General features: G+C 69.6%; 905 protein-coding genes, 8 tRNA genes, 1 other RNA gene, 4 pseudogenes and 1 riboswitch (1 of these 919 running past the window's edge). Of the genes and pseudogenes, 298 read left to right on the top strand and 620 right to left on the bottom strand.

The window, feature by feature from the left end:
* Positions 1-209 carry the 5' portion of a hypothetical protein gene (locus ACOACQ_RS10790; RefSeq protein ID WP_378596236.1) on the bottom strand. 157 nt of this gene lie to the left of the window's left edge, so 209 of the gene's 366 nt are visible here — the first part of the coding sequence; the start codon lies at positions 207-209; its stop codon lies off the left edge, out of view.
* 127 nt (positions 210-336) lie between these two features.
* On the opposite strand from ACOACQ_RS10790, the gene ACOACQ_RS10785 reads away from it, so the two are divergent.
* The 3 genes from ACOACQ_RS10785 (at position 337) to ACOACQ_RS10775 (ending at position 2,849) form a co-directional block, all read left to right on the top strand.
* A complete protein-coding gene (locus tag ACOACQ_RS10785) occupies positions 337-1,128 on the top strand; it encodes a tryptophan 2,3-dioxygenase (protein ID WP_378596237.1) in 792 nt (263 codons plus the stop codon).
* 98 nt (positions 1,129-1,226) lie between these two features.
* Positions 1,227-1,622 carry a hypothetical protein gene (locus ACOACQ_RS10780; RefSeq protein ID WP_420288268.1) on the top strand — a complete coding sequence of 132 codons (396 nt, stop codon included), beginning with the start codon at positions 1,227-1,229 and terminating at the stop codon, positions 1,620-1,622.
* Between the two features lie 60 nt (positions 1,623-1,682).
* Complete coding sequence (locus tag ACOACQ_RS10775; RefSeq protein WP_420288267.1) at positions 1,683-2,849, top strand: hypothetical protein; 1,167 nt, start codon at positions 1,683-1,685, stop codon at positions 2,847-2,849.
* Here the strand turns inward: ACOACQ_RS10775 and ACOACQ_RS10770 are convergent.
* The 26 genes from ACOACQ_RS10770 to ACOACQ_RS10645 form a co-directional block, all read right to left on the bottom strand.
* Positions 2,846-3,730, bottom strand: a complete 885-nt coding sequence (locus ACOACQ_RS10770) for a phosphatidate cytidylyltransferase (RefSeq protein WP_378596240.1) — start codon at positions 3,728-3,730, stop codon at positions 2,846-2,848. The genes ACOACQ_RS10775 and ACOACQ_RS10770 overlap by 4 nt on opposite strands.
* A gap of 20 nt (positions 3,731-3,750) precedes the next feature.
* Complete coding sequence (frr, locus tag ACOACQ_RS10765) at positions 3,751-4,305, bottom strand: ribosome recycling factor (RefSeq protein WP_378596255.1); 555 nt, start codon at positions 4,303-4,305, stop codon at positions 3,751-3,753.
* Between the two features lie 40 nt (positions 4,306-4,345).
* Positions 4,346-5,059, bottom strand: a complete 714-nt coding sequence (gene pyrH / locus ACOACQ_RS10760; RefSeq protein ID WP_182377088.1) for a UMP kinase — start codon at positions 5,057-5,059, stop codon at positions 4,346-4,348.
* A 78-nt stretch (positions 5,060-5,137) separates the two neighbouring features.
* The gene (locus tag ACOACQ_RS10755) at positions 5,138-5,425 is read right to left on the bottom strand and encodes a hypothetical protein (protein WP_420288266.1); all 288 of its coding nucleotides are present in this window, start codon (positions 5,423-5,425) and stop codon (positions 5,138-5,140) included.
* 67 nt (positions 5,426-5,492) lie between these two features.
* Positions 5,493-6,749, bottom strand: a complete 1,257-nt coding sequence (locus tag ACOACQ_RS10750; RefSeq protein WP_378596242.1) for a hypothetical protein — start codon at positions 6,747-6,749, stop codon at positions 5,493-5,495.
* 1 nt (position 6,750) lies between these two features.
* Positions 6,751-7,950: an SPFH domain-containing protein gene (locus ACOACQ_RS10745; protein WP_420288265.1), complete on the bottom strand. Its 1,200-nt coding sequence runs from the start codon at positions 7,948-7,950 to the stop codon at positions 6,751-6,753.
* A gap of 176 nt (positions 7,951-8,126) precedes the next feature.
* Positions 8,127-8,936 (bottom strand): translation elongation factor Ts, encoded by an 810-nt coding sequence (gene tsf / locus ACOACQ_RS10740; RefSeq protein WP_378596244.1) that lies wholly within the window; start codon positions 8,934-8,936, stop codon positions 8,127-8,129.
* Between the two features lie 97 nt (positions 8,937-9,033).
* Positions 9,034-9,957 carry a 30S ribosomal protein S2 gene (rpsB, locus tag ACOACQ_RS10735; RefSeq protein WP_420288264.1) on the bottom strand — a complete coding sequence of 308 codons (924 nt, stop codon included), beginning with the start codon at positions 9,955-9,957 and terminating at the stop codon, positions 9,034-9,036.
* Positions 9,958-10,186: 229 nt separating this feature from the next.
* Complete coding sequence (locus ACOACQ_RS10730) at positions 10,187-11,221, bottom strand: zinc ribbon domain-containing protein (protein WP_378596246.1); 1,035 nt, start codon at positions 11,219-11,221, stop codon at positions 10,187-10,189.
* A 266-nt stretch (positions 11,222-11,487) separates the two neighbouring features.
* Positions 11,488-12,057 (bottom strand): phage tail protein I, encoded by a 570-nt coding sequence (locus ACOACQ_RS10725; protein ID WP_378596247.1) that lies wholly within the window; start codon positions 12,055-12,057, stop codon positions 11,488-11,490.
* Position 12,058: 1 nt separating this feature from the next.
* Positions 12,059-14,011: a putative baseplate assembly protein gene (locus ACOACQ_RS10720; RefSeq protein WP_420288263.1), complete on the bottom strand. Its 1,953-nt coding sequence runs from the start codon at positions 14,009-14,011 to the stop codon at positions 12,059-12,061.
* Complete coding sequence (locus ACOACQ_RS10715; RefSeq protein WP_056714367.1) at positions 14,008-14,415, bottom strand: GPW/gp25 family protein; 408 nt, start codon at positions 14,413-14,415, stop codon at positions 14,008-14,010. The genes ACOACQ_RS10720 and ACOACQ_RS10715 overlap by 4 nt, the downstream gene beginning before the upstream one ends.
* A gap of 2 nt (positions 14,416-14,417) precedes the next feature.
* Positions 14,418-14,705 (bottom strand): PAAR domain-containing protein, encoded by a 288-nt coding sequence (locus ACOACQ_RS10710; protein ID WP_378596250.1) that lies wholly within the window; start codon positions 14,703-14,705, stop codon positions 14,418-14,420.
* Entirely contained in the window at positions 14,705-16,474 is a 1,770-nt protein-coding gene (locus ACOACQ_RS10705; RefSeq protein WP_378596251.1) for a VgrG-related protein, read from the bottom strand. Before ACOACQ_RS10705 ends, ACOACQ_RS10710 begins: the two co-directional genes overlap by 1 nt.
* Positions 16,461-17,246 carry a peptidase M23 gene (locus ACOACQ_RS10700; protein ID WP_378596252.1) on the bottom strand — a complete coding sequence of 262 codons (786 nt, stop codon included), beginning with the start codon at positions 17,244-17,246 and terminating at the stop codon, positions 16,461-16,463. The genes ACOACQ_RS10705 and ACOACQ_RS10700 overlap by 14 nt, the downstream gene beginning before the upstream one ends.
* A gap of 11 nt (positions 17,247-17,257) precedes the next feature.
* The gene (locus tag ACOACQ_RS10695; protein ID WP_420288262.1) at positions 17,258-17,695 is read right to left on the bottom strand and encodes a phage tail protein; all 438 of its coding nucleotides are present in this window, start codon (positions 17,693-17,695) and stop codon (positions 17,258-17,260) included.
* Positions 17,696-17,775: 80 nt separating this feature from the next.
* The gene (locus ACOACQ_RS10690; RefSeq protein WP_420288261.1) at positions 17,776-20,079 is read right to left on the bottom strand and encodes a hypothetical protein; all 2,304 of its coding nucleotides are present in this window, start codon (positions 20,077-20,079) and stop codon (positions 17,776-17,778) included.
* 42 nt (positions 20,080-20,121) lie between these two features.
* Complete coding sequence (locus tag ACOACQ_RS10685; protein WP_182377104.1) at positions 20,122-20,280, bottom strand: DUF6760 family protein; 159 nt, start codon at positions 20,278-20,280, stop codon at positions 20,122-20,124.
* Positions 20,277-20,723, bottom strand: coding sequence for a hypothetical protein (locus tag ACOACQ_RS10680; protein WP_420288260.1), 447 nt, complete (start codon positions 20,721-20,723; stop codon positions 20,277-20,279). Before ACOACQ_RS10680 ends, ACOACQ_RS10685 begins: the two co-directional genes overlap by 4 nt.
* Complete coding sequence (locus ACOACQ_RS10675; protein WP_056714350.1) at positions 20,723-21,169, bottom strand: phage tail protein; 447 nt, start codon at positions 21,167-21,169, stop codon at positions 20,723-20,725. The genes ACOACQ_RS10680 and ACOACQ_RS10675 overlap by 1 nt, the downstream gene beginning before the upstream one ends.
* Before the next feature lie 13 nt (positions 21,170-21,182).
* A complete protein-coding gene (locus ACOACQ_RS10670) occupies positions 21,183-22,739 on the bottom strand; it encodes a phage tail sheath family protein (protein WP_378606283.1) in 1,557 nt (518 codons plus the stop codon).
* Between the two features lie 126 nt (positions 22,740-22,865).
* A complete protein-coding gene (locus ACOACQ_RS10665; protein WP_378606280.1) occupies positions 22,866-23,621 on the bottom strand; it encodes a DUF4157 domain-containing protein in 756 nt (251 codons plus the stop codon).
* 109 nt (positions 23,622-23,730) lie between these two features.
* A complete protein-coding gene (locus ACOACQ_RS10660) occupies positions 23,731-25,779 on the bottom strand; it encodes an ATP-binding protein (RefSeq protein ID WP_378606277.1) in 2,049 nt (682 codons plus the stop codon).
* Complete coding sequence (locus ACOACQ_RS10655) at positions 25,779-26,642, bottom strand: DUF4255 domain-containing protein (RefSeq protein WP_378606274.1); 864 nt, start codon at positions 26,640-26,642, stop codon at positions 25,779-25,781. The genes ACOACQ_RS10660 and ACOACQ_RS10655 overlap by 1 nt, the downstream gene beginning before the upstream one ends.
* A 3-nt stretch (positions 26,643-26,645) precedes the next feature.
* A complete protein-coding gene (locus ACOACQ_RS10650) occupies positions 26,646-30,020 on the bottom strand; it encodes a hypothetical protein (protein WP_420288259.1) in 3,375 nt (1,124 codons plus the stop codon).
* 105 nt (positions 30,021-30,125) lie between these two features.
* A complete protein-coding gene (locus ACOACQ_RS10645; RefSeq protein ID WP_420288258.1) occupies positions 30,126-30,758 on the bottom strand; it encodes a LuxR C-terminal-related transcriptional regulator in 633 nt (210 codons plus the stop codon).
* Between the two features lie 174 nt (positions 30,759-30,932).
* On the opposite strand from ACOACQ_RS10645, the gene ACOACQ_RS10640 reads away from it, so the two are divergent.
* On the top strand, positions 30,933-32,192 hold the full coding sequence (locus tag ACOACQ_RS10640; protein ID WP_378606262.1) for a hypothetical protein: 1,260 nt from the start codon (positions 30,933-30,935) through the stop codon (positions 32,190-32,192).
* Positions 32,193-32,211: 19 nt separating this feature from the next.
* Here ACOACQ_RS10640 and ACOACQ_RS10635 read toward each other — a convergent pair whose 3' ends face one another.
* Positions 32,212-35,151, bottom strand: a complete 2,940-nt coding sequence (locus tag ACOACQ_RS10635; RefSeq protein ID WP_378606259.1) for a BTAD domain-containing putative transcriptional regulator — start codon at positions 35,149-35,151, stop codon at positions 32,212-32,214.
* Between the two features lie 246 nt (positions 35,152-35,397).
* Here ACOACQ_RS10635 and ACOACQ_RS10630 point away from each other — a divergent pair, with 246 nt between their 5' ends.
* Entirely contained in the window at positions 35,398-35,973 is a 576-nt protein-coding gene (locus tag ACOACQ_RS10630; protein WP_420288257.1) for a M23 family metallopeptidase, read from the top strand.
* On the opposite strand, the gene ACOACQ_RS10625 is transcribed toward ACOACQ_RS10630, so the two are convergent.
* From ACOACQ_RS10625 to rplS, 11 genes are all read right to left on the bottom strand, one after another.
* Positions 35,921-36,862, bottom strand: a complete 942-nt coding sequence (locus ACOACQ_RS10625; protein WP_378606253.1) for a tyrosine recombinase XerC — start codon at positions 36,860-36,862, stop codon at positions 35,921-35,923. The genes ACOACQ_RS10630 and ACOACQ_RS10625 overlap by 53 nt on opposite strands.
* 48 nt (positions 36,863-36,910) lie before the next feature.
* Positions 36,911-38,044 carry a DNA-processing protein DprA gene (gene dprA, locus ACOACQ_RS10620; RefSeq protein ID WP_378606250.1) on the bottom strand — a complete coding sequence of 378 codons (1,134 nt, stop codon included), beginning with the start codon at positions 38,042-38,044 and terminating at the stop codon, positions 36,911-36,913.
* Complete coding sequence (locus tag ACOACQ_RS10615; RefSeq protein ID WP_420288256.1) at positions 38,041-39,666, bottom strand: YifB family Mg chelatase-like AAA ATPase; 1,626 nt, start codon at positions 39,664-39,666, stop codon at positions 38,041-38,043. Before ACOACQ_RS10615 ends, dprA begins: the two co-directional genes overlap by 4 nt.
* The gene (locus tag ACOACQ_RS10610; protein WP_378606245.1) at positions 39,666-40,034 is read right to left on the bottom strand and encodes a YraN family protein; all 369 of its coding nucleotides are present in this window, start codon (positions 40,032-40,034) and stop codon (positions 39,666-39,668) included. Before ACOACQ_RS10610 ends, ACOACQ_RS10615 begins: the two co-directional genes overlap by 1 nt.
* Before the next feature lie 126 nt (positions 40,035-40,160).
* Positions 40,161-41,933 (bottom strand): hypothetical protein, encoded by a 1,773-nt coding sequence (locus ACOACQ_RS10605; RefSeq protein ID WP_420288255.1) that lies wholly within the window; start codon positions 41,931-41,933, stop codon positions 40,161-40,163.
* A gap of 1 nt (position 41,934) precedes the next feature.
* Positions 41,935-42,357: a TadE/TadG family type IV pilus assembly protein gene (locus ACOACQ_RS10600; protein ID WP_420288254.1), complete on the bottom strand. Its 423-nt coding sequence runs from the start codon at positions 42,355-42,357 to the stop codon at positions 41,935-41,937.
* A gap of 167 nt (positions 42,358-42,524) precedes the next feature.
* Positions 42,525-44,285, bottom strand: a complete 1,761-nt coding sequence (locus ACOACQ_RS10595) for a hypothetical protein (RefSeq protein WP_420288253.1) — start codon at positions 44,283-44,285, stop codon at positions 42,525-42,527.
* A 112-nt stretch (positions 44,286-44,397) separates the two neighbouring features.
* Positions 44,398-44,706: a DUF2469 domain-containing protein gene (locus tag ACOACQ_RS10590; protein ID WP_420288252.1), complete on the bottom strand. Its 309-nt coding sequence runs from the start codon at positions 44,704-44,706 to the stop codon at positions 44,398-44,400.
* Between the two features lie 9 nt (positions 44,707-44,715).
* Positions 44,716-45,426 (bottom strand): ribonuclease HII, encoded by a 711-nt coding sequence (locus ACOACQ_RS10585; RefSeq protein ID WP_420288251.1) that lies wholly within the window; start codon positions 45,424-45,426, stop codon positions 44,716-44,718.
* 12 nt (positions 45,427-45,438) lie between these two features.
* On the bottom strand, positions 45,439-46,323 hold the full coding sequence (gene lepB, locus ACOACQ_RS10580) for a signal peptidase I (RefSeq protein ID WP_378606222.1): 885 nt from the start codon (positions 46,321-46,323) through the stop codon (positions 45,439-45,441).
* 244 nt (positions 46,324-46,567) lie between these two features.
* Positions 46,568-46,930, bottom strand: a complete 363-nt coding sequence (gene rplS, locus ACOACQ_RS10575; RefSeq protein WP_378606219.1) for a 50S ribosomal protein L19 — start codon at positions 46,928-46,930, stop codon at positions 46,568-46,570.
* Between the two features lie 171 nt (positions 46,931-47,101).
* On the opposite strand from rplS, the gene ACOACQ_RS10570 reads away from it, so the two are divergent.
* Complete coding sequence (locus tag ACOACQ_RS10570; RefSeq protein ID WP_420288250.1) at positions 47,102-48,331, top strand: Fic family protein; 1,230 nt, start codon at positions 47,102-47,104, stop codon at positions 48,329-48,331.
* A gap of 80 nt (positions 48,332-48,411) precedes the next feature.
* Here ACOACQ_RS10570 and ACOACQ_RS10565 read toward each other — a convergent pair whose 3' ends face one another.
* From ACOACQ_RS10565 to ffh, 13 genes and pseudogenes are all read right to left on the bottom strand, one after another.
* Positions 48,412-49,683: an ammonium transporter gene (locus ACOACQ_RS10565; protein WP_420288249.1), complete on the bottom strand. Its 1,272-nt coding sequence runs from the start codon at positions 49,681-49,683 to the stop codon at positions 48,412-48,414.
* 171 nt (positions 49,684-49,854) lie between these two features.
* Positions 49,855-50,202 carry a GNAT family N-acetyltransferase gene (locus ACOACQ_RS10560; protein ID WP_378606293.1) on the bottom strand — a complete coding sequence of 116 codons (348 nt, stop codon included), beginning with the start codon at positions 50,200-50,202 and terminating at the stop codon, positions 49,855-49,857.
* A gap of 135 nt (positions 50,203-50,337) precedes the next feature.
* A pseudogene (gene trmD, locus ACOACQ_RS10555) lies at positions 50,338-51,012 on the bottom strand (tRNA (guanosine(37)-N1)-methyltransferase TrmD); the annotation flags it as partial.
* Positions 51,009-51,596 carry a ribosome maturation factor RimM gene (rimM, locus tag ACOACQ_RS10550; protein WP_420288248.1) on the bottom strand — a complete coding sequence of 196 codons (588 nt, stop codon included), beginning with the start codon at positions 51,594-51,596 and terminating at the stop codon, positions 51,009-51,011. The gene rimM and the pseudogene trmD, both read right to left, overlap by 4 nt.
* Positions 51,597-51,686: 90 nt before the next feature.
* Positions 51,687-51,926 carry an RNA-binding protein gene (locus ACOACQ_RS10545; protein ID WP_420288247.1) on the bottom strand — a complete coding sequence of 80 codons (240 nt, stop codon included), beginning with the start codon at positions 51,924-51,926 and terminating at the stop codon, positions 51,687-51,689.
* A gap of 4 nt (positions 51,927-51,930) precedes the next feature.
* Entirely contained in the window at positions 51,931-52,446 is a 516-nt protein-coding gene (gene rpsP / locus ACOACQ_RS10540) for a 30S ribosomal protein S16 (RefSeq protein ID WP_378596559.1), read from the bottom strand.
* Between the two features lie 155 nt (positions 52,447-52,601).
* Positions 52,602-53,474 carry an ATP-grasp domain-containing protein gene (locus ACOACQ_RS10535; protein ID WP_420288246.1) on the bottom strand — a complete coding sequence of 291 codons (873 nt, stop codon included), beginning with the start codon at positions 53,472-53,474 and terminating at the stop codon, positions 52,602-52,604.
* Positions 53,471-54,163 carry a hypothetical protein gene (locus ACOACQ_RS10530; RefSeq protein ID WP_378596561.1) on the bottom strand — a complete coding sequence of 231 codons (693 nt, stop codon included), beginning with the start codon at positions 54,161-54,163 and terminating at the stop codon, positions 53,471-53,473. Before ACOACQ_RS10530 ends, ACOACQ_RS10535 begins: the two co-directional genes overlap by 4 nt.
* The gene (locus ACOACQ_RS10525) at positions 54,160-56,052 is read right to left on the bottom strand and encodes a S8 family serine peptidase (protein WP_378596562.1); all 1,893 of its coding nucleotides are present in this window, start codon (positions 56,050-56,052) and stop codon (positions 54,160-54,162) included. Before ACOACQ_RS10525 ends, ACOACQ_RS10530 begins: the two co-directional genes overlap by 4 nt.
* Before the next feature lie 100 nt (positions 56,053-56,152).
* Positions 56,153-57,226, bottom strand: coding sequence for an amidohydrolase family protein (locus ACOACQ_RS10520; RefSeq protein WP_378596563.1), 1,074 nt, complete (start codon positions 57,224-57,226; stop codon positions 56,153-56,155).
* Positions 57,227-57,256: 30 nt separating this feature from the next.
* A complete protein-coding gene (locus tag ACOACQ_RS10515; RefSeq protein ID WP_378596564.1) occupies positions 57,257-57,637 on the bottom strand; it encodes a hypothetical protein in 381 nt (126 codons plus the stop codon).
* Entirely contained in the window at positions 57,634-58,368 is a 735-nt protein-coding gene (locus tag ACOACQ_RS10510) for a hypothetical protein (protein ID WP_420288245.1), read from the bottom strand. The genes ACOACQ_RS10515 and ACOACQ_RS10510 overlap by 4 nt, the downstream gene beginning before the upstream one ends.
* A 13-nt stretch (positions 58,369-58,381) precedes the next feature.
* Entirely contained in the window at positions 58,382-59,950 is a 1,569-nt protein-coding gene (ffh, locus tag ACOACQ_RS10505) for a signal recognition particle protein (protein ID WP_420288244.1), read from the bottom strand.
* An 88-nt stretch (positions 59,951-60,038) separates the two neighbouring features.
* On the opposite strand from ffh, the gene ACOACQ_RS10500 reads away from it, so the two are divergent.
* Positions 60,039-60,314: a hypothetical protein gene (locus ACOACQ_RS10500; RefSeq protein ID WP_378596569.1), complete on the top strand. Its 276-nt coding sequence runs from the start codon at positions 60,039-60,041 to the stop codon at positions 60,312-60,314.
* Here the strand turns inward: ACOACQ_RS10500 and ACOACQ_RS10495 are convergent.
* The 5 genes from ACOACQ_RS10495 to ACOACQ_RS10475 all read right to left on the bottom strand — a co-directional run bounded on the left by ACOACQ_RS10495 (position 60,301) and on the right by ACOACQ_RS10475 (position 66,014).
* Entirely contained in the window at positions 60,301-62,529 is a 2,229-nt protein-coding gene (locus tag ACOACQ_RS10495; protein WP_378596570.1) for a [protein-PII] uridylyltransferase, read from the bottom strand. The genes ACOACQ_RS10500 and ACOACQ_RS10495 overlap by 14 nt on opposite strands.
* A gap of 20 nt (positions 62,530-62,549) precedes the next feature.
* Positions 62,550-62,888: a P-II family nitrogen regulator gene (locus ACOACQ_RS10490; protein WP_056714252.1), complete on the bottom strand. Its 339-nt coding sequence runs from the start codon at positions 62,886-62,888 to the stop codon at positions 62,550-62,552.
* On the bottom strand, positions 62,885-64,225 hold the full coding sequence (locus tag ACOACQ_RS10485) for an ammonium transporter (RefSeq protein ID WP_378596571.1): 1,341 nt from the start codon (positions 64,223-64,225) through the stop codon (positions 62,885-62,887). The genes ACOACQ_RS10490 and ACOACQ_RS10485 overlap by 4 nt, the downstream gene beginning before the upstream one ends.
* Before the next feature lie 116 nt (positions 64,226-64,341).
* Entirely contained in the window at positions 64,342-64,680 is a 339-nt protein-coding gene (locus ACOACQ_RS10480) for a P-II family nitrogen regulator (protein ID WP_056714250.1), read from the bottom strand.
* Positions 64,677-66,014, bottom strand: a complete 1,338-nt coding sequence (locus ACOACQ_RS10475; RefSeq protein ID WP_420288243.1) for an ammonium transporter — start codon at positions 66,012-66,014, stop codon at positions 64,677-64,679. The genes ACOACQ_RS10480 and ACOACQ_RS10475 overlap by 4 nt, the downstream gene beginning before the upstream one ends.
* Positions 66,015-66,220: 206 nt before the next feature.
* On the opposite strand from ACOACQ_RS10475, the gene ACOACQ_RS10470 reads away from it, so the two are divergent.
* The gene (locus tag ACOACQ_RS10470; protein WP_378596448.1) at positions 66,221-68,038 is read left to right on the top strand and encodes a S8 family serine peptidase; all 1,818 of its coding nucleotides are present in this window, start codon (positions 66,221-66,223) and stop codon (positions 68,036-68,038) included.
* 62 nt (positions 68,039-68,100) lie between these two features.
* Here the strand turns inward: ACOACQ_RS10470 and ftsY are convergent, their stop codons facing one another.
* The 15 genes from ftsY to ACOACQ_RS10395 all read right to left on the bottom strand — a co-directional run bounded on the left by ftsY (position 68,101) and on the right by ACOACQ_RS10395 (position 83,424).
* A complete protein-coding gene (gene ftsY, locus ACOACQ_RS10465; RefSeq protein ID WP_420288242.1) occupies positions 68,101-69,225 on the bottom strand; it encodes a signal recognition particle-docking protein FtsY in 1,125 nt (374 codons plus the stop codon).
* 35 nt (positions 69,226-69,260) lie between these two features.
* Positions 69,261-69,449, bottom strand: coding sequence for a hypothetical protein (locus tag ACOACQ_RS10460; protein WP_378596575.1), 189 nt, complete (start codon positions 69,447-69,449; stop codon positions 69,261-69,263).
* A 114-nt stretch (positions 69,450-69,563) separates the two neighbouring features.
* A complete protein-coding gene (locus ACOACQ_RS10455) occupies positions 69,564-70,022 on the bottom strand; it encodes an acyl-CoA thioesterase (protein ID WP_378596576.1) in 459 nt (152 codons plus the stop codon).
* Positions 70,019-70,438: a hypothetical protein gene (locus ACOACQ_RS10450; protein ID WP_420288241.1), complete on the bottom strand. Its 420-nt coding sequence runs from the start codon at positions 70,436-70,438 to the stop codon at positions 70,019-70,021. The genes ACOACQ_RS10455 and ACOACQ_RS10450 overlap by 4 nt, the downstream gene beginning before the upstream one ends.
* Complete coding sequence (gene smc, locus ACOACQ_RS10445; RefSeq protein ID WP_420288240.1) at positions 70,435-74,022, bottom strand: chromosome segregation protein SMC; 3,588 nt, start codon at positions 74,020-74,022, stop codon at positions 70,435-70,437. Before smc ends, ACOACQ_RS10450 begins: the two co-directional genes overlap by 4 nt.
* Before the next feature lie 114 nt (positions 74,023-74,136).
* Positions 74,137-75,408 carry an MFS transporter gene (locus ACOACQ_RS10440; protein ID WP_420288239.1) on the bottom strand — a complete coding sequence of 424 codons (1,272 nt, stop codon included), beginning with the start codon at positions 75,406-75,408 and terminating at the stop codon, positions 74,137-74,139.
* Between the two features lie 158 nt (positions 75,409-75,566).
* Complete coding sequence (locus tag ACOACQ_RS10435; protein ID WP_056714224.1) at positions 75,567-75,755, bottom strand: hypothetical protein; 189 nt, start codon at positions 75,753-75,755, stop codon at positions 75,567-75,569.
* Between the two features lie 64 nt (positions 75,756-75,819).
* Positions 75,820-76,722, bottom strand: a complete 903-nt coding sequence (gene mutM / locus ACOACQ_RS10430; protein WP_378596608.1) for a bifunctional DNA-formamidopyrimidine glycosylase/DNA-(apurinic or apyrimidinic site) lyase — start codon at positions 76,720-76,722, stop codon at positions 75,820-75,822.
* Positions 76,723-76,740: 18 nt separating this feature from the next.
* Positions 76,741-77,469 carry a ribonuclease III gene (gene rnc / locus ACOACQ_RS10425; RefSeq protein ID WP_420288325.1) on the bottom strand — a complete coding sequence of 243 codons (729 nt, stop codon included), beginning with the start codon at positions 77,467-77,469 and terminating at the stop codon, positions 76,741-76,743.
* Positions 77,470-77,479: 10 nt separating this feature from the next.
* Positions 77,480-77,665, bottom strand: coding sequence for a 50S ribosomal protein L32 (gene rpmF / locus ACOACQ_RS10420; RefSeq protein WP_182377149.1), 186 nt, complete (start codon positions 77,663-77,665; stop codon positions 77,480-77,482).
* Between the two features lie 43 nt (positions 77,666-77,708).
* Positions 77,709-78,275: a YceD family protein gene (locus ACOACQ_RS10415; protein ID WP_378596610.1), complete on the bottom strand. Its 567-nt coding sequence runs from the start codon at positions 78,273-78,275 to the stop codon at positions 77,709-77,711.
* 94 nt (positions 78,276-78,369) lie between these two features.
* The gene (gene coaD, locus ACOACQ_RS10410) at positions 78,370-78,861 is read right to left on the bottom strand and encodes a pantetheine-phosphate adenylyltransferase (RefSeq protein ID WP_378596582.1); all 492 of its coding nucleotides are present in this window, start codon (positions 78,859-78,861) and stop codon (positions 78,370-78,372) included.
* Positions 78,858-79,451, bottom strand: coding sequence for a 16S rRNA (guanine(966)-N(2))-methyltransferase RsmD (gene rsmD, locus ACOACQ_RS10405; protein ID WP_420288238.1), 594 nt, complete (start codon positions 79,449-79,451; stop codon positions 78,858-78,860). The genes coaD and rsmD overlap by 4 nt, the downstream gene beginning before the upstream one ends.
* Before the next feature lie 7 nt (positions 79,452-79,458).
* Complete coding sequence (locus ACOACQ_RS10400; RefSeq protein WP_420288237.1) at positions 79,459-81,711, bottom strand: ATP-dependent DNA helicase RecG; 2,253 nt, start codon at positions 81,709-81,711, stop codon at positions 79,459-79,461.
* A 12-nt stretch (positions 81,712-81,723) separates the two neighbouring features.
* On the bottom strand, positions 81,724-83,424 hold the full coding sequence (locus ACOACQ_RS10395) for a DAK2 domain-containing protein (protein ID WP_378596586.1): 1,701 nt from the start codon (positions 83,422-83,424) through the stop codon (positions 81,724-81,726).
* Between the two features lie 144 nt (positions 83,425-83,568).
* Here ACOACQ_RS10395 and rpmB point away from each other — a divergent pair, with 144 nt between their 5' ends.
* Positions 83,569-83,754, top strand: coding sequence for a 50S ribosomal protein L28 (gene rpmB, locus ACOACQ_RS10390; RefSeq protein ID WP_378596587.1), 186 nt, complete (start codon positions 83,569-83,571; stop codon positions 83,752-83,754).
* Between the two features lie 174 nt (positions 83,755-83,928).
* On the opposite strand, the gene ACOACQ_RS10385 is transcribed toward rpmB, so the two are convergent.
* Positions 83,929-84,909, bottom strand: coding sequence for a thiamine-phosphate kinase (locus ACOACQ_RS10385; protein WP_378596588.1), 981 nt, complete (start codon positions 84,907-84,909; stop codon positions 83,929-83,931).
* Between the two features lie 111 nt (positions 84,910-85,020).
* Here ACOACQ_RS10385 and ACOACQ_RS10380 point away from each other — a divergent pair, with 111 nt between their 5' ends.
* Both ACOACQ_RS10380 and ACOACQ_RS10375 read left to right on the top strand, forming a co-directional pair.
* A complete protein-coding gene (locus tag ACOACQ_RS10380; protein ID WP_200954689.1) occupies positions 85,021-85,254 on the top strand; it encodes an Lrp/AsnC family transcriptional regulator in 234 nt (77 codons plus the stop codon).
* Between the two features lie 4 nt (positions 85,255-85,258).
* Positions 85,259-85,744 carry a DUF3515 domain-containing protein gene (locus ACOACQ_RS10375; protein ID WP_378596589.1) on the top strand — a complete coding sequence of 162 codons (486 nt, stop codon included), beginning with the start codon at positions 85,259-85,261 and terminating at the stop codon, positions 85,742-85,744.
* A 138-nt stretch (positions 85,745-85,882) separates the two neighbouring features.
* Here the strand turns inward: ACOACQ_RS10375 and ACOACQ_RS10370 are convergent, their stop codons facing one another.
* On the bottom strand, positions 85,883-86,947 hold the full coding sequence (locus ACOACQ_RS10370; protein ID WP_378596590.1) for a D-alanine--D-alanine ligase family protein: 1,065 nt from the start codon (positions 86,945-86,947) through the stop codon (positions 85,883-85,885).
* A 24-nt stretch (positions 86,948-86,971) separates the two neighbouring features.
* Here ACOACQ_RS10370 and ACOACQ_RS10365 point away from each other — a divergent pair, with 24 nt between their 5' ends.
* On the top strand, positions 86,972-88,057 hold the full coding sequence (locus ACOACQ_RS10365; RefSeq protein WP_378596591.1) for a trans-sulfuration enzyme family protein: 1,086 nt from the start codon (positions 86,972-86,974) through the stop codon (positions 88,055-88,057).
* Positions 88,058-88,083: 26 nt separating this feature from the next.
* Here the strand turns inward: ACOACQ_RS10365 and ACOACQ_RS10360 are convergent, their stop codons facing one another.
* Both ACOACQ_RS10360 and ACOACQ_RS10355 read right to left on the bottom strand, forming a co-directional pair.
* Positions 88,084-89,112 carry an NAD(P)H-dependent glycerol-3-phosphate dehydrogenase gene (locus ACOACQ_RS10360; RefSeq protein ID WP_378596592.1) on the bottom strand — a complete coding sequence of 343 codons (1,029 nt, stop codon included), beginning with the start codon at positions 89,110-89,112 and terminating at the stop codon, positions 88,084-88,086.
* Positions 89,109-89,864, bottom strand: a complete 756-nt coding sequence (locus ACOACQ_RS10355) for a lysophospholipid acyltransferase family protein (protein ID WP_420288236.1) — start codon at positions 89,862-89,864, stop codon at positions 89,109-89,111. The genes ACOACQ_RS10360 and ACOACQ_RS10355 overlap by 4 nt, the downstream gene beginning before the upstream one ends.
* A 61-nt stretch (positions 89,865-89,925) precedes the next feature.
* On the opposite strand from ACOACQ_RS10355, the gene cofC reads away from it, so the two are divergent.
* Positions 89,926-90,585: a 2-phospho-L-lactate guanylyltransferase gene (gene cofC, locus ACOACQ_RS10350; RefSeq protein WP_420288235.1), complete on the top strand. Its 660-nt coding sequence runs from the start codon at positions 89,926-89,928 to the stop codon at positions 90,583-90,585.
* Positions 90,586-90,646: 61 nt separating this feature from the next.
* Here cofC and ACOACQ_RS10345 read toward each other — a convergent pair whose 3' ends face one another.
* The 4 genes from ACOACQ_RS10345 to leuC all read right to left on the bottom strand — a co-directional run bounded on the left by ACOACQ_RS10345 (position 90,647) and on the right by leuC (position 95,524).
* Positions 90,647-91,327 carry an HU family DNA-binding protein gene (locus ACOACQ_RS10345; protein ID WP_420288234.1) on the bottom strand — a complete coding sequence of 227 codons (681 nt, stop codon included), beginning with the start codon at positions 91,325-91,327 and terminating at the stop codon, positions 90,647-90,649.
* A 175-nt stretch (positions 91,328-91,502) separates the two neighbouring features.
* A complete protein-coding gene (locus ACOACQ_RS10340; protein ID WP_420288233.1) occupies positions 91,503-93,446 on the bottom strand; it encodes an LTA synthase family protein in 1,944 nt (647 codons plus the stop codon).
* Between the two features lie 62 nt (positions 93,447-93,508).
* The gene (gene leuD, locus ACOACQ_RS10335; RefSeq protein WP_378596598.1) at positions 93,509-94,108 is read right to left on the bottom strand and encodes a 3-isopropylmalate dehydratase small subunit; all 600 of its coding nucleotides are present in this window, start codon (positions 94,106-94,108) and stop codon (positions 93,509-93,511) included.
* Positions 94,109-94,111: 3 nt separating this feature from the next.
* Positions 94,112-95,524: a 3-isopropylmalate dehydratase large subunit gene (gene leuC / locus ACOACQ_RS10330; protein WP_378596599.1), complete on the bottom strand. Its 1,413-nt coding sequence runs from the start codon at positions 95,522-95,524 to the stop codon at positions 94,112-94,114.
* Between the two features lie 51 nt (positions 95,525-95,575).
* Here leuC and ACOACQ_RS10325 point away from each other — a divergent pair, with 51 nt between their 5' ends.
* On the top strand, positions 95,576-96,298 hold the full coding sequence (locus ACOACQ_RS10325) for an IclR family transcriptional regulator (RefSeq protein ID WP_056714163.1): 723 nt from the start codon (positions 95,576-95,578) through the stop codon (positions 96,296-96,298).
* Positions 96,299-96,300: 2 nt separating this feature from the next.
* On the opposite strand, the gene ACOACQ_RS10320 is transcribed toward ACOACQ_RS10325, so the two are convergent.
* Positions 96,301-96,780 carry a methylated-DNA--[protein]-cysteine S-methyltransferase gene (locus ACOACQ_RS10320; protein WP_378596600.1) on the bottom strand — a complete coding sequence of 160 codons (480 nt, stop codon included), beginning with the start codon at positions 96,778-96,780 and terminating at the stop codon, positions 96,301-96,303.
* 31 nt (positions 96,781-96,811) lie between these two features.
* Positions 96,812-98,299 (bottom strand): DNA-3-methyladenine glycosylase 2 family protein, encoded by a 1,488-nt coding sequence (locus tag ACOACQ_RS10315; protein ID WP_420288232.1) that lies wholly within the window; start codon positions 98,297-98,299, stop codon positions 96,812-96,814.
* Positions 98,300-98,426: 127 nt separating this feature from the next.
* On the opposite strand from ACOACQ_RS10315, the gene ACOACQ_RS10310 reads away from it, so the two are divergent.
* Positions 98,427-98,939 carry a hypothetical protein gene (locus tag ACOACQ_RS10310; RefSeq protein WP_420288231.1) on the top strand — a complete coding sequence of 171 codons (513 nt, stop codon included), beginning with the start codon at positions 98,427-98,429 and terminating at the stop codon, positions 98,937-98,939.
* Here ACOACQ_RS10310 and ACOACQ_RS10305 read toward each other — a convergent pair.
* From ACOACQ_RS10305 to ACOACQ_RS10195, 23 genes are all read right to left on the bottom strand, one after another.
* Complete coding sequence (locus ACOACQ_RS10305; protein ID WP_420288230.1) at positions 98,936-100,933, bottom strand: ATP-binding cassette domain-containing protein; 1,998 nt, start codon at positions 100,931-100,933, stop codon at positions 98,936-98,938. The two genes, ACOACQ_RS10310 and ACOACQ_RS10305, sit on opposite strands and share 4 nt — an antisense overlap.
* A gap of 11 nt (positions 100,934-100,944) precedes the next feature.
* Positions 100,945-102,129: an ABC transporter permease gene (locus tag ACOACQ_RS10300; protein ID WP_378596605.1), complete on the bottom strand. Its 1,185-nt coding sequence runs from the start codon at positions 102,127-102,129 to the stop codon at positions 100,945-100,947.
* A complete protein-coding gene (locus tag ACOACQ_RS10295; RefSeq protein WP_378596606.1) occupies positions 102,126-102,830 on the bottom strand; it encodes an ABC transporter ATP-binding protein in 705 nt (234 codons plus the stop codon). The genes ACOACQ_RS10300 and ACOACQ_RS10295 overlap by 4 nt, the downstream gene beginning before the upstream one ends.
* The gene (locus ACOACQ_RS10290; protein WP_420288229.1) at positions 102,827-103,957 is read right to left on the bottom strand and encodes a hypothetical protein; all 1,131 of its coding nucleotides are present in this window, start codon (positions 103,955-103,957) and stop codon (positions 102,827-102,829) included. Before ACOACQ_RS10290 ends, ACOACQ_RS10295 begins: the two co-directional genes overlap by 4 nt.
* Entirely contained in the window at positions 103,954-104,901 is a 948-nt protein-coding gene (locus tag ACOACQ_RS10285; protein ID WP_420288228.1) for a hypothetical protein, read from the bottom strand. The genes ACOACQ_RS10290 and ACOACQ_RS10285 overlap by 4 nt, the downstream gene beginning before the upstream one ends.
* Positions 104,902-105,009: 108 nt before the next feature.
* A complete protein-coding gene (locus tag ACOACQ_RS10280; RefSeq protein ID WP_378596195.1) occupies positions 105,010-105,363 on the bottom strand; it encodes a hypothetical protein in 354 nt (117 codons plus the stop codon).
* A 189-nt stretch (positions 105,364-105,552) separates the two neighbouring features.
* Complete coding sequence (locus ACOACQ_RS10275) at positions 105,553-107,925, bottom strand: M4 family metallopeptidase (RefSeq protein WP_378596196.1); 2,373 nt, start codon at positions 107,923-107,925, stop codon at positions 105,553-105,555.
* 207 nt (positions 107,926-108,132) lie between these two features.
* Positions 108,133-108,909, bottom strand: a complete 777-nt coding sequence (locus ACOACQ_RS10270) for an SDR family NAD(P)-dependent oxidoreductase (RefSeq protein ID WP_420288227.1) — start codon at positions 108,907-108,909, stop codon at positions 108,133-108,135.
* Positions 108,906-109,700 carry an SDR family NAD(P)-dependent oxidoreductase gene (locus ACOACQ_RS10265; protein ID WP_420288226.1) on the bottom strand — a complete coding sequence of 265 codons (795 nt, stop codon included), beginning with the start codon at positions 109,698-109,700 and terminating at the stop codon, positions 108,906-108,908. The genes ACOACQ_RS10270 and ACOACQ_RS10265 overlap by 4 nt, the downstream gene beginning before the upstream one ends.
* A gap of 29 nt (positions 109,701-109,729) precedes the next feature.
* A complete protein-coding gene (locus tag ACOACQ_RS10260) occupies positions 109,730-111,307 on the bottom strand; it encodes an MFS transporter (RefSeq protein ID WP_420288225.1) in 1,578 nt (525 codons plus the stop codon).
* A gap of 85 nt (positions 111,308-111,392) precedes the next feature.
* Positions 111,393-112,547: an ABC transporter substrate-binding protein gene (locus ACOACQ_RS10255; protein ID WP_420288224.1), complete on the bottom strand. Its 1,155-nt coding sequence runs from the start codon at positions 112,545-112,547 to the stop codon at positions 111,393-111,395.
* Between the two features lie 96 nt (positions 112,548-112,643).
* Positions 112,644-113,660: an MBL fold metallo-hydrolase gene (locus ACOACQ_RS10250; protein WP_378596197.1), complete on the bottom strand. Its 1,017-nt coding sequence runs from the start codon at positions 113,658-113,660 to the stop codon at positions 112,644-112,646.
* Positions 113,660-113,992, bottom strand: a complete 333-nt coding sequence (locus ACOACQ_RS10245; RefSeq protein ID WP_378596198.1) for an EthD family reductase — start codon at positions 113,990-113,992, stop codon at positions 113,660-113,662. The genes ACOACQ_RS10250 and ACOACQ_RS10245 overlap by 1 nt, the downstream gene beginning before the upstream one ends.
* Positions 113,993-114,021: 29 nt before the next feature.
* Complete coding sequence (locus tag ACOACQ_RS10240; RefSeq protein ID WP_378596199.1) at positions 114,022-114,669, bottom strand: TetR family transcriptional regulator; 648 nt, start codon at positions 114,667-114,669, stop codon at positions 114,022-114,024.
* Positions 114,670-114,720: 51 nt separating this feature from the next.
* Positions 114,721-116,214: a class I adenylate-forming enzyme family protein gene (locus tag ACOACQ_RS10235; RefSeq protein WP_420288223.1), complete on the bottom strand. Its 1,494-nt coding sequence runs from the start codon at positions 116,212-116,214 to the stop codon at positions 114,721-114,723.
* Positions 116,215-116,293: 79 nt separating this feature from the next.
* Positions 116,294-117,085 carry an SDR family NAD(P)-dependent oxidoreductase gene (locus ACOACQ_RS10230; RefSeq protein ID WP_420288222.1) on the bottom strand — a complete coding sequence of 264 codons (792 nt, stop codon included), beginning with the start codon at positions 117,083-117,085 and terminating at the stop codon, positions 116,294-116,296.
* Positions 117,086-117,096: 11 nt separating this feature from the next.
* Positions 117,097-117,858 carry an SDR family NAD(P)-dependent oxidoreductase gene (locus ACOACQ_RS10225; protein WP_420288221.1) on the bottom strand — a complete coding sequence of 254 codons (762 nt, stop codon included), beginning with the start codon at positions 117,856-117,858 and terminating at the stop codon, positions 117,097-117,099.
* A complete protein-coding gene (locus ACOACQ_RS10220) occupies positions 117,855-119,096 on the bottom strand; it encodes an acyl-CoA dehydrogenase family protein (protein ID WP_420288220.1) in 1,242 nt (413 codons plus the stop codon). Before ACOACQ_RS10220 ends, ACOACQ_RS10225 begins: the two co-directional genes overlap by 4 nt.
* A 31-nt stretch (positions 119,097-119,127) precedes the next feature.
* Complete coding sequence (locus ACOACQ_RS10215; protein WP_420288219.1) at positions 119,128-120,099, bottom strand: phosphotransferase family protein; 972 nt, start codon at positions 120,097-120,099, stop codon at positions 119,128-119,130.
* Entirely contained in the window at positions 120,096-121,301 is a 1,206-nt protein-coding gene (locus ACOACQ_RS10210) for an acyl-CoA dehydrogenase family protein (RefSeq protein WP_420288218.1), read from the bottom strand. Before ACOACQ_RS10210 ends, ACOACQ_RS10215 begins: the two co-directional genes overlap by 4 nt.
* 10 nt (positions 121,302-121,311) lie before the next feature.
* Complete coding sequence (locus ACOACQ_RS10205) at positions 121,312-122,457, bottom strand: thiolase family protein (RefSeq protein WP_420288217.1); 1,146 nt, start codon at positions 122,455-122,457, stop codon at positions 121,312-121,314.
* Complete coding sequence (locus ACOACQ_RS10200) at positions 122,454-122,858, bottom strand: Zn-ribbon domain-containing OB-fold protein (RefSeq protein WP_420288216.1); 405 nt, start codon at positions 122,856-122,858, stop codon at positions 122,454-122,456. The genes ACOACQ_RS10205 and ACOACQ_RS10200 overlap by 4 nt, the downstream gene beginning before the upstream one ends.
* Positions 122,843-123,631: an enoyl-CoA hydratase/isomerase family protein gene (locus tag ACOACQ_RS10195; RefSeq protein WP_420288215.1), complete on the bottom strand. Its 789-nt coding sequence runs from the start codon at positions 123,629-123,631 to the stop codon at positions 122,843-122,845. The genes ACOACQ_RS10200 and ACOACQ_RS10195 overlap by 16 nt, the downstream gene beginning before the upstream one ends.
* A gap of 134 nt (positions 123,632-123,765) precedes the next feature.
* Here ACOACQ_RS10195 and ACOACQ_RS10190 point away from each other — a divergent pair, with 134 nt between their 5' ends.
* Both ACOACQ_RS10190 and fabG read left to right on the top strand, forming a co-directional pair.
* A complete protein-coding gene (locus ACOACQ_RS10190) occupies positions 123,766-125,172 on the top strand; it encodes an FAD-binding protein (RefSeq protein ID WP_420288214.1) in 1,407 nt (468 codons plus the stop codon).
* Positions 125,169-125,927 (top strand): 3-oxoacyl-ACP reductase FabG, encoded by a 759-nt coding sequence (fabG, locus tag ACOACQ_RS10185; RefSeq protein WP_420288213.1) that lies wholly within the window; start codon positions 125,169-125,171, stop codon positions 125,925-125,927. Before ACOACQ_RS10190 ends, fabG begins: the two co-directional genes overlap by 4 nt.
* Positions 125,928-126,005: 78 nt before the next feature.
* On the opposite strand, the gene ACOACQ_RS10180 is transcribed toward fabG, so the two are convergent.
* From ACOACQ_RS10180 to ACOACQ_RS10155, 6 genes are read right to left on the bottom strand one after another with little or no spacing between them, the layout of a single operon-like run.
* Positions 126,006-126,476 carry a MaoC family dehydratase gene (locus ACOACQ_RS10180; protein WP_420288212.1) on the bottom strand — a complete coding sequence of 157 codons (471 nt, stop codon included), beginning with the start codon at positions 126,474-126,476 and terminating at the stop codon, positions 126,006-126,008.
* A complete protein-coding gene (locus tag ACOACQ_RS10175) occupies positions 126,469-127,650 on the bottom strand; it encodes an acyl-CoA dehydrogenase family protein (RefSeq protein ID WP_420288211.1) in 1,182 nt (393 codons plus the stop codon). Before ACOACQ_RS10175 ends, ACOACQ_RS10180 begins: the two co-directional genes overlap by 8 nt.
* 16 nt (positions 127,651-127,666) lie before the next feature.
* Complete coding sequence (locus ACOACQ_RS10170) at positions 127,667-128,728, bottom strand: phosphotransferase family protein (protein WP_420288210.1); 1,062 nt, start codon at positions 128,726-128,728, stop codon at positions 127,667-127,669.
* A complete protein-coding gene (locus ACOACQ_RS10165; protein WP_420288209.1) occupies positions 128,725-129,885 on the bottom strand; it encodes an acyl-CoA dehydrogenase family protein in 1,161 nt (386 codons plus the stop codon). Before ACOACQ_RS10165 ends, ACOACQ_RS10170 begins: the two co-directional genes overlap by 4 nt.
* On the bottom strand, positions 129,882-132,437 hold the full coding sequence (locus tag ACOACQ_RS10160; RefSeq protein ID WP_420288208.1) for an ATP-binding cassette domain-containing protein: 2,556 nt from the start codon (positions 132,435-132,437) through the stop codon (positions 129,882-129,884). Before ACOACQ_RS10160 ends, ACOACQ_RS10165 begins: the two co-directional genes overlap by 4 nt.
* 4 nt (positions 132,438-132,441) lie before the next feature.
* Complete coding sequence (locus tag ACOACQ_RS10155; RefSeq protein WP_378596860.1) at positions 132,442-133,311, bottom strand: branched-chain amino acid ABC transporter permease; 870 nt, start codon at positions 133,309-133,311, stop codon at positions 132,442-132,444.
* 124 nt (positions 133,312-133,435) lie between these two features.
* Between ACOACQ_RS10155 and ACOACQ_RS10150 the strand changes: the two genes are divergently transcribed.
* Both ACOACQ_RS10150 and ACOACQ_RS10145 read left to right on the top strand, forming a co-directional pair.
* Entirely contained in the window at positions 133,436-133,792 is a 357-nt protein-coding gene (locus ACOACQ_RS10150; protein WP_378596861.1) for a nuclear transport factor 2 family protein, read from the top strand.
* Complete coding sequence (locus ACOACQ_RS10145) at positions 133,792-134,169, top strand: hypothetical protein (RefSeq protein ID WP_378596862.1); 378 nt, start codon at positions 133,792-133,794, stop codon at positions 134,167-134,169. The genes ACOACQ_RS10150 and ACOACQ_RS10145 overlap by 1 nt, the downstream gene beginning before the upstream one ends.
* 37 nt (positions 134,170-134,206) lie before the next feature.
* Here ACOACQ_RS10145 and ACOACQ_RS10140 read toward each other — a convergent pair whose 3' ends face one another.
* Complete coding sequence (locus ACOACQ_RS10140; protein ID WP_420288207.1) at positions 134,207-134,971, bottom strand: SDR family NAD(P)-dependent oxidoreductase; 765 nt, start codon at positions 134,969-134,971, stop codon at positions 134,207-134,209.
* Between the two features lie 19 nt (positions 134,972-134,990).
* Entirely contained in the window at positions 134,991-136,019 is a 1,029-nt protein-coding gene (locus ACOACQ_RS10135; protein ID WP_420288206.1) for an NADP-dependent oxidoreductase, read from the bottom strand.
* Positions 136,020-136,165: 146 nt separating this feature from the next.
* On the opposite strand from ACOACQ_RS10135, the gene ACOACQ_RS10130 reads away from it, so the two are divergent.
* Positions 136,166-136,786 (top strand): TetR family transcriptional regulator, encoded by a 621-nt coding sequence (locus tag ACOACQ_RS10130; RefSeq protein ID WP_378595871.1) that lies wholly within the window; start codon positions 136,166-136,168, stop codon positions 136,784-136,786.
* Between the two features lie 9 nt (positions 136,787-136,795).
* Here the strand turns inward: ACOACQ_RS10130 and ACOACQ_RS10125 are convergent, their stop codons facing one another.
* The 8 genes from ACOACQ_RS10125 to ACOACQ_RS10090 all read right to left on the bottom strand — a co-directional run bounded on the left by ACOACQ_RS10125 (position 136,796) and on the right by ACOACQ_RS10090 (position 146,799).
* Positions 136,796-137,812: an alcohol dehydrogenase catalytic domain-containing protein gene (locus tag ACOACQ_RS10125; RefSeq protein ID WP_378595872.1), complete on the bottom strand. Its 1,017-nt coding sequence runs from the start codon at positions 137,810-137,812 to the stop codon at positions 136,796-136,798.
* A complete protein-coding gene (locus ACOACQ_RS10120) occupies positions 137,803-138,270 on the bottom strand; it encodes a nuclear transport factor 2 family protein (protein WP_378595873.1) in 468 nt (155 codons plus the stop codon). Before ACOACQ_RS10120 ends, ACOACQ_RS10125 begins: the two co-directional genes overlap by 10 nt.
* A 31-nt stretch (positions 138,271-138,301) precedes the next feature.
* Complete coding sequence (locus ACOACQ_RS10115) at positions 138,302-140,248, bottom strand: FAD-dependent oxidoreductase (RefSeq protein WP_378595874.1); 1,947 nt, start codon at positions 140,246-140,248, stop codon at positions 138,302-138,304.
* 29 nt (positions 140,249-140,277) lie between these two features.
* Entirely contained in the window at positions 140,278-141,834 is a 1,557-nt protein-coding gene (locus tag ACOACQ_RS10110; RefSeq protein WP_378595875.1) for an aldehyde dehydrogenase, read from the bottom strand.
* 93 nt (positions 141,835-141,927) lie between these two features.
* On the bottom strand, positions 141,928-142,926 hold the full coding sequence (locus tag ACOACQ_RS10105) for an alpha/beta fold hydrolase (protein WP_378595876.1): 999 nt from the start codon (positions 142,924-142,926) through the stop codon (positions 141,928-141,930).
* A 73-nt stretch (positions 142,927-142,999) separates the two neighbouring features.
* Positions 143,000-144,124, bottom strand: coding sequence for a sugar ABC transporter substrate-binding protein (locus ACOACQ_RS10100; RefSeq protein ID WP_420288205.1), 1,125 nt, complete (start codon positions 144,122-144,124; stop codon positions 143,000-143,002).
* Positions 144,125-144,206: 82 nt separating this feature from the next.
* A complete protein-coding gene (locus ACOACQ_RS10095) occupies positions 144,207-145,727 on the bottom strand; it encodes a sugar ABC transporter ATP-binding protein (RefSeq protein ID WP_420288204.1) in 1,521 nt (506 codons plus the stop codon).
* Between the two features lies 1 nt (position 145,728).
* Entirely contained in the window at positions 145,729-146,799 is a 1,071-nt protein-coding gene (locus tag ACOACQ_RS10090; protein WP_378600264.1) for an ABC transporter permease, read from the bottom strand.
* A 239-nt stretch (positions 146,800-147,038) separates the two neighbouring features.
* Between ACOACQ_RS10090 and ACOACQ_RS10085 the strand changes: the two genes are divergently transcribed.
* Positions 147,039-148,283: a cytochrome P450 gene (locus ACOACQ_RS10085; protein ID WP_378600261.1), complete on the top strand. Its 1,245-nt coding sequence runs from the start codon at positions 147,039-147,041 to the stop codon at positions 148,281-148,283.
* On the top strand, positions 148,280-148,492 hold the full coding sequence (locus tag ACOACQ_RS10080) for a ferredoxin (RefSeq protein ID WP_378600259.1): 213 nt from the start codon (positions 148,280-148,282) through the stop codon (positions 148,490-148,492). The genes ACOACQ_RS10085 and ACOACQ_RS10080 overlap by 4 nt, the downstream gene beginning before the upstream one ends.
* 46 nt (positions 148,493-148,538) lie before the next feature.
* Here the strand turns inward: ACOACQ_RS10080 and ACOACQ_RS10075 are convergent.
* The 5 genes from ACOACQ_RS10075 to ACOACQ_RS10055 form a co-directional block, all read right to left on the bottom strand.
* Positions 148,539-148,611 (bottom strand) — tRNA-Glu (locus ACOACQ_RS10075).
* Positions 148,612-148,723: 112 nt separating this feature from the next.
* A tRNA-Gln gene (locus ACOACQ_RS10070) sits at positions 148,724-148,795 on the bottom strand.
* Positions 148,796-148,851: 56 nt separating this feature from the next.
* Positions 148,852-149,820, bottom strand: coding sequence for a CPBP family intramembrane glutamic endopeptidase (locus ACOACQ_RS10065; RefSeq protein WP_420288203.1), 969 nt, complete (start codon positions 149,818-149,820; stop codon positions 148,852-148,854).
* Complete coding sequence (gene gltX / locus ACOACQ_RS10060; protein ID WP_420288202.1) at positions 149,813-151,279, bottom strand: glutamate--tRNA ligase; 1,467 nt, start codon at positions 151,277-151,279, stop codon at positions 149,813-149,815. The genes ACOACQ_RS10065 and gltX overlap by 8 nt, the downstream gene beginning before the upstream one ends.
* A complete protein-coding gene (locus tag ACOACQ_RS10055; protein ID WP_378600253.1) occupies positions 151,276-152,088 on the bottom strand; it encodes a fumarylacetoacetate hydrolase family protein in 813 nt (270 codons plus the stop codon). The genes gltX and ACOACQ_RS10055 overlap by 4 nt, the downstream gene beginning before the upstream one ends.
* A gap of 32 nt (positions 152,089-152,120) precedes the next feature.
* On the opposite strand from ACOACQ_RS10055, the gene ACOACQ_RS10050 reads away from it, so the two are divergent.
* Positions 152,121-152,984: a 3-methyladenine DNA glycosylase gene (locus ACOACQ_RS10050; protein WP_420288201.1), complete on the top strand. Its 864-nt coding sequence runs from the start codon at positions 152,121-152,123 to the stop codon at positions 152,982-152,984.
* 55 nt (positions 152,985-153,039) lie between these two features.
* On the opposite strand, the gene ACOACQ_RS10045 is transcribed toward ACOACQ_RS10050, so the two are convergent.
* From ACOACQ_RS10045 to ACOACQ_RS10035, 3 genes are read right to left on the bottom strand one after another with little or no spacing between them, the layout of a single operon-like run.
* The gene (locus ACOACQ_RS10045) at positions 153,040-153,972 is read right to left on the bottom strand and encodes a MetQ/NlpA family ABC transporter substrate-binding protein (RefSeq protein ID WP_420288200.1); all 933 of its coding nucleotides are present in this window, start codon (positions 153,970-153,972) and stop codon (positions 153,040-153,042) included.
* 11 nt (positions 153,973-153,983) lie between these two features.
* A complete protein-coding gene (locus tag ACOACQ_RS10040; protein ID WP_378600246.1) occupies positions 153,984-154,655 on the bottom strand; it encodes a methionine ABC transporter permease in 672 nt (223 codons plus the stop codon).
* On the bottom strand, positions 154,652-155,671 hold the full coding sequence (locus tag ACOACQ_RS10035; protein WP_420288199.1) for a methionine ABC transporter ATP-binding protein: 1,020 nt from the start codon (positions 155,669-155,671) through the stop codon (positions 154,652-154,654). The genes ACOACQ_RS10040 and ACOACQ_RS10035 overlap by 4 nt, the downstream gene beginning before the upstream one ends.
* Before the next feature lie 246 nt (positions 155,672-155,917).
* Here ACOACQ_RS10035 and ACOACQ_RS10030 point away from each other — a divergent pair, with 246 nt between their 5' ends.
* Positions 155,918-156,100 (top strand): hypothetical protein, encoded by a 183-nt coding sequence (locus tag ACOACQ_RS10030; RefSeq protein ID WP_378600241.1) that lies wholly within the window; start codon positions 155,918-155,920, stop codon positions 156,098-156,100.
* Positions 156,101-156,128: 28 nt separating this feature from the next.
* On the opposite strand, the gene ACOACQ_RS10025 is transcribed toward ACOACQ_RS10030, so the two are convergent.
* The gene (locus tag ACOACQ_RS10025) at positions 156,129-156,782 is read right to left on the bottom strand and encodes a TetR/AcrR family transcriptional regulator (protein WP_420288198.1); all 654 of its coding nucleotides are present in this window, start codon (positions 156,780-156,782) and stop codon (positions 156,129-156,131) included.
* Positions 156,783-156,867: 85 nt separating this feature from the next.
* Between ACOACQ_RS10025 and ACOACQ_RS10020 the strand changes: the two genes are divergently transcribed.
* The 4 genes from ACOACQ_RS10020 to ACOACQ_RS10005 are packed head-to-tail and all read left to right on the top strand — an operon-like array spanning position 156,868 to position 160,636.
* Entirely contained in the window at positions 156,868-157,803 is a 936-nt protein-coding gene (locus tag ACOACQ_RS10020; RefSeq protein ID WP_420288197.1) for a patatin-like phospholipase family protein, read from the top strand.
* A complete protein-coding gene (locus ACOACQ_RS10015) occupies positions 157,800-158,657 on the top strand; it encodes an SDR family oxidoreductase (RefSeq protein WP_420288196.1) in 858 nt (285 codons plus the stop codon). The genes ACOACQ_RS10020 and ACOACQ_RS10015 overlap by 4 nt, the downstream gene beginning before the upstream one ends.
* Positions 158,654-160,159 carry a flavin-containing monooxygenase gene (locus ACOACQ_RS10010; RefSeq protein WP_420288195.1) on the top strand — a complete coding sequence of 502 codons (1,506 nt, stop codon included), beginning with the start codon at positions 158,654-158,656 and terminating at the stop codon, positions 160,157-160,159. Before ACOACQ_RS10015 ends, ACOACQ_RS10010 begins: the two co-directional genes overlap by 4 nt.
* 18 nt (positions 160,160-160,177) lie before the next feature.
* Positions 160,178-160,636, top strand: coding sequence for a hypothetical protein (locus ACOACQ_RS10005; RefSeq protein WP_420288194.1), 459 nt, complete (start codon positions 160,178-160,180; stop codon positions 160,634-160,636).
* Positions 160,637-160,638: 2 nt separating this feature from the next.
* Here the strand turns inward: ACOACQ_RS10005 and zwf are convergent, their stop codons facing one another.
* Both zwf and ACOACQ_RS09995 read right to left on the bottom strand, forming a co-directional pair.
* Positions 160,639-162,123: a glucose-6-phosphate dehydrogenase gene (gene zwf / locus ACOACQ_RS10000; protein ID WP_378600220.1), complete on the bottom strand. Its 1,485-nt coding sequence runs from the start codon at positions 162,121-162,123 to the stop codon at positions 160,639-160,641.
* Between the two features lie 7 nt (positions 162,124-162,130).
* Positions 162,131-162,631 (bottom strand): TetR family transcriptional regulator, encoded by a 501-nt coding sequence (locus ACOACQ_RS09995; RefSeq protein ID WP_420288193.1) that lies wholly within the window; start codon positions 162,629-162,631, stop codon positions 162,131-162,133.
* A gap of 84 nt (positions 162,632-162,715) precedes the next feature.
* Between ACOACQ_RS09995 and bioB the strand changes: the two genes are divergently transcribed.
* The 4 genes from bioB to bioD are packed head-to-tail and all read left to right on the top strand — an operon-like array spanning position 162,716 to position 167,054.
* Positions 162,716-163,927, top strand: coding sequence for a biotin synthase BioB (gene bioB, locus ACOACQ_RS09990; RefSeq protein ID WP_420288192.1), 1,212 nt, complete (start codon positions 162,716-162,718; stop codon positions 163,925-163,927).
* A 9-nt stretch (positions 163,928-163,936) separates the two neighbouring features.
* Positions 163,937-165,223, top strand: coding sequence for an adenosylmethionine--8-amino-7-oxononanoate transaminase (locus ACOACQ_RS09985; protein WP_420288191.1), 1,287 nt, complete (start codon positions 163,937-163,939; stop codon positions 165,221-165,223).
* Positions 165,220-166,347, top strand: a complete 1,128-nt coding sequence (locus ACOACQ_RS09980) for an 8-amino-7-oxononanoate synthase (protein ID WP_420288190.1) — start codon at positions 165,220-165,222, stop codon at positions 166,345-166,347. Before ACOACQ_RS09985 ends, ACOACQ_RS09980 begins: the two co-directional genes overlap by 4 nt.
* Positions 166,344-167,054, top strand: a complete 711-nt coding sequence (gene bioD / locus ACOACQ_RS09975) for a dethiobiotin synthase (protein ID WP_378600206.1) — start codon at positions 166,344-166,346, stop codon at positions 167,052-167,054. The genes ACOACQ_RS09980 and bioD overlap by 4 nt, the downstream gene beginning before the upstream one ends.
* Before the next feature lie 111 nt (positions 167,055-167,165).
* On the opposite strand, the gene ACOACQ_RS09970 is transcribed toward bioD, so the two are convergent.
* Both ACOACQ_RS09970 and ACOACQ_RS09965 read right to left on the bottom strand, forming a co-directional pair.
* Positions 167,166-168,590, bottom strand: coding sequence for an amidase (locus tag ACOACQ_RS09970; RefSeq protein WP_420288189.1), 1,425 nt, complete (start codon positions 168,588-168,590; stop codon positions 167,166-167,168).
* 25 nt (positions 168,591-168,615) lie between these two features.
* On the bottom strand, positions 168,616-169,170 hold the full coding sequence (locus ACOACQ_RS09965) for an NADPH-dependent FMN reductase (RefSeq protein ID WP_378597348.1): 555 nt from the start codon (positions 169,168-169,170) through the stop codon (positions 168,616-168,618).
* A 95-nt stretch (positions 169,171-169,265) separates the two neighbouring features.
* Here ACOACQ_RS09965 and ACOACQ_RS09960 point away from each other — a divergent pair, with 95 nt between their 5' ends.
* Entirely contained in the window at positions 169,266-169,853 is a 588-nt protein-coding gene (locus ACOACQ_RS09960) for a TetR/AcrR family transcriptional regulator (RefSeq protein ID WP_420288188.1), read from the top strand.
* Positions 169,854-169,862: 9 nt separating this feature from the next.
* Here the strand turns inward: ACOACQ_RS09960 and cimA are convergent, their stop codons facing one another.
* The 3 genes from cimA to ACOACQ_RS09945 all read right to left on the bottom strand — a co-directional run bounded on the left by cimA (position 169,863) and on the right by ACOACQ_RS09945 (position 173,798).
* The gene (gene cimA, locus ACOACQ_RS09955; RefSeq protein ID WP_420288187.1) at positions 169,863-171,479 is read right to left on the bottom strand and encodes a citramalate synthase; all 1,617 of its coding nucleotides are present in this window, start codon (positions 171,477-171,479) and stop codon (positions 169,863-169,865) included.
* Between the two features lie 144 nt (positions 171,480-171,623).
* Positions 171,624-173,342 carry a serine/threonine-protein kinase gene (locus ACOACQ_RS09950; protein WP_420288324.1) on the bottom strand — a complete coding sequence of 573 codons (1,719 nt, stop codon included), beginning with the start codon at positions 173,340-173,342 and terminating at the stop codon, positions 171,624-171,626.
* A gap of 54 nt (positions 173,343-173,396) precedes the next feature.
* Positions 173,397-173,798: an MmcQ/YjbR family DNA-binding protein gene (locus ACOACQ_RS09945; RefSeq protein WP_378604577.1), complete on the bottom strand. Its 402-nt coding sequence runs from the start codon at positions 173,796-173,798 to the stop codon at positions 173,397-173,399.
* 50 nt (positions 173,799-173,848) lie between these two features.
* Between ACOACQ_RS09945 and ACOACQ_RS09940 the strand changes: the two genes are divergently transcribed.
* Together ACOACQ_RS09940 and ACOACQ_RS09935 are read left to right on the top strand one after the other, a co-directional pair.
* Entirely contained in the window at positions 173,849-174,619 is a 771-nt protein-coding gene (locus tag ACOACQ_RS09940; RefSeq protein WP_420288186.1) for an alpha/beta fold hydrolase, read from the top strand.
* 9 nt (positions 174,620-174,628) lie between these two features.
* Positions 174,629-177,739 (top strand): BTAD domain-containing putative transcriptional regulator, encoded by a 3,111-nt coding sequence (locus tag ACOACQ_RS09935; protein ID WP_420288185.1) that lies wholly within the window; start codon positions 174,629-174,631, stop codon positions 177,737-177,739.
* A gap of 10 nt (positions 177,740-177,749) precedes the next feature.
* On the opposite strand, the gene ACOACQ_RS09930 is transcribed toward ACOACQ_RS09935, so the two are convergent.
* The 5 genes from ACOACQ_RS09930 to ACOACQ_RS09910 form a co-directional block, all read right to left on the bottom strand.
* On the bottom strand, positions 177,750-178,598 hold the full coding sequence (locus ACOACQ_RS09930; RefSeq protein ID WP_378604588.1) for an ABC transporter permease: 849 nt from the start codon (positions 178,596-178,598) through the stop codon (positions 177,750-177,752).
* On the bottom strand, positions 178,598-179,563 hold the full coding sequence (locus ACOACQ_RS09925; protein ID WP_378604591.1) for an ATP-binding cassette domain-containing protein: 966 nt from the start codon (positions 179,561-179,563) through the stop codon (positions 178,598-178,600). The genes ACOACQ_RS09930 and ACOACQ_RS09925 overlap by 1 nt, the downstream gene beginning before the upstream one ends.
* A gap of 112 nt (positions 179,564-179,675) precedes the next feature.
* Positions 179,676-180,761 (bottom strand): branched-chain amino acid aminotransferase, encoded by a 1,086-nt coding sequence (locus tag ACOACQ_RS09920; protein ID WP_378604594.1) that lies wholly within the window; start codon positions 180,759-180,761, stop codon positions 179,676-179,678.
* Positions 180,762-180,865: 104 nt separating this feature from the next.
* The gene (locus tag ACOACQ_RS09915) at positions 180,866-181,972 is read right to left on the bottom strand and encodes a 3-isopropylmalate dehydrogenase (protein WP_378604597.1); all 1,107 of its coding nucleotides are present in this window, start codon (positions 181,970-181,972) and stop codon (positions 180,866-180,868) included.
* 11 nt (positions 181,973-181,983) lie between these two features.
* Positions 181,984-182,154, bottom strand: a complete 171-nt coding sequence (locus ACOACQ_RS09910) for a hypothetical protein (protein WP_378604600.1) — start codon at positions 182,152-182,154, stop codon at positions 181,984-181,986.
* A gap of 400 nt (positions 182,155-182,554) precedes the next feature.
* Between ACOACQ_RS09910 and ACOACQ_RS09905 the strand changes: the two genes are divergently transcribed.
* On the top strand, positions 182,555-183,124 hold the full coding sequence (locus ACOACQ_RS09905) for an O-methyltransferase (protein ID WP_378604603.1): 570 nt from the start codon (positions 182,555-182,557) through the stop codon (positions 183,122-183,124).
* 43 nt (positions 183,125-183,167) lie between these two features.
* Here ACOACQ_RS09905 and ACOACQ_RS09900 read toward each other — a convergent pair whose 3' ends face one another.
* The 11 genes from ACOACQ_RS09900 to ACOACQ_RS09850 are packed head-to-tail and all read right to left on the bottom strand — an operon-like array spanning position 183,168 to position 196,286.
* Complete coding sequence (locus ACOACQ_RS09900; protein ID WP_420288184.1) at positions 183,168-183,935, bottom strand: FHA domain-containing protein; 768 nt, start codon at positions 183,933-183,935, stop codon at positions 183,168-183,170.
* Complete coding sequence (locus tag ACOACQ_RS09895; RefSeq protein ID WP_420288183.1) at positions 183,932-185,218, bottom strand: VWA domain-containing protein; 1,287 nt, start codon at positions 185,216-185,218, stop codon at positions 183,932-183,934. Before ACOACQ_RS09895 ends, ACOACQ_RS09900 begins: the two co-directional genes overlap by 4 nt.
* On the bottom strand, positions 185,211-186,368 hold the full coding sequence (locus ACOACQ_RS09890; RefSeq protein ID WP_420288182.1) for a protein phosphatase 2C domain-containing protein: 1,158 nt from the start codon (positions 186,366-186,368) through the stop codon (positions 185,211-185,213). Before ACOACQ_RS09890 ends, ACOACQ_RS09895 begins: the two co-directional genes overlap by 8 nt.
* On the bottom strand, positions 186,365-188,740 hold the full coding sequence (locus tag ACOACQ_RS09885; RefSeq protein WP_420288181.1) for a tetratricopeptide repeat protein: 2,376 nt from the start codon (positions 188,738-188,740) through the stop codon (positions 186,365-186,367). Before ACOACQ_RS09885 ends, ACOACQ_RS09890 begins: the two co-directional genes overlap by 4 nt.
* Entirely contained in the window at positions 188,737-189,849 is a 1,113-nt protein-coding gene (locus ACOACQ_RS09880) for a hypothetical protein (RefSeq protein WP_420288180.1), read from the bottom strand. Before ACOACQ_RS09880 ends, ACOACQ_RS09885 begins: the two co-directional genes overlap by 4 nt.
* Before the next feature lie 20 nt (positions 189,850-189,869).
* Positions 189,870-190,796 (bottom strand): transporter substrate-binding domain-containing protein, encoded by a 927-nt coding sequence (locus tag ACOACQ_RS09875; protein ID WP_420288179.1) that lies wholly within the window; start codon positions 190,794-190,796, stop codon positions 189,870-189,872.
* Complete coding sequence (locus tag ACOACQ_RS09870; protein WP_420288178.1) at positions 190,793-192,076, bottom strand: hypothetical protein; 1,284 nt, start codon at positions 192,074-192,076, stop codon at positions 190,793-190,795. The genes ACOACQ_RS09875 and ACOACQ_RS09870 overlap by 4 nt, the downstream gene beginning before the upstream one ends.
* Positions 192,073-193,737, bottom strand: a complete 1,665-nt coding sequence (locus tag ACOACQ_RS09865) for an AAA family ATPase (RefSeq protein WP_420288177.1) — start codon at positions 193,735-193,737, stop codon at positions 192,073-192,075. The genes ACOACQ_RS09870 and ACOACQ_RS09865 overlap by 4 nt, the downstream gene beginning before the upstream one ends.
* A complete protein-coding gene (locus ACOACQ_RS09860) occupies positions 193,734-194,249 on the bottom strand; it encodes a hypothetical protein (protein ID WP_378604941.1) in 516 nt (171 codons plus the stop codon). Before ACOACQ_RS09860 ends, ACOACQ_RS09865 begins: the two co-directional genes overlap by 4 nt.
* Positions 194,250-194,287: 38 nt before the next feature.
* The gene (locus ACOACQ_RS09855) at positions 194,288-195,529 is read right to left on the bottom strand and encodes a toxic anion resistance protein (RefSeq protein ID WP_378604625.1); all 1,242 of its coding nucleotides are present in this window, start codon (positions 195,527-195,529) and stop codon (positions 194,288-194,290) included.
* A gap of 40 nt (positions 195,530-195,569) precedes the next feature.
* Positions 195,570-196,286, bottom strand: coding sequence for a YczE/YyaS/YitT family protein (locus tag ACOACQ_RS09850; protein WP_420288176.1), 717 nt, complete (start codon positions 196,284-196,286; stop codon positions 195,570-195,572).
* Between the two features lie 61 nt (positions 196,287-196,347).
* Here ACOACQ_RS09850 and ACOACQ_RS09845 point away from each other — a divergent pair, with 61 nt between their 5' ends.
* Positions 196,348-197,802 (top strand): PLP-dependent aminotransferase family protein, encoded by a 1,455-nt coding sequence (locus ACOACQ_RS09845; protein WP_420288175.1) that lies wholly within the window; start codon positions 196,348-196,350, stop codon positions 197,800-197,802.
* 137 nt (positions 197,803-197,939) lie between these two features.
* On the opposite strand, the gene serA is transcribed toward ACOACQ_RS09845, so the two are convergent.
* The 4 genes from serA to efeU form a co-directional block, all read right to left on the bottom strand.
* Complete coding sequence (gene serA, locus ACOACQ_RS09840) at positions 197,940-199,529, bottom strand: phosphoglycerate dehydrogenase (RefSeq protein WP_378604637.1); 1,590 nt, start codon at positions 199,527-199,529, stop codon at positions 197,940-197,942.
* A gap of 121 nt (positions 199,530-199,650) precedes the next feature.
* Complete coding sequence (gene efeB, locus ACOACQ_RS09835) at positions 199,651-200,907, bottom strand: iron uptake transporter deferrochelatase/peroxidase subunit (RefSeq protein ID WP_378604640.1); 1,257 nt, start codon at positions 200,905-200,907, stop codon at positions 199,651-199,653.
* 2 nt (positions 200,908-200,909) lie between these two features.
* Complete coding sequence (gene efeO / locus ACOACQ_RS09830) at positions 200,910-202,100, bottom strand: iron uptake system protein EfeO (RefSeq protein WP_420288174.1); 1,191 nt, start codon at positions 202,098-202,100, stop codon at positions 200,910-200,912.
* Positions 202,101-202,104: 4 nt separating this feature from the next.
* On the bottom strand, positions 202,105-202,974 hold the full coding sequence (efeU, locus tag ACOACQ_RS09825; RefSeq protein WP_378604646.1) for an iron uptake transporter permease EfeU: 870 nt from the start codon (positions 202,972-202,974) through the stop codon (positions 202,105-202,107).
* A gap of 84 nt (positions 202,975-203,058) precedes the next feature.
* On the opposite strand from efeU, the gene ACOACQ_RS09820 reads away from it, so the two are divergent.
* Genes ACOACQ_RS09820 through ACOACQ_RS09795 form a run of 6 tightly spaced genes read left to right on the top strand, consistent with a single transcriptional unit; the run spans position 203,059 to position 207,491 of the window.
* Positions 203,059-203,805, top strand: a complete 747-nt coding sequence (locus ACOACQ_RS09820) for a DUF4129 domain-containing protein (protein WP_420288173.1) — start codon at positions 203,059-203,061, stop codon at positions 203,803-203,805.
* On the top strand, positions 203,802-204,185 hold the full coding sequence (locus ACOACQ_RS09815) for a hypothetical protein (protein ID WP_378604652.1): 384 nt from the start codon (positions 203,802-203,804) through the stop codon (positions 204,183-204,185). The genes ACOACQ_RS09820 and ACOACQ_RS09815 overlap by 4 nt, the downstream gene beginning before the upstream one ends.
* Positions 204,182-205,150: an AAA family ATPase gene (locus ACOACQ_RS09810; protein WP_420288172.1), complete on the top strand. Its 969-nt coding sequence runs from the start codon at positions 204,182-204,184 to the stop codon at positions 205,148-205,150. Before ACOACQ_RS09815 ends, ACOACQ_RS09810 begins: the two co-directional genes overlap by 4 nt.
* Positions 205,147-206,439 (top strand): DUF58 domain-containing protein, encoded by a 1,293-nt coding sequence (locus ACOACQ_RS09805; RefSeq protein WP_420288171.1) that lies wholly within the window; start codon positions 205,147-205,149, stop codon positions 206,437-206,439. The genes ACOACQ_RS09810 and ACOACQ_RS09805 overlap by 4 nt, the downstream gene beginning before the upstream one ends.
* Positions 206,436-206,996, top strand: coding sequence for a hypothetical protein (locus ACOACQ_RS09800; protein ID WP_378604661.1), 561 nt, complete (start codon positions 206,436-206,438; stop codon positions 206,994-206,996). The genes ACOACQ_RS09805 and ACOACQ_RS09800 overlap by 4 nt, the downstream gene beginning before the upstream one ends.
* A gap of 42 nt (positions 206,997-207,038) precedes the next feature.
* Entirely contained in the window at positions 207,039-207,491 is a 453-nt protein-coding gene (locus tag ACOACQ_RS09795; RefSeq protein WP_420288170.1) for a MaoC family dehydratase, read from the top strand.
* A gap of 27 nt (positions 207,492-207,518) precedes the next feature.
* Here the strand turns inward: ACOACQ_RS09795 and ACOACQ_RS09790 are convergent, their stop codons facing one another.
* A complete protein-coding gene (locus ACOACQ_RS09790; RefSeq protein ID WP_420288169.1) occupies positions 207,519-208,163 on the bottom strand; it encodes a DsbA family oxidoreductase in 645 nt (214 codons plus the stop codon).
* A 142-nt stretch (positions 208,164-208,305) separates the two neighbouring features.
* Here ACOACQ_RS09790 and ACOACQ_RS09785 point away from each other — a divergent pair, with 142 nt between their 5' ends.
* The 4 genes from ACOACQ_RS09785 to ACOACQ_RS09770 all read left to right on the top strand — a co-directional run bounded on the left by ACOACQ_RS09785 (position 208,306) and on the right by ACOACQ_RS09770 (position 211,384).
* Positions 208,306-209,229, top strand: coding sequence for an ABC transporter ATP-binding protein (locus ACOACQ_RS09785; protein ID WP_378604671.1), 924 nt, complete (start codon positions 208,306-208,308; stop codon positions 209,227-209,229).
* A complete protein-coding gene (locus tag ACOACQ_RS09780) occupies positions 209,226-210,044 on the top strand; it encodes an ABC transporter permease (protein WP_378604674.1) in 819 nt (272 codons plus the stop codon). Before ACOACQ_RS09785 ends, ACOACQ_RS09780 begins: the two co-directional genes overlap by 4 nt.
* A gap of 3 nt (positions 210,045-210,047) precedes the next feature.
* Positions 210,048-210,878: an ABC transporter permease gene (locus tag ACOACQ_RS09775; protein WP_378604677.1), complete on the top strand. Its 831-nt coding sequence runs from the start codon at positions 210,048-210,050 to the stop codon at positions 210,876-210,878.
* 71 nt (positions 210,879-210,949) lie between these two features.
* Positions 210,950-211,384 carry an EamA family transporter gene (locus tag ACOACQ_RS09770; protein ID WP_378604680.1) on the top strand — a complete coding sequence of 145 codons (435 nt, stop codon included), beginning with the start codon at positions 210,950-210,952 and terminating at the stop codon, positions 211,382-211,384.
* On the opposite strand, the gene ACOACQ_RS09765 is transcribed toward ACOACQ_RS09770, so the two are convergent.
* The 3 genes from ACOACQ_RS09765 to ACOACQ_RS09755 are packed head-to-tail and all read right to left on the bottom strand — an operon-like array spanning position 211,374 to position 214,908.
* On the bottom strand, positions 211,374-212,567 hold the full coding sequence (locus tag ACOACQ_RS09765) for an acetate kinase (RefSeq protein WP_420288168.1): 1,194 nt from the start codon (positions 212,565-212,567) through the stop codon (positions 211,374-211,376). The genes ACOACQ_RS09770 and ACOACQ_RS09765 overlap by 11 nt on opposite strands.
* Positions 212,564-214,624, bottom strand: coding sequence for a phosphate acetyltransferase (gene pta, locus ACOACQ_RS09760; protein ID WP_420288167.1), 2,061 nt, complete (start codon positions 214,622-214,624; stop codon positions 212,564-212,566). The genes ACOACQ_RS09765 and pta overlap by 4 nt, the downstream gene beginning before the upstream one ends.
* A complete protein-coding gene (locus ACOACQ_RS09755) occupies positions 214,624-214,908 on the bottom strand; it encodes a helix-turn-helix domain-containing protein (protein ID WP_378604689.1) in 285 nt (94 codons plus the stop codon). Before ACOACQ_RS09755 ends, pta begins: the two co-directional genes overlap by 1 nt.
* A gap of 157 nt (positions 214,909-215,065) precedes the next feature.
* On the opposite strand from ACOACQ_RS09755, the gene ACOACQ_RS09750 reads away from it, so the two are divergent.
* Positions 215,066-215,395, top strand: coding sequence for a DUF6907 domain-containing protein (locus ACOACQ_RS09750; RefSeq protein ID WP_378604693.1), 330 nt, complete (start codon positions 215,066-215,068; stop codon positions 215,393-215,395).
* 57 nt (positions 215,396-215,452) lie between these two features.
* Here ACOACQ_RS09750 and ilvC read toward each other — a convergent pair whose 3' ends face one another.
* From ilvC to ACOACQ_RS09725, 5 genes are all read right to left on the bottom strand, one after another.
* Positions 215,453-216,478: a ketol-acid reductoisomerase gene (gene ilvC, locus ACOACQ_RS09745; protein ID WP_420288166.1), complete on the bottom strand. Its 1,026-nt coding sequence runs from the start codon at positions 216,476-216,478 to the stop codon at positions 215,453-215,455.
* A 35-nt stretch (positions 216,479-216,513) separates the two neighbouring features.
* A complete protein-coding gene (ilvN, locus tag ACOACQ_RS09740; RefSeq protein ID WP_182377224.1) occupies positions 216,514-217,053 on the bottom strand; it encodes an acetolactate synthase small subunit in 540 nt (179 codons plus the stop codon).
* Positions 217,053-218,810 carry an acetolactate synthase large subunit gene (locus tag ACOACQ_RS09735; protein WP_378604700.1) on the bottom strand — a complete coding sequence of 586 codons (1,758 nt, stop codon included), beginning with the start codon at positions 218,808-218,810 and terminating at the stop codon, positions 217,053-217,055. The genes ilvN and ACOACQ_RS09735 overlap by 1 nt, the downstream gene beginning before the upstream one ends.
* 260 nt (positions 218,811-219,070) lie before the next feature.
* On the bottom strand, positions 219,071-219,949 hold the full coding sequence (locus ACOACQ_RS09730; RefSeq protein WP_420288165.1) for a CHAD domain-containing protein: 879 nt from the start codon (positions 219,947-219,949) through the stop codon (positions 219,071-219,073).
* A 31-nt stretch (positions 219,950-219,980) separates the two neighbouring features.
* On the bottom strand, positions 219,981-221,039 hold the full coding sequence (locus ACOACQ_RS09725; RefSeq protein WP_420288164.1) for a 5'/3'-nucleotidase SurE: 1,059 nt from the start codon (positions 221,037-221,039) through the stop codon (positions 219,981-219,983).
* Between the two features lie 159 nt (positions 221,040-221,198).
* Here ACOACQ_RS09725 and ACOACQ_RS09720 point away from each other — a divergent pair, with 159 nt between their 5' ends.
* Complete coding sequence (locus ACOACQ_RS09720; protein ID WP_420288163.1) at positions 221,199-222,071, top strand: LysR family transcriptional regulator; 873 nt, start codon at positions 221,199-221,201, stop codon at positions 222,069-222,071.
* Between the two features lie 54 nt (positions 222,072-222,125).
* Positions 222,126-223,112, top strand: coding sequence for an SGNH/GDSL hydrolase family protein (locus tag ACOACQ_RS09715; RefSeq protein ID WP_420288162.1), 987 nt, complete (start codon positions 222,126-222,128; stop codon positions 223,110-223,112).
* A gap of 3 nt (positions 223,113-223,115) precedes the next feature.
* Here ACOACQ_RS09715 and ACOACQ_RS09710 read toward each other — a convergent pair whose 3' ends face one another.
* From ACOACQ_RS09710 to ACOACQ_RS09700, 3 genes are all read right to left on the bottom strand, one after another.
* The gene (locus ACOACQ_RS09710) at positions 223,116-223,532 is read right to left on the bottom strand and encodes a VOC family protein (protein ID WP_420288161.1); all 417 of its coding nucleotides are present in this window, start codon (positions 223,530-223,532) and stop codon (positions 223,116-223,118) included.
* Between the two features lie 32 nt (positions 223,533-223,564).
* Complete coding sequence (locus ACOACQ_RS09705) at positions 223,565-224,032, bottom strand: DUF6069 family protein (protein ID WP_420288160.1); 468 nt, start codon at positions 224,030-224,032, stop codon at positions 223,565-223,567.
* Positions 224,033-224,119: 87 nt separating this feature from the next.
* Complete coding sequence (locus ACOACQ_RS09700; protein WP_420288159.1) at positions 224,120-224,833, bottom strand: GNAT family N-acetyltransferase; 714 nt, start codon at positions 224,831-224,833, stop codon at positions 224,120-224,122.
* Positions 224,834-224,900: 67 nt separating this feature from the next.
* Between ACOACQ_RS09700 and ACOACQ_RS09695 the strand changes: the two genes are divergently transcribed.
* Complete coding sequence (locus ACOACQ_RS09695; protein ID WP_420288158.1) at positions 224,901-225,836, top strand: DUF559 domain-containing protein; 936 nt, start codon at positions 224,901-224,903, stop codon at positions 225,834-225,836.
* Between the two features lie 86 nt (positions 225,837-225,922).
* Here ACOACQ_RS09695 and ACOACQ_RS09690 read toward each other — a convergent pair whose 3' ends face one another.
* The 4 genes from ACOACQ_RS09690 to ACOACQ_RS09675 are packed head-to-tail and all read right to left on the bottom strand — an operon-like array spanning position 225,923 to position 229,772.
* Positions 225,923-226,489: a pyridoxamine 5'-phosphate oxidase family protein gene (locus ACOACQ_RS09690; protein WP_378604727.1), complete on the bottom strand. Its 567-nt coding sequence runs from the start codon at positions 226,487-226,489 to the stop codon at positions 225,923-225,925.
* Positions 226,490-226,497: 8 nt separating this feature from the next.
* Positions 226,498-228,174 carry a dihydroxy-acid dehydratase gene (gene ilvD, locus ACOACQ_RS09685; protein ID WP_378604731.1) on the bottom strand — a complete coding sequence of 559 codons (1,677 nt, stop codon included), beginning with the start codon at positions 228,172-228,174 and terminating at the stop codon, positions 226,498-226,500.
* A 59-nt stretch (positions 228,175-228,233) separates the two neighbouring features.
* Positions 228,234-228,683 (bottom strand): SRPBCC family protein, encoded by a 450-nt coding sequence (locus ACOACQ_RS09680; protein WP_420288157.1) that lies wholly within the window; start codon positions 228,681-228,683, stop codon positions 228,234-228,236.
* Positions 228,684-228,692: 9 nt separating this feature from the next.
* Positions 228,693-229,772 (bottom strand): WD40/YVTN/BNR-like repeat-containing protein, encoded by a 1,080-nt coding sequence (locus ACOACQ_RS09675; RefSeq protein WP_420288156.1) that lies wholly within the window; start codon positions 229,770-229,772, stop codon positions 228,693-228,695.
* A 95-nt stretch (positions 229,773-229,867) separates the two neighbouring features.
* Here ACOACQ_RS09675 and ACOACQ_RS09670 point away from each other — a divergent pair, with 95 nt between their 5' ends.
* The 4 genes from ACOACQ_RS09670 (at position 229,868) to ACOACQ_RS09655 (ending at position 233,194) form a co-directional block, all read left to right on the top strand.
* Positions 229,868-230,773 (top strand): EamA family transporter, encoded by a 906-nt coding sequence (locus ACOACQ_RS09670; RefSeq protein WP_378604743.1) that lies wholly within the window; start codon positions 229,868-229,870, stop codon positions 230,771-230,773.
* Positions 230,774-230,835: 62 nt separating this feature from the next.
* Positions 230,836-231,048: a hypothetical protein gene (locus tag ACOACQ_RS09665; RefSeq protein ID WP_378604746.1), complete on the top strand. Its 213-nt coding sequence runs from the start codon at positions 230,836-230,838 to the stop codon at positions 231,046-231,048.
* Between the two features lie 41 nt (positions 231,049-231,089).
* Positions 231,090-232,025 (top strand): alpha/beta fold hydrolase, encoded by a 936-nt coding sequence (locus ACOACQ_RS09660; protein WP_420288155.1) that lies wholly within the window; start codon positions 231,090-231,092, stop codon positions 232,023-232,025.
* On the top strand, positions 232,022-233,194 hold the full coding sequence (locus ACOACQ_RS09655; RefSeq protein WP_420288154.1) for a PQQ-dependent sugar dehydrogenase: 1,173 nt from the start codon (positions 232,022-232,024) through the stop codon (positions 233,192-233,194). The genes ACOACQ_RS09660 and ACOACQ_RS09655 overlap by 4 nt, the downstream gene beginning before the upstream one ends.
* 25 nt (positions 233,195-233,219) lie before the next feature.
* On the opposite strand, the gene ACOACQ_RS09650 is transcribed toward ACOACQ_RS09655, so the two are convergent.
* Both ACOACQ_RS09650 and ACOACQ_RS09645 read right to left on the bottom strand, forming a co-directional pair.
* On the bottom strand, positions 233,220-234,146 hold the full coding sequence (locus ACOACQ_RS09650) for a hypothetical protein (protein WP_420288153.1): 927 nt from the start codon (positions 234,144-234,146) through the stop codon (positions 233,220-233,222).
* Positions 234,147-234,317: 171 nt separating this feature from the next.
* Positions 234,318-235,238, bottom strand: a complete 921-nt coding sequence (locus ACOACQ_RS09645; RefSeq protein WP_420288152.1) for a hypothetical protein — start codon at positions 235,236-235,238, stop codon at positions 234,318-234,320.
* 212 nt (positions 235,239-235,450) lie between these two features.
* Between ACOACQ_RS09645 and ACOACQ_RS09640 the strand changes: the two genes are divergently transcribed.
* Complete coding sequence (locus tag ACOACQ_RS09640) at positions 235,451-235,774, top strand: SH3 domain-containing protein (protein WP_378604766.1); 324 nt, start codon at positions 235,451-235,453, stop codon at positions 235,772-235,774.
* A gap of 59 nt (positions 235,775-235,833) precedes the next feature.
* A complete protein-coding gene (locus ACOACQ_RS09635) occupies positions 235,834-236,700 on the top strand; it encodes a hypothetical protein (protein ID WP_420288151.1) in 867 nt (288 codons plus the stop codon).
* 3 nt (positions 236,701-236,703) lie between these two features.
* On the opposite strand, the gene gatB is transcribed toward ACOACQ_RS09635, so the two are convergent.
* Genes gatB through gatC form a run of 3 tightly spaced genes read right to left on the bottom strand, consistent with a single transcriptional unit; the run spans position 236,704 to position 240,028 of the window.
* Complete coding sequence (gatB, locus tag ACOACQ_RS09630) at positions 236,704-238,197, bottom strand: Asp-tRNA(Asn)/Glu-tRNA(Gln) amidotransferase subunit GatB (protein ID WP_378604772.1); 1,494 nt, start codon at positions 238,195-238,197, stop codon at positions 236,704-236,706.
* The gene (gene gatA / locus ACOACQ_RS09625) at positions 238,194-239,720 is read right to left on the bottom strand and encodes an Asp-tRNA(Asn)/Glu-tRNA(Gln) amidotransferase subunit GatA (protein WP_420288323.1); all 1,527 of its coding nucleotides are present in this window, start codon (positions 239,718-239,720) and stop codon (positions 238,194-238,196) included. The genes gatB and gatA overlap by 4 nt, the downstream gene beginning before the upstream one ends.
* An 8-nt stretch (positions 239,721-239,728) precedes the next feature.
* A complete protein-coding gene (gatC, locus tag ACOACQ_RS09620) occupies positions 239,729-240,028 on the bottom strand; it encodes an Asp-tRNA(Asn)/Glu-tRNA(Gln) amidotransferase subunit GatC (RefSeq protein WP_056713918.1) in 300 nt (99 codons plus the stop codon).
* 43 nt (positions 240,029-240,071) lie between these two features.
* Here gatC and ACOACQ_RS09615 point away from each other — a divergent pair, with 43 nt between their 5' ends.
* Positions 240,072-240,509 carry a hypothetical protein gene (locus ACOACQ_RS09615; RefSeq protein ID WP_378604775.1) on the top strand — a complete coding sequence of 146 codons (438 nt, stop codon included), beginning with the start codon at positions 240,072-240,074 and terminating at the stop codon, positions 240,507-240,509.
* On the opposite strand, the gene ACOACQ_RS09610 is transcribed toward ACOACQ_RS09615, so the two are convergent.
* The 3 genes from ACOACQ_RS09610 to ligA are packed head-to-tail and all read right to left on the bottom strand — an operon-like array spanning position 240,499 to position 245,934.
* A complete protein-coding gene (locus tag ACOACQ_RS09610; protein ID WP_420288150.1) occupies positions 240,499-242,733 on the bottom strand; it encodes a protein kinase domain-containing protein in 2,235 nt (744 codons plus the stop codon). The genes ACOACQ_RS09615 and ACOACQ_RS09610 overlap by 11 nt on opposite strands.
* 58 nt (positions 242,734-242,791) lie before the next feature.
* On the bottom strand, positions 242,792-243,832 hold the full coding sequence (locus ACOACQ_RS09605; protein WP_420288149.1) for an alpha/beta fold hydrolase: 1,041 nt from the start codon (positions 243,830-243,832) through the stop codon (positions 242,792-242,794).
* Positions 243,829-245,934, bottom strand: coding sequence for an NAD-dependent DNA ligase LigA (gene ligA / locus ACOACQ_RS09600; RefSeq protein WP_420288148.1), 2,106 nt, complete (start codon positions 245,932-245,934; stop codon positions 243,829-243,831). The genes ACOACQ_RS09605 and ligA overlap by 4 nt, the downstream gene beginning before the upstream one ends.
* 233 nt (positions 245,935-246,167) lie before the next feature.
* Between ligA and ACOACQ_RS09595 the strand changes: the two genes are divergently transcribed.
* Positions 246,168-246,776, top strand: a complete 609-nt coding sequence (locus ACOACQ_RS09595) for a TetR/AcrR family transcriptional regulator (RefSeq protein WP_420288147.1) — start codon at positions 246,168-246,170, stop codon at positions 246,774-246,776.
* 38 nt (positions 246,777-246,814) lie between these two features.
* On the top strand, positions 246,815-248,449 hold the full coding sequence (locus ACOACQ_RS09590) for an MFS transporter (protein WP_420288146.1): 1,635 nt from the start codon (positions 246,815-246,817) through the stop codon (positions 248,447-248,449).
* A 62-nt stretch (positions 248,450-248,511) separates the two neighbouring features.
* Here ACOACQ_RS09590 and ACOACQ_RS09585 read toward each other — a convergent pair whose 3' ends face one another.
* The 10 genes from ACOACQ_RS09585 to ACOACQ_RS09540 form a co-directional block, all read right to left on the bottom strand.
* The gene (locus tag ACOACQ_RS09585) at positions 248,512-249,525 is read right to left on the bottom strand and encodes a methionine synthase (protein ID WP_420288145.1); all 1,014 of its coding nucleotides are present in this window, start codon (positions 249,523-249,525) and stop codon (positions 248,512-248,514) included.
* Positions 249,522-250,634 (bottom strand): tRNA 2-thiouridine(34) synthase MnmA, encoded by a 1,113-nt coding sequence (gene mnmA / locus ACOACQ_RS09580; protein ID WP_420288144.1) that lies wholly within the window; start codon positions 250,632-250,634, stop codon positions 249,522-249,524. The genes ACOACQ_RS09585 and mnmA overlap by 4 nt, the downstream gene beginning before the upstream one ends.
* Before the next feature lie 30 nt (positions 250,635-250,664).
* Entirely contained in the window at positions 250,665-251,840 is a 1,176-nt protein-coding gene (locus tag ACOACQ_RS09575) for a cysteine desulfurase family protein (RefSeq protein ID WP_420288143.1), read from the bottom strand.
* Between the two features lie 154 nt (positions 251,841-251,994).
* Complete coding sequence (gene proB / locus ACOACQ_RS09570; RefSeq protein WP_378604811.1) at positions 251,995-253,122, bottom strand: glutamate 5-kinase; 1,128 nt, start codon at positions 253,120-253,122, stop codon at positions 251,995-251,997.
* Complete coding sequence (gene obgE, locus ACOACQ_RS09565) at positions 253,115-254,677, bottom strand: GTPase ObgE (protein ID WP_420288142.1); 1,563 nt, start codon at positions 254,675-254,677, stop codon at positions 253,115-253,117. The genes proB and obgE overlap by 8 nt, the downstream gene beginning before the upstream one ends.
* A gap of 83 nt (positions 254,678-254,760) precedes the next feature.
* Positions 254,761-255,015: a 50S ribosomal protein L27 gene (gene rpmA / locus ACOACQ_RS09560; protein WP_056713888.1), complete on the bottom strand. Its 255-nt coding sequence runs from the start codon at positions 255,013-255,015 to the stop codon at positions 254,761-254,763.
* Positions 255,016-255,063: 48 nt separating this feature from the next.
* A complete protein-coding gene (rplU, locus tag ACOACQ_RS09555; RefSeq protein ID WP_056714940.1) occupies positions 255,064-255,366 on the bottom strand; it encodes a 50S ribosomal protein L21 in 303 nt (100 codons plus the stop codon).
* A gap of 153 nt (positions 255,367-255,519) precedes the next feature.
* Positions 255,520-258,690 (bottom strand): Rne/Rng family ribonuclease, encoded by a 3,171-nt coding sequence (locus ACOACQ_RS09550; protein ID WP_420288141.1) that lies wholly within the window; start codon positions 258,688-258,690, stop codon positions 255,520-255,522.
* Between the two features lie 302 nt (positions 258,691-258,992).
* A complete protein-coding gene (locus tag ACOACQ_RS09545; RefSeq protein ID WP_378604827.1) occupies positions 258,993-259,709 on the bottom strand; it encodes a TIGR03936 family radical SAM-associated protein in 717 nt (238 codons plus the stop codon).
* A gap of 16 nt (positions 259,710-259,725) precedes the next feature.
* Positions 259,726-260,916, bottom strand: coding sequence for a winged helix DNA-binding domain-containing protein (locus tag ACOACQ_RS09540; protein WP_420288140.1), 1,191 nt, complete (start codon positions 260,914-260,916; stop codon positions 259,726-259,728).
* 30 nt (positions 260,917-260,946) lie between these two features.
* On the opposite strand from ACOACQ_RS09540, the gene ACOACQ_RS09535 reads away from it, so the two are divergent.
* From ACOACQ_RS09535 to ACOACQ_RS09520, 4 genes are read left to right on the top strand one after another with little or no spacing between them, the layout of a single operon-like run.
* On the top strand, positions 260,947-261,651 hold the full coding sequence (locus tag ACOACQ_RS09535; RefSeq protein WP_420288139.1) for a DUF4190 domain-containing protein: 705 nt from the start codon (positions 260,947-260,949) through the stop codon (positions 261,649-261,651).
* Positions 261,652-261,655: 4 nt separating this feature from the next.
* Positions 261,656-262,768, top strand: a complete 1,113-nt coding sequence (locus ACOACQ_RS09530; RefSeq protein WP_420288138.1) for a septum formation family protein — start codon at positions 261,656-261,658, stop codon at positions 262,766-262,768.
* A complete protein-coding gene (locus tag ACOACQ_RS09525; protein WP_420288137.1) occupies positions 262,765-263,448 on the top strand; it encodes a DUF4190 domain-containing protein in 684 nt (227 codons plus the stop codon). The genes ACOACQ_RS09530 and ACOACQ_RS09525 overlap by 4 nt, the downstream gene beginning before the upstream one ends.
* On the top strand, positions 263,445-264,101 hold the full coding sequence (locus ACOACQ_RS09520; protein WP_378604845.1) for a septum formation family protein: 657 nt from the start codon (positions 263,445-263,447) through the stop codon (positions 264,099-264,101). Before ACOACQ_RS09525 ends, ACOACQ_RS09520 begins: the two co-directional genes overlap by 4 nt.
* A gap of 18 nt (positions 264,102-264,119) precedes the next feature.
* Here ACOACQ_RS09520 and ACOACQ_RS09515 read toward each other — a convergent pair whose 3' ends face one another.
* Both ACOACQ_RS09515 and ACOACQ_RS09510 read right to left on the bottom strand, forming a co-directional pair.
* Positions 264,120-264,455 (bottom strand): hypothetical protein, encoded by a 336-nt coding sequence (locus ACOACQ_RS09515; RefSeq protein WP_378604848.1) that lies wholly within the window; start codon positions 264,453-264,455, stop codon positions 264,120-264,122.
* A gap of 148 nt (positions 264,456-264,603) precedes the next feature.
* Positions 264,604-266,544: a TIGR03960 family B12-binding radical SAM protein gene (locus tag ACOACQ_RS09510; RefSeq protein ID WP_420288136.1), complete on the bottom strand. Its 1,941-nt coding sequence runs from the start codon at positions 266,542-266,544 to the stop codon at positions 264,604-264,606.
* Between the two features lie 82 nt (positions 266,545-266,626).
* Here ACOACQ_RS09510 and ACOACQ_RS09505 point away from each other — a divergent pair, with 82 nt between their 5' ends.
* From ACOACQ_RS09505 to ACOACQ_RS09495, 3 genes are read left to right on the top strand one after another with little or no spacing between them, the layout of a single operon-like run.
* Positions 266,627-267,745 carry a calcium:proton antiporter gene (locus tag ACOACQ_RS09505; protein ID WP_378604854.1) on the top strand — a complete coding sequence of 373 codons (1,119 nt, stop codon included), beginning with the start codon at positions 266,627-266,629 and terminating at the stop codon, positions 267,743-267,745.
* Complete coding sequence (locus ACOACQ_RS09500; protein ID WP_420288135.1) at positions 267,742-268,629, top strand: hypothetical protein; 888 nt, start codon at positions 267,742-267,744, stop codon at positions 268,627-268,629. Before ACOACQ_RS09505 ends, ACOACQ_RS09500 begins: the two co-directional genes overlap by 4 nt.
* Before the next feature lie 43 nt (positions 268,630-268,672).
* On the top strand, positions 268,673-269,545 hold the full coding sequence (locus tag ACOACQ_RS09495; protein ID WP_378604860.1) for a hypothetical protein: 873 nt from the start codon (positions 268,673-268,675) through the stop codon (positions 269,543-269,545).
* A gap of 19 nt (positions 269,546-269,564) precedes the next feature.
* Here the strand turns inward: ACOACQ_RS09495 and ACOACQ_RS09490 are convergent, their stop codons facing one another.
* From ACOACQ_RS09490 to ACOACQ_RS09470, 5 genes are all read right to left on the bottom strand, one after another.
* Positions 269,565-271,214 (bottom strand): copper resistance protein CopC, encoded by a 1,650-nt coding sequence (locus tag ACOACQ_RS09490; protein WP_420288134.1) that lies wholly within the window; start codon positions 271,212-271,214, stop codon positions 269,565-269,567.
* 3 nt (positions 271,215-271,217) lie between these two features.
* Positions 271,218-271,940: a YcnI family protein gene (locus ACOACQ_RS09485; protein WP_420288133.1), complete on the bottom strand. Its 723-nt coding sequence runs from the start codon at positions 271,938-271,940 to the stop codon at positions 271,218-271,220.
* A 74-nt stretch (positions 271,941-272,014) separates the two neighbouring features.
* Positions 272,015-272,557 carry a cell division protein FtsQ gene (locus ACOACQ_RS09480; protein ID WP_420288132.1) on the bottom strand — a complete coding sequence of 181 codons (543 nt, stop codon included), beginning with the start codon at positions 272,555-272,557 and terminating at the stop codon, positions 272,015-272,017.
* Between the two features lie 5 nt (positions 272,558-272,562).
* Complete coding sequence (locus tag ACOACQ_RS09475) at positions 272,563-273,786, bottom strand: AAA family ATPase (RefSeq protein ID WP_378604878.1); 1,224 nt, start codon at positions 273,784-273,786, stop codon at positions 272,563-272,565.
* A 7-nt stretch (positions 273,787-273,793) separates the two neighbouring features.
* Positions 273,794-274,480 carry a hypothetical protein gene (locus tag ACOACQ_RS09470; RefSeq protein ID WP_420288131.1) on the bottom strand — a complete coding sequence of 229 codons (687 nt, stop codon included), beginning with the start codon at positions 274,478-274,480 and terminating at the stop codon, positions 273,794-273,796.
* 99 nt (positions 274,481-274,579) lie between these two features.
* Here ACOACQ_RS09470 and ACOACQ_RS09465 point away from each other — a divergent pair, with 99 nt between their 5' ends.
* Positions 274,580-274,813 (top strand): helix-turn-helix domain-containing protein, encoded by a 234-nt coding sequence (locus ACOACQ_RS09465; protein ID WP_378604884.1) that lies wholly within the window; start codon positions 274,580-274,582, stop codon positions 274,811-274,813.
* A gap of 13 nt (positions 274,814-274,826) precedes the next feature.
* Here the strand turns inward: ACOACQ_RS09465 and ACOACQ_RS09460 are convergent, their stop codons facing one another.
* Genes ACOACQ_RS09460 through sigE form a run of 3 tightly spaced genes read right to left on the bottom strand, consistent with a single transcriptional unit; the run spans position 274,827 to position 277,394 of the window.
* The gene (locus ACOACQ_RS09460) at positions 274,827-276,245 is read right to left on the bottom strand and encodes a S1C family serine protease (RefSeq protein WP_378604887.1); all 1,419 of its coding nucleotides are present in this window, start codon (positions 276,243-276,245) and stop codon (positions 274,827-274,829) included.
* Positions 276,246-276,288: 43 nt separating this feature from the next.
* A complete protein-coding gene (locus ACOACQ_RS09455) occupies positions 276,289-276,798 on the bottom strand; it encodes an anti-sigma factor family protein (protein ID WP_420288130.1) in 510 nt (169 codons plus the stop codon).
* Positions 276,795-277,394, bottom strand: coding sequence for an RNA polymerase sigma factor SigE (gene sigE, locus ACOACQ_RS09450; RefSeq protein ID WP_420288129.1), 600 nt, complete (start codon positions 277,392-277,394; stop codon positions 276,795-276,797). The genes ACOACQ_RS09455 and sigE overlap by 4 nt, the downstream gene beginning before the upstream one ends.
* A gap of 175 nt (positions 277,395-277,569) precedes the next feature.
* Between sigE and ACOACQ_RS09445 the strand changes: the two genes are divergently transcribed.
* On the top strand, positions 277,570-278,226 hold the full coding sequence (locus ACOACQ_RS09445; RefSeq protein ID WP_378604896.1) for an O-methyltransferase: 657 nt from the start codon (positions 277,570-277,572) through the stop codon (positions 278,224-278,226).
* 19 nt (positions 278,227-278,245) lie between these two features.
* On the opposite strand, the gene ACOACQ_RS09440 is transcribed toward ACOACQ_RS09445, so the two are convergent.
* From ACOACQ_RS09440 to dapE, 5 genes are all read right to left on the bottom strand, one after another.
* A complete protein-coding gene (locus tag ACOACQ_RS09440; protein WP_378604899.1) occupies positions 278,246-279,850 on the bottom strand; it encodes a leucyl aminopeptidase family protein in 1,605 nt (534 codons plus the stop codon).
* The gene (locus tag ACOACQ_RS09435; RefSeq protein WP_082574114.1) at positions 279,847-280,014 is read right to left on the bottom strand and encodes a DUF3117 domain-containing protein; all 168 of its coding nucleotides are present in this window, start codon (positions 280,012-280,014) and stop codon (positions 279,847-279,849) included. The genes ACOACQ_RS09440 and ACOACQ_RS09435 overlap by 4 nt, the downstream gene beginning before the upstream one ends.
* A 133-nt stretch (positions 280,015-280,147) precedes the next feature.
* Positions 280,148-280,483 carry a DivIVA domain-containing protein gene (locus ACOACQ_RS09430; RefSeq protein WP_378604902.1) on the bottom strand — a complete coding sequence of 112 codons (336 nt, stop codon included), beginning with the start codon at positions 280,481-280,483 and terminating at the stop codon, positions 280,148-280,150.
* Between the two features lie 13 nt (positions 280,484-280,496).
* Positions 280,497-281,225 (bottom strand): TIGR00730 family Rossman fold protein, encoded by a 729-nt coding sequence (locus ACOACQ_RS09425; protein WP_378604905.1) that lies wholly within the window; start codon positions 281,223-281,225, stop codon positions 280,497-280,499.
* Entirely contained in the window at positions 281,222-282,316 is a 1,095-nt protein-coding gene (gene dapE / locus ACOACQ_RS09420) for a succinyl-diaminopimelate desuccinylase (protein WP_378604908.1), read from the bottom strand. Before dapE ends, ACOACQ_RS09425 begins: the two co-directional genes overlap by 4 nt.
* A 133-nt stretch (positions 282,317-282,449) precedes the next feature.
* Between dapE and ACOACQ_RS09415 the strand changes: the two genes are divergently transcribed.
* Complete coding sequence (locus ACOACQ_RS09415; RefSeq protein ID WP_378604911.1) at positions 282,450-283,889, top strand: hypothetical protein; 1,440 nt, start codon at positions 282,450-282,452, stop codon at positions 283,887-283,889.
* Between the two features lie 6 nt (positions 283,890-283,895).
* Here ACOACQ_RS09415 and ileS read toward each other — a convergent pair whose 3' ends face one another.
* Positions 283,896-287,123, bottom strand: coding sequence for an isoleucine--tRNA ligase (gene ileS, locus ACOACQ_RS09410; RefSeq protein WP_420288128.1), 3,228 nt, complete (start codon positions 287,121-287,123; stop codon positions 283,896-283,898).
* A gap of 273 nt (positions 287,124-287,396) precedes the next feature.
* Here ileS and ACOACQ_RS09405 point away from each other — a divergent pair, with 273 nt between their 5' ends.
* Together ACOACQ_RS09405 and ACOACQ_RS09400 are read left to right on the top strand one after the other, a co-directional pair.
* The gene (locus ACOACQ_RS09405; RefSeq protein ID WP_420288127.1) at positions 287,397-287,903 is read left to right on the top strand and encodes a DinB family protein; all 507 of its coding nucleotides are present in this window, start codon (positions 287,397-287,399) and stop codon (positions 287,901-287,903) included.
* A gap of 4 nt (positions 287,904-287,907) precedes the next feature.
* Entirely contained in the window at positions 287,908-288,702 is a 795-nt protein-coding gene (locus ACOACQ_RS09400) for an acyl-CoA thioesterase (protein ID WP_420288126.1), read from the top strand.
* A gap of 1 nt (position 288,703) precedes the next feature.
* Here ACOACQ_RS09400 and ACOACQ_RS09395 read toward each other — a convergent pair whose 3' ends face one another.
* Positions 288,704-289,165: a hypothetical protein gene (locus tag ACOACQ_RS09395; protein WP_378606477.1), complete on the bottom strand. Its 462-nt coding sequence runs from the start codon at positions 289,163-289,165 to the stop codon at positions 288,704-288,706.
* A 13-nt stretch (positions 289,166-289,178) separates the two neighbouring features.
* Between ACOACQ_RS09395 and dapD the strand changes: the two genes are divergently transcribed.
* Together dapD and ACOACQ_RS09385 are read left to right on the top strand one after the other, a co-directional pair.
* A complete protein-coding gene (gene dapD, locus ACOACQ_RS09390; RefSeq protein ID WP_378604926.1) occupies positions 289,179-290,117 on the top strand; it encodes a 2,3,4,5-tetrahydropyridine-2,6-dicarboxylate N-succinyltransferase in 939 nt (312 codons plus the stop codon).
* A gap of 41 nt (positions 290,118-290,158) precedes the next feature.
* On the top strand, positions 290,159-291,118 hold the full coding sequence (locus ACOACQ_RS09385) for a hypothetical protein (RefSeq protein ID WP_378604929.1): 960 nt from the start codon (positions 290,159-290,161) through the stop codon (positions 291,116-291,118).
* Here the strand turns inward: ACOACQ_RS09385 and ACOACQ_RS09380 are convergent.
* The gene (locus tag ACOACQ_RS09380; protein WP_420288125.1) at positions 291,115-293,070 is read right to left on the bottom strand and encodes a hypothetical protein; all 1,956 of its coding nucleotides are present in this window, start codon (positions 293,068-293,070) and stop codon (positions 291,115-291,117) included. The genes ACOACQ_RS09385 and ACOACQ_RS09380 overlap by 4 nt on opposite strands.
* Before the next feature lie 67 nt (positions 293,071-293,137).
* Between ACOACQ_RS09380 and ACOACQ_RS09375 the strand changes: the two genes are divergently transcribed.
* Positions 293,138-293,527 (top strand): hypothetical protein, encoded by a 390-nt coding sequence (locus tag ACOACQ_RS09375; RefSeq protein WP_378598290.1) that lies wholly within the window; start codon positions 293,138-293,140, stop codon positions 293,525-293,527.
* A gap of 87 nt (positions 293,528-293,614) precedes the next feature.
* Positions 293,615-294,199 carry a hypothetical protein gene (locus ACOACQ_RS09370; protein ID WP_420288124.1) on the top strand — a complete coding sequence of 195 codons (585 nt, stop codon included), beginning with the start codon at positions 293,615-293,617 and terminating at the stop codon, positions 294,197-294,199.
* On the opposite strand, the gene dapC is transcribed toward ACOACQ_RS09370, so the two are convergent.
* Positions 294,178-295,302: a succinyldiaminopimelate transaminase gene (dapC, locus tag ACOACQ_RS09365; RefSeq protein WP_378598286.1), complete on the bottom strand. Its 1,125-nt coding sequence runs from the start codon at positions 295,300-295,302 to the stop codon at positions 294,178-294,180. The genes ACOACQ_RS09370 and dapC overlap by 22 nt on opposite strands.
* Positions 295,303-295,310: 8 nt before the next feature.
* Positions 295,311-295,640: a ferredoxin gene (gene fdxA, locus ACOACQ_RS09360; protein WP_378598284.1), complete on the bottom strand. Its 330-nt coding sequence runs from the start codon at positions 295,638-295,640 to the stop codon at positions 295,311-295,313.
* A gap of 243 nt (positions 295,641-295,883) precedes the next feature.
* On the opposite strand from fdxA, the gene ACOACQ_RS09355 reads away from it, so the two are divergent.
* Together ACOACQ_RS09355 and ACOACQ_RS09350 are read left to right on the top strand one after the other, a co-directional pair.
* The gene (locus ACOACQ_RS09355; protein WP_420288123.1) at positions 295,884-296,699 is read left to right on the top strand and encodes a GNAT family N-acetyltransferase; all 816 of its coding nucleotides are present in this window, start codon (positions 295,884-295,886) and stop codon (positions 296,697-296,699) included.
* Positions 296,700-296,708: 9 nt separating this feature from the next.
* Positions 296,709-297,554 carry a metal-dependent hydrolase gene (locus tag ACOACQ_RS09350; protein ID WP_420288122.1) on the top strand — a complete coding sequence of 282 codons (846 nt, stop codon included), beginning with the start codon at positions 296,709-296,711 and terminating at the stop codon, positions 297,552-297,554.
* A 34-nt stretch (positions 297,555-297,588) separates the two neighbouring features.
* Here ACOACQ_RS09350 and ACOACQ_RS09345 read toward each other — a convergent pair whose 3' ends face one another.
* Genes ACOACQ_RS09345 through ACOACQ_RS09330 form a run of 4 tightly spaced genes read right to left on the bottom strand, consistent with a single transcriptional unit; the run spans position 297,589 to position 304,008 of the window.
* Entirely contained in the window at positions 297,589-298,074 is a 486-nt protein-coding gene (locus ACOACQ_RS09345) for a GNAT family N-acetyltransferase (protein ID WP_420288121.1), read from the bottom strand.
* 20 nt (positions 298,075-298,094) lie between these two features.
* Positions 298,095-300,785, bottom strand: coding sequence for a tetratricopeptide repeat protein (locus tag ACOACQ_RS09340; RefSeq protein WP_378598274.1), 2,691 nt, complete (start codon positions 300,783-300,785; stop codon positions 298,095-298,097).
* On the bottom strand, positions 300,782-302,569 hold the full coding sequence (locus ACOACQ_RS09335; RefSeq protein WP_378598272.1) for an HSP90 family protein: 1,788 nt from the start codon (positions 302,567-302,569) through the stop codon (positions 300,782-300,784). Before ACOACQ_RS09335 ends, ACOACQ_RS09340 begins: the two co-directional genes overlap by 4 nt.
* Positions 302,570-302,622: 53 nt before the next feature.
* Complete coding sequence (locus tag ACOACQ_RS09330; RefSeq protein ID WP_420288120.1) at positions 302,623-304,008, bottom strand: cystathionine beta-synthase; 1,386 nt, start codon at positions 304,006-304,008, stop codon at positions 302,623-302,625.
* A 36-nt stretch (positions 304,009-304,044) separates the two neighbouring features.
* On the opposite strand from ACOACQ_RS09330, the gene ACOACQ_RS09325 reads away from it, so the two are divergent.
* Positions 304,045-305,118: an SGNH/GDSL hydrolase family protein gene (locus ACOACQ_RS09325; RefSeq protein WP_378598268.1), complete on the top strand. Its 1,074-nt coding sequence runs from the start codon at positions 304,045-304,047 to the stop codon at positions 305,116-305,118.
* A gap of 12 nt (positions 305,119-305,130) precedes the next feature.
* Here ACOACQ_RS09325 and ACOACQ_RS09320 read toward each other — a convergent pair whose 3' ends face one another.
* From ACOACQ_RS09320 to ACOACQ_RS09305, 4 genes are all read right to left on the bottom strand, one after another.
* Positions 305,131-306,006: a Bax inhibitor-1/YccA family membrane protein gene (locus ACOACQ_RS09320; protein ID WP_420288119.1), complete on the bottom strand. Its 876-nt coding sequence runs from the start codon at positions 306,004-306,006 to the stop codon at positions 305,131-305,133.
* Positions 306,007-306,103: 97 nt separating this feature from the next.
* A complete protein-coding gene (locus ACOACQ_RS09315) occupies positions 306,104-307,630 on the bottom strand; it encodes a cellulase family glycosylhydrolase (RefSeq protein ID WP_420288118.1) in 1,527 nt (508 codons plus the stop codon).
* Between the two features lie 47 nt (positions 307,631-307,677).
* Complete coding sequence (locus ACOACQ_RS09310) at positions 307,678-308,391, bottom strand: class I SAM-dependent methyltransferase (RefSeq protein ID WP_378598260.1); 714 nt, start codon at positions 308,389-308,391, stop codon at positions 307,678-307,680.
* A gap of 47 nt (positions 308,392-308,438) precedes the next feature.
* Positions 308,439-309,389, bottom strand: a complete 951-nt coding sequence (locus ACOACQ_RS09305) for a helix-turn-helix transcriptional regulator (RefSeq protein ID WP_420288117.1) — start codon at positions 309,387-309,389, stop codon at positions 308,439-308,441.
* 86 nt (positions 309,390-309,475) lie between these two features.
* Between ACOACQ_RS09305 and ACOACQ_RS09300 the strand changes: the two genes are divergently transcribed.
* Positions 309,476-309,769: an antibiotic biosynthesis monooxygenase gene (locus tag ACOACQ_RS09300; RefSeq protein ID WP_420288116.1), complete on the top strand. Its 294-nt coding sequence runs from the start codon at positions 309,476-309,478 to the stop codon at positions 309,767-309,769.
* A gap of 14 nt (positions 309,770-309,783) precedes the next feature.
* Here ACOACQ_RS09300 and ACOACQ_RS09295 read toward each other — a convergent pair.
* From ACOACQ_RS09295 to eno, 8 genes are all read right to left on the bottom strand, one after another.
* A tRNA-Leu gene (locus ACOACQ_RS09295) sits at positions 309,784-309,860 on the bottom strand.
* A 25-nt stretch (positions 309,861-309,885) separates the two neighbouring features.
* Positions 309,886-310,452 carry a peptide deformylase gene (locus ACOACQ_RS09290; RefSeq protein WP_420288115.1) on the bottom strand — a complete coding sequence of 189 codons (567 nt, stop codon included), beginning with the start codon at positions 310,450-310,452 and terminating at the stop codon, positions 309,886-309,888.
* Positions 310,449-310,973 (bottom strand): glycine cleavage system protein R, encoded by a 525-nt coding sequence (locus ACOACQ_RS09285; RefSeq protein WP_420288114.1) that lies wholly within the window; start codon positions 310,971-310,973, stop codon positions 310,449-310,451. The genes ACOACQ_RS09290 and ACOACQ_RS09285 overlap by 4 nt, the downstream gene beginning before the upstream one ends.
* Before the next feature lie 26 nt (positions 310,974-310,999).
* On the bottom strand, positions 311,000-312,367 hold the full coding sequence (locus tag ACOACQ_RS09280; protein WP_420288113.1) for a hypothetical protein: 1,368 nt from the start codon (positions 312,365-312,367) through the stop codon (positions 311,000-311,002).
* 72 nt (positions 312,368-312,439) lie between these two features.
* Entirely contained in the window at positions 312,440-313,357 is a 918-nt protein-coding gene (locus tag ACOACQ_RS09275; protein ID WP_420288112.1) for an exopolyphosphatase, read from the bottom strand.
* Complete coding sequence (locus tag ACOACQ_RS09270; protein WP_378598246.1) at positions 313,350-313,865, bottom strand: DUF501 domain-containing protein; 516 nt, start codon at positions 313,863-313,865, stop codon at positions 313,350-313,352. Before ACOACQ_RS09270 ends, ACOACQ_RS09275 begins: the two co-directional genes overlap by 8 nt.
* Positions 313,862-314,461, bottom strand: coding sequence for an FtsB family cell division protein (locus ACOACQ_RS09265; protein WP_378598244.1), 600 nt, complete (start codon positions 314,459-314,461; stop codon positions 313,862-313,864). Before ACOACQ_RS09265 ends, ACOACQ_RS09270 begins: the two co-directional genes overlap by 4 nt.
* A 14-nt stretch (positions 314,462-314,475) precedes the next feature.
* Positions 314,476-315,753 carry a phosphopyruvate hydratase gene (eno, locus tag ACOACQ_RS09260; protein WP_378598242.1) on the bottom strand — a complete coding sequence of 426 codons (1,278 nt, stop codon included), beginning with the start codon at positions 315,751-315,753 and terminating at the stop codon, positions 314,476-314,478.
* Between the two features lie 144 nt (positions 315,754-315,897).
* Between eno and ACOACQ_RS09255 the strand changes: the two genes are divergently transcribed.
* Positions 315,898-316,293 carry a YidH family protein gene (locus ACOACQ_RS09255; protein ID WP_378598240.1) on the top strand — a complete coding sequence of 132 codons (396 nt, stop codon included), beginning with the start codon at positions 315,898-315,900 and terminating at the stop codon, positions 316,291-316,293.
* Here ACOACQ_RS09255 and ACOACQ_RS09250 read toward each other — a convergent pair whose 3' ends face one another.
* Positions 316,294-316,938, bottom strand: coding sequence for a TetR/AcrR family transcriptional regulator (locus ACOACQ_RS09250; RefSeq protein ID WP_420288111.1), 645 nt, complete (start codon positions 316,936-316,938; stop codon positions 316,294-316,296).
* A 66-nt stretch (positions 316,939-317,004) separates the two neighbouring features.
* On the opposite strand from ACOACQ_RS09250, the gene ACOACQ_RS09245 reads away from it, so the two are divergent.
* Positions 317,005-317,892, top strand: coding sequence for a sterol desaturase family protein (locus ACOACQ_RS09245; protein WP_420288110.1), 888 nt, complete (start codon positions 317,005-317,007; stop codon positions 317,890-317,892).
* A 6-nt stretch (positions 317,893-317,898) separates the two neighbouring features.
* Here the strand turns inward: ACOACQ_RS09245 and ACOACQ_RS09240 are convergent, their stop codons facing one another.
* Entirely contained in the window at positions 317,899-318,612 is a 714-nt protein-coding gene (locus ACOACQ_RS09240) for a ferritin-like fold-containing protein (protein WP_420288109.1), read from the bottom strand.
* Between the two features lie 460 nt (positions 318,613-319,072).
* Here ACOACQ_RS09240 and ACOACQ_RS09235 point away from each other — a divergent pair, with 460 nt between their 5' ends.
* Positions 319,073-320,545, top strand: a complete 1,473-nt coding sequence (locus tag ACOACQ_RS09235; protein ID WP_420288322.1) for a DEAD/DEAH box helicase — start codon at positions 319,073-319,075, stop codon at positions 320,543-320,545.
* Positions 320,546-320,623: 78 nt separating this feature from the next.
* Here the strand turns inward: ACOACQ_RS09235 and ACOACQ_RS09230 are convergent, their stop codons facing one another.
* The 3 genes from ACOACQ_RS09230 to ACOACQ_RS09220 all read right to left on the bottom strand — a co-directional run bounded on the left by ACOACQ_RS09230 (position 320,624) and on the right by ACOACQ_RS09220 (position 322,985).
* Positions 320,624-321,415, bottom strand: coding sequence for an alpha/beta fold hydrolase (locus ACOACQ_RS09230; protein WP_420288108.1), 792 nt, complete (start codon positions 321,413-321,415; stop codon positions 320,624-320,626).
* 13 nt (positions 321,416-321,428) lie between these two features.
* Positions 321,429-322,097 carry a L,D-transpeptidase gene (locus ACOACQ_RS09225; RefSeq protein WP_420288107.1) on the bottom strand — a complete coding sequence of 223 codons (669 nt, stop codon included), beginning with the start codon at positions 322,095-322,097 and terminating at the stop codon, positions 321,429-321,431.
* Between the two features lie 93 nt (positions 322,098-322,190).
* A complete protein-coding gene (locus ACOACQ_RS09220; RefSeq protein ID WP_378598230.1) occupies positions 322,191-322,985 on the bottom strand; it encodes a ParA family protein in 795 nt (264 codons plus the stop codon).
* A gap of 82 nt (positions 322,986-323,067) precedes the next feature.
* On the opposite strand from ACOACQ_RS09220, the gene ACOACQ_RS09215 reads away from it, so the two are divergent.
* Entirely contained in the window at positions 323,068-323,829 is a 762-nt protein-coding gene (locus ACOACQ_RS09215) for an SDR family NAD(P)-dependent oxidoreductase (protein WP_378598228.1), read from the top strand.
* A 118-nt stretch (positions 323,830-323,947) separates the two neighbouring features.
* On the opposite strand, the gene ACOACQ_RS09210 is transcribed toward ACOACQ_RS09215, so the two are convergent.
* From ACOACQ_RS09210 to ACOACQ_RS09195, 4 genes are read right to left on the bottom strand one after another with little or no spacing between them, the layout of a single operon-like run.
* Entirely contained in the window at positions 323,948-324,556 is a 609-nt protein-coding gene (locus tag ACOACQ_RS09210; RefSeq protein ID WP_378598226.1) for a MarC family protein, read from the bottom strand.
* Positions 324,556-325,455: a PHP domain-containing protein gene (locus ACOACQ_RS09205; RefSeq protein ID WP_378598224.1), complete on the bottom strand. Its 900-nt coding sequence runs from the start codon at positions 325,453-325,455 to the stop codon at positions 324,556-324,558. The genes ACOACQ_RS09210 and ACOACQ_RS09205 overlap by 1 nt, the downstream gene beginning before the upstream one ends.
* Before the next feature lie 58 nt (positions 325,456-325,513).
* Positions 325,514-326,203: a DUF6758 family protein gene (locus ACOACQ_RS09200; protein ID WP_378598222.1), complete on the bottom strand. Its 690-nt coding sequence runs from the start codon at positions 326,201-326,203 to the stop codon at positions 325,514-325,516.
* A 32-nt stretch (positions 326,204-326,235) separates the two neighbouring features.
* Entirely contained in the window at positions 326,236-326,796 is a 561-nt protein-coding gene (locus tag ACOACQ_RS09195) for a histidine phosphatase family protein (protein WP_378598220.1), read from the bottom strand.
* A gap of 45 nt (positions 326,797-326,841) precedes the next feature.
* Here ACOACQ_RS09195 and ACOACQ_RS09190 point away from each other — a divergent pair, with 45 nt between their 5' ends.
* Positions 326,842-328,044, top strand: coding sequence for an MFS transporter (locus ACOACQ_RS09190; RefSeq protein WP_420288106.1), 1,203 nt, complete (start codon positions 326,842-326,844; stop codon positions 328,042-328,044).
* Here ACOACQ_RS09190 and ACOACQ_RS09185 read toward each other — a convergent pair.
* Genes ACOACQ_RS09185 through ACOACQ_RS09160 form a run of 6 tightly spaced genes read right to left on the bottom strand, consistent with a single transcriptional unit; the run spans position 328,007 to position 335,126 of the window.
* Complete coding sequence (locus ACOACQ_RS09185) at positions 328,007-328,570, bottom strand: hypothetical protein (protein ID WP_378598216.1); 564 nt, start codon at positions 328,568-328,570, stop codon at positions 328,007-328,009. The two genes, ACOACQ_RS09190 and ACOACQ_RS09185, sit on opposite strands and share 38 nt — an antisense overlap.
* Positions 328,571-328,574: 4 nt before the next feature.
* The gene (locus ACOACQ_RS09180) at positions 328,575-330,191 is read right to left on the bottom strand and encodes a choice-of-anchor P family protein (RefSeq protein ID WP_420288105.1); all 1,617 of its coding nucleotides are present in this window, start codon (positions 330,189-330,191) and stop codon (positions 328,575-328,577) included.
* Positions 330,188-330,895 (bottom strand): ABC transporter ATP-binding protein, encoded by a 708-nt coding sequence (locus tag ACOACQ_RS09175; RefSeq protein WP_378598212.1) that lies wholly within the window; start codon positions 330,893-330,895, stop codon positions 330,188-330,190. Before ACOACQ_RS09175 ends, ACOACQ_RS09180 begins: the two co-directional genes overlap by 4 nt.
* Complete coding sequence (locus tag ACOACQ_RS09170; protein ID WP_378598210.1) at positions 330,892-331,677, bottom strand: ABC transporter ATP-binding protein; 786 nt, start codon at positions 331,675-331,677, stop codon at positions 330,892-330,894. The genes ACOACQ_RS09175 and ACOACQ_RS09170 overlap by 4 nt, the downstream gene beginning before the upstream one ends.
* Position 331,678: 1 nt before the next feature.
* Entirely contained in the window at positions 331,679-333,646 is a 1,968-nt protein-coding gene (locus ACOACQ_RS09165) for an ABC transporter permease (RefSeq protein ID WP_378598208.1), read from the bottom strand.
* A 4-nt stretch (positions 333,647-333,650) separates the two neighbouring features.
* The gene (locus ACOACQ_RS09160; RefSeq protein WP_420288104.1) at positions 333,651-335,126 is read right to left on the bottom strand and encodes an ABC transporter substrate-binding protein; all 1,476 of its coding nucleotides are present in this window, start codon (positions 335,124-335,126) and stop codon (positions 333,651-333,653) included.
* Positions 335,127-335,304: 178 nt separating this feature from the next.
* Between ACOACQ_RS09160 and ACOACQ_RS09155 the strand changes: the two genes are divergently transcribed.
* A complete protein-coding gene (locus ACOACQ_RS09155; protein WP_420288103.1) occupies positions 335,305-335,817 on the top strand; it encodes a DUF6174 domain-containing protein in 513 nt (170 codons plus the stop codon).
* On the opposite strand, the gene ACOACQ_RS09150 is transcribed toward ACOACQ_RS09155, so the two are convergent.
* On the bottom strand, positions 335,804-336,850 hold the full coding sequence (locus ACOACQ_RS09150) for a MaoC family dehydratase (protein WP_378598202.1): 1,047 nt from the start codon (positions 336,848-336,850) through the stop codon (positions 335,804-335,806). The two genes, ACOACQ_RS09155 and ACOACQ_RS09150, sit on opposite strands and share 14 nt — an antisense overlap.
* Positions 336,847-338,043 (bottom strand): acyl-CoA dehydrogenase family protein, encoded by a 1,197-nt coding sequence (locus tag ACOACQ_RS09145; RefSeq protein ID WP_378598200.1) that lies wholly within the window; start codon positions 338,041-338,043, stop codon positions 336,847-336,849. Before ACOACQ_RS09145 ends, ACOACQ_RS09150 begins: the two co-directional genes overlap by 4 nt.
* Positions 338,044-338,190: 147 nt before the next feature.
* Between ACOACQ_RS09145 and ACOACQ_RS09140 the strand changes: the two genes are divergently transcribed.
* On the top strand, positions 338,191-338,499 hold the full coding sequence (locus ACOACQ_RS09140; RefSeq protein ID WP_378598198.1) for a hypothetical protein: 309 nt from the start codon (positions 338,191-338,193) through the stop codon (positions 338,497-338,499).
* Here ACOACQ_RS09140 and ACOACQ_RS09135 read toward each other — a convergent pair whose 3' ends face one another.
* Complete coding sequence (locus ACOACQ_RS09135) at positions 338,500-340,569, bottom strand: acyltransferase family protein (protein WP_420288102.1); 2,070 nt, start codon at positions 340,567-340,569, stop codon at positions 338,500-338,502. It lies immediately after the preceding gene.
* Between the two features lie 111 nt (positions 340,570-340,680).
* On the opposite strand from ACOACQ_RS09135, the gene ACOACQ_RS09130 reads away from it, so the two are divergent.
* Positions 340,681-341,733 carry an endonuclease/exonuclease/phosphatase family protein gene (locus ACOACQ_RS09130; protein WP_420288101.1) on the top strand — a complete coding sequence of 351 codons (1,053 nt, stop codon included), beginning with the start codon at positions 340,681-340,683 and terminating at the stop codon, positions 341,731-341,733.
* A gap of 1,054 nt (positions 341,734-342,787) precedes the next feature.
* On the opposite strand, the gene ACOACQ_RS09125 is transcribed toward ACOACQ_RS09130, so the two are convergent.
* Both ACOACQ_RS09125 and ACOACQ_RS09120 read right to left on the bottom strand, forming a co-directional pair.
* Complete coding sequence (locus ACOACQ_RS09125) at positions 342,788-342,982, bottom strand: DUF6752 domain-containing protein (protein WP_378598193.1); 195 nt, start codon at positions 342,980-342,982, stop codon at positions 342,788-342,790.
* Positions 342,979-344,562 carry a hypothetical protein gene (locus ACOACQ_RS09120; protein ID WP_420288100.1) on the bottom strand — a complete coding sequence of 528 codons (1,584 nt, stop codon included), beginning with the start codon at positions 344,560-344,562 and terminating at the stop codon, positions 342,979-342,981. Before ACOACQ_RS09120 ends, ACOACQ_RS09125 begins: the two co-directional genes overlap by 4 nt.
* A 93-nt stretch (positions 344,563-344,655) precedes the next feature.
* Between ACOACQ_RS09120 and ACOACQ_RS09115 the strand changes: the two genes are divergently transcribed.
* Genes ACOACQ_RS09115 through ACOACQ_RS09100 form a run of 4 tightly spaced genes read left to right on the top strand, consistent with a single transcriptional unit; the run spans position 344,656 to position 348,045 of the window.
* Positions 344,656-345,915 carry a magnesium transporter MgtE N-terminal domain-containing protein gene (locus tag ACOACQ_RS09115; RefSeq protein ID WP_378598189.1) on the top strand — a complete coding sequence of 420 codons (1,260 nt, stop codon included), beginning with the start codon at positions 344,656-344,658 and terminating at the stop codon, positions 345,913-345,915.
* The gene (locus tag ACOACQ_RS09110; RefSeq protein WP_378598188.1) at positions 345,912-346,457 is read left to right on the top strand and encodes a DUF1003 domain-containing protein; all 546 of its coding nucleotides are present in this window, start codon (positions 345,912-345,914) and stop codon (positions 346,455-346,457) included. Before ACOACQ_RS09115 ends, ACOACQ_RS09110 begins: the two co-directional genes overlap by 4 nt.
* A gap of 50 nt (positions 346,458-346,507) precedes the next feature.
* Positions 346,508-347,653 carry an Mrp/NBP35 family ATP-binding protein gene (locus tag ACOACQ_RS09105; protein ID WP_378598294.1) on the top strand — a complete coding sequence of 382 codons (1,146 nt, stop codon included), beginning with the start codon at positions 346,508-346,510 and terminating at the stop codon, positions 347,651-347,653.
* A 44-nt stretch (positions 347,654-347,697) separates the two neighbouring features.
* Positions 347,698-348,045, top strand: coding sequence for a sec-independent translocase (locus ACOACQ_RS09100; protein ID WP_378598186.1), 348 nt, complete (start codon positions 347,698-347,700; stop codon positions 348,043-348,045).
* A 52-nt stretch (positions 348,046-348,097) separates the two neighbouring features.
* On the opposite strand, the gene ACOACQ_RS09095 is transcribed toward ACOACQ_RS09100, so the two are convergent.
* Positions 348,098-348,634, bottom strand: coding sequence for a hypothetical protein (locus ACOACQ_RS09095; protein WP_378598184.1), 537 nt, complete (start codon positions 348,632-348,634; stop codon positions 348,098-348,100).
* A gap of 142 nt (positions 348,635-348,776) precedes the next feature.
* Between ACOACQ_RS09095 and ACOACQ_RS09090 the strand changes: the two genes are divergently transcribed.
* The 3 genes from ACOACQ_RS09090 to ACOACQ_RS09080 all read left to right on the top strand — a co-directional run bounded on the left by ACOACQ_RS09090 (position 348,777) and on the right by ACOACQ_RS09080 (position 351,235).
* The gene (locus ACOACQ_RS09090) at positions 348,777-349,409 is read left to right on the top strand and encodes a LysM peptidoglycan-binding domain-containing protein (protein ID WP_420288099.1); all 633 of its coding nucleotides are present in this window, start codon (positions 348,777-348,779) and stop codon (positions 349,407-349,409) included.
* Positions 349,410-349,439: 30 nt separating this feature from the next.
* Positions 349,440-349,949, top strand: coding sequence for an Rv3235 family protein (locus ACOACQ_RS09085; protein WP_378598180.1), 510 nt, complete (start codon positions 349,440-349,442; stop codon positions 349,947-349,949).
* Between the two features lie 86 nt (positions 349,950-350,035).
* The gene (locus ACOACQ_RS09080; RefSeq protein WP_378598178.1) at positions 350,036-351,235 is read left to right on the top strand and encodes a hypothetical protein; all 1,200 of its coding nucleotides are present in this window, start codon (positions 350,036-350,038) and stop codon (positions 351,233-351,235) included.
* 116 nt (positions 351,236-351,351) lie between these two features.
* Here ACOACQ_RS09080 and secA read toward each other — a convergent pair whose 3' ends face one another.
* Genes secA through ACOACQ_RS09065 form a run of 3 tightly spaced genes read right to left on the bottom strand, consistent with a single transcriptional unit; the run spans position 351,352 to position 356,036 of the window.
* Entirely contained in the window at positions 351,352-354,231 is a 2,880-nt protein-coding gene (gene secA / locus ACOACQ_RS09075) for a preprotein translocase subunit SecA (protein ID WP_420288098.1), read from the bottom strand.
* Positions 354,232-354,255: 24 nt separating this feature from the next.
* Positions 354,256-354,687 carry a DUF4233 domain-containing protein gene (locus tag ACOACQ_RS09070; RefSeq protein WP_378598174.1) on the bottom strand — a complete coding sequence of 144 codons (432 nt, stop codon included), beginning with the start codon at positions 354,685-354,687 and terminating at the stop codon, positions 354,256-354,258.
* Positions 354,684-356,036: a bifunctional folylpolyglutamate synthase/dihydrofolate synthase gene (locus tag ACOACQ_RS09065; protein ID WP_378598172.1), complete on the bottom strand. Its 1,353-nt coding sequence runs from the start codon at positions 356,034-356,036 to the stop codon at positions 354,684-354,686. The genes ACOACQ_RS09070 and ACOACQ_RS09065 overlap by 4 nt, the downstream gene beginning before the upstream one ends.
* Before the next feature lie 70 nt (positions 356,037-356,106).
* Here ACOACQ_RS09065 and ACOACQ_RS09060 point away from each other — a divergent pair, with 70 nt between their 5' ends.
* On the top strand, positions 356,107-357,303 hold the full coding sequence (locus ACOACQ_RS09060; RefSeq protein ID WP_378598170.1) for a glycoside hydrolase family 43 protein: 1,197 nt from the start codon (positions 356,107-356,109) through the stop codon (positions 357,301-357,303).
* 33 nt (positions 357,304-357,336) lie between these two features.
* On the opposite strand, the gene ACOACQ_RS09055 is transcribed toward ACOACQ_RS09060, so the two are convergent.
* Genes ACOACQ_RS09055 through ACOACQ_RS09025 form a run of 7 tightly spaced genes read right to left on the bottom strand, consistent with a single transcriptional unit; the run spans position 357,337 to position 364,856 of the window.
* A complete protein-coding gene (locus tag ACOACQ_RS09055; protein ID WP_378598168.1) occupies positions 357,337-358,224 on the bottom strand; it encodes an alpha/beta hydrolase in 888 nt (295 codons plus the stop codon).
* 18 nt (positions 358,225-358,242) lie between these two features.
* Positions 358,243-359,148, bottom strand: coding sequence for a GNAT family N-acetyltransferase (locus tag ACOACQ_RS09050; RefSeq protein WP_420288097.1), 906 nt, complete (start codon positions 359,146-359,148; stop codon positions 358,243-358,245).
* A 53-nt stretch (positions 359,149-359,201) separates the two neighbouring features.
* On the bottom strand, positions 359,202-359,813 hold the full coding sequence (locus tag ACOACQ_RS09045; protein ID WP_378596442.1) for a LysE family translocator: 612 nt from the start codon (positions 359,811-359,813) through the stop codon (positions 359,202-359,204).
* A gap of 55 nt (positions 359,814-359,868) precedes the next feature.
* Entirely contained in the window at positions 359,869-360,708 is an 840-nt protein-coding gene (locus ACOACQ_RS09040; protein ID WP_420288096.1) for a hypothetical protein, read from the bottom strand.
* Positions 360,709-360,711: 3 nt separating this feature from the next.
* A complete protein-coding gene (gene metG, locus ACOACQ_RS09035; protein WP_420288095.1) occupies positions 360,712-362,502 on the bottom strand; it encodes a methionine--tRNA ligase in 1,791 nt (596 codons plus the stop codon).
* 44 nt (positions 362,503-362,546) lie between these two features.
* Entirely contained in the window at positions 362,547-363,182 is a 636-nt protein-coding gene (locus ACOACQ_RS09030; protein ID WP_378596438.1) for a DsbA family protein, read from the bottom strand.
* Between the two features lie 42 nt (positions 363,183-363,224).
* A complete protein-coding gene (locus ACOACQ_RS09025) occupies positions 363,225-364,856 on the bottom strand; it encodes a CHAP domain-containing protein (RefSeq protein ID WP_420288094.1) in 1,632 nt (543 codons plus the stop codon).
* 187 nt (positions 364,857-365,043) lie between these two features.
* On the opposite strand from ACOACQ_RS09025, the gene pepN reads away from it, so the two are divergent.
* Positions 365,044-367,623, top strand: a complete 2,580-nt coding sequence (pepN, locus tag ACOACQ_RS09020) for an aminopeptidase N (protein ID WP_420288093.1) — start codon at positions 365,044-365,046, stop codon at positions 367,621-367,623.
* A 74-nt stretch (positions 367,624-367,697) separates the two neighbouring features.
* Here the strand turns inward: pepN and ACOACQ_RS09015 are convergent, their stop codons facing one another.
* Positions 367,698-368,060, bottom strand: a complete 363-nt coding sequence (locus tag ACOACQ_RS09015; protein WP_378596435.1) for a DUF5130 family protein — start codon at positions 368,058-368,060, stop codon at positions 367,698-367,700.
* A 6-nt stretch (positions 368,061-368,066) separates the two neighbouring features.
* Positions 368,067-368,435, bottom strand: a complete 369-nt coding sequence (locus ACOACQ_RS09010) for a hypothetical protein (protein ID WP_378596434.1) — start codon at positions 368,433-368,435, stop codon at positions 368,067-368,069.
* 82 nt (positions 368,436-368,517) lie between these two features.
* Here ACOACQ_RS09010 and ACOACQ_RS09005 point away from each other — a divergent pair, with 82 nt between their 5' ends.
* The 6 genes from ACOACQ_RS09005 to ACOACQ_RS08980 all read left to right on the top strand — a co-directional run bounded on the left by ACOACQ_RS09005 (position 368,518) and on the right by ACOACQ_RS08980 (position 373,329).
* Entirely contained in the window at positions 368,518-369,558 is a 1,041-nt protein-coding gene (locus ACOACQ_RS09005; protein WP_378596433.1) for a mechanosensitive ion channel family protein, read from the top strand.
* A gap of 18 nt (positions 369,559-369,576) precedes the next feature.
* Entirely contained in the window at positions 369,577-369,960 is a 384-nt protein-coding gene (locus tag ACOACQ_RS09000; protein WP_378596432.1) for a globin, read from the top strand.
* A gap of 739 nt (positions 369,961-370,699) precedes the next feature.
* The gene (locus tag ACOACQ_RS08995) at positions 370,700-371,242 is read left to right on the top strand and encodes an RNA polymerase sigma factor (RefSeq protein WP_420288092.1); all 543 of its coding nucleotides are present in this window, start codon (positions 370,700-370,702) and stop codon (positions 371,240-371,242) included.
* Between the two features lie 106 nt (positions 371,243-371,348).
* Complete coding sequence (locus ACOACQ_RS08990; protein WP_420288091.1) at positions 371,349-371,879, top strand: hypothetical protein; 531 nt, start codon at positions 371,349-371,351, stop codon at positions 371,877-371,879.
* Positions 371,880-371,991: 112 nt separating this feature from the next.
* Positions 371,992-372,522, top strand: coding sequence for an RNA polymerase sigma factor (locus ACOACQ_RS08985; protein ID WP_378596429.1), 531 nt, complete (start codon positions 371,992-371,994; stop codon positions 372,520-372,522).
* 21 nt (positions 372,523-372,543) lie between these two features.
* Positions 372,544-373,329 carry an enoyl-CoA hydratase/isomerase family protein gene (locus tag ACOACQ_RS08980; RefSeq protein ID WP_378596427.1) on the top strand — a complete coding sequence of 262 codons (786 nt, stop codon included), beginning with the start codon at positions 372,544-372,546 and terminating at the stop codon, positions 373,327-373,329.
* Here the strand turns inward: ACOACQ_RS08980 and ACOACQ_RS08975 are convergent.
* Positions 373,304-374,224 (bottom strand): acyl-CoA thioesterase, encoded by a 921-nt coding sequence (locus ACOACQ_RS08975; protein ID WP_378596426.1) that lies wholly within the window; start codon positions 374,222-374,224, stop codon positions 373,304-373,306. The two genes, ACOACQ_RS08980 and ACOACQ_RS08975, sit on opposite strands and share 26 nt — an antisense overlap.
* Positions 374,225-374,372: 148 nt before the next feature.
* On the opposite strand from ACOACQ_RS08975, the gene ACOACQ_RS08970 reads away from it, so the two are divergent.
* From ACOACQ_RS08970 to ACOACQ_RS08960, 3 genes are all read left to right on the top strand, one after another.
* Complete coding sequence (locus tag ACOACQ_RS08970) at positions 374,373-375,584, top strand: acetyl-CoA C-acetyltransferase (RefSeq protein ID WP_378596425.1); 1,212 nt, start codon at positions 374,373-374,375, stop codon at positions 375,582-375,584.
* Positions 375,585-375,731: 147 nt separating this feature from the next.
* Complete coding sequence (locus ACOACQ_RS08965) at positions 375,732-376,301, top strand: GNAT family N-acetyltransferase (RefSeq protein WP_378596424.1); 570 nt, start codon at positions 375,732-375,734, stop codon at positions 376,299-376,301.
* Between the two features lie 5 nt (positions 376,302-376,306).
* Positions 376,307-376,819, top strand: coding sequence for a MarR family winged helix-turn-helix transcriptional regulator (locus tag ACOACQ_RS08960; RefSeq protein WP_378596423.1), 513 nt, complete (start codon positions 376,307-376,309; stop codon positions 376,817-376,819).
* 194 nt (positions 376,820-377,013) lie between these two features.
* Here the strand turns inward: ACOACQ_RS08960 and ettA are convergent, their stop codons facing one another.
* The 5 genes from ettA to ACOACQ_RS08935 form a co-directional block, all read right to left on the bottom strand.
* Positions 377,014-378,696, bottom strand: a complete 1,683-nt coding sequence (gene ettA, locus ACOACQ_RS08955; RefSeq protein ID WP_378596422.1) for an energy-dependent translational throttle protein EttA — start codon at positions 378,694-378,696, stop codon at positions 377,014-377,016.
* Positions 378,697-378,749: 53 nt separating this feature from the next.
* Positions 378,750-379,214 (bottom strand): single-stranded DNA-binding protein, encoded by a 465-nt coding sequence (locus ACOACQ_RS08950; RefSeq protein ID WP_378596421.1) that lies wholly within the window; start codon positions 379,212-379,214, stop codon positions 378,750-378,752.
* 174 nt (positions 379,215-379,388) lie between these two features.
* On the bottom strand, positions 379,389-380,987 hold the full coding sequence (locus ACOACQ_RS08945) for a GTPase (protein WP_378596420.1): 1,599 nt from the start codon (positions 380,985-380,987) through the stop codon (positions 379,389-379,391).
* The gene (locus tag ACOACQ_RS08940; RefSeq protein WP_378596419.1) at positions 380,984-382,741 is read right to left on the bottom strand and encodes a dynamin family protein; all 1,758 of its coding nucleotides are present in this window, start codon (positions 382,739-382,741) and stop codon (positions 380,984-380,986) included. Before ACOACQ_RS08940 ends, ACOACQ_RS08945 begins: the two co-directional genes overlap by 4 nt.
* The gene (locus ACOACQ_RS08935; RefSeq protein WP_378596418.1) at positions 382,738-383,859 is read right to left on the bottom strand and encodes a PrsW family intramembrane metalloprotease; all 1,122 of its coding nucleotides are present in this window, start codon (positions 383,857-383,859) and stop codon (positions 382,738-382,740) included. The genes ACOACQ_RS08940 and ACOACQ_RS08935 overlap by 4 nt, the downstream gene beginning before the upstream one ends.
* Positions 383,860-383,918: 59 nt before the next feature.
* Here ACOACQ_RS08935 and ACOACQ_RS08930 point away from each other — a divergent pair, with 59 nt between their 5' ends.
* Positions 383,919-385,334, top strand: coding sequence for an aminopeptidase P family protein (locus ACOACQ_RS08930; RefSeq protein WP_378596417.1), 1,416 nt, complete (start codon positions 383,919-383,921; stop codon positions 385,332-385,334).
* Between the two features lie 476 nt (positions 385,335-385,810).
* The gene (locus ACOACQ_RS08925) at positions 385,811-386,203 is read left to right on the top strand and encodes a hypothetical protein (RefSeq protein ID WP_420288090.1); all 393 of its coding nucleotides are present in this window, start codon (positions 385,811-385,813) and stop codon (positions 386,201-386,203) included.
* Positions 386,204-386,308: 105 nt separating this feature from the next.
* On the opposite strand, the gene ACOACQ_RS08920 is transcribed toward ACOACQ_RS08925, so the two are convergent.
* A complete protein-coding gene (locus ACOACQ_RS08920; RefSeq protein ID WP_378596415.1) occupies positions 386,309-387,355 on the bottom strand; it encodes a phosphotransferase family protein in 1,047 nt (348 codons plus the stop codon).
* Entirely contained in the window at positions 387,352-388,443 is a 1,092-nt protein-coding gene (locus ACOACQ_RS08915) for a TIGR03857 family LLM class F420-dependent oxidoreductase (protein ID WP_378596414.1), read from the bottom strand. The genes ACOACQ_RS08920 and ACOACQ_RS08915 overlap by 4 nt, the downstream gene beginning before the upstream one ends.
* A 148-nt stretch (positions 388,444-388,591) precedes the next feature.
* Between ACOACQ_RS08915 and ACOACQ_RS08910 the strand changes: the two genes are divergently transcribed.
* Positions 388,592-389,938, top strand: coding sequence for an NAD-dependent malic enzyme (locus ACOACQ_RS08910; protein ID WP_378596444.1), 1,347 nt, complete (start codon positions 388,592-388,594; stop codon positions 389,936-389,938).
* A 3-nt stretch (positions 389,939-389,941) separates the two neighbouring features.
* On the opposite strand, the gene ACOACQ_RS08905 is transcribed toward ACOACQ_RS08910, so the two are convergent.
* Complete coding sequence (locus tag ACOACQ_RS08905; RefSeq protein WP_378596412.1) at positions 389,942-390,082, bottom strand: hypothetical protein; 141 nt, start codon at positions 390,080-390,082, stop codon at positions 389,942-389,944.
* On the bottom strand, positions 390,082-390,588 hold the full coding sequence (locus ACOACQ_RS08900) for a DUF4396 domain-containing protein (RefSeq protein WP_420288089.1): 507 nt from the start codon (positions 390,586-390,588) through the stop codon (positions 390,082-390,084). Before ACOACQ_RS08900 ends, ACOACQ_RS08905 begins: the two co-directional genes overlap by 1 nt.
* A gap of 104 nt (positions 390,589-390,692) precedes the next feature.
* Between ACOACQ_RS08900 and ACOACQ_RS08895 the strand changes: the two genes are divergently transcribed.
* A tRNA-Arg gene (locus ACOACQ_RS08895) sits at positions 390,693-390,766 on the top strand.
* Positions 390,767-391,012: 246 nt separating this feature from the next.
* On the opposite strand, the gene ACOACQ_RS08890 is transcribed toward ACOACQ_RS08895, so the two are convergent.
* Genes ACOACQ_RS08890 through ACOACQ_RS08880 form a run of 3 tightly spaced genes read right to left on the bottom strand, consistent with a single transcriptional unit; the run spans position 391,013 to position 393,298 of the window.
* Entirely contained in the window at positions 391,013-392,053 is a 1,041-nt protein-coding gene (locus ACOACQ_RS08890) for an adenosine deaminase (protein WP_420288088.1), read from the bottom strand.
* A 4-nt stretch (positions 392,054-392,057) separates the two neighbouring features.
* On the bottom strand, positions 392,058-392,795 hold the full coding sequence (locus tag ACOACQ_RS08885) for a DsbA family protein (protein WP_378605328.1): 738 nt from the start codon (positions 392,793-392,795) through the stop codon (positions 392,058-392,060).
* Positions 392,795-393,298 (bottom strand): MauE/DoxX family redox-associated membrane protein, encoded by a 504-nt coding sequence (locus tag ACOACQ_RS08880; RefSeq protein ID WP_420288087.1) that lies wholly within the window; start codon positions 393,296-393,298, stop codon positions 392,795-392,797. The genes ACOACQ_RS08885 and ACOACQ_RS08880 overlap by 1 nt, the downstream gene beginning before the upstream one ends.
* 67 nt (positions 393,299-393,365) lie before the next feature.
* Here ACOACQ_RS08880 and orn point away from each other — a divergent pair, with 67 nt between their 5' ends.
* Both orn and ACOACQ_RS08870 read left to right on the top strand, forming a co-directional pair.
* Complete coding sequence (gene orn / locus ACOACQ_RS08875; RefSeq protein ID WP_378605334.1) at positions 393,366-394,001, top strand: oligoribonuclease; 636 nt, start codon at positions 393,366-393,368, stop codon at positions 393,999-394,001.
* Between the two features lie 62 nt (positions 394,002-394,063).
* A tRNA-His gene (locus ACOACQ_RS08870) sits at positions 394,064-394,139 on the top strand.
* A gap of 54 nt (positions 394,140-394,193) precedes the next feature.
* Here ACOACQ_RS08870 and ACOACQ_RS08865 read toward each other — a convergent pair.
* The 3 genes from ACOACQ_RS08865 to ACOACQ_RS08855 form a co-directional block, all read right to left on the bottom strand.
* Positions 394,194-394,391 carry a hypothetical protein gene (locus ACOACQ_RS08865; protein WP_378605337.1) on the bottom strand — a complete coding sequence of 66 codons (198 nt, stop codon included), beginning with the start codon at positions 394,389-394,391 and terminating at the stop codon, positions 394,194-394,196.
* A 7-nt stretch (positions 394,392-394,398) separates the two neighbouring features.
* A complete protein-coding gene (locus ACOACQ_RS08860) occupies positions 394,399-394,596 on the bottom strand; it encodes a hypothetical protein (RefSeq protein ID WP_378605340.1) in 198 nt (65 codons plus the stop codon).
* Between the two features lie 77 nt (positions 394,597-394,673).
* The gene (locus tag ACOACQ_RS08855) at positions 394,674-395,084 is read right to left on the bottom strand and encodes a hypothetical protein (RefSeq protein WP_378605343.1); all 411 of its coding nucleotides are present in this window, start codon (positions 395,082-395,084) and stop codon (positions 394,674-394,676) included.
* A 151-nt stretch (positions 395,085-395,235) separates the two neighbouring features.
* Between ACOACQ_RS08855 and ACOACQ_RS08850 the strand changes: the two genes are divergently transcribed.
* Positions 395,236-396,669 carry a PhoX family protein gene (locus tag ACOACQ_RS08850; protein ID WP_420288086.1) on the top strand — a complete coding sequence of 478 codons (1,434 nt, stop codon included), beginning with the start codon at positions 395,236-395,238 and terminating at the stop codon, positions 396,667-396,669.
* On the opposite strand, the gene ACOACQ_RS08845 is transcribed toward ACOACQ_RS08850, so the two are convergent.
* Together ACOACQ_RS08845 and ACOACQ_RS08840 are read right to left on the bottom strand one after the other, a co-directional pair.
* Positions 396,616-398,589: a penicillin acylase family protein gene (locus ACOACQ_RS08845; RefSeq protein WP_420288085.1), complete on the bottom strand. Its 1,974-nt coding sequence runs from the start codon at positions 398,587-398,589 to the stop codon at positions 396,616-396,618. The two genes, ACOACQ_RS08850 and ACOACQ_RS08845, sit on opposite strands and share 54 nt — an antisense overlap.
* A gap of 45 nt (positions 398,590-398,634) precedes the next feature.
* Entirely contained in the window at positions 398,635-399,588 is a 954-nt protein-coding gene (locus ACOACQ_RS08840) for a pirin family protein (RefSeq protein ID WP_378596615.1), read from the bottom strand.
* Positions 399,589-399,673: 85 nt separating this feature from the next.
* On the opposite strand from ACOACQ_RS08840, the gene ACOACQ_RS08835 reads away from it, so the two are divergent.
* Positions 399,674-401,227: a phytoene desaturase family protein gene (locus ACOACQ_RS08835; RefSeq protein WP_420288084.1), complete on the top strand. Its 1,554-nt coding sequence runs from the start codon at positions 399,674-399,676 to the stop codon at positions 401,225-401,227.
* A gap of 70 nt (positions 401,228-401,297) precedes the next feature.
* A tRNA-Lys gene (locus tag ACOACQ_RS08830) sits at positions 401,298-401,373 on the top strand.
* Between the two features lie 18 nt (positions 401,374-401,391).
* Here the strand turns inward: ACOACQ_RS08830 and ACOACQ_RS08825 are convergent.
* The 11 genes from ACOACQ_RS08825 to ACOACQ_RS08775 all read right to left on the bottom strand — a co-directional run bounded on the left by ACOACQ_RS08825 (position 401,392) and on the right by ACOACQ_RS08775 (position 411,463).
* Positions 401,392-401,760, bottom strand: coding sequence for a hypothetical protein (locus tag ACOACQ_RS08825; protein ID WP_378596645.1), 369 nt, complete (start codon positions 401,758-401,760; stop codon positions 401,392-401,394).
* 73 nt (positions 401,761-401,833) lie between these two features.
* Positions 401,834-403,714 carry an endonuclease/exonuclease/phosphatase family protein gene (locus ACOACQ_RS08820; protein ID WP_420288083.1) on the bottom strand — a complete coding sequence of 627 codons (1,881 nt, stop codon included), beginning with the start codon at positions 403,712-403,714 and terminating at the stop codon, positions 401,834-401,836.
* 157 nt (positions 403,715-403,871) lie between these two features.
* Positions 403,872-404,849 (bottom strand): helix-turn-helix transcriptional regulator, encoded by a 978-nt coding sequence (locus tag ACOACQ_RS08815; RefSeq protein ID WP_420288082.1) that lies wholly within the window; start codon positions 404,847-404,849, stop codon positions 403,872-403,874.
* On the bottom strand, positions 404,846-405,787 hold the full coding sequence (locus ACOACQ_RS08810; RefSeq protein ID WP_420288081.1) for a WYL domain-containing protein: 942 nt from the start codon (positions 405,785-405,787) through the stop codon (positions 404,846-404,848). The genes ACOACQ_RS08815 and ACOACQ_RS08810 overlap by 4 nt, the downstream gene beginning before the upstream one ends.
* Before the next feature lie 86 nt (positions 405,788-405,873).
* Positions 405,874-408,291 (bottom strand): penicillin acylase family protein, encoded by a 2,418-nt coding sequence (locus ACOACQ_RS08805; protein ID WP_420288080.1) that lies wholly within the window; start codon positions 408,289-408,291, stop codon positions 405,874-405,876.
* A gap of 121 nt (positions 408,292-408,412) precedes the next feature.
* Complete coding sequence (locus ACOACQ_RS08800) at positions 408,413-408,712, bottom strand: GroES family chaperonin (protein ID WP_182380553.1); 300 nt, start codon at positions 408,710-408,712, stop codon at positions 408,413-408,415.
* Between the two features lie 38 nt (positions 408,713-408,750).
* Entirely contained in the window at positions 408,751-408,999 is a 249-nt protein-coding gene (locus ACOACQ_RS08795; RefSeq protein ID WP_378596621.1) for a DUF3618 domain-containing protein, read from the bottom strand.
* Positions 408,996-409,766 (bottom strand): energy-coupling factor ABC transporter ATP-binding protein, encoded by a 771-nt coding sequence (locus tag ACOACQ_RS08790; RefSeq protein WP_420288079.1) that lies wholly within the window; start codon positions 409,764-409,766, stop codon positions 408,996-408,998. The genes ACOACQ_RS08795 and ACOACQ_RS08790 overlap by 4 nt, the downstream gene beginning before the upstream one ends.
* Entirely contained in the window at positions 409,763-410,458 is a 696-nt protein-coding gene (gene cbiQ, locus ACOACQ_RS08785; RefSeq protein ID WP_378596623.1) for a cobalt ECF transporter T component CbiQ, read from the bottom strand. Before cbiQ ends, ACOACQ_RS08790 begins: the two co-directional genes overlap by 4 nt.
* Positions 410,459-410,462: 4 nt before the next feature.
* The gene (locus ACOACQ_RS08780) at positions 410,463-410,777 is read right to left on the bottom strand and encodes a PDGLE domain-containing protein (protein WP_420288078.1); all 315 of its coding nucleotides are present in this window, start codon (positions 410,775-410,777) and stop codon (positions 410,463-410,465) included.
* Entirely contained in the window at positions 410,774-411,463 is a 690-nt protein-coding gene (locus ACOACQ_RS08775) for an energy-coupling factor ABC transporter permease (protein WP_378596625.1), read from the bottom strand. The genes ACOACQ_RS08780 and ACOACQ_RS08775 overlap by 4 nt, the downstream gene beginning before the upstream one ends.
* A gap of 117 nt (positions 411,464-411,580) precedes the next feature.
* On the opposite strand from ACOACQ_RS08775, the gene bcp reads away from it, so the two are divergent.
* The 4 genes from bcp to ACOACQ_RS08755 all read left to right on the top strand — a co-directional run bounded on the left by bcp (position 411,581) and on the right by ACOACQ_RS08755 (position 414,059).
* Positions 411,581-412,084, top strand: coding sequence for a thioredoxin-dependent thiol peroxidase (gene bcp, locus ACOACQ_RS08770; protein ID WP_378596626.1), 504 nt, complete (start codon positions 411,581-411,583; stop codon positions 412,082-412,084).
* Positions 412,084-413,364, top strand: a complete 1,281-nt coding sequence (locus ACOACQ_RS08765; protein ID WP_420288077.1) for a hypothetical protein — start codon at positions 412,084-412,086, stop codon at positions 413,362-413,364. Before bcp ends, ACOACQ_RS08765 begins: the two co-directional genes overlap by 1 nt.
* An 87-nt stretch (positions 413,365-413,451) precedes the next feature.
* Positions 413,452-413,961, top strand: a complete 510-nt coding sequence (locus ACOACQ_RS08760) for an HNH endonuclease signature motif containing protein (RefSeq protein ID WP_378596628.1) — start codon at positions 413,452-413,454, stop codon at positions 413,959-413,961.
* A gap of 16 nt (positions 413,962-413,977) precedes the next feature.
* Positions 413,978-414,059: transfer RNA gene (locus ACOACQ_RS08755), tRNA-Leu, on the top strand.
* Between the two features lie 14 nt (positions 414,060-414,073).
* Here the strand turns inward: ACOACQ_RS08755 and rdgB are convergent.
* The 5 genes from rdgB to ACOACQ_RS08730 form a co-directional block, all read right to left on the bottom strand.
* Positions 414,074-414,682 carry an RdgB/HAM1 family non-canonical purine NTP pyrophosphatase gene (gene rdgB / locus ACOACQ_RS08750; RefSeq protein ID WP_378596629.1) on the bottom strand — a complete coding sequence of 203 codons (609 nt, stop codon included), beginning with the start codon at positions 414,680-414,682 and terminating at the stop codon, positions 414,074-414,076.
* A 2-nt stretch (positions 414,683-414,684) separates the two neighbouring features.
* The gene (gene rph / locus ACOACQ_RS08745; protein WP_378596630.1) at positions 414,685-415,392 is read right to left on the bottom strand and encodes a ribonuclease PH; all 708 of its coding nucleotides are present in this window, start codon (positions 415,390-415,392) and stop codon (positions 414,685-414,687) included.
* A 30-nt stretch (positions 415,393-415,422) separates the two neighbouring features.
* Positions 415,423-416,181 carry an SGNH/GDSL hydrolase family protein gene (locus tag ACOACQ_RS08740; RefSeq protein ID WP_378596631.1) on the bottom strand — a complete coding sequence of 253 codons (759 nt, stop codon included), beginning with the start codon at positions 416,179-416,181 and terminating at the stop codon, positions 415,423-415,425.
* 119 nt (positions 416,182-416,300) lie between these two features.
* Complete coding sequence (locus tag ACOACQ_RS08735; RefSeq protein WP_378596632.1) at positions 416,301-417,122, bottom strand: hypothetical protein; 822 nt, start codon at positions 417,120-417,122, stop codon at positions 416,301-416,303.
* The gene (locus ACOACQ_RS08730; protein ID WP_378596633.1) at positions 417,119-418,063 is read right to left on the bottom strand and encodes an ABC transporter ATP-binding protein; all 945 of its coding nucleotides are present in this window, start codon (positions 418,061-418,063) and stop codon (positions 417,119-417,121) included. The genes ACOACQ_RS08735 and ACOACQ_RS08730 overlap by 4 nt, the downstream gene beginning before the upstream one ends.
* A 131-nt stretch (positions 418,064-418,194) precedes the next feature.
* Between ACOACQ_RS08730 and ACOACQ_RS08725 the strand changes: the two genes are divergently transcribed.
* The gene (locus ACOACQ_RS08725) at positions 418,195-419,427 is read left to right on the top strand and encodes a sensor histidine kinase (protein WP_378596634.1); all 1,233 of its coding nucleotides are present in this window, start codon (positions 418,195-418,197) and stop codon (positions 419,425-419,427) included.
* Positions 419,424-420,080, top strand: coding sequence for a response regulator (locus ACOACQ_RS08720; RefSeq protein ID WP_378596635.1), 657 nt, complete (start codon positions 419,424-419,426; stop codon positions 420,078-420,080). Before ACOACQ_RS08725 ends, ACOACQ_RS08720 begins: the two co-directional genes overlap by 4 nt.
* A 49-nt stretch (positions 420,081-420,129) precedes the next feature.
* On the opposite strand, the gene ACOACQ_RS08715 is transcribed toward ACOACQ_RS08720, so the two are convergent.
* Entirely contained in the window at positions 420,130-420,951 is an 822-nt protein-coding gene (locus ACOACQ_RS08715; RefSeq protein WP_420288076.1) for an MBL fold metallo-hydrolase, read from the bottom strand.
* Complete coding sequence (gene murI, locus ACOACQ_RS08710; protein ID WP_378596646.1) at positions 420,948-421,787, bottom strand: glutamate racemase; 840 nt, start codon at positions 421,785-421,787, stop codon at positions 420,948-420,950. Before murI ends, ACOACQ_RS08715 begins: the two co-directional genes overlap by 4 nt.
* Positions 421,788-421,877: 90 nt before the next feature.
* Between murI and ACOACQ_RS08705 the strand changes: the two genes are divergently transcribed.
* Positions 421,878-422,978, top strand: a complete 1,101-nt coding sequence (locus ACOACQ_RS08705; RefSeq protein ID WP_378596638.1) for an alkaline phosphatase family protein — start codon at positions 421,878-421,880, stop codon at positions 422,976-422,978.
* Positions 422,979-422,997: 19 nt separating this feature from the next.
* On the opposite strand, the gene ACOACQ_RS08700 is transcribed toward ACOACQ_RS08705, so the two are convergent.
* The 6 genes from ACOACQ_RS08700 to ACOACQ_RS08675 form a co-directional block, all read right to left on the bottom strand.
* Positions 422,998-423,972, bottom strand: coding sequence for a PLP-dependent cysteine synthase family protein (locus tag ACOACQ_RS08700; RefSeq protein ID WP_378596639.1), 975 nt, complete (start codon positions 423,970-423,972; stop codon positions 422,998-423,000).
* Positions 423,973-423,976: 4 nt separating this feature from the next.
* The gene (locus ACOACQ_RS08695; RefSeq protein ID WP_420288075.1) at positions 423,977-424,267 is read right to left on the bottom strand and encodes a MoaD/ThiS family protein; all 291 of its coding nucleotides are present in this window, start codon (positions 424,265-424,267) and stop codon (positions 423,977-423,979) included.
* 1 nt (position 424,268) lies between these two features.
* Positions 424,269-424,721, bottom strand: coding sequence for a Mov34/MPN/PAD-1 family protein (locus tag ACOACQ_RS08690; protein WP_378596641.1), 453 nt, complete (start codon positions 424,719-424,721; stop codon positions 424,269-424,271).
* A 60-nt stretch (positions 424,722-424,781) separates the two neighbouring features.
* Positions 424,782-425,732 (bottom strand): acyl-CoA desaturase, encoded by a 951-nt coding sequence (locus ACOACQ_RS08685; RefSeq protein WP_378596642.1) that lies wholly within the window; start codon positions 425,730-425,732, stop codon positions 424,782-424,784.
* A 65-nt stretch (positions 425,733-425,797) separates the two neighbouring features.
* Positions 425,798-426,469 (bottom strand): response regulator, encoded by a 672-nt coding sequence (locus ACOACQ_RS08680; RefSeq protein WP_378596643.1) that lies wholly within the window; start codon positions 426,467-426,469, stop codon positions 425,798-425,800.
* On the bottom strand, positions 426,466-428,157 hold the full coding sequence (locus ACOACQ_RS08675; protein ID WP_420288074.1) for an ATP-binding protein: 1,692 nt from the start codon (positions 428,155-428,157) through the stop codon (positions 426,466-426,468). The genes ACOACQ_RS08680 and ACOACQ_RS08675 overlap by 4 nt, the downstream gene beginning before the upstream one ends.
* A 111-nt stretch (positions 428,158-428,268) precedes the next feature.
* Between ACOACQ_RS08675 and ACOACQ_RS08670 the strand changes: the two genes are divergently transcribed.
* The 4 genes from ACOACQ_RS08670 to ACOACQ_RS08655 are packed head-to-tail and all read left to right on the top strand — an operon-like array spanning position 428,269 to position 431,702.
* On the top strand, positions 428,269-429,261 hold the full coding sequence (locus ACOACQ_RS08670; protein WP_420288073.1) for a Bug family tripartite tricarboxylate transporter substrate binding protein: 993 nt from the start codon (positions 428,269-428,271) through the stop codon (positions 429,259-429,261).
* Complete coding sequence (locus ACOACQ_RS08665) at positions 429,258-429,773, top strand: tripartite tricarboxylate transporter TctB family protein (protein ID WP_420288072.1); 516 nt, start codon at positions 429,258-429,260, stop codon at positions 429,771-429,773. Before ACOACQ_RS08670 ends, ACOACQ_RS08665 begins: the two co-directional genes overlap by 4 nt.
* Position 429,774: 1 nt before the next feature.
* A complete protein-coding gene (locus ACOACQ_RS08660) occupies positions 429,775-431,289 on the top strand; it encodes a tripartite tricarboxylate transporter permease (protein ID WP_378606887.1) in 1,515 nt (504 codons plus the stop codon).
* Positions 431,286-431,702 carry a universal stress protein gene (locus ACOACQ_RS08655; protein WP_378606890.1) on the top strand — a complete coding sequence of 139 codons (417 nt, stop codon included), beginning with the start codon at positions 431,286-431,288 and terminating at the stop codon, positions 431,700-431,702. Before ACOACQ_RS08660 ends, ACOACQ_RS08655 begins: the two co-directional genes overlap by 4 nt.
* Positions 431,703-431,707: 5 nt before the next feature.
* On the opposite strand, the gene ACOACQ_RS08650 is transcribed toward ACOACQ_RS08655, so the two are convergent.
* The 4 genes from ACOACQ_RS08650 to ACOACQ_RS08635 form a co-directional block, all read right to left on the bottom strand.
* The gene (locus ACOACQ_RS08650; RefSeq protein ID WP_420288071.1) at positions 431,708-432,289 is read right to left on the bottom strand and encodes a DUF2017 domain-containing protein; all 582 of its coding nucleotides are present in this window, start codon (positions 432,287-432,289) and stop codon (positions 431,708-431,710) included.
* A gap of 5 nt (positions 432,290-432,294) precedes the next feature.
* Positions 432,295-432,579 carry an ATP-dependent Clp protease adapter ClpS gene (gene clpS, locus ACOACQ_RS08645; RefSeq protein ID WP_378607061.1) on the bottom strand — a complete coding sequence of 95 codons (285 nt, stop codon included), beginning with the start codon at positions 432,577-432,579 and terminating at the stop codon, positions 432,295-432,297.
* Between the two features lie 62 nt (positions 432,580-432,641).
* Complete coding sequence (locus ACOACQ_RS08640; RefSeq protein ID WP_420288070.1) at positions 432,642-433,184, bottom strand: DUF1697 domain-containing protein; 543 nt, start codon at positions 433,182-433,184, stop codon at positions 432,642-432,644.
* Between the two features lie 157 nt (positions 433,185-433,341).
* Positions 433,342-433,806 carry a PaaI family thioesterase gene (locus ACOACQ_RS08635; RefSeq protein ID WP_378606899.1) on the bottom strand — a complete coding sequence of 155 codons (465 nt, stop codon included), beginning with the start codon at positions 433,804-433,806 and terminating at the stop codon, positions 433,342-433,344.
* Positions 433,807-433,871: 65 nt separating this feature from the next.
* Here ACOACQ_RS08635 and ACOACQ_RS08630 point away from each other — a divergent pair, with 65 nt between their 5' ends.
* On the top strand, positions 433,872-434,369 hold the full coding sequence (locus ACOACQ_RS08630) for a winged helix-turn-helix transcriptional regulator (protein WP_420288069.1): 498 nt from the start codon (positions 433,872-433,874) through the stop codon (positions 434,367-434,369).
* A 64-nt stretch (positions 434,370-434,433) separates the two neighbouring features.
* Here the strand turns inward: ACOACQ_RS08630 and ACOACQ_RS08625 are convergent, their stop codons facing one another.
* From ACOACQ_RS08625 to ACOACQ_RS08600, 6 genes are all read right to left on the bottom strand, one after another.
* Positions 434,434-436,197, bottom strand: a complete 1,764-nt coding sequence (locus ACOACQ_RS08625) for a DEAD/DEAH box helicase (RefSeq protein ID WP_420288068.1) — start codon at positions 436,195-436,197, stop codon at positions 434,434-434,436.
* Positions 436,194-436,463, bottom strand: coding sequence for a DUF3039 domain-containing protein (locus ACOACQ_RS08620; protein WP_378607064.1), 270 nt, complete (start codon positions 436,461-436,463; stop codon positions 436,194-436,196). Before ACOACQ_RS08620 ends, ACOACQ_RS08625 begins: the two co-directional genes overlap by 4 nt.
* A 20-nt stretch (positions 436,464-436,483) precedes the next feature.
* A complete protein-coding gene (locus ACOACQ_RS08615; RefSeq protein ID WP_420288067.1) occupies positions 436,484-437,968 on the bottom strand; it encodes an MFS transporter in 1,485 nt (494 codons plus the stop codon).
* Complete coding sequence (locus ACOACQ_RS08610) at positions 437,965-438,525, bottom strand: TetR/AcrR family transcriptional regulator (protein WP_420288066.1); 561 nt, start codon at positions 438,523-438,525, stop codon at positions 437,965-437,967. The genes ACOACQ_RS08615 and ACOACQ_RS08610 overlap by 4 nt, the downstream gene beginning before the upstream one ends.
* A gap of 64 nt (positions 438,526-438,589) precedes the next feature.
* Positions 438,590-439,174 carry a YqgE/AlgH family protein gene (locus ACOACQ_RS08605; RefSeq protein ID WP_378606917.1) on the bottom strand — a complete coding sequence of 195 codons (585 nt, stop codon included), beginning with the start codon at positions 439,172-439,174 and terminating at the stop codon, positions 438,590-438,592.
* Positions 439,175-439,300: 126 nt separating this feature from the next.
* Positions 439,301-439,804: a hypothetical protein gene (locus tag ACOACQ_RS08600; RefSeq protein WP_420288065.1), complete on the bottom strand. Its 504-nt coding sequence runs from the start codon at positions 439,802-439,804 to the stop codon at positions 439,301-439,303.
* Positions 439,805-440,031: 227 nt separating this feature from the next.
* On the opposite strand from ACOACQ_RS08600, the gene ACOACQ_RS08595 reads away from it, so the two are divergent.
* On the top strand, positions 440,032-440,721 hold the full coding sequence (locus ACOACQ_RS08595; protein ID WP_378606923.1) for a TetR/AcrR family transcriptional regulator: 690 nt from the start codon (positions 440,032-440,034) through the stop codon (positions 440,719-440,721).
* A 39-nt stretch (positions 440,722-440,760) separates the two neighbouring features.
* On the opposite strand, the gene ACOACQ_RS08590 is transcribed toward ACOACQ_RS08595, so the two are convergent.
* A complete protein-coding gene (locus ACOACQ_RS08590; protein ID WP_378606926.1) occupies positions 440,761-441,789 on the bottom strand; it encodes a DUF3048 domain-containing protein in 1,029 nt (342 codons plus the stop codon).
* A gap of 88 nt (positions 441,790-441,877) precedes the next feature.
* Positions 441,878-442,648, bottom strand: coding sequence for an SDR family NAD(P)-dependent oxidoreductase (locus ACOACQ_RS08585; RefSeq protein WP_378606929.1), 771 nt, complete (start codon positions 442,646-442,648; stop codon positions 441,878-441,880).
* A gap of 132 nt (positions 442,649-442,780) precedes the next feature.
* Here ACOACQ_RS08585 and ACOACQ_RS08580 point away from each other — a divergent pair, with 132 nt between their 5' ends.
* Positions 442,781-443,428, top strand: a complete 648-nt coding sequence (locus ACOACQ_RS08580; protein ID WP_420288064.1) for an HNH endonuclease family protein — start codon at positions 442,781-442,783, stop codon at positions 443,426-443,428.
* Between the two features lie 26 nt (positions 443,429-443,454).
* On the opposite strand, the gene ACOACQ_RS08575 is transcribed toward ACOACQ_RS08580, so the two are convergent.
* Genes ACOACQ_RS08575 through ACOACQ_RS08565 form a run of 3 tightly spaced genes read right to left on the bottom strand, consistent with a single transcriptional unit; the run spans position 443,455 to position 446,549 of the window.
* A complete protein-coding gene (locus tag ACOACQ_RS08575) occupies positions 443,455-443,874 on the bottom strand; it encodes an HIT family protein (protein ID WP_378606935.1) in 420 nt (139 codons plus the stop codon).
* Between the two features lie 22 nt (positions 443,875-443,896).
* Entirely contained in the window at positions 443,897-445,318 is a 1,422-nt protein-coding gene (locus tag ACOACQ_RS08570; RefSeq protein WP_420288063.1) for a M15 family metallopeptidase, read from the bottom strand.
* A 58-nt stretch (positions 445,319-445,376) separates the two neighbouring features.
* On the bottom strand, positions 445,377-446,549 hold the full coding sequence (locus ACOACQ_RS08565; protein WP_420288062.1) for a glycerophosphodiester phosphodiesterase: 1,173 nt from the start codon (positions 446,547-446,549) through the stop codon (positions 445,377-445,379).
* Positions 446,550-446,630: 81 nt separating this feature from the next.
* On the opposite strand from ACOACQ_RS08565, the gene ACOACQ_RS08560 reads away from it, so the two are divergent.
* Positions 446,631-447,290, top strand: coding sequence for an SDR family oxidoreductase (locus ACOACQ_RS08560; protein ID WP_420288061.1), 660 nt, complete (start codon positions 446,631-446,633; stop codon positions 447,288-447,290).
* Here ACOACQ_RS08560 and ACOACQ_RS08555 read toward each other — a convergent pair whose 3' ends face one another.
* Positions 447,291-447,908 carry a TetR/AcrR family transcriptional regulator gene (locus ACOACQ_RS08555; RefSeq protein ID WP_378606950.1) on the bottom strand — a complete coding sequence of 206 codons (618 nt, stop codon included), beginning with the start codon at positions 447,906-447,908 and terminating at the stop codon, positions 447,291-447,293.
* A gap of 83 nt (positions 447,909-447,991) precedes the next feature.
* Here ACOACQ_RS08555 and ACOACQ_RS08550 point away from each other — a divergent pair, with 83 nt between their 5' ends.
* Entirely contained in the window at positions 447,992-448,351 is a 360-nt protein-coding gene (locus ACOACQ_RS08550) for a hypothetical protein (RefSeq protein ID WP_378606953.1), read from the top strand.
* Positions 448,348-450,261, top strand: a complete 1,914-nt coding sequence (locus ACOACQ_RS08545) for a hypothetical protein (protein ID WP_420288060.1) — start codon at positions 448,348-448,350, stop codon at positions 450,259-450,261. The genes ACOACQ_RS08550 and ACOACQ_RS08545 overlap by 4 nt, the downstream gene beginning before the upstream one ends.
* A 74-nt stretch (positions 450,262-450,335) precedes the next feature.
* Here the strand turns inward: ACOACQ_RS08545 and ACOACQ_RS08540 are convergent, their stop codons facing one another.
* The 10 genes from ACOACQ_RS08540 to ftsE form a co-directional block, all read right to left on the bottom strand.
* Positions 450,336-450,581, bottom strand: coding sequence for a hypothetical protein (locus ACOACQ_RS08540; RefSeq protein ID WP_378606959.1), 246 nt, complete (start codon positions 450,579-450,581; stop codon positions 450,336-450,338).
* A 28-nt stretch (positions 450,582-450,609) separates the two neighbouring features.
* The gene (locus ACOACQ_RS08535) at positions 450,610-451,878 is read right to left on the bottom strand and encodes a protein kinase domain-containing protein (protein WP_420288059.1); all 1,269 of its coding nucleotides are present in this window, start codon (positions 451,876-451,878) and stop codon (positions 450,610-450,612) included.
* Between the two features lie 30 nt (positions 451,879-451,908).
* Positions 451,909-452,070 (bottom strand): GPGG-motif small membrane protein, encoded by a 162-nt coding sequence (locus ACOACQ_RS08530; RefSeq protein WP_378606965.1) that lies wholly within the window; start codon positions 452,068-452,070, stop codon positions 451,909-451,911.
* Between the two features lie 158 nt (positions 452,071-452,228).
* Positions 452,229-452,598: a transfer-messenger RNA gene (ssrA, locus tag ACOACQ_RS08525) on the bottom strand.
* Positions 452,599-452,692: 94 nt separating this feature from the next.
* Positions 452,693-453,526: a S1 family peptidase gene (locus tag ACOACQ_RS08520; RefSeq protein WP_378606968.1), complete on the bottom strand. Its 834-nt coding sequence runs from the start codon at positions 453,524-453,526 to the stop codon at positions 452,693-452,695.
* Between the two features lie 72 nt (positions 453,527-453,598).
* Entirely contained in the window at positions 453,599-454,519 is a 921-nt protein-coding gene (locus tag ACOACQ_RS08515; protein ID WP_420288058.1) for an amidohydrolase family protein, read from the bottom strand.
* A gap of 4 nt (positions 454,520-454,523) precedes the next feature.
* Positions 454,524-455,024: an SsrA-binding protein SmpB gene (gene smpB / locus ACOACQ_RS08510; RefSeq protein WP_420288057.1), complete on the bottom strand. Its 501-nt coding sequence runs from the start codon at positions 455,022-455,024 to the stop codon at positions 454,524-454,526.
* Positions 455,025-455,079: 55 nt separating this feature from the next.
* A complete protein-coding gene (locus ACOACQ_RS08505; protein WP_420288056.1) occupies positions 455,080-456,342 on the bottom strand; it encodes a peptidoglycan DD-metalloendopeptidase family protein in 1,263 nt (420 codons plus the stop codon).
* Between the two features lie 88 nt (positions 456,343-456,430).
* The gene (gene ftsX / locus ACOACQ_RS08500) at positions 456,431-457,372 is read right to left on the bottom strand and encodes a permease-like cell division protein FtsX (RefSeq protein WP_378606981.1); all 942 of its coding nucleotides are present in this window, start codon (positions 457,370-457,372) and stop codon (positions 456,431-456,433) included.
* A gap of 20 nt (positions 457,373-457,392) precedes the next feature.
* The gene (ftsE, locus tag ACOACQ_RS08495) at positions 457,393-458,082 is read right to left on the bottom strand and encodes a cell division ATP-binding protein FtsE (protein WP_056707784.1); all 690 of its coding nucleotides are present in this window, start codon (positions 458,080-458,082) and stop codon (positions 457,393-457,395) included.
* Between the two features lie 55 nt (positions 458,083-458,137).
* Here ftsE and ACOACQ_RS08490 point away from each other — a divergent pair, with 55 nt between their 5' ends.
* Together ACOACQ_RS08490 and ACOACQ_RS08485 are read left to right on the top strand one after the other, a co-directional pair.
* Positions 458,138-458,779, top strand: a complete 642-nt coding sequence (locus tag ACOACQ_RS08490; protein WP_420288055.1) for a hypothetical protein — start codon at positions 458,138-458,140, stop codon at positions 458,777-458,779.
* An 89-nt stretch (positions 458,780-458,868) separates the two neighbouring features.
* Positions 458,869-460,653, top strand: coding sequence for a fibronectin type III domain-containing protein (locus tag ACOACQ_RS08485; RefSeq protein WP_420288054.1), 1,785 nt, complete (start codon positions 458,869-458,871; stop codon positions 460,651-460,653).
* A gap of 44 nt (positions 460,654-460,697) precedes the next feature.
* On the opposite strand, the gene prfB is transcribed toward ACOACQ_RS08485, so the two are convergent.
* Complete coding sequence (gene prfB, locus ACOACQ_RS08480; protein WP_378606995.1) at positions 460,698-461,816, bottom strand: peptide chain release factor 2; 1,119 nt, start codon at positions 461,814-461,816, stop codon at positions 460,698-460,700.
* A gap of 192 nt (positions 461,817-462,008) precedes the next feature.
* Here prfB and ACOACQ_RS08475 point away from each other — a divergent pair, with 192 nt between their 5' ends.
* Together ACOACQ_RS08475 and ACOACQ_RS08470 are read left to right on the top strand one after the other, a co-directional pair.
* Positions 462,009-465,899 (top strand): Ig-like domain repeat protein, encoded by a 3,891-nt coding sequence (locus ACOACQ_RS08475; protein ID WP_420288053.1) that lies wholly within the window; start codon positions 462,009-462,011, stop codon positions 465,897-465,899.
* A 29-nt stretch (positions 465,900-465,928) separates the two neighbouring features.
* Entirely contained in the window at positions 465,929-469,300 is a 3,372-nt protein-coding gene (locus tag ACOACQ_RS08470; RefSeq protein ID WP_420288052.1) for an Ig-like domain repeat protein, read from the top strand.
* A gap of 91 nt (positions 469,301-469,391) precedes the next feature.
* Here the strand turns inward: ACOACQ_RS08470 and ACOACQ_RS08465 are convergent, their stop codons facing one another.
* The 7 genes from ACOACQ_RS08465 to ACOACQ_RS08435 form a co-directional block, all read right to left on the bottom strand.
* Positions 469,392-469,832 (bottom strand): pilus assembly protein TadG-related protein, encoded by a 441-nt coding sequence (locus ACOACQ_RS08465; protein WP_182379844.1) that lies wholly within the window; start codon positions 469,830-469,832, stop codon positions 469,392-469,394.
* A complete protein-coding gene (locus ACOACQ_RS08460) occupies positions 469,829-470,230 on the bottom strand; it encodes a hypothetical protein (RefSeq protein ID WP_378607001.1) in 402 nt (133 codons plus the stop codon). Before ACOACQ_RS08460 ends, ACOACQ_RS08465 begins: the two co-directional genes overlap by 4 nt.
* 86 nt (positions 470,231-470,316) lie before the next feature.
* Complete coding sequence (locus ACOACQ_RS08455; RefSeq protein WP_420288051.1) at positions 470,317-470,715, bottom strand: TadE/TadG family type IV pilus assembly protein; 399 nt, start codon at positions 470,713-470,715, stop codon at positions 470,317-470,319.
* A complete protein-coding gene (locus tag ACOACQ_RS08450; RefSeq protein WP_420288050.1) occupies positions 470,712-470,894 on the bottom strand; it encodes a hypothetical protein in 183 nt (60 codons plus the stop codon). The genes ACOACQ_RS08455 and ACOACQ_RS08450 overlap by 4 nt, the downstream gene beginning before the upstream one ends.
* A gap of 38 nt (positions 470,895-470,932) precedes the next feature.
* Entirely contained in the window at positions 470,933-471,862 is a 930-nt protein-coding gene (locus ACOACQ_RS08445) for a type II secretion system F family protein (protein WP_420288049.1), read from the bottom strand.
* Positions 471,859-472,713: a type II secretion system F family protein gene (locus ACOACQ_RS08440; protein ID WP_378607022.1), complete on the bottom strand. Its 855-nt coding sequence runs from the start codon at positions 472,711-472,713 to the stop codon at positions 471,859-471,861. Before ACOACQ_RS08440 ends, ACOACQ_RS08445 begins: the two co-directional genes overlap by 4 nt.
* A 6-nt stretch (positions 472,714-472,719) precedes the next feature.
* Positions 472,720-473,988, bottom strand: a complete 1,269-nt coding sequence (locus tag ACOACQ_RS08435; protein ID WP_378607025.1) for a CpaF family protein — start codon at positions 473,986-473,988, stop codon at positions 472,720-472,722.
* A 197-nt stretch (positions 473,989-474,185) separates the two neighbouring features.
* Here ACOACQ_RS08435 and ACOACQ_RS08430 point away from each other — a divergent pair, with 197 nt between their 5' ends.
* Entirely contained in the window at positions 474,186-475,166 is a 981-nt protein-coding gene (locus ACOACQ_RS08430; RefSeq protein ID WP_378607028.1) for a matrixin family metalloprotease, read from the top strand.
* A gap of 17 nt (positions 475,167-475,183) precedes the next feature.
* Here the strand turns inward: ACOACQ_RS08430 and ACOACQ_RS08425 are convergent, their stop codons facing one another.
* On the bottom strand, positions 475,184-475,603 hold the full coding sequence (locus ACOACQ_RS08425) for a hypothetical protein (RefSeq protein ID WP_378607031.1): 420 nt from the start codon (positions 475,601-475,603) through the stop codon (positions 475,184-475,186).
* Positions 475,604-475,691: 88 nt separating this feature from the next.
* On the opposite strand from ACOACQ_RS08425, the gene ACOACQ_RS08420 reads away from it, so the two are divergent.
* Positions 475,692-476,369: a helix-turn-helix transcriptional regulator gene (locus ACOACQ_RS08420; RefSeq protein WP_378607034.1), complete on the top strand. Its 678-nt coding sequence runs from the start codon at positions 475,692-475,694 to the stop codon at positions 476,367-476,369.
* Positions 476,366-476,527, top strand: a complete 162-nt coding sequence (locus ACOACQ_RS08415; protein WP_378607037.1) for a hypothetical protein — start codon at positions 476,366-476,368, stop codon at positions 476,525-476,527. Before ACOACQ_RS08420 ends, ACOACQ_RS08415 begins: the two co-directional genes overlap by 4 nt.
* Before the next feature lie 3 nt (positions 476,528-476,530).
* Here ACOACQ_RS08415 and ACOACQ_RS08410 read toward each other — a convergent pair whose 3' ends face one another.
* On the bottom strand, positions 476,531-478,363 hold the full coding sequence (locus ACOACQ_RS08410) for a neutral/alkaline non-lysosomal ceramidase N-terminal domain-containing protein (protein ID WP_420288048.1): 1,833 nt from the start codon (positions 478,361-478,363) through the stop codon (positions 476,531-476,533).
* Between the two features lie 104 nt (positions 478,364-478,467).
* On the opposite strand from ACOACQ_RS08410, the gene ACOACQ_RS08405 reads away from it, so the two are divergent.
* Positions 478,468-479,235 (top strand): class I SAM-dependent methyltransferase, encoded by a 768-nt coding sequence (locus tag ACOACQ_RS08405; protein ID WP_420288047.1) that lies wholly within the window; start codon positions 478,468-478,470, stop codon positions 479,233-479,235.
* 7 nt (positions 479,236-479,242) lie between these two features.
* Here ACOACQ_RS08405 and ACOACQ_RS08400 read toward each other — a convergent pair whose 3' ends face one another.
* The 7 genes from ACOACQ_RS08400 to ACOACQ_RS08370 form a co-directional block, all read right to left on the bottom strand.
* Entirely contained in the window at positions 479,243-479,863 is a 621-nt protein-coding gene (locus tag ACOACQ_RS08400; protein ID WP_420288046.1) for a MazG nucleotide pyrophosphohydrolase domain-containing protein, read from the bottom strand.
* Positions 479,864-479,865: 2 nt separating this feature from the next.
* Positions 479,866-480,603 (bottom strand): hypothetical protein, encoded by a 738-nt coding sequence (locus tag ACOACQ_RS08395; protein WP_378607055.1) that lies wholly within the window; start codon positions 480,601-480,603, stop codon positions 479,866-479,868.
* Between the two features lie 2 nt (positions 480,604-480,605).
* Positions 480,606-484,139, bottom strand: a complete 3,534-nt coding sequence (mfd, locus tag ACOACQ_RS08390) for a transcription-repair coupling factor (protein WP_420288045.1) — start codon at positions 484,137-484,139, stop codon at positions 480,606-480,608.
* A 150-nt stretch (positions 484,140-484,289) separates the two neighbouring features.
* A complete protein-coding gene (locus ACOACQ_RS08385) occupies positions 484,290-485,633 on the bottom strand; it encodes a serpin family protein (protein WP_420288044.1) in 1,344 nt (447 codons plus the stop codon).
* Positions 485,634-485,668: 35 nt separating this feature from the next.
* Entirely contained in the window at positions 485,669-486,115 is a 447-nt protein-coding gene (locus ACOACQ_RS08380) for a DUF3817 domain-containing protein (protein ID WP_420288043.1), read from the bottom strand.
* Positions 486,112-486,918, bottom strand: a complete 807-nt coding sequence (locus ACOACQ_RS08375; protein WP_420288042.1) for a siderophore-interacting protein — start codon at positions 486,916-486,918, stop codon at positions 486,112-486,114. Before ACOACQ_RS08375 ends, ACOACQ_RS08380 begins: the two co-directional genes overlap by 4 nt.
* Before the next feature lie 56 nt (positions 486,919-486,974).
* Positions 486,975-487,748 (bottom strand): isoprenyl transferase, encoded by a 774-nt coding sequence (locus ACOACQ_RS08370; RefSeq protein ID WP_378596840.1) that lies wholly within the window; start codon positions 487,746-487,748, stop codon positions 486,975-486,977.
* A 154-nt stretch (positions 487,749-487,902) separates the two neighbouring features.
* Between ACOACQ_RS08370 and ACOACQ_RS08365 the strand changes: the two genes are divergently transcribed.
* Positions 487,903-488,991, top strand: coding sequence for an AIM24 family protein (locus ACOACQ_RS08365; RefSeq protein WP_420288041.1), 1,089 nt, complete (start codon positions 487,903-487,905; stop codon positions 488,989-488,991).
* Positions 488,992-489,091: 100 nt separating this feature from the next.
* Positions 489,092-489,832, top strand: a complete 741-nt coding sequence (gene trhA / locus ACOACQ_RS08360; protein WP_378596843.1) for a PAQR family membrane homeostasis protein TrhA — start codon at positions 489,092-489,094, stop codon at positions 489,830-489,832.
* Here trhA and ACOACQ_RS08355 read toward each other — a convergent pair.
* The gene (locus tag ACOACQ_RS08355) at positions 489,817-490,989 is read right to left on the bottom strand and encodes a methyltransferase domain-containing protein (protein WP_420288040.1); all 1,173 of its coding nucleotides are present in this window, start codon (positions 490,987-490,989) and stop codon (positions 489,817-489,819) included. The two genes, trhA and ACOACQ_RS08355, sit on opposite strands and share 16 nt — an antisense overlap.
* Before the next feature lie 78 nt (positions 490,990-491,067).
* On the opposite strand from ACOACQ_RS08355, the gene ACOACQ_RS08350 reads away from it, so the two are divergent.
* From ACOACQ_RS08350 to ACOACQ_RS08340, 3 genes are read left to right on the top strand one after another with little or no spacing between them, the layout of a single operon-like run.
* Positions 491,068-491,292 carry a type II toxin-antitoxin system Phd/YefM family antitoxin gene (locus ACOACQ_RS08350; protein ID WP_378596845.1) on the top strand — a complete coding sequence of 75 codons (225 nt, stop codon included), beginning with the start codon at positions 491,068-491,070 and terminating at the stop codon, positions 491,290-491,292.
* Positions 491,289-491,678: a type II toxin-antitoxin system VapC family toxin gene (locus tag ACOACQ_RS08345; protein ID WP_378596846.1), complete on the top strand. Its 390-nt coding sequence runs from the start codon at positions 491,289-491,291 to the stop codon at positions 491,676-491,678. Before ACOACQ_RS08350 ends, ACOACQ_RS08345 begins: the two co-directional genes overlap by 4 nt.
* Positions 491,679-491,705: 27 nt before the next feature.
* The gene (locus tag ACOACQ_RS08340) at positions 491,706-492,446 is read left to right on the top strand and encodes a hypothetical protein (protein ID WP_378596847.1); all 741 of its coding nucleotides are present in this window, start codon (positions 491,706-491,708) and stop codon (positions 492,444-492,446) included.
* Here ACOACQ_RS08340 and ACOACQ_RS08335 read toward each other — a convergent pair.
* Positions 492,443-493,864 (bottom strand): PLP-dependent aminotransferase family protein, encoded by a 1,422-nt coding sequence (locus tag ACOACQ_RS08335; protein ID WP_378596848.1) that lies wholly within the window; start codon positions 493,862-493,864, stop codon positions 492,443-492,445. The two genes, ACOACQ_RS08340 and ACOACQ_RS08335, sit on opposite strands and share 4 nt — an antisense overlap.
* Positions 493,865-493,901: 37 nt before the next feature.
* On the opposite strand from ACOACQ_RS08335, the gene ACOACQ_RS08330 reads away from it, so the two are divergent.
* A complete protein-coding gene (locus ACOACQ_RS08330; protein WP_420288039.1) occupies positions 493,902-494,795 on the top strand; it encodes a DMT family transporter in 894 nt (297 codons plus the stop codon).
* Here the strand turns inward: ACOACQ_RS08330 and ACOACQ_RS08325 are convergent.
* The gene (locus tag ACOACQ_RS08325; RefSeq protein WP_378596850.1) at positions 494,755-496,251 is read right to left on the bottom strand and encodes an aldehyde dehydrogenase family protein; all 1,497 of its coding nucleotides are present in this window, start codon (positions 496,249-496,251) and stop codon (positions 494,755-494,757) included. The two genes, ACOACQ_RS08330 and ACOACQ_RS08325, sit on opposite strands and share 41 nt — an antisense overlap.
* Positions 496,252-496,341: 90 nt before the next feature.
* Positions 496,342-497,094 (bottom strand): matrixin family metalloprotease, encoded by a 753-nt coding sequence (locus tag ACOACQ_RS08320; RefSeq protein WP_420288038.1) that lies wholly within the window; start codon positions 497,092-497,094, stop codon positions 496,342-496,344.
* Between the two features lie 78 nt (positions 497,095-497,172).
* On the opposite strand from ACOACQ_RS08320, the gene ACOACQ_RS08315 reads away from it, so the two are divergent.
* Positions 497,173-497,592, top strand: a complete 420-nt coding sequence (locus ACOACQ_RS08315; RefSeq protein WP_378596852.1) for a nitroreductase/quinone reductase family protein — start codon at positions 497,173-497,175, stop codon at positions 497,590-497,592.
* Positions 497,593-497,599: 7 nt separating this feature from the next.
* Here ACOACQ_RS08315 and ACOACQ_RS08310 read toward each other — a convergent pair whose 3' ends face one another.
* Entirely contained in the window at positions 497,600-498,370 is a 771-nt protein-coding gene (locus ACOACQ_RS08310; protein ID WP_378596853.1) for an enoyl-CoA hydratase-related protein, read from the bottom strand.
* Positions 498,371-498,392: 22 nt separating this feature from the next.
* A complete protein-coding gene (locus ACOACQ_RS08305; RefSeq protein WP_420288037.1) occupies positions 498,393-499,037 on the bottom strand; it encodes a TetR/AcrR family transcriptional regulator in 645 nt (214 codons plus the stop codon).
* A gap of 86 nt (positions 499,038-499,123) precedes the next feature.
* On the opposite strand from ACOACQ_RS08305, the gene ACOACQ_RS08300 reads away from it, so the two are divergent.
* The gene (locus ACOACQ_RS08300) at positions 499,124-500,332 is read left to right on the top strand and encodes an oxygenase MpaB family protein (RefSeq protein WP_420288036.1); all 1,209 of its coding nucleotides are present in this window, start codon (positions 499,124-499,126) and stop codon (positions 500,330-500,332) included.
* A gap of 4 nt (positions 500,333-500,336) precedes the next feature.
* On the opposite strand, the gene ACOACQ_RS08295 is transcribed toward ACOACQ_RS08300, so the two are convergent.
* Positions 500,337-500,723, bottom strand: coding sequence for an MmcQ/YjbR family DNA-binding protein (locus ACOACQ_RS08295; protein WP_378605413.1), 387 nt, complete (start codon positions 500,721-500,723; stop codon positions 500,337-500,339).
* Positions 500,724-500,821: 98 nt separating this feature from the next.
* Here ACOACQ_RS08295 and ACOACQ_RS08290 point away from each other — a divergent pair, with 98 nt between their 5' ends.
* Positions 500,822-501,490: a hypothetical protein gene (locus tag ACOACQ_RS08290; RefSeq protein WP_420288035.1), complete on the top strand. Its 669-nt coding sequence runs from the start codon at positions 500,822-500,824 to the stop codon at positions 501,488-501,490.
* 9 nt (positions 501,491-501,499) lie between these two features.
* On the opposite strand, the gene ACOACQ_RS08285 is transcribed toward ACOACQ_RS08290, so the two are convergent.
* A complete protein-coding gene (locus ACOACQ_RS08285; protein ID WP_378605419.1) occupies positions 501,500-502,372 on the bottom strand; it encodes a LysR family transcriptional regulator ArgP in 873 nt (290 codons plus the stop codon).
* Between the two features lie 77 nt (positions 502,373-502,449).
* Here ACOACQ_RS08285 and ACOACQ_RS08280 point away from each other — a divergent pair, with 77 nt between their 5' ends.
* Together ACOACQ_RS08280 and ACOACQ_RS08275 are read left to right on the top strand one after the other, a co-directional pair.
* Positions 502,450-503,064, top strand: coding sequence for a LysE/ArgO family amino acid transporter (locus ACOACQ_RS08280; protein ID WP_420288034.1), 615 nt, complete (start codon positions 502,450-502,452; stop codon positions 503,062-503,064).
* A gap of 25 nt (positions 503,065-503,089) precedes the next feature.
* Entirely contained in the window at positions 503,090-503,425 is a 336-nt protein-coding gene (locus ACOACQ_RS08275; protein WP_420288033.1) for an HNH endonuclease, read from the top strand.
* Positions 503,426-503,428: 3 nt separating this feature from the next.
* Here the strand turns inward: ACOACQ_RS08275 and ACOACQ_RS08270 are convergent, their stop codons facing one another.
* Positions 503,429-503,962, bottom strand: a complete 534-nt coding sequence (locus ACOACQ_RS08270; protein ID WP_420288032.1) for an AAA family ATPase — start codon at positions 503,960-503,962, stop codon at positions 503,429-503,431.
* A 68-nt stretch (positions 503,963-504,030) separates the two neighbouring features.
* Here ACOACQ_RS08270 and ACOACQ_RS08265 point away from each other — a divergent pair, with 68 nt between their 5' ends.
* On the top strand, positions 504,031-504,987 hold the full coding sequence (locus tag ACOACQ_RS08265; protein ID WP_420288031.1) for a hypothetical protein: 957 nt from the start codon (positions 504,031-504,033) through the stop codon (positions 504,985-504,987).
* Between the two features lie 6 nt (positions 504,988-504,993).
* On the opposite strand, the gene ACOACQ_RS08260 is transcribed toward ACOACQ_RS08265, so the two are convergent.
* The 7 genes from ACOACQ_RS08260 to ACOACQ_RS08230 all read right to left on the bottom strand — a co-directional run bounded on the left by ACOACQ_RS08260 (position 504,994) and on the right by ACOACQ_RS08230 (position 510,584).
* The gene (locus ACOACQ_RS08260) at positions 504,994-505,629 is read right to left on the bottom strand and encodes a hypothetical protein (RefSeq protein WP_420288030.1); all 636 of its coding nucleotides are present in this window, start codon (positions 505,627-505,629) and stop codon (positions 504,994-504,996) included.
* Complete coding sequence (locus ACOACQ_RS08255) at positions 505,610-506,437, bottom strand: hypothetical protein (protein ID WP_378605434.1); 828 nt, start codon at positions 506,435-506,437, stop codon at positions 505,610-505,612. Before ACOACQ_RS08255 ends, ACOACQ_RS08260 begins: the two co-directional genes overlap by 20 nt.
* Before the next feature lie 173 nt (positions 506,438-506,610).
* On the bottom strand, positions 506,611-507,042 hold the full coding sequence (locus ACOACQ_RS08250; RefSeq protein WP_378605437.1) for a type II toxin-antitoxin system VapC family toxin: 432 nt from the start codon (positions 507,040-507,042) through the stop codon (positions 506,611-506,613).
* The gene (locus ACOACQ_RS08245; protein ID WP_378605440.1) at positions 507,039-507,581 is read right to left on the bottom strand and encodes a hypothetical protein; all 543 of its coding nucleotides are present in this window, start codon (positions 507,579-507,581) and stop codon (positions 507,039-507,041) included. Before ACOACQ_RS08245 ends, ACOACQ_RS08250 begins: the two co-directional genes overlap by 4 nt.
* A gap of 325 nt (positions 507,582-507,906) precedes the next feature.
* Positions 507,907-508,110, bottom strand: coding sequence for a helix-turn-helix transcriptional regulator (locus ACOACQ_RS08240; protein WP_420288029.1), 204 nt, complete (start codon positions 508,108-508,110; stop codon positions 507,907-507,909).
* 496 nt (positions 508,111-508,606) lie between these two features.
* A complete protein-coding gene (locus tag ACOACQ_RS08235) occupies positions 508,607-509,359 on the bottom strand; it encodes a hypothetical protein (protein WP_378596093.1) in 753 nt (250 codons plus the stop codon).
* 46 nt (positions 509,360-509,405) lie between these two features.
* Positions 509,406-510,584 (bottom strand): IS110 family transposase, encoded by a 1,179-nt coding sequence (locus ACOACQ_RS08230; protein WP_378596094.1) that lies wholly within the window; start codon positions 510,582-510,584, stop codon positions 509,406-509,408.
* Between the two features lie 677 nt (positions 510,585-511,261).
* Between ACOACQ_RS08230 and ACOACQ_RS08225 the strand changes: the two genes are divergently transcribed.
* Positions 511,262-511,585 carry a pentapeptide repeat-containing protein gene (locus tag ACOACQ_RS08225; protein ID WP_378596095.1) on the top strand — a complete coding sequence of 108 codons (324 nt, stop codon included), beginning with the start codon at positions 511,262-511,264 and terminating at the stop codon, positions 511,583-511,585.
* Positions 511,586-511,642: 57 nt separating this feature from the next.
* On the opposite strand, the gene ACOACQ_RS08220 is transcribed toward ACOACQ_RS08225, so the two are convergent.
* Positions 511,643-512,419 (bottom strand): hypothetical protein, encoded by a 777-nt coding sequence (locus tag ACOACQ_RS08220; protein WP_420288028.1) that lies wholly within the window; start codon positions 512,417-512,419, stop codon positions 511,643-511,645.
* 199 nt (positions 512,420-512,618) lie between these two features.
* Here ACOACQ_RS08220 and ACOACQ_RS08215 point away from each other — a divergent pair, with 199 nt between their 5' ends.
* The gene (locus tag ACOACQ_RS08215; RefSeq protein ID WP_420288027.1) at positions 512,619-513,737 is read left to right on the top strand and encodes a tyrosine-type recombinase/integrase; all 1,119 of its coding nucleotides are present in this window, start codon (positions 512,619-512,621) and stop codon (positions 513,735-513,737) included.
* A gap of 20 nt (positions 513,738-513,757) precedes the next feature.
* Here the strand turns inward: ACOACQ_RS08215 and ychF are convergent, their stop codons facing one another.
* The gene (gene ychF, locus ACOACQ_RS08210; RefSeq protein WP_378596099.1) at positions 513,758-514,831 is read right to left on the bottom strand and encodes a redox-regulated ATPase YchF; all 1,074 of its coding nucleotides are present in this window, start codon (positions 514,829-514,831) and stop codon (positions 513,758-513,760) included.
* Between the two features lie 104 nt (positions 514,832-514,935).
* On the bottom strand, positions 514,936-515,721 hold the full coding sequence (locus ACOACQ_RS08205) for a M57 family metalloprotease (RefSeq protein ID WP_420288026.1): 786 nt from the start codon (positions 515,719-515,721) through the stop codon (positions 514,936-514,938).
* A 170-nt stretch (positions 515,722-515,891) separates the two neighbouring features.
* On the opposite strand from ACOACQ_RS08205, the gene ACOACQ_RS08200 reads away from it, so the two are divergent.
* Entirely contained in the window at positions 515,892-516,674 is a 783-nt protein-coding gene (locus tag ACOACQ_RS08200) for an exodeoxyribonuclease III (RefSeq protein WP_420288025.1), read from the top strand.
* Between the two features lies 1 nt (position 516,675).
* Here ACOACQ_RS08200 and nagB read toward each other — a convergent pair whose 3' ends face one another.
* The 8 genes from nagB to ACOACQ_RS08160 all read right to left on the bottom strand — a co-directional run bounded on the left by nagB (position 516,676) and on the right by ACOACQ_RS08160 (position 525,237).
* The gene (gene nagB / locus ACOACQ_RS08195; protein WP_420288024.1) at positions 516,676-517,461 is read right to left on the bottom strand and encodes a glucosamine-6-phosphate deaminase; all 786 of its coding nucleotides are present in this window, start codon (positions 517,459-517,461) and stop codon (positions 516,676-516,678) included.
* Positions 517,461-518,585, bottom strand: coding sequence for an N-acetylglucosamine-6-phosphate deacetylase (gene nagA / locus ACOACQ_RS08190; RefSeq protein ID WP_378596103.1), 1,125 nt, complete (start codon positions 518,583-518,585; stop codon positions 517,461-517,463). Before nagA ends, nagB begins: the two co-directional genes overlap by 1 nt.
* A complete protein-coding gene (locus ACOACQ_RS08185; protein WP_378596104.1) occupies positions 518,578-519,483 on the bottom strand; it encodes an ROK family protein in 906 nt (301 codons plus the stop codon). The genes nagA and ACOACQ_RS08185 overlap by 8 nt, the downstream gene beginning before the upstream one ends.
* Entirely contained in the window at positions 519,480-520,907 is a 1,428-nt protein-coding gene (locus ACOACQ_RS08180; protein WP_378596105.1) for a glycoside hydrolase family 3 N-terminal domain-containing protein, read from the bottom strand. Before ACOACQ_RS08180 ends, ACOACQ_RS08185 begins: the two co-directional genes overlap by 4 nt.
* On the bottom strand, positions 520,904-521,746 hold the full coding sequence (locus ACOACQ_RS08175) for a carbohydrate ABC transporter permease (protein ID WP_378596106.1): 843 nt from the start codon (positions 521,744-521,746) through the stop codon (positions 520,904-520,906). The genes ACOACQ_RS08180 and ACOACQ_RS08175 overlap by 4 nt, the downstream gene beginning before the upstream one ends.
* Entirely contained in the window at positions 521,743-522,642 is a 900-nt protein-coding gene (locus ACOACQ_RS08170; RefSeq protein ID WP_378596107.1) for a carbohydrate ABC transporter permease, read from the bottom strand. Before ACOACQ_RS08170 ends, ACOACQ_RS08175 begins: the two co-directional genes overlap by 4 nt.
* Before the next feature lie 101 nt (positions 522,643-522,743).
* Entirely contained in the window at positions 522,744-524,018 is a 1,275-nt protein-coding gene (locus ACOACQ_RS08165) for an extracellular solute-binding protein (protein ID WP_378596108.1), read from the bottom strand.
* A gap of 94 nt (positions 524,019-524,112) precedes the next feature.
* Positions 524,113-525,237, bottom strand: coding sequence for an ROK family transcriptional regulator (locus ACOACQ_RS08160; RefSeq protein WP_378596109.1), 1,125 nt, complete (start codon positions 525,235-525,237; stop codon positions 524,113-524,115).
* An 81-nt stretch (positions 525,238-525,318) separates the two neighbouring features.
* On the opposite strand from ACOACQ_RS08160, the gene ACOACQ_RS08155 reads away from it, so the two are divergent.
* Complete coding sequence (locus tag ACOACQ_RS08155; protein WP_378596110.1) at positions 525,319-526,398, top strand: ABC transporter ATP-binding protein; 1,080 nt, start codon at positions 525,319-525,321, stop codon at positions 526,396-526,398.
* A gap of 19 nt (positions 526,399-526,417) precedes the next feature.
* Positions 526,418-526,840 (top strand): DUF6542 domain-containing protein, encoded by a 423-nt coding sequence (locus tag ACOACQ_RS08150; RefSeq protein ID WP_378596112.1) that lies wholly within the window; start codon positions 526,418-526,420, stop codon positions 526,838-526,840.
* Positions 526,841-526,853: 13 nt separating this feature from the next.
* Here the strand turns inward: ACOACQ_RS08150 and ACOACQ_RS08145 are convergent, their stop codons facing one another.
* From ACOACQ_RS08145 to rpsJ, 37 genes are all read right to left on the bottom strand, one after another.
* On the bottom strand, positions 526,854-527,474 hold the full coding sequence (locus ACOACQ_RS08145; protein WP_378596113.1) for an L-threonylcarbamoyladenylate synthase: 621 nt from the start codon (positions 527,472-527,474) through the stop codon (positions 526,854-526,856).
* Complete coding sequence (locus ACOACQ_RS08140) at positions 527,474-528,490, bottom strand: 4-hydroxy-3-methylbut-2-enyl diphosphate reductase (RefSeq protein ID WP_378596114.1); 1,017 nt, start codon at positions 528,488-528,490, stop codon at positions 527,474-527,476. Before ACOACQ_RS08140 ends, ACOACQ_RS08145 begins: the two co-directional genes overlap by 1 nt.
* 97 nt (positions 528,491-528,587) lie before the next feature.
* Complete coding sequence (gene rplQ, locus ACOACQ_RS08135; RefSeq protein ID WP_378596115.1) at positions 528,588-529,145, bottom strand: 50S ribosomal protein L17; 558 nt, start codon at positions 529,143-529,145, stop codon at positions 528,588-528,590.
* Positions 529,146-529,367: 222 nt separating this feature from the next.
* The gene (locus ACOACQ_RS08130) at positions 529,368-530,387 is read right to left on the bottom strand and encodes a DNA-directed RNA polymerase subunit alpha (RefSeq protein WP_378596116.1); all 1,020 of its coding nucleotides are present in this window, start codon (positions 530,385-530,387) and stop codon (positions 529,368-529,370) included.
* A 129-nt stretch (positions 530,388-530,516) separates the two neighbouring features.
* Positions 530,517-531,125, bottom strand: a complete 609-nt coding sequence (gene rpsD, locus ACOACQ_RS08125; protein WP_378596117.1) for a 30S ribosomal protein S4 — start codon at positions 531,123-531,125, stop codon at positions 530,517-530,519.
* 18 nt (positions 531,126-531,143) lie between these two features.
* On the bottom strand, positions 531,144-531,545 hold the full coding sequence (gene rpsK, locus ACOACQ_RS08120; protein WP_038681087.1) for a 30S ribosomal protein S11: 402 nt from the start codon (positions 531,543-531,545) through the stop codon (positions 531,144-531,146).
* Between the two features lie 56 nt (positions 531,546-531,601).
* Positions 531,602-531,979, bottom strand: coding sequence for a 30S ribosomal protein S13 (gene rpsM / locus ACOACQ_RS08115; RefSeq protein ID WP_056707962.1), 378 nt, complete (start codon positions 531,977-531,979; stop codon positions 531,602-531,604).
* A 164-nt stretch (positions 531,980-532,143) separates the two neighbouring features.
* Complete coding sequence (gene rpmJ / locus ACOACQ_RS08110) at positions 532,144-532,257, bottom strand: 50S ribosomal protein L36 (protein ID WP_056707964.1); 114 nt, start codon at positions 532,255-532,257, stop codon at positions 532,144-532,146.
* A gap of 43 nt (positions 532,258-532,300) precedes the next feature.
* On the bottom strand, positions 532,301-532,522 hold the full coding sequence (gene infA, locus ACOACQ_RS08105) for a translation initiation factor IF-1 (protein WP_028656368.1): 222 nt from the start codon (positions 532,520-532,522) through the stop codon (positions 532,301-532,303).
* Positions 532,523-532,723: 201 nt separating this feature from the next.
* Positions 532,724-533,779, bottom strand: a complete 1,056-nt coding sequence (locus ACOACQ_RS08100; protein ID WP_378596118.1) for an LLM class flavin-dependent oxidoreductase — start codon at positions 533,777-533,779, stop codon at positions 532,724-532,726.
* Positions 533,780-533,815: 36 nt separating this feature from the next.
* Positions 533,816-536,350 carry an FHA domain-containing protein gene (locus ACOACQ_RS08095; RefSeq protein WP_378596120.1) on the bottom strand — a complete coding sequence of 845 codons (2,535 nt, stop codon included), beginning with the start codon at positions 536,348-536,350 and terminating at the stop codon, positions 533,816-533,818.
* An 81-nt stretch (positions 536,351-536,431) separates the two neighbouring features.
* Positions 536,432-537,472 carry a TerC family protein gene (locus ACOACQ_RS08090; protein WP_378596121.1) on the bottom strand — a complete coding sequence of 347 codons (1,041 nt, stop codon included), beginning with the start codon at positions 537,470-537,472 and terminating at the stop codon, positions 536,432-536,434.
* 196 nt (positions 537,473-537,668) lie between these two features.
* Positions 537,669-538,811 carry an isochorismate synthase gene (locus ACOACQ_RS08085; RefSeq protein WP_378596122.1) on the bottom strand — a complete coding sequence of 381 codons (1,143 nt, stop codon included), beginning with the start codon at positions 538,809-538,811 and terminating at the stop codon, positions 537,669-537,671.
* 9 nt (positions 538,812-538,820) lie between these two features.
* Positions 538,821-539,645, bottom strand: a complete 825-nt coding sequence (map, locus tag ACOACQ_RS08080; protein ID WP_378596123.1) for a type I methionyl aminopeptidase — start codon at positions 539,643-539,645, stop codon at positions 538,821-538,823.
* A gap of 10 nt (positions 539,646-539,655) precedes the next feature.
* Complete coding sequence (locus ACOACQ_RS08075; protein ID WP_378596124.1) at positions 539,656-540,231, bottom strand: adenylate kinase; 576 nt, start codon at positions 540,229-540,231, stop codon at positions 539,656-539,658.
* Positions 540,228-541,541, bottom strand: coding sequence for a preprotein translocase subunit SecY (secY, locus tag ACOACQ_RS08070; protein WP_378596125.1), 1,314 nt, complete (start codon positions 541,539-541,541; stop codon positions 540,228-540,230). The genes ACOACQ_RS08075 and secY overlap by 4 nt, the downstream gene beginning before the upstream one ends.
* A gap of 159 nt (positions 541,542-541,700) precedes the next feature.
* A complete protein-coding gene (gene rplO / locus ACOACQ_RS08065) occupies positions 541,701-542,144 on the bottom strand; it encodes a 50S ribosomal protein L15 (RefSeq protein ID WP_056707981.1) in 444 nt (147 codons plus the stop codon).
* A gap of 2 nt (positions 542,145-542,146) precedes the next feature.
* Positions 542,147-542,335, bottom strand: a complete 189-nt coding sequence (gene rpmD, locus ACOACQ_RS08060; RefSeq protein ID WP_056707984.1) for a 50S ribosomal protein L30 — start codon at positions 542,333-542,335, stop codon at positions 542,147-542,149.
* A complete protein-coding gene (gene rpsE, locus ACOACQ_RS08055) occupies positions 542,335-542,979 on the bottom strand; it encodes a 30S ribosomal protein S5 (RefSeq protein WP_056707987.1) in 645 nt (214 codons plus the stop codon). The genes rpmD and rpsE overlap by 1 nt, the downstream gene beginning before the upstream one ends.
* 25 nt (positions 542,980-543,004) lie before the next feature.
* Complete coding sequence (rplR, locus tag ACOACQ_RS08050) at positions 543,005-543,388, bottom strand: 50S ribosomal protein L18 (RefSeq protein WP_056707991.1); 384 nt, start codon at positions 543,386-543,388, stop codon at positions 543,005-543,007.
* A 1-nt stretch (position 543,389) separates the two neighbouring features.
* On the bottom strand, positions 543,390-543,929 hold the full coding sequence (rplF, locus tag ACOACQ_RS08045) for a 50S ribosomal protein L6 (RefSeq protein ID WP_378596126.1): 540 nt from the start codon (positions 543,927-543,929) through the stop codon (positions 543,390-543,392).
* Between the two features lie 26 nt (positions 543,930-543,955).
* Positions 543,956-544,360, bottom strand: coding sequence for a 30S ribosomal protein S8 (rpsH, locus tag ACOACQ_RS08040; RefSeq protein WP_056707995.1), 405 nt, complete (start codon positions 544,358-544,360; stop codon positions 543,956-543,958).
* An 81-nt stretch (positions 544,361-544,441) separates the two neighbouring features.
* Positions 544,442-544,627: a type Z 30S ribosomal protein S14 gene (locus ACOACQ_RS08035; RefSeq protein WP_056151931.1), complete on the bottom strand. Its 186-nt coding sequence runs from the start codon at positions 544,625-544,627 to the stop codon at positions 544,442-544,444.
* A gap of 1 nt (position 544,628) precedes the next feature.
* Positions 544,629-545,210 carry a 50S ribosomal protein L5 gene (rplE, locus tag ACOACQ_RS08030; protein WP_378596127.1) on the bottom strand — a complete coding sequence of 194 codons (582 nt, stop codon included), beginning with the start codon at positions 545,208-545,210 and terminating at the stop codon, positions 544,629-544,631.
* Positions 545,210-545,605, bottom strand: coding sequence for a 50S ribosomal protein L24 (gene rplX, locus ACOACQ_RS08025; protein ID WP_378596128.1), 396 nt, complete (start codon positions 545,603-545,605; stop codon positions 545,210-545,212). The genes rplE and rplX overlap by 1 nt, the downstream gene beginning before the upstream one ends.
* Entirely contained in the window at positions 545,605-545,973 is a 369-nt protein-coding gene (gene rplN / locus ACOACQ_RS08020; protein ID WP_017932847.1) for a 50S ribosomal protein L14, read from the bottom strand. Before rplN ends, rplX begins: the two co-directional genes overlap by 1 nt.
* Before the next feature lie 66 nt (positions 545,974-546,039).
* Entirely contained in the window at positions 546,040-546,321 is a 282-nt protein-coding gene (gene rpsQ / locus ACOACQ_RS08015) for a 30S ribosomal protein S17 (protein WP_378596129.1), read from the bottom strand.
* Entirely contained in the window at positions 546,321-546,560 is a 240-nt protein-coding gene (gene rpmC / locus ACOACQ_RS08010; RefSeq protein ID WP_056708009.1) for a 50S ribosomal protein L29, read from the bottom strand. Before rpmC ends, rpsQ begins: the two co-directional genes overlap by 1 nt.
* Positions 546,560-546,979: a 50S ribosomal protein L16 gene (gene rplP / locus ACOACQ_RS08005; protein WP_056708012.1), complete on the bottom strand. Its 420-nt coding sequence runs from the start codon at positions 546,977-546,979 to the stop codon at positions 546,560-546,562. Before rplP ends, rpmC begins: the two co-directional genes overlap by 1 nt.
* 3 nt (positions 546,980-546,982) lie before the next feature.
* Positions 546,983-547,816, bottom strand: coding sequence for a 30S ribosomal protein S3 (gene rpsC / locus ACOACQ_RS08000; RefSeq protein ID WP_378596130.1), 834 nt, complete (start codon positions 547,814-547,816; stop codon positions 546,983-546,985).
* Positions 547,816-548,247 (bottom strand): 50S ribosomal protein L22, encoded by a 432-nt coding sequence (rplV, locus tag ACOACQ_RS07995; protein ID WP_378596131.1) that lies wholly within the window; start codon positions 548,245-548,247, stop codon positions 547,816-547,818. The genes rpsC and rplV overlap by 1 nt, the downstream gene beginning before the upstream one ends.
* Complete coding sequence (gene rpsS / locus ACOACQ_RS07990) at positions 548,244-548,525, bottom strand: 30S ribosomal protein S19 (RefSeq protein ID WP_056708017.1); 282 nt, start codon at positions 548,523-548,525, stop codon at positions 548,244-548,246. The genes rplV and rpsS overlap by 4 nt, the downstream gene beginning before the upstream one ends.
* A 12-nt stretch (positions 548,526-548,537) precedes the next feature.
* A complete protein-coding gene (gene rplB, locus ACOACQ_RS07985) occupies positions 548,538-549,374 on the bottom strand; it encodes a 50S ribosomal protein L2 (protein ID WP_056708018.1) in 837 nt (278 codons plus the stop codon).
* Positions 549,374-549,676: a 50S ribosomal protein L23 gene (gene rplW / locus ACOACQ_RS07980; RefSeq protein ID WP_056708020.1), complete on the bottom strand. Its 303-nt coding sequence runs from the start codon at positions 549,674-549,676 to the stop codon at positions 549,374-549,376. The genes rplB and rplW overlap by 1 nt, the downstream gene beginning before the upstream one ends.
* A 2-nt stretch (positions 549,677-549,678) precedes the next feature.
* Positions 549,679-550,575, bottom strand: a complete 897-nt coding sequence (gene rplD / locus ACOACQ_RS07975) for a 50S ribosomal protein L4 (RefSeq protein ID WP_378596132.1) — start codon at positions 550,573-550,575, stop codon at positions 549,679-549,681.
* A gap of 5 nt (positions 550,576-550,580) precedes the next feature.
* Positions 550,581-551,231: a 50S ribosomal protein L3 gene (gene rplC / locus ACOACQ_RS07970; RefSeq protein WP_182379745.1), complete on the bottom strand. Its 651-nt coding sequence runs from the start codon at positions 551,229-551,231 to the stop codon at positions 550,581-550,583.
* A 10-nt stretch (positions 551,232-551,241) separates the two neighbouring features.
* Positions 551,242-551,550 (bottom strand): 30S ribosomal protein S10, encoded by a 309-nt coding sequence (rpsJ, locus tag ACOACQ_RS07965; RefSeq protein ID WP_007078637.1) that lies wholly within the window; start codon positions 551,548-551,550, stop codon positions 551,242-551,244.
* Between the two features lie 473 nt (positions 551,551-552,023).
* On the opposite strand from rpsJ, the gene ACOACQ_RS07960 reads away from it, so the two are divergent.
* Genes ACOACQ_RS07960 through ACOACQ_RS07940 form a run of 5 tightly spaced genes read left to right on the top strand, consistent with a single transcriptional unit; the run spans position 552,024 to position 557,229 of the window.
* Positions 552,024-553,172, top strand: coding sequence for a hypothetical protein (locus ACOACQ_RS07960; RefSeq protein WP_378596133.1), 1,149 nt, complete (start codon positions 552,024-552,026; stop codon positions 553,170-553,172).
* Positions 553,169-553,810 (top strand): DUF4129 domain-containing protein, encoded by a 642-nt coding sequence (locus tag ACOACQ_RS07955; protein WP_378596134.1) that lies wholly within the window; start codon positions 553,169-553,171, stop codon positions 553,808-553,810. Before ACOACQ_RS07960 ends, ACOACQ_RS07955 begins: the two co-directional genes overlap by 4 nt.
* The gene (locus ACOACQ_RS07950) at positions 553,807-554,907 is read left to right on the top strand and encodes a DUF4350 domain-containing protein (RefSeq protein ID WP_378596135.1); all 1,101 of its coding nucleotides are present in this window, start codon (positions 553,807-553,809) and stop codon (positions 554,905-554,907) included. The genes ACOACQ_RS07955 and ACOACQ_RS07950 overlap by 4 nt, the downstream gene beginning before the upstream one ends.
* Positions 554,904-555,896, top strand: coding sequence for an AAA family ATPase (locus ACOACQ_RS07945; RefSeq protein WP_378596136.1), 993 nt, complete (start codon positions 554,904-554,906; stop codon positions 555,894-555,896). The genes ACOACQ_RS07950 and ACOACQ_RS07945 overlap by 4 nt, the downstream gene beginning before the upstream one ends.
* 7 nt (positions 555,897-555,903) lie before the next feature.
* Positions 555,904-557,229 (top strand): DUF58 domain-containing protein, encoded by a 1,326-nt coding sequence (locus tag ACOACQ_RS07940; RefSeq protein ID WP_378596137.1) that lies wholly within the window; start codon positions 555,904-555,906, stop codon positions 557,227-557,229.
* Between the two features lie 202 nt (positions 557,230-557,431).
* On the opposite strand, the gene ACOACQ_RS07935 is transcribed toward ACOACQ_RS07940, so the two are convergent.
* A complete protein-coding gene (locus ACOACQ_RS07935) occupies positions 557,432-558,436 on the bottom strand; it encodes a stage II sporulation protein M (RefSeq protein ID WP_378596138.1) in 1,005 nt (334 codons plus the stop codon).
* Positions 558,437-558,473: 37 nt separating this feature from the next.
* Between ACOACQ_RS07935 and ACOACQ_RS07930 the strand changes: the two genes are divergently transcribed.
* From ACOACQ_RS07930 to ACOACQ_RS07900, 7 genes are read left to right on the top strand one after another with little or no spacing between them, the layout of a single operon-like run.
* Positions 558,474-559,286 carry an RDD family protein gene (locus ACOACQ_RS07930; protein WP_378596139.1) on the top strand — a complete coding sequence of 271 codons (813 nt, stop codon included), beginning with the start codon at positions 558,474-558,476 and terminating at the stop codon, positions 559,284-559,286.
* A 16-nt stretch (positions 559,287-559,302) separates the two neighbouring features.
* On the top strand, positions 559,303-560,331 hold the full coding sequence (locus ACOACQ_RS07925; RefSeq protein WP_378596140.1) for an AAA family ATPase: 1,029 nt from the start codon (positions 559,303-559,305) through the stop codon (positions 560,329-560,331).
* A gap of 25 nt (positions 560,332-560,356) precedes the next feature.
* Entirely contained in the window at positions 560,357-561,247 is an 891-nt protein-coding gene (locus tag ACOACQ_RS07920; protein WP_378596141.1) for a DUF58 domain-containing protein, read from the top strand.
* A complete protein-coding gene (locus tag ACOACQ_RS07915) occupies positions 561,231-561,713 on the top strand; it encodes a hypothetical protein (protein ID WP_378596142.1) in 483 nt (160 codons plus the stop codon). Before ACOACQ_RS07920 ends, ACOACQ_RS07915 begins: the two co-directional genes overlap by 17 nt.
* Positions 561,710-562,756, top strand: a complete 1,047-nt coding sequence (locus tag ACOACQ_RS07910) for a VWA domain-containing protein (protein ID WP_420288023.1) — start codon at positions 561,710-561,712, stop codon at positions 562,754-562,756. The genes ACOACQ_RS07915 and ACOACQ_RS07910 overlap by 4 nt, the downstream gene beginning before the upstream one ends.
* A complete protein-coding gene (locus ACOACQ_RS07905; RefSeq protein WP_420288022.1) occupies positions 562,753-563,691 on the top strand; it encodes a vWA domain-containing protein in 939 nt (312 codons plus the stop codon). Before ACOACQ_RS07910 ends, ACOACQ_RS07905 begins: the two co-directional genes overlap by 4 nt.
* The gene (locus tag ACOACQ_RS07900; RefSeq protein WP_420288021.1) at positions 563,688-564,401 is read left to right on the top strand and encodes a hypothetical protein; all 714 of its coding nucleotides are present in this window, start codon (positions 563,688-563,690) and stop codon (positions 564,399-564,401) included. Before ACOACQ_RS07905 ends, ACOACQ_RS07900 begins: the two co-directional genes overlap by 4 nt.
* 200 nt (positions 564,402-564,601) lie before the next feature.
* Here the strand turns inward: ACOACQ_RS07900 and groL are convergent, their stop codons facing one another.
* The 4 genes from groL to ACOACQ_RS07880 form a co-directional block, all read right to left on the bottom strand.
* Positions 564,602-566,233, bottom strand: coding sequence for a chaperonin GroEL (gene groL / locus ACOACQ_RS07895; protein WP_182379717.1), 1,632 nt, complete (start codon positions 566,231-566,233; stop codon positions 564,602-564,604).
* A 133-nt stretch (positions 566,234-566,366) separates the two neighbouring features.
* Positions 566,367-567,557 (bottom strand): hypothetical protein, encoded by a 1,191-nt coding sequence (locus tag ACOACQ_RS07890; RefSeq protein ID WP_420288020.1) that lies wholly within the window; start codon positions 567,555-567,557, stop codon positions 566,367-566,369.
* A 1-nt stretch (position 567,558) separates the two neighbouring features.
* The gene (locus ACOACQ_RS07885; RefSeq protein WP_378602988.1) at positions 567,559-568,062 is read right to left on the bottom strand and encodes a SigE family RNA polymerase sigma factor; all 504 of its coding nucleotides are present in this window, start codon (positions 568,060-568,062) and stop codon (positions 567,559-567,561) included.
* Between the two features lie 38 nt (positions 568,063-568,100).
* Positions 568,101-568,940 (bottom strand): SGNH/GDSL hydrolase family protein, encoded by an 840-nt coding sequence (locus tag ACOACQ_RS07880; protein WP_420288019.1) that lies wholly within the window; start codon positions 568,938-568,940, stop codon positions 568,101-568,103.
* A 92-nt stretch (positions 568,941-569,032) separates the two neighbouring features.
* Between ACOACQ_RS07880 and ACOACQ_RS07875 the strand changes: the two genes are divergently transcribed.
* Positions 569,033-569,704, top strand: a complete 672-nt coding sequence (locus ACOACQ_RS07875) for a hypothetical protein (RefSeq protein WP_378602994.1) — start codon at positions 569,033-569,035, stop codon at positions 569,702-569,704.
* Here the strand turns inward: ACOACQ_RS07875 and ACOACQ_RS07870 are convergent.
* Complete coding sequence (locus ACOACQ_RS07870; RefSeq protein ID WP_378602997.1) at positions 569,691-570,155, bottom strand: OsmC family protein; 465 nt, start codon at positions 570,153-570,155, stop codon at positions 569,691-569,693. The two genes, ACOACQ_RS07875 and ACOACQ_RS07870, sit on opposite strands and share 14 nt — an antisense overlap.
* A 60-nt stretch (positions 570,156-570,215) precedes the next feature.
* On the opposite strand from ACOACQ_RS07870, the gene ACOACQ_RS07865 reads away from it, so the two are divergent.
* A complete protein-coding gene (locus ACOACQ_RS07865) occupies positions 570,216-571,805 on the top strand; it encodes an acyl-CoA synthetase (protein WP_378603000.1) in 1,590 nt (529 codons plus the stop codon).
* 63 nt (positions 571,806-571,868) lie between these two features.
* Positions 571,869-572,087 (top strand): hypothetical protein, encoded by a 219-nt coding sequence (locus ACOACQ_RS07860; protein ID WP_378603003.1) that lies wholly within the window; start codon positions 571,869-571,871, stop codon positions 572,085-572,087.
* A 21-nt stretch (positions 572,088-572,108) separates the two neighbouring features.
* On the opposite strand, the gene ACOACQ_RS07855 is transcribed toward ACOACQ_RS07860, so the two are convergent.
* The 5 genes from ACOACQ_RS07855 to ACOACQ_RS07835 all read right to left on the bottom strand — a co-directional run bounded on the left by ACOACQ_RS07855 (position 572,109) and on the right by ACOACQ_RS07835 (position 575,793).
* Positions 572,109-572,387 (bottom strand): MoaD/ThiS family protein, encoded by a 279-nt coding sequence (locus ACOACQ_RS07855; RefSeq protein WP_378603006.1) that lies wholly within the window; start codon positions 572,385-572,387, stop codon positions 572,109-572,111.
* Between the two features lie 28 nt (positions 572,388-572,415).
* Complete coding sequence (gene thrC / locus ACOACQ_RS07850; protein ID WP_420288018.1) at positions 572,416-573,702, bottom strand: threonine synthase; 1,287 nt, start codon at positions 573,700-573,702, stop codon at positions 572,416-572,418.
* 12 nt (positions 573,703-573,714) lie between these two features.
* Positions 573,715-573,860, bottom strand: a riboswitch (SAM riboswitch).
* A gap of 76 nt (positions 573,861-573,936) precedes the next feature.
* Positions 573,937-574,779, bottom strand: a complete 843-nt coding sequence (gene otsB / locus ACOACQ_RS07845; RefSeq protein ID WP_378603016.1) for a trehalose-phosphatase — start codon at positions 574,777-574,779, stop codon at positions 573,937-573,939.
* Between the two features lie 118 nt (positions 574,780-574,897).
* Positions 574,898-575,413, bottom strand: coding sequence for a LytR C-terminal domain-containing protein (locus tag ACOACQ_RS07840; protein WP_420288017.1), 516 nt, complete (start codon positions 575,411-575,413; stop codon positions 574,898-574,900).
* A 65-nt stretch (positions 575,414-575,478) separates the two neighbouring features.
* Complete coding sequence (locus tag ACOACQ_RS07835) at positions 575,479-575,793, bottom strand: DUF3263 domain-containing protein (RefSeq protein WP_378603022.1); 315 nt, start codon at positions 575,791-575,793, stop codon at positions 575,479-575,481.
* 131 nt (positions 575,794-575,924) lie between these two features.
* Between ACOACQ_RS07835 and ACOACQ_RS07830 the strand changes: the two genes are divergently transcribed.
* Complete coding sequence (locus tag ACOACQ_RS07830; RefSeq protein WP_420288016.1) at positions 575,925-576,941, top strand: Gfo/Idh/MocA family protein; 1,017 nt, start codon at positions 575,925-575,927, stop codon at positions 576,939-576,941.
* Here ACOACQ_RS07830 and ACOACQ_RS07825 read toward each other — a convergent pair.
* Both ACOACQ_RS07825 and ACOACQ_RS07820 read right to left on the bottom strand, forming a co-directional pair.
* Complete coding sequence (locus ACOACQ_RS07825; protein WP_420288015.1) at positions 576,920-577,582, bottom strand: LuxR C-terminal-related transcriptional regulator; 663 nt, start codon at positions 577,580-577,582, stop codon at positions 576,920-576,922. The two genes, ACOACQ_RS07830 and ACOACQ_RS07825, sit on opposite strands and share 22 nt — an antisense overlap.
* Before the next feature lie 25 nt (positions 577,583-577,607).
* Entirely contained in the window at positions 577,608-578,852 is a 1,245-nt protein-coding gene (locus ACOACQ_RS07820) for a sensor histidine kinase (RefSeq protein ID WP_420288014.1), read from the bottom strand.
* Positions 578,853-578,946: 94 nt separating this feature from the next.
* On the opposite strand from ACOACQ_RS07820, the gene ACOACQ_RS07815 reads away from it, so the two are divergent.
* Positions 578,947-580,371: an alpha,alpha-trehalose-phosphate synthase (UDP-forming) gene (locus ACOACQ_RS07815; protein ID WP_378603031.1), complete on the top strand. Its 1,425-nt coding sequence runs from the start codon at positions 578,947-578,949 to the stop codon at positions 580,369-580,371.
* Positions 580,372-580,374: 3 nt separating this feature from the next.
* On the opposite strand, the gene ACOACQ_RS07810 is transcribed toward ACOACQ_RS07815, so the two are convergent.
* Both ACOACQ_RS07810 and ACOACQ_RS07805 read right to left on the bottom strand, forming a co-directional pair.
* Positions 580,375-581,649 carry a hypothetical protein gene (locus ACOACQ_RS07810; protein WP_378603034.1) on the bottom strand — a complete coding sequence of 425 codons (1,275 nt, stop codon included), beginning with the start codon at positions 581,647-581,649 and terminating at the stop codon, positions 580,375-580,377.
* A complete protein-coding gene (locus tag ACOACQ_RS07805; protein WP_378603037.1) occupies positions 581,646-582,176 on the bottom strand; it encodes a hypothetical protein in 531 nt (176 codons plus the stop codon). Before ACOACQ_RS07805 ends, ACOACQ_RS07810 begins: the two co-directional genes overlap by 4 nt.
* A gap of 139 nt (positions 582,177-582,315) precedes the next feature.
* On the opposite strand from ACOACQ_RS07805, the gene ACOACQ_RS07800 reads away from it, so the two are divergent.
* The 6 genes from ACOACQ_RS07800 (at position 582,316) to ACOACQ_RS07775 (ending at position 587,258) form a co-directional block, all read left to right on the top strand.
* Positions 582,316-582,903, top strand: a complete 588-nt coding sequence (locus ACOACQ_RS07800; protein ID WP_378603040.1) for a hypothetical protein — start codon at positions 582,316-582,318, stop codon at positions 582,901-582,903.
* Between the two features lie 5 nt (positions 582,904-582,908).
* Positions 582,909-583,502, top strand: a complete 594-nt coding sequence (locus tag ACOACQ_RS07795; RefSeq protein WP_420288013.1) for a hypothetical protein — start codon at positions 582,909-582,911, stop codon at positions 583,500-583,502.
* On the top strand, positions 583,493-584,101 hold the full coding sequence (locus ACOACQ_RS07790; RefSeq protein WP_378603046.1) for a hypothetical protein: 609 nt from the start codon (positions 583,493-583,495) through the stop codon (positions 584,099-584,101). Before ACOACQ_RS07795 ends, ACOACQ_RS07790 begins: the two co-directional genes overlap by 10 nt.
* A 62-nt stretch (positions 584,102-584,163) precedes the next feature.
* On the top strand, positions 584,164-585,348 hold the full coding sequence (locus ACOACQ_RS07785; RefSeq protein ID WP_378603049.1) for an alpha/beta fold hydrolase: 1,185 nt from the start codon (positions 584,164-584,166) through the stop codon (positions 585,346-585,348).
* A 421-nt stretch (positions 585,349-585,769) separates the two neighbouring features.
* Positions 585,770-586,432, top strand: coding sequence for a uracil-DNA glycosylase (locus tag ACOACQ_RS07780; protein WP_378603436.1), 663 nt, complete (start codon positions 585,770-585,772; stop codon positions 586,430-586,432).
* A 40-nt stretch (positions 586,433-586,472) separates the two neighbouring features.
* On the top strand, positions 586,473-587,258 hold the full coding sequence (locus ACOACQ_RS07775) for a dioxygenase (RefSeq protein WP_378603052.1): 786 nt from the start codon (positions 586,473-586,475) through the stop codon (positions 587,256-587,258).
* Here ACOACQ_RS07775 and ACOACQ_RS07770 read toward each other — a convergent pair.
* Positions 587,246-587,545, bottom strand: coding sequence for a MerR family transcriptional regulator (locus tag ACOACQ_RS07770; RefSeq protein WP_420288012.1), 300 nt, complete (start codon positions 587,543-587,545; stop codon positions 587,246-587,248). The two genes, ACOACQ_RS07775 and ACOACQ_RS07770, sit on opposite strands and share 13 nt — an antisense overlap.
* An 80-nt stretch (positions 587,546-587,625) precedes the next feature.
* Here ACOACQ_RS07770 and ACOACQ_RS07765 point away from each other — a divergent pair, with 80 nt between their 5' ends.
* The gene (locus ACOACQ_RS07765) at positions 587,626-588,063 is read left to right on the top strand and encodes an Hsp20/alpha crystallin family protein (RefSeq protein ID WP_378603058.1); all 438 of its coding nucleotides are present in this window, start codon (positions 587,626-587,628) and stop codon (positions 588,061-588,063) included.
* A 72-nt stretch (positions 588,064-588,135) separates the two neighbouring features.
* Here ACOACQ_RS07765 and ACOACQ_RS07760 read toward each other — a convergent pair whose 3' ends face one another.
* Together ACOACQ_RS07760 and ACOACQ_RS07755 are read right to left on the bottom strand one after the other, a co-directional pair.
* Positions 588,136-589,701, bottom strand: coding sequence for a succinic semialdehyde dehydrogenase (locus tag ACOACQ_RS07760; protein WP_378603061.1), 1,566 nt, complete (start codon positions 589,699-589,701; stop codon positions 588,136-588,138).
* Entirely contained in the window at positions 589,698-591,365 is a 1,668-nt protein-coding gene (locus tag ACOACQ_RS07755; RefSeq protein ID WP_378603064.1) for a GMC family oxidoreductase, read from the bottom strand. Before ACOACQ_RS07755 ends, ACOACQ_RS07760 begins: the two co-directional genes overlap by 4 nt.
* A gap of 88 nt (positions 591,366-591,453) precedes the next feature.
* Between ACOACQ_RS07755 and pdxY the strand changes: the two genes are divergently transcribed.
* A complete protein-coding gene (gene pdxY, locus ACOACQ_RS07750) occupies positions 591,454-592,299 on the top strand; it encodes a pyridoxal kinase PdxY (protein WP_378603067.1) in 846 nt (281 codons plus the stop codon).
* A 9-nt stretch (positions 592,300-592,308) separates the two neighbouring features.
* On the opposite strand, the gene ACOACQ_RS07745 is transcribed toward pdxY, so the two are convergent.
* A complete protein-coding gene (locus tag ACOACQ_RS07745) occupies positions 592,309-593,481 on the bottom strand; it encodes an MFS transporter (protein ID WP_378603070.1) in 1,173 nt (390 codons plus the stop codon).
* A 127-nt stretch (positions 593,482-593,608) separates the two neighbouring features.
* On the opposite strand from ACOACQ_RS07745, the gene ACOACQ_RS07740 reads away from it, so the two are divergent.
* Positions 593,609-593,685 (top strand) — tRNA-Thr (locus ACOACQ_RS07740).
* 64 nt (positions 593,686-593,749) lie between these two features.
* Here ACOACQ_RS07740 and ACOACQ_RS07735 read toward each other — a convergent pair.
* Positions 593,750-594,643: a DMT family transporter gene (locus ACOACQ_RS07735; protein WP_378603073.1), complete on the bottom strand. Its 894-nt coding sequence runs from the start codon at positions 594,641-594,643 to the stop codon at positions 593,750-593,752.
* 152 nt (positions 594,644-594,795) lie between these two features.
* Between ACOACQ_RS07735 and ACOACQ_RS07730 the strand changes: the two genes are divergently transcribed.
* The 3 genes from ACOACQ_RS07730 to ACOACQ_RS07720 all read left to right on the top strand — a co-directional run bounded on the left by ACOACQ_RS07730 (position 594,796) and on the right by ACOACQ_RS07720 (position 596,790).
* Positions 594,796-595,911: an ATP-dependent DNA ligase gene (locus ACOACQ_RS07730; protein ID WP_378603076.1), complete on the top strand. Its 1,116-nt coding sequence runs from the start codon at positions 594,796-594,798 to the stop codon at positions 595,909-595,911.
* Positions 595,912-595,943: 32 nt separating this feature from the next.
* Complete coding sequence (locus ACOACQ_RS07725) at positions 595,944-596,465, top strand: hypothetical protein (RefSeq protein WP_378603079.1); 522 nt, start codon at positions 595,944-595,946, stop codon at positions 596,463-596,465.
* A 61-nt stretch (positions 596,466-596,526) separates the two neighbouring features.
* Positions 596,527-596,790, top strand: coding sequence for a hypothetical protein (locus ACOACQ_RS07720; RefSeq protein WP_182379688.1), 264 nt, complete (start codon positions 596,527-596,529; stop codon positions 596,788-596,790).
* Between the two features lie 13 nt (positions 596,791-596,803).
* On the opposite strand, the gene ACOACQ_RS07715 is transcribed toward ACOACQ_RS07720, so the two are convergent.
* The 7 genes from ACOACQ_RS07715 to ACOACQ_RS07685 form a co-directional block, all read right to left on the bottom strand.
* Positions 596,804-597,898 carry a DNA polymerase domain-containing protein gene (locus ACOACQ_RS07715; protein WP_378603083.1) on the bottom strand — a complete coding sequence of 365 codons (1,095 nt, stop codon included), beginning with the start codon at positions 597,896-597,898 and terminating at the stop codon, positions 596,804-596,806.
* Between the two features lie 17 nt (positions 597,899-597,915).
* Positions 597,916-599,142 carry a zinc metallochaperone AztD gene (gene aztD, locus ACOACQ_RS07710; protein ID WP_420288011.1) on the bottom strand — a complete coding sequence of 409 codons (1,227 nt, stop codon included), beginning with the start codon at positions 599,140-599,142 and terminating at the stop codon, positions 597,916-597,918.
* Between the two features lie 64 nt (positions 599,143-599,206).
* Entirely contained in the window at positions 599,207-599,608 is a 402-nt protein-coding gene (msrB, locus tag ACOACQ_RS07705) for a peptide-methionine (R)-S-oxide reductase MsrB (RefSeq protein ID WP_378603089.1), read from the bottom strand.
* 30 nt (positions 599,609-599,638) lie between these two features.
* Complete coding sequence (locus ACOACQ_RS07700) at positions 599,639-600,052, bottom strand: rhodanese-like domain-containing protein (protein WP_378603092.1); 414 nt, start codon at positions 600,050-600,052, stop codon at positions 599,639-599,641.
* Between the two features lie 14 nt (positions 600,053-600,066).
* Positions 600,067-600,516 (bottom strand): cysteine dioxygenase, encoded by a 450-nt coding sequence (locus ACOACQ_RS07695; protein WP_378603095.1) that lies wholly within the window; start codon positions 600,514-600,516, stop codon positions 600,067-600,069.
* A 186-nt stretch (positions 600,517-600,702) separates the two neighbouring features.
* Complete coding sequence (gene hemQ / locus ACOACQ_RS07690; protein ID WP_378603098.1) at positions 600,703-601,428, bottom strand: hydrogen peroxide-dependent heme synthase; 726 nt, start codon at positions 601,426-601,428, stop codon at positions 600,703-600,705.
* An 85-nt stretch (positions 601,429-601,513) separates the two neighbouring features.
* Positions 601,514-602,857 carry a protoporphyrinogen/coproporphyrinogen oxidase gene (locus tag ACOACQ_RS07685; protein ID WP_378603101.1) on the bottom strand — a complete coding sequence of 448 codons (1,344 nt, stop codon included), beginning with the start codon at positions 602,855-602,857 and terminating at the stop codon, positions 601,514-601,516.
* 70 nt (positions 602,858-602,927) lie between these two features.
* Here ACOACQ_RS07685 and ACOACQ_RS07680 point away from each other — a divergent pair, with 70 nt between their 5' ends.
* Positions 602,928-603,890: a DUF4349 domain-containing protein gene (locus ACOACQ_RS07680; RefSeq protein WP_378603103.1), complete on the top strand. Its 963-nt coding sequence runs from the start codon at positions 602,928-602,930 to the stop codon at positions 603,888-603,890.
* On the opposite strand, the gene ACOACQ_RS07675 is transcribed toward ACOACQ_RS07680, so the two are convergent.
* From ACOACQ_RS07675 to ACOACQ_RS07650, 6 genes are all read right to left on the bottom strand, one after another.
* Positions 603,862-604,362, bottom strand: a complete 501-nt coding sequence (locus tag ACOACQ_RS07675) for an NADPH-dependent FMN reductase (protein ID WP_378603106.1) — start codon at positions 604,360-604,362, stop codon at positions 603,862-603,864. The two genes, ACOACQ_RS07680 and ACOACQ_RS07675, sit on opposite strands and share 29 nt — an antisense overlap.
* A complete protein-coding gene (locus ACOACQ_RS07670; protein ID WP_378603109.1) occupies positions 604,359-605,525 on the bottom strand; it encodes an LLM class flavin-dependent oxidoreductase in 1,167 nt (388 codons plus the stop codon). Before ACOACQ_RS07670 ends, ACOACQ_RS07675 begins: the two co-directional genes overlap by 4 nt.
* Positions 605,526-605,533: 8 nt before the next feature.
* The gene (locus ACOACQ_RS07665) at positions 605,534-606,790 is read right to left on the bottom strand and encodes an SfnB family sulfur acquisition oxidoreductase (RefSeq protein ID WP_378603112.1); all 1,257 of its coding nucleotides are present in this window, start codon (positions 606,788-606,790) and stop codon (positions 605,534-605,536) included.
* Positions 606,790-607,911: a dimethylsulfone monooxygenase SfnG gene (gene sfnG, locus ACOACQ_RS07660; protein WP_378603115.1), complete on the bottom strand. Its 1,122-nt coding sequence runs from the start codon at positions 607,909-607,911 to the stop codon at positions 606,790-606,792. The genes ACOACQ_RS07665 and sfnG overlap by 1 nt, the downstream gene beginning before the upstream one ends.
* 120 nt (positions 607,912-608,031) lie before the next feature.
* Positions 608,032-609,315 (bottom strand): acyl-CoA dehydrogenase family protein, encoded by a 1,284-nt coding sequence (locus tag ACOACQ_RS07655; protein WP_420288010.1) that lies wholly within the window; start codon positions 609,313-609,315, stop codon positions 608,032-608,034.
* 10 nt (positions 609,316-609,325) lie between these two features.
* A complete protein-coding gene (locus ACOACQ_RS07650; RefSeq protein WP_420288009.1) occupies positions 609,326-610,591 on the bottom strand; it encodes an acyl-CoA dehydrogenase family protein in 1,266 nt (421 codons plus the stop codon).
* Between the two features lie 147 nt (positions 610,592-610,738).
* On the opposite strand from ACOACQ_RS07650, the gene ACOACQ_RS07645 reads away from it, so the two are divergent.
* Both ACOACQ_RS07645 and ACOACQ_RS07640 read left to right on the top strand, forming a co-directional pair.
* On the top strand, positions 610,739-611,671 hold the full coding sequence (locus ACOACQ_RS07645; RefSeq protein WP_378603124.1) for a LysR family transcriptional regulator: 933 nt from the start codon (positions 610,739-610,741) through the stop codon (positions 611,669-611,671).
* Positions 611,672-611,702: 31 nt separating this feature from the next.
* Complete coding sequence (locus tag ACOACQ_RS07640) at positions 611,703-612,509, top strand: NYN domain-containing protein (RefSeq protein WP_420288008.1); 807 nt, start codon at positions 611,703-611,705, stop codon at positions 612,507-612,509.
* On the opposite strand, the gene hemE is transcribed toward ACOACQ_RS07640, so the two are convergent.
* On the bottom strand, positions 612,494-613,537 hold the full coding sequence (hemE, locus tag ACOACQ_RS07635) for a uroporphyrinogen decarboxylase (protein WP_378603130.1): 1,044 nt from the start codon (positions 613,535-613,537) through the stop codon (positions 612,494-612,496). The two genes, ACOACQ_RS07640 and hemE, sit on opposite strands and share 16 nt — an antisense overlap.
* A gap of 69 nt (positions 613,538-613,606) precedes the next feature.
* Here hemE and ACOACQ_RS07630 point away from each other — a divergent pair, with 69 nt between their 5' ends.
* The gene (locus ACOACQ_RS07630; protein ID WP_378603133.1) at positions 613,607-614,221 is read left to right on the top strand and encodes a DUF3000 domain-containing protein; all 615 of its coding nucleotides are present in this window, start codon (positions 613,607-613,609) and stop codon (positions 614,219-614,221) included.
* Positions 614,221-615,597 carry an HRDC domain-containing protein gene (locus ACOACQ_RS07625; protein ID WP_420288007.1) on the top strand — a complete coding sequence of 459 codons (1,377 nt, stop codon included), beginning with the start codon at positions 614,221-614,223 and terminating at the stop codon, positions 615,595-615,597. Before ACOACQ_RS07630 ends, ACOACQ_RS07625 begins: the two co-directional genes overlap by 1 nt.
* Here ACOACQ_RS07625 and ACOACQ_RS07620 read toward each other — a convergent pair.
* The 3 genes from ACOACQ_RS07620 to hrpA form a co-directional block, all read right to left on the bottom strand.
* A complete protein-coding gene (locus tag ACOACQ_RS07620; protein WP_378603139.1) occupies positions 615,492-616,937 on the bottom strand; it encodes an extracellular solute-binding protein in 1,446 nt (481 codons plus the stop codon). The two genes, ACOACQ_RS07625 and ACOACQ_RS07620, sit on opposite strands and share 106 nt — an antisense overlap.
* 174 nt (positions 616,938-617,111) lie before the next feature.
* On the bottom strand, positions 617,112-617,711 hold the full coding sequence (locus ACOACQ_RS07615; protein ID WP_378603142.1) for a hypothetical protein: 600 nt from the start codon (positions 617,709-617,711) through the stop codon (positions 617,112-617,114).
* Between the two features lie 35 nt (positions 617,712-617,746).
* The gene (gene hrpA / locus ACOACQ_RS07610) at positions 617,747-621,565 is read right to left on the bottom strand and encodes an ATP-dependent RNA helicase HrpA (RefSeq protein ID WP_420288006.1); all 3,819 of its coding nucleotides are present in this window, start codon (positions 621,563-621,565) and stop codon (positions 617,747-617,749) included.
* A 183-nt stretch (positions 621,566-621,748) separates the two neighbouring features.
* Here hrpA and rocD point away from each other — a divergent pair, with 183 nt between their 5' ends.
* The 4 genes from rocD to ACOACQ_RS07590 are packed head-to-tail and all read left to right on the top strand — an operon-like array spanning position 621,749 to position 626,794.
* A complete protein-coding gene (rocD, locus tag ACOACQ_RS07605) occupies positions 621,749-622,981 on the top strand; it encodes an ornithine--oxo-acid transaminase (RefSeq protein ID WP_378603154.1) in 1,233 nt (410 codons plus the stop codon).
* Complete coding sequence (locus ACOACQ_RS07600) at positions 622,978-624,081, top strand: saccharopine dehydrogenase C-terminal domain-containing protein (RefSeq protein ID WP_420288005.1); 1,104 nt, start codon at positions 622,978-622,980, stop codon at positions 624,079-624,081. The genes rocD and ACOACQ_RS07600 overlap by 4 nt, the downstream gene beginning before the upstream one ends.
* Positions 624,078-625,592: an aldehyde dehydrogenase family protein gene (locus ACOACQ_RS07595; protein WP_420288004.1), complete on the top strand. Its 1,515-nt coding sequence runs from the start codon at positions 624,078-624,080 to the stop codon at positions 625,590-625,592. The genes ACOACQ_RS07600 and ACOACQ_RS07595 overlap by 4 nt, the downstream gene beginning before the upstream one ends.
* Positions 625,589-626,794, top strand: coding sequence for a 2-oxoadipate dioxygenase/decarboxylase family protein (locus ACOACQ_RS07590; RefSeq protein WP_378603163.1), 1,206 nt, complete (start codon positions 625,589-625,591; stop codon positions 626,792-626,794). The genes ACOACQ_RS07595 and ACOACQ_RS07590 overlap by 4 nt, the downstream gene beginning before the upstream one ends.
* Before the next feature lie 6 nt (positions 626,795-626,800).
* On the opposite strand, the gene ACOACQ_RS07585 is transcribed toward ACOACQ_RS07590, so the two are convergent.
* Genes ACOACQ_RS07585 through ACOACQ_RS07570 form a run of 4 tightly spaced genes read right to left on the bottom strand, consistent with a single transcriptional unit; the run spans position 626,801 to position 630,737 of the window.
* Positions 626,801-627,241, bottom strand: coding sequence for an SRPBCC family protein (locus ACOACQ_RS07585; RefSeq protein ID WP_378603166.1), 441 nt, complete (start codon positions 627,239-627,241; stop codon positions 626,801-626,803).
* 22 nt (positions 627,242-627,263) lie between these two features.
* A complete protein-coding gene (locus tag ACOACQ_RS07580; protein WP_420288003.1) occupies positions 627,264-628,337 on the bottom strand; it encodes an FUSC family protein in 1,074 nt (357 codons plus the stop codon).
* Positions 628,338-628,371: 34 nt separating this feature from the next.
* Positions 628,372-629,208 carry an SDR family NAD(P)-dependent oxidoreductase gene (locus ACOACQ_RS07575; RefSeq protein WP_378603172.1) on the bottom strand — a complete coding sequence of 279 codons (837 nt, stop codon included), beginning with the start codon at positions 629,206-629,208 and terminating at the stop codon, positions 628,372-628,374.
* Positions 629,205-630,737, bottom strand: coding sequence for a flavin-containing monooxygenase (locus ACOACQ_RS07570; RefSeq protein ID WP_378603175.1), 1,533 nt, complete (start codon positions 630,735-630,737; stop codon positions 629,205-629,207). The genes ACOACQ_RS07575 and ACOACQ_RS07570 overlap by 4 nt, the downstream gene beginning before the upstream one ends.
* Positions 630,738-630,777: 40 nt before the next feature.
* Between ACOACQ_RS07570 and ACOACQ_RS07565 the strand changes: the two genes are divergently transcribed.
* Positions 630,778-631,386: a TetR/AcrR family transcriptional regulator gene (locus ACOACQ_RS07565; protein ID WP_378603178.1), complete on the top strand. Its 609-nt coding sequence runs from the start codon at positions 630,778-630,780 to the stop codon at positions 631,384-631,386.
* Positions 631,387-631,483: 97 nt separating this feature from the next.
* On the opposite strand, the gene ACOACQ_RS07560 is transcribed toward ACOACQ_RS07565, so the two are convergent.
* Complete coding sequence (locus ACOACQ_RS07560) at positions 631,484-632,464, bottom strand: hypothetical protein (protein WP_378603181.1); 981 nt, start codon at positions 632,462-632,464, stop codon at positions 631,484-631,486.
* Positions 632,465-632,683: 219 nt separating this feature from the next.
* Here ACOACQ_RS07560 and ACOACQ_RS07555 point away from each other — a divergent pair, with 219 nt between their 5' ends.
* Complete coding sequence (locus tag ACOACQ_RS07555; RefSeq protein WP_378603184.1) at positions 632,684-633,817, top strand: glutamate--cysteine ligase; 1,134 nt, start codon at positions 632,684-632,686, stop codon at positions 633,815-633,817.
* Between the two features lie 27 nt (positions 633,818-633,844).
* Here the strand turns inward: ACOACQ_RS07555 and ACOACQ_RS07550 are convergent, their stop codons facing one another.
* The gene (locus tag ACOACQ_RS07550) at positions 633,845-635,437 is read right to left on the bottom strand and encodes an FG-GAP-like repeat-containing protein (RefSeq protein ID WP_420288002.1); all 1,593 of its coding nucleotides are present in this window, start codon (positions 635,435-635,437) and stop codon (positions 633,845-633,847) included.
* Between the two features lie 102 nt (positions 635,438-635,539).
* On the opposite strand from ACOACQ_RS07550, the gene ACOACQ_RS07545 reads away from it, so the two are divergent.
* On the top strand, positions 635,540-636,997 hold the full coding sequence (locus ACOACQ_RS07545; RefSeq protein WP_378603190.1) for a WS/DGAT/MGAT family O-acyltransferase: 1,458 nt from the start codon (positions 635,540-635,542) through the stop codon (positions 636,995-636,997).
* Here the strand turns inward: ACOACQ_RS07545 and ACOACQ_RS07540 are convergent, their stop codons facing one another.
* On the bottom strand, positions 636,998-638,188 hold the full coding sequence (locus ACOACQ_RS07540; protein ID WP_420288001.1) for a site-specific DNA-methyltransferase: 1,191 nt from the start codon (positions 638,186-638,188) through the stop codon (positions 636,998-637,000).
* 17 nt (positions 638,189-638,205) lie between these two features.
* On the opposite strand from ACOACQ_RS07540, the gene ACOACQ_RS07535 reads away from it, so the two are divergent.
* The gene (locus tag ACOACQ_RS07535) at positions 638,206-638,799 is read left to right on the top strand and encodes a mismatch-specific DNA-glycosylase (protein ID WP_378603196.1); all 594 of its coding nucleotides are present in this window, start codon (positions 638,206-638,208) and stop codon (positions 638,797-638,799) included.
* Here ACOACQ_RS07535 and ACOACQ_RS07530 read toward each other — a convergent pair.
* From ACOACQ_RS07530 to ACOACQ_RS07445, 18 genes and pseudogenes are all read right to left on the bottom strand, one after another.
* The gene (locus tag ACOACQ_RS07530) at positions 638,786-639,613 is read right to left on the bottom strand and encodes a hypothetical protein (RefSeq protein WP_378603199.1); all 828 of its coding nucleotides are present in this window, start codon (positions 639,611-639,613) and stop codon (positions 638,786-638,788) included. The genes ACOACQ_RS07535 and ACOACQ_RS07530 overlap by 14 nt on opposite strands.
* Before the next feature lie 21 nt (positions 639,614-639,634).
* Complete coding sequence (locus tag ACOACQ_RS07525; protein ID WP_378603202.1) at positions 639,635-640,141, bottom strand: hypothetical protein; 507 nt, start codon at positions 640,139-640,141, stop codon at positions 639,635-639,637.
* Complete coding sequence (locus tag ACOACQ_RS07520) at positions 640,138-640,704, bottom strand: hypothetical protein (protein ID WP_378603205.1); 567 nt, start codon at positions 640,702-640,704, stop codon at positions 640,138-640,140. The genes ACOACQ_RS07525 and ACOACQ_RS07520 overlap by 4 nt, the downstream gene beginning before the upstream one ends.
* Positions 640,701-641,885 (bottom strand): MlaD family protein, encoded by a 1,185-nt coding sequence (locus ACOACQ_RS07515; protein ID WP_378603208.1) that lies wholly within the window; start codon positions 641,883-641,885, stop codon positions 640,701-640,703. The genes ACOACQ_RS07520 and ACOACQ_RS07515 overlap by 4 nt, the downstream gene beginning before the upstream one ends.
* Entirely contained in the window at positions 641,885-643,219 is a 1,335-nt protein-coding gene (locus tag ACOACQ_RS07510) for an MCE family protein (protein WP_378603211.1), read from the bottom strand. Before ACOACQ_RS07510 ends, ACOACQ_RS07515 begins: the two co-directional genes overlap by 1 nt.
* A gap of 2 nt (positions 643,220-643,221) precedes the next feature.
* On the bottom strand, positions 643,222-644,262 hold the full coding sequence (locus ACOACQ_RS07505; RefSeq protein ID WP_378603214.1) for an MCE family protein: 1,041 nt from the start codon (positions 644,260-644,262) through the stop codon (positions 643,222-643,224).
* Positions 644,259-645,275, bottom strand: coding sequence for an MCE family protein (locus tag ACOACQ_RS07500; protein ID WP_378603217.1), 1,017 nt, complete (start codon positions 645,273-645,275; stop codon positions 644,259-644,261). The genes ACOACQ_RS07505 and ACOACQ_RS07500 overlap by 4 nt, the downstream gene beginning before the upstream one ends.
* Positions 645,275-646,300, bottom strand: coding sequence for an MCE family protein (locus ACOACQ_RS07495; protein WP_378603219.1), 1,026 nt, complete (start codon positions 646,298-646,300; stop codon positions 645,275-645,277). Before ACOACQ_RS07495 ends, ACOACQ_RS07500 begins: the two co-directional genes overlap by 1 nt.
* Positions 646,297-647,616 (bottom strand): MCE family protein, encoded by a 1,320-nt coding sequence (locus tag ACOACQ_RS07490; RefSeq protein ID WP_378603221.1) that lies wholly within the window; start codon positions 647,614-647,616, stop codon positions 646,297-646,299. The genes ACOACQ_RS07495 and ACOACQ_RS07490 overlap by 4 nt, the downstream gene beginning before the upstream one ends.
* Positions 647,613-648,536: an MlaE family ABC transporter permease gene (locus ACOACQ_RS07485; protein ID WP_378603223.1), complete on the bottom strand. Its 924-nt coding sequence runs from the start codon at positions 648,534-648,536 to the stop codon at positions 647,613-647,615. Before ACOACQ_RS07485 ends, ACOACQ_RS07490 begins: the two co-directional genes overlap by 4 nt.
* A gap of 1 nt (position 648,537) precedes the next feature.
* The gene (locus ACOACQ_RS07480) at positions 648,538-649,317 is read right to left on the bottom strand and encodes an MlaE family ABC transporter permease (protein WP_378603442.1); all 780 of its coding nucleotides are present in this window, start codon (positions 649,315-649,317) and stop codon (positions 648,538-648,540) included.
* Positions 649,318-649,866: 549 nt separating this feature from the next.
* Positions 649,867-650,310, bottom strand: a pseudogene (locus ACOACQ_RS07475) (ABC transporter ATP-binding protein); the annotation flags it as partial.
* A 36-nt stretch (positions 650,311-650,346) separates the two neighbouring features.
* Positions 650,347-651,414, bottom strand: coding sequence for a hypothetical protein (locus ACOACQ_RS07470; protein ID WP_378603225.1), 1,068 nt, complete (start codon positions 651,412-651,414; stop codon positions 650,347-650,349).
* A 322-nt stretch (positions 651,415-651,736) separates the two neighbouring features.
* Entirely contained in the window at positions 651,737-652,366 is a 630-nt protein-coding gene (locus ACOACQ_RS07465) for a hypothetical protein (protein WP_378603228.1), read from the bottom strand.
* A complete protein-coding gene (locus ACOACQ_RS07460; protein WP_420288000.1) occupies positions 652,366-653,427 on the bottom strand; it encodes a hypothetical protein in 1,062 nt (353 codons plus the stop codon). The genes ACOACQ_RS07465 and ACOACQ_RS07460 overlap by 1 nt, the downstream gene beginning before the upstream one ends.
* A gap of 190 nt (positions 653,428-653,617) precedes the next feature.
* The gene (locus ACOACQ_RS07455) at positions 653,618-654,268 is read right to left on the bottom strand and encodes a hypothetical protein (protein WP_378603233.1); all 651 of its coding nucleotides are present in this window, start codon (positions 654,266-654,268) and stop codon (positions 653,618-653,620) included.
* A 58-nt stretch (positions 654,269-654,326) separates the two neighbouring features.
* Positions 654,327-655,076 carry a hypothetical protein gene (locus ACOACQ_RS07450; RefSeq protein WP_378603236.1) on the bottom strand — a complete coding sequence of 250 codons (750 nt, stop codon included), beginning with the start codon at positions 655,074-655,076 and terminating at the stop codon, positions 654,327-654,329.
* Positions 655,077-655,193: 117 nt separating this feature from the next.
* The gene (locus tag ACOACQ_RS07445) at positions 655,194-656,327 is read right to left on the bottom strand and encodes a helix-turn-helix domain-containing protein (protein WP_420287999.1); all 1,134 of its coding nucleotides are present in this window, start codon (positions 656,325-656,327) and stop codon (positions 655,194-655,196) included.
* Positions 656,328-656,687: 360 nt separating this feature from the next.
* Between ACOACQ_RS07445 and ACOACQ_RS07440 the strand changes: the two genes are divergently transcribed.
* Both ACOACQ_RS07440 and ACOACQ_RS07435 read left to right on the top strand, forming a co-directional pair.
* Positions 656,688-657,923 (top strand): helix-turn-helix domain-containing protein, encoded by a 1,236-nt coding sequence (locus ACOACQ_RS07440; protein WP_378603242.1) that lies wholly within the window; start codon positions 656,688-656,690, stop codon positions 657,921-657,923.
* A complete protein-coding gene (locus tag ACOACQ_RS07435; RefSeq protein ID WP_378603245.1) occupies positions 657,923-658,921 on the top strand; it encodes an HAD family hydrolase in 999 nt (332 codons plus the stop codon). Before ACOACQ_RS07440 ends, ACOACQ_RS07435 begins: the two co-directional genes overlap by 1 nt.
* A gap of 2 nt (positions 658,922-658,923) precedes the next feature.
* On the opposite strand, the gene ACOACQ_RS07430 is transcribed toward ACOACQ_RS07435, so the two are convergent.
* The 5 genes from ACOACQ_RS07430 to ACOACQ_RS07410 are packed head-to-tail and all read right to left on the bottom strand — an operon-like array spanning position 658,924 to position 663,791.
* The gene (locus ACOACQ_RS07430; RefSeq protein ID WP_378603248.1) at positions 658,924-659,607 is read right to left on the bottom strand and encodes a hypothetical protein; all 684 of its coding nucleotides are present in this window, start codon (positions 659,605-659,607) and stop codon (positions 658,924-658,926) included.
* Between the two features lie 9 nt (positions 659,608-659,616).
* Positions 659,617-660,156, bottom strand: coding sequence for a hemerythrin domain-containing protein (locus tag ACOACQ_RS07425; protein WP_378603251.1), 540 nt, complete (start codon positions 660,154-660,156; stop codon positions 659,617-659,619).
* The gene (locus tag ACOACQ_RS07420) at positions 660,153-661,847 is read right to left on the bottom strand and encodes an FAD-dependent oxidoreductase (RefSeq protein ID WP_378603254.1); all 1,695 of its coding nucleotides are present in this window, start codon (positions 661,845-661,847) and stop codon (positions 660,153-660,155) included. The genes ACOACQ_RS07425 and ACOACQ_RS07420 overlap by 4 nt, the downstream gene beginning before the upstream one ends.
* A 26-nt stretch (positions 661,848-661,873) precedes the next feature.
* On the bottom strand, positions 661,874-663,256 hold the full coding sequence (locus ACOACQ_RS07415; RefSeq protein ID WP_378603257.1) for a GntP family permease: 1,383 nt from the start codon (positions 663,254-663,256) through the stop codon (positions 661,874-661,876).
* A gap of 13 nt (positions 663,257-663,269) precedes the next feature.
* A complete protein-coding gene (locus tag ACOACQ_RS07410) occupies positions 663,270-663,791 on the bottom strand; it encodes a gluconokinase (protein WP_378603260.1) in 522 nt (173 codons plus the stop codon).
* A gap of 106 nt (positions 663,792-663,897) precedes the next feature.
* Between ACOACQ_RS07410 and ACOACQ_RS07405 the strand changes: the two genes are divergently transcribed.
* From ACOACQ_RS07405 to ACOACQ_RS07390, 4 genes are all read left to right on the top strand, one after another.
* Positions 663,898-664,629, top strand: coding sequence for a FadR/GntR family transcriptional regulator (locus tag ACOACQ_RS07405; protein WP_378603263.1), 732 nt, complete (start codon positions 663,898-663,900; stop codon positions 664,627-664,629).
* Between the two features lie 3 nt (positions 664,630-664,632).
* On the top strand, positions 664,633-665,256 hold the full coding sequence (locus ACOACQ_RS07400; RefSeq protein ID WP_378603266.1) for a hypothetical protein: 624 nt from the start codon (positions 664,633-664,635) through the stop codon (positions 665,254-665,256).
* Positions 665,257-665,323: 67 nt separating this feature from the next.
* Positions 665,324-666,418: an ABC transporter permease gene (locus ACOACQ_RS07395; protein ID WP_378603268.1), complete on the top strand. Its 1,095-nt coding sequence runs from the start codon at positions 665,324-665,326 to the stop codon at positions 666,416-666,418.
* Complete coding sequence (locus tag ACOACQ_RS07390; protein WP_378603270.1) at positions 666,415-666,801, top strand: DUF2237 family protein; 387 nt, start codon at positions 666,415-666,417, stop codon at positions 666,799-666,801. Before ACOACQ_RS07395 ends, ACOACQ_RS07390 begins: the two co-directional genes overlap by 4 nt.
* On the opposite strand, the gene ACOACQ_RS07385 is transcribed toward ACOACQ_RS07390, so the two are convergent.
* Complete coding sequence (locus ACOACQ_RS07385; RefSeq protein WP_378603273.1) at positions 666,798-667,178, bottom strand: MarR family winged helix-turn-helix transcriptional regulator; 381 nt, start codon at positions 667,176-667,178, stop codon at positions 666,798-666,800. The two genes, ACOACQ_RS07390 and ACOACQ_RS07385, sit on opposite strands and share 4 nt — an antisense overlap.
* An 86-nt stretch (positions 667,179-667,264) precedes the next feature.
* Between ACOACQ_RS07385 and ACOACQ_RS07380 the strand changes: the two genes are divergently transcribed.
* Positions 667,265-668,737: an MFS transporter gene (locus tag ACOACQ_RS07380; RefSeq protein ID WP_378603276.1), complete on the top strand. Its 1,473-nt coding sequence runs from the start codon at positions 667,265-667,267 to the stop codon at positions 668,735-668,737.
* A gap of 18 nt (positions 668,738-668,755) precedes the next feature.
* Here the strand turns inward: ACOACQ_RS07380 and ACOACQ_RS07375 are convergent, their stop codons facing one another.
* From ACOACQ_RS07375 to ACOACQ_RS07345, 7 genes are read right to left on the bottom strand one after another with little or no spacing between them, the layout of a single operon-like run.
* The gene (locus ACOACQ_RS07375; protein WP_378603279.1) at positions 668,756-669,409 is read right to left on the bottom strand and encodes a hypothetical protein; all 654 of its coding nucleotides are present in this window, start codon (positions 669,407-669,409) and stop codon (positions 668,756-668,758) included.
* A complete protein-coding gene (locus ACOACQ_RS07370) occupies positions 669,406-669,945 on the bottom strand; it encodes a SigE family RNA polymerase sigma factor (protein WP_378603282.1) in 540 nt (179 codons plus the stop codon). The genes ACOACQ_RS07375 and ACOACQ_RS07370 overlap by 4 nt, the downstream gene beginning before the upstream one ends.
* Positions 669,946-669,998: 53 nt before the next feature.
* On the bottom strand, positions 669,999-670,307 hold the full coding sequence (locus ACOACQ_RS07365; RefSeq protein WP_378603285.1) for a pyrimidine/purine nucleoside phosphorylase: 309 nt from the start codon (positions 670,305-670,307) through the stop codon (positions 669,999-670,001).
* A complete protein-coding gene (locus ACOACQ_RS07360) occupies positions 670,304-670,906 on the bottom strand; it encodes a DNA-3-methyladenine glycosylase (RefSeq protein ID WP_378603287.1) in 603 nt (200 codons plus the stop codon). The genes ACOACQ_RS07365 and ACOACQ_RS07360 overlap by 4 nt, the downstream gene beginning before the upstream one ends.
* A 10-nt stretch (positions 670,907-670,916) precedes the next feature.
* Positions 670,917-671,408 carry a thermonuclease family protein gene (locus ACOACQ_RS07355; RefSeq protein WP_378603290.1) on the bottom strand — a complete coding sequence of 164 codons (492 nt, stop codon included), beginning with the start codon at positions 671,406-671,408 and terminating at the stop codon, positions 670,917-670,919.
* A 48-nt stretch (positions 671,409-671,456) separates the two neighbouring features.
* Positions 671,457-671,945 (bottom strand): PPOX class F420-dependent oxidoreductase, encoded by a 489-nt coding sequence (locus tag ACOACQ_RS07350; RefSeq protein WP_378603293.1) that lies wholly within the window; start codon positions 671,943-671,945, stop codon positions 671,457-671,459.
* Between the two features lie 54 nt (positions 671,946-671,999).
* Positions 672,000-672,473, bottom strand: a complete 474-nt coding sequence (locus tag ACOACQ_RS07345; RefSeq protein ID WP_378603295.1) for a hypothetical protein — start codon at positions 672,471-672,473, stop codon at positions 672,000-672,002.
* A gap of 93 nt (positions 672,474-672,566) precedes the next feature.
* On the opposite strand from ACOACQ_RS07345, the gene ACOACQ_RS07340 reads away from it, so the two are divergent.
* The 3 genes from ACOACQ_RS07340 (at position 672,567) to ACOACQ_RS07330 (ending at position 673,450) form a co-directional block, all read left to right on the top strand.
* Positions 672,567-672,710: a GPGG-motif small membrane protein gene (locus tag ACOACQ_RS07340; protein WP_378603298.1), complete on the top strand. Its 144-nt coding sequence runs from the start codon at positions 672,567-672,569 to the stop codon at positions 672,708-672,710.
* A 38-nt stretch (positions 672,711-672,748) separates the two neighbouring features.
* Positions 672,749-672,946 carry a hypothetical protein gene (locus ACOACQ_RS07335; RefSeq protein ID WP_378603301.1) on the top strand — a complete coding sequence of 66 codons (198 nt, stop codon included), beginning with the start codon at positions 672,749-672,751 and terminating at the stop codon, positions 672,944-672,946.
* A gap of 93 nt (positions 672,947-673,039) precedes the next feature.
* Positions 673,040-673,450 carry a (deoxy)nucleoside triphosphate pyrophosphohydrolase gene (locus tag ACOACQ_RS07330; RefSeq protein ID WP_378603304.1) on the top strand — a complete coding sequence of 137 codons (411 nt, stop codon included), beginning with the start codon at positions 673,040-673,042 and terminating at the stop codon, positions 673,448-673,450.
* A gap of 62 nt (positions 673,451-673,512) precedes the next feature.
* On the opposite strand, the gene ACOACQ_RS07325 is transcribed toward ACOACQ_RS07330, so the two are convergent.
* Complete coding sequence (locus ACOACQ_RS07325) at positions 673,513-674,451, bottom strand: nuclease-related domain-containing protein (RefSeq protein ID WP_420287998.1); 939 nt, start codon at positions 674,449-674,451, stop codon at positions 673,513-673,515.
* 186 nt (positions 674,452-674,637) lie between these two features.
* On the opposite strand from ACOACQ_RS07325, the gene ACOACQ_RS07320 reads away from it, so the two are divergent.
* Complete coding sequence (locus ACOACQ_RS07320) at positions 674,638-675,051, top strand: (deoxy)nucleoside triphosphate pyrophosphohydrolase (protein ID WP_378603310.1); 414 nt, start codon at positions 674,638-674,640, stop codon at positions 675,049-675,051.
* A complete protein-coding gene (locus ACOACQ_RS07315) occupies positions 675,048-677,954 on the top strand; it encodes a DEAD/DEAH box helicase (protein ID WP_420287997.1) in 2,907 nt (968 codons plus the stop codon). Before ACOACQ_RS07320 ends, ACOACQ_RS07315 begins: the two co-directional genes overlap by 4 nt.
* A 166-nt stretch (positions 677,955-678,120) precedes the next feature.
* Here ACOACQ_RS07315 and ACOACQ_RS07310 read toward each other — a convergent pair whose 3' ends face one another.
* A complete protein-coding gene (locus ACOACQ_RS07310) occupies positions 678,121-681,045 on the bottom strand; it encodes a vitamin B12-dependent ribonucleotide reductase (RefSeq protein WP_378603316.1) in 2,925 nt (974 codons plus the stop codon).
* Between the two features lie 125 nt (positions 681,046-681,170).
* Entirely contained in the window at positions 681,171-681,647 is a 477-nt protein-coding gene (gene nrdR, locus ACOACQ_RS07305) for a transcriptional regulator NrdR (RefSeq protein WP_378603319.1), read from the bottom strand.
* A gap of 294 nt (positions 681,648-681,941) precedes the next feature.
* Here nrdR and ACOACQ_RS07300 point away from each other — a divergent pair, with 294 nt between their 5' ends.
* Positions 681,942-682,271 carry a hypothetical protein gene (locus tag ACOACQ_RS07300; protein WP_378603322.1) on the top strand — a complete coding sequence of 110 codons (330 nt, stop codon included), beginning with the start codon at positions 681,942-681,944 and terminating at the stop codon, positions 682,269-682,271.
* Between the two features lie 114 nt (positions 682,272-682,385).
* Here the strand turns inward: ACOACQ_RS07300 and ACOACQ_RS07295 are convergent, their stop codons facing one another.
* Positions 682,386-682,769 (bottom strand): LysM peptidoglycan-binding domain-containing protein, encoded by a 384-nt coding sequence (locus tag ACOACQ_RS07295; RefSeq protein ID WP_378603325.1) that lies wholly within the window; start codon positions 682,767-682,769, stop codon positions 682,386-682,388.
* Positions 682,770-683,023: 254 nt separating this feature from the next.
* On the opposite strand from ACOACQ_RS07295, the gene lexA reads away from it, so the two are divergent.
* Both lexA and ACOACQ_RS07285 read left to right on the top strand, forming a co-directional pair.
* Complete coding sequence (lexA, locus tag ACOACQ_RS07290) at positions 683,024-683,767, top strand: transcriptional repressor LexA (RefSeq protein ID WP_378603328.1); 744 nt, start codon at positions 683,024-683,026, stop codon at positions 683,765-683,767.
* A gap of 49 nt (positions 683,768-683,816) precedes the next feature.
* The gene (locus ACOACQ_RS07285; RefSeq protein ID WP_420287996.1) at positions 683,817-685,466 is read left to right on the top strand and encodes an MXAN_6640 family putative metalloprotease; all 1,650 of its coding nucleotides are present in this window, start codon (positions 683,817-683,819) and stop codon (positions 685,464-685,466) included.
* Here ACOACQ_RS07285 and ACOACQ_RS07280 read toward each other — a convergent pair.
* The 3 genes from ACOACQ_RS07280 to ACOACQ_RS07270 all read right to left on the bottom strand — a co-directional run bounded on the left by ACOACQ_RS07280 (position 685,447) and on the right by ACOACQ_RS07270 (position 689,190).
* Complete coding sequence (locus ACOACQ_RS07280) at positions 685,447-687,465, bottom strand: ATP-dependent DNA helicase (protein WP_420287995.1); 2,019 nt, start codon at positions 687,463-687,465, stop codon at positions 685,447-685,449. The two genes, ACOACQ_RS07285 and ACOACQ_RS07280, sit on opposite strands and share 20 nt — an antisense overlap.
* Before the next feature lie 103 nt (positions 687,466-687,568).
* Positions 687,569-688,378, bottom strand: coding sequence for an LLM class flavin-dependent oxidoreductase (locus tag ACOACQ_RS07275; RefSeq protein WP_420287994.1), 810 nt, complete (start codon positions 688,376-688,378; stop codon positions 687,569-687,571).
* Positions 688,375-689,190: an alpha/beta fold hydrolase gene (locus tag ACOACQ_RS07270; protein WP_420287993.1), complete on the bottom strand. Its 816-nt coding sequence runs from the start codon at positions 689,188-689,190 to the stop codon at positions 688,375-688,377. Before ACOACQ_RS07270 ends, ACOACQ_RS07275 begins: the two co-directional genes overlap by 4 nt.
* 80 nt (positions 689,191-689,270) lie before the next feature.
* Between ACOACQ_RS07270 and ACOACQ_RS07265 the strand changes: the two genes are divergently transcribed.
* Positions 689,271-690,161 carry a LysR family transcriptional regulator gene (locus ACOACQ_RS07265; RefSeq protein ID WP_420287992.1) on the top strand — a complete coding sequence of 297 codons (891 nt, stop codon included), beginning with the start codon at positions 689,271-689,273 and terminating at the stop codon, positions 690,159-690,161.
* On the opposite strand, the gene ACOACQ_RS07260 is transcribed toward ACOACQ_RS07265, so the two are convergent.
* Positions 690,152-690,853: an SGNH/GDSL hydrolase family protein gene (locus ACOACQ_RS07260; RefSeq protein ID WP_420287991.1), complete on the bottom strand. Its 702-nt coding sequence runs from the start codon at positions 690,851-690,853 to the stop codon at positions 690,152-690,154. The two genes, ACOACQ_RS07265 and ACOACQ_RS07260, sit on opposite strands and share 10 nt — an antisense overlap.
* 75 nt (positions 690,854-690,928) lie before the next feature.
* A complete protein-coding gene (hflX, locus tag ACOACQ_RS07255; protein ID WP_378603355.1) occupies positions 690,929-692,413 on the bottom strand; it encodes a GTPase HflX in 1,485 nt (494 codons plus the stop codon).
* Between the two features lie 136 nt (positions 692,414-692,549).
* Here hflX and ACOACQ_RS07250 point away from each other — a divergent pair, with 136 nt between their 5' ends.
* A complete protein-coding gene (locus ACOACQ_RS07250) occupies positions 692,550-692,942 on the top strand; it encodes a hypothetical protein (RefSeq protein ID WP_378603358.1) in 393 nt (130 codons plus the stop codon).
* Between the two features lie 30 nt (positions 692,943-692,972).
* Positions 692,973-693,626: a vWA domain-containing protein gene (locus ACOACQ_RS07245; protein ID WP_378603361.1), complete on the top strand. Its 654-nt coding sequence runs from the start codon at positions 692,973-692,975 to the stop codon at positions 693,624-693,626.
* On the opposite strand, the gene ACOACQ_RS07240 is transcribed toward ACOACQ_RS07245, so the two are convergent.
* Positions 693,590-695,218, bottom strand: coding sequence for an alkaline phosphatase D family protein (locus tag ACOACQ_RS07240; protein WP_420287990.1), 1,629 nt, complete (start codon positions 695,216-695,218; stop codon positions 693,590-693,592). The genes ACOACQ_RS07245 and ACOACQ_RS07240 overlap by 37 nt on opposite strands.
* A gap of 154 nt (positions 695,219-695,372) precedes the next feature.
* Here ACOACQ_RS07240 and ACOACQ_RS07235 point away from each other — a divergent pair, with 154 nt between their 5' ends.
* Positions 695,373-695,924 (top strand): hypothetical protein, encoded by a 552-nt coding sequence (locus ACOACQ_RS07235; RefSeq protein WP_420287989.1) that lies wholly within the window; start codon positions 695,373-695,375, stop codon positions 695,922-695,924.
* A 51-nt stretch (positions 695,925-695,975) separates the two neighbouring features.
* On the opposite strand, the gene ACOACQ_RS07230 is transcribed toward ACOACQ_RS07235, so the two are convergent.
* From ACOACQ_RS07230 to miaA, 7 genes are all read right to left on the bottom strand, one after another.
* Positions 695,976-696,752, bottom strand: coding sequence for an SDR family NAD(P)-dependent oxidoreductase (locus ACOACQ_RS07230; protein WP_378603376.1), 777 nt, complete (start codon positions 696,750-696,752; stop codon positions 695,976-695,978).
* Positions 696,753-696,771: 19 nt separating this feature from the next.
* Positions 696,772-697,620 carry a diaminopimelate epimerase gene (gene dapF / locus ACOACQ_RS07225; RefSeq protein ID WP_420287988.1) on the bottom strand — a complete coding sequence of 283 codons (849 nt, stop codon included), beginning with the start codon at positions 697,618-697,620 and terminating at the stop codon, positions 696,772-696,774.
* A complete protein-coding gene (locus tag ACOACQ_RS07220) occupies positions 697,607-698,248 on the bottom strand; it encodes a pyridoxamine 5'-phosphate oxidase family protein (RefSeq protein ID WP_420287987.1) in 642 nt (213 codons plus the stop codon). Before ACOACQ_RS07220 ends, dapF begins: the two co-directional genes overlap by 14 nt.
* A gap of 22 nt (positions 698,249-698,270) precedes the next feature.
* Entirely contained in the window at positions 698,271-700,085 is a 1,815-nt protein-coding gene (ggt, locus tag ACOACQ_RS07215) for a gamma-glutamyltransferase (protein ID WP_420287986.1), read from the bottom strand.
* A gap of 74 nt (positions 700,086-700,159) precedes the next feature.
* Positions 700,160-700,726: a dihydrofolate reductase family protein gene (locus ACOACQ_RS07210; protein ID WP_420287985.1), complete on the bottom strand. Its 567-nt coding sequence runs from the start codon at positions 700,724-700,726 to the stop codon at positions 700,160-700,162.
* The gene (locus ACOACQ_RS07205; protein ID WP_378603389.1) at positions 700,726-701,676 is read right to left on the bottom strand and encodes a helix-turn-helix domain-containing protein; all 951 of its coding nucleotides are present in this window, start codon (positions 701,674-701,676) and stop codon (positions 700,726-700,728) included. Before ACOACQ_RS07205 ends, ACOACQ_RS07210 begins: the two co-directional genes overlap by 1 nt.
* Positions 701,677-701,695: 19 nt before the next feature.
* Entirely contained in the window at positions 701,696-702,640 is a 945-nt protein-coding gene (gene miaA / locus ACOACQ_RS07200) for a tRNA (adenosine(37)-N6)-dimethylallyltransferase MiaA (RefSeq protein WP_420287984.1), read from the bottom strand.
* An 83-nt stretch (positions 702,641-702,723) separates the two neighbouring features.
* Here miaA and ACOACQ_RS07195 point away from each other — a divergent pair, with 83 nt between their 5' ends.
* The 4 genes from ACOACQ_RS07195 to ACOACQ_RS07180 all read left to right on the top strand — a co-directional run bounded on the left by ACOACQ_RS07195 (position 702,724) and on the right by ACOACQ_RS07180 (position 704,072).
* Positions 702,724-702,936: an antitoxin gene (locus ACOACQ_RS07195; RefSeq protein WP_378603396.1), complete on the top strand. Its 213-nt coding sequence runs from the start codon at positions 702,724-702,726 to the stop codon at positions 702,934-702,936.
* A gap of 64 nt (positions 702,937-703,000) precedes the next feature.
* Positions 703,001-703,204 (top strand): antitoxin, encoded by a 204-nt coding sequence (locus tag ACOACQ_RS07190; protein WP_182379579.1) that lies wholly within the window; start codon positions 703,001-703,003, stop codon positions 703,202-703,204.
* Between the two features lie 16 nt (positions 703,205-703,220).
* On the top strand, positions 703,221-703,709 hold the full coding sequence (locus ACOACQ_RS07185; protein ID WP_378603400.1) for an NUDIX domain-containing protein: 489 nt from the start codon (positions 703,221-703,223) through the stop codon (positions 703,707-703,709).
* Between the two features lie 66 nt (positions 703,710-703,775).
* Complete coding sequence (locus ACOACQ_RS07180; protein WP_378603403.1) at positions 703,776-704,072, top strand: hypothetical protein; 297 nt, start codon at positions 703,776-703,778, stop codon at positions 704,070-704,072.
* 11 nt (positions 704,073-704,083) lie between these two features.
* On the opposite strand, the gene ACOACQ_RS07175 is transcribed toward ACOACQ_RS07180, so the two are convergent.
* Together ACOACQ_RS07175 and miaB are read right to left on the bottom strand one after the other, a co-directional pair.
* Complete coding sequence (locus ACOACQ_RS07175) at positions 704,084-704,815, bottom strand: Type 1 glutamine amidotransferase-like domain-containing protein (protein WP_378603406.1); 732 nt, start codon at positions 704,813-704,815, stop codon at positions 704,084-704,086.
* A gap of 4 nt (positions 704,816-704,819) precedes the next feature.
* Entirely contained in the window at positions 704,820-706,328 is a 1,509-nt protein-coding gene (miaB, locus tag ACOACQ_RS07170) for a tRNA (N6-isopentenyl adenosine(37)-C2)-methylthiotransferase MiaB (protein ID WP_378603409.1), read from the bottom strand.
* 69 nt (positions 706,329-706,397) lie between these two features.
* Between miaB and ACOACQ_RS07165 the strand changes: the two genes are divergently transcribed.
* The 5 genes from ACOACQ_RS07165 (at position 706,398) to ACOACQ_RS07145 (ending at position 710,253) form a co-directional block, all read left to right on the top strand.
* A complete protein-coding gene (locus tag ACOACQ_RS07165; protein WP_378603412.1) occupies positions 706,398-706,793 on the top strand; it encodes a hypothetical protein in 396 nt (131 codons plus the stop codon).
* 103 nt (positions 706,794-706,896) lie between these two features.
* Positions 706,897-707,682 (top strand): amino acid ABC transporter ATP-binding protein, encoded by a 786-nt coding sequence (locus ACOACQ_RS07160; protein ID WP_420287983.1) that lies wholly within the window; start codon positions 706,897-706,899, stop codon positions 707,680-707,682.
* Positions 707,683-707,720: 38 nt separating this feature from the next.
* Positions 707,721-708,614: a glutamate ABC transporter substrate-binding protein gene (locus ACOACQ_RS07155; RefSeq protein ID WP_420287982.1), complete on the top strand. Its 894-nt coding sequence runs from the start codon at positions 707,721-707,723 to the stop codon at positions 708,612-708,614.
* Positions 708,615-708,703: 89 nt separating this feature from the next.
* The gene (locus ACOACQ_RS07150) at positions 708,704-709,387 is read left to right on the top strand and encodes an amino acid ABC transporter permease (protein WP_378603421.1); all 684 of its coding nucleotides are present in this window, start codon (positions 708,704-708,706) and stop codon (positions 709,385-709,387) included.
* Complete coding sequence (locus ACOACQ_RS07145) at positions 709,384-710,253, top strand: amino acid ABC transporter permease (protein ID WP_378603424.1); 870 nt, start codon at positions 709,384-709,386, stop codon at positions 710,251-710,253. Before ACOACQ_RS07150 ends, ACOACQ_RS07145 begins: the two co-directional genes overlap by 4 nt.
* Positions 710,254-710,266: 13 nt before the next feature.
* On the opposite strand, the gene ACOACQ_RS07140 is transcribed toward ACOACQ_RS07145, so the two are convergent.
* Together ACOACQ_RS07140 and ACOACQ_RS07135 are read right to left on the bottom strand one after the other, a co-directional pair.
* Positions 710,267-710,746 carry a hotdog fold domain-containing protein gene (locus ACOACQ_RS07140; RefSeq protein WP_378603427.1) on the bottom strand — a complete coding sequence of 160 codons (480 nt, stop codon included), beginning with the start codon at positions 710,744-710,746 and terminating at the stop codon, positions 710,267-710,269.
* 50 nt (positions 710,747-710,796) lie between these two features.
* Complete coding sequence (locus ACOACQ_RS07135; protein ID WP_420287981.1) at positions 710,797-712,533, bottom strand: sigma-70 family RNA polymerase sigma factor; 1,737 nt, start codon at positions 712,531-712,533, stop codon at positions 710,797-710,799.
* Positions 712,534-712,672: 139 nt separating this feature from the next.
* On the opposite strand from ACOACQ_RS07135, the gene ACOACQ_RS07130 reads away from it, so the two are divergent.
* Positions 712,673-713,542, top strand: coding sequence for a hypothetical protein (locus ACOACQ_RS07130; RefSeq protein ID WP_420287980.1), 870 nt, complete (start codon positions 712,673-712,675; stop codon positions 713,540-713,542).
* Positions 713,543-713,665: 123 nt separating this feature from the next.
* Here ACOACQ_RS07130 and ACOACQ_RS07125 read toward each other — a convergent pair whose 3' ends face one another.
* Genes ACOACQ_RS07125 through ACOACQ_RS07115 form a run of 3 tightly spaced genes read right to left on the bottom strand, consistent with a single transcriptional unit; the run spans position 713,666 to position 715,742 of the window.
* Positions 713,666-714,055, bottom strand: a complete 390-nt coding sequence (locus ACOACQ_RS07125) for a VOC family protein (RefSeq protein WP_420287979.1) — start codon at positions 714,053-714,055, stop codon at positions 713,666-713,668.
* Positions 714,052-714,837: a methyltransferase domain-containing protein gene (locus tag ACOACQ_RS07120; protein WP_420287978.1), complete on the bottom strand. Its 786-nt coding sequence runs from the start codon at positions 714,835-714,837 to the stop codon at positions 714,052-714,054. The genes ACOACQ_RS07125 and ACOACQ_RS07120 overlap by 4 nt, the downstream gene beginning before the upstream one ends.
* Positions 714,834-715,742 (bottom strand): alpha/beta fold hydrolase, encoded by a 909-nt coding sequence (locus tag ACOACQ_RS07115; RefSeq protein ID WP_378596538.1) that lies wholly within the window; start codon positions 715,740-715,742, stop codon positions 714,834-714,836. Before ACOACQ_RS07115 ends, ACOACQ_RS07120 begins: the two co-directional genes overlap by 4 nt.
* A gap of 65 nt (positions 715,743-715,807) precedes the next feature.
* Here ACOACQ_RS07115 and ACOACQ_RS07110 point away from each other — a divergent pair, with 65 nt between their 5' ends.
* Entirely contained in the window at positions 715,808-716,296 is a 489-nt protein-coding gene (locus ACOACQ_RS07110; RefSeq protein ID WP_420287977.1) for a MarR family winged helix-turn-helix transcriptional regulator, read from the top strand.
* 34 nt (positions 716,297-716,330) lie between these two features.
* Here ACOACQ_RS07110 and ACOACQ_RS07105 read toward each other — a convergent pair whose 3' ends face one another.
* The 4 genes from ACOACQ_RS07105 to ACOACQ_RS07090 all read right to left on the bottom strand — a co-directional run bounded on the left by ACOACQ_RS07105 (position 716,331) and on the right by ACOACQ_RS07090 (position 721,186).
* Positions 716,331-718,151: an ABC-F family ATP-binding cassette domain-containing protein gene (locus ACOACQ_RS07105; RefSeq protein ID WP_378596540.1), complete on the bottom strand. Its 1,821-nt coding sequence runs from the start codon at positions 718,149-718,151 to the stop codon at positions 716,331-716,333.
* Entirely contained in the window at positions 718,144-719,061 is a 918-nt protein-coding gene (locus ACOACQ_RS07100; protein ID WP_378596541.1) for a 4-(cytidine 5'-diphospho)-2-C-methyl-D-erythritol kinase, read from the bottom strand. The genes ACOACQ_RS07105 and ACOACQ_RS07100 overlap by 8 nt, the downstream gene beginning before the upstream one ends.
* Positions 719,058-719,936, bottom strand: coding sequence for a 16S rRNA (adenine(1518)-N(6)/adenine(1519)-N(6))-dimethyltransferase RsmA (gene rsmA / locus ACOACQ_RS07095; protein WP_420287976.1), 879 nt, complete (start codon positions 719,934-719,936; stop codon positions 719,058-719,060). Before rsmA ends, ACOACQ_RS07100 begins: the two co-directional genes overlap by 4 nt.
* A gap of 86 nt (positions 719,937-720,022) precedes the next feature.
* On the bottom strand, positions 720,023-721,186 hold the full coding sequence (locus ACOACQ_RS07090; RefSeq protein ID WP_420287975.1) for a transglycosylase family protein: 1,164 nt from the start codon (positions 721,184-721,186) through the stop codon (positions 720,023-720,025).
* Between the two features lie 282 nt (positions 721,187-721,468).
* Between ACOACQ_RS07090 and ACOACQ_RS07085 the strand changes: the two genes are divergently transcribed.
* Entirely contained in the window at positions 721,469-722,431 is a 963-nt protein-coding gene (locus ACOACQ_RS07085) for an MOSC domain-containing protein (RefSeq protein ID WP_420287974.1), read from the top strand.
* Between the two features lie 37 nt (positions 722,432-722,468).
* Here the strand turns inward: ACOACQ_RS07085 and ACOACQ_RS07080 are convergent, their stop codons facing one another.
* Both ACOACQ_RS07080 and rsmI read right to left on the bottom strand, forming a co-directional pair.
* Positions 722,469-723,317 (bottom strand): TatD family hydrolase, encoded by an 849-nt coding sequence (locus ACOACQ_RS07080; protein WP_420287973.1) that lies wholly within the window; start codon positions 723,315-723,317, stop codon positions 722,469-722,471.
* Positions 723,310-724,146: a 16S rRNA (cytidine(1402)-2'-O)-methyltransferase gene (gene rsmI / locus ACOACQ_RS07075; protein ID WP_378596546.1), complete on the bottom strand. Its 837-nt coding sequence runs from the start codon at positions 724,144-724,146 to the stop codon at positions 723,310-723,312. The genes ACOACQ_RS07080 and rsmI overlap by 8 nt, the downstream gene beginning before the upstream one ends.
* An 89-nt stretch (positions 724,147-724,235) precedes the next feature.
* Here rsmI and ACOACQ_RS07070 point away from each other — a divergent pair, with 89 nt between their 5' ends.
* Entirely contained in the window at positions 724,236-725,993 is a 1,758-nt protein-coding gene (locus ACOACQ_RS07070) for a dolichyl-phosphate-mannose--protein mannosyltransferase (protein WP_420287972.1), read from the top strand.
* 3 nt (positions 725,994-725,996) lie between these two features.
* Here ACOACQ_RS07070 and ACOACQ_RS07065 read toward each other — a convergent pair whose 3' ends face one another.
* The 4 genes from ACOACQ_RS07065 to ACOACQ_RS07050 are packed head-to-tail and all read right to left on the bottom strand — an operon-like array spanning position 725,997 to position 728,661.
* Positions 725,997-726,266, bottom strand: a complete 270-nt coding sequence (locus ACOACQ_RS07065; protein ID WP_378596548.1) for a DUF7218 family protein — start codon at positions 726,264-726,266, stop codon at positions 725,997-725,999.
* Positions 726,267-726,301: 35 nt separating this feature from the next.
* Positions 726,302-726,973, bottom strand: coding sequence for a hypothetical protein (locus ACOACQ_RS07060; RefSeq protein ID WP_378596549.1), 672 nt, complete (start codon positions 726,971-726,973; stop codon positions 726,302-726,304).
* Positions 726,973-728,205 carry an NRAMP family divalent metal transporter gene (locus ACOACQ_RS07055; RefSeq protein WP_420287971.1) on the bottom strand — a complete coding sequence of 411 codons (1,233 nt, stop codon included), beginning with the start codon at positions 728,203-728,205 and terminating at the stop codon, positions 726,973-726,975. The genes ACOACQ_RS07060 and ACOACQ_RS07055 overlap by 1 nt, the downstream gene beginning before the upstream one ends.
* Before the next feature lie 6 nt (positions 728,206-728,211).
* Positions 728,212-728,661 carry a hypothetical protein gene (locus ACOACQ_RS07050; RefSeq protein WP_378596551.1) on the bottom strand — a complete coding sequence of 150 codons (450 nt, stop codon included), beginning with the start codon at positions 728,659-728,661 and terminating at the stop codon, positions 728,212-728,214.
* A gap of 245 nt (positions 728,662-728,906) precedes the next feature.
* On the opposite strand from ACOACQ_RS07050, the gene ACOACQ_RS07045 reads away from it, so the two are divergent.
* Positions 728,907-729,029, top strand: a complete 123-nt coding sequence (locus ACOACQ_RS07045; RefSeq protein ID WP_378596552.1) for a hypothetical protein — start codon at positions 728,907-728,909, stop codon at positions 729,027-729,029.
* A 1-nt stretch (position 729,030) separates the two neighbouring features.
* Here ACOACQ_RS07045 and ACOACQ_RS07040 read toward each other — a convergent pair whose 3' ends face one another.
* Positions 729,031-729,681: a PAS and ANTAR domain-containing protein gene (locus ACOACQ_RS07040; RefSeq protein WP_378596553.1), complete on the bottom strand. Its 651-nt coding sequence runs from the start codon at positions 729,679-729,681 to the stop codon at positions 729,031-729,033.
* Positions 729,682-729,915: 234 nt separating this feature from the next.
* Positions 729,916-730,779, bottom strand: coding sequence for an SDR family oxidoreductase (locus ACOACQ_RS07035; protein ID WP_420287970.1), 864 nt, complete (start codon positions 730,777-730,779; stop codon positions 729,916-729,918).
* On the opposite strand from ACOACQ_RS07035, the gene ACOACQ_RS07030 reads away from it, so the two are divergent.
* Positions 730,766-730,924 carry a hypothetical protein gene (locus ACOACQ_RS07030; RefSeq protein WP_420287969.1) on the top strand — a complete coding sequence of 53 codons (159 nt, stop codon included), beginning with the start codon at positions 730,766-730,768 and terminating at the stop codon, positions 730,922-730,924. The genes ACOACQ_RS07035 and ACOACQ_RS07030 overlap by 14 nt on opposite strands.
* Positions 730,925-730,988: 64 nt before the next feature.
* Here the strand turns inward: ACOACQ_RS07030 and ACOACQ_RS07025 are convergent, their stop codons facing one another.
* Positions 730,989-731,849, bottom strand: a complete 861-nt coding sequence (locus ACOACQ_RS07025; RefSeq protein ID WP_420287968.1) for a sigma-70 family RNA polymerase sigma factor — start codon at positions 731,847-731,849, stop codon at positions 730,989-730,991.
* Positions 731,850-732,070: 221 nt separating this feature from the next.
* Here ACOACQ_RS07025 and ACOACQ_RS07020 point away from each other — a divergent pair, with 221 nt between their 5' ends.
* Positions 732,071-732,430, top strand: a complete 360-nt coding sequence (locus ACOACQ_RS07020) for a hypothetical protein (RefSeq protein ID WP_378596206.1) — start codon at positions 732,071-732,073, stop codon at positions 732,428-732,430.
* Between the two features lie 123 nt (positions 732,431-732,553).
* Positions 732,554-733,285 carry a response regulator gene (locus ACOACQ_RS07015; protein ID WP_420287967.1) on the top strand — a complete coding sequence of 244 codons (732 nt, stop codon included), beginning with the start codon at positions 732,554-732,556 and terminating at the stop codon, positions 733,283-733,285.
* Positions 733,286-733,431: 146 nt separating this feature from the next.
* On the opposite strand, the gene ACOACQ_RS07010 is transcribed toward ACOACQ_RS07015, so the two are convergent.
* From ACOACQ_RS07010 to flgN, 8 genes are all read right to left on the bottom strand, one after another.
* A complete protein-coding gene (locus ACOACQ_RS07010; protein WP_420287966.1) occupies positions 733,432-735,396 on the bottom strand; it encodes a methyl-accepting chemotaxis protein in 1,965 nt (654 codons plus the stop codon).
* Positions 735,393-735,887, bottom strand: coding sequence for a chemotaxis protein CheW (locus ACOACQ_RS07005; protein WP_378603989.1), 495 nt, complete (start codon positions 735,885-735,887; stop codon positions 735,393-735,395). The genes ACOACQ_RS07010 and ACOACQ_RS07005 overlap by 4 nt, the downstream gene beginning before the upstream one ends.
* On the bottom strand, positions 735,884-738,106 hold the full coding sequence (locus ACOACQ_RS07000; protein ID WP_378603986.1) for a chemotaxis protein CheA: 2,223 nt from the start codon (positions 738,104-738,106) through the stop codon (positions 735,884-735,886). The genes ACOACQ_RS07005 and ACOACQ_RS07000 overlap by 4 nt, the downstream gene beginning before the upstream one ends.
* A 96-nt stretch (positions 738,107-738,202) precedes the next feature.
* Positions 738,203-738,448, bottom strand: coding sequence for a carbon storage regulator CsrA (gene csrA, locus ACOACQ_RS06995; protein ID WP_378603983.1), 246 nt, complete (start codon positions 738,446-738,448; stop codon positions 738,203-738,205).
* An 18-nt stretch (positions 738,449-738,466) separates the two neighbouring features.
* A complete protein-coding gene (gene fliW / locus ACOACQ_RS06990; RefSeq protein WP_378603980.1) occupies positions 738,467-738,880 on the bottom strand; it encodes a flagellar assembly protein FliW in 414 nt (137 codons plus the stop codon).
* An 8-nt stretch (positions 738,881-738,888) separates the two neighbouring features.
* Positions 738,889-739,779, bottom strand: a complete 891-nt coding sequence (flgL, locus tag ACOACQ_RS06985; RefSeq protein WP_420287965.1) for a flagellar hook-associated protein FlgL — start codon at positions 739,777-739,779, stop codon at positions 738,889-738,891.
* Positions 739,776-741,179, bottom strand: a complete 1,404-nt coding sequence (flgK, locus tag ACOACQ_RS06980) for a flagellar hook-associated protein FlgK (protein WP_420287964.1) — start codon at positions 741,177-741,179, stop codon at positions 739,776-739,778. The genes flgL and flgK overlap by 4 nt, the downstream gene beginning before the upstream one ends.
* A gap of 1 nt (position 741,180) precedes the next feature.
* A complete protein-coding gene (gene flgN / locus ACOACQ_RS06975) occupies positions 741,181-741,678 on the bottom strand; it encodes a flagellar export chaperone FlgN (protein ID WP_420287963.1) in 498 nt (165 codons plus the stop codon).
* A 218-nt stretch (positions 741,679-741,896) separates the two neighbouring features.
* Between flgN and ACOACQ_RS06970 the strand changes: the two genes are divergently transcribed.
* The 5 genes from ACOACQ_RS06970 to ACOACQ_RS06950 all read left to right on the top strand — a co-directional run bounded on the left by ACOACQ_RS06970 (position 741,897) and on the right by ACOACQ_RS06950 (position 745,831).
* Positions 741,897-742,742, top strand: a complete 846-nt coding sequence (locus ACOACQ_RS06970; protein ID WP_378603965.1) for a sigma-70 family RNA polymerase sigma factor — start codon at positions 741,897-741,899, stop codon at positions 742,740-742,742.
* 128 nt (positions 742,743-742,870) lie between these two features.
* Positions 742,871-743,671: a flagellin gene (locus ACOACQ_RS06965; RefSeq protein WP_420287962.1), complete on the top strand. Its 801-nt coding sequence runs from the start codon at positions 742,871-742,873 to the stop codon at positions 743,669-743,671.
* Between the two features lie 111 nt (positions 743,672-743,782).
* The gene (fliD, locus tag ACOACQ_RS06960; protein WP_420287961.1) at positions 743,783-745,117 is read left to right on the top strand and encodes a flagellar filament capping protein FliD; all 1,335 of its coding nucleotides are present in this window, start codon (positions 743,783-743,785) and stop codon (positions 745,115-745,117) included.
* A 10-nt stretch (positions 745,118-745,127) separates the two neighbouring features.
* Positions 745,128-745,508 carry a flagellar export chaperone FliS gene (gene fliS / locus ACOACQ_RS06955; RefSeq protein ID WP_378603950.1) on the top strand — a complete coding sequence of 127 codons (381 nt, stop codon included), beginning with the start codon at positions 745,128-745,130 and terminating at the stop codon, positions 745,506-745,508.
* Entirely contained in the window at positions 745,505-745,831 is a 327-nt protein-coding gene (locus tag ACOACQ_RS06950) for a hypothetical protein (protein WP_378603947.1), read from the top strand. The genes fliS and ACOACQ_RS06950 overlap by 4 nt, the downstream gene beginning before the upstream one ends.
* 157 nt (positions 745,832-745,988) lie before the next feature.
* On the opposite strand, the gene ACOACQ_RS06945 is transcribed toward ACOACQ_RS06950, so the two are convergent.
* The gene (locus ACOACQ_RS06945; protein ID WP_420287960.1) at positions 745,989-747,053 is read right to left on the bottom strand and encodes a protein-glutamate methylesterase/protein-glutamine glutaminase; all 1,065 of its coding nucleotides are present in this window, start codon (positions 747,051-747,053) and stop codon (positions 745,989-745,991) included.
* Positions 747,054-747,125: 72 nt separating this feature from the next.
* Between ACOACQ_RS06945 and ACOACQ_RS06940 the strand changes: the two genes are divergently transcribed.
* From ACOACQ_RS06940 to ACOACQ_RS06795, 30 genes are all read left to right on the top strand, one after another.
* Positions 747,126-747,992 (top strand): CheR family methyltransferase, encoded by an 867-nt coding sequence (locus tag ACOACQ_RS06940; protein WP_378603938.1) that lies wholly within the window; start codon positions 747,126-747,128, stop codon positions 747,990-747,992.
* 11 nt (positions 747,993-748,003) lie between these two features.
* Positions 748,004-748,396, top strand: coding sequence for a response regulator (locus ACOACQ_RS06935; protein WP_378604004.1), 393 nt, complete (start codon positions 748,004-748,006; stop codon positions 748,394-748,396).
* Complete coding sequence (locus ACOACQ_RS06930; RefSeq protein ID WP_420287959.1) at positions 748,393-748,902, top strand: chemotaxis protein CheX; 510 nt, start codon at positions 748,393-748,395, stop codon at positions 748,900-748,902. The genes ACOACQ_RS06935 and ACOACQ_RS06930 overlap by 4 nt, the downstream gene beginning before the upstream one ends.
* A complete protein-coding gene (locus ACOACQ_RS06925) occupies positions 748,899-749,258 on the top strand; it encodes a response regulator (RefSeq protein WP_378603929.1) in 360 nt (119 codons plus the stop codon). The genes ACOACQ_RS06930 and ACOACQ_RS06925 overlap by 4 nt, the downstream gene beginning before the upstream one ends.
* 9 nt (positions 749,259-749,267) lie before the next feature.
* Positions 749,268-749,747, top strand: coding sequence for a hypothetical protein (locus tag ACOACQ_RS06920; protein ID WP_378603926.1), 480 nt, complete (start codon positions 749,268-749,270; stop codon positions 749,745-749,747).
* Positions 749,748-749,947: 200 nt separating this feature from the next.
* Positions 749,948-750,313, top strand: a complete 366-nt coding sequence (flgB, locus tag ACOACQ_RS06915) for a flagellar basal body rod protein FlgB (RefSeq protein WP_420287958.1) — start codon at positions 749,948-749,950, stop codon at positions 750,311-750,313.
* Positions 750,313-750,702, top strand: coding sequence for a flagellar basal body rod protein FlgC (locus ACOACQ_RS06910; RefSeq protein ID WP_378603920.1), 390 nt, complete (start codon positions 750,313-750,315; stop codon positions 750,700-750,702). The genes flgB and ACOACQ_RS06910 overlap by 1 nt, the downstream gene beginning before the upstream one ends.
* Before the next feature lie 5 nt (positions 750,703-750,707).
* The gene (gene fliE, locus ACOACQ_RS06905) at positions 750,708-751,055 is read left to right on the top strand and encodes a flagellar hook-basal body complex protein FliE (RefSeq protein WP_420287957.1); all 348 of its coding nucleotides are present in this window, start codon (positions 750,708-750,710) and stop codon (positions 751,053-751,055) included.
* A 10-nt stretch (positions 751,056-751,065) separates the two neighbouring features.
* A complete protein-coding gene (gene fliF / locus ACOACQ_RS06900) occupies positions 751,066-752,655 on the top strand; it encodes a flagellar basal-body MS-ring/collar protein FliF (protein ID WP_420287956.1) in 1,590 nt (529 codons plus the stop codon).
* Positions 752,652-753,683 (top strand): flagellar motor switch protein FliG, encoded by a 1,032-nt coding sequence (fliG, locus tag ACOACQ_RS06895; protein WP_378603912.1) that lies wholly within the window; start codon positions 752,652-752,654, stop codon positions 753,681-753,683. The genes fliF and fliG overlap by 4 nt, the downstream gene beginning before the upstream one ends.
* A complete protein-coding gene (locus tag ACOACQ_RS06890) occupies positions 753,667-754,428 on the top strand; it encodes a hypothetical protein (RefSeq protein ID WP_420287955.1) in 762 nt (253 codons plus the stop codon). Before fliG ends, ACOACQ_RS06890 begins: the two co-directional genes overlap by 17 nt.
* Positions 754,425-755,783, top strand: coding sequence for a FliI/YscN family ATPase (locus tag ACOACQ_RS06885; RefSeq protein ID WP_420287954.1), 1,359 nt, complete (start codon positions 754,425-754,427; stop codon positions 755,781-755,783). The genes ACOACQ_RS06890 and ACOACQ_RS06885 overlap by 4 nt, the downstream gene beginning before the upstream one ends.
* Positions 755,780-756,256 (top strand): flagellar export protein FliJ, encoded by a 477-nt coding sequence (locus ACOACQ_RS06880; RefSeq protein WP_420287953.1) that lies wholly within the window; start codon positions 755,780-755,782, stop codon positions 756,254-756,256. The genes ACOACQ_RS06885 and ACOACQ_RS06880 overlap by 4 nt, the downstream gene beginning before the upstream one ends.
* Positions 756,253-757,209: a transglycosylase SLT domain-containing protein gene (locus tag ACOACQ_RS06875; protein ID WP_420287952.1), complete on the top strand. Its 957-nt coding sequence runs from the start codon at positions 756,253-756,255 to the stop codon at positions 757,207-757,209. Before ACOACQ_RS06880 ends, ACOACQ_RS06875 begins: the two co-directional genes overlap by 4 nt.
* Positions 757,209-758,471: a flagellar hook-length control protein FliK gene (locus ACOACQ_RS06870; RefSeq protein ID WP_420287951.1), complete on the top strand. Its 1,263-nt coding sequence runs from the start codon at positions 757,209-757,211 to the stop codon at positions 758,469-758,471. Before ACOACQ_RS06875 ends, ACOACQ_RS06870 begins: the two co-directional genes overlap by 1 nt.
* 9 nt (positions 758,472-758,480) lie before the next feature.
* Entirely contained in the window at positions 758,481-758,957 is a 477-nt protein-coding gene (locus ACOACQ_RS06865) for a flagellar hook capping FlgD N-terminal domain-containing protein (RefSeq protein ID WP_378606197.1), read from the top strand.
* A 58-nt stretch (positions 758,958-759,015) separates the two neighbouring features.
* Entirely contained in the window at positions 759,016-759,858 is an 843-nt protein-coding gene (locus tag ACOACQ_RS06860) for a flagellar hook-basal body complex protein (protein WP_378606194.1), read from the top strand.
* 152 nt (positions 759,859-760,010) lie between these two features.
* Positions 760,011-760,304 (top strand): flagellar FlbD family protein, encoded by a 294-nt coding sequence (locus tag ACOACQ_RS06855; protein ID WP_378606191.1) that lies wholly within the window; start codon positions 760,011-760,013, stop codon positions 760,302-760,304.
* Entirely contained in the window at positions 760,301-761,071 is a 771-nt protein-coding gene (locus ACOACQ_RS06850; protein ID WP_378606188.1) for a motility protein A, read from the top strand. Before ACOACQ_RS06855 ends, ACOACQ_RS06850 begins: the two co-directional genes overlap by 4 nt.
* Positions 761,071-762,114, top strand: coding sequence for an OmpA/MotB family protein (locus ACOACQ_RS06845; RefSeq protein ID WP_378606185.1), 1,044 nt, complete (start codon positions 761,071-761,073; stop codon positions 762,112-762,114). Before ACOACQ_RS06850 ends, ACOACQ_RS06845 begins: the two co-directional genes overlap by 1 nt.
* A gap of 5 nt (positions 762,115-762,119) precedes the next feature.
* On the top strand, positions 762,120-762,545 hold the full coding sequence (locus tag ACOACQ_RS06840; RefSeq protein ID WP_378606209.1) for a flagellar basal body-associated FliL family protein: 426 nt from the start codon (positions 762,120-762,122) through the stop codon (positions 762,543-762,545).
* 162 nt (positions 762,546-762,707) lie between these two features.
* Positions 762,708-763,634, top strand: coding sequence for a flagellar motor switch protein FliM (locus ACOACQ_RS06835; protein ID WP_378606182.1), 927 nt, complete (start codon positions 762,708-762,710; stop codon positions 763,632-763,634).
* A complete protein-coding gene (gene fliN / locus ACOACQ_RS06830) occupies positions 763,631-764,440 on the top strand; it encodes a flagellar motor switch protein FliN (protein WP_420287950.1) in 810 nt (269 codons plus the stop codon). The genes ACOACQ_RS06835 and fliN overlap by 4 nt, the downstream gene beginning before the upstream one ends.
* Positions 764,441-764,444: 4 nt before the next feature.
* A complete protein-coding gene (locus ACOACQ_RS06825; RefSeq protein ID WP_420287949.1) occupies positions 764,445-764,933 on the top strand; it encodes a FliO/MopB family protein in 489 nt (162 codons plus the stop codon).
* Positions 764,930-765,742, top strand: a complete 813-nt coding sequence (fliP, locus tag ACOACQ_RS06820; protein WP_378606173.1) for a flagellar type III secretion system pore protein FliP — start codon at positions 764,930-764,932, stop codon at positions 765,740-765,742. Before ACOACQ_RS06825 ends, fliP begins: the two co-directional genes overlap by 4 nt.
* Positions 765,743-765,749: 7 nt before the next feature.
* Positions 765,750-766,019 (top strand): flagellar biosynthesis protein FliQ, encoded by a 270-nt coding sequence (gene fliQ / locus ACOACQ_RS06815; protein WP_378606170.1) that lies wholly within the window; start codon positions 765,750-765,752, stop codon positions 766,017-766,019.
* Positions 766,020-766,029: 10 nt separating this feature from the next.
* Entirely contained in the window at positions 766,030-766,797 is a 768-nt protein-coding gene (locus tag ACOACQ_RS06810) for a flagellar biosynthetic protein FliR (RefSeq protein ID WP_378606167.1), read from the top strand.
* A 4-nt stretch (positions 766,798-766,801) separates the two neighbouring features.
* Positions 766,802-767,929, top strand: a complete 1,128-nt coding sequence (locus ACOACQ_RS06805) for an EscU/YscU/HrcU family type III secretion system export apparatus switch protein (protein WP_420287948.1) — start codon at positions 766,802-766,804, stop codon at positions 767,927-767,929.
* 137 nt (positions 767,930-768,066) lie between these two features.
* Complete coding sequence (gene flhA, locus ACOACQ_RS06800) at positions 768,067-770,142, top strand: flagellar biosynthesis protein FlhA (protein ID WP_378606158.1); 2,076 nt, start codon at positions 768,067-768,069, stop codon at positions 770,140-770,142.
* The gene (locus tag ACOACQ_RS06795) at positions 770,142-770,414 is read left to right on the top strand and encodes a hypothetical protein (protein ID WP_420287947.1); all 273 of its coding nucleotides are present in this window, start codon (positions 770,142-770,144) and stop codon (positions 770,412-770,414) included. Before flhA ends, ACOACQ_RS06795 begins: the two co-directional genes overlap by 1 nt.
* On the opposite strand, the gene ACOACQ_RS06790 is transcribed toward ACOACQ_RS06795, so the two are convergent.
* The 4 genes from ACOACQ_RS06790 to ACOACQ_RS06775 all read right to left on the bottom strand — a co-directional run bounded on the left by ACOACQ_RS06790 (position 770,395) and on the right by ACOACQ_RS06775 (position 775,639).
* The gene (locus ACOACQ_RS06790) at positions 770,395-771,966 is read right to left on the bottom strand and encodes a GAF domain-containing sensor histidine kinase (protein WP_378606152.1); all 1,572 of its coding nucleotides are present in this window, start codon (positions 771,964-771,966) and stop codon (positions 770,395-770,397) included. The two genes, ACOACQ_RS06795 and ACOACQ_RS06790, sit on opposite strands and share 20 nt — an antisense overlap.
* A gap of 108 nt (positions 771,967-772,074) precedes the next feature.
* Positions 772,075-772,515 carry a YiiD C-terminal domain-containing protein gene (locus ACOACQ_RS06785; RefSeq protein WP_420287946.1) on the bottom strand — a complete coding sequence of 147 codons (441 nt, stop codon included), beginning with the start codon at positions 772,513-772,515 and terminating at the stop codon, positions 772,075-772,077.
* Positions 772,516-772,550: 35 nt separating this feature from the next.
* Entirely contained in the window at positions 772,551-773,363 is an 813-nt protein-coding gene (locus ACOACQ_RS06780) for an alpha/beta fold hydrolase (protein ID WP_378606145.1), read from the bottom strand.
* A gap of 128 nt (positions 773,364-773,491) precedes the next feature.
* The gene (locus tag ACOACQ_RS06775; RefSeq protein WP_420287945.1) at positions 773,492-775,639 is read right to left on the bottom strand and encodes an MMPL family transporter; all 2,148 of its coding nucleotides are present in this window, start codon (positions 775,637-775,639) and stop codon (positions 773,492-773,494) included.
* 463 nt (positions 775,640-776,102) lie between these two features.
* Here ACOACQ_RS06775 and ACOACQ_RS06770 point away from each other — a divergent pair, with 463 nt between their 5' ends.
* Complete coding sequence (locus ACOACQ_RS06770; protein ID WP_420287944.1) at positions 776,103-777,095, top strand: S1 family peptidase; 993 nt, start codon at positions 776,103-776,105, stop codon at positions 777,093-777,095.
* Here ACOACQ_RS06770 and ACOACQ_RS06765 read toward each other — a convergent pair.
* Positions 777,082-778,509 (bottom strand): MFS transporter, encoded by a 1,428-nt coding sequence (locus ACOACQ_RS06765; RefSeq protein ID WP_420287943.1) that lies wholly within the window; start codon positions 778,507-778,509, stop codon positions 777,082-777,084. The two genes, ACOACQ_RS06770 and ACOACQ_RS06765, sit on opposite strands and share 14 nt — an antisense overlap.
* Before the next feature lie 52 nt (positions 778,510-778,561).
* Here ACOACQ_RS06765 and ACOACQ_RS06760 point away from each other — a divergent pair, with 52 nt between their 5' ends.
* Positions 778,562-779,029: a winged helix-turn-helix transcriptional regulator gene (locus tag ACOACQ_RS06760; RefSeq protein WP_378606130.1), complete on the top strand. Its 468-nt coding sequence runs from the start codon at positions 778,562-778,564 to the stop codon at positions 779,027-779,029.
* A 12-nt stretch (positions 779,030-779,041) separates the two neighbouring features.
* On the opposite strand, the gene ACOACQ_RS06755 is transcribed toward ACOACQ_RS06760, so the two are convergent.
* The 16 genes from ACOACQ_RS06755 to ACOACQ_RS06680 form a co-directional block, all read right to left on the bottom strand.
* Positions 779,042-779,806 carry a methyltransferase family protein gene (locus ACOACQ_RS06755; protein WP_420287942.1) on the bottom strand — a complete coding sequence of 255 codons (765 nt, stop codon included), beginning with the start codon at positions 779,804-779,806 and terminating at the stop codon, positions 779,042-779,044.
* Positions 779,790-781,799, bottom strand: a complete 2,010-nt coding sequence (locus ACOACQ_RS06750; protein WP_420287941.1) for a fatty acid desaturase — start codon at positions 781,797-781,799, stop codon at positions 779,790-779,792. Before ACOACQ_RS06750 ends, ACOACQ_RS06755 begins: the two co-directional genes overlap by 17 nt.
* A gap of 74 nt (positions 781,800-781,873) precedes the next feature.
* Positions 781,874-783,142 carry a PucR family transcriptional regulator gene (locus ACOACQ_RS06745; RefSeq protein ID WP_378606121.1) on the bottom strand — a complete coding sequence of 423 codons (1,269 nt, stop codon included), beginning with the start codon at positions 783,140-783,142 and terminating at the stop codon, positions 781,874-781,876.
* Between the two features lie 64 nt (positions 783,143-783,206).
* On the bottom strand, positions 783,207-784,058 hold the full coding sequence (locus ACOACQ_RS06740; RefSeq protein WP_420287940.1) for an alpha/beta fold hydrolase: 852 nt from the start codon (positions 784,056-784,058) through the stop codon (positions 783,207-783,209).
* A complete protein-coding gene (locus tag ACOACQ_RS06735) occupies positions 784,055-784,486 on the bottom strand; it encodes a DUF4345 domain-containing protein (protein ID WP_420287939.1) in 432 nt (143 codons plus the stop codon). The genes ACOACQ_RS06740 and ACOACQ_RS06735 overlap by 4 nt, the downstream gene beginning before the upstream one ends.
* Before the next feature lie 8 nt (positions 784,487-784,494).
* Positions 784,495-785,322, bottom strand: coding sequence for an SDR family oxidoreductase (locus ACOACQ_RS06730; protein WP_420287938.1), 828 nt, complete (start codon positions 785,320-785,322; stop codon positions 784,495-784,497).
* Positions 785,323-785,337: 15 nt separating this feature from the next.
* Entirely contained in the window at positions 785,338-786,081 is a 744-nt protein-coding gene (locus ACOACQ_RS06725; RefSeq protein ID WP_420287937.1) for a hypothetical protein, read from the bottom strand.
* Positions 786,078-786,917, bottom strand: coding sequence for an alpha/beta fold hydrolase (locus ACOACQ_RS06720; RefSeq protein WP_378598547.1), 840 nt, complete (start codon positions 786,915-786,917; stop codon positions 786,078-786,080). Before ACOACQ_RS06720 ends, ACOACQ_RS06725 begins: the two co-directional genes overlap by 4 nt.
* Positions 786,914-787,798 (bottom strand): SDR family NAD(P)-dependent oxidoreductase, encoded by an 885-nt coding sequence (locus ACOACQ_RS06715; RefSeq protein ID WP_420287936.1) that lies wholly within the window; start codon positions 787,796-787,798, stop codon positions 786,914-786,916. The genes ACOACQ_RS06720 and ACOACQ_RS06715 overlap by 4 nt, the downstream gene beginning before the upstream one ends.
* A complete protein-coding gene (locus ACOACQ_RS06710) occupies positions 787,795-789,042 on the bottom strand; it encodes an NADH:flavin oxidoreductase/NADH oxidase family protein (protein ID WP_420287935.1) in 1,248 nt (415 codons plus the stop codon). Before ACOACQ_RS06710 ends, ACOACQ_RS06715 begins: the two co-directional genes overlap by 4 nt.
* A gap of 102 nt (positions 789,043-789,144) precedes the next feature.
* A complete protein-coding gene (locus tag ACOACQ_RS06705; protein WP_420287934.1) occupies positions 789,145-789,717 on the bottom strand; it encodes a TetR/AcrR family transcriptional regulator in 573 nt (190 codons plus the stop codon).
* A 101-nt stretch (positions 789,718-789,818) separates the two neighbouring features.
* Positions 789,819-790,667 (bottom strand): alpha/beta fold hydrolase, encoded by an 849-nt coding sequence (locus tag ACOACQ_RS06700; protein WP_420287933.1) that lies wholly within the window; start codon positions 790,665-790,667, stop codon positions 789,819-789,821.
* Complete coding sequence (locus ACOACQ_RS06695; RefSeq protein ID WP_378598534.1) at positions 790,664-791,668, bottom strand: NADP-dependent oxidoreductase; 1,005 nt, start codon at positions 791,666-791,668, stop codon at positions 790,664-790,666. The genes ACOACQ_RS06700 and ACOACQ_RS06695 overlap by 4 nt, the downstream gene beginning before the upstream one ends.
* A gap of 1 nt (position 791,669) precedes the next feature.
* Entirely contained in the window at positions 791,670-793,172 is a 1,503-nt protein-coding gene (locus ACOACQ_RS06690; protein WP_420287932.1) for a class I adenylate-forming enzyme family protein, read from the bottom strand.
* The gene (locus ACOACQ_RS06685) at positions 793,169-794,071 is read right to left on the bottom strand and encodes an alpha/beta hydrolase (RefSeq protein ID WP_420287931.1); all 903 of its coding nucleotides are present in this window, start codon (positions 794,069-794,071) and stop codon (positions 793,169-793,171) included. Before ACOACQ_RS06685 ends, ACOACQ_RS06690 begins: the two co-directional genes overlap by 4 nt.
* Positions 794,068-795,042 carry an enoyl-CoA hydratase/isomerase family protein gene (locus ACOACQ_RS06680; RefSeq protein ID WP_420287930.1) on the bottom strand — a complete coding sequence of 325 codons (975 nt, stop codon included), beginning with the start codon at positions 795,040-795,042 and terminating at the stop codon, positions 794,068-794,070. Before ACOACQ_RS06680 ends, ACOACQ_RS06685 begins: the two co-directional genes overlap by 4 nt.
* Positions 795,043-795,135: 93 nt before the next feature.
* Here ACOACQ_RS06680 and ACOACQ_RS06675 point away from each other — a divergent pair, with 93 nt between their 5' ends.
* A complete protein-coding gene (locus tag ACOACQ_RS06675; protein ID WP_378598522.1) occupies positions 795,136-795,807 on the top strand; it encodes a TetR/AcrR family transcriptional regulator in 672 nt (223 codons plus the stop codon).
* Here the strand turns inward: ACOACQ_RS06675 and ACOACQ_RS06670 are convergent.
* A complete protein-coding gene (locus ACOACQ_RS06670) occupies positions 795,792-796,652 on the bottom strand; it encodes an SDR family oxidoreductase (RefSeq protein ID WP_420287929.1) in 861 nt (286 codons plus the stop codon). The genes ACOACQ_RS06675 and ACOACQ_RS06670 overlap by 16 nt on opposite strands.
* A gap of 202 nt (positions 796,653-796,854) precedes the next feature.
* Between ACOACQ_RS06670 and ACOACQ_RS06665 the strand changes: the two genes are divergently transcribed.
* From ACOACQ_RS06665 to ACOACQ_RS06655, 3 genes are all read left to right on the top strand, one after another.
* On the top strand, positions 796,855-797,406 hold the full coding sequence (locus tag ACOACQ_RS06665) for a TetR/AcrR family transcriptional regulator (RefSeq protein WP_420287928.1): 552 nt from the start codon (positions 796,855-796,857) through the stop codon (positions 797,404-797,406).
* 69 nt (positions 797,407-797,475) lie between these two features.
* Positions 797,476-798,291 (top strand): alpha/beta fold hydrolase, encoded by an 816-nt coding sequence (locus tag ACOACQ_RS06660; protein WP_420287927.1) that lies wholly within the window; start codon positions 797,476-797,478, stop codon positions 798,289-798,291.
* Between the two features lie 2 nt (positions 798,292-798,293).
* Positions 798,294-799,901: an AMP-binding protein gene (locus ACOACQ_RS06655; RefSeq protein ID WP_420287926.1), complete on the top strand. Its 1,608-nt coding sequence runs from the start codon at positions 798,294-798,296 to the stop codon at positions 799,899-799,901.
* Positions 799,902-799,944: 43 nt separating this feature from the next.
* Here ACOACQ_RS06655 and ACOACQ_RS06650 read toward each other — a convergent pair whose 3' ends face one another.
* The 12 genes from ACOACQ_RS06650 to ACOACQ_RS06595 all read right to left on the bottom strand — a co-directional run bounded on the left by ACOACQ_RS06650 (position 799,945) and on the right by ACOACQ_RS06595 (position 812,140).
* Positions 799,945-800,823, bottom strand: coding sequence for an alpha/beta fold hydrolase (locus tag ACOACQ_RS06650; RefSeq protein ID WP_420287925.1), 879 nt, complete (start codon positions 800,821-800,823; stop codon positions 799,945-799,947).
* A gap of 117 nt (positions 800,824-800,940) precedes the next feature.
* A complete protein-coding gene (locus tag ACOACQ_RS06645; RefSeq protein ID WP_420287924.1) occupies positions 800,941-801,510 on the bottom strand; it encodes a TetR/AcrR family transcriptional regulator in 570 nt (189 codons plus the stop codon).
* Between the two features lie 140 nt (positions 801,511-801,650).
* The gene (locus ACOACQ_RS06640) at positions 801,651-802,724 is read right to left on the bottom strand and encodes an acyl-CoA dehydrogenase family protein (RefSeq protein ID WP_420287923.1); all 1,074 of its coding nucleotides are present in this window, start codon (positions 802,722-802,724) and stop codon (positions 801,651-801,653) included.
* Entirely contained in the window at positions 802,721-803,890 is a 1,170-nt protein-coding gene (locus ACOACQ_RS06635) for an acyl-CoA dehydrogenase family protein (protein WP_378598492.1), read from the bottom strand. The genes ACOACQ_RS06640 and ACOACQ_RS06635 overlap by 4 nt, the downstream gene beginning before the upstream one ends.
* Positions 803,891-803,892: 2 nt before the next feature.
* Entirely contained in the window at positions 803,893-804,648 is a 756-nt protein-coding gene (locus tag ACOACQ_RS06630) for an SDR family oxidoreductase (protein WP_378598489.1), read from the bottom strand.
* Positions 804,645-805,862 carry an acetyl-CoA C-acetyltransferase gene (locus tag ACOACQ_RS06625; protein WP_420287922.1) on the bottom strand — a complete coding sequence of 406 codons (1,218 nt, stop codon included), beginning with the start codon at positions 805,860-805,862 and terminating at the stop codon, positions 804,645-804,647. Before ACOACQ_RS06625 ends, ACOACQ_RS06630 begins: the two co-directional genes overlap by 4 nt.
* 33 nt (positions 805,863-805,895) lie before the next feature.
* On the bottom strand, positions 805,896-806,702 hold the full coding sequence (locus ACOACQ_RS06620) for an enoyl-CoA hydratase-related protein (RefSeq protein ID WP_420287921.1): 807 nt from the start codon (positions 806,700-806,702) through the stop codon (positions 805,896-805,898).
* A gap of 67 nt (positions 806,703-806,769) precedes the next feature.
* On the bottom strand, positions 806,770-807,210 hold the full coding sequence (locus tag ACOACQ_RS06615) for a tautomerase family protein (protein WP_420287920.1): 441 nt from the start codon (positions 807,208-807,210) through the stop codon (positions 806,770-806,772).
* Positions 807,211-807,288: 78 nt separating this feature from the next.
* A complete protein-coding gene (locus ACOACQ_RS06610; RefSeq protein WP_420287919.1) occupies positions 807,289-808,188 on the bottom strand; it encodes an alpha/beta hydrolase in 900 nt (299 codons plus the stop codon).
* A gap of 26 nt (positions 808,189-808,214) precedes the next feature.
* Entirely contained in the window at positions 808,215-809,126 is a 912-nt protein-coding gene (locus ACOACQ_RS06605) for an MBL fold metallo-hydrolase (RefSeq protein ID WP_378598473.1), read from the bottom strand.
* A 143-nt stretch (positions 809,127-809,269) separates the two neighbouring features.
* Positions 809,270-811,285, bottom strand: coding sequence for an acetoacetate--CoA ligase (locus tag ACOACQ_RS06600; RefSeq protein ID WP_420287918.1), 2,016 nt, complete (start codon positions 811,283-811,285; stop codon positions 809,270-809,272).
* Positions 811,286-811,348: 63 nt separating this feature from the next.
* Positions 811,349-812,140 (bottom strand): helix-turn-helix transcriptional regulator, encoded by a 792-nt coding sequence (locus ACOACQ_RS06595; protein WP_420287917.1) that lies wholly within the window; start codon positions 812,138-812,140, stop codon positions 811,349-811,351.
* A gap of 165 nt (positions 812,141-812,305) precedes the next feature.
* On the opposite strand from ACOACQ_RS06595, the gene ACOACQ_RS06590 reads away from it, so the two are divergent.
* A complete protein-coding gene (locus ACOACQ_RS06590; RefSeq protein ID WP_420287916.1) occupies positions 812,306-814,633 on the top strand; it encodes an ATP-binding protein in 2,328 nt (775 codons plus the stop codon).
* Between the two features lie 24 nt (positions 814,634-814,657).
* Here ACOACQ_RS06590 and ACOACQ_RS06585 read toward each other — a convergent pair whose 3' ends face one another.
* From ACOACQ_RS06585 to ACOACQ_RS06525, 13 genes are all read right to left on the bottom strand, one after another.
* Complete coding sequence (locus ACOACQ_RS06585) at positions 814,658-815,137, bottom strand: hypothetical protein (protein WP_420287915.1); 480 nt, start codon at positions 815,135-815,137, stop codon at positions 814,658-814,660.
* Positions 815,134-815,490 carry a hypothetical protein gene (locus ACOACQ_RS06580; protein WP_420287914.1) on the bottom strand — a complete coding sequence of 119 codons (357 nt, stop codon included), beginning with the start codon at positions 815,488-815,490 and terminating at the stop codon, positions 815,134-815,136. The genes ACOACQ_RS06585 and ACOACQ_RS06580 overlap by 4 nt, the downstream gene beginning before the upstream one ends.
* A gap of 146 nt (positions 815,491-815,636) precedes the next feature.
* A complete protein-coding gene (locus ACOACQ_RS06575) occupies positions 815,637-816,962 on the bottom strand; it encodes an MCE family protein (RefSeq protein ID WP_420287913.1) in 1,326 nt (441 codons plus the stop codon).
* Positions 816,962-818,176, bottom strand: a complete 1,215-nt coding sequence (locus ACOACQ_RS06570) for an MCE family protein (RefSeq protein ID WP_420287911.1) — start codon at positions 818,174-818,176, stop codon at positions 816,962-816,964. The genes ACOACQ_RS06575 and ACOACQ_RS06570 overlap by 1 nt, the downstream gene beginning before the upstream one ends.
* A complete protein-coding gene (locus ACOACQ_RS06565) occupies positions 818,173-819,252 on the bottom strand; it encodes an MCE family protein (RefSeq protein ID WP_420287910.1) in 1,080 nt (359 codons plus the stop codon). The genes ACOACQ_RS06570 and ACOACQ_RS06565 overlap by 4 nt, the downstream gene beginning before the upstream one ends.
* A complete protein-coding gene (locus tag ACOACQ_RS06560; protein ID WP_420287909.1) occupies positions 819,252-820,241 on the bottom strand; it encodes an MCE family protein in 990 nt (329 codons plus the stop codon). The genes ACOACQ_RS06565 and ACOACQ_RS06560 overlap by 1 nt, the downstream gene beginning before the upstream one ends.
* On the bottom strand, positions 820,238-821,278 hold the full coding sequence (locus ACOACQ_RS06555; RefSeq protein ID WP_420287908.1) for an MCE family protein: 1,041 nt from the start codon (positions 821,276-821,278) through the stop codon (positions 820,238-820,240). The genes ACOACQ_RS06560 and ACOACQ_RS06555 overlap by 4 nt, the downstream gene beginning before the upstream one ends.
* Positions 821,275-822,459, bottom strand: a complete 1,185-nt coding sequence (locus tag ACOACQ_RS06550; RefSeq protein WP_420287907.1) for an MCE family protein — start codon at positions 822,457-822,459, stop codon at positions 821,275-821,277. The genes ACOACQ_RS06555 and ACOACQ_RS06550 overlap by 4 nt, the downstream gene beginning before the upstream one ends.
* 7 nt (positions 822,460-822,466) lie before the next feature.
* Positions 822,467-823,270, bottom strand: a complete 804-nt coding sequence (locus ACOACQ_RS06545; protein ID WP_420287906.1) for an MlaE family ABC transporter permease — start codon at positions 823,268-823,270, stop codon at positions 822,467-822,469.
* Between the two features lies 1 nt (position 823,271).
* A complete protein-coding gene (locus ACOACQ_RS06540; RefSeq protein WP_378599394.1) occupies positions 823,272-824,030 on the bottom strand; it encodes an MlaE family ABC transporter permease in 759 nt (252 codons plus the stop codon).
* A gap of 362 nt (positions 824,031-824,392) precedes the next feature.
* Positions 824,393-825,424, bottom strand: a complete 1,032-nt coding sequence (locus tag ACOACQ_RS06535) for a phosphotransferase family protein (protein ID WP_420287905.1) — start codon at positions 825,422-825,424, stop codon at positions 824,393-824,395.
* Entirely contained in the window at positions 825,424-826,611 is a 1,188-nt protein-coding gene (locus tag ACOACQ_RS06530) for an acyl-CoA dehydrogenase family protein (protein WP_420287904.1), read from the bottom strand. Before ACOACQ_RS06530 ends, ACOACQ_RS06535 begins: the two co-directional genes overlap by 1 nt.
* Before the next feature lie 87 nt (positions 826,612-826,698).
* The gene (locus ACOACQ_RS06525) at positions 826,699-827,295 is read right to left on the bottom strand and encodes a TetR/AcrR family transcriptional regulator (RefSeq protein ID WP_378595979.1); all 597 of its coding nucleotides are present in this window, start codon (positions 827,293-827,295) and stop codon (positions 826,699-826,701) included.
* Positions 827,296-827,534: 239 nt separating this feature from the next.
* Between ACOACQ_RS06525 and ACOACQ_RS06520 the strand changes: the two genes are divergently transcribed.
* A complete protein-coding gene (locus tag ACOACQ_RS06520; RefSeq protein WP_378595978.1) occupies positions 827,535-828,404 on the top strand; it encodes an MBL fold metallo-hydrolase in 870 nt (289 codons plus the stop codon).
* A 31-nt stretch (positions 828,405-828,435) separates the two neighbouring features.
* On the opposite strand, the gene ACOACQ_RS06515 is transcribed toward ACOACQ_RS06520, so the two are convergent.
* Complete coding sequence (locus ACOACQ_RS06515; RefSeq protein WP_378595977.1) at positions 828,436-829,242, bottom strand: alpha/beta hydrolase; 807 nt, start codon at positions 829,240-829,242, stop codon at positions 828,436-828,438.
* A 190-nt stretch (positions 829,243-829,432) separates the two neighbouring features.
* Between ACOACQ_RS06515 and ACOACQ_RS06510 the strand changes: the two genes are divergently transcribed.
* The gene (locus ACOACQ_RS06510) at positions 829,433-830,293 is read left to right on the top strand and encodes an MBL fold metallo-hydrolase (RefSeq protein ID WP_378595976.1); all 861 of its coding nucleotides are present in this window, start codon (positions 829,433-829,435) and stop codon (positions 830,291-830,293) included.
* A gap of 91 nt (positions 830,294-830,384) precedes the next feature.
* Here ACOACQ_RS06510 and ACOACQ_RS06505 read toward each other — a convergent pair whose 3' ends face one another.
* Positions 830,385-831,173, bottom strand: coding sequence for an enoyl-CoA hydratase/isomerase family protein (locus ACOACQ_RS06505; RefSeq protein WP_378595975.1), 789 nt, complete (start codon positions 831,171-831,173; stop codon positions 830,385-830,387).
* Positions 831,174-831,365: 192 nt separating this feature from the next.
* On the opposite strand from ACOACQ_RS06505, the gene ACOACQ_RS06500 reads away from it, so the two are divergent.
* The gene (locus tag ACOACQ_RS06500; protein WP_378595974.1) at positions 831,366-832,961 is read left to right on the top strand and encodes an AMP-binding protein; all 1,596 of its coding nucleotides are present in this window, start codon (positions 831,366-831,368) and stop codon (positions 832,959-832,961) included.
* Between the two features lie 40 nt (positions 832,962-833,001).
* Positions 833,002-833,649, top strand: a complete 648-nt coding sequence (locus ACOACQ_RS06495; RefSeq protein WP_378595973.1) for a CGNR zinc finger domain-containing protein — start codon at positions 833,002-833,004, stop codon at positions 833,647-833,649.
* A gap of 10 nt (positions 833,650-833,659) precedes the next feature.
* On the opposite strand, the gene ACOACQ_RS06490 is transcribed toward ACOACQ_RS06495, so the two are convergent.
* Complete coding sequence (locus ACOACQ_RS06490; protein ID WP_378595972.1) at positions 833,660-834,376, bottom strand: flavin reductase family protein; 717 nt, start codon at positions 834,374-834,376, stop codon at positions 833,660-833,662.
* Positions 834,377-834,550: 174 nt separating this feature from the next.
* Between ACOACQ_RS06490 and ACOACQ_RS06485 the strand changes: the two genes are divergently transcribed.
* From ACOACQ_RS06485 to ACOACQ_RS06475, 3 genes are read left to right on the top strand one after another with little or no spacing between them, the layout of a single operon-like run.
* Positions 834,551-835,726 carry an alpha/beta fold hydrolase gene (locus ACOACQ_RS06485; RefSeq protein ID WP_378595971.1) on the top strand — a complete coding sequence of 392 codons (1,176 nt, stop codon included), beginning with the start codon at positions 834,551-834,553 and terminating at the stop codon, positions 835,724-835,726.
* Positions 835,727-835,772: 46 nt separating this feature from the next.
* Positions 835,773-837,602 (top strand): CocE/NonD family hydrolase, encoded by a 1,830-nt coding sequence (locus ACOACQ_RS06480; protein ID WP_378595970.1) that lies wholly within the window; start codon positions 835,773-835,775, stop codon positions 837,600-837,602.
* Positions 837,603-837,635: 33 nt separating this feature from the next.
* A complete protein-coding gene (locus tag ACOACQ_RS06475) occupies positions 837,636-838,601 on the top strand; it encodes an LLM class flavin-dependent oxidoreductase (RefSeq protein WP_378595969.1) in 966 nt (321 codons plus the stop codon).
* Positions 838,602-838,811: 210 nt separating this feature from the next.
* Here the strand turns inward: ACOACQ_RS06475 and ACOACQ_RS06470 are convergent, their stop codons facing one another.
* Entirely contained in the window at positions 838,812-839,843 is a 1,032-nt protein-coding gene (locus tag ACOACQ_RS06470; RefSeq protein ID WP_420287903.1) for an alpha/beta hydrolase, read from the bottom strand.
* Positions 839,844-840,271: 428 nt separating this feature from the next.
* On the opposite strand from ACOACQ_RS06470, the gene ACOACQ_RS06465 reads away from it, so the two are divergent.
* Together ACOACQ_RS06465 and ACOACQ_RS06460 are read left to right on the top strand one after the other, a co-directional pair.
* The gene (locus ACOACQ_RS06465) at positions 840,272-840,760 is read left to right on the top strand and encodes a hypothetical protein (protein WP_378595967.1); all 489 of its coding nucleotides are present in this window, start codon (positions 840,272-840,274) and stop codon (positions 840,758-840,760) included.
* A gap of 50 nt (positions 840,761-840,810) precedes the next feature.
* The gene (locus ACOACQ_RS06460; protein ID WP_378595966.1) at positions 840,811-841,545 is read left to right on the top strand and encodes an alpha/beta fold hydrolase; all 735 of its coding nucleotides are present in this window, start codon (positions 840,811-840,813) and stop codon (positions 841,543-841,545) included.
* A 36-nt stretch (positions 841,546-841,581) separates the two neighbouring features.
* On the opposite strand, the gene ACOACQ_RS06455 is transcribed toward ACOACQ_RS06460, so the two are convergent.
* Positions 841,582-844,629: a cytochrome P450 gene (locus ACOACQ_RS06455; RefSeq protein WP_420287902.1), complete on the bottom strand. Its 3,048-nt coding sequence runs from the start codon at positions 844,627-844,629 to the stop codon at positions 841,582-841,584.
* A 58-nt stretch (positions 844,630-844,687) separates the two neighbouring features.
* On the opposite strand from ACOACQ_RS06455, the gene ACOACQ_RS06450 reads away from it, so the two are divergent.
* The 6 genes and pseudogenes from ACOACQ_RS06450 to ACOACQ_RS06425 all read left to right on the top strand — a co-directional run bounded on the left by ACOACQ_RS06450 (position 844,688) and on the right by ACOACQ_RS06425 (position 850,811).
* Positions 844,688-846,286, top strand: a complete 1,599-nt coding sequence (locus tag ACOACQ_RS06450) for a long-chain-fatty-acid--CoA ligase (RefSeq protein ID WP_420287901.1) — start codon at positions 844,688-844,690, stop codon at positions 846,284-846,286.
* Positions 846,287-846,327: 41 nt separating this feature from the next.
* Entirely contained in the window at positions 846,328-847,044 is a 717-nt protein-coding gene (locus ACOACQ_RS06445) for a TetR/AcrR family transcriptional regulator (RefSeq protein WP_420287900.1), read from the top strand.
* Positions 847,045-847,183: 139 nt separating this feature from the next.
* Positions 847,184-847,594: pseudogene (locus ACOACQ_RS06440) on the top strand (alcohol dehydrogenase catalytic domain-containing protein); the annotation flags it as partial.
* Between the two features lie 78 nt (positions 847,595-847,672).
* A complete protein-coding gene (locus ACOACQ_RS06435) occupies positions 847,673-848,296 on the top strand; it encodes a zinc-binding dehydrogenase (protein ID WP_420288321.1) in 624 nt (207 codons plus the stop codon).
* A complete protein-coding gene (locus ACOACQ_RS06430; RefSeq protein ID WP_420287899.1) occupies positions 848,293-849,768 on the top strand; it encodes an aldehyde dehydrogenase in 1,476 nt (491 codons plus the stop codon). Before ACOACQ_RS06435 ends, ACOACQ_RS06430 begins: the two co-directional genes overlap by 4 nt.
* Positions 849,765-850,811: an LLM class F420-dependent oxidoreductase gene (locus ACOACQ_RS06425; protein ID WP_420287898.1), complete on the top strand. Its 1,047-nt coding sequence runs from the start codon at positions 849,765-849,767 to the stop codon at positions 850,809-850,811. The genes ACOACQ_RS06430 and ACOACQ_RS06425 overlap by 4 nt, the downstream gene beginning before the upstream one ends.
* A 96-nt stretch (positions 850,812-850,907) precedes the next feature.
* On the opposite strand, the gene ACOACQ_RS06420 is transcribed toward ACOACQ_RS06425, so the two are convergent.
* The 5 genes from ACOACQ_RS06420 to ACOACQ_RS06400 all read right to left on the bottom strand — a co-directional run bounded on the left by ACOACQ_RS06420 (position 850,908) and on the right by ACOACQ_RS06400 (position 856,031).
* On the bottom strand, positions 850,908-851,342 hold the full coding sequence (locus ACOACQ_RS06420; RefSeq protein ID WP_378597828.1) for an ester cyclase: 435 nt from the start codon (positions 851,340-851,342) through the stop codon (positions 850,908-850,910).
* 23 nt (positions 851,343-851,365) lie between these two features.
* Positions 851,366-852,469, bottom strand: coding sequence for an NAD(P)-dependent alcohol dehydrogenase (locus tag ACOACQ_RS06415; protein ID WP_378597826.1), 1,104 nt, complete (start codon positions 852,467-852,469; stop codon positions 851,366-851,368).
* A gap of 2 nt (positions 852,470-852,471) precedes the next feature.
* On the bottom strand, positions 852,472-853,986 hold the full coding sequence (locus ACOACQ_RS06410) for an aldehyde dehydrogenase family protein (RefSeq protein WP_420287897.1): 1,515 nt from the start codon (positions 853,984-853,986) through the stop codon (positions 852,472-852,474).
* The gene (locus tag ACOACQ_RS06405) at positions 853,986-854,384 is read right to left on the bottom strand and encodes an SCP2 sterol-binding domain-containing protein (RefSeq protein WP_378597824.1); all 399 of its coding nucleotides are present in this window, start codon (positions 854,382-854,384) and stop codon (positions 853,986-853,988) included. Before ACOACQ_RS06405 ends, ACOACQ_RS06410 begins: the two co-directional genes overlap by 1 nt.
* Positions 854,385-854,873: 489 nt before the next feature.
* On the bottom strand, positions 854,874-856,031 hold the full coding sequence (locus ACOACQ_RS06400) for a thiolase family protein (protein ID WP_420287896.1): 1,158 nt from the start codon (positions 856,029-856,031) through the stop codon (positions 854,874-854,876).
* A 128-nt stretch (positions 856,032-856,159) separates the two neighbouring features.
* Here ACOACQ_RS06400 and ACOACQ_RS06395 point away from each other — a divergent pair, with 128 nt between their 5' ends.
* Entirely contained in the window at positions 856,160-857,743 is a 1,584-nt protein-coding gene (locus tag ACOACQ_RS06395) for a long-chain fatty acid--CoA ligase (RefSeq protein ID WP_420287895.1), read from the top strand.
* Between the two features lie 24 nt (positions 857,744-857,767).
* Here the strand turns inward: ACOACQ_RS06395 and ACOACQ_RS06390 are convergent, their stop codons facing one another.
* Both ACOACQ_RS06390 and ACOACQ_RS06385 read right to left on the bottom strand, forming a co-directional pair.
* Positions 857,768-858,532, bottom strand: a complete 765-nt coding sequence (locus ACOACQ_RS06390) for an SDR family NAD(P)-dependent oxidoreductase (protein ID WP_378597821.1) — start codon at positions 858,530-858,532, stop codon at positions 857,768-857,770.
* Positions 858,532-859,383 (bottom strand): crotonase/enoyl-CoA hydratase family protein, encoded by an 852-nt coding sequence (locus tag ACOACQ_RS06385; protein WP_420287894.1) that lies wholly within the window; start codon positions 859,381-859,383, stop codon positions 858,532-858,534. Before ACOACQ_RS06385 ends, ACOACQ_RS06390 begins: the two co-directional genes overlap by 1 nt.
* An 89-nt stretch (positions 859,384-859,472) precedes the next feature.
* Here ACOACQ_RS06385 and ACOACQ_RS06380 point away from each other — a divergent pair, with 89 nt between their 5' ends.
* Entirely contained in the window at positions 859,473-860,249 is a 777-nt protein-coding gene (locus ACOACQ_RS06380; protein ID WP_378596859.1) for an alpha/beta fold hydrolase, read from the top strand.
* 34 nt (positions 860,250-860,283) lie between these two features.
* On the opposite strand, the gene ACOACQ_RS06375 is transcribed toward ACOACQ_RS06380, so the two are convergent.
* Positions 860,284-861,909: an AMP-binding protein gene (locus ACOACQ_RS06375; RefSeq protein ID WP_420287893.1), complete on the bottom strand. Its 1,626-nt coding sequence runs from the start codon at positions 861,907-861,909 to the stop codon at positions 860,284-860,286.
* Between the two features lie 288 nt (positions 861,910-862,197).
* Between ACOACQ_RS06375 and ACOACQ_RS06370 the strand changes: the two genes are divergently transcribed.
* From ACOACQ_RS06370 to ACOACQ_RS06355, 4 genes and pseudogenes are all read left to right on the top strand, one after another.
* Positions 862,198-863,364: a sugar ABC transporter substrate-binding protein gene (locus ACOACQ_RS06370; protein WP_378599437.1), complete on the top strand. Its 1,167-nt coding sequence runs from the start codon at positions 862,198-862,200 to the stop codon at positions 863,362-863,364.
* A gap of 56 nt (positions 863,365-863,420) precedes the next feature.
* The gene (locus ACOACQ_RS06365; protein WP_420287892.1) at positions 863,421-864,956 is read left to right on the top strand and encodes a sugar ABC transporter ATP-binding protein; all 1,536 of its coding nucleotides are present in this window, start codon (positions 863,421-863,423) and stop codon (positions 864,954-864,956) included.
* Between the two features lie 16 nt (positions 864,957-864,972).
* On the top strand, positions 864,973-865,977 hold the full coding sequence (locus ACOACQ_RS06360; protein WP_420287891.1) for an ABC transporter permease: 1,005 nt from the start codon (positions 864,973-864,975) through the stop codon (positions 865,975-865,977).
* Between the two features lie 263 nt (positions 865,978-866,240).
* Positions 866,241-867,420 (top strand): annotated as a pseudogene (locus ACOACQ_RS06355) (IS481 family transposase).
* Between the two features lie 318 nt (positions 867,421-867,738).
* Here ACOACQ_RS06355 and ACOACQ_RS06350 read toward each other — a convergent pair.
* The 30 genes from ACOACQ_RS06350 to ACOACQ_RS06205 form a co-directional block, all read right to left on the bottom strand.
* Positions 867,739-868,728 (bottom strand): helix-turn-helix transcriptional regulator, encoded by a 990-nt coding sequence (locus tag ACOACQ_RS06350; RefSeq protein ID WP_420287890.1) that lies wholly within the window; start codon positions 868,726-868,728, stop codon positions 867,739-867,741.
* A gap of 491 nt (positions 868,729-869,219) precedes the next feature.
* Positions 869,220-871,004: an AMP-dependent synthetase/ligase gene (locus tag ACOACQ_RS06345; RefSeq protein ID WP_378599417.1), complete on the bottom strand. Its 1,785-nt coding sequence runs from the start codon at positions 871,002-871,004 to the stop codon at positions 869,220-869,222.
* Positions 871,005-871,268: 264 nt separating this feature from the next.
* A complete protein-coding gene (locus tag ACOACQ_RS06340; protein ID WP_378599420.1) occupies positions 871,269-872,399 on the bottom strand; it encodes an acyl-CoA dehydrogenase family protein in 1,131 nt (376 codons plus the stop codon).
* On the bottom strand, positions 872,396-873,562 hold the full coding sequence (locus tag ACOACQ_RS06335) for an acyl-CoA dehydrogenase family protein (RefSeq protein ID WP_420287889.1): 1,167 nt from the start codon (positions 873,560-873,562) through the stop codon (positions 872,396-872,398). The genes ACOACQ_RS06340 and ACOACQ_RS06335 overlap by 4 nt, the downstream gene beginning before the upstream one ends.
* Before the next feature lie 64 nt (positions 873,563-873,626).
* Positions 873,627-874,079: a MaoC family dehydratase gene (locus ACOACQ_RS06330; protein ID WP_378606459.1), complete on the bottom strand. Its 453-nt coding sequence runs from the start codon at positions 874,077-874,079 to the stop codon at positions 873,627-873,629.
* Positions 874,076-874,834 carry an SDR family oxidoreductase gene (locus tag ACOACQ_RS06325; RefSeq protein ID WP_420287888.1) on the bottom strand — a complete coding sequence of 253 codons (759 nt, stop codon included), beginning with the start codon at positions 874,832-874,834 and terminating at the stop codon, positions 874,076-874,078. Before ACOACQ_RS06325 ends, ACOACQ_RS06330 begins: the two co-directional genes overlap by 4 nt.
* Positions 874,831-875,517 carry an HAD family hydrolase gene (locus ACOACQ_RS06320; protein WP_420287887.1) on the bottom strand — a complete coding sequence of 229 codons (687 nt, stop codon included), beginning with the start codon at positions 875,515-875,517 and terminating at the stop codon, positions 874,831-874,833. The genes ACOACQ_RS06325 and ACOACQ_RS06320 overlap by 4 nt, the downstream gene beginning before the upstream one ends.
* A gap of 5 nt (positions 875,518-875,522) precedes the next feature.
* On the bottom strand, positions 875,523-876,281 hold the full coding sequence (locus ACOACQ_RS06315; RefSeq protein ID WP_420287886.1) for an SDR family oxidoreductase: 759 nt from the start codon (positions 876,279-876,281) through the stop codon (positions 875,523-875,525).
* Positions 876,282-876,292: 11 nt separating this feature from the next.
* Positions 876,293-877,510 carry an acetyl-CoA C-acetyltransferase gene (locus ACOACQ_RS06310; protein WP_420287885.1) on the bottom strand — a complete coding sequence of 406 codons (1,218 nt, stop codon included), beginning with the start codon at positions 877,508-877,510 and terminating at the stop codon, positions 876,293-876,295.
* A gap of 79 nt (positions 877,511-877,589) precedes the next feature.
* Positions 877,590-878,594 (bottom strand): NADP-dependent oxidoreductase, encoded by a 1,005-nt coding sequence (locus ACOACQ_RS06305; protein ID WP_378606408.1) that lies wholly within the window; start codon positions 878,592-878,594, stop codon positions 877,590-877,592.
* Positions 878,595-878,596: 2 nt separating this feature from the next.
* Positions 878,597-879,025, bottom strand: coding sequence for a nuclear transport factor 2 family protein (locus ACOACQ_RS06300; RefSeq protein ID WP_378606405.1), 429 nt, complete (start codon positions 879,023-879,025; stop codon positions 878,597-878,599).
* A complete protein-coding gene (locus tag ACOACQ_RS06295; RefSeq protein WP_378606402.1) occupies positions 879,022-879,939 on the bottom strand; it encodes an alpha/beta hydrolase in 918 nt (305 codons plus the stop codon). The genes ACOACQ_RS06300 and ACOACQ_RS06295 overlap by 4 nt, the downstream gene beginning before the upstream one ends.
* Positions 879,940-880,029: 90 nt before the next feature.
* The gene (locus tag ACOACQ_RS06290; protein ID WP_378606399.1) at positions 880,030-880,521 is read right to left on the bottom strand and encodes a tautomerase family protein; all 492 of its coding nucleotides are present in this window, start codon (positions 880,519-880,521) and stop codon (positions 880,030-880,032) included.
* A 249-nt stretch (positions 880,522-880,770) separates the two neighbouring features.
* Positions 880,771-881,676 carry a crotonase/enoyl-CoA hydratase family protein gene (locus tag ACOACQ_RS06285; protein WP_420287884.1) on the bottom strand — a complete coding sequence of 302 codons (906 nt, stop codon included), beginning with the start codon at positions 881,674-881,676 and terminating at the stop codon, positions 880,771-880,773.
* 93 nt (positions 881,677-881,769) lie between these two features.
* Entirely contained in the window at positions 881,770-882,462 is a 693-nt protein-coding gene (locus tag ACOACQ_RS06280; protein ID WP_378606393.1) for a VOC family protein, read from the bottom strand.
* Positions 882,463-882,543: 81 nt separating this feature from the next.
* On the bottom strand, positions 882,544-883,569 hold the full coding sequence (locus ACOACQ_RS06275; protein WP_378606390.1) for an ABC transporter permease: 1,026 nt from the start codon (positions 883,567-883,569) through the stop codon (positions 882,544-882,546).
* Positions 883,566-885,113: a sugar ABC transporter ATP-binding protein gene (locus ACOACQ_RS06270; RefSeq protein ID WP_378606387.1), complete on the bottom strand. Its 1,548-nt coding sequence runs from the start codon at positions 885,111-885,113 to the stop codon at positions 883,566-883,568. The genes ACOACQ_RS06275 and ACOACQ_RS06270 overlap by 4 nt, the downstream gene beginning before the upstream one ends.
* A complete protein-coding gene (locus ACOACQ_RS06265) occupies positions 885,110-886,351 on the bottom strand; it encodes a sugar ABC transporter substrate-binding protein (protein ID WP_378606384.1) in 1,242 nt (413 codons plus the stop codon). Before ACOACQ_RS06265 ends, ACOACQ_RS06270 begins: the two co-directional genes overlap by 4 nt.
* 57 nt (positions 886,352-886,408) lie before the next feature.
* Complete coding sequence (locus tag ACOACQ_RS06260) at positions 886,409-887,227, bottom strand: MBL fold metallo-hydrolase (protein WP_378606381.1); 819 nt, start codon at positions 887,225-887,227, stop codon at positions 886,409-886,411.
* A gap of 323 nt (positions 887,228-887,550) precedes the next feature.
* Complete coding sequence (locus ACOACQ_RS06255) at positions 887,551-889,017, bottom strand: MFS transporter (protein ID WP_420287883.1); 1,467 nt, start codon at positions 889,015-889,017, stop codon at positions 887,551-887,553.
* Positions 889,014-890,069, bottom strand: coding sequence for a phosphotransferase family protein (locus ACOACQ_RS06250; RefSeq protein ID WP_378606378.1), 1,056 nt, complete (start codon positions 890,067-890,069; stop codon positions 889,014-889,016). Before ACOACQ_RS06250 ends, ACOACQ_RS06255 begins: the two co-directional genes overlap by 4 nt.
* An 82-nt stretch (positions 890,070-890,151) precedes the next feature.
* Positions 890,152-891,384, bottom strand: coding sequence for an acyl-CoA dehydrogenase family protein (locus ACOACQ_RS06245; RefSeq protein WP_378606375.1), 1,233 nt, complete (start codon positions 891,382-891,384; stop codon positions 890,152-890,154).
* A 102-nt stretch (positions 891,385-891,486) separates the two neighbouring features.
* Positions 891,487-892,296, bottom strand: a complete 810-nt coding sequence (locus ACOACQ_RS06240; RefSeq protein ID WP_420287882.1) for an enoyl-CoA hydratase/isomerase family protein — start codon at positions 892,294-892,296, stop codon at positions 891,487-891,489.
* A gap of 318 nt (positions 892,297-892,614) precedes the next feature.
* Positions 892,615-893,265 carry a TetR/AcrR family transcriptional regulator gene (locus ACOACQ_RS06235; protein WP_378606366.1) on the bottom strand — a complete coding sequence of 217 codons (651 nt, stop codon included), beginning with the start codon at positions 893,263-893,265 and terminating at the stop codon, positions 892,615-892,617.
* A gap of 79 nt (positions 893,266-893,344) precedes the next feature.
* Positions 893,345-894,142 carry an SDR family oxidoreductase gene (locus tag ACOACQ_RS06230; RefSeq protein ID WP_378606363.1) on the bottom strand — a complete coding sequence of 266 codons (798 nt, stop codon included), beginning with the start codon at positions 894,140-894,142 and terminating at the stop codon, positions 893,345-893,347.
* A 205-nt stretch (positions 894,143-894,347) separates the two neighbouring features.
* Positions 894,348-894,989, bottom strand: a complete 642-nt coding sequence (locus tag ACOACQ_RS06225) for a TetR/AcrR family transcriptional regulator (protein ID WP_378606359.1) — start codon at positions 894,987-894,989, stop codon at positions 894,348-894,350.
* 14 nt (positions 894,990-895,003) lie between these two features.
* Complete coding sequence (locus ACOACQ_RS06220; RefSeq protein WP_420287881.1) at positions 895,004-895,936, bottom strand: MBL fold metallo-hydrolase; 933 nt, start codon at positions 895,934-895,936, stop codon at positions 895,004-895,006.
* A gap of 165 nt (positions 895,937-896,101) precedes the next feature.
* Positions 896,102-896,608, bottom strand: a complete 507-nt coding sequence (locus tag ACOACQ_RS06215) for a tautomerase family protein (RefSeq protein ID WP_378606354.1) — start codon at positions 896,606-896,608, stop codon at positions 896,102-896,104.
* Between the two features lie 248 nt (positions 896,609-896,856).
* Positions 896,857-897,555 (bottom strand): SDR family oxidoreductase, encoded by a 699-nt coding sequence (locus ACOACQ_RS06210; protein ID WP_378606351.1) that lies wholly within the window; start codon positions 897,553-897,555, stop codon positions 896,857-896,859.
* 180 nt (positions 897,556-897,735) lie between these two features.
* Positions 897,736-898,716 (bottom strand): NAD(P)H-dependent flavin oxidoreductase, encoded by a 981-nt coding sequence (locus ACOACQ_RS06205; RefSeq protein WP_378606349.1) that lies wholly within the window; start codon positions 898,714-898,716, stop codon positions 897,736-897,738.
* Positions 898,717-898,961 lie beyond the last annotated feature (245 nt).

The following is an 898,961-nucleotide window of genomic DNA, read 5'->3' as shown; positions in this document are numbered from 1 at the left end:
AACGGGAAGAGCTCCTCGGCCCGGTGGTAGCCCACGAGCCAGCGCAGGACCGCGGCGTAGAGGCCGGGGACGACGATGATCGAGGCCATGCCGGTGAAGAAGCCGGCCAGCGGGAAGAAGATCGGGTGCCCGCGGTGGAACCAGTCGGGTCGCCGCGAGCGGTCCTCCGCCTCGATGCCCGCGTCGCGTGCCTGGTCTGCCTCGTCCATGTCTGGGCGATCGTATCGGTGCAGGCCACATGGCGCCCAACTCCCCGAACCGGTCTCGGCACGTCGGCGTGCCGGTCGTCGACACCGCGGAGTGATCAGGGGTTGACCGCTCTGTGACAGTGGTCCCGTGAACGAACCGCACCCGTCGCTGACGTACAGCCACTATCTCGCCCTCGACGAAGTCCTCGCGGCCCAGCGACCGCGCTCGGACGAGCACGACGAGCTCCTCTTCATCGTGATCCACCAGGTCTACGAGCTGTGGTTCAAGCAGATGCTCCACGAGCTCACCGGACTCCAGGGCCGCCTCGAGGACGGGGACACCCCGCGGGCGCTCCACACGCTCGGGCGGGTGCTGGCGATCCTCAAGGTGGCCGTCGCGCAGGTGGACGTCCTCGAGACCATGACCCCGCGCCAGTTCACCAGCTTCCGCGGCCGCCTCGACGCCTCGAGTGGCTTCCAGTCCGAGCAGTTCCGCGAGCTCGAGGCGACCCTGGGCCGCCGGGACCGCCGCGTGTTCGAGCACTACCCCGAGGGCAGCGCCGGACGCGAGCGGATCGCCACCGCGATGTCCCGCCCGTCGGTGTTCGACTCGTTCCTGCGCTACCTCGTCACGCAGGGGTACGACGTCCCGTCGGTCGCGCTCGAACGCGACCTGTCCACCCCGTGGGAACCGTCCCCCGAGGTCCAGGCGCTGCTCCTGGCCCTCTACGCCGACGACGGTGGCGCGGCCCAGGTCGCCGAGCGCCTCGTCGACCTCGACGAAGGACTCCAGGAGTGGCGCTACCGCCACGTGAAGATGGTCGAGCGGACGATCGGCGCCAAGATGGGCACCGGCGGCTCGTCGGGCGCGACCTACCTCTGGAGCACCGTCACCCACCAGCTCTTCCCCGACCTGTGGGCGATCCGGAGCGAGATGTAAGCCTCCCCGGGTGCGGGTTACCACCGCCGGATCGGGTACCACCAGAACCGGTGCCGACAGGCACCAGTTCGATCCGACCGACAAGTGGAGGAACAGACGTGGCTCTCAAGAACCCGCTGGGCATGATCAAGGACGTTGCCGTCACATCGCTGAAGGCTCCCGTCGCGGTGGCCGGCTCGGCCGTGGGTCTGGCCAGGGCGACGACCGGCAAGGCAGCGGGGGTGGTGACCTCGCTCGTCACGGCGGGATCCGGCACCGAGATGCCGAAGAGCGAGTGGATCACCGACGAGATCGAGGTCCCCGATGTCACGGTGACGCCGACCGAGCCCGTGAACGTCATCGACGAACTCGGCCTCGACCCGGCGCCGGTCGAGAAGCCGAAGCCGGCCCGGAAACCTGCGAAGAAGCCGGTGACGAAGATCGATGCAGCCGTCGACTCGAGCGATGTCGACGCCACGCCCGCCGATATCGCCAAGATCGTCTCGAAGGACTGACGGCCGGGCGAGAGCGCGCCGAACTGGTAGCGGCGCCCATCCCTCTGTGACAGTGGCCGCGTGACACTCGCACAGCACTACACCCGGTTCCGCGTCGACGAGCGGTTGCTGCTGACCGGTCATTCCCACCAGGCGTGGCCCGACGTCGCCCGCGAGGGCCTCCTCGAGGCGTACGACGACGCGGCCCTGGCGGTGGACCAGAAGTGGGAGCGGGCGTTCGCCCGGGCCGACCGGCTCCGTGACGGAGTCCGGTCGCTGCTGGGCGACCCGGATGCCGAGGTCGCGCTGGGGGCGAGCACCCACGACCTCGTCGTGCGCTTCCTGTCAGCGCTCGACCTGCGCGGACGCCCGCGCCTGGTCACGACCGGCGGGGAGTTCCACTCCGCTCGCCGCCAGCTCGACCGGCTGGCCGAGGCCGGCGTCGAGGTGGTCAAGGTCCCGGCCCAGCCCGTCGCCACCCTGTCCGAGCGGCTCGCCGCTGCCGTGGACGGGCGTACGGCGGCCGTGGTGGCCTCCTCGGTGCTCTTCGAGACCTCGCAGGTCGTCCCGGGCCTCGCCGTCGTGGCCGACGCCTGTGCGCGCCACGGCGCCGAGCTGCTCGTCGACGCCTACCACCAGCTCGGCGTGGTCCCGCTGTCCCTCGACGACGCGGGACTCGCCAGCGCCTGGGTCGTGGGCGGTGGCTACAAGTACCTCCAGCTCGGCGAGGGCAACTGCTTCCTCCGCCTCCCGGACCACACCGCAGGGCTTCGGCCCGTGATCACCGGCTGGTACGCCGAGTTCGGCGACCTCGAGCACGCCGCGGCCGGGACCGTCAGCTACGCCCGTGGCGCAGCGAGGTTCGCCGGGTCGACGTACGACCCCAGCAGTCACTACCGGGCGAGCCGGGTCCTCGACTTCTTCGCTGAGCAGGGGCTCACTCCCCCGCGGCTGCGCGAGGTCTCCCTGCACCAGCGGGGGTTGCTCGCCCGGGCCTTCGACGACCTCGACCTGCCCGACGGCGTCGTCACCCGTGACAGGGAGACCCCGGCCGACGGCTTCGGTGGGTTCCTCACGCTGTTCGCGCCGGAGGCGGCGACGCTGCAGGCAGCCCTGGCCGAGCGCGGCGTGCGGACCGACAGCCGGGGGCAGCACCTGCGGTTCGGCCCGGCGCCGTACCTCACCGACGACCAGCTGACGGCCGCGATGACGACCCTCGGCGAGGTCGTCCGGGCCGCGCGCGGCTAGCGCGTGAAGACGCCGTAGTGCAGGAGCAGCCAGATCGGGGCGATCGTGGCCAGCAGTGAGTCGAGGCGATCCATCAGGCCGCCGTGGCCCGGGATCACCTGGCTCATGTCCTTGATGCCGAGGTCGCGCTTGATGACCGACTCGCACAGGTCGCCGAGCGTGGCCATGACGACCGCGATCAGCCCGAGGCAGACCCCGACCCACCAGTCGCCCTCGAGCAGGTAGACGACCAGCGCCCAGCCGGCACCCACGGTGCCGAGGAGCGAGCCGACGAAGCCCTCCCAGGACTTCTTGGGCGAGATGACCGGCGCCATCGGGTGCTTGCCGAAGAGCACACCAGCGATGTAGCCACCGATGTCGGAGGCGATCGTCACGCCGATGAAGGTGATGATCCCCTTGACGCCCGCGTCGTCGAACCCGCCACCGGTGCGGCCGCCCTCAGCCAGCATCAGCGCCACGAAGGCGCCGAGGAAGGGGATGTAGATCAGCGCGAAGACCGAGGCAGTGGCGTTCTTGACGTAGCCGTCGATGCCGCGACGCAGGAGCCACAGCATGATCGCCAGCGCGCTGACTGCCGTCGCGGTGACCAGGGCGGCCGAGCCCCAGAGGTACGCCACGACGACCATCGTCACGCCGCCGATCATCAGCGGCTGCTCGGGCAGGTCGATGTCCTTGGCGAGCAGGCCCTTGCGCAGCTCCCACACGGCGACGACCACGGCGATCGCCACGATCACCATGAAGGCGGGCTTCCAGAAGGCCAGCGAGGCCGCGATGGCGCTCAGGAGGACGACGGCGGAGGCCACCGCCGCCTTGAGGTCACGGCCGGCCCGGCCGTGGTCCTTCTTCGGGGCAGGCTCAGTCGACGGCGTTGTCGAGGTCATGTCGGTGCGAGGTCGAGGTCTCAGACCTCGAGGAGCTCGGCTTCCTTGGCCTTGAACAGCTCGTCGATCGCCTCGGTGTGCTTCTTCGTGAGGCCGTCCAGCTTCTTCTCGGCCCCGTTGACGTCGTCCTTGCCGACCTCGCCGTCCTTCTCGAGCTTCTCGAGGTTCTGCTTGGCCTTCTGGCGCACCTGGCGAACGGCGATCTTGCCGCCCTCGGCCTTCTCCTTGGCGAGCTTGATGAACTCCTTGCGGCGCTCCTCGGTGAGCTCGGGGAAGACACAGCGCAGCTGCTTGCCGTCGCTGGACGGGTTCACGCCCAGGTCGGAGTCGCGGATCGCGCGCTCCACGTTGCCGATCGCGCCCACGTCGAACGGCGCCACGATGATGATGCGGGCCTCCGGCGCGGTGAACGACGCCAACTGCTGGATCGGGGTCTGCGAGCCGTAGTAGTCGACCATGATCTTCGAGAACATGCTCGGGTGCGCACGACCGGCACGGATCGCTGCGAACTCCTCACGGGTCGCGTCGACCGACTTGCCCATCTTCTGGTCGGCTTCGTTGAGGGTGTCGTTGATCACCGGTTCTCCTTCATCGTTTCGCGCATCAGTTCGCGCGTCATCCTGCGCTGACCCGGGTGCCGATCTTCTCACCCTGCACGACGCGCAGGATGTTGCCTTCCGGCTCCATGCCGAAGACGATCATCGGGAGCTTGTTCTCGCCGCAGAGGGCGAAAGCGGTCTGGTCCATGATCCGCAGGCCCTCTGCGATGGCCACGTCATAGGTGAGCTCGTCGTACTTCGTCGCCGTCGGGTCGACCTTCGGGTCGGCGGAGTAGACCCCGTCGACACCGTTCTTGGCCACGAGCACGACGTCGCACTTGCTCTCGAGCGCGCGCTGGACCGCCACGGTGTCGGTGGAGAAGTAGGGCATGCCCATGCCGGCGCCGAAGATCACGACGCGGCCCTTCTCCATGTGGCGGATCGCGCGACGCGGAATGTACGGCTCGGCGACCTGGCCCATCGTGATGGCGGTCTGCACGCGGGTCTCGACGCCGGCCTTCTCCAGGAAGTCCTGGAGCGCCAGGCAGTTCATGACGATGCCGAGCATGCCCATGTAGTCGGCGCGGACGCGGTCCATGCCGCGCTGCTGGAGCTCGGCGCCGCGGAAGAAGTTGCCACCGCCGGTGACGATGGCGATCTGCACGCCCGCGTCGACGACGGCCTTGATCTCGTGCGCGATCGCCTGGACGACATCGGGATCGACCCCGACCTTGCCACCGCCGAAAACCTCACCGGAGAGCTTGAGGAGGACTCGCTTGTAGCCGGCCACCTGGGTCCTTCCTTCTCGATCGCCACGTCATGCGTCCCCACCTGCAGGGAGCCGTGCCGAGGTTACCGTGTCGGCGGCTCAACGGACCCTTTGCACCCGCCCGCGGTGCTTTCTGCTGTTGTCACCGTCGATGTTCGAGTCGCGTGTGCGCTCGATTGTGTCGACGACCTGCTCGCCACCCTGCACCGGCTGGGCCGCGATGATCGTGTCGCGCTCGAACTCGTGGGACTTGTCGGTGTTGCGGTAGTAGCGGAAGAACGCCCAGTAGGTCGCCGCACCGCCCGCCGGTCCCGCAGCGAGCAGCCACAGTGCCCCGTCCTCGCTCGAGGCGTGCGCCACCAGGCCAAGGATGATGTCGATGCTCATGCCGGGGTCCCCGATCGATTGTTCGTGGAGGAGCGAAGCGGGGGAACGAAGAATCGAGTGGGGTGGCTCATGCCGTCGCCACCAGGAATGCGCCGGCGATGCCTTCGAGGAAGGTCCCGACCGTGAAGGCGGCCAGCAGCAGCTTCGGCTGGGACACCGGAATGCTGCCCATGGTCTCGCCGGTCCGGGCGTTGACCGCGATGTAGTGCAGGATCCCGTTGCTCTCCTGCTGGTAGGAGTAGAGCCAGACCGGGAGGTACATCGAGACCCAGCGCGAACCGCCGATGTCGATCTTCTCCTGCTCCCAGCGCACGCCGCGGTCGAACCTCCCCAGCGAACCGCTCACCTGGGACCGACCGATCGAGAGCAGCTGGTCCTCGAGGACCGGCTGCAGTCCTTCCACGTTGCGGTCACGCTTCTCGCTGGTGAAGCCGACGAGGTAGTTCGCGTTCCACTTGACGGCGTTCTTCGTGTCGAACGGCAGGATCGTGTTGATGATGTTGTTGGTCTTGGCCCCGCTGAAGTCGGCCCGTTCGGAGGCGCCCTCGACGGTGAGGTCGTCGACGGTGAAGCTCACCTGCCGCGACACCGCATAGACGTCGGCGGCGTAGTAGGTGACCGTGTTGTCGCCGTGCTTCTCCGTCCAGCGCCGGGTCTGCACCTCTCCCTTGCCCCAGTACTGGGACTCCGCACGGGCGTCGATGACGAGGTACGGGAGATACACACCGAGGACGTTCTCCGGGACGAACTCCTTCTTGAACTGGCGGTGGGCGAAGAGCCGCCGCTTGGAGGCGAAGCCGCGGATCTGCTCGACCGCCTCCTCCTTGGTCAGCTTGAAGGGAAGGACCGCGTCCGGCACCGCTCCGTTGGGGATCTGCTGGTTGACGTTGAGGGTGTGCCGGCACCAGTGGCAGCGTGCGTTGAGCGAGTGGGCGGTGTCGACGATCACCTCGGCGCCGCAGGACTCACACTTGAAGGTGATCTGGTCGGCGGCATCGGCCAGGATCTCCTCCGCACCGCTGGCGATGACCGTGCCCTCGAGCGTGTCGATGCCCTCGCCGAGGCCGAACTCCTCCTCGACCCGTGCCTCGTGCCACTCGTTGCGACAGAAGAGGCAGACCAGGTTGCCGGTCGAACCACGCAGGCGTACGTCGGTCGAGCCGCACTTCGGACACCGGTTGAGACCGTCCTTGAGAGACTCGTTGACGGTCTCGATGCTCGGTCCCGCCTCGGGCTCGGCCTTGGCAGCGGCGAGCTCCTCCTCCAGCGACAGCGGTGGGCCGTCGAAGGTGGGCTGCTGTGGATCTCCGGACTCTTCGGACATGTCAGAGCCCGAGTGCCTTCGCCTTTGCCGCGTCGTAGTCGGCCTGGGTGATCAGCCCGGCGTCGAGCATGTCCTTGGCGCGCTTGAGGACAGCCATCGGGTCGTCCGCGGCGGGTGCCGGGGCAGCCGGCGCAGCGGCGGCCGGAGCGGGCGCGGCCGGCGCGGGAGCGGCGGGCGTGACCGGCTGCTGCAGGCCACCGAGGCCCATGCCACCGGTCGCCATGCCCATCCCGATCAGGCCACCCGGTCCGGCGTTCTCGCCCGCCGCCTCGACACCGGCAGCGACGGACGCCTGCAGGTTCGCGTTGCCGCGGGAGCCGGACAGGGCGTCGGCACGCTGGACGTTCTTGAGCAGCTCACGGGTGTTGGCGTCGTACTCGATGGAGATGATCGCCGTCTTGACGATCTCGAGGCCGCGATCGGTCCGCCACTGGTAGTTGGCCTCGACGGCCGCGGACAGCGACTGGGCGAACCCGATCGAGTCCTGCTGGAGCTTCGTGATCCGGTTCCCCTTGGCGGGGTCGTTGGTGTACATCGAGAACGCCGGCGCCAGGGAACCCACGACCTCGTTGAACAGCTGCTCGCCCGCGGGGTTGTCGATGTCGGTGAAGTCGAAGGTCGCGTGCCCGCTGATGACCTCGGCCGGGACGAAGTTGCGGATGAAGGTGAGCGGGTCGGTGATCTTGAGCGTGTAGGTGCCTCGCGTGATCGCGCCGACCTGGGTGTTGAGGAAGGAGTCGTCCCAGTAGATCTCGGACTGCGTCCCGAACTTGTTGTTGGGCAGCTCCTTGAGCGTCACGAACACCGCGGACTGCTGGGCCGAGGGCCGGCCGCCGAACTTGAAGCGCTCCCAGCTCTGCTTGATCAGGGAGTCGACGAGGCCGCCGCCGGAGAACACCGAGCTCGAGGCCGGGTCGTCGGAGTTCCAGATGTAGGCGCCGGGCTCGGCGGCGAAACCGGTGAAGGCGCCGTCCTCGAGCAGGACCAGGCCGTAGCCCTCGGGCACGATGATCTTGGAGCCGTTGGTGATCACGCCTTCGGAGCCGCTGGTGTTGCTGCCGCGGCCTGCGTTCTGGCCCTTGGCGACGGCCGGGAAGATCGCGACGGTCGAGCCGACGCCGTCCGGAACGCCGTAGAAGTCGAGCCACTGGTCACCGAGCGTGCCGCCGATGGCGCCGATCGCAGCCTGAATGAGTCCCACTGAAGCTCTCCTTCACCAGAAACGAAAGCGCCCGCGCTGGTACGCACGCACCGCACCGACTGATGTCCGTTGTCGGCGAGCGCAAACCTACCCTCAGGACTAAACGTCCGCTCAACAAAACGGACGAACGGCCGGCCCCCACGATGCGTGGGGACCGGCCGTTCGATGGACCTGCGTCAGGCGCCAACCTCGAAGCGGGCGAACCGCGACACGGTGGTGCCGGCAGCGTCGAGGACGGCCTTCACGGTCTTCTTCGACTCCGAGACCGACTCCTGCTCGAGCAGGACGATCTCCTTGAAGAAGCCGCCGATGCGGCCTTCGACGATCTTCGCGACGGCAGCCTCGGGCTTGCCCTCCTCGATCGTCTTCTTGGTGAGGACGTCCTTCTCGGCGGCGACGATGTCGGCCGGGACCTCGTCACGGGTGAGGTACTGCGCCTTGAGCGCAGCGACCTGCATCGCGGCACCGCGAGCGGCGGCCTCGTCACCTTCGTAGGCGACCATCACGCCGACGGCCGGCGGAAGGTCGGCCGAACGCTTGTGCAGGTAGACCGCGACCGGGCCGTCGAAGTACGCGACGTTGCCGAGCTCGATCTTCTCGCCGATGGTGATGGCGAGGCCCTCGACCACCTGGCCGACGGTGCTGTCACCGAGCGGCAGGGCCTTGGCGGCCTCCGTGTCGGTGGCCTTGCCCGCGTCGATCGCCTCGGCGATCTGCTGGGCGGTGGCGATGAAGTCCTCGTTCTTCGCGACGAAGTCGGTCTCCGACTTCAGCTCGATGAGCGCGCCACCGGCGTTGGCGACGAGGCCGGCGGAGGCCTCGCGCTCGGCGCCGCGGGCGGCAGCCTTGGCGGCACCCTTGACGCGGAGCAGCTCGACGGCCTTGTCGAAGTCGCCGTCGGTCTCGTCGAGCGCCTTCTTGCAGTCCATCATCCCGGCGCTGGTGAGCTCGCGGAGCTTCTTGACATCAGCAGCAGTGAAAGCCATGGGGATCCTCCCTCGGATCAGATCGTGGATGAGGGGAAGCGCGACGCCAGTTCATCACGCAGCGTCACGCTCCCCCTCGATGTCGAGTTGGTGACTCTCAGGCCTCGGCCGGAGCGTCGGCAGGCGCCTCGGCGGCGTCAGCGGCAGGAGCCTCGGCGGCGGGCGCCTCGACGACCTCGGCAGCGGGAGCGTCGGCGGCGGGCGCCTCGGCAACCGGCGCGTCAGCGGCGGGGGCAGCGTCGGCGGCGGGGGCAGCGTCACCCTCGAGGAGCTCGCGCTCCCACTCGGCCAGGGGCTCCTGGGCGGTCGGGGCAGCAGAGGAACCTGCGCCCGAGCGCGAGATGAGGCCCTCGGCGACGGCGTCGGCGACCACGCGGGTCAGCAGGCCGACCGCGCGGATGGCGTCGTCGTTGCCGGGGATCGGGAAGTCGACCAGGTCCGGGTCGCAGTTGGAGTCGAGGATCGCGATGATCGGGATCCGCAGCTTGCGGGCCTCCTCGACCGCGAGGTGCTCCTTGTTGGTGTCGACGATCCAGACCGCGGACGGGGTCCGGGTCATCTCGCGGATGCCACCGAGGGTCTTCTCGAGCTTGACGTGCTCCCGACGCATCTGCAGGAGCTCCTTCTTCGTACGACCCGAGCCGGCGACGGTGTCGAAGTCGACGTCGTCGAGCTCCTTGAGCCGGCTGATCCGCTGGCTCATGGTCTGGAAGTTGGTGAGCATTCCACCGAGCCAGCGCTGGTTCACGTACGGCATGCCGACGCGGGTCGCCTGCTCGGCGATCGACTCCTGCGCCTGCTTCTTGGTGCCGATGAACATGATCGTCCCGCCCTTGGCCACGGTCTCCTTGATGAAGGCGTAGCTGCGGTCGATGTAGGCCAGCGACTGCTGCAGGTCGATGATGTAGATGCCGTTGCGGTCCGTGAGGATGAATCGCTTCATCTTCGGGTTCCAACGACGGGTCTGGTGTCCGAAGTGGACGCCGCTCTCAAGGAGCTGGCGCATGGTCACGACAGCCATAATTGTTCTCCTGTGTGGTTTTCAGTTGGTCCTGACGCCTGCGTGCTCACCTGACCTGGTTTCCCAGGACTGAAGGCAAGTCACCCACGGGCGATCGGGGCCTGTTGGTGCAAGGGCCCCGTCGTGGTCTGCGGACGTGCGAATTCCGGTCCAGGACGGACCGGTAGAGGTCAGCCTACGACCTCCGCCGCCCCACGAGCCAATCGTGAGGCGGCCGGCACCTGCACGCTCACTTGCGCGCCTGGAACTCCACCTCTGCGATCGCCGTGTGGCTGCCCGCGGCGGTGCCCTTGTAGGCGGACCGGATCTCGAAGGTGACGTCCACGACGTCACTCACCCCGACGCCGAATTTCGCAGGACCGAGCTTGTCCTCGAAGGTGAATTCCTTGATCTCGGTCGAGCCATCGCTGCGCTTGAGGACCGCGTTGATCTCCTTCGGGCGACCCTGGGTGAGGAACAGCTCTTCGTCCACCGCCGTGATCCCCGGCGTGATGATCACGTAGACCAGCCGGATCGGCTCCTCGAACTCGAGATTGAGCTTCTCGCCACGGCCGTCGCCGGCCTTGGCGGGCGCCCAGTACTCATTCGAGACCCCGTCGCGCGCCTCTTCCGCGCCGTGGCCCCGCTGGCTGCTCGACGCCTCGATGGCCGTCGGATTGACCTCCACGGTCCCGGCGATCCGGTCGCGCACGGTGCCGTAGAGGCCACCGAGGACATCACGGAAGGCGAACCCGCCGATGCTCAACGCACCGACGACGACGATCAACGTGAGCAGTCGGGTCGGGAAGCGCAGCTGGAATCCCCCGGTGCGCGCGGACCGCGGCCGCGCGCCGGCGTGCTTGACCTTGCGCAGGCGCCGCTTGTTCCGCCAGCGGCGCCACCACGACAGCTTCGCCACCTCGGCCTCGGCGAGGGTGGTGCCGCAGCGCCGACAGAACTTCCGGGTCGGCTTGTTGCCGATGCCGCAGTTGCCGCAGACCAGGTCACCCTGCTGGATCGGGTCGTCCGCGGGCGGGCGGGGTCGCTTGGGCTTCGCCAGCGGCGTCCCCGGCTTCTGGGGCGCCGGCTGCTGCGCGCCCGGTTGCCGTCCGGCCGGCTTGTCGGAGACCGGGACGACCATCGCCTGCAGGGCGTCGCGCGGTGGCGGCGGCTTCCACTCCGCACCGGGCTTGGCCGGCGGCGGAGGCGGGGGCGGCGTCACGGCAGCAGGCGCCTCGTCAGGCCGCTCCGCCGTCGACACCTTCGGCACGACCGTCGGGGACACGGGACGCGACGGTGGGCCGGAGGACGGCGGCGGGCCGGAAGGTGGCGGGCCTGAAGGCGGCGGGCCAGACGGGGGCGGGCCAGACGGGGGCGGCGTGGACGGCACCAGTGCGAGGTCCGGGGCGGGCGCTGGCCCCGGTTCGGGCTCGGCGGCCGCGGCTGGGTGGTCCGCGTGCTCGCTGTCGGACCAGTCGACGTACGCGCCACATTCGCCGCAGAACCGTTCCCCCTCCTCGAGGGCGACCGCACAGACCGGACACGACTGGCTCATTTCTTCCCACCTCCTGCGCGAACGACCTTGTACTGCCGGGCCACATGTGCGGGACAGACGTCCTCGAGCAGCGCCTCGACCCGTCGTACGTCGACGGCGGCCGGGTCGGGAACGGTGACGGTGACCGTGACCGCGGGGGGAGCGGTTCCGCCGGGATCTGCTCCCGGCTTCTGCGACCAGTCACATGCGCCGGTGTCGCTGACGGTGACCTGGGCTCCCAGCGCCTGCTCCAGTGCGGCCTGGATGCCCGCGACGGTCCCGCGCTGGCGGTGCAGCCGGGCAGCGTCGGTGATGATCCGGCGGCGGTCTGCGGTCGACCAGGCGTCGTCGAGCTCCACACCCACCCACATCGCCAGCCAGCCCAGGAAGTCCTCCGGTGACAGGTTCGGGTCGAAGTACGCCGCCAGCGAGTCGAGGGTCGCGTGGATCGGCGCATAGCCGTCGTCGAAGGCACCCACGAAACGCACCAGGAAGTCGTCGTCCTGGAGCACCCCGGGCAACCGCTGGGCCAGCGGCGCCGGGCAGATCAGGCCGGGCACCATGCCCCGGTGACTGGTCCTGGTCATTTCAGCCACCCCTGATCACCCGGACCCGGTGGTCGTAGGAGAAGACGAGCGCGAAGCGGTCGAGGTCGATGCGCTGGACCGGCTCGCCGCGCTTGCCCGTGATGGGGTCGGCAGCGAACAGCAGCACCTCCTCGACCAGTTCAGTCCCGGAGACCTGCTGGAGGACGGCGTAGACCTCGCCGGCCTGGACCGGGCGGCCGAAGGGCCATCCCTTGCCGTCGATGCCGCCGGTGAGCGGGTCGAAGTACCGGTTGAGCGCGACGCGGGCGGCCTTCTCCAGCTCCGGCGACGCGGTCTTGGCCCGCGCGACGAGCGTCGCCACGACGGTGACGCCCTGGTAGAACGGCGGCTCGACGACGACCCGGGCACCCACGGTGCGGCGCGGCTCGATGTAGGACGTGACCGTCTGGAGCGTCGCCGTCGTCGGCACGAGGTCCTCGAAGCGCAGGCTGCCCTCGACGTCGGCCGATGCGGCCGGCACCAGCAGGACCCGGACGCCGCTCTCCTCGCCCCCAGCACCGGCCGGGACGGCCTTGACCCGGGCGACCTGCGGGGCCGCGGCCTTGGCCAGCTGCTCGTAGTCCTCGCAGGTGACGGCCCGGTCGCGGGTGCGCAGGGCCAGCGGGCCGCGGAGCTTGGCCTCGTCCACGCTCTCGGGCGCAACGCCACCCACCGCAGCCCGCCGGTTCTCGACGCGGTCGATTCCGGGCACCGTGGTCCGCAGGATCTTGATCGCGCCGGCAGCCAGGTTGCCCGACGGCCCACCGCCGATCCGGTACGACGGCACCCGCATCGGTGCGCCCTTCGGGGGCACTGCGCCGTACTGCCGCAGGGTTCCGGCGGCCTCGCGCACGGCAGGACCGAACTGCACCTCGCCGGTCGCGCGGTCCACGCGCACCACGGCGTCGTCGGGACCCGAGTCGGCGAAGGACGAGACCTCCTCCCACTGGTCCCAGCCCGACCCGGACGCCACCTCGACGACGAACGGGTCGCCGTCAGCGACGAGGGGCCCGCGCACCAGCCTGAACACCTGGCCCGGCACACCCTCGGACAGACCGAGGATCTCGTCGGTGAACGTCTCGGAGTGGGTGGCCGCCACCGTGCCGCCGATCGTGTACGCCGACATCTCTGTGATCGTGGGCGAGGCGCTGTAGAACGGGTAGCCCTCCCCCGGCGCCACGACGCGGCAGCGCAGCCAACCGGCACGCACCTGCGACACGACCGATGCGGCATGGGACTCGGGGACGTGCAGGATCACGTCGCCCGGCCGGTTCAGGCCACCGGTCGTGTCACGGTCGACATCACAGGCCGTCCACGCCTTGCCGTCCCAGGCCTCCCACACCAGTGGCGGCCGGGTGGGGTCGACGCCCACGCCCTGGAGGTGGCAGGTCATCCGCAACCCGATGGCACAGGACGGCGCCGCGTCGTCGAGGCCGATGTAGAGGATGTCCTCGTAGGCCGGCTGTTCGGTGAAGCACCGGAACTCCGTGCCGAGGCTCAGCTCGTCGTCGCGGCGTTCCGGCTCGCCGCCCGCGTTGTGCGTCATCACGTGCGCGAGCGAACGGGGCGGCATCGTCAACGACTTCGACGTCGCGAAGACGACCGCTTCCTGCTGGGGCGTGCGCAGGGTCGCCACCTCCGCACCGGCCGGCAGCACCGTCGTCTCCTTCGCGGCAGCGGCCAGCCAGGCGGTGACCTCCACCCGCGCCGGGGTCGGCGGGTGCAAAGTGACGCCGAGGAGGTCGAGGAAGGTGATGTAGAGCCGGTCCGGGACCCGGTTCAACCGGTACAGGAGCTCGTCGGTCATGAACGCGAACGTCTCGATCAGCGTCACGCCGGGGTCCGACACGTTGTGGTCGGTCCATTCGGGGCAGCGCTGCTGGACCATGCGCTTGGCGTCGTCGACGAGGTCCTGGAAACGGCGATCGTCGAGATTCGGGACCGGCAGGGTCATGCGTCCTCCTCGTGGGGCGGAATGACGTAGAACGGGAAGACGAGGTTGCGCGGATCGTTCTCGCCGCGCAGCGAGTAGGAGATGTCGATGTAGAGGACGCCCTGGTCGACGGCATCGAAGCGCACGGCGACGTCCTCGACGTCCACCCGCGGCTCCCAGCGGTTGAGGGAGACCCGCACCGCATAGGCGATGTCGCCCGCAGTCGCGGCGTCCGCAGGGGCGAAGACGTAGTCGTGCACGGCACAGCCGAACTCCGGCCGCATCGGGCGCTCCCCCGGCGCCGTCATCAGGATCAGCCGGATGCTCTCCTCGATCTCCCGGCGCCCGCTGACCAGGGCGACCCGCCCGGTCGGGTCGGTGCGCAACGGGAAGGACCATCCGGAACCGACGAACTCCGAGCCCATCATCAACCTCCGATCAGCACGGTCGGACAACCCGGCGGGAGGATCGGCGCACCACAGCCGGTCAGGTCCCCGACCCGGGCCGCTGGCTTGCCACCGATCAGGACCGTCGCCGATCCCTTGGCGATGGGCGAGGGTGGATGCGGGCCCGCGGGGGGCGGGAACGAACAGGTATGGACGTCACCGACCGTCGCCGCGGGCAGGCTCCCGATCAGGACCGTGGCGACGCCCGGTCCCGTGATGACACCGGGGTGGGGCGTCAGGTCTCCTACGCGGGCAGCGGGCATCGGCATCAGTTGATCCTCACGACCGCACCCTTGAGGGTCAGCGGGCCATCCGCCTCGACGCTGACCACCGGTCCCTTGATCTTCACGCCGGCCTTGCCCGTGACCTCGACCTGCAGGCCGTCGACCTTGACGTTCTGCTGGGCCTTCATCGTGACGTTCCCCAGGGCCTCGATCTTCAGGTCCCGCTTCGCGGTGATCTCCGTCGGCCCCTCCGAGATGATCTTGATGCCCTTCTTGGTCTGTTCGAGCAGCACCTTCTGGGCGCCGTCGTTGGTGCTGACCTCGAGGCTCTCGGCGCCGGCCTTCTCGACGAACACGATCTGCATGCCCGTGCGGGAGACCCAGGCGCGCGTGTTGATCGCACCGTTGCTCGCATCGACGTGGTCGGCCCAGGGCTGCTTGGGCTGGTCCTTGCCGTTGAAGACCCCGCCCAGGACGTAGGGGTGCCCGAGGTCCCCGTGGGCGAAGGAGATCAACACCTCGTCATCGACCTCCGGCAGCACGACCAGGCCGCGCTTGGCTCCAGCCCCGGCGTGGACCGTGCGGCACCACCCCGACTCGTACTCGTCGGAGAGCCAGGGAATCTTCACCTTCACCCGACCCTGCTTGTCCGGGTCCTGGGCGCTCGTCACGATGGCGGGTACGACGCCCACGATGCGCGGGTCGTTGGTCGGAGAGTCCTGCAGGCTGCCGTAGAGCGAGCGCTCCGAGGTGTTGCTCGCCGTGAAGTGCGTCCGGTACCCGGTCGCAGGACGGAAGTCATGGCGCGTCGAGGTCAACACGTACCGGCCGACGAACGGGTTTCCGACTCCGGCCAGCTTCACGGCCGACCCCGCGCGCAACGCGGGGTTGCCCTTGGCGATCCCCTCGACCTCGGCGAATCCGCCGGCGACGTGGTCGGCGAGCGAGGCCGCGGACGACGTGGCGACGTCCTGCTGGGTGATGCGGGCATCGCCCACGACGTACGGCGGGCTGGGAAAGGTCGAGGCGATGGAGGCCGGACTGATGCCGCCCTCCGGCTGTGCGCTCGGTGTCGCGCAGGGCTTGTTGGCAGTGACGGCCAGCTTGCGGGCCGGATCCCACCCGCGGACGTTGACCTCCTTGACCTGGCCCGAGGCCGTGATCGTGGCGCGCAGGTCGACCAGGTTGACGCCTTGCTGCAACACCAGCGGCTCGGAACGAGCGTCGGTCCCGGACGGCGCCTCCGCGGCCTCCGGGCGCTTGATGAAGTGCAACTTGCCGGCGCTGACCGTGAGCATCCTGTCGTGATCGGTGGCGAGCCGGGCCAGGAAGTCCCAGTCGGACTCCCCTGCCTGGGTGGTGTGCGCGAGCGCCACGGTCGTCGGGTCGACCTGCACCTGCACACCGGCGGCCTGCCCCACGTTGCGCACGATGTCCGAGGCAGTCATGTTGAGGAACGCCTTCACGCGGGTACCGCGGTAGAGCCGGTGGGCGATGTCCAGGCCGCGCACCACCGTGTGGAGACCGGCCTCGCCGATCTCCACCTCGAGCGCGGTGACCTCGCCGAGGTGCAGCGGTTCGGGCCCGCCCGGAGCCGTGTTCTGCAGGTTCAGCTCGACCTTCGCGCCGATCTTGAAGCCGCCCTTCTCCAGCACGATGGCGTCCGGGTCGCGGAAGCGGAGCACGAAGAGGTCGGGGACCCGGGTGCTCTCGTCGACGAGCCCGGCCACCATCAGGCTCGCGACGTCTGCCGGCAACGGCGCTCCGTTGACCTTCACCAGCAGGGTGTTGCTGAACTCTTCACCGTGAGGCATGCCCCAGTGCCTTCCTGCGAGGCCGGGACTCGCTCTCGATCTCCTCCAGGGCAGGGAGCAGGAGCTCGGTGCCCGGACGCAGTCGGGTGGGGTCGTCGATCCGGTTGAGGACGGCGATCGGGCGCCACAGCGAGGGCTTCCCGTACTCGGCATAGGCGATGGCGGGCAGCGAGTCGCCCTCGACCACCTGGTGCACGCGGTGCGGCACCAGGCCGCCCGAGGTGGGGTTCTGCTTCGGAGGCCCACCGGACAGCTCCTCAAGGGTGACCGTGCAGGTGGCCCGGATCGGCACGCCACCGCTGGTGAACAGGGTGTACTTCGCCTGGACCTGGCTGACGTAGCCCAGGAACCCGGTCAGCGAGCCCCAGCGGAAGACGACCCAGGGCGGTGACGGCTTCTTCGACGTGAGGGTCTTCTCGAGCGGCACCGTCAGCATGAAGAGCTTCTCCACGGTCTGCACCACGGAGGTGTCGTGCTCGCCCTTGCAGTCCAGGAACAGCTCGAGCGTCAGCTTGGACGGCTGCGCTCCCTTGAACTCGGGCGGCGATGCGGACTTGTTGCCCTTGGCCTCCTCCCGCTTCCAGTTCGCGGTCTTCTGCAGCGACAGCTCCTTCGGGTTGAACTGGAACGTGATCGGCTCCAGCTTCGGGCCCGGGGCAGCGAGCGACCCGTCCTTCGACGGCTCATAGACCTGGAGATAGGCCTGCTCGAGCTTGGCTCCCCCACCGCCTCCGGCGCCGGCAGCCTGGAATCCGACCGGACTACTGCTCATCTCGCGTCTCCTCAGCTGCTCGGAAGGAAGCCGTGGTGGGCGATCTCGAGGGTCTCGGTCAGCACCTTGGGCTGGTCGGGCGTCATCTGCGGTCCGGTCCAGCGGACCGGGATCACCTCGTTGAGCGACCACTTCGCCACGACGGTGCCCTTCGCTGTCTGCGCTTCGATCGTGGCGGTGTACCGCTTGTAGCCCGTCAGCAGCTCCCCGATCCAGTTCGTGAGCAGCTCGGTCTGCTTGCCGAGCGGGCGGGACAGCTTCACGTTCGAGTACTTCAACCGGGACGGGAACTGCCAGACGAAGCCGTTGTTGCCACCCTCTTCGCGGCTCTCCAGGACGACCTCGACCCCCAGGCCCTCGCAGCTGGTGAAGTCGCCGAGGTCACGGCCGTCGATCTTCACCTTGTAGCTGACGCTGACGGCGGTGTCGACGTCCTGCAACTGGCTCATCGTGTCTGGCTCCCTTCGTCCTCGCGTCCGCACCCAAGGACCGCTCACGACCACGGTCCGTCTCGTCACTCAGCAGGCACTCACCACCGGTCGGTCCGCACCCCCCGTCGTTCCCTGTCGACGACGAGCTCGCCGCGCAGCATCCGCAACAACGACGGGAACAACTGGCGGGCCATCGCCTCGGCCTGCTCCGGCGACTGCGCGCCACCGGCGGCCGGGGCGGCGCCGGGCGCAGCCGCAGGGGCTGGCGAAGCGGCCGCGCCTGCGTCGGCGGCGGGCGGCGCCTCGGGTTCAGGTGCAGGCGCTTCGGCCGTCTCCCGCTGGATCGTCGCCGGCTCGGCTTCGGCGACCTCGGCGGCGCTGGCTCGTTGCGGCATGACCAGGGCCGGGGCCGCCGGTGGGCCGGGTGCCCGCAACGCCGGTGCACTCACCACGGGCGATGCCGACCGCTGCAGGAAGGCCACCGGACCGGCGGTGCCCGGCCCGGAGCCGTTGTCGCTGCTGACGCGGGTCGGTGATGACGCCGGGCGAGCACTCCCGGGATCGGACGTGTACGGGATGGCTGCGTGCTCCAGTGCCACGGGCGTGGAACCCGCATCGAGCAAGGCTTCCTGACCAGTCGACGGTGCGACGGGCACGGACGTCGGCGACCCGCCGGTCGTCGTACTCCGCTGGAGGACGGGGTCCGGCATCGCCTCGGTCATCGAGGTCACGGCAGCCGGCGGTACCGACGACGCGGCGACAGGAGTCGCAACCGTCCGGGAGGGCGGGTTCACGACGCCCGCAGCACCAGCCGTCGACGACGAGCTGGACGGGGCACCCGGGGAGGGAGTCGAGGCGGACGTCGGTGACGGTGCCGTCGAAAAGGTCGGCGAAGAGGTCGGGGAGGCGAAGGAGGACGGCACCCGCTGGACGCGGACGACCCGCGCCGACGGGGCGGCCGGCGCGCCCGCGGGACGCACCGCCAGACGTTGCAGGGGCAGCCCGGGACCGGGCAGCACGCTCGAGCGCTGGATGGAGGTGCTGAGGCCGCCGACGTGCAGGGGCGCGACGTCCCCCCGCATCGAGGGCGAGATCGGGGGTTCGGGAACCACCGCCTCCCCCACGGGTACGACGTCCGATCGGCCCGCGCTCGCAACGACGGCCGGTGCGACCGGATGGTCGTGATCCGGGTCGGCGCAGTCGTCGGGGTGGACCGCCTCGACGGCCTCCCCGGGCCCTTCCTCGGCCGACTCCCCGGTCGACTCCGCGGACGGCGCGGACCCCAACGTCGGTGCGGCCGTGGGCGACGCATCGAGCGTGCTCGCCCGTTGCAGGGGCATTCCCGGAGCAGGCGACGGCATCGGGGGTGCAGCGCTCACACCCGGCAACGAGACCTCGGTGAAACCGTTGTCGGCGGCGCGCTGCGCCTGCAGCGCAGGACCGGGCTGCTCGGCGGGCGGCGAGCCCAGGGCCGTCGGGGGCACCTGGGACAACGGCGGGCCGAACCCCAGCCGCGGGCGCTCCCCCGCGACGGCCTGGCCGACGACCGGAGTGGCCGACCCTGTCGAGGACATCCGCTGGATCGGCAACGACGCCGTCGTCGCCATCGCCGAAGGCAGACCCGTGGACCCCAGCGGTGCGGCCGCCGGCGGTGTCGGCGCCAGGGTCGAGGTGACCGGCAGTGTCGGTGCCGACGCGGGAGCGTCGGGCGTCGCCCGCCCGGACGTGTCGGTGTCGTGCGGGTGCCCGTGGACGGCGGTCGCCGGCGCGGCTTCGGCAACGGCAGACCGCTGCACGAACGGCAGCCCCGCGGGGCTCGCCCGCACGAGGGACCGTGGCGGCTCGGGAATCGTTGCGGGGGCACTGCTCTCCGCGGTCCGGGCAACGGTCACCCGGGCCTCGGGTCCGCCCCCGCCCTCACCACTGTCCGCGCCCTCACCGCCAGTTTCTCCGTCCCCGTCTCCGTCCCCGTCTCCGTCCGGCCCGTCTCCGGCCGAGTCGTCGGTGGACCACGTTGCCGGCGCATCGTTGCCGGCATCGATCTCGGCGACCTCCGCGTCCGTCGCGCGCTGGATCGATCGCTGGACCCGGGGCCGGGGCGGCGGGAGCAGCGTGAGCTCGGGCCCCGCAGCAGCACGCTGGACCGGCGTTCCGAGGCCGCGACCGTCGCCGTCGATCAGTCCGTGGGGCGCACCGTCGGCCACGGCGTGGGTCATCGACCCCGTGAACATCGGCGACGCCCAGGCGCCCGGTTCGAACCCGCGGCTGAGCGGCCTGATCGGCTCGGCCAGCTGTCGCTGGATGGGAGGCAGGAAGGCCCACCCCATCGGAGACGGAGCCGGCGCAGGCGCGGGCGCCGGGGTCGCAGGGGTCGCCGTCGGCACCGAAGGTGCCGACGTCACCGGAGCCTTGTCCCGGCTCCAGGGCCATGACCACGCCATCGCTCAGCGTTCCTCGTTGAGCCGGTTGTTGATGGCGGCGATCTCCTGGACATACCGCAGCCGCTGGGCGTGCTCCATGTCGAGGATCGCGTCCGGTGGCCAGTGGAAGTGGTAGGCGACGTACGAGACCTCCGCATAGATGCGGTCCGCCCCGTACGTCACGATTCCCCCAGGCGCCCGCCCGACAGGTCGATCACGAACCGGTGGGAGCACTCGGGGCAGGTGACCGCCGCACGGGTGTGGCCCTCGGCGTTGATCCGCCGGTAGAAGTCCTGCAGGAACGCCACATCACTGGCGAACATGTTCTCCACGACGTTGGCGTCGACGACGGGAAGGCCACCGAGTCGGGTGATCACCCGACCCAGGAGGACCACCGTGGTGAAGGCGGCGTTCTCCTGGACCCTCTCGTCGTACAGCGGCAGCAGCTCGTCTCGTGCCGTCGCGAGCCGCATCGTCCCCTGGCGATGGGTGACGCCGTTGCCATCGACGAAACCACGGGGCAGCTCGAAGTCGAACGTCGTGCGCAACGGTGCCTCCTGGGCCGCGGGGCGCACGGCCGCCGACACCTCCGGGGAGGCGTCGGCGAGCGCGGGACCCCGCTGCATCAGGTCACCGTCACTTCGTCGAAGCAGACCGTGAACTTCTCGGTTGCCTGCTCGGCGGCGCCGGCCTTGAGCTCGTTGACCTCGACGGTTCGTACCCAGCAGTTCGTGAAGCTGTAGGTCTTGATCGGAGCACCCATGTAGTCGAGGAGCACCACCGATGCGGTCTTCCGGGATCCGGCGACGTCGCCCTGGCTGACCGACTTGAGCCAGTCGGTCACCGTCTTGGAGTCGGTGAGACCACGGGTGACGGTGAACTCGCCGGGCTTGGGCCGACCGATCAGCTGACGTACGACGTACTTGCCGTCGCTGGTCTGCTGCTTGAGCTCGATCTTGTCGACCTCCTGCTTGAGCCCGCTGACCTGGTTGACCTTCGGGACCTGGATTCCGTCGATCGTGACCTTGAACGAATGCGCTGGCGCGGAGTCAAGGGCGTCTGCAAGTGCCATTTCTGGTTCCTACCTACTCTGCTACGAGGCTGGTGCCGCCGGAGAACTGCGACAGCTGGAAGATGACGAACTCGGCCGGCTTCACCGGAGCGATGCCGATCTGGCAGACGACCTGACCGGCGTCGATGCCCTCGGACGGGTTGGTCTCGTCGTCGCACTTGACGAAGAACGCCTCGTCGGGAGTGGTGCCGAACAAGGCACCCTTGCGCCATTCGTTGACCAGGAACGAGGAGATCGTCCGGCGGATCCGGGCCCACAGGTCCTGGTCGTTCGGCTCGAAGACCACCCACTGGGTGCCGATCAGGATCGACTCCTCCAGGTAGTTGAAGAGCCGGCGGACGTTCAGGTACCGCCACTCCGCCTCGCTGGAGAGGGTGCGCGCGCCCCAGACCCGCACACCGCGTCCGGGGAACGTGCGCACGCAGTTGATGCCGACCGGGTTGAGCAGGTCGTGCTCGGCCTTCGTGATCGCCGTCTCGAGCCGGAGGGCTCCGCGGACGACCTCGTTGGCCGGCGCCTTGTGCACGCCCCGGGTGTTGTCGCTGCGCGCCCAGATGCCGGCCATGTGGCCCGACGGTGGCACGAAGGTGTTGGCGCCGGCGGCAGGATCGAAGACCTCGACCCACGGCCAGTACATGGTCGCGAACTTCGAGTCGTAGCCCGCGTCGTGGACCCGCCACTGGTGCACCTGCTGGGCGTTGAGGCCCGGCGGGGTGTCGAGGATCGCGACCCGGTCACCCATCAGCTCGCAATGGGCGATCATGCCCAGCTGCACGGCCTTGAAGGTGTCCAGGTCGATGGCCCCCTGCTGGAGCGCAGCGGCCAGGTCGGGCGCCGACACCATGGTGACCTCGTCGATGGCCTCCAGGCCGCCGAACCCGGTCCGCTGGGCGACGTCGCCGACGTAGTCACCGGCACCGAGGTTCTCGGTCGTCGGCGGCACCGGCGCGGCCTTCGGCTCGGTCAGCTCGACGCTGCCCTGGGCGATCGGCGTCAGCGCGCTGCCCTGGGAGATCTCCTCGAATGAGATGACCTTCGAGGCCTGGTTGACCTTGGTGGCGACGTTGTTGTCCTGCCCCATCGTGGTCACGTTGTCGTAGGTCTCGGTGGGCTTCCCGTCCACCTTCACGACGAGCTTGAACTCACCTTCGGCTGCCTTCTCGCCGCTGGCCGGTTCGACCGAGAGCTCGATCGACTTCTCGGCCTGGACGCCCTTGGCGATGGAGGTGACGTTGTAGCCGCCGAGCGCGGCCTGCTTGGGGGCCGCAATGGCCTTGGGGGTTGCTGGACCGCCCTTGCGTCCGCTGTTGGGCGCGATCCGTACGACGAAGCAGTTGCCTCCGCCGTTGAGGAACCAGCCGTAGACGGAATGGGCGAGGTAGGAGTTCTCGACGAAATCTCCGAAGTTCTCCGAGAACTGCGACCAGTTGGACACAAGGGTCGGCTCGTTGACCGGTCCCTTGGCTGCCAGACCAACGAATGCGGCGACCGAGGTCCCCACACCCTCGATCGGCCGTGTCCCCGCCGGCATCTCCTCGACGTAGACCCCGGGCGAGAGGTAGTTCGGCATGGTGCCTCCTGAGTTATCGACTTCCCTCAGCGTGGCCCTGATTGACGACCACCGGCAGGTCTCCTAGGTCGCCCTGTCAGGAAGCGTCTCGTGCCCGATGAGGCAGGTCCCGGGAGTGGGCCCGGCTCAGGACGTCATTTCCTCTTCTTCGCCCTCTTCCTGGCGCTGGACGACGGAGCCGAGGCTGGAGTCGTGGGAGGTCTGGGCGGTCTCCTCCTCCTCGGCCTCGTCGGCCTGCCGCTGCACCACGGGGCCGAGGCTGGCGTCATGCGCGGTCTGCACGTCGTCGTCCTCCGCGTGGCGCTGGACGGGCCGGGCCATCACGGCTTCCGCGTTGGAGGACGCCTCCCGTTCGAACCTGTCCGACGGGTCGCTGACCGAGACGCCTCCGCCGACAGGTGTCCCGTCGACAGGGCCGTTGCGCTGCTGGACCACGTGGGTCAGCTCGTGGGCGAGCATCGTCTGGCCGGCCGTGGAACCCGGGTCGTAGGCGCCGCGCTGGAAGACGATGTTCGAGCCCACGGTGTAGGCGTGGGCACTGACGGACTTCGCGGACGCGTCGGCCTTGTCACCGGTGTGGACCCGGACGTCGCTGAAGTCCTCCCCCATCCGGGACTCCATGTCCTTGCGCACAGGAGCGTCGATCTCCTGGCCGCTGCCGGAGACGACGTCGTGCACGGACGACCCCTCGTCCTCCATCAATTGCGCCGTCGCGGCATTGCCTGCGGCGCGCTGCAGGCCGATCACGCCGGTCCGGCCCATGACGTCCTGCCGGCCGGCCATCGCGGCCTTCATGGTCAGGTGGTCGGGGCCCTCGACCTTGGCGCGTGCGGCCTCGGCGACCGTGAGATCGTCAGCGTGTTCGTGGTCGTGCAGGTGCATGGCTGCCTCCAGGTCGGACTGGTGCCCACGTTGCTCCGCCGACGCCCGCTCGCCAAGCACCGGACCACGATCTCCCGGGGCAGACGCTGTTGCCCGTTCGGGCAACAGGTCAGGCGTTGTCGCGGAGGACGTGCCAGTAGACGCCGAATTCAGACTCCAGGCAGAGCCGACCGAGCTTGCGGTACTCCCGGTGCACGGCCGTCACCAGGTGCTTCATGCCGATGACACCGGTGTCCGCAGCAGCGAGGTAGGCCGCGGTCACCGCGGACGAACGGATGGATCCGCCGGCGAGCTCGAACGACTTGGCCAGGAAGTCGATGTCGACGTCGGGCTCGCGGCGGATGGTGCGGCCCAGGCAGCTGTCCCACAACGACTTCCGGCCGCCCTCGTCGGGCACAGGGAACTCGACGACGACGTCCAGGCGCCGGGTGAACGCGTCGTCGATGTTCGCGCGCAGGTTGGTGGCCAGGATGATCAGGCCGTCGAAGGACTCCATCCGCTGCAGCAGGTACGCGCTCTCCACGTTGGCGTAGCGGTCGTGGGACGACTGGACCTCCGACCGCTTCCCGAAGACGGCATCGGCCTCGTCGAAGAGCAGCACGGCGTTGACGCCCGCCGCTGCCGTGAAGATGCGTTCCAGGTTCTTCTCGGTCTCGCCGATGTACTTGTCCACGACCGTGGCGAGGTCGACGACGTACAGCTCGAGCCCGAGGTCGTGCGCGATCACTTCGGCGGACATGGTCTTGCCGGTGCCGGAGTCGCCCGCGAACAGCGCGGCGACACCGATGCCGCGCCCTCCGCCGGGGCGCATCCGCCACTCGACGAGGACCCTCTCGCGGTGACGGGACCTCAACGCGACTTCCTGCAGGGCCGTCAGCACCGTCGGGGGTACGACGAGATCGGCCCACGACACGGCGGGTTCCACCCGCCGGGCCAGCCGGTCCAGCGCGGAGCCGTTCTCCGCCCGCGCGCCCAGCACGATGTGACGGGGTCCGACGGCGCCACCCGCGACCGACGCCTGCAGCTGGGCGGACTTCGCCGCACGAAGGACGTCCTCGGGCCGGAGACGGAACTGGTCGGTGGCCGCGAGCACCTCGGCACCGGCACCCGCCCCGGCGAGCGCGAAGCGCCAGAGCTCGCGACGCTCGGACGTCGTGCTGTCCGGAACGGCCAGCTGGAGCACCGAGTGGACCGACCATTCGGGGTCCCAGACCCGGGAACCGACCATGATCAACGGGCGGGGTTCGGACAGGAGGTGGGCGGCCAGGACCGGACGCTCCTCGAGGGCCGTCACCGGCCCGGCCACGATGCCCGCGCCGGACAGGCGGGCTTCCCGCGCCGCGATCCGGGCCAGGCGATCGGGATCGGGCTGGCGCAGCAGTCGGGTGAGGTCGAGATGGATGGCACGATGTCCGGTCAGCCGCAGTGCCTCGGCGGCCAGCACCCGGCCCGAGCCGGTCTCGGGCTCGCGCAGGTAGATGAGGGGCACGGCCTTCTCGATCGCCCGGGCGAGCGGAGAGGGGTCGCCCCAAGGGACATCGGGCACCTCGATCACGACGGGCGCCAGCGCCACGTCGACGGCATCGCCCCCGAGCAGGTGGGACACGACCCGGTCGGGCACGCCGACTGATCTCCCGCCGAAGGGCCGCCCCGGTTCGTCGAGCTCGACCAGGCCTCCGGTCACGAGCGGACCGTGCAGCAGGTGGGCGTACCCCTCCGGGGTGCCGAGCGGCACGCCGGCGAGCTCGAGCGCCACGGCCACCGACGGCCGTCGTCGGCTGACGTCGTCGTTCAGGTAGCCGAAGAGGCCCTCGAAACGCGGATCCACGTCGGCGGCCATGCCGATCAGGAGCAGGTCGATGTCGATGGTGTCGAGGCCGAAGTTCGCCGCCAGGTCCCTGAGCCGCAGCGGCACTCCCGCGTCCTCGGCCTCGTCGGCAGCGGACTCGACCTCCGCCACGCTCGACAGCGCCGACCAGTCGGCGAGCAGCCGCGGGCCGGCCAGCAGCCGGTCGACGGCGGCATCGTCGAGGTAGAGGCCCCGGAACGGGTCGTCCGGGTTGGGGTCCACCGCGCGACGGGCCTCCACGAGCGCCCGGATGCGCTCTTCGATCACGGCGAGACGGCCCAGGACATGGGCCAGACTGCGGCGTGACATCAGGTCTTGCCCCGACCTCGAGCGCGGGCACTGCCCAGGTTGATGAGCCCGCCGGCACCGCCGGCACCACCGGCACCGCCGCCGCCACCCGCACCACCGCCACCGCCACCCGACGGCGTGTTGGCGACGAGGGAGCCCTTGCCCGCCTTCTTGAACGCTGCCGCGCGCCCCTCGAACGCCACGCCACCGACGACGTTGCCGTCCTCGTCGAGCTCGAGTCCGAGCCTGGCCGCGGCCTCCTTCGACGGACCCGGGGGTTCGTGGGCCTTGCGCCGGCTCTCGCCCCCGTGGACCACGTCGGTCGTGTCGATGGTGATGCCGCCCTCGACCGGCGGCCCGGCGGCGAAGGACCTGCCTGTCCACATCGGAGCGACCACCACGAGGTCGAGTGACGGCTTCAGCTCGCCGCCCAAGGCCGACCAGACGTCGGCGAACGCACGGTCCTCCGGCGGGGGCAGGCCGATGGTGACCTTCACCGGCTCGCGTGGTTCGGCGAGCGGACCGACCACCAGGTGCTTCGGCAGGGCGTCGTACTTCAGGAACGCGCGGAGCAGGGAGTCGAGCACGCGGTGCTCGTCCTCGGGGCGCTGGGTCCAGGCCGTGAGCAGATAGCTGAGCTTGTAGAAGCGGGGCGCCGGCACGCGACCGACCACCTGCCCGGTCTCCGGGTCGAGCGTGTCCAGGAAGCCCGCGGCGCGGTGCTTCATGTCCTCGCGGATGTCGTAGAGGTACATGTTCACCGTCGGCGCGTTCCGCCGGGCCGCCCAGTCCTTGGTCGGCGCGTCGAACACGACGTCGATGTCCCCGTCGACCGCATCGGCGCGGACGATCTCGCGCAGCGCATCGTCGACCTGAGAGATCACGGCCTACCCCCGTCCGACCAGGTCCGGTGGGGACAGGGAGCGCAGCACGATCAGGATGTCGCCGGTGACCGGGGTGAACTCCTCGGTCGTGCTCGTCGCCGTGATCGTCCGATCTCCCAGTTGCTCACGCCGCAGGATCAGCACAGGCCGCCTGATGGTGCCGTCGGCGAGGACCGTGATCGGGGCAGCGTGGATCGGGAGACCCTCGCCGACGCCCCAGCTCAGGACGACCTGCGTGCTGGGGGGCATGTTCTCGCCGTACGCGAGGACGACCTGGCCGGGCCGGGCCACGGCCGGCACCAGCCGGATCGCGGGCTGCAGCACCGGGAGCTCGAGCGTGTCCTTGTTGTTCGGGAGCACCGGGTCGATCGTCGTGGCGTTGACCTTGGCCGTCAGGGTGAAGTCACCCTCGGTCGCCGTGGTGAGGACGACCCGGTACAGCGCATCCGTGCCGGGCGCGATGTTCCCGAGGCTGCAGAGCAGGCCGGCCGGCAGGCAGGCCGGCGTCGGCTGGAGCGGAGGCGTCAAGGGATCCGGACCGGGCACCGGGGACGAGGCGACCACCCCGGCCGGCCAGCTGACGATCAGCTTCGCCCCTTGCGCGATCTGGGGGCCGAGGTTGCGGACCCGGACCAGCACGATGCGCTTCCCGCCGACGTACCCGGTGGGCTTGTCGATACCGAGGAAGACGGCCAGGTCGGCTCGTGGCGGCGCCACGAGCATCACCTGGTACGTCGCGGTGGCGGTGTTGTTGGCGGGCACGGGATCCACCGACGTGCTGGTCACCGTCGCCGTGACCGTGCCGGCAGCGACGGGCACGGGATGGCTGAACGTGACGACATAGGTGACGACCCCGTCCACCGGCAAGGACCCGATCGTGCACCCCGTGCCGTCGGCCGCGCAGACCACCGGAGGACCGCTGGCGGTGGTCGCGGAGATGATCGTCGCGCCGGGCGAGAGTGCCGTGGCGAGGACGACGCCCAGAGCGGTGTGGGGTCCCAGGTTGGTCACCGTGAACGTGGCCGTCAGCGGTGCGCCGACGCTGGCCGGCGACCCGGCCACCGCGGCCGTCACCGCGACGTCGCCCCGAGGTGTCGGCTGGTACGTCGGCTCGGTCTCGGGACCGCGCTCGTCGGTGATCACGGCCAGGCCGGTGGCGTCCGGCAGGATCCGGTAGATCCCCCGCTGGTCGGGTTGCCCCATCGGCTGTGCGCTGAAGGCGATCTCGCTGCTGTCCGGGGCCCAGGCCGGATCGTCGGCCCACGCCAGCGTCGCCTGCGACTCGGTGGTGTTGCCGTTCCAGGGAGGACGAGTGAGACCCTCGGTCTCGACGGTGAACTCGTTGAGGCTGTTGTCCTGGATCGTGCCCAGGACGAGGGCACCCGAGTTGACGAAGACGATGGCTGAACCGTCCGGAGCCCAGGCGGGGTGGCGTCCGGTGAGGTCGTCGCAGAACTCCGGGCAGGTCCTCGCGCGGACCCCGACGCTCTCGGTCTGCACCGGCACGACCCAGATTCCGTCGTCGTTGGTGGGGAGCGTCTCGCCGCGCGCCGGCAACAGGTCACCCCCAGCTGCCCAACCGGGTCCGGGGCGGTGCAGGAACGGGCCGGGATCCGGGTTGCAGCACGGCTGGATCATCCGCCGGAGGACCAGCTGGGTGCCATCGGGCGACCAGTCGGGGTCCGTGTCTGCCCACGAGTGGTGGTCCAGCTCCGGATCCACCGCGTCGAAGTCGAGGCGCGGCGTGACGACGAAGATGCTCTCCGCGACCAGGTCGACGACGTACACCCTCGGGCTGGCCGTCGACGCGGTGGAGGCGGGCAGCGACTCGCGGACGAAAGCGATGCGGGTGCCGTCCGGCGACCAGACCGGGTCCCGGTCGCGATCTGTCGGTTGATGGGCCGTCATGGCGGCGAGCGAGACGGGATCGGTCCCGTCCGCATTCGCCACCCAGATCTCCCGCTCCAGCGGAATGATCGAGTCGCTCACACCCACCTGCCGGCTGAAGGCGATCCGACCTCCGTCGGGCGAGTAGTCCGGGCCGGCCTCGTCCACCCGGATCTCGTCGTCGATGATCTCGTCGATCAGCGGAGGCGTGCTGCGGTCGGTCCCGTCGACACGGACGTCGGAGATGTCGGCATCGAGCACCCGGCTGTCCGTGGGGTCGATGGAGGTGTGCAGGGCGCGGGCGGTGTACGCGATCTCGCCGGCGGTGTCGCTCGTGGATCCACCGACGAAGCCGTCGAGCCAGGTCGGGTGGGTCTCGGCGACCCCAGGGGTGGTGAAGACGGGGCTGTCGCGGAAGAAGTGGGGTTCCGGCTCCAGGCTGTCGGGTGGGTCATAACGCGCGGTGGCGATGTCGCCGTAGGGATCCTCCTCGCGGCGGGTGTAGGCGATGTAGGGGTTGATCTCCCCGAAGTTCTGGACCCAGGCCGCTTCGCTCGACACGGGAGGGATCTCCTCGTCCGTCCAGGGGTTCCAGTTGTGCTCGGGGTTGAACACATCGAGCAGCCGGATCGAGCCCTCGGGCCGGTCCTGGTCCGAGGTGAAGGCCACGGTGAGTGCGCCCGTGAGGTCCGGAGCGACGGCCGGTTGAGTCTCTGCGTGCCCGGGAGTGAAGGTGATCACCTCGGGCGGGTCGAACGCCGCCGGGTCACCGTCCCACTGGGGGGAGCTGGCCGTGAACTGGAAGCTGATCACCGCCAGGTCGGGCAACTCCCCTTCCTCCGCGGTGCTGTAGACGATCCCGTACGTGCCGCCGCCATCGAAGTTCTCCACGACGAACGGACTCGGCCAGAGGTCGTCGCCAGGGGAATCCGGGGTCAGGTTCGAGATGGTCCAGTTGCAGTCGCCGTCATCTGACCGGATGGCCGCATAAATGTCCCAGTCACCGTCGGCGTCCGAGGCGAAGAAGACCTCCCGGTCCCCGTCCGTGCCCGGCACGGGATGGGTCTCCACGTCGTCGTTGTCGCAGGTGATCCGCGTGAGGCCGCCGTCGGAATCCTCGTGGTACACCTCGCCCTCGGGGGTGTCCACCGTGCTCACCCAAGCCAGAGCGGACTCGCCGGGCGTCCTCGACAGCTCACCCTCGTGGACGGGGCGGTCGACGTACCCCAGCTCCGGCGCGTCCACCAGTCCGAGCGACTCCACCGTGCCGGTGTCGCCCGACAGGCCACCGTGGAAGGTACTCATCGTCACGCCACGCGAATAAACCTGGTCGCGCTCGTCGGTGAACGCGACGCGCGACTCCGGCGGGAGCGCCGCGGCGACGGCCCGGGCCGCGGGCGAGGGAAGTGCGCCGGTGACGAGCGCGGGCAGCACGACTACTGGTGACACCGCACATGCGAGTGCCACCGCCGTGAGGCGCTTGCTCTTCACCAGTCGTCTCCTCATCGCGATGGATCGATCGTCGTACTCCCGAAGGACGCGTGGGTGCGCGCCGGGGCAGCAGGAGGGGCGACCCCTCCGGCTGTTCGGGCAATCTCAGATGAGGCCCTGGCGCAGCGCATAGGCCACCGCGTGCGACCGGTTGCGCAGCTGGAGCCGCGACGTGATGTCGTGCAGCACGTTCTTGACGGTGCGTTCGGAGTAGGCCAGCTGGCAGGCGATCTCGCCCGTGTCGCAGCCGTCCGCCACCAGGCGCAGCACCTCGATCTCGCGCGCGGCCAGGCCGTTGAAGGCGATGCCCTTCGGCCCGAGTACGCCGCGCTGGAGGGCACCGACCTGGTCGAGGAGCCGGCCGAGCAGGTCCGGCGGGACGGTGCCTTCGTTGCGGGCGGCCGCGAGGATCGCATTCACCAGGCGGTCGGCGCTGGCGTCGGGTCGGCGCAGGACACCGACCACTCCGGCCTCGACGACGTTGACGAGGTCGGTGTCGTCGAGACCACCGACGACGAGCACCGTGCTCGGGCCGGTGCTGTCGCGGCGCAGCTTGCGCAACAGGTGCAACGACTCCTCGTCGACCCGGTCCGCGACGACCACGGCGACCGCGGCCTGTCCGGCTTCCTCCTCGGTGACGATCCGCACCTCGGGACGCGGACGCAGATGGCTGACGACGCCCGCCTTGAGAATGGGGTCGATGGCGTGGACGTGGACTCTGACGTGACGATCCATCATGCGGATGCACTCCTGTCGGGCTCGAACGCGACCGCTGGGAGGGGCGGTCCTGAGGAGCACACCAGAGGGCACTCTCTGTGCACTCAACAGTGGCTCAACGGGCACATCCGATTGCCCGTAAGTCCTCCCCTGCGACGGGTGGCCGGACCAACCCAAGGTCCTAGCGTTGCCAGCGTGACGACTACTGCAAGCCTTGAATCCCCGACGGTCCAGCTGGACCCCGGGTCGGAGGCAGTGATCCCGCTCCAGATCAAGAACAACGGCACGGTCGTGGAGGGCTACGACATCACCGTTGTCGGTGGACCTGCGAGCTGGGCGACTGTCGAGCCCGCACAGGTGTCGCTCTACCCCGGTACGGCGACGACGGCCACCGTGACGTTCCGGCCGCCCCGCTCCGCGAGCACGCCCGTGGGCTCCCAGCGCTTCGGTGTCGTCATCACGCCGCGGGACAACCCGAACAACGCCGTCGTGCCCGAAGGGGTCCTGGAGATCCTCCCGTTCCTCGACACGACGGCCGAGCTGGTCCCGCGGACCTCCCAGGGGCGGCGGGGCAAGCACCAGGTGGCCATCGACAACCGGGGCAACGTGCCGGTGAACGTCCTGGTCCACGCCGCGTCGGAAGGCAACCGGGCCCTGCTCGGCGTCAACCCGGTCGGGCTGATCATCCCCCCGGGCGAGGCCCGCTTCACCAAGGTCCGCGTCAAGGGGCGTCGCGCCATCTGGCGGGGCCAACCCGTCACCCACAACTTCGTCGTCGACGTCACCCCGGAGAACAGCACCCCGGTGGAGCTCGAGGGCACCTACGTCCAGACGCCCGTCATCCCCAAGTGGCTGATCTGGGCGCTGCTCGGCCTGCTCCTGCTGGCCGGCCTGCTGGCCGCGCTGTGGTTCACGCTCCTGAAGCCGACCATCGAGTCGCAGGCCAAGGAAGCAGCCGAGGAAGCCGCGGCCGACGCCGAGAAGGCGGCCGGGGAAGCCAAGAAGAACGCCGAGGCGGCGAACGGTGCCGCGACCAACGCACAGAAGTCCGCCGACAAGGCCGACCAGGTCGCCGGCCAGAAGCCCGCCCCCAAGGTGATCGTCACCGAGGTCTCGCGGCGGCTCTTCGCCGACCCGCTGGACAACGCGACCGAGGCCGCGACCTACCCAATCACCGACGAGGGTGTCTACCGCCTGACCGACGTGGTGCTGAGCAACCCGCAGGGCGACTTCGGCCGCGCGGTGCTGTCCGTCGACGGCGAGGTGCAGATGGACGTGGCGCTGGAGAACTTCCGCGACCTCGACTTCCACTTCGTCTCGCCGATCGTGGCATCCGACCAGATCCGCCTGGTCGTGACCTGCCGGACGCCGGGAACGCCTCCCGACGCCCCGCCGGCCACCCGGTGCGACACGTCGGCACTGCTCGGCGGTGAGCTGTCGGTCCCGGCCAGCTGATCCGCAGACGGGAAGGGCGTCAGGGCTGGGTGGCCCGGGCGCCCTTCAACAGGTCGGCGGTCGACTCGACCACGCCCAGCGAGGCGAGCACCGAGGCATAGGAACGCCGGGCGCGCTCGGCCGCCGCGACATCCTGCGCGGCGTCGTACGCCTTGACCAGGAGGCGCCAGGAGGCGTCCCGGCAGGGCTCGATCTCGATGCTGCGCTGGGCGGCGACGGCGGCCTCGGCCGCACGGCCCTCGGCGAGCCGGAGCTCACCGAGGAGCGCGGCAGCCTGGGCCGCACGCACCCGGTATCGGTCACGCACGCCCACGGCCCACTCCGACGGCCCGTCCTCGGGAAGGACGTCACCCGTGTAGGTCTGCAGGGCGAGGTCCAGGGCGGCGGCGGCTCGCCCGACGTCACCGCGGGCACGCCACTCGTCGGCCTCCCGGGTGCGCAGGTCGAAGTCGCGGAGGTCGGACACCGACCCGTCCGGCAGGGCGAGGGAGTAGCGATCGCCGTCACGGACGACGAGGTGGCTCGCGCCGCGGGCGACGCCGGGCTCGAGTGCGGCGCGCAGGCTCGAGACGCAGACATGGAGGTTGTGGGTGCCGGCGTTGCTGTCGAGCTGCGGCCACATCGCGTCGACCAGCATCTCGCGGTGGACCGAGGTCCCGGCGTGCAGGGCAAGGACGCGGAGCAGGGCGCGGGCCCGCGGCCGCACGCCGTCGAACCCGGGCGCCACGCCCCGCACCAGGATCTCGAAGCCGCCGAAGCAGCGGACCTCGATGGGAGCCGCCCGATCGGCCACGACGACCTCGGGTCGCCGCTCGGCGCTCTTCTCCATCCACTCCCACGGCCGGCAGTCGAAGCCGATCCGGTCGGCCTCCGCGGTCGCGTCGGCCAGCAGGTTCGGATCACGACGCAGCGTGCCGAGCACGCCCCAGGCCAGGGCCAGCGCCCCGGGCACCTGGGCCGTGTGGGCGAACCCGACGGCGAGCTCGGCCTCGCGAGCAGCATCGGGCGAACCCGTCCAGGCACCGGCGAGGGCCAGGCCACCGCGCGCCCATGCCTCGAGCGCGGGCGCGCCGAGCAGTCGGCAGCGGCGGACGAGGTCGTCGAACTCGGAGACCGACGGCTGGCCGGCGCGGGCGCTGAGCACGGCGTGCAGGGCGGCCAGGACGAGCGCACCCCAGCGGTCCCCCATCGCGTCGGCCTCGTCGCGGCGACGCGGGAGGCTGACCGGGTCCGCGATCCCGCCGGCGAGCCTGCTGACCCACGGCACGCCGCCCCGCTCGGCTTCGTCGACGAGGCGTTCGACGCCGGCCGGCCCGGACAACAGGGCGGTCAGTGCGGACAGCGCCAACGCCACGGGATGCTCCGAAGGCGGTACGTCGGCCAGGCGGCGCGCCGACACGAGGTCACCCGCGACGGCGCAGTCCACCGCCTGGAGCAACCGGTGCTCCAGGTCCTGGTGTCCGTGGCTTCTCCCTGAGTAGCGCAGGGGGTCGGGGCGGTGGACAGCGGAGCGGAGCCGTTCGAACCAGGGGCGCCCCGGCGTGAGGTCGCCCTCGATCCACATCCGCAGGGCCCTGCGCATCCATTCGTCTGCTGCGACCAGGGCCGGGGACGTGTGCAGCACCCGCGGACCGAGCTCGTCCTGCGCCGCCTCCAGGCGGCCCGACCTCAGCTCGCGCACCGCGCGTGCGATCGGTCGCCACGCACCCTTGACGCACGCGGCATCGAGCCAGTCCAGGTCCGGGTCGGACAGCACCGCCAGGGCGTTGGCGTCGAGTACGGCGGCCGCCGCATCCCACGCGCCCGCCGCGACATAGGTGCGAACGGCTGACGCGGGCTGGCCGTCCGCCTCCATCCGGGCCGCGCAGGCCAGCACCCGAGCACGGAAGTCGTCGGCACCGATCTCGTCAGCGAGCTCGTCCAGGAGCTGGTGGCGCACCACCCGGGCCAGGGCGTACCCGCCGGGCACACCCCGCACGAGCCCCTGGCGCACCAGGCGCTGGAGCCAGGCGCCACAGTCCACGCCGACGAGGTCCCGACAGCGGTCGGCGGTGAGCAGCTCCAGTGGGGCGGTCTGGCGCAGCAGCCGCACGTCCGCGGCGTCGAGGCCGGACAGGATCTCGCGGGCGACGTACCCCATCGCGAAGGTGGCGCCGCCGGACAGGTCCTGCAACGCGTGGCGGCGTGCGTGGTCGCCCGAGCCGCGGGTGGCCTGGTTGAACATGTGCAGCGCCGCAGCGAGGCCGTCGGTCTGACGGGTCAGCAACCAGCCGTCGTCGTTGGTCAACGGCTCCCCGTGCACGGAGCGGAACAGCTCGTCGGTCTCGGGTTGCCGAAAGCGCAGCGCATCGATGCCGACGACGACACTGGGGAACTCCGAGCGCGCGAGGTTGAGGGACAGCTCGGCGCGGGACACCACCACGACCCGCGCGGTCGTCGCCTGGAGGATGTCCTCGATCAGGTGGGCGACCTCGGGATGGTCGACGTGGTGGAAGTCGTCGATCACCAGGACCGGGGTGCCGTCGTACTCGGCCAGCCGATCGATGAGGGACTCGCGGCAGGTCGCTCGTGGGTGGCTGGGTGCCAGGAGGTGGACAGCGTCGGCGAGGCCGCGGATGGACTGCGCGATCCGGTCGGTGTCGCGTGAGGTGGCCCGCCACCAGGCGATGTCCGCGGGCGAGGTACGCGCCCAGTGCGCCAGCGCAGTCGTCTTGCCGACCCCGGCCGGCGCAACCACGGCACCGATCCTGGCCTGCAGGAAGCCGTCGAAATGTCGGTTCAGGCGGGCCCTCACGAGTCCGGGCGCGTCCGGCACACCGGTGAGCTCGGGCCGCTCGGGGCGGATCGGCGTCCTGCCGGGGAGGCTGATCCGGTCGGCACTGGTCATCACGACCGGTCCGGCTGTCGCAGGCGTCGCAGGTGCGGTGGGCGTCGGCTCAGCCTGCAGTCCCGGCCCCATCACCCGCCTCCTTCGTCGTCCCGTCGACAGCGGGACCCGCGTCACGCCAGCACCGGCATGTCCTCGCTGTCCCGCGAGAAGTATTCAGGCGAGGGCTCCAGGTCCGATACAGGGAAAACCCTCGATTCCCTGCATAGCGGAAAAATGTCCATCTGTCAGACACAACGACAAATCGGGCAGCATTTCGTCCACAGGCGGCTGGCCCCAAAGGCCCGCGAACCGGGGTCCCGGGGCACGGTGATCCCCATGTCCCGCCGTTCCCCGCAGCCCTCTGCCCGCCTCCTGGTACTCGTCGCGACCACCCTCGTTGCCCTCCTGGGCAGCCCCGGCGCCGTCAGGGCTGCGGACGATCCGGTCGGGTCGTGGCCGCTGGAACCCCGCCCCCAGGTGATCGGGCGCTTCGACCCACCGGACGATCCATGGGGCTCCGGGCACCGGGGCGTGGACCTCGGCGGCCGGGTCGCCCAACCGGTCCGCAGCGCACTCCCCGGGCGGGTGGCGTTCGCGGGGCGGATTGCCGGGCGCGGAGTGGTGGTGGTCAGCCACGGCGACACCAGGACGACGTACGAACCCGTGACGGCGGTGGTCGCGCCCGGGGACGCAGTGGCTGCCGGCGACGTCGTCGGCCACCTCGAGCTGGTCGGGTCACACTGCTTCCCGCGGGCCTGCCTGCACTGGGGCTGGCTCCGGGGCGAGACCTACCTTGATCCGCTGCGCCTGGTCGGCGGCGGTCCGGTCCGCCTGCTCCCGCTGTGGCAGGACCGCGGACTCACGCCCGTGGGTGGGCTTGCTGATAGGCCCTTCGGAGTCGGTCGGTGGTGACATGGGTGTAGCGCTGCGTGGTCGCCAGCGATGCGTGGCCGAGCACCTCCTGGACCGACCGGAGATCGGCACCGCCCTCCAGCAGGTGGGTGGCGGCGGTGTGGCGGAGGCCGTGCGGCCCCAGGTCCGGCGCCCCCGGTACGTCGGCCAGGCGCCGGTGGACCAGGGTGCGTACCGCGCGCTGGTCGATCCGGGCTCCGCGGGCGCCGAGGAACAGGGCCGGACCCGACCCGGGTCGGGCGAGGTCGGCACGGGCGGACTTGACCCAGCGGTCGATCGCCGCAGCCGCGGGATGCCCGAACGGAACCGTCCGCTCCTTGCGTCCCTTGCCGAAGACCCGGACCACGTTGCGGTCCCGGTCCACGTCATCGACGTCGAGCCCGCACAGCTCCCCCACCCGCATGCCGGTGGCGTAGAGCAGCTCGAGCATCGCGACGTCCCGCACGCCGATGGGGCTGCCGTCGTCAGCGAGCGCGGCAGCCGCGGCGATCAGTTCGTTCGCCTCATCGACCCGTAACACCGAGGGCAGGGTGCGGTGCGGCTTGGGTGAGCCGAGTGCCGACCCCGCGTCCGTCGGGGCACGCTCCGTCCGGGCCAGCCAGGCCGTGAAGACCCGTGCTGCCGTGGCGCGGCGCGCGAGCGTCGTGCGGGACAGTCCCATCGTCTGCTGCTTGGCGAGCCAGCTCCGCAAGGTCCGCAAGTCGAGCTCGGCGATGTCGTCCAGGCCCAGCCGCGCCGCGTGGTCGAGCAGCCCGACCATGTCGCCGAGGTACGCCGACACGGTGTGCGCAGCGAGGTCGCGCTCGGACACGAGATGCCGCTCGTAGTCACCCAGCACCCGCGCGAAGCCCTCGGGCAACGCATCGCGGCTGTCGGCGGTCGCGGTCACTGATCGATCGTAGGTCGCCGTACGCCGCCTCCGGCCGCGCCACGCGCGTCAGCACCGGGCACGCTCTGCGAGCCGCCAGCCGACGGGGAGCTGTTCCACGTAGCCCTCGTCGGCCAGGCCGCGCAGGACCTCGCCGACGCCCGGGACACCGAGCCCCGCCACCAGTGCGATCGACTCGGTCGAGGCGGGTACGACGACCGGCACGGCGTCGAGGACCTGCTGGGCCTTGATCGCCAGCCGGTCCCGCTCCCGCTCCGGACCGCGGGGCTCCACGACGAGGTCGTCCCCTGCCGCGCCGAGCAGCTCGAGCACCTCCTCCCCACCGGACACCAGCGTGGCGGCACCGCTGCGGATCAGCTGGTGCACGCCCTCGGACGCCACGCTCGTCAGCGGGCCCGGCGTTCCCATCACCACCCGGTTCAGCCGCTCGGCCCAGTTCGTCGTGTTGAGGGCGCCGCTGCGGACGGCCGCCTCGACCACCACCGTGCCCCGCGCCAACGCCGCGATCAGCCTGTTCCGGGCCAGGAACCGGATCCGGAACGGCGAGGCACCCGGCGGGGACTCCGAGACCACGGCGTGGTGCTGCGCGAGGTGGGCGAGCATCTCGCGGTGGGCCGCGGGATAGGCGCGGTCGGGGCCGCAGGCCAGGACGGCGACGGTGGGCGCCCCCGCGCTGAGGGCGCCGCGGTGGGCGGCGTAGTCGATGCCGAACGCCGCGCCGGACACCACGGGCCGACCGGCACCTCCGACGACGGCAGCGATGTCACCGGCCACCTGGTCGCCGTAGGTCGTGGACGCGCGCGCTCCGACCACGGCCACCGACCGCTCGAGCTGGTCCAGGCGGAGCGGACCCTTCACCCACAGACCGACCGGCACCTCGCCCCGCTCGTGCAGGGGCGCGAGGTGGGCGAGGTCGTCCAGCTGGACGGGCCACTCCTCGTCGCCGGGAATCACGAAGCGGACGCCGAGCCGCTCGGCGCGCTCCAGCTCCCGCTCGGGGCGTACGTCGGCGAGGCGTGCGGCCACCGCGGAGAGCACCGAGCCGAGGTCGGGATGTTCGTGCAACGCCTTCAGGAACTCCACTCCCCCGAGCTCGCGGGTCAGGCCGAGGCAGCGGAGGTCTCCGGGCTCGGCGACGAGGCTGATCGTGGCGCGGGCAAGGCGCTCGTCGTCGGTCGTCATCCGGCCTGCTCCGACACGTCGAGGTCATACCCGCCGCGGATCGCCCGCAGGTCCACCGCTTCGCCCCGGCGCAGGCGCAGCGCGGTCTCGACCTCGGCGAGGCCGGGCACGACGTCGCGCCCGGTGCGCACCGACGCGAGGTCGGCGACGGTCCACGCCACCCGCAGCACGCGCACGGCCCCACGGGCGCTGAGTCGCCCGCGATACGTCTCCTGGTCCAGCTTCTGCTGGGCCTTCTCGGCCACCGGCCAGGTGTCCTTCAGCCGCGGACTCGGGATCTGGCTGTTCAGCCGCCAGCTGGAGTCGGCGAAGCGCCGCTGCTGGCGCTGTCGGGCGGCGCTGACCCGGGCCCGGACGTCCGCAGAGGTCTCGACCGGCCGAAACGGGTCGTGGCTCGCGGCGGTGGCCGGCTGCACGTGCCGGAGGATGTCGATCCGGTCGGCGATCGGTCCGGTCAGCCGGGTCTCATAAGTGCGCCGGACGGGCGGTGCACACGTGCAGCGATTGGCCCGTGCGTTGGCCGCCCAGTTGCCACACGGGCACGGATTGCTGGCCAGCACGAGCATCCCTCCGGCCGGCAGGGTGACGGACTCGTCACGCCGGGCGATCGTGATGTCGCCGCTCTCCAGCGGCTGGCGCAGTGCGTCGATCACGTCGGACCTGAACAGCGGGAACTCGTCGAGGAACAGCACGCCGCAATGGGCCCGGCTGATCTCGCCCGGGTGCACCCGGCCGAGGCCGCCCCCGATGACGCTCGCCTTGCTCGCGTCGTGGTGGGGCGCTGCGAACGGCGGACGCACCACCATGCCCTGACCGGGTTCGAGGACGCCGGCGAGCGAGTGGAGCGCCGTCAGCTCCAGCGACTCCTCCGGGGTGAGGTCCGGAAGGATCGTCGGGATCCGCTCGGCGATGCTGGTCTTCCCGCATCCCTTGGCACCGGACAGCAGCAGCGCGTGCCCACCGGCAGCCGCCACCTCCGCGGCGTACTTCTCGTCCGCCATCCCGCGCAGGTCGGCGAGGTCGAGCTCGTCGAGGCGTTCGTCGCCACACCAGGTGAGCAGGCGCGAGCCCGAGGCTTCAGCGACAGGCGGCGCGTCCGGCACTTCATGACCGCGCACGGAGGCCACCACCTGGGCCAGCGAACGCACGCCGATCACGTCGACATCGGGGACCATCGTGGCCTCCTCGAACTGCGGCTCGGGAACGTAGACGCGTCGTACGCCCCGCGCCGCCACGGCGAGGGTCATCGGGAGCACCCCGATGGCCGGGCGCAGGCCGCCGGCCAGGGTCAGCTCGCCGATGAACGCGGTGCCGGCGATGTCGCGGTGCTCGATCTGGCCGTCGGCCGCGAGCACCGTGAGCGCCATGGCGAGGTCGAACTGGGTGCCCGACTTCGGCAGGTCCGCCGGCGACAGCAGGATCGTGGTGCGCTTGGACGCCGGCCAGTCCAGGTCGCTGTTGATGATGGCCATCCGCACCCGGTCCAGTCCCTCGCGGAGCGCCGCGCCGGCCCGCCCGACGACCATGACGTTGGCCTGGCCCGGCGAGACGTCGGCCTGCACGTCGATCAGGTGACCGAGGGCACCGTTGAGCGCGACGCAGTGCGCCGTCGCGAACGGCATCAGCACAGCCCCGTGACGTGGTCGACCTGCGCCGGGCCGCGGCGGGGCCGCATCACGGCGACGAGGTCGACCCGGATCCCCGCCGGGCGGATGCCGCGCTCCTCGGCCCAGCGTTCACCAAGTCGCTTGAGACGGGCCAGCTTGGCGTCCGTGATCGCCTCGTGCGGCGTGCCGGCGACCAGGCTGGTCCGGGTCTTCACCTCGCACACCACCAGGGTCGTGCCGTCGCGGAGCACGATGTCGACCTCGCCCTCCGAGCAGCGCCAGTTGCGCTCGAGGACCGCCATCCCGAGATCACCCAGGTGCCGCGCGGCCACCTCCTCGCCGTACGCGCCGAGCGCCTGCTTCGCCTGTGCCGTGGTTGTCATGCGGGCCAGCGTCGACGAGCACCCCGACTCCGCGGCAGTACGACGAGACAACCCTGTGGACGACCGGAGTCATCCACAGGGTTGTTCTCGATTCATGGCCAGCGGCGTGACCGGAGTGACCTGAGGTCAGCCGACCAGCTTGGGCCCACCACAGGTCGGAGTCTCCTTGGCGTACACGTCCGCGCCACCCAACTGGAGTCCGAGGATGTCCTGGAGCGGCTCGATCAGCGCCGTCTGCAACGTCGCGACCAGCGGGTTCAGCACAACGCTGAGCAGGTTCTGGATGATCGGGTTCAGCACGCCGGTGAACACGGAGTTCAACGGATCGGTGATGTGCCGTTCCTTCCAGCTGCCCAGGATCAGCAGGCCGTCCCAGTAGTGCAGCACCAGGTCCGTGTTGACGGCCGGGGTGACCGTGACGGCGCCCAGGAGCATCCCGGTGCCACTGCCGACGGGTGTGGTGTAGCCGCCCGGGACCGGCACGACGACCGTCTTGTTGAAGGTCGACGACATTCCCGTACCGGCGGCGATGTTGAGGGACGTGTCGAGCGTGAGATAGGGCGGCTTGAGCAGGCTGCCGAGGCCGAGCAGCCCCAACACGTTGGTGAGCAGGCCGCCGACGGGGTCGACCGTGGCCTTGATCCCGGCGTTGGCGGAGATGCTGACGCCGCCGACGACGGCGGACGAGAGCGCCACTGTCACGCTCTCGGGGCCGGTGGGGTTGCAGGTGACCTTGGTGACCTGGGCGATGGCCTTGCCCAGGTCGATCGAGATCGCCAGGTCGATCGGTGCCACCGTGACCGAGGTGTTGAGGAGCGGCACGCTCAGCGACCGGCCGTTGATGTGGGCGCTGAGGTTGAGCCGGATCTGCGCGGTGCTGGCGGGGTCTGCGTCGCCCTTGCAGGTGGGCTTCGGCGCCTCGATGACGCTCAACGAGGTCGTGACACTGGCGACGCCCGGGAGCGAGATGCCGAGGTTCGGAATCGCGACCGCGTGGTCCTGGTTCGCCACGAAGGCGGTGCCGGTGACCAGGTCCAGCACGTTGATGCCGGCGCCCAGGGCGGCGGAGTCACCCGGCGCGAGGTTGAGGAGGTCGCCGATCGCGATCGTGGGGGTAGAGGCCCCCACGGTGATGCTGCGCAGGATGTTGGCCTCGACGAGCTTGCCCTTCGAGTCCAGCACCTTGGCCGTGGCGATGAGCAGGTCCCCGGCCTTGAGGTTGTCGAGGGCGAGCAGCTCGTCAACGGTGCCGACGCCGAGGCCACCGAGGTTGACGAGGTCGAGGAGAGAGACATTCGCCGCGGCGAGCCCCTTGTAGCTGACGAGGTCGAGGTTGACGGTGCTTCTCAACAGGCCGCCGAGCAACGGGTTGAGCAACGCGCTCTGGGCGGTGTCGAGCGAGGCGATGAACGATCCGACGCGGACGCAGGCGGACTCCTCGGCCTGCGCCACGGCGGTCCGGGTCGACCCACCACGGGCGACCCCCGTGACCCCGCCGAAGGCGAACGACGTGTCGGAGGTCGCCGACACCTTGACCGCGGTCGGGATCTCGTCCGTCGTCTTGCCGATGACCACCCAGGTGTCGCCGTCCCGCTTGACGAAGTCCCAGGTGACGTCAGCGCTGGTCAACGCCCCACCGAGCGCGTCGTCATTGCGGGCCACGCTGAGGTTCTTGGCCGTGTCGAAGGCGGACTTGTCGTACGCCGAGGCCTTGCCGCCGTTCAACAGGCGCACCAGGTCGAGCGCCACGACGTCGGCGACGGCCTGCATGTCGCGGCGCACGACGCGCTGCTGGCCGAGGTCGACGGCGAACGCTGCCGACACGACGACCACGATCGTCAGCCCCACCGCCATCAGCACGGCGGTGACTCCGCGCTGGTCCATCCGGCGGTTCGCCATCTCAGCTCACCCTGGCCACGGCGGTGTAGGACAACGTGTCCGGCAGGACGAGCCCGAAGCCCGCGATGATGCCGTCGTAGTCGATCTCGACGACGACCGTCGCGCAGCTCTTCGTGATCTCGCCCACGCAAGGGGCAATGGTGACGGTGCAGCCCGAGGCGCTGCACTTCTGGTCCTGGGCGTCGAGAGCGGCGTCGACGGCCTTGCGACCTGCCGCGATCTTCGCTGCGTTGTCGCCGGGGTTGACCGCGGCCGCACGCGCGCCCTCCGAGGCCGCCTGGCTCACCGACTGGCGCACGCTCAGCATGTCGCCGTAGTTGACGATGCCGAACACAAGGATCAGCAGGATGGGAAGGATCAGGGCGAACTCGACCGCCGCGGCTCCTCGCACGTCACGGCGCGCACGAGCGAACCCCCAGGACACAAAACGCCTCATCGGCCGGCCTCCCCGCCATCGCTCCCATGACGCCCCCCGAATGGCGTTGGGCACACCCTAATCGTCTTCTGTACAACGACGGAACCGATCCCGGGTCATTGTGCCCGGTCGAAGCAGGCGGCGTAGTTCGTTCTGACTAGTGCCTCTCGAGACGCTCAACCGACCAGTCTCGGCCGCCCGCACGTCGCGCCCACCGCGAAGACGTCGGCCCCACCGAGCCGGAGCCCGATCATCCGGGCGACCGGTCCGATGTACATCGTGTTGATGTTGTTCACGAGCGGCGTCAGGGTCTTCTCGACGAATCCCTTGCCGACCGTCACCAGCTCGTGGGCGATCAGGTTCGTCACGGCCGTGACGGCAGCCAGGTTGGCGGACTTGCCGCCGATCTTCACCGCAGTCACCGTCGGCGTGAGCGTGGCCATGCTCAGGTTGACCGCGCCGCCGGTCGTCACCGGTGTGACGTCGTTCGGCGGGATCGACAGTCCCACCGTCCCCGAGGACGCGTTCAGCTGCGACCCGACGGTGAGCGTCACGTCGACCTCCAGGGACAGCTTGGTCCCCAGCAGCAGGATGTTGCCCAGCAGGTTCGTGATCACCGAGGTCAGGCCCAGGCCGATCAGGTCGGTGAGCCTCACGTCGGCACTGACCGTCACGTTGGCATTGAGCTTGTACGACGCCAGGGCGCTCGCGACGCGGACGCTGAAGGTCGAGGGGTCGGCCCCGGTCCCGGTGCCACAGTGCACGGCCGGCGGCGCGATCAGCGCGCCGGTGCCGCTGCCCGCCTCGATCTCGAGGAACCCGGCGCCCTTGGGGGTCTGCAGGGTGCCGAGACCCGGCGGGCTGATGCTGGGCAGGTTGGTGAACTCGATGCCGAGGATCCCGTCCAGCTGGGCCGTGTCGGCCGTGGCCCCGGGAGAGTTGGGTGCGCCGCAGGCGAGCTCGGCCGCGGACACGAGGTAGATGGCGCCGGTGTACTGCCAGCCGACTCCGGGGACGCCGCCCTGGATGTTGGGGACGCCGACGAAGTACTGCCCGTCGGACAGCCGTGCCGACCCGATCAGGTCCAGCACGCTCATGCCGACCTCGAGGGCGGCCTTGTCCGTCGGCGAGACGTGCAGGACGTTGCCCAGGCTGATCATGCCGACGGTCGCGGTGACCTGCGACTTGATCAGCTTGTCGAGCGCATCGATGGCCACGGTGTTGGTCCCGTTGCCCTCCTTGGCCAGCGCGTCAGCCATGACCGTGACCAGGTCGCTGTAGCGGATCGAACCCTGGAGCAGGGCTTCCGGGCTGCCGATGGTGGGGTTGGCCGTCAACTGGGAGAGGCGGACGTCGGCGTCGGCCAGGCCGCGGTAGCTCACGAGGTCGAGGTTCACGCCGAGCAGGTCGTTGAGCGGCGCCAGGACGGTCTCGTCGCCGGCCCGGATCGCGGCGACGAACGACCCCAGCCGGAAGCAGGCGGTCGACGAGCTCTCCGCTGCCGCCGAGCGGGTCGCGGTGCCGCTGTCGGTGCCCGTGATTCCGGCGAACGCGAACGGGACCTCGGCACGAGCGACGACCCGCACCGCTGTGGGAACGCCCGCGGTCATCGCTGTGAAGCCGTTGGGGCCGATGCTGCCGAGCTCGTAGTCGAGGTCAGGGGTATTCGGACCGATCACACCCGCATTCCTGGCCAGGCTCTCGGCGCTCGCTGCGTTGAGGACCGGCGTGAGCTGGGCGACCGTGCGGCCGTCGAGCTGCCGGGCGAGGTCGAGGGCGATGACATCGGCCACGGCCTGCACGTCCGACCGCGCGACGCGTTGCATGCCCAGGTCGACGACGAACGCGCCGCTCATCATCAGCAGCGCCAGGAACACCGTCGCGAAGAGCAGCGTGGCGCCCCGCTGGTCCCGCTGGCGACCATGCCAGAGTCCCATGGTGCCTCCCCCGCTACCTGCCTGGGAGGGCGGCTCTCTCCCACCCTCTCAAGCAGGTTCGGCCGCGAAGTGCCCCTGGTCCAGCACTCGGGGCAAAGTCAGGACGAAGTCCCTAGGACTTCGGGAGCTCGATGTCGGAGGTGGCCAGCTCCTCGACGTTGACGTCCTTGAAGGTCAGCACCTTGACGTTCTTCGCGAAGCGCGCCGGGCGGTACATGTCCCACACCCAGGCATCGGCGATGGTCACCTCGAAGAAGACGTCGCCCCCTTCGGAGCGGGCCTTCACGTCGACCGTGTTGCACAGGTAGAACCGGCGGTCGGTCTCGACGACGTACTTGAAGATGCCGACGACGTCCCGGTACTCCCGGTAGAGGTTCAGTTCTTGCTCGGTTTCGTACTTCTCGAGCTCCTCGGCACTCACACCCGCACCCTAGCCGTCCGATGGTTCGAGATCCCGCAGTGACTCGGGGAACGGTTCGGGGAGGGGTTCGAGTCCCGCCGCGCGGCGGACGTTCACGAACCGCATCCGGTGGACCGGCGAGGGACCGTGCTCCTCGAGCGCGGCCGTGTGCGTGGCGGTGATGTAGCCCTTGTGGGTCCGGAAGTCGTACGACGGCCACTGGTCGTCGAGCTCGACCATCAGCCGGTCCCGGGTGACCTTGGCCAGCACGGACGCCGCCGCGACGCAGGCCGCGACCCGGTCGCCCTTCCACACCGCCAGCCCGGGGGCTCCCAGCCCGTCGACAGGGAACCCGTCGGTCAGGACGTACGCCGGCGGCAGGGCCAGCTTCGCCACGGCCCTGCGCAACGCCTCCACATTGGCGACGTGCATGCCGAGCCGGTCGCACTCGTCGTGGGAGATCACCACGACCGACCAGGCGAGGGCGCGCTTCACGACCTCGTCGTAGCAGCGCTCCCGCGCGGCCGCGGTCAGCAGCTTGGAGTCAGCGAGCCCGGGGATCACGCCGGCCTTGCCCGCGGGCAGGATCGCTGCGCCGGCCACGAGCGGCCCGGCGCAGGCTCCGCGGCCCGCCTCGTCGACCCCGGCGATCGGCTCGAGCCCGTGGCGCCGCAGTGCCCGCTCGTAGCCGTAGAGGCCCGCGTCACGTCGTACCGTCGCTCCGGTGGGAAGCCTCGACATCTGCGACCTCGCTCAGGGGGTGGCGAGCTCTTCGGCTCGCTCGCGGACGTCGGCCGGCGGGTCGTCCGGAACATCGTTGAAGACCTCGGGCCGGCTGACCCAGGTCCACCGGTCGCGCGGCCAGATCAGGGTGAAGACCTTGCCGACCACCAGGTCGGTGTCCACCCACGGGCTCTGGGTGCAGGGGTCCTCGTCGGGACCGCACAGGTGGGCCCGGGAGTCCGCGGAGTGGCCGCGGTTGTCGCCGAGCACCAGCAGCTTGCCGTCCGGGATCGGACCGATGGTCCACCCACAGGGGCTGCCGAGCGCGGTCTTCTCCTTGGTGATCCACTCGTCGACCACCGCGTTGCAGGCGCCCGGGTCGGGGCCGAGGTAGCTGGACTCGTCGAGGACCTGCCCGTTGACGGAGATCCGGCCCTGCTTGTCGCAGCACACCACCACGTCGCCCGCCGTACCGATGACGCGCTTCACCAGGTGGCCGCCCGTGGGGTACAGGCCGATCTTGGAGAGCGCGCTCGCCATGCCGGTGGGGCCGACGTTGTCGGTCGGGCCGAGCCACTCGCCCGGGTCCTCGAAGACCACCACGTCGCCGCGCTGGGGCTGCTTGCCGAACCAGTAGGAGACCTTCTGGACCAGGATCCGGTCGTTCTTGACCAGGCCCGGCTCCATCGACTCCGAGGGGATGTAGAACGCCTGGACGAACAGCGCCTTGATCAGCACCGCGAGGCCCAGGGCCACCGCGAGCAGCAGGATGCTCTCCTGCCACACCGGAAGGTGCTTGCGCTCGTCCTTGCCCGCTGCCCTGCGGCCGCGACGGGACTCGTCGGCACCCGTGGCGTCGGCTTCACGGCCGGCGTCAGGTTCGGCGGCGATGTCGTCCGTGTCGTCGGTGGTCACGATGGTCGAGTCTAGGCACGCCCTGCACGGGAAATGCACGAAGGCCCGACCTTGAACGGTCGGACCCTCGTGGGAGACAAGCGCGGCAGCGCGGCGGGAGGCGTCGATGGGCAGCTTGCTGCCCCGGATCAACGCCGGAGACGCGCTCGCGCAATCAACCAGACAAGCGCGGTAGCGCGGCGGGAGGCGTCCTCGGGCAGCTTGCTGCCCCGGATCAACGCCGGAGACGCGCTCGCGCGATGTGTCAGACCTCGCGGCGCTCCTTGATCTTGGCGGCCTTGCCCTTGAGGTTGCGCAGGTAGTAGAGCTTCGCGCGACGCACGTCACCGCGGGTCACGATCTCGATGGTCTCGAAGATCGGCGAGTGGAGCGGGAAGGTCCGCTCGACACCGACGCCGAAGGAGACCTTGCGGACCGTGAAGGTACGGCCGATGCCGCCACCGTGGATACGGATGACGACGCCCTGGAAGATCTGGACACGCGAGCGGCTGCCCTCGATGACCTTCACGTGGACCTTGACGGTGTCGCCGGCGCGGAAGGCGGGGATGTCGTCACGCTTGAGCGCGTTGCCGAAGTCGGTGACGAGGGCGGGGCTGGGGTTGGTCATGATTCTCCTCGCGAATGCACACAGGTCAGCCGCGGAACATTGGAATGGGACATCGAGCTGGTGCGCGAGCGGCGATTCCCCTGTGGCAGAAGCGCTCGTTGCACCGACCCACGATCCTCCCACAGCGGGGCGTGACCGTCTAAATCGGCGTCAGCCGCAAGAATGGCGTCCATGACCGACGCCCCGGCCCGCCGCGACTGGGCGCCGCACACCGAGGAGACCCGCCCCTGGCGGCAGCGGGTCCCCCGCGGTCCCCGGGCCGAGCGGAGGATCCGCGAGGTCACGGTCTCCCTGCCGCCGTACATCCGGGACCTGGACTACCCCATGGACCGGCCGCTGACCGCGATGGTGATGGCCAGTGCCGGAGACCTGGGCCACCTCGACCTCGTCCACGGACGGACCCTCAAGGCGCTGAACCACCTGCAGCTGCGCACCGAATCGGTCGACTCGTCGAAGATCGAGAACGTCGACGCGAGCCTGGCCGACTACGGGCGCGCCCTGCTCGGGGTCGGCGCCAACTCGTCGGCCGTGTCGATGGCCTCGGCCACCGCCGCGCTCTCCCGGATGATCCACGACGCCGACACCTCCCGGAGGATCCGGCCCGAGGCGATCCTCAAGGCACACCACGACCTGTTCCGCCGCAACCCCGACGAGGCCGAGCGGGCGGGGAAGTTCCGCACCCGGCAGAACTGGGTCGGCGGGAGTGACTACTCCCCCACCGGCGCGCTGCACGTGCCTCCGCCCCCGGAGACGGTCCCCGGCTACCTGGAGGACCTGTTCGCGTTCGCCGACCGCGACGACGTACCGCCCCTGGTGCAGGCAGCGATCGTGCACGCCCAGTTCGAGTCGATCCACCCGTTCATCGACGGCAACGGCCGGATCGGGCGCACGCTGATCCACGCGGTGCTGCGGCGCCGACGCGCGACCCGGCACCTGACCGTGCCCATCGCCTCGGCCCTGGTGTCCCACCGCGAGCGGTACTTCGCCGCGCTCAACGACTACCGCGACGGCTACGCCCAGACGCTCGTGGCCATGCTCGCCACGGCGGTCCGGATCGCGACGGCGGAGTCGTGGACGACCGCGAAGAACGTCCAGTCGATCCGTGGCCAGTGGCACGATGCCCTGGGCCGGCCGAGGGCGGGCACCCCGGTCCACCGCCTGCTCGACCTGCTCACCGAGGAACCGATCATCAACGTGCCCCTGGTGTCCGAACGCATCGACGCGTCGGAGGACACAGCGCGTACGACGATCGACACGCTCGTCGACGCACGGGTGCTCACCCGTACGGCGCGATCGCGCCAGGCGCCCGTGTGGCTCGCGACCGACGTGCTCGACGAGGTGCACGACCTCAGCGTCCGGATCCAGACGTCCAGCCGCCGGATGCGCGAGCAATCCGCCTGACCGGAACGGTCGGAACGGCCACAGGCCCGCCCCGGAGATCCGGGACGGGCCTGCGACGTGGAGCAGGTTGTTCAGGTTGATCAGTTGATGGCGTAGCCCTCGCCGTGCAGGGCGAGGTCGATACCGGCGACCTCGTCCTCTTCCTTGGCACGGAACCCGACCGTCTTCTCGATCGCGGTGCCGATGGCGAAGGCCATGATGAACGAGTAGGCGAGGATCGCGAAGGCCGGGATGGCCTGGACGACGAGCTGCTCGATGTTGCCGCCGGTGAACAGGCCGGTGTCGATCGCGAAGAAGCCCAGGTAGAGCGTGCCGATGAGGCCGGCGACGAGGTGGATGCCCACGACGTCCAGCGTGTCGTCGACGCCGATCTTGTACTTGAGCTCGATGGCGAGGGCGCAGACCGCACCGGCCACGAGGCCGAGGACGATCGCCCACATCGGGGTCAGGTTGGCGCAGGACGGGGTGATCGCGACCAGACCGGCCACGATGCCCGAGGCGGCGCCGACAGCGGTCGCCTTGCCCTCCTTGAAGTGCTCCACGACGATCCAGCCGACGAGCGCAGCAGCCGGGGCAACCAGCGTGTTGACGAAGATCAGGCCGGCCTGGCCGTCCGAGGTGGCCGCGCCGCCGTTGAAGCCGAACCAGCCGAACCACAGGATGGCGGCACCGATGAGGACGAGCGGCACGTTGTGCGGCTGCGCCTCTTCCTTGGAGAAGCCGACCTTGCGCTTGCCGAGGACCAGTGCGAGGGCCAGGGCAGCAGCACCGGCGTTGATGTGGACGGCCGTGCCGCCCGCGAAGTCGATCGTGCTGGTGTCGTAGCCCAGGTGCGTTCCGAGCTGACCCACCCAGCCGGTGAAGGTTGCCGAACCGTCCTCGTTGGTGACGAAGGAGAAGACCCACGAAGCAACCGGGAAGTAGACCAGCACGGAGAACAGGCCGACGAAGAGCATCCACGGCCAGAAGCGCGCGCGGTCAGCGATCGCACCGGAGATCAGCGCGACCGTGATGATCGCGAAGGTCCCACCGAAGATCACGAAGGCCATCGTGAGGCCGGAGCCCTCGCCGCCCTCGAACGCGGCCTTCGCGGCGTCGTTCATGCCGAAGTCGAAGAACGGGTTGCCCAGGACCTCGGGGATCCAGTCGGCCTCCGTGCCGTCGACGAACGCCTGGTTGAAGCCGAACAGGATCCACAACACGGCAACGAGCCCGATCGAGCCGAAGCTCAGCATCATCATCGAGATGACGCTCTTGGACTTCACCAGCCCGCCATAGAAGAACGCCAGGCCTGGCGTCATGAAGAGCACGAGGGCTGCTGTGATCAGCAGCCAGACAACAGGAAGGCTCATGGAACTAACTCCTCGGAGGTACGGGCCAGCATTGCGACCCACTGAGGCCACCTTCGTTGGTGGGCCGCGTCTGAGGCCGATCCTGACGAGCAGTCGTTTCGCCGAGACCCGGCTGGCGTTTCCGGTTTGTTACAGGTTCGTCAGGCGTGTGTCATTGCCGTGAACACAGGCTCACGCACGCCGCTTGGTGAGCACGACGGCCCCCGGAGGCGCCTCGAGGTCCGGGCGCAGCCGGAAGCCCGCCTTCTTGTACATCCGCTGGTTGCGGACGCTGTCAGCCCCCGTGAAGAGGACGTACGACGTCGCGCGTGCCGGCGCGACCGCCTGGATGTGGTCCAGCAGCACCCGCCCGAGGCCGGACCCCTGCAGGTCGGGGGCAACCATGATCCGGCCGATGTCCCACGACGAGCCATCCTCGAGACGGCCGCGCACGGCGCCGACCAGCCGACCGGCACGCCGCACGACCCAGGTGTCCCACTCGCCCAGCCACGTCCGCACGTCCTCGAGCGACTCGTGCAGCGCCGGGATGTCGAGGGAGTCGTTGGCCAGGGCCTCCTGGACCCAGCAGGCCCGCTGGAGGGTGAGGAGCTCTGCGGCGTCGCCCGCAGTGGCGCGGACGATCGGGGTGCCGTCGTCGAGCGTCGAGGGGGCGAGCAGGTCCGGACGGCGCTCCGCAGTCCGTCGTACGGCTTCCTGGTGACGCCACTGCGCCACCTTGCCGTGGTCGCCGGAGAGGAGGACGGCGGGCACCTCGCGGCCCTGCCACTCGGCAGGCTTGGTGTAGACGGGGTACTCCAGCAGTCCGCTCTCGGCGTGGGACTCCTCGACCAGCGACTGCGCGTTGCCCATGAACCCGGGCAGCAGGCGTACGACGGCCTCGGTGATGGCCAGCGCCGCGACCTCTCCCCCGTTGAGGACGTAGTCGCCGAGGCTGATCTCCCGCACCTCGGCGCGCTCACGTGCGTGGTCGATGACGCGCTGGTCGATGCCCTCGTAGCGTCCGCAGGCGAACACGACGCGCTCGCGGGTGGCGAGTTCTTCGGCGAGACGCTGGTTGAAGGGTTCGCCCGACGGCGTCGTGAAGATGACCGTGTCGTGCTCCCCGACCTCGAGGGCGTCGAACGCCGCTCCCCAGGGTTCGGGCTTCATGACCATGCCGGCGCCGCCGCCGTACGGGGTGTCGTCGACACGGCGGTGCTTGTCCTGCGCCCACGAACGCAGGTCGTGGACGTGGAACTCGAGCAGTCCCTTGTCGGCGGCCTTGCCGGGCAGCGAGAGCTCGAGCGGGGCGAAGAAGTCGGGGAAGATCGTGAGGTAGTCCAGCCTCACGCGTCGGCCTCCGTGGCCTCGGGGGCGTCGTCAGCGTCGTCGGCGTCGTCGGGGAACGGCGTCACCAGCCCGGGCCGGTCCGCGATCACCACACGGCCACCGGCGACATCGACCTCCGGCACCAGCGCCGACACGAAGGGAACGAGGGTGTTGCGGCCGTCCGGCGTACGGACCTGGAGCAGGTCCTGGGCGCCGTGCACGACGGAGGAGACCTTGCCGATCTCCTCGCCCTCGAGGTTGTACGCCGTGAGGCCGATCAGCTGCCGGTCGTAGAACTCCTCGGGGTCCTCGGGCACCTCGTCGGCGGACACGAAGGCCCGGAGCACCGACCCGCGGGCCGCCTCGGCCGCGTTGCGGTCGGCGAGCTCGGCGAACGTCACGAGCAGCACGCCCTGGTGCCAGCGCGTGCGCGAGACCGTCAGCTTGCGCGCCGAGAACGCCGAACCCTTGGGCGGCTCGACCTCGAGCACCGCGCCGTCGACGTAGCGACGCTCCGGCTCGTCGGTCCGTACGTCGACGGTCACCTCGCCACGAATGCCGTGGGGCTTGCCGATCCGGCCGACGACGACGTCAATGCTGTCCACGGGTCCGAGGCTATTGCGTGTGGCCCGGGAACGCCGAACGGGCGCCTTCCCCGGAGGGAGGACGCCCGTTCGAGCAATGCTGGGTGAAACTCAGCGGCGGTCGGTGTCGACGAAGTCGACCCGGGTGCCGCTGTTGCCGGAGAGCGCGGAGATGACCGTGCGGAAGGCAGTCGCGGTGCGACCGCTCCGGCCGATCACCTTGCCGAGGTCGTCGGGGTGGACCCGGACCTCGAGCACCGAACCACGGCGCAGCTGCTTGTCGCGCACGACGACGTCATCGGGGTGGTCGACCACTCCGCGGACGAGGTGCTCCAGCGCGTCGGCGAGCATCTGCTCAGGCCTCGGTGGTGGCTTCGGCAGCGTCAGCGGCCGGAGCTTCCTCGGCGGGGGCCTCGGCAGGAGTCTCGGCGGGCGCCTCGGCGGCGGCCTCCTCGACCTTCTCCTCGACCTTGTCGTCCTTCTTCGCAGCCTTCTTCTTGGCAGTCGTGGCAGCGGCCTTGGGCTCGCTGGCGACCTCCTTGAGGGCCTCGTTGAAGATGTCGAGCTTGGCGCGCTTGGCTTCCTTCACCTTGAGGGTGCCCTCGGCGCCGTCAATGCCCTTGAACTTCTGCCAGTCACCGGTGATCTTGAGCAGGACCTCGACGGCCTCGGTCGGCTGCGCGCCGACACCCAGCCAGTACTGCGCCCGGTCGGAGACGACGTCGATGAACGACGGGTCCTCCTTGGGGTGGTACTTGCCGATCTCCTCGATCACGGCGCCGTCGCGCTTCTTGCGCGAGTCGACGATGACGATGCGGTACTGCGGAACCCGGACCTTGCCCAGGCGCTTCAAACGAATCTTGACGGCCACGTTTGTGGTGTCTCCTTGACGATTTGTGGTGGGTGAGGCACGGGCTACCAGGTGGGGACACCGGGGCCCGGACTCGGATGGGTTCCACGATGGCGGTTGAGAGGGACCGACGTCGCAGAACTCAGCCACCAAGTCTGCCAGATGACCGGCGGCCTTCACGAATCGGCTGACAGGTGGTCGGCCAGGGCGGAAGCGATCTCGTGGTCGGGCCCGTCGAAGCTCGTGTACGCCGGTGAGGTGTTGGCCTCCCAGCAGTACCAGCGACCGTCGCTCCCGAAGCGGAGGTCGATGCCGGCCAGCTCCAGTCCCAGGGCCCGCGCGAGGGCGTGGCAACGCGCCGCGACGGGGGCGGGGAGGTCCGCGGGTTCGAGGGTGAACCCGCCGTAGCGGTAGTCGACGGACTGCGAACGGATCCGGTGGGCGAACAGCCGTTGGCCCACGACGTGGACGCGATACTCCACGCCGGCCACGAACCGCTGGAACTGGGTGGGGCACCAGCGCACGGCGCCGAGGTCGTCGTCTGGCCCCACGATCCGGACGATGCTGCGGGTCCCGCTGATCGACTTCACGATCACCCGCCCGTGCTGGGCGACGAACGCCTGCGCGGCGTCCGGATCCGTGGTGAGCAGGGTCTCGGGCACGGCGAACCCGAGCCGCTCGATCACGGCGGACTGGCGTGGCTTCGAGTGGTTGCTGAGTCCCGCCGAGGGCCGGTTGACCACCCGCACGTGGCCGGGCACCGCCTCGGCCCACTCCCGCAGCCCGAAGGACAGCCGGGCGAGACGGTCGCGCTCGGCAGCATCGACGGCGTCGCCGAGGTCATAGGAGCGGAGGTACACGCCGCGCAGGTTCTGCACCGGGACCTCGAGGTCGCCGACCCGGAGCGCGAGCCGCGCGCCGACCGGCTGCACCGTGACCCGGGTGCAGGAGGCCTGGTCGAGGAACAGGTGAGGGGTGCCGCGGTCGGCCAGCAGCTGGCGGACGTTCTCGAGGGGCGCGTCCGAGCGCAGCCCGTAGAGCACGATCACGGCGCCACCTCCTCGACCAGGGCACGCACGGCCGACCGCACCCCGGCGGTGCGCACCACCGGCGCCGGAAGAACGGCCTCCAGGTGCGGCGGCGCCGTGGCGGTGCGGCGAGCGACCACGGCCGAGAGGAGTGGGACGTCGTACGACGCAGCCATGGTGGTGAGGTGCCGCGCCAGTGCCTCATCGATGTCGCAGGTGGCCGGTCCACCGACGCGGAAGACCCGGTCGCCGACGATGGTCACCAGCACTCGCGGGGAGTCCGTGTCCTCGTCGGTGACAAGGGGCAGCCCCGCGGCCGCGGCCCACGCCGCGGCGGGCGGGCAAGGCCCCGCCAGGCTCGCGTACGACGGCGCGACCAGGCAGCGCTGTTCGAGGGTCGTGAGCCAGTGCCCCAGGAAGGACGTCATCTCCGAGGCGACGTACTCCTGGTGCTCCGGGGCGATCCAGGTGAGTTCACCGGCCTCCACGTTCGCGAGCAGGCTGACCAGGCAGCGCACCCGTCCGGTCGCGAACGGTTCGCCGTCAGCGACCCCACGGCCGGCAGCCGGGCCCGCCCCGGAGGACGGGCCGGCTGCCAGCGCCCAGCCCGGCAGCGACAGGTCCGCCGGGGTGAGCAGGCGTGCGCCCGCCCACCCCGCGGCCAGCGCTGCCGCGCCGGGGTCCTGCTGGGAGGCAAGGACCAGGATCACGACGGTCCGTTGCCGTTGGACGAGGCGAGGGCCGCCTCGACCACTTCGCTCGACACGTCCGGCCGGTCCTCGGCCTCGACGAACGGGCTGCCGAGGCTGCCCACGCGCTTCTCGATCCGGTCCAGGCGCTCGAGGACCTCCTTCATGCCGTCGACCTCGTCGAGCACCGGGTTCACGAGGATCTCGCCGGGGTTGAAGATGTCGTCGATCTCGCGGCCGGCGATCTTGTAGTCGTCGATCTCGCGGATCTCCTTGACGCGCTTCTCGATGAGCACGTTGTCGCGCACGTGCTTGACGAGGTCGTTCTCGAAGTACCGCTTGACCACACGGCGAGCGGCGATCAGGGCGGCGTGCACGTCGATCCGGCCGTAGCCCATCTGGTTGTTCCAGGTGCCGTTCGGGTGGCCGGACACGTTGGCGTAGGGCACGGTGCCGACCTTGGCCGCGGTCTTCTCGATGATGTTGCGGACCGCCACGTTGCTGAGCGAGGAGTTCCGCGAACGGATCAGCGCCGCCAGGGCCGCGACGTGCGGGGTCGCCGCAGAGGTCCCGTTGAAGGTGCCCGTGTAGGCCGTGCCGGTGTAGCCGCTGCTGCCCAGGCGGTCCGTGCTCGGGATCCGGACGCCGGGAGCGACGACCGACATCTGCGGGCCGTAGTTGGACCCCCAGCCCTCTCCGTCCGGGCTGCTCGGCGACTTCCGGTTGTCGGCCTGGTCGCTGGCGCCGACCGCGATGACCAACGGGTTGGTCGCCGGGTAGGTGATGCCGTTGAGGGTGTTCTGGTTGTGCGTGGCGACGCACATGATCATGCCTGCGTTGTGGGCCTCCTGGATCGCCGGATCGATGACCGCGTGGCTCCAGGCGTTCCACCCGAAGCTCATCGAGACCACCTGGGCACCCTGGAGCCGGGCGTAGCGAAGACCCGCCGCGACCTCGGTGTCGGTCCACCGGTCGAAGGCGATCGGCAGCAGGCGGCAGCCGCCGGCGAGACCGGCCACCCCGACCGCGTTGCCCGTCCGCGCGGCAACGATGCCCGCGCAGGGCGTGCCGTGGTTGCCGGTGGGAGCACCCGTGCCCGACATCGTGCCGAGGTTGATGCCGTTGTGCAGGAACGCGCCGACCAGGTCGGGGTGCCCCAGCTCGACACCCTCGTCGAGGATGGCGACGGTGACGGCGGACGAGCCCATGGTCAGGTCCCAGCCGGACGTCCCCGTGCCACCAGCGCCGATCTGGCGCAGGTTCCACTGGTCGACGTACATCGGGTCGTTGGGGGTGTGGGCGACCGGGACGCGCAGCGGCACCCATTCCAGACGCACCTCCACCTCGCGGCCGAGCGCGGCGGTGATCCGCTCCGGCAGGTCGTACGCCGGCGTCGCCGCCGGGTCCACGACCTTGAAGTAGTCGAGCTCGCCGAGCAGCGACGAACGGACCTCGTCGCGCTCGAGGCCGAGGGCCTCGACCGCAGCCAGGTCCTCGGGGGTCGCCACGTCGGCGTCCAGCAGGACGACGGCGTCCGCGGCCGGGGAGAGCTCCTCGGCGCCGGCACCGAAGTCTGCGGTGTAGACCGGCGAGGACCAGGCGACCGAGCCACCGCTGGTCGCCGCGTCGAGGGCGTCCGTGTCGACGGCCGAACCGTCCGCGGTCCGAGCGAACACGAAGTCCTGTCCCGCGTTGACGGGCTGCTTGTCGGCAACGGCGCCTTCGGAGGCATCCGCCACCGCACGTTCGGCGGCGCCTTCGCCGCCCTCGGCAACGAGCCCGAGGGAAGCGAGTACGTCGCCCTGGCCGCCGGCCACGGGCGTGGACCGCGGCGCGAGCAGGACGCGGTCCGGGTTCAGCGAGAGCGGGACACCGGACGGGTGGGCCAGGTTGTCGGGAAAGCTGGGCATGGTGATCTCCTCCAGGGACGGGAGTGACTTGTGCCACTCACCGTGAGGAGGCGCTACCCGCCGCCCTGATACATCCCGATCGGATCATTGCCCGAAGGGGTCAGCTGACGACCTTGCCCCGCAGGACGACGTACGACGGCTCGGCGAGCACCGACAGGTCCGCGACCGGGTCGCGCGGGTAGACCACGAAGTCGGCGGGGTCGCCCTCGTCGAGTCCGGGGTTCCAGCCGAGCCAGGCCCGGCCGCGCCACGACGCGGCGCCCAGGACGTACTCGGCCGGCAGGCCCATCTCCACCATCGCGCGGATCTCTTCGTGCAGCACTCCGTGGCGGGTCGACCCGCCACCATCGCTACCGACGTAGAGGGCCACCCCGGCGTCGTACGCCTTCATGAGGACGTCGCGGCGAGAGCGGTGGAGGGATTCCATCGTGGCGGCGTACGTCGGGAACTTGCTGCGTCCGGCGTCGGCGAACCCGGGGAACTTGTCGGTCTGCAGGACCGTCGGCACCAGCGCGACACCGTTGGCGACCATCTGGGCGATGTGCGCCTCGGTGAGCCCGGTGCCGTGCTCGATGCAGTCGATGCCGGCGTCGAGCAGGGGTGACAGGGACGCTTCGCCGAAGCAGTGGGCGGTCACCTTCGCGCCGTGCGCGTGCGCAACCCCGATGGCGGCAGCGACGGCGTCATCGGGGAAGGACGGCACCAGGTCCCCGGCATCACGGGAGATCCAGTCACCGACCAGCTTCACCCACCCGTCCCCGGCCTGCGCCTGCTCCCCCACGATGCCCGGCAGGCCGTCGGGCTCGACCTCCGCGCCGTAGTTCTGGATGTAGCGCCGCGTGCGCGCGACGTGGCGTCCGCAGCGGATCAGTCGCGGCAGGTCCTCGCGCCCGTGCACCCAGCGGGTGTCGGCGGGTGACCCGCAGTCCCGGAGCAGGAGGACGCCGTTGGCCCGGTCGGCCAGCGCCTGCTCCTCGATCGCTTCGTCGGAGACCGCTCCCCCGTCCTCGAGCCCGAGGTGGTTGTGGGCGTCGACCAGCCCGGGCACGATCCAGCCTTCGCCGACCGACTCCGCGCCTGCCGGCCGCTCGTAGGTGATGGTGCCGTCGAGGACGAACACCTCCCGTACGTCGCCGTCGGGCAGGACCGGACCGGAGAACCTCAGCGCGCTCACCTTGCCGACGCTACCAATCCGAGACGCGTGTCAGAGGCGTGAGAGCAGCCAGGTGGGTGAGAGCGTCGTGGCGCCCGCGCCGTGCACGCGGGCGTCGAGGGCGCGGTCGGCTGTCACCACCACGACCCGGCCGCCCTTCGCGGCGGCCTTCTCGACGGCCTTGCGAGCCTCCTCGACGATCGTGGCGTCGCCGTCCTTCGGAGCATGGACGGTGCGCACGTGGGCGTCGCGGCCGGCGCGCACGCCGCCCTTGGCCTGCCCTTCGAGCACGAGTACGACGACGTCGTACTCGATGTCCGCGACGAGCAGCTCGTCGTGCAGCCGCAGGGCCGCGCCGGCGCGGTCCTTCCACCAACCGTCGGGCCGGGCACCCACGACGTTGGCGCCGTCGACGATGAGGGTCGAGGTCACGGGCGATCCCCGTCTCCCCCACCGGCCGCGCGGGCAGCCAGGACGCCGAGCTCCCAGAGCGCGAGCTGCAGCGCGACGAACTCGGCCGCGTCGAGGGTGATGTCGAGGCGCTTGCGCTTGCGGCCCTGCTCCCAGCCGGCCCAGGTCGTCCGCACCACGCCGGCGTTGCGGCAGTGGACCGTGATCCGGCGTCGTCCGGCGCACAGCTGGAGGTACGTACCGACGCGCACGTCCACGCTCTCGTAGCTGGCGTCGTGCCCGGAGACGGCTGACGGGCGGCCCTCCCAGGCGCTGCCCAGGACGACCCGGTCCACCGGACGGAGCCGGCGGCGGCCCAGGCCGAGGGAATGACGGAGCACGGCGCCCCGCCCGTCGACGCGCAGTCGTCCGGGGAACAGGGGAACGCCCCAGGCAACGGCTGCCCACACGATCATGGCCACGGCCAGCACGCCGATCGCCCCGAGGACGACCCGGTCGTCCTGCTTCCCCGACGACACGGTGAACCCGGCGGCGGCTGCGGCGACGACCAACGCCAGGCCGAGCAGCCAGCGCGAGCCGATGCGCTCAGGCCCTCCCCAGCGGGACTCGTCCGCCCCGGCGGTGCCGCCGTGGACCTTGGCGAGGTGACGCTCGAGGTTCGCGCCCTTCACCCCGGCGGCACACACCGGACAGGGCACCGGACCGCCGGGGTTCTCGCCCGCCAGTCGGAGCGCCCGCTCCACGGTCGTCATGTCGCGGCGTCGGCTACTTCAGGAACTTCGAGAAGTCCTTGGGGAGCTCCAGCTGGGCAGCCGCGGCTTCGTAGTCGATGTCCTCACCGATGCCGAACGGGTTCGGCTTGGCCTCGGCCGCCTTCGCCTTGGCGGCGGCAGCCTCCTGCGCGGCCTTGGCCGGGTTGCCGGACTTGCGCTGGCCGCCCTTGGCCTTGGTCTTCGCCTTCTGCTTGGCCGTGACGCGCTTGCTGCCCGCGCCGGCGCCCATGCCGGGCATCCCCGGCATTCCGGGCATGCCGCCACCGCGAGCCATCTGCATCATCATCTTGCGGGCCTCGAAGAAGCGGTCGACGAGACCGTTGACGTCGGTGACGGTGCGGCCCGAACCCTTCGCGATCCGGGCGCGGCGGGAGCCGTCGATGACCTTCGGGTTGGCACGCTCGGCCGGAGTCATCGACCGGATGATCGCCTCGACCCGGTCGATCTCGCGCTCGTCGAAGTTGTCGAGCTGCTCGCGGATCTGGCCCATGCCGGGGAGCATCTTGAGGATGCTGGTCATCGAGCCCAGCTTCTTCAGCTGCTGCATCTGCGACAGGAAGTCGTCGAGGGTGAAGTCGCCGTCGCTGAGCTTCTGCGCAGCCTTGAGCGCCTCCTCCTGGTCGAAGGCCTTCTCCGCCTGCTCGATCAGGGTGAGGACGTCACCCATGTCGAGGATGCGCGAGGCCATCCGGTCGGGGTGGAAGACGTCGAAGTCGGTGAGCTTCTCGCCGGTCGAGGCGAACATGACCGGGCGGCCGGTCACGTGGCGGATCGACAGCGCGGCACCACCGCGGGCGTCACCGTCGAGCTTGGTGAGCACGACGCCGTCGTACCCGACCCCGTCGAGGAACGCCTGCGCGGTGGTCAGGGCGTCCTGGCCGATCATCGCGTCGACGACGAACAGGGTCTCGTCGGGCTGGACGGCATCGCGAATGCCGATGGCCTGCGCCATCATCTCGCTGTCGACACCGAGGCGACCTGCGGTGTCGACGATCACGACGTCGTGCAGCTTGCGCTTGGCCTCCTCGATCGAGGCGCGTGCGACGGACACGGGGTCACCGACGCCGTTGCCGGCCTCGGGCGCGAACACCGGGACGCCGACCTTCTCGCCGTTGACCTGGAGCTGCTGGACGGCATTGGGGCGCTGCAGGTCGCAGGCCACGAGGAGCGGGGTCTTGCCCTGCTCCTTGAGCCACAGCGCGAGCTTCGCGGCCAGCGTGGTCTTGCCGGCACCCTGGAGACCGGCGAGCATGATCACGGTCGGTCCGGTCTTGGCGTAGCGCAGGCGGCGGGTCTCGCCGCCGAGGATCTGGACCAGTTCCTCGTTGACGATCTTGACGACCTGCTGCGCCGGGTTCAGCGCACCGCTGACTTCTTCACCGCGGGCGCGCTCCTTGATCGCCGCCACGAAGTCCTTGACCACGGGCAGGGCGACGTCGGCCTCGAGCAGCGCGATCCGGATCTCCCGGGCGGTGGCGTCGATGTCGGCCTCGGAGAGCCGGCCCTTGCCGCGGAGGTTCTTGAAGGTCGCGGTGAGGCGGTCGGACAGTGTGGCGAACAAGAGCGGGTCCTCGCGGAGACGGGAAATGAGCCGGAACGGCCGTCGCTGGCCGGAAACCACTCTAGATCAGGCTCCTACACTCGCTGGCATGACCATCGTCGTCTTCACCATCGCCGGGCTCCTGGTCCTGGTGCTGGTGATCGCGGCGGGCCACCGGATCCTGCGTTCCGACAGCGGAATCGGCGGCGGGGTCGCCGACGGCCTGGGCAGCTTCATCGACGTCTTCGACCCGGCCCGGGCCCGCGCCGACCGCGACCTGAAGTCGCACAACAACCAGGGCGCCGTCATTCCCAACCCCGATGACGACGACCGTCCGGTCGAGGTCGACCTCGTGAAGGGGACGGCGCGGATCAGGCGCCGGTGATCGCGGCCCGCACCGCGTGGGCTGCTTCGGCGGACCGGGTCTCCGACAGTGCGCCGGCCGACGCCTCCTGCACGTAGAACACGTCGACGGCCTGCGGGCCGAGGGTCGACACGTGCGCCGAGCGCACCGTCACCTCCATGGCGGCCAGGGCCGAGCTCACCTGGAACACGACGCCGAGCCGATCGGCGGCGCGCACCTCGATGACGGTGGCGTGGTCGCTCGCTTCCGGTCGTACGACGACCGTGGGCGCGAGCTCGCCCGGCGACGGAGGTCGCGGGGCCAGTCGAGCGGCGACGTCGACGCGGCCCTCCGAGATCGCGTCGTACTGGTCGCGCAGTGCGCCGGCGTTGAGGAACTCGTCGGCGACGTCCCACACCGACACGCCGTACTCCCCCTGCGACCAGATCCGGGCGGCCCGAATGGGGACGCGGCGCAACGCGAAGGTCGCGGCGACACTGGCCAGCAGGCCGACGCGGTCCGGACCGACGGTGGTGACACGGGAGCCGTCGGCGACGGCCTCGATCGAGATGGAGAGCTCGCCGCGGGTGGCGGCGGCCGGGATCTCGATCTCCTCGACCCGGAAGGCGGGCGGCACGCTCCCCTGCTCCAGCGAGGCACGGGCCCGACGGGACAGGTCGAGGATCAGTCCGGCCCGCCACGACGACCAGGCCTTCGGCGACGCCGCCTTCGCGTCGGCCTCGGTCAGCGCGGTGAGGAGCGCGAGCGCCTCGGGGGTCCGGATGTGTTCGGTGAGCGCGTCAAGGGTGGCCGGGTCGTCGGGGTCGCGGGTGGTCGCGATGTCGGCGAGCAGCAGGTGCCAGCGGACCAGCTGGCTGATCAGGTCGACCTCGTCGTCGTCGAAGCCCATCCGGGCCGCGATCTCGCGGGCGATCGGGGCGCCGGCGACGCTGTGCTCGGTCAGGTCGCCCTTCCCGATGTCGTGCAGCAGGGCCGCGACCACCAGGACGTCGGGGCGCCCGACCCCTCGGATCAAGGACGCCGCTTCGACGCAGGTCTCGACCACGTGGCGGTCGACGGTGAAGCGGTGGATCACCGAGGCGTGGGGCAGCAACCGGATCCGTTCCCACTCGGGAAGGATCATCGCGAGCGCACCGGTCTCGTCGAGGGTCTCCCACACCGGCAGCAGGCCGTGGCCGGCCGCGAGCAGGCGGACCATCTGCTGGCGGGCCTCGTCGGGCCACGGCACCGGCAGCGGCGGGCACTCGCGGACCAGCCGCGCGGCCGTCGGCGGCGCCAGGACGACGTCACGGGTGGCTGCCTCGGCGGCGGCGCGCAGGAGCAGCACGGGATCCGTCGCGGGCCGCGCCCCCTTGTCGAGGACCACCTCACCCTGCGACAGCGCCACTCCCGGCGCCAACCGGGTGAGCTCGGGGCGCCGCGGCTTCGCCGCGGGGGTACGACGAAGGGCGTCGTCCGTCCGGCGCCAGGCGAGCCGCGACAGGTGGGTGACCCGGCGGCCGAGCTCGCGGACGTGTCGTTGTGCGGCGCGCTCGTCGGCCAGGTCGAGTCCTTCGGCGATCGGGCCCCAGTGCTCGGGCGCGATCCGGTCGGTGCCGCGTCCGGCGGCCGTGTGCAGCACGTCGCGGACGTCGAGGAGCTGGCCGCGGCAGCGCTCGAGGTCGGCCGCGGAGACGTCGACCAGCCAGGTGGCGGTCAGGCTCTTGAGGACCGTCGCGTCGCGGAGCCCGCCCTCGGACTCCTTGAGGTCGGGCATCGACAGGTGTGCGAGCTCGCCGATGAGGCGGTGCCGGTTGCGCACCATCTCGTGGAGCTCGGGCAGCCGTTGACGCGCCTGCCGGCGCCACTGGGCGAGGACCGTGGTCCGCAGCCGCAGCGCCAGGCTGTAGTCCCCCGCGATGTGCCGGATGTCGAGCAGTCCGGACGCGACACGGATGTCGTTCTGCGCCGCCGTGATCGTCTCCGACAGGGTGCGGACGGAGTGGTCGAGCTTGCTGCCGGAGTCCCACAGCGGGTACCAGACCTGCGCCGCGAACTCGCCGAACCAGTCCTGCTGGACGTCGTCCTCGGCGACGAGCACGACGTCCAGGTCGGAGTAGGGCGCCATGTCCCCGCGCCCGAACCCACCGACCGCGACCAGCGCGACACCGCTGTCCGGGCCGCCCGCGTCGTCGTACGCCTTGCCGCACAGCGCGTCGGCGGCCTCGGTGCGTACTACGCGGTCGGCAGCGGTCATCCGGTTGGTTCAGCTCCGTCTCAGACCGCGGCAGATCCGGTGTCCCCGGTGCGCACGCGCACCACGGACTCGACGGGCGTCACCCAGATCTTGCCGTCGCCGACCTTGCCGGTCTGCGCAGCCTTGGTGATCGTCTCGACGATCTGCTCCACGTCGGCGTCATCGGCGACGATCTCGATCCGGACCTTCGGAACCATCGCGATGTCGTACTCCGCACCGCGATACACCTCCGTGTGGCCCTTCTGGCGGCCGTAGCCGCTGACCTCACTGACGGTCATCCCGTTCACGCCGACGGCCTCGAGCGCCTGTCGGACGTCTTCCCACTTGTGCGGCTTGACGACCGCGCTGATGAGCTTCATGACTGCAGGGTGCCAGTCCCGTGACCGAAGTGGGGGCGAGCACCGCCGGTGATGTTCAGGTCGTACGCGGTTTCACCGTGGATGATCAGGTCGACGCCCGCCATTTCGTGCTCGGGGTCGATGCGGAAGCCGATGGTCTTGTCGAGCACGTAGACCAGGATCGCGGTCATCGTGAACGAGAACGCGAGGGTCGCGCCGGCCGCGACCAGCTGCTTGCCGAGCTGGTCCGCGCCGCCGCCGTAGAAGAGGCCGTCGACGCTGGTGACCGAGGACGAGGCGAGGAAGCCGATCAGGATCGTGCCGACCAGGCCGCCGACGAGGTGGACACCCACGACGTCGAGCGAGTCGTCGTACTTGAACGTGAACTTGAGGCCGACCGCGAGCGCGCAGACCGCACCGGCGACCAGGCCGACCACCATCGCACCGATCGGCGTGACCGAACCGCAGGACGGCGTGATGGCCACGAGGCCGGCGACGACACCCGAGGCTGCCCCGAAGGACGTCGCGTGGTCGTCGCGGATCCGCTCGATGCCGAGCCAGGCCAGCAGACCCGTGCAACCGGCGAGCAGCGTGTTGACGAACACGATCGCGGCGGTGTTGTTGGCGCCGAGCGCAGACCCGGCGTTGAAGCCGAACCAGCCGAACCACAGCAGGCCGCAACCGACCATGACGAGCGTCAGGTTGTGCGGCTTCATCGGGTCACGGCCGAAGCCGACCCGGCGGCCGAGGACCAGCGCAGCGGCGAGGCCGGCAGCACCGGAGTTGATCTCGACGGCGGTACCCCCGGCGAAGTCGAGTGCGCCGAGCTCGTTGGCCATCCAGCCACCCACGTGGTCGCCGGCGCTGAAGTCGAAGATCCAGTGCGCGACGGGCGCGTAGACCAGCACAGTCCACAGGCCGGCGAAGACCAGCCAGGTGCCGAACCGGGTCCGGTCGGCGATCGCACCGGCGATCAGGCCGACCGTGATCACCGCGAACAGGCCCTGAAAGGCCGCGAACAACGTGATCGGGTACGGCGCCCCGGGGACCTCCTCGAGCATGCCCTTGAAGCCGGCGTACTGGAACGGGTCACCGACCAGCCCGCCCCCGAGGTCGTCACCGAAGGCGATCGAATAGCCGATCAGCACCCAGACGACCATGACGACGGCGAGGGCGCCGAAGACCATCATCATCATGTTCAGGACGCTCTTGGAACGGACCATGCCGCCGTAGAAGAACGCCAGGCCGGGGGCCATCAGCAGGACGAGGGCAGCGGCGGCGAGCAGCCAGGCGGTGTCGCCGTCCGCAGTGGACACGTCGGCGGCACCGGTCAGGGCCACCAGGAGCAGATCAGGCATCCGCCAACTCTGAGGTCGAAATGTTTCACGGGCGTAACAGGACCCCCTTCACGTGTTACGCGAAGGTGAATGCCCGTTGGATCGCGCCAGCGACTGTTGGTCGGGCTCGTCGAGACTCAGAGCGCTTCGGAGTCCTTGTCCCCCGTCCGGACGCGGACGACGGTCTCGACCGGGCTGACCCAGACCTTGCCGTCACCGATCCGGCCGGTGTGGGCCGTCTTGGTGATGATCCCGACGACGTCCTCGGTGTCGGGGTCGTCGACGACGATCTCGATCCGGATCTTGGGGACCAGGGCGATGTCGTACTCGGCGCCGCGGTAGACCTCGGTGTGGCCCTTCTGGCGGCCGTAGCCGCTGACCTCGCTCACCGTCATCCCGGTGACGCCGAAGGCCTCGAGGGCCTCGCGGACGTCCTCCCACTTGTGCGGCTTGATGACCGCGGTGACCAGCTTCATGCGCTTCCCTCCGATGCGGTGGACGACGTGAGGACCGAGGCACGACGGGCGCCGCCGCCAGTACCGAGATCGTAGGCAGACTCTCCGTGCTCGACGAAGTCGATGCCCTCGACCTCGTCCTCGTCCTCGAGACGGAGACCCAGGGTGTACTTGATCGCGAGACCCACGACCAGGGTGGCGAGCGCGGACCAGACGATCGCGAAGAGCGCGACCGCGACCTGCACGACGAGCTGCTTGGCACCGCCGCCGGTGAGGAGTCCGCCCTCGTTGGAGGCGAGGAACCCGACGCCGACCGTGCCGACCAGGCCGCCGACGAGGTGGACACCCACGACGTCGAGCGAGTCGTCGTACCCGAGCTTGTACTTGAGGCCGACCGCCAGGGCGCAGAGGCCACCGGCGAACAGACCGAGGACCATCGAGCTCCACGGCACCAGGTTGCCGCAGGCCGGGGTGATCGCGACCAGGCCGGCCACCACGCCCGACGCGGCGCCGAGGGAGGTGGACTTGCCGTCGCGGATCTTCTCGACCAGCAGCCAGCCCATCATCGCCGCACAGGTGGCGAGGGTCGTGTTGAGCCAGACCAGTGCGGTCTCGGTCGTGTAGGCGTCGAGGTTGACGATCGAGCCGACGTTGAAGCCGAACCAGCCGAACCACAGCAGGCCGGCACCGATCATCGTGAGCGTCAGGTTGTGCGGCTTCATCGGCTCCTTGCCGAAGCCGATGCGCTTGCCGATCAGCAGGGCGAGCACCAGGCCCGCGACACCGGCGTTGATGTGCACGACCGTGCCGCCGGCGTAGTCGATCGGCGCCACCTCGGCGCCACCGTCACCGGAGAAGAGCCAGTCGGCCAGGCCGCCCTCGACGCCGCTGAGGAAGCCACCGCCCCACACCATGTGGGCGAGCGGGAAGTAGGACAGGGTCACCCAGATCGGGAGGAAGACCAGCCAGGCGGAGAACTTCATCCGGTCGGCGATCGCACCGCTGATCAGGGCCGCGGTGATCACCGCGAAGGTCAGCTGGAAAGCGACGAAGACGTAGTTGGACGGGTCCGTCGTCTCGAGGCCGAACTGCTTGAACGGGTTGGAGAAGAGCTTGGCGATCTCCTTGCCGGCTTCGCCGTCGGCGGTGAGGTACGTGGTGCTGTACGACATCGACCAGCCCCACAACGCGTAGACGATGCCGACGACGCCGAGGGCGCTGAACGACATCATCATCATGTTGAGGACCGACTTGGTCCGGCTCATGCCGCCGTAGAAGAGCGCCAGTCCGGGCGCTGTCATCAAGAGGACGAGCGAGGCCGACACCAGCATCCAGGTGTAGTAGCCGTTTTCCATGTCCCGAACACTGGCGGCCTTGGGTTTCCATACGGGTGGGGTCGCGTTACGGCCGTGTAACGAGTTCTCCGGACCGGTGACGAACGATGGCGGGACCGTGCTGGCACGTAGCCGGGACGTGCCATTGACCGTGGTGGGGCACAGTCCTAGCGTCACGAAGGGAGGAACGGGGAGGGAACCTCACCCCCAAGGCAGGCGGTTTCCCGATGCACGTCTCAGTTCGGGCTGCGCGGCGCGCAGCCGCGTCACCACCATCACGTAGGCAAGCCTCAGCCATCGGGCTGCTGTTCTTCGCCATCGTCATCGCCGGCTTCGGCGCCGACCCCGCGTCCGCGGCACCGAAGCCCGACGATCCCTCGCGCCCGGGACCCGCGGACGGACCGCGTGGCAAGCGCGTCCCGGGCGCCGAGCACCCCGGCGACCTCCCCGACTACGAGTCGGAGTCCGCCCGGGTGGGCAACCCGAACGCCGGTGAACCGGTGCCGAACCAGTACATCGTGGTGTTCAGGCCCGGACTCGCCTCGGCGAGCGACACGACCAAGGACATCGTCGCGAAGAACAACGCGAAGCTGAAGTTCAGCTACGGTCACGCGATCTCGGGGTTTGCCGCCGTCATCGACCCGGACCGCATCGACAACGTCCGCAACCATCCCAACGTCGCCTCGGTGGAGCAGGACTACTACGTCGGCCCCGAGGACATCGTCACTCCGGCTCCGTCCTGGGGCCAGGACCGCATCGACCAGCGCGACCTCCCGCTGAGCAACTCCTACAACGACTTCAACGAGGGCGCCGGGATCCACGCGTACATCATCGACACGGGCATTCGGCGTACTCACGGGGAGTTCACCGGCCGGGTCGGCAACGGCTACGACGCCGTGACGGCGGGCGGCACGGCCAATGACTGCAACGGCCACGGCACGCACGTTGCGAGCACGGTCGCCGGAGCGACGTACGGCGTCGCCGACAAGGCGATCGTCCACCCGGTGCGGGTCCTCGACTGCAACGGCAGCGGCAGCAACGCCGGCGTGATAGCCGGGATCGACTGGGTCCGGGCCAACGCCATCAAGCCCGCCGTGGCCAACATGAGCCTCGGCGGCGGTGTGAGCTCCTCGCTCGACACCGCGCTCAACAACGCGATCACCGCGGGCATCACGTTCGTCGTGGCCGCCGGCAACTCCAACGCCAACGCGTGCAACTACTCGCCCGCACGGGTTCCCGCGGCCATCACGGTCGGTGCCACGACGAACACGGACGCGCGGGCGTCGTTCTCCAACTTCGGCACCTGTCTCGACATCTTCGCGCCGGGCCAGAACATCACGGCGGGCTGGAGCACCGGCGACACGGCCGTCAACACGATCAGCGGGACCTCGATGGCCTCGCCCCACGTGGCCGGCGCCGCGGCGCTCTTCCTGAACGCGAACCCCGGCGCGACACCCTCCGCGGTCCGGGCCGCGCTGGTCAACAACAGCACGTTCAACAAGATCACCGCCGCGGGCACCGGGTCTCCGAACCACCTGCTCTACACGGGATTCATCGGCGGTGGCGCGACGCCGCCTCCTCCGCCGCCTCCCCCGCCGCCGAGCGGCCTGATCAACGGGGGCTTCGAGTCCGGCACCACCGGATGGACCCAGTACTCCGCCGCCGGGTACCCCCTCATCGGCACCTCGAAGCCGCGCACGGGCAGCTACTCCGTCTGGGCGCTCGGCTACAACAGCGGCACCGAGCGGATCTCGCAGCCGGTCGTGGTCAGCGGCACCGGCACGCTGACCTACTGGTGGTGGATGAACTCGAGCGAGGGCACGACCACCGCGTTCGACTACATGTACGTCCGTGTCCGCAACACTGCCGGCACCCTGCTGGCGACGGTGCGGACCCGCTCGAACACGGCCACCCGGGCCGCATGGGTCTCGGACTCCATCAGTCTGTCGGCCTACGCGGGCCAGCAGGTCGTGATCAGCTTCGAGTTCAGCAGCGACTCGTCGCTGGCCACGAGCTTCTACGTCGACGACGTGGGGCTCAGCTGACACCCGCACGAAGCAGTGGTGGCCGCGCGGCTCATGACCAGCCGCGCGGTCACCCGCAGTTCCTAGCTCAACAGGGCGTCGACGAACGCGGCGGCGTCGAACGGCGCCAGGTCGTCGGGGCCCTCGCCCAGGCCGACCAGCTTGACCGGGACGCCGAGCTGGCGCTGGACAGCGATCACGATGCCGCCCTTGGCGGAGCCGTCGAGCTTGGTGAGCACGATGCCGGTGACGTCGACGACCTCGGAGAACACCTTGGCCTGGATCAGGCCGTTCTGGCCGGTGGTCGCGTCCAGCACGAGCAACACCTCGGTGACCGGCGCCTGCTTCTCGATGACGCGCTTGACCTTGCCGAGCTCGTCCATCAGGCCCTGCTTGTTCTGCAGGCGGCCGGCGGTGTCCACGACGACGGTGTCGACACCGCGCTCCATGCCCTGCTTGACCGCCTCGAACGCGACGCTGGCGGGGTCGCCGCCCTCCGGGCCGCGCACGACCTCGACACCCACCCGGTCACCCCAGGTGGCCAGCTGCTCGGTGGCCGCCGCACGGAAGGTGTCGGCGGCCGCGAGGAGCGCGGTCCGGTCGTCGGCGACGAGGATCCGGGCGATCTTGCCGACGGTGGTGGTCTTGCCCGTGCCGTTCACGCCCACGACGAGTACGACGCCGGGCGCGCCGTCCACGCCGGTGACCTGCAGGGCGCGGTCCATGGTCGGGTCGACCAGGTTGATCAGTTCTTCACGCAGAACCGCGCGGGCGTCGGGCACCTCGCCGCCCTCGACGCGGAGCCGGGTGCGCAGCTTCTCCACCAGCTCCTGCGTGGGCGCGACGCCGATGTCGGCGCCGATCAGGAGGTCCTCGATGGCCTCCCAGGTGTCCTCGTCGAGCTTCTCGCGGCTCAGCAGGCCGAGCAGGCCGCGGCCCAGGGCGTTGGACCCGGCCAGGCGCTGGCGCAGGCGAACCAGGCGCGAGGACGGCTTCTCGGGACGCTCGAGGGTGGGCGCACCCGGCTCCTCGACGTCGACGGCCGGTGGCGCCGTGGACACCTCGACGTCGCGCGGCGGCGCGATGACGTCGGTCGCCGGCTTGTCGGGCAGTCGCCCGGGACGGCGGACACGGGTGCCGACGAAGCCGACGATGGCCAGCACGCCGATGACGGCGATCCCGATGATGAGGTAGAGCAGCTCAGGCATGGGCCCCATCCAATCAGGCTGCGCTGACGCAGCCGTTACTGCATGCGCAGCAGGTCCCGCTCGTCGTCGGCGATGACGGGGGCGGCGTCCACGGCCTTGCCGAGGGCGTCACCGAGCCAGGGCGCGTACGGAACGGCCTCGCCGCGGTGGGGATACGCGACGTAGAGGACCACGACACCCGAGATGGCGAGACTGAGCAGGACCGCCAGAACAACGAACAGCACGTTCGACTCCTCCGAGTAGGGATCGCTTCCACCCCATCGTGCACGGAACAGCCAAGGAATCCAGCATCGACACCGCGGGAACGACGCCCCGGGAGGCGAGCGTCACACCGCCCGTCAGACCAGCAGCGGTGCAACGGCCTCGCGGACGATGTCCGGGATCGGCGTGGGTGGACGCGCGGGATCGGTGTTGTCGACGTACACATGGACGAAGCGGCCCTCGGCGCACGCCAGTGCGCCCTCACCGTCGGGGTCGCCCTGGAACAGGCCCACCCGGTAGATCACCGAGGAGTTGCCGAGCCGCTCCACCGCCAGGCCCATTTCGATGGGCCTCGGATAGCCCATCTCGGCGAAGTACCGGCACGACACCTCGGCCACCACACCGATCGCCGGCAGGTGCCGGATGTCGGTGCCGGTCGCGTCGGCCAGATGAGCGTTGACCGCGGTGTCGATCAGGTCGAAGTACCGCGCGTTGTTGAGGTGGCCGTAGACGTCGTCGTCGGACCAGCGCGTGGTCGCTGTCCGCCAGGCCTTGTACGACGCCCGGTCGGGCCGGCTGCGGTCGGGCTCGCTCATGCGGGGCCTTTCGTCTCGGTGATGGCGTCGCGCAGCAGCTGGACGTCGGTCGAGCGCGCGGCGACCCCGCTGATGCTGGTGATTCGCAGCCCGTCACTGGCCCGGAGCAGCTTGAGGCCGTCGATCCTGAGGTCGGCGAGTCCCTCGATGGGCACGCGCCGCGCGGTGGTGCGCAGGGCGCTCTTCACCTGGACCTCGGTCGCGCTGACGACGATCGCGACGCCGGTGATCTGCAGTCCGCCGAGCACGAGGAACAACGCGCCGAGGACCGCGTTGGGGACCCGGTCGTTGAGCAGGCCGAAGACGAGGAGCAACAGGCCCAGGGCAAGGAACCCGATCGCGAGCCCCAACGAGAACCGGATCCGCAGGGGCAGTGCCAGCGGTGGGGTCAGCGGTGGGGTCAGCGGTGGGGTCACGCGCTCTCGGCCTCGCGCAGGCGCTGGCTGATCACGGCCGAGACGCCGTCGCCCCGCATGGTCACGCCGTAGAGCGCGTCGCCGACCTCCATGGTCCGCTTCTGGTGGGTGATCACGAGGAGCTGGGAGTTCTCGCGCAGCTCCTCGTAGATCTCCAGCAGGCGGCCGAGGTTGGTGTCGTCGAGCGCGGCCTCGACCTCGTCGAGGATGTAGAACGGCGACGGACGGGCCTTGAACAGCGCGACCAGGAAGGCGACCGCGACGAGCGAGCGCTCGCCACCGGAGAGCAGCGAGAGCCGCTTGACCTTCTTGCCCGGCGGGCGGGCCTCGACCTCGATGCCGGTGGTCAGCATGTTCGACGGGTCGGTCAGGACCAGCCTGCCCTCACCGCCGGGGAACAGGCGGGCGAAGGTCTGGTCGAAGGCCTTGGTGACGTCGGCGAACGCCTCGGTGAAGACCTGCTCGACGCGGACGTCGACGTCCTTGACGATGTCGAGGAGGTCCTTGCGGGTCGCCCGCAGGTCCTCCAGCTGCTCGGAGAGGAACTGGTGGCGCTCCTCCATCGCGGTGAACTCCTCGAGGGCGAGCGGGTTCACCCGACCGAGCATGTTCAGCGCGCGCTCGGCCGAACGCAGCCGCTTGACCTGCTCCTCGCGCACGTAGGGCATGGTGCGGGGTTCGGCGTCCTCGCCCTCCTGCGCGTCGGCGTCAGCCGCCTCGTCGTCGGCCACGTAGAGCACCGGCACGGGCAGGTCGGGGCCGTACTCGGCGACGAGCCCGTCGGCCTCCAGGCCGAGCTCCTCGAGTGCCTTGACCTCGATCTGCTCGATCCGCATCCGCTGCTGGGTGCGGGCCATCTCGTCGCGGTGCACGGAGCTGACCAGCTCCTCGTGCTCACGCCCGAGGTCGCGCAACGACTGCCGGACGGTCATCAGCTCCTGCTCGCGGCCGCGGCGCGAGTCCTCGATGGCCTGGCGGCGCTGGGACGCCTGCTCGACCGAGCCTTCGAGCCGCGCGAGCACGAACGTCACTGCCGTCGACACGGCCTGGCCGGCGCGGCCCTCGGCGATCAGCCGGGCGCGACGCTCGGCAGCGCGTGCCCGCGCCTGCCGCTCGGCCTGGGCGGCCTTGCGCATCTGGTCGACCCGACCGTGCAGGGCGCGGCCGCGCTCCTCGGAGGTCCGCAGCGAGAGCCGCGCCTCCATCTCGGACTGGCGGGCGGCCCGGGTGGCCTCGACCAGCCGTTCCTGCTCCGTGGTGTCGGGCTCCTCCTCGCCGTCCTCCTCGGCGCTGGCAAGCCGCTGCTCGAGCTCGGCGAGACCGACGAGGGCCTGCTCGCGGGACGTCTCGGCCTGCGTGATCGCCTCGGCCATCCGCTCGGCCTCGGCCCGGGCGGCGCGGGCCAGCGAACCGTGCTGGCCGAGCTCCTCGGCCACCGCGGCGAGGGTGGCGTCGGACTCGTGCAGCTTCGCCAGCGCGACGTCGACCCGCTGCTGGGCAGCGGACTTCTCGTTCTCGATGCGGGCGAGGTCGAACGACAGCCGCTCGGAGGCCGCGACGGCGTCGGCCAGCGACGAGGTGGCCTCGTCGACCGCCGCCTGGATCTCGATCAGGCTCTGGCTGGCGTTGGAGCCGCCGGACGCGAAGTGGGCGCCGAGCAGGTCACCGTCGCGGGTCACCGCGACGACGTCGGGCAGGTCGGCGACCAGCGAGCGCGCCGCGGCGAGGTCGTCGACGACCGCGATCTTGCGCAACAGGCGGTTGAGCGCCGGGCGGACCTGCCCGGGACAGTCCACCACCGAGGCGGCGTACGACGCCCCCGCCGGCAACCCGGGCCACTGGCCGAGGTCCTCGGCCTCTCCCCCGCCGAGCAACAGCCCGGCCCGACCGAGGTCGTCGGCCTTGAGGTGGTCGATCGCGGCGAGCGCCGTGTCGGCGTCGGTGACCGCGACGGCGTCCGCGGCGGCACCCAGCGCGGTCGCCACGGCAGCTTCGTAGCCGGAGCGGACATTGATCAGGGCGGCCACGGAGCCGAGCAGTCCGGAGACGGTGTCGCTGGCCGCGAGCAGTGCGCCGGCGCCGTCCTTGCGGGCGAGGCCGAGCTCGAGGGCTTCCTTGCGCGCGGTCAGTCCGGCCTTGTCGCGATCGGCCTGCTGGGCCTCCTCGCGCAGCTTGTCGAGTCGCTCGGCCAGGTCGTCGAGCTGGGCGACGGCCGCTTCGTGCTCGGAGTCGAGGCCCTCCTCGCCGGCGTCGAGACCGGCCACCCGGGTCTCCAGCGCGGTGAAGTCACGCTGGGCCTTGTCGGCACGGGTCGTCGCGTCGGCACGAGCGGTCGAGAGTCGGCCGATCTCCTCCTCGGCGGCACTGGCGCGCGAGCGGAGCGTGTTGACCTGGCCGTGCAGCCGGGCCAGGCCCTCGCGTCGGTCGGCGGCGGCCCGGAGCAGGCCGGCGACCCGGCGCTCCTCGTTGGCTGCCGCTTCCTCAGCGGTACGACGGCCCTGGACCGCCGCTTCGAGCGCAGCCTGCTGCTCGGCGACCTGGGCGACGATCCCGGCCTCCTGCTCGGCCAGGCGCGCGGCCTCGGCCTCGAGCTCGTCGGGGTCCCGTCCGTCCGGGGCGCCGTCGGCGTCCGCGGCACCGGCGGCGTTGCGCACCCGCTCGGTCGCGAGACTGAGCGTGCCGCGGAAGCGTTCGCGCAGCGCGTTAAGCGACGAGAGGGTCTCCTGGGCCGCAGAGAGGGCCGGAAGGTCCTCGCGCAGGGCGGCCTCAAGGACGGCCTCCTGCTCGCGGGCGGCGGCCACGGCGGCCTCGACCTCGGCGCGCCGGGTGACCAGCACGCTCTCGTCGGCGAGCTCCTGCTCGAGGGCGGTGCGGGCGGTGACGAGGTCGTCGGCCAGCAGGCGTGCCTTGGCGTCGCGGACGTCGGCCTGGACCGTGGCGGCCCGACGGGCGACCTCGGCCTGGCGGCCCAGCGGCTTGAGCTGGCGGCGGATCTCGCTCAGCAGGTCGTTGAGGCGGGTCAGGTTGCCCTCGGTGGAGTCGAGCTTGCGGAGCGCCTTCTCCTTGCGCTTGCGGTGCTTGAGCACACCGGCCGCTTCCTCGATGAACCCGCGCCGGTCCTCCGGCGTCGCGTGCAGGATCTGGTCCAGCTGGCCCTGGCCGACGATGACGTGCATCTCGCGGCCGATCCCGGAGTCGCTGAGCAGCTCCTGGACGTCGAGCAGCCGGCACGACGTGCCGTTGATGGCGTACTCCGAGCCGCCCGTGCGGAACATCGTGCGGCTGATCGTGACTTCGGAGTAGTCGATCGGGAGCGCGCCGTCGGAGTTGTCGATGGTCAGCATCACCTCGGCGCGACCGAGCGGCGGACGTCCCGTCGTACCGGCAAAGATGACGTCGTCCATCTTCCCGCCGCGCAGGCTCTTGGCGCTGGCCTCACCCATCACCCAGGCGAGGGCGTCGACGACGTTCGACTTGCCGGAGCCGTTGGGGCCCACGATGCAGGTGATGCCCGGCTCCAGCTGCAGGGTCGTCGCGGACGCGAAGGACTTGAACCCCTTGAGGGTCAGGCTCTTCAGATACACGCAATCTCCCTAGCTTGATCCAATGCACACGTGTCGGTGTGCCGGACACAGGCGGTCGATCCTGTCACCTCGTGCAGGAAAGGACCGTCGCGGGGGAAGCTCGGCGGACTCAGGCTACCGCGCGACCCCGTCGGTTTCGTGCATCCGGGTGTCCCCGGTGTCCCGGTCGGCGTGCGCGATGTGGGCGAGCTGTCGCCACACGAGGGCGAGCGTGATCCCCGACCCGACGAAGGCGAACCAGAACGGCGCCGTCACGCCGCCATGCTCACCGATCACACCACCGAGCGCACTGCCGATGACGACGCCTCCGAAGATCGCCACGCTGTAGACCGAACCGACCCGTCCCTGGAACTCCGTCGGCACCGCCCGCTGCCGGATCGCCTGCGACATCGTGCCCCACACGAAGGCGTAGACCCCGAAGCCGAACATGATGACCAGCGCCACCCACGCCACGGTCGTGACAGCGAACGCCAGGTGCATGACGACCTCGATGGCCAGGCAGGCGCGCATCAGGGTGGCGAGCGGGACGTGCCGCTCGAGCCAGCCGTAGAGGAACGTGCCCACCAGTCCCCCGGCAGCGGCCGCCGAGGTGAGCAGCCCGTAGCCCACCGGTCCCATGTCGAGCACGTCGAGCGAGTAGAGGACCAGGATCGACCAGGCCGCCGCCCAGGTGATGTTGAAGGTGACGATCACGAGCGCGAGGGTCCGGACCGGCGGGTGTCCCATCAGCCAGCGAAGGCCGTCGCCGATGTCCTTCAGGACATGGGTGTCCACGTCGCCACGCACGGGCCCGGCCGGCAACGCGATCCGCGTGACCAGGAGGACGGCGAGCAGCCCGCAGGCCACCTGGACGCCGAAGGGCACCACCATCCCGACCGCGAACAGGGCCGCACCGATGGGAGCGCCCACGAACTGGTTGAGCGTGATGTAGCCGGCCTGCAGCCGGGCGTTGGCGATCCCGAGGTCGGCCTTGCCGACCATCATCGGCAAGAAGGTGCGGTACGCCGTGTCGGCGAAGACCTCCGCGGTTCCGAGCACGAACATCGCGACCAGGACGACCGCGATGCTGACGACACCAGTGACGATCGAGGCACACAGGACGACGAGCACCGCCGCCCGGAGCAGGTTGGCGACGATGACGATCCGCTTGCGGTCGAGCCGGTCGGCCACCGCGCCGGCGAAGAGCCCGAACAGCAACCACGGGAGGCTCTGCAGCAGCATCGCCATCGAGACCAGCACCGGCGACCGGGTCTGGGAGGCGACGAGGAGCGGCCCGGCGGCCATCGCGATGCCGTCGCCGAGGTTGCTCACCCAGGTCGACGCCATGAGTCGCCGGAAGCCCGGCCCCAGACGGGCCGGTGCGACGACGTCGAGGACCCGGCTCACAAGGTCAGGACGCTATGCCTGTCGGGTGACGACCGCCACTGGATAACGGGCGACCTGGCTCCGGGGAGATGAATCGGACCACCGTCGCGGGGCGAGGGTGGTCCGGGGTGGTGCACCTGAGGTGGCAGGAGGCCCTGCCGGCAGGAGTCAGCTACAAGTCACGCCGGCTGCATGTCGCCGGTCAGGATCTCGGCAGCACGCGCCGACACCAACTTGTCGTTCTCCTCGGAGAGACGGAGGACGAGGGACTCCAACTCGGCGACCCGGGTGCGCAGGCGAGAATTCTCGAGTGCGAGACGGGGGTCGCGGAGGTCGCTGTTCAGGTGACCGATCAGCGCCTTGGCCATGAAGTTGAGCCTTCCGGTTCGAGGGTCGCCCCGAGAGTTGGGGGCCGTCTACAAGAGTCCCACTTCAGCGTGCGCGGGTCAATCTCGGAGCGCTCCGTGGCACGGGTTGGCATCGCGGGCAGAAGTACGACGACCGGTTCATGAACGCGACCCTGCGGATCGCCGTTCCGCAGCGGTCGCAGGGCTCGTCCTCGCGCCCGTAGGCGTGCAGGGAGCGGTCGAAATAGCCCGATTCGCCATTGACGTTGACGTACAACGCGTCGAAGGACGTCCCGCCCTGGGCGAGCGCAGCGCCCATCACCTCGCGGGCGTGGCGCAGCAGCTCGACAGCCTGCTTGCGGGTGAGCCGGTCCCCCGGCCGTTCCCCGTGCAGGCCGGCGCGCCACAGCGCCTCGTCGGCGTAGATGTTGCCGACGCCGGAGACCAGGCCCTGGTCGAGGAGCAGTCGCTTCACACCGGACGTCCGCTTGCGCAGGCGGGCGATGAAGAGCTCGTCGTCGAACTCCGGATCCATCGGGTCGCGTGCGATGTGGGCGATCTCGGGTGGCAGCTCGGCGCCACCCACCGAGACCGAGAGGCCGCCGAACATCCGCTGGTCGACGAACCGGAGTTCCTGGTCTCGAGACGGTTGCTGAGCAACCTGCTCGACCTGCGGGGTGCTGAGCAGGAACCGGACGCGCAGGTGGCGCTCGGGCGGGGCGTCGACCGGCTGCACCAGCATCTGGCCGCTCATCCCGAGGTGGCCGAGGATCGCGTTGCCGTCGTCGAGAGGCAGCCAGAGGTACTTGCCCCGCCGGCGGGCCCCGTCGATGCGGCGGCCGGTCAGCGCGGCCGCGAAGCCCGCGGCGCCGGAGGGGTGGCGTCGTACGGGACGGTCGTGGAGGACGTCGATCGCGGTGATCGTGGCGCCGACGACGTGACGCTCGAGCCCGGCGCGGACGACCTCGACCTCGGGAAGCTCAGGCACGGCGGAAGCGGTGGTGGGTCAGCTGCCGGCGGCGATCGGACGACCGTGGGCGTCGAGGCCCAGGTCGGCGGCAATCTCGCCGTACGCCGTCTCGGCGGCGCCCTGCTCGGCTTCCTTCTTCGAGCGGCCGGTGCCGTTGCCGTAGAGGCGCTCGCCGACGCGAACCTGCGCGGTGAAGGTCTTCAGGTGGTCCGGGCCTTCGTCCTCGATGACGTACTCGGGCACGCCCAGGGACTGCTCGGCGGCGAGCTCCTGCAGCGAGGTCTTCCAGTCGAGGCCCGCACCGAGCGCCGAAGCGGCCTCGATGAGCGGGTCGAAGAGCCGGTGGACGACCTCCGAGGAGGTGGTGATGCCGCCTCCGCTGAGGTGGATCGCGCCGATCACGGCCTCGACGGTGTCGGACAGGATCGAGGCCTTGTCGCGACCGCCGGTGGCTTCCTCGCCACGTCCGAGCTTGATGTGCTTGCCGAGGCCCATGTCGCGGGCGACGCCGGCCAGGGCGCGGGCGTTGACGACCGCGGCACGGAGCTTGGCGAGCCGGCCCTCGGAGAGGTCCGGGTGGATCAGGTAGAGCGTCTCGGTGACGACGACGCCGAGCACCGAGTCACCGAGGAACTCCAGCCTCTCGTTGGTCGGAAGACCACCGTTCTCGTAGGCGTAGGAGCGGTGCGTCAGGGCGCGGTCGAGCAGCTCGGGGTCCAGTGTGGGATCCCCGAGCGCTCGACGCAGCTCGACGTAGTCGGTGATGCTGCAGGCCTCAGAGGACCTGGCGACGGGCGGCGCGCGCGCCGTACTGGCCGCAGGTGCCGCACGCGCGGTGCGGGAGGTGCTTGGCACCGCACGCCGGGTTGGCACAGGTGACCAGCACCGGGGCGACGGCCTTCCACGCAGAACGACGGTGCCGCGTGTTGCTGCGCGACATCTTCCGCTTCGGAACAGCCATGTCTTCTCCTTGAAATCGGGGAACGTCGACGCTCGGGTGAGCGCTAGTCCTTGTGGTCTTCGTGGGCTTCTTCGGTCAGCGCTGTCAGCGCCGTCCAACGCGGGTCGATCGCCGCCTCGTGCGTGTGGTCGGGGTCATCCGCCAGCCGTGCGCCACATTCGACGCACAACCCCGGACAGTCGTCCTCACACAGCGGCTGGAACGGCAGTGCAAGCACGACCGCGTCCCGCAGCAGCGGCTCCAGGTCGACCAGGTCGTCCCGCAGCATGCTGACCTCGTCGTCCTCTTCCGCGTCAGCGGAATCCCGGATGTCGTCGTAGACGAACAGTTCCTGGAAATTCACCACGAGGTCTTCGCGGATCGGTTCCAGGCACCGCGCACACTCACCCTCCAGCCCGGCTTGCGCCGTACCGGTGATGAGCACACCTTCCATGACCGCTTCCATGCGCAAGTCGAGTTCGACCGGCGCGCCTTCGGGTACGGCGAGGACTTCGATGCCCAGATCTGCCGGGGCCGGCACTGTCAGCACCACCTCACGCTGGGACCCCGGACGGCGGCCGAGCTCGCGTGTATCGAGCACGAGCGGCGCTCTCGGGTCCAGGTCGTTCAGGTGAATCACTTCCAGGTCCGGGCACAACAGATCGGATCAATCCTAGGGTCAGCACTCTGACCGGGCAAAACGCGGTCGATGCTCAGTGCTGGGCTCACTCCTGGCCCGCCCGTTCCGCGAGGCGCGCAACGAGGCGCTGGTGGACGGACGCGGGCACCAGTTCGGACACGTTGCCGCCGAGTGCGGCGACCTCCTTGACGAGGCTGGAGGAGACGTAGCCGAGGGACGCCGTGGTCGGGATGAACACCGTCTCGACCCCGGTCTGGTGGGCGTTCATCTGCGCCATCGGCAGCTCGTACTCGTAGTCGTTGCCGCCGCGCAGGCCCTTGACGATCGCCTGGGCGTCCATCTCGCGGCAGAAGTCGACGATCAGGCCGGTGAACCCCATGACGGTGACGTTCGGGAGGTCGGCGCAGGCATCGCGCAGCATCTCGAGTCGTTCGTCGGGCTCGAAGAGCCGCGACTTCGAGATGTTGGTGCCGGTGGCGACGATCAGCTCGTCGAACAGCGCAGCCGCCCGCCGGAAGATGTCGACGTGCCCGTTGGTGACGGGGTCGAAGGAGCCGGGACACACCGCACGGGTCATGGGGCGAGGTTAGTGGTAGCCGGGTGCTCCGCGAACCAGACGGTCGTTTCGCCGTACCTCTTCTGCCCTCGCTTGCCCGGCAGCGCCACGACGCCGACGGGCCACACGGGCTGCGGACTGCGCCGCGAGCGCTCCACCACGACGAGGGCGTCCTCGGCGAGCCAGCCCTGCGCCGCGAGCAGGGCGAGGTCGTCGGCCACGGTCGCGTCGTCGAGCGGGTAGGGCGGATCGGAGAAGACCAGGTCGAACGGCGCTCGAGCCGGCTCGGCAAGGACGGCCGCGACGCTGCGGGCCACCACCTCGGCCACCTCGCAGCCGATGGCGCGGGCGTTGCCGCGTATCAGCTCAGCGGTGCTCCGGTCGGACTCGACCAGCGTCACCGCTGCGGCTCCGCGGGACCAGGCTTCGAGCCCGATGGCCCCCGACCCGGCGTAGAGGTCCAGGACACGCAGCCCCTGCAACGAGCCGGCCCACGCCTCGAAGCTGGAGAACAGCGCCTCCCGGACCCGGTCGCTGGTCGGTCGGGTCTGGTCGCCCCTGGGCGTCTGCAGGCGGCGGCCACCGGCCACCCCCGAGATGATGCGGGTCACTTGATCCTCATGACTTGTCCACGAAGCCGGCCTGCTGCGACCGCTCCAGATCGAGTACGGCGGCCGCCAGCTCCGCGGCGTGCGCGAGATCGACGTCCTGGTCGAGCAGCCCCTCTGCGGCTTCACGAGCGGCCACGATGGTGTCCTCGTCGCGGAGGACCCGGAGGTTCTCCAGGCTGGAGCGACGCCCGGCCTGCGAGGCGCCGAGCACGTCTCCCTCGCGGCGTTGTTCGAGGTCGAACCGGCTGAGCAGGAAGCCGTCGGTGGTGGACGCGACGACGTCGAGGCGTTCCCGCGCGGGGGTGCCGACCTCCGTGTGGCTGACCAGGAGGCAGAGGCCGGGGAAGCCGCCACGACCGACCCGGCCGCGCAACTGGTGCAGCTGGGAGACGCCGAACCGGTCGGCGTCGAGGATCACCATGGCGGTCGCGTTGGCGACGTCGACGCCGACCTCGATCACCGTGGTCGACACCAGCACGTCGAGGTCGCCGGCGGCGAAGGCGCGCATGGTGGCGTCCTTCTCGTCGCTGGCGAGGCGCCCGTGCAGGCGCCCGATCCGCAACCCCAACAGCGGGCCCCCGGCAAGCTGCGCCACGACGTCCTCGACCGCCGATGCAGCGGGCGGGGCCGTGACGACGACGGGCTCACCGTCCTCGTCGAACTGCACGTCGACGGCGTCGACCTGGCCGACTTCCGCCTCGTCGCCGGAGATCCGCGGGCACACGACGTAGACCTGGTGGCCCTTCTCGACCTCCTCACGCACCCGCGCCCAGACCCGGTCGATCCACGTCGGCTGCTGGACCAGGGGCACCACGTTGGTCTGGATCGGCGCGCGTCCGGCGGGCAGCTCGGTCAGCGTGGAGGACTCGAGGTCACCGAACACGGTCATCGCGACGGTGCGCGGGATCGGCGTCGCCGTCATCACCAGCAGGTGCGGCGGATTGATGGCCTTGTCGGTCAGCGCCGCGCGCTGCTCGACACCGAACCGGTGCTGCTCGTCGACCACGACGAGACCGAGGTCGGCGAAGAAGACGTTGTCCTGGAGCAGGGCGTGGGTACCGATGACGATGCCGGCCTCGCCGCTGGCGATCCGCGACAGCGGCGCGGTGCGCTGGGTCTTGTTCATCGAGCCGGTGAGCAGCTCGACGTGGGTCCCGGCGCCGGAGCCGAAGATGGTGCCGCCCATGGCGAGGTCGCCGAGCATCGTGACGATCGAGCGATAGTGCTGCTGCGCCAGCACCTCGGTCGGCGCGAGCAGCGCCGCCTGGCCACCGGAGTCGACCACCCGGAGCATCGCCCGCAGCGCCACGAGCGTCTTGCCGGAGCCGACCTCGCCCTGGAGCAGGCGGTTCATCGGGTGCGGCGCCGCGAGGTCGGACTCGATCTGCGCACCCACCTCGACCTGGCCAGCCGTGAGCGTGAAGGGAAGCTGCTCGTCGAAGGCCGCGAGGAGCGCGCCGTCGCCTCCGTCACGGGACGTCGCCCCCAGCGACCGCGTCGCCCGGCGCCGCCGGCCGAGCACCAGCTGGGTGACCAGCGCCTCCTCGAACCGGAAGCGGTGGTGCGCCTGCTCGACCTGCTCCTCGTCCTCGGGTTGGTGCACCCATTCGTAGGCGCGCTCGATGCCGACGACGTCGTACCGCTCACGGATGGGTGCGGGGATCACCTCGGCGGGGCTGTCGACCACGGACCGCGCGAACTTCACGGCGCGAGCGACGTCCCAGGACTCCAGGCCCTTGGTGAGGGGGTAGATCGGGTAGTAGTCGCCGATGTCGAGGACATCGTCGGAGAGCTCGCCCTCGTCGCCATCGCCCTGGCCGAAGATCGTCATCTGCGGGTTGACCAGCTGCCACTGGTCACGGAACTGGTCGGCCTTGCCCAGGAAGACACCCCGGTTGCCGACGGCCACACGCTTCGCGTGCCAGGCGGCGGTGCCGGCGTTGCGGGCGAAGAAGGTCATCTTCAGGCTGGGTCCGCCGGTGCGGAGCACGGCCTCGACGCGGGCAGCCGGACGGCCCGTGCGGCGGTCGTTGTAGCTGACCGTGCGGCAGTCGGTGATCTCGCCGACCACGCAGAGCATCTGGCCGACCCGGAGGTCGTCGATCTTCGTCAGCGACCCGGTCTCGAGGTAACGCCGCGGGAAGTGCCGCATCAGGTCACCGACCGTGTGCAGCCCCAGGCCGTCGCTGAACTTCTTGCGCTTGGCCGGCGTTGCGGCGCCGAGCACGGTCGTCAGGGACGAATCGAAGGTAATCGCCACCTGCGCCTCAGCTCATTCGACGGACATCAGGAGCGGGTATCGCTCCTGACCACCGTCGTACACCATGACGTCGACACCGGGGTGGACCTCCTCGACCCACGCGGCGGTGCGTTCGGCGAGACCGTCGCTGTCCTCACCGCTCACGATCGTCACCAGTTCGCCGCCGGCGGCAAGGAGCCGTTCAAGGACCTGGATCGCCACGGCGCCGAGCTCCTGGCCGACCACCGCGAAGTCACCAGCGACCACGCCGAGCGCGTCGCCCGGTTCACACGGACCGCCGGTGGTGATGGCCTGCTTCGCCGCGATCGTGACGGCGCCGTGGCGCACGTGGCGGGCGGTGGCCGTCATCTCGGTGACGTCCTGGTCGAAGGCCCGGCCGGGTTCGTGGACGGCGACGGCCGCGAGGCCCTGGACCTGGGCATGGGTGGGGATGACCGAGACCCGCAGACCCTGCGCCCGATGGTCGGCCTCGGCGGTGCTGGCGGCGGCGAGGGCGGCACGGACCGTCGGCTCGTCGTTCGGGAGTACGACGACCTCCCGGGCCCCGCTGCCCGTGATCGCGGCGAGCAGCTCACCGGTCGAGGGGCGACGTGTCGGGCTGCCGAGCACCACCACGGCGCCCGCTTCGGCGAACAGCTCGCCGAGGCCGGGACCGGCGGCGACGGCCACGATGCAGCGGCCGGCGAGCGGGATGCTGGGCTCCCCCGACTGGCCCGGCTGGGCGTTCTGGGCAGCGATCTGCTCGGCGAAGTGGGTCACCCGGATCCGGTACGGCCGGCCGATCTCGAGGGCGACCTCGATCGCAGCCCCGACGTCGTCGGTGTGGACGTGCACGTTCCACAGCCCGTCTCCGCCGACGACCACCACCGAGTCGCCGATCTCGCCGAGCCGACCGCGCAGGTCTCCGGCCGCCGGGTCGGGCGCGTCGAGGAGGTACATCACCTCGTACGACGGACCGTCCTCGCTGAGGTCGTGGTCCGCGGCGGGCCGCAACGGCACCGGGATCACGTGGCTGCCGAGGGGCGCGGTGACCGGAATCGGCCGGTGGCCCGTCAGCACGGTCACGGCGGCGTCGAGGATCACCGAGACACCGCGGCCACCGGCGTCGACGACACCCGCCGTGGCGAGCACCTCGAGCTGTTCGGGCGTGTGGCCGAGCGCCTCGCGCGCCGCCGCGGCGGCCGCCGTGAGCACGTCGCTGCTGCGTGTCGCCGGGTCGCTCGCGCACTGCACGGCCGCCTCGGAAGCGGCGCGGAGGACGGTGAGCATGGTGCCCTCGACCGGCTCCCCCACGGCGGCGTAGCTCGCCGTACAGGCCTGCTGCAGGGCCTCGGCGATCACCCGGGCGTTCGGCTCGTCGGGCTCGGCAGCGCCGATCCGGCGGGCGGCCGCGCCGAGCATCTCGCTCAGGATCACGCCGGAGTTGCCGCGTGCCCCCAGCAGGGCGCCACGGGCGAACGCCGCGAGCGGAGGGGGCGGGTCGTCGGACGTGTCGGCGATCGCCGCCTTGAGCGCGTCGCGTGAAGCCACGACCGTGAGGTACATGTTCGTGCCGGTGTCACCGTCCGGCACGGGGAAGACGTTGAGGGCGTCGATCTCCTCGCGAGCCTGGGCCAGGGCGTCGACCGCGATGTCGATGAAGCGCACCACGGTGTCGAGCGAGATGCTCTGTCCGGGCTTGCCGGCCGTCTCCTGCCCCGTCCCCTCGTCCATCGGGGGTCACACTAGTGGCTGGCGCGGACCACCTGACGATTTCTGCCCACGGCCTCCCGTCGGCTATTCTCTTCCGGTTGTCTGGAGTGCGTTGCGCGCCCGGTCGACACAAGACTTTTAGCCGCAATCCTCAGGAGTTCACCAATGGCCGCCGTGTGCGACATCTGCGACAAGAAGCCGTCCTTCGGCAACAACCGGCCGTGGTCGCGCAAGATCACCAAGCGCCGCTTCGACCCGAACATCCAGCGCGTCCGCGCGACGGTCAACGGCACCCCCAAGCGCCTCAACGTGTGCACCGGCTGCCTCAAGGCCGGCAAGGTCTCCCGCTGACCTGATCCACAGTTTTCGTCGAAGGCCGTCACCCACTGGGTGGCGGCCTTCGTCATTTCTTGTGGCGGCGCGGCTTCATCAAGGTGTGTGGGCGAGTTCGCACTTCCCCGTGGTTGCTCACAGTGGGAAGTGCCAGTCCACCCACATACCTTGATGAATCCGCGGCGAGACAGGTCAGAAGTGCGACCAGCCCGTCGGGCCGTCGTACGACGCCCCGTCGACGGTCACGGTGGGCTGGGCGCCGGCGGAGAGTGAGCACACCGACCCGATCCGGGTCCAGCCCTCCGGGAGGGCGGTACCGGCCGGGAAGGTCGCGAGCAGCGCGTGGTCGTCTCCCCCGCCCAGGATGAACTGGAGGGGGTCGGCGCCGAGCGCGGCGCCGACGGCGATGAGGGGTTCGGGGATCTCGAACGCGGAGGTCTCGATGTCGAGGCCGACACCGGACCGGGCCGCCAGATGGGCGGCCTCGGAGAGCAGGCCGTCGGAGATGTCGATCATCGAGGTGGCGCCGGCGTCAGCGGCCTGCGGCCCGGCGTCGTACGGCGGCGCGGGCCGCCGGTACGACTCGACGAGCACACGGGGTGAACGGAAGCCCCGGCCGAGCACGGCGAGGCCGCCTGCGGCCCAGCCCTGGCGCCCACAGATCGCGACCACGTCCCCGGGCAGCGCACCGGAGCGCAACACGGGCGAGATGGTGCAGGCACCGATGGCGGTGACGGAGATGACGACCTGGTCGGCTCGACTCACATCGCCGCCCACGAGGCCGGCGCCGACGAGGGCGCACTCCTCAGCGAAGCCGCGGGTGAACTCCAGGGCCCACGCGGCGGGCAGGTCGGCGGGGGCCGCGAGACCGACCGTCAGCCACTGGGCGCGGCCGCCCATGGCGTTGATGTCGGACAGGTTCTGCGCTGCGGCCCGGTGGCCGACGTCGGCGGCTTCGGCCCAGTCGCGGCGGAAGTGGCGGCCCTCGACCATCACATCCGTGGACACCACGACGTGGCCCTTGCGGACCCGCAGCACGGCCGCGTCGTCGCCCGGACCGACCAGCACGTCCTCGCCCGGGGCCGTGCTCGAGACGATGTCGGTGATCTTGTTGATCAGCCCGAATTCGCCGAGGTCGGAAAGCGTCGCGTCGCGGTCGGTCCCCGAAGTCATGGGTCCATCCCACCAGACCGATCGGCCCGAGTGCTCGCCGGTTCTGCTGCGGCGGCTGCGCGATGTAGGTTGAAGCGTTCTTCATCCAGTCGACGGGAGCTATGACCCATGGTGGTTCAGGCCTACATCCTCATCCAGACCGACGTCGGCAAGGCGGCGGATGTCGCCCGCGAGGTCGGCAACATCAAGGGCGTCACCCTCGCCGAGGACGTCACCGGTCCCTACGACGTGATCGTGCGCGCCGAGGCCCGCAACGTCGACGAGCTCGGCAAGCTGGTCGTCTCCAAGGTGCAGAACCTCGACGGGATCACCCGCACCCTGACCTGCCCCGTCGTCCACATCTGACGGCATGCGGTTCCGCCGACGCGGGCGAGCGGCCGTCCTGGTCGCCGCCAGCGTCGTCCTGGCGGCCTGCGGCGGGCCGGTCGACATCGACGTGCCCGACACCTCGAGGGCCGACCGCGAGGCGTGCGACGCGTTCGCAGCCGAGCTGCCCGATTCGCTGGCCGAGCAGGAACGCGTCGACATCAGGCCTGCCGATGCCCCCGCCGCCGCGTACGGCGATCCGGCCATCGTGGTGCGCTGCGGCGTGCCCACGCCCGAGGGCTTCGACCTGACCGCGTCGTGCGAGACCGCCGACGGCGTCGGCTACTACATCCCCGATGAGCAGTACGACGACCAGGGGCTCGACCTGACGCTCACGGCAGCCGGTTACGAGCCGCGCGTGGAGGTCAGCATCCCCGCGAAGTACCGGCCCAATGCCGCACCGGCCGCGATGTCCGTGCTCGCGCCGCTGATCAAGGAGCACCTCACCCTGGTCGACGACTGCGCCTGACACTTGCGCGAGACGCGTCTCCGGCGTTGATCCGGGGCAGCAAGCTGCCCGTCGACGCCTCCCGCCGCGCTGCCGCGCCGCTGTTGCCTCTCGCAGGCCAAGCCTTGACCTGGCGGCAAGCCGACAGTTGTCGAGCAGCTACCGCAGGCCGGTGGGGCGCTGGAGCGCCAGCGTCAGCAGCCGGTCCACGAGGGCGCCGTACTCCAGGCCGCTGGCGGCCCACATCTGCGGGAACATCGAGAGCGGCGTGAAGCCGGGCATCGTGTTGAGCTCGTTGATGACCAGCGAACCGTCGGGCATCAGGAAGAAGTCGACCCGGGCCAGGCCCTCGCAGCCTGCGGCGATGAAGGCCTCGGCGGCGAGCGTCCGCATCCGGTCCTCGACGCCCTCGGGCAGGATCGCCGGGACGTCGAGCTCGGTGGCCTCCTCGGGGAGGTACTTCGCCTCGAAGTCGTAGAACTCGTGGTCGCCGGTGATCCGGATCTCGGCGGGCAGGCTGGTGTCGACGCCGCCATCCACTGCGCCGAGGACACCGCACTCGACCTCGCGGGCGCCCTCCGCCGACACCTCGACGAGGATCTTGGGGTCGTGCGCGAGGGCGGTCTCGATCGCTGCGTCCAGGTCGCCGGACGAGTGCGCCTTCGCGATCCCGATGCTGGACCCGCCACGGGCGGGCTTCACGAAGAGCGGGTAGCCGAGGGCGGCGACGCGCTCCCGGACAGCAGCCGGGTCGGCCGCCCACTCACGAGCGGTGACGACGTGGCTCGGCATGACGGGCAGCCCGGACGCGACGAGGGCGATCTTCATGAACGCCTTGTCCATGCTGACGGCGGACGCGAGCACACCGGAGCCGACGTACCGGACGTCGGACATCTCGAACAGGCCCTGGATGGTGCCGTCCTCGCCCCACGGGCCGTGCAGCAACGGGAACACCACGTCGACGTCAGCGAACTCGCGGATGGCCGCCGGCCGGGTCGGATCGACCGCCGGCAGCTTCCCGTCGACGATCCGGAGCCGGGACGGGTCGTCCGCCTCCTGCACCCACTGGCCGTCCTGGGTGATCCCGATGGGGATGACGTCGTACTTCTCGCGATCGATCGCCTGCAGCACACTGCCGGCCGTGACGCACGAGATGGCGTGCTCGGTCGAGCGGCCGCCGAAGACGACAGCGACGCGGATACGGCGGCCGGTGGGAGCATTCATCGCGGCTGACCCTACCTTTGAGGCATGTCGTCTCCCACGTCACGGCTCCACCCGGCGACCATCGCGGTGACCGCGGGCCGTCCGCCGCACGACCCCGACCAGCCACTGAACGTCCCGATCACGATGACGTCGACGTACGTCGCCACGGGCGACCTGGAGTACGGCCGGTACGGCAACCCGACCTGGTCTGCGTTCGAGGACGCGCTCGGTGCGCTCGAGGGCGGCCGCGCGCTGGCCTTCTCCTCCGGCATGGCCGCGGCCACGACCCTGCTCGACCTGGTCGGCCAGGACGGTGGCGTGGTCGCACCGCGGCACTCCTACAGCGGGACGATCGCTGCACTGGCCGACTTCGAGTCACGCGGGCGGCTGCACGCCCACCTCGTCGACATCACCGACACCGCTGCCGTGATCGCAGCCATGGAGGCCGACGAGGACTGCGCCCTGCTGTGGCTCGAGTCCCCGACCAACCCCGCACTGGAGATCGCCGACATCCCCGCCCTGGTGGCGGCGGCACACGGGCTCGGCATCCAGGTCGTCGTCGACAACACCTTCGCCACTCCCCTGCTCCAGCAACCGCTCGCCCTGGGCGCCGACATCGTGCTGCACTCCGCGACGAAGTACATCGCCGGCCACAGCGACGTCCTGATGGGCGCGGTCGTCACGGCCAGCGACGACGTGTACGCCGCCCTGAAGGGCCGCCGTGACCTCATGGGGGCCGTTCCCGGGCCGTTCGAGGCCTGGTTGGCCCTGAGGGGCCTGCGCACGCTGCACGTGCGGCTGGAGCGCGCCCAGGCCAACGCGGTCGAGCTCGCGCGGCGTCTCGCCGGGCACCCGCTGGTCGAGGAGGTCCGTTACCCCGGCTTCGGAGCGATCATCGCCCCCGTCATCGCGGGCGGAGCGGACGCGGCCGACTTCCTGGTCCGCGCGACGTCCCTGTGGGTGCACGCGACCTCGCTCGGTGGCGTGGAGTCCACGTTCGAGCGGCGTCGGCGCTGGAAGCTCGAGGCGACGACGATCCCGGAAGGCCTGGTACGGCTCTCGGTCGGCATCGAGGACGTCGAGGACCTCTGGGACGACCTGGTGCAGGCGCTGGACCGCATCAACGCCTAGGACTGTCTTGCCGCTCGCTCGCGCCGTCAGCTCAGTTCTGACTTCGTGTCGCGGGCGATGAAGGCCTCCATCAGGCCGGACGTCGTGAGGTTGCCGGCCACCACGTCGTCGACGGCATCGACGATCGGGGCGTCGACACCCAGCTGGGCGGCCAGCGCCCGCAGCGACGAGCACGACTTCGCACCCTCGGCGACCTGCCGGGTCGACGCGTAGATGTCCTCGACCGTCATCCCCTGGCCCATCTTCTCGCCGAAGGTCCGGTTGCGCGACAGCGGCGACGAGCAGGTGGCGACGAGGTCGCCGAGGCCGGCCAGGCCCATCAGGGTCAGCGGGTTGGCGCCGAGGTTCATGGCGAGTCGGGCCGTCTCCGCGAGGCCGCGCGTGATCAGGGACGCCGTGGTGTTGTCCCCGAACCCGAGGCCCACGGCCATGCCGACGCACAGCGCCACGACGTTCTTGTAGGCGCCACCGAACTCACAGCCGAGGACGTCGACGCTCGTGTAGGGACGGAACGCCGGCGAGTGCATCCGCTTCTGCAGCAGGGTCGCGACGTTCTCGTCGGCGCACGCGACGACGGAGGCTGCGGGCTCACGACGGGCGATCTCGCGGGCGAGGTTGGGGCCGCTGACGACGGAGATCCGGTGGGCACCGATGTCACCGACCTCGGCGATCACCTCCGACATCCGCTTCAGCGTGCCGAGCTCGACGCCCTTCATCAGGGAGACGAACACGGCCTCGTGGTCGACGTACGGCAGGAAGGCGGGGAGGTTCTCCCGCAACGACTGCGACGGGACCGCGAGGACGACGATGTCGGCACCCGCAAGCGCTTCCTCGGGGTCATGGGTCGAGGTGATCGTGCGCGGGAGCTCGATGCCCGGGAGGTAGTCGACGTTCTCGTGTCCCTCGTTGATCGCGACGGACACCTCCTCGCGACGGGCCCAGATGCTGACGTCGTTGCCGGCATCGGCCAGCACGATCGAGAACGCCGTGCCCCACGAACCAGCACCCAGCACGGCAACCTTGTTGCCCGACAGATTCCCCACGAGTCCGTTCACTTGCCCTTCGCCTTTTTCTGCTTCTTGAACCGGTCGCCCTGCACCGCCATGTCGTAGCGCTCCGCGGGAGCAGTCTCACCACGGACCAGCTCGAGCTGGTGGGTGATGGCGGCCATGATCCGGTCGGTCGCCTCGTTGACGATCGCCGGGGTCCGCTGCTGGGTACGCAGGTCCTCGAGGTCAACGGGTTCCCCGACCCGCATGACCACCTTGTGGCGCGGGAACAGATGAGGGTTCTTCGTGTACGGCGCAAGCATGTCCTGGGCGCCCCACTGCCCGACCGGGATGACCGGGCAGCCCGTCTCGAGCGCGATCCGGGCGGCACCCGACTTCGCCTTCATCGGCCACATCCCGGGGTCGCGGGTGATCGTGGCCTCGGGGTAGATCACCACGCACTGGCCGGCCCGGATGGCATCGACCGCCGCGGCGTAGGCACCGACGGCGTCCCTGGTCTCGCGCTTGACCGGGATCTGACCGGCGCTGCGCAGGAAGTAGCCGAGCGCCTTGTTGTCGAACAGCCCCGACTTCGCGAGGTAGCGCGGCTTGCGTCCGTGGTCATAGACCAGGTGCGCAGCGGTCAGCGGGTCGAGGTGGGAGATGTGGTTGAGGGCGACGATGAAGCCGCCCGTCTCGGGCAGGTTGTCCCCGCCGATCCACTCCCTGCGTGTGGTGCTGAGCAGGAACGACTTGATCACCGGCACCGCGATGTTGAACGCCCAGCCCCGCTTCTCCTGCAGTCTTCGCACCGTCACGAGACGCAGGCTACCGGTCAGTGACCCCGACCACTTCAGGGCGCGACACGCGTCGCTTCCCGTGCCTGCGAAGATGATCGTCGTGGTCTCGCGTCCGGGTGGTTTCGTCATCGTGCTGCCGGTCAAGTCCCCGGGCACCGCGAAGTCGAGGATGGCCACGCTGAGCGATGCGGACCGTGGCCTGCTGGCCGGCGCCTTCGCCACCGACGCCGTCGATGCCTGCTTGCGGACACCCGGTGTCGCTGGGGTCCTGGTCGTCAGCGACGACGCCGACTTCGCGGCCACCCTGGCCGAACGGGGCGCCGTGACCTGCGCCGATCCCGGCGGCGGACTCAACGCCGCCCTGCGCCACGCAGCGGCCGTGGTGCACGACGAGAGGCCGGACCTGCGCCCGGTCGCCCTGTGCGCCGACCTGCCCGCCCTGGCACCGATCGATCTCGCCGCAGCCCTGGAGTTCGCAGCGACGACCACGGCCTGCTTCGTGCGCGATGCCGACGGCACGGGCACCACCTTCTACTCCGCCGGGTACGACGACTTCGACCCGCGCTTCGGTCCGGACTCGGCGCAACGCCATGCCGTCGATGCCCAGGAGGTTCCGGGCGAGGTGGCCACCCTGCGACGTGACGTCGACGACCTCGGCGACCTGCGCGACGCCGTGTCGCTCGGCGTCGGCGTGGCGACGGCGCAGGCGCTCGCCGTCGTACAACTGGCCCAGGACTGACGAAAAGGCAATCGGGCCGCCCTCCCGAAGGAGGACGACCCGATCAAGGAACTGCGCGAGGTCAGGCCTTCTTGGCAGCGGCCTTCTTCGCGGGAGCCTTCTTGGCCGGAGCCTTCTTGGCAGCCGGCGCCTTCTTGGCCGGAGCCGCCTTCTTGGCCGGAGCGGCCTTCTTGGCGGGAGCAGCAGCCTTCTTGACCGCGGAGGTCGCGGCCTTCTTGGCGGGAGCTGCGGCCTTCTTCGCCGGAGCAGCAGCCTTCTTGACCGCGGAGGTCGCGGCCTTCTTGGCGGGAGCAGCGGCCTTCTTCGCCGGAGCAGCAGCCTTCTTGGCGGGAGCAGCAGCCTTCTTGACCGCGGAGGTCGCGGCCTTCTTGGCCGGAGCAGCAGCCTTCTTCGCCGGAGCAGCCTGCTTGGTCGCGGCAGCCTTCGTCGCGACCGCGGCCTTCTTCGGAAGCGGCGCGAGCTTCTTCGCACCGGAGACGACGTTCTTCAGGTCAGCGCCAGCGCTGAACTTCGGAACGGCCTTCTTCTTGGTCTTGACCCGCTCGCCGGTCTGCGGGTTGCGCACCCAACGGGCGTTGCGCACGGCCTTCTCGAAGGAGCCGAAGCCGGTGATGGCGACCTTCTCACCCTTGGCTACCTGGCGGGTGATCGTGTCGAGAACCGCGTCAAGCGCGTGGGACGCGTCCTTGCGGCTGCCCTCGAATCGGTCGGCCAGCGCGTCGATCAACTGAGACTTGTTCACTACTTGTCCTTCCGAAACGCGCCTCATCGGGCGTCCCTTGGGCTGTTGCGGCCGAGCCCTCGCCCGGCCGTCCTTTCAGGGCACGCTAGGCACTAGTGGCCACACTCACAATCACCACGCCGTGTTTAGCGCTGTTTTTTCCCGGAAAGCACGGTATTTCGGCCGAATTGGCCATTCAGGAGGCCGAACCGGGCCACATCCGGTCCAGTGCGAAACGCCCGCCGATGGAGAAGTCGAACTGCACGAGACGCAGATCTGTCAGTAGTTGCGCGGCTTCGGGGTCCAGTTCGGACTCCTTGACCAGCTCCCCGTTGGTGTCGAGGAGACGACCCTGCTGGATCGCGGGCACGTGCTGGTGGACCTGGTCGAGCAGGGTGAGGTACGGCGGCATCGGCGCGTTCGCGACGTCGTACAGCAGGGGCAGGAAGAAGGACGGGCTCGTCATCGGAACGGGACGCGCCACGTTGTGTCCGGGCTCGCTGCTCCAGATCAGGAAAGGCGTTCGATAGAGCGACAGGCCGGCGTTGTCGTTCTTGACCTTTGAACCGTAGATGCCCGGCAGATGGTCGCCGTAGAAGAGCACGATCGTCTTCTCGGGACCATCCGTCAGCTTCTCGAGGAAGGCCGCGAGTGCTTCATCGGTGTGTTCGAGGCCGCGGGCGTACTGGCCGATCTTCTTGCCGTTGTCGCCGGCGCCCGTCACCTTGATCGGGTCGTCGTAATTGTGATCGACGGGAATGTGGTTCTGCATCGTCACGAGATTCACCAGCAACGGCTTGTCGTGTTCGTCGATCTGGGTGAGCACCTCGTCGAAGGCCGACTTGTCCGAGATGTAGGGGTTGTCGTCGATCGTGTCGGTCTCGCCGATGGTCGTGTCGTGGATGAAGGACTGGAAGCCGAAGCGTTCGTAGACCTGCTCGCGCTTGTACATCCCGACCCGGTAGGGATGGACGGCGATCGCCTCGTGCCCCTGGCTCTTGAACCAGCCGACGGCCGACGGGTAGTCCGTCTGGTCCGGCACGAGCATCTGATACGGCGACAGCATCTGCGGACGGAACAGCCCGAGGGACTGCCCGGTCAGAGTCTCGAACTCCATGTTGGCCGTGCCGCCGCCGTACATCTGGGCGAGCATGTGGCCGGACGTCGTGTCCTGCATCAGCGCCCGGGTCCGCGGAATCGGGTCCCGCTCCAGGTCGAAGCCCTTGAGCTCCGTGGGGTCGGTGAAGGATTCGCTGAGCACCAGGACCACGTTGACGTCGTCGAGACTGCCCGTCCGTTCGGCGTTCAGGTCCTCGGCGAGCGCGGAGTAGCGATCGGCGATCCGCGCCATCTCCGCCTCGTCGTACCCCTTCGGCCTGGCCATGGCACTGACCGGCATGTTGAACAGGAACCCGCCAACGAAGCCGTTCGAGCGGTAGTTGGTCTTCTGGCTCCAGTAGCGCCAGTCGTTGCCGCGCAGCTCGTAGAGACCGCGCCACACGTTGCCGGGCTGGTTGAACTGGGTGGTCTGCATCAGCAGCAGCGCGGCCATGACGCCGACGCCCAGCCGCAGGCCGACGACGAGGAGGGCGTGCTCGCGAGGCAGGGAACGGAGGCGGGGGCGGGGATAGCGCACACTCATCCGGCGCCCGATCCGCACTGCTGCGACGACGACACCGACGATGAGGGCGAGGGCGACGACCAGGAAGACCGGCGAGACCATGGAGGTCAGGAAGCCGGGCTCGCGGATGAAGTCGAGGTCGCTCGGGTAGACCGGCTCCTCGCGAAGCTGGATCTTGACGAGGTTGCCGATGCCGACGGTCAGGGCCAGCGCCATGACCAGGCCGATCGACCACCACAACCGCCCGAGCACGGCCCACAGGAAGCCGATCAGGATCCAGATCACCAGGGTGTCGAGGTAGAACGCGCCACCGTCGAAGAACTGGTCCTTGAACCAGCGCGGGTAGAACAGGCCCAGGGTCGAGGCCTCCAGCACGACGGCCGTGGCCAACGCCGCCTGCAGGCTGCCGATCAGGCCGCGGCGCAGCACCGTCCGGAGCGGCGCCGGTTCGATCGCGACAGGAGCGTCAGCGGGCGCGGGTTCCTCGATCGCTCGATCGGGCTGAACGACAGAGGGCACGGAGTGAACTTTACGCGTTCACTCCATGCCCTCTTGTATTGCTGATGAGACCGCTGCGCGGGTCAGGCGTGCTGCGTGACCGGCTTCCAGGCAGGGCGTCCGGCTTCGTACGCCGCGATGTCGTCCTTGTTGCCCAGGGTGATGCCGATGTCGTCGAGCCCGTTGAGCAGGCGCCAGCGCGTGTAGTCGTCGATGTCGAAGGAGTCCTCGACCTCTCCACCGGGCGTGCTGACGGTCTTGTTCTCGAGGTCCACGGTGATCTGCGCACCCGGGTTCTCGTCGAGGTGGTCCCAGAGGCGCTGGATGACCTTCTCGTCGACCTGCGCGGCCACGAGGCCGGCCTTGCCGGAGTTGCCGCGGAAGATGTCGGCGAAGCGGGCCGACAGGACGACCTTGAAGCCGTAGTTCTGCAGCGCCCACACGGCGTGCTCACGCGACGAGCCGGTGCCGAAGTCCGGGCCGGCGACGAGCACCGAACCGCTGGCGTAGGTCTCGTTGTTGAGCACGAAGTCCGGGTCGTTGCGCCAGGCAGCGAAGAGCCCGTCCTCGAAGCCGGTGCGCGTGACGCGCTTGAGGTAGACCGCGGGGATGATCTGGTCGGTGTCGACGTTGCTGCGCTTGAGCGGCACGCCGATGCCGGTGTGGCTGGTGAACTTCTCCATGACTCAGACCTCCACGCTGACCAGGTCAGCAGGTGACGACAGGGTGCCGCGCACAGCAGTGGCGGCAGCGACGGGGATGGACACCAGGTGGGTACGGCCACCCTTGCCCTGACGGCCTTCGAAGTTGCGGTTGGACGTCGAGGCACTGCGCTCGCCCGGCGTGAGCTGGTCGGGGTTCATGCCCAGGCACATCGAGCACCCCGCACCGCGCCATTCGGCCCCTGCGGCGATGAAGATCTCGTGGAGACCCTCGGCCTCGGCCTGCATCCGCACCCGGACCGAGCCCGGGACGACCAGCAGTCGGGTGTTCGGGTCGACCTTGTGGCCCTTGAGGATGTCGGCGGCGAGCCGCAGGTCCTCGATCCGGCCGTTGGTGCAGGACCCGACGAACACGGTGTCGACCTTGACCTCGCGCATCGGCGTACCGGCGGTCAGGCCCATGTAGGTCAAGGCGTTCTCGGCGGCGACGCGGTCCTGCTCGTCCTCGAAGTCGGACGGGGTCGGTACGACGCCACCCAGCGCCACGCCCTGGCCCGGGTTGGTGCCCCAGGTCACGAACGGCGTCATGGTCGAGGCGTCGAGGACGATCTCCTTGTCGAACACGGCGTCCTCGTCGGTGACGAGCGTCTTCCAGTGCGCGACGGCAGCATCCCAGTCGGCACCCTTGGGCGCCTCGGGCTTGCCCTCGATGTAGTCGAAGGTGGTCTGGTCGGGTGCGATCAGGCCGGCCTTCGCGCCCCACTCGATGCTCATGTTGCAGACGGTCATCCGGCCCTCCATGGAGAGCTCCTCGATGGCCTGGCCGCGGTACTCGACGATGTAGCCCTGGCCGCCACCGGTGCCGGTGTGCGTGATCAGGGTGAGCACCATGTCCTTGGCGGTGACGCCGGCGGGCAGGCTGCCGTTGATCGTCACGGCCATCGTCTTGGGCTTGGCCTGCATCAGCGTCTGGGTCGCGAGGACGTGCTCGACCTCGGACGTGCCGATACCGAACGCGATCGCGCCGAACGCCCCGTGGGTGCTGGTGTGCGAGTCGCCACAGACGATGGTCATGCCGGGCTGGGTCAGGCCGAGCTGCGGGCCGACCACGTGCACGATCCCCTGCTCGATGTCACCGAGCGGGTGCAGCCGGACACCGAACTCCGCGGCGTTCTTGCGCAGCGTGTCGACCTGGGTCTTGCTGACCGGGTCGGCGATCGGCTTGTCCCAGTCGAGCGTCGGGACGTTGTGGTCCTCGGTCGCGAGCGTCAGGTCAGGGCGACGGACCGAACGGCCCGCGAGCCGCAGGCCGTCGAAGGCCTGTGGGCTGGTGACCTCGTGGATGAGGTGGAGGTCGATGTAGAGGAGGTCGGGCTCTCCTGCCGTCGATCGGACGACATGCTCATCCCAGACCTTTTCACTGAGCGTCTTTGCCATGACCCCACTGTACAACTTGCATCCCATCATCCGAGACGGCAGTATTGCCATATGGACAACTCGAGCGGCGTCGGCGTACTCGACAAGGCGGCCCTGGTGCTCACGGCACTGGAGTCCGGCCCGGCGACCCTGGCCGGCCTGGTGGCCGGCACCGGCCTGGCCCGGCCGACGGCCCACCGCCTGGCGGTGGCCCTCGAGCACCACCGACTGGTGGCCCGCGACATGCAGGGCCGCTTCGTGCTCGGACCGCGCCTGGCCGAGCTGTCCGCAGCCGCCGGCGAGGACCGCCTGCTCGCGACCGCCGGTCCCGTGCTGGCGCGACTGCGCGACATCACCGGCGAGTCCGCCCAGCTCTGGCGTCGCCAGGGCGACCACCGCGTCTGCGTCGCGGCCGCCGAGCGGCCCTCCGGGCTGCGCGACACGATCCCGGTCGGCTCGCAGCTGACCATGCGCGCCGGTTCCGCCGCCCAGGTGCTGCTCGCCTGGGACGACCCGGAGCGCATCCACCGCGGCCTGCAGAACGCCGCCTACTCGGCTGCCGAGCTCTCGGCCATCCGTCGTCGCGGCTGGGCCCAGTCGGTGGGCGAGCGCGAACAGGGCGTGGCCTCGGTCTCCGCGCCGGTCCGCTCCCCCGGCGGCAAGGTCATCGCCGCCGTGTCGGTGTCCGGTCCCCTCGAGCGCCTCTCACGCCAGCCCGGCCGGATGCACGCACCGGCCGTCCTCGCGGCCGCCGAACGGCTGTCCGAGTCGCTGCGCCGCGCTGCTGCCGAATAGCGTCAGAAGAGGGCATCCTGCTCGAGCTCGAGCAGTGCCTGCTTGCGTTCGATGCCGCCGGCGTACCCGGTCAGCGTGCCGTCGGCGCCGATGACGCGATGGCAGGGAATGACGATCGGGATCGGGTTCGACCCGTTGGCGGTGCCGACAGCGCGTGAAGCGGCATTGCTCTTGCCCAGCCGGGCCGCGATCTCGCCGTACGACGCCGTCTCGCCGTAGGCGATCTTCTCGAGCTGCTCCCACACCGAACGCTGCCAGGTGGTCCCGGACGGGGCGAGCGGCAGGTCGAACTCGGTGCGGTCACCGGCGAAGTACTCGGCCAGCTGGCTGACGGCCCTCTGCAGCACGGGCGCCTGATCGGCCTGCGGGCCTCGCGGCCGGCCGTCGTTGTCTCGGAACGGCGAGAACTCGATCGCGGTGATGGCGCCCGCCTGCTCCACGATGCGCAGCGGCCCGATGGGCGATTCAACGACAGTCCACATGGTTTTCCTCATTCTTCCCGTCGGGATGTCACTACTGGTCGGCAGGGACGTCCGCGAGGGACGTCCAGAGATGGAGAAGCGCGTACGAGCGCCAGGGCGCCCAACGATCGGGATCGACCGGCGCACGGCCGGCCAGGGCGTTGCGCACGCCGACGTCGGTCGGCAGCCACACGTCGGGGTGGCCGAGCGCGCGCAGCGCGATGTAGTCGGCCGTCCACGGTCCGATGCCGGGGAGTGCGACCAGGTTGCGGCGTACGTCGTTGCGGTCCGGCCCACGGTCGAGGGCGAGGTCGCCGTTGGCCAGCGCGGCCGTCATCCCCACCAGCGCGCGGGCGCGGGCGCGAGGCATCCGGAACTCCTCCGGGTCGATCGCCGCGACGGTCGCGGCATCCGGGAAGAGGTGGGTGAGGCCATCGACCTGCGTGGTGACCGGTCGCCCGTGGGCCGCCACGAGCCGGGCCGCTGCAGTACGCGCAGCGACCACCGTGACCTGCTGGCCTAGGACGGCACGGACGGCGAGCTCCACGCCGTCGACGTGACCGGGCACCCGCAAGCCGGGACGCCGGACGACGAGGGGCGCCAGCACGGGATCCGACCCGAGATGGGCGTCGATGGCGACGGGGTCGGCGTCCGCGTCGAGGAGCGCCCGCATCCGCGCGACGGCCGCTGCGGTGTCGCGCAGGTCGTCGAGCCGCAGCACCATCGGGACGTACGACGACCCGACTCCGTCGACGTCGGCGAGCTCGACGCGCGCGGTGCCCGGACCGTGCGGCAGGTCGAGGGTGCGGGCGTACCAGCCGGAGCCGTCGGGGCGGACCTCCGCGACCTCGATGCCGGGCACTGCCCGGTCGGCGAGGAAGCGCAACAACGTCCGGCCGGAGAACGGGGTGCGGACCGCGATCCGGAGCTCGATCGCTCCGGTGGTGTCGCCCCGGCCCCCGCGGCGGCCACGCAGCTCGCTCGGGGTCGCGGCGTAGACCTCCTGCATCGTCTCGTTGAACTGCCGCACGCTGGAGAAGCCGGCCGCGAAGGCGACGTCGGTCAGGCTCAGCGCCGTGCTCTCGACGAGTGCACGTGCGGTCTGCGCCCGCTGCGTGCGGGCCAGCGCGAGCGGCCCGGCGCCGAGCTCGGTGGTGAGCAGGCGCGACAGGTGGCGGGAGGTGTAGCCCAGCCGCGCAGCGAGTCCGCTGACCCCTTCCCGGTCGACGACGCCGTCGGCGATCAGGCGCATCGCGCGGCCGGCCACGGTGGCTGCGAGGTCCCAGTCCGGGCTGCCGGGCGTCGCGTCCGGGAGGCACCGCTTGCACGCGCGGTAGCCGGCGGTCTGCGCGGCCGCGGCGGTGCGGTGGAACGAGACGTTGCGGGATGCCGGCGTGCGCGCCGGGCACGAGGGGCGGCAGTAGATGCCGGTCGTCCGGACGGCGGTGTAGAACACGCCGTCGAATCGCCGATCCCGCGACTGGACGACGACATAGCACCGCTCGAAGTCGAGTCGCTCCGTCCCTGTCGTGATCTCCATGCCCCCATCCTGCCTGCCGCCACCGACAACGACTCGCGGAAATCGGACACGGCGGTGGACCGGGTGCTCCCGGCGCGGCGCAGCGCAATCCCTCCCCATCGAGCCGACGGTCTGCCACCCTGTCGCCATGGCTGAATCCCCGCTCAACCCGCTGGACCTGCTGATCAAGTCGAACCAGCTGGCCATCAAGCTCGCGTCCGACACCCTGCGCACGGTCCGCGACACCGCGATCACCGGCGTGACGCAGCCCGACGAGCTCGCCCGCCAGGTCGGCGACCTCGCCGGCGTCGTCGCGGGCATGGCCACCGCGGTGACCGGCCTGGCCGGATCCACGGCCCAGCCGCTCCAGGACTTCATCGTCCGCCAGCGCGAGCTGGCCGACACCGTCGCCACCCTCGCGGAGGCGCAGGAGGACCTCGCGGGCGTCGTCCGGGCACTGGCGGAGCGCCACGCCGAGGCCGTCAGCGCACTCGAGAAGGTGACCGCCCCGGTGTTCGCCCTCGTCGGCACCGATCCCACGCCCCCGAAGACCCGCGCATCCCGGGCGAAGCCGAGTGCGGCCACCGCACCGCGCGAGCCCTCAGCGAAGAAGGCCGAGCAGAAGAAGGCGGCACGCAAGCCGGCCGCTCCGAAGGCCTAGGCCGATCGCGACCGGCGGACGGTCCGGAGCAGCACCAGCCACAGGATGACGCCGGCCGCCGCCAGGGCCAGGACCGCGTGGTCCCACTCCGCGACACCGTGGGACCACAACGGGTCGCGGGCAGCGTCCGGGGCGCCCTGCAAGGTGCGCTGCTGGTCGGTGCTCGAGGCCATCGCCGCATAGGCCCAGCGACTGGGAGCCAGCCACGACAGCTGCTCGAGCACGGGCCGGCCGGCGAACTGGACCAGCGCGCTGGCCAGCACGATCTGGCTCATCACCAGGCCGACCAGGGCCGGTGCCGTCTGCTCGACGGTGCGCACCGCAGCCGAGACGCAGAGTCCGGCGAGCGCCATCACCGCGGCGAGCAGCCCGATCGGTAGCGCGATCTCCCACCAGCCCCAGCCACGGACTCCCCCGCCGTGGTCCTGTTCGGGAAGGCCGAGCAGCGACAGCCACGTGACCAGGACGCCCTGCCCGAAGCAGGCGAGGCCGAGTACGACGGCCTTGCTGGCGACGTACGCACCGGGCGAGAGGCCGACGGCGTACTCACGCCGGAAGATCGCGCGCTCGCCCACGAGCTCACGCACCGTCATCGCCGCGCCCATCAGGGACGCCGCGATCACGAGCAGCGTCAGGCGCTGGGTGAGCTCGGTGCCGTCCGGTGCACCGCCGGGCACTCGCTCGGCGACGTGCAGGGACAGGCCGGCCGCGCCCTGGACGAGTCGACTGAGACCCGCCAGGACGAGCGGCATCAGCACGAGCATGCCGAGGTGCAGGCGATCGGCCCGCAACAGCGCCACGTTGCGGCGGATCAGGGTGGCGACCTGCGCCGACCGCGACACCGGGCGGACGGGGGCGGCGCCCACGATCGGGGTGCGCACCTTCGCCTCGGTGTGCCGCAGCTGCGACGTGGAGGAGTCCAGGAGGTCGAACAGGGCCGGGTGGTCCGGGACCCCGAAGTGGTCGAGCAGGCCGTCTGGCGGACCGACGTGGACCACGCGTCCACCTCGAGCGAGCACCACGACGTTGTCGCAGGTCTCCAGCCCGAGCACCGAATGGGTGGAGACGACCACCACGCGCTCCGCCTCCGCGAGCCCGCGCAGCTCCTGCATCACCGAGCGGTCCATGCCCGGGTCGAGTCCGGAGGTCGGCTCATCGAGGAACAGCAACGGCGGCGCGGTCAGCAGCTCGGTGGCGATCGAGACCCGCTTGCGTTGTCCGCCCGACAACTGGCTGCCGATCCGGTGGCCGCGCAGCCGGTCGAGCCCGACCTGGCTGATCACCTCCTCGACGCGGCGGTCCCGTTCGCCCTCGGTGGTACCTGAAGGGAGCCGGAGCCGCGCGGAGAACTCCAGGGACTGGCGGACCTCCAGCTGCGGGTGCTGGATCTCCTCCTGGGGCACCAGCCCGATCTGGGAGCGCACCGCGTCGTAGTCGCGATGGACGTCGACACCACGCCACCGGACCGAGCCGCCCGACGGCTGCTGCTGTCCGGTCAGCACCCGCAGCAGCGTGGACTTCCCTGCACCCGAGGGACCGATCAGCGCCGTGAGCGTGCCCGGGCCGAGGACGAGGTCGACGTCGTCGAGCAGGACCCGTCCCGCCGCGGTCCTGACCACCAGGTGCTCGGCGACCAGTGCACGGCGTCCCTGGACAGGGGCGGGCGCGGGGACCGGTGCGGGCGCGGGCTCGACCGGCCGGTCGACCGCCAGCTCCACGCCCGGGCCGTCCGTCGCACCGATGTGCACGGTCACCGGGCGGTCGGGGAACAGCGGCAGCTGCTGGACACGGCACCCGTCGAGGAACATCCCGCCCCGGACGCCACCGTCGACGAGCGACCAGAAGGCGCCGCGGCGCACGAAGACCAGCTTGCCGAGCGTGGCCCGCGCGTCGTCGTACACATGGACGGCGGAGCCGACGCGCACCCGCAGCACGGAGCCCTCGGCGACGCTGGCGTCGTCGAGCACCTCCGGGTCGGGAGCCACCGCGGTCATCGCTCCCCACGCTAGCGACGGAAGGCGTCCACCGGCTCGATGCGCGCCGCGCGGGCAGCGGGAAGAAGACCGGCGAGAACTCCGATGAGTACGCCCGCTGGCGCGGATCCGAGCAGCAGCCAGGGCTCCATCGTCGGCGTCCACTGCTGCAGGTAGGACACGCACAGCACGACCAGCTGGCCCAGCACCCCACCGACCAGCCCGCCGAGGAGACCCAGCAGGCCCGCCTCGAGCAGGAACTGCGTGAGGATGTGGCGCGGGAGGGCCCCCAGGGAGCGCCGGAGGCCGATCTCCGACACCCGTTCCATGACCGAGATCAGGGTCACGTTCCCGATGCCGATGGCACCGACCAGCAGGCAAACGGCGGCGAGCGCCAGGAACAGCTTCTCCAGGTCACGTGACACCGCGACATCGAGGGCCTTGGCCCGCGGTGTGTACTTCGCCTGCAGCGAGGACGGATGCGCGGGGGCGACGGCGAGGGGCGCCTGCCGGGCGATGGCTTCGACGGCTCCGAGATCCGTCGTGATGATCATCTGCTCGCTTCCGTCAACGACGTGACGCCGCGCGTAGTCCAGCGGAATGGTGACCGACGTGGCGGTCACTTCGTCGTACTCGGCGGTCCTGACGATCCCGACGACGAGGAAGGCATCACCGTTGACGAACAGGTACGGCAGTTCCTGGAGGTCGTGGATCCCGAAGTACGTGGCCACTCGCTCCCCGATGACCGCGACCCTGGACTCGGCGAGGGAGGAGTCAATGACACGGCCCTGGAGGAGCTCCGGCCGCACGGCCCCCCAGTAGCCGGGACTCACGCCGAAGACAGGGAAGCCTGCGGCGTCCGACGAGGTGTCCGGACCGTTGGAACGACGAGGCGTGAATCCCGTGTCCAGGGTGATGCCCGCCGCCTTCGCGCCCACCAGGTCGGTGACGGCCGTCTCGGCCCGGTCCGGAAACGTGGCCCGGGCGACGGTGTCGGCGTACTCGAGCCCCACCCGCGTCGCGTCGCGGGACGAGAAGGTGTCCGACACCTGGGCATTGGTGGTCGACGCGAGCCCCAGGACGGCAACGAAGGCACCGATCCCCAGGATCGTGCCGAGGGCCGTGAGCACCGACCGAACGGGCCGCCGCGTGACCCCGTCGACAGCTTCACCGATGAGCCCGCCGCGGCGGACGGCCGATCGCATCTCGCGCTTCATCGCGCGTGGACATCCGAGGGCGAGATCTCGCTCAGCACGCCGTCGCGCAGGAACATGCGACGGTCTCCCACGGCAGCAATGTCCCTGTCGTGGGTGATGAGGACGATCGTGGATCCGGCCGCGTTCAGCTCGCTGAACATCTCCATCACCACGTCGCTGTTCTGCGTGTCCAGGTTGCCCGTCGGCTCGTCGCACAGAAGGACACTGGGCGTGCCGACGATCGCCCGTGCGATCGCCACTCGCTGGCGTTCACCACCGGACATCCTGGACGGCAGCTGCATCGCACGGTCCGCGAGTCCGACCCGTTCCAGGGCGGACATGGATTCCTCGCGCGCCTTGCGTGCTGGTGTCGCGCGGTAGAGCAGCCCCATCATCACGTTCTCGACCGCACTCCGGTCGGCGAGCAGCTGGAAGGACTGGAAGACGAACCCGATCTCGGTGCCCCGGAGCCAGGTGCGCTCTCGTTCACCCAGGGTGGAGGTCTCCACGCCACCGAGCTCGTAGGTACCGCTCGTCGGTCGATCCAGGAGCCCGAGAAGGTTGAGCAACGTCGACTTTCCCGATCCTGACCGGCCCTGCACGGTGAGGAACTCCCCGGGCTGGACATCAAGGTCGACAGCTCGCAACGCGTCGAGGGGCGGCGGGCCGACGAACTGCTTCGTGAGCTGGCGAAGAACGATGACCGGAGCCGAGGGGCTCACCGCTTCGCCCCGATGACCACGTCGTCGCCGACGACCAGCTTGTCCCCGTCGAGGGGGCTGACCACCGCGAGCCCGTCCTCCGCGTCCTCGACGCGGACCCGCACCACCTGCTCGCGACCAGCAACCGTCCGACGCACATAGGTCCCGTACTTCGCGGACGTCAACAGGGCCGACGCAGGCACCAGCAGCCCTTCCGGCCGATCGGAGGAAACGCCGAGCTCCACCTCGGCCTTGGTGCCGACCGATCGCGCCGAGATCGGCTGGTCCGTCACGACGGTCACCGGCGCGTGCACGCCCAACTCGTCGGACTCGGTGACCGCACCGACCCGTTCGACCCTGCCGGCGAGCTCGTTGCCCGTGCTCAGGACGCGGACGCCCACCTCGGTGCCCGGCGTGAGCGTCGCAGCAACGTCCGCAGACACGGCGACCTGGACGACGGGCTTGCCTGCCGCCAGGGCTCCCCCCTTGTCGGCCACGTTGTCGCCAACCCTGCCGGGAAGGTCGATGACGTGGGCCGGCAGCTGCGGCACGAACACGAGCTCCGCGGCCGACGCACCCGCGCCTCCGGTGGCCGGGGCAGCGCCGTCGAGCACCGGGGCGTCGTACCCGGCATCCGAGTACAGGTCGGCGACCGCGGCCTGCGTCGATGGCCCGAACTCGCCACTCCTGTCGGCGACGGCGCGTCCTGACTTCCGCAGCGAGGCCTGCAAGGCAGCCACGTCCCTGCCCGTGTCCCCCGGGCGCAGGTCCCGCAGCATCGGGATGCGGCCCGGAAGGACGATCACGGGTCGGTAGGCCACCTCGAGGAGAACCTCACCCGCGGTGATGGTGTCCCCGATGCGCTTGACCGCCCGTGTCACCACCGGCGGCAGGCCGTCCGATGGAGTGGGAACGGAGACCGGGATCCTTCGTCTCCAGTCGACGAGTCCCGTGACGACCTGCGGCTGGGCAGCGGTTCCACGGACGACAGCAGCAGTGAGCACGCTGTCCGGCGGGGGCGCGGTGTCGGCCAGGACGTCGGCCGGGGAACGCAGCTGGCCACCGACCACGAACCCGAGCCCGCCGACCACCACGGCGACGGCCACGACGACGGCGAGCGCGGTCCGCCGACTCCCCGCGCGGTTCACAGCTTGCCCAGTTCCCGCTCGACGGCCTCGAGCCGCTGCTGCTGGCCAGCGAGCTGCGCCTCGAGCAGTTCAGGCTCGCGGACGATGGCCTGCTCCTCGTAGTCGGCCAGGGCCGCGTAGAAGTAGTTCGCCCATCCGCTCTCCTGGGTGCACTCCACGTCGTCCACGGCCGTCCGCGTCTGCGCGGCCGACACCTCCTCGAAGTTGTACTGGCGGATGGGATCGACCACCGTCTTGTACTGGTGACCCCGAACCTCCATGCAGGCAGTCCACGCCTCCATGCGTTCGGCCACGTCCGGATGCACCACGGCGAGATCGATGACGTCGCCCGACAAGCCGAGGGTGTCGGGCAGCGGAGCGTCCAGCTGCTTGTCCACGACCTCGAAGCAGCCTTGTTCGAAGGGTTCGACCCCGGGGGAAAGCGTCGGCAGCTCGACGCCCTCCGGCAGCGGGGCCTCGTCCTCCACCGCACCGTGGAGGGCGCTCTGGAACTGAGGATCGCTCCGCAGGGTCGGGTCCATCTGGGGGTCGAGGGTGATGTTGTCCAGCGTCCTCGTGTAGATGCCGGCGCCCAGCTTGAAGGGATCCTCGGGACCGGCCTGGTAGCCGAGACGCGATGCGTGGTCCCTGGTCATCGTTCCGACCGGGCCTCCCCAGGGCACGATTCCCGGTGGACGCAGGTAGTCACCGAACATCCGGACGTCGAAGCCGCGATCGTGGAGGCAGTCCTCGATCAGGCGTGCATGACCGGCTTGGATGCGGACCCTGTCCGCCGACGAGAGTTCGTACCGGTCGAACGGGAGCTGGACGTCAGCGGTGACCACCGCGACATCGCCCAGGTCCGGCGTTCGGAACGGTGGCTTGCCACCGCCGTCGGAGCCCCCGCAACCGGACACCAGCATCGCCGCAACGGCGCAGCACCCCGCGATCGTGCTTGAGCGCATGCACATCCTTCAATGAAATCGTGTGGACACTGACACGGTGCTGCGGCGTGGTTCCGTCGGAACCCGCCGCAGCACCGTGGAGAAGCAGGACTGCGTCGTTGTCCGACCCTAGCCGTTGCCGAACTCGAAGCGTCCCGTGCAGATGGAGTCACGGAGAGTGCTGCCGTCGTAGTCCTTGGAACACAGGTTGGCGTCGAAGTCGGCGCCCTCCGCGATGTTCAACGACCCGCAGACCGTTGACGTCGAACCGCCGCCGTTGGTGTCGTTGCACGTGCCGCTCTTGGCCGGTGCCCACCACTGGCCATACGCGCCGTAGCTGTCGACGTAGGCGTCCCGGACGTACAGGGTCTCGCTTCCCGAGTTGTCGAAGATGATCTCGGATCGCAGGTGGCTACCCCAGCTGATCGAGTTGCTCCACGCAGTGGCGTCGGCCGTGACCGTCGTCCCTGCCAGGACAACCACTGAGGCTGCTCCTACGGCCAAGGACCTGAAGATCATTCGCATCGGCATTCCCTTTCGTCCAGGGGCAGGCCCTGATGCGCGCCCGAGGTGCGCGGAGACTAGCAGGCTGTGACGGGCCTCACCATGCACTGCGCGCAAGGCGGGCGGCCACCGGTGTCCCGGTGACCGCCCGCCTCGTGATGTGTCCGACTAGCCGACGCTGATCGCCGTGTCGTCGATGACGAAGCTCGTCTGGAGCGACGAGTCCTCGTTCATCAGGAATTTCAAGGTGACGGTCTTGCCCTTGTACGCCGACAGGTCGAACGTCTTCTGGACGTAGCTGGTCGACTTGTTGAGGTTGGAGTACGTCGCCAGGGTGCTGGTCGTCGTACCGTTGACGATCTGCACCTTCGCGGTGTCGTAGGCCGTCGTGCCCGTCGTCTCCGCCGTGTCGATCCTGACCCAGAAGGTCAGCGTCGCCGAGGTTGCCGTCGCGGGGATCGTGACCGACTGGTTCTCGTTCTCCGTCGACGTGGAGCCGTTGCCGCCGAGCCACATCTTCCAGGTGCCGGTGCGTGCGGGACGACCGGTGTTGTTGGTGATCGGCCCACTGGTGCCGGTCCAGTCAACGAATCCCGACTCGAACCCGGGGTTCTTCAACAGGTTGCCGGACGGCGTGCCGCCGCCACTGATGGTCCACGTGAAGCTCGTCGAGCCCGTTGCCCCGGTGGTGTCCGTCGCAGTGGCGGTGACGTTGGACGTGCTGGCCGTCGTCGGCGTACCCGAGATCAAGCCGGTGCTGGCGTTGATCGAGAGCCCCGCCGGCAGGCCGGTGGCCGACCAGGTCAGGGTCTGGCCGGCGCCCGAGGACGATCCGGTCAGCTGCAACGAGGTGGCCGTGCCGACGGTGCCGGTGCGGTTGCCCGGGTTGGTGACGGTGACCGTGTTGCCGGCCGTGGTGCAGGTCGGGTCAGCGGTCTGCGCCGGGACGGAGACGGCGTTCCATGCCGCCTTGACCGCGTTGAACTCCACGCACGAACCCGGGTAGAGGTTCTTCGCGGCGGTGAGAGTCCAGGTGCGGTACTTCAGGTAGTTCGAGCTGGTGGTCTTCATCAGCATCGCGTTGTAGAAGATCTTGCCGGCCTTCTGGATGCCGATGCCGGTCAGCGTTCCTCCGTTGTTGCAGGTCGTGCTGGAGGGCTTGCCGACCGGGTTCGTGCCCTCGGCGAGGAGGTAGAACCAGTGGTTGCCGGGCCCGGCGGCCGAGTGCACCTCGGTGTTCGGGATCGAGCTGGAGTAGCAGTTCGGGTCGCCCTTGGCCGAGGGGTTGTACATGTTGCGGATCTCGCCGTCGCCGACCAGGTCGACCTCTTCGCCGATCAGGTAGTCCGGCTCGTCGTAGGTGCTGGACTGGTTGGCGTAGTGCTCGGTCAGTGCCCCGAAGACGTCACCGACGAACTCGCTGGTCTGGCCGCCGGAGTGGCCGCCCGGCGTGTTCTGGTCGATGCCGTGGCCGTACTCGTGCGCCATCACGTCGAGGTTCGTCAGCCACTCGGTGTTGGCCTGGTTGTGGCCGATGCGGACCCACTCGGTGCCGTTGCAGTAGCCCGGCTCGCTCAGGCCCGGCGGGCAGTAGAACGCGTTGATCTCGTCCTTGCCGACCCGGGTCTGCCAGCCGTCGCCATTGGCCTTGAAGCCTTCGCGGCCGAGCCACTGGCTGAGCATCTTCTCCTGCGTCTGCAGGGAGTACAGGGCGTCGACGCAGCCGGTCTCCTTGCTCAGGCCGGTGCCGTCACCCCAGACGTTGTCCGGGCCCGAGAGCACCGGGACGGTGGTGGTGGCGTTGTTGTCGATGCGGCAGTCGAGCCCCGGGGTGTTGGGGTCGGCGAGCGAGTACGACGAGGCGCCCTGCGTGGTCTCGATCGACAAGGGGCTCGGACCGTTGTGGTGGCCGGTGCCGCTGCCGGTCGCGAAGTGCACCAGCTCGTCCGCCTCGAGGACGGCGCCCTGGACGGCGTCGACGTAGATGTCGCGCACCGAGCGGTCGCCGTCGGTCGTGAGACCACTGACGGTCACCTTCCACGCCAGCTGGGGCGTCGTGAGCGCGTGGACCACGAGCTCCGGCGTGCCGCGCAGCTCGGCCTTGCTGAGCGTCGCCTTCGCCGACGTGGTGGCCGACTTCGCGCTCACCTTCGGCGTCACCGCCAGGTTCCCGATCGCGCGCTTCTGCGCCACGGTCGTGTCGAGGATCTGCCCGTCACGGTTGGTGACGACGACGAAGTCGCCGCCGCGCACCGGGAGGCCCTCGTAGGTCCGCGTGTACGGCGCGAACTGCAGGCCGGCTCCGCCGCTGACCACGGGCTCGGCGACGAACTTCTCGCTGCCGCTCACCTTGAGCTGCGGGGCACGGCTGTTGACCAGCGCCTGCGCGGACTGGTGGGCACGCTTCTTCGGATCGTCCTTGCCGGGAGAGGCGGCGACGACGGTGTCCGCGTGCGCGGACTGAACTGCGAGGGGTGCCGCGGCAAGTGCCGAGGCGGCGACAAGGGTGGCGACGAGGCCACCCATCAGGTTGCGTTTCACTTCTTGACCCACACTCCTCTTGAGAGTTGGGCTCGTCGCGCCCCGGTTCTGGGGAGTCGGGCGAGCCGGCTGGAGGCCGACCCGGCGAGGATGAATGCTGGACCGACCAGAGCCCAACCTGTTGCCAGGCTGATTTCGCCGTCAATGGGGCGGGACCTGCGAGTTAGAGCAATGCAAGAACATGAGCCAAGGCGCCACGCCTTGCGGTCAGACCGCTTCTGCTCCCCGTCGCGGCGTACGGCGTCCCGCGGCGACTCCGCCGTCGACCACCAGGTCGGTCCCCGTCACGTAGCTGCTCTCGTCGGACGCGAGGTAGCGCACGGCCTGCGCGACCTGCTCCGGAACGCCGCGCCGACCCAGCGGAATGGTGCGCACGTAGGCGTCCCAGTCGGTGTCGGCGAAGTCGGCGCCGTCGGTGATCGGCGTCTCGATGCTGCCCGGACACACGGCGTTGACCCTGATGCCGCGGTCCGCGAGCTCGAGGGCAGCGACCCGCGTCAATGCCGACACGGCGAACTTCGAGGCGACGTAGGCACCGAGCTCGGCCGTGGCGAGGACGCCGTTGAGCGAGGAGAGGTTCACGATCGCACCGCCGTCGACCAGGTGTCGCCCGGCGGCACGGACGCCGAGGAACGTCCCGGTCAGGTTGAGGTCGAGGATCCTGCGGAACTCAGGGAGGGTGGTGTCGACGAGCGACTTCTTCAGGGCTGCACCGGCACAGTTGACGAGCGTCGTCAGGCGTACGCCGTCGCCCTCCACCTGCGCGATCGCGGCCGTCCACGCGTCCTCGTCCGTGACGTCGAGCCGGATGAATCGGGCATGGTCACCGAGGTCCGCGGCCGCTGCTTCGCCTCGCTCCTGGTCGACGTCCGTCAGGTAGACCGTCGCGCCTTCCTCATGCAGCAGCGCGCTGACGGCGCTGCCGAGACCGCCGGTCGCGCCGGTGACGAGCGCGACCTTCCCGCGCATGCTGGCGCCGCTCACGAGACGGTGAACCTGCCACCGTTGCTGAGCAGCACGGCTCCGACGACGTTGGCGGCGGCGGGTGAGGCGAGGTAGCAGATGCTGTCCGCGATCTCCTCCGGCGCCGCATAGCCGGGGACGCCGGATCCGTTCATCGCGCTCCGGAGCCCGTCGGGCGTCCGCGATGCCATGGGGGTGTCCACGGGCCCGGGTGCGACCGCATTCACCCGGACACCGAAGGCGATCAGCTCCTTGGCGGCTGCCTGGGTCAGCGCCTGCGCACCGGCCTTCGAGGCGGCGTACGGCCCATAGCCGGTGAGGGTGTCGAAGGCGGCTGACGAGCTCACCGTGACCACGGCGCCCTCACCTCGCGGCACCATCACGCGGGCCGCGGCCCGCAACACGTGGAAGGTGCCGTCGAGATTGACCGCCATCAGTCGCCGCCACGTGTCGTCAGTGACCGTGCGCAAGGCATCGATGGGCGTCCCTGCGGCACGGGCTGCGTTCAGCAACGCCTTCGACGCCGGGTCGTCGACGCCCGCGGCGTGGATCACCACGTCGAGGCGCCCGTGCTCGGCCACCGTCGCATCGACGACGGCATCGACATCGGCGGCCCGGGAGACGTCCACGCGCGCCGGCCGGACGGTCGGCAGCTCAGCAGCCATGGCTTCTGCGCTCTCCTCGTTGAGGTCGGCGATCACGACCGCGGCACAGCCCTCTGCCGCCAGCCGGCGGACGACGGCGGCGCCGATGCCGGACGCACCTCCCGTCACCAGCGCGACCTTTCCTGCGAAGCGAGCTTCGGTGCTCATCGCTCAGTTCCTCTCATTGATCTGGTTCTTCAGTGGGTCATCAGTGCGTCCAGCAGCACGCGGGTCCGCGGCTCCTCGTCGAGCAGCCGCCAGACGTGCTCGCGGAGTCGGTGCTCGGGAACGGTCAACCGCACGGTCTCCGACGCGACGTGGTCGGCCCACGAGTTCATCGGGAAGGTCTCCACGAACACGCCGGGATGCTCCAGGTCGACCAGGAGCTCCCAGCGGCTCGCGCCCAGGCGCTGCCGCGAGAGCCGGAGTGCCTCGACGGCTTCGAGGAACGCCGGCACCTTGTCGTACGACGGCACGTAGGTCACCTCGATCCGTACCGGTCGGTCCAGCTCCACCTCGCCCAGGCTGGGCGTCTCGACCTCCGCCAGGTCCGGCGCGATGCCGTCACTGGGGAGCAGGCCGTGCCTGAGGAAACCGCTCGCGGCGATGGCCATCAGCACCGCCGCGACACCCAGCGCGCCGCTCAGCCCGATGAGGTCGGCGAGCACACCCCAGGCGAGGGCGCCGAGCGCCTGGCAGCCCTGGAAAGCCAGCAGGATGAGGGCGATGATCCGCGGTCGCACCCAGTCGGGAAGTGCCTGGTGCGCCGCCGTCATCCAGGTCGTCTGTACACCGACCCAGGCGGCTCCGCCCAGCACCAGGAGCGCACCGACCACGACCCGGTCCGAGCTGAGCGCGAGGCCCGCGAGCATCAGGCCGAAGGCGACCGACCCGGCGAACCCGAAGTGGTTGACGGCAAGCCGTGCGCGCACGGGCGCGAGCAGCACCGTGCCGCCGACGGCCCCGACTCCGACCGCTGCGAAGAGCAGCCCGAAGCCGTTGGAGTCCAGTCCCAGGCGGTCGTGGACCACGAGCGGGAGCAGCGCCCAGAGCGCGGCCGACGGCACTCCGAACAGGCACAGCCGGAGCAGCAACCGGCGCGTCCACGGCGAGTGCCGGGTGAAGCGGAGCCCGCCCCGGATCGACCGCATGAGGCTCTCGCCGGTCGACGCCACCGCCAGCGTCCGCGGTGCGGCCGCGGCCATCGCGACGGCACAGCCAGCAAAGAGCGCGGCCGTCACGACGAAGGTGGTGGGCCCACCCACCAGCGACAGCCCGACACCGCCGACCACCGGACCGACGGCACGCGCCAGGTTGAAGGTCACGCCGTCGACGAGGGCGGCGGAGGCCAGGGCCGGCCGGTCGACGAGCCGCGGGATCTGCGACTGCCACGCAATCGCGAGCCCGACCAGACCGCTGCCGATGGCGACCACGGTCAACAGCATCGGCAGGACCGCGTCGGGGCGCGTCACGGACAGCCGCGCTGCGGTGGCGCTGGCCAGCGCCGAGAGCGCGGTCGCCGACGCCATCATCCGGACGGGCGAGACCCGACCGACGAGGGCGCCGACGGGCAGGCAGAGGACGAAGAACGGCAGGCTCATCGCCGCCGGCACCGCGGCGACCACGGTGGCCGAACGGCCGGCCTCGGTCATCGTCCACTGGCCGGCGACGACGTGCATCCAGACGGCGATCGCGTTGACCAGCTGGAGCAGCACGAGCACCCGGAAGCGGGCGAAGCGCAGCGCCAGCAGCGGGGAGGCCCCCGGTGAACGCACCGGGCCCCCGCTCCCGGACCCGCCGGTGACGACGGGCCGAGGGAGCGAGGGCCGGTGCATGGGGTTTCTCAGGACGCTCGCGCGGTCACGGGGATACGAAGTCGCCGACGCCGACGAACTCGCCGTCCTGGACCTCGACGCGCATCACGGCGTCGGTTCCGAGGTGGCCGTCCTCGCTGAAGGAGAAGGGCGGGGCGAGACCGGTCTCGATGTTCGACGCCGACTGGATCGCCTTCGTGATGCTCGCGCTGTCGATGTCTCCGTCGATCGTCTTCAGGATCTCACCGAAGGCCTTGGCCCAGGCGAAGTTGGCGATCGAGTAGAAGTCGGGCTCCTGGTCGGGTGCGTACTTCTTCATCGCTTCGCGGTACTCGACCGCAGCCGGGTCGTCGGAGTTCGGCGGCAGGGTGAGCGAGACCGCCCGGAAGCCTTCGGCGTTGTCGCCGGCGAGCTCGATCAGCGCGCCGGTGGCCGGCGGGGCGTAGGCGTAGGCCGGGGCGTCGAGGCCCTGGAGTGCGGCCTCGTTGAGGTAGGCCGCCGCTTCGGGCACGGGGAGGATCAACAAGACTGCGTCCGGCTGCTTCTTCTTGACTGCCGCGACGTACGGGCTGAAGTCGGTGCTGCCGAACTTGACCACGACCCGGTCGGCGGTGCCGCCGCCGTCCTCGATCACCTTGGTCGCCGCGTCGTCGACAGTGGCGAAGGCGTCGGGGTCGTCGCGGACGATCACGATGTCCTCGGCGCCTTCCTCCATGGCCCACTTGACGGCCACGGCCGCCTGGTCCTCATAGAGCGCCTGGGTGCCGAAGAGACCCTTGCGGGCCGGGTCGTACCAGGCGTTCGAGCCGCCGTACGTCCCGAAGATCGGGACCTTCGACTGGTCGAGCACGAACGGGAAGGTGGCCTCGGTCGGCGCGGTTCCGTTGGCCGTGACGATGGCCTGGACGCCGTCGCGGGAGATCATCTTCCGCGCGATCTGGAGCGTCTGCTGGGGGTCGAACGCGTTGTCCTCGGTGATGAAATCGATCTTGCGACCATCGATCCCACCGTCGGCGTTGAGCATGTCGAAGTAGGCGCTCGCGCCTGCCTCCGACGGCACGCCACTGGCCGCCACGGGACCCGACAGCGGGTACCAGGCGCCGATCTTGAGGGCGTCGTCGCTGCTGCCGCCGCCAGAGCCACACGCCGCCAGCAGGAGCGAGGACACCACCGCTGCGATACCGAACCGGACCGTCTTCATGAGGAACCTCCGACTAACTGAGTTGAGTTCACTTCAGTAGTGAAGCAGGCCAACGGTGTGATGGCAACCACTTCGGACCGAAAAACTGAATTGAGTTCAGTCGAGCGAGAAGAGTGCTCCGTCGGGCCCGTCCGCGACAACGGCCCGGGCGCGCGCAACGAGGACGTCGAGGTGCGCGATCGTCTCGCAGGTCGCGATCATCCGGTTGAAGTCGTCGAGCTCGGCGTACGCACGCCGGTGGCGCGTCCAGGTCAGGGCCTGCGCCACCTGCGAGGCCGTGGCCGTCGAGCCGAGGCGGTCCAGCGCCTCGACCGTCTCGGCCAGGCGTACGTCGTGGTGCTCGAGCAGCTCGGAGGCACGGGCATGGACGCTCGACCCGGGCGCTCCGTGGGCCGGCAGCAGGACGGCGTCCGGCCGCGCCAGCACCTGCTCGAGCGAGGTCAGATAGCTGCCGAGCGGGAGGTCCCACTCCCCCAGCTCGAAACCGATGGACGGGGAGATGGTCGGCAGCAGGTGGTCACCCGCGAACAACAGGCCGGCCTCGAGATCGTGGAACACGAGGTGGCCCTTGGTGTGACCGGGCGTGGCCACCGCCTCGACCACGCGAGCACCGATGGCGTACTCCCCCGGATCCAGCCAGCTGTCCGGCTTCTCCCAGGACTCGGCGTCGAAGCACTCCGCAGCCGTCAGCTCCTCGATCAGGTCCGCCAGGTCCGGGTCGCCCGACCGGCGCAGCTGGGCGAGCGAGGCAACCGGGACGTTGCTCGCGATCTCGAGGAGCTCGTGCAGTCCGGGCGCTTCGTCGCGGCCCAGGCCGATCCTGGTGCCGAACCGGCGGCGCAGCTCCACGGCCAGCGTGTAGTGGTCACGGTGGATGTGGGTGACATAGACGTCGCGGACCGACGCGGCGTCGTACCCGACGGAGCGGAGCGCCGACTCGAGCTCGTCGAGACTGGTCGGGGTCCGCCAGCCGGCATCGATGAGCACCAGCCCGTCGCCGGTCTCCATCGCGTAGACGTTGACCGCGCGCAGGCCGTCGCCCGGCATGCTCAACGGGATCCGGAAGACCCCGGCGGAGACCTCATGGGCGCCGGGCTCGGCCCAGTCGTCCATCAGACAACCTGCGCTGCGGCCACCATGGTCATCTCGTCGCCGGTGAAGATCATCCGGCGCCCACGCATGGTGCCCACATGGGCGACCGCGGCCTTCCACTCCTCGCTCGCGAGCGCGGCGTCGAGCGCCTCGCGCGAGTCGAAGCTCAGCACTGACATGCCGTCCCATCCCGAGGACGCCGGGTCGATGCCGTCGACGAGCTCGGTGTGCAGCCAGCGTCGGAGCCCCGGCAGCGGATAGGTCACGTCGGCGTGCTCACCACGCCACCATTCGATGAACTGGTCGTGGGTCCAGTCAGTGGGTCGGGCAGCAAGGACGATCAGGTTGTACATGCAGCCATACTGACATGAACTAGGTTCAATTACGAGGGGTCCGGGCCGACGACCCGCAGGCAGGCGCCGGTGATCAGCTTGCGCACCTGGTCGAGGGTCATCGGTCCCCCGGGGCGGTACCAGCGCCACACGCTGACCACCATCGAGAGCAGCACGGTGGCCATCGCGTGGGCGTCGCGCTTGGGGAAGTCCTTCGCCTTCATGCCGCGCTCGAGCAGCCCGGTCCACTCGTTCTCGATGTCACGCACGAGGCCGCGCGCACGCTGCCGCTCCGCCTCCTCCTTCTCGGAGGGCCGCGGGGTGGCGAGCAGGTCCATGTGGCTCTGCAGGATGCGCATCTGCAGCACCTCGCGCTCCGTGACGTCGTACGCCGCCGCGACGGCCGCCTTGAGCGCCTTGTCGGCCGGCGTGACGTCGGCCGTGACCTCGCGGAAGCGCTCGAGCGAACGACCGAGCTCCATGTTCATGATGGTGAGCAGGCAGTGGGCCTTGGACTCGAAGTAGTGGTAGAGCGCGGTCTGGCCGATGCCGACCTCGTCGGCGATCTTCGCCCACTTGGTGTGCTCGTAGCCGTCCTGGCCGAAGCTGTCGATCGCAGCAGCGAGGATCACCGCACGCTTGGATCGCGGCCCCTCGGTCTCGGGCAACGTCTGCACCATCGTGGACCCCGTTCGCATCAGACAAGTCGAGCTCGGCTCGCCATGCTAGCAACGTGAGGTGAACTCAGGTCACTCCGACGCGGCGAGTTCCGAGGCCAGCCGGACCGCGTCCGGACGGGACAGCTTGCCCACCCGGTTCTGCGGGAGGTCCGGCACGGCGAAGACGAACTCGGGCCATTTCGCCTTGGGGAAGCCCGCCTCGTCGAGCCGGGACGTGATGTCGGGAAGGCTCAGGGCCGGCCCGACAGCGACCACCAGCGCGGCGACGCGTTCGCCGAGCATCTCGTCGGGCACGGGCACCACGCACACCTGGGCGATCCCGGGGATGCGGGCGATCGCCGCCTCCACCTCGTTGATGTCGATGTTGCGACCGCCCCGGATGATGATCTGCTTCTGGCGACCCAGGATGGTGATGGTGCTGTCGGCATTGAGCCGGACCAGGTCGCCGGTGGGCAGGAAGCCGTCGGCGGTGAGCTCGGGGCGCTGCGTGCGACCACCCCGCGCGTAGCCGGCGAACAGGCTCGGTCCGCGCACCTGGGCGGCTCCGACCTCACCGGGCGGCATCGGCGCGCCGTTGTCGTCGACCGCGCGCACCTCGGTGCCGGGGAACGGCCGGCCGTCGCAACCCAGCCTGGTCGTGGCGTCCTCGTGCGGGCTGGTGGTCGTGTGCCCCAGGCACTCCGACATCCCGAACACCCGGATGAACGTGGTGCCGAGCGTCTGCTCGGCGCGCCCGAGGGCCCCGGCGTCCATCGGACCGCCGCCGACCGTCATCGCCTTGAGCCCGGACAGTCGGCCCTCTGCGCCCTGCCGCACCGACAGCTGGAGCGCCATCGTCGGCACGAGCATCGTCCAGCGCACGTCGTGCTCGGCCATCGCGTCGAGCGCTGCGTCCGGCTGCCACGACTCGATGCAGACCATCGATCCCTCGAGCAGGGCGGGCAGGTACATCCCGAAGCAGTACGCCGCGACCGACGACAGGGGCACGAACGCGCCGATGGCGTCGCCGGGCTGAAGCCCGATCGCCTCGATGGTCGCCCGTCCGGCGTACCGCAGCGACTCCTCGGACTGCACCACGCACTTGGGGCGGCCGGTCGATCCCGACGTCATCGCGACCGCGGCGCCTCCGTCCCAGCGGCCGACGTCGCTGGCCGGGCGACCGGAGGTCACCAGCGCCCAGCCGTCGAGCGCACTGCGCTTGTCGGGGAACGTCTCGTTGGAGGCGGCCCAGTGCTCGAGCACGGCGTCGGAGGCGACCACGGCGTCCGGCTCGATGTCCTCCATCGCCAGCGCGAACTCCGATGCGACGGCGTGACTGCTGAGCACCGCCACCATCCCGCCCCGCAGGCCCACCGCGAGTGCGGTCGCGAGCGTCCGCCAGGTGTTGTCGGCCTGGACCAGCACGGTCGGCGACCCGCCCAGCGCGTCCTGGAGCGCGGCCGCCAGGTCGTGGGCAGCGTGCATGACCTCACCGACGGTGTGCACGCCGAGCGCATCGATGACGGCCACGTCATCGGGCGCCCGTCCGGCGCGTTCGCCGAACTCCTTCGCGAGCTGCTGCATCTGTCCTCCTGGGTTCAGTGTTGACGATCGGCCGGCGCCACGAACAGTGGCTCCCGACGATCGAGTACGACGAGCGCGGTCATCGGGCGATCCAGCCGCCGTCGACGACCACCGCATGTCCGGTGACGTAGCTCGATGCCGCCGAAGCGAGGAACAGCAGTGCGCCGTCGACCTCGCCCTCCTGGCCGCCTCGGCCGAGCATCGTGTTGCGGCGGACCCAGCCAGCGGACTTCTCGTTGCTGAAGAGACCGTCGGTCATCTCGGTGTCGAACCAGCCCGGCACGATCGCGTTGACGCGGATCCCGCGCCGGCCCCACTGGCCGGCGAGCTCACGGGTGAGCCCCATGATTCCGGACTTCGACGCGGCATAGCTCGCACCTCCGATCGGGGCCGTCGAGACGAGGCCGATGACCGAGGAGATGTTGATGATCGACAGCGCGCCACCCTCCGGCACGGTCGCCGCGACTCCGGCCGCCAGGTGGAACCCGCTGGCCAGGTTGAGGTCGAGCAGCGAGGCGAAGCCGTCGACGGTCTCGTCCTCGGCGTGCGGCGTGCCCGGCATTCCGGCGTTGTTGACCAGGACGTCGATGTGCCCCGTGATCGCGACCGCGAGGTCGACGAGCGCGCGACGGTCCTCGTCGGAGGTCACGTCGCACCTGACCGGGACGACCCGGCCCTGACCGGGCGTCGTACCGTCGAGTTCCTTGGCGAGCACCTCGAGGCGGTCGAGGCGGCGCGCGGCAGCGACCACGGTGGCGCCGGCAGCGACGAGGGTGCGGGCGAAGCTCTCGCCGAGGCCCGAGGACGCTCCGGTCACGATCGCGACCCGGCCGGTCAGGTCGAACAGGGCGGGGAGGTTCGGTTGTGTCATGACGAATCCGATCAGTAGATCGCGGTGCGGCCGCCGTCGATGGGGATCACCGCTCCGGTCGTGTAGCCGGAGCCGTCGCCGGCGAGGTGGACGACCATGCCGACGATCTCGTCGGGCCGTCCGAGCCGGCCGGCGGGGAGCCGGTCGACGATCTTGCCGATGAACTCCTCGTCCCAGCCCTCGGCCATGTCGGTGGCGAACCCGCCGGGCATGACGCAGTTGACGCGCACGTTGGGGGCGTACTCCTGGGCGAAGGCCATGGTGAGTGCGTTGAGCCCGTTCTTCGAGGCGGCGTACATCGCCTCGGGCGGGCTGGGCCGGATGGCGCCGATGCTCGAGATGTTCACGATCGAGCCACCGCCGGCGGCCGACATCCGGGCGCCGGCCACGGCCATCAGCCGGAACGGGCCCTTCAGGTTGACCTCGATGGTCTTGTCGAACAGCGACTCCGAGACGCCTTCCAGCGTCGGAGAGAGTGGCGCGATGCCGGCGTTGTTGACGAGTACGTCGAGGCGGCCAAGGTCGGCGTAGATCTTCTCGATCGCGGGCTCGATGCTGTCCCACTGCCCGACGTGAAGGGCCAGCGGCACGGCCGCGACCCCGGTTGCCTTGGTGATCGCCTCGGCGGCGATCTCGCACGACTCGAGCTTGCGGCTGGAGACCACGACGGTCGCGCCGGCGGCGGCCAGGCCCTGGGCGATCGCGAAGCCGAGCCCGCGCGTCGCGCCGGTGACCAGCGCGACCTTGCCTTCGAGGCCAGCCCCGCCGGTCATGACCGGGCTCCTGTGTACGTCGCTGCGTCGCGCGGCTTGCGGTAGCCGGCGAGCTCCATCGTGCCGATCGTGCGCAGGTGCACCTCGGTCGGACCGTCGGCGATCTGGAGGGCGCGGGTGATCGCGAAGAGCCGCGCGAGCACGGTGTCGTCGCTGACGCCGGCGGCACCGAAGGTCTGCACCGCGCGGTTCACCACGTCGTGGGCGACCTCCATCGCCACGACCTTGATCGCGGAGACGTCGGAGCGGGCGGCGGCGTTGCCCTGGGTGTCCATCAGCCACGAGGCCCTGAGGGTCAGCAGGCGGGCCTGGTCGATCTCCACCCGGCTGCGCGCGATCCACTCACGGACCACGCCCTGGTCGGCGAGCGGGCCTCCGAAGGCCTCCCGCTCGACGGCCCGGCGGCACATCATCGACAGGGCACGCTCGGCGAAGCCGATCGCCCGCATGGCGTAGTGCATCCGGCCGGGGCCGAGCCGGCCCTGGGCGATCGCGAAGCCGTCGCCCTCGGCGCCGAGCATGTTCTCGGCCGGCACGCGGACGTTGGTGAACTGCACCTCGCCGCGGCCGAGGCGGTCCTCGTAGCCGAACATCGTCAGGTCGCGGAGCACCTCGACGCCCGGCGCATCGGCCGGCACCAGGATCATGCTCTGCTGGCGGTACGTCGGACCGTCGGGATCGGACTTGCCCATGAAGATGACGAGCTTGCAGTCCGGGTCGAGGATGCCGGAGGTGTACCACTTGCGTCCGTTGAGGACGTAGCTGTCACCGTCGCGGGTGATGGTGGCGGTGATGTTGCGGGCATCGGAGCTGGCCACGGCCGGCTCGGTCATCGCGAAGGCCGACCTGATCTGGCAGTCGAGCAGCGGCCGCAGCCACTGCTCCTTCTGCGCAGGGGTGCCGTACATCGCCAGGATCTCCATGTTGCCGGTGTCCGGCGCGGAGCAGTTCAGGGCCTCGGGGCCGATGATCGATCGGCCGGCGAGCTCCATCAGCGGCGCGTACTCCAGGTTGGTCAACCCGGCGCCCAGCCCGTCGTGGGTCATGAAGAGGTTCCAGAGCCCGAGCTCGCGGGCCCTGGCCTGCAGGTCGCGCATCACCTGCGGCTGCTCGTGTGCGTTGGCGGCTGCGGCGATCTGCGCGTCGTAGACCACCTCGGCCGGGTAGACGTGTTCGTCCATGAAGACCTGCAGACGGTCCAACAGGTCACGTGTCCGGGCGGTTGGCTCGAAGTCCACGGCTGTCCTCTCTCGATGCGATGTGCGGTGTTCAGGAGCTGATCGAGAGTCCGGTCTCGATGAGCCGGCGAATGGTGTCCGGCAGCTTCTCCTGGTCGGGGTCGTGATGACGTCCCTCGAGGTGGCGGCGCAGGTTGTGGCCCATGATCGCGGCCATCTTGTAGCGGCCGAGGGCGTTGAACCACGCGAGCTCGTCGACGGCGCGACCATCAGCGGCGTACGCCGAGACGAGCTCGTCCGCGGTGGGCAGGCCGGGTACGTCGCGGCCCACGCCGGGGAAGTTCGTGCCGTCGGCGAAGACCAGGAACCAGCCGAGCTCGACGCGGGGGTCGCCGACGCTCCAGATCTCCCAGTCGATGAGGGCTGCGGGTTCGGTGCCGTTGCAGAGCAGGTTGCCGAGCCGGTAGTCGCCGTGCACCAGGGTCGGCGTGACCGCGGCCGGGACGGACCCCGCGAGCAGGTCGTGCAGCCGATCGGCGTCCGGCACCAGCTGGGGCGGTACGGCGGCCATGGTGCGGGCCCAGCGGGCGAGCTCGTCGCGCGGCGTCAGCGGGTCGGCGTCGACGGGCACCTTGTCGAGGGGCACGTCGTGGAGGGCGGGCAGGATCTCGGCGGCGCGCAGCATCCGTGCGGCGGCGAGCTCGGCCGGCACCTCGGGGCTGTCGAGCACGGGCTCGAGGGACTCGCCGGCGACCAGCTCCATAGCGAACCAGGCCGGCTCGGTCTCGTCGGTCGCGACGATCGCCGGCACCGGCATCCCGGTCGGCGCGAGGGCGGAGATCATCCGCGCCTGGCGGAGCATGTCGTGGCGACCGATGGCCTTCTGGCCCTCCGGCACCGACTTGATCACGAGCGGACCTTCGCCGGTCTCGAGGCGGTAGGTGAGGCCGGAGTGACCGCCGGGGAGGCGCGCGAGGCTACCGACGTCGAGACCGGGACGCTGCTGGAGCAGGGCCGTGGTCACGCGGGCGACGAGCTCGCCCTCGAACTTCTCGGTGCTCATGCGCGTGGCTCCCGGGGCAGGCCGAGCACACGCTCGGCGATGATGTTGTGCTGGATCTCGTCGGTGCCGCCGGCGATCCGGTAGCCCGGTGCGCCGAGCAGGTGCTCGGTCCAGGCCCAGGTCCCCCAGCGTCCGCCGTCGGTGGCGACCGCGGGGCCGAGCAGGGTCCGCACGACCTCGGAGGTGCGCGCCATGGTGTCGGTGGCGAGCAGCTTGCCCAGGGACGCTTCGGGCCCGGGGTCCTGGCCGGACACGACGGCCGCGGCCACCCGCATCCCGGTCAGGCGCTGGACGTAACTGCGGGTGACGAGGTCGGCGACGCGGTCGCACTCGAGCTCGGAGAGCGTCCGGTCGAGGTGGCGGGCGAGCTCCACGGCCCGGTCGGCATTCGCGAGGCCGAGGTTGCCCGAGTCGAGCCGTTCGGCGGCGAGCACGGTCAGCGCTACCCGCCAGCCCTCACCCTCCGGGCCGAGCCGCATGTCGTCGGAGAGCTCGACCCCGTCGAGGTAGACCTCGTTGAAGGAGCTGCCGCCGGTCATCTGGCGAATAGGTCGCACGGTGACGCCGGGTGCGCCCATCGGCACCAGGAAGACGGTGAGCCCGGCGTGCTTGGCGACCGTCGGGTCGGTGCGCGTGACGGCGACGCCGAAGTCGGCGACGAGGGCGCCGGAGGTCCACACCTTGTGGCCGTCGAGGACCCAGTGGCCATCTCGGCGGACCGCGCGAGTGCGCACCGCCGCGAGGTCGGAGCCCGCCTCGGTCTCGGAGAACAGCTGACAGGCGATCAGGTCGGTGCGCAGCATCGCGCGCACGAACTTCTCCCGCTGCGCGGGTGTCCCCCACTGGGCGATCGTCGGTGCCACCAGCTGCTGGGTCACCGAGAACATCTCGGTCCGGCGCGGGACGTCGTACGCCTCCTCCTCCTGACGGAAGGTGAGGGCGTAGGACATCGGCAGGTTGCGGCCGCCGTACTCCTCGGACCAGGTGAGGGCACCCCAGCCGGCGTCGTACTTTGCCTGCTCGTAGGCGCTGATCCGGTCGGTCTCGGCGCGTTCTTCCTCGGCCGTCCAGTTCTCGAAGACGGCGACGGAGTCCGACCCGACACCCCACTCGACGGCCGAGCGTGGCTCGGCCACGGTCGCCAGCCAGGCGCGGGCGGCGGTCGCGAACTCGTCGAGGGAGGGTGGGGTGTCGAGGGTCATCGTCGTCCTCTCAGACAGCGAGCACCGTGCATGCGCTGATGCCCGGAGCTCCGTAGACGTGGGTGAAGCCGATCCGCGGGTCGGCGACCTGGCGTGCGCCGGCCTCGCCGCGGAGCTGGGTGACGATCTCGTGCACCTGGCGGAGGCCGGAGGCGCCGATCGGTTCGCCGTTGGCGATGCAGCCGCCGTCGGTGTTGACCGGCAGCCGGCCACCGATCTCGGTCTCGCCGGCGGCGATCATCGCCTCCTGCTCACCGTCCTTGCAGAAGCCGCACTCGGCGAGGTGCATGAGCTCGGCGCCGCTCTCGGTGTCCTGGAGCTGGGCGACGTCGATCTCGTCGGGCGTCACCCCGGCCGCAGCGAAGGCCGCGGCTGCCGCGTCGGCGCTCACGCTCGACGGACGTCCGGCCCCCTGGATGGCGGGGCTGAACACCTCGAACGAGCCGAACCGACGACTGCGCATCGCAGCACCGAGCAGCTTGACCGAGCGACCGATTCCCTTGGCGACGGCGTCATTGGTGACGACGACGGCAGCGCCGCCTTCGCCCGGCGAGCAGAACATGAACCGGGTGAGCGGGTCGTTGACCATGTCGGCGGCTGCGATCAGGTCGGCGGCCATGGGTTCCTGGCGCCACGCGTTCGGGTTGAGCGCGCCGTTGCGGTAGGCCTTCTCGGCGATCAGGGCGAGGGTCCCTTCGCTGATGCCGTGCTCGCGGAGGTAGCGCGCGATCTTGATGCCGAAGAACTGGGTGGTGACCATCAGCCCCGCTTCGCCGTACGCCGCGGGCAGGCCCCAGTCCTCGGGCCGCGGGTCGAAGGCACCGCGCGGGTGCTTGTCGAACCCGACGGCGAGCGCGACCTCTGCCGAGCCGGAACGGATCGCGTTCACGGCCGACATCAGCGCGCTGCCGCCGGTGGCGCAGCCGTTCTTCACGTTGGTGAACGCGATCCCGGTCAGGCCGAGGTCCGCGACGAGCGTGTCCGCGAGCCCGGACCCGTCACTGCCACCGAAGGCGACCTGGACGTCGGACCAGGCGAGCCCGGCGTCGCCCAGCGCTGCGGCGATCGCGTCGAGCGCGAGGTCGCGGCCGGACTTGTCGGGTTGGCGGCCGAACTTCGAGAGTCCGGCGCCGACGATCGAGACGCCGGTGCTCATCGGGGCACTCCCCCAACAGCGGGCCCATCAGCGGGCCCACCAGCGGACCGGGCGAGCGCCTGGTCCGTGGCGAAGCGCGGCACCGGATCGGCAGTCACCAGGGTGACTTCCGCATCGCCGTCGAGCTCAGCGAAGTCGGTGCAGTCGAGGACGGCTTCCACCTTCACTCCTTCGGGCAGTTCGACGTAGCCGACCGCGAAGGGCACGAACCCGCCCTCGGGGACGACGTACGGCGGCGACTTGGGGGCGAACCGCTGCACGGTGAAGCCCCACACCGTCCCGCGACTGCCGAGCTCGAGCGACTCCTGGGAGGATCGCCCGCAGCTCTGGCAGCCGCGGGCCGCCGGGAAGGCGACTGTGCGGCAGTGCTGGCAGCGGCTTCCGGTCAGCGACCGACCCATTTGGGTTCACGCTTCTCGAGGAAGGCGTTGACGCCTTCGCGTGCGTCCTCCGACTGGAGCGCGTTGCCGACGGCCAGGTGCTCCATGACCATCAGGGACTGGATGTCGGCGTCGAGGCCGCGGTCGATCGTCATCTTGGTGAGCCGCATGGCGAAGGGGCTCTTGTCGATGATCGGCGCGATGAAGTCGGTGACCAGCTGGTCGAGCCGCTCGGCCGGAGCGGAGGCGTTGATGAGGTCGAAGTCGACCGCTTCCTGGCCCGACAGCAGCTTGCCGGTGAGCATGAGCTCCTTGGTCTTGCGGATGCCGATCATGCGCGGGAGGCGGTAGATCGGGCCGGCGCCACCGAAGAGCGCGCGACGGATGTGGAAGTCGCCGATCTTGGCGTCGTCGGAGGCGACCGCGAAGTCGCACGAGATCATCAGCTCGAAGCCACCCGCGGTGACGTAGCCCTCGAGGACCGCGACGGACGGGGTGTTCATCGAGTAGAGCCGGTCGCACACCTTGGCGGAGAGGACCGCCACCTCCATGGCGGTGGTGGTGCCGACGTAGTCGGCGAGCAGTTCGTCGAGGTCGAACCCGGAGCAGAAGGTGTTGTTGCGGCCACGCAGGACCAGGACCTTCAGGTTCGGGTCGCTGTCGACCTCGACGATGATCTCGTCGAGGCGGTGCAGCAGCTCGACCGTGACCGCGTTGAGCTTGTGCGGCCGGTTCAGCCACACACGGGCAATCTCGCCGTCCTTCTCGAGCACGATGTGGTCGGTGTCAACCATGGACCGGTCCTTTCAACGAAGTATTTGAACTGAATCCACTTCAGTTTGGGTGAGACCGGTGTTAATGTCAAGGCGCAAACTGAAGTGACTTTAGTTTAGGCCTCGCGGGGCCATCACGGGAGGAACCAGTGCAGATGCCTGACTCACCACACGGCTCGACGGGCGCGACGGCCGTGGCCGAATCCCCCGACGGAGCGGTCGACCTCCTCGTGATCGGGGGCGGGATGGCGGGCCTGACCGCCGCAGCCCGCGCGGCCCACGACGGCGCGCGCGTGCTCGTCGTCGAGGTCGCCGAAGACCTCGGCGGGTCCGTCCGGTTCGCCGGCTACGCCTGGACCGCTCCCTCACGCGAGGTCGTCGACGAGGTCCTCCCTCTCGGCGATCCCGAGCTCCGGCACGCACTCGTCGACCGGTTCGCCGACGGCGTCGAGTGGATCCGCTCGCTCGGCGTACACGTCGGAGAGGCGCAGCCGATCCTCCCCTTCGGCCGCGGCCACGCCTTCGACACGAATCAGTACGTCGACGAGTGCCGCCGCCGCGTCCTCGAGCGCGGCTCGATCCTGACCTCCACCCGCACCCTCGAGCTGGTGCGCGACGGCGACCGCATTGTCGGCGCCCAGCTCCAGCTCGCCGACGGAACCGTGCGGAAGGTGCAGGCAGCGGCGACCGTGATCGCGACGGGCGGCTTCCAGGCGAGCTCCGAGCTGCGCGCCGCCCACGTGCACCCGAACGCCGCGTCGATCCCGCTGCGGTCGAACCCGCACAGCCGCGGCGACGGGCTGCGCCTCGCCCGCGAGGCCGGGGCCGCGACCGGTGAGGAAGGCGCCGGTTTCTACGGCCACCTGATCCCCAGCGGCGTCCCCTTCGCCGATTCCGGCGACTTCGTCGGCCTCTCGCTCTACTACAGCGAGCACGCGCTGCTCTTCAACCTCGACAACGAGCGGTTCACCGACGAGACCCTCGGCGACCACCTGACGACGATGGCGCTGACCGAGCAGCCGGAGGCCCGCGGGCTGCTGGTCGCCGACTCCCGGGTGCACCGCGACTGGATCGTCCAGGCGTACGTCGCCGGCGCCGAGGCCACCGACAAGTTCGCGGTCGCCAGCAAGCGTGGCGGCCGGTGCGGTGTGGCCGAGAGCCTGGAGGAGCTCGCCTACCTCCCCGAGGAGTGGGGCTACGACGGCGCAGCGATCGCCGCAGCCATCGACGCGTTCAATGCTTCGACCGCCCCCGGGGGCGAACCGCAGCCGAGCCGGAAGCTCGACCGGCTGCCGCTCGACGAGCCGCCGTACTACGTCATCGAGACGATCCCGGCGATCACCTTCCCCTTCTACGGCATCCGCATCGACAGCAGCGCCCGCGTGCTGGACGACACTGGCACCCCGATCCCCGGCCTGTTCGCAGCGGGCTCCGACACCGGCGGCCTCTTCGTCCGTGCGTACGCCGGCGGCATCGCCAACGCCCTGGTCTTCGGCCTGACCGCAGCCCGGACCGCCCTTGACTCCCCCACCACCCACGCCACCACAAGGAGCACTTCATGAACTTCCCCCAGCGCACCGCCATCGTCACCGGAGGAGCCCGCGGCATCGGCGCCGAGATCTGCAAGCGCCTCGCCGCCGACGGTTGTCACGTCGCGGTGGTCGACCTCGACGAAGCGGCATGCGCCGAGACTGTCGCTGCGGTCGAGGAGCTGGGCGGCAAGGCGATCGCCGTCGGGGCCGACGTGTCCGACGAGGCCGCCGTACAAGCAGCCGTCGACCGGGTCGCCTCCGACCTGGGCGCCCCGACGGTGCTGGTCAACAACGCCGGCATCACCCGCGACAACCTGCTCTTCAAGATGTCGACGGTCGATTGGGACTCGGTGATGAACGTCCACCTCCGCGGCGCCTTCCTGATGAGCCGCGCGGCGCAGCAGCACATGACCGAGGCCAGCTGGGGCCGGATCGTGAACCTCTCCAGCGTCTCGGCGCTCGGCAACCGCGGTCAGGCGAACTACGCCGCCGCCAAGGCCGGCCTCCAGGGCTTCACCAAGACCCTCGCCCTCGAGCTCGGCCGCTTCGGCGTCACCGTCAATGCCATCGCGCCGGGCTTCATCGCCACCGAGATGACCGCCGCCACCGCCGACCGCCTCGGCATGACCTTCGACGACTTCAAGGCCGCCAACGCCAAGGCCATCGCCGTCGGCCGCGTCGGCGAACCCGCCGACATTGCCAACGCTGTCTCGTACTTCGCGGGAGAAGCGGCAGGCTTTGTCTCCGGTCAGGTGTTGTACGTCGCGGGTGGGCCGACGGACTGAGCTGGTGTCTTCTTTCGCCGCCGAGGTCTCACCGGTGCGAGGGCCAACAGGCCTCCCACCGTTCGTGCGTCCGCTCACTCAGCCGACGAACAGGATCACCACGTCCGCAACGCAGACCGGCCGGTTGGCCGCATCGCAGGCCACCGAGACCCGGAGCGTGAGCTGCGTGGAGCCGTCGCGGGGGTCGACATTGACGACCTCGGCGCTCGCCTGCAGGTTCGCACCGACGGGCACGTGGTGAGGGAAGCGGACCTTCTCGAGGCCGTAGTTCACCGCCATCGAGGTGCCGGTCACCTCCAGCAACTGGCCCAGGAAGTACGGCAGCAACGACAGGGTCAGGTAGCCGTGGGCGATGGTCGTCCCGAAGGGCCCAGCGCTCGCGCGCTCCTCGTCGACATGGATCCACTGGTGGTCGTGGGTCAGGTCAGCGAAGCCCGCGACCTGCGGCTTGGTGACCGGCGACCACGGCGTCGGGCCGAGCCGGGCGCCGAGCGAGTCGGGCAGGTCGGCGTACGCGATGACGCGTACCGGTGCGATGACCTCAGACATGGCGCAGCCGGCGCTTCGCGATGGCCCAGCGGTGCGTCTCCGACGAGCCGTCGTAGATGCGGAACGGGCGCACCTCCCGGATGTAGCGCGAGAGCAGGATGTCGCCGGAGATGCCGAGCGACCCGCAGACCTGCAGCGAACGGTCAACCACGCGACCGACGGCCTCCGCGACGAACGTCTTCGCGATCGAGCTCGACTGGGCAGCGCTCCGGCCCAGGTCGAGCTCGGCGCACGCCTGCCAGATCAGCAGTCGCGACGCCGCGATGTCGATCTCGGAGTCCGCGATCATCGCCTGCGCCATCCCGAGCTCCCCCAGCCGCGAGCCGAACAGCTCGCGCTCGTTGGCCCGGGCCACCGCGATCTCCTGCGAACGGCGCGCGATCCCCAGCCAGCGCATGCAGTGGGTCAGGCGGGCCGGTGCCAACCGCACCTGGGCGTACTGGAAGCCCTCATCCACCGCACCGAGCACCGCGTGGTCAGCCACGAAGACGTCGTTGAACTCGATCTCGCAGTGGCCGCCGAAGAAACCCTCGTCGAGGGTGTCGATGTGCCGGACGATCTGCATGCCCGGGGTGTCCGCGTCGATGAGGAACATCGTCGCGCCGCCCCGGTCCCCCGGCTCACCCGACGTCCGCACCATGCAAATCGTGTACGCCGCCCCGTCGGCGCCGGTGATGAACCACTTGCGGCCGTTGACCAGCCACCCGCCCGACGTCGGCGTCGCGCGGGTCATCAGCGCCGCCGGGTCCGAACCCGCCCCGGGAGCGGGCTCGGTCATCGAGAAGCTCGACCGGATCAGCCCCTCGGCGAGCGGACGGAGGTAGCGCTCCTTCTGCGCGTCGGACGCGATCGCCTCGAGCATGTGCACGTTGCCCTCGTCGGGCGCCGCGATGTTGAGCGCCAGCGGGCCGAACAACGAGCGGCCGGCTTCCTCGAAGACCACGGCCCGACCACGCATGTCGAGCCCCTGGCCGCCGTACTCCTTGGAGACGTGGGGTGCGAAGACACCGGCCTCGCGGGCCGCCTTCTGCAGGTGCTGGCGCAGATCCTCACCGCCATCGGCGACGACTCCGCCGAGCCGCTGCTCCTCCGGCGCGACGACGTCGTCGATGAACGCGGCGGTCCGGGCAGCCAGCTCGGTGAGGGCCGGATCGGGGGTCAGGTCGATGCTCATGTGGTTCCTTCTCGTTTCAGAGGGTCTCGGCGAGGGCGAGCGCGCGGTCCGCGATGCGGCCCACCTGTTCGCCGCGCGCGGTCATCCGGTCGTCGGCGCTCTCGCCGCGCAGGTGCCGGACGTAGAGCTGCTGCAGGATCACGGCGGTCTTCCAGCAGCCGAACGCCTCGTACCAGGCAACGTCGCCGCGGGTCAGGTCCAGGCCCGTCCTCGCTGCATATCGCGCGACGACCTCGTCGCGCCCCGGCAGGCCGATCCGCTCCACACCAGGCACGCCGTCGGCCGGCGTCGCCCCGTCGGGCCAGTAGTTCAGGAGGGTGCCGAGGTCGGTGAGCGGGTCGCCCAGCGTGGCCATGTCCCAGTCGAAGACCGACGTGACGACATCGGGATCGCCCACGGCGAACTGGCAGTTGTCGACCTTGAAGTCGTTGTGGACCAACGCCGCCGGCCCGGACTCCGGGAGGTGCCGGGCCAGCAGCTCACCGACGCGGTCGAGGGTGCCGCGGCCTTCGAGCGCCACCGCCTCCCACCGCCGCTGCCAGCCACGGACCTGTCGCTCGAGGTAGCCGTCCGGTCGACCCAGGTCGCCGAGACCACAGGCTTCGGCGTCGACCAGGTGCAGGTCGGCGAGGGCGTCGACCACGGCGAACCCGATCCGGCGGCCGGGCTCGGCGCCGACGTCGAGCTGCTCGGGCACCTGGTCCCAGACCACGACGCCGGTGCGATATTCCGACACCAGGAAGTGGGCGCCGATGACCGACTCGTCGTCGCAGTAGTGCAGTCCCAGCGGCGCCCGCGGGTACGCCGCGTGCAGCCGCGACAGCACCGAGTGCTCGCGGCGCATGTCGTGCGCGCCGGCAGCAATCGCGCCGAACGGAGGCCGCCTGACCACCACGGACTGGTCGCCGAAGCTGACCAGGTAGGTCAGGTTCGCCGAACCGTTCGGGAACTGGAGCACCGAGAACTCGCCCTGTGCCTGCGGCAGGTGCGCGCGCAGGTGGGCTTCGAGCGACGCCCAGTCCAGGTCCTCACCCGGACGCACCGGCGCGACTTCGGGCCGGTCGGTGACATCGCTCATCGGAGCCCGAGAAGCTCGGCCACGAGCGCGCGGTGCGTGCGCGCCGAGCCGAAGACCGCCTCGTCACCGAGGGCGCGGCGGAGGTAGTAGTGCGCCGGGTGCTCCCAGGTGAAGCCGATCCCGCCGTGCAGCTGGACGGTCTCGTGCGCGACCCGAACCACCGCGTCCGTGGCGATTATGGCGGCGACCGCCGATGCCAGCTCCGCCGACGACGGGTCCTGGTCGAAGACGGCAGCGGCGTAGCGGGCGGCCGAGCGTGACCGCTCCAGGTCGACGAGCACGTCGGCGAGCCGGTGCTTGATCACCTGGAAGGACGCCAGCGGTCGCCCGAACTGCTCGCGCTGCCCCAGGTAGGTGCGGGTGACGTCGAGCATCGCCTCGATCATCCCGACGTGCTCGGCGGCCAGCGCGATGCGTCGTACGACGTCGAGGTCGGCGAGCACCGCGGCGGCATCCCCCACCCCCGCGATCTCGTACGACGGCGCAGCAACGAGCTCGACCGTCGCATGCCGCCGCGTGCGGTCGAGCACTTCGAGCGGCTGGCGATCCGGCCCCCGCACGCCGCGCAGGTCGACCAGGTGCAGCGACTCTGCCCCGGCCGGTCCGACGGCGACCACCAGCAGGTCCGCGCTCGCGCCGAGCATGACCCGGCCGATCCGCCCGGAGATGGCGCGGGAGCCACCGGACTCCTCGATCTCGAGGGACGCGTCGGTGCCGGGTCCGGCGGCAAGCGTGACGACCAGACGTCCTGCGATGACGTCGTCGACGATCTCGTCGGGGATGTTGCCGGCGGGTGCTGCCAGGACGGCCCGGACACCGAGGACTGCCGAAGCCAGCAGCGGCTCAGGCAGCAGCGCACGACCAGCTTCTTCGAGGACGACCGCGAGCATGGCGATGCCGACCCCGAGCCCGCCCCGGTCCTCCGGCACGGCCATCGCGCCGACGCTCATCTCGTCGTTGAGCAGCCGCCACAGGTCGGCGGAGTAGCCGAGCGGGCTGTCGGCGGAACGCCGCACCTGCTCGTGATCGGCGTGGGCGCCGAGGATGTCGCGCATCACCTTGCGGAGGTCCTCGTGCTCGGCGACCGGCGCCAGCACCGACGCGTCGGCCTCGGGCCAGGGCTGCACGAAGGTCTGCACGAAGCTCTGGGCGCTCACCGGCTCTCCTCCAGCACGCTCTCCTGCGGCTGACCGAAGTAGGCCTCCTCGGCGAGCGCGGCGAAGCCGTCGATGCCGGCGTTGCCGCGGGCGACGACCTCGCCCTGGCGCAGCACGATCACCTCCGTGCAGGTGTTGAGGGCACGGTTCAACGACTGGTCGAGGATCACCGTGGTGATGCCCTCGCGGGCCAGCGCGTTGAGCTGCGAGAAGACTTCCTTGACCATCACCGGCGACAACCCGAGGGCCGGCTCGTCGAGGATCAGCACCTCCGGATCGGCCATCAGCGCACGCGCGATCGCCACCAGCTGCTGCTCGCCACCGGACAGCGCACCCGCGGAGATCTCCATCCGGGTCGCGACCCGCTCGGGCAGCCAGGCCGTCAGCTCCTCGAGGCGGGTGCGCATCCGGCTGCGGCTGACGCCGCTCGCGTACGCCGCCACCTCGAGGTTCTCGCGCACCGACAGGGTCTTGAAGAGCGCGCGACCCTCGGGCACGAGGCTGACCCGCAGGCTCGACTCCCGCGACCCGGAGCTCGGCTTCAACGAGCCGTGCAGGATCCGGCCGAGCGTGCTCTTGCCTGCGCCGTTGGTGCCGACGACGCCGACGACCGCGCCCTTGGTGACCGTCAGGTCGATGTCGCGCAGGGCGTGGACACCGCCGTACTGGTGCGACACGGCCGTCGCGGCGAGCACCGTGCTGCCACCGTGCTCGACAGCGAGTGCCGGCACCTCGAGGTCCAGCTCACCGAGGTACGAGCTGCGTACGACGGGCTCCTGGAGGATCGTGGACGGCGGTCCCTCGGCGACCATCTGGCCGAAGTCGAAGGCGATCACCCGGTCGGCGACGGCGAAGAGGTCGTCGAGCACGTGGTCGATGACGACCACGCAGACACCGTCGGCGCGCAGCCGCCGGATGTGCGAGGCGAGGTATTCGCGCTCGTCGGCGTCCAGCCCGCCGAAGGGCTCATCCAGGATCAGCAGGCGCGGCGACTCGGCGATCGCCCGCGCCAGGTCGACCCGCTTCTGCGGGCCGAACGACAGCTCGTCGGGGTGACGGTGCCCGACGTCGTCGAGACCGACCGAGGCCAGCAGCCGGTGCGCCCGACGACGGTCGAGGGCCGAGGCCCACCGGTTGACCACGAGCACGTTCTCCTCGACGGTCAGCTCGGGGAAGAGCTCGGCGTGCTGGAAGGTGCGGCCGAGGCCGCGAGACCGACGTCGCGTGGCGCGGACCGCACGGAAGTTGGGGTCGCCGTCGTACTCGATGGAACCCTCGACGACCGCTCCCCCGGCGACTCCCGAGAGTGCGTTGACGAAGGTGGTCTTGCCGGCGCCGTTCGGGCCGATGATCGCGATCACCTCGCCGGGGACCATCGTCAGGCTGACGTCCTGGACGGCGTGCAGCCCGCCGAAGCGGACACCCAGGTCGTTGACCGCGACCAGCACCGAGCCGGGCCGCGGCGTGGCGGGTTCGATCGCCGGAGCATCCTGCCGGGCGGCGTAGACCCGGGCCTTGCTGCGCTGCAGGCGCTCGGTCCATCCGGTCCAGCGGTCCAGTCGACTCACGATCGCAGGCACGACACCCTCCGGAAGGAAGATCAGGGAAAGGATCAGCAGCCCCCCGAGGAGGTAGGGCTGGTCCACCGACAGCGACGACGCCATGCTCGGCGCGAAGGCGAGGAAGACGCCGCCCAGCACCGCGCCGATGAGGCTGCCGGTGCCACCGAGGACGGTGGCGGCGATCAGGTTGACCGCGAGCACGAGGGAGAAGGTCTCCGGGCTGACGAAGCCGGACACCAGGCCGAGCATCACGCCGGCCAGGCCGGCGACGGCGGCGCTGGCCGCGAAGCCGATCGCCGACTGGGCCTCCGGCGCGATGCCGATGGTCCGGGCCACCACGGGGTGGGTCTTGGCCGCGACGAGTCGCATCCGGAAGGAAGTACGCCGGACCGCCTCCGCGCAGCCGAGGCACACGCCGAGGGTGCCGATCACGACGTAGATCGCCTCGTTGGAGGAAGGGAAGATGTCGCCGAACGGCGTCGAGACGATGTTCACCGCGACGCCCTGGTCGCCGTTGGTGACGTCGGCCCAGACGTTGATGATCTCCAGGCAGACCAGCGTGAACGCGAGCGTCAACAGGGCGACGTACAAGACGGAGAAGCGGGAGCCGACGAAGCCGAGGAAGGCACCGATCAGCGCACACCCGCCGAGCACCAGCACGATGGTGAGCGGCAGCGACCAGTCGTGCGAGGAGCCGTAGGCGACGGCGTACGCACCGATCGCGAGCAGGGCCGGTTGGCCGATCGACCAGATGCCGGTCCACGACGCGAGCAGGCTCAGCGAGAGCACCACGAGGGCGTAGACGGCGCCGAGCCCCACGGTGAAGACGGTGTACGGCGGGATGGCGCCGGACATCAGCACCAGGATCGCGAGCACGGCGGCCACCGGGCCGGACGCGAGGCGGATCCACGGCCAGGCGTGGTGCCAGGCCGGTGCCGGCTCCTGCCGGACAGGAGTGGGTCGGTCGGCGGTCTTGATGTCGAGACTCATCTGGTCACACCCTCACGAAGGCCTGGCGGCCGAAGATGCCCTGCGGCCGCACGAGCAGCACGAGGACGGCGACGGAGAACACGAAGGTGTCCCGGAAACTTGCAGAGATGTAGGTCGCGGCGAGGTTGTCGAGAACCCCGATCACCAGGCCGCCGACGACGGCACCGGTCATGCTGGTCAGTCCGCCGAGGAGGATCCCGGCGAAGGCCCGGAAGAGCACCGGTGCGAGCACGACCGGAGTCATCCCGACGTTGGGCGCATAGAGCAGGACGCCCAGCGTGGCGAGGCCGACGCCGAGCGCCCAGGCGATCCGGGCGACCTTCTGGGAGTTGATGCCGAGCACACGGGCGGTCTCCGACGACTCGGCGACGGCGCGCATGGCCGAGCCGAGCGAGGTCCGCTGGAAGAGCATCGCGACGGCGGCCATGGCCAGCACGGCCACGACGATCACGAGCAGGTCCTGGGTCTGGATCCGCGAGTCGCCGATCGCCACCGAGCCGTCGAGGAGCCGCGGGAAGGCCTTGGGCTGCTCACCCCAGTGGCGTCCGACGAAGTGTTCGGTCCCGATGGCGACGCCCATGGTCACCACGAGGGCGGCGAACAGCCGCCCCTCCCCCAGTGGGCGGATCAACACCTCGCGCACGGCGAGGCCGAACATCGACGCGAAGCCGACGGCGGCGATGAGCGCGATGACCAGGGCGACCCCGGCGTCGACCATGCTCAGGGCGACGTAGCCGGCGGTCGTGGCCATGGCGGCCATCGCGAAGTTCATGACGTCGGTCGACTGGAAGATGATCACCAGACCCAGCCCGACCAGGCCGTAGACGGCTCCGTTCGCGACCCCGCTCAGCACGGTGACGAGCAGCTGGTCCATGACTCTCCTTTGATGTCGACGAGCTTCAAACTGAACTGACTTGAGTTCAATTTAGGTGACGGTCGCCACGCTGGCAACCCCTCGGTCTCGACAAACTCCAGCAATTTGAACTAACTTCAGTTTCATGTCCGAGACCACGCTTGCCCGCTACTACCGGGCCATCGACGAGGGCCGCATCGACGACGCCCTGGACCTGCTCGACCCCGCCGTGCGCTTCGTGATGGTGCTGCCGGCCGGCGCCAAACGCGACCAGGGACGCGACGCGATGCGCTCCTATCTCGGCGGCCGCGGCGTCTCGAACAGGGCCCACGTGGTGCTGCGCCAGACACGCGATGACGACGTCGAGTTCGTCTACGGCAAGGTGACCGAGGGCGACACCACGACCGGCCGGTTCCTCTCCGGCGTCCGTCTCGGACCCGACGGCCTGATCGCGAGCTACCAGGTCACCTTCGACACCGAGCACGACCTGATGGAGGACTGATGAGTACGACGACGCCCTTCCTCGAGCGCTGGTTCGAGATCATGGATTCCGACGAGCCCGAGCGGGTCCTCGGCCTGATCACCGACGACTTCGTGATGTCGGTGCAGTTCTCCCAGGGCGGCGGCCAGTCCGCCGAGTTCGTCGGCGATCGCGCCGGCCTCAAGCGCTACCTCGACCAGCGCGAGAAGAGCGTGCTCGTGCACCACGTCGCCAAGGGCGCCCGCGTCGGCGACGTCGAGCTGGTGCTCGGCCAGACCACCCGCGACGGCGACTTCGAGGCGTCGTTCAACGCCTCGGCCATGATCGACAGCGCCAGCGACAAGTGCCGCCGGCTGCTCATCTGCCGCACGCCCGAGGTCGAGTTCCCCCAGGCCTGACCCAGGCCCGACCCGGGCCTGGCCCGGGCCCGAGAGCTCAGCGGGCGGTGTAGCCGCCGTCGGCGTACACCTCGGAGCCGGTCATGAAGGTCGAGTCGTCACTGACGAGGAAGGCCACGACCGCGGCGATCTCCTCGCTGCGCCCCAGTCGACCCATGGGCGTGTTCGCCAGCATCGACTCATGCCGCGGGGTGCCTTCATAGCGCTTCAACAGCTCGGCAGTGCCGATGAATCCGGGGTGCACCGAGTTCACCCGCACCGACGCCGTCGCCCAGTGCAGGGCGGCGTTCTTGGTCAGCGTGCGCACCGCGCCCTTGGCTGCGTGATAGGCCGCGCTGTTGCCGAGGCCGCCGACGGTGCCGAGGATCGAGGAGAGGTTGACGATCGAGCCCCCGCCGGAGGTGGCGACGATCGGGCCGAGGTGCTTCATGCCCAGCCAGACGCCGGTGGAGCCGACCGACATGACTCGCTCCCAGTTGTCGACCGTCTCGTCCTCGACGGTCGCAAGGCTGCCGATGGCCGCATTGTTCACCAGGCCGTCGAGGCGCCCGTACTCCCGCTGGACCATCGCGGCGGCCTCGACCCACTGCGCCTCGTCGGCGACGTCGAGCCGTGCGGCGAGGTGCCGGCCCGTGCCCGGGAGCTCGTCCGCCAGCGCCTTGCACGCCTGCTCGTCGAGGTCGGTGAGGACCAGGTGGGCCCCCTCCTCCGCCAGCCGCTCGGCGGTCGCCCGACCGAGTCCCCCGGTCGCGCCGGTGAGGAGGATGACCTTGTCCTTGAGGCGTCGCTCCACTGTTGTCATGGCAGTTCCTGTCTGTCGGTCAGCCGATGCTGACGAGGGTCTTTCCGATGGTGCGGCCGGCGATCATCTCCGCGAGCGCCCGGGGCGCCGACTCGAGTCCGGCGAAGACGCTCTCGCGATGCACGAGCTCGCCACTGCGGAGCCACGCGGCCAGCCGGTCCTGCATCTCCTCGCGCAGGTGCAGGTTGCTGCTGCCGCGGAAGCCACGGAGCGTGAGGTCCTTGGAGACGGTGAGGAACAGGTTGCGCGGCCCCTTCGATTCCGACTCGTACTCCGAGATCGAGCCGCACATAGCGACCCGGCCGCTGCGGTTGAGGTGGTCCAGGGCGGCCTCGAGGTGGTCGCCTCCGACGGAGTCGAAGTAGACGTCGATCCCCTCCGGAGCGAGATCCTGCAGCTGGGCGCCCAGGTCGCCGTCGCGGTAGTTGAAGGCCTCGACGCCGAGGTCCTCGCGGAGCCAGGCGACCTTCTCGTCGCTGCCCGCACTCGCGATCACCCGGTGGCCGCAGAGCTTCGCGATCTGTGCGACGAGGCTGCCGACCGCGCCCGCGGCCGCTGAGACCCAGACGGTCTCACCACCCCTGAGGGCATCGACGACGTGCAGGCCGGCGTACGCCGTCAGCCCCATCCCGCCGAGCGGCCCGAGGAACCACGACACCTCCGCATCGCCGACGTCGAGCCGGGTGAGGGTGCCGACGCCGCCGAGCTGGATCGCAGCCGGGTCGACGACGGCGTACTCCCGCCAGCCCTGGGCGTGGGACACGATGTCGCCGGGTGCAAAGCCCGGCGCGCGGGACTCGACCACCTCGCCGAGCGCCATGACGCCGTCCATCGCCTGGCCCAGCGGGAACGCTGCGAAGTAGCCCGCCGGCGCATCGGGCCGCAGGCGCAGCCGCAGTCCAGGATCGACGGACGTCCACGTGTTGCGGACGAGCACCTGGCCCGGCGCCGGATCGGGAACCTCGATCTCGACCACCTCGAAGTCACCGGGTGCGACCGGTCCGGCGGGGTACCGCCGGACCCGGACCTCCCGCCCGACCCAGGTCATGGTTGTGGAGAGTGTCGGTGATCGGTCATACTTGAAGTGATATCAGTTCATGCGCCGGGCTGCAACCGCACGAAGGCCATGAATCGAGCCGAAGCCGGGAACCCGTGCCGCTACCCTGAGCGACCACGGTCTCGGGAAGGGGAGCCATGCAGACAACGACAGCTCCGCGGGCCGAAAGCGCCCGTTCGAAGCGCACTGCCATCGTCGCGGCAGCCATCGACCGCTTCGGCAGTGACGGCTACGAACACACCAAGTGGGCCTCGATCGCCGACGACGTCGGCATCGGACAGACCGCGCTCTACCACTACTTCGAGTCGAAGGCGCACTGCCTGTTGACCATCATGCGGCTCGAGCTCACCCGCTCGCTGGAGCGCTTCCAGGACGTCACCACGTCGGTCGACGACCCGGTCGAGGCGTTGCGCCTCGCGGTCAGCTCGGCCTACGTCGGCAGCGCGCGCGACGCCCTGCAGCGCCGGATCCTGCAGAACCACCTCGACCTGCTCGCCACCCCCCGACCCTCCGAGAAGGAGGAGCAGGAGCGCCTGCAGTCCCGCGCACTGGTGCGCGAGATCGAGCAGGCGTGGACCGCCCTGATGCAGCGCGGTGTCGACAGCGGCGCCTTCGCCGACCGCGACGTCGAGCTGTCCGCGCGCATGGCGCTCGCGCTCGTCGTCGGCGTGTGGCGGTGGTACCGCCCCGGCGGTCCGCACACGCTCGACGAGATCGGCGTACTCACCTCGGACGCGGTGCTCCGCGTCGTCGTCTGAGCCTGACTTCTAGGGAACGACGACGAGTCGTCCCGTCACCCGGCCCTCGCGCAGCTGCGCGTAGGCCTGCGGCACGTCGCTGAACGGCACCGTCTCGATCACCGGGGCGAGCAGCCCCTGCTCGGCGAGCTCGACGACCGCGACGAGGTCTTCCCGCGCACCCCAGAAGGGCGCACTGACCTGCCAGCCCAGCGGCAGGTCCAGGCCCTTGCCGACCGCGATGGTGCCGCGCGCTCCGCCGACGACGACCAGTCGACCGCCGGGCACCAGCGCCGCAGCGCCCGCGCGCATGGTCTCGTCCGACCCGACGAAGTCGAGGACGACATCGGCTCCGGCCAGTCCGTCGACGGACGTCGTCGTCAGGTGAGCTCCGAGCCGCTCCGCCAGCGCACAGGCCTCGGGCCGGGGATCGACGGCCGTCACCTGCGCCGTGGTGATCGCACGCAGGATCTGGACGGCCAGGTGGCCGAGGCCGCCGACGCCGATCACCACCGCCGAGCAGTCCCCCATGAGGGCGTCGCGATGGGCCCGGATCGCGTGATAGGCCGTCAGACCCGCGTCGGCCAGCGGCGCGAGCTTCTCCGCAGGCACACCCCGGGCGGTCACGAAGTGGCGTTCGTCCGGCAGCAGGACGTATTCGGCCAGTCCGCCGTCGCGACCCAGCCCGCACCCGACCTTGCCCTCGAGAGCGACGCAGTGGTTGTCCTGGCCGCGCAGGCAGTTGTGGCACTTGCCGCACGACCAGACGCCGTGCACGACGCCGTCCTCGCCGATCAGCGAGGCGTCGACCTCATCGCCGACCGCGACGACCCGGCCGGCGACCTCGTGGCCCAGGGTCAGTGGGAGGTCGTACGGCAGCGTGCCCTCCGGGCAGCCCATCACGAAGAGGTCCGAGTGGCACAGGCCGACGGCCCGGACCTCGAGGAGGACCTCCCGCCCGAGGGGCACCGGCACCGGCACCTCGACCCGCTCGACGTCGCAACCCCAGCCGAGGAGTCGGTACGCCGGCATCATGGCTACGGCCACATCGGGACCTGGGGTCCACGGCCACCGACGGCCTCGAGATAACCGGCCGTGTCCGCACGCCGCTCCCCCCACATGATCTCGAAGACCAGCCGGGAGATCATCCACTTCCCCTCGTGCCGCACCAGCTCGTCGTGGTAGCGACCGACGAGGAGGCACACGTCGTCGTCGCCCTCGAACTTCTGGTACGACGTGTGGTAGACCAGCGCGGTCGCGGTGTCCCCCTGGACGTCGACGTGATAGACGCTCAGCAGGTGGTGCTGCCACACGCAGTTCTTGGTCGCGTCGCGGATCCAGCCGATCACGGTCTCGGCGCTCTCCGCGGGCTCGGCGTTGCCGTACTGCGCCCACAGGTCCGGGTACAGGACGTCGTACAGCGCCTCCGGGTTCGCCGAGTCGATGCTCGACGCGTACTTGTAGATCTGGTCCTCGATGAGGATCCGGTCCTCGACACTGGTCATCGCTCTGCCTCTTCTCGTGGTTCGTGCTTCATCAGACGGTGGCGCCGACGCGATAGCCCTCGGCAATGGCGTGGCTGATCCTGCGGGGCGTCACGCAGTCACCGATCGCGGTGACCTTGCCGCCGAGACCGTCGGCCGACAACGTGCGCTGCAAGGCGTCGTCGCTGTGCCGGGGCTGGTGCGCGACCAGCAGTGCCTGGCCGACGTTGACCTCCTGGCCACCGAACACCGGACGCAACGCAACCGCACCGGCGTCATCGGGAACGACCAGCCGGTGGGCCACCTGCAGGGTCACCCCCGCAGCGCCGAGGCGTTGCAGCAACGGACCCACGCTCTCGGCGGGCACCCGCGGTGCAAGCGAGGTCATCGCCGTCGCGAAGGTCACCTGCCAGCCACGCTGGGCCAAGGCCTCGGCAGCGCTGTACGCGGGCCAGAACCCGTCGTCCTCGTCGTACACGACAGCGACGCCCGGAGTCTCCGGCACCCTCCCGAGGAGTACGTCGTCGACCGTGACGGCGCCGCGGCCGAGCAGGCCCGTCGTCAGCGGAGCCGGCACCGAACCGGTGGCGATCACGACGTGGTCGGCGAGACCGCCGATCTCCTCGAGGTCGTCCGCACCGATCTCGGCGCCGAGGTTGATGTCGACCTTGAGTCGCCGGGTCTCGCGGTCGAGGTGGTCGACGATGTCGATCAGGGTCGCGCGATGCGGCGAGGCAGCGGCGACGCGCACCGCTCCCCCGAGCGCCGTCCCGCGTTCGAAGAGCGTCACCCGATGACCACGCTCGGCGGCCACGCGCGCTGCCTCGAGACCACCGGGACCGCCACCGATGACATAGATCTCCCTGGACCGCGCGACCTGGACGCCGACGCCGGGCAGCCGGCCGCGTCCCACCTCGGCGTTGACCGCGCAGTGCAGGTGCGGGTCGAAGGCGCGACAGTCCTGGTTGATGCCCAGGCAGCCGCGGACCTCGTCGAGGCGCCCGGACTGCGACTTCACCGGCAGGTCCGGGTCGGCGATCAGCGCACGAGCCATGCCGACCAGGTCGGCGTGACCTGCCTTGATGACGTGCTCGGCGGTGCCGACGTCGCGGATCCGCTGACCGACGAGGGTGGGCAGGCCGGTGGCGGCGCGCACGCGCGACGCCGAAGGGACGGCCACCGCGTCCGGCCCGGTGGAATCCTTGACGTACTTGCCACGGGTCCCGTGGGTGATGCTGAAGTAGTCGACGACGCCGAGCGCGGCCAAGTCCTCCGCGATCCGCACGCAGTCCTCGATCCCCATGCCGCCCGGGATCTCCTCCTCACCACTGAGCCGTACGCCGAGGGCGAACCCGGCCGGCGTCACCGACCGCATCGCCTCGATCACGAGGTGCAGGAAACGCATCCGGTTCTCGAACGATCCGCCGAACTCGTCGGTCCGCTGGTTCGTCGACGCGGACATGAACTGCGCCGGCAGGTAGCCGTGCGCCGCGTGGATCTCGACGCCGTCGAGACCGGCCCTGACCAGGTTCTCGGTCGAGACCCGCCAGCCCTCGACGATGTCGTCGATCTCGCGGTGCGTGAGCACGTGCGGCGGATAGGCGTCCCGGACGGTCTTGATTGCCGACGGCGCCACCGGGGCGTTGTCGGACTCACCGCCGATGAACTCGCGGCCGAGGTGGCACAGCTGGCCGATGAAGCGGGCGCCGTGGCGATGCACGACGTCCGCCTTCTCCGCCATGACCGGCACGACCGCGTCGAGGTAACCCTCGACCAGCTTGCCCGACCTCAGTGCCGACGTCGGGTGGACGACCATCGCCCCGGCAATGACCAGCCCGACTCCCCCGGCCGCGAGCCGCTCGAAGTGCTCGACGTCCCCGTGCGTGGGCACGCCGTGCTCGACCAGGCTGGTCCCCGCAGGCAGGGCCACCAGCCGGTTCCGGACGTCGAAGCCGCCGATCCGGAACGGCGAGAAGACGTGCGGGAACTGGTCGGCCATCGGGGCTCCTGTTTCGGTGTTCAGCCGGCTCAGTGCGTGCCCGGACCGGTGCCGCGGCGAACGCCGTCGGTGACCGACTCGGGCAGGCTGCGGCTGGGGTCGACCGAGATGGTCTTGTAGTGCAGGAACTCCTGGTACGCCGTCGGCCCGTGCTCGCGGCCGATGCCGGACTTCTTGAAGCCACCGAAGGGCGAGCCCAGGTCGGCCGCGAAGGTGTTCACCGAGAACGTGCCGGCCCGGACCTTGCGGGCGACCTCGAACCCGTGGGCGTCGTCGGCCGTGAAGACCGCGCCGGACAGGCCGAGCTCGCTGTCGTTGGCGATCCGGATCGCGTCCTCCTCGCCGTGGTGCGGGATCAGGCAGGCCATCGGGCCGAAGATCTCCTCACGCGAGACCCGCATCGAGTTGTCGGCGTCCGTGACCAGCGTGGGCTCGAAGTACCAGCCCCGGTCGAGGCCGGCCGGACGCCGACCGCCGGTGGCGATCGTGGCGCCCTCCTTGCGGGCGAGCTCGACGTACTCCTCCACGCGGTCGCGCTGGCGCTCGGTGACGAGGGGGCTGATCACCGTGTCGGACTCCATCGGGTCGCCGATCTTCAGCGACCGGAAACCTTCGACGAGCGCCTCGGCGTACTCGTCGTAGCGCGCAGCGGGGACGACCAGCCGGGTGAGTGCGACGCAGCTCTGTCCGGCGTTCGTGCCGACGCTCGCGCCGATCAGGACCGGGAGGGCGTCCTCCAGCTTCGCGTCGTCGAGGACGATCGCGGCCGACTTCCCACCGAGCTCGAGCACGCAGGGGCGGATCAGCTCGCCGCAGGCGGCGGCGATCCGGGCGCCGGTCTGCACGGAGCCGGTGAAGCTGACCATGTCCACACCCGGGTGCCGGACGAGGTACTCCGACTCCGGTCCGCGGGCAGCCACGATGTTGATGACGCCCGGGGGCAGGCCGATCTCCGCACAGATGTCGCCGTAGATGAAGGTGGCGAGCGGGTTGGGCTCGGTCACCTTGACCACAGCGGTGCACCCGGCGATCAGGGCCGGGGCGACCTTCTGCGGCACGGCCGGGAAGGCGAAGTTGTACGCCGGGAAGGCCGCCACCACGCCGATCGGCTCCTGGGTCACGAGGCTGGCGCCCGCCATCGGGATGATGCTGCCGCCCTCGGAGCTGGCGGCCAGCGGGCCGAGGTCGCTGAGCCGCACCTGGGCGGTGTCGAGGCTGCGGCCGATCTCGGCGTTGTAGTTGAGGCTCATCACCGGGGAGATGACCTGGTAGACCTGCGAGAGGAACAGGGTGCAGCCGAGCTCCTCGGTGATCAGCCGGGCGAGCTCGTCCTGCCGCTTGGCGATCGCGTCCGCCATCCGGGTGAGGTAGTCAGCGCGCTCGGCCGGCGTCAGCCGAGGCCACTCCCCCTCGTCGAACGCCTTGCGGGCGGCGCCGACGGCAGCGTCGATGTCGGCACGGGAAGCCGCCGGGACGTGGCCGATGATCTCTTCGGACCTCGGCGAGATGATGTCGAACCGGTCATCGGTCTGCGCGGCACGCCATGCGCCGTCGATGAAGAATGCCTGGTGATCAATGGTTGCCATGGGGATGACCTTCCACTCGTGACGGGCCCTGGGGCCCGGGTGAGAACCGGGCTCGCCTGCACTCCAGCAGGAATGAACCCAGTTCGATTCAATTTACGGGATGGTGACGCCCGCCACAAGAGGTCGGGCGGGTGGGTGAATCACCTCCGTCACCCAGACGCCGAGACGGTCCCAGAGCGTCGCTCGACCGTCCTGGAAGTTGTGGCAGTGATAGCTGCCCGCCAGCACGAACAGGGTGATGTCGGCGGAACCCACGTAGAACGCGGGCTCTTCGCGCGGTCGCTCAGCAATGTCGTTCTCGCCGAACACGACCATCACCGGTGATGCCACCCTGGCCGCGTACGCGCTCGTGAAGCCGACATGAAGTGCGTCGACATAGGTCTCGGCCGCCCAGATCACCGAGTTGGCGTTGTCTGCCGCCACGATGTCGGCCGGGACATCCGGCCCGTTCAACCAGACCTGGTGGGGAGACTTGTCGACGACGCCGTAGCGGGCGTCCCACTGGTCACCCCAGAACACTCGTGCCTGGTCGACCGCCGTCGCGCGGACGGTCGGGTCGTCCGCTGCGTCGACCGCACGATCCTTGACCCCGTGGGTGAAACCCAGCACGGCGATGGCGTCGTAGCTGCCCCACCGCGCCTGCTGGATCGTGACCAGTCCGCCGCCGATGGAGTGGCCCACGCCGACGATCCTCGGCATCGCGACAGGCGCCAGCTCCGCGACCAGCGTCCCGTCCTCGAGCCGGCTCCGGATGACCGTCACGGCCCCGTTCGCCGCGTCGGCGAGCGCTTCGTAGGTGCACAGCGTGCCGTCCTCGGGACGACCGCTGTCCCCTACGCCGAGTGGGTCAACTGCAATCACGATGAACCCACGAGTGGTCATGTGCTCGGCGAAGCTGTAGCCCTCATGCCCCGGAAGCTGGATGTCCCAGTAGTCCCGTCCGTAGGAGCCTCCGGGCCAACAGACCAGCACCTGTTCGCGCCCTCCGCTGCCCTCGGCCGGCGCGAACACGGTCGCCGCCAGACTCAGCTCCCCCACGCCCTCCGGCGTGGCAGACGACGGCAGGTCCAGCCTGACATCGGTACTCAACATGACGACCTCACTTCTCGCTTGCCCGAGAGGGAACCGATGGCGCCGGACCGCAGGGCGTCCGGCGCCACCGGTCTCAGTTGACCTGCCAGAGCGCCTTGAACTGGTCCTCGTAACCCTCGGGTCCGGGGTAGTCGAGGGACGGCTCGAGTGCCTTCGCGCCGTCACCGCTGTCGACGATGTACGACGGCAGGGCCGCGATCTCCTCCTGGTAGCCAGCCGGCAGCTCACCGCCGTCGGCGAGGCGCAGGGCCGCGTCGACCATCTCCCAGCCGGAGTAGACCGCCGGGTAGGCGACCCACGCCGCGTCCATGCCGCCGTCGATCAGCGCCTGGAACTGCTGCGGGCCGGCACCGTTGCCGATCAGCTTGACCTTGTCCTCGAAGCCCGAAGCCTTGAGCGCCTCGGGGACACCGATCTCCAGGTCGCCGAAGTTGAAGACGACGTAGTTCGTCTTCGGGTTCGTCTGCAGGTAGGCGATCAGCTTCGCTGCGACCTGGCCGCCGGCGAGGTCCTCGACGGTCAGGTCGAGCACGCCCGAGGAACAGGCCGGGCAGTAGTCGCCGAGGACGCTCTCCATGCCGTCGACGGTGGTCTGGAGCGACGGGAAGGCAGAGATGGTGACCATCACCATGTGCGCAACGCCGCCGGAGTCCTTGATGGCCCACTTGGCGAGGTTCTCGCCGTCGGGTCCGGTGGTCTGGCTGCAGATCGCACCGAAGGTCTCGGCCGACGGCTCCTCGGGACCGGGCGCGCAGGTGACCACCGGAATGCCGGCGGCGGCCGCTGCCTCGAGCTGCGGCTTGATCGCGGCCGACGGGATGCCGGTGATCGCGATTGCATCGGGCTTGCGCTGGATCGCCGACTCCAGGCCGCCGGCCGGATCGGTCGCCTTGAACACCTGTGTCTCGAAGTCCCAGCCAGCGGCCTCCACCGCCGCCTCGACACCGCCGCCGATCTTGGCGCAGATCGGGAGCTCGCACTGCAGCCAGAAGAGGGTCTTGCCCGGCGTGGGCGCCTGGTCCAGCGGCGTGGTGACATTGATCGTGGTCGGAACGGCGGTCACCGGGTCCGGGGCGGACGCGGCGGCAGCGGAGGCCTCACTCGCGTCGACGGGTTCCTCGTCGGTCCCGCAAGCAACCAGCGCAAAGGCCAGCAGCATCGGGAGTGACATGCGCGCAGTGCGCTGCCAGATCTTCATCGGGACTCCTAGAATCAATTGAATTCGGTTTGGTTTTGAATCAGACAACTGTCCGAGATCCGTCCCCGAGCGAGACCCGAGATCAGGAGGTGCGTGCGAGCCCCAGCTGGAGCCGTCCGAGTTCCTCGGCCGTCAGGCCGGCGCCCTCGACCTCGGCCACGATGTGGCCGTCCCGCATCACCAGGACGCGGTCGCAGGTGTCGCACAGCTCGGCGTCGTCGGAGGAGGCGATGACGACACAGGCGCCGTCGTGTGCGACCTGCCGGGCCAGTGCGTGAATGACGGCTTTCGCCCCCACGTCCACGCCCTGACTGGGCTCGTCGAGGAGCAGCACTGTCGGCTTGCGCCGCAACCATTTGGCGAGCACGACCTTCTGCTGGTTGCCGCCCGAGAGCAGGGCGAAGATGGCCTCCGCGCTGGCGGGACGTACGTCGAGCCGCTGGATCCACTCCTCGGCCTCGCGGTTCTCCCGCGCCCGACTCAGGAAGCCGAGCCACGTCGAGAACGGCCGCAGATGGGTGAGGCTGGTGTTCTCGCGAACCGTCATCCCCAGCACCGCGCCGTGACCGCGTCGGTCGGCAGGGACGAGCGCGAGACCGGCCCGCATGGCACCGCGCGGACGGGACGGCACGGAGCGACCGCCCACCAGGACGTCGCCGGTGCGCGACGCTGCGCCGAAGAGCAGCGGCAGGATCTCCTCGCGGCCCGAGCCGGTCAGCCCGGCGATGCCGACGACCTCGCCCCGGCGCGCCTCGAGGTCCACGTTGTCGACGACCGTGCCGCAGAGACCGGAGGTGCTCAGCACCACCTCGGCGTCGGGTCGGACCTCACCCTCGCCACGCTTGCGCAGCTCCTCGCCGCCGATCATCGAGCTGACCAGGTCGTCCTGGGTGATGTCGGCGACGTTCCACGTCCCGACGAGCGTTCCGTCCTTGAGCACGGTGACCCGGTCCCCGATCGCGAAGATCTCGTCGAGGCGGTGCGAGACGTAGATGACGCCGAGCCCGGCACGACGTACCCGCTCGAGCGCAGCGAAGAGGGTCGCCACCTCTTCACGCGGCAGCGACGCGGTCGGCTCGTCGACCACCAGCACCCGGGCGGCCTCCCAGTCCCACAGAGCGCGCGCGATCGCGACGCCGGTGCGTTCGGCAGCGCCGAGCTCGACGACCGGGCGAAGGACGTCGAACCCGTAGCCGAGGTCGGCCATCCGGCGCTCCGCGTCGCGGCGCTCGGCGTCCCAGCGGATCCGACCACCACGCGCTGTGGTCACCTCGCGGCCGAGCATGAGGTTCTCGACCGTGTTGAGGCTGCCGACCAGTCCCAGGTCCTGGTGGACGAACCGGAACCCGGCGTCGTGCGAGTCCGCCGTACGGGCCAGGTCGAGCTCCTGGCCGGCGAGCCTGATCTCCACACCCGGGTCGGGCTGGTGGAAACCGGCGAGGATCTTGATCAGGGTCGACTTCCCGCAGCCGTTCTGCCCGATCAGCGCATGGATCTCGCCGGCACGAAGATCGAAGTCGACGTCCCGCAGCGCCCTGGTGGACACGAAGGTCTTGGAGAGCCCCCGAATCGTCAGGACGGGCGCGACCTGCGCGGTGGTCATCTCAGGCCACCGACCCGGTCGCCTTCGAGGTGCGCAGCTTGCGCACCACCGGTCGGCTGGCGACGGCGACCGCGATGATCAGCGAGACGCCCTGGAAGACCGGCTGGCTCCAGACCGAACCCGAGGCCGTCGTCAGCGCGAGGCCCTGGATGCCGAAGGCCAGGGCGAAGTAGGCGATCAACGTGCCCCAGACGTTGGGACGCTGGGAGAGCTGGGAGGCGCCGAGGAACACCGCGGCGACCGCCGGGAAGAGGTAGCCCGGACCGATGCTCGCGGAGAACACCGAGCTCTGCATCGAGAAGATCGCCCCGGCGATGCCGGCGATCACGCCGCTGGCGATGAAGGCGCTCCACAGCACCCGTTCGGTCGGTACGCCGGCGAGGCGCGCGGCCTCGCGATTGCCGCCGGTGGCGAGCAGGTGGCGACCGATCGAGGTGAACTCGAGGACGTACCACATCACCAGGGCCAGCAGCACGAGCATGTAGACCACCCGGGGAACACCCAGCAGGTCCCCGTTGCCGAGCTCGGACCAGTACTCCGGGAAGTCGCCGATCAGCTGGGTGTTCTTCGACATCAGCAACACCACGCCGGTGAGCACCTGGCTCACCCCGAGCGTCGCGATGAACGAGTCGACGTGCAGCTTCACCACGATGAAGCCGGACACGGCGCCGGACAGGGCGCAGGCGAGCAGGGCGATGACGACGGTGACCGGCGCCGAGAGATCCGTGTTGAGCGACAGGAACACGATCGTCCCCAGCGACAACGCCATCACCGACCCGATGGACAGGTCGTACACACCCGCTGTCAGGGGCACGAGGAACGCGAGCGCCAGGATGCAGGTCACCACGCCCGAGCGGAAGATGAGGGTGAAGGTGACCTCGGTCAGGAAGGTCTCGGGGCGCAGGGCGCCGAAGAGCACGATGAAGACGCCCAGCAGGTAGATCGCACTGATCCGCCGCGGCGCCAGCTTGCCCAGGATCAGACGCGGACCGATCGCGCGGCGCGGCGATCCGTCGGGCTCCGGGGTGATGACCGGCGCCTCGACCGAGGTGACCTGCTGTGTCGGTGTCAACGCTGTCTCCTTCGGAACGCCCGAGTCGGGGGTAGATCCGAAACGTAGAACTGAACTGAACTCGTGTCAAGCATCACATTTTGCGAAGCCCCGACCTCGCCCCCGGGCGGCGCGGACCGAAAAATCCATCAGATCGAGTCATTGCGGAGCGGTGTGAGCGGGATTACATTTGCCTGCGTAACTGAACCAAACTCAGTTTGCCCGTTCGCGGTGTCGAGCGGTGGAGAGAGCGAGGAACCATGACCGACCTGGCAGCCGAGCGCGTAGCCACCAAGCCCCCAGGTGTGCCGACCGGATGCCCGGTCATCCATCTCGATGCGTCACCCCCGCTGGAGGCGGGCAGCCACTGGCAGCTCGCCAACGAGCTGCGCGAGACCAGCCCTGCGTTCTTCAACACCCACGCACAGGGCTACTGGGTCTTCACGCGGTACGACGAGGTGCGCGAGATGTACCAGCACCCGGAGATCTTCTCCAGCGAATCGATCACACCCTGGGAGCCGGAGCCGGCCTACCGGTTCGTCCCGACCCAGATCGACCCGCCCAACCACGCGAAGTACCGCCAGCTGATCAGCAAGTGGTTCGCCCCCAACGCCGTCAACCGGGTGAGTCCGCAGGCGCACGAGATCGGCCAGCGCCTGGTCGCCGAGCTCGCGGCTCGCGGTGAGTGCGACTTCGTGACCGACTTCGCCATGCGGCTGCCGACCGAGATCTTCCTGACGATCATCGGCGTCCCGAACTCCGACGCCGACCTGTTCGTGCCGTGGGTGGAGGACTTCTTCGCCGGCTTCGGCGGCGACCTCGAGCAGCAGCAGGCGATGGGCGCTGCCCTCGGCGGAATCCGGCAGTACTGGGTGGCCGTGCTGGAGGCCCGGCGCAACGAACCGCTGCTGGACAACGACTTCGTGTCGCTGCTGATGCACAGCACCATCGACGACGAGCCGCTCGGCGACGACCTGGTCCTGGACATCCTGACGGTGCTCGTCCTGGCCGGCCTGGACACGACCCGCGGCCAGCTGGGCTATCTCTTCCGCCACCTCGCGGAGAACCCCGACGACCGGCGCAAGCTGGTCGCCCAGCCCGAACTGATCCCCTCGGCCGTCGAGGAGTCCCTGCGCCTCTACACGATCGTCTTCGGCGACGGCCGCAAGGTCGCCCAGGACACCGAGTTCCACGGCTGCCCGCTGCGCAAGGGCGACATGGTCTACGGGCTCGTCTCCGGAGCCAACCGCGACCCCCGTGTCTACGACCAGCCCGACGAGTTCATCGTGGAGCGCAAGTCCAACAACCACCTCGGCTTCGCCGGTGGACCCCACCGCTGCCTGGGCGCCCACCTGGCCCGCATGATCATGCAGGTCGCCGTCGAGGAGTGGCTGCGGGTCATCCCGGAGTTCTCGGTGGCGGGCGGCGAGCCACTGATGGAGCGCGGGGGCGGGGCCATGATGACCTTGCTGACACTGCCGCTCACGTGGGAGGTCGAGGCATGAAGCTCACGATCGACGCCAACCTGTGCCGCGGGCACGGGCGCTGCTACAACCTGGCGGAGGACCTGCTCGAGGACGACGACGACGGCTTCGTGACCGCACGGGGCCAGACCATCGACGTACCCGCCGACCAGGTGGAGGACGCAACCAACGCGGCCGGCTCCTGTCCCGAGGGAGCCATCACCCTGCTCGAGGTCGAACGCGTGTCGTAGGAAACGCAGAAGGGCCCGGTCCAGTGGACCGGGCCCTTCTGTGTTGTACCCCCGACCGGATTCGAACCGGCGCTAACGCCGTGAGAGGGCGCCGTGCTAGGCCGCTACACAACGGGGGCTTACTTGTCGCTCGCGGTCCTTGCGGGCCGCTGACAACGACGTGAACTCTAGCGATCGTGCTTCGGCTGGGCCAAATTCAGGCCCCGCTTCAGCGGCTCTCGAAAGAACTCGCTGGCCTACTAGGACTCGAACCTAGAATAACTGGACCAGAACCAGTCGTGTTGCCAATTACACCATAGGCCACTGCAGAACTGCTTGCTCTCAGCCCGTTTCCCGAGGGAGCGAGCCGAGGGGGAACATTACACGCGGCCCTGCCGGGCCTCCAAAATGGCCCCATCCCCCGGGCCTTCGGCGCGGCTGGCGAGGCCCATCCGGCGGGCTGCCCACAGGGCCAGTCCCAGGTAGACGAAGGACTGCGTCAGGGTCACGGGGATGGACCACCAGGTGCCGCCGGACGGGTGCAACGCCTCGGTCATGTCGCCGAACGACAGCGCGAGCCCGAAGGCCAGGAAGTTGTTGAGCACGTGCATCGCAATGCCGGCTTCGAGGCCGCCGGTCAGCAACACGAGGACCCCGGCCACGAGCCCGAATGCGAAGCGGTCGAAGAAGGTCGGCAGGTCCTGGCCGAGGCCGTGCGCGAGGGCGAACAGCAAGGCGGGTACGACGACCGCGACCGTCGCGCTCACGGACGGGCCGAAGCGGGAGGCGACGCCGCCGAACGCCTGCGCGAAGTAGCCACGGAAGACGTACTCCTCCCCCGCGGCCTGCAGCGGGGTGAGCAGGATCGTGACGAGCAGGAAGTCACGAGCCGCGGAGGTCCAGGGGTTCAGTTCCCCGCTCACCTCGACACCGGACGCACCCTGGTCGGGCAGCACGGTCGCGACCACGACGGTGGCCGCGAGCGCGAGCACCGACAGGCCCAGGCACACCAGCAGCCAGCGCCAGCGGATGCCACGCACGACCGAGGCGACCCAGCCGGGCGCCTGGCCGTGCAGGGCGCGGGCGATCAACCACACCGCGGGGATCGCCACCGCCCAGCCCAGGTTGACCAGCGCCAGGAAGCTCGGCGTGACGGGGTCGCCGCTCAGCTTGTCGCTGACGTCACCGGACGCCGTGCCGGTGGCGATGAGCACCACCATCACGACCACGGACATCACGAGCTGCGCAGCCATCACGAGCAGCACGAGCAGCACCAGCCCCACCCACGGCCGCCACAGCCCACGCGGGCCGAGCCGCTGGAGCTGGTCGTACCTCAGATCCTCAGACAAGGGCGCTCTGCAGTCTCCCGAGGCTGCGGTCACGACCCAGCAGCTCCATCGACTCGAACAGCGGCGGCGAGATCCGGCGACCCGTGATCGCGACGCGCACCGGCCCGAAGGCGTTGCGCGGCTTGAGGCCCAGCCCGTCGACCAGCGCAGCCTGCAGGGCAGTCTGGATCGCGTCGGTCGACCACGTCGGCAGGTCCTTCACGGCGTCGTACGACGCCTGGATGACGGGACGCCCGGCCTCACCGAGCAGCTTCTCGGCGTCCTCGGGGTCCAGCGCGAAGTCGGCCTCGGCGACGAACAGGAAGTCGAGCATCGTGGGGGCCTCGGCCAGCTTGTTGATTCGCTCGGCGACGAGCGGCATCGCGAGCTCCAGGAGCTGCGCGTCGGCGTCGGAGACGGGATCGGACACGACGCCCTCGGCCTTGAGGAAGGGCAGCGCGCGGTGCGTGATCTCCTCGACCGAGAGCAGCCGCATGTGGGCCGCGTTGATCGCGTCGGCCTTCTTCAGGTCGAAGCGGGCCGGGTTCGGGACGACGTCGCCGATCTCGAACGCCTCGACCATCTCCTCGAGGCTGAAGATGTCGCGGTCCGCGGCGATCGACCAGCCGAGCAGCGCGAGGTAGTTGAGCAGGCCCTCGGGGAGGTAGCCCTTGTCGCGGTAGGCCAGCGCGTGCGCCTCGGGGTCGCGCTTGGAGAGCTTCTTGTTGCCCTCGCCCATGACGTAGGGGAGGTGGCCGAACTCCGGCGTCGCCTTGGCGATGCCGACCTCCTTGAGCGCCTCGTAGAGGGCGATCTGGCGCGGCGTGGAGGACAGCAGGTCCTCGCCCCGGAGCACGTGAGTGATCTCCATCAGCGCGTCGTCGACGGGGTTCACGAGCGTGTAGAGCGGGTCCCCGTTGGCGCGGCACAGCGCGAAGTCCGGGACGAACTCCGTCTCGAAGGTCACCTCGCCGCGGACCAGGTCGTTCCACGTGATCGAACCGTCGGGCATCCGGAACCGCACGATCGGCTGGCGGCCCTCGGCGACGAACGCCTCGGTCTGTGCCGGGCTGAGCTCACGGCAGAAGCCGTCGTACCCCTGGACCTTGGAGCCGGCAGCCTTGCGGCGCGCGGTGGCCTCCTCGGTGGTGCAGTAGCAGTCGTAGGTGAAGCTGCTGCCCTTCAGCTTCGCCAGCGCGTCGGCGTACAGGTCGCTCCGCTCGCTCTGCTTGTACGGCGCGAACGGACCACCGACCTCCGGGCCCTCGTCCCAGTCGAGGCCGAGCCAGCGCATCAGGTCGATGAGCGCGGTGTACGACTCCTCGGTGTTGCGCTCCTTGTCGGTGTCCTCGATGCGGAACACGAAGGTGCCGCCGTGGTGCCGCGCGAACGCCCAGTTGAAGAGGGCCGTTCGGACCAGGCCGACGTGGGGACTGCCCGTGGGCGAAGGGGCCATCCGGACCCGGACGTTGCTGGTCATGCGCGTGATTCCACCTTGTTCGTGAGGGTGCCGAGGCCTTCGATCGAGATCTCGATCTCGTCGCCGACCTCCATGGGGCCGACACCCTCGGGGGTGCCGGTGAGGATGACGTCGCCGGGCAGCAGGGTCATCACGCTGGAGACGTGCGCGATGAGGGCCGGGATGTCGTGGATCATGTCCGCGGTCGTGCCGTCCTGGACGACGTCGCCGTTGAGGAAGGTCTGGATCCGGCGGCCGTCGATGAAGTCCTGCGGGTCCAGGTCGGTCTCGATCCACGGGCCGAGCGGGCAGAACGAGTCGAAGCCCTTGGCACGGGTGAACTGGCCGTCGGTCTTCTGCAGGTCGCGGGCGGTGACGTCGTTGGCGATCGTGTAGCCGTGGATGACGTCGGTGGCCTGCTCGGCCGGGACGTCGCGGCAGATGCGACCGATGACGACGGCGACCTCGCCCTCGTAGCTGACGTGCTGCGACTGGCGGGGGTACTGGATGGCGTCGCCGGGGCCGACCACGCTGGTGTTCGGCTTGAGGAACATCAGCGGCTCGTCGGGAACCGGCCCGCCCATCTCGGCGGCGTGGGCCGCGTAGTTCTTGCCGATGCCGATGACCTTGCTGCGCGGAAGGACGGGCGCCAGCAGGCGGACGTCCGCGAGCCGGTACTCCTTCTCGAGCAGCTTGATGCCGACGTAGAGCGGGTCGCCGACGAGAGCGACGACAACCGCGTCCTCGTCCGGCTGGCCGTACTCGTCGAGGTCTCCGGTCAGGACGCCGTAGGACGGCTCCTCGCCTGTGGTGAATCTGACGATGCGCACGCCCCGAGACTATCGACCTAGGCTTGCTCGTCGTGAATGCGGAGGAATGGCAGGAGCGGGCCCGGGCCCACGCCGCGCGCATCGATGGGTACGTCGCCCCGCACCTCGTCCGGCGCGACACCGGGGTCAAGCACCCGGTGTTCGACTTCCTGTTCACCTACTACTCGCACCGGCCTGCGCAGCTGCGGCGCTGGCACCCGGGGTACGGCGTCGTACTCAGCGATGGCGAGGAGTACGCGGGCCTCAAGGGCTACGGGACGTCCGCTGGTCGAGGAGGTTGCGCAGCAACCGTCTCGGGACCGTACGTCGCCTCGCAGCGGACGTTGATCGAGTCCCTCCACCGCCTGCTGTCGGCCACCGCCGGACGCGCCCCGCACTTCGGCTGCTTCGGCCTGCACGAGTGGGCGATGGTCTATCGCCTCGCCGAGGACGAGACCCGGCACGCGGACTGGCCGTTGCGCCTCGGGCCCGCTGGCACCGACGAGGTCGTGGCAGAGCACAGGATCGCGTGCTCCCACTTCGACGCGTTCCGCTTCTTCACGCCGCCCGCGCGGCCACTGAACACGCTCTCCCCCGGGCCTTCCGACCGGCCGTCGTTCGAGCAGCCCGGGTGCCTGCACGCGGGCATGGACCTCTACAAGCAGGCGTTCCGGCTCTCGCCGATGATCTCGTCGGACCTGGTGGCCGACTGCTTCGAGCTCGCGTGGGACATCCGGACGCTCGACATGCGTGCGGCGCCGTACGACCTCGCGGACCTCGGCTTCGACCCGGTCCGCATCGAGACCCCCGAGGGCAAGGCCGAGTACGTCGACGCGCAGCGCCGGTTCGCGGAGCGGGGTGCGCCGCTGCGGGAGCGGTTGGTCGCCGAGTGCGAGCGGTTGCTGGAACCGGCTTAGCCCGCGCTGGGCACTCAACTGGTGCGTGCCCAGCGCGGACGAGTTGTCGTTGCGGTCAGTCGGCCGAGACCGGGGCGAGCTGGCCCGACAGGTTCGGGTCCGTGTTCTCGGCCAGGTAGGGCTGCACGCGCTCGTCGAAGAAGACCTTCTTCAGCTTCTCGACCTGCGGATCGTCGGCGTACTCGCTGCCGATGACGAGCTGGCCGGCGAACTCCTTGGGGGCGTCCGGCTCGAAGATGCGGAACTTCTCAGGCGTGCCGGCGTCGACGAACGACATGTTGTAGTCGATGACCGCGTCCACGGAGTCGAGCGTGCGCGGGCCGGCGCCGTACTCGATGTAGGTGAACTTGTAGCCGCCGATGTTCTCGTCGATGTCCTGCTCGGTGGCGGCCCACGGGTCGACGCCGTCCTTGAAGGTCAGCTTGCCGGCGCGCTCGAGGATCCACAGTGCCTGGGCGGTGTTCGCGGGGTCGTTGAGGAGCGCGACCTCGGCGCCGTTCGGCAGCTCATCGAGCGAGGCGTACTTGCTGGAGTAGACGGAGTACGACCACTGGAAGACCTCGCCGAGCGCCGACAGCTTCATGCCGGTCGCGTCGGTGACCTGCTTGAGCCAGTGCTTGTGCTGGTAGATGTTGGCGATGTACTTGCCGTCTGCGGTGGCCTGGTCGAGCTGGTTGCCGTCCTCGATGCCGACGCCCTTGATGGTCACGCCGTAGTCGGGTGCGATCTCCTTGTCGAGGTAGTCGAGGAAGGCCTTCTCGCTGGCGCTGCTCGCCTGGTAGGCGATCTCGAAGTCGTTGCCGAAGTGGCTGCCCGCAACGGTCTTCTCGTCGTCGCCGGTGAACTTGAAGACCAGGAAGAGGGCCAGGGCAAGGACGACGACCGCGCCGACGGCGGGCCACAGCCACTTCCTGCGGGCGCCACCGAGGTCGATGAGGTCGCTCGCCTCCTCGATGGTCTTCCTACCGGGCTGCTGGGTGGTGGACATGCTGGTTCCTTTCAGTGGGTGAGAGCCCGGACGATCCGGTCACCGGAGAACTGGATGAGCTGGACGATCGCGATCAGCAGCACGATGCAGGCGATCATGATGTTGTCGTCGAAGCGTCGGTAGCCGTAGTTGACGGCGAGATAGCCGATGCCGCCGGAGCCGATCGCGCCCGCGATGGCGGAGTACTCGATCATCGCGACGACGTTGAGCGTCAGGCCGCCGGCCAGGCCGGGCAGCGCCTCGCGCAGCTGGATCGAGGTGATGATCTGGCGCTTGCTGCTGCCTGCGGCGAGGCCGACGTCGAGGAGCTCGCGCGGTACGTCGCGCACCGCGCCCTCGGTGAGCCGGGCGAAGAACGCGATGCCGGCGATCGACATCGGGATCAGCGCCGCCTTGAAGCCGATCGTCGTGCCGAACACCAGCTTGGTCACCGGGATCACCGCAGCCATCAGCACGAGGAACGGCAGGGACCGACCGAGGTTCGCGATCCAGCTGATCGACACGTGCACGGCGCGGTGGGGCGTGAGCCCGAGCGGCGAGGTGTTGAAGATGACGAGGCCGAGCGGGCCGCCGAGGAGGACGACGACCGACATCACGACGAGCACCATGCGGAAGGTCTCGCCGAGGGCCGGCAGCATCAGGTCGGGTACGTCGGGCCACGGGGTGCCGAGCAGGACGGTCATGCCACGCCCTCCTCGTGAGCGGCCGCCGGCACCGGGCGGAGCACCGCACGATCGACGGGCTCGGCGACGACACCGTGCTTGGCCAGCACCTCGATGACGCGACGGTCGTCCAGGCGCGGATCGAGACCGAGCGTGAGCCGACCGACGCGGGTCTCCCCCGCGGCCTCGACCAGGGCCGCGAGGACGGCGATGTCGGTGTCGAGCTCGCGACCGGCCTTCGCCAGCCACACCGGCGAGACCTGCTCGTGCTGGTACCGCACGCTCCACGGGCGAAGGCCGGCGTCGGCGGGGACGGGCGGCATCGGCAGGAGTGCCCTCGAGAGCGGCGAGTCGCTTCGTCGTACGACGTCGGCGACCGGACCCTGCTCGATGATCCGGCCGTGGTCGAGCTGGGCGACCACGTCGGCGATGGCGCGGACCACGTCCATCTCGTGGGTGATCACCAGGATCGTGACGCCGAGGTCGTCGCGGAGGTCGGTGAGCAGGTCGAGGATCGAGCGCGTGGTGTCGGGGTCCAGGCCCGAGGTGGCTTCGTCGGACAACAAAACCGCTGGCTGGAGGGCGAGCCCGCGGGCGATGCCGATGCGTTGGCGCTGTCCCCCGGAGAGCTGCGACGGGTAGTGGTTGGCGCGATGCAGCATGCCGACGCGATCCAGCAGGTCGGCCACACGCGCACGGATCTCTGCATCGGAGACACCGGCATGGCGCATCGGCAAGGCCACGTTCTGGGCGGCGGTCAGCCGGCGGAGCAGGTTGGCGGACTGGAAGACCGTGCCGATCTGGCGACGCGCCTGGCGCAGGTCCCGACGTGACAACCGGGTCAGGTCCTGGCCGTTCACGGCGATGGTGCCGCTGGTCGGCCGCTCGAGGAGATTGATGCAGCGGGCGAGCGTGCTCTTGCCTGCACCGCTCGGCCCGACGACCGCAGCGATCTGCGCTTCGCCGACCGTCAGGTCGATGCCGTCCAGCACGGTCGTCGCGCCATAGGACTTCGCCAGTCCGGCGATTTCGATCATCCGGAGCTTCCCCCACTCGAGTTACCGATGTTACTCGACTGACTTTATGGACTTTTGCTGCGAGGGCGAGAGTCGTGGGTCACATTTCGGGGTCGGCTCGACCGATCCCCCGATCAGGGAGACCTGTCACCGTGGACCGGTTCGTCGCGCCAGAACTCAATTCAGGCTCGGTACTGCCGATACGCCTCTCAAGGAGCCCGTCGCAGCGAGTGCCTGCGAACACCGAGCCACACCCGAGAGGACCTCATGCCCGGCAAGGCGAAACCGATCGACTTCGTGGACAAGTACGCGCCGCTCTTCCTCGAGCGCTTCGCCACGATGGCCCTCGACCTCTACCTCGACGTCGACCGGGGCGTGTTCGTGTTCCGGTGGACCAGCCGGGGCAGGGCAGCCGTCGGCGAGTACGCCCTGCGGGACATGGCCGCCTGACGCCGCCTGACGCCACCTGCGCCCAGCGTCAGTGGGCCGCGATGCCGTCGTACATGACGGCACGGATGGCGGCGCTCAGCCGGGCCTGGCGCTCGGGCGTGGGGTCACGCAGTGCGGCGAGGATGGAGCCGAGGATCATGCCGTTGATGGCTTGCGCCGTGGACTCGACATCGAGGTCGCTGCGCAGGTAGCCGCCCTCGACACCGTGGACGAGGTACGCCGCCGTCAGCGGGGTGGTCAGGTCGAAGAGGTCGAGCATCTTCTCGCGCATCGCGTCGTCGATGCCCGCTGCCGACAGGAGCAGCTGCGGGACGCGGGGGTCCTGGCTGAAGATCCGCGCCAGTCCCTCGCCGATCCGCGACGACTGGGCACGGTAGTCCTCGAGCGTGTCGACGGCGTCGGGCGCGTTCTCGGCTCCCAGGGTCTCGACGATCCGCTCGATCAGGTCGTTGATGACGTGCTCGACGATGTCGCGCTTGTTCTCGAAGTAGCGGTAGAAGGTGCCGTGGCCGATGCCGATGCGCGCAGCGATGTCGGCGATGCCCGTGGCGTGATAGCCCTGCTCGGCGAAGCAGGTGAAGGCGGCGTCGATGATCTCGCGGCGGGTCTGCGCCTTGCGCAGCTCGAGGCGGGAGGGCGCGCGCACAGCAGCCGAACCCCTGGCCTCCGCGCCTGCTGTCATGACGGACACCCTATTGCCTCGAACCAGATCTGACGATAGATTCCGGAACTGACATTCCATTCCGTTTTACTTTTCAGGGGGTTCGATGGGGCGCGCACTGGTCATTGGTTGCGGAGGCACGCTCGGGTTCGCCTGGACGGCCGAGGTGCTGGCCGAGCTCGAGCGCCAGGGCTGGGACCCACGGACCGCCGACGTCCTCGTCGGTACGTCGGCGGGTGCCGAGCTCGTCGCGATGCTGGGTGCGGGGATCACCGCTGAGGCGATCGCCTCCGAGTCCGATCCGCGCGTGCGTTCGCACCTGCACTCGCCAGGCGCTCCCGGCTCGCTGCCCGGACTCCCCCGACCGGGGCTGCCCGGACTCGGGCTCGCCCGCGCCGGGTTGACCGGGAAGGTGGACCGGCTCGCCGGGATCGCCGGCCTCCTGCCCCGCGGCAGTGGCAACGCCGACTGGTTGGTCCGACTCGGCGAAGCGCTCGCTCCCGGCTGCTGGGTCGACCACCCCGACACCTGGCTGGTCGCGGCCGACGCCCGGACCGGCCACCGCGTCCCGCTCGGCCGTGCCGACTCCCCCAGCGCCGGGCTCGGCCAGGCGATCGCAGCCTCGTGGGCGATCCCGGGCTGGTTCCCGCCCGTGGACATCGCAGGACGACCGCACCTCGACGGCGGCACCGTCTCCCCGACCTCCGCCGACCTGCTCCTTCCCGCCGTCAAGGACGGCCGGATCGACGAGGTCGTCATCGTCGCCCCGATGTCGAGCCGTGGCGGCGCTCCCGCACGCGGACTGCAGCGACTCGAGCGCGCACTGCGCAAGCCGATGACCCGCCGCGTCGACGACGAGGTCGAGGCCCTGATCCACGCCGGGGCGCGGGTCACCCGCATCGAGCCCACGGCGGCGGACCTCGCCGCCATGGGCGCCAATTTCATGGATCGCTCGCGCCGCGAGCACGTCCGCGAGGTCGCCCGCGCCCAGGCGCCCGACCTCGTCAGCCAGAGCCTGAACACCCCGGAGGTGGCCCGATGACCCGTCCCGCTCGCATCGACCTGAAGGACGCCCACGTCATCATCACCGGCGGTGCCCGCGGCATCGGCCGCGCGACCGTCGAGGCATTCGTCGCCCGCGGCGCCCGGGTGTCCTTCGGCGACCTCGACCTCGACGTCGCGAAGGCAACAGCGCAGGAGACGGGCGCCTCGGCCCACCTGCTCGACGTCGCCGACGCGACGTCGTACGACGCCTTCATCACGGCTGCCGAGGCCGAGCACGGCCCGGTCGACGTGCTGGTCAACAACGCCGGTGTGATGCCCAACGGCGCCTTCCTCGAGCAGAGCACCGCGGTGGACCGGCTGACCATGGAGGTGAACGTCTTCGGCGTCCTGAACGGCATGCGCCGGGTGCTGCCCGGCATGACCGAGCGGCGCCGCGGACACGTCGTCAACGTCGCCTCCCTCGCCGGGAAGTTCCCTGTGCCCGGGCTCGCGGTCTACAACGCGAGCAAGTACGCCGTCGTCGGGCTGACGGCCGCGACGCGCCTGGAGATGGCGCCCTACGGCGTCACGCTGACCGCCGTCCTGCCCTCGGCCGTCGACACCGATCTCTCCTCCGGCCTCGACATGAAGCCGATCCCGAAGGTGACCCCGGCCCGGATCGCCAACGCGGTCCTCGACTCGGTCAGCAACCGCGCTGCCGAGATCGCCGTCCCGCGCTACGTCGGGGCGCTGTCGATCGGCACCCAGCTCGTCCCGGTGCCCGTGATGGACCGGATCCGCCGGGTCGTCCGCGACGACCGTGCCCTGCATGCCAACGACACCACGCGCGCCGCCTACACCGCGCGCCTCGACGCAGCCAGTGAAAACACCACCGAACGGAGCTCTCGATGAGCAAGCAGAACGCAGCAGCCCACGTCCACGACGCGGTGATCGTGGGGGCCGGCTTCGGCGGCATCGGCGCGGCCATCGAGCTGCTCCGCCAGGGGTACGACGACCTGGTGATCCTCGAGCGCGAGGACGACCTCGGCGGCACCTGGCACGTCAACCGCTACCCCGGCCTGGCCGTCGACATCCCGTCGTCGACGTACTCCTACTCGTTCGAGCCGAACCCGCACTGGACGCGGCTGTTCGCGCCGGGCGCCGAGCTCAAGCGCTACGCCGAGACGGTCGCGGACAAGTACCGACTGCGCCAGATGATGCGCTTCGGCACGGTCGTCGAAGGCGCCCTGTGGGACGAGGACAGCTCGACGTGGTCGCTGTCCCTCGAGGGGGGCGAGACGGTCCGCGGGCGCTTCCTGTTGACGGCCACCGGCTTCCTCTCGCAGCCGAAGATGCCGGACATCGCGGGCATCGAGGACTTCGCCGGTGACGTCGTCCACACCACCCGCTGGGACGACGACATCGACCTCGAGGGCAAGCGGATCGGCATCATCGGGACCGGCGCGACCGCGGTCCAGCTGATCCCCGAGCTGGCCAAGGTCGCCGACCACCTCACCGTCTACCAGCGCACCCCGATCTATGTCAGCCCGAAGCTGGACGGCCCGGTTCCCGGCATCGTGCGCGGCGCGTTCGCGACCGTCCCGCTGACCCAGAAGGCGACCCGGCTGGTGAGCTCCACCATCCTCGAGCTGCTGATGGTCGCCGGTGTCCTGCACTTCAAGGACCTGCCGTGGGCCAACCGGATCGGCAAGCGTGTGTGCGAGCGGCACCTGAAGAGCCAGGTCAAGGACCGCGAGCTCCGCGCGAAGCTCACTCCGGACTACGACTTCGGGTGCAAGCGCCCGACGTTCAGCAACACCTACTTCCCGACGTTCACCAAGCCGCACGTCGACCTCGAGACCACGACCATCGACCACGTCGATGCCGCCGGGATCGTCACCATCGACGGCAGCCGGGCGGACCTCGACGTGCTCGTCCTGGCGACGGGCTTCAACCTGTGGGACGTGAACTTCCCGGCGATCGAGATCATCGGGCGCGACGGACGCGACCTCGGCAAGTGGTGGCGGGACAACCGGTTCAGCGCCTACGAGGGCATCACGGTGCCGAAGTTCCCCAACTTCTTCTCGCTCAACAGCCCGTACTCCTACTCCGGGCTGTCGTACTTCACGACGATCGAGACGCAGATGGCCCACATGGCACGCCTGCTGAAGGCGATGAAGAAGCGCGGTGCCGACGTGTTCGAGGTCTCCGAGGAGGCGAACGAGGAGTTCCTCGACCGGATGACCGGCTTGATGGGCAACTCGGTGTTCAACGCCGGCGACTGCTCGACCTCACGCAGCTACTACTTCAACCCGCACGGCGAGGCGGTGCTGCTGCGCCCCACGTCGACGGTGTCCGCCCACCGCGAAGCGGTCCGGTTCCCGCTGGAGGATTACGCGTACAGCACCACCTGAAAGCGACAGAGTGTCCGCATGGACGACGTTGATGCCCCACCTCTCCGGGAACGGATCCAGCTTGCTGTCGCGGCGGCGCTCGCCGTCGGGTTTGCTGTCCTCATCATCCTCAGCACCCCGGAGAAGGTGGTGCCGCTCACGCGTGACGGCAGACCCGGCAGCTTCACGTCGCCGACGCCGTGGACCGCGGAGCCGGTGATCGACGTCAGCCGTTCCCCCGCGAGCACCGGCGAGCAGTCCGTGCGCGTTCGCTTCGTCGTGATCCGCCTCGTCGACGGAAAGCCGGTCACCGAGACCAGCCCGCCGACGAAGGGCGTGCTCGAGGCCGGAGCGGGATCCGTCGTACTCCGGCCACGGGTGAAGGAATTCCCGACCGAAAGGGTCGAGACCGGCGTGATCGTCGAGTGGTTCGCGGGCACCGAGCGGCTGGGTTGGTCCTCGGTCGGCCTCGCTGATCCGTCGCCGATGCTCGGCTGAGCTCAGCTGCCGAGGGTGTTCGGGTCGCGCCACTGCCGCTCGAACGGCAGTCGCCAGGCGTACGGCGCGATGAGCTGGTGGATCTGGTTCGGTCCCCAGCTGCCCTGGCGGTAGGGCCGGACGACCGGCGGGTTCTCGAGCAGCGGCTCGGAGACCTCCCACAGGCGTTCGATGCCCTCGGCGGACGTGAACAGCGTCTGGTCGCCGCGCGCGGCGTCGTAGATCAGCCGCTCGTAGGCCTCCAGCACGGAGCCGGCCCAGGTGGTGTCGCCCATCGCGAACTGCATCGAGAGCTTGTCGAGCTTCATGCCGGGACCGGGCCGCTTGCCGTAGAACGACAGCGACATCTTCGCCTTGTCCGCGAGGTCGAAGGTCAGGTGGTCGGGGCCGTGCTCGCCGACGCCGGAGTTCTTCGGGAACATCGACTTCGGGGGCTCCTTGAAGGCGATGGAGATGATCCGCGCCCCCTCGGCCAGTCGCTTGCCGGTGCGGAGGTAGAACGGCACGCCCGCCCAGCGCCAGTTGTCGATGTAGCACTTGAGCGCGATGAACGTCTCGGTCTCCGACTCGGACGCGACGCCGGGGATGTCGCGGTACCCCTGGTACTGACCGCGTACGACGTCCGCCGGGTCGATCGGCAGCATCGACCGGAAGACCTTGTTCTTCTCCTCGTTGATCGCGTGCGGCGTGAGCGCCGTCGGCGGCTCGAGCGCGATGAACGCCAGCACCTGGAACAGGTGGGTGACGACCATGTCCTTGTAGGCGCCGGTCGACTCGTAGAAGTTCGCGCGCTGGTCGAGCCCGAGCTCCTCGGGTATGTCGATCTGGATGTGGTCGATGTTGTTGCGGTGCCAGATCGGCTCGAAGAGCCCGTTGGCGAACCGGAACGCGAGGATGTTCTGGGCCGCTTCCTTCCCGAGGAAGTGGTCGATCCGGTAGATCTGCGACTCGTCGAACGTCTTGTGCAGCTCGCCGTTGAGCTTCTTCGCACTGGCCAGGTCGACGCCGAACGGCTTCTCCATGATGATCCGGCTGCCGCGCACCAGGTCGGCGTCCTCGAGGGTCTTCACCACCGACAGCGCGGCCTTCGGCGGCACGCTGAGGTAGTGCAGCCGGGTGCGATCGCCCTGGGCGCCGGCCTCGGCCTTGTCGATCGCGGCGCGCAGTCCGGCTGCACCTTCCCCGCCGGGCGCCCAGTGCAGGCGCTTCGAGAACTCCGGCCACGCGGCCATGTCGCCGTCGGTGCCGGAGAACTCCGTCGACGCCTCGTGGGCGAAGGCGACGAACGTCTCGGTGGTGTGGTCGTCGAGGGAGGTGCCGACGATCTGCAGGTCCGGGATGAGCCCGGTCTCGAAGAGGTGCAGGAGCCCGGGCAGGAGCTTGCGTCGCGCCAGGTCCCCCGTCGCGCCGAAGAGCACGACCGTCACTGGATTCATCGCCATGTCGTCCACAGTGCCTCCCAGATGTTTCGAGGACCTTAACGCCATCGAACCATCACGAGGGTGACGAGAGCCGGTGGCGCAACCCGTCGAGCACCAGGCCGAGCGCGAGGCTGAAGTCGTCGGCGTCGTCGGCCTCGTGGGAGAGGGTCAGCCGGACGAGGGTCCGCGCACCGACACGGGCGAGGTGGTCGTCCGCACCGCCACGTTCGAGCGCCGAGCGCATCGGACGTTCGAGCACCTCGGCGTCGTACCGATGGACCTGGGCGATGAGGGCGGCACCATCGCGGTGGCGGCGCATCGCGTCGCGCAGCTCGGCACACAGCAGGCTCAGCTCCGCGTCCCACGCGACGATCTCGGCCGGTCGACGGCCGCGGCGCAGGATCTCGTCGGAGACCGCGGCATACAGGGCAGCCTTGTTCTCGAAGTGGTGGTAGAGCGCACCCACCTGGATCCCGAGGTCGGCGGCCAGCTTGCGCATGGACAGCGCGTCGAGTCCGACGTCGTCGAGGAAGGCGATCGCCCGGTCGACGATCTCGCCGCGTCGATAGCCCATGTGGCGCCTCCTGCCGTTGTCGCTTATCCTGACCACCTGAACAGTGTTCAACTCTCTGTTCAACCTACCGTGTCAAGGAGACCCATGAGCGCGCAGTTCGACCAGTTGGCCACCCGCATCCTCGAGGGTGGCACCGCGACCGAGGCCGACGCGCTCGCCGTGCTCCAGGCACCCGACTTCGAGCTGATGTCGATCGTCGCCGCCGCCGGCCGCCTGCGCCGCGAGCACTTCGGCAACAAGGTCAAGGTCAACTACCTGGTCAACCTCAAGTCCGGCCTGTGTCCCGAGAACTGCAACTACTGCTCGCAGGCCATCGGGTCGGAAGCCCCGATCCTGAAGTACTCCTGGCTCTCCAAGGACGACGCGATCAAGCAGGCCGGCGCCGGCCTCAAGGGCGGCGCCTCGCGGGTGTGCATGGTCTCGTCGGGCCGCGGTCCGTCGAACCGCGACATCGACAAGGTCGTCGAGATGACCGAGGCCCTCAAGGAGGAGTACGACGGCGTCGAGGTCTGTGCCTGCCTGGGACTCCTCAAGGACGGCCAGGCCGAGCGCCTCAAGGCCGCCGGCGTCGATGCCTACAACCACAACATCAACACTGCCGAGTCCAACCACGACAACATCGTCCAGACCCACACGTACGACGACCGGGTGGACACCATCGGCAAGGCGAAGTCCGCCGGCCTGTCGCCGTGCTCCGGCCTGATCGCCGGTCTGGGCGAGACCGACGAGCAGCTCGTCGAGGCGCTCTTCGCGCTCAAGGAGCTCGGCTCGGACTCGATCCCGGTCAACTTCCTGATGCCGTTCGACGGCACCCCGTACGAGAACACGTGGGAGCTCTCCCCCACCCGCTGCGTGAAGATCCTCGCGATGGCGCGCTTCGTGTGCCCCGACAAGGAGATCCGCATCGCCGGCGGCCGCGAGATGCACCTGCGCACCCTGCAGGCGACCGCGCTGCACGTCGCCAACTCGATCTTCCTCGGTGACTACCTGACCTCCGAGGGCCAGGACGCGAAGTCGGACCTGGAGATGATGCGCGACAACGGCTTCGTCATCCTCGGCCAGGAGAACGCCTTCAACGACGGCACCTTCGACGATGTGTTCAACGCGCCTTCCTCCGCTGCTGCGGCCCACGCGGTGGCGACCACGCCGTGCGGTTCGGCCACGACCGGTTGCGGTACGAGCTGCGGTGGCTGCGCGGCGGGGCTCTCGGACGAGGCTCCCGGCGACGTCGCCGATGACCACAAGCCGGTGATCCGCCAGCGCGGTGCGGGCACCGAGGTCCCTGCGAACGCCTGAGCCCTCCGAATGACGACCCTGGCTGCCACCAAGACCCTCGCGTTCGACCGCGAGCACCTGTGGCACCCCTACACGTCGATGACCGAGCCGACGTCAGTGCGGCTGGTGACGGGGGCTTCGGGCGCTCGGCTGACCCTGGGCGAGGACCACGAGGTCGTCGACGGGATGTCGTCGTGGTGGTCGGCGATCCACGGCTACCGGCACCCGGTGCTCGACGCGGCTGTCGTCGACCAGGTCGGTGCGTTCTCCCACGTGATGTTCGGCGGACTCACCCACGAGCCTGCCGTTGCCCTGGGCCGTCGGCTCGTCGAGATCACGCCCGAGCCGCTGGAGCGGGTGTTCCTCGCCGACTCCGGATCGGTGTCGGTCGAGGTCGCCATGAAGATGGTGCTGCAGTACCAGCGCGGTGTCGGCCGCCCCGACCGCACGCGGATGCTGACCGTCCTCGGCGGCTACCACGGCGACACGTTCGACTGCATGAGCATCACCGACCCGGTCGGCGGGATGCACGCGATGTGGGCCGGACTGCTCCCCCAGCAGGTGTTCGCACCCCAGCCGCCGGCGTACGACGCCAGCGAGGCCGAGATCGCAGCCTGGGCCACGACGCTTCGACACATCGCCGACCAGCACCACCACGAGTTGGCCGGAATCATCGTCGAGCCGCTCCTGCAGGGTGCCGGCGGGATGTGGCCGTACGCCGTCGAGTGCCTGCAAGTGTTCCGTGACGTCGCGGACGAGCACGGCCTCGTGCTGGTGTTCGACGAGATCGCGACCGGCTTCGGCCGCACCGGCCACCTGTTCGTCAGCGAGCTGGTCACCCCCGACATCCTCTGCGTCGGCAAGGCGCTGACGGGCGGCTACGTCTCCCTCGCCGCGGTCGTGACAACCGACGCGGTGGCACGCGGCATCTCGGCGAGCGAGTCCGGCGTCGTCATGCACGGCCCCACGTTCATGGGCAATCCGCTGGCGTGCGCCGTGGCCAGCGCGTCGATCGACCTGCTGCTCGGCCAGGACTGGCAGGCAGAAGTGCACCGGATCGGCTCACGACTGGCTGCCGGACTGGCTCCCCTGCGCGAGCTGCCAGGGGTCCGCGACGTGCGCACGATCGGGGCAGTCGGAGTGGTCCAGCTCGACCACCCCGTCGACGTCGTCGCCGCCACCGACGCGGCCATCGAGGCCGGCGTGTGGCTGCGACCGTTCCGCGATCTGGTCTACGCCATGCCGCCGTACGTCATCAACAACGACGAGCTCGACCAGCTCGTCGCCGGAATCGGAGCGGCGGTGCGTGCCGGATGAGTCGCTGGAGTGAGTGGCTGGACGCCGAAGCCGCGGGGCGCGAGTTGGCAGGACTGACGCGACGGCTCCGCGCGCGTGCCGCCGACGACGCGACGATCGACCTCGCCGGCAACGACTACCTCGGCCTCGCCCGCGACCCCGCGGTCTCCCGCGCCGCAGCCGACGCGGCCCTGACCTGGGGCTCGGGAGCGAGCGCCTCGCGTCTCGTGACCGGCACCCTGGTCGTGCACGCGGAGCTCGAAGCAGAGCTGGCTGCCTACCTCGAACAGCCCGCTGCGCTGGTGTTCTCGACCGGCTACCACGCCAACCTGGCCGTCGTCACCGCCCTGGCCGACCGCACCACGCGGGTCATCTCGGATGCCCACATCCATGCGTCGCTCGTCGACGCGGTGCGCCTGTCGCGCGCCCAGCTGACCGTGGTGCCGCACAGCGACGTCGATGCGGTGCGCGCCGGCCTGGTCGCGGCCGAGGCAGCCGGAGAACGGGCGATGGTGCTCGTCGAGTCGGTCTACTCCGTCCTCGGCGATGCCGCTCCGCTGGGCGAGCTTGCCGCCCTCTGCGAGCAGTACGACGCCCTCCTCATCGTCGACGAAGCCCACGGCGTGGGCGTGCACGGGCCGGGACTCGTCGCCACGCTCGGGCTCGCCGGGCTCCCCCACGTCCTGGTCACGGCGACCCTGTCGAAGTCGCTGGGCAGCCAGGGTGGAGCGGTCCTCGGCTCCGCCGCCGTGCGCGAGCACCTGGTCAACCGGGCGCGCCCGTTCATCTTCGACACCGGCCTGGCACCTGCACCGACTGCTGGCGCGCTGGCCGCGCTGCGGGAGATCGTCGCGCGCCCCGAGCTGGCGCAGACCGTCCGGACCCGCGTCGCCGACCTGGCCGACGCCCTCGGCGTGGTCGCTCCGGCAGGCGCCGTGCTGTCGGTCCCGATGTCGTCGCCGCAGGCCGCCGTCGCCGCCCAGGCTGCTGCACTGGAGGCCGGGTTGCGTGTCGGCTGCTTCCGTCCGCCGTCGGTGCCGGACGGGATCTCGCGGTTGCGGATCACCGCCAGCGCCGGCATCCCCGAGGACGACTGGGCGCGCGCCGTCGCGACCCTCGTCGCCCTCGTCAAGGAACACCAGTGACCCGAGTCGTCGTCGTCACCGGCACCGACACCGGGGTCGGCAAGACCGTCGCGACGGCCGCCCTGGCCGCGCGCGAGGCCGCTGCGGGGAACCGGGTGCTCGTGGTGAAGCCGGTCCAGACCGGCGTCGGCGGCACGGACCCGGATCCCCACGACACCGCCACCGTGGCCGCGTTGAGCGGCGTCGAGGTGCTCGAGCTCGTCTCCCTCGACGAGCCCCTCGCGCCCGACACCGCCGCACGCCGCCAGGGTGTGGCGATCCCGACCGTGCGGGAGCACGTGTCGCGCATCCGCACCCTCCTGCCGTCGTACGACGTCGTGCTGGTCGAGGGCGCCGGCGGACTGCTGGTCCGGCTGGATGCCGAGGGCGGCACCCTGCTCGACATCGCGCGGGACCTGACGTTCGCCCTGCGGCGACGTACCGGCGACACCGTCTCCTCCCCCGTCGAGGTGTTCGTCGTGTGCCGGGCCGGCCTCGGCACGCTCAACCACACCGAGCTCACCGTGACCGCGCTCCGCGCCTGCCAGGTCGAGCCGGCCGGGCTGGTCATCGGGTCGTGGCCCGACCACCCGGCGCTGGCCGAGGAGTGCAACCGCACCGACCTCACCCGGATCACCGGCGTCCCGCTCGTCGCCGTCATCCCCGAGAACTCCGGCTCCCTCCCCCAGCCCGACTTCCTGGCCGCCGTACCGGGCTGGTTCGCCTGACGTCACGAAGTGTGGCAATTGGGCCCACGAAGTGTGCGTGTTGGGCCATCGAGATCTCGATGCATCACCACCCACTGACACTTCGGACCCCCAATTGCCACACTTCGTGCCTCACCAGAGCGGCGGGTGGCGGTCCTTCCAGGGCGCGGCGGCCTCGACCTGCGCGGCGAGCGAGAGCAGCAGCTCCTCCTCGGCGGGGCGGGCAGCGAGCATGATGCCGACCGGCAGGCCTTCGGGCGTGTGGTGGAGCGGGAGCGAGATCGCCGGCATGCCGGTGACGTTCCAGGCCGAGGTCCATGGGGTGAAGCGCTTCTGCGCCTCGAAGTCCGCGGCCGGGTCGGCGTCGTTGCGCAACGCGCCGACGGCGAGCGGCGGCGTGGCCAGGGTCGGCGTCAGCACGATGTCGTACGGCGCCAGGGCGACCAGCGCTTCGGCCGCGTACCGTCGCATCTGGCCGAGCGCCAGCCCGAACTCCGGCGCGCTGATGGCGGCACCGCGGTCGCCGAGCCAGCGCGTGAGCGGCCGCAGCGTGCCCCGCTTCCCGGCGTCCAGCGGCACCGTCGACAGCGCGGTGAGCACCGCCCAGCAGGTCTCGAAGACCGGCACCGCCTCCCGCGGCATCGGCACGTGCACGCCCTCGACCGAGTGCCCGAGCGAGGTCAGCAGCGCGATCGCGGACTGGTAGGCGCGCCGCACGTCGGGGTGCACCTCGATGTCGGCGACGATCGGTTCGTCGAAGCAGGCGATCCGCAGCCGACCGGGCTCGCGACCGGCAGCCGCCAGGAAGGTCCCGGACGGCTCGGGAGCCCACGACGGGTCACCGGCCCGGCGCCCGGCGAGCACGTCGAGCATGGCTGCCGCGTCGCCCACGGTGCGCGCGATCGGGCCGGAGACAGCGAGGCCGACCGGGTCGCCGTACATCGGGAAGCCGCTGATCCGTCCACGGGTGGGCTTGAGCCCGACCAGGCCGCAGCACGACGCCGGGATCCGGATCGAGCCGCCGCCGTCGGAGCCCTGCGCGACCGGGATCAGCCCGGCGGCCACGGCCGACGCCGCGCCACCCGAGGAGCCCCCGGCCATCCGGGTGACGTCCCACGGCGTGACGGCGGGCGGACGCCCCTCGGGCTCGGTGTAACAGGGTGACCCGAACTCCGGCGTGCTCGTCTTGCCGAGACTGACCATGCCGGCCGCCTCGATCGACAGCGTCACCGCGTCGGACACGTCCGGCACGTAGTCCGCGAACGCCGGCGACCCGAAGGCCGTCGGCACGCCCTTGGTGAGGTTGAGGTCCTTGATCGCGGTCGGTACGCCTGCCAGTGGCGACGCCCCCTCACCCACCGGCCCGACCGCGGCGACCTCACGGGCACGCAGCCGCGCGGCATCGGGGTCACGAAAGACGAACGCGCCGTCGACGTACTCCTGGGGGAGACGCGCGGCGCGTTCGAGGTAGTGCTCGGTGAGCTCGACGGGGCTGATCTCGCCGGAGCGGATCAACTGCCCCTGTTCGAGGGCGGTCAGGTCGTGGAGTTCGGCCACGACCCGACCTTAGCGGCGGTGCGGATCAGGCCGCGGTGACCTCGGGGGTGAAGCCGGCGAGGTCGCCGAGGGCGGACACGAACTTGGCGACGATCTCCTCGTCGCCCGACGGGTCCGTGCCCCACGCGTAGGCGTGGGCAAGGTCGACGTCCTCGACGACGACGGCGCCCGCGACACCGGCGGAGCGACGCGTGTCGTCGTGGGCCCACTTGCCGCCGAACTGGCCGACGGAGGTGCCGACGACGGCGAGCGGCTTGCCCTTGATGGCACCCTCACCGAACGGGCGCGAGGCCCAGTCGATGGCGTTGTTGAGCACGGCCGGCATGGTGCCGTTGTACTCGGGGGTCACGACGAGCACACGGTCGGCGGCGGCGATGGCCTCACGCAGCACGGTGACGGCGGCCGGCACGGAGTCGCCGTCGACGTCCTCGTTGTAGAAGGGCAGCTCGCCCAGCCCGTCGACGATGTCGAGGACCACACCAGCGGGCGCCTGCTCGCGGAGGACCTCGGCGAGCTTGCGGTTGATGGAGTCGGCGCGCAGGCTGCCGACCAGGACGGCGATACGAGTGGAGTCAGTCATGTGGGTCGAAACGGACCGCGGTCCGCTTTCATTCCCGGCTGGCCAACTATTTCCGCAGGACCGATGTCGGTACGTCGCCCTAGGCTGGGCGAGCCATGTCCAAGCCCCTCCCCCTGCTCACCACGCCGCCCACCGAGCGGGCCGACGCCGCGCGCAACCGCGAAGCCCTGCTGAGCGCCGCGAGCGAGCTGATCCAGGGCTGCAGCGTCGAGGGCGTGACCATGGAGGCGGTGGCCGCCAAGGCCGGCGTCGGCAAGGGCACCGTCTTCCGGCGCTTCGGCAGCCGTGAGGGCCTGATGGCCTCGCTCCTCGACCACGCCGAGAGGGCGTGGCAGGCAGCCGTCATCGGCGGACCTGCGCCGCTGGGCCCCGGCGCACCGCCGATGGAGCGCCTCCTGGCCTTCGGGGCCTCACGGATGCACCTGCACCTCCAGCAGGGTGCGCTCATCGACGCCGCCGGCCGCACCTGGGGCGACAACTACGCCGTGACCGGCTTCGTCACCATGCACGTACGGATCCTGCTCGCCGAGCTCGGCGTCGAGGGCAACCTGCCCTACCTCGCCACGGCGCTCGTCGCGCCGCTCTCGCTGCCCGTCCTGCGCCAGCAGTTCGACCAGGCGCAGATGTCCGAGGATCAGGTCATGGCCGGCTGGGAAGAGCTGGTACGACGCGTCGTCGGCTGACCCAGCCGGTCAGTCGACGTGGTGGCGCAGCAGTCCGTAGGTCAGGCCGTCGACCAGCGCCTCCCAGGAGGCCTCGATGACGTTCGCGCCGACACCCACGGTCACCCACGACTTCTCGCCGTCGGTGGTCTCGATCAGCACCCGGGTGATGGCGTCGGTGCCGTGGCCCTGGTCGAGGATCCGCACCTTGAAGTCGATCAGCTCGAACTTCGCGATCTCCGGGAACGCCTGCACGATCGCCGTCCGGATGGCCTGGTCCAGCGCGTTGACGGGACCGTTGCCCTCGCCCGTGACGACGAAGCGCTCGCCGGCGGCCTGGAGCTTCACGGTCGCCTCGGAGACGGCTTCCTCGCCCGGCCGGGCGTGGGTCAGCGTCTCGGTGATGACGCGCCAGCTCTCGACCTGGAAGTACGACGGCCGCCGGCCCTCGGCTTCCTCGACGAGCAGCAGCTCGAAGGAGGCATCGGCGGCCTCGAAGGTGTAGCCGCGCGACTCCATCTCCTTGACCCGGGCGGTCACCCGGTTGACGACGTCGGGCGAGTCCGACAGGTCGAAGCCGAGCTCCTTGCCCTTGAGCTCGATCGACGCACGACCGGCCATCTCGGACACCAGCAGCCTCATGTCGTTGCCGACACCGGCGGGGTCCATGTGCTGGTAGAGGTCGGGGTCGACCTTGATCGCGCTGGCGTGCAGGCCCGCCTTGTGGGCGAAGGCCGACGTGCCGACGTACGGCTGGCGCGCGGCCGGCGGCACGTTGGTGACCTCGGCGACGGCGTGCGCGATCCGGGTGGCCTCGCGGAGCAGGCCGGGCGGCAGCACCTGTCGGTCCAGCTTGAGCTCGAGGTTCGCGACCACGTTGACGAGGTCGGCGTTGCCGGTGCGCTCGCCGTACCCGTTGATGCAGCCCTGGATGTGCGTGGCACCGGCATCGACGGCAGCCAGGGTGTTCGCGACCGCCAGGCCGGTGTCGTTGTGGCAGTGGATCCCGACCCGCACGCCGGCCGACTGCACCACGTCGTGCACGACGTCGGAGACCCAGCCGGGGAGCATCCCGCCGTTGGTGTCGCACAGGGCGATCACCTCCGCACCGGCGTCGTACGCCGTCCGCAGGACCTCGAGCGCGTAGGACCGGTCGAGCCGGTACCCGTCGAAGAAGTGCTCGGCGTCGAGGAAGACCTGCTGGCCCTCGGCGCGCAGGTGGCTGACGGTGTCGCGCACCATCGCGAGGTTCTCCTCGGGCGTGGTCCGCAGCGCCTTCTCGACGTGGCCGACGTGGGACTTAGCGACGAGGGTGACCACCCGGGCGCCGCTGTCACGCAGGCCGGCGACCTGCGGGTCGTCGGCGGCGCGGATGCCGGCCTTGCGGGTGGCCCCGAACGCCGTGAGCCGCGCGTGCTTGAGGTCCAGCTCGGTGGCGGCGCGCCGGAAGAACTCGGTGTCCTTCGGGTTCGCTCCGGGCCAGCCGCCCTCGATGAAGCCGACGCCGAGCCCGTCCAGGTGGCGGGCGATCGCGAGCTTGTCCGCGACGGTCGGGTTGAGACCCTCCTGCTGCATGCCGTCGCGCAGCGTCGTGTCGTAGACGTGGAACGCGCCGTGCAGGTCGAGCGGCTGGTCGAGCTGGTTCATCGAATCCCTCTGTTGGTCATGACCCGGGCAAAACAAAAGCCTCCCGAGAACGAGAGGCTGGCGCGTCCGACGTGCGGACGCGCTACGTAATGATCGTGGTGCTGGTCACGGACCCAGTTTGCCACGAAACGTCGGAGCGCCGGGTCAGAGTCCGAAAGGCCCGTTCGCCCACGGGACCCAGTTGGTGCCCTGGCCGGCCACCAGCACGCCGAGGACTGCCGAGACCGCCAGCAGTCCCGCGCAGCAGAACAGCCACGGCAGCGTCGGGCGGCACACGGGATACAGCACCCGCGCGATCGGCGAGCGGAACCGGCTCGCGCCCGGCCCCGACCACAGCGCCACCCCCAGGGTCGCGCCGCACGCCATCAGCGTGCTCGGCACGTCGAGGGCCAGTGCGTAGCAGATCAGGCCGGCGGCGAGTCCCAGGCCGGCACTCCACGCCACCAGGACGACGGTTCCGGTGATCGCCCGCACGAGGTGCCACGGGCTGGTCGTGATGAGGCGGAGGCCGTCGTACCACTTGATGCCCCGGACGGTACGACGATCCGCGACCGCCGACGCGGCCAGCGAGCCGGCGCGCAGCAACCACACGGCCACCACCACGACGAGGGTGGCGATCCACGGCGCAGCGGCGAACCCGGCACCGAGCGCGATCGCACCGACACCGATCGCCGTCCAGCGCCGGAGCCGCTCCCCCAGCGGCGCCTTCGGCTGGGGCGCGAACGGCGCGTCCGGATCGAAGCCGTGCGCCTGGTCCCACTCGCGTTCGATCCGGTCCATCGCGGTCGGCGGGGGTGGCAGGTGGACAGCAGGTCCGGGAGCGGTGGGCCGCAGCACCGCACCCGCAGGCGGCCCGATCTCGGTCGGCAGGGCGCGGGTGCCGACCACAGGCGGCGGAGGAGGTGGCGGCGGGGGGACGGCGTCCGCGATCGTCCTCGGCGTCGGCGGAGCAGGCGGAGACGCCTGCCCGGCCAGGGCGAGCGGCAGGGTGAAGTCGTCGTCGACCGCGGCGGGCCCGTCGAACACCCCACCGGGCGGTGGTGCCGGCGGCAGCTCGGGCCGGGTGCTCAACGGTCGGATCCACGCCAGCAGCTCCTCGAGCAACGGACGCTCGAGCGGATCGGGGTTGAGCGCCAGTGCGAGCACGTCGGCCAGCGGTTGCTCGATGCCGGACAGGTCGTGCTGGCCGCGGCGCGTGCGGTCCATGATCGCCATCGCCGGTCCGCGGCCGTACGGCGCCCGCCCGGTCGCGGCATAGGCCACGGTGGCAGCCCACGCGTGCACGTCGGCCGCGGGGGTGGCGTCGTCGCCGTACAGGATCTCGGGGGCGAGGTAGCCGGGCGTGCCGAGCAGCCAGCCGGTCTGGGTGAGGCGGATGTCGTCGGCCACGCGCGCCAGGCCGAAGTCGATCAGGATCGGCGTACGCCCCTCCATCAGCACGTTGCCGGGCTTGATGTCGCGGTGGAGCACGCCGACGGCGTGGACCGCTGCGAGTCCCTCGGCCAGGCAGCCGGCCAGCCAGTGCAGGTCCCGGCCCTCGATCGAGCCCTCGGCCGCGACGTGCTCGTGGAGGGTGTGTCCCGGGACGTACCGCGTGACGACGTAGGGGATCTCGGCCCACGGGTCGGCGGCGAGCATCTCGGCCACCCAGGGACTGCGGATCCGGGTCAGCGAGCTGACCTCGCGGGCGAGACGACCGCGGGCCTCCTTGTCGCCGACGATCTGCGGCCGCAGCACCTTGAGCGCCACGCGGCGACCGTCGGAGCCCTGCGCGAGATGGACGATGCCCATGCCGCCCTCACCCAGCTGGGTCAGCAGGGTGTAGTCGCCCACCCGAGTGGGCGGGCCACTCTCGGGTCGCATCGTCACGAAGCGAGATTACCCAGCGGCGCGCGACTTCACCGTCACCTCGCGGCGTCAGCCGCGCGCGTCGAGCTCGGCCACCAGTCGCCGGGGTGCGACCCGCCGGTACGACGCGTCGGCCAGCTCGGCGATCTCCGCCCAGTCGATGCCCGGTGCGGCAAGGTCGATGGCCCGGCCGCCGTACGGCCCGTAGTAGGCAGGTACGAAGAAGCGGTCGTCCTCGTCGATGGCGGGCAGGTCGACGCTGTCGGGCGTGAAGATGAAGGCGCTCGGCACCATCCGGTGGTCACCCGGCCGGAGCTTCTCGGAGCCACCGAACGCCGCGAAGATCTTGCCGGCGCGGAAGGTGGGCCGGCCGTGGCTGACCCTCTCCTCGGCTCCGGGCAGGGCCAGGCAGATCGACCGGAGCTCGCGGAGACCCGGGTCGTCGTCGCTGAACATGATCGGGTGCGCCATGACCGCCAGTGAAGCACCCTCCGCCGACACCGGTCGTGGGACGATGGGCCATGTCGTTCCTGGACCTGGGCGCCGGCGACGCCGTGTTGTTCATCCAGACCGGGCTGGGTGCCGACGAGCTGCTGCCGCTGGCCAGCGAACCTGCCCTGGCCGGACGCCGCCGGGTCCTCCCGCGGCGCCGCGGCTACACCGGCGACGGCCCCGACCTCCCGGGCACGATCGCGCGGGATGCCGCCGACTGCGTCGCGCTGCTGGATTCCCTGCACCTCCCGGCCGTGGACGTCGTCGGCTACTCCTACTCGGCCGCCGTTGCCCTGGAACTGGCACTGCTGGCTCCCACCGCGGTCCGCAGCACCACGCTCATCGAACCGCCACCGCTGATCACCAGCCACCGCGACGAGTTCGTCGGGGTGTGCGTCGACCTGATGTCCCTCTGCGCCGAGCAAGGTCCCTCCGCAGCCCTGGAGGCCTTCTGGGACCGGACCACGACGCCCGACTGGTGGTCGGCGCTCGAACCCCACGTGCCCGACGCCCGCGCGCAGATGCGTCGCGACGCCCGCACGTTCTTCGAGCAGGACCTTCCTGCGCTGCTGGGGTGGACCTTCACGGCCGAGGACGCCCGCCGGATCAGCTCGCCCGTGCTGCACGTGGGTGCAGGCGACAGCGGCCCGTGGTGGGCGCAGGTGCGGACCACGGTGCTCGGCTGGTTCCCGGGCGCCACCGACGTCGTCGTACCCGGGGCCGATCACGGACTGGTCGTGACGCACCCGGCCGAGGTCTCCGCAGCGCTCATCGACTTCTGGTGTGCCGGACCCTCCTAGACTGCCGATGTGCCCGGCCGCCTGACGCTCCTCGACGGCGTGCGGTGGGACGGCAGGACGATTCCGGGTGATCGCGCGCAGGCGCTGCTCGCAGCGCTGGTCGACGCTGGTCGCACCGTGCACACCGATCGCCTGGTCGACCTGGTCTGGGACGAGAACGTTCCTGCGAACCCGGCCAAGGCCCTGCAGGTGCTGGTGTCGCGGGTCCGGTCCACCATCGGTGCGGACACGCTCGTGACCGACGGCGACGGCTACCGGCTCCAGATCGCTCCGACCCTGGTCGATGCCCTGCACCTGGGGCGCTGCTCACAGCTCGCGCGTGCAGCCCTGGCGGAGGACCCGGCCGCCGCTCTCCGCCACGCCGAGGAGGCGCTCGCCCTCGCACCCGACGGTGTCGCGGAGACTGATCGCGGCCCCCTCGCCGACGTACGACGACGCGCCCGGATCGACCTGCACGCAGCTGCCATGGTGCGAGCCCGCGCCCTCGAACGATCGGGGCGGCACGCCGAAGCACTCCCTGCGCTGGAGGCGGCCCTCGACAGCTCACCGGACGACGAGACGCTGCTGGCCGACCTGCTGCGCGCCGAAGCCGCTGTGCGGGGCCCGGCAGCCGCACTCCACCGGTTCGAGCAGCACCGCCGGGCCGTTCGGGATCGCCTCGGTGCCGATCCCGGCCCGGACCTCCAGCGTGTGCACCGTGAGCTGCTGGCGCTGGACAGCCCGGTGCGCGAGGGGGTGCGGTACGGCGCCGGGCCCCTGCTCGGACGCGATGACGACCTGCGCGCCATCAGTGGCCTCCTCACCAGCGCGCGCGTCGTCTCGATCGTCGGCCCCGGCGGACTGGGCAAGACGCGTCTTGCGCACACGGTCGCACAGGCCGCCGGGCAGCCGGTCGTGCACTTCATCGAACTGGTCGGTGTCACGACACCCGAGGACCTCGTGGGCGAGGTCGGCTCGGCACTCGGGGTCCGCGACTCGGTCAGCGGCCGTCGTGCCCTCACGGCGGAGCAGCGTGCCGACGTGCGCGCCCGGATCGCCCACCACCTGGACCAGGCGCCGACCCTCCTCGTTCTCGACAACTGCGAGCACATCGTCGCTGCCGTCGCCGACCTCGTGGCGTTCCTGGTGGCCACCACGCGCGAACTGCGCGTCCTCACGACGACCCGCGCGCCGCTGGCCATCGCTGCCGAGCACGTCCACCTGCTCCCGCACCTGGGCACCGCCGACGCGGTCGAGCTGTTCTGCACCCGTGCCGCTGCGGCCCGCTCGGGGGTCCGGCTCGACGAGACCGAGGTGCGCGCCGTCGTCGATCGCCTCGACGGCCTGCCCCTGGCGATCGAACTGGCCGCGGCCAAGGTCCGCGTGATGCAGCCCGGCGAGATCGCGCGGCGCCTCGACGACCGGTTCGCACTGCTGCGCGGCGGCGACCGCAGCGCGCCGGATCGTCACCAGACCCTCCTTGCCGTGATCGACTGGTCGTGGAACCTGCTCGAGGAGCGCGAGCGCCGCGCGTTGCGCTACCTCGCTGCCTTCCACGACGGGTTCACGCTCGAGGCGGCCGGCGCCCTCCTGGGCGACGACGCCCTCGAGACCGTCGAGGACCTCGTCGAGCAGTCGCTGATCGTCGTCACCGACACCGACCACGGCACCCGCTTCCGGATGCTCGAGACGGTCCGCGAGTTCGGCCGTCTGCAGCGGGAGGCGGCCGGCGAGTCCGACAAGGTGGCGAATGCCCTGCAGGCGTGGGCCGTCGAGCTCGCAGGTCGTGAAGGGCGGCGGCTGTTCAGCACCGGCCAGGTCGAGGCGATGGACCGGGTCCGCGAGGAGGAGACGAACCTCGCCGACGTCCTGCGGGAGGCCATCGCCGCAGGCGACCAGGACGCCGTGGCCGTGCTGTTCGCGACCCTGGGTGGCTACTGGTCGATCAGCGGTGACCACTTCCGCACCATGGCCGTCGCGCCGGCCGTGGGCCGGGCGCTCGACGGTTGGGAGGTGTCGCCGGCCCTGACCGACACCGCACGCTCCGCGTTGTGCGTCACGCTCTTCAGCGTGCGGTTCACCGGCTCCGACGGTGCCGAACAGCTCACCGGACAGCTGGAGGCGCTCGGCCACGACACGGCGAGCCCGGCCCTGGCAGCCCTCGTTCGGGTGACCCTGGCCCAGTCCGAGGGTGTCGCCACCGACCTCACCCACCTGATCGACGAGCCCGACACCTGGGTGCGCTGCCTCGCGCTGCAGTGGGCCGCCCACCAGTGGGAGAACAACGGCGACCCCCGCGGCGCCCTCGACGCCCTGCGTCAGGCACTGCCACTCGTCCACGACGAGGAGGGCCCCTGGCGGCGCGCGATGATCAACGCCCAGCTGGCGGAGCTGCACGCCCAGCTCGGCGACGCCGAGCGTGCCTCCGAGCACGCCCTGCTCGCGCTGCCGGTGCTCGAGAGGCTCGGCGCCGTGGACGACGCCGTCCAGAACCGTGCGATCGTGGCGACCTCGACCATGATCCGCGGCGACCTGGCGGGGGCCTCCGCCCAGATCGCCGAGCTCGCCGCCATCGCGCCCACGGGCCTGCCCGGCGGTGATGTCACCATCATGCGCACCCGCGCCGAGCTCGCGCTCGCGCTCGATGATGTCGGCGAGGGCCTGCGGCTGCACCGCGCGGCCGCCGAGGCGAGCCTGGCGATGCGCCTGCCGGGCTCGGAGGAGCAGGTCACCCCGTGGGCGATCTCCGGCGAGGCCGCAGCCGTCTCGGCGTTCGCCCTCCACGGGCAGGACGGGGACGGTTCCGACCTGCGGTCCTCACTGGCGGCCAAGGCGCTCGACGCGCTGGACCCGGAACGGCCGTTCATGGACTTTCCCGTGGCCGGACTGGTGCTCTTCGGACTCGGCCTGTGGGCCCTGCTCCGCACGGACCGGCCGGCCGACGACGCCGTGCGGGTGCTGGTGCTGGCCGACCGGTTCTCCTACTACCGGTTCGCGCCGACGATGCAGTGGAACCGGGCGCGGGCCCTGTGCGAGGAACGCGCGCCCGGCGTGCTGGCGGCCGTCGAGGCCGAGTACGGCGAACGGCGCGGACCCGACCTGCTGGTCGAGGCCCGCGCCGCCGTGCTGCGCGTTCTCTGATCCGGGCCGGCTACATCTTGCGGGAGTAGGTCCGTACCGCCAGGGGCGCGAAGATCGCGACGACCGCCGCACAACCGAGCAGCGCCCAGCCGACCTGGCCGGTGACATTGCCGTCGTTCATCAGGTCACGCACCGCCGTCACCACGTGGGAGACCGGGTTGATCTTGACGAAGGCCTCGAGCCAGCCCGGGAGCGTGTCCATCGGGACGAACGCGTTGGACAGGAACGTCAGCGGGAACATGATCATCATCCCGATGCCCTGGACCGCCTGGGCTGACCGGGCGATGGTGCCGAGCCAGCAGAAGATCCACGACAGGGACCATCCGGCGAAGATCGTGAGCGCCCAGCCGGCAGCGACCCCGAGGACGCCGCCGCCGGGGCGGTAGCCCATGGCGAGGCCGACGAGGATGGTGATGGTCGCGGCCGTGCCGTAGCGGAGCACGTCGGCCAGCATCGGCCCCGCGAGCGGGGCGATCCGGGCGATCGGCAGCGACTTGAAGCGGTCGAAGACACCCTTGTCCATGTCCTCGCGCATCTGGATCCCGGTCGCCATGCAGGCGGTCAGGGCGGTCTGCGCGAGGATGCCCGGAATGATCAGGGGCAGGTAGTCGGCCACGGATCCGGAGATCGCGCCACCGAAGATGTAGGCGAACATCGCGGTGAACAGGATCGGCTGCAGCGTGACGTCGAAGAACTGCTCCGGGTTGCGGCGCATCTTCTTCGTCGCACGCCAGGCCATGGCCAGGGTCTGGTGGACGGTGTCGCGCAGCGACGGGCGTGCGGCCAGGTCGTGGCCGCCACCCGTGGGGATCGCGGTCGCCGTCGCGGTGTCGGGAAGATCGGGCAGCAGCGTGGTCATCAGGCCACCTCCTCGTGGTCGTCCTCGGCGTGGTGACCGGTGAGGGTCAGGAAGACCTCGTCGAGGGTCGGTTGGCGGACGGCAGCGGTCGTGATGTCGACGTCGCCCTGGCGCAGGGCGATGAGGACATCGGCCGTGCGGTTGGCGTCGGTGAGTGCGATGTTCAGTCCCCCGGCCTCCGGGGTCAGGACGGGCGCCTCGCCGAGGACTGCCTCGACGATCGCTGCTGCCTGGGCGGTCTGCTCGCGGTCCGCGACACGCAGGTGCAGCGTCGAGGTGCCGACGCTCTCCTTGAGCTGGTCGGGCGTGCCCTCGGCGACCTTCCGGCCGCGGTCGATGACGGCGATCCGGTCGGCGAGCTGGTCGGCCTCGTCGAGGTACTGCGTGGTCAGCAGGATCGTCGACCCCTGGGTGACGAGCTCGCGAATCGTGTCCCACATCTGCCCGCGGGTACGCGGGTCGAGCCCGGTCGTGGGCTCGTCGAGGAAGATCAGGGGCGGGCGCGCGATGAGCGATGCGGCGAGGTCGAGCCGGCGACGCATGCCGCCGGAGAAGCTCTGGATCTGGCGGTCGGCCGCCTCGTCGAGGTCGAACCTGCCCAGCAGGTCGGCAGCCGTACGACGCGCCTGCGTCGTCGACTGGCCGAGCAGGCGGGCGAACAGCATCAGGTTCTCGGTCCCGGTCAGGTTCTCGTCGACCGAGGCGTACTGCCCGGTGACGCCGACCAGCTGGCGAATCCGGTGCGGCTCGCGTCGTACGTCGATCCCGAAGATCTCCGCGTGGCCGCCGTCGATCGACAGCAGCGTGGCGAGCATCTTCAGGGTCGTGGTCTTGCCGGCGCCGTTCGGGCCCAGCACGCCGTAGATCTCGCCCTGGCGGACCTCGAGGTCGATGCCGTCGACGGCATGGAACGCGCCGAAGGTCTTCACCAGGCCGGTGGCGTGCACTGCGGGGATGGCAGTCATGGTTGCTCCTTCTCGGCCGGGGATCGACCCGGCTCATGGAAGGAGCGTGCTGGCTGCCGGTTTCACCGCGGCATCACCGCGGTTTCACCACCCCGGAGGGCGCGCCAGCGAGCTACACGATCGGGTGCATCCACCCGAAGGTGTCGTCGTTGCGTCCGAGCTGGACGCCGACGAGTGCTTCGCGGATCCGCATGGTGAGGTCCTGGCTCGCGGGTGCCGGGACCTCGCCGTCCTTGGTCTTGAGCGAGCCGACCGGCGTGACGACCGCAGCGGTGCCGCAGGCGAAGATCTCGGTGATCCGGCCGCTGGTGACGCCCTCGCGCCACTCGTCGATGCCGAACCTGCGCTCGGTGACCTGGTGGCCCATCTTCCCGGCGAGCTCGATGATCGAGGCGCGGGTGATGCCTTCGAGGATGGTGCCGGTCTCGGGCGTGACGATGGAGCCGTCGTCGTAGACGAAGTACATGTTCATCCCGCCGAGCTCCTCGACGTACTTGCCCTCCTGGGCGTCGAGGAACACGACCTGGTCGCAGCCCTGGGCGTAGGCCTCCTGCTGCGCGACCAGCGAGCTGGCGTAGTTGCCGCCCGTCTTGGCCGCGCCCATGCCACCGCGCCCGGCGCGGGTGTACTCCTCGGTGAGCCAGAGCGTGACGGGCTTGATGCCACCCTTGAAGTACGCGCCGGCGGGGCTGGAGATCACCATGAACGTGACGTGTTGGGCCGGTCGCACGCCGAGGAACTTCTCGGAGGCGAACATGAACGGCCGCAGGTACAGGCTCTTCTCGCCACCGTCGGGGTTGCCGGGGACCCAGCGGGCGTCGACCTTGACCAGTTCCTCCACGGCCTGCACGAAGTCGGCCGGCTCGAGGACCGGCAGCGCAAGGCGCTGGCTGGACCGCTTCATCCGCTCGGCGTTCGCCTCGGGCCGGAACAGCCACAGCGAGTCGTCGGCGTGCCGGTAGGCCTTCATGCCCTCGAACGTCTCCTGCGCGTAGTGCAGGACGGCCGCAGCCGGGTCCAGGGTGATCGGGCCGTAGGGCGTGATCCGGGCGTCGTACCAACCCTTCTCGGGGGTCCATTCGACGGTGAACATGTGGTCGGAGAAGTGCACGCCGAAGCCCGGATTGGACAGGATCTCTGCCAGCCGCGCGTCGTCGGTCTGTTCCGCAGAAAGAGTGGTGGTGATCTGCATGGTCATCAGGTTAGTCCTCATTAACTCGGCGCGAAACGGCGAGGACCCTCTTGCCCTCGCCGGAGTGCGAATTCCGCCGAGGCAAGCTCAGTGCGCTGAGGCCTCGGCGGTCAGCCGGCTACTCGGGCAGCGATCGCGTCGCCCACCTCGGGCGTACGACGCGACTGGCCCGGGGTGCGCGCAGCGAGGTCCGCGAGCACGGCGGTCTCGATGCGTGCCGCGGCCTCGGGATGTCCGAGGTGGTCGAGCAGCAGGGCACCGGACAGGATCGCGGCCGTCGGGTCCGCGATCTGCTGGCCGGCGATGTCGGGTGCCGAGCCGTGGACCGGCTCGAACATCGACGGCGCGGTGCGGTCGGGGTTGACGTTGCCGGAGGCGGCCAGGCCGATGCCACCGGTGATGGCGGCGGCGAGGTCGGTGATGATGTCGCCGAACAGGTTGTCGGTGACGATCACGTCGAAGCGCTGCGGGTCCGTGGTCAGGTAGATCATCACGGCGTCGATGTGGCTGTAGTCGGTCGTGACGTCGGGGAACTCCTTGGCGACCTCTTCGAACAGGCGCCACCAGACGGAGCCGGCGTTGACCAGCACGTTGGTCTTGTGGACCAGCGTCAGCTTCTTGCGCGGGCGCTTCCGGGCCCGGGCGAAGGCGTCACGGATGACCCGCTCCACACCGAACGCGGTGTTGACCGAGACCTCGGTGGCCACCTCGGCCGGCGTGCCGACGCGCAGCGCGCCGCCGTTGCCGGTGTACGGGCCCTCGGTGCCCTCACGGACCACGACGAAGTCGATGTCGCCCTTGCCGAGCACGGCGTCGGACAGCGGCGACGTCGCGCCGGGGAACAGCTGCGAGGGCCGCAAGTTGACGTAGTGGTCGAGCTCGAAGCGCAGACGCAGCAGCAGGCCACGCTCGAGGATGCCGGGCGGCAGGTTCGGGTCGTTCGGCTTGCCGCCGACGGCGCCGAGCAGGATGGCGTCCTGGTGACGGATCTCCTCCAGCACCGTGTCCGGGAGCACCTCGCCGGTCGCGAGGTAGTTCTCGGCACCCAGGTCGTAGGCCGTCTGGGCGAACTTCACCTCGGCAGGCGCGGCCACCTCGAGCACCTTGAGCGCCTCGGCGGTGACCTCCGGCCCGATGCCGTCACCGGCGATGACGGCGAGGTTGACCTGGCCGGTCGTGGAGGTGACGGAGCCGGCTGCAGCAGAGGATTCGGTCATGTGCGTAGAGATTAGTTGTCGTCGGGACGAGCGTCGTCGCCGTCTCGCAGGGCAACCGCCCCGAACGGGTCGGTGTCGAGCAGGGCCGTGTGCAGCGGGTGCTCCGGATCGTGGCGGGCGGGGCCCCACTCGGTCCCGGAGAAGTCGCCGGAGGTCGAGGTGCGGTGCGTGGTCGTGAACATGTCGGGTCGTCTTCCGTGTGGTGGTCGCCCTGGCGTCCCCCACCGCGGCGGGTGGGCGTCAGCTCGTGGATCTCACGGGAGTCGACTGCGTCGGGGATACGGATCGCGTTTGTTGCCGATCGGTGTGTCCCGCCGCGGTGCGTCGGAGATGCGCCAAGGCTTCGAATCTGGATCGAAGGCCGTGTTGGCGGAGGATCAAGGGATCGCCGCAGTCACCGCGGCGAGGTGGCCTTCTTCAGGCCTCGCCGCGGCAGCCGATTACGAGAAGGGCGCCACGCATGATGGGAGAACCATAGCCGGACGTCCCGGTGCCTGTCAGGCCGATTCCGCCATCCGGGCAGGTTTCGACATACGAGATCGCCGTCACAACATCTGAGACACCGGATGTAAGACTCGATGCATGAGCGCGCCCCCCGACTTGCCCGATGTGGTCAGCCGCGCCTTCGACGTGTGCCGGCGGGCGGGCTACGTGGCGTTCTGTCGCAACGAGACCGGCCGGCTCCTGGCCACCCTCGCGGCGACCCGCGAGGGCCTGATGGCCGAGTTCGGCACAGGATGCGGCGTCGGTACGGCGTGGCTGCGCTCCGGCGTCCGCAACGACAAGGCGCGGATCATCACCGCCGAGCTCAACCCCAAGCTCGCCGCCGCGGCGACCGAGATCTTCACCGACGACCCGCTGGTCGACGTGCTGGCCGCCGACTGGTCGACGCTGATGGACAAGGGCCCGTTCTCGCTGCTCTTCCTCGACTCGGGCGACCCGTCCGCCGTCCAGGTCGACAAGATCGCCGACCTGGTCGAGCCCGGCGGCATCGTCGTGCTGGACGACTTCTTCCCGTGCGAGATGTGGCCGCCGATCACCGGCGGCCGGGTCGACACGCTGCGCGAGCAGTGGCTCACCGACGACCGGTTCACGACCGTCGAGGTGATGGTCGCGGCCGACGCGTCAGCGTTGATCGCCACCCGTCGCTGACGGACCTCGAGACGGTTGCAGGGCAACCTCCTCGACCAGCGGGTCAGAATTCGCCCGGGGTCGCCCTGCGTACGACGAGGCGGGTCCAGGCACCGAGGAAGACCCGTCCGTCGGGGCCGATCTCGCGCTTCTCCCCCGCCGGGATCGGGTCCTTGGGCAGCGACCCGATGGTGCCGAGGTAGGTGCCGTTGGACGAGCCGAGGTCCTCGACCCACCAGCGGGTGCCGTCGGTGGTCAGCTGGCAGTGCCGGCGGCTGATGCCGTTGTCGGCGACCAGGTCGATGTCCGGGTGGATGCCGCGGCTGCGCGACGTGCGCCCCACGAGGATCGACGTCGTCTTCAGCTGTACGACGACCGGCACCCCCGCGGACGGCAGCGGGTCCGTGGACTCCTGGTCGGCGTACCAGTCCGGGTCGATCCAGATCTCGGCCACCCACGACTCCTTCAGGGGCGGTGCGAGCGGGGTGGCGACCGGAGCGACGGGAGCGGGGTCAGCGGCCGCAGCAGGCTTCGCCTCCGCCGTACCGGCATCCGGGGAGCCGAGGTCGAGGATCGAGGGCGGCGTGAACGGTCGCGGCATCGATCCGGTCGTGAAGTCGTAGCCGCAGGCCTCGCAGAACAGTGCGTTCGGCGGATTGATGGCCTGGCAGTTCGGGCAGGCCGTCGCGGCGGCGTCGGCGGGCGCGTCGTCTGCCGGTACGTCGGCAGGCGCGGACGGCGCACTGGCGCTGCCGCCCGCAGGAATCGGCAGGCCGCAGACGTCGCAGTAGTCGTCGGAGGCCGAGTCGTGCCCGGACGGGCAGGTGCTCATGGGGTCTCCTTGCGGATCCGTGTCGTCTTCGTCGACGCGGTGTCGAGCGCCATCTCGTCGGCCTTCTCGACCGACCGCTTCAGGCGCACCGTGCCTTCCTTCTCGTTGTCGACGTCGACGACCTTCTTCAGCTTGCTGGTCGCCTCGTCGTTGCCGGTCTCGGCGGCGAGCTGGACGGCGCGGCCGAGCTTGGTCGTCGCGGTCGCCTCGTCGCCGGCGGCCTTGGCGGCCAGGCCCTCCTGGATCATGTCGGCCAGCTCGGCCTGCCCGGTGTAGTGGGCGACCTGCTGGTCGATCCGGGTGGTGAGCTCGGAGTTGTTGGACCAGGTGGCCTTCACCAGCGCCTGCGTGACGACGTCGTCGCCGAGCGCGAGCTGAACGCGCGCGGCCAGCTGCTCCTGGCCGATCGCCTTGGCCGGCACCCGGACCGCGACGTGGTAGTCGCGGGACTCGTCGGCCCACGCGCCCGTCGGGTAGTCGCCCGTGAGCGGGTTGACCGGCGTACGGCGGTTGGTGAGGTCCTCGACGGTCGGCGAGACCTGGCGGACGAACAGCACCTGCGAGCCCTGCGGCGTCCAGACCCGGAGCGAGGCGTCCGCGACACCGCGCGACATCGCGGCGCGCATGATCTCCTGGAACTGGGCCTTCATCTGGTCGGGCCGCGGAATGATGTCGACGGTGCCGAGCAGGGCCTGCGAGATCCGCCGGATCTCCGCGACCTGCCAGTCGGTGCCCGCGCCGCGGCAGTCGGCCTGGAAGTAGCCGGTCGCGCGGTTGATGGCCTCGTCGAGGCGGCCCGGCCGCTCGCGGTTCTCACCGTCGGTGAGCAGCAGGACGTGGCGCTGGGTGACCTCGGGGACCGAGTTGAAGAGCTGCCCGGCGAGGTCGAGCCAGGTGCTGATCGCCGTACCACCGCTGCCGACGAAGCGGGCGATGGCGGCCGAGGCGTCGGCTCGCGCCCGCTCGTCCATCCGGATCATGCCGGGACCGCTGGCGACCTGCGGGTAGGCCAGCATCGCGCGGTCGGCACCGGCGATGACGGCGAACCAGGTGCCGTCGACGATCTCGGCAAGTGCGGCCTGGGCGGCGTCCTTGGCGGCGGCCATCGTGGCCGGCCCCATCGAGCCGGAGGTGTCGACGATGATGATCTCGCCGGCAGCACCCGACCCTGACTGCCCGGCCGTGCCGGCGCCCTTGCACGTGATCGTCACGATCGCGTTGACGTCGGTCCCGCCGTCAGCGAGGAACTCGTTCTGGTAGACGGCAGCGGTGAACTCAGCCATCGGTCGGCTCTCCTCCTGGGGTGCCCGGCTCGGCGGGCGTTGGGGTCTGGTCATTGTGCCCGAGCGCTGATGGATCGACGGTGACATCGACTCGGGCAAGCGCTGCAGTGATGTTGTCGTGGCCGCCGCAGCTGTTGGCGAAGGCGACCAGGGCCAGTGCGAGGGCGGCCGGATCGCTGGTGGCTGCGGCGCGCACCTGCTCGGCCATCGCCTCGGGCGTGGAGCAGTAGTTCCACAACCCGTCGGAGCAGGCGAGCAACCAGCCGGACTCGGTGAGCTCGAGGGTGCCGCTCGTGGGGACGAAGTTCTCCGAGTCCCGGCCCAGCCACTTGGTGATCGCGTGCGCCTGCGGACCCGTCTCGGCCACCTCGCGGGCGATGCCGCCGGCGATCTGCTCCTGGGCCACCGAGTCGTCGACGCTCAGCTGGACCGGCGTTCCGGCGTCGGGCAGCCAGTACGTGCGGGAGTCGCCGATGTTGGCCCAGCTGACCTGGCGTCCCTCGAGGACGGCGGCGCTGAACGTCGCCGATGCGGGGTTCGTCGAGTCGGGGTCGGTGACGGCGATGATCGCGGTGTTCGCGGCTGCCGCGGCATCAGCCAGCACCTTCGCGCCGGCTGCCTGACGACCTCCCGTCGTACCCATGCCGGCGGGGAGGGGCATCCGCAGCACCTCGCGCGCCGCGCGGGCGCCGGCGAGGGAGGCGACGTCGGAGTCGACGGAGTTCGAGACACCGTCCATCACCACGAGCACCGCGCGGGAGCCCGGTTCGGCGCCGGCGAGCAGGGCCATGGAGTCCTCGTTGCGCGCCTTGCCGACACCCTTGTCGCACACCCCGGCGACCCAGGACGCCGGCTGCTCACGGAAGTGGTCGCGTTCGCTGGGCGCCTTGGTGCCGCACTCCAGGCAGTACAGGTCGGGGCCGACCTCTCCCCCACACTCCGTGCAGGGTCGGCGGCCCACGGGCGGCGGGTCCGGCAGCGCCGACGCGGGCTTGCGCGTCGGCGCGCTGATCGGAGCGTCCCCCAGCGGATGGTCGTCGACGGCCGCGGGCGCAGCCGGTACGACGTCCGGCTGGCCGATCTGCGCGCCGCAGCTCTCGCAGAAGCGGGCACCGACGGCGACCGAGGCGCCGCAGGAGGGACAGGTCACGTGAGGCTCCAGTTCCGGACGGCGTTGGCCTGGTTGACCAGGGCCACCCGCTCCTTGAGGTCGATGCTGTCACGGGCGAGCGAACGCAGGGCGTTCTCGAGTCCGTCGCGCACTCCACCCTCGGTGGCCGCGACCGAGCCGATCTTCGCGCCGGCCGGCACCTTGGCGGCGCCGGACACGACGGGCAGGGCCTCGCTGAGGATCCGCACGGTGAAGCGCTGGCGGGTCTGGCCGTCGACGCTGGAGGTCTCGATGGTGCGCATCGCCTGGTCCAGAACCGCAATGTCCTGGCCCCCGCCCGACAGCAACACCTCTGCGCGCTGCTGACGGCTCTCGGTGTAACCGCGGCTGGTGGTCGGGACGAGGTCGAGCGCGGCGACCGCACCTGCGGTGTCCTTGCGGCCCGCCCGCACCCGCGCCATGCCGAACGCCGAGGGCGGGACGTAGGCGGCGTCCGTGGACGCGCACACCTGGTAGAGGCCCTCGGAGACCTCGGGCAGCCCGCCGCGCTCACACGCGAAGGCGAGCGCGAGCTTGGGCGCGAGCTCTCCGGGCACCTGCTGGTAGACGGCGTTGAACGACGCCTTCGCGGTCTCCCAGTCCTCGGCCTGGACGGCAGCGAGGCCCTCGATCCACAGCGCGCGCCACTCCCACGGATCGTCGGCGAGCAGCGCCTGCGCGTGCGACTTCGCGGCCACGGGGTCCGCCAGGTCCAGCGACGCACGGGCCCGCGCCAGCCACACCTCGGCGCTGTCCTCGGGGGCCTGCAGCAGGTCGGCGAGCCGCTGCTTCGGGTCGTCGGAGCTGATCGTCGAGAGCCAGCTGTACTGCGGGTCGGTGGTGTCCTCGCGCAGCTTCGGCAGCTGGCTCCACTCGGTGATCGGCCGCGCCGTCGCGGGCGACTCGAAGAGCACCGAGGAGGCCGACGTGCTCGCCGTGCCCTGGCGGCGGCGGGCGACGACCTCGCGCAGGACACCGAGCACCTGCGTGCGCAGCTCGTCCACGGAGGCGAACCGGTCCGCCGGATCGGGCGCACAGCACTTGGCCAGCAGGTGGTAGAGCGAGTCGTACTGCTGGAAGAGCGGCGTCGCGTCCACCGGCGGCAGGCTGTGCAGGTAGGTGCCCTGGTAGCCGCGGAACTCCATCGTCAGCACGACGAGCGTGCGGCCGATCGTGTAGATGTCGGAGGCCACGGTCGGCCCGACCTCGGCCACCTCGGGCGCCTGGTAGCCGACCGTGCCGTAGATCGCCGACTCCTGGTCGTCGATCCGGCGCACGCCACCGAGGTCGATCAGCTTCATCGCGTCGCCGACCTGGATCATGTTGTCGGGCTTGAAGTCGCAGTACACGAGACCGAGGTCGTGGAGGTACTGGAAGGCCGGCAGCAGCTCGAGGATGTAGGCCAGCGCCTGGTCGACCGGCAGCGGGTCGTAGTCGCCGTTGTTGGCCGACATCCGCTGCTTCAGGATCTGCTTGAGCGACTTGCCGCCGACGTACTCCATGACGATGTAGCCGGCGCCTTCGTGGGTCACGAAGTTGTAGATCTCGACGATCAACGGGTGCTCGACCTGCGCGAGGAACTGCTGCTCGGCGATCGCTGCCGCGAGCGCGTCGGGGTCACCGGAGTTCAGCAGGCCCTTGAGCACCACCCACCGGTTGGAGACGTTGCGGTCACGGGCGAGGTAGATCCAGCCGAGACCACCGTGGGCGAGCGCGCCCGCGACCTCGTACTGGCCGGCGACGAGGTCACCCGACACCAGCTTGGGGGTGAAGGAGAACGGCTGGCCGCAGTTGGGGCAGAAGCCCTCGCTCCGGCCGGGCGTGCCGTCGATGCTGCGACCGACGGCCTTGCCGCACTTGGAACAGCTCCGCTTGTCCTCGGGGACCTGCGGGTTGGCCATGATCGCCTTGGCAGCGTCCACCGGCGGCGCAGGCGGTACGACGGTGAGGCCGGCGCCGAGCCGGGCCGACCGCATCCGCTGCGACCCGGTTCGGGTGCGCCGGGTGGCGAGGCTGCCTGTGCCGGCACGCTTCGAGCCGATCGCGGCCGACTGGACACGACTGGCGGCGGTCGCCGCCGTACCCTCGCGGCCGGACAAGGGCTGGGACTCGTGGAGCGCAGCGACCTCGGCGACCTTCGCGCCCGGTACGGCCGGCGAGCCGCAGACATCGCAGTAGCCGTCGAGGATCCGGCCGGTGCAGCCGGGCTGCTGGCAGGTGTTGGCGGCACTGCTCACAGCTGCTGTGGCGGCCGGGGCTGCGGCGGGGGTGGGCGACGCCGTACCACCGGACCCGGCCATGCCGCACACGTCGCAGTAGCCGTCGACGATGCTGCCCGTGCAACCGGGTTGGGTGCAGGCTCCTGCGCTCATCGGGTGCTCTCTTTCGCTAGCCAGGTCTGGTAGGTCGTGACGAGTTGCCGGGCGACGGCCATCGGCGACGGGCGTCGCTCGAGGAGCGCCCGGGCCGAGCGCTCGCTCTCGACGAGGTCGGGGTGGTCGGCCACGCCCGCAGCACGGGCCTTGGCGACGTAGGCGTCGAGCAGGGCGACGAGCTGGGTGTGCTCCTCGAGAGCGTCGGAGTAGGCGTGCTGGACGACCTCGAACGCCTGGGACACCCGGTCGAGGCGCTGAAGGTAGGTGCCGATCTCCTCGGGTGTCACCGGGACCGGGCCGAGCAGCTCGACGTCGGGGACGGCGTACCGCGGCGCCGGGTCGACGGTCGCGACGCAGGTGGCCGCGAGCTTCTCGAGCGCGGCTTCGCGGGCCTCGAGGTCGGCGCGCAGCTCACGGGCCGACAGCACCTGGCTGCGGGCGTCTCGTCGGCGTGCGTTGCCCACGATGAGGTCGCGCTCGAAGGTGGTGGCCTCGGCCTCGATCGGACCGAGCAGGCCGCCGACGTCGGCGCCGCGCTCGGCACGCGCAGCGATCTCCTGGAGCCGGCTCATCAGGCCGGCAAGGGTGTTGACCGCATCGTCGCGGCGGGTCGCCGGCTCGAGGGCGACCTGGTCGCGGATCCGTTCCAGCTGGGCGCGCAGCTCGCGCACCCGCGCGGCCGACTCGTCGGCGCCGGGCACGAGCGCCAGCCGGCTGCGCAACTGTCCGGTGAGCGCGTCACACAGCCGCCCGGCCTCGGGCAACGACACGGCCAGCCCACCGGGAAGCTCGGTCGCCCCGTCGAGGCGTCCCCAGATCAGCGCCGAGATCCGCTCCCGCTCCTGGGTGAGCACGCGCCCGCCGTCCCACGTCGCGAAGACCAGCTGGTACCGGTCCGACGTCGCCTTCCACAGCGCCAGGGCCAGCGACATGTCGCCGGTGAGCTCGGCTCCCCGTCCCGCACCGAGCGCGGCCCGGTCGAGCTCGTCGAGCTCGGACCGCCGCGCCCGCAACCACGCGTCGAGCTCGCCCAGGTAACGCTGGATCGCAGCAGGATCCAGCGCGTCCCCGAGCTTGCCGGGCGCGGTCGGCGCAGTGGCGGTCATCGCGGTCACCTGCTCTACGATCACCGGCCGTAGTCAGGGGTGGGAGGCGTGGCGTCGACCTTCAGGTACGGCTCGAGCCAGTTGTTGTACGCCGACTGCCAGCGACCGTCGCTCCGCATGTCATCCAGGACCGAGTTGATGAACCTTGCGAGCGCGACGTCGGCCTTGTTGACCGCCAGGCCGTACGGCTCATCGGTCAGCTTCGTCTGCTTCGGGACGACGGCATAAGGGTCCTGCGCGGCAAGTCCGGCCAGCACGGTGTCATCGCCCGTGATGGCGTCGACCTGACCGTTCTGGAACAACGTCAGGCAGCCGGTGTGATTGTCGGCTCCCACGACCTCGACGTCGGCCTTCTCGGTGATGTTGTCGATGCTGGTCGAACCCTTCGGCGCGCACACCCGCTTGCCCTTGAGGGAAGCGACGCCGCTCTTCTCGTAGGCAGCGACGTCGTCGGAACGGACCAGCACCTTCTGGGTGGCGTTGTAGTAGACCGCCGAGAAGGCGACCTGCGTCCACCGGGTGCAGTTGACCGTCATGTTGCGCGCGACCATGTCGATGTCGCCGCTCTCGAGCAACGGGATCCGCTGAAGCGCCGTGACGACGCGCAACTGCAGCGTCACATCGAGCGCGTCGGCTACGGCCTTGGCGAAGTCGATGTCGAAGCCCTTGAGGTCACCGTCCAGCGGGTCGGTGAAACCCAGCTGGAAGGTGTCGGCCGAGACACCGACGACGAGCCGGCCACGGTTCTTCAGCTGCTGGAGAGCGGCGGCCCGGTCATTGCTCGGGGCGTACGACTCACGGGGGTTGTCGCACTGGACCGGCTTCGAGGGCGGGGCCGCCGAGGAGTCGACCGCCTCGGGCTTCGGGAGGGGCGTGGCGTCGTAAGCGCAGCCTGCAAGGAACAGGACCGCGACCAGTGGCGTGGCGAACCGGCGCAGCGAGCTCATGAGAATTCCCTCCGTCGTTCGCCGATACCTCGGGAGACTGCGACAGCCGCAGCAACACCGAGCAGAACAGTCAGTCCGCTGAGCAGCAGCGCAAGCGTGCGGCCACTGCGCAGGTCATCGACGACCTCGTCACGGGTCTCGGTCACAACCGACTTGGCGATGGCGTCGAAGCTGTCGAGCGGCTCGGTCGAACCACCCTTTGCCTCGGTCGCCCGCTTGACGGCCTCGTCCCACTGGCCGGCGTTGTCGAGCTCCACGATCTCGTCGTGCTGCGCGACGTAGTCATTCCAGGCGCCGACCGTCTCGCGTGACGCCGACTTGTCGACGATCTCGCGGGACACCAACCACGCGGTCTCGGAAGCGCTGTCGCCCGGAACTCGCGCGATAAGGCGCAGGCTCTCGCTGGCTTTCGCGTCATTGGCCGCTGTACGGGCATTGGACTCCGACACCGCTGTGGCGAGCTCCCCGTCGAGCAGCGAGTCGTTGGAGTTGTCGCGGACCAGTGCGCCGAAGGCCGTCACCACGGTCACCACGAGGACGATCACCGCGGCCACCGCGATGCCCTTGTTAATCCGCCTGTGGAAGTGCTTCGCGAGCTCGCGGTTCAGCCAGACCAGCACGACGAGCACGGCGAGTCCGAGCAGCACCAGCCAGATCGGGTGCTGGCCAGCCATCGCGTCCTCGGTGCGCTCGGTGTTCGCGGTCACCATGTTGTCAATGAGCGGGATCGCGTCGGACCGCAACTCCTTGCTCGCGCCTCTGAGGTACTCCGCACCGATCGGGTAGCCCAGGCGGTTGTTGTTGCGCGCCTGGGCGACAGCGGTGGCGTAGTCGGCCACCTCGACATTCAGGGCCGCGAGCACCTCGCGGTCGGCCGGCTGGGACTCCGCCGCATTCGCGATCTCCGTGAGCACGGAGGACAGCGCGGCGTCGTACTCCTTGCGCTGGTCGGGGTCCTCGAGACCGCCGACCAGGAAGGCGTTGGTGGCGAGGGCGTCGGCTCGCAGCAGCGACGACTTGATCTCCTGGACCCGGACCAGCTGCTCGGTGTCGTCGGCGGCACGGCCGTCGGACTGCCAGGCGCCGAACTGGATCAGTGCGCTGAACACCCCGAAGAGAATGGCGACGGTCATGCCGATCAGCTGCCAGCGGTTGAGCAGCGCAGGCGTGTCGACGAGTCCGGGCGTGGGCTGGCCCGCCACGGCAGGTGCCGGCGCGGGCGCCTTCGCGACAGCGGCCGGGGGCGGCGGTGCCGCCTGGGGGGTGGCGGTCTGGCTCACGATTCCTCCTGGGTCTCGACAGGCTCGACCAACGGGGTCGGTTCGGGGGCCGGGCGGGCGGCCGTGGCGTCATCACCGAACGGGTCGACCGGTTCGGCCGGCGCAGCATCCTCGGGCGGTACGACGACGCCCTCCTCGGTCCGGGTCTCGCCAGGCTCGACCACCGCAGGATCGTTCGGGTCGACCACCAGGTCGTCCGGCTCCAGCGTGCGCAGCTGCTCGAGGGTCGGCTCGGCGACCTCCCGCAGTCGCCAGGCGTGGTGGCCGATGGCCGCCTCCAGCAGGTTGCGGACGAAGCGCGCGTTGCCGAACGACGGGCCGCGGTGCGCCTCGGCCAGGATCTCGCGCAGCCGCGCGAGCACGGGCTCGGCGACGTCGTAGTCGGCACCCTTGGCCATCCCGGCGAAGATCTCGGCGAGCTCGTCGTCGGTGTAGTCGGCGAAGTCGATGGTGGTGCGGAACCGGCTCTCGAGGCCCGGGTTCTCCGAGATGAAGATGGCCATCGGGAGGGGGTACCCGGCGACGATGACGACGAGGTCGTCGCGCTTGTCCTCCATCTCCTTCACCAGGGTGTCGATGGCTTCCTTGCCGTACTGGTCCCCGGAGAGCGAGTACGCCTCGTCGATGAACAGCACGCCACCCTCGGCGGACTTCACCAGCTCGGCCGTCTTCTGGGCGGTCTGTCCGAGGTAGCCGGCGACCAGTTCCGACCGGTCGCACTCGACGAGCTGGCCCTTCGAGAGCAGCCCGAGCGCCCGGTAGATGCCGGCCACCAGGCGAGCGACCGTGGTCTTGCCCGTGCCGGGGTTGCCGTTGAAGACGAGGTGCCGGGTGATGGTCGGGGTGTCGAGACCCGCCTTCTTCCGCAGCCCCTCCACCCGGAGTACGGCGGCCTGTCGGTGGATCTCGCCCTTCACGTTCTTCAGGCCGGTGAGGCCGTCCAGCTCGGCAAGGAGCTCCTCGACCGACTTGGTCGGCTCCTCCGGCTCGGGCTCCTCGACCACCGGGGTCTCCGGCTCGGCGGCCTGGGTCTGTGTGCCTTCGGTGGTTTCGAGGCTCGGTGCTGGCGCACCTCGCACCTCAACCAGCGACGGGTCGCCCGGGACGGCGCCGTCGAGCGCACCCAGCTGGCGTCGTACCTGCTCACCGACGCGACGGACCTGCTCGAGCATGTCGTCACCGAAGCCGGGAACCGGCTGGCGCTCGGGGAGGTCGAACGCTCCCCTGCCCGACGCGGGACCTTCGAGATTGCGGGCGGTGAACCCACCGCCGAGCTGCGCGGTCGTCACGGTCGTGGCGGCACCGATCGCGTCCGGCCCGGGCTCCCCCAGTGCGCTGCCGGCCAGCGCGACGTCGGCCAGCGCACCGGCGTAGTCCGCCGAGTGCGTCGACTTCGCCAGCAGCAGCTGCGCCATCAGCGGCGTCGGGCCGGCGCGGAACCGGTTGCCGCGCTTGGCCGCCTGCGCGTGCTCCTCGGCGGACACGGCGCGTCCGGTCTGCTCGGACCACACCACGAACGCGCCACGCGAGCGCTCGGAGACCGTCGCAGCAACGGCCTCGCCCTCGGCGCGCGCAGCTGTCTCGTCGACACCCGCGGCGCGAGCCGCAGCAACGAGTGCCTCGAGTGCGGCGGCCAGGGTCGTCGTACCGGCGTTCTTCACGGTGCTCCCAGGGTGAGGTCGGGGCCACCGTCGGATGCATGGCCGAACTTCGCGGCGAGGAACTGCCCGTGGGCGACCAGCGCCTGGGCGTCCGCGCGGTTCGCCGCATCGAAGATCTTGTCCATCGTGGATCCGAGCAGCTCGAGCTGCTCGATCAGGATCAGCAGCGCGGTCTTGTGGCCGTCGATCGGCCGGGTGTCGGCCCAGTCACGCGGCAACCGGAGGTAGCCGCCGACCGCCTCGGGGAGGTAGTCGGTCGCCGTCGCGACGACCGAGTAGCTCTCCATGCTGCCGAGCCCGAGCTGCCGCAGCCGCGGCAGCGTCTGGTGGATCGTCTGCGCGATCCGGACCACCCGCGAGATCACCACCGGCGGCGCGTTGCCCTCGCGGAGCATGGCGTTGACCTGGTTCAGGGCAGCAAGGATGTCCTGCTCGGTCGGGGCCGGCGGGACGACGTACCCCGACTCCACCAACTTCCCGGAACCCCGGGCCCGTTGCCACCACGACTTCATCCCCACGCGACGCTCGTCCTGCCTGCTCGTCGCCCGAATCAGGAGATGTTGAGCGTGCCGGCGGCGTTGCGGGAGTCGTGCTGCTGCACCCGCTCGATGTAGGCCTTGGACTTCTGCACCTCGGTCTCGAGGACACCGATCGTGGTCGACATGTTGTCGAGGGCCTTGAGCTTGAACTCGTCGATCGAGTCCATGGTGGCGTAGATGTTGGCGAACGCCGCCTGCAGCTGCTCCATGCCGATCGTCGAGGACGCCGCCTGCTCCTGGATCGCCGCGGAGTTCTCCTTGAGCATCTCCGAGGTGCGCTGGATCATGTTCGACGTCGTCGTGTTGAGCGCGGTGATCTGGTCGAGCACGAGCTTCTGGTTGCCCAGCGCCTGGGCAACGATGACGGCGGTCCGCAGCGCCGACATCGTCGTGGTCGAGGCCCGGTCGACGCCCTTGATGAGCTCGATGTTGTTCTTGATGATGATGTCGATCGCCAGGTAGGCCTGGATCGACACGGCCAGCTGGGTCAGCAGGTCCTGGTGCTTCTGGCGGACGTAGAAGAGCACGTCCTGCGACAGCGTCTTGGCCGTGTCCGGGTCGCTGAGCTCGAGCTCGGCGATCCGGGCCGACAACTTCGTGTCGAGCTTCTCGGCGACGTAGATGTACTGGTTGAGCCGACCCATGACCGACCACAGGTTCGTCTTCTCGAGGTTGAGCGCGACGTTGTCCCGGGTCAGCTCGTCCTGCCCGCTGCGCAGCGAGTGCAGGATGCCGTTGAGCTGGCTCTGCGAGGACTGGTACTTGCGGAAGTAGTCCTCGATCTTGTCGTTGAAGGGCAGCTTGTCCCAGAACTTCTTGACTCCCGTCGCCTGGCCGGGGTCGAGGTCCTCGACCGTGCGGCGCAGCTCGAGCAGCGTCTTGCCCACCTTGGAGCCCTGCGAGATGCCGCCCTCCTTGAGCGCGGTCACCGGCTTGTCGAGCATCCGGTTGGACGTCTCGGCAGCCTTGCGGATGTCCGCATCGCCCATGGTGCGGACGTTCTCGGCCTGCGCGGCGAACTCGGGACTGCCGGCCTTGGTGCTGGTCAGCGCGGTCAGGAAGTTGTCGACCTTGGCGTCGAGCTCGGGCACCATCTCGGCCGCGACCTGCGGGGCCATCTTCGGCGCGGCCGTCTCGACGACGGGCGCGGCCGCCTCGGGCGCGGTCAGCGTCAGGACGGGCTCCGGAGGAGCGAGCGGACTGGGCTCGGGGGCACTTGCTGACGAGGAGGCCTGGGAACCGTCGGTGGTCATGAGGGGGAGCCTATCCAGCCACCCCCCGCTTCATGCAGGGTCAGCCGACGATTTCAGGGGCAGTCTCGGGGGCATCCCCGGGGAGGCCGGCTCGCAGGTCGGCTCGCAGGTCGATGAGGAACAGCGGCATCAGCCACTGGGCGATCGGGCCGATCGTCAGCGCGAAGACCACGGTCCCGAGGCCCAGGGTGCCCCCGAGCAGCAGGCCGATCACGACCACGCCGACCTCGAGCACGGTGCGGACCAGCCGGATGGAGAGGCCGGTACGGCGGTGCAGGCCGGTCATCAGCCCGTCGCGCGGACCGCGACCCAGCTGGGCGCCGATGTAGAGCGCCGTGGCCAGGCCGCACAGCAGGACGCCGCCGACCATCAGGCCGATCCGGGCCGCCGGGTTGTCGGGCGCATCCAGGACGGCGAGCGTCGCGTCGGCGGACATGCCGACGACGAGCGCGTTCGCGATGGTGCCGACACCGGGCTTCTCCCGGAGCGGGATCCAGAACACCAGCACGACGAAGCTGAACAGCACGACCGCCTGGCCGAGGGTGATCGGCACGTGGCGGATGAAGCCCGAGTGGAGCACGTCCCACGGCGCCAGGCCGATGTCACCCAGCACCATCATGGCCAGGCTCACCCCGTAGAGCGCCAGTCCGAGGAACAGCTGCGCGAGGCGTCGTACAAGACGACCGGCGCGGAGCTGCGCGATCGGGCCGAGGTCGAGGAGGGCGGGCGCGGGGACGGAGTGGACGGCCGTGGACATGGAATCACTGTCCACCCGATTGGACTGTTGCCAAATAGCCAATCCGGATACAGTGGCCTGCATGGAGCAGTCCACTTCCCTCTCCGCGTCCCGGCTCGCACTGCTGGTCGGCGCCTTCGACCGCTCCCCCGCGTACGTCGGCCTGGCCGATGCCCTGCGCGAGCTGATCGGTGACGGCCGGATCGCCTACGGCACGCGCCTGCCCAGCGAGCGCGACCTGACCGAGGCGCTCGGCGTCTCCCGCACGACCGTCACCCGCGCCTACGCCGTCCTGCGGGACACCTCCTACGCACAGGCCCAGCAGGGCAGCGGGACCTTCACCCGCCTGCCGGGCGGTCCGACCCGTGCCCTCGACCGCGCCCTGTGGCCGACCGACGTCAGCGCGGGCGTGATCGACCTCGTGTGCGCAGCCGCCACGGCGCCGCCGGGGATCGCTGCCGCCTACGCCGATGCCGCGGCCGAGCTGCCCGCGCACCTCGGTGGCCACGGCTACTACCCCGCCGGCATGCCCGCCCTGCAGGCCGCCATCGCGGCGTCGTACGACGCCCGCGGACTGCCGACCGCACCGGAACAGATCATCGTCACACCGGGCGCGCTGGCCGCGACCGCGGTGATCGGCAGCGCGCTGGTCGGCCCCCGGGACCGGGTGCTGGTCGAGTCACCCACCTATCCGAACGCCGTGCAGGCGTTGCGGACCGGCGGTGGCCGACTCGCGTCGATCCCGCTCGATCCGTCCGGCTGGGACCTCGACGCCGTGGCCCACGTGCTGGGCAAGGCTGGTCCGCGCCTCGTGCACGTGATGCCCGACTTCCACAACCCGACCGGGCTGGTGATGAGCGAGAAGGAGCGGGCGACGTACGCGAAGGCGCTGGCCCGGAGCGGCGCGACGGCGGTGGTCGACGAGGCGCACCACCTGCTCCGCCTGGATGACGCGCCGGCCCTTCGTCCGTTCGCGTGCTTCAGCAAGGACGCCGTCACCGTGGGCAGCGCGAGCAAGAGCGTGTGGGGTGGCCTGCGCCTGGGCTGGATCCGCGCACCACATGCACTCATCGACCGGCTCACCCGCGCCCGGGTCGGCCTCGACCTCGGTGCACCGGTGCTGGAACAGCTCGTGCTGACCCGGCTGCTCAACGGTGACCACGACGCGATGGTGGCCCTGCAGCGAGACCGCCTCCGGACACAGCGCGACGCCCTCGCCGCTGCCCTGGCGTCGACCCTGCCGGAGTGGACCTTCCGGATGCCGGCCGGCGGGATGGCGCTGTGGCTCGAGCTCCCGTCAGCGGGCGCGACAGCCCTTTCCGTCGAAGCCGAGCGGCACGGCGTACTCCTGGCGCCCGGCCCGTCGTTCGCCCCCGAAGGCGGCCTGGACCGGTACCTGCGGATCCCCTATGCCGTCGACGCGTCCCAACTGGTCGAAGCCGTCACCCGGATCGCGGCGGCCTGGGCGGTCGTCGAGCGCACCGCCGCCCCTCGCTCCACGAAGCGCACGGGCAAGGCCAGCGTCCTGGTCGCCTGACCGCGAGTTGGGGTTTGTCACCGCCGAGTTGGGGTTTGTCACCGCCGAGTTGGGGTTTGTCACGGCGACGTACGTCGACAAGTCACAACTCGAAGGTGACAAACCCCAACTCGCGCGTGACAAACCCCAAGTCGCGCTTAAACGAGATCCACCGCTCGGATCGAGGTGGCCTCGATGGCCGCCTCGATCTCGGCAAGGGTCTCGGCCGGGATGGCGGAGTCGACGGACAGTGCGACGAGCGCCTCGCCGCCCTTGGTCTCGCGGGAGACCTGCATGCCGGCGATGTTGACCTGCGCCTGGCCGAGGACCTGGCCGACGGTGCCGACCATGCCGGGGCGGTCGACGTAGGTGAAGAAGGCGAGGTGGTCGGTGGGCTCGATGTCGATGTCGTAGCCGTTGACCTCCACGAGCCGCTCGCGCTGGTGGATGCCGACGAGCGTGCCGCTGACCGACACCTGCGCACCGTCGGCGAGGGTGCCGCGGAGCGTGATCAGGTTGCGGTGGTCGGGGCTCTCGCTCTCGGTGACCAGGCGCACGGCGACGCCGCGCTCGGCAGCGAGGAGCGGCGCGTTGACGTAGGAGACCTGGTCCTCGACGACGCTGCTGAAGACACCCTTGAGGGCAGCGAGCTCGAGCACCTTGACGTCGTGCTCGGCGATCTCGCCACGGACCTCGACGTCGAGCTGCTGGGCGACCTCGCCGGCGACACCGGTGAAGATCTGGCCGAGCTTCTCGGTGAGGGAGATGCCGGGCCGCACGTCCTCGGCGATCACGCCGCCCTGGACGTTGACGGCATCGGGGACGAGCTCACCGGAGAGCGCGAGGCGGACGGACTTGGCGACGGCGATGCCGGCCTTCTCCTGCGCCTCGTCGGTGGAGGCGCCGAGGTGCGGCGTCGCGACGACGTTCTCCAGCTCGAACAGCGGGCTGTCGGTGCACGGCTCCTTGGCGAACACGTCGAGGCCGGCGGCAGCGATGCGACCGGTCTTGAGGGCGTCGTACAGCGCGGCCTCGTCGACGATGCCACCGCGGGCGGCGTTGACCAGGACGAGCGACGACTTGGCCTTGGCCAGCTGCTCGGCGCCGATCAGGCCAGCCGTCTCGGGGGTCTTGGGGAGGTGCACGGACATGAAGTCCGACTCGGCCATCAGCGTGTCGAGGTCGACGAGGCGAACACCCATCTGCGCGGCGCGACCGGCCTGCACGTAGGGGTCGTAGGCGATGACGGACATGCCGAAGGCGGACAGGCGCTGGGCGACGAGGACGCCGATGCGGCCCAGGCCGACGATGCCGACGGTCTTCTCGAAGAGCTCGATGCCGGTGTACTTGGAGCGCTTCCACTCGCCGTTGCGGAGCGCGGCGTGGGCCGGCGACACGTGGCGGGCCGCGGCGAGCATCAGCGCGACGGCGAGCTCGGCGGCGGAGACGATGTTGGAGGTCGGCGCGTTGACGACCATGACGCCCGACTGGGTGGCTGCCTTCACGTCGACGTTGTCGAGGCCCACACCGGCACGAGCAACGACCTTGAGCCGCTTCGCCGCGGCGAGCGCCTCGGCGTCCACCTTCGTCGCGGACCGCACCAGGATGGCGTCGACGTCCGCGATGGCAGGCAGCAGCTCGGCGCGGTCGGCACCGTTGCAGTGGCGGATCTCGAAGTCCGGGCCGAGCGCCTCGACAGTGGCGGGGCTCAGCTCTTCGGCGATGAGTACGACGGGACGAGAAGTCACAGCGAGGTCCTTCACAGGATCGTGCGGGTGAAAGGGTTTGCACGACACTGTGCCAGTGGCCACAGTACCCGCCGCGGGAGACTGTTACGAACTGGTGAACGCGATCCGGACGCGGTGTCGGTCACCCGAACAGGCCCTGGCCGACGTACTCCCCCGCGGCCACGCCGGGAGGTACGGCGAACAGCGCGGAACCGGTGAACCGGAGGTACTCCATGAGCGCGTCACTGGACGCCATCTGCCGTTGCACGGGGATGAAGTGGGTGCGCGGGTCGCGGACGTAGGCGATGAAGAACAGGCCGGCGTTCAGACCGCCGATGTCGTCGCTGCCGTCGACGAAGTTGTAACCCCGCCGGAGCATCCGGACACCGTCGTTCTGGTCCGGGTGGACGATCCGGACGTGCGCGTCGGCAGGGATGATCGGTCCGCTGCGTCCCGGCAGGTCGAAGTCGGGGTCGGTGAACTCGTCGCCGCCCGACAGCGGCGCACCGGCGTCCTTGGTGCGGCCGACGAACAGCTCCTGGTCGCCGAGCGGCTGCCGGTCCCACACCTCGATGGTCATGTTGATGCGGCGGGTGACGAGGTACGAGCCACCCGTGAGCCACGCAGCGGCCTCGTCGTCGGCCTCGCCGACCCACACGTGCTCGGCGAGCGCCTGGGCCTCCTCGGCCTTCACGTTGGCGGTGCCGTCCTTGAACCCGAACAGGTTGCGCGGCGTCGACTGGCTGGTCGACGTGGTCGACGTACGGCCGAAGCCCAGCTGGGACCAGCGCACCGCGGTGACCCCGAAGCCCATCCGGACCAGGTTGCGGATGGCGTGGACGGCGACCTGCGGGTCGTCGGCGCAGGCCTGGATGCAGATGTCCCCGCCACTGCGGGCCGGGTCGTCGACGTCGCCGCGGAAGTGCGGCAGCGGCTCCAGCGCCTCGGGGCGCTGGTCGGCGATCCCGAACCGGTCCTTGCCCTCGGCGGTCCGGAACAGGGTCGGCCCGAAGCCGAACGTGATCGTGAGCCGGCTGGCCGGCAGGCCGATCGCCTCGCCGGTGTCGTCCGGCGGTACGTCGGTCGCACCGGACACGGGTCCCACCGGACCGGCCGAACCGCCCTGCGTCATCCGCTCGGCTGCCTCGGTCCACTGCTTCAGCAGGCCGATCAGCTCGTCGCGATCCTCGGTGGTGACGTCGAGCGCGACGAAGTGCAGCCGGTCCTGGGCAGGCGTGACGATGCCCGCCTGCTGCTTCCCGCGGAAGGCGTACGACGACACGGCTGCCGTACCCGCGTCCTCACCGGCGGTGCCGCGTCCCGCGACGAACGCCCCGGCAACCCCGGCGGCGGCAACGCCACCGCCGAGGAGACCACGCCTGCTGACCTGGCTCACCATCGTCAGGAGACGACCGCAGCGGTGAGGTGCGACAGCGGCTCGGAGAGCGCGTTGACGGCGGCGGCGAGCTTGTCGACGTCGTCCTTGCTCAGCTCGTCGTAGAAGGCGAAGCCCTCACCCTTGCGGTGGCCGGCGAGCAGTTCGTCCAGCTCGGCGAAGCGGGTGGTCAGCTGCTGGGCGAGCTCGGGGTCCTTGGTCTCCAGCACCGGCTGCACGCCCTCGAACGCGATCCGCGCGCCGTCGACGTTGGCCTGGAAGTCCCACAGGTCGGTCCGCGACCAGAACTCCTCCTCGCCGGTGACCTTGCCGGTCGCGACCTCTTCGAGCAGGCCGCGCGACCCGTTGGCGATGGAGTCGAGCGGGTACTCCAGCGCGTCCGCACCCGTGGCCTGGACCCGCTTGTCGAGCTCGACCGTGTTGGCCAGCAGGTCGTCGGCGTACGTGGCGCGCTCCTGGGGCGTCCAGGCGGCGTACTTCTCCGCACGGGCCGGCCACAGGTCCTTCTCGATCGCGTGCCAGCCGGTCCACTTCTCACCGGCGGCGAAGTCGACGTCGGCCTCGCGGGCATCCATCCTCGGGTCGAGGTCTCCGAAGGACTCGGCGACGGTCTCGATCCGCTCCCAGTGCTCGCGGGCGACCGGGTAGAGCGCCCGGGCCTCGTCGTCCTTGTCGCCGGCCTTGTAGAGCTCGACGAATTCCTTCGTCCTCACCAGCAGCTGCGAGGTCTGGTCCTGGACGTAGGCGCGGTAGTTGTTCGTGGCCTGCTCGATGAGCTCGGCCTCGTCGGCGCTGACCGTCACCTTCTCGTCGGAACCGGTGACCTTGAAGTCGGCACGGATGCCCTCGCCGACCATGCCGGGCTTGCAGGCCGTGACGTAGCCACCCGCGGGGACGGTCACGGTGAGTGTCTTGGTCAGGTTCGGCCCGATGTTCTCGACCTCGCCGATGATCCGGAGGCCGTCCTCGGCCAGCAGGTAGAACTCGGTGACGTCGGAGCCGCTGTTGGTGACGTCGAAGCTGATCGTGCCGGCGGGAGCACTCGAGGCCGAGACCTCGCAGGCGTCCTTGCTCGAGGCGACCGTGAGGGCCCGGGCGTCGCCGTCCTCCGCGTCGGTCGACGCGTTCTCGGTGCACGCGGCGAGGGCGGGTACGACGGCCAGCGTGGCCAGCGAGGCGAGCAGGGTCTTGCGCATGGAGTCAGTTCTCCTGGAGTGGGCGGTGGGATCGAACAGGTCGGGACGCGATGAGTCGCGGGCGGATCAGGAACAGGGCGCCGACCGGGAGCACGTATGCGAGCCAGGCAGCGGCCTCGAATTTCGTGGTGACCGGTGAGAAGTTGAAGACGCCCTTGAGGACGGTTCCGTACCAGGACGACGGTGGGATCGTCGCCGAGACGTTGAAGGCGATGTCGTGCAGGCCCGGGAGGATCCCGGCCTCCTGCAGGTCGTGGATGCCGTAGGCGAGGACGCCTCCGGCCACGAGGATCAGGAACGCCCCGGTCCAGGTGAAGAAGACCGAGAGGTTGAGGCTGATCGCGCCCCGGTAGATGAGGTAGCCGAGGACGACGGCGCAGAGGATCCCGAGCGTGGCGCCGAGCAGCGGCTCCCAGGTCGGGGCCACGACGCCGGCGGCGTCGCGGGTGCCGGCCTCGGTCGCCGCCCAGAGGAACAACGCCGTCTCCAGGCCCTCACGTCCGACGGCGAGCATGGCGACCAGCGCCAGGGACCAGCGGCTGCCGGTGGCGGCCCGGTCGATCTGGCCACGCAGCTCCGCGCCCAGTCCGCGGGCGGCCGTGGCCATCCAGAAGATCATCCAGGTCACGAAGGCGACGGCAACGATCGAGAGGGTCCCGCCGATGGCCTCCTGCGCCTCGAAGGTCAGGCCGCGCGGGCCGAAGGTGAGGGCCGCGCCGAACGCCAGCGCGATCGTGACGGCGACACCGACCCCGAGCCAGATCCGCGGCAGCAGCTCGCGCCGACCGGTCTTCACGAGGTACGCCACCAGGATGCTCACCACGAGCGCGGCCTCCAGGCCTTCGCGGAGTCCGATCAGGAAGTTGGCGAGCACGATCCGGAAATGTACGCCCGTTTGCTTAGCCTCACCTAACCGGGGTCGCTGTCCGTGGACCCCGGAGCGGCGTAGCCTCCGTCCATGGGGACTCCCGTCATGGGGTACGGGTCGCGCGCGCTGCTGGCGTCGGGCGCGCTGGTCCTCGCTCTCTGCGTGCTGGTGACCGCGTCCGGCGAGGGCCTGCAGTCGATCGCCCGGGACGACCGGACCGGGGTCGAACAGCGTGAGGACGACCCGATCCCCGAGTCCGACGGGGACAACGAGGAAGCCGTCGACCGGGACCGGATCGAGGAGAACGACCGGGACGGCGCCGAGCCCACGTCCCTGGTGTCGGGCCGACTGGCCGCACTGGTCCTGCTGGCCGCCCTCGTCGCCCTGGTCATCGGCCTGGTCGCCCGGCTGCGGATGTCGTTCCGGCGGCGACGCCTGTCCGGCGACCAGCTGCGCCCCACGCTGCTCCCGTCCCCGCAACCCGATCCCGAGGACGAGACCGACGAGGTCCTCGCCGACGCGCTCGGCAGCGCGCTCGACGACCTCGCCCACGGTTCGGCGCGCAACAGCATCGTGGCGGCCTGGCTGCGCCTGGAGCACGCGTCCGAGTCGGAGTGGTTCGTGCGCAACCCCGCCGACACCCCGAGCGAATTCGTGGAGCGGGTGCTGTCGTCGTACACGCTCGACGGGGAGGTGATCGGCCGCCTCGCGGGCCTCTACCGCGAGGCCCGCTTCTCGTCCCACCCGATCACCGATCGGCAACGCGACGAGGCAGCGACCTGCCTGGCCACGTTGCTCGACGGACTTCGCAGCCGAACGCCGGGAGGCCACCGATGATCGTTGCCTGGGTGTGCGCCGCCGTCGCCGTGGGCGGCTTGCTGGTCTACGCCATCGCCGTCGCGAACGACGTCGTCTCTCCCGCATGGCCCGAGGACGAGCCGCTCCACGTCCGCGACAACCGGGCCCACGACCTCGAGCTCACCCACCTCGCGCGACTGCTGGGCGCTCGTGATCCCGCCACCGTGCACGCCCAGCTGGTCGGCATCGTCGACCGCTTGTTGAGTACGACGTCCGTGCTCGCGGGGCCGGCCGATGTCGATCCACGGGCGGCCCTGCCCGCCGTCGTACGACGGTTCCTGGATGCGCCACCGCTCGACTCGGCCGACCGCTACCGGCGTGACCTCGCGACCACCCTCGACGCACTCGAGGCGCTGTGAGTCCGGCCGAGGCCTCGCGTCTGGCACAGCAGGTGCTCGACGAGGTCGAGACGGCTGTCGTGGGCAAGCGGGAGGCCCTCACGCTCGTGCTGGCGGGAGTCGTGGCGGGTGGTCACGTGCTGCTCGAGGACTTCCCGGGACTGGGCAAGACCCTGGCCGCGCGGTCGTTCGCGCAGGCGCTCGGGCTGGACTTCAAGCGCGCACAGTTCACCCCCGACCTTTTGCCGGCCGACCTCACCGGATCGTTCATCTACAACCAGCGCACGTCGGAGTTCGAGTTCCGCGCCGGCCCGTTGTTCACGGGCCTGCTCCTGGCCGACGAGATCAACCGGACCCCACCGAAGACCCAGGCAGCCCTGCTGGAGGCGATGCAGGAGCGGCAGGTGACGGTCGAGGGCGAGACCTTCCCGCTGGCGGCACCCTTCCACGTCCTCGCGACGGCGAACCCGATCGAGTACGAAGGCACCTATCCCCTGCCCGAGGCCCAGCTCGACCGGTTCCTGCTGCGGGTCGAGTTCGGCTACCCGGAGGCCGGCGAGGAGTGGGAGGTGCTGCGTCGGCGCCTCGCCCGCGGCCAGGAGGAACAGACCGTCCGGACCGTCACCGACGCCGAGGGACTGATGGCGATCCAGCGGGCGGTCGAGACCGTCACCGTCGATCCGGACGTCGGGCGCTACTGCGTCGCACTCGCCGGTGCCACGCGGAGCCACCACCACACGCTCGTCGGGTCGTCGCCCCGCGGCGGCCTCGCCCTGATGCTGGTGTCGCGTGCCTTCGCGGTGATCGCTGGGCGCGACTACGTGACGCCGGAGGACGTGAAGGCGGTCGCCGTTCCGGCCCTCGCCCACCGGATCACGATCCGCCCCGAGCTGTGGATGAGCGACGTGTCCGGCCGCTCCGTGGTGACGTCGGTCCTCGGCCACGTGCCGGCCCCGGCCGCTGCATCGAGGGAGCGGATCCGGTGAACCCCTGGCGCGCAACGCATGCCCACCTGCGCGCCGTGGTCGCGGGCTTCGGCCTGCTGGTGGCCGGACTCGTGCTCGGCCGCGTCGACGTCGTACTCCTTGCCTCACCGCTGGTGCTGGTCGCGATCGCTGGGCAGGCGGCGCGGCCGGACGAGGTCCCGGTCGCGCGCGCGACCGAAGGAGCGCTGACCGTCCACGAGAGCGAGGAGTTCGGCTGGCGAACGGTCGTGACGGGCATGCCGCCCGGCGGCACCCTCGCGGCCTTCCACCCCGGCCAGCGCTGGCTCGACGTCGAACCGGAGGACGGTCGACTCGTCGCCGCACCGGACGGCACCGCGACCACGGACATCGCCCTGCGCGCCACCCGTTGGGGACGGCGTCGTCTCGGCGGCCCCGTCGTCACGGCGTACGACGCCTGGGGGGCCTGGCGCTGGACGCCGGATGCGTTCCCGGGGCTCCAGGTGACGGTGTTGCCCGCGACGGAGCCCGTCGACTCCACAGCGCCGGCACCCCACCCCCACGGCCTGGTCGGGATGGAGCGGGCCGGTCGACCGGGCGAGGGCACCGAGTTCGCGAAGGTGCGGGCGTTCGAACCGGGCGACCGGTTGCGGCGGATCCACTGGCCGACCTCGGCCCGCACGGGGCGCCTGCACGTCACCGCGACCTACGCCGACCAGGACGCCCATGTCGTCGTGCTCGTCGATGCGGTCAACGACGTCGGGGACAGCGAGGGGATCGACGGTGCCCACAGCAGCATGGACGTGACCGTGCGCGCGGCAGCCGTGCTCGCCGACCACTTCCTGCGTCGCGGCGACCGGGTCGGCATGCGGGTGTTCGGCGCCTGGGGCGTGAGCTTCGTTCCGTCCGCGTCGGGCCGGCTGCAGCTGCGCCGACTGCTGGACACGATGTCGCTGATCGAGCCGGGCACGGCTCGCGGCGAGGATGCGCTTGCCGCGCGGCAGGCCCTCGGCGCCGGCACCCTCGCGCTGATGCTGTCGCCCCTCATCGAGCCGGCGTCGACGCGGCAGGTCGCGATGCTGACCAGCGCCGGCATCGACGTGGTCGTCATCGACACCCTCCCGCAGGAGCTCGCCGAGGGCGTCGGCCCGGGCACGACCGGGCAGGAGGCCCTCGCGTGGCGCCTGCGCATGCTGCAGCGTCGGCTCGAACGTGACCAGATGGCGTCCCTCGGCATCCCGGTGGTGACGTGGACCGGGCCGCACAGCCTCGACCAGGTTCTGCGCGACCTGACCCGGCGCTCCGCCGTCCCACGGCTGGGGCGCCGATGAGCACCACCAGCGGACTCACCTTCCGCGACCGGCAGGGCCATCGCATCGGCACCCTGAGCGTGGCGAACGTGCTGGCCTGGCTGGCGATCGTGGCACCGGTCGTCATTGCCGCCCAGGTCATCCGCGCGGCCGCACCGACGTCGCCGTGGTGGCCCGCGGTCGTCCTGGTGGTGCTCGCCGTGGCGACGGCCGACCTCCCCGACAGCATGTTCGCGCTGTCGACCGTCCTGGGCACGGCCGGGTGGTGGATCGCGGTGGTCGAGGACGTCCGGCTGGGGCCGACCGTCGTGGTCGCACTGGCGCTGCTCGTCTTCCACGTCGCCGTCGGGCACGCCGCCCTGGGACCTCCCGGACGCGACGACGACCGGGCCGTGCTCCGCGGCGTCGTGGCCCGCATCGCCCAGGTGGGGGCACTGACGGTGGTCCTCGCGGCGGTCGCCGGCATCGCGACGGGGCGGGTCGACGTACCACCGGTGGCGCTGGGGATCGCGCTTCTCGCGACCGGAGCGCTGCCCTGGCTGGCGGGTCGCTGGAAGCGCCCGGCGGCAGGACACTAGTGTCGGCAGTGCAGGAGTACGCCAGTCGAGAAGGAGTCAGCCATGCGGGTGTTCACGACGTTCGAAGAGGTTGCCGAAGCAGCAGGCACCGACCTCGGCACCAGCGACTGGGTGATGATCGACCAGCGCCGCGTGAACCAGTTCGCGGACGCCACCGGTGACCACCAGTGGATCCACGTCGACATGGAGCGGGCCAAGGACGGCCCGTTCGGCGGCACGATCGCCCACGGCTACCTGACCCTGTCGCTCGTCCCGTGGCTCGGCAGCCAGGTCTTCACGCTGCGCACCCCGGGGGCGAAGCTCAACTACGGCGTCAACAAGGTCCGCTTCCCCACGCCGCTGCTCGTCGGCAAGCGCATCCGCCTGCACGTCAAGATCGCCGAGGTCGTCGACATCCCGGCGGGCAAGCAGCTCATCGTGAGCCACACCGTCGAGATCGAGGGCGAGACCAAGCCGGCCTGCGTCGCCGAGACGGTCGTCCTGCTTCTTCCCTAGGTTTCGAGGCTCGCTGCCGCTCGCACCTCAACCAGCGGCGCGAGAGCTCCATGCCTGGGCCAGCGCCTGCTCGAAGACCTCGGTCGGCTGCGCCCCGGAGATCCCGAACCGCCCGTCGATGACGAAGAACGGGACGCCACTGGCGCCGTACGCCCGCGCCTGCGCGATGTCGGCCATCACCTCGTCGCGGTACTCCTTGCTGGCGAGCACCTCGTCCACGCGAGCGGCGTCCAGCCCGGCCTTCGCGGCCGCCGCCCGCAGCACGTCGTGGTCGCCGAGCGACTCCCCGCGGGAGAAGTACGACGCCAGCAGCTCCTCGAGCAGCGCGTGCTGGAGCCCGTGGTCCTTCGCGAGGTGCAGCAACCGGTGGGCGTTGAGCGTGCGGGTGTGCGTGGCGTCGGCGTAGTCGAACTCCAGCCCCTCGGCGGCGGCGAGGTCATCGACGTTCGCCATCATCGCCCGGGTGCCGGCCTCGTCCTTGCCGTACTTGCGGCCCAGCGCCTGCGCGATGCTCTCGGTGCCGACCTCGGGCGCGAACGGGTCGAGCTCGAAGGAGCGGTAGACCAGCTCGATGTCCTCACCGTGCTCGAAGCCACCGACGGCCTTCTCCAGCCGGCGCTTGCCGATGTAGCACCACGGACACACGACGTCAGCCCAGATCTCGATACGCACGTGGGGTCGAACAACGAGCGCATCGGGGTTGTTCCGGCGCCGCGGACCCCGGGACCCCTGAGGGACCTCAGGGTCCGGTCAGGGGTGGTTCAGGGGATCTGCCCGACGCGGTGGACGCCCCCGGACCGCGAGTCTTCTCGACATGATCACAGTCGAGTCACTCTCCAAGTCCTACGGCAGCTTCAAGGCCGTCGACGACGTGTCGTTCACCGCGCAGCCGGGCCGGGTCACCGGGTTCCTCGGCCCCAACGGTGCCGGCAAGTCGACCACCATGCGCGTCATGGTCGGCCTGACCGCACCGGGCAGCGGCGACGTCCGCGTGCTCGGCCGCCGGTTCCGCGACCTGCCCGACCCGGGCCGCGAGGTCGGCGTCCTCCTGGACGCCTCCGCGCAGCACGCCGGTCGCACCGGCCGCGAGATCCTCACCATCGCCGCCCTGACCATGGGCCTGCCCCGCACCCGCGTCGACGAGATGCTCGAGCGGGTCAGCCTGACGCCGGACGAGGCCAGCCGCCGGGTCCGCAACTACTCCCTCGGCATGCGCCAGCGCCTCGGCATCGGTACCGCCCTGCTGGGCAACCCGCAGGTGCTGATCCTCGACGAGCCCGCCAACGGCCTCGACCCCGCCGGCATCCGCTGGATGCGTGACCTGCTCCGTGGCTTCGCGGACGACGGCGGCACCGTGCTGCTGTCCTCCCACCTGCTGCACGAGATCGAGGTCATCGCCGACGACATCGTCGTGATCGGCAACGGCCGGATCGTCGCCCAGGGCACCAAGGACGAACTGCTCGCCGGCGCCGGCACCCTGGTCCGTGCGACCGACGGCGTCGCCCTGGCCACCGCCCTGACGGCCGCCGGCATCACTGCCCGCCCGACCTCGGGCGGCGCCGTGCTGGCCGAGGCCGAGCTCGCCCGCGTCGGCCAGGCCGCGTTCGCTGCCGGCATCCCCGTCACCGAGCTCCGCGCCGCCGAAGGCGCCGGCCTCGAGGAGATGTTCCTCGCGCTCACGGCCGAGAGCCAGCGCGACGTCGCGAGCCACACCGACCACGAAGGAGCAGCGGCATGACCGCCACCACCCTCGCCCCCCGGGACGTCGTGGCGCCGAGCCGCACGGACGTCCGTCCCGCCCCTCCACGGATCCCGTTCACCCGGGTGCTCAACGTCGAGCTCCGCAAGATGTTCGACACTCGCTCGGGGTTCTGGCTGATGGCGAGCATCGTCATCGCCTCCGTGATCGCGACCGTGCTCACGATCGTCCTCGGCGATCGCGAGGACCTCACCTTCGACTCGTTCGCCGCCGCGGTGGGCAGCCCCATGTCGATCCTGCTGCCGATCATCGGCGTGCTCGCGGTGACCAGCGAGTGGAGCCAGCGCACGGCACTGACCACCTTCACGCTGGTGCCGAACCGTCGTACCGTCCTGGGCGCGAAGCTGCTCAACACCCTGGTCATCGGCGCCGTGTCGATGCTGGTGGCCCTCGGCGTGGGTGCGGTCGGCAACCTGGTCACCGCGGCGATCAACGGCACCGACCCGGTGTGGGACATCGCCGGTTCGACCTTCGCCCAGATCGTGCTCGCCAACGAGCTCGGCATGCTCCTCGGCTTCGCGCTGGGCCTGCTGTTCCGCAACTCGCCGGCCGCGATCGTCGGCTACTTCGTCGTCAACCTGGTGCTCCCCGGCCTCTCGGGCGCACTCGGCGCGGCGCAGGAGTGGTGGGCCGACAACGCCGGCTGGTTCGACCTGAACCAGACCCGCTTCCTGCTGTTCGACACCAACCTCACCGGCCAGGAGTGGACGCAGCTCGGCTTCACGTCGCTGCTCTGGATCGTGCTGCCGCTCGCCATCGGCCTGCGCCTGGTGCTGCGCTCCGAGGTGAAGTGAGCCATGACCGACACCACCGTGGGCGTCCGCACGGGCGTGGGCGCGGCGCCAGCCGCCGTCGTTCCCGCCCGTGCCGTCCCCGCAGCCACGCCGTTCCGCCGCGTGCTCAACGTGGAGCTGCGCAAGATGTTCGACACCCGCTCGGGCACCTGGTTGATGGTGAGCGTCGCGGCGCTCTCGGTCATCGCGACCGCTGCGGTGATCGTGTTCGCCCCCGACGACCAGATCACCTACGAGAGCTTCGCGACGGCGATCGGCTTCCCCATGTCGATCATCCTGCCGATGATCGCGATCCTCGGCGTCACGAGCGAGTGGAGCCAGCGCAGCGGCCTCACCACGTTCACCCTCGTGCCCAGCCGGGGCCGGGTGATCGCGGCGAAGGCCACCGCCACCTTCCTGGTCGGTGTCGTCTCGATGGCCGTCGCCTTCGCGGTCGGCGCCCTCGGCAACCTCGTCGGATCCGCCGTCGTCGGTCTCGACACGGTCTGGAACATCCCCTTCGCGACCGTTCCGCAGATCGTGCTGGGCAACCTGGTGGGCATGGCGATCGGCTTCACCCTCGGCGTCGTCCTGCGCAACTCCCCGGCCGCGATCGTCGGCTACTTCGTGGTGTCCCTGGTGATGCCGGGCATCCTCGTCCTGCTGGCCGAGGTGCGCGACTGGTTCTCGGACCTGCAGCCGTGGATCGACTGGAACACCAGTCAGGTCAACCTCTTCGAGGGTGCCACCGACACCGCCAAGGAATGGGCGATGCTCGGCTCCACGGCGGCCATCTGGATCGTGGTGCCGCTGGTCATCGGCGTGTGGTTCCTGCGCCGCTCCGAGGTGAAGTGATCCGGAGCCGATAACGTCATACGTCCCGAGGGTGCTCGCCCTCGGGACGTATGACGTTGCGGAGGTGTCCGGTGGAGCTGACCTCGACCTGGTGGTTCTGGGCGCTCCTGTCCGCCGTGTTCGCGGCGCTGACCGCGATCTTCGCGAAGGTGGGCGTCAAGGAGGTCGACTCCGATGTCGCCACCTTCATCCGCACGATCGTCATCCTGCTGACCCTCGGCCTGATCCTGGTCGCACTCGGCAAGTTCCACTCCCCCGGCGACCTGAGCAGCAGGACGTGGATCTTCCTCGTGCTCTCCGGCCTCGCCACCGGAGCCTCGTGGATCTGCTACTTCCGCGCGCTCAAGCTCGGCGACGCCTCCTTGGTCGCGCCGGTCGACAAGCTCAGCGTCGTGCTCGTCGCGATCTTCGGCGTGGCCCTGCTCGGCGAGTCCCTCTCGGGCCTGCAGTGGCTCGGCGTCGCGCTCGTCGGCGGCGGCGCCGTGCTGCTCGTGATCAGCGGCTGACGACCTCGGCCGCCTGGCGGGCGATCTCCAGCTCTTCATTCGTCGGTACGACGAGCACCCGCACCCGCGAGCCCGGGGTCGCGACGTCACGCGCGGTCCGGCCGGGCGCCGCATTGGCGTCGAGGTCGAGCTCGATCCCCAGCACCTCCAGCCCGGCGAGCGCCCGGGCGCGCACCGGTGCGGAGTTCTCCCCCACCCCGGCGGTGAAGACCACGGCGTCGACCCGACCGAGTGCGGCGGTGTAGGCGCCGACGTACTTGCGCAGGCGGTAGCAGTAGACGTCGAGCGCCTGCTCGGCCGCAGCGTCACCGCCCTCGGCGGCAGCGACGAGGTCACGCATGTCCTGTCGACCCGACAGCCCCAGGACCCCCGACCGCTTGTTGAGCAGGTCGTCGATGTCATCGATGTCCATGCCTGCGGTCCGGGCCAGGTGGAAGACGATGGCCGGGTCGACGTCACCGCTGCGCGTGCCCATCACGAGGCCCTCGAGCGGGGTCAGGCCCATCGACGTGTCGACGGACTCGCCGCCGCGGACGGCGGTCGCGGACGCCCCGTTGCCGAGGTGCAGCACGATCACGTTGGCATCGGCCGGTGCGCGGCCCAGCAGGCGCGCGGCCTCCCGCGAGACGTAGGCGTGCGAGGTCCCGTGGAACCCGTAGCGACGGACCCGGTGCTCGCGTGCCACCTCGGCGTCGATCGCGTAGGTGTACGCACGGGCCGGCATCGTGCTGTGGAAGGAGGTGTCGAAGACCGCGACGTGCGGCAGGTCCGGGAACTCAGCGCGGGCCACCCGGATCCCCGCCAGGTTCGCCGGGTTGTGCAGCGGCGCCAGGTCGACCAGCTCGGTCACGACCCGCACCACGTCGTCGTCGATGACGACCGGGCGGCCGTACTCCTCTCCGCCCTGCACCACGCGATGCCCGACGGCGATCAGGCCGACCTCGTGCAGCTGGGGTCCGTGGGCGCCGAACGCCTCCGTCATCAGTGCCATCGCGGCCTCGTGATCGGGTACGACGCGGTCGAGGACGAACTTCTCCCCCTGCACCTCGTGCGTGATCACCCCGCCCGCCGCACCGATCCGCTCGACGAGGCCGGTCGCGAGCACGTCGCCGTCCACGGCATCGACGACCTGGTACTTCAACGACGAGGAGCCGGAGTTGACCACCAGCACCCGGGTCGTCATGACGGGCCCTGCGCCTGGATCGCGGTGATCGCGACGGTGTTGACGATGTCCTGCACGAGCGCACCTCGTGACAGGTCGTTGACCGGCTTGCGCAGGCCCTGCAGCACCGGACCGACGGCCACGGCACCGGCGGAGCGCTGCACGGCCTTGTAGGTGTTGTTGCCCGTGTTGAGGTCCGGGAAGATGAAGACCGTCGCCTTGCCCGCGACCTCGGAGTCCGGGAGCTTCGTCTTCGCGACCGACAGGTCGACGGCCGCGTCGTACTGGATCGGGCCGTCGACGACGAGGTGCGGCGCCCTCGCGTGCACCAGTTCGGTCGCCCTGCGCACCTTGTCGACGTCGGCTCCGGATCCGGACTCGCCCGTCGAGTAGGACAGCATCGCGATCCGCGGCGTCACACCGAACTGCGCGGCCGTCGCCGCCGAGGAGATCGCGATGTCGGCCAGCTGCTCGGCGGTCGGGTCCGGGTTGACGGCGCAGTCGCCGTAGACCAGGACCCGGTCCTCCAGACACATGAAGAACACCGAGGACACTATCGAGACACCCTCGACGGTCTTCACGATCTCGAACGACGGCTTGATGGTGTGCGCGGTGGTGTGCCGGGCACCCGAGACCATGCCGTCGGCCAGGCCGAGGTGCACCATCAGGGTGCCGAAGTAGGAGACGTCGGAGACGATCTCGCGGGCCCGGTCGACCGTCATCCCCTTGGCTGCCCGCAGCTCCGCGTAGACGCCGGCGAAGCGGTCACGCAGCTCGGGATCCGTCGGTGACAGCACCTTCGCGGCCGCCAGGTCGAGGCCGAGCTCGCTGCCGCGGGCGCGGACTGCCGCCTCGTCGCCGAGGATGGTCAGGTCCGCTACCTCGCGGGCGAGCAGGGTGCTCGCGGCCCGCAGGATCCGGTCGTCGTCACCCTCCGGCAGTACGACGTGTCGTCGGTCGGCACGGGCACGTTCGATGAGGTCGTACTCGAACATCAGCGGCGTGACGACCTCCGCCCGTGGCACGTTCACCGCCGCCAGCAGGGCCGCACCGTCCACGTGCTGGGTGAAGGTCGAGCGGGCCGTGTCGAGTTTGCGCTGCGAGCCGGTCGACAGCAGCCCCTTCGTCTCGGCCACCCGACGCGTCGCGTCGAAGGTGCCGAGCGAGGTGGTGACGATCGGCAGTCGCTGGCCCCGCCCGCCGATCAGGCGTCGTACCGAATCGGAGGGGAGGTAGCCGCCGTTGAGGATCAGGCCGGCCAGCGATGCGAAGCCCTCGGCCGCGTGGGCAGCGACCATCGCGAGGACGACGTCCGAGCGGTCACCCGGGACGACCACGACCGCGCCGTCCACGAGACGATCGAGGACGTGCTCCATCGTCATGCCGCCGACGATGATGTGCTCGGCCTCGCGCTCGAGCAGCTCGGGGTCACCGGCGAGCAACGCGCCGTCCACGGCCTCGACCAGGTCACCGAGGGTGGGCGCCGACAGCAGCGGGACGTTCGGCATCACCCAGGTCGGGACCGTGACGCCTTCGAGCGCCGCCTTCACCGCGTCCAGCTCCGCCGGGTCGGCCCGGTTGGCAACCACGGCCACGACCTCGGCGTGCCCGGCGCGGAGCTCCGCGGTCGCGATGTCGACCATCTGGCGTACGTCGCCGGCGTGGCGCTGCACGGCGGAGACGACCAGCACGACAGCGGATCCGAGGTTGGCCGCGATCCGCGCGTTGTAGGCCAGCTCGGCCGGCCCGGCGATGTCGGTGTAGTCCGACCCGACGATCACGACCACGTCGCAGAGGTCCTCGATGCGGCGATAGCGCTCGATGATCTGCGCCAGGGCGGCCTCCGGGTCGGCGTGGACGTCGTCGTAGGTGACCCCGATGCACTGGTCGTAGTCCAGGTCGACCCCGTCGTGCCCGAGCAACAGGGTGAGCACGGAGTCGCTGTGCTCGTCGGCACGGGCGATCGGCCGGAAGACGCCGACCCGGACCTGGGCCGCGAAGAGCTCGACGAGTCCGAGAGCGACGGACGACTTGCCGGTGTGGCCCTCCGGGGAGGTGACGTAGACGCTGCGCGCCATCAGCGCTGGCCTTCGAGGACCTCGGGATCGAAGTCCGGCAGGAGGTCGACCAGCGGGACCTCGAGCACCTGGCTGAGCGAGAGCAGCGTGTTCAGTCGCGGGTTCATCGGCGTACCGGGGCGGGACTCGCCCTTCTCGAACTTCTGGTACGTGTAACCCGCCAGCCCGGCCAGGTGCGCCACGCGTTCCTGGCTCAGGTCCTTGGCCACCCGGGCCCGGTGCAGGTTGTGCCCCAGCTCGCGCGCGTAGGTCTCCCACGTGAAGTCTGTTCGCCTGGTTGCCACGCCCATCATCATTCGCACCCACCCACCTGTTTGCGACCATACGCATATGGTTTTGATTCGAGAACTGGCGGATCTGTGGACAACGAACGCTCCGACGGCGCCGATGTCGACGGTCTCCCGTACGTTCCAGGACTCGACGACGACTTGGGGGTGGCACGTGACGGGCAGCAGCTCACCGACCTGGCTCGACGAGCCGTGCCCGCCGTGGTGCGTGCGCGCCCACGAGGAGGACGACCACCCCGAGGATCGTTACCACCAGAGCGAGCCGTCGCTGTTCGCCGCCATCGCCGGCTCCGGCGACCAGGTCCCGATGACCGCCTCGCTGGCGTCCCTGACCCTGGGCATCCACCTCGGCCGCCACGTCGGCGAGGCCCGCTCGTGGGTGGTGATCGAGTCCCTCGAGACCCGTCATCCGCGCCTGGTCCTCACCGAGGAGGCCGCCGTGGCGCTGCACCAGCAGCTGGAGCAGCAGCTGGCTCGGCTGTGAACGCACGAGGCTCCGGACCAGACGGTCCGGAGCCTCGTTCGTCGTACGACGTCGGGGTCAGCGAGCTGCGGAACCCTCGGTGTAGTCGTCGTCGGTCTGCTTCCACGCGAAGTGCGAACGCAGGGCCTTGCCGGTCGCCTCGATGGAGTGAGCGGCCTCCTCCTCGCGGAGCTTGAGGAACTCGACGCCGCCGTTGTCCTGGTCGCCGATGAAGCGCTCGGCGAAGGCACCCGACTGGATGTCGCCGAGGATCGCCTTCATCGACGCCTTGACCTCGGGGGTCACGACGCGCGGGCCGGAGACGTAGTCGCCGTACTCCGCGGTGTCGGAGACCGACCAGCGCTGCTTGGCGATGCCGCCCTCCCACATGAGGTCGACGATGAGCTTGAGCTCGTGGAGCACCTCGAAGTAGGCGATCTCGGGCTGGTAGCCCGCCTCGGTCAGGGTCTCGAAACCGGCCTGGACCAGGTGCGAGACGCCACCGCAGAGGACGGCCTGCTCACCGAACAGGTCGGTCTCGGTCTCCTCGGTGAAGGTGGTCTTGATGACGCCGGCGCGGGTGCCGCCGATGCCCTTGGCATAGGACTTGGCCAGCTCCCAGGCAGTGCCCGAGGCGTCCTGCTCGACGGCGATGATGTCCGGGATGCCGCGGCCGGCGACGTACTCGCGACGCACGGTGTGGCCCGGGGCCTTCGGGGCGACGAGGATGACGTCGACGCCGGCCGGGGGCTTGATGTAGCCGAAGCGGATGTTGAAGCCGTGACCGAAGACGAGGGTGTCGCCCTCGGCGATGTGCGGCTCGATCGACTCGGCGTAGATGTGGCGCTGGAACTGGTCGGGCGCGAGGACGACGATGACGTCGGCTTCCTCGACCGCGTCGGCGACCGAGAGGACGCGCAGGCCCTGCTCCTCGGCCTTGGCGCGGCTCTTCGAGCCCTCCTTCAGGCCGACGCGGACGTCGACGCCCGAGTCGCGGAGGTTGAGCGCGTGGGCGTGGCCCTGGCTGCCGTAACCGATGACCGCGACGTGCTTGCCCTGGATCAGGGACAGGTCGGCGTCGTCGTCGTAGAAAATCTCAGCCACTGGGGGCTCTCCTTGTTTCTCGGGTGGGTGGGTTGTCAGGCGTTGGCAGCGGGCGGAACCGGTACGGCGACCGGCTTGCCACGCTCGGAGATCGACCGCGAGCCGCGGCTGATGGCCACCATGCCGGACTGCACGAGCTCGCGAATCCCGAAGGGCTCGAGCACGCGCAGCAGGTCTGCGATCTTGTCGGAGTTGCCGACGACCTGCATGGTGATCGCGTCCGAAGCGACGTCGATCACCTTGGCCTTGAACAGCTGGGTGATGTCGAGGACCTCGCCGCGGTTGTCCGCCGTGGCGCCGACCTTGACCATCACGAGCTCACGCGTGACCGAGGACGCCGCATCGAGCTCGACGATCTTGATCACCTCGACCAGCTTGTTGAGCTGCTTGGTGACCTGCTCGAGCGGCGACTCGTCGACGTTGACGACGATGGTCATCCGCGAGATCTCGGCGTGCTCGGTCGGGCCGACCGCGAGCGACTCGATGTTGAAGCCGCGGCGGCTGAACAGTGCCGAGATCCGGGCCAGGACGCCCGGCTTGTTCTCGACCAGGACCGACAGTGTGTGTTGCGCCATCAGACGTCGTCCTTGTCGAACTCGGGCGCCAGGTCGCGCGCGTACTTGATCTCGTCGTTGCTGGTGCCGGCGGCGACCATCGGCCACACCATGGCGTCACGGTGCACGCGGAAGTCGACGACGACCGGGACGTCGTTGATCTCCATCGCCTTCTGGATCGTCGCGTCGACGTCGGCCGGCGAGTCGCACGACAGGCCCACGCAGCCGTAGGCATCGGCGAGCTTCACGAAGTCGGGGATCCGCTTCGAGTGCAGGTCGGTGTTGGAGTAGCGCGAGTTGTAGAACAGCGTCTGCCACTGCCGCACCATGCCGAGCGACTCATTGTTGATGATCGCGACCTTGATCGGGATGTCGTTGATCGCGCAGGTCGCCAGTTCCTGGTTGGTCATCTGGAAACAGCCGTCACCGTCGATCGCCCACACGGTCTGGTCGGGCATCGCCACCTTGGCACCCATGGCGCCGGGAACCGCGAAGCCCATCGTGCCGAGGCCGCCGGAGTTGATCCACGTGTTGGGGCGCTCGTACTTGACGTAGTGCGCCGCCCACATCTGGTGCTGGCCGACGCCGGCGGTGTAGATCGTGTCGGGGCCCGAGAGCACGCCGAGGCGCTCGATGACGTACTGCGGCGACAGTCCGGTCTCGGGGGTGTCGTACCCGACGGGGTACTGCTGCTTCATGCCCGCACAGAACGCCACCCAGCCCTCGTAGTCGCCCGTGTTGCCGGCGTCCTGCTCGGTGCGCAGCGTGGTGAGCAGGTCGACCAGGACCTCGCGGACGTCGCCCACGATCGGGACGTCGGTGAAGCGGTTCTTGCCGATCTCGGCCGGGTCGATGTCGGCGTGGATGATCCGCGCGTGCGGCGCGAAGGAGTCCAGGTTGCCGGTCACCCGGTCGTCGAAGCGAGCGCCCAGGCTGATGATCAGGTCGCTCTTCTGCAGGGCACCGACGGCCGCCACGGTGCCGTGCATGCCGGGCATGCCGAGGTGCTGCGGGTGGCTGTCGGGGAACGCGCCGCGGGCCATCAGGGTCGTGACGACCGGGATGCCGGTGAGCTCGGCGAGGGCCAGCAGCTCCTTCGAGGCGCCGGAGCGGATGGTGCCGCCGCCGACGTACAGGACGGGCTTGCGCGACTCGAGCATGAGGCGCGCGGCCTCGCGGATCTGCTTGGCGTGCGGGCGGGTCACCGGACGGTAGCCGGGCAGGTTGAGCTCGGTCGGCCACTGGTAGCTGGTGGTGGCCTGCAGTGCCGACTTGGTGACGTCGACGAGGACCGGGCCGGGTCGACCGGTCGAGGCGATGTGGAACGCCTCGGCGATCTTCATCGGGATCTCGGCCGGGTCGGTCACCAGGAAGTTGTGCTTGGTGATCGGCATCGTGATGCCGCGGATGTCGGCTTCCTGGAACGCGTCGGTGCCGATCATCGCGGCGCCCACCTGGCCGGTGATCGCCACCATGGGCACGGAGTCCATGTGGGCGTCGGCGATCGGGGTGACCAGGTTGGTCGCGCCCGGGCCGGAGGTCGCCATGCAGACGCCGACGCGTCCTGACGCCGAGGCGTAGCCCTGCGCAGCGTGACCGGCGCCCTGCTCGTGGCGTACGAGGATGTGCCGGATGCTGCTGTCCATCAGGGGGTCGTACGCGGGAAGGATCGCGCCGCCGGGGATGCCGAAGATGTCAGTGACACCGGCCGCCTCCAGCGAACGGATCAGGCTCTGCGCGCCGGTGATGGTCTCGCCCGAGCCCTGCTGCTCAGTCATCCGGTTTCTTCCTGTCTGTGCTCATTTGTCTGGGCCTCGACGTCCGGGCTCATCTGCCCATCCCCTGTGCCCGTGATCGTCGTACAAGCAAAAACCCCTCGGTTGCCGGGCAACGAGGGGCGGGACGCGTCACACTGACGATGTCAGGCGGCGCGTCCGGTGCGTACGAGAAGCTGTTCATGCATGCGCCCACCGTACGCCGTCGCCCATCGACCGTCGAATGAGGGTGCCCCCTCGTCTCAGGATACAAGACGTCCGTCTCACGGGACGACCACCCTGCGGAGGTCCGCCAGGGCGCCGTCGAGCCCGGCCATCGCCTCATCCGCCAGCGTCTCGGCCCGCCCCACCACCCGGTCGTACGACGTCCGGTCGGCCACGTCCGCCGCGCAGCTCCGCACGTGGTCGGCCAGCAACACCGCGTCGCGATGGTCGCCGAGCAGGCCCTGGATGCGCTGCCCGAGGCCGCCGACGGCAGCGGCCCCGTCGAGGCCGTCGACTCCCTCGACGGCGTCGGCCGTGTGCCGCAGTCGCCGGGCCGCGCGACGCAGGGCGTGCACCGCCTCCTCGGCCTCGGCCACGTCGTCGCCACCGAGCCGGTCGGCCCGGTCGAGCACACGGCGGACCTGCCGTCGTACCGCCCGGGCAGCGATGGTCGTGGCGGGCCGGGCGGCCCGGTCGGTCAGCGGCGGGTCGGCGGACCAGTGGACCAGCAGGGCGTCGAGGCTCTCCGCGCCACCGGCGAGGTGCCAGGCGACGAGCGCGGCGTGGGCGCGGTCGTGGGCGGTCAGCAGCGGTTCGACCACGGCGTCGTACAGCTCGCCCTGTGCCAGGTCCCGCAGGACGACGGTCGCGTCGGCGGCCCGTACCTCGAGGTCGCGGCACTCCCCCAGCAGCCCGCCGTACGCGGCCAGCACGACGGCGAACTTCCCGGCCGGCTCCTGCTCGAAGCAGCTGTCGAAGGCCGCGAGCACGTTGCGCATCCGGCGCACCGAGGTCCGCAGCTGGTGCACCGCGTCCGGCTCGTCGGACAGGGCCGGTCCGCGGCGTTCGGTGATCATCCGGCCCAGGTCGGCAACGACGGCCGCGAGCATGTCGCCGCCCGAGATGTCCGGTTGCCCGTCCGGCAACGCGTGGGTCACGGACCCATCGTGTCACCGGACGGGCGGCACGTCAGCGGAGTGACGCGACCAGCAGCGCGATCTGGATCGGCATCGACGTGCCCCAGTCACCGTCGAGCGCGGTGATCGGGATGTCGTTGCGGGCCAGCGCAGTGGTGTCGGCGTTGCGACGGGTCTCCGGGGCCGGGGCGCCGACGGTCAGGCGATAGGTGCCGCCCGTGGCCGGAACGTCGTCGATGAAGCTCAGACCGATGTCATTGCTGTGGCCGACGTCGGCCCGGACCGCACGCCCGATGGTCTCGCCGGCTCCGACGAACGGGTGGTTGACGTTGAGGACCAGGTCGCCCTTGAGGGCGTCCCGCTTGACCAGGGCGCCGAGCAGGCGGACCGCGAAGTTCGCGGTGGCGGCGAAGGGCACGTTCGGGATCTGGGCCAGGTCGCGCGGGACCTCGGCGCTGAAGGCGAGCGCCGGGACGCCGTACTCGTGGGCGGTGACGATCGCGCCGACCGTGCCGGAGTGGTTGAGGGTCGAACCGACGTTCTGCCCGAAGTTCGTGCCGGAGAGCACCACATCAGGGCCCTCGGACCAGTAGGTGGCAGCGAAGCGGCTGAGCGCGACGTTCACGGCATCGGCCGGCGAGGCCGAGGGCGAGGTCGACGTGCACGGCGCGGCCGCGACACACACGCCGAACACGGCGCCGCCGGTCGAGGCGGCCCCGCAGTCACCGGCGTACGCCGCCGGCGGGGTGACGGCCTGCACGGTGATGTTGATCGGCGAGAAGCCGGGCGAGGTCATCCGCGCACCGGCGCCACTCTGCTGGGCCCACGGCGCGACGACGAGGACATCGGCACCGGCGTTGCACAGCGCGCGGCGCAGCTCGTAGAGGCCCTTGCCGTCGGTGCCGAAGCCGGCATCGAGACCGCGGGCGCTGTCGTCGTTGGTCAGGACGACCTTCAGGCCGGCCAGGGCGGGCGGGACCGCGGCCGCTGCTTCGGCGGGCGCGGCAACGGTCAGCGGAGCCGACGCGACCGAGCCGGCGAGCGCCGCGGCGAGGGCGAGGCCGACGGCCGCGAGACGCAGGGCGACGGGGTGGGAGGGAACGGAACGCATTGCTACTCCTCGATGGGGATGTGCCCGAGTGGAACAGGTTCTACATTCGGAGGTGACACGGTCGGGCGTCCAAGACCCGTTCGGCATGAGCCCACGAATCAGCCAGACGGAATGAGCCAGAAGGAATGAGCCAGACGGAATGAGCCAGAAGGGCACGCGATGAACATCCAGCAGCTGAGGTACGTCGTCGCGACGGTCGACCACGGGAGCATGACCGCCGCGGCCGCGGCCGTGTTCGTCGCCCAGCCGGCCCTGAGCCGGGCCGTGCGCAACCTCGAACGCGAGCTCGGGATCACGATCTTCGAACGGTCCGGGCGCGGCGTGACGCTCAGCCCCGAAGGCGCCGAGCTGGTGCGTCGGGCACGCGGCGTCCTGGTCAGCATCGACGCCCTGCAGTCGGCGGCCAGCACCACCGATCACACCGCACCGCTGGTCATCGCCGCGTCGCCGACGCTGCAGGCCGCGCTCGCCGTACCGATCCTCGCGGCCCTGCGGGACCACGGTGTCGCGATGCCGTCGCGCCTGGTGGGCTGCAGCAGCTCGGCCGAGGTCGTCGACCTCGTCACGGCAGGGACGGCCGACCTCGGGATCTGCGACAGCGTCGTGACCTCCGACCTCGTGCAGGTGACCATCGGTCGCGCCGAGATCCGGCTCTACTCCCCCGAGTCGCTCCCGCTGCCGGACCGGGTGCGGATGGCCGACCTCGCCGGCCTACCCCTCGTCCTGCCGACCGCGGGCAGCAAGCGACGGGCCGCGCTGGACGGATTCTTCGAGCGTGCCGGAGTGGTGCCCGAGGTCGCCGTGGAGACCGACGAACGCAACGTCTGGCTGGCGGCCGTCACCGCCGGGCTGGCCTCGTGCATCTGGCACAGCGTCGAGGCCGCCCGGGTGCCGGTGCCGGGCGTCGTGATCCGCAGCTTCGACCCGCCCCTCCACCGCCCGCTCACGACGGTGCACCGCGCGGGCGACTCCTCGCCGGCGCTGGGCCCGCTGCTGGAGGTGGTCCGGCAGATGAGTGCGCTCGTCGGCTGACCCACCGGGAACTCCGGCAGTGTGACGGCCGCCACCTTCGGTCGTTGGACCGGCATGCGCCGTCCTCCCGCCGTGCCTGTCGTGCTCGCCGCCCTGCTCGGCCTGGCCACCCTCCCGTTGCTCTCGTCCGGATCCGCACCGGCAGCGCACGCCGCCGTCACCCCGCGCTACCAGGAGTACGTCGCGCTGGGCGACTCGTGGTCGGCCGACGTGGTGCTCTTCGACCGCAACGGGTTCCCCGATGCACGTCACGCACCGACGGACTGCTTCCAGTCGCACACCAACTACCCGAAGATCGTGGCGGCCGCCCTGGCGATCCCGGTGTTCCGGGACGCGACCTGCGGATCGGCGACCACCGAGCACTTCACCCAGCCGCAGAGCGGGCTGCCGCTCGGTGGCACCAACCCGCCCCAGTTCGACCGGCTGACGCCCACGACCGACCTGGTGACCGTCGGAATCGGCGGCAACGACGCGGAGGTGGCCTCCGGCGCGGTCTCCTGCATCTCCGCGTCGCCCATCAGCATCCCGACTCCGGTGCTCCCGTTCCCGGACGTCATCCCGCTGATCGACGAGACGTCGCTCCCGCTGGGCGGCTGCAAGGAGCGGTTCACCGCGGGCGGCTTCGACCAGCTGGCCGACAACGTCGCCGCGACCGAGGACAAGGTGGTCGCCGCCCTGAAGGAGATCAAGCGACGCTCGCCCCGCGCCCGGGTGCTGCTGGTGAACTACCTGGACGCCATCCCCACGCGGGGTTGCTGGCCGATCGTGCCCATCACCAACACCGACATGGCGTACCTGAGCTCGGTGTTCGTCAAGCTCAACGCGATGCTGGCCGAGGCCGCGCGGCGCGGCGGTGCCGAACTGGTCGACACCCACCCGCTGAGCACCGGCCACCACGTGTGCACGGGCCCGCTGACCCGGTACGTCGAAGGCCTCGGAGTCATCTCGCTCAACGATCTCGCGGTCGCCGTACCCGCGCACCCGAACGCGGCCGGCGCACGTGCCCAGGCGCGGTCGGTGCTGCAGCAGATCGAGCGCTGAGGCTCACGGCAGCACGATGTCTCCGACCGGGCTGGGGTTGAAGGCGACCTCCCACCGGAAGCCGTCGGGGTCCGAGAAGTAGCCGGAGTAGCCGCCCCAGTCGCGCTGCGTCGCCTCCTGGACGTGCGGGGCTCCGGCGGCCTTCGCGGTCGCCAGCACCTCGTCGACACCTCCGGGCGAGGGCATGTTGTGCGAGATCGTCAGGGGCGCGATGCCGGGACCGCTCATCAGTGTGCCGACCTCGGCCTCGCATGCGGCGCGGTCCCACAGCGACAGGATGAGCCGTTCGCCAGTGCGGAACATGAGCACCTCGCCCGGTACGTCGATCTCCGGGGTCCAGCCGAGTCCGTCGCGATAGAAGCGCCGGGTCGCGTCCAGGTCGGTGACGGCGAGGGTGATGAAGCTGATCCGCTGGTCCATGGATCCACTCCACCACCCCGCACCGACACCGGTCACGCGCGGCGGGGGTTCGTCTCGGACAGGCGCCGGGCGACGAGCGGGATGATCACGGCGGCAGCGACCACGTGGCTGACCGCGAGCGCGACGTTGGTGGCGTGCGACGTCGATGCCGCGACCAGGGACGGCACCACCGAGATCACGGTCAGCGTGACGGTGGTGCGCTGCCACGTCGACCGCGGCCGCCGGGCCCAACGGGCGAGGCACGCCGCGATGATCGCGCCGATCACGCCGAACTCGAGGACGGCGAAGAACAGTCCACTGACGGGCATCGTGGCCGGCTCGGCGCCCGGGAACGCGAACTCGTAGGGCACGCCCACGGCGCGGGTGATGGCCTCGAACCCGCCGGTGACGACGGCCGCGACAACGGCGACGCCGAAGGCATGCACGCCGACCGGGACGCGTCGGGTGCGGACGGAGGTGGTGGGGGTCGTGCTGGTCGTGCTGGTGGTGATGGCAGACATTGCCGTTTCCCTTCGGATGGTGGCGATCCGGTGACCGCCTCTCACCCTCTCCACGAACGCGGGACCCGGGTTCGACAGGTTTCGACATCAGATGTCGAAGAAATCTCCCAGCGAGCGCTGCTGCCGCCCTTCGGCGTCGAAATTGTCCGCTGCGAGCCACTGCTCGTGCGCGGTCCGGACAGCGGGCCACTCGCTGTCGATGACCGAGAACCAGTCGGTGTCGCGGTTGCGGCCCTGGGTGACCATGTGGTTGCGGAAGCGGCCCTCCTCGACGAAGCCGAGACGTCGCGCTGCCCGCCGCGACGGCTCGTTCAGGCTGTCGCACTTCCACTCGAACCGGCGGTACCCCAGGTCGTCGAAGGCGTGCCGCATCAACAGGTGGATCGCCTCCGTCGCGCCGCGGGTCCGCTGCAGGGCCTGCCCGAACAGCACGCCCGCCACCTCGACCTGTCCGTGGCCCGGTTCGATGCGCATGTACGACGCGATGCCGGCCGCCTTGCCTGCGCCCGGACCCTCGAGCGGGATCAGTGCGTACGTCACCCAGTCGGGAGTCTCCAGCAGCGCGGCCAGGTGCATCCACAAGGTCGCCAGCGACGTCGGTCGCGGCACCGGCCGGTAGGTCCACAGGCCGCCGTCATCGGGGCCACAGGTCGAGGCGAACAGGTCGGCGTAGCGCGCTGAGGTCAGCGGTTCGACCCTGACGTAGCGCCCCGGCAGGGCGACAGGCTCCGGGAAGGGCCGCGGTTCCCAGTCGGGTACGACGGCGCCGACCTGCTGGCCGAACTCGTTGACATCAGGCACGCCGCCGACCCTAGTGGCCTGTGGATGAGCACCCACGCCGACCGACGATCTGGATCATCCTCATCCCATGACCAGGACCGCCCGCACGACGGAGCTCGACGTCCGCCAGCCCTTCACCCGGGAGCAGGCCCTCGCCGCAGGGATCACGCCGCGCCAACTCCGGTCCCAGCGCTACCGGCGGCTGCTGACCGGCATCTACGTCGCGGCGGACGTCGAAGTGAGGCCGGTCCTGCTGGCCCGGGCAGCGCTCCTTCCCTTCGGCGACCGGGCGCGTGCCAGCCACAGCACCGCCGCGCGCGCATGGCGGCTGCCGGTGCCGATCGACCCGGAAGAGCACGTCACCGTTCCCACCGCCGCGGAGCGCCGGTCTCGCGCGGGCGTCCGATGCCACGTCGACCCCGACGGCCGATCGGTCATCGTCGACGGGATCCGAGTGTCTGCCCTGCCCGAGACGTTCGTCGAACTCGCCCAGAAGCTCGCGCTCGTCGACCTGGTTGTCGTCGGCGACGCCATGGTCCGCCGAATGATCGGACTCGACGAACTTCAACGGCACTGCGCCGAGGCTTGCGGTCCCGGAACTGCCCAGGCTCGCGCTGCCCTCGCGTTCGTGCGTTCGCGCGTGGACTCCCCGATGGAGACGAGGCTGCGCATGCTCATCGTCCTGGCCGGCCTGCCCGAGCCTCAGGTCAACCTCACCGTGGGCGATCCCCTGACGATGGAGCGGCGCAAGTACGACCTCAGTGGGCCGGAGATCCGTCTCATCGTCGAGTACGACGGCCGCCAGCACGTCGACCGGATCGACCAGTGGGAGTCAGATCTCCGGCGCAGGGAGGCGATCGACGATGACGGCTGGCGGATCGTCGTCGTCATCGCGCGCGGGGTGTACGCCCGGCCGGACCAGGCCCTGTCGAAGATCCACCGACTGCTCGTCGAGCGCGGCCACCCCGACGCACCGCCCCGGATGTCCGAGGCGTGGCGGGTGCACTTCCCGGTGCACGGATGAACGTGATCGCGCACATGCGCGATCCTGGTCGCCACGCGCGCTCCTGAACCGACCAACATCGCGCACGTGCGCGATCCTGTCCGCTACTACTGCTCCGCGGGCGGGTCGAAGTCGAAGGCCGGCAGGCCGTCGAGGCTGGTCCGGTTCTTCTGGCGGCGGTACTCGGCCGAACCCTCGACGCCCTTGCGCTCGAAGTACGGCCCCAGCAGGTCGCGCTGGCCGGCGTACTCCATCAGCGGGACGCCGTAGCCGCACGAGTCGGAGATCCGCTCGATGTCGACGACGATCACCGCCCGGGCGCCGGGCTGGTCCTCGAAACGGGCCACCAGGTCGGCGTACTCGTCGTCGTAGAGCGACACGACGCGGCCGCGGCCGTGGAAGCGGACGATGTTCGGCGGTCCCTCGAAGGCGCAGAACATCACCGTGATCCGGCCGTTCTCGCGCAGGTGCGCGATCGTCTCGCTGCCACTGCCCGTGGTGTCGAGCCAGGCGAAGGTGTGGCCGTCGACCATGCCGAACGTGCCCGGGATGCCGCGCGGCGACAGGTTGACGTGGCCGTCGCCGGACAGCGGTGCCGTCGCGACGAAGAACACCTGTTGCTTCTCGACGAAGGCACGCAGCCGTCCGTCGACCTGGTCGTGGACCTTGCCCATCGGGCGCCTCAGCTGGTGACGGCGCCGTGGGCGGCCGACTGCACGACCTTGGCGTACTTGCCGAGCACACCCCGGGTGTACTTCGGCGGAAGCGGCTCCCAGCCGACCTTGCGGGACTCGATGTCGTCGATCTCGACCTCGAGCGTCCGGTTGAGGACGTCGAGCGTGATCGGGTCGCCATCGCGCACGAACGCGATCGGTCCCGCGTCCACGGCCTCGGGGGCGATGTGGCCCACGCAGAGACCGGTGGTGCCGCCGGAGAAACGACCGTCGGTGATCAGCAGGACGTCCTTGCCGAGGCCGGCGCCCTTGATGGCACCGGTGATCGCAAGCATCTCGCGCATGCCCGGGCCACCCTTGGGGCCTTCGTAGCGGATGACCACGACGTCGTTGGCGACGATCTTGCCCTCGGCCAGTGCGTCGAGCGCCTTGCGCTCGCCGTCGAACACGCGGGCGGTGCCGCGGAACACCGAGGCGTCGAAGCCGGCCGTCTTCACGACAGCACCCTCGGGCGCCAGCGAACCCTTGAGGATCGTCAGGCCACCAGTGGCGTGGATCGGCCGGTCCAGCTTGTGGATCACGTCGTCGTCGAGGTCGGGCGGGTCGATCTCGGCGAGGTTCTCGGCCATCGTCTTGCCGGTCACGGTCAGGCAGTCGCCGTGCATCAGGCCGGCGTCGAGCAGCGCCTTCATCACGACGGGGATGCCGCCGATCTTGTCGACGTCGTTCATGACGTACTTGCCGAAGGGCTTGAGGTCGGCGAGGTGCGGGACCTTGTCGCCGATCCGGTTGAAGTCGTCGAGCTGCAGGTCGACCTCGGCCTCGCGCGCGATGGCCAACAGGTGCAGGACGGCGTTGGTCGAACCGCCGAGCGCCATGACCACCGTGATGGCGTTCTCGAACGCCTCCTTGGTCATGATCTGGCGCGCGGTGATGCCCTTGCGGAGCAGGTTGACGACGGCCTCACCCGACTTGTGGGCGTAGCCGTCGCGGCGACGGTCCACGGCCGGCGGAGCGGCCGAGCCGGGCAGGGACATGCCCAGGGCCTCGCCGACGGCGGCCATCGTGTTGGCGGTGTACATGCCTCCACAGGCACCCTCGCCCGGACAGATCGCGCGCTCAATCCGGTCGACCTCGTCGCGGGTGATCTTGCCGGCCAGGCACGCACCGATGGCCTCGAAGGCGTCGATGATCGTGACGTCCTTGCCGTCGACGCTGCCGGGCATCGTCGAGCCGGCGTAGAGGAAGACGCTGGCGAGGTCCAGGCGGGCGGCAGCCATCAGCATGCCGGGCAGCGACTTGTCGCAGCCGGCGAGCAGGACCGAACCGTCGAGCCGCTCGGCGCTCATCACGACCTCGACCGAGTCCGCGATGACCTCGCGGCTCACGAGGGAGAAGTGCATGCCCTCGTGGCCCATCGAGATGCCGTCGGACACCGAGATGGTGCCGAACTCGAGCGGGTAGCCACCGCCTGCGTGCACGCCGTTCTTGACCGCCTTCGCGAGCCGGTCGAGCGACAGGTTGCAGGGGGTGATCTCGTTCCAGCTGGACGCGACACCGATCTGCGGCTTGGCGAAGTCCTCGTCCCCCATGCCTACCGCGCGGAGCATGCCACGGGCGGCGGCCTTCTCTAGGCCGTCGGTGACGTCGCGCGAGCGGGGCTTGATGTCGGGGGCATCGGTCATGTGCACAGATTAGTCGGCGCGCCCGCCGTACCCGCGGGGTATCTCAGGTGACCTTCCGCTCAGCCCTTCTCGGCGGCGGCCTTCAGCGAGGCGAGGCCCTTCTCGAAGTCCTTGCCGATCGCCTTGTCGAAGAACAACTTGCCCAGCACGGCGAACACGATGTTGCGGTTGCCGCTCATCGTCCAGGCCACGTGGGTGCCCTCACCTGCGGGCGTGAGCGCGAAGGTGATGTCGTTCTCGGCCTTGAAGGGCTTGAGGAACTGCAGGTCGACCTTGATCTCCCCCGGGGTGATCCCGGCGAAGGTCATCGCGCCCTCGCCGGCCTTCTTGTTCCCGGCCCAGGTGTAGCGGGCGCCGACGCCCTCGCCCTCGTAGGTGCGCTTGAGGTCCGGGTCGAGGCCCTCCCACGGGGACCACTTGATCCACTCGTGGAAGTCGGCGATGAGCGCGTGCACGGTGGCCGGCGGCGCAGCGATCGTGGTCTCGTGCGTCTGGGAGAAGGCAGGCATGGGGCGAACCTAGGCCACGCCGACCTTGACGGTCATCACGTCCGGCAGGTTTGCGGCGATCTCGGTCCACGACTCACCGTCGTCCGAGGACGCCCAGACCGAGCCGTTGCGGGCACCGAAGTACAGGCCCGCCGGATCGTGGCTGTCCACGCACATCGCGTCGCGCATCACGCCGACGTAGAAGTCGTCCGGCAAACCTTCGTCGTACGACGACCAGGACTCACCCGCGTCGTCGGAACGCCACACGCGGGCGTGGGCGTCGGGCGGGTAGCGACGCTCGCCCCCGCCGAGCGGGAACACCCAGATCGTGTCGGGACGGTGCGGATGGACCACGATCGGGAACCCGAAGTCGCTGGGCAGCGCGTCGCCGATCGACGTCCACGACCCGCCCTCGTCGTCGGACCGGTAGACCCCGCCGTGGTTCTGCAGGTACAGGCGCTCGGGGCGGCCCGGATGCCGGGTGACCTTGTGGACGCACTGGCCGAACTCGGGATAGCGCTGGTCCTCGGGCAGGAAGTCCGCCCGGATGCCCTGGTTGCGTGGGCTCCAGGATGCACCGCCGTCGGTGGTGCGATAGACGCCGCCGGTGGAGATCGCGGCGGTGATGGAGGCCGGGTCGCTCGGGTGCGGGAGCACGGTGTGGAAGGCCTGGCCGCCGAAGCCCTCACCCCACTCGGGCCGCTGTGGGTGGTTCCAGAGCCCCTCCTCCAGCGCGAAGCTGGCACCCCCGTCGGTGGAGGTGAAGACGGCTCCCGGCTCGGTGCCGGCGTGCAGCACGCCCTCCTCCGCGCCCGGGACGATCTGCCAGATCCGCTCGAGGGTGGCTCCGGATCCCTCGGGGAACCGGATCGCGCCGTTCGGGGTCTCCTGCCAGGTCGCGCCGAGGTCGTCGGACCAGCGCAGCTGCGGGCCGAGCCAGCTCGACGACGCCCCGGAGAACAGCCGCGGCGTCGCGCCGCGGGTGTCGACGAGGCCCGAGTAGACCTCTTCCATGTCGTGGTGGGGGCCGGTGAAGGACCAGTCCTTCCGATCCTCGGAGGTGCCGACCCACAGGCCCTTGCGGGTTCCGACCATCAGGATCGTCGTCATCGTTCCTCCGTGCATGTAGCGCTCGACAACTGCCTCTCCTCACTCTGACCGACGGGGCCGGCAAAAGTCATCGGTGCCGCCGGTACCGTCTGCCCGTGCCCGCCTCACCCCCCGATGCCGAGAGGGGCCACGGCCACCGCCCGCCCCTCGGGGTGGCGGTCGCCCTGGTCCTGCTCGGCATCGGCTCGGTGCAATTGGGGGCGGGCTTCGCCAAGAAGCTGTTCGACGACCTCGAACCGAACGGTGTGGTCTGGCTCCGGCTGGCGACCAGTGCCGTCGTGCTCCTGCTGTGGGCGCGGCCGAGGCTGAGCGGGCGCAGTCGCGAGGACTGGCTCGTCGCGGCTCGCTACGGCGCCTGCCTCGGCGCCATGAACTGGGGCATCTACCAGTCGTTCTCGCGGATCCCGATCGGTGTCGCGGTCACCATCGAGTTCATCGGACCGCTCGTCCTCGCCGCGGTCGGGTTCCGCCGACCGCGGCACCTGGTGTGGGTCGGGCTGGCCGCCGTCGGTGTCCTGCTCCTCGGCTTCGAACGCGGTCACCTCGACCCGGTCGGCGTGGCGTACGCACTGCTGGCGGGTGCTGCCTGGGCGGGTTACATCCTGTCCAGCGCCGCGACCGGCCGGCGCTGGGAGGGCATCGACGGCCTCGCCGTCGCGAGCCTGGTCGCCGTGGTGCTGTTGAGCCCCCTGCTCCTGTTCACCGTCGACGGTGGCGACCTGCTCGACTCGCGTGTGCTGCTGATCGGTGCGGCCGTGGGCCTGCTGAGCTCGGTGGTCCCCTACAGCGCCGAGCTCGCCGCCCTCCGCACCCTGCCGGCCGCGACCTTCGGTGTCCTGATGAGCCTGGAGCCCGCAGCCGCTGCGCTGGCCGGCCTGCTCGTGGTGGGCGAGGAGCTCGCACCGGTGCAGTGGGCAGCGATCGGTTGCGTCGTCGTGGCGAGCGTCGGCGCGACCCGCGCGACGCGCCACCCGATTCACCCAGATGTCACCTCAGGGTGACCCGGCGAACACCTTGGCCTCGATAGTGTCGGGACATCTCCCCACCTCTCGAAGGCAACACCGTGTCTCCCCTCTTCCCCTTGCTTCGCACCCTCGATGCCGTCCGCACCTGGCCCGTGACTGCCCAGCAGCACGCGCGCCGCAACGCGATGATCGCGCTCACCGAGTGCACCCGGCGCCGGGCGGAACGCGAGGACGTCGACCGGTTCTTCGCGGCCCGCTACCCCGAGCCCGAGGTCGCGTCCGCCGGGATCCTTGACTCGCGCCACGGCTGAGACGAGCCCCGCGCCGCGTCGGTTCAGGCAGAATCGACCGCATGTCGACCCCCGCACCCCGGCCTGAGCAGCGCGTCCGGCCGTCGTCCATCGCCTTCCGCGACATCCTGTCCGACGACGGCACGACCGTCCGGGCGTGGACGAACGACCCCGACGGCGTGATCGACGGGCCCACCGTGGTGCTGTGCAACGGGCTGGGCACCAACCCCTACCTGTGGCCGTGGCTGCTGGACCCGGAGTGCGGCGTCCGGATCGTGTCGTGGAACCACCGCGGCGTGGGTGGCTCGGAGCGCCCGCGGAACCGCAAGCACGTCGAGATCGAGCACTTCGTGCAGGACGGCTTGTCCGTCATGGACCACTTCGGCATCGACAACGCGGTCCTCATGGGCTGGTCGATGGGCGTCAACACCGCCTTCGAGCTCGCCTACCGCCACCCCGAGCGGGTGCGCGGCATCTTCGCGATGTGCGGGGTCCCGGGAGACACGTTCTCCACGATGCTCGCGCCCTTCCACCTGCCGCGCGTCGTGGCCCGCGCGATCACCATCAACGCCTGCCGGGTCGCCCAGCACACCGGCTTCATCGCGAACCCGATCGTGCGCCGCATCCCCATGGGTCCGCGCACCGTCAAGCTGATCACCAGCACCCGTTTCATCTTCCCCGTGCCGGACCCCGCGACGACCGCGATCGGCCTCAAGGAGTTCATGACGACGCCGACCGACTGGTACGCACGGCTGGCCATCGGCACCTCGCGCCACCCGCGGGTGCGGCTGAGCCAGATCCATGTCCCGACGATGTTCGTCTCGGCGACGTACGACCTCCTGGCTGGCGCCCGGGACATGGCGTCGGCCTCGCGCCGGCTCACCGACCGCGGCGAGGACAGCCAGTACGTCGAGCTGCGTGGCTCGCACTTCGTGCAGCTCGAACAGCCCGACCGCGTGCACCAGCTGCTGCTCGACTTCCTGGCGCGCGCCGCGTGACACACCTGGTGAGCCGTCGCGCGGCAGCGTCCCTCCTCGTGATCGGCCTGCTCGTCACCGGCTGCGGGCAGGGCGGCAACACGACGGACATCGACGTGTCCGGCACGGCGACGGCGGCACCCACGGGAACCGTTCGTGGTGGCGAGATCACCTTCGCCGTCGACGGCATCCCCGACGTGGTGGCGACGATCGCGACCGGACTGGCGACGCCGTGGGGCGTCGACTTCCTGCCCGACGGTCGGGCCGTGGTCACCGAGCGCGACAGCGCCCGGGTCCTGGTCGTCACGTCGCCGAAGATCGGCAAGGAGCCGACGAAGGAGCAGGGCAAGGTGGTCGAGGTCGGCCGGATCCCCGAGGTCGACCCGCGCGGCGAAGCCGGACTGCTCGGCGTTGCGGTCTCCCCCGCCTTCGCGACGGACAAGCTGCTCTACTTCTACGTCTGCACCGCCGAGGACAACCGGATCGTGCGCGCCCGCCTCGACGAGGGCGAGCTCGGCGAACCCGAGCCGATCCTGACCGGCATCCCGACCGGCGACATCCATGACGGCGGTCGGCTCGCCTTCGGAGCGGACGGCTACCTCTACGTGTCGACCGGCGAAGGCGGCCGGGAACAGCTCTCGCAGAACAGGAAGTCGCTGGCCGGGAAGATCCTGCGGATCACCACTGACGGCCAGCCCGCGCCCGGCAACCCGTTCAATTCGGCCGTGTGGTCGTGGGGCCACCGCAATGTGCAGGGCCTCGCCTTCGACGCCGATGGCTCGCTGTGGGCCTCGGAGTTCGGCAAGGACAAGGCCGACGAGCTCAACCGGATCCTGCCCGGGGCGAACTACGGCTGGCCGAAGGTCGAGGGCACGGGTGGCCCCAAGCGCTTCACCCAGCCCGACCTGACCTGGAAGACGGGCGTGGCGTCTCCCTCCGGTCTTGCGTACGCCGGCGGGTACCTCTGGATGGCTGCCCTGCAGGGCGAACGCCTGTGGCGGATCAAGGTCGCCGGTGGCCAGGTCAGTGACCCGACGTCGTACTTCGACGGTGCGACGGCCGGCGACTACGGCCGGCTGCGCACGATCGCCCGGGCTCCCGACGGTCGGCTGTGGCTGACCACCAGCAACGAGGACGGCCGCGGCACGCCCGCCCCCGAGGACGACCGGATCCTGCTCGTCGAGCCGTAGGTCCGGTCGCTCCGGAGCCATGTGCTCAGGCGGCCTTGTTCACCTCCATGACCGAGGGCTGCTGGAACGACCCGCCGGGCACCTTCGCGCGGACGAAGATCTGGACGTAGGTGCAACTGGCGCCGATGTTCTTGACCGTGACCGTCAGGTTCCGCTTGCCGAGCTTGGCCAACGGCGGACTCAGGTAGGTCCCGGCGAGGGCGGCAGCAGTGACGTCGACAGCACCATCCTTGACGGTGATGACCGGACCACAGGGACCCCCGTACTCGACCCAGAATCCGATGCTCGCCGAGGGGGCGGTCGAGTTCTGGAGCGTCGCGGTGAACGTCGCGACCTGGGTGCCCGCGATGGTCGGCGCGGTCACGATCTGGTTGAACCGTCCCGGTCCACCGACGGCCAGCTGGCTGCCGTTCTTGAGGAAGAGGTCGGCGGGGGTCGCTCCCGCGAGGACCGCCGGTTCCTCGGCCACGAGGTACACGGTGTCGATGAAGTACCCGTCGGTCCCGTACAGGTTGACGGTGGAGTAGTGCTCATAGGGAGCGGTGCCGACCGGGATCGGGATCTTGACCGTCAGGGTCTGGTTGCCACCGGGCGGGAGCGCCTTGGTGTAGTAGCCGTCGGGGCTGCTCGCGAGGGGCTTGAGGAGCAGCGTGCCGTCGTACAGCTGGGCCTGGGCACCGGTCCAGTCACTGATGTTGATGCGGTACTGCGCCAGCGTCGTCCCGGTGTTGCGGACCTGGAACGTGTACGTCATCAGCGCCCCCTCCTTGCCGGCGAGGCTGACCGCGTGCCCGGCGGTGTAGGCGGACCCGTTGGGCCCCTTCACGACGAGCAGGCCGGAGTGGCTGGCCGCGTTGGCGGCCGGTACGACGACGAGGGACGCGGCCAGCACGGCCCCGGTCCCGACAACGAGCGCAGCGAGCGCCCTGCGAGTTCTCTTCAAGCGTTGCATCGGGGACTCCCCGTGGGTAGCGCGAACCACCCCCATGATGGTCCGTCACCGATCGACGCTAGACCGCTTTACCCGCATCCACATGCCTCGGAATGACCAGTCCGCACAAGGTCGACGACGACCGGATCCGGCTCGTGGAGAGCGGGTTCCGGTCGCCGTCGGACGGACGACTCAGGCCGCCTTGTTGGCGAGCAGGATCGACAGTTGCTGCGGGGGCGCTGCACCTATCTTCGAGTACACGTAGACGGTCGCACGCGGGCAGCCGGCAAGAACGTTCTTGACGGAGATCGTGAGGTTCCGCTTGCCGAGCCTCGCCAACGGCGGTGTCTGGTACGTGCCGTTGCGGGCTGCCGCGGTGACGTCCAGAGTGCCGTCCTTGACGACCACCTGGGCGCAGCCGTCGTCATAGAGCTGGAACCCGATCACTGCCGACGCAGCAGTCGAGTTCTGCAACGTGGCGGTGAACGCCGCGGCCTGGGTTCCGGAGATGGTCGGCGCCGTCATCGCCTGTGCCGGCCGGCCCGGTCCACCCACGGCCAGCTGACCGCCGTTCTTGACGAAGAGGTCCTGCGCGGTGGATCCGGTCAGCACAGCCGGTTCCTCGGCGATGAGGTTCTTGCTGTCGATGTACGCGCCATCGGTCGCGTAGAGGTTGACCGACGAGTAGTGCTCGACGGGCGCCGTGCCGACGGGGATCGGGATCTTGAGGGTCAGTGCCTGGTTGCCGCCCGGCGCGATGGGCTTGGTGTAGTAGCCGTCCGGGCTGCTGGCCAGCGACTTGAGGAGCAGCGTGCCGTCGTACAGCTGTGCCTGGGCGCCGCTCCAGTCCTGGATGTTGATCCGGTACTGCGCCAGCGTGGTGCCCGTGTTGCGGACCTGGAAGGTGTACGTCATGGTGGCGCCCTCCTTGCCGACCAGGCTGACCGCGTAGGCGCGGGTGTAGGCAGATCCGCCGGGGCCACGCAGGAGCACTTCACCGGCATGGCTCGCTGCGCTGGCTGGCGGGACGATCAGCAGGGCCCCAGCCAGAGCGGCCACGATCCCGGTGACGAGGACGGCGAGCGCCCTCCGTGCGTTGTTGAACGGTTGCATCGGGGACTCCCCCAGTCATGGGTGCGAACCACCCCCATGATGGTCCGTCACCGATCGACGCTAGACCGATTTACCTGCCTTGACATGCCCCGAAATGACTGGTTCCGGAGCGCAGTTTCTGTGCTTTCGGCTTGCGGACGCAACCTTCTGGCGTTCCGCAACGTCTGTCCTGCAGAACGTCTTCCGCCGAGCCCACCGGAAAGGTCTCCCCCATGACCCAGTTGACGCGCTGGCACACCATCTACGGCAAGGCCCGCCGGTCGTCCGCCCGGTACGTCTCGACCATCGGCAGGGCCCCGCACGCCGGCACCGCCGGTGACTGGACCTTCCGGGTCAGCACCACCACGAACGTCCGCCAGGGGCCGAGCACGAGGGACCGCACGATCGCGACCTTCATCCGCGGCAAGGAGTTCAACACCCGCTGGATCACCGAGCGTGGCGAGCGGGTCGACGGCCACCCCGAGTGGGTCGCGGTCGAGACCCTCAACGGCAACCGGGGCTGGATCTCCATCACCAACCTGCACATCGTCGACTGAGCCCCGGCGACCCAGGCGACCCCGGGAACCACGGCGGTCGCCCGCGCGTCCTACCTGGCATGCGACGACACCACGCCGCGGCTCTCGGGACCCTGCTCGTCTTCGGCCTCACCGCCTGTGGCGACTCCTCCGACCCGCCCATCGACGTCACCCTCAACGGCCCCGGGCACGGCACCCTCGCCAGCCCCGACGTGGTCAGCGCCCACGCCGCCGACGTGCTCGTGTCGGTCTACTCCACGGGCGGGAGCGGAGAGCCGGGAACCCGGGTCCCCGACGCGGAGGTGCGGACCGATGGAACGGTCTTCCTCAACGGGGAGGAGGGCCTCGGCGTCGACACGTTCACGCTGACCCCGGACGGGTTGACCCGGGTGCGCGAGGCCTTCAGGACGGTCGCGTTCGGGAAGCACGACTACGAGAGGAGCGAGTGGACCGACCAGCCAGTGACGTCGGTGTTCACGACCCTCGGCGGTCGGCCCGAAGCCGTCTCCGTCTACGGCCTGGGCCATGACGAGGACGTCGACGACCACGAATGGGACCGGCTGCTCGACGCGATCGCCGAGCTGGACGACCTCGCCGAGACCGCTGCCGTCAGGACCGACGGCGACATCGCGACCGGGCGGGCGTCGTACCGGCCCGAACGGGTGGGGTTGGTCCTGACCGACAACGGCGAGGTCGAGGACGCGTCCATCGACTGGCCGCTGTCGCGTCCCCTCGCGGAGTACGACCAGGGATCGACCGAGCTCGGCGACCCGTGCATCGTGGTGACGGGCAGCGACGTCGTCACCCTCGAAGCACTGCGCGACGAGGACCTCGACGACCGCGCCTGGTCCTCCGGTACGACGTCCGTGGACGTCGATGTCCGGCCGATCCTGCGCGGGGAGACCGGTCCGTGCACCCCAGCGGCGCCCGAGACGCCGGTGGGGTGATCGTCAGGCCAGCTTCTCCAGGATGAGCTCGCGGACCCGGCCGGCGTCGGCCTGACCACGGGTGGCCTTCATGACTGCACCGATGATCGCCCCAGCAGCAGCGAGGTTGCCTCCGCGGATCTTCTCGGCGATGTCCGGCTGAGCGGCGAGGGCCTCGTCGATGGCAGCCAGCAACGGACCGTCGTCGGAGACCATGGCCAGGCCACGCTTCTCGATGATCTCCGCGGGCGTGCCCTCACCTGCGATGAGCCCGTCGAAAACCTGACGGGCCAGCTTGTCGTTGATCGTCTTGGCGTCGACGAGTGCCTGGACCGCCGCCACCTGCGTCGGTGTCACTCCGACCGCCGCCAGTTCGACGCCGGCATCGTTCGCACGGCGCAGCAGGTCGGCGACCCACCACTTGCGGGCCGACTGCGGCGCCGTGCCCTGCGCAACGGTCTCCTCGATCAGTTCGATCGCGCCGGCGGCGACTGCGTCGCGCATCTCGAGGTCGGTGAAGCCCCAGTCGCCCTGCAGGCGCACGCGCCGCTCGGCGGGGTTCTCGGGCAGGGTCCCGCGCAGCTCCTCGACCCACTCGCGGCTCGGCGCGACCGGCACCAGGTCGGGCTCGGGGAAGTAGCGGTAGTCCTCGGCGTCGGACTTCTCGCGACCCGACGACGTGGAGCCGTCGTTCTCGTGGAAGTGACGGGTCTCCTGGAGCACCGATCCACCGTCGAGCAGGATGCCGGCGTGGCGCGCCATCTCGTAGCGCACCGCGCGCTCGACCGAGCGCAGCGAGTTGACGTTCTTGGTCTCCGAACGGGTGCCGAGACCGCCGGCGCCCTTGGGCGCGAGCGACAGGTTCACGTCGGCGCGGATCGAGCCCTGGTCCATCCGCGCATCAGAGACACCGAGGGCGACGATCAGGTCCCGGATCGCGGAGACGTAGGCCTTGGCAACCAGCGGTGCCTTGTCGCCCGTGTTCAGGATCGGCTTGGTGACGATCTCGATCAGGGGGATGCCGGCACGGTTGTAGTCGACCAGCGAGTAGTCGGCGCCGTGGATGCGGCCGTCGGAGCCACCGACGTGCAGCGACTTGCCCGTGTCCTCCTCCATGTGGGCGCGCTCGATCTCGATGCGGAAGGTCTCGCCCTCCACGTCGACGTCGAGGAAGCCCTCGAAGGCGATCGGCTCGTCGTACTGGGAGGTCTGGAAGTTCTTCGGCATGTCCGGGTAGAAGTAGTTCTTCCGGGCGAACCGGCACCACTCCGCGATCTCGCAGTTGAGCGCGAGGCCGATCCGGATGGCCGACTCGACGGCCTTGCCGTTCACGACGGGCATGGCGCCGGGCAGGCCCAGGCACGTCGGGCAGACCTGCGTGTTGGGCTCGCCGCCGAAGACCGCGGGACAACCGCAGAACATCTTCGTGTTGGTGTTGAGCTCGACGTGGATCTCGAGGCCGAGGGCGGGATCGAACTTCTCGATCACCTCGTCGAAGGGAATCAGCGTTTCAGTCATCGGGCTCCCCCAAGGGTCGGTGCCTTCGCAAGGATGGGCCCGCCCCACCGCGTGGTCAGTGCCGCCTCGACGGCCGCACCCACCCGGTAGAGCCGGTCGTCGGCCAGCGCCGGCGCCAGCACCTGGAAGCCGACCGGGAGGCCGTCCTCCTCGGCGAGGCCCGCGGGCACCGAGATGCCGGGGACACCGGCGAGGTTGGCCGGGATGGTGGCGAGGTCCTGGAGGTACATCTCCAGCGGGTCGTCGAGCTTGTCGCCCAGCGGGAACGCCGTCGTCGGGGACGTCGGCGACACGAGGACGTCGACCTGCTCGAAGGCAGCCGCGAAGTCGCGCGAGATGAGCGTGCGGACCTTCTGCGCCTGGCCGTAGTAGGCGTCGTAGTAGCCGCTGGACAGGGCGTAGGTGCCGATCATGATCCGGCGCTTCACCTCGTCACCGAAGCCGGCGTCGCGGGTGGCACGCATGACCGTCTCCGCGGACGGGTCGCCGTCCGGGACGACGCGCAGGCCGTAGCGCATGGCGTCGAACTTGGCGAGGTTCGAGGAACACTCGGCCGGGAGGATCAGGTAGTACGTCGCCATGGCGTGCACGAACGACGGGCAGGCGATCTCGGTGACCTCGGCGCCCAGTTCGGTGAGCAGCTCCACCGTCTCGGCGAAGCGCGACATCACGCCGGGCTGCCAGCCGTCGCCGGCCAGTTCCTTGATGACGCCGACCTTGAGCCCGGCCAGGTCGCCTGCGGCACCCTGACGGGCCGCCTCGACGAACGCACCGACCGGCTGGTTGACCGAGGTCGAGTCGAGCGGGTCGTGCCCGCCGATCAGCTCGTGGAGCAGCGCCGAGTCGAGGACGGTCCGGGTGACCGGGCCGACCTGGTCGAGGCTGTTGGCGAGCGCGACGAGGCCGTAGCGCGAGACCGCGCCGTACGTCGGCTTCACGCCGACCGTGCCGGTCACGGCACCGGGCTGGCGGATCGAGCCACCGGTGTCGGTGCCGAGGGCCAGCGGCGCCTCGAAGGCGGCGACGGCTGCCGCCGAGCCGCCACCGGAACCACCGGGGATCCGGGTCTGGTCCCAGGGGTTGCGGGTGGGGCCGTAGGCGGAGTGCTCCGTCGAGGAGCCCATCGCGAACTCGTCCATGTTGGTCTTGCCGAGGATCGGCAGACCTGCGGCCTTGACCTTGCGGACCACCGTGGCGTCGTACGGCGGGATCCAGCCCTCGAGGATCTTCGACCCACACGTCGTGGGGAGTCCCTGGGTGGCCAGCACGTCCTTGACGGCGATCGGGACACCGTCGAGCAGGTGGCGGGTCTGCCCCGCGGCGCGGCGGGCGTCGGACTCGGCAGCCTGCGCGAGCGCGCCCTCGGCGTCGACGTGGAGGAAGGCGTGGATGCCGGAGGTGGCATCGCCGTCGACTGCCTGGATCCGGTCCAGGTGGGCCTGCGTCAGCTCGACCGAGGTGGTCTCGCCCGCGGCGAGGGCGTCGACCAGCTCGGCGGCAGTCTTCGTGATCCAGCTGTTCATGGGGGTGCTCACTGCTCGTCCCCCAGGATCCGCGGCACGCGGAAGCGCTGCTCCTCGGCCTCCGGCGCGCCGGACAGCGCCTGCTCGGCGGTCAGGCCGGGCACCACGACGTCCTCGCGGAAGACGTTCGTGAGCGGGATGGGGTGGGACGTCGGCGGGACGTCGTCACCGGCCACTCCGCTGATGGACGCGACCGCCTCGAGGATCACGTTGAGCTGGGGGGCCAGGTGGTCCAGCTCGGCGGCATCGAGGTCGATCCGGGCGAGATCGGCCAGGTGGGCCACCTCGTCGCGGGAGAGTTGAGACATGGCGGTGATTCTAGGTCCCGAGGGGGTGCCTAGAATCCGCCGGGTGTACCCGCCCACTCCCACTCCGCCGCGGATCCCGCAGCGGGTGATCACCGCGGGGACCGCTGGACCAGCCATGACGAGCTTCCTCGAGCGGCTCGCTGCCGTCCTCGACGTCCCCCTCGTGCCGCTGGCCGAGCTCACCGATCCGTCCGAGGCCGGTGAGCTGGCGTCCTTCGACGGCTGGGTCACCACCAGCGAGTACGACGCCACGCGGGCCTTGTTGCTCGACCGGGCCGAGCTCGTGGTGCACGTGACCCACGAGGAACCGGGCACGCTGCGGGGCCTGGTGCGCCGGACCGTGCGCCGGATGCGTGCCGACGGCTCCGAGCCGGACCTGACGTGGCTCGCGACGCTCGGCGAGACCCATCCCGAGGTCGGGTTCACCCTCCTCGCCGGGCCCACCGCGTCCGAGGCGTGGCTGGCTGCGCTCAGCGCGTGATGCCGACGACGACGGTGCTGTCGGCGTCGATCGAGGCCGAGACCCGACCGGTCTCGTGGAGTCCGTCGCTCTCGTAGCGCAACTGCCGCACCGTGGCCGTGGCCCGGTCCAGCAGCACGAGGTCGGTCGTCCCGTCACCGTCGGTGTCGGTCGCGACCGGTCGCGCCTGGGCGAAGGCCACGTCGTCGATGTCGACGTGCTGGGTCTCGATCTCGGGGGTGGTGCCCTCCGAGAGGATGCGGACGAAACGGGCGTTGCCCTCGTCCAGCATCGCGACCACGTCGGCATCGCCGTCGCCGTCGAAGTCACCGATGACCGGATGGGTCCGGTCCCACTCCCAGGTGGCGGAGTAGAGCCAGAGCTCGTTGTCCTCGAAGGTGCTGCGATCGGAGCGGAACAGCCGCAGGTCGATGCCGCCCTCGGTGGGCTTGCCGAGCTCGATCAGGTCCGCGTCACCATCGGCATCGAAGTCGCCCGCTCCGATCTTCATGTCCTCGAACTTCCAGCCGTCGACGACCGCCCAGTTGCTGGAGGTGCCGAACGTCGAGCCGTCGGACAGCGCGACGTCGATCGCGATGAAGCTCTCGCCTGCGCCGGTCAGGTAGGCCAGGTCGGTCACGCCGTCCCCGTCGAAGTCGCCTGCGGTCACCCTGAACTTGTCGGGCAGCTGGACGTCACCCCATTCCTCCGGCGCGTCGAAGTCGACGCCGTTCGAGCGCGCCACCCGGATCCGGTCCGTCTCCACGAGGGCCAGGTCGGCACGGCCGTCACCGGAGAAGTCTCCCCGCACCACCTTCGCGGTGCCGTACGCCGTCCCTGACCAGATCTGGAGGTCGCCGAAGCCCGTGTCGGTCCCTTCGCTGGACGTCAGCACGAGGGTCTGGTCGGCGCTGTTGTCGATGAGGATCGTGTCGTCGCTGCCGTCACCGTTGACGTCGGCGCGCGTGACCGGCCCCTCCTGTACCCCGGGCGCGTCCAGGGTCTCGTCGCCGGTAGGCGTCTCCCGCGGTTCGGGGCTCAGCGTCGGGCCGGGGGTCCGGTCGTCGGTGCGGGGTCCGGTGCCGTCGTCGCGCAGGAAGTGCCACGCGGCACCGCCGCCGACACCGATCACCAGGGCGGCCAGCACCGCGATGACCGCGACGAGCGGACCGCGGCGCGACCGCGGAACCGGAGTGTTCAGGCTGGGAGTCGCGTAGGAGGGTGGCGGGCTGGACACCGGCGGCTGCGCCAGCGGCGGCGGGGGAACCGGCGCCGCGAAGACGTACGACGGAGCCGACGGGCCCGAGGGGTACGACGGGCCCGACCCGTAGGACGGACCCGACGGGTACGACGGACCCGAGGGGCCTGAGGGGTACGACGGCGCCTCCGGAGGAGGTACGACGAAGCGCTGGTCGGGCAGGCGCCCGCTGGCCCGGATGGCGCGCAGCTCGGCGGCGGCTGCCGCTGCACTGGGGTGACGTGCTGCCGGGTCCTTGGCCATCGCGCGCCGCAGGAACCCGTTGATCTGGTCCGAAGCCCCGGGCAGCTGCGGGATCGCGGAGAACTCGTGCTGGTGGGCGAGCTGGACCAGCCCACCGTCGTACGGAGGACGGCCGGCGAGCAGGAACCACAGCAGGCACCCGAGGGCGTAGGTGTCGCTGGCCGGGGTGGCGACCTCGCCACGGAACCGCTCCGGCGCGAGGTAGGCGTAGGTGCCCGCGACGACGCCGCTGCTGGTCAGCGAGGACTCGCCGTCCCGGGCGATGCCGAAGTCGCAGAGGTAGGCGTGCACCTGGTCCTGGCCGGAGCGGAGCAGCACGTTGTGCGGCTTCACGTCGCGGTGGATCACCCCGACGGCGTGGGCGTCGGCGAGCGCCGACGCGACCTGGGCGGCGATGTCGAGCGCCACGTCGGGCGTGGGGAGTCCTTCGCCTGCGACGCGGGCCGCCAGGTCGCCCCCGGACACGAACTGGGTCGCGAGGTAGAGGCAGCCGTCCTGCTCGCCGTGGCTGTAGACCTGGATGATGTGGGGGCTGTCGCTGCGCGCCAGCACCGACGCCTCCCGGGTGAACCGGGTGCGGAACTCCGGCTCGGAGGCCAGCTGCAGCGAGAGCACCTTCAGCGCGACCCGACGGCCGAGCCCTTCCTCGATCGCCTCGAACACGATCCCCATGCCGCCCGCACCGAGTTCGCGGGTGATCCGGTAGGGACCGAGCAGGTCGCCCACACCGGGAATGCGTGCCAACGTCGCGCCTTTCGAGCGTGGTTCGGAGGCACCAGCGTAGTGGCGGAGAGCGGTCGTCTCAGGAAAGGTGGCGATCGAGGAATTCGCCGGTCTTCTCCATGGCCCGCTCGAACTGCGGTCCGAACGCGTGCTGCTCCCCGGCGTAGGTCAGCAGGGTCACGTCGACCCCCGCCCGCCGCATGGCTCGTGTGGTCTGGCGACTCCAGCGGATCGGGCACGTGTCGTCGGCAGTGCCGTGGTGGACCAGGACCGGTTCGGTGATGTCGTCGAAGTAGGTGCGCGCACTGATGCCACCCCAGAAGTCCGGGTTGTCCCTCGGTTCGCCGTACGCCTTCAGGATCGCGCCGGTGATGGCGTTGCGTCCCCCGTCGGAGCGGATGAAGTGGTCGAAGTTCTCGGATGCGATCGAGCTCACCGACGCGAACACGACGCCCGCATCCACGAGGCCGGGCGCGACGACGAGTGCGTTCTGCACGACTCCCCCGCCCATCGAGCGGCCCGCGAGGCCGATGCGTTCGTCGTCGACCGGCCCGTCCCACGCACGCAGCGCGTGGACGGCGTTGATGACGTCCTCGGTGTAGCCCATCCGCAGGTCCAGTCCCCTGCTGCGGTCGGGGTCGGACCCGCCGTGGCCGCGGTAGTCGACGTGCAGCGCGACGTACCCGTGGTCGCCGAACCACGCACGCTCACGGGTCATCCCCTGCCCGACCTTGTAGATCGAGGGCTCGATGTAGCCGTGCGCCAGGACGACGGCGGGGAACGGCCCGTCGCCGTGGGGTACGGCGAGCCGACCCGAGATCGTGAGGGTGCCGCTGCGGTACGTCACGTCGTACTGCGTGTGGTTCGCCGTCCGCAGGACCTCGGCGCCGAGCGTCAGCCCGTCGCCGTCGTACGTCTTCTCACGCAGCGCGGGCAACGACACCTGGTGCGGTACGGCGGCCCGGGTGGTCCCGTCCGACGCCGGCGTCGAGGGTGCGGCGGTGCTGGCGGCGGTCGGCGTGGAGGTGGGAGCGCCCGGGTCGGCGTCACCGGACTCGTCGGCGCCCGAGCAGGACGCGGCCAGGAGTCCGAGCAGCACCGCCGGGATCCACCGCCTCATGGCTCCAGTGTGCCCTCCGGCGGCCCGTCGGCCAGGAGTCGCTTGAAGCCGTCCTCGTCGAGGATCGGAACCCCCAGCTGTTCGGCCTTCTCGGCCTTGGAGCCGGCGTTCTCGCCGATGACGACGAAGTCGGTCTTCTTCGACACCGAACCGGCCGCCTTCCCGCCACGCGACAGGATCGCCTCCTTCGCTGAATCGCGGGAGAAGTCCTGCAAGGAGCCGGTCACCACGATGGTGAGGCCCTCGAGTGTGCGCGCGACGGACTCGTCACGCTGGTCCGCCATCGCCACGCCGGACGCCGCCCACTTCTCGACGATCGCGACGTGCCAGTCGACGGCGAACCATTCGATGACGGCGGCGGCGATGGTCGGTCCGACGCCCTCGGCGGCAGCCAGGTCGGCCTCGGTCGCCGTCCGGATCGCTTCCATCGAGCCGAACTCGGTGGCCAGGGCACGGGCAGCCGTCGGGCCGACGTGGCGGATGGAGAGCGCGACCAGCACGCGCCACAGCGGCACGGTGGCCTTGCGCTCGCCGAGGTTGTCGAGCAGCTTCTGTCCATTGGCGCTCAGCTGCGGCCCCGTCTCGTCCTTCTTCGGCGCGCGCGTGAAGAGCGGCGTGACCAGCAGCTTCTCGACGGAGAGGTCGAAGACGTCGCCCTCGTTGCGAAGGGCGCCGGAGTCGAGCAGCGCGACCGCTGCTTCGTAGCCGAGGCCCTCGATGTCGAAGGCCCCGCGTCCGGCGACGTGGTGCACGCGCTCGCGGACCTGCGCCGGGCAGTGCTCGTGGTTGGGGCACCGCCGGTCCTTGTCGCCCTCCTTCTGCTCGACGAGGTCGGTGGCACAGGACGGACAGGCCGTCGGCATCACCCACTCGGGCAGGCCCTCGGGCCGCAGCGCGAGCACCGGGCCGACGATCTCGGGGATGACGTCGCCGGCCTTGCGGAGGATCACGGTGTCGCCGGGGCGGACGTCCTTGCGCCTGACCTCGTAGCCGTTGTGGAGGGTGGCCATCTCGACGGTCGAGCCCGCCACCTTCACGGGCTCCATGACGCCGAACGGCGTCACCCGGCCGGTGCGACCGGTGTTGACGTCGATCCGCAGGAGCTTGGTGTTCACCTCCTCGGGCGGGTACTTGTACGCGATCGCCCAGCGCGGCGCCCGGCTGGTCGAGCCCAGGCGGCGCTGCAGGCTGACGTCGTCGACCTTGATCACGACACCGTCGATGTCGTAGGGCACGATCGTGTGCCGGTGCTCGCCGGCGTTCTCGATGTAGCCCTCGACGTCGGCCAGCGTCGGCAGCACCTTGACCGCTTCCGACACCGGCAGGCCCCAGGCGGCGAGCGCCCGATAGGCCTCCGACTGCGCGGTCGGCTCGAACCCCTGACGCGCGCCGATGCCGTGGCAGACCATGCCCAGGTCGCGGGTCGCGGTGACGCGCGGGTCCTTCTGGCGCAGCGAACCGGCCGCCGCGTTGCGCGGGTTGGCGAACGCAGGCTTGCCCGCCTCGGTCATCGAGACGTTCAGCCGCTCGAACGCGAGGGCCGGCAGGTAGACCTCGCCCCGGACCTCGACGAGGTCGGGCACCGGGAAGTCCTTGGTGGCAGTCAGTCGATGCGGCACGGATGCGATCGTCTTGACGTTGGGGGTGACGTCCTCCCCCGTCCGTCCGTCGCCCCGGGTCAGGGCACGCACCAGGCGGCCCTGCTCGTAGAGCAGGTTGATGGCCAGGCCGTCGACCTTGAGCTCGCACAGCAACGCGGGGCTGTCGATCCCGTCGCGACCCAGGCGCGCATGCCAGGCACCCAGCTCCTCGAACGAGAACGCGTTGTCGAGGCTCTCCATCCGCTGGAGGTGGTCGACCGCGGTGAAGTCGGTCGACACCGCTCCCCCGACCTTCTGCGTCGGGGAGTCCGGCGTGCGCAGCTCGGGGAACTCCTCCTCGAGCGCCTCCAGCCGCCGCATCCGCTTGTCGAAGTCCGCATCGGACAGGGTCGGGTCGTCGAGCACGTAGTAGCGCCAGCGCGCATCCTCCAGCTCTTCGGAGACGGTGGCGTGCTCCTCGCGGGCCTCGGCCGGTACGACGGGAGAGGTGGCGTCGCTCATGGGGACCATCTTGCCGCGCGCCGCCGACAACTGCTCCGCGACCCGGGACCGGTGTGGGGACCGATGTGGGAACCGCTGCGGGGACCGATGTCGGCGGCGCCTGTCAGGCTCGACGAGCATCTCCGGACGTCGTCGTACGAAAGAGGTTGCGAAACGGAACCGTTCCGTACTATCTTAGTGAAACGGAACCGTACCGTTCCATTCAGGCCCACCCGTCAGGAGCACCGAGCACCATGTCACCTCGAACGAGCCCCACCTCACCGGAGGCGGGCACCCGCCCCCGCGTCGAGGGCGACCGCGAGCAGGAACTGCTCGAGGCCACGCTCGAGGTCCTGGCGGAGGTCGGCTACGACCGCCTCACCATGGACGCTGTTGCGTCCCGCGCCAAGGCGTCGAAGGCGACGCTCTACCGCAAGTGGGACGGCAAGGCCTCCCTCGTCATCGATGCGCTGATGGCACAGAAGGCTCCGCTGGTCGTCAAGGACGACACCGGCAGCCTGCGCGGTGACCTCCTGTCCGTGTTCTGCGGCAGCGGCGGCCTCACCGACAAGCACCAGACCGACCTGCTCGGCAGCGTGATCACGGCGATCGGCCGCGATGCCGAGTTCGCTGCCGAGTTCCGCAACCGCTTCATCGCACCGAAGGCCGCGGTCGGCCGACAGATCTACGAGCGGGCCCGGGATCGGGGCGAGCTGCGCGACGACGTGGACATCGACCTGCTCTCGACCGCTCTGCCCGGCATCATCCTGCACCGCATGTTCCTGCTCGGCGATCCGCCCACTCCGGACCTGATCGCCCGCGTGATCGACCAGATCATTCTTCCCGCCGCCACCCGCGGCTGACCCTGACGCATCATCACCACCTCACGAAGGAATCACCCATGACCGACGTCGAATCACTCGACCCTGCGGAGACGACCTCGTCCGCAGACGCCGAGGTCTCCACACCCAGCAAGCACGCCGGCCTCGCGCTCGTGCTCATCCTCACCGCCCAGCTGATGGTGGTTCTCGACTCCACCATCGCCAACATCGCCCTGCCGTTCATCGGCGCGGACCTGGACATCTCCCAGGCCAACCTGACCTGGATCGTCACCGGCTACGCGCTCGCCTTCGGTGGCCTGCTGCTCCTCGGCGGCCGCCTCGGCGACCTCTACGGACGACGCAAGCTGTTCATGATCGGTCTCGCGACGTTCGCCGTGGCCTCGGCCCTCGGTGGCCTGGCCACCAACGAGGCCATGCTGCTCGCCTCCCGTGCGCTGCAGGGCGTGGGCGCCGCGATGGCTGCCCCCGCGGCCCTGGCGCTGATCACCACCACCTTCCCGGCCGGACCGGCGCGCAACCGTGCGATGGCGGCCTACGCCACCATGTCGGGCGTCGGCGCGGCGATCGGCCTGATCCTCGGCGGCTGGCTCACCGGACTCGACTCCTTCGTCGGGCTCGACGTCGAGGGCTGGCGGATGACGTTCCTGATCAACGTCCCGATCGGCCTGGTCGCCGCGTTCCTCGTGCCTCGCGTGCTCACCGAGTCCGAGTCGCACCCCGGTGAGATGGACATCCCCGGTGCCATCACCGGAACGCTCGGCCTGCTCGGCATCGTCTTCGGCCTGTCTCGTGCGGGCGAGGAGGCCTACGGATGGGACGACCCCCAGACGATCATTCCGCTCGTCGCCGGTGTCGCCCTGCTGGCCGGGTTCGCGTTCATCGAGTCGCGGGTCGAGCACCCGCTGCTGCCGGTCCGGATCTTCGCCAACCGCACCCGGGCCACCAGCTTCGCGGCCATGATGATCGCTCCGGCCGCGATGTTCTCGATGTTCTTCTTCCTGAGCCTGTTCATCCAGCAGATCATGGGCTTCAGCTCGCTCGAGGCCGGCTTCGCCTTCCTGCCGTTCTCCTTCGGCATCGTGATCGGCGCCGCGCTCTCGTCGAACCTGATCTCCCGGGTCGATGCGCGCGTCCTCGCCGGCACCGGAACCCTGCTGGCGGCGGTCGCCCTGTTCATGTTCTCCCGCATCCCGATCGACGAGTCCCCGAAGGCAGTGCTCGCCGCGCTCGCCGAAGGTGGCGCGGACATCAACTACTGGACGCACATCTTCCCGTACATCATCATGATGGCCGTCGGCATGGGCCTGGTCTTCGTGCCGCTGACCCTCACCGCGGTGCACCACGTGCGGGCCGAGGACTCCGGCATCGGGTCCGGCGTGCTCAACACCATGCAGCAGGTCGGTGGCGCGATCGGTCTCGCGACGCTGAGCACCGTGGCGCTCCACTTCACCAACAAGCAGTCCTCCGATGTGGCCGGCCCGATGGCTGATGCGCTCGGCGCCAACGGCGGACAGGTCGACCCGGGCTTCCTCCAGGCCGCCATCTTCGGCTCGAGCTTCCCGGAGGGCGCCACCCATGCCTTCCTGGCCGCCTCGATCCTGATGCTCGCGGCCTCGGCCGTGATCTGGATCTTCCTGGACGTCAAGCACGACGAACTGGCGACCGACGCCCCCGAGGGTGTCCACGTCGGCTGATTGATCCCCCCAGCACGAAGCCCGTCGGAGCATGCTCCGGCGGGCTTCGTTGCGTTCCGGGGTCAGCCGTCGAGCGAACGCGCCACGAGGCGTGACAATTCGAGCGCACGGCGCGGCCAACCGGGCGTCGCGCCGGCCAGCCCGCAGGCCGGCGAGACGACCAGCGAACCGGCCACCTGCTCGGGGTCGAGGCCGAGCATGTCGAGCCAGCGCCGCACCCGCTCCACGAGCGGGGCATCTCCGGTGGGGTCGTCGGCCGTCGGCACGATGCCGAGCGCGATCGTGTCACCGGCCTCGAGGGCCTCCCCCGCCGCGTCGTGACCGGTTGCATCGAGCAGACCGAGATCGACCATGACCCCGCGGGCACCGGCGCCACGCAACAGGCCGATCGGGACGTCGGGCGCACAACAGTGCACCCAGGGCGTCGCCCCGGCGTCGGTCGCGGCAGCAAGGACCCACTCCAGCGCCTGGCTGGCCTCGGGCGGATGAATGGCACGGTGCCGGCTGAAACCGGACGCCGTCGGGATCGCGGCGGCGAGCACGGCGGGCAGGGCCGGTTCGTCGATCTGCAGGATCAGCTCCGTCACGGCAGGCAGCCGGCGTCGTACGTCGGCAAGGTGGTCGGTCACGGCCTCGGCGAGCGCCTGCGCCAGCTCACGGCGGCCACCGTGGTCGGCGAGGATCTTGTCGCCGCGCGGGCGCTCGACGCTGGCCGCGAGCGTCCACGGTCCGGTGACCTGGACCTTGAACGGACCGGTGTGGCCCGAGGCCCGCTCCTCGAGTCCGTCCAGGTCCTGGGAGGCCTGGCTGCGGGCCCGGCGCTGGTCCCGGGCCGGCGCACCACTGGTGCCGGTCAGCCGCCAGCCGCTCGGCTGGAGGTCGGCGTCGAGGCCGCCGACCAGGCCGAGGGTGCGTCCGATCATGCCCGCCGGCGCGCCCCGGCCGGGGACCTCGGGCAGGAACGGCAGTCCGTGCTCGTCAGCGGCCAGTTCCCCGAGGACGAGCGCGACCGCTTCGTCGAAGTCGCGCTGGGTGTCGCCGGGGAAGGACCCGATGCCCGTTGCGCGCGCTGTCACGCGGGCACTCGTCGGGTCGCGGTGATCGTCGCCGAACCGACGACCCGCGTGCCGTCGTACACAACCGCGGCCTGGCCGGGGGCGATGCCCTCGGCGACGTCGATGAGGTCGATCTCGAAGCGGTCGTCGCTCACCCGCACGACCGCGCGGTGCTCGGCGCCGTGCGCCCGCATCTGCACGGTCACCCGGTCGCCGTCGAGGACCGTGCCGGAGGGCAGCGGAGTGCCGCACCAGCGCAGGCGATCGCCCTCCACGCGGTCGACCGCGAGACGTTCGCGCGGTCCGACGGTGACGGTGCCGGAGACCGGCTCGATGTCGAGCACGAAGCGGGGACGACCGTCGGCAGCGGGCGTGCCGATGCGCAAGCCCTTGCGCTGGCCGATGGTGAAGCCGAAGGTGCCCTCGTGGTGGCCCAGCACCTCGCCGGTGGCCTCGTCGCGGATCTCACCGCCGTGGTTCGGGGCGCGGTCGCCGAGCTTCTCGCGCAACCAGCCGGCGTTGTCGCCATCGGCGACGAAGCAGATGTCGTGGCTGTCCGGCTTGTCGGCCACGAGCAGTCCACGGCGGGCGGCTTCGACACGCACGACGTCCTTCGTCGTGTCGCCGAGCGGGAAGATCGAGTGCCGCAGCTGCTGCTCGTCGAGCACACCCAGGACGTAGGACTGGTCCTTCGCGTTGTCGACGGCGCGGTGCAGCTCGACACCCGCGTCGGACGTGACGACGGTGGCGTAGTGGCCGGTCGCGACGGCGTCGAAGCCGAGCGCCAACGCCCGGTCGAGGACGGCGGCGAACTTGATCTTCTCGTTGCAGCGCAGGCAGGGGTTGGGCGTCTCCCCCGCTGCGTAGGTGTCCATGAAGTTCTCGACGACGTCGGTGTGGAACCGGTCGGAGAGATCCCAGACATAGAACGGGATGCCGATCACGTCAGCGGCCCTGCGGGCGTCGTTCGAGTCCTCGATGGTGCAGCAACCCCGTGCACCGGAGCGGTACGACTTCGGGTTCCGCGACAGCGCCAGGTGGATGCCGGTGACGTCGTGGCCGGCCTCGACCGCGCGCGCGGCCGCGACGGCGGAGTCCACCCCGCCGGACATGGCGGCAACGACCTTCATCGCACGATCACCTGCAGCTCACGGCCCTGTTCACGCACGGGCCGCGCGGGCCCGCTCGACACAGGGGGCGATGGCGGCCGCGACGGCCTCGATGTCGGCGTCAGTGGTGGTGTGGCCGAGGCTGAAGCGCAGCGAGCTGCGGGCGTCCTCGGCATTGCGGCCCATCGCCAGCAGCACGTGCGACGGCTGAGGGACACCGGCCGAGCAGGCCGAGCCCGTGGAGCACTCGATGCCACGGGCATCGAGCAGCATGAGCAACGAGTCGCCCTCACAGCCGGGGAAGCCCAGGTGCACGTTGCCGGGCAGACGGTCCTCCGGGTCACCGTTGAGGACCACGTCGGGCACCTGGCGTCGTACGGCGGCCACGAGACGGTCGCGCAGGACGGCCAGCCGTGCCGCGTGGTCGGCCTGCTGCTTCACGGCCAGTTCGACCGCAGCCGCGAAGCCCGCGATCGCCGGGACGTCGAGCGTGCCGCTGCGGACGTCACGTTCCTGACCACCACCGTGCAGGAGCGCCGTCAGGTCCACCTCTCGTCGTACGACGAGGGCACCCACGCCCTGCGGACCACCGACCTTGTGGCCGGAGACCGAGAGCGCGTCGACGCCCGAGGCGGCGAAGTCGACCGGGACGGCGCCGATGGCCTGGACCGCGTCGGTGTGGACCGGAATGCCGTGCTCGGCCGCGAGGGCGACGACCTCGTCGATCGGCTGGACCGTCCCGACCTCGTTGTTGGCCCACATGACGGTGATCGCCGCCACGGAGGCGGGCTCGAGCTCGACAGCGGCGCGGAGCGCATCGACCGAGAGGCGGCCCAGGCTGTCGACCGGAAGAAGGTTGACCGCGGCACCCTCGTGCTCCTCGAGCCACTCGAGCGGGTCGAGCACGGCGTGGTGCTCGACGGCCGAGGCGAGGAAGCGCAGGCGGCGCGGGTCGGTCGCGCGACGCGACCAGTACAGGCCCTTGACCGCCAGGTTGTCCGCTTCGGTGCCTCCCGAGGTGAACACCACTTCACCCGGACGACAGTTCAGGGCCTGCGCCACCGTCTCGCGGGACTCCTCGACGATGCGTCGTGCACGACGCCCGGAGGCGTGCAACGAACTCGCGTTGCCGACCTCGCGCAGCCGCGCCGTCAACGCCTCGATCGCGACGTCGGTCATCGGCGTCGTCGCTGCGTGGTCGAGGTAGACCGTGGGGGCGTCCTTCATGTCGTCCCAAGGGTACGGCGCCCCGTACGGGGCAGCCAGTTCCGGGCACCTGACGGTCACCCACCGTTCATCGCGGCCCCCTACGGTCGCCCGCATGTTGCAGGACCTCCGCCCGTACATCGACCCGCAGATCTCCAGCGCGGGATCGATGCGGTCAGGCCAGGACGACCAGGTCGTCGCGGTGGATGACCTCGCGCTCGTAAGCAGCACCGAGCTCCTGCTTGAGATCCTTCGAGGACCGGCCCAGCAGGGGCGGCAGCTCGGCGGCGTCGAAGTTGACCAGGCCACGGCCGACGACCGCACCGTCGGGGTCGCGCAGGTCGACCGGGTCGCCTGCGACGAAGTCGCCCTGCACGGCGGTGATCCCCGCGGCGAGGAGCGAGGCGCGTCGTTCGACGACGGCGCGGACGGCACCGGCATCGAGCACCAGTGAGCCCTTCGCCTCGGTCGCGTGGCGCAGCCAGAGCAGGCGGATCGGTCGGCGCTTGCCGGTCGCGTGGAACAGGGTCCCGACGGGCTCGCCGGCCAGGGCCGAGGCGGCGCCGTCGGCGGACGTGAGTACGACGGGGATGCCCGAGCCGGTCGCGATGGCTGCGGCGTCGACCTTGGTGACCATGCCACCGGTACCGACACCGGCCGCGCCGACGGAGCCGACGGTGATGCCGGCGAGGTCGTCGTCGCTCCGCACGTCGGTGACCAGCTTCGCGCCGGGGCGGGTGGGCGGGCCGTCGTACAGGCCGTCGACGTCGGAGAGCAGCACCAGCAGGTCGGCGTGCACCAGGTGGGCGACGAGCGCCGCGAGGCGGTCGTTGTCGCCGAACCGGATCTCGCTGGTCGCCACCGTGTCGTTCTCGTTGACGATCGGGATCACGCCGAGCTCGAGCAGCTTCGCGAAGGTCTGATGGGCGTTGCGGTAGTGCGCGCGACGGGTGACGTCGTCGAGGGTCAGCAGCACCTGCCCGGCGGTCAGGCCGTGGCGTGCCAGTTCCTCGGTGTAGCGGTGGACGAGGATGCCCTGGCCCACCGAGGCGGCGGCCTGCTGGGCAGCCAGGCCGCGCGGACGCTTCTTCAGGCCCAGGGGCGCCAGGCCGGCCGCGATGGCTCCCGAGGAGACGAGCACGACCTCGGCGCCCCGGGCGCGCGCGGCGGCCAGGACGTCGACCAGCGAGCTCACCCGGTCGGGGTCGATCCCACCGGCAGCGGTGGTCAGCGACGAGGACCCGATCTTGACGACGATCCGGCGGGCGCCGGTCACCACCTCACGGGTCGAGGCCTCACTCACCGGGGTCTTCCTCGAGCCATGCCTCGTCTTCGGGCACGGCCGGAGCGACGTCCGGGTCCTCCTCAGAGCCGATCTCGTAGGAGGTCGGCCCGTAGACCTCGGGCTTGTCGATGCGACGGGCCACGTCGGCGCGGGTCTCGCCCTCGGCCCGCTCGCCGAGCTTGGCCTGGATCTCGCGCCGACGGATGGCCGCTTGGCGGTCGTCCTGGAACCGGTCGTCCTCGCCGCGGCGCGACAGGTTCTCGGCGCCGGCGTCGACGCCGGGCCTGAACTCGAAGACCACGGAGTCGTCGGTCGGGCCGATCAGGACGGAGTCGCCGGCTTCGGCGCCCATCTGCAGCAGGCGCGTCTCGACGCCGAGCCGGTTGAGGCGGTCGGCGAGGTACCCGACGGCCTCGTCGTTGCTGAAGTTGGTCTGGCGCACCCAGCGCTCGGGCTTTTTGCCGACGACCCGCCATCCGGCCTTCGTCGAGGTGATCGTGAAGCCGTCGTCGTCGACCGCCTTGGGGCGTACGACGATCCGGGCCGGGATCTCGGCCTGCTTGGCCTTGCGGGCCTCCTGGACGATCTCGGCCATGGCGAAGATGAGCTCGCGGGTGCCCTCGCCGGACATCGCGGAGATCTCGAAGACCCGGTGACCGCGGGCGCGGAGATCCTCGACGACCAGTTCGGCGATGCCGCGGCCGTCGGGCACGTCGACCTTGTTGAGGGCGATCAGGCGCGGACGGTCCTCGAGGCCGCCGTACCGGCTCAGCTCGCCCTCGATGATCTCGAGGTCGTCGACGGGGTTGCGACCGGGCTCCATGGTCGCCGTGTCGAGGACGTGCACCAGCGCGGCGCAACGCTCGATGTGGCGCAGGAAGTCGTGGCCGAGACCGCGACCCTCGGCGGCGCCCTCGATCAGTCCGGGAACGTCGGCCACGGTGAAGGTGAAGTCACCCGCCGTGACGACGCCGAGGTTGGGGACGAGGGTGGTGAACGGGTAGTCCGCGATCTTGGGCCGGGCCCGCGAGATCGAGGCGATCACGCTGGACTTGCCGGCGCTGGGGAAGCCGACCAGGCCGACGTCCGCGACGACCTTGAGCTCGAGGACGACCTCGAGCTCGTCACCGGGCTCACCGAGCAGCGCGAAGCCGGGCGCCTTGCGCGACTTGGACGCGAGCGAGGCGTTCCCGAGGCCACCGCGGCCACCTTCGGCCACGACGAGCTCGGTGCCCGCGCCGATCAGGTCGGCGATGACCTCGCCGTTGCGGTGCTTGACGACGGTGCCGTCCGGCACCTTGAGGATCATGTCGGCTCCGTGGGAACCGTTCTTGTGGTCACCAGCGCCGTGGCCACCGTGCTCGGCCTGGCGCTTGGAGCTGTGGTGGTACTCCAGCAGCGTGGTGACGTCGGGGTCGACGCGCAGGATGATCGAGCCACCCGGCCCGCCGTTGCCGCCGTCGGGGCCGCCGAGCGGCTTGAACTTCTCACGGTGGACGGACGCGACCCCGTGACCGCCCCGGCCGGCAGCGACAGTGAGCGTCACGCGGTCGACGAAGGTGGGAACAGCCATGGGATCAGTCTTTCAGTAGAAAATGGCGAAAGGCGCCCCGCGTGACGGGACGCCCTTCGAAACCAGGTCAGATGAGCGTCAGCTCATTCACCCGGGACGATGTTGATGACCTTGCGGCCACGCTTCTTGCCGAACTCGACGGCACCGGGGATCAGCGCGAACAGCGTGTCGTCGCCACCGCGACCCACGCCGGAGCCCGGGTGGAAGTGGGTGCCACGCTGGCGGACGATGATCTCGCCGGCGCTGACGACCTGGCCGCCGAAGCGCTTCACGCCGAGGCGCTGAGCGTTCGAGTCGCGCCCGTTCTTGGTGGACGCTGCGCCCTTCTTGTGTGCCATGTTTCAGTCCTTTGGAGGTGAAGAGGTGAACCCGCCCGGGGATCCAGCTCAGAGAGAGATGTCGGTGACCTTGACCTGGGTGTACTTCTGGCGGTGACCCTGGCGCTTCTTGTAGCCGGTCTTGTTCTTGTACTTCTGGATGACGATCTTCGGGCCCTTGGTGGCACCGAGGACCTCAACCGTCACCGACGCCTTCTCGAGGCCAGTGCTGGTCACGGTCTCACCGTCGACGGTGAGGACCACCGGCAGCGTGAGGGTGTCGCCGACCGGCGTAGCGCACTTGTCGATCTCGAAGACGTCGCCGACCTCGACCTTTTCCTGCTTCGCGCCTGCGCGCACGATCGCGTACACCACCGCGGGCTCCTTCTCACGTCAACGTTCGGGTCTGCGGCACGCACAGCGACTTCGCCGGGCGCCAGCAGAACGGCGCACCTGCGGCGCACCGACGGTCAATACTACGGTTCGGGCCGGTATCCACCAAAACGATGGACCCGCCCCGACCTGCTAGCGCTTGCCAGCGCCCTTCTTCTTGATCGGGACGTGGGCCACGTGCGGCTCCTCGGCGTCTGCAGCAGGCGCCTCGGCAGCCGGTACGGCGGCCGCAGGCGGTCCTGCCGGACGGCTGGCCGAGCTACGGCGGGTCCGGGTGACCACCTTGGTCGTGGCCACCGGCGCGGGGGCCGGCTCCTCGACCACCACGGGGGCCTCCTCGACCACCACGGGGGCCTCCTCGACCACCACGGGGGCCTCCTCGACCACCACGGGGGCCTCCTCGACCACCACGGGAGCCTCCTCGACCACCACGGGAGCCTCCTCGACCACCACGGGAGCCTCCTCGACCACCACGGGAGCCTCCTCGACCACCACGGGAGCCTCTTCAACCACCACGGGAGCCTCTTCAACCACCACGGGAGCCTCCTCGACCACCACGGCGGTCTCGTCGGTCACCTCGTCGTGGGCCTCGTCGGCGTGCTTGGCCATCGCGGCGACGTCCTTCGGGGACGGGACCGGCTTGGCGGCCGCACCGTTGTCGGCCGGGGCGTCGCCCTGGGCCTTCGGCTTGGCCTTGCGGCGGTTGTTGCCGCGACGACCCTCCTCGGGCTCGGCGCCACCGCCGCCACCCTTGGGGGCGACGGGGAGGTCGTGGACCAGCAGGCCACGGCCCTGGCAGTGCGAGCAGGTCTCGCTGAACGCCTCGACGAGGCCGGTGCCGATCCGCTTGCGCGTCATCTGCACGAGGCCGAGCGAGGTGACCTCGGCGACCTGGTGGCGGGTGCGGTCGCGGCCGAGGCACTCGACCATGCGGCGCAGCACCAGGTCGCGGTTGGCCTCGAGGACCATGTCGATGAAGTCGACCACGATGATGCCGCCGATGTCGCGCAGCCGGAGCTGGCGAACGATCTCCTCGGCCGCTTCGAGGTTGTTCTTGGTGACCGTCTCCTCGAGGTTGCCCCCGGAGCCGGTGAACTTCCCGGTGTTGACGTCGACGACGGTCATCGCCTCGGTGCGGTCGATGACCAGCGAGCCACCCGAGGGCAGCCAGACCTTGCGGTCCAGGCCCTTGGCGATCTGCTCGTCGATGCGGTGCAGCGTGAACAGGTCGGGACCCGACGGGTCGTGGCGCTCCACCCGCTCGGCGAGGTCGGGAGCGATCTGGTCGACGTACTCCTTGACGGAGCGCCAGGCGTCCTCGCCCTGGATGACGAGCTTGGAGAAGTCCTCGGTGAACAGGTCACGGACGACCTTGAGGGTCAGGTCGGGCTCGCCGTGCAGGAGCTGCGGGGCGTTGCCCTTGGCGACCTTGGCCTCGATGTCGTCCCACTTGGCCTTGAGGCGCTCGACGTCGCGGGTCAGCTCGTCCTCGGACGCACCCTCTGCGGCGGTGCGCACGATGACACCGGCCGACGCGGGGACGGCCTCCTTGAGCAGGGCCTTCAGGCGCGACCGCTCGGTGTCCGGCAGCTTGCGCGAGATGCCGGAGGTGGTGCCGTCGGGCACGTAGACCAGGAAGCGGCCGGCGAGGCTGACCTGGCTGGTGAGCCGGGCGCCCTTGTGGCCGATCGGGTCCTTGCTGACCTGCACCAGGATGGTCTGCCCGGACTGCAGGACCGACTCGATCTTGCGGGGCTGGCCGTCCTTGTGGCCGAGCGCGGACCAGTTGACCTCGCCGGCGTACAGGACCGCGTTGCGACCCTTGCCGATGTCGATGAACGCCGCCTCCATGGAGGGCAGGACGTTCTGCACGCGGCCGAGGTAGACGTTGCCGATGAGCGAGGTCTGCGACTCGCGGGCGACGTAGTGCTCGACGAGCACCTTGTCCTCGAGGACGGCGATCTGGGTGAGGTCCTTGCGCTGGCGCACGACCATGACCCGCTCGACCGACTCGCGGCGGGCCAGGAACTCGGCCTCGCTCACGATCGGTGCGCGGCGACGGCCGGCTTCGCGACCCTCGCGGCGGCGCTGCTTCTTGGCCTCCAGGCGCGTGGACCCGGCGATGCTCGTGATCTCGTCCTCGGGCGAGCGCGGCTTGCGGACGCGGGTGACGGTGTTCTCGGGGTCGTCCCCGCCGTCGCCACCCTGGCCGCCTCCACCTTCGCCGGTACGACGACGCCGACGGCGACGACGCGAGGAGGACGAACCGCCCTGTCCCCCGCCTTCACCGTTCTCGTCGTTCTCGTCGCTGTCGTCGGAGACGTCGTCGCCCTCAGCGGCCGCAGCAGCGTCGGCGTCGGCCTTCGCGCGGGCCTGGGCGTTGCCGCCGCCCTGGCGCTGACGCTGGCGCTGGCCGTTGTTGCCACCGTTCGCGGCGCGGGCGGGCGCCTTCTCCTCGCCACCTTCGGCGTTCTCGACGTCCTCGGCAGTCTCGTCGGACTCGCCCTCGGAGTCGGCGTCGTCAGCGTCGTCGTCGCCCTCGCCACCGGTGTTGCCCGCACCGGCGGGCTTGCGGCGACGGCGGCCACCGCGACGGCGGCGGCGGCGAGCGGCGTTGGCCGACGTCGAGCCACCCTCGGTGCCCTCGTCGTCGTCCTCGTCGCCCTCGTCGTCGTCGGACTCCTGGTCCTGCTCGGCGGCAGGCGCCTCGGCGTCCGCGGGAGCGATCGGGGCGTCGGTGGTCTCCTCGTCCTCCTCGAGCTCCTCGTCCGACGCTGCCGGGGCAGCGGTCGTGTCGGGAGCCTGGAAGAGGACGGCGGTGTTGCGGGCCGGCCGCGAGGAGCGGGTCCGGGTCGTCACGGTGGTGGTGCGCGCCTCGGCAGCGGGCGCCTCGGCAACGGCCTCGACAGCCGTCTCGACAACGGTCTCGACAGCGGTATCGGCGACGGGGGGCTCATCGGTCAGGAGCAGCTGCTCCGACGTGGGAGCGGCGGCCTTCTTCGCCGTGGTCTTCTTGGCGGACGCCTTCTTGGCCGGAGCCTTCTTCGCGGCCGTCTTCTTGGCCGCGGTCTTCTTCGCGGGCTTCTCGCCCGCGCTCCCCTCGGCGTCGCCCTCGGGCTTCGCGGCTGCCTTCTTGGCCGGGGCCTTCTTCGCCGCCGTCTTGCGCGGGGCGGTCTTCTTCGCTGCCGTCTTCGCGGCGGGCTTCTCCGCCGGGGCCTCGACCGTGGCAGCCGCCTCGGCGGGGGCCTCAGCCGGCGTGTCGCTCGGCGTGTCGATCGGGGTGTTGGTGGGCGCGTCCGTCATTGCGGTACTCCTCACCCGGGCCCGCTTCCGCGTCCCGGGGTGTCATCGACACGCACCCGGGGGTCGTGTCGTAAGCCTTCGTGGGACGACACCCTCCGCACAGCGTCACTGGAATTCGGACCTTCACCTGCCGCGGTCGCCTTGTGCGTCGCGTCGGGCGGGGTCTGATCTCCACCGTGCCGTCCGGCAGTCACACCTACCGGGCGGCGAGAACGTCGTCAGATCTCCCTGCGCTCTCCTGTAGGACGCGCACGGGGTGGATCCTGTGGCGAGTATCGCACACAGGGTTCACCCGGGAGGTATCAACGAGGTGCGAGCGGGTCGCTGATCGTGCCGGTCTCCCGGTCGAGCAGTCCCTGGGCGACCCGCGTGAGCAGGACCGTCGGAGGGGTGTCGAAGCCGGCCACCTGGGCCAGTCCGGTGAGCAGGTCGTCCGGTCGTACGGCGGGTACGGAGTGCTCGAGCACCAGGTCGAGACCGCCCTCGGCGGTGACCTCCAGGCGGACCACGGCCGCGCGGCAGTCGAAGCTGCGCAGGCCCTTCTTGGTCATCCGCTCGACGAGCACCGACTCGGTGGCGAGGAAGGCCGCGACGGCGCCGGCGAGGTCCTCGGGCGCCTCCGGCAGGTCGATCTGCCAGTGGCTGGCGGTGAGCAGGTCCGACAACGATCCCGGGAGGGTGTGCGCACCGTCGACAGCCGTGACGACGTCCAGTCCCTCCGGCAGGACCGCGTCGAGCTCCCGACCGATGTCCTGGGGGTCGCGGGCCATGGAGAGGCCGAGCTCGACGTACTCCGACTCACTGGCCGAACCGGTCGGCGCGGCGCCCGCGTACGAGATGCGGGGGTGCGGGTGGAACCCGGACGAGTAGGCCATCGGGATCGCTGCACGGACCACGGCGCGCTCGATCGCGCGGCTGACGTCGCGGTGGCTGGTGAAGCGCAACCGGCCGCGCTTGGCGTACCTGATCCGCACCTTCTGGACCGGGGGTGCCTGCTGCTCGGGTTGCTGACGACTCACGGGGATTGATCGTAGGTCAGGGCAGGACCGCGCCGCGCATCTGCGGCGAGGCATACACGTTGGTGATCCGGACGCCGTCCAGCCAGCTGGTGAGCCGTTCGGCTTCCACCTCGAGTGCCGTGCGCGCCTTCGCGCCGACGTCCTCGCGCAGCACCAGGTGCACGCGCGCGTCGTCGTCCTGCACCCAGCACCCCACGATCCGGCCGTCCCACCACGCGGTGTTGCCGGCGTTGCCGTTGCTGTCGAAGAGGTACGGCGTGTCCGCGGGATCCAGGTAGAAGGCCCGCTCCTTCCACCCCATCACGGTCGGATCGAGTGTCGGGAGCAACGCGGCCCACGGTTCGACCGGCTCGGCCGGGTCGGTGTCGTCGGGCAGCACCCACCCGGTCGCTCCCCCGTCGAGCCCGACCTGGACGGCACCGACATCGGCGAGGGCGCGACGCACGATCGTCTTGGTCGCACCCAGCCACCACACGACGTCGTTCTCCGTGCCGGGTCCGAAGGTGGCCAGCCAGCGCCGGACCAGCACCGCATACCCCTCACGCTCCGGCAGCGCCTCGGCATCGGCGCCCAGCCAGGTCCGGGTCATCGTCCAGGTCGGCTTGTTCAGCCGCCAGTGCCCGGCGTTCGTCGCCCGCACGACGCGTCCTTCCGCGCCGAGCATCGTCATCACCCACGCACCGACGGGGAAGTCGCCACCCCACTTCTTCTCCGGCGCCCCGATCTTGATCCGGCCGTCGAGGACCGGCACCAGGTCGCGCACCTCCCGCGTCGTGCGCGGCCGCCCGTCGGCAAGGACCGCGAGTACGGCGGCCGCCGCGTCGTCGATCCAGCCCGCCACCTGGTCGGGCCCCTCGGCGAGTCCCGCCGCGGCGACGTTCTTCGCGAGCTGGGCACGCTGCTGCCCGGCGACCCTGGCCGACGCGCTCCCCCACGTGGCCGGCAACAGGTCCCGCGGGAAGACGAACAGGGTGCGCCGCATCGCCAGCTGCTTGACCAGCGTCCGGTCGTCGTACAACGCGGCATCGACGTCAGCCACGGTGACGTCCTCGACCCGCGCCCACAGGGCGAGGTGGACGGTGGCCGCCTCCGTCGCGTGCAGCACCGTCATCGCGTCGGTGGCCGCCGCCACCGAAGCAAGGCCCGCCGCGAGGCCGTGGCGGACCGCGAGACGACGGCGTCGGTCGGAGTCGGCAATGTGAAGCACCCCACCATCGTTCCCCATTAGGGTGTGCGGGTGAGCGATCCCTACGGCAACAACCCGTACGGCCAGAACCCTGGCGGCCAGACCCCCGGCGGACAGCCGCCGCCCTACGGCGCCCCGCAGGGCGGCGGCTACGGTGGCGGCTACGGCCCGCCGCAGGGTGGCTTCCCCGGCGGCTCCGAAGGGCTGCCGCCGAAGACCGACGGCCTGTCGATCGCGGCCCTCGTCGTCAGCTTCCTGTGCTGCTTCGCGCCCGTCGGCGTGATCCTCGGCTTCGTGGGCCTGTCCCGCACCAAGGGCGGCAAGCGCAAGGGCCGTGGCATCGCGATCGCCGCGATCATCATCGGCATCCTGATGAGCATCGCCACCGGTGTCGGCATCGCCGCCATCGCGATCTTCGCCGACAAGGTCGTCACGCCCGCGAACGCCGAGGTCGGGCAGTGCGTGAACATCAAGGAGGAGGACGGCTCGATCTTCCTCTACAAGAAGGAGTGCACCGAGTCGCACGACGCCGAGATCGTCGGAGTCGCGAAGGTCGACGACGACAACCTGGAAGCGATCGAGACCGGCATGACGACGTACTGCGTCGAGGCGATCGACCCGGAGGACCTGGCGAAGCTCACCCCGCACCTCGCCGACATCGACGCGGTGATCGAGGACCCGAACGACGTCTCCGTCGGCGACACCCTGGTCTGCTACGTCCACCCGGACGACAAGCTCGACAAGCCGCTGCTCTGATCAGGTGACCGACCCGTACGGCGGCTTCCCCCAGTACGAGCCGCCGGCGGGTGGTTCGGCGCCGACCCCCAGCAACCCCGACGGCAATCCGTACGGCAACCCGTACGGAAACCCGTACAGCAGCCCGCACGGCAACCCGTACGGCAGTCCCTATCGTGCTTCGACGCCGTCTGACGGCATCTCGATCGCGGCCCTGATCTGCTCGCTGACCTGCTGTGCCGCCCCGGTCGGCATCGGGCTGGGGATCGCCGGCATCGTGCGCACCAAGGACGGGCAGCGATCGGGACGCTGGGCGGCGGTCACCGGGCTCGTCCTCGGCATCTTCATGATGGTGGCCGGCGTCGCCGCCGGCATCGGGCTGGCCTGGTACGGCACCAACACCGTCGTCATCGCGGACGCACGGGCGGGCGACTGCATCGACGTCAGCGACATCGACATCTGGAAGGCCGAGTGCGACGAACCGCACGACGCCGAGGTGATCCACGCCCAGCAGTTCGACGACACCCTGGTGGACCAGTACGTCGACATGGACGTCTCCGAGCTCTGCGCGCGGCTGACCGAGACCTCCGGCTACACCGACGACGTCCGACGGGGCAGCTACGAGCTCTCCACGTGGGTGGACTCATGGGACGTCGAGCAGCCGGAACCCGGGGACAGCCTGATCTGTGTCGCGGAGCCGCTCGACGGCGAGAAGCTGGACGCTCCGCTCCCCCGCGACGCGAGCCCTGTGCAGACCGGGACGGAGACTGCGCTCTACGACCTGCAGGTGGGTGACTGCTTCAACGAGCCGGACGGGCTCGGCGAGGACGATCTGATCGGCTTCGTCCGCGTGGTTCCGTGCAACCAGGGCCACGAGCTCGAGCTCACCTCCGTCGTTCTCGTCCCTGCCCCGGAGCCTGGCTATCCCGGCGACGCCGTCATCGAGGAGCGCGCCGAGGAGTGCCTCAGTCGCTTCGCGGCCTACCTGGACATCCCGTACGACGACTCCCGCTACGAGTCCACCTACTACTCGCCGACCGAGGAGTCGTGGGACCACGGCGACCGGACCATCTTCTGCATGGTCGCTGACCCGGACGGCGAAGACCTGACGAAGTCATTGAAGGGAGCCGCACGATGAGCGGATTCAACCCACCGCCGTACGAACCGCCTGTCGGTGGACCGCAGGGTGAGTACGACGCGTACGGCACCGGCAACCCCTACGCGGGGAATCCGGCACCGACCGCCACGGACGGCGTGTCGATCGCCGCACTGGTCTGCTCGCTGACCTGCTGCGCGGCACCGGTCGGCGTCGGCCTCGGCATCGCGGGCCTGGTCCGCACCAGCGGGGGCAAGCGCTCCGGCCGCTGGGCCGCCATCACCGGACTGGTGGTCGGGTCACTGATCATGGCCGGCGGCCTGACCTTCTTCGTGTTCGCGGCGATCATGGGCTCCAAGACCGTGTTCCCGGACGAGGCCTCGGTCGGACAGTGCATCGGCTGGGACCTCTTCGACGACCCCGAGAAGGCCAACTGCTCCGAACCGCACTACGGCCAGATCTCGTCGGTCGGCCGGTTCAGCGCCGAGCAGGCCGACCGTTTCGACGAGCAGTCCGTCGGTAGCTTCTGCGCGAGCCTCGCGCCGGACCAGCGGTACCTGGACGCCGTGGACACCGGCGAGTTCAGGTTCGGCATCGAGACCGACGCCTTCGACGACGACGAGCCAGAAGAGGACGACGCGTACTTCTGCTACGTCGAGCGCGTCGACGAGGAGCAGTTCGACGGGGCACTCCCCGCGGCCGGATCGTCGACCGGCGCATGAGCAACGACCAGCCCACCGGCGACACCCCGCTGGGGTGGACCGGGCTCGGCCTGTCCCTGGCATTCTTCATGCCGCTGTTCCCGTTGTTCGGCGCGGTCGTCTCCGTCGTTGCGCTGGTCCGGCGTCGGTTCCGTCCGCGTTGGGTGGCCGCCCTCGCCCTGGCCCTGGGCCTGGTCTTCACCGCCGCCCAGGTCTCGTTGGTCGCCCTTGCGGTGAATGAGGCGAACGACAAGACCGCGACCGGGTCCGATGACGAGCCGGACGAGCCCGTCATGGCCGACGACCTCAAGGTCGGCGACTGCTTCAACGACCCCGTCCTGCGCGGCCTCAAGCCCGACGAACCGGGCAAGGCCCTCGGCGAGCTCGAGGTGCTGGACTGCTCGCAACCCCACGACTTCGAGGTCTATGGAGCCTTCGAGCTCAAGGGCGACGGCCCCTTCCCGGGCGAGAAGGCCATCATCAAGAAGACCGACCGCTGCCTTCCCCTCTTCAGGAAGTACGTCGGCGTGCCGTACCGGAAGTCGATGTACGACGGCTACAGTTACTACCCCAGTGCGGACACCTGGGTCTTCGCCGACCGGACGATCACCTGCGTCCTCGCGCACCCCAAGCTCAAGCCGATGAAGCGCAGCGTCAAGAACACCAGGCGCTGATTCCGACTGGGCGAACGATCATCCGTCTCCTGACGCGATCGGTTGGCCTCGGCGCCAGCCCTCGATCTGTTCGCGGTCAGCGGCACGAATCCAGAAGGATTTCTCACCAACAACGAGTCGCTCGAACTTGCCCATGACGTCGCGGTGTCGGTATTCGACCTCGTCGATGTCGGCGCTCGTGAGGACCTTCGTCGGTCGTCCCCACTGAATCGTCCATACCTCGACCTCACGGCCTCGAAGCACGACACAGCGGTGCAGTGTGAACAGACCGTGCCCCCACTGCAGACCGGTGGGACGCTCGCCCGTCCACGCAAGGACAAGGTCATCGATCTTGTGACCGTCCTGGCCGAACATCCGGCGGAGACTCTCTTCTGTCGAGATCACGCGCCGTCACTCGCCGTTCCTGGTCGGCAAGCGTTGCTCATTGCGCACGAAGGCGATGGTGGCATGGCCCGACAAGGCTCACCCACACCCAACGTGCATAGCCTGCGCTCTTGGTCGCTCAGACCACAGACAGCGGCAGCAAGGTCTTGCCGGTCGGGCCGATCTGGATCTCGGTCCCCATCTCCGGGCACACGCCACAGTCGTAGCACGGCGTCCAGCGGCAGTCCTCGACCTCGACGTCGGAGGATCCGTCGCCGACGGCGAGGGCGTCCTCCCAGTCGGCCCAGAGCCAGTCCTTGTCGAGGCCGGAGTCGAGGTGGTCCCAGGGCAGGATCTCGTCGTACTCGCGCTCGCGGGTGGTGAACCAGTCGAGGTCGACACCGGTGCCTTCAAGGCCGCGCTCGGCAGCAGCGACCCAGCGCTCGTAGGAGAAGTGCTCGCTCCAGCCGTCGAAACGGCCGCCGTCGCGCCACACCTCCTCGATGATCGCGCCGACACGGCGGTCGCCGCGGGACAGGAGTCCTTCGATCACACCGGGCTGGCCGTCGTGGTAGCGGAAGCCGATGGCGCGGCCGTAGCGCTTGTCGGCACGCACCGTGTCGCGCAGCTCGCGCAGGCGACGGTCGGTGGTCTCGACGTCGAGCTGGGCGGCCCACTGGAACGGGGTGTGCGGCTTCGGCACGAACCCGCCGATGGAGACGGTGCAGCGGATGTCGTTGCGGCCCGAGACCTCGCGGCCGGTCGCGATCACGCGCTTCGCGAGCTCGGCGATCTGCAGGACGTCCTCGTCCTGCTCGGTCGGCAGGCCGACCATGAAGTAGAGCTTCACCTGGCGCCAGCCGTGGCTGTACGCCGCTGCGACGGTACGGATCAGGTCGTCCTCGGTGACCATCTTGTTGATCACCTTGCGCATCCGCTCGCTCCCGCCCTCAGGCGCGAAGGTCAGGCCGGAGCGGCGGCCGTTGCGGGAGAACTCGTTGGCGAGCGTGATGTTGAAGGCGTCGACCCGCGTCGACGGCAGGGACAGCGAGACGTTGGTCCCTTCGTACCGGTCGGCCAGGCCCTTGGCGACCTCACCGATCTCGGTGTGGTCGGCGCTCGACAACGAGAGCAGCCCGACCTCCTCGAAGCCGGTCTTCTTCACGCCGTTGTCGACCATCGCCGCGATCGTCTCGATCGAGCGCTCGCGCACCGGGCGGGTGATCATCCCGGCCTGGCAGAACCGGCAGCCACGGGTGCAGCCACGGAAGATCTCGACGCTGAACCGCTCGTGGACGGTCTCGGCGAGCGGGACCAGCGGGTTGCGCGGGTACGGCCACTGGTCGAGGTCCATCAGCGTGTGCTTGCGCACCCGCTCCGGCGCCTCCGGGTGGTTGGGTACGACGGCCGCGATGGCCCCGGCGTCGTCGTACTCGACGTCGTAGAACTGCGGCACGTAGACCGAGCCCGAGACGGCCAGCCGCCGCAGCAGCTCGGTGCGCCCGCCCGGACGCCCCTCGCCCTTCCACTCGCGCACGACCTCGGAGATCTTGAGCACGACCTCCTCGCCGTCGCCGAGCACGGCGGCGTCGATGAAGGCCGAGACCGGCTCGGGGTTGAACGCGGCGTGGCCGCCGGCGATGACGACCGGGTGGTCGTCGGTGCGGTCGACGGCGTGCAACGGGATGCCGGCCAGGTCGAGCGCGGTGAGCATGTTCGTGTAGCCCAGCTCGGTCGAGAAGCTGATGCCGAAGAGGTCGAAGGCACCCACGGGACGGTGGCTGTCGACCGTGAACTGCGGGATCTGCTTCTCACGCAGCAGCTTCTCCATGTCCGGCCACACCGAGTAGGTGCGCTCGGCCAGGATCCAGTCGCGCTCGTTGAGCACTTCGTAGAGGATCTGCACGCCCTGGTTGGGCAGGCCGAGCTCGTAGGCGTCGGGGTACATCAGCACCCAGCGCACCTCTGTCTCGTCCCACTCCTTCGTCACCATGTTGAGCTCGCCGCCGACGTACTGGATCGGCTTGGACACCGACAGCAGGTGGGGCTCCAGCTGGGGGAAGACGGACTCAACGGACATGAGACCGATTCTACGGTCCGACCCGGGTGCTGCAGGCATCGTCGGGGAGGGAGCGCTGGGCCCCGCCCGTAGGATCCGCTCCATGAGTGCCTCCACCACGGGACGACTCGGGTGGACGGTCTTCACGCCGCCCGTGGCCGCGATCGTGCTCGCCTTCTCCTGGGGCACCCATCCCCCGCCCGCCGTGGCCGCCCTCATCGGGGTCGCCCTCATCGGTGCCGTCCTGGCGGGCGTGCACCACGCGGAGGTCGTCGCCCACAAGGTGGGCGAGCCGTTCGGCTCCCTGCTCCTCGCCGTGGCCGTCACGGTGATCGAGGTCGGCCTGATCGTCATGCTGATGGTGTCGGGGAACGGCGAGACAGCGACGCTGGCACGCGACACCGTGTTCGCGGCCCTGATGATCACGCTCAACGGCATCGTCGGCATCGCCCTGGTCGTCGCCGCCCTGCGCCACCACCTGGCGACCTTCAACCCCGAGGGCACCGGCTCGGCGCTGGCCACCGTGATCACCCTCGCCGGCCTGACGCTCGTCGTCCCGGCCTTCACCACCAGCGAGGCCGGCCCGTTCCTCACGGGATCCCAGCTGACCTTCGCCGCGCTCGCCTCGCTCGTGCTCTACGGGTCGTTCGTGTTCACCCAGACCGTGCGCCACCGGGACTTCTTCCTCCCGAACACGGTCTCCACCCCGGCAGGCTGGACGGCCGACAACGACGCCGACGGCGACGGGCACGCGGACCCGCCGACGACCCGCGAGGCCTGGATCAGCCTCGGACTGCTGGTGCTGTCGCTGCTCACCGTCGTCGGCCTGGCCAAGGTCGAGTCCTACTCGATCGAGGACGCCGTCGACTGGTTCGGCTTCCCGCATGCCGTCGTCGGCGTCGTGATCGCTCTGCTCGTGCTGGCGCCGGAGACGATCGCCGCCGTACGCGCTGCGCAGCGCGACCGCGTGCAGATCAGCCTCAACCTCGCCTACGGATCGGCGATGGCGTCGATCGGCCTCACCATCCCGGCCATCGCCGTTGCGTCGATCTGGCTGGAAGGCGAGCTGGCCCTGGGCCTCGAGCCGATCCAGCTGGTGCTGCTGATCCTGTCGGCGGTCGTGAGCGTCCTGACCGTCGTACCGGGGCGGGCGAAGCCGATGAACGGCGTCGTCCACCTCGTCCTGCTCGCGGCCTTCCTGCTGCTGACCGTGGCGCCATGACCCGACGAGCCCTGGCGGCGCTGGCCGCCGTGACCGTCGCACTCTCCGTCGCCGGCTGCTCCGACGAGGCACCCGCCGACTCCGACCGGATCGTGCTGACGCCCCCCTCGGAGGGCGCCGACCACACCCACGCGCCCGGCCAGGAACACGCGGCAGCCGCACCGATCGGGGACGGCACCACCGCGACCGCAGGCGGCTACCGGATGACCGCGGTGACGGTGCCGGCGGTCGGCAAGCCCGGCGACGTCACCTTCCGGATCCTCGACAGGACCGGTGCGGCCGTCACGAAGTACGTCCCGGAGCAGACCAAGCTCCTCCACCTGTACGTCGTCCGGTCGGACTTGAGCGGTTTCCGGCACCTGCACCCGGAACTGGGCGAGGACAGCACCTGGCGCGCCCGCGCCGACCTCGGTGCCGCAGGTCCGTGGCGCGTGGTCGCCGAGTTCACGCCGGAGGGCGCTGGCCAGCCGCTCGTGCTCGGGACGACGGTCGAGGTCCCCGGTGACTGGGAACCGGTCGCGGTGCCCCGCGGCGACGCGGCGACCACCAGCGACGACGGCGTGGTCCGGGTGCGCCTGCTGGGTGCCGGCACCGTCAGCGAGAACGGCCGGCTGCGCCTCGCGATCACGAACCTCGACGACCAGCCCCTGACACTCGGGTCCTTCCTCGGCGCTGCTGCCCACCTCACCGGATTCGCCCTCGACTCGAAGGGCTTCGTGCACGTGCACCCGTACGGCGCCCCCGAAGTGACCGACGACGGCACGGTCCTGACGTTCCACACGACCTTCACCCAGCCGGGCGACTACCGGATGTTCGTGCAGGTGCGGGTGGACGGGCTGCTGCACCAGGTCCCTGTGACGGCCACCGTCGACGCCGCCCCGTAGATTTCCCTCCACGCCAACTTCCATGCCCGACCGCAGGAGACCCATGAACCTCAGGCCCGCACGTACCGCGATCGCCGTCCTTCTGACCTCCACCCTGCTCCTCGCCGGCTGCAGCGACGACGGGGACGGCGACAAGTCGGGCAGCAAGCCGATCGGCGGTTCCTCCAGCGACACCGGCGCGAGCGAAGCGACGTCCGGAGCCACGACCGGGGACAGTGCGTCGTCGGACGGTGGCGCCGGCTCGTCGGACCTCGACAAGGACACGTTCTTCACGACCGTGATCCGTGCCCAGCAGGACGCGGGCAGCTTCCGGTCGAAGTCGACCACGTCGACGGCCGGCATCACCACGGAGCTCAACTCCGAGGCGATCTACGAGGACGGCGGGTTCCGGGGCCACGCGAAGAGCACCGCGTCCAGCCCGCAGCAGATCGAGACCGTCATCGCCAACGGCGTCATCTATCTCAAGGGCGAGGGCCTGGGCATTCCCGCCGGCAAGTGGCTCAAGTTCGACCCGAAGGACCCGGAGAACGCCGACAACCCGCTCGCGGGCATCGCCGCCGCGGCGGACCCCGAGGTCGCACTCCGGGCCATGGGCAAGCTGGACGCGCTCGAGCTCGTCGGCACCGAGACGGTCAGCGGCGTGAAGGCCCGCCACTACAAGGCCGTCATGGTCACCTCGAACTACGTCAAGGAGCTCGGTCTCCCCGCCGAGGTGGCCGGCATCCTGCCGCCGAAGCTCCCGTTCGACATGTGGGTCGACGGAGACGACCGTCCGGTGAAGTTCAGCATCGAGTTCGACATCCAGGGCAACACGTCGAAGAGCGTGCAGACGTACTCCGACTACGGCGTGGACGTCGACATCACCGCACCGAAGGACGCCGACACCGTCAAGTACTCCGAGCTCGGCAAGGGCTGACCCGGGGCAGGCCTGCTGGTCACTCGACCAGCAGGTCCACCGTGGTGACCGGGCTGGTGAACTCGTCCACCCGGACACTGACCTGGAGCACCCACGTCCCGGGCGTCGGGAACACGACGTCGGCGACGTAGGTGCCCGTCGCGGTCGGCACCACCGGCACCTCGCCGAGGTCGACCTCCCCGTCGCCCGATCGCAGGGCGACCGCCGGGACGTCGTACAGGTCGAGGGGCTCGCCGGCGGTGTCCTGCACCTGGACGATCAGCCGACGCTGGAGGCCGGAGCCGGCGTCGAGCACGGCGAGGACCTTGAGGTCGTCGTTCGCGATGCCGGTGACGACGCCGGTGTCGGCGGTCGTCGGCTGGGCCGGCGGTTCGCCGCCCGGCGGCTTCTGGGTGAGGAAGCCGGTGACCCCCAGGACGGCGACGAGGACCGCGGCCTCCCCGACGACGACCCGGCGGACCAGCCCGGTGGCCTTGCGCTGGACGTCGTGGCCCACACCGCCGGTCACCTGCGGCACGAGGCGGTACCGGTTCCACGCGGCCATCGCGACCACGACCAGCACGAGGGCGACCTTGACCAGCAGCAGCCGGCCGTAGGTCTCGCCGAAGAGCCGCGACCACGAACCGACGATCCGCCAGCCGAGCAGGACCCCGGACGCCGACAGCACGGCGAGCAGGCCCGCGGCCACCGTCGAGAACCGGCTCAGGAGCTGTACGGCGTCCCGCGGGCGCCCGGCGATCGCGGGCAGGGTGACGGCCAGGCCGACGAGGCCACCGAGCCAGACCGCGCCCGCCGTGAGGTGGAGGGCGTCGGTGACGACCAGCAGCGTGCCGGGTTCGTAGGCGCGGGTGTGGCCCACGAGGGCGGGCGACCAGACCGCGAGCGCCGTGACAAGGTCCGTGGTCAGGGCCGACTTCGGCCGTGGCGCGGACCAGGCGGCCGCAGCGAGCCCGAGCGCCTGCAGGGCCAGGACGACCAGGTCCTCGCGCACCAGGTCGGGATCGAGCGAGGCCGGGTCGAACACACCGCCCGGGCCGGAGCCCAGCTGGTACGCCCCCGACAGCGGTACGGCGACCGCGGCGGCCACGACCGCCACGACCGCCGAGCCGCGCAGGAGGCGGACCAGGCGTCGTCGTACGACATCGGTGAGGCGAACCCCCCGCGCCGTCCAGGCGAGGAAGAACGCGAGGCCACCGGCGAGCAGCAGGGCGACGTAGTCGAGGCCGTGGACGATCGCCTGGATCGTCGGCAGCGCTCCCGGGTCCGCCGGGCCGACCTTCGGCGCCTCGACCTTCGCGCTCGGGGCCCCGACGTGGAAGGTCAGCGAGCCGGCGATCGGGTGCCCGTCGGCGGACACGACGCGCCAGGTGACGACGTAGGTGCCGTCAGCGAGGTCGTCGGGGAGATCACCCTGCACCTCGACGCCGCTCGCCGAGGGCTCGATGTCGACCGGGTCGCCGGAGGCGTCGAACGCCAACAGCCCCTTCGGGACCAGCTGCACCGACTCGTCGAAGGTGAAGGTGACCTCGGCCGGAGCCTCGGCCAGCACCGCCCCCTCGGCGGGGTCGGTGGAGACGAGCGTGGCGTGTGCCGACGCCGGAGCCGCCCACCCGACCACCGCGACCGCGGCGATCAGGAGGGCGAGGACCAGCCCCGGCACACGCCGCACGGATCAGGCCTTCTTGCCGGAGCGGGCCAGGGCCACGCCGCCGAGGGCGAGGCCGCCGAGACCGGCGACCAGTCCGCCGATGGCGAGGCCGTTGCCGTCCTCGCCGTCGGCGTCCCCGGCCTCGTGGTCGCCGTCCTCGGCGTCGGCCTTCTCGTCGCCTGCGGCGCCGCCGTGGTGGCCCTCGCCCGACGCCTCGGTGATGGTCACCGTCGGGGCCGGGTGCTCGAGCTCCTCGGCGTCCTGGCCCTCAGCCGTGGTCTCGATCCAGCCGGTCTCGCCCTTGGCGCAGCTCTGCACCACGGGGAAGGCCAGCGTCTCCCCCGCCGCGTCCGGCAGCTGCACGGACAGCTCGACGGTGTCGCGGTAGCCGTCGACCAGCGGCGTCTTCGCCGTGTAGACGACCTTGGCGATCCGCTCGGTGAGCTCGTTGCCGTGCGCGTCCTTGATCGGTTCGTCCAGCTTCTCGGCGACCTTCTCGATCGTCCAGCTCGGGTTGACCGTCGGGGTCACCGAGGGGATCTCCTCCGGCATCGCGATGGCCAGCTTCGTGGTCGGCGAGCCCTCGCAGCCGTGGCCCACGCTGAAGGTCAGCACGGCGTACGAACCGGCCGAGGTGACGTTGGGCGTGACCGTGACGTGCGCGCTGGCGGCGCCGGCCGACAGGGCGACGATCGCGAGGGCGGCGGTGCCACTGAGGGCGGGCAGGGTGAAGCGTCGGACGTTCATGAGTTCTCTCTCTGTCTTCGGTGAGGTGGGTCGGGGCAGCAGCGACTGCCCGAGCACCTCCCGGACGGGAGGGATCAGGCGATCGCGGCGGCGCCGGCCGGAGGGCCGCGCGTCGGTGCGATCGCCAGGAAGCGGCGGGAGACCAGGGTGGTGACGGCCTGCCTGCCCGGCACGGCAGTGCGGACCGGCGCGGGCAGGCGCCCGAGGTCCGACCACGCCAGGAGTACGACGACCGCGCGGCGCCGCACGGCCCACATGAGCCCCGTGACCGCGGCTGCGAGGGCGTGCGCCGCGAGCATGCCGGGCGTCAGGCCCAGGAACCCGGCGTCGTGGCCGTGGGTCGCATGCGCGCCCGGGCTCAGGGCGACCAGCCACGCATGGCCGAGCACCTGCGCGCCGACGAGCACCGGGAGGACCACCCGGATCCCGGCCTTGCGGCGCAGCACGACCACGCTGGCGGCGTACACGAGACCGCCGAAGGCGGTCAGCCAGAGTGCCCCCGGCACCTCTCCCCCGGCCGCCATGTGCGCCAGGGCGAGCGCCGCGACGCTCTCGAGGCTGCCGATCGTCGCCGGTACGGCCACGCGGGTGCGCGGGGTACGGCGGACGGTCAACACGGCCCCTATCTTGCCGGACGACCCGCAAGGCCACGCGTTCGCGTGCTGGCCATCGCATCCAGCAGCGCGCCGATCGCGCGGGTCAGCGCCGAGTCGCCGGACTCGACCAGGAGCCGCCCGGCCACCAGGGCCTTGTCGACGGCCGGCTGGTCGTCGGGCAGGAAGTGAACCCCGAGGCTGGTTCCGAACCCGTTCAGCATCGCCACGACGTCCGGCTCGCGCCAGCCCAGCGTCGGTCGCATCCGGTTGACGACGATCCGCACCGGCGGGTTGACGAGGAGCTCGTTGAGCTCGGTCATCGCCCGCGCCAGCCGGGCCAGGCCCACCGGGTCGGCCGAGCCGACCAGCAGGACCTCGTCGGCGATCTCGAGCGCTTCGCGGGTCAGGTCGTTGCGCCCGGGCCGGCCCAGGTCGCTGGCCGTGTCGTGCTCGATGCTGAAGCCGGTGTCGATGACCACCTGGCCGCCGCGACGCGCCGCCTCCACGATCTCCGTCAGCGATCCCGGCCGGACCTCCACCCAGCGGTCGGCACGCGGGAGCCCGGTGATGACGCGCAGCTGGTCGGACAGGCGGCGCTGCACGGAGACGAAGCGCTGCTCCAGCGTTCCGGACGCGACGAGCCGGGCGGCAGCGAGCAGCCCCGACACCTCGTCCAGGATCCCGAGCTGTTGGGCCACGGCTCCGCCGTAGGGGTCGGCGTCGACGAGCAGCGTGGAGAGCCCGCGACGGGCCAGCTCTGCGGCGACACCCGACGCCAGCATGGTTCGGCCCGGGGCGCCGCCGGGTCCCCAGACAGCGATCACGCGGCCGGCGAGGGCGCCGTCGAGCGTGGGCGCGGGGTCCTCACCCGGCAACGGCACCGACGCTGCCGGCAACGTCGCGTCGGCAGGCAGCGCCGTCACGAGCGCACCGAGCTCGTCGATCCGGGCCGCATCGAGCAGCGTCGTGATCCCGATCCGGGCGGCCCGGGGCTGGGTGACGTCCGGTCCGGTCGCGATCCCGACCACGCGGACGCCGTACCGGGTCAGGTCGTCGACGACACCCTGGTCCAGCCCGGGCAGGTCGACGCCGAGGACGGCGACCTCGGCCTGGCCGGTGCTGGCCGCGGCGAGCAGGTCGTCCACGTCCACGCAGCGCTTGAGCACGACGGTCCCCGGATGGTCCTGGAGGGCGGCGAGGCCACGCGACTCCCACGCGGCGCCGCTCGACACCAGCAGTACGACGATCATCGCGGCCTCAGGACCGTTGCAGGATCCGGATGACCGGGTCCTGGAGGGAGCTGAGCAGGCGTTCGAACTCCGCGGCTCGCGGATCGTCGACCGCCACGACCAGCTGGCGCGCACCCGTGACCGCGAACGTGTCGTCGTACTCCGGCGCCGCCACGACGGTCACCTCGCTGAGGGCGGGCCCGTCGGCCTCGAGGTCCTCGGAGCGGGCTCCCTTGGCGAGCCCGGCTCCGTCGCTCACCCACACGTCGACGACCGACCCGGTGTCGACATCGGGCGGCACCCGGTTCGGGTCGACCTCGAGCGGCACCCGCAGCACCTCCTCGGCGTCGGACTCCCCGACCGCGGATCGGGCCAGCAGCTCCCCGGCGCCCACCGCGCGGGTCAGGACCAGGTCAGCGGGCACGGGTTCGTCGGCCGGGAAGTAGCGCCCCAACGCGGAGTCGTCCGTGAAGCGGATCCGCTCCACCTGCAGGTCCTCGCTCACGACCGGCGACCCGCTGCCACGGTCCTGGGCCAGCGCCCAGACCTGCACCGTGTCGTCGGCAGCGGCGAGCAGCCGCGCTCCGAGGACGACCGAACCGGTGACCAGCGCAACGCCGATCCACAACCTGGGGTCACGCCAGCCCGGCCGTGCCACGCGGGTGGCCTGCGGCGGTACGGGCGCGCCCGGAGAAATCCCGAGATCTCTGGACACGCGAACATCATGCAGTGCGGGGCGCCGAACGTCACCTGGTCGTCCACAGCCCGCCGCGCCGCCGGTGCAGCCGACCGGGCGGAGTGCAACGATGGAGCCATGAGCGGTACCCCACGATTCCTCACGCTCGCCGACGTCGCTGAGGTGCTCAACACCTCCAGCGCGCAGGTCTACGCCCTCGTGCGTCGCGGCGACCTGCCTGCGATCAAGATCGGCGGCCGCGGCCAGTGGCGTGTCGAGGGCTCGCGCCTCGAGGAGTACATCGCGGAGCAGTACAGGTCAGCCGAGAAGTACGTCGCCGAGCACCCCTTCGTGGACTCCGACGCCGACTGACCTCGGGCGGCGCTCAGCCGTCCTCGCCGTCGAGGACGACCTTCACCTTCCGGTCGTTGTTGCCGCGCTTGACGGTGAACTCGATGGTCTGTCCGGGCTGGTAGCTGCGGATAGCGACGATCAGCGCGATGCCGTCGCTGACCCGGGCGCCGTTGATGTGGGTGATCAGGTCACCCTTGCGCAGGCCGGCGTCCTTGGCCGGGCTCTTGGCCAGGATCTCGTCGAGCACGGCGCCGTCGCCGGTAGGGATGCCGCCCGTCTTCACCTTGGCGCCGATCACGGGGTACTGCGCCTTGCCGGTCTTGAGGATCTGGTCGGCGGTGACGCGCACCTGCTCGACGGGGATCGCGAAGCCGACCCCGATGTTGCCGGCGTCGGAGTCGATCGAGCCGCCGCCTGCCGTGGCGATCGCCGAGTTCACGCCGATCACCTCGCCCTGCATGTTGACCAGTGGGCCACCCGAGTTGCCCGGGTTGATCGCTGCGTCCGTCTGCACCGCGTTGATGTACGACGAGTCGTCGGCCGACGAACCGGTCGTCACCGGGCGCTGCAGGTAGCTCACGATGCCGGAGGTGACCGTGTCCGGGAGGCTGAGGGGCGATCCGATGGCCACCACCGGCTCACCGACCCGCAGCTTCTTCGAGTAGCCGAGCTTCGCGGGGACCAGGTCCTTGAAGTCCTTCACCGACAGGACCGCCAGGTCGTAGACCGGGCTGAGCCCGACCACGGTGGCTTCGTAGCGGTTGCGGTCGTGGTCGACGACCACGATCGGGCCCTTGCTCTTCGCGGCGGATGCCACGACGTGGTTGTTGGTGATGATGTGACCGTTGCCGTCCATCACCCAGCCGGAGCCGGTCGCACCGGCCGCCTGGCCGTCGTACTCCGCGAGGATCTGGACGGTGCTGGGGAGCACGGCCTGCGCCACGGCGGCGATCGATCCGGGCGCCTCGAGCGGCGGCAGCTCCTCGAGGTCGACGTCGGACAGCCCGCCGTCGGCGAAACCGGTGCCCGCGTCGTCATCGGAGACCTTGTCGTACGCGAGGGCACCGAGGAACCCACCGCCGAGACCGACCACGAGGGACAGCAGGGCCACGGCGGGCCAGATGCGGCGCGAGGGGCCGGAGCCACGCTCGACGTGAGGGGTCGGCAGGACCGGGCGCCGGACCGACAGGTCGGCGGGCGTCGGCGGGGCGGCCGGAGCGGGAGGCATCAGCGACGGAGCGAGCGTCGGCATCGGGAGCGTCGGCTCCGGGGCCGATTCAGGGCGGACGGCCGGGGGAACGGGCTGGGCACCCGGCGCCGGCGGCGCCCACTGCGGAGCGGTCTCGACAGGGGCCTCCTCGCCCACGGGGCCAGGGGGGACCACTTCGGTCCCCTCGATCGGCTCGGTGGGTTCCCGGTCGGCGTCGTACTCGTCGTGCGCGTCGTTCACGTCGTCATCATGTCTGATCCACCCAGCCGGGACCGGATGCGGGTTACGGCAGCATCCCGCGCACGGGCATGCGCAGCACGGTCGTCAGGGTGGTCGAGACCGTGGACGCGCCGTTGCCGGCGACCGGCGTCGTGGCGGGCGTCGGGGTGGGAGTCGACGGCAGGACGGAGTCGATCTGGGTGGTCGGGGGCCGACGATCCGTCGGCGGCACGCCACCCGGGTTGAGCCCGAACGCCAGGACACCCAGCATCGCTGCGCCCAGTGCGCCGCCCCCGATCATCGCGACGCCCGCGCCGCGGCGCTGGCCGTGACCACCGCCGGCGAGCAGGGCGTCACCCGGCGGCATGCTGAGCAGCGAACCCTTGAGGTCCGACGGCGCCATCCGCTCGCCGCCGCACAGGCCGGCCAGGCGCGTCTTCACCCAGCCCTCCCGCTCGACGAGGTCGCGGCACGCGTGACAGGAGTAGACGTGTGCCCACGCCTCCTCGGTGTCCTTCGCGGAGAGCTGTCCGTCGAGCAGGGCACTGACGCGGTTGCCGAGGTGACCGATCATCCGGCCGCTCCACCGGCGAGGGAAACGGTGGCGGGGCCGAGGTAGCGGGTGCGGTCGCCCTGCGGAGCCCGGTGCGCGAGGGCACTGCGGAGCAGTGCACGACCGCGGTGGATGCGCGAACGGACGGTGCCGAGCTTGGCACCGAGGATGTCGGCGATCTCCTCGTAGCTGAGGCCCTCGATGTCGCAGAGCACGACCGCGGCACGGAAGTCCGGCGGCAGGGACGCCAGGGCAGCCTCGACGTCGTCCTCGAAGTTCAGGTCGGCGTACGCGATCTCGGGCGCGGGGGAAGCGCTCGCGAGCCGGGAGGCACGCTCGTCGGACAGCGTGTCGAACCGGATCCGCTGCTTGCGGCGGGCTGTGTCGAGAAAGAGGTTGGTGGTGATCCGGTGCAGCCAGCCCTCGAACGTGCCGGGCGTGTAGGTGTGCAGCGAACGGAACACCCGCACGAACACTTCCTGCGTGAGGTCCTCGGCATCGTGGCGGTTGCCGGTCAGACGGAGCGCAAGGCGATAGACGCGATCGGAGTGCTGCTCCACGATCGATTCCCAGTTCAGGTCCTGTTCGGGGACCTGGGGATCGACGGGCTCCTTCATCGTGGCCTTCTTCCGCTGCGTCAGTACCAACGTGGTCTGGTCCTCTCACCGTAGAGCCGGGTCCTGAGCGTTCCCTGTGAACTCCCCCAACATTGGCCACAACGATCGGAGAGGATCCTGTGTTCCCGGCGGCGGGTCCGCCGCCTGCGCCGCCGTGAGCCTTAGGGTGAGAACCGTGGCTCCGACACCGATCAACGCATCCAGCTGGACGTACGCCGACACCTACGTCGTCGAGGACGACGTCCTGGCCGCTGCCCGCGCACGGTCCGAAGAGGTCGGCGTGACCCCGATCGGCTCCGGCGGCGGCGCGGCCCTGTGCTTCCTCGCCTCCGTGCTCGAAGCGCGCGCCGTGGTCGAGATCGGCACCGGCACCGGCGTCTCCGGCGTCTGGCTGCTGCGCGGGATGCGCTCGGACGGCGTCCTGACCACCGTCGACGTCGAGGCCGAGCACCAGCGCCTCGCGCGCGAGTCCTTCAAGGACGCCGGCGTGGCCCCCAACCGGGCCCGCACCATCGCCGGCTCCGCGCTCGACGTCCTCCCCCGCCTCACCGACGGCCACTACGACCTGGTCTTCGCCGACGGCGACAAGCGTGAGTACGGCGCCTACCTCACCGAGGCGCTGCGCCTGCTCCGTCCCGGCGGCGTGGTCGCGTTCGACAACGCCCTGTGGCACGGCAAGGTCGCGGACCCGGCCGTACGCGACGACGAGACCGTCGCGATCCGGGACCTCGTCCAGCAGGTCGCAGCGACCGAGGGCCTCGTGCCCGTGTTGCTGCCGGTCGGCGACGGCCTGTTGCTGGCCAAGAAGGAATGGATCCCGGAAACGGACTGACCACTGGGGCCGAGCCCGTCTAGGAGTCGGCGACGATTCCGTCCAGCGGCTCCGTCGAGCCGAGCCAGGTCAGCAGCAAGCGCGCTCCGAAGCCTGAGGGCCCGACCGTCCACTCGTGCCACTCCTTCTCCACGTCGCCCACCGAGGCGATGTCGAGGTGTGCCCACGGGACGTCGCCCACGAAGTGGCGCAGGAAGAGGGCTGCGGTGATCGCGCCGGCTCCCCCGGGGTCATTGCTCGCGTCGGCGATCTTCGACGCCAGCTTGTCCTCGTAGCCGTCGTAGAGGGGGAAGCGCCACAGCGGCTCGCCCGACTGTTCACCGGCGGCGGTCAATGCAGCGGCGAGCGCGTCGTCGGTCGCGAACAGGCCGGCCACCTGCTGGCCGAGCGCGACTTTCACGGCTCCAGTGAGGGTCGCGATGTCGAGGATGAGATCAGGGGCCAGCTCGGTGACGGCGTACGCGAGGGTGTCGGCCAGGACCAACCGGCCCTCGGCGTCGGTGTTGCCGACCTCGGTGGTGCGCCCACCCCAGTGCCGGATGACGTCACCCGGACGCAGCGCGCTGCCGGAGATGGCGTTCTCGGCGGCCGCGACCAGGCCGATGACGCGCACCGGGCAGTCGACGTCGGCCAGCGCGGCCATGGTGGCCAGGACGACGCCGCCGCCCGTCATGTCGCGCTTCATCGACGCCATGGAGGCGGCCGGCTTGATCGAGAGGCCGCCGGTGTCGAACGTGATGCCCTTGCCGACGAGCACCACGAGGGGAAGCTTCTTCGCTGCGCGGGCGCTGACACCGCGGGGCGTGTAGTCCAGCCGGATCAGTCGCGGCGGGGATGCCGACGCGGCGCCGACGGCAAGGATGCCGCCGAATCCCTCGCTGGCGAGGTCCTGCTCGTCCCAGACCTGCAGGTCGAGCCCGGCGGCGGCCGCGATCTGCTCGGCCTGCGTGGCCAGCCAGGCGGGGTTCTTCAGGTTGGCCGGCACGGTCGCCAGCAGCCGCGAGCGCCATCCGGCACCGCCGAGCGCGACCGCGCGCTCCAGCACCGCCCGGTCACCGGCGATCTCCGGGCCCGCGACGACGACGCGGCGCACCGGCAGCCGCTCAGGTCCCTGGGAACGCCAGTGGAAGACGAAGCTCCCCAGCATGGTGCCGACAACGAAGGCCTCGACCGACGCATGGACGTCGGACAGCTCGGCGTCGGCAACGACCGGGATCGAGGTGGCGACGGCGTCGCGGTCGAAGGTCGCACGCGCCAGCGCGGCGCCCGCCCGGCGCAGGTCGATCGGCCGGCCGGCACCGACGCCGACCAGGACCACCAGGCGCAGGTCGGGATTGGTCGTCGTACCGCCGGGGACCGGGACGGTGGCGACCTCGGCGGTCGCTCCGGTCAGTCCGTGGACCTCGCCGATGCCGACGAGGTCGAGATCGAGCTCGTCGGCGAGTTCCGCTGCCCCCGGCCCCAGCAGGAAGGGCACCTCGGCGTCACCCGGCAGCACCGGGAGCGCGACGACATCGACGCCGATGATGGCGCCGGGCAGGAGCTCGCTGAGCGCGAACTCCGGAGGTGAGACCTGACCCGGAAGGGCCGGTTCCCGGGTGCTGGAAGCAGCGGGTGGGGTCACCCGACCACAGTCTTGAGCGCGTCGCCGAGCGCAGAGGCCTCCTCGGCGTTGAGCTCGACCACGAGTCGGCCACCGCCCTCGAGCGGAACGCGCATCACGATGCCGCGCCCCTCCTTGGTGACCTCGAGCGGACCGTCGCCGGTCCGAGGCTTCATTGCCGCCATGCGGCACCCCTCTTCCACTAACTTCTGCGAGTTTGTCGTGCGCCCTGTGCACCCGACTTGTGCGCTGCACCATTATCGCCCATGCCACACAAACCGCGCAGCCACGGGTCGGTGTCGCCTCAGGGGCGGGCGTTCAGTCCGAAGGGTCGCCGGTGGCGTCGTCGGACTTCTCGGCGGTCGAATGCCCCCAATAATCGGGGGTCCTGACCTTTGCGCGCGGCTCCATCTCCGCCGCCATCCGGGTGAGCAGCGCGTCGACCTCCGACATTCGATAACCGCGGAACGCCAGCGAGAAACGGATCTTGCGGAGATCGCCGGCCTCGATCCTGCGATCGGCAGGGACCAGCGCATCGGGGCGGTCGTCGTATGCCGGGGCCATCGGCTCGCCGTGTCCGGCGGCCAGCATCGCCACTCCGCCCATGGCGAGCACGATGAGGACGGCGAAGACCCACATCATCGGATGGGACATGTGCGGCGCCTCCTCACGCGTGCCGCTCGCGGGCGGCGACCATCAGTGCGACGGCCTCGTCGACGTCATCGGTCAGGGTCAGCATGTCGATGTCGGTCTGCTTGATGCGGGCGTCCGCCAGCATGGAGCCCTGCATCCAGTCGATCAGGCCCTGCCAGTACTCCACACCCATCAGGACGATCGGGAACTGGGTGATCTTGAGGGTCTGCGACAGCGTCATCGCCTCGAAGAGCTCGTCCAGGGTGCCGATGCCGCCCGGCAGGACGACGTAGCCCTGCGAGTACTTCACGAACATCATCTTGCGGACGAAGAAGTACCGGAAGTTCAGCCCGAAGGCCACGTAGTCGTTGAGCTTGGCCTCCCACGGGAGCTCGATGCCGAGGCCCACGCTCTCGCCGCCGGCCTCCATCGCACCCTTGTTGGCGGCCTCCATCGCGCCGGGGCCACCGCCGGTGATGACAGCGAAGCCGGCCTTGGCCAGCCCCGCGCCGACCCGCACGCCGATGTCATAGGCGGGGTGCGTCGGGGTGATGCGCGCCGAACCGAAGACCGAGATCGCCGGACCGAGCTCGGCGAGGTCGTTGAAGCCCTCGACGAACTCCGCCTGGATCTTCAGCACCCGCCACGTGTCGGTGTGCACCCAGCCGCCGTCGCCACGGCTGTCCAGCAGTCGCTGGTCGGTCGTGGAGCCCTCAGGACGACCCTTGCTCGGCCGCGGTCCTGGTCCGTTTCGCCTCGTCATGGTTGATCCTCCCGCGTCGGGTGTCCGAGTAGCCACTGCCGCAACTGCTGTTCGCACTGCTCGATCTGCGCCACCTCGACGAACTCCTCCTGCTTGTGCGCGAGGAGGGGGTCGCCCGGTCCGTAGTTGACGGCCGGCACCCCCAGCGCGGTGAACCGGGCCACGTCGGTCCACCCGAACTTCGGGTTGACCACGCCACCGACTGCGTCCACGAAGGCCCGCGCCGCAGGCTGTTCGAGCCCCGGCAGCGCCCCGGGCGCGGAGTCGGTCAAGGTGATGTCGAAGCCGTCGAAGAACTCCCGCACGAACGCAAGGGCCTCGGCCTCCGAACGGTCGGGCGCGAACCGGAAGTTCACGGTGACGACGCATTCGTCGGGAATGACGTTGCCGGCGACGCCACCGCTGATCCCCACCGCGTTGAGCCCCTCGTGGTACTCCAGCCCGTCGATCACGGGCCGCCGGGCGTCGTACTCGTTCAAGCGGGTGAGTACGGCGGCCGCTGCGTGGATCGCGTTGACGCCCTTCCAGCTGCGGGCGGAATGGGCCCGCTCGCCGCGCGTGCGGACATCGACGCGCAGGGTGCCCTGGCACCCGGCCTCGACCACGGCGTTCGACGGCTCCATCAGGATCGCGAAGTCCGCTTCCAGCAACGCCGGGTCCGACTCGCTGAGCAGGCGCAGTCCGTTGAGTGCGGAGTCGATCTCCTCGCAGTCGTAGAGCACGAAGGTCACGTCGTGCACCGGCTCGGGCACCGTCGCGGCGAGACGCAGGATGACCGCGTCGCCACCCTTCATGTCGCAGGTGCCCAGGCCGTGCAGGAGGCCGTCCTCGAGGCGGCTCGGCAGGTTGTCGTTGAGGGGCACCGTGTCGAGGTGGCCCGCGATGACGACCCGCGACGCCCTGCCCAGCTCGGTGCGCGCGACGAGGGTGTTGCCGTGCCGGCTGACTGCGAGGTGCGGCAGTGCCACGAGCGCCGCCTCAACGGTGTCGGCGATCGCCTGCTCGTTGCGGCTGACCGACTCGATGTCGACCAGCGCCCGGGTCAGGGAGACGACATCGGCGGACAGGTCGAGGGGGTGCGGCGGACTCACCTGACCAGTCAAGCAGGCCGGCCCACGGCACCCACCCATCCGGGCCCGGCTTCACCGATGGTTTCGCGAAAATCTGCGCGGGGTATCCCGGAAGGGTCACCAGAACAGGTTTGTCGATCTCGGGAGAAGCAGGATGGCCTTCGACTACGAACAACTCGATTCACTTCTCGACGACGCGGCCCGCGAGGCCGCCTTCGCCGACCTCACCCGGCGGGACGGCTGGGACTACGACAACGGCAAGGACTACGTCGTCAAGACCGAGAACTACGGCGAGAGCTCGAGCGTGCAGACCGTCTACTTCGACGGTCGCGCCACGCTCGGTGGCTACAACATCGGAGCGACCAGCCCGACCGAGCCGTTCCCCTCGCTCGCTGCCGAGTACGCCGGCATGGTGTCGGGCTGGCGCAGCAAGCTCGACCAGGCCGTGTCCGGCTGGGACGGCGTACCGAAGCCCTCGGTCCTCGACGACGCCAAGGCGCAGTGCCTGCTGGGCGTGCAGAAGCTGGCGGGCGGCACCGGCAACGGCGGATCGCAGTTCGGGAACCCGGACCTGGAGGCGATCGGCTACATCCGCAAGTTCATCCCGAGCCCGGACCAGGGCGGCCAGACCATCAGCGCGTTCTACACCAACTACGGACCCGAGCGCCTGGAGACGGTTCTCGACGGCCAGTGCGAGGCGGTGGCCGCGCTGGGGGTGGCGATCACGGGCACGCAGAAGCTGTTCGAGACCTCCCGTGAAGACGTCGCGAACCTCGTCGGCAACGCGAAGGAGGCGTTCCGGCAGACCCGCAAGGACTATTCGAACCTCCAGACCATCCAGACCGTGCTGACGGTCGCCAACGCCACGGCGGGCGTGCTGGGGGTCTTCATCGGACCCGGTGTCGGTACAGCGGCGATCGGGGGGCTGAGTGCCGGCACCTCCTTCCTCAGCACGGCGCTGGGCCTGCTCCCGAAGCCGACGGAGTCGAAGCTGCCCTACAGCGGTTCCTCGCCCAACGACGTCTACAACGACTTCAAGAAGGGCTTCACCACCCTCACCGAGAAGGCCGAGGCGCAGGACCGGGGCCTGCAGATGGTGCTCGAGAGCATGCTTGCCGCCGTCAACGACCCGGTGAACCGCCTGAACTTCCACGTCCACCCCGGCCAGGGGGAAGCGCCGCTCGGCGACACGATCAACGTGCAGTACTCCACGCTGGAGCACATCGGCTACGAGTCCATGCCGACCGTGGCACGGGCGTTCCTCCAGGCTGCCGACCAGGTCGAGAGCAGCAACCAGATCAACGCCTGGATCCGCACCGGCATCGTCGGGCTCGGCAGCTACGGCTGCTACTTCGCGTGGCGCGACCTCGCCTACCAGATCACGCCCCTGCTCAACGACACCGGCGCCGAGGTCGTCCGGGCCGGCGAGTCACTGGCCGAGGCAGCGGGGTACTTCCGCGACAGCGACGGCTGGGCGAAGGACAAGCTCGGCGCCAACTACAAGGAGCTGGAAGGCGCCGAGCTCGGCTGGCAGGACCCGTACGTGCCGCCGCCCCCGCCGCCGCGTCGACACGGCGGCCCGCAGCCGTTCTGACGCGGGTCAGGCCAGCGCCAGACGGATGGCGGCCTGTTCACCGTCACCCACGACGACCGCGGTGGCGCCCTCGGCGTCCGCCCCGGCGCTGACGGTGTACGACGTCGCGAGGGTCTCCCCCGCGATCAGCGCCTCGTGCGTGGTGGCTGCCGCCAGGACCGCCGCCGAACCGGACACGACGAGCTCGATCCGGTCGGTCACGTCGAGGCCGCCGTCCTTGCGGGCCTGCTGGACCGCACGGACGAGGTCACGGGCGAGGCCCTCCTCGGCGAGCTCGGGCGTCACGACGGTGTCGAGGACGACGAAGCCGCCGGTCGGCAGCATGCCCGTCGCGGCGCCCTCGGCGGCATCACCGACCGCCGTCTCCAAGGAGTACTCCCCTTCGACGAGCGCGAGGCCGCCCGAGGTGACGGTGCCGTCCTCGGCCACGGACCAGTCGCCCGTCTTCGAGCCCTTGATGGCGAGCTGGACGTCCTTGCCGAGGCGCGGACCGGCCGCACGAGCGTTGACGGTGAGCTTCTGCTCCACGCCGTAGCCCTCGGCCTCGTCGGAGTCGGCGGCCACCAGGCGCACCGACTTCACGTTGAGCTCGTCGGCGATGATCTCGCTGAACGGCTCGAGTGCGGTCGGGTCGGCCACCACGACGGTGAGCTGCGCGAGCGGCAGCCGGTTGCGCAGCCGGGCGGCCTTGCGCAGTGCGGACGTCGCCGAGCAGACCTCGCGGACCTGGTCCATCGCAGCGACGAGCGCGTCATCTGCCGGCAGGGCCGACACGTCGGGCCAGTCGGCCAGGTGCACCGAGCGCTCGCCGGTCAGGCCGCGCCAGATCTCCTCGGTGGTCAACGGCAGCAGCGGGGCGATGGCCCGGCACACGACGTCGAGCACCGCGGCCAGCGTCTCGAACGCTTCCGGCTTGCCCTCCCAGAACCGCTCGCGGGAGCGGCGGACGTACCAGTTGGTCAGCACGTCGAAGAACGCACGCGTGGTCTCGCAGGCATCCGCGATCGCGTACTCGTCGAGCTCGGCGGTCAGCTTGTCGACGTACTGCCTGGTCTTGGCGAGCAGGTAGCGGTCGAGCGGGTCGCTCGAGTCCGTCGAGCCCTGGGCGTCGTAGTGCTCGGCGTTGGCGTAGAGCGCGAAGAAGTACCACGTGTTCCACAGCGGGATCATCACCTGGCGCACGGCCTCGCGGATGCCCTGCTCGGTCACCACGAGGTTGCCACCGCGCAGGATCGGGCTGGCCATGAGGAACCAGCGCATCGCGTCGGCGCCGTCGCGGTCGAAGACCTCGGACACGTCGGGGTAGTTGCGCAGCGACTTCGACATCTTGTTGCCGTCGGAGCCCAGCACGATGCCGTGGCTGATGCACGACGAGAACGCCGGCTTGTCGAAGAGCGCCGTCGCCAGGATGTGCAGCGTGTAGAACCAGCCGCGGGTCTGGCCGATGTACTCGACGATGAAGTCCGCCGGGAAGTGCTGCTCGAACCAGTCGGTGTTCTCGAACGGGTAGTGCACCTGGGCGAAGCTCATCGAGCCCGAGTCGAACCACACGTCGAGCACGTCGGAGACGCGACGCATCGTCGACCTGCCGGTCGGGTCGTCGGGGTTGGGTCGGGTCAGGTCGTCGATCCACGGGCGGTGGAGGTCGCGCAGGCCCTGGGCGTTGACCGGCAGGCGGCCGAAGTCGCGCTCGATCTCGTCGAAGGAGCCGTAGACGTCGATCCGCGGGTACGTGGGGTCGTCGCTCTTCCACACCGGGACCGGGCTGCCCCAGAAGCGGTTGCGGGTGATCGACCAGTCGCGGGCGTTCTCGAGCCAGCGACCGAACTGGCCGTCCTTGATGTGCTCGGGGGTCCAGCGGATGTCCTGGTTGAGCTCCCCCATCCGGTCCTTGATCTTGGTGACCTCGACGAACCACGACGAGACGGCCATGTAGATCAGGGGTTCGCGGCAGCGCCAGCAGTGCGGGTAGGAGTGGTTGTAGGACTCGCGGCGCAGCAGCACCGTGCCCGGGCTGACCGAGGCGGTCGCGGCCTTGAGGTCACCGATGATGTGCGGGTTCGCGTCGAAGACCTGCATGCCTTCGTAGTCGGTCACCGGGAACGTGAAGCGCCCGTCCTTGCCGACGGGTACGACGGTCTCGACACCTGCCGCGTCGAGGATCGCCTTGTCGTCCTCACCGAAGCCGGGCGCGAGGTGCACCAGCCCGGTGCCGTCCTCGACGGTCACGAAGTCGGCAACCAGCACGCGGTGTGCGTTGTCGGCGCCGGCGTAGTAGGTGAACGGCGGCGTGTAGCTGCGACCCGCGAGGTCGGCGCCGGTCAGCGTCTCGACGACGTTCGGTTCCTCCCCCAGCTCCTTCGCGTACGACGCCAGCCGGGCCTTGGCCAGGAGGTACCGCTCCGCGGAGCCGGTGGGCAGGTCGGACTCGACGACGACGTACTCGATCGACGGGCCGACGGCGATACCCATGTTGGACGGCAGGGTCCACGGCGTCGTGGTCCAGACCAGCGCGAGCTCGCCGGAGTCGAGGCGGAACCCGACGGTGAGGGCGGGGTCCTGACGGTCCTGGTAGACGTCGTCGTCCATCCGCAGCTCGTGGTTGGAGAGCGGGGTCTCGTCGTTCCAGCAGTACGGCAGGATCCGGAAGCCCTCGTAGACGAGGCCCTTGTCGAACAGGCCCTTGAAGGCCCACAGGACCGACTCCATGAACTCGGGGTTCATCGTCTTGTAGTCGTTGTCGAAGTCGACCCAGCGCGCCTGGCGGGTGACGTACTCGCGCCACTCGCCGGAGTACTTGAGCACCGAGGCGCGACAGGCGTCGTTGAACTTGTCGATGCCCATCTCGACGATCTCGTCGGTGGTCTTGATGCCGTTGAGGCGCATCGCCTCGAGCTCGGCGGGCAGGCCGTGGGTGTCCCAGCCGAAGCGGCGCTCGACCCTCTTGCCGCGCATCGTCTGGTAGCGCGGCACGATGTCCTTGACGTAGCCGGTGAGCAGGTGGCCGTAGTGCGGGAGACCGTTGGCGAACGGCGGGCCGTCGTAGAAGACGAACTCGTTCTCGCCGGAGGCGCCCGGGTCGCGCTGCTCGACCGACGCCCGGAACGTGTCGTCCTCGGCCCAGTAGGCCAGGACCCCCTCCTCGATGGCGGGGAACTTCGGGGAGCCGGGAACGGCACCCTGCCCGTTGTTCGGGTCGGCGGTCGGGTCGGTGGTGACCTTCGGATAGGTCATCTGGCTTCGGTCTCCTGCGTCGTCTGCGGATTTCGTTGGTAGAGCTTGTCGAAACCCAGGGACGATCCGTCAGGACCGCGGTACCACCCTGCTTGCCCCTTGCGGGACCTCTCATTCAATGCTGTGACGGGCCTACCCGCCGGGTTCTACTTGCCTTGCGGCTTTCTTCCCGGAGCTCGCCGCTGATGACGGCTCAAACGCTGGTGCCCCCAGCGTACGGCGGCCGGGGGTCCTTGGGAAAATGGGATTGCGCGGACCTCCTACGGTGGGCGCATGTCTGATGCTGCCGCCGGCGAACTGGCCAACTACCGCGACTACCTCGGCGAGTACCGCAAGATGTTCAGCCGAAAGCTCGAGGACCTCGCCCCCGGTGAGCTCGCTCGCCGCTCCGTGCCCCCGAGCAACCTCAGCCTGCTCGGCCTGCTCCGCCACCTGGCGCGGGTGGAGCACTTCTGGTTCCAGATGGCGTTGCAGGGTGCACCCGGCCCCCGCCTGCACGACGACGACGGTGACGCCGGCTTCGCTGCCATCACCGAGCGGGACGCCACCCAGGCCGACGTCGACGAGGCGTTCGTTGCCTGGCGCGAGCAGGTCGCGCTCGCCGACGAATGGGCGGACCGGCAGACCGACGCCGATCTCGCCACGGTCGTGACGTTCCGCGACGGGACCGAGACGGCGAGTGCGCGCGACATCCTCGTGCACATGATCGAGGAGTACGCCCGCCACACCGGCCATGCCGACCTCCTCCGCGAGTGCATCGACGGCCGCACGGGAGAATGACCGGGTGAGTCATCTCCTCGACGACGCGGTCGCGTCCGAGCGCACTGCCGACGGCGTCCACCGGGTCCAGCTGACGGCGGACTGGAACACGGCCAACCAGACGCCCAACGGCGGCTACATCCTCGCGCTGCTGCTCCACGCCGCGCTGCAGGAATCGGCCCACCCCGACGCACTCAGCATCGCCATCACCTTCTTCCGCCCGGGGCTCCCGGGCCCCGGTGACATCACGGTTCGCGAGGTGCGCGCCGGACGTCGCGTCTCCACGTACGACGCCGTGCTGGTCCAGGCCGGCAAGGAGATCGCGCACGCGGTGGTGAGCACCCATGACTGGGACGCCGCCGGCACGTTCGACCACGCACCGCACCAGGCACCCGTCGTACCGCGGCCGGAGGACTGCCAGGACGTCAGCGCGCTGATGTCACCGGGCATGGTGCCGATCCTCGACCGCTACACCTACCGCGCGCCAGTGATCCCCGGGTGGCTCACCGGCAAGCCCTCGGGCACCACGGAGTCGCTCTGCTGGATCCGCGCCACCGACGAACGTCCGGTCGACGCCCTGCTCGCGGGCGCGATGACCGACGCGTTCCCGCCCGTCACCGCCGAGATCGGCCACCTCGCCTCGGCCACCATCCAGCTCACCGTGCACTTCCGCCGCCGCCCCGAGACCGTCTGGGCCCTGGGCCACGTCGTCACCCGCCACGTCCTCGCCGGCTACCACGACGAGGACGTCGAGCTCTGGGACGACCAGGGGCGGTTGATCGCGCAGTCGCGGCAATTGGCGATCCTCAGCAACGGATGATTCAGCTGACCTCAGCAACGGTCACCGTCGTACCCGCGTCGGTGGTCGGCGTACTGAACTCGACCTGATCGGCGCGGTCGAGGCTGAACTCGTCGGTGGTGTCGTTGAGGTTGATCCCGCCGCCGTCTCCCCGTGGCGCCATCTTCCTGCTGGTCTCCAGGCGGATCTTGTCGTCGTCGATCTTGACGACGGTGATCAGCAGTTCCTCGCCGGCAACAGGCACCGAGAAGGATTCGAACTCGCCGAGGATGACCGACGACGTGCTCGGTGCGGGTTGTTCACGCTGCGCGCCGGTCCAGGCCTGGACGGTGAACTCGAGTTCGACCGGCGCGGCTGGTTCGTCGTCGCCGCACGCGGTGAGCAACGGGATCAGGAGGAACGGCAGGAGCGTCATGCTGGCTTTCACGCCGAGAGTCATGCCCGCTGCGACGGTGCCGACACGTCGTCGGTTCCGCCACCCCATAGAATCTCCTCACGTGACTGCCGCATGGGGCTTCGGCCTGACGACGTACGCCGCCGACCAGACCGTTCTCGACGTCTGGTTCCCGAGTCCCGCACTGGGCGAGAAGCCGGCTGACGCCGTGTCGCCGGCCGACCTGGCGGCCCTCGAGGGCTCCGACGAGGCACGCGGGGTGACCCGCAGGGTCGAGCTCGTCGAGATCGCCGACCTGGCGACGGCTCCCGCGAGCACCGCCGACGTGTGGCTGCGGCTGCACCTGCTCTCGCACCGCCTCGTCGCGCCCCACGGGCAGAACCTCGACGGCGTCTTCGGCCTGCTGACCAACGTCGTGTGGACCTCCGCCGGCCCCTGCTCGATCGAGGGCTTCGAGCTCACCCGCGCCCGCCTGCAGGCCGCCGGCAAGCACGTCACCGTCTTCGGCATCGACAAGTTCCCGCGCCTGGTCGACTACGTCATCCCCGGTGGCGTGCGGATCGCCGACGCCGACCGGGTCCGGCTCGGTGCTCACCTGGCCGAGGGCACCACGGTCATGCACGAGGGCTTCGTGAACTTCAACGCCGGCACGCTCGGCACGTCGATGGTCGAGGGCCGGATCTCCGCCGGCGTCGTCGTCGGTGACGGCTCCGACGTGGGCGGCGGCGCCTCGATCATGGGCACCCTGTCGGGCGGCGGCAAGGAAGTCGTCTCGATCGGCCAGCGCTGCCTGCTGGGCGCCAACGCCGGCATCGGCATCTCGCTCGGCGACGACTGTGTCGTCGAGGCGGGCTGCTACGTCACCGCCGGCACCAAGGTCACCGTGCTCGAGCCCGGCAAGGAGGCGCGGGTCATCAAGGCACGGGAGCTCTCCGGCGCCAGCAACGTGCTGTTCCGCCGCAACTCGGTCACAGGAGCCATCGAAGCCGTGCCGTGGCAGGGCGAGGGCATCGCCCTCAACGCCGCCCTGCACGCCAACTGACAACGCCTGTCCGTCACCAGCACTCACGCAGACTGGGAGCCGTGAAGCGCAGAGCAACGTCGGTCGTGGTCGGCATCGCCGTGCTGGCGAGCGTCGCCGGCGTGAGCATTGCCATCCTCAAGGTGACCGACGACCTGGTCGGCGGACCGGACGGTGACTGCAAGGTCACGGTCGACCAGCACAGCGTCAAGATCGACGCCGAGCAGGCCGAGTACGCGTCCCTGATCGCCTCGATCGCCGTACGACGGGGCCTGCCTGCGCGAGCAGCGTCCATCGCGCTGGCCACCGCCTACCAGGAGTCGAAGCTCGACAACATCGACTACGGCGACCGCGACTCGATCGGCCTGTTCCAGCAGCGCCCGTCGCAGGGCTGGGGCACCCGCGAACAGATCCTCGACCCGATCTACTCCACCAACGCGTTCTACGACGCACTGGTCAAGATCGACGGCTACGAGGACATGGAGATCACGGTCGCCGCGCAGAAGGTCCAACGGTCCGCCTTCCCCGACGCGTACGCCGACCACGAGGCCGACGGCCGGGCCCTGGCCTCCGCCCTCGCCGGCTACTCCCCCGCCACCTTCACCTGCGACCTCGACGGCGGCGCTCCTTCCGTCAGCGACGAGCTGATGCCGAACGGCCTGACCGAGCGTGCCGACACCACCCGCAAGGAACTGCTGAAGCGGTTCGGCAACCTCAAGCTCGGCGGCTACGCGCCCAACGGCGTCGACAGCGGCCACATCGACGGATCCGCGCACTACGAAGGTCGCGCGATCGACGTGTTCGTGCGACCGATCAACAACGCGAACAACATCCGCGGCTGGGCGATGGCCCACTACCTGGTGGCCAACGCCGCACGCCTCGACGTGCGCACGGTCATCTTCGACGACCGGATCTGGACCGCCGGCCGGGACGGCTGGCGCGACTACGATCCGCCCGACTCGCCCGGTGACATCAAGATCCTGGAGCACCGCGACCACGTCCACGTCGACGTCTTCGACTAGTTCGTGACCCGCCAGTCGAGCGGGGTCACCGGGTCGGGGCGGTAGCTGCAGCAGGTGCCGGTGCGCACGGCCGCGTCGAGATGGCCACCCAGGTCGGGCAATTGCTCGCTGATCCGGGCCAGGGCGTACCGCAACGAGCGGGTCACGCTGGTGCGGGCGCGTTCCACGGTGCCCGCCGATCGCCGCGACCGACCGCCGAGCCCGACCGCGCTCGACAGCTCTGCCATCAGGTAGTCGCGGTCGCGCTCCGCCAGGATCCGCCGCGCCTCGTCGTTGTCACGCTCGGCTTCCGCCAGGTCGTCCTCGACGTCGGCGAGCCGACGGCGGTACGCCGCCCGGGCCTCGTCGTCCAGGACCGGCAGGCCCGCTTCGACGATCCCGGCCCCCGCCAGGTCGAGCACGTGGAACTCCCGCCCGGGCTCGGCGACCAGGGTGGCCAGCAGGTGCACGCCCTTGAGGTCGGGCACCCATGCCCGACGATCACGGCACCCGATCTCCCACCGGTCACCGGAACGCACGAGGAACGCCTCGGCTGGGCTGACGGACGGGGCGGCTGCCTGGCTGGCGGACGGGGCGGGTGCCTGTTCGCCCGCCCCGAGCAGCACCTCGACCGCCGCCGCGCGATGCCCGGCCCCGAACTCCCGGAACCCGGCCACCGCCGATCGCCATTCCATCGACGCAAGGTCCTCGGCGCCCGTGCCACGAAGGGCGTGCCCGAGGACGACTCGCGCGGTCGCGACGTCGTACGGCGCCCCGAGGTCGGCCCAGCACGCCACGGCCGTCTGCGCCGGTTCCACCGCAGCATGCGGCGTTCCCGCGACGAGTGCCGCGCGAGCGCGGGCCAGCGCGGCCGTGGCGCGCATCCCCGGGCTCGGGTAACGGGCCTGGATGGCGGTGAGCTCCTCGGCCGCGGCATCGGCTCCGGCCCGGTCGCCACGGACCTCGGCGATCTCGGATCGTGCCGCGAGCAGCGGCGCGAGGCGGAGGTCACCGAACGGCGGGCGTTCCTTCCACGGCACCTCCATCGGGTACTCGATCTCGCCGCGCACCATCTCCTCGGCGACGTCGGCGCGTCCCTGCGCCAGCCGCACCAGGGCGAGCCCCGGCTGCGGTGACCACGCCCGCTCGTGCGCCTCGAGATAGGCCTCCTCGGCGCCGACGAGATCGCCCCGGAGCAGCCGGATGTTGCCCAGCTCGACCAACGGCCACCCGAACTCTCGACGCATCCACGGGCGGAGCTCGACGCAGGCAGCCAGCGCCTCCTCCTCCGCCGCTGCGGCCGGACCCGAGACGCGCAGCAGCTCGGCGCGATGGATCCGGCAGCGGCCGTTCGTCCCCCCGAAGGCCCGGCCCTGGCGCCAACGGTCCATGGTCTCGGTCCACTCCCGCGCGCGGTCGTGACGACCGACCCACTGCGCCGCGCAGATCAGCTCGCAGTAGACGTTGCCCGTGGTCAGCGGATCGAACGCGCCCGCTTCCAGGTCGGCCGCCAGCTCGTCGAGCATCGCGATCCCGCGGTCGACGTCGCCAGCGTGGATCGCCAGCCGGGCCAGTGCCGTCCGGCCCAGGCCCTGCGCCGGAGCGACGCCGAACCGCTGGCCGAGCTCGACCGCCTCCAGCGCGGGCTCCAGCGCCGACTCCGGGTCGCCCGACAGGAAGCGTTCATACGCAGCGACGATCGCCAGCAACGCGTGCACCGGGCCGGCCGGTGCGTCACCGAGCGACCGCTTCGCACGAGCCGTCCAGCCCCGGACCGGCGCCATCAGGCCGGTCTCGCAGAGCAGGTTGATGGCGACCATGGCGGCCGCCCGCGCGGCATCGACCGGTTCGCCGGCGGCTGTCTGGACGTCGTACAAGCGCTCCCAGGCGGAGACCGAGGCCTCGAACTCACCCGCGCCGTACGCCTCGACCGCCCGCGCCTCCAGCGCGGCAGGCGTGTCGGGGGTCGTCACTGTCGCATTGTGACACCGGTTGTCACGCCTCAGGGGTGAATCAGTTCCCCGACCACAGGAGCCCGTCATGCACCTCCCGAAGACCGACCTCCCGATCAAGATGAATGCCCTCGGCGCGACCGCCCGCCACCTCCCCAACTTCGGCATCGGGTCCGGCCCGCTGGCGGTCGAGTACTTCACCCTCGCCGCCGGTGTCGACATCGCACCGCTGCTGCAGGGCCTGCCCGACGACGCCTGCCAGGCCGAGCACTGGGGCTACCTGCTGAACGGCAAGGTCGTGGTGACCTACTCCGACGACTCCCAGGAGTTCTGCAGCGGCGGCGACGTCTTCTACTGGCCCGCGGGCCACTCGGTGCGCGTGGAGGAGGACGCCGACATGGTCCTGTTCAGCGCGCAGGACGAGCACCTGCAGGCGATGAACCACATGCTCGAGAAGCTCGCGACCATCCCCGCCTGAGGAAAAGTCGGCACCGGACTGATGCGCGTCGGCGTCGTTGGTGCCACCATCGGGAATGGATCTCGGGCATCCCGGAAGGACACCACCATGGACACCTCCACGGCCCGAGTCGCCCTTGCTGCGCTGGCCCTCCTGGCACCCGTGCTCGTCGGCTGCGGCGGTGACGACGGCACCGACGGGTCCGGGGGCGGGGGCGGAGGCGGCGGCGGAGTACCCGAGGTCAAGACCGCGGCCCTCGGCACGCCGGTCGACATCGAGTTCCGGGCCTCCGGCGCGGACACCGTGCAGGGCACGGGTACGGTCACCGTCACCGCGGTGCGGGAAGGGGCGATCAAGGACCTGACCGACGCCGGCTTCGAGCTGGATCCCGAGGAGGCGGCGACCACGCCGTTCTACGTCGACGTGACGTTCCAGAACAACGCGGACGTCGAGGTCGACATCCAGGGAATGTCGGGGCGCGACCAGGACAACACCCTGATCCTTCCGCTGATCCTGCTCGATCTCAGCGGTGAGGGCTTCGCCCCCTGCCCGAAGGTGCCCCGGAAGGTGGCGGCCGGACAGTCGGCCACGGGCTGCTCGATCATCCTGGTGCCCGAAGGTGCCACCCTCGAGAAGGTCAGCTACAACGCAGGTGGAGCTGCCGGTTTCCTCTACTGGGAATCCGGGCTCTGAGTCAGGCGGGCCACCGCAGCGTCGATCCGCTCGTCGGTGGCCGTGAGCGCCACCCGCACGTGCTTCGCGCCGGCCGTTCCGTAGAACGCACCCGGCGCGACGAGGATCCCCTGCGCGGCCAGGTCGGCGACCATCGCCCAGCAGTCCGGTCCGTCGGGACCCTTGGTGGTCCAGAGGTACAGCGACGCCTCGGAGTGCTCGATCGTGTAGCCGGCCGACTCCAGCGCTGCGCGCAGCTTCGTACGACGGGCGCGGTAGCGCTCGTGCTGCTCGGCGACATGGGCCTCGTCACCGAGCACGGCGGCCATGGCCCGCTGGGTGGGGCCGGGCATCAGCAGTCCGAGGTTCTTGCGGACGGCGAGCAGCTCGGCGATCACTGCGCGGTCACCGGCGACGAACCCGCAGCGGTAGCCGGCGAGGTTGGACCGCTTCGACAGCGAGTGGACGATCAGGATGCCGTCGGCCGATCCGCCGCAGACGTCGGGGTGCAGGACCGAGGTTGCCTCGCCCTCCCAGACGCAGTCGAGGTAGCACTCGTCGGACACGAGGAGCACGCCCCGCTCGCGGCACCAGTCGACGACCTTCTTCAGGTGCTCCTTCGGGAGCACCCGGCCGGACGGGTTGGACGGCGAGTTGATCCAGAGCAGCTTCGGCGTCTCGGGCCCGAAGCTGGTCAGGGAATCGGTCGCCACCGACGTCGCGCCGACGTACGCCGCACCGACCTCGTAGGTCGGATAGGCCAGTGCCGGGTACCCGATGATGTCGCCCGGGCCCAGGCCCAGGTTGGCCGCCAGGGTGGAGATGAACTCCTTGGACCCGATCAGCGGCAGCACCTGGTCGAGGCCCAGGCCGGTGACACCGTGGGTGCCGGCCAGCCAGTCCACGACCGCCTGGCGGACCTCGGGGATCCCGATGGTGAGCGGGTAGCCGGGAGAGTCCGCGGCAGCCGCCAACGCGGCGCGGGCCACCTCGGGCGTCGGGTCGACCGGCGTACCGATCGACAGGTCGACGATCCCGCCCGTGTGGGCGCGCGCCTGTTCGGCGTACTGCGTCAACTGGTCCCAGGGAAAGTCGGGAAGCCGCCGCGAGACCGGCTCAGCCACTGAGGTGCTCAGTGTTCGTCGTGGATCTGCGGCTCGAGCGCAGCGACGAGCTCGGCGTCCTTGTCGATCTCACCCATCTTGGCGGCACCGCCGGGCGAGCCGAGGTCGTCGAAGAACTTGACGTTGGCGTCGTAGTAGTCCTTCCACTCCTCCGGGACGTCGTCCTCGTAGAAGATGGCTTCCACGGGGCACACGGGCTCACACGCACCACAGTCGACGCACTCGTCGGGGTGGATGTAGAGCATCCGCTTGCCTTCGTAGATGCAGTCGACCGGACATTCATCGACGCACGCACGGTCCTTCAGGTCAACGCACGGCTGCGAGATGATGTAGGTCATCGGTGTTCCTCCTGGACCAGGGCCTTCAACTTCGGAGACTGCGGGGCGACACGAAAGACTTTCGTGTCAGGGGGTCAGCCTAGTATCCCCACCGTGCCTTCCGTGCGCAGACCCTCCTCTTCTGGACAAGATCCGTCCGCAGACCCTCCGACCGGCCACGCCCTCGGGCCGCACGTGGTCGGCCAGCGGGTCGTCGTACGACGGATCGTCCGAGGCGAGACCGGGCCGACCGGGGGTCCCGCCATGACCGATCTCCTGGGCGTCTGCGTCGCCTGGGGCGACGGTGTCTGCGTCGTCCAGCCCGAGACCGGGGGCGCCGTCACCATCACGCTCGCCGACATCGTCTCGGGCAAGCCGGTGCCACCGCGCCCCTCGATCCGGCAACGCGTCAGCGCGCGGGATGCGGAGTCGCACACCGGAGCGCTCTGGCCCGCGGTCGAACGCGTCGCCCTCGGCGGCTGGGAGCTGCGCTTCGACCCCGCCCCCGTCGGCCGCGTCCTCAAGCGCGCCAACTCGTGCCTGGCCATGGGCGACCCCGGCCTCGCTCTCCCGCGGGCCCTGGCCGCGATCGAGGAGTTCTACGCCGAGCGCGGCCGCGACCCGCTGGCCCAGGTCGAGGTCGGGTCACCCGAGGAGGACGCCTTCCGCGACGCCGGATGGCAGCCCCTCGACCACGGGGAGTCGGAGCTCTGGCTCGCCTCCGTCTCCCGTGTACGACGATCGCTGCCGCCGCCCGTCCGCCCGGTGGAGCTCGTGGTCAATGGTCCGCGGGCCGTGGCGAGCGTGGGCTCCGGCTGCGACCCGCTCGCGGAAGGGCACGCAGCGATCGACGGCGACTGGATCGGCCTGCACGGCGTGACCGTCGACCCCACCCACCGCCGCCGGGGCCTGGCCACCGCCGTGGTCTCCGAGCTCCTCGAGTGGGGTGCCGAACAGGGGGCGATGACGGCGTGGCTGCACGTCGAGACCGACAACCCCGGCGCACAGGAACTGTGGGCGGCACTGGGCCTGGCCCCGCACCACGCTTGCCGGTACCTCAGGCCGCCCTCGTCGTCGTAGGCTCACCAGATGGGCATCCCTGGTCGCGACCTCCCCGTGCGCAGGATCCGTTTCGGCTACCCCCAGGGGTCGCTGCGCCAGCACTACGTGGACGACGACCTCGTGATGAGCCACGTCGTCGCGGTGCTCTCCGCGACCTTTCCACCGGGCGAGGACTTCTTCGTCCGATCGGTGCGGCACTACGGCGACGCCATCAGCGACAGCGAGCTGAAGCAGCAGGTGCGCGGATTCATCGGGCAGGAGGTCACGCACGGCCGGGAGCACCGCGAGCTCAACCAGAGGCTCCAGGAGATGGGCTATCCCACCCACCGCGTGTCCCGGTTCGTGAAGGCAGTGCTCGCCGATGCCACCCGGCGTGCTCCGGCCCGGCTCTGCCTCTCGTACACGGCGGCACTGGAGCACTACACGGCGACGCTGGCTGAGTGCCTGCTCACGAAACCCGAGGCCCAGCGGCTGCTGGGCGACACCGAGGTGCGCAACATCCTGCTGTGGCACGCACTGGAGGAGACCGAGCACAAGGCCGTCGCTTTCGACGTCTACCGCGCCACGGGTGGGTCAGAACGAGTGCGCAAGCTCAGCTTCGTGATCCAGACCTTCGGGCTCGGTGGGCTCGTCGTGATCGCCACCGCGCTGTCGATGCTTCGCGACCGCGCGACCTACCACCCGGTCCGGCTCCTCCGCAGCCTGCTCCGGCTGCGGACCTCGCCGTTCCTGGCCGCCGACGTCCGCAGCCAGCTCCGCGACTACCTCCGCACGGGATTCCACCCTGACGACCACGACAACACAGCACTTCTGGAGCGCTGGACGGCCGAGCTGTTCGGACCTGGGGGCACGCTGGTCGACCACCTGCACTGACGCAGCTTGAATCCGCACCGTCTACTGGTCGGCCCTACTGCTCGGCCAGGGCTCCCAGGGCGTCGCCCGTCAGCCGGTAGGTCGTCCACTCCTGCATCGGCCTCGCACCGAGGGCCTCGTAGAACTCGATCGACGGGGTGTTCCAGTCGAGCACGGCCCACTCGACGCGCTGGTAGCCGCGGTCGACAGCGATCCGCGCGAGGGCAGCCAGCAACGCCTTGCCCAGCCCGCCGCCACGCTGCCCGGGCTCGACGTACAGGTCCTCGAGGTAGATGCCCGGGACACCGGTCCACGTCGAGTAGGTGCGGAACCACAGCGCGATCCCGACGACCCGACCGTCCGCCTCGGCCACCAGCACCGACGCCACCGGGTCCGGGCCGAACAGCCAGGTGTGCAGGTACTCCTCGGTCGTCGCGACCGCGTCGGGCTCGCGCTCGTAGGCCGCGAGCTCGCGGATCAGGCGCAGGATGTCGGGGACGTCTGCGGGCCTGGCTTCACGGATGCCGTCGGGGAGGTGCATCCCCACGATCGTACGGTGCGTCATTCCTGTTCGAGACGGCCTTCGACCGCGTCGGCATCCGAGTCCGCTCCCTCGTCGCGAAGCGCGTCGGCCAGCCGGTAGCCGAGCTGGTACCACCGGTTGGAGTCCGGCTCCAGCTGATCCCACAAGCCGCGGAGGTCCTCGGCGGGCACGTCCGCACCGGCGTCGAGGCGCAGCAGCACTGCACCTGCCGCCGCACCCGGTTCGCCCACGGCCAGGAAGCCCGCCTGCGCTTCCGCCGCCAACTGCAGGGCGTCCCCGTGCCGCCCGGCGCCCAAGGCGATCTCGGCTCGCTGGACCGAGATCCCCGCGCGATGGAAGCGCGCTCCGGGGTCCGCCGGGTCCAGGTCGTTGATGCCCGAGGTGGCAGCGTCGAGCAGTGCGGCGGCCCTCTCAGGGTCCTCACCGACGATGGCCGCACCCGCAGCACACCTCCAGAAGCGCACCGCGTCGAGCGGCCACCCGGCATCGCTGGCCAAGCCGGCACCGGCGCTCCAACTGCTCACGGCCTCGGTCCAGCGCTCCAGGTTCTCCAGGAAGTTCGCCTCCTGGTCGAGGAGATGCAGGTGCCATCCCGGTTCTCCGTGGTCGACGGCAAACGGCAACAACAGTCGCACCCTGTCCAGCGCGTTGTCCCAGTCGCCGAGGACTTCGTTCGCGCGCACGAGTACGTCGAGCAAGCGCGCCCGGGGGTGGCTGCGATCGGCGTCATCCAGGACACCGATGGCCTCCTCGGCTGCGTGGGCGGCCGACTCGGCATCACCCACCCGGAGGTACGCCTCCGCCAGGTCTGCCTGGAGACCGGGGTTCATCTGGTCCACCGTCGACAACAGCGCGACGGCCTCGATGAGGTCGTCGACCGCGCTGGCCGCCGCCCCCATCGCCAGATGTGCCCGCCCACGCTGCCACAACGGCATGATCCGCGCCGGGCCGTCGTCGACTGCGTCCACCACGGCTGAGTAACGGTCGACCGCCTCTTCGTACTTCTCGAGCTCGACAGCGATGTCCCCCGAAAGGAACAGGTGCGCGAGCCGGGAATCACCGCTCAGCTCTTCGTCGACCACGCCCCTCAGCACGGCGTCGGCGTCCTCGGCACGATCCGACAGGAGGAACAGGCGCGCGAGTCGCGTCCCCCAGACCGCCCGATGTGCCACGTCGTTCTCGATGAGGTTTCGCAGCGGCGCCTCGCCGGTGATGAGTGCTTCCTCGATCTCGCCCCGTTCCGCCAGGACGCTCGAGATCCGTGCCCGCGTTCGCGCGGAGCGATGATCATCACCCACCTCGTCGTACTGCACGAGGACTGCACGGAACTGCTCGAGGGCGGCGTCGAAGTCGTCCGCCACCCACGACTGCAAGGCACGTCCCTCCGCGAGCCGGGCGCTCTCCACAGGAGTACGGCGCCCCGCCGACACCCCTGCATCCCAGGCGTCCCAGGCCGCGCCGGCCCGCTCGAACGCGCGGTCCCACCACGCCGCATCGGCCGCATCCAGGAGTTCGTCGATCGGCAGTTCCGAGAGATCCACTGGCGCTGGACCGTCAGCGGGCGCCTCGGTACCGCGGGCTTCCTGCTGCTCCCGGATGCGCTCCCGAGCGCTGTGGGCACGGGCGGCGGTCTGGGACAGCGGGAGGTAGTCGATCCACGGCTCGCGTGTCAGCACACGTTGCACGCGGGCGCCTCGACTGGTCGTGCCATTGCGCTCGTCGAAGCGAGCACCCAGTTCTGTGGCAAGGGCAGCCAGCTCGGCTGCCGCATGACCGACGGGAACCCTCCCCTCGCGGGTGCGCACCGTCAGCCCGCTGTCGATCGCTTCGATCCGGGTCAGCGCGTGAGCCGCGGCAGCCGCAAACTCCATCCGGGCATGCGGAGAGTCGGCATCGTCGATCAGCGGCAGGTGCGCATCGACGATCTCCAGGGCCCGGACCTCGTTGCCGGTGCACGCGCAGAACCGCACGTGCTGGGAGATCATCTCGAGCTCGGCAGCACGGCCGCGGTGGCGCCGGTAGCTGGCCCGGTGCGCCTGCGCGGCGTCCTCGAGGAGCCCCTCGGCCACCATCGCCTCGAGCGCGGTGGCCTGCATCTCCTGCGGTTGCTCGGAGCATGTGACCGTGCCGGCGAGTACCGGCCGCGCGAGCGCCACCGCTTCGGCGTACCGACCGCGTTGGGTGAGGTATTCGACCTGATGGCTCGGGCAACAGCCGAGGCAGTCCGACAGGTCGTCTCGCGGCGCAGCCAGCCACAACCGCAACTGCTCGGCAGCTTCCTCCTCGTCCCCCACGTGCCGGGCGACCAGGTGCCGGGACATGTGGACCGCGTGCATGGACTGCCCGGCCTGCCGGTACCGACGCTCCATGTCATCGAGGGTCGAGCGGGCCATCTCCAACGACAGCTCCGGGAAGCGGATCAGGGTCGACGGGACGAACTTGAAGGCCCACAGCAACATCAAGCGGTGGTGTCCGAAACGCGCCGGATCCTTGTCCCACTCGGCGAGGCACCAGGCGAAGGGGATCGGCATCTTCCGCCGCTCGCCACCCATCGTGTAGGCGTGGGCCAACAGGACGCGTGCCTCGAAGGCGACATCGAGGTCCACGCCGTCGGCTCGTTGCGCGACGGCTTCGAGCGCCCGGTTCCGCCCCTTGCCGTAAGGCAGGGTCTCGGCGCGCGCCAACGCGTCCTGGAGGTCCTCGGTCATGAGTCCGTGCCCTTCTCTCGGGGAACTGCCTGCTCCAGCAAGCCAAGGAAGGAGCGGTTCATCAACGCGGAATCGGCCGGCCGGATCGGGTGGTTGCCCTGCATGAGGGCCTGTCCGTACAGCCCCTCGACCGTCAGTCGGGTCACTGTCGGGTCTTCGATCGTCGTGAGCCGACGCACGAGCGGGCTGCGATGGTTCAGGACCAGCTGAGGCAGGGTCTCCTGCTCAGGACCCTCGTCGAGGGCGTCGAGCACTCCGGCCCACAGGCCGTCCGCCTGATCGCGAGTACGGCGCAACTCCGCGCCGAAAGCCGCGTCACTGTCGACGAGGAAGAGTGCAGGAAGGCTGGCCGGCTCGAAGGACCGCACCACCACTTCGCACCCCACCGGCTCCATGGCTTCCTGCGCGAGCACCACGAACTGGCGGATGCCGCGCTCGGTCGCGGGATCGAGCGCCTCGAACCTGGTGGCGAGTTCGGACGGTTCGAACGCGGAGACCTCCGCGTCCTCGATCACCTGCGGCAGTCGCTCCACGATGTCGGTGGCGTAGGTGTAGCCACCGTTCAACACCGTCACGTCCTGCGCCGCAGCCACGGCGGCAAGGGCGCGGAACTCCTCGGTGCTCCGGACGTACCGGATCGCTCCGAATCGCTCTCGTAGGGCGGCGAGGGTCATCCGACCCTGGTTCGTCTCGAACCCGACCCAGCGATCGACCAGCCGCAGCATGTCGTCATCGTGCAGGGCCAGGGCCAGCACACCGAGGTAGTGGATGCCGAGGAAGCGCCGGAGCTTGTCCGGCTGGGTGGTGCTGAGCCGGATCATCCATGCCCGCAACTGTTCGGCGATGGCCTGGCGCGTGTCCTCGAGGAGGCCGTCGTCGAACAGCGCCTCCCGGTTGGCGGTGGGCCGCAGTTGGGTGGTGTTGACGACGCAGCGAACGAAGAACGCCCAGTCGGGCACGAGGCCCTCGGCATGCTCGGCGAGGAGCATCCACTTGAGGTAGACGCGATGCGTACCTCGCTCGGTCGGATTCGCCGCGAACGGGAGTACGACGGCCACCCCCTCCAGACCCGCTGCCGGCACCTGGATGTCGATCACGTCGAAGGGCGTGTAGCCGAGCACGTCCTGCGCGAAGCCGGCGATCGACGCTGCCCGTGCGCCGGCGCCCAGGGAGCGGTCCCAGGGCAGTTGCTTGCCGGCCACGACCTCGCCGTTGACGGTGATCTCGAAGGGCAGCATCGCGCCGAACAGCTCGACGAGGTCGCGCACGGTTGCCGGCGCGAACCAGTGGTCGGCGCCTCGCATCGGGACGAGGGTGACCGAGGTCCCGGTGCCGGCGCGGTCACTCGTGGGCTCTTGCGCGCAGGTGCCGTCAGCCGATCCGATCCAGAGCGTCGCCACCTCGCCCGAGGGCTGGGTCATCACCCGCACCTCGTCGGCAACCATGAAGGCGGACAGCAGGCCGATACCGAACTGTCCGAGGAATCCTTCTCGCTGGAAACCCCATTCGTCCCGCTTCGAACTCCGGCCGATCGTGGCCAGGAACTCGCCGACCTGGTCGAGCGCGAGGCCGATCCCGTTGTCGCTGATGGTCAGCGACGTGCCGTCCGTGTCGATCTCGATCCGGCCGACGACGTCCGGATCGATCGCCTGGCGCGCGCTGATGGCATCGACGGCGTTCTGCAGCAGTTCCCGGATGTACACACGCTCGCTCGTGTACAGGTGGTGGCTCAGCAGGTCGACGATGCCGCGCAGGTCGACCTGGAAGTTCGAACTCTCCCTCACGCGGCGTGACGCTACGTCATTCGTGGTCGAGCGTCTCCGGAAATACGGCCGCGTCAGCCGCGGGCGAGGAACATCAGCAGGTCGTGCCGGGTGAGCACACCGATCGGCTTGCCGTCCTCGTGCACGAGGACCGCGTCGGCGGACTCGAGCAGCGGCACCGCGTCGGTTGCGTCCTCGGTCGAACCGATCGTCGGCAGCGCGGGCGACATGTGCGCCTCGACCGGGTCGGTCAGCTTCGCCTTGCCGGTGAAGAGGGCGTCGAGCAGCGCCCGCTCGGAGACCGAGCCGGCCACCTCGGCGGCCACGATCGGCGGTTCGGCGCGCACGACCGGCATCTGCGAGACGGCGTACTCCTGCAGGATGGCCACGGCCTCGGCGATGGTCTCGTTCGGGTGCGTGTGCACCAGGGCAGGGAGTCCCCCGGTCTTGCCGTGCAGGATCTCGCCGACCGTCCGGGCCGGGGCGGGCTGGCCGGTGCTGAAGCCGTACTGCGCCAGCCAGTCGTCGTTGAAGACCTTGCTGAGGTAGCCGCGGCCCGAGTCGGGCAGCAGCACCACGATGATCGCGTCGGTCCTGCCCTCGGCGGCCAGCTCGTGCGCCAGCTGACGTGCGGCGAAGGCCGCCATGCCGGAGGAGCCTCCGACGAGCATCTGCTCCTCGCGGGCCAGTCGCCGGGTGAAGGCGAACGAGTCGGCGTCGGAGACCTCGATGACCCGGTCGGCGACGTCCCGGTCGTAGGTCTCGGGCCAGAAGTCCTCGCCGACGCCTTCGACCAGGTACGGGCGACCGGTGCCACCGGAGTAGACGGAACCGGCCGGGTCGGAGCCGACCACCTCGACCGCGGAGTTCTGCTCCTTGAGGTAGCGCCCGACGCCGCTGATCGTGCCGCCGGTGCCCATGCCGGTGACGAAGTGCGTGATCCGTCCCTCGGTCTGGCGCCAGATCTCCGGGCCGGTCTCCTCGTAGTGGGAGCGCGGGTTGTGCGGGTTGGAGTACTGGTCGGGCTTCCAGGCGCCCGGCTGCGAGGCCAGTCGGTCGCTCGCGTTGTAGTAGGAGTCGGGGTGCTCGGGTGCGACGGCCGTCGGGCACACGACGACCTCGGCGCCGTACGCCTTGAGCACGTTGCGCTTGTCCTCACTGACCTTGTCCGGGCACACGAAGATGCACTTGTAGCCCTTCTGCTGCGCGACCATCGCCAGGCCGACACCCGTGTTGCCCGACGTCGGCTCCACGATCGTGCCGCCCGGCTTGAGGGCACCGGACTCCTCGGCCGCCTCGATCATCCGGCTCGCGATCCGGTCCTTCACGGACCCGCCGGGGTTGAGGTACTCGACCTTCGCGAGGACCAGCGGCCCGTCACCGGGCAGGTCCAGGCACTTGTTCAACCGGACGAGCGGGGTGTTCCCGATGAGCTGCAGCAATGACTCGACGTACTCCATGGCCTCACCGTAGCCGCCGCTCCGTAAGGTTGGCGCGTGAGCAAAGCCGCCGCCGCCCGCAAGCTGGCCGCCGCCGCCCTTTACGGCGGAGGTGGCCTGTCCGCACTCGGCGCCGGTCTCTATGGCGTCCTCAGTGCCGAGGCCAAGCTCGCCCGCCGCACGATCGGCCCGGCCCGCGAGGAACCGCCGCCGGACGCGACCGGTTGGTACGGCCGCGGCCGCCCCGGACCGGCGATCAAGATCGCCCTGCTGGGTGACTCGAGCGCAGCGGGCTACGGCGTCGACCGGGTCGAGGAGACGCCCGGTGCACTGATCGCCACGGCCGTCGCCGAGCACGCCAACCGGCGGGTCTACCTCAAGGAGTTCTGCGTCGTCGGCGCCAAGTCCTCCGACCTCGCCCGCCAGGTCGACCGGGCACTTCCGATCGAGCCCGAGGTCACCGTGATCCTGATCGGTGGCAACGACGTCACCCACACGATGCGGCCCTCCCAGTCGGTGCGCTACCTCTCCGAGGGCGTACGACGCCTGATGGATGCCGGGGCGAAGGTCGTCGTCGGCACCTGCCCCGACATGGGCACCGTCCAGCCGATCGCTCCCCCGCTTCGCCAGGTGGCCCGGGCGTGGTCACGCCGTCTCGCCGCGGCGCAGACGATCGCCGTGATCCAGGCCGGTGCTCGCACGGTCTCGCTCGGCGACGTGCTCGGCCCGGAGTTCGCGGCCGCCCCTGCTCTGCTGTTCGGTCCCGACCAGTTCCACCCGTCCGTGGAGGGCTACAAGGCGCTGGCGGGGGTCCTCATCCCGTCCGTCCTGGCCGCACTGGAACAGGTGCCCGCAGCCGAGACCGAGCTCGAGGCGTTCCGAGGCGAAGGCGTGCTCCCGGTCAGCCGGGCCGCGATCCAGGCCGTCAACGAGCCCGGCACGGAGCTGGACGGCACCGAGATCGGCGGGCTCCGGGCCGGCGTCCGTGGCCTGTGGGTCGAGCTGCGGCACCGCCGCAGCCGCCAGCACGTGCCCGGCGAGGCACCCGAGGCCCACGAAATGGCCCACGAGACGACGAAGGCCTCCGCACCCACCAGTGGTGGGCCGGAGGCCGTCGACGGCGACGCGTAGTCGCCGGGCGAATCAGTCCTGCTGGAGGATCGCGAGGATCCGGAGCAGGTTGGTGTAGATCCAGACCAGGCTGACGAGCAGTCCGAAGGACGCACGCCACGACTCGCGCTCGGGGAGGCCAGCGGCCACACCCCGCTCGACGAAGTCGAAGTCGAGGATCAGCATGAAAACACCGAGGACGAGGCCACCGATGGCGAAGATCAGGCCCATCGTGCTGAAGCCGAACAGGCCGAGTCCGTTGCCGAACAGGCCGAGCACGACCTCCATGAGGCTGAGCGCCACCATGCCGAACATCGCTGCGATGACGAACGTGCGGAACTTGTCGCCGACCTTGATGTCGAAGAACTTGTACGCCGCGAGCGTGCCCGCGAACGCAGCGAAGGTGCCGACCACGGCCTGGACGACGACGCCGCCGAACTGGTCGCTGGGGAACATCGCGTCGTAGAACTTGCTCAGCGCACCGAGGGCAACACCCTCGGCCACGGCGAAGGCGATGACCAGCGGCGGGCTGATGACGCGCTTGAACGAGTTGACCAGCGACAGGATGAACGCAGCACCCGAACCGATGATCAGCGCCGCGCTGAGCGTGCCGATCGCTTCGTCGCTGTTGATGTCAGGCGTGAGGAACCACGTGGCAGCGGCGACGACGACCGTGACGGCCAGCGTGATCGCGGTGGACTGGACGACCGAGTCGATCGTCATCCGGCGCCCGCCCTGCGGCGACTCCGTGGTGACGTGACCGGGCTGGGAGTAGCCGTCGTACTGCTGCTGGCCGAATCCCTGGTAGGCGGCGGCGCCGGAGCGGTTGAACTCCTCCGAGCGGTTGAACACCGGGTTGTTGCTGCGCATGATCTCCTCCGCAGGCTTGCGCGTCTGCCGGACTGCCACGGTGGCTGTCTGGTCACGCTGTCGTCTGTACCGCCAGTCTAGGCGGCTCGATGATGGGAAAACGCCCAACCGGGCAGGAACGTTCCCGCGGGGCCCTTCAGCGTGCCGTGATCTGGACGACGACGTCGGAGCCGACCACGACAGGGTGCACCAGGACCCGGCCGCCCTCGCCCGTCTCCCAGGTGCCGTTGGTGATCTCGACGCGGTAGCCGTCGGGGTAGTGGAGGGGGCTGACGAAGATCTCGGTGGGCGCCGCGATCCCGCTGGCGCGGTACCGGTAGGAGAAGGCCCCCGTCGTGGCGTCGAAGCTCATCGCCAGCGGCTCCCCCGCGGTCGCCTGCGCGTAGGTCCGCACCAGCAGCCGCAGCTTCTCCTGCTTGACCGAGGAGAAGTCGGTGTCGTCGTGGAACATCCCCTGGGCATCGTCAGCGGTCGTCGGGTCCTGCCACTGCTTGTAGGCCCAGTGCGACCAGCCCATCAGGTTCCGGTCGGCCACCGCGGCGTCGATCTCGATCGCGCGCAGGTTGTCGGTGGCTCCCCACTCGCTCATCATCGGGGCGGCGTTGATCTTCCGGGCCTGGGCGAGCGCGGTCGTCGTCCGTTCCTGGCTGAACTTCCAGCAGTTCTCCACGTTGCCGAAGGGCAGGCCCTGCGACTCCAGGAACACGTCCTGGCAGTAGTTGTGCCACGAGTAGCCGAGCTGGTCCTCCCCCGCCATCGGCTGGAGGTAGGTCGGTACCTGCCGGCCGGCTGCGAGCTGCTGGGGTTCCCACCAGACGACGTTCTCGGGGTCGACCTGGCGGATGGCCCGGGTGACCTTCTCGAAGGCCGGCTGGAGCTCCTTGACGTAGGCGTTCTCGCAGCCGCCGGTGAAGCACGCGAGCCACTCCAGGCCCATCCACGGCTCGTTCATCAGGTCGTAGCCCATCAGGTGCGGCTGGTCCTTCCACCAACCCGCCGCGACCTGCCACGCCGCTGCCCAGTCGTCCACACCGTGGTGCTTGTTGGCCCAGAACTCGTCGAAGACCAGTGAGTTCTCCGGCGTCCAGTAGCCCATCGGGAACGGCAGGTTGACCGGCGGCAGCAGGCTCAACAGCTTCGGCCGGTGCAGCGCCCAGTCCGGCACGCCCTCGCCGCCGTAGGTCTCGTGCCACTGGTCCTGGTGCATGTCGAGCTGCATCCAGATGCCGCGGTCGGCGAGCAGGTCCATCACCCGCTGCCATCCGTCGCGGTACGCCGGGTCGCCGACGCCGGGAGCGTCCGGTGTCAGTCCTGCCCACAGGGTGCCGAGCCGTACGCCGTTGAACCCGTACTGCGCGAGCCACCTAGCGTCGGCCTCGGTGAAGCCCTCCGCGGTGTCCGGCGGCACGTAAGGATCGAGCTTCCAGACCAGGTTGAAGCCGTGCACGATGACGACCCGTCCGTGCTCGTCCACCAGCCAGCGCCCCTGGCGACGCAGCTGGGGAACGGGGTCCGGCTCCGCTTCCGCCTGAGCCGGTACGACGACCGCTGGCTGCGCGAGCGGTGCCGACTCCTGGGCGCGCGCCGGGCTGAGGCCCGTCAGTGCGCCGGCGAGCAGGGCGACCGCAGCCGCCAGGACGATAGAACGTGTTCCAGTTCGCACGCTCGTTCAACGACGCGGCCGCAGGAAGGTGACCCTCGGGCCGGTCCTCAACCCGCGCGGCGCAGTCGCACCACGGTGTCACGCACGTTCATCGGGCCCTCGGGCATCGCCTGCTCACGGTCCTGCGTCTCGGCGACCTCCACCGTCCACGGCGAGTCGCTGGCATCCACGCCGAGCGCCTCGAGCACCCGCTCGGGCTCGAACAGCAACCCGTCGCCGTGCGAGTGGCGGGCGCCCGAGTCGACGTCGTGAGGGTGGTGTGCGGTGACCAGCAACCGGCCGCCGGGAGCGACCGCCTCGGCGATGCCGCGGTAGATGTCGGTGAAGTCGGGGATCGGGACGTGCAGGAAGCTCACGGTCACGAGGTCGAAGGTGCGGTGGCCCGCAGGGCGCGGGTCGCGCAGGGCGTCGTACAGGCCGATCTTGATGTGACTGGAGACGCCGGCGTCCTCCGCGTGGGTGGCGACCTTCTCCAGGGCGACCTCCGAGACGTCGACAGCCGTGACCTCCCAACCCTGCCGGGCCAGCCAGATGGCATCGCCGCCCTCGCCGCAGGCCACGTCGAGCGCGGTCCCGGGATCGAGGTCGATGGCCTGCTCGACCAGGCGCTGGTTGGGCTTGCCGCTCCAGACGCGGTCGCTGCCGGAGTACCGCTCGTTCCAGGCCTCGGCGCTCAGTGCCTGCCGGAGGGTCTCGAGGTCCTCGTCGTGCGAGTGCTCGTGGTCGTGCGGGTGATCGTGCCTGTGTTCGCGATGGCGCATGGGAACACTGTCCCGTTTCAGGTCAACCTGAAGTCAAGGGGCCACGGTCAGATTCCGAGCGCGCGCGACAGGAGGACCTGGCGCGACCCGGCGCCGGTCTTCGCGAGGAGCGCGCGGAGGTGGTCCTCGGCGGTCGTCGGGGCGATGGTCAGGCGCTCGGCGATGGCCCGCGAGTCCAGTCCGTGCACGGCCAGCCCGAGCACCTCGGTCTCCCGCGGGGACAGTCCGTGCACCCGCGCCAAGAGGTCGGTCCGCTCCGCGCCCGTGGCCGGGCCGATCGACACCGCGATGTCCGCACCCAACCGGGCCGCGCGCACGCTGACCCAGCGGTTCGCTCCGAGGTGCACCCGGGCCGAGGGCTCCCACGGTCGGGCTGCCCCTTCGCGAGCGAGCAGTGCCGCGCCGACGTTGTACGCCGCCGCGGGTACGGGCGGGACCGGTTCCTCCGGCGGCAGCAGGCGGAGCAGCGCCTCGGCGGCGGCATCGGTCTGCGACCGGACCTGGAGGTCGTCGTCGAGCAGCACGATGCCCGGCTCCAGCGGCACCAGGTCCTCGCGGGGATCGACGAAGGTTCGTGCCGCGGCGGCACGCAGCCCGGTCGTCACCACGGGATGAAGGGCCTCGAGCGCGGCCCGTTCCCCGGGCCCGAACGGTGCACCGCCGGTGCGCCAGAGCTCGAGCCAGCCCCAGGCGCCGTACCGGTCCGCGAAGGTCACGCGGACGAGATCGGTGACGTCGAACCTGCCGAGCCATCCGCGCCACTCGTCGAGGTCCGGATCCAGGTAACGCCGCCGGATCACCTCCCGCAGCTGGGCCATCGCTTCTGGCGGGACCGTGGCATGGGGCGAGCTCCCCACGCCGGTCACCGGGTCGGTGAGGGCGAAGACATGGGCGTCGAACGGCACGACCGACCGCACGGTCTCGAGCAGGCGCTCGCGCAACACGCGATCGGACAGCCCGGCCCGACAGTGCTGCTCGGCACGCGCGATCAGGTCCACGTCTGCAGCGTAGGGCCGTTCGAAGGCCCTCAGGATCCCCAGGTTCGGGGATGTTGCGGGGCGCTGCCGGCACGCAGGCTTGCCGCATGACCACCACACTCCACATCGAGAACACCGTCCGCGACTTCGCTGCGTGGAAGCAGGCGTTCGACAAGTTCGACAGGTTCCGTGCCGACAACGGCGTCCGGTCCTACCGCGTCACCCAGTCCACCGACGACCCGCACGAGGTGGTCGTCGACCTCGACTTCGACTCGAAGGGCGCTGCCGAAGCCTTCAGCCAGCTGTTGCTGAAGGTCTGGCAGACACCGCAGTCCCAGCAGCAACTGGTGACGCATTCCGAGCCACGGATCCTGACTCTCGCCGAGTCCCGGACCTTCTGAGTGCGGCGTACGGCTGGTGCCCCCGCTGGGATTCGAACCCAGACTGTGCCGAGTTTAAGTCGGCTTCCTCTGCCAGTTGGGATACGGGGGCGGGCAATCAGCGCGGTCAGCGCTGGTCACAGGTACGTCTGGCGAGGATAGATCGCGTGGGCACCGGCGACCCGGTCGAGGAACAGCAGCCCGTCGGTGTGGTCGATCTCGTGCTGGAGGGCGCGCGCCTCGAAGGCGTCGGTCGCGAACTCGACCTCCTCACCGGTGAGGGGTAGCTGGCCGCGCACGGTGAGGCGCGAGCCGCGCTTCACGTCGCCGGTGAAGTCGGGCACGCTCATGCAGCCCTCGCGGGCCTTCTCGTTGCGGCTCGCCTCGACCACCTCGGCGTTGCAGAGCACGAACGTGCCGTGCAGGGTGCGCGCCTTGGGGTGGTCGGTGACGTCGACGCAGAACATCCGCACGCCGACACCCACCTGGTTGGCGGCCAGGCCCACGCAGCCGGGGCTGACCCGCATCGTGGCGACCAGGTCGGCGGCCAGCTGCACCATGTCGGGTGCCGTCGGGTCGACGTCGGCGCCGCGCGCAGACAGCACTCCCGCGGGCGCGCGGACGACGTCGCGGACGTCGCCCTCGATGCCGAGCTCGGCTTCGGACCACGCAGTCAGTCGCGCGGTCCCTTCCTCCGTGCTCACAGCTCGTCGGCCTCGACAGGACGCAGCGTCGCGGTCACGCCAAGCTCGGCAGCGGCCGCACGGATCGTGGCGCCGAGCGCAGGCTCGTCGACGTCGGACGGCAGGTCGAGCTCGGCCACGAGCAGGTACAGGTCGCCTGCAAGGCGCGTGGTCAGGTCGGTGATGTTGCCGCCGACGGCTGCCACCTCGCCCACGATGGCCGAGACGATGCCCGAACGATCGCCGCCGTGGACGGTCAGCACCCACTGGCTGCCACCGCTGGCGTGCGACGGCTCGTCGGTCACCGGCCGCACGGCGACATCGAGGTCGCCACCTTCGGCCAGGGGCGCGAGGGCCGCCTCGATCTCCGCCCCGCCGGCCGCGCCGCGGCACAGCAGCATCATCGAGAAGTGGCCCCGCAGCAGGGTCATCGTCGTGTCCTCGATGTTGAGCCCGAGCTCGGCAAGGCCGGCCGTGGTGGCCGCGATGATGCCGGGACGGTCGTGGCCGAGGACGGTGACGGCGAAGAGGTCGGTGCTCACGCCGTCATCATTCCAGTAGCCGGGCCTCAGTCGAGGGTGACCTCGACGTCGACGCTGCCCGAGTTGTCGCCGTACGCGCCCGGGACACCCTGGAACGCAAAGCCGTCGGCGAAGCCGAGGTAGAGCGTCTCCGCTCCGTCCGGTACGACGATCTCCTGCTCGTCCCCGTCGTCCGTCTCGCCGTCACCGATGAAGAACACCTCGCCGACGGCCGGCTCCTGGGTCGCTTCGGAGTCCGCGTCACTGAGGTCGACCTGGTCGTCCTGGTCGGGATCCCCGTCCCCGAGGAACACACCCACCAGGAACAGGGTGCGGTCCTCGTGGAGGACGCCGCTGATCCCGTTGAGCGCGGACAGGTTGGTGTTGGCGAAGGTCTCGTTGCCGCCGTCCACCGACTCCGGTGCACAGCCGTCGCAGGCGCCGAGCTCTCCGGACACCGACGGGAAGCGCACCGTGCCTGCCCCGTCGAGGTCGATCTTCAACGGTCGCGTACCGGCGTCGCTGATGGCCGCCTCGGCGCCGTCGTCGGCACCGGCCAGGTAGATGTCTGCGGTGGCCGGCAGTTCGTGCTGCTCGGTCGACCCTCCCCCCGTTAGTACGACGACCGCTGCTGTCGCGCCGACGACGCCGACGGCGATCGCGCCACCCACCGTGGCGATCAGCCCCGTGGACAGGCCGGCGCCACCGCCGACCGTGCCGCCGCCCACCACACCACCCGCAGCACCACCGGCAGCCACTCCGCCGCCGGCCATGCCACCCGCGGCCGCACCGCCCGCCGTCGTACCCCCGATGCCGGTGGCGACCCCGGTCGCGGCGATCCCGCCTGCCGCTGCGGCGCCCGTGGCGGCCGAGCTGGAACCCGCCAGCACCACGACCGATGTCGCCGCGAGGCCGGTCCCGAGGCCTCCGAGAACGGCCAGTCGTCGCCAGTCCGGGCCGTGCCGGGACTCGGCGAGGGCCCGGAGCGCCTCGAGCGCGGCACCGGCCGGGGGCCGGGCGGCGGGGTCGACGGAGAGTGCGGGGCCGAGCAACCAGGCGAAGGCAGGATCCAGGTCGGCCGCCGTCGGCGGCAGGACCACCGCCCCGCGGACCAGGTGCGCAATGACGGCCGCCGCCGCGAAGACATCGCTGGCCGGGCCTGCTTGCTGGCCGACGAGCAGCTCCGGTGCCGCGTAGGCCTGGCTCGGTTCCGCTGCACCGAAGATCCACACGCCACCCTCGGCGGTCAGCAGGACACTGTGGGGTCCGAGCCGGCCGTGGACCGCTCCAGTGCCGTGCATCTGGGTCAGGCCGGTCAACATGCCGTCCGCCACACCGAACACCTGCGGCTCGGTGAACCGGGCACCCGTCGCGAGGATGCGTTCGAGCACGATGCCGTCGATCGACTGCGCCATGGTTCGCACGCTAGGACGACTCTGCCCCGGCGTCAGACGAACACCCAGATTGGGTCGATTCAGACCAGCAACTCAGACCAGCGACCAGGCGATGCCGTCGAGGATGTCCGTCTCCGCCACCGTCATCGAGCCGACGGAGACGCGGGCAAGGACGCGCGAGACGATGAGGGCTCCGGCGTCGATCACGTCGGCCCGGCCCGGGTGCATCCAGCCCAGGTCGCGGCGTTGCGCGACCGTCATGGCCAGCAGTCGGTCGACGAGCGCCTGCACGTCGCTGACGGGCAGGACCTGGCCGTGGATCAGGTTCCGGTCGTAGGCGGCCAGGCCGAGGGTTCCGGCCGCGATGGTCGTGTTCGTGCCCGCGACGCCGATCACGACGGCCGCGACCGCGGGGTCGACGGGCGACGCGTCCAGCGCAGCGTCGATGTCGGCGACGATCGCGGCGATCTCGTCGGCCGTGACCGGGTCGTGCCGGACGTGTCGTTCGTGGAGGCGGACGGAGCCGATGTCCATGGAGTGTGCAGCCGTGGGGCCGGTCGCCAGGTCCCCCAGGATGAGCTCGGTCGAACCGCCACCTACGTCGACGACCAGCGCCGGCGAGGCGAGGTCGGACCCCGCAAGGCCGCGTACCGCGCCGCCGAAGGCCAGCCGCGCCTCCTCCAGCCCGGTCAGCACCTCGGGCTCGACCCCGAGCCGGGCCACGACGCCCGTGGTGAACTCGGCTGCGTTCTCGGCATCACGCGACGCCGAGGTCGCGCAGAACCGGATCCGCTCGACACCCGCCTCGCGGATGATCCCGGCGAACTCGTCGATGGCGGTGAACGCCCGCTCCAGCGCTTCGGGAGCCAGCCGGCCGGTCGCGTCGACGCCCTGGCCGAGCCGGATCATCCGGCTCTCGCGGCGTACTCCGGCGGGATCGCCGACCGGGTCGCCGACCAGCAGCTTGATCGTGTTGGTGCCGCAGTCGATCGCGGCAATGACGTCAGTCATCCGAGACGGAGACGCACGGCCCCTTGGCCCACCAGTCGCCGAGGATCTCGAGCACCTCGTCGCCGAGCGGGTTGACGCCGGGCCCGGCGGCGAGCGAGTGACCAGCCAGTACGTGGAGGCACTTGACCCGGTCCGGCATGCCGCCCGCGGAGATGCCCTCGATCTCCGGCACCTCCAGGTCGCAGGAGACACGGATCGCTTCACGGTCGGCGAGGTACGCCTCGTGCGCGGCCCGATAGGCCGCAGCGAGCTCGGGGTCGGTGCCGAGGCGGTCCTGCATCTCCTTCATCAACCCGGACGCCTCGAGCGTCCCGATCCGGGAGTTCACCCGCGGGCAGGTGAGGTAGTACGTCGTCGGGAACGGGGTCCCGTTCGGCAGCCGCGGTTCGGTGCTGACCACGTCGGGGTTCCCGCACGGGCAGCGATGCCCGATGGCGTGGATCCCGCGCGGCACCCGACCGAGCTGTGCCGCGATCACGGCCACATCGGTGTCGCTGGCGGCAGTCACTCGTCCAGATCCTCCTTGGGCGCCTCGATCTTGTCCTTGGGCGCACGCACCTTCGTCGGCGGGTTGCCGGCGATCTTCATCGAGTCCCACGCGTCCTCGTACCAGACCTGGGCATCCGGGTCCTCGACCGTCGAGGTGTCGCCGAGCTCGGCCGAGGCATCCAGCGGCTCGCCGTTCTCGTCCACGACCACGAACGGGGTCTCTCCCCGGTCGACGTACCCGAAGCGGGCGCGCGCCTGCTGGGCGACGTACGACGGGTCCTGCCAGCGCTCCTTCTCCTTCTCGAGGTCGTCGATGTTCGACTCCCGCTCGAGGATCTGGCTCTCGAGCGCCTCGATGTGGGTGCGCTGCTGGAGGTAGGCCCGCAGGGACGACGCGTAGGAGACGGCCAGCACCGCCAGCACGAGCACCAGGATCGCCGCCCGGCCGGTCAGCCGCGACTTCTTCTGGTGCTCCGCGCGGGCGCGGTCGAGCGCGGCCTGCCGGTCACGCGCAGCAAGCTTGCGCTCGACCTTGAGGCGCTCGGCGTACCGCGGTCCGGACCGACCCGAGGTGGGGCGGCCCGGCTTGCGGGACGTTCGGCGCTCCTCTGCCATGGGTCGGTCCGGCTTCAGCCCTGGTAGCGGGGGAAGGCGGCAGCGCCGGCGTAGCGGGCAGCGTCACCGAGCTCGTCCTCGATGCGCAGCAGCTGGTTGTACTTGGCGACCCGCTCGGACCGGGCCGGGGCGCCGGTCTTGATCTGGCCGCAGTTCGTCGCGACCGCGAGGTCGGCGATCGTGGTGTCCTCGGTCTCGCCCGAACGGTGGCTCATCATGCAGCGGTAGCCGTTGCGCTGGGCGAGCTCGACGGAGTCCAGGGTCTCGGTGAGCGAGCCGATCTGGTTGACCTTCACCAGCAGCGAGTTGGCCTGGCCGCCCGTGATGCCGCGCTGCAGCCGCTCGACGTTGGTGACGAACAGGTCGTCGCCGACGAGCTGGGTCTTGGTGCCGAGCTCGTCGGTGATGGCCTTCCAGCCGTCCCAGTCGTCCTCGTCCAGCGGGTCCTCGATGCTGACGATCGGGTACGCCGCGACGAGCTCGGCGTAGTAGGCCGTCATCTCGGCTGCCGTCTTCTGCGCGCCTTCGAACGTGTAGGAGCCGTTCTCGCAGAACTCGGACGCGGCGACGTCGAGCGCGAGCGCGATGTCCTTGCCCAGGACGTAGCCGGCCTTGCCGATCGCCTCGGCGATCAGGTCGAGCGCCGCCCGGTTGGACTCGAGGTCGGGCGCGAAGCCACCCTCGTCGCCGACGGCGGTGGCCAGTCCACGACTCTTCAGCACCGCCTTGAGCTCGTGGTAGACCTCGGTGCCCATCCGCAGGGCCTCACGGAAGGTCGGCGCACCGATCGGCGCGATCATGAACTCCTGGATGTCCACGTTGGTGTCGGCGTGCGCACCACCGTTGAGGATGTTCATCATCGGCACGGGCAGCAGGTGCGCGTTGGGTCCGCCGACGTAGCGGTAGAGCGGCAGCTGCGCGGAGTCCGCGGCAGCGCGGGCCACGGCCAGCGAGACACCGAGGATCGCGTTCGCGCCGACGGTCGCCTTGTTGGGCGTGCCGTCGATCTCGAGCATGGTCTGGTCGATCAGGCGCTGGTCGGCCGCGTCGAGTCCCTCGATGGCCGGGCCGAGCTTCTGGATGACGGCCAGGACCGCCTGCTCGACGCCCTTGCCGGCGTACCGCTCGCCGCCGTCGCGGAGCTCGACCGCCTCGAAGGCGCCGGTGGAGGCGCCGCTCGGCACCGCCGCACGCGCAAAGGATCCGTCGTCGAGAAGGACCTCGACCTCGACGGTGGGGTTGCCGCGCGAATCAAGGATCTCGCGGGCTCCGACGGCTTCGATCGCTGCCACGTGTACTGCTCCTGAGGTGCTGGGACGGTGCTGACGGGGGACGGTGTCGTCCACGTCAGCCTAGACCGCACCGGGCACCAGACCGGGCAGCACCCACCGGGCGTTCCCCGGACGTACGACGCCCGGAGCCGCCATGCTGGCCCTGTGCCCTCGTCCGACACCCCAGCACAGCCGCCCCCGACGCCGCGTCGCCCCCACCGCGTGTACGACGTCGGCGTGGACGCCGAGGCCCGCGACTCGCTTGCGAACGAGCGCACCTTCCTGGCGTGGGTGCGTACCTCGCTCGCCCTGGTGGCGGGCGCTGTCGCGGTCGCCTCACCGGCACTGGAGTTCTCGACCACGTCCCGGGTACTGCTGTCCCTGGGCCTGCTCACGGTCAGCGCCGCGGCGCTCGGCGTCGGCTGGCACCGGTGGAGCCGGATGGAGATCGCGCTTCGCACCGGCGGACCGCGACCGGGCTTCACCGGCGGGCTGGTGTTCCTGCTGTCGCTCGGCGTCCTGCTGGCCGCTGCCCTGGTGGCGGGCGTGCTCGGCCGTTGATCAGGCGCCGGGCGACTCCGGCACGACACCGAAGACGACGCCGAACAGGCGACCGCACCGGGAGGTCATCTCCTCGGGCGTCACGTCGGGATGCTCGATCCACCAGGTGACGAGTGCGCTGAACACGCTGCTCCACACCGCCGTCAACGCCTCGAGGTCGAGCGGGTCGTGGTCCCCGGCGAGCGTGAGCAACTGGCCGACCCCGACGATCGCGATGTCCTCCAGCCGGCGCCGGTAGGAGCCGAGGAGGGCGAGGCCGATCTCCGGGGCGGTCGGGTCGTTGGCGATGCGCCACATCCACGGACGGCCCGCCAGCACCTTGAACACGCCATCCAGCGTGGCCAGCGCACGGTCGATGCCGACGACGTCCAGCTGCGCGGTCCGCTCGATCTCGGCGACCAGCAGCTCCGAGGCGACCTGCAGGCAGCGCTCGAAGAGACCGTCCTTGGAACCGAAGTAGTTGTAGATCAGTGGCTTGGAGATCCCGGCCTGATCCGCGATGTCGGCGACCGACGTGGCGGTGAAGCCGTGCTCGGCGAAGACCCGGCCCGCCACGTCGAGGATCTGCTGTTCGCGATCCGCGCGGGCAACGCCCTTGGTGCCGGAGCGGCGTGCCGACGCGTTGGCCGACGTGGCGGAGCTCATGTCCCGACCCTAGCCGATGAATTGACTTCGTGGTAACTTACTCCCGAGTCACATCAAGGAGACGTCATGGAGAACCTGCTCGATCCGATGAAGAACCCGGTCACCTACGCGATCCCGTTCTTCCTGCTCACCCTTCTCATCGAGCTCGCCGCTCTCAAGTGGCTCGACCACGACGATCCCGTCACCGGCCAGCCCCCGACCGGCTACCTCGGCAAGGACACCCGCACCAGCCTGTCCATGGGACTGATCTCCCTGGTCTTCACGTTGTTGTTCAAGGTCGGCTCGTTCCTCGTCTACTCCCTGGCCTTCGTGCACCTGGCGCCGTTCCACCTGCCCACCGACGCGTGGTGGTACTGGCCCCTGGTGCTGCTCGGCGTCGACCTCGGCTTCTACCTCTCACACCGCTTCGTGCACCGCGTCAACGTCGGCTGGGCGGCCCACCAGGCCCACCACTCGAGCGAGTACATGAACTTCGGGACGGCGCTGCGCCAGAAGTGGAACCCCTGGTTCGAGTTCTTCTTCTGGCTGCCGCTGCCCTTCCTCGGCTTCTCGCCGTGGACGATCTACGTCGCCTTCGGCTTCAACCTGATCTTCCAGTTCTTCGTGCACACCGAGACCATCGGCAAGCTGCCGCGGCCGATCGAGCTGGTGTTCAACACGCCCTCGCACCACCGGGTGCACCACGGGTCCGACCCGGAGTACCTCGACAAGAACTACGCCGGAATGCTGATCATCTGGGACCGCATGTTCGGCACCTTCCAGCCCGAGCTGCACCGCCCGACGTACGGCCTGACCAAGAAGGTCGAGACCTACAACCTGCTCAAGCTCCAGTACGGCGACTACGCACAGATCACCCGCAACGTCCGGGCCGCCGACAACTGGCGCGACAAGGCGGGCTACCTGTTCGGCCCGCCCGGATGGGAGCCGTCGGCCGCCCGGAAGGCGTCGGTGTAGCCGCGCTCAGGCTTCGAGGCCGAGCTCGGCCATCCGTGCCATGTGCCGCTCGGTGAGCCGCGTGAACATCCGGCCGAGGGAGGCCAGGTCCAGTCCGGGGCGGTCCACGCCGCCCGCGAGCAGCGCCGAGAGGGCGTCCCGATCAGCCGCCACGCGCTGCGCCTGCGTGAGCGCCTCCCCCATCAGGCGCCGGCCCCACAGGGCCAGCCGCCCACCGAGCCGCGGGTCCTCGACGATGCCGGCGCGCACGCGGTCGACGACGAACGCCGCATGGGTGCCCTCCTCCATGGAGGACACGACGAGGTCGCGGGTCACGGGGTCGAGGTAGGCCGCGATCTCGCGGTAGAAGTCGTTGGCGAGCCCGTCGCCGACGTACGCCTTGACCAGGCCCTCGTACCAGTCGGCCGGGGCAGTGTGACCGTGGAACTCGTCGATCGGCGTGCTGAACGGCGCCATCGCGTCGAACGGGTCGGCACCGAAGGACCGGATCCGGTCGTGCAGGCGATGCACCTTCGCGAGCTCGACGCTCGCCATCGTCGCGAGGTCGACCTTGTCGGGCAGCGTCGGCGCGAGCTTGGCGTCCTCGGCGAGCCGCTCGAAGGCGGAGATCTCGCCGTACGCGATCGCTCCCAGCAGGTCGACCACCGCCTCGCGGTAAGCGGGATCGGTGTCGGGCACCGGGTTGGCCACGGGGGCGGGCGCGTCGACGGATTCAGCCATGGGTGCAGGCTACAAGCCGACCTGGCCGGGCGCGTCTCCGCCACTGAGGCAGGCAGCAAGCTGCCGTCGATGGCCCTCGCCGCGCTGCCGGCCGGTAGAGTAGGAAGCGCGAGCGCCTGCCCGAACCGCCCCACGTCCCCGTGGAGGCCGAACGAGACGGCCCGCCGGGCAACCTGCCCACGTATGTGCGCGGCTGAGTGTGAAACAGCCGCATTGATTTCTGGCGCCTGCCACACCGGCTGACGACACTCACGAAAGCGACACGGCCCTGAGCACTTCCACGAACGAACCCACCAGCGAAGTCACGACCGAAGAGGTCCTGGCGGCTGGCATCGAAACCCTCACCGAGGAGCAGGTCGAGGTGGTCCCCGGGATCACCTTCCGCGACCTCGGCGTCCATGGCGAGATCTGCGACGCGCTCGAGCGCGGCGGCATCGTCCACCCCTTCGCGATCCAGGAGATGACCCTCTCCGTCGCCCTGGTCGGCACCGACCTGATCGGCCAGGCCCGCACGGGCACCGGCAAGACGCTCGCCTTCGGCATCCCGGTGCTGCAGCGCAGCATCGCGACCAAGGACCCCGACTACGTCGAGATCGCCCAGGGCAAGCCGCAGGCGCTGATCGTCGCGCCGACCCGCGAGCTCGCCATCCAGGTGTCCAGCGACCTCGAGCTCGCCAGCCGCGACCGCGGCCTGCGCGTGCTGACCATCTACGGCGGCGTCGGCTACGACGGCCAGATCGACGCCCTCGAAGCCGGCGTCGACATCGTCGTCGGTACGCCGGGTCGCCTCATCGACCTCGCGAACCGCAAGGTGCTCGACCTCTCGCACGTGCACGCACTGGTCCTGGACGAGGCCGACGAGATGCTGGACCTCGGCTTCCTGCCCGACGTCGAGAAGCTGCTGCGCCTCACCCCCGAGACCCGCCAGACCATGCTGTTCTCGGCCACCATGCCCGCGGCGATCGTGGCGCTGGCCCGCACGCACATGCGGCACCCGATGAACATCCGTGCCGAGTCGTCGTACGAGAACTCCACGGTGCCGGCCACCGCCCAGTTCATCTACCTGGCCCACGACCTCGACAAGCCGGAGATCATCGGCCGCCTGCTGCAGGCCGAGGACGCCGACAAGATGATCGTCTTCACCCGCACCAAGCGCCAGGCGCAGCGGATCGCCGACGAGCTCGTCGAGCGCGGCTTCAAGGCCAGCCCGCTGCACGGCGACATGGCGCAGGTGGCGCGCGAGAAGGCGCTCAACAAGTTCCGCGAGGACAAGATCCAGGTCCTCGTCGCGACCGACGTCGCCGCCCGTGGCATCGACGTCTCCGGCGTCAGCCACGTCGTGAACTACACCTGCCCCGAGGACGACAAGACCTACGTGCACCGGATCGGTCGCACCGGTCGCGCCGGTGCCTCGGGCATCGCGATCACGCTGGTCGACGCGACCGACGTGCACCGCTGGAAGATGATCAACAAGGCGCTCGACCTGCCGTTCGACGAGCCGCTCGAGACGTACTCCACCTCCGAGCACCTCTACCACGACCAGGGCATCGCTCCCGGCACCAAGGGTCGGCTCATCCCGGCCCCGCCGCACGTGTCCAGGGCCGACCGTGAGCGCGCCGAGGGTGGCGGCGAGCGCGGCGGACGTGGTGGCGACCGCGGTGGCCGGGGCGGCGAGCGCGGTGGCCGCAGTGGCGAGCGCGGTGGCCGCGACGGTGGCGAGCGCAAGCCCCGCGAGGGCGGCGAGCGCACCCGCACGCGCACCCGCAGCGGCGTGACCACCGAGGGCTCCGCACCTGCTGCCGCTCCGGCGGCCGAGGGTACGACGACCGAGGGTGCCGAGCGCCCCGCCGGCGCGAGCCGCAACCGTCGCCGTCGTCGCCGTACCGGTGGCGCTGGTGGCGCAGCTGGTACCGACACCGCACAGACCGCCTGAGGCTCACCCTTCACGGACACCCACGGCTGATCGGGGTGGATCACTGTCACCTGGTGACAGCGGTTCACCCCGATGCCGTTACGCCAGCGCCCGGACCACGTGGGCCCAGCAGAGGTCACCGAGTGCCCTGTCGGCCTCGGCGCTGCCGCCGCGCTGCATGACCTGGCCGGCCTCCACCGCCCGCTCCCCCGGCAACACCGTGCGATGGCCGGCGTCGGGATGGGTCACGACAGTGGTCCCGAGCCCGTGCTCGCGACGCCGGTCCGCGACCTGGTCGGCGAACCAGGCGCTCGGCCACACCCGGTCGTCGCCACCGGCGACCAGGACCAGGTCGCCCCCGATCCGTTCGACCTCGATCGCGGCTCCCGGCACCTTGTCGCCGTGGACGGCCAGGCTGCGCTCGTAGAGGGAGCGGTAGGCCGGCGGGTCCTCGTCGGGCGACCAGTCGTCCGCGAACGGGACGAACGGGAGCGGGGCCCCGCCACGCGTCCAGTGCGAGGTCTCCCGCGGACCGTCGAAGCCGGCCCAGACCAGCGACGACGGCGCGAAGGCCACGCACGCGGACACGCGGTCGTCGTACGACGCCGTGAGGAGCGCAGCCTCGGCACCGAAGGACGTGCCGACGATCGCGAGGCGGTCGCAGCGTTCCGCGAGCAGGTCCAGCGCACCGGAGAACGTCTCCAACGGCACCTCGAACGGTCCCGGCTGCTGGCCCGGCCCGCCGAACCAGCGGACCGTCAGGGCGACGGCCCCCAGTCCCGCGAACACCTGCGCGCGCTGCTCGTCGAGGCGACCGCTCGAACCGGCGACCACGAGGACGCCGCGGCCCGACGGGTGCTCCGGTTCCCGCCACGCGCTCTCGGGAGTCACGGGAGCGGGCCCATCAGGCAGTGACGACGACCGTCGTACCGATCGGGGCGAAGTCCCACAGGTCGATCGCGTCAGCCCGCTTCTGGCGGATGCAGCCGTGCGAGAGCGGGGTGCCGAGCTGCTTCAGGGTCTGCACGGGCGCGCCGTCGTCGACCGGGATCGTGTGGAAGCCGATGGCCGCGCCCTGGGTGCCCTGGGTGAACCGGACGAAGTACTCCATCGTGCCGGAGTCATCGATCCCCACGGCGTTGCGGCTGCGGGAGTAGACGGCGTACGTACCGGGCTCGAGGTTGTCCTCGATGCTGCCCGAGACGAGGTAGGTCTGCTGGACGCCGCCGTCACTGTCGACGAGCCACACCCGCTGACGACTCTCGCTGAACACGATCCGTCGGCCCTTGCCCGAACGGGGCGGCAGGCCGGTCGTCTCGGTCGAGGCCGCAATCCTGCTGCTGCCGTCGGCATCGGCGAGGCCGGTCATCGCGGAGGCCTCGACGGCCTGGTCCGCGGCAGGCTCGACCGCTGCCTCGGTCGGTGCCGTCTCGTCGACCTCGGCCTTGGCGTCCGTGCGGGTCTGGGACGAGGTCAGCGAGGTCGCGGCGTCGGAGCGATCAGGACCGGACGGGAGCAGCCCGAACCCGCCCGCAACCGCGATCGCCAGGACTGCGAGCGAAGCACCGAGCACGGAGATCCGGCCATAGCGAGGACTCGCTTGGGCGCGATGCCGGCTCGCGGGGGCGCGATGCCGACCACCGGTCTCACGTACGTGCTTCACGGGTCAGCGCGCCGCCCGCTTGAGCAGCGAAGCAGCCACGTCGCGATACGCCTGGGCGCCCTTGCTGGTGCGGCTGGTCGCGAGGATGGAGCGGCCCGCAGCGGGGGCCTCGGCGAACTTGATCGTCTTCGGGATCGGCGGCTCGACGACCTCGAGGTCGTAGGTCTCCGAGATGGTGTCGAGCACGGCGCGGGCGTGGTTGGTGCGGCCGTCGTACAGCGTCGGGAGCACACCCCAGACCTCGAGGTCACGGTTGGTGAAGCGGCGTACGTCGTGCACGGTGTCGAGCAGCTGGCCCACACCACGGTGCGACAGCGTCTCGCACTGCAACGGGATCAGGACCCCGGTGGCGGCGGTCAGCGCGGCCACGGTCAGCACGCCCAGGGAGGGCGGGCAGTCGAGGAGCACCCAGTCGTAGTGGGTGCCGGACGCGGCAAGGTCCTCGAGGACGCCCCGCAGGACGTGCTCGCGTCCGGTCCGGGTCAACAGGTCCGCCTCGGCGCGGGCGAGCTCGATCGTCGCCGGCAGCAGGTCGACACCGTCCTCGGTCGCGATGATGACCTCGGCGATGGGCGTGCCCTTGGTGAGCACGTGGTGGATCGACAGGTCGAGGTCCTCGGGGTCGATGCCGAGGGAGAAGGTCAGGCACGCCTGCGGGTCGAGATCGACGAGCAGGACGGACTGCCCGAGCTCGGCCAGCGCGGCACCCACGGACGCCACACTGGTCGTCTTCGCGACGCCGCCCTTCTGGTTCGCGACGGCAAGAATCGTCGTGCGGGCACCCTTGTCGATCTTCATCGGCACCATCATGCCGGAACGGGCCACGCAACGGGTGGATGGGCCGGGGACGAACTTCGCGGCGGCTGGTTGACTGGCGCCCATGCCCACCGCACTCATCACCGGCGCGACGGCCGGAATCGGCCACGAGTTCGCGCGACAGCTCGCCGGTCGCGGCGACGACCTGGTCCTGGTTGCCCGCGACTCATCCCGACTCGAGACGGTCGCCGCCGAGTTGCGGTCGTCGTACTCCGTCGAGGTGGAGGTGCTGTCCGCCGACCTCACCGACCTCGACCAGCTCGGTCTGGTCGAACAGCGGTTGGCCGACCGCGACCGTCCGGTCGACCTGGTGGTCAACAACGCCGGCTTCGGCCTCAAGAACGGGTTCCTCGACAACCCGATCGACGTGGAGCAGGCCCAGCAGGACGTGCTCGTGCGCGCGGTCCTGCGCCTGACCCACGCGGCGCTCGGCGGCATGGTCGAGCGCGGGAACGGCGGCGTCATCAACGTCTCCAGCGTCGCGGCCTTCCTGCCCCGTGGCACGTACAGCGCCGCCAAGGCATGGGTGAACTCGTTCAGCGCCTGGGCGCATGCGGAGTACGCCGACCAGGGGGTCACCGTGATGGCCCTCTGCCCGGGCTTCGTGAAGACCGAGTTCCACGAGCGCCTCGGGGTCGACCGCGACTCCTCGGCACCCAGGGTGCTCTGGCTCGAGCCGGACCGCCTGGTCCGCGACGCCCTGGCCGACTTCGACAAGGGCCGCGCGATGTCGATCCCGTCGAAGCGCTACAAGGCGATCGTCACGACGAGCCGCGTCGTCCCGCGTGGCGCCCTTCAACGCCTACAGGGCCTGGGTCGCAAGTAGCACGAAGTGTGGCTAATGGGGGTTCGAGGTGTCACTCGTACGGCGGCCGCAGCACATCATCGACACTTCGATGCCCCATCTCTCACACTTCGTGCCCCCACGAGGCACACTTCGTGGCTCAGCCTTCGCCGGCGATGAAGGCGCGGACGGCGTCGGCGACGAGCTGGACGGCGATCGCGGAGAGCAGCAGGCCGGCGATGCGGGTGACGAGGAGGACGCCGCCCTCGCGGATCAGGCGCAGGATCGGCAGGGAGTAGCGCATCGCGGCCCACAGTGCGATGTGGACGGCGACGACGCCGAGGGCGACCGACAGTCCGCTCGTCCAGCTGTCGATGTCCTGGACGAACAGCATCGTCGCGACGATGGCGCCCGGGCCGGCGAGCAGCGGGGTGCCGAGCGGTACGAGTGCGACGTTGGTGTCGCCGCTGGCGGTCTGCTCCTTCTCGTTGCCGGTCAGCAGCTCGAGAGCGACCAGCAGGAGCAGGAGTCCACCGGCACACTGCAGCGCCGGCAGCGAGATGTGCAGGTAGTTGAGGATCTGCTGGCCGAAGAAGGCGAACAGCGTGATCACGAAGAACGACACCGCGACCGCCTGCCAGGCGAGGCGCTTGGCGCTCGACGGGCTGCGACCGGCGGTCAGGGACAGGAAGATCGGCACCGTACCGACGGGGTCCATGATCACGAACAGGGTCACGAACACCTCGACGAGGAGGACGTACTCGAGCATCAGTGCACCTCTCCGATGACGCCGCCGATGACGCCGCCGACGCCGACGACAGTGGTCGGCGAACCGAGCATCGCAGCCCGGTCGACGATCCGCTGCAACTGGTCGGGCGCGGTGGTCTCGCAGCCGAGGTCGTGGCCGACCTTGCCCTCGCCGTGGTGGTCGCTGGACCCGGTGACGATGAGGTCGAGGCGGTCGGCGATGCGGCGCAGCCCGTCGCGCGCGTGCGCGTCGTGGTCGAGGTGGTTGACCTCGATCCCGGCCAGCCCCGCCTCCTTGAGTACGACGAAGGCCGCTTCATCGAGCACACCGGCCGAGCCGCGTCCCCAGGGGTGGGCGATCACCGCGACGCCACGGGCACCGTGCACCAGCGCGATCATGTCCTGCAGGTCGGGCGCGTACCGGTCGACGTACGCAGGGCCACCCTCGGTGAGGTAGCCCGCGAAGGCCTCGTCCCGGTCGGCCACGACACCGAGCCGCACGAGCAGGTCGGCGATGTGCGGGCGGCCGGTGACCTCGTTGCCACCGGACACCTCGGCGAGTGCTTCCTCGGTGGCCGGGATCCCGAGGTCGCGCAGGCGGGCCAGCATCGCCGGGACGCGCTGCTCGCGGCCGACGACGATCCGGTCGAGCTCGGCCTGGAGGGCCACGTCGGCGGGGTCGGGGAGGTAGGCGAGCAGGTGCACGCCGACGCCCCGGAAGCAGGTGCTGACCTCGATGCCGCGGACCAGCGCGATGCCGGCCTCCGCGGCAGCGGCGGCGGCTTCGTCCCAGCCCGCCATCGTGTCGTGGTCGGTCAGTGCGACGACGTGCAGCCCGGCGGCCGCAGCGGCCCGCACCAGGTCGCCGGGCGACTCGGTGCCATCGCTCACGCGCGAGTGGGTGTGCAGGTCAATCGTCACTGGAGAAGGCTAGTCCCGCGGATTGTCGGACAACGACCCAGCGACGGTGTCGGTTCGGTCACCACGCGGGCGGCGCGCCGCCGAACGGCAACGCCACCAGCTGCGGCCCCGTGGCCGACACGTCCCGCAGGATCCAGTCGTCGCGCAGCAGCAGGATCGCGGACGCGGGACGCAGCACCAGCCACAACCAGCGGCCGCCGGCCTCACCGGCGACGACCGAACGGTCCCACTCCCCCGGCGCCGAACTGATCGACACCGACCACAGCCCGACGGGGTGCTGGTCGACCCGGACCCGCACCGGCGGCGGGCCGTCGCCGATCTCTAGGCCGGGATCGAGCCGCTCCACCTCGCCGTTGCCGGTCAGGCCGGCGACCCGCGCACCGAACCCGGTGCCGGGCTCCTCGCTGATGACCATCACGTCGACGGGGCCGTCGAGCTGGCTCGCACCCGACACGCAGGTCAGGGTTGCCGAGGCCGGCCCGCCGTTCGGCCCCACCGCGGCAAAGTCGCTGACCGTCCAGCCCGGCCCGAGCGGCCAGGGCAGGTAGGTCGGGAAGGCACCGACGCGGCGCAGGTGCCCCGCGAAGGCTTCGTACGACGGCGCCTGCGGTCGCCACAACGGCTCGACGATGCCGTGCTCGGGGCACGACCAGGAGCCGTCACCGACCTCCGCGACGGGAGCCGGGCAGCGCGGACACTCCACCCGGACCTCTGCGCCCGCACCAGAGTCGGGATCAACGCTCGACATGGCTGCCACCGTGCTGCGCCGCGGCGCGGGAGTCAAGCATTCCAGCGCCTCAGGACCGGCGTTTCGCGCTCGTGCCCGAGCTCCGACACGGTGGCGGTGTCCAGGCGGAACAGTCGGCCCTCGCTGGCGGTCAGCCCGATCCACCGGGCAGCCAGTGCCCGCAGCGACTGGCCGTGGGCGAACAGCAGGACGGGACCCGAGGCCGCCCGGATCCGCGCGATCACCCGGTCGCAACGCGCCGCGACGTCGGCAGCGCTCTCGCCGCCGGGGCATCCATGGGTCCACACGGTCCAGCCCGGTACCTCTTCACGGATCTCCGGCGTCGTCCGGCCCTCGTAGTCGCCGTACCCCCACTCGACGAGGTCGGGACACACCTCGGCGTCGCCGTACCCGGCGATCTCGGCCGTACGACGCGCGCGCTGGAGCGGACTGGTGAGCACCTCCGCGAAGTCGATGGCCGCGAGCCGCGGCGCCAGGATGCGCGCGCCTTCCTCGCCCGCGGGCAGCAGCGGCAGGTCGGTCGACGACGTGTGCTTTCCGGACTCGCTCCACTCGGTTGCTCCGTGGCGGACGAGGTACGCGGAGTCGGCCATGGCGACATCCTGCCAGCGGGCGGCTCGTGGTGGCAGGATCCGACCATGGTTCCCCCCGACCAGCGTCGTCTGGCCCGCCACCGGCTCGCCGTCGCAGGGGCTTTCGCGACCCAGGGCTTCGTCTTCATCGGGCTGACCACGCGCCTGCCCGACATCAAGGACCGCTGGGACCTCACCGAGCTCGGCGTCTCCGGCGTGCTGCTGGGAATCGTGCTGCTCGCCGGCGCCGGATCGGTCCTGGCCGAGAAGCTGTCGGCGCGGCGCTCGAGCGCCACGCTGCTCCGGGCCGGCCTGGTCCTGATCGCCATCGGGGCCGCCCTGATGCTGGCGTCACCGGCCTGGCTCGGCTACCTCGCCGGTGTCGCCGTGTACGGCGTCGGGCTGGGCATCGTCGATGCCTCCACCAACATGCAGGCGGTCGCCCTCGAGCACCGCTACGGACGTCCGATCCTGCCGAGCTTCCACGGCGGCTGGACCTTCGGCGGCCTGCTCGGTGCCGCGGCCACCCTCGCCACCGCCCACCTCGACCTCAGCTGGGCGGCGGTCGTCGCCGTCGTACCGCTCCTGATGGCCGCGGGCGCCTTCCTGCCTCGTGAGGAGACCGCCGCCGAGGACGAGGCGGCCGGCGACGCGCCGGCCCTCCTCGACATCGCCTGGCGGCCGATCCTCATGGTCGGGCTCGGCATGGTCGTCTTCTACATGGTCGACACCGCCGCCCAGACCTGGGGCGCGGTGTACGTCGACGAGGTGCTCGACGCACCGTCGCGCTGGGTCGCGCTGGCGACCCTCCCCTACCTGCTCGCGAGCCTCGTGGTGCGACTGGCGGGCGACCGCCTGGTCCAGCAATACGGCGCCCCGCCGGTGCTGCGCGTCGGCGCGGTCGTCGCGTGCGCCGGACTCGCCGTGGTCACCTTCGCCCCGACCTGGCCGGTCGCCGTCCTCGGCTTCACGATCGTCGGCGCCGGCATCTCGGTGGTCGCCCCGCTGAGCTTCTCTGCTGCCGCACGGCTGGCCGGCGGCTCGACCGAGCGCGTCGACGCCGTGATCGCCCGGTTCAACCAGTTCAACTACGTCGGGGGCCTGCTCGGCGCCGTCCTCACGGGCGTGGTCGGACAGGACCAGCTGCGGTTCGGCTTCGTCGTACCCATGCTGCTGGTGCTCGCGCTGATCCCGCTCGCCCGCTGGTTCGCCCCTGTCGACGGGGGTGTGGTCAGGAGCGGGATGCCGGCTGGCACACGCGACACATGACCAGGTGCCCGTTGTCCTCACCCACCGGGGCGAGGTCGTCACGGTGGGCGATGAGCGAGCAGTCCCGGCGATGCATCGTCGTACCACTGCCGGCGATGACGGGAATGGCGCCGACATCGGCTCGCCGGCCGTCGCCGGTGGCGTTGGCTGAGTTGGCGGAGCTGGCGGTGACCTCGGCGAGGAGCAGCAGCGTGTCCGCGAGGCGCTTCGTCGACTCACGGCCGTCGGCTGCGATGCGGGCCAGCCAGGCGCCGAAGTAGAGGAAGCCCCCGACGAAGGTCAGTCCGAGGCCGAGCAGGCCGCCGGAGACGAGGTAGGACAGCTGGTCGTACTGGTACGGCGTGTTCGCGGCGCCGTACCAACCGAGCACGATCACCACCAGCCCGAGCGGCAACATGATCGCGCCTGCCCAGAAGAGGACGACCTGGAGCAGGGCGGCATGGTCGCCCTTGAGCGGGGCGATGCCGGAGCGCGAGGACTCTCCCGCTCGGGGAAGTGCGGTCGCGGAACGGGGAACGGTGGTCATCGGGTCACGCCTTTCGGAGATCGGGAAGGCCGCTTTCGAGGCCGTGGGAGCACGGGGCGCCGATGCCGAGGGCAGCAGCACCGAGCCGTCGGAACCAGCTGCCTGCGACCGCCGCGGCCACGAATGCGGCGATCAGGAGCATCCCGGGGATCGAGAAGAGGTCGGGGAGGCCAGCACTGGTGGGCGCTGCGTCGACGAGGTCCGCGACCGGAGCAGCGCCGGCGGGCGGCGTTGCGTTCACCGGAGCGGCTCCCCCGGCAGCCACCGGCGGTACGCCGACAGTTCCGGCCTTGGGCGGTGCGGCCACCCCGGTGCTGGGTGGAACGATCGGAGCGACCGCGGCGATCGGCGGCACCGTGTCGACGGTCGCCGAGGCGACACCGAGGGTGAGCACGATCTTCGGCGCCAGGCTCGACAACCCGGCGACCACGCCCTTGAGCGGGCCGGCCTCGGCCGGGATCAGCTCGGCCAGGACACCGACGGGCAGGGCCTTGAGGAGCGGCGACAGGATCTTGGTGTCGATGACCACCTGCAGTCCCGCCGAGAAGGTGCGGGCCTCGTCGCCGTTCACCGTGCGCACCTGCTCGGGGACCGTGATCGAGATGCCGAGCTGCTCGAGGGCATCGGCCGGGACGTCGTCCAGCCCGGGAATGGGCGAGGTGGTGCCCGCGGCTTCGATGCCGTCCGGCCCGATCGAGAACTGTTGGCCCGCAATCGTCATCTTGCCGTAGGTCGCCTTGCCCGAGCTGACGCCCTTCGCCCCGTCCGTCGAGGCTCGGGCGACCGTCTCGATGCCCCCCATGGTGATCAGTCCCCCGAGGAGCTTGACCTCCCCCAGGGTGGACCGCGACGCCGTGGTGACGGGGCCGTCGACGGCGGTCATCCGGCTCACCGAGACGTAGCCGTCCACGTCGACGATCATCGCCAGCGGATTGGCCGACGGACCGGCTGGGCCGGCCGCCTTGGCCGTGCCGGGCAAGCCGCCGCCGAGGAGGTTCTTGAGCTGGTCGGTCAGGCCGGACAGCGGGTTCGAGGCGCTGCCACCTTCGCCTGCGTCCGGGCCGCCCACCGCGCCGTCCGGGGAGAAGCCGACCTCGGCGATCGCGGTCTTGTCGCCCGAGGTGGTCTGCTGGATCGACCCGGGGATCTTGTTGTCCGCCTGGGTGTTCGGTTCGCCGGGGAACTGCGAGTTCACCTGGACCGGGTAGCCGTTCTCGGTCAGCGGGGTCGACGGCAGCCCGAGCTGCTCGGCGAAGGTCTTGAGCCCCTCACCGACGGGGTCACCGGGCCAGAAGAGGCTCGAGCGCCCCGACGACGTGCTGGAGTCGGCCAGCACCTTGCTGTAGCCCAGGAAGAACTCGAGCTGGGCCTTGCCCGCGTCGACCGGGATCGGGAGGCTCGGCTCGAAGACCTCGATCCGGACCGGGCTGGACCACGAGGTGGCGGTGAAGCCGCCGTACTCCACCGCGGTCGCGGCGCCGGCGGCCGGGGAGGCGGCACCGGTCGTCAGCGGCATCATCGAGGCGAGCAGGCCGCCCGCGACGAGCAGGCGGGCACGGTCACCACGACCGGCATCTCGCCGGGCGGGGTGTCCCGCTGCACAGGTGGGGTTGCGCTTCATGCGGCACCTCCAAGGATGACGTCGGCCATGGTGTCGAGGATCTCGCCCGGTTCGCCGGTGGCCACGATCCGGCCGCCGCTCATCACCGCGGCGTAGTCGGAGACCCTCAGCGCGGTCCGGGCGAACTGTTCGATGCACAGGATCGAGACGCCGGACTCCGCGATCCGGGCGACGGTGTCGTAGAGCTCGTCGACGATCAGTGGGGCGAGTCCCATGGACAGCTCGTCGAGCAGCAACAGTGCCGGGTCGGAGGTGAGCGCGCGGGACATGGCGAGCATCTGCTGCTCGCCACCGGACATCGTCCCGGCCAGCTGGTTGCGCCGCTCGTGCAACCGGGGGAAGTAGTTGTAGGCGGTCTCCAGGATCGCGCCCTTCGCCACCCCCGCATACGACATCAGGACGAGGTTCTCCTCCACCGTCAGGTTGGGGAAGACGGACCGGCCCTCGGGCACGGTGCACAACCCGACCCGGGCCAGGTCCTCGGCCTTCGCGTCCTTCACGTGGATGCCCGCCAGGTGGATGTCGCCCGACGTGGCCTCCTTCTGGCCGCTGATCACCTTCACCAGCGTCGACTTCCCGGCACCGTTGGGGCCGAGCAGCGCCATCACCGCGCCCTTCGGTACGGCGAGGTCGACACCGCGCAGGACCTCGATCCGGCCGTACGCCGCGTGCAGGTCGATGACCTCGAGAATCGGAACGCTCATGGGGTGACCGCCTCCAGCTCGCTCGTGTGGTCCGCGGCCCCGTGGTCCTCGTCGGAGTAGCCGAGGTAGGCGCGCTGCACCTTGCCGTCGGACCGGATGTCGGAGGGTGCACCCGAGGCGATGATCTCGCCGAAGTCGAGCACGTGGATCTCGTCGCACACGGTCATCACCAGGTCCATGTCGTGCTCCACCATCAAGATGGCGACGCCTTCGCCGGCGAGCTCGGTCAGGAGTGCACCGAAGGAGTCGGTCTCCGTCTCGTCGAGCCCCGAGGACGGCTCGTCCAGCAGGAGGAGCATCGGGTCGCAGGCCAGCGCCCGCGCCAGCTCCAGCAACCGGGCGGCACCGGTCGGGATGGAGTCGGCACGCTCGTCGGCGTAGTCGCCGATCCCCACCCGGTCGAGCAGGACCTCGACCTCCAGCGCGGACCTGCCCTCCGAACGGAACCACGCCTTCGGCCCGCCGTGGATCTCGCGAGCGACCCGGACGTTGTCCTTCACCGAGAGCGAGCCGAAGGCCTCGAGTCGCTGGAAGGTGCGGCCGATGCCCTGGTGGGCCCGGCGATGGACCGGCCAACCGGTGACGTCACGGTCGCGGTACCGGACCCGGCCGCTGGTCGGCTTCTGCAGTCCGGTGATCACGTTGAAGCAGGTCGTCTTGCCAGCACCGTTGGGGCCGATCAACCCGGTGATCCGCCCACCATCGGCCGTGAAGGACGCGTGGTTGACAGCCGTCACGCCACCGAACCGGACGATCACGTCGTCCACCTCGAGCAGTGCCATCTCAGGCCACCCCCTGCGGCTCGTCGAGGGTCGCGTCGAGCGGTGCGTCGACGGAGCGGGCAGGCTCGGGCCGGCCCGGCTTGAGCAGGCCGTCCAGTCGTTCGCGCAACTGTTCCTCCCAGCGTGGAAGCAGCTTGTTCGAGCCCAGGCGACCGAGCTTGAAGAGATGGTTGGCGATGCCGTTCGGGTCGCGGCCGAGCAGGACCGCACCGAAGCCCAGGATGGCGAACAGCAGGCCGGCCAGCTCGGGAGCCGAGGACTGCCACACCGGCAACAGCATCAGCGCCGTACCACCGAGCAACGCACCACTCACCGACGTGACACCGAAGACCACGGCGAGGAGCAGCACCAGCAACGACTGGAAGTAGAGGAAGTCGGCAGCCCCGACGGTTCCCCGCAGGCCGGCGAACAGGGCACCGGCAACGCCCGCGATGCCCGCCGACAGCGAGAACAGTCCGACGCGGAACCAGCGCAGGTCCAGGCCGAGCGTGCCGCATCCCGACGGGCTGTCGCGGGTCGCGATCAGGATCCGCCCGATCGCCCCACGCCGCAGCCACAACAGGAACAGGCCCATCACGACGAAGGCCAGGACCATGAACCACACGTAGGCGGTGTCGCTCGCGATCTTCACGCCGAACACGGACAGGCGCTCGGTCGCCAGCGTGCCGTTGAACTTGAAGGCGTACTCGGCCTGGAAGATCATCTTGTCCATCAGCACGGCGAAGGCCATCGTCGACAGCGCCAGGTAGAGACCGGTCAGCCGCAGCACGGGCAGCGCGACCAGCGCGCCCACCCCCGCCGCGATCGCCGCCGCGAGCAGCAGCCCGAGGAGGTTGGGCTGGTCGAGCTTGGCGTAGGCGAGCGCACCCACACCGGCGAAGGTGAACTGGGCAAGGGAGACGTGGCCGCCGTACCCGGTGAGCAGGACCAGCGAGAGCATCACCATCGCGTACGTCGCCGCGACACCGATCAGGAGCACGTCCGAGCGCGACACGACCCCGATCAGCACGAAGGCGACGACGAGCAGCGCACCGCCTGCGCCGAGGCTCTTGCGCAAGGTGGGCACGGGTGCGGCCACGATGCCCTTGACCTGGCCGATCCGCAGCTGGGTCTGGGGCATCGCGACGACCACCACGAACAGGAAGATCGCCGGGATGACCGGGCGGATGGTCGACCAGAAGCCGTCCGTGGGCAGGTACGCCACGGCCCAGGACTCCAGGATGCCGAGGCCCATCGCACCAGCGAAGGTGAGGGGAAGGCTCTTGAGCCGACCGAGCATCGCGGCGGCGTACGCGTTGATGACCAACAGCGTCAGCGCGTAGTAGTCCAGCCCCACGACCGGCGTCAGCAGGATCCCGGCCAGCGCCGCCAGGGACATGCCGATCGCCCACGCCAGCGCTGCGACGGTGTCCGGCTTGCCACCGAAGAACTTGAGGAGCTCCGGATTGTCGACGGACGCCCGCATGGCCGTACCGATGCGGGTCCTGTTCAGCAGCAGGTACAGGCCGGTCGCCACGGCGATCGAGCAGACGATCGTGATGAGCTGGTGCGCCGTGATGTAGGTGTCCCCCACCTGCCATCCGGTCTCCGAGTAGAACGGGAGCAGCACCCGTGGCTCCGGTGGCCAGATCTGCTGGGCCAGGCCGATCAGCCCCACCAGCAGTCCCACGGTGACGACCAGGGCGACCGAGACCGGCCCCTCCCCCAGGCCGCGCGTGACGAAGCGCTGGATGAACCAGCCGATCGCCGGCGCGACGACACCGAGCACGAGGAACAACGACAGCAACGGAGGCAGGCCCTGGCGCTGGCTGAAGTCCCAGAAGGTGAACGCCAGCACCATGCCGAAGGCACCGTGGGCGATGTTGAACACCCGGGTCGTCGTGTAGGTGAGCACCAGTCCGCTCGCCATGATCGCGTAGGCGGCCCCGGTGAACAGCCCGAGCAGCGTGAAGGCGAACAGTGAGCTCATCGGGTCAGCCTCCGATGCCGGAGTTGACCACTCGGCCGCACATGTACTTGCCCGGCGACACCTGTTGCCAGCGACCACCCTTGAACTGGGCGACCTTCAGGCACGGCGGAGTCGCCGACGTGCCGATGTTCATCGGCGTGTGGGCACCGTTGCCGGTCCAGCTCGAGGTGTTGTCCAGGGCCTGGACGAGGGATGCCCGGGTCAGCTTGCCACCGAGCGCGAGCGACTTCTCGACGAAGAGGCGGGCGGCAGACCAGGCGTAGAGGCCGTAGTAGTTCGGGATCGCACCGGGCTTCACCTGCTGGAGGTAGGACAGGTAGAGCTGGATCTCGGCGTTGTTCCTGTTCTCGAACAGGTCGTTGGCCGAGTAGATGTACGCGCCCTCGGCGAGGCTGCCTGCCTGCTCGATGTAGCGCTTGTCGTAGATCGTCGGGTCCTGGAGGAAGAAGTCCGGCTTGAATCCCTGCTGCTGCATGGCCTGCTGGAGCTTCACGCTGTTCTGGTAGGGACCCTGGTAGGCGACCGCCTTCACGCCCTTGGACTTCATCTGCTGGACGTACGGCGCGAAGTTGAACTCCGCGACGTCGATTCCCTGGAGGTAGGTGACCTTCCAGCCGGCACCCTTCTCGTAGCCGGCGGCCATGCTCTTGGAGTTGACCGGCGCGGCACCGGCGTTGATGTACAGGACTGCGGCGTTCTTCACCGAGCTGGGGAACTTCTGGGCGAACCACTTCGACGCGGAGTCCGGGATCAGGTTCGCCCGGATCGCGTAGGCGGCGAAGCACGACTTGCACGCCGCTCGCTCCGGGTTGACCGAGACCGCGCGGATGTCGGGAATGCCGCAGCTCGTGGCCGTGGCGGCGCCGCCACTGTCGAAGGCGGACATCGAGCCGACCGCGGCGAACGCCTGGTCGCAGGCCTTCACGTAGCCCTGCTGGTCGGCACCGGCGTCGGCCCGGCTGTCGAGGTTGACCAGCTCGAGCTTGCGCCCGCACAGCGTGCTCTGGGAGTTGAAGTACTCGATGTAGGCGCGCGTGGCCTGCTGGGCGGACTCGAAGATGCCGGGGACAGGTCCGGAGATGTCGGAGATGTTGGCCAGCGTGATCGTCTTGTCCGTGATGCCCTTCTGGTTCTTGAAGCCGGCGCAGGACCCTGCCTTGACCCCGCCGGTCGCCGATCCCTTGCCGCCACCCCCGCCGGAGCCGCTCGACCCTCCGGGTCCGGCCGCACTCCCGGTGCCGGCTCCGGGGTCACTGCCTCCGCTCGCCGCGGCGCCCGGATCGGCGGCCGCGGGATCCGTGGCCGCGCCGTCGACGGGACCAGCAGCGCCGCCGTCAGCGTTGGGAGCCCCGGCCTCGGCCTGCGCACCGGTGCCGTTGACGTCGGCCACCGTCCCCGGGTCGAGACGGGAGCCGCAGGCCGCGAGCAGCAGGACCAGGAATGCAGCGCCAACCAGGCGTACGACACGTAAGGCAGACAACGACGGCTCCTCCAGGGATGACCGGTCCCAGCGAGACCTTCACCGGGAGCAACGACACGATGTGACGTAGGTCATGCGTTTGGCAGGCAAAACTAGAACAAGTTTCATTTGATGGCAATCGTCGGCCGTTCGGGGGAACCGTGGAGTCGCCCCGGACGTCGCATGCATCATGAGGCTCATGCACATCACCCACGGCCACCAGCGGACCGTCGTACGCCTCGGCGCCATCGCCCTGACCACCGGGCTCGCCCTCACTGCAGCAGGCTGCAAGCACGAGAACGACGCGGCGACCGACGACGCGAAGGTGGAGAGCGAACCGTCGGCCACGCAGGACCCGCCCTCAGCGGTCCGTGACTACCCCGACTTCGCACCGCAGGACTACACCTACCGCCTCGAGGTGCTCTGCTACTGCCCGCAGGTCGGCGCCGTCCGGGTCACCGTCAAGGACGGCAAGGTCACCGAGGCGATCTCCACCTTCGGGGAGGCCAAGGGCCAGGCGGCCCCGGAGTTCGCCCGCCTGTCGATCAACGACATCATCGCGCGGGCCAACGACCCGCAGGTCGACGAGGCGGAGGTGACCTGGCCGACCGGCCAGGACCACCCCTCGGTGGTGGCGCTCGACCAGCTCAGGATGGCCACCGACGACGAGGTCACCTACACGATCAAGGATGTCGCGGTCAGCGGGGAATGAGTGCCCAGTAGTCGAGGTCGAGCAGCACGCCCGCTGCGTACTTCCCGGTCTCGGCGTCGCGCAGGGTCATCGACTCGTCGCGGTCCTTGGTGGCCACCAGGCGCAGGCGCAGCGCGCCGACGCTCGGCACCGACGTCTCGGCCTTCTCGAGCACCTCGGACCACGCGTAGATGGTGTCGCCACCGAACGCGGGAGCCGTGTGGGCGCCGGCATTGATCGCGGCGACCAGCTGCGCATTGGCGAGCCCGTTGAACGACAGGGCACGGGCCAGCGAGATCACGTGGCCGCCGTAGACGAGGCGGTTGCCGTCGGGGCGCGCCTGGACGTTGAAGTGCACCTTGGCGGTGTTCTGCCACAGGCGGGTCGCCTGCTGGTGCTCGGAGTCGGTGAGCGTCACGCCGTCGACGTGGTCGATCTTCTCGCCGACCTCGTAGTCGTCGAACCGGTGCGGTTCGCCTGCGGCGGCGAAGTCGTACGACGAGAAGTCCAGCCCGGCCGGGAGCACGAGGTCCGCCGCAGCGACCGCCGGCGCCAGGTCGGGTACGACGGCCTCGGGGGCCGGCGCGTCGACGTCACGCTTGTGCACCATGACCCACCGGGCCCAGTCGAGGGCGACCTCGCCGCGCTGGTTGGTGGCGGTCGAGCGGACGTAGACCACGCCGCTCTTGCCGTTGGAGTTCTGCTTGAGGCCGATGACCTCGGACGTGGTGCTCAAGGTGTCGCCCGGGACCACCGGCTGGTGGAAACGGCACTCGGCGTAGCCGAGGTTCGCGACCGCGTTGAGCGAGATGTCCGGGACGGTCTTGCCGAACGCGATGTGGAAGGCGATCAGCTCCTCGACCGGGTGCGGGTCGAGGCCGACCGATGCCGCGAAGGCAGCAGAGGACGGTACGGCGAACCGGGTCGGGTAGAGCGAGCCGTAGACGGCGCGGTCACCTTCGGTGACGGTGCGCGGCGTGGCGTGCTGGAGCACCTGCCCGACGGTGAAGTCCTCGAAGAAGTTGCCCGGGTTCGTCTTGCTGGTCGCGGTCACTTGAGCTTGTAGTCCTTCAGCAGCGAGCGGCCGATGATCATCTTCTGGATGTCGGAGGTGCCCTCACCGATGAGCATGAACTTGACCTCGCGCATCAGGCGCTCGATCTCGTACTCCTTGGAGTAGCCGTAGCCACCGTGGATCCGGAAGGAGTCCTCGACGACCTCGTTGGCCAGCTCGGCGGCGACCATCTTGGCCATGCCGGCCTCGACGTCCATCCGCTGGCCGGTGTCCTTGAGGCGCGCGGCGCGGACCATCATCGTGTGCGCGGTCTCGACCTTGGTCGCCATGTCGGCGATCCGGAACAGCACGGCCTGGTGCTCGGCGATGAACTTGCCGAAGGTCTTGCGCTGCTGGGCGTAGGCGATGCCGAGCTCGAAGCCGCGCCAGGCCAGGCCGCACGCGCGGGCGGCGACGTTGACGCGGCCGACCTCGACGCCGTCCATCATCTGGAAGAAGCCCTTGCCCGGCTCACCGCCGAGGATCTGGTCGGCGCTGATCTGGTGGCCCTCGAGGATGAGCTCGGTCGTCTCGACGCCCTTGTAGCCCATCTTGTCGATCTTGCCGGGGACGGTGACGCCCTGGGCGGTCTCGCCGAAGCCCGGCTCCTTCTCGACGAGGAAGGTGGTCATGTTCTTGTAGACGCTGTCGGCGCCCTCATCGGTCTTGACCAGCAGGGCGACCAGGGTGGAGGTGCCACCGTTGGTCAGCCACATCTTCTGGCCGGTGATGGAGTAGGAGCCGTCCTCCTGCTTGGTGGCCTTCGTCGACACGGCGGCGACGTCGGACCCCAGGCCGGGCTCGGACATCGAGAACGCGCCGCGGACCTCGCCGGTCGCCATCTTCGGGAGGTACTTGGCCTTCTGCTCGTCCGTGCCGTGCTGCATCAGCAGGTACGCGACGATGAAGTGGGTGTTGATGACACCGGAGACGCTCATCCAGCCGCGGGCGATCTCCTCGACCACGAGGGCGTAGGTCAGCAGCGACTCACCGAGCCCACCGAACTCCTCGGGGATGGTGAGGCCGAAGACGCCGAGCTCCTTGAGGCCCTCGATGATCTCGGTCGGGTACTCGTCGGCGTGCTCGAGCTCCTGCGCGACGGGGATGATCTGCTCGTCCACGAAGACACGGACGGCCTTCAGGATCTCGACCTGGTCCTCGTTGAGTCCCTCGGTCTGGCAAAGCTTCGGCATCAAAGTTCCCTTTCGCTGGTACGACCGACGGCACTGTACCCGTCGGTAGGGGCCCCAGCCGCCCGCTGAGATCCCCACGTGAACAAGGTCACGCAGGCGTCGCCGGGCATGCACTCCCGGACATCGGGGTCATCTAGCATGCGCGCCATGACCACCCCGTACGACGCCTCGCCCACGCCCGACGCGACCAGCGCCCAGCTGACGGAGCTCACCGCGGCCCTGCTGCAGCTCTCGAAGACGATCGAGGGCTTCCACCACGCGGTCATCGACTTCAACACCGTCATCGAGCGCGCCGACGCCCTCGTGGCGCGCGCGGAGGTCGCGCTGGCTCCGCTCGCCGCGACCCAGCAGGTCGGTGACCAGATCAAGGTCGCCAGCCAGCTCGCCGGCCAGGTGGCGAGTGCCGCGGTCAAGCGCGGCGTCGCGGCCGGCAAGGGCCTGACGCAGCGCACCTGATCACCGGAAGCCGAACTCCCGGGCCAGCGGCACGGCCAGCTGCTCGGAGTACTCGAAGGTGATGTGTTCGCGATCGCGCAGGGGTACGACGTCGCCGATCACCGGCGGGCACTGGCCGTCCGCACAGAACCACTTCTGCACGTCGATGAACTCGACGCCGGACGCCTTCGCGACGTCGCGGAAGACGTGCTGGCCGCGCACCGTCACCGGGCTCGGCGGGAACATGCAGTCGCCGAGGTCCACGTCGCGCCGTGACAGGCAGACGCCCGGCGAGCGCTGGACCTTGGGCACGTTGCCGAGCATCACCACGCGGTCCGAGGACTTCTCGAGAATGCTGAACTCCTCGGCGAGCCCGCGCTCCTGCCGGCCACCGGCCATCGTCGGGACCCGGTAGAAGTTGTTGGCGACGACGGTCAGGTCGGGCTGGAGGTCGGCCACCTGCTGCTCGGCCCATTCCTTGAACGCGGCGCACTCGGGCCAGGGGCGATCGCCCTTCTGGTCGCGGGTGACCGTGTTGGCCGGGCACCCGCTGAAGACCAGCTGGTAGACGGCGTACCCGTACTTCTTGCCGATCACGTTCAGGGCGGGGCCCCACATCCGGCCGTGCGAGTCACCGACGACCACGATCGAGCGCTTCGCGTCCACGTCACCGAACGGGCACAGCTTGGTGACCTCGAGGGTGTAGTCGCAGTCGCCCAGGGGCGCCACCGATTCGCGGAGGCGGCCCAGGTCGGGCTTCAGGCCGCCGGGGACCGGCCTCCCGTCCTTCGCGGCCAGGACGGATGCCTGGACGAGCGCGACGGTCGGGTCGTCGCTGAGGCCCTCGCGCTGGTAGTCGGTCGTGGAGATCTCGGGGTTGTCGGAGAGCCCGGCGATCTGGTGGTCCACCCACGCCCGCGCACCGAATGCGGACCCGATGACGAGCGCGAGGCTGATCGGGTAGAGACCAACGGCGCGCATCCGCGGCTTCCAGCGCACGCCACGCCGGAACGGCTCCTCGACCAGGTGGTACGACGCTGCGCTCAGCGCGAGGATCAGCACCAGCGCCAGCGCGAGGTGTGGACGACTCAGCCGCGGCTCCTCCCAGTGCGCCTGGGCGATCAACAGCACCGGGAAGTGCCACAGGTAGAGCGAGTAGGACCAGTCGCCCAGCACCCGGATCGGCTGGAGCGAGAACAGCCGGAACCAGTACGTCGACGGCGCACTCGTGCTCGCGCCCGCCGCGAGCAGCAGGCCGCTGCCGCCCACGGGGACCAGCGCGGCGATGCCGGGCATCGGCGTCGCGGAGCTGAAGGTCAGCGTGGCGTACGCGATCAGGGCCAGTCCGGCGACGCCCGCCAGCTCGGTCAGCCAGCGCGGCGCGGCCGGCCGGCGTCCCCAGAGCAGGGTGGCCAGGAGCCCGCCGATGCCGAGCTCCCACGCGCGGGCCGGCGTGGAGAAGTAGGCGGCCGTGGGGTTGGCCTCGGTCACCCACACGGAGTACGCGAGGGACCCGAGGGTCACCGCACCGAGCACCGCCACGACCGCGCGGCGCAACGACCGGTTCGCGTGCTCAGGCAGGACGTGGCCCCACCGACGCAGGGCGACAGCGATCAGGAGCAGCAGGACCGGGATGACGACGTAGAACTGTTCCTCGACCGCGAGGGACCAGTAGTGCTGCACCGGCGAGGGCGGCTCGCCCTCGGCGAAGTAGTCGGTCTCGACCAGGGAGAAGCGGATGTTGGCGCCGAAGAACGCCGCCCAGACCGTGTCCTTGATGACCTCGATGCTGCGCACGAGGGGCAGGAAGTACGCCGCGGCGAACGCCGTGACGGCCAGCACCACGGTGGCAGCCGGGATCACCCGGCGAGCCCGGCGCGCGTAGAAGTCGACGATCGAGATCCGCCGGCTCTCGCCCGCCTCGCGCACGAGCAGGCCCACGATCAGGAAGCCGGAGATCACGAAGAAGACGTCGACACCCACGAAGCCGCCCGCCGCCGTACGGAATCCGGCGTGGGCCAGGATCACCAGGCCGACGGCCAGGGCACGGAGGCCCTGGATGTCGGAGCGGAAGGACCGCGCCTCGGTCACAGCGGTCCTCCTCGGATGGCATCGGATTGACTCGGTCGGGTCGTGGGCAAGCGGCCACCGACGCCTGCGAGGAGGCCAGTTCGGAGCGAAGCCTCAGGTACGATACCCGCTATGCCCGACGACTCCGGGAAGCACCGGCACTCACGACGGGCAGATCTCCTGCCCGTCCTTGCCGTCGTGCTCCTGGGAGCCCTGATGCTCGGCATCGCGACGCTCTGGGACGGCGGGCTGCCCGACGCAGCGAGTGACGACTCCGCCAAGGACCCGGCGGCGGCCGCGGCGATCGACCCGGAAGTGACCGACGGGACCCGGCCCCGCAACGACCGCGAGGAACGCGCCACCGACGGCAGCATCATCGAGGGCGTGGAGGACTCCGCCCTCCTCGAGGACGTCAAGGCCGCCGAGGCACAGGTCAAGAAGGTCCGCATGGAGTCGGCGACCTTCAAGATCGCGACCTTCAACCTGCTGGGCAACAACTACACCGCCCCCGGCGGCTCGCGCGCCAGCTGGCCCGACGCCGGTCCCCGCGCGTCCATGTCGGTCGGCCTGATCCGCGCCCACGGCGCGGACATCGTCGGCGTACAGGAGGCGAGGGCACCGCAGTACGCCGCCGTCCGGGGCGGGCTCGGCTGGGACGCCTACTCCAAGCCCGGCGACACCGACAACGGCATCATGTGGAACCCGGCCGTCTTCGAGCTCGTCGCTGCCGACAACTTCCAGATCCCCTACAACGGGGGTCACCGGGCCCAGAGCATCGTGCGGTTGCGCCACAAGGACAGCCGGCGCGAGTTCTACGTCCTCAACATGCACACCACGTCGGGCCGCAGCGGATCCCGCACCGCCAGCCGCAACGCCGGCCTGCGGATCGCGGCCGACTACGTGAACTCGTTGAAGTCCGAGAAGGTGCCGATCTTCCTGATCGGCGACATGAACGACCGCGGCAACTTCTACTGCCAGGTGATCCCGAGGACCGGGCTGGTCGCTGCGCAGGGCGGCGGCGGGACCTGCGGCTCAGCGCCCCGGATGCGGCCCGTGGACTGGATCACTGCCTACGGCGGCGTCACCTTCAGCGGGTACGTCGACGACTTCTCCGCCGAGCACCGCCGCATCAGCGACCACCCCATCGTCGTCGCCAGCGCGACGCTCGTCGGCGCCAAGAACTGACCGGTCGAGCGCCTGGCCCAGCGCACTGCGCAGGGTGCGGACCTCGTCGAGCAGCGCCGCGGCCAGCTCGGTCGCCGTCGCGGCCACCTCGGCGTCGGTGACCGAGTCGGGCGTGCGTCGGGCTGGTAGGTCCTCGGGCACGCGCAGCGCCTCGATGTCACCGACGACGTCGATCGCGTGCTCGCGGAGCCAGGCGATCGCGGCATCGCCGCGCACCCGGCACTCCGCGATGCGTTCGGCGGAGGGCCAGAACCGCTCTCCCCCGCGCGGCACGAGCAGCTCGTCGGCGAGGAAGGTGCGCAGGTACACGCCCCGGTCGAAGGCATTGCTGAACGAGTCCAGGTGGGCGTTCACCCGGCGCAGCGTCTCCGCCTCGACGACGCCCATGGACTCGTTGGGGAACGAGTCGTTGAGGTCATAGGCGTCCGGTGCCAGCTGGAGCAGGCCGGCGAACCGGTGCCAGATGTCGTCACGGGGGGCGGACGTGTCGAGCGGGAGCACGTGGATGTTCGCGAACGGCACGGCCCCGGACCAGCGCTCGAGGACGAGCCGCAGGTCCAGCGTGCGCCAGTTCCAGATGTCGGTCGACCGCGAGGACTCGGTGCGGGAGTAGTCCTCGATCGAAGCGACCGCCTTGTTCTTGAGGCTCTCCTGCCAGGACGCGGCGAACAGGCCGAGGGGTTCGCGGGCAGTCACCACGAGGTCCACCTGCGCGGGCGCGAGCTGCTCGACCATGCGCCGGGCCTGCCCGGCGCTCGCGGCGGCGAAGAACTCGTGGCTGATCAGCGCGGTGCCCGGCCACGCCGCGATCTCCGCACGCAACCGGTCCCACGAGCTGCGTTCGTCGTCGGCGCGACGGGGGTGCCTCCCGAGGTGGGGGTCCTCGCACACGACCCGCGTCGACCACAGGTGGTCGCGACGCTCGGAACCGGGAAGCAGGACGCCGTCGTCAGCCAGCTGGTCCCGCGACCTCCAGAGGACGTTCTGGAGGTACGTGGTCGCCGTCTTCGGCAGTCCCGGGTGGACGTAGACGCGTTCGGCCATCAGGCACCCGTCACTGAGCGCGCTGGAACTTCTCGATGGCCTCGGCGATGCGGGTCTCGTCGCGACTCGCCATCGGGATCAGCAGTTCCTGGACGACATCGGCGAGCTCGGCCAGGCGCAGGTGGTGGCGCCGCAGCTCTGCGATCTCGCCCTCCAGGCCGGCCACGCGCGCTTGCAGCTGCTCGATCTCGTCCCGCTTGCTCATGCCCACTCCGCCACCAGTCGTCCGATTGCACGGGGCCGGCCGGCACCCGCGTCGTACTCCGTGGTCGACACCACGGTCCCACCCTGCGCCTCGACCAGCGCGACGAGACGGTCCAGCGCGAACGGGCGGATCCCGAAGTCGGGCTCGCCTCCCCCGGTCCAGACGTCAGCATAGAGTCGGCCGCCGCCACGCAGGGCGCCCGCCGCGAACCTTGCGAGCGCCTCGCGTCCGACGCTGTTGGTGGCGTCGAAGATGTGCCGGGCCAGGATGACGCGGGGCTCGGCGACCCGCGAGATCCGGGCGACCTCCGCGAGGGACGAGCGCCACTCCGTCAGGTTGAGGGTGCGGACCTCCAGCGGCAGGCCCTCGGTCCTGGCGACCTTCATGGCCCCCCGCGCACCCTGCGGCACGAAGTCATAGGCGGTGGTGGGGAAGCCCTGCCGCGCGAGCCACAGCGCGTCGCCTGCCTCACCCGCGCCGACATCGAGGACCCGCGTGCCCGGGGCGACGTCGGCGGCCACCCGTTCGGCGAGGTCGGACGGTGTCGCGCCGGGCGGGCGACCACCCTTGGCGTTCAGCTCGCGTTGCCACGGGCGACGCAGCGCCGACGTACCGCGGAACCAGCTGTTGAAGCGGTCGACCACGGGCTGCGGGGTCTCGAACTTGTACGCCGGGTCCGGCACCTTCCAGCTCGGGCCGTACATCGCCTCGAGGAGCTTCTCGGGACGGGCGGGACAGCTGAACTCCCGACCCATCAGGGAGCAGGTCCCGAACGGGTACAGCCACTCCTCCTCGAACGGCGTGCCCACCTCGCCGAGGAGGTAGAGCGTCCCGTGGTCGAGGAAGCCGCCGAACAGGTCGAGGCCACGCACCGAACCGTCGGACTCGCGGACGTCGATCCGGAACGCCCCGCCGCTGTAGCGGTGGGTGGCGAACCCGCGCTCGACCACGGCGCGCTGCAGGGCGAACGACTCCCGGATCACGTCCACCGGGGTGGAGTACGACGACACGTACCCCAGGTCGGCGTCCGAGTCGTGTCCCAGGAAGGTGCCCTCGCGGACCGCTCCCAGCAGGGTCCCGTAGGCCGGGAACGCGTTGATCCCGATGTCCTTCAGCATCTCGGTGACCTGCTCGATCGCGTCGAGCAGCGGCAGCAGCTGCTCGGGGCTGCGCACCGAGAACGTCGGGCTGAACCGGCCGGACTTGTCGAGGCTGATCTCCAGCCCGGCGGCGTTGACGAAGGCGATCCTGGCCTCGGAGTCGCCGAACGCGCGCTCGTCGTCGAACAGGACCTCGTCGCTGACGTGCTCACGCACGGTGATCCGGCTGCGGCCCTTGAGGAAACGGCGCATCCGGTCGGGCCACGCGGCCTGCCGCAGCCCGTTGGGCAGCTGCACCGTGTCGCGCACCAGCCAGAAGGACCAGATCCGGCGGTCGTCGAAGAGGACGTCGACCACGCGGTCCTCGCCTCGCGCGGCGAGCACCAGGCCGGCGTCGTCGACAGCGGTGACGCGGGTGCCACGGGCGGAGGCGACGAGGCCACGGATTCCGGCGGCACCCTGCGCGACCTTGCGACGCACGTGGCGCTCCCTCCCCGTTGATGGCCCTTCTCGGCGGCCCTGTCGGGCGTGCGCAAACGATAACGGACGGCCCCGGACGGTAGCGTTCGGTCCGTGAGCACCACCCCGTCCCGCGTGTTCGCGGCCAGGCTGGTCGGACTCCCGATCTTTGACCCCCAGGGTGACCAGGTCGGCAAGGTCCGCGACCTGGTCGTCACGATGCGCACCGAAGGCACCCAGCCCCGCGTCCTCGGCATCGTTGCCGAGGTCTTCGGCCGGCGACGGATCTTCGTGCCGATGACGCGGGTCACCAACATCGACAGCGAGCACGTCTACACGACCGGACTGCTCAACATGCGGCGCTTCGAGCAGCGCTCCACCGAGACCCTCGTCATGGGCCAGATGCTCGACCGCACCGTCACCATCACCAGCACCGGCGTCGCCGGCACCGTGTACGACGTCGCGATGGAGCCCGCGCGCACCCGCGACTGGGTGCTCAGCCGGGTCGCCGTCCGCGAACCGTCGAAGGGATTCCGGCGCCGCGGGCAGACCCATGTCGTCGAGTGGCGTGACGTCGTCGGGCTCACCCGGTCCGACGACCGCCAGGGCGCGACCCACCTGGTCGCCGCGCTGAACGAGATGCGGCCCGCCGACGCGGCGAGCATCCTTCACGACCTGCCCGCCGATCGTCGTACGGCCGTGGCGCTGGCGCTCGATGACGAGCGCCTCGCCGACATCCTCGAGGAGATGCCCGACACCGACCAGGTCGAGATCCTCAAGGGCCTCGAGGCCGAGCGGGCCGCCGACATCCTCGAGGAGATGTCGCCCGACGACGCCGCCGACCTGGTGCGCGACCTGCCGCCCGAGACCGCCGAGATCCTGCTCCAGCTGATGGAACCGGAGGAGGCCGAGGACGTCCGGCGGCTGATGAAGTACGTCGAGAACACCGCCGGCGCCATGATGACGCCGGAGCCGGTCATCCTCGGCCCGGACGCCACCATCGCCGACGCCCTCGCGCACGTGCGCAACCCCGAGCTCACGCCGGCCCTCGCGGCGCTGGTCTACGTCTGCCGCCCGCCGCTGGAGGCGCCGACCGGCAAGCTGCTGGGGGTCGCGCACATCCAGCGCCTGCTGCGCGAACCGCCGTCCACCCTCGTCGCCGGCGCCCTGGACGACTCCATGCAGTGGCTGAGCCCCGAGGCGACCATCGACGAGGTCGCGGCCCACCTGGCGACGTACAACCTCGTGGCGGCGCCGGTGACCGACGAGAACGGGCGACTGATCGGCGCGGTCACGGTGGACGACCTGCTCGACCACATGCTTCCCACGAACTGGCGTGACCGCGCGCCCCGACCCGGAGGCACGGGTCGATGAGCGACGCGCGCCGCACTCGGGACCGGCTGGACACCCCCCGCGAGGAGCGCCGGCAGCTCGTCAAGAAGCCCAGCTTCAACAGGGACGCCTTCGGCGTCTTCGCCGAGCAGTTCGCCCGGTTCATGGGGACCGCGACCTTCCTGATCTACATGACGCTGTTCGTCGTCGTGTGGGTCGGCTGGAACCTGCTCGCCCCGGACGACTGGCGCTGGGACACCTACCCGTTCATCTTCCTGACCCTGATGCTGAGCCTGCAGGCGTCGTACGCCGCCCCGCTGATCCTGCTCGCACAGAACCGCCAGGAGGCGCGCGACCGGGTGATCGCCGAGCAGGACCGGCAGGCCGATGCCCGCGCCCACGCCGACATGGAGTTCCTCGCCCGCGAGGTCGCGTCGCTGCGGATGTCGGTGGGTGAGGTGGCGACTCGTGACTTCCTGCGTTCGGAGTTGCGGACCCTGCTCGCCGACCTCGACGAGCGCGCCGACGAACGTGCCGAGTCTCACGAGGACGGCGGCGACGGAGCGCAACCCGCCCCTCACTAGACTCGGATGTTGTGAGTACCACGCAGCAGTCCCCGTCCGTCGAGCAGGTCATGACCGCGCTGGGCACGGTCAACGACCCGGAGATCAAGAAGCCGATCACCGAGCTCGGCATGGTCGAGAGCGTCGACATCGCCCCTGGCGACGGCGGATCCGTCGTGACGGTCAACGCCCTGTTGACCGTCGCCGGGTGCCCGCTCAAGGACACCATCACGCGCGACGTGACGGCCGCGGTCACTGCACTGGCCGGTGTCACCGGCGTCCAGGTCAACCTCGGCGTGATGTCGTCCGAGCAGCGGACGGGCCTGCACGCGACCCTGCGCGGCGGCGCCGCCGCACGCGAGATCACCTTCGCGCAGCCGGGCTCGCTCACCAAGGTGTTCGCCATCGCGTCCGGCAAGGGCGGCGTCGGCAAGTCCTCGGTGACCGTCAATCTCGCCCTGGCGCTCGCGAAGGCCGGCCGCAAGGTCGGCGTCGTCGACGCCGACATCTACGGCCACTCGATCCCGGCGATGCTCGGTGTCGCGGACTCGCGCCCGACCCAGGTGGACGACCTGATCATGCCGGTGCCGACTCCCTCGGGGGTCTCGGTGATCTCGATCGGCATGCTCAAGCCGAAGCGTGACCAGGTCGTGGCCTGGCGGGGACCGATGCTCGACCGGGCCCTGGTCCAGATGCTCGCCGACGTCTACTGGGGCGACCTCGACGTCCTGCTGCTCGACCTGCCTCCGGGCACCGGCGACGTGGCGATCTCGCTGGGCCAGCACCTGCCCGGTGCCGAGGTCGTCGTCGTGACCACGCCGCAGGAGGCCGCCGCCGAGGTGGCCGAGCGCGCCGGAACGATGGCCTCGATGATGCACCAGCGCGTCGTCGGCGTCGTCGAGAACATGAGCTACCTCCCCTGCCCCCACTGCACGCCCGAGGGCAAGGAGCACCGCCTCGAGATCTTCGGATCAGGTGGCGGCGACCGCGTGGCCGACACGCTCTCGAAGCGCTTCGGGTACGACGTCCCGGTGCTGGGCCGGATCCCCCTCGACATCACGCTGCGCGAGGGCGGTGACGCCGGCAAGCCGATCGTCGAGTCGAACCCGACGGCCCCGGCCGCGCAGGCCCTCAACGACATCGCCGACCGCCTCGACGGCCGTGGCCGCGGGCTGGCCGGCATGCAGCTGGGCCTCACGCCGAGCAACAAGTTCTGATCCCGACCACGGCTACCTGAGCACGGACTGAAGGGGGCGGCTGAATGTTCGGCATCGGATTCGGCGAGCTCGTCGTGATCGCTGTCCTCGCCGTCCTTGTCTTCGGCCCCGACCGGCTGCCCGAGCTCGCCCAGCAGGCGGGCCGGTTCATCCGTCAGATCCGCAAGTTCGCGAACAACGCGCGCGACGAGCTGCGCACCGAGCTCGGCCCCGAGTTCGCCGACCTCGAGCTCACCGACCTGGACCCGCGGGCGATCGTGCGCAAGCACATCGCCGAGGCGATGGCCGAGCTCGATGACCTCGAGGACGCCATCCGCAGCGACGACGAGACGCCGAAGCAGGTACCCCTCGATCTCGGCGAACGACCGCCGTACGACGTCGACGCCACCTGACCTGGTCGACCTGGTCGACCTGGACGACCTGGACGGATCAGGACGGATCAGGTCAGGCGCGGGACTGAGCCGCCGCCAGGGCCTCGAACGCCACCAGCAGGGTACGGCGGTCCTCACCCTCGACGAGCTCGCAGAAGTCGCCGCCGACGCGACGCAGGACGCCCTCGTGGCGACTGCCGTCACGCAGGTGCAGCACACAGGCCTCCCCCGCCTCGGCGATCCGGCGCAGGGCTGAGCCGAGTCCCAGGCGGGTGAGCGGCGACCAGGCGACGTCGGGGACCGAGCGCACCGAGGCCCCCTCGACGGTGCCGACCGCACGCAGGTCGATGACCCAGTCGCGGTCGCCGGACGCGACGAGCAGCCAGGTCTCGGCGACCCGCTCGATGATCCCGGTGACGGGACCGACGCCGCTCACGCCGAGCGTCACCGTCGTACCGACCGTTGCCATGAGCCGGCTCGCGAGCGAGACCTGCTGGTACTCCGACCGGCTGCGGTCGGCGACGTGCGCCGTGCGTTCGGCCGCGTGGAGCGCGCTCGCCTGATCCTCGAGATCGTCGAACAGCGCGAACAGATCGTCCTCCCAGCCCATGGCACCCAGACTCCCACGCCCGCGGGCCGTCGCTGCGAGCAGGTCCGGTCCGATGCCGCCTCCGCCTGTGGAGAAACGGTTGACTCCGGTATCGAACGAATGCATCCTGAGGCAAACGGAAGCAAACGCAAGGATTCTCGGGATGATCGAAACAGCGAGCGACGCACGCGTCCGGATGCGTGGCGTGCTGCTCTGGATGGGCGTCACCGCCGGTTCCGTGGTGCTGGGCCGGACGGCCCTTTCCGGGGCAACCACCCTGGTGACAGCACCGGGCCCGGACTTCGTCTCACTCCTGGTCCAGCTCTGTTCCGCGGCGGCGCTCGTGTCCGTGGCGGCGCTCTGGTGGCTGACCACCGACGTCGTGCGCCAGGCCGTCCGACCGGGTTCGACCCGGACGCTGCCGGGTCGGGTGGGTGCGGTCCGGGGACTGCTGCTCGCCGCGTGCGGCATCGCGGTGTTCTCCACGACCGCGGGGGTCGCCCACGCCCACGAGGGAGCGGACGCGCCGCTCGACGCCGAGGCACTGGACGGCCTGCCGCTCCCCGACCGCGCGACGGGTGGCGGTCCGGCCGGGACTCCCCTCGATGCGCGTGTGGTCCGGGTCCGGCCGGGCGACTCGTTGTGGGCCATCGCCGCCCGGGCGCTCGGTCCGGGCGCCTCCGCGGCCCAGGTGACGTCGTACTGGCACCGGATCCATGCCGCCAATGCCGCCGTGATCGGGAGCGACCCCGACCTGCTCCTCCCCGACCAGCAGCTCCGCCTGCCACCCCACTGACCGACCCGCCCCACCCACCCAGGAGGAACCATGTCCGTCTCCCCGCCCGAACTCGTCGGCGTACGGCTCCCGGTGCCGGTCACCGCCACGCAGGGCACGCTCGCCCTCGCCCTGCTCCCCCGGCACGCGCCGCCCGAGCTGGCGGCACCCGGTGCCCGACCCGGCGCCACCGTCGTACCCATCGACCGGCGCCTGCGGCACACCATCGCGGAGTGGACCCACCGGTTCACCCAGGCCGCGCTCGAGATCGTCGGGGGCGACCGTCCGTCCTCGCAGCTGCTGCGCTGGACGTCGCCGGAGGTCTACGCCGACCTGCGTCGACGGGCCCAGCTGGTCGCCCGGGCCGGCGGCCACCAACCCGGCCTCGCCCGGGTGCAGACGGTCCGACCGGTCGTCCAGAGCGTGCACTCCTGCTTCGTCACCGACGACATCGTCGAGTGCGGGGTCCACGTGCGCCACGGCGAACGGTCGCGCGCGATCGCGGTCCGGTTCGAGCGGACCGGGCAGCGCTGGATCTGCACGGCCCTCGACTTCTCCTGACGTCGAGACCGGGGACTTCCCAAGTGTGACGTGCGTCACTACGTTACCTCTGGGTAATCCAGCCCCCGTCCCCACAGGAGATCCGCATGCTGCGTGCACTCGCGGCGGCCCTTGCCGTCGTCGGCGCGACACTCGTCGCACCCCTCACCACCTCCCCGGCCCACGCGGACGGAGCCGGGGTCGGCACCCCCTGGGTGGTGTCCGTCGGTGACTCCTACATCTCGGGCGAGGCCGGCCGCTGGGCCGGCTCGTCCAACAGCAGCAGCGCCCGGGCCGATGCGCTGGGCTCCACCGCGTACTACGACAACGCAACCGGGACTGGCGAGGCGATCAACCGCTGCCACCGCTCGAAGAGCGCCGAGATCCACATCGGCGGAGGCGTCAACAGCCTCAACCTCGCCTGCTCGGGCGCCAAGACCGCGACCGCGACGGGCAGCGAGTTCAAGCCCGGACTCGACTTCTACAGCGGCAGCGAGGGCGTCGGCCAGGCCCGCGCGCTGCAGACCTTCGCCACGACCAACAACGTCCGGATGGTCGTCGTCTCGATCGGCGGCAACGACTTCAACTTCGCCGGGATCATCCAGCAGTGCGTCACCGACTTCCTCACCTCGCCGTCGTGGTGGAAGGACTACTGCAACGACGACAGCAGCGTGACCAGCAACTTCACCTCGGCCAACGTCACCACCGTGAAGAACCGGATCGCCGGCGCCCTCACCAACGTCCGTACGGCCATGCGCAACGCCGGCTACGCCGACACCCAGTGGACGATGCTCGTCCAGACCTACCCCTCGCCGATCCCGAACGGCGGCAGCATCCGCTACAGCCAGAGCGGCTACACCCGCCAGAACACCGGCGGCTGCGGCTTCTGGGACAACGACGCCACCTGGGCGAACAACTCGGCCCTGCCCACGATCAACAACACCGTCACCGGTGCCATCAGCCAGGCCGGCATCACCAACTCCAAGGTCCTCAGCCTGTCCAGCGCCTTCAACGGTCGCCGTCTGTGCGAGAGCGGCGTCGGCCTCTACGAAGAGGTGGGGATCGCCAACTGGCTGAGCACCGGCGCCGTCGACAAGACGGAGTGGGTCAACCAGATCCGCACCGTGACCACGGCCGGCGACAGCCCGTACTACATCCAGGAGTCGCTGCACCCGAACTACTGGGGCCAGCTCGCCGTCCGCAACTGCGTGCGCCAGGCCTGGAACGGCGGTACGCCGAAGGGCGGGTCCTGCGTGCGCAGCAGCACCGGCCTGCTGAACGGCGAGCCGAGGATGGCCCTGCAGTAACCGCGAGTTGGGGTTTGTCACCCCCGAGTTGTACGAAAAACACCACACCCCGCGGCCCGTAGGTCGTGGGGTGTGGTGTTTTCGTACAACTCGGGGGTGACAAACCCCAACTCGCGCTAGCCGTTGACGCGGGCGGTGAGGCCGCTGGGGCCACCCGGGGCGCCGTGGCACCGCTTGTACTTCTGGCCCGAGCCACAGGGGCACAGGGCGTTGCGGCTGGTCCCGGCGAACTCGTCGTCCGCGTTGGACACGGTGCCCGGACCCCGGACCTCTTCGTGGCCGGTCTCGTCCGGAGCCGAGTAGGACAGGTTCTGCGGCTGCTTCGGGGCGTCCAGGCCCTTGGCCTTGACCTTGGGGGTCTTGAGCTCCGCGGAGATCGACGCGAGGTCGACGTCGCCACCGGCGCCGACGCCCACGGGCGGCTCGGCGAGCGCGCCCTCGTGCATCGGACCCACGTGACGGGTGCCGTCCGCGTGGTAGTGGACCTCTTCCTCTTCCTCGTCGACCTGGACCTCCAGGTTGAACAGGAAGCCGACGGTCTCCTCCTTGATGCCGTCCAGCATCGCGGCGAACATGTCGAAGCCCTCGCGCTGGTACTCGACCAGCGGGTCGCGCTGCGAGTAGGCCCGCAGGTAGATGCCCTCGCGGAGGTAGTCCATCTCGTAGAGGTGTTCACGCCACTTGCGGTCCAGGACCGAGAGCACGACGCGGCGCTCGAGCTCGCGAGCAACCTCCTCGCCGACCTCCTCCTCGCGACGGTCGTACGCCGCGTGGGCGTCGGCCTGGAGCTTCTCGATCAGCGTCGCGCGGTCCAGCGCAGCCGCGGACCCGGCTTCCTCGACCAGCTCCTTCGGCGTCACGGACACCGGCCAGAACTGCTTGAGGTCGGTCCACAGCTGGTCGAGGTCGCCCTCCTCGACGAACTCGTCGATCGAGCCGCTCACCGTGCCGGTGACGACGTCATCGATGAACGTGCGGATCTGGCTCTCGAGGTCGACCCCTTCGAGCACCTCGCGGCGCTCGCCGTAGATGACCTTGCGCTGGCGGTCCATCACGTCGTCGTACTTGAGGACGTTCTTGCGGGACTCGAAGTTCTGCGACTCGACCTGACCCTGGGCGTTGGCGATCGCGTTCGTGACCCGCTTGTTCTCGATCGGGATGTCGTCGGCGATCTTGAGCAGCAGCAGGACCCGGTCGACCCAGTCCGACTTGAACAGCCGCATCAGCTCGTCCTGGAGCGAGAGGTAGAACCGGCTCTCGCCCGGGTCACCCTGACGACCGGAACGACCACGCAGCTGGTTGTCGATGCGACGCGACTCGTGACGCTCGGTGCCGATGACGTAGAGACCGCCGAGGTCACGGACCTCGTCGTGCTCCTTCTCCACCTCGTGCTTGAAGCGCTCGACCATCGCGGGCCAGGCGGCTTCGTACTCCTCGGCCGTCTCGCCGACGGGCTCGAGGCCCTGCTTGCGCAGCTCGGCGTCGGCGAGGAACTCCACCGAGCCACCGAGCATGATGTCGGTGCCTCGACCGGCCATGTTGGTGGCAACCGTGACGGCGCCCTTGTGGCCGGCCATGGCGACGATCTTGGCCTCTTCGGCGTGGACCTTCGCGTTCAGGACCGAGTGGGCGACGCCCTTCTTGGTCAGCGCCTTGGAGAGGTACTCCGACTTCTCGACCGAGACGGTGCCGACGAGGACCGGCTGGCCCTTCTCGTGCCGCTCGACGATGTCGGCGACGACGGCGTCGTACTTGGCCTCTTCGGTGCGGTAGACGAGGTCGGCCTGGTCCTTGCGGAGCATCGGCTTGTTCGTCGGGATCGGGACCACGCCGAGCTTGTAGATCTTGTCGAACTCGGACGCCTCGGTGAGCGCCGTACCGGTCATGCCGGAGAGCTTCGGGTAGAGGCGGAAGTAGTTCTGCAGCGTGACGGTCGCGAGCGTCTGGTACTCCTCGCGGACCTTGACGCCCTCCTTGGCCTCGATCGCCTGGTGCAGGCCGTCGTTGTAGCGACGTCCGGCGAGCATGCGGCCGGTGTGCTCGTCGACGATGAGCACCTCGCCCTCCATGACGACGTACTCCTTGTCGTTGCGGAAGAGCTCCTTGGCCTTGATCGAGTTGTGCAGGAACGAGATCAGCGGGGTGTTGGCCGACTCGTAGAGGTTCTCGATGCCGAGGTGGTCCTCGACGCGCGTGATGCCGTCCTCGAGGACCGAGATCGTGCGCTTCTTCTCGTCGACCTCGTAGTCGACGTCCTTGGTCAGCTTCTGGGCGATCTTGGCGAACTCGCCGTACCACTTGACCTCGTCCTGGGTCGGACCGCTGATGATCAGCGGGGTCCGGGCCTCGTCGATGAGGATCGAGTCGACCTCGTCGACGATGGCGAAGTTGTGGGTCCGCTGGACGCAGTCGGCGAGCACCGAGGCCATGTTGTCGCGGAGGTAGTCGAAGCCCAGCTCGTTGTTCGTGCCGTACGTGATGTCGCAGGCGTAGGCCTCGCGCCGCTCGGCGGGCCGCATGCTCGGCAGGATCACGCCGACGGACAGGCCGAGGAAGTGGTGGATCCGGCCCATCATCTCGGACTGGAACTTCGCCAGGTAGTCGTTGACGGTGACGACGTGGACGCCCTTGCCCTCGAGGGCGTTGAGGTACGCCGGGAGGGTCGAGACCAGGGTCTTGCCCTCACCGGTCTTCATCTCGGCGATGTTGCCCATGTGCAGGGCCGCGCCGCCCATGATCTGGACGTCGAAGTGGCGCTGGCCGATGACGCGGCGGGCCGCCTCACGCACCGTGGCGAACGCCTCGGGGAGGAGGTCGTCGAGGTCCTCGCCCTCGGTGAGGCGCTTGCGGAACTCGTCCGTCATGCCCCGCAGCTCGTCGTCGGACATCGCCGTGAAGTCGTCCTCGATGGCGTTGACGGCCTTCGCGATCGCTTCGAGCTGTCGGAGGATCTTGCCTTCTCCGATACGGAGGAGCTTGTCAATGATCACTGGCACGGCGCCAACTCTACCTAGGCAGAACTAGACCTGGGATTCGCGGCCACGGTCGTATGCGGCGAAGGCATCGGCCCGCTCCTGCTCGATCTTGCGTCCGAGCCAGTAGGCGGCCCCCCACAGCAGGGCGAAGAGCGGCCCGAGCGCCCACATGATCCCCACCACGAACCCCAGTCCGATCGCGGCGACCTGGATCGCGTGGCCCAGGTAGTAGGCCGAATCCCGGCGCAACATGCCGGCCGCCAGCACGCACGCGACCGCCAGGCCGAGGCCGACGGAGAGCGCCACCGCCGGGCGGACGTCGGAGAGCGAGATCATCACCGGGATGGTGAGGCCGAGCGTGATCGCCTCCAGCGAGAGTACGGCGGCGCACATCGCGCGGCGCGGGGACTTCTGCCGCTCGGGGTCGGGCGGACCGGCCTGCTCCGAGGTGTCCGCCTCGTTCGTCGGGTCGCTCACTTGTTGCCTCCGAGGAGCACCCGCGCCTCGCCGACGGTGACCACGGAACCGGTCACCAGGACCGCTCCGGAGCTCAGGGCGTCGTCGCCACCCGACTCGGCGCGGCCGGCGGCCTCGTCGATCGCGTCGGCCAGGACCGGGACGACGGAGACCCGGTCCTCGCCGAAGACCTCCCGGGCCGTCACGGCGAGCTGCTCGGCCGGCATCGCGCGGGCCGTGGAATTCTGGGTGATGACGACGTGCTCGAGGTGCGGCTCGAACGCGGCGAGCAGGCCTTCGGCGTCCTTGTCCCCCATCACGCCGATCACGCCGATGAGCGGGGCGAACTGGAAGGAGTCGTCCAGCGCGGCGGCCGTGGCCTCCGCGCCGTGCGGGTTGTGCGCGGCGTCCAGCACGATCGTGGGGCTGCGGCGCACGATCTCCAGGCGTCCGGGCGAGGTCATCTCGGCGAAGGCGGCGCGCACCAGCTCGTCGCTGAGCGGCTCGTCCCCGCCGAAGAACGCCTCGACCGCGGCCAGGGCCGCTGCCGCGTTCTGCGCCTGGTGGACGCCGTAGAGCGGCAGGAAGATCTCGTCGTACCGGCCACGCAGGCCCTGGAGGTCGATCATCTGGCCACCCACCGCCGGCGAGCGGGTGACGACACCGAACTCGAGGCCCTCCCGGACCAGCGTGGCACCGACCTCGGTGGCCCGCTCGAGGATCACCGCCGCCGCTTCGCCCGACTGCTGGGCGACGACCACGACCGCGCCGGGCTTGATGATGCCGGCCTTCTCACGGGCGATCGCCGCAACGGTGCCGCCGAGGAAGTTGGCGTGGTCCATCGCGATGGGCGTGATGACGGCGACGTCGGCGTCGATGACGTTGGTCGCGTCCCACGATCCACCCATGCCGACCTCGACCACGGCGACGTCGACCGGTGCGTCGGCGAAGGCGCCGTACGCCATGCCGACGACGGCCTCGAAGAAGCTGAGCGGGTGGTCCTCGGCGGCGTCGACCAGGCCCATGTACGGCGCCACGTCGTTGAACGCCCGCACGAAGGCGTCATCGTCCAGCGGCTCGCCGTCGATGCTGATCCGCTCGCTCATCTTCTCGACGTGCGGGCTGGTGAAGCGGCCGGTGCGCAGGTCCAGGGCGCGCAGCAGCGCGTCGATCATCCGCGCCGTCGACGTCTTGCCGTTCGTGCCGGTGAGGTGGATCGACCGGAACGCCGCGTTCGGGTCACCGAGCAGCTCGGTGAAGGCACGGATCCGGTCGAGCGACGGCTCGAGGCGGGTCTCGGGCCAGCGGGACAGGAGGGCGTCCTCGGCCTCGGCGAAGGTCTCGGCAGGGCGCGCTACGGGCTCAGTCATGGGATTCGGAGTCTAGTGGCGAACCGCTGTAACTAGGGTGTCGGGCCAGAGGGAGTGATCACGGGTGAACATGACTGGGGGACGACGGGTGCGCGCGCTGGTCGCTGCGCTCGTCGCAGTGACGATGGCGGCGTCCGCCTGTGCCGGTGACGGCCAGGCCGCCAAGCCGAAGGCGGCAGCGAGCTCGGAGGCGCCACTGATCCCCGAGGAGACCGAGCTCCCGACCACGCTGCCGAGCGATGTGCTGGCCGGGGAGATGCAGGACCTCGCCAAGCTGGCCGAGCGCCTGGCCCAGAAGCTCCCGAAGCAACGGCGACCCAAGCCGATCGACATCGCACCCGGCAGCGAACGGTGGCGCGTCGGCGCCGCCTACCGCGGCTACTTCGCCGACCCGGACATCCTGCGCCACGGCGACAACTGGTACGCCTACGCCACCAACACCTCCGGCCTGCGGCTCCCGACCCTGACCTCCCGGGACCTGCGTACCTGGACTCCGCTGGCGACGCGCGGCGGCCGGAAGGTCGACCCGTTGCAGGCGGCGGGCTGGGTGCACAGCCGGAGTGGCGGCCAGGACCTCTGGGCCCCGGGCGTGGAGCGGATCGGCAACGGCTGGACCGCCGCGTACGCCGCTCCGGCCGGAAGGAGCGGCGGGCAGCGGCACAACTGCATCGGACTGACCCGGGGTTCGTCGCCCGGCGGTCCGTTCCGGCCCGTGGGCGAGCAGATCTGTTACGGCGAGGCGCAGCTCGGTGTCATCGACCCGGACATCTTCGTGGACGACAAGCACGTGCCCTGGTTGCTGTGGAAGTTCTCCGGCGTGGTGAATCGCCGTCCCGCGGGCCTCTTCGTCCGCCGGCTCAACGCCGAGGGCACCGGCTTCGCCCCCAGGTCACAGACCCGCGAGCTGCTGACGCTGTCGCAACCGTGGGAGGGCGACACGATCGAGAACCCGAACATGGTCCAGTTCCGGGGCGTGACCTACCTCTTCTTCTCGGGCAACAACTACGAGAACGCCAACTACGCCACGGGCTACGCGATCTGCGCCGGCCCGGAGGGGCCGTGCGTCCGGCAGAACCGGGGCGCTCCCCTGCTCTCCACGCAGTCGACCGGCAATCTCGGACCGGGAGGCGGCAGCGCCTTCGTCGACGGGAACTCCCTGCGGATGATCTACCACGCGTGGGACCGCGTCGGGCGGCTCCGGCGGATGCACATCGCGAGCTTCTGGCAGCGCGAGGACGGGACGCTCGAAGTCGTCGACCCGGGCTGATGCCGGGCTGGTTCCGGGCTGAGCCGGGCTGGCTCAGCTGCGTTCGACGAGCATCCGCATCCAGCCGGCCACCTGGCGCATCATCGGCTCGGCGGCGTCGAACACCGCCGCGTGGCGCCAGAAGCCGTGGATCTGTCCGGCGTAGCGCGTGGCCACCACCTCCACCCCGGCTTCGGCCAGCAGCAGCGCGAGGTGCTCGCCCTCGTCGCGCAGCGGGTCGTGCTCGGCCGTCGTCACCAGGGTCGGCGGGAGCGTGCCGAGCCGGTCCGACAGGAGCGGTGCGAGATCGGGGTCGGTGAGGTCGGCAGCCGTGGCGGCGTACTGCTGCCAGTACCAGGCGGCCTCGTCAGGACTGAACCCGTCGGCCGCCGTGCGGTAGGAGTCGTACGACGCCGTCGGGTCCAGGAACGGATAGAGGAGCGCCACGCCCGCGAACCGGTCCGGACGACGCAGCGCCGTGACGAGGGCGAGGTTGCCGCCCGCGCTGTCTCCGTGGCTGAACGTCGGCAGGCCGGAAAGGTCGGGCTGGGTGTCCAGCCAGTCCAGTGCGGATCGGACGTCATCGACGGCCGCCGGGAAGCGGTGTTCCGGGGGTTGGCGGTAGTCGACGCTCAACACGGCGGCCCCGGCAATCCGGGCGAAGCGACGCACGGCCGCGTCGTGGACCTCGACATCGTTGAACACGAACCCGCCGCCGTGTGCGTGGAGCACCACGGCGTCGTACCCGGCCGGGAGATAGAGGCGGGCCGGGACTCCACCCGCGTCCACGTCACGGACCTCGGCGAGCGATTCGCGGGCATCGGCCCGCGCGATCAGCCGTTGCTGCTCCCGCGCGGAGTCGATGTCGAAGCGGGGGTCGGTCACCGGGAGCGCGGCGGCGTCCCGCTCGACCGCCCGGCGTGCCTGGGGGTGCAATGCCATGCCGGCACCCTAGGCGCGTCAGGCGAAGCGGAGCTCGATGGTGTCGGCGACGGCCTCGTAGCCCAGCGCCTGGTAGATGGCGTTGGACGTGGGGTTCGCCTGGTCGGTGAACAGGATGACCCGGTTGCCCGCGTCCTGCAGCTCGGCGGACACCTGGGCGACCGCGGCACTGGCCAGGCCCTTCCCGCGCTGCTCCTTCGGCGTGAAGACCGGCCCGACCCGGGCCACGCCGTAGGCCGGCGGGTTCCAGCCGGTGAGGTGCAGCGGCCGGTCCTCCTCATCCACCCAGAACCGGAGGACGTCGTCCTCCAGCTTGCGTTCGATGTCCGCTCGGCTGAAGTGATCGGCGTGGTGGCCGTCGTTGCGCGCGCGGCCGGCCTGCTCGTTGGCGTCGAGGAAGAACTCCCGGATCCAGGTCAGCGCGAGGTCTGCCTCGTCGTCGCGGACCGGACGCAGGCTGCCCGCCACCGGGCGGGCGGGGGTCAGCGTGCCCAGCTCGTGCAGACGCTGGTGCATCGAGACGCAGACCTCGGTGCCTGCGTCGGAGGCGAGGATCCTCGCGACGATGTCGGACGCCGGCCGCAGGCCGTTGATGCCGCCGACCTCCTCGCCGCTCTCCTCACGGCGCGCCACCAGTGCGTGGCCGAGCGCCTCGGCCGCGCCGTCGGACATCGCCAGCAGGTAAGGCGGGTACGGCGGGAACGGGGCCGTCCGCATCGCGACTCCGTCGATCTCGCCCGTCGGGCCGCTGACGACCGCGAACCAGGCGTAGGGGAGGTCTTCCGGCGCTCCGTGGTCGGCGTAGCGCTGGGCGGTCGTGCTCACGACGGTGCCCGTCACCGGGTCCTGGGCGAGGTGTTCACCCGCCCGCGCGAGGAACGCCCTCGCGTCGTCGGTGAACCAGACGTCGTACTCACTGCTCATGGTTGATCGTCCCGTTCACGGGCCGTCGGGTTCAACCGGATTTCGGGGCACCGTCAGCGGGACTCGAAGGCCAACCGTCCGGCCAGTACGGCGAAGCTCGCGGCGAAGGCCTTGCGCATCCGGTCGACGACCTTCGGGCGCGACAGGACCTGGTCGCGGACGGCGGCAGCGAAGGCGGCGTACACGGCGAAGACGGCGAAGGTCATCAGCATGAAGACCCCGCTCAGCGCCAGCATCGCGGGCACCGCGCCCGTTCCGGCCGGCACGAACTGCGGCAGGAAGGCGAAGAAGAAGATGGTGAGCTTCGGGTTGAGCAGGTTGAGCGTGATCCCGGAGATCAGCACGGAACGTGTCGACCCCGCACCGGCGGCGTCCTCGTCGACGGTGAGCACACCGCGGTCGCGCCAGGTCGACCACGCCATGTAGAGCAGGTACGCCACGCCGGCGTACTTCAGGACGGCGAAGGCCACACCGCTCGCGTGCAGCACCGCGGCCAGCCCGGTGATCGCCGCGAGCATGTGCGGGATCGTGCCGAGGGTTCCGGCGAAGGCGGCCAGCAGTCCGGCGCGGGTGCCACGGGTGAGACCCGCTGCGATGGCGTAGAGCGCGCCCGTCCCCGGCGTCACGCAGATCACCAGCGAGGTCAGCAGGAAGGCGGTGCTCATACCCGTGGAGACTAGGCGACCTCGCGGAATTCGCACACGATCAGTGGAGACCGGGTCAGGTCCGCTCGAGCTTGTAGTGCAGGCGCATCGCGGTGGCCCGGCCCATGCGCAACACGTGGTCGGTCCGCAGCACGCCGCGGTCGTCGACGTACACATGGAAGGTCTCGTGGACCGGCGCACGGGAGGCGAAGGTGCGGCCACCGTCCTCGACGACGACGTACGCACCGTCCTGGCCGAAGCGTCCGCCCGGCGACTCGAGCCACAAGGACCCGTCGGGCAGGACCGACGGCTTCAGGAAGACCTGCACATTGCCCGACTCCAGCGGGAAGGCGACGTGCACCGAGGGGCGGCCCGCGCCCGGCAGGGTCCGATGGGAGTAGCAGCCACTGAAGACGTACTCCCCCGTGGCGCGCAGGGTCCGCAGCCAGCCGGCCGCCACCTGGTCGCCGGAGGCGTCGCGGATCACCGAGATCCGGCTGTCCATGCCCTGCGCGACGTCCAGGGGGCGGGTCGGGAGGGCGAGCTGTTCGACGCGCTTGCCGAAGAACCGCGAGATCAGTTCGCCTCCCGGCCAGGCCCACGGAGCCCACGCGCTCCAGACCTCGACGTGCCACTGCGCGGTGTGCTCGTAGAAGTCCCGCACCTGCGGGAGCAGGTCAGCCGCGCTGAACCCCGGTCCGTCGAGCTCGGCCATCGACGCCAGCAGGCCCGCGTCCGGCGAGTCCTCCTCGACCCGACCGCCGTGCAGCGCCGCCTCCGCGGCCAGCCACCCGTCGCGGACGACCGCCGACGTACTCGTCGGCGCACGCAACCAGGCGTGCGCGCCCGCAAGGTCCACCGGCCGCCCCAGCGAACGCCAGAACTTCCGGGTGCCGAGGTCGACCAGTGGCGTCACGACTCAGACGCCGAGACGGGCGAGTTCCTCGTCGATGACGACGGGGTCCAGCTTGGTGAAGACCGGCGTCGGCTTCGCCACGGCGCGGCCCACCTCGATCGGGTGGCGCCGCCAGCCCGGGAACCCGGTGTAGTCGCCGGTGATGATCGGGTAGGACCGACCCTCGACGTCGAGGTCGGCCACCTCCTCGATCCGCGGCATCGGAGCGATCGCACCCTCGCCACCGAAGGCCTTGTCGACCTCGTTGGCGGAGAACGGCAGGAACGGGCTGAGCACGATGTTCAGGTCGGCGACGCACTGCGCCATCACGTGCAGGATCGTGGCGAGCCGCTCCGGGTCGTCCTTGATCTTCCACGGCTCGGAGTCGGAGACGTATTTGTTGACCTCGGCGACGGCACGCATCGCCTCACCGATCGCCTGCTTCTGTCGGTGCTTGCCGATCAGGTCACCGACGGTGTCGAAGGCGGCCTCGGTCGCGGCAAGGACGGCAGTGTCCTCGTCCGTGAGCGGACCGGCCGCCGGGATCTCGCCGAAGTTCTTGGCGATCAGGTTGGCGGTCCGGTTGACCAGGTTGCCCCAGCCAGCGACCAGCTCGTCATTGGTACGACGGACGAACTCGGCCCAGGTGAAGTCGGAGTCCTGGTTCTCGGGACCCGCCGCCGCCACGAAGTACCGGAAGGCGTCCGGCTGGTAGCGCTCGAGCAGGTCGTGGACGTAGATGACGACCTTCTTCGACGAGGAGAACTTCTTGCCCTCCATCGTGAGGAACTCCGACGACACCACCTCGGTCGGCAGGTTCAGGACACCGAGCTCACGCGGCGACCCGCCCTTGTCGCCCTTGCCCGCGTAGGCGAGCAGCTCGGCCGGCCAGATCTGGGAGTGGAAGGTGATGTTGTCCTTGCCCATGAAGTAGTACGTCAGGGCCTCGGGGTCGTTCCACCAGTCGCGCCAGGCGTCCGGGTCGCCGGTGCGGCGGGCCCACTCGATCGAGGCCGACAGGTAACCGATGACGGCGTCGAACCAGACGTAGAGCTTCTTGGTGGGGTTCTCGCGCCACCCGTCCAGCGGAACGGCGATGCCCCAGTCGATGTCGCGGGTCATCGCCCGCGGGCGGATCTCCTTGAGGATGTTCTGGCTGAACCGGATGACGTTGGGCCGCCACAGGCCCGTGGCCTCGCGGCCGTCGAGCCACTCGGTGAGCGCCTCGGCCAGCGCCGGGAGGTCGAGGAAGAAGTGCTGCGTCTCGATGAACTCCGGCGTCTCGCCGTTGATCTTGGAGCGCGGGTTGACCAGGTCGTGCGGGTCGAGCTGGTTGCCGCAGTTGTCGCACTGGTCGCCCCGGGCGCCGTCGTACCCGCAGATCGGGCAGGTGCCCTCGATGTAGCGGTCCGGCAGGGTGCGGCCGGTCGAGGGCGAGATGGCGCCGTACGTCGTCTGCTCGACGAAGTAGCCGTTCTCGTAGACCCCGAGGAAGAGCTCCTGGACCACGGCGTGGTGGTTGCCGGTCGTCGTACGGGTGTAGAGGTCGTAGCTGACCCCCAGTCCGACCAGGTCCTCGATGATCAGCCGGTGGTTCTTGTCGGCGAGCTCCTGCGGGGTCACCCCCGCCTCGTCGGCAGCGATCAGGATCGGCGTGCCGTGCTCGTCGGAGCCCGACACCATGAGCACCTCGTTGCCCGCCATCCGCTGGTACCGACTGAACACGTCGGAGGGAACACCGAAACCGGCCACGTGGCCGATGTGGCGTGGGCCGTTGGCGTACGGCCAGGCGACAGCGGAGAGGACATGCGTCATGGGGTCAACCTTAGGGACTCCGGCGCCCGGCCCGCGCCACGCCCTCAGGAGAAGTCGAGGTCACCCGTCCGCGAGCGCTTGAGCTCGTAGAAGTACGGGAACGACGCGACCGCGACGGTGCCGTCCCAGAGCCGGCCGGCGTCCTCGCCGCGCGGGATCTTCGACAGGACGGGACCGAAGAAGGCGGTGCCGTTGACGTGGATCGTGGGCGTGCCGACCTCGTTGCCGACCGCGTCCATGCCCTCGTGGTGCGACTTCGCGACCGCGGCGTCGTACGACGGGTCGGTGGCCGCATCGATCAGGTCGGGGTCGAGTCCGACTTCGTCGAGCACCTCGGCGATGAGGCCGAGACCGCCGTCGGGCTCCTCGTGCAACGGACGACCACCGACGTGGATGCGCGCACCGAAGGCGTCGTACATCGGGAGCAGGACCTTGTCGCCGTGGCGCTCCTGCGCGGCGATCAGCACCCGGACGGGGCCCCAGGCAGGGGCGAGCCGGGCGCGGTACTCCTCGGGCAGGTCCCGGTCCTTGTTCAGGTAACCCAGGCTCATCACGTGCCAGACGACCTCGACGTCACGGACCTTCTCGACCTCGAGGATCCAGCGCGAGGTGATCCAGGCGAAGGGACAGAGCGGGTCGAACCAGAGGTCGGCGCGGTTGCGCTCGGAGACGGAGGACATGGTGGCCGAACCACGGCACCCGCCGCAGCATTCCCCGACCGCTCAGCGGACGACGACCGAGGACTCCCGACGAACCCGCGGAACAGCCGCCGAGCCGAGGTAGGTCACGATGACGTCCTTGCGTCCCGCCGAGGCGACCTTCGCGGAGAACCGTGCCCGACCGTCGACCAGGCGCAGCTCCTTGACCGACCCGCCGATCCGGACCCGGACGCTGCCGGTGACCGGGGCGACACCGGGAGCGGTGATCTGGATCGCCGCCGTCACCGTGCGGCCGCGCGTGGTGGTCGTGAGCCTGACCGTCCCCGGGCTGATGACCACACCGGGCCTGACCAGCGTCTCCGGGAGCGGTGCGTAGTTCTTGCGGGTGCGGTTGATCTTGAGCGAGATCGTCTTCCCGGCGTCCGGTGCGGTCAGGCGGTACGACGCCGTGGTCGCGCCGGGCACCGGCACCCCGTTGCGCAGCCACTGGAGCGTCACCGTCGCGTCGGCCGGGGTGACGGCGCCGGTGACGGCCCGCAACGTGTTGCCCAGGCTCGCCTTCCCGGTGATCGCCGACGGGCTCGCCACCTCGATGTTGCCGCTCAGGACGGCGCCCACCCTGATCGTCGGTGCCGCCGTGTCGACGTAGCCGTCCTGGCGGGCCACTGCGCGCACGCTGATCACCTTGCCGACCAGTTCCGGCACGAGGGGCAGCTGGGCGGTGTCGTTGCCCTTGAGCAGGACGCCGTCGGCGTACCAGCGCCACCACGTGCGGCCGGGTGCCGGAAGCCAGGTCCCCGTCGTGGCGGTGAGCACCTCGTCGACGTACGGACTCCCCTGGACGACGGGCTGCTCGTCGAGGACGAACTTGCCGGGCACGACGGCGGGTGTGGCGACCGAGGTCTGGACCCCGTCGGTGTAGCCGGACCGCTTGGTGCGCACGGTGACCGTGATCGGCTTGCCCACGTCGGCCGGGCGCGGCGTGAAGGTGCGCGTGACGACGCCGGTGCTGACGCCCCCGACCAGCCAGTTGTACGTGACGCTGCTCGGGCTGACCGACCAGAGGCCGGTCGTGGTGCTGAGGGTGGAGCCGACGGCGCTGGTGCCGCTGATGACCGGAGGGGTCTTGCCGACGATGCGCTTGTCGGTGAAGTGGATGAATCCGGTCGGCCAGCGCCCGCTCGACTTCAGGATCCTGCGCCAGTGGAACGTGCCACCCCAGCTGTCCTCGGAGATCACGATCTCGGTCGGCGACACCACGCGCTCGACGTACGCGACGTGTCCGGCCGAGCCGCTGCCGTTGGAGTAGCGGCCCCACCAGGCGATGGCGCCGACGTTCGGGACGTCGTCGGTGATGCTGGCCATCCGCAAGCCCCACTCGCTCGCGTTGCCTCCGCCGGTCCACGGACGCGTGGCGGGTCCGCCGGACTTGATCACCCGGTACGCGGCGTAGTTGGTGCAGTTGTGACCGGAGTACATCCGCCAGTACATCGTGCTGCTCACGGCGCCGTACCCGGCGTCGGAGTAGCCGGCGCTGCGGCAGCTGGAGTAACCACTGCAGAGATACGTGGTTGCTGCCGATGGGGAGATGGGCGCACCGACCCGCACTGGTGATCCCACCAGCAGCAAGGTCGCGATGAGCGCACTGGTGACGACGGAGGTCCCCCAGCGCGCAGCCAGTCCCCGGTTGCGCATGTCGAACACCATCGGACACATGTGCCCCAAAACGCAACAAAATCCCCAGAAATCTCGTGCTTCACTGGCGTGTCGCGTTGACTTTTCATAGTTACACGGTTGTAGTTCCGCGCTTTCGGGTTTGCCCGACCTCCCGCCGAGCCCACCCGATTGTCTGACAATGTGGGGTGGATGTAAGGATGACGGCATGCCCGGCACCAACCTCACCCGCGACGAAGCGGCCACCCGCGCGGCCCTCGTCAGCGTGACGTCCTACGTCATCGACCTCGACCTCACGAACGCCACCGCGGAGGGCGTCGAGACCTTCGGGTCGACGACCACGCTGAGCTTCACGTGCCGCGCCCCGGGCGGCAGCACGTTCGCCGACCTGGTCGATGCGACGATCCACGAGATCACGCTCAACGGCACTCCCCTGGACCCGGCGACGGCGTACGCCGACAGCCGGATCACGCTCACCGACCTGCAGGCCGAGAACGTCCTGGTCGTGCGGGCCGACTGCACCTACTCCCACACCGGCGAGGGCCTGCACCACTTCGTCGACCCGGCGGACGGCAACATCTACCTCTACTCACAGTTCGAGGTGCCGGACGCTCGCCGCGTCTACACCACCTTTGAGCAGCCCGACCTCAAGGCGCCGTTCACGTTCAACGTCACCGCGCCGGCGCACTGGAAGGTCGTCTCGAACGCGGCCACGCCGGCGCCGGTCCCGGCCGGTTCGATCAACGGGGTCGAGGCCGCGGTCTGGAACTTCCCGCCGACCAAGCCGATGTCGACGTACATCACGGCCGTCGTCGCCGGTGACTACTACGAGGTCCAGGACGTCTACGAGGGCAAGCACGGCACCATCCCGCTCGGCCACTACAGCCGGCAGTCGCTCAAGGAGTTCCTCGAGCGCGACCGCGAGGAGATCGTCACCCTCACCAAGCAGGGCTTCGAGTTCTTCGAGGACGCCTTCGGCTACCCGTACCCGTTCGGCAAGTACGACCAACTCTACGTTCCCGAGTACAACATGGGCGCGATGGAGAACGCCGGCTGCGTGACGCTTCGCGACGAGTACCTCCCCCGCTCGCGCCAGCCGCGCTCGTTCTACGAGTTCCGCGCGTCGGTGATCCTGCACGAGATGGCCCACATGTGGTTCGGCGACCTGGTGACCATGAAGTGGTGGGACGACCTCTGGCTCAACGAGTCGTTCGCCGAGTGGGCCTGCTACCACGCCGAGGCCCTCGCGACGTCGTACGACGACGCCTGGACCGGGTTCACGAACGCCCGCAAGCAGACCGGCTACCGCGCGGACTCGTTGCCCTCGACGCACCCGATCGCGGCCGACAACGTCGACCTGCACGCGGTCGAGGTGAACTTCGACATGATCACCTACGCCAAGGGCGCGGCGGTGCTCAAGCAGCTCGTCGCGTGGGTCGGCCTCGACCCGTTCCTCGCCGGCCTGCGCCAGTACTTCCAGGACCACGAGTACGGCAACACCGAGTTCTCCGACCTGCTCACGGCACTCGAGAAGGCGTCGGGCCGCGAGCTGTCGAGCTGGGCGCAGGAGTGGCTCCAGACTGCCGGCACCAACACCTTCACGCCCGAGCTCGAGGTGGCGGCCGACGGCACCTACGCGGCCTTCGCCGTGCGCCAGACCGCGCCCGTCGACCACCCGACACTGCGGCGCCACCGGGTCGGCGTCGGCTTCTACAACAGCAACCACGAGGGCCGCCTGGTCCGAACCGACTACGTCGAGGTCGACGTCGAGGGCGAGCGCACCGAGCTCGCCGAACTGGTCGGCAAGACCCAGCCCGAGCTGCTGCTGCTCAATGACGAGGACCTGGCGTTCGCCAAGATCCGCCTCGACGAGCGATCCCTTGCCACGGCCATCGCGCGCCTCTCCGACATCGACGACTCGCTGACCCGGGCGCTGATCTGGAGCGCTGCGTGGGACATGACCCGCGACGCCGAGCTCTCCGCGAGCGACTTCGTGACGCTCGTCCTGGGCAACATCGGCAGCGAGACCGACGCCTGGGGCCTCAGCCGGATCCCGGTGTACGCCGCACAGGCGGTCAACCTCTACAGCGACCCGGCCGGCCGGGCAGCCCTGTCGGCCCGCTGGCAGGAGGGCCTTCGTGCCCTGCTCGAGCAGGCCGAGTCCGGCACGGACCACCAGCTGACGTTCGCGCGCACCTACGCCAGCGCTGCGACCAGCGACGCCGCGATCGCCGACCTGGAGGCCATCCTCGACGGGTCCCTCGTCCTTGAGGGCCTGGCCGTCGACCAGGACCTTCGCTGGTCGCTGCTCACGGCCCTGGCTCGGGTCGGGCGCGCCGACGATGCCCGCATCGACGGCGAGCTGGCCAACGACAACACCATCTCCGGCCAGGAGAAGTCGGCCGCGGCCCGCGCCGCGATGCCGACCGCTGCGGCGAAGGAGCGGGCCTGGACCCAGGCACTGCTCGACCCGTCGGTCCCGAACGAGACCCAGCGCAGCGTCGTCCTCGCATTCATGCAGCCGGGCCAGGAGGAGGTGCTGGCGTCGTACGTCGCCACGTACCTCGCCGAGGTCGCCGGCACGTGGGAGCGACTCGGTGCGCACAAGGCGTCCGTCGCGCTGGAGTTCATCTTCCCGCGCATCCTGGCCACGCAGGCCACCCTGGATGCGGTCGACGCATGGCTCGCCGACAACGCTGACACCGTCAACGCCGGTGCGGTGCGCTACGTCCGCGAAGGACGCGCCGACGTGGCCCGGGCCCTCGCGGCGCAGGCGTTCGACGCGTAGGCCGCGAAGCTGGCCGCGGTGGTCGAGGAGGTTGCCCAGCAACCGTCTCGAGACCCGGCGAGGTGGTGCCGGAACTAGTCGCGGGCGAACTCGCCGAGCAACTCGATCCCCCGGTTGAGACCACCGGCGAGGTCGCCCGCGGCGAAGAGCTCCGTCATCGCGGCGACCGCCTGCGACGACTCGTCGTCGGTGAGCCGCTCGCGGACGTGACCGCCGGTCACGATCTCGACGGCCTTGCGGGCGGTGTCGACCATGATCAGGACGCTGCGGGCGGGCAGCACGAGCGTGTTGTGCAGGCTCGTGGCGAAGTCGCGCGGGTCACCGGTGGCGGATCCGACGAACACCGAGATCTCGGCACGGCACGCCTGCTCGGCGTGCCGGATGGTGACGTCGAGCTTGGCGCGCTCTGCCTCGCTCAGGGATCCGTTGCTGTTCATGTCGGGCTACCAGGTCCCGCCGGCGCCGCCGGCCTTCGAGTTGTCGGAGTCCGGCGCTGCCAGCTCACCGGCCGCCTTGCGCGGGCCACCGAGCCACTGGTTCTCCGGCACGAGCGCGTCGATGCTCAGGTCCTCGCCACGGGCGAGGGCCGGGGCCACGAACAGCAGCGTGATGACCACGAAGGCCAGCAACGGGATGCCGCCGAGGACGAGGAACGCGTGCAGCACGTCGATGTCGGGCTTCGGCTCCCAGCTGCCGGGGCGAGGCTCCGGGGTGTCGGCGGAGGCGGTGCCTGCCGACACGACAACGAGGAGCGCGCTCGCGCCGACGAGGGCGCACACAGCGAGGAGACGTCGAAGAACAGTGCTGGTCACGGGAGGAGGATATCGGGAGAACGACCTCGGTGGCGGGGGTGGTGTCGACAAGTGCCTCAGGAGGCTTTGGGAGACTGGCTCCATGTCGGCGTCCACGCTGTCCGTTCTGTCCCTCCCCACCGCCCTCCCGCTGTCCCTGTCCGCTCCTCTTGCGGCCAGTCCCTGCGCCGACGGTGAACAGGTCTGCGACCTGGCCTACGACTGGACGGGGAACAGTCGGCTCGCCGACTGGTCCGACATCCTGATCGGCAAGCCGCTCGCCATCCTGGGCCTGATCGTGTTCGGCCTTGTCGTCCGGTGGCTGCTGCACCGGATGGTCGATCGTGTGGCCCGCCGCGCCGAACGCGGTGTCCTGACCGAGCGGGTCGAGGGCGCCGTCCACGCGCGGCGCAAGCAGCGCGCAGCCACGATGTCCGGCGTCCTGAAGAGCATCGTCACGTTCGTCGTGGTCGCCATCGTGGGGACGATGGTGCTGAGCGAGCTCGGTGTCGCCATCGCGCCGATCATCGCCAGCGCAGGCATCCTCGGGATCGCGCTGGGCTTCGGCGCCCAGTCCCTGGTGCGCGACTTCCTGGCCGGCATCTTCATCTTCATCGAAGACCAGTACGGCGTCGGCGACGTGGTGGACGTCGGCGAGGCCAACGGGACCGTCGAGGCCGTCACCCTGCGGATGACCCGGCTCCGCGACATCAACGGAACCGTCTGGTACGTCCCGAACGGCGCGATCCAGCGCGTCGGCAACAAGAGCCAGAACTGGTCGCGCGCCGTCGTCGACGTGTCCGTCGGGTACGGCGAGGACCTGGCCAGCGTGCAGCGGGTGCTGCGCGACGTGGCCCACGACCTCTGGCAGGACGACGAGTTCAACCACGTCATCATCGAGGAGCCCGAGGTGACCGGGGTCGAGATGCTCGCCGCCGACTCGGTGACGATCCGGGTGATGGTGAAGACGGCGCCGCTGGAGCAGTGGGCCGTGGCGCGGGAGCTGCGCCAGCGGATCAAGGCCCGGTTCGACCACGAGGGCATCGAGATCCCGTTCGCCCAGCGCGTGGTCTGGCACCGGCAGGACCGGCGTGAGGCCGATGCAGCGCACACCGGCCCGGCAGCCGTGGGCGACGAGGGATGATGAACAGCGTGATCGACGATGAGTGACGCCCCGAGCTTCTACGACGAGATCGGTGGCTTCGAGACGATCCGCGGGATCGTGGCGAAGTTCTACGAAGGTGTCGCCCAGGACGTCGTACTCCGGCCGATGTATCCGGAGGCCGACCTCGCCCCGGCCGAGGAGCGCTTCCTGTACTTCCTGGTGCAGTACTGGGGCGGTCCCACGACGTACTCCGAACAGCGTGGCCACCCGCGGCTGCGGATGCGGCACGCGCCCTTTGCCGTGGACCTCGACGCGCGCGACCGTTGGCTCGGCCACTTCCGGGCCGCGCTCGACAGCGCCGCGCTCACGCCCGAGCAGGACGCTCGGTTCTGGGCCTACGTCACCCACGCCGCGAACTTCATGGTCAACACGACCGGCTGAAAGAAATTCCTGCCACCATGTAACGGCGGCTCTGCTCCGCGACAGGTACAGCACGAGGGACTCCCCGGTTCCTCGTCCGTGACCGCATCTGCGGCCACGGCGACGACACTCGAAAGAGAACCATGACCCGGCCGGACTGGATCGACACCCTGGGCGCAGAGCTGCGCCCCGTCGACCCTGATCCGGTACTGCTCGCGCAATTGGCGCAGTTGAGCGCAAGCTCGACGGCTCCTGCTGTGCGACCGGGTCGGTCGGCTGGCGCCCGATTCGCGATTGTGCTGGGGGGTGCGATCGCGGTTGGTGCAACCTCGTGGGCAGCGGGTGCCCTGCCCGGAACGGAATCTCCGTTTCGCCCTGAGGAGCAGGTGACGCAACAGCCGACCGACCCAACACCTGGAGGCGTCCGAACCCCACTTTCGGACACCCCGACGTCACCTGCTGGCGGGCAGTCCTCGCCAGCAGGTGGCGCCCAGGTCGGGAGCCCGCCGTCCGGGCGTCCCCCCGTGAGCGTGCCAGCCGGCTCCGGTGCACCCGGCGTCCCCGAGGGGGTCCCACCGGGTCGGCGCCCGGACCTGCCGACGCAGGTACCCGATCTGCCCACGGTGCCCAGCCTCCCGAAACTCCCTGACGTCCCGGCGACATCCCTTCCGCCGGGACTCAGTCGTGTTCCGACCCCGCCCGTTCCCCGCGGTTCCGCCCCCACCCCCCGGCCGCAGGAAGTTCTGGTGGACCGGGGGCGGTGACGACAGACGACGAGGTCGTCGCCGCAGCCAAGAAGGGCGACTCTGATGCGTGGCGTGAGCTCTATCGAGCCCACGCCTCTCGCCTGTTGCTGTGGCTCCGGACCCGCCAGTCCGGGGAGGAGAGTCCCGAGGACATCGCCTCGAGCACCTGGCTGGTCGCCGCCGAGAAGATCGCCGGTTTCCACGGCACCAGCGACGACTTCGCAGGGTGGCTGTTCGGCATCGCTCGCAACCTGGCGGCCAATGCGCGGCGCCGCGCCGCACGGCGCGACCACATCGCCCTCACCGACGGCCCCTCCGCCAGCGATCCGGGGCCAGAGGCCACCTCGAGCGACGCCGACTGGGCGCGTCGGCTCCTGTCCACCCTCCCGGAACGGGAGCGCGACGTCGTGACCTGTCGCGAGGTGCTCGACATGGACGTCGCGACGACCGCGACAGCGCTCGACATCAGCGCCGTCGCCGTACGGGTGGCCCACCATCGCGGGCTCCGGCGGCTCCGCAACCGGGCGGTCGACGAAGAAACTGCTGAACCGGCGTAACACTTCGCCGACCTGCCTACATGTTCAGTGTGAAGGCAGCCCTCTTCCCGGGCGGGGGTTGACGGAGCAGCAACCCGGCAACACCCCCGCAAACCAGAAACAGGACATGACGAGTCAGCACCGCACACACCAGCTCCGCGTCGACGCACCGACGCTGGAGCCGGACGTGGTGTTCCTCGGAATGCTGGCCGACCTGAGCGCGAGCTCACGCGCGGCCGCCCCCCGAACGGCTCGGTCGGCTGGACTCCGGATGATCGTCGCGACAGCCTCGGTGGCTGTCGTCGCGGCAGCAACCTGGGCGGGCGGCAACGGCATGGAGACCCCACTCTCCCCCGCCGACGCCCCGTCCCAGCAGGAGCCCTCCGGCCCGCCGAGTCACGGAGACGTCGCCACCCCACAACGCGACGTATCCATCTCGCCCGGAAGCCCCGTGTCCCCGGGGCTTCCGGGCACACCCTCTTCCGTGGCCGACCAGGCGCACGGCGACGACCCGGCCCCGAACACTGCCCGGCGCAACGCGTCGAACAGCAAGGCGCTCGGCAAGGCCGACGCCAAGGCTGCCAAGGCCAAGGGCAAGGCGAAGCACAAGTCCAGCCGGACCAAGCAGTCCACGTCGACCCGCTCGTCACGAAAGTAAAACTGACGGGCCGATTCCCCTCCGCTGCGGTGCGGAAGACGCGACAATGGTGAAGTAGGTTCGGGAGATTCCCTCGGGCTGAAGAGCTGGCCGACAGGGGTGGGACACGTCCGTGCGCGCCGACGACGAACTCGTCGCCGCTGCCAAGAGCGGTGACTCGGCAGCGTGGCGCGATCTCTACCGTGCCCACGCCGGTCGACTGCTGCTCTGGCTCGAGGCGCGCACCTCCCCCGGTGGCGAGGCACCCGAGGACCTCGCGGCCGCCACCTGGCTCGTTGCAGCCGAACGGATCGCCGACTTCAACGGGTCCACGTCCGACTTCGGTGGCTGGCTGTTCGGGATCGCCCGCAACCACGCCGCCAACGCGTGGCGCCGGACCGGCACCCGCAGCCGTGGTCTCGGGGCGCTGGCCGTGTCCGCCGACCAGGAATCCCCAGGTCCCGAGAAGTCCCTGATCGGCGACGAGTGGGTGCGCCAGGCGCTGGCCGGGCTCCCGCCGCGCGAGCGCGACGTCGTCGCTTGTCTCGAAGTCCTCGACATGGACGTCGCTGCCACCGCGACCGCCCTCGGGATGACGGCCGTCGCCGTGCGCGTCGCACGGCACCGCGGACTCAAACGCCTGCGATCGGCCGTCGCCGAGTAGAACGCGTTCTATTCTTGGCCCATGACGCTCCTCGTCTCCGACACGAACCGGGTCCGCACCCTTCTCCTCAACCGTCCCGAGGCCCTCAACGCCTTCAATGAGGAGCTGTACGACGCCACGGCCGACGCGCTGCTCGACGCGGCCCGGGATCCGTCGGTCGCGGTGGTGCTCATCTCCGGCAGCGGCCGGGCCTTCAGCGCGGGCACCGACCTGCTCGAGATGCACCGGATCGCGACCGACCCGGACTTCCCGCGCGGCAAGCACGGCTTCGTCGGACTGCTCGATGCACTCGTCGACTTTCCCAAGCCGCTCGTCGTGGCCGTCAATGGACTGGGCCTCGGCATCGGGGCCACGATCCTCGGCTTCGCCGACCTGGCGTTCATGTCGACCCAGGCACGCCTGAAGTGCCCCTTCACCTCACTCGGGGTCGCACCCGAAGCCGCGTCGTCGTACCTCTTCCCGGCACTGGTGGGTCGGCAGAACGCCGCCTGGACCCTGCTCTCGGCGGAATGGATCAGTGCCGAGGAGGCACAGGCGATGGGCCTGGTCCTGCGGGTGTGCGAACCCGACGACCTGCTGCCCGTCACGCGTCAGCACGCCGAGGTGCTCGCAGCCCGGCCGATCTCCTCACTCATCGCCGTCAAGCGCACGATGACCGAACCGCATCGCGAAGCGATCCGCGCGGCGCGCGACCGCGAGAACGCGGCGTTCGCTGAACTGATGGGCGGACCCGCCAACCTGGAAGCGTTGGCGGCCTTCGCCGAGGGACGTCAGCCCGACTTCACCCAGCTGCCGGCCGGCTGGTGAAGCTGTCCTTCAGCGGACCACCCAGGGCCTCGACGATCGCCTCGCGGTAGCCCGGAGGCGGCACGACGGAGCGCTGCGTCATCGCGTCGAAGAACACCAGGACGCACCGGGAACGGGCCAGCACACCGCCACGGGCGCCGGCGCCGGACCCATCGACGATCTCGGCCTCGATGGTCATGGACTTGCCGCCCATCGCGGTCACGATGGACCAGCAGTCGTACGGCTCGGCCCGCAGCGTGATCGGGGCGACGTACTCCAGGTTGGTCTGCGCGACGACCACATTGATCCGCGGGAAGTCGGCGAGGGTCTCCTTGAGCTTCCGGAACAGCGCGATCCGCGCCTCCTGGAAGTACTCGAAGTAGACGACGTTGTTGACGTGGCGATAGATGTCGAGGTCCGAGAAGCGAACCTGGACGGGATAGTGCACGGCGTGCTCGCGCGGCACCGCCACCTGGACAGGACGGGAGCGCTCACCGCTCTCGGCGTACGGCGCCAGTGCGGCCCGCTCCTGTGCCGTCATCCGGCGCGGCGCACCGGTCGCCAGCACGAAGGGCGCCACCACCGTCCGGGCGCGGAGGAAGACGACCCGCTCGCCCTCGGCGGTGTCCCGGAAGATCTCGTGGTCGAGGGTGAAGCTGCCGCCGTGGATGCCGGTCACCCAGGACTCGATGGAGACCGACGAGTTGCCGAGCTTCAGCGGAGCCTGGAACGACACCTCGTGGCGGACCACGATGAAGCCGTCGCCCTCATGGCGTTCGACGCCCGCCGCGTGCAGGCACGCGCGGAGCAGCGCACCCCGGGCCTCCTGGAGGTAGTCGACGTAGCGCACGTTGTTGATGTGCCCGAGGAGGTCGAGGTCGGCCCAGCGCAGGGGGCACTCATAGCGATGGCGCACCCGAGCATGGTTCCACGACGACCGTCGACCCGGGGCAGGGTCCCCATCGCACGGGACCGGGACGTGGCATTCACCACTAGTAGAACGAGTTCCATTCTGGGCGCACTACGCTGTGCTCGATCCGTCTTCACCGTACCCAGGAGTGTTCATGCCCGAGGCCGTCATTGTTTCTGCTGCTCGTACCCCGATCGGACGGGCCAACAAGGGCTCCCTCAAGGACTTCCGTCCCGACGACCTGACCGCGCTGATCGCCCAGGCCGCGCTCGACAAGATCCCCGCGCTCAACCCGAACGACGTCGACGACTTCTACCTCGGGTGCGGCCTGCCCGGCGGCGAGGCCGGCAACAACATGGCCCGCATCGTCACCTCGCTGATGGGCTACGAGATCCCCGGCGCGACGATCACCCGCTACTGCTCGTCCTCGGTGCAGACCTCGCGGATGGCCTTCCACGCGATCAAGGCCGGCGAGGGCGACGTGTTCATCTCCGCCGGTGTCGAGACCGTGTCGCGCTTCCAGTTCGGCACGTCGGACCACATCCCGAACACGAAGAACCCGATCTTCGCGGACGCGCAGGTGCGCACCGAGGAGTACGCCCAGGGCGGCAAGGACTGGCACGACCCGCGCGAGGACGGCCTCGTCCCCGACGTGTACATCGCCATGGGCCAGACCGCCGAGAACGTCGCGCGCCTGCGCGGCCTCAAGCGGGAAGACCTCGACGCCTTCGGTGTGCGCTCGCAGAACCTCGCCGAGAAGGCGATCGCGGACGGCTTCTGGGCCCGCGAGATCACCCCGGTCACCCTCGCTGACGGCACCGTCGTCTCGGCGGACGACGGCCCTCGCGCCGGTGTCACCTACGAAGCACTGTCCGGCCTGCAGCCGGTGTTCCGCCCCGACGGCGTGGTCACCGCCGGCAACTGCTGCGCGCTCAACGACGGCGCGGCAGCGGTCGTCATCATGTCCGACACCAAGGCGGCCGAGCTCGGCCTCACGCCGCTCGCCCGCATCGTGTCGACCGGCGTCTCCGGCCTGTCCCCCGAGATCATGGGCCTCGGCCCGGTCGAGGCGACCCGCAACGCCCTCAAGCACGCCGGCATGACGATCGACGACATCGACCTCGCCGAGATCAACGAGGCCTTCGCCGCGCAGGTGCTGCCGTCCGCCGAGGACCTCGGCATCCCGATGGAGAAGCTGAACATCAACGGCGGCGCCATCGCCGTCGGCCACCCCTTCGGCATGACCGGCGCCCGCCTCCAGAACACGATGCTGAACTCCCTGGAGTGGCACGACAAGACCACCGGCCTGATCACCATGTGCGTCGGCGGCGGCCAGGGCATGGCCATGATCCTGGAACGCATCTGACTGATGGCGCGAGCGCGTCTTCGGCGTTGATCCGGTGCAGCAAGCTGCCCGTCGACGCCTCCCGCCGCGCTGCCGCGCGCGCAGTTGGCTTGAGCAGAGGTCGAGTTCGCTCGGCGGCAAGACCTGGTGGGCCGTAGCCTCGACGTCATGGACGTCGAGGTGCGGCCCGCCACCGTTTTCGAGGACGTACGCACGCTGGTGGGGCCGAAGCGGCCCGACGCCAACGTCTGCTGGTGCCTGAGCTACCGCATCCCCTCGAAGGTCAACAACGAGCTGAAGGGGCCCGAGCGCGGTGAGTTCGTCGCCGGGCTGCTGGCCGACGGCCCCCTCGGAGTCATGGCGTACGACGGCGACGAGCCGGTCGGCTGGGCCGCCGTCGCGCCACGCGCTGACACGACCTTCGCCACCAACCGGCGGATTCCCCACGTCGACGACCTGCCGGTGTGGTCTCTGTGGTGCATCCGCGTCCGACCCGGCCACCGCGGCCGCGGCATCTCCCACGCCCTGATCGCCGGCGCCATCGACTACGCCCGTGACGGCGGCGCCCCGGCCCTCGAGGCCTATCCGCTCGACAACGGCCAGGCGAAGGTCGACCAGACGATGGCGTACGCCGGACTCCGCGCGAACTTCGAAGCAGCTGGCTTCCGCGAGGTCGCCACCACCTCGTCCGTACTCAACGGACATCCCCGGGTACTGATGCGCCACGACCTACACTGACGCGCGTGACAGCGGACGACGACAGCACCGCGGGCTCTCCTGCCGAGCCGCGCTGGCTCGATGACGAGCAGCAGCAGGCCTGGCGTTCGTTCCTGCTCGGCACCACCCTGTTGCTCGACCGGCTCGACGAGGACCTGCGCCGTGACCACGGCCTGGCGGCCGTCGAGTACGAGATCCTCGTCCGCCTCTCCGAAGCGGGCGGCCAGCTGCGGATGGCGAAGCTGGCCGCGGCGCTGGCGCACAGCCGCAGCCGGGTCACCCACACGGTGAAGCGGATGGAGGGCGCCGGGCTGGTCGCCCGATGCGACTCCACCGAGGACGGCCGCGGCGTGGTCTGCCAGTTGACGCCCACGGGCGCGAAGATGCTGGAGACCGCGGCACCGAGCCACGTCGAGACCGTGCGCCAGTCACTCGTCGACCTCGTGCCGGCAGCCGACCTGGCCGCGCTCGGCCGCGTCATGGACGCCGTCTGTGACCAGTTGATCGCCGGGCACCCGGAGCGCGAGTTCCGCCACTGAGTCGGAGCCAGATTGTCCGGTGGCGCCTTCGGCGCCGGACGAGGTACCCCTGCGGGCCCATCGGGGTGCCGCCGGCGTCCAGCAACATGTCCATGTGCGCACCACAGTTGCGCCGGCGGCGGGGTCCCCGCTTTAGGCCCGCAGGGGTGGCCTCGGGAGGCGCCGAAGGCGCCACCGGACCCCCACCTGCCGGGTCAGTCGCGGGTCAGGCGACGGTGCGTGACGCGGTGCGGACGGGCCGCCTCCACGCCGAGGCGCTCGATCTTGTTGTCCTCGTAGGACTGGAAGTTGCCCTCGAACCAGAACCACTCGCCCTCGCTGTCCTCGGTGCCTTCCCAGGCGAGGATGTGCGTGGCGACGCGGTCGAGGAACCACCGGTCGTGGGAGGTGACGACCGCGCAGCCCGGGAAGTCGAGCAGGGCGTCCTCGAGGGCCGACAGGGTCTCGACGTCCAGGTCGTTGGTGGGCTCGTCGAGGAGCAGCATGTTGCCGCCCTGCTTGAGGGTCAGCGCGAGGTTGAGGCGGTTGCGCTCACCACCGGAGAGCACCCCGGCCTTCTTCTGCTGGTCCGGGCCCTTGAAGCCGAACGACGCGACGTACGCGCGGCTGTTCATCTCGAAGTTGGCGACCTTGATGAAGTCCAGGCCGTCGGACACGACCTCCCAGACGTTCTTCTTCGGGTCGATGCCGCCACGGCTCTGGTCGACGTAGGAGATCTTCACGGTCTGGCCGACGGTGAGGACACCGGAGTCGGGCTGCTCGCCGCCGGTGATCATCCGGAACAACGTGGTCTTGCCGACGCCGTTGGGACCGACGACGCCGACGATGCCGGCGCGCGGGAGGGTGAAGGAGATGTTGTCCCACAGGACGCGGTCCTCGAAGCCCTTGGTGAGGTTCTTGGCCTCCAGGACGACGTCGCCGAGGCGCGGGCCGGGCGGGATGTTGATGTCGGCCGCGTCGATCTTGCGGGCCTTGTCAGCCTCGTTGGCGAGCTCTTCGTAGCGCGCGAGACGCGACTTCGACTTCGTCTGGCGGGCCTTGGCGTTGGAGCGAACCCACTCCAGCTCCTTCTCCAGCATCTTGGCGCGCTTCGCGTCCTTGGCGCCCTCGACCTTGAGTCGCTCCTTCTTGGTCTCGAGGTACGTCGAGTAGTTGCCCTCGTAGCCGTGGATCTGGCCGCGGTCGACCTCGGCGATCCACTGGGCGACGTTGTCGAGGAAGTACCGGTCGTGGGTGACCGCGAGGACGGCGCCCGGGTAGGCCTTCAGGTGGCCCTCGAGCCACTGCACCGACTCGGCGTCGAGGTGGTTGGTGGGCTCGTCGAGGAGCAGCAGGTCGGGCTGCTGCAGGAGCAGCTTGCACAACGCGACGCGGCGGCGCTCACCACCGGAGAGCGTGTCTACGAGGCTGTCGGAGGGCGGGCAGCGCAGCGCGTCCATGGCCTGCTCGAGGCGGCTGTCGAGGTCCCAGGCGTTGGCGTTGTCGAGCTCGGTCTGCAGGTCCCCGGTCTCGGCCATCAGGGCGTCCTGGTCGGCGTCGGGGTCGCCCATCTCCATGTAGGCGTCCTCGAGGCGCTTCATCTTCGCCTTGATGTCGGCGACCGCCTCCTCGACGTTCTCCAGCACCGTCTTGCCCTCGGTCAGCGGCGGCTCCTGCTGGAGCATGCCGACCGTGGCGTCGGGGTCGCGCACGATGTCGCCGTTGTTGGGGACATCGAGCCCCGCCATCAGCTTGAGCAGGGACGACTTGCCCATGCCGTTGGGTCCGACGACACCGATCTTCGCGCCGTGCAGGAAGGACAACGTCACGTTGTCGAGGACGACCTTGTCGCCGTGGGCCTTGCGCACATTGCGCAGTGCGAGCACATATTCCGCCATGCCTCAAGGCTACGCAGCGCCCGACCGCCGGCCGAGGCCGGGGTCGGGGCCCGTCAGGCCGCGGCGTGGGGTGCCACCGGCGCCACCCACGGCTCCGCCGCTGCCTGGCCCGGTGACTGTGCAGGAGCCTGGGCCGGCGCCTGGGCCGGCGCCTGGGCTGGTGCCTTAACGAACGACGCGATCCCGCGGGTCAGGTCGTGGCCGATGGTGAATGCCTCGATCTCCACGGCCACGGCTTCGAGGCCGTTCTTGTTCACGTAGGTCCGGTGGTTGAGGCGACCCTGGATGATGACCGGGTCACCGTGGCCCAGCGACTTCGCGCCGTTCGCGGCAAGACGTCGCCACGCACTCACGCCGTACCACTGGGTCTCGCTGTCGACCCACGTGCCGGTGGCCTTGTTGAAGTGGCGCGGGGTGCAGCCCACACGGAAGTTCAGCACCGGAACCCCGCCGACATCGCGCACCACCGGGGTGTTCCCGATCCAGCCCTGGATCGTGACCATCGTTTCGTTCGCCATCTGCCTGCCCTCTCAGTCGATGCCGGGCACCTGCGTGACCGGTCGAGGGAGAGTTCACTGCGAATCGCCGACGCATGGCCGCGTCAGCGGTCGACCCTGTGCACAACCAGCCACACCGGCCGGGGCTGGGGACGACAAACGGCACGAGACGGCACTCGTGAAACCGCTGCGGCGTCAGGCCTTGGCGGCGTCCACGCCCCGGCGGAAGGCTGCGTACGACGCCAGCTCGGCACTGACCGGCTGGACGACCTCGGTGTCGACCAGTCCGTGCACGACGGCACGCAGCCGGTCGTCGGCCGCCTCGGCGCGGGTCCGGGCCAGGCCCTTGACCAGGATGCGCCCGACGATGGCCAGCAGCAGCCCGAGCACCAGGGCTCCTCCACCGACCAGGGGCGGCAGCGGCAGCCCGGCGACCTCGGGCAGGTCCTCGACCTTGCCCTGCACGGCGCCAACGCCCCACCAGGCCAGGCCGGCAACCGCAGCGAGCAGCAACAACCAGTGCAGGAGACGGACGGCGCCGACCCAGAACGGAAGACGCCCCCCGAGGGGGACCCTGCCCAGTTCGTGGTTCAGGCGGTCACCGAGCTCGGCGAGCCGACTGGTGGCGGCGGTGCGCACCTGACGCGACCACGCGGGACCCACGCCGTCGCTGAGCTCGTCAGCCAGTCCGCGAACGCCGGTGTCGACGGTCGCGCGGTCCAGGGGCGCGATCCGCGGGGCGCCGTCGAGGGCCTCCACGTCGGGGTCGCGGCGGTTCAGGAGCGCCAGCGGCGGCCACATGACCGCGCGCTTCGCCGAGGAGCCCAGGGTGCGCTCGATGCTGTCGACCACGGAGGAGACACCGGCGGCGTCGGCCACGACCTCCTCGAGGTCGCGCACCCGCGCTACAGGCAGCGCGACCGCAGGCGTCCTACCGCCTGCGGACTCGAGCCGGCCAGCAGCGGCCACGACGTCGGCCTCGACGCGCGCGGTCGTGCTGCGCTTGTCGGCCACGCGACGCTGGATCTCGGCGCGCAACTCGTCCATGCCGATACCGGCCTTGGCCGAGATCGCGAGCACCTGGACGTTCGGCAGGCCGTCGGCGACCAGCAGCCGGCGGACGTCGTCGACCATCGCCTGACGACGGTCCTCGGGGACGGTGTCGATGTGGTTCAGGACCACCAGCATCACGCCCTGGTGCGTGGCCATCGGCTTGAAGTACCGGTCGTGCACCGCGGCGTCGGCGTACTTCTGGGGGTCGAGGATCCAGACCATCAGGTCGGCGACGGCGAGCAGCCGGTCGACCTCGAGGTGGTGGGAGACCTCGGTCGAGTCGTGGTCGGGCAGGTCGAGCAGGACGACGCCATCGAGGGCGTGGTCGTGCCGGCTGTCGAGCATCGAGTCGCGCATCGTCTGGTGACGCGGCGGGATGCCGAGGTACGCGAGCAGCTCCTCGGCGCCTTCGCTCCCCCACACCACGGCCGTGGCCCAGGAGGTCGTGGGACGACGGATGCCGACCGAGGACAGTTCCAGTCCCGTGAGCGCGTTGTAGGTCGAGGACTTGCCGGAGCCGGTGGCGCCCGCGATGGCGACCACCGTGTGGCGCGCGGACAGCTTCAGTCGTCCGGTCGCCTTGTCGGCAGCAGCAGCGACGTCATCGAGGATCCCGTCGGGGACGTGACCACGGGCAGCCACGACAGCGTCACCGAGTCCGGCGACCCGGGTGCCGATCGCGGTCCCGCGGGTGGCCAGGTCACCGAGCTGCGGCGTTGCCTCCTCGAGCGCATCCGTCACAGGTGTTCACCGGTTCCCTTCTTGGCCGCGGCGAACCGCAGGTCGTCCACGCGTCGCGCCGCCTGGCGCAGCTGGTGAGGTGCATCGGGCTTGAGCTCCCACTGCGCCGCGGGCGCAAGGTAGCGGGCACGCTCGGCGCTCATCAAGGTCGACAGCCGGCGGGCGAGGGTGCCGCGTGCCTGGTTGATGATCCGCTCGGTCGCGTCGCGACCGAGGACCGTCTCCAGCAGCGTCTGCCCGAGACGGACCGCTTCGGCCGACTGACCGCGCGGCGCCGGGCCGGCAAGGGCCACCACACCGAGGGTCACGGCCAGGCCGTGCACGCCCAGGGCCAGGAACCGGGCACTGTGCCGGGCGTCGCCGGCCTCGTGCCGCACGAACTCCTGGAGCTCCTCGTGCCAGCCACGGACCTCTTGCTCGGTGCGGGCGCGCAGCGCACGACCCGCACGAGTGAGATCGTCGGTCGTGGAGGCGAGCAGGCCTTCGCCGTACTCCTTCTCGCGCCAGCCGTCGGACGCGATGCCGGCGGCACGTTCGGCGTGATCGGCGACGGCTGCTTCCAGCGCCATCTCGATCGCGACGGCGACCCGCTCGGCCTGCTGCGGCTTGCCCTTGATCGCGTTCACGAGGCGCTCGCGGACGAAGCCGACCTTCGCCTCGAGACTGCGCACCAGCTCGCCGCTTCCTACGAACTCCTGCCAGCGCGCCAGCAGGTCACCCCGCAGGAGCGTGCCGTCGGCAGCGGCCGTGGTGAGCTCGGTCTGCGCGTCGTCGTAGACCTTGTCGGCGACGACCAGGAGCTCGGCGATCGCGTCCACCTGGAGGGCCGCGGCGTCGGCGATCGGGAAGGCCTTGCGCGTGACGGTGCGGACGGCACCGGCCACGGTCTGGCTGACGAGCTCACGTCGTCCGGACGCGTCGGCGGCGAGGGCTTCGAGCCAACCGCGGATCTCCGCGGCGTACGACGTCGGGAGCAGGCCGTCGTCGCTGACGGTGCCGTGGGCGACCGTGAACAGCGGGCTGTCCTTGAGGCCGCGGGCAGCCATCATCCGGGCGAGGTGCACCGAGACCGTCGCGACGTCGTCGGCGGGCGTGCGGCTGAGGACCAGCGCGACAGCGGTGTTGCGTTCGACGGCGACCTTGAGGTGCTCCCACGGGACCTGGTCGGAGTACCGCGCAGCGGAGGTCACGAAGAGCCACAGGTCGGCGGCGGCGAGCAGCTGGGCCGCGAGCTCACGGTTGCGTTCGTCGACCGAGTCGACGTCCGGGGCATCGAGGATCGCCAACCCGCGCGGCACCTGGGTGCTGGGGACCAGCTGGATCGCGTTCTGGTCGAGGGTCGGGTCGTAGACACGGGCCAGGTCGGGCAGCAGCCGGTCGACGCCGAACCAGCGGTGGTCGTCGGGGTGGTGCACCAGGACGGGCGAACGGGTCGTGGGCCGCAGCAGGCCGGGCGTGGTCACCTTGTGGCCGACGATGGTGTTGACGAGGGTCGACTTGCCGGCGCCGGTGGAACCGCCGACGACGACGAGAAGGGGCGCCTCGACCTCGGCGAGGCGCGGGATGACGTAGTCCTCGAGCTGGTCGATGACCTGCTCGCGCCCGACCCGCAGGGCGCTCACGCCGGGCAGGTCGAGGGGCAACGGCGCAGCCTTCAGCGCCCCGTGCAGCCGCACCACTTCGGTGAGCATGCGGGAGCTGAGTCCGTCGTCGTGGAAGTCGGCACCGGTCAGGGCCTGGTGTCCGGGGGTCATCGCTGGGGTACCACCTGTCCGGGAAATGCGATCCGCGGCCGAGCGGCCTGGATCCGACCGAGGAAGTCCTGTCCGCGCAGCTGCCAGTCGGCAGGCGCGGTGCCTCGGAGAAGTCGGTGATGCAGGAAGCCCAATTCGATCGCTGCCTGCTGGTAGTCGCGCATCGCGCGCTCGGCGTCGGGGCCGCCGTTGCTGCGGGCGTGCTGGCGGGCCTGACGGCGTGCCCGCAGGTTCACGACCCAGCCGATGTCGGTGGCCGGCAGCAGCCCGCGGTGGGCGGCATCGGTGAGCGCGGCCCGCAGGATCGTGGCCTCGGTCTCCCGTGCCCACCAGGCCAGCGCCACCAGGCCGATGAAGGCGGGCGCCATGATCACGAGGTAGACCACGAGGAAGCTGCCGAAGCCGAAGACGGTCGAGCCGTTCCACAGCCCGTGGGCGAGTACGGCGAGCGCGTACCCACCGAGCGGTGCCAGCCAGCGCACCGACGTGGTGCGCGAGGTCACCGCGAGGCCGATGCCGATGCCGGTGAAGGCCGTGAAGAGCGGGTGCGCGAAGGGGCTGAAGATGCAGCGCAGGACGAAGGTTCCGGTCACCGCCTCGACGCCGCCGGGGCCCATGCCGTCGGAGCCGTTGTAGGCCGCGGCGAGGTAGAGGATGTTCTCGGTGAAGGCGAACCCGACGCCGACCATGCCGGCATAGACGATGCCGTCGAGGATGCCGTCGATCTCTGCACGACGCCACCACAGGAGCAGCACCAGGAACAGGCCCTTGCTGGCCTCTTCGACGATGGGTGCAGCGACGGCGAGCGAGAAGTCGTCGGTGAAGCCGACGAGGAGTCCCCCGAGGCCCTGCACGACCACGGCCGCCATGGTCGCCACGAAGGCGCCCCAGGCCAGGCCGAAGGCCAGCAATGCCTTGGGTTCGGGCTCGTAACGGTCGAGCCAGAGGTACGCCGCCAGCACCGGTCCGACGGGGACCGCAGCGAGGCCGGTGGCGACCAGCGTGGTCCCCGGAGCACCCGACAGGGCGAGCACGAGGAGCGTCAGCAGTGCCCCGACAGCGACCGCCACGGTCACGACGACCGTGAAGGCAACACTGTTGCGGGGTGCTGTGGACATGGGCTGCAGCCTATCGGGAGCCTGACGTGCGGCCCTGATCGCGGCGTACAGTGGGAGGGGTGAGTGACAACACCCCCCAGCTCAAGACTGAACAGCACGACCCCGCCGTCCCGGAGGCCTACCTCGCCTTCATGCGGACCGGTTGGGACGATCGCGGCGCCGCCGTGGAGCGTCAGGCCGTCGCAGATCCGGCAGCCGCGCGACGTACCCGGCTGGCCGAAGCGTTCCCCGGCGAGCGGCTGGTCCTTCCCGGCGGCGGCTACAAGGTGCGGGCCTACGACACCGACTACCGCTTCCGCGCCGACACGGCCCATGCGTACTTCTCGGGCAACCAGACCTCGGACGCCACGCTCGTCATCGAGCCCGACGGATCCTCGGTGCTGTACGCCCGACCGCGCTCGGGCCGCGACAGCGACGAGTTCTTCCGGGACCGCCAGTACGGCGCCCTGTGGGCCGGCAAGCGCCCGTCGGCCGAGGAGCTGGAGGCCGCCCTCGGGCTGTCGGTTCGCCACGTCGACGACCTGGCCGCCGATCTCGCTGCGGGCGGCGCCAAGACCCGCGTGCACCGCAACGTGGCGGCCGACGTCGACGCCCTGGTCTCCGGCGACGAGGGGCGTGACACCGAGCTCGCCCGCGTCGTCTCGGAGATGCGCCTGGTCAAGGACGACTGGGAGGTCACCGAGCTCCAGGCTGCCGTCGACGCGACCACCCTCGGCTTCGAGGACTGCGTCCGCGAGTGGGACCAGGTCCTCGAGCACGGCGAACGCTGGCTCGAAGGCACGTTCTTCCGTCGCGCGCGCACCATGGGCAACGACCTCGGCTACGACTCGATCGTGGCCTGCGGACCGCACGCGACCACGCTGCACTGGATCGAGAACTCCGGGAGGATGGTCCCCGGCCAGCTGGTGCTGCTCGACATGGGCGTCGAGGGCGCGAACCTCTACACCGCCGACGTGACCCGGACGATTCCTGTCTCCGGCACCTTCACGCCGCTGCAGCGCGACCTCTACACGCTCGTGCTCCAGGCACAGGATGCCGCCATCGCAGCGCTGAAGCCCGGCGAGAAGTTCCTCGCCGGCCACGACGCCGCGATGAACGTCCTCGCGCACGGCCTCGGCGACCTCGGCCTGCTGCCCGTGTCGGTCGACGAAGCCCTGTCCCCCGACTCGAAGGTCTACTCCCGCTGGACGCTCCACGGCACCAGCCACATGCTCGGCATGGACGTGCACGACTGCGGCCACGCGGCGCCCGAGGCCTACCGCGACGCTGACCTGGTCGAGGGAATGGTGCTCACCGTCGAGCCCGGCCTCTACTTCCAGGCCGACGACCTGCTCGTTCCCGAGGAGCTGCGCGGCATCGGCATCCGCATCGAGGACGACGTCGTCATGACTGCCGACGGCGTCCGCAACCTGTCCTCGGCCCTGCCCCGCACCCCCGACGCGATCGAGGAGTGGATGGGCTCGCTCCGCGGCTGAGACCGCCTGGTCGCGACCGTCCGGGGAGGTTCTTGACAGGCCTCGGGCGGAGGAGCAGCCTGAACAATTGGACGCTGAAACGCACCGGGGACGAGGCGCATTTCGTGCGCAAGGCATCGAGGAGTCTCCGGGGAAACACGCGTGTACAGGGCAACGAGTTGCTGCTTCTCGTGGTTCCCTGCCGCCTGCCCTCCCACGTCCGGGCGCGGCCCCCCGGCCCCGGAGCTGTGACGACGAGACCTAGCCAGTCATTGCGCGGCCATCACGACCCCAGTCGGGGATCCGCTTCGTCGAGCATCCCCGAGACCGGTTCGACCGGTCGCGCCAGCGAGCCCTTCTGTCACCGAACTGCAACCCGACGACGGCTCGCGAACGCACAACAGAGAACGCACTCTCCTTTGGAGAAGCTCATGTACAGGAAGCTCATTGCACTACTGGCCACCCTGTTGGCCTGCTTCGTCGTGGCAGGAGGCGTGATGCCCTCTCCGGCATACGCCGACAGCCCGCACTACATCAAGGGCCCCACGGCAACCGTCGACGGCAACAGCCTGGTCGTGTCGTGGAAGGCGGTCGGACTGGGCAACACGGCGACCAGTGTCGAGTTCAGCCTCACCGGCACCGTCACCACCACGTCCCAGTGCTTCACCAAGAGCGGCAATCCGGTCAACGGTGTCCCGAAGTCGGAGACGGTCGGAGTCAACGCGACCGGCACGTTCCCCGTCCGGAACGGCCAGACCACCGGCTCGCTCACGATCGCGCCGATCTCCACCCTCGAGTGCACGGGAAAGCAGCACGTCGTGATCCTGGCGACCGACTTCGACCTGACGCTCTCAGGTGACGGCCTGCCGCCGGTCCACATCACCGGCTGATCCGCACGACCCACCGCCTCGGGGCCGGCCAGCGAGTACCGAAGTCAGGCGGCAGGACGCAGAGGAGTCCTGCCGCCTCTGCGCGCCAGAGTGTCGACAGGTCCTTCAGACCGACGCAATGGTCCCCAGGTCACGGATCGCCGCACAGCACCGTGCCGTCATGACGGCGAACATCCGGTCCCCGCGCTCGGTACGGGTCCCGTAGGCCTGGCCGAACACGCAGACCAGTGGTCCCTGCAGCATCGCGAACCGGTAGTCGTCCCAGCACTGTTCCCGCGAGTACGACGTGACACCGTGCCCGACGAGTGCCCGGTGGTAGGCAGCGACGAGCGCCTCTTCCGCGACGCGACGAGGTTCGGGATCGAGGCTGGTTGCGACGACGTACGCGAGGTCGCGGGCCGGCAGGGCCAGGCTCAGGGTCTGCCAGTCGACCGCCACCACGCCAGGCCCGCCGTCGGGCGGGAACAGCAGGTTGTCGAGGCGGTAGTCGCCGTGCACCAGCCCGAACCGCTCGGGCCGGGCGAGGGCCCACTGCTCGATCACGGGCACGATCGCCCGCACGGTCCTGATGTCATCCGCGGAGAGCTGGTCGGCGAGGTTCTCCACGAACAGCTCGACGGCCGGGCCGAACAGCTCGGCCATCAGCGCGGCGTCCTCGGGGCCGTTGACGGACAGGCCCTCGATCTCGAGCAACGCGGGGTCGCACCAGCGCGGTCCGTGGAGCCCGGCGAGGTTCACGACCGCGTCCTCGACCTGCGTCGCCGGGCACCCAGCGACCTGGTCACCCTGCACGGCCGGGGCGAGGTCCTCCAGGAGCAGGACGAAGTCGCCGCTGTCGGGCGCCATCGCGGCGTGGTGGGTCGCTGGCACCCGGACCGCGACCATGTGGGCGATCTCGTCGTAGAACCGCACCTCGGTGCGATAGGGATTGGCGAGCATCGTTCGCGCCGCCGGGTCGACGGCGGGCAGCTTCGCCAGCACGGTCGCCGGCAGTGCCGGGTCGCCCCGCAACGTCAGGCGGTAGCAGGTGCCGATCTGGCCGGTTCCGACCGGTTGCACGTCGACTGCGTCGACCTGGGTGCCGAGAGCGAGGGTCAGCCACTCCGGCGTCAGGCCGTCGACATCCGCCACCAGCGGGACGAAGGCGCTCATCGGGCTCCTGCGCTCACCAGCGACCAGCCCGGGTTGAGGGGCAGCGCATCGAGAGCGGGGTCACGCACCGCAGCCCAGGCCTTCACCACGGGGACGAGCTCCCCGGGCGTTGCCCCGTGCAGTACGACGGAATCGGCGCCGGCGTCGAGCTGGTCCTGGATCCGTCGCGCGCAGTCCTCGCCGGAGCCGCTGGCAGCAGCAGCCAGCCACTCGGCGGGAAGGACCTCGTCCTGCAGCCGTCGGAGCTCCTCGACCGTCCCGATCGCGTCGAACGCACCGGGATAACCGTGCACCAGGGGGTGGTCCCGGAACCGCTGGAGGTCGTCGAGCGACCAGCCGTTGGCCCGGACCAGCACCTCGCCGTACCCCTGCAGGTAGGTGGCCAGCCGACCGACGAGCTTGCGGAGCCGGTCCTGCTCGGAGATCGACTCCTCCACGGTGGCGAGCACCGACCAGATCCGCACCGATGCCGGATCGCGACCGGCCTCTGCTGCCGCACCGCGGATCGTGGCCACCGCACGGGCGAGGGTCTCGTCGGTGAAGAAGGTGTGCAGCACGACACCGTCGGCGACGCGGCCAGCCAGCCGGAGCGACTGGTCACCGATCGCCATCATCAGCACGGGGATGTCCTCGTCGAAGGCGGGGTCCTGCGACAGGTACGGGTAGTCGCCGGCGGGTCCCGTGTGCCCGAACGCCTCCCCGTGCCACAGCCGGCGGTAGATCGAGATCGCGTCGGCCATCTGCGCGCTGGTGACGCGCGGGAGTCCCATGACGTCGAAGAGCAGGTCGAAGCCGCGGCCCAGACCGAAGGCGTAGCGGCCTCCGCTCATCCGGTGGACCGATGTCGCGAGGGTGGCGGTGACCAAGGGGTGTCGGGTGTTGTGGTTGGTGGCCGCAGTGGCGATGCCGATCCGTTCGGTCGCCGCCGCGACGGCACCCGCCAGCACGCCCGCGTCCTTGACGTTGAACCGCTCGGAGAGGAACACCGACCCGATGCCGAGGTCTTCGGCGAGGCGCACCTCGGTGAGCAGGTCACGCGGGGACGCGGTGTGGCCGGCCAGTCCGTAGCAGCCGATCTCGGGCATCATCCGGGAAGTTTGACTGCCGACTGGACACTTGTCCAGCGTCGTGACCAGTATGAACAGTTTCCGCACTGACTTCCGAGTAACCACTACGCGGGACCAGACTCGACCCGTGCCCAAGCGAACTGCCACCGCGTCCTCGTACTCCATCACCATGCGCCTGCACACCACGGTCGACCACGGCGTGGTCGGCGGGGTGGCGACGGCGATCGCCGAAGCAGGCGGTGTCGTCACCGCGATCGACGTCGCCGAGTCGAGCAACCAGCGCCTCACCGTCGACGTCACGTGCTCTGCGGCCGACGCCGAGCACGCCGGCGAGCTCACCGAGGCGGTCAAGGGCGTTCCGGGCGTCGAGGTGCACAAGGTCTCCGACCGCACGTTCCTGATCCACCTCGGCGGCAAGATCGAGGTCGGCTCCAAGGTCCCGCTGAAGACCCGCGACGACCTCTCCCTCGCCTACACCCCCGGCGTGGGCCGGGTCTGCATGGCGATCGCCGAGAACCCCGCCGACCTGCGCCGCCTCACCATCAAGGGCAACACCGTCGCCGTCGTCACCGACGGCAGCGCCGTGCTCGGCCTGGGCAACATCGGCCCGGGCGCCGCCCTTCCCGTGATGGAGGGCAAGGCCGCCCTGTTCAAGCGGTTCGGCGGCATCGACGCGTGGCCGATCTGCCTGGACACCCAGGACACCGACGAGATCGTGCGCGCCGTCGAGCTGATCGCCCCCGGCTTCGGCGGCATCAACCTCGAGGACATCGCCGCGCCGCGCTGCTTCGAGATCGAGGCCCGGTTGCGTGAACGGCTCGACATCCCGGTCTTCCACGACGACCAGCACGGTACGGCGATCGTCGTGGTCGCCGCGTTGACGAACGCGCTGCGCGTGGTCGGCAAGGAGATCGGCGTCGCACGCGTCGTCGTCTCCGGCGCCGGGGCCGCCGGCACCGCGATCGTGAAGCTGCTGATCGCGGCCGGTGTGCGGGACGTCGTCGTCGTGGACCGCGCCGGCGCGCTGGTCGCCGGCGACGAGGGCCTCTCCCCCGCCCACGTGGAGCTGGCGAGCCTGACCAACCGCGACGAACGCCGCGGCGGCCTGCAGGACGTCCTCGTCGGTGCCGACGTCTTCATCGGCGTCAGCGCCCCGGGCGTGCTCCAGGCGGAGTGGATCCCGACCATGGCGCCCGACCCCGTGGTCTTCGCGCTGGCGAACCCGGACCCGGAGGTCGACCCGGCACTGGCCGCGAAGTACGCCGCCGTGGTGGCCTCGGGACGCTCCGACTTCCCGAACCAGATCAACAACGTGCTCGCCTTCCCCGGCGTCTTCCGGGGCCTGCTCGACGCCCGCGCCACCGAGGTCACCACCGACATGATGCTGCGCGCCGCCGACGCGATCGCGCACGTCGTACACGACGACGAGCTCAACGCGAGCTTCATCATGCCGTCGGTCTTCCACCCCGAGGTGCACACCGCCGTGGCGACGGCCATCGCCCTCAAGACGGAGTGAACCTCAGCGGGTGCTGACCACCGCGTGACCGGAGCCGTGGCTCGGCGACTTCTCGCCGTCGTCCTCGAGCGAGGCGGCGGTCGAGACGACGAGGCCTCCGAGCAGGAAGCCGATCACGCCGGCGGCAAGGGTGTTGACGTTCATCAGTGGTGCTCCATTCCGGAGTGCTCGTCGTGCTCGTCGTGCTCGTAGTGGTCGTGGTGGTCGTGGTGGGCGTGGTGGGCGTGGTGCAGGGCGTGGCCCTTGCCGCGGTCGATGAGGTAGCGGTTGACCGGGAAGGCCGCGACGAACGCCGCCGACAGGGCCAGGATCATGGCCAGCCAGAAGACGGGGTCGACCAGGCCGGAGTCCATCGCCCCGGGGATCGCCGCCATCACCGCGTTGTCGACGACCTCCATGACGATGATCGAGATGGTGTCGGCCGCCAGCACCAACCGGAGCGCCTGGCCGAACCGCATGCCGGCACCCATCAGCGGCAGCGACGACAGCAGGTAGCCGAACACGAAGGCGAGGCTGACCGCGAGCACGATGGTCTGGCCCGTCGACAGTCCGATCGCGGTCCCGATCATCAGGCCGGCGATCTCGCCGATGGCGCAGCCGGTGAGGCAGTGGAGCGTTGCGCTGGCGGCCAGGGCGTTGCGGGGGTTCATGGGCAGTCCTTCCGTTGACTACCCGGGGAACTATACCCCTAGGGGGTATAGCTCGCCACAGGGAGATTCATCACGCCCACGGACACCGATATCCTCGAAGCACTGCCTCCGTAGCTCAACTGGATAGAGCAGGGAGCTTCTACCTCTCAGGCTGCGGGTTCGACTCCTGCCGGGGGCACCCCGCCGAGTTGTGCGGGTGAGAGTGACCCAGGGGTCACTCTCACCCGCACGACTCCCCCTCGCGGCGCGCCTCCCCCGGCACACCCGGCGGACGTCGTACAAAAGAGCGACAGCCCCGCGGGAGTATGAGCTCCGCGGGGCTGAATGCTTCTGCGTCTCGATACGCCGCTCGTTCCTCGCGGCTACTCGACGAACCTGGCCGACTCGTTCCTCGCGGCTACTCGACGAACCTGGCCGACTCGTTCTACTCGACGGCCTTCGCGTAGGACTCGATCTCATCGAGCAGGCGGGCCTTCACCTCGTCCGGGGCGAACGACGCACCGACCGCAGCAGCCGACAGGTCGGCGACACCTGAGGCGTCGAGCGCCAGCAGGTCGGCGGCGATCTCGTACTCCCGGTTGAGGGTGGTGCCGAACATCGGCGGGTCGTCGGAGTTGATCGTGACCAGGACACCGGCGTCGACGAACACCGGCAACGGGTGTTCGGCGAGGGTCGCGACGGCGCGGGTGGCGACGTTGGACGACGGACAGACCTCGAGCGGGATCCGGTGCTCGGCGAGGTACGCCAGCAGTGCGGGATCGCCAGCGGCTGACGTGCCGTGGCCGATGCGTTCGGCGCCCAGCTCGCGGATCGAGGTCCAGATCGTCCCGGGCCCGGTCGTCTCGCCGGCGTGCGGCACCGAGTGGAGTCCGGCGGCACGCGCAGCAGCGAAGTGCGGCGCGAACTGCTCGCGCGGAACCCCGATCTCCGGACCGCCCAGCCCGAAGCCGACCAGCCCCTCCGGCGGGTGGTCCAGCGCGAAGCGGAGCGTCGCGTCAGCGGCCGGCAGGCCGGACTCCCCCGGGATGTCGTAGATCCATCGCAGGACGAGCCCGAAGTCCCGCTCGGCCGCGACCCGCGCGTCCTCGATCGCCTCGGTGTAGGCCTCGATCGCCATGCCCTTGCCGGGCTCGTCCGGCAGCACCGACGTGTACGGCGTGCAGGTGAGCTCGGCGTAGCGGACCGACTGCCCCTCGGCGAGCTCGCGACCGATCTCGTAGGTGAGGTAGCGGACGTCCTCGGGCGTCTTCACCAGGTCCACCACCGCGAGGTAGACCTTGATGAAGTGCGCGAAGTCGGTGAACGCGAAGAACTCCCGCAGCAGGGCTGGATCCGAGGGCACCGTGCCCGGGTGGCGCTCGGCCAGCTCGGACACGATCCGCTCGGACGCCGAGCCGACGTGGTGGACGTGGAGCTCGGCCTTGGGCAGGCCGGCGATGAATCCGCTCAGGGGGCTGTGCAGCACGTGGTCAGTCCACCGCTGCGATCAGGTTCGTCGCAAGGTCCTGGACCGTGCGGCCGTCGTCGAACACCTCGCCGTCGAGGATGATCGTGGGCGTGCCCTGGACGTTGGCCTTGTGGGCCTCGTCCGTGGCCTCGGTGACCCAGGACGCGTGCGACAGGTTCTCGATGCCGTCGCGTACGTCCGACTCCGAGGCACCGGCTTCGACGGCCAGCTCGATGATGTCGTCGTTGCTCGCCTCCGCGTCGGCGTTGGCCTCGGAGGGCTGGTTCTCGAAGAGCAGGTCGTGGAACTTCTTCGCCACGTCCGGGCCGGACTTCTCCAGCACGAGGGCGAACGCGTTCGCGGCCCGGATCGGGTAGGTCCGGCCTTCGGCGCCGAGCAGGTTGAACGGCCGGTACTCGACCAGCACCTTGCCCTCGGCGGCAAGGTCCTCGAGGTCGCCGCGGGTCTCCGATTCGAGCGCGCCGCAGTACGGGCACAGGAAGTCCTCGTAGATGATCACCGAGTGCGGCGCATCCTTGTCGCCGATGGTCACGCCGTAGTCGCTCGACCCGGCCGCGACCGCCTTGACGTCCTTCTTGTTGAGCAAGCTGATCCCGATCGCGCCGCCGACGATCAGCACCATCGCAGCGACGACGGCTGCGATCGTGAGGATGCGGCGACGGGCCTCTCGCCTGGCCTGTTCGGCGCGCAGCTCGGCAGCCTTGGCCCGGGCCGTGGCCTTCGAGTTGTCGTTGGACATCAGTTCTCAGCTCCTTCAGGGACGTCGGCCATCGAGGCCGAGCGCCTTTCGAACAGTACGGAATCCAGCGCCAGTCGGGTTCGTCGTACCGACGCGATGAAGAGTGAAGCGATCAGCAGGGCACCGTCGCGGGCGATCTCCCACGGATAGTCCGAGGTGGCGCCCGCCTTCGAACCGCCGCCGCCGAAGCAGCCGCAGTCGATCTCGATCCCCCGCGCCCAGACGGACGCGATGCCGATGATGAACGCGACGAACAGCAACGCCGAGAGGATCGCGGCGCCCCTGGTCAGGACACCGGCCACCAGCGCGAGGCCGATGACCAGCTCCACCGCGGGCAGGGCGATGCCGACGACCTCGGCGACCGACGACGGCAGCAGCTGGTAGGCGCGCACCGCCGCGATGCTCGCCTCCGGCTCGGTGATCTTCAGACCACCCGCCACGATCCACACGCCACCGGTCACCAGCCGGGCGAGCAGACCCACCCAGGGCAGTGTTCGGTTCACGGCCCCGAGGTTAGTGGCACCCGCTGAGCGAGTCCTGAGAAAGAGGTACGGCGTAGGGTGCACCCTCGTGAACGAACGACTGGTCTGGATCGACTGTGAAATGACGGGGCTCGACCTCGTCAACGACGCGATGATCGAGATAGCAGCCCTGGTGACCGACTTCGACCTCAACGTGCTCGGGGAGGGCGTCGACGTCATCATCAAGCCTCCGGCCGAGGCGCTGGACCAGATGATCGAGTTCGTGCGCAACATGCACGAGACGTCCGGCCTGCTGAACGAGCTCGAGAACGGCGTGACGCTGCGCGAGGCCGAGGAGCAGGTGATGGCGTACCTGCGCGAGCACTGCACGCCCGACAGCCGCCCGGCCCTCGCTGGCAACTCGGTCGCCACCGACCGTGGCTTCGTGGTCCGCGACATGGCCGAGCTCGACGCGTTCCTGCACTACCGGATCGTCGACGTCTCCTCGATCAAGGAGCTCTCGAAGCGGTGGTTCCCGAAGGCGTACTTCAACGCGCCCACGAAGCGCGGCAACCACCGTGCGCTCGCCGACATCCAGGAGAGCATCGAGGAGCTGCGGTACTACCGCGACACGGTCTTCGTGCCGCTGCCCGGCCCCGACGCGGCCGCTGCCAAGGAGGTCGCAGCCCGGTACGGCGGCTCGCTGACCGGGCTCGGGACGTCCGAAAAGGGCACCAATTCCTAGTTCCGGACGGGATGCGTCTAAACTCATCCCCGCCTGACTGACCGCAAGGTCGAGTCAGCATGGTGGGTATAGCTCAGCTGGTAGAGCGCCGCCTTGTGGTGGCGGATGTCGCGGGTTCAAGTCCCGTTACTCACCCCAAACAGCTCAGCCGGACTCCTCGGAGTCCGGCTGAGCTGCTTTTCAGGCTCTGCGTCAGTGCGACGGACCGCCGCCCGTGGCGTCGTTCCCCGGGCCGCCGGCGTCGGGGCCACGGAAGTGCGCCACGTCGGCCTCGTGACTCCGCCGCACGCTGAAGTCCAGCCGCTTGCGGTTCGGTCGCCGCGCCTCGACGACCAGGTAGCCGACCGTGAGCACGCCCAGGGCGATGAGGGCGTAGGTGAACCAGTTCATGGCCGGCTCACAACGGACCGCCGCCGTCGTGGCCCATGCGGTTGTTCAACTCGTTGCCGCCACGAAGAAACGCGTCGCCCTGCTCGATCTCCCGCTGGTTGGTGCTGAGGTTCTTCTTGGCGCGCCGCGGGCGGACCACCTCGAGTCCGACAACAACGACGGTGACGACGGCCAACGCGATCAGCAGGTAGGTGAACCAGTTCATGGGTGCCCCTTGTTCCGAGTGGACCGCCAGCGTACGCCGCGATCGTCGCCCTGTCGGGGAACGACCTCGTCAGCGCTCTACGCCCGGGGCGCGGGAGGTGGCGGCGGGAAACCCGGCGCCTGCGCCTGGCCGGAGACGCCGTCGATCTCCTCGATGTCCTTCTTGAAGCGGCGGTGGATGCGCAGGTTCTCGTTGCCGATCTGGTGCCGGTGCCAGACGTTGCCCGTCCACGGCCCCAGCCGGAAGGTGCGGGGCAGCTCGGCCACCAGTTCCTTGGAGTTGGTCGTGGTCATCACACCGGAGTGGAAGACGAGGATCCGACGATCGGTCGCGATGATCGTGCGGTACTTGTTCATGATCAGGAACGGGATCCAGCCGATCAGAATCAGGTACTGACTGGCTGTCTGAGCGAACAGCACCCCCTGGATCTGCTCACCGGGCTGGAGGTGCTGCTGCGCCTTCGAGGCGATCTTGTCGCGAATTGCCATGTCGGGACGGTACCTCCCGATGCCGGCCTGAAACGTGTTCGAGCAAGGCTTCCCGCACCGTGCGCCGACCGGCACAAGGGGCAGAAAATGCTATGGCATTCCCGGTTTCCCCGTGCTTACAGTCGCAAGGTCGCCTCCCGAGGAGTTCGCCATGCCGATGGAACGCCGAAGCCTGCTCAGGTCCGCTGCCGCTGTCTCGATCGCAGGGCCGTTCGCCGGCCTCGTGGCCGGCCCGGCCGGGGCCGCCAAGCCGACCAAGCCCAAGTACCCGCTGCTGCCGGTGACCGACCAGCGCGATGGAGTCGTGCGCCTCCATCTCCCGCCGGGCTTCAGCTACCGGTCCTTCCACGACACGACCACACAGGTGGTCCTGACCGACGGCACCGTGCTCCCGGGACGCCACGACGGCATGGGCGCCTTTCCGGGCACGGGCGGGCGGGTGACGCTGATCCGGAACCACGAGATCAACGGCCCCGTTCCCGCATTCAGCTCCGCTGCACCCGTGTACGACCCGATGACGGGCGGCGGAACCACCACGATCGACGTCGACCACCAGGGCAACGTCGTCGCGTCGTACGCCAGCCTCGCCGGCACCCAGATGAACTGCTCGGGCGGGATCATGCCGTGGGGCGCCTGGCTGACCTGCGAGGAGACGGTGAACGGACCGGACGTCGGTCCGGACTTCACCGGCGCCTCGAACATCACGTTGACGAAGCCGCACGGCTACGTCTTCGAGGTGCCGGTGGAGGGCGCGGCCAGCGCCGAGCCGATCCGCTCCGCGGGCCGCTTCGCCCACGAGGCCGTGTCGTTCGACCCCGTCCACGGCCACCTGTACCTGACCGAGGACAACTTCGGGTTCCCGTCCGGTTTCTACCGCTACCTCCCGCCCCACCACCCCCTGGAGGTCGGACACCTCGAGGACGGCGGGCAGCTGCAGATGCTGAAGGTGGTGGGCGTCGACAACGCGCTCCTCGTCGAGGCGCAGCCCAAGAACGCGGTGTTCCCCGTCGAGTGGGTCGACATCGACGACCCTGACCCGAGCTTCCCGTACACCCCGGGCGTGGTCGCGCCGACGTCGAACAACACGGCGATCAACCACGTGGCATCCCAGGGGATCGCCCTCGGCGCAGCGCAGTTCTCCCGGCTGGAGGGCCAGGTGTACGACAACGGGAGGGTGTACTTCTGCTCCACGCAGGGCGGCGGGCAGGTGGGGACGAACCCCTCCGTCGACGGGTACGGCACCGGGTTCGGACAGGTGTGGGCACTGAACATCGCGGAGCAGGAGCTCCGCCTGGTGTACCAGTCCCCCGACCGCGTCACCCTGGACTTCCCCGACAACATCACCGTCTCCGCGGGCGGGACGCTCGTGGTCTGCGAGGACCACGACCAGGACAATTACATCCGGGGACTCACGCCACAAGGTCGCATCTCGGACATCGCCCTGAACCGGATGGCCGGGCGCACCGGGGACGAGTTCGCAGGATCGACCTTCAGCCCGGACGGTTCGACGCTGTTCGTCAACATCCAGGCCTCACGTGGCCTGACGTTCGCCATCTGGGGTCCCTGGTCGAAGATCGGAGTCTGAGGCCGGGGCCTCGTTCGAGAAGGACGTGTCCTCGACCAGCAGGTCCCAGTCGGTGACGATCGGAGCCAGTTCACCGTCGATCCAGGACGGCAGCTGGTCGTCGTAGTGCGCACCGGGCAGGCCGGATGCTCCGGTCGGGACGATCCAGCCACCAGCCGTCCGGTCCGCGAGGTCCCACACGTAGCGGGCGACCGCTCCGCGGGTCGCGGCATCGCTGATCGCGGGCCACGACCCCATCGTGCGTACGGCGTCCTGGTCGCCTGCGACGGGGAGGAACGCGATGCCGGGGTCGAACCCGTCGTCTGCGGCGAGGGCGTGCGCGGGCTGGGCGCGGTGGGTCTCCCCCCAGGTCGCCGGCACGTCGACGGTGTCGAGGTCGTCGAGGGCTGCCCGTGCATGGCCGGCGAGGTCGATGCCGAACGGAGGCCGTCCGGCGAGCGCCTCCAGCGCCAGGGTGGGCAGCGCGAGCCCGAGCCGGGCCACGAGGTCGAGGGACGGTGCGAGGAGTGGCCCGTGGTCGTGCCCGGGTCCGGGCTCGGCGATCGGGGCGAACACGGGCTCGGCCGCCAGTCGTCGTACGACGGCCGAGCGCCAGGCGGCGTAGCGCGCTGCGGGTGCGGAGTCGGCCGCCATCACCCCGTCGAAGTCGTCGAACGCTCCCGGCACCAGCTGCTTGAGGATCGCCGCCGAGGGCAGCAACGCGTCGTTGTGGATGTCCGCGAAGTCGGCCGTGGTGAAGCCGGCGCGGCCAGCGAGGAGCTCCCGGATCCGGTCCGCACGAAAGGGCGGGGAGAAGGACGACCCGACCAGGTCGCTCTCGGGACCGCGGCGTTCGTTGGCAGTGACGAGGGCATCGTCGGGAGACACCTCGACGCGGTTCGGGTCGTCGAGCCAGCCGGTCCAGGTGCCGTCGGCGTCCCGCAGCGGCACCCGCCCCGCGATCCGGTAGCGGGCCGCTCCGGTGCGATCAGCGATGACGAGGTTGTTGACCGGCTCCACCCAGCGGTCGAACGCGCGATCGACGTCCTCGACCGAACGGGCGCGCAGCAGCGGCAGGAGGGCATCGAAGCCGAGGTCACCGAGCACTGCAGAGGTGGTGCGCACGGCCAGGCCCGGCGCGAGGCGCAGCATGCCGGCGGGCAAGGGTTCGTCCGGCTCGACCTCGATGACGTCCTGGTAGTCGGCCGAGGCGTTCGTGATCGCCCAGGCGACCTCACCCGCGTGGGCGAAGTGCTGCACGCCGGGGACCCCGACGAAGGAGAAGCCGACCACGTCGAACGCGTCGTCCGGGTCCTCACACGCCAGCCGCACCTGCTGGTAGACACCGGGCTGTTCGAGGTTGCGGTGCGGGTCGCCGCCGATGAGCGGGTGGCCCGATGTGGTGCGCGCACCACCGACCACCCAGGCGTTGCTGCCCGAGGTGTGCGGCCCTTCGTGGGACAGCAGGCGGGCGTCCTCGCCGAGCACCTCGGCCGCGAGGCGGTCCCAGAGGCGGGAGCCGACATTGCCGAACAGCACGTGCTGGGCGAGGAAGGTCGCCAGCGGCGTCCACGGTTCCCACTCCCCCGGCACGTGGCCGAGGTGGGCGAGCTCGGGAATCGCTGCATGGTCGGTCGCCTTCATTCCGGCATTCACGCCGTCGACGTACGACGTCAGGAAGGACCGGGTCTCGTCGGTGCAGGACGCGAAGGCCCGCTGCGCGGTGTCGACGATCCGCATCCGGCTGGCGTAGTCGTCCCAGGCCTCGGCGAGCTCGCCGCCCACGACCGGCGCGGTCGTCGCGGAGGCACGCAGGCGCAACCACTCGACCTGCCAGGTCCGGTCGCGCGCGGTGGCCACGCCCTGGCCGTGCGCGAGGTCGAGGACGGACGACGCCCGGACGTGCGGGACGCCGTACGCATCACGAAAGAGCCGGGCCATGCCCGAAGGCTACGACCCGGCTCCCCGCAGGCGATCCGCGCGTGATCAGCCGCCGATCGGCAGGCCGAAGCGGCCCTTCTGGAAGTCCTCGTAGGCGCTGAGCACTTCCTGCTTGGTGTTCATCACGAACGGTCCCGCCCATGCGATCGGCTCGCGGAGCGGCTGGCCGCCGACGATGATCACGTCGAGCTTCGGCGACCGGCTCTCCTGCCGCTCGTCGGCCGTGATGGTGAGGAAGTCACCCGCGCCGAGCACGGCGGACTGTCCCATCCGGATCGGGCGGGCGTCGGCGGTGCCGACCGTGCCCGAGCCGTTGAGGACGTAGACCAGCGCGTTGTGGTCGACGTTCCAGGGCAGGTCGAGCCGGGCGCCGGGCTCGATGGTGGCGTGCACCAGCGCCATGGGCGTGTACGTCGACCCGGGGCCGTCGTGGCCGTCGACGGAACCTGCGATCACCCGCACGAGCGCACCCGCGTCGTCGCTGGTGAGCAGCGCGACCTCGCCGGACCGGATGTCCTGGTAGCGCGGCTCGGTCATCTTGGAGTCGCGCGGCAGGTTCACCCACAGCTGGACGCCGTGGAACAGCCCGCCGGACTGCACCAGCCACTCCGGCGGTGTCTCGATGTGCAGGAGGCCGCTGCCAGCGGTCATCCACTGCGTGTCGCCGTTGGTGATCGTGCCGCCCCCGCCGTGGCTGTCGCGGTGGTCGAAGACGCCGTCGATGATGTAGGTGACGGTCTCGAAGCCGCGGTGCGGGTGCCAGGGCGTGCCCTTGGGCTCTCCGGGCGCGTACTCCACCTCGCCCATCTGGTCCATCATGATGAACGGGTCGAGGCGCTGCATGTCGATGCCGGCGAACGCACGCCGCACCGGGAAGCCCTCCCCCTCGTAGCCCTGGGGAGCGGTGGTCACCTCCCACACGGGTCGCGGCTGGTCGCCCAGTCCGGGCGTCTTGAGGCGCGGCAGGACAGTCAGGTCGTCGACGGTGATTGCGGGCATCGGGCCCACCTCCCAGTGGTGTGGTGGTTGTTAGTTGCCATGTCAACCATAACCCCGGACGAGATATTCCGCCTAGGCTCAGCCCATGTCCCGCTACGACGTCGTCGTCGTCGGTGCCGGCCACAACGGCCTCACCTCGGCCGCCTACCTCGCCCGTGCCGGACTCTCGGTCCTGGTGCTCGAACGCCTCGGCCACGTCGGGGGCGCGGCGATCTCCGCACAGGCGTTCCCGGGCTACCCGACCCGGCTGTCCCGCTACTCCTACCTCGTCTCCCTGCTGCCCGAGCAGTTCGCCACCGACCTCGGGCTCGACCTGCAGCTCGTCAGCCGGCAGACGGCGTCGTACTCACCGATCGAACGGCAGGGCCGGGCCACCGGCCTCCTCGTCGAACGCAACGAGGGCGCAGCGACTCGCGAGTCGTTCCGGGCCCTCACCGGCAGCGATGGCGAGTACGACGCCTGGCGGGCCTTCTACGAGGGCGTGGCGGGGCTGGCGGGGGTCGTGGCCCCCACCCTGACGCAACCCCTCCAGACCGACGCCGGCCTGCGCAGCGCCGTCGATCCCGACATCTGGCGCGACCTCGTCGAGGAGCCGATCGGGCGGGCCATCGAACGCCGGTTCACCGACGACCTCGTGCGCGGCGTCGTCGCGACCGATGCGCTGATCGGGACGTTCGCCTCCGTCCACGACCCGAGCCTCGTGCAGAACCGCTGCTTCCTCTACCACCTGATCGGCAACGGCACCGGTGAGTGGCGGGTGCCCGTCGGCGGGATGGGCGCGGTGACCGATGCCCTCGCCCGGGCCGCGGTCGCGGCCGGCGCCACGATCGTGACGGGCGCCGAGGTGCGCGCCATCAGGTCGGGCGAGGTGCGCTGGTACGACGGCAACACCGAGCACGTCGTCGAGGCCGGCCAGGTCCTTGCCAACGTCGCACCCTGGGTGCTCGGCACCCTCCTCGGCGAGGACAGCGATCCCGCGACCAGGCCCGAGGGCGCGCAGCTCAAGATCAACTTCCTGCTGTCGCGATTGCCGCGGCTGCGGTCCGGCCTGGACCCGGCGGTCGCGTTCTCCGGGACGCTGCACCTTGCCGAGGGCTACGGCGAGCTCGAGGCCGCCTGGTCCGCGGCCGCCAGCGGCGCGCTGCCCGACCCGTTGCCCGGCGAGGTCTACTGCCACTCCCTCACCGACCCGTCGATCCTCGGCGACGTCCCGGCCGGCACCCACACGCTGACCTACTTCGGCCTGCACACGCCGGCGTCGCTCTTCGACACGGACCCCGTCGGCACCCGGGACGAGGCCGTCCGCCGGGCACTGGCGTCCCTGGACGCCGTGCTCGAGGAGTCGATCGACTCCGTCGTGCTGCGCACCCCGGACGGCCAGCCCTGCATCGAGGCGAAGATCCCGCAGGACATCGAGGCCGACCTCGCGATGCCCGGCGGCCACATCTTCCACGGCGACCTCGAGTGGCCGTGGGCGCCGCACCGGGCCCGGCTCGAGACCCCGGGTGAGCGCTGGGGCGTCCAGACGTCGTACGACGGCGTGCTGTTGTGTGGCGCCGGCGCTCGCCGTGGCGGCGCAGTCAGCGGCCTCGGTGGCCACAATGCCGCGCAGGCGGTCCTGGAGACCCTCGGCGGCTGACGCCTCGAACCCGGCCCGATTTCACCCCACCCGTGGTTCGCTGGTAGCGTTTCGCCCTGCTTCACCAGATGCACCTCTAGCTCAATTGGCAGAGCAGCTGACTCTTAATCAGCGGGTTCCCGGTTCGAGTCCGGGGAGGTGTACCAACCACGAAGGCCCGGTCATCAGACCGGGCCTTCGTGCGTTTCACGACGCTTGCCGAGCAGTCCCCCACCCCACAGGGCCCAGAGCACCAGGACGGGCTGGAAGAACAGCCGCGCGAGCCGTTTCCCGTCCGTGTCGAGGCCGAACGCGTCGTTGCCTTCGACGTACTGCGCGATGTTGCCGGGGAAGATCGCGACGAAGAACGCCGCCAGCAGTCCCCCGATGAGCCGACGGCGCTTCGGCAGGGCGACGAACGCCGCACCGAGGCCGATCTCGACCGCCCCCGACGCCAGGACGACGAGGTCCTTGTCGATCGGGAACCAGTCCGGCACCTGGGCGCGGAACTCCTGGCGCGCGGTCGTCAGATGGGTGACACCTGCCACCGCCATCGTCGTACCGAGGACGATCCGGGCGGTGGTCTGCGCAAGGCTCACACCCGGCACGGTACCCGGGACGACGCGGTCAGCCCCGCGGGAAGACGGTGAAGTTCTGGGCGCGGTTGAGGAGGCCCCGGGGCAGCTGCCCGATGCCCAGCACCGCGAGCGCAAGGTTCGCGATCGCGCCGGTGAAGATCGGCTGCGGACCCGTGTAGGAACCCCGGGCGACCCCGGGGTTGGTCAGCAACGGGTTCATGGCATAGAGGTCGCCGCCCGCCTCCACGCCGTTACCCCAGACGAGGACCGGGACCTGGTAGCGCAGGAGCGACGCCTCGTTGCCCGAACCGGCGCCGGAGCCGGAGGTCACGACGATGAGCGTGCTCCTGACCAGCGCAGCGTTGCCCTTGACCGTGTTGATGATCCGCCCGACGTAGGTGTCGGCGATCTTCACCGCTCGCTGGTACTGCGCGCTGGAGTAGCCGTACCTGGCGCCGATCCGACCGAGATCGGCGAGCTGCACGTAGGAGAACGCCGCCGGACGGACGTTGAGGTCGGTACGGACCTGCGACACCAGCGCACCGTCGCCGGTCGTCCGGACGGTGCGGGTGATCTTGTCGCGCCCGTTGTCCTGCCCGAAGTTGTCACCGCCACCGTTGGTCGCGTTCCAGGAGCGGTCGAGCGCCGTCGCAGCAGGGTCCGACGAGTAGAGCGCCGTGCTGCGGCCGCGGTTGTGGACCATGTCGAAGACGCTCGACATGTACTGCCCCGTGACAGCGTGCGGCGTCGTGCCCGGATCAGTGGCGGTCGACATCCCGTGTCCGCCCGCCGGGACGTAGATCGGCCGCGCCGTGAGGAGGCTGAAGGCGTTCGGCAACGGCGTCACACGTTCGATGGCGGTTCGAGCGTTCAGGGTGCTGGCGCCCTTGGCCCGGATGCTGCGCAGGTTCGGCACCAGCGGCGCCGCCGCGTCGGCTCCGATCAAGCCGGAGCGCAGGCCCTCGATCGAGATCACCACCACGCGCTTGATGCCACGCGAACGCGCCCACCGCGGCGGGATGTCGACGTTGGCGATGATGATGGGGTGGTCGGTGGTCGCCTTCACCAGCGAGTCCCGGAGCGCCTGGTAGCCCCAGAACGTCACGTCGGGAGTCGCCGTGACCCAGTCGATCTGGGAGCGGGGCGGCGCCGTGCAGGTCGACCCGGAGATGTAGCCGCCGGGCTGGGCCGACTCGAGCTCGGTGCCCTTCATGACCGGGCAGATGAAGTCGGAGCGTTCGTTCATGTCGCCGGTGAGGAAGACCGGGATCGTCGGGTTGGCGGCGCGCAGCTTGTTGACCAGCGCGATCTCGGCCCGGGTCGCGGCATTGCGGTAGGCCTCGGCGTTGCCGAAGGTGTCGGCCGGGTTGTGGACGTTGATGAACCACGCGCGCTCACCGCTCGACCGGTGCTGGAGCAGCACGTACGGCATCTGGATGAGCTTGCCGTAGAAGTACGGCACGCCGAAGGTGTGCTTCTCGACGGCGATGAAGGTGTTGTTGCGCCAGCTGATCGAGTTGTGGCCCGCCGAGTCCGTCATGGTGTTGAGCGGATAGGTGAGCCAGGTGGGCGACGCGATCTTCTCCCACAGGTCCTGCTGGGAGCCGTGCATCTCCTGGAAGCCGACGACGTCGATGCCGTTGTTCGTCAGGACCTGCAGTGCGCGCTGGAGCCGGACCGGGGACTTGGCATATCCCTTGCGCGGGTTCGCGCCGTCAGTGTGACCTGCACCGAGGATGTTGAATGACGCGACCTGGAAACGAGCCGAGGTGGTGGCGGCAGGCAGGGCGGCAGAACTCTCCGGTGCGCCGACCACTTCGGCGTCGCGATCGGGCGTCGAGGACTGCACGGCCGTGAGAGCCGCAGCTCCCAGGGCAGTGGTCACCGCCACGGCAACAAGTCCGAGGGCGGCCCGGCGGCGCAGTTCCATGACGCTTCCTTTTCTCCGCGCACCCGAGGACGATTGATGGTGCGGGTGAGGATGACGTGGTCTGTGTGACAGTTGATGCTACGTCAGACCCGTCGATGCGTCAGCCCCATCGGCCACAGGGGTACCAGACCTGAGTCCTCGGGGTGCCGTCGGTCGTCTACGACGAGTGGTGGAACAGCAGTTCCTCAGCCAGTACGACGCCCGCGCTCTCGAGCTCGCGAGGACTCATCACGAACGCGTCCGGCCCGGCAGCCAGGAGGAGCATGCCGACGCGGCGGTCGAGCGGCGGGAGCAGCTCGAGGTCGACGACGACGGACTCCTCGTCGTCCGACACGTTGGTGACCTTCTCCGCGTAGAAGTCCGCCGCCCAGCGCGCGCTCTGCGGGAGCACCATCTGGACCGTCGTGGTCGCGCGCTTCTCCTCGAGGCGGGCGCCGAGGTCCTCGGGCAGCTCGAAGCCACGCTCCAGCGGCTCGACGGAGCGGATGTTGGAGATCAGGAAGGTCCGCAGCTGACCGTTCTCGTCGGCCGGACCGGCGTCGACCTCCCAGCCGCGTCGGGTCTGCACCAGCCGGTAGGGCTCGATCTCGCGGTCGGTGACCCCGTGGTCCCAGGCGCGGGAGTAGACGATGCGCACGGCCTTCTGGGCGCGCTGCGCCTTCTGCAGGGCCGGCAGGAGACGGTTCCACGCCCGCACGTCCGGCACGCCCGAGGCCTCGCCGAACATCGTCTCGGCGAGCACGTCGATCGCCTCGCCGAGCTCGGTGTTGTCGGGCTCGATGTCGAGCAGGGCCAGGGCGGCGGTGTAGACGAGACCGAGCTCGCCGGCGTCGACGTACTCCACACCGAGGTCGGCAGGACCCTCGGCGACCATCCGCACGATGCCCGCGGTGCCGGGGTCCTCGGAGCTGCCGTCGGGACCGATGAACTCGAGCACGTCCGGGCGCGACAAGAGCCACTCGCCCCCGAGGTCCGCGGTGTAGAACGCCAGCAGGTCCTCACGGAGCTCAGCCACCGGGACACCGAAGTCGGCGGCCAGGGTCTCGAGCGCGATGCCCTCGGGGTGACGCGTGAGCCGCTCGAACACCTCCGGCAGGCGGGCGATGCGGGTGACGTACTTCGGTGCGGTGCTCATGCCGATACCGCCTCTCCGCGAGCCGCGGCCAGCGCGGCGACCACCTCGGCGCGCACCTCGTCCGGACCGACCACACGGACGCGCTCACCGAGCTCGAACAACCGCGTGCGGAGCGCGGCCCGGTGGGTCACGCGGTAGACCATGCGGACCGTCTCGTCACCCGGTTCGACCGACAGCGGTTCCCCCAGCCAGCGACGGACGTCGGGTTCGTAGTGGGCGGGCGTCTCCAGGACCACGTCGACGGGCGGGTCCAGCTCCCACGACATCGGGTGCAGTCCGGGATGCCGCACCGTCGGCACCGCTTGCGCCGTTCCCGGAGCATCCGCAGCAGGGTCGACCATCCGCGAGACGACGAAGACCTTCAGGACGGGATCGCCGAGGTCACCCTCCTCGACACCGCGGACGTACCAGGTGCTGCCCTGGTTGCGGACGGACTCGGGGTGCACGACGCGGGGCGTGCCCTTGTAGCCGAAGCGCAGCACCTGGTGGTCGCGCACCGCGTCGACGACGAGGCTGAGCGCGTCGGGAGCAGCGGCCGTGAGTGCGGCCGGTGCGCCCTTGACGTCGGAGGACAGCGACTCGTCCGGAAGGCCCAGCCGCTTGACCAGGTCCACCCGGTCCGCGAGGAGCACCGCACGGCGCAGCGCCGCCTGCTGCCCCGGGGTGAGCCGCACCCGGAGCCGGTTGTCGACCGTGGTCAGCCGGTAGACGGCCGTCGCGCCGGCCGGCGCGATGTTCTCGATCTGCCAGCCCTGCCGCTCCAGGTGGCGGATCTCCCGCTTGAGCTGCGTGCCGGCGTCGGCTCCACCGTCGAACCCGGCGACCCTGCTCAACGTGTCGCCCGGCACCCCCTGTTCGGGGTGCGCCTGGAGCATCGCCGCAATCCTGACGAGCCGCTCCATCGGCGCCCGCTGGTCTCGTCCCGGACCCTTGACCACGTCGTTCCTCCCGAAAGCTCGCTCTTCGTCGAAGCTGCCGCGCCGTCCGGTTCCCCGGCAGGCGCGGCGACCGCCATGGACGGAGCCTATTCCGACAGGTTGATCGTCCCCACGAGGTCGGCGTCGATCTGCGCCGGCGTCCACGCGAACCGGACCCACTTCTCCTGGGAGTAGAGCAGCGTCTGGTCGGCCGACCACGGCGACGCCGGGTCCTCGTCCTGGCTGTAGGTCAGGATCGTGCGCGCGTCGACCGAGCCGTCGGCCAGGTAGGCGACGGCCTGGATGTGCGAGGACCCGTAGCTGACCGGCTTGTAGCGGTCGGTGTTCGCCGCCGGGTTCCGCGACGCCACGGCGTTCGCGTTGCCGGCGAGGTCGCCGTTGCCGCCGCCGAGCGGATAGGCGGGCGCGCCGCGGTCCCCGGCCACCTGGAGCGAGCCCCACGTCGCGTCGAAGGACACCCCGGCGGCGCGCACCGCATCGATCGCGGCCTGCATCGCCTTCACGACCTCCGGGCCGGTGCGCAGCCCCCGCGGGGTGTTCAGCGGATCCTTCGCATCGAACGGCACCGACCACAGGGTCGTGCCCGTCGGGGCGCGTTCCACGAACGCTTCGAAGAGGTGCGTGCCGACCGAACCGATGTCGGAGCGGCCGTCCCACGCGTGCAGCACGGCACACGCCTGCGTCTCTCCAGTCCCGGCGCAGACGTCGTCGAGCTTGCCGCCTTCACGCATCACCTCGGCGGCACGCACCCGGTTCTCGTACTCGTGGCCCCGCAGGGTCTCGGGCGTCTCCTTGCCCACCGCGAGCCGGTCGATGACGTACTGCGACACCATTCGTGTCCGCATCGTCCGCTCACACTTCTCGCACCCGATGATCGAGGCGTAGCCCTCGAGCCGCACCTTGTCGTTGGGCGTCCAGTACGAGTCGTTCGCGTTCATCACCCAGTCCCGTCGTACGACGGCGGGCAGCTTCGCGGGCCCGAGGATCCCGGGACGCTGGGCGTCGGTGTCCGTGCCCCACTTGCAGGCGCCGTCGGCGAGCAGTCCGTTCAGGCCGGGAAGTCCCGCGACGGTCCTGAGCAGCAGGCCGACCGGTGTCATGCAGGTCGTGGCCATGGCGTTCGTGACGTGCGGGACCACGCTGTGGTCGGCGTAGAGGACCTCTCCCCCGCGATCAGCGGCCGTGGTGTTGACCCACGGGATGCCGCCGCCGGCGTCCTGGCGCGCGAGCAGGTCGCGGCTGCTGGTGGCCTCGCCCATCGAGAGGAACGAGTCGATGGTCCGCAGGTGCTCGGCGTTGGCGTCGCGGATGGCCCAGAAGCTGAGCGGTGACCAGCCCATGAACTGCGACGGGCTGTCGATGACGTAGCCCTGGGGCACCCGCCACAGGTCCTCGCGGACCGTGGTCACCGAGCCGTTGGGCTGGCGGACCTCGACGTCGACGTACCGGCGCTCGGCCTTCTTCAACAGGCCCTGCGCGCTGAGGTAGAGCGGGCCGGGGCCGACCGTGAAGAACTCGTAGGGCGTGAACCGGAAGGCCGTCGAGACGGTGTGGCTCCAGGCGACGTCCTTGTTCCAGCCGATGTTGATCACGGGCGAGCCGATCAACGAGCCACCCGCGACGTCGTACTGCCCCGGGATGGTCAGGTGCTGCTGGGTGAACTTGTAGCGCCCGACCCACGGGAAGTGCGGGTTGCCGAGCAGCATGCCGCGCCCCGTCGAGCTCGCGTCCCCGCCGATCGCGGTCGCGTTGGAGCCGAAGTCGCTGTCCTGGCCGAGGGATTCGAGCAGTGCCTGCTTGTCGACCTTCGCGGCGTAGGCGGCGACCTCGTCCTTGGTCGTCGGCAGCGGCAGGTCGATGCCGAGGTCCGGCAGGCCGGGTTCCTGCAGGGTCGGCGGGTCCGCCTCGACGATCTCCTTGAGGAACACCCCGGACGACGCGATCAGGTTCGCCATGTAGACGCCGTACCAGAGGTCGATCTCGGTGGCGTTCGGCTGGATCCAGGCCGCGTCCCTGCAGGCAGGATCGGTGATCTCGTTGTCGCGCAACCAGCGGTTGATGCCCGCCGTGTAGCCGGTCACCATCGCCCGGGCCCGCGCACTCGGGCCCGCCGGCGAGGCCAGCAGCGTCTCCACGACCTTGCGGTTGTGCAGGTCGGTGACGAACGCGTCGACCTGCAGGTTCGAGGCGTCGAGCGAGACGCCGTCGAGGTACCGGGCGCTGCCGCCGAGGTACTTCGACCGCTGGCCCCGGCCGGTCAGCACGGTGTCCGCCAGGTTGCAGATCGAGGACCGTGCCGTGGCGTACCCGCTCCCGTATCCCAGCGACCCCCAGTCGCTCGCTGAGATGTGCGGGATCCCGTGCTCGGTGATCTTCACCGTCGCGTCGTACGACGGCGCAGCCACCACGTCCGGTGCGGCTCGACCGGCATCAGCGGTACCGGCCGCCAGGGCAGGTACGACGAGGCAGGCGGCAAGGACGCTGAACAACCGGGGGGAACGCACGTAGGAGTAACGGGTTCCCGGAGGAGTGAGTTACGTCACAAACAGGCCGGCAGCGCGGCGAGAGGCGCCGATGGGCAGCTTGCTGCCCCGGATCTGCGCCGAAGACGCGCTCGGCCCAGTTCTAGAGGTAAAGGCCCGCGGCTTCGTCCCCGAGGCGCTCGGCAGCGACGGCGTGGATGTCGCGCTCGCGCATGACGACGTAGACGTCGCCGGAGACCTCGACCTCGGCCTTGTCCTCCGGGTCGTACAGGACCTTGTCGCCGGACACGACGGTGCGGCAGTGCGGGCCGACGGCGACGACGCGTGACCAGGCCAGTCGACGGGCACCCATCGCAGCGGTGGCCGGGATGACGATCCCCCCGGAGGACCGGCGTTCGCCCGCCTCGGTGTCGAGCTCGCACAGGATGCGGTCGTGCAGCATCTTGATGGGCGTCTTGTCGGACACGAGGACGGCAGGTCCTAGCGGGTGATCTTGCGCAGGACGGCGAAGACGGCGATCACGCCGACCACGCCACCCACGGTCTTCAAGATGTTGTCCGTCCGCGGTTCACCCGTCTGCACGTCGACGAAGAAGGCCTTCGCCTGGGCGACCTCGCGACTCACGATGGTCTTCGGGTGCGTGCGGTGGAGGAGCAGGTCGATCGTGCCCGCGAGGCGCTCGCGCGCCTCTTCGATTTCACGCTCGATGTCAGAAGGCTGGTTGCTCACCCGGGCAGGCTATCAATCGAGATCGTCCGTGGGTCGAAGCCCCAAGGGAGTTCCAACCGGTGGGCACCCATGAGGGCGTCGTCGGTCAGCACGTCGTACGTCGTCCCGTCGGCCACGACCTTGCCGGCACTGAGCACGACGGCTCGGGGACACAGCTCGAGCGCGTACGGCAGGTCGTGGGTGACCATCAGCAGCGTCACGTCCAGGCCGCGCAGGATGTCGGCCAGCTCGCGCCGCGACGCAGGGTCCAGGTTCGAGCTCGGCTCGTCGAGCACCAGGATCTCCGGCTCCATGGCCAGCACGGTGGCGACCGCGACCCGGCGGCGCTGCCCGAAGGACAGGTGGTGCGGTGGCCGGTCGGCGTACGGCGCCATCCCGACCTGCTCCAGTGCATCCATCACCCGCTTGTCGAGCGCCGCTCCCTTGAGGCCCAGGTTGGCGGGTCCGAACGCGACGTCGGCGCGCACCGAGCCCATGAACAGCTGGTCGTCGGGATCCTGGAACACGATGCCGACGCGGCGGCGGATCTCGAGCAGGTTCTTCTTCGTGACGGGGAGCCCGCTGACCGCGACACTGCCTTCGCCGTGTCCGCTCTCGCCGGACAGGATCCCGTTCAGGTGCAGGACGAGCGTCGTCTTGCCCGCGCCGTTCGGCCCGAGCAACGCCACCCGCTCGCCCTGGTGGACGTGGAGGTCGACGCCGAAGAGGGCCTGGTGGCCGTCGGGGTAGGCGAAGGCGAGGCCGCGGACGTCCAGCACGGGCGTCATCGGGCGCTGCCTTCAGGGAGGCGGCCGTCATACCCGCGGGACAGCATGGCGAGGTGCACGCGCTCGCCGCGCTCGTAGGAACGCACGAAGAGTGCGCCCAGGGTGCGGGCGAGCGCCGGCCAGTGGCGCGGGGACCGGGGGTCGACGCCGCGGGACTTCATGGCAGTGATCATCCGCCCGAGGTCGCCGGCCACCACATCGAGGTAGCGCACCATGAACGCCATGATCTGGACCAGGAGGTCGGGCATCCGCAGTCGCTGCAACCCGCGCAGCACCTCGGTCGGCTCCGTCGTGGCGGCCAGGGTCAGCGAGGCGAGGACGCCGAGGGTGCCCTTGACCGCCAGTCCCCAGGCGGCCACCAGCCCGGACTCCGACAGCGACAGGTCCAGCCCACCGAGCAGGGGTACGACGACCCGCGGGCCCTCTGCGACGAACGGGATGAGCGCGGCGAAGACGAGGAACGGCACCTCGAGCACCATCCGTGGCAGCAGGTAGCGGAACGGGACGTGGGAGACGACGATCACCGCGACCAGCAGCGCGAGGTAGCCGCCGAACACGGGGTACCACTCGCGCGGCGTGGCGACCACGGTGAGCACGAAGCCCAGCAGCAGGAGGATCTTGAGGTGCGCGGGCGCGCGGTGGACCACGGAGTGCCCGTGGAAGTGGAGTCGGTGACCGTGCCCTGCGCCCATCGGGTCAGCCCACGTCGGAGGTAGCCGGCGCCTCACGGCGCCGCAGGACACGGAACAGGCCGCCACCGATGACCAGCGTGAGCAGGACCCCGGCGACGCCGGCGATGCCGCCGCTGAGGCGGGAGTCGTCGACCCCCTTGGTGCCGTAGTCGGCGAACGGGCTGCCGGTGTCCACCGGCTCGTCGGCCGAGTCGAGGAACCCGGTCTTGCCGGCGACGTACTCGAGCCCGTCGGGGTGGCTGCTGGCGTAGTAGCTGCCGACACCGGCGATCAGCAGCGCGACCAGGAGTCCTGCGAGCAGGAAGGAACGGGTCTTCATGCCGTCACCTCCTCGGCGAGGAGCGGGCGTCGTGTGGCCGCGAGGCCACGGGCGCCGTGGACGAGGTCGGGCCGGGATGTGATCACGGCACTCACCACGAGGCCGGTCACGATCGCCTCACCGATGCCGATCACCACGTGCCAGCCGACCATCGCGGCCAACACCTTGCCGGTCGCTACATCGGCGGTGCCGCCGACCGCGAAGAGCAACGTGAAGACCGCCGCAGCGGTGGGAACGGACACGAAGGCGCCGATGCCGGCGGCGACGGGCACCGACCCGACCTTCTTGGGGAGCACGGCGAGCACGAGGCGGAAGACGCCGTACCCGACGAACGCGCCGACCAGGGCCATCAGGGTGATGTTGGTGCCGAGCGCCGTCAGTCCCCCGTCGGCCATGAAGAGGGCCTGGACGAGGAGGACGACGCTGATGCAGAGCGCACCGGTCCACGGCCCGACGAGCACGGCGGCGAGCGCGCCCCCGAGCAGGTGGCCACTGGTGCCGGCACCGACGGGGAAGTTGATCATCTGGCCGGCGAAGACGAAGGCGGCGACCAGGCCGGCCATTGGCGCCGTGCGGTCATCGAGCTCGGCACGGGCCTTGCGCAGGGCCACACCCACGCCGGCCGCAGCGACGACGCCCGTGGCGACCGAGGTCGGTGCGTCGAAGAAGCCGTCGGGTACATGCATGCCGGTGCTCCTGTGTTCGGGTCGATGGTCGCGGGGTAGTTAGATGGTGACGAGCAGATCCCACCTTATTGCATGCTGTTTGCAACAACACCTGACCATCAGGAGAGTATCCACGCCATGAGCGACCAGGCCCGTCTCGCCGTCGGCGACATCGCCCCCGACTTCACCCTCGCCTCGGACTCCGGGGACGACGTGTCGCTCGCCGCGCTCGTGGCCGAGGGCCGCAAGGTGATCGTCTACTTCTACCCGGCTGCGATGACGCCCGGGTGCACGAAGCAGGCCTGCGACTTCACCGACTCCCTCGACGCCCTGCAGGCAGCGGGCTTCACGGTCGTCGGCGTCTCGAAGGACGCCCCCGCGAAGCTCGCGAAGTTCCGTGAGCGTGACGGCCACACCATCACCCTGGCCTCCGACACCGATCTCGCGGTGCACCAGGCCTACGGCGCCTATGGCGAGAAGAAGCTGTACGGCAAGATTGTGCAGGGCGTCATCCGGTCCACCTTCGTCGTCGGCGCCGACGGTCGGATCGAGATCGCCCAGTACAACGTCAAAGCGACCGGGCACGTGGCCAAGCTCCGCCGGGACCTGGGCTTGCCCGCACCGACCACAGAGGACAACTGATGAAGCTGCACGAGTCGCTCGCCGACCTCGCCCGCGACCACGGCCACGACCTGTTCCGTGACGCAGCGGCGTTCCGCGGCTCGCTGGACGACTACCTCGACGAGGGCCAGGCCTCCAGCGGCACGATCAACCTGTTGACCGACGCGGTGCGCCTCGGCGCCCTCGACGGCATGCTGACGATGCTCGACAGCGGCGCGAACCCCGCCGACGCCGTGGAGTCCGCGGGCCAGCGCCTGGCCCGCGACCGCGGCAGCGCCGACGTGCGCGGCTGCCAGTGGGCCGTCGCCGTCCTCGGCTTCGCCCTGGGCAAGGTCCCCGAGGGCCTGGTCACCGGCCTGGACCCGGAGGCCGGCACCACCGCTCCCCCGAACCACGGCCCCGGCGGTACGGCGCCCACCCCGCCGATGCAGTCGCCCATCCAGTCGCCCATGCAGCCGCCCCTGCAGTCGCCGGTGGCACCTTCCCAGCAGCCGATCATGTCGCCGCCCCACCAGCCCGTGAGCACGCCGACCCACGCCGTCTACCAGCAGTCGGGTGGCGCGGGCTACAGCACCCCGACGCCGCCGTACCCCGGTGGAGGCTGGTCGCAGCCCACGCCACCCAGGAAGAAGAGCAACGCCGGCCTGATCATCGCCGCCATCGCCGTGGCCCTGATCGTGATCGTCGGCGGCATCGTCGGCCTGGTCCTCGCCAGCGGTGGCGACGACGACAAGAAGGCGGGCGGCGACAGCTCGCAGAGCGGCAGCGACAACAGCGCCAGCGAGGGCAGCTCGGACTCGGCCAGCAGCGGGAGCGACGACGTCCCCGACATCGGCGGGCCGCGCATCGAGGGCCTCGGCTACACGGTCCAGGCCCCGAGTGGCTGGACCGACGGCACCGACGAGTTCAAGGCGAACAACCCCGGTCTCACCACGCTCGACAAGGTCCTGCTGTGGGGCAGCACGTTCAACACCGCACGCGGCAACGTGATCGTCGAGACCCAGTCGTCGTACGGCTCCACGGACCCGAACGACCTCAAGGAGGCGTGGAAGGGCGCGCTCATCTCGAGCGACGCTTCCGCGGACATCAACGACATCTCGAACATGGCCATCGACGGCCAGACCGCCCTGGGCGTGGAGATCCTGCGCACCAACGAGAACGACGTGACCGTCCGCCAGCGCGCCTACCTCGTCATCAGTGGCGACAAGGGCTACTCGATCACCGTCTCGCTCAAGGACGGCGACGACGACGTGTTCGACAAGTTCGAGGAGATCCTCAGCACCTGGCGCTGGACGTCCTGAGCAAGAACTCCTGAAGCACCGCAGCAGCGAGCGTGGGCCCCGGCCCACGCTCGCTGTTCTGTCTGAGGTGCGACCTAGCGTCGTCACATGGCGTTGGCACGCAAGTACACGAAGGAACTTCTCGAGCCGCTCGTGGCCGACTCGACCTCTGTTTCCGGGGTCCTGCGATTGCTCGGACTCCGACAAAACGGTGGAACCCACACTCATATCAGCCGGGTCATCAAGAAGTTCGGAATCGACACCTCTCACTTCCGTCCGTACGTGCCCAAACGCGTCCCCAACAAACGACGGCCGGAACAGATCCTTCGTCGTCTTCCGCCGATCAGCAATCGAGAGAAGCCGACGGTCCTGCGGCGAGCTCTACTCGAGAGCGGGCGCCCACATCGCTGCGAAGCATGCGGGAATGAAGGACTCTGGCTCGATCTCCCGCTCACGCTCGAGATCGATCACATCGACGGTGATTTTCTGAACAACGAATCCGACAACCTGCGGTTTCTTTGCCCGAACTGCCACCGCCAGACAGCGAACTTCGCGGGTCGCAGCCGTGGCCGTTTCACCACCAACCGCGGTGACGTCGCCACCACCACGCCAGCCTAGACTCGTGCCGCTCCAGGCCGGAGTGGTGGAATTGGCAGACACGCGGCACTTAGGATGCCGTGCCCCAGGGCGTGCGGGTTCGAGCCCCGCCTTCGGCACACTCAGTTCGTCGTCAGGCCAGCAGGCCGGCGACCAACGGCGCGATCTCGCGCAACGCCTTGCCCCGGTGGGACACGGCGTCCTTGTCCTCGCGGGACAGCTCGGCCGTGGTGACGTCGGGGAAGTCGTCGGCCACGAACAGCACGTCGTAGCCGAACCCGCCACTCCCCCGGACCTCGCGGATCACCCGTCCGTCCATCCGGCCCTCGACGACGAGCTCGCGCCCGTCGGGGTGGACCAGAGCGACGGCACAGGCGAAGTGCGCCGTACGACGGTCGTCGGGCACGTCGCTCAGCTGGGCCAGCAGCAGCTCGTTGTTGCGCTCGTCCGACTTGGGCGGGCCGCTCCAGCGGGCCGACAGGACGCCGGGCATGCCGTTGAGTGCGTCGACGCAGAGACCGGAGTCGTCGGCGATCGTCGGCAGGCCGGTGGCTGCGACGCCCGCCCGGGCCTTGAGCAGCGCATTGCCCTCGAAGGTGGGTTCGTCCTCAACGGGCTCGTCGAACGTGGCGACGTCATCGAGGCCGACGACCTCCACGCCGCCCGCGAGGTGCTCAGCCAGGATCCGCCGCATCTCCTCGACCTTCTTGAGGTTGCGGGAGGCGACCAGGACAGTCGGCACCGCTACTCCGCGAGCGCAGCGAGCTGGAGGCGCGTCAGGTCGACACAGCCCTTCTCGCCGAGGCTGAGCAGCGCGTCGAGCTCGGCGCGGTCGAAGGCTGCGCCCTCGGCGGTGCCCTGCACCTCGACGAACTTGCCGGCGCCGGTCATCACGATGTTCATGTCGGTCTCGGCGCGGACGTCCTCGACGTACGGCAGGTCCAGGCGCGGGACGCCGTCGATGATGCCGACGCTGATCGCGGCGACGGAGTCGGTCAGGGCGCCGGACACACCGAGCTTCGCGCAGGCGTCCGCCAGCGCGATGTAGGCGCCGGTGATGGCGGCGGTACGGGTGCCACCGTCGGCCTGGAGCACGTCGCAGTCGATCTGGATCGTGTTCTCGCCCAGCGCCTTGTCGTCGATGACGGCGCGCAGCGAGCGGCCGATCAGACGGCTGATCTCGTGGGTGCGCCCACCGATCCGGCCCTTGACCGACTCGCGGTCCGAGCGGGTGTTGGTGGAGGCGGGGAGCATCGCGTACTCGGCCGTCACCCAGCCCAGGCCGGAGCCCTTGCGCCAGCGGGGCACGCCCGGTGAGGCGGACGCCGCACACAGCACGCGGGTCTTGCCGAACTCGATCAGGACCGACCCGGCGGGGTGGTCGAGCCAGTTGCGGGTGATCTTGACGGGGCGGAGCTCGTCGTCGGCGCGGCCATCCTCACGGGTACTCATGGCGCCAACTTATCGCCCGGTCATCGACTGCTACCGGCCCGCCCCGATCGCCCGACGCACCGCCCACGGCCCGAGGTCGCGCGCACGGCGCCCGACCCACGGCGCACCCTCGGTCACCATCCACGCGACGTCACGCCGCCAGCTCGGCGGGCATCCGCCCGACGGCTCCAGGTCGGGCAGCGGCAGCTCGAAGCCGGCCGCCCGGAGCCGCTCGGCCCACGCCCGCGCCAGCGCCCGGTGGCCGACCTCGGAGGGGTGGAAGCGGTCGATGGACCAGCACTCCCGCTGCAGCACCTCCGGCAGCAACGCCAGGTCCAGGCGGATGCCGCCGTGGGTCGCGTGGACCTCGTCGTACACCTCGTTGAGGACCTCGATGCGTTCTTTGATGGGCCGGACCACCACCCGCGGCAGGCCGAGCACGGCGCCGTGGTCGTGCCAGCGGGCCGTCATCAGCGTCGCGCCGCCGTCGACGAGCGCGCCGGAGACCTCCAGCAGGTCCGACCGCAGCCGGTCCGCATTCCACGACGAGCGGAGGGTGTCGTTGACGCCGACCAGGAGGGACGCGAGGTCCGGTCGGTGCGCGAGGGCCTGTTCGAGCTGTTGCTCCCGCACGATCGCTGCGGTGGCCCCGGAGATGGCGAGGTTGCAGAAGGAGACGTCGTACGACGCCTTGAGTGACTCGGTCAGCAGCCGGGCCCAGCCCCGCCACTCCCCGCCCGGAACGGGGTCACCGAGTCCGACGGTCGTGCTGTCGCCGAGAGCGGCGAAACGCAGGTATCCGTTGCCCACGCGACCAAGGTCGCGGCACGGGGAAAGCAAACGGTCACCGGGCGGTGTCGTGTCCGACAACGCCCGGTGACCGTTTCAGTTCGATCTCGTGCCGACCCGGGAACGGCAGGAGACCACGTCTACTTCACTTCAGCCCGCAGGATGCGCCACAGGCCGAGGCTCACGGGGATACCTACCCACAAGATCAAGGTCCATGCACCCTGGACGTAATTGATCAGCTCGACGTCCACCGGCTCCCCCGCGAAGTTGGCCCCGCTGGTCAAGGGAGAGAGCGCCGTGTTGATGTCGATCCAGGGCAGGACGTCCTTGGCCCAGTCGAAGATGAAGTACAGCGGACCCCACACGACGAGCGGCAGGACCAGCGCAACGACATAGAACAGGGCGATCGCCCCGGGGGTGTTCAACAACAGGCAGGCCAGGGCGTAGCCCATCGCGAAGAAGGCCATCTGGGTGACCACGGTCCAGGCGAGCTGCGAGGCGTCGAGATCCCACACCAGCGGATTGCCCGTCACGGCACCACACAACAGGTTCGTCAGTGCACCGAGCACGAACGCAAGTGCGATGGTGCCGACCGCCAGGGCGCTCACCGCCACCAGCTTGGCGCCCATCACCCGCAGGCGGTGGGGCTCGAGGGTGAAGGTCGTGAGGTTGTTGCGCTGGCTCCACTCGCTGGTGACGACCAGGATGCCGAACACGGGGATGAGGATCGAGACGGGGAAGGTGAAGATCTGGACGAGGTCACGGGCGCTGACCTGCCCGTTGTTCAGGCCGACAACCAGGACGACCAGCGCCATCACCAGCGCCAACAGGCCGCCGGTGATCGCCATCAACCAGATGCCGCTCTTGGTGTCGACCATCTTGCGCCATTCGACCGTGACGATCCGGCCGAAGGGAACCGGGCCGCTCTTGGACAGGTCGAGCGTCAGGGGTGCGGTGCTCATGCCGGGATACCTCCGGGGATCGGGGCGGGCGGCGCCATGCCGGGCACGGCCTCACGGGCCGTTGCCGAGGTCAGTTCGAGGAACAGGTCCTCCAGGCCGGCACCGCCGGCACGGAGGTCGGTCAGGACCACACCGCTGGCCAGCGCGATGCGACCGACCTGCTCGGGGGTGGCCAGCACCTTCAGGCCGGTTCCTGCCGGCTCGACGCCGTGGCCGGCCGCCGTCAGGGCATTGCCGAGCGTGAGGTTGTCGAGCGAGGTCACCATCGCGACCGCCGTCGAGTTCGCGCCGGCGAGCAGGGTGGCCTTGTCGCCGCGCGCGACGATCTTGCCGTGACCGATGAGGATCATCTCGTCGGCGATCTGCTCGACCTCGTGCAGCAGGTGGCTGGACAGCAGCACGGTGCCGCCGCGGTCGGCGTACCCCTTGAGCAGGCCACGCATCCAGCGGATGCCGGCCGGGTCCAGGCCGTTGGCCGGCTCGTCGAGGATCAGCACCGACGGGTCGCCGAGCAACGCGTGTGCCAAGCCGAGACGCTGGCGCATGCCGAGGGAGTAGTTGCGAAGGCGCCGCGCGGACTCCGAGTCGGTCAGGCCGACCAGCTCGATCATCTCGTCGACCCGCTTCTTCGGCAGGCCCATCGTCTGGGCGCCGATGGTGAGGATCTCGCGTCCCGTGCGGCCGGCGTGCTGCGCCGAGGCGTCGAGCAGGGAGCCGACGTGCACACCGGGGTTGGGGATGTCGTGATAGCGGAGGCCACCGATGGTGACCTGTCCGCTGGTGGCCGGGGTGAGCCCGACCATCACGCGCATCGTGGTGGACTTCCCCGCACCATTGGGCCCGAGGAAGCCGGTGACCCGGCCGGGCTGGGCGGTGAAGCTGATGTCGTCGACGGCAGTGAACTTGCCGTAGGAAACGGTGAGTCGATCAACAGTGATCATGGGCCCCAGCCTGCCCCATCCGCGTCGGCGTACGCATCGGACCCGCGGCCCGGATCGCCCTGACCAAAGTAGGGGGCGCCGCCGCCCGCAGGCGCTGCCGGCCGGGGCCTCCGAAGCCCTAACCTCGGACCATGGACGGGGGACACGACTACCAGCCACCTCTGCGCTGGTACAGCCACCTGTGGCGCTATCTCCTGGCCCTCACCGTCAGCGGCCTGGCCTGGGTGCCGGTCCTCGAGGCGCAGGCTGACAGCGACCGTGAGTGGCTGTTCGTCCTCGACATCGCCTTCGGCATCGCCGCGTTCGTCCTCGTGTGGTGGCGGCGTCGCTGGCCGATGACGATCGCCGTCATCACGGCGCTGATGACCCCGGTCACCGCGTCCGGTGCGGGCGCGATCCTGCTCGCCACGGTCTCGCTGGCCACCCGGCGCCGCTGGTGGCAGGTGATCACCATCGGTGCCCTCAACCTCGCGATGACCTGGGTCTACTACCAGGTGCAGCCCACCTCCGACGAGGATCCGGCCTGGCTGATCACCACGTTCAGCGTCGCCTTCATCGCGGCGGCCCTGGCGTGGGGCATGTTCATCGGTTCCCGGCGCGAGCTCCTGTGGACCCTGCGCCAACGCGCCGAGACCGCCGAGGCCGAACGCGACCTGCGCGCCTACCAGGCCCGGTCGAACGAGCGGGCCCGGATCGCCCGGGAGATGCACGACGTCCTCGCCCACCGGATCTCCCAGATCTCCCTGCACGCGGGCGCGCTGACCTTCCGCGAGGACCTCTCCGCCGAGGAGATGCGCAGCAGCGTCGCGGTGATCCAGGCCAAGGCACACGAAGCGCTGACGGACCTGCGCGAGGTGCTCGGTGTGCTCCGCGACGAGGAGAGCGGGGCGCCCCTGACCGGCCCGCAGCCGACGTACACCGACCTTGCGGCGCTGCTCCAGGACGCACGCGACGCCGGCGCCACGATCGAGTACGACGACCAGCTGGCGCCGTACCCGCCCTTGCCCGATGCCACGGGCCGCACCGTGTACAGGATCGTGCAGGAGGGCATCACCAACGCGTCCAAGCACGCACCGGCGGCCACCCTGCGGATCAGCATCGCGGGCTCCCCGGACGCCGGCGTGGACCTCGTGCTGCGCAATGCCGTCGGGTTCGGCCCGACTCGCACGCCCGGTGCCGGCCTGGGGCTGGTCGGCCTCACCGAGCGCGCGACCCTGCGCGGCGGCTGGCTGGCGCATGGCATCGAAGCACCCGTCGCCGGGTCCCCGGACCCGCAGATGTTCGTGCTGCGCACGTGGCTACCGTGGGACCCCGCCGACCCCACCACGGGCGGCCGCGACGAGGGCGGGAGCAGCAGCCGATGACCGACCAGATCCGCGTGATCATCGTCGACGACGACCCGTTGGTCCGCTCCGCACTCTCACTCATGCTGGGCGGGCAGGCCGACCTCGCCGTGGTCGGCGAGGCCGCTGACGGGCGCGCGGGCGTCGCGCTGGCCAGGGAGCTCTCCCCCGACGTGGTGCTGATGGACATCCGGATGCCGGTGCTCGACGGACTGGCGGCCACGCGGGTCCTCCACGCCGATCCGTCGCCGCCGCGCGTGATCGTGCTGACCACCTTCGATGCGGACGACTACGTCGTCAGTGCGCTCGCAGCCGGTGCCGACGGCTTCCTGCTCAAGGACACACCACCCGCCGAGATCGTGGCGGCCCTGCGCAAGGTGGCGGACGGTGATCCGATGCTGTCGCCGTCGGTGACCCGCACCCTCATCGAGCGGGTCCGCACCGCGTCACCCGACGGCCGCGCCACCGACGCACAACGACGCCTCGACCGGCTCACCGAGCGCGAGCTCGACGTGGCCCGGGCCATCGGCCGGGGACTCTCGAACGCCGAGATCGCCGCCGAGCTGTTCCTGTCGGTGCCGACCGTCAAGGGCCACGTCTCGAAGCTGTTCGAGAAGCTCGAGACCACCAACCGCGTCCAGATCGCGCTCTGCATCCGCGACGCCGAAGCGTGACCCTCCGGTCGCGGGACGGTCGCAGCGCGACCTCCTCGACCCACGGGTCTCAGAGCGTGTAGACGACGCCCTGCGCAGCGAGCTCCAGCGGGCCGTCGTACGTCTTGGTCGCCTCGGCGAGCATCTCCTGCGCGTCGTGCCACGGCGGCACGTGCGTGATGACCAGGCGCTTCGCGTTCGCCCGGGTCGCCGCCTCGCCGGCTTCGCGGCCGGTGAGGTGCAGCTCCGGCGGGTTGTCGTCGCACGAGCGGAACGACGCCTCGCACAGGAACAGGTCCGCGTCGACGGCGATCTCGTCGAGCACGTCCGTCGGGCCGGTGTCGCCGCTGTAGGCGAGGGTCTTCCCGAAGGCCGTCAACCGCAGGCCGTAGGCCGGCACGGGGTGCGGCACCTCCCACGACTCGATGCGGAACGGTCCGACGGTGACGGGGTCGCCGTACACGTGGAACTCGAACTCTTCCTTCATGCCCGGCTTGCGCGGCAGGTCGTAGGCCTTCGCGAGCCGCTTGCCCGTGCCCTTGGGCCCCCACACCGGGATCTTCGGCTGGCTGCCCTTGGGGTGGTACTTGCGCAGCACGTAGTAGCTGGTCATGTCGACGCAGTGGTCGGCGTGCAGGTGGCTGATGAACACCGCGTCGACCTTGAGCGGGTCGACGTAGCGCTGCAGCACGCCGAGCGCGCCGTTGCCCATGTCGAGCACGATGCTCCAGGTGCGCAGCCCGTCGGTGGCCTGGACGAGGTAGCAGCTGGCCGGCGAGTCCGGCCCGGGGTACGAACCCGAACAGCCGACGATCGTGACCTTGATCGAGCGGTCGGCGCCGCTGCCGGGAACCCGGAGCAGCGTCGTCTCCGGTGCCACTTCGTCACTCATGCAGCTCCCCCATTCGCGTTGGCCAGTCCACCGGCGAACTGGCCTGCCGCCACCAGTTCGGGGCCAAGGAACCGGCGCCCGATCGTCTCGAACTCGGCCGGCGCACCCGTCGTCACGAAGGAGTACGACGGTTCGCCGGTCGCGCGCATCAGGCCGGTGTCGGCCAGCATCCGGTAGACGTCCTTGGCGCATTCCTCCGCGCTGCTCACCAACGTGACGTCATCGCCCATCACGTAGGAGATCACGCCCGTCAGGAGCGGGTAGTGGGTGCAGCCGAGGATGAGGGTGTCGATACCGAGCTCGGACAGTGGGTCGAGGTATTCGTGGGCGACCGCGATCAACTCGTCGCCACCGGTCACACCGGCCTCGACGAAGTCGACGAACCGCGGACAGGCGCGGGTGGTCAGGGAGATCTGGGGGGCGGCGGCGAACGCGTCGTCGTACGCCATCGACTCGGCGGTGGACCGGGTGCAGATCACGCCGATCCGGCCGTTGCGACTTGCGGCGACCGCCCGCCGCGTGGCGGGGTAGATCACCTCGACGACCGGGACGTCGTACCGCTCCCGCGCGTCGCGCAGCATCGCGGCGCTCGCGGAGTTGCAGGCGATGACCAGGGCCTTCACGCCCTGTTCGACGAGGTGGTCGAGGCACTCGAGGGCGTACTCACGCACCTCCCCGATCGGCTTGGGGCCGTACGGCTGGCGCGCGGTGTCACCGACGTAGGTGATCGACTCGTGCGGAAGCTGGTCGATGACCGACCGGGCGACAGTGAGCCCACCGAACCCGGAATCGAAGATTCCGATGGGGGCGTCGACATCGACGTCGAGGTGGTCCAGGTGCCGCACCCGGTCAGACTACGGCGTCGGCACCCTCCCAGTCGGCATTCCGGGATCGAGATCACGTTCGGGGGGACGTACGCTCCTTCCGTGACTTCCTTGCGCCGCGGAGGGCGGCTCCGGACCCGTGCACTCACCGCGACGCTCGCCGTCGCCTGCTCGGTGGTCCTCGCCCACGCCGGCAGTACGACGGCAGCGCCCGTCGCCACTGGTCCGGCCGCCGTCCAGGTGGCCGCACAGCCGGCGCCCGCGCCCGAGCGGGTCGCGCTGAGCGGCAAGCACGTCATCGCGATCTCGGTGGACGGGCTCAACCCGGCCGCACTGACGAAGCTCGGCCCCTCGAAGACGCCGAACCTCCACAAGCTGATCGTCACCCAGGGCGCCGGCACCACCAACGCCCGCTCCCAGATCGAGATGACGGTGACGCTGCCGAACCACACCTCGATGGTGACGGGCCGACGGATCAAGGCCTCCGCCGGTGGACACGGCGTCACGTGGAACACCGAGACGTCGACCAGGACCGTCCAGCAGGCGGCCGGGCATCCCGTGTCGTCGGTGTTCGAGAAGGTGCATGCGGCCGGCGGCAGGACCGCGGTCTTCTCCACGAAGGCCAAGTTCGCGCTCTTCGACCGCTCGTGGCCGGCATCGGTCGGCAGGAGCTACATCAAGGTCGAGCAGAACGGCGCCGTCACCCGGGCGCTGCGCGACGACCTGGCCACCGTGCGCCGGAGCTTCTACTTCCTGCACCTGGGCCTGCCGGACCAGATGGGCCATGCCTACGGCTGGATGAGCCCGAAGTACCTCGACGGCGTCAAGCGCATCGACCTGCTGCTCGGATCCATCATGGTCCAGGTCCGGCGCGACCCCGCCCTCAGCAGTTCCACGGTCATCATCCTCACCTCGGACCACGGCGGGGTCCCGGGCACCCGGGACCACAGCAACGCCAGCGACCCCCGCAACTTCCGGGTGCCGTTCGCGTTCTGGGGAGCCGGCGTCGACAACATCCCGCTCTACACGCTCAACCGGACGACGCGCCGCGTGCCCAGCACGACCTACCAGCCGGGCTTCGGCGCATCACCGCAGCCGATCCGCAACGGCGAGTTGGCCAACGCAGCCCTCGACGTCCTCGGGCTGGGTCCGGTCACCGGCAGCCTGTGGGACCGCAACCAGGACCTCGCCTGGCACGACTAGTGCCCGGCGGCGTCGGGCCCTAGGCCCAGAGCTGGCCCTCGAGCTTGTCCTCGGCCTCGTCGATGGTGCCTTCGTAGGCGCCGGTGGAGAGGTACTTCCAGCCGCCGTCGGCCACGACGAACGCGATGTCCGCGGACTCGCCCGCCTTGACCGCCTTCGCGGCCTGGCCGAGCGCGGCGTGCAGGATCGCGCCGGTGGAGATGCCGGCGAAGATCCCCTCGAGCTCGAGCAGCTCGCGGACCCGTCGGACAGCGTCACGCGGACCGACCGAGAAGCGGCTGTCGATCAGCTCGGCGTCGTACAACTCGGGGACGAAGCCCTCGTCGAGGTTGCGCAGGCCGTAGACGAGCTCGCCGTAGCGCGGCTCGGCGGCCACGATCGTGACGTCCGGCTTGGCCCCGCGGAAGAAGCGGCTGACGCCCATCAGGGTGCCGGTGGTGCCGAGGCCGGCGACGAAGTGGGTGATGGAGGGCAGGTCGGCCAGGATCTCCGGACCGGTGCCTTCCTCGTGCGCGAGGGCGTTCGCGGCGTTGCCGTACTGGTAGAGCATCACCCAGTCGGGATGCTCGGCAGCGATCTGCTTGGCGACCCGGACGGCCTCGTTGGAGCCACCGGCGGCCGGGCTGGAGACGATCTCGGCGCCCCACATGCGCAGGATCTGGCGGCGTTCCTCGGAGGTGTTCTCCGGCATCACGAACACGGTGCGGTAGCCCTTGAGCTTCGCAGCCATCGCGATCGAGATGCCGGTGTTGCCCGAGGTGGGTTCGAGGATCGTGCAGCCGGGCCGGAGCACACCGGCCTTCTCGGCCTCCTCGATCATCTTCAGGGCCGGGCGGTCCTTGATCGAGCCGGTCGGGTTCCGGTCCTCGAGCTTGGCCCAGATCCGGATCTGCGGAGCGCCGTCGGCGCCGGTGTTGAACGGTGCGGAGAGTCGCGGCAGCCCCACGAGCGGCGTGTTGCCGACCGATGCGAGCAGGCTGTCGTAGCGCACCATCGGATCAGGCAGCGCCGCCGGCCACAGCCGGCAGGATGACGATCTGGTCGCCGTCGGACAGCTCGGCCTCGAGGCTGCCGATGAACCGGACGTCCTCGTCGTTGATGTAGACGTTGACGAAACGGCGCAGCTCGATGCCGGCGCCCTTGTCCTCGACGAGGCGCTCCTTGATGCCGGGGTGGTTGGCCTCGAGCGAGTCGATGGCAGCACTCAGGTTGGCGCCCTCGGCGCTGACAGCCTTCTCGCCACCGGTGTAGGTGCGCAGAATGGTCGGGATCCGGACCTCGATGGCCATGTCAGCCAGTCTCCTCTGTAGATGTACCGCTCTGGGTGCCGACGACCGTGACCTCTTCCTCGGTCACCACGCCGTCAATGATTCTGTAGGACCTGAACTCCACCGGGCCTGCGTTATTCCCGTGCTCCTGCGTGCTGACCAGCACGTAGTGGGCTCCGGGCTCGCCGGCCAGGTTGATGTCGGTCACGCTCGGATACGCCTCGGTCGCGGTGTGCGAGTGGTAGATCACCACCGGCTCCTCGTCGCGGTCGTCGAGCTCGCGGTACAGGCGCAACAGGTCCGTCGAGTCGTACTCGTAGAACGTCGGACTGCCGGCGGCGTTGACCATCTCGATGAACCGCTCGGCACGGTCGGCACCGATCGGGCCGACGACCATGCCGCACGCCTCGACGGGGTGGTCCCGCTTGGCGTGCTCGACAATCGCGTCGTACGTCGTCTGGTCGATCTGCAACACGGTCTCAGGGTATTGGCTCCGGGGTCCCGCGCCGGAATCGGGCCGAGCGCCGGACGAGCTTCAGGCGACGGGGGTGACTGTCTTGGAGCGGATCCGCTCGGCGGAGGGCCAGCGGACGTCGCGCACCCAGCCGAACTTCTCGAGGATCCAGATGATCCGGGCCGAGGTGTCGAGCTGGAAGCGCTGCACGCCGTGGCGGGCCGAGGTCGGGTCGGCGTGGTGCAGGTTGTGCCAGGACTCGCCACCCGAGGGGATCGCCAGCCACCACACGTTGCCGGAGAAGTCCCGGGACGCGAACGGGCGCTCGCCGACGACGTGGCAGATCGAGTTGATCGACCAGGTGACGTGGTGCAGCAGGCCGATCCGGACGATCGTGCCCCAGAAGAACGCGGTCACCGCGCCCTGCCACGACCAGGTGAGCAGGAAGCCCAGCGCCGCGGGCAGGAACAGCGACGTCATCACCCAGATCCAGAACGTGCGCGAGATCCGGACCAGGTCCTTGTCCTTGGCCAGGTCGGGGGCGTACTTGTCGATCGGGGTCTGCTCCGCGTTGAAGAGCCAGCCGACGTGCGCCCACAGGAAGCCCTTGGTCAGGCCGCGGAGGCTGTTGCCGAAGCGCCACGGCGAGTGCGGGTCGCCGTCCTTGTCGGAGTACTTGTGGTGCTTGCGGTGGTCGGCGACCCAGCGGATCACCGGTCCCTCGATCGCCATCGACCCGAGGATCGCGAGCGTGATCTTCACCGGACGGTTCGGCTTGAAGGACTTGTGGGTGAAGAGCCGGTGGTAGCCGACCGTGACGCCGTGCAGCGTCAGGCCGTACATCACCATCGTGATCGCGATGTCGCTCCAGCCGAGCCAGCCGCCCCACGCCACCGGGATGGCGGCGACGAAGGCGACGAACGGGAGCCCGATGAACAGGGCGAGGGCGAAGCGTTCGGCCCAGGACTGGTGCTCGCCCCCCATCGTGACGCGCGGCGCGGAGGTCTCGTGGCTGTTGTCGATCGCAGTCATGGGTGCACTCCCCAGAGAGGACGGGACCGGCCAGGCAAGGGACCGGTCAGGCAAGGCTAAGTCTTTCAGGGGGTCACGCGATAGCGGCGTTCGGGTCGACCCGAGCCGCCGTACTGCAGTCGCACCTCGGCGGCGCCCGTGTCGACGAAGTGCTCCAGGTAGCGGCGGGCCGTGACACGCGAGAGACCGACCGCATCGGCCGCCTCAGACGCCGAGATCTCCCCGGCCGCACGCGCTGCCTCCAGCACCAGGTCGGCGGTCTCGGCACTCAGCCCCTTCGGCAGGACGTGGGGTACGTCGCCCGGTCGGCCTGTTCCGAAGGCCCGGTCGATGCTCGCCTGGTCGGGCTCTCCCGTGAGCTCGCCGAGCGTGGCGGCGACCCGGCGCAGCCGGTCGGCCAGGTCGTCGTACTCGAAGGGCTTGACGAGGTACTGCAGGGCGCCGCCGTGCAGTGCGGAGCGGACGGCCGCTGCGCCGCGCTCGGCCGTCACCATCACGACCGCGACGTCACGGCCCTGGCCGCGGAGCTGTTCGAGGACTTCGAGGCCGGACAGGTCCGGCAGGTGCACGTCGAGCAGCAGGAGGTCGGGCGCGAGCGTGTCGACCATCGCCAGCGCCTCGGTACCGGTGCGCGCAGTGCCGACGACCTCGAAGCCGTCGGTCTGCTCGACGAAGCGACCGTGGATCCGGGCGACCATGAAGTCGTCGTCCACCACCAGCACGCGCAGGTCCGTCACGACGGGTCATCCTTCCCGACGGGCGGGCCGATCGGGAGCACCACGCGGAACTCCGCTCCCCCGGTGCTGCCCGGCTCGGCGTCGTCGACCACGACCTCGCCGCCGCGCTGGGTGCAGATCAGGCGCACCAGCGGCAGGCCGATGCCGCGGCCGCCGAGGACCTCGGGCTTCGTGGAGAAGCCGCGCACGAACACCGCTTCCTTCAGGTCGTCGGGGATCCCCGGACCGTTGTCACGGACCCGCACGTGGACGGCATCCTCGTCGGCCAGGATCCACAGCTCCACGGTCGGGTCGCCCGCACCGGAGCTCGCGTCCACGGCATTGTCGACGAGGTTGCCGACGACGGTGGTGAGGTCGGCCGCCACGTCGGGCGGGAGGGCGGGCAGCCGTGAACCCGGGTCGAACTCGAGGGTGACGCCGCGCTCCTCCGCGACCGCGTGCTTGGCGACCACCAGCGCCGCGACGGCCGGATCGGCCAGTCGCTTCGCGACGTGCTCGCCGACTTCCGCCCGGTGCCGGGTCAGGGTGCCGACGAGGGTGGCCACTTCGTCGTACTCTCCGAGCTGGACCAGCCCGGAGATGGTGTGCAGCCGGTTGTCGAACTCGTGGGTCTGCGCCCGGAGCGTGTCGGTGATCGAGAGGTTCGAGCTGAGCTGGCCCTGCAGGGAGACGAGCTCGGTGCGGTCGCGCAGCGTCGTGACGGTGCCGATCCCGCGGCCGCCGGTCGAGGCCCGGCCGCGATTGAAGACCACCACCCGACTCCCGACGAGGGCGAGGGCGTCGCGGACGTCGGCGCCTTCACCGGTCAGCAGGGCGACGACGTGCGGGTCGAGGCCGAGGTCGTCGACCGGCCGCCCCACCGGCTCGGGTCCGCCGTCGAGACCGAGCGTCGCCCGGGCAGCGTCGTTCATGACGGTCACCCGGCCGTCGGTGCCGACGCCGACCACTCCCTCGCGGATCGCGTGCAGGAGCGCTTCGCGCTGGTCGGCGAGGCCGGCGAGCTCGGTGGTGCCGAGCCCCCGCGTGGAACGTCGTACGACGCGCGAGACGGCCCAGGTGCCGAGCAGGCCGAGCAGGGCGCCCAGGCCGAGGAAGAGGGCCAGGTCAGGCGCTGCGGTCGCGATCTGGTCGCCGACCGACGGATAGGTCACCTCGGCGACGACGATCGCCACCGTCGGAGTGCCGCGATCGTCGGAGATGACCGGAGCATGGCCGACCACGGCCCGCTCACCATCGGCGTCCACGTCTCCGATCCAGCCGCGGCCCAGCTCCAGCGCGTTGCTGTCGCCGAGGTCGGCCGGCTTGCCCACCCGGCTCGGGTCGGTCGCCGCGAGCACGGTGCCTTCCAGACCGACCACCATGACGTCGGTCGCGCTCGACAGTGAGACGCCCTGGGCGGCGTACGGCGCAAGCGCGCGGGCGAGGTCATCGGCGCCGAGCCCATCCCGTGCGAACTCCTCGAGGGGCTCCCGGACGGCCGGGATGACGGCGACGTACTCGGCCACGTCCTGCATCTGGACGCCGCGCTCCTCGGCGAAGTCCGCATTGGACTGCCGGATGCTCAGGACCCCGACGGCCGCGAGCAGGACCGCGATCACGGCCAGCTGCAGGAGCAGGACCTTGCCCGCGAGGGTGAGCTCACCCCGACGCCATGGTGAGCGGAAGCGCGACCTCAGGGGTGCGACCACAACGACCACAACCTCCTTTGCGTCCGCAAGCGTGACGGCCGCCACACCTGACGGCCATGCTGACACGGATCGCCAGTGACGGCGGTCACGCCCCAACCGCTGGAGGTTCCCATGCACCCGAGTCGTCGGATGGTCCGCATCCTGGCGCTACTCACCGCGCTCGTCCTCACCGTCGCCGTCAGCGGCTGCGGCGTGACCCGCGGGTCCGACGACCCGAACAACCGCCGGCTCCGGATGATGATCCCCAACAGCGCCGGAGGTGGCTACGACCTCACCGGCCGGGCCGCCGTCCACGCACTGGAGGACAACGACCTCACCGGCCGCTTCGAGGTCAACAACGTCATCGGGGCCAGCGGCACCGTTGCGATGCAGCGCCTGCTCAACGAGGAGGGCGCCGAGGACCTGATGATGACGATGGGGCTCGGCGTCGTGGGGGCGGTCTACACGAACAAGTCGGAAGCCACACCGACGCAGATGACCCCGATCGCCCGGCTCGTCGAGGAGCAGGAAGGGGTGCTGGTTCCGGCCAGCTCGCCGTTCAAGACGATCGACGACCTGGTCGCGGCGTGGAAGGACGACCCCGGTTCGGTGACGGTCGGCGGCGGCTCCAGCCCCGGCGGGCCCGACCACCTGTTCCCGATGCAGCTCGCGGACGTGGCGGGCATCGACCCCAACGACGTCAACTACATCACCTACGACGGCGGCGGGCCGCTGACCGCTGCCCTGCTCGGCGAGAAGATCCAGGTCGGCATGTCCGGTCTCGGCGAGTTCTCCGGCCAGATCGAGAACGGCGACCTCCGGGTGCTCGCCGTCTCCGGCGACGAGCGCCTCGACGGCGTGGATGCGCCGACCCTCACTGAGGCCGGGATCGACCTGGTCTTCACCAACTGGCGCGGTGTCCTCGCCCCACCGGGCATCAGCGACGAGCACCGCGACTACCTGGTCGAACTGCTGACCGAGATGCATGCCACCGACGAGTGGCAGAAGGCACTGGCTGACAACGGCTGGATCGACAGCTTTGCGACCGGTGATGAGTTCGGGACGTTCCTGAAGGACCAGGACGCCCGCGTGGCCGAGACCCTCGAGGAGCTGGGACTGTCATGACCACCACCCACCACGAACCGGGCACCCGCCCGATGATCGACAAGGCGCAGTACGGCCTCGCGGCCTTCCTCCTGCTGGTTGGGGGCTTCGTCCTCGTCGATGCCCTCGGCCTGGAGAAGGGATTCGCCGACCAGCCGGTGCAGCCGTACGCCGTCCCGTACATCGTCGGAGGTGCGCTCGTCCTGCTCGGGATCCTTCTCGCGATCGCCACCGCGCGAGGCGACATCCCGGAGTCGGACGAGGGCGAGGACATCGACCTCACCCAGGGCACGGACGTCCGGACGATGGGGATGCTTGCGGTCGTCCTCGTCGCGAACCTCGCGCTGATCAACTTCCTCGGCTGGGCGATCACCGGCGCCCTGCTCTTCGTCGGCGCCACTCGCGCCCTCGGCAGCCGAACCCTGGTCCGTGACATCGCCGTGGGCGTCGCCCTGTCGGTCGGCTCCTGGTACGCCTTCTACGTCTTGCTCGGCGTGCCGATCCCTGCCGGCATCCTGGATGGAGTGCTCTGAGATGGACATGTTGCTCGAAGGCTTCCAGCAAGCCCTGACCCCCACGAACCTCCTGTTCGCCTGCGTCGGCGTGCTCCTCGGCACTGCCGTCGGCGTACTGCCCGGCATCGGCCCGGCGATGGCCCTCGCGTTGTTGCTGCCGGTCACCTACAGCGTCGGCCCCGACAGCGCACTGATCATGTTCGCCGGCGTCTACTACGGCGGCATGTACGGCGGCTCCACGACGTCGATCCTGCTCAACACGCCTGGCGAGTCCTCGTCGGTCGTGACCGCTCTCGAAGGCAACAAGATGGCGAAACGGGGCCGCGCAGCACAGGCGCTCGCGACAGCCGCGATCGGTTCCTTCGTCGCTGGCACTATCGGCACCGTCCTGCTCTGGATCCTGATGCCGCGGGTCTCCGACGTGGTCGTCAAGCTCGGTGCGCCGTCGTACTTCGCGCTGATGCTGCTGGCCTTCATCGCCGTCACCTCAGTGCTCGGGTCGTCCAAGCTGCGCGGCTTCATCGCCCTGTTCCTCGGCCTGACCATCGGGTTGATCGGCACCCAGACCGGACAGGCGCGGCTCACCTTCGGCGAGGCCAAGCTGGCTGACGGGATCGACATCGTGGTGGTCGCCGTCGCGATCTTCGCGATCGGCGAGGCACTGTGGGTCGCCGCCCACCTGCGGCGCAAGCCGCTGGAGATCATCCCCGTCGGCCAGCCCTGGATGGGACGCGAGGACTGGAAGCGTTCCTGGAAGCCGTGGCTGCGCGGCACCGCGTACGGATTCCCGTTCGGCGCACTTCCTGCTGGAGGTGCCGAGCTGCCGACGTTCCTGTCGTACATCACCGAGAAGAAGCTGACGAAGCACCCCGAGGAGTTCGGCAAGGGCGCGATCGAGGGTGTCGCCGGTCCCGAGGCCGCCAACAACGCCTCGGCCGCGGGCACCATGCTGCCGCTGCTCACGCTCGGCCTGCCGACCACGGCGACCGCTGTGATCATGCTCTACGCGCTGCAGAGCTACGGCATCCAGCCCGGGCCGCTCCTGCTCGAGAACGAGCCCGGTCTGGTGTGGGCGCTGCTCGCCAGCCTGGCCATCGCCAACACACTGCTGCTGGTGATCAACCTGCCGATGGCTCCCCTCTGGGCGAAGCTCCTGCAGATCCCCCGGCCGCAGCTCTACGCCGGCATCCTGTTCTTCGCGACGCTCGGCGCCTACAGCGTCAACTTCCAGGCCTTCGACCTGGCTCTCCTGCTGGCCTTCGGCGCCCTGGGATTCGCCATGCGGCGGTTCGGGATCCCGGTCCTGCCACTGATCGTCGGCGTGATCCTCGGCCCGAAGATGGAAGCCCAGCTGACCGAGGCACTGGCACTGTCCGGCGGTGACGTGAGCACGCTGTGGGGCGAGCCCGTGGCGGTGATCGTCTACATCGTGATCGCCATCCTGCTGACCGCCGTGACTCTCAACGGCCTGCGCCGACCGGCATCCGCCGAGCCCACGATCATGGACGACGACAAGGAACTGGTGGAGCGATGAGCACCGCGAATCCGTTGAAGCCGACCTGCGTGGTCGCGGCCTACAGCGCCGACATCTACGGCAAGGCAGCCATCGAGTACGCCGAAGCGGTGGCTCGCGCCGCCGGGGCGCGACTGGTGGTCGTCAACGCCACCCGCGGCGACGCCCTGGTCGACAGCCGCTTCGCCCACGACACCGACATCGATGCCCTGCGCGACCGCCTGGTCGCTGAGGGACTTGCGGTCGAGGTTCGCCACGACGTCGTACCCGATGTCGCGGAAGCGGTGGTGACCGCGGCCGAGGAGGTGCAGGCCGACCTGGTCGTGGTCGGCGTGCGTCGTCGTACGCCCGTCGGGAAGCTGCTCATGGGCAGCGTCGCGCAGCGGGTCATCCTCGACGCGCACTGCCCCGTGGTGGCGGTCAAGCCGGCCTGACGGCGTCAGCTGACGGCGTGGACCAGGGTCTCCTGCAGGAAACCGAGCCACTCGTAGATGTGGTGGGCCTGGGCACGCGGGTCCTCGTCGGGCAGTGAGTCCCAGTAGTCGTCGTCACCCTCCTCGACCCCGAGGCGGGTGCCGAGGGCGAGACGCAGGTCGGTGAAGGAACGCATCCAGACCAGGGCCGTCTCCTGGTCGAGCTCGACGTCGATGGTCAGGTCCTCGTCGGTCGGCTCCTGGGGCAGGCCCGCCTCTTCGAGGACGTCAATGATCGTGGCGGCCGCGCGGGACTTCCCGTCGCGCAGGGCACCTTCGGTGAAGCGACGGAACTCGCCGGCCGACTCCTCGTCGCCCTGGTAGGCGTTGGGGAAGAGCCGCAGCAGGACCGGGTCCTCGGGCTCGGTGGTCGGGCCGGAGAAGTCGAGCATCTGCTCCAGCGGGTCCTTGGTGGCCGACGGGATCGCCGACTCGTTGTGGAGCAACTCGACGATCTGCGCTGCAAGCGAGCGCAGCAGGTCGGCCTCGAAGACCGGGAAGGTCGCGTGGATGACCTTGCTCCGGCGATGCCGGACGAATCCAGACACGTCGCTCACTCAGCCTTCGACAGGGTGGCCCACAGGCCGTACTCATGCATGGCCTGGACGTCGCGTTCCATCTCTTCGCGGGTACCGGTGCTGACCACGGACTTCCCGTCCTCGTGGACCTCGTGCATCAGCTTCTCCGCCTTCTTCTTGCCGTAGCCGAAGTGCTTCTGGAAGACGAAGGTGACGTAGGACATCAGGTTCACGGGGTCGTTCCACACGATCGTCACCCAGGGGGTGTCGAGTCTCGTGGTCGCGTCGAGGGAGAGGTCCTGCTCGACTCCCGGATCCACCTCGACAGGGCTCGCGGTTGTCACGACTCCATGGTGTCACACGGGCAGGGGCCGCCCGAACGTCAGGAGCACCACTTGTCGGCCAGCGTGGTGACGACGTTGAAGTTGCGGTTGGTGGCCACGACCCCGAGCGCCTTCTCGAGCTTGTAGGGGTCGACTCCCCCGGCCTCGTAGCCCGGACCGAGCAGCACATGGGCGGCGCGTCCACGCACCACGACCGCGTTGACGTCGTCGCTGCGCGCCTCGACCTCCGCGACCTTCGCGGCGGCGGGCTTCTCCTTGAGGAGGTAGAGGTAGTGCCGCTCGAGATCGTTGCGGGACGCGGTGAGCTCGCGGGCGTCCTCGGCGATGGCCGTGAGCTCAGCCGGCGTGAACACGATGGTCGGTACGGCGAAGCCGGCCTGCTCCTCGTACGCCTTCTCCAGCGCCGCCTCCACCTTCGCCCGCGACCGCAGCCCGATCGTCAGGCGGACGTTGCCGGTGTTGATGTGGGTCGCCACGTCCGTCCCGCCCGCGGCCTCGGTCGCCGTGATGATGTCGGCCTTGGGGAACTTCCGGTTCGGCCCGAGGTTGATGGCGCGGAGGAACGCGACGTACGACGGCATGGGTCCAGTCTGGCGCACGACGCCGACAGGGCACGTGGTTCGGGCGGGTGCATGAGCGACACACCGTTCGCGGGTCTGGCAGGCACAGCCACGCTCAGAGGAGCAGCACAGCGCGCCAACGGTGTGTCGCTCGTGCAGCGACGGCTCCGAGAGCTCGTCAGCTGAAGATCATGCAGCTCGACGTGGCGTACGCGACGAGGCGGTCCTGGCCGTCGTACAGCTTCGCCTCGGCCAACGCCGTACGACGACCACGCTGGATCACCGAGCCGACGGCCCGGAGGCGGCCGGAGTCGACAGTGACGGCACGGAGGAACTTCACGGTGAGGTCGAGGGACGTGTAGCCCTCGCCGACGGCGAGCGTGGAGTGCACGGCGCAGCCACACGCGGAGTCGAGGAGCGTGGCGAAGACGCCGCCGTGGACGCTGCCGATCGGGTTGTAGTGGCGCAGCTGAGGGTCGAGCTCGAAGATCGCGGTGCCGCGCTCGGGGACCTCGAAGCCGACGAACCCGAGGGTGTCCGCGATCGGGGCCGGGGGCAGGTGGCCGTCGAGGATCGCGTGCAGCTGCTCGAACCCGTCGAGCGTCGCCACGTCGATCTGGGTCTTGATCGCGGACTCAGTCATGCGTCCATGGAAGCAGTCCGAGGCTGAGTCTGTCAATGAGACCTAGATCGCCCTATGCTGGCCAGGTGAGCACCCACCAAGCCGTCACCGACGCTCCCCCGGCCCTGGCCTGGTCCGTCGAGAACTGCACCCTCGGCCGGGCGATGGCGATCCTCGGCGAGCGGTGGACGGTCGTCGTACTGCGCGAGGTCTTTCTCGGCGTACGACGGTTCGACGACATCCGGCGGCATGCAGGAATCCCCCGGCAGGTGCTGACGAACCGGCTCGCGACGCTCGTCGACGAGGGCCTGCTCCGCAAGGAGCCCTATCGACCCGACGGGGCGCGCACGCGCCACGAGTACCGACTCACCGACAAGGGCCTGGAACTCCAGCCGATCCTGTTGGCGATCACCCAGTGGGGAGACCGGCACCTCGCCGACCCCAAGGGCGCTCCGATCGAGTTCATCCACCGCGACTGCGACGAACCGATCCACGTCGAAGTGCACTGCGCGGCCGGCCACCATGTCGCCGACCCGCGAACGGTGAGCAGCCGGCCGGGACCGGGCGCGCGACCGTTCGCCTGACGCTTGCGACACCTCGGAGCCCCAACACGCACACTTCGTGGCCCCACTTGCCACACTTCGTGCGTCAGGAGGACTTGCGCATCGCCCATTCGCGGACGCGGTCGATCCGCTTCTGCAGCTGCTCGGCGTTCGCGACCGCGGCAGCGGGACCGCCGCACTCCTTGCGCAGGGCGGCGTGGGTGATGCCGTGTGCCTGGCCGGTGCGGTGGTTCCACGACGCGACCAGGCCGTTGAGCTCGCGGCGCAGGACGGCGAGGTGCTCGTGGGTGGTGACGTCCGCCAGCGTGTCGGCGGGGCGTGCGTCCTCGACCGCCTTGTTGGTGCGGCGACGGTCGGACTGGCGCTGCTGCAGCAGCTCCCGCATCTGGCCGGGCTCGAGGAGCCCGGGGATACCGAGGAAGTCCATCTCCTCGTCCGACCCCGACAGGACCTCGCCCTCGTGGCCGAACTGCGCGCCGTCGTACAACGCGTGGTCGAAGCGGGCCTCGGACCCGAGCGCCTCGAAGGGTGTCGCGTTCAGGTCGTCGGAGGCGGCGTCGCCGGCCTCGGCCTGGGCGAGCAGGTCGTTCTCGGCGGCGAAGATGTCGCCGTCGTCGTTGACCTTGCGGCCCAGCACGTGGTCGCGCTCGACCTCGAGCTCGGAGGCGTAGGTCAGCAGGTTCGGGACCGACGGTAGGAAGACCGACGCGATCTCGCCGCGCGTCCGGGCGCGGACGAACCGCCCCACGGCCTGGGCGAAGAACAGCGGGGTCGAGGTGGTGGTCGCCCACACACCGACCGCGAGGCGCGGGACGTCGACGCCCTCGGACACCATCCGGACCGCGACCATCCAGCGCTTGTCGTTGTCGGTGAACTCGGAGATCTTCTTCGACGCGGCCTTCTCGTCCGACAGGACGACGGTGGCGGCCTCGCCCGTGATCGCGCGGAGCAGCTTGGCGTAGGCGCGGGCCGAGTCCTGGTCGGACGCGATGACGAGTCCACCCGCATCGGGGACGTGTCGTCGTACCTCGGAGAGGCGCTTGTCGGCGGCGGCGAGCACCGACGGCATCCACGAGCCGCTCGGGTCGAGGGCGGTGCGGAGCGCGTGCGCCGTCATGTCCTTGGTGAGCGGCTCGCCGAGGCTGGCCGTGACCTCGTCACCCGCGCGGGTGCGCCACTGCATCTCGCCGGAGTACGCCAGGAACAGCACCGGACGGACGACATGGTCGGCGAGCGCCTGGGCGTAGCCGTAGGTGTAGTCGGCGACCGAGGTCGGGACGCCGTCCTCACCGGGCTGGTAGGTGACGAACGGGATCGGGTTGACGTCCGAACGGAACGGCGTCCCCGTCAGCGCCAGGCGACGGGCGGCGGGCTCGAAGGCCTCGCGCACGCCCTCGCCCCAGCTGAGCGAGTCACCCGCGTGGTGCATCTCGTCGAGGATCACGAGCGTCTTGAAGCGCTCGGCGCGGATCCGCATCGCGAGCGGATTGACGCCGACGCCCGCGTAGGTCACCGCGACGCCGACGTAGTCACTGGCGATCTTGCCCTTGCCAGCGGAGTACGTCGGGTCGATCGGCAACCCGGCGCGCGCTGCCGCTTCAGCCCACTGCAGCTTGAGGTGCTCGGTGGGCGCGACGATGATCAGCCGGTCGACGATGCGGCGCCCCAGCAACTCGGCGGCGACCGTCAGCGCGAAGGTCGTCTTGCCGGCACCAGGGGTCGCCACGGCGAGGTAGTCCCGTGGATTGCGGGAGAGATAGTCCTGGAGCGCGGCCGTCTGCCAGGCACGCAGCGACGGCGCCGTGCCCCAGGCTGCCCGCTCCGGCCAGGCCGGACCGAGCGACGTCACGAGTCCTTACCGGGCCCGTCCCCGGGAGCGTCCCCATCGCTGAGGCCCTCCCAGATCTCCTTGCAGTCCGGGCAGACCGGGAACTTCTCGGGCGCGCGGCTCGGCACCCACACCTTGCCGCACAGGGCGACGACGGGCGTGCCCATGACCATGGCCTCGGTGAGCTTGTCCTTGTCCACGTAGTGGGAGAACCGCTCGTGGTCACCCTCGTCGGTCGGGACGGTCCGCCGCTCCTGGAGCGTGTCGGTGTCAGTCGAGAATCCGATGGTGGTCACGGCACCAGAGTCTAGTGCCCACCGGAGACATCGACGTCAGCCGGCAGCTGTCGCCAGACGATCGCGGCGACCACGAGCGTGATCACGGCTCCCGCGAGCCCGATCGCCCCGAAGGCGTCGGCGTACGACGCCAGGGCGGCCGCTTCGGCAGGGGTACCCAGCGCACCCGTGAGTGACTCCACCGCTGCGTGGTCGGCGCCGGCGGGCAGGCCGGCGCGGTAGACGATGCCGGCGAGACTGCCGAGCACCGCGATCCCGATCACCCCACCGACCTCGTAGGACATCTCCTCCATCGCCGCCGCCGATCCGGCCTGGTGGGTCGGCGCGCTGCCCATGATCAGGGCCGAGGCCAGGCCCAGTGCCGCCGTACCGAAACCGGCGAGGAGGAACGCGATCGCGACGCCGGCGTACGGCATCGGACGCGGCAGCAGCCACAGCACGAGCAGTCCGGCCGCCAGGACGACGAGCCCGCCGACCAGGACGTTGCGCGCGCCCACGCGGGCAGCCAGCGCCGGCGCCAACGGCGGACCGACCAGGCCGCCGACCGCCATCGGGAGCAGCGCGACGCCGGCGAAGAGCGGCGTCCAGCCCTGCACGAGCTGCAGCCATTGCGCTCCCACGAACAGCAGCGAGATCATCACCGTGCTGGTGACCAGCGCCGTGAGCACACCCGAACGGAAGACCGGGTTGGCGAACAGGCCGACCGCCAGCATCGGGTCTGACTGGTGCAGGCAACGGCGCACGAACGCCGTCACCAGGCCGACGCCGGCCAGCAGTACGACGACCGTGACCGGGTCCAGCCCGGACTTCCCGACGTGCTTGATGGCGTAGACCGTTGCCGCCATGCCGGCGACCGACAGCAGCACTCCGGTCGCGTCGATCCGCCCCGGGCGGTCCGAGCGGCTCTCGGGCAGCAGCACCCGGCCGGCGAGGAACGCGACGACCATCAGCGGGACGTTGACGAGGAACGCAGCCTGCCAGCTGTACGCATGCAGCAGCGCACCGCCGACGATCGGACCGACGGCGCCGCCGACGGCGGCCATCGACGCCCAGAGGCCGAGCGCGAACGCGCGCTCGCGGGCGTCGGGGAACAGGGCACGGATCAGCGACAGGGTCGCCGGCATGATCATCGCGCCGCCGACGCCGAGGAGGGCACGGACCACGATCACGTCACCGGGCGAACGGGCGGCGAGTGCAGCGAGCGAGGCCACCGCGAACACGGTGAAGCCTGCGAGCAGCATCCGGCGGCGTCCCCAGCGGTCGGCGAGGGCGGCGACGGGGACGAGCAGGCCAGCAAGGACGAGTGCGTAGACATCGACGATCCAGAGCTGCGCGAGGGCACCGGCCTGCAGGTCGGCGGTCAGGTCCGGGAGGGCGACGTTGAGGACCGTCATGTCCATGACGACGACGAGGAGGCTTGCGGCGAGAACCGCCAGGCCGGCCCAGCGGCGCGGGTCCGCCGTCGTTGCCGGGGCGTCGGGGATCACCTGGGTCATCGCGCGACCCCGCCGTCGAGGAAGGTCGAACGAACGAGCTCGATCGCGTCGCGGCGGGCGATGTCACCCGCGACGAGGGCGTCGCGGACGGCGATCAGCAGTCCGTAGACGCTGTGCCCGAGCCAGCGCGCAGGCACGTCGGCGCGGAGGAGCCCCGCGGCCTGGGCCGCGGCGTAGAGGGCGACCTCGCGGGTGAACAGCGCGTCGGCCCGCGCCTTGAGTGCGGGGTCGTTGATGACCGTCGAGTCGGTCAACGCGATGCCGAACTCCTCGCTGTCGGCGACGAACCGGCCGATCATGTCGTCCATCGCGACGCGGATCCGCGCGGCGTCGCGCGACGCGACCGCTCCCTCGACGTCGACCTCGCCCAGGATCTCCTCCCACGCGTCGAGCGACCGGCTGCCGATCTCCCGGAGCAGGTCCTCGCGGGTGGCGAAGTGGCGGTGCACCGTCGCCCGGCCGACGCCGGCGGCGGCGGCGATCTGGGCCATGGATGCGGCGGGTTCAGTGGTGAGCAGGCGCTGGGCTGCGGCCAGCACGGTGTCGCGGGTCGACATTCGAATCTCCTTCGTGAGACATCACTGTCTCACATGAGACACAAATGTCTCAACTCGAAGAAGGTCAGTTCAGCTCGGGGTCGATCGGACGCGTCGCATGGAAGGCCAGGTCACCGGGCTGGCGGCGCAGCACCTGGCGCCACAGGTTCCGGGTCTCCTCGCCGAACACGTCATCGACCTCGCCGGGGACGACGTACCAGCTGCCCTCGGCCACCTCGGCCTCGAGCTGGCCCACGCCCCAGCCGGAGTAGCCGGCGAAGATCCGTAGCCGGTCGACCGTGCCCGCGACGAGCTCGCGCGGGGTGTCGAGGTCGAGCAGGCCGACCCGCCCCCAGCAAGGCCGGAACCCGGCGGCGTCCTCGCCACCGGGAAGGGCGAGCGCCACGGCGATCGCGCCGTCGGTCGAGACCGGGCCGCCCTGGAAGAGCACCTCGGGTTCCTCGACGACGTCACCCCACTCCCCCAGGACCTCGGAGACGGGCAGGACGGTGGGTCGGTTGAGCACGACACCCAGGGCGCCGTCGTCGTTCACGTCGAGCAGCAGTACGACGGTGTCGACGAAGTTGGGATCGAGCAGGCCGGGAGTCGCGAGCAGCAACCGCCCGGCAGCCAGACCACTGGTGGAGGTGGGATGGGCGTCGCTCGACATGGCCCCATCATCGCCCACCCGGGAGCTCTGGGCCGAGAAGCGTCAGTGGAGACGTTTCAGCCCCGGACCCGACGCGGTTGGGAGGGAGGGTGCGTCAGGTCCGGGGCTGAACTCAGGGGGTCGCGATCAGGCAGCGACCACAGCGCGCAGGCGCGCAACGAGCGTGCCGCGCGGCGCTTCGGGCTCCGCGTACTGGACGTCCGCGGGGATCATCGGGATGCCGCGGTGCAGCAGGCGGGCCCGCTCCTCGATCTCGGAACCGACGCGACGGGCGGTCTCGTCCGCGATGGACGTCCGGCCCGCGTTGACGGCCAGGAGCTGCTGCTCCTTGAACGCGGCGGCGGCCATGGCCGTGGCCATCGCGTCGTCGGTCGGGTTCGCGGTGTAGTGGTCGATGATCAACCGGACGCCGGCGAGCTCGTGGGCAGTGTTGCTCCACGCGATCGCGACGGCCTCGTCGAGATCCATCGGCTGGTGGGACAGCATCCGGTCGATCTGACCCGACAGGCGCGTGTGCCACTTGAGGGTGAGGGCGCCGAGCAGGTCGAGCTCGTCACGGAAGCCCGTGGAGACGCCTTCGACGTCCATGGGCAGCAGGCCGTCACGACGGACGGCCGAAGTCGCGATCACGGAGCGGAGGGTTTCGCCACGTGAGTGAAAGGCCTTCCAGGTCATGGTCAGCTCCTTTGTCTTCTTCTAGCGGTTCCGGACACCGGAGGTGCCCGACATACCACCGGTACGTACTACGAGTATGGCCCAGACCGGCGGTATGCCCAATGGCACGACACCGTGATCCCGAACACCCGGGCAAGTGACCGCTGTCACCCCTGACCTGCGGTGATGCCTATGCTGGGCCCGTGGCGAAGTCGGTTTCCAAGTTGGTCCCCAAGGTCCCGGGCGGGTCCCTGCGGGCGTCGTACTCCGCCTCGACGAAGCGCGCACTGGTCGACGTCGCCGAGGCGCTCTTCGCCGAGAAGGGGTACGCCGGCACCTCGCTGGACGCCATCGTGAGCGGTGCGCGGGTCACCAAGGGCGCCCTCTACCACCACTTCTCCGGCAAGCAGGCGCTGTTCGAGTCCGTCTTCGAGCGGGTCGAGCAGGAGTCCTCCAAGCGCATCCAGAAGGCACTGCGCAGCGAACGCGACCCGTGGCTCAAGGCGCTGCTCGGCCTGCGGTCCTTCCTCGATGTCGTGCAGGAAGGCACCTACCGCCGCATCGTCATCCAGGACGGCCCGGCCGTGCTGGGCTACGAGCGGTACCGCGAGCAGGAGGAGCGCTCGACCTTCGCCAACATCGTGGAGATCCTGCGCGCCACCCTCGACGCCGGCAAGTGGGAGCTCGACGAGGAGATGGTGCAGACGTTCGCACGGATCTTCTTCGGCGCGATGTCGTCCGCCGGGGAGACCGTGGCCACCGCGACCGACCCGGAGGCGGCGGCCGCGCGCGTCGAGACGGCGATCGGCTTCCTGCTGGCGGGCGTCCAGAGTCTCGTCGACCAGGGCGTCGACATGCCGAGCGCCTTCACCGTCGACGACGAAGAGGCCTGACGAGGAGGGCTGGCCGGGGACCGACCAGCCCTCGTCACGTCACTTGCCGAAGACGACCGATCCGCCGTTGGCCTCGGCTGGCACCAGCTCGATCCAGACCTTGCCCGCGGGCACGGTGAGGGGTCCGGCAGCCGTCTTGAGCGTGAGCGGCGCGCCCAGCTTTGCCTTGGACCACTCGCCCTCGATCAGGTTGCCGCCGTGGAAGAGCTGCGCCGTACCGCCACCGGTGAACTTGCTCTCCGGCACGAAGTTGCCGGCCGGGTCGGTGTAGCCGGCGTCGACGACGTCGACCCGCAGCACCAGGACCGAGTCGGGCTGGAACCGGTCGCCCTTGGCTGCGTTGGAGTTCTTGTTGACGTAGTGGCCGTCGCGGAACACCCAGTTGGTGGTGTGGCTGCCGAAGTGCGCGGACAGCGTGCGGGCCGGGATGCCCGCGGGCAGGTCTGCGGCAGTGCCCCACGGGAGGTAGTCGGCCGGACGCTCGTCCTTGCCGTCCCGCGTCGCCTTGCCGACCTTCTTCAGGCTGGTGAAGAGGTTGTACGGCGCCGAGCGGCTGTTGTTCCGGTAGAAACCGGGGCCACCCTCCTGGAAGTACTTGATCTTGGCCTTGTTGATCCGGTCGATCGTGATCTGGGCCGCGCCACTGGTCGTGATGACCCCGTCCACCGGGGAGACGATGCCGATGTCGCTGGCCCGCATCGAGCGGACCGGGCCGACGTCGCCCGGGAGCTGCGAGTAGTAGAAGGCTGCCAGGCGGGTGATCCCGCCCTCGACGAGCTCCTCGACCACGAGGTCGGCCTTGCCCAGCCCGACCTGGGGAGCGCTGCTCGGCGAATTGTCGATCTTGGTGACGATGACCGGGTGGTCCAGCGCGACGCTCTCACCGAGCGGTGCCTCGAGGCCGGTCAGCGGCCAGGTCTCCGGCTCTGCCGGCTCCGGGGCAGCCGAGGTCTCCTCGTCGGGCGTCGACTCCTTCTTGGGGTCGTCACCGCCGCCGCAGCCGGCAAGGACCAGGCTCAGGGCGACCAGGGTGGCGGGCAGGGCAGATCGAACCTTCGAGAAGCGCACGCAGCAAGTCTGGACCACGCCCCTCACGTACGACGGAGCCGCCCCCGCGTGTCGCGGGGACGGCTCCGTGTTGCTCAAGCGGGAGCGCTCACGTGCCGAGCGAGATGCCGCCGTCGACGTAGATGGTCTGGCCGGTGATGTAGGACGACTCGTCGGCCGAGAGGAACGTGACCGCGGCCGCGATGTCCTCGGGGAAGCCGACCCGGCGGACCGGGTTGGCCTCGGCGTTGAGGCGACGGAACTCGTCGACGTCCAGCTTCAGGCGGGCGGCGGTGGCGTCGGTCATCTCGGTGGCGATGAAGCCGGGGGCCACGGCGTTGGCGTTGATGCCGAACGGGCCGAGCTCGATGCCGAGGGTCCGGGTGAAGCCCTGGATGCCCATCTTCGCGGCGGAGTAGTTGGCCTGGCCGCGGTTGCCCAGCGCGGAGATGCTGGAGACGTTGACGACCTTGCCGTACTTCTGCGCGACGAAGTGCTTCTGGGCGGCCTTCGTCATCAGGAAGGCGCCCTTGAGGTGCACGCCCATGACGAGGTCCCAGTCCTCCTCGGTCATCTTGAAGAGCAGGTTGTCGCGGGTGATGCCCGCGTTGTTCACGAGGATGTGGATGCCGCCGAGCTCGGTCACGACGCGCTCGACGCCGGCCTCGACGGATGCACCGTCGGACACGTTCGCGCCGACGCCGATGGCCTTGGCTCCCTCGACGAGCGGCAGCTTCGCCGCGGCCTCCGCAGCGGCGGTCTCGTCGAGGTCGACGATCGCGACCGACGCGCCCTCCTCGGCGAACCGGGTGGCGGTGCCGAAGCCGATGCCGCGTGCTGCTCCGGTGATGACGGCTACGCGCCCGTCGAAACGACCCATGTGCTTACCTTTCAGCGGTTCCAGAAGACGATCGGCCGCAGCCTACGCGTCCGGTACGACGCGCCGGCGTGCGCCCACGATGGTGGCAGCATGCGGAGGGCAGCCCACCCACGTGCCCCTCGGAGGCCCGCCATGAAGAAGCTCGCCCTCGCCCTGGCCGGAACAACCGCCGCGGTGACCCTCGCCACCGGTCCCGCACCGGCCGCCCACGCGGCGGGCGAGAGCTACTCCGCACCGTTGACGACGGCAATCAATTCACTGCAGGTCGCGACCGAGGTCCGCACCGGCTACGACCGGGCCAAGTTCACCCACTGGATCGACGCCGACGGCGACGGGTGCAGCACCCGCAACGAGGTGCTCGACGTCGAGTCCGAGAACAGCGTGACGTGCAGCAACCTCAGCGGCGGCCGCTGGTACTCCTACTACGACCGGGTGTCGTGGACGAACCCCTCCGACGTCGACATCGACCACATGGTGCCGCTGGCCGAGGCCTGGGACTCGGGCGCCCGGAGCTGGACCGCCGCGCAGCGCCAGGCCTATGCCAACGACCTCGGCGACAGCCGCTCGCTCGTCGGGGTGACCGACAACGTCAACCAGGCCAAGGGCGACCAGGACGTCGCCGAGTGGTTGCCGACCTACGACAAGTGCCGCTACCTGCGGGAGTTCGTCGCCGTGAAGATTCGATGGCGGCTCTCGGTGAACTCCTCCGAGAGGACCGCGATGCAGGATCTCGCGGCGGGGTGCACCAACAGCACCATCACGGTCACCCGCGCCATCTGAGGTCGGCTCGGGTCAGCCCTGCTTCGTCAGCCCTGCTTCGTCAGGGCCGCGGCGATGCGCGCCGCGTAGTCACGGGGCTCCCCGTCGGCGTACTTCCGCCGGGGCCAGAAGAACCCGCGCAGGCCATCACCCTTGGTGCGCGGCACGACGTGCAGGTGCAGGTGCGGCACCGACTGGCTGACCGTGTTGTTGATCGCGACGAAGCTGCCCTGCGCGCCGAGGCCCTCGACCATCGCGGTCGCCAACCGCTGCGCGGCGGCAAGGAATCCGTCGCGCTGACCGGCCGGGAGGTCGGGCAAGGTCACGACGTGCTGGCGGGGCACCAGCAGGACGTGACCCTTGAAGACCGGTCGCCGGTCGAGGAAGGCGACGAAGTCCGGCTCGTCGAGGACGACGTCCGCTGGCAACTCCCCCGCAACGATGGAACAGAAGACACAGTCGGCCACTGCTCGAGACTAGTGCCGACCCTCAGTCACACACGGCGTCACCGCAGCCGGGCACCACGATGACCCGGCCGAACCGGGGTACGGCGTCGAAGTGCTGGCTGTCGGAAGTGGCATAGCTCCAGCGGAGCCCGTGCTTCGTCATGATGCGGACGACCGGATGGGTCCGCGACCGCCACGCCACCCGGGAGTGGGAGCGGCTCGGCCACCAGGCGTTGGGCACCCATCCGAGTCGCGACCGATAGGGGTTCTCCCAGGTGTTCAGGTCCAGCGAGCGGCCGTAGCTGTGCGGGCTGCGGACGCCGGGGCGCCCGACCACCCAGCGGCAGTTGAAGGCCGACGTGTTGCCGGCCGCCATCGACTCGTAGTCGTCGGCGCCATTGACCCGCTTGGACCAGCCGAAGCGGTCCACGCGGTACATCGAGCGGATGGGGAGCTTCGCCTGGTACATGTCGGACAGCGCCGCCGCCATCTGCCGGATCACCGAAGCTGCCGCGACGAGCTCGCCCCGGCGGCGGTAGCCCTGGTAGTCCCAGTAGTTGATGCGCAGGAGCCGGAGGCTGGACCGGCCGACCGGGCACCCGCGGTGCCAGCTGCGCCCGACCATGCTGCGCCAGACGGCATCGGAGATGCGGGTGATGACCGGGTAGGCCCCGGCTCCGGTGGCCCGGGGTTGTGCGGGCAGGGCGATGCGGGGTCGCGGCGCGGACGCCGGCAGCGCGACCGGCACGCCCGCCGGAAGGTTGTCGACCAGGCGCGAAGCACTGACGGACCGCGCCGCCCACGGCACACCCAGGCTCAGGGCGCGGTACCGGCTGTCGACCCGGGGCGTCACGCGGACGTCGACGTACCCCGCGGCGTTGGTGTCCACGATCGTCACCCAGCGCCAGACGCCGCCGACGTACTGCTGCAGGGCGACGCGGCCCGGGACGGGTGTGCCTTCCACGGTCTTCCAGGTCATGCGCAGGGTGACGGCCTGTTCGTCGACCACCGTGGCCGGTCCGGTGAGCGAGGTCGACGTCGGCAAGGCGCTCAGGGGCAGGACGTACTCCACCGAGACGGGTGCGTTCGTCTCGTCGCCGGCGTACGACGCCCGCAGCAGGTTGCGCGTCGGCGACCGGTCGACGGGCACGGCCAGCGTGGCGGCGCCCGCCGTGTCGGTGATCAGCGGACCGCCGACGGGCTGCCAGGCGACGCCGTCCCATCGCTCGACGACGACCGGCGCTCCCGCGACGGGCGCCCCCGCCGCGACGAGCGAGAGCGTCACCGTGGTGTCGCGGTCGGCGTACGACGCCGGAGCGGACAGGCTCAGGGTCGTGGGTGTCGCGGCTGCTGCCGACCCCGCGACCGCGATCGGCAGCACCGCCCCGACCAGCAACGCCGTCAGCAGCGTGACGAGCGCAGAGCGGATGGGCGGGGATGAGATGGCGCGAGGTCCCGGACGCACCACCCCATCTTGACCCCCGGCCCCCAATCCGGTCGGCACTTCGCCCGCAAGTCGGGGATCAGTTCGCGGCGACCGCCCGCTCACCCACCCATGCGTCGCGCGCGGCGACCGCGATGTCGGGCTGGTCGGTGAACAGGGCGTCGACACCGGCGTCGAGGAACGCGCGGATCTCCCCCACCAGGTTGCCGTGCGCGTTCGGGTCGGTGCCGATCCGGTGGTTCGTCGGGAGGAACTGGTTCTCCGCGCGCAGTGTCCAGGTGACCACCTTCAGGCCCGCGGCGTGCGCGTCGCTGACGACGTTGCTGGGCACGCCGATGGCCCCGGCAGCGTCGCGCGGCAGGATCAGGTTCTTGGTCGGCGAGACCCAGTCGGCGTACGTCGCGATCTCGGCGAGGCCGGCCGGCGTCACCAGGTCGCGGTAGGTCGTCGGGAGGCCCGCGGCCTTGAGGTCGTACGGCGCCCCGCTGCCGTCGACCAGCTGGGCGATCGGCGCGGCGGACAGCCGGTCGAGGTCGCGCAGGTTGCCCGTCTCGAAGGACTGGAGCACCACCTTCGCGTTGCGGCGGTCCAGACCGTGTCGGCGCAGGCTGCGCACCAGCGGCTCCTCCATCGAGAGGCCGATCCCGTCGAAGTACGTCGGATGCTTGGTCTCCGGCGCGATGCCGATGGTGCGGCCCAGGCGACGGGACTCGACCTGGACGAGCTTGATCACCTCGTCGAACGTCGGCACCTCGAACTTGCCGTCGTACACGGTGTTGCCGGGACGGACCGCGGGCAGCCGCTCCTTGGCACGCAGGGTCTTCAGCTCGGCGAGGGTGAAGTCCTCGGTGAACCAGCCGGTGATCTGCGTGCCGTCGACCGACTTCGTCGTCCTGCGGCTGGCGAACTCGGGGTGGGTGGAGACGTCGGTGGTGCCGCTGATCTCGTTCTCGTGGCGGGCGACGAGGACGCCGTCCCTGGTCGAGACGAGGTCGGGCTCGACGTAGTCGGCGCCCATCTGGATGGCCAGGCGGTAGGCCGCCAGCGTGTGCTCGGGGCGGTAGCCGGACGCACCGCGGTGGGCGATGACCAACGGCTCCGTCGCGGACCAGCCGGACCGGTTGTTGTCGGCGCCTGCGCCGCTGTCGGGGTCCGCGTGTGCGGGAAGGGTCGTGGCGCCGATGGAGACGAGCGCGAGGGTGGTGGCTGCAAGGAAGGCGCTTCCGAGCCGGGGCATGGTCCGAGTTGTCATGCCTGCAGCCGACCAGTCGCAGGTGGCGCGCGGCCGATGCGCAGGTGAAGGACCGGCGACCGTCGTGCGTAGGTTGGTGTCATGCGCATCGCCATCGTCGGAGGCAACGGCCAGATCTCCCGCCTGCTGCACCCCCTCCTCGTCGCCGCCGGCCACCAGCCCGTCGCGCTCGTGCGGAACGAGGACCACCGCGCCGGACTCGAGGCGCTGGGAGCCGAGGTGCGCCTGCTCGACATCGAGGGCCAGGACGTCGACGGCTTCGCCGCAGCGTTCGACGGCTGCGACGCGGTCGTGTTCAGCGCCGGCGGTGGGCCGGACGGCAACGTCGAGCGCAAGCGCACCGTCGACCTCGAAGGGGCGTTGAAGTCGATCGCGGCCGCCGGCCAGCTCGGCATCCGGCGGTTCGTCCAGGTCTCGGCGATCAACGTCGACGAGCCCGTGGCCGCCGATGCGGGCGATGTCTGGGCGGCGTACGTCGCCGCGAAGCGCGACGCCGACATCGCGCTGCGCGCCAGCTCCCTGGACTGGACGATCCTGCGGCCGGGCCTGTTGACCGACGAACCCCCGACCGGCCTGGTCGCGCTCGGCGCAGACCTCCCGCGCGGCTCCGTGACCCGCGCCGACGTGGCGGCCGTGCTCGCCGCAGTGGTCGAGCGCGATGACACGATCGGACGGCAGTGGAACCTGATCGGCGGGAACATGTCGGTCAGCGCGGCGATCGACGAGGCAATCCGCGGCTGATCAGGCGCGGAGCACTCCAGCGGACGCAAGTCCGATGCTGCTGATCGTCTCCACCAGCGCGGCCTCGTCGAGGTCGAGGTCGCCGGCCAGCCAGCGCGCGACCACCTCGGTCGTGCCGGAGACGATGAGCAGGGCGACCGCCTGTGCGCGCGGATTGGCCGGTTCCATGTCGACCTCGAACGCATGGCGCAGGATCAGGTCGGCGAACTCGTCGTACGCCGCAGTCCGGCGCTGCTCGAGGACGGGGTGGCGTGACGACTCGACGTACAACCGGGCCGCGCGTTCGTCGGCGGAGACTGCGCTGACCAGAGTCGCGACCGTGCGGGTGAGCCGTTCATCGGTGGAGGTGGCCGGTGCCACGAGCGCGGGAGTGACCGCGACCCGGGCCGCCTCGAAAAAGCTGTCAAGGGCGGCCAGGAGGACTGCTTCCCGGTCGGCGAAGTTCTCGTAGAAGTACCGCTTCGACAAGCCGGCCTTCGCACAGATCGCCTCCGCGGTGGTGCCGGCGACGCCGCTCTCAAGGACGACGTCGAGGCACGCCTCGAGCAGCTGGGCGCGCCGCAGTGCGCGCCGATCATCGGCGCTGACGCCGCGATACGGACGGACTGCTTCGGCCACGACGGACATCTTGACACGTTGCCGTTCCTACTTCATCCTCGAAACAGGAACGGCAACGTTCTTATTTTGACCGGAGGTGTCCCATGGGTTGTTGTCTGGCGCTCGCCTATCTCTTCGCACAGGCTCGCCGAGCCTGGTTCACGGTGCTGCCCGGCACCCCGGCGGTGGCCCTTGCCTTCGCTCCCCCGGCGCGCCGACCGGCACCCGGCGCACCCGCCTTCGCCCTCGCGGCACCTCCGACACGAACGGTTCCCTCCCGCAGGTACGCCGGCCGGGCACTCGTCGCCACCGGTCTCGCCTGGTTCGCCATCGGACTCGTCGGCATGCACGTCTTCGGCTGGTTCGGCTGGGCCGAGACGTCCCTGCTCATCGACACCGCCTTCCACTCCTCCGGGCTGTGGGCCGCGGCCGGCGGCGCCGTACTGCTGGCGGTGAAGGCATGAGCGCGCTGGCCACCGACGAGCGCGTCCGGTTGCTGCTGCCGACACCCGCGCGCGTCGTACCGCCCACCACAGCACGGCGCCAGCGCCGCGCAGTCCTGGTCTTCGCCGGGCTCTGGGCGATCGGCGCCCTGCCCGGCGCGCTCGACCTCGGTGCGGGCTGGATCGCTGCAGGCCTCGGACTCGCGTTCCCCGGCGGTGGTCTCCTGTACGGCGGCCACCCCGTCCTCGCCGCCGTGGCGATCCTCGCCCTGGTGCTCTCCGTGTTCACCTGGTGGGCGACCGGACCGACCGTGCTCCCGCCCGTCGTCTGGATCGCGACCGCAACCCTCGGCGGCGTGGTCGCGGATCAGGGATCGACGACCACCCAGCTCGTCGTCCTGGCGATGGGGCCGACGCTCATCGTCCTGGCCGTCGCCGTCCATCGGGTCCGGCATGCGCAACAGGTCCGCACCGGCGCCCGCCTCAACCAACGCCTCGGCACGGTCGACTTCGTGATCACGGGCTCCCCCGGCCTCGACGTCCGGGTGCCGGTCACCGAGCACTCGGAACAGGACCTCGCCCACCTCCGCTACTCGCTCGACCTGGCACTGCAGCCGCTCGACTCGTTCGAGGGCTTCACGAGGATCGACCAGTTCCGCGAGGCCGCGACCCGCTACCAGCTCAACGCGCTCGGCTACTCCCTCGCGATGGCCCAGTTCACCCGGACGCCTGCTTTCACCGGCTACCTCGCCGAGGGCCAGCGCAACGCCATCGAGAAGATGCTGGACCGGCGGATCTGGGGCTACTGGGCCCTCGAGAACGCGTGGGGCAACCTCGACCTCGACCGGGATCCGGTCGACAACCGCGAGAACATCATGCTGACCGGCTTCCACGGCCTGATGGTCGGCATGTACGAGACCCTCAACGACGACCGGTACTCGCAGCCCGGCGCCCTGAGGTTCCGCTGGAACGATGCCGTCGACTTCGCCCACGACTACGGCAGCCTTGCCGCATCGGTGCACCGCAACGTCCAGGGCTCGGCGTACGGGCTGTTCCCGTGCGAGCCGAACTGGATCTACACGGTGTGCAACACGTTCGGGATGAGCACCCTGCTCAGCCACGACCGACTGCACGGCACGGGCTACTTCCCCGAGGTCGAGGACCGCCTGCGCGAGTCCTACGAGACCGAGTTCCTGCGCCCCGATGGCCGCATCATCGGCGTACGCAGCAGCCATCTCGGCTTGTCGTGGAACCTGTGGGCCGGTCCGTCCATCCAGATCACGACGTCGTACTGGATGCACGCAGCCCTGCCCGACATCGCCCAACGCACCTGGTGGTTGCTCCGCGAGCACGACCTGCGCCGGTCCGGCAGCGCCGTGACCATCCGCCCGACCGTCTCGGCCCGGCTGGACCCGGGCAACTACCAGCTCGGCACCGACACCTACAGCCAGGTCGTCACCCTGATGGCGGCCCGCGAGCTCGGCGACGACGACCTCGCCGCCGAGGTGCAGCGCGGACTCGACGAGCACCAGGAGGTCGCGGAGTCCAACGGCGCGCGGCGCTACGCCAACGCGTCTGGGCTGGCCAACCTCTATGCGAATCTCGGCCGGTTCGGCCGCCACAGCGGCCTGCGCGACCTGGTGAGCTTCGGCGCACCCGAGTCCTGGCGTCGCGGCCCGGTCCTGGCCGAGGCGGCCTATCCCGACGTCCAGGTCGCGAAGGCCGTGACCGACGGGGCCGCCCTCGACCTCGTCCTGCGCCCGGGTGCCGGACCGGTCCGGACCGCCCTGCGCATCGAACGCCTCGCCCCTGGCGGCACCTACGCCGTCACGGGCGCCCTGCAGTCCACGGTCGTCGCCGCCGGCGACGGGTCGGCCATCGTCCAGGTCGACCTGGCAGGTCGACATGTTGTTCGCCTCGCCCCTCACTGACACGGTTGCCTTCGCCCGCCAGGTCGCGATCCTTCTCGACGACGAACCCAGCGCGGTCGGCCACCAGCCGCCCGTCAGCTCGGGTCGAGCGGCTCCATCGAACCGACCCGCAGGACCTTGACCTCGAGCTCGTCGATGACGAGCTTCCTGATCCGGCCCTCGCCCAGCGCCAGCTTGCCGATGGCCACGGCGCCGACCGCGACCGCTCCGACGGCCAGGGCCCCGAGCGCGGCTGCACCGACCGCACTGGCGCCGTACGCCGACGCACCGAGGGCGAGGCTGCCGCGCAACCGGGGAGTGAGGTCGATCTCGTGCTGCATGCCCGCATCCTGACACGCCGCGGGTCCCTCAGCCCCGACCCTTGCCGCGTCCCTTGTCCTCCTGGCCCTTCGTCTCCTTCGGCGCCTTCGCCTTCTCCTGGCCGCCACCGCCAGCTGGCTCATTCGTGGGAGGCGCTGCGCCCGTGCCGTCGCTGGGGCCGGGCGCCGTCCCGGAACCCGGTGGCGGAGTGGTGCTGGGGGTGACCGCGCTGGCCGGAGGGTCTGCCACTGGTGTCACCGGGGAACCGGGCTGATCCGGATCGGTGCCGCCATCGCTGTCGGGGCCCGAGAGGGGACCCGCCATCCAGAAGACGAGGAGGGCGGCAACGGCAGCGACCGAGGCGAGCACGGTGCGCCGACGCTTGAGGGGCACAAGTGGGTGCAACGTCATGGCCGCGGTGCGCGTCGGATCGACGTCAACGGCATCCGTCGGCACGCGGAACTCCTCGGTCAGGACCTCGACCGGTGACGGCGTCGGAGCACCCGCGTGGTCACTGGCCGGGCCAAGGGCAGCGGCGACCTCCGCGGCAGAGGGCCGCTCCCCCGGGTCGAGCGCCGTCATCGCCACCAGGAGGTCGCGGAGGTCACTCGGCAGCGAGACCGGTAGGGCGGGTGAAACGCCGAGGCGGGACAGCGCTGCCTCGACAGGGGGTCCGGGAAAGGCACGAAGGCCGGTGTAGCACTCCAGCAGCACCAGTCCGAGCGCGTAGATGTCGACGGCCGGAGTCGGCGGAACTCCCCTGACCTGTTCCGGCGCGAGATAGGCCGGTGACCCGATGACCATGCCGGCGGCCGTGTGGTGCGACGAGTCGTCCAGGAGACGGGCGATGCCGAAGTCGGTGAGGATCGCCGTTTCGTCAGACGTCAGCAGGATGTTGTCGGGCTTGACGTCGCGGTGCACGATGCCGCGCTGGTGAGCGGCATCCAGCCCGCGGGCGAGCTGGACGCCGAGCGCCCGCATCGTGGCCTCGTCCATCGGTCCGGCCTCCCGCAGTCGCTGGGCGAGGCTGGGGCCATCGACGAGCTCCATGACCAGATAGGCCGGCGACGAGCCGGGCGGCGACACGTCAAGGATGGTGATGACGTGGGGGTCACTGATGGCGGCCAGAGTCCGCGCTTCCGACCGGAAGCGCGCCTCGGCGCTGGTGTCGCCGTCCCGCGGACGCAGGAGCTTGACGGCCACCTCGCGCCCCAGCAGGAGGTCGGTCGCGCGATGCACGGCGGCCATGCCGCCGGTCCCGAGCAGGTCACCCAACTGGTAGCGGCCGGCGAGTGCAGGCCCTGAACCCACGGACATGGCAGTAGCCCCGTTACGGCCGCAGCCGGATCAGGTTGCGCGACCGCGTGAGTTGAAGATCGAGACGCCACCGGGGCCCACGAGAAGTCCCACGACGATCAGCACGACCCCCAGGAGCACGCTGCCCTGGATGAGGGTGACGATCCCGACGATGACCAGGACCACTGCAGCGATCCACAAGAGCATGCCCATGACGACTTCCTTCTCTCGAGCCCCGCCGTTGCCGGGGACACCGCCGGCAGTACCCACGGCAAGGAAATCCATCCGCTCCGTAGTCGCGCGGGGGCAGGTCCTTGCCCAACGACAACAAGGCCCGCGCTGGGCGCGGGCCTTGTCTGCCTCAAAGAGGGCTGTGGAGCTGCGGGGAATCGAACCCCGGTCCTCGAGCGTCGAGCCAGGTCTTCTCCGGGTGCAGTCTGTGCTGGCGTATTCTCGGTCCCGGCGCTCGCACAGACACGTCGCCGACAGACCCAGTCCGGTTTGAGTCCCGCGTCACCCTCCGGACTGGAGTGACGCAGCAAGTCTTCTAGATGACGTCTGGGTCCGGGACGAAGACGGGTGCCCGGTCAGACGCTTCGATCACTGCTCAGGCAGCGAGAGCGAAGGAACTGCGGTTTGAGTTGGCAGTTATAGGTTTCCAGCGATCGTTTACGAGATGACGCTGGCTTCTCGACCCGCTTCCCCTGGAACAAACGTCCCAAGTCGAAACCGATCAGCCCCTCTTGAGTTGTACTACACCGCCAGTCTAGCCCGCGGGCATGACGCGGGCCCACCGGATAACCGGTGGGCCCGCCCCCGTGGGAGCAACCGGGCTCTAGATGCCGAACTGGGCCAGCCAGTCGGCAACGACCGGGATGTCGACGCGCTGGTAGCCGTCGATGTAGCGGCAGTTGGCCGTGTAGCCGTACGACGTCACGCCGACGACCTTGCCGTTGAGCCACAACGAACCACCGGAGTCACCGAAGCAGGTGCCGCCGGTGCCGAAGATGTCCTTCTCGTTGCCGTTGGTCTGGATGATCTGCGGCGTGATCTTCTGGCCCGGCATCTCGACGTAACGACGGATGAGCGGGTAGCTCTGCGGCGTCGGCTTCTGCGGGCCCGTCGGTGCCTGGCGGACCTCGGTGCCGTAGCCCACCGCCGTGAACAGCGTCTTGCGCGGCTGCTTGACCGCATCCGCGGCGCCGAGGCCGGCGAGCGGGGCCGGCGCGATGTCGGTGACCGGCTCGTCGAGCACGATGACGCCCACGTCGTTCCAGTTGTCCATGTCGGTGAAGTCGCTGTAGTCCGGGTGCGTGTTCGCCGTACCGGAGAGGTAACCGGCGGCGGCGAGCTCCTCCGGCGTGTAACCGGCGGCGGTGTCAGCGGCGACCGGGAGCGGCGACGGCGGGGCCTCTGCGATGACGCTGTCGAAGGTGACCAGCGTGCTGCCGACGGTGCCGTCGGTGCAGTGGGCGGCCGTGAGGAGGACGGTCGGGCTGATCAGTGTGGCCGAGCAGCGGAACCGGCCGGTTCCGTCGTAGAACGCGATCATGGCGACATTGGGGTGGAGCTCGCCGTCAGCGGTGCCGCCGGTACTGGCGGTCGCGGGAGCGAGGAAACCGAGGCCGACAATGGTGGCGGCGGCCAGGGTCAGAAGACGTGCACGCATGGTTCTCCTCCGAGCGGGGTCAGGAGGAGACAGTCCAGCACCCACAACCCTCCCGAGGGAAGAGGGCGAAGGTCAAGATTCTTCGGCAGTTCGACCCAACAACCGCAAGGCGTTGTGCCAACACACGTCCCGGAGCCAGTCGTCACCCAGCCCGAGATCGGCCAGCCAGTCGAGCTGCCGGGCGTAGGGGAACGGCAGGGTCGGGAAGTCCGAGCCCCACACCACCCGCTCCTGGAGGTCGCGCAGTCGCGGCACGAGGGCCGCGGGGAACCGACCGTCGTGCGGACCTTCGGCGAAGAACTCAGTGAAGGCCATCGACGTGTCCAGGTGGACGCCGTCGTACTCCTCGGCGAGGGCCAGGAAGTCCGAGCACTCCGGCGAACCCATGTGCGCGATGACCAGGCGCAGTCGCGGGAATCGGGCCAGCACGCGGGCCGTCGAGGCCGGACCCGTGTACGACGTCCCGACCGGCCCGGAGCCGGCGTGCACCATCACCGGGGTACCGGCATCGGCCAGTGTCGCCCAGACGGGATCGAGCAACGGGTCGTCGAGGTGGAAGGAGCCGACCTGCAGGTGCAGCTTGAAGATCTCCACCCCGTCGGCGACCAGCGCCGGCACGTAGTCGGCCGCTTCGGGCTCGGGATAGAAGGTCGCCGACCGCAGTGCTTCGGGCACCTCGGCCGCGAAGTCTCGGGACCAGTCGTTGAGGAAGCCCGCGATGCCGGGCTTGTGGGCGTACGGGAGCGTCGAGAAGCCGCGAACGCCTGACTCCTGCAGGAACGCGACCCGTTCGGCCGCCGTACCCCGGTAGCGGATCGGCCACTCGCGCCCGATCAGCTCGCCGCCCTCGTCGAACACCCGCCACACCGCACGCTCGATGGAGGGCGGCAGGAAGTGGACGTGGAGGTCCATCAGCCCGGGCAGGCCAAGACGCTCCCAGAACCGCCGTACCGCGGAGGTTTCGAGGCTCGCTGGCGCTCGCACCTCAACCACCGGTTCAGTCACGCATGCCCTTGGCGCGGCGTCCGATCTCGGCGACCTTCTCGCGGTCGGCCTCACGCTCGGCGATCGCCCGGCGCTTGTCCCACGACTTCTTGCCCTTGGCGAGGCCGATCTCGACCTTGGCCCGGCCCTTGACGAAGTAGATGGACAGCGGGATCACCGTCTGGCCCTTCTCACTGACCTTGCGCTCGATCTTGTCGATCTCGATCCGGTTCAGGAGGAGCTTGCGCTTGCGCTTCGCGGCGTGATTGGTCCACGTGCCCTGGGCGTACTCGGGGATGTGCACGTTGTGCAGCCAGGCCTCGCCACCGTCGATGTCGACGAAGCCGTCCACCAGGCTGGCCCGCCCGAGTCGCAGCGACTTCACCTCGGTGCCGACCAGCACCAGCCCGGCCTCGAAGGTGGACTCGATGTGGTAGTCGTGGCGCGCCTTCTTGTTGGACGCGACGATCTTGTGATCGACAGCGCCTTCCTTCTTCGCACCCTGCTTGGCCATGGGTTGATTCTCTCAGGAGGGCGCAACAGGATTGGGGCCGGGCGGCGCCCGAAGGTCACAGGTAGCGTGCGGGGTCCACGGTCTCGCCGTTGCGGAGCACCGTGAAGTGCAGGTGGCAGCCGGTCGACCAGCCCGTGGAGCCGGAGTAGCCGACGACCTGGCCACGACGGACCTTCGCGCCCTTGCCGACGGAATAGCTGCTCATGTGGTTGTAGATCAACGTCATGGCGGCACCGTTGACGCGGCCGATGGCGACGTACAGACGGTTCCCGTAGACCTCGTCGTAGTAGCGGTTGATCACCGTGCCGGACTCCCCCGCGACGAGCGGCGCGCCGCACCCGGTGCCGAAGTCGATGCCGTTGTGCAGGCCGTAGTACCCGTAGATCGGGTGGATCCGGTACCCGTAGGGCGAGGTCACCGGTCCCGGTCCCGGCTTCGCGAGGAAGCCGCCGGTGTCGCCGTTGTAGCTGCCGCCCTGCTGGCGGGACAGCCGGATGATCTCCGCCTTGATCCGCGCCTCGCGCTTCTGCAGGCGGGCCAGCGCGGCCCGGTCCGCGGCCCGGGCCCGGACCACGGCCAGGCGCGCACCATTGGTCTTGACGACCAGGGCGCGGACCTGCAACGCCGTGGTCGCGGCTTGGTCGACCAGCACCGCGATGGTGGCGACGTTCTCGTCGGCCGACTTCTTGGCGCGAGCCACCTCGTTGCGCGCAGCGGCCACCTCGATCTTGCGCCGCTCCATGGCGGCCTCGGCCGCTTCGAGGGCGACCAGCGCCTGGTTCTGTCGACCGGTGACCAGGTCGTACGCCGTCTGGCTGACCAGCACGTCCTCGATGGAACCGCTGTTCATGTAGGAGTTCAGCAAGGCCATCCGGGCGTCGTCACCGGTGCCCATCACGATGATGGCGTCACGGCTCGCGAGCCGCTGCACCGCGACCTCGGCACGCGCCTGCTCGAGGTCGATCTTGGCCAGCCGGAGCTTCTCCTCGGCGAGGACGAGCTTGTTGGCCAGCTCGGCCGCCGCGGCACGCGCCCGGCCGAGGTCCGTCCGGACGGCGCTCAGCCGCGACTGCGCGGCCGTGAGCTGCTTCTGGGCCGCCTTCAGCTCGCGGGCGATCTTCGCGACCTTCTGGCTGGCCTCGTGGATGTCGCCCTTGACGTCCGAGATCTGGCCCCGGACCTGGTCCTGCTTGTCCTCGAGGTCGTCCCGGTCATCAGCATGGGCAATCGGTACGGCGAGGCCGGCGACTGCCACGATGACGGCGATCGCCGTCACCAGCCACTGGGGATGGGCCCACGTGGGAAGCCGATCGGTCACACGGCGAAACCCTGGGGCGCTGGGGAAGGAGCGCACAGGTAAACCATTCGTTCGGGGAAGTGAACCTGTCGACCGTAACCGCCGCGGATCAGACTTTTACGTATTTCCGGGTCAACAGGAGTGTCGGGATCAGTGTGAGCGCCGGACCGAGGAAGACGATCCCGAGCGGGAAGCCGCCGATCAGCGTCTGGGTGTAGTCGCCCCAGTCGACCCACGGCAGGAACTGGACGTGTTCGGCCAGGCCCTTCTCGATGCCCCAGTACTGGAAGGACGCCAACGCCCCGGCCGCGAGCCCGACACCGATGATGGCGGTGACCAGTGACTCGAGGAGGAACGGCAACGCGATGTAGAGGGTCGAGGCACCCACCAGGCGCATGATCCCGATCTCGCGCCGGCGCGCGAGCGCGGCCAGGCGGATCGTGTTGGTGACCTGGAGCAGGGCGGCGAGCAGCAGGAAGCCCGAGCCGATCCACGATCCGTACTTGAGGACCTTCATGATCCCGAAGATCTGGCCGAGCGCCTCACGCTCGTCCTTGATCACCGAGACGCCGTCGAGGCCCTCCAGTGCGCTGATGATCCCGTCGGCCTTCTCCGGGTTCTTCAGGGTCACCCAGTAGCCGGCCGGCCAGCTCTCGACGGTCACGACGGGGTTCGGCCCGCTGTAGGCGGTCTCGGGGATCGCGCCGGACTCCTTGGCGTTCTCGAAGCCCTCCTGCTTGGAGACGAAGCGGAACGACCTGACCTCGTCGTTGCCCTTGACCTCGGTCTCGATCCGCTGCTGCTGCTCGGCGGTGACCTCACCACCGGCGCAGTTCGGGTTGTTCGAGGGGTCGTCGTCGATGCAGAGGTTGACGAGGATCTTCAGCTCGTTGCCCAGGGACTTGTTCGCCAGGTCGGCCTCACGCTGGATGAGGATGCCGACGCCGGCGAGGGACAGCGAGACGAAGAGGGTCAGGATGACGGCCAAGTGCATCGAGAGGTTGCGCCGCAGGCCGGTGCGGAGCTCGGTGAAGACATAGCGAAGCTGCATGTTGGGGAGTTCTCCTTGACTCAGTGCTGGAAGCCGTAGCTGCCGGCCGCCTCGTCGCGGATGACCTTTCCGTGCTCGAGCTCGATGACTCGCTTGGTGAACTGGTCGACGATGCCGTGGTCGTGGGTGGCCATGACCACCGTCGTACCGGTCTGGTTGATGTCGCCGAGCAGGTTCATGATGCCGACCGAGGTCTGCGGGTCCAGGTTGCCGGTGGGCTCGTCGGCGATGAGGATCATCGGCCGGTTCACGAACGCGCGGGCGATGGCCACCCGCTGCTGCTCACCACCGGAGAGCTCGTCAGGCATCCGGTCGCCCTTGTCCTTGAGGCCGACCAGCTCGAGGGTCTCGGGCACGACCTTGTTGATCTCGCGCTGGGACTTGCCGATCACCTGCTGGGCGAAGGCGACGTTCTCGGACACGGTCTTGTTCGGGAGCAACCGGAAGTCCTGGAAGACGGTGCCGATCTGGCGGCGCAGGCGGGGCACCTTCCAGCCCGCCATCCGGTTGATCTCCTTGCCGGCGACGTGGACGCGCCCCGTGGTCGGCCGCAGCTCGCGCAGGACGAGCCGCAGCGCGGTCGACTTGCCCGAACCGGAGGTGCCGACGAGGTAGACGAACTCGCCCTTGTCGATGTCAATACTGACCTGGTCCAGCGCTGGTTTGCCGGGTCCGGCGTAGCGCTTGGTGACCTTTTCGAAGCGAATCACTGACCTGACGGTACGCGACGGGCAAGGCGAGGTCGCGCCCACTAGTCTGGCGGGCGTGTCGACGGTCCTGCGCGCGCTGCTTCTCTCCGCGCTCCTCACCCTGGTGCCCGTCGGCATCGGCGTGGCCGTCTCGGACGACACCACGAGTGCGGCCCTGCCTCCCGCCTACAAGGGCACCGATCTCGCCGACTTCGACACCAGTGCGGCGGTCGTCCAGCGGACCCCGTTCTGCGAGCTGGTGCCCGCTGCGGCCGTCAAGGCAGCCCTCGGGACTCCAGGGGACCTGACGTCGTACGGCAACGGCGAGGAGTCCGCTGCGCTCCCCGGCAGTGACGTCGCCCACGAGTACGGCTGCCTGTTCGGCCAGGCGGACGCCCCCGGTTCCGAGGCGCGGGGCTGGGTCTTCGCTCCCCCGGTCAGCGCCGAGCGGGCTTCGGCCCTGATCAGCGCCACCACGACCGATGTGTGTGCCGCACAACCCGGCGCTCCCGCCTACGGAACCCCTTCGGTTGCGGTCGTCTGCACCAACGGTGACGCCCGTACGGCGTCCTTCCGTGGCCTGTTCGGCGATGCGTGGCTGGCCTGCAGCCTGACCCTCCCGGTCGGGGTCGCCGAGGCCGACCTCGTCAGCCGGGCCGGGCGCTGGTGCGTCGCGGTCGCCCAGGCCGCCTCCTTCACCGCGTCCAGCACGTCCTGACCTGACGATCGGCTGGATCCACCGGGACCTTCGTCCTGATCCGTCGTCCTGCGCTCACGTCGGTGCCGCACCGGCCGATGTGGACACACATGGTTCAGGTCCTGCGCACGCTCGCGCTCGCGGTCACCGCGCTCGCGATCGCCGTGACCGGATGGGCCCTGCCCGCAGCGGCGGACGACAGTGCCCCGGCAGACCCGGGCACGACCGCGGTGGAGGTCCACGACCCCGCGCTGGTGACCAGTCCCGACGGCGCGACCTTCGCCCGTGACGAGTGGGGCACCCCGCCGCCGGCGCCCTCCCCGCGAGCCACCACGGACGGCACCGCCCTGGCCTCGGCGGAGCCCGCGGCGTCGTACACGCTGGCCGAGACGTTCAGCCTGCACAGCCGGCCGGGCGCCACGCGCACGGTCTACCTCGACTTCGACGGTGGCACCCTGCTCTCCACCAACTCCTGGCTGCTGAACGGGCTCACCTCGCTCCTGTTCCCCGGCTGGACCCTCGACAGCTCGGCGGCGTTCTCGGACGCCGAGCGCGCCCTGGTCCAGGAGGTCTGGGCCCGGGTGTCGGAGGACTTCGCCCCCTTCGACGTCGACGTCACGACCCAGGAACCCGCCACCGGCGGACTGTGGCGCAGCGGGACCAGCGACCTGACCTACGGCACCCGCGTGGCGTTCAGCTCGGGCAGCAGTGTCCAGAGCGCGCTCTGCGGAGGGTGTGGCGGCCTCGGCTGGATCGGCACCTTCGACGTCATCACGCAGGCCGAGACGCGCAGCCCCGCGTGGGTGTTCCCCTCGTCGCTCGGCAACCGCGCCAAGAGCATGGCCGAGGCCGCCTCCCACGAAGTGGGCCACAACCTCGGTCTCGCCCATGACGGCACGACGTCGAACGGCTACTACGGCGGCACCTCGCTGTGGGGTCCGCTGATGGGCAGCCCTTACTCCGCCGGCGTGACGCAGTGGTCGCAGGGCGACTACACCGCCGCCAGCAACCACCAGGACGACTTCGCGGTCGCCGGCACCAACGGCATCACGCTGCGCCCCGACGAGGCCGGGAGCACGTCGGCCACCGCGCTCCCCCTGTCGGCGCTGCTCAACGGCGCCGGCGTGATCGCCACCCGCAGCGACACCGACTGGATCGGCATCACGCAGTGCTCCGGCACGGTCACCGCGCGGGCCGATCCGGCCGCGGTCGGGCCCAACCTCGACCTGCTGGTCGAGATCCGCAACGCAGCCGGCACCGTGCTCGCGTCCGCAGCGCCAGCCACGACCCGGACCACTTCCGGCGTGACGGGCCTGGGCGCCTCGGTGTCGATGCCCCTGACCGGCGGTCCGTTCTACGTCGCCGTCTCGGGCGTGGGCGCCGGTGCAGGTGGCACGTCCGACTGGTCCACCGGCGTGTACGACGACTACGGCAGCCTGGGCACGTACCGGCTCACGGTGACGGGGTGCGCGAGCGCACCGTCCGACCCGCCGGTCGACCCGCCGACCGACCCGCCGCCGGACGAGCCCGTCGTGGTCCCGCCGCCGGTCGTGGTCACGCCCCCGGTCGTCGTACCGACGGTGACGCGGCCGGGCACGATGGCCGCACCCCGGGTCGCCTCCGGCGCTCCTGGCGGGCGACGCACGATCGGCGTCCGCTGGTCGGCGCCGACCCGCACCGGAGGCGCGCCGATCACCGGCTACGTCGTGGCGGCGTACCGGCTGAACGCGTCGGGACGCGTCGTCGACTCGGTGACGTCGCGGGTCCAGACCGCCGGCACCCGGCACCTCACCATGCTGCTGGCCACCGGCCGCTGGGTGGTCAGGGTCAAGGCCCGGAACCGGGTGGGTTGGGGCGTGCTGAGCAAGCGCTCGACGGTGGTCCGTCCGCGCTGATCAGGGCTGATCAGGCCTGATCAGGTGAGGCTGACCCGGACGGGTCAGTTCGCGTCGGCGTTCTCTCCGCCGCGACGCCAGCGGATGCCGGCCTCGAGGAATCCGTCGAGGTCGCCGTCGAAGACCGAGCTCGGGTTGCCGCTCTCGAAGCCGGTCCGCAGGTCCTTGACGATCTGGTACGGGTTCAGCACGTAGTTGCGCATCTGGTCGCCCCAGCTCGCCTGCACGTCGCCGCGCAGTCCGTCGAGGTGCGCCTTCTCCTCGGCCTTCTTCAGGGCGAGCAGCTTGGCCTTGAGCACCACCATGGCGCTGGCCTTGTTCTGCAGCTGGCTCTTCTCGTTCTGGCAGCTGACGACGGTGCCGGTGGGGATGTGCGTGAGCCGGACCGCGGAGTCGGTCGTGTTGACCGACTGGCCGCCCGGACCGCCGGAGCGGTAGACGTCGACGCGGATCTCCTCGTCGGGGACGTCGATCTCGTCGGTCTGCTCCAGGACGGGGACGACCTCGACGGCCGCGAACGACGTCTGCCGACGGCCCTGGTTGTCGAACGGGCTGATCCGCACGAGGCGGTGCGTGCCGGCCTCGACGCTGAGCGTGCCGTAGGCGTAGGGAGCGTGGATGGCGAAGGTGGCGGACTTGAGGCCGGCCTCCTCGGCGTAGGAGGTCTCGTAGACCTCCACCGGGTAGTCGTGCTGCTCGGCCCAGCGGGTGTACATCCGCATCAGGGTCTCGGCGAAGTCGGCGGCGTCGACGCCGCCGGCACCGGCACGGATGCTGATCAGGGCCTCGCGGGCGTCGTACTCACCGTTGAGGAGGGTGCGGACCTCGAGGCCCTCGACGGCCTTCTTGACCTTCTCGAGCTCGGCGTCGGCCTCGGCCAGCGTCTCGGCGTCGCCCTCCTCGGCAGCGAGCTCGGCAAGCACGGCGAGGTCGTCGATCCGGTCGTGGAGCGCACGGAACCGGTCGACCTGTCCCTGCAGGCCCGAGAGCTTGCCGGTGACGCGGGTGGCGTTGGCCTGGTCGTCCCACAGGTCCGGCGCCGCCACCTGCTCACCGAGGTCGGCGATGTCGCGCTGCATCTGGTCCAGGTCCAGGACCTGCTCGATGGTGCGCATCGTCGCCGTCAGCTGCTTGATCTCGGAGTCGTAATCGGTGCCTGCCACAACAGGCAAGGCTACGACCCCGCCGGGCAAGCCGGGTAAATGCCACCTCTCGAACGAAGTAGAACTTGTTTCATCAAAGTTGGTGTGGCCTCGGTCACAACCTGCTTGACTCCCCCTGCTCCCTCCACCAGCAGGCCCCGTGTCCCGCACGTCTCGGGTGGTGTCCCCCCAAACACATGGGATGGATGACGCATGCCCCTTGCGCCGACGAACACCCGATTCCAGCACCGATTCCAGTACCGAGGCCGCCGCGCCGCCGACGCCTTCCGCAGGCGAATGGCCCGGTTGATCGTGCTCGCCACCCTGTCCGCGGGGCTCGTCGCCCTGGCCGGGACACCCGTCGCCACCGCCGTCCAGGCGACCGGGGACGACGTGGCCGCATGGAACACCGGCTGGTCCTGGACCTACCAGACGACGTTCCGCTACATCGCGACCGGAACCGACGTCACCCTCAACGAGAACGTCACCTACACCGTCGGTGCGGTCGAGACGTTCCAGGGACAGAGCGCGTACCGCCTCGACATCACCGGAACCATCACCGGCGGCAGCGGTACGGCGGTGGTCGACGGCGTCGGCACCGCCAACCTGAGCAACTTCGCCGGGTCGGTCTCCGGCACCAAGTACGTCCGCCGGTCCGACCTGGCGCTGCTGCGGGAGACGCAGCAGCAGAACCTCACCGGCAAGGCGCAGGTCAGCATCATCACGCAGAACATCACTGCGGCGATCAACCTCGAGATGACGCCCCAGCGCGGCTGGCGTGCACTCGCCTTCCCGCTCGAGGCCGGCCAGAGCTGGAGCAACGACGTCGACGTCGACTACGACGGCGGGTTCAGCTACGCCGCCGGGTCGCTCGCGAGCGGCAACGACACCTTCGAGGGCGTCTTCTCCTTCAGCGACCCGTCGACCGTCTCCAACGCGACCGTCGCCGTCCCGATCGGCAGCGTCAACGCCCGCCGCGTCCACGCCCAGAGCGCCGACGGCCAGACCGTCAACACCCACTGGTGGTCCCCGACGCACCGCAACGACGCCCAGGAGATCCTGCGCCTTCCCGTCGACGACGGTTCGCTGTCCATCGACCGCAAGCTGGCGTCCTCGTCGACCCCGGCCGCGGCGACGACGCTGACCGGCTCGATCACCCCGTCGTTGACCTGTGCGGGCGGTGACGTCACCGTCGCCGGCAAGCTGAGCACCGGCGCAGCCGGGGTTCCGGTCGTCATCTCCCTCGACAAGTCGCCGGTCACGCCCGGCCAGACGCAGAACGCATCCGTCACCACGACCAGCGGCGGCAACTACACCGCGACACTCAGCGCGCCGGCCGAGTCCGACGGACTCGCCAAGGGCAGCGCCCGGGCCAGCTGGGGTGTCATCGTCAGCGCCGCCGGCGCGACCACGGCGTCCACCCTCGTCGTCACGAACACGAACTGCAGCACGCTCGCCTACACCGGTGCGACGTCGGCCGCCCAGGGCAGCACCGCCACCGTCAAGGCCGTCCTCGTCGACCTGGCCGGCGGCCCCGTCGCCGGACGCACCGTGACGTTCAGCCTCGCGGGCGGTGCCACCGCCACCGCCACCACGTCGGCCACGGGCCTCGCCCAGACCGACATCGCGGTCGCCGGTCCCCCGCGTACGACGACCATCACGGCGTCGTACGCCGGCGGTGGTGGGCTCGAGCCCGCCTCCACCTCGGCACCGTTCACCGTCGGCGCGATTCCGACCAGCACCGTCGTGACGGCCGACCCGGCGGTCGTGACCGTCGGCGATCCCGTCCGGTTCACGGCCACGGTGTCTCCTGCCCACGGCAGCACGCCCGGTGGTGCGGTCCAGTTCCGTGTGGACGGCTCCGACTTCGGCGCGGCCATCCCGCTGACTGACGGCGCCGCGACCAGCCCCGCACTCTCGACGCTCGGCCTCGGCAACCACACCGTCGTCGCCGTGTACGCCGGCACCAGCGACCACGGCGGAAGCACGTCCGCGGCCGTGACCTTCCGGGTGCGCGAGCCGCTGCTGACCACCACGACGACGTCGTCGGTCGACCCGGGCACGGCCGTCTACGGCCAGCCGGTCACGTTGTCGGCCACGGTCACCCCCGGTTCGGGCACCCCGACTGGTGAGGTCATCTTCACCGTCAGCGGCGACGAGGTCGGCCGTGACAGCGTGGACGCCAACGGCGACGCCAGCGTCGTCGTGAGCGACCTCGCGGTCGGCAGCAACCAGGTCGTCGCGACCTACTCCGGCGACGACGTGTACGACGCCAGTGCGGCCTCGCCGCGCAACGTCACCGTCAACAAGGCAGCCGTCACCGTGGCCCTGTCCGCGACGGACACCACGACCGTGACGGGCGAGGCCGTCGGGCACACCGCGACCGTGGCAGTCCAGGCACCGGGCGGCGGCAGCCCGAACGGGACCGTCCAGCTGCTCGTCGACGGCAACGCCGTCGGCGCCGCGGTCGACCTCACCAACGGATCGGCGACCTTCCCGCCGCTCACCTCGTTGACGGCCGGCGAGCACACCGTGTCGGCGAGCTACTCCGGCAGCGGGCGCTACCTGGCCGGATCCGACCAGGTCGAGCACGATGTCGCTCCGGCGGTCACGACCGTCGCGCTGCTGGCGAACCCGTCGCCCTCGGTGCAGGACCAGCCGATCCTGCTGACGGCCAGCGTCGCCGCGGTCAGCCCGGGATCGGGCTCCCCCAGCGGCACGGTGACCTTCCTCGCCGACGGCGAGCCCGTCGGCTCGGCACCGGTCACGACCGACGGCTCGGGCACGCGCGCAACACTCGACCTGACCGACCTGGCACCCGGCTCCTACCAGTTGACGGCGCGCTACGCCGGCGACGCCGATTACACCGCCAGCGAATCGGCTCCGGTCAGCCACACGGTGATCGAGGGCACGGCGGTCGTCGAGACCACGACCGTGTTGACGTCGAGCGCCAACCCGTCGACGTACGGCGAGCTGATCACGTTCAGTGCGCAGGTCACGGCCGCCGACGACAGCACGCCCGCTGGGTCCGTGCAGTTCTCGGTCGACGGCCAGGACGTCGGTGGTCCGGTCGCGGTCGGCAACGACGGTGTCGCGGAGAGCCCGACGCTCGGTTCCCCGGACCCCGGTGACCACACGGTGATCGCTGCCTTCTCTCCGGAGCCCGGCTTCTCGGGCAGCGGCGACATCCTGACCCAGACCGTCGCTGCGGCCGGGGTGGACATCGACCTGCAGTCATCCAACGCCGACGCGGAGGCGGGCGACGAGGTCCGGTTCACCGCCGAGGTCTCCTCGCCGACGCCGGGCACGGGTACGCCGACCGGCTACGTCCAGTTCGCGATCGACGGTCAGCCCTTCGGCGATGCCGTGGAGCTCGAGGACGGCTCGGCTACGAGCCCCGTCATCGACGACCTGGCCCCCGGCAACCACACGGTGACGGCGCTCTACTCGGGCGACGTGCACTTCCGGTCCGACCTGGTCGACCTGACCCAGTCGGTGGCCCTCGTGGCGACCACGACCGTCCTCACGGTCTCGCCGGGCTCGGCGACGTACGGCGACACGCTCACCCTCAAGGCGCGGGTCACGCCCGCCCACGGCGGCCAGGGTGTCCCGGCCGGCTCGGTGCGGTTCCTCGCCGACGGCGTCGAGATCGGCACCGTGCCGCTCGCTCCGGACGGGAGCGCCGGCGTCGCCCAGCTGGCCACGGCTGCGCTCCCTGCGGGAACCCACCACCTCAGGGCGGTGTACGACGGCACGGACGCCCACGACGCGAGCGACTCCGCGGTCGTCGATGTCACCGTCGCCAAGCGGGCCACCACGGTCCAGGCGGCAGCGGCGGCGGTCTCGCTGACACCGCTCGGCCTGCCCCTCGGGCAGCTACGGGCAACCGTGACGACGGGCGGTCAGCCGCTCGCCGGCGTGGCCGTGGAGTTCAAGGTCGGGACCAAGGTCGTCTGCACGACCACGACCAACGGTTCCGGTGTCGCCACCTGCAATGCCGCTGCCCAGCTCCTCGCGCTCGTCCTGAACGGTGGCTACACGGCCACCTTCGGCGGCGACGCGAACCACCTCTCCTCCACGGCGCGCGGCGCCATCATCAAGTGAGGTCGGCCATGTTGAAAGGAACCTCAGCTGTGCGCAGACTGATCGCGGCCCTCGCGGCCATCTCCCTGACCATCGGCCTCTCCGTCCTGCTGGTGTCGTCGGCCTCGGCCGACATCACCGGTCCGGCCAACAACGCCGTCCTCCGCGGCAACGCCACCATCTCGGCGAGCGGGGCGTCGGACGGCACCCTGTGTGCCAACGCCAGTGGCCCGCAGACCACGCTGCAGCTCATCAACAGCAGTGGTGGCGTGGTGTTCGAGAGCGTGCAGGGCGGCACCGGCGCCAAGAGCGCCGGGTTCGACTCGCACTCCTACGCGAACGGCGCCTACACCGCGCGAGCGATCGAGCGGAACCGTTCGGGCTTCGTCTTCTGCTCCAACAACACGAAGACGACGAACCGGGCGGTGACGATCGACAACATCACCCAGATCGCCTACTCCGGGGACACCGAGGGACCGCAGAACACCTCGGTCACCGCACGGGCCACGCTGACCGACCCGAACCTGGCGTCCTCGGTGCTGCCGAACCGGACGGTCACGTTCTCCCTGTCGGATGGCACGTCGGTCAACGCGACGACCAACGCGAACGGTGTGGCCACCGCATCGCTGCCGGTCTCCGGCCCGCCGCGCAACGCGACGGTGACGGCGTCCTTCGCGCAGACCACCTTCTACAAGGGTTCCTCCGTCTCCACGCCGTTCGCGGTGGAGAAGAACTCCTCGACGACGACCGTGGTCCAGCCGGCACCTTCGGTCCATGGCGAGGCGGTCTCGTTCACCGCCCAGGTGGGGATCGTCGACGGCACCAGCGTCCCCACGGGCACCGTGCAGTTCACCGTCGACGGTGACGACCTGGGTGCCCCGGCTCCCGTGTCCGGCGGCTCGGCGACCTCGCCGTCGATCGACAGCCTCAGCACCGGCACCCACACGATCGGTGCCCGCTACAGCGGGGACAGCAACCTGCTCACCAGCACGGCGACACCCCGGACCCTCACCGTCGGCAAGGCGCCCACCAGCACCGTGTTGACCAGCACCGGCTCCCCCACGGTGTCCGGTGAAGCCGTCACCTTCAGCGCAACGGTCGACGTCGTCGCCCCCGGCGTCGGCAACCCCGGCGGTGGCGTGCAGTTCAACGTCGACGGTGACCCGTACGGCACCGCCGTACCGCTCTCCGGCGACACGGCCGAGCTGGCCATCAGCAACCTGACGCCCGGCAACCACGTGGTGCAGGCGACGTACAACGGCAACGGCGACTTCGCGACGAGCACCTCGGCCGAGCTCAGCCACGGCGTGAACCGCGCCGACACGACCGTCACGTTGGAGACCTCCAACGCCGACGCCGTGGCCGGCGAGCCGATCACCTTCACCGCTGACGTCGACGTCGTGACGCCCGGTGCGGGCGAGCCGACCGGTCTGGTGCAGTTCGCTGCCGACGGAGAGCCGATCGGTGACCCGGTGGCCCTCAACGGCGGTACGGCGGTGTCGCCGGCGACCGGCCTCGATGCCGGTGACCACGTGATCACCGCGAACTACGAGGGCGACTCCCGGTTCGCCGGTGGATCGGCGAGCCTCGACCAGGAGGTCGCGCCGGCCCACACCACGACTGCGGTCTCGTCGTCGCCGAACCCGTCGGTGGTGGGCCAGCCGGTGACGATCCGGGCGACGGTCACCCCCGTCAGCCCGGCCGTCGGAATCCCGGAAGGCGTCGTGCAGTTCGAGATCGACGGCGCCGCCGGTCCGTTCGCCACCCTGGTGGACGGCGCAGCGGAGATCAGCACGAGCACGCTGACCCGCGGCAGCCACGACATCAAAGCCCGCTACCTCAGCGCCGACCCGAACTTCATCACCAGCACGTCGCCGGTCGCGACGCACACGGTAAACAAGGCGGCGACGAAGACGGTCGTGGAGAGCTCGGCTCCGGTCTCGGTGTTCGGCCAGCCGGTGACCTTCACCGCGACGGTCTCCGTCACGGCTCCGGGCGCCGGATCCCCGTCGGGGACGGTCACCTTCACCAACGGGTCCACGGTCCTCGGGACCGCCCCGGTGAGCTCCAGCACCGGTGGCGTCGCCGCGATCACGACCGACGAGCTGTCGGTCGGGCAGCACGCCGTGGTGGCGACGTACGACGGCGATGACAGCTTCACGGGCAGCAACGGGTCGACGGCGCAGAAGGTGCAGCGCGCGCAGACCTCGACGCTGCTGACGTCCTCGGCCAACCCCGCGCAGTCGGGCGAGAGCGTGCGGTTCACGGCGACCATCAGCCCGGTGGCGCCCGGTGCCGGAACGCCCTCGGGCACCGTCCGGTTCACGATCAACGGCGCCAACCTCGGCGGTCCGGTGACCCTCGTGAACGGTGTCGCGCTGAGCAACGCCTTCAGCTCGCTCTCCCCCGGCAGCTACCGGGTCGAGGCGGTCTACAGCGGCGACGGTCGCTTCATCGCCAGCAACGGCGTGCTCGACCAGGGCACCGGCCAGGGCATCGTCAAGGGCGCCACGTCGATGGGCCTCGTGTCCGACGACGCGGCGGCCGACCACGGGCAGACGGTCACCTTCACCGCGACGGTGCAGGCCGTGGCTCCCGCCACGGGCAAGCCGACCGGCGTGGTCCGGTTCTGGAAGGGCAACACCCTGCTCGGCGCGACCAGCCTGGTGCCCGGCGGCGCCGGGACCAGCACGGCCTCGTTCGCGACGTCGACACTGGCCCCGGGACAGCACCAGATCCGCGCGGAGTACGTCGGCAACTTCAACTTCGAGGGCCAGAACGCCACGACCTCGCAGTCGATCGGTCCGGCGGGCACCGTCACCGGAGTGGAGTCCGACGTGAACCCGGCCGAGTACGGCGACGCGGTCACCTTCACCGCGTTCGTCACCGACGGGGCGCCCACGCCGGGCGCACCAAGCGGCACCGTGACCTTCCGGTCCGGTGACGACGTGCTCGGCACGGCCGAGCTGGAGCCGGTCGACGACCGCTTCCGGGCCACGCTGGAGGTCGAGGGCCTGGCTGCCGGGAACCACCAGGTGACCGCCACCTACTCGGGTGACGGGAGCCGTGCGGCGAGCACGTCGCCTTCGTACACGCAGGTGGTGGCGCGGGCCGCGAGCAGGCTCGTCGCGGAACCCGTGCTGACGCAGGTGATGGACAACTACTCCCGGGTGGAGGCGACCCTGACCGGGCTCGGCAGGGCGCCCCTCGCCGGTCAGCTGGTCGTCTTCTCACTGCCCTCGGCGGTCTACCCCGGCGTGGTGCACACCTGCGAGGTCGTCACCGACAACGACGGCTACGCCCGGTGTGACGCACCGTTCAAGGGACCGGAGCTGATCCTCAACAACGGGTTCGACGTGCGGTTCGACGGCAACGACAGCTACCTGCCGTCGTACGACCACGGGGCCTACGCGGGCAACTGACCCCCACAGGCGAACAGCGGGCGCGGGGTCATCGACCCCGAGCCCGCTGTTCGTTGTTTCCGCTGGCGACCCGGCCAGACGTCCCGGGGTCTCATTCCTCCGGATCGACGACCGCGGAGCCGGTGGACCGGATCGTCGGGTTCTCCGGTCCGCCGGGGAGGCTCAGCGGCAGGTCGATCGGCGCCTCGAGCTCGACGACGATGCGGTCGTCCTGGACCCGCACCACCGCGCGGATGCCGGGGTGGTCAGCCGCAGCGCCGACGTCGCGCAGGTACGCCCGCACCGCCTGCTCGGCTTCCCGGCGCGCGATGGTCAGGTCGCCGGCGGCCAGCCCGTCGTCGTACGCATCGGAGCCCTGGGCGCCCTGGTCGGCGCCCTGCAGAGCGGCGCCGTCGGCGAGGGCATCGAGGCGCTGGCGGGCGAGGTAGGCGGCGCTCGCGTCCACCACGACCGCCACCAGCAACAGGATGATCGCGGTGAAGGCGAGGATCAGCGGGGTCGAGCTGCCGCGCTGGTCACGGGTACGGGTCAACGGCCCTGCTCCTGGATCTCCTGGTACTGCCCGATCGGCACGGTGTGGTCCGCGCTCAGCCGGAAGGTCGGTGCGCCGCTGCCGAGGACGTCGGGCAGCAGCGGCAGGGTCACCGCGGACTCGATCCGCACGGTGATCACCGAGGTGCCGCTGTGGCAGTTCCTCGGGTACGGCGAACAGGTCACCGACACGCTGACCGGGACGTCATGCAGACCCTGGTCGGCCAGGGCCTGCCGCGCGACCGCGGCCGCCCGCTTCTCGCCAGCGACGTCATTGGGTGCCAACGCGTAGGCACGTGCGGCGGCCCGGGCCGCACCGCTCACGCCGAAGGATCCGCGCTGGACCTCGAACACCGACAGCACGATCCAGAGCAGCGGGAGCAGCAGGATGATGCTCATCCACACCATCTCGACCAGACCGCTCCCCCGCTGGTCGAGCCGCCTGCTGGCCCGACACCTGTCCCAACAGCTGGCCCAACGCCGCCTCATCGCGGGCTCTCCTCGACCGCGCGGCCGGACACCGAGAACTCCACCGCCGGGCCGCCGAGGCCGAGCGCCGGGACCTTCGCGTGGACCGTGATCTCGACGCCCGGTGCACCGTCGACCAACACCTGGCGCACCTCGACGTCCTTTGCGAAGGAACCGGCCAGCGCGTCGTCGATCTGGGCGCGGGTCAGCTCGACGCCGTCGCCCGGGCCACGGTCGGCCGTGGCCGCCAGCCGGGCACCTTCGGACGCCGCGGCCGCGAGCGTCGCCCGGACGTGCAGCACCAGGGCGACCTGGATCAACCCGACCACGATCGGCAACAGGACCACCGTGACGAGGGTGAAGTCGACCAGCGCCGAGCCTCGCTGGTCGCGGCACCGCCGCCTGGGCGTGCTCACTTCACGGAGTTGAGCGCCGACTGGAGGATGCCCACCAGTTGCGGCTGGGCCAGGCTCCACAGCGCGACGCCGATCGAGATCGTCATCACCGTGACGAGGACCCAGCCGGGTACGTCGCCGCGTTCGTCGCGCTGGTGCCAGCGGCGGCGCAGGAGGCTGAGGAGGGTGGAGGTGTGCACGGTGGTTCCTTCCGAGAGTGCAGCGTGGATCAGGGTGATCAATAGGTCAGGGACAGGCCGATGAAGCCGGGCCAGAACGCGAACAGGACGGTCACCGGCAGCACGAGGAACACGACCGGCACCATCATGAAGATCTCCTTGCGGGAGGCCTGTTCGATCAGTGCGCGCCGACCGGCCTCACGTACGTCGGCCGCCTGCGCATGGAGCACGTCGGCCAGAGGGGTGCCGCGCTCGACAGCCACCGCGATGCCGTGCGCGAAGCGCGCCACGACACTCACGCCCGTCGTCCCGGCGAGGCGATCGAAGGCGTCGGCGACCGGCTCGCCGGTGCGGATGTGGGCCAGCACGTCGCCGAGCTCTCGCGAGAGCTCACCACCACTTCGTCGTACAACGCGAGCGAGCGCAGCCACGGGTCCTTCACCGGCAGCCACGGCGAGGGCGAGCAGCTCGGCGATCGTGGGGAACTCCGCGACCATCGCGGCTTCCCTCTGCTTGACCTGGGAGCTCAACCGGTTGTCGCGCAGGAGCACGCCGATGACGAAGGCGCCGATGCACAACAACAGCAGCGGCAGGGGGTTCGTCGGACGCGTCCAGGTGCGCAGGACGCCGTACACGGCCGCGATGCCGAAGCCGGCCAGCCCCCACAGCACCTGCTGGACCCGGAAGTCGTGCACGCTGAGGTCCAGCCCGGCGCGCGACAAGCGTCGGCGGACGGAGGGCGTCCCGCCGACGACGCGTTCGATCGTCTCGGCCGCCCGGCGCAGCAACGGGCCGAAGACCGCGGCCACGGCGTTGCTCGGCTCGACCGGTGCGACCGGTCGGTCGGCCGACGCCAGGTCCCGCACGTAGGGCAGCACCCGGCTCTCCAGCCGCGGCCGCCGCATTGCAACGACCCGGCCCACCACGAGGGCCAGGCCAGTCGTCGTACCGAGGCCGAGGAGACCGCCCCACACCGCCGCCGCGCTCATTGAAGGATCCGCCGTTCGGTGGGGAGGCGACCCATCCGCATCATCAGCCGGTACGCGATCACGCACAGGCACGCCCCCACCGCGAGGACGACGGCGCCGGCTGCGGACTGGTAGCGCTCGATCACGGTGCGCTGGGTGGACATCACCAGCAGCACCACCCACGGTGCCGCGACCGCGACCCGCGCACCGTTGACGGCCCACGCCTGGCGGGCCTCGAGCTCGGAACGGGTGCGCAGGTCGTCGCGGAGGAACCCGGACAGGCTGCGCAACAGTCGCCCGAGCTCACCGCCGCCGACCTCGCGGGCGATGCGCAACCCTTCGACGACGCGATCGCCGACCGGGTCCGCCAACCGCTCCTTGAGGCGGTCGAGGCAGTCACCGAACCGGCCGGACACCTGGTAGTCCAGGGCAAACGCGTGGAAGGCCGCACGCAACGGCTCCGGCCCGCGGACGGCGAGCGCGGCCACCGCATCGGGCAACGACATCCCTGCCCGTACGGCGGAAGCCAGGTCGTCCACGGCCTCGGGCCAGACCTCGGCGAACTCACGCTGGCGTCGCCGGGCGCGGCCCGCGACGATCGCCATCGGCAGGTAGCCCGCGAGCGCACCGAAGACCACGGCGATCGGTCCCGTTCGCGTGATCACGAGGACGACGACGGCACCCACGACGGCGGAGCCCAGGCACAGCGCGATCAGTGAGCGCGGTGCGACTTCACGCAGGCCGGCCTCCGCGAGCCGTTGCTCGATCCGGCTCGATCCACCGGCCGGCGCGGGACGAGTCTCCCGGGGCCGGAAGGCAGCCCAGACCAGCAGGCATCCGAGCCCGAAGCCGAACCCGACCAGCGCACCCACCCCGGATCACCCGGCCTCGTGGAGGAGCCTGGCGATGTCGATGCCGACACGTTCGAACTGGTCGAGTCGTGGCGGCAGCCCGATCCCGCGCCGCAGCTGGCCATCGCGCCACTCGAAGACCGACTCCGTCTCGATGACGTCGCCCTCCATCCGCCCCGGTACGGCGACGATCTCCCGCACCTGACGAGCGCCGCGCGGGTCGAGCGCGAGGTGCACGACGAGGTCGATGGATGCTGCCACCGTCGGTACGACGAAGCGTGCCGAGATGTTCTCTCCGGCCAGCAGCGGCAGCGTGCATGCCTTGGTCAGTGCCTCGCGCGCGCTGTTGGCGTGCAGGGTGCACATCCCGGGCAACCCCGCGTTGAGCGCGAGCAGCAGGTCGAGGCACTCCTCGGCCCGCACCTCGCCCACGATCAGCCGACTGGGCCGCATCCGGAGGGACTCCTTGACGAGCTCACGCAACCGGATCTCGCCCGTGCCCTCGAGGCCCTCCTGGCGGGTCTGCATCGCCACCCAGTCGGGATGCGGGAAGCGGATCTCGAACACCTCCTCGGCCGAGATCACCCGCTCCCCGCCGGGGATCGCTGCGGCCAGGCAGTTGAGCATCGTGGTCTTGCCGGCCTGCGTCCCGCCGACGACGAGGATGTTCAGCCCCGCCCGGACGGACGCCTCGAGGAACTGCGCCGACGCGGGCGTCAGGGTGCCGAGCTCGACGAGGTCGGAGAGACGGCTGGCCCGCACCACGAACTTGCGGATGTTGACAGCAGAGAAGCCGCGCGAGATTCCCTGGAGGACGACGTGCAGTCGGTGCCCGGCGGGCAGCATCGCGTCGACGAACGGGCGGCTGAGGTCGATCCGGCGCCCGGTCGACTTCAGCATCCGCTCGACCAGCTCGGTCACCTGCGCCTCGGTGAGGACGAGGTTGGTCAGCTCGTGTCGTCCGTGGCGCGCGACGAAGACCCGGTCCGGGCTGTTGATCCAGACCTCCTCGACGGTCGGGTCGTCGAGGAGTGGCTGCAGCGGCCCGAAGCCGGCGACCCGCGCCACCAGCTCCGCGACGAGTGCCTCGGGATGCGCCACCGGCGCCACGACGCCCGTGAGGCTGCGCTCGTCATGGACGCGCACGAGGTCGGTGGCGTGGCGTCGTACGGCGGCGATCTCGCGCTGCGGATCGATCCCGTCGCGTCGCACGACGGCACGCAGCTCCTCGTCGAGGCGTGCGACCACGTCGTCGGACGCAGGTGCCGACACGACCGGTGGCTGAAGCAGGGCCATGGCGGCTCCCCGAGATGAGATGGCGTGGCTGGCTGAACGGTAAGGCACGCCGCTGCCCGGTGGGTAGGGCCGTCCATCCCGCCCTGTGGAGAACGGGCCTCGCGCTGGCCTTCCACTCCCCACCGAGCAGGCATACGATCGATGGGTTGCGAGCTCGGCGCAACGCGGGAAACCCGTCCAGCGCCGAGGGGTCCGACATGGCACCTTCACATCGCCGCCGCGCAGGGTCCATGGTGGCCGCTGCACTCGTCCTCGGTGCCGCCCTCGCGGCGCCACCGTCCGTGGCCGGCGACTCCGGCCGTGCCAAGCCTCCGTCTGCGGACGCCGAGCTGGCAGCCGCGATCGACGCACACATCGCTTCGGTGAATGAGGGGCTCGAAGCGCGGGGTGCGTCGATCCGGCTGCACTCGGCGGAGGCGTTCCTGCTCGGGAACGGCCTGTTCCGCGTCAGCAACCGGTTCAAGCGGTACTACGGCCAACGGTGGGTCCCCGGCGACGTACGACGGCAGGCGGACGGCAACCGTCTCACCTATCTCGTCGACCAGAGCGACGGTGCCACCTCGAGCGGCCTGACCAACGCCCAGACCGAGGCGGCCATCGACCGGGTGGCACGGACGTGGGCGGCGGAGGACTGCCTCGCCGAAGCGCCCCTGGTGAAGCGGGTGGACACCGGCGCCGATCCGGACGTCATCGACAGCGAGATCCTTCCTCTCGAGTACGAGGAGGGCAATCCGTTCCTGGCCGACATCACCTTCGCCGGCTGGTACCCGATCGAGCTGTTCATCACCTGGGCGCCGAGCGCCGAGGGCCGGATCCTTGCGTTCTCGGAGACCTACATCTTCTTCGACCCGGTGACCCTCACGCCGACCGACGTCAACGGCGACCGGTACCTCGACACGGCCCTCAACGAGGTCTACTTCAACGATGCGCTCGGCGACCCCGACGGCCCGTTCCCCACGCGGCCCTGGGCCATCGACCCTCCCCTCGAGGGTCCGGAGTTCGACGTCGAGACGATCGCCCTGCACGAGATGGGCCACTCGCTGGGCCTGGGCCACTTCGGGCCGGCGCCGCTGGCCATCATGAACCCGATACCGCCCCGAACCGCCGAGCCGCCGCACACCTACCCGGCCGACAGCTCGGCGATCTGCTCGCTCTATGCGAGTTGGCCCCGGCCCTAGGCATCATCCAGGAGCGTTCAGTCGCGCGAACGACCCCAGGCCAGCAGCGTGAGGGCAGCAGCACCGGCGAGCAGGCCGAAGTCACGGAGTGCGACGTCGTAGAACTCGCCCATCGTGACCAGGTTGAGGATGATCCCGGCGAGCCAGACCGCGACGAGGGGTCCACCGAACTTCGGTGCCACGGCGACGACGACGCCGGCGACGATCTCGATGACGCCGACGGCGAGCATCGCCTGATGGGCGGAGCCGGGCACGAGGTCGTTGACCCAGGGCGCAAGGTACTGGTCCCACTCGGTGAGGACCTCGGCGAACTTGTCGAGGCCGAACGCGATCGGCGCGATCGTGAAGACCGAACGCAGCAGCAGGAACGCCCCTTCGGCACCGACCAACGCGGGTCGCGTGGCCGTGGGGTGGGTTGAGTCGTGGGTGGTGGTCATGGCGTCACTCCTTCTAAAGTAGATTGTTTTCCCATTTAGACTCCCTCCATGCTCTTGTGTCAAGTCATTTCTGTTTTAGACTGCGCACGTGGACCTCACCTCCGGTGCAACCGCGATCGGCGCGCTCGCCGACGACACCCGACGCGCCCTCTACGAGTACGTCGCCGGGCAGTCGGACGCGGTCGGGCGCGACGAGGCGGCCGACGCCGTCGGGCTGGCCAAGCACACGGTGAGCTTCCACCTCGATCGACTCGCGACCGAAGGCTTGCTCGAGGTCGAGTTCCGCCGGCTCACCGGCCGGTCCGGCCCGGGTGCCGGTCGGCCGAGCAAGCTCTACCGTCGCTCCCGACAGGAGTTCTCAGTGTCGCTGCCGCCGCGACGCTACGACCTGGTCGGCGACATCCTCGCGGCCGCGGTCGGACGCGCGGCGGGGGGCGAGGACCTCGACACCGCATTGACCGCGTGCGCCCAGGACGAGGGACGGGCCGTGGCCGGCCAGGCTGTGGGCATGCCGAGCTCTCCCGCCCTCGGGGACCTTGCCGAGGTGCTGGCGACCCAGGGGTACGAGCCGACGCTCGAGCCGGCGGCCGTCGTACTCGCGAACTGTCCGTTCGATGCGCTCGCCCAGAAGCACACCGAAGTCGTGTGCGGGCTGAACCAGTCGTTCGTCCAGGGTGTTGCGGACGGCCTGGGCTGTGCGGGGGCCGTGGCGCACCTCGAACCGGATCCGGAGCGATGCTGCGTCACGGTGCGGACGGGTCCGTGACCGAGGCGCGCGATGCCCTCGACCGCTGGATCGCCTCCGGCGGTCACTGGGACGTGCTCGCCGAGAACGGCGGCCAGGTCACCGTCGGGCTGTTCACCTGCGACGGCGGCGAGGAGATGGAGCGGGTCACCCTGCTCCGCGACGAACTGCCCGAATGACCGTCAGGACACGGTGATCGGCGGGGTCGTCGCCTCGGTGCGGCCGACGTAGGTGATCCGGTAGGCACCCGGCTCCCCAGCAACCCAGGTGATGTCCGCACGGAAGCGCAGCCGCCGGTCGCGGTGCCAGGTGATCGTGGTCGTGGTCGACGCGTCGTCGGCCACCTGCTCCCAGCCGCTCGCTGTCTGGCGTTCCACCCTCAGGTACGTCGGCCGCAGCACGGCGTTCGGGTGGTCCGCGTCGTACGACGCCGTGATGGTCTCGCCACTGCGCGCGGTCGTCGGCGCTGACCGCACCGCCACCGGACCCGGGCGCGCGATGCGCGGTGACCCGACGGGGCTGGCCAGCCGCAACCTGTGTGGTCGGGGCGGGGTGCCCGGATCGACGGCGACACCATCGCGCAGGGCACGGGCCAGGTCGACGAAGGCCTCTCGCAACGCCTCGAGCTCGTGGCGGCCGAAGACGGTTGCACCGCCCTCGTACAGCTGTTCGTCGTACTCCTCGGGGGTGGTGACGTAGTGCCCGTAGCCGTTGGCATAGCCCTGCAGCAGCACCGCATCGACGTCGACGCCGAGCTCGGCGGCCACGGCACGACGGATCCGGAGCCCCGCCACCACGGTCACCTCCATCGGCAGGCAGACCAGGTACAGCTGGCCCCAGCGCATCAGCTGGAGGAGGTAGGTCTCCTGTGCCCAGCGCAGCTGGCCGATCGGGAGGAAGAGATCCTTCGGCGCCTGTGCACGCGCCACCTCCGGTCGGAGCCGGTAGACCCAGCTGGTGATCCGCTCGGGCACCGGGTTCCGCTTGCCCTCGTCGAACAGCGGCGATCCCGGACCGTCCGTGAGCTTGCCGGCGGCGAAGCTGGCGCCCAGGATCGCGCGGCCGGTGCGGCCCGTCGAGGTCGGCACCCCGGCCAACCGGAGGTACCGGTGGCGCACGTCGATGGACGGCGCGAGTTCCTCACCATCGACCGCCGCGAGCGCCTGGGCAGCCGCCAGCTGCCGACCGCCGATGATCGCGGTGTTCTCGCGCTCGTCGTCGGTCGGTCCCTTGCCCGGGAGCAGGTCGAGGTTCGGGGAGAGGTCACCGGCGTTGGTCTGCGCGAACGCAGTGACCAGCTCGGGCGCGACACCCTGCGGATCCGCGCCGGACTGCTCCCACGCATACGCCGCCCACCCCTTGTTGTCGGCGCTGATCAGGCAGTTGCGGTTGGTCATCGACGTGTTGTGCACAGCGAACCAGTGGACGGCTCCGACGAGGCCGCCGTCGCGTTCGAAGCGCAGCAACGTGGTGGCCGGGTCGATCCCGTCGGGGAACAGCGCTCGCTCGTCGACCGGGTCGCGGTCGAACGCAGCCTGGGCACGGTTGGCGCTCGCGTCGGTGAGTGTGCCGCGGGTCAGGACGGCGGTCGTGGGTGCGACGTCGGCGTCCGCACGCTCGATCGCCTCCACGACGCCGTCCACCAGGCGCTGGAAGGTGCGGCCGTGGTGGCCGACGGTGGTGATGTTGTAGAGCAGGTCGTGCCCGTGGCCGCCGGGTCCGCAGTGCGTGTGCGTGGCGGTGAGGACGACATTGCCCGGGCCGTAGGTGTCTCCGAACCGCTCGCGCAGTCGCTCATGGACGGCAGCGACCCCGGCCTGGAAGAACATCCCGATGTCGGCGACCACGAAGGCCACCCGCCGGGTGCCGTCATCGAGCACGAAGGCGCGGGCGTACTGCCGCGACAGGATCCCGTTGCTGCGCTGGTCGGGCATTCCGTAGCCCATCATCGCGACGCCCCAGGGCTCGCCCGTCACGTCGGCGATCCCTCGCCCGACCAACCATCCGTTGCTCACGGGCGGACGCTATCGGACCCTCCCCGCCAGGTTGATTGATATCAATCAACCTGCGCAGGGCATGACCGGTGGACACCCACCGCCGATCGTCCGATCATCGACGGATGGCCCTCTTCGCGGTCTCCGCCACCGCCTACGCCCGGTTCATGGGCAGGTTCTCCAGCCCCTTGGGCCCACCCTTCGCCGACCTGGGCCTGGCAGGTGTCGCCCCCACCGGAAGCGTCCTGGACGTCGGGTGCGGGCCGGGCATGCTCACCACCGAGCTGGCGCGTCGCCACGGCGCGACCAACGTCGCGGCCGTCGACCCCGTGGAGACCTTCGTCGAGGCGACCGCGGCAACCGTCGTCGGGGCCGACGTCCGGCTGGCGAAGGCCGAGGCGTTGCCCTTCGCCGACGCCACCTTCGACGCGGTCCTCGCCCAGCTGGTCGTCCACTTCATGCGTGACCCCGCGGCCGGGATAGCGGAGATGGCACGGGTCACCCGACCCGGCGGCCGGGTCAGCGCCTGCGTCTGGGACCACGCCGGCGGCACCGGTCCCCTGACGTCGTTCTGGGAGGTCGCGAAGCGCGCCGACCCGACGACGGCTGACGAGGGCGACCTGCCCGGCACTGCGTCGGGACAGCTCGCCGCCCTGCTCGACGGCGCCTCACTCCACGAGGTCGTCGAGACGTCACTGGACGTCGAGGTCTCGTTCGCGACGTTCGACGAGTGGTGGGAGCCCTTCACCCTCGGCGTCGGACCGGCGGGCCAGCACGTCGCGAACCTGGACGATGACGGGCGGGCGCTGCTGGTGGAGATGCTTCGCGCGGAGCTCGGCGAGGGCCCGTTCACCGTCCGGGCCAGCGCGTGGGCGGCCACGGGGCTCCGCTGAGGAGCACCTACAACCGCTTGCGTACGACGTCCCGCAGCGCCTGCTCGGGATCGACACCCGCGGCACGCGACTCGGCCACCAGCGCCAGCAGGCGTTCTCCGATGTCCTCGGCGGCCGGATCGACATCGGCCGGTTCACCCTCGCGGGCCAGTCGCTCGAGCACCTTGTCGGCGTACAACAACGCGGGGAGGGCGGACGGCAGCCCCTCGGCCACGGCGGCCTTCGCACGCTCGGTCGCCTTGACCTGCTGCCACACCTCATTGACTGCCTCAGCGTCCAGGGCCTGGTCGTCCGCCCGCGGAGCGAACACGTGCGGGTTGCGCCGCCGCATCTTGGCGGTGATGCCCTCGGCGACGTCGGCCAGGTCGAAGTCGCCACGCTCCTCCGCGATCACGGCATGGAAGACCACCTGCAGCAGCACGTCGCCGAGCTCCTCGGCCAGGTGCGACCAGTCCCCCGACACCTCACCGGCGTCGATCGCGTCGACGGTCTCGTAGGTCTCCTCGAGGAGGTAGCGGACCAGCGAGCGGTGGGTCTGCTCCTGCTTCCACGGGCATTCGGCCCGCAACCGGCGCATCACGGCCACGAACTCGGCAACGGCCGAGGAGGAGTCCGGGCCGGCCGACACGGTCAGGCTCCCGGCACCGCGGGCGCCGGCGGCGTTTCAGGTCCGCAGCGCTGGTCGGCCGGAAGCGCGTTGACCTGTTCGGCCGTCAGCTTGCTGGTGTCGACCACCGAGCCGGCTTCCTGGCTGACCGGGATCGAGAGCGCGTCGCCGTCGAAGTAGCCGGTCTCGGGGTTGTACTCGCCGAACACGGGGTTCAGCTCCGGCTCGTGCTCCGCCAGCCAGTCGTCGGCGATCGAGACGCCGACGTTGATGGCCTGCTCGCCGGACACGGACTGGCCCGTCTCCTTGAGCACGGTCGCGGCTCCGACCTTCTCGGCGGTCGTCGACAACCGCAGCTGCACCCAGGTCAGCCATTCGAACGAGTCGTAGTTGTCGTCGTCGACCTCGCCCAGCTCCATCCACAGTCCTTCGACCGTCGAGCGGTCGATCGCCTCGGGCGGCAGCGACAGGCCCATCTCCGTGGCGAGCGAGTCGATGGCGACCGCGCGCGTCCAGCCCTGGGCGAACTGACCGCGCACCAGCGCCGTCGGGACGGCGGAGAACTGCTCGTTGCTGGCGAGCAGGTCGCAGTAGTCCTCGACGGCCTGGTCGACCTGGCTCAGCTCGAGGGTCTGGCCATCCACCTCGGCGGCCACGCCCGGCCGGGCACCGTCGTCGGTCAGGCCACAGCCGGCCGCCATCAACGCCACCGCCGCGAGGGCAGCAGCCGTCCGGAAGGTCACTGGGCTGGGAGGACGCACGCTTACTCCTTGGGATCGATGACCGAGTCGATGACCAGTCGAGCCCATTCAAGCAGGGCGATCCCCTCGAGCGGGCGCCCCGTCTGCCCGGGAGTGCCGGGGCGTGGCACGAGGATCGTCTCCAGCTGGCTCTTGACGATCGACTTCGGGAACATCCGGTTCAGCCTGATCGTCCGTGACTCCGGGAGCACGACGGGCGCGAACCGCACGTTCTTGCCGACCGTCGAGATCTCGCGGATGCCGGCAGCGCGCACCCGCGCGCGGAACCGGGCCACCAGCAGCAACGCCGAGACCTGCTCCGGCGGCTCGCCGTACCGGTCGTCGAGCTCGGCGATGATCTCGTCCACGTCGGCGTCGGTGCGGACCTCGGCCAGGCGCTTGTACATCTCCAGCCGCAACCGCTCGCTGGGGATGTAGTCGTGCGGCAGGTGGGCCTCGACCGGCAGCTCGATGCGCACCTCCTCCAGCACCTCGGGAGCGCCGCCGTCGTCGCGGAAGTCGCGCACCGCCTCGCCGACCAGCCGGACGTAGAGGTCGAAGCCGACGTCGGCGATGTGGCCGGACTGCTCGCCGCCGAGCAGGTTGCCCGCACCACGGATCTCGAGGTCCTTCATCGCGATCGCCATGCCGCCACCGAGGTCGGAGTGCTGCGCCAGGGTGGCGAGCCGCTCATGCGCGGTCTCGGTGAGCGGCTTCTCGGTCGGGTAGAGGAAGTACGCGTAGGCACGCTCCCGGGAGCGACCCACCCGGCCACGCAGCTGGTGGAGCTGGCTCAGGCCGAGCGTGTCGGCGCGCTCGATGATCATCGTGTTGGCGTTGGAGACGTCGAGACCCGACTCGACGATCGTCGTACAGACCAGGACGTCGAAGCGCTTCTCCCAGAAGTCGAGCATCACCTGCTCGAGCTGGTGCTCGCCCATCTGGCCGTGGGCGGTGGCGACCCGCGCATCGGGGATGAGCTCGCGCAGCTTGGCGGCGGCCTTCTCGATCGAGTTCACCCGGTTGTGGATGTAGAAGACCTGGCCGTCGCGCAACAGCTCGCGACGAACGGCGGCGACGACCTGGCGGTCCTCGTAGCCGCCGACGTACGTCAGCACCGGGTGGCGTTCCTCGGGCGGCGTGGTGATCGTCGACATCTCGCGGATGCCGGTGATCGCCATCTCGAGCGTGCGCGGGATCGGCGTCGCGCTCATCGACAGCACGTCGACCGAGGTGCGCAGCCGCTTCATCGCTTCCTTGTGCTCGACACCGAAGCGCTGCTCCTCGTCGACGATGATCAGGCCGAGGTCCTTGAACCGGATGTCCGCGTTGAACAGGCGGTGGGTGCCGACCACGACGTCGACGGTGCCGTCGGTCAGGCCGGCCATCACGGCCGCCGCTTCCTTGTCGGTCTGGAACCGGCTCAACGGCTTGAGGTTGATCGGGAAGCCGCTCATCCGCTCGCTGAACGTCGCGAGGTGCTGGCTGACGAGCAGCGTCGTCGGCACGAGGACGGCGACCTGCTTGCCGTCCTGCACCGCCTTGAACGCAGCCCGTACGGCGATCTCGGTCTTGCCGTAGCCGACGTCGCCGCAGACCAGCCGGTCCATCGGCACCGTCCGCTCCATGTCGCCCTTGACCTCGTCGACGGTGGTCAGCTGGTCCGGCGTCTCGTGGAACGGGAAGGCGTCCTCGAGCTCGCGCTGCCACGGGGTGTCCGGTCCGAAGGCGTGGCCCTTGGTGGCCTGCCGGGCGGCGTACAGCTTGATCAGCTCCGCGGCGATCTCGCGGACCGCCTTGCGTGCGCGGTTCTTCCGCTTGGTCCAGTCGCCGCCACCGAGCCGGTCGAGGCTGGGCTGCTCGCCACCGACGTACCGGGTGATCTGGTCGAGGGTGTCGGCGGGGACGTAGAGCCGGTCCGGCGGGCCGCCGCGCTTCGAGGGCCCGTACTCGAGCAGCAGGTACTCACGGACCGCCCCGTGCACCTCACGCTGCTTCATCTCGACGAAGCGTCCGACGCCGTGCTGCTCGTGGACGACGTAGTCGCCGGCCTTCAGCTCGAGCGGATCGATCTGCTTCTTGCGGCGCACCGGCATGGCGCCCTTGTCGCGCATGGACGCCTTGCTGCCGACGATGTCCTCACCGGTGAGGACGACCAGCCGACGTCCGTCGTCGACGAGGCCGTGGCCGAGCGCACCACAGGTGACGGTCACGACGGCGGCGTCGAGCGGGTCCCCGGCGTCGATGTCCTCGACGAAGCGGGCCGGGACGTCGCGCTCCCCCAGTGCCTCGACCATCCGGTGGGCGGGGCCGTGCCCGGCGTGGACGACGACGACGGCCTGGCCGTCGGCGTGCCAGCGGGCGATGTCGACGAACGCCTTCTCCACGTCGCCGCGGTACGACGGCGCGGCCTGCGCGCCCAGTGCCTGGTCGGGCGCATCGGCGTCAGCGTCACCGTCGAGCCCGAACGGGCTGAACGTCCACCAGCTCTGGCCGAGTCCCCGCGCGTGACTGCGCACGTCACCCAGCGACTGGTACGACGCCGCCTGCAGGTCGATCGGCGCCTGGCCGCCGACGGCGGCAGTCGCCCACGAGGCCGCGAGGAACTCCTCGCTGGTGGCCACCAGGTCGTGCGCCCGGGCGCGGGCACGCTCGGGGTCGAGCACGAGGACCTGGGTGTTGGCGGGCAGCAGGTCGACCAGCAGCTCGAGCTCGTCGACGAGCACGGGGATCAGGGCCTCCATGCCCTCGACCGCCATGCCCTGCGCGATCTTGTCGGTGATCTCGAGCAGCTGCGGGTGCTTGCGGCCGAGCTCGACGGCGCGGGCACGGACGTCGTCGGTGAGCAGCAGCTCGCGACACGGCGGGGCCCAGAGCCGCTCGACCGCGGCAATGGTGCGCTGGTCGGCGACCGCGAAGGAGCGGATCTCCTCGACCTCCTCGCCCCAGAACTCCACGCGCAGCGGGTGCTCCTCGGTGGGCGGGAAGACGTCGACGATGCCGCCACGCACGGCGAACTCGCCGCGCTTCTCGACCAGGTCGACCCGGGAGTACGCAGCGCCGATCAGGCCGGCCACGACCTCGTCGAGGTCGGCGGTGCCCCCCACCGCGAGCTCCACCGGCGTCAGGTCGCCGAGGCCCTTGACCTGCGGCTGGAGCATCGAACGCACGGGCGCGACGATCACGTTGACCGGGCCGGTCGCCGCATCCGTGCCCGGGTGGCAGAGCCGGCGCAGCACCGCGAGCCGGCGACCGACGGTGTCGCTGCGCGGGCTCAGGCGCTCGTGCGGGAGGGTCTCCCAGCTCGGGTAGTAGGCGACGCCGGTCGGGTCGAGCAGGTCACCCAGCTCGGCGACGAGCTGCTCCGCCTCGCGGGTGGTGGCGGTGACCACGAGGAGCGGCCGTCCGGCACGCGCCAGTCCCGCGGCCAGGAACGGCCGCAGGGCCTCCGGACCGGTGAGCTCACCGGTGGGTGAGCTCGCGCCAGCAGCCTCGGCGAGGGCCGAGGCGAGGGGCGGGTCGGCAAGGACGGCGTCGGCGAGGCCGGCGAGACGCATGGGGGCACGCTTTCGTGGAAGGCAACACAAGCGCCCCCGGTCAGGATCGACAGGGGGTGATGGGCGCCAGCCTACGGCCCCGCACCGACAGCCCGGAGGTCGAGGAGGTTGCGCAGCAACCGTCTCGGGACCCCTCGTCGACCAACGGGCCTACGACGGATCGACGACCCGGCCCACGAACAACGGCGCATGGTGGTCGAGGTCGTGGATGACGAAGAGGAACGGGCGGTCGACCGTGAACGCCTCGGTGACCAGTGCCGACTCGGTGCGGATGACGACGGCCGTCGCAGCGGCCGCCTCCGTGCCCTCCTCGTCGACGGCGATGAAGCCCTGGTGCAGGACGGCCGCGATGTGCAGCGGCAGGTCCTCGTCGGTCATCGGGGTGAAGTCGGCCTGGCCGTCGATGAACGCGGTCGGCATGCCGATCTCCTTGAGCAGGTCGCCCAGTGGAGCGTCGGTGCGGAAGGTCCACTTCGGCAGCGTCAGATTCACTGCGGCCAGCGATCCTTCCGGCGTCAGTGCGCCGAGGCCGTCCTTCACGATGCTCGCCTCCACTGCCTCGAACCTTCCCTTGTCGGGCAGCACGATGGTCATCGCCAGCTTCCGGCCGGCGTACGGCACGACGACGCCGCGCCAGCCGTCACCGTTGACCAACGGAGCGGACAGGTCCGGCTTGTTCATCATGTCGACGTCGACGCTGGAGCCGTCGACCTTCGTGAACTTCCCCTTGACCGTGGCGGCCTTCTCGAACGGCTGCTCCCAGGGCGCCTTGAGGTAGATCGCGTTGACCAGCACGAGCCGGGTCAGGTTGTCGAGCACGCCTTCGGGGATCAGGTCGACGATGCGGTCATGGGTCTGGTCCTCGACCCAGCTGTTGATCAGCGTCCGGGCTTCCTCGGCCGCGGTCTCGAAGTCGACCGCGCGCAGCCCGGCGCCGTACTCCTTGGCGATCAGGTCGAGGAACTCCGCCTCCCAGCCGACGTCCTTCTGCCCGAACAACTGGTTGGCCGTGGCGAGGGCCAGCTCGGCGTCCGAGCCGTCCACCCGCTTCTGCTTGCCGGCCAGCCCGTCGACGTACGACGTCAACGCGTTCACGCCCTTGTGCCAGCGGTCGCCGAGGTCCCCGGCTCCGAGCACGTCGCGCATCTCCTCGGCGGTCTTCCCGGCGGCACCCACCAGGGTCATCCCGAGGGCGACCAGGACGGAGTACGGCGAGAAGACCAGGTTGCCCGGCTTGGCGGCGATGCCGCCGTACAGGTCACCGGCGAGGGCCTGGAGTCCGACCACCACGTCCTCGAGGACGGTGAAGTCCCCGGGCACCCGCTTCACGTCGGAGGCGACCAGCTGGATGCCGTCGGCGTCCGCGCCACCCGGCTTCAGACCGGGCTCCTCATCGCTGGCACAGGCCGTCAGCGCGGTGGCGCCGCTGAGGGCAGCAAGTCCGAGCAGGCCGAAGCGGAGGGTGTCACGTCGCGCAATGCTGAACGGGCTCATGGTCGTACGACGCTAGCGCGCCGCGCGTGGTTCCGTCAGGAGCCGGGCGGGCCCACGACCAGCGCGACGCCGGTCAGTGCGGCAACCGCGACGAGGCCGACCGCGGCACCGCGCAGGGGGTTGCGCAGCACCCAGGCCACGACCCGGTCGGGCAACGAGGACCCGGCACCCGCCGGCAGCCGCCAGGCGTCGCCGAGCCAGCCCTTGCGGATCGCCCACCACTCGAGCGGCAGCGTCGCCAGCGGCGGTACGGCGGCGACCAGGGCGAGCAGGCCACGTCCCGCCGACCAGCGTCGGTCGACCCACACGACCAGCGTCACGACGACGTACGCAATGAAGACGACGCCGTGGGCCATGCCGAAGATCCGGACGCCGGTCTCGTTGTCGGCAGGGCCGTACTTGAGGAACATGCCGAACAGCAGGCCGGTCCAGGTGATCGCCTCGGCGATCGCGACGGTGCGGAACAAGCGGGTGGGGGTCATGCCTGACTCTCCTCAGCGCGGGCGAGCTCGGCCTTCCACTCCCGGAAGGCCTCTTCGGTGCGGCCCTGTCGCCAGTAGCCGGAGATGGAGACGTCGGCACGCGGCACGGCGCGTTCCTTGAGCAGGTACGGCCGGATCTCGTGCATCACCGCCTGCGCCTCGCCGTGCACGAACGCGTGCACGCGGCCCTCGCGCCACGGCAGGGCACGGACGGCGTCGGCCAGTCCGGAGTGGCCCGGGTCGGTGCGGTGCAGCCAGGTCAGTACGACGCCCGCGGGCGTCGCCACCTCCTGCTCGTACGACGGCCCGTCGACCTGCAGCACGACGTACCCCTGGGCGTCGGCCGGCAGCGCCGCGAGGGACTGCCGGATCGCAGGGATCGCTGCCTCGTCGCCGGCGAACAGGTGCCAGTCCGCGGTCGGATCGGGGTTGTAGGCGCCATTGGGCCCACGGACGTGGATGGTGTCGCCCGGCTGCGCGGCCGTGGCCCACGGACCCGCGACACCCTCGTCGCCGTGGACGACGAAGTCGACGGACAGGGTGCCGGCGGCCACGTCGGGCGCGATCACGCTGTACGTCCGCATCGTCGGGCGCTGCCCCTGCGCGAGCAGGGCCGGGTCACCGAAGATGAACTTCATGTAGCGGTCGGTCCAGTCGCTGCCCGCGAAGCCGGCGAGGTCGCCGCTGAACCGGATCCGGACCATCCCGGGGCTGAGCTGTTCCTTGCCCTCGACGGACAGCAGGGTGACCGGCTGCGGTGCCTTGGCGGGCTTCTCCGGTGGGGCAGGGGGCGTGGTGCTCACGCGGGCGAGCCTAACGACCGCGTGGTCGTCCGGACCGGGCCGGTCGAGCCGGGACCTCAGGTGCCGTGGCGCCGGTCACGCAGCGCGTAGGCCCGGATGGCGCGCAGGAAGTCGACGCGACGGAAGTCGGGCCAGTACGCCTCACAGAAGTAGAACTCCGACTTGGCGCTCTGCCAGAGCAGGAAGCCGCCGAGGCGCTGCTCACCGGACGTGCGGATCACGAGGTCCGGGTCCGGCTGGCCCTTGGTGTAGAGGTGTTCCTCGATGTGCTCGATGTCGATCATCTGCGCGAGCTCGTCGAGCGGCGTGCCCTTGGCGGCGTGCTCGGTCAACAGGGAGCGGACGGCGTCGGCGATCTCGCGGCGTCCGCCGTACGCGACAGCGACGTTGACGATCATGCCGTCGACGTCGGCGGTGGCGGCGGCAGCGGCCTTGAGCCGCTCCGCGGTCGACGCCGGGAGCAGGTCGAGCGCGCCGACCGGGTGGAGGCGCCAGCGGCGCTGGTCGGCGAGCGAGTCGACCGCGTCGGAGATGATCTCCAGGAGCGGTTCGAGCTCCCGCGCCGGACGGTTCAGGTTGTCGGTGGAGAGCAGCCAGAGGGTGACCACCTCGATACCGACCTCGTCGCACCACGTCAGCAGCGGCTCGATGTTGGCGGCCCCGACACGGTGGCCGTGAGCGGTGTCGCGGCCCACGGCCTTGGCCCAGCGACGGTTGCCGTCGAGCATCACGCCGATGTGCTTGGGCAGGTTGCCGGGCATCCGGCGAAGCATGCGTGCCTCGTAGGCGGGGTAGAGCACCCTGCGCACACCACGCTTCCAATCCGCCACCATCCGATCGTAGGCCACCCCGGCCCCGTCCCGGGACCACCTGATCGCGTGGCCGGGCCTTTCGGGTCAACCCACCGGCTGACACGATGGGCACGACGGGGTGGGAGCAACTCGGCTCCGCACCTCAGGAAACTTCGAGAGAGGGACGACGACGATGACCGCAGCTGCCTGGCATCCGGACCCCACCGGTCGCCACGAGCTCCGCTACTGGGATGGCTCCCAGTGGACTGACCACGTGTCCGACCAGGGAGTGCAGTCGACCTCACCGGTCAACGCCCCCGCCGACGCCGGAGCCGCCATGGGCGATTCCTCCGACAGCGGTTCCGCCTCGTCGGAAGCGATGAGCGAGTCGGCCAGTGCCTCGGCCGGCGCGATGTCCGCCGAGCCCGTGGCCGCCGAGCCCGTGGCCGCCGAGCCCGTCGCCGAACAGCCGATGGCGACCCAGCAGATGGCCGCCCAGCCCGACCCCGCCCAGCAGTGGGCGGCGCAGCAGGCCCAGCCGATGCAGCAGGCCCAGCCGGTCGGCCAGCCCCAGGGGCAGCCCGGCGGCCAGCCGTACGGCGACGCGTTCGCCGGCATCACCGGCGACCTGATCGACGGCCGGTTCAGCGAGAAGGACGCCATCGGCGCCAGCCTGCAGAACAAGAAGATGCTGCGGGTCCGGGTGGTCGAGCCCTTCATGGCCAAGCAGGGCGCGATGGTCGCCTACCAGGGCAATGTCGCGTTCAACTACCAGGGCGGCGGCGCCGCCAAGTTCCTGAAGAAGGCCTTCACCGGTGAGGGTCTGAACCTCATGCGCGTCGAGGGCCAGGGCGACGTCTTCCTCGCCGACGGCGGCCACGAGGTGCACATCCTGCACCTCAACAACAGCGGCCTGTCCGTCAACGGTTCGAACGTGCTGGCGTTCTCCGCGTCCCTCGACTGGAACGTCGAGCGGGTCAAGGGCGGCAGCATCGCCGCGGGCGGCCTGTTCAACACCACCCTGCGCGGCACCGGCTGGGTGGCCATCACGACCGATGGACAGCCGGTCGTGCTGAACGCTGCCGAGGCGCCGACGTTCGCCGACGCCCAGGCCCTCGTGGCCTGGTCGGTGCACCTGCAGACGTCGATCAAGTCCTCCTTCACCGCCGGCGCCCTGATCGGCCGCGGTTCGGGCGAGGCCTTCCAGGTCGCGTTCAGCGGCCAGGGCTTCGTGATCGTGCAGCCGTCGGAAGGCGGCGTCGTACCACCGCACACGCACTGACGACATCCTCCGATCGGAGGATCCGCGGCGGCCGGATGAGCGTGAGATCACGCTCGCCCGGCCGCCGTTGCAGTAGTGATCCGTGGGTACTCTCGTACACATGACCCAGGCCTCCGATCACACCGGCGGCAAGGTCCGTGCTCGTCTGGACGACATCGGCGAGCAGATCAGCGAAACCCTCGCAGAGGTCAAGCCCAAGCTGCGCGGCTGGATCCACCTCGCGTCGACTCCCCTGGTCCTCGCGGCGGGCATCGTCCTGATCTGCCTGTCGCCGACAGCATCGACGCGCGTCGGGTCGGTCTTCTTCGTGTCCTCCGCGCTGCTGCTGTTCGGCATCTCGTCGCTCTACCACCGCGGCACCTGGTCGCCGAAGGTGTGGAAGATCCTCAACCGGATCGACCACTCGAACATCTTCCTGTTCATCGCCGGCTCGTACACGCCGTTCGCGCTCATCCTTCTCGACGGATCCGCCCAGGTCATCCTGCTCACCACCGCGTGGACCAGCGCCGTGCTCGGGATCGCGTTCAAGGTGCTGTGGCCGTCCGCGCCCCGCTGGATGTCGGCACCGATCTACATCGCGATGGGCTGGGCCGCACTCTTCTTCCTGCCCGCGTTCTACAACGGTGCGACCGCCCTCGGGCTCGGCGTCGGCATCGCGATCTTCGTCCTCATCGCATCCGGCGGGGCGCTCTACACCCTGGGCGGCCTGGTCTACGGCTTCCAGTGGCCGAACCCGTCACCCCGTGTGTTCGGCTTCCACGAGGTCTTCCACGGCTTCACCATCGCGGCGTTCGTGACGCACTACGTCGGCATCTCGCTGGCGACCTACTCGCTGCGCTGAAGCAGGACCAGAACCTCGGACAGCGGCGTCTGCGGGAACATGTCGAGCAGGCGCCCCTTCACCAGCCGGTACGACGTCAGGTCGGCCAGGTCGCGCGCAAGCGTCTCGGGGTTGCAGCTCGAGTAGAGGATGTGACGCGCGCCGGACTCCTCGAGCCGGCGGGACAGGTCCGTGCCGAGGCCACGCCGCGGCGGGTTCACCACCACCAGGTCGGCTCCCGCGAGCAGGGCGGCGTGGTCAGGTGCCGTGGCGTCGCCCACCTCGAAGTGCACGGTGCCGGGCAGTGCCGCTTCGTCGCGTGAGCGCTCGGCGCTGGCGATCGCGTCCGCGCTGATCTCGATGCCGGTGACGTCCCGCCCGTCGGCCGCGAGATGCAGCGCGAAGCCGCCGACACCGCAGTACAGGTCGACGACGCGCGTCGGGGCGAGCGATGCCACCCATGACTGGGCTTGCCGGTAGAGCGCCGACGCGACGTCGGTGTTGGTCTGGAAGAAGCTCCGCGGCCGCAGGTGCAGCGTCACGTCGTTGAGGCGCATGGGCAGGGTGTCGGCGTCGGTCAGCACGATCTCGCGCTCGCCCTCGAGGACGGCGCGGTGGTCGGGCTGGACGTTGAGCGTCGCCACCCTCAGGTGTGGCAGCTGCTCCCGCAGCCAGGGAAGGTGCTTGCGGATGCGTGACTCGGTGCTGGTGGAGCGCACCACGAAGCGGACCATCAGGTCGCCGTCGGGCGACTCGGTCACCAGCAGGTGCTTGAGCTCTCCTCGCTGCGCGACGGGCAGGTCGGAGGACACGTCGTAGGGCTCCAGCCCGGCGCGCGTCACGAACGCGGCGAGGTGCGGCAGTGCTGCGACGATCCCGGGCGCGTGCAGCGCGCAGTCGCGCAGGTCGACCCCGGTCCCGGTCGGGTCGAGGATGCCGAGCGTCGGCGCCCCCGCGGTGCCGGCGACGACCATCTTGGCCTTGTTGCGGAAGCCGTCCGGGCGGCTGGCCACGGGCGGGTCCCAGACGAGTCCGGTGGTGACGGCCGAGGCACCGAGCAGCGTCCGGACTGCGTGGTCCTTCGCGGCCAGCTGGTCGTCGTACCCACGACCGAGCCAGGTGCACGAACGGCACTCCCCCGCCGTGAAATGTGCACAGTCGAGCACGGCGAGACCCATGGCGTCATCGTAGGCGCGACGCCGGCGTCTCCATGTTCGCCGCCTCGCGCACCGGACTTAGTCCGGTACCCTTAGTCCATGGCCACGATCAACGTCCACGAAGCGAAGACGAACCTGTCCAAGCTCCTCGCGCGCGTCGAGGCGGGCGAGGAGATCATCATCGCCCGGAGTGGGCGGCCTGTTGCCCGCCTCGAGCCCTTCACCCGGCCCGAGGTCACCCTCGGCTTCCTGGACCTGCCAGCGATTCCGGACGAGTTCTTCGCCCCGCTCGACGACGACGAACTGGCGGAGCTGGGTCTGTGACCCTGCTCCTCGACACCCACGCCTTCTTCTGGTCCGTGCGCCGGGGCACCTCGGTGCCGCGGGCGGTGGCCCAGGCACTGAACAACGCGCCCCGACGGCTCGTCTCGGACGTGTCCGCCTTTGAAGTTGCGTTGAAGGTGCGGCTCGGAAAGTTCCCCGATGCGGCCGCACTGCGCGACCAGTGGAAGCAGGCGCTGGCGGCACTACCCGCACTCCCCCTTCCCGTCACCACGGACCACGCGCTGCTCGCGGGGTCACTCGACTGGGAACACCGCGATCCCTTCGATCGCCTGCTGGCGGCTCAGGCCGTGACCGAGAACCTCACCCTGGTCACGACCGACAAGGCATTCGCGTCGGTCCCGGGACTGTCGATCCTGCGTTGGTGAACAGGCGACACCTCTAGGCTGCGGCGCGTGGGCTACTCGTACGAGAAGGTGCAGGCGGAACCGGTGCTGGACACCGTGCGCCGCCTGGAGCAGCGCATCGATGCGCGCTTCCACGGGCGCGGGCTGCACGGACTGGCCGGGGAGCTCGCCACCCTCGTCGCCGACGTCCGTACGTCGACCCGGAACGTGCGGGGCCGCCGGTCCTGGCTCCGCCCACTGTCGCGCTTCGGGATCCTCGCCGTCATCGTCGTCGCACTCACCGTCATGGTGCTGGCCGTGCGCTCGGCAGCCATGGACGCGCCCGACTCCGGGCTCGAGTGGCTCCCGGTCCTCGAGAGCGCCGTCAACGACATGGTGTTCGCGGCGTTCGCGATCTGGTTCCTCTACTCCGTGCCCGAGCGCCTCCAGCGCGAGAGCCTGCTCGAGCTGCTGCACCGGCTCCGTTCCCTCGCGCACATCGTCGACATGCACCAGCTGACCAAGGACCCCGAGCGACTGCGGGCGTCGTTCCGCAGCACCGAGGCCAGCGTCGAGATGGACCTGACACCCGAACAGCTCGAGCACTACCTGGACTACTGCTCGGAGCTGCTCAGCCTGATCGGCAAGGCGGCGGCCCTGTGCGCGGAGGAGTCGCGCGACCCGGTCGTGCTGGACACGGTCAGCACCATCGAGACCCTCACGGTGTCCCTGGAGCGCAAGATCTGGCAGAAGATCGCAGTGTTGAACGCTGATCGACCCCACGGCCGTCCCGACGGCCGGCACGGCTAGGCCGACGCGCTCCCCTGCGCAGCGAGCATCCGCGCGATCGTCCTGACGGCGTCCGGATAGCCCGCCGGGTCCGGACCGATGAAGGTGAGCCGGACGTGCGGGCCGGACGGCTCGGCCGGGAACCACTCCTCGCCCGACGAGATCCACACCCCCTCGTTGGCGCAGTCGCGGACCAGGCGGTCGACGTCGGTGCCGTCGGGCAGCCGGCACCACAGGTGCAGCCCGCCCGGCGGCACCAGGTCGAGGCGCAGGTCCGGAGCGTGGGTGCGCAGGCTGTCGACCAGCAGGTCGCGCCGGTCGCGCAACTGCTGGCGCAGGCGCCGCAGGTGGGTGCGCCAGCCCGGGTCCGAGACGATCTCGAGGGCAGCCTGCTGCAGCAGCCCGCTGACGTACATCGACTCCGCGGCACGGTCGGCGAGGATCCGGTCCCGCGCGGGACCCCGGGCGATGACGGCCGCCACCCGGATCGTCGGCGAGACGCTCTTGGTCAGCGACCGGATGTAGACGACATGGCCGCCGTCGTCGAGCGCGGCGACCGGCCGCGGGTCGGTGTCGATGCCGAAGTCGTGGGCCCAGTCGTCGTCGACGAGGAAGGCCCCGTGCGAGCGAACGACCTCGAGGATCTCCTCGGCCCGGCCGACGCTCCACTGCGCACCGGTCGGGTTGGCATAGGTGGGCTGCGCGTAGAAGGCGCGCGCCCCGGTCTCGCGGAAGGTCCGGTCCAGCTCGTCGGGGTCCGGACCGCTGCCGTCACTGGGCACCGGCACCGGTTCGACCCCGGCCTGGTGGGCCGCCTGGATGGCGCCCCAGTACGTCGGTGACTCGATGAGCAGGGCCTGCCCCGGCGCGACGAGGGAACGGAAGATCGAGGACAGCGCACTCTGGCTGCCCGGCGCGATGACCACGTCGTTGGCCGTCACCGGTGCGAGGTCCTGCCGGGTCGCATCCGCGAGCTCCGCGGCGAACCACGCGCGCAGCTCCTGGAGTCCGGCGGCCGGGGGGCGGGACGTCGCGGCGGCACCACGGGACGCACGAACGAGCGCCGAGCGGACCAGTCGTTCGGGGAGCAGGTCCGGGCCGGGGTAGCCCGCGTGCAGCGCCTGCGCGTCGGGCGGCGCGGTCTGCAGCGGGCCCGCGACACGCGGGATCACCGACCGCGGCGTACGCAGGGCGGCGGTCTGCCAGCCGAAGTCCGGACCCCGGCTCGGACGCACCGTGCGGACGAACGTGCCGACGCCGGGACGCGTCTCGAGCAGCCCCTCGGCACCCAGCCGGCGCAGTGCCTTCTGGACGGTGACCGGGCTGGCGGCGTACTCGGCAACGAGCTGGCGGGTCGAGGGCAGCCGGGCTCCGGCGGGCGCGTCCCTGATCCAGGCGCGAATGCCCGTCACCATGCGCGAGGTGCTATCGTCATTCATGTCAGTACAGAGTAGCGCTATCGTTCCGCAGCGCAAGGTGCTATCGGCGACACCCGCCGGCCTCGGCTGGGGCTTCCTGGGTGTCCTCGCCTTCTCGTTCACGCTTCCGCTCACCCGGATCGCACTCGACGGCCTGTCGCCGCTGTTCATCGGCTCGGGCCGCGCCGTGGTCGCCGCCGTCCTGGCCGCCACCGTCCTCACCGTGACCCGGCAGGCACTCCCCCGCGGCCGCCAGTGGCTGCAGCTGCTCGTCGTCGCAGGCGGTGTCGTGGCGGGGTTCCCGCTACTGACGTCGTATGCCTTGACCGAGGTGCCCGCATCACACGGTGCCGTGGTGATCGCCCTGCTGCCGGCGGCCACCGCGGTGATGGCCGTGCTGCGGACCGGCGAGCGCCCGGTTCGGGCCTTCTGGATCTTCTCGGCCTGTGGGGCGGCGGCCGCGATCGCGTTCGCGGTGGCACAGGGTGGCGGGGTCAGCCACCTCCAGCGCGCCGACGTACTGCTGTTCGTCGCGGTCCTCCTGTGCGCCGCGGGGTACGCCGAAGGCGCCCTGCTCACCAAAGAGCTCGGCCCGTGGCAGACCATCTCGTGGGCGCTCGTGGTGGCGCTCCCCGCGATGGCCGTGCTGGCCGCGGTCAGCGTCGCGCAGCAACCGCCGACCGGATCGATCGGCGTCTGGGCGTGCTTCGCCTACCTCGCGGTGATCAGCATGTACCTCGGCTTCTTCGCCTGGTACCACGGCCTCGCCCTCGGCCCGATGGCCCAGGTCAGCCAGGTCCAGCTGATCCAGCCGGTGCTGAGCATCGCCTGGGCCGCACTCCTGCTCGCCGAGCAGATCACCTGGTTCACCTTCGCCGGTGGCCTGGCGGTGATCCTGTTCGCGCGGGGCGCTACTTCTTCCCGCGCCCGTAGAGCTTCTGCACGATCGTGACGAGCTGCTTCTCCGCCTTGTCCGTACGACGGAAGGACGTGAGCTCGATCGCCGGCCGGAACCGCTGGCGCGCGATGGCGTGCGGGTAGGTGAACTCACGCAGGCCGTCGGCGCCGTGGATGCGTCCGAAGCCGGACTGACCGACGCCCCCGAACGGCAGCGTCGGGATGCCGGCGAACGAGATCACGCTGTTGATGGCGGTCATGCCGGCGCGCAGCTGCTCGGCGATCTCCATGCCCTTGTCCTTGGAGAACACCGTCGAGCCGAGGGCGAACGACGTCCCGTTGGCCAGCCTGATCGCCTCGTCCATGTTCTGGACCTTGGTGACCGTGACGGTCGGGCCGAAGGTCTCCTCCTGGACGGCGGAGGAGTCCTCGGGGACGTCGACGAGCACGGTGGGCTGCACGTAGCGGGCACCCTCGGGCACCGGTCCACCGACGACCGCCCGGCCACCGCGCGCGAGAGCGTCGTCGATGTGGCGGCGGATGATCTCGACCTGGGACGGCATGGTGATCGGGCCGAGCTGGCCGCCCGGCTCCGCCTTGACGTCCTTGGCCGCGGTGACCAGCTGGTTGAGGAAGTCGCCGTAGACCTGTTCGTGGACGTAGACCCGCTCGACACCGGCGCAGGTCTGGCCCGCGTTGCCGCACGCGCCCCACAGGGCGGAGTCGACGGCCTCAGCGATGTTGGCGTCGGAGTCGACGATCATGGCGTCCTTGCCGCCGGCCTCGATGACGACGGGCGTGAGACTGGCTGCAGCCGCCGCCATGACCCGCTTGCCGGTCGCGGTCGACCCGGTGAAGGCCACCTTGTCGACACCGGACGTCGTCAGGGCGGCGCCGGTCTCGCCGTACCCGGTCACGACCTGGAACACGCCGAGACCGACGGCCTCCTTGAAGGTCGCGGCCAGCCATTCGCCGATGCCCGGGGTGAACTCGGACGGCTTGAAGACCACGCCGTTGCCCGCGGCGAGCGCGTAGGCGATGGAGCCCATCGGGGTGAAGACGGGGTAGTTCCACGGGCCGATCACACCGATGACGCCGAGCGGTCGGTACTCGATCGTGGCGGCCTGGTTGACCATCAGCAGGCCCGGCGACACCATCCGGCGCTTGAGCACCTTCTCGGCGTGGCTGCCGGCCCAGGCGAGGTGGTCGATCGCGAGCGACGCCTCGAGCAGGGCGTCACCGTGGGGCTTGCCGTTCTCGCGGGACATCAGGGACGCGAGCTCGTCGAGGCGGCGCGCGATCACCTTGCGCCACGCGGCGAGGGCCTTCTTGCGCCCGTCGAACCCCAGCGCGCGCCACCGCTCCGCTTCCTTGCGCACGCTCTCCACGGTTGCCTGCACGTGCGCAGCATCGTGGATGGGATGCGTCCCGACGACCTCACCGTTGGCGGGGTTGAGCGACGTGAAGGTCGCAGCGGCGGTCTCTGCGGGTGCGGTTTCGATGCTGGTCACCCATCGAATCTACTGCCGTTCCGGAAGCGACGGAACGGCCACCGGAACAAAAGCGCGGGCACCAGGTGTGCTGCGGCCACAACGCCGGCGTCAGGCGCAGCGACCCCGTCCCAGGCGGACCAGTCCGTTCAGGTCGCCCCGACCGAAGTCGCGCTGCCCGACGTTGTCCTCGAACATCAGCTCGGCCGGGGAGTCGACGTGGTCCAGGCCGACGAGGTGGCCGAGCTCGTGCAACAGGATCGCCCGCTGGTACGCCTCGCCGTCGCGCTCGTCCTCGAGGTCGGCGAACGCATCGCTGTCGAGCGTGACGCCGCCCGTGATGTAGCGCAGGCGTCCGTCGGCACCCTCGCGGGCAGCAGCCCCGCCGAGACCGGCCACGTTGCCCTTGAGCTCGTCGACCTCGGACCCGGTCGCCCACGAGATGAGGACCGGTTGGCGCCTGCCACCGAGGGGCACGAAGGCGCCTCCCCACTTCGGTCGGCGATCGGTACGGCCGTCGTACACGAAACGCAGGCCGGTGACACCGGAGACCTCGGCGACCGCGGCCTCCACGAAGGCCACCGTGTCGCCGGCACCGTCCGGGGCGCCGTCGGGGTTGATCTCGTAGTGGATCTCCTTGCACGGATCCCACGCGACCGGATCGTCGGCCTGCCCGCGCTGATGCTCCAGGAAGGCGTACACCCCGCCCTCCGGGACATCGGCCGGCGTGCCGAGCGGGTCGTCACCGATCCCGATCAGCCGGCGGAACGCGCTGTTCTCGCTCCCGGGCGCGAACAGGACGATGCCGACGAAGATCAAGGCGCTGAGCAGCAGCACCAGGCCTGATCGCCACCGCTCACGCATGCGTCCAGCCTGACACCCGACTCCCAGCCGTGTGCGAAGTGCGGGGGATTGTTCATCGAGGTGCACGAAGATGCGGAGGTGCTGAAGTACAGGGCTGTGAACTTCGTCCAGAAGCGGATGGCGAATCCACTCGTCCGCTGGGTCCTCATGCGTGGTTGGCGCATGCCGGGATACGCACTCCTCGAGACGACCGGCCGCACCTCGGGCCGAGCTCGCAGGGTTCCAGTCGGTGACGGTCAGGTCGACGACGTGTTCTGGATCGTTGCGGAGCACGGTCGCCGGGCCGCGTACGTGCGCAACATCGAGGCCAACCCGCGAGTGCGGGTGAAGGTCCGGGGCCACTGGCGCGAGGGCATGGCCACCGTCCTTGGCGACGACGACCCTCGGGCCCGCCAGCGCTGGCTCGGGCACGCGCGGCCGTCCACCAGGCTCAACTCGATCGCCGTACGAACCCTCGGGACCGACCTGCTGACCGTCCGGATCGACCTCGACGAGTAGGCCTCGTTCAGCGGCCGGTCCAGCGCGGCTCGCGCCGCTCGAAGAACGCGGCCACGCCCTCGGCCACGTCGGCCGAGGCGATCAGCCGGGCCAGCGCGGCATGGCTGGCCTCCCAGACCGCCGCCTCATCGCCGTGGATCTCGGCGCGCGCAAGGGCCAGGGCCTCACGGGCGGCCAGCGGTGCGTTGCCACAGATCGTGGCGGCCAGCCCGAGCGCGATGTCGAACGCAAGACCCGGCTCGACGAGCCGGTTGACGAACCCCAGCCGCTCGGCGCGCTCCGCCTCGAGGGACTCCCCGGTGAGCAGCAGCTCGAGGGCCACGTTGGGCGGCAGCAGCCGAGGCGCCCGGAAGACCCCGCCGAAGTCGGCGAGCAGGCCACGCTTCACCTCGGGAAAGCCGAACGTCGCCGTACGGGAGGCCACGACGAGGTCGCAGCTCAGCACCAGCTCGAACCCGCCACCGAGGGCGTACCCCTCGACGGCAGCGATCAGCGGCTTGGTGCGCGCCCGCGAGGTGAGCCCGGCGTAGCCACCGCGCTCGGTCGGCTCCCCCGGCCCCTCCGCCAGGTCGGCTCCGGCACAGAAGACCGCCGGTCCACCGGTGAGGACGCCGCACCACAGGTCGTCGTCGTCCTCGAGCAGGTTGAGCGCGTCGTCGAGGCCCTGGGTCAGCTCGGCGTTGATCGCATTGCGCTTGCCCGGCCGGTTGAGGCCGATCACCAGGGTCCGCTCCACGCGGAGCGTCTGGACGGCAGCGGTGTTGTCCGGCTCGGTCACCTCGTCAACCTAGAGGACTCCGTCAGCCGGACGGCCTGATCCCCAGCATCGGTACGAGGAAACGACGCGCGACGTCGGCGAGCTGCCGATCGTCGTCCAGGTCGACCAGCTCGCTCGGAGTCAGCAGGAACGACGTGGTGAGGCGCACCATCACCTCGGCCACCAGGTCGACATCGACGTCCGCGCCGATCTGGCCGGCCCGCTGCTCGTGGCGCAGCTGGCCCGCGACGAACTGCGACACCGTCGCGAGTGTGCGGCCCGTGGTCTCGAGCAGCGGCACGAGTGTCTGGGGTTCGGCCACCATCAGTCCACCGATCAGGGCGTTGCCCCGGATCGCACGCAGCGAGCTGACGAAGCCGAGCACGACCCGGTCCTGGGCCGTCTCGGCCGAGGCGATGTCGATGCGGAACTGGTCGAGGTAGCGGCGGAACTCGCGCAGCACGACCTGCTCGACCAGCGCCTCCTTGGAGCTGACCCGGCGGTAGACGGTGATCCGCGAGAGCCCGGCACGGCGCGCGACGTCGTCCATGGTGGTCCGCTGGATGCCGTGGCGGGAGAAGAGCTCGGACGCCGCGTCCAGCAGGTCTGCATTCGCTTCGTCGGCGGCCATCGACGCGGCAACGTCGGCGAAAGCACGTTCGAGCAGCGATTCGACCGCGTCAACCACTGGTTCCACTCCCATCGTTCGTGATACACAGATACTCACGTCGTACCATCGTACCAATGCCGATCGAGGAGCGTCCGATGCAAGGGTTGAGCAGGCGGAGTCTGTTGCGCGGCAGCAGCGCCCTCGGAGCGGCAGGGGCCTTCGGCATCATCATGCCCGCAGCGGCGTGGACCTGGTCGCCGACGTCCTCGGTCATCGGGACGGGATCCGGCCTGGATCCGCGGCAGGTCTGGGACGACGAGGCCGACACCCTGGTGGCCGCGCTCTTCGCGCGAGGAGAGGTCGACCGGGTCAACGAGCTCCTCGCCGGCTGGACCCGCAACGGCCAGGCACTCCCTGCGGGCCTGCCCGCCGACGTACGGCTCTTCCTCGAGAAGGCGCGCAAGCTGCCCACCTGGACGGACCAGGCCAAGCTGACGCGGGCGTTCTCCTTCTACGAGCGGCGCGGCCTCTACCTCGGCGTCCTCTACGGCCTCGGCAGCGGCATGATGAGCTGCGTCATCCCGCGCGAGGCCAAGGCGGTCTACTACTCCGCCGGCGGCGCCGAGATGAAGGAGCGCATCGACAAGACCGCGAAGCTCGGCTACGACATCGGCGTCCGCGACGCCTTCGGCCCCAACGGCCAGATGGTCGTCACGTGCCTGAAGACCCGGCTCACCCACGCCGCGGTGCGCCACCTGCTTCCGCAGTCGAGCCACTGGCACGCGTCGACCGACGAGGCCAGGCCGATCAGCCAGGCCGACATCATGGTCACCTGGCACAGCCTGGCCACCTTCTCGTTCAACAAGCTCACCGCGTGGGGCGTGCCGATGCCGTCCGCGGACTCGGCTGCGTTCCTGCACCTGTGGCAGATCACCGCGCACCTGCTCGGCGTGGCCGACGAATACATCCCCGCCACCTGGAGCGACGCCAACGCCCAGTCCCGCCAGGTCCTCGACCCGATCCTCGCGCCGACCACCGAGGGCGTGGCGCTCGCGAAGATCCTGCTCAACCTGGCCGCCGAGTACGACGGCGGCCTGACCAAGCCGATGCTGCACTCCTTCACGCGCTTCTGCCTCGGCGAGCAGATCGCCGACTGGCTGCAGGTGCCCAGGGAGCCGGTGACCGACCCCCTGGTCAAGGCCGGGTGGCCGCCGTTCATCGCGTTCCGCGAGGCGACGATGTGGATCCCGCTCGCTCCGCAGGGCTACTGGCTGTTCGACGAGTTCCTCCGCCTCGGCGTGCGGTTCTTCCTCGGCGAGGGCAAGGTCACGAACATCACGATGCCGACGGGCAACAACCCGAACTACACCTGAGGGCTCACGAGGCCGAGGCGCCCGGCCGATCCACCTGGTCCACCAACCGCTGCGGCGCCTGGATGCAGAACGACTCGGTGAGCAGCTCGTCGAGCTCCTCCCAGTCGGAGTCGTCGTCGAGGAGCAGCCCGACGATGTTGCCGCCCCACTCTCCCTTGAAGTACGGCGCCCCCAGGTGCTGGAACGCCATCACCTCCTCGGGTTCGGCGCGGAACACGATCCGGAACAGCTGGTCCTCGCCGCCGAAGACGTGCGCGACCGTGGTCGTCGTCCCGGCCACGCGCCAGCGCACACCCGTCCACGCTTCCTCCTCGTGGCACTCCGGCAGCCGCGCAAAGCTCTGCCGCAAACGCGCGAGGTAGGCCTCAGGGACATCGGGACGAGCGGGCACGGGAAGAAATTTCCCACACGACACCGACAACCGCACCCAAGGGACAACCGGCCGCAACCCCGGGGCGTCCTCTCTTCACCTGGACCGAGGAGAGCGCCATGAGAACACGCATCACCATCGCCCCTGCCATCGCTCTGGCCATCGCCCTGGCCGCCGTCCTTGCCTGCGCGGCTTGCGGGAGCACGGTCGAGGACGTCGCGGCCGAGCCCACGACGGCGGTCGCCAGCCCCAGCACCATCGCGAGCCCCTCGCCGACCACCGCCGAGAGCTTCCCCGCGAGCACCGCCACCCCGGCGTCGTACGACGACAAGGCCCTCCTCCGGGCACTGGTGGCCCTGGCGAGCGACCCGGGCACTAACACGGCCGCGGCACTCCCCTTCGCCGGGCAGGTCCGCCTCGGCCTCGGTCCGACCGTCGTCGCGACCCGATCTCGCGCCGGGCTCGCCTCGATCGGTGCGTGGGACGTCGATCTCGCGGCCTTCCGCGGCCACGTCGGCCCGTTCAACGCGCTGGGCCTGATCGCCCGGCATGTCGACTCCGACGGAGCCGACGGCACCCTCGCCGGTTTCACGACCTCGCTCGGCGAGCACCCCCACTGCGCCAATCCGCCCAACCCAGCGCCGGACGGCCTCGCAGGCCACCGACGCATCTCCCTCCAGCCGTCCGACGAATCGATCGACGGCTGTCTCGAGTGGTTCACCGTCGACCTGTTCCTCGACGACACGGGGACCATCGACACGGTCACCCTCGACATCTGGGAGCCGTGAGCAGCCGGTTCAGCGACGCCGCAACGCAGCTGCTGCTCGCCGTACCGTCTCGGTGAGCTCGGTCAGCGCAGGGCTGTCGAGGCGCCACCGCTGCCAGTGCAGGGGTACGTCGACCGGGCGGGTCCCCGGCAGCCGGACCAGCGCACCGGCGGCCACCTCGGGAGCCAGGTGCGGTTCGGGGATCATGCCCCAGCCGAGACCGCTGCGGACCGCCTCGTGGAAGTCGGCCGTGCTCGGCACCCGGTGGACCACCGACGGGCGTCCGACCCCGCGGGTCGCGAGGACGTCGTCCTGGAGGTGGTCCTTCTCGTTGAACACGACCACCGGGATGCCCGACCAGTCGATGCCCCGGCCGTGACGGTGGCGCTCCACCAGCCACGGTGCCCCTGCCGGGATGTAGCGCAACGATCCCAAGGGCTCGGACACGCAGCCCTGCACCGGCCGGGGTTCGTCAGTGACCGCAGCGAGCACCTCGCCCCGACGCAGGAGGTCGTGCGAATAGCCCTGGTCCTCGACGTGCAGGCGCAGGGCGGTCGACCGCCACTGGGCCACGGCGCCGAGGACCGGCCGGAACCAGGTCGCGAGCGAGTCGGCGTTGACGGCCACGGACAGGTCCACGACCTCCCCCGCACCGAGCGACACGGCGGCCTCGGTCGCCAGCAACCGCAGTTGCCTGCCCAACCGCACGAGCGGCTCCCCTGCTGGCGTCACGGTCGCGGGCGTCGTACGACGAACAAGGACCTGGCCGGCCGCTCCCTCGAGTGCACGCACCCGCTGGCTGACGGCGCTCGGGGTGAGGTGCAGACGCCGCGCCGCCGCCTCGAAGGTGCCTTCCTCGGTGATCGCCACCAGGGTCTCCAGCTGACCTGGATCGAAGTGCATGACCAAGTGAAGCACTTCTTCACAAGGTGAAGAAACATTCGCTGGCCTTCACCTCGTGGCGAGCCTAGATTCCTGAGGTGCTCGCCCCCACCGTTGCCGGCCTCGTGACCGGCCTGACTCTCATCGTCGCGATCGGCGCCCAGAACGCCTTGGTGTTGCGCCAGGGACTGATCCGCTCGCACGTCGGTCCGGTGGTCGCGATCTGCGCGCTGTCGGATGCGGTCCTCATCGCGGCGGGCGTCGGCGGAATCGGCACCATCGTCGACCACGCCCGATGGGTCCTTGAGGTGGTCCGGTGGCTCGGCGTCGCCTTCCTGCTCTGGTACGCCGCCGCGTCGTTGCGTCGCGCGACACGACCCGAGTCCCTCGCTGCTGCCGGCAACGGCACCGTCGAACCCAGCGGCCCCGTCATCGGTCGCGCCATTGCACTCACGTGGCTGAACCCGCACGTCTACCTCGACACCGTGCTCCTCGTCGGCTCGATCGCCGCTGCCCACGACGGCGGGGAGCCGGCCGGGCACTGGTGGTTCGGTGCGGGTGCCGTACTGGCCAGCGTGCTGTGGTTCAGCAGCCTCGGGTACGGCGCCCGTCTGCTCGCTCCCCTGCTCGCCCGACCACGCGCCTGGCAGGTGCTCGAGGTACTGATCGCGATCACGATGCTCTTCGTGGCGGCGAGGCTTGCGCTCGGATGAGGCGGCGCCGCGGCATACTCGCGACGTGCCTCCCCGCAGCCGCGCCGCGACCTACGCCAAGCGCCGTCAGCGACGGATGGCCAAGGTGGACCACGACCTGACCGACGACCAGTGGTTCGCGCTCATGGAGATCTGGGGCGGCTGCGCCTACTGCGGCGCCGTGGACGCCGCCCTCCAGAAGGACTGCATCCTGCCGATCTCGCGCGGCGGCCGCTACACGCTGACGAACGTCGTGCCAGCCTGTCGCTCCTGCAACGCCAGCAAGTGCAACCTCGAGGTCACTGCCTGGATGCGCCGCAAGAAGCTCGACGAGCGCACGTTCCTGGTCCGGCAGGCCGAGACGCTGCAAGCGCTCGCCTGAACCTCACGCGATAGAGGCGAAGAAACTCTCGACGTCACGACGGGTGCGGAGGCGGTGCCAGGCCAGGGCGGCGTACGGCCCTTCGGCCATCGCGGCCTCGTAGCGCTCACAGGTCCGGCTGTACGTCGTCCACGCCCACCACAGGATCGAATCCTCGCCGCGCCAGAACATCAGCCCGCCCCAGCCTTCGCGGTTGCCGCTCCACAGCTCCTCCCGGGTGGCTGCCCGACGCACGGTCCGCGCGATGGACTGCCACATCGCTCGCCAGCGAGGCGGGTTCACCCACACCACCGTGTCGGCCCGTTCCCAGACCAGCGTCCCGAGCTTGCTCTGATAATTGCCGTCGACGACCCACGCGTCGCCCGCGGTCGCCGCAGCAACACGATCCCGTAGTTCCTCGGCGCTCGCCTGAGCCCAGTCCGGCCCCCAGTGCAGGTCGTCGAGCTCGACGTGTGGAAGGTCCAGCGCCGCGGCGATCCGACGTGCGGCGGTCGTCTTGCCCGAGCCGGAACTGCCCACCACCGAGATCCGCCGCACGACACCCACCTAGTCACGGACCGGCGCGCATCCTGTCCTTACGGAGACCGGCGGGCGATGATCGAGGGGTGAGCACGGTCGAACCAGCGATCGGGTGGGGCAAGATCCTCACCCTGCTCACCGTGCTCGCCGTCGCGAACGTGTGGTTCAAGCCGTTCGAGAACCGCGAGACGCCCCCGGCCACCGCGACCCGGATCAACAGCGTGACCGAACCGCTCGTGCGCCGTACACCGGGGTGGACGCCGTTCGCCGCGGCGACGGTCACGCCGGGGATCCAGACCCTCACCGGTCGCGCGCAGTGCACGACCAACTTCGTCTTCACCGACGCCGGCGGCAACGTCTATCTCGGTCAGGCGGCACATTGCGCGTCGGCGAGCGACGATGAGATCAACGGCTGCAGGGCGCGGTCGAAACCGCTCGGGACCAGGGTGACCTTCAACCTGCACGGCACGAAGTACGACGCCGGGAAGCAGCTCGCGAAGGGGCGTCTGGCCTACAGCAGCTGGCACACCATGCGCAGGATCGGCGAGACGGACCCGAACGCCTGTCGCTTCAACGACTTCGCGTTGATCAAGGTGGACGCTCGCGACCGCAAGCTGGTCAACCCGACCATGCCCCACTGGGGCGGACCCGAAGGGCTCTCCGAGGGCGGCCTCTACATCCTCGACCGCGCCTACGGGTTCGGCCGCTCCTCGCTGCGCCGCGACAACAGCCCCGCCTCCCGCCAGGCCGCTCAGACGATGGCCGACCAGCCCGAGACCGAGGGCTGGGCCCACGTGATCATCGCCCCCTCGCCGGGCATCCCGGGCGACAGCGGGAGCGGGTACGTCGACGAGCACGGCCAGGCGCTCGGCACCCTGTCGACGCTGAGCATCGGCAGCGTCCTCTACAACGTGCTCGGCGACCTGATGCGGGAGCTGGAGTACGCCCGCCGGCACTCCGGGATCAGCGACCTCCGCCTGGAGCTCGGCACGGTGCCGTTCGACCAGGAGCGGGCCGAGGCCGCCGAGGTGCTCGCCCAGTAGTAGGAACTAGTGGCCGCGGACGTGCGGCGAGATCAACGCCGTACGCACCGAGATGCCGATCTCGCGGGTCCTCAGCGTCGTGATCCGGCGTCCCGGCTGGACGGCGTCCTTGACCGGGCCCGTGCGGTCGCCGAGGAACGCGGCCGTCGCGTCGATGTCGTCGACCGTGTGGGTCAGTCCCCACAGGCTCGCGGGCCCGTCGGTCGCAGAGTCCGGGGACCCGACGACCTCGAGGATCACGTCCCCGAGCCGGAAGAACGCCTGCCGCACGGGCATGCCACCGAGCTCGCCGTCCCGGACGCGACGCGGGTCCAGGCCGATCCCGCCGAACGCCCCGAGCGTCCGGGACAGGTCCGGCGACAGGAGCACGACGTGGTCGATGTACGTCACGCCGTTGGCATGGTGCGCAGGCTCGACGAGCGGCGCGTCCGAGACCGTCGTCACCACACCGTCGACATCGGTCAGGTCCTCGGGAACACCGCGCAGCGACCAGCCGACGATGCCCTTGCCCTGGGCGCTCCCGACCAGCCGGAGCCGCACGGACCCGACCCGACAGACCCCGTCGTCATCGACGGTGAACCCGGCCGCGGCCCACGCCTCCGGGGCATCCGCGATCACGAGTTCATCGATGGTCACGTCCACGGAGGGACCCTACCGAGGACGCCGAGGCGCTCGAGCCGTTGCGACGACGGAACCGCCGGACGGCGTACTTGATGCCGACCGCAACCCAGGCAACCACGAATCCTGCCGCGGCTCCGAAGGCTGTCAACTGGACGACCTGTGTCTGGGAGCTGACCGGGTCGACGTACACCTCGAGGTCATCGCCATCGGCGACGCGGACCACTTCGTAGCGCTCCCCGACCTCGAGTTCGCCGTTGCACGACGATCGGTCCCGGAAGGTGCCCGGAAGGCCGGCCGGTGGATCGTCCGATCGCCACGTGACATCAGTCCTGGGCCCTTCGTGCTTGCCGCAGCCGAACCAGGATTCGTCGTGAATCGTCACCGCCTCGGCCTGCTCGCGCGGATACCCGCGTGTCTCGGAGAGTTCCGGCCCCCAGGTGAGGAAGAAGACGGCTGCCATCAGCAGGCTGATGATCGCCGCAAAGAGCCAGGCCGCCAGCAAGTCCTCGGCGTTCCCGATGCGCCGATACCAGTACCGGACCGCCGCGAACCGTCGCGGCTTGCCGGCCCCCAGTTCGCGTTCCAGCACGTCCCGCCAGTCCGCGTTCGCCAGGCCTCCGTTGACCAGCACGTCGCGCTCATCGACCTCGGCAAGCGCAACAGCCCGCCGGAGTTCGTCGACGTCGCCTGCAGCGGCCAGCACCGCAGCCGCCTGGATCCGCTCTACATCCGAGGCTCCCCCGACCAGGCACACCACCTCGGCGACCGTGCCATCGTCACGAAAGTCCCGCGCGATACGGGCGTGAAGCCGCTCCGACACCGCGCTCATCGGGGTCACCGCGTCAGACGTTGAAGCGGAACGAATCGAGCCGATTCCGACATTGCTCGATATTCGCTAGTTGTGGGGCTGACCTGAGCAAACGTTGTTCGGTGGCCATGGACGCTGTCGGTCCGTTTCGGTCCTGGTGAGGGCAGATTGAGGGCAGATAGGGTCGAACCCGCCTACGGGATTGTTTGCGGCAGCAGCGTGAAGTAGCCGCCGCCCTTGGGCGTGATCGACGGAAAGTGCCGCCTGTCCAGGGTGGCGATCTCTTGTGCTCCGAGGCGCTCAGCCACGGCCACCACCGACGCATCCGTGCCACCGAGCGGGAACGACGCAAACTGGCGGACCAACTCGGCCATGCGCGCAACGTCGTCGTTGGTCAGCTCGACCAGAGTGAACGTGCCGTCCGCAACCGAGTCGAGGAATGCCGCCTCGACCTCTGGCCCGCCGTGATGATTGAGCCAGTAGCAGACCTCAGCCAGCACCGTCGCGGGAAGAACGATGGCTTCGTTGGCCATGAACAGGTCACGGAACAGATCGGTGGCGGTGAAGTAGTGCTCGTCCCGCTCGTTGGCCAGAGCGACGAGCGGGCCGGTGTCGCAGACGATCAACGCTCGCTACCGAAACCTCGCGACATCACGGTGTCGATGTACTCGGGTGATGAGCCGTTCGTCGGGCCGTCTTTGACCATGCCAACGAACTTCGGCGGCCAGGTCCCTCTCGGCTTCGATTCAGCCAGCCGCTTGGCGTCGGCGAGCAGCACGTCCACCTGATCGTCGGGCATGCCCTCGATCAGGTGAATCAACTCGTCGCGATTTGCGGTCATGCCAGCAAGTCTAGGCGACTCGTCCGACGATCGGCGGACGTCAGATTGCGGGCGCGCGAGGCTCGTCAGCCGCTCGACCTCTGCTCGATCCAGCGCACCGCCACACAACCGAACGATCTCCGACATGGCGACGCCTTCGACGTCACGGAGTTCAGAGAGCGCGCGTCCGACATCGAGATCGGCACGCGGGCTGCGGCCTAGCTGCTCACGGGTATTGAGGACGCGAAGAACCACCGCCTCGATTCGTTGAGCACGGCGGATCAGTTGATGGCTGCGTTCCTCGCGTCGCTCCCAGATTCGGCGCCGACCCAGCTGACTGCTCATCGCAGGCCTCTGCGCGGAACCGACCGACGAGCCAGGCGCGTGATCTCGTCGGCGACGCTGCTCCACTTCGCATCATCAAGTGACCCATCCCCCGCCAGTTCCCCGATCTGGCGGAGCACCCGCCGACAGGCTGCCGGCGAATGGAGCACCGCATCGACATGCTGCTCGATGGGGACGGTCGGCTCCATGCCACGTTGGACGGCCTGCCGCTCCGCATAGTCCGCTCGACGGCAGGCTGCGCTGCACCATCGCTTCGGACGTCCAGGATGACGAGGTACTCCCTCGTAGATCCGACGGCCGCACCGCTCGCACGGCCGATCGGTGATCACTCGTCCTTCTCCAGCCCCAGCGTCCACGCGATGACGACCGCAGATCGCCACCGCAGGTGCTTGCCGACCCGGAACCCCTTGGGGCCGTAGCCCGTGTGACGCCACGAGTAGATGGTCTGCTTCGGGACGCCGAGGTAGTTGGCGACCTCCGCGATGGTCCAGAGCTCGCTGTAGTCCATCGGCTTCGACGGACGCTGCACCGGCAAGGTCGGTGCGGTCCCGGCGTGGCTTGAAGGTCCGCGGCTCCCCGGTCGGCTCCCTCTCGACGATGGAGCCGAATCGCTCCAGAGTCCCGGCTGATTCTCGTTGCTTGCTTGACTGGTCATGTCCGGCCTTCCTTCGGAAACTGATGGTCACCTTCAGTCACCTAAGGGCGGTGAACCTGCGGCAGCGATCACCTCACGCCGAACCCGAACGCCTCCACTGACGGAAGGCGCCCCTGGGGACCTGCCGGCGCCGACAGGTGCAGCGAGATTCATCGGGACGAATCTCGGCCGGGAATGCAATAGGTGTGTGCCAGTTCGTTCTTGGCGCCGGTGGATGGGGGGACGCCGGTTCAGGTCGAGCATCGATGGGGAGGCCGCGAGCAAGGCAGCGATGGGTGGTCTGCGGCCTGACGAAAGGAACGGGATGCGTCCTGTCATGCCGATGTGCGGGCGGCGAAGATCGAAAAGTCAGGCGCTCCTCACTGGCTGTTCAGCCCAGGTCGGGCGCGACGGCCTCGCTCCATCGGGAGTAGTCGGTGCGGCTTGTCCCCGTCCCCGGCGTGTTGGCAAGAGGCTCGCTGTAACGCACGTCGACGCGCACAGGCAGCCCGTTCGGCGCGATCCAAAGATCGGCCGGCCTGGGCCCCGTTAGAAGCGCGGGCACCATGGCTGGATTTCCCATTGCGGCCAAGTTGAGTTCAAGGTGGAAGTGGTGCACCTTCTGGCCGGCCACTTGCTCATCGCCGATGTACTCGAGGTTCCGTGCCATAGCCGCCATCCGCTGGAAGTCCTCGCGAACATCGCTGTGTGCCACTACCGCGAGGAGATGCTCGTCGTCGGCCGGCGGCGGGCCGGGAGCCTTGGTCCAAGGCTCCTTGCTTGAGGTGCGGCCGAAGTACTCGCCGTTCGCCCGCGCGAAGCTCAGCAGGTCGTGTTGCACGTCCATCTCGAGGATGAAGTCGTCTTCGGTGCCGTACTCCTGAAGCAGGACTGTGGGGGCTGGCGGATTCAGGTTGCCAATCTCTTGCCGGACGCTTGATTCCTGAGCGAGTGCCGCGTCCACGGTCGCAAAGAGTTTCTGGGCTGAACTCGTGACATCCACGGCCACGGGCGTCCGGCTAATCAGACCTGTCGGAGACGATGTTGGATCCGCGTCGAGCGCGCGTCCACCGGCCTCATCACCGCACCCTGTGAGCGAGGCACTCGCGAGAGCGAACAGCAGCGCCGACCGGGCTAGATTCATCGCCCAACCATAGGTGACATCCGCTCGGACATGGCTCCCCTCTGTGTCAAGAAGCTCGTCTGAGTGGAGTCTTAGACTTGTCTCTGACGGGTCTGGGAAGTGGCTTGTCCGAAGAGCTGGTTCGGGGTTGTGAGCCGGTCGCGCTGGAGTCAGAGTCGTTACCCCGTTGCCCTCCCGGACCCGTCGCCATGTGCCGCGCCGCATCGTTGACCATCGTGCGATAGACGATGTCCGACAGCCTTCGCTTGAGCAGCCGCATCGATTCGTTCGAGGTCTTCCCGCGGGCCTTGGTGCGGTCGTAGAACGCACGTCCTTCGGTGTCGTGACGCAGCTGGACGGTGGCCATGATGTGCAGGACCCGGTTGATCTGCCGGTTCCCGCCACGCGACAGTCGGTGCCTGACGTTGTCGCCAGAGGACGCGTCGATCGGCGCAGTGCCGGTCCAGGACCCGAAGTGGTTCTTGTTCGGGAACCGGGTGATGTCACCGACCTCAACAAGCAAACGCGCGGCCCCTGAGGGCCCGATGCCTTCCAGGTCCAACAGCCCTGTTCCGGTCGCGGTGATGAGGGCTTTGAGTTCCTTGTCCGCGGCCTTCTTCCTCGCGTAGATCCGCTCGAGGTCGCCGATGAGTTCGGCAGCGACGCGGCGTCGGGTCTTGCCGGCGATGTCACGTGGTCGCACGGTGGCGAGCAGGGCCTTGGCCTGGGCTGCGGAGAGATCTCTCTTCGCGCCACCGGGGATGAGTTCGAGCAGCAGGGCATGGACTTGTGAGGTCTTGCGGGTGTGCTCCTCACCCAAGGATCGGCGTCGGTCGACCAGCAGCCGCAGCACGGCGAGTTGTTCGTCGTTGACGACCGGACGCAGCCCGCTCATCCGGGTTCCGACCAGCGCGACGGAGTGCGCGTCGGTGGCGTCGGTCTTGCGGCCCTGGCCGGTCGCGAAGACCCGCGTCCGGGCAGACATCTTGGGCGGGACATCAACCACCGTTTCGCCTTCGGCGAGGAGGCGGTTGGCGACGTGGCGTCCGATTCCGTTGCAGCCCTCGATGGCCCAGATGTGGTCCGGGAACTGGTTGACATAGCGCCTCAAGTCGGCGAACCCGGCCTCATCGGTGGCGAACCGGCCACCACCCAGGATCGTCTCGTCAGCGCCCATCACCTCGATCGTGACCGACCTCTTGTGTGGGTCCATCCCGACCACGACGCGGTTGATCGTCTTGCTCATGTGCTCCTCCGATGCTCGCTTCCATCACTGGTTGTCGAGTCGGGAGGGCAACGCTACTTCGAGCCGTGCAAACCCCTCTTGAGCCTCTCCGGACCCTGGCGACACCCGGCCCGCGCAAGCCATGTGAGAGCCACACGACCATGCGTGGGCAGCCGCAATCAGAGCGACGGACCGGGCGCCTGGACCGAGCCTCGCCAGACACCGGTCCTGAGGTCAATGAAACAAGTAGCCGCTGTCGGGGCGGAACGCCCGACAATGCCGCTGGTCGGCCGCTAAGACAAGGATGAGGTGCGACCATTGAGCATGGTCCCAGCACCTAGTGAACCCGGCGAGATCGCTGTGGGAACCATCTATGAGGACTGTGCTTACCACCCGGTCCTCTGTACTGCCGTTCACGACGATGGCTCAGTCAGCGGCATCTCCCTCATTGACGCCTCGGAGCCCAGGAACTGCGCGCCGGACGATTGCGGCGCAGTGCCACTCTCGGTCGACGACATCGTCCTCGCTCTGCGGGACTTCGAGGCCTACGTGGCTCGCCGTACTGACGAAGTCACGGCCGAGGTGGAGTAGGGCACGACTTCCGCCCGCTCATGCCGCGGATCGGATGCCTCGCACGGCTTCCGCGTGCCAGGCTGCTCGCGGTCACAGAACGAGACTCCGAGTGATTGAATCGATCCATGGTGGCCTTTCACGGTTTGCACGAGAAGAAGGACTTCTCTGGTCAGAGTTTCCGTCTGGCGACTCTTGATGGCCTCATGTTCAAGATGTGCGACTTCTCGGGTGCTGACTTGCGAGGTGCTTCGATCCGCGGCACCCATTTCGCAGGCTGCGACCTACGAGGCGTCGACTTCAGCGGAGCCGACCTCACCGAGGCCGTGTTCAGTTTCGTGATGACCCATGATCCGGAGTACGGCCTGTGCGACGTAACTGGCGCGACCTGGACGGGCGCCAACCTGAAACGAGTGACCACGGATCGAGTCGTTGGGTGGCCAAAAGACTGACGTGCTGAGTCCGACCACATTGTCGTCCGGTCTGCTGCAGAGCCCCGCTGACAGCTTCTATCGGTCGATGATGACGACATCCGAACGCGGAGGCCTTCGCAGGCTGTTGCGAGCGGTGTTCGCGACCATGTCGCTCGGATCCTTCATGAGGAGTTTCATCAACGGTCGGTTCGTGCCATGCACGGTTAGCCAGAACCTCACATTGGTCGACTTGTCCCGAGCGAGCTCGAAGTAGACGTCGTCGGGGTTCCTGTCGGAGCTGGCCAGAATCGCCCTGGTCTCGGCGTTTGGGTCCTGAGCCAGCGTCCGACGTTGATTGTCCGTCGTCAGGGGATTGAGGGCGAGGCTGCCACGGACTCTGGGATGGGCGTCGCGCAACAACTGCGCCACGATCACGGCGTGCGGAGTGGCCCAGGCAAGTTCCTCACGAACGTGCCAGTCGTCGTCCTCTGTCAACCGTGCGGAGGGAGTGGCGTCCAGGTCCTCCAACTGGGCGAGCGCGCGACGGGCATGGACGTGGCCACTGATCGCGACCCAGGCGCGGGTCTGCGACGTCGTGTTCGGGTGCTGGACCGCTTCCCTGCTGATGTACGGGTCTGGATCGCACACCAACTTCACCAAAGCGTCGCCTGGACAAGTCGGGTTCTCGACGACGACTTCTCTCACGCTCTTCGTCTCATCTGTCGCCAACGCGATCAGAGCATCAGGCATGGCATCTTCGCGGCCGGCGACAGCCTTGCGAACCTGGGAGCTGGGGTCGGCCGCGAGTTCGATCCATTCGGCACGCGACAGGACCCCGTGCGCAGCATGGTTGCGCCGCTCGCTCACCTTCATGTCGGCACCCTAGACAACCAGGGCCCGAGGGCGTGCCTGATTGCAGTTCGGAGGGGTGCGGCGCACCCAACAAAGTGTCCGCCTCAGCCCAGAGCCAGAACACTCGGCAACAACCGGAACGCACCACCAACGAGTCACGGATTACCTCGACGAGGTCGGATCATCGACCTACTCTCGATGGTCTCGGAGAGGAGTCCCGATGCCAGAGGGGATCACGAAACGCGGCAACTCGTGGCGCGCCCGGTACCGCAACCCGGAGACGGGCCTGCAGCACGAGCGGGCTTTCACCAAACAGGTCGATGCGATCAAGTGGCGACGGCAGCAGCTCGACGCGCTTGACCGCGGACGGTGGGTCGACCCGCAGGCGGGGAAGGTCTCCTTCCGGCGGTACTTCGAGTCCTGGGAGCGAGACCAGGTCTGGACCGACGGCACCCGCAAGGCGATGTCCCTCGCGGTCCGATCGACCACGTTCGCGGAGATGGACCTGCGCAAGATCCGGCCAAGCCATGTCGAGGGCTGGGTGAAGTCGATGACCGTCGCCTCGCCCGAGCGATCTGCGCCGCTGGCGCCCGGGACGATCAAGACCCGGTTCGTGAACGTTCGGTCGGTGTTTCGGGCCGCAGTCCGTGACGGGATGGTCGCGACCGACCCGACGGTGCGGGTGCGGCTCCCCCGTCAGCGCAAGCGTGAGGCGGCGATGACGATCCCGACACCGGAGACGGTGCGTCAGATCCTCGACGCCGCCGATCCCCGCTTCCGTGCCTTCATCGGCCTGTGCGCCTTCGCAGGCCTCCGATTGGGCGAAGCGGCGGCGCTGCAGGTCACGGACGTCGACTTCCTGCGCCGCGAGATCCATGTTCGTCGTCAGGTGCAGCGGGTCAACGGCGGAGAGGTCGACATCCGGCTACCGAAGTACAACTCCGAGCGGACCGTCCACGCTGCCCAGGCACTGATCGACATGCTCGCTGAACACGTGGCGCTCGGCCTCACCAACGAGTGGCTGTTCGAAGGCAACGCCAAACTTCCGCCGCATCAGAACACCGTCGGTCATCGATGGCGCACGACGCTGTCACGGGCAGGCGTGAGCGGCGTTCGCTTGCACGACCTTCGTCATTTCTACGCGTCGGGACTGATCGCCTCGGGTTGCGACGTGGTGGCTGTCCAGCGGGCTCTCGGCCACGCCAAGTCCACGACCACCCTGACGACGTACGCGCACCTCTGGCCCAACGCCGAGAGCCGGGTCCGGGACGCGTCCGCGCGACTCGCGGCCGAGGTCCTCGGCTCTGCTGAGGGCGCTGTGAGGGCAGAGAGTCGATAAACAGGCGCTGACCTGCGGCTTTACACGTTGAAGCGGAACTCCACCACGTCACCATCGGCCATGACGTAGTCCTTGCCCTCCATGCGGACCTTGCCGGCTTCCTTGGCCTTGGCCATCGAGCCCAGCGCGGTCAGGTCGTCGAAGGAGACGACCTCGGCCTTGATGAAGCCCTTCTGGAAGTCGGTGTGGATCACGCCGGCGGCCTCGGGTGCGGTGTCGCCCTTGCGGATCGTCCAGGCCCGCGTTTCCTTGGGCCCGGCCGTCAGGTAGGTCTGGAGACCGAGGGTCTCGAAGCCGACGCGGGCCAGGGTCTCGAGGCCGGGCTCGGTGACGCCGGCCTCGGCGAGGAACTCGGCGGCTTCCTCATCATCGAGCTCGACGAGCTCGGACTCGAACTTCGCGTCCAGGAAGATCGCCTCGGCGGGTGCGACGATCTCGCGCATCTTCGCCTTGAGGTCCTCGTCGGCGAGCTCGTCGGCGTCGCAGTTGAAGACGAAGATGAACGGCTTGGCGGTGAGCAGCGAGAGCTCGCGGAGCAGGTCGCGGTCGATCTTCGTCGCGATGATCGGCGTACCGGACTCGAGGGCTTCCTTCGCCTCCTTGACGGCCTCCAGGTTCGCGACCAGGTCCTTGACCTTCCGCGACTCCTTCTCCAGGCGGACGATCGACTTCTCGACCGTCTCGAGGTCCGCGAAGATCAGCTCGGTCTGGATGGTGGAGATGTCGTTGGCAGGGTTGACCTCACCGTCGACGTGCGTCACGTCCTCGTCGCGGAACACCCGGGTCACCTGGCAGATGGCCGCGGACTCACGGATGTGGGAGAGGAACTTGTTGCCCAGGCCCTCGCCCTGCGAGGCGCCGCGGACGATGCCGGCGATGTCGACGAACTCCACCGTCGCCGGGAGGATCCGCTCGGAACCGTAGATCTCGGCGAGCTTCGGGAGTCGCGCGTCGGGCACGCCCACCACGCCCACATTGGGCTCGATGGTGGCGAACGGGTAGTTCGCCGCGAGGACGTCGTTCTTGGTCAGCGCGTTGAAGAGCGTTGACTTGCCTGCGTTCGGGAGACCGACGATGCCGATGGTGAGTGCCACGGGCGCTGAGTCTATGGCCGTACGACGGACCGGCCCGAATCAGCGACAGACACAACGACGGCCCTCCCGGGGAGGCCGGGAGGGCCGTCGGTGGTGAGCAGGGGTCAGGAGCCGTACAGCGCCCTGACGCCAGCAGCGTCGGACGCCTGGAACTCCAGGTCGCTCGAACCGCCGTTGCACTGCGGGTAGTGCATGATCGAGGAGGAGTCGTACGGCGTCAGCGGGCGCCAATTGTTGTCCTCGAAGCAGGTGCCGGCCTCGGGGCGGGTGTGCTCGTGGCGGAACCCGAGGGTGTGCCCGAGCTCGTGCGCCAGGATGTCGATCGGCTCCCAGTTGCCGGAGGACCAGATCGAGTCATCGATCAGCACGTTGCGCGACCGCTTCGAGGTGCTCGGGAAGAACGCCCGGGCGATGTACTGCGACGTGGAGACCGGCTCGACGGAGAACAGCACGTTGTTGTTGCGGGTGGTGCAGCTGCTGTTCTGCGCGGGGACGTAGACGAAGTTCACCTTCGACGAGGCCGCCTCCCACAGGCCGGCGCCACCGGCCATCGCGTTGATGACGTCCGCCTGGCGGGTGCCGAACTTGGTGCTCACGCAGTAGGTCAGGTTGGCCGCCTGCGACGCGCTCCACTTGTCGTCGGCTCCGCCGACCGTGTTCACGATCAGCCCGTCGTGCTGGGTCTCGGTGGGAGCGACCATGCTCTCGTAGAACTTCTTCAGGTCGCCCTTGGTCGAGATGACCTCGTCACCGTTGACGACGAACGCTCCGTCGACGTCGACGTACGTCGAGGACTCGAACTCCTTGTACGTGGGTACCGGGTCTCCCGCGTCCGCGCCGGAGGAGGACGGGACCGTGGCGCCGGCGAACGCGGCCACCAGACAGGCCACGCCGACGGAAATTCTGCTGACTCGCGATGACTGCATCAAAGAACCTTTCCCAAGAGAGGACATCTGGTTCATCGAAGCCCGTCATCACCCCCGACGACAAGAGATCGTCCGGTTCAGAAACCGGCAGGCCCCGTCGCTGCACGGATCTGAGCCACGGATACATTCGCACCGTGCGGATCGCCACCTGGAACGTCAATTCCCTTCGCTCGCGCATCGATCGTGTCGAGGCCTTCCTCGAACGCCACGACATCGACGTGCTCGCACTCCAGGAGATCAAGGCCCGCGAGGACCAGGTTCCACTGATGGGCCTCCAGGCCCGTGGGTACGACGTCGCGGCCCATGGGCTGGACCAGTGGAACGGCGTGGCCCTGATCAGCCGGGTCGGCCTCGAGGACGTGACGATCGGCTTCCCGGGCCAGCCCGGGTGGGGCGAGCCGCCCGTCATGGAGGCGCGGGCGATCGGCGCGACCTGCGGCGGCGTACGGATCTGGAGCCTCTACATCCCCAACGGCCGCAAGCCGGACGACCCGCACTACGCCTACAAGCTCGACTGGCTCGCCGGACTGCACACCGCGGCCGCTCCCTGGCTCGACGTACCCACCGCCCTGGTCGGCGACTGGAACATCTGCCCGACCGACGACGACGTCTTCGACGTCACCCAGTTCCGCAACTCGACCCACGTGACGCCCGCCGAGCGCGCCGCCTTCCAGGGCTTCCTCGACAGCGGCTGGGCCGAGGTGACCCGCGAACACGCACCCGGTTACACGTACTGGGACTACTACCGCCAGCGGTTCGAACGCGACCGTGGCCTGAAGATCGACTTCGTCGTCGGCTCCCCCGGCTTCGCCGCGCGGGTGACGGGTGCGTTCATCGACCGCGACGAGCGCGACCCCGCCCAGAACACCGGCTCCCCCAGCGACCATGCGCCGGTCATCGTCGACCTGGCCGACTGACCTACAGGCCCTGCCACTCCGGCTTGGCGTCGTAGACCGCGCGGTAGTGGTCGCGCCGGGCGAGGCCCGCAGCGGCCTCGGCGTCCGCGAGGATCGTGACGTGCGGATGCATCTGGAGCACCGACGCCGGGCAGGAGGCCGTGACCGGTCCCTCCACTGCCGCCGCCAGCGCAGCCGCCTTGCCGGGCCCGGTGGCGAGGAGCAAAAGGTGCCGCGCCCGGAGGATGGTGCCGAGGCCCTGCGTCAGCACATGACGCGGCACGTCCTCGACCCCGCCGAAGAACCGTGCGTTGTCGCGCCGCGTCTCCTCGGTCAGGGTCTTCAGCCGGGTGAGGGACGCCAATGAGGAGCCCGGCTCGTTGAAGGCGAGATGGCCGTCCGTGCCGATGCCGAGGACCTGGACGTCGACGCCCCCAGCGCCGTCGATCTCCGCTTCGTACCGGGCACCCGCCGTCGCCAGCGTCGCCGGACCCGGGTCCGGCCCGTGCACCCGGTCGGGCGGGATGCCCAGCGCGTCGGTGAGCTCGCGCGCGATCGTCGCCCGGTAGCTCTCCGGATGACCCGGTTCGAGGCCGACGTACTCGTCGAGGTTGAAGCACCGCACCCGTGCGTACGACGGTCCGACACCGGCGACGTACCGCCGGACCAGCTCGCGATAGGTGGGCAGCGGGGTCGAGCCCGTGGCCAGCCCGAGCACGGAATCGGCGTCGGCCGCGACCACACCCTCGATGACATCCGCGGCCAGTGCCGCGACGTCCTCCGGCGTACCCAGCGGAACGACCTCCATCAGCGCATCTCCCCGTGCAGCAGGTGTCCACCCACCACGGTGGCCGCCACTTCCAGCTCGTCGTCGACGAGCGTCAGGTCGCCGCGGGCGCCAGCGGCGATCGTGCCCCGGGACCGGTCGCCCAGCACCCGCGCCGGCACGGCCGTCGCGGTGGCAACGGCGTGCGCCAGACCGCATCCGGCGGCGCTGCGGAGCACGGCCAGGCACTGCGGCAGGTCCACGGCTGATCCGGCGAGGGTGCCGTCCTCGAGCCGCACCGTGCCACCGCCGACGACGACGTGCTGCTCACCCAGCCGCGTTGGCCCGTCGGGCAGGCCCAGCGCTGCGGTGCAGTCGGTGACGGCGAGGAAGCGGTCCGGGCCGAGGGCCTGCCAGAAGGCCGCGAGGGTCGTGGGATGCAGGTGGTGGCCGTCGGCGATCACTCCTGCGGTCAACCGGGGGTCGGCGAGTGCGGCCGCGATCGGGCCGGGTTCGCGGCCCAGGAACGGCGGCATCGCGTTGCCGAGGTGGGTGACGAGACGGGCGCCCCGGTCCACGGCGGCGAGCACCTGGTCGCTGGTGGCGTCGGTGTGGCCGATCGCCACCAGCACACCGCGAGCGGTGAGGTCCGCGATCACCTCGAGCGCTCCGGGGAACTCCGGCGCGATCGTCACCAGCGCGACTCCGTTCGCACGCGACCATCCCTCGACCAGTTCCGGCGCCGGCACCCGGAGCCAGTGCTCCGGGTGTGCACCCTTGCGCGCGGGCGCCAGCATCGGGCCCTCGAGGTGCAGGCCCAGCGGTACGGCGCCGCGCCACCCGGCGGGCGGACCGGCGGCCAGGACAGCCATCGCCGCTTCGCGTGAGTCGGGTCCGGACGTGATGATCGTCGGCAGGAACGCGGTGACGCCCCACCGGGGCAGCGCGGAGGCGACCTCCCACAGGCGCTCGGGCTCGAGGGTGAGGTCGAGGCCGGCGACCCCGTTGACCTGGAGGTCGATGAGTCCGGGCAGGACGTGCAGCCCGCCGGCGTCGTACGTCGGGAGGGAGCGGGGTCCGTCGTCGACGACGTGGCCGCCGACGATGGCGACCTCGACCGGCTGGCCGGCGGCATCGACGCCCCCGACGATCCTCAGGTCAGCCATCGCTCCTCCCGAGGAGGGCCGCTCCGAGCGCGGCGACGGGGAGGTCCTGCGGGACCAGCCGGACCCGGCCGGCCAGGTCGAGCGAGGCGAGGAACGGCGACCCGGTTGCCTGCTCGGCCAGCGCATGGGCGACAGCGACCCGCAAGCGCTCGCCAACGCCGGCGACGCCGCCACCGAGCACCACGACCTGGGGATCGACGGTCAGCGCGACCAGCCGTACGGCGTCGGCGAGGTGCGCGGCGAAGCGGTCCCTGATCGCCACCGCTGCCGCATCGCCGCTCGCGGCCGCGTCGAAGAGTGCCTGCGCCGGCGGCCGGTCCGTCGAGGGCCAGAGTGCCGCCAGCGCCGAGCCGGACGCCACCGTCTCCAGACAACCCACCTGGCCGCACTCGCACAACGGGCCGGACGGGTCGACCGGGATGTGCCCGATCTCGCCGGCCGCATTGCGCGCCCCGCGGCGCAGGACGCCCCCGAGGACGGCCGCGGCGGCCAGGCCGGTGCCGATGCTGAGGTAGACGAGGTCCTGATGGCCGACCAGAGCCGTCGCGCCCAGGGCCGCGGCATTGGCGTCGTTGTCGAGGACCACCCGCATCCCCGTCACGGCGGCGAGACGGGACCCGAAGGGGAAGCCGTCGTCCACGCCCAGGTTCACGGCGTGCCGCACCGTCCCGTGGTCAGTGTCCACCAGACCGGGGATGCCGACGCCGACGATGCCGTCGAGGGACTCCCCCGACGCCACCCGGAGCCGGGAGACGACCTCGGCTGCGGCAGCCACGACGTTGTCACCCCCGGCAGGGCTGCCGGCCCGCACCTCGGCGACGACGCGACCGTCCGGTGACGCCACCACTCCGAGGATCTTGGTGGCCCCGATGTCCAACCCCACGAGCAGCCCGCTCACCGCGTCCAACCTGCCTTCTCCAGTAGTTCCTCGACGGCCGTGATCGACGGTCGACTGTTGCCGCGGGTGCAGATCCGGGCGTGCGGACTCGAGGTCCAACCAGTGCGGGGGCCCGGCCAGCCCCACTCCACGACCACCGCCGGACCGGACACGGCGGCGAGCATCGCCGCCACACCAGGTCGTCGATGCGCATCCCGGACCTGTACGACGACCGGCCCGTCCGGCACCGCGTCGCCCTCGGCCACGACGAGATCGGCGACCACGCCCCAGCGCCCTTCACCCACCGCGATGTTGGCCTCGGACGCGATGCTCACGATCCGTGCGCCACCCAGGTCGGGCAGGGTGCCCTCGACGACGAGCGCCGCCCGCGCCGCCGCAACGAAGTCCGTCTGCTCGAACGGGTCGAACGGGTCGGGCAGGCGGGGCGGGTCGGCCGCCCGGGAACCGCGCGGCAGGTCGGCCACCCGCGCAGCCGCTTCGGCGAGCCGGCCCAGCGGCAGCTGCCCGCTCCGGACCGCCTCCTCGATGGCGGCCTGGACCTCGCGCACCAGGGACGGATCCTTGTCCGATCCCAGGCACAACAGGTCGGCGCCGGCCGCGAGCGCGAGCACCGCCGCCGCGGGAATCCCTCGGCCGGCCGAGGCTCCGGCCATGTCCAGCGCGTCACTGACGACCACGCCGTCGTACTCCAGCTCGCTGCGGAGCAGCGAAAGGATCGGCTCGCTCATCGTGGCCGGCAGGTCGGGGTCGAGCGCCGGCACCATCAGGTGCGAGGTCATCACCGCTGCGGTGCCCGCCGCGACGGCGGCGGCAAAGGGCACCAGCTCGCGCTGGCGAACGGTGGCGGCCGAGGCGTCGAGCACCGGGAGCGTCAGGTGGCTGTCCTGCGCGGTGTCACCGTGGCCGGGGAAGTGCTTCACACAGGCCGCGACGCCGGTCGCCTGCAGACCGGCCAGCCAGGCAGCGACGTGCCTCCCGACGAGGGCCGGATCGGCACCGAAGCTGCGGGTGCCGATGACCGGGTTGTCCGGATTGCTGTTGACGTCGGCGACTGGACCCAGCACGAGGTCGACACCGAGCGCGGCCAGCTCCTGGCCGACGGCGACGCCGACCGCTTCGGTCAGCGCGAGGTCGTCCACCGCTCCGAGGACCGCAGGCCCGGGGACCGGGCTCGCGTCGCCCACGTGCAGCCGGGTGACGTCTCCGCCCTCCTCGTCGATCGCGACGAGAGCTCCCGCACGATGGGCGCGGATCGAGGCAATGAGAGCGACGGCATCGGCCCCGGCGCCGGTCAGGTTGGAGCCGAACAGGCAGATCCCGCCCAGTCCCTCGTCGAGGAGGCGCGCCCACTCCGCCGGGAGCACCGGTCCGTGGAACGACGCCAGCTGCACCTGGAGCGCGAGCGCGGCCACCTGGTCGCTCATCCCTTGACCCCGCCCGCCGTCATGCCCGACACGACCCGCCGCTGCACGACCAGGAAGAAGACGATCACCGGAATCGTGATCAGTGTCGAGGACGCCATGATCGCGCCCCAGTCGACACCACGGCTGCGGTCGTCGGTGAAGGCGACCAGCCACACCGGCAGGGTCTCCTTCGACGGGTCGGTCATCACCACGACGGCGAGGGTGAACTCGTTCCAGGCCTGGATGAAGCCGAAGACCCCGGTCGCCACCAGGCCCGGTGCGAGCAGAGGCAGCGTGACCCGGAAGAACGCTCCAGTCCGCGAGCAGCCGTCCATCATGGCGGCTTCCTCGAGCTCGCGCGGCACCCCGTCGACGAACCCGCGCAAGGTCCACACCGTGAACGGCAGCACGCTGGCGACATACACGAGGGTCAGGCCGATGACCGAGTTGAGCAGGCCCATGCCGTCGAGCATCTTGTACTGGCTGATGAACAGCGCCTCGGCCGGGATCATCTGGATGACCAGCAGCGCGAGGATGAACGAGCGCCGCCCCCGGAAGCGGAACCGGCTCACCGCCACGGCCGCCAGGAAGGCGAAGATCAACGCGACGGCCACGGTCAGCAGGGTGACGCTGAGGCTGGTCACCAGCGCGTTCGTGAAGTCGTTGTCGCCCAGGACGCGCTGGTAGTTGTCGAGGGTGCCGTGCGTCGGCACGATCTCGGGATCCTCGCCCTTGATCCGGTTGCGCGGCAGGAACGAGCGGCTCACCATCCAGTAGACCGGGAACACGCACGCGAGGAAGACCAGTACGCCGATCAGGTCGGCGCCGATCCGGACGGGGAGCGGGGTCTTGCGGCTCACGACTCGTCCTCCGCCTTGAGCATCAGGCGCACGTACGGCGCGGTGAGGACCACGGTCAGGACGAGCATGAACATCGCGGCCGCCGCTGCCATCCCGAAGTCGCCGCCCTTGATGCCGAGAGTGTGGATGTAGGTGCCGAGCAGGTTCGTGTCCTTGGCGATCCCGCCGGCCCGCTGGAGGGTGTAGATCTGCGTGAACACCCGGAGGTCCCAGATCACCTGGAGCAGCACGACGACGAGCAGCACCGGCCGGATCGACGGGAAGACCACGTGCACGAAGCGTTGCCACACGCCCGCGCCGTCGATCTGGGCGGCCTCGACCACGTCCTCGGGGACCTGGGTCAGGGCGGCGTACAGGGTGAAGGCCACGAAGGGGACGCTCATCCAGACCACGATGATGGTGGCGACCAGGAAGAACGACCACGGATCGAGCAGCCAGCCGTGCCGGTGGAAGTCGCCGCCGGCCTTGGTGAGCAGCCAGTTCACGACCCCGTAGTCGGTGTCGAAGAGGAACTGCCACACCGTCATCGCCGCGACCACGGGCATCGCCCAGGCCAGCATCAGCCCGCACTGGGTCACGACCCGCACGAACCGGCTCATCCGGGTCATCAGCAGCGCGAGGCCGAGCCCGATGGCAAAGGTCAGGCCCGCGTTGACGAAGCAGAAGGCGACGGTCCGCAGGACGACGGCCCACAGCTCACCGTCGGTGAGCAGCTCGCGGTAGTTGGCGAAGCCCGCCCACACCGGCGCCTGGCCGAACTGCTGCGCCAGCCCGAACTCCTGGAGGGACAGGACCACCTGGCGCACCAGCGGATAGCCGAGGGCCAGGCCGAGGGCGATGGTGGCCGGGACGACCAGCCCGTAGGGCAGCGGCGATCGGCGTGCGGTGGATGCCACGGGCTCCTCCTCTCGAGGACGGCGTGTCAGGACGGCGTGTCAGGACGGTACGACGTCCGGCCGGCCATGGGGACCGGCCGGACGTCGTGCGAGGGGTCGAGCTAGTTGAGTTCGGCGGTGATCTCGTCGTCGGCCTCGGCCGCGAGCTCCTTCACGTCGCCGCCCTGGGCGATCTCGCTGAACAGGTCCTCGAGGATGAACTTGCCCTCGACGGTGGCCCACGCGGCTGCCGCCGGCGTCAGCTTGGCGTTGGACGCAGCAGCGACCGTGGCCTGGGCGAACTCGTCGTCGCCGAGCTTGCTCGCGAACGACTGCCGGGCCGGCGTCAGGCCTGCCTCGGCGAGGATCGTCTGGTACTCATCGCTGAGCATCAGCGCGACGACCTTGCGGGAGAGGTCCTGGTTCGGCGACTTCGCCGACACGGCGATGTCCGAGCCGCCGAGCAGCACCGGCGCGGGCTCACCGTCGGTGCCTGGAAGCGCGAAGACACCGACCTGTTCGGCGAGCTTCGGGCATCCGCTCTTGGGGTCCGTCAGCATGCCGTACACCCAGCCGGGTCGCGACATCATCCCGATCTTGCCCGCGCAGAAGGGCGTCACCGGGTCCGCCTCGTTGGCGTCGGCCGGAGCCCCGGATGCCGACTTGTACAGGTCCTGGAAGGCCTGCAGTCCGGCGATCGACTCGCTCGAGGAGAGCGTGCCCTTCCAGCCGTCACCGTCGGGCTCGGCGAACTCGCCGCCGGCATCCCACAGGAGCGCGGCACCGTCACGCCAGTCCTTGCCCGGCAGCCAGTAGCCGGAGAAGTCGGCCTTGCCGCTCTCCGCCTTGAGCTTGGCGGCCGCGTCGACGAACTCCTCCATCGTGGTGGGGACGCCGTCGACGCCCGCCTGCTCGAACAGGTCCTTGCGGTAGAAGACGTACGTCGATCCCGCGTAGTACGGCACGGCGAACGTCTTGCCGTCGACCGTGGCGCCGTCGACGAAGCCGGTCAGCAGGTCGTCGCCGCCGAGGTCGGCCAGGTCGTCGCTGAGATCACTGAATGCACCGACCGTCGTGAACGTCGGCGCCTGGGTGTTGCCGACCTCGACCACGTCCGGCGTCTGGTCGGCAGAGGTGAGCGCGGTGGTGAGCCGCTCGACGAGGCCCTCCCATTCCTGCTGCTCGATGGTGAGGGTCGACCCGGGGTTCTGGTCCTCGAAGGTCGTCTTGAGCCAGTCCCGCGCCGCCTGGGGGGTGTCGGCGCCGTTGAGCCAGACGACGAGGTCGGCCTCGGTCGGGCCGCCGCCGGACGACTTGTCGTCGTCGGAGCCGCATGCGCTGGTCACGGCCAGCAGGACGGCCGTGGCCGCGACTGCCAGAGTCTTCTGAATTCGCACCGCTAGTTCCCTTCGATTCTCACTACTGGACGCGGCCCCGGTGGGACCGCGCGGACGCTGCTGGCTGGACGCACGCGATGGCGCTGTCGCCCTGTCACGACACCCCCAGCTCTCCCGAGAGCACGACGCCGGTGGCGCCGACGAGGACGCCGTCGTCGCCGAGGGTCGAGACCCGGACGGCGAAACCGGCGGAGGAGACCGGCATGACCCGGTCCCGGATGGCGGCCTCGGCCTCGCGGGCCAGTGGCTCGACCAGGTCGGCGGGTCCGCTGAGCACGACCTCGCCGAGGTTCAGGGTGGCCACGACAGGAGCCAGGGCCTGTCCCAGCCTCCGGCCGGCGTCCCGCAGGACGGCCTCGGGGTCGCCCGCCCCGATCCGTCGACGCAGCCGCGGCACGGCGACGAAGGTCTCCAGGCAACCGGGCCGGCCGCAGGCACAGATCTCGCCGTCGGGGTCGACCTGGACGTGGCCGATCTCGCCGGCCGCGCCCCCGTTGCCGTGGAGCACGGTCCCGCCGAGGACGAGGCCGGCACCCACACCGGTGCTGAGCCGGAGCAGGAGCAATCCGCCCTCGCCACCCCCGCCGAAGGTGTACTCCCCCGTCACGGCGGTGTTGGCGTCGTTGGCGACGTAGACCGGCTGGTCGAGGGTGGCACCGAGCGACTCCGCGAGGGGGACGTCGTGCCAGCCGAGGTTGGGGGCGTCGAGGACGACACCGTCCGGGCTGACCACGCCGGGCGTGGCCACGGCGACGCCGAGCAGCGGGCGGGTGCTGCGGGAGACGAGATCGGCGGTGAACTCCTCCACCAGCTCGAGTGCGTCCGCGCCCCGACGTCCCTCGAGCGGGCGCCCGTCGCGGACGACGACTTCGCCCACCAGGTTCAGGATCGCGCCGACGACCTGGTCGTCGACCGACAGGTCGATGGCCACGACGTGCTTGGCGTCGGGGACCAGCCCGACCAGTGTCGGCGGCTTGCCCACGCGGATCTCGACCGGTGCACCGAGCTCGGTGAGCAGCCCCTCGGCGATCAGCTCGGCCACGAGCTCCGACACGGTGACGCGCGTCAGGCCACTGCTGCGCGCGAGGTCGGCACGGCTGGCCGGACCCTGTGCGAAGAGCTCCTGGAGGAGCATCGCGCGGTGGTGGCGACGGGAGTCTGCTCGCCGGAGCTTGATCCGGTCACGGGGGGCCCGATCCGTCGGGGTTCGCCAGGACATGTTTGTTAGTTCACCATACGAACATATAAGGTGCAAGCATTCCGAGCGATCCACGTCACATTTCACCTAGCAGGAGCAGCGATGGCCGGCATCACCTTCGAAGCAGCACAGCGGTGGTACGACGGCGCCGACGCCCCCGCCGTACCCGGGATCGATCTCGTGGTCGAGGACGGCGAGTTCCTCGTCCTCGTCGGGCCGTCCGGTTGCGGGAAGACCACCACCCTGCGCATGCTCGCGGGCCTGGAGGAGGTCGACGCGGGCCGGATCCTGATCGGCGACCGGGACGTCACGCGCCTGGCCCCGAAGGACCGCGACATCGCGATGGTGTTCCAGAGCTACGCCCTCTACCCCCACAAGTCGGTCCGCGAGAACCTCGGCTTCGCCCTCAAGATGGCCGGCGTCGACCGCGAGGAGAGGGAGCGCCGGGTCGACGACGTGGCCGCCCTCCTCGGCCTGACCGAGCTGCTCGACAGGAAACCGAGGGCCCTGTCGGGTGGTCAGCGGCAGCGCGTCGCCATGGGCCGGGCGATCGTGCGCGAGCCCCAGGTGTTCTGCATGGACGAGCCGTTGTCCAACCTCGACGCCAAGATGCGGGTCCAGACCCGCAGCGACATCGCCCGCCTCCAGCGCGAGCTCGGGGTCACCACCGTCTACGTCACCCACGACCAGGTGGAAGCGATGACCATGGGCGACCGGGTCGCGGTCATGAACGCCGGCGAGATCCAGCAGATCGACGCCCCTCTCGCCCTCTACGACCGCCCGGCCAACCTCTTCGTCGCGAGCTTCATCGGATCACCGCAGATGAACCTGCTCGAGGCTCGGGTCGACGACGGCCAGGTGTTCCTCGGGAGCCACCGCCTCTCCCTCGATGCGGCGACGAGCAGCGGGCTCACCGATGCAGTGACGATCGGCGTCCGCCCGGAGGGCTGGCAGTTGGTGTCCGCCGGCGACGGCATCCCCCTGAAGGTGCACCTCGTCGAAGAACTCGGCTCCGAGGGCTTCGCCCACGGCACGGCCGACCTCGGCGACCGCGAAGTGGCGCTCGCCGTACGCCTGCCGTCGCGGGGCCACGTCGGGCCGGACGACACCGTGCACCTGGCCGTGCCTGCCGGAGCAGCCCACGTCTTCGACACGGCGACAGGTCGCCGGATCGGCCCCTGACCGCCGTTAGCGTGGGGGCGTGAGCACCGTCCGGGAACAGCGGTCCCCCACCCTGTGGGAAGAGGGCCGCCAGCCTGCGCGCGAGCTCATCGCACTCGCCATGGCCCTGCTGCTCACGGTGACCGTGCTCGACCTCGTCCTCAGCGACGGGCTCGGCCTGTTCTACGACCTGGCCTTCGTGACGATCTGCGTCGGCGTGGCCCTGCTGGTCCAGCCGTCCGACTTCTTCCCGGTCGGCGTCCTGCCCCCGCTGGCGATGCTCTTCATCGCGTTGCTGCTCGGCATCAGCGAGCCGGGATCGATCGCCCGCACCGACGACGGCTTCGTCCAGGCGACGGTGTCCGGGCTGTCCGGACATGCCCTCGCCCTGGTCTTCGGGTACGGCGCCTGCCTGGCCCTGCTCGCCGTACGACGGTCGTTCCTGCTCCGCCACCCGCGCTGAGCTGGTCGACGGATCAGGCGAAGCGGTCCGGGTCGCCGGCGCCCCGGCGGATGATCTCGGGCGCGCCCTCGGACCAGTCGACGACCGTGGTCGGCTCGGCCGGGGTCTCGCCGGCCTCGACCACGATGTCGACGTCGTGGTCGAGGTCTTCCTTGATCTCCCAGCCCATGGTGCGGGGCTCGGTCTCCCCCGGAAGGATCAGCGAGCTCGACAGCAACGGCTCACCGAGCAGGTCGAGGATCGCCTGCACGACGGCGTGGTCCGGGATGCGCACGCCCACGGTCTTCTTCTTGGGGTGCAGCAGGCGCCGCGGGACCTCGGGCGTGCCGGGCAGGATGAACGTGTACGGCCCCGGCGTCACGGCGCGGATCGCGCGGAAGGCCGCGTTCTCGACGTGGACCAGCTGGCCGAGCTGGCTGAAGTCGCGGCACACGAGGGTGAAGTGGTGGCGGTCGTCGAGCCCTCGGATCTTGAGGATCCGGTCACGGCCGTCGCGGTTGCCGACCCGGCAGCCCAGGGCGTAGCCCGAGTCGGTCGGGTAGGCGATCAGTGCGTCGTCGTGCAGTGCGTCGACGATCTGCTGGATGGACCGCGGCTGCGGGTTGTCCGGGTGGACGTCGAGATAGCGGGCCATCAGAGCCGTACGGCGGTCTTGGTGCTGCGTCCTGCGGCCTTGAGGTCGCGGTGCAGCTCCTTGGGCAGCGAGAAGGCCAAGGTCTCCTCTGCGGTCTGGACCGCGCGGGCGTCGGGGTAGCCGCGCTCGGCGAGGTAGGCCAGGACCTCGGTCACGAGGTGGTCGGGTACCGAAGCACCGGAGGTCACACTGACGGCGGCGGCACCGTCGAGCCAGGCCTCGTCGAGCTCGGACACGTCGTCGATGCGGTAGGACGCCTTGGCGCCGGCCTCGAGGGCCACCTCGACCAGGCGCACCGAGTTGGACGAGTTGGCGGAGCCGACGACGATGACCAGGTCGGCAGCGGCACCGATCTCCTTGACGGCGACCTGGCGGTTCTGGGTGGCGTAGCAGATGTCGTCGCTCGGCGGGTCCTCGAGCTGCGGGAACTTCTCGCGCAGCCGCCGGACCGTCTCCATCGTCTCGTCGACGCTCAGCGTCGTCTGCGAGAGCCAGGCCAGCTTGGCGTCGGCGGGGAACTCGAGCCGGTCGACGTCGTCGGGATGCTCGACGAGGACGGTCTGCTCGGGTGCCTCCCCGGCGGTGCCCTCCACCTCCTCGTGCCCAGCGTGTCCGATGAGCAGGATGGTGTAGCCGTCGGCCGCGAATCGAACGGCCTCGCGGTGCACCTTCGTGACCAGCGGACACGTTGCGTCGATGGTCTTCAGGGACCGCTCAGCCGCCTCGTTGACGACGGCGGGCGAGACACCGTGGGCCGAGAAGACGACGGTGGCGCCCGCAGGGACCTCGTCGAGCTCCTCGACGAAGATCGCGCCGCGCGCCTCGAGGTTGGCCACCACGTGCTTGTTGTGGACGATCTGCTTGCGCACGTAGACGGGCGAGCCGTAGAGGTCGAGCGCCTGCTCGACGGTCACGACCGCGCGATCGACACCGGCGCAGTAACCGCGGGGCGCTGCCAGCAGCACCTCGCGCTGGCCGTCCTCGATCAGGCGAGGGGTCCCCAGGTCGATGCTCATGGTCCCAGTCTATCGGCGCCCGGGCAGGCACCCGAATCCGGAAAAATGCACTGGCCCGGCTCGTGTGGAACGAGCCGGGCCAGCCAGGTGTTGCAGATCAGGCCTTCTCGGAGTCCTCGGGGGTCTCCTCGGCAGCCTCGACCTCAGCCTCGACCTCAGTGGTCTCCTCAGCAGCCTCGGGCGCCTCGACCTCAGCGGTCTCCTCGACCTCGACGACCTCTTCGACCGGAGCAGCCTCGACGGCGGGCTCGGCCTTGGGGGCCTTCGGAGCAGACGGCGTGAACGCCTCGGTCACGAGCTCGATCACGGCCATGGGCGCGTTGTCGCCCTGGCGCGGACCGATCTTCGTGATCCGGGTGTAGCCACCCGGACGCTCGGCGAACGTCGGAGCGATGTCCTCGAACAGCGAGTGCACGACACCCTTGTCGCGGATGGTCTTGAGGACCTCGCGACGCTGGTGCAGCGGGTTCTCGCCAGCGTGGGCCTTCTTCGCCTTGGTGATCAGCTTCTCGGCGTAGGGCCGCAGGGTGCGGGCCTTGGCCTCGGTCGTCGTGATCTTGCCGTGCTCGAAGAGAGCGGTGGCGAGGTTCGCGAGGATGAGGCGCTGGTGCGCCGAGCTGCCGCCGAGGCGGGGACCCTTCTTGGGCTTGGGCATTGCTTCTCTCGTTTCTCCCCGGCCGTGTCAGGTACCGGGTGATAGGTCCGGCCGTTTGAGGTACCGGGGTGTTGTCTTGTCTTGCCGCCAAGCAATCTGTGGTCCAGATCTGCTCGACTGCGGTGCGGCAGCGTGTCGCCTGCGGCGAAGCCGCTCGGTGGTCGCCCTCGGGCCGGAGGCCCGGGTGGCGATCACCGATGGCGACACGCTCGCACCATCAACTCAGAACTGCTCGTCCTCGACGAACGACTCGTCGTCGTCATCGTCGCTGTAGTTGGCGAGCGCAGCCGAGGGGTCGAAGCCCGGGGCGCTGTCCTTGAGGGACAGACCCATCTCGTGCAGCTTGGCCTTGACCTCGTCGATGGACTTCGCACCGAAGTTGCGGATGTCCAGCAGGTCCTGCTCCGAGCGGCTGATGAGCTCGCCCACGGTGTGGACGCCCTCGCGCTTGAGGCAGTTGTAGGACCGGACGGTCAGCTGCAGGTCCTCGACCGGGAGGGCGAGGTCAGCGGCGAGCTGCTCGTCCACGGGCGAGGGGCCGATGTCGATGCCCTCGGCCTCGACGTTGAGCTCACGGGCCAGGCCGAAGAGCTCGACCAGCGTCTTGCCGGCCGACGCGATGGCGTCGCGGGGCAGGATGGACGGCTTGGTCTCGACGTCGATGACGAGCTTGTCGAAGTCGGTGCGCTGCTCGACACGGGTGGCCTCGACCTTGTAGGTCACCTTCAGCACGGGGCTGTAGATCGAGTCGACCGGGATCCGGCCGATCTCGTTGTCGGCGCCCTTGTTCTGGACGGCGGAGACGTAGCCGCGGCCACGCTCGACGACGAGCTCGAGCTCGAGCTTGCCGTTGTCGCCCAGGGTCGCCAGCTTCAGCTCCGGGTTGTGGACCTCGACACCGGCCGGGGGCGCGATGTCGGCACCGGTGACGTCACCGGCACCCGACTTGCGGAGGTACATGGTGACGGGCTCGTCGTGCTCCGAGGAGACGACCAGGCCCTTCAGGTTGAGGATGATCTCGGTGAGGTCTTCCTTGACGCCCTCGATGGTCGAGAACTCGTGGAGGACCCCGTCGACCTTGATGCTCGTGACCGAGGCACCGGGGATCGAGGAAAGGAGAGTACGACGCAGCGAGTTGCCGAGCGTGTAGCCGAAGCCGGGCTCGAGGGGCTCGATGACGAAGCGCGACCGGAACTGGTCGACAGTCTCCTCCGACAGGGTGGGGCGCTGTGCGATAAGCACTTGTTTCGTTCCTTTCCGGATCGACCGCTATATGAGGATCCAGATGTGGTGCGGATGGAGAAGGGGACGTGCAACGCATGTTGCCCCGACCCGCGCTCCCGAGGGAGCGACGGGCCGGAGCACGCATGATCACTTCTTGGAGTAGTACTCCACGATGAGCTGTTCCTGAACGGGCAGGTCGATCTGCTCACGGACGGGCACCGAGTGCACCAGGATCCGCATGCGGCTCGGAACGGCCTCGAGCCACGCCGGAACGATCCGCTCGCCGTGGGTCTCGCGGGCCACGATGAACGGCGTCATCTCGAGCGACTTCTCGCGCACGTCGATGATGTCGTACTGGGTGACCTGGAAGGACGGGATGTCGACCTTCTTGCCGTTGACCGTGAAGTGGCCGTGGTTGACCAGCTGGCGGGCGTGACGACGCGTGCGGGCGAAGCCGGCACGGTAGATCACGTTGTCCAGGCGGCACTCGAGCAGCGTGATGAGGTTGTCGCCGGTCTTGCCCTGGCGACGAGCTGCCTCGACGTAGTACTTGTGGAACTGCTTCTCGAGGATGCCGTACGTGTAGCGCGCCTTCTGCTTCTCCTGCAGCTGGTTGCGGTACTCGCTCTCCTTGATCCGCGCGCGGCCGTGCTGGCCGGGAGGGTAAGGACGCTTCTCGAATGCGGCGTCGCCGCCGACGAGGTCCACGCCGAGGCGGCGGGACTTCTTGGTCAGGGGTCCGGTGTAACGGGCCATGTCTCTACGCTCCTAATCTCAGACGCGGCGGCGCTTGGGCGGGCGGCAGCCGTTGTGGGGGGCGGGGGTCACGTCCTGGATGGTGCCGACCTCGAGGCCGATCGCACCCAGCGAGCGAATCGCCGTCTCGCGGCCCGAACCCGGACCCTTGACGAAGACGTCGATCTTCTTCATGCCGTGCTCCATCGCCCGACGGCCAGCGGCTTCAGCAGCCATCTGAGCGGCGTACGGCGTGGACTTGCGCGAGCCCTTGAAGCCGACGGTGCCGGCAGAGGCCCACGAGATGACCGCACCCGTGGGGTCGGTGATCGTGACGATCGTGTTGTTGAACGTGCTCTTGATGTGGGCTTCGCCCTGAGCGACGTTCTTCTTTTCCTTGCGGCGCACCTTCTTGGCGCCCGCGCGAGCCTTGGGAGGCATCTATTTTCTCCTTGTCGAAGCTGGTCTGAGGCAGTGAGATCGCACGAGGCGATCGATCACTTGGCCTTCTTCTTGCCGGCAACCGTGCGCTTCGGGCCCTTGCGGGTACGAGCGTTGGTCTTGGTGCGCTGTCCGCGGACCGGAAGGCCCATGCGGTGACGACGACCCTGGTAGCTGCCGATCTCGATCTTGCGACGAATGTCGGCCTGGACCTCACGACGGAGGTCACCCTCGATCTTGATGCCCGCGGCGTCGATGGCGTCGCGGAGCTTGACCAGCTCTTCATCTCCGAGCTCGTGCACACGGAGGTTGGGGCTGACGCCCGTGACCTCCAGCAGCTGCTGGGAGCGGGTACGGCCAATGCCGTAGATGTAGGTGAGTGCGATCTCGATGCGCTTGTCGCGCGGGAGGTCGACTCCGACGAGGCGTGCCATGAAAGGCGTTCTCCTTGGAATTCACGGTGGTGTGGTCGTGATGCGTCTGGGGGTTCTCCCCCAGCTCCGGCCATCCGCTCCGGAGGTGGTTCGCCGCTGTTGCCAGCGACTAAGCGATCACGTTGATTGAGGTGTATTCAGTTGTGGGTCGCGCTGGGGCTGGCTCAGCCCTGGCGCTGCTTGTGACGCGGGTTCTCGCAGATGACCATGACGCGGCCGTGGCGACGAATCACCTTGCACTTGTCACACATCGGCTTCACGCTCGGGTTGACCTTCATGTCAGCCCTTTCTAGCTAGTGGCGGTAACGGTGAGCCGGTGGCTCACTTGTAGCGGTAGACGATCCGTCCACGGGAGAGGTCGTACGGCGAGAGCTCCACCACCACGCGGTCCTCGGGGAGGATCCGGATGTAGTGCTGGCGCATCTTTCCGCTGATGTGAGCGAGGACCTTGTGGCCGTTGCTCAACTCCACGCGGAACATGGCGTTCGGAAGGGCCTCCACGACGGAGCCCTCCATCTCGATGACGCCTTCCTTCTTGGCCATGTCTCACAATCTTGTTGGGAACAGTTGTCTACCGGTGGCCCGGGAACCTCTCCCGTGTCCCGGACCCCAGGGCACGCCTGAGGAGCGGGTGAAACGAGAGTGGACCTCGCGAGTTGTGCACCACACACGAACCCACGTTGGACCGACACGCCAGTTTATGCATTCCGACCCGTGAACACCCAATCTGCGAGCCCTCGGGGGTCAGCCGGCGAGCAGGGCCAGGGTCTGCTCGCGCGCCGCTGCGGACCGCGGGTCACCCCCGGCGAAGGCACCCCCGACCGGGTTCACCATCACTTCGTCGACGTCGTACGTCGCCGCGAGCGATTCCAGCGCCGCGCGGGCCGACGAGGGGTCACCGATCACCCAGCGGCTGCGCATGGCGTCGATCAGCTCCTGGTGGCCGCCCGGCAGGCCCGCCTCGACGATCAGCTCGGCGTCCTCGACCACGCGCTGGGCGGCCAGCGGCCGGCCCGTGCGCAGCGCCGCCATCTGGAGCAGCTGCGGCAGCGCGAGTCGCTCGGCCTCCTCGGCCGTGGGCGCGACCGAGGCGTTCACGGTGAGGAAGGTGCGCGGCTCGGCCAGCGTGGCGGACGGCTGGAAGGTCGAGCGGTACAGCGCCAGCGCCTCCTTGGTCCCCGAGCCGCTGAAGTGGTGGGCGAAGACGTAGGGCCGGCCCTTGGCCGCGGCGAGCTGGGCGGAGTAGTCGGAGGAGCCGAGCAACCAGATCTCGGGCACCGACGTGGCCGCCGGCGTCGCCTTCAGCACGTGCTCGCGCCCGCGCAGGGCCAGGCCCACGCCGGCCGGTTCCATCATGGCGAGCACGTTGTCGACGTACTCCGGGAAGCGGGAGACCGCCTCGTCCGTGACACCGCCGGCGCCGTGGCGCAACGCCCAGCTCGTCACCGGGTCGGTGCCGGGTGCTCGTCCGATGCCCAGGTCGATCCGTCCCGGGAACGTCGCCTCGAGCAGCGCGAACTGCTCTGCCACGACCAACGGAGCGTGGTTCGGGAGCATCACTCCCCCGGAGCCGACCCGGATCCGGTCGGTCACCGAGGCGATCAGGCCGATCAGCACCGCCGGGTTGGTCGCGGCGACGGCCGGCATGTTGTGGTGCTCGGCGATCCAGAAGCGGCGGTAGCCGAGGTCGTCGGCCGTGCGCGCCAGGGACAGCGTGGCGGCGACCGCGTCGCCCGTCGACTGGTCGCTGCGGACCGGCACGAGGTCCAGGACGGAGAGGTGGGGGCCGGAGGTTGTCATCCCTGACCCAAGGCGTACGACGCCCCGGACATTCCCTCAGTCGTCCGACGTGGCGCTGCGCTTGGCGAGCAGCAGACCGGCGCCGAGCGCGAGCAGGCACAACACCCCGAGCACCATCAGGTCCATCAGGTAGTGACCGCCACCGCCGAGGGCGATCCAGTCCTCCTTGTCGGTCCCCTCGGTCTCCCGCGTGAAGTCCATCGCGGAAGCCGCGGCGGCATACCCCCAGCGCGACGGGGACAGCCAGGCGATCTGCTCGAGCAGGACGCGGCCGGCGATCTCGAAGAGCGCACCCGAGAGCACCAACTGGACCATGACCATGCCGACCAGCGCGGGCATCGTCTGCTCCGTGCTGGTCACCACCGCGGACAGTGCCAGGCCGATGACGACCATCGTGAAGGTCAGGGACGCGATCGCGATGGCGACCCGCAAGGTGCCGATGTCGCCGTCCGCGCCCGGCAGGCCGACCGTCGCGAGGAACGTGACGAGGAGGCCCTGGACGAAGCCGGCGGTCCCGAGGACCAGCACCTTGCTGATGAAGTAGACGCCCGGCGAGAGGCCGACGGCGTACTCGCGCTTGAAGATCGGGCGCTCCCCCACCAGCTCGCGAATCGCCAGCGCCGTGCCCATCAGGCACGCCGCGACGATCAGCACGATCAACCGTTGGGAGGCCTCGCCGGTCGCGAAGGACTCGACCACCGTGCCGTCGGGAAGGGTGCGCTCCCGGCGGGTCACGTCGAGGGAGAGGCCGTTGCTGCCCGGCACCAGCCGGCTGAGGCCGCCGAGGATCAGGGGCAGCAGGATCAACATGCCGAGCAGCAGCTTGTCGGCGAAGACGACCGCCAGGTTGCGCTTGATCAACGTCGACAGCTGGCGCGCCACCGACTGGCGCGGCGGGGCCGGCACCGAACCGGCATGGGACTGACGCGGGACCGACGAGGTGTCGACCGCGTGCTGCGGCACCGGGATCCGGCTCCACAGGTCGGGGTCGTCGAGCAGGTCGAAGACCTCGGGGTAGTTGGTCTTCCCGAAGTGTGCGAGTACGCCGGCCGGCGGGCCGAAGTAGGCGATCCGGCCGCCCGGCGCGAGGACCAGGACGTTGTCGCACACGTCGAGCGCGAGCACCGAGTGGGTCACCACCATCACGACACGACCGTCGTCGGCGAGGCTGCGCAGCTGGCGCATGACTTCGAGGTCCAGGCCGGGGTCGAGGCCCGACGTCGGCTCGTCGAGGAACAACAGCGGCGGCGCCGTGAGCAGCTCGGTCGCGATGGAGACCCGCTTGCGCTGACCGCCCGAGAGCTGGGTGCCGATGCGGTTCTCCATCCGCTGCACCAGCTGGAGCTGGTGCGCGACGTGGTTGACGCGGGCGTCCCACTCCTGCGCCGTGGTGTCCGGCGGGAGCCGGAGCTGGGCCGCGAACCGCAGGCCCTGTCGCACCTTGAGCTGCGGGTGCAGGATGTCCTGCTGCGGCACGAGGCCGATCTGGAAGCGCAGCTGGTCGTAGTGCTGGTAGAGGTCGTGGCCCTGCCAGATGACCCGGCCGTGGCTGGCGGGCTTGAGGCCGGTCAGCGCGCCCAGCAAGGTGGACTTGCCGGCACCCGACGGGCCGATGACGGCCGTCAGGCTGCGCGGCTCGAGCTTGAACGAGATGTTCTCGATCAGCCGCTTGCCCCCGGCGACGACCTGGGTGAGGCCGTCGGCGTACAGCGTGAACTCGTGGGCGGTCGCCGAGGCGACCAGCTGGTGGCCGTCCCAGCGGAAGGTCTGGTTCCCGACGATGACCTCGGACCCGACGGGGAGCTGGACGGCGCCCTGCAGGCGGTGGCCGTTGACGAAGGTCCCGTTGAACGAACCCAGGTCGTGCAGCACCGCCAGGCTCGTCGCCGTCGGCGGATCGAGACGCGCATGGCGCCGGCTGACGAGTGCGTCGTCGAGCACGATGTCGTTGGCGTGGTCGCGGCCGATGCTCAGGGAGCGACCGGCCTGCACCTGGGCAGGCAGGACCACGGAGTGCCCGTGCGGGAGCTGTCCCGGGGGCAGCACGCCCACCGGACGCCAGGCGTCCACCGGCGCACCGCTGGCCGGCACCTGCGGCGGCGGCAGGTTCTTCCAGAACTCGCCGCCGAGCTGTTCGGGCTGGGGCGTCGGTTGCGGCGTCGGCTGTGCGTTGGGCTGGGGGGTCGGCACGGGCCGGGAGGACGGCGTCGGCGGCTGGTACGGCGGTGGTGCCTGGTGCTGGACCGGCGGCGCCTGATGGGCCGACGGGCCGCCGTACTGGCCCACGAGGACGGTCACGACGACGGCCTCGCCCGCGGGACCGCCCATGTGCAGGCTGACCGGACCGCCCCGCAACGGCAGCCGCGTGATCCGCTCGCCGGCGACGAAGGTCCCGTTGCTGCTCGAGTCGACGACCACCCAGGCGCCGTTCTCGACCTGGATGACGGCGTGGTGGCGCGAGGCGCGGCCGTCGGTGACGGGTACGTCGCAGTCGAGCTCACGGCCGATGACGACCCGCGGACCATCAAAGGTCCGGGTGGTACCGGACCACTGCACCTGGAGTCGGTCCACGGAGTCCTCGTCGGTCGGTTGCGGGAGCAGGCTGACGTCACGCAACCCTAGTGGATGTCGCGACGCCAGCCAGGCAAACCGTCAGCGCCAGTCGGGCCCGGTCGTGTCGTCGACGTCCTCGGCCACCGCGGGAACGGTGACTCCGGCCTGCTCGTCCCGGCTCGCACGCCACAGGCTCGCGACTCCGGTGACGATGAGCGTCACGATGATGACCCCGAGGCTGAACAGCGACGAGATCTCCGGCGCACCGTGCACGCCGTGACCGTCGTTGATGAACGACAGCTCGTTCTCGTGCAACGCGTGCAGGACCAGCTTGACGCCGATGAAGGCGAGGATGAACGCCAGGCCGAGCGACAGGTAGACGAGCTTCTGCAGCAGGCCGCCGAGCAGGAAGTACAGCTGGCGCAGGCCCATCAGCGCGAACACGTTGGCCGTGAACACGAGGTACGGCTCCTGGGTGATGCCGAAGATCGCGGGGATCGAGTCCAGCGCGAACAGGATGTCGGTGACACCGAGCGCGATGATGACGATCAGGATCGGCGACACGAAGCGAACGCCGTTCTTCGTGTACCAGAGGCGCAGGCCGTGGTACTCGTCGCCGACGTTGAGGTGCTTGCGGGCGAAGCTGACGACGGCGTTGTCCTCGGGGTGCTCGTCCTCGTGGCTGCCGTAGGACTTGACCAGCTTGAAGGCGGTGTAGACCAGGAACGCACCGAAGATGTAGAAGACCCAGCTGAAGTTCTCGATCAGCGTGTAGCCCAGCGCGATGAAGATGCCGCGGAAGATCAAAGCCAGCACGATGCCGACGAGCAGCGCCTCCTGCTGGTATTTCCGCGGGACCTTGAGGGCCGCCATCAAGATGATGAAGACGAACAGGTTGTCGATCGACAGGGAGTACTCGGTCAACCAACCGGTGTAGAACTCGATGCCGTAGTCGTGGCCGTGGTGGAGCCAGACGAACAGGCCGAAGGCCAGCGCGGCGCCGATGTAGAAGGACAGCGCGATCGCGCATTCCTTCATCGTGGGCTCGTGGGGATCGCGCGCGATCACAACGATGTCGAAGAGCAGGACACCGATGGTGGCGGCGATCGTGATGGTCCACTCGAGGGTGGTCACGTCCATGGAAACAGTCCTCTTTCAGGGGGCTGGAGCGGTCAACTAGATCGCCCGAGGTCTCTTCCGCTGCCCCCACCAGCACGCTGGTGGGACAACCCACGGGACCGGATCGAACGGCGACGTTCGATCGTGATGACGAGCCCGCAGCGAAGGAATACTCCCCTCAAGTGGACCGATCCTCCCATGGTGGTCGGGCGCAGCACTAATCGACTACGAGACCGCTGACCCTTGCCATGGTGGCGAGCTTGGCGCCGGTCTCGCGCACCTCGGAAGCGGGGTCTGACCCCGCCACGATGCCCGCCCCGGCGAACAGGCGCAACCGGTCGCCGTCGATGACGGCAGCGCGGATGGTCACGGCGAACTCGCCGTCTCCGTTGCCGTCGACCCAGCCGACACAACCAGCGAACCAGTCGCGCAGGTCGCCCTCGAGGTCGGCGATCACGGCGTTGGCAGCAGCCGTGGGTACGCCGCCCACGGCAGGCGTGGGGTGCAGGAGCTGGGCGAGGCGCAACGCGCTGGGGCCGTCGGCACCGACCGCGAGGCGGGCCCGGATCGGCGTGGCGAGGTGCCAGACGGTGTCGGTCGAGAGCAGCTCGGGGGTGGCGGGGTACTCGATCTCGACGCACACGTCCTTGAGGGCGTGCACGATCGCCTCGACGACGAAGGCATGCTCGGCGAGGTCCTTGGCCGACTCCCGCAGGCCTGCGGCTCGCGCCGCGTCCTCGGCTGCGTCGGCAGAGCGGGGTACCGAACCGGCCAGCGGCGTGCAGGAGATGTCCAGGCCGTCACGACGGACCAGGAGCTCCGGGCTGGCTCCGACCAGGATCGGGCCATCGGCCGGGGCCGCATCGTCGCTCACCAGCGGAACGCTGAAGACATAGCGCCCGGGTCGCGTCTGCAACAGGCGGTCGATGATCTCGGCCGGCACCAGCGGCGGCGAACTGATCACGTCGAGGCAGCGACCGAGCACCACCTTGTGGAGCGAGCCGTCCGCGATCTTGGTCAGCGCCGTCTCGACCATCCGGGCGTACTCGTCGGCCGTCGGGAACTCGGTGACCTGGTACGTCCGGTCCACCGCCAGCGGAACCGTCGGCCGCTGCAACGCGTGCTCGGCTCCGACCACCTGGTGCGCAAGGCCGGGCGCTCCGGCAGCGAAGGACAAGGCGCACAGCGCCCGCTCCCCCGGCGCCAGGGCCGCGACGACCTCGTCGGCCCACCCGACATCAGCCCCGTCGGGCGTGGTCCACGTGTGCACCACCCGGCTGGCGACGTACGCCTCCTCGCCGGAGGCGAAGAGGAAGGGCCGGGCGGCGAGGGCCGCAGGTGTGATCGGGTCCCGCGCCATGGATCCAGCCTAGTCCTCGCCGCCGAACGGGACGCCGAGCGCCTCGAGGCGGGACCGGCCGCCGTCCTCGGCGGTCAGCACCCACACGCCGGAAGCGGTGAGGGCGAAGGTGTGCTCGTAGTGGGCTGCCCACCGGCCGTCCGAGGTGACCACCGTCCACTCGTCGTCAGCGATGTCGGTGTCATCGGTGCCGAGGGTGATCATCGGCTCGACGGCCAGCGCCGTGCCCTGCTTCAGGCGCGGACCACGGCCGGCCCGACCGCGGTTGGGCACGTCCGGCTCCATGTGCATCTCGGTGCCGATGCCATGGCCGGTGTAGCCGTCGACGATGCCGTAGTTGCCCCGGCTCAGCACGTAGGACTCGACCGCGGCCGAGATGTCGCCCACCCGGCCACCGATGCGGGCGGCGGCAAGGCCGCGCCACAGGGACTCCTCGGTGACGTCCATCAGGGTCGCGACCTCGGGACGGACCTCTCCGACGGCGACCGTGATGGCGGCGTCGCCGTGCCAGCCCTGGACGATCGCACCGCAGTCGATGGAGATCGCGTCGCCCTCGACCAGCACCCGGTCGCCCGGGATGCCGTGGACGACCTCGTCGTTCACCGACGTGCAGATGCTCGCCGGGAACGGCGGGACGCCGTACCCGAGGAACGACGGGATCCCGCCCTGCTGGCGGATGCTCTGCTCCGCGAGCGCGTCGAGCTCGGCCGTCGTGACGCCCGGTCGTACGGAGTCACGCAGCAGGCTCAGGGTGCGGCCGACCACGAGGCCGGCCACACGCATCGCCCGGACCTGATCGGGAGTCTTGATCTCGATCCGGTGGTCGAAGAGCACGCGGACAGGTTCAGCTCTGGTCGATGTCGTCCAGCGCAGCGAAGATGCGCTGCTGGACTTCGTCGACCTCGCCCATGCCGTCGACGGAGACGACCAGGCCACGCTCGCTGTAGGACGCGATGAGCGGCTCGGTCTCCTCGCCGTAGACCTCGAGGCGGCGTCGAATGACGTCCTCGTTGTCGTCGGCGCGACCCTCGATCTCGGCGCGCTTGAGCAGGCGGCCGATCACGGCCTCCTGGTCCACCGTGAGCACGAGGACGGCGTCGAGCTTGTGGCCCGTCGCCTCGATCATCCCGTCGAGCTCGGTGACCTGGGCCAGCGTGCGCGGGTACCCGTCGAGCAGGAAGCCGGCGTCGGCGTCCGGGTCGGCGATCCGGTTGCGGACCATCTTGTTGGTGATCTCGTCGGGCACGTACTCCCCGGCGTCCATGTAGCGCTGCGCCTCGACACCCAGCGGGGTGCCCTGCGCGACGTTGGCGCGGAAGATGTCGCCGGTCGAGATGGCCGGAACACCGAAGTGCTCAGCGACCGCCGTGGCCTGCGTGCCCTTGCCGGCCCCGGGGGGACCCATGATCAGAAGCCTCAACGCAAGAATCCTTCATAGTTGCGCTGCTGGAGCTGGCTCTCGATCTGCTTCACCGTATCGAGGGCGACACCGACCATGATCAGAATGGAGGTACCACCGAACGGGAAGTTCTGGTTGGCGTCAATCAGCACGAACGCGATCAGCGGCACGAGCGAGATCAGACCCAGGTAGAGAGCGCCCGGCAACGTGATGCGGGACAGAACGTAGGACAGGTAGTCCTGCGTCGGCTTGCCCGCCCGGATCCCGGGGATGAAGCCGCCGTACTTCTTCATGTTGTCGGCCACCTCTTGCGGGTTGAAGGTGATCGACACGTAGAAGTAGGTGAAGAAGATGATGAGCAGGAAGTACGCCGCCATGTGCACGGGGTGGCCCTGGTCGACGAGGTACTCGTTGACCCACCGGATGATCTGGTTCGGGTTCTCCTGGTTGAACTGGACCGCCATCGCCGGCAGGTAGAGCAGCGACGAGGCGAAGATGACCGGGATGATGCCGGCCTGGTTCACCTTGAGCGGGATGTAGGTGGAGCTGCCGCCGAACATCTTGCGGCCGACCATCCGGCGGGCGTACTGCACCGGGATCCGGCGCTGCGCCTGTTCGATGAAGATGACCGCGGCCACGATCACGAGACCGATGATCACCACGATCGCGAAGGTCCACCAGCCCTGGCTGATCTTCACGGCCCAGAGTCCGGCCGGGAAGGTCGCGACGACCTGGGTGAAGATCAGGATCGACATGCCGTTGCCGACGCCGCGCTCGGTGATCAGCTCGCCGAGCCACATGATCACCGCGGTGCCCGCGGTCATGGTGACGACCAGGACGAGGAAGGTCTTGGTGTTGTCGCTGTGCAACAACGGATAGAGCGTGTTGTCACAGCCCTGGAGGAGGTTGCCGGTGCGCGCGAGCGCGACGATGCCCGTCGCCTGCAGCACGGCGAGGCCGAGCGTGAGGTACCGCGTGTACTGCGTGATCTTCGTCTGACCGGCCTGACCCTCCTTCTTGAGGGCCTCGAGGCGCGGGATCACGACGACGAGCAGCTGCAAGATGATGCTCGCGGTGATGTAGGGCATGATGCCCAGCGCGAAGATCGTGAGCTGGAGCAGTGCTCCACCGGAGAAGAGGTTCACCAGGCTGTACAGGCTGGCGTTGCTGCCCTCCTGGACGACGTCGATGCACTTCTCGACGTTGGCGACATTGACGCCGGGGGCGGGGATCTGCGAGCCGGCCCGGAAGATCACAATGATCATCAGGACGAACAACAGCTTGCGCCGAAGGTCCGGGGTCCGGAAGGCGTTCACGAACGCGCTGAGCACTCGGGTCCTCTTCTCTTGCTCCTGGCCTTGTGGCCAGCGGGAAGCCTAACAGGGGGTTCCGCACCCCCCGAGGGGGTGCCGGGGAAGTTCCGGGGACGTGCAGGAGAAGCGCAAAGGGCGCGGAGACCTCGGGAGGTCACCGCGCCCCTTGCAGCGTCATCACAGAACCGTGACGGTCCCGCCGGCGCTCTCGATCTTGTCCTTGGCCGAGGTGGAGAACGCGTCAGCGCTCACCGTGACCTTGACCGTGAGCTCACCCTGGCCGAGCACCTTGACGGGCAGGCCCTTGCGGACCGCGCCCCGTGCAACGAGCGTCTCCGGGGTGACGTCGCCACCCTCGGGGAACAGCGCGCTGATCTTGTCGAGGTTGACGACCTGGAAGGTCACCTTGAACGGGTTCCGGAAGCCGCGAAGCTTCGGGAGCCGCATGTGGATGGGCATCTGCCCACCCTCGAACGCGACCGGGACCTGGTAACGGGCCTTGGTGCCCTTGGTACCACGACCCGAGGTCTTGCCCTTGGATCCTTCACCACGACCAACACGGGTCTTGGCAGTCTTGGCACCCGGCGCGGGGCGCAGGTGGTGCAACTTGAGCGGGGTCATTGTCACTCGCCTCCGACGACCTCGACCGTCACCATGTGACGGACGGTGTGGACCATGCCCCGGATCTCGGGACGGTCCTCCTTGATCACGACGTCGCCGATCCGCTTGAGGCCAAGGCTCCGCAGCGTCTCACGCTGGTTGAACTTGGCGCCGATCTTCGACTTGGTCTGCTGGACCTTCAGCTGTGCCATCAGGCCGTCACCGCCTCAGGTGCAGAGGTCTTGGCCGCGGCCGCAGTGGCCTCGCCCTCGGCCTGAGCCTTGAGCAGCGCCGCCGGGGCGACGTGCTCGACGGGCAGACCACGACGCGCGGCAACGGTCTCGGGCATCTCCAGGAGCTGGAGGGCCGCAACCGTGGCGTGCACGATGTTGATCTGGTTCGACGAACCCAGCGACTTGCTGAGGACGTCGTGGATGCCGGCGCACTCCAGGACGGCGCGCACCGGACCACCGGCGATGACACCGGTACCGGGGGCGGCCGGACGCAGGAACACCACGCCGGCAGCCTTCTCGCCCTGAACCGGGTGCGGGATCGTGCCCTGGATGCGGGGGACGCGGAAGAAGTTCTTCTTCGCCTCCTCGACACCCTTGGCGATCGCCGCGGGAACTTCCTTGGCCTTGCCGTAGCCGACGCCGACCAAACCGTCACCGTCACCGACGACCACGAGGGCGGTGAAGCTGAAGCGACGACCACCCTTCACGACCTTGGCGACGCGGTTGATGGCAACGACGCGCTCGACGTACTGGCTCTTGTCGGCGCCGCCACGGCCGCCGTCGCGACCGCCACGGCCGCCACGGTCGCCGCCCGAACGCTGTCCGCGCTGGGGTCCGCTCATGATTTCTCCTCAGTCCTGTTCGCGGTCAGAAGGTCAGGCCGCCCTCGCGGGCGCCATCAGCCAGGGCCGCGATGCGGCCGTGATACTTGTTGCCGGACCGGTCGAAGACGACCGACTCAACGCCGAGTTCCTTGGCGCGGGCGGCGACAAGCTCGCCGACCTTCTTGGCCTTGGCCGTCTTGTCGCCCGCGAGGGAACGCAGGTCGCCCTCGAGGGTCGAGGCAGAGGCCAGGGTCTTTCCGACCAGGTCGTCGACGACCTGGGCGGTGATGTGCTTCGTCGACCGGGTGACCACCAGGCGCGGACGCGCGGCAGTGCCGGAAATCTTCTTGCGGCCCCGGATCTGGCGACGCAACCGTGAGGATGCGCGCGCAGAGAGGTTCCGCTGGTGCTTCAGAGTGATCGCCATGTCACTTACCAGCCTTTCCGACCTTGCGGCGGACGTGTTCGCCGGAGTACCGGACACCCTTGCCCTTGTACGGCTCGGGCTTGCGAAGCTTGCGGATGTTGGCGGCAACCTCGCCGACCAACTGCTTGTCGATTCCGACCACTGAGAGCTTGGTGGGGCTCTCCACCACGAAGGTGATGCCTTCCGGAGCGTCAAAGATGATCACGTGGGAGTAACCGAGCTGGAACTCCAGCTGGGTCGGGCCCTTCGAGATGACGCGGTAACCCACGCCGACGATCTCGAGCTTCTTCTCGTAGCCCTCGGTGACACCGACGACCATGTTGTTGATGAGCGTCCGGGACAGACCGTGGTAGGCCTTGGACAACCGCTCGTCGTCGGGGCGGATGACGTCGAGGACGCCCTCACCCTGCTGGACGGTGATCGGGGCGATCACCGTGTGGCTCAGGCTGCCCTTGGGGCCCTGGACGTTCACGGTGGCGCCGTCGATCTGGACATTGACGCCCGCGGGGACCGGGACGGGGAGCTTGCCGATGCGCGACATAGTTTCTCTCTCCTAACTTTCCCTGGTCACCAGACGTAGGCGAGGACTTCCCCACCCACGCCCTTCTGGTTGGCCTGACGGTCAGTCAGCAGGCCCTGGCTGGTCGAGATGATCGCGACGCCGAGGCCACCGAGGACCTTCGGGAGGCCGGTGTGCTTGGCGTACACCCGGAGGCCGGGCTTGCTGATCCGGCGGACGCCGGCGATCGAGCGCTCGCGGTTGCGGCCGTACTTGAGGGTGACGGTCAGCAGCTTGCCGACGCCGTTCTCGTTGTCGGCAACGGCGAAGGAGGTGATGTACCCCTCCTGGCGGAGGATCTCCGCGACGCCTTCCTTGAGCTTGCTGTACGGCATGGTCACCGCATCGTGGTACGCCTGGTTGGCGTTGCGCAGACGCGTGAGCATGTCTGCGATCGGGTCAGTCATCGTCATGATGTGTGTTTCCTTCTGCTGCGGTTTCCGTCAGCTCAAGCGGCGGGCGGACCTGCAACGTTGTGATGATGTGGTCTCAGCTCACCAAGAGGACTTGGTGACGCCGGGCAGTTCGCCGCGGTGGGCCATCTCCCGCAGGCAGATCCGGCACAGGCCGAACTTGCGGTAGACCGACTTCGGGCGGCCACAGCGCTGGCAGCGGGTGTAACCGCGGACAGCGAACTTGGGCTTGCGAGCGGCCTTGACCTTGAGCGCAGTCTTCGCCATGTCAGTTCTCCTTGAACGGGAAGCCGAGGTGCTTGAGCAGCGCCCGTCCCTGCTCGTCGTTGGTCGCCGTGGTGACGATGGTGATGTCCATGCCCCGCTGACGGTCGACCTTGTCCTGGTCGATCTCGTGGAACATGACCTGCTCGGTCAGACCGAACGTGTAGTTGCCACGGCCGTCGAACTGCTTGGGCGAGAGGCCCCGGAAGTCGCGGATACGGGGCAGCGCCAGCGAGAGCAGGCGGTCGAGGAACTCCCACATGCGGTCGCCGCGCAGCGTGACGTGCGTGCCGATCGGCATGCCCTCACGCAGCTTGAACTGGGCGATCGACTTGCGGGCCTTCGTGACCGACGGCTTCTGGCCGGTGATCGCGGTGAGGTCGCGGATCGCGCCCTCGATCAGCTTCGAGTCACGCGCGGCCTCGCCGACACCCATGTTGACCACAATCTTGGTCAGGCCGGGCACCTGCATGACGTTGGCGATCTCGAACTCGGTACGCAGGGCGGGGAGGATCTCCTCGCGGTACCTGGTCTTGAGACGCGGGTACACCTTCTCGGCGACCTCGACGTCGGTGGACTCCGTCATCAGATTTCCTTCCCGGTCTTGCGGGAGATACGGACGCTACGCGTCGACGCGTACTCCGAGCCGTCCGGGCGACGCTTGGTGACCTCGACCCGCTTGCTGCCGGTCCGGGTCACGCCGTCACCCTCGACGAGCATCACGTTGGACACGTGGATCGGGGCCTCGGTGGTGATGATGCCGCCGGTGTTGCCCGAACGCCCACCCTGGTCAACGACCTTGGTGTGCTTCTTGATCCGGTTGACACCCTCGACGATCACGCGGCTGTCCTCGCGGATCACCTTGATGATCTTGCCTTCGGCGCCCTTGTCCTTGCCGGCGATGACCTTGACGGTGTCGCCCTTCTTGACATGCAGGTTGGGCTTCTTGCGGACCTGCTCCGCCTTCTTGCGGGCACCCATCACAGCACCTCCGGCGCGAGCGAGATGATCTTCATGAACTTCTTCTCTCGCAGCTCACGGCCGACGGGGCCGAAGATGCGGGTTCCACGGGGCTCGCCATCGTTCTTGAGAATCACCGCAGCGTTCTCGTCGAAACGGATGTACGAACCGTCGGGGCGGCGGCGCTCCTTGACGGTGCGCACGATGACGGCCTTGACGACGTCACCCTTCTTCACGTTGCCGCCGGGAATGGCGTCCTTGACGGTGGCGACAATGACGTCACCGATCCCGGCGTAGCGACGACCGGAGCCGCCAAGCACCCGGATGCAAAGGATTTCCTTCGCACCGGTGTTGTCGGCGACCTTGAGTCGCGACTCCTGCTGAATCATCGATTTCTCCTGGTTGTCGTGCCGGTTCTCGATCGCTCACAGGCGATCGAGCCTGGCCGAACGGATTTACTTCGCGCGCTCGAGGATCTCCACCACGCGCCAGCGCTTGGTGGCAGACAGCGGGCGGGTTTCCATGATGAGGACACGGTCGCCGACGCCGCAGTCGTTCTGCTCGTCGTGCGCCTTCAGACGGCTGGTGCGCCGCATGACCTTGCCGTAGAGCGCGTGCTTGACGCGGTCCTCGACGGTCACGACGACGGTCTTGTCCATCTTGTCGCTGACCACGAGGCCCTCGCGGGTCTTGCGCGCGTTGCGGGCGGTGTCGGTCTGCTCAGTCTGCTCAGCCATCAGTTCTCCTCCTCGGCACCCGGAGCGGTACGAATCCCGAGCTCGCGCTCGCGCACCACGGTGTAGATCCGGGCAATGTCCTTCTTGACCGTACGGAGCCGTCCGTGGCTCTCCAGCTGGCCGGTGGCCGCCTGGAATCGCAGGTTGAACAGCTCCTCCTTGGCCTCGCGCAGCTTGGCCTCGAGGTCGACGTCGTTGAGCTCGTCCAGTTCGTGAGCAGCAGTGGCGTTGATAGCCATCAGAACTCACCAGCCTCTCGCGTGATGAAGCGGCACTTCATGGGCAGCTTGTGGATGGCCCGGCGCATCGCCTCGCGGGCGACATCCTCCGAGACACCGGACAGCTCGAACATGACACGGCCGGGCTTGACGTTGGCGACCCACCACTCGGGCGAGCCCTTACCGGAACCCATGCGGGTCTCAGCCGGCTTCTTGGTCAGCGGACGGTCGGGGTAGATGTTGATCCACACCTTTCCACCACGCTTGATGTGACGGGTCATCGCAATACGCGCGGACTCGATCTGACGGTTGGTCACGTAGTGACCTTCGATCGCCTGGATACCGAAGTCACCGAACGCGAGCGACGTGCCACCCTTGGCAGCACCGCGACGCTTCGGGTGGTGCTGCTTGCGGTGCTTGACGCGACGGGGCATCAACATGGCTCAGGACTCCGATCCGGTGGTCGGCTCCGCAGCAGCCGCCTCGGGAGCAGCGGCCGGGGCGGCAGCGGCGTCAGAGGGCGCTTCGGAGCGAGTCGGGCGGTCGGCGCGCGACCCACGGGTCGGACGCTCACCACCACGGGTGGGACGGCCAGCGCCGCGACCGGGGACACCGGCGCGAGCAGCAGCCTGGGCCTGGCGCTCGGCACGTGTGCCGGCAACCTCGCCCTTGTAGATCCAGACCTTCACGCCGATACGGCCGAAGGTGGTCTTGGCCTCGTAGAAGCCGTAGTCGATGTCGGCACGCAGCGTGTGCAGCGGAACGCGACCCTCGCGGTAGAACTCGGTGCGCGACATCTCGGCGCCGTTGAGACGACCCGAGCACTGGATCCGGATGCCCTTGGCACCGGAACGCATCGAGGTCTGCATGGCCTTGCGCATCGCACGACGGAACTGCACGCGACCGGAGAGCTGCTCGGCAACACCCTGGGCAACGAGCTGAGCGTCGATCTCGGGGTTCTTGACCTCGAGGATGTTCAGCTGGACCTGCTTGCCGGTGAGCTTCTCGAGCTCGCCACGGATCCGGTCGGCCTCGGCGCCGCGGCGACCGATGACGATGCCGGGACGCGCAGTGTGGATGTCGACGCGAACCCGGTCACGGGTGCGCTCGATCTCGACCTTGGAGATACCGGCCCGCTCCATGCCCTTGCTGAGCAGCTTGCGGATCGCGACGTCTTCTCCGACGTAGGCCTTGTACAGCTTGTCGGCGTACCAACGCGACTTGTGGTCGGTCGAGATGCCGAGGCGGAAGCCGTTCGGGTTGATCTTCTGGCCCATTACTTCTTGGCCCCCTTCTTGGTCTTCGCTTCGACGACGTCGGCGGGCTGAACCGCGATGGTGATGTGGCTGGTGCGCTTGTTGATCCGGGTGGCCCGGCCCTGCGCACGGGGACGCCAGCGCTTCATCGTCGGACCCTCGTCGACACGCGCCACGGAGACGACCAGGTCGCCCGTGGGCAGGCCCTCGGTGGTCTCGGCGTTCGCGACGGCGCTCTGCAGCACCTTGAAGATCGTGGTCGACGCCGACTGCGGTGCGAACTGCAGCAGGGTCAGGGCATCGTCAGCGGGCAGGCCGCGGACCATGTCGATGACGCGACGGGCCTTCATCGGGGTGATCCGGACGTAACGCGCGGAGGCGTAGGCACCCGGCTCGTCGCCCAGGATCGACTCCCGGCGCGCGCTCGTGCGGTGGCGCTCGGTGGTGCTCATCGACGGCGCCCCTTTCGGTCTTCCTTGACGTGTCCGCGGTAGGTGCGGGTCGGGGCGAACTCGCCCAGCTTGTGGCCGACCATCGAGTCAGACACGAAGACCGGAACGTGCTTGCGCCCGTCGTGGACCGCAATCGTGTGGCCGATCATCGAGGGGATGATCATGGACCGGCGCGACCAGGTCTTGATGACGTTGTGAGTGCCCTTGTCGTTCTCGGCGTCCACCTTCTTGAGGAGGTGGCCGTCGATGAAGGGGCCCTTCTTGAGGCTGCGAGGCATCTTTCAGTTCCTTCAGCGCTTGTTCTTGCCGGACTTGCGGCGGCGAATGATCTGGGAGTCGCTGGCCTTGCGCTTGCGCGTACGGCCCTCGGGCTTGCCCCACGGGGAGACGGGGTGACGACCACCGGACGTCTTGCCCTCACCACCACCGTGCGGGTGGTCGACCGGGTTCATGACGACACCGCGGACGGTCGGGCGCTTGCCCTTCCAGCGCATGCGGCCGGCCTTGCCCCAGTTGATGTTGGACTGCTCGGCGTTGCCGACCTCACCGACGGTGGCGCGGCAGCGCACGTCGACGAACCGCATCTCGCCCGAGGGCAGACGCAGCGTGGCGCGGGAACCCTCACGGGCGACCAGCTGCGCGCTGTTGCCAGCGGAGCGGGCCATCTTGGCGCCGCCACCGGGGCGGAGCTCGACACAGTGGATCGTCGTACCGACCGGGATGTTGCGCAGCGGCAGGTTGTTGCCGGGCTTGATGTCAGCACCGACTCCCGACTCGACGCGCATGCCCTGGGTCAGGTCCTTCGGCGCCACGATGTAGCGCTTCTCGCCATCGGCGTAGTGCAGCAGCGCGATGCGGGCGGTCCGGTTGGGGTCGTACTCGATGTGAGCGACCTTGGCCGGCACGCCGTCCTTGTCGTAGCGACGGAAGTCGATGATCCGGTAGGCCCGCTTGTGACCGCCACCCTGGTGACGCGTGGTGATGCGTCCCTGGTTGTTGCGGCCACCCTTCTTCGGGAGCGGACGCGTGAGCGACTTCTCCGGCGTGGTGCGGGTGATCTCGGCGAAGTCGGCGACCGACGAGCCACGACGGCCCGGGGTAGTCGGCTTGTACTTGCGGATAGCCATCAGGCCTGACCTCCGAAGATGTCGATGCGGTGGCCCTCAGCCAGGCTGACGATGGCGCGCTTGGTGTCCTTGCGCTTGCCAAGGCCGTGCTTGGTCCGACGGACCTTGCCCGTGCGGTTGAGGGTGTTCACCGAGGTGACCTTGACACCGAAGATCTTCTCGACCGCGATCTTGATCTCGGTCTTGTTGGCGTCAGGGCGCACGACGAACGTGTACTTGTTGTTGTCGAGGAGGCTGTAGCTCTTCTCGGACACGACCGGCGCGATCAGAACGTCGCGGTGGTCCTTGTGCAGGGTGCTCATGCTCAGGCCTCCTTCGAACCGGCACGCTTGAAGCCAGCGGCCTCGGCGTCCTCGGCGGACTTGAAGTAGAACTCGGCGACCGTGGCGTCGTACCACTGGCCGTCGGGCTCGTGGTAGAGGCCCGAGTCGGCGTTGCCCTTGACCTCGTAGCCCTTCGGCGCGGCGCCGCTCTTCAGCGGGGCCTTCGCGCCCGTGGGCAACTCGGCGGTGACGGCCTCGGCGTCGACGAGCGCAACCGGCTCGGCCTTCGCCTTGGGGGCCTTCTCAGCCTTGGGGGCCTTCGCAGCCTTGGGAGCGGCCTCAACGGAGCCACCGGCGACGAACAGGTCGAAGGCGGCCTTGCTGAAGACGATGTCGTCGCTCGCGAGGACGTCGTAGGTGTTGAGCTGGTCGACGGCCACGATGTGCACCTCGGGCGCGTTGCGCAGCGAGAGCCAGGTGACGCTGTCGGTCCGCTCGAGCACCACGAGGAACTTGCGGCGGTCGGTGAGGGCCAGCAGCGAGGTGAGCGCAGCCTTGGTCGACGGCTTCTCGCCGGTGACCAGGGCGTCGACCACGTGGATCCGCTCGTTGCGCGCCCGGTCGGAGAGGGCTCCGCGCAGGGCGGCGGCCTTCATCTTCTTGGGGGTGCGCTGGCTGTAGTCGCGCGGGTGCGGCCCGTGGACGATGCCACCACCGGCGAACTGCGGCGCGCGGGTCGAGCCCTGACGGGCGCGGCCGGTGCCCTTCTGCTTGTAAGGCTTGCGGCCACCGCCGCGGACCTCGCCCCGACGCTTGGTCGAGTGCGTGCCCTGGCGCGCTGCTGCCTGCTGGGCAACAACGACCTGGTGGATGAGGGGAACGTTGACCTCGGCGTCGAAGATCTCGGCGGGAAGGTCAACGGAAACGGTCTTGGCCATGTCGATCAGCCCTTCTTCGCTGCCGTGCGGAGGACGACGACGCCACCCTTGGGGCCGGGAACGGCACCCTTGAGGAGCACAAGGCCCTTCTCGACGTCGACGGCGTGAACAGTGATGTTCTGCGTCGTGACCGTGTCGCTACCCATGCGACCGGCCATCCGCATGCCCTTGAAGACACGACCCGGCGTGGCGCACGCGCCGATCGAGCCGGGCTTGCGGTGGTTGCGGTGGGCACCGTGCGAGGCACCGACACCGTGGAAGCCGTGACGCTTCATGACACCGGCGAAACCCTTGCCCTTGCTGGTGCCGGTGACGTCGATGACCTGGCCGGCCTCGAAGGTGTCAACGGCCAGCTCCTGGCCAACGGTGTACTCGGAGGCGTCAGCGGTGCGGATCTCGACCACGTGGCGGCGCGGCGTGGTGCCGGCCTTCGCGAAGTGGCCGGCCTGCGGCTTGTTGACCTTGCGGCCTTCGATCTCGCCGAAGCCGATCTGGATGGCGTTGTAGCCGTCCGGCTCGGGCTGGCGGACCTGGGTGATGACGTTGGTGCTTGCAGCAATCACGGTCACCGGGACGACGCGGTTGTTCTCGTCCCACAGCTGGGTCATGCCGAGCTTGGTGCCCAGCAGACCCTTCACGTTGCGTTCGAATGTCATCTCAACAACCTCAGAGCTTGATCTCGATGTCGACACCGGCCGGCAGGTCGAGGCGCATGAGGCTGTCGACGGTCTTCGGCGTGGGGTCGATGATGTCGATGAGGCGCTTGTGCGTGCGCATCTCGAAGTGCTCGCGCGAGTCCTTGTACTTGTGCGGCGACCGGATGACACAGAAGACGTTCTTCTCGGTCGGCAGCGGCACCGGGCCGGCGACCTTGGCACCCGTGCGGGTCACCGTGTCGACGATCTTGCGCGCCGAGGTGTCGATCACCTCGTGGTCATAGGCCTTGAGCCTGATGCGGATCTTCTGTCCCGCCATAGGTCTCTCTCGTCCTTTTCGTGTCGTACGTACCGGGCCGGTCAAATCTGTTGGCAGCTCCGACCCCCGAGGTCGGGCGTGTCGCGCCGTTTGACCGGCACACACATCGTTCCCTCGCCATGCCCTGAGTGCTGGCATGGAGAAGCGGAGCTGTTGTTACCTGAATCGGGTCTCACCCCCGAACTCCCTGGTGGAAGATCCGGTGGCGTGCGGTGCGACCAACGTCGACGACCGAAACACGCTCGCAGCGGCACAGACCGGATCACAGATCCGATCACTCCGCGTGGGAGACACGATTCAGAAGTCAAGGTGTTGCTCGCACCCCGACAAACCCATCGGGGCAACCGGAACATCTTGGCAGAGTCCCCCCGGCCCCACCAAATTTACGAGGCAGGTCGCTGGCGGAGCCCGTTCCACGGCGGATGCAAGGATGTCCGCACCGCCCGATCCACCGTGCCATCCGAGGGAGAACGATGACCGACGGCCCGTCGCAGTACCCGCCCCCGGGTGCCCCGCCGCCGGAAGACCCGCTGCCGAACCACGCCGGCTACGCCCCGCCGGGCGCCGCTCCCACCGCTGCTCCCCCGGCTCCCGGCGCTGCAGGTGCCCCGTGGTCGACGTACCCCACCGCGGGACGGGCGGGCGGCCCTCCCCCGGGCCTGGTGCTGGGCGCTGCCCACAAGCCCGGGGCCTTCCCGCTGCGACCGCTCACGCTCGGCAGCATCTATGACGGCGCCTTCCGGATCATCCGGTTCAACCCGAAGGCGACGGTCGGTGCCGCAGTCATGGTCACCGCGGTGGCGATGATCATCCCGGTGGCGATCACCGCGGTCCTCACCTTCACGGTGGGCCTGTCGCTCGACGCGACGAGCGAGACCAACCCCGATACCGACGTTGCCGACGCCCTTGGACTGCTCGCCGCCTACGGCTCACTGCTGCTCTCGGTCGTCCTGGCCCTCGTCGGAGTGACCCTGGTGACAGGCATGATCGTCCACGTCACCCGCGCCGCGGCCGTCGGACGGCGCCTCGGGCTCCGCGAGGCCTGGGACGCAACTCACGGCAAGCGGTGGCGGCTGATCGGGCTCACTGTCGTGATCAACATGGCGTTCCTCCTGATGACCATCGTGTACATCTTCTTGTGGGTGGCCGTCGTACTCGTCAGCCCAACCGCCTGGCCGATCGTGCTGTGGGGCCTGGTCACCGTTCCGGCCTTCATCGCCCTCTGCTGCTGGCTGTGGGTGCGCTTCTACTACCTGCCGGTCCCCGCGCTGATGCTGGAGCCCGTCGGTGTCTTCGGTGCGATCGGCCGAGGCTGGCTCCTCACGTCGCGGCAGTTCTGGCGCACCTTCGGCATTGCGCTTCTGACGGTCCTGGTCACGCAGGTCGGCGGGAGCATGCTCTCGACACCGATCAGCGTGGTGGGACAGCTGGCGTCTCTTGCCTTCCTCGACTACGCCGCGCTGATCATCGTCGTGACGCAGGCCATCGCCCTGGTCGCCAGCAACGCGTTCGTGGCGCCCTTCGCCGCGGCGGTCACCTCCGTCCAGTACGTCGACCTGCGCATGCGCAAGGAGGCCCTGGACGTCGAGCTGATGCGTGAGGCAGGAATCATCGCCGCATGATCGCTGCGCTCGTGGTGCCGTTGATCGGTCGTCTCGACCCACCGCTCGACCCGAGCGGTGACGAGGCGCGCGGTCAGCTGCGCCGCGAGCTCGCGCGTCCGGAGTACTACGACGCAAACCTTTTTGACCGGATCAACAACTGGCTCAACCGAGCGATCAACGACAGCATCGGTGCAGCGTCCAGCTCGCCTCCCCTCACGGTGGCGATCGCGATCCTGGTCGCCCTCCTGCTCCTGACGGCGACCATGCTCATCGTCTCCCGCGCCCGCCGTACCGCCCGTGCGGACAAGGCGCCCACCGGTGCACTGACGGACGAGGCGATCACCGCCGATGAACTGCGCGCCCGTGCGGAGGCCGCGCTCGCGGCCGAGGACCCGGTCGCGGCCCTGATCGACGCGTTCCGCGCGACCGCGTTGCGCCAGATCGAACGCGGCCGCATCGACGACATGCCCCAGGCCACCGCCCACGAGCTCGCGGGTGCCCTCGCCGTCGTCTTCCCCGATCACGGACCAGCCGTCAGGCGGGGCGCCGACCTCTTCGACCAGGTCCTGTACGGCGACCGGCCGGCCACCGACGAACAGGCGCGCGAGCTGCTGGCGCTCGACGACACCCTCGCCGGGCGGGCGGCCCGCCGATGAAGCGTCGTCCCCCGGGCTGGGTACTGATCGCCCTTGCGCTGGCGCTCGCGCTGGGCGTCGCCCTCTGGTCGTCGCGGGATGCCGAGACGCACCCCGACGCGCTGGACCCCCGCAATCCCGCGCCCGAGGGCGGCCAGGCGATCGCCCGCGTGCTCGAGGACGAGGGCGTGGACCTCACGATCGTGCGGTCGGCTGCTGCGCTCGACGAGGCGACGGTGGACGAGTCGACGACGGTGGTCGTGACGAGCACCGAGTACCTGTCGCCGGGCACTCTCGAACGACTCCGCGACAAGGCGGCCCCGGGGCGACTGGTGCTGGTCGAACCGTCGTACGTCGTGCTGGAGGAGATCGACCGCAGCCTCGACCTGACCTCGGTGTCCGACACGAAGGTCCGTGCCGACTGCGACCTGGCGGTGGGTGGGCTGACGCTGGAGGTCGACCAGCTGACGGCGTACCGAGGGGACGGCCAGACGTGCTTCCGCACCGGCGGCGGCTCGGTCCTCGTCGAGACGGACCGACTGGTGCTCTTCGGAGCGGGCCAGGCGCTGAGCAACGACCAGGTCCTGCGGGCCGACAACGCCGCCGTCGGTCTCCGCCTGCTCGGCGCTACCGACCGCGTGGTCTGGTACGTGCCCGACCTGGCCGACCCGGCGTCCGACGATGCGGTCACCCTCACGTCGCTGATCCCCCGGTGGATCGGTCCCGGCATCTGGCTCGGCGCCCTGGCGGTGATCGCGTTGATCCTCTGGCGCTTCCGTCGGCTCGGCCCGCTGTCGACCGAACCGCTGCCCGTGGTGGTGCGTGCGGTCGAGACCGCGCACAGCCGGGGCCGGATGTACCGCCGTAGTGGCGACCGCCAGCACGTCGCCCGTGCCCTGCGCCGCGCGGCGCGCGCCGACCTCGCCGTACGACTCGGCCTGGATCGCCGCACCCCGCCGGGCGCGGTGATCGAGGCGACGGCCCTGCACCTCGACGCCCGTGTCGAGGCGATCGACGCACTGCTGAACGATGACCAGTTCCCCCCAGCGAGCGACCACGACCTGGTCGGGCTCGCCCAGGCGCTCACCCGATTGAGAAGAGAGGTACGACGCGGATGACCTCAACCGCTGGATCCCCGGCCCCGTCCCGAACCGACGACCAGGCGGTGCGCGAACGACTCCTGGCCGTGCGCCAGGAAGTGGGCAAGGCCGTCGTCGGCCAGGACGCTGCGGTGTCCGGGCTCCTCGTCGCGCTGCTCTGCGGCGGCCACGTGCTCATGGAGGGCGTGCCCGGAACGGCCAAGACCTTGCTCGTGCGCACCCTTGCCGCGAGCCTGTCGGTGGAGACCCGACGCGTGCAGTTCACGCCCGACCTGATGCCCGGTGACATCACCGGATCGCTCGTCATCGACTCCACGGCGGGTGAGCTGAGCTTCCGCGAGGGACCGATCTTCACCAACCTGCTGCTCGCCGACGAGATCAACCGGACACCCCCGAAGACGCAGTCGGCGTTGCTCGAGGCGATGGAGGAGGGCCAGGTCTCCGCCGACGGCGTGACGCGGCCGCTGCCCCGTCCGTTCCTGGTGGCCGCCACCCAGAACCCGGTCGAGTTCGAGGGCACCTATCCGCTGCCCGAGGCACAGCTCGACCGCTTCCTGCTGAAGGTCGTGCTCCCGATCCCGCCGCGCGACCAGGAGATCACCATCCTGACCCGCCACGCGGACGGCTTCGACCCGCGCGACGTCGCCGGTGCCGGGGTCCAGCCGGTCGCCAGCGGTGCCGACCTCGAGGCCGGCCAGGCCGCGGTCAAGACGGTCCAGGTCTCCCCCGAGGTGGCGACGTACATCGTCGACATCGCGCGGGCCACCCGTCAGTCGCCGTCCCTGTCCCTCGGCGTCAGCCCGCGTGGTGCGACCGCCCTGCTGCGCGCGGCGCGTGCGTGGGCGTGGCTCTCGGGTCGCGACTTCGTGACGCCCGACGACGTCAAGGCGCTCGCCCAGGCGGCGCTGGTGCACCGTCTCGGCCTCCGCCCCGAGGCCGAGCTCGAGGGCGTCGACGTCACCCAGGTGCTGGGCTCGGCCATCGCCTCGGTCCCGGTCCCGCGCTAGGCACCCGATGGTGATCTCCGGGCGCGTACCGCTCCTGCTCCTGCTGGGGCTCGGAGCGGTGTTGCTGCGCCCGTTCCCGAGCACGGTCGCCCTGTGGCTGCTCGGCGTGCTGCTCCTGGTGGGGATCGACCTGCTCCTGACCCCGCGCCCGCGGACCGTCGGCATCACCCGCCGCCAACCGGGGACGGTCCGGCTCGGCGACCCGGCCACCGCCGGGCTCGTGCTGACCAACGACGGAACCCGCCGCCTCCACCTGCACGTGCGTGACGCATGGCAGCCCTCGGCGGGCGCGACCGACAACCGGCACCGCTTCCGGCTGCCGCCCACCGGGCAGGAGCGCCTGACGACGCCCCTGCTCCCCCGGCGTCGCGGCGACCTCCGGGCCCACGGCGTCACCATCCGGTCGTGGGGCCCCCTCGGCCTGTCCGCCCTCCAGCAGACGTACGACGTCCCGGGCACGGTCCGCGCACTGCCACCCTTCGAGTCGCGCAAGCACCTGCCCTCGCGTCTCGCCCGACTCCGTGACCTCGACGGCCGCGCGGCCGTCCGGGTCCGCGGGCAGGGCACCGAGTTCGACTCCCTGCGCGAGTACGTCCGCGGCGACGACGTCCGCTCGATCGACTGGCGCGCATCGGCGCGCACGCCGCACGTCGTGGTGCGGACCTGGCAGCCCGAACGTGACCGCCGGGTGGTGATCGTGCTCGACACGTCCCGCACGTCCGCCGGCCGCGTCGCGCGCGAAGCCGGCGCCGACGATGCCGACGGCATGCCCCGCCTCGACGCCGCGATGGACGCCGCTCTGCTGCTCGGCGCCCTGGCCTCCCGCGCTGGTGACCGCATCGACTTCCTGGCCGGCGACCGCCGGGTACGGGCCCGCCAGCGGGTCCACGGCGTGCGTGACGTCGCGGCCCGCCTGCAGGAACAGATGGCCGACCTCGATCCCGTGCTCGTCGAGGCCGACTGGGATGCGCTCGCCGGCGCGGTCCAGGGCTTCGGACGGCAACGCGCTCTCGTCGTACTCCTGACGGCACTGGAGCCGTCCGCCATCTCCGACGGCCTGCTCCCCGTCCTCCCGGTGCTGACCCGCCACCACCGCGTCGTGCTCGCATCGGTGCGCGACCCCGAGCTCAACCGGCTCGCGACGCCGGACGAAGCGCCCACCGCCGACGACGTGTACGGCGCTGCTGCGGCCGAGCACGAGCTCGCTCGCCGGTCGAGGATGCGTGACGTGCTCGCCCGCCTGGGTGTCGACGTCGTCGATGCGGATGCCGCGCAGCTGCCGCCGGCGCTGGCCGACCACTACCTGCACCTCAAGGCCCAGGGCCTGCTGTAACGACGGCGCGAGCGAGTCGCTCCTCCGTCGCGCCGCGCTGCCGCGCGCGCAGTTGCCCCAAGAGTCGGTTGGGTTGACACGGCGGCAAGCCAGTCGCCACGCAGGACGGCGCCTCCCTGCGCTTCGGTCGCTCGTCCCTCGCTCCCTCGGGCTCCGGGCCGGCTTCGTCCTGCGGTAGGCGAACAGCGCGTGAACCAGGGAATCAGGCCTGGGTCGCGACCCGGTCCTCGAGCAGGTCGTTGCCGATGTCTCCGGTCGCGCCACGCCCTGCGGCGGCCCGGCCGATGACGAAGACGTAGGCCAGGAACAACGCCTCGGCGAGGATGCCGATCGCGATCCGTGCCCACGTCGGCAGGGGCGACGGCGTCACGAACCCTTCGACCATGCCGCTGATCGCCAGCACGACGCCGAGACCGAGGGCCACCGTGACGGCCGTGCGTCCGGCCCGCGCCAGCGACGCCGCCCGGCTGATCTGGCCGGGCTCGATCCAGGACCAGAACAGGCGCAACCCGACCCCGCCGGCGACGAAGACGCAGGTGAGCTCCAGCAGGCCGTGCGGGATGATCAGGCCCCAGAACAGCTCCCCGCGGTCGTGGCGGGTCATGATCGAGCCGACGATCGCAAGGTTCACGATGTTGGTGAACAGCAGCATGATCACCGGGAACCCGAGGATGCCCAGCGCGATGCACAGCGCGCTGACCCAGGTGTTGTTGATCCACACGTGGGTGGCGAACGCGCCGGCGGCGTTCTCGCTGTAGTAGCTCTCGAAGTCGCTGTTGACGAGCTGGTCGACCTCCTGCGGCGAGATCAGGTTCTGCTCCACCTCGGGGTGGTGGGCGAGCCACACCATCATGATCGCGATCACGACCACGTTGCCGGCCAGGCAGCTGAGCCACCACCAGCGCATCCGGTACAGCGCGGCCGGGAACTGGTCGGTGAAGAACCGCGCGACGCCGCGCCAGGTCGGCACCCGCGAGGCCAGCATGGAGATCCGCGACCGTCCCAGCAGCGACGACAGGTAGGCGACGAGCTCACCGTCCGGCGCCGACGTACGCACGACCGACAGGTGGGTGGCGACCTGCTGGTAGCGGTCGACGAGCTCGTCGGACTCGGCGCCGGTGCGCTTGCGGAGCGCGACCAGTTCCTCGAGGCGCACCCACGAATACGAATGGGCCGCGACGTAGGCGTCGAGGTCGATGCGGGGCACGCGCACACTTTAGTGGTCGGTCATTAGGCTGACGCCGATGAGCACGTCCGACTTCGCCACCGTCACCGCCGATGACCTGGTCACCGGTGAAGGTGTCGCGCTCGACCTGCCGGCCGCCTCGCTCGGCCTGCGGCTCGCGAGCGGCATGCTCGACGTGCTCGTCACGCTGGTCACCTTCATCGTGCTGTTCATCGTGCTGATCGTCGCGACGCTCCCGGCGGGGGACGACGCACTCACGGGTGCGGCCATCGTGCTCACGTCGGTGCTGACGTTCCTGGTCATCCCGACGACCGTCGAGACGCTCACCCGCGGCCGGTCCGTCGGCAAGCTCGCCCTCGGCCTGCGGGCCGTGCGTGACGACGGCGGACCGATCAGCTTCCACCACGCGCTCGTGCGCGCCCTGATCGGCTTCGTCGAGATCTACGCCTTCTCCGGAGCGCCTGCGTTCTTCTCGATCATGCTGAGCGCGCGGGGCAAGCGGCTGGGCGACTACGCAGCCGGGACCTACGTCGTCCGGGCCCGGGTCCCCCTGCGCCTGCCCTATCCGCCGCCGATGCCGCCCGCGTTGGCGTCCTGGGCGAAGCGCACCGACCTCGGCACCCTGCCCACCGGCACCGCCCTGGCGGTGCGCCAGTTCCTCGGCCGGTTGCCAACGATCGACCCCGTCTCCCGCGTCCGTGTCGGTGAGGCACTCCTGGCCGACGTACTGCCCCATGTGGCGCCGGCTCCTCCGGCAGGTGCTCCCCCGGAACTGGTGCTGGCCGCGATCATCGCGGAGCGCCGTGAACGCGACCTGGCCCGCCTCCGCAGGGACGAAGACCTTCGCGCCCGGCTCCTCGCTGGTGGCTGAGAAGTAGGTTTGGCGCATGATCGAGGCCTTCGAGTCACCCGCCGCGCCCTCCGGCGCCCCGCTGACCGCTCCTGAGCTCGAGCAGGCGACCGAGGCGATCCGCCGCGTGTCCGAGGCATTCTCGAGCCGCGTCGTCGGGCAGCACCGGGTGCGGACCGCCTTGCTGGTCACACTGCTCGCCGAGGGCCACGTGCTCCTCGAGAGCGTCCCCGGCCTGGCCAAGACGCTGGCGTCGGCCACCCTCGCGCAGGCCATCAACGCGCAGTTCGCCCGCATCCAGTGCACGCCCGACCTCCTGCCGAGCGACATCATCGGCACACAGGTCTACGACCCGCGGCGCCACGAGTTCGAGACCCAGCTCGGGCCGGTGCACGCCAACTTCGTCCTGCTCGACGAGATCAACCGCTCGAGCGCCAAGACCCAGTCCGCACTGCTCGAAGCGATGCAGGAGCGGCAGACCTCGATCGCCGGCACCATCCACAAGCTGCCCGAGCCGTTCATGGTCCTGGCCACGCAGAACCCCATCGAGGAGGAGGGCACCTACATCCTTCCCCACGCCCAGATGGACCGGTTCCTGCTCAAGGAGATCGTCGACTACCCCAGCGAGGACGACGAGCTGATGGTCCTCGAGCGGATCGACGACGGCACCCTGGGCCAGCACATGACCGACATCGAGCCGGTCGTGACGACCGCCGAGATCGCCCGGATCCAGGCCCTCGTCCGTCGCGTGTACGTCGACCCGGCGATCAAGCGCTACGTCGTCTCCCTGATCCGGGCGACCCGCAACGTCGGCCAGCTGCTCGGCCCCGAGCTCGGCAACTACGTCGACATCGGCGCCAGCCCGCGTGGCTCGATCGCGTTCTTCCAGGCGGCGCGTGCGATGGCCGTGGTCCAGGGCCGCCACTACGTCATCCCCGAGGACGTCCGCGAGCTGCGGCACAGCGTGCTGCGGCACCGCATCCACCTGAGCTTCGAGGCGCTGGCCGACCGGGTCCAGCCCGAGACGGTGATCGACGCCGTCTTCCGGGCAGTACCCACCCCGTGACCGGCCCCGGGACCGTGATCCACCCATGACAGCGCACCTGACCCGCATCAAGTCGCGACTGTCGGTCCACGCGCACCGCAAGGTGCGGGGACTCCTCGATGGCGAGTACGCCGCGATCCATGTCGGCCGCGGCATCGACTTCAACGACCTGCGCGAGTACGTCCGTGGCGACGACGTGAAGGACATCGACTGGAAGGCGTCCGCCCGGAGCCGGCAGCTCCTGATCAAGCGGTACGTCGCCGAACGCAAGCACACCGTCCTGCTGTGCGTCTCGACGGGACGCAGCATGGCCGCGATGAACGACGCAGCGGTCTCCAAGCGCGAGCTCGCCGTCTTCGTCGCCGGCGTCATGGGCTACCTCGCCGTGCAGCACGGCGACCTGGTCGGGCTCGCCCACGGCGACGCGACCCGTCAGTCCGCGCGTCGGCCGGAGGGCAGCGAGCTCCACCTCGAACGACTCCTGGGGCTCGTCCACGACGCGATCGCACCGGACGGTCCGCCGTCCGACCTCACCGCCCTGCTGCGCTACGTCGCCCGCACGGTCCGGCGGCGCACCATCCTGGTCGTCGTCTCGGACGAGGCCACGCTGCCGGAGGACAGCGTCGAGGTCCTGCGGCGGCTGACTGCCCAGCACGAGGTGCTGTTCCTGACCATCGGCGACCTCGACCCGACCCTGCCCGCCGTCGCCGACCGTCGCCTTGTCGACGTCGACGCGGGCGCCGAGGTGCCGGGCTGGTTGCGCCACGACCGCGAGCTGCGCGACCAGTACGCCGCGCTCGTCGGCACCCAGGAGCAGCAGCTGCGCCGCCGGCTCGAGCAGCTCGGCGTCGTCCACGAACGGGTCCGCGACACGGAGTCGGCCATCAGCGCCGTCTACCGCCTGCTGGAAAGGCATCGCCATGCCCGCCGCAGATGAGCTGCCCGGGGAGTTCACCGGTCCCGTCGAGTACGCCGACTGGTGGCTGTGGCTCGCCCTGCTGCTCGCCGTCCTGGTCGTCGCCTACTACCTCGTGTCCTGGTGGGTCACCCGCGCACCACGGGTCCCGACGATCGCGCGCCACGACGTCGACGTACCGACGGCCCAGGAGGAGCACCTCGCCCGCATCGACCGGGTCGTCGCGCAGGTCCGGTCCGGAGCGCTGGCGCCGCGTGACGGGCACCAGCAGCTCAGCGAGGTCGTCCGGGCATACGTCGCCACGGTCACCACCCTGCCGGCGCGGACGATGGCACTGGCCGACTTCCGTGAACGCGCACCGCAGGACCTCGTGGACGCCATCGAGGTGATGTATCCGCCGGAGTTCGCCCCCGACGCGACGCTCGCCGAGAACGCCTTCGACACCGCTGTCGCGCAGGCCCGAAGCGTGGTGGGCACGTGGACATGACCTGGAACAGCGGCGGCAGCGAGTTCCGCTGGCCGTGGATGCTGCCCGTACTGGTCCTGCTCGTCGTCGGCCTGCTCGTCTGGTGGGCGCGGACCCGCGGCCGTCCTCCGGCGGGGGCGGCCTACGTCGCGCACGCAGACCGCCTGCGCTCCCTCCCCCGCTACCAGGCGCTGGTACGACGCCAGGTCATCCTCGGGACCTGCCTGACCCTCGCTGCGCTGCTGACCTGCGCGGGAGCCATCGTGCTCTCCGGTCGGGTCCAGGAGCGCCAGACGTCGCTGCAGGACGACCGGACCCGCGACATCATGCTGTGCCTCGACGCGTCCGGATCGATGGCCGAGGTCGACGCACAGGTGCTGCGTGAGTTCCGGACCATCGTCGACGGCCTGCAGGGCGAGCGGGTCGGGCTCACGATCTGGAGCGGCGTCGCGATCACGGTCTTCCCGTTGACCGACGACTACGACTTCGTGGTCGAGCAGCTGACCGAGGCCGAGGCGGCCTTCGGCACGGGTGGCATCTACAGCGACGCCTACGCGATCTACACCGCCGGCACCGTCGTCGACTGGTCGGTGCAGTCCCAGCTCGGCGACGGCCTGGCGTCCTGCGTGCAGCGGTTCGACCGCAAGGACGAGGACCGCAGCCGGGCGATCGTGCTGGCGTCCGACAACGAACCGATCGGGGAAGGCATCTTCGACCTCGCGGGCGCGGCCGAGTTCGCGGCCGACGAGGACGTCGTGGTGCACGGCATCGCGGCACCACTGACAGCCGACCGGCCGAGCGCACTGCGGTTGTTCGACGACGCGGTGACCAGCACCGGTGGGACCTTCGCACTCCTCGGCGAGGACGGGAGTGCGGCCGCGGTGGTCGAGGCGATCGGCGACCTCGAGGCCACGAAGATCGACAAGCCGCCGCTGGTGCAGGTGCTGGACCGTCCGGCCCTGGGCACCACCATCACCGGGATCGGCCTGGGTGGCCTGGTGGCCGTGTGGATCGCCGAAGCCGTGATCGCACTGCGCGGGCGACGACGCGAGGACGCGCCATGAGTCCCTCGACTGCGACGTTCCTCGTCGTCGCGCGCCGGATCGGCATCGCGCTGACGTTCATCCTCGTCCTGCTCCGCCCCGGCGTCGGTGAGGCCGATGCGCCGACCCAGCTCGCCGACGTCGACGTACTCGTCGTCCTGGACCGCACGCGATCCATGGCGGCCCTCGACTTCGACGACCGCGAGCCGCGCATCAACGGTGTGAAGGCGGACCTGGTCGCACTGGCCGAGGACCTGCCGGGGGCCCGCTTCGGGATACTGACCTTCGGTGCCGAGGCGCGCCTGGTACTGCCGTTCAGCACGGACGTCACCGCGTTCGAGTCGGCCGTCGACACGGTGTACCTCGAGGGCCCGCAGGACGGCGAGGGGTCCCGGGCCGACCGGCCGGTGCCCGAGCTGACCGAGGTCCTCAAGCGCGCCGAGGAGCAGCGGCCCGAGCGGCGTCGGGTCGTGGTCTACGTCGGCGACGGCGAGGACACGGCCGAGGGCCAGGGCAGCGCCGACCCCACCTTCGAGGACGTCGCCGACCTGATCGCCGGCGGTATCGTGCTGGGCTACGGCACGGAGCAGGGCGCCACGATGCCGTCGTCCAGTGACCTCGACATCGACGAGGGCTATGTCCTGGACCCGGAGACCAACCAGAGCGCGGTCTCGAAGGCCGACCTCGGGAACCTCGAGAAGATCGCCGACGAGCTCGGGGTCGCGTTCGCCCACCGCACCAGCACCGCGGGCATCGCAGGGATCGCGGAGTCCTTCGAGGCGTCGTACGTCGACGGCGAAGGTGGCGACGGCCTCCCGGCCAAGCACGACCTCACCTGGTTGTTCGGCCTGATCCTGCTCGCGCTGGTGCTCGCCGAGCTGCGGGCCGGCTGGCGCGGGGTGTGGTCCGCACGGAACACCCTGTTGCCGCCGTCCGCGAAGGGGGCAGCCCGGTGAAGAAGCCTCCGAACCCGCGCCGCCGGCTGCGCCGGGTGCTGCTGGTCGCCGGCATCCTCCCGGCCCTGATGGTGCTGGCCTGGTGCCTCAAGGTCGGCCTCACGCTGCAGCACAACTCCGCAGGACGCGACGCCTTCGAGGACCAGGACCTCGACCGCGCGGTCGCCGAGTTCGCCGACAACCAGCGCCTCAACTGGTTCGAGTCGTGGGTCGCCTTCTTCAACGAGGGCACCGCCCTGTACGTCGACGGCGCCTGGCCCGACGCGATCACCGCCTACGAGACCGCCCTCGAGACCGTGCCGCACCGCGACGAGTGCACGGTACGCATCAACCTCGCACTCGTGCACGAAGCCGTCGGCGACTCGTTGCAGGTGGCCAAGAAGACCGATGAGGCGATCCTCGCGTGGGACGCCGGGATCGACGTCCTCGCCGAGGGCTCCTGCCCGACCGACTCCGGCCGCGGCGACGAGCAGAGCGACGACGCCGCAACGGTCGACGACCGGCTCCGCAACAAGATCCAGAAGACCCAGCCGCAGGACCCGCCCCCTCAGGACCCCCAGCAGCCCGACAACGAGGGCGACGGGGAGGACGACGGCAAGAAGGACCCCCGGCAGGAGCAGCTCGAGCGCAACAACCAGGAGGGCCTGGAGCAGCGCCGTGACGAGCAGGACCTGTACGACGACGACTTCAACCGCCCGAACTCGTGGTGAGCCCGCTGCGGGTTCATCAAGGTATGTAGCCGGATTGGCACTTCCCATGGTGAGCAACCACGGGGGGTGCTGATTCGTCGACATACCTTGATGAATCCGCACGCGATCACCGACGGCCGGGCCCGACGGCGCCGGTCCCGAAACGCCACAGGGCCCCCGCCGAAGCGGAGGCCCTGCAAGCGATTGCTACGCGGTGGAACTCAGAAGTCCATGCCGCCCATGCCACCGGTCGGGTCGCCGCCACCAGCGGCAGCCTTCTCCGGCTTGTCGGCCACGACGGCCTCGGTGGTGAGGAACAGCGCGGCGATCGACGCGGCGTTCTGCAGCGCCGAGCGGGTGACCTTGGCCGGGTCGATGATGCCCGCGGCCAGCAGGTCGACGTACTCGCCGGTCGCGGCGTTGAGGCCCTGGCCGGCCGGGAGACCGGCGACCTTCTCCGCAACGACGCCGCCCTCGAGGCCGGCGTTGATCGCGATCTGCTTCAGCGGGGCCGAGAGCGCGACGCGAACGATGTTCGCACCGGTGGCCTCGTCACCCTCGAGCTCCAGCTTCTCGAACGCGGTCGCGCCGGCCTGGACCAGTGCGACACCGCCGCCGGGCAGGATGCCCTCTTCGACGGCAGCCTTCGCGTTGCGGACGGCGTCCTCGATGCGGTGCTTGCGCTCCTTGAGCTCGACCTCGGTGGCCGCGCCGACCTTGATGACGGCCACGCCGCCGGCCAGCTTCGCGAGGCGCTCCTGGAGCTTCTCGCGGTCGTAGTCGGAGTCCGACTTCTCGATCTCGGCACGGATCTGGTTGACCCGACCCTCGATCTGGCCAGCGTCGCCGGCACCTTCGACGATGGTGGTCTCGTCCTTGGTGATGACGACCTTGCGGGCCTGGCCGAGCAGCTCGAGACCAGCGGTCTCCAGCTTGAGGCCGACCTCTTCGGAGATGACCTGGCCGCCGGTCAGGATCGCGATGTCCTGCAGCATGGCCTTGCGGCGGTCGCCGAAGCCGGGGGCCTTGACGGCAACCGACTTGAACGTGCCACGGATCTTGTTGACGACCAGGGTCGACAGCGCCTCGCCGTCGACGTCCTCGGCGAGGATGACGAGCGGCTTGCCCGACTGCATGACCTTCTCCAGGAGCGGCAGCAGGTCCTTGACGTTGCTGATCTTGGAGTTGGCGATGAGGACGTAGGCGTCCTCGAGGACCGTCTCCATGCGCTCGGGGTCGGTGACGAAGTAGGCCGAGATGTAGCCCTTGTCGAACCGCATGCCCTCGGTGAGCTCGAGGTCGATGCCGAAGGTGTTCGACTCCTCGACCGTGATCACGCCCTCCTTGCCGACCTTGTCCATCGCCTCGGCGATGGCGTCACCGACGGTGGCGTCGCCACCGGCGGAGATGGTGGCGGTGGCGGCGATCTGCTCGCGCGTCTCGACGTCCTTGGCCAGGGCGAGCAGCTGCTCGGTCACGGCCGTGACAGCCGCCTCGATGCCGCGCTTGAGGCCCATCGGGTTGGCGCCCGCGGCAACGTTGCGGAGGCCTTCCTTGACGAGGGCCTGGGCGAGCACGGTCGCGGTGGTCGTACCGTCACCGGCGACGTCGTCGGTCTTCTTGGCGACCTCCTTGACCAGCTCGGCGCCAATGCGCTCGTAGGGGTCCTCGAGGTCGATCTCCTTGGCGATGGAAACACCGTCGTTGGTGATCGTGGGGGCGCCCCACTTCTTCTCCAGGACGACGTTGCGGCCCTTGGGGCCGAGGGTGACCTTGACGGCGTCGGCGAGCGTGTTCATGCCACGCTCGAGCCCGCGCCGGGCCTCTTCGTTGAAAGCAATCAGCTTCGACATGTCTCTTGCGATCCTTCGCAGGTGCGTTCGTGGTGATCCGGTCCGAAGGGCCGGTCCGGGATTGGCACTCTGATCTTACGAGTGCCAGCCTCATGTTTAGCACTCGACCCCTGCGAGTGCAAGGAAAAGACGTTCAGCGAAGGTCGGCGAAGCTCCCCACGGGCACCTCTTCGCCGGGCTCCCAGCCCACGAGGCGGGAGACCCGCTGGAGGTCCGGGGTCCCGACCCGCCACGCGAGGATCCGCGACGTACCGGAGCGGGACTGCAGCAGCACCGTCTCGTCGTCGAGCCAGCCGGCGACGGGGCAACAGCCCTTCCAGCGGCCCTCGTCCAGGCCGGGCATGACCAGGAGATGGACGTCCTCGCCCTCCACGGTCCCCACCCGGGCCGCGACCGCGTCCGTGCCACCCACCGGGCCGCCCGTCGGTCCCGTCGCGGGTTCGGCGAGGAACATGGCCTGCGCAGCACCGTCCTTCCTCGAGACCCGGATCGGCCCAAACGGTTCGTCGGACGTGTCCCACACCCGCGGCACGTCCGGGCCGCCCGAGGACGAATCGATGCCGGACCCCGTGACGTCGTATGTCGTTCCGACTCCGTCGGGCGGGCCCAGCTCGCCGGGCGTCCAGACTTCGGCGGAGTTGAGCCAGAGCGCTTGCTCGCCCATCCACGGCACGATGTCGTAGCTCGACCAGGAGCCCTTCATCAGGTCGTAGACCTCCAGCGAGCTGTCCTGGACGAAGAACACGTGCTTGCCGTCGGGCGCGAGGCTCTCCTGGGTCAGCGCCGACTGCGCATTGCCCTGCTCGTCGGTGACCCGGTCGAGCCGGCCCACGTCCAGTGAGTACGACGTCCGGTCGGCGCCGATCACGACCACCCGACCGGGCGCGACACTCTCACCGGCGAGCTGGTAGACGGCCACGGCGCGCACGCCGGCGGGATGGGCCGGTGCACCCTCGGCGAGGTCGATCTCGTCGGGCAGCGGGGTACCGCGCAGGAGCGGCAGGTCCTTCTCCTGTGCGCTGGTCGGCGCCCACCAGGTCTTCGCTCCGCGGTAGTCGCGACCGGGCGCGACCACCGACGACGGGACGACCGTCTGCTCGGTGGTCGGCGTCGGCGCGGGGTCGGTCGGCTCCCCGCCGTCGCCCCGGGCGAGGACGAGGCTGCCCGCAACCACGGCAACGATCGCGACGGCCGAGCCCGCCACGACCGCGACACGACGCTGGCGGATCCGACGCGCACCGGCCCAGGCCGCACCGGAGAGGTCGCTCGGTTCGAGGTCGGCCACCTGTTCGTGGAGCAGGTCGCGCAGTCGCTGATCGGTCATGTCAGCTCTCCTCTCGAAGGAGGTCGGCGAGCTCGGGTGCGGCTTCACGCAGGCGGCTCAGGGCGAGATGGGTCTGGCTCTTCACGGTGCCGACGCTGACGCCGAGCGCCTCGGCAGCAGCCCGCTCGGTCAGGTCGTCGTAGTAGCGCAGGACGACCACGGCCCGCTGCCGCGGCGTCAGCGTGGCCAGGGCCTCGTCGAGCAGCAGTCGGCGCTCGGAAGCGGCGGTGTGGTCGGGGACGACGACGCGCGGCACGTGGTCGACGACGACCTCACGGCGCCGCTTGCGCCACGCGGAGATGTTGTCGCGCACGATGATCTGGCGGGCATAGGCCTCGGGGTTGTCGTCGCGCAGCCGGCGCCACCGCAGCGCCACCTTCGTCAGTGCCTCCTGGACCAGGTCCTCCGCGCGTTGTCGATCGCCGGTGAGCAACGTCGCCGTCCGCAGCAGGGCGTACTGGCGCTCCCCTGCCCAGCGGCGAAACGATTCCTCATCGGTGGTCACACCCCATCAACGCACATCAGCGCCAAAAGGTTGGAGGGTCACTCCACCGCGGCGGTCGTCGGCGCGTGATGGCCGAAGGGCACGGTCCCCGCGTGCCCGAGAGCCAGCAGCACCGAAGGGACGAGCGCCCCGGCCGTCCGCTTGTAGCCCAGGGCGCTGGGGTGGAAGCGATCGAGGCTGAACATCTCGTCGGGGTTGGTGATGAAGAACGGACCGACGACGTGCGCGAGCGACACCGCGTGCGCGCCGTTGCGTACGGCGACCTCAGCCTGCGCCGCGGCGAGCTGCTTCGACATCCGTGAACCGAGCGAACGCAGCGGTTGCGGCACCGGCCGCAGTGCACCGAGGTCCGGGCAGGTGCCGACCACGACCTCCGTCCCTGCGGCCCGCAGCCGGACGATCGCCTCCTCGAGCTGCGACGCCGACGCGCTGACCGGGACCCGGTGCGTGACGTCGTTGCCGCCGACCACGATGACGGCGACGGCGGCGCGGTAGCCCTCGGCGAGCCCGTCCAGCTGCCCCGCCAGGGCCGAGGTCTCCGACCCGACGACCGCCGCGGTGTGCAGCGCCACCGGCCGGTGCAGGCGCTTGGCCAGGTCGCGGGCCATGCGGGCGCCGAGGGTGTCCTTCGGGCGCTCGGCTCCCAGCCCGGCGGCGATCGAGTCACCGAGGACGAGCAACTGGAGGGGCGGGCCGCCGTACGTCTTCTTCTTCCAGGTCTTGTCGGCGGCCAACGCGTCCTCACCGAGGGGCTTGCCGATCCGGGCGCGGGCGATCGCGGCCTGCCGGCGCAACAGTTCTCGGCCACCGCCGGTGGTCACCCCGACGCCGGCCACGAGGGCGCCGACGGCCAGCAGGGCGGTACGGCTGCGAGTCATGTCCCGTTTGAACCAGACCAGCCTGAACGGACAGTGGCGGGACCATGGCGAAACGCCGGACGATCCGCACCATTTCCCTTTACTGTCGGCGGATGCTCCGACGCCTCGCTCCCCTCCTCGTCGCCACCGCCCTCCTGGCGGGAGGCTGCGCGACCGAGACGGTGCCGGACTCGGAGAAGATCCTGATCGAGTCCTCGTCCTCGCCGCTCGGCCCGTCGAAGGACGACGGGAAGCCGAAGCCCAAGGCCGACAAGCCGAAGAAGAAGCCCAAGGCCAAGGCGTTCACCGCCCGGCGTGCGGGGGTCCGGATCTCTGTCCCGGCGGGATGGACGGCACTGAGCGAGAGCGACCTGTCCTTCGCCGCGGACAGTCCACGCGGCAAGGAACTCGCCGAGCGCACCGGGCTGACCGTCGATCAGCTCCGGGCAACGCTCAAGAGAGTCGACCTCTACCTGATGGGATTCGCCAGCGTCATGACCGTGACGGTCTTCGACCAGAGTGGCAGCCTCCCGTCACAGGCGAAGTTCGAGGCAGCCTTCATCGACCTGGATGTCACGACCACGCAAGGCGAGAACGTCGACACCCCACTGGGCACCGGACGCATCTTCGGAACCACGATCTCCCTGAGCGGCACCGAATTGCAGGGCGGGTCGCTCTACGTGGTCAACGGCAGCACCGTCGTGGACATCAGCGTGGTCGCCCCCGACCGGACGACCGCGCGCTCCCTTCTCAACGACGTGATCCCGACCCTCAAGCGAGCCTGATCTCCGGCTCGTGCAGCACCGGGAAGTTCACGGACGCCGCGATGAAGCAGTTGCGGCTGGCCTCGCCGTGGATCTCCCGGGCGAGGTCGACGTGCGCCGGATCGGCGACGGTGACCCGGGGGCGCAGGGTGACCGACGTGAAGTGTCCGCCGTGGCCCGCCTGGGACATCACGCCCACCGGGCTGTCGTCGTACGCCGTCACGACGATGCCGTGCAGCACGGCCGAGTGCAGGTAGGACAGCAAGTGGCACTGGGCCAGTGCGGCGAGCAGGAGCTCCTCGGGGTTCCAGCGGGTGGCGTCGCCGCGGAACGTCGGGTCGGCCGAACCGAGCAGGTCCGGCTTGCCCGCCGCCCGCAGGGTCACGTCGCGGCCGTAGTCGCGGTAGCCGCTGGTCCCGGTGCCGCGGTTGCCCTGCCAGACGAGATCCAGCGCGTAGTGGTGGTCGGTCACCGGAGCATTCTCCCCCGAACCTCTGGCGAGAACTTGTTCTAGTTTGGCATCCTGTGCCGTGTGACCCCCACCACAGTGACCGCCGCACGTCCGATCAACCTCGCCGACGTCATCGAGGTGATGGCGGACGCCGTTCCCGACCGGGCCGCAGTCGTCACCGCCGACCGCGTCTGGACCTTCGCGGAGATCGACGAGCGTTCCACACGACTGGCCAACCACCTGGTCGGCCTGGGCATCCAGCCGGGCGAGCACGTCGCGGTGCACGCCACCAACCGGATCGAGTGGGTCGACGCCCTCTACGGCTGCCTCAAGGCGCGGGCCGTGCCGATCAACATCAACTTCAAGTACCTCCGCGACGAGCTGGCGTACCTCTACGACAACGCCGACTGCGTGGCCGCGATCATCGCGCCGGAGTACGTCGACGCACTGGCCGAGCTCGACACCCCGACCCTGCGCCACCTCGTCGTCCTCGGCGAGGAGTACGACGCCGCGCTCGCCGCCGCGTCACCCGAGCGCCGGATCACCGGCCGCTCCGCAGATGACCACTACGTCCTCTACACGGGCGGCACGACCGGCAACCCGAAGGGCGTCGTGTGGCGCAACGAGGACCTGATCCGCGCCGCCCTCAACGCCGCCCGCTACGGCGCTCCGCTCGATTCGGTCGAGCAGCTGGCGGCCGAGGCCATCGCCGTCGAGAACCCCATGGTGCTGCTCGCCTGCGGCCCGATGATGCACGGCGGCAGCCAGTGGATCCTCGGCAACGGCCACGTGGCCGGCCAGACGATCGCCCTCTACACCGAACCCACCTTCGACGCCGCCAAGATTCTCGACCTGGTCGAGAAGGCGAAGGTCGTGTCGATGACCTTCCTCGGGGACGCGATGGGACGACCGGTGGCCGAGGCGATCCTCGCCGAGCCCGACCGCTGGGACCTCTCCAGCCTGGCCGCCGTGTCGAACGGTGCCGCTCCCCTGTCCGAAGGTGTCCGCGCCGAGATCCGCGAAGCACTGCCCGGCCGCTTCATCCTCGACTCGTACGGCGCCTCCGAGTCCGGCGCGACCGGTTCCCGGATCGACGACGGCACCGAGGGCGCTGCTGGCGCACCCCGGTTCAGCGTCGACGACCACGTGCAGGTCTTCGACCCCGACCTGAAGCCGTGCCCGCCGGGGGTCGACGGCATGCTCGGCCGCTCCGGCCCGGTGCCGCTGGGCTACTACAAGGACCCGGTGAAGACGGCCGCGACGTTCAAGGAGATCGACGGCGTGCGCTGGGCCATCCCGGGCGACTTCGCCCGTCGCGAGGAGGACGGAACGGTCACCGTGCTCGGCCGCGGGTCGGTCTGCATCAACACCGGCGGAGAGAAGGTGCACCCCGAGGAGGTCGAGGCCGTGCTGCTGCGCCATGACGACGTCTTCGATGCCGTCGTCGTCGGCACCCCGCACGAGCGGTGGGGCCAGCAGGTGACGGCGATGGTGCAGCGCCGCGACGGCTCCACGATCTCCGAGGACGACCTCCGCGACCACTGCCGTTCACTGATCTCCAACTACAAGGTCCCCAAGGTCGTCTTCTTCGTCGACGCCGTCCCGCGGACGCCGGTCAGCAAGGTCGACTATGCCGCGAGCACTCGCCTGGCGACCGAGCTGCTCGGCTGAATCCGTCCCTGTTCCTGGCCCGGCGCGACCAAGCGATCCGGTGAGCCGCTCCGAATCACTGGCATGACCGATTCCGGAAAGTCCGCCAGGCCTCTTCGGAGGCACCTGCTCTCACCCCAGGCGATCGCCAGGTCCGCCATCGTCAGTCGCGATGCCGACCTCACCCGCCACCGCGGGCAGGGCAACGGCCTGCAGGTCCACGCGACCTACTTCGCTGCCGTGTCCCTGGTCGCACTCGTGTGCGTCATCATCGCCGTCGCCCTCGCAACGCGAATGATGTAGCGGCCTCGCGGCCGTTCGCGCTCAGCAGCCGCCGGCGACGGCAGGGATCACGGAGACCTCGGCGCCGTCCGGCGTCGGGGTCGCGAGGTCCTGCTCGAAGCGAACGTCGTCGTTGTTGACGTAGACGTTGACGAAGCGGCGCAGCTTGCCGTCCTCGTCCACGATCCGCCCCTTGATGCCGGCGAAGCGACCGTCGAGGTCGTCGAGGATCTCCGCGACGGTGGCGCCGGTGGCGCTCACCTCGGAGTCGCCGCCGGTGTAGGTACGGAGGATCGTGGGGATCCGGACGCTGACGCTCATGGTGTTCCTTTGCTGCGGGGGTGGGGGATCAGAGACCCGTGGCCTTGAAGGCCGCGTAGGTCGGAGCGATGGTGGCTGCGGCGCCGACCTGGCCGGAGATCGCGTCGAGCGTCTTCAGCCCGTGGCCGGTGTTGATGACGACGGTCTCGAGGTTCGGGTCGAGCTGGCCGGTCTCGACCAGCTTGCGGGTGACCGCGACGGTGGTGCCACCGGCAGTCTCGGTGAAGATGCCCTCGGTGCGGGCGAGGTCCACGATGCCCGTGCGGATCTCGTCGTCGGTGACCTCCTCGACACTGCCGCCCGTGCGGCGCGCGATGTCAAGGACGTAGATGCCGTCGGCGGGGTTGCCGATGGCCAGGCTCTTGGCGATCGTGTCCGGCTTGACCGGACGAATCGCGTCGACACCGGCCTTGAAGGCGGTCGCGACGGGGCCACAGCCCTCGGCCTGGGCACCGAAGATCCGGTAGGGCTTGTCCTCGACGAGGCCGAGCTTGATCAGTTCCTGGAAGGCCTTGTCGACCTTCGTCAGCTGCGAACCGGAGGCGACCGGGATGACGATCTGGTCGGGCAGGCGCCAGCCGAGCTGCTCGGCGATCTCGTAGCCCAGCGTCTTGGAGCCCTCGGCGTAGTAGGGGCGGACGTTGACGTTGACGAACGCCCAGCCTTCCTCTTCGCCGGCGATCTCCGAAGCGAGCTTGTTGACGTCGTCGTAGTTGCCGTCGACCGCGACGAGGTTCTCGGTGAAGATCGCCGAGTTGACCTGCTTGGGCTGCTCGAGGTTGCTCGGGATGAAGACGACCGTCTTGATCCCGGCCCGGGCGCCGGCTGCGGCGACCGCGTTGGCCAGGTTGCCCGTCGAGGGGCAGGCGAAGACCTTGGCGTCGAGCTCGCGGGCCGCGCTCAGGGCACAGGCCACGACGCGGTCCTTGAAGGAGTTCGTCGGATTGGTGGAGTCGTCCTTCACCCACAGGTTCGTGATGCCGAGCTCGCGGCCGAGGTTGTCGGCCTTCAGCAGGCGCGTGTAGCCCGGCTCGGTGTTGGGGCTGGACTCGATGTCGGTCGGGACCGGCAGCAGCGCCTTGTAGCGCCAGATGTTGGCCGGGCCGGCCTCGATCTCCTCGCGGGTGATGGCCGGGAAGTCGTAGGCGATCTCCAGCGGGCCGAAGCACTCCGGACACGCATAGAACGGGCCCAGGTCGACCTGGTGGCCGCACTCGCGACAGGCCAGGTTGGTGGCGTGCCCGAAGGCGCCGTCGCGAAGTCCGGGCTTGCTCGTCGACTCGCTGGCTTCAGCTGCCTCGGTCAGAACACTCATGGGAAATCCTCCTTCTCATCTGCCCGCGCGACTCTCGCGACGGTCGGATTTGGCACCGTTTCCGCGACGTCCGCATCAGCTTTCGCTGGCACGTCCGGGAGTTCGCGGCGGTTGCCGGGACTTCTCAGGGCCGTTCCCTCAGTCCCTCTGGATGAGCAGGTACAGCGTAGGGGGAGGCGAGGGCACAGCCGAATCGAGATTCCAACTGATGAGACGGAGATCCACGATGTGAGATCAGCGACGTGCGCGGGCGTCCCGGGCGAACGTCTGGAGCAGGTCGAGTACGCCGGCGGGCCCGTGCACCACGACGTCCGACATGCCGATCAGGGCACTCTCCTCGTGCGACGCGGAGCAGACGCGCAGCGCCGCCATCCCCTGCTTCTCGAGGTCGTCGAGCGCCTCGAACGCCTCGACGTCGCCGAGGTCGTCACCTGCGAACAGGAAGCCCTCGGCGTCCAGGACGGCCGACAGCCGCTGGACGACCATGCCCTTGTGGGAGCCCGCCGAGCGGACCTCGATCACCGAGCGACCCGGTTCGAGGACCAGTCCGTGCACCCGGGCCAGCTCGCGCAGCGGCGGGAGCAGTCGGTCGAAGGCGGCATCGGCGTCGGGCAGGCGCCGCGTGTGCACTGCCACCGCGAGCCCCTTGTCCTCGACGAAGGCGTCGGCAGCGCCCGCCGTTCGCAGCGCGCGGGGCAGGTCCCTCTCGAAGGTCGCCAGTCCCCGGGGCGGACGCGCACCCAGGATCCGGCGACGGCCAGAGCTCCAGCGCTCGTTGCCGTACTGGCCGAACACGAAGAGCTCCTTGCCCGCGGCCTGCAGGATGTCGCCGACCTCCTCGAGCCCGCCGAGGTCGAGGGCCTGGCGCGCAGGGCGCCCGGTGATGACCGCGATGGCCGCGACCTCCTCGGCCAGCTCGACCAGGACGTCGGGTGCGTCCGGGTGGATGTGGGCCTGCGCCGGGTCGTCCACGATCGGGGACAGGGTGCCGTCGAAGTCGAGTCCGACGACGGTGCGCGAAGCGACACGAAGCAGGGCTTCGTACCGCTGTTCACCCTCGATCGAATGGAACCTCACGACTCCATCCCACCACGCGCACGGTCAGCGCCGGTGTCGGGTGAGTGAAATCTCAACCGAAACGGCGAAAAGAAGCGGCCGGCCGGCAGCACGGCGGCGGCGCGCTCGGCCCGTTGACTCAGAGGTCGCCGGTCAGGATCAGCGTCAGGTTGGTCGCGCTCATGTCGGCGTCGGTGTCGGCCGGCTTGATCCGGGCCACGCCCAGGTCGAGGGCGAGCAGCTGTGCGGCCGCCTTCTTGCCCTTCGGGTAGTAGACCGTCGTCGCGGGCACCGTGCCGTACCAGTTGTCAGCAGCGACCACCGTCCAGCCGGCGTCCTTCACCTTCTCGGACACCCGCGCGGCGAGGCCCTTGATCGAGGTGTTGTTGAAGACGACGATCGAGTGGTCGGCGCGAACCACCGGCTTGGGCTTCGGCTTCTCCTGGGCCGTCGGGGTCGGCGTCGGCGAAGCGTCCTTGGACGTCGCGGTGTCGGTCGGCGTCGCGGCCGCCTTGGTGGCCGAGATGTCACGCTCGGCGGGCTCGCCGCCGCGGGTGGCGACGAACGCGATCGCCGCGAGGGCGACGGCAAGGATGCTGAGCAGCACCACCGGGGACGGGAGGACGGCGCCGCGCTGGGTCCGGTGCGAGGCCATCGTCCGGCAGCATGTCGGGCGAGCTTGCTCGTCCTCTCGAACCGAAGACACGCTCGGACCTGTCATTACAGCTCGAAGCCGAGGCGGCGCGCGGAACGCTGGCGCTGGCGCTGCGAGCGGAGGCGGCGCAGGCGACGGACGAGGAGCGGGTCGGCAGCCAGCGCCTCGGGACGGTCGATGAGGGCGTTGAGCACCTGGTAGTAGCGGGTCGCGCTCATGTCGAACTGCTCGCGCACCGCGCTCTCCTTGGCGCCGGCGTACTTCCACCACTGGCGCTCGAACTCGAGAATGGCGGCGTCGCGGTCGCTGAGGCCTCCGACGGCAACCGCGGGGACAGCCGAAGTGAGGTCGGCCCCTTGGGGGCTGCGCTCGGCGTTCATGGCGTCTCCTCGACAATGGGCGAACCTGCTTGACACCCACTGTAACGGGTGAATCACACGCATGTCATTCGGTCCGCCCCGGCGGGTCTCGACCCCTTCCGGCGCTCGGACGCGCCGGTAGGCTCGCAGCCATGGCCGACGCCCCCGACACCATCGGCTGGGGCATCCTCGCCACCGGCAAGATCGCGCGCACCTTCGCCACCGACCTGGCCATGGTCCCCGGAGCCCGCCTCGCCGCGGTCGGATCGCGCACCATCGGCCCTGCCCGCACCTTCGCCGACGAGTACGGCGACGACCGGACCCGCGCCCACGCGACCTACGACGACCTGCTGGCCGACCCCGATGTCGACGTGGTCTACATCGCCACGCCGCACGCGCTCCACCTTGCCGGCGCGCGCGCCGCCTTCGAGGCCGGCAAGCACGTCCTGTGCGAGAAGCCGCTGACCCTGCGCACGTCCGACGCCGAGGAGATGGTCCGGCTCGCGCGGACCCACGACCGGTTCCTCATGGAAGCAATGTGGATGGCCTGCCACCCGGTGGTGCGGCAGCTGCGGACCGAGCTCACCGCCGGCCGGTTCGGCACACCACGCCAGCTCCAGGCCGAGCTCGGGTTCCGGGTCGACGCGCCGCTGACCGACCGGATGTTCGCCCCCGAGCTGGGCGGCGGAGCCCTGCTGGACATGGGCATCTACCCACTGACCCTCGCCCACCTGATGCTCGGCGAGGCGGAGTCGCTGTCGGCGGAGGCGGTCATGGCGGACACCGGTGTCGACCTCGACATCGCGATCGCCGGCCGCTACCCCGGCGGGGCGCTCGCCACGATGAATGCATCGATGACGTCGTGGTCCTCACGCCGCGCCGCCATCGCGACCGACCTCGGCAGGATCGAGCTCGGCCCGGAGTTCCACCACCCCGAGCAGGCGGTCTTCGTCCCGCGCGATCGCGGATCGGAACCCACCGTGCTCACCGGCACCGAACCGGTCGTCGGCGTGGGGTACGGCAACGAGATCATCGAGGTCGGCCGCTGCCTGCGCGAGGGACTCCGCGAGAGCCCGCTGGTTCCCCACGCCCAGACGCTCACGCTGCTGCGCCAGATGGACGCGTTGCGGGCGAGCTGCGGGATCGCCTACCCCGACGACCCGGCCTGATCGGCGCGCAGGAAGCCGACCACCGCCAGGACCCGGCGATGCGACTGGTCGTCGTCAGGAGACAGCCCGAGCTTGGCGAAGATCCGCTGGGTGTGCTTCTCGACGGCACCCTGGGTCACCGTCAGGGCCTCGGCGACGGCCGCGTTCGACCGCCCCTCGGCCATCAGGGTGAGCACCTCCCGCTCGCGCGGGGTGAGGGCCGTCAACGGGTCACTGCGCCGGTTGACCAGCTGGCGCACGACCTGCGGATCCAGCGCGGTGCCCCCGTCGGCGACCGCTTCGACGGCGGCGAGGAACTCCCCCACCTCGCTGACCCGGTCCTTGAGGAGGTACCCGACCCCGGCCTCGCCCGTCGCCAGCAGGTCGTCGGCGTAGGACACGACGACGTACTGCGACAGGACCAGCATCCGCGCCTCCGGCCAGGCCCGTCGTACGGCGACCGCGGCCCGGAGACCTTCGTCGGTGTGGCTCGGCGGCATCCGGACGTCCAAGATGCCGACGTCGGGTCGCTCCCGCAGCATCGCCTCGACGTACGAAGGCCCGTCGGCCACGGAGGCCACGACGTCGTGCCCCGCCTCGACGAGCAGCAGCTGCAGGCCTTCGCGCAGCAGCACCGAGTCGTCGGCGACCACGATCCTCATGGCGCCATCCCCACTGCCCTGGTCCTCACAGGGCGACCTCGGCACGCAGCCGGGTCGGCCCGCCGTCGGGCGAGGCGACGCTGAGGGAGCCGTCGACCCCGTCGAGCCGCTGGCGCAGTCCGTCGAGCCCACGCCCCGCGGTGAGGTGGGCGCCGCCGCGGCCGTCGTCGTCCACCGTGATGACCAGTCGGTCCCCCGACGCCTGCACGCCGACGTGGGCGCGCACGGCCCGGCTGTGCTTCGCGATGTTGGTCAGCGCCTCGGCGACGACGAAGTAGGCAGCCGTCTGCACGGGCAGCGGGAGGTCGTCGGGCGCCTCGACGGTGACCTCGACGGGGATCTGCTGTCCCGACGCCATGTCCCGCAGGGCGGCGTCCAGGCCGCGGTCGACCAGCAACGGCGGCGCGATCCCCCGCGACAGCGCCCGCAGCTCCTCGACCGCCTCGCGGGTCTGGGCCACCGCGGAGTCGAGTGTGGCGGCCGCCGTCGCCGGGTCGTCAGCCAGCTGGAGCTTCGCCCGACCGAGATCCATCCCCAGCCGGATCAGGCGCTGCTGCGGCCCGTCATGGATGTCGCGCTCGAGGCGGCGCAGCGAGTGCGCCTCGGCCCGGTGGGCGGACTCGCGACTCGCCTCGACCCGGTCCACCCGGGTCAGCAGCTCCGCCCGGCCACACAGCATCACCCGCGCCACCGAGGCGTGCAGGCCGGCCGCCAGGCGTACGACGAGCGGCAGGGTGAGGAGCGCGACCACACCGATCGCCAGGTTGAGCAACGACTCCGGGGTGCGGCCCTCGCCGAAGCCCAGGATCTCCGCGAGCGTCTTGCTGTCCGCGTCGAAGGTGATGTAGCGCTGCCAGAACCAGTACGTCAGTCCGCCGAGCGTCAGCGCCCACCACCCGACGGTCACCGCGAACGCGAAGAGGCCCGTCACCAGCGACAGCAGGCACCACAGCACGTCGAGCCAGGTCTGCACGTCGCGCAACGGCGTCAGGAACGCGCGGATCCGTCCGTCACCCGCCACCGGACGGAGGTACGACGGCTGCGGGGCCGACATCCCCAGCATCGACCGCAACCGGCTCCGCTCCACGGTCGCGAACCCGCGGGCGACGTACGACGTCGCCACGAGGAGGGCCAGCCCGACGGCCGCCACCACCAGGGTGCCGACGCCGGCGGCGAGGCCGGCGATCACCAGGCTGAAGGCGGGGACCACGAGCAGGAGGGACGTCAGCGCGTAGCCGGAGTCGAGGAGGAGCCGTCGGAACAGGTTCATGGGCTCCACGCTAGGAACGTACGCGGCGCGCCACCATCCAGCCAGCCCGACACTTCAGCAGATCCATGCCGGGCGCACCACTAGGGTTGGGGTCGTGGCCCATGACCTCGTGATCGTCGCCAACCGCCTTCCGGTGGACCGTGTGACCGACCGCGACGGGAAGACGACCTGGCGGCCGTCACCCGGCGGCCTGGTCTCCGCCATCGAACCGGTGATGCGGGCCCACGACGGCGTCTGGGTCGGTTGGTCGGGTGGTTCCGAGCAGCGCCTCAAGCCGTTCAAGGTCGACGGCCTGCAGCTGGTGCCGCTGGCGCTCAGCGCCGAGGAGATCGAGGAGCACTACGAAGGCTTCTCGAACGGCACCCTGTGGCCGCTCTACCACGACCTCGTGGCGAAGCCGGAGTTCCACCGTGAGTGGTGGGACTCCTACGTCAAGGTCAACCGCCGCTTCGCCGAGAAGACCGCAGAGCTGGCGGCCAAGGGTGCGACGGTGTGGGTGCACGACTACCAGTTGCAGCTGGTGCCGCAGATGCTCCGAGAGCTACGCCCGGACCTGCGGATCGGCTTCTACCTGCACATCCCGTTCCCGCCGGCCGAGCTCTTCCAGCAGCTGCCATGGCGTCGCCAGATCCTCGAGGGCCTGCTCGGCGCCGACCTCGTCGGCTTCCAGCTGCCGGGCGCAGCGCAGAACTTCATCCGGCTGGTGCGCCAGCGGGTCGGCCACAAGACGCACCGCGACCTCGTCTACCTGCCGGACGGCCGCACGGTGCGGGCCGCGGCCTTCCCGATCTCGATCGACGCCGCCGGCTTCGAGGAGCTCGCCCGGTCCGAGGCCGTCACCGAACGCGCTGCCGCGATCCGGGACGCACTCGGCAACCCGAGCCGGATCTTCCTCGGCATCGACCGCCTCGACTACACGAAGGGCATCTACGCCCGGCTCCGCGCGTTCGGCGAGCTGATCAGCGACGGCCACCTGACCGTCGACGACGCCGTCTTCGTGCAGGTCGCGGTGCCGTCGCGCGAGCGGGTCGAGCACTACCGCAACCTCCGTGACGACATCGACCGCCTGGTCGGCCGGCTCAACGGCGACCTCGGCCGGATCGGTACGCCGGCGATCAGCTACCTGCACACGTCGTACCCCCGCGAGGAGATGGCCGCGCTCTACCGCGCCGCCGACATCATGGTCGTGACGCCGTACCGCGACGGCATGAACCTCGTCGCCAAGGAGTACGTCGCCTGCCGCACCGAGGAGGACGGAGCCCTGGTGCTCTCGGAGTTCGCGGGGGCAGCCGACGAGTTGCGGCAGGCCTGGCTGGTGAACCCCTACGACATGAACGGCATGAAGGCCGCACTGCTGGAGGCCTACCAGGCCGAGCCGAAGGAGCTCACCCGCCGGATGAAGGCGATGCGCAAGCAGATCGCCCAGCACGACGTGAAGGCGTGGGCCGACAGCTTCATGATCGAGCTCGCAGAGGACGGACAGCACTCGAAGTCGGTGCTGCCCGCCACTCGCTCCTGACGGTCAGCCGAGCACGTCGGGTCCGACGCCCTCGTCGTCGATCCAGTCACTGCCGTCGTCGAAGAGGTCGCGATCGCGGCCCTCCTCGTCACGGCCCTTGCGCCCACGACCACCGGCACCTGCGGCTGCCGCTCCGCGGCCACCGGCACCCCTACCGCGGCCACCGGCCGTGCCCGGAGCACCCGCGCCACCACGACCGCCGGCACCCGAACGAGCGCCGCCCGTGGCCCCGCCTCGACCACCACTGCGGCCGGCCTGGGTGCCCGGGGAAGCGGCACCGCCGGAACGGCCGAGCGTGCCTGCGCCTCCCGTGCGGGTCGTCGACCCGATGGTGCCGTTGGTGGACCCGAAGCCGCCACGTCCGCCGAGGGCGCCGCGAACGGCGTTGGCCAGACCGGGACCGCCGAACAGGCCGGCCGCGATGCCACCACCGATGATCGGGTTGATGCCGAGTCCGCCACCCCCGCCCGGGTTCGGACCGGAACCGGGGTTGCCCAGCGTGCCCCCCACCGGTCCCGGCGAGTGGTGCTCGGGTCCGGGACCCGGACCGGGTCCGGGGCCCGGCCCGGGATCGACGATCGGCACCGGGTGCGGGTGACCGGTCGACACCCCCGGCGGACCAGGGACGACAGGTGTGGGGCGGTGGCCTCCGGAAGGGCCGACCGGGAGTCCGCCCGGACCCGGGTCGCCGGGCGGCGGGAGGTCCTCGGGGTACACCGGCTCACCATGGATCTTCGCGAGCACGACCGACGCCTCGGCGTACGCGTCGTCGAGTTCCTGGAGCTTCACGCGCGCCTTCTCGTCGGCATCGGCGTAGGCGGAGACGGCAGTGTTGTGGGCGGTCACCTGGTTGTCGTAGGCGCGTTGGGCCCGCACCGCGTCGATGTCGTCCTCGGTGCCGTACGACGACGGCCGTGGCGGCAGGTCTCCGGGCGGTGAGTCGGGCATGTCGACGCGAGCCAGCTCGGCGGCCTTGAGCCGCGCCGCGGCGACACGGAGCACCTTGGCGGCGGCCTGCATCTGGTCGCGGCGCGGGATGACCACGTCGTCACGCAAGGTCTCGAAGGCCATGCGGCCCCGGGAAGCCGTGCCCTGTACGTCAGTCGCGACGCCGTCAGCGAAGCCCCGCTCGACCTCGCGGGCGGTGTCGGCGAGGGTCTCGCTGAGGTCGAGGAGCGCGTGGTAGCCCTCGTCCCAGGCCTTGCGGGAATCGCGCAACTTCTCGTGGTCCGAAGCAGCGGTCGCCTTCAGCAGCTTCTGGATGTGCTGGCCGGTCACTGGAAGTCCTCCGTGTTCGGAACGTTCTTGCCGACCGGGGCACCCTCGTGGCCGGCAGGGGGTTCAGCGTTCGGGTTCTCCTCCGTGGGCACCGCGTCGGCCTCGGTGTGGACCGCGTTGTTGTAGGCCGCGTCGCCGGAGTTGCCCGTGGTTCCCTCGGCAAGCACGCGCGCGACCAGCAGCCTCGAGTCGTCGCCGGCCTTCTCGTCAGCGCCGACGATCAGCGCGCGGGCCTCGATGCAGGCCGCGCGGAACCGCTCCAGGTCCTCCTTCACGCCGATCAAGGTCTTCTCGATGACGGCATGGGCACGCGTGTGGTGCAGGGCGAGCTCAGGCGACCTGTCGGCAGCGCCGAAGGCGGAGACCGCGATGAATCCGTCAGCGCCGAACTTCTGGTGGTCGAGCTTGCCCAACTGCTTGTCGATGGAGCTGACGGCCGATTCGATGGCGTCCTCGACGATCGTCAACCCGGTGGGGGACGCCTTGACCGCGGCAGCGGTGAAGTCCGCAAAGTATTCAGGCAACACGTGGGCATCCCTCCATCCGAGAACCGCCGAAGGTGGCGGTGTCAACGCGACCTACCCGCGCTGACGTCGAGCAAACACCTGCCCGTCCAGATTCTAGGGCTCGCTAGGGTGATCCCGACATCTCGGAAGGTGGTGCATCGTGACCAATCGGATTCTTGTCGCCCTGCTCGTCGTCTCAGGGCTGCTGCTCTCGGGATGCAAGGACGGCGACGGACCCGACGCCGATCCATCGACGCCGGCGCCCCAGTCCACGTCCGCGACGCCGATTCCGAGCGACGGTTCCTCGAGCAGCACGGGAGTCGCACCGGCGACCGGCCCGCTCGTCGAGGACGACGTCTTCAGGTTCCACCTGCCCGCCGACGCGGAGTGGGAGCTCGGCCGCGAAGGGCTCAGCGCGACGACGTACGACGAGGACCTCAACGCCTTCGACGTCGCCACCTCCGTCCTCCCGCTGCAGGCGGGCCGCAGCGAGGACGACCTCGACGTCGACTTCGACATCAGCACCGACTCCGACGGGTACGACCCGCCGCAGAAGCGCGGCAAGAACCGGGTCGTGGACGGAATCGAGGGCTGGACCGCGGAAACGGTGGAGGACGGCCAGCTGATCTACACCTTCGGAACCATGCACGCGCGCCACTCATTCGACATCACCTTCCACTTCCCGAAGAAGGACCCGCGGACGCGCGCATGGATCGAGTCCGTGCTGGCCTCGATCCAGTGGAAGTGACGCGAATGAACTCGCGCCGGATGACCGCGACCGCCGTACTCCTGATCAGCCTCGCCAGTGGTCTGGCCGGCTGCGGGGACGGCGATGACAAGGGTGCAGGTCCCAGCGATCCACCCGCCACCTCGCAGTCTTCCGGCGACACTGCTTCCGGCTCCCCGTCGAGCGACACCACTGCCATCGCGCCAGCGACCGGCCCCCTGGTCGACGACGCCGTCTTCAGCTTCCACCTGCCGGCCGACGCCGAGTGGGAGCTTAGCCGCGGCGGGCTCAGCGCGACCACCTACGACGAAGACCTCAACCCGTTCCGTGTCGCCGTCTCCGTGGTCCCCCTCCTGTCGGGCGGTACCGCCCAGACCCTCGACGACGACTACGAACTCAGCACGGACCAGGACCCGTACGACCTGAAGCGCGGCGAGAACCGCGTCATCGACGGGATCGAGGGCTGGACCGCCCAGAGCGTCGAGGAGGGCCAGCTGATCTACGAGTTCGGCACCATGCACAGCGACAAGTCGTTCAGCCTCACGTTCCGGTTCCCCCAGAAGGACCCGCGAACCCTCGGGTGGATCGAGGCCATCCTGGCCTCGATCGCGTGGAAGTGATGCGCATGCGCGGCCGCCGACGGGCACCGGCCGTCATCCTCGCGATCGGCCTCGCGACTGGCCTGACCGCATGCGGGGACGGCGATGACCAGGGTGCAGGTCCCAGCGATCCACCCGCCACCTCGCCGTCGACGGTCGACTCCTCGGAAACCTCGCCCTCCAGCCCCACCACGGACGTGGCGCCACCCGGCCCGCTGGTCAAGGACAAGCACGTCAGCTTCCGCCTCCCCGGTGACCTTGAGTGGTACTTCGACGGCAAGCTCGTTGCGAGCGCCTACGACGCTGACCTCAACCCGTACGACGTCGAGGCCACCGTGGTCCCGTTGCAGGCGGGCGACGACGTCAAGGACCTCGACTCCGACTACGCGGCGAGCGTCCGCACGCTCGGCGTGGACGCGCCGTTGAAGCGCGGGGAGAATCGCGCCCTCGACGGCGTCGAGGGGTGGACGGCCGAAACGATCGACAACGGCCAGCTCGTCGTCGTCTTCGGCACGCGGCACAACGGGGTGTCCTTCCACGTCCTGTTCAGCTTCTTCGGGAAGGGTCCGAGCAGCCGCGCATGGATCGAGGCGACCCTGGCCTCGCTGCAGTGGAAGTGACCGGGCTGCACCAGCCGCGGACGAGGCCCGCCGAGAGGGCGTCTGCGCGGTAGCGTTCACCCATGGATCTGCTCCCCTTGCGTTCGGTTCCGGGAGCAGGCCTGCTTCCCGGCCCCGACCAGGTCGTTGCTGCCGCCAGCAACGTGGCCCACAAGGTGTTGTACGGCGGCCTGGCCGACCTGCGTCCGATGCCGCGCACCCTGATCGATGAAGGCACGCTGCGCGAGGTCTACCACTACCGGCCGTCGGGCACCGTCGTCGAGAAGGGTGACCCGGTCCTGCTGGTGACGCCGCTCGCGGCGCCCGCGCTCTGCTACGACCTCCGCCGCGGGTGCTCGCTCGTCGAGCACTTCGTCACCGAGGGCCGGCCGACGTACCTGCTGGAGTACGGCGAGGTGTCGTTCCGGGACCGCAACCTCGGCATGGAGCACTGGGTCGACGAGGTCCTGCCGACCGCGATCCGCGAGGTGTCGGCACACGCAGGTGGCCGACCGGTGCACCTGATCGGCTGGAGCCTGGGCGGCATCTTCTCCCTGCTGGCCCTCGCCGACGAACGCTCCGGCAAGCTGCCGGTCGCCTCGCTGTCCGTGGTCGGCTCCCCCATCGACGTGTCCCTGGTGCCACTGCTGGCCCCGCTCCGTCCACTGCTGAACCTGTTCAACGGCAAGGGCCCGATCACCAAGGGCTACCAGATGCTCGGCGGCGCCCCGAAGCCGTTGGTGAAGTGGGCGTTCCAGCTCAGTGCCTTCCAGAAGATGGTGACCAAGCCGATCGCACTGGCCCAGCACATCGATGACCGCGAGTTCCTCGCGCAGGTCGAGGCGGTCGACCGGTTCACCGCCAACATGATCGCCTACCCGGGCCGCACGTTCGGGCAGCTGTACCACCGGTTCGCCAAGGGCAACCAGCTCGCGCACGGCCTGTTCGAGCTCGACGACCGCACGATCGACCTCGGCAAGATCGACGTCCCCGTGCTGGTGTTCGGCGGTGCCACGGACGGCATCGCCCCGGTCCCGGCAGTGCGGGCCGTCGTACCGCTGTTGAAGGGGTCGCCGGAGGTGCGCTTCGAGGTCGTCCCCGGCGGACACCTCGGCATGCTGACCGGTCGCGCGGCCCGGCACACGACCTGGCTGGCGATGGACGAGTGGATCACCGAGTGGTCCACGGACAACCAGCCCGAGGCCCCGATCGGCACCAGCCGCAAGCGTCGACACCGCTCCGCCTCGTCGCGCGCCCTGTCGAAGTAGCCCTGATCCAACCCTCGTCGGCACCACCGATCGCCGAACCGTCGTAGTCCCAAAGGACTAGAAGACGACGGCCGCACTCCCGATCCCGGGACCCCTCCCGGGTCCGTAGATTCTTCCTTACCGACGCGGACCTCGAAGCCGCTGGAGGGAGCCCCACCGGGCCTGGCGCACCGCAAGGAAGCGCTGCCGGAGGACCAGTTGGGCTCGAAGTCCGCGTCGGAGCTAGCTGCAACGCGTCTGGTGCGCCCCTCGGAGGGAGAGGGGCGCCCCACTCGCGCAAGCAGCCGGCATGAGGGAGCAGCACCACGGCCGGGCTACACGTAGGTGGGGTCTGGGGGGACCGCTGCGCGTCGGGAGCCGCGCAGCAGCGTACGTTTCGGCCGTGGGTGCTTCTCTTTCTCAACTCGTCGACCAGGGCCTGATGGCCGCTGACTGGGCTGACGCCCTTGCACCGGTCGAGGACCGGATCGCCGAGGTGATGCGATTCCTCGACGCAGAAGCCGCCGCGGGGAAGTTCTGGGCACCGGAGCCGAACCTGGTCTTCCGTGCGTTCGAGCGACCCCTGTCCGAGGTCCGGGTGCTCATCGTCGGCCAGGACCCGTACCCGACACCGGGCCACGCGATCGGGTTGTGCTTCGCCGTCGAGCGCTCCGTGCGGCCCCTCCCGCCGAGCCTGAAGAACATCTACAAGGAGATGCGCTCCGACCTCAAGGCAGTGCCGCCCGAACACGGCGACCTGACGCCCTGGGCCGAGCAGGGCGTGCTGCTGCTCAACCGGGTGCTCACCGTGGAGCAGGGCCAGCGGCACGCGCACCGGCGCAAGGGTTGGGAGGACGTCACCACCTGTGCCATCGAGGCCCTCGCCCGTCGGGCCGAGGACGGCGCCCCGATGGTCGCGATCCTGTGGGGCGATCCGGCGCGGGCACTCGTGCCGCACCTGGGTCGGGTCCCGGTGATCGAGTCGGCACATCCCTCGCCGCTCTCGGCCCACAAGGGCTTCCTGGGCTCGCGTCCGTTCACCCGGGCCAACCAGTTGCTCGCCGAGCAGGGCAGCACCCCCGTGAACTGGAGCCTTCCTTCCTGACCCCGGGAATATAGTTGAGCGTTCAACTATTGTGGTGGGTATGAGCACAGACACCGAAGGACGGATGCCGGCCCTCTACCTCGGGCACGGCGCTCCCCCGCTGCTGGACGACCCGATCTGGTCGGGCCAGCTGGCCGCCTGGGCCCGGGACCTGCCACGCCCGAAGGCGATCCTGATCGTCAGCGCCCACTGGGAGTCCGCGCCGCTGTCGCTGTCCGCGAACTTCGCACCCCTGGTCTACGACTTCGGCGGATTCGCGCCGAAGTACTACCAGATGACCTACGAGACGCCCGACGCCTCGGCCCTCACGACACGGATCGCGGCGATGATGCCGACGACCGAACCCGTCCACCAGCACACCTCGCGCGGCCTCGACCACGGCGCCTGGGTGCCGCTGCGGATCATGTACCCCGAGGCGGACATCCCGGTCGTCCAGATGTCGATGCCCACGCACGACCCGGGCCGACTGATGGAGATCGGGCGTCGCCTGCAGTCGCTGCGCGACGAGGGCGTGCTGATCATCGGCTCCGGCTTCCTGACCCACGGCCTGCCGTTCCTGAAGTCCTTCCAGATCGACGCGCAAGCGCCGGGCTGGTCCACGGACTTCGACGCATGGGCCAGCGAGGCACTCGCCCGCGGCGACGTGGACGAGCTGGCGTCGTACCGCGACAAGGCGCCGGGCATGCCGTACGCCCACCCCACGGTCGAGCACTACAGCCCGTTGTTCGTCACCCTCGGCGCAGCCACCGACCCCACTGTCGCCGGCGAGCAGGTGATCGACGGGTTCTGGATGGGGCTGTCGAAGCGGAGCCTTCAGGTCGCCTGAACTGCCGCGAGGCAGGCCCGGAGACGCGCGACCTCTGCCTCCAGCGCGAGGACCTGCGCGATTCCAGCCAGGTTGAGACCCTCGGCCAGCAGGTCGCGAATGCGGTGCAGCGTCTCGATGTCGGCGCGGCTGTAGAGCCGCGTACCGCCTGCGCTCCGTTCGGGAGCAAGCAGGCCGCGCCGTTCGTAGACCCGGATGTTCTGGATCTGCAATGCCGTCATGTCGGCGGCCACCGAGATGGCGAAGACGCCGCGATGAAAATTTCGTGACCCTGGACCTTGATTCACGAGATCAGATTATCTATAACAGGTGGTGCAGATCCAGAGGTCGGCCGCAAGAGCCGGCACATCCACGAAGGAGGAACGTCATGTTGCTGCGCACCACCGATCCCTTCCGCGACTTCGACAGGCTCGCGAGCCAGCTCCTGGGCACCGGCGGCACGACCAACCGGCCCGCGGTGATGCCCATGGACGCCTGGCGCCAGGGCGACGAGTTCGTCCTCGAGTTCGACCTTCCCGGCGCGAGCCGCGAGAGCATCGACATCGATGTCGAACGCAACGTCGTCACCATCCGCGCCGAGCGACCCGCCGGCAATGGCGACTGGCAGCGCCTCGCCTCCGAGCGGACGCACGGACAGTTCTCCCGCGAGCTCATCCTCGGCGACAACCTGGACCTCGAGCGGATCGACGCCGCCTACGACAACGGCGTGCTGCGCCTGGTCATCCCGGTGGCCGAGAAGGCCAAGCCCCGCAAGATCCAGGTGGGCGGGTCCACCGCCCCTGAGCACGAGGCCATCAGCGCCTGAGTCCGGTACGACGAACGGCCGGCGTCACGCACGCCGGCCGTTCGTTCGCCCGGTGATCGGGCCGGTGACTCGTCAGCGGCCCAGGCGCCGCATGATCTTGAGTGACTGCATCATCTGCTTGACGTACGCGCTGTAGTCCTGGCCCGGCCGGGCACCCATGACCTGCTTCTTGAGGACGGCGACGTTCTTGGCGTCGGTGTACTTCAACAGGCCCTGGTCACCGTGACGGGCACCGACACCGGAGCTCTTCACCCCACCGGACGGCGAGCCCTTGGAGGCGTACGCCGTCGCGAGCGAGTCGTTGATGTTGACGTTGCCCGAGTCGATTCGCGCGGCGACGGCCCCGGCACGGGCAAGATCCGTGCCCCACACCGAGGCATTCAGGCCGTAGTCGGTGTCGTTGGCCAGCTTGATCGCCTCATCGATGGTGCGGTACGGGTGCAGCCCGACCACCGGCCCGAAGGTCTCGGTGTGCCCGGCCAGCATGTCCTTGGTGACGCCCTCGAGCACGGTCGGCTCGAAGAACGCCGGCCCGATGTCGGGCCGCGCCCGTCCACCGGTGAGCACGGTCGCACCCTTGGCGACGGCGTCCTCGACGTGCGAGGCGACGCGGTCGCGGTGATCCACGCTGACCAGCGATCCCACCTCCGGTCCGAAGTCGTACGACGCCCCGAGCACCAGGTTCCGGGCCCGCTCCACGAACGCGGACTTCAGCTCGTCGTACCGCTTCTCGGGGAGGTAGATGCGCTCGATGTGCATGCAGATCTGGCCGGTGTTGCCGAAGACGCCGAACATCGAGCCGTCGACCCACTCCTCGACGTTCACGTCGTCGAGCACGATCATCGGGTTCTTGCCACCGAGCTCGAGGCAGCAGCCGATCAGGTTCTTGCCGGCGCGCTCGCCGATCACCCGGCCGGTGGCCGTCGAGCCGGTGAACATGACGTAGTTGGCGTTGTCGATCAGCGTCGGACCGATGTCGGGGCCTTCACCGCAGACGACCTGGAACAGGCCCTTCGGCAGGCCGGCCTCCTCGAGCAGCGAGATGCCGTAGAGCGGCGACAGGGCGGTCTTGTTGTCCGGCTTCACCACGACCGCGTTGCCGGCGATCAGCGCCGGGATGGCGTCCGAGAGTCCCGTCGCGAACGGGAAGTTCCACGGGGCGATGATCCCGACGACGCCCTTGGGGACGCGGACCTCGGTGGAGCTCGACACGATCGGCACCGGGCCGGCGTGCTTCGTCGGCTTGAGCAGCTTCTCCGCACGCTTCAGGTAGTAGCTCATCACCATCGGCGGATCGCAGGTCTCCTCGATCGCCATCCGCCGGTTCTTGCCGCTCTCGACCTGGATCAGGTCGGCGGTCGTGTGGGCGTTGTCGATGAACAGCGTGTGTGCGCGCTTGAAGACCTCGAGCCGCTTGGCGACCGGCCACTGCGCCCAGAGCCGCTGGGCCGCGCGGGCTTCCTCGAAGGCTGCCTCGATGTCTTCGGGAGTCGACTGCGGGAGCTCGATGAGGACCTCGCCGGTGTAGACCTCGGTGAGCTTCCAGGTCGCGCCCTTGCGGCCCGGGACCCGGGAGACGAGGCGCTCGAGGAGCTCGTCGGTGACCGAGGCCGGCCGGACGGCGGCCGGGGTGCTCACCAGTTCGCTCCGCCCAGGATGATCTCGGCCGCCATCTCGCCGATCATGTAGCACGGCGCGTTGGTGTTGCCTCCCGTGATCGACGGCATGATCGAAGCGTCCGCGACGCGCAGGCCCTCGATGCCGCGGACCTTCAGGTCCGGGCCGACGACCGCGCGCTCGTCGACGCCCATCCGGCAGGTGCCGACACCGTGGTAGACCGACGTCGATCGCTGCTTGAGCGCGACCCGCAGGTCCTTGCCGTTGGGGATCGACGGGCCCGGGTGGATCTCGGCCTTCACCCCGCCACCGAACGCAGCGGACGCCATGATCTCCCGGATCATCTCGGTGCCCTGGGCCAGCACCTCGACGTCGTCGGGGTGGGTGAAGAAGCCGTAGTCGATGAGCGGTGCGGTCATCGGGTCCGAGGAGGCGAGGCGGATCGTGCCACGGCTCTTGGGGTAGATCAGGGTCGAGAACACGGTGAGCCCGGGACGCGGGTCGGGCATGTGCCGGACCGGCTCGTCCTGGTTGGGGCTCGGGTAGGTCCACGGCAGCGCGTGCAGCTGGATGTCGGGCACGTCGGTCGCCAGGCCGGAGCGGATGAACCCGACGGACTCGAAGACGGAGTTGTCGAGGAAGGACTTGCGACCGGACATGTTGCGCGCGGTCCCCTTCGCGAACGTCCACGGGTTGCCGCGGTAGACGACGCTCGGCACGTGGAAGGACAGCGGGTGGAACAGGTGGTCGTGGAGGTTGTCGCCGACGGGCAGGTCCGCGATCACCTCGATGCCGAGCGAGGCCAGGTGCTCCGCGGGACCGACGCCGGACAGCATGAGCAGCTGCGGGCTGTTGATGAACCCCGAGGAGAGGATCACCTCCTTGCCGGCCTTGATGAAGCGGCGGGTGCCGCCGCCCTTGCCCTGGTCGAGGACCTCCACGCCGGTGGCGCGGCCGTCCTTGATCACGACCTTCTCGACGTGCACCTCGGTCTGGAACTCGAGGGTGCGCGGGTTGAGGTGGTGCACGTAGCCGCGGGTCGAGGAGTAGCGCAGGCCGTCCGCAGCGTTCTGCTGCATCCGGGAGATGCCCTCCTGCTCGGCCCCGTTGTAGTCGTCGTTGACCTTGACGCCGAGGGTGTCGGAGGTGGCCTGGATGAACTGGAGGGTCGCCTCCTGCGGGGTCTTGTTGCGGGTGATCTTGATGGGGCCGCCGGCGCCGCGGTAGGCGTCCTCGCCGTCCTCGAAGTCCTCGTAGCGCTTGAACGCCTTGTTGACGTCGTCGGCGGACCAACCCGTGTTGCCCTCGGCGGCCCACGAGTCGTAGTTGGCGCGGTTGCCGCGCACGTAGACCATGCCGTTGACCGAGGACGAACCGCCGCCGACCTTGCCACGGGGCGCCGGCATCCGGCGGCCGTCGAGGCCCGGCTGGGGCACCGAGCGGTAGCCCCAGTCGAAGAGCTTCTCGAGCTTGGGCTCGGAGTGCATCGGGCCGATCATGCCGGGCACCTTCGTCATGTAGCCATGCATGCCCTTGTCGTCGCTCTTGCCCGCCTCGAGCAGGATCACGCTCGCGCCCGACTGGGCCAGGCGTCCCGCGACGATCGCCCCGGAACTTCCGGATCCGACCACCACGTAGTCGGCTTCACTGCTGCGCTGGTTGTTCTTGCTCGCGCGCTTGGCCATGCCAGTCCCATCCCTCGTCACTGTGGTCCGCTAACTGTAACGCGTTCTAGTTTCGTTACGAAAGGGTTTCGTTTGGGAGGATGTTGCCGTGAAGATCCTGTCGATCCAGTCCTCGGTCGCCTATGGGCATGTCGGCAACTCCGCAGCGGTCTTCCCGCTGCAGCGCCTCGGTCACGAGGTCTGGCCGGTGTTCACGGTGCACTTCTCGAACCACACCGGGTACGGCGCGTGGCGCGGACCGCTGCTGGACCCGGCCGACGTCCGCGAGGTCATCGCCGGCATCGACGACCGCGGCGTCCTCGGCACCGCCGACGCGGTGCTGTCCGGTTACCAGGGCGACCCCGCCATGGGTGCGGTCATCCTCGACGCGGTCGCCCGGGTCAAGGAGCTCAACCCCGACGCCGTCTACTGCTGCGACCCGGTCATCGGTGACGTCGGTCGCGGCATCTTCGTCCGTCCCGGCATCCCGGAGTACCTGCGCGACGAGGTCGTTCCGTACGCCGACATCCTCACGCCCAACCACTTCGAGCTCGAGTTCCTGGCCGGACGCGTTGCACGCACGGTCGAGGACGTGCTGGCTGCGATCGACGTCGTACGCGATCGGGGGCCGCGGGACGTGCTCGTCACCTCGATCCGGTACGACGACAGCGAGACCCTCGACGTCGTGGCCGTCTCCGACGCCGGCGCCTGGGCCGTGACCACGCCGTTGCTGCCGATCGCACCCAACGGTGGCGGCGACCTGACCGCGGCGCTGTACCTCGCGCACCTGCGCGAGTCCGGCTCCCCGGCGGTGGCGCTCGGGCGGACGACCTCGTCGGTCTTCACCGTCCTCGAGCGCACCCTGGCCGCCGGCACCCGCGAGCTCCAGCTGGTCGCGGCGCAGGACGCGATCGCCGTACCTCCGGAGCGGTTCGAGGTGCGGCAGCTGCGCTGAGCGCGGCGGTCAGCGCTCGACCATCGCGACGGCCGACACGGAGAGCACCGCGCCCACCGCGGCGATGCCGCCGAGCACCGCGAACGTGACCGGATAGCCGCCTGCCACGTCAGCCAGACCGGCACCCACGAACGGCCCGATGGCCGTGGCCAGGGCAACGGGAGCGCCGAGGACGCCGTTGAGGGCTGCGTAGCGCTCGGGGCCCCACAGGTCGGTGACCAGCAGCGCGCCGACGAGCGTGAAGAGCCCGCGGGCAGCGCCGGCCACGACGGCACCGAGCACGAGCAGCGCCGCGGGACCAGGCACCACTGCGAACACGGCGATGGTCACCGCCAGCGCGGAGGTCGTCAGGCCGACCCGGGCCCGCAGTCCGAGCGCCCTGCTGAGGGCCGGGTAGGCGAGGCGCCCGACGACCTGGCCGGCTCCCCCGAGACCGAGCGCCCAGGCCGCGAGGCCGGGAGTGAGGTCGCGCTCGATCAGGAGCGGCACGAACGCCACGATCGACGCGTACATCGCCAGCGTGGCCAGGGTGAAGCCGATCGCCACGAGCACGAAGGCCGCGCTGGTCACGACCTCGCGGTCGGTCGCCGCATGGTGTCCTGCTTCCGCCGGCTGCCAGGTGAGCCGGAGCGCAAAGAAGTGCAGCGGTACCGCGACGACGAGGAGCAGCACCGCGAACACGACGTAGGTCGTGCGCCACGAGGTGCGCTCGGCCAGGAGGGTCGTCGTCGGCGCGAAGATGGTGCTGGCGAAGCCCGCCACGAGCGTGAGCGCGGTCAGCGCCTCGACCCGGCGCGCGCCGTACCAGTGCGTGATGGCAGCGAACGCGGGCGCGTAGAAGAGGCCGGCTGCGCCCGTTCCGCAGACCACCATGGCCAGCAGGAAGAGCGGGTACGTCGGCGCGATCGCGACGAGCAGCAGTCCGGTCGAACCGACACATCCACCGGCGACCATGACCCTTCGCGGGCCGCGGGCCTGGATCGCCCGCCCCGCAGGGATGCCGGCCACCCCGGTGGCGAGGCTCCCGGCAGAGAACGCGGCGGTGATCGCAGCCAGGGACCACCCGGTGTCGGACGAGATCGTGGGCGCCAGCACCGCGAAGGCGTAGTACAGGGTGCCGTAGCTGACCGTGACGGTCACGCAAAGAGTCGCGAGGACCCTGCGAGGTGGCCGTTCGGTCATGGGCGAACGGTACGCAGGGCCGGTTGCGCTCCGGCTCCGCCGGGACGGAATCCCCACTCCCCCGGAGCGGTTCGAGGTGCGCCGACTGCGCTGACTAGGATGCTCCGGTGCTCAGCAATGGGCACGTGCCGCCTTAGCTCAGTTGGCCAGAGCGTCCGCCTTGTAAGCGGAGGGTCGTCGGTTCGATTCCGACAGGCGGCCCCACTGCACCAACCACCGTCGTACCTGACGAACCTGTCGTCCACGCGGCGAATTCGCAGCAGGTTCGTCAGGTGCGTTGCTCTCCGCCCGACCGCGGCTTCCGGCGCGTCACCAGCACCCCGACGACACAGAGCGCACCACCCGCGAACGCCAGGGGCGGCGGCACCTCGTCGAGCAGGACCCACGCCATCACGGTCGCGATGGCCGGCACGAGGAACGTGGTCAACGCCTGCTTGCCGGCGTCGGTGTGGCGCAGTGCGAAGGCCCAGGTGCTGAAGGCGATCGCCGTCGGGAAGACGCCCAGGTAGGCGATCCACAGCAGGGTCCCCGTGCTGCCGTCCCGGATCACGTCACCCAGGTCGCCGATCCAGGGCAGGCAGACGACCGCGCCGATCCAGCAGGCGTAACACGTCACTTCGAGGCCGGAGAGCCGCCGGAGCAGCACCTTCTGGCACACCACCCCGATCGCGTACGTCGCCGCGGCGAGCAGTGCGAGCAGGACACCGTCGAGGTCGGAGCCGCCCTCGCCCCGCATCGCGCTGCCGATCACGACGACGCCACCGAAGGCGACGGCCATGCCGACCAGCAACCAGCCCGTGAGCCGCTCGCCGAGGAAGAGCGCGGCGAACAGGGCGATCAGGATCGGCCCGACCTGCACGACCATGGCGGCCGTCGCGGCGTCGATCCGTCGCTCGCTGTCGTTGAGGGCGAGGTTGTAGATCCCGAACCACGCGACTCCGCAGCCGACCAGCAGCATCACCTCGTTGCGCGTGAAGCGGCTCCGCGGCGCCCGCGCCAGCAGCGCGGACAGCACGACCGCCGCGATCAGCAGCCGGCCCAGGGAGAGGGCGCCGGGCGTGACCTCGCGGCCGAGGTGACGGATCGCCACGAACGCAGAGGCCCAGAGGACCAGGGTGACCCCGATCGCTGCGACCGGCTGCCAGGCGGGAGGTCCCGACACGACAGGAATCTCAGGGGCGGCCTGCGCGGGCGTCGACGTCACTCGTCGAACCTAGGGTGCGGGGCCGTCCAGCGGCACGCGGTTTTCGGACGTCCTACGTCGAGATCCGGACGTTCCGATGAATGTCGGAGTCCTGACTAGTCTCAGGTGCTGTGGACCTCCCCGTGATGCCGCCCGTCCAGCCGATGCTCGCGAAGGCGGTGTCGGGCGTGCCCGACCCGGCCAAGTACGACCCCATCGGCCTGCTCTTCGAGCCCAAGTGGGACGGCTTCCGCTGCATCCTGTTCAAGGACGGCGACGAGGTCGAGCTGGCCAGCCGCAACACCAAGCCGCTGACCCGGTACTTCCCCGAGCTCGTCGAGGCGGCGCGGGCCGAGCTGCCCGAGCGGTGCGTGCTGGACGGCGAGATCTTCGTGGCCCTCGACAGCGAGGACGGCAAGGGCCGCCTGCAGTTCGAGGTGTTGCAGGAGCGGATCCACCCCGCTGCCTCGCGGATCGGCATGCTCGCCGAGAAGACGCCGGCCGCGTTCGTGGCATTCGACCTGTTGGCACTGGGCGACGCGTCGTACCTCGACCGACCCTTCGTCGAACGACGCAAGGCTCTCGAGGAGGCACTGGGCGGCCTCGCCGACAAGCCCGATGCCCGGTGCCACCTGACCCGCACCAGCACCGACCCGGCCGTGGCGCAGGAGTGGTTCCACCAGTTCGAGGGCGCTGGCCTCGACGGCGTCGTGGCGAAGCCGCTCAGTGCGCCGTACGCACCGAATGCCCGGACGATGCTGAAGATCAAGCACGAGCGGACCGCCGACGTCGTGCTCGCGGGCTACCGCGAGCACAAGACCAGCACGCCCGAGCAGCCCCTGATCGGGAGCCTCCTGCTCGGCCTCTACGAGGACGGCGAGCTGCAGCACATCGGCGTCAGCGCCAGCTTCACGGCCGCACGGCGCGCCGAGCTCTGGCAGGAGCTGCAGCCCCTCGTCTGCGCCATCGAGGACCACCCCTGGGGGCGCTGGCAGGAGTTCCTCGTCGCCAACCCCGGCCGCCAGCCGGGCACGCAGAGCCGGTGGAGCAGCGGGAAGGACCTGTCGTTCACTCCCCTGCGCCCCGAGCGCGTCATCGAGGTCAAGTACGACGCCATGGAGGGCCGTCGTTTCCGGCACACGGCCCACTTCAAGCGGTGGCGCGAGGACCGCGACCCGGAGTCGTGCGGCTACGAGCAGCTCGAGCAACCGGTGAAGTATGACCTCGCGGACGTGCTCGGGGGCTGACGCTGCGACCGGCGCGGGTGCAGGATGGAGCCATGAGCACCGACGCCACACCCGCCCTTGAGCAGTACGACGTCGTCCTCCTCGTGGAGCAGGCGCTGACCGCCGTGGATGCGGCCGAGGTCCGTGCGCTCCACGAGTCGCTCGACGCCGACGTGATCTACCACGTCCTGCTGCCGATGGCCGATGCAGCCGCAGCGGTCGAGGCCTCCCTCGGCGTGATGGGCGGCGCGGACCTGATGGCCGCACCGATGACGCCGTCGCCCGACGAGATCGAGCACCTCCGCGAGGAGTACAAGAACCAGGCCGAGCGCGACCTCGCCACCACCACGTCCGCCCTCACCGCCACCGGTGGGACCGTCGGCGAGGGGACCGTGGTGACCGATTCGGCCGTCGACGCCCTGATCGCCAAGGTCAAGGAGGTCAACGGGCGCGAGGCCATCATCCTCACCCGCTCCCACGTGATCGCCGAGTTCTTCCACGTCGACTGGACCTCGCGGGCGCGCCGCAAGCTCGGCGTCCCCGTGCTGCACCTGCTCGAGCACGACGCCGGTTAGGGCGCGCAGACCGCGCTGACTCGGGGCGTAACAGTGCCCGCCGTCCGCTCGTTGATCAGTCATGTCGGCCCTGCACACCCTCGACGTCCGCCTCTACGAGGTGCTGGCGGGTGCACGCCTGCCGGCCGCCGAGCGTGACCAGGTCATCGACCTGTGCGAGTACGTCGTCGGGTTGATCCCCGAACTGGACCTGCCCCATCCGGGCCGGACCACCCGCAGCGCCGTCCATCTGCTCCTCGACGACCTCACCACGTCACTGGACGTGCGGGTCCGGGGCGACCTCGCGCGGCTGTGTGAAGTCGCGGTCGTCCGCGGCCTCGACTGAACCTGCGCGGCAGTCAGGTCCCTTCGACCCGGTTGCCCTGCTCGTCCCAGTGCTCGGCGACCTTCTTGCTGGGCTGCACCCGCGGTGGCTCCCCCGGCATCTTCGGATAGTCCGGCGGGAAGTTGAGCTCACTGGCACCGTCCGCGACCTGCTGGTCCCAGAGGTCCAGCAACGGCTGGAGCGAGAACGACTCGTCATCGATGCTCGCCCACGGGTCGCCGTCGGCCATCCGTTCGGGGACCGTGAACAGGTTGAAGTCCCTGGGGTCCGTGACCCCGGCCAGCTCGGCCCAGGTCATCGGCGTCGAGACCGGGGCGCCCGGCAGCGGTCGCAGCGAGTACGCCGACGCGATGGTGCGGTCGCGGTTGTTCTGGTTGAAGTCGACGAAGATCCGTTCGCCCCGCTCCTCCTTCCACCACGCTGTCGTCACCTGGTCGTCGCGTCGGGACAGCTCACGACCGAAGGCGATCGCGGCGTGCCGCACGTCGGTGAACTCCCAGCGCGGCTCGATCCGGACGTAGACGTGGACCCCGCGGTTGCCCGAGGTCTTGGGGTACGCCCGCAGCCCGAGCTCCTCGAACAGCTCGCGAGAAAGGTCCGCGACCCGCACGGCGTCACCGAACGTCGTACCCGGCTGGGGGTCGAGGTCGATCCGCAGCTCGTCGGGGTGGTCGGTGTCGGCCCGCCGAACGGGCCACGGGTGGAAGGTGAGCGCCCCCATCTGGGCGCACCAGACCGGCACCGCCAGCTCGGTCGGGCAGATCTCCTCGGCCGTCCTGCCGGAGGGGAAGGTGATCTCGACGGCTTCGAGGTAGTCGGGAGCGCCCTTGGGGACGCGCTTCTGGTAGAAGCCCTCGGCGTCGTTGTCGCGCGGACCGGTGGCCAGCCGGAAGCCCTCACGGACACCGGATGGCCACCGTTCGAGCGCTGTCGGGCGCTCGCGCAACGCACGCATCAGGCCGTCACCGACCGCGACGACGTACTCGGCCACCATCAGCTTGGTGACCTCGCCCGTCCGTTCGGTCGCTTCGTAGATCACGCGGTCCGGGCTCGACACCCGGACCTCGCGATCGCCGGCCTGCACCATGGCTGCCGCGGTCTTCGCCATGGTTGGACCCTAGAGGGTCAGCCCGACACACCGCTCAACTCGTTCGGCGCGTGCGCCACGTCGATGCTGCGCACGACCTTGCGATCGGCCAGGTCGATCACGTGGATCTGCTTCGTCGCCGGCTCGGTGACGTAGGCGAACCCACCGATGACCTGCAGGGTCGGCCGCGGCTCGTGCCAGTCGGTCGGCTCCTGCCAGGCCTTCGTCACAGGGATCGAGGTCGTGAGCACGGCCTCCGCGGGATCGATGACGTGCACGCTGCCGTTCGTGCCGAGCACCAGCGCCTCCCCGTCCGGCGTGCGCCCCAGCGAGCGGAAGCTGTAGCTGGACGGGAGGTCCACCAGGCGCAGCGACGCGTTGCGGGTGTCGATCACTGACACCCGGGTCGGCCGTTCGAGCTCCGCGTCGGCGTCGACCTTGTAGTCGCCGAGGACGTACGGCGAGCTCTCGTGGCCGGCCTGGTTGCCGATCCGGCCGTAGGCGTCGGGCGAGTCGACCTTGGTGATCCGGCGCCCGTCCACGACGAGCACGCCGTCCTCGCACCCGAACAGCGCGACGTCGCCCGCGAAGGCCTCACCGTGGACACCCGGGCACTCGTCGGAAGCGGCCAGCTCGTTGCCGGCAGCCGTGATCATCCGGATGCCGCTGCGGGCTTCGGAGGTCCCGACCGTGTGGATCAGGTTGCCGTGCCCGTCCTGTACGGCGACCCCGTGGTGGGCCTGGTCCAGCGTCCACGTGTCGAGGGAGGGCTCGGCCTCGTCCAGCTCGGCGAGGTCCGCGGGGTCGAACGCCGTGATGACCCCGGTGCCGTCGTCGAAGACAGTCGTGCGGCCGTGGTGCGGCACGACGTGGCCGGGCTCCTCGGCGCTGATGGTGAAGTCGGTCAGTCGCGGGTCGGTCGTCCACGAGTGACCGTGGTCGCCGTGGTCGTCGGTCCACGACCCCAGGTCGAGGGCGGTCAGTCCGCCCGCGGCAGAGACGAGGAGGTGGCGGTCGTCGCCGGCAGGGTTGAGCCGGACGAAGCCGTCGACCTTCTCGTCGAGCAGCACCTCACCCGTGGCGGCGTCGAGGACGGCCACGCCGCCGTCGTACGTCATGGCCAGCCGGGGCTGCGGGGTCTGCACCTCCGTCGCCGCGGCATCGGACGAAGGCGCGTCAGCGGACCTGGGAGCGGATTCCTCGGCGCCGCAGCCGGCAAGGGCGAGGGTGGACAGGAGTGCGAGAGCACTGGACTTGATCAACATGAGAATGATTCTCATGTTCAAGTCCAGTGCGCGTCAAGTCGACGCCGTGTCGCGGCCCCCGCGGTCAGCCGTCCTTCGGCTCCAGGGTCAGGCTGACCGAGTTGATGCAGTACCGGTCGCCGGTCGGAGTGCCGTAGCCGTCGGGGAACACGTGGCCCAGGTGCGAGCCGCAGTTGGCGCACCGCACCTCGGTCCGCTTCATCCCGAGCGTCGAGTCGTCGACGTACTCGATCGTGTCGCTGATCGGCTGGTAGAAGCTCGGCCAGCCACAGCCGGAGTGGAACTTGGTGTCCGACTCGAAGAGGGTCGCCTGGCACGCCTTGCAGCGGTAGACGCCCTTGGTCTCGGTGTCGGTGTACTCACCTGTGAACGCGCGTTCGGTGCCGGCCTTGCGCAGCACCTGGTACTCCTCGGGAGTGAGTTCGGCCTTCCACTCCTCGTCGGTCTTCTCCACCTCATATGCCATGACACCGAGGCTACCCAGTGCATGCCCGTGTCACACGCGAGTCGGCATCCCGGCGTCGCGCCAGGCCGCGAATCCGCCGACCACATCGGTGGCATGGCGGATGCCCAGCCGCTGGAGCGCGTCGGCCGCCAGCGAGGACGTGTAGCCCTCCTGGCACAACACGATCACCCGGCGGTCGTACGACGCCTCGGGGATGCGTGCCTCGCTGCGCGGGTCGAAGCGCCACTCGAGCACGTTGCGTTCAATGACGCGCAGCGGCAGCCAGCCCGCCACCTCGCCCTCCTCCTCGCGCTGTGCCGCAGGGCGGATGTCGACGAGGAGCGCGTCCCCGGTGACCAGTTCCTGGAAGGCGGCACGGGCGCTGATCCGGTCGAGCCGGGAGCGGGCGTCGTCGAGCATCGCGTCGATGCCGTCGTACTGCTGCGCGGCGAAGCCTTCGGGCACGGGGGCCAGCGTAGTCACCACTCCTGCCCTGCCCGCTCGACACCGAGCACCTCGAGCCGGTCGCCACGGAAGCGGAAACGGGTCATGGTGGAGAGGCGGGGCGAGTAGACGTGCAGCGACAACGCCGGAAGGTCCGACTCGTTGCGGACGTCGTGGGCATAGCCGGCGCCGAACGCCTTGGCGTCGCCGGCGTCGAGGTCGTTGAGCTTCAGGCCACCGTCGAAGGTGTGCTCGACGAGCGAGCCCTGGAGCACCGTGAAGGCGCCGGACGACGAGCCGTGGTCGTGCCAGTCGGTCGTGGCGCCCGGCGGCCACGAGATCAGCCAGACCTCGTACTCCTCGGCGGCGTGGATCCGCAACCACGAACGCTCCGGGTGATCGGGGTCGAGCAGGTAGTTCAGGTCCGGGTCGGCGGCGTACTCACGCACGACCTCGAGCAGGGAAAGCACAGCAAGCTGGGTCATCGGGATGTCTCTCGGAACGGCGCCGGCCACCTTGCTCGGGGGCCGGACGCGGACTGCTGGGATCGGGGATGAGGACGATCAACAACAGCGACAACGCCGCAGCGCGCCACCTGAGGTGGCGGACATGGCTGCGGCGCGGTCGGACATGTTCCGATTGTGTACTAAGTCGATGAACTTTGCAAGCCGTTACGGCAGGCGGGCCACCAGGTCGACGACGTCGACACGCCGACCGGTGTAGAACGGCACCTCTTCGCGGACGTGCCGACGGGTCTCGGAGCCGCGCAGGTGCCGCATCAGGTCGACGATCCGGGACAGGTCGTCGCACTCGAAGGCGAGGATCCACTCGTAGTCGCCGAGGGCGAAGCTGGGCACCGTGTTGGCGCGGACGTCGGGGTAGCCGCGCGCCATCTTGCCGTGCTCGGCGAGCAGGCTGCGGCGCTCGGCATCGTCGAGGAGGTACCACTCGTAGGAGCGCACGAACGGGTACACCGCGACGTAGTCGTGGACCCGCTCGTCGGCGAGGAACGCCGGCAGGTGGCTGCGATTGAACTCCGCCGGCCGGTGCAGGGCCATCTGCGACCACACCGGCGCGAGCCGCGACCCGAAGGCCGTGCGGCGCAGTCGGTGGTAGGCCGCCTGGAGCGCGTCGCTCGACTCGGCATGCCACCACACCATCACGTCGGCGTCGGCGCGCAGGCCCGCGACGTCGTACACGCCCCGGACGACGACGTCCTCCTCGGCCAGGTCGGCGATGAGGGCCTCGACCTCAGCGGCCTCGCCCTTGCGTGCGACGTCGTCGTCACCGATCGTGCGGTCGAGGCGGAACACCGACCACATCGTGTAGCGGATCAGCTCGTTGAGCTCGTTGATCTTCGCGGCGTTGGACTGGATGTGGGCCTGCGGGTCGGACATGGCTCCATTGTGCCGCGCCGCCGACTGCCACACTTCGCACCCCCAATTGCCACACTTCGCATCCCCAACTGCCGCACTTCGTGGGTCAGGCGAGCAGGTCGGCGATGGCGCGGTGGGCGGAGCCGATGGTGGCCGGGATGCCGACGCCGTCGTAGGCGGCGCCGCAGAGGGCGAGGCCCGGGACCTCGGCGACGGCGGCGCGGATGCGGGCGACGCGATCGAGGTGGCCGACCCAGTACTGCGGGAGTCCGCCGCCCCAACGCTGCACCACCGCGTCGACGGGTGCCGCCGAGAGGCCGGTGGCGCTGGCCAGGTCCTTGAGGGACACCGTGACCAGGTCCTCGTCGGCGACCTGCAGCGAGGCTTCCTCGCCGAAGCGGCCCAGGGAGGTGCGCAGCACCAGCAGGCCCTCCCCAGCCGTACGCACCCAGTCCCACTTCGCGAACGAGAAGGTCGACGCCTTGATCGCGCGGTCATCGACCGGCGGGACCAGGAACCCCGAAGCACCGAGGTCGAGCCTCTCGGCCACGTCGGCCTCGTCGGCTCGGAAGGCCAGCGTGACGAGGGCGACCGACGCGTACCCGATCTGCCGCAGCTCGTCGGCAGCCGCTGGCGCCAGGTCGGCGAGCAGCCGGGCCGTCGGCGCAGCCGGGGTGGCGACCACCAGCAGGTCCGCGGACTCGTCGCCGGCAGCGGTGGTCACCACGAAGCCGGAGCCAGTACGACGAACAGCGGTGACCGTGGCGCCGTGGCGGATCTCGACGCCCGGCCGTTCGCGGAGGTCCGCCGCGAGCGCGGCGGGCAGCCGCCACATGCCGCCGTCGACAGCAGCGAAGACGGGCGGCGCATCGGCGGGCGGGGTCGGGAGCGTGAACTCGTCGCGCGCGATCAGGTCGACCAGCTGCGGGACGGCGGCGCGCGCCGAGATGTGGCGGGCCTGGCCGGCGTACACACCTCCCAGGAGGGGCTCGACGAGGCGGTCGACGACCTCCTGGCCGAAGCGGCCGCCGACGAGCTCGCCCACCGACACGTCCCAGGTGGGGTGCTGGACGTGCTGGTGGCGCGCGTCGCGCATGCCCTCGGGCGACAGGATGCCCGAGGCCTCGAGCTGGTCAAGGTCCAGCGGAGCCCCCATCAGCGTGCGAGGCAACGGGCGCAGCGCATCGCGGGTCCAGACCCGGGACGTCGCCGCGGTGGGATGGGCGAGCGGGAGGCCGAGGTCCGTCGCGAGCGCCGTGCCCTCGGGCCGGCGATGCAGCATCGCCTCGGCACCGACGTCGACCGTCACTCCCGCGACCTCGCCCGCGCGCAGCTTGCCGCCCGGCCTGTCGGTCGCTTCGAGGAGGAGCACGTCGTGGCCGGCGATCGCCAGGTCGCGCGCGGCCGTCAACCCGGCCACACCCGCACCGACCACCACCGCTCGACTCATGCGCCCAGCCTGCCAGAGCCCGGCACGACGCCATCGGGAACCGTCCGGGGCGGCGCCGCGTCGTACCGCCATGACGACGACACCCCCGAGGGCCTCACGCAGGACACCCCGCACCCGACTCCTGCTCGCCATCGCGGCGGTGGCCGCCGTGGCGGCAACCGCAGGTTGCGCGGGGTCCGGGGACGACGACGAGCGCTCCACGGCCGACGTGGCCTCCAGCCGCGACGACGCCGGCGGCGCCGACCTCGAGCCCGGCGCACCCCAGGCCGGCCTGGCAGACGGCAGGGCCCAGGACGCGGCAGCGGCGCCCGACGCCGAGGTCGCAGCGGATCCTGCGAAGCAGCTCGAGGTCCCTGGGCAGTCCGTGATCTCGACCGGCACCATCTCGCTGGAGTCCAAGGACGTGGGTGATGCCCGGGTCGAGGTGCGCAAGGTCATCGACAAGTACCAGGGCACCCTCGCCGAACAGGAGACGACGACCGGCGACAAGGGCGAGGTCACCTCGGCCCGGCTGGTCTTCCGGGTGCCGGCTGCCCGCTTCGCAGACGCGACCCTGGATCTCGAAGGGATCGCGACCCTGACCAGCTCCACGTCGTCGGGCCAGGACGTGTCCACCGAGGTGGTCGACGTGGAGGCGCGGATCCGCGCCCAGCGCAAGAGCGTGTCCCGGATCGAGGCGCTGCTGGCGCGCGCCGAGAACCTCGAGCAGATCGTGACCATCGAGAGCCAGCTGAGCTCACGCCAGGCCGAGCTCGATGCCCTGCTCGCCCGGCAGACCTACCTCGCCGACCAGACCAGCCAGTCCACGATCAACGTCTACATCCAGCAGCCCGACACGGAGTCCGACGACAACGACGACGACACGGCAGACGGCTTCCTCGGCGGCCTGCGCGACGGCTGGGACAGCTTCGTGTCCGGTTTCGGCGCCGTCCTCACCGTGGTCGGATTCGCCCTCCCCTGGCTCGCGCTGCTGCTCCTGATCGGCATCCCCGCCCGCGTGCTGCTCAGGCGACGGGGTCGAGCAACCGCCTGATCAACGGGCGCGAGCGCTCGAGCCACTGCTCGTAGGCCGCGGGGTCGTCGTACTGCTTGTCGAGGACGTAGAGCCCTCCCGGTACGACGGCCCCGAGGTGCAGCAGGAGCGGGGCCAGGCCCACGTCGGGCGCCAGCGCATGCGCGGGACCACCGCCGAGCATCAGGGGGACGGCGAGCCCGGACAGCTGCCCGACGGCGAACCGGTCGAGAAACAGCTTCAGCAATCCCGTGTACGTCGCCTTGTAGGTCGGGCACGCGACGACCACCAGGTCCGCCCCACCGACCGCGGTCACCAGGTCACCGACGGCGGGATCACTCCAGTCGAACAGCGCGGCACCGACGGTGGCGAGGTCGACCACCAGGTCGGGTTCGGCTCCGACGAGCTCGCGATGCAGGAGCAGGGCAGCATCGAGGGTGCGGCTGGCGGGACGGGGGTTGCCGACCACGACGGCCGTGCGCGGCGCGCTCATCGGCCCGCCCCCACCGACGCGAACGGCACGGCGCTGCTGTGCAGGCGCTGCGGGCCGTCGTACTTCCACAGGCCACGCTCAGCGAGGATCGGCAGCACCCCTTCGCCGAACCAGTAGGCGCCCTCGAGGTGCGGGTAGGCAGAGAGCACGAACTCGTCGAGCCCGAGATCGGCGTACTCGGCGATCCGGTCGGCGACCTCCTCGTGACTGCCCACCAGCGCGGTGCCGGCACCGCCGCGCACGAGGCCGACGCCGGCCCAGACGTTCGGGTGGATCTCGAGATCGGCGGTGCTGCCACTGTGCAGGTCGAGCATCCGCCGCTGGCCCTCGGACTCGCTGCGGCGCAGGCCGTCCTGGACCCGCGTGATGGCCGCCGGATCGATCCCCTGCAACAACCGGTCGGCCTCCGCCCACGCCTCCTCGGCGGTGTCGCGGGTGATCACGTGCATCCGGATCCCGAAGCGGATCGGACGATGGTCCGGCCCGCGTCCGGCCGCGGCGGCGAGCTCGCGGATCCAGGCGATCTTCTCCGCCACGGCGTGCGGTGGTTCGCCCCAGGTCAGGTAGACGTCGGCATGCTCGGCGGCCACCTTGCCCGCGGCGGGTGAGGACCCGCCGAAGTAGATGTCCGGGACCGGGTTCGGGATCTGCGCGAGCTGCGCGTTCTCGACCGAGAGGTGTTCGCCCGCGAAGTCGACGACCTCACCAGTCCACAGGCGGCGCACGATCTCGAGGAACTCGCCGCACCGTTCGTAACGGGCGTCCTTGTCGAGGAAGTCGCCGTACATCCGCTGCTCGTGGCTCTCGCCGCCGGTGACGACGTTGAGCAGCAGGCGGCCACCACTGAGGTTCTGGAAGGTGCCGGCCATCTGGGCGGCGAGGTACGGCGCCACGACCCCCGGGCGGAACGCCACGAGGAACTTCAGCCGGTCCGTGGTCTGGCTCAGCATCGCCGTGCTCAGCCAGGCGTCCTCGCACCACGCACCCGTCGGCGTGAGCGCCGCTTCGAAGCCGTTGTCCTCCGCCGCCCGGGCGACCTGGGTGAGGTAGGCGACGTCGGCCGGACGCCCGGCCTGTCCGGGGTTGACGCCGTGGCCGCCGCCGACGACGTTGCGTCCGTCGCCACCGTTGGTGGGCAGGAACCAGTGGAACTTCAAAGACATCGCGATCCTCAGATCTGGCCGTTGCGCGGCGGCAGGGTTCCGTCGATCGCGAAGCGACCGAGGTGCTGGACCTTCCAGGCCGCCGGGTCGTGCAGGGTGTGGGTACGGGCGTTGCGCCAGTGCCGGTCGAGGTTGTCCGTGGCCAGGGCCGAGCGCGTGCCCGCAACCTCGAAGAGCCGGCTCGCTGCCTCCAGGGAGGCGGCGGTGGTGGCGGCTCGCGCCGCGGCGACCGCGAGGCTGGCGTCGGCAGCGGTCTCGTCGGTCAGGTCGGCGCGGGCCCGGTCGACGGCGCGACCGGCCTCGGCCAGCAGCGCCTCCGCGCCACGGACCTGCAGCTCGATCTCCCCGAAGGCGCGCACGACCAGGGGGTCCTCCGCGGCGCCCGCGACGTCGTAAAGCGTGATCGCGTCGGGGTAGGGCCGGCTCCGCGTGGTCACGAAGGCCGCCGCGTCCCGTAGCGCCGCTCGCGCGATGCCCGCGTCGATCGCCGCGTGCAGGAGCTGCGCGAACGACCCGTAGGCCTGGGGTCGTTCGAACGTCAGGTGGTACGGCGTGATCCGGTCGGATGCGACGCGGACCCCGGCCAGCCGGACGGTGCCGCTGGCGGTGGTGCGCTGGCCGAGGCCGTTCCAGTCGTCGATGACGGTGACTCCCTCGGCGTCCCGTTCGACCCAGGCCACGTGCAACGGCCCGCCCTCCCCGAGGTGCGCGAGGACCGGGATCCAGTGCGCGAACAACGCCCCGGTGCAGTAGCCCTTCTCGCCGTCGAGCACCCAGTCGCCGTTGACCAGGGCGTCGCGGCGCAGTGTGGTCGCGTGGTCGCGGACGTGCTTCGAACCGATCTCGGACTGGGCGTTGCCGAACCGCTTCCCGGCCAGCACCTCGCCGAGCAGGAAGGCCTTCTGCTCCTCGGTGCCCTGCTCCAGGATCGCGTTGACGTAGACGAAGTGGCTGTGCGGGATCTGCGCGATGTTCGGGTCACCGGTGGCGATCAGTCGCACGACCTCGGCCAGCACCGCGGCACCCAGCCCCGGGCCGCCGTACTCGACCGGAACAGTGAGGGCGAGCAGCCCGGAGGCCGAGAGGGCCTCCACCTCCGCGACCGGGAGTATCCGTTCCCGGTCGCGGAGGGCCGAGCCCTCGGCGAACGTGGCGGCCAGCTGCGTGGCGGCCGCGATCGCGGAGGTGGCCGTGTGGGCCTCGGGGGTTTCGAGGCTCGTCGCTGGCGCTCCTCGCACCTCAACCACCGGAGGGCTCGCGGTCATCAGACGCGCTCCAGCTCCGCTGCTTCGAGCTCGCGGACGATCGGGAGCACCTCACGGCCGAAGTACTCGACGTCCTCGAGGTAGTGCAGGAAGCCGAGGAGCAGCAGGTTCACGCCACGGCGCTTGTACTCGATGATCCGGGTCGCGATCTGCTCGGGCGTGCCGATCAGGCCAGTGCGGAAGCCGTCGTTGTACTGGACCAGGTCGGCGAACTCGGAGTCCTGCCACATGCCCTTCTTGTCACCGGTGCTCTGGCCGGCCTGGCGTACGGCGCCGCCGAACCCTTCGACCGCCTCGCGGTCGGCCTTGTCGATGATCTCGCGCAGGACGTCGCGCGCCTCGGCCTCGGTGTCGCGGCCGATGAAGAAGCCGTTGACGCCGAACCGCACGGTGCGGCCATGGACGGTGGCCACGTCGGTGACGTCGCGGATCTGCTCGGAGATCCCGTCGGGGGTGTTGCCGTTGGCGAAGTACCAGTCCGAGACCCGGCCGGCCATGCCGCGCGCGTCGGTGGAGTTGCCTCCCTGGAAGATCTCCGGGTGCGGGCGGCCCTCGCTGGCCAGCGGCTTGGGCTTCAGGTCGAAGTCGTGGAGGCGGTAGAAGTCGCCGTTGAACTCGGCGTTCTCCGACGTCCAGATCTCGCGGACGTAGCGAATGAACTCCTCCGAGCGGCGGTAGCGCTCGCCGTGCTCGAGCCACGGCTCGCCGAGCTTGGTGAACTCGTCCTTGAACCAGCCGCTGACGACGTTGATGGCGGCGCGACCACCGGAGATCTGGTCGGCCGTGGCGATGAACTTCGCCAGCACGCCCGGCTGCCAGAGGCCCGGGTGGACCGCGGCGATCACCTTGAGGCGCTCGGTGGCGAGCAGCAGCGCGAGGCTGAAGCTGGTCGACTCGTGCTGGTTCGCGGCGCCGTACGACGCGATGTAGCGCACCTGCGAGAGCGCGTACTCGAAGCCGTTGTTCTCGGCCAGGCGCGCGAGCTTGACGTTGTAGTCGTAGCCCCAGTCGGTGCGCTGTTCGATCTTGCTGACCACCAGTCCCCCGCTGACGTTGGGGACCCAGTAGGCGAACTTGAGCGGCTCGGCGAAGGCTTCGCGGTCAAAGGGCTGGTCGGACATGTGAGGTCTCCGTGGTTAAGTCGAGTAGTTCAATAGACATTAGCGGAAAGTTGCTGTCGCGCAAGCCTTCGCGGGGTCGCCGGCTCGTGGAACCGGCGACCCCGCGAAAGGCAGGGCCTGTCACCGTGCCGTGCGTCCGATCGCCCATGCGTACGGCGGCGGGGAGCCATTCACGAGATACCCGCCGACCACCCGCGACTTGAGGATCCGCGGGTTGTGCGAGGCCACCGTCCGCGCATTGCGCCAATGCCGATCCAGGCCCCGCTCACGCGATGTCCCCGACGCACCGAGCGTGTCGAACAGGTTGGTCGTCGCCGTCAGGATCAGATCGGTCACGGCCACCTGGGCTGCCGAGGACTCGAGCTCGGCCACCTCGTTGGCGATCGCGACCTCGACATCGGCTCCGGGCGGCAGGTCGGCCACCTCCTGCACCGCCGTCGCCGTCCGGATCGTGACCGCCTCGGCCGCATGGACTGCGGCGGCAGCCTCCCCGATCCGGGCCAGCACCTGCGCGTCGTCACGCACCCGCGGGGCATTGGCGTGGGAGTAGTTGCGCTCGCGACCCTGCACCTGCGCGATGAACTCCCGCAGAGCAGCCTTCCCGATCCCGCTGAGGACGGAGAGCAGGTTCAGCTGGTAGAGCGCGGTCTGGTAGGCGAACCGCTCGCCGAACGGCAGCACGTTCTCGGCCGGCACCGGCACGCCGTCGAAGGTGGTCGTGCCACTGCCCGACCCACGCTGCCCGAATCCGTCCCAGTCGTCGGTGACCGTGACCTTCGGTTCGCGGGTGTCCACCAGGGCGATCGCGAAGTCCGTCGGCCGACCCGGGACCTCGCGCTTCACGTAGACATCCGCCCACTCGGCGTAGACCGTTCCGGTCGTGTAGAACTTGCTGCCCGTCAACAGGTAGTCGCCGTCAGGCTGCGCAGTGAGCACCGTGGCCTGGGTGTCGATCGCGGTGGCACCGACCTCCGACCACGCGTTGCCGGCGATCTCGCCCGCAGCGAAGCGTTCGAACCACACCCGCTGGTCACGACCCCGGGCGTGCTGCCAGAGCCGGTCCTCGACGAGGGCCCCGTGTCCCCGGAGCGCCTGCGGCAGGTTGGAGTCCGCGGCCGCGAGGTCGATCCACAGCTGCGTGAGCTCCGGGATCGAGGCCCCGCGGCCGCCGTACTCGGTCGGGACGCGGAGCGCACCGAAGCCGGCCGCCTTGAGGCGGCCCACCTCCTGGTCCGGCAGCACGTCGTCGACCTCACGCTGGAGCGCGCCTTTGCCGATCTCCTCGAAGAGCGGTCCGTACGACGCCCGGAGCTCGTCGAGCAACGGGGTCCGCAGCGTCGGGCGGTCGAGCCCGCGGACCACATCCGCGGCGATGTCGGGAAGAGGGCGGTCGGTGATGGTCATCGCCGCGTCCTCACGTGTACCAGGACGGCGCCGGCAGCTCGCCGAGCAGGGCGTAGCGCCCGACCTCGGCACGCTTGTGGGCCACCGGGTCGTGGAGGCTGTGCGTGCGGATGTTGCGCCAGAAGATGTCGAGGCCCACGCTGCTCGCCGTGGCGCGAGCTCCCGTGACGTCGTACACCCGCGTCCCGACCTCGAGGCCGGTGTCGATCGCGACCTGCTTGGCCGCTGCAATCACCACCTCCGCCTCGCCGCGCTCCTGCTCGGTCACGGTGTCGGCGTGGGCGTTGATCGCCTCGATGAGGGTGGCGGCCCGCTCGACCAGGGCCTCGGCGGCCCAGAGCTTCGAACGGAGGTCGCCGTACGCCTCGAGGATGTAGAACTCCTCGCTCGCGGAGTCCTTGAGGTCCGGCGTGAAGGGCCACGGACGGGTCTTCTCGCGGGTGTAGGTGGCTGCGGTGGCCAGCGCGCCCTCGGCAATGCCGACGTAGATGTTGGCGAAGATGAGCTGGATCAACGGCACGTTGAGCGTGTTGTAGACCCGCGGCACGAACTCGTGTCCTTGCTCGGTCTCGACGTAGCCGGCGGCTGCCGCCCACGGCACCCGGACGCCGTCGATGGTGACGCCGCCGCTCTCGGTGAGGCGCTGGCCGAGGCTGTCCCAGTCACCCTTGAACCGGATGGCGGGCTGGTCGGTGGGGACGATCGCGAAGACGTGCTGGTCAGTGCCCTCGAGGATGCCTTCGAGGACCGTCACGTCGGAGATCCGGCCGCCGGTCGAGAAGCTCTTCTCTCCGCGGTAGACCAGTTCCTCGGCGCCGTCGTCGCCCTGCTCCAGGGTGATCCTCAAGTCGGCGTCACGCGGGTTGACCGCGCCCCCGAAGAACCAGGCGTCCTGCGTGGCCTGCTGCTCGACGGCAGCGATCTGGTCGCGGGTGCCGACCAGGCGGACGGCCCAGAACCACAGGTAGTGGTAGCCGATCAACTGTCCGATGGAGCCGTCGCCGGCGCTGACCGCGCGGATCACGCGCAGGGCCGTCGTCCAGTCCTGGCCACCTCCGCCGTGCTCGACCGGCCCCAGCAGGGTGACCAGGCCCGAGTCCTTGAGCAGCTGCACCTCCGCCGTCGGGATCGCGAGGGCGCGGTCACGCTCGACGGCATCGGCAGCCAGCGTGGTGGCGACCTGGCGCGCGCGTTCGAGCCAGCCGTCCGCAGTCGTCGGGCGGTCGGTCCACCCACCGGCGGCCGTGCCGGGAGGGGCGGTCAAGTCAGCAGTCATGGACGAATCTCTCCTCGTGTCGAGAAAGCGTGATATTGTTTCTCTACAGACTTACTGCACTTTAAGGGTCTGACAAGTGTCCAGCCTCTCGGCATCGCCGAGGGGGTGATCGGCTGCGGCACTCACCGAACTCACCAGGAGCACCAGATGCGCATCGAACAGTTGGAGTACCTCGCCGCCGTCACCCAGCACGGGTCACTGCGCCGCGCGAGCGAGAAGCTCCACCTCTCGCAGCCCGCGCTCAGCGAGGCCCTCACCAAGCTGGAACGCGAGCTACGCGTCACCCTCCTCGACCGACGGCGCTCGGGCGCCCGCATCAGCCGGGAAGGCCGCGAGCTGCTTCCCTACATGAACGAGGTGCTCGCCGCGGTCGACCGGCTCAAGGTTGCGGCCGGCGACCAGCGCACCGACACCCGGGTCATCCGCGTCGGCACGGTGCACGCCGCCACCTCGACCCTTCTGGTGCCCGCCGTCCGCGTGTTCCAGGAACGCCACCCCGGTACGACGGTCGAAGTGCTCACGATGCAGCAGGCCCAGATCGACGAGGCGCTGGCCGAGGGCACCCTGGACCTCGGGCTGGTCAACGTGCTCGACGGCGACGACGCACCCATCGGCCTCGACGGGATCGACCTGCTCGTCGGCCGGCCGGTCGCCGTACTCCCGGCCGGGCACCGCCTCACGGTCCGCCCCCAGGTGACCATCGACGAACTGCGCCTCGAACGCTTCGTGATGATGCGCGCGGGCTACGTGATGCACCGCTACGTCCACCGGGCGTTCGGCCCGGAGGTCCCGCCCGCGGCCCACAGCACCGACGGCGCGGAGATGGGCAAGGCGCTGGTGGCCGAGGGCATCGGCGTCACCGTGCTCCCGGACTACTCCGTGCACGGCGACCCCTTGCACCGGGTCGGCCTGATCGAGACCCGCCCCATCGTCGGGGAGAAGACCTTCGTCACCCTGCAGCTGCGCCAGCGCAAGACCCTCCAGCAGCCGCTGCCCGTGCGCGAGCTGCAGACCGCCCTGATCGCGCGGGCCAAGGAGTACCGCGCCGCCAACGAGGCGGCGGCAGGCGCGGCTTCCTGAGGCCATCGGGTCCTCGGGACATGATGAGGACGTGACCACCACACCGAACGTGTCCGCGCGGCTTGCCGTCCTCATCGACGCCGACAACACCTCGCCGAAGTACGCCAGCGTGCTCCTGCAGGAGCTGGCGCAGTACGGCGTCGCCACGGTGCGGCGCGCGTACGGCGACTGGACCACACCGCAGCTCGGCGGCTGGAAGGCGCAGCTCAACCAGCACGCCATCGCGCCGGAGCAGCAGTTCGCGTACACGACCGGAAAGAACTCGACCGACTCCGCGCTGATCATCGACGCCATGGACCTGCTCTACGGCGGAAGCGTGGACGCCTTCGCCCTGGTCTCCAGCGACAGCGACTTCACTCGCCTCGCCACACGCCTGCGCGAGTCCGGAAAGACCGTCTACGGCCTGGGCCTTCGCAAGACTCCACAATCACTGGTCGCGGCCTGCGACACCTTCATCTATCTCGAGCTCCTCAACGAGAGTCCCGCGGACGACGAGCCGGACGAGCCGCAGAGCGGTCCGGTCGATGACCACGTGGAGGCCGCCGCACCCCCGGGGCCGAATCTCCACAGCTTGCTGACCCGAGCAGTCAACAAGAAGTCGGACGACGACGGATGGGCACATCTCTCGGCCATTGGCAGCTACCTGCGGGCCGCCAACTCCTCGTTCGATCCACGGCTCTACGGATTTCCGAAGCTCGTCTCACTGGTCCAGGCGCAACCCTTCCTGACGACCAAGGGCTCAGGCAGTGGTGTCCTCGTCAGCCTCAAGGGCAAGGCGTCCGCCAAGAAGGCCGCCGCGAAGAAGGCGCCCGCGAAGAAGGCTCAGGCCAGCGGGTAGGACTGCACGAACTCGGTCAGCCGCGCGAGCTGGTCGGGGTTGGTGCTCGGGATGACGCCGTGGCCGAGGTTGAAGATGTGGCCGCGTGCGGCGCGACCGGCCTCGATGACCTCGGCGGCGCGCGCCGTCATCACCTCGGTCGGCGCGAACACCAGCGTCGGGTCGAGGTTTCCCTGCACCGCCCGGTCCCCGACCATCGGGATCGCCCGCTCGAGCGGGGTGCGCCAGTCGACACCGACGACGTCGGCACCGGCCTCGCCCATCAAGTCCAGCAGGTTCGTCGTACCGACGCCGAAGTGGATGCGCGGGACACCCAGCTTGCCGACCTGCTCGAGGACACGGGCCGAGTGCGGCTGGACGTGGCGGACGTAGTCGCCCGGGGTGAGGGCACCGGCCCACGAGTCGAACAGCTGCACGGCCGAGGCACCGGCCGCGACCTGGGTCTCGAGGAACGCAGCCGAGATGCCGGAGATCTTGCGCATCAGCGCGTCCCAGACGTCGGGGGCGCCGAACATGAGCGCCTTCGTCTTCGCGTGCTCCTTCGAGGGCCCGCCCTCGACGAGGTACGACGCCACGGTGAACGGCGCGCCCGCGAACCCGATCAGCGGGGTACCGCCGTTGATGCCGGCGAGCTCGGCGACGAGGCCCTGCACCGCGGCCGTGATGTACGGGATCTGGTCGGCCGTCAGGTCGGGGATCGCCTCGACGTCGGCAAGGGTGCGCACGGGGTTGGCCACGACCGGACCGACGCCGGGCACGATGTCGAGGTCGACGCCCACGGCCTTGAGCGGCAGCACGATGTCGGAGAAGAAGATCGCGGCGTCGACGCCGTACCGGCGGACGGGCTGGAGCGTGATCTCGACGATCAGCTCGGGGTCCGCACAGGAGTCGAGCATCGCGATTCCCTCGCGGAGCTTGAGGTACTCCGGGAGCGAGCGGCCGGCCTGGCGCATGAACCACACAGGCGTGTGGGGGACCGATTCGCCGCGGGCGGCCTTCAGGAAGGCCGAGTCATGGAGGGACGTCACGAGGCCAGCGTCTCAGGTCGACGGCGTGGGACGCACATCGATCGGCACCCTTCGCCCTAGTCTGACCCCATGGTCGCTCGCCAGGAGTCGAACCCGGGGTCCGGCGCTGCCGGCACACCCCGCGAGTTCACCGCTGCCGTCGACAGCCTTCGGTCAGCGAACTTCCGTCCTGAGGTGTTCTGCGAGGAGATGCCCGCGCCGCAGCGGATCGCGCCGTACGCCACGGCGCTCTCGGCCGACGTCACCATCGACGACGAAGAGGTGGCCACCGGCCGCCTGGTGGTGCTGCACGATCCCGCCGGCAACGACGCCTGGGAGGGCACCTTCCGCTGCGTCGCGTACTGCCGCGCCGAGATCGACCACGACCTGGCCACCGACCCCCTGCTGACCGACGTCGGCTGGACGTGGCTGACCGACGCGCTCGAGGCCCACGGCGCCGACCACGTCGCCGAGTCCGGCACGGTCACCCGGGTCGCCACCGAGAGCTACGGCGGGATGGCCGGCGAGCCGGGCAACGCCCAGCTCGAGATCCGGGCGTCGTGGACGCCGATCGACCCGACCGACCTCGCGTCCCACGCCGAGGCGTGGGGCGAGCTGATGTGCACCGCTGGGGGCCTGGAACCGGTGCCGGACGGGGTGGCCGTGATGCCGTCGCGTCGTGGCCAGCGGGGCGGCACCGACTGATGGCTGAGCAGCCAACCGACGCACCTGACGGCACGCCGGAGGACGTGGAGACGGCACCACCGGTCGAGCTTCTCCGGCTCGCCGGCGGCCTGCCGCCGGTCATCGACACCGTCCCCGCGCTCGAGGAGTACTGCGCGGTCCTCGCCGCCGGGACCGGTCCGGTCGCTATCGACGCCGAGCGCGCCTCCGGATACCGCTACTCCAGCCGGGCGTACCTGATCCAGGTCAAGCGCGAAGGCTCCGGCATCGGCCTGATCGACCCCATCGCGTGCGAGAACCTCGACCTGCTCGCCGACGCGATCGGCGACGCCGAGTGGATCCTGCACGCCGCCACCCAGGACCTCGCCTGCCTGGCCGAGGTGGGCCTGCGCCCGAGCGCCCTGTTCGACACCGAGCTCGCCGGTCGACTGCTCAACTACCCCCGCGTCGGTCTCGCGACCCTGGTCGAGACCCTGCTCGACCGGCAGCTGCTCAAGGAGCACTCCGCCGTCGACTGGTCGACCCGCCCCCTGCCGGAGTCCTGGCTCGAGTACGCCGCCCTGGACGTCGAGGTGCTGGTCGAGCTGCGCAACCTGCTCGCTGCCGAGCTCGAGGAGACCGGCAAGGCCGACTGGGCGCGCCAGGAGTTCGACAACCTGCTCAGCTTCACGCCGACCGTGCGGGTCGATGCGTGGCGCCGGACCAGCGGACTGCACAAGGTGCGCGGTCGTCGTACCCTCGGCGCGGTGCGCGCCCTGTGGGAGGCCCGCGACAAGCTGGCCCAGGAGCGCGACGTCACCCCCGGCCGACTGATCCCGGACGCCGCCATCGTCGCCGCGGCCACCGCCATGCCGACCAACCGTGGCGCCCTGATGTCGACGTCGGGCTTCCACGGACGCGGGGCCTCGCGCTACGCCAACGAATGGCTCGCGGCACTCCAGAAGGCCGCGGCCCTGCCCGAGGACGAGCTACCGACCCGCGTCACCCATGGCGACGGACCGCCTGCACCGCGCGCCTGGGGCGACAAGGACCCCGTGGCCGCCCGCCGCCTCGAGCTGGCCCGCGCCGCGATCGGCGCTATCGCCGAGGAGCAGAACCTCCCCCTGGAGAACCTGCTCACCCCGGACCACCTGCGCCGGGTCATGTGGACCCCGCCGCACTCGCGCGAACCCGTCGAGCTGCTCGAGGCCGTCATCGACCAGCTCCGCGCCCTGGGCGCCCGCAGCTGGCAGATCGGCCTGACCGCGCCCGCCCTCTCCAGCGCCGTCCTCGACGCTGACGAGTGGAAGCGTCAGTTGCGCGAGCGGTCGTCGGTGGCGCCGTCCGACGCCGTGCCCGAGGCGCTTGACGACGCCGTGGACGACGGGTCGTCCGAGGGTTCCTCCGACGGCTCGTAGTCCGGGTCCAGCAGCGTGCGCGACTTCTCGTCGATCGCGCGCAGCAGCTCCTGCAGGTCCGTGAGGACCGGCGTCGTCAGCAGCCCCTTGATGTCCGGGGTGATCAGCGCCTGCAACTCGGCGCCATTGGTCATCAGCGGCGGCAGCACGATCGAGCGCACCACGTTGTTGAACACGACGGCGTGCGCCGGGGCCAGGTCCGGCTGCAGGAAGTCCTTGGACAGCGCGACGGTCAACTTGCTCGGCTGGATGTAGCCGGTCTCGGCGACCCGGGCCACGGCCTCGTCACTGACGAGGTAGCTGAGGAAGTTCGCCGAGCTCTCGGCGCGCGCCGGCGACCCCGGGGCCAGGCAGATGCCATTCTGCTCGCCGACCGTGTGGTTCGCGCCCAGTGACGGCATCGGCATCACGTCGAAGTTCAGGCCCTCCACGGCCCGCAGGTCGGGCGTCAGGCTGCGGAAGCCGGCGATCATCGCCAGGCGGCCACGCTTGAACCAGTCGACGGCCGAACGCTGCTCGAGCTGCCGCGTGGTCAGCGTGAGCCGGGGATCCCGCAACAGCTCAAGGGTCTGGCGCAGGGCGTCCGTCGAGTCGTCCTCGCCGAGGGACAGGCTCTTCGGCTCGTCGCCGTCGAAGATCTTCCCGCCACCCGAGTAGATGAACGGCGCCAGCCCGCGCAGGGTGGGCTCGATGTAGACGCCGCGGGTCTTCAGCCGCGGGCGGCTCGCGAACTCCGCAGCGGCGCGGAACTCGGCGAAGTTCCAGCCCGAGTGGTCGTCCTTCGGCGTCGGCAGCCCCTCGGCCGCCATCGCCTCGAAGTCGACGAGATCGGTGTTGTAGTACATGACCATCGGCGAGGTCGTGTAGGGCATGCACTGCAGGTCGTCGTCGACGGAGAAGGCCTCGATCGCGTCGCGCGAGAAGTCCTCGCCGACCGGGATCTCGCGCTCGTTCAGCAGGTCGAGCAACGGCAGGTTGCGCTTCTCGGCGATCGTCTCGGCGAGGTCGCCGCGCGGCAGGAGGTACAGGTCGGGGCGCGCCACACCGGTCCGCATGGCCAACAGCATCGATGCGGAGTCGGGCCACGAGGTCAGTGCGACGTTCGTGTCCTTGCTGCTCGCGTTGTAGTCGTCGACGACGCCCTGGTAGGCAGCGACCTCGGCCTTGTTGCCCCACACGGCGAACTCGAGGTTCGTCATCGTGGGCTTGGTCGACACGGGGTGCTCCGGCTTCTCGCCCTTGCTGCCGCTGGCCAGGACCAGCATGCCGATCAGCACAGCCACGGCGACGACGCCGACGACGGCACCCGTTCGCCAGTCGAAGCGACTCACGCGCGTCATTACCGTCCTCACTGTGTCCCCGGAACCGTTGACCGGAACCGCGTTCAGCCTACCGGCGGAAGTCGAGCACACCGGGCCGGGAGCGCCTCACGGCGCAGGGCCGCTCTTGGCGGCTTGTTTTTGGGACCCGGGGCTGCCGCGACCCGGCGTGCTCGAGTCCCCATTGTAACGGCCCTAGCCCAGACCACGCGCCAGTTCGACGTGGCCAGCGGCCTCGAGCTGTTCGGCCATCGTCAGCATCCTGCGCACGTCGGCGTCGGGCACCTCGGTGAGCGCGGCGCGCCCCGCCGCGACGACCCGGGCGAAGGCCGAGGCACGGAAGAGGACGTCGGCGAACTCACCGGCCGCGATCCCGCGCAGCACCTCGTCGATCATGTGGCGCAACTCATCCGGACCCGGCGGATCGGCCACCCCGGCGACCACCCGGGCGAACTCCGCACGCGCCCGTCCGGCCTCGAACTGCCGCGCCACACCGGCCGGGTCGGCGTACACCCACGAACGGAGGAGGTAGAGCCGCCAGAGGCAGCCCGACAGCGAGTCGGCCGACGCGTGCGACCAGACCTGGGCGATCGCCTCGATGCCCTCGGTGTCGGCGAGGTGGACGAGGCGTTCGGCGACATTCGCGTCGTCGCTGTCGTGCGCTCCGCGCACCAGGAGTACGGCGGCGCGCTCGGCCGCTTCGGTCACGAGCGCCGGATCGACGCCATCGGCGTGGTCCTCGAAGAACGCAGCCTCCCGCGGGACGGGGCGATGGTGCGGACGGGACTCGGACACCCGGACAGCGTAGGCCCGTCGCGGTCGGAAGGGCGTCAGAGTGCGTCGAATGCCTTGCGCAGCCGCACGTCGGAGACGGGGCCGTCGGTGCCGAGGTGCTGGGCCCACAGGGACACGCGGTACTCCTCGAGCATCCAGCCGATGGCGCGCAGACCGGCGCCCGCGGGGCGACCCTCGGGAAGAGCGGCGACCCGCGCCAGCCAGGCCTCCTGCAACGGCTGGACGAGATCGAGTCGCTGGCGGTCGCGGCCCAGGGCCGCCGGTCCCCCGGTCTCCAGGGCCTGCCGGCGTTCGCGCATCGCGGCCAGCCACGGGCGGTAGCGACGCAGGCGCGCGGCGCCCGCCTCACCGACGAAGCCGTCGTGGACCAGTCGGCCGAGCTGGGCCTTGAGGTCGGTCAACGCCGGCAGCATCAGCATGTCGGCCCGGCCGCTGAGCAGCCGCTCGACCTCGCGCCAGGTCTCCAGGACGCGCAGCAGCTCGGCCAGCACCTGGCGCACTGCGGGTGCGGCGGCCGTGCGCAACGGGGCCAGCAGGTCGTCGTACTCCTGACGGGTGCGGATCGGTCCGGCCGCGTCGACCGCGTCGACCACGACCGCACGCAGGCAGTCGGCCAGCAGGGCGGGGACCCCGGAGTAGGGAGTGCCGGCGAGGCCGAGCTTCTCCACGTTCGTGAAGCCGTCGACGATGCCGGCGAGCGGCTTGGTGCCGAGGTCGAGCAGGACCAGCCGGATCACGCCGAGCCGGTGCCGCGCGTCGCGTTCGTCGGCGGAGCCGAACACCTGCAGGCCGACGGTCGTGCCTTCGTCGACCAGGCCGGGGTAGGCCTCGACCTCGTGGCCGGCGCGGGTCCAGGTCGCCGTCGCCGGGATCTCGTCGAACACCCAGGTCTTCTCGCCGGTCCTGGCCACCCCGGAGTCGGACGCGACGGCCGCCATCGCCTTCTCGAACTGCGGTTGCAGCGGGGCCTTGAGGTCGGTCAGCGACTTGCCACGACCCTGCACCCGGCCGGACTCGTCGACCACGCGGTAGGTCGGCGTGAGGTGGGCGCCGAGGTTGGCCAGGTCCCACGCGTCGCGCGGGACGTGGACGCCGGTCGTGGAACGCAGGTGGCGTTCGAGGGCCACCAGCAGCGGCTCCTCCCCCGCGGGTACGGCGGCCAGGAACTCCCGTGCCGTGTTGGGCGCCGGCACGAAGTTCACGCGCAGCGCCTTGGGCAGGCTGCGGATCAGCTCGGTGACCAGCTCCTCACGCAGGCCGGGCACGATCCACGAGAAGTCCTCGTCATCGACCCGGTTCAGGGTCGACACGGGGATGTCGATCGTGAGGCCGTCGTCCTTCGCGCCCGGCTCGAAGTGGTAGCTGATCGGGAAGGTCAGGCCTCCGGCCAGCGACCACTCCTCGGGGTAGTCCGCCTCGCGGACCTCGTCGACCGTGTCATGGGTGAGCATCGCCGGGTCGAAGGTGAGCAGCTCCGGGTGCGCCTTGCGGGCGTCGCGCCACCAGCGGTCGAAGTGCGCGCCGCTGACGACACCCTCGCCGACCCGGGCGTCGTAGAAGTCGAACAGGGTGTGCTCGTCGACCACCAGGTCGCGGCGACGGGCACGGTGCTCCAGCTCCTCGGCCTCGGCCAGGAGCTTCCGGTTGTGCTGGAAGAAGCGGTGCCGGGTGTCCCACTCGCCGTAGACGAGCGCGTGCCGGATGAACAGCTCCCGGGACAGCGCCGCATCGATCCGTCCATAGGTCACGGCGCGATCCGCGACCAGCGGGACGCCGTACAAGGTGACCCGCTCGCGGGCCATGACCGACTGCCGCTTCCGCGACCAGTGCGGTTCGGAGTAGGTCCGCTTCACCAGGTGGTCGCCGAGCCGCTCGGCCCATTCCGGCTTGATCTCGGCGTTCTGGCGGGCCCACAGGCGACCGGTCTCGACGAGCTCGCCGGCCATCAGGAACTGCGGGTTCTTCCGGGCCAGGCCGCTGCCGGGGAAGATCGCGAACTTCGCGCCGCGGGCGCCGAGGTACTCGCGGGGACCCGGCCGGCGGTCCTTCGGGGTACGGAAGCCGGGCGCCGGCTTCTCCCGCTCCTCGAGCAGTCCGACGTGCGAGAGCAGGCCGGACAGGAGCGCCTGGTGGATGCCGTCGGCGTCGGGGTCGCCCGTGCCGGCCGCGACCTCGGTTCGTACGCCGATCTCCTTGGCCACCTGCCGCAGCTGGCTGACGAACTCCTGCCACTCCCGCACCCGCAGGTAGTTGAGGAACTCCCGCTTGCACATCCGGCGGAACGCGCTGCCCGACAGCTCCTTCTGCTGCTCGCGCACGTGGCGCCACAGGTTGAGCAGCGTGAGGAAGTCCGAGCCCTCGGCCTTGAAGCGGGCATGGAACTGGTCGGCCTGTGCCTGTTCCTTCGGGCGGTCGACGCCGGGGCGCTCGCGCGGATCCTGCAGCGACAGGGCCGCCACGATGACGAGGACGTCGCCCACACAGCCGAGTCGTTCGGCCTCCAGGAGCATCCGGCCCAGCCGCGGGTCGATCGGGAGCCGGGCGAGGCGGCGACCGATCTTGGTCAGGTCGCCCTGCCCGGACACCGCACCCAGCTCCTCGAGCAGCTGCACGCCCGCCTGGATGTTGCGGCGGTCGGGCGGTTCGACGAACGGGAACCGGGCGATGTCGCCGAGGCCCAGCGACGTCATCTGGAGGATGACCGAGGCGAGGTTGGTCCGGATGATCTCCGGGTCGGTGAACTCGGGGCGTGCGTCGAAGTCCTCTTCGGCGTACAACCGGATCGCGATGCCCGCCGCGACGCGCCCACAGCGCCCGGAGCGCTGGTTGGCGGAGGCCTGGCTGATCGGCTCGATCGGCAGCCGCTGCACCTTGGTGCGCACGGAGTATCGGGAGATCCGCGCGACGCCGGTGTCGATGACGTAGCGGATGCCCGGGACGGTCAGCGAGGTCTCGGCGACGTTCGTGGCGAGGATGACGCGACGCCGGGAGCCGCGCGCGGGCTGGAAGACGCGGTGCTGCTCGGCGGCCGACAACCGCGAGTAGAGCGGGAGCACGTCGACCCCGCGCACGCCGTCAGCGAGGGGAGCGAGCGCCTCGGCGGTGTCGCGGATCTCGCGTTCGCCCGGGAGGAAGACGAGGATGTCGCCGGGCCCCTCGGCGGAGAGCTCCTTGACCGCGTCGACGATCGCCTCGGTGGGGTCACGGGCGAACCGCTCGGCGTCCTCGTCCTCCCCGGACTCCTCGATCAAGGGCCGGTAGCGGACCTCAACCGGGTAGGTGCGGCCCGAGACCTCGATGATCGGGGCGGGCGTCCCGTCGGCGGCCGCGAAGTGCTCGGCGAAGCGCTCCGGATCGATCGTCGCCGACGTGATGATCAGCTTGAGGTCCGGCCGCTTGGGCAGCAGCTGGCGCAGGTAGCCCAGCAGGAAGTCGATGTTGAGGCTGCGCTCATGGGCCTCGTCGATGATGATCGTGTCGTAGCGACGCAGCATCCGGTCCCGCTGGAGCTCGGCCAGCAGGATGCCGTCGGTCATCAGCTTGATCCGGCTGGCCTTCGACGTCTTGTCGGTGAAGCGCACCTGGTAGCCGACGAGGTCGCCGAGCTCGTCGGAGATCCGCTCGGCCACCGAGCGGGCCGCGATCCGGCGTGGCTGGGTGTGGCCGATCATCCGCACCCGGCCGTCGTCGCCGCGGAGCCCGCGTCCCAGCTCGAGGCAGATCTTCGGCAGCTGGGTCGTCTTCCCGGAGCCGGTCTCGCCCGCGACGATCACGACCTGGTGGTCACGGATCGCCGCGGCGATGTCCTCGCGACGGGCGCTGACCGGCAGGTCGGGCGGGTAGGTGATGTCCACAGCCCGACCATTCTCCCGCTCCCCCGCAACCAGTTATCAATCGGTGCCGGACGCAGGGCCATCCGAAGGCCGCCCGATTCGCTTTTCGTCGTGTGGCCTGGGTTACAGTGGACAAAGATTGTCCGACAATCTGGCAATCCACCGGAGATCCTCCGGTGCCATCAGGGTGACGGAGGGAATTCCATGAGCATCACCACTGATCGCAGCGTCCTGACTCCCCGACGCACCGCTGCGGAGGTGGCCCGAGCCGAGGCCCGGACCGCGCACAACTACCACCCCCTGCCCGTGGTGCTCAGCCACGCGGAGGGCGCCTGGCTGACCGACGTCGACGGTCGCCGCTTCCTCGACCTGCTCGCGGGCTACTCCGCGCTGAACTTCGGCCACAGCCACCCGCGCCTGCTGGCCGCCGCGCACGCGCAGCTGGACCGGCTCACCCTGACCAGCCGCGCCTTCGTCCATGACCGGTTCGCCGACTTCTGCGCCGCCCTCGGCGACCTGTGCGGCAAGGACATGGTGCTACCGATGAACACCGGCGCCGAAGCAGTGGAGACCGCGATCAAGGTCAGCCGCAAGTGGGGGTACGACGTCAAGGGCGTCGCCGCCGACCAGGCCCGGATCATCGTGGCAGCCGGCAACTTCCACGGTCGCACCACCACGATCGTCGGCTTCTCCGACGACCCCGACGCCCGCGACGGCTTCGGACCCTTCACCCCGGGCTTCGACATGGTTCCGTACGGCGACCTGGCCGCGATCGAGGCCGCGATCACCCCGGACACCGTGGCCGTGCTCATCGAGCCGATCCAGGGCGAGGGCGGCGTGATCATCCCGCCGGCCGGGTTCCTCGTCGGACTCCGGGAGCTGTGCACCCGCGAGAACGTGCTCTTCGTCACCGACGAGATCCAGGCCGGACTCGGCCGCACCGGCAAGACGTTCGCCTGTGACCACGACGGCGTCGTGCCCGACCTCTACGTCCTCGGCAAGGCGCTCGGCGGCGGCATCGTGCCCGTCTCCGCAGTCGTCGGCAACCGCGACGTGCTCGGCGTGCTGCACCCGGGACAGCACGGCTCCACGTTCGGCGGAAACCCGCTCGCGTGCGCGGTCGGCCTGGAGGTCGTGTCGATGCTGGCCTCCGGCGAGCACCAGGCGCGCGCCGACCAGCTCGGCGTCGTACTCACGGAGCGACTGCAGGCGATGGTCGGCAACGGCGTCGTCGGCTTCCGCACCCGCGGCCTGTGGGCCGGCGTCGACATCGACCCATCGCTCGGCACCGGGCGTGAAGTCTGCGAGCGCCTGATGGCACACGGCGTCCTCGCCAAGGACACGCACGGCTCGACCATCCGGCTCGCGCCGCCACTCGTCGTATCCACCGACGACCTCAACTGGGGAATGGACCAACTCGAAGGGAGTCTGCGGTGACCGCGGCCCAAGGAAAGCGCAGCATCAACCAGGTCGGCGTGATCGGCCTGGGCAAGGTCGGCGAACTGGTGGCAGGACTGCTCACCGACGCCGGCTTCAAGGTCAGCGGCTACGACGCGACGCCCCACCCGGGGCTGCGCTTCGAGACCGCTGAACTCGACGTCAGGGACGCCACGGCGCTGCAGGACGCGCTGCGCGGTGTCGACGCCGTCGTCTCGTGCCTGCCGTACGACCGCAACATCGAGGTCGCCGAGGCAGCGGCGGCCGTGGGCTGCCACTACTTCGACCTGACCGAGGACGTGCCCACCACGCAGCGCGTGATCGAGCTCGCCGGGCAGACGCCGGGCGTTGCCTTCGTGCCGCAGTGCGGCCTGGCGCCGGGACTCATCGGCATCGTCGGCGCCTCGCTCGCCAAGGGCTTCTCGGAGATCCGCTCGATCGAGCTCAAGGTCGGCGCGCTCCCCCAGAACCCCACCGGGCTGCTGGGCTACGCGTTCAACTGGTCGGCCGAGGGCGTCGTCAACGAGTACCTCAACGACTGCGAGGTGCTCCGCTCCGGTCGCCGCCAGATGGTGCCGGCGATGGAGGAGAAGGAGCGCGTCGTCATCGGCGGCATCGAGCTCGAGGCTGCCCTGACCTCCGGTGGCCTCGGCACCATGTGCCAGTCGTACGAAGGGCGCGTGCAGCGCCTCGACTACAAGACGCTGCGCTACCCCGGCCACTTCGACCAGATGCACTTCCTGTTCGACGAGCTCGGCCTGCGCGACTGCCGCGAGGAGGTCGGGCGGATCCTGGTCAAGGCCAAGCCGCCGGTCAACGACGACATCGTCTACCTCCACGCCGCCGTCGAAGGCATCAAGGACGGCCAGCCGTTCCGCGAGAACCACGTGCGTGGCTACCTGCCCATCGAGATCGACGGGCGCATGTGGCGCGCGATCTCGTGGACCACGGCCTCCTCGGCCGTCGCCGTCCTCGAGCTCGTCGCCGACGGCAAGCTGCCGCAGGAGGGTTTCGTGCGGCAGGAGGACATCACTCTCGAGGACCTGCACTCCACGCACGCAGGTCGTCGTTTCAGGGACTACGGAAAGATTTCGGCATGAGCACCCCCACTGACCTGGCAGCCCGTTCGCGGGAGATCCTCGCGGCCCTCGGCGCCGGCGACCCCTTCACTGCTGACGGCGCGCTCGTGTCCCGGACCCCGATCGACGGGTCCGAGCTCGGACGCCTCCCTGCGCACAGCGCGGCCGACGTCACGGCTGCGGTGACCGCCGCCCAGACGGCCTTCGAGGACTGGCGTTCGGTGCCCGGTCCGGTCCGCGGCCAGCTGGTGCGCGAGCTCGGCAACCTGCTGCGCGAGCACAAGGACCTGCTGGGCGAGCTGGTCTCGATCGAGGCCGGCAAGATCCGCTCCGAGGGCCTCGGCGAGGTCCAGGAGATGATCGACATCTGCGAGTTCGCGGTCGGCCTGTCCCGCCAGCTGCACGGCCTGACGATCGCGTCCGAGCGACCGGGCCACCGGATGATGGAGCAGTGGCACCCGCTGGGCGTCATCGGCGTCATCAGCGCCTTCAACTTCCCCGTGGCCGTCTGGTCCTGGAACGCCGCCCTCGCGTTCGTCGCGGGCGACGCCGTGGTCTGGAAGCCGTCGGAGAAGACCTTGCTGACCGCGCTCGCGTGTCAGGCCCTGGCATCCGAGGCTGCCCGCAGAGTGGGGGCGCCGCAGGGGCTCAGCCAGCTGGTCCTGGGCGAGAGCGCGGTCGGCGAGGTACTGGTCGACGACCCGCGCGTGCCGCTGGTCTCGGCCACCGGCTCCACCCGGATGGGCAAGCTCGTCGCGCCGCGGGTCGCCGCGCGCCTGGGCCGCTGCCTGCTCGAGCTGGGTGGCAACAACGCCGCCGTCGTCGCGCCCTCGGCCGACCTGGACCTCGCGGTCCGTGGCATCGTCTTCTCGGCGGTCGGCACCGCCGGCCAGCGGTGCACGTCGCTGCGCCGCGTCATCGTCCACGAGTCCGTGCACGACGAGCTGATCGACCGGCTGTCCAAGGCCTACGGCACCCTGTCCATCGGTTCGCCGCTCGACGCGAGCACGCTCGTCGGTCCGCTGGTCGACGCCGCCGCGACCGAGGGCTTCCTCGGTGCGGTCGAGCAGGCGCAGGCCGACGGAGGCCGCCTGGTCACCGGTGGTGGCAGAGCCGACGGCGTGCAGGGTGGCCAGTACGTCGTACCCGCGATCGTCGACATGCCGGCGCAGACCGACATCGTGAAGACGGAGACCTTCGCCCCCGTGCTCTACGTGCTGAAGTACGCCGACCTCGACGAGGCGATCGCGCTGCACAACGAGGTCGCACAGGGCCTGTCGTCGGCGATCTTCACGCTCGACGTCCGCGAGGCCGAGCTGTTCACCTCGGCCGTCGGCTCGGACTGCGGCATCGCCAACGTCAACATCGGTACGTCGGGCGCCGAGATCGGTGGCGCGTTCGGTGGCGAGAAGGAGACCGGTGGCGGGCGCGAGTCCGGCTCGGACGCGTGGAAGGCCTACATGCGGCGCTCGACCAACACGATCAACTACTCGACCGAGCTGCCGCTGGCCCAGGGGGTCGAGTTCGGATGAGCCTGATCGGCGCGACCGAGCTTCGCGCCCGGTTCGCCCGGTCGCTGTCGGCGCTCTACGGCTCGGAGGTCCCGGCCTACAACACGCTGGTCGAGGTCTCCGAGGCCGTGAACGCCGACGTGCTGGCAGCGCTGGGCCCCGGGGCCGAGCGCCTCGGGTCGATCGGGCGCGTGACGGCCGAGCGGCACGGCGCGATCCGGGTCGGGACGCCCGAGGAGATGGCCCAGGTGGGCCGGATCTTCGGGGCCTGCGGGATGTACCCGGTCGGGTTCTACGACCTGCGCGAGGCCAACCCACCGATCCCGGTGGTGTCGACGGCGTTTCGTCCGGTCGACGTCCGGGAGCTCGCGGTCAACCCGTTCCGGGTCTTCACCTCGCTGCTCGTGCCCGACGACCGGCGCTTCTTCGACGCCCGCACGCAGGCCCAGCTCGAGGAGTTCCTGGGCGCGCGGAAGCTGTTCCCCGACGAGCTGCTCGACCTCGCCGACCTCGCGGAGAAGGGCGGCGGGCTGGAAGCGGTCGATGCGGACCGGTTCCTCGAGCTGGCCACCGCGTCGTTCGCGCTGTCCCCCGAGCCGGTCGATCGTGCGTGGTACGACCACCTCGAGGCGATCTCGTCCGTCGCGGCCGACATCGGTGGCGTGGCCTCGACCCACATCAACCACCTCACGCCGCGGGTGCTCGACATCGACGAGCTCTACCGCCGGATGACCGAGCGCGGCATCGCGATGATCGACCGGATCCAGGGCCCGCCGCTCACCTCGAAGCCTGCGGTCCTGCTCCGGCAGACGTCGTTCCGCGCACTCGCCGAACCACGGATGTTCCGCGAGGCCGACGGCAGCCTGGTTCCGGACGCACTCAGCGTGCGATTCGGGGAGGTCGAGGCGCGCGGCGTCGCCCTCACCCCCGCCGGTCGTGCGTTGTACGACGACCAGGGGCTGGCCGCATTCCCCGACACCGAGCAGGGTCTCCACGACGCAGGTCTCGCCTACTACCGGCGCGATGCCGACGGCGTGCTCCAGCCGATCGTCTACGAGGACTTCCTGCCGAAGTCGGCGGCCGGCATCTTCGCCTCGAACCTCACCTCCGACGGGTCGGTGAACGCCGCGCAGCGTGCGTCGTCGAGGGACGCACGGTGGCTGCAGGACGCCCTGGGCCGCACCCTGCACGACCCTTACGACCTGTATGCAGCGCAGGTCTGAGTCAGTTCAGAGCGCTTCGACGTTCTTCACCAGCGAGTGGCTCGTGTGCCGGATGGCCAGGCCGATGACCGGACGCACGGCCCGCTCCATGGCCTTGCCGGCGGGACCGCCCGGCAACGTGTAGCTGATCCACGCGTCGACGCGCGTGCGTCCTTCGCCGAGGTCGGTGAACGTCCAGCGCTGGGTGTTCTGGATGCCCTTGATCGAGGTGAACTCGATGCGCTCGTCCAGCGCCCAGTCGGTGCACCTGATCCGCGACTTGAGCGGGACACCGACCTTCATGATGCCGTCGTACTCCGCGCCGACGCCTCGCACCTGGTCGGTGACGGGGTCGATCTTGCTCAGCCCGTACATCCAGTCCTTCGTCGTCGTGAAGTCGTCGACGTACGCGAAGACGGTGCCGATCGGAGCGTTGATCTCGACGCTCTGCTCCACCAGGTTGCTCACGGCGAGGATTCTGGCATGCCCACTACCGCGGAGGCGGCAAGGCGTCGGTCGCCTCGAGCTGGCCCATGCCGGTGACCATCAGCAGGTCGGCGACGATCGCGCGCAGCTGGGCGAGGATCGCCTCGGCGGTGAGGATCTCGCTGCGTTCGACGACCCCGGTGGCGGCACCCACGGCGAGCACCACGTCGCGGGCCTCGATCGCCAGCCGATCGGCCGCGAGCTCGTTGGCCACGGCATCGGCGGCAGCGGCGAGGTCGGCCGTGACGCGTGCGTACGACGGCGGCACCGGCCGGTTCCGGTAGGCCGCGAGCGCGACCTGCCTGACCAGGACACGGGTGCTGCGCAGGGAGCGATCGAGCGGGTCGACCAGCTCCACCATCTGGCGCAGGCCTTCGCGGTGCCGCACCCGGAACGGCGACGAGCTGACGACCGACATCCCCTCCTCGGCCGCCGACTGCAGCTCCCGGATCATCCGGTCGGTCGCCCGGGCATCGGCGAGCAGGTCCAGCGCCGGGCCGACCTCGCCGTCGACCATCGCGTCGGACGCCGCCCGCAACAGGTCGGCGATCTTGCGGGCCACCGCGGCCGCCTGCTCCCGCGGCCTGCGCAAGGGTGCGGCCGGCACGATCATGGCGGCGACCAGCGCGACCGAGCCACCGATCAGGGCATCGGTCCACCGGAGGAACGCACCCCCCGCATCGGGCATCAGGGCCGCGACGACGATCGACTGCACCGCCGCCTGGGTGACGAAGAGCTGGCCCGCGTCGAGCAGCAGCGCGGTCGACATGGCCAGCAGCACGATCAGCCCGATCTGCCATCCGCCGGAGCCGATGCCGGCCACCAGGACGTCCGCCACGAACACACCGATCGCGACGCCGAGGGTGACCTCGACGACGCGCCGCAGGCGCTGTCCGTACGACGTCCCGAGCGACACCACCGCCGCGATGGGCGCGAAGAACGGCGTCTCGTGACCGATCAGGTCGGCCGCGATCCACCACGCCACCCCCGCGGCGATGGCGCACTGGACCACGACCCACAGCTTGCTGCGCCAGCGGTCAACCCGTCCCCGGAGCGACAACCGGCTCCGGGTCCACATCCGGTCGAGGGACGCGTCCAGGGTCAGACCACCTTCAGATCATCGGTGTGGGCATGAACTTCTTCGACACCAGCGCCACGATGTCCTCGTAGCGCGAGCCGGTGAACTTCTGGAAGTTGTGCAGGGCGTGGGCATCAAGGCCGACCAGCACGCGTGCCTGGTTCTTCGTGATGCCCTTGATGATGATCTCGGCTGCGCGCTCCGGTGTCATCTTCGCGAGCTTCTCGTCGAACAGCTTCGCCGTGGCGGCCTTGTCCTCCTTGTCGGAGACCCGGGCGTTCCGCGCGATGCCGGTCTTGATGCCGCCCGGGTGCACGGACGTCACGCCGACCTTGTGACCGGCGATGAGCATCTCCTCGCGCAGTGCCTCGGTGAAGCCCCGGACCGCGAACTTCGTGGCGTTGTAGGCGCTCTGGCCGGGGATCGCGAGCAGGCCGAACAGCGAGGAGAGGTTGACGACGTGGCCGTCTCCCGACTCGATGAGGTACGGCAGGAACTCCTTGGTCCCGTGCACCACGCCCCAGAAGTTGATGCCGACGATCCAGTCCATGTCGTCGTACGCGAGGTCGACGGCGTTGCCGGCGAGGGCGACGCCTGCGTTGTTGATGACGACGTTGACCTGGCCGAAGTGATCGGCGACGTCCTTGGCGTAGGCCACGAAGGCCGCACGGTCGGCGACGTCGAGCCGTGCGCTGTGGACGTCGGGGGCTCCTGCCTTCTCCGCGAGCGCGACCGTCTCGGCGAGCCCGGCCTCGTTGACGTCCGAGAGCGCGAGGCGGGCACCCTTGCCTGCGAAGTTCAGTGCGAGTGCGCGGCCGATGCCGGAGCCGGCTCCGGTGATGACCACGACCTTGTTCTTGAAGTCCTTCACTTGCTGACCTTCTTCCTGGCTCGGGTCTTGACGGGGGTGCTGACCGGCTCGACGTCGTACTTGTCGAGGTCGAACTTTGTCAGGTGCTGGCGGAACGTGAACGTCTGTCCGGGCCAGAGGGTGGTGTTGTTGCCGAACTTGTCCAGGTACCAGCTGGCGCAACCGCCGGTCTGCCACACGGTCGGCTTCATCTTCTGCCGGATGTCGGCGGTCCACTCGTCCTGCGCGGACTGCGTGGGCTCGACCGCACCGAGGCCTTCACGCCGCATCGCCTTGGCGGCCTCGACGACGTACTTCACCTGCGACTCGATGATGAAGATGATGCTCGAGTGGCCCAGGGCGGTGTTCGGACCGACGATCTGGAAGAGGTTCGGGAAGCCGTGGATGGTCGTTCCCTTGTACGCCGCCATGCCCTGCTCGTTCCACAGGTCGGCCAGCGTCCGGCCGTCCTTGCCGGTGACGTGCTCGGCGATGGGCGGCTCGGTGACGTAGAAGCCCGTGGCGACGACGAGGACGTCGATCGGCCGCTCGGTGCCGTCGGCCGTGACCACACCGGTCGGCGTGATCTTCACGATCGGGTCGGTGACCAGGTCGACGTTGTCGGCAGCGAGCGCGGGGTACCACTTGTTGGAGATCAGGATCCGCTTGCAGCCCGCGCGGTAGGTCGGGGTGACCTTGGCGCGCAGCTCGGGGTCCTTGATCGCGCCGTTGATGTTCTTCCTGCCCTGGGCCTCGACGACCTTGAGCAGGTCGGGGAACTTCGCGAACGCCGGCACCCGGCCCTCGAGGGTCGAGTAGACCGCCGATCGCGCGGCACGCTGGAGGCCCGGCACCTTGCGGAACGCCGTCTTCTCGAGGCTGGTGAACCTGCGCTCGTTGCGCGGGATCACCCAGTTGGGAGTGCGCTGGTAGACGTCGACGTGTCCCGCGATCTCCTGGAGCTCGGGGACGAGCTGGATCGCGGACGCGCCGGTCCCGATCACGGCGATGCGCTTGCCGGTCAGGTCGACGTCGTGGTTCCACCGGGCGGAGTGGAAGATCTCGCCGTCGAACGAGTCGATGCCGTCGATCTCGGGCAGGCGCGGCTCGGAGAGTCCGCCGGCGCAGGAGACGACGGTGCGGGCGGCGTACACACGGGGGCCGTCGGGGCCCTCGGTACGCACCGTCCAGCGCTGGGTCGCGGCATCCCACGTCGAATCGATGACGGCGGTGTTGAAGACGAACCGGTCGAGCGTGCCCGAGTCGCGGGCGACCTTGCGGATGTACTCGAGGATCTCCGGCTGCGGGGAGTAGACCTTCGACCAGTCCGGGTTGAGGGCGAACGAGTAGGAGTACAGCTGGCTCGGGACGTCGCACTCGGCACCCGGGTAGGTGTTGATGTGCCACGTGCCACCCACGTCGCTGTCCTTCTCGATCACGACGAGGTCGCGCTCGCCTGCCTCGTCGAGCTTGATGGCGGCGGCCAGTCCGGCGAAGCCGGCGCCGACGATGAGGTGGTCGACCTGCGTGGGAGTCGTTGTTGAACTCATGGGAGGACGCTATTGCCACTATTGAATATCTGTCAATAGAATGGTCCACGTGACGGCCACCACCCACTCCCGCACCCGCCTGACGCCCGACGAGCGACGCAGCCAGCTGCTCGACCTCGGCGTGCAGTTGCTCGCGACGCGGTCGCTCGAGGAGCTGTCGATCGACCTCATCGCCGAGGAAGCCGGCATCTCGCGCGGCCTGCTGTACCACTACTTCGGGGGCAAGCAGGGCTACTACGAAGCCGTCGTGCAGCGCGCGGCCGACGACCTGTACGAGCAGACCGCTCCCCCGCCGGAGGGCGAGCCACTCGACCGGTTGCTCGTCTCCCTGACCGGCTACGTCGACTACGTCGTCGCCAACACCGCCGGCTACCGCTCGCTCGTGAAGGCCGCTTCGGGGAGCAACGACAAGCTCCGCGCGATCTACGAGACCACCTTCGCCGCGCTTGCCGACCGGTTCTTCACCGCCGACCCCGACAACCCGATCATCCAGGACACCCCGCCGGTCCGCCTCGTCATCCACGCCTGGCAGGCCATGGTCGAGGACCTCGTCCTCACCTGGATCGACGACGACGCCGGGCTGACCCGCGACGACCTCCTCCAGCTGATCACCGGTTCCCTCCCCGCGATCGGCGCGCTCCTCCCCTGACACGAAGTGTGGGTGTTGGGGGCACGAAGTGTGGGTGTTGGGGGCACGAAGTGTGGGTGTTGGGGGCACGAAGTGTGGGTGTTGGGGGCACGAAGTGTCAGTGCCTGCGGCGCTTCCAGCGGTACGACGGCTCGTCGGGACCCCGCGCGTAGATCCGCTTGCTGGCACGCTCCGGGCTCCGGCTGTCGATGGCGGCTCGTAGCTCACGGAGCCAGGCCTCACGCTGCCCCGGCCCGAAGTCGTGCTTGCGCAACACCAGGATGATCCAGCCCTCGTCGTCGAGCTCGCCCCGGCGACCGTCGTCGTGGTCGCGGTCCTCATCCGTGGTGTGGTCCTCCTCGCCGTCGTACTCCACTCCGATCCGGAGGTACGCGTAGGCGTTCTCGACCCGAGCTCGCCGCCCGCTCGGCAGGACGACCCACACCTGCGCGGCCGGAACCGGGAGGCCTTCGTCGTGGATGATGATCCGCGTCCAGGACTCGGGGCGGGAGTCAGCCTGGTCGGTCGACAGCGGGATCAGTTCGCGCAGCTGTCTGCATCCTCGGCGGCCAGCGAAGCGCGGGAGCATCGCGCGGAGCTCAGCCTCGGTGATGCCGAACGCACGACGGAACGCGTCGAGAACGGCCATCGCCTGCCACCGCCCCCGCAGGCACACCAGGTCGCAGACCGTCCGGAGGGGTGTCGTGACCCGGACGCCCTGCACGACGGTGATCTCCGACTCCAGCAGGTCCCGTTTGCCGCCAAAGATCCCCCGGCGCCTGGATGGGTTGTTGCAGTTGACCGACACCACGTCCAGGTCCGGCACGAGATCGTGTTCGGCGAACTCGAGGACGTCGACGCCGTGCAGCCACGCGGCCGAGCGGTCACAGACGACCGCGTGCTCGGGCAACACCAATGAGGCTGCCCGGGCCCGCAGCTCCACTCCGTCGGCGGCCGACGCGTCGACGTACACGTCCGAGAGGATGCGCCGGACCGTTCCCGTCCGGACCCAGTCGCGGACCTGGTCGCGGGTGGCTCCGCCGGCCACGGCCATGGCGCTGGTGAACGGGCGGTCAGCGACGCGATCGAGGAACTCCATGGCGACGACGATGGATCGAGACGCCACCGCCCACGCAGATCTGGTCCGACCCTGTGGAGGAGAGGTCCGTATCCACAGGCTGCGCGGGGCTCTCGGGCATTGAACGTCACCAAAGTGATGGACGAGGCACACCTCGATATCCCATTTCCCACACTTCGTGCCCCCACGAGGCACACCTCGACACCCCAATTCCCACACTTCGCGCCCTAGGGTGAGCACGTGCGCATCGACTTCCATGGTTCAGCGGCACCCACGCTGGGGGTGGAGTGGGAGTTTGCGCTGGTGGATCGGGCGACCCGCGACCTCCGCAACGAGGCGGCCCACCTGTTCGCGCGGGCCAAGCCGCGGATGCCGGAGCCGGAGAAGCTCCACAAGGAGCTGCTGAAGAACACCGTCGAGGTCGTCACCGGGATCTGCCCGACGGTGAAGGACGCGATGGCGGACCTGCGCAACACGCTGCGATACGTCGTACCGGCGGCCGACGACCTGAACATCGACCTGTACGGCGCCGGCACGCACCCGTTCGCCTCGTGGACCGGGCAGCAGCTGACCGAGGGCCATCGGTACGCCGAGCTGATCAACCGCACGCAGTGGTGGGGCCGGCAGATGCTCATCTGGGGAGTGCACGTGCACGTCGGCCTGCCCGAGCAGAGCCGGGTGATGCCGGTGATGTCCGCGCTGCTCACCTACTTCCCGCACCTGCAGGCCCTGTCGGCGTCCTCGCCGATCTGGAACGGCGTCGACACCGGCTACGCGTCGAACCGGGCGCTGATGTTCCAGCAGCTCCCGACCGCCGGCCTGCCGTTCCAGTTCGAGCGCTGGGAGGAGTTCGAGCAGTTCGCCAGCGACCAGATCGTCACCGGCGTCATCGACGACCTGAGCGAGATCCGCTGGGACGTGCGCCCGGCCATCAAGCACGGCACGCTCGAGAACCGGATCTGCGACGGCGTCTCCACGCTGAGCGACATGTCAGCACTGGTCGCCCTCATGCACTGCCTGGCGATCTGGCTCGACGACCGCGCCGCCGCCGGCGAGACCCTGCCGACGATGCCGCCGTGGCACGTCCAGGAGAACAAGTGGCGTTCCGCGCGGTACGGCGTCGAGGCCATCGTGATCCTCGATGACAAGTCCAACGAGCGACTGGTCACCGATGACCTCGCCGACCTGATCCCGCAGCTGGAACCCACCGCGGCGAAGCTCGGCTGCGAGGAAGAGCTGGCGTCGGTGATGGACCTGCTGAAGCGCGGACCGTCGTACGCCCGGCAACGGGCCGTTGCCGAACGCACCGACGGCGACCTCGTCGCGGTCGTCGACTCGGTCGTCACCGAGCTCCGCAGGGAGCTCGACCAGTAGGACCGAGGGAAGGACCGACCGGACCGGTCAGCGGACCTTCGGCAGGAACTCGATCCGGCACCCGTCGTCCACGCACACAGGAGTCTCGGCCCAGACCAGCGCCGACTCGAAGATGGCGCCCGTCGACTTCATGACCTGGACACCGGTGAACTTCGTGTCGTTGTAGGCCTTGACCACGAACACCACGTCGGCCTTGCCGTCGCCGTCCACGTCGCTGAGCTTTGCGCCCTGGAGGGCCCGGTCGCCGATGTCGGACTTGCCGGTGAACCCGGACACCACCTTGAGCTGGCCGCTGGACACGTCGTAGACGGAGACCGTGATCTCCTCGTCGTAGGAGTTGGCCTTGACCCCGACGATGTTCGTCGTGCCGTCGCCGGTGACGTCGCCGACCAGGAAGGCGTCGTCGTAGATGCTGCTCTTGTTGATGGCGCCGAGCGTGAAGGTCTTGCCCGTGGAGGTCAGCAGCGCGTAGCCGCGGTCGCCGGAGTAGTACTTCGTGTAGGCCTCGTCGGTGAGGCGTTCGGCCGGCAGCTCGGCCCACAGGTCGGCGTCGCCGTCCTTGTCGAAGTCGCCCGCGGTGATCCACGTGGAGTCGATCACCGCATTCGGGATCGACAGCCAGAGAACCGGCGCCGCGAACGTGCCCTTGCCGTCGTTCAGCAGGACGTTGACGTCGACGACCTTGTCGTTGGAACCCGCGATGGCCAGGTCCTGGTCACCGTCACCGTCGAAGTCCCCGTTGACGACGCGGATCGTGCCGCTGTCGTACTCCCTCAGGGACGAGAACGACATCGTGAAGTTCTGGTCACCGGGGAAGTCGCCGTCGCTGGAGGCCAGCGTCACCTGCTTGCCCGACAGCACGAACTTCCAGGTGAGGTTCTCGTTGACGCCGTCGCTGTCCCAGTCGAAGTAGATCGCGTCGGGCTCGTCGTACGGCTCGACCGCCACCTCGGACAGCTCGAAGCCGTTGCCGTTGCTGGTCGCGGTGACCTTCTTGACGTCGTCGTAGTCGTGGTAGACGTAGTAGAGCGCGTCGCCCTTGTCGTCACCGGTGATGTCGCCCTGGACGGCCACCTTGCCGCTCGGCTCGACCGGGTCGGACCCCTTGGACGAGGACGAGTCGTCGTCCTGCCAGGGCTGCACGACCGCGAGGACGACACCGGCGCCGACCCCCAGGAGCAGGACCAGGCCGAGGGTGAGCCAGAGCCACAGCTTGCTCTTCTTCGGCGGTCCGGACTGGTAGGCCGGGAAGGCGTTGCCATGGGCCCCGGGGTACGGCGTCTCCAGCGAATGCCCGGACGGCACGTGGCCGTAGGACTGCTGACGGACGGGCGAGGCGACCGGCGGAGCGGTCGGCGGCAGCCCCTGCGGGGCGTGCTGCGGCGGACCCTGCGGCGGCGGACCCTGCGGGGCCGCGGTCACCGGCGGGGCGGTCGGCGCGGCTGCCTGCGGCGGTGACGCGGGCGGTGACGCGGGCGGTGACGCGGGCGGTGTCGCGGGCCGGACCTGCGTCGGCTCTGGCATCCGGCGGCGTTCCTCGGTCCAGCCGTTGCCATCCCAACGACGCTCCCAGCCATTGCCGTCCGGATACCAGCCTGCGGGGGTCGAGAAATCACTCACGCCGAGTCTCTCCCACGCCGACACCGTCCTGAAACGTCGGAAGTGCTTGTGAGGGTCCCCGCGACGCGCGAGTATCGAGGTCCTGCAACGAAAGGGGCCCCTGTGGTTTCTGCTCCCGCCTTCCGGCCGATCGACCCGACCTCCGCCGGCTTCCTGCTGGCCGAGAACCGCAACATGCCCATGCATGTCGGGTCGCTCCAGCTCTTCGAGAAGCCCGACGGCGTGGGTCCGGACTACATCCGCGAGATGTTCGAGTCGATGCGGGACACCGAGAAGATCGCGCCCCTGTTCCTCAAGCACCCGTACCGGTCCGTGACCACCGCGGGCGCGCTCTTCTGGCGCGACGACGACCAGTTCGACATCGAGCACCACGTGCGCCACAGCGCGCTCCCCCAGCCCGGCCGGGTCCGCGAGCTGCTGGACCTCTGCGGCCGACTGCACTCCACGCGCCTCGCGTGGGAGCGGCCACTGTGGGAGACGCATGTCATCGAGGGCCTGGCCGACGGCCGGGTGGCGATGTACACCAAGATGCACCACTCGCTGGTCGACGGGATCTCCGCGATGCGACTCCTGGCGAGCGTGCTGTCCACCGATCCCGACCGCCGCAACATGCCGGCGCCGTTCGCCGAGGGTGCCTCCCGCAAGAAGAAGGTGCCCGAGGCCGAGTCGCTGCCGGCCGCGGCGGCAGGTGCGGCCGGCGCAGTGGCCCGTACGGCGGCCGACCTGCCCGCCGACGTGTTCCGCTCGGCCCTCAGCATCAGCGGAGAAGCCGCTGGCATGCCGCTGGCCCTGATGAAGACGCTCCGCAAGGGCATGCGCAACGAGACGTCGGCCGTGTCGATGTCGGCCCCACGCACGATCTTCAACCAGTCGATCACCGGAGCACGACGCTTCGCCGCCCAGGACTGGCCGACCGAGCGACTGCGTACCGTCGGCAAGTCCACCGGGACCACGATCAACGACGTCGTGCTCGCCATGTGCAGCGGCGCCCTGCAGTCCTACCTCGACGAGCTCGGCGAGCTGCCCGACGCTCCCCTCGTCTCGATGGTCCCGATCGGCCTCAACGCGAAGCAGGCCGGCCAGGCGTCCAGTGCCGGAGGCAACGCCGTCGGCTCGATCATGGTGCGCCTCCCCACCGACGTCGCCGACGCGGGCGAGCGGCTCCGGTCGATCAGCCGCTCGATGAAGGACGGCAAGGAAGCGCTGTCCTCCATGACGCCACTGCAGATCGTGGCGATGAGTGCGATCGGCATGACCCCGTCGATCGTGCTCCCCTTGCTGGGTCTGCAGGGGATCGTCCAGGCGCCGGTCAACCTCGTCATCAGCAACGTGCCCGGTCCGCGGGTGCCGCACTACTGGAACGGCGCGAAGCTGGTCGGCAACTACCCGCTGTCGATCCCGATCAACGGCATGGCGCTCAACATCACCTGCACGTCGTACGACGGCAACATGGCGTTCGGGCTGACCGGTTGCCGTCGTACCGTCCCGCACCTGCAGCGGTTGCTGACCTACCTTGACGACGACCTCGCGGCTCTCGAGAAGGCGGCCGGGCTCAGCTGACTATTCGGGGCCGAGGCCGCCGCCGATCTGATCGGCGACGGCCCGGAGCCGCGCACGGGTGATGGCGGAGACGGTGGCGTAGCCGGCAAGTGCTGCGTTCGAACCGGCGCGCGTCGGTTCGGCGGAGTTCACCGAGAGGCAGGTACGACGACCGCCGTCGGCCAGGTTCGCGAGCGCGACCGCGTGGCCGGTGGTGCCGCTGCCGGCGAAGTAGTCGAGCACGCGGCAGTCGTCCGGCATGGTGTCGAGGATGCGGCGGATCAGGCCGGTCGGCTTCGGTGACTCGAAGACGTGCCCGAGGATCGCCTTGAGCTCGGCGACGGCCGTGTCCGTGGAACCGATCTCCTCGGACAGCCAGATGGTGCGCAGCTTCTTGCGGCGCCCGCCCACGGGGTGCAGCCAGTCGCGCTGGTAGACGTCGACCCGTTCACCCGTGCCACCCTGCACGACCCGGCACTCGAGGTCGTCGGGCCGCTCGTCGATGCGGGGGCGCGACCAGCGCCAGACCGCCGGAGCGCCGTCGCCGAACACCGGCTTGACCTCCACTGCGCCCATGAACGGCGCGGTCGCCACCCGTCCGCTGACCGGGTCGCCCCACACCGCGAAGTGCAGGGTCGGTGCGGTCAACGGGTTGAACTTCTTGTTCGTGTTGCGCAGGGGTAGCCGTCGGTAGCGCCGACCGTCATCGGCCACCAGCGGGAAGTCCGCCTCCACGACGGTCGTCGAGGACGACGCGTCGAGGACACACGACGCCGCGTCCTTCGCATAGGCCAGGACGTACTCGTGCGAGGTCGCGAAGCCGCGCCCCAGCTGCCGTCCCTTGGCGTTGAGATTCACCACGATCTGCGCGAGGAAGTTCGCTTCGCCGTACACCTCGTCCATCAGCAGGCGCAGGTGCGCGACCTCGTGGTCGTCGATGCTGACGAAGATGGCGCCGGTGTCGGCCAGCACGCGGTGGCCGGCGACCAGCCGCGGCCGCAGGTACTCGACCCAGGCGACGTGCCGACCCGCCGCTCCGGCCCCACGGGCGCCCTTGAAGTCGTCGTTGTAGGCGAAGCCATTGCCCGTGTTGTAGGGCGGGTCGAGGTAGATCAGGTCGAAGGAACCAGCCGCGAGCGTGGGCAGTACGTCGAGGTTGTCCCCCTCGACGAACGTGTTCCACGGTGCTCCGTCGACTCCCATGCTCGCCATCGTGACAGGCTCACCCCGTGGCCCGTCGTACCTTCTCCCGCTCGGAGCTCGAGTCGTTCCGCGACGCGGAGGTCCCCGACCTCCTGCCGACCGGACCGGGCGAGCCGCTCCGGCTGCTCTTCGTCGGCATCAATCCCGGGCTGTGGACGGCTGCGACGAGCACGCACTTCGCCCACCCGGGCAACCGTTTCTACCCGGCCCTGTTCAAGGGCGGTGTGATCGAGCGACCCATCGATCCGGCCAACGGGATGACCGACGAGGACCGGGCGATGATGCGGGCTCGCGGCATCGGTATCACCAACCTGGTGCGCCGGGCGACGATCAAGGCGTCCGAGCTGACGGCCGCCGAGCTGCGCGATGGCGGTGCGGCGCTGACTGCACTGGTCGCGGCGAAGAAGCCGCGCGTGGTCGCCGTCGCCGGAATCACCGCCTACCGCACGGCCTTCGGACAGCCGAAGGCCACGTCAGGGCGTCAGCCGGAGGACCTGGCCGGAGCCGAGCTCTGGGTGGTGCCGAACCCGAGTGGGCTGAACGCGCACGAGACGGTGGCGACCCTCGCCGAGGCCTACCGCGAGGTCGCCGTGGCGGCCGGGATCGTCACTCCGGGTTGACCAGCTCGCCGTCGAAGGTCGCATGGGCGGTGTCGTTGCCGACGTCGTCATCGACCGTGATCTCGACCCACACGGGCGATCCCGCCATGTGGTGGACGACGAGCACGCCCTCGTCGGATCCGGCACCTCGCCGATCCCGGGCTGCCGACAGCAGCGGAGCAAAGGTGTCCGCGTCGAAGTCACCGAGCTCGAACGGAGTACCGCGGTCCGAGCTGGCGTACATCAGGCTGAGCACGTCCGGTTCCCAGCGACTCCACGAGTAGACAGCGACGTCCCCCGTCGAAGGCGAACTCGGGACGCTGACCGATGCGCTGTCCTCCCGGAGAACCGCGGCCACGAGCTCGTCGTCACCAGTCGCCTCCTCGAGCAGGTCCGACAGGTGCTCGATCCCTTCCGCCGTGCGCGGGTCAGGACCCTCCTGGCTGAACTCCGTCGCCCCGTCGTCGTCGGCGTCCAGGTTGCCCGCGACGGCCACGCCCCCGAGGAGGGCAACGATGGCGAACAGCTTGTACAACGTCCGGATGAGGACCCGGTTCCCCGCCTCGATGCTGGCCTGGTCGGCGGCCCGTTTGGCGGCCCGTTTGGCGGCCCGTTCGGCGGCCTGCGATCGAGCCCGTGCGGCGCCGGAGACGGGCGTTGCGGGGACAGCGGGCGGCTCGGGCTGACGTTGACGGTAGGTGGCCCACGGCTGTTGCGCGGCGACCTCGGGTTCGACGTCGTCAGGCGCTGGGGCCTGGTAGTGCCGCCAGAGCCGACGGGCCTTGCGCTCCCGTTCCCGTCGGGCGTCCCGGGGGTTGTCGGGGCCGGCCGTCATGGCGCCATCCAACTACAACCGTCAGAGCGGGGTGATGCTGGTGATCAACCAGGTCCCGTCCACGCGTTCGGCGTCGATGGACAGCTGAGCCGCCGACACGGTGGATTCCTTGTCGGTGACCCGTTGCGAGGCCTGGTCGAGGAACACCAGCAGGGATGCCTTGTCGCCCTTGAGCTCCTTGACGGCTGCAATCTGGACCTGCGCGGTGAGGACCAGCTTCTGGCCGGGCGCCTTCTCCTCGAGCGAGGTGAACAGCAGGGCGTACTCGTCGCTGGCCTTGCCGGTCAGCAGCTCCTTCGCGGCCTGCTGGGTCGGCCCCGGATCGTCGTACGAGAAGCTGAAGACACGCACCAGGGCGGCCGCGACGGCGGACTGGACCTCGGTCGTACGGGTCGCGTCGACGACGGCGTGATTGCCGACGTTGTCGACGTCGCGGACGCGGTCGGCCTGCCAGAAGGCCAGTCCTCCTGCAGCGAGTACAACGACAGCGACCACGAGCAGCAGGTGACGTCGGAGCAGCGTCATCATGAGAGGTCCACCGCCACCTGGTCGAGGGTCTCCAGCAACCAGGTGCCGCCGACCTTGACCAGGTCGGCCGCGAAGCGATTGCGCTTCACCGTCGGTGCGGCATCGGGGTCGGCACCGTCGCGCACGGTCACCTCGACGGACGCGATCACGGTCGCCGTACTCGTGGTCAGGTCGATGACGGCCGCGTCGACCACCTTGCCGGAGGAGACCTTGCCCTGGTCCTTCATCAGTGTGCGGGTCTCTTCATCGGTCCCCGCGATCTGGTCCTTGAGGGTGCCCGTGGACACGTCCTGCCACTTCTCCAGACCACCCGGCACGTCGCGGTAGTCGAGAGTGTTCATCGTCTCGATGTTGGCGCGGGCCGAGATCAGCACGGTGTCGCGCAGCTCGGCCAGCTCGACCGCCTTGGCGTCGTGGTCACCGGCCTTCAGCCAGGACACCAGGCCGGCGGCCAGGACCAGTGCCGCGACCACCAACAGGGCCCATTCGACGCCGCGGCCGCGTTCGCGATCCCCGAGCTCTTCGCTGTTGATGTCCTGCTCCTCCATCACGTCCGTGCTCATCGCTGACCACCCAGCAGGTCGTCGAGTCCGTCGACCTCGTTGATGCTGCCGGTGGGCCCGGCCCTGCGGCCGAGTCCCGGTGTCGGTTGGTCGACGGCCTGCGCTCCGCGCACGTTGCCCTGGGACCTCGGCGCCGTGCAGCCGGCCTTCGTGTTCAACGGCAGGCCAGCAGTGGCATCGGTGCCCCGCCGCTTCGCCGTGCCACTGTAGCCAGCGACGCACGGCAGCGGATCGAAGAACGACGGCACCAGTCCGAGGTTGATGCCCTGCGAGCTCGTGGTCGCCCAGCCCACGCTGACCGCCTCGGGCAGCCGGATCATGGCGTCACGCACACCGTTGGAGTTGACCCCGAAGATGGTCGCGGTCGACACCAGGTTGTTCATCAGGATCGCCAGCGGCTGCCCGACGTCGTGGATCAGCAGGCTCAGCTCGCGTGTGGCACCCGGGGTGTTGCCGATCAGGGTGCGCAGGTCCGCGTCGGAATCAGCCAGCGTTGCGGCGAAGAGGGCGAGGTCGCCGCTGTAGGCGCGGATCGCCGTACTCGACTCCTCCTGGGTGCGCAGCACCTGGCGGGAGTTGCGGATCAGCGAGGCGCTGACGAGGAAGTTGTCGTCCGCGGCCTTCTGGAACGACTGCGAGGTCTCCAGCAACCGGGACATGTCCTCGCCGAGCCCGCGCGAGAGGAGGTAGCCCTCGTCGATCACCGTGGTGAGGTCGTCCGACGGCAGCGACGCCGCCAGGTCGCGGCCGGACCGAAGCACCTCGGAGAGGTCCTGCGGCACCGCTTCGATGCCGCCACGCAGGTGGTCACCGTCGGCGAGCACCTTGTCGGTGTCCGTGCCGCGAAGGTCGAGGAACTGCTCACCGATCGCGGACCTGTTCCTGACCTGGACCGCCGAATCGGCCGGAATCTCGGGGGCATCGGGTTTGATCTCGATCGTGGCCTCCACTCCGTCCTCGGTGGGCGTGAGGTCCGTGACCTCACCGACCTGGACGCCGCGGTAGGTGACCTCGGAGTTCACGAACAGGCCGCCGGCCTCGGGGAGCGCGACGGTGACCTGGTAGCCGTTGCTGAACGGCGTGAAGCCGACGTACGACGCCCCGAGGTAGCTGGTGCCGAGCAGGGCGACGAGCACGAACATGCCGAGCTTCACGTGGACGGTACGGGTGAGCTGCTGCATCACTGACTCCCTTCACTGGCGCCGCCGGAGGCGCTGCCCGACGAGCCCGGACTGCCACTGTCGCTGGTCGCGGGATCAGTGGGGCTCCCGCTCGGTGTCCCGCTGCTCCCCGGCGTCGAAGGCGTGCCCGACCCGCTCTCGGGCGGCACGATCGACGGCCCCGGCACGCTCGGTGAGCCGATGCCCGGTGTCGCACTGTCGGTGGAGGGCAGCATGGTCGGCGGCGTCTCGGCGGAGCTTCCGCCTCGACCGGAGCGCGCCGCCGACCCGCCACCCGGCTGCGGCCAGGCGCAGCCGATCGCCGCACACCCCGCAGGAAGGGTGCGGAAGTTGGTCGTCATGAAGACGTTCAGGTAGTCGCCACGGATCGCGCCGAGCACGGAGTCCGGGAACGGGTAGGTCAACAGGATCTCCAGTGAGTGCGGCAGGTCGCTGCCCGCCTTCGCCAGCTGGCGCAGGATCGGCTCGAGGGCCTTGAAGTCCGCGACGATGTCCTTCTGCGAGGCATTCAGGGTGCTCACGGTGACCTTGGACAGCTTGTCGAGCGCGGTGAGCATCCGGGTCAGCTGCGGCCGTTGCTCGACCAGCACCTTCATGCCGGGCGACAGCTTCTCCAGCACATTGGCGATCTGGTCGCGGTCGCCCTCGAGGGACTCCCCCAGCCTCGCGAGGCCGTCGATCGCGCCGGTGATCGCACTCCTGCGGCGATCGAGGATGCCCACGAACCGGTTCGTCTCCTCCAGGAACGCCCTGATCTCCTCGGTCTGTCCGCCGTTGACCTGCTGCAGCTCACGGGAGATCTCCTGGAACTGCCCGACGCCGCCGCCGTTGAGGACCAGCGACAGCGCGCCGAGGACCTGTTCGGCCGTCGCCGCTGCGTCGGACTCCCCCGTCCTGAGGTAGGCACCGTCGGCCAGTGAACCGCCCGCGCCACCGGGGGTTCCGGCATCGGGGCGGACCAGGGCGACGTACTTCTCGCCCAGCAGGGAGGTCTGCTGCAGCCGCGCGGTGGTGGCGGCCGGAAGGTCGATGTCGGAGCGCACCTCCATCTCGACCACGGCGGTGCGGCCGTCCTCGGCCAGGGTCACGTCCGAGATCCGACCGACCGCGACGTTGTCCACCTTCACGCTCGACTGGGGCACCAGGTCGAGGACGTCCTCGAACTCCGCGGTGATGGTGATCGGGTCATCGCCCAGGTCAGCGCCACCCGGCAGCGGTGCGTCGTACACGCCTCCGCTGAGGACACCGCACCCGCTGAGGGACAGGCCGAGGCCAAGTCCGAGGACGGCCACCCCTGCTGCCGTCGTACGACGGAGCCTGCTCGTTCCACGCATGCTCACTGCCCTCCGTCGATGCCGGGCAACATCACGGGCGGCGCGTCCGCGGACGAACGGGCGGTCTTGCCGTCCTCGCTCCACACCGTCAGCTCGTTGAGGTTGCCGCGACCACTCATCGTGTTGCTGGCGGGGTCGTAGGCCCTCAGGAAGTTCTGCAGCGCCAGGGGAATGGTGCGCACCGCCTCGTCGATCGACTTGCGCTGGTTGACCAGGACCCGGGTCGGCCCGAGCAGGCCGTCGACGCTCTTCTTCAACGCCGCGCGGTTGTCGTGCACGAAGCCCTCGAGCAGGGCCATCGCGTCGCCCAGCTCGAGGATCGCGGCCGACATGTTCTCGCGGTCCTCGGCGAGGTAGCGCGCGACCAGGGCCAGCTGCTTGTTGGCCCCCAGCACGCCGGTGTCGTTCTTGAGCAGCGTGGTGTTGAGGGTGTCGAGGTGGCGGACGGTGTCGAAGAAGTCCTGGTCGAAGCCGTCGATGGTGGCCGACGCGTCGGAGAACTCCGACAGCATGGTGTTGATGTCGGCGCCCTGTCCGTCGAGGTTCTTGGCCAGTGTGGTGAGGAAGGCCGACAGCGCGCCGTCCCGGTTGGCACCGTCAGGACCCATGGCGTCGCTGACGTCGACCAGGCTCTCGTACATCTCGTCGATCTCGACGGGCACGGCCGTCTTCGCGATGGTGGCGCCGTCCTTGAGGGCAGGGCCGCCGTCCCACGGTTCGGTGAGCTGGACGTAGCGATCGCTGACCAGGGTGGGCGCGACCACGACGGCCCCGGTGTTCTTCGCGACCTTCTGGCCCTCGTCGAGCTCGATGGTCACCAGCACCCCGCCGCCCCTGGGCTCGACCGCGGTCACCACGCCGACCGGGACGCCGAGGATCTGCACGTCGGAGCCGGGATAGAGCCCGACCGCCGCGTCGAACTCGGCGGTGAACTCGGTGGTGTCGCGCAGCAGCCGCAGCCCGACCACGACACCGGTGACCACGAGCGCAAGGCCCGTGGCGATGGCGATCCAGCGGATCCGGGACCTTGTCGTCGCATTCATCGGGCGCCTCCCGGCTGGCAGTCGCGGACCACGTCGTTGTCGAGGACCGGTGCGTCGTCGGCATCGAAGAGGCCGCAGATGTAGGAGTCGATCCAGTGGCCGTTGCCCATCGCCGACGTGAGCATCCGGTAGTACGGCCCGAGCACCTTCAGCGCGTCGTTGAGGTGGCTCTGGTTGCGCCTCAGGACAGCGGACACACGGTCGAGCTTCTTCAGTGCCGGTGCCAACTGCTTCTCGTTGTCCCGCACCAGGCCCTGGAGCTCCTTGCCCAGCGTCACCGTGCTGCGCAGCATCGTGCGGATCGACTCGCGGCGGTTGGCCAGCTCGGTGAGCAACAGGTTGCCGTCGGAGACCAGCGCACCCAGTTCGTCGTTGCGGGTGGCGAGGGTGTCGGTGACCTCGTTGGTCGAGGCGAACAGCTTGCCCAGCTCGTCGTCGCGGCTGGAGATGGTGCGCGACAGCCGCGACAACCCGTCGACCATGCCCCGCACCGATTCCGGGGTGTTGGCGAACACCTCGGACATCGTGTTCAGGCTCTCCTCGAGCTGGGCGGTGTCGATCTCGCCGATGGTGGAGGACAGGTCGGAGAAGGCCGCGTTGACGTCGTACGGCGTCGTGGTGTGCTCGAGCGGGATCGGACCGTCGAGAGCCTCGGCGCCGAGTGGGTCGATGGACAGGAACTTCTTGCCGAGCAGGGTCTTGATCTTGACCGCCGCGGTGGACTGGTCGCCGACCTCGACGCCCTTGACCCGGAAGGTCACCAGCACCTGCTTGCCGACGAGCTCGATGTCGGCCACCTTGCCGACCTTGACGCCGGCGACCCGGACCTCGTCGCCGGCGTGCAGCCCGGCGGTCTCCGCGAGGTAGGCCTGGTGGCGGTCGCCGCCGCCGATGACCGGCAGGTCCTCGGCGTAGAAGGTCGCGAAGAAGGTCGCGACGAGGGCGACGAGCCCGATCACGGCGATGACCACGCGGTTGCGTTCGGCGAACGAGGTCGGATAGCGCTTCGTCATCACTTGCACCTCCCGGCGACGGGCTGGACGCCCAGGTCGCCGTAGTAGCCCTCGGGCAGCGGGATCCGGCCCTCGATCGAGCAGACGTAGAAGTTCACCCAGGAGCCGTAGCTGGTCAGGCGGCCGACCCGGTCGAGCTTGGTGGGGAGCGTCCGGAGGAACTTCGCGATGACGTCCTCGTTGTCGGCGAGCACGGCGGACAGGTCGCCCAGCGCCTTGATCGAGCCCTTGAGCGGCGCCCTGCCCTCCTGGAGCAGTCCGGCGACGCTGTCGGACAGGTCGCTCATCCCGTCGATGGTGGAGCCGATGGTCTCGCGGTCCTCGGCGAGTCCGCTGACCAGCTGCTGCAGGGTGACCAGGGTCGTGTCGAGCTGCCCGGAGCGCTCCTCCACGACGCCCAGCACCGAGCTCAGGTTGGTGATCAGGTCACCGATCACCTGGTCGCGATCGGCCAGTGTGGAGGTGAGGCTGGCGGTGCTGCTGAGCAGGCCTTCGACGGTGGGGCCCTCGCCCTGGAAGACGGCGATGATCTGCCCGGACAGCTCGTTGACGTCCTCGGGGTCGAGGAGCCGGAAGAGCGGCTGGAACCCGTTGAACAGCACCGTGAGGTCCAGCGCCGGCTCGGTGTCGTCGAGGTCGAAGACGTGCCCCGCGGCCAGGCGTTTGCCGGGCACCTCCGCCGGCTGTACGGCGACGTAGCGCTGGCCGACGAGGTTGCGGAACCGCAGCTGGGCGGTGGATCCCTCGCTCAGCGGTGCACTCTCGGAGACGGTGAACGTCACGCGAGCGGTGCGTCCGTTGGCGATCTCGATGTCGGTGACCGTGCCGACCTTGACCCCCGCCATGCGGACGTCGTCGCCCTTGTTGAGGCTGGTGGCGTCGGTGAACAGGGCGACGTACTCGTCGCTCGGTCCGCTGCTGCTGTTGCGGATCGTGCCGGCGAGCGCGAGCGTCGCGAGCACGGTGGCGATCGCGAAGACCAGCGACTTGGTCAGCGTCGTTGCGAACTTCTGGTTGCGGCTCATCGGACCTCCACCTCGGCTCCACGGAGCAGCGGTCCGACCAGCAGGCTGCCCCAGGCGGGGTAGGCACGCGGGCTGACCCCGACGGTCGGCGCCATCAGCTCGGCGATCAACTGGTTCTCGGCGGGCGAGTTGGCCTCACCGAGGCCGGCGCCGGCCGCGAACGTGTTGCGGATCCGGTCGCTCGGCGGAGGGGGAACCTGCTCGGGCGTGTCCGCGGAGGGAACCTGACGGTTGCCGCCGACGGGCTTGACGCTGCCGTCCTGGTAGGGACAACGCGGCTTGCCCTGTGTCGCGTAGCGCGGGTCGTCGCGGCCCAGCAGGTACTTCCCCCGCGACGGCGTGACGTTGAGGACCACGTGCACTCCGGGTTCGTTGGTGCCCTTGCCGAGGGTCTTGTCCATCACCGGGATGAAGTCGCGCAGTGACTTGAACAGGCACGGGAACTGGGCGGCGTACGGCGCCACCGCCTCCAGCGCCCGTCGGCTCTGCTCCGACAGCACGGTGATCGTGGACTGGTTCGCAGCGACGAACTCGCGGGCGTCGTCGGCCGCGACGATGACATTGGCGAACAGGTCGTTCACCTCGGTGCGCTGGTCGACGAGGGTCGCGGACGTCGTGGTCATGCTGTCGAGCGCGTCGATCAGGTCCGGCGCGGCGACGGCGTAGGTCTCGGCGACCCGGCCGAAGGACTCGAGGTCGTCCATCATCTGCGGCGCGAGCGGGTTGAGCTTGTGGAGGTAGTCACCCCAGGCGACCATCGTGGTGCCGATGTCGTCGCCGTTGCCGCGCAACATGAGGGCGAGCTCGCCGAGCATCGCGGAGAGCTTGTCGGGCTGGATCGCCTGCAGGACGGGCAACAACTGGTCGAAGACCTCTTCCAGCTCGACGGCGGCGGACGAGGCGTCCTGGGCGATGGTGTCGCCGGCCTCGAGCTTGTCGTCCCCCTTTCCAGCGGTCGACGGGACCACGAGGGCGACGTAGCGCTCGCCGAACAGGGTCTTGGGCAGCAGGCGCGCGGTGGTCGTGGTCGACAGGTCGTCGAGCACGTCGGGCTGGAGCGCGAGCGTGAGGGTCGCTCCCCCGTCGCGGGGTTCGATCTTGTCCACCGTGCCGACGGGCACGCCGTTGAGCTTCACGTCGGAGCCTTCGAGCAGGGCGTTGCCGAGGGTGCCGGTGGTGAGGGTGATCTCGGCGCGGTCGGTGAACACCTGGTTGTAGGCCAGCCAGGTGCCGGCGAGGATCGCGAGCACCAGCGCGATGTAGCCGACGCCGAGGGCGGCATCCCGCGCGCGGCCGAGACTCATCACGCCGCTCATCCGGCGATCCTCACCGTCGTCGTGGTGCCCCACATCGCCATCGACAGGGCCAGGTCCAGCAGCGCGACGACGACCAGCGTGCGTCGTACGGACTGACCGACGGCCAGTCCCACCCCGGCGGGACCGCCCTTGGCGAAGAACCCGAGCCGGCAGTGGATCAGGATGATCAGGACCGCGAACACGAGCACCTTGCCGAAGGACAGCAGGATGTCGACCGGTGGCAGGAAGAGCTGGAAGTAGTGGTCGTAGGTGCCGGCGGACTGGCCGCGCAGCTGGACGGTGACCAGCCGGCTTCCGGCGTACGACGTCAACAACCCGATCACGTAGAGCGGGATGATCGCGATGAAACCGGCGACGACCCGGGTGGACACGAGGAACGGGACGGCGTCGAGCCCGATCACCTTGACCGCGTCGATCTCCTCGCTGATCCGCATCGCTCCGAGCTGGGCGGTGAAGCCCGCGCCGACGGTGGCCGACATGGCGAGTGCGGCGACGAGCGGCGCGATCTCGCGGGTGTTGAAGTAGGCGGAGATGAAGCCGTTGAGCGCGCTGGTGCCGATCTGGTCGAGGGCGGCGTACCCCTGCAGCCCGACGACGGTGCCGACGAACAGGCTCATGCCGGTCATCACGCCGACGGTGCCGCCGATGACGGCGAGCGCGCCGGTGCCGAAGCTGACCTCGGACAGGACCCGCCAGATCTCCTTGGGATAGAGGCGGATCGCCTTGGGGATGCCGGCGATGACGGTGCCGTAGAAGCGGACGTCGCGGCCGCTCTGGACCAGGCCGTCGAGGCGGCGGTCCCACCACGGGCGCTGGGGTACGACGACGTGGCCGGCCTTGCGGCTGGGCGGCCGGCCCCAGGTGGGCGGAATGCCCCCGTTGCCTGGCGGGCCTGTTGGTGGCCGGGTGCCGATCGCCATCTCAGGCTCCCTTCCCGGGGACGAGCTCGAGGTAGAGCGTGGTGATCACGAAGTTCACGAAGAACAGCAGGAGGAAGGTCACGACGACGGACTGGTTGACCGACTCCCCCACGCCCTTCGGCCCGGGGCGGGTGTTGAGGCCGCGGTAGGCGGCGACGACGCCGGCGAGGAAGCCGAAGATCACGGCCTTGAGCTCGCCGACCCACAGGTCGGAGATCTGCGCGAGTGCGGTGAAGCTGGCGAGGTAGGCGCCCGGCGTACCGCCTTGCACGACGACGTTGAAGAAGTAGCCACCGAGGACTCCGACGACGGACACGAGCCCGTTGAGCAGCACGGCCGCCATCACGCAGGCGAGCACGCGCGGGACGACGAGCTGTTGCACCGGATCGATGCCGATCACCTTCATCGCATCGATCTCGTCGCGGATCGTCCGCGACCCGAGGTCGGCACAGATGGCCGCACCTCCGGCTCCCGCAATGACCAGCGTGGTGACGATCGGCGCTGCCTGTTGCACGACGGCCAGGACCGAGGCCGCGCCGGTGAAGGACTGCGCGCCGACCTGGACGGTGAGGGTGCCGAGCTGGAGGGCGATCACGGCGCCGAACGGGATGGCGATCAACATCGCGGGGACCCAGGAGACGCTGGTGACGAACCAGAACTGGTCGAGAAGCTCGCGGGCCGCGAAGGGCCGGCGGAAGGTGGCGCGGATCGTGTCGAGGGCCAGCGCGAAGAAGGCGCCGACCTGGTCGAGCGAGCGCGAGACGGGATCGGGGCGCTTCACGGAAGGTGGTCGATCTACCTCCTCGTCGTCGGCGATGTACAGCGACGACTCCCCGGACGCGACTCTCCGGGCGTGCCGTTCGGTGGCCGGGCGCGGGAGACCACTGGCGGGAAGCAGCTGGCGCGGCAGGACCTCGATCGCGCGGGCACCGGCACGCACCATCGTGTGGGCACCGACGGCGTCGGCCGGGTAGCCGTAGGCGTCGAGCACGGGCGCATTGACGCTGTGGTCGACCTCCTCGCTCATCCCGATTGGGCCGACCGGGTCACCGGCCATGAACTGCGACACGACCGGGTGGTCGGTGAGCAGGAACTGCTCACGCGGGCCGTACATCACCAGCTGGCGGCGGTACAGCATGCCGAGGTTGTCGGGCAGGGTGCGGGCCAGCTCGATGTTGTGGGTGACGACCAGCATGGTCGCGTCGGTCTGCGCGTTCACGTCGAGCAGCAGCTGCGCGAGGTTCGCCGTACGGACCGGGTCGAGGCCCGAGTCGGGCTCGTCGCACAGGATGATCTCGGGCTCGGTGACCAGCGACCGCGCGAGACCGGCGCGCTTGCGCATGCCGCCCGAGATCTCACCGGGGAGCTTGTGCTCCTGGCCGAGGAGTCCGACCATGTCCAGCTTGTTCAAGGCGATCTGGCGCACCTCCGCCTCGGACTTGTGGGTGTGGGCCCGCAGCGGGAACGCGACGTTGTCGTAGACGCTCATCGATCCGAACAGGGCACCGTCCTGGAAGAGCACGCCGAACTTCTTGCGCAGGTCGAGACGGTGCGATTCCTTGGCCGTCATCATGTCGACACCGTTGACCAGGCATTGCCCGTACTCCGGGCGGAGCAGACCCATCAGCGACTTGAGGAAGACCGACTTGCCCGTCCCCGACGGGCCGAGCAGCGCCGTGATCTCACCGGGCGCCAACGTCAGCGTGACGTCGCTCCAGATGTTCTGGGAACCGAAGCTCTTGGTGAGTCCGGTGACCTCAACGGTGCCGCCCATGGCGGGTCTCCTGCCTGTCGGTGTTGATGCGGGTGTTCATGGCGCGACCGCGGGGTCGCTGCTGGTGGTCGTGGCGGTGCTGGGTTCGGTGGGTTCGCTGGTCGGCCCGTCGGTCGGGTCGCTGGTTTCTCCCGTCGGTACGTCCGTCGGTTCCGTGGTCGTCTCCGTTGCCGACGGAGTGGCCGACGGAGTGGTCGATGGAGTGGTCGACGGGGTGGCTGACGGGGTGGCCGACGGGCTCGGTTGCGGGGTCCGGACCGTGCTGGACACGACGCTCCGCGCCTGGATGTCCCGGCAGGCACACAGATCGGGCAACACCGGCAGCGGACTCACGGGCACCGTCGGAGCGGGCAGCCGTGCCGCCTCCTCGTCGTACTGCCGGACGAGCGCGAGGACCGTGCGGACGAAGCCCGGCGCCGGGTGGTACGACGCGAGGGCCGGCACCAGGTCCCACAACGACGCGAGGTTGCGTCCACCGGCGCAGAGCAGGACCGCTGCCGCCAGGGCGGCGTCGTCGACGTCCTGCGGGTTGCGGACCCCGTCGTCGTCGGCGTCAACCGCGACGACGGCCCAGGTGGCGGGCAGCAGCCGCATCGGCCCGACGGGCGCGTCCCGCAGCTCGTTGCCGTCGACCTTGCCGAGGTCGGTGTCCGGGATGTCGAGGAGCTCCCCCACGGCCGGGCCGCGACCGTGGTCGGACTCGACGCGACCGATGGCGGCGAGCACCGTCCAGTCGAGTCCGCAGTCCGACGCGGCCGTCATGATCGCGGCAGCCCGCTGGTAGGCGGCGACCGCGTCCGGCGGGGCGGAGCCGAGCGACCCCGGGAAGTCGCTCGGCTCGCCAACCGCCTGCCGTCGTACGACGACTGCGGGTTCCACCGCGACCGCCGGAACCGCGTCGGAGACGAGGGCTGTTGCCTGGGAGGTCCCCTCCGACCGTTCCGGCGTCGCGGGGGCTGGGGCGGCCGATGCGACCCGGAGGACCTGGACCGCTCCCCCGACCAGACCGGTCGTCGCGAGGAGGACGCCGAGCACGACGGTGAGCACGGTGCGTGCCCGGTTCCCCCGCACGATGCGGTGGAACGCCTTCGTTGCCCGAGACATCGGCTCCCTCTCCCGTGACGGCCGTCACTCGGCCTGCGGCTCAGTCAAGGCTGACGGCGACACCGGGGCTAGGGCCTCGCCGCAATCTGTCCGCCCACCACACGGATGTTGTGATGCGCGTGACAACTTTTGGGATGGGAGCGCCGGAGCCACGACCGGTCCGCGGGGCGAAGGGGCCGGCGACGCGGGTCGTTGTCAGCCCGATGACAACCCGCTGGGCCCCGGAGGTCGAGGAGGTCGCGCGGCGACCGTCTCGAGACCCCGAAACCGCCATTCCTGTTGAGGAATGACGGTTCCGGTGGGGGTCAGTGTCAGCGCGGAGTCAGGACAACGTCAGCGGACTGCTGCCTGCAGGCGGGACGTTGGTGAGTTCGCCTTGCAACACCGCGTGGTCACCAACCTGGAAGTCGAGAGTGACGCACCAACTCCCCGACCAGTAAGTGACGATCAGCGCGGAGGTGCCCGGAGTGAATCGCTGTGTAGCGGTGTCGAAGGCGCCGTCGATCGTGCCCTCGAACTCCACCACACAGTTGACAGCAGTGAAGCCCATCTCGACCTCGTCGAGGCGGACGGGCCACGAAGTTCCGTTCGACGGACCCGTCACGGTAGTCCGCCAAGTAGGCTCCGCCGTGAAGTTGCTGAGTCCGTAGAGGGGGTTCGTGCACGTATCAGTCAGCGCACCCAGGTCGACGGCCTCGCCGCCGAACTCCCGCGCAACGCCCGGCATCGTGACTTGGCCAGCGACGTCGAAGCGCGAACAGGTGAAGCTCTGGTTGATCTCTTCGAAGTGAACCCTGACGTTGGTGCCCACCAGATTGAGCGAGGGCCCACCGGTCGGCGTGTAGTCGGTCGCCGCGTGAGCCCCCGCCGACATTGTCGTGACCATCGCAGCGCTGGCCATCGCAACCGCCAAGGCACGCAACGGCTGCCGAGTTCGAGTCTGGACCATCATCACTGGTCACCTTCCGGAAGCGGCGGACGCACCGGCAAGGCCGGGGCAGGCAGCGGGCACGCAGTTGCGTTGCACTTGGTGAGGTCGTTCAGGTCAACGGTGCTGTCGTTCTGCCCGACCAAGGTGGACTGCACCAGCCGGACCGGGTTGTTGGGTCCCGACGCCATGGTGGTCATCAAGCGACTCAGGTCTTCTCCGCCCGTCCCGCAACCGGTGAACGGCGGAACCGTGACCCCCGTCGACGCGGGAAACGTCCTCCCGTTGTCCGGCCCGTAGTAGGGCGAGTCCAGCGGGCGGATGGTGCCCGGGTGAAGGCCGTCAAAGGCACCGACAGGGCCGCCTGTGTTGGGGAAGTAGCCACCGAGTCCGGTCTCCCCCCACAACTGGAGGTCAGCGGGGCGGACCGTGCGACACGTGGCACCGAGGTCGATCGCGACACCGTCCACCTTCAGGTCGCTCAGGGTGATCTCCACCTTGCCTTCGACCAGGGCCGTGACAGGGGGAGCGTCGAAAGTGGGGTCGCAGCCGATGTTCGCACCCACATTGGTGTGCCAGATGTGCACGGCGAAAGGCTGGACTCGGCCGCTCACGCGGGGAGTCCTCAATGTGAGGGTGACTTCCGCAGGAACTGATCCAAAGGCCAGCAGCCGAACGCGGGTGGAGGCAACTTTGCCGACGTCGACGCCACCCGACCTCAAGGGGGCGACTGGATACAGCAAGGATTTGAAGTAAAGGCCTCGCTTCTGCGTCGTGAGGTCGGCGCTGGCACATTCCGGCTGATAGAACGGATCAGGCAGGCAGGGTCGGCCGCGCGCACAGAGCCCTTGAAACGCTGTCGGGTTGTCCGGCGGCGAGTTGAAGAGGTTGGCGTAGAGGATTCCCCAGATCGGACTGTCAGGTCGGATCGTGATGTACATCTTCGAGCGCCTCACGACGGTCCCCTGGGAGTTGGTGACCACGCCACCCTGACCGGTGCCGATCGCCGTCTGGGGCAGCTCGTCCTCACCGGGCACCGGATCACCCGGTGCACTGCTGCTCGGCGTGGACAGCAGCAGCGACACCACAGCCACGACACACGCGACGGCGACGGCATGGCGTCGGGTGGCGCCGAGACGCCTGGTTCGAGCTCGCATGATGACTGCTGACCTCCGAGTGGGCTGATGGGGACGGTAGTACACAAATCACCGAAGGCCGGTGGTGCAGGTCGCGTCGGGCGACCCGCACCACCGGCTCCGGATCAGGGCATCACCGTCACGGGTTGGAGATGTCCAGGGCAGTGCTGCCGGCCGGCGGCGTGTTGGTCCAGTAGCCGCCGACAGCGATGGTGTCGCCGGGCTGCAGGTCCAGAGTCACGCACATGGAGCCGGTGGGGGCTCCGGCGCCGCCATCGATGGTCAGGCCCGACGCACCAGTGTTCGGGGTGAACCGCTGGTTGCTGTCGTCGAACTTGCCGTTGACGACCCCGGTGACGCCGAAGGTGCAGTTGGCGGCGGTGACCGTGGCCTTGACGTTCTTCAGGCGGGCCGGCCACGACGTGCCAGTGGCGTCGCCCGTGACAGCGACGGTCCAGGTGCCGACCGGGGCGACGGTCGTGGCACCGGCGAGCGGGTTGGTGCACCCGCTCGAGGACAGCGTGCCCAGCGTGCCGCCGTCGGCGCCGTACGCACGACTCGATCCCGAGCTGATGATCGATCCGCTCAGGTTGAACGTGGAACAGGTCAGCGTCTGCGCAGCCTCGATGTCGGTGAAGCTGACGCTGGTGCCGACGAAGTTGGCGCTCGGGCCACCCGTGGGGGTGTAGGTGGTCGCAGCCTGGGCGGACGTTGCGGTCATGGCCAGGACGGCGGAGGCCGCGGCCGTGGTCGCCAACATGGTGCTGACGAACCGGTTGGACTTCTTCATGGGGTTTCTCCTTGGGTGGTGGGGGTGTTACCTGTGGAGCAGTCGGTGGATGCAGGCATCAGGCCGGCGGACGCGGGTTGTTCAGGTTCAGCTCGAGCGTGTTGTCGGTGCCGGGCACGAGCGAGTTGATCGGGATCGAGCCGAACCACGGGAAGAACCCGGGGATGTCGAAGAAGTTCAGCGGCGTGCAGCCGGTGAAGTTCCCGATCGTGTACGTCGCCGTGACCGGGCCGCCGGCGTTGATGGTGAAGTAACCGGTCGGCGGCGTGGTGCTGTTGTCGATCGGGCTGCTGGCGTTGATGGTGACCGGGTTGATGGTGTGGCAGTTGCTGCCCACGGCCAGCGGCCACCAGATGCCGAACACCTTCGCCTCGACGTTGCTCAGCCTGATGTCGTACTTGACCTGCGTCTCGAGGTCGAGCGCCTGGCGCGGTGAGGGCAGCTTCGTCAGGGTCCCGGTGACCGGTCCGACCTGGGTCATCGTGACCGTGGCCCGGCTCGGGATGCCGAAGATGCTGAAGGACATCACCTTGCTGGGGATCGCCATCGTGCCGTCGACGATCGGCGTCGGCAGCGGCGCCGTGGTGTCGATGGTGACCTCGATCGTGGTGGGGCCGAGGGCCATGTCGGCGTCGATCTGGGCGCCGATGTGGGTGGAGCCGACGGCGTCGTACACGACGGAGAGGTGGTTGGGGTTGGTCTCGTCCGCGTGCGCCACCGGCTGGGAAAGCGCCGCGGTGGCGGCAACGAGCGCGAAGGCGCTCGCCACGACGGCCGAGCGCCTGCGTGCCTGGGGAAGAACGTTCACTGGATCTCCTGGGGGGTCGGGGTGGGATCACCGTCACCGTGGGAGCCAGCGGCTTCCACGGTCAACGGAAAGGACGGGCAACAGCCCGAAATCCGGACGCCTGCCCGGAAAACAAGGTCAGGAGCGGGCCGCACGAGCAGCCACCTCCTCGCGCCAGCGAGGCAGGCTGGCGTGCAGCGCGACAACGATCGCGGCATGGGCAGCGGGGTCCTCGATGGCCGTTCCGACGAGCTGCTTGCCCGCCCGGAGCCGGTCGTGCGCGGTCTGCCGTGCGACGTGGTGTCGGGTCGCGATCACCGAGAGCGGCTCTCGCGACTCCAGCCAGGTCAGCAGCACCTCGCCGACCTCGACCCGCCGCGTCGGCCTGAGGTCCCGCAGGCCGGCGAGGTACTTCTCGACGAGGACCTCGGTCAGGGCCGGCCGCCCGGTGATGAGGAGCTCGGCAGCGACGTCGACACACGACGTGATCGGCGCGTCGCTCCCGATGAGACCGGCCCGCAGTCCTGCAGCGGCCTGACGGGCGAGCTGCAGGGCGTCACCGATGTCGTACGGCGGCCGGGCGGGCCCGGTGACGACGCGGTCGCCGGGCGCGAGCGCCAGCTCGTCGATCCGACGCTCGGGCACGAGCGCGCTCCGTCCGGTCCCCTCGACCAGGGCGTCGTCGATCGCGGCCACGGCGTGCGGCGCCCCCAGGCCCGTGATCCAGACGACCGGGACGTACGACGACGTGGTGTCGATGCCCGCGATGACGAGCAGCTCTTCGGGCACCGAGCCGGACGCGAACAGCGCGCGGGCGACCATGTCTCGTCGGGCCACCGGACCCAGCGCCATCATCGCGCGGGCCTGACGGTGCCCGGTCAGCGTCGCGTGGTGGACCTGGTGCAGGAACTGGCGCAAGCGGCACCGGACCAGGTCACGCTGCTCGGGAAGGTCGATCCGGGCGATGACGGGATCCGCCAGCCGGGACCGGTCCTCCACGACGCGCCGGAGGTCCTGGCTCAGTCGTACGGCGGAGTGACCGCGGACTGCGGCGCGCCGCCCCAGCCTCATCAGGACCGGACTCACCTGGCGCGCAGCGTCGTCGGACCGCCCGTCAGCGACGACGAACGCGCGGGTCGCGGCGAGGACCGAGCGGACCACGGCAGGCGGCAGCGCGTGGTCCGCGGAGTCGAGGTCGCGACACAACGCAGCGACCAGCGCATCGCCGTCGATGATGTCGGCCCACCCGCCGATCGCGCTCCCGAGCACCACGATCTCCCTCTCGTCCCTCCGGGGCCGTCAGTGACGACCGCCACATGAGCGAGCCACATCGCGAGCGACCGTCGCAAGGTCCCGCCCCGCAGGACGGCCGAAAGCGGTGCTCGCTTGTCAGGTGGGTGACAACGGTGGGTCGGGGAGGTGAAGAACGGCGCGGAAGGGCGGTGACGTCGCCCGGTGACCGACGCCGGAACCGGTCGTCAGCAGTCATTACTTGTCATGCACATGACAAATTCTCCCGCCGCTCGACCTGCGGAGGTATGTTCCACAGCACAGCGGCATGCAGAGGTGTTGGCTCCCATCGAGCCCGCTTCGCGCAGCGTTCGGGACAGCCGCACGGGAGGGGACAACCAGATGAATTCGGACGAGACCCGGAATCGGGTCTCGTTGCCGGGCTCTGCCCAGTGGATGATCAGCAGCCTCGAGGCAGAGGTGCGCCCGGTCGCCGAGCGGGTGACCCAGCAGGTGCGCACGACCGTCCCGGAGCTCGACGCCCCGGGCGACAGTCGGCTGCGCCAGCTCGTCTTCACGGCGATCCACAACGCCATGCGCCTGTTCGTCGACGAAGCGCTCGGGCGCGAGGTGTCCTACATGCCCGTCGAGGACATGTTCCGCAAGGTCGGCTACCGCGTCGCCGTACGAGGCCGCGACCAGGACCTGATCGACCAGGGCATGACGGTCGCAGTCGGCGAGATCCTCACCGAGCTGCGCGTGCGGGCGGCGGACAACGAGCTGTCGGCGAGCGCACTGAACACCATCAACGAGGCGGTGACGACGTTCGTCGCCCACCTGACCGCGCAGATCGGCGTCGGCTACCGGGCCGGGACCGAGGCGCGCAACACCGACACCGGCCTGGCCCGCGCCCGCCTCCTTGCCGCGCTGCTCGTGGCCGATGACGACGAGGTCGAGACGCAGGCGGCGGTCGCTGCGTGGGACGTTCCCGAGTCGATCACCGTCATCGCCGTCGAGGTGCAGGCGAACGAGCCGATCGGCGGCGACGCCCTCGGCCCCGAGGCGCTGACGCGTCCGGGTCGCTACCCGCAACCGGTCGTGTGTGCGACCGCCGACGCCGACGATGTCGTGGCCGCGATCAAGGCGGTGGCACCGCACACCCGGATCGCGGTGTGCTGGCCGGTTCCTCGAGCCGACACCCCCGCCGCCTGGACCTGGGCGACGCGAGCGGTGGAGCTCGTCGCCGCCAAGGTGATCCCGGCGCGACCGGTGATCGACTGCGTCCGCTTCCGTACCGAGATCTGGCTGCACGCCGAGCCGGTCCTGCGTCGCCAGCTCGCCCAGGAGCTGTTGCAGCCACTGTTCGGCGAGACCGAGAACTCCCGCGAGATCCTGTCCGAGACGCTGCTGGTCTGGCTGGAGACCCGCGACAGCGCGCCAGCGATCGCGGCCCGTCTCGGCGTCCATCCGCAGACGGTGCGCTACCGCTGGAAGCGGATCAACGAGCTGTTCGGCGACGCCCTCCACGACCCCGAGTTCGTGATCCAGCTGACCCTGCTGCTCAAGGCCAGCGTCCCGCTCTGGCTGGCCGGCGACCAGAGCGACTTCGAGCGCTTCCGAGAGCAGGAGGTCAGCTGATGCCGACCGGCGCATGGGGCGCCGCGCTCTGGGTCCTGGTGGCTGCCCTGCCCGCCGTGATCGCGTACGGCGTCCCGCTGACCCGTTGGGCGACGCGCTCCCGCGGCCGGTCGGCCGGCATCTTCTTCGACGACCCGGCCGCCCTCAAGGTCGGGCCGCGCGTCGACACCGTGCTCCTGGACCGGTGGGGCACGGTGACGACCGGACACCTGCGGGTGACCTCGGTCGATCCCTTCGAGGCCGACCACGACCGCAACCTGCGCTGGTTCGCCGGCGCGCTCGGCCACGCCGCCGAGGACCCCGTCGGCCAGGCCATCGCCCGCCTCGCGGCTCGCGGCAAGGTGAGCGGGATCGACATGCACGACGGGGTCGGGATCAGCGGCTCGGTCGACCGGCACCCCGTCCGGCTGGGACCGCCCGAGTGGCTCGGCATGGCGACGCGCGACGACGTCGGCGTCACCGTGGGCGTCCAGGTCGACTCCCGGCCGATCGGCTACATCACGGTCGCCGACGACGTACGCCCTGATGCGCGCGCGGCTGTCGAGCAGCTGCGCAGCGACGGGGTCGACCCGGTGCTGGTCTCGGACGACAGCGACCGCAACACCGGCCACCTGGCCGAGGCCTGCGGCATCGAGCACTGGCATGCCGCGACATCGCCTGCGCAGCAGTCGGGACTGGTCGCGGACTACCGCGGGCTCGATCGCGTCGTCGCGGTCGCCTCCCGGACCGCCGAGGACTCCGCCGACCTGACGCTGTCGGACACCGAGGACCTCAGCCACGGCATCCGGTTGAGCGACCTGGACGTCACCCGGATCGCTCGTGCCCTGAGCCTCACGCGGCGCGCCGCGCGGCGGCTGGTCGCGACCCGACGGGTCGGCATCGTGGTCGGCGCGACCGGCGCCGTCCTGGCGGGCTTCGGCGTGCTGTCACCGCTCCTCGCGGCGGGCTACGCCGTCGTCGGTTGCGCCGCGGTCGCGGCCGTCGCCACCCGGCCGTGAGATCAGGGCGCCGACGTGATGTCGATCGACTCGTCGCCGCCGACGCTGACGACCATCGAGACCTCGCCGGTCTCGCGGTCGGCCGCGATCCGCAGGTCGTAGGTGTAGACGTCGTCGGTCTTCGTCAGGGCGTCCTCGACGGCGGCGATCATCGTGGCGGCGTCGATGGTGGAGAGGTCGAACGGCCGCGGCTGGTAGTCGTCGTAGTGGCTCTTCTCGACGCGCAGCTCGTAACCGTCGACGTAGTCGTTGGTCTCGAAGTAGCGCGTCTCCCGGTTGTTGGGGTCGAAGTACTCCACCGTCAGGTTGTACTCGGACAGGCGCACCGACACGGCGTCCTTGCCCTCGACCTCCAGCGCCAGCGCGAGGCCGTCGCCGACGAACTCCTCGTTCAGCAGGGAGGTGTCGACATCCCCGCTGATGCCGTCGTCGTCACTCGAGTTCGCCGCGACGATGATCCCGACGACGACGGCGAGGCTGACGACCACGATCAGGAAGCCCACCCAGCTGCTGAGCTTCACCCCGGCCCCGGCCTTCGCCTTCGGCGGCATGACCTTCGACGTCGAGGTCGACCTCGATCTCGCCTTCTGCTTCGGCTTCGCCGTGGGCGTGGCGACGGGCTGGCCGGTCTCGTCCCGCTTCTCGACAGGGGGCTTGTACCGACTCCACCGCCGCCTGTTCGCCATGCAGAGACCCTACAAAACGCCCTTCCGCTCGGCCTCGGCCACCAGGTGCCTCACCTTCTCCAGCGAACCGCACCCCTCGTCGATCAGCTGGTTGCGGCGAGCAGACCACTTCTCGCCGAGCTCGCGTCGTACCTTGTCGGACACCTCCGACCGCGCGGGCTCGATGATGCTCAGCTCCTCCTCCGCGATGTGGTGGGCGATGAGGTTGCTGAGCTCCTCGACCGCGTCGACGAAGGCCTGGGTGTCGGTGCCCTTGAGCTCGAGGACGGCGAGCAGCGCCTGGGTGCCCTCGGCGTGCTCCTCCTTGCCGTGCTCGATGTCGTGCCCGTCGACGTCGCCTGCCTTGCGGCGCAGGACGGGATAGACGAGGTCCTCCTCGGCCTCGCTGTGGGCAACGAGGACATCGGCGAAGGCCCGGCGTACGGCGTCGCGGTCCGCGGTCGCCTGGCGCAGCTGGGACAGGAGGTGCTCGAAACGGCGGTGGTCGTCGGTGATCAGGTCGAGGACGTCACCCGAGGTGGGGCGGCCCAGGTCGATGGCAGTGGTCATGGAGCCGCAGGTACCCGAAGTCCCTCGAGGTATTCGTGGACCAGCGACACCGCCGACGCGCCCTCACCGCTGGCCGAGGCGACCCGTTTCATCGAGCCCGACCGGATGTCGCCGGCGGCGAAGATGCCCGGGACGCAGGTCGCGAGGTTCTCCGGCGGCAGGTCGTCGACCCAGCACTCGGTGGGTACGTCGCGCCCGGTCAGGACGAACCCGTGGCCATCACGTCGTACGTCGTCGGGCAGCCAGTCGCAGTGCGGCGCTGCACCGATCAGCAGGAACAGCCCGCCCGCGTCCACGCGTTCCTCGACCCGGGTGCGGACGTCGCACAGCTGCAGCCAGCCGAGCTGGCCGCTGTCGTCGGGGCCGCCGTCGATGATCTCGGTGCACGACCGCACGCTGATCCGCGGGTTCCACTCGATCTCGTCGATGAGGTAGCGCGACATCGTGGCGGCCAGGTCCTCGCGGCGGATCAGGATCGTGACCGAGCGGGCGAAGCGGGCCAGGTGGACGGCAGCCTGGCCGGCGGAGTTGCCGCCGCCGACGACGTACACGTCGCGCTCCTCCATCTCGCGCGCTGCCGTCATCGCGGCGCCGTAGTTCACGCCGGCGCCGACGAGGTCCTCGAGCGGTGCGACGCCGAGGCGGCGATAGGCGACGCCCGAGGCGACCATCACGGCGCGGGCCCGCACCGATCCGCCGGCGGTGACGAGGGTGTGCGGGGCGCCGTCGACGCCGGGCACCAGCTCCTCGACCGGCCAGCCGGTGAAGAAGCGGGCCCCGAAGCGGATCGCCTGGACCCGGGCACGCTGCCCCAGCCGCATCCCGGAGATGCCGCGGGGGAAGCCGAGGTAGTTGCGGATCATCGAGCTGGTGCCGGCCTGGCCACCGATCACCTCGGACTCGAGCACGATCGTGCTCAGGCCCTCCGAAGCGCCGTACACGGCGGCCGCCAGGCCGGCCGGACCGGCGCCCACGACGGCCAGGTCGACGACCGTGTCGACCTCGATGTCCGACGGGCGCCCGTAGATCAGGGCCGCGAGCTCGCGGACCGAGGTCGGCGCGATGATCGGGTGCTCGGCGAAGGGCCGCGAGGACAGGTGGACCAACGGGTACGTCGGCGTGCCGTCGTAGAGCGCAATCGCCTCCTGGCCCTGCGGGCTGTCGGGCGGGTAGGTGCGGTGCGGGAAGCCGGTGCGGTCCAGGAAGTCGCGGATGGCCAGGGCCAGCGGCGAGCTGTCGGGCGTGATCAGCCGGACGGTGTCGATCACCGACGCGGCCACGGTGGCGCCCCAGTCGCTCAGCAGCTCGACGATGGCGTAGTGGAACTCCTCGTCGCGTCGGCCCTGCGGCAGCATGAGGTAGGTGTCGAACTTGCCCTTCTGCAGGTACGGCCGGAGGGTCACCGAGTCGCTGGCGAAGCGCGAGATCGGGATCGCGACGACGCGGCGCGCGGTCGGGACGAGCGTGCGCCACTCGTGCATCGCCATCAGCACGTCCTGGTCCGACAGCTCGGACTCGGTGACGATCATCGCGACCGCCTGCCCGCTGTCGACCGCTGCCCGCAGCGCGCTGCTCGCCTGGGTGGCCGTGGTGGCGGCGCGGACGTCGTAGTCGTGCTCGTAGCGACGGAACTGCTCGGTCAGGACGTCGATCTCGTCGGCGGAGACGAGGAGGATGAGGGGATCGCTCACCCCTCCATCCTCCCCGACGTGTCCAGTCAGATCACGAGGTTGAGCGCGAGCACGAAGACCAGTCCGGTCACCGACAGCAGCGTCTCCATCGCCGACCAGGTCTTGAGGGTCTGCCCGACGCTCATCCCGAAGTACTCCTTCACCAGCCAGAAGCCGGCGTCGTTGACGTGGGAGAAGAACACCGAGCCGGCGCCGATCGCCAGCACCATCAGGGAGACCTCACCGCTGGAGAGCTGCGTGGTCAACGGTGCGAGGAGTCCGGAGGCCGTCACGGTGGCGACCGTGGCGGAGCCGGTCGCGAGCCGGATGAGTACGGCGACGAACCACGCCAGCAGCAGGACGGAGATGTTCGAGTCGGCGACCCGCTCGGCCACGATCGTGCCGATCCCGGTGTCGACCAGGGACTGCTTGAAGCCACCACCGGCCGCGACGATCAGCAGGATGCCGGCCACCCCGGGCAGCGAGGACTCGAGCGACTTCGCGACACCGTCGCGTCCCATGCCCGACCCGAAGCCGAGGGTGAACATGCCCACCACGACGGCGATCGCGAGGGCGATCAGCGGGGTGCCGAGCACGTCGAGGGTACGGCGCAGCGGGGCGGTCGCGTCGTCGATGAAGATGTCGGCCATCGCCTTGCCCATCATCAGCACCACGGGCAGCAGCACGGACGCGAGCGTCACGACGAAGCTCGGTCGGCGGTCGAACTCGCGCTCCGGGGCGTCGAACCGCTCGGGCACCGCCACGTCGACGTACCGCCCGACGAGACCGAAGACCGGGCCCGCGATGATCACCGTCGGGATGGCGACTGCGACGCCGAGGGCGAGGGTGGTGCCGAGGTCGGCGCCGAGGTAGTCGATCGCCGTGAGCGGGCCGGGGTGCGGCGGCACCAGGCCGTGCATGGCGGAGAGGCCGGCGAGCGCGGGGATGCCGATGGTGACCAGCGACTGGCCGGACCGGCGGGCCACGAGGTAGATCACCGGCATCAGCAGGACCAGGCCGATCTCGAAGAACATCGGCAGCCCGATGATCGCGCCGACCAGCGCCATCGCCCACGGCAGGGCGCGGGGCGAGGCGTGCCGGATGATCGTGTCGACGATCTGGTCGGCTCCCCCGCTGTCGGCGAGGATCTTGCCGAACATCGCTCCGAGCGCGATCAGGATGCCGACCCCGGCGGCCGTGGTCCCGAAGCCGCCGGTGAAGCTGGCCAGCGCGACCTCCACGCTGACCCCGGCCGTGATGCCGACAGTGATGGCGCCTGCGGTGAGGGCGAGGAACGGGTGGATCTTGCCGACGATGATCAGCGCGACGATGACGCCGATGCCGAGCAGGGCCGCGGCGAGCAGGCGGCCTTCGGACGCGACCGGATCGACGAGGTCGGTGCCGGCGGCGAGGACGAGATGAGCGGACATGGGGTGGTTCTCCTCAGTCGGTCGGTGCCGCGGTGCGGTCGACGTATTCCTGGACGATGGCGTCGACGTCCTGGTCGACATTGATGACGAGGCCGGCCTCATCGCTCCCGAGCGGTTCGAGCGTGTCGAACTGCGAGTCGAGCAACGAGGCCGGCATGAAGTGACCTGGCCGGCTGGCCTGGCGCCGCGCGATGACCTCACGCGACCCGTGCAGGTGGACGAACGCGGTGCGCGGGGCGTGCGCGCGGAGCTGGTCGCGGTAGGCGACCTTGAGCGCGGAGCAACTGATCACGCCACCCTGCGCGTGCCGGGCGAGCCACTCCCCGATCGCCTCCAGCCAGGGGTGGCGGTCGGCGTCGTCGAGCGCGTGGCCGGCGGTCATCTTCGCGATGTTGGCGAGCGGGTGGAAGTCGTCGGCGTCCGCGAACGGCACCCCGAGGCGTTGCGCGAGCGCCGCGCCGACGGTGGACTTGCCCGATCCGGACACGCCCATCACGACGACCTGCCCGACGGCCTGCGGGTTCATGCTGGTCATGTCGCCTCCTGCGGACGTGTCCTGATGTGTTGGCCGTCACAGTGTGCGATGATTAATCTGGTTTTATCAAGACCTTGACCCAATAAATCTGATTATTGGAGGAACGATGGCTCGCACCGCGCTGCACGACAACGTGCTCGATGCCCTCGGGCAGCGGATCGTCAGCGGCACCCTGGCCGCCGGCACGGTGCTGACCCTCGACACCATCGACAGCGAGTACGACGTCAGTCGCTCCGTGTCGCGCGAGGCGGTCCGGGTGCTCGCCTCGATGGGCATGGTCGCCTCGCGACAGCGGGTCGGCCTGACCGTGCAACCGCGGACGTCGTGGCAGGTCTTCGACCCGCGGCTGATCCGCTGGCGCCTCGAGTCGGACGACCGCGTTGCCCAGCTCCGCTCCCTGGGCGAGCTGCGCAGCGGATTCGAGCCCGTCGCAGCCGGACTCGCCGCCATCCGGGCCACGCCCGAGCAGTGCGGTGCGCTGTCGGCCGCGGCCAGCGACATGGTCGTCCACGGGCGCTCCGGCGACCTCGAGGCCTTCCTCGAAGCTGACGTCCTGTTCCACCAGATCGTGCTCGAGGCGTCCGGCAACGAGATGCTGGCCGCCCTCGACGGCGTCGTCGCCGAGGTCCTCACCGGCCGCACCCACCACCACCTGATGCCCACGAACCCCAAGGACGAGGCCATCGACCTGCACGTCGAAGTGGCCCGCGCGGTGCGCTCGGGCGACGCCACCGCGGCCCGGGCCGCCATGGCGGCGATCATCGAGGAGGCCACCGATGCGGTGGTGAATGTCGACACCGATGAGGGTGGTGGCCCGGATTCGACTAATGTCGGTTGAGCCATGGAGAACACGCCGGAACTTGCTGACCTGATTGATCTCATCAAGGCCGAGGAGCACACCGTCGAGGAGGTGCTCCCGGGCGTGCTGCACGTGAAGGGCCGGTTCTCCAACCCGGAGCGCATCGCCCTGCGTGCCGCGGCCGACGCGGGTGACCGCCCGATCGCGGTCTGGGCCACCAGCCACCGCGACGACTGGACCCTCATCGCGTGGGACCGCCCCGACCTGGTCGCCGTCAACCAGCGCGGCCAGACGCCTCAGCGCTGGCGCCACCGCGAGCTGCCCCCGACGCTGAACCCGGACGCCCAGACCTTCCTCGAGGGCGCGTCCTCGTCGTTCGACATCGAGACCCGGCCCAAGCACCAGCCGACCACCTCGGCCCGCGCCGTGCTCGCCCGCTTCGGGATCACCGACCCGCCCCCGCCGGGCTGGGTCGCGCCGGTCGTCGAGGTCCCGACCCCGGTCGAGAAGGTCGTGCCCGTCAAGGCACCCCGCGCGCCCCGCGCCACGAAGGCCGCCGTGCCCCGCACCCCGGCCAAGCCGGCCAAGTCGGACGTCGTCTTCAAGATCTGCCCGACCTGCTTCATGGCGCTCCCGTCCACGGGCGTCTGCGACAACGGCTGCTGAGCACCAAGGTCGTCGAGTAGCGCGAGCCGCAAGGCGAGCGCGTATCGAGACGCGCCATGCTGGTGTCATGAGCGAAACCTCCACTGCTCCCACCACCCTGCGCGCGATCTCGCGCGTCGGCATCGCCATCGCACTGGTCGGCGCGCTGATCCAGCTGGTCCTCGGGATCTACTACCTGGCGATGGCGCACTCGCCGTCCCCCAACGAGCTGCCCATGGGCATCGTCGGCAGCCAGGCCCAGCAGGACCAGCTGACCGAGCAGCTCGAGGCCGACGGCGCCTTCAAGGTCGAGCCGTACGACGACGCGGCCGCGCTGACGCAGGCGATCCGCGAACGCAAGGCCTACGGCGGCGTTGCGTTCGAGGGACAGTCCCCCACGCTCTACGTCGCCTCCGCGGCGTCCCCGTCGGTGGCCAACCTGTTCAAGGCGAAGTACACCGCGGCCTACCAGGACGAGATCGCCTCGCAGGTCGAGTCCCTCACCGCGGCCGGTGCCGCCGTCCCGGTCGCCACGCTCGCGGCCCTCACGACGCCGCCACCGGTGACGGACGTCGTACCACTGCCGAAGGAGGACAGCGGCGGCAGCTCGCTGGGCTTCGTCATCCAGGCGCTGTGCCTGGGCGGGTCCATCGCGTCGCTCGCGCTCGGACGGCTGCGGGGCAGGACCGAGCAGTCGACGCTGCGCGGCCTGGGGCACGCGGCCCTGCTGGTGGCGTACGCACTGCTGTCGTCGGGCGTGGGCCTGCTGGCGATGTCGCTGTTCGGGGTCGGTGACGGCGCCGACCACTTCACGCTGTTCTGGGGCCTGGCCCTGATCTCGCTCGCGGTGACCGCTTCGACCGCCGCATTCGTCGCCCTCATCGGGCCGGCCGGGTCCCTGATCGGCGGCCTCTACTTCACCGTCGGCCTGATCATCTCCGGGTCGTCGATCGCACCGGAGATGCTCCCGCGCTTCGGCCATACGATCGGCCAGCTGCTGCCGCCGGGGGCGGGGGCGACGGTCGCCCGCGACGCGCTCTACTTCCCCGACGCGTCGACGTCGGCACCGTTCGTGGTGCTCGGCCTCTACTCCGTGCTCGGACTGCTGGTGATCCTGTTGAGCAACGCCGCGGCGAACCACACCCGGTTCACCCGCATCCTGCGCCGATCGGGTGACTCATGAGCGAGCGCAACGTCCTCGGTGGCGACCTCCAGCCCTGCGGGACCGATCCGATGACCGGGTTCTACCGCGACGGCAACTGCTCGTGCGGGCCGCAGGACGTCGGGCTGCACGCGGTGTGCGCGGTGATGACCGAGGAGTTCCTGGCGCACCAGATGGCCGTCGGCAACGACCTGTCGACGCCGCGTCCGCAGTGGCAGTTCGCGGGCCTGCACCCCGGTGACCGGTGGTGCGTGGTCGCAGCCCGCTGGCTGCAGGCGTACGACGACGGAGCCGCGGCTCCGATCGTGCTCGCGTCGACCAACGAGCGGGCGCTCGAGCTCATCCCGCTCGAGGTGCTGCAGTCCCACTCCGTCGACGTCCCGGACGACCCGAGCGGCCTCTAGTCCCAGCTGTTGCTCAGCACCTCGCGGTGCGTGGGCAGGGCGTCGTCGTACACCTGACGACCCTGGTCGGTCAGGCAGACGAAGACGGCGCGGCGGTCGTCGTCGCAGGTCGACCGCGAGACCAGGCCGTCCTTCTCGAGCCGGGTGATCGCGCGCGACAGCGCGCTCTGGCTGAGGTGGATGTCCTGGGCGAGCTCGGCCATGCGGTACTTGCCGCAGTTGGCGTCGACGATCCGGTCCAGCGTCTCGAACTCGCTGAGCCCGATGCCGTGGCGATCCTGCATCGCCTTCTCGAGCGCACAGCTCACGACTGCGTGGCGGTCCAGCAACGCGCGCCATTCGGCGACGGGTGCTTGCGGAGCGCGGACCTTCGACACGGCTGCATCCTAGCCAGCAGGTTACATTCATGCAAACACATTATTTGCGCTTGCATTCAATGCACGTGCATGAAACCCTTCTCGGCATGTCCTCGACAACCTCCAATCCACCCTCCACGATCAGCGCGATCCGCTGGTCCACCCGCACCTGGGCCCTCCTGATGACCCTGTGCATCGTGCTCTTCCTCGACGGCCTCGACGTCTCCATGATCGGAGTCGCACTGCCGTCCATCGGCGCCGAGCTCGACCTGTCGACCTCGACGCTGCAGTGGCTGATCAGCGGCTACGTCCTCGGGTACGGCGGCCTGCTCCTCGTCGGTGGCCGCACCGCCGACCTGCTCGGTCGCCGCAAGGTCTTCCTGATCGCGCTCGCGGTCTTCGCCGTGGCGTCGCTGCTCAGCGGCTTCGTCAGCTCGGGCCCGCTGCTCATCGCGACCCGCTTCATCAAGGGCCTCGCCGCTGCGTTCACCGCACCGACCGGCCTGTCGATCATCACCACCAACTTCGCCGAGGGACCGGCCCGCAACAAGGCGCTGTCGATCTACACCGTGTTCGGTGCGGGCGGCTACTCGTCCGGGCTGCTCTTCGGCGGCCTGATGACCGGCGTCGGCTGGCGCTGGACGTTCCTGCTGCCGGTGCCCATCGCGCTGCTGGCGCTGGTGGCGGCGTACTTCCTGGTCCCCCGCGACAAGGCGGTCGCCGAGGGCGGCCACGACGTGCTCGGTGCGATCACCTCCGGTGCGGCGATGCTGCTCCTCGTCTACACGGTCGTCTCGGCACCCGAAGCCGGCTGGGCATCGGCCCGCACGGTCGGCTCGTTCGTCGCCGTGGCCGTCCTGTTCGCCGCCTTCGTCGCGATCGAGCAGCGCATCGCCCACCCGTTGATCCGGCTCGGCATCCTGCGCAAGTCGACCCTGGTGCGCGCGAGCATCGCGATCGTCGCGGTCGGTGGTTCGTACTTCAGCTGGCAGTTCATCGTCACCCTGTTCCTCCAGGAGGACCTGGGCTGGAGCCCGCTCGAGCTCGCGCTCGCCCTGTTGCCGATCGGCCTGATGGTCACCCTGTCGGCGATCTACTCCGACAAGCTCGTCGGCCGCTTCGGCACCGGCCCGATCATCGCCGTGACGATGACGGTGATGGCGATCGGCTACCTGATGTTCGTGCTGCGCCTGGACACCTCGCCGTCGTACGTCGGCATGCTGCTGCCCGCACTGCTCCTCATCGGCATCGGATGGGTGGGCTTCCCTGCCATCAACATCCAGGCCACCAGCGGCATCGATGACGACGAGCAGGGTCTCGCCGCGGGCGTGCTGCAGACCTCGATGCAGGTCGGGGCGGCGATCGTGCTGGCCGTGACCACCGCCATCGTCACGTCGGGCGCCGAAGGGGCGACATCAGCCGCCGACGTGCTCGACGCCTACCGACCGGGACTCGGCTTCGCCGCCGCAGTCTGCGCGGTCGGCGCCGCGGTGGCCGTTGCCGGCCTGGTCCTCGACCGGCGGACTGCAGACGCCACCACCCCGACCGCTCCGGAACCGGAGCTGGCCGAGGTGGCGTGACCTACCGAGGGGCGCAGGTCAGCCGACGCCGGCCTGCGCCTCCGCGGTCACGGTGACGCCTTCGGCCAACTCGATGATCTGGTCGTCGGTGAGGCCGAGCGAGTTCCAGACCTGGACCACGACACGGTGGGTGCCGTCGATGTAGGTCAGTGCCTTGGCCTCGTCGCTGTCGCGCAGCCACCCGTCGAGGTCGCCGACCTTGACCGGCGTGCCTTCCGGAGCGCCTGTGACCGAGGACGACTCGAGCATCACGGTGACCTTGTCGACGAAGACGTCGAGTCCGGTCAGGTTGTCGGGCCGGGCGATGTTGAGGTTGAACGGCCCGGCACCCTCGAGCACGAAGCCCTCGGGCACCTTGGTGATCACGAAGCCGGGCTCCTGGGCGCCGGTGTAGTTGACCAGCTCGAGGTCGCCGGCCTGGACCTGGTCGTCGGTGTTGTCGGTGGAGTCCTGGGCGATCACCGGCGCGCGGTCCTGGTCGGCGTTGATCGCCACGGTCACGCCGACGGCAGCGACGGCGGCAATGCCGAGGCCGGCCACGCCCATCCGGACGGTACGACGACGGGCGGCGCCGCGACCACGGAGCACGTCGCGCTTGACGATGTCGTCGGTGATCGCCGGGTCGAGGTCGTTGAGCTTGCGCAGGCGATCGGTGAGGTCGAGGTCGGTCATGATGCGTCTCCTTCGTGGGGGGTGTGCGGGGTGCTGGGGACGGTGCTGGGGTCGGGCAGGACGTCGCGGAGCTTGGCCAGGCCGCGAGCCGTCTGGCTCTTGACCGTGCCCTCGCTGCAGCCGAGCGCGTCGGCCGCGTCCTCGACGCTGAGGTCGACGACGTGGCGCAGTACGACGGCCGCCCGCATCCGGGCCGGCAGCGCGCTCAGCGCGGCGAGCAGCTCCGCGTCGATCGGCTCCTCGGCCGACGGGCCGGCCCGATCCGGCAGCTCGCCGGTCACCTTCTCCTTCGCCACCATGGGTCGGCGGCGGTGGTCGATGAAGGCGTTGACCAGGACCCGTCGCGCATAGGCGTCGACGCCGCCGCGCTTCGTGGCCCGGCCCCAGGCGAGGTACAGGCGCACCAGGGTGCCCTGGACGAGGTCCTCGGCCAGGTAGTGGTCGCCGGCGGTCAGGACGGTCGCCGTACCCAGGAGGTGGGAGCGGCGTCGTCGTACGAACTCTTCGAACTCCGCGTCACGCGGCGTCGGTCTCATGTCCCCTACACGAGTGGGAGGTCCCGGCGGGTTGCATCACCCGCCCCACGATGTCACCCGTAGTGGCAGACGTACCCCAGCGTCTCGGTGACCTCGATGTCGAAGGACGAGTCGCCGGGGACGCTGAAGGACTCGCCGGCGGCGTACTCGGTCCACTCCTCGGAGCCGGCCAGGCGGATCCGGCAGGCGCCGGCGTTGAGCTCCATCACCTCGGGCGCAGCGGTGCCGAAGTTGAGCTGTGCCGGGAAGATCACGCCGGCCGACTTCTTCGTGCCGTCGGCGAGGTGGAAGGTGTGGCTGACGCACTTGCCGTCGAAGTAGATGTTGGCCTGCGGGTCCAGGGTCACGTTCTCAAAGGTCACGGCCGAACTTTAGTGGGCGTCGGCGTGAGGGCCGGCGCGCGCGGGCTCCGGCGGTACGACGACACGCTGGCCTCGCCCGCGAGCCAGAACCGCCAGGGCACGTCGGCCGCCTTGGAGACGCCGACGCGCGGGCCGGCCTCGATGCGGTGCCGGTGGCGTACCTCCGGCCCGAGGGCGACGGCACCGGGGGCCAGGAGGTCGGTGCCGAGGTCGTCGAGCGTGATGGCGAGCGCCTGGGCGAGGTTGCCCGGTCCTCGTGCCAGTTGGTGGTCGGGGGCGTCGTTGCGGCGGGCCCGGGCGAGGTCGATTCCGTCGACCACCTCCCCTGCCCGCAGCAGCACCGCGGCCCCGATCTCGGTGGGTCCGGTGACGACGTTGGCGCAGTAGTGGATGCCGTAGGAGCGGTAGACGTAGAGCCGCCAGGGCGGTCCGTACATCACCTCCGAGCGCGGGGTGCGGGTGAAGGCATGGGAGGCGGGGTCCTCGCGGCCGCCGTACGCCTCGACCTCGGTGATCCGGATCGTGACGTCGTGGGCGGTGAAGGTGCGGCCGAGCAGGGAGCGCGCGCGTCGTACGACGTCGTCGGTGTTGCTGGCCACGGTGGCGAGGCTAGCCGCAGACCGAGGGCGGGCTGGCCCGGTCGGCCTTGACGTAGCGGTCCTCGCGCGGGTGGCGGCCGTAGCCGTCGCGGGAGTCGTAGCGCGCGATCGCGAGCCCCTGCTTGATCAGCTGCAGGCCGGCGTCGACCTTGCCGACGTCGACGTACCGCAGCAACCGGTCGTAGCGGTCGCGGTCCTCGTCGGAGGCGCCGAGGGTGATCCGCTTGCCGTCGACCAGGTCGACGAGCGCGTCCCGGGCTTCGTCGTAGCCACACTCACCACGCTCCGGGGTGTCGATCCCGACGAGACGCACGGTCTCGCCGTTGTCGAGGTCGACGGTGTCGCCGTCGACGACGTGCGTGACGACGAGCGTGCGGCCGTCCTTGGGCTGGACCTGCTGGACCTCGTTGTGGGGCCTGGCACTGGCATCGCCGAACACGCGGAACAGCACGAAGACCAGCGCGACGATCGCCACCGCGAGGAGCAGGGGGTGGCGGCGCATGTGCGGAACGTACGGCCAGGGTCCGACCCTGTCAGGGGAACGGCGAAGTCAGTCCTTCGGCGCCGGTTCGAAGGCGAGGTAGTGCACGTCGGTGAGCGGGCGCGACACGAGCTCGAAGATCCGGCGGCCGATCCCCCACTGGCCGCGGATCACCTTCGCGGCGCGCTGCCGGTCTGCTTCGTCGGTGAGGACCCGGCCGCGCGCGGCGATCGGATCACCCTCAGGGACGCCGCGGGCATCGCAGGGGGCGAGGAGCGCGCGCGGATCGTTGCGGATCCGCTTGGCCTTGAAGGCGTTGATCTCGGTCCAGACATAGAGCGTCTCGCCGTCGCGGGCGAACCACACCGGCGACGGAATGGGCGTCCCGTCGCGCTTGTAGGTCACCAGCAGCACGTGGACGTGACCGTCGAGGGACGAGAAGTCGGTGTGCTGCACCGGCCGGTCCAGGACGGTCATCGCCTCGGGCGCGCGCATGGCGTTCATCGGCTTCTTGCCCGACTTGATCAGCGGCCGGACGATGGCTCCAGGAAGTCGCATGGGTCGATCTTCGCGGCTGGGGCAGGCGCTGTCGTCCTCCCAGGGGCGGAATCGTCAGCTGTCCCCGCGCGCGAGCGCGGCGCCGGTCCACGCCTCGTCGCCACTGACGTCCTCGAGAACGTCGAGCCAGACCGGAACTGGCCGGGGTTCGTGGTCGCCGTCATCGATCTCGGCGAGCAGCGTGCCGTCCTCGAGCTCGTCGACGACGACGTGCCACCCGTCGCGGTGGACGTGGTGCCGCCGCTTGCGCAGCGTCCTTCCCGGCAGGCTCGAGAGGAGCAGGGTCCATTCGGCGTCGTCGAGGTAGAGCGACGTGCACGCGACCTCGGCCGGGCTGTCGCCAAGGCGCACCTTGTGCCCGAGCTTGCGCACGATGGTGCCGTCGGGTCGTCGTACCTCCCGAAGCCGGAGGCGGCTCCCGTCGACGTACCGGTCCTCGATCTCCCAGGTCTCCCCCACTCCCTCGGGAAGCGCAGCGACCAGGAACCGGCGTTCGCGTTCGACCACGGCGTACTTCAACGAGACCATGCCGCCAGTGTGCACAGAACCCGTATGGAATGGGGGTTCTGGGGTATCGAAGGTCATTCGGCGAAGGAGCCGAAGGAATCGATTGGAGTTCTCATGCTCACCATCTTGTGGTTGATCGCGGTCGTCCTGGTCATCGCTGGCGTCGTCTCGCTCGTCAAGGGACGGATCCTGTACGGCGCCCTGCTGATCGTCGTGGGCCTCCTCGTCGGCCCCGGCGGCGTCTCGATCTTCAACTGACTTCTCGTCCTCAACAACTCTGATCGAAGGAGCAAATCATGGCTATCGGACTGGGCATCGTGCTCATCGCGGCAGGGCTGATCCTGCTGCTCGACGTCGTGACGATCGACATGTCGTTCATCGACGACTCGGCACTCGGCGGCATCCTCTTGGCCGTCGGCATCCTGGCCATCGTGGTGTCGCTGATCGTGAACCAGCAGCGCAGTCGCCACACGGTGGTCGAAGAACGCCGCTGAAGCTGTCGAAGGCTCGGGCTCCCCACGCGGAAGTCCGGGCCTTCGTCATTTCTGGCGGAGGGCACGGGCGGGCGCACCCTAGGCTCACGTCCCATGACGCCCTCCGCGAAGAAGCACTACAAGGTCGTCGGCGCGGTCATCGTCCGCGACGGCCTGGTGCTGTGCGCCCGGCGCGCACCGGGCGGCGAGACCGGCGACCTGTGGGAGTTCCCCGGCGGCAAGATCGAACCCGGCGAGTCCGCGGGCCACGCACTCGAACGCGAGATCCTCGAAGAACTCGGCTGCCGGATCAAGGTCGGCGCCAAGGTGACCGCCACGACGCATGAGTACGCCTTCGGCGTCATCACCCTCACGACGTTCTACTGCGACCTTCTCGACGGTACGCCGACCGCGACCGAGCATGCGGCGTTGCTGTGGCTCCCGCCGGATGAGCTCGATGACCTCGAGTGGGCGCCGGCGGACGAGCCGGCTGTCGAGCTCGTGAAGCGGCACCTCGGGACGTAGCGGGTCGTCGTGGCTGCGGCCGAACCCGGCGGCGCTGTGCTCACGCCTCCGATGGCCGCACGCTATGGATGGGCGCCGGTCCAAGTGGTGGAGCGGCGGGCCATCTCGTAAATGGCACTGATGGCCTCATCGCTGAGAACGTCTCCGTGGTTGAGCAGCCACGTCGAGAAATTCTTGCGCCACGTGACGGAGACGCCCTCGGGTTGGGCCTTGATGACGACGTCTCTTGCATTGACGGTGACTACAAGGCCGTCAACGTGGACCGGGAAACCGCAGGCTTGAGTGAGAAACTTCGATGCCCGTTGGGCTTCGTAGCGGGCGTTGCGGATGTGTTGAGTCTTCGCGCCATTGACCATGAGCGTGTTACCGCCGACCCAGATCTTGGCTCCGGGGTGGTTTTTTGCGTTAACGGTGAACACTCCTCCGGGTCCGATGAGGAGATGGTCGATGTCGGATCCTCGATTGCCAACGGGGATGGCGTGAAGGAATCGCCAGCGCGGGTCTCTGATTGCTGCCTTGTTGAGTTGGGTTGCCACAAGTTCTTCGCCGTGGGCGCCGATACGCCACGCGCGCTCGTCGGTGTGGACGCCGAGCACCCGAGCGAGTGTTGTCTTGACCGGCGCTGCGGCGCGTCTAGACAAGGCCTGCTCCCGGGCCGCTGCCCCGGCGCGGTTCTCGGACAGGTCGCGCCAGGGCCTCGCCGTTGCGTCCAGCACTGAAGCGGGAGCGGCAACAGGTAACGGTTCCGCCGGAGCGGACGGCTCTACAGACGTCGCCCGCGTCGACGGCACCGGAGAGTTCTCACCGCCATTCTGCTGTCGCCACGAGGCGACTGCGGACGAGAGTAGAGCGGCGTGTGCCGGGTTCTCGGGGTGAGCCTCGTCAGAGAGGAGATCCCACCATCCAACCTTGAGATCGTCACCACCATCGACAGGCACAGACACGTAGAGGCGGTCCTTGCCGTACCGCTTCCACCGGTTCACCACCGTCTCCTGGGTCATGCCCCGATCATCGGCTGGCGGCAGGCGATTCCGCAGCGGATCGTCAGGACTGGCATGACGCATCGGGTGGGGCGAGCGCGCGGATCCGAGTGAATCATCAGCCGTGAGTCGCCGTGCTTTGGCCCAGGCCGCCAGGCTGCGCTCAAAGGAGATGTTTCTATCGGCCCCACCCCTAAGCTTCGGCACGTGGAGCAACCGGTCGCCAAGAAGCAGATCAACGTTGTCGGGGCGGTCATCGTCAGGGACGGTGACGTTCTGTGTGCCCAGCGCGGCGACGGCGCTCTCGCCGGCATGTGGGAGTTCCCCGGCGGCAAGATCGAACCAGGCGAGACTCCCCGTCACGCGCTCGAGCGCGAGATTGACGAAGAGCTCGAATGCCAGGTCCGCGTCGGCGAGGAGGTCGTTTCGACCACCCACGAGTACGACTTCGGCATCGTCACGCTCACCACGTTCTACTGCGAACTTATCGACGGCACCCCGAGTCTGACCGAACACGCGGCCGTCGAGTGGCGCTCGCCGTCCAGGCTCTCCGAGTTGGATTGGGCACCCGCCGACATTCCCGCCGTCGAGAAGATCCAGGCGGAGTTGGCCGATCGATGAGTGACATCGGCTGGCACAAGGAGTTGGCCCTCGACGTCCAGTTCGGCTATCTCGGTGGCGACGTGGTCGCGCCTCGCCAACACCATCCCCAGATGGTGCTCAACGGCGAGAGCGAGTCCGTGCTCCGCGTACTGCGAGACGAACTGAAGCGAGCTTCGGGCTTCCTCTTCTCGGTCGCCTTTGTCTCCCCTCGCGCCATCGCCCTGTTGAAGCAAGAGATTTTCGAGTTTGGCGGAACAGGGCGAATTGTCACGTCCGACTATCTGGGCTTCAACCGTCCTGAGGCCTTCGCCGAGCTCCTCACCCTTGCCGACTACGGCGTCGACGTGCGCCTGCACCGCGCGAGCGCCTTCCACCCCAAGGGCTACATCTTTGATCACGCGGATGGGGTCACCGCGATGGTCGGCAGCTCGAACCTCACGGAGAGTGCGCTCGTCAAGAACCATGAGTGGAATCTCAAGGTGTCGGCAGCAACGGGGAGCGACCTAGCCGCCCAGGTCCGACGACTGATCGACGACCAACTCGCCGAATCGATCCCTCTGACGCCCGAATGGATCGAGCAGTACGCCGCGTCGTTCGTCGCGCCGGGCCCCCGCCCGCATCGAGCGCCGCTCGATGTGTCCGCATCGACCATTGACGAGGTCGAACCGCATCGCGGCGTTGTCCCGAACCTGATGCAGCGTGACGCACTTGCTGAGATCGCGGATGTTCGACGCAAAGGCGAGTCGCGAGCGATCATCATCTCCGCCACGGGGACGGGCAAGACGATCCTGTCAGCTCTTGATGTCCGCGCGTTCAATCCGCGTCGAATGCTGTTCATCGTGCACCGTGAGCAGATCCTGGATCGCACGATCCACGAGTATCAGCGGGTACTCGGCGGACCTCCGTCCGACTACGGCAAGCTCTCCGGCACCTCAAAGCAGACCGACCGGCGCTACACCTTCGCGACCGTTCAGACCCTGTCTCAACCCGACGTTCTCGCGGCTCTCGCACCCGACGCCTTCGACTACGTGATCGTTGACGAAGCACACCGTGCCGGTGCCATCTCCCACCGTCGCGTCATCGACTACTTCCAGCCAGAGTTCCTGCTCGGCATGACCGCGACTCCCGAGCGCACCGACGGCTTCAACGTCTACGAACTCTTCGACTACAACGTGCCGTACGAGATTCGTCTGACTCACGCTCTCGAGGCAGACATGCTGAGTCCGTTCCACTACTACGGCGTCGCGGACGTCACCCTCGACGACGGAACGACCGCAACCGCGGACTCCGATCTCGCGTTCCTCATCACTCCCGAGCGCGTCGACCACCTGCTCGAAGCCATCACCAAGTACGGCCAGGCAGGTGTCGCACCACGAGGCCTGATCTTCTGCAGCCGCAAGGATGAAGCCCACGCCCTAGCTCAGGCCCTGAACCAACGCACTCTGCGAGGGAAACAACTTCGCACGGTCGCGCTGACAGGTACGGACTCGATTCCCTACCGAGAGCACGTGGTCGAGGAACTCGAACGTGGCGCCATCGACTACATCCTGACGGTCGACGTCTTCAACGAAGGGGTCGACATCCCCTCGGTCAACCAGGTGATCCTGCTTCGCCAGACGCAGTCAGCGATTGTCTTCGTCCAGCAACTCGGCCGCGGGCTTCGCAAGGCCGACGGCAAGGAGTACCTCGTCGTCATCGATGTGATCGGGAACTACGCCAACAACTTCCTCATCCCGATCGCACTGTTCGGCGACGAGTCCCTCAACAAGGAATCGCTGCGCAAGAACCTGATCGCGGCCGAGGAGACGGGCGTTCTGCCTGGACTCTCCAGCGTGCGCTTCGACAAGGTCTCGCAAGAACGGGTGCTCCAGTCCATTGGCGACACCACCCTGAACAACGCGGCTCGCTTGAAGGTTGCCATCACAGGGATGAGTAACCGTGTGGGCGGGCTGCCGGAGCTTTGGGACTTCTACCGGTTCGAGTCCGTCGACCCCGTTCTCCTCGCGACTGATCGCGCTCACTTTCCTGCACTGCTCAAGGCCACTCTGGGCGAGGATCACGGATTCACCGACACCGAAGACCGCGCGCTTGGGCTACTGAGCCACGAGGTACTCACCGCCCGGCGCTTGCATGAGTTCGTCATCCTTCGCACTCTGCTCGACGGACCATCGTCGATCCAACGACTTCGCGAGGTATGCGCCGACGAAGGCTTGCCGTCGACTCGCGCCGTTGTCGAGGGTGCCGTCGACACGTTCACTCTGGCCCACCACGCTGAGGCGGACTTGAAGCGCTACACGCGGGGCGTCGTCGAACGCACGGGGGACGACGTTCGTCTCAGGGCTGACGTCGTCGCCGCCTACGAGGGCAACAAGACTTTCCGCAACGCTGTGGCCGACATCCTCAAGACGGGCATCGCGCTAGTCAGCGACCGGTATCGACGCGACGTCCCGTTCACCCCGGGAATGCAGTACGGCCGCAAGGAAGCCACGCGACTCCTGTCCCTCCCTCGGAAGTGGACATCAACGATCTACGGCTACAAGGCCGACATGGCCCAAGGCGTCTGCCCGATCTTCGTCACCCTCCACAAGGCTGATGACGTCTCTGCGAGCACCGCCTACGAGGACGCCATCGTGGATCGCTCAACGATGGTGTGGTTCACCAAGTCCCAGCGGCACCTCAAGAGCCCCGTCGAGCGGGCCATTGCTGCCAACGAACTCGACCTCCACGTGTTCGTGAAGAAGGACGATGCCGAGGGCAAGGACTTCTACTACCTCGGTAGCCCAACGGCGTACGACGCCGAGGACACCACGATGACCGACGGCAAGGGTAACCAGCTCCCTGTCGTGAAAATGCTGTTGCGTTTCGACGAACCGATCGAGTCGGCACTGTTCGACTACTTCCACCCCACGGTGACGCTTTAGCTTCTCGTCAGCCCGTTATTGGCTGGGATCGGATCAACCTGGTTGATCCAATCTCGGCCAATGATCCCAACGCCGAAGGCCCGGCCCCCTCGCAAGAGGTGACCGGGCCTTCGTGTGTCTCGATACGCCCTCGCCTAACGGCTCGGGCTACTCGACGACCTTGCTGTCAGCTGCAGCCGCTGGTGCTGCCGCACCCTTCGCACACGTAGCACGAGCCAGCGGGCCGCATCTTCGTGCCACAGGTGAGGCACAGCGGGCTGTCGACGGCGGTGCCGGTGAGCTGCTCGAGGAGCTCGGCCGTGGTCTTGGCGACCTTGACCTCGACGGCGGGGGCACCGGCCAGCGGGTCCTCGACGATCTCGGCGTCGGTGGGCTCGGAGGTTTCGAGGCTCGTCGCTTGCGCTCCTCGCACCTCAACCACCGGGGCGTCGATCAGCTCGGACGGGCTGCCGATGTCCTCCTCGAGGGGCTCGTAGGAGCCGGTCTCGAGGTGGCGCTGGCGCTCCTCGGCGGAGTAGATGCCGAGGGCGGAGCGGTCGTCGAAGGACAGGTAGTCCAGCGCCAGGCGGCGGAAGACGTAGTCCATGATCGACTGCGCCATGCGCACGTCCGGGTCGTCGGTGAGGCCGGCGGGCTCGAAGCGCAGGTTGGTGAACTTCGAGACGTAGGTCTCCAGCGGGACGCCGTACTGCAGGCCGATCGAGACCGCGATCGAGAAGGCGTCCATCACGCCGGCCAGGGTCGAGCCCTGCTTGCCGAGCTTGAGGAAGATCTCGCCGAGCGTCTTGTCGTCGTGCGCACCCGAGGTCATGTAGCCCTGGGCACCGGCCACCGTGAACGAGGTGGTGCGGGCCAGGCGGGACTTCGGGAGGCGCTTGCGGGTCGGGGCGTAGACGACCTTCTCCACGACCTTCTCGATGACCTTGGCGGCATCCGCGGCGTCGGCAGCGTCAGCGGCGTCCTTCTTGGCCTTGCCGCCACCGTCGGCCAGGGGCTGGCCGACCTTGCAGTTGTCGCGGTAGATCGCGGTGGCCTTGAGGCCGAGCTTCCACGACTCCATGTAGATCTGCTCGATCTCCTCGACCGAAGCGGACTCCGGCAGGTTGACCGTCTTGGAGATCGCGCCCGAGAGGAACGGCTGGCAGGCCGCCATCATCTTCACGTGGCCCATGGGCTTGAGCGAACGCTCGCCCATCGCGGTGTCGAAGATCTCGTAGTGCTCGGTCTTCAGGCCCGGAGCGTCGACGACGTGGCCGTGCTCGGCGATGTAGGCAACGATCGCCTCCACCTTCTCGGCGTCGTAGCCCAGCTTGCGCAGCGCACGCGGGATCGTCTGGTTGACGATCTGCATCGAGCCGCCACCGACGAGCTTCTTGAACTTGACCAGCGAGAAGTCCGGCTCGATGCCGGTCGTGTCGCAGTCCATCATGAAGCCGATGGTGCCGGTCGGCGCGAGCACCGAGGCCTGCGCGTTGCGGAAGCCGTTGGTCTTGCCGAGCTCGACGACCTGCGCCCACTCGGCGGAAGCCAGCTTGTGCACCTCGGCGTCGGAGATGTGCAGCGTGCGGACCGTGTCGTTGGCCGCCTGGTGCTTGCGCATCACCCGGTTGTGGGCCTCGGCGTTGCGGGCGTAGCCGGCGTACGGACCGACGATCGCGGCCAGCTCCGCCGAACGACGGTACGACGTACCGGTCATCAGGGAGGTGATGGTGGCTGCCATCGCGCGGCCACCGTCGGAGTCGTAGCCCAGGCCCATCGCCATCAGCAGGGCGCCGAGGTTGGCGTACCCGATGCCGAGCTGGCGGTAGTCGCGGGTCGTCTGGGCGATCGGCTCGGTCGGGAAGTCGGCGAAGCAGATCGAGATGTCCATCGCGGTGATGATCAGCTCGACGGCCTTCGCGAACAGCGGCGCGTCGAACGTGTCGTCGTCCTTGAGGAACTTCATCAGGTTAAGCGAGGCGAGGTTGCACGAGGAGTTGTCGAGCGACATGTACTCCGAGCACGGGTTGGACGCGGTGATCCGGCCCGTCTCCGGGTTGGTGTGCCAGTCGTTGATCGTGTCGTCGTACTGCAGGCCCGGGTCGGCGCAGGCCCAGGCGGCCTCGCTGATCTTGCGGAACAGGGTGCGGGCGTCGACGGTCTCGATGACCGAGCCGTCCTTGCGCGAACGCAGGCCGAACTCGCGACCCTCTTCGACGGCCGTCATGAACTCGTCGTTGACGCGGACCGAGTTGTTGGCGTTCTGGTACTGCACGGACGTGATGTCCTTGCCGCCCAGGTCCATGTCGAAGCCGGCGTCACGCAGGGCGCGGATCTTGTCCTCTTCGCGCCACTTGGTCTCGACGAACTCCTCGATGTCGGGGTGGTCGACGTCGAGCACGACCATCTTGGCCGCACGACGCGTGGCGCCGCCCGACTTGATGGTGCCCGCCGAGGCGTCGGCACCGCGCATGAAGGAGACCGGGCCGCTCGCCGTACCACCGGAGGACAGCAGCTCCTTGGAGGAGCGGATGCGGGAGAGGTTCAGGCCGGCACCGGAGCCGCCCTTGAAGATGAAGCCCTCTTCCTTGTACCAGTTCAGGATCGAGTCCATCGAGTCATCCACCGACAGGATGAAGCAGGCGGAGACCTGCTGCGGGGACTGGGTGCCGACGTTGAACCAGACCGGAGAGTTGAAGGAGAAGTACTGGTTCACGAGCAGCCAGGTCAGCTCGTGGTCGAAGATCTCGGCGTCCACCGCAGACGCGAAGTAGCCGTTCTCGATGCCGGCCTTGGTGTAGCGGGAGACCACCCGGTCGATGAGCTGCTTGAGACCGCGCTCGCGCTCGGGGGTGCCGACGGCGCCACGGAAGTACTTCGTGGTGACGATCGTCGAGGCGTTGAGGGACCAGAAGTCGGGGAACTCGACACCGAGCTGCTCGAAGACGGTCTCGCCGGTCTTCCAGTTCTGCTGGACGACGTCGCGACGCTCCCAGTTGATGGCGTCGTAGGGGTGCACGCCCTCGGTGCTGAAGACCCGTTCGATCTTCAGACCCTTCTTGTGGCCGCCGGTTGCGGTGGCTGCCTCGGTGTTGCTGGCCGTCTCGGTCATGTCTCTCCTGGTCTCCTGGTACGTCGTGCGGCGGTGTCTGTTCAAAGGTGTCTCTAAAAACCGGTGAATCCGAGAGGGGGGTGGCCCGGCAGGCGGCTTCCCCACCACCTGCCGGGCGTCTGTGGTCAGCCCGAGGGGGCTGGTTCGCTCTGCAACTGCCGCTCGGCGCGCAGGAGAGCGATCTCGTTCTCGAAGTCGGCCGCGGAGTCGAACCCGCGGTAGACCGAGGCGAAGCGAAGGTAGGCCACCTCGTCGAGGCGACGAAGCGGGGAAAGGATCGCCAGGCCCACCTCGTGGGCGGCGATCTCGGGGCTGCCGGCGAGGCGCAACTGGTCCTCGACCTCCTGGCCCAGGCGGGCCAGGTCGTCCTCGTCGACGGGGCGTCCCTTGCACGCCTTGCGCACACCCGAGACAGCCTTCTCGCGGGTGAACGGCTCGGTGGCGCCGGAACGCTTGAGCACCGTCAGCTGCATGGCCTCGACGGTGGTGAAGCGCTTCTCGCAGTCCAGGCACATCCGGCGGCGGCGGATCGCACAGCCGTCGTCGGAGACCCGCGAGTCGAGGACCTTGGTGTCACTGTGCTTGCAGTACGGACAGTGCATGAGCCCTCCTCACGAGAACCTGGGTGGCGGATGCTGTGGACAGAGGGGGAGCCTCCTGTGCACAACGGGACGAAATCTGTGCGTTTCCACCCCTCGTCCTGTGGACTAGATGTGGAGAACTACATCGTTGTAACTACTAGATGTAGTGGTAACCGTACGCCTCGACCACCACGGGTGCAAGCCCGGCCCCCAAGGAGTTCGAAGAAGTTTTTCGGGCGGGCTCATTTGCGCTCCGAACCGGCCCATCGGAGGGTTGAGGGGACACGTCAGCCACCCATCGGACACAATGACGCCGTGGCGGGAGGCAAGCGATCCGGAGACCGGGCCAAGGCAGGTTTTCGACCTGATCTCCTGCTGCTTGCCGTCGGGATCACCTTCGCGCTGGTGGCCTGGGGATACCTCGTCTTCGCCGCGATCGACTTCGGCGCCACGGCCCGCCACGACGGCAAGGCCAGCGCCTGGTTCTTCCTGCTGATCGCCTGCGTCGGCGCCATGTTCTGCCTGTTCCTTGCGTTCATGCTCGCCGTACGCCTCTCGCGTGCGGTCGGCTGGAGCGAAGGCCCCCAGCCCCGCGTGAAGCGCGACCCCAGCCTTCCCAAGGGCGGCAAGCGCGCCGCTCGGTAGCGCGCGGACAGCCCGGGCGGACAGCGCGAAGGGCGAGGTCCGGCTGCATGAGCCAGACCCCGCCCCTCGTCTTCCCCTGCACCCGTCGGGGTCGAAGCGACGGGCGAGCTGTGGTTACTCCGTCGGAACGCGGAGCTGCTGGCCGGCGTAGACCATGCTCGAGTCGAGCGTGTTGAGCTGCTGGATCTGCTCCATCACCGAGCGGACGTCGTCGCCGGTGGTCGAGGCCACGTCGCTGGCCAGGCCCCACAGGGTCTCGCCGGGCGCCACGGTGACCACCTCGACGGCGGGAGCGCCGCCGCCCTCGCGGGTCGCGGCGGAACCGGCGGCGAGCCACACGGCGGCCGCGATCACCACGGCGAAGGCGAACGCGAGCACCACGAGCCGGCCGCGGCGGGTCAGCCGGACCTGGCTGTGCTGGCTGCGGGCACGCACCGGGCGGGCCGTCGTCGTACGACGAACGGTGGAGACCTGCGGGGCGAACGTGATGGTGCTCATGGAAACCTCCGGGGGAAGTGGACGGGCCATGTCTAGTCAGGCCGTCCGACAGAAGCTGATCGATCAGGCGTTCGATCGAACATGTGTACGAGGTTAGATCAGGTGTTCGAACAAATCCAGTACCTGTTCGAACAAACACTCGACGGCGTGTCGCGACACGCCCTTCGAACAGATGTTTGAAGAACGGCCCGTTCATCGGTTAGCGTCGTCACATCCGATCCGGGCGATCTGCCGGAAGACTTGGGAGGGCATCCATGGCTGACAAGGCCAAGACCACGAGTGGCAGCACCGTCACGGAGCTGCCCGACGGCCCCCCGGACGCCAGTGGGCTGACCGCCCGCCAGCTGCGCGTGCTCGCGCACATCAAGGACAGCATCGAGAAGCGCGGCTACCCGCCGAGCATGCGCGAGATCGGCCAGGCCGTCGGCCTGACCAGCACCTCCAGCGTCGCCCACCAGCTGCGCACCCTGGAGGAGAAGGGCTACCTCAAGCGTGACCCCAACCGCCCGCGCGCCCTCGAGGTCTTCCTGCCCGAGGTGATGGCCGCCCGCCGCGCCATGTCGACGGTCGAGGAGACCGGTCACGACGGGTACGACGACACCGGCATCAACGACGCAGCGCCGACCCCGCGCAACGTGCCGGTCGTCGGCCGGATCGCGGCCGGTGGCCCGATCCTGGCCGAGGAGCGCGTCGAGGACGTGTTCCCGCTCCCCCGCCAGCTCGTCGGCGACGGCCAGCTGTTCCTGCTCCAGGTCAGTGGCGAGTCGATGATCGACGCTGCCATCTGCGACGGCGACTACGTCGTGATCCGCCAGCAGCCGACCGCCGAGAACGGCGAGATCGTGGCCGCCATGATCGACGGCGAAGCGACGGTCAAGACGTTCCAGCGCAAGGCCGGGCAGGTGTGGCTGCTGCCGCACAACCCCGCGTTCGAGCCGATCGACGGCACCAACGCCACGATCCTGGGCAAGGTCACGGCGGTCCTTCGCCGGGTCTGACGTAAGGTCAGGGGGTTCAATCCGTCGACCACGAAGGCCGAACTTCCCCATGACGCGCCGCAGCAACCTGCCCTTCTCGGGGCTGCTCATCGCCCTGCTCGCCCTCCTCCTGCTCGTGCCGTTCCTCGGCACCGCAGCGCAGGCCGACCCTGGCGACCCAGCGGACCCGGGTGCGGCCGCGGCGGAGACCCCGCAGGAGGTCGCCGAGGAGGCCCTCGAGACGGTCGAGGACCTGCTCGACCCGGCAGCCACGGCGACCATGCCGGACGCCAAGGACCACGGCAAGGACGCGACCCTCGCCCTGCGCGACCTGGCGGCCAGCCGCGCCGACCTGCCCAAGGACAAGAAGGACGACGCCGGGCGCCTGCTCGCGCGACCGACCGACGGCGCCAACGCTCCCGGCAGCTACGAGTGCGAGGGCAACACCGGCCCGCCCTGCTACCAGACGCCGGAGAACACCCCGCTGTGCACCGGCTACCTCTGCGTGCACTACGTCGACGGAGCCGACGCGAGCGCCGCCGACCCCGAGAACGGCCCGGGCGGCCGTTGGTCCGGCACCGACGCCAACTACCCCGACTACGTCGAGTTCGTGGCCCAGGCCTTCTCCGTGGTGGCGAATGCCTACACAACGGCCGGCTACCAGCGGCCCGCGGGCGACGGCTTCATCGGCGGGAACGGCGCCGACAAGGTCGACGTCTACATCGCCGAGCTCGGCCAGTTCGGCATCTACGGCTACTGCGCGACCGACCAGGAGATCAGCGGCCACGGTGCGGCACCCGCCTACTGCGTCGTCGACAACGACTACAGCGCCGCCGACTACCCGAGCCACACCCCGGCGGACAACCTCAAGGTCACCGCTGCCCACGAGTACTTCCACGCCGTGCAGTTCGCCTACGACGCGAACGAGGACGGCTGGTTCATGGAGGGCACCGCCACCTGGGCCGAGGACGAGCTCTTCAACGCGATCAACGACAACCGGTCCTACCTGCCCTACGGCCCGCTCGGCGTGCCCAGCCAGCCCGTCGACCGCTGGGGCAACCTCGCGCAGTACGGATCGTGGATCTTCTTCCGGTACCTCGGCGAGCGCTACCCCACCTCCCAGGGGCTGCTTCCCGTGATCGTGCGCAAGATGTGGGAGAAGGCCGGCGCCGGGCAGTACTCCGTCCAGGCCATCACCTCGGCGCTGACCGACCTGCGCACCACCATGAACGTGCAGTTCGCCGGGTTCGCCTTCTGGAACCGACGTCCCTCCGCGTTCTACTCCGAGGGTGCCGGCTACGCCCCCACGCCGCTGTACGGGACCTACAACCTCAGCGCCTCCGCGCCGTCCAAGAGCCTGCGCTTCCAGCTGCACCACCTGAGCGCCAAGCACTACCGGTTCGTCCCGAAGATGACCGGCGCATGGAAGCTGCGGGTCCAGCTCAACCTCAACTACATCATCGCGGGCGGCGCCGCGGTCGTGACCGTGAAGAAGAAGGGCCAGGCGCCGGTCGCCAAGATCGTCGCACTCAACAGCACGGGCGATGGCGTGTCGTCGTACTCCTTCGGTGGAGCCGTCGACTGGGTCGAGGTGGCTGCGGTCAGCGCCAGCACGCGCTACGTCAACTGCGGTACGCGCGACTACCAGTGGACCTGCGGCGGCCTGCCGAAGGACGACGGCGTCTACCAGAGCGTCGTGGTCAAGGCTGTGCGCGGCTGAGCCGCTTCAACGCAGCCCGGACCATGGCCGGGTCGGTCGTCGCCCACATGGGCGGCAGGCTCGACTTGAGGAACGAGCCGTAGCGGGCGGTCGCGAGCCGGGGGTCGAGTACGGCGACCACGCCACGGTCGGACGTCGTACGGATCAAGCGACCCGAACCCTGCGCGAGCAGCAGCGCCGCATGGGTCGCGGAGACCTGCATGAAGCCGTTGCCGCCGGCCTTGTCGGCCGCCTTCGAACGGGCACTCATCAACGGGTCGTCCGGGCGCGGGAACGGGATGCGGTCGATGATGACCAGCTGGCAGGTGTCCCCCGGGACGTCGAGCCCCTGCCACAGGCCGAGCGTGCCGAACAGGCAGGTGTGCGGGTCCTCGACGAACTGGCGGGCGAGCTCCGGGAGCTGGGCGTCGCCCTGGGCCAGCGTGGTGAGGTGCGGCAGGGCGGTGCGCACGTGCTCGGCCGCGGCCTCGGCGGCACGTCGGCTGGAGAACAGCCCCAGCGTGCGGCCGTCGGCGGCGTCGACCAGCTCGGTGATCTCGTCGAGCTGGGCCTTCGCGAGGCCGTCGCGGCCCGGCGGTGGCAGGTGCCGGGCGACGTAGAGGATGCCCTGGCGGGGGTAGTCGAAGGGGCTGCCGACGTCGATGCCGCGCCAGGGCTGCTTGTCGGAGGTTTCGAGGCTCGTCGCTGACGCTCCTCGCACCTCAACCACCGACGCCTCGCGTGAGCGTTCGCTGGGCTTGAGGCCGACCGAGGTGGCGATCGAGTCGAAGTCGCCGCCGAGCATCAGGGTCGCCGAGGTCAGCACCACCGTGTTGTCGGTCAGCAGCTTGTCGCGCATCGGGCCCCACACCTGCAGCGGCGCGACGCACAGGGTCGGCGGGATCCGGTCGGTGCCCTCGGTGCGCCACAGCACGTCGGACTCCGAGCACGCCGCCATCCGCTCGGCGGTCGCGAAGACCTCCTGCACCATGCCCTTGGCCTGGGTGAAGGCCGGGTCCGGCTCGCTGCCGGCCTCGGCCTTGGGGAATGCGGACGCGCAGGCCCGGGCGGCATCGCGCACCAGGACGAGGGCGTCGGACAGCTCCTCGGGCAGCGTCTCGAAGCGGCCGGGGCTGGCCTCGGAGACGGCAGCGCGCAGTGCGTCGGCAGCGTCGGCGAGGTCGTCGGCCTCGTTGCCCTCGACGTGGCGGACACTGCGACGGGCAGCCCGCTCGACCTCGGCCGCCCAGAGCTCGTCGGTCGCGGCCTGGGTCACCCGGGCGGCGAGCTCGTGCGCCTCGTCGATCACCACGGCGTCGTACTCGGGGATCATGGGGATGCCCTCGATCGCGTCGATCGCGAGCAGCGAGTGGTTGGTGATGATCAGGTGCGAGCGCTGCGCCTTCTCCTTCGCGCGCTCGGCGAAGCACTCCTCGCCGTACGCGCACTTGCTGGCGCTGAGGCACTCGCGTGCGGAGACGCTGACCTGGCGCCACTCCTTCTCGGTGTGCCGCGGCGCCTCGTCGCGTTCGCCGGTCTCCTTGGCCTTGGAGGCCTTCTCGGCCCACTTGCGCAGCTCGAGGACCTTCGCCCCCATCGTCCCCTCGGGGATCTGGATCAGCTCGCCCTGCTCGTCGGGCGCACCTTCCCGGATCCGATGGAGGCAGGCATAGTTGGACCGGCCCTTGAGGACGGCGTACGTCGCATCGAGGCCGGGCGTCGTGCCGACCGCCTTGACCAGGCGGGGCAGGTCCCGCTCGACGAGCTGGTGCTGGAGCGCCAGGGTGGCCGTGGCGATCACGACCCGCCGGTCATGGAGCAGCGCGGGGACGAGGTAACCCAGCGACTTCCCGGTGCCGGTGCCCGCCTGGATGAGCAGGTGCTCCTTGTCCGCGAAGGCACCCGCCACCGCGTCGGCCATCGCGACCTGGCCGTCGCGCTGCTGGCCGCCGAGCGCGGCCACCGCGGTCGCGAGCAGCTCCCGGACGGGGTTGGCCTGCTGCGCGGCGTCGGTGGTCACCGGAGAACCCTAGATGGTCGGGCCGACGGTCACCGACGCCCCTCCACAGGCGTCTCGACTACGCCGCTCGTTCCTCGCGGCTACTCGACGAACCTGGCCCGGTCTACGGGGCGAACGCGCCGCCGCGGATGACAGCCCGGACCTCGTCGACGGTGATCGCGTGCGGATCGAAGTCGGCGAGCCACCAGGTGGCCCCCGCGGCCTCGAAGGCAGCCAGGTCCGCGTCGGCGGCCAGCGTCACCGCGACGTCGTACGACGCCTGCGGCTGCCCGACGCGGAGGTCGGCGATCTTCGCGACGGCCTCGGCCAGCTGGTCCGGGTGCTCGAGGTTGACCGGCACGAACCCGTCGTGGCGCGCGGCTCGATGGAGCGGCCGTTCCTTGCCGGGGAACCCGGCGATCCAGACCGGTACCGACGGTTGCACCGGCCGCGGCAGGAACCGGACGTCGTCCACGGTGAAGTGGTCGCCGTGGTGCTGCACCGGCTCACCCGTCCACGCCTGGCGCAGGATCGCCAGCGACTCGTCGAGCATCCCGGCGCGGGTGCGGTCGTCCTCCTCGTCGCCGAACCGGGAGAACTCGCCGCCGAACCGGTCACTGCCGAGCCCGGCACCGAGAGTCAGCCGCCCGCCGCTGAGGCGATCCAGGGTCGCGGTGTGCCGGGCGAGCACCTGGGGCCGCCTGCGCGGCAACGCGGTCACCATCGGGCCCAGCCGGAGCGTGGAGGTGGCGGTGGCGATCGCGGCGAGGGTGATCCACGGGTCGGCCGCGGCCTGGACGGGCTCACGCCAACGGACGTGGTCCCACACGAAGAACCCGTCCCATCCGGCCTCCTCGGCTTCCGCTGCGAGGCGCGCCACGACCAGCGGGTCGGCGAGCTCGTCGAACAACGGGATCCAGATCGCCGACTTCATGACGTGAACTCCACCAGTGCCTCGAGGAACTGGTCCCAGGTGGGACGCGGAACATCGTGGCCGGCGCCGGAGAGGACCACCAGCTCGGCACCGGGAATCGCGTCCCGCAACGCCTCGCCGTGGGACAACGGAAAGATCGGGTCGACCTCGCCGTGGACGACAAGGGTGGGCACGCGGAGGTCGGCGAACCCTCCGTTGCGCGGACCGTCGAAGTCCATCGCGTAGTGGTTGACGAGCGTGGCCGCGACGTCGCGGGTTCTCGCGATGTCCGTCACGGCGAGCTCCCGGACCGCTGCCTCGTCGAAATGTGGCGAGGCGCCGGCGTACGCACGCAAGGCCTCGACGAGGTGGTCCACGACCGCGGCGCCATCGGTCGGGTCCGGGTCCGGAGGTACGTCGAGCTCACCCATCGGCAGCTCGCCGGTCGTGGTGGTCACCAGGGTGACCGAACGAGTCCGCTCCGGATGGTCGAGGCCGAGGAACAGCGCGACGCCGCCAGACATCGATCGGCCGACGACGTGGGCGCTCTCGACACCGAGGGCGTCCAGGAGCGCGACGGCATCGGCGGCGAGATCACTCATGGCATACCCGGGCCGACCGACCGGGAAGCTCGTCGATCGCCCGGTGTCGCGCTGGTCGTAGCGGATCACGAAGCGGCCGGCCGCGGCCAGGCGTTCGCAGAGTTCGGTCTCCCACCACACGAGGGACGCGCACGCCCCGTGGATCAGCAGCAGGGCCGGGTCTGCCGGGGACCCGAAGGTCTGGGCGCAGAGCGTCACGCCGTTCACGTCGAAGCTGGTCTCTGGGTTCATGTGATCGACGCTAGGCCCGGTCAAGGATTCCGAAAAGCGATTGCTTCCGATTAAGACCATCACTCATTACGATGCTTCGGGTGTACGAGCTCCGTCACCTCCAGGCACTCGACGCCATCGCCGACGAAGGCACCTTCGGCCGCGCGGCCGCGCGGCTCGGCTACACCCAGTCCACGTTGAGCCAGCAGATCGCCGCGCTGGAACGCACTGTCGGCGGGGCGGTGTTCGACCGGCCCGGTGGCCCACGACCTGTTCGGCTGACCGCGCTCGGTCGACTCGTGCTGGACGGTGCCCGCTCCGTCCTGGCTCGGTCCCGCTCGCTCGGGGACGACGTCGCGCGGTTCCACGCCGGGGATGGGCGGATCGAGGTCGGGACGTTCCAGACCGTGACGAACGTGCTGCTGCCCACGGTCGTCGGGCGCCTCCGCTCCGAGCACCCGGGCTGCGACATCCGGCTGTTCGAGGACGAGGACGACACTCCCGACCCCGGCGACCTCGACGTGCTCTTCCTCGACGCGCCGGGCAGCGACGGCGTCGACAGCACCTTGATCCTCGAGGACCAGCACGTCCTCGTCGCCCGCCGCGGCGACTTCGCGGCAGGCGCGGTCGCACTCAAGAAGCTCAACGGAATCCCGATGGTCGCGCTGCCTGCGATCTGTGACCAGGGCCGGGTCGAGGAGCATCTCGCCGAGCACGGGGTCGCGCCGCACTTCGTCTTCCGTACGGCGGACAACCAGGCCGTCGTGTCCGTGGTCCGCGCCGGACTCGGCTGCGCGATCATGCCGCTGCTGGCCATCACCACCCCGGAAGTCGACGACGAGGTCGTGCTGCACCCGCTGCGCGGAGCCCTGCCACCGCGGCAGATCTACGCGCTCACCCGTGGTGCCCTCTCACCGCTCGCGCAGCGACTGGTGGCGGTCGCCCAGGAGCACGGCGCCGAACTGACCCGAGCGGGCGCCTGTCAGCTCTGAGCCAGAGCGAGCAGGTCCCGCACCCGTTCGGCCACCCGGTCGCCGAAGGCCCGGTGCCCGGCGGGGTCGGGGTGCAGGTCATCGTCCAGGTAGGTGAGGTCCAGGTCGATCATGCTCAGGTAGGCCACCTGATGGGCCGCCGCGAGGCGGGCCAACGCAACGTCGACCGCCTCGACATCGGCACGCGGGCGTTCCGGCGCCGGCGGCGGGCCGACGACGAGCACCTGCCGCCCGTCGAGCACCCGCATCAGGCGCGCGAAGCCGGCTTCGAGATCGGCCAGCGACTGGTCGTAGTCGTTGAGGCCACCCTCGACGACGACCAGGTCGGTCGACCGGCGTAGCGAGAGCGCTGCGCGGGTGGCGAAGGAGACGTCACCGCAGGCGCTCGCGCCGACCGTGAACCCGCTCCCGGAGAACCCGTCCACCCGGACCCGGCCGGGCAGCCGCACCGGCCACGAGTCGCGCGCACGGACACCGGCGCCGACGGAGTAGGAGTCGCCGATCACGAGGATGTCGGCACCCGTCCCCGTCACGACCGCAGCCCGCTCGTCGGCGCGTTCGCCGATCTCCCCGCAGCGATCGGTCCGCGCACCTGCGCGGCCCAGGATCGTCGTACTCACGGCGGCAACGAGCAGCACCGTCAGGACGGTGAGGAGCAGCCGGGGCCGGAGGCGGGTGAGGTGCCGAGTCACGTCGAAATCATCCGTCGTACCTGACGAACGTGCTGCGAATTCGCCGAACTCACAGCAGGTTCGTCAGGTGCGATGTCAGACGGCGTACGTCGCCAGGTCGCCCGCGAGCGCTTCGCTCGCGCGGCCGGTGACGTGGCTGCCGTCGGCGGTGTGCTCGATGGTGGCGATCTCGCCGTCCTTGTGGATCCGGTCGATCAGGTCGCCGCGGGCATAGGGCACCAGCGCGGAGAACTCGACCTGCGGTCGCGGCAGGTCGGCCTCGATCCGGGCGAGCGCCTCCTTGATGCCCTCACCCGTGTGGGCGGACACCGCGACGGAGTGCGGCTCGCGGCGGAGCAGGCGGTCGATGACCAGCGGGTCCGCGGCGTCGATCTTGTTGATGACGACCAGTTCGGGGACGCCACCGGCGTCGATGTCGGCGAGCACCGCGCGCACCGCGGTCAGCTGGCCCTCGGGGTCGGGGTGCGAGCCGTCGACGACGTGCACGATGAGGTCGGCGTCGGCCACCTCCTCCAGGGTCGAGCGGAACGCCTCGACCAGCTGGTGCGGCAGGTGCCGGACGAACCCGACCGTGTCGCTCATCGTGAAGATCCGGCCGTCGACGGTGGAGGTACGACGAGTGGTGGGATCGAGCGTCGCGAAGAGGGAGTCCTCGACGAGCACTCCTGCACCCGTCAGCCGGTTGAGCAGCGAGGACTTGCCGGCGTTGGTGTAGCCCGCGATCGCGACCGAGGGGATGTGGTTGCGACGGCGCTCCTGGCGCTTGGTGTCGCGGGTCCCCTTCATCACCTTCAGCTCGCGGCGGAGCTTGGCGATCTTGTCGTTGATCCGGCGGCGGTCGGTCTCGATCTTGGTCTCACCGGGACCACGGCCACCGATACCGGCACCGTCGGCGCCGACGCGGCCACCGGCCTGGCGCGACAGGTTGCCACCCCAACCACGCAGCCGCTGCTTCATGTAGCTCAGCTGGGCCAGCTCGACCTGCGCCTGGCCCTCGGCCGACTTCGCGTGCTGGGCGAAGATGTCGAGGATCAGGGCGGTCCGGTCGACGACCTTGACCTTGACCCGGTCCTCCAGGTTGCGGAGCTGCGAGGGGGCGAGCTCGCCGTCGCAGATCACGGTGTCGGCGCCGCTGGCCTGCACGATCTCGGCCAGTCCCTCGACCTTGCCGCGGCCGATGTACGTCGCCGGGTCGGGCGACTGGCGGCGCTGGTAGATCGCGTCGAGCACCTCGGATCCGGCGGTCTCGGCGAGCAGCGCGAGCTCGGCCATGGCGTTCTCGTGGTCCTGGACGGTGCCCTCGGTCCACACCCCGACGAGCACGACGCGCTCGAGCCGGAGCTGGCGGTACTCGACCTCGGAGATGTCCTCGAGCTCGGTGCGCAGACCGGCGACACGACGCAGCTCGTGGCGCGCAGCCAGGTCCAGGTCACCCGTGGTGGGCTCGTCGGCGGAGGCGGGCGCGTACCCGGACTCGAAGGTGTCGTTGTCGGGGTCGTCCCAGCCCTCGGTGGCGCGCAGCGCGGACGCGAGGGAGAAGTCTTCAGCATGGTTCGTCATAGGCGTATCCAGCGTAACGACGAACGGTCACAAAGGCTTCCCGATTACCGGACGCGGACGACGGGCGGTCATCCGCGCACCAACTGCGGTGCCGCACTCCTTGCGTTGCCGCAGTTTGTGCGGCACCATGGAGAGCATGACCGATTCACTGGCAGGGCCACCCGCGGAAGCACTGGCCGTCGTACGACGGGCGCTGGACGAGGCGGAGGGCCGCGATTCCGTCGGGGCCCTGCCCTACCTTCGAGAAGCCGCCGACCGGCTCACCGAGATCCTCGACGAGGCCATGGCAGCCGCCGTGCTGACCGGCCAGGCGTCCCTGCGTGGGGCAGGGGCGCAGGCCGGGCTCACGGAGAACGCCGTCGGCCCCCGACTGGCGCGCACCCGCAGCCTCGCGGCGTACGCCGACGACCGGGGACGCGTGACGGCCGCCGGGGTCGAACGAGCGAAGTACGACCTCGAGACCGGTCAGCCGCGGCAACCCGCCGCAGCCCCGGCGCCGATGCGGTTCAAGCCGCGCCGGAGCCAATGACCCCGAACTGCCCAATTTGATGGAGGAACCATGACCCGAGCCGATCTCACCCACCTGTACTTCCTGCTCGACCGCAGCGGATCGATGCAGTCCATCAAGGCCGACACCGAGGGCGGCTTCGCCGCCTTCATCGCCGAGCAGCGCACCGCTCCGGGCGACTGCCGGGTCACCCTCGCCCAGTTCGACAACGAGTACGACGTCGTGTTCTCCAACTTCCCGATCGCGGACGTGCCGGCGCTGGACCTGCAGCCGCGCGGATCGACCGCGCTGCTCGACGCGATGGGGCGCCTGATCACCACCGCCGGCCAGGAGCTCGCCGCACTCCAGGAGGACGAGCGCCCCGGCACCGTAATCGTCGCGGTGATGACCGACGGCCACGAGAACGCCAGCCAGGAGTGGACCCACCCGGCGATCAAGGCGCTGGTGGAGCAGCAGACCAACGGCTTCGCGTGGCAGTTCCTCTACATGGGCGCCGACCAGGACGCGATCGAGGTCGGCGCGAGCCTCGGCGTCGCCGCGGGCGCCTCGGTCACCTACGGGCGCGGCAAGAGCCGCGACGTGATGGCGATGACCTCGCAGAAGCTGGGCAAGCTCCGCGGGGACCGGTTCGCCGCTCCGGCGGGCGCGCCCGCACCGATGATGGACGCCTACTCCCCCGAGGAGCGCAAGGCCGTCGCCGACTGATCCGGCTCGAGGACCTTCTGCCACAGCACGGTCCCGACGGCGTCGTACAGGCGCACGGTCAGCTCGCCGGAAGGCGCGATGGCGAGCTGGCCGATGTGCTGGTTGTCCGGACGCGGCGCGATCTTCACCGGGAGCGGCTCGTCCTTGCCGTGGGTGAAGTGCACGAGCGGACCGAAGGTGCGGTCGAGCTTGTCGGGCCGCGCAGTGAACGGCGAGCAGTGCAGGGGTCCGGAGATGAACTCCCAGAACGGCTCGAAGTCGGTGAACGTCGCCCGCTCCGGGGAGTAGTGGTTGGCCGCCGTGTAGTGCACGTCGGCGGTGATCCACACGACGTTCTTGACCTCGTACCGCTTGATCGCCGAGAGGACGCGCCCGATCTCCGGTTCGCGTCCCATCGGACGGCCGTGGTCGCCGTTCGCGACGCCGTCGAGGTCGTGGAGCTGGCGGACCGGCGCCGACAACGGCTGGTCGATCGAGATCACCTTCCACGTCGCCCTCGACCTGCGTAGGCCGGTGATCAGCCAGTCCTCCTGCTCCGGGCCGAGCAGGCCGCTCGGTGCTCGGTCGTCGCGCGGGTCGGCGACCGGGTTCGATCCACGGAAGCTGCGCATGTCGAGCAGGAACAGGTCGAGGTGCTGCCCGCGCGGGATCCGGCGATAGAGCCGGGCGGGCGCGAAGCCGTCCCCGTCGGCCGGGACCAGGCGCTTCACCGGCACCGGCTGGTACTCCTGCCACGCCCGTCGTCCCCGCAGGGCGAGGACGTCGGCGCGGCGCTCGGTGTAGCGCTCGTCGTCGATCGTCTCGCCGGGCCACCAGTTGTTGCAGGTCTCGTGGTCGTCCCACTGCACGGCCGACGGTACGGCGGCGTAGAAGTCCCGCACGTTCTCGTCCCGCAGCGGGTAGCGGTGCCGGCCCCGGAAGTGGGCGAGGGTCTCGGCCACGACCATCACCTCCTCGGTCAGCTCGTTCTGCCAGGTACTGCCGTTCTCGAGCAGCAGCTTGGTGGACTCCATCGGCTCGTCGGCGTAGATCGTGTCGCCGACGTGGATGAACAGGTCCGGACGCAGGTCGAGCATCGCGCGGTAGCCCGTCATCCCGCCGCGCGAGCGGTCGATCCCCCAGCCCTGGCCGTTCGTGTCCCCGGACCAGACGATCGTCTGCGCGGCCCCGTGGATCGGGGCGGTGGCGAAGGAGAGGAACTGGGGAGCGCTCCGCTCCCCCTCGGGCGTCTCGAACCACACCTCGGCGTCGTACTCCCGACCGGGCGCGAGCCCCGTGAGGTGCATCCGGGCCGTGAAGTCGGTGCGCGGATCGGCCCAGCGACCGCGGATCGTGCGGCGCAGCAGGCCGCCGCTCGACAGGCGGACCAACATCCGGCTCGGTTCGGCGGCCCGGGACCAGAGCACGGCGGAGCTCGTGGTGACCTCGCCGCTACGCACCCCCGAGGTCAGGTCCCGGCGACGCTCGACGAAATTCGGCCATCGGTCCGCGAGACCGAGGATCGAGGCGCCGGACAGGCCGGCCACCACCGTCGTACGGCGCCCGACGCGCAGTTCGCCGAGGCGGGTCTGGTCGTCCCAGAGCAACGTCACGTTCCCAGAGGCAACCGGTTCCCAGCGACCGGGGCGCGATCGGCGAGGGACGACGGGGTGAACGTCACAGGACGGTTGGCCGGCACGGCCATAGCCACGCGGCTCCACCGGTCGTTGTACGGGCATGCGTGGTGCACCAGGGTCCGAGAAGCGAGTGTTCTTTGTCTGGGCTGCGGTCCTGCTCCTGGTGACCGTGGGCCTGATCGTGATGCTCCGGCCCAACTCGCCGGAGCGGGCCATCGACGACGACCGCCCCCGCGCGGACGACCTGACGACGCTCCCGACCGAGCCGGCCGCGCCGAAGAAGACGAAGAAGGCGAAGCCCTCGGCCGAGGCGAACGCCCTTCCCGCGGGCCTGCAGAGCGGCTTCCCGGGTCTCGGCACCCAGCCCGGCATCTCCGGCGACAGCGACGTCTTCTCGCTCCCGAAGCACAAGCTGACGATCACGTTGTCGGCGCCGCACGCGCTCGGCACCGTCGCCTACGTCATCCCGACCAGCGTCGATCACCCGCAGGGATCGCACAACGAGAAGAGCAACACGTGGTCGCTCACGACCACGGTGTACGGCAACCCCGACTACGCGGTGGTCTTCGTCCAGGCCGGTGTGGACGGGAAGCCGGAGTCCTGCAAGATCACCGTCGACGGCAGGGTCACCGAACGGCGATCGACCGAGGGGCCGTACGGCGCCATGTGGTGCCAGGGCTGATCCAGCCCCGGCACCGGCGCGATCGAACTCGCGATGAGCTGAGTTCGCGAACTACTTCGGGGGCATCCGGATGCCACCGTCGACGCGGATGACCTCGCCGTTCATGTACGAGTTCGTGATGCACTCGATGACCATGCTGGCCAGCTCGTCGGGCGTGCCGAGGCGCTTGGGGAACAACACGTTCTGGCCGAGGTTGGCCTTGAACGCGTCGGCGGCCTCGCCCTCGCCGTAGATCGGGGTGTCGATCAGGCCGGGCGCGACCGTGTTGAGGCGGATGCCGGCAGCCGAGAGATCGCGCGCGACGGGCAGGGTCATGCCGACCACACCACCCTTCGAGGCGGAGTACGACGCCTGGCCGATCTGGCCGTCGAAGGCGGCCACGCTGGCCATGTTGACGATGGCGCCGCGGCAGCCGTCGGCGTCGGGCTCGTTGAGGCTCATCGCGGTCGCGGCCTGGCGGACCATGTCGAAGGTGCCGATCAGGTTGATGTGGACGACCTTGGTGAAGGCCTCCAGCGAGTGGGCGGACTCGAGCTGGCCGTCGCGACCGATGGTGCGCTGCGCCCAGCCGATGCCGGCGGAGTTGACGACGGCACGCAGCGGGGCGATCTCGGACGCGACCTTGACGGCGGCGGCGATCTGCTCGGTGTTCGTGACGTCGACCTGGGCGAAGACGCCGTTGATCTCGGCGGCAAGGGCCTCGCCCTTGTCGGCCTGCAGGTCGGCGACGACGACGGTCGCGCCCTTGGCAGCGAGCTGGCGAGCGGCCGCGGCACCAATGCCCGACGCGCCGCCCGTGACGATGGCGGAGGTTCCAGTGAGTTCCATGCGACGGACTGTAGCGAGGTCAGAGAGAGGTGCGGCCCTCGGCCAGGATCACGGCGGGACCGGTCATCAGGATCCGGTCGTCGGCGGTCCACGTGATCTGCAGCGTCCCGCCAGGCAGGTCGACCCGGTAGGCGGTGTCGCGCTCCGCGCCGTCGGCGAGGGCGGCGGCCACCATCACGGCGCACGCGCCGGTGCCGCACGAGCGGGTCTCGCCGGAGCCCCGTTCGTGGACCCGCATCGCCACATGGCCGGGCCCGCGTCGTACGACGAACTCGACGTTGACCCCGTGGGGGTAGACGGCGTCGTCGTGGACCGGCGGATCGAGGAGCGGGCCGATGTCGGCGAGGTCGGCGCCGGCGTCGAGGAAGGCCACCGCGTGGGGGTTGCCCATGTCGACGTGCAGGGCCGGCCAGGACTGGTCGCCGATCGACACCTGGGTGTCCTCGAGGATCTTCGGGGTGCCCATGTCGACGGTGATCTCACCGTTGGCCGCACCCCCGGCGAAGGTCAGCACCTTCACCCCGTCGCGCGTGGCGACCGGCACGGGAGTGGACGGGTCGGCCAGGCCGGCGAGCGCGAGGTGGCGACCGAAGACCCGGATGCCGTTGCCGCACATCTCGGACACGGAACCGTCGGCATTCCGGTAGTCCATGAACCACTCGGCGTTCTGGCCGGCGGCGTCCGGGGTGACGACGGAGCGGATGACGCGCAGGACACCGTCACCACCGATGCCGGCACGACGGTCACACAGCGCGCGCACCCGCGCGGGGTCGAGGTCGCCGTGGATGCTGCCGTCGTGATCGGGGAGGAGCACGAAGTCGTTCTCGGTGCCGTGCCCCTTGAGGAAGACGTAGTCAGGGCTGGACATAGAGACCGTCCTTGTAGGACTCGCCGTAGTAGGCGTCGAGCTCCTCGAGAGGAGTGTCCGGTCGCTCCAGGCGGTGCGCCAGTACGGCGCGACGCGGGACGGTGCCGTCCGGGTTCCACGACTCCGGCTGCCACAGCTGCGAGCGCAGGAACGCCTTCGCGCAGTGGAAGAAGATAGTCTCGATCTCGACGACGACGGCCAGCAGCGGCCGGTGGCCCTTGACCACCATCTCCTCGAAGAACGGGGCATCGCTGACGAGGCGGGCGCGGCCGTTGATCCGCAACGTGTCGCCACGACCGGGGATCAGGAAGTTCAGCCCGACGTGCGGGTTGGCGAGGATGTTGCGGTACCCGTCGGCGCGACGGTTGCCGGGCCGCTCGGCGATCGCGATCGTCTGGTCGTCGATGACGTGGACCAGCTGACCCGCCGGGTCGCCCTTCGGCGACACGTCGCACCGCCCCTCGGCGTCGGCGGTGCCGAGCACGCAGAACGGCGTGGCCGCGAGCCAGTCGCGGTCGACCTCGGTCAGCGTGGTGCGTTCCTTGTCCCGGGCCGCCGCCGTCGGTTCACCGAGCAGGGCGCTGAGCGCCTCTTCGCTGGTGATGTCGGTCCAGGCGGGGGTGCTCACCCCGCCATCGTAGGCGGTCGGGTCAGTCCGGATCGACGACCAGGGCCGAGCCCCCGCCCCGGCGGGTGGGTTCGGCCACAGCGGTCAGCTGCCCGTCCGGCCCGAGCTCGATCGCGGCCACGGCCCCGATCTCCGCGGCGCTGGTCCCCGGAGGACCGGCAACGGACAGCGCGTGCCCGTAGCCCGCCAGGGCGACGCCGTACGCATTGACGAAGGCCTGCTCGGCTGTCACCGCCGACGTGTTGCGCTGGGAGGCCCGAGGAGCGGCGACCGCCTCCGGCAACGACATGCCGAGATCGAGCCGGTTCAGCAGGACCTGGAGGACCGTCGTGATGATGGTGGAGCCGCCCGGCGACCCGAGAGCGAGCACCGGCTCGCCGTCCCTGACCACGATCGTGGGCGACATCGAGCTGCGCGGGCGCTTGCCCGGCTCGATCCGGTTGGGGTCGGCCTCGGCGTAGACGGTGCTGAAGTCGGTCAGCTCGTTGTTGAGGATGAAGCCACGATCGGGCACCACGATGCCCGATCCGCCAGTCTGCTCGATCGTCAACGTGTAGGCGACAACATTGCCCCAGCGGTCGGCGGTCGTCAGGTGCGTGGTGGAGAGGTTCTCTGTGTCGGCGTCGGCGGTCGACACCGATGCCGCGGTACCACAGAGTCCGTCGTACGACGTCACGTCGCCAGCAGGCACCGGCTTGGTCGCCGCGACCGCCGGGTCGATCTCGCAGGCCCGTTCCTTGGCGAAGGTGTCGTCGAGCAACTGCGCGGTGGGTACGTCGACGTGGGCCGGGTCGCCGACGTACTTCCCACGATCGGCGAACGCGAGCGCGGTCGTCTCGAGGTAGTGGTGGAGCGCGTCGACGGGTGCCAACCCACCGACGTCGAACTGCTCGAGGATGTTGAGGGACTCGCCGACCGTCGTACCGCCGGACGAGGACGGCGCCATGCCGTAGACGTCGTGGCCGCGATAGGAGACGTGGGTCGGCTCCTGGACCAGGGCTTCGTAGCCGGCGAGGTCCTCGGTCGTCATGCTGCCGGGCGGCGCGGGGAGGTCGGTGTCACCGCTCAACGGCGGGTGCTGGACGTTCTCGGCGATCTCGCCGGCCAGCTGTCCGTCGTAGAACCAGTCGGTGCCCCGGGCGCCCAGGAGCCGGTAGGTCCTGGCCAGGTCGGGGTTGCGGAACAGGCTTCCGACGGCCGGCACGCCATCGGCGAGGTAGAGGTCAGCGGTGCTGGAGAAGGTGCGGAAGCGGTGGGCGTTCTCGGCGGTCTGCAGGTGGAAGGTGTCGTCGACGACGAAGCCGCGTTGGGCAAGGCCGGCAGCGGGCTTGAGCGCGTCCTTGAGCGACAGGCTGCCCCACCGGTCGAGGGCCTCCTGCCAGGTGGCCGGGGTGCCGGGGACGCCGACCGAGACGCCACTGGTGACCAGGTCCGGGCTGAACCGGTACGGCGTCCCGGTCGCCGGGTCGATGAAGGCATCCGACTGCATGGCCGCAGGTGCCGTCTCGCGACCGTCGATCGTGGTGACCTCGCCGGTGGCCGCGTCGTAGTGGACGAAGTAGCCGCCACCGCCGATGCCGGCGCTGTAGGGCTCGGTCACGCCCAGCGCGGCCGCAGTCGCGACGGCCGCGTCGACGGCGTTGCCACCACGCTCCAGGACCTCCAGGCCAATCGCGGACGCATCCGGGTCGACGGAGCTGACGGCGCCGCCGTGTCCCACCGCCACGGGAGTCTTGGGCGGCGCGTCCGGGGCGGGCGGGCCGGCACTGGCCGGAGCGACCAGCGCAAGGGCGAGTGCCGTGACGGACGTGGTGACGAGGGCGATGGTTCGGCGCACGGTTCCTCCCGAGAAGTGCAGTGCCGGTCCTTCACCATCCCCCCGGGGTCCCCCCTGCTGTCAAGGTGCGCGGCCTACGGCCGGTCCTCCTTCAGCACACCATCGACTTCGTAGCGGGCGGTCACGAAAGCGCCGTTCTGCGCGGTCTCCACGAGTCGCAGGTCCAGGCGGCGGGGCAGGATCGGCCGACCGGCGCCGAGGGTGACGGGCGCGATCGAGACGACCACCTCGTCGAGCAGACCGGCGTCCGCGAACTGCCCGGCAAGGTCTCCACCGCCGACGACCCAGACCCCGAGATCGCCCGCTGCAGCGCGGGCGGCGTCGAGGACGGTCGACACGTCGCCCCGGGCGAAGCGGACGTCGGCACCGTCAGGGACCGGGAGCTCGCGGGACGTCATCACCCACGACGGCTGCGAGTAGAACCAGGCCTCACCCGACTTCTCGAGATGGGCGAGCACCCATTCGTACGTCGTCGAGCCCATCACGAGCGCGCCGATCCCCTTGATGAAGGCGCCGTAGTTCTGCGGCCCCTCCTCGTCCAGGTCCTGGCGCATCAGCCAGTCCAGGGAGTCGTTCGGGTCGGCGATGAAGCCGTCGAGCGTCGTGGCGGTGTAATAGGTGACGGTCGTCGGGTGATTCATCAGCTCTCTCCCAGTTCGCGGCGCAACCACATGATCGGGTCGCCCTCATCGGTCGTGACGCCGGCCGCGCGCAGCATCACGCGGGCCAGCTGCCGCCGGTGGGCGGCGTAGGTCAGGACGTGCGCGAGCACGCTGCTCAGCACGAAGCTCTCCGGCGGATCGCACAGGGCATCGACGAGTCGGTCGTTCCAGGCACCACGGCGGTCGATGTCGCGCACCGTCGCCAGCCAGCGCGGTGCCACTGCGTCGTGCCGTTCGAGGAGGTCGGCGGGGCCGGACGGCGCGTCGGCGGACGGGGTGTCGAGTCCTTCGATCGACGCCAGCCAGATCTCCTTGGAGAACACCTGCCGGTGCAGGACGGCGGCAATGGACTCCTCCGCGCCGTCCCACGAGAGCACCGTGTGGCCGGGCATCCGCACCTCGTCCCACTCCGCTGCCGACAAGCCCTTGGCCTGCTCGATCAGGTCCCTGGTGTCGTCGAGGTCGTGCCGCACCTGTTGTTCGGTGACGGGGTTCATCGGCTGCTCCTCTGCGTGCACCCACAGATGCATGGGTGGGTGGAAGTGGATGCCGTTCGCGGCCGGCAGCCACGTGCTGGTGGTGCCGTCGCCAGCGCGGGCGACGGTCTCGCTCGGCGGGTGGCCGTAGGCACGGGTGAACGCGCGACTGAAGCCCTCCAGCGACTCGTATCCCGCCTCCCAGGCGGCATCCGTGACCGTCGAGCCGTGCCGCAGCTGCCACGCGGACCGCTCGAGCATCACCCGGCGCCGCATCGCCACCGGCGCCTCCCCGACGTCGCGCGCCAGCACCCTGCTGAAGTGGTACGGCGATGCGTACGCGTCGTCCGCCATCTGCTCGAGCGTTCGGTTGTCCTCGTCGAGCACCGCGTCGAGGAGCTCGCGCAGGCGATCACGTCCGGGCCGGGTCGGCGGCGTGATCGGTGTCGTCATGGGTCCAGTGTGGTCCCGATCAGGAGCCGGGCGCTTGACCGATCTTGCGCACTGCGGCCAGCGCCTTCGCGACACGGTCCGGGTCGTCGTACTCCACCCAGGTGATGCGGGGATCGGCCCGCCACCAGGCCATCTGCTTGCGGGAGAACTTGCGGGTCGCGACGAAGGTTCGTTCCTGCGCCTCGTCGAGCGACATCTCCCCCGCCAGCGCGGCCATCACCTGGCGGTAGCCGATGGCGACCCGCGCGGTGCGGCCCTCGGCCAGCCCCCGGGCCAGCAGCTCCTCGACCTCCGCGACGAAACCCTCGTCGAACATCTCCTGCACCCGTTGCCGGATCCGGTCCTCGAGGATCGCCGGATCGATGGAGACGCCGATCTGGACGGTGTGGGGATCGGCGTACTCCTGCACGGGGAGGCGGGCGCTGTAGGGCTCGCCGGTCAGCTCGATCACCTCGAGCGCCCGCACGATGCGGCGGCCGTTCTCCCCGATCCGTTCGGCGGCCACGGGATCGAGCGCCCGCAGCCGGGCGTTCATCGCCATGGCACCGACCTGTTCGAGCTCGGCCTCCAGCCGCTCGCGCACCGCCGTGTCGGTCCCGGGGAAGTCGAACTGGTCGAGGATCACCCGCGTGTAGAGGCCCGATCCGCCGACCAGCACGGGCGTCACGGCGCGAGCGCGCAGCTCCGCGATCGCCGTCCGCGCCCAGCCCTGGAAGTCCGAGACCGTGGCCACGTCGCGGATGTCGAGGGTGTCGAGCAGGTGGTGCGGGATCCCCCGTCGATCGGCGAGCGGCAGCTTCGCCGTACCGATGTCCATGCCGCGGTAGACCTGCATGGCATCGGTGTTGACGATTTCTCCGTGCAGTGCGGAAGCCAGATCGAGGGACAGCGCCGTCTTGCCGCTGGCGGTGGGCCCCACGAGCGCCACGATCGGAATCTCCGACGTGTTGAACGGCTGCGGCATGTGGCTAGTGTGGCAAGACCGGGCCACACCCCAGCACCGTGGGTGACAGGCCGACTCGGCGGTACTCACGAAGGAGCCACACGATGAGCCTCACGGACAAGTTCAAGGACGCGAAGGACAAGGCGACAGAAGCGGTTGCCGAGCACGGCGACAAGATCGAAGCCGGCATCGACAAGGTCGCGGGCTTCGTCGACGACAAGACCGGCGGCAAGTTCAGCGACAAGATCGAGGGCGCCACCAGCAAGGCCAAGGACGCACTCGGCAAGGTCGAGGGCGACAAGGGCGAGCAGGCCTGACTACTGTTGCGGCGAGCGGCTCAACCATGGGCCGCACACCATTCCGAACCGTTGGGGGTTTCTCGTGGGCTTTCTGGATGACGCCAAGGACAAGGTGACCGACGCAGTCGACGGTCAGGGCGACAAGATCGGCGACGCTGTCGACAAGGCTGCGGACTTCGTGTCCGACAAGACCGGCGGCAAGTTCGACGACAAGATCGATCTGGGCGCCGACAAGGCCAAGGACGCCCTCGACGGCCTCGACGGCAAGAACGACGACATCAACTGACCTTGGAGGCACCTCGGTGACTGTGCAGGACCCCGCGACCGGCAAGACGCGGTTCGTGGTGGTCCCGGCGTCGTACGTCTTCCTCCTCCGGGAGGCGGCGGACGGCTCAGCCACCGAGGTGCTTCTGCAATTGCGGCAGGGCACTGGCTACATGGATGACCACTGGGCCGCTGCGGCCGCCGGTCACGTGGAGCGTGGCGAGACCGCCGAGGCAGCCGCCCGGCGCGAGGCCCTCGAGGAGATCGAGGTCAGCGATCTCGACCTGACCTTCGCGACCGCGATGCAGCGGACCGCGCACGACCTCCCCATCGACGAACGCATCGACTTCTTCTTCACTGCTCGCTCCTGGTCGGGCGAGCCGCGCATCGTCGAGCCGACGAAGTGCGCCGACCTGCGCTGGTTCCCGCTCGATGCGTTGCCCGATCCGGTCGTCCCTCACGAACGCGTCGTCCTCGACGGCCTCCGCCGCGGCGATCTCCCGGGCCTGAGCCAGCACGGCTTCTGACCAACCTGGTGGCGCCACCGGTTGGAATCCCCGTCTGCGGATACCTCCTTGCTGAGGAGGGTGATGATGACCGAACAACCCGAGGAATCCGTACGGGTCGACCCCGACGACGATTCCGGACAGAGACTGCCGCCGCTTCCGAAGCCGACGGTCGAGCCGCCGGCTCCGCCGCCGGGTGGACCGAACGGCATCGAGGGTGTGGGCGGCGACGGGGCGTACACGACCGACGCGCGTGACCCCGATCCCCGCCAGAACCCGGAGACCGATGAGCTCCCGCCGGAGGCCGCGACGCCCGAGGACACCGACACCGAGGCCACCCAGGGCAAGCCGGACATTCCGCCCGAGCAGGACTCGCCGGCCTAGTTGCGACCGAACTACCGCAGCAGGCTGGTGTCGAGCCGTGTCTCGATGGCCGTGCCGTCCGGACCGGCCTCGACGAAGTACGCCGCCGCGCCGTCGCGTTCGGTGAGCGCCTCGACGAACTCGGTGCCGCGGTAGAGCACGCCCACGCCGTCATCGGTGGCGTAGCCGGCGGGCAGCTCCCCGGAGGCGATCAGCGACTGGAAGAGCGGACGGCGCTGCTCCTCGGAGTCGTAGTGCACGCCGTTGGAGTACGGCACCAGCCCCAGCCCGTTGGTGATCGGGCGCAGCTCGGGACCGAACGAGTCCGTCGTACCGCCGCGGTGCCAGCAGATCGAACCCGCCGACACCCCCGTGAGCACGACGCCCGCTTCCCAGGCTTCGCGCATCAGGTCGCCGACGCCGTGCAGGTCCCACATCGCCAGCAGGCCGGCGGCGCTGCCGCCCCACACCCAGATCACGTCCTGGGACAGCAGGTGCTCACGCATGTCCTCGACGTTCGGCATCGGGAACAGCTCCAGGTGGTTGCCGTGGAACCCGGACTCCTGCGCCATGTCGTAGAAGTCGGCGATCAGCGAGGGCTGGTCGCCGCACGCGGTGGCGAGGAAGCACACGCGCGGCGCACGCCCGGTGACGCCGGCGAGATCGACGGCGTGGCTCGTCAGGGGTCCGACGGACCAGCGGTTGCGGTCACTCGGCACCACCCCGCCGGAGGTGGCGAGGATGGTGGGCGCGTCGGCGGGCATGGTCTCAGCCGCAGACAGGGCCGGCGGGCAACGGGGCAGGCACGCCGATGGCCGGCATGCCGAGACCGACTCCCGACGAGGCAGGAGCTCCGCTGGTCGAGCCGCCTGCAGCCCGGTCCCATGCGTCTCCGGAGCGGGTACGACGAAGTGCCCGGACCGGGCCGTCGGCGATCAGGTGGTGCGGGGCAGCGTGGGTGATCACGACCGTGACCATGTCGCCGGGCCGCGGCGCACCGTCGACGGCGGAGAAGTCGGCCTCGAAGTGCACGAGCCGGTTGTCCGGTCCGCGGCCGGAGAGGCGGTGGGTCTCGGCGTCCTTGCGGCCCTCGCCCTCGGAGACCATCAGCTCGACCTCGCGGCCGACCAGCAGCTTGTTCTCCTCCCAGGCGATCTGGGTGACCAGCTCGGCGAGGCGGGTGTAGCGCTCCTTCACGACCTCCGGGGAGACTTGGTCCTCGAGCGTGGCCGCGGGGGTGCCGGGGCGCTTGGAGTACTGGAAGGTGAAGGCTCCGGCGAAGCGGGCCCGCCGCACGACCTCGAGCGTCTGCTCGAAGTCCTCGTCGGTCTCGCCGGGGAAGCCCACGATGATGTCGGTCGTGATGGCGGCGTCGGGCATGGCCGCGCGCACCCGCTCGATGATGCCGAGGTACTTCGACTGCCGGTAGGACCGGCGCATGTCCTTGAGCACCTTGTCGGAGCCGGACTGCAGCGGCATGTGCAGCTGGGGCATCACGTTGGGCGTCTCGGCCATCGCCTCGATGACGTCGTCGGTGAACTCGGCCGGGTGGGGGCTGGTGAACCGCACCCGGTCCAGGCCCTCGATCGACCCGCACGCCCGCAGCAGCTTGGAGAACGCCTGGCGGTCGCCGAACTCGACGCCGTACGCGTTGACGTTCTGGCCCAGCAGCGTGATCTCGGAGACGCCTTCAGCGACCAGCGCCTCGATCTCGGCGAGGATCTCGCCGGGGCGGCGGTCCTGCTCCTTGCCGCGAAGCGCCGGGACGATGCAGAACGTGCACGTGTTGTTGCAGCCGACCGACACCGACACCCAGGCGGCGTAGGTCGAGTCGCGCTTCGTCGGGAGCGTCGAGGGGAAGACCGACAGCGACTCGAGGATCTCGACCTGCGCCTCCTCCATGATCCGGGCACGCTCCAGCAGCACCGGCAGCGAGCCGATGTTGTGGGTGCCGAAGACGACGTCGACGTACGGCGCCTTCTCGGTGATCGTGGCGCGATCCTTCTGCGCGAGGCAGCCGCCGACGGCGATCTGCATGCCCGGGTTCGCGGCCTTGACCGGCACGAGCTGGGACAGGTTGCCGTAGAGCTTGTTGTCGGCGTTCTCGCGCACGGCGCAGGTGTTGAACACGACGACGTCGGCCTGGTTGCCGTCGGGTACGGCGACGTAGCCGGCGTCCTCCAGCAGCCCCGAGAGTCGCTCGGAGTCGTGCACGTTCATCTGGCACCCGTGGGTGCGGACGACGTAGGTGCGCGGCGGACTCTGCGTGGTGCTCATGACCGATCAAGAGTACGGCGGCACGGCCTCCGCGCCCGAATCGCTCAGCCGCTGGGTAGTCTCGACGACATGGCTGAGACAGCTCCCCCCGGCTTCATGGCCCGCAACAACGAATGGATCGGCAGCGTCCTGAGTGTCGCGGCGCTGATCGTGTCCGTACTGCTCGGCGCCGGACTGATGTTCGGGACCGACACCCGTGGTGTGTCCGCGATCCTCACCGTCCTCACCGTCGCCGGCGGCACGTTCACCGTGCTGCTGTACCTGATCGGCGCGATGCTCGAGGCCATCACGCCCACGGACCTGTGGAAGCGCGAGGACGCCGAGTGGCGGACCGGGATGGGTCTGCCGGCTGCAACCGAAGAGGACACGGCGTCGTCGGAGAAGGCCCACCGCAGGGCGATGATGCTCGCCGTCCTGGCGATCATCGTCGGCCTGGCGCTCAGCGTGGTTCCTGCCGTCCTCTGACGGACCTGCCTGATTTCCAGCCGATGACCCCGGCGTCACGAATCGGTCTCGGTGGCGTGGCGCTCTAGCCCGCGGAGGCCTCGCGGGACTAACGTCCCCAAGCATGACCGTCACCGATGACGCTGCGGTCGGCAGCGCAGCGACCCGCGCCAACGACCCGTTGGTCGAGCTCGTCGATGTCCAGAAGTGGTACGGCGAGCTGCACGTGCTGCAGGACATCAACCTGACCGTGCAGCGCGGCGAGGTGGTCGTCGTGATCGGCCCGTCGGGCTCCGGCAAGTCGACGCTGTGCCGCACGATCAACCGGCTCGAGACCATCGACACGGGCACGATCAACGTCGACGGTGCGCCGCTCCCCCAGGAGGGCAAGGCGCTGGCCGCGCACCGCGCCGACGTGGGCATGGTGTTCCAGAGCTTCAACCTCTTCGCCCACAAGACGATCCTCGAGAACGTCACGCTCGGGCCGATCAAGGTGCGCAAGAAGTCGAAGGCAGAGGCCGAGGCACTCGCCAAGGAACTCCTCGACCGGGTCGGCGTCGGCCACCAGGCCGCGAAGTACCCCGCACAGCTCTCCGGCGGCCAGCAGCAGCGCGTGGCCATCGCCCGCGCCCTGGCCATGGAGCCGAAGGTGATGCTCTTCGACGAGCCCACCTCGGCGCTGGACCCCGAGATGATCAAGGAAGTCCTCGACGTCATGGTCGACCTCGCCGAGCGCGGGATGACGATGATCGTGGTCACCCACGAGATGGGGTTCGCCCGTACTGCCGCCAACCGCGTCGTGTTCATGGCCGACGGGCGGATGGTCGAGACCGCCGACCCGGAGTCGTTCTTCACCAACCCCCAGAGCGATCGCGCCAAGGACTTCCTCGGCAAGATCCTCAAACACTGATCGCTCGGCACCTCGGGCCTAGATAAAAGGAGCAGTACATGCGACTCAGGAAAGCATTCGCGGCGACGGCGGTCAGCCTCATCGCGGCCACCGGCCTCGTGGCCTGCGGCGACGCCGGCAACGACGACAAGGAAGGCGTCGACGTCGAAGCCAAGAGTGACTGTGACGGGAAGTTCGCAGAGGGTTCGCGGATGGCCGAGCTGTCCGAAGCCGGCAAGATCAACGTCGGCCACAAGGACGACCAGCCCGGCCTGGGCTTCGAAGGTGCCACCGACGACCGGCCGAGCGGATTCGACATCGAGGTCGCGAAGCTCCTCATCGCCGACCTGTGCATCGACCCGGAGAGCGACGACGTCAACTGGGAGGTGACCATCTCCGACAACCGGGAGCCGTTCCTGGAGCAGGGCAAGGTCGACCTCGTCCTCGCGTCGTACTCGATCACCGACGAGCGCCGGCTCAAGGTCGGCCAGGCTGGTCCCTACATGGTCACGGGACAGCAGCTCCTCGTGAAGGCCGACAGCGACGTCGAGAGCATCGACGACCTCAAGGGCAAGGAAGTCTGCTCGGTGACCGGATCGACGTCGATCGACCGGATCGACGAGAAGGGCGCCAAGGGCGTCGGCTTCGACAGCTACTCCGAGTGCGTGGCCAAGGTCCTCGACGGAACGGTCGAGGGCATGTCCACCGACGGCACCATCCTCGCCGGCTTCGCTGCCGAGAACGAGGGCCAGCTCAAGGTCGTCGGCGACACGTTCTCCGAGGAGAACATCGGCGTCGGCTACAGCAAGGACAAGCCGGAGATGTGCGAGTGGATCAACGACGTGCTGACCGCGTCGTTCGAGGATGGCTCGTGGGCCAAGGCATTCGAGATCACCCTGGGCCCGTCGGGTGTCGAGACGCCGGAGCCGCCGGCGCTGGACCCCTGCGCCTGATCTGAGCAGCACCCACTGATGCGGGTCCCCGACCGGGGACCCGCATCAGCACACAACGCCAACGCCCACGAGCCGGAAGGAGGTACGACGTGGAAGCGATCAGCGACAACTGGGACCTCTACTTCCGCAGCTTCGGCTACACCGTGGCCCTCTTCGTCATCGCCTCAGTGCTGTCCATGTTCTTCGGGACGGTGCTCTGCGCCTTGCGCGTGGGCCCGGTCAAGATCATGCGGGCTGCGGCCACGACGTACGTGACGGTCGTCCGCAACACTCCTCTGGTCATCGTCTTCGCCTTCTTCACCTTCGCGTCGCCGATGTTCGGCCTCACCTTCAACTTCCTCGACGTCCACATCGGCCAGTTCGACTTCACCGAGGCGTTCGGCGCCGCTGTCGTGAGCCTGACCCTGTACACGTCGACCTTCGTCTGCGAGGCGTTGAGGTCCGGGATCAACTCCGTTCCGCTCGGACAGGCCGAAGCTGCGCGCGCGGTCGGACTGACCTTCGGCGGCACGATGACCCAGGTGGTCCTGCCCCAGGCCATCCGGGCCTCGGTCCCCCCGCTGGCCAGCGTGCAGATCGCAATGCTCAAGAACACGTCGGTGGCCGCCGCCTTCGGCATCCTCGAGGCCGTGGCGCAGATGCGCCGCTTCACCAACAACTTCAGCTCGCAGCGGACCGAGATCTTCATCTTCTTCGCGGTCGGCTACATCCTGCTCGTCCTGCTCCTCTCGTTCGCGGCGAGCCGACTCGAGAAGAGGTGGCAGGTCGCATGAGCACCAGCGTTCTCTTCGACGCTCCCGGACCGAAGACGGTCGTACGGCACAGGCTCTACGCCATTGCCACGGGCGTGGCCCTGCTCGGCATCGTCTGGTACATCTTCGACGGCTTCAACGACGCGGAACAGTTCGACTTCGAGAAGAAGTGGGAGGTCTTCACCACTCCCGACTACATCAGGGCATTGCTGGTCGACGGCCTGTTCAAGACGCTCCAGATGGCCTTCGGTGCGATCCTCGGCGCCATCGCCTTCGGCGTGGTGTTCGGCATCGCCAAGCTGTCCGAGCATGCCTGGATCCGCTGGCCTGCGACGATCGTCGTCGAGTTCTTCCGCGCGGTCCCGGTCCTGCTCCTGATGGTCTTCACCTGGTACAGCCTCGGCATCAAGGAGGAGATCAGCTCCTTCTGGGCCGTCGTCATCGCGCTGACGCTCTACAACGGAGCGGTGCTCGCCGAGGTCCTGCGCGCCGGCATCAACGCCGTGCCGAAGGGCCAGGGCGAGGCGGCGTATGCCGTCGGCATGCGCAAGACGCAGGTGATGTCGAACATCCTGCTGCCCCAGGGCGTCAAGATCATGCTGCCGTCCCTGGTCAGCCAGTGCATCGTGGCACTCAAGGACACCGCTCTCGGCACGCTGGTACTCGCCCCCGGTCTCACCAAGGTGGGGACGCAGATCTACCTCGAGTTCAACAACCGGGTGCCGACCATGTTCGTCGTCGCCGCCCTGTACATCTCCGTCAACATGCTGCTCATGCTGCTGGCGAACTGGCTGCAGAAGCGGTACGTCGGCGAGAAGAAGCTCAAGGTCGCGTACGTCGGCGGCGCCTTCGACACCGGTACAGGTGGCGCGGGCGGCGCTGCCTGACCGCTGGGACCAACTACTTCTTCGAGGTCACCCAGAGGTTGATGACGCCCTCGATGACGACGGTGCCGTCCTCGAGCTGGCCGCGGACGCGGACCGGGAGGTCACCCTCGGCGGTGTCCCACTGCTCCTGGTCGGTCTCGGCGATGCAGGTGATGTCGCCGGTGGCCTTGGCCGTGTAGGTGATCGACATGCCCTTGGGGATCCAGCGCTTGGTGTCCGGGATGGTCGACTCGGCGAGCGCACCCATGGCCATCTCCAGGCCGTTGCACAGCGCGATCGCGTGCACGGTGCCGATGTGGTTCTGCACGCTGCGCCGCTTCGCGAAGCGGATCTCGGCGTAGTTGGAGCGCATGTCGATGACGCGCGGGTGGATCGTCGCAAAGTACGGAGCCTTCTGGGCGAAAGCGAAGGAGAACACCCGCTTGCCGATCGTGCCACCAACGACGGGCACGCCAGTCGTGGTCTTCCAGAGGTTCTGCACCGGAGTCGTCATGGCGCTGAGATTACTTGCGAGTAACAACGGCGGGCAAGGTGCCGTCCGTCTCACTCCGGGAAACGCTGGGTGGCGACCTGCTCACCGGCGGACACCAGCGTGACGCTGCCCGCAGGGGTCGGGGGCGCGAGCAGCGGGTTGGCGGTCAGCACCAGGGACGGCGGGTCCGCGGCGTCGTACGCGAAGGAACAGGTGACCGGGGTGAGCGGGCCCGCGAGGATGTACGGCGCCCCGGCGCCGACCTCCAGGCCCCCACCGATCGGGTCGAGCACCGTGCAGGTCCAGCCCTCCCCGGTCTTGCCACCGGCAGGAACGGCGACCGAACCGTCGAACACGAAGACGAGCTCGATCGTCCGCGCGGGTCCGCCGAACACGTCGACCGTCGCGCTGACGCCCGACGGTGCCGGTCCGGGACCGGCGGTCGTTGCGATGTCGACCAGGCGGACGCAGGGGTCGGCGGTGACGCACGGGTCGACGGGCGCGACAGGAACGACGGGGACGACGGCGGGAGCCTTCGACGCGGCTTGCTCGGGGCGGGTTGGCCGGGCAGCCGGGGCGGCTGCGGGCGCCGGATCGCTCACGACCACGGGCTCGGCCGCGGGCTCGGCGACGGCCGGCGCCGGCGTACGCGGGACGGGCCGGTCAGCTAACGGAGCGGGCTCCGGGGCCGGATCGTCGACCGGAGCTGACTCCGCGACGTCGGCCGGCGCCGCGCGGTCCGCTGGGCGCGGGTCGCTCCCACCAGTGAGGGCCAGTGCCCCTGCCGCGATCGCTCCGATGGCAACCGCAGCTGCGACTCCCACGGCCACGGGTCCACCGATGGCCGAGCCGCCCGAGGACGCAGCCCCGGAGGTCGCCCCGCCGGAGGCGGCCACGGAGCCCGTGGCAGCCACGCCGCCACCGGCGCCGACGAGCCAGAGCAGGCCCTTGCCGCCACCGGGCAGCACGGCCAGCAGCACGATCGGGAGCACGTAGGCGGCGAGCTTCTGGTTGACGGTGTCCACGACGATGAACGCCTGGTTGCAGTCCGGGCAGGAGTCGATGTGCTCGCCGAACTTCAGCTCGGCGCGAGGGCTGAGGTCGCCACGGGCGAACTGGCTCATCCGGGCGTGCGCCCACTGGCACTGCTCGCGCACCGGCGCAGGGCCGGCGTGGAGGTCGAGATAGGCGCGCTTGAGGCCCTCGCGGGCACGGTGGGCCAGCGAGGACACGGCGCGCGGCTGCAGGTCCATGATGGTGGCGACCTCGGCCGGCTTCCGTCCCTCGACCTCGACGTGCCACAGGACCCGCTGCCAGCTCTCGGGCAGGCTCGAGAGGGCGTCCACCGCGACCGTCTCGTCGAGCCCGGCCACCATCTCCTCAGCGGGGAGCTGGGCGTCGTCGAACAGCCAGGGCTGGTCGGACACCGGCGACTCGCGCGGTGCCCGCAGACCGTCGCGGTAGCCGTTGCGGATCGTGACGTGCAGGTAGGCGCGGAAGTTGTCGGTCGGTCCGCCGCCGGACCGCAGGGCCGCGAGCACGCGGGCGAAGGACTCCGCGACAAGCTCGTCGGCCTGGTCGGCGCCGACCAGGATGCGCGCCAGGTGACGGGCGCCGTCGACGTGTGCGCGGTAAAGGTCCTCGTAGGCGAGGCTGTCGCCGCTGCGGACGCGGTCGAGCAGCTGCTCGTCCAGCTCGCGGCGCGAGTCGTCCGCCATCAGGTCCCCCCGGATCCTGGTCGTTCGCGGCCCGTGACGGGCGGCGCGTTGTCGGGCCCGCTTCGTTGCGAGGTCGTCGTGGATGCGCATCGCATCATGCCATCTCCGGGAAATTTGCAAACTTCCCGGAAAACCGCGTGATGTTCGCGGACGCGCTCCGTCTGGTTGAGGGCAGGCCGGAGGACCCCGGCCTGCCCCAACCCACCCTGAACTGCGGACGGAGGCACCGATGAGCGCGCTGCACAGCACCCGCACCGGCACCGCGCCCTCCGGGGTGGTCCAGCTCCGGCCGCGCGCGGTCGCTCGCCGTACCGCCGCGCTCCGGAGCCGCCTGCTCGAGCGCCGACGCATGGTCGGGCCCTACCGGCACCGCCTGCTCGAGATCACCGGCGACGTGCTCGGACGGGTCGCACAGGTGGGCGCCGACGACCTGGACGCCTGGGAGCGCCTCCTGCTGTTCCTGGAGGACCACGAGGACAACACGTTCGCCTCCCCCGCTGACGCGTCCGCGGCCAACCTGGTCGCCCTGGCACTCTTCGACGAGGTCACCGACCACGCAGCGCTCGCCGACCTGGCGGGACAGCTCGGACACGAACGGCTCGCCCGACTCCAGCACCGCCACGGCAGCCCGCTGGAGTCACACCCGGGACTGCCCCTGACGAGCGAAGCGGTCCGCCGCCTCGTCGCCAGCGACCTGCGCGAGCGCCTGGCCGCGGACCCCCGGACGGCCACCCACGTCGAGGCCATCGCCGACACGTGCCTGCGCGCAGCACATGCCCTGCTCAACCAGGGCACCGACAAGACCTGGACCGTCCCGACGCTGGACACGATCGAGGAGCTCCTCGACATCGCCGAGCAGGGCACGATCGTCGAGTGGCGCCACCACATGGCGATGGTCACGGCGAAGCCCTGGTCGCCGTACACGGGCCGGATCGTCGACCTCGCACAGCAGGCCGGCAAGTCCCACACCGCCTCGGTCATCGCGGCGTTCGTCGACCTCTGCCGCGAGAAGGCGGCCTCCGTCGGCCGCCGCGAGCACGAGCGCGAGATCGACACGCTGGTCGCACTGCGCGACGCCGGCCGCAGGAGCGGCCCCTAGATCGTCGGAGTGCCTGCGGGCGCCAGTTCCGGGGGCCTGGGGGGGCTACGGAGCGGCAGGGATCCGGTCTCCATCAACGGAGACCTCATTCCACCCCGCGGGCACTCCGACTCACCTGCCGATTCACCGTGCAGGCGCGAGCAGCTCCACCCTGTTGCCGGCGCCGTCGAAGGCATGGCAACGCTCGTGGCCGTCGAACGTGTGCCGCTCGCGCCAGTCCGTCTCGAACCCGAGATCACCGAGGCGCGCGGCGACGGCCTCGAGCTCGTCCGTCGATCCCAGCAGGAACGCGGGGTGGGCCTTGCGTGCCGGGGCGAACGGCTCCTCGACGCCGACGTGGATCTCAGCGGTGGTGGCTCCGCTGGCGTCGTACGACCGGAACCAGCAACCTCCCCGCTTCGCCAGCTCCGCCGGCTTCGGCACCTCCGTCATGCCGATGCCGTCCGCGTAGAAGCGGCGGGCCGCATCCTCGCCGCCGCTCGGGCAGGCGACCTGGACGTGGTGGATCCTCATCCCGGCACCTTCGCGACGACGAAGATCCGGCGGAACGGCATCACGACACCAGCACCGTCGTCCGGATAGGCCGCACGCAGGCGGGCCCTGAACTCCTCCTCGAACGCGGGGCGCAGGTCGTCGGGCAACGCCTGCAGCGTGGGCCGGGCGCCGGTGCCCGACACCCAGGTGAAGACGGGGTCAGGGCCCTGCAGGACGTGGAGGTACGTCGTCTCCCATGCGTCGACCTCGCAGCCGAGGCCCTGCAGGACGCGCAGGTAGGTGGCGGCGTCATGGGCAGCGATCCGGGCGGCGCCGGCCGTGTGGAGGTCGTACGGCGGCTCGGCCGCCAGCTCCTCGCGGATCGTCGTGGTGGGCTGGTCGGCGTTGCCGGGCACCTGGAAGGCGAGCCAGCCGCCGGGCGCGAGCGCGGCGACCAGGGCGGGCACCAGGTCGAGGTGACCGTCGACCCACTGCAGGGTCGCGTTGGAGACCAGCACGTCGACGGAGCCCGGCGCGACGGTCGCCAGCCAGTCGCGCAGGTCGGCCCTGTGGAAGGACACGCGCTCCGCGGCCGGACTGTCGGAGGCCGCGCGCACCATGTCCTCACTGGAATCGATGCCGGTGACCGACGCTGCCGGCCAGCGGTCAGCGAGGAGGGAGGTCAGATTGCCCGGACCACAACCGAGGTCGACCACGACGTGCGGATCGGCTGCGTCGATGCGGGTGATCAGGTCGACGAACGGGCGGCCGCGTTCGTCGGCGTAGGTGAGGTAGCGCTGCGGATCCCAGGCGTGGCTCAACGCGCGACCTCCCGCTCGGTGAGGAACTCGAGGATGCGCGCGTTGACGACGTCCGGACGCTCGACCTGCAGGAAGTGCCCGGCACCCTCGACGACCGCGACCCGGCTGCCCTCGGGCAGGTGGCTGCCGACCAGGCCGGCCCACCGGACGTCGAGACAACCGTCGTCGGCGCCGTGGAGGTAGAGGATCGGCACCTTCGGCCCCGCGAGCCAGTCGTTCGCGAACCGGCGGTAGCGCTCCGGGATGCCCCAGGCGCGCGGCTGGGCGCGGTAGTAGCCGAGCACCGCGCTCTTGCGTGCCTCGTCCGGTACGGCGGCCGCGAGGTGCCTGCGGTCCTCGGTCGCGTCGAAGCCCGGGGACCAGCGCTCCCACAGGTGGTCGACGAGACGGTCGAAGGAACGCTCGGGCAGGCGCGGGAGCTGGTTGAACACGGTGTACCAGCTGAGCCCGGCCTGTCGCGGCAGCACCCGGAGCCACCGAGCCAGGTCACCCCGGTGCGGGTTCATCGCCGCGAGCGGCGGCACGGACAGCGAGACGATGTGGCCGAACGGGTTGGCGTCGGTCGCGGCGATCCCGTTGGCGGTGATCGCACCCCAGTCGTGCCCGACCAGCAGCGCCCGGTCGTCGCCGCCGTACTCCCGATGGAGGGCGAGGACGTCGTCCATCAGTGCCGCGACGTGATAGCTGCCGTCGGTCGGGATCGAGCTCGGCGCATAGCCGCGCGTGAACGGAGCGACCACCCGCCAGCCCGCGTCGACCAGTGCCGGCGCGACGTGGCGCCAGGTGTGGGCGGTGTCCGGGAACCCGTGCAGGAGCACGGCGAGCGGCCGGTCGTGGTCGTCGACGTCACCCCACACGAGGCTGGTGAGGGTGACCCGGTCCAGCACTGTCGATCGATGGTTCACGGGGCAACCCTACGGCGCATCTATCTTGACATCAAGATTCTCGACCCAACCGCTAGGATGCGGCCATGCGGGATGAGGTCGATGAGCTGATCGAGGCGTGGGCGCGCGAGCGCAGCGACCTCGACCTCGGGCCCGTCGCCGTCTTCAGCCGGATCTCCCGCCTGGCCCACCACGTCGACAGGGCGCGCCGGCAGGCCTTCACGGCCCACGACATCGAGCCGTGGGAGTTCGACGTGCTCGCCGCGCTGCGGCGGGCCGGGGCGCCGTACGAGCTCTCGCCGGGGCGCTTGCTGCGCGAGACGCTGGTGACCAGCGGGACGATGACCAACCGGGTCGACCGGCTCGCGACCCGGGGCCTTGTCGAGCGCCACCCCGACCCGTCCGACCGCCGCGGTGTGCTGGTCCGGCTGACCCCGGAGGGCAAGGAGGCGGTCGACGGTGCGTTCACCGCACTGCTCGACGCCGAGCGGGACCTGCTGACCGGGTTGAGCGACAAGGACCGGCGAGTGCTCGCCGACCTGTTGCGCCGGCTGCTGCTGCCCTTCGCCGACTGACCCTCCCCGGATCACTCCCGGGATCACACCCCGATCACTCCAGGAGTGCGGCCGCCTCGAGCCACTCGAGCTCGGCGTTCGCCTTGTCCTCGTGGAGGGCGGTGAGCTCCTCCGCGATCTCGGTGAGCTTCTTCGCGTCGCTGGCGTTGTCGAGCAGCGCAGCCGTCAGCTCGCCCTCGCGCTGACCCATCCGGGCCAGCACCTTGTCGAGGCGGGCCACCGTCTTGCGAGCGGTGCGCTCCTCGGCCGAACCGGCGCGGGCCTTGTTGGACTTCGATCCACCGCCGCCCTCAGCGGGTGCTCGATCAGCTTGGTCCTGATCGGACTTCCTGGGCGATGCGGTGGTGTTCTCCGCACCCCCGGCCTTGCGACGCTCGAGGTACTCATCCACGCCACGCGGCAGCATCGACACCTTGCCGTCGCCGAGCAACGCCCAGACCGAGTCGGTGACCCGCTCCAGGAAGTACCGGTCGTGGGAGACGACGACGAGCGTGCCGGGCCAGCCGTCGAGGAAGTCCTCGAGGACGTTGAGGGTCTCGATGTCGAGGTCGTTGGTGGGCTCGTCGAGGAGCAGCACGTTCGGCTCGGTCAGCAGCAGCCGCAGCAGCTGGAAGCGGCGCCGCTCACCACCGGACAGGTCACCGACGCGGGCCGTGAGGCGGTCACCGGTGAAGCCGAAGCGCTCCAGCAGCGAGGTTGCGGACACCTCGCCGTCGAGGGTCTTGGTGACGCGCCGGATCGACTCGACGGTGGCGAGCACCCGCGAGTTCGGGTCGTCGAACTCGACGTCCTGGGTCAGGTGCTCCAGCGCCACCGTGCGGCCCTGCTTGACCCGTCCGGCGACGGGCGAAGCGGTGCCGGCGATCAGCGACAGGACGGACGTCTTGCCCGCGCCGTTGACGCCGACCAGGCCGACCCGGTCACCGGGGCCGAGGCGCCAGGTGGCGTTCTTGAGCAGGGTGCGCTCGCCGCGGACGAAGTCGACGTCCTCGATGTCGATGACGTCCTTGCCCAGCCGCTGCGTGGCGAACTTCTGGAGCTCGAGCCGGTCGCGCGGCGGAGGAACGTCCTCGATCAGGGCGTTTGCGGCGTCGATGCGGAACTTCGGCTTCGCCGTGCGGGCCGGCGCGCCGCGGCGCAGCCAGGCCAGCTCCTTCTTGACGAGGTTCTGCCGGCGCTGCTCGGAGACGCTGGCCTGGCGCGAACGCTCGGCCTTGGCGAGCACGAACGCGGCGTAGCCGCCGTCGTACAGGTCGACGACACCGTCGTGGACCTCCCACGTCTGCTGGCAGACCGCGTCGAGGAACCAGCGGTCGTGCGTCACCACGACCAGCGCGGAGGACCGGCCGGCCATGTGCGCAGCCAGCCAGGCGACGGCTTCGACGTCGAGGTGGTTGGTGGGCTCGTCGAGGATGATCAGGTCGTGGTCGCCGAGCAGCAGCGCGGCCAGCGCGCAGCGGCGACGCTCGCCACCGGACAGCCCGTGGATGATGCGATCGAGCTCGACGCCCGCCAGCAGGACCTCGACGATCTCGCGGGAACGCCCGTCGGCGGCCCACTCGTGGTCCGCCATCCCACCGAGGACGACCTCGCGCACCGAATGCGTGTCGTCGAAGTCGTCGCGCTGCGTGAGGACCCCGATGAGCAGGCCGCGCTGGCGCGAGACCCGACCGGAGTCCGGCTCCTCGGTGCCGGTCATCAGGCGCAGCAGCGTCGTCTTGCCGTCACCGTTGCGGCCCACGACCCCGATCCGCTCGCCGGCAGCGATGCCGAGCGAGACGTCGGTCAGCAACGGGCGCACGCCGAAGGCCTTGGAGACCTTCTCGAGGTTGAGCAGGCTGGTCGGTTCAGGCATAGGTCACCACGTGGGCACCAGCGACAGGGCCGGGCGCGAGGGTGCACCGGAACCCGCGCTCGGTGAGGTCAGCAGCCGTGGCACGCGCGTCGTCGACGTCGTCGTGCAGCACGAGCAGGGTCGGGCCCGAGCCCGACAGGAGTACGCCGGCGGGCGAGAGGCTGCGCAGCTGCACCTCGACGTCCACCAGATCGGGCCGGAGGTCACGCGCCGCGGGCCACAGGTCGTTGGCGAGCAGGTCCCCCACCTCGTCGACGTCGCCACCGGCGAGCGCCTCGAGCAGGGCCTCGGGGACGGGCGGGTCGGCGGGCGCGTCCGGCGAGAGCTCGTCGAAGTGACGGTAGGCCGCGGGGGTCGACAACCCCTCGCCCGAGAGCACGACGACCCACCACACCGACGTGCGGTCCGTGACCGGTTCCACCAGCTGCCCGTGACCGGTGCCGAGCGCCGTACCACCGAGCAGGGCGAAGGGCACGTCGCTGCCGAGCGCACCGGCGATCCGGAGCAGGTCGTCGTCGGGCGTCTGCAGGTCCCAGAGCCGGTCGAGGGCGAGCAGGGTCGCGGCGGCGTCGGCCGAGCCGCCGGCCATGCCCCCCATGACCGGGATGCCCTTGGAGATGGAGATGTGCGCGGCGAGGTCGACGCCGTGGTGCTCCACCAGCGCGCGGCCGGCGCGGATCGCGATGTTGGTGTCGTCGAGCGGCACGCCGTCGACGTGCTCGGTCAGCTCGACCGACCACGCAGGGGCGTCGTACACGGTCACGTCGTCGTACAGGCCGACGGCCTGGTAGACGGTTGCGAGCGGGTGCAGTCCGTCAGGGCGCGGGGCGCCGACGCCGAGGTGGAGGTTGATCTTGGCGGGCGCGCGCACGGTGACGGGCGGCAGGCTGTCGATGCGTTGCTGGCTCACTGCGCGACTCCCTGCTGGTGCAGCGCGATCGTGATCGCGACGAACTCGTCGATCCCGAGCGACTCGCCACGGGTGAGCGGGTCGACACCGACCGCGAGGAGCGCGGCCTCGGCCGCTTCGGCGCTGCCCGCGATCCCGCGCAGCACTCCGCGCAGGACCTTGCGGCGCTGCGCGAAGGCGGCGTCGATGACGGCGAACACCTGCTCGCGGGTGACCTCGTCGGTCGGCGGCGGGCGGTGCGTCCAGGCCACCAGCCCGGAGTCGACGTTCGGCGCCGGCCAGAAGACGTTGCGGCCGATCGCGCCGGCCCGCCGCACCTCGGCGTACCAGGCAGCCTTGGCCGACGGGACGCCGTACGTCTTGGAACCGGGAGGCGCGGCCAGGCGGTCGGCGACCTCGGCCTGCACCATCACCAGGCCGTGCTCGAGCGACGGCAGCAGCTCCATCAGGTGCAGCAGCACCGGCACCGAGATGTTGTACGGCAGGTTCGCGACCAGGGCCGTCGGCGCCGGACCGGGGACCTCGGTCACGGCCAGCGCGTCGGCGAGCACGACCCGGAACCGGTCCGTGTGGTCGGGCGCGAAGGACGCGATCGTCGCCGGCAGCTCGTCGGCGAGGGTCTGGTCGACCTCGATCGCCGTGACGTCGGCACCGGCGTCGAGGAGCGCCAGGGTCAGCGACCCGAGCCCGGGACCCACCTCGAGGACCACCTCGCCCTCGACGACACCCGACTCCCGCACGATCCGGCGGACGGTGTTGGCGTCGATGACGAAGTTCTGGCCGCGTTGCTTGGTGGGGCGAAGGTCCAGGCGTGCCGCGAGCTCCCGAACCTCCACCGGACCCAACAGGCGGGGTGGAGCAGCAGAGTCGGGCACGGACATCAGGCTATCGGTCAACGGTTCGAGCCCCGGCGGCTGAGTCCAAAGCTCAGCACACCGGGGCTCGACCCCGTTCACGTCAATCAGCGGGGCAGACCGAGCTTCGACGCACAGCCGGGCCAGGCGCCGTACCCACCGGAGGCGTCGCGGACCTTGGTCGCGATCGCGATCTGGGTCTCGCGGGAGGCCTGGTGAGGCATGCCGGTTCCGCCGTTCGCGCGCCAGGTACCGAGGCTGAACTGCAGGCCGCCGTAGTAACCGTTGCCGGTGTTGGTGGCCCAGTTGCCGCCGGCCTCGCACTGCGCGAGGCGGTCCCAGACGCTGCTGCCGCCGGCGTAGTTGGCGGCCACCGCTTCCTTGGTGCCGACCCGCACGACCTCGGCCGTCGGCTCCTTGCTGACGTCCTGCTCGACGATCTCGCGACGCACGACCTTGCCGTTGCGGAACACGATCTTGTACGTCACGTCGCGGACGCCGGAGACGCCCTCGGTGACGACCTTGCGCTCGCCCTTGAACATCGAGTCGTCCTCGATCTCCTTGACGGGCGCGTCGAACACCTCGTCGTCGACGCTGCGGGTCTTCACGTTCATGTCGGTGTAGACGATCTTGTCGCCGTCCTTGACCTCGACGTCGCGCTTGGGGCTGACCTTGTCGCGCTTGTCCAGCTCGACGCCGACCTCGGCCAGCGCCTCCTCGACGGTCAGGGCCACCACGTTGCGCTTGACAGCCTTCTTGCCGGCGAGCTTGAAGGTGAGCTTCTTCGCCGTGACGACGTCGATCTCGGCGCCACCACGGGTCAGGGTCATGCTGCGGCTGGTCGAGAGGCGGCTGTCGGCGTACAGGGTGCCGATCTGCGAGAGCGCGCCCTGGACGTCGGTCGCGGTCACCCAGTGGGTGCTGGTGTCACCATCGACGGTCAGCTCGATCGGCTTGCTGTACCGGACGGAGACCTTGTCGCCAGCCTCGATCTTCTCGTCCTGGTCGGGCGAGACGACGTCGCGGTCGGCGAGGTCGATGTCGGCGGACGCGAGAACGTCCTCGACGGTGTCACCGAACGTGGAGACCGTGCGCTCCTTGCCGTCGACAGAAAGCGTGACCTCGGTGGTCATCGACGAGTAGCCGTAGGTCACCGCGGAGACCGCGATCAACACCGCGACGATCGTCGCGACGAGGGCGACCCGGCTGTGGGTCAGCTTCTGGATGAGCGCCTTGGAGCGCAGGGCAAGGGTGGGGTGCGCAAGCTGCACGACTCTCCGATGTTCGAGCTCCCCGGGCCTCGGTCCACCAGTTCGATCGGGTCTCCCACACGCGGTGCGGTACTGCCTGATCCCGTGAGAACTGGTCGAGATGGTGCTTCCGATCCCGGCCTTCTGACATCAACGAGAACAGGAGCTAGCACCCAGAAGCAAACCCTCGAGGCCCGATTCACGCTCAGGAGTGACCTGTCTCACCCCGAAATCGCCCCTCTGGCCCCACGCGTCACAAAATCTTGCTAACTCCAGTTAGCACTTTCGATGCTACTTTCAAGCATGTTGGTCGGCACGATCGCAGCCCTGTGGCGCTACCCCGTGAAGTCGATGGGCGGGGAGACGGTGACGTCGTCGTACGTCGACGAGCGCGCCGCGCACGCCGACCGGATGTGGGCGGTCCGCGACCTCGAGCTCAACGCCGTCACGACGGCACGACGGCTCCCCCTCCTGCTCGGCTGCACGGCGCGGTACGTCGACGAGCCACCCGCAGGCGTCGGGCCCGGCGACGTGGTCGACGTGGTCGTCACGTTCCCGGACGGCACCGAGGTCGCCAGCACCGACCCCGAGACCATGAACGCCCGGCTGAGCGAGCTCACGGGCAAGCGGGTCGCGCTCGTCCCGCTGCCGCCGCTGCACGACAAGGCGGCCTACCGCGGCGTCCTCGCGAGCAAGAAGGACATCCGCCAGCAGTTCGGGCTCGCCGACGACGAGCCGCTGCCGGACTACTCGATGTTCTCGCTGAAGATGCTGGCCGAGCTCGCGATCTACGCGACCCCGATCGGGATCTTCGCCGATGCCTACCCGCTGCACGTCGTGACCACCTCGAGCCTGCGCACGATGGCCGCGCACGGCGGCGACTTCGACGTCCGGCGGTTCCGCCCGAACATCGTCATCGACAGCCCGCTGGACGGCCTGGCCGAACAGGAGTGGATCGGCGGCACGCTCCGGGCCGGCGAGCTGGGCATCCGGGTCGAGGTCCCGACCATCCGCTGCACGGTGCCGTTGCGGGAGCAGGCCGGGGTCCCGGCCGACCCCGCGGTGATGCGGTCGGTGTCGACGTACGGCCAGCGCTGGTTCGGCGTCTACGCCGACGTCGCCACGGCCGGAACGGTGCGTGTCGGCGACGCCGTCGACCTGGACCCGCCACCCAGCCACGGCGCGGTCGCAGCGACCTTCGGCCGGATGGCCGAGCGGGTCAAGCGCAACACCGTCAAGGCCGGCAACCGCTTCCTGCCGCGCTGACCGGGCTGGTCGGGCTGGTCGGGCTGGCCGGCTCGCTTCACCAGGTCCCGCCGAACGCCCTCTCGGTGTTCGCGTCGATCGCCGCACAGAGCTCGCCCAGGTCCTCGCCACGCTCAGCGGCCATCACCCGCAGCGTCACCGGGATGAGGTACGACGCGTTGGTCTGGCCGCGGTACGGCGTCGGGGTCAGGAACGGCGCATCGGTCTCGACCAGGACGCGGTCGACCGGCGTCAGGCGCAACGCCTCGCGCAACGGTTCGGCGTTCTTGAACGTGACCGTGCCGGCGAAGGACAGGTGCGCCCCGCGGTCCAGGCAGGCGCGGGCGAAGTCGGCGTCACCGGAGAAGCAGTGCATCACCCAGCGGTCGGGGGCGCCCTCGCTGTCGAGGACCTCCAGGACCTCGTCGTGGGTGTCGCGGTCGTGGATGACCAGGGTCTTGTCGAGTCGCTTGGCGAGGTCGATGTGGCGCCGGAAGGACTCCACCTGGACGGCGCGGCCCTCCTCCCCCGTGCGGAACGCATCGAGCCCGGTCTCCCCCACCGCACGCACCTTGTCGTGCGCGCCGGCCAGCTCCTCGATCTCGGCCCACGCGGCTTCGAGCGCAGCGCGTCCACCGTCCGCGAGGATCCGGGGCGCTTCATTCGGGTGCAGGGCGACGCCGGCGACCAGCGCCGGATGCTCCGCAGCGGCCTTCACCGCCCACCGGGCGCCGGGCAGGTCGCACCCGATCTGAACGATCCGGGGTACGCCGACGGCCGCTGCCGCCGCGATCGCCTCGGCCGTGTCCCACGGCTCGCCGTTGCGGCCGATGTCGAGGTGACAGTGGTTGTCGACGACCGGGTGCGGCAGCGCCTCGGGGACCGGAGGACGTTCCGGCTCACTCATCGATGTGCACCACCTGGTAGACCTCGCGCTTCGGCAGTCCCGCCTGTACGGCGACCGTAGCGATCGCGTCCTTGCGGCGCATCCCGGTTTCCTCGAGATCGGCGACGGCTGCCCGCAGGCTGTCGGGATCGGTGGCCACGCTGGTCCCCGGCGCGACACCGGCGACCACGATGGTGATCTCGCCGCGGATCCCCTCGTTGGCCCAGTCGACCAGCTCGGCGAGCGGGCCGCGTCGTACCTCTTCATAGGTCTTGGTGAGCTCACGGCAGACGGCCGCGGGGCGGTCGGGTCCGAACGCGTCACGCATCGCCTCCAGCGCCGCGACGGTGCGGTGCGGCGCCTCGAAGTAGACGAGGGTGCGCTGCTCGGAGGCGACCTCGGCCAGGCGACGGGCGCGCTCGCCCGCCTTGCGCGGCAGGAAGCCCTCGAAGCAGAACCGGTCGACCGGCAGGCCGGAGACCGCAAGGGCGGTCAGCACGGCCGACGGTCCGGGCACGGCGGTCACCCGGATGCCGGCCTCGACCGCAGCGGCGACCAGTCGGTAGCCGGGGTCGGAGACGCTCGGCATGCCCGCGTCGGTCACCAGCACCACCCGTTCGCCCGCCATCAGCGCATCGACCAGCGTCGGCGTACGCGCCGCCTCGTTGCCCTCGAAGTAGGACACGACGCGGCCGCTCAGCTCGATGCCGAGGTCGGCGACGAGGCGGCGCAGGCGGCGGGTGTCCTCGGCGGCGATGACGTCCGCGCCGGCCAGTTCCGCTGCGAGCCGCGGCGGCGCGTCGCCGACCTGTCCGATCGGGGTGCCTGCCAGCACGAGGACTCCAGTCACCCGCCGATCCTTGCAGATGGTCTCGAGACGGTTGCTGCGCAACCTCCTCGACCAACGCCCCTCCCGTGGCTTGCGTAGGCTTCCGGACCGTGACCGCTGTCGACGAGAAGGCCCGCAGGCGTGAGCGCCTCGTCGGGCTCTCGACCTCGGCCACCGGGACCCGCGTGCCCCGCGCCGTCGAACGCGCGATCAACCCGCTGCGGCGACTCGCCCTCCGGGAGAAGCTGGTCGGCTGGCTGGCGCCGATCGGCCTGACCCTGCTGGCCTTCGGCTTGCGCCTGGTCGGCCTGGGCAATCCGGACCGGTTCGCGTTCGACGAGACGTACTACGCCAAGGACGCGTGGTCGCTGCTCAACAACGGCTACATCCAGACGTACCTGACCGACGTCGACGGCAACGCCAAGAACGAGATCAACGACGACATCCTCGCCGGGCACGCGCACGACGTCTGGACCGGTGATCCCTCCCTCGCCGTCCACCCCGACGTCGGCAAGTGGCTGATCGCCCTGGGCGAGAAGGCCTTCGGGATGGACCCGTTCGGCTGGCGGATCGCCTCCGCGGTCGCCGGCGCGCTGATGGTCCTCGTCATGTGTCGCCTCGTACGACGAATGACGGGCTCCACGGTGCTGGGCTGCATCGCCGGCCTGCTCCTGATGCTCGACGGACTGCACTTCGTCCTCTCCCGGCTGGCCCTGCTCGACATCTTCCTGGCGCTCTTCCTGCTGTGCGCCGTCGCGTGCCTGGTCGCCGATCGTGACTGGCACCGCGCGCGGCTGGCCCGCAAGGCCGTCCACGGCCAGCTGACCGGGTGGGGTCCGCGGATCCTGTTCCGGCCGTGGCTGCTCGCCGCCGGCGTCTGCTTCGGCCTGGCGATCGGCACCAAGTGGACGGCGCTCTACCCGCTGGCGGCCTTCGGTGTCCTGTGCTGGATCTGGAGCGCGGGTGCCCGCCGGTCCCTCGGCATCCGGTGGCCGATCGCGAAGGGTGCCGTCGCGGACGGCGTACCGGCCTTCCTGCACCTGGTCGTCGTCGGAGCCCTCGTCTACATCGCGACGTGGGGCGGCTGGCTGGTGCACGCGAACGAGTACGAGGAGCACCTCAGCGCGACGCAGTACCGCCAGTACACGGGGCATGGCCACTGCGCCGATGACGACGACTCCTACGTCGCCACCGACCTCGACAAGTCGAAGAAGTGGCCGACGGCGGACGAGAAGGACGCCCACGGCCTGGGTGAGGCGTGGCAGTCGCTGCGTTCGCTCTGGTACTACCACCAGGACGTCTACACGTTCCACACCCACTTCCTGAATTGCTCGGACCACTTCTACGAGTCGAAGCCGTCGAGCTGGCTGCTGATCAACCGGCCCGTCGGGGTGGCCGTCACCAACGACATCGCGCCGAGCGAGCCAGGCTGCGATGCCCCCGCCAACAGCGACTGCATCAAGCAGGTGCTGCTCATCCCGACGCCCGTGCTGTGGTGGGGCGGCGTGCTCGCCCTGCTGTTCTCGGTCGTGATGTGGATCGGTGCCCGGGACTGGAGGTACGGCGTCGCCGTGGTCGGTGCGCTGTCGACCTGGCTGCCCTGGCTCCTGTACGACGACCGGCCGATCTTCCTCTTCTACGCGATCGCGATCCTCCCGTTCACGGTGATCGCCCTGACGTTGAGCATCGGGACCCTGATCGGGCCCTCCCGGCTGCCGTCGGCGCGGCGTACGACCGGAGTGATCGTCGGCGGGGCGTTCGTGATCCTCACCCTGGTGAACTTCGCGTGGTTCTGGCCGATCTGGACCAACCAGATGCTGACCCACAGCGAGTGGCTGGACCGGGTCTGGTTCTCGCGCTGGGTCTAGGGATCAGTGGTTCCGCAGGGCGGAGATGAGCCGGGCCTTCTTCATGTAGGACCGGCCCTCCACCCCCAGCTCCGCGGCCCGCTTGCGCAGTGCGCTGACCGTCCACTTCTCGTACGGCTCGGCCCGCCCGCCGCGTCGGCCCACCTTCGCGGCGCCCTCTGACTTCATCGCGTTCGAGATCCGTGCGGCCTTCTCCTTGCTGGCGCCGTCGTCGCGGAGCTCCTCGTAGACGTCGGGGTTGGTGATTCCGGGACCGTGCTTCTTGGCGGGCATGGCTCCTCCTCGTCGTGGGTTGACCTCCCCTTGCGCTACCCGACCAGCGGCTCGACAGACGCCCCGGCGCCGATCCGCACCTCTCCGGCCACCAGGTCGATCTCCACGGCCGCGTCCAGGTCGACGGCCCGGGCATGGCGGTGCAACCAGCGCACCACCGCGGCCACGACGGCCGGCCCGGGCTCGCCCCGACGGTCGTAGCCCAGCAACCCACCCGGTCGGCCGGGCCCGACGACCAGCGCCGCCAGTCGGTGTTCACCGCGCTCCCCCGGTCGCCCGGAGATCCGCGCGTCGAGCACCTTCGACCTCGCGGGTAGTGCCGCGCAACGCACGGGCAGGCCGAGCAGGTCGCCGAGCCGGCAGGTGTCGTCGTCACGGTCCTCCGGCAGGCGCCGGAGCAGGCCTTCGGCGGAGCAGGAGAGGCGCACCTCGCTGGTCAGCCCGTCGACCAGGTCGAAGTCGATCACGAGCGGCCGGCCCCGCTCCTCCGCGATCCAGCGGATCTCGACGACCAGGCGCATCAACCGGTCTCCCCACCAGCCGCCGAGGCGCGGCAGGAGGGCCGGCAGGCCGACGAGGAGGCCGGTCGGGTTGATCGTCCCGTCCTCGCGCCACGTGAGCTCGACGTCGTCGACCTTGGCGACGAGCCGGCCGTCGCTGTCGACGATCTGGCGGTCGAGGAGGTGCAGCGCGGCGTCGTACGTCATCAGCCCTGTCCCATCGACGTCAGGATCATCAACGGAATCGCGGCGAGCGACGCCACGGCGATCAACGACAAATAGGCGACACCCAGCGTGTTCGCCAGCCGCCCGTTGCGGTGGTCGCCGAGGTAGTCAGGATCGTTGGCCACGACGAGGATCGGGAAGTACGTCAGCGGCAGCGCGATGGCCGAGAACACCACCGAGATCTCGGTGACGAGGATCGGGTCGACACCGGTCAGCAGGACGCCGGCAGCGATCAGCGTCACCACCAGCACGATCACGTGGAAGCCGGCCGCCCGGTCCGGACGGAGGTACTTGCCCCACGGGATGCCGATGTACTGGGCCAGGCTGTAGCCGGTGGAGAGACCCGTCTCGCACGCGGCGCCGAAGGTCGCGGCGAAGAAGCCGAGGACGACGACCGCGAGCCCCACCTTCCCGAGGGCGACCGCGACGGGCAGACCCACCTGCCCGAGGGTCTCGACCGCGATGCCCTGGGGCAGGAACACGACCGCCGCGCACCCCGCGATCGCCACCGACAGCAGTCCGCCCAGCGGGAAGCCGATGAAGACGTTGGCCCGCATCACGCCGATGTCCTTGCTGGTCCAGCGTTCCTCGACACCACCGCTGGAGAAGAAGAACACCTCGTAGGGCGTCATCGCCGCACCGAACAGCGCCACGCCGAAGTACGCGTAGGTCGCCCACGACTCGGCGCCCGGCTTCTCCCCCGGCGACAGGGTCGCGACCAGCTCGCCCCAGTCCGGTCCCAGCTGCCACAGGGCGACGGCGAAGCCGAGCAGGGCCAGGCCGAGCAGCCCCAGCACGTTCTCGATCGAGGAGAACCGGGCCCGCCACAGCACGATCCACACCGCGGCCGCGACGAACGGGACGAGCAGCACGTGGTGCACCGATGTCACCAGCTGCAACGCGAGGGCGACGCCGCCGATCTCCGCGATGAAGGTGAGGAGGGTGACCAGCATCGACCCGAGCAGGTTGAGGAACCCGACGCGTGGTCCGAGCCGCTCACGGACCAGGTCGAACGTCGCCCGGTGGCTCACCGCGGCGATGCGGCCCGACATCTCGGCGAAGACACAGATCCCGATGACACCCACCAGCACCACCCAGACGAGCGACCAGCCGAACCGGGCACCGACCTGGGCGTTGGTGACGAGGTCGCCGATGTCGACGAAGCCACCGATCGCGGTCAGCACGCCCAGCAGGACGGCGAAGTAGCGCTTCACCGGTGCTCATCCCTGCCCGGCAGCTTGTTCCAGGTCACCCGCGAGGCGGTCGAGCTGGTCGACGACGTCCGGGTCGTCGTACGTCCCCCGGAGCGCGAGCGAACGCGCCTCGCGGACGGCGGCCACCGCGCCGTCGATCAGGCGTTCCACCTCGTCGGCCCGCTGTTGGCGGCCGGGTGGGACCTGGACCACGGCGAGGTCGTCGGCCACCGTGGCGACGCCGTCCTCGGCCTGCACCACCAGCACGGTCGTGTACGACGACCAGGACCGCTCGTCTGCTGCCGTGTCCAGCGCGAGGCGGGTGGTGCGCACCTCACTGGCGGCGTCCTGCAGTGCCTTCCCCGCCTGTGCGTCCCACTCCGCCGGGTCCGGTTCGTCGACCAACGAGCAGCCGACGAGCACCGCGGCCTGGACCAGCCAGACCGCGACGACGGTCGTACGCCGGGGCCATCTCATCGTTCGTGGCTCCGCCCTGAGAGCGGAACCACGGCCCACAACGCGATGAAAGCCAGCGCGACCGCCGCCGCGGCGAACTGGGCCGCAGCAGAGCCGGTCATGAACCGCCGGTACCCCGGGCGCCACGATGCAACCCGTCGGGCAACCCGGGAACGCAACCGCTGACGCACCCGGGTGAGACCACAACGCCCGGGTACTGCACGGAATGGATGGACGCAGGCACACAGCCCGAGGAGGCATTTGCCGTGAACAGCCAGACGAACAGACAGCCCGAGTTCAGGCGGCTTCAGATGGTGGCGGGTTTCGTCGCCGTTCTGTTGCTGGTGCTCGTCGTGCTGTGGCTGATCGGCACCGCGATCCTCGACTGAGTTACTGCGACCGACCAGCGGTGAGATCGTCGAGCAGCGCGTCCAGCAACCGGCGCAGACCAGGGTGGCTGACATGTCCCTCCCGGGCCACCATGATCAGCCGTCCGGCGATCTCCCGCACCTTCACGTTCCTGTTGCGCGACCACCACTTCAGCATCGCGAACGCCGCGTCGGCGTCGAGGCCGTAGCCGAGCATGAGGATGCCCTTGGCCTGCTCGATGGTCTCCCGGTGCTCGGCAGCAGCAGCCACGGCGACGGCCGCGGCCTCGCTCGACGCGGCGTCCATCTCCGGCGTGAGGTCCAGGTAGAAGCCCACCAGTCGGTCGACCTTGCCGACGGGGGTCCGGCCCTCGTCGTACTCGCCCTCGCCGACGAGGACGACGCGCCGCTCCTCGTCGCGAGCGAGGATCCGGTAGTAGATGTTGAACGGTTCGCCGTTCTCGGTCGCGTCGTGGAGCGTCTCCTCCACGCGTTCGCGATCCTGTTCATGCTTGTGCCGCATGATCAGGTCCGTCGTCGGCTCCACCTCACCCGGTGCATAGCCGTGGATGGCGAAGACGTCGTCGTCCCACTCCCATCGCTGGCCTGCCACGTGATAGACGAACCGGCCGGTCTGGCGAACATCACCAGCGTCCAGGTTTTCGGGCTCCATCGCCACACTCCCCCTCATTCGCAGCCATCACCACTGTGCTTGGTGCCGCACCTGTCGGCCCCCCGTATGTCCGCGAATGCCCGCAGCGCCACCACAACCACCGCAAGGAGGCCGGACGTGGACCACAGGGACATTTGCAGGACCAACTATTGCGAACCTCCACCAACCACACAAGAGTGATTTTCGGCGAGGTCAGGGGCGGAGCTGGCGAGGGGCTGGTGAGGGGCCGACGACTCAGAAGACCGCCTTGCCGCCGGTCACGCCGAGGACCGTTCCCGAGACGTACGACGCCTCCGCGGGCGAGGCGAGGAACACGAAGGCCGGCGCCACCTCGGCCGGCTGGCCGGCCCGGCCGAGCGGGGTGTCGGCCCCGAACTGCTCGACCTTCTCCGGCTCCTGGGTTGCCGGCTGCAGCGGGGTCCAGATGGGGCCCGGCGCGACCGCGTTGACGCGGATCCCGTCGCCGCCCAGCGAGGCAGCGAGATTGACGGTGAGGTTGTTGATCGCGGCCTTGGACGCGGCGTAGTCCAGCAGCGTGGTCGAGGGCTCGAAGGCCTGGATCGACGCGTTGTTGATGATGCAGCCCGGCCGCTTTCGCAGGTGGGGCGCCGCGGCCCGCGTCAGCCACAGCAACGCGTACAGATTGGTCTTGAAGGTCCGGTCGATGCGGTCGTCACTCAGGTCGTCGACCGCGTGATCGCGCGCCATCTGGTACCCCGCGTTGTTCACGAGGATGTCGAGCGCACCCAGGCCGTCGACCGTGCGCTGCACGGCGGCGTCACACGCCAGACGATCGGTGAGGTCGAGCTCCAGCGGCAGGGCTCGCCGGCCGGCAGCCTCCACCAGGGCGGTCGTGGCGTCGGCGTCGACCTGCTCCTCCGGGAGGTGGGTGAAGGCGACGTCGGCACCCTCGCGGGCGTAGGCCAGCGCCACCGCCCGTCCGATTCCGGAGTCACCACCGGTGACGAGGGCGACCTGACCGGTCAGCCGTGCGTGCCCGACGTAGCTCTGCTCACCATGGTCCGGCACCGGACGCATCTCGCCGGTCAACCCGGGAGGGGTCTGCTGCTGGGCCGGGAACTGGATGTCCTTGCTCATACCCCCGGCAATACCCGCCCGCCCGGCCCCGATCCGGGTCGCCGTACGACTCCCGCAGGGCGGTGTGGCGCCGCTCGGGCCGGGTGCCGCGGTTGCCGTGCTGGCCGTCACCTGGCAGGAACACGACGACGGTCCACCGACTTGATCTCCCGAGCGTATCGAGGGACCGATATCGGTGGACCGTCGTCGCCGTCGTGATCAGCCGCCCATCAGGCAGCGCGCGGGCGCTGGGGGTCGGTCACCGCCCGGCGCAGGTCGGCGAAGATGCGTTGCAACAGGCGCGAGACCTGCACCTGCGTCACGCCGAGCTCGTCGGCGATCTGCTGCTGCGTGTACTGGTCGTAGAACCGCATCCGGAGGATGCGGCGGTCCCGGCCCTTCAGGCTGCGGCAGGCCGGCGCCAGCATGGCCACCGCTTCGCTCTGGGCGAACCCGGGGTCGGTCTGCGGGAGCAGGTCGCCGAGCGGGCTGCCCGACTCCGACGCCGGTTCATCGAGCGAGGACGCGTGCACCAGGTCGCGGCAGGCGACAGCCTCGCGCACCTCTTCCACGGAACAGCCCAGCTCGGCTGCGACCTCCGAGGGCCGCGGCGACCTGCCCAGGCGCTGGGCGAGCTCCTCCTCGGCCATGGCCAGCCGCGGCCGGATCTCCTGGACGCGGCGCGGTGGACGTACCGCCCAGCCTGCCGAGCGGAAGTGACGCTTCAGCTCGCCCAGGATCGTCGGCACCGCGAAGACCAGCAGGTCGTCGCCGCGCTCGGGGTCAAAGCCCTGAACGGCGCGGGTCAGCGCCATGCAGGCAACCTGCTCGAGCTCTTCCAGGCTCTGGCCGCGGTTGCGGTAGCGCCCGGCCAGGGTGCGGGCAACGGGGATGTTGAGCACGATGACCTGCTCGAGCAGGGCATCACGGTCCGGACCAGAGCTGCGGGCAGCCTGCGCCAGCAGCTCGGCGGTCCGGGCCTTGCGATCCTCCGAACGGACCGGAGGGGAGTCGCCTTCGGCAGGGGTCACTCGCGAGGAGTGGCCCAGGAAGACGGACGGGATGGTGGGTACTTCCGACACAACGGACACGGATTACTCCCGGTGTTCGAGAGTGGTGTGGCGGTGGGCTTGGCCACGTCGTTACCTCTTGGGTGTCAGTACCCAACTTAGCGCCATTTCAAACGGATCACCACCGATCGGGCCATATGACCTAGTCACAAAGAACTACGCCACTGGTGACCCGCGCCGCCGTAACAACCGGGTCGCCCAGCGGTTGATCTCCATGTCAGGACCGCACCCAGGAGGACACCGTGGAGCAGATCAACGTGGCACTCAGCCCGTTCACTCGTCGCAGCCGCTCGCTCGCTGTCAGCCACCAGGCGCACGAACTGAGCCGTGGCCTGGAGCCCGGCGAGCACGTCCTGATCCACGACCCGGTCGCCGACGAGCACTTCAACGCCGTCGTCGCCGACATCCACTTCGACCTCGACGACACCAGCTACCGACTGACCGTCGGTGGCCGGATCACCGCCGGCGAAGCCGCCGAATGGATGGCACCCACCCTCGACGACGACAACCTGACGACCCGCGACCTCGTGGACCTGCTGGCCGAGCTTCGGCGTGGCGAGCGGGACATCTCGGCCGCCCTGGCCGACATTCGGGCCCGCTGAGGCCGCTCGTTCGTACGTTCGGGGGCCTGGTCTAGTCAATCCGGACCAGGCTCTGCACGACGTCCGCCCAGACCTGTCCCGACCCCCTGTCGGGACGGCGTCCCGGGCAGCACACTCAGGGATGTGCCCGAAGAAAAGATCATCCGCGTCTACCTCGTCGACGACCACGAAGTGGTTCGCCGGGGTGTCGCCAGCCTGCTGGCGACCGACCCGTCGATCGACGTCGTCGGCGAGTCCGGCAGCGCCACCGTCGCACTGCGCGAGATCCTCGCGCTGCGCCCCGACGTCGCCATCCTCGACGCGAACCTCGCGGACGGCACGGGCGTCGACATCTGCCGTGAGATGCGTTCGGTCGACCCGAACATCAAGGGCCTCATCCTGACCTCGTACGACGACCCGGACGCGATCTCGTCCGCGATCCTCGCCGGCGCGTCCGGCTACGTCCTCAAGCGCATCGAGGGCAACTCGCTGATCAGCGGCATCAAGCTCGTCGCCGGTGGCCACTCGCTCATCGACCCCACCGTCGCCAGCCGCGTCGTCGAGCAGATGGAGCTCCAGCGCCGGTCCCTCGACGTCATCTGCGAGCTCACGCCGCAGCAGCGCAAGATCTTCTTCCTCATCGCCGAGGGCATGACCAACCGGCAGATCGCCGAGAAGCTGTACCTGGCGGAGAAGACCGTGAAGAACCACGTCACCGGCCTGCTCTCCCGCCTCGGCCTGCAGCACCGCACCCAGGCCGCCCTGCTCGCTGTCCGGTTGCACGGCTCCGAGGCGAGCACGCCCGCGCCGGTCGCCGTACCCACCACCGCGATGCCGGGGCCGTCCCTGCCGGGACTCGCCCGCCGCGTGGGCTGACTTCCCCAGCTGCGTTTTCGCCGACGCAAACAAGAACCTCCGACCGGATCCGGTCGGAGGTTCTTGGCTTCTGCTTGCGCTTCTTGGCCGTTGCAACGGCCAGGAAGCGCAGGAATCCCCGCCTCAGCGGGGATTCCTGCGCCCTCTCAGAGCGTGAACCGAGCCACCAGCTCCCGCAGCTCCGCAGCCACACCCGTGAGGTCGGTGGCGGAGGCGAGCGTGTTCTCCGCACCTTCGCGGGTCTCGGCGGCGGCGGTGGCGACCTGGGTGACGTCGCCGGCGATGCCGTTGGCGCCGGCGGCGGCCTCGGTCACGGAGCGGGCGATCTCGTTGGTGGTCGCGGTCTGCTCCTCGACGGCGGAGGCGATGGTCGACTGGATGTCGTTGATCCGGGCGATCACGTCCGCGATCCGGCTGATCGCGGACACGGCACCCTGGGTGTCGCTCTGGATCGCCTCGATCTTCTTGCCGATCTCCTCGGTGGCCTTGGCGGTCTCCTTGGCGAGCTCCTTGACCTCGTTGGCGACGACCGCGAAGCCCTTGCCGGCGTCACCGGCCCGGGCGGCCTCGATGGTGGCGTTGAGGGCGAGCAGGTTGGTCTGCTGGGCGATCGAGGTGATCACCTTGATGACCTGGCCGATCTCGGCGCTGGACTCGCCCAGCGACGCGACGGTGCCCTGCGCCTCGGAGGCCACGGTGACGGCATCGGTGGCGACGGTGGCCGCCTCCGTGGCGTTCTTCGCGATCTCGCGGATGGAGGCGGTCATCTCCTCGGCCGCGGTGGCGACGGTCTGGATCGACGCCGACACCTGCACCGACGCGCTCGACGCGGACGCCGCCCGGTCGGACGTCATCGTGGCCCCCTCGCCCATCCCCTCGGCCAGCGACGTGAGCTGACCGGCGGCCGCGGCGAGTGTCTCCGCCGTACCCCCGATGTTGGTCATGCTGGACCGCAGGGTGGTGAGCAGCGAACGCAGGCCCTCGGCCACGCGACCGACGGCGTCGTCGCCCTCGATGTCGAGCTCGCGCGTCAGGTCGCCGGCCGCCGCAGCGGAGACGACATCGAGAATCTGCTCGACCTTGGCGGTCAGTACGGCGGCAGCCTCGCGGTCGGCGGCCTCCCGGTTGATCCGCGACAGGGCCTGGGAGACCAGGCGACCGACGTTGCGCAGGGCCTCGAGGCGCTGCGGGCTCGGGTCGAGGGTCTCGGTGGCGAAGAAGTCCATCGTCGCGACGACCTCGCCGTCGATGATGATCGGGAAGCAGACACCCGACTTGACCCCGACCTGCTGGGCGACCGGTGCGCGCACGCAGTCGGTCATCTCGCCGATGTCGCGGGTGAAGAACAGGTCGCGCTGCGCCCAGGCCCGGCCGGACAGGCCGACGCCCTCAGCGAACGACGCCTGCAGCGTGACGCGGCGGAACTCCGGGCCGGCGTCGCCGGACTCGCGGTCGAACTTGAGGGTCCGGTCCGCCGGGTCGACCTTCCAGTACGACCCGTAGGCCCAGCCGAACTCGTTGCGCACGGTGTCGAGAGCCGTCTGTACGGCGGCCTCGACGTCCGTGGCCGCAGACAGCGTGGAGAGCACCTTGTTGACGGCGGTCGTGTCCGTCTCCGCCTCGACACGCAGGCGTTCGGTGCGGAGCCGGTCGGTGATGACCTCCCAGGTCGCCATCGCGCCGATGTAGTTGCCCTGCTCGTCGGTGATCGCACTGACGAGGAGGTCGAGGGTCTCGTCGCCCACCTTGATGTCGGCGCGGCGCGGCAGGTGCTCGGCGGTGGCGAGCAGGCCGCGTTGGTAGGAGGGGTTCTTGTGGAAGATGTCGAGGCTCGAGCCGACGACCTCGTCGGCGCGCACGGGCAGCACGTGCTCGAGGCCGCGCAGGGTCCGCAGCGAGGCCGGGTTCATGTAGCGGATGACGAAGTCCAGGTCCGCGAACATCATGTTCGTCGGGCTGTTCTCCATCATCGACAGTGCGAACGTCGATGCACCGCTGACCGACTCGGTCTTCTGCGGGCTGGTCTTCGACGAGGTCGTCTTCGACACCTTCTCGGCAGCCTTCTCGGCGGGATGCGTGCCGTTCACCGGCACGTCAAGGATCTCGGTCACGGGGTTCCTCCGGGGTTGTCGGGCGTGGTCGAGACGTCGACCGCGCGATCTGCGTCGAGGACGAGCAGGATGGCGTCGGCCAGCGGGAGGACCCCGCGGTCCTTGCACACGAGGTCCTGCACCTTCCTGGGCATGTTTGCTGGCGCCGGCTGGCCGTTCACGCCGGCGGTGTCGATCACGTCCCCGATGTCGTCGACGAGGAGACTGACCACCTCGCCGCGACTGCGGACGATCACGTTCATGGGGAGCTGGTCGCCCTCGCGGGGCGGCAGCCCGAGGCGGACCCGCAGGTCGACCGCGGTCACGATCTGGCCACGCAGGTTGATCAACCCGGTGACGGCCGCATCGGCGCGCGGTACGGGCGTCATCGGCTGGTGCCGCAACACCTCCTGGACCTCGTCGACGGCGACACCGAAGAACAGGTCAGCAACCCAGAAGGTGCAGTACTGCTCGGCGGTCCGCACCGTCGGGGTGACAGCGACGGCGCTCATGCGGGCACCCCCGACTGGGCCACGACGGCGGCCAGGTCGACCAGGTCGGTGACCCGGTCCTGGACGACGGCGCTGCCGGTCACGCCGTGACGGCGACCGACGTGGCTGGAGACGATCGCGACGTCGACGACGTCGAGCACCCGGTCGATCACGATGCCGACCGATCCGCCCGCGGCATCCGGGGTCTCGTGGACGACGACACTGATCTGCTCCTGGCGGTCGCTGGTGTCCGCCAGACCGATCGCGGTGGCGAGCCGGACCAGCGGCAGGATCCCGTCGCGGTACTGCACGACCTCGGTCACGCCGCTGCGTTCGATCCGGTCCTGTGCGAACTCCTCGAGGCGCGAGACCGCCGCCAGCGGCAACGCCGCCCGGCGTCCGTCGGACACCTCGAGCACCAGCAACGCCGTACGGTCGTCGGCCGCGACAGCGCGGCTGTCGGTCGTGTCGTGCTGCGCGACACCCACGCCGGCGGTGACCGCCGTACCGGGGACGTCGAGGATCAGGGCGACCCGTCCGTCGCCCATGATCGTGGCGCCGGCGTACATCGCGAGGCCCTTCAGCTGGCGGCCGATCGGCTTGACGACGATCTCCTGGGTGTCGAACACGGTCGAGACGCAGAGACCGAAGCGCACGTCGTCGGACTGGAGTACGACGACCGTGAGTGACTCGGCGTCGGGAACCGGGCCGCCGAGGATCCCGGCCAGCGGCACCAGGGGCAGCAGCTTGCCGCGGAGCCGGAGCACCGGGGCACCGGCGAGGTCCTCGACCTGGCGCCGCAGGTCGTCGCCCTCGATCCGGACCAGCTCGACCAGGTTGGCCTGCGGGATGGCGTACCGCTCCTCGCCCTCCCCGACGACCAGCGCGGGGATGATGGCCAGGGTCAGCGGGATCCGGACGCGTGTGGTGGTGCCGCGACCGATCTCGGACGTGACGTCGACGCTGCCGCCGATGCGCTCGATGTTGGTGCGGACGACGTCCATCCCGACGCCGCGACCGGAGATGTTGGAGACCGCGGCCGCGGTGGAGAAGCCGGGCCGGAAGATCAGGCCGAGCACCTCGCGGGCGTCCATCCGGGACAGCTGGTCCCGGGTGACGACACCACGCTCCAGGGCCACCGCGGCGATCCGCTCGGGGTCGATGCCCTTGCCGTCGTCGGTGATCTCCACGACCACCTGGCCGGACTCGTGATAGGCGCGCAGGCTCAGGGTGCCCTTGGCCGGCTTGCCGGCGGCGAGCCGGTCCTCGGGCCGTTCGATGCCGTGGTCGAGGGAGTTGCGGACCAGGTGCGTGAGCGGGTCCTTCACCGCCTCGAGCAGGCTGCGGTCCAGCTCGGTCTCGTGGCCGTCCATCACCAGCTCGACCTCACGGCCGAGCTGGTGGGACAGGTCGCGGACGACGCGCGGCAGCTTCGACCAGACCTGGCCGATCGGCTGCATGCGGGTCTTCATCACCGATTCCTGCAGCTCGCTGGCCACGAGGTCGAGGCGCTGGCTGGCGCGGGCCAGCTCGATGTCCTCGGCTCCGCCGGCCCGTTGCAGGATCTGGTTGCGGGTCAGCACGAGCTCGCCGACCAGGTCGACGAGGTCGTCGAGCAGGTCGATGTCGACCCGCACCGATGCTTCGACAGCCGTACGGCGATCAATGCCGTCCCAGGCAGCCTCGGGCGCAGCCACCTCTTCGGAGACCGTTCCCTCCGGCGGAGCTGCGGTGGATGCCGCCGGGGACACGTCCGGCTCCACCACAGCTCCGCCGATCTCGGACACCTCGTCGACAGGGGAGAGTTCGTCGACTGCAGGTGTCTCACTGGAGGCCGTCGTTGGGAGGCCGGCCTCCAGCAGGCCTTCGATGACCGTCACCAGCGGCAGGACGTCGACCGCAGGGTCGGTGTCCTTGCCGGTGCGCTCAATGACGTCCAGGAGGGCGCGGACCGTGTCCACCATGGACAGCAACGCCTCGGTGATCGCCGGGGTCATCACGGCGTCGCCGTCGCGCAGCCGCGACAGCAGGGTCTCCCCCACGTGCGTCAGCTGCTCGAGGCGGTTGAACGCCAGGAAGCCGCTCGTGCCCTTGATCGTGTGGATCGTGCGGAAGATGCTCGAGAGCCGCTCCCGTGAATCGGGCTGCTGCTCGAGCTCGACCAGGTCGCGGTCGAGCTGATCGAGGTTCTCGTGAGACTCCACGAGGAACTCCGCAATGATCTCTGCGTCGTCGTCCATTGTCCCTCCCTTCACGCGGCCCATCGGCTGCGTGGGTGGGGGGATGAGGGGCGAAACGGGAGTTGGGACCTAGTCCCAGCAGGGGCGACCGGACGGTCAGCGGCGGGTGCGCAGCGCCTCGGTCAAGGAGGCAACGGCGGCTTCCGGCGGCGAAGCCGCCTCCGTGTTCGCGTCGGCCACCTCGGCCAGCAGCTCGGCGCGGTGGATCGCGACCGAGCGCGGCGCGTCGATGCCCAGGCGGATGACGTCGCCGCGGACCTCGAGCACGGTGACGGTCACCGCGTCGGGTGAGCCCGCCCCGATGACAACGCTTTCACCGACGCGACGAGAGAGAACCAGCACGGCTGTGAGGCTACCGGTTCAGGCGACGAGCGGTGCGGTGATCGAGAGGTCGTGGTCGTCGAGCACGACCTGGCTCGCGCGGCGGGTGACGGTGTTGATCACCAGCGGCGCGCGCAGGTTGACCGTGGTGTCGGCCAGCGTCGCGCCGGCACGGACGACGAGCAGCACGATCACGTCGCCGGCGTTGCCGGACGACAGGCCCAGCTCGCCCGCGACGTCGTCGGCGAGCTCCGGCGCATAGTCCGGGAAGAAGGGGGCCGGCGGGATGACCACGAACTGCAGGCCCTCGCTGTCGAGCGACCGGAAGCCGTGCAGCACCCCGTCGTCGTCCAGCTGCACGAGAGCGAAGCGGCCGTCGTCCGGGAAGCCCGGCATCGGGTGGACCAGCTCGATCACCGGGACGTCGCCCTCGGTCGCAGCCCTCTGTGTCATGGCGCCCATCATCGCAGGAAGTCGAGCAGGCTCGGCTGCATCACGCGCGACGTCGCGGCGAGGGAGGCCTGGTAGGCGACCTCCTGCAGCTTCAGGTCCACGGTGGTCGCGGCGAGGTCGGCGTTCTCGATCATGCTCAGCTGGTTCTCGAGCGACATCCCGGCATCGGACGCCGTCAGGTCGGCCTGCTCGATCCGCTGGAACCGGGCGCCGGCCGCCGTCCGCGCACTGGTGATCGTGTCGAGACGCGCGTTGAGGGTGTTGATCGACGCGCTGATGCCGGCCTGGTCGCCGGCGCGCAGGGCGGTCGACAACGCCTCGAGCTCGGCGAAGGCCGACGTCGCGCCGTCGCCGAAGACGTCGGGGCCGTTGGAGTCGACCTTCACCTGGACGCCGCTGGCGATCCGGCGGTTCACGTCGCCGACGGTGCCGACATAGGTGCCGGTGGCGTCGTACGCCACGGAGCCGGCGGTGACGCCACCGAAGACCGGGCTGTCGAGGTACGTCGTGTTGGCCTGCGAGAGCAGGCTCTGGCGCAGGCCGTCGACCTCGATCGCCAGGGCCTCGCGGGACACCGGACCGGCAGCCGCGGCGTTCGCACCCTGGAGGGCGAGATCGCGGGCGCGGCGGACCGTGGAGGTCGTCGAGTCCAGCGCCGTGTCGATCTGGGTGAGCCAGCCGATGCCGTCCTGGGCGTTGCGGGTGTACTGCGCCTGGTCGGCCATCGAGCTGCGCAGCCGCATCGCGGCCGTCGTACCCGTGGGGTTGTCGGAGGGGCGGTTGATGACCCGCCCGGTCGACAGCTGCTCCTGCACCTTCGCCAGCCGGCCGAGGCCCTGCTGGAGGTTGCTCAGCGAGCCCTCGGTCAGCATCCGCTGGGTCACGCGTCCGATGCTCATCGTCCCACCAGTCCGGTCCGGTTGATCAGGGTGTCGAGCACCTCGTCGAGGGTCGTCAGCAGACGGGCCGCTGCCTCGTAGGCGCGTTGCGCGGTCACCATGTTCACCGTCTCCTCGTCGAGGTTGACGCCGGCCTGCTGCTCCCAGGAGTTGTCGAGGGAGCCGGCCAGCGCGGTCTGGTTGGCGGTCTGTCGCTGCAGCGCCGCCACCTGGGTGCCGAAGCCGTTCACGAGCCGCTGGTAGGCGCCGGTGTTGTCGCCGGCGGTGCTGAGTGCGTCGGCGTTGTTGCCGTCGCGGCCGCCGCCGGTGATCGAGGACGCCGCCACCAGGGCGGGATCGGTGATCGCGACCTGCAGGCTGGCCGCACCGACGAGCGGGTCGTAGGAGAAGAAGGCACCGCCGGGCGCGCCCGCGGCGTCGTACCCCAGTGCGTGCTGGGCGTTCACGCCCGCGGCCAGGTCGGCCGCGATCGCGTCCAGTCCGGCGCGGTACGACGGCAGGTTCGTCGTGAGGATGTCGGTCACCGCGCCCAGCTCTCCGCCGGGCCCGGCCGCACCCGTCGGGAGCGTCGTGCTGCCCCAGTTGGCATCGACGCGGAACGTGATCGGGAGACCGTCCGCCGCGCCGGTCGGTGTGACCCCCGAGGCGACGACGAAGGTGCCTGCCTCGCGGCCCGACACGAGCGCCTCGCCACCGATGCTGACGTCGAACTGTCCGTCCGGTCGCACGGTGGTGACGGCGCCGCCGAGCTCGGCGAGCCGCAGCGCGAGCTGGTCGCGGCGATCGCGCAGGGTGCCGGCGTCCGTACCGTTCTGCTCCGTCACGAGGATGGCCTGGTTGAGCTCGGCGAGACCTGCGGCAGCGGTGTTGATCTCGCTGACGACGTTGGTGAGGTGGACCCGCTGGTCGGCCTCCTCGCCGGTGATGTTGCTGACCTGGATCCGCAGCGCCTGCGCCAGCGTCTCCGCACGGCCGAGCACCTGCTGGCGGGCGGCGTCGCCGCCGGGGTTCAGGGCGAGGTCCTGCCAGCCGTTGCGGAAGTCGAGCATCGCGGCGTACACGCCGTTGGGGCCGGGCTCGCCGATGCCCTCCTCGACGCGGGCCAGGACGGCCTGGCTGGACTCGAGGTAGGACAGGGCCGCGTGCTCGCGGCGGACCCGGGTGTCGAGCAGCGGGTCCACCAGGCGGCGTACCTCGCCGACGGCGACTCCCTCGCCGTGGCCGTCGTAGCGCGACCAGAGGGCCGGGGCTGCGCTGCTGATCGACTCGCCCACGACCCGGCGTCGTACGAAGCCGTCGGTCGAGGCGTTCGAGATGTTGTTGCCGGCGACGTCGAGCGCCACCTGGTTGTAGCGCAGGGCCGACAGCGCCGTGCTGATGGAACCGAAGGAGCCGACCATGTCACAGGCTCCTGTCCAGCAACCTGCTGCGTCGTGCCTCCACCACCGCGGTGCCGGTCGGGCTGTAGCTCTCCGTGCCGGTGCCGCCGATGGCGAGCAGCGTCTCGCGTGCCGACCGGTAGCCGGCGGTGATCAGTCCCCTGGCCTCCTCGGAGGTCTCCGAGATCTCGCGCGCCAGGTTGATCATCGTGTCGCGGTGGTCGAGCAGGATGCCGCGCCACGGGTCGTCACAGGCATCGGCGAGCGCGGCCAGTGCCGGGTTCGGGGACATGCCGACCGACGCGGCGGCCTCGTCGGCGGCGGTCGCCCGCAGCACCTCGGTGGCGCGGAGGTCCTCGAGGACCTCCTCGATCTCGCGGGTGACGTTGACCAGCCAGCGGGTGCGGCCGGTCGCCAGCACCATCCGCTCGATGTCGAGCTTGTAGGCCAGGGTCTCCAGCAGCTCACGCTCGCGCCACAGGACCTGCGACAACCTGTCCATGCCGATCATGTCGACCATTTCCCGAACCTTTCCGTCCGCCCCGAGATGCGGGTGCTGTTGATCCGTCCCATCGCCCATCGGGCCCGGAACCTGAGCGGTTGGACCGGCCGGGTCCTTGCGCGGCGTCACAAGTGACCAGACCCACCCGGGACCCCTGTCCTGTATTGCCCGGCCAATAGGCCACTCGGAACCGAAATTGCTGCGCCACGCCGTGCGCACCCCGGAATGTCGTCTACGTGAACGAGTACGACGGCACCGTCGCCAACGAGACGGACGAACTGATCACCAGCCACATGGCCCTGGTCGGCCACATCGTGCGCGAGACCATGGGCCGCGTGCCGTCGCACGTCAACCGCGACGACCTCACGTCCGCCGGTCTCACTGCCCTCGTCCTCGCCGGGCGGGCCTTCGACGCCGCCCGCGGCGTCCCCTTCGACCGGTACGCCGCCACCCGGATCCGCGGCGCCCTGCTCGACGAGCTCCGCTCGGTCGACTGGGCCTCGCGCTCGGTCCGCCGTCGCGCGCGCGACCTCACCGAGACCCGCAGCCGCCTGGCCGGCCTGCTCGGCCGTACGCCGACCGCCGCCGAGGTCGCGCAGTCCACCGGCATGACCGTCGACGAGGTCGCCGCCAACGACGAGGACGTCGCCCGGGCGCAGGTGCTGTCCCTCCAGGGCTCGACCACCACCCCGATCGAGGAGCTGTTGCCCACCCGCTCCCCCTCGCCGGAGGACCTGCTCGAGCACGCCGAGAAGCTGACCTACCTGCGCGAGGCGATCGCCGAGCTGCCTGATCGCCTTCGCGTCGTGGTGGAGGACTACTTCTTCGCCGAGCGCCCCATGGCCGACATCGCCGCCGAGCTCGGCGTCACCGACTCACGGATCTCGCAGATGCGCGCCGAAGCACTCACCCTGCTCCGCGACGCCCTGAACCACGCGCTCGAGCCCACCCTGGTGAAGACGCCCGGCAAGAACGGTGGTGTCGCCCAGCGGCGCCGCGAGTCCTACTTCGCCGCCGTCGCCTCGCGCCACGCCGAGAGCGGGCGCCGCGGGATCACCATCGCGCTCGACGCCGTGGGCTGAGAACCCGTGGGCTAGAGAAATAGTCCGCAAAATCCCTTGGCCCGGCCGCCGCTCGGCCGATCACCACCTCGAAGGGCGACCACGGACGGTCACCCGGAACATCTGACCTAATCCAGGAGGGAACCATCATGGGTCTTCGCATCAACCAGAACATCGAGGCGACCAACGCGTACCGCAACCTGTCGGTGACGCAGAGCCAGCTCTCGAAGTCGATGGAGAAGCTGTCGTCCGGCTTCCGTATCAACCGCGCTGCCGACGACGCCGCCGGCCTCGCCATCTCCGAGGGCCTGCGCTCCCAGGTCGGTGGCCTCAAGGTCGCCGTCCGCAACGCCCAGGACGGCGTCTCCGTCGCCCAGACGGCAGAAGGTGCGCTGACCGAGGTCCACTCCATGCTGCAGCGCATGAACGACCTCTCGGTGCAGTACAACAACGGCACGCAGAACACCGACTCGCAGGCAGCCCTGCAGGGCGAGTTCGACGCGCTGAACACGGAGATCACCAGGATCAAGGACAACACCAAGTTCAACGGTGTCGACCTCTTCGGTGGCGCCGCGCTCACCTTCCAGGTCGGCTTCGACAACGCGGACACGATCGACATCGACGCCACCGCTCTCGCCGACTTCACCGCCGGCGCCGCTGTGGCTGCGATCGACATCACCGACAGCAACACCCTGCAGGCGGCCATCACCGAGGTCTCCACGCAGCGTGCCGAGCTCGGTGCCGTGCAGAACCGGTTCGAGCACACCATCAACAACGTGAACGTCGCGATCGAGAACCTCTCGGCTTCCGAGTCCCGGATCCGCGACACCGACATGGCGCAGGAAATGATGAGCCTCACCCGCTCGCAGATCCTGTCCCAGGCCGGCACGGCCATGCTCGCCCAGGCCAACTCGGCCCCCAACGGCGTGCTGCAGCTGCTCCGCGGCTGATCATCTGAACCGTCGGGAGCCCGCTCCTGACACACAGCACCAACCGCGTGCCGGTGGGGCCACCGGGCCCCACCGGCACGCGGGTTTTTCCACGAGATCGGAGGGATGACCATGGCAGCGACCAGCAGCATCGGCGGCCTCGCCAGCGGCCTGGACACCGCAAGCATCATCAGCCAGCTGATGGCTCTCGAGGCGCTGCCGCAGACCAAGCTCAAGACGCAGGTCACCACCGAGCAGAGCAAGGTCACCGCGCTGCAGAAGCTGAACACCGCGCTCCAGGCGCTGGGCACCTCCGCCGAGAGCATGCGCACCGGCACCACCGGCTCGTGGACCTCCCTGGCCGCCACCTCCACCAACACCGGTGTCCGCGTCGCGGCCACCACCTCGGCGACGGCGGGGGCCTTCACGGTGAGCGTCGGCCAGACCGCCCTGAGCCACCAGGTCGCCTTCACTGACGCCCACGCGAAGACCGATGTCGTCACCGGTGCCACGACCAGCGTGCTGCTGAAGCGGGCAGGCGAGCCCGACCTCCAGATCGACACGGCCGGCGGAACGCTCGAGCAGCTCGCCGCCGCGATCAACGGTGCCGACGCGGGCGTCCGCGCGACGCTCGTGCGCACCGGCACCGCGGGTGGTGTCGACCAGTACCGGCTGCTCGTGGAGTCCTCGACCACCGGCGCCGACCAGGCCTTCGACCTGACCGATTCGACGGGCGCCGCCCTGCTGGGTGGCGCGACCGTCCGCGGAGGTCGCGACGCCAGCATCGACATCGGCGGCATCACGGCGACCTCGAGCACCAACACCTTCACCGACGTCGTACCCGGCGTCACCGTCACGCTCGCCCCGAACGCCAGCGGCACCGCCGAGGTCGAGGTCAGCCGCGACGCGGCCGGCGCCGCTGCCTCGGTGAAGTCGTTCGTCGAGGGCATCAATGCCGTCCTGGGCCAGATCGCTGGCGTGACGTCCACAAGCACCACCGCGAAGGGCGTCCTCGCCGGGGACAGCGCCCTGCGTCGCGTCGCAGGCGCCCTGCAGGAGGCGATGTATCCGGCCGACGGCACGTCGATGGCCAAGTACGGCATCCAGGTCGACCGCTACGGCAAGCTCACCTTCGACGCCGAGAAGTTCACCGCGTCGTACAAGGACGACCCGATCGCCGCCGCCGCTGCCTTCACCGGACCCACCGGATTCACGGCCCGGATCGAGGCGGTCACCAAGGCCGCGAGCGACAAGTACGACGGCTCGGTGACCACGGCGATCACCAGCCACGGCACGGCCATCAGTCGCCTCAACGAGAACATCTCCCGCTGGGACGACCGCCTCGAGCTGCGCCGCTCCTCCCTGGAGCGGCAGTACACCGCGCTGGAGACCGCGCTCTCCCAGATGCAGGCCCAATCCAGCTGGCTCTCCAGCCAGCTGGCGTCACTGACCGCGTCAAGCGAGTGAGGAATCACCGATGAACGCCCTGACCGCCCATGCGGCCTACCAGTCCAACGCCGTCTCGACCGCGTCGCCCGCACGCCTGCTGGTGATGCTGCTGGAACGACTGGTCCTCGACATCGAACGTGGCCACGGCGCCCAGCAGCAGGGCGACTGGGAGAGCGCGCACAAGCACCTGGTGCATGCCCAGGACATCGTGCTGGAGCTGGAGTCGAGCCTGCAGGTCGACAAGATGAAGGGCGGCCCCGAGCTGGCTGCGCTCTACGCCTACCTGCGCAACCAGCTGGTGCTGGCGAACATCCGCCGCGACGCCGCGACGTCGACCGAGGCGCTCGGCCTCGCCCGCCAGCTGTGCGACACGTGGCGAGAAGCGGCGATGGCGGCGGCGATCCAGTGAGCACGCCACCGAACGGCCCGCGTCGCCCGGTCACCTGGCGCGAGGCGCTCGACCGCCTCGAGGCGCACGCCGACCACGCGGAGCGGATGCTCCAGGGTCGCCGCGCCCTCGACCAGGCTCCGTGGCAGCCGCCGACGGACCTCGGCCCGATCCCCGACGAGTTCCTGCCCCGCGCGCGGGTGTTGCTGGAACGCCAGCAGCGACTGATGTCGGCCATCCCGGCGATGCTCTCCGACACGCGTCAGCAGCAACGACTGACCGACCGGGTCAGCGACGCGACCGCCACCCGGTCCGTTCCTGTCTATCTCGACATCACGGCGTGAGCACGATCGGGGTGCCGAACGCGTCCTTGGCCTCGGCTTGGGCGTTCCGTACCAGCTGGTCGCGCATCTACTGACCGAGGCTGCCGTCACGTTGCCGATCACGTTGCCGATCACGTTGGTGGCGTCGATCGCCACCCGGGCGACAGCGGACGTCCGGTCAGGCGGCGCGAGAGCGGCGCACGGTCGCCACGATCCGGTCACCCAGCTGTTCCAGCGGCAGTACGTCGTCGGCGAGGCCGGCGCCCGCAACGGCACCGGGCATCCCCCACACGACCGAGCTCTCCTCGTCCTGGACGAGGATCCGGGCGCCCGCGGCTGCCAGCTGCCGGGCACCGGCAAGGCCGTCGTGCCCCATGCCGGTGAGGACCGTGGCGAGGGCGCCACCGCCGTAGACATCCAGTGCCGAACGGAACAGCACGTCGACCGCGGGGCGGCAGAAGTTCTCCTGGTCGCCCTGGTCGAGCACGGCACGCACCGGGCCGATCCGGCCGACGCAACCGAGTCGGAGATGGAAGTCGCCGGGCGCGATCAGGACCTCGCCGGCACGCACCTCGTCACCGTCGGCGGCTTCGCGCACGGTGAGCGCAGACAGCTTGTCGAGGCGCTGGGCGAGCATCGTCGTGAACACGGGTGGCATGTGCTGCACCACCAGCACGGGCACACCGAGATCGGCGGGGAGGCGTGGCAGCAGGCGGGCAAGTGCGTCGGGCCCACCGGTCGAGCAACCGATGAGCAGCGCGCTGACCGGCTGGGTGGCGTGCGGCTGGTGTTCCCGGCGAACGATGGGGCGCGAGGTGCCGGGCGTGAGCTTCCGCATCCCGGCCAGGGCGCGGATCCGTGGCACCAGCTGGTCGCGGATCGCAGCGATGCCGTCGGCGATCTGTCCGGTGTTGGAGGGCTTGGTGACGTAGTCCGAGGCCCCGCGCGACAACGCATCCAGCGTCGCGGTCGCCCCGCGTTCGGTCAGCGTGGAGAACATGATCACCGGCAACCGGGCGTGCTTCTCACGGATCTGCGTCAGCGCGCCGAGGCCGTCCAGGTTCGGCATCTCGATGTCGAGGGTGACCACGTCGGGCTTGAGCTCGTCGACCATCCGCACGGCTTCCACGCCGTCCCGGGCCACGCCGGCGACCTCGATGTCCGGCGCCTGGCCGAGCGCAGTGGTGACCAGTCGTCGTACCAATGCCGAGTCGTCCACCACGAGCACCCTGATCTGAGTCACGGACCACTCATCGGCCCCACACCGGTGGGCATGAGGCCTCAGGAAGCGGCGATCACCGCCGATGGACGGGTCATGACCACGCCCTCCGCCTTCGCGTCTGTCTCCGCGCTCGTCCGGCGCGAGACGTCGATGGTGTACGACGAGGGCAAGGAGTACCTCGTCGAAGCACGCCTCGCTCCGCTCGCAGCCGCCAAGGGCCTCGACCTGGAGGCGTACGTCGCCAAGCTGGCCTTCGACACCGACGAGCGGCGCAAGGTGATCGACGCGCTCACCATCAACGAGACCAGCTGGTTCCGTGACCACACGCCCTACCAGGCCTTCACCGACGCGATGCTGCCCGACCTGCTGGAACGCCGTTCGACGACCCGGCGGTTGCGGATCTGGAGCGCTGCGTGCTCGAGCGGCCAGGAGGCCTACTCCATCGCGATGCTGCTCGACCAGCACCTGCCCGCCGGGTGGGAGTACGAGATCGTTGCGACCGACATCGCGACCACGATGCTCGAGCGGGTCAAGGCCGGGCGCTACAGCCAGGTCGAGGTCAACCGCGGCCTGCCGGCCACCAGCCTGGTGCGCTACTTCTCCCGCGTCGGTCGCGAGTGGGAGATCGCGCCCCGGTTGCGGGAACGGGTCACCGTGCGCCACCTCAACCTCGCGGCGCCGTACGTCGGCCTCGGGACCTTCGACATGATCTGGCTTCGCAACGTGCTGATCTACTTCGACGCCCCCACCAAGCAGGACATCCTGCGCCGGATGCTGCCGATGCTGTCGCTCGACGGCTACCTGCTGCTCGGGTCCTCGGAGACCACGCTCGACCTCCCCGAGGACCTCGCCGCCGCGTGGCGACGCGAGCCGATCGGCCGGGTGCAGGCGCATCGACGCGCCGGCGCACCCGTCCCCACTGCTGCCCCGACCCCCGACCTGACCATGACAGGAGCCTGATCGTGCGCGCCATGATCATCGACGATTCCCGGGCGATGCGGAGCATCCTGCGCCGCATCGTGTCCGGCCTCGACTTCGAGACCTCCGAGGCCGAACACGGCCAGGACGCCCTCGACCAGCTGCGGTCCGGCCCCGTGCCCGACCTGTGCCTGGTCGACTGGAACATGCCCGTGATGGACGGCTACGCGTTCATCACCGAGGTGCGCGCCAACCCGGCGTGGCGCGACATCACCCTGATGATGGTGACGACCGAGAGCGAGCAGCGCCAGATCGTGCGCGCGCTGGCCGCCGGTGCGCACGAGTACGTCATCAAGCCCTTCACGCCCGACGCGATCGTCGAGAAGCTGGAGCTCCTCGGCCTGCTCCGCGAGGGCGTCACCGCGACCGACGGAGCACTGGCATGAACGTCCTGACCTTCTTCGACCCGTCGTCGGCCGACGTCGATGCGCCCGACATCGAGGACGTGCGCTCGGTGACCGAGGACATGTGGATGGCGCTCCTCGGCGAGGACGAGGCACTCGTCCCCCGGGCCGTCCCGCCCGGCTCCCCCTTCGACGCCGCAGGGGTCTGGTCCGCGACGGTGTCGGTCAGTGGAGGCTGGCAGGGCGTGGTGACCCTGGAGCTCGACGAGCAGGTGGCCCGTCGGGTGACGGCCCGCATGCTGGCCATTCCCACGCCCGACGAGGTGCTCGACGTCGACGTCGCCGACGGCGTCGGGGAGCTGGTCAACATGGTCGGCGGGAGCATCAAGAGCCTGATGCCCGGCCCCAGCGCACTCTCGCTCCCGTCCGTCGCAGCCGGGCGGGCCGCCTTCGCCAGCGACGTCCGGGAGGTCTGTCGCGTCGACGTCGCCTGGCGCGGCGCCCCGGTCCGCGTCTGCGTCCACGTCCCCCAGGGAGCATCCCGATGAAGATCCTGATCGCCGACGACAGCCGCGTGATGCGCCAGATCGTGATCCGCACCCTGCGCCAGGCCGGACACGGCGGCCACGACATCGTCGAGGCCGAGAACGGTCGCCAGGCACTGGAGATGGTGCAGACGGAGGCTCCCGACCTGGTGCTGTCGGACTGGAACATGCCCGAGATGAACGGCATCGACTGCCTCGACGCCCTGCGCGCGTCCGGGTCGACCGTCGCCTTCGGCTTCGTCACCTCCGAGGGGTCCGAGGAGATGCGCCAGCGCGCCGCCTCCGCCGGTGCTGCCTTCCTCATCGCCAAGCCGTTCACCCCGGAGGCGTTCGACGACGCCCTCCGCAGCGTCATCTGAGGAGCCGACGTGGTCGTCCACCTGCCCCAGCCCAAGCAACTGAAGGACCTGCTCGTCGAACTGCTCGGCCGCGACGTCACCCTGAGTCCGGCGACGCCCTTCGCGCCGGCGCCGGACACCGCGGCCTCCGTCGCTGTGTACGTCGACGACCAGCTCCGGATCAGCGCCCTGATCCTGTGCGACCTGGCCTTCTCCGCCCATGCCGGCGCGGCGATCGGGTTGATCCCCGTCGGTGGCGCACAGGCCGCGATCGACGACGGCAAGATCACCGACACGATCACCGAGAACCTCTACGAGGTGCTCAACATCGCGGCGTCGATGTTCAACGTCGCGGGCGCCGATCACCTGCGCCTGCACGCCCTGCACCCGGCCGGCCCCCCGCTCGACCCGCAGCTGCGGATCAGCGCGCTGACCCTGGGTCGCCGCGAGGACCTCACGATCGACATCGCCGGCTACGGCGCGGGGGCCGTGTCCGTCGTACTCCTCTGAGCCTCCGACCTGAGGGCTGATCGAACGGTCGGGATAGTCGGGATCAAGTCCCAGCGCTCGGAACTCAGGTCGTTCAACGCTCAACCGATGAACCCCGTGAGCACGGACTGCTCACGCCCCGCCGAAGGACCGGCACCGACCGCTTCACCACTGCTGACCTGTTCCATCCGTCAGGAGAGGTGCCTCTCGAGGAGAACCTCGTGTCCTTCGCAGCCACCGATGCCGTCGGCTTCGTGTTGCACTCGGCGATCAACGGCCTGTCCACGCGCCAGCAGGTGATCGCCGACAACATCGCGAACGTCGACACCCCCGGGTTCCGGGCCCGCGCCGCCGACTTCGAGTCGGCGCTGTCGCGTGCCATCGAGACCGGCAAGGCCACCTCGTCACAGGGAGTCGGTGTCACGGTGTCCGCCACCGACACACCGGTCGGTGCCAACGGCAACAACGTCGACCTCCGCAAGGAGTCGATCGCAGCCATCCAGACGCAGTACGAGTACGAGGTCATGGGCCGCGCGATCAGCGACCGCCACACGCGCCTCTCGCTGATGTCGGGCGGCAACGGCTGATGGGCGCCTTCGACACCCTGCGCATCGCGAACACCTCGCTCGGTGCCCACCAGGTCTGGCTCGACGCGCTCGCCGGCAACATCGCGAACGCCAACACCGTCAAGGGCACCGACGACGACGCGTTCCAGGCCAGGTACGTCGTCATGGACCCGCGCGCTGACGGCGGCGTGGACGTCGAGGGCTTCGCCCAGTCCAGCGCCGAGGGCCGCCTGGTCCACAACCCGACGCACCCGCTCGCCGACGAGGAGGGCTACGTCCGGATGCCCGACATGGACATGGCCTCGCAGATGAGCCAGCTGGTCATGGCGCAGCGCGGCTACCAGGCCTCCGTACAGGTCACGAAGTCCGCGCAGGACACCTACACCGCAGCCCTGCAGATCGGCCGGTGACGACGATGAGCATCTCCCCGATCAGCTTCCCGCAGATCCCGAACCTGCCCGGCGTCGACGGCATGGCGCCGATCGCGAACGCCGCACCGACCGCCGGCACCGCTGGTGTCGCGGGCCCGACGGGCCCTTCTGGCACCGAGTTCGGCTCGATGGTCCTCGACGGACTGGACAAGCTCGAGGGCCTGACCGACAAGGCCGACAACCTCGCCGTCCAGGCCGCGACCGGGAAGCTCGAGAACATCCACGACTACACGATCGCCGCCAGCGAGGCGTCGGTCGCGAGCCAGATGACGGTTGCGCTCCGCAACAAGGCCGTCGAGGCGTTCAACGAGATCATGCGGATGCAGGTCTGAGGACGTCATCATGCAGCAGAGACTGAACCGCTTCCTGTCGCGTGGCTCCGACGCCTTCGCGTCCTTCACGGCCGGCCAGAAGGCCGTCGCACTCGTCGGCACGGCCGCTCTCCTGATCGCCGCCTTCATGGTGTTCCGCTGGGTGTCGGCGCCGAGCTACTCGCCGCTCTACTCGAACCTGTCGGGCGAGGACGCCAGCGCGGTCATCGAGGAGCTCGACGCGTCGGGCATCCCGTACGAGATCTCCGGCGGCGGCGGCACCATCTCGGTGCCCCGCGCGGACGTCTACAGCACCCGGATCACGCTGTCCGGCAAGGGCCTTCCGACCAGCACCGACGCGGGCTACAGCCTGCTCGACGGCCAGAGCCTCTCGACCTCGGAGTCCCAGGAGCAGACCAACTTCAAGCGCGCGATGGAGGGCGAGCTCAGCAAGACGATCGAGGCCATCGACGGCGTCGACACCGCGGTGGTCCACCTGGCGCTGCCCGAGAAGCAGGTCTTCAGCGACGAGCAGGACCCGGCCACCGCGTCGGTCCTGATCGACACCGCTGCCGGCATCACGCTCGACGACGAGCAGGTCCAGGCCGTCGTCCACCTCGTCGCGTCCAGCATCGACGGCCTCGACCCGAAGAAGGTCACCGTCGCGGACTCCACCGGCAAGGTGCTCACCAGCGAAGGCACCGAGGCCGGCTCCGGGGCTGCCTCGTCCCGCACCAAGCAGGTGCAGGCCTTCCAGAAGTCCCTGCAGGGTGAGATCCAGGCCGTGCTCGACCGGGTCGTCGGCGTCGGCAACTCCAAGACCGCCGTCACCGCCGACCTCGACTTCGACAAGTCCGTCACCGATTCGCTGAAGTACGACGTCACCGACGGCGCCCCGGCGCTGTCGGAGTCGAAGAGCAGCGAGACCTACTCCGGCGCCGCGGGCGGCACCGACGAGACGGGCGGGGTCGTCGGGCCCGACGGCCAGATGGATCCCGCCGCCGAAGGTGCCGACGGGGACTCGTCGTACAAGAACGGCAGCGAGACGCGGGACAACGCCGTCGACAAGACCGTCGAGCACCGCGAGACGGCACCCGGCTCGGTCAACAGCCTGCACGTCGCCGTGGTCCTCGACGCCACCGCCGCCGCGGCCATCCAGCCCGAGGTCATCAAGGACCTGATCAGCAGCGCCATCGGCATCAAGGCGACCCGCGGCGACACGATCGAGGTCTCCGCACTGCCGTTCGACCGCAGCGCCGACGAGGCCGCGGCCAAGGAGATCGCCGCAGCGCAGAAGGCCGACGCCGCCGAGGCGAAGAACGCACTCCTGCGCAATGTCGGGATCGGTGGTGGCATCGCGCTGATGGTGCTGCTGGCCTGGTTCCAGGCACGGCGCCGGGCCCGCGCACGCGAGGACGCGACGTCGTACGTCGTCGAACAGCTCAAGCTCGACGCCGCCAGCCGGATGCCGCAGATCGACAGCCCGGCCGTCGCCGTCCTCGAGGCAGCGGAGGCCACCGAGGAGGACAGCTTGCGTGAGGACCTGATCGCGCTCGTCGAGAAGCAGCCCGAGGACGTCGCGTCGCTGCTCCGTGGCTGGCTCGTGGAGCCGCGGTCATGACCGCGATGCTCACCAGCGGCAGTGCCGTGACCGGACTGGGCGTCCGCAAGGCCGCCATCCTGCTCATCCAGATGGGCAAGGACCGCGCCGCACAGGTGATGTCGCACCTCAGCGACGCCGAGGTCGAGGGCATCTCCGCCGAGATCGCGCGCCTGGACTCGGTGTCGGCCTCGGAGACCGGACTCGTGCTGTCGGAGTTCCACGACCTCGCGACCGCGCACGCCCACATCACGCAGGGCGGGTTCAACTTCGCCCAGCAGCTGCTGGAGCAGTCGCTCGGTCCGGAGCGGGCCAAGGAGATCATGGAGCGGCTGCACGCCGCCGCCGTCCAGATGCCGTTCCAATTCCTGCACCGCGCGGATCCCGCCCAGCTGCGGGGATTCATCGCCGACGAGCACCCCCAGGTCATCGCGCTGGTGCTCGCCTACATGGCCGCCGACAAGGCGTCCCTGCTGCTCAGCGGACTGCCCGCCCACCAGCAGGCCGTGGTGGCCCACCGGATCGCCGTCATGGACCGCACCTCGCCCGAGATAGTCCGCACCGTCGAGACCATCCTGGAGCGCAAGCTCTCCTCGATGCTGCAGCCCGCCGAGGTCTCGCGGGTCGGTGGCGTGGACCCCCTCGTCAACATCATCAATCGCTCCGACCGGCCCACCGAGCGCCAGATCGTCGAAGGCCTCGAGGGCCTGGACGCGGCGCTGGCGGACGAGGTCAAGAGCCGGATGTTCATGTTCGAGGACATCGTCGGACTCGACGACCGCTCGGTGCAGCAGGTGCTGCGCCAGGTCGACACCGCCGAGCTCGCCCTCGCCCTCAAGGGCGTCAGCGAGTCGGTCCGGGCCAAGATCACCAGCAACCTTTCCGAGCGCGCCGCCGAGAACCTCCTCGACGAGGTCGAGATGCTCGGCGCCGTACGCCTGGCCCAGGTCGAGGAGGCCCAGCAGGGCGTCATCCGGACCATCCGCCAGCTCGAGGAGCAGGGCCAGATCATGGTCCGGCGCGGGAACGACGATGAGTTCGTCGTCTGAGGCCAGTGCTCTGCGAGCTCGCTCGCAGAGCGGGTCGGCCGAAGAGGTTGAGGGCGCGTCCGGCCGAGGAACGAGGCCGGAACCGCGCGTCTCGAAACCTGATCTCGTCCGGCCGGAGCTGCCCGAGCTCCGCGTCGGGCGCTGGACCCGCCTGGGCGGACAGAGCGTGCTCGGCGACTCCATCACCGAGTCGCTGCTGGACGGGATCGCTGCCGAGGCGCGTGATGCCGCGCAGGCGCAGGGGTACGCCGTCGGGTGGGCCGCCGGACGACGGGCAGCTGCCGAGCAGGCGACTGCGGCCGAGCTGGCCCGTGCTGCCCGTGCGGCCGAGGACGAGGCGCGTCGGACCGACGAGCACCGGGCCGCCATCGAGGCACTGGCCCGGGCCGCCGAGCAGGTCAGGGGGCTGCTCGGCGACCTGGCCAGCGCTGTCGAGTCGCAGGCCACCGGCCTGGCGCTCGCGCTGACCGCCGAGATCGTCGGCATCCGGGTCGACGCCATGGCCCCGGCCGACGTGGTCGCCCGCGTGCTGCAGGTACTGCCCGCAGCACCCGTCGGCCGCGTGCGCCTGCACCCCTCCCTGGTCTCCGCCGAGGCCGTCCGGGACCTGGTCGCCCGCGGCCTCGAGGTCGTCCCCGACTCCACCCTCGGCCCCGCCGACGCCCTGGTCGAGTCCACCGACGGTGCGGTCGTCGACCTCCGCATCGACGAGGCCCTGGGCCGGGTCCGCGAGGTGCTGTCATGACGCGCGAGTTGGGGTTTGTCACCCCCGAGTTGGGGCTTGTCACCCCCGAGTTGGGGCTTGTCGACCGCGCTCGTGCGGCTGCCCGCCCGCTGCACCTGGGCACCGTCGCCGAGCTGGTCGGCCTCCACCTCGAAGTCCGGGGCCTGGGTACGGCGGCCGCTGGCGACCTGCTCGAGGTTCGCGCGGCTGCCGGGCCGCTGCTCGTGGAGGTCGTCGCCCTCCGCAACGGCGCGGCCATCTGCCTGCCCCTCGGTCCGACGACCGGGGTCCGCGTCGGCGACCTGGTCCGCTCCACCGGCGGTCCGCTGCAGATCCGGGTCGGCGACGCCCTGCGTGGCCGCGTGCTCGACGGACTCGGCCGACCCGTGGACGACGGCCCGCCGCTGGACCTCGTGTCGGGCCTCGAACTCGTCTCGACCGAGCACACCACCCCGAGCGCCCTGTCCCGGCCGCGCATCACCGAGCCGCTCGGCCTCGGCGTCCGCGCGATGGACGCACTCGTTCCCGTCGGTCGCGGCCAGCGCCTCGGCATCATGGCCGGCTCCGGTGTCGGCAAGTCGTCGTTGCTGTCGATGATCGCCCGCGGTACGGATGCCTCGGTCAACGTGATCGCCCTCGTGGGCGAGCGTGGGCGCGAGGTCCGGGAGTTCATCGAGGCCGACCTCGGCCCGGAGGGCCTCGCCCGTTCGATCGTCGTGGTCGCCACCTCGGACGCACCCGCCGTCGAGCGCCTGCGCGCTGCCTTCACCGCCACCCGGATCGCCGAATGGTTCCGCGACTCCGGCCGCGACGTCCTGCTGATGATGGACTCGCTCACCCGCGTCGCCATGGCGCAGCGCGAGATCGGCCTCTCCGCCGGCGAGCCGCCCGCCACCCGCGGCTACCCGCCCAGCGTCTTCGGCCTGCTGCCCCGCCTCCTCGAGCGCGCCGGCACCGCCAGCAACGGCTCGATCACCGGTCTCTACACGGTTCTCGTCGAGGGCGACGACCTCCAGGACCCGATCGGCGACACCGCCCGCTCCATCCTCGACGGCCACGTGGTGCTGTCCCGCGAGCTCGCGACGTCCGGGCACTTCCCCGCCATCGACGTCCTCGAATCGATCTCGCGGGTGCACCGCACCGTCACCACCCCCGAGCAGCAGGCCGCGGCTGGTCTGTTGCGCCGGATGATGGCCGCCCACCGCGGGGTCAAGGAGCTCGTCGAGATCGGCGCGTACGTCGGCGGGGCCGACCCGTACGCCGACGCGGCCCTCGACCGGCTGCCGCGGATCGAGGAGTTCCTGCGCCAGGACATGGATGACGTCACGCCGACCGCCGAGACCTGGTCCCGACTCAGCGCGCTGGTGGCCTCGTGAGCACCCGCCGCCCGCACAGCCACACTGCCCGCCCAACCCACCCGGAGGACCGCGGACTCGCCGCCGTCGCGCGGGTCCGCGCCGTCCGTGAGACCGACAGCAGGATCGGCCTCACCCAGGTGCTCGCCGAGGAGGCCGCCGTCACCTCCCGGCTCACCGCGCTCCAGGACCAGCTGACCGCGGCTCCCGTCGCCGACCTCGCCACACCCGGCGACCTGATTGCGTACCGCACCGCACTGACCCACCTCGGCGCGCTGATCCAGGAGACCCGCGGCGACGCGGAGACGGCTGCCGTGGTCTCCGCCGAGGCCCGAGCCCGATGGATCAGCGACCGTGCACGGCTCGCCGCTGTCGAGCACCTCCTCGAGCAGCGGGCCACCCGTCGTCGTACCGAAGCAGGCCGGAAGGCGGACCGCGAGGCCGACGACCTGGCTGCCCAGCGCTGGTCGCGCTCCCACGGGGGTGTCGCATGAGCATCGACAACGTCACCGCCCGGATCGGCCAGATCCAGGCGCGGCTCGCGCAGTTCGCCACGGCGCCGACGTCCGCGACCGGCTTCGCGAACCAGCTCACGACCGAGACCGTGACGGCATCGGCCGCTGGCGGGACGCCGACCGATGCTGCCGGCGTCGGTGGCGACGACGTGGTCGCCGAGGCGAGGAAGTACCTCGGTCTCCCCTACGTCTGGGGTGGCACCAACCCCGAGAAGGGGATGGACTGCTCCGGCCTCGTGAAGGTCGTCTACCGCAACCTGGGCTACGACCTGCCGCGCGTGTCCAACCAGCAGGCGCAGGCGGGTCGGCCCGTCGCGAGCATGGCGGACGCGAAGCCCGGTGACCTGATCGCGTGGGACAACTCCAGTCGCAACAACGGCGTCGACCACATCGCGATCTACATCGGCGACGGCAAGATGATCGAGGCCCCGCGCACCGGGCTGGACATCCGCATCGTCGACGTACCGTCCACGCCCGACGTGATCCGCCGGATCCTCCCGGACGGCGCTTCCGCCGCGAACACGCCGGCGCGTGGTGCCGCCGCGAGGGTGTCGGAGGGGACGCCGTACGCCGGCCTGATCAATGCCGCAGCGGCCCGGACCGGCGTCCCCGGCGAACTCCTCGCCGCGGTCGCCAAGCAGGAGTCCGGCTTCAACCCCAGGGCCGTCAGCCCGGCCGGCGCGCAGGGGCTGATGCAGCTGATGCCCGGCACCGCCCGCGGCCTCGGCGTGGAGAACCCGTTCGACCCGGCCCAGGCCATCGACGGCGCCGCCCGCCTGCTGAGGTCCCTGATCGACCGGTTCGGCCAGACCGACCTGGCGCTCGCGGCGTACAACGCCGGGCCGGGTGCCGTGGCCCGGTACGACGGTGTTCCGCCGTACCGCGAGACCCAGAACTACGTCCGCAACGTGATGGCGATGGTGAACGACTGATGAGCATTGCGCCCTTCCTGCCCGGCCTCCTGGCCCCTGCCCCTGTCGAGGTGGGTACGACGACCGGGACTCCGAGTGGCCAGCCCGGTGACGCGCAGCCCGGTGCCGAGGGCGAGGTGGCGTTCATGGACGCGCTCGCCGCGGCGCTCGCCGTACAGGCCCCGGCGACGCCGGTGGCCGTGGCACCCGCGGCACCCGCGGCACCTGCGGCACCCGTGGCGGACGCATCGGCACCGCCCGAACCTGTTGTGCCCGCCACCCCGATCGCCGAGTTGGGGTTTGTCACGCCCGAGTTGGGGTTTGTCACGCCCGAGTTGGGGTTTGTCACCGCCGAGTTGGGGTTTGTCACGCCCGAGTTGGGGTTTGTCACCGCCGAGTTGGGGTTTGTCACCCCCGACTTGGGGTTTGTCACCCCCGGCCCGGACGTTCCCACTCCCAGCCCGACACACCCCCTCCCCGGCCACGCCGCATACCCGGGGCCGAGCACCGGCACCTCCGCGACGAACGTTCCGCACGCCCCCGAGCAGGCTGCGCCAGAGGTACCGGTCCGCACCACGGCGCCGGTCGACGTACCCGCAGACCTCCCCAAGGCCCCCGTCGCTCCCCTCGAGCTGTCGACGCTGACCCCCGACTCGACAGCGACAAACACCGACTCGATGGTGACAAACCCCAACTCGGGCGTGACAAACCCCAACTCGGCGGTGACAAACCCCAAGTCGGTGGAGCGGGCGGTCGTGGCGCAGGTGTTCCCGGAGGTGACGAGGCTGGCGAGCAGCGGGAACGGGACGCACCGGATCACGCTGACCCTGCAGCCGGCCCAGCTCGGCGAGGTCCGGGTGACGCTGGTCGTGCGCGACGGCGCGGTACGGGTGCGCATGTCGGGTGAGGCCGGCGACGGAGCGGTACGCCAGGCACTCGCCACCGGTGCCCCCGAGCTCCAGCGGATGCTCGAACGAGCGGGGGCCACCGAAGCCCGGGTCCTGGTTCGCGACGTCAACGCCGCTCCCCAGCTGGGCATGCCCACCCCCGCCGCACGCAACGACCTCAGCCAGGCCTGGAGCGGACAGCCCGACCAGCAGCATTCGAGCCAGTCGAGCCAGTCCGGCCAGTCCGGCGAGTCCGGCCACCCCGGCCAGTCCCAGCGCGACACCCACCCCGGCCGACCCGGCCACCCCCTCGAGCAGGCAGGACGTCGCGCGGCACCCGCGGACGTCGTACCCACCTCGACCCCGACCCCCGGTCGCCTCGACCGGAACCTGTGAGGAGGCACCATGTCGATCGGCGCAACCGAAGGCGTGACGTACGGCGTCACGTCCGGAGCAAAGAGCACCGCCCCGACCAACAGCTTCGGTGACCAGAAGGTCTTCCTGGAGCTGATGGTCGCGCAGATGCGCTACCAGGATCCGCTCAACCCGGCCGATTCCAGCGAGTTCATGGCGCAGACCGCGCAGTTCACCGCGCTGGAGAAGATGCAGGCCGTCGCCGACCAGACGGCGATGCTGCTGAGCACGCAGCTCGCCTTCGGCGCGAGCTCGATGATCGGCCAGACCGTCCGTTGGTACGACGCCAGCGGGGCCGAGCTCAGCGGCACGGTCCAGGGCACCACCTATCTGTCGACCGGGCCGATGCTGAGCGTCGACGGGCACCAGGTGGCCATCACCGACGTCGTCAGCGTCGGGGAGGCGCCGACCATCACCGCGCCGCCACCGAGCGGCACGACGGGTACACCCAGCGGCACGCCCGCCTGACCCGCCTGACCACCAACCTCTTGCAGCACTGACGCACCATCCGAGAAGGAGAACCACCATGCTTCGCTCGCTCTTCGCCGGCATCTCCGGCCTTCGCACCAACCAGACCATGCTCGACATCACCGGCAACAACATCGCCAACGCCAACACCACCGGCTTCAAGGCCAGCACCACCGTCTTCTCCGACACGTTGAGCCAGATGCTGACGGCGGCCTCGGGCGGCAACGCCGAGCGCGGCGGCACCAACCCGATCCAGATCGGGCTCGGCGTGCAGCTCGCGGCGACCACGACCAACTTCGGCCAGGGCTCGGCGCAGATGACCGGGCGCCCCACCGACCTGATGCTCCAGGGCGACGGATTCTTCGTGACCCGCGACGGCGCCGAGAACGTCTACACCCGTGCCGGTGCGTTCACGTTCGACCAGACCGGCACGCTGGTCACGCCCACGGGCATGCGCGTGCAGGGCTACGCCCTCGACGGTGCCGGCCTGCCCACCGGTGGCCTGATCGACATCGACCTGAACTCGATCCCGCTGCCGCCGGGCGTCGAGCTGACGTCGTACTCCATCGCGGCCGACGGCAAGGTCCGCGGCGTCTACTCCGACGGGGTGCAGCGCGACATCGCCCAGCTGGCCGTCGCCGACTTCAACAACCCGATGGGCCTGGAGCGGATCGGCGACACGTCGTTCCGCGAGTCCGCGAACTCCGGCCCCGTCGAGCTCGCCACCGCGGGCCAGGGCCAGCGCGGCCAGATCATGGCCGGTGCACTGGAGATGTCGAACGTCGACCTGTCCGCCGAGTTCACCAACCTGATCCTCGCCCAGCGTGGCTTCCAGGCCAGCTCGCGGGTCATCACCACCAGCGACCAGGTCCTCGAAGAGCTCGTCAACATCAAGCGCTGAGGCCGACTCGCGGGGTAGTCCCGGGTCAAAAGCACCGTGAATCGGCGTGTCGCGGTGCTTTTGGTCAGGGACTACCCCACCCGGCCGATGAACCCCATGAAGCGAGCCATGGACGGCTCCTGGAATCGATCCACGCACACGGAGGTGCCGCGGTGATCTCGTTGACCCGACTGTCAGGAACTGTGTTCCTGCTCAATGCCGACCTGATCGAGCGTGTCGACTGCACGCCCGACACGGTGGTGACGCTCGTCGACGGCACCAAGTACCTCGTGGCGGAGTCGCTCGACGACCTGCTCGAGTCGGTGGTCCGCTACCGCGCCCTCATCGTCGCCCGCTCCTCGCTCCCGGACGCGACCGTGATCCCGCCCGTGGGTTCCGTGGCGCCCCGACCGACCCGCCTGAGCGCCGTACCGCTCACCGACCGCCACCGTGGAGGAACCCCGTGAAGGACATCGCCACGCCGGTCGGCATCGTTGCCGGTCTGGTCATCATCGTCGTCGCCAACATCATGGAGGGCGGCAACCCGATGAGCCTGCTGCTCCTGCCGCCCATGCTGCTGGTGCTGGGTACGACGGTCATGGTGACTGTTGCCGGCGGCACCCTGGCGGACGCGAAGGCCGCGGGCAAGAACATCGGCCGCGCGCTCAACGGCAAGGTCGAGCCGGCCGACGCACTCGTGCCCCAGGTGGTCAGCCTCGCCGAGCGCGCCCGGCGCGAAGGTCTTCTCGCGCTCGAGGACAGCCTGCGCGACATCGACGACCCGTTCCTGGTCAAGGGCGTCACGATGGCGATCGACGGCACCGACCCGGACGACGTACGCGACATCCTGGAAGCCGAGCTGCGCGCCAAGAAGCGCGACGACAAGCAGGCCGCGAAGTTCTTCGGCGACGCCGGCGCCTACGCGCCCACCATCGGCATCATCGGCACCGTCATGGGCCTGGTCCACGTGCTCGAGAACCTCGCCAGCCCCGAGGAACTGGGCCACCTGATCGCCGGCGCCTTCGTCGCGACGCTCTGGGGCGTCATGTCCGCCAACGTGATCTGGCTGCCGATCTCCAGCCGGCTCAAGCGCATCGGCGAGCTCGAGTGCGCCCGGATGGAGGTCGCCATCGAGGGCGTCGCCGCCATCCAGGCCGGCGCCAACCCGCGCCTGGTCGCGGAGAAGCTCCGCTCGCTGCTGCCCACCGGAACGGCCGAACGGGAGGCCGCCTGATGTCCGGACACGGGCCGCCACGCCGGCGACATCACGAGGAGGAGCACGAGGAGGGCCACGAGGGCAACGAACGCTGGCTCGTCACGTACGCCGACATGGTCACCTTGTTGATGGTGCTCTTCATCGTCATGTTCGCGATGTCGACCGTCGACGAGAAGAAGTACCAGCAGCTCAGGGAAGGCCTGGCCGTCGGCTTCGGCCGCGAGCAGTCGATCCTCAGCGGCGAGAGCCCGATCAGCAACGCCAAGGGCGCGAACGACCCCGCCGACGCGTCGTACCAGATGCTGCTCGCGCAGGTCCCCGAGTCGCAGCGCGAACAGGTCGTGCAGATCATGAAGGAGTCCGACCGCCTCCGCAACGAGCGGGCGTACGGCGACGCGACCGCCGAGGTCGACCGGCTCCTGAAGGTGTGGAAGGCCGTCGACAAGGCACTGCGCAAGCAGGGGCTGCGCGAGGACGTGCGCGCGACGATCGACGAACGTGGCCTGGTGGTCAGCCTGGTCTCGCAGCACGTCGTCTTCCAGCCCGACATGGCCGAGCTCACCGCGCGCGGTCGCCGGGTGGTCGACACCCTGGCACCCGTCCTGGAGCTCCTGCCGGAGCCGATCGAGCTGGACGGGCACACCACCCAGGAGAAGGTGAAGCCGCGTTTCTATCCGACGGACTGGGAGCTCTCGCTGGCCCGCGCCGCGCACGTGCTGCGCCGGCTCGAGGAGGTGCACGGAGTGCCTGCGCGACGGCTCCGCGCCACCGGGTTCGGCCACACCAAGCCGCTGATCGACCCGTCCCGGGCCGACTCGCAGAAGATCAACAAGCGCGTCGACATCCTCGTCCTCAGCCAGGCACCGGCCGAGACCCGTGCCCTGATGGGTGAGGCGTACGCCGACCTGCGCCGCGAAGCCGGGCTCGTCGATGACGAGGACGCGCCGCCGCCTCCCGGCACCGACCACAGCACCGGCCACAGCACCGACGACAGCACCGACACCGACCACCCGACGGCCTCCGGCCGACCCGGCAGCACCCGCCAGGAGGAACTCCCGTGAGCACGATGACCGCCCAGAACGCCGCCACCACCGAGCAGCCGGCCGACTCCGGCACGACGAAGAAGATCGGCATCGTGGTCCTCGCGATCGCCCTCCTCGCCGCCGGCGCCTGGTACTTCCTGCTCAAGCCCGAGGGCAAGGTCGAGCCGAAGCCGGGCGAGGTCGTGCAGATCGAGGCGATCCAGGTGAACCTCGCGTCGGGCCACTACCTGCGCCTGGGCCTGGCCCTGCAGCTCACCACGACCGCGCACGAGGTCGACGGCAGCAAGGCCCTCGACGCGGCGATCAGCGTCTTCAGCGGCCGACCGGTCGGCGAGGTGAACAAGCCGGAGATGCGTGAGGAGCTGCGCGCCGAGCTGAACAAGGAGCTCGAGCACCGGTACCACGGTGACGTCATGGAGGTGTACTTCACCGAGTTCGTGACGCAGTAGGGGTCTCGAGACGGTTGCTGCGCAACCTCCTCGACCAACGAGGACGTCGAGTCCCGGGACGGTCCCCGGGACCGTTGCTAGTCAGTTCGGGCCACACAGTCGTGGCCGCTCGGCGTCGTCGCGACCCCTCAGGTCCCTGATGGCGGCGACGATGGACCCTCCGTGACTCTCGCTCCGCAGCGGCCCCGCCGCCGTGCTCGTACGGCCGAACCGACGCCGTACGACTTCCGGCGACCGATCCAGCTGTCGCGTGAGCACCAGCGCACCCTGCAGCTCGGGTTCGACGGGTTCGCGCGCCAGGCGACCACCGTCTTCACGAGCTCGCTGCGGACCGTCTGCGCGGTGAGCCTCGTGGGCATCGACCAGCGCACCTATGCGGAGTACGTCGACAGCCTCGGTCCGTCGACGTACCTGACCCTCTTCTCCGCCGACCCGATGCCGGGCACGGGCGTGCTGGAGATCCCGCTGTTCGCGACCATGTCGTGCATCGACCACATGCTCGGCGGGCCGGGCTCCGACGAGCAGCCGGACCGGCCGTTGACCGAGATCGAGGACGGCGTGATCCGCGGGCTGGTCGAGCGCCTGCTCAGCGAGATGCGCTACTCCCTCGACGGCATCGTGGTCCTCGACCCGAGGATCACCGGCAACGAGTACAGCCCCCAGTTCGCGCAGGCCGCCAGTGCCGCCGACGTGATGGTGGTGGTGAGCCTCGACCTGCGGATCGGCGAACGGGCGCACCGGATGTCGATCTGCCTGCCGTTCTCCGGGCTGCTGCCGCACCTGGCGAACGCGTCGGGCAGCGGCGCCGTCTCCGACCGGGAACGCGCCCAGCGCGCCGAGTCCGCGCAGCTCCTGCACGAACAGTTCAACCGGGTGCCCGTCGCGGTGTCGGTGCGGTTCCGGCCGATCACCCTCGACCCCGAGGTCCTCGCGGCACTGCAGCCCGGCTCGGTGGTCCGCCTGTCGCACCCTGCCTCGGCCCCGCTCGACGTCACCGTCGCCGGCAACACCTTCGCCCACGCCACCCCCGGTGCTCGCGGCCAGCGCCTGGCCGCCCTCATCGTCACCACGCCCGAGGAGAACTCATGACCACCGAACCCGATCCGGCCCAGTCCGTGGCCCAGTCAGTCGCGGAGGCCGCAGCGCAGTCGCTGCCGGCCGTCACCCCGCTGACCCTGGGCCCGGTCCAGCCCGGCTCGCCGCACGTCACCGCGGCCTTCGCCGGTGGCGCGATCGCCGAGCTCGACGGCGGAGTACCCGGGTCAGTGGCCATCCTGATCGGCAAGGAGCTGGTCGACGCGCTCGCCTCCAGCCCGCTCGGCGGACTCGATGTCGCCGCCGCGATCCAGCCGGCCATCGACGCGGCCGCGTTGCGCCTGGGCGCTCGCGCCCGCAGCGCCCGCACCCTCGACCTCGGCGCCGACGGCTTCGACATCACCACCGAGCTCGGCGCGGCGTTCAGCACCGTGCCGCTCATCGGCCTCGGCATCGCCGCGGCGGTGCTGGTGCCGGAAGCGACCCTGGCCGGAGGACGCGAGCCGCTGGCCGATGACGACGTCTCCCTCCTCGACGCCGGCGCCCGCGCCGACGTACCCCCGGCCCTGGACGCACCCTTCGTGCCGGCCTTCGGTACGACGCCCGTCCCGCCGCGTGGTCTGGAGCTGCTGCACGGCGTCGACATGGAGGTGACGGTCGAGCTCGGCCGCACCCGGATGACGGTCCGTGACCTGCTGGCGCTCACGCCCGGTGCCGTCCTCGAGCTCGACCGTGCAGCCGGCAGCCCGGCCGACCTGCTGGTCAACGGCCGTCTCGTCGCCCGCGGCGAGGTCGTCGTCGTGGACGAGGACTTCGGCCTGCGGGTCACCGAGATCGTCGACGCCGCAGCGGCGGTCTGAGTCCATGTCCGGCGCTGACTCGAGCATTGGAGAACTGGCCGTCCGGCTGGTCGGCTCGCTCGCGGTCGTCGTCGGGCTGATGCTGCTGATCGCGCGGACGGTGAACCGCCGGTTCAAGGCGCCCAGTGGCGCGGCGATCCAGGTCGTGCACCGCCAGGCGCTGGGACGCGGCATGGGGGTCGCGGTCGTCTCGGTCGGCACCCGGGTGCTGGTCATCGGCACCACCGAGCAGCAGGTCACCCTGCTTGCCGAGATGGAGCCCGACGAGATCGGTCTCGACCTCGCAACCGAGGAGCCCGCCGACCCGGCACCCGCACGTCACAGGCGAATCGGCCCTGTTTCGGAGGAATCTCCGACCAGAACGCTGGTGACGACGGCCCCGACCGGCCCCCTCGCCGGTTCCGTCCTCTCCCCGCAGACGTGGAAGCAGACACTCGCCGCGTTCACCGGCGGGGCCGCAGAGCCAGCACCCCCGCGACGGCGCGCGTCATGACCGCCCTGCGTCGGCTGATCATCCTGTTGGTGGGGACGATCGGCCTGGTCCTCCTTGCCCCGACGACGGCCCTGGCCCTGCCGATGGCGCTGTCCAGCGAGCCCGCCGGCCCCGACGGACCCAGTGGTCCGGCCAGCGGCGGCTCGGTGCAGATCGACCTGACCGGCATGACCGACAAGCCCAGCAACAGCCTGGTGGTGTTCCTCGCGCTGACGCTGGTCAGCCTGCTGCCCGCGATCCTGCTGACCTGCACGAGCTTCACGAAGATCCTCGTGGTGCTGGGCCTGACCCGCAACGCGCTCGGCCTCCAGCAGACGCCCAACAACCAGGTGCTCGCCGGCCTCGCCCTGTTCCTGAGCCTGTTCATCATGGCGCCGGTGCTGGGGCAGATCAACGACGACGGCGTCCAGCCCTATCTCGACGGGGACAAGAAGACGTCGGAGGCGTTCCACGACGGGATGGAGCCGCTGCGGGCCTTCATGCTCGACAACACCGGTGACGACGAGCTGATGCTGCTCACGAGCGTCGCCGACCGCGAGCTCCCGGACAACCGCGACGACGTCTCCACCGCCACGCTGATCCCGGCGTTCGTGCTGTCCGAGCTCAAGGACGCCTTCATCATCGGGTTCATCATCTTCATCCCGTTCCTGGTGATCGACATCGTCGTCAGCGGGGCGTTGATGAGCCTCGGCATGATGATGATGCCGCCGGTGATGGTGTCGCTCCCGTTCAAGCTGCTGCTGTTCGTGATGGTCGACGGCTGGGCCCTGGTCATCAAGTCCCTCGTCGCCTCCTACGGAACCGGTTAGGTGCGCCATGACCGACACCGCGATCATCGAGATCGCCCTCAAGACGATGCTGGTGGCCCTCAAGCTGTCGGCCCCGATCCTCGCCACAGCGCTGGTGATCGGCTTCGTGATCTCGCTCTTCCAGTCGATGACGCAGATCCAGGAGTTCACGCTCTCCTTCGTGCCGAAGCTCGTCGGGGTCGGCCTGGCACTGCTGTTCTGCGGCAACTGGATGCTGCACACCCTGATCGCGTTCACCCAGGAACTCTTCGACCTCCTGCCCGGCCTGCTCGTCTAGCCCGCACGCCATGATCCTGACCGTCGACGGTGCCCAGCTCACCGCGCTGCTGCTCGCTTCCGTGCGCGTGGCCACGTGGCTGATCGTCGTACCGCCGTTCTCGACGCGGGGCATCCCGTCGATGGCGAAGGTGGTCCTGGCGCTGGGGCTGTCGCTGTCGATGGCGCCGACGCTGGCCACCGAGGCCCTCCCGAGCACGACGCCCGGGCTCCTCGTCGCGACCGCGTCCCAGGCACTGATCGGCCTGGCGATGGGCTACGTGACGATGCTGCTTTTCTCCGCGATCGGCGCGGCCGGTGCGCTGATCGACCTCTTCGGCGGCTTCGCGCTCGCCTCTGCCTGGGACCCGCTGGGCATGAACATGAACACCGTCTTCGGACGGTTCCACCAGATGCTCGCGACCATCCTGCTGATGGCGTCGGGGGGCCATCTGCTGGTGATCGGCGGCCTGCTCAGCACGTTCAAGTACCTGCCGCTCAACAGCATGCCGGACATGTCGAACTGGGACGCCGTGCTGGTGACGGCGTTCTCGATGTTCTTCACCGTGGCCGTGCAGATGGCCTTGCCGATGATCGCGGTGCTGTTCGTCGCCGACCTGGCCCTCGCGCTGCTGACCAAGGTCGCGCCGCAGCTCAACGCCCTCAACGTGATGTTCCCGGCCAAGGTCGGTCTCACGCTGCTGCTGCTCGGCCTGTCGTTCCCGATGCTGCCCGGCGCCGTCGACAACCTGGTCGAGCTGGCGAACGAGGCGATGGCCTCGATGGCGGGAGCGGGGTGACCGGGTGAGCGAGGAGAAGACCGAGAAGCCCACTCCGAAGCGCAAGAAGCAGGCGAAGAAGGACGGGCAGGTCCCCCGGACCCCCGAGCTCGGCGGCTGGGCGGCACTGCTGGTCGTGACCCTGGCGATGGGGCCGTTGCTGGACAACGAGCTCAACGCGATCCGGACCATGATGAGCGTCCACCTGCGCGCGACCGCGGACCCGTCGATCCCGCTGGCCCTGGACCTGCTCGCCGACGCATCGCAGCACGTCCTGCTGACGCTGGTGATCCTGGGCTCCATGGTCCTGGTGGTCGGCGTGGTCGCCGCACTGGCGCAGGGCGGCTTCTACCTCTCCCCCAAGCTGGTCAAGCCGGACGCGAAGAAGCTCGACCCCATCAAGGGCGCGAAGCGGGCGTTCGGCCCCCACGCGTTGTGGGAGGGCGTGAAGGTGCTGGCCAAGAGCAGCGTCGTGGCGTTCCTCGCCTACGGCGCCGTGCGCTCGATGATGCCGCTGGTGGGCGACGTGCTGCCGATCGAGACCGTGCTGGGCCTGCTCGCCGACGAGGTCTCCCACCTGATCCTCAGCGTCGCGGTCGCGGGCCTGGGCATGGCCGCAGCCGACTACGCGATGATGCGCCGCCGGATCGGCAAGCAGACCCGGATGAGCCACAGCGAGATCAAGCAGGAGCACAAGCAGGCCGAGGGCGACCCGATGATCAAGAGCGCGATGCGCAGCCGCCAGCTCGCGGCCGCCCGCAACCGGATGATGGCCGACGTCGCCACCGCCGACGTGCTCCTGGTGAACCCGACCCACGTGGCCGTGGCGCTGCGCTACGACCCGTCACGCGGCGCTCCGCGGGTCGTTGCCCGGGGAGCCGGGGCGATCGCCGCGAAGATCCGCGAACGGGCCGCCGAGGAGCGCGTCCCCCTCGTGCAGGACGTCACCCTCGCGCGCGCCATCTACCGCAGCTGCGAGGTCGGCCAGGAGATCCCCCGCGAGCTCTGGGCCGCCGTCGCGCAGGTGCTGGCCTTCGTGCTCAGTCGCCGCAACGCCGGTCAGTACGGCGGAAAGCACCGCTCCCCTCGTCGTACCGAGGAAGTGCCGGAGGTCCTCACCGCGGCCGGACGGCGGCGGGCGATCGGCACCTGACGGGTGCAGGAATCCCTCAACCCCGCACCGCTGCGGCCGATCAAGCAGTACGACGCCAGGACGGCGTCCCCATTGCAGTGCCACGGACGGCGCTCGGCTGTCGACCCCGGTCGACCCGCGAGAGGCTGATCCACCCCATGGACGTGAAGTCGCTGACGAAGCTCGGTGTCCCGCTCGGCATCGTGATGATCGTCGTGATGCTCGTGGTGCCCCTGCCGGCCGTGCTCCTCGACGTGCTGATCGCACTGAACATCACCGGCGCGCTGCTGGTGCTGATGGTCGCGATGTTCATCCACAAGCCGCTGGAGTTCGCCGCCTTCCCGTCGGTGATCCTGGTGATGACCCTGTTCCGGCTGGCGCTCAACGTGAGTGCGACCCGGCTCGTCCTGGTCGACGGGTACGCCGGCAAGGTGATCGACACGTTCGGGCACTTCGTCGTCGGCGGGTCCCTGATCGTCGGCCTCATCGTCTTCTCGATCCTGCTCGTCATCCAGTTCCTCGTGATCACCAACGGCGCCGGCCGTGTCGCCGAGGTCGGGGCGCGGTTCGCCCTCGACGCGATGCCCGGCAAGCAGATGGCGATCGACGCGGACCTCAACTCCGGCCTGATCGATGAGGACGAGGCGCGTCGACGGCGGGCCGAGGTGCACGCCGAGGCCGACTTCCACGGCGCGATGGACGGTGCGTCGAAGTTCGTGAAGGGCGACGCGATCGCCGCGATCATCATCACGCTCGTCAACCTCCTCGGGGGTTTCGCCATCGGCGTCGCCCAGAACGGCATGCCGTTCGGCGAGGCGATCCAGACCTACTCCCTGCTCTCCATCGGCGACGGCCTGGTCTCCCAGGTCCCGGCCCTGCTGCTGTCCGTCGCCACCGGCCTCATCGTCACCCGCTCGGTCGCCGACTCCGACATGGGTTCGGACATCGTCGGCCAGGTCTTCGCGCGCAAGATGCCGTTGCGCGTGGCCGGGTTCGGAGCCCTGGGGCTGTGCCTGATCCCCGGCCTGCCGAAGATCCCGTTCCTACTCGTCGGAGGGCTGTTCCTCATCGCCGCCAGCCGGATCGACGAGAGAGCGGCCGAGGCGGAGGCCGCCAGCGGTACGACGACCGGCGAGCTCGTCGAAGCACCCGACTCCCCCGAGGCCCTGGCCGCCGAGATCCGCGTCGACCCCCTCGGCCTGGAGCTGTCCGCCGACCTGATCGACCTCGTCGATGCCCGCGCGGGCGGCGACCTGCTCGACCGGGTGAAGGCGCTGCGCCGGAAGGTGGCCGGCGAGCTCGGCATCGTGATCCCGCCGGTGCGCACCCGCGACAACCTCGAGCTGCCGCCGAACACCTACGCCATCACGCTGTACGGCGCCGAGGTGGCCCGCGGCGAAGCGCCTCGTGGCACGGTGCTGGCCATCGGCGACCACCTCGGGTCGTTGCCCGGAACGCCCACCCAGGAGCCGGTCTTCGGGCTGGAGGCCAAGTGGATCCCGGCCGAGCTGCGCCACCAGGCGGAGATCGGTGGCGCCACCGTGGTGGACCGTGCGTCGGTCGTCACGACCCACCTCTCCGAGGTCGTCCACCAGCACGCCAGCCGCCTGCTCGGCCGCGAGGACGTCCGCCTGCTGACCGACATCGTCAAGCGCTCGCACCCGGTCGTCATCGAGGAGCTCACGCCGGTGCAGCTGCCACTGGGCGAGGTGCAGCGCGTGCTGCGGGCCCTGCTCGACGAGCGGATCCCGATCCGCGACCTGGTCCGGATCTTCGAGGCCCTGTCCGTTCGTGCCACCGCGTCCAAGGACCTGGACGGCCTCGTCGAAGCAGCGCGCGCGTCCCTCGAGCCGTCGCTCGCGTCGTCGTACGTCTCCGACGGCGTGCTGCACGCGATCAGCTTCGACCCGGCCCTCGAGCAGCAGATGCTGGAGGGCCTGCGTCCCACCGAGCAGGGTGCCGTGATCGTGCTGCACCCCGACGTCGCCCAGAACGTCCTGCTGGGCCTGGTCCAGAGCGCGCAGAACGCCGAGAATGCGGGCCTTCGCCCGGTCCTCGTCTGCGCACCCCAGCTCCGGGCCGCCGTACGACGACTGGTCGCGCCGGCCGTCGAACGGCTCCCCGTGCTGGCCTACTCGGAGCTGGGCGCGGCCCGTCAGGTGCGCTCGGTCGCGGTCGTCGGCTCCACCGGCGCCGTCGGCGCCCACCCGGTCCTCACCACGGCCGGTGCGTGATGGCGCGCCGTCGTACCCGCCCCGCACCGGAGACTCCGGCACTGATCGACCTGCGCGTGCTGTTCGTGGCTGCGCTGGTGGCCTCCCCGGCGGCGTACCGCGCCAGCCAGGGCCTGCTCACGGTCGACCAGGCGCTGACCCGGTTCCTGCTCGTGGCGCTCGCCTGCACCGCCGTGAGCACGCTGTTGCGGGCGGTCTGGCCGATGGTGGCCGGGCCTGCGCCCGAGACCGTCCCCGTGGAGGCCGGAGAGATCAGCCCGCGACCGGAATGACCCACTGCAGGGTCGTGCCCTCGCCGGGCGCCGTCGTCACGTTGAGGTGACCGCCGAGCTCGGCAGCCCGCCCCGCGAGGTTCGCGGAGCCATGCCCCGGGGTCACGCTCGACTGATCGAACCCGACCCCGTCGTCCGCGACCCGGAGCCGGAACCACTCCGAGGACGCCGACATCTCGACCACGACCGAGGAGGCTTCGGCGTGCCGGGCGATGTTGGACAACGCCTCGCGCAGCGTGGTGAGCACGTGGGTGTTGGCTTCCGGCGCGAGCGCTCGCTCGACCTGGCCCGTGATGCGCAGCACCGGCTGGAAGCCCAGCACGACGGCGTACTCGCTGAGGAGTGAGCGGACCTCCTCCAGCAGCGGCTTCACGGGGCCGGCACCGAGCTCGAAGATCGCGGCACGCAATTCCTTGATCGCGATGTCGAGGTCCGTGATGGCTCCGTCGACGCGACCGCGCAGCTCTTCGGGGTCGAGCCCGCGCGCGCCCTGGAGCTGCATACCGGTCGCGAACAGCCGCTGGATGACGAGGTCGTGGAGGTCGCGGGCGATCCGGTCGCGGTCCTTGGCGACGAGCAGCTGCGCACGATCGCGCAGGGCCTGGTCACGATCGAGGATCAGGCCGAGCTGGAGTGCGGTGACGCCGACGAGGTCCAGCATCACGCCACGCAGCGACGGCGTCTCGTGGGCCTTCTCCACGACGATGGCCCCGGCGCCGCCGGACAGGCGGGTGTGGACGGGAACGATCAGGGTCGCGTTGCCCGGCGACTCCGGGATCCGGATCGGCATCCGCGCGTCCACCACCGCGCGGATCTCGGTGTTCAGCCGCTCGATGACCTCCGGCGCGGCCTCGGAGTCACCAGCCACCTGGAGGATCTCGATCAGGCCGTCGACCCGTCGGACGTAGGCGACCACCTGCGCATCGCACAGCTCACGCAGGGAGCCGACGAGCTCATCGAGCGCGTCCTGCACCCGGGCGCGACCCGACAGGTCGGTGCCGACCTCGCGGGTGCCGACCAGCCAGCGGCGGCGCCACTCGACCTGCTCGTACGCGCGAGCGTTGTCGATCATCACGCCGGCGGCGCGAGCCAGCGCTTCGACGAGCGCCTGGTCGCGGGCCGTGAACGGCGCGCCCCCACGCTTGTTCCCGAGGTACAGGTGGCCGAAGGCCTGTTCGTCGACCAGCACCGGGGCGCCGAGGAAGCTGTCGATCACCGGGTGCCGGTCCGGGTAGACGCCGGTCGCCGACGGGTGCGTGGTGACGTCGTCGATCCGGATCGCACGCCGCTCCCGCGGTACGAGGCCGAGCAGGCCGGAGCCGGTCGGCAGCTCCGTGATGTGCGCGAACTCCTCGGCCACGGCCGGGTTGGGCACCAGCTCGGTGAAGGCTCCGTCGTCGTCGACGATGCCCAGGACGCCGTACTTCGCATCGGTGAGCTCGCACGAAGCAATGACGATGCGTGTCAGCACGCCGCGCAGGTCGCGGTCGGACCCGATCGCCACCACGGCGTCGAGCAGGGCGCGTGCCTCCGGCGGCAGTTCGAGGTCCATCGCGTCGATCCCTCCCACAGCGATCGCTGACTCCTCAGGCTAGCGGGATTCTTTACTTTTGTCGGAGCTCGACACGGATCCGATCGGCATCGGAATCACGGACCTGAGTCAGAACCGCCGCAGCTGGTAGATCCCACGGGTGCGCGCGACGACCGTCCCGGCCTCGTCGGCGACCTCGGTCAGCAGCTCGAAGTCGGACTTGCCGCGCTCGGCGTACTCCGCCAGGACGCGGGCGATCTCCTCGTCGCTGAGCGTGGTCCGCGCGACGACGTCGGTCATGGCAGGGCGCAGGAAGTCGATCTCCACCCGCTTGACCAGCGGCACACCGCCCTCCGCGGCGAGCGAGGTGCGGGCGAAGACGCCACCCAGCAGTTCCGCCACGGTGAACAAGGATCCGGCGTACGACGTCCCGAAGTGGTTCACGTTGGGCGCGCTCGGAAGGCGCGCCGCCACCGAGTTCGCCTCCGCCTCGATGATCTCGACACCCATCGCCGCGACGATCGGGATCAGTTCCTTGATGCTGGCGGTGATCTCGTCAGTGATGCTCATCGGGCCAACCTAGTGGCCCGATGAGCTCACGGGGATCAGGCGACGTCGTACGTCGAGAGGCCCAGGCGCGGGTGCGCCGAGCCCTTGAGGAGCACGTCGACCACGAGGTCGACGTCATCGATCATCGGGACGTGGCCGCACTTGGGCAGCGTGACGTGGGTGGCGTCCGGCAGTGCCTTGCGGGCGCGCTTCGCCTGGTACGGGAGCAGCACCAGGTCACGGGTTCCCCAGGCGACCGTGACGGGGATCGAGGGGTCGATCGGCCGATCGAACGGCTTGCCGCCGTCGATGATCGTCTTCAGGGCGGGCTTGGCGGCGACCAGTCCGCGCAGGTCGCCGAGCGCGAGCTCGGGGGTCAGGCGGCCGCCGTGAGTCATCAGCAGGCCCATGGCCGCCGCACGACCGGGCGCCGTGCGCAGGATGGCCGGGGCGATCGGCTGGGCGAGGGTCGCCGCGCCGGTCAGAGCGACGAAGACAGCGCGGATGTAGGCGAACTCCAGCGCGCCGCTCCAGAACCCCGCCGGGGCAAGGGTCGTGGCGCTGCTGACCAGGTTGTCCGCCGCCGCCTCGAGCGAGATCCGGCCACCGAGCGAGTTGCCCGCGATGTGGGGCCGATCAAGTCCCTGCTCGTCGAAGAAGTCGATCAGGATGTCGCGCAGCGTCTCCTGCACGGGACGCCCGTCAGGCACCAGCGCGGGCGACTCACCGTGGCCGGGAAGGTCAAGGATGATCACCTCGCGGTGCTCGGCGAGCCGATCGACGATCGGGTACCAGGCCTGCCTGCGGTGGCCGATCCCGTGGACCAGGACCAGCGGTTCACCCGAACCAAAGCGTTCGTGGGCAAGCATCTTGACCTCGCTTTCGCACGCCGCCGTTGGCGCACAGTTAGGTGCAACTTGTAGTTGCGCATACCGACAGTAGGCAAAGTGCTAACTGGGCGCAAGCATTCGGGCGAACGAGATTGATGTGGCTCACGTCACACGGTCGGGCCGGTCTCGCTCAGCCCGAACCGGTCGTGCAGACGACGGAGCGGGCGGGGCGCCCACCAGTTCGCCTCGCCGAGCAGCCGCATCAGCGAGGGCACCAGCAGGGCCCGCACGATGGTCGCGTCGATGATCACGCCGAGCGCCATGCCCACGGCGATCTGCTTCATGAAGAAGACCGGACTCACCGCGAACGCCGCGAACACGACCGCGATCATCAGGGCCGCGGCGCTGATGATCCGCCCGGTCTTCGCGACACCGTGGGCCACGGCGTCCTCGTTGGACATCCCGCCGTCGCGCAGCTCCTTGACCCGCGCCATCACCAGGACGGCGTAGTCCGTGGCGAGCGCGAAGGCCACGGCGAACAGGAAGACCAGGCTGGTGACCTCGACGGCGTACGGCCCGGGGTAGTCGAGCAGCCCGACGAGGAACTTGTGCTCGAAGACGATCACCAGGATCCCGAGGGACGCGGCGAGGGTCATCGCGTTCATCACCAGTGTCTTCAGGGGCAGCAGCACGGACCCGGTCAGCAGGAACAACAGGCCGACCGTGAGCGCGATGACCAGGCCGATGGTCAACGGAGCGTTGGCGACCAGGCTCTCCTTCTCGTCGACGAAGCTGGCCGTGTTGCCTGCGGTCAGCAGGCGGGCTCCGTCCGGTGCGGCCAGCTCCCGCACCTGCGCCAGTGCGTCCTGCGACCGGTCGGAGAGAGCCGGCCCGTCGAAGGATCCGATCGTGTAGGCCACGGTGTCCGAGACCCGCACGAACGGCGGGATCGTGTCGGCGACATGGTCGAGCGCCGCGATCTGCTGGCGCAGTCCTTCGAGCTCCGCGTCGGTCGCCGGTCCGTCCACGGTCAGCGACAGGCCCTCGGTCACGGCCCGGTCGTAGTGGTCGTCCAGGTAGGCGTTGACCTCGTAGGACTGCTGTCCCGGCGGCACGGCCTGCGCACTCGGGCCGGTGAGATGGGTGCCGAGCAAGGGGGCGGCGAGGGCGACCAGGACCACGGTCGTCGCGATCGCCACCAGCACCGGCCGCTTCATCACGGCGCGTGCGACGCGAAGCCACCGGGTGGAGGTGTCGGAGACCGCGGGCCCGCGGCGGATCGACAGCGCGTTGATGCGGGGACCGAGCACCGCCAGCAGGGCGGGTACGACGATGACGGCCATCGCGGCCGACAGCACGCCGACCACGGCGCCCGCGGCACCCACCGAGTAGAGGAAGCGCTGCGGCATCACGATGAGCGCGGCCATCGCGCCGGCGACGGTCAGCCCGGAGAACACCGCCGTACGACCGGCCGAGGCGACGGTACGACGGTGCGCCTCCTCCGTGTAGCCGTGCTCCGCCGTCTCCTCGCGGTGGCGCGACACGATGAGGAGCGCGTAGTCGACCGCCAGGCCGAGGCTCAGCGCAGTCGCGATGTTGAGGGCGAAGAGCGAGGTGTCGACGAGGCTCGCCATGATCCGCAACGCGAACAGGGTGCCGATGATGGACAGCGCCCCGAGCAGGAGCGGCACGAAGGCCGCGACCATGCTGCGGAAGACGATCAGGAGCAGGATCCCGAGCAGCGGGAACGCGATCAGCTCGGCGTTCTGGAGGTCCTTGCGGGTCTGGTCGTTGACCTCGTTGAAGCTGGGCGCGTAGCCGCCGTACCCGACGTCGAAGAGGTCCGAGGCGACGTTCTTGCGCACCGACTCGTCGGCCAGCCCGCCCTTGTCCTCGAGGTCGCTTGTTGCCAGCTGGGCGGGCAGCGCGATCGACTCCCGGTCGGCGGGGATCAGGCCCGGCGCCGCCGCGGGGTCGTCGAGCGGGTTGACCACGTGCCCGACGTACGCCGACTCCCGCATCGCGTCCGCCAGCCGGTCGACCTCCGCGACGACCTCGGGCGAGGCCACGTCGATCGGCTCGCCGTCGGGGTCACGGAGGAGGACGACGAGCCCGGGCTGCGCGGTGTACCCGAGCGCATCGGACAGTACGGCGCCCGCCTGCTCGCTCTCGGAGGACGGGTCCGTGAACCCGGCCGCCTTGAGGTGGTGCTCGACGTCGTGCCCGAAGAACCCAGCGACGAGCACGAAGCCGAACGCAGCCAGCAGGACCTTCTTCGGGTGCCGCCAGGTCAGGCGCGCGAGGCGATCGAACACGCTCGCACGCTAGCGCCTCACGGCGCCGCGCGGGCGTCTCTCAGGCGTGACCTGTGCCGCGCTGCGCAGTTTCGAGCGCGAGCGCCTGGCCGCCGGGTACGCCCGGTACGCCGGGGCAGGCGTCTCCGGTTCGTGATCCGCGAGCAGCGCCGAGAGCCGCCCGGGGACCCTACTTTCCGCTGTGTCCAGGCCACTCCCCACGAAGGTCGGTGCGGCGTACCGTGGAATCCGCGCTCGGGGCCCCGCCCTTTGAGAGGAAGTCCCCATGATCACGGATCACGCGAAGACGCGCCGAACAGCCCCACGACGCGGCGTCCTGACAGCGTCCGCCGCCTGCCTTCTCCTCGTCACGATGATGGCGGGGGCTGCGAAGGGTTCGCCTCCAGACCGCGATTCCGCGCAGGCGGAGTCGGCCAATCGCCCGGCCGAGACGTGCGTGGCGTCCAGAGAGATGATCGCGGTCATGGTCGAGCAGTTCGGACTGACCACGAAGCAGGCCAAGGCTCGCATCCTCGGCGAGTGCAGGGCATCGGAGATCCGTGAGGCCGCCATCGCCGCGGCGGGCGACGCGTTCGCCGGCGCCTACTTCGACAGCACGACGAACCAGCTCGTCGTCGCGGTGACCAGCACGGCGGTGTTCGACGCCGTTCGCGCGACGGGTGCGGTGCCCGTGCTCGTGTCCACCTCCTACGCCGAGCTCGAGCACTCCCTCCATGTGCTCGACACACGAACGGCCCCACCGCCGACGGTCACCGGCTGGCGCATCGTCGAGGACGAGAACACGATCGTCGTCGACGTGGTCGGCGGGCCGACGCAGAACGTCAAGACGTTCGTGGCCGGAATCGCCCACGTGACCGTGCACTACAACCAGCCACCCGTGGAGACGACGGCGGACCTGGTCGGCGGAATGCCGATCTTCGGCAGCGCTCGCTGCTCGCTGGGCTTCACCGCCCGCAACGCGGCGGGAGTTGTCTACGTCATCACCGCCGGCCACTGCACGAACCTCGGGGGCACGTGGTCCGGGCCCGCCGGACCGATCGGCCCGGTGGCCGGAACCTCGTTCCCGACGAATGACTATGGTCGAATCCAGAGGACCAATACGGCCTGGGTGCCCACGTCGAAGATCCAGGGCGGTTCGTCCGTGCTCGGCAAGACAGTCGCTGCCGCCGGCACGACCGTCTGCCGCTCGGGCAGCACGACCGGCTTCAAGTGCGGCACGATCCAGGCGATGAACCAGACGGTCTGCTACTCGCAGGGCTGCGTCTACCAGATGACCCGTACGAACGTCTGCGGCGAGCCGGGCGACTCCGGTGGGCCGTACGTCTCGAGCACCCGCCAGGCGCAGGGGATCCTGTCGGGCGGCAACGGCAACTGCACGAGCGGCGGGACGACGTTCTTCCAGCCGATCAACGAAGTTCTGAGCGTCTACGGGCTGACGCTCGTCATCGGCCCCTAGCAGGAAGCCAGGCGCCGCCGACACGCCGTGGCGCCACTCGCGTCCTGGGTTGAGCCTCCTCGACGGGCGTCACGTTCGACAGGCGGAGCGCGGTGGCCGCGGACACCAGCATGCAGACGGCGACGGCGAACCAGGCGTGGGTGAAGGCTGCGTCGCGGTCTCCTCCCCCGACGATCGTCACGAGCATGCTGACCCCGAGGGCGAGGCCGACCTGACGGGCCATGGTCACGACCCCACCGCCCGTGGAGGCCTGCGCCGGGGGCAGGGTCGCGGCTGCCGCGGCCAGCAGGTTCGGCATGGCCAGACCGACGCCGACGCCGCCGAGCACCCAGGCAGGAAGGAAGCCCGTCCAGTACGCCGGCGTCGGGTTGAGCGCGAGGGCCTGCCACAGCGCCGATCCGCCGAACAGGAGGCTGCCGAGCGCGACCATGTGACCGGGACGGGCGTGCGGGTGGAGACGGTGCGCGAGCACGGACGTGATCGGCACCGCGAGCGGCCCGAGGGCAATCGCGAGCCCGGTCTGCAGGGCGCCGTACCCCCAGGCCAGCTGCAGCCACAGGATCGCGCCGAGCAGGGCGGCCCCGAAACCGGCGTTGAAGACGAGGGTGGCGACGCTCGCCCACCGGAACGCCGGTACGGCGAGCAGGGCGGGCGCGATGATCGGCGAGGGGTGCCGGGCGCTGCGGCGACCGAAGACGATCAGGGCGCCGACAGCGATCGCGAACGCGCCGAGCACGCGCGCCGAGGTCCAGCCCCAGTCACTCGCCTGCACCAGTCCGAGCACCAGTCCGCCCACGGCCAGCACGAGCACCAGCGCACCGACCAGGTCGGGCAGCGGCGTGCCCTCGTCGTGCCGCACGTCCGGGACGTAGCGGAGCGCGCCGACGACGAGCAGCAGCCCGATCGGCAGGTTGATCCAGAACGCCCACTGCCACGACAGCTGGACCAGGCCACCGCCCAGCGCGGGGCCGAGTGCCGCAGCCACCGCTCCGGTCATGGCCCACAGCCGCGCGGCCGACGCCCGCTTGTCAGGCGCCACTGCGGCGAGCAGCAGCCCGAGGCTCGCCGGGGTCATCGCAGCCGCACCGACTGCCTGGAGCACGCGAAAGGCCACCAGCCACCAGATCCCCGGCGCGAAGCCGCAGGCCACGCTGGCCGCGATGAACAGGCCCATGCCTGCGATGAACCCGCGCTTCTGCCCCGTCCGGTCCGCCAGCCTGCCCATCGGCACCAGCAGTGCGGCGTACACGACGGCGTAGGCGTTGAGGATCCAGCTCAGCTCGGAGAGGTTGGTGCCGGCGAAGTCGTGACCGATCTCGTCGAAGGCGACGTTGACGATGAAGAGGTCGACGCCCGCCAGGAACGCCGCTCCGATCAGCACCGCGGTCACGATGCGCTGACTCTGGATTGCCATAGCCAGAGACTCTAGGTGGCTGACTATGGTTTCCACAAGTTAGACTGGTGGAATGACTGTTCGTCTGACCGGCCGGCTCGCCCAGCGCGACGACGTGGCGCTGGGCGACCTCTGTCCCATCGACCGCGCGCTCCAGGTGATCGGCAACCGCACCGCACTGCTCCTGCTGCGCGAGGTCTTCTACGGGGCCGGGCGCTTCGACGCACTGGTCAAGCGTGTCGGCGTGACCGAGGCCGTGGCCGCACAGCGGTTGCGCCAGCTGGTCGACGCCGGAGTCCTGACCAAGGAGCCGTATCGCGAGCCCGGCCAACGGACCCGGCATGCCTATGCGCTGACCGACGCCGGACACGACCTGCTTCCCGTGGTGCTGGCCCTCCTCCAGTGGGGTGCCACGCACACGACCGGCGGCGGACCCGCCCTCACCCACGCCGACTGCGGCGAGCCCGTCCAGCTCGAGGCGCGGTGCGCAGCCGGACATGTCGTGGACGAGGACGACCTGGTCGTCGGTTCCCGGCGCTGAGCTGGGCGACGGTCACAGGACGTAGGGAATGACCATCCGGGTGCGCGCCTCGTAGGCCGCCCACTCGGGATACCTGCTCATGCTCGCCTCCTTCGCCAGCATGTTCGCCGCGAAGAGCCCGAACCAGACCCATGCCAGCACCACGAACGGCAGCCAGTGCCAGACCAACAGGGCGAAGCCGAGGTAGATCATCATCTCGCCGGTGTAGTTCGGATGCCGCACGAACCGGAACATGCCGTCGGTGATGAGGCCGCGCTGCACCCGCAGCGTGAAGTACTTCTGCGCGTCGGCCGCGATCATCACCACCGAGCCGAGCACGACCAAGGTGATGCACACCGCGAACCACGGCTTGTCCGCCACCGGGTAGTCGCCTCCACGGCCCGAGACCAGCAACCAGCCGAACAGCCAGTACCAGCCGAGGACGAGCAGGATCGCGTTCACGGCTCCCGGCACCGTGAGCCGGTGCTGCCAGCCGTGGTCCGGGAACGTCTTGTCCTTGAGGTACCAGACCAGTCCGTACGACCCGTGCAGGGCCAGGTAGATCCAGGCCGCATCGCTCGTGGCGGCAGCCGTGTGGCCGTCGTACAGCCACATGAGGCCGGCCAGGTAGGGGAACATCAGGCACTTCTGGAAGTTGATCACCGTCGCGAAGGCGACCACGCGCGATCCCCCGGGCATGTCGAGGACGAAGCGCTGCTGCAGCCCCCGGACGACCCGCGCGTACGCCGGAACCGGCCGCTCCACCCGCGCCCCCGGAGCGTCAGGCGTCGTAGTCAACGTGCACCTCGTCACTGGTGGGATGGGACTGGCACGTGAGCACGTACCCGGCGTCCACGTCCGCCGGCGACAGCGCGAAGTTCTGCTCCATCGCCACCGATCCGAGCAGGACCTTCGCCTTGCAGGTGCCGCACGCTCCCCCCAGACAGGCGTACGGCGCCTCGAGGCCCGCCTTCAGCGCGGACTCCAGGACGGTGTCGCCGGCCGCCAGCGCGACGTCGTACTGACGTGCCCGCAGGGTGACCGCGACCGTCGCTGGCGAGAAGCCGTCGGCGACCCGGGGCTTCTGGTAGCCGTGGAACAGCTCCACGTGGACGTGCTCGGGCTCGGCGCCGCGCTCGAGGAGCAGGTCGCGGAGGTCGGTCACCATCTCGACCGGCCCGCACAGGAACCACTCGTCCACCGGGGCAGTGAGGTCGGAGGCGAGCAGCTGCTCGAGCCGCGACCGGTCGACGCGGCCGCGCAGGTGCTCGGGGTGTCGCACGTCGCGGGAGCGGATGTGGACGATCCTGAACCGGTCGGCGTAGCGCGCCTCGAGGTCGTCCAGCTCCTCGCGGAACATGGTGCTGTCGGAGTCCCGGTTGCCGTAGACGAGGGTGAAGCGGCTCTCGGTCTCGACGGCGAGCGTGGTCCGGAGGATCGAGAGCGCCGGCGTGATGCCGCTGCCCGCGACGAGTGCGACGTAGTTCTTCGTGGCGAGTGGGCTGAGCTCGGTGCCGAACGACCCGGTCGGTGTCATCAGCTCGAGGGTGTCGCCGGCGCGGAGCCCTTCCATCGCGAAGGTCGAGAAGGCGCCGCCGGGGATCTGCTTGACGGCGATCGCGAGGGTGTCGGAGGTGGCCGAGGTGCAGAGGGAGTAGTTGCGGCGTACCCCCTCGCCACCCAGGTCGGTGCGGACGGTGACGTGCTGCCCCGGCTGGAAGGAGAACTCCTCACGAAGGCCGGCCGGCACGTCGAAGGTGATCAGCACGCTGTCCCCGGTCAATCGGTCGACGCTGGCGACCGGGATCGGGTGGAACTCCGCGACGTGGGCAGAGGACCGCTTCGGCATCCGCACAGGGAGGAGCCGGGCGAGCTTGCCGTTGAGCTGCTTCCAGTCGCGGTACTCGTCGGGGTCGAGATGCTGGCCGAAGACGGTGCCGATCGCAGCATCGCGCTCGAGATAGGCCTCCTCGTTGCGGCGCCAGGTGGCGACGTACCGGTGGAACGGGATCGACGGGTGCAGGTGGTGGACCAGGTGGTAGTTCTGCGAGAGGAGCAGTGGGGTGAGGATCCACTCGGAGCCGACGCGGTTGCGGGTCGCGCGGTAGCGGTTCTCCTGCTGGGTGTCCTCGAGGTCGTGGTGGGGCAGCCAGTCGAACCACCAGGCCAGGACGAACATGCCGATCCGTTCGGGGATCAGGTAGAGGACCGCGAAGGTCCACAGGTGGCCGGTGAGCGCACAGGCGACGACCACCGCGACCGTGGCCGTCATCAGGAACACGGTCTCTGCGACCTCGGCCCGGGGGCGGCGCCGCACGTTGCGCACCAGGAAGGTCAGGTACGGGACGTCCATCACCGGGAACCGGAACGGCAGCTGCCACATTGGGGCGCCGCTGACGAAGTGGTCGGGGTCGTTCCCTTCGTCGTCGTTGGTGTTGCGGTGGTGCTCGATGTGGATGAACGCGAACGACTTGAACGAGATCAGCGGTGACACGAAGAGCATCGCGACCCGGCCGAAGGCCACGTTCACCCAGTGGTGCGTGCTGACCGAGTAGTGCGCGGCGTCGTGCAGCACGGTGAAGAGGACGAAGATCGCGATCGCGCTGAGCGCGATCGTCACAGGGACCGGCAGCGTGTGGGTCACTGCCGCCCACGTCGAGAACGCGAAGACCAGGATGGCCCCGAGGAAGATGCCGACCACGGGCCACGAGATCGTCGGGACTCGCTCACCCGGGTCGGGAAGCGCGTGACGGGACGAGGCGGGCGCGGGTTGCTCCGTGATCGCTGACATGCCCGCAACCTACGAACCCTGCGGCCCGGCCGACAGTGGTGCTCAGCCCTGCCGATTGTGCGCCCAGCACATGGTCAGGCCCGGCCGGGCTCCGGAACCAGCACGACCGCACCGAGCACCTGGACCATGCGCAGCGCAGCATGCAGCTCGACCACGCGCTCGGACGCAGGCCTGCCGAGACGTTCCTCGGCCCGCCGGACCCGCTGCAGCACGGTGTTGCGGTGCACCCCCAGCTCCTCGGCTGCAGCCGCCAGGCCTCCCTGTGCGTCGAGCACGGCCAGCAGCGCGCGCCGCTCCTCGTCCTCGCGACGGCCGACGGCTCCGAGCGCGCCGAGCTCGCTCGCGACGAAGGCGCGGGCCAGGTCCAGGTCGCCGCTCATCGTGTCCACGAGGGCGACGTCGCAGTATGACGTCACGGGAGCTCCGCGGCCGGCCAGCTCGACGATCCGGACGCCGCGCTGGGCCTGCGCGTGCGAGTCGCGGAAGCCGCGTGCACCCTGTCCCGGCGTACCGACGGAGATCCGGACCGCGCCCGGGACCAGCTCGGCGAGGGAGGCGAGATCCGCCGGCCCCACGCCGGGAGCGCGTGTCGTGGAGACCCACCCCCACAGCGCCCGCGCTCCGTCCGGGACGAGGAGCGGATGGGGCGACCCGAGATGGGCGCCGATCGCCGCGCCGACCCGTGGGAGGTCGGAGTCGTCACGGTCGGTCCAGCAGACGAAGGCGGTCTGCCATCCGGTCAGCCGGTGGGACAGGGTGCGCTCCGCCCGCCCGAGGTCGATCCTGTCGCCAGCGAGGAGCGCGCGGACGGCGTCGGTCTGCGCCGCGCGGGCACGGTTCTGCATCCGATCCAGCTCGGCGACGTACTCGGCGGCGACCTCGCTGGCGATGCGGTCGGTGTAGGCGAAGGCGTAGCGCTGCAGATCGGCAACCACCGCGAGGGCGACGGCCGGATCCGCCACCAGGTCGGGGATCGCGCTCAGGATGCGCTCACTGAAGTAGCCGTGGCCGACCCGGTAGAACCGCAGCATCACGTCGACGCTGTAGCCGCGGGCCGCCATCGCGCGGGCGTGCTCGAGGGCGGTGACCGGTGCCGTCGCCGCACTCACGTCGATGCCGTGGCGGACCATCGACAGTGCCGCCTCGAGGTTGGACGAGCAGGACCCGAGCGTCAGGCCGCGGAGGTCGTCGTCGGCACTCGCCTCCGGGACCCGTTCGAGGATGTAGGCAAGCATCTCGTCGGCATGGGTCGACACGCTCCCCAGCAGCTGCGTGGCGGTACGGCGCAGCTCGGACACCAGCGCCTCGGGAAGGTCGCCCGACCCGTCCGCGTTCAGGACCATGTCGCGAGACTACGACCGGCAGGGCCATCGGCGCCCGGGACCTGCTCCGCTGAGATCAGACCAGTCAGTCGGCGAGGAACGCGGCGACCACCGGTGCGAACTGTTCGTGGTACTGGAAGATTCCGCCGTGGCCGGAGTCGGGATAGATGATCAACTCGCTGCCCTTGATCCGGCGGTGCAGGTCCTCGGACAGGATCGTGGGCACCATGCGATCGTGGTCGCCGTTGGCGATCAGCGTCGGCTGGGTGAGAGTCGAGAGGTCCGACGGCGCGGAACGGCCGTACTTCTGGATGGCCTTCAACTGGGTCCGCAGGGCCTTGAGAGTGATCTCCTGGTCGCGGTCGACGGTGCGCTCCTGGAGCCGCTTGACGAACGCCTTGGCCGCGGACTTGCCCGTCGCATCGCGGTTGAAGAAGAGGAACTCCTTGGGGTCTGATCGCGTCAGGGTCGCCCGCAGGATGTCCCAGTACGTCACGCCGACGACCTTGTCCATGTCCTTGCCGCCGCGCGGCCCGGTCCCGGTCAGCACGAGCCGGCGGACCAGCTCGGGATGCTTCACGATCAGGTCCTGGGCGATCATGCCGCCCATCGAGAACGAGAAGGCGTCGATCGTGTCGTGGCCGAGCGCGGTGATGAACTCGTAGGCGTGATCGGCAGCTGCTTCGATGGTGTCGGGCACCTTCCCCGTCGAGGCACCGACACCGCGCTGGTCGAAGGTGATGACGTGCCGGTGCTTCGCGATGGCGTCGACGATCCGGGGGTCCCAGTTGTCCAGGGTCGCGGCGAGGTGCACGAAGAAGACGACCGGGATGCCGCCACGGGGGCCGAGCTCCCGGTAGGCGTAGGTCACGCCCCCGGCGTTGATCGTGCGGGCCGGGGCCTGGGCGTACGAGGTGATGACGGGGTCGGCGGTCATGACAGTTCTCCGTTGATGGATGGGATCGAGCGTGCGCGGACGCGCCGCTGCCAGAGCGCCAGTGCGGGTGGCGCGACGAGCTCGAGGGCGACCGCGCCGACGGCGACCGGGTGGGGCCGACCCCGTTGTTGCCAGGACCTGATGCGGGCGAGTCCGCCCACGAAGAGGCTGGACAGCGCCATGGTCACGCCGGGTGATCGCTCGACCCGTCCGAGCTGGGACCAGATGACCGGTGCCACCGCGGCCTTGTAGACGTTCGCGTACCGCAGGGAGCTGTCCACGGTCGGCACCACGACCGGCGACCCACCGGGCACGCCTTGGGCGCCGAGCGCGATCTCGCGACCGGCACTGGCCAGCGGGACGGCCGCCAGCAGCGCGAGAGTGATCTGCAGGCGTCGTCGGCTGCGCGTGTCGGTGGATGCAGGCATGCGAGGACTCATCTCGTGGAGGTGGTGGCGGCAGCGAACACGGCGTCGCTGAGGGAGGTTGGGGTGACGGCGAGGAAGGCGAGCTGCGCACGGCTGACGTGGTCGCACCGGTAGCGGCGCCTGGGGTGCCTGGACGTGAGCGCACGATCGACGGCCTTCACGACCTTGTCGGGATCGCCTGCGAGCTTCTGCATGCGCCCCAGGAGCTTGCGGTTGCCAGCCAGGTGCGCGGCGTACAGCTCGCGGTGCGCCGGGCTGAGCCGGTCGGTCATCCGGTCGTAGTCGTCGAGGGCGCCACCCCACATGTCGGTGCGCGTCGGGCCGGGTTCGATGAGCGACACCGGAAGGCGCCAGGGGCGCAGCTCCATCCGCAGGGCATCGGCCAGTGACTCGAGGGCGTACTTCGAAGCGCTGTAGGCACCCGTGCCCGGAAGCGTGATCAGTCCACTCACCGACGACATGAACACCACGCGCCCGCGGGCCTTCCGGAGCTGCGGCAACACCGCCTGGACAACGGCGATCTGCGAAGTGACGTTGACGTCCAGCTGTCGCGACAGGTCGTCGAGCGCAAGGCTCTCGACAGGCCCTTGCACGATGATCCCCGCGTTGTTGACCACGGCATCGAGCCTGGCAGGGAGGTGTTCGGGCAGTCCGGCAACAGCCGCCCGGTCAGTGACGTCCAGCTGGACGGGGTGCACGTGCGGCAACTGCCCGAGGGCGCTGACGTCGGCGGCCGATCGGGCAGTCGCGTAGACGTCCCAGCCCCGGGCGCTCAGGTGTCGGGTGATGGCCAGCCCGATCCCTCGGCTGGCACCGGTCACCAGTACGGATGGCATGGGGTTGCTCGATTCTCAGAGGCCGGCGCGGTTGGCTGCCGGTAGCTGGGGGAACGGCGGCCGGTCGATGCCGAGCGACCCCGTGGCCGCCAACGGACGGGCCTGCAGGAACACCCCGACGCGATGGGTCTTCGCCTTGATCGCGTGCTTGAGCGCGCTGGCATGGCCGCCGGGCTTGTAGGCGAAGTCCTGGGCGAGCGCGTAGGTCTTCCACAGGCTGATCGAGGTGTGCTCATACGGCAGCTGTGAGGAGATGTCGATGCTGCCGCGGTGCCCGGGGTGGTGGGCCGCCCGGCTGGCCGCATGCGCGTTGTTGCGCACGAACTCGATCAGGTCACCGCGCCGGAGGATGCCGTGCACGATGGCCACCATCGGCTCGTCGTCGGTCAGCGGGGCCGCCCCCTCGGTGCGCGGCTCCCAGCCGTGCCAGTCGTTGCGTTCGGACTCGGAGTCGATCCGGACGCGGACGATCTCGCCGTCGAGACTGAACCGCCCGGGCCCGTCGAGCGTGCGCCGAAGCGGGCCCGCGAACGCGGCCTCGGCCGCTTCGGCCGACTCCCACGCAGCGACGAGAGCACACCCGCCCGGCACCAGCCCGGGAACCACCCGGTGAGTCCCGTTGTTCGAGTAGTTCACGGTCGAGCCCCGCAGGCCGTCGACACCGGCGTCGAGGATGCGCCTGAGGTCCCGTCGCCACCTGATGCGCCCACCGACGGGACGGGGGAAGGCGTCGACCGTCACGAAGTCCGGCCTGCTCATCGGTCGCCCAGGAAGGCGAGCACCTCGGGCACGAACTCGCGGTGGTACTGGAAGACGCCACCGTGCCCCGAGTTGGGATAGACGACCAGCTTCGCGTCGGGGAAGCGGCGCGCCATGTCGGCCGAGTGCTCGCTGGCGACCATCAGGTCGTGGTCGCCGTTGGCCACCAGGACGGGCGACTTGATGACCGACAGGTCGTCGGGGGCATGCAGGCCGCCGGAGGTGATGGCTCGCAGCTGGGCGAGCGCCGCTTGCCGGGTGACCGGCTTGCTCTTGTCGCCCGAGCGCTCGGCGAGGCGCGCGAAGTACTCCTTCGCTGCCTTCTTTCCCTCCGCGTTGCGGGGGAAGAACAGGAAGTGGCGCGGGTCCTTGCGGGTTGCGAAGGCCTTGGCGTAGGCACCGCCCACGATGAACGGCATCTTCCAGATACCGCCACCCCCGCGCGGACCGGTGCCGGCCAGGACCATGCGGCGGACCAGTTCGGGCGCCTGCAGCGCGACCATCTGCGCGACCGCTCCACCGAGCGAGAAGCCGAAGAGATCGACCTCGTCGTACCCGAGCGCCCGGATGAACGCGATCGCGTCGGCGCCCATCTGCTCGATGTCGTTCGGCACGCGGGAGCCGGTCGAACCGACGCCGCGGTTGTCGAACGCGATCACATGGTGCTGCGCCGCGATCCCGTCGATGATCCTCGGGTCCCAGTCATCGAGGACGGCAGTGAAGTGGTGGAGGAAGACCACGGGCACGCCGGAGGCAGGATCACCCAGCTCGCGGTAGGCGAACGAGGTCCCGTCGATCGTGACGGTCTTGGTCGGGGTGTCGCGCCAGGCGTTCATGCCAGCTTCTTTCGTCGAGTGCGGGAGGGGGCAGCGGGCATGGGGCGTTCGTCGAGCCGAGCGAGGACGTCGAGGATGCGGCGATCGGTGGCGAACCGGGCATCCAGGCCCGGACCGAGAAGGCCTCGAAGGGCCGAGACGGGGCGCCACACCCGAGGGTGGATGACGCGCACGGATCGTTGCTCGAGCCCGTCGGCGATGGCGGTCGCAGCGGATGCGGGAGTGACCCGCTTGCGCATCGGCTTCGGGAGGGTCGAGAGCAGCTGGAGCACGACGTCGTCCGCGTCGACACCGTTCTTGATCATGTCGGTGTCGACGAGCGAGAAGTAGGCGGTGAGCACCGACACGTCGTGGTCGGCGAGCTCGAGCCGGAGTCCGCGGCCGAGCTGCTCGACGGCGGCCTTGCTCATCGCGTACGGGATCGTCCCCATCCCGTTGACGAACGCGAACACCGAGCTGATCAACACGATCTGGCCCCGGTTGGCGATCACCTGGTCCATGCCGGCAGCGACTGTGTTGACGACTCCCGTGACGTTCACTGCCAAGGTGGCCTCGACGTCGGCGATCGGCGTGTTGCGCAACGTCGCCGCCTTGGCCAGCAGCCCGGCATTGGCCATCACGACGTCGACACGCCCGAAGCGGTCGACCGCCTGCTGCACGACGAGGTCCAGCGAGGATCGGTCCCGGACGTCAGCGACGCAGCCCAGGACCCGGTCAGCGTCCAGGGCCGCCGAACGTTCCGGAGTCCTGGCATCGATGTCGGCGATCACGAGCCGCGCACCGCGGCGCAGGAGTTCCCGCCCGGTCGCCGCCCCGATGCCACCGTTGCCGCCGGTGATCAGGACGACCTTGTCGGTCAGGTCGTACGACGCCCGGGTCATGCCGTGCCTCGCTTGGGCCGGAAGGACACGCGCCCGTTGCGGCGGACCATGGCCACGGCCGTCGCCAGCGGACCACGATCCAGGTCCGGCTCGAGGCCGCGCGCCAATCGGTGCAGCTGGTCGACGTTCCAGCTGATGTTCAAGAACCCGTCGAGGGCCTTCAGGTCGGTGAGGCGGCCCAGGATCCCGCGCAGGCCGGCCTGGATCTCGTGAGTCGTCAGGGCGTCGGATCGCCCGTCGAGGAGCTGCGCAGCGGAGTCGGTGGCGGTGACCGTGGGTCGGGCGATGCCGACGAGGTCGCAGTCGCCGGCCGTGATGGCGTCCTCCATGGCCGAGCGCGTTCGGAAGCCGCCCGTGACGGCAATCGGCACCGAGCCGGCCTGAGCACGCACCGACTGGGCGTACTCCAGGAAGTAGGCCTCCCGCGCCCGGGTGGAGGAAGCGGCGGAGCCGCCCATCGCAGGAGACTCGTAGTTCCCGCCGGAGACCTCGATCAGGTCGACGGCCTCGGCGGCCAGCGCGGCCACCACGGCTCGCGAGTCCTCCTCGGAGAAGCCGCCGCGCTGGAAGTCGGCCGAGTTCAGCTTCACGGCCACCGCGAAGCCCGGGCTCACCCGCTGCCGGACCCGCCGGACGACCTCGAGCAGGAAGCGCATCCGTCGTTCCGGAGTGCCGCCCCACTCGTCGGTGCGCAGGTTCGTCAGGGGCGAGAGGAACTGGGTGACCAGGTAGCCGTGAGCCGCATGGAGTTGGACGCCGTCGAAGCCGGCCTCCTCGCACACCGCGGCGGCAAGGGCGAACCGATCGATGATGTCCTCGATCTCGGCACCGGTCAGCTCGCGGGGCGTGGCCGCGCCCGGCATGGCCAGGGGCACGGGACTGGGGGCGACCGGCTTGTGCCCGACGGCCAGCAGGTTGGACTGCCGACCCGGGTGGTTGAGCTGGGCGAAGATCGCCGCCCCACCGTCGTGGGCCGCCTTCGTCCACGCCGTCAGCTGCGCGAGTGCCCGGTCGTCGTCGATGACGACATTGCCGGGCTCCCCCAGGTGGTTGCGGTCAACCATGATGTTGCCGGTGACGAGCAGTCCGTAGCCGCCCTGGGCCCACCGGCGGTACAGCGTGACGAGCCGTTCGTCGGGCGAGTTGCCGGCGTCACCCAGCGCCTCGCTGAGTGCTGCCTTTGCGATGCGATTGGGCAGCCGTACGCCGCACGGGAGATCAAGGGGTTCGCTGAGCGGGGACATCGGTGCTCCTGACGCGCCATTGGATTACGTTCATCATATTATGATCGTAATCCAATGGCAGCGCAACCCTTCAGCTCGTGACCCCGGCCACCGGGCTGCGGCTCAGCGCAGGAACGTGCCCGCGTTCTCGATGCCTCGCTCGAGGACTTCCAGGGAGAGGTCGGGGTCGGCGAGCGCTCGCGACAGCTGCAGGGTGCCGACGAGCAATGCAAAGAGTCCGATGGCCCGACCCCGTCCGGCCATCGGGTTCCGCGGGGTCAGACGGGACGCGATCTCGTCGATGATCGATGCGGCACCAGCGGTGTAGCCCTGGCGCGCAGCGTCGTCGGTCCGCACGATCTCGTCGAGCAACGCCGCCGATGGGCAGCCGACCGCGGCGTTGTCCCGGTGCTCCGGGGACAGGTAGTCGCGGATGAACTGCTCGATGCCCGCCTTGCCTGCCGGCAACGCACTGATCGCCCGGGCCTGGGCTCGCACCTCGTCGGCCACCACCGTGGCGACGAGATCGTCCTTCGAATCGAAGTGCGCGTAGAACGCGCCGTTGGTCAGTCCGACGTCGGCCATCAAGGTGGCGATCCCGGAGCCGTCGATACCGCCCTGCTTGAACCGGCGACCTGCCGACTCGACGATGCGTTGCCGCGTGGCGTCCTTGTGTTCCTTGCCGTAGCGCGCCATGGCTCCCCCTCCGTCCGGATCGTCCGGTCAGCGTAGTCGATTACCTGCCGTCCGTAATATTACGATCGCCAGTCAACTAATCGACGACGGGATCGGCGCCGTCAGCGCAGGAACGCCAGCAGGTCCGCCACGAACCGCTCGTGGTGCTGGAAGACCCCGCCGTGGCCGGCGTCGGGATAGATCCGCAACGTCGCGTTCGGGAGCTCGTGGGCGAGGTCGAAGGAACTGCGGGTCGGCAGCATCCGGTCGTCCTCTCCGTTGGCGACCAGCACCGGGTGCTCGATCGAGCCCAGGTCCATGGGCGCGCGAGAGCCCCATCGGCGTACGGCCACCACTTGCGCGGCGACGCCGCGAGGCGTCGTACGACGGACGCGGTCGTGGGTGCGCTCACCGAGCCTGCGCATGTACGCCGCGGCCGCCGCCTTGCCGCTCGGAGTGCGGGTGAAGAACAGCAGCGGCTTGGGGTTGCTCAGCGTGACCAGGCCGCGCAGCGCATCGCCCAGCATCCGGGTGTTGGCTTCACCCACGCCGGCACCACCCGCAGGTCCGGTACCGGCGAGCACCACGCGACGAACCAGGCCCGGCTCTCGTTCGACGATGGCCTGGGCGACGAAGCCGCCGAGCGAGAACCCCATCAGGTCGACGGGCCCGAGGCCGAGCGCACGGATGAAGGCGATCGCGTCGTCGGCCATCGCTTCGACCGTGGTCGGCGTCCTGCCGCCGGACCCACCGATCCCCCGGTTGTCGAAGATGATCACCCTTCGCTCGACCGCAACGCCGTCGATGACGCGCGGATCCCAGTCGTCGATGACCGCGGTGAAGTGGTGGAGGAAGACGACCGGGGTTCCCGACGTGGGCCCGAAGTCCCGGTAGGCGAAGTGGGTTCCGGCCGCTTCGATCCGCCGGGTCGGCGCTTCGATCGCGGCAGCTCCCGACCGGGTCCCGATCACGGTGTCTCCTCGATGGTGACGACGATCTTCCCGTTGGCCTTGCCCTGCTCGACGTAGGCAAGCGCGTCGAGGGTCCGCTCGAACTCGAAGGTGCGGTCGAGCACGGGCTTCAGCACCCCGGCGTCGTACAACGTGGCCAGGGCGGCGAGCTGGGCGCCGTCGGCGCGCATGAAGAAGAACGAGTAGCGGACGCCGAGCTTCCTGGCCTGCGCCCGCACCTTGCGACCCAGCACCGCCATGACCGGCTTCAACACCGGCTGGCCGAGCTGCGACGCGAACGCGGGGTCGGGAGGACCGACCACGCTGATCGCCAGTCCACCGGGCTTGAGGACCGTGAGGGACTTCGTCAGGTTCTCACCGCCCAGCGAGTCGATGACGACGTCGTACCCCGACAGGACGTCGGCGAAGTCCGCTGTCCGGTAGTCGATGACCTCGTCGGCGCCGAGGGCCCTGAGCCTGTCGGCCTCGTCCCCACGCGCGGTGGTGGCGACGTGGGCGCCGAGGTGGTGGGCGACCTGGATGACGGTCGAGCCCAGGCCACCTGCGCCGGCGTGGACGAGGACCTTCTGGCCGGGCTTCACCTCTGCCACGTCGACCAGTGCCTGCCATGCCGCCAGCGCGACGAGCGGCACGGCCGCTGCCTCCTCCATCGTGAGGCTGACCGGCTTCAGCGCGACGTCGGCCTGGTCGACCGCGATGGACTCCGCGAAGGTGCCGATGCGGAGGTCGCGTGGTCGCGCGTAGACCTCGTCGCCGACCTTGAAGGAACGGACGTCGCTGCCGACGCGGGCCACCACACCTGCCAGGTCGTGGCCGAGCACGAACGGCGTCCTGTACTTGAGCAGCTGCTTGAACTCGCCATTGCGGACCATCTTGTCCAGCGGGTTGATGCTCGCGGCGCGAACCCGGATCAGGACGTCCTTCGGCCCGACCACGGGTTCGGGTACGTCGGCCGCGCGGACGCCGTCCTTGCCGTACTTCTCGACGACGAATGCCTTCATGTCAGCCAGCCTTCTGTGCAGGGTTCTCGATGGTCTCGGTGGGGTGCGCAGCGCCGGCGCGCAGCACGGGCTTCGCGATCTTGCCGACGGCGTTGCGAGGAAGCGCGTCGAGCACGTGGAGCGCGACCGGTCGCTTGTAGCCGCTCAGCTCGGCGGCGCAGTGGCGCTTGAGGTCGTCGGTGTCGATGTCGTGCCCGGGAGCCGCTTCGACGTACGCGACGACGACCTCGCCCCAGACCGGATCAGGAACACCGATGACGGCGGCCTCGAGCACGGCAGGGTGAGCGGACAACACGTCCTCGATCTCCTTGGGATAGATGTTCTCGCCGCCGCGGATGATCATGTCCTTCGACCGACCGACGAGGGTCAGGTAGCCGTCGGCGTCGAGCTGTCCGACGTCGCCGGTGTGCAACCAGCCGTCGACGATGACCCTGGCCGTCTCCTCGGGACGCCCCAGGTAGCCGCGCATCACGTTCGCGCCTCGGACGACGACCTCGCCTGCAGTCCCCCGCGGAACCTCGACTCCGTCGGGGTCGACGATGCGTACGTCCTGCCCGGGGAACGGGACTCCCACGGTGCCCGCTCGTCGGGGGCCTCCGACCGGATTGATGGTCGACCCACAGGTCGCCTCCGACAAGCCGTAGCCCTCGATCAGCGGGAAGCCGTAGCGGTTCTCGAAGCGCTCCAACAGCTCGGCAGAAGCGGGCGCGGCACCGCAGATGGCGAACCGCACCGATGACGTGTCGGGCGCGAGCTCCACCGGACGAGCCGCGAGCATCGCGTAGATCGTCGGCACCGCACTGAAGTACGTCGGCCGTTCGGCTTCGACCAGGTCGAAGAAGGTGTGGGGCTTGAACCGGCTCGCGATCACGACGCTCGCACCGGTCGCGAGCGGGAGCAGCACGCTGACCACGATGCCGTTGACGTGGAACAGCGGAAGGATCAGCAGGCAGTGGTCATCGGCGCCGACACCGAGGCCCAGCCGCCCCATCTCGACCATCGCCTGGAGGTTCGCGTGGTCGAGCATCACGCCCTTGGGCACGCCCGTGGTCCCGCTGGTGTAGATGAGCAGGGCGAGCGCGTCTTCCGGCACTTCCGCAGCAGGAATCGCGTGCTGCGGCGTGCGCCGCAGGTTGTCGACAGCCAGGGTCGCGATGGTCGACTCCGTGGCCGGCTCCTCCTCGACGACGAGGAGGCGAGCGTTCGCGTCGTCGAGCTGCCGGGCGACCTCGGCGTCGGTCAGGCTCGGGTTCACGGGAGTGACGGTCGCGCCCACTCGCCAGGCCGCGAAGAGGAGTACGACGAACTCGATCCGGTTGGTCAGCTTGAGCGCCACGACATCGGCCGGCCCGACACCGAGGTCCAGCAGGTGCTCTGCTGCTGCCGCCACGTGGTGCAGCAGGTCGGCATTGGTCAGGGATCCTGTCGCGTCAGAGACAGCGCGGCCCTTGGGGTCGCGACGGGCGCGGTCGTCGGGAACGGAAGCGAGGTGCACGAGGATCACGCCCCTTGCAGGTGACGCGACAGGAACTCGACCTGGTCGGCGACGACTGCTTCGAACGCGTCGCCCAGGTAGATGTCGAAGTGGCCGGCGTCGTACTCCTTGATCTCGCCGCGCGGCGCCGTCTTCGCGTAGGCCAGGGTCTCGGCGGCCGGGGTCACCGTGTCCTGGTTGGTGATGCAGAAGAGGATCGGCGGGACCACCCGGCGGGCGGCCTTGCCGGGGCGATACGTCGTGATGGTCGGGGCGACCCGGGCGGCGACCTCGTTGACGAAGGTGCCGCCGGGCGGGACGAGGGCCAGGTAGCCCTCGAGGGCGTCCGGCGCGTTCATCAGCGCGAGTGCTCCGGGCTTGGCTGCCAGCGGAATGGTGACGGGCGCGCGACCGCGCGCAGCGGCGACCACGTCACGTGCGACCGACGGCAGGACCTTCATCGTCCCTCGGGGACCGAGGGCTCGCGCCGAGGCCAGCCCGTCGGTGAACGGACACTGCGCGATGGCGGCGCTGAGCTCCGGGTGCCGGGAGGCGACGGTGATGGCGTGACCGCCGCCGAAGGAGCTGCCCCACACCGCGACCCGGGTGCGATCGACGTCCTCGCGCGTCTGCACGTGGTCGAGCGCGGCGTCCCAGTCGGAGAGCTGGCGCTTGATCGACAACAGTTGCCGCGGGCTCCCCTCGCTGTCGCCGAAGTGGCGATAGGTGAAGGCGAGGGCAGCGATCCCGGCCTGCGCGAAGCGCTCGGCGTACGCGTCCAGGCGCATGTCACGGGTGGCACCCAGACCGTGGCCGAGGACGACGACCGGCGGCGAGGTGACGCCGTCGGGCAGGTACAGCCAGGCCGCGCAGTCGTCGCCGGAGGAGTCGAACCGGACGTCGTGGCGGGTGAAGGTGTGCGTGCTCATCGGGTCACTGCCTCTCGCTGGCCGAAGGAGACCGCGCCGTCGGCGATCGCCCGGTCGAAGGTGTCCTCCGCGTAGAGCGGCAGCTCGCCGGTCGCCTCGGTCTGGGCCATGTACTCCAGCATCAGTCGCTGGCCCTCCTTCGACAGCGCCTGCCGCAGGAACTCGGTGCGCTCGACGTGCAGCCCGTCCTCGAGCGACATGGAGCCGCCGAGGTAGACCGAGCGCTTGATGGCCGCCACCGATTCCCGGGGCCGGGATCCGAAGTGAGCGGCCAGCTCCAGGGCACGATCCAGCACTTCGTCCTGCGGTACGACGTCGTCGAGCGCGCCGAGCGCCAGTGCTTCCGCGGCCGTGAACGGCTTGCCCTCCAGGATCGCCACCAACGAGCGGTGGGTGCCGATCAGGCGGGTCAGCCGCTGGGTTCCACCACCGCCGGGCATGATGCCGAGCAGGACCTCGGGCTGGCCGATGAAGAAGTCGCCCTCGGCCATCACGCGCAGGTCGTTGGCCCACGCGAACTCGGCGCCCAGGCCCAGCGCCGATCCATTGAGCGCGGCGATGAAGATGACTCCGCTGCGGTTCATCTTCAGGAACGTCTGGTGCAGGTTCTCGAGCTCGACCGCAGGCCACAGCGGCGTGTTGCGCAGCGCAGGAGCCAACGCCGCGCTGGCCTTGTTGACGCCGTACGCCGTGCGCGCGAGGGCGGACGCGCCGCGGCGCCCGACGGCCGGAACAGCGGCACCGCCCTCCTGCAACCAGCGGACCTCCGCGTGGCTGACGAAACGATCGGGGTGCGATCCGGTGAAGACCACGGCATGGATGTCCGGATCGCGGTCCACGCGATCGACCAGCGTCTCCAGCTCCGCCGCGATGTCTGGCCCGAACACCTGGCGGGGCCCGCCTGCAATGTGTACGACGACCACCGCTCCGCGGTCCTCGACTTCGAGGTGGCCCGTTTCCTTCTCTGCCATGACGCCTGCTTTCGTTGTCCTGTTCGGCTAGAATAACGAAGTTATAGCTAGGCGACAAGGGTGATCCTGCCCACGAGTGAAAGCATCGGCGACATGGCAGTGGACGAGATCTCCGGCAGCGTGCCCGAGCGACTGGTGGCGGCCGCGGTGACGCTGCTCGCCGACGAGGGACCCTCCGCCATCAAGGTGCGGTCCGTGGCTGCCGCCTGCGGACTGTCGACGATGGTGGTCTACAGCCACTTCGGCGGCGTGCCCGAGCTCGTCAGCGCTGTTGCCGACCATGGCTTCGAGGAGTTCCGCCGCGCCTTCGCCGACGTCCCCGCCACCGAGGACCCGGTGACCGATCTCTTCACCATGGCGACGCGGTGCCGCCAGATCGCGCAGGCCAACCCGCACCTCTACGACCTGATGTTCGGCCTCTCGACCCGGGCGACCTACCGGCCGGCAGCGGGCGCAGGATCACGCCTGAGCGGCCACTCCCCGGCCTTCCAGGCTGCCTACGCGCACGTCACCGCCGCCTGCGCCCGCCTTGTCGAGTCAGGGCGGATCTCCCCCGCCGAGCCCGAGGTCATCGCGGCCTCGGTCTGGAGCTTCGTGCACGGCTACGTCAGCCTCGAGCTGGCCGACCACTTCATCGAGTTCAAGGACCCGGTGACCGAAGTGCTCGTCCCCATGGGCGTGACGTTCTGCGTCGGCCTCGGCGACACCAGAGAACGCGCCCTGGCCTCCCACCTGGCGGCACTGAGCCGCTACGGGACCAGCTGATCGTTGCGCCCGAGGACGTCGACCTCGCGCTCGAGGGTGGGCACGGTCCGGGCCGCGAACCGACGCATCCACGGCCAGGCGACGGGGGAGTTGAGCAGCCCCTGCGCCCAGTTGGCAACGACGACCGCACGCGGCACGTAGACCCGTGACCGTCGATGAACCAGCGCATCGACGATGGCCACAGCCGCGTCGTCCACGCTGGTGGTGACATTGCCCGGGTACGGCAACCGGCGGCGCATCGCCGCAAAGGACGGCAGGTCCGCCTCCGCGCCGCGGACGAGATCGGTGTCGATCCAGGACGGATGGACCAGCCCCACGGTCACGCCCAGGTGCGCCACCTCCTGGCGATACGCGAGGGCCAGCATCTCGACACCCGCCTTGCTGGCGCCGTACGACGCCATGGCCGCAAGCGGCATGAAGGAGAGCGCCGACGCGACGACCGTCGCGTGACCACGGCTCGCAGCAAGGTGCGGTGTCGCGTGCTTCAAGGTGCGGAAGACGCCGTTCACGTTGACGTCGAGGACCCTCTCGAACGACGCCTCGTCGATGTTGCGGACCGTCCCGTACGACGCGACGCCGGCATTGGCGACCAGGAAGTCGATGGCACCCAGCTCGTCGGCACAGCCGTCGATCGCCGTACGCAATGCCTCGCCGTCACGCACGTCCGCCTCGCGCCAGACAGCGCGGTCCCCCAGGTCGGTCGCCAGGCCCTGCAGCCGATCCGCCTCGAGCCCGACGAGCCCGACCCTGGCTCCCTCATCGACGGCCAGGCGGGCCACCTTCTCGCCGATGCCGCGCGCGGCCCCCGTGACGAGCACTGTCCGACCCTGCAGGCGTTGGTTCATGCCATCACGATAACTTCGTTATACGAATCGGGCAAGGGAATCCCTTGTTCCGGTCGCTCGGTCCGATCGGTGCGCCCATGGGACCTATGGTTGACCGGTGACATCCTTGCGTTCCACCCACCGGCCATCGCCAGCGGCAAGGGGCGCGGACCGTCGCCCCACCCGCAAGGGCGACGTGCAGCGGGACGCGCTTCTCGGGGCAATGACCCGCCTGCTGGAGCGCAAGCGTTTCGGAGACCTCTCCGTCGCGGACATCACGACGGAAGCCGGGGTTGCTCGTTCGGGCTTCTACTTCTACTTCGAGTCGAAGTACGCGGCGCTCGGATCGGCGTCCGTGGAGATCTGGTCCGAGTTCGTCGACGCAACGGCTTCGTACGTCCGGCCCGATGAGGAGTCCGTCAGCGACTACGTCGAACGGGTGCTGCAGAACGCCCTACGGATCTGGCGGTCCCATGAAGCCCTGCTGATCGCGTCGCTGGAGGCTCTCCCGCTCGACGAGGAACTGACCCGCGCCTGGCGGGAACAGATCGGCCGCGTCAGTGATCTCGTCGCCCAGCAGGTCGAGCGCGACCGTGCCGCCGGGCTGGTGGCGCCAGGCTTCGACGACATCCCGACACTGGTGCGCCGCCTCGGCGAGACCACCATGTACCTGCTCTACCAGGACCGCAGCGACAACGCCGACGAGGCCGCGAGCCAGCAGACCGTCGAGGTCCTCAAGCACATCTGGTTGACCGCGATGGGCGCGCCCAGCTGACGTCACTCCTTCCCATTTGACAGGTCGTCGATTATTCTCGACACCTAGTCAAATCAGGTGAGGACCCACATGGACGCTCGTACATCCGATCTGCTCTGCATTCACGGCTACACGGCCAGCTGGCACCACTGGGACCCAGTCGTGCCCGCCCTGCAGGAGCACCACCGCGTCCACGTGGCCCGGCTCGCCGGACATGCGGGTGGTCCACCGCTCGCCGCCGGCGTCGCCCCCACGGCCACCGCCCTCGCCGACCAGCTGGAGCGCGACCTGGACGCGGCCGGCGTGGACCGCGCCCACCTCGTCGGGAACTCGCTGGGCGGATGGCTTGCCCTCGAGCTCGCCGCCCGCGGACGAGCACTCTCCGTGACTGCGCTCTCCCCCGCGCTCGGCTGGGAGCCGAGGGGCAACCACCTGCGGACCCTGGACCTCAAACTCGCCGTCGCCCGTCAGATGATCCTCCGAGGCTCCCCCGTCCTCCCCCTGCTCTTCAGGTCCCCGACGGCGAGGCGGGCAGCGCTCAAGGTCGCCGTGGCGCACGGCGACCGGATGACCCCCGAAGCCGCGCTGACCTTCACGGCCGCCATGGCCGAGTGCACGATCGCCAAGCCACTCAAGCAGTGGTTCCTCACGACCGAGCACACCCTGGGCCCCATTGAATGTCCCGTGCACATCGCCTGGTCGGGCGAGGACGCCCTGATTCCGCTCGAGCCCTACGGCGCCCGATTCACCACACTCGTTCCGAACGCCGAACGTACGGTGCTCCCCCACGTCGGCCACGTCCCGATGTACGACGACCCGGACCTGGTCGTGCGCACGGTGCTGGACCTGACCAGCGCCGTGGACCGAGCCGGCACACCGTTGACCCCGGTCGACGGGAGCTGCTGACGATGACGTCGTACGGCGCCGGCGAGACCGACACGGCCCTGTTGGAGGAGACGATCGGGGCGAGCTTCGAGCGCACGGTGGGGTCGTACGGCGATCGGGAGGCGTTGGTCGAGGTGTCGACTGGGCGGCGGTGGACGTATGCGGAGCTGAACCGTGACGTGGATGCTTTTGCGGTGGGGTTGTTGCGTGCCGGGGTCGTGAAGGGTGACCGGGTGGGGATCTGGGCGCCGAACTGTGCGGAGTGGACGATCACCCAGTACGCCACGGCGAAGATCGGCGCGATCCTGGTCAACATCAACCCGGCCTACCGGACCCACGAGCTGGCGTACGTGTTGAAGCAGGCGGGTGTGAAGCTCCTCGTGTCCGCGACGGAGTTCAAGACCAGTGACTACCGCGCGATGGTGGCCGAGGTGATCGAGGAGACGCCGGTCGAGAAGGTGCTGTTCCTCGGCACCCCGGAGTGGGACGAGGCCAACGTCCACGACCCCGGTGCCACGGTGGCGGACCTGGTGACGTGGTCCCTGGACCCGAATGACCCGATCAACATCCAGTACACCTCGGGCACCACGGGCTTCCCGAAGGGCGCGACGCTGTCGCACCGCAACATCTTGAACAACGGGTACTTCGTGACCGAGACGATCAACTTCACCGAGCAGGACCGGTTGTGCATCCCGGTGCCGTTCTATCACTGCTTCGGGATGGTGATGGGCAACCTCGGGTGCACCACCCACGGTGCGGCGATGGTGATCCCGGCGCCCGGGTTCGACCCCGCGGTCACGTTGCAGACCATCCAGGACGAGGCCTGTACCGGTGTGTATGGGGTGCCGACGATGTTCATCGCGATGCAGAACGCACCCGGGTTCGCCGACTACGACCTCTCCAGTTTACGGACCGGGATCATGGCCGGTTCACCGTGTCCGGTCGAGGTGATGAAGCACTGCATCGAGGACATGCACATGAGCGAGGTCTCGATCGCGTACGGGATGACCGAGACCAGCCCCGTCTCGACCCAGACCCGTGCGGATGACGACCTGGATCGTCGTACGGCCACGATCGGGCGGGCGCACCCGCACGTGGAGGTCAAGGTCGTCGACCCGGTCACGGGCGAGACCGTGGAGCGTGGCGAACCGGGTGAGTTCTGCACCCGTGGTTATTCGGTGATGCTCGGCTACTGGAACGACCCGGACAAGACCGCCGAAGCGATTGATGCCGAGGGGTGGATGCACACCGGTGACTTGGCGGTGATGCGCGAGGACGGGTACTGCGCGATCGTGGGTCGGATCAAGGACATGGTGATCCGGGGTGGGGAGAACATCTATCCCCGTGAGATCGAGGAGTTCCTCTATACCCACCCTGATGTGGAGGACGTCCAGGTGATCGGGGTCCCGGATGAGAAGTACGGCGAGGAGCTGTGTGCCTGGGTCCGGATGCGACCCGGGGCCGAACCGCTCGATGCCGCAGCGGTGAAGGAGTTCGCGAGCGGGAAGCTCGCGCACTACAAGGTCCCGCGCTACGTCCTGGTCGTCGACGAGTTCCCCATGACCGTCACCGGCAAGGTCCGCAAGATCGAGATGCGCGAGGAGAGCATCAACCTCCTCGAGCTCGCGTGACCTGTCCGCCGCGCTGGTCACGAACACCGCCCGGCGCCGTGGCTCAGGCCAACGACACCAGCAGGTCGCCCACGACTTCGGGGCTTTCGAGCGCAATGAAGTGGCCCACGCCCGGGAGCTCCGTGAACTCGGCAGCGGGCATCAGCTCCTTGTTGGCAGCCCGATCCGATCGCCGGGACCAGTCCTTCTCGCCGTAGATCAGGTGAACCGGCGCCTTCACCTCGGGGTAGCGCGAGCGGGCAGCGATCATGCTGGACAGGTTCCTGTAGACCCCCCGGATCGCAATGGGGTAACCCGGCCGCTTGCCCACATGGCTGAGCTCGTCCACGTAGTCCGACCGCAGGGCCGCCTTGTCGACCAGCCCACCCTCGAGGATCCGGCGAAGGACCGACTTGGGCTCGACTCGGGCGAACGCCGACCCCAGTCCCGGCAGGGCGATCCCGCTGTTGACCGCACGAGCGAGGGCACTGGATCGGGCGATCCCGCCTCGGTAGTCGTACAGGTTCACCGCGACGACGCGCCGGACACGGTCAGGCAGGTCGGCGGCGGCGGTCAACGCGAGCACCGCGCCGATGGACTCGCCGACCAGCGTCACGTCATGGAGGTCGAGCTCGGTGAGGAGCCGCTTGACGCCCGCACGCAGAGCCGGCTCCTCGTACGACGCCCCGGGGACGATCTCCGAGTACCCCATCCCGGGGAGGTCGAGGGCGTACACCGTGTAGTGCTCCGCGAGCTGCGGAATGAGAAGGCGGAAGTGCTCAGCCTGGGTGCGCACGGTGTGCAGCAGGACGAGCGGAGCACCAGACCCAGCCGTGAGGTAGCGCAACGTTCCTTCGCGACTGCCACGGCTCGCGCTCGGCGCAAGCGTGTGGCTGGTGACTCCTGGAACCTGAAGGGTGGGGCGCTCTTTCGTGGTGGTCATGCCATGAACTCCTTGGGTGCGAACTGAAGGGCGGCGACCGGGCTCCACAGCGAAAACCGATCGGTTTCCACCAAAGTACACCGATCGGTTTCCTCTCGCAACCATCGAGGTCCTACGTCAGCGCATGCCTCCCCTGTCGAGCAGCGCAGCCACCGTGGGCTCAACGAGTCCAGCCAGGGAATCGGCCTGGATGCCCGCGCGCACGCTGGCGCCGTCGAAGACGAGGCTGAGCTGTCGGGCCAACAGGTCAGGATCGCCCGCACCCCCTTGCTCGGCCTCGGAACGAAAGAAGGCCGTCAGTGCGGACTTGACCCCATGGGCCACCTGGCTCGCCGGGTGGGATTGATCCTTGAGCTCGACCTGGACGGCCAGGTATCGACACCCTCGAAACTCGGGTTCGGTCGACTCGAGCTCCACCTGCTTGAAGACGTGCATGATCCGCTCGCGCGGCGGGCGTTGGTCATCGTCCGCAGGCAGATGGCCCGCAACATAGGCCGCGACACCTTCCTCCAGGCTTGCGGCCAGCAGGTCGTCCTTGCTGTCGAACAACTGGTACAGCGAGCGCTTCGAGACGCCTGCTGCCTTGCACAGTGCCTCGACGCCGACGCCGACGCCGTTCTGATAGGTCAGCCTGGCGGCCGCCTCCAGCAACCGCTCACGAGGACGCGCCTTCACTTCAGTGGTCATGTCGGGAGACTAGCCCGATTTCCACCTTCGGAAAACCGATCGGTTTCCCGCGCTCGTCGACGCGTTCGAGGTCAACATCAACGGCGGCGCCATCGCGATCAGGCATCCCGTTCGGCACCGTTGCAACCCGACCCGCACCATCAGGCCCCGAGATCGACGAGAGCACCCACACGGGCACGGTGCCGGCCCGGGGTGCCGAGCGCGATCTGGTCGGCCTTGGCGCGCTTGAGGTAGAGATGCGCGGGGTGCTCCCAGGTCATGCCGATGCCGCCATGGAGCTGTACGGCCTCCTCGGCCGCTCGCACCGCGAGATCGCTGTTGAAGGCCTGGGCGATCGACGTCGCCAGGACAGCATCCCCGTCGCCCGCGGCCAACGTCGCTGCCGCGTAGCGCGCGGCCGCTGCACCCGACTCCACGTCCGTGTACAGGTCGGCGAGCCGGTGCTTGAGAGCCTGGAACCCTCCGAGCACGCGCCCGAACTGCTTGCGCACCTTGAGGTAGGTCACCGTCGTCTCCAGGCACCAGCGGGCAACACCCAGCTGTTCGGAGGCCATCAGCGCTGCACCCCAGTCCAGTGCGCGGCGTACGGCGGGCTCGGCGTCAGCGAGCACGAACGCCCCCGCAACGCCGTCGAGAGTCACGTCCGCGACCTGGCGGGTCATGTCGAGACAGACCCGGGGTGTCACCCTCACGGCGGACACGTCGACCGAGTAGAGGTGAGTGCCGGCCAGGACCAGCAACACATCCGCCTCGATCGCTCCGGCGACGCTCGTGACCGTGCCGGTGAGCCGACCACCTTCCAGCTGCACAACCGGGAGCTGGGCGTCCGGCGCGGTTGACCATGGAACGGCGAGGGCTGCCACCCGATCCCCTGCCGCCAACTGCGGCAGTAGGGGCGAGTCGCTGTCGAGCAGCACGGTCGTCGCGATGACCGAACTGGTCAGGAACGGCACCGGCGCCGCCGTACGCCCCAGCTCCTCGAGCACGACCGCGGCCTCGCGCGCTGACGCACCCTGGCCACCGCGGTCCTCCGGCACCAGCAACCCGGCGAGGCCGATGTCCACCAGCGACTTCCAGAGCCCGTCGACCAGTGACCGGTCTCCGTCGTAGATCCTGGTGACCGCTTTGGAGTCACACCTGTCGCCCAGCAGGTCACGCACGCTTGACCGCAGGTCCTCCTCGATCTCTGTGTAGAGCAGCTGAAGGTCGCTCACTTCGCGATCTCCTTCCACGGGAGGTCCTTGTCGACCCGGTGCTCACCGGGCAGGCCCAGCACGCGCTCGGCCACGATGTTGCGGAGAATCTCCGACGTACCGCCCTCGATGGAGTTGCCCTTCGCGCGCAGGTAGCGATAACCGGCGTCGCGGCCGGTGAAGTCGACGTGGACAGATCGGACCAGTGTCCAGTCCGAGTAACGCAGCCCCTCCTCACCGAGCAGCTCGAGCTCGAGCCCGGAGAGTTCCTGCGCGATGCGCGCAAAGCTCAGCTTCATCGCCGAGCCCTCGGGACCGGGCTGACCCTGCGCGAGCTTCTGGCGAAGTCGGACGCCCGTGAGCCTGGAGACCTCGGCCTCGATCCACAGCCGCAGCAGCCGGTCATGCAGGTCAGCTGTGCGCAGCTCGGGACGTGCACGCCAGGTCTGCGCGACGACGCCGATCATGCCACCCTCACGACTCGCACCCTTGCCGATCGAGAGCCGCTCGTTGTTGAGCGTTGCGTTCGCGACCTTCCATCCCTGGCCGACCTCACCAAGCCGGTGTCCGTCGGGGATGCGAACGTCCGTCAGGAAGACCTCGTTGAACTCCGCCTCGCCGGTGATCTGCCGCAGCGGTCGTACCTCGACACCGGGGTCGGTCATGTCGCACACGAAGTAGGTCAGTCCGAAGTGTTTGGGCTGCTCCGGGTCGGTGCGCGCGACGAGGATCGCGAATCGGGCGTTGTGAGCACTGGAGGTCCACACCTTCTGCCCATTGACGACCCACTCGTCCCCGTCGCGCACCGCACGCGTCGAGACGTTGGCGAGGTCGGAGCCCGCGCCCGGCTCGCTGAAGAGCTGGCACCAGATCTCCTCGCCGGTCCACAACGGCCGCAGGAATCGGTCCTTCTGGTCCTCGGTGCCGAAGGCCAGGATCGTCGGCGCGGCCATGCCGAGCCCGATGACGTTGCGTCCCGGCTTGTTGTCCGGGCCACCCGCCTCGACGAACAGCCGGTCCGCCTCGGACTGCAACTCCTGCGCCAGGCCGAGGCCGCCACGGCCGATCGGGTGGTGCACCCAGGCCAGACCCTCGTCGTACCGGGCGCGGAGGAACTCGAGGCGGTCGGTCGTTGCGGGGTCATGCGCGGCGAGGAACGCTTCGACCTTCTCCTGCAGCTGCGCCACGCTCACTCGACGCCGCCGGTCAGGGTGACGCCACCGTCGACCACAACGGTCTGGCCGGTCATCCAGCCAGCGTCGTCGGAGAGCAGGAACGCGACCACGCTGCCGATGTCCTCGGGGACCCCGAGGCGCTTGAGCGGGTAGACCTGGCTGACCAGGTCTTCTCGCCCGTCGTACAGGGCAGTGGCGAACTTGGTCTTCACCACAGCCGGCGCGACGCCGTTCACGCGAATGTCGGGGCCGAGCTCGACGGCGAGCAGTTCGGTGATGGAGTTGAGCATCGCCTTGGTGGCGCCGTACCAGCCGATGTTCGGCGCCGGCCGGACGGCGGTGACCGAGGAGACGTTGACGACCGCGCCGCCGTGTTCCTTCATCCACGCCCCATGGACCTTCTGCACCCAGGACAGGGAGGCAAGGCAATTCACCTCGACCACTCTGCGGGCAGCGTCGAGGTCGAGCTCGACCATCGGACCGTAGGCCGGGTTGATGCCGGTGTTGTTGACCAGGAAGTCGACGCTGCCGAACGCCTCGACCGCCTGCCGGATCGTGTCGTCCTGATGGTCGGTGTCGTCGGCCTTGCCCGCGACGGCGAGCGCCTTCGCGGGACCGCCGAGGAACGCGACCGCCTCGTCAAGAGCCTCCTTGTTGCGCGCGGTGATCACCACCCGAGCACCATCGCGGACCAGGCGCTCGGCGATGCCCAGCCCGATGCCGCGGCTGGCGCCGGTGACGATCGCGGTCTTCCCAGCGAACCTGCTCATGCGAGGCGCTCCAGCACCATCGCCATGCCCATGCCGCCGCCCACGCACATGGACTCGACGGCGAACTGCTTGTCGTGCCACTGCAGGGAGTTGATCAGCGTGGTGGTGATCCGCGCACCGGTCATCCCGTAGGGGTGGCCGATCGCGATCGCGCCGCCGTTGACGTTCAGCTTCTCCAGCGGAATGCCGAGCTGCTGGGCCGAGCCGAGCGACTGTACGGCGAACGCCTCATTGATCTCGAAGAGGTCGATGTCGCCGATGCCCAGGCCCGCATGGCGCAGCGCAGCGGGGATCGCCTCGACCGGGCCGAGCCCCATGATCTCCGGCGACAGACCCGTCACCGCGGTCGACACGATGCGGGCGAGCGGCGCCAGACCGAGTTCCTTGGCGCGGACGTCGCTCATCACGACGAGGGCAGCCGCGCCGTCGTTCAGCGGACACGCGTTGCCGGCGGTCACGGTGCCGTCGGGACGGAACACCGGCTTCAGCTGACTGACGCCCTCGAGCGTCGTGCCGGGGCGCGGGCCGTCGTCGGTCGACACGACCGTGCCGTCCGCCAGCGTGACCGGAGTGATCTCGCGGGCCCAGAAGCCCTCTTCGACCCGCTGGCAGGCGAGGTTCTGGCTGCGAACCGCGAACTCGTCCTGCTCGTGGCGCGACATGCCGATCACCTGTGCCACGTTCTCGGCGGTCTGGCCCATGGCGATGTAGAGGTCCGGCAGATCGCCGGTGGTGCGCGGGTCGACCCAGGCTTCGGCCCCGCCGCCCGCACGCTTGTCGGTGACCGCCTGCGCCTCGGCGAACGCCGGGTTCTGCCCCTCCGGGTTGTCGGACCAGCCGTTGAAGTACCGGCTCACCGTCTCGACGCCCGCGGAGATGAAGGCGTTCCCCTCCCCCGCCTTGATCGCATGGAAGGCCATCCGCGTGGTCTGCAGGCTGCTCGAGCAGTAGCGGTTGACCGTGACGCCAGGCACGTGGTCCATCCCGCTCAGGACTGCGACAGCACGGCCGAGGTTGTTGCCACCTTCACCCGCGGGGTTCCCTGTGCCGAGGATCAGGTCGGTGATCTCGCCGGGGTCCAGCGCGGGCACGCCGGCGAGCGCGGTCCGGACCATTCGCGCGGCCAGCTCGTCAGGTCGCATCTCCTTGAGCGACCCCTTCCCGGCACGTCCGATCGGAGAGCGGACGGCTGAGACGATGACTGCTTCGGGCATGGGGGTCCTCCTGGGATGAAATGTTGTGCTTGCTTAAGGTGCGATGGAAAGGCCGGGGAATGCCGGCGGCCGACCCTCGAGATAGCTGGTGAGCCCCTCGCGGAAGTCGGGGGAGCTGAACGCGTCGAGCATGAGCCGGTCGGCCTCATCGAGAGCCTCGGCGAACGTGCTGTCCTGGGCATGGAGCAGCTGCCGCTTGATCGTTCGCATGGAGGCCGGCGAGCAGGCGTTCGCCAGTTCCTCGGCGTAGGCGACGGCAGCGTCGAGCAGCAGGTCGGGCTCGACGATCCGGTCGATAAGCCCGATCCGGAGAGCCTCGTCGCCGAGGACGACCCGCGATGAGAGCAGGATGTCCAGGGCGCGGCTCCGGCCAACGAGGCGCGGCAGCAGCCAGGCGACGCCGTACTCGGCGATGAGCCCGCGGCGGGAGAAGGCGGCGGTGAGCTTGGCGCGCGGAACGGCGAAGCGGACATCGCAGTACAGCGCCTCGACGAGCCCGAGGCCGGCGGCACCACCGTTGATGGCTGCGACCAGCGGCTTGCTGAACAGCAGGGGGCGGTGGCGCGGCGGATCACGTTGCACCACCGCGGAGAGGTCCCGGCTCTCCAGGACCTCGGACAGGTCGTCCATCTCCGCGCCGGCGCAGAACCCGCGGCCAGCTCCCGTCAGCACGACGGCCCGCACGTCAGGATCTGACTCGGCCGCGTCGAGGAGCTCGAAGTAGCGCTGCTCCAGGACGTCGGTCCAGGCGTTGAGCCGGTCGGGACGGTTCAGCGTGAGGACCAGGACACTGCCTCGACGCTGGGCGAGGACGACATCAGCCGTGCGCTCCGCTGTCATCTCGGCCCTCTCGTTGGTACGTGTTGGTGCCCCGGGGTACGGCGCCGCCGTACCCCGGGGTGCTTGGTCACGACGCGGCGACGTCGTACGGGATCGGCCGGTTCTCCTTGGCCCAGAGCTTCTCCGCGTCGGAAAATGCCGGCGGCGGAACGAGGCCCTGCGTGCGCCAGAGGTCCATCGGGGTCTCGTCGACGTGCCACTCCCAGTCGAATCCGCGATCCTTGACATGGGGAACCAGCGCCTTCTCGAACTCCTCGCTCGCCCAGGCCCTGAGCTCAGCCGTTTCCAGCTGTCGGGCGACGTGGTCGACGAAGATCCGGATGAAGTTTCCGACGGGTTCGCCACCGACCAGGAAGTCCTCCTCGGGCACCTCCCGGAAATTCACGACGACATAGAACGCCGGGATACCGACGGTCTCGGTGTACGCCGCGGTGATGTCCTTGGCAAATGCCTTCTTCTGATCTGCCGTGTAGGCACCGATCGGGGTTTGAATGTTCCACAGGGGCATGACGAATTCCTTAGGTGAGAGGGATGTTGACCTGGGTGGTCACGTGGGAACGATGGGGCCCGCCGTCCCGGACGGGTCCTACGCCAAGGCGCGAACGAAGTGCTCGCAAGCAGCCGTGGACGACACCTCGAACTCGGCGCCGGTGTAGATGTCGAAGTGGCCGCAGGGCAGCACGACCAGCTCCTTGGGCTCACGGGCCCGTTCGTAGGCCTCGAATGCGAGATCTGCATACGCACTGATGTCCTGATCGGCCACGATCATCAGCAACGAGGACGGTGAGATGCGGTGGATACCATCGCCCGGCTCGAACTCGCCGATCCGCTCGAGCGAGCGAACGGTCACCTCGTTGCGCCAGGACGGTGCCCGGTCCTGCGCCGTCTTCGTGAAGAAGTCCCAGGCTTCCTCGCTGGCCATCAGCGCCGAGCCCATCGGATCCGCGTCGACCGCCGGCATGAGCGTGGGCTCGCCACCGTTGTAGAGGTTGCGCCGCTCTGCGTCCAGACTGGCGTGCAACATGGGACGGAAGTCGGGACGAACGAGCCGCGTCAGCTGGCCGGACCCGCTGATGAACGGGACCTGGGCGACCACGGCTCGTACCCGAGGATCGACTGCGGCGACACTCAGCACGAGCCCACCGCCGTGGCTCGATCCCCAGATGCCGACCCGGGCGGGATCGACGTCCTCACGCCCCGTCACGTACGTGATGGCGTGACGAAGGTCGCGAACCTGGGCGATGGGGTCGATGTCCTGGCGCGGTGTGCCGTCGCTCGCGCCGAAGTTGCGGTGGTCGTAGGCCAGGACGTTCAGGCCAGCCCGGGAGAAGCACTCGGCATAGTCGTCGAGATGCATCTCCTTGACCGTGGTCAGCCCGCCCACCAGCACGACCACCGGGGCTGGGGAGGCCGCCCCTTCCGCGGGGTAGAACCACCCGCGCAAGGTGACGTCGTCAGCCAAGAATTCAATGTCTTCGCGTGCCATTGCAGTTCCTTTCAGCAGAAGGGTGGTCAGGGCTGGATGTCTGCGGCGGTCGCACCTGCGTCGCGCAGCTGGATCGCGCTCATGGCCGAGAACTGCAGGGTCCAGAGGTTCCCGTGGCCCGGGTACTTCGCCGACATGATGCGGACCAGGTCCTCGGCATCGCCTGCCACCTCGTAGGCAGCCGCGAAGTCCTGGATGTAGGCACGGGTCTCGGCGATCATGGTGTCGACCGCGTGGTCGTCGCCGTCGGGCCTGCGGTGGCCGGCGACGATCACCTTGGGTGCCAGCTTCTCGACCAGCGCGACTGTCTCCAGCCAGTCCTGCCATTCCTCCGGCGTCGACAGGCCGAGCATGGGGTGGATCTCGTTGTAGACGGAGTCGCCAGCCACCACGACGTCGATCTCGGGGATGTGCACGATGGTGGTCGGATGGATGTCCGCCTGCTTCACCTCGATGATGTGAAGGGGGGAGCCGTCGACATAGAGGGTCTTGTCGTCGGAAGGGTCAGGAAGCGCCCCGGCGTCGACACACGCGTCGCCGAACATCAACGCCCACTGCCCCCGCTGCAGCTCCATGGATTCCTTGATCTCCTCGACGACGTGCGGCAACGCGACGCACTTGGCGTCCGGGAACCGCTCCATGAGGGGACCGATGCCGAGGTAGTGGTCGGCGTGGGCGTGGGTGACGTAGATCGTGGTGAGCGTCTTCCCGGTCCGCTCGATCAGGTCGCCGAGATCGCGCACGTCGTCCTTGAGGTACTGGGCGTCGATGAGCACGGCTTCGGTCGCACCGGTGACGAGGGTCGCGGTCGTGGGCGAGAACGTCCCGCTGGGAAAGTCAGGCACGTCTTCCGCGGGGATGTTGGGCCAGCGACCGACGTACACGGTCGCCCGGATCGGCGGGACTGCTGCGGCCTGCGGCCGGATGTCGGTGTTCACGACGTACCTCCAGGTTGGGTGTTTTGCTGACCGAAGTGCGGGTGAGACGTTCTTTCCCGCCGGTAGAAAAGACGCTAAAAGGGTGCGATCTCCCGGACATAGGTTGAGCGCGCCGGGCGCCGGTACGGGGCTGCCACGATTCGTCACGCGTCCTGCGACGACGACGTGGCAGCCCGGGCGACTGCATAGTCGACAAAGGCGTCCAGCAGGGACGGGTCGTCGACCGAACGTGCTTCGGCGACCGCCGAGGCGTCGTCTCCTTGCAGGATGCGCTTGACCGGGACTTCGAGCTTCTTGCCCGTTCGGGTGTGCGGGATCCCTCTCACGACGATGACGTCGTCCGGCACGACCCGGGGCGACACCGCCTCGCGGATCCGTCCAACGATGCGCTCGCGGAGCGCGTCATCGAGGGCGGAGTGGTCGGCCAACGTCACGAAGAGCGGCATCCAGTAGTCGCCGTTCTGCCGCTCCGCGCCGATGACCAGGGCTTCGGTCACCTCGGGGAGTTCTTCGACGACGCGGTAGATGTCGGCGGTACCCATCCGGATCCCGTTGCGGTTCAGGGTGGAGTCCGAACGTCCGTGGACGATCACGGTGTTCTGCTCGGTGATGGTGACCCAGTCACCGTGCCGCCAGACTCCGGGATAGGTCTCGAAATAGGCCTCCCGGTAGCGAAGGCCGTCGCCGTCGTTCCAGAACCGGGTCGGCATGGACGGCATCGGTTGGGTGACCACCAGCTCCCCCACTTCGTCGCGCAGGCTCCGGCCGTCCGCGTCCCATGAGTCCAGGGCGACACCCAGTTGAGCGGCCGTGATCTCCCCGGCCCGGACCGGCAGGGTGGGTACGAAGCCCGCGAAGCCGCTGGCCACATCGGTACCGCCGGTCACCGAGGCGAGCGGCACATCGCGGCCGACGTGCTCCGCGACCCACGAGTGCAGCTCGGGAGCGACCACGGAGCCGGTGGCCCCCAAGGTCCTCAGCCGATGCAGATCGTGGTCAGTGCCGGGTGATCGGCCCGCTCGGGCGCAGGCTTGCAGATACGCCGGGCTGGTACCCAGCACGGTGACCTCGTGGCGGGCTGCGAGCGCCCACAGCGCATCGTCGGTGGGGTACGACGGACTTCCGTCGTAACAGACGACCGTCGCGCCGACGAGCAGGCCACTCACGAGGGAGTTCCAGACCATCCAGCTCGGCGAGGTGTACCAGAGGTACTTGTCGGAGGGCCCCAGGTCCAGATGGAGTGCCAAGGCCTTGAGGTGCTCGAGCACGATGCCGCCGTGGCCGTGGACGAACCCCTTCGGCTTTCCAGTGGTGCCCGACGAGAACAGCACCCAGAGGGGATGGTCGAACGACACGTGCGCAGGGGTCATGGCCAACCCGTCCCCGGCGATCGCCTCTGCCCAAGGCGTGGTGCCCGCGGGAGCGCCCGAGCCGGGATGCAGTCGATCGACGACGAGCACCTCACGCAGCGTCGGCATCCCGGCCTGCAGGGCTGGCAGCGCCTCGAGCCGATCGACCTCGCGTCCGCCGAAGCGGTATCCGTCAGCCGTGACGAGAACCACCGGATCCAACTGCCCGAGGCGATCGACCACCGCCTCCGGTTGATAGTCCTGCCCACAGCACGACCAGGTGGCTCCGAGGCTCGCAGCGGCGAGAAAGGCGATGACTGTCTCGGCGATGTTGGGGAGGTACCCGACCACACGGTCTCCTTCTCCAACGCCCCGGTCGCGCAGCCAGTTCGAGAGTGCGGACACCTGGCGGCCGAGCTCGGTCCACGAGATCGTCCGCGGCCCGGGCCCACCCGGTTCGGAATCGTCGATGATCGCCGGACGGGATGACGTGGTGTGGCTCAGCACGGTGTCGACGTAGTTCAGCCGCCTGCCGGGAAACCACTCGGCCAGAGGCATCTCATGCGATGCCAGCACCGGCCCGACACCCGTCATCTGCACCCCGAAGTAGTCCTTCAGGGATGCCCAGAACTCCTCCTGACTGGCCACCGACCATTCCCACAGGGACTGGTAGGAGGCGGCCTCGTAGCGGTCCGTGGCCTGAAGCCAGTCGATGAACTCAGTGATCCGGGCGCCCGCGACCCGATCTGCCGAGGGTGACCACGTGATGTCGCCGGCTGCGCTCACGCTCTCCTCCGGGGTCCCCTTCATTCGGAAATCCACATCTCTACCCTTCTTCAAGGCGTCGTCCCCGGGTGCCGAGAGCATCGGGGATCAACAGCCGTGGCTGTCTCGGTACTCGCTCGGCGAGACCCCGAAGCGCCGGCGGAACTCCCGGCCAAGGTGGCTGGGGTCGTAGTAGGACCAGCGGTGAGCGATCGTCGCGACGGTCATGTCCGTGTGCACCAGGTCCTCACGGACCGCGGCGAGACGCCGGGCACGCACGACTGCGGTCATGGTGTCGCCGGTCAACGAGAATGCGCGGTGGACGGTTCGCGCCGACACGTTGTGGGCGGCCGCGAGCGTCTCGACGTGGATGGGGCCGCTCCGCAGGTTGTCGTTGATCCAGTCTTCGATCTTCGCGCGCAGACCGGACAAGCCAGATCGAGGTGACGCAGAACGGCTCTCCGCGCGGATGACACCGGCAGTCAGCGTCACCAGCACCCCGCGGGTCGCCTCGACCTCTGACGCGTTCATGGCTGGAACACGGCTCCAGACCTCGTCGAGCACCGTGACCAGGACACCAACGAGCGGCCGGTCCTGCTCGAGCACGAGGCAGGCGGGGATGTTCGCGTCACAACCCGCTGCCACCAGCACGGCGCGCGGCAAGGTCAAGGTGCGCACGCCTGCCTGTTCCGCGGGCCATTCCTCGGACGGGAAGCCAGCCACGACCATCACGGTGTCCCGGCGCGTCTCCCCAAGGTCATCCAGGGACGACACGTCCTCCACGCGCGGACCTTCCCAGTTCGCGAGCTGGAGGTCGCCGACCTCCCGCATCCAGGGCGACCCGGACCCGGCGGGCTCGAAGTCGAGGACGTCGATCTCGGTGGATGCAGTCGCGGTCATCGGCGCCTTCCCAAGCAACGGACGGGGTTCGATCGGTCTGAACAGACTGATCGCCGACCACCACAGGAGGCATGGTGTGAATGACGTATCCCGTTACCTATCTGCGCTCGCGTACGACCGTTTCGCGTCACAGCCACGCCCCGCGAGGGCTAGGCTGGCTGGACCATGTCCTCACGGTCGGCGAATCCGCCGGACAACCTGCCCGCGGACCTGACGAGCTTCGTGGGCCGTAGGTCCGAGGCCCACGCTGTCCGCCAACTCCTCTCGGCCGATCGGCTCGTGACCCTGACCGGGGTCGGCGGCGTCGGAAAGACCCGCCTAGCGCTGCGGGTTGCCCATGACCTGCGACGCGCGTTCCCGGACGGGGTCTGCCTGGTCGAGCTGGCCAACTTGAAGGACCCGGACCTGCTCCCCCACACGCTGAACGATGCCCTGGGAATTCGCGAGCAGTCAGCAAGCGCTACCTCGGTCCTCGCCGACTACCTGCGCCCCCGGCACACGTTGCTGGTCCTCGACAATTGCGAGCACCTGCTCGAGACGACCGCAACCCTCGTGGACCGGCTGCTCCGCGCGGCCCCGAAGCTGCGGGTCCTGGCCACCAGCAGGCAAGCGCTGATGATCGCCGGCGAGCACATGTACCCGGTGCCGACGCTGCCGGTGCCCGACGTGGACGTCCGTCTCGCTCCCGGCTCGGCGACGCAGTTCGCGGCCGTCAGCCTGTTCGCCGCCCGCGCAGCTGCGGTGGTTCCCGGGTTCGAGATCACCCCTGACAATGAACAGGCGGTCATCCAGCTCTGCCAGCGCCTGGAGGGGATCCCGTTGGCGATCGAACTGGCGGCGGTGCGGTTACGCATCCTCACGGTGGACGAGCTTGCGCACCGGCTGGACAATCGGTTCGACCTGCTTCGTGAAGGTAGTCGTAACCTGCCGGAGCGGCACCAGACGCTTCAGGCACTCATCGACTGGAGCCACGAGCTGTGCACTCCCGCGGAGAAGATCCTGTGGGCGCGCGCATCCGTCTTCACGGGCGGGTTCAGCCTCGACGCGCTCGAGGCTGTCTGCGCGGACGAGCTGCTCACCGAGGAGAACCTGCTCGACACGGTGGCCGGGCTGACCGACAAGTCCATCCTGATCCGGGGCGAGCAAGGCGGACGCGTCAGGTTCCGCATGCTCGAGACCCTTCGGGAGTACGGCCAGGTCCGACTGCGGGAGTCCGGTTCGGAAACCGAGTGTCAGCGCAGGCACCGAGACTGGTACCGCCACGTCATCGAGAAGGCTTCCGCGGAATGGTTCGGACCGGGACAGGAGGACTGGGCGGCCCTGCTCCGCGTGGAGCATCCGAACGTACGCGCTGCGCTGGAGTTCTGCCTCGGACGGCCTGCCGAGGTGCGCATCGGGCTGCGGATGGCCGGCCTGCCCTGGTTCCTCTGGGCTGCGCTCGGCTTCATGACCGAAGGTCGTCTGTGGCTCGACCGGGCTTTGGCCCTGGACCAGGAGCCAAGCCTCGAACGGGTCTGGGCGCTGGGCACCGCCGCTGACATCGCCTTCTTCCAGGGCGACGAGACTGCGGCGACTTCCCTGATCGACGCGCTCCAGGCCCTTGCGGACCAGCTGGGCGACCCCAAGGGTCTGGCCTACGCCACCCACATGCGCGGTCTCCGGGAACTGGGCTCCGACCCGCACGCAGCCATTCCAGTGCTGGTCGAAGCGCTCGACCGATACGCAGGCACCGACGTACCCGCCGACTACCCCAACAGTGTGCGGCCGGCACTGGCCATGGCCTACCTGCTCTCGGGCGAGTTGGACAGCGCAGCTGAAGTGGTCGACGAGGCATGCCGGCAGTGCAAGCACGCCGGCGAGCGGTGGCTGTTGTCCTACGCCATGTGGGCGAAGGGGATCTTGCGCCTCCTACAGGGCGAGCTCGACCAGGCTGAGGCCGACTTGTGCGAGGCACTCCAGCTCAAACGGTTCACCCCGGACAGCCTGGGCCTGGCCTTCATCCTGGATGCTCTCGGGTGGACCGCCGCCGCGCACGGCGACTCCGAGCGGGCAGCCGTGCTCCTCGGAGCATCGGACCAGGTCTGGCGGACCGTCGGCGTCCCCCTGTTCGGCGCGAAGCATCTTCTCGCCCGGCGCGAACACTTCCAGGACATGGCTTGCCTGGCGATGGGTACCTCCGGATTCACCACCGCCTTTGCACGCGGAGGCGAGCTGACTGCCGAAGAAATGGTGACCTTCGCGCTGCGGGAGCGCCGCACCTCCTCGGTCGAACCTCGACAATCAGACCGCCTGCTGACGGCTCGCGAGCGCGAGGTCGCGAACCTGGTGGCTCAGGGAATGTCGAGCAAGGACGTAGCCGCCAAGCTCGTCATCTCCCGTCGCACTGTCGATGCACACGTTGATCACATCTTCGCGAAGCTGGGGTTCAATTCCCGCGCACAGATCGCGACCTGGGTGACACAACAGCAAGTGGCGGAATCGCCGGATCGGTGACCGCCGGGACCCCGACTCCGGTCCTCAGACTGGTTCCAGTCCGGCGATCTTCCAGCCGGCACCCGAGCGCTCCATGGTCACTTCGACCCGACTGCCGGACACCGAGGACCGGTCGCCCTTGGCGGTCGTGGTCTGCGTCAGGAAGACCAGGACAACCACCTCGTCCTTGCCGCCCGAGACGACCCCCGCCGCGCTGACGGTCGCCTGGGTGCTGATGCCGCGGTCCTTGGCCGTGGGCTCGACGACGTCCGTGACGATCTTGCGGTAGTCGTCGCGGAAGGCACCTGTCGTCTGGTCGAGCGCACGGTCAAGATCACCGCTGAGAGAGCTGTTGTCGTAACTCAGCAAAACCGGAACGCGGGTCTTGGCGGCCGACAGCGCGTCCGCACGAGCGTCAGCCACCGCGGCAGCCCGATGCGCCTGCCAACCCGCGACGAGCACAGCGGCCAGCGCGGCCACGACGACCGCGAGAACCATCAGTCGGGAACGGTTCATGCTCTTCATGCGACGAACTCCAGTCCCGCGACGAGCCATCGGTCGCCTTGTTCTTGAAGGTCGACCCGGAGCCGGTAGTTGCGCGGCTCGGCCTCGGCGGTCTTCTTGTTCGTGACCGTCCCGGTCGCCGCGACGATCACCGTTGCCCGGCCTTCGTCGAGCTTGACCACCCCGGCGGACACGACGTCGCCGGTCGCGGTGACCTTGTTCGCCTTCAGCGCCTTGCGCAGGCCGTCGGCCTGGGCCTCGAGCTCCGAGCGGAAACCGGCGGTTGCCCCATCCAGCAGGCTCGCCAGGTTCTCGTCCGACGTGGCGCCACTGATGGCGATCAGACCGCTCACCTCGACGGTCGCTGCGGCCACAGCAGCTTTCTCATCGATGACCCGTTGGCGCTGATCCTGCCAGTCGAGCCCCCGCTCACCGCCCAGGATCAGCAGGGCACCCACCGCCAGGGAAGCGAGCCCGGACTGCCAGGAGAACGGTTTCCGGAGTGCGGCGAAACGCTCCCTCAGCCCGCCGACAGCGGCGCCAGTACCAGGATCTTCCACAGTTCTTCCTCCTTGCCTTCGTCGACGTCGAGGTCGCTCTTGTCGCCGCCCCGCCCGATCGCCAGGTCGTAGGCCACGGAGCCGCTCGTGTCAGGCCAGGCTCCCCGGCGGAACGTCAGGCCGCACGATGCCGGCAACGGGCCGCGTCGTGTCGAGTCGGGACACGGAAGGTTGCGGGCACCGCGGACGGCAATCGGGCTGTCGGCCGGGATCTCGCAGTGGGCCAGTGGATCAGCATCGCGACGACTGGTGTCGCTGGGCGATCTGCGCTGACGAACGGGCAGATACCCCGCCTTGCAGCTGGGTGGATTGTTCAACGCGGCACGGAGGTCGAACTCGGCATCGCCGAGCCCGGCACGCGGGTTGATCGCGCCCTGGAGGCGGGCGACGGTGGCTGGATAGACGACGAGCATCTGCTTGATACCCGGCAGGTAGGCGTTGAGCACCTCGGCGTTGGTGGTCGCGTTGGTGAGGAACATCGGCAAGGTCGGTTGCACGTCGGTGATGGTTCGCGTGAGTGCATCCAGACCGCCCGGACCAGACCTGAGCAGGGCGCGCAGATCCGCGCTGTCGCTGGCTGCGAGCACCGTCGTCAGGTCGTTCAATGCCGCCGCGTAGGTCTGTGTGCTCGTCCCCAGTTCCCCCTGAGTGGTGAGCACGGGGCGCAGGGCGGTGATCAGCGACGTCGTCGTGTCGATATGCCGCTGGGCTTCGGCCAGGAGCTGCCCGGAGGAGTCGATGATCCCCTCCAGATCCGCAGACCGTCCGCCGAGCCCGTCCCCCACCTGATCCAGCACGAGGCGCGTCTGCTTCTTCGGCACCGATGCCAACAGCCGATTGACGGATTCCAGTACGGGCGTGATCTGCGGCATCTCGATCGCACGGTCCCGCGGGATCTCGCCGCCATCGGCGAGGAACGGGCCCTTCCCCTTGACCTCGGCCGGCGGAACGAGATCGACGTACTGCTCGCCGATGGCAGAGGTGCTGTGCAACTCGGCCTTCGACCCCGCGGGAATTTCGGCGTCGTTGTCGATACGCAGCGTCGCCACCGCACCGTCCTCGCTGACCTCAAGTCCCACGACGGTGCCGACCTTGACCCCGCGGTAGGTGACCAGTGCCTTGGGATACAACCCGCTCGCATCGGCGTAGTCGACCGTGACGTCGTACACGCCGAGACCCACCATTGCCGGAACCTTGGCATAGGCAACGAATGCCAATCCGAGCGCAACAGCCGAGAGGGCGGCAAAGATCCGCAACTGCCAGATGATCAGGCGGGTGAGGAGCATCAGCAGAGTCCTAGCAAGGAGAGGAGGCAACTGGTCTTTCCGGCGGAGGAGCCGGCACCGTCGCCCTGCCCGCGTGGCAGGTTCAGCAACTTGCCCAGCTGATCGTCCAGCTGATCGGTGAGCCGGCCGCCGGAATCGGGTCCAGCACCGCTGGCGGAGTCCGGGATGATGAGCGGATCGGCGAGGGGGTTCCCTGCCTGCAGCGCTGGGGAAACGCCGTTCAACCAGACGTGATCGAGGGTCGTCGTACGCAGGTCGACCGTCGTGAAGAGGTTCAAGTAGTCGCCCTTGATGGCGTTGCGTGTGGTCATAGCCGGCCACGGGATGGTGAGGCCCAGCTTCAACGCCTCGGGCAGTGACTCACTGACCTGGCCGAGGTTGGTGAGGATCGGACCCAGCGAGTCGAGGTTGGCCAGCAGGGCCGCCTCATTCACCTGAACGACACGCACTGCCCGCTTGCTGACCCGCGCAGTGTCCGTCACCGCCTTCACCAGGTTCTCCCGTTCCTCCTCGAGGACCCGGAGACCAGGGCTGATCCTCTTGACGGCGTTGACGAACTTTCGTTGGTCGGCGTTCAGACCGGCGCTGAGAGCATCGAGCGATTCCAGTGCGGAGACGATCTCGTTGCGGTTGGTGTCGAGGACGACGAGCAGTTCGTTGGTGTGGCGGATCAGATTGCGAGTGTCCGGCACCCGGCCCTCGAGGGCCGTCGACAGCTCCCCGGTGATCGTGCTGATCTGCGAGAGCCCACCGTTGTTGAGCAGGAGCGCCACCGCCCCGAGAACCTGCTCTGTAGCGGGGTAGGAGCCGGTCTGTTCGACGCCGATCACGTCTCCCTGGCGGAGTACGGCGTCGACCCGGGCATCGGTTGCGGCGGGCGCGGCCGAGACCTCGACGTACTGCGCGCCCAGCAGGGTCTTCTGGCCGATCGAGAACATCGCGTCCCCGGGCAGCTGCACGTCATCGAGGAGGTGCAGCTCGACGACGGCCTCCCAGCCGTCGACCTCGATCTCACCGACGGTTCCGATCACCACGTTGTCCTTCTGGACCGTCGAGTTGGGGACCAGGTTCTCGATCTGGTCGAAGTGGACGTGGACGGTGTAGCCGTCGTCACCGACTGCCGCCTGTCCGGGCAGCGTGTGGTCGTTGGGTTGGATCGCGCAGCTGGAGGAGAGGACCCCGGCAATGACCCCCACGACTGCGAGCGCCCTCATGGCGCACCCCCGGGCGCACGACCGAGCAGATCGGCCAGCGGGGCAGACGCGTCGTGGCACTGCTGGCTGGTCCCGCCGATGCCCAGCAGCGCGCCGCACAGCAACTGGCCGATGCTGTCGAAGTTGGCGGTGCTTGCCCTCGTCACGATCCCGTTGTCCTCGATCGTGTTGTGAAAACCGATGAGCGCGTGTGGGGCGACGTGGAACACGCCAGCGAGCTCGTTGGAACGGTCCGCCAGCGCCGCCATCAGGAGGTTGAGGTCGCGAACGGTGTTCGTGAGCCCGGTGTGGTGACGCTGGGCGTACTTCTCGGTCTTCGCGAGGACGTTGGCGAGGTCACGCAGGGCTCGGCGCAGAGTGCTGCGATTGTCCGCGAGCACGGTGCCCACCGCAGCGAGTTCGTCGGTGAAGCCGCGGACTGCCGCATCGTTGACCGCGAGGTTGCGGGTGAAGCGATCAAGGTTCTTGACCGTATTGAACAAGTCCGACCGGCCGTCTGACAGCGCTGCTGCAGCGTCGTGAAGCTCGATGATGGCTTTGCGCAGGAGGTCAGAGTTGCCGCTCTTCAGGCTTCTCTCGAGGGCCACGATGGTGGTGGCGAGCGCTCCGTCCTTGTCACCGTTCTGCGGTCCGAGGGTGGTCGCGAGATCGGTCAGCTGCTCCTTCACGTCGTCGAACGTGACGGGGACGGCCGTTCGCTCGACCCCGATCGCATCCCCGTCCCGGAGCCGCTCGCCCGTCGTCCACACCGGCGCGAGCTGGACGAACCGGCCGCTGACCAGGCTGGGCGCGACGATGGCGGCACGGGCATCCGCAGGAATCGGCTGGTCTCCATCGACCTCCAGAGTCACGACGACACTGTCACCTTCGTTCTCGATGGCAGAGATCTTGCCGACGCTGACGCCCAGCACCTTCACGTCGTCATTGACGTTCAGTCCCTCGGCGCTGGTGAAGCGCGCGGTGATCGTCGTGTAGCTGTCGTCGTCCCACCAGCTCCAGGCACCGACGGCCAGCGCAGCTGCGAGGACCAGGGTGACAACCCGGCGCCCTGGCCTCCACGACCGAACCCCGCCCATCACTGCGACAATCCGGACAGGATCGGCGCCAGCGTCGCGGGCGAGGTCAGGTTCTGGATGTAGATGTCGAACCAGGGTCCGCTCGCGAGGGACTCCCCGACCCCCGTGGTGTAGCCACGTAGCCCGGTGATGGTGGCCTGCAGGTTGTCCTTGTTCTTGTTGAGTACGTCGACCACCTTGTCGAGCTCCTTGAGTGCAGGCCCCAGTACGTCGTCGGTGTCACGCATGGTCAGTCGCAGCTGGGAGGAGAGCCGCCGCGCGCTCCGCAGCAGGCTGACGACGACGTCCTGTCGGGCGTCCACCTCCTCGAGCAGGGACCTGCCTGCACCGAAGAGCGATGCCAACTGCTCGTCGCGGGTGGCCAGCACTCCGGTGACCCGGTCGGCCCTGTCGACCAGTGAGGTCAGCGCATCGTCGTTGGCCGCGACGGCCGAGGACAGCGCCATGACGCCCTCCAGAGCCGGGCCGATGTCCGAACCCGTTGCCTGCAACATCGCGGAGGTCTCCCCCAGTGCATCCGCGAGCTTCGCCTTGTCGATGGCCGCAGTGGTCTCGGTCAGCTGGTTCAGCGTGCTCGTCAGGTTGTACGGCGAGGAGGTGCGGTCAACGGGAATGGTCCCGCCAGAGCTGAGGTCACCTGGACCGCGCGGCTCGAGCTCGACGGCCGCGCGTCCCAGCAGGGTCACCGTGACGATCCTGGCTTCGGTCCCCTCACCAACCTTGACGTCGGCGTCGGTCAGCACGATGTCCGCGACGACGTGCTCGCCGTCGAGACGGACACTGCGCACCTTGCCGACCTGGGCGCCGGAAATCAGCACGTCGTCTCCGTTCTTGAGGCCACCGGCCTCGGCGAAGTGCACGTGCATCACGTCGTTGTTGCCGATCAGCGGCAGCTTGTTGAGGTTGAGTCCGGCGAGCACGGCCAGAACCAGGGCCAGGGTGCCGACGACCCCGCGGATGGCAAGGCGATCGCGACCGTCGTTCCTCATCGCTGGCACCGCTTTGCTTCGGACTGGATCCACGGGGTGATGCCCAGATCGGTTCGGAGGCGGGCACCACACAGGAAGATGTTGAAGAAGTTGCCGTAGGAGGCGGTCGTCTGCAGCGTCCGGTAGTGAACGGGCAACGCAGCGAGGACCTGTTCGAGCGTGGCCGTCTTCTGGTTGATGCCGCGGCTTGCGACCGCGAGAGCCACCAGGTCGTTGCGGAGGTCACCCCGCGCTGCGGCGAGGAGCGGCGCCGTCTCCTGGGCAAACGTGTCGATCTGCGCAGCGGCGTCCAGGACCTGGGAGTCCTGCTCGTCGAGACCGACCGTCAGCGCTTCCAGGCTGTCGATCAGTTCACCCAGAGAGCCGGAGCTCTCATCGACAGCGCCCACCACGTTGTTGAGGTTGCGGATCACCCGGCCAATCAGCTCTTCGCGGCCCCCGATCGTGGTCGTTGCGGATGCAACGTGGTCGACGAGCGCGGCGACCGCCGACTGCTGCCCCTGGAGCACCTGGACCACCTGACCGGACAACTTGTTGATCTCCGAGGGGCTGAGACCGGCGAAGAGCGGCCGGAAACCGTTGAGCAGGGTGTCGAGGTCAAGCGCTGACGCGGTCTGCGAAAGCGGGATGATTCCGCCCTTCGCGAGCAACGCGGGCCCCGGGCCCTCAGACCTTGCGGTGTCCTGGGTGAGCTGGACGACGCGGTCGCCGGTCAGGTTGCGGTACTGGATCGTCGCGTGGGTCGCCGTCGTCAGGTCGTGGTCATTGCCGACGTCGAAACTCACGCGAACGGTGTTGTCGTCCTGGACGTCAATGTCCTTGACCTTGCCGACATCGACGCCCGCAATCCTGACTTCGTCGCCCGCCACCAACCCGGAGACATCGTCGAACACGGCTGTGTAGGTCTCCCGGTCACCCGGTCGGTACTCCCCCGTCACCGCGGCGATCCAGACCGTGACGACGGCGGCAAGGCACAGGAACGCACTGAACTTGATCAGGTCCGCGCGTTGGCGCTGGCGCTGGATGCTCATCCTCATGGCAGGTTGACTCCCCCCGCCAACAGGCCCAGCAGCGTGTCGAGCGACGACTGGCTGGGCGTTGGCTGCGGGCCGACGTAGGGGTTCGCTCCGGTCTTCAGTGCGGTCAGTGGCTGCGCTGCCTCTTCGGGCGTGACGTGCGGCAGGCCGAAGCAGACGGGCCCTCGGTCCTCCCCGACGAGGGGGAGGTTCTCGCCGTACTTGTAGGGCTCCCGACCGGGAACCACGTGGGTCTGGGCGGTCAGACCTGGGTTGGTCCCCCCGATGGCCGCCTCCAGCGGCTTGTTGACCTCGGCCAGACCCAGCACCAGGCACGGAAGTCCGGGCGCGTAGCGCTTCAGGGTCCGGGTGACCGGCTCGATCAGGCTGAGGGAGGTGAAGATGCCCTCTTCCGAGCTTCGGAGCAGGATGTCTGACTGGTCGCTGAAGGCGGTGAGGCTGCGCTCGAATGCGCCGAGCGAGGCGCGTTGGCGCACCAGTGCGTCAGAGATCTCGCCTGTCCGCGAGAGGGTGGCGATCAGATCCGGCCGGGAGGCGTCGTACACGTCGAGGACGTCGTCGGCAGCGCGAAGGTCCGAGCTCAGCGATGGCAGCGCAGCGTTGAAGGACACCAGGTAGGCGTCGGTCCGGGTGACCAGGTCACCGATCAGCTTGCCCCGTTGGTCGAGGGCGCCGGCGCCGGCGGTCAGGGCCGCGTTGACCTCGGCTGGCCGGGCCACGTCGAGCACCTTGGTGAGGTTCTCGAAGGCCTCGTTGACCTCGACGGTCACCTTGTCGGCGGGGATCACCGCACCCGCACGGATCCGGTCGCCCGTCCCGTCGCCGACCGGAGAGAGCTGGACATACTTGGCACCGAACGCGGTCGGCGGCACGATCTGCGCCGTCACGTCCGCCGGCACCCGGTCGACGACGTCGCTGTCGATCTTGAGTTCGATCCTGACTGTCTCACCTTCGCCGTCCACCTCGCCGACGGTGCCGATCTCGACACCTCGGAGCTTGATGGGTGCCCCCTTGGCCAAGGTGAGGCCTGCGCGATCTGCCTCGACCGTGACCAGCACGTTGTCCTCAAAGGCGCCGCGGTACTTGGCGATCGTGCCGACGATCAGACCGGCAATCAGGAGAAGGAAGACGAAGCCGAACACCAGCTGTCGGTCGAAGCCGTGGGCGCGCGTGGTTGTCATCGTCCGGTCACCCCGCGATGTGGACCGAGGGTCCACCCCAGACGGCGATGGCGAAGATCAGGTCGATGAACATGATGCAGATCAGTGCTGAGCGCACGGCCTTTCCGACAGCCTCGCCCACTCCCGCGGGTCCGCCGGACGCGCGGAAGCCGTGGTAGCAGCAGATCGACACGATCACGAGGGCCATCAGGACGACCTTGACCATGGCCAGGAACAGGTCGCCCGTGATGAGGAAGGTGCTGAAGTAGTGCTGGTAGGTGCCAGGAGCCTGGTCGTAGCCCACCGTCACGACGAGGTACGTCGCGAGCCAGCACATCATCAGCGCGATCGCGAAGAGCGGTACGACGGCAATCAGCCCCGCGATGATCCGGGTCGTGACCAGGTAGGGCACCGGGTGAACGGCCATCACCTCGAGGGCGTCGATCTCCTCGCTGACCCGCATGGCACCGATCTGGGCGGTGAAGCCCGCGCCGACGGTCGCGGTGAGGGCGATGCCCGCGATGATCGGCGCGACCTCACGGGTGTTGAAGTACGCCGAGAAGAAACCGGACAACGTCGAGACACCGATGTTGTCGAAGGACGTGTAGGCCTGCAGGCCCACTTCGATCCCTGATGCTGTGGTCAGAAAGCCGATCACCATGACCGTTCCGCCGATCAAGGCAAGGGCTCCCGAGCCGAGGGAAACCTCGGCGAGCTGGCGCAGGATCTCCCTGGGATAGTGCCGGAGTGCTCGCGGTGCGTGCGAGTAGGCACTGCCGTGGAAGCTGAGCTGGTCGCCCAGTTCACGCAGCGACTTCGTGGGGGACGCCATTTCAGGCACCTGACTTGATCTGGAAGAACAGCGCCGTGATCACGCTGTTCGCGGCGAAGAGCAACATGAACGCAAAGACGACCGTCTGGTTGACCGCCTCGCCCACGCCCTTGGGCCCGCCCTTGGCGTTGAGCCCGAGGTAGCAGGCGGTCAGGCCTGCGAGGAGCCCGAAGACGGCAGCCTTGATCTCCGAGGCGAGGAAGTCGGGTAGCCCGATCAGGAGTGTGAGGTCGGCGAGGTACAACCCCGGCGTCGCCCCCTGGAGGACGACGGAGAAGAAGTACCCGCCGAGCAGGCCCACCAAGGTCACCATTCCGTTGAGAGCGACGCCGACCACCATCGAGGCCAGCACCCGCGGGACGACCAGCCGCTCGATCGGATCAATGCCCAACGTGACCATCGCGTCGATCTCTTCGCGGATCTTTCGCGAACCCAGGTCCGCACAGACGGCGGTCGCACCTGCGCCTGCCACGACCAGCACGCTCACGATCGGACCGATCTCCCGCACCACCGCCACGCCCGCGCCCGCACCCGCCAGGTCCACTGCCCCGATCTGGATGAGGATCTGGTTGATCTGGAAGACGATGACGACACAGAACGGGATCGCGACCAGGAGGGCAGGGGCGAAGGAGACCGTGGTGATGAACCAGGCCTGAGAGACGAACTCACGGAAGTGAAAGCGCCGCGTGAACATCTGCTTGAAGACCTTGCCGACGAAACCGTAGAAATCGCCGAACGTTGAGAACGTCTTGAAGGGCATCGAGGACCTGACCGCGTCCCGCGCGATTCGGCGAGCCTCGGGGCTCATGCCGTCGGGTCCTCGACGTTGCGGACCCTGTCGCTTCGGGGCGTCGAGCGCCGCCCACACCTCCGCAGAAAGCTCGCCCGCGGGTCGTGTCATCGTGCCCCCGGCTTTCCAGGGTCAACGGTGAATCTCGGTGATGACTTCATCGGTCCATTCCCGGTCGCGCCGCCCTCGCCCTCGGCCGTTCCACCCTAGGAAAGCTGTGACCGGCACCTCTAGGACGATTGCGCCCAGCTGTGGGACCAGAGCGCCCACTGCGAGGACCGACCAACCGGAAGCAAGAACGGCAAGGCCATGGATGACCTTGCCGCCCTGATCTACGCCGTCAGCACAGAAGACCTGGCCAGCTCCAGGTAGGGCTCGACTGCCTGTCCCGCGGTGTCGAAACCGGGGCCTGTGCCAGATCCAGCACGGCGCCGATGGTCGATTCCTGCCGAGATCACCGCGACCTTGTAGCAACCGAGCGCCTGGTGGAAGTCCCAGTCGTCCAGCGCGACACCACCGACCCGCTCGTAACCCGCCGCCAGGTCCTCGACCGTCGGCAAGCGTTGACTGGTCCATGCACTTGGCGCACCGATGACCAGGTCGAAGCACGGATGCCGGTAGGCGCACATCATCGCCACGTCGGCGATCGGGTCACCGATGGTGGAGAGCTCCCAGTCGACGACTGCAGCCACCGTGCCCGCGTCAGGTGAACCGGGAGCGACGAGCAGGGCGTTGTCGATGCGGTAGTCGCCGTGCACGACCGAGGTGGAACGCTGCTCCGGTACGGCGGCGGCGAGCTTCGCCGCTACCTCCTGCGCCAACGAGTCGAGCCGCTGGTCCCCCACTGTCTCCCACTGGCCCGACCAGCGGCGCAGCTGCCGGGCGGCGTACCCGTCGGGGCGTCCGAACGACCCCAGGCCGACGGCCACGTGGTCGACCCGGTGCAGGGTGGCGAGGGTGGTGAGCATGCTGTCCATGACCACCGCCAGCCCCTGGTCGTCGTACGTCGCCAGGTCGGCCTGGGTGCGGATCGCGACCCCGTCGACGAAGGCGCTCACGGTGAACGGCACCCCGAGCACGTCCTCGGCCTCGTGGATGAGCACCGCGTCGGCGACCGGGACGTCGGTGCCCATCAGGGCTGCGGTGACCCGGTGCTCGCGCGCCACGTCGTGGGCCGACGCGGTGCGGCCGGCGAGCGGAGGGGTACGCAGGACCCAGCGACGGGCTCCGTCGGTGATCGCGTAGGTGAGGTTGGACCGGCCACCGGCGATCAACACGGCCTCGAGCGGTCCGGCGGTCGGCGTACCCGCCTCGGCCATCAGGTGGGCGACCGCGTCCAGCTGCGCTGCGGAGAGGTTACTCATCAACGCTGGCCAGACTCGCCCGCGATGCGGCGGACGGCACGCTTGGCGATCGACCAGCGATGCACCTCGGACGGGCCGTCGTAGATCCGGAAAGGCCTGATCTCGCGGGCGATGCGTGCAACCGGCAGGTCGCGCGAGACGCCGAGTCCGCCGCACATCTGGGTGGCGCGATCGACGACACGGTGCAGTGCTTCGGCCGCGAAGGTCTTCGCGATCGAGGTCGACTCCGAGGCCCGCCCTCCGTCGTCGAGCTCGCGGCACGCGACCAGGAGCAGGGCACGGGTCGCCGCGAGGTCAATCTCGTTGTCGGCGATCATCTGCTGCATCATCCCCAGGTCAGCCAGTCGGCCGCCGAAGGCCTCGCGGCCCGCGACGTGCTGCACCGCGACCTCGTGGGCACGCCGTGCCGCACCCGACCATCGCATCACATGCGTCATCCGGGCGGGGCCGAGCCGGACCTGCGCGTAGCGGAAGCCCTCGTCCACGCCACCCAGGACGTCCTCATCGGGAACGAAGACGTCGGTGAACCGCATCTCGCAGTGCCCACCGAGCATCGACCTGTCGACCGTCCCGATGTGGCGTCCCACCTCGAGGCCGGGCGCCTCAGCGGGAGCGAGGAACATCGTCGCTCCACCGAGTCCGCCCACCTCACCGCTGGTCCGAGCCATGATGATGAAGAAGCCGGCACCGTCGGCACCGGTGATGAAGTGCTTGTGGCCGTTGATGACCCAGCCCCCGTCGACCTTCGTCGCCCGTGTGGCCAGCATCGAGGGGTCGGAGCCGGCGCCCGGCGCCGGCTCGGTCATCGCGAACGCCGAGCGCACCCGCCCACGGACCAACGGCGCCAGGAAACGGTCCCGCTGCGCGGCGGTCGCGACGTGGTCGAGCAAATGGATGTTGCCCTCATCCGGGGCGTTGATGTTGAGCGCCATCGGGCCGAAGAGTCCATGGCCGGCCGCCTCGAAGACGGGGGCACGGTCCACCATGCCGAGACCGAGCCCACCGCAGTCGACCGGGCCGTGTGGCGACAACAGGCCCTCGGCACGCGCCTTGGTCTGGAGCTCAGCGCGGAGACGCTCGCCCCCGGCGAGCTCGACGTCGCCGTCGTGCTCGTCCTCGATGGGCAGGACCTCCCGACGGATGAACTCATCCGTCGCAGCGACCAGGTTCTCGATCTCGTTCGGCACCGGCGACCAACCTTTCGACCCGACCGAGCGATCGCTCGGTCGTGCCCAGAGTGCCATCAGCCGGTCCGACCGTCAACCAGGCGGCCGTCAGGCGCCGACGAGCCGCCGGGCCAGGACGAGATGGCGCTCGACGAGCTCGTCCTGGGACAACGCACCATCGGGGCGGTACCAGCCAGCCACCCCGATGCACAGCGTCGCCACGGCACGGGAGGCATCCTCGACGTGCGGGACGTCGAAGGCGCCTGCCGCAACCGCCTCGCCAACCACGTCCGTGATCATCTGCTGCTGCTGGTCACGCAGCGCGACGTACCGGGAGCGGTTCTCACCCTCGAGGCTGCGGATCTCACTCGAGGCGACGAAGGCCTCCGCCTGGCGTTCGAGGTGAAACCTCAGCAATGCTTCGACCAACGCATCGAAACGGGCCGCCGGGGTGGCGCCGCTCGCACCCGCGAGCGCCGTGCGGGTACGACACAGCAGGTCGTCCATGACAGCGATCATCAGCGCCATGAGGACGTCCTGCTTGGACCGGTAATGGTGGTACAGCCCAGGGACGGACAGTCCTGCACCTGCGGCGATGTCACGGATGCTCGTCCCGTGGTAGCCCTGCTCGGCGAACGCCGTCAGCGCGCTGGCGAGCACACGCGGCAAGGGAGCCGGATCGGCGGCACTCGCAAGGGTCGACACGCCCCCACACTAGGTCCGACGGCGCGCACGTCAGCCGCGGCACTCCCCGAACCCCGGACACGCTCGACGTACGCCAGCGAGGCCATCACCGCCTGCAGCGCCGGACCCTTGGGCGCGAGGGTCGACGCCCGTGACAGATGCGTAAGTCGTATGACTGCGTTGATGCGATAGAGTCGTCACCGGGCGGAGCCCGATGGCGACACAACGTTTCGTCATGCCGCACACAAAAGGAGACAGTGATGGCCACCGACTGGCCCGGTAGCAGTGACGAGAGCTTGAAGCACACCGTCCTCGTCAAGCGCCGTCCCTCGCTGACGCGCGATCTCCCCTATGGGCCGAGCGACCTTCAATGGGTGACGAACACGGCAACGCTCGTCTACGGACCGCGCGACGCGATCCTGATCGACACCTTCACGACGGCGGCGCAGAACGAGGAGCTCGCCGACTGGGTCGCCTCCTCCGGCCGCAACCTGACGCGGATCTACGCAACCCATGGCCACGGGGACCACTTCTTCGGCGTCGGACAGCTGCTCGACCGGTTCGAGACGGCCACAGCCGTCGCGACGGCCGGAAGCGTCACGCAAGCCAGGAGGCATGTCTCACCGGAGATGTTGCACGGGTTCTGGGAGCGGCTGTTCCCCGGCGAGCTTCCTTCGCCGCTGCAAGTGCCGGACGTCATCGACTCCGCAGTGCTTGAGGTCGACGGCCATGAGCTTCACATCATCCCCACCGGTTTCACCGACACCGAAGAGACGACGGTCGTGTGGGTGCCCAGCCTGAGGTTGATCGTCGGTGGCGATGTCGTCTACAACCACACGCACCCCTACCTCGCCGAGACCACGCCCGAGACGCGAGAGAACTGGCGAGCCGCCCTCGAGCGGCTCGCGCAGCTCGACGCCCGAGTCGTCGTCGCGGGACACAAGCACAGCGACTACCCGGACGACCCGTCAGACATCGCCGAGACATTGGCCTACCTCCAGGACTTCGACGCGCTGCGCGAGAGGACCACTACCGCCGAGGAGCTCTACGCCGCCCTCCTCGACAAGCACCCGCACCGAGCGAACCCCGGGTCAGCCTGGGCGGCAGCGAAGGCGGCCCACGGCGCTTGATGCCGGAGTCCCGGGCCGGGCGGAACGAGCCCTACGCGGGGAGCCGTTCGGACCACCCAAGGATCTCGTCGAGTGCGCGATCACCGGACGACTCGAGCATCACGTCGTGGCCGGCGTCGTCGACCACCAGAGTCTCCGCTCCATAGCGTCGAGCAGTGCGGAGCTGAGTGGCGAGCGGCACCAGGCGGTCATCGGCGCCGCCGATGACAAGGACAGGCTTGTCGGTGACCGCGGGTCGACGATGGAACAGCAACTGGTACTGGACCAGCGGCGAGTCGGCCTGCAAGCGCTTCATCTCCCCCTCGTGGCCGCTCGCGTCGGCGAAGATCAATCGTTTCGGCAGGCGCATCGGAAGACCGGCGATGAAACGCATCGCCTGGACGGGATGGCGTGTCGCCACGGCAAAGACGCTCGAAAACGCGGGCCCGCTCGGAATCGAGGACACCAGGACCGCTCCGCGCACGTTTCTCGAGACGCCCTCGGCCATGAGTCGCTGGACCACCAGCCCTCCGAGCGAGTGACCCACCAGCACGACCGGCCGGGGCGCGAGATGCTCGACGGTCCGACGCACATCGCGAACATAGGCCGAGATGGTCGCCCCACGGACGGTTCCCCCGCTGCCCCCGTGACCGCGACAAGACAGCGCCCAGCTGTCGACTCCCCGATCCACAGCCAGAGCTTGCCACCGGTCCCAGCACCAAGCGCCATGCCCGAGGCCGTGCACGAAGAGGAGCGCCACCTCCCCACCGCTCGATCGCGCCTGTCCGCTGACCAGTTCGATGTCGCAATCGTCCGGATCGGCAGCTGTTCCAGTGATGTAGTCGATGTAGCCGGTCACTCGACGAATGGTACGGCGCCCGTACGACATATGCATACCCTTTTCGCCTATGTTCCCGGAGCAATCGTGAGCCATCGAGACGCTCAGCCCGCACACGCTCGCGCGAGAGGAGCCTGAAGTCTTATGTGACAGAGGTGTTTTCGTTACACTTGCGTTTACGCGCAGATCGCGCGGCGAGAGGAGACAGACCATGGCGACCGAGCTCCAGTACGAGGTCCACGTCGAGCCCCAGATACCCCAGTCGGGGCGAGGGCCGCTGCCCGACGGCAGCACCCGAATGTGGTCGCCCATCTCCAGCACCCTGATCATGGGGCGCAAACAAGCGATCCTGGTCGACCCACCGATGACCAGCACGCAGGCGCAGGCCGTCGTTGACTGGGTGCTCGCGGCCGAGCGACAGCTGACGGGCATCTACATCACCCACGGACATGCCGACCACTGGCTCGGAGCGATCGCCCTCGTCGAGCGATTCCCCGACGCGGTCGTCTACGCCACTGCAGACACGCAACGGATGATGAAGATCCAGGGCTCCCCTGAGTTCCGAGCCAGCTTCTGGGACAAGATCTTCCCGGGCCAGCTGCCGGTCGGCGAGCTCGACGTGCAGGTGATCGGGGCAGACGGCTTCCAGCTCGAAGGCGTCCAGTTGCAGCCGGTCGAGGTCGGCCACACGGACACCGACGACACGACCATGCTCCACGTCGCCGACATCGGCCTGCTCGTGGCGGGCGACGCGGTGTACAACGGCGTTCACCCCTACCTCACCGAGTCCGGCGGAATACCGGGAATCGACTCATGGCTCGCCGCGCTCGACGTCGCCGCAGACCTCGCCCCCCGCGCCGTGGTCGCCGGCCACAAGGCGCCCGACGCACCGAACGACCCCGCCCAGATCGACGACACTCGACGCTACCTCGAAGATGCACGCGAACTGCTGGACAGCGCGAGGGATGCGCAGACCTTCTACGACGGAATGCTCGCCCGGCACCCCGACCGGATCAACCCCGGCGCCTTGTGGGGCGCCGCGATCACGCTGTTCCCCGCGCCCGGGGCATAGCAACGAGCGCAGTGCACTCCCGGCGCAGCAGGGCGCCGTCCCTCCTGCTCGTCCCTAACGACAGGAGGGACGAGCAGGAGGCTCCAGGGGGTCAGCGGCCTTGGAACTCGAACGCCGGACGGGGCGCACCGGAGACGTAGGCGTCGACCGCAGCGGGCAGGACCTTACGGACGTCCTCGGTCTCGAAGAGCGGCATCGCGATGTCGAACATGGCGTCGTCGGTCCCCAGCGCACCGACCGCCTCCCAGGTCCGCAGGAGCGCCTTGTGGGCAGCATGAGCACGAGTCGGACCGGCGGCGAGACGAACCGCCAACGCGCGCGCCCGATCCTCCACCTCGTCATCAGGGACGACGTGGTTCACGATCCCCACCTCAGCCATCCGACGGGCGTCGACCTGCTCGGACGTCATCGCCCATTCGAGGGCCCGCGCGCGTCCCGCTCGGGCCGCGACTCGATAGACGCCGCCGAGCAGGGTGACGATTCCGATCGTCTGCTCCGAGTGCGCGAACCTCGCCGACTCGCCCGCGAAGATGACGTCGGTGCGCAGGGCCAGCTCGAAACCGCCGCCCGAGCACAGGCCGCGCACCGCGGAGATGACTGGCAGCGGGACGCGCTCCAACCGGTTGAACGCGGAGATGTAGCCCTCGAACTTGCCTCGGAGCTCGGCCAGCTCCATGTCCGGCCACGGCGTGATGTCGCCACCACAGCTGAAGTCGTCGCCCACCGAACGGAGCAGGATGGCCCTGGCGCCGTCGACATGAGCTCGGTCAATGGCCGCGAGAAGCTCCTCGCAGATCTGGTCGCCGATGCGGTTCTGCGGCGGGTTGTCCAGGACGAACTCTGCCACCGAGTCCTGGATCGAGTAGTGCAGGTGCGGCATGACTGGCTCCTTAGCGGGCGAGCGCCCTTCTGTGGGATGTCGGGTGTGCAGCACCACGGCCGCAACGGACTCCGCGCCATGGCGGCGCATCCTGTGACATTAGCAAACACGTTTTGCCTCTGTCGACACTCAGCGTCGACGAGGTTCGGGAGGCTGTTCCTTCAACGCATGCATATGGTATACACCTCTGTCATGAGCGACGCCCTCAAACCGGTCGTGACGCCGCTCGCGCCGACCGACTTCCTCACCCGTTCGGCCACCGTCCACGCGGACCGGACAGCCGTCGAGGCGGCGGGCAGCTCGCTCACCTACGCCGAGCTCGCGGGCCGCGCCGCCCGGGCCGCTGGAATGCTCGTCGACCTCGGCCTGCGGCCGGGCGGCCGGGTCTCGGTGCTGGCGCCGAACTCCCTGGCGATGCTGGAGGCGCATTTCGCCGTCCCCTGGGCGGGGGGCGTGCTGAACGCACTCAACACCCGCCTGAGCGCCGCGGAGCTGCGCTACATCCTCGAGCACGCCGGCACCAGCGTGTTGATCGTCGACAGGTCACTGAGGCGGCTTGCCGAAGAGGCCGCCAAGGAACTCGTCACTCCCCCCCTGCTCCTTGTCGCTGGAGACGACAGCGAGTACGAGCAGTTGGTCTCACAGGCGACGGAGCTCCGCACGGACGTACCCGACGAGACGGACATGATCGCGCTCAACTACACCAGCGGTACGACCGGACGGCCGAAAGGCGTCATGTACTCGCATCGCGGCGCCTACCTGCAGTCGATGGCGATGGTGATGCACCTCGGGGTCACCGCGCGGTCGTCGTACCTGTGGACACTGCCGATGTTCCACTGCAACGGGTGGACGTTCCCCTGGGCCATTACTGCCGCCGGCGGCCGTCACGTGCTGCTCGAGCGGCCCGACCCGGAGGCAATCTGGCAAGCACTGGAAGGCGGAGTCACGCACCTGTGCGCAGCGCCGACGGTCCTCAATCGACTGGCCGCGTTCGCCGAAGGGCGGCGACTGGAGCACGCGGTGACCGTCGCCACCGGCGGCGCGCCACCGTCTCCAGCGCTTCTTGGCACCCTCGGCGCTCTCGGCATCGAGGTGGTCCACGTCTACGGGCTCACCGAGACCCACGGGCCCGCCGCCATCTGCGACTGGCGCCCGGAGTGGGACACGCTCCCCGCCGAGGAGCGTGCCGGCCTCAAGGCGCGTCAGGGCGTAGCCAACGTCATCAGCCAGCCGCTGCGCGTCCGGGCATCCGGACGCGACGTGCCCGCAGACGGGACCACCGTCGGGGAGATCCAGTTCCGTGGGAACAACGTGATGCTCGGCTACTACAAGGACCCTGGGGCCACCGCGGCGGCGCACGACGGCGAGTGGTTCCGGACCGGCGACCTCGGAGTGCTGCACCAGGACGGATACGTGGAGATCCGCGACCGCGAGAAGGACGTGATCATCTCCGGAGGGGAGAACATCACCTCGATCGAGGTCGAGCAGGCCCTCGACTCCCATCCAGCCGTCCTCGAGTCCGCCGTTGTCGGTGTGCCAGATCCGGAATGGGGCGAGGCAGTCATCGCGCACGTCGCGCTGCGTCCGGGGGGCAGCGCCACGGAGGCCGAGCTCATCGCCCACGTCAAACAGCGCATCGCGAGATTCAAGGCGCCGCAGCGAGTCGTCTTCGGCGACCTCCCGAAGACCGCGACCGGAAAGATCCAGAAGTTCAAGCTTCGCGCTTGCGCGCAAGACGACGACTCGAGCGAGCCGAACGAGTCGGATCGTCAGCACGGAGAAACATAGGCGAAATGGTTTAGGCGCTGTCATCCGGTAGGCTGGACGCATGACCTGGACGGCAACATCGCGATACGGGCTGGACGTGGCCCCCGACGGACTTGCACTCGTGCACGACTTCCTCAGCACCGGTTCCGCCGGTCGCCCCCGCCAACCGGACCTGCTCTCCGACCCTTCACTGGCGACGGAGTGGCTGAGCGACGCGCTGACCGCGTGGGCTCGACAGTGGAGCGCCCCGGTCCTCGACGAGGTCGACCTCGGCACGCTCACCGACCGGGATCTGACCATCCTGCGACGGGTGCGCGATGAGCTGATCGGATCCCTTCGCACGCATCTCGACGGGGGCGACACGGTGGCTGACAACGGCGCACGCGCCGGCCTCGCCGATCTGCAAGTAGGCGTGGAAGCTCGATTCGAGCCCGACGGCACGGTGTACTTCAAGCCGAAGGGCCGCGGCTGGAGAATGCTGCTCGGGCCGGTTGCACTCGAGATCGGGCGCGCCCAGGACGCCGGGGCGTGGACACGCCTCAAGAGCTGCAAGAACGACCGGTGCCGCGGAGTCTTCTACGACCGGTCGCGCAACAACAGCGGCGTCTGGCACGACGTACGGACATGCGGCAACGCGGCCAACCTTCGCGCATCGCGTGCGCGGCGCCGCGCCACTGGGCAGGCAGGCACCGAGTCACAGGCGAGTTAGCCGCGAGGTGCTACTCGACCACCGATCCGGACGCCGACCATGACGCTTGGTCCACCGGCGAGAAGTCCTCATCGAGCACGTCGAGCCGCTTCATGCGGCTGCCCGAGTGGCCCAGCAGCAGGTCGTCCTGCAGCGGCGTCGTGAACACAGTGTTCACCAGCGTGTACTCGGCGGCGAGCCGTCCGACGACCGGCAGCGCCGCGGTGTCGACCCGGTAGCCGCCGTCACGGTCCAGGCAGACGTCGTCGCGGATGTGAAACCGTCGCACCTCGCCCCACACGACAAAGTCGGTCTCGCCCACGGGGATCATCCGTTCCACGGTGCACTCGAAGGAGACGGGTGCCGACGCCACGCGGGGAACGCTGATCACCTCGCACGGGGCCTTCTCGAGACCCAGCGCGTCGAACTCGTCGACGTCGGGCGGGAACTCGAAGGCGCTGCGGTGGGCGGCGTGCGAGTTCGGCAGCGTCACCAGGTTCGTGGCGAACTCGCCGGTCTCGCGCATGTTCAGCAGCGTGTCCTTCAGGGTCCCGTCGGAGCGAGGCTGCATGGACAGGGAGACCATGGGCGGCTTGCGCCCAACTGCTGTGAAGAAGGAGATCGGCGCCAGGTTGGCGACCCCGGAGGTGGATTGAGTGCTCACCCACCCGATGGCCCGCGGCACGATCGTGCCAATCAAGAGCTTGTAGCCGGCTTCGGCGTCCAGATCGGACGCATCGATGATCATCAGGTCTCGCCTCACAGTCGGATTGGCTTGCAGTGAGACGCAACTGTATAGCAGACACCTCTGTCGTCAAGATCGCTTCGCGCCCACGTTGCCGCAATCTGGGGCAAAGTTTCAGATCCCGCTTGTGTGACGCAGGCAACGAGCGTACGGTTCAGTCAATCCCGAGGAGGAACCGTGACTACTGAGCTGCCCGACCGACCCCTTGTCGTCCTGATCCACGGATATCTCGACAACCCGACGGTGTGGCGCGACGTCGCGCCGGCCCTGGAGGCCGAAGGCTTCCGCACGATCGCCCCTGCGCTCCTGGCCGATGACGACGAGCTGACACTCGACAAGTTCGCCGCGACGGTGGTCGCGGCCACCACCGCGGCACTGGACGAAGACAGCTCCGACGGGGTCGTGCTCGTGGGACAGAGCATGGGCGCGCAGGTGGCCGAGCTGTCGGCCCGCGCTCTCGGCGACGGCGTGCGAGCCCTGGTGCTCGTTGCTCCCGTCCCGCTGGGAGGGCTGGCCCTCCCCGACGAGGTGGCGGGGCCCCTGCGAGGCTGCGGTGGGAACGCAGAGATCCAGCGGGCGTTGCGCACCCAACTGTCCGTCGCCCTCAGCACCGATGGTCTGGAGCACCTTGTCCGGATCGGAGTCGACGTACCGAGCGAGCGTGTCGAAGGCTGGTTCGATGCATGGGCGGCGGGCGACCCCGGCGCCGCCGGACAGGCTCCGCCGACCGTGCCGACCCTGGTGCTCTCCGGCGCCGACGACCCGTTCGTCAACAAGGACATCCTCGGACTGATCGAGTCACGCTTCGCGGACGCGGTCCAGAGCAACCTGCCCGGCGTCGGTCACTGGCCGCACGTCGAAGCGCCGGACGCGGTGGCAGCCGAGCTCGTCTCCTTCCTGGACAGCGTGCTCGCCGCGGGTGAGGGCGGAGCCGGTGACGTCACCGAAGCGGCCTGGACCGGCGCCTTCGAGGAGAAGCGGGACGACTCGTTCGCGGCGACCCTCGCGGTGGACGTGGTCCTGCATGCGTCCGTGCTGTACCGCCCCGTCGTCGGGCGCGACGACGTCTCGTTCGTGATGGGCGAAGCCAGCCAGATCTACCAGGACCTCCAGTTCGTGCACCAGGCCCAGAGCGGCCATCTCACCTTCCTCGAGTGGCACGCGACCACCCACTCCGGCATTGCGCTCGAAGGCGTCACCGTGCTGGAACGCGACGACACGGGACTGATCGCGCGCGTCGCGATCCACCACCGCCCGCTTGAAGCAGCACTGGCGTTCTCTGCCGAGCTGCGCGAGCGCACGATGACCGGCATCGGCGACGGCTACCTGTGGAGTGGCACGGCCCGGCCCTGAACGAGCCTCCTTCAGACCACCAGCCCCATCGAACGAGGAATCTCCTGTGCCCCTTGAAGACGAACGCGGCCCCTTCGATGTGATCGTCGAACGCGGCGCCGTCATGCTGACCAGGGATGGCAAGCGGCTCTACGCCGACGTCTACCAACCACGTGGCGTGGCGAAGTTCCCGACCCTGCTTCGCAGGACGCCGTACGGCAGGACCCAGAACGACCTCGCCGAGGCCTTCAACGAAGCCCACTTCTTCGCCTCCCACGGGTATCTCGTCGTGGTGCAGGACACCCGCGGACGTCATGGCTCCGAAGGCGTCTGGCATCCCTTCGTCTACGAGGCGCGCGACGGGTACGACGCCGTCGAGTGGGCCGCCTCACTCCCCCAGTCCAACGGGCGGGTCGGGATGTTCGGCCAGTCCTATGGAGCCCTCTCGCAGTACCTCGCTGCCAGCCAGCGTCCACCGCACCTCGTCACGGCGGTACCCGTCTCGGCGTACCTGGGCGCGTTCGAGAACTACTGGTACAACCGGGGCGCTCTCGAGCTGAGCTGGACGCTCAGCTACTTCATGAACATGGCCACCGACGTGCTCACCAAGCTCGGGGACACACGTCGTCTGGCCGAGCTCGAGAAGATGAAGAGTGACCCGGACGTCCGGTTCGCGCCCCTCACCGACGAGGCGCTGCGTCACCTGCCGTTGACGGACTGGATCGACAGGTTCGGAGCTGGAGCGCCCTTCCTCGCCGACATCCTCCACCACGACAAGGACGACGCCTACTGGTGGGCGGTGGACCTTCGGCGGCAACTGCACAACATCGACGTGCCAATGCTGCACGTGGGCTCGTGGTACGACATCGCCAACGGGGACACACCCCAGTACTTCCGCGGGATCAGCGAGCACGCCATGTCCGTGACGGCGCGGGAGAACCAGGCGCTCCTCATGGGTCCCTGGTCCCACCTGCTGCCGTTCAGCCAACCCACCTCGGGCGGCACGGGAGACATCGATTTCGGACCCGAGGCCGCCTTCCCCTTGCTGCAGACGCAGCTCGAGTGGTTCCACCACTACGTCCGCGATGGAGGCACCGCTCTTCCGCGTCCCCCGGTGAGCCTCTTCGTCATGGGTGACAACACGTGGCGCCACGAGGAAGCGTGGCCGCTCGAGCGGGCGCGGACCACGTCCTGGTACCTCCACAGCAACGGCGACGCCAACGGCGCCGAGGGCGGAGGAACCCTGGAGCTCGGTCGGGCGGAGGAAGCCCAGGCGCCCGACACCTACGTCTACGACCCGGAGGACCCCGTACCTTCCGCCGGGGGTCGGTACGTCGGTGGCGGCGTGCGCGACCAGCGCGTGAAGGCGGGACGCCAGGACGTCCTGCACTACACCTCCGCTCCGCTGCCCGAGGACCTCGAGATCACCGGACCGTTGCAGCTCGAACTGCACGCGTCGACCGACGCGGTCGACACCGACTTCGTCGCGATCCTGTGCGACGTGCGACCCGACGGATTCGTTCAGAACCTCGCCGAAGGACTCGTGCGTGGCCGCTTTCGCGACAGTTACGACGAGCCGGCCCTGCTGGTTCCCGGTGAGGTCTACCAGTTCACGATCGAGCTGGGGAACATCAGTCATGTCCTCAAGGCGGGGCATGCTCTGCAACTACTCGTGACCTCCAGCGACTTTCCCCGCTGGGACCGCAACACCAATACCGGCGACCGTCCGGCGGTGGCGGCGCGCACGCAAAGGGCCCAGCAGACCATCCTGCACGACAGAACCCATGCCTCTCGCGTTGTCCTCCCGGTGGTTCCGGGCGCACGCAGCGGCTCGGACGCGCGAACGGGTACCAGTGCGTCACATCCGGCGTCTCCCCACCCTCAGGAAACGGACTGACAGATGAAGCTCTCCTGCGTTTTCGCTCCCACGATGGACACCCCAGACCACATCGCCATCGCCGAGAATCTCGGGTACGAGAGAGCGTGGATCTTTGACACGCCACAGCAGAGCCCCGATGTCTTCATGACGTTGGCGCGCGCTGCCGAGCGGACGACCCGAATCGGCCTCGGCCCCGGCGTTCTGGTGCCGAGCCTTCGCCATCCCATGTCGGCAGCCGCGGCAACCGCGACGCTCGCCACGCTTGCGCCGGGACGTGTTGCCGTCGCCTTCGGGACCGGGTTCACCGGCCGCAGGGCAATGGGCCAGAACGCGCTGCCCTGGGACTTCGTGTCGCGCTACATCGTCGCCTACCGCGGTCTCATCAAGGGTGAGATCGTCGAGTGGGAGGGTGCCAAGATGCGCATGTTCGATGCCCCGGATGACCTTGCGCATGCGGCCTGCGACGTACCCGTCCTGCTGTCGGCCATGGGGCCGAAGGGCTTTGACATCGCTCGATCACTGGAGCTCGATGGCCTGATGTCCTTCGGGAACGCTGTTCCGGGCATGGCGGACTTCGACTGGAGCGTCGTCCAGGTCGGCGGGACCGTGCTCGCTGACGGCGAGGACCTCGGTTCCGAGCACGTGCGCTCGGCAGCGGGAGGCGCCTGGGCGATCAGCTACCACGCCGTCCACGACTTTCAGGGTGGTCTCGGCGCCGTGCGCGCTGCGTTGCCCGGCGGGGACGCGTGGGCCGACGTGATCGAGAAGACCCCCGAGAAGGACCGGCACTTCGCCATTCATGACGGTCACCTGATGCACCTCAACGAGGCCGATCACGCCGCCTGGGATGCAGGCGGGAGCGCGATCATCAGGGACGTGACGTTCACGGGTGACGCCGGAGCCCTCCGAGCGCAGGTCGAGGACCTCGCCGGGCAAGGCGTCACCGAACTCGGGATCATGTCGTCTGGGTCCGATGTCCCGGGTGAGCTCGAGGCCTTCGCCAAAGCGCTCGGATGAGGTCTCCACGCCTGGCTCGACCCGCGGCGGCCGGGCCGTGAACATCCACGTGCCACGCGGTCAAGCGGGGTCAAGCTCGATGTGACGACGTCTCGTCGGAGACATCGCACATCGAGGCCCATGCGCTCTCGGGTCATCCAGAGCAACCACAGAACGCCGGACCAGGTGGAACTACGGCGAACCCTGGCACTTCAGCATTCGCCGCTCTCCTCACTCGGGAGGCATGGTCGCCTGGAGCCACGAGTTCGCTCCCTGGAAGGCGGTCCTCGCCTGCCGGAACGCATTCAGGTCATGTCCCAGACCAGGCACGAGGACCGAAGTGACCGACGGCGCGTCGGGGAAGTAGGCGCGTTCCTGCGCGACGACGCGCGCGTCCGAGGAACAGTCGGTCCCCAGGTCAAGGAGGGACTGGCTGCAGAAGATGCCGTCCAACGTGCCGTTCACGAGCAGCACTGGCACGTCAATCTCGAGGCGGGTCGACAAGACCACGGGGAGGCTGGCGATCTCCTCGACGGTGTAGGTGCCCTTGGTCGCTTCGTCGCGCTCGATGATGCGCGAGTCAACGTCCGTGCCGGGCGCATAGAAGAGGCGGCGATGCGTGCCGGGGCGGGGCGTCTGGTAGCCGGGATCCAGCAGGGTCCCAGCGAACTGCGCGTCGAGGACCGCCGGGTACGAACTAGCGGCGATGTTGAGCATCGCATCGACATTCATCTTGTGGCTGAAGCCTGTGAGGATCACGGCGTCGACATCCCGGAAGCGGGAGACCTCGATCATGCTGATGAGGCTGCCTCCAGAGTGACCCACCAGCGCGACCTCCGAGAACACGACCCGGTGGCCGCCTGGGGCTGGCACGTCACCTGCACGGAGGGCCTGGACCAGGTTGTGGAGAGCGGTCGAGTTCGACGTGATGTCCACGAAGGCGCTCAGTGGGTGGCTGCTGCGACCGCTGCCGAGCCGGTCGATCGCAACCGTCGCGTAGCCGGCGCGGGTGGCGTGATACTCCCACGAGTATGTGTTGGCGCCAGGGTCTGCGGGATCTGCGATGTTCCAGTAGCGGTGGTCGTAGGTGATCCCGTGGACAAGCACCTGAACGCCCCGCGGAACCCTGCCCGCCGGAAGGCAGAGCTTCACCCAGAGGTACTGGCCGCTCACCTCCTGATCGAACGTCAGGCCCAGACCTCTGCCAGGCGTGACCACAATGCCCGGCTGAAGATCGACCGGGATCCGGCTGGTCTCGCACACACGGTCGTTGTTGGGAGCCGTTGATGATGCGACGACGACGGGGTCGCTTGCAGGTCCAGCGTGCGCCGGCTCCCACGCCGTCGCGGGAGCGGCACACGCAAGCGCCATCGCACCAACCATCCACGTCAGGCGGGAGCGCCGCCCGGAAACTCGCGCCCTCATCATCGGTCGCACCTGCCCATCTGTCGTCACCAACGGAAGACTGAACCGTATCGATGTTGCTTGCGTCACACAAGAGGCCGCCATGCTCGGATGGCCAACTTCGCCGCAAATCCTTGACGACAGAGGCAAATAGCATACAGTTCAGTCTCAAGTGCTGTCGATCACATCGGGGTCCTCGGCGTCATCGAACCCGCAGGTATCCGAATCCGGAGTAGACGCGGCCAACCCACAGGGCTGCCGCAGCACTTCATGTCGAAGGGAAAACAATGCGTTCCATCAAGTTCCACGCTGCGCCCTCCATCACGCTCCTCGCGGCTCTCGTCGCGGTGAGCGGTGCATTCGCCGGGGCCGCTCAAGCCCTTCCGGGGACGCAAAGCAAGCTCACCCCCGTCGGCGGCGGCAGCGGCGGCGGGACGATCGGGATCTCGCCCACCGCACACGACGTCGTCGGGCCCGACACCTTCGACGGCCAGGGGACGGTCAACGTGCACGGCCTCGCACCCAACACGGGCTACAAGATCCTGCGCTGGGTCGACCTCAACCCGGACGGGGTCTGCACGGGCACAACGGCATTGCCGTTCCCGGGCGACCCGACCCTGACGACCTCGAACGGCGGCGCGGGCGCGCTGCACTTCCAGATCAGCCGCGGCGCACCGTTCGTCGACGGCCTGCGCTACGACGTCATCGCTCGTGTCGTCGACCTCGCTGGCAACACAGTCCTCGAAAGCGATTGCCTCCCCTCCGTGGTGAAGTAGCCGTGCATCGCCCGCTCGTTCGTGGGGCGGGCACCCCGAGACCTATCTCGATGGACGCCTTTGTGAAAGGGAAGCAATCCATGACGACATTCCTTCTCCTCCACGGCGGGTTTCACGGCGCCTGGTGCTGGCGTCGCGTCATCGAGCACCTCCCGGCCCGAGACGTGGTCCATGCGCCGACATTCACAGGTCTCGCCGAACGGTCGCATCTCGATGCGCCCGGGATCGGTCTGGACGTCTACGTGGCCGACGTGTTGAACCTGATCCGCTGGGAAGAGCTCGACGACATCGTCCTGGTCGCGCACTCGTTCGGAGGGATCGTCGCCACCGCCGTTGCGGACGCCGTGCCGGAGCGAATTCGATCGCTGATCTACCTTGACGCCTTCATTCCCCAAGACGGCCAGTCACTCGAAGACCTCGGCTGGCCGCCTGCCGAGCCCGGCGTGACTCCCGTGCCGCCGCCGCCTGCTGCGATGTTCGGCCTGCTGGGTCCGGACGGCGAGTGGGTCGACCGCCAGCTCACCCCCCAGGCCGCGAGGACGGCGACCGACAAGGTCGTCCTCACCGGCGCCCACGAGGCTGTGGACCGCACGTACGTTTTCGCCACAGGCTGGGGCAGCCTGCCGCACTTCCTGACCAACCGAGACCTGGCCCGAGCGTCCGATGACTGGAGAGCGTACGACGTCGACGGCAGTCACGAACTCATGATCGACCGGCCGGCCGAGGTCGCCAAGATCCTGGTCGAGACCGCGGAACGAACGCGGGGCGCCCGTCGCGTGAGCTGAGCGGCGCGCCTCGGCGGAACCCTTTCGTTTGACACGTCAACTGGCCCATACATCGACCAGCCAACGCCGGTCACGGGTGAGGTTCTGCATCCACTCCGCGGCCCGGTCGGGCGTGACACCGTGCATTGCGCTGCGCAACTCGAGGAGCGTTGCCCGGACGCCCTCAGCCATCGCCGTCCCTCCGCAGACAAAGGCGATTCCTCCCCGGTCGAGCAGATCCATGACCGATCCACCCTCCTGCCGCACGAGGTCCTGCACGTACCCGCGGTCCAGGTCGGTGGCACGCGAGTAGGCACGGAAGATCTCGATGTCCGCTGCTGCCGCGAGCTCGTCGAGTTCGCCCAGGTAGAGCTCATCCGATTCCGGATGGCGACACCCGAAGAACAAGAGACCGGGGGCGAGGGCCACTCCCGCTTCCTTGGCGGCTGCCCGCTCCTGCAGAAACCCACGGAAGGGAGCAAGGCCGGTACCCGAGGCGATCATCAGGACCGGGCGGCTCGGGTCGCTGGGCAGCCGGAAGGCACTCGACGTGTCCCGGACGAAGGCGTGTACGACGTCACCTGCCTGCTGCTCGGCCAGGTGGTTGGAGCAGACGCCGTAGAACGTGCCGTTTCCCGAACGCGCTTCGTCGATCAGCGATCCCACCGTGATGGAGCACCTGTCCGGCTGCACCCTCGCCGAGGACGAGATTGAGTAGTACCGCGGCGTGAGGGGGCCCAGAAGCTCCAGGTAGACCGCAAACGGGAGACGGCAGGCGGGATGGAGCTCCAGCAGGTCGAGAACCGAGAGTCGCCGACCCAGTACCTGGTCGCGGTACGTGTCGCCGTCGAGGAGACCCTGGAGTTGCTGACGCGTCTCCGAATCCTCTGTGTGGTTCACGAGGCATGTCACGTGACGGCGGCCCGCGACGCCTTGAAGCTCCACGAAGTCGCTGAGCAGCTCCCCGACAGTCACCCTCTGCCCCACCGGCAGGAAGGTGCTCAACCCGTTGTCCGCATCGAGCCGGACCCAGGTGTCGAGGTCAAGGGAGAAACGATCGGCCACCCGAGCAGTGAGGGCCGTGCTGTTGCGCGCGATGACCCCGAGATGGTCGCCAGCCTCGTACGACAGGTCAGCCGGCAGTTCGAGCTCGATGTGGTGGACCGGACGGGTCAGGAACGGGCCGTCGGGCCGAGTCAGTTCGCGGACCTCAAGAACTCTCATGGGCCGTGCGTTCATTGACTGCACGAACGGATTGGCGAGGTCGCTGGGGAGGAACTCGATGCGGAGTCCGGAGACGGTCGAGGGCGCGACCTCGCTCAGATCGATGTCGAACACTCGGGCGACGTCCGGCCACAATGCCGCGTCCCACGCCTGGAGGTCGCCGTCGAAGTCATCGGCGACGTCGCCCTCACCGCGAGGGTGAACCCGCGTCGCGCCCAGCTCAACCAACCGGTCGTCGATCAGGCGAGGGAAGTCCTGGAAGGTGGGCGCCCACTCATGATTTCCGCAGCCGAAGACGCTGAACCTGACGCCGGAGAGATCGGGCGAACTCGCGGTGATCCACTCGGCGAAGCGCACCGCATTGTCGGGCGGGGTGCCGTTGTACGTCGCGGTGGCGATCATGACGACACCCTCGGTGGGCAGGGCCTCCACAGCCTCGTCCAAGGCAGCAGTGCGAACCTCGAATCCGCGTCGACGCCCGGCAGCGGCGAGGTCGCTCGCGACGTCCTCAGCGGTTCCGAAGTTCGAGCCGTAGAGCACCAGCATCGGCGTCCCGTGCTCCGGCACTGCGACGTCGACGGGCAGTCCTTGACTCTCACCTGCACCGACGGAACTCGCCGGGTCCACGTTCGGCGCCGCCAGCGGTCCGCGCTTCGACGCAGGTGTGAAGCGAACGGGCAGGTACTTGATCCCGTTCATGAAACTGGACTGCATGTGCCGTGCATCGCCGCTCACATCGATGTCCGGGAGTCTCGTGAACAGTTCCTTGAGCACGGTGTGCACCTGGAGACGAGCAAGGTTGGCACCGAGGCAGTAGTGCGTGCCGTCCCCGAAGGAGATGTGCGGGTTCGGGTCGCGAGTGATGTCGAAGCGATCTGGCTCGTCGAACACGGCCTCATCGCGGTTGGCCGATGCGTAGTTGATGACGACCCGGTCATTCTCGGCAACCTGCTGACCCGCGAGCTCCAGGTCCCTGGTGGCGGTCCGGCGAAACTGGATGACCGACGGATTGAAGCGCAGCACCTCCTCGACCGCGCCGGGCAACAACGACAGGTCGTCCCTGAGGAGCTGCAGTTGGTCCGGGTGCTGCGAGAGCGTCAGCATCGTGTTCGCCAGGAGATTGCGGGTCGTGTCGTTCCCGGCGATCACGAGGAGCTGGAAGAACCTGTCCAGTTCGCCGTCCGACAGGTACTCACCGTCGACCTCGGCGTTGACGACCGTGCTCCAGAGATCAGCGGTCGGATTCGTACGCCGCTGCGTCGTGGCCGCGCGGCAGTACGCGAACATCTCGGTGAACGCCGACAGGAAGGCCTGCGGGTCCGCCCCATACTCAGGGTCGTCGATTCCCACGAGGCGATTGGTCCAGCTGTACAGCAGCTTGCGATCCTCTGGCGGAATCCCGAGGACGTCAGCCAGCACGAGGAGCGGCATTTCTGCCGCAACGGTCGCAAGGTAGTCGGTCTCCCCTGCTTCACAGATGGCATCAACCACTTCGCGCGCGTGCCGCTGGATGGCGTCGAACAACTGCGCTCGGATCGTCTTGGGCGTGAACGCACGATTGACGATCTTTCGCAGCGCGGTGTGCTCGGGCGGATCCATGTTCAGCATCATGCGGCGCAACACGGCAATGTCACTGGGTCGCTGGTCACGAAGGAAGCTGGTGCCCCGCCAGGACGAGTAGTCCTGGGGGTGCCGTGACACGTGACTCACCTCGGCGTGCCGCAGCACGAGCCAGTATCCGCGCCCTCCTGCGAAAGAGGCCGTCGCCGGTTCCTCCACCCACACCACCGCGTGCTCGCGACGCAGGTCGCGGTACAGGTCGTGAGGGATCCCGCTTCCATAGAGGGACGGGGTCAGGACGTCGTGCAACGCGGCGGTCACGAGTGCGGATCCTTCATGACCGAAGGCTAGTGACCGTACGCACGGTCAGTCAACTATTGTGTCAGTCGTCACGAACCCTTACAGTGGCGTCACATTGACCGCACGTACAGTCAGGAGCACAGGGAACATGACCGCTACTCCCCCCGCCATCTTCGACATCATTGAGCGAGCCGTGGCAGCGTCGCCGGACCGCACCGCACTTGTCTTCGGGGAGCAGACGTGGACCTGGCGCCAGCTGCACGACCGGATCCTTCGCCTCGCTGGCGCCCTTCGCACCGAGGGCATCGGGCCGGGAGACCGCATCGCTTTCCTCGACAAGAACCACCCCGCCTGTCTCGAGACGACGTTCGCCGCGTCGCTGCTCGGTGCCGCGCACGCGGTCGTCAACTTCCGGCTCTCGGCCGAGGAGCTGGTGTACCTCATCAACGACTCGACGGCAGAGGTACTCATCGTTGGTGCCGAATTCGCTGGCACCGTTGATTCGATCCGCGCCGAACTCCCCAACCTTCGACGCATCGTGATCCTCGGGGGAGACCAGGACGAATATGAATCGCTCGTTGCCTGCGGCAGCCCGCTGCAGGATCGCCACCCGTCAGAGCCCAGCGATTGCTTCCTCCAGCTCTACACGTCCGGCACGACTGGCCGGCCGAAGGGCGCGATGCTGACACAGAGCAGCCTCGCGGCGCACAACGAAGCCCTTCTGCCTGCCTATGGGATGGACGAGTCGACGGTCAACCTGGTCGCGATGCCCATGTTCCACGTCGGCGGTACCTGCTGGGCACTCGGCGGAATGTGCGCCGGGGGACGCACAGTCATCGCACGTGAGGTCATACCCGCCGACATCCTCAAGCTCGTGGTTGATGCCAACATCACCCACGCGTTCTTCGTGCCTGCCGTCATCCAGATGCTCCTCGCACAGGAGGGCGTTGCCGAGGCCACCAAGGGCCTGGAAGTCATTGGGTACGGCGGCTCGCCCATGCCGGGCCCCCTGATGGACGCAACCCTGAACGCATTGAGCACACCCCTCTACTCCGTCTACGGCATGACGGAGATGTCCGGCGTCTTCTGCGTGCTCGGCCCCGAAGAGCACCGAGACCTCGATCGTCAGCACCTTCGCGCATCCGCCGGGCGCCCCCTGACCGGCAACGAGGTACGCGTCGTCGACCCCAGCACGGGCAGCGACGTTCCGGTCGGCAAGGTCGGAGAGTTCTGGGTCAAGTCTGCGCAAACGATGGCCGGCTACTGGAACAAGCCGGAGGCAACCGATGAGGCCTTCGTCGATGGCTGGCTCCGGACTGGCGATGCCGGACGAATGGACCAGGACGGCTACCTGTTCATCGAGGATCGCGTCAAGGACATGGTGATCACCGGCGGCGAAAACGTGTACCCCGCGGAGGTCGAGCGAGTTCTGATCGAACATCCCGACATCGCAGAGGTGGCAGTCATCGGCGTACCGAGCGAGAAGTGGGGCGAGACCGTGCACGCGGTGATCACACCCCGAGGCTCGTCGACACCGGACGCGGCGGCACTCATCGCCTTTGCGCGCGAGCGCCTTGCGCACTACAAGTGCCCGACCGGCATCACGTTCGTCACCGAGCTGCCGCGAAACCCGACGGGCAAGGTCCTCAAGCGAGAACTCAAGTCGCTCGTTGCATGACCGGATGTGCGGTCAGTGGCGGTAGACTCCTGCACACAAGCATGAACCGTGCGACAAACAGAGGGGTACTTCTCGTGGTCAGTGGCGCAGGTCGATACAACGACATTCTAGACACTTTCACCCGCCACATCGCCGAGATCGGCTACGACGGGGTGAACTTCGGCCTCGTCGCCAACGAGCTCGGCGTCTCCAAGGGGACGATCGTTCACCACTTCGGCAGCAAGGACCGCATCCTTGCCGCCCTCCACGAGTCGTACATGACACGACGACTGGCGGAGCTGGACTACATCCTTGCCGAGCTCGACGACCCCGTCGAGCAGGTGGCAGCCGCCCTCCACGCGTTCCTGCTCTACCACGAGGTCGACCGGGCCGCGACGGTCGCGTTCCAGCGCGAGGTGGTCCGCCTCGCCGGCCAGGAATCCATGGCCAAGGGCGCCGACCTTCGCCAGACGTACTTCACCCGATTCCGCGACGTGATCCAGTCCGGGATCGACAGTGGCCAGTTCCGTGAGGTCGACCCCACGGTGGACGCCTTGCTGCTGTTCGGCTCGGCGCAGTGGGCATGGACGTGGTTCCATCCCGACGGGGAGCGTCCCATCGAGGCAATCTGCAGCGCGTTCGTGGACCTCGCCCTCGGGAGCCTGTTGATCAACCGCAGGCGATTGCCCCAGCTCAGCGACGCACAGGGGAAGGCCGCGCGAACGGTGCGCGCCGCGATCGCAGCTGTCGCCGAGGACGCGGCCTCTACCGTCGCCTGACAGTCCCGCTCCACCCAGCAGCGCGTCTCGAGCTCCCCGGGGTGTCATTCGACACTCCGGGGAGCTCCCTTGCGTGGTGGCGTTGTGTGGGCTTCCACGGTACGATTGACCGTACGCACGGTCAATCACAGGAGTCCGGATGCAAGCTCAGAGCGCGGTGCTACGTGAACGCCGTGGACACTTCCGATTGGAAGACGTCGCCCTCGCCAGCCCCGGTCCCGACGAAGTCCTCGTCAAGATCGCAGGCTCTGGGTTCTGCCACACCGACCTCCTCCCCCGACACGACGGTTTCATGGCGGCGCCACCGCTGATCCTGGGCCATGAAGGGTCCGGAGTCGTCGTCATGAAGGGCCACGCGGTGGTCGACGTGGCCGTCGGCGACTCGGTCGTTCTCTCCTTCGATCACTGCGGGAAGTGCACCGCCTGCGGCGAGGGCCATCCGGCGTACTGTCGCTCCTTCTGGGGACGCAACATGGTCGGCCGCTCGAGAACCGGGGAGCAGCGCGCGCTCGACAGCACCGGGTCACCGATCGGTGCCCACTGGTTCGGCCAGTCGTCGTTCTCGACGCATGCCCTCGTCGCTGCCCGCAACGCCGTGCCGGTCCCGAAGGACCTTCCACTCGAGCTGATGGGCCCGCTCGGCTGTGGCGTACTCACCGGCGTCGGATCCATGTTCAATGTCCTGCACGTAGGTGCCGGTTCCCACACCGCTGTGTTCGGAGCGGGTGCAGTGGGGCTGTCCGCCGTCATGGCCGCTTTCGCAGCCGACGCCGAGCGGATCATCGCTGTTGATCTCCACCGAGGTCGTCTCGATCTCGCTCTGGAGCTGGGAGCCACCGACGTGGTCCACGCGGTTGGCCTCTCGAACGCCGAGGTGAGTGAGCGGGTCATCGAACTCTCTGGGGGCGGCACCCACACCGCGCTGGACACCACCGGCGTCATGCCGGTCATCTCCGCTGGCGTCGCTGCGCTTCGTCCTCGCGGCGTTCTCGGCATGGTGTCTGCCGTCGGTGCCGACTTCGTCCTTCCGGGCGATGCCCTCGCGATGGGGAAGACCGTGACCGGCATCTTGGAAGGCGATGCCCTTCCGAGAGTACTCATTCCCCAACTCATCGAGATGTGGAGAGCAGGTCAGCTCCCGTTCGATCGGATGATCCGCACCTACGACCTCAGTGACATCAACCAGGCCGAAGCCGACATGGCCAGCGGCAAGGCAATCAAACCCATCCTCATTCCGGGAGATTCCGCATGAGCGCCATCATCGAAGAACGCAGTCACCTCTACATCGACGGGCGCTGGCAACCCTCGAGCGACCCTGCGATGACCAACATCATCTCCCCTGCCACCGAGCAGGTCTTCGGGGCGGCGCCGACCGGCACCGCTTTGGATGTTGACCAGGCCGTCGGCGCGGCTCGGCGGGCGTTGCAAGCGGGTTCCTGGGCTGGAACTGCTGGCTCCGAACGGGCCGCCTGGATGCGTGCTCTGGCAGACGAGCTCGCAAAGCGGGGCGACGAGACCGCCCATCTGGTCAGTGGAGAAAACGGAATGCCGATCAGCCTCGCCCGCGTGGCAGAAGGCCAGGGGCCGGCGGCGACGCTCCGCTACTACGCCGACCTGGCCGAGCAAACGCCCATCGAGGAGGCCCGGGTCAGTGCCCGGCCGGGCCGGGTGACCGTGGTGCGCAGGGACCCCGTCGGAGTCGTCGCGATCGTGGTTCCCTGGAACTTTCCGCAGTCGCTGACCATGTTCAAGCTTGCCCCGGCCCTCGCCGCGGGCTGCACGGTGGTCATCAAGCCGGCGCCTGAAACGGCCGTCGACGCGTTCGCCATCGCGGATGCAGCCGAGGCATGCGGTTTTCCGCCGGGCGTGATCAATGTGATCGCGGGAGGACGGGACGTGGGCGCCCACCTCGTGTCACACCCTGGCGTGAACAAGGTCGCCTTCACCGGTTCGACGGCAGCGGGCCGCGCGATCGGCGAGATCTGCGGCCGCCTGCTCCGCCCGGTCACCCTCGAGTTGGGAGGCAAGAGCGCCGCAATCGTGCTGGACGACGCTGACCTCGAGCAGACCGTTCGAGGTCTGTCCTGGGTCAGCCTGCTCAACAACGGGCAGACCTGCTACCTGAACAGCCGCATTCTGGCTCCGCGGTCGCGCTACGCCGACGTCGTGGGCGCAGTCGCCGATCTGGCCACCTCCCTCAAGGTCGGCGACCCCGCCGACCCGACGACACGGGTCGGCCCCTTGGTCACGAGCGCGCAGCGCGCACGCGTCGAGGAGTTCATCGCGGCTGGCCGCTTCGAGGGCGCTCGAGTGGTGGCCGGGGGTGGGCGTCCTGAAGACCTGCCCGTCGGCTGGTACGTCCAACCAACCGTCCTCGCCGATCTTGATCCACGATCGACGCCGGCCCGGGAAGAGATCTTCGGTCCGGTCCTGTGCGTCCTGCCCTACGACGACATCGACGACGCCGTTCGACTGGCCAACGACTCCGAGTACGGGTTGGGAGGAACCGTCTGGACGCGCGATCAGGAACGCGGACTCGACGTTGCCCGCAGGGTCGAGACCGGAGCCATCGGCGTCAACTTCTTCGACCTCGACCTGGGCGCTCCTTTCGGAGGCGTCAAGTCGTCCGGCGTGGGGCGCGAGCTCGGACCCGAAGGTCTCGACGCCTACGTAACGCTCAAGTCGATCTACCTGAACACCACGACGAAGGAGGAACAAGCATGAAGATCGGAATCTCTGTCGGCTACTGGGGTGCCGGACCTCCGGAGGACGTCGAACGACGCCTGGCCGAAGCCGAAGAGGTCGGCGTCGACAGCATGTGGACCGCTGAAGCCTACGGGTCGGATGCCATCTCGCCACTCGCGTGGTGGGGCGCCGGAACGAAGCGTCTGAAGCTCGGCACCGCGGTCACGCAGATCTCCGCCCGCACACCCACCGCCATGGCGATGGCAGCGCAGACCGTGGACCACCTCAGCGGCGGGCGCATGCTGGTCGGCCTGGGTGCATCGGGCCCACAGGTCGTCGAGGGCTGGTACGGCACGCCGTACCCGAGGCCCCTCGAGCGCACCCGTGAGTACGTACAGATCATGCGCCAGGTGTGGGAGCGCGAAGCCCCGGTGGAGTTCTCCGGGCGGCACTACCAGCTCCCCTACACGGGCGCAGACGGCACCGGGCTCGGCAAGCCGCTTCGGTCCACCGTGCACCCGTATCGCAGCGACATCCCGGTGTACCTCGGCGCGGAAGGCCCGAAGAACGTGGCGCTGGCAGCCGAGATCGCCGACGGCTGGCTGCCCCTGTGGTTCTCCCCCAAGTCCGACGCCTTCTATCGATCGGCGCTGGCCGAGGGCTTCGGCGTGCCCGGCGCACGGCGCACGGCCGAGACCTTCGACGTCGCGGGCGTGGTGTTCATGGCCGAGGACGAGGACGTCGAGCTCGCGGCCTCGCACATCAAGCCCATCATCGGTCTCTATGCGGGGGGCATGGGCGCCAAGAGCGCGAACTTCCACAACGAGCTGTTCGTGCGGATGGGCTGGGGTGATGTCTGCCAGGAGCTCCAGGAGCTCTACCTCGCCGGACGCAAGCAGGAGGCGATCGACGCCATCCCGCTCGAGATGGTGGAGGACGTCGCCCTCGTCGGGCCGGCGGACAAGATCATCGACGACTTCAAGAACCGATGGGCGCCCACGTGCCTGACGACCCTCATCGTGAGCGGGAGCCAGAAGCAGTCGACCCTCGCCAGACTGGTTGACGAAGCCGCCCGACTCTGACGACCCACCTCGACCCACCTCAGAGTCGAAACAAGGGCACTGAGTCCTTCCACGTGAAGGATCCAGTGCCCTTGTTCGGCGATCAGGCTTGCGACGTCAGACGCCCACTCCGAGCTGACCAAGGAAGCCAGCCTGGTCGTAGATGACCTTGTACTCGGCGACGCGGTCCCCTTCAAAGCGCCAGAACTCAGCGAGCTCGACGTCGATGGAGTTGCCGGTGGGTGGCAGGAAGTCGCCGTCCGGAAAGCCGAGATCCTCGGTGTGCGTGCCGGTCACCTGAACGAGGGCAGCGACCTCGTCCGTCCCACTGATCACGCGGAAGGGGCGGTGACGCAGATCAGGGAACGCAGCAAAGAACCCGGCCATCCACAGCACCACGACCTCGGCGCCCGTCTCCTTGAAGCCTGAGGCATCGATGACGCAGTCGGGCGTCAATGCGGCCTCCACCCATTCGAAGTCGTGCGCATCCACGTGCCGAAAGAACTCTTCGACCCAAGCGGCGCTCGTCAGAGCTGGTGCAGTCGTGTTCATGGTTTCGTTTGCCTTTCGAGTTGTCAGTACGACGAGGTGGCGGGGATGAGGACGGGCTTGATCACCTTGCTCGCGTGAAAGTCGTCCAGTGCGGTTTCCAGCTCCTCGAGGGGGTACTCCGTGATGAGCCGGTCGAAGGGGAAACGACCGTCTCGCCACATCTCGATCAGCTGCGGGATCAGCTGGTGGGGCTCTGCGTCCCCCTCGATCACACCGGTCAGGGTGCGACCCATGAGGAGGTGGCCCTGGTCGATGGTGATGTCGTTGTCCAGCGCCTGAAGACCCACAGTGGCGCAAATGCCGGGAGTGCGAAGAGACATGAGCGCGTCCCGCACCACGGGGCCGAGCCCCACAGCCTCCATCGAGCAGTCGAGTCCGCCGGTCACCTCGAGGATCTCCCACACCACGTCCTTGGTCGAGGACGGGTTGAAGGTGTGCGTGGCTCCCAGCTCGCGAGCGAGGGCGAGCCGGTCATCGCTGAGGTCGACCGCGACGATGGTTTCGCACCCCGCCGCCTTCGCAGCCATCACGCCGGCAAGACCAACGGTTCCGAGCCCCCAGAATCCGATGCTCTGTCCGGGCTGAGGGCGAAGCACGTTGATGACCGTGCCTGCCCCGGTCAGCAGCCCACAACCCAACGGCCCGAGCAGGTGCAACGGGACGTCCTTGTCCACCTTCACAGCATTGCGCGCACTTGCCACGGCATGCGTTCCCCAGGAGGACTGCCCGAACCAGCTCCCGTGGACCTGGCGATCCCCCTGGACCAACGTCGTGGTGCCATCCAGGCGGGTGCCGAAGTAATTCAGGGCGCCGGCCAGCGCGCAGTACGCCGGATGTCCGTTGTCGCAGGATGGGCAGTCTCCGCAGGTGTCGAAGGTGAGGACGACGTGGTCACCGGGAACCACATGGGTCACGTCAGGACCCACCTCCTCCACCACGCCGGCGCCTTCATGGCCGAGGACAGCAGGCATCGGGAGGGGCAGGTTGCCATTCAGCCCGGTGAGATCCGTGTGACAGATTCCGACTCCCGCGATGCGGACCAGGACCTCGTTGTCCTGCAGCGGGGTGTGCTCGACGTCCTCCAGGGTCGGCGTACCCCCGGGCTCGGTGAAGATCGCGACACGCATTTTCAGCCCTCCTGAGCCGGTAGGACGAGGTCGTAGACGCGGCGGTCGAGTGTGCGGGACATGTCGACGTGCACGAACTTCGCCTCGGTGTATTCATCAAGGGCATGAGGACCGAGCTCGCGCCCGATGCCGCTCTGCTTGAACCCGCCGAACGGGTACAGCGCGTTGACCATGTGCCAGTCGTTGATCCAGACCGTCCCGGAGTCGATCTGACGGGCAACGTCCATCGCGGCGTCGAGGTCCTCGCTCCAGACTCCGGCGGACAGCCCGTAGTCGGAGTCGTTCGCGATGTCGATTGCCTCCTGTACGTCGCGATAACGCAGGACGCACAGGACCGGACCGAAGATTTCCTCCTGGGCCACCCGCATGTCGTTGGTGACGTCGGTCAGGATCGTCACCGGGACCCAGTGGCCGGGGCCGTCGGGCACCTCGCCCTGGAACGCGACTGTCGCGCCTTCCTTGGGGCCGAGCTCGATGTAGGACTCGATGCGACTCTTCTGCTCCGCCGAGATGATCGGCCCCATGTCGGTGTCGAAACTTGTCGGGTCGCCGACCTTGATCTGCTTGGCTCGCGCGATCATTTTGGCCACGAACTCGTCATGCAGGGAGTCGGGAAGAAGCAGCCGGGTGCCCGATTCGCAGGCCTGCCCCTGGTAAAGACAGAACGCGAACAGCGCGCCATCGACGGCGACGTCGATGTCGGCATCGGGCAACACGATGTTGGGCCCCTTGCCCCCGAGCTCGAGGGTGACCTTCTTGATGTTCTCCGAAGCCTGCTGGGCAATGAGGCGACCCACGGCCGTCGAGCCCGTGAACGCGATCTTGCGGACGTCGGGATGCACCGAAAGACGCCGGCCAACCTCTTCGCCCTCGCCGGTGATCACGTTGAGTACGCCCGGCGGCAGTCCCGCCTCGTGGGCCGCCCGGGCCACCTCGAGCAGGGTTGCGGGAGTCTTCTCATCCGCCTTGATGACGATGCAGTTGCCTGCCGCAAGAGCCGGTCCCAGCTTCCAGACCGCAAGGAGCATCGGGAAGTTCCAGGGCACGATGCCCGCCACCACTCCGATCGGCTCCCGCCGCGTCACGCCGGCGGCCATGGTCGGGTAGCCCAGGAGAGGTCCCGGAACTTCGAAGGCGTACGTCCGTGCGAGGTCCGCGAAGTACTGCAGGTGGGAGATCGAGTAACCGACGTGGAAGGCCATGGCCTGGCGGACGGTCACACCGTTCTCAGCGACATGGAGGTCCACGAGGTCGTCCATCCGCTCATTGAGGATCTCGACCATTCGCGACATGACGGCAGCACGTTCCTCCGGCGGCATGTTGCGCCAGTCGCCACGCTTGTGTGCCGCCGCCGCTGCAGCGACCGCTGCATCAGCGTGCTCGACGCTTCCTCGGGCGGATGTCGCCCACAGGTTTTCGTTCGCCGGGTTGATGAGCTCGTAACGCTCCTCTGTATCGACCCAGTCACCGTCGATGTACATGCGGAAGTGAGGCACCTCCGCGACAACGTCAGTCATCAAACCGCGTCCTTGCCCGCCACGAGCTCACGGTAGATCGGGAAGACCGGCTTGGCTGCTGGGATCAGCTTCAGGATCGTCGAGACGGGTCCCTTGGCCTTGACCTGGCCCTTCGCAAGGCCCACGGCGACGTTGTACTCGCCGCTCCAGAACTGGTTCCCGTGATCGGCCGACATCGACATCCGGACATCAGGCGTGAGATCCGAGTCGCCCTCGATGACCTCGATGGCCGGCTCCTTGAGGAGCACGGTGATGCTCGACGTGGGGTTGCTGTAGTCGAGCCGCAGCACGATGTCCGCCGCGCGCAACGCATCTCCGACGCCATCGACGCCGTCCGCGACCCTGAACACCTGTCCGAGGTACTGGTAGACCTCAGCGTCGTCCTTGAAAAAGCTCACGTGATCTCCTCGGTCGAGCCGGGCTCGATTCGCCCGGGCCTGCGCTCACCAGAATCTCACGGACCGTACGTGCGGTCAATAGAAAAGATGAGTGCGCTTACGGCGCGTGAACAGGTCAGGCTTCAGCCACGACGACGGGGTACGACTCGCCCTCGCCGGAATGAACAAAGTGAACAGTGACGGCTCCCCCGGGCGCGACGCTGCCCCCTTCGCTACGCGTGAACAGCCACGGCCCTTCGGCCAACTCGACGATGACCAGGCTGGTCGGGGGGCTCGTCGAATGGTCGACGGCCCTCGACACAATGACCCCTCGACAGCCGGACTCAGCCCAGTCCAGGTCAGGTTCTCCGCAGACGTCGCATGCGAGAACATCCGGCCGACTGACGTGCCCGTCCGCGCAGACCCGGACAAGGAGCCGTCCCGAACCCAGACCATCGAACCAGGCGGCGGTCATCTGGTCGCGACGAGCGGGCGCCCGGCCCGAGCCGGTCACGCTGCGGCCTCCGACGTCAGGACGAGAGTGGAGTGGTGCTCGAGGACGCCGCCATTACCGCTGACCATCGCGGTGTCATGATCGAGCACCTGCCGCTCGCCGGCCTGACCGCGGACCTGCATGACCGCCTCGTGCAGAGGAGTCATGCCCCACAGGTAGAAGGAGGAGAGCTGTCCTCCTCCCGTGTTCGTCGGGAGCACCCCGCCCGGACCCAATGCGCCAGACGCAGCGAGTGCGCCGGCTTCCCCCGGGCCACAGAAGCCGTAGTCCTCAAGTGTGACCAGGACCGTGTAGGTGTAGCAGTCGTAGATCTCCCGCAACTGGATGTCGTCGATGCCCATCCCCGCCATCGAAAGCGCGGCGCGCCCTGAGGCCTTGGCCCCAGTCGTGAGGCCGAAGGTGCTGTCCGCGCGGAACGGGGCAGCGGGGTGCCCCTGCCCCCAGCCGCGAATCTTTACCGGCGGCTGCCTGAGGTCGCGGGCTCGCTCGGTCGTGGTCACGATCACCGCCGCCCCACCGTTGGAGACCAGGCAGCAGTCGAGCAGATGGAGGGGCTCCACCACCCAGCGGGAGGCGTGGTAGTCCGCAAGAGTCAGCGGTGTGCGCATCGTCGCGACCGGGTTGAGCTCAGCCCACCGGCGCTGGGAAACCGCGACCGCCCCCAGCTCGTCATGAGTGACCCCGAACGTGGACATGTAGCGGTCTGCGGCGAGGGCGTACCGATGCGTCGTACTGGTCAGACCCGCGGCAGTTTCGGCGCTACGCACTCCTCGCGCCTGCAATGACATCGCCTTGTACGCATCAGCACCGGAACTGGATTCGGACCTCGGAGTGTCCGCGAAGACGCAGGCCACCGCGCGGGCAGCTCCACTGTCAACGGCCTGCGCCGCTTGCGCGACCATCAATCCCGCCGAGGCGCCGAAGGCAGTCAACTGGGTGAGCACTCGCAGGTCCCGGAGACCGAGTCGGCGAGCCAGGGTCAGGTCGAGCGAGGGCTGGGCGAGGGCCGGGTTGATCAACAACCCGTCAATGTCAGTCGTCGCAAGTCCTGCGTCGGCTGCGGCAAGGGAGACCGCCTCCGCGGCAAGCTCGAAGGAGGTCTTGCCGAAGACCTTGCCCACCTCGGTGAGCCCCAGTCCCGCGATTGACGCCACGCTTTCCTCCTTGACCGTACGTACGGTTCATAAGATATCGTGCTGAGTGGATCTGCGCCACTGACCGAGAGCGCTGCTGATTCGAAGACCGCCTGGATCAAACTGGAGACCTGACTGTGCGAGCCACGATGCAGCACCACCCGCTACGGATCACCGCGCTGTTCGAACACGGCTGTCGAGTGCATCCCCACTCCACCGTGACCGACTACGAGAACGGCGACCTCACCCCTCGTACGTTCGCGGAGGTCGCTGACGAGAGTCGTCGCCTGGCAACAGCACTGGCCGACCTGGGGATTGCCCGCGGGGACGTCGTGGCGACCTTGTGCTGGAACACGTCGCACCACGTTGCGGCCTACTTCGCCATCCCCGGAATGGGGGCGGTGCTGCACACCCTCAACCTGCGACTCCATGCATCCCAGCTGTCCTACATCGCGAGGCACGGCGAGGATCGCGCCATCATTGTCGACGCCGACCTGTTGCCGCTCCTGCAGGAGTTCATCGACTCGGTCCCGAGCGTCCGTGACGTGATCGTCGTGGGCGAGGTGGACCTCAGCGCGCTCGAGCACCCCGGCATCCACTTCCACGCCTACGCAGATCTCATCGCCAGCGCTGAACCCATGACCACCTGGGTCGACGGGGACGAGGACGAGGCAGCCGTGCTCTGCTACACGACGGGTACGACGGGCGACCCGAAGGGTGTCGCATACAGCCACCGTTCGACCTACCTGCACACCCTGATGATCTCGACCGGGAGCGCCTACGGCTTCAGCGACTCCGACACTGCCTTGCCCGTGGTGCCGATGTTCCACGCCAATGCCTGGGGATGGGTGCACGCCGCGTGGATCGCGGGCGCGAACCTCGTGATGAGCGGCCGCTTCCTCCAGGCACCGCATCTGGCGACGATGATCGACAAGGCCCGGCCGACCATGCTTGCTGCCGTGCCCACCATCTGGAGCAGCCTGAGTGAACACGCGCATTCCGAGGGCGTTGATCTCACCGGCCTGCGGGTGGCCGTGTCGGGCGGATCCCCGTTGTCGCCAGCGCTGGCACGGCAACTTCGCGACAGGAACCGGCTTCAACTTACCCAGGGCTGGGGCATGACCGAGACGTCACCCTTGCTCACCTTCTCCCGCCCTCCGGCTCGCACCCCCTCCGACGACGAGATCACCTGGACCACTCGAACTGGTCGACTGATCCCGGGCGTCATGACTCGAATCGTTGACGAGGAAGGCCGCATCCAGCCGTGGGACGGACAGTCACAGGGCGAAGTGGAGGTGTCCGGCAACACGATCACCGGCGCCTACCTCGGCGACTCCGATCCCACCAAGTTCCGCGACGGCTGGCTGCGCACCGGCGACCTCGGCGTGATCCACCCCGGTGGTTGGGTGCAGCTGAAGGACCGCCTGAAGGACGGCATCAAGAGTGGGGGCGAGTGGATCTCCAGCGTCGAGCTGGAGAACGCCATCGCGGAACACCCCGCGGTGGCCGAGGTCGCCGTGATCGGCGTCCCGGACCCGAAGTGGGAGGAACGGCCGCATGCCTTCGTCGTCCTGACCCCCGAGGCGAAGGCGAGCGCCGAGGATCTCATGGACTTCCTCACCGGCAGCGTGGCGAAGTGGTGGATCCCGGAGCTGTGGACGTTTGTGGCGACCATCCCCCGTACGAGCGTGGGAAAGTTCGACAAGGTGAGCCTGCGCGCCCCGGTCAACTGACCCGGACGCGCTTGACGGCGGCTCTCAATGTCCTGACATGCCGCCGTCGACCGCCAGCGTGCTGCCGGTGACGTAGCCCGCTGCCGGACTGGCAAGGAAGAGCATGGCGGCCGTGATCTCATCGGGATTCCCCAGCCGCTTCAACGGGCTGCGAGCATTGATGAAGTCGTCGAGCATCTCGGCGGGCACCTCGGCGGTCATCTCCGTCGCGACGTAGCCCGGCGCGAGCGCGTTGACCCGGATTCCCCTGCGGCCGGCCCACTGCGCAGACAGGTCGCGGGTGAGACCGACGAGCCCAGCCTTGCTGGCGGCGTAGGCCGCCTGGGGGGCCGGGGCGGCGATGAACGCCAACGTGCTGGCGATGTTCACGATGCTCGCACCCGGCTGCATCTCCCGGGCGCACGCCTGGGACATCCAGTAGGCACCCATGAGGTTGACGTCGAGCACCTGACGAAACTCTTCGGGAGATTCGCGCAGCGCAGGCACAGCTGCGCCGACCCCTGCATTGTTGATGAGCACGTCGACACGGCCGAACTCCGCCATGGCCGTCCGAACCAGGGCGTCGCACTGACCAGGGTCAGCAACGTCCGTCGGAACACAGAGGGCGGAACGACCGGCACCCTCGACGGCCCTGGCAGTTGCCTCCAGCTTGTCAGCGCGACGAGCAGCCAGCACGACATCGGCACCCGCTTCGGCGAGGGCAACCGCGAACGCCTCCCCGAGGCCCGCGCTGGCGCCGGTCACGACCGCGACACGTCCGTCGAGACGGAAGAGGTCCAGCACACTCATCAGGCACCCACCCAGATCGGTTCACGCTTCTGGGCGAACGCATTCGCGCCCTCGAGGGCATCCTCGCTGGCGCCGACGGCTCGGAACTCAGCCTCGTTCATCTCCCACAGGGGGCTCTCCCAGTCGGACCCCACAGCGCTGCGCATCATGATGCGCTTACTCGTCTGGACTGCCAGGGGCGCATTCGCTGCGATCTTCTCCGCGAGAGCGAGCGCCGTCGCCAGGACCTCCTCAGCAGGGACAACGCGGTTGACCAGCCCCCACTGCAGCGCTGTTGCGGCATCCAACGGCTCTCCGGTGAAGATTGCCTCGGCCGCGACCTTGGGAGGGATCTGCCGATGCAGCCTGAGCAAACCGCCAGCTGCGGCCACCAGCCCGCGCTTCACCTCCGGTAGACCCAGCTTCGCCGCATCGCTCATCACGGCCATGTCCGCCGCAAGGACGATCTCAGTTCCGCCACCGAGCGCGAAGCCGTTGACGGCTGCGATGATCGGCTTGTCCACGAAGTGCCGCACGAACCCGGCGAACCCCCGCTCAGGATGGTCGACGTCGAGCACCGTCCGTCCAGCACCCAGTTCCTTGAGGTCTGCCCCGGCACAGAATGCACGGCCCGCGCCAGTGACAACAGCCACCCGCAACTGGCGATCTCCTGCGAACTCTGCGAGCGCCGCTCCCAGGGCTCGGGACACGTCCGCATTCACCGCGTTCATCGCGTCGGGCCGGTTCAAGGTGATCAAGGCGACGGGGCCACGCCGATCGAGAACGACCGCTCGGCCAGTTGATTCGTCCGCTGGTGTTGACTTCATGTCGACGGTGCCTTCTGTCGTGGGCTGGTCATTGGCTCGCGCCACGGTACTATTGACCGTACGCACGGTCAACGTTACCGTGAGTTCGTCGCACGGACTGGTTCCGATGTGTGTCATCAATCATTGGAGGGCTCATGGCTGCGCCTCAGACCGATCTCCTGTGCATTCACGGCTTCAACAGCAGCTGGCACAACTGGGACCCTGTGGTTGACGGGCTCCGGATGCGCCACCGAGTCCACGTCGCTCGCCTGGCCGGACATGCCGATGGGCCTTCGCATCCGGACGGAATCGCACCGACAGCGGCGACGCTGGCGGACCAGCTCGAGCGCGACCTCGATGCCGCGGGAGTGGAGCGCGCACACCTGGTGGGCAACTCCCTGGGCGGGTGGCTGGCCCTCGAACTGGCAGCGCGTGGACGGGCTCTCTCTGTCACAGGACTCTCACCTGCCCTCGGCTGGGAGCCGGCCGGTCGGCATCTCCAGTTGTTGGCGCTGAAGTTGTTCCTCGGAGGCCAGCTGACGACACGCATGGCACCCCTACTCCCCCGTCTGCTGCGTTCGGCCCCGGTGCGACGAGCGGCGCTGAAGATCGCAGTGGAACACGGCGACCGGATGTCGGTCCAAGCCGCACTGGAATTCACTGAGGACATGGCCGAGTGCACGATCTCTCAACCGCTCAAGCGTTGGTTCCTGAGCACCGAACACAAGCTCGGAGCCATCGACTGCCCCGTACAGATCGCTTGGTCAGAGCGTGACGCACTCATCCCCCTCGATCCGTACGGTGCACGCTTTCCTTCGCTGGTGCCCCACGCCGAATGGTTGACACTTCCAGGGGTCGGACACGTGCCGATGTACGACGACCCAGAGCTCGTCACTCGTACGATTCTGGACTTCACCGCTCGGGTCTCCTGACCAGGTTCAGCTTGCGGCCGGAGACGCCATCGGATCAGACCGTGAGGCCCAGCTGGCGTGTGGTCTCCTCGCGCATCTCGATCTTGCGGACCTTGCCGGTCACGGTCATGGGGAACTCGTCGACGACCAGGACGTAGCGCGGGACCTTGTAGTGCGCGAGCTTGCCGGTCGCGAACTCCTTCACCGCCACCGCATCGAGCGGTTCGGCCCCGGGTCGCATACGGACCCAGGCACAGAGCTCCTCGCCGTACTTCTCATCCGGGACCCCGATGACCTGGACGTCCTCCACGTCGGGGTGGGTGTAGAGGAACTCCTCGATCTCACGGGGATAGATGTTCTCCCCACCACGGATCACCATGTCCTTGATCCGCCCCACGATCGCGCAGTACCCGTCCTCACGCATCACCGCCAGGTCACCGGTGTGCATCCACCCCTCGGCATCAATCGCCTCCGCGGTCTTCTCCTCGTCGTTCCAGTAGCCGAGCATCACCGAATAACCACGCGTGCAGAACTCACCCGGTTCGCCACGCTCCACGGTCTCACCGGTGACCGGGTCGACGACCTTGACCTCCACATGCGGATGCGCCCGCCCGATCGTGGCCGTACGACGATCCAGGTCATCATCGGCACGGGTCTGCGTCGACACCGGGCTGGTCTCGGTCATCCCGTACGCGATCGAGACCTCGCTCATGTTCATGTCCTCGATGCAACGCTTCATCACCTCGACCGGACACGGCGAACCCGCCATGATCCCGGTCCGCAACGTCGACAGGTCGTAGTCGGCGAACCCGGGTGCGTTCTGCATCGCGATGAACATCGTCGGCACCCCATACACACCCGTACAGGCCTCGTCCTGGATGGTCTGCAACGTGACCACCGGGTCGAACCCGGGCGCCGGGATCACCATCGCCGCACCATGGGTGGTGCACCCGAGGTTGCCCATCACCATCCCGAAGCAGTGATAGAACGGCACCGGAATGCACAACCGATCCCGTTCGGTGAAGTTGATCGTCTCGGTCACGAAGTACCCGTTGTTCAAGATGTTGCGGTGACTGAGCGTGGCGCCCTTCGGGAACCCGGTCGTGCCCGAGGTGTACTGGATGTTGATCGGATCATTCGGCTCCAGCGACCAGCTCACCAGGTCCGCCACCGTGACACCCGGGTCGTGGACGTTGGCCTCGTCCCACCCCGGGGTGCCGAGGAACAGCACCCTCTCCAAAGGCGTCTCCTCGACCACCTCCTCGACCACCTCCTCGACCATCGCCCGGTAGTCACTGGTCTTGAACTCCGTCGCGGACACCAGGAGCTTCACACCTGCCTGCTTCAACACGTAGGCCAGCTCGTGGGTCCGGTACGCCGGGTTGATGCTGACCAGGATCGCGCCGATCTTCGCCGTCGCGTACTGGGTGATCGTCCACTCCGCACAGTTCGGGGCCCACATCCCGACCCGGTCGCCCTTGACGATCCCCGCGCGGATCAGTCCGATCGCGAGGTCATCGACGGCCGCGTCCAGTTCGGCGTAGGTCCAACGGCGCCCGGTGGCCACCTCGACCAGCGCCTCACGATCGCCGTACGCCGCCACCGTGCGCTCGAAATTCACCCCGATCGTCTCCTCGAGCAGGGGCAGCGCCGCGACCTCGCCCTTGGCGTATGACGCCATGTCATTCACTCTCTTTCACCGTTGTGGCAGTGAGTTGGATGCGAACAGGCCACGGAACCAACTTCAGACTGCAGGCACGTACGGCCGCCAAGGTACCGCTGACCGTACGCCCGGTCAATGAATCAGGGCGTCGAAGTCGAACGGCAGAAGTGACCCTTGACGTGATCACTGACCGTGCGTACGGTCACATCCGTCCGCCCGGCTGTTCGTACTGGCTCAGCGGTCGTGTCATCACCACTGCGGCACTGGCGGTCAGCCAGTGACTGCCAGTCGACCTGGAGGTCTTTCATGAACTACCGACTGTCCCTGACGTGCGTCGCGACGTCAGCGATCCTGCTCCTCGCGGGCTGCGCGAGCGACAAGGGCGCAACCGACGATTCACCTGACGCGGGCGCGACGGCAGCGGCCGAGTCGGCCGTGAACGCCGCGAAGGCGGAGCTGCCGGGCCTGCAGAAGGGCACCAGCGTGCTGCCCTCAGACACCTCGCGCCCCATCAAGCAGGGGGCAAGGGTGGCGCTCCTGTCGGCAGGACAGAACAACCTGTCTGCGCAGGGTCCCATCGACAGCGCGAAGGCGGCTTGCGATGTGGTGGGCTGGAAGTGCGACGTCTTCGACGGTGGCAGCGACCCGACGAAGTACTCGGGCCTGGTCAACCAGATCGTCGCGGCCGGTTATGACGGCATCATCGACGTCGCCGTCGACTGCCCGCTCATCTCCACGGCTTTGAAGGCCGCCCATGAGAAGGGCATCAAGATCGTCAGCGCCTATGCCTTTGATTGCGATGACCCGAAGTACAAGGGCGACAAGCAGTTCGACGGTGAGGTGCTGTACGTCGATGACCGCACCGCCGCCGAGCAATTCGTCGCGTTCGGCGCTGCCCAGGCCACCGCGACCCTCGCCCTGACCGGCGGCAACCAGAAGATCCTGCACGTGAAGGACACCGAGTTCCGGATTCTTGACTACATCGCCGAGGGTCTCGAGGCGGGTCTGGCCAAGGACCCGACAAGCAGCATCATCGAGACGCTCGACATCAAGGCTGCCGATCTGGTCACGGGCAAGGCCGGTCAGCAGATCTCGTCGTTGCTGATCAAGAATCCCGATGCCTCGGCCATCACGACGCCGTACTTCGCTGCCGGCATGGCCGCGATCTACCCGTCCCTGCAGTCGACGGGCAAGACCGGAAAGCTGTTCGTCCAGGGCGCTGAGGGGCAGGCCCCCGAGCTGGACATGGTTCGCGGCGGCGTCGCCTCGTTCGTCAACATCGCCTCCCCCGAGTGGAGCGGCTGGGCAGCGGTCGACACCTTGAACAGCGTCTTGACCGGAGTTCCCGTGGAGTCCAGCGGCATCGGGTTCACCATCGTGACGAAGGACAATGTCACCGGCAAGAAGGGCTCCACGTTCAGCGACCTCCCCGACTACCAGAGTGCATACCGCAAGGCGTGGGGCATCAGTTGATCCACTTGCCCGTTGCGGCTGGTCAGGCTGGGGGCGACCAGACGGTCGCCCTCAGCTTGGCCCACCTCTCCAAGACCTATGGCGCCACACGAGCGCTCAACGACGTGAGCCTTGAGGTCGGCCGCGGCAGTATCCATGCCTTGCTCGGCGGCAACGGCTCAGGCAAGTCCACGCTGATCAAGATCCTCGCGGGCGTCGAGACCGCCGACCATGGCGGTCATGTGCGCGTGGATGGTCGCTCCGTCGCCGGCCACCACACCTCCCCGTCCTTCGCCCGTGAGGTCGGCATCCACGTCGTCCACCAGAACCCCGCCGTCTTCCCTCACATGAGTGTCGCGGACAACCTGGCGATCGGCCGCACAGCCGGATACGACACCGCACCGTTTGCTCCGATCCACGGCAGACGGGTGCGGCAGCGCACGCAGGCCGTTCTCGATCGCTACGGAATCGAGGTCCGGCCGGAGACCCCGGTCGCCGCGCTGGGCCCGGGCGCCCGGGCGATGCTGGCCATCGCCCGTGTGCTCCAGGACCAGGGCGAGGACACCCGCGGTGTATTGATCCTGGACGAGCCGACTGCCTCGCTGCCGAGCGCCGAGGCCGATCAACTGATCAGCACGCTGCAACGCTGGGCGGCCGAGGGCCAGGCGATCATGTACGTCACCCACCGCCTTGACGAGGTCACCCGGATGGCCGACACCGTGACGGTTCTCCGCGACGGCAGCCATGTCGTGACCCGACCCGCAGCCGGCATGACTGAGACTGACCTGGTTGAGTTGATAGTCGGGCGAAGCGTCGAGGACGCCTTTCCCCCGGCCCACGAGGTCCGCACCGACAATCCGCTTGTTGAGGTTCGGGGCCTGCAGTCGGGCCGAATCCAGGACCTGTCCTTCGACGTGCATCACGGCGAGATCCTCGGCGTCGGTGGTCTGCTGGGCTCGGGTCGGACCACCCTGCTCAACACCCTGTTCGGTGCCCGGCGCCCCTCGGCCGGCGAAGTTCGCTTCGACGGCGTGACAATGCCAGCTTCAGGTGTGCGTGGGGCAATGCGCCTGGGAATCGCGATGGTCCCTGAGGACCGTCCGGGCGAGGCGGCGTTCTCGGGAATGACCGTACGAGAGAATCTCTCGGCTGCCTCCCTGAGGCGCTACTGGCGAAGGGGACGGCTCAATCATCGTGTTGAGTCCCGTGAAGCACAGGACTCGATCGCGGAATTCCTCATTCGTGTCGCCTCGGACGCCCAGCCGATCCACACCTTGTCGGGCGGCAACCAGCAGAAGGTTGTTCTTGCCCGATGGCTTCGAAGAAAGCCGCGCCTGATCCTGCTCGATGAGCCCACCCAAGGCGTCGATGCCGGAGCACGCGCCGAGATCTATCGGATGGTTCGCGCAGCAGTCGACGCCGGCGCCAGCGCGATCGTGGTCAGCAGTGACCCAGAGGAGCTCGCAAGGGTGGCCGACCGCGTGCTGGTCATCGCGCACGGCAGGCTCTCGGCCGAGCTCACCGGCCCATCGCTGACCGCACACCGCATTGTCGAGGCCTCGTTCGGCACAGCCAGCACGCAGCTCGCAGAAAGAGACGATCCGAATGACTGACACACAATCTTCCGTCGTGACCTCCACCGAGCGCCCCACCGGCGTCTCGTTGAGGCCGAGGCCAGCGCTCCGTTCGATGGCAGGGCGCTACGGCTTGGTCGTCTTGCTGGCACTCGTCTTCGTGGCATTTGCGAGTCTTTGGGACTACCCGGCGACCTTCCGCAGCACCGAGAACCTGCAGCAGGTTCTCAGGAGCCAAGCCATCCCCGCCATCCTCGCTCTGGCCATCATCCTGCCCCTGGTGTGCGGGCAGTTCGACCTGACGGTCGGGTCCGTCGCTGGTATCAGTGCCATCACGGTCGCGGGCGCGATCGCCGATCACCACAAGTCACTTGCCTTCGCGGTCGTGGTGGCGCTCGGCATCGGTCTGGCCATTGGGCTCGTGAACGGGCTTCTCATCGCGTACGTCGGCGTCAACTCGTTGATTGCGACACTCGGTGTCGGCATTGCTGTCAGCGGGTTGGTGGAGTGGTACGCCGACGGCAGGTCGATCTTGATCGACACGGCAAGTGGCCTCGCCAGGACCGGAAGCGGCAGCTGGTTCGGAGTGCCGTCGCTCGTCTACTTCGTGGCCGGCTTCGCCCTCGTCTTCTACTACGGCCTTCAACACACGCCCCTCGGACGCCATCTTCATTCCATCGGGTCCAACGCGACCGCGGCGCACCTGGTGGGCGTTGATGTGCGTCGACTGACCCTGCTGGCATTCGTCATGTCCGCGCTGACGTCCGCCGTTGCAGGCGTGCTGTACCTCGGGTCGATCGGCAGCGCCTCCGCATCCGGCGGCGGTATTCCACTCACGCTGCCCGCCTTGGTCGCCGCCTTCCTCGGTGCGACGACGATCAAGCCTGGTCGTTTCAACGTCCTCGGCACGCTGGTCGCTGTCTACCTGCTGGCCTTTGCCCTCTCCGGTCTGAGCCTGAACGGCGTCGAGAGTTGGGTCCAGAATGTCGTCACAGGCACCGGCCTCGTGATGGCCGTGACCCTCTCGACCCTCACGGCCCGGGAGCGGCGGCCAGGCTGATCCGCTCCGCCCCAGCGTGACGGGATCGCCGCATTGGCGCACGTGGACGCAGGGGACGCGGGAGGTACGCGAGGGAGTCCGTCACGGTGAATCCCGTCCGTGGAAGCCCCACTCCCCCACACCCGAAAACGCGAGAACCGGCAGGTCAGAGGCGACCTGCCGGTTCTTGCTGCTTTGGTGGAGCTGAGGGTGTCTGGGTTCATGACACGGGCGACAACTGACACGCGACACAAGAGTCGCGACATAGGCGACAGTCCGATGGCATGTCGAAAGCCCGGGTCGCTGTGCTCAAGGTCATCACCAAAGAACTCTCCGTCACCGCAGCCGCCGCACAGTACGGCTACTCCCGCCAACACCTCCATCGCCTCCTGGCCCGCTACCGCGAGGGCGGACTGGACGCCGTCGATCCCCAGTCCCGGCGACCACACCAACGCCCGAGCGACCACCACCGAAGTCAGCGACCTGATCGTGGAACTGCGCCTGCAACTGATCCGCGACGGACTCGACGCCGGCCCCGTCACCATCGCCTGGCACCTGGCCGAACGAGGGCACCGCGCACCCTCGACCTCGACCATCCGCCGGATCCTGCACAACGCCGGCCTGATCGACCCCGAACCCAGAAAGCGGCCCCGCTCCTCCTACCACCGCTTCGAAGCCTCCCAGCCCAACGAGTGCTGGCAATCCGACTTCACCCACTGGCGCCTGGCCGACGGCACCGACGCGGAGATCCTGAACTGGCTCGACGACCACTCCCGCTACCTCATCCGATGCACCGCGCACCCACGCGTCACCGGCGACATCGTGGTCACCGAGTTCCTCACCGCCTGCAACGACCACGGCCAACCCGCATCCACACTCACCGACAACGGCCGCGTCTACACCGCCCGCTTCGGCGGCGGGAAGAACGCCTACGAATACGTCCTGGCGATCCTCGGGATCACCCAGAAGAACGGCCACCCCGGCCACCCCCAGACCCAGGGCAAGGTCGAACGCTTCCACCAGACCCAGAAGCAATGGCTCGCCCAACAACCCGACGCCGACACCATCGCGGACCTGCAGCACCAACTCGACCGCTACCGGCAGATCTACAACGAGCAGCGCCCCCACCGCGCCCTGGACCGCACCACCCCGGCCAAGGCCTACACAGCACTTCCCAAAGCCACCCCAGCGCGCAACGACGGCACCATCGGCCACCACCGGCTGCGCTACGACCACGTCGACGTCTGGGGCAAGGTCAGCTTCCGCCGCGCCGGGCGCATGCACCACCTCGGCGTCGGCTACGCCCACCGAGGACTACAAGTCCTCGCCATCGCCGACGACACCACCGTGACCGTCGTCGGGTTCACCACCGGAGAAATCCTGTCCACCCACACCATCGAGCCCGACAAGAACTACTGGCGCAACACGCAAAGAGCCCCCGGCCGATGGCCGGGAGCTCTCTGACTTGTCACTTCTGTCGCGACTCAGGTGTCACCTATGTCCCGACTCATCACATGGTGGAGCTGAGGGGATTCGAACCCCTGACCTTCTCATTGCGAATGGCTTCCCTGGCACTTGCACGCGGGATTCACGCCTAGAATTGGGGCAAATCAACGCATGGAACGGCACGGATTGCGAGCGCGGGGTACGCCGGGGGTAAGCGTTTCGTCGCGACGCGCCAAGCTCGCCGTGGAGCGGATCGACGTTCACGCACCGGCCCCGTGGGCGAAACCGCAGGTCAGAGCGCTGACCGTCATCGCGCCCTGCAGATGCGCGACGAGATCACGACGCTGCCATCACCCGGTCCGCTCCGAGCGCACTGTGTTCGATCTCCGACCCGATCGACCCCCCGGTGTCGCCGGCGTAGTTCTGGCGGTACTCGCCAGCGGAGAGCCCGAAGACCTCACGAAACTCCTTGCCGAGGTGGCTCGGGTCGTAGTAGTTCCATCGGTTGGCGATCGTCGCGATCGTCAGGTTGGTGTTGAGGAGGTCCTGCCGTACCCCGGCAAGGCGTTGCGCGCGGACCACCGACTTCATGGTGTCGCCGGTGAGACCGAAGGCTCGGTGGATCGTGCGGGTCGAGACTCCGTGGTCAGCCGCTAGGTCTTCGAGACGGACCGGACCGTGCCTCAGTCGCTCCGCGATCGATCGATCCAGCTGCGCACGCAGCGCCGGGAGAGCGGACTCGTCGTTCACGCCAACCCCCTCCGATCGAACGATGCCCGCGATCAACGCGATCAGTGCTGCCCGTGCCGCCTCCCGTTCAGCGGCGACAGTCATGTCGGGAAGTCCGTTCCACACCTGGCTCAGGAAGGTGTGGAACATGCTGACCAAGGGGCGATCGGACCCCAGGGAGAGAGACGTGGGGATCTTGAGGCCGCTTCCCGCAGCCCTCAGAGCGGGACGAGGTAGCACCAGCGAGCGCTTGCGCAAGCCATGGGGCACGCTGAAACCACTCCGCCCGACGCCCTCACCGCTCACGATGAGCAGCGCCCCCCGGCCAAACAGAGTGTCAGTACCCTCGATCGACATACGTTCCTCGCCGCCGTAGGCCGCCATCACCACGACGACGTCCGGGTCCAGTCCTCCGCGCGTCACGCTTCTCGGCAGGTATCCGTCCATGGCCGGGCAGTCCCAGTCCGTCAACAGCAGGTCAACGAGGTCGGCCGACTGCACCTTCCCGGCCCCGCAGTCCTCACTCGAGAGCCGGATCCGCATCGGGCCCAGCCGATTGCGCATGGCCTGTTCCCACAGACCCTCGCGCTCTTCCAACGGATGCCGCTGTCCGACGGTCCCGTCGACGATGTACGGCGCTGTGATGGTCATGACACTCCCTGATGCTGTGTCGCCAGCTGCGACATAGGTGAGATCGCGTGCAGGTGTTACCGCCGAGTGAGCCGAGGTCCCGGCTGGGCCTTGCGGCTTAACGTTATTGAAACCGAACTCAACCTCAGAGTCAATGGTTCGTAACGCCCGATGGCGCTCGTCCCGTGGCCCACCGATCGTGCCCACTCCACCTGGGCATCCGACCCCTGGAAGGGCATCAGCGGTCAGCTCGAGAACCGCGCTGACGGGGACTTGCCATCCAACTGACCTTGCCGGCTGACGGCGCATCGACTGTCGGAGTCATCTACAGCGAATCGCCAGGCCACCGCGTACGCCTGCACGACCGACAAGACTCGGACAGACACAGCAAGGGCGGTCGCCCCGACCGGCAGCTTCCCGGCAGACGCGAGCCCTGCTGGGCGAGCGCAACCTCCGAGCTACTTTGCGTAGAGCTCCTCGATCTCGTCGGCGTACTTCGAGACAATGCTCCTGCGCTTGACCTTCATCGTGGGGGTGAGCTCCTCGCTCCCCGGCAGCCACTCCTTGGCGACGATCTTGAACTTCTTGATCTGCTCGACGCGCGAGAGCTGATCGTTCGCACGCTCCACAGCGGCCGCGACCTCAGCGATCGTGAGAGCGTCGTCCACCGACCTCCCGGCGGCGCCGTCAGGGTCGAGCGTGATCAGCGCGACGTTGTACGGCCGGCCGTCGCCGATGCACACCGCCTGGCCGATCAACGGGCTGGACGACTTCAGCCAGGACTCGATGGTGGCGGGCGACATGTTCTTGCCGGCGGAGTTGATGATGATCTCCTTCTTACGGTCGACGAGCCGTACGTAGCCGTCATCGTCGATCGACCCGATGTCACCGGTATGCAGCCACCCCTCGACATCGAGGGCCTCGGCGGTCTGCTCAGGCTTGTTGCGGTAGCCGTGCATCACCGTCGCGCCACGCACGAGCAGCTCTCCATCGTCAGCAACCTTCACCTCGACGCCCGGGATCGGCACACCGACTGTGCCCACCCGGATGCCGTTCTGCGGGTTGACGGTAATGAGGCAGGAGGACTCGCTCATCGCCCAGATCTCGCAGATCGGAATCCCGGCGGCCGCGAAGAACTCGAACACGTCGGGAGGCGTGGGTGCCGCTCCGGTGAGGAACCACGAAGCCTGCTCCACCCCCAGCTCGCGGCGGATCTTCGAACCGACGATCGCCGAGGCGACCTTGGCCTGCAGGTGGAGCGACGGGCTCGCAGACTTGCCCGCCTGCACGACGCGAGCATTCTTGATGCCGGTGTCGATGGCCCAGCGCATCAGCCTGCCGCCGATACCGGGCTGCGACGCGATCTGCACCTCCAGGCCGGCCTTCGCCTTCTCCCACATGCGCGGCACCGGCAGGAAGATCGTCGGGCGAACCTGCTTCACGACGTCCATCACTGCGCGGGGGTCCGAGCAGGACGTGACTGTGAAGCCCCAAACTCCCAGCGGCGAATAGTGTCCGCTCCACCGATCACCGATGTGCGCCGCGGGCAGGAACGAGACCGTGCGGCCGCCAGGCGTGACAGGCAAGGCCTGCTGCACCGCTCGGATCTCGCTCATCATGTTTCCGTGCGAGAGCTCCACGCCCTTCGGTGAGCCCGTCGTGCCGGAGGTGTAGATCAAGGTGAGCTGGTCATCGGGGTTGATCGCCGACCACGCCGCTTCGAAGTCGAAGTTGGCATCACCGAGGTTCTCCAGCTGGTCGAGGCCGAGCGTGCCCTCCAGCTCGCCGTCAACCACCACGATGTGATCGATCGGCATGCCGTCGTCGCGCACAGCCGTCACGCGCTCGAGGAACGCGCGCTCAGTGATGACGACCCTGTTGCCTGCGTCCCCGAACACGTACGCGATCTGACCGTGCGCCGACGTGTTGTAGACGGAGAACGCGATGGCTCCCAAGTGCATAACAGCGAGGTCCACGACGTGGAACTCGGGCCGGTTCGTCAGCATGATGCCCACGGCGTCGCCGCGCCTGACGCCGAGCGCCGCCAGACCAGCCGCGACCCGCCGCACCCTCTCGGCGAGGGCGGCGTACGTCAGCGAGACGCTGTCGTCCGGAGTGCGTAGAGCAACCTGCTCCGCCCGCGCGGCCGCGGTGATCTGGAAAGCCTCACAGACGGTCTGCGCTCGAAGCGCACGTTCGAACGCCTCGCCAGCGGCAGCGTCGGGGGTCTCGGTTACCTGCATGTGGTGCCTACTCTTCCGTCGTCGAACCCAGCACCCGCCCTGGGCGGGAAGTTCTCGCTACATTTACATGAACTTGACGTCAAGTACATGTATAAAACTGTCACCTTCCGGGCTTAATCTCCGACGGCGAACTGCGGCACAAGTTGAGCAGTCCGCCTGCAGCGACGACCGCCACGTCTCTCAAGGCTCGCCAGTAGACCGTTCCGTCAGCAGGGACGAGTGACCCGTACGGGTAATCCATGGGGTCGGAAACCACTGAGAAGCTCACTGTGCCTCGCCCAACTCGAGGTCGAGGAGGCCGGCGAGCGCGGCGCGGTGGGCGCCGGCGGTCCCGAACGCGATTTGGTCGGCCTTCGCCTTCTTCAGGTAGAGATGTGCCGGGTGCTCCCAGGTCATGCCGATTCCGCCGTGAAGCTGCACGGCCTCCTCAGCAGCGTGAACGGCGATCTCGCTGCAGTACGCCGCGGCGACCCGAGCGGCGATCGGCACGTCTTCTCCTGCCGCAAGCGCGGCAGCGGCATACCGAGCGGTCGCGGACGCCGATTCGACCTCGGCGTACAGGTCGGCAAGGCGGTGCTTGATGGCCTGGAACCCGCCGACCACACGGCCGAACTGCTTGCGCACCTTGAGATAGGCGACTGTCTCGTCCAGACACCAGCGCGCGATGCCGACTTGCTCGGAGGCCAGCAGCCCGGCGCCTGCCAGTAGCGCGCTCCGGACCGCGGCCTCGCTGTCGGCGAGGATCAGTTCTCCGGGGGTGCCGTCCAGCGTGACGTCGGCGACCTGGCGCCCCATGTCGAGGGAGACGACTGGATCGACCGTCGCAGAAGTCGGTTCGACGAGATACAGACCGACGCCGTCAGCGGTCTCCGCGGGCACCACCAGTAGGTCCGCGTCGACGACACCCGCGACGCTGCGGACCGTGCCTGTGAGCAGGCCGTTGGTCGCCCTGACGTCGGGAAGCCGGCCGTCAGGCGCCGTCGAAAGAGGCACGACGAGGGCCGCTGTTCGCTCGCCCGCTGCGAGAGCGGCGATCGCCTCGCGCGCTCTTTCGTCCGCGGCGCAGGCGAGCAGCGCGGTCGTGGCGACCAGCGAACTGGTGAGGAAGGGCACCGGGGCAGCCGCCCGGCCGAGCTCCTCCAGCACCGCGGCGGCGTCGACGGCGGAGGCACCAACCCCGCCCAGGTCCTCGGGAACCAGCAGGCCAGCCAGGCCAACCTCGACCGCAAGGGCACGCCACAAGGTCTCGGCGACTTCTCGGTCGCCGTCGTACATCCGGGTGACTGCGTCCGGCGCGCACCGAGCCGCGAGCAGATCGCGCACGGTCTTCCGCAGATCGTGCTCCACGTCACTGGGGAGCAGGTCAAGGTCGGGTGTGGCGTACGCGCTACTCATCTGGCGAGTTCCTTCCAGGGGCGGTCCTTGTCGTTGCGGGGCTCCGACGGGAGTCCGAGGACACGCTCGGCGACGATGTTGCGGATGATCTCGGAGGTGCCGCCCTCGATCGAGTTGCCCTTGGCGCGCAGGTAGCGGTAGCCCGCGTCCCGCCCGGTGAAGTCCTGGTGGGCCGTCCGTGTGAGCGTCCAGTCGGAGAAGCGCAGACCGTCCACGCCGAGGAGTTCGACCTCCAGGCCGGACAACTCCTGCGCAATTCGGGCGAAGAGCAGTTTCATCATTGAGCCTTCGGGGCCGGGCTGACCGGACGCGAGCTTCTGCGCGAGCTGGCTGCCGGCGATCCGTGCCGCCTCCGCGTCGACCCAGAGGCGCACCATCCGGTCCTGGAGATCAGGGGTCTGCCGCTCGGGATGCTGGCGCCACGTGTTGGCCACGACGCCGACCATTCCTCCCTCTCGGCCGGCGCCCTTGCCGATCGACACCCGCTCGTTGTTGAGTGTTGTGTTGGCGACCCGCCACCCCTCGCCCACCGCGCCGATCCGGTTGCTGTCCGGCACCCGGACGTCGGTGAGAAAGACCTCGTTGAACTCGGCCTCACCCGTGATCTGGCGCAGAGGCCTCACTTCGACACCGGGATCCGCCATGTCGCAGATGAAGTAAGTCAGGCCGGCGTGCTTGACGGCGTCGGGATCGGTGCGTGCGACGAGGATCGCGAACCGCGCAGCATGCGCGTTGGACGTCCACACCTTCTGGCCGTTGACGACCCAACCATCACCATCGCGCACCGCCCTGGTGGAGACGTTGGCGAGATCCGACCCGGCACCAGGTTCGCTGAACAGCTGGCACCAGATCTCCTCCCCGGTCCACAGCGGCCGGAGGAAGGTCTTCTGCTGTTCCTCCGTGCCGCAGGCGAGAATCGTCGGTGCGGCCATGCCCAGCCCGATAGCGTTGCTCAGAGGGCGGTTCGATGGCGCGTCCGCCTCCTCGAAGAGTCGGTCGACCTCGGGCTGCAGCACCTGCGGCAGTCCCAGGCCGCCGAGTCCCTCCGGAAAGGCGACCCACGCCAGCCCGGCGTCGAACCGGGCGCGCAGGAACGCCAGCGGCTCCTCCGCAGTCGGGTCGTGCTCGGCCAGGAAGGACTTCACCTGCTTTTGAACGTCCATCAATCGGTCTCCTTCATCGCATCGAGGACGTCGAGGTCGAGGCCCGGGGTCGCTCCGGCCGTCATCACGGCATGACGACAGCGAGCATGTCGGCCACACAGGCCGGCTTGTCGCCGCCTTCCCGCTCGATCGTCACCCTGAGGGCGACCTGGTGGCCCACCGCGATCGGCGTGACCGCGTTGAGTTCGACGCCCGCTCGCAGGCGCGAGCCGACCGGCACCGCCGAAGGGAAGCGAAGCTTGTCGGCGCCGTAGTTGACGATCATCTTGACGCCCTGGACCTCGTAGACCTGCCAGGTGAGGATCGGCAGCAGGCTCAGCGTGAGGAAGCCGTGTGCGACGGTTGCTCCAAACGGCCCCTCGGCCGCCCTCACCGGGTCGACGTGGATCCACTGGTGGTCCCCCGTCGCCGCCGCGAAGGCGTCGATCTGCTCCTGGTCGACCGTGTGCCACTCGGAGTGACCGAGGTGGGTGCCGACGGCCTTCTCGAGTTCGGCGATGCCGTTGAAGACCCTCATGCCTTCGGCCCACCGGCGACGTAGAGCACCTGACCAGACACGAAGCCGGCGCCCTCGCTGGCGAAGAACGACACTGCGTGCGCGATGTCGGCCGGGAGGCCGCCGCGGCCGACAGGGATGTCGTTGACCACGAAGGCCCTGAAGTCGTCGAACGAAACGCCCATCCGCTCTGCCGTGGCCATGGTCATCTCGGTTTCGATGAACCCGGGCGCGATGGCGTTGGCGGTCACGCCGTACTTGCCCAGCTCGATGGCCAGCGTCTTGGTGAAGCCCTGGACCCCGGCCTTGGCTGCGGAGTAGTTGGCCTGGCCACGGTTGCCGAGCGCGGAGGTGCTGGACAGGTTCACAATGCGACCCCAGCTCGCCTTGGTCATGTAGCCCTGCACGGCGCGGGTCATCAGGAAGGCACCGCGCAGGTGGACGTTCATCACCGCGTCCCAGTCGGAAGTGGTCATCTTGAAGAGCAGGTTGTCGCGGATGACACCGGCGTTGTTGACCAGGACGGCGGGCTCACCCAGCTCAGCGGCGACCCGTTCGACCGCGACCTGGACCGCCTCCTCGTCGGCGACGTCGACGCCGACCGCGAGTGCCCGGCCACCGGCCCCTTCGATCTCCGCCACGACAGCCTTGCAAGCGGTCTCGTCGAGGTCGAGGACAGCGACGGCGAAGCCGTCGGCGGAAAGGCGGTGCGCGACTCCGGCACCGATGCCGCGGGCGGCTCCGGTCACGATCGCCGTGCGGTGGGTGGTGGTCATGCGGTGACTCCTACGGGATTGGGGTTGAGGTCCGGCACCAGCTCGGCGAGCGAGGCGCGGGTTGACGAGTGGTCGGTGTGCAGCAGGGCGTGCAGGCCCACGCTCCGCGCACCGAGCACGTTGGGCTCGGCGTCGTCGATGAAGAGCACCCGGTCAGCGGGAAGGCCGAGCCGATCCAGGGCCAGCTCGTAGATCGCGGCGTGGGGTTTGCGCAGTCCGACTTCGCCGGAGATCACGACCGGGTCAAGCAGGGCGTCGATCCGTGCACGGGGGTAGGTGTTCCCCCAACTGTTGGAGAGCAGGCCGACCTCCAGGCCGGCGAAACGCAACTCTTCGGCCAGCAGAAACATCTCTGCGTCGGGCAGCATGCCCGCGAAGAGCCGGCTCAGGATCCCGTCCGGGACCACTGCGCTCCCATCCGTGGTCCGTAGCTCGGCCGCGAGCAGGCGCTCGAATTCCGCGACCGTGAGCTCGCCGGTCTCCAGCCGGTGGACCGGCGTACCGTCCGGGGCATTGCGAGACAGCCACGCCTGCAATGCGCCCGAGAACGACTCGGGCTCGATCGCATCCGCGGCCAGCCAGTTGGCGATGGAATGCTTCACAGGGCCGGTGAGCACGCCGCCGTAGTCGAAGAGGACCGCATCGACGCGGCGGTCGGAGTGGAGCGGATCGACTTCGTCCACCCGGCTCACTCCTCCGCGGCTTGGAGGCTGAGGCCACCATCAACGACGACGGTCTGCCCGGTGAGCCACGCGGCGTCGTCGGAGAGCAGGTGAGCGACGACGCTGCCGATGTCCTCCGGCACGCCGAGCCGCTTCAGGGGGTACGCCGCGGTGACCTCGTCCTCGCGGCCCTCGTACAGCTTCGTGGCGAACCGCGTCTTCACCACTCCCGGCGCGACGCCGTTGATCCGGATGTCCGGTCCGAGCTCGACCGCCATCAACTCGGTGAGCGAGTTGAGCATCGCCTTGCTCGCACCGTAGAACCCGATGCCCGGCGCCGTACGGATGCTGGAGAGCGAGGAGACGTTGACGATCGCGCCGCCGTGCTCCTTCATCCATGCTTGATGGACCTGCTGGACCCACGAGACCGCGGCGATGCAGTTGACCTCGACGATCTTGCGGGCGGCGGCGAGGTCGAGCTCGACGAGCGGCCCGTACACGGGGTTGATCCCCGTGTTGTTGACCAGGAAGTCGATGCTGCCGAAGGTCTCGAGCGTCTGCCGCACGACATCAGCCTGATGGTCCGCGTCGTCGGCGCGGCCGGCGACGGCAAGGGCCACGTCCGGCCCACCGAGCCCGGCGACCGCCTCATCCAGTGCCTCCTGCTTCCGGGCGGTGATGACCACGCGTGCACCGTCGGCAACCAGCCGCTCGGCGATGGCGAGCCCGATCCCCCGGCTTGCTCCGGTGACGATTGCAGTCCTGCCCTCGAAACGCTTGCTCATTCTCTTGCCCCTCAGCTCAGTCGCTCGATGACCATGGCCATGCCCATACCGCCGCCGACGCACATGGACTCGACGCCGTACTGCTTGTCGTGCCACTGCAGCGAGTTGATGAGGGTGGCGGTGATGCGGGCCCCGGTCATGCCGAACGGGTGCCCGATGGCGATCGCGCCACCGTTGACGTTCAACTTGTCGAGCGGAATGCCGAGCTGCTGCGCAGATCCGAGCGACTGGACCGCGAACGCCTCATTGATCTCGAACAGGTCGATGTCCGACAGGCCCATCCCGACATTGCGCAGCGCGGCCGGGATCGCCTCGACCGGGCCCAGACCCATGATCTCGGGAGAGAGCGCGGTCACGGCCGTGGACACGATCCGCGCCAGCGGCGTGAGTCCCAGCTCCCTGGCCTTGGTGTCGCTCATGATGACCAGCGCGGCCGCGCCGTCGTTGAGCGGGCAGGCATTCGCGGCCGTCACGGTGCCGTCGGGTCGGAAGACGGGCTTGAGCTGGCTGATGCTCTCCATCGTCGTACCCGGCCGCGGGCCGTCATCAGCGGAAACCGTCGAGCCGTCCGGGAGCGTCACAGGGATGATCTCCCGAGCCCAGAACCCCTCCTCAACCCTCTGGACGGCGAGGTTCTGACTGCGCACGGCGAACTCGTCCTGCTCCTGACGCGACATGCCGAGGAGCTGCGCCACGTTCTCCGCTGTCTGGCCCATCGCGATGTACAGGTCGGGCAGCGCCCCCGTGGTCCGCGGGTCGATCCAGGTCTCGGCGCCGCCACCGGCCCGCTTGTCCGTGACCGTCTGCGCATCGCCGAACGCAGGGTTCTGCCCGACCGGGTCGTCCGACCAGCCGTTGAAGAACCGGCTCACGGTCTCGACGCCGGCCGAGATGTAGGCGTGGCCCTCGCCTGCCTTGATCGCGTGGAAGGCCATCCGCGTGGTCTGCAGGCTGCTCGAGCAGTACCGGTTCACGGTGACGCCGGGCAGGTGGTCCATTCCGCTCAGTACGGCGACCGCACGGCCCAGGTTGTTGCCCGACTCCCCCGCCGGCTGACCCACGCCCAGGATCAGGTCGACCACATCGGCCGGGTCGAGCTCAGGCACCTTGGACAGCGCGGCCCGGACCATCTGGACGGTGAGGTCGTCAGGACGCATGTCCTTCAACGAGCCCTTGACGGCCCGCCCGATCGGGGATCGGGCGGTGGAGACGATGACTGCTTCGGGCATGGGTGACGGCCTTCCTGGATGAATGAGCAACGTGCTTGTCGTGCTGTAGTGCGGGTCTCGCGGTTCTCGGTATCGGCCCTCAGACCGGGTCGGCGACGTGGATCATGCGCTTGCCGACATTGGTGCCGTTGAGCACGCCGATGAGTCCTTCGGGCGCCTTCTCCAGGCCCTCGAGGATGTCTTCGGCGACGGTCAGGGAGCCCTCGTCGATCCAGCCCTGTAGTGCATGCAGCGCCTCGTCGAACCGATCGGCGTAGTCGGTGTACAGGAAGCCGCGCATCGTGATGCTCCTTCCGATGAGGACACCGGGGACACCACGTGCGCCGCGGGCGGGTGTGTTCGTGTCGTACTGCGAGACAACTCCGCAACACACGACGCGCCCCCGGTGAGCCATCCTGCCGAGGGCCGTGTCGAGCGTCGTACCGCCGACGTTGTCGAAGAACACGTCGATCCCGTCGGGACATGCCTCCTTCAAGGTCTGGCGAAAGTCTTCGTCGCGGTAGTTGACCGCTGCGTCGAACCCGAGCTCGGATGTGAGCCACTTCTGCTTCTCGGAGCTCCCGCAGATGCCGACGACACGACACCCGCCGAGCTTGGCGATCTGGCCGACGAGGCTGCCCGTCGCTCCAGCGGCTCCGGAGACGACGACGGTCTCCCCGGGTTTGGCCTCTCCAACGCCGAGCAGACCGAAGTAGGCCGTGAAGCCCGTGATGCCCAGCACGCTCAGGTAGCGCGACAGTGGCGCTGAGACCGTGAGTCGCGTCAGCTCATCAGCGTCGACGACGCCGTAGTCCTGCCAGCCCAGGTGACCGGTGACGATGTCGCCGGGTGTGAAGTCGTCGGAACGGCTCTCGACCACCTGCCCGATGCAGAACGCGGGCATCGTGTCACCGACGTGGAGGGCGGCGCGGTACGAGACACCCTGGAACCACGCCCGCTGTGCCGCGTCGATGGAGATCCACAGCACCCGGCAGCCGACCTGCCCGTCGGACACCTCGGGCCGATCCACCGTCACCAGCTCGAAATGGGAGCTGTCGAGCTGCTCGTCCGGCATGGCGGCGACACGCCACCTGCGATCAGTCACGGTCACCGGACCTCGACCCCGTCGATCGCGGGGAGGAAACGTCGCAGACCGTCGTAGTGCATGGTCTTGAGGGTGTCGAGGTACTCGTTGACCTCAACGATCTTGCCGTCGACACCCCGCACAATGAGCACGTACTCGTTGTCGTAGCCTTCGCCAGTCGCTCTCACGGTCGATCGCACGCGGATGCGCGCGATACTCCTGCCGCCGTCCCCTTCGAACTCCTCGTGGATCGCGACGTCGGTGCCGGCCTTCTTGTCGTAGGCAGCCAGCGCAATCTTGTTGAACGCGATGACCGCTTCCTTGCCTTCGTGCGTGCCGCCGATGCGGCCCAGCGTGGAAGGCAGGGTCCAGCTGATGTCGTCGGCGTACAGCTCCTGCATCGCGTCGACATCGCCCAGGGCGCGTGCCAGATCTCCTGCAAGGGTGCTCATGGGATGAGTTCGCTGACTTCACTGGCCAGGTGTTCGAGGAAGAAGTCACGTGCCGCGCTGGACGAGACGTCGAAACCTCTACCGGTGTACGCGTCGAAATGGCCGCCGGGGATGTAGACGAGGTTCTTGGGCTCCGCAGCGGTGTCATAGGCCTCCTTGGCCCACTCGCCGGGCGTCACGATGTTGTCGCCCTCGGCGATCACCATGAGCAGCGGCGTGGGAGCGACGAACTTGAGGAACTCGCCGGCCTCGTAGCCCAGCTCGGTCGAGCGCAGCGTGACCTCGTTGCGCCACGCCGTCCCCTCGTACGCCGAGAAGAACGCGTAGGCATCGGGTGTCGGCATGACGGCCGGCTGCGTCGGGTCCGCGGTGACCACGGGGATCATCGTCGGTGCCTCGCCACGCGCTCGCGCCAGGCGATCGGCAGCCTGCCCGTCCCACGCCATCTGCCAGTACTCCTTCGGCACGCCCGCCTCGAAGGTGCGCCGCCCTGCGACCGCCGGCACCTGGCCACAAACGGCCTTCACGCGCCGGTCGATCGCCGCGACCACGAACGCGTTACCACCCGCGTAGCTGGAACCCCACACCCCGATCCGCGAGGCATCGACATCGGGCCGGCCCTGCGCGTAGGTGATGGCGTGCTGGTTGTCGTGGATCTGGTCCCACGGATCGATCTCTTGCCGCGGCTTGCCTGGAGCAGTGTCCGAGGCGCCGAACCCTCGGTGGTCGTAGACCACGCAAGCAAACCCCGCAGCGCTGAACGTCTCGGCGTAGGGCTCCAGGCCCATCTCCTTGGTGCAGGAGAAGCCGTGCGTCAGGATGATGCAGGGCGCCGGCCCGGACACACCCTCCGCGGGGTAGAACCAGCCGCGCAGGGTCGCGCCTTCAGCGTCGAACTCGATGTCTTCGCGCATCGGTTTCTCCTTGTCAGTCAACGTCATCTAGATGGTGGAACGGGGTGCGTGCCGCACCGCGGCACGCACCCCGGATCAGGGTGCGGCCCGTCAGGCCGTCGCGTACTGCCCGTAGGGCGAGCTCCGGTTTTCCTTGTACCAACGCCGCTCGTCTTCGGAGTTGGGCTCCGGCGGGACCATGGCGTCGATCTGCCAGGTTTCGAACGGCGCGGTTTCGACGTGGAACTCCACCTCGTACCCGCGGTCGGCCGTGTAAGGCTTGAGCAACTCGTTGACGTTCTCGAAGTACCGCCGGAGGATCTCTTCGACAGTGATGCCCGCAAGCTCCGCGGCCCCCTCGTTCGTACGGGCGATGTGGACGACCTCGATCTGGACGAAGTTGTCACGCGACTCGCCGCCGACAAAGAACGAGTCCGCCTTGACCTCGTGGAAGACGACCGAGGTATAGAACTTCGGCAACTCGAAGCCGAAATTCTCCCGCGACCAGTCGGACGAGTAGATGTTGGTGATCTTGTCGGCAATCTCCGCCTTCTCTTCAGGCGTGTAGGCGTTCTCCGGGACTAGCAGCTGCCACAACGGCATGAGGTGCTCCTTCTTCTTGTGGATGGCCGGGTGAGTGCGGAACGGGCTACCGCCAGCACGTGCCCGAAACGCTCGCTGCTTGTGCATGCCTCGCGTTTCGTGCGGACCCTCAGTTATGGACCTGTCAGCCGCACGAGTAGGACGTGTTGCCGGTCACATCCAAACTACGACCGGACGGCGCCAGCGGCGTAGGTCGAACTTGCCGAACATCGGTACGGAATTGACACGCATGCGGTCACCGGTACGACCTCACTCCGACACCAACGCGGATCGCGAACCCTGGCCCGCCACCCAGTCGTCGTAGAAGTCGGGCATCACAGATGCCCGCCCTTGGAAGTCGGGCTTCCGCTTCTCCAGGAAGGCAGCCACTCCTTCCTTTCCATCGCCGATGCTGGTCCAGAACATGCCGAGCGAGTCGATCCGGTGAGCATCGCTCGGGTGCGCCAGGCTGCCGTTGCGCCGCACCATCTGGCGAGTGATGGCTACGGCAACGGGAGACCGGTCTCGGGTCCACGAGTCTGCGACTCTGAGTGCTTGGGTCAGCAGGTCATCGTCGGGGTGCACCTCGTCGACCAGTCCGACCGTCAGAGCTGCATCGGCGTCGAGAATGTCGGCGCTCAGGACCAGGTCGATAGCCGCAGAAGGGCCGACCAGCCGGGGCAGGTACCACGTCGAACAGGCCTCTGGAACGATGCCGATTCGGCCGAAGACCAACCCGATACGCGCCGAGGCCGACATCAGGCGACGGTCCATCGCCAGCGTCATCGTGGCGCCGATGCCCACGGCGGCACCGTTGATGGCAGCGATCACCGGTTTACGGCAGTCGTGGATGGCCAATGTGACCCGTCCACCGGTGTCGCGGACGGCGGCGATTGCAGCATCGTCGAGGTCGGCCATGTCGCCCAGACCGGGAGTGCGCGTCTCGTCGAGCCCGAAAACGTTGCCCTCACGACTGAGGTCCATACCAGCGCAGAATGCGCGCTCCGCCCCGGTCACGATGACGGCGCGGATGGCGTCATCATCGTTAACGGAGCGAAAGGAATGCTCAAGCTCCTCCGCCATCGTGACGGTGAACGCGTTGAGCTGCTCCGGCCGGTTCAGCGTGATCGTCAAGATGCCATCGCTGACATCGTGCCGGATCGTCTGGAAATCCATGGTTCATTCCTCCTGGGATGCGGTGTGGCAGGTGCGGAGCGGGCGCCGCCCTGAACCGTGACGACTTGGCGTCGCCACTCGTGCGCGTACGGTTCAGGCGCGCAGGAACTGGACGCCGCCGCTGGTTACATCCGCCTCGAGCCCTTCGACGTGGAACGCGGCGATGCCGTCGCGCTCACCCGCGACGAACAGGAGCTCGCCGCCGTCCAGAGCGAGCCGGTCGCCGTCGGCTGTCGTGCCGAGGGCCGCTGCCCAGGTGTTCGCGAGCTGAGTCGGCTCCAGTGCAGTCAAGGTCGCACCGGTCACACGCCCCGGACCGAGCGCGGGCGGTGTCTTCTGGATCCACTCGGGTCCGGCCCATCGCCAGGACTCCGGCACAACCATGTGGTCGAGCGTGATGATGGCACCCGGCACGTCTTGGGGGTGGATGTGGATGTCGATGTCGCCCTCTTCGTCGTTGTCGAAGATGACCCGGAGGCCGAGATCCTTGATGCGGGCGCGAGCTGCGGCGATGTCATCCACCTGGAACATGGCCATGTAGCCGCCATCGCCGCCGAGCCGGTCGAGGTGGCGGCCGCCTGCCGTACCCTCCTCGATGGGCGAGATGACCTCCACAAAGGTGTCGCCGAGCGGCAGGACGGCGTTGCACAGACCGAACTGGGCCACGTCCGGGTCGTAGAACGGCTCCCCGAGCGGGAGCTTGACTCGAAGATCCGCGACGGCGGTGTCGAGGTCACGGGCCACGATGGTGACCTGGCGAATACGGAGCATGCGAGCTGCTGTCATGCCTGCCACTCTAGGAACCGTTCCGTCCCCTCGAGTCGTCAAAAATCGCCTAACTTAGGTACAGCATCGCCAAGAGTGAGGTCACGTCCGACCGGCACGGCGGCGCGAGATTGCGGTCGACAGAGTCACGGCGACGAGCAGCGCTGCGCCGTTGAAGGTGGGTTCAACCCAGTCAGCTGCGCCCGCCAGGACCAAGCCGTTGACGCTGACGGCCACGAAGAGTACGCCGATCAGCGTGCCGAGGACATTGAAGGTTCCCGGCCGGATTGCTGTTGCCCCCAGGAACGCAGCAGACAAGGCAGCGAGGGTGTAACCGGGACCGACTGTCGGGTTGGCCGTCCCGGCGCGGGCCAGCAGGACCACGCCCGCGACGCCGGCCAGCGCACCGGAGAGCACGAAGCTGGAGAGCACCATCCGCGGGACGTCCAGGCCGACCAGGCGCGCCGATGTGGGGCTCGCTCCAACCGAGGCGAGGTACCGTCCGTACGGCGTGTGGCGGAGGAGGTAGTAGAGCACGATGGCGACGAGGGCGAGCGCGAAGACCGGGCGGGGCACCCCCAGCAGCACCCCCGAGCCCAGGTTGGTGAGGCTCTCGGGGATACCAACGCTGAGGACCTGGTTCTCCGTGTAGAGGCTCACCAGTCCAGCCACCAGGGTCGACGTCCCCAAGGTTGCGATGATCGCGTTCACGCCGCGGTAGGCCACCAGCCAACCGTTGAGGATACCGACGACAGCGCCGGCGATGATGCCGAGGAAGATCGCCACGACCACCGGCAGGTCGTGCGTTGCCACGGCGCTGCCGGTGACGATGGATGCCAGGCCGAGCACCGCACCGACCGACACGTCGAACTGTCCGCACGTGAGTGGCACGATCGACGCGAGGGCCGCGATCGCGACGACCGACTCGTTCCCCAAGATGTTGCGGATGTTCGCCAGCGACGGGAAAGTCTCGGCAGTCGAGCCGTACATCGAGAAGAACAGGCACAGCAGCGCCAGCAGCACCGCCAACGCGTAGCTCTCGAGGAACGCCAGCAACTCCGGGCGCCGACGTGAGGTCACCCCCGTACTGGTGGCGCTCTTGATCGTGCCATTGGCCGTGGTGGTCATCGGTTGGTCTCCTTGAGCAGGTACGACAATTCGGTCAGATGATGGGGTTCCAGATCGACGCCGCTGACCTCAGCAGCGACACGGCCCTCGCGTAGCACCAAGGCTCGATCGGCCACTTGAGCGAGTTCTTCGAAGTCGGAGGTCACGAGGAGAACGGCGCTGCCGGCTGCGACCGCCCGCCGGACGTGCTCGTAGATCTCGGCACGAGCCTGGACGTCGACACCCTGCGTGGGCTCGTCGAGCAGCAGCACGGCTGGGGCTCGCCGCAACCAGCGCGCCATCACTGTCTTTTGCTGGTTACCACCCGACAAGGTGCCAGCGACGGCCTTGTCGGTGGCCGGTCGCACGTTGTAGATGCCGACCAGGCGCTCGGCATCGGAATGCTCCCTGCGGTGCTGGAGCCGACCGCGCGACCAGTAGCGTGGGACAACTGCCGCCGACAGGTTCTCGCGTATCGAACTCGAGGCGAACAGGCCCTCCGCGGCACGGTCCTCCGGCACCATCGCGACCCCGGCCTTCATGGCCGCCGCCGGACGGGATGCCTGGTAGGACCTGCCATTCAGTACGACCTCGCCCGACGTGACGGGCAGGTCGCCGAAGAGCGACCGCAGCAACGAACTACGGCCCGACCCCAGCAGCCCGGCGATGCCGAGGATCTCTCCGCGGTGCAGGTCGAAATCGACTCCCCGGAGCGGACCGGCGACCAGATCACGCACCGACAGCACGACCTCCTCGCCCACCGTCCCAGATCGCTCGGGATAAACCCGCTCGATCCCGCGGCCGACGATGAGCTCAACCAACTGTTCCTCGGTCAGGTCGTCCACCTCGCGAGTCGCCACCTGCTCACCGTCGCGCAGGACGGTCACCCGGTCAGCGAGTTCCAGGACCTCGGAAAGTCGGTGACTGACGTACACGATCGTCTGGCCCGCCGCCGCGTACTTGCGCAGTGCGGCGAGCAGGATGTCGACCTCCCCGACGGGGAGGGATGCAGTGGGTTCGTCGAGGACCAGCACCCCGTCGTGGGCGCCTTCCTGATCCTGGAGCGCTCTGGCGATGGCCAGCATGGTGCGGTCGGCCGGTCGCAGCGCGGCCACCGGGGCGTCTGGCGAGACGTGCAATGAGTAGCGTTCCAAGACCTCAGCCGTGCGCCTCCTGGTCGCCTTCCAGTCGATCCGCCCCCCGACCGCGCGCACGAAGCCGCGGCCGATCGCCAGGTTCTCCGCGACAGTCAGTGCTCCGAACACCGCGGGATCCTGGTGGACGAAGTGGAGCCCAGCAGACCGGGCCGTCGAGGGTGACCACTCGTCCGCAGAGGCAGCGACACCCTGCACCTCGATCCGGCCACCGTGATCAGCGTGGTAGACGCCGGCAAGGAGCTTGATCAACGTGGACTTCCCCGACCCGTTGCCGCCGAGGAGGGCATGAACCTCACCGCGACGGACCTCCAAGCGCGCGTCACGCAGGACCGTCGTCCCCGCGAAGGTCTTGCTCAGACCGGTGGTGCGCAGGACGGTGTCCTGCGCACCACCCGGGAGGTCGGTCACGAAACGCCCCAGATCTTCTTGTAGTGCGCCACGTAGTCGCGCTTCGGGTTGCCGTCCGCGTCGATGTTGCCGTCGTAGTACGTCGTCACCTTCGGCAGCGGCCCGTCGGCGTCCAGCGTCTGCAGGCCGATGCCCGAGTCGACCTGCGGCTCTCCCTGCAACATCCGGTTGATGCCGTCAACCGCGGCCCAGCCCACCCAGATCGCCGGGGACCCGGCGATGGAGTCCTGGCCCTTGTTGTCCTTCACGAAGCCGATGTTGGGGCTCAGGCCCTCGTTGCCCGGAACCAGCAGGTCGTCGTTGCGACCTGAGGCGACCACGGCTTGCGAGACCCCAAGGATCAGTGCGGTGTCATGAAGGCCGAACACGACGTTGGCGTCAGGGGCTCGGGTCAGGGCGGCCTCGGCCTTGGTCTGGAGCTTTCCGGTGACGAAGTCGCTCTGGGTGAAGGGCACCTCCGCGACGATCTCGCAGCCACCGCAGTCCTTGATCCGGTCCACGAAACCCTTGCCCAGGTGCTGGGTGATGAGAGCGTCATCCTCAGTGAACTGGATGATCTTGGCCTTTCCGTCGGTCTTGGCAATGACGTAGTCAGCGACGCTACGGATGTAGGGACCCTCGGTGTACTCGCGGAAAGTCATGCCGTCCTGGTAGAGGAGTTGGGCGTCGTACAGCGGCTCGCCGCCTCCGGCCAGCGGGTCGTCGCAGTCCATGGAGAAGATGCCGTAGATCTTCACGTCCGCGGCGCGGGCCTCCTCGAGTGCGCCCTTGGCCGCGACGCAGTCGAGACCATCGAGGACGACCGCATCGGCCTTGTCGGCGATCGCGGACCGGATCCCGTCAGCAAAGGTGTCCGGGCTCGCCTTGCCGTCGAAGACCGTCACCTCCCAACCGACGGTCTCACCGGCTTCCTTGATCCCGGCTGCGGGCCTCGAACAACCCTCCGCCACCTGGGTGCATGAGATGACCCAGACGTTCTGGCCAGCCTCGGGCTTGGGGGCGCTGTCCGGCAGTGCGCGATCGGTCCCTTCGCGGTTCTTGGCCACGGCCGCCTTCGCCTCATCGATCACCTCGGTTGAGGTGGTGCCTCCTCCCCCGCCGTCATCGGAACTCGAACAGGCCGCGACGAAGGGCAGCATCAGCCCGACGGCCAGCAGCAGGGCCGAAGGTCCTCCCTTGATCGACGGTGACGTTCGGTGCTTGGCGGCGGACGTGACGATGTGCGTTGTGGTGGTCATTGGTTCCTCGTGTTCCTAGGTTTCGATGTGCTGTGGGGCGGTTCTTGCCGTGCCGCTTCACTGAGCGGCTGACCCGACCTTTTCCGCCGTCTTGCCGGTCTCGCGATATTGAAGAACGCTGGCGGCCGAGAACTGGAGGGACCAGAGGTTGCCGTGGTGGGGGTACTTCGCGACCATGGTGTTCACCAAGTCCTCCATGTCCTTGGCGACCTCATAGGCAGCGGCAAAGTCGCGGATGTACGAGCGCGTCTGGGCGATCATGGTCTCGACCGCGTAGTCATCGCCGTCGGGCCTGCGGTGCCCAGCCACGATCATGCGGGGATTCAGGCTCTCCACCAGGTCGATCGTCTCCAGCCAGTCGGACCATTCCTCGGGCGTCGAGAGGCCCAGCATCGGATGGATCTCGTTGTAGACCGAGTCGCCGGCAATCACGACGTCGATCTCGGGTACGTGAACGATCGAGGTGGGATGGATGTCGGCCTGCTTGACCTCAATGATGTTGACCGGCGATCCGTCCACGAACAGGGTGCGTTCGTCGATCGGCTCCGGAAGCGGCCCTGGTGTCACGCAGGCGTCGCCGAACAGCATCCGCCACTGCTCCTTGTGCAGCTCCATCTCTTCCTTCATGGCATCAACCACGTGGGGCATCGCCACGCACCGCGCACTGGGGAACCTCTCCAGGAGAGGTCCGAGTCCCGAGTAGTGGTCCGCGTGCGCGTGGGTGATGTAGATCGTCGTCAACGTCTTGCCGGTGCGCTCGATCAGGTCCCCGAGCTCTCGGACGTCATCCTTGAGGTAGAGCGCGTCGATCAGGATCGCCTCGGTCGGACCGCTGACGATCGTCGCGCTGGTCGGCGAGAACTTTCCGCTGAACATGTCTGGCCAGTCCGCAGGAATGTCTGGCCACCGCCCAACAAAGGACGTGGCGCGGATGGGCGGCGCGGCCACTGGCGATCGCTTGTCAAGGTCCACGAGGTAGCTCCTGTTCGGTGTCAGCATCACGAACCAACGTGCTGCGGGTCACACCCAACGTAAGGAAATGCGACGTGCGTCACGTAGGTCGAACTTGCCGAGCCCCGGTACAGAATTGACACGACTCCGGCCAGCAGGCGGTGCGGCCGGCGGCGTACCAAACCCGCGGTGGCCACCCTGGTGACACCTGGGCCAGGTCCTCGGCGGCGCGGTCCGATCGCCGGGAATCAAGAGACTCGGACCAGCGGTCCTCTGTCAGGTCCGACGGCCCGAGCCGCCACGACGGTCACGGTCCGAGCCGGGATGAGGAATCCGACAGCAGCGCCGAGGAATGCGGCGATTGCAGCAAGCCAGCTCATCGCATGAAACGCCGCTTCAGACGGGTACGTGCCGTTGCCGACCGCTCCGGCCGTCAGCAACGCGGCGATCGTCGCCGAACACGTGGATGTACCGATCGAGCGGACCACCGTGTTGAGCCCATTCGCCGCCGCCGTCCCACCAACGGGAACCGACTGCATGATGAGCACAGGCATCGCCGCAAAGCTCATCGCGATCCCGACCGAGACGATCGAGATGCCGACTACGAGCTCGACGAGGGAGCCGTCGAGCAGCACGCGGACGACGTATCCAAGACCCGTGATGGACAGGCCCCCGATCAGAGTGATGCGTGCTCCGAACCGTCGGGTGATGAACGCGGACACCGGGGCCATCAGGACCATCAACACACCGCCGGGCAACATCACCAGCCCCGCCTCGGTCACCCCAAGGCCGAACCCGACTCCCGTCTCGACCGGGATCTGCAACTGCTGGGTGGCAACGAACATGTAGTTGAACATGACGAAGCCGGCCAGGAGCGATGCGATGTTGGTGAGCAGCACGGGGCGACGTGCCGAGGTGCGCAGATCCACGAGCGGTTCGCCGGTGCGCAGTTCCCACGGGGCCCAGACGGCGAAGGACAGCGTTGCCACCGTGAAGGAAAGCAAGGTCCACGGTGATGTCCATCCCCAAGTTCCGCTCTTGGAGATGCCAAGCAACAGGGCCGTCAAGGCAATGGAGATCAGGACCGCTCCCAGCCAGTCGAAGCGCCCAGGCGTGCTCACACCTGACTCGGGCACCACCAGGAGGACCAGGGCAAGCATGCCCACGGACATCACGACGCTGGCCCAGAACACCGCGTGCCATCCGAAGGGCTCATAGATCAGGCCCGAGAGCGGCAACCCCACAGCGCCGCCGATTGCAAGAGTCGCACTCATCAGTGCGACCGCACCGCCGATCTTGCCCGGAGGCAATTCATCGCGCATCGTCGAGATGCCGATCGGTATGAGGGCCGGAGCGAACCCCTGCAGAAGTCGGGCGACTATGAGGAGCGCGAAGGAGTCACTGGTAGCACCGAGCAGCGAGCCGCAGAGCAGAGCGACCAGCGAGACCACGATCATCCGACGCTTGCCATGCATGTCGGCAAGCCGCGACATGATGGGCGTTGTGACGGCGCTCGTGAGAAGCGTGACGGTCACCAGCCAGGAAGCGTTGTCAGGGCTGGTGTCCAGTAGCCCGGGGAAGTCCGGCAACAGCGGGACGACCACCGTTTGCATCAGCGACACTGCCGTGCCGCAGAGGGCCAGCACCAAGACGACCGCCCCCGCACCCGAGCGACGCGGGCCCTCAGGCTTCACAGCGGTCGTCGTGGCGGTCACGCAATGCCAGCGCGCTGGAGGGCTCTCTCAACCATCGCGTCGATCAGCTCGACCGTCGGGGCTCCATCCTCGGCTTCGTTGGCAGGTTCATCCAACGCGCGCCGGCGTACTCCTTCGGCGATGATCGCGATCTTCCACATGCCCAGCACTTCCCAGAAGGTCAGCGCACCCAGCGCGCGGCCGGACTCGGCAGCGTAGGTCTCGGCGATCTCCTGCCTGGTCGCGAATCCGGCCAACTTGGAGGCCTCGAACAGGCCGCTGGGCGGATCGGACGGCTCCGGCCAGTACGCCAGCGTGGAGCCCAGGTCGGCAAAGGGATCACCCAGGGTCGACAGCTCCCAGTCGAGCGTGGCACGTACGCCAGCGGTGACCGGGTCAAGGATGACGTTGCGGATGTGTAGGTCGCCATGGACCACGGCGAGCGACGTGTCGGCTGGAACGTTGCCCTGCAGCCAGGCGGTGAGCCGGTCCAGTGTTGGAAGATCCCGAGTGCGGCTGGCGTCCCACTGTCGGCTCCACCGCTTCAGCTGCCGCTGTGCGTACGGTGAGTGGCTCGCTAGGTCACCCAGGCCTACCGCGTCGAGGTCGACAGCATGCAACCGCGCCAGGACGCGAGCCAGTTCGAGTCCGATCTCGTGCCGCTGCTCGTGGGTCAACGCCTCAGCGGCCGTCATTCGATCGACCACCAGTCCGTCGACGTACTCCACCACCAGCACGGGCGCGTCGCAGATCGCGGGGTCCTCGACTAGAGCGACCACTCCGGGTGTCGGCACCGGCGTCCCAGCCAATGCGGAAAGGATCTTGTGCTCACGTGTGACGTCGTGGGCCGATGCCAGCAGGTTGCCCAGTGGCGGCCGGCGGGCTACCCAGCGGCTGCCTGCCTCGTCGGTAAGCTCGTAGGTGAGGTTCGACTGGCCGAGGCCGATCCGTTTCGCCGAAATCTCTCCGACGACGGCGACCCCCTGCGTCTGGAGGAAGACTCCCAATGCCGCCGGGTCCAGCGCGACTGCGCCCACCTCTGCGGTGCGTGTGAGCATCTCATCTGATCCCATTTGAAGTTCCTCTTCTTTTTGTTGTCGTCAGCGGCGGCGCCGCACCGTGGTGGTCCACGGCTCGGCGCCGCGCACGGTCTGCTCAAACTGCGGCGGCGGCGTCTCGCATCCGCTTGAGCTCAACTCGGGCGATGGTCCGCTTGTGGACCTCATCGGGTCCGTCGGCGAGCCGGAGCGTGCGTTGGTGCGCATAGAAGCCGGCCAGCGGGAAGTCATCGGTCACGCCGCCGCCACCGTGGACCTGGATCGCACGGTCGATGATCTTGAGTGCCATCTGGGGAGCGGCGACCTTGATCGCGGCGATCTCGACGCGCGCCTTCTGGTTGCCCACGGTGTCCATGAGCCATGCCGTCTTGAGGGTGAGGAGGCGGACCACCTCGATCTCGATGCGCGCCTCGGCGATCCAGTCCTGAATGTTCGAGCGGTTGGCGATGGGCTCACCGAAAGTCACCCGGGTCTGGGCCCGCTTGATCATCAGGTCGAGAGCACGTTCGGCCATGCCGATGGAGCGCATGCAGTGGTGGATCCGTCCGGGCCCGAGGCGCGCCTGACCGATCATGAAGCCGTCGCCCTCGCCGGCCAGCAGAGCGGTGGTGGGAACACGGACGTCCTCGAAGAGGATCTCGGCGTGTCCCTCACGATCCGTGTAGCCGAAGACGGGCAAGCCACGGACGACCGTGACGCCCGGAGTGTCGATCGCGACGACCATCATCGACTGCTGCCGGTGTGCCTCCGCCCCGGGGTCGGTCTTGCCCATGACGATCAGGACCTTGCAGTTCGCGTGAAGGGCGTTCGAGGCGAACCACTTGCGGCCGTTGAGGACGTACTCGTCCCCGTCGCGCACCATCGAGAGCTGTACGTTGGTGGCGTCCGAGCTCGCCACGTCGGGCTCGGTCATGCAGAAGGCCGAGTTGATTTCGCCGGCCAGGAGCGGCTTGAGCCACTTCTCCTTGTGCTCCTCGGTGCCGAAAAGCTGGAAGACCTCCATGTTGCCGGTGTCGGGCGCGTTGCAGTTGGTCGCCTCGGGGGCGAGCTTGGGGCTGCGTCCCATGATCTCGGCGAGGGGCGCGTAGTCGAGGTTGCTCAGGCCCGGAGACCCCCACGCCTTGTCCTCGTGCGGGTGGAAGAGGTTCCACAAGCCACGCTTGCGCGCCTCGGTCTTGAGCTCCTCGAGGATCGGGGGGTGGAAGTGGGGATTCCCCGACTCCGCCATCTGTGCGTCGTAGATCGCTTCGGCCGGGTAGACGTGCTCGTCCATGAAGGTGAGCATCTTCTCCCGATACTCGTTGCAGCGATCCGAAAACTCGAAGTCCATCTCAGTTCCTTGTCTCATCGTTGGGCAAAATCGTGGTGTTGTACGTCGACCTGGCCGCGCCAGCCAGTGCAGACGGAGCGGTGGCGAGCTGGTTGCCGACCTTCACCGGGCCTCCCCGTGCCATCCGGTGGAAAAGGTCGGCTTCTCCTTGGCGACGAAGGCCTTGACCGCCGCCACGTGATCCTCGGTCAAGCCACTCGCCTTGTGCCGGGGCACTTCGGCCGACATCGAGGAGGTGAGATCCTCGTGCGGCGCCCACAGGAGGTTCTGCTTCATCCCCGCGATCGCGTGCGAGGGGCCGCTGGCCAGTCGCTCAGCGATCTCACGGGTGCGCTGTTCCAGCTCGTCCTCGGGGACCATCCAGTTGACCAGGCCCAGGGCAACGCACTCCTCACCCCGGACCCGGGGGTTGAGGAAGATGAGTTCGCGCGCCTTGGCCGGGCCGACCAGCCGGTCGAGCAGCCACGCGACACCAAAGTCGCCGGCCAGCCCGACAGCCTCGAAGCCGGTAGCGAACAACGTGCGTGGCGACCCGATGCGTAGGTCCGCGGCAAGCGCAAGTCCGATGCCTGCTCCGGCCACAGCACCAGGGATGGAGGCGAGAACCGGCTTCCGGCACCGGTGGATACGACCGACTGTCTCCTCCTGATCGCGACGCTGCGCTTCGACGGCAGCGTGGTCGATCTCGGCTGCGCCGGCTCCCTCGCCTCCTTGCTCGTGAAAGGCCTTGATGTCCCCTCCAGAACAGAAGGCGCCGCCAGCGCCAGTGATGACGATCGCTCCGACCTCGCAGGATGCGTCCATCTCGTTCAAGGCGGTCGCCAAGCCCCGGATCATCTCGACCGAGAGTGCGTTGCGGCTGTCGGGGCGATTGAGCGTGATGGTGCCGACGCCGCTGGTGACGTCAGTCAAGACCTCGTCGCCGGGAGGGCGACCCTCATCAACCACTGGTCGGCTCATGTCAGGGAGGCTTGCCGTCCCCCAACCTGAACTTGAACTCATCCTCATACTCGAACGGTATCACAACCTGGGCGCGCCAATACTCGACGCGGGAGCTTCACCTGCCCGCCCCCTCCTGCGCAGGGCACAGAAGCGCGCCACGCGCCAGCGTGGTGATGCCAGAACGGCGGGCGGAAAGGTGGAGTCGCTCCCCGAGAGCGCTCCGGCACAACCGCGGCCGCGGGTTGCGGGGTCGTTGGAGTCCCGCCACGGACCTGCCTTAGCGGGTCGTCACTTCTTGCGGACGGCTCGCGGCAAGGTGAGGTGGTGCTCGATGCGCAACGCATTGCACCACAGCCGGGTGGCGGTGTAGACGAGCTCCTCGAAGTCGCCTCCGTCGTTGAGCACGAACGTGGCGAACGCGAACCTGCTGATCATGCCGGAGAGCACCCGCGAGGCCATCACGGGATCGACATCGGGATCGGCGAGACCACGCTCTTGAAGATCCTTGATGGCACGGGCATTGCGTTCGACGAAGACCCAGCCGCGGTCCCGCCGCAGCTCCCGGACGTTGGGATCGATGTTCGAGACCTGCTCCAGCAGCTGCATGAGCTTAGCGTTGTGACGGTAGCTCTCGAGGTAAGCACGATTGCTCGCCTCGATGATCGCGGCCGGATCATCGACCGCCTCGACGTGCGCCATCCCGGGGTGGAGCATCTCGTTCTTCGTCGCCTCCATGACAGCGGCGAAGATCTCCTCCTTGTCGTTGAAGTACGTGTAGAAAGTTCCGATGGCGAAGCCGGCTTGGACAGTGATGTCGCTCAGCCGAGCATCGAGATACCCGTCGCGCTCGAAGACGACCCGCGCAGCGTCAATAAGGGCTTCGCGCGTGCGGACGCCTCGGCGCGTCACCGGTGGCTTGCGAGCAGTGTCTTCGGTCACGGGCGCCATTCTCCTCCACGCCCGCGCCCAGATGGCGCCCGACAGGCCAAGGCTTCTGGCTTGCAGCGGCCCAATCGCATCAAGCCTCAGCTGCCTCACGCTGCAGGCGGCGCATTCCGGCGAGCCACCGGTCGTAGTCCGATCCCTTGCGCCGGTAGTACTCGAGCACCTCTGGATGCGGGAGGATCAAGAAGGTCTCCTCCTCCATCGCCGCCAGCGTGATCGCGGCGACGTCCTCGGGCTCCAGCACGGTGCCGGCCTTGGCCACCACGTTCGCCCCGAGCTGCGACACCTCGTCGACCGCATTGAGCGCGTCGTGGTGGATGGCCGTATTGACCCCCATCGGGCAGATGCAACTCACCCGGACCCCCTGGTCTCCGTAGGTGACTGAAAGCCACTCGCTGAAACCCACGGCAGCATGCTTGGTGACCGAGTACGGCGCAGCGGCAATCTGGGTGAGCAGTCCGGCGGCCGAGGCAGTCGACACGAAGTAGCCGGATCCTCGTTCGATCCAGCCTGGCACCAGCAGACGAGCCGCACGAATGTGGGAGAAGAGATTGATGTCGAGGGTGCGCTGCCAGTCCTCGTCGCTCTCACCGATGCCGGACCCACCACCCACGCCTGCGTTGGCGAAGAACAGGTCCACCGGCCCGAAGTTGCTCTCGGCGGCAGCGATCATTTCTTTCAGCACCTCGACGCGGGACGCATCCCCCGTCACAGCGACACCGCCCACTGCGGCAGCGACCTGGGCAGTGCGCTCGGGATCAAGATCTGCAACGACCACCCGGGCACCCTGCTCAGCGAGCTCAATAGCAAGCGCGGCCCCGATGCCTCCGCCCGCACCGGTCACGATGGCGACCTTGCCTGAGACCTTCATGCCCGGTTCCCCTCGCTGGGCACTCGGACAAAACAAAGCCCGCCACCGCTTGACCCGCCTACAACAACGGCTGTTCCGGCATTCATGTCACTCCTTCACGCCGCCGATCATGGAGGCAACTATGGTTTCCTAACTTGCATTTGAGTTCAGGTTCAAGTTTAGGGCAGAGTGCCTCACAACGGCCAGCGGTCCTGCACCGCGGACCTCAGGTGATACGCAGCGCATTGGCCCAGAGGCGGGTCAACGAGGTGACCAGATCCTCCATCCGCCACGGATCCCCCAGCACGAAGGTGCCGTAGGCCATCCGGCTCACCATCGCCGAAAGTGCAGTTGCTGCGAGGAGTGGATCGACCTCAGGATCGGCAATCCCGCGCGCCTGGAGATCCTTGATGCTTTGGGCATTTCGCTCCGCGAAAGCCCGGCCTCGAGCGCGTCGAAGCGCCCGCACGTTCTCGTCCACAGCGCTGACCTGGTCCAGCAGCCGCATCAGCTTTGCATTGCGCCGGTACGCGACCAGATAGGCCCTGTTGCTCGCCTCGATCACTGCCAGAGGAGCGTCGCTGTCGATCATCCGCCGGACCTGCGGATGGACCATCTCGTCCTGGACGGACTGGAGGACCGCCGCGAAGACCTCCTCCTTGCTGGTGAAGTAGGTGTAGAAGGACCCAGCCGCCACCTTGGCCTCGGCGGTGACGTCGGCCAGCCGGGCATCGAGGTAACCGTCGCGTTCGAAGACCGTCCGGGCAGCCGTGACCAAAGCGGCGCGCGTGCGCGCTCCGCGCGCCGTCCGAGGTAGCTCCTTGACAGGGCTGGCGTCGCTTCGTGGATCCGCCCCCGAGGGTGCCATGAACTCAGCTTCGCTCAGTAGCGAACCTGATTGGAAACACCGGGGTTGGCTCGTCCTGTGTCGCGAAGCTCGATGGCGTTCGCTGCGGAGAACCACAGAGTCCAGTAGTTCCCGTGATGGGGATACTTCGCTGTCATCGTCGCGATCAGGTCATCGGCGTCTTTCGCGACCTCGTGGGCGGCCGCGAAGTCCTGGATGTAGGAGCGGGTCTGCGCAATCATGGCGTCGACCGCGTAGTCATCGCCATCGGGCCTGCGGTGGCCCGCCACGACCATCCGCGGACAGAGTCCCTCGACGAGGTCAACGGTCTCGAGCCAGGCTTGCCACTCCTCGGGCGCGGACAGGCCGAACATCTGGTGGATCTCGTTGTAGATGGAGTCGCCGGCCACAACGACATCGATCTCGGGGATGTGCACGATCGTCGTGGGATGGATGTCGGCCTGCTTCACCTCGATGATGTTGAGCGGCGAGCCATCGACGTGCAGAGTGAGATCCTCGAGGGGTGACACCCGAGGCAGCTCCATGACGCTCGTGTCGCCGAACAGCACGCGCCACTGGAGCATGTTGTCCTCGTGGATGTGGTGCATGAACTCGATCACGCCGGGCAGTGCCACGCACTTCGCGTCCGGGAACCGCTCGAGAAGTGGGTTCACGCCGAGGTAGTGATCGGGGTGCCCGTGGGTGAGGTAGATGGTCGTCAGCTTCTTGCCCGTGCGCTCGATGAGGTCGCCGAGGTCCCGGACGTCGTCCTTGAGGTACTGGGCGTCGATCAGAACGACCTCGGTCGGGCCGCTCACGAGGGTGGAGGTGGTCGGCGAGAACGTCCCGGCCGGCATGCCGGGCCAATCATCGTGCGGGATCGTGGGCCAGCGGCCGACGAACACCGTTGCGCGGATCGGCGGTACGGCAGGCGAGCCGGAGACTGCGCCAGGCGAGTGAGCATCCACGAGGGACCTCCGAGTTCTGTTGAGGTAGCGCCGCCTCACGGGACGCAGGAGCGAAATGTGGTGACACGGGACAGTGCTCGCCCACACACAGAGCGACGACTGTTCCGACTGGATCTCAGGCGGCGTCATCCTGGATGACGTCAGGCACTAGCGACCGTGCTGCCTTCAGGCACCGGTGCGCCGCGAGGCCTTGTTGTCCTTGTCCCAGCGCCGCATGTCATCGGTGCCCGGGGCCGGCGGGATCATGCCGTCGATCCTCCACGAGACAGCAGGATCGTTCTGGATGGAGAATTCCCACTCGTACCCGCGGTCGTCGACGTACGGCTTCAGCGCCGGAAGAACCAGGCCGAAGTACCGCTTGAAGAGCTCGTCCACCGTCACCCCCATGGTCTCGGCGACCTGGTCGTTCACGGGTCGAGTGTCCCCGTCTGTCCCGCCGGCGATATGGGCGACCTGGATCTGGATGAACTTGTCACGGGGCTCGCCACCGATGTAGAACCTCGTCGGTTTGACCTCGTGGAAGATCACCGAGGTGTAGAAGCGCGGGAAGGAGAAGCCGAAGTTCTCCATCGCCTCCGGAGACGAATAGATGTTGGTGATCCGTTCGGCGAGATCGTTCATGTCCTCGTCCGTGAACGCATCCTCAGGGACGAAAAGGTGCCACAGCGGCATGGTGTACTCCTCTTTTTGCTTCTTGCGTGAGTGCGAATAGGCCGCCGGCCCGAAGTGCTCAGCTACGAGAACTCGCCTCGCGAATCGCGCCGGACCTCCAGGCTTCGACCTGCCAGCCACACCATCAGGATGTGCTCCCGGTCACACCCAACGTACGAGCAAGCGGCGCCAGTGACCAAGGTCGAACTTGCCGAACACCGGTAATTATGTGACACCAAACTGCCAGAGTCTCCGCCGGCGGCGGCAAGTCAGTCCGTTGGGGTCGGGAGCACGCCGGTCGCCAGCACGGCCAGCCTCTCGCGGACCCGACGCGCGGTGTCGTCGGCATACACATCCTCTGCCCCAGCCTCGAGTGCGTCCAGGATGTTCGCGACGACGTCGGCCGGATCCGCCTTGGCGACGTCGAAAGAGGCGATCATCGGCGTGTCAGTGGGGCCGAAGTGGGCGCCGAGCATCTGGGTGCCCTGACCAGCGAGCTCGAGGCGGAGGCTGTTGGTCAGCCCCCAAAGCGCGGCCTTGGACGCGCTGTACGGGCCCGGGTCGGCCAGCCAGCTCATGGTCGAGTGCACGTCCACGACGGCGCTTGCTTGGGCTCGCGCCAGTGTGGCCGCGAACGCGCGGACCAGCGCGAGGGGCCCGAACAGGTTGGTCTCGAAGGTAGCCCGGATCTCCTCGATCGAGGATGTCAGCAGCGAGCCCGGGCCCAGGACGCCGGCATTGTTGACGAGCACACTGATGTCGCCTGCGGCGCTCACCGCGGTGAGCATCGAGTTCGAGTCCGTCACGTCCAGAAGCAACGGGACGACCCGGTCGTCATCCCAGGTCATCTCGCGCCGCGTGCCGGCATAGACCTTGCGGGCACCCCGTTCGATGAACTGGGAGACGAACTGGCGCCCCACCCCACCGTTGGCCCCCGTTACCAGAACAGCGCTTTCCTCGATGATCATTGCTGCTCCTTGCGCCTGGCTAATGGCTAGAGGTCGTGCTGCAGGCCGGACCTGGGGTCGTGGAACCGTTGGCCGAGCGGAAACCGATCGTTGTGCCTCTTGACGGACACAGCCCGCTCGACGGTCGCGCTCTCTTTCGCAGGCGACTCATTGAGATCGATCCCCGTGCCGTGGCGCGCCCTAGTGGCCGCCGACCAGGCTCGACACGGTGGCGATGGCCCGTTCAGCATCACTGATGATCTTCCTGACGACGTTGTCGACGGAGTCGACTTCGTGGATGAGCCCTTGGGCCTGGCCCGCCCACCACATGCCGTCTTCCATCTCGCCCTGGTTCAACACCTGCGCCCTGCCACGCACGCCCGAGGCGAGTGCTGCAACATCGTCGAAGGTGGCTCCTGGACGACTGCCGATCTCCGCAATCTCCTCAGATATGGCGTTCTTCGCCACCCGGGCACTGTTCTTGAATTCACGGAACACCATGACCGTGTCTCGCTCCGTGTTCGCGACGATCTGCGCCTTCACGTTCGCATGGATCGGGGCTTCGGTCGTCGCCATGAAACGGGTCCCCATGTTGACGGCATCGGCCCCGAGAGCCAAGGCTGCAGCGAGTCCCTCACCTGTGGCGATGCCACCGCTGGCAATGACGGGGATTGACAGAGCGCGGACCGCTGCCGGGATGAGAACCAATCCCGGCACGTCGTCCTCGCCCGGATGACCGGCACACTCGAAGCCATCGATGCTGATGGCGTCAACGCCCTTTCGCTCAGCCGAGAGTGCGTGGCGCACCGATGTCGCCTTGTGGATGACCTTGACCCCAGCCCCGTGAAAGTCCGGAAGATGGGGCTCGGGGCTCGATCCAGCAGTTTCGACGACAGTGATGCCCGCTTCGATGATCGCGGCTCTGTACTCGTCGTAGGGAACCGACTTGATAGTCGGCAGGATGGTGAGGTTGACCCCGAACGGCTTGTCCGTCAGCTCGCGCGTTCTGCGGATCTCCTCTGCCAAGGCCTCGGGCGTGGGTTGCGTGAGCGCAGTTAGAAATCCCAACGCCCCGGCGTTGGCGACCGCGGAGATGAGCGGCGCAGTGCCAAGCCCCGTCATTCCACCGCAGACGATGGGGTGCTCAATGCCGAACAGCTCGGTGAACCGGGTGTGGAACATCTTCTTCCTCTTCTCTGGTCGTGCTGAGACGTGCGCAGGTAGACCATCCTAGCCGAACATGAGATCAAGTTCATCTCTTGAGCACTCGTTTGGACACAACCGGTCCGGCCGACGACGAAGAGACTGCGCCTGGAGCATGCCGCGCAAGACTGCGCCTGGAGCATGCCGCGCAAGACTGCGCCTGGAGCATGCCGCGCAAGACTGCGCCTGGAGCATGCCGCGCAAGACTGCGCCTGGAGCATGCC

Source organism: Nocardioides sp. CPCC 206347 (assembly GCF_048654605.1).
GTDB lineage: Bacteria > Actinomycetota > Actinomycetes > Propionibacteriales > Nocardioidaceae > Nocardioides.
This window is presented reverse-complemented; position numbering and strand designations above follow the sequence as displayed.

Coding starts and splice junctions, on each gene's coding strand:
- ACOACQ_RS10105 (WP_378595876.1), bottom strand. CDS start 142,926: ATGTTGAGTACCGATGTCAGGCTGGACCTGCCGTCGTCTGCCACGCCG.
- ACOACQ_RS09395 (WP_378606477.1), bottom strand. CDS start 289,165: ATGGGGTGGCGGAACCGACGACGTGTCGGCACCGTCGCAGCGGGCATG.
- ACOACQ_RS09705 (WP_420288160.1), bottom strand. CDS start 224,032: ATGTCTGCCATCACCACCAGCACGACCAGCACGACCCCCACCACCTCC.
- ACOACQ_RS06785 (WP_420287946.1), bottom strand. CDS start 772,515: ATGAGCATCACTGACGAGATCACCGCCAGCATCAAGGAACTGATCCCG.
- ACOACQ_RS10320 (WP_378596600.1), bottom strand. CDS start 96,780: ATGTGGACTGTCGTTGAATCGCCCATCGGGCCGCTGCGCATCGTGGAG.
- flgK (WP_420287964.1), bottom strand. CDS start 741,179: ATGGTCGGCTCCTTCGGTTCCATCAGCACGGCGCTGTCGGCCCTGCGC.
- ACOACQ_RS09875 (WP_420288179.1), bottom strand. CDS start 190,796: ATGAGCTCGCTGCGCCGGTTCGCCACGCCACTGGTCGCGGTCCTGTTC.
- ACOACQ_RS07680 (WP_378603103.1), top strand. CDS start 602,928: ATGACGACGACACCCCCGAGGGCCTCACGCAGGACACCCCGCACCCGA.
- hflX (WP_378603355.1), bottom strand. CDS start 692,413: ATGACGAACCATGCTGAAGACTTCTCCCTCGCGTCCGCGCTGCGCGCC.
- ACOACQ_RS10565 (WP_420288249.1), bottom strand. CDS start 49,683: ATGAGCCTTCCTGTTGTCTGGCTGCTGATCACAGCAGCCCTCGTGCTC.
- miaA (WP_420287984.1), bottom strand. CDS start 702,640: ATGCCGCAGCCGTTCAACACGTCGGAGATTCCGATCGTGGCGCTCGTG.
- ACOACQ_RS09860 (WP_378604941.1), bottom strand. CDS start 194,249: ATGAAGTCGTGGTGGCAACGGGCCCGGGGTTCCGGGAAGTTGGTGGAG.
- ACOACQ_RS08910 (WP_378596444.1), top strand. CDS start 388,592: ATGCGCCTGCACACCACGGTCGACCACGGCGTGGTCGGCGGGGTGGCG.
- ACOACQ_RS06475 (WP_378595969.1), top strand. CDS start 837,636: ATGGACACCCCAGACCACATCGCCATCGCCGAGAATCTCGGGTACGAG.
- ACOACQ_RS06225 (WP_378606359.1), bottom strand. CDS start 894,989: ATGGCACCCTCGGGGGCGGATCCACGAAGCGACGCCAGCCCTGTCAAG.
- ACOACQ_RS07295 (WP_378603325.1), bottom strand. CDS start 682,769: ATGAGCACCATCACGTTCGCCCCGCAGGTCTCCACCGTTCGTCGTACG.
- rplF (WP_378596126.1), bottom strand. CDS start 543,929: ATGTCGCGCATCGGCAAGCTCCCCGTCCCGGTCCCCGCGGGCGTCAAT.
- ACOACQ_RS07040 (WP_378596553.1), bottom strand. CDS start 729,681: ATGGAGCCCGAAAACCTGGACGCTGGTGATGTTCGCCAGACCGGCCGG.
- ACOACQ_RS10720 (WP_420288263.1), bottom strand. CDS start 14,011: ATGACCCTGCCGGTCCCGAATCTCGACGATCGCCGTTTCCAGGACCTC.
- ACOACQ_RS09265 (WP_378598244.1), bottom strand. CDS start 314,461: ATGGCAGAGGAGCGCCGAACGTCCCGCAAGCCGGGCCGCCCCACCTCG.
- infA (WP_028656368.1), bottom strand. CDS start 532,522: ATGGCCAAGAAGGAAGGCGTCATCGAGATGGAGGGCTCCGTCGTGGAG.
- ACOACQ_RS10500 (WP_378596569.1), top strand. CDS start 60,039: ATGACCATCGTCGTCTTCACCATCGCCGGGCTCCTGGTCCTGGTGCTG.
- ACOACQ_RS08760 (WP_378596628.1), top strand. CDS start 413,452: ATGGCGTTGGCACGCAAGTACACGAAGGAACTTCTCGAGCCGCTCGTG.
- ACOACQ_RS07060 (WP_378596549.1), bottom strand. CDS start 726,973: ATGACGTACGACGCCGCGCTGCACCTCCTCGACCGCCAGATCGTCGAC.
- ACOACQ_RS09080 (WP_378598178.1), top strand. CDS start 350,036: ATGCTGCGTGCACTCGCGGCGGCCCTTGCCGTCGTCGGCGCGACACTC.
- ACOACQ_RS08965 (WP_378596424.1), top strand. CDS start 375,732: ATGGACGTCGAGGTGCGGCCCGCCACCGTTTTCGAGGACGTACGCACG.
- ACOACQ_RS08425 (WP_378607031.1), bottom strand. CDS start 475,603: ATGACCACCACCCACGACTCAACCCACCCCACGGCCACGCGACCCGCG.
- ACOACQ_RS06595 (WP_420287917.1), bottom strand. CDS start 812,140: ATGACCGCGACTGCATCCACCGAGATCGACGTCCTCGACTTCGAGCCC.
- ACOACQ_RS07270 (WP_420287993.1), bottom strand. CDS start 689,190: ATGAACCCAGAGACCAGCTTCGACGTGAACGGCGTGACGCTCTGCGCC.
- ACOACQ_RS09645 (WP_420288152.1), bottom strand. CDS start 235,238: ATGCAACCGTTCAACAACGCACGGAGGGCGCTCGCCGTCCTCGTCACC.
- ACOACQ_RS09960 (WP_420288188.1), top strand. CDS start 169,266: ATGTCCAAGCCCCTCCCCCTGCTCACCACGCCGCCCACCGAGCGGGCC.
- ACOACQ_RS10670 (WP_378606283.1), bottom strand. CDS start 22,739: ATGCCGAACTACCTCTCGCCCGGGGTCTACGTCGAGGAGATGCCGGCG.
- ACOACQ_RS10200 (WP_420288216.1), bottom strand. CDS start 122,858: ATGGGTCGGTCGCTGACCGGAAGCCGCTGCCAGCACTGCCGCACAGTC.
- ACOACQ_RS06810 (WP_378606167.1), top strand. CDS start 766,030: ATGATCCTGACCGTCGACGGTGCCCAGCTCACCGCGCTGCTGCTCGCT.
- ACOACQ_RS09375 (WP_378598290.1), top strand. CDS start 293,138: ATGCACCTCCCGAAGACCGACCTCCCGATCAAGATGAATGCCCTCGGC.
- ACOACQ_RS07005 (WP_378603989.1), bottom strand. CDS start 735,887: ATGAGCGCCGTCGCTGTCACCCCGACGGTGCGGACCGCCGAGCAGTAC.
- ACOACQ_RS09110 (WP_378598188.1), top strand. CDS start 345,912: ATGAGCGACGCGCGCCGCACTCGGGACCGGCTGGACACCCCCCGCGAG.
- ACOACQ_RS10630 (WP_420288257.1), top strand. CDS start 35,398: ATGTCCCGCCGTTCCCCGCAGCCCTCTGCCCGCCTCCTGGTACTCGTC.
- obgE (WP_420288142.1), bottom strand. CDS start 254,677: ATGGCTGTTCCCACCTTCGTCGACCGCGTGACGCTCACTGTCGCTGCC.
- rpmJ (WP_056707964.1), bottom strand. CDS start 532,257: ATGAAGGTCAACCCGAGCGTGAAGCCGATGTGTGACAAGTGCAAGGTG.
- ACOACQ_RS07665 (WP_378603112.1), bottom strand. CDS start 606,790: ATGACCGCGAGCCCTCCGGTGGTTGAGGTGCGAGGAGCGCCAGCGACG.
- ACOACQ_RS09415 (WP_378604911.1), top strand. CDS start 282,450: ATGGCCTTCGACTACGAACAACTCGATTCACTTCTCGACGACGCGGCC.
- ACOACQ_RS07500 (WP_378603217.1), bottom strand. CDS start 645,275: ATGACGAAGCGCTATCCGACCTCGTTCGCCGAACGCAACCGCGTGGTC.
- ACOACQ_RS09145 (WP_378598200.1), bottom strand. CDS start 338,043: ATGCCGAAGCTTTGCCAGACCGAGGGACTCAACGAGGACCAGGTCGAG.
- ACOACQ_RS06695 (WP_378598534.1), bottom strand. CDS start 791,668: ATGAAGGCATTCGTCGTCGAGAAGTACGGCAAGGACGGCGTCCGCGCG.
- rplE (WP_378596127.1), bottom strand. CDS start 545,210: ATGACGGAGTCCACCGACGTCGAGGTCGCCGAGAAGGTGTACCCGCGT.
- ACOACQ_RS07415 (WP_378603257.1), bottom strand. CDS start 663,256: ATGTCCGCTCATCTCGTCCTCGCCGCCGGCACCGACCTCGTCGATCCG.
- ACOACQ_RS07230 (WP_378603376.1), bottom strand. CDS start 696,752: ATGGAACTCACTGGAACCTCCGCCATCGTCACGGGCGGCGCGTCGGGC.
- ACOACQ_RS09485 (WP_420288133.1), bottom strand. CDS start 271,940: ATGAACGTCCGACGCTTCACCCTGCCCGCCCTCAGTGGCACCGCCGCC.
- ACOACQ_RS10455 (WP_378596576.1), bottom strand. CDS start 70,022: ATGAGCGAGCCCGACCGCAGCCGGCCCGACCGGGCGTCGTACAAGGCC.
- rpsJ (WP_007078637.1), bottom strand. CDS start 551,550: ATGGCGGGACAGAAGATCCGCATCAGGCTCAAGGCCTATGACCACGAG.
- ACOACQ_RS10705 (WP_378596251.1), bottom strand. CDS start 16,474: ATGCCTCACGGTGAAGAGTTCAGCAACACCCTGCTGGTGAAGGTCAAC.
- ACOACQ_RS07470 (WP_378603225.1), bottom strand. CDS start 651,414: ATGTCTCGGGCAACGAAGGCGTTCCACCGCATCGTGCGGGGGAACCGG.
- ACOACQ_RS10040 (WP_378600246.1), bottom strand. CDS start 154,655: ATGACCGTCCTGCTCGGCACCCCGTGGCCCGACGTACCCGACCTGATG.
- ACOACQ_RS07780 (WP_378603436.1), top strand. CDS start 585,770: ATGGCCGCTGACTGGGCTGACGCCCTTGCACCGGTCGAGGACCGGATC.
- gatC (WP_056713918.1), bottom strand. CDS start 240,028: ATGTCTCAACTCTCCCGCGACGAGGTGGCCCACCTGGCCGATCTCGCC.
- rplW (WP_056708020.1), bottom strand. CDS start 549,676: ATGAGCACCCTGCACAAGGACCACCGCGACGTTCTGATCGCGCCGGTC.
- ACOACQ_RS06780 (WP_378606145.1), bottom strand. CDS start 773,363: ATGCTTGCCCACGAACGCTTTGGTTCGGGTGAACCGCTGGTCCTGGTC.
- ACOACQ_RS10195 (WP_420288215.1), bottom strand. CDS start 123,631: ATGGTTGACACCGACCACATCGTGCTCGAGAAGGACGGCGAGATTGCC.
- ACOACQ_RS07285 (WP_420287996.1), top strand. CDS start 683,817: ATGACGCGCCGCAGCAACCTGCCCTTCTCGGGGCTGCTCATCGCCCTG.
- gltX (WP_420288202.1), bottom strand. CDS start 151,279: ATGACCAGCAACGTCCGGGTCCGGATGGCCCCTTCGCCCACGGGCAGT.
- ACOACQ_RS08145 (WP_378596113.1), bottom strand. CDS start 527,474: ATGGCCCGCTATCTCGACGTCCACCCGGACAACCCGCAGCCGCGGTCC.
- ACOACQ_RS07950 (WP_378596135.1), top strand. CDS start 553,807: ATGAAGCGTCGTCCCCCGGGCTGGGTACTGATCGCCCTTGCGCTGGCG.
- fliP (WP_378606173.1), top strand. CDS start 764,930: ATGACCGCCCTGCGTCGGCTGATCATCCTGTTGGTGGGGACGATCGGC.
- ACOACQ_RS06215 (WP_378606354.1), bottom strand. CDS start 896,608: ATGCCGCTGTGGCACCTTTTCGTCCCTGAGGATGCGTTCACGGACGAG.
- ACOACQ_RS06425 (WP_420287898.1), top strand. CDS start 849,765: ATGAAGATCGGAATCTCTGTCGGCTACTGGGGTGCCGGACCTCCGGAG.
- ACOACQ_RS06650 (WP_420287925.1), bottom strand. CDS start 800,823: ATGACCACCACGAAAGAGCGCCCCACCCTTCAGGTTCCAGGAGTCACC.
- ACOACQ_RS07310 (WP_378603316.1), bottom strand. CDS start 681,045: ATGACCGAGACGGCCAGCAACACCGAGGCAGCCACCGCAACCGGCGGC.
- gatB (WP_378604772.1), bottom strand. CDS start 238,197: ATGACTGAAACGCTGATTCCCTTCGACGAGGTGATCGAGAAGTTCGAT.
- ACOACQ_RS10190 (WP_420288214.1), top strand. CDS start 123,766: ATGCCTGACTCACCACACGGCTCGACGGGCGCGACGGCCGTGGCCGAA.
- ACOACQ_RS07925 (WP_378596140.1), top strand. CDS start 559,303: ATGATCGAGGCCTTCGAGTCACCCGCCGCGCCCTCCGGCGCCCCGCTG.
- ACOACQ_RS08850 (WP_420288086.1), top strand. CDS start 395,236: ATGCCGATGGAACGCCGAAGCCTGCTCAGGTCCGCTGCCGCTGTCTCG.
- ACOACQ_RS07035 (WP_420287970.1), bottom strand. CDS start 730,779: ATGAGCAAGGACATCCAGTTCCCGGCCCAGCAGCAGACCCCTCCCGGG.
- fabG (WP_420288213.1), top strand. CDS start 125,169: ATGAACTTCCCCCAGCGCACCGCCATCGTCACCGGAGGAGCCCGCGGC.
- ACOACQ_RS08090 (WP_378596121.1), bottom strand. CDS start 537,472: ATGGACGTGACCACCCTCGAGTGGACCATCACGATCGCCGCCACCATC.
- ACOACQ_RS07465 (WP_378603228.1), bottom strand. CDS start 652,366: ATGATGGTCCAGACTCGAACTCGGCAGCCGTTGCGTGCCTTGGCGGTT.
- ACOACQ_RS06935 (WP_378604004.1), top strand. CDS start 748,004: ATGATCATCGACGATTCCCGGGCGATGCGGAGCATCCTGCGCCGCATC.
- ACOACQ_RS09090 (WP_420288099.1), top strand. CDS start 348,777: ATGATCGAAACAGCGAGCGACGCACGCGTCCGGATGCGTGGCGTGCTG.
- ACOACQ_RS06345 (WP_378599417.1), bottom strand. CDS start 871,004: ATGCAGGTAACCGAGACCCCCGACGCTGCCGCTGGCGAGGCGTTCGAA.
- ACOACQ_RS08285 (WP_378605419.1), bottom strand. CDS start 502,372: ATGCACTTCGATCCAGGTCAGCTGGAGACCCTGGTGGCGATCACCGAG.
- ACOACQ_RS10315 (WP_420288232.1), bottom strand. CDS start 98,299: ATGGAGATCACGACAGGGACGGAGCGACTCGACTTCGAGCGGTGCTAT.
- ACOACQ_RS08520 (WP_378606968.1), bottom strand. CDS start 453,526: ATGCGTGCACGTCTTCTGACCCTGGCCGCCGCCACCATTGTCGGCCTC.
- ACOACQ_RS06335 (WP_420287889.1), bottom strand. CDS start 873,562: ATGGACGTTCAAAAGCAGGTGAAGTCCTTCCTGGCCGAGCACGACCCG.
- rph (WP_378596630.1), bottom strand. CDS start 415,392: ATGAGTACCCGTGAGGATGGCCGCGCCGACGACGAGCTCCGCCCCGTC.
- ACOACQ_RS07390 (WP_378603270.1), top strand. CDS start 666,415: ATGAGCGAGCGCAACGTCCTCGGTGGCGACCTCCAGCCCTGCGGGACC.
- ACOACQ_RS06275 (WP_378606390.1), bottom strand. CDS start 883,569: ATGACCACCACGGCCAATGGCACGATCAAGAGCGCCACCAGTACGGGG.
- ACOACQ_RS09725 (WP_420288164.1), bottom strand. CDS start 221,039: ATGCGTTCCGTTCCCTCCCACCCCGTCGCCCTGCGTCTCGCGGCCGTC.
- ACOACQ_RS06590 (WP_420287916.1), top strand. CDS start 812,306: ATGTCCTCACGGTCGGCGAATCCGCCGGACAACCTGCCCGCGGACCTG.
- ACOACQ_RS06285 (WP_420287884.1), bottom strand. CDS start 881,676: ATGGATTTCCAGACGATCCGGCACGATGTCAGCGATGGCATCTTGACG.
- ACOACQ_RS09720 (WP_420288163.1), top strand. CDS start 221,199: ATGAACATCCAGCAGCTGAGGTACGTCGTCGCGACGGTCGACCACGGG.
- ACOACQ_RS06585 (WP_420287915.1), bottom strand. CDS start 815,137: ATGAAGAGCATGAACCGTTCCCGACTGATGGTTCTCGCGGTCGTCGTG.
- ACOACQ_RS07745 (WP_378603070.1), bottom strand. CDS start 593,481: ATGACCGAACGGCCACCTCGCAGGGTCCTCGCGACTCTTTGCGTGACC.
- ACOACQ_RS10570 (WP_420288250.1), top strand. CDS start 47,102: ATGACCGACGCCCCGGCCCGCCGCGACTGGGCGCCGCACACCGAGGAG.
- ACOACQ_RS07835 (WP_378603022.1), bottom strand. CDS start 575,793: ATGAACGCCGAGCGCAGCCCCCAAGGGGCCGACCTCACTTCGGCTGTC.
- ACOACQ_RS08335 (WP_378596848.1), bottom strand. CDS start 493,864: ATGAATGACGATAGCACCTCGCGCATGGTGACGGGCATTCGCGCCTGG.
- ACOACQ_RS06715 (WP_420287936.1), bottom strand. CDS start 787,798: ATGACCCGGGCGTCGTACGACCTGACCGACAAGGTCGTCCTGATCACC.
- ACOACQ_RS06745 (WP_378606121.1), bottom strand. CDS start 783,142: ATGGTCCTGAACGCGGACGGGTCGGGCGACCTTCCCGAGGCGCTGGTG.
- ACOACQ_RS10755 (WP_420288266.1), bottom strand. CDS start 5,425: ATGAGCATCGACATCATCCTTGGCCTGGTGGCGCACGCCTCGAGCGAG.
- ACOACQ_RS07490 (WP_378603221.1), bottom strand. CDS start 647,616: ATGAGCGGCGTGATGAGTCTCGGCCGCGCGCGGGATGCCGCCCTCGGC.
- ACOACQ_RS06760 (WP_378606130.1), top strand. CDS start 778,562: ATGACTGTTCGTCTGACCGGCCGGCTCGCCCAGCGCGACGACGTGGCG.
- ACOACQ_RS07930 (WP_378596139.1), top strand. CDS start 558,474: ATGAGCACGTCCGACTTCGCCACCGTCACCGCCGATGACCTGGTCACC.
- ACOACQ_RS08035 (WP_056151931.1), bottom strand. CDS start 544,627: ATGGCGAAGACTGCGCTCAAGGTCAAGGCCGCTCGCAAGCCCAAGTTC.
- rpmB (WP_378596587.1), top strand. CDS start 83,569: ATGGCCGCCGTGTGCGACATCTGCGACAAGAAGCCGTCCTTCGGCAAC.
- ACOACQ_RS10120 (WP_378595873.1), bottom strand. CDS start 138,270: ATGACCAGTGTCGAGGACCGGATCCTCATCGAGGACCAGATCTACAAG.
- ACOACQ_RS06545 (WP_420287906.1), bottom strand. CDS start 823,270: ATGGCGTCCCCCACGAAGTCGCTGCGTGAACTGGGCGACCAGCTCAGC.
- ACOACQ_RS07250 (WP_378603358.1), top strand. CDS start 692,550: ATGACCGATTCACTGGCAGGGCCACCCGCGGAAGCACTGGCCGTCGTA.
- ACOACQ_RS10150 (WP_378596861.1), top strand. CDS start 133,436: ATGTCCGAGACCACGCTTGCCCGCTACTACCGGGCCATCGACGAGGGC.
- ACOACQ_RS08215 (WP_420288027.1), top strand. CDS start 512,619: ATGCCAGAGGGGATCACGAAACGCGGCAACTCGTGGCGCGCCCGGTAC.
- ACOACQ_RS06205 (WP_378606349.1), bottom strand. CDS start 898,716: ATGTTCCACACCCGGTTCACCGAGCTGTTCGGCATTGAGCACCCCATC.
- ACOACQ_RS08530 (WP_378606965.1), bottom strand. CDS start 452,070: ATGGGCATGCTCTTGTGGATCGCTGCAGTGGTCCTGGTCATCGTCGGG.
- ACOACQ_RS06570 (WP_420287911.1), bottom strand. CDS start 818,176: ATGAGGGCGCTCGCAGTCGTGGGGGTCATTGCCGGGGTCCTCTCCTCC.
- ACOACQ_RS06860 (WP_378606194.1), top strand. CDS start 759,016: ATGCTTCGCTCGCTCTTCGCCGGCATCTCCGGCCTTCGCACCAACCAG.
- ACOACQ_RS07565 (WP_378603178.1), top strand. CDS start 630,778: ATGGTCCACGTGACGGCCACCACCCACTCCCGCACCCGCCTGACGCCC.
- ACOACQ_RS10025 (WP_420288198.1), bottom strand. CDS start 156,782: ATGACAGCAGGCGCGGAGGCCAGGGGTTCGGCTGCTGTGCGCGCGCCC.
- ACOACQ_RS07515 (WP_378603208.1), bottom strand. CDS start 641,885: ATGCAGCAGCTCACCCGTACCGTCCACGTGAAGCTCGGCATGTTCGTG.
- ACOACQ_RS06620 (WP_420287921.1), bottom strand. CDS start 806,702: ATGACAGCGGAGCGCACGGCTGATGTCGTCCTCGCCCAGCGTCGAGGC.
- ACOACQ_RS09640 (WP_378604766.1), top strand. CDS start 235,451: ATGACCCAGTTGACGCGCTGGCACACCATCTACGGCAAGGCCCGCCGG.
- ACOACQ_RS08380 (WP_420288043.1), bottom strand. CDS start 486,115: ATGACCCCCACCCGCTTGTTCCGCACCGTCGCGATCGCCGAGGCGATC.
- ACOACQ_RS08385 (WP_420288044.1), bottom strand. CDS start 485,633: ATGAGCCCGTTCAGCATTGCGCGACGTGACACCCTCCGCTTCGGCCTG.
- ACOACQ_RS06430 (WP_420287899.1), top strand. CDS start 848,293: ATGAGCGCCATCATCGAAGAACGCAGTCACCTCTACATCGACGGGCGC.
- ACOACQ_RS06290 (WP_378606399.1), bottom strand. CDS start 880,521: ATGCCGTTGTGGCAGCTGCTAGTCCCGGAGAACGCCTACACGCCTGAA.
- ACOACQ_RS08255 (WP_378605434.1), bottom strand. CDS start 506,437: ATGAGCGCGGTGTCGGAGCGGCTTCACGCCCGTATCGCGCGGGACTTT.
- rpsE (WP_056707987.1), bottom strand. CDS start 542,979: ATGAGCGGACCCCAGCGCGGACAGCGTTCGGGCGGCGACCGTGGCGGC.
- ACOACQ_RS08900 (WP_420288089.1), bottom strand. CDS start 390,588: ATGAACCCCCGCAACGCCCTGGCCGCCAGCGCAACGCTCCACTGCCTC.
- ACOACQ_RS09895 (WP_420288183.1), bottom strand. CDS start 185,218: ATGGCTGAGTTCACCGCTGCCGTCTACCAGAACGAGTTCCTCGCTGAC.
- ACOACQ_RS08565 (WP_420288062.1), bottom strand. CDS start 446,549: ATGACAACTCGGACCATGCCCCGGCTCGGAAGCGCCTTCCTTGCAGCC.
- ACOACQ_RS09065 (WP_378598172.1), bottom strand. CDS start 356,036: ATGACTGAGCCCGTAGCGCGCCCTGCCGAGACCTTCGCCGAGGCCGAG.
- ACOACQ_RS07340 (WP_378603298.1), top strand. CDS start 672,567: ATGCTCACCATCTTGTGGTTGATCGCGGTCGTCCTGGTCATCGCTGGC.
- ACOACQ_RS09735 (WP_378604700.1), bottom strand. CDS start 218,810: ATGACTGAGCAGCAGGGCTCGGGCGAGACCATCACCGGCGCGCAGAGC.
- ACOACQ_RS08925 (WP_420288090.1), top strand. CDS start 385,811: ATGCCCTCTCCGGCATACGCCGACAGCCCGCACTACATCAAGGGCCCC.
- ACOACQ_RS08140 (WP_378596114.1), bottom strand. CDS start 528,490: ATGAGCATCGACCTGGGGACCCCTCGCCTGATCGAGGACGGCCAGCGC.
- ACOACQ_RS10115 (WP_378595874.1), bottom strand. CDS start 140,248: ATGGCCGACCAGTTCCCGCACGTCTTCTCGCCGTTCCGGATCGGCGGC.
- ACOACQ_RS08695 (WP_420288075.1), bottom strand. CDS start 424,267: ATGGCCATCGAGGTCCGGATCCCGACCATTCTGCGCACCTACACCGGT.
- ACOACQ_RS08235 (WP_378596093.1), bottom strand. CDS start 509,359: ATGAATCTAGCCCGGTCGGCGCTGCTGTTCGCTCTCGCGAGTGCCTCG.
- ACOACQ_RS09945 (WP_378604577.1), bottom strand. CDS start 173,798: ATGGCGCACCCGATCATGTTCAGCGACGACGACCCGGGTCTCCGCGAG.
- ACOACQ_RS06875 (WP_420287952.1), top strand. CDS start 756,253: ATGAGCATCGACAACGTCACCGCCCGGATCGGCCAGATCCAGGCGCGG.
- ACOACQ_RS06725 (WP_420287937.1), bottom strand. CDS start 786,081: ATGAGCAGGCCGGACTTCGTGACGGTCGACGCCTTCCCCCGTCCCGTC.
- ACOACQ_RS07165 (WP_378603412.1), top strand. CDS start 706,398: ATGGCTGAGACAGCTCCCCCCGGCTTCATGGCCCGCAACAACGAATGG.
- ACOACQ_RS10140 (WP_420288207.1), bottom strand. CDS start 134,971: ATGACAACAGTGGAGCGACGCCTCAAGGACAAGGTCATCCTCCTCACC.
- ACOACQ_RS07650 (WP_420288009.1), bottom strand. CDS start 610,591: ATGACTGCTGACTTGACCGCCCCTCCCGGCACGGCCGCCGGTGGGTGG.
- ACOACQ_RS10375 (WP_378596589.1), top strand. CDS start 85,259: ATGCGGTTCCGCCGACGCGGGCGAGCGGCCGTCCTGGTCGCCGCCAGC.
- ACOACQ_RS10490 (WP_056714252.1), bottom strand. CDS start 62,888: ATGAAGCTCATCAGCGCGGTCGTCAAGCCGCACAAGTGGGAAGACGTC.
- pepN (WP_420288093.1), top strand. CDS start 365,044: ATGCCCGGCACCAACCTCACCCGCGACGAAGCGGCCACCCGCGCGGCC.
- ACOACQ_RS08320 (WP_420288038.1), bottom strand. CDS start 497,094: ATGCGTGAGCGGTGGCGATCAGGCCTGGTGCTGCTGCTCAGCGCCTTG.
- ACOACQ_RS08550 (WP_378606953.1), top strand. CDS start 447,992: ATGGGTTGTTGTCTGGCGCTCGCCTATCTCTTCGCACAGGCTCGCCGA.
- ACOACQ_RS08835 (WP_420288084.1), top strand. CDS start 399,674: ATGTCCCGCTACGACGTCGTCGTCGTCGGTGCCGGCCACAACGGCCTC.
- ACOACQ_RS08100 (WP_378596118.1), bottom strand. CDS start 533,779: ATGACAACCTCCGGCCCCCACCTCTCCGTCCTGGACCTCGTGCCGGTC.
- ACOACQ_RS06210 (WP_378606351.1), bottom strand. CDS start 897,555: ATGATCATCGAGGAAAGCGCTGTTCTGGTAACGGGGGCCAACGGTGGG.
- ACOACQ_RS08460 (WP_378607001.1), bottom strand. CDS start 470,230: ATGAGCATCATCCTGCTGCTCCCGCTGCTCTGGATCGTGCTGTCGGTG.
- nagA (WP_378596103.1), bottom strand. CDS start 518,585: ATGGCTGACCTGAGGATCGTCGGGGGCGTCGATGCCGCCGGCCAGCCG.
- ACOACQ_RS09595 (WP_420288147.1), top strand. CDS start 246,168: ATGTCACCTCGAACGAGCCCCACCTCACCGGAGGCGGGCACCCGCCCC.
- ACOACQ_RS10045 (WP_420288200.1), bottom strand. CDS start 153,972: ATGTCCACCACCCAGCAGCCCGGTAGGAAGACCATCGAGGAGGCGAGC.
- smpB (WP_420288057.1), bottom strand. CDS start 455,024: ATGGCCAAGCAGGGTGCGAAGAAGGAAGGCGCTGTCGATCACAAGATC.
- ACOACQ_RS06490 (WP_378595972.1), bottom strand. CDS start 834,376: ATGATCATCGATGCGTCCGATCTGGACGCCGAAGCCGGCTACAAGCTC.
- ACOACQ_RS09850 (WP_420288176.1), bottom strand. CDS start 196,286: ATGTCCACGGCCGTCCACTCCGTCCCCGCGCCCGCCCTCCTCGACCTC.
- ACOACQ_RS06795 (WP_420287947.1), top strand. CDS start 770,142: ATGGCGCGCCGTCGTACCCGCCCCGCACCGGAGACTCCGGCACTGATC.
- coaD (WP_378596582.1), bottom strand. CDS start 78,861: ATGACCCGTGCGGTGTGTCCCGGCTCCTTCGACCCCGTCACCAACGGG.
- ACOACQ_RS10725 (WP_378596247.1), bottom strand. CDS start 12,057: ATGACCAGGACCAGTCACCGGGGCATGGTGCCCGGCCTGATCTGCCCG.
- ACOACQ_RS10305 (WP_420288230.1), bottom strand. CDS start 100,933: ATGACCGCGGTGGCTCCCGACCCGGAGGTGCTCGACGACGCCAGCGTC.
- ACOACQ_RS10610 (WP_378606245.1), bottom strand. CDS start 40,034: ATGACAACCACGGCACAGGCGAAGCAGGCGCTCGGCGCGTACGGCGAG.
- ACOACQ_RS08735 (WP_378596632.1), bottom strand. CDS start 417,122: ATGAGCACCGCACCCCTGACGCTCGACCTGTCCAAGAGCGGCCCGGTT.
- ACOACQ_RS09025 (WP_420288094.1), bottom strand. CDS start 364,856: ATGCGCAACCGGGGACTGGCTGCGCGCTGGGGGACCTCCGTCGTCACC.
- ACOACQ_RS08615 (WP_420288067.1), bottom strand. CDS start 437,968: ATGACCCAGGTGATCCCCGACGCCCCGGCAACGACGGCGGACCCGCGC.
- ACOACQ_RS09050 (WP_420288097.1), bottom strand. CDS start 359,148: ATGAGCAGTGAGTACGACGTCTGGTTCACCGACGACGCGAGGGCGTTC.
- ACOACQ_RS09905 (WP_378604603.1), top strand. CDS start 182,555: ATGAGCGCGCCCCCCGACTTGCCCGATGTGGTCAGCCGCGCCTTCGAC.
- ACOACQ_RS06575 (WP_420287913.1), bottom strand. CDS start 816,962: ATGCTCCTCACCCGCCTGATCATCTGGCAGTTGCGGATCTTTGCCGCC.
- ACOACQ_RS08665 (WP_420288072.1), top strand. CDS start 429,258: ATGACCACCACCCACCACGAACCGGGCACCCGCCCGATGATCGACAAG.
- ACOACQ_RS07525 (WP_378603202.1), bottom strand. CDS start 640,141: ATGATGACGCTGCTCCGACGTCACCTGCTGCTCGTGGTCGCTGTCGTT.
- ACOACQ_RS06315 (WP_420287886.1), bottom strand. CDS start 876,281: ATGAGCAAGCGTTTCGAGGGCAGGACTGCAATCGTCACCGGAGCAAGC.
- ACOACQ_RS10675 (WP_056714350.1), bottom strand. CDS start 21,169: ATGGCACTTGCAGACGCCCTTGACTCCGCGCCAGCGCATTCGTTCAAG.
- rplN (WP_017932847.1), bottom strand. CDS start 545,973: ATGATTCAGCAGGAGTCGCGACTCAAGGTCGCCGACAACACCGGTGCG.
- ACOACQ_RS09515 (WP_378604848.1), bottom strand. CDS start 264,455: ATGTTCGGCCAGGACGGTCACAAGATCGATGACCTTGTCCTTGCGTGG.
- ACOACQ_RS09130 (WP_420288101.1), top strand. CDS start 340,681: ATGCCCGACGACTCCGGGAAGCACCGGCACTCACGACGGGCAGATCTC.
- fliG (WP_378603912.1), top strand. CDS start 752,652: ATGACCGCGATGCTCACCAGCGGCAGTGCCGTGACCGGACTGGGCGTC.
- pta (WP_420288167.1), bottom strand. CDS start 214,624: ATGGCGCGCAGCGTCTACGTCACCTCCCCGGAGGGCCACACCGGCAAG.
- ACOACQ_RS06740 (WP_420287940.1), bottom strand. CDS start 784,058: ATGACCGCCGACCCCGTCATCACCTCGTACGCCCAGGCCCCGGCCCGC.
- ACOACQ_RS07405 (WP_378603263.1), top strand. CDS start 663,898: ATGGCTCGCACCGCGCTGCACGACAACGTGCTCGATGCCCTCGGGCAG.
- ACOACQ_RS06495 (WP_378595973.1), top strand. CDS start 833,002: ATGACCTGGACGGCAACATCGCGATACGGGCTGGACGTGGCCCCCGAC.
- ACOACQ_RS09995 (WP_420288193.1), bottom strand. CDS start 162,631: ATGGGCTATCGACGCGGCGAGATCGTCGACCGGGCGATCGCCTTCCTC.
- ACOACQ_RS06680 (WP_420287930.1), bottom strand. CDS start 795,042: ATGGCAGAGAAGGAAACGGGCCACCTCGAAGTCGAGGACCGCGGAGCG.
- ACOACQ_RS08820 (WP_420288083.1), bottom strand. CDS start 403,714: ATGGAACTGCGCCGCCGGGCCGCCCTCGGACTTGTTGCCGTGGCGGTG.
- ACOACQ_RS06265 (WP_378606384.1), bottom strand. CDS start 886,351: ATGACCACCACAACGCACATCGTCACGTCCGCCGCCAAGCACCGAACG.
- ACOACQ_RS06770 (WP_420287944.1), top strand. CDS start 776,103: ATGGTCGAGCAGTTCGGACTGACCACGAAGCAGGCCAAGGCTCGCATC.
- ACOACQ_RS09210 (WP_378598226.1), bottom strand. CDS start 324,556: ATGCTCGAGTACGTCCTCCTCGTCGAGGTGTTCGTGACCCTGTTCGTG.
- ACOACQ_RS06395 (WP_420287895.1), top strand. CDS start 856,160: ATGCAGCACCACCCGCTACGGATCACCGCGCTGTTCGAACACGGCTGT.
- ACOACQ_RS07155 (WP_420287982.1), top strand. CDS start 707,721: ATGCGACTCAGGAAAGCATTCGCGGCGACGGCGGTCAGCCTCATCGCG.
- ACOACQ_RS09550 (WP_420288141.1), bottom strand. CDS start 258,690: ATGACGGACGCGCCCACCAACACCCCGATCGACACGCCGAGCGACACG.
- ACOACQ_RS10095 (WP_420288204.1), bottom strand. CDS start 145,727: ATGACCACCGCGCAGGTCGCGCCCGTCCTGACGATTCGGGGGCTCTCC.
- ACOACQ_RS10085 (WP_378600261.1), top strand. CDS start 147,039: ATGACCGACCTGGCAGCCGAGCGCGTAGCCACCAAGCCCCCAGGTGTG.
- ACOACQ_RS09715 (WP_420288162.1), top strand. CDS start 222,126: ATGCGCCGTCCTCCCGCCGTGCCTGTCGTGCTCGCCGCCCTGCTCGGC.
- hemQ (WP_378603098.1), bottom strand. CDS start 601,428: ATGTCCGACCCGCAGGCCCACATCCAGTCCAACGCCGCGAAGATCAAC.
- ACOACQ_RS08940 (WP_378596419.1), bottom strand. CDS start 382,741: ATGACCCCCGGACACCAGGCCCTGACCGGTGCCGACTTCCACGACGAC.
- ACOACQ_RS09660 (WP_420288155.1), top strand. CDS start 231,090: ATGTCGACCCCCGCACCCCGGCCTGAGCAGCGCGTCCGGCCGTCGTCC.
- ACOACQ_RS10170 (WP_420288210.1), bottom strand. CDS start 128,728: ATGAGCGATGTCACCGACCGGCCCGAAGTCGCGCCGGTGCGTCCGGGT.
- ACOACQ_RS07595 (WP_420288004.1), top strand. CDS start 624,078: ATGAGCACCCCCACTGACCTGGCAGCCCGTTCGCGGGAGATCCTCGCG.
- ACOACQ_RS08660 (WP_378606887.1), top strand. CDS start 429,775: ATGGACATGTTGCTCGAAGGCTTCCAGCAAGCCCTGACCCCCACGAAC.
- ACOACQ_RS09350 (WP_420288122.1), top strand. CDS start 296,709: ATGGGCATCCCTGGTCGCGACCTCCCCGTGCGCAGGATCCGTTTCGGC.
- ACOACQ_RS10595 (WP_420288253.1), bottom strand. CDS start 44,285: ATGGGACTCTGGCATGGTCGCCAGCGGGACCAGCGGGGCGCCACGCTG.
- ACOACQ_RS09140 (WP_378598198.1), top strand. CDS start 338,191: ATGACCACCCCGTACGACGCCTCGCCCACGCCCGACGCGACCAGCGCC.
- bioB (WP_420288192.1), top strand. CDS start 162,716: ATGAGCGCGCAGTTCGACCAGTTGGCCACCCGCATCCTCGAGGGTGGC.
- ACOACQ_RS10035 (WP_420288199.1), bottom strand. CDS start 155,671: ATGATCGAAATCGCCGGACTGGCGAAGTCCTATGGCGCGACGACCGTG.
- ACOACQ_RS08685 (WP_378596642.1), bottom strand. CDS start 425,732: ATGACTGCGATCGACAACAGCCACGAGACCTCCGCGCCGCGCGTCACG.
- ACOACQ_RS09200 (WP_378598222.1), bottom strand. CDS start 326,203: ATGTCGAGCGTTGATCCCGACTCTGGTGCGGGCGCAGAGGTCCGGGTG.
- ACOACQ_RS06390 (WP_378597821.1), bottom strand. CDS start 858,532: ATGAGTGTGCTGGACCTCTTCCGTCTCGACGGACGTGTCGCGGTCGTG.
- ACOACQ_RS07630 (WP_378603133.1), top strand. CDS start 613,607: ATGGTCGCTCGCCAGGAGTCGAACCCGGGGTCCGGCGCTGCCGGCACA.
- ACOACQ_RS08855 (WP_378605343.1), bottom strand. CDS start 395,084: ATGGCAATTCGCGACAAGATCGCCTCGAAGGCGCAGCAGCACCTCCAG.
- ACOACQ_RS07330 (WP_378603304.1), top strand. CDS start 673,040: ATGACGCCCTCCGCGAAGAAGCACTACAAGGTCGTCGGCGCGGTCATC.
- ACOACQ_RS08860 (WP_378605340.1), bottom strand. CDS start 394,596: ATGAACTGGTTCACCTACCTGCTGATCGCGTTGGCCGTCGTCACCGTC.
- ACOACQ_RS06505 (WP_378595975.1), bottom strand. CDS start 831,173: ATGCCGCACCTGCACTACTCGATCCAGGACTCGGTGGCAGAGTTCGTC.
- ACOACQ_RS09930 (WP_378604588.1), bottom strand. CDS start 178,598: ATGACCACGCTGCTGCCCGATCTTCCCGACACCGCGACGGCGACCGCG.
- ACOACQ_RS06675 (WP_378598522.1), top strand. CDS start 795,136: ATGGCAGTGGACGAGATCTCCGGCAGCGTGCCCGAGCGACTGGTGGCG.
- ACOACQ_RS06560 (WP_420287909.1), bottom strand. CDS start 820,241: ATGAGGAACGACGGTCGCGATCGCCTTGCCATCCGCGGGGTCGTCGGC.
- ACOACQ_RS10285 (WP_420288228.1), bottom strand. CDS start 104,901: ATGCGCTCAAGCACGATCGCGGGGTGCTGCGCCGTTGCGGCGATGCTG.
- ACOACQ_RS09605 (WP_420288149.1), bottom strand. CDS start 243,832: ATGAGGCGGTGGATCCCGGCGGTGCTGCTCGGACTCCTGGCCGCGTCC.
- rpsC (WP_378596130.1), bottom strand. CDS start 547,816: ATGGGCCAGAAGATCAACCCGAACGGCTTCCGCCTCGGCATCTCGACC.
- ACOACQ_RS07695 (WP_378603095.1), bottom strand. CDS start 600,516: ATGACCCAGCTTGCTGTGCTTTCCCTGCTCGAGGTCGTGCGTGAGTAC.
- cbiQ (WP_378596623.1), bottom strand. CDS start 410,458: ATGGGCGCAGGGCACGGTCACCGACTCCACTTCCACGGGCACTCCGTG.
- aztD (WP_420288011.1), bottom strand. CDS start 599,142: ATGTTGATCAAGTCCAGTGCTCTCGCACTCCTGTCCACCCTCGCCCTT.
- ACOACQ_RS09710 (WP_420288161.1), bottom strand. CDS start 223,532: ATGGACCAGCGGATCAGCTTCATCACCCTCGCCGTCACCGACCTGGAC.
- dapF (WP_420287988.1), bottom strand. CDS start 697,620: ATGTCCAGCCCTGACTACGTCTTCCTCAAGGGGCACGGCACCGAGAAC.
- ACOACQ_RS08700 (WP_378596639.1), bottom strand. CDS start 423,972: ATGGTGCGCTACGACAGCCTGCTCGCATCGGTCGGCAACACGCCGCTC.
- ACOACQ_RS09095 (WP_378598184.1), bottom strand. CDS start 348,634: ATGGGCTGGGAGGACGATCTGTTCGCGCTGTTCGACGATCTCGAGGAT.
- ACOACQ_RS07205 (WP_378603389.1), bottom strand. CDS start 701,676: ATGACGACACCGATCACGCCGCCGACCCGGCCCGGACGTGATCGCCTG.
- ACOACQ_RS09985 (WP_420288191.1), top strand. CDS start 163,937: ATGACGACCCTGGCTGCCACCAAGACCCTCGCGTTCGACCGCGAGCAC.
- ACOACQ_RS06910 (WP_378603920.1), top strand. CDS start 750,313: ATGGGCGCCTTCGACACCCTGCGCATCGCGAACACCTCGCTCGGTGCC.
- ligA (WP_420288148.1), bottom strand. CDS start 245,934: ATGAGCGACGCCACCTCTCCCGTCGTACCGGCCGAGGCCCGCGAGGAG.
- ACOACQ_RS07160 (WP_420287983.1), top strand. CDS start 706,897: ATGACCGTCACCGATGACGCTGCGGTCGGCAGCGCAGCGACCCGCGCC.
- ACOACQ_RS08980 (WP_378596427.1), top strand. CDS start 372,544: ATGACGCTCCTCGTCTCCGACACGAACCGGGTCCGCACCCTTCTCCTC.
- rpsS (WP_056708017.1), bottom strand. CDS start 548,525: ATGCCTCGCAGCCTCAAGAAGGGCCCCTTCATCGACGGCCACCTCCTC.
- ACOACQ_RS09800 (WP_378604661.1), top strand. CDS start 206,436: ATGAGCACCACCAGCGGACTCACCTTCCGCGACCGGCAGGGCCATCGC.
- ACOACQ_RS09155 (WP_420288103.1), top strand. CDS start 335,305: ATGCACATCACCCACGGCCACCAGCGGACCGTCGTACGCCTCGGCGCC.
- ACOACQ_RS10485 (WP_378596571.1), bottom strand. CDS start 64,225: ATGCCTGATCTGCTCCTGGTGGCCCTGACCGGTGCCGCCGACGTGTCC.
- ACOACQ_RS09575 (WP_420288143.1), bottom strand. CDS start 251,840: ATGAAGGACGCCCCCACGGTCTACCTCGACCACGCAGCGACGACGCCG.
- ACOACQ_RS06840 (WP_378606209.1), top strand. CDS start 762,120: ATGACCGCCCAGAACGCCGCCACCACCGAGCAGCCGGCCGACTCCGGC.
- rpsM (WP_056707962.1), bottom strand. CDS start 531,979: ATGGCACGCCTCGTCGGAGTCGACCTCCCGCGCGACAAGCGCATCGAG.
- ACOACQ_RS07720 (WP_182379688.1), top strand. CDS start 596,527: ATGTCGGCCCTGCACACCCTCGACGTCCGCCTCTACGAGGTGCTGGCG.
- ACOACQ_RS10155 (WP_378596860.1), bottom strand. CDS start 133,311: ATGGACCAGCTGCTCGTCACCGTGCTGAGCGGGGTCGCGAACGGAGCC.
- ACOACQ_RS08290 (WP_420288035.1), top strand. CDS start 500,822: ATGAGAACACGCATCACCATCGCCCCTGCCATCGCTCTGGCCATCGCC.
- rplD (WP_378596132.1), bottom strand. CDS start 550,575: ATGGCCAAGACCGTTTCCGTTGACCTTCCCGCCGAGATCTTCGACGCC.
- leuC (WP_378596599.1), bottom strand. CDS start 95,524: ATGGCAAAGACGCTCAGTGAAAAGGTCTGGGATGAGCATGTCGTCCGA.
- rplX (WP_378596128.1), bottom strand. CDS start 545,605: ATGGGTGCCCGCAAGAAGGCGGAGCAGGTCCGCAAGAAGCCCAACCTG.
- ACOACQ_RS06370 (WP_378599437.1), top strand. CDS start 862,198: ATGAACTACCGACTGTCCCTGACGTGCGTCGCGACGTCAGCGATCCTG.
- ACOACQ_RS07440 (WP_378603242.1), top strand. CDS start 656,688: ATGAATTCGGACGAGACCCGGAATCGGGTCTCGTTGCCGGGCTCTGCC.
- ACOACQ_RS09005 (WP_378596433.1), top strand. CDS start 368,518: ATGTCGGCGTCCACGCTGTCCGTTCTGTCCCTCCCCACCGCCCTCCCG.
- ACOACQ_RS07855 (WP_378603006.1), bottom strand. CDS start 572,387: ATGAGCGTCAGCGTCCGGATCCCCACGATCCTCCGTACCTACACCGGC.
- ACOACQ_RS07510 (WP_378603211.1), bottom strand. CDS start 643,219: ATGCGTGGAACGAGCAGGCTCCGTCGTACGACGGCAGCAGGGGTGGCC.
- ACOACQ_RS06410 (WP_420287897.1), bottom strand. CDS start 853,986: ATGACTGACGTTGTCGCGGAGGTGCCTCACTTCCGCATGTACATCGAC.
- ACOACQ_RS06420 (WP_378597828.1), bottom strand. CDS start 851,342: ATGAACACGACTGCACCAGCTCTGACGAGCGCCGCTTGGGTCGAAGAG.
- ACOACQ_RS06610 (WP_420287919.1), bottom strand. CDS start 808,188: ATGGCACGCGAAGACATTGAATTCTTGGCTGACGACGTCACCTTGCGC.
- ACOACQ_RS08155 (WP_378596110.1), top strand. CDS start 525,319: ATGGCCGGCATCACCTTCGAAGCAGCACAGCGGTGGTACGACGGCGCC.
- ACOACQ_RS09495 (WP_378604860.1), top strand. CDS start 268,673: ATGAACCTCAGGCCCGCACGTACCGCGATCGCCGTCCTTCTGACCTCC.
- ACOACQ_RS07725 (WP_378603079.1), top strand. CDS start 595,944: ATGAGCACCGACGCCACACCCGCCCTTGAGCAGTACGACGTCGTCCTC.
- ACOACQ_RS10700 (WP_378596252.1), bottom strand. CDS start 17,246: ATGAGCAGTAGTCCGGTCGGATTCCAGGCTGCCGGCGCCGGAGGCGGT.
- ACOACQ_RS08225 (WP_378596095.1), top strand. CDS start 511,262: ATGGTGGCCTTTCACGGTTTGCACGAGAAGAAGGACTTCTCTGGTCAG.
- ACOACQ_RS08640 (WP_420288070.1), bottom strand. CDS start 433,184: ATGCCGTCGTACGTCGCGTTCCTCCGCGCCATCAACCTCGGGCCGAAC.
- ACOACQ_RS09170 (WP_378598210.1), bottom strand. CDS start 331,677: ATGGCACTGCTCGAGGTGGACGACGTGATCGTCCGGTTCGGTGGCGTG.
- ACOACQ_RS10205 (WP_420288217.1), bottom strand. CDS start 122,457: ATGAGCACCGGCGTCTCGATCGTCGGCGCCGGACTCTCGAAGTTCGGC.
- ftsY (WP_420288242.1), bottom strand. CDS start 69,225: ATGCCTGAGCTGCTCTACCTCATCATCGGGATCGCCGTCATCGGCGTG.
- ACOACQ_RS09280 (WP_420288113.1), bottom strand. CDS start 312,367: ATGGCGCAGTCGATCGACGGCATCGTGCTCGAACGCATCCTCGCGACG.
- ACOACQ_RS07125 (WP_420287979.1), bottom strand. CDS start 714,055: ATGAGGATCCACCACGTCCAGGTCGCCTGCCCGAGCGGCGGCGAGGAT.
- fliF (WP_420287956.1), top strand. CDS start 751,066: ATGCAGCAGAGACTGAACCGCTTCCTGTCGCGTGGCTCCGACGCCTTC.
- ACOACQ_RS07960 (WP_378596133.1), top strand. CDS start 552,024: ATGACCGACGGCCCGTCGCAGTACCCGCCCCCGGGTGCCCCGCCGCCG.
- ACOACQ_RS07130 (WP_420287980.1), top strand. CDS start 712,673: ATGAGCGCGCTGCACAGCACCCGCACCGGCACCGCGCCCTCCGGGGTG.
- ACOACQ_RS10100 (WP_420288205.1), bottom strand. CDS start 144,124: ATGAAGATCTGGCAGCGCACTGCGCGCATGTCACTCCCGATGCTGCTG.
- ACOACQ_RS10710 (WP_378596250.1), bottom strand. CDS start 14,705: ATGCCGATGCCCGCTGCCCGCGTAGGAGACCTGACGCCCCACCCCGGT.
- ACOACQ_RS07455 (WP_378603233.1), bottom strand. CDS start 654,268: ATGAAGAAGTCCAACCGGTTCGTCAGCACCATGTTGGCGACCACGGCC.
- ACOACQ_RS07345 (WP_378603295.1), bottom strand. CDS start 672,473: ATGGTCTCGTTGAAGTACGCCGTGGTCGAACGCGAACGCCGGTTCCTG.
- ACOACQ_RS06865 (WP_378606197.1), top strand. CDS start 758,481: ATGTCGATCGGCGCAACCGAAGGCGTGACGTACGGCGTCACGTCCGGA.
- ACOACQ_RS09235 (WP_420288322.1), top strand. CDS start 319,073: ATGACCCTCTCCGTCGCCCTGGTCGGCACCGACCTGATCGGCCAGGCC.
- ACOACQ_RS10665 (WP_378606280.1), bottom strand. CDS start 23,621: ATGCACCTGCACGACCACGAACACGCTGACGATCTCACGGTCGCCGAG.
- ACOACQ_RS10255 (WP_420288224.1), bottom strand. CDS start 112,547: ATGAAGACGGTCCGGTTCGGTATCGCAGCGGTGGTGTCCTCGCTCCTG.
- ACOACQ_RS07030 (WP_420287969.1), top strand. CDS start 730,766: ATGTCCTTGCTCATACCCCCGGCAATACCCGCCCGCCCGGCCCCGATC.
- ACOACQ_RS06925 (WP_378603929.1), top strand. CDS start 748,899: ATGAAGATCCTGATCGCCGACGACAGCCGCGTGATGCGCCAGATCGTG.
- ACOACQ_RS07920 (WP_378596141.1), top strand. CDS start 560,357: ATGACAGCGCACCTGACCCGCATCAAGTCGCGACTGTCGGTCCACGCG.
- dprA (WP_378606250.1), bottom strand. CDS start 38,044: ATGACGACCGACGACGAGCGCCTTGCCCGCGCCACGATCAGCCTCGTC.
- ACOACQ_RS09435 (WP_082574114.1), bottom strand. CDS start 280,014: ATGGCGGCAATGAAGCCTCGGACCGGCGACGGTCCGCTCGAGGTCACC.
- ACOACQ_RS07395 (WP_378603268.1), top strand. CDS start 665,324: ATGAGCGAAACCTCCACTGCTCCCACCACCCTGCGCGCGATCTCGCGC.
- ACOACQ_RS06790 (WP_378606152.1), bottom strand. CDS start 771,966: ATGGACCTCGAACTGCCGCCGGAGGCACGCGCCCTGCTCGACGCCGTG.
- ACOACQ_RS06510 (WP_378595976.1), top strand. CDS start 829,433: ATGGCGACCGAGCTCCAGTACGAGGTCCACGTCGAGCCCCAGATACCC.
- efeB (WP_378604640.1), bottom strand. CDS start 200,907: ATGGTGAGCCAGGTCAGCAGGCGTGGTCTCCTCGGCGGTGGCGTTGCC.
- ACOACQ_RS06445 (WP_420287900.1), top strand. CDS start 846,328: ATGAACCGTGCGACAAACAGAGGGGTACTTCTCGTGGTCAGTGGCGCA.
- ACOACQ_RS06845 (WP_378606185.1), top strand. CDS start 761,071: ATGTCCGGACACGGGCCGCCACGCCGGCGACATCACGAGGAGGAGCAC.
- ACOACQ_RS08905 (WP_378596412.1), bottom strand. CDS start 390,082: ATGAACGTCAACACCCTTGCCGCCGGCGTGATCGGCTTCCTGCTCGGA.
- ACOACQ_RS10160 (WP_420288208.1), bottom strand. CDS start 132,437: ATGAGTCTCGACATCAAGACCGCCGACCGACCCACTCCTGTCCGGCAG.
- flgN (WP_420287963.1), bottom strand. CDS start 741,678: ATGGTCGACATGATCGGCATGGACAGGTTGTCGCAGGTCCTGTGGCGC.
- ACOACQ_RS09085 (WP_378598180.1), top strand. CDS start 349,440: ATGTCCGTCTCCCCGCCCGAACTCGTCGGCGTACGGCTCCCGGTGCCG.
- ACOACQ_RS06885 (WP_420287954.1), top strand. CDS start 754,425: ATGACGCGCGAGTTGGGGTTTGTCACCCCCGAGTTGGGGCTTGTCACC.
- ACOACQ_RS09275 (WP_420288112.1), bottom strand. CDS start 313,357: ATGACTGACGTCATTGCCGCGATCGACTGCGGCACCAACACGATCAAG.
- ACOACQ_RS09650 (WP_420288153.1), bottom strand. CDS start 234,146: ATGCAACGCTTGAAGAGAACTCGCAGGGCGCTCGCTGCGCTCGTTGTC.
- ilvN (WP_182377224.1), bottom strand. CDS start 217,053: ATGGCGCAACACACACTGTCGGTCCTGGTCGAGAACAAGCCGGGCGTC.
- ACOACQ_RS09195 (WP_378598220.1), bottom strand. CDS start 326,796: ATGGCCGACTCCGCGTACCTCGTCCGCCACGGAGCAACCGAGTGGAGC.
- ACOACQ_RS09925 (WP_378604591.1), bottom strand. CDS start 179,563: ATGACTGCCATCCCCGCAGTGCACGCCACCGGCCTGGTGAAGACCTTC.
- ACOACQ_RS07325 (WP_420287998.1), bottom strand. CDS start 674,451: ATGACCCAGGAGACGGTGGTGAACCGGTGGAAGCGGTACGGCAAGGAC.
- ACOACQ_RS07410 (WP_378603260.1), bottom strand. CDS start 663,791: ATGACCAGCATGAACCCGCAGGCCGTCGGGCAGGTCGTCGTGATGGGC.
- ACOACQ_RS08715 (WP_420288076.1), bottom strand. CDS start 420,951: ATGAGTGACGAAGTGGCACCGGAGACGACGCTGCTCCGGGTTCCCGGC.
- ACOACQ_RS07000 (WP_378603986.1), bottom strand. CDS start 738,106: ATGGACGACGACGCAGAGATCATTGCGGAGTTCCTCGTGGAGTCTCAC.
- ACOACQ_RS06295 (WP_378606402.1), bottom strand. CDS start 879,939: ATGCGCGAAGACATCGAGTTCGACGCTGAAGGCGCGACCCTGCGCGGC.
- ACOACQ_RS10130 (WP_378595871.1), top strand. CDS start 136,166: ATGCAGACAACGACAGCTCCGCGGGCCGAAAGCGCCCGTTCGAAGCGC.
- ACOACQ_RS07820 (WP_420288014.1), bottom strand. CDS start 578,852: ATGAACCTGTTCCGACGGCTCCTCCTCGACTCCGGCTACGCGCTGACG.
- ACOACQ_RS10615 (WP_420288256.1), bottom strand. CDS start 39,666: ATGCCGTTCGCGACGGCGCACTGCGTCGCGCTCAACGGTGCCCTCGGT.
- ACOACQ_RS08950 (WP_378596421.1), bottom strand. CDS start 379,214: ATGGCGAACGAAACGATGGTCACGATCCAGGGCTGGATCGGGAACACC.
- ACOACQ_RS06460 (WP_378595966.1), top strand. CDS start 840,811: ATGGACGCCTTTGTGAAAGGGAAGCAATCCATGACGACATTCCTTCTC.
- ACOACQ_RS08355 (WP_420288040.1), bottom strand. CDS start 490,989: ATGGGTCTCGCCGTGCTCGACTGTGCACATTTCACGGCGGGGGAGTGC.
- ACOACQ_RS09785 (WP_378604671.1), top strand. CDS start 208,306: ATGATCACAGTCGAGTCACTCTCCAAGTCCTACGGCAGCTTCAAGGCC.
- ACOACQ_RS10435 (WP_056714224.1), bottom strand. CDS start 75,755: ATGGCCAAGGCGCTGATCGGTCACCTGAACAGCGACCTCCGCGACCCC.
- ACOACQ_RS09250 (WP_420288111.1), bottom strand. CDS start 316,938: ATGAGCTCCGCCACGTCGGCCAACGCGTCGGCACGCCGCTCCGGCACC.
- ACOACQ_RS07620 (WP_378603139.1), bottom strand. CDS start 616,937: ATGACGCGCGTGAGTCGCTTCGACTGGCGAACGGGTGCCGTCGTCGGC.
- ACOACQ_RS06520 (WP_378595978.1), top strand. CDS start 827,535: ATGGCCACCGACTGGCCCGGTAGCAGTGACGAGAGCTTGAAGCACACC.
- nagB (WP_420288024.1), bottom strand. CDS start 517,461: ATGGAGGTCGTTCCGCTGGGTACGCCGGAGGACGTCGCGGCACTGGCC.
- ACOACQ_RS06280 (WP_378606393.1), bottom strand. CDS start 882,462: ATGACAGCAGCTCGCATGCTCCGTATTCGCCAGGTCACCATCGTGGCC.
- ACOACQ_RS10370 (WP_378596590.1), bottom strand. CDS start 86,947: ATGAATGCTCCCACCGGCCGCCGTATCCGCGTCGCTGTCGTCTTCGGC.
- ACOACQ_RS07890 (WP_420288020.1), bottom strand. CDS start 567,557: ATGACCGATCAGCGACTGCGCGACCTGCTCCACGAACAGGTGGCCGAC.
- ACOACQ_RS07655 (WP_420288010.1), bottom strand. CDS start 609,315: ATGACCATCACCGACCGCCCTCTTCCCGACATCGCCGCGGATGTGGTC.
- ACOACQ_RS07355 (WP_378603290.1), bottom strand. CDS start 671,408: ATGCGCCGCCACCCCCTGCTCCTCGCGGTGGCGATCGTCGCGCTGGTC.
- ACOACQ_RS09220 (WP_378598230.1), bottom strand. CDS start 322,985: ATGAAGATCGACAAGGGTGCCCGCACGACGATTCTTGCCGTCGCGAAC.
- ACOACQ_RS06665 (WP_420287928.1), top strand. CDS start 796,855: ATGACCCGCCTGCTGGAGCGCAAGCGTTTCGGAGACCTCTCCGTCGCG.
- ACOACQ_RS07335 (WP_378603301.1), top strand. CDS start 672,749: ATGGCTATCGGACTGGGCATCGTGCTCATCGCGGCAGGGCTGATCCTG.
- ACOACQ_RS08775 (WP_378596625.1), bottom strand. CDS start 411,463: ATGCATGTACCCGACGGCTTCTTCGACGCACCGACCTCGGTCGCCACG.
- ACOACQ_RS10235 (WP_420288223.1), bottom strand. CDS start 116,214: ATGCAGCAGCTCGCGAAGGAGTTCGGCGAACGCGCCGGACGGGCGCCC.
- ACOACQ_RS07430 (WP_378603248.1), bottom strand. CDS start 659,607: ATGGCGAACAGGCGGCGGTGGAGTCGGTACAAGCCCCCTGTCGAGAAG.
- sfnG (WP_378603115.1), bottom strand. CDS start 607,911: ATGTCCGACCAGCCCTTTGACCGCGAAGCCTTCGCCGAGCCGCTCAAG.
- msrB (WP_378603089.1), bottom strand. CDS start 599,608: ATGGCATATGAGGTGGAGAAGACCGACGAGGAGTGGAAGGCCGAACTC.
- ACOACQ_RS06625 (WP_420287922.1), bottom strand. CDS start 805,862: ATGCCCGAAGCAGTCATCGTCTCAGCCGTCCGCTCTCCGATCGGACGT.
- ACOACQ_RS08485 (WP_420288054.1), top strand. CDS start 458,869: ATGGTTCAGGTCCTGCGCACGCTCGCGCTCGCGGTCACCGCGCTCGCG.
- ACOACQ_RS10005 (WP_420288194.1), top strand. CDS start 160,178: ATGGACGACGTTGATGCCCCACCTCTCCGGGAACGGATCCAGCTTGCT.
- ACOACQ_RS09765 (WP_420288168.1), bottom strand. CDS start 212,567: ATGACGACCCGGGTGCTGGTGGTCAACTCCGGCTCCTCGTCGTTGAAG.
- ACOACQ_RS06655 (WP_420287926.1), top strand. CDS start 798,294: ATGACGTCGTACGGCGCCGGCGAGACCGACACGGCCCTGTTGGAGGAG.
- flhA (WP_378606158.1), top strand. CDS start 768,067: ATGGACGTGAAGTCGCTGACGAAGCTCGGTGTCCCGCTCGGCATCGTG.
- ACOACQ_RS07955 (WP_378596134.1), top strand. CDS start 553,169: ATGATCGCTGCGCTCGTGGTGCCGTTGATCGGTCGTCTCGACCCACCG.
- ACOACQ_RS09330 (WP_420288120.1), bottom strand. CDS start 304,008: ATGGAGTACGTCGAGTCATTGCTGCAGCTCATCGGGAACACCCCGCTC.
- ACOACQ_RS08765 (WP_420288077.1), top strand. CDS start 412,084: ATGAAGCTGCACGAGTCGCTCGCCGACCTCGCCCGCGACCACGGCCAC.
- ACOACQ_RS07785 (WP_378603049.1), top strand. CDS start 584,164: ATGGATCTGCTCCCCTTGCGTTCGGTTCCGGGAGCAGGCCTGCTTCCC.
- ACOACQ_RS06435 (WP_420288321.1), top strand. CDS start 847,673: ATGGGCCCGCTCGGCTGTGGCGTACTCACCGGCGTCGGATCCATGTTC.
- ACOACQ_RS06600 (WP_420287918.1), bottom strand. CDS start 811,285: ATGAAGGGGACCCCGGAGGAGAGCGTGAGCGCAGCCGGCGACATCACG.
- ACOACQ_RS10180 (WP_420288212.1), bottom strand. CDS start 126,476: ATGTCTGAGGTCATCGCACCGGTACGCGTCATCGCGTACGCCGACCTG.
- ACOACQ_RS08245 (WP_378605440.1), bottom strand. CDS start 507,581: ATGAGCAGTCAGCTGGGTCGGCGCCGAATCTGGGAGCGACGCGAGGAA.
- ACOACQ_RS09795 (WP_420288170.1), top strand. CDS start 207,039: ATGCGGGTGTTCACGACGTTCGAAGAGGTTGCCGAAGCAGCAGGCACC.
- ACOACQ_RS07715 (WP_378603083.1), bottom strand. CDS start 597,898: ATGGCGAAGACCGCGGCAGCCATGGTGCAGGCCGGCGATCGCGAGGTC.
- rpmC (WP_056708009.1), bottom strand. CDS start 546,560: ATGGCTATCAACGCCACTGCTGCTCACGAACTGGACGAGCTCAACGAC.
- ACOACQ_RS07685 (WP_378603101.1), bottom strand. CDS start 602,857: ATGAGTCGAGCGGTGGTGGTCGGTGCGGGTGTGGCCGGGTTGACGGCC.
- ftsX (WP_378606981.1), bottom strand. CDS start 457,372: ATGCAGCTTCGCTATGTCTTCACCGAGCTCCGCACCGGCCTGCGGCGC.
- ACOACQ_RS08885 (WP_378605328.1), bottom strand. CDS start 392,795: ATGTCCAACGACAACTCGAAGGCCACGGCCCGGGCCAAGGCTGCCGAG.
- ACOACQ_RS09590 (WP_420288146.1), top strand. CDS start 246,815: ATGACCGACGTCGAATCACTCGACCCTGCGGAGACGACCTCGTCCGCA.
- ACOACQ_RS06340 (WP_378599420.1), bottom strand. CDS start 872,399: ATGAGTAGCGCGTACGCCACACCCGACCTTGACCTGCTCCCCAGTGAC.
- ACOACQ_RS07590 (WP_378603163.1), top strand. CDS start 625,589: ATGAGCCTGATCGGCGCGACCGAGCTTCGCGCCCGGTTCGCCCGGTCG.
- rpmA (WP_056713888.1), bottom strand. CDS start 255,015: ATGGCACACAAGAAGGGCGCAGCGTCCACCAAGAACGGGCGCGACTCG.
- ACOACQ_RS10230 (WP_420288222.1), bottom strand. CDS start 117,085: ATGACACAACCGAACCTCCCCGCCCTGTTCGACCTGACCGGCCGGGTC.
- ACOACQ_RS08435 (WP_378607025.1), bottom strand. CDS start 473,988: ATGGCCCTGCTTCAGCCACCGGTCGTGTCGGCACCTGCGTCCGACGAC.
- ACOACQ_RS09245 (WP_420288110.1), top strand. CDS start 317,005: ATGGAGAACCTGCTCGATCCGATGAAGAACCCGGTCACCTACGCGATC.
- ACOACQ_RS06670 (WP_420287929.1), bottom strand. CDS start 796,652: ATGAACCAACGCCTGCAGGGTCGGACAGTGCTCGTCACGGGGGCCGCG.
- ACOACQ_RS07540 (WP_420288001.1), bottom strand. CDS start 638,188: ATGGCGAGCATGGGAGTCGACGGAGCACCGTGGAACACGTTCGTCGAG.
- ACOACQ_RS07315 (WP_420287997.1), top strand. CDS start 675,048: ATGAGTGACATCGGCTGGCACAAGGAGTTGGCCCTCGACGTCCAGTTC.
- ACOACQ_RS06720 (WP_378598547.1), bottom strand. CDS start 786,917: ATGAACGCCTGGCGCGACACCCCGACCAAGACCGTCACGATCGACGGG.
- rpsQ (WP_378596129.1), bottom strand. CDS start 546,321: ATGGCTGAGCAGACTGAGCAGACCGACACCGCCCGCAACGCGCGCAAG.
- flgL (WP_420287965.1), bottom strand. CDS start 739,779: ATGAGCATCGGACGCGTGACCCAGCGGATGCTGACCGAGGGCTCGCTG.
- ACOACQ_RS08180 (WP_378596105.1), bottom strand. CDS start 520,907: ATGAGCGACCAGGTGGCCGCGCTCGCGCTCCAGGTGCAGCTGGCGTCG.
- ACOACQ_RS06540 (WP_378599394.1), bottom strand. CDS start 824,030: ATGCCCTTCAAGACGTTCTCAACGTTCGGCGATTTCTACGGTTTCGTC.
- ACOACQ_RS10510 (WP_420288245.1), bottom strand. CDS start 58,368: ATGACGACCGTGGAGCGGGCGCTCCGACTGGCGGGCGAGAACCCCGGC.
- ACOACQ_RS09885 (WP_420288181.1), bottom strand. CDS start 188,740: ATGAGCGCAGGAGCCTGCACCCAACCCGGTTGCACGGGCAGCATCGTC.
- ACOACQ_RS10475 (WP_420288243.1), bottom strand. CDS start 66,014: ATGGAAAACGGCTACTACACCTGGATGCTGGTGTCGGCCTCGCTCGTC.
- ACOACQ_RS09815 (WP_378604652.1), top strand. CDS start 203,802: ATGATCGTTGCCTGGGTGTGCGCCGCCGTCGCCGTGGGCGGCTTGCTG.
- ACOACQ_RS08560 (WP_420288061.1), top strand. CDS start 446,631: ATGCGCATCGCCATCGTCGGAGGCAACGGCCAGATCTCCCGCCTGCTG.
- rplP (WP_056708012.1), bottom strand. CDS start 546,979: ATGTTGATGCCCCGTCGCGTCAAGCACCGCAAGCAGCACCACCCGAAG.
- ACOACQ_RS06630 (WP_378598489.1), bottom strand. CDS start 804,648: ATGAGCAGGTTCGCTGGGAAGACCGCGATCGTCACCGGCGCCAGCCGC.
- mfd (WP_420288045.1), bottom strand. CDS start 484,139: ATGCGTCTCGCCGGCCTCGCCGACGCCGTCCTTGCCGACCCGCCCCTC.
- ACOACQ_RS08405 (WP_420288047.1), top strand. CDS start 478,468: ATGGCCCTCTTCGCGGTCTCCGCCACCGCCTACGCCCGGTTCATGGGC.
- ACOACQ_RS07840 (WP_420288017.1), bottom strand. CDS start 575,413: ATGGCCTCGCACCGGACCCAGCGCGGCGCCGTCCTCCCGTCCCCGGTG.
- ACOACQ_RS06375 (WP_420287893.1), bottom strand. CDS start 861,909: ATGGCGTCATACGCCAAGGGCGAGGTCGCGGCGCTGCCCCTGCTCGAG.
- ACOACQ_RS10605 (WP_420288255.1), bottom strand. CDS start 41,933: ATGGCGAACCGCCGGATGGACCAGCGCGGAGTCACCGCCGTGCTGATG.
- ACOACQ_RS10695 (WP_420288262.1), bottom strand. CDS start 17,695: ATGAGCCAGTTGCAGGACGTCGACACCGCCGTCAGCGTCAGCTACAAG.
- ACOACQ_RS10385 (WP_378596588.1), bottom strand. CDS start 84,909: ATGACTTCGGGGACCGACCGCGACGCGACGCTTTCCGACCTCGGCGAA.
- ACOACQ_RS08935 (WP_378596418.1), bottom strand. CDS start 383,859: ATGTCCACAGCACCCCGCAACAGTGTTGCCTTCACGGTCGTCGTGACC.
- ACOACQ_RS09430 (WP_378604902.1), bottom strand. CDS start 280,483: ATGTCCCATCCGATGATGTGGGTCTTCGCCGTCCTCATCGTGCTCGCC.
- ACOACQ_RS09915 (WP_378604597.1), bottom strand. CDS start 181,972: ATGACCGAATCCTCTGCTGCAGCCGGCTCCGTCACCTCCACGACCGGC.
- ACOACQ_RS07755 (WP_378603064.1), bottom strand. CDS start 591,365: ATGGCCAAGCGCGCGAGCAAGAACAACCAGCGCAGCAGTGAAGCCGAC.
- ACOACQ_RS07370 (WP_378603282.1), bottom strand. CDS start 669,945: ATGAGACCGACGCCGCGTGACGCGGAGTTCGAAGAGTTCGTACGACGA.
- ACOACQ_RS09940 (WP_420288186.1), top strand. CDS start 173,849: ATGTCGTTCCTGGACCTGGGCGCCGGCGACGCCGTGTTGTTCATCCAG.
- ilvD (WP_378604731.1), bottom strand. CDS start 228,174: ATGACCGATGCCCCCGACATCAAGCCCCGCTCGCGCGACGTCACCGAC.
- ACOACQ_RS10265 (WP_420288226.1), bottom strand. CDS start 109,700: ATGAGCACCGAAGCTCGCTTCGCAGGAAAGGTCGCGCTGGTGACGGGA.
- ACOACQ_RS07765 (WP_378603058.1), top strand. CDS start 587,626: ATGTTGCTGCGCACCACCGATCCCTTCCGCGACTTCGACAGGCTCGCG.
- ACOACQ_RS08445 (WP_420288049.1), bottom strand. CDS start 471,862: ATGAGCGCGGCGGCGGTGTGGGGCGGTCTCCTCGGCCTCGGTACGACG.
- ACOACQ_RS09100 (WP_378598186.1), top strand. CDS start 347,698: ATGTTCGGCATCGGATTCGGCGAGCTCGTCGTGATCGCTGTCCTCGCC.
- efeO (WP_420288174.1), bottom strand. CDS start 202,100: ATGCGCAAGACCCTGCTCGCCTCGCTGGCCACGCTGGCCGTCGTACCC.
- ACOACQ_RS07350 (WP_378603293.1), bottom strand. CDS start 671,945: ATGCGACTTCCTGGAGCCATCGTCCGGCCGCTGATCAAGTCGGGCAAG.
- fliE (WP_420287957.1), top strand. CDS start 750,708: ATGAGCATCTCCCCGATCAGCTTCCCGCAGATCCCGAACCTGCCCGGC.
- ACOACQ_RS06535 (WP_420287905.1), bottom strand. CDS start 825,424: ATGAGTAACCTCTCCGCAGCGCAGCTGGACGCGGTCGCCCACCTGATG.
- ACOACQ_RS07580 (WP_420288003.1), bottom strand. CDS start 628,337: ATGTGGACCCGGAGCCGGTTGTCGCTCCGGGGACGGGTTGACCGCTGG.
- ACOACQ_RS09300 (WP_420288116.1), top strand. CDS start 309,476: ATGACCACCACACTCCACATCGAGAACACCGTCCGCGACTTCGCTGCG.
- ACOACQ_RS10635 (WP_378606259.1), bottom strand. CDS start 35,151: ATGGGGCCGGGACTGCAGGCTGAGCCGACGCCCACCGCACCTGCGACG.
- ACOACQ_RS06765 (WP_420287943.1), bottom strand. CDS start 778,509: ATGGCAATCCAGAGTCAGCGCATCGTGACCGCGGTGCTGATCGGAGCG.
- ACOACQ_RS06750 (WP_420287941.1), bottom strand. CDS start 781,799: ATGTCAGCGATCACGGAGCAACCCGCGCCCGCCTCGTCCCGTCACGCG.
- ACOACQ_RS08160 (WP_378596109.1), bottom strand. CDS start 525,237: ATGTCCTGGCGAACCCCGACGGATCGGGCCCCCCGTGACCGGATCAAG.
- ACOACQ_RS09165 (WP_378598208.1), bottom strand. CDS start 333,646: ATGAGCTCACTGTTCGCCTTCACGCTGCTCGGGCTGTTCACCGGGGCC.
- ACOACQ_RS09980 (WP_420288190.1), top strand. CDS start 165,220: ATGAGTCGCTGGAGTGAGTGGCTGGACGCCGAAGCCGCGGGGCGCGAG.
- ACOACQ_RS06705 (WP_420287934.1), bottom strand. CDS start 789,717: ATGGCGCGCTACGGCAAGGAACACAAGGACGCCACGCGGCAACGCATC.
- fliQ (WP_378606170.1), top strand. CDS start 765,750: ATGACCGACACCGCGATCATCGAGATCGCCCTCAAGACGATGCTGGTG.
- ACOACQ_RS06940 (WP_378603938.1), top strand. CDS start 747,126: ATGACCACGCCCTCCGCCTTCGCGTCTGTCTCCGCGCTCGTCCGGCGC.
- ACOACQ_RS09060 (WP_378598170.1), top strand. CDS start 356,107: ATGACTGGGGGACGACGGGTGCGCGCGCTGGTCGCTGCGCTCGTCGCA.
- ACOACQ_RS07875 (WP_378602994.1), top strand. CDS start 569,033: ATGCTCCGACGCCTCGCTCCCCTCCTCGTCGCCACCGCCCTCCTGGCG.
- ACOACQ_RS08230 (WP_378596094.1), bottom strand. CDS start 510,584: ATGAGCAAGACGATCAACCGCGTCGTGGTCGGGATGGACCCACACAAG.
- ACOACQ_RS10325 (WP_056714163.1), top strand. CDS start 95,576: ATGGACAACTCGAGCGGCGTCGGCGTACTCGACAAGGCGGCCCTGGTG.
- ACOACQ_RS09310 (WP_378598260.1), bottom strand. CDS start 308,391: ATGCGCCATCGCGAACACAGGCACGATCACCCGCACGACCACGAGCAC.
- ACOACQ_RS10225 (WP_420288221.1), bottom strand. CDS start 117,858: ATGACCGGCGGGGCTGGCCTCGAAGGCAAGGTCGCGCTGGTCACCGGC.
- ACOACQ_RS07080 (WP_420287973.1), bottom strand. CDS start 723,317: ATGAGTGAGCCGGAACGTCCTCCGGTCCCCGAGGCGCTGCCGCACCCG.
- zwf (WP_378600220.1), bottom strand. CDS start 162,123: ATGGCGTTAAGGTCCTCGAAACATCTGGGAGGCACTGTGGACGACATG.
- ACOACQ_RS06660 (WP_420287927.1), top strand. CDS start 797,476: ATGGACGCTCGTACATCCGATCTGCTCTGCATTCACGGCTACACGGCC.
- fliD (WP_420287961.1), top strand. CDS start 743,783: ATGGCAGCGACCAGCAGCATCGGCGGCCTCGCCAGCGGCCTGGACACC.
- ACOACQ_RS09500 (WP_420288135.1), top strand. CDS start 267,742: ATGACCCGACGAGCCCTGGCGGCGCTGGCCGCCGTGACCGTCGCACTC.
- ACOACQ_RS06965 (WP_420287962.1), top strand. CDS start 742,871: ATGGGTCTTCGCATCAACCAGAACATCGAGGCGACCAACGCGTACCGC.
- ACOACQ_RS08725 (WP_378596634.1), top strand. CDS start 418,195: ATGGACGGGGGACACGACTACCAGCCACCTCTGCGCTGGTACAGCCAC.
- rpmD (WP_056707984.1), bottom strand. CDS start 542,335: ATGGCACAGCTGAAGGTCCAGCAGACCAAGTCGAAGATCGGCGCCAAG.
- ACOACQ_RS09180 (WP_420288105.1), bottom strand. CDS start 330,191: ATGAAGCGCAACCCCACCTGTGCAGCGGGACACCCCGCCCGGCGAGAT.
- ACOACQ_RS10245 (WP_378596198.1), bottom strand. CDS start 113,992: ATGTACAACCTGATCGTCCTTGCTGCCCGACCCACTGACTGGACCCAC.
- ACOACQ_RS07135 (WP_420287981.1), bottom strand. CDS start 712,533: ATGCGCATCCACGACGACCTCGCAACGAAGCGGGCCCGACAACGCGCC.
- thrC (WP_420288018.1), bottom strand. CDS start 573,702: ATGAGTGTTCTGACCGAGGCAGCTGAAGCCAGCGAGTCGACGAGCAAG.
- ACOACQ_RS07425 (WP_378603251.1), bottom strand. CDS start 660,156: ATGACCACTGCCATCGACCTGGGCCGCCCCACCTCGGGTGACGTCCTC.
- ACOACQ_RS09820 (WP_420288173.1), top strand. CDS start 203,059: ATGGGGACTCCCGTCATGGGGTACGGGTCGCGCGCGCTGCTGGCGTCG.
- rplQ (WP_378596115.1), bottom strand. CDS start 529,145: ATGCCCAAGCCCAAGAAGGGTCCCCGCCTCGGCGGCAGCTCGGCGCAC.
- ACOACQ_RS07905 (WP_420288022.1), top strand. CDS start 562,753: ATGAGTCCCTCGACTGCGACGTTCCTCGTCGTCGCGCGCCGGATCGGC.
- ACOACQ_RS09340 (WP_378598274.1), bottom strand. CDS start 300,785: ATGACCGAGGACCTCCAGGACGCGTTGGCGCGCGCCGAGACCCTGCCT.
- ACOACQ_RS07175 (WP_378603406.1), bottom strand. CDS start 704,815: ATGCCCGCCGACGCGCCCACCATCCTCGCCACCTCCGGCGGGGTGGTG.
- ACOACQ_RS07085 (WP_420287974.1), top strand. CDS start 721,469: ATGTTGGTCGGCACGATCGCAGCCCTGTGGCGCTACCCCGTGAAGTCG.
- rocD (WP_378603154.1), top strand. CDS start 621,749: ATGAGCATCACCACTGATCGCAGCGTCCTGACTCCCCGACGCACCGCT.
- ACOACQ_RS08780 (WP_420288078.1), bottom strand. CDS start 410,777: ATGAAGACCCGTTCCTTCCTGCTCGCAGGACTCCTGGTCGCGCTGCTG.
- ACOACQ_RS06825 (WP_420287949.1), top strand. CDS start 764,445: ATGTCCGGCGCTGACTCGAGCATTGGAGAACTGGCCGTCCGGCTGGTC.
- ACOACQ_RS10135 (WP_420288206.1), bottom strand. CDS start 136,019: ATGACCTGGGTCGGGCGGGAGGTCCGGGTCCGGCGGTACCCCGCCGGA.
- gatA (WP_420288323.1), bottom strand. CDS start 239,720: ATGAACAGCTGGATCACGAAGACTGCCGCCGAGCTGGTCGACGCCCTC.
- ACOACQ_RS07795 (WP_420288013.1), top strand. CDS start 582,909: ATGAACTCGCGCCGGATGACCGCGACCGCCGTACTCCTGATCAGCCTC.
- ACOACQ_RS09185 (WP_378598216.1), bottom strand. CDS start 328,570: ATGACCACCGTTCCCCGTTCCGCGACCGCACTTCCCCGAGCGGGAGAG.
- rplO (WP_056707981.1), bottom strand. CDS start 542,144: ATGACCCCGCTCAAGTTGCACCACCTGCGCCCCGCGCCGGGTGCCAAG.
- ACOACQ_RS09880 (WP_420288180.1), bottom strand. CDS start 189,849: ATGACCGCCACTGCGCCGACCGCGCCCGGCAAGCTCGGGGACGCGCTG.
- ACOACQ_RS08990 (WP_420288091.1), top strand. CDS start 371,349: ATGACGAGTCAGCACCGCACACACCAGCTCCGCGTCGACGCACCGACG.
- ACOACQ_RS10300 (WP_378596605.1), bottom strand. CDS start 102,129: ATGAAGCGCGAGATGCGATCGGCCGTCCGCCGCGGCGGGCTCATCGGT.
- ACOACQ_RS08970 (WP_378596425.1), top strand. CDS start 374,373: ATGCCCGAGGCCGTCATTGTTTCTGCTGCTCGTACCCCGATCGGACGG.
- ACOACQ_RS07245 (WP_378603361.1), top strand. CDS start 692,973: ATGACCCGAGCCGATCTCACCCACCTGTACTTCCTGCTCGACCGCAGC.
- ACOACQ_RS10250 (WP_378596197.1), bottom strand. CDS start 113,660: ATGGACGACTGGGCCGAGCCCGGCGCCCATGAGGTCTCCGCCGGGGTC.
- ACOACQ_RS07375 (WP_378603279.1), bottom strand. CDS start 669,409: ATGACCGACCTCGACCTCACCGATCGCCTGCGCAAGCTCAACGACCTC.
- ACOACQ_RS07210 (WP_420287985.1), bottom strand. CDS start 700,726: ATGAATCACCCGACGACCGTCACCTATTACACCGCCACGACGCTCGAC.
- ACOACQ_RS07145 (WP_378603424.1), top strand. CDS start 709,384: ATGAGCACCAGCGTTCTCTTCGACGCTCCCGGACCGAAGACGGTCGTA.
- nrdR (WP_378603319.1), bottom strand. CDS start 681,647: ATGCACTGTCCGTACTGCAAGCACAGTGACACCAAGGTCCTCGACTCG.
- ACOACQ_RS08670 (WP_420288073.1), top strand. CDS start 428,269: ATGCACCCGAGTCGTCGGATGGTCCGCATCCTGGCGCTACTCACCGCG.
- ACOACQ_RS07775 (WP_378603052.1), top strand. CDS start 586,473: ATGAGCACAGACACCGAAGGACGGATGCCGGCCCTCTACCTCGGGCAC.
- trhA (WP_378596843.1), top strand. CDS start 489,092: ATGACCCAGGCCTCCGATCACACCGGCGGCAAGGTCCGTGCTCGTCTG.
- ACOACQ_RS09475 (WP_378604878.1), bottom strand. CDS start 273,786: ATGATCGTCGTACTGCTGGTGTCGAGCGGCGCCGCGTGGGAGTCGCGT.
- ACOACQ_RS10395 (WP_378596586.1), bottom strand. CDS start 83,424: ATGGACGAGGGGACGGGGCAGGAGACGGCCGGCAAGCCCGGACAGAGC.
- ACOACQ_RS09370 (WP_420288124.1), top strand. CDS start 293,615: ATGGACACCTCCACGGCCCGAGTCGCCCTTGCTGCGCTGGCCCTCCTG.
- ACOACQ_RS10545 (WP_420288247.1), bottom strand. CDS start 51,926: ATGCTCGCCGACGCGCTGGAGCACCTCGTCCGCGGAGTGGTCGACCAC.
- ACOACQ_RS07485 (WP_378603223.1), bottom strand. CDS start 648,536: ATGGCGATCGGCACCCGGCCACCAACAGGCCCGCCAGGCAACGGGGGC.
- ACOACQ_RS07140 (WP_378603427.1), bottom strand. CDS start 710,746: ATGACGACTCCGGTGCAGAACCTCTGGAAGACCACGACTGGCGTGCCC.
- ACOACQ_RS06565 (WP_420287910.1), bottom strand. CDS start 819,252: ATGGGCGGGGTTCGGTCGTGGAGGCCAGGGCGCCGGGTTGTCACCCTG.
- ACOACQ_RS10365 (WP_378596591.1), top strand. CDS start 86,972: ATGTCGTCTCCCACGTCACGGCTCCACCCGGCGACCATCGCGGTGACC.
- ACOACQ_RS09465 (WP_378604884.1), top strand. CDS start 274,580: ATGAGCGGTACCCCACGATTCCTCACGCTCGCCGACGTCGCTGAGGTG.
- fdxA (WP_378598284.1), bottom strand. CDS start 295,640: ATGACCTACATCATCTCGCAGCCGTGCGTTGACCTGAAGGACCGTGCG.
- ACOACQ_RS09405 (WP_420288127.1), top strand. CDS start 287,397: ATGTCTGATGCTGCCGCCGGCGAACTGGCCAACTACCGCGACTACCTC.
- ACOACQ_RS07180 (WP_378603403.1), top strand. CDS start 703,776: ATGACCGAACAACCCGAGGAATCCGTACGGGTCGACCCCGACGACGAT.
- ACOACQ_RS07065 (WP_378596548.1), bottom strand. CDS start 726,266: ATGCCCGCCAAGAAGCACGGTCCCGGAATCACCAACCCCGACGTCTAC.
- ACOACQ_RS10680 (WP_420288260.1), bottom strand. CDS start 20,723: ATGCAGCGGGGTCCCGCGCTCGCCGACGCCTCCCCGGAGGTGTCGGCG.
- ACOACQ_RS06500 (WP_378595974.1), top strand. CDS start 831,366: ATGAGCGACGCCCTCAAACCGGTCGTGACGCCGCTCGCGCCGACCGAC.
- ACOACQ_RS09000 (WP_378596432.1), top strand. CDS start 369,577: ATGAGTGACGCCCCGAGCTTCTACGACGAGATCGGTGGCTTCGAGACG.
- ACOACQ_RS09690 (WP_378604727.1), bottom strand. CDS start 226,489: ATGGGCAAGGTCCACGACCAGGTCGACGGACGGCTGCGTGCCTTCGTC.
- ACOACQ_RS09015 (WP_378596435.1), bottom strand. CDS start 368,060: ATGAACAGCAACGGATCCCTGAGCGAGGCAGAGCGCGCCAAGCTCGAC.
- ACOACQ_RS10480 (WP_056714250.1), bottom strand. CDS start 64,680: ATGAAGCTGGTCACCGCGGTCATCAAGCCGCACAAGTGGGAGGACGTC.
- ACOACQ_RS07880 (WP_420288019.1), bottom strand. CDS start 568,940: ATGACTCGCAGCCGTACCGCCCTGCTGGCCGTCGGCGCCCTCGTGGCC.
- ACOACQ_RS06250 (WP_378606378.1), bottom strand. CDS start 890,069: ATGGGATCAGATGAGATGCTCACACGCACCGCAGAGGTGGGCGCAGTC.
- ACOACQ_RS08655 (WP_378606890.1), top strand. CDS start 431,286: ATGAGCACCGCGAATCCGTTGAAGCCGACCTGCGTGGTCGCGGCCTAC.
- rpsH (WP_056707995.1), bottom strand. CDS start 544,360: ATGACGATGACTGACCCGATCGCAGACATGCTCACGCGTCTGCGCAAC.
- ACOACQ_RS08350 (WP_378596845.1), top strand. CDS start 491,068: ATGGCCACGATCAACGTCCACGAAGCGAAGACGAACCTGTCCAAGCTC.
- rpsB (WP_420288264.1), bottom strand. CDS start 9,957: ATGGCTGTCGTGACCATGCGCCAGCTCCTTGAGAGCGGCGTCCACTTC.
- ACOACQ_RS10660 (WP_378606277.1), bottom strand. CDS start 25,779: ATGTCACGCCGCAGTCTGGCCCATGTCCTGGGCCGTCTCGCCGTGATC.
- ACOACQ_RS07275 (WP_420287994.1), bottom strand. CDS start 688,378: ATGAAGTCGGCGATCTGGATCCCGTTGTTCGACGAGCTCGCCGACCCG.
- ACOACQ_RS08790 (WP_420288079.1), bottom strand. CDS start 409,766: ATGACGCCCGTGCTGGACGTCCGCGGCCTCGCCTTCGCCTACCCCGAC.
- ACOACQ_RS09045 (WP_378596442.1), bottom strand. CDS start 359,813: ATGAGCACCGCCTTCCTGCTGACCTCGCTGGTGATCTGCGTGACGCCG.
- ACOACQ_RS08840 (WP_378596615.1), bottom strand. CDS start 399,588: ATGCCCGCAATCACCGTCGACGACCTGACTGTCCTGCCGCGCCTCAAG.
- ACOACQ_RS08540 (WP_378606959.1), bottom strand. CDS start 450,581: ATGCAGCACGAGATCGACCTCACTCCCCGGTTGCGCGGCAGCCTCGCC.
- ACOACQ_RS06325 (WP_420287888.1), bottom strand. CDS start 874,834: ATGACCACCACCCACCGCACGGCGATCGTGACCGGAGCCGCCCGCGGC.
- ACOACQ_RS10770 (WP_378596240.1), bottom strand. CDS start 3,730: ATGACCTCGACAACGCCGTCGACTGAGCCTGCCCCGAAGAAGGACCAC.
- ACOACQ_RS06615 (WP_420287920.1), bottom strand. CDS start 807,210: ATGCCCCTGTGGAACATTCAAACCCCGATCGGTGCCTACACGGCAGAT.
- ACOACQ_RS10080 (WP_378600259.1), top strand. CDS start 148,280: ATGAAGCTCACGATCGACGCCAACCTGTGCCGCGGGCACGGGCGCTGC.
- ACOACQ_RS09190 (WP_420288106.1), top strand. CDS start 326,842: ATGGTTCCCCCCGACCAGCGTCGTCTGGCCCGCCACCGGCTCGCCGTC.
- ACOACQ_RS06550 (WP_420287907.1), bottom strand. CDS start 822,459: ATGACAACCACGCGCGCCCACGGCTTCGACCGACAGCTGGTGTTCGGC.
- ACOACQ_RS06330 (WP_378606459.1), bottom strand. CDS start 874,079: ATGAGGGTCTTCAACGGCATCGCCGAACTCGAGAAGGCCGTCGGCACC.
- leuD (WP_378596598.1), bottom strand. CDS start 94,108: ATGGAGAAGTTCACCAGCCACACCGGCATCGGCGTGCCGCTCAAGCGC.
- ACOACQ_RS06645 (WP_420287924.1), bottom strand. CDS start 801,510: ATGACCACTGAAGTGAAGGCGCGTCCTCGTGAGCGGTTGCTGGAGGCG.
- ACOACQ_RS10110 (WP_378595875.1), bottom strand. CDS start 141,834: ATGGCAACCATTGATCACCAGGCATTCTTCATCGACGGCGCATGGCGT.
- ACOACQ_RS06300 (WP_378606405.1), bottom strand. CDS start 879,025: ATGAGCACCCTTGCAGGAGATCTGGCACGCGCCCTGGGCGATGTCGAC.
- rplC (WP_182379745.1), bottom strand. CDS start 551,231: ATGACATTCGAACGCAACGTGAAGGGTCTGCTGGGCACCAAGCTCGGC.
- ACOACQ_RS07675 (WP_378603106.1), bottom strand. CDS start 604,362: ATGAGCGCGCCGCGCACGGCCGTCGTGGTCGGCAACCCCCGTCCCGCC.
- ACOACQ_RS07940 (WP_378596137.1), top strand. CDS start 555,904: ATGGTGATCTCCGGGCGCGTACCGCTCCTGCTCCTGCTGGGGCTCGGA.
- ACOACQ_RS10030 (WP_378600241.1), top strand. CDS start 155,918: ATGCCCGGCAAGGCGAAACCGATCGACTTCGTGGACAAGTACGCGCCG.
- ACOACQ_RS08800 (WP_182380553.1), bottom strand. CDS start 408,712: ATGCTGCACGACCGCATCCTGTGCGAGCTCGACACCGAGGCGGGCGAA.
- ACOACQ_RS06930 (WP_420287959.1), top strand. CDS start 748,393: ATGAACGTCCTGACCTTCTTCGACCCGTCGTCGGCCGACGTCGATGCG.
- ACOACQ_RS08915 (WP_378596414.1), bottom strand. CDS start 388,443: ATGATGCCCGAGATCGGCTGCTACGGACTGGCCGGCCACACCGCGTCC.
- miaB (WP_378603409.1), bottom strand. CDS start 706,328: ATGAGCACCACGCAGAGTCCGCCGCGCACCTACGTCGTCCGCACCCAC.
- ACOACQ_RS10525 (WP_378596562.1), bottom strand. CDS start 56,052: ATGCCCAGCTTTCCCGACAACCTGGCCCACCCGTCCGGTGTCCCGCTC.
- ACOACQ_RS10750 (WP_378596242.1), bottom strand. CDS start 6,749: ATGTCCGAAGAGTCCGGAGATCCACAGCAGCCCACCTTCGACGGCCCA.
- ACOACQ_RS06465 (WP_378595967.1), top strand. CDS start 840,272: ATGCGTTCCATCAAGTTCCACGCTGCGCCCTCCATCACGCTCCTCGCG.
- ACOACQ_RS10020 (WP_420288197.1), top strand. CDS start 156,868: ATGGGGCGCGCACTGGTCATTGGTTGCGGAGGCACGCTCGGGTTCGCC.
- ACOACQ_RS08605 (WP_378606917.1), bottom strand. CDS start 439,174: ATGTCGAGCGACGCCCATCCCACCTCCACCAGTGGTCTGGCTGCCGGG.
- ACOACQ_RS08545 (WP_420288060.1), top strand. CDS start 448,348: ATGAGCGCGCTGGCCACCGACGAGCGCGTCCGGTTGCTGCTGCCGACA.
- rplR (WP_056707991.1), bottom strand. CDS start 543,388: ATGGCGATCACTCTGAAGCACCAGCGGAACCTCTCTGCGCGCGCATCC.
- ACOACQ_RS08825 (WP_378596645.1), bottom strand. CDS start 401,760: ATGGCGGTGGCAGGTGTCACCCATCTGACGACCGCGCGCCAGGAGTTC.
- ACOACQ_RS10585 (WP_420288251.1), bottom strand. CDS start 45,426: ATGTCGAGGCTTCCCACCGGAGCGACGGTACGACGTGACGCGGGCCTC.
- ACOACQ_RS09775 (WP_378604677.1), top strand. CDS start 210,048: ATGACCGACACCACCGTGGGCGTCCGCACGGGCGTGGGCGCGGCGCCA.
- sigE (WP_420288129.1), bottom strand. CDS start 277,394: ATGAAGGAGCCCGTCGATCCCCAGGTCCCCGAACAGGACCTGAACTGG.
- fliW (WP_378603980.1), bottom strand. CDS start 738,880: ATGACACAGAGGGCTGCGACCGAGGGCGACGTCCCGGTGATCGAGCTG.
- ACOACQ_RS07570 (WP_378603175.1), bottom strand. CDS start 630,737: ATGAGTTCAACAACGACTCCCACGCAGGTCGACCACCTCATCGTCGGC.
- ACOACQ_RS09900 (WP_420288184.1), bottom strand. CDS start 183,935: ATGAGCACCTGCCCGTCCGGGCACGACTCGGCCTCCGACGACTACTGC.
- ACOACQ_RS07560 (WP_378603181.1), bottom strand. CDS start 632,464: ATGGAGTTCCTCGATCGCGTCGCTGACCGCCCGTTCACCAGCGCCATG.
- ACOACQ_RS07110 (WP_420287977.1), top strand. CDS start 715,808: ATGCGGGATGAGGTCGATGAGCTGATCGAGGCGTGGGCGCGCGAGCGC.
- ACOACQ_RS09855 (WP_378604625.1), bottom strand. CDS start 195,529: ATGACCACCGACGGTTCCCAGGCCTCCTCGTCAGCAAGTGCCCCCGAG.
- ACOACQ_RS06230 (WP_378606363.1), bottom strand. CDS start 894,142: ATGAAGGTCTCAGGCAAGGTCGCCATCGTGACCGGTGCGGGCGGAGGC.
- ACOACQ_RS09355 (WP_420288123.1), top strand. CDS start 295,884: ATGACCGATCTCCTGGGCGTCTGCGTCGCCTGGGGCGACGGTGTCTGC.
- mnmA (WP_420288144.1), bottom strand. CDS start 250,634: ATGAAGGTCGTTGCCGCCATGTCCGGCGGGGTGGACTCCGCCGTCGCG.
- ACOACQ_RS10715 (WP_056714367.1), bottom strand. CDS start 14,415: ATGGGCTCGGAGTTCGTCGGTTCCGGATGGTCCTTCCCGTTGCGCACC.
- ACOACQ_RS06730 (WP_420287938.1), bottom strand. CDS start 785,322: ATGCCATCCGTACTGGTGACCGGTGCCAGCCGAGGGATCGGGCTGGCC.
- ACOACQ_RS07435 (WP_378603245.1), top strand. CDS start 657,923: ATGCCGACCGGCGCATGGGGCGCCGCGCTCTGGGTCCTGGTGGCTGCC.
- fliS (WP_378603950.1), top strand. CDS start 745,128: ATGAACGCCCTGACCGCCCATGCGGCCTACCAGTCCAACGCCGTCTCG.
- ACOACQ_RS08720 (WP_378596635.1), top strand. CDS start 419,424: ATGACCGACCAGATCCGCGTGATCATCGTCGACGACGACCCGTTGGTC.
- tsf (WP_378596244.1), bottom strand. CDS start 8,936: ATGGCTTTCACTGCTGCTGATGTCAAGAAGCTCCGCGAGCTCACCAGC.
- ACOACQ_RS09105 (WP_378598294.1), top strand. CDS start 346,508: ATGACCGCGCTGGGCACGGTCAACGACCCGGAGATCAAGAAGCCGATC.
- ACOACQ_RS09455 (WP_420288130.1), bottom strand. CDS start 276,798: ATGATCGGTCACCTCGGCAACCGCGTCAGTGCCCTGCTCGACGGACAG.
- ACOACQ_RS09920 (WP_378604594.1), bottom strand. CDS start 180,761: ATGACCATGCAGATCACCACCACTCTTTCTGCGGAACAGACCGACGAC.
- ACOACQ_RS07945 (WP_378596136.1), top strand. CDS start 554,904: ATGACCTCAACCGCTGGATCCCCGGCCCCGTCCCGAACCGACGACCAG.
- ACOACQ_RS08535 (WP_420288059.1), bottom strand. CDS start 451,878: ATGTCCGTGGGTTCAGGGCCTGCACTCGCCGGCCGCTACCAGTTGGGT.
- ACOACQ_RS08610 (WP_420288066.1), bottom strand. CDS start 438,525: ATGTCGACCCGCGACACCGTGCTGGCCGCAGCCCAGCGCCTGCTCACC.
- ACOACQ_RS08635 (WP_378606899.1), bottom strand. CDS start 433,806: ATGACTGAGTCCGCGATCAAGACCCAGATCGACGTGGCGACGCTCGAC.
- ACOACQ_RS08220 (WP_420288028.1), bottom strand. CDS start 512,419: ATGAAGGTGAGCGAGCGGCGCAACCATGCTGCGCACGGGGTCCTGTCG.
- ACOACQ_RS07195 (WP_378603396.1), top strand. CDS start 702,724: ATGAGCCTCACGGACAAGTTCAAGGACGCGAAGGACAAGGCGACAGAA.
- ACOACQ_RS06260 (WP_378606381.1), bottom strand. CDS start 887,227: ATGTTCAGCGGAAAGTTCTCGCCGACCAGCGCGACGATCGTCAGCGGT.
- ACOACQ_RS09695 (WP_420288158.1), top strand. CDS start 224,901: ATGACCAGGACCGCCCGCACGACGGAGCTCGACGTCCGCCAGCCCTTC.
- ACOACQ_RS09425 (WP_378604905.1), bottom strand. CDS start 281,225: ATGACGAGGCGAAACGGACCAGGACCGCGGCCGAGCAAGGGTCGTCCT.
- ACOACQ_RS09520 (WP_378604845.1), top strand. CDS start 263,445: ATGAGCAACGACCAGCCCACCGGCGACACCCCGCTGGGGTGGACCGGG.
- ACOACQ_RS09175 (WP_378598212.1), bottom strand. CDS start 330,895: ATGAGCGTTCCGATTCTCGAGGTCATCGACCTGCACGCGGCGTACGGC.
- ACOACQ_RS06710 (WP_420287935.1), bottom strand. CDS start 789,042: ATGTCCCCGCTCAGCGAACCCCTTGATCTCCCGTGCGGCGTACGGCTG.
- ACOACQ_RS07860 (WP_378603003.1), top strand. CDS start 571,869: ATGACCGATTCCGGAAAGTCCGCCAGGCCTCTTCGGAGGCACCTGCTC.
- ACOACQ_RS10240 (WP_378596199.1), bottom strand. CDS start 114,669: ATGCGAACGGGGTCCACGATGGTGCAGACGTTGCCCGAGACCGAGGGG.
- ACOACQ_RS09510 (WP_420288136.1), bottom strand. CDS start 266,544: ATGTCCGTTGAGTCCGTCTTCCCCCAGCTGGAGCCCCACCTGCTGTCG.
- ACOACQ_RS06380 (WP_378596859.1), top strand. CDS start 859,473: ATGGCTGCGCCTCAGACCGATCTCCTGTGCATTCACGGCTTCAACAGC.
- ACOACQ_RS10495 (WP_378596570.1), bottom strand. CDS start 62,529: ATGACCGCTGCCGACCGCGTAGTACGCACCGAGGCCGCCGACGCGCTG.
- ACOACQ_RS10210 (WP_420288218.1), bottom strand. CDS start 121,301: ATGACCCTCGACACCCCACCCTCCCTCGACGAGTTCGCGACCGCCGCC.
- bcp (WP_378596626.1), top strand. CDS start 411,581: ATGAGCGACCAGGCCCGTCTCGCCGTCGGCGACATCGCCCCCGACTTC.
- ACOACQ_RS06310 (WP_420287885.1), bottom strand. CDS start 877,510: ATGCCCGAAGCAGTCATCGTCTCCACCGCCCGATCCCCGATCGGGCGG.
- metG (WP_420288095.1), bottom strand. CDS start 362,502: ATGACGCATGTCCTCTCCGCTGTCGCCTGGCCGTACGCCAACGGCCCA.
- ACOACQ_RS06870 (WP_420287951.1), top strand. CDS start 757,209: ATGAGCATTGCGCCCTTCCTGCCCGGCCTCCTGGCCCCTGCCCCTGTC.
- ACOACQ_RS10310 (WP_420288231.1), top strand. CDS start 98,427: ATGGCTGAATCCCCGCTCAACCCGCTGGACCTGCTGATCAAGTCGAAC.
- ACOACQ_RS07645 (WP_378603124.1), top strand. CDS start 610,739: ATGCGCATCGAACAGTTGGAGTACCTCGCCGCCGTCACCCAGCACGGG.
- rplB (WP_056708018.1), bottom strand. CDS start 549,374: ATGGCTATCCGCAAGTACAAGCCGACTACCCCGGGCCGTCGTGGCTCG.
- ACOACQ_RS08920 (WP_378596415.1), bottom strand. CDS start 387,355: ATGAGCGCCTTCGTCCCGCTGGTGGCGGATGTCGACGGCCTGACGCCG.
- ACOACQ_RS09845 (WP_420288175.1), top strand. CDS start 196,348: ATGGAGCAGTCCACTTCCCTCTCCGCGTCCCGGCTCGCACTGCTGGTC.
- ACOACQ_RS07825 (WP_420288015.1), bottom strand. CDS start 577,582: ATGAGGATCGTGGTCGCCGACGACTCGGTGCTGCTGCGCGAAGGCCTG.
- fliN (WP_420287950.1), top strand. CDS start 763,631: ATGACCACCGAACCCGATCCGGCCCAGTCCGTGGCCCAGTCAGTCGCG.
- ACOACQ_RS08730 (WP_378596633.1), bottom strand. CDS start 418,063: ATGATCACTGTTGATCGACTCACCGTTTCCTACGGCAAGTTCACTGCC.
- ACOACQ_RS09525 (WP_420288137.1), top strand. CDS start 262,765: ATGAGCGGATTCAACCCACCGCCGTACGAACCGCCTGTCGGTGGACCG.
- ACOACQ_RS08585 (WP_378606929.1), bottom strand. CDS start 442,648: ATGGGTCGTTTCGACGGGCGCGTAGCCGTCATCACCGGAGCAGCACGC.
- ACOACQ_RS06415 (WP_378597826.1), bottom strand. CDS start 852,469: ATGCGTGTCGCGATCTTCACCGAGCCCGGGGGTACGCCGACCCTGGAG.
- ACOACQ_RS06890 (WP_420287955.1), top strand. CDS start 753,667: ATGAGTTCGTCGTCTGAGGCCAGTGCTCTGCGAGCTCGCTCGCAGAGC.
- ACOACQ_RS09125 (WP_378598193.1), bottom strand. CDS start 342,982: ATGAGCAAGCGGGACGAGATCGAGCAGCTGCAAGCGCGCGTGGCCGGC.
- ACOACQ_RS07520 (WP_378603205.1), bottom strand. CDS start 640,704: ATGAGCACGGACGTGATGGAGGAGCAGGACATCAACAGCGAAGAGCTC.
- ACOACQ_RS10175 (WP_420288211.1), bottom strand. CDS start 127,650: ATGAGCATCGACCTGACCCCCGATCCGGCCCTCACCGAGCTGGCTGCC.
- cimA (WP_420288187.1), bottom strand. CDS start 171,479: ATGAACCAGCTCGACCAGCCGCTCGACCTGCACGGCGCGTTCCACGTC.
- ACOACQ_RS06735 (WP_420287939.1), bottom strand. CDS start 784,486: ATGCCTGCATCCACCGACACGCGCAGCCGACGACGCCTGCAGATCACT.
- ACOACQ_RS09240 (WP_420288109.1), bottom strand. CDS start 318,612: ATGGCTGAATCCGTCGACGCGCCCGCCCCCGTGGCCAACCCGGTGCCC.
- ACOACQ_RS07380 (WP_378603276.1), top strand. CDS start 667,265: ATGTCCTCGACAACCTCCAATCCACCCTCCACGATCAGCGCGATCCGC.
- ACOACQ_RS06685 (WP_420287931.1), bottom strand. CDS start 794,071: ATGAGCACGCACACCTTCACCCGCCACGACGTCCGGTTCGACTCCTCC.
- ACOACQ_RS07915 (WP_378596142.1), top strand. CDS start 561,231: ATGCCCGCCGCAGATGAGCTGCCCGGGGAGTTCACCGGTCCCGTCGAG.
- ACOACQ_RS07400 (WP_378603266.1), top strand. CDS start 664,633: ATGGAGAACACGCCGGAACTTGCTGACCTGATTGATCTCATCAAGGCC.
- ACOACQ_RS07505 (WP_378603214.1), bottom strand. CDS start 644,262: ATGAATGCGACGACAAGGTCCCGGATCCGCTGGATCGCCATCGCCACG.
- ACOACQ_RS10015 (WP_420288196.1), top strand. CDS start 157,800: ATGACCCGTCCCGCTCGCATCGACCTGAAGGACGCCCACGTCATCATC.
- ACOACQ_RS10145 (WP_378596862.1), top strand. CDS start 133,792: ATGAGTACGACGACGCCCTTCCTCGAGCGCTGGTTCGAGATCATGGAT.
- ACOACQ_RS09055 (WP_378598168.1), bottom strand. CDS start 358,224: ATGGCATTGCACCCCCAGGCACGCCGGGCGGTCGAGCGGGACGCCGCC.
- ACOACQ_RS07910 (WP_420288023.1), top strand. CDS start 561,710: ATGACCTGGAACAGCGGCGGCAGCGAGTTCCGCTGGCCGTGGATGCTG.
- ACOACQ_RS09910 (WP_378604600.1), bottom strand. CDS start 182,154: ATGTTCACGACCACGCACCGCACCTCGACCTCCGGCGACTTCTCCGGG.
- ACOACQ_RS09680 (WP_420288157.1), bottom strand. CDS start 228,683: ATGCCTGCCTTCTCCCAGACGCACGAGACCACGATCGCTGCGCCGCCG.
- ACOACQ_RS08365 (WP_420288041.1), top strand. CDS start 487,903: ATGACCGCAGCTGCCTGGCATCCGGACCCCACCGGTCGCCACGAGCTC.
- ACOACQ_RS08580 (WP_420288064.1), top strand. CDS start 442,781: ATGAAGAAGCTCGCCCTCGCCCTGGCCGGAACAACCGCCGCGGTGACC.
- ACOACQ_RS09965 (WP_378597348.1), bottom strand. CDS start 169,170: ATGACTGACTCCACTCGTATCGCCGTCCTGGTCGGCAGCCTGCGCGCC.
- rpsK (WP_038681087.1), bottom strand. CDS start 531,545: ATGCCTCCCAAGGCTCGCGCGGGCGCCAAGAAGGTGCGCCGCAAGGAA.
- rpsD (WP_378596117.1), bottom strand. CDS start 531,125: ATGGCCCGTTACACCGGACCCCTGACCAAGAAGTCCCGCCGCCTCGGC.
- ACOACQ_RS09950 (WP_420288324.1), bottom strand. CDS start 173,342: ATGCGACCCGAGAGTGGCCCGCCCACTCGGGTGGGCGACTACACCCTG.
- rplV (WP_378596131.1), bottom strand. CDS start 548,247: ATGAGCACCACCGAGCGCCACCGCACGAGCGCGCGCCGGGAGTCGATC.
- ACOACQ_RS08815 (WP_420288082.1), bottom strand. CDS start 404,849: ATGAGCACCGCACCGAAGTACGTCACCCGCATCGCCCGCCTGCCGGAG.
- groL (WP_182379717.1), bottom strand. CDS start 566,233: ATGTCGAAGCTGATTGCTTTCAACGAAGAGGCCCGGCGCGGGCTCGAG.
- ACOACQ_RS09675 (WP_420288156.1), bottom strand. CDS start 229,772: ATGACGACGATCCTGATGGTCGGAACCCGCAAGGGCCTGTGGGTCGGC.
- ACOACQ_RS09635 (WP_420288151.1), top strand. CDS start 235,834: ATGCGACGACACCACGCCGCGGCTCTCGGGACCCTGCTCGTCTTCGGC.
- ACOACQ_RS10215 (WP_420288219.1), bottom strand. CDS start 120,099: ATGAGCACCGAGAAGTTCGAGGGCGAGCTCGTCGCCCGCGTGACCACG.
- ACOACQ_RS07495 (WP_378603219.1), bottom strand. CDS start 646,300: ATGAGCCGCAACCAGAAGTTCGCAACGACGCTGACCAAGTCGCTGGTC.
- ettA (WP_378596422.1), bottom strand. CDS start 378,696: ATGGCGGAATATGTGCTCGCACTGCGCAATGTGCGCAAGGCCCACGGC.
- ACOACQ_RS07670 (WP_378603109.1), bottom strand. CDS start 605,525: ATGTCTTTGAAGTTCCACTGGTTCCTGCCCACCAACGGTGGCGACGGA.
- ACOACQ_RS06555 (WP_420287908.1), bottom strand. CDS start 821,278: ATGAGGATGAGCATCCAGCGCCAGCGCCAACGCGCGGACCTGATCAAG.
- rplS (WP_378606219.1), bottom strand. CDS start 46,930: ATGACCAACCCCAGCCCCGCCCTCGTCACCGACTTCGGCAACGCGCTC.
- ACOACQ_RS09505 (WP_378604854.1), top strand. CDS start 266,627: ATGAGTGCCTCCACCACGGGACGACTCGGGTGGACGGTCTTCACGCCG.
- ACOACQ_RS08430 (WP_378607028.1), top strand. CDS start 474,186: ATGGCACCTTCACATCGCCGCCGCGCAGGGTCCATGGTGGCCGCTGCA.
- ACOACQ_RS07050 (WP_378596551.1), bottom strand. CDS start 728,661: ATGAGATGGCCCCGGCGTACGACCGTCGTCGCGGTCTGGCTGGTCCAG.
- ACOACQ_RS07530 (WP_378603199.1), bottom strand. CDS start 639,613: ATGACGGCCGGCCCCGACAACCCCCGGGACGCCCGACGGGAACGGGAG.
- ACOACQ_RS09780 (WP_378604674.1), top strand. CDS start 209,226: ATGACCGCCACCACCCTCGCCCCCCGGGACGTCGTGGCGCCGAGCCGC.
- ACOACQ_RS09345 (WP_420288121.1), bottom strand. CDS start 298,074: ATGCACCTCCCCGACGGCATCCGTGAAGCCAGGCCCGCAGACGTCCCC.
- ACOACQ_RS08085 (WP_378596122.1), bottom strand. CDS start 538,811: ATGGCGCGGGACCCGATCACACCTGCGGCCCTCGCCGCCCGGCCCTTC.
- ACOACQ_RS10470 (WP_378596448.1), top strand. CDS start 66,221: ATGCACGTCTCAGTTCGGGCTGCGCGGCGCGCAGCCGCGTCACCACCA.
- ACOACQ_RS08865 (WP_378605337.1), bottom strand. CDS start 394,391: ATGAACTGGTTCACCTACGCCCTCATCGCCCTGGGCGTGCTCACGGTC.
- lexA (WP_378603328.1), top strand. CDS start 683,024: ATGGCTGACAAGGCCAAGACCACGAGTGGCAGCACCGTCACGGAGCTG.
- rpmF (WP_182377149.1), bottom strand. CDS start 77,665: ATGGCTGTTCCGAAGCGGAAGATGTCGCGCAGCAACACGCGGCACCGT.
- ACOACQ_RS06245 (WP_378606375.1), bottom strand. CDS start 891,384: ATGGACTTCGAGTTTTCGGATCGCTGCAACGAGTATCGGGAGAAGATG.
- ACOACQ_RS07625 (WP_420288007.1), top strand. CDS start 614,221: ATGGCTGAGCAGCCAACCGACGCACCTGACGGCACGCCGGAGGACGTG.
- ACOACQ_RS10010 (WP_420288195.1), top strand. CDS start 158,654: ATGAGCAAGCAGAACGCAGCAGCCCACGTCCACGACGCGGTGATCGTG.
- ACOACQ_RS09030 (WP_378596438.1), bottom strand. CDS start 363,182: ATGTCCTCCGTCTCCGAGCGCAACCGCGCCGACCTCTGGTTCGACCCG.
- ileS (WP_420288128.1), bottom strand. CDS start 287,123: ATGACCTATCCGAAGGTCACCACCGACCCGACCGCCGACCCGAACAAC.
- ACOACQ_RS07105 (WP_378596540.1), bottom strand. CDS start 718,151: ATGCCTGAACCGACCAGCCTGCTCAACCTCGAGAAGGTCTCCAAGGCC.
- ACOACQ_RS07830 (WP_420288016.1), top strand. CDS start 575,925: ATGGCCGACGCCCCCGACACCATCGGCTGGGGCATCCTCGCCACCGGC.
- ACOACQ_RS10645 (WP_420288258.1), bottom strand. CDS start 30,758: ATGATGGATCGTCACGTCAGAGTCCACGTCCACGCCATCGACCCCATT.
- ACOACQ_RS08475 (WP_420288053.1), top strand. CDS start 462,009: ATGCCCCTTGCGCCGACGAACACCCGATTCCAGCACCGATTCCAGTAC.
- ACOACQ_RS08845 (WP_420288085.1), bottom strand. CDS start 398,589: ATGGCCCGGCTCTTTCGTGATGCGTACGGCGTCCCGCACGTCCGGGCG.
- ACOACQ_RS09215 (WP_378598228.1), top strand. CDS start 323,068: ATGCCCACCGCACTCATCACCGGCGCGACGGCCGGAATCGGCCACGAG.